Annotated in this window: 777 protein-coding genes, 10 tRNA genes, 3 rRNA genes, 13 pseudogenes and 3 riboswitches (2 of these 806 cut by a window edge); of the genes and pseudogenes, 321 read left to right on the top strand and 482 right to left on the bottom strand. The window is 71.9% G+C overall.

Going from position 1 to position 922,746, the window contains the following annotated elements:
• Positions 1 to 504: the 3' portion of a (2Fe-2S)-binding protein gene (locus E4U91_RS27525; protein ID WP_137311017.1), read on the top strand. It extends 372 nt beyond the left edge of the window; only the last 504 of its 876 coding nucleotides appear in the window; the start codon falls outside the window, past its left edge; the stop codon is at positions 502 to 504.
• Between the two features lie 315 nt (positions 505 to 819).
• Complete coding sequence (locus tag E4U91_RS27520) at positions 820 to 1,857, top strand: DUF2637 domain-containing protein (protein ID WP_137309320.1); 1,038 nt, start codon at positions 820 to 822, stop codon at positions 1,855 to 1,857.
• Positions 1,858 to 1,959: 102 nt separating this feature from the next.
• Here E4U91_RS27520 and E4U91_RS27515 read toward each other — a convergent pair whose 3' ends face one another.
• The 3 genes from E4U91_RS27515 to E4U91_RS39095 all read right to left on the bottom strand — a co-directional run bounded on the left by E4U91_RS27515 (position 1,960) and on the right by E4U91_RS39095 (position 6,244).
• A complete protein-coding gene (locus E4U91_RS27515) occupies positions 1,960 to 2,436 on the bottom strand; it encodes an ATP-binding protein (RefSeq protein ID WP_137311016.1) in 477 nt (158 codons plus the stop codon).
• Positions 2,437 to 2,734: 298 nt separating this feature from the next.
• A complete protein-coding gene (locus tag E4U91_RS27510) occupies positions 2,735 to 4,477 on the bottom strand; it encodes a pyruvate dehydrogenase (protein WP_137309319.1) in 1,743 nt (580 codons plus the stop codon).
• A 57-nt stretch (positions 4,478 to 4,534) separates the two neighbouring features.
• Positions 4,535 to 6,244 (bottom strand): protein phosphatase 2C domain-containing protein, encoded by a 1,710-nt coding sequence (locus E4U91_RS39095; protein WP_241678898.1) that lies wholly within the window; start codon positions 6,242 to 6,244, stop codon positions 4,535 to 4,537.
• 1,211 nt (positions 6,245 to 7,455) lie between these two features.
• On the opposite strand from E4U91_RS39095, the gene E4U91_RS27495 reads away from it, so the two are divergent.
• The 6 genes from E4U91_RS27495 (at position 7,456) to E4U91_RS27470 (ending at position 11,255) form a co-directional block, all read left to right on the top strand.
• Positions 7,456 to 8,442: a TrmB family transcriptional regulator gene (locus tag E4U91_RS27495; protein ID WP_137309318.1), complete on the top strand. Its 987-nt coding sequence runs from the start codon at positions 7,456 to 7,458 to the stop codon at positions 8,440 to 8,442.
• Between the two features lie 123 nt (positions 8,443 to 8,565).
• Positions 8,566 to 9,048, top strand: a complete 483-nt coding sequence (locus E4U91_RS27490; protein WP_137309317.1) for a DUF456 domain-containing protein — start codon at positions 8,566 to 8,568, stop codon at positions 9,046 to 9,048.
• A 114-nt stretch (positions 9,049 to 9,162) separates the two neighbouring features.
• On the top strand, positions 9,163 to 9,537 hold the full coding sequence (locus E4U91_RS27485; RefSeq protein WP_137309316.1) for a PPOX class F420-dependent oxidoreductase: 375 nt from the start codon (positions 9,163 to 9,165) through the stop codon (positions 9,535 to 9,537).
• A 170-nt stretch (positions 9,538 to 9,707) separates the two neighbouring features.
• Complete coding sequence (locus E4U91_RS27480) at positions 9,708 to 9,968, top strand: hypothetical protein (RefSeq protein WP_137309315.1); 261 nt, start codon at positions 9,708 to 9,710, stop codon at positions 9,966 to 9,968.
• A gap of 65 nt (positions 9,969 to 10,033) precedes the next feature.
• Positions 10,034 to 10,690 (top strand): hypothetical protein, encoded by a 657-nt coding sequence (locus E4U91_RS27475; protein WP_137309314.1) that lies wholly within the window; start codon positions 10,034 to 10,036, stop codon positions 10,688 to 10,690.
• 169 nt (positions 10,691 to 10,859) lie between these two features.
• Positions 10,860 to 11,255 (top strand): nuclear transport factor 2 family protein, encoded by a 396-nt coding sequence (locus E4U91_RS27470; protein ID WP_137309313.1) that lies wholly within the window; start codon positions 10,860 to 10,862, stop codon positions 11,253 to 11,255.
• A gap of 61 nt (positions 11,256 to 11,316) precedes the next feature.
• Here the strand turns inward: E4U91_RS27470 and E4U91_RS27465 are convergent, their stop codons facing one another.
• The 8 genes from E4U91_RS27465 to E4U91_RS27430 all read right to left on the bottom strand — a co-directional run bounded on the left by E4U91_RS27465 (position 11,317) and on the right by E4U91_RS27430 (position 21,155).
• Positions 11,317 to 11,817: a methylated-DNA--[protein]-cysteine S-methyltransferase gene (locus E4U91_RS27465; protein WP_137309312.1), complete on the bottom strand. Its 501-nt coding sequence runs from the start codon at positions 11,815 to 11,817 to the stop codon at positions 11,317 to 11,319.
• The gene (locus E4U91_RS27460; RefSeq protein WP_168218166.1) at positions 11,817 to 13,217 is read right to left on the bottom strand and encodes a bifunctional transcriptional activator/DNA repair enzyme AdaA; all 1,401 of its coding nucleotides are present in this window, start codon (positions 13,215 to 13,217) and stop codon (positions 11,817 to 11,819) included. Before E4U91_RS27460 ends, E4U91_RS27465 begins: the two co-directional genes overlap by 1 nt.
• Before the next feature lie 77 nt (positions 13,218 to 13,294).
• Positions 13,295 to 14,437: a ribosome small subunit-dependent GTPase A gene (gene rsgA / locus E4U91_RS27455; RefSeq protein ID WP_137309310.1), complete on the bottom strand. Its 1,143-nt coding sequence runs from the start codon at positions 14,435 to 14,437 to the stop codon at positions 13,295 to 13,297.
• A 233-nt stretch (positions 14,438 to 14,670) separates the two neighbouring features.
• Positions 14,671 to 16,164, bottom strand: a complete 1,494-nt coding sequence (locus E4U91_RS27450; RefSeq protein ID WP_137309309.1) for a cellulose-binding domain-containing protein — start codon at positions 16,162 to 16,164, stop codon at positions 14,671 to 14,673.
• Positions 16,165 to 16,460: 296 nt separating this feature from the next.
• Positions 16,461 to 17,834, bottom strand: coding sequence for a radical SAM protein (locus tag E4U91_RS27445; RefSeq protein ID WP_241678699.1), 1,374 nt, complete (start codon positions 17,832 to 17,834; stop codon positions 16,461 to 16,463).
• A gap of 107 nt (positions 17,835 to 17,941) precedes the next feature.
• Positions 17,942 to 18,964 carry a TolB family protein gene (locus E4U91_RS27440; protein WP_137309308.1) on the bottom strand — a complete coding sequence of 341 codons (1,023 nt, stop codon included), beginning with the start codon at positions 18,962 to 18,964 and terminating at the stop codon, positions 17,942 to 17,944.
• Entirely contained in the window at positions 18,961 to 20,256 is a 1,296-nt protein-coding gene (locus tag E4U91_RS27435) for an MFS transporter (RefSeq protein WP_137309307.1), read from the bottom strand. Before E4U91_RS27435 ends, E4U91_RS27440 begins: the two co-directional genes overlap by 4 nt.
• A 5-nt stretch (positions 20,257 to 20,261) precedes the next feature.
• On the bottom strand, positions 20,262 to 21,155 hold the full coding sequence (locus E4U91_RS27430) for an alkaline phosphatase family protein (protein WP_137309306.1): 894 nt from the start codon (positions 21,153 to 21,155) through the stop codon (positions 20,262 to 20,264).
• A gap of 303 nt (positions 21,156 to 21,458) precedes the next feature.
• Here E4U91_RS27430 and E4U91_RS27425 point away from each other — a divergent pair, with 303 nt between their 5' ends.
• The 3 genes and pseudogenes from E4U91_RS27425 to E4U91_RS27415 all read left to right on the top strand — a co-directional run bounded on the left by E4U91_RS27425 (position 21,459) and on the right by E4U91_RS27415 (position 24,587).
• Positions 21,459 to 22,703, top strand: a complete 1,245-nt coding sequence (locus E4U91_RS27425; protein ID WP_137309305.1) for an FAD-binding protein — start codon at positions 21,459 to 21,461, stop codon at positions 22,701 to 22,703.
• Between the two features lie 136 nt (positions 22,704 to 22,839).
• Positions 22,840 to 24,076: pseudogene (locus E4U91_RS27420) on the top strand (ROK family protein).
• A 46-nt stretch (positions 24,077 to 24,122) separates the two neighbouring features.
• A complete protein-coding gene (locus E4U91_RS27415; RefSeq protein ID WP_241678698.1) occupies positions 24,123 to 24,587 on the top strand; it encodes a hypothetical protein in 465 nt (154 codons plus the stop codon).
• Positions 24,588 to 24,605: 18 nt separating this feature from the next.
• Here the strand turns inward: E4U91_RS27415 and E4U91_RS27410 are convergent, their stop codons facing one another.
• On the bottom strand, positions 24,606 to 25,112 hold the full coding sequence (locus E4U91_RS27410; RefSeq protein WP_137309303.1) for a hypothetical protein: 507 nt from the start codon (positions 25,110 to 25,112) through the stop codon (positions 24,606 to 24,608).
• Between the two features lie 87 nt (positions 25,113 to 25,199).
• Between E4U91_RS27410 and E4U91_RS27405 the strand changes: the two genes are divergently transcribed.
• Positions 25,200 to 25,949, top strand: a complete 750-nt coding sequence (locus tag E4U91_RS27405) for a site-specific integrase (protein WP_137309302.1) — start codon at positions 25,200 to 25,202, stop codon at positions 25,947 to 25,949.
• A gap of 88 nt (positions 25,950 to 26,037) precedes the next feature.
• Here the strand turns inward: E4U91_RS27405 and E4U91_RS27400 are convergent, their stop codons facing one another.
• The 22 genes from E4U91_RS27400 to E4U91_RS27295 form a co-directional block, all read right to left on the bottom strand.
• Positions 26,038 to 26,217 (bottom strand): hypothetical protein, encoded by a 180-nt coding sequence (locus tag E4U91_RS27400; RefSeq protein ID WP_137309301.1) that lies wholly within the window; start codon positions 26,215 to 26,217, stop codon positions 26,038 to 26,040.
• 553 nt (positions 26,218 to 26,770) lie between these two features.
• Entirely contained in the window at positions 26,771 to 27,094 is a 324-nt protein-coding gene (locus tag E4U91_RS27395) for a hypothetical protein (RefSeq protein ID WP_137309300.1), read from the bottom strand.
• Between the two features lie 78 nt (positions 27,095 to 27,172).
• Positions 27,173 to 27,412 carry a hypothetical protein gene (locus E4U91_RS27390; RefSeq protein WP_137309299.1) on the bottom strand — a complete coding sequence of 80 codons (240 nt, stop codon included), beginning with the start codon at positions 27,410 to 27,412 and terminating at the stop codon, positions 27,173 to 27,175.
• Between the two features lie 29 nt (positions 27,413 to 27,441).
• Positions 27,442 to 30,306: a hypothetical protein gene (locus E4U91_RS27385; RefSeq protein ID WP_137309298.1), complete on the bottom strand. Its 2,865-nt coding sequence runs from the start codon at positions 30,304 to 30,306 to the stop codon at positions 27,442 to 27,444.
• Positions 30,307 to 30,424: 118 nt separating this feature from the next.
• A complete protein-coding gene (locus tag E4U91_RS27380; protein WP_137309297.1) occupies positions 30,425 to 31,486 on the bottom strand; it encodes a hypothetical protein in 1,062 nt (353 codons plus the stop codon).
• Between the two features lie 107 nt (positions 31,487 to 31,593).
• Entirely contained in the window at positions 31,594 to 33,435 is a 1,842-nt protein-coding gene (locus tag E4U91_RS27375; RefSeq protein ID WP_137309296.1) for a DNRLRE domain-containing protein, read from the bottom strand.
• Positions 33,436 to 36,948 (bottom strand): phage tail tape measure protein, encoded by a 3,513-nt coding sequence (locus E4U91_RS27370; protein ID WP_137309295.1) that lies wholly within the window; start codon positions 36,946 to 36,948, stop codon positions 33,436 to 33,438.
• Positions 36,949 to 36,966: 18 nt separating this feature from the next.
• A complete protein-coding gene (locus tag E4U91_RS27365) occupies positions 36,967 to 37,548 on the bottom strand; it encodes a hypothetical protein (protein WP_137309294.1) in 582 nt (193 codons plus the stop codon).
• Positions 37,549 to 37,565: 17 nt separating this feature from the next.
• A complete protein-coding gene (locus E4U91_RS27360; RefSeq protein WP_137309293.1) occupies positions 37,566 to 37,844 on the bottom strand; it encodes a hypothetical protein in 279 nt (92 codons plus the stop codon).
• 109 nt (positions 37,845 to 37,953) lie between these two features.
• On the bottom strand, positions 37,954 to 38,535 hold the full coding sequence (locus E4U91_RS27355; RefSeq protein WP_137309292.1) for a phage tail tube protein: 582 nt from the start codon (positions 38,533 to 38,535) through the stop codon (positions 37,954 to 37,956).
• 220 nt (positions 38,536 to 38,755) lie between these two features.
• Positions 38,756 to 39,157 carry a Hint domain-containing protein gene (locus E4U91_RS27350; RefSeq protein ID WP_137309291.1) on the bottom strand — a complete coding sequence of 134 codons (402 nt, stop codon included), beginning with the start codon at positions 39,155 to 39,157 and terminating at the stop codon, positions 38,756 to 38,758.
• A gap of 250 nt (positions 39,158 to 39,407) precedes the next feature.
• Positions 39,408 to 39,746 (bottom strand): hypothetical protein, encoded by a 339-nt coding sequence (locus E4U91_RS27345; RefSeq protein ID WP_137309290.1) that lies wholly within the window; start codon positions 39,744 to 39,746, stop codon positions 39,408 to 39,410.
• Positions 39,746 to 40,162: a Gp19/Gp15/Gp42 family protein gene (locus E4U91_RS27340; RefSeq protein WP_137309289.1), complete on the bottom strand. Its 417-nt coding sequence runs from the start codon at positions 40,160 to 40,162 to the stop codon at positions 39,746 to 39,748. The genes E4U91_RS27345 and E4U91_RS27340 overlap by 1 nt, the downstream gene beginning before the upstream one ends.
• A 76-nt stretch (positions 40,163 to 40,238) precedes the next feature.
• Positions 40,239 to 41,132, bottom strand: coding sequence for a phage major capsid protein (locus E4U91_RS27335; protein ID WP_137309288.1), 894 nt, complete (start codon positions 41,130 to 41,132; stop codon positions 40,239 to 40,241).
• A 121-nt stretch (positions 41,133 to 41,253) separates the two neighbouring features.
• Entirely contained in the window at positions 41,254 to 41,778 is a 525-nt protein-coding gene (locus E4U91_RS27330) for a hypothetical protein (protein WP_137309287.1), read from the bottom strand.
• A 71-nt stretch (positions 41,779 to 41,849) separates the two neighbouring features.
• The gene (locus E4U91_RS27325; protein ID WP_137309286.1) at positions 41,850 to 42,518 is read right to left on the bottom strand and encodes a VG15 protein; all 669 of its coding nucleotides are present in this window, start codon (positions 42,516 to 42,518) and stop codon (positions 41,850 to 41,852) included.
• Positions 42,518 to 43,996, bottom strand: a complete 1,479-nt coding sequence (locus E4U91_RS27320; RefSeq protein WP_241678897.1) for a phage portal protein — start codon at positions 43,994 to 43,996, stop codon at positions 42,518 to 42,520. Before E4U91_RS27320 ends, E4U91_RS27325 begins: the two co-directional genes overlap by 1 nt.
• 21 nt (positions 43,997 to 44,017) lie before the next feature.
• Entirely contained in the window at positions 44,018 to 45,490 is a 1,473-nt protein-coding gene (locus tag E4U91_RS27315) for a terminase large subunit domain-containing protein (protein ID WP_137309284.1), read from the bottom strand.
• Positions 45,491 to 45,868: 378 nt separating this feature from the next.
• Positions 45,869 to 46,060 carry a hypothetical protein gene (locus E4U91_RS27310; protein ID WP_137309283.1) on the bottom strand — a complete coding sequence of 64 codons (192 nt, stop codon included), beginning with the start codon at positions 46,058 to 46,060 and terminating at the stop codon, positions 45,869 to 45,871.
• Between the two features lie 25 nt (positions 46,061 to 46,085).
• Positions 46,086 to 46,376, bottom strand: a complete 291-nt coding sequence (locus tag E4U91_RS27305; RefSeq protein ID WP_137309282.1) for an HNH endonuclease — start codon at positions 46,374 to 46,376, stop codon at positions 46,086 to 46,088.
• Between the two features lie 192 nt (positions 46,377 to 46,568).
• A complete protein-coding gene (locus tag E4U91_RS40115) occupies positions 46,569 to 46,766 on the bottom strand; it encodes a DUF4177 domain-containing protein (RefSeq protein WP_137309281.1) in 198 nt (65 codons plus the stop codon).
• Entirely contained in the window at positions 46,736 to 47,035 is a 300-nt protein-coding gene (locus tag E4U91_RS27295; RefSeq protein WP_137309280.1) for a hypothetical protein, read from the bottom strand. The genes E4U91_RS40115 and E4U91_RS27295 overlap by 31 nt, the downstream gene beginning before the upstream one ends.
• A gap of 208 nt (positions 47,036 to 47,243) precedes the next feature.
• Between E4U91_RS27295 and E4U91_RS27290 the strand changes: the two genes are divergently transcribed.
• Positions 47,244 to 47,795: an Lsr2 family DNA-binding protein gene (locus E4U91_RS27290; RefSeq protein WP_137309279.1), complete on the top strand. Its 552-nt coding sequence runs from the start codon at positions 47,244 to 47,246 to the stop codon at positions 47,793 to 47,795.
• A gap of 54 nt (positions 47,796 to 47,849) precedes the next feature.
• Here E4U91_RS27290 and E4U91_RS27285 read toward each other — a convergent pair whose 3' ends face one another.
• On the bottom strand, positions 47,850 to 48,452 hold the full coding sequence (locus E4U91_RS27285; protein WP_137309278.1) for an HNH endonuclease: 603 nt from the start codon (positions 48,450 to 48,452) through the stop codon (positions 47,850 to 47,852).
• Between the two features lie 136 nt (positions 48,453 to 48,588).
• Here E4U91_RS27285 and E4U91_RS38180 point away from each other — a divergent pair, with 136 nt between their 5' ends.
• Positions 48,589 to 48,738: a hypothetical protein gene (locus E4U91_RS38180; RefSeq protein ID WP_168218164.1), complete on the top strand. Its 150-nt coding sequence runs from the start codon at positions 48,589 to 48,591 to the stop codon at positions 48,736 to 48,738.
• 397 nt (positions 48,739 to 49,135) lie between these two features.
• On the opposite strand, the gene E4U91_RS38460 is transcribed toward E4U91_RS38180, so the two are convergent.
• The 6 genes from E4U91_RS38460 to E4U91_RS27255 form a co-directional block, all read right to left on the bottom strand.
• Positions 49,136 to 49,957, bottom strand: coding sequence for a peptidoglycan-binding protein (locus tag E4U91_RS38460; protein WP_174867868.1), 822 nt, complete (start codon positions 49,955 to 49,957; stop codon positions 49,136 to 49,138).
• A gap of 508 nt (positions 49,958 to 50,465) precedes the next feature.
• Positions 50,466 to 50,539 (bottom strand) — tRNA-Leu (locus tag E4U91_RS27275).
• A gap of 53 nt (positions 50,540 to 50,592) precedes the next feature.
• A tRNA-Val gene (locus tag E4U91_RS27270) sits at positions 50,593 to 50,664 on the bottom strand.
• A gap of 330 nt (positions 50,665 to 50,994) precedes the next feature.
• On the bottom strand, positions 50,995 to 51,840 hold the full coding sequence (locus tag E4U91_RS27265; RefSeq protein ID WP_137309277.1) for a DUF2637 domain-containing protein: 846 nt from the start codon (positions 51,838 to 51,840) through the stop codon (positions 50,995 to 50,997).
• Between the two features lie 530 nt (positions 51,841 to 52,370).
• On the bottom strand, positions 52,371 to 53,063 hold the full coding sequence (locus E4U91_RS39940; RefSeq protein ID WP_137309276.1) for an endonuclease VII domain-containing protein: 693 nt from the start codon (positions 53,061 to 53,063) through the stop codon (positions 52,371 to 52,373).
• Between the two features lie 157 nt (positions 53,064 to 53,220).
• Entirely contained in the window at positions 53,221 to 53,436 is a 216-nt protein-coding gene (locus E4U91_RS27255) for a winged helix-turn-helix domain-containing protein (protein ID WP_338326707.1), read from the bottom strand.
• Positions 53,437 to 53,624: 188 nt separating this feature from the next.
• On the opposite strand from E4U91_RS27255, the gene E4U91_RS27250 reads away from it, so the two are divergent.
• From E4U91_RS27250 to E4U91_RS27230, 6 genes are all read left to right on the top strand, one after another.
• Positions 53,625 to 54,089, top strand: a complete 465-nt coding sequence (locus tag E4U91_RS27250; RefSeq protein WP_137309274.1) for an ATP-binding protein — start codon at positions 53,625 to 53,627, stop codon at positions 54,087 to 54,089.
• A 97-nt stretch (positions 54,090 to 54,186) separates the two neighbouring features.
• Positions 54,187 to 54,330: a hypothetical protein gene (locus E4U91_RS38175; protein ID WP_168218163.1), complete on the top strand. Its 144-nt coding sequence runs from the start codon at positions 54,187 to 54,189 to the stop codon at positions 54,328 to 54,330.
• Positions 54,331 to 54,812: 482 nt separating this feature from the next.
• Positions 54,813 to 55,667 (top strand): hypothetical protein, encoded by an 855-nt coding sequence (locus E4U91_RS27245; protein ID WP_137309273.1) that lies wholly within the window; start codon positions 54,813 to 54,815, stop codon positions 55,665 to 55,667.
• 523 nt (positions 55,668 to 56,190) lie between these two features.
• Positions 56,191 to 56,991, top strand: coding sequence for an HNH endonuclease (locus E4U91_RS27240; RefSeq protein ID WP_137309272.1), 801 nt, complete (start codon positions 56,191 to 56,193; stop codon positions 56,989 to 56,991).
• A gap of 255 nt (positions 56,992 to 57,246) precedes the next feature.
• The gene (locus E4U91_RS27235; protein ID WP_137309271.1) at positions 57,247 to 57,909 is read left to right on the top strand and encodes a hypothetical protein; all 663 of its coding nucleotides are present in this window, start codon (positions 57,247 to 57,249) and stop codon (positions 57,907 to 57,909) included.
• Positions 57,910 to 58,309: 400 nt separating this feature from the next.
• Complete coding sequence (locus E4U91_RS27230) at positions 58,310 to 58,561, top strand: hypothetical protein (RefSeq protein WP_137309270.1); 252 nt, start codon at positions 58,310 to 58,312, stop codon at positions 58,559 to 58,561.
• Positions 58,562 to 58,802: 241 nt separating this feature from the next.
• Here the strand turns inward: E4U91_RS27230 and E4U91_RS27225 are convergent, their stop codons facing one another.
• Positions 58,803 to 60,545 carry a PHP domain-containing protein gene (locus tag E4U91_RS27225; RefSeq protein WP_137309269.1) on the bottom strand — a complete coding sequence of 581 codons (1,743 nt, stop codon included), beginning with the start codon at positions 60,543 to 60,545 and terminating at the stop codon, positions 58,803 to 58,805.
• 192 nt (positions 60,546 to 60,737) lie between these two features.
• Between E4U91_RS27225 and E4U91_RS27220 the strand changes: the two genes are divergently transcribed.
• Positions 60,738 to 61,334 (top strand): TetR-like C-terminal domain-containing protein, encoded by a 597-nt coding sequence (locus E4U91_RS27220; protein ID WP_137309268.1) that lies wholly within the window; start codon positions 60,738 to 60,740, stop codon positions 61,332 to 61,334.
• A 25-nt stretch (positions 61,335 to 61,359) separates the two neighbouring features.
• Here E4U91_RS27220 and E4U91_RS27215 read toward each other — a convergent pair.
• The 3 genes and pseudogenes from E4U91_RS27215 to E4U91_RS27205 form a co-directional block, all read right to left on the bottom strand.
• A pseudogene (locus E4U91_RS27215) lies at positions 61,360 to 62,123 on the bottom strand (isocitrate lyase/PEP mutase family protein).
• Between the two features lie 72 nt (positions 62,124 to 62,195).
• Complete coding sequence (locus E4U91_RS27210) at positions 62,196 to 62,567, bottom strand: VOC family protein (RefSeq protein WP_137309267.1); 372 nt, start codon at positions 62,565 to 62,567, stop codon at positions 62,196 to 62,198.
• A gap of 11 nt (positions 62,568 to 62,578) precedes the next feature.
• Positions 62,579 to 64,351, bottom strand: coding sequence for a DUF2264 domain-containing protein (locus tag E4U91_RS27205; RefSeq protein WP_137309266.1), 1,773 nt, complete (start codon positions 64,349 to 64,351; stop codon positions 62,579 to 62,581).
• A 176-nt stretch (positions 64,352 to 64,527) separates the two neighbouring features.
• Here E4U91_RS27205 and mmuM point away from each other — a divergent pair, with 176 nt between their 5' ends.
• Entirely contained in the window at positions 64,528 to 65,466 is a 939-nt protein-coding gene (gene mmuM, locus E4U91_RS27200) for a homocysteine S-methyltransferase (protein WP_137309265.1), read from the top strand.
• Positions 65,467 to 65,697: 231 nt separating this feature from the next.
• On the opposite strand, the gene E4U91_RS27195 is transcribed toward mmuM, so the two are convergent.
• On the bottom strand, positions 65,698 to 67,386 hold the full coding sequence (locus E4U91_RS27195; RefSeq protein WP_137309264.1) for a carboxylesterase/lipase family protein: 1,689 nt from the start codon (positions 67,384 to 67,386) through the stop codon (positions 65,698 to 65,700).
• Positions 67,387 to 67,559: 173 nt separating this feature from the next.
• Between E4U91_RS27195 and E4U91_RS27190 the strand changes: the two genes are divergently transcribed.
• Entirely contained in the window at positions 67,560 to 68,573 is a 1,014-nt protein-coding gene (locus E4U91_RS27190) for a hydroxyacid dehydrogenase (RefSeq protein WP_137309263.1), read from the top strand.
• Positions 68,574 to 68,670: 97 nt separating this feature from the next.
• On the opposite strand, the gene E4U91_RS27185 is transcribed toward E4U91_RS27190, so the two are convergent.
• Positions 68,671 to 69,660 carry a helix-turn-helix transcriptional regulator gene (locus E4U91_RS27185; protein WP_137309262.1) on the bottom strand — a complete coding sequence of 330 codons (990 nt, stop codon included), beginning with the start codon at positions 69,658 to 69,660 and terminating at the stop codon, positions 68,671 to 68,673.
• A gap of 93 nt (positions 69,661 to 69,753) precedes the next feature.
• On the opposite strand from E4U91_RS27185, the gene E4U91_RS27180 reads away from it, so the two are divergent.
• A complete protein-coding gene (locus tag E4U91_RS27180) occupies positions 69,754 to 70,152 on the top strand; it encodes a VOC family protein (RefSeq protein WP_137309261.1) in 399 nt (132 codons plus the stop codon).
• Positions 70,153 to 70,200: 48 nt separating this feature from the next.
• Here E4U91_RS27180 and E4U91_RS27175 read toward each other — a convergent pair whose 3' ends face one another.
• Complete coding sequence (locus E4U91_RS27175) at positions 70,201 to 70,851, bottom strand: ThuA domain-containing protein (protein ID WP_137309260.1); 651 nt, start codon at positions 70,849 to 70,851, stop codon at positions 70,201 to 70,203.
• 97 nt (positions 70,852 to 70,948) lie between these two features.
• Between E4U91_RS27175 and E4U91_RS27170 the strand changes: the two genes are divergently transcribed.
• Positions 70,949 to 71,578, top strand: a complete 630-nt coding sequence (locus E4U91_RS27170) for a VOC family protein (RefSeq protein ID WP_137309259.1) — start codon at positions 70,949 to 70,951, stop codon at positions 71,576 to 71,578.
• A gap of 125 nt (positions 71,579 to 71,703) precedes the next feature.
• Positions 71,704 to 72,108 carry a VOC family protein gene (locus E4U91_RS27165; protein ID WP_137309258.1) on the top strand — a complete coding sequence of 135 codons (405 nt, stop codon included), beginning with the start codon at positions 71,704 to 71,706 and terminating at the stop codon, positions 72,106 to 72,108.
• On the opposite strand, the pseudogene E4U91_RS27160 reads toward E4U91_RS27165, so the two are convergent.
• The 3 genes and pseudogenes from E4U91_RS27160 to E4U91_RS27150 all read right to left on the bottom strand — a co-directional run.
• Positions 72,100 to 72,768: pseudogene (locus E4U91_RS27160) on the bottom strand (AraC family transcriptional regulator); the annotation flags it as partial. The gene E4U91_RS27165 and the pseudogene E4U91_RS27160 sit on opposite strands and share 9 nt — an antisense overlap.
• Positions 72,769 to 72,887: 119 nt before the next feature.
• Positions 72,888 to 73,880 (bottom strand): AraC family transcriptional regulator, encoded by a 993-nt coding sequence (locus E4U91_RS27155; protein WP_137309257.1) that lies wholly within the window; start codon positions 73,878 to 73,880, stop codon positions 72,888 to 72,890.
• A 37-nt stretch (positions 73,881 to 73,917) separates the two neighbouring features.
• On the bottom strand, positions 73,918 to 75,105 hold the full coding sequence (locus tag E4U91_RS27150) for a YihY/virulence factor BrkB family protein (protein ID WP_137309256.1): 1,188 nt from the start codon (positions 75,103 to 75,105) through the stop codon (positions 73,918 to 73,920).
• Between the two features lie 165 nt (positions 75,106 to 75,270).
• Here E4U91_RS27150 and E4U91_RS27145 point away from each other — a divergent pair, with 165 nt between their 5' ends.
• The 16 genes from E4U91_RS27145 to E4U91_RS27070 all read left to right on the top strand — a co-directional run bounded on the left by E4U91_RS27145 (position 75,271) and on the right by E4U91_RS27070 (position 92,605).
• Positions 75,271 to 76,929, top strand: coding sequence for an acyl-CoA dehydrogenase family protein (locus E4U91_RS27145; RefSeq protein ID WP_137309255.1), 1,659 nt, complete (start codon positions 75,271 to 75,273; stop codon positions 76,927 to 76,929).
• A gap of 331 nt (positions 76,930 to 77,260) precedes the next feature.
• Entirely contained in the window at positions 77,261 to 78,544 is a 1,284-nt protein-coding gene (locus E4U91_RS27140) for a GAF domain-containing protein (protein ID WP_137309254.1), read from the top strand.
• 183 nt (positions 78,545 to 78,727) lie between these two features.
• Positions 78,728 to 80,020 (top strand): hypothetical protein, encoded by a 1,293-nt coding sequence (locus E4U91_RS27135; protein ID WP_137309253.1) that lies wholly within the window; start codon positions 78,728 to 78,730, stop codon positions 80,018 to 80,020.
• A 203-nt stretch (positions 80,021 to 80,223) separates the two neighbouring features.
• Positions 80,224 to 80,796, top strand: a complete 573-nt coding sequence (locus E4U91_RS27130) for a GNAT family N-acetyltransferase (RefSeq protein ID WP_137309252.1) — start codon at positions 80,224 to 80,226, stop codon at positions 80,794 to 80,796.
• A gap of 448 nt (positions 80,797 to 81,244) precedes the next feature.
• Positions 81,245 to 82,900, top strand: coding sequence for a DUF7910 domain-containing protein (locus tag E4U91_RS27125; protein WP_137309251.1), 1,656 nt, complete (start codon positions 81,245 to 81,247; stop codon positions 82,898 to 82,900).
• Between the two features lie 195 nt (positions 82,901 to 83,095).
• Positions 83,096 to 83,179: a putative leader peptide gene (locus E4U91_RS39935; RefSeq protein WP_349817346.1), complete on the top strand. Its 84-nt coding sequence runs from the start codon at positions 83,096 to 83,098 to the stop codon at positions 83,177 to 83,179.
• A gap of 127 nt (positions 83,180 to 83,306) precedes the next feature.
• Positions 83,307 to 85,007 (top strand): nitrite/sulfite reductase, encoded by a 1,701-nt coding sequence (locus E4U91_RS27120; protein ID WP_137309250.1) that lies wholly within the window; start codon positions 83,307 to 83,309, stop codon positions 85,005 to 85,007.
• A complete protein-coding gene (locus E4U91_RS27115) occupies positions 85,004 to 85,186 on the top strand; it encodes a transposase (RefSeq protein ID WP_137309249.1) in 183 nt (60 codons plus the stop codon). The genes E4U91_RS27120 and E4U91_RS27115 overlap by 4 nt, the downstream gene beginning before the upstream one ends.
• Entirely contained in the window at positions 85,183 to 85,893 is a 711-nt protein-coding gene (locus E4U91_RS27110; protein ID WP_137309248.1) for a phosphoadenylyl-sulfate reductase, read from the top strand. The genes E4U91_RS27115 and E4U91_RS27110 overlap by 4 nt, the downstream gene beginning before the upstream one ends.
• On the top strand, positions 85,890 to 86,453 hold the full coding sequence (cysC, locus tag E4U91_RS27105) for an adenylyl-sulfate kinase (RefSeq protein WP_137309247.1): 564 nt from the start codon (positions 85,890 to 85,892) through the stop codon (positions 86,451 to 86,453). Before E4U91_RS27110 ends, cysC begins: the two co-directional genes overlap by 4 nt.
• Positions 86,450 to 87,388: a sulfate adenylyltransferase subunit CysD gene (gene cysD / locus E4U91_RS27100; RefSeq protein WP_137309246.1), complete on the top strand. Its 939-nt coding sequence runs from the start codon at positions 86,450 to 86,452 to the stop codon at positions 87,386 to 87,388. Before cysC ends, cysD begins: the two co-directional genes overlap by 4 nt.
• Positions 87,389 to 87,390: 2 nt before the next feature.
• Positions 87,391 to 88,725 carry a sulfate adenylyltransferase subunit 1 gene (locus E4U91_RS27095; RefSeq protein WP_137309245.1) on the top strand — a complete coding sequence of 445 codons (1,335 nt, stop codon included), beginning with the start codon at positions 87,391 to 87,393 and terminating at the stop codon, positions 88,723 to 88,725.
• Between the two features lie 236 nt (positions 88,726 to 88,961).
• Positions 88,962 to 90,077 (top strand): ABC transporter substrate-binding protein, encoded by a 1,116-nt coding sequence (locus E4U91_RS27085; protein WP_137309243.1) that lies wholly within the window; start codon positions 88,962 to 88,964, stop codon positions 90,075 to 90,077.
• 34 nt (positions 90,078 to 90,111) lie between these two features.
• The gene (locus tag E4U91_RS27080) at positions 90,112 to 90,897 is read left to right on the top strand and encodes an ABC transporter ATP-binding protein (RefSeq protein WP_137309242.1); all 786 of its coding nucleotides are present in this window, start codon (positions 90,112 to 90,114) and stop codon (positions 90,895 to 90,897) included.
• Positions 90,884 to 91,822 (top strand): ABC transporter permease, encoded by a 939-nt coding sequence (locus tag E4U91_RS27075; protein WP_137309241.1) that lies wholly within the window; start codon positions 90,884 to 90,886, stop codon positions 91,820 to 91,822. The genes E4U91_RS27080 and E4U91_RS27075 overlap by 14 nt, the downstream gene beginning before the upstream one ends.
• A 6-nt stretch (positions 91,823 to 91,828) precedes the next feature.
• Entirely contained in the window at positions 91,829 to 92,605 is a 777-nt protein-coding gene (locus E4U91_RS27070; RefSeq protein WP_137309240.1) for a sirohydrochlorin chelatase, read from the top strand.
• A gap of 40 nt (positions 92,606 to 92,645) precedes the next feature.
• Here E4U91_RS27070 and E4U91_RS27065 read toward each other — a convergent pair whose 3' ends face one another.
• Complete coding sequence (locus E4U91_RS27065; protein WP_137309239.1) at positions 92,646 to 93,254, bottom strand: TIGR03086 family metal-binding protein; 609 nt, start codon at positions 93,252 to 93,254, stop codon at positions 92,646 to 92,648.
• A gap of 75 nt (positions 93,255 to 93,329) precedes the next feature.
• Entirely contained in the window at positions 93,330 to 93,878 is a 549-nt protein-coding gene (locus tag E4U91_RS27060) for a DUF1697 domain-containing protein (RefSeq protein WP_137309238.1), read from the bottom strand.
• A gap of 268 nt (positions 93,879 to 94,146) precedes the next feature.
• Here E4U91_RS27060 and E4U91_RS27055 point away from each other — a divergent pair, with 268 nt between their 5' ends.
• Complete coding sequence (locus E4U91_RS27055) at positions 94,147 to 96,405, top strand: MMPL family transporter (RefSeq protein WP_137309237.1); 2,259 nt, start codon at positions 94,147 to 94,149, stop codon at positions 96,403 to 96,405.
• 73 nt (positions 96,406 to 96,478) lie between these two features.
• Here the strand turns inward: E4U91_RS27055 and mgt are convergent, their stop codons facing one another.
• Positions 96,479 to 97,741 carry a macrolide-inactivating glycosyltransferase gene (mgt, locus tag E4U91_RS27050; RefSeq protein ID WP_137309236.1) on the bottom strand — a complete coding sequence of 421 codons (1,263 nt, stop codon included), beginning with the start codon at positions 97,739 to 97,741 and terminating at the stop codon, positions 96,479 to 96,481.
• 150 nt (positions 97,742 to 97,891) lie between these two features.
• On the opposite strand from mgt, the gene E4U91_RS27045 reads away from it, so the two are divergent.
• Positions 97,892 to 98,755 (top strand): phosphotransferase enzyme family protein, encoded by an 864-nt coding sequence (locus E4U91_RS27045; RefSeq protein WP_137309235.1) that lies wholly within the window; start codon positions 97,892 to 97,894, stop codon positions 98,753 to 98,755.
• 27 nt (positions 98,756 to 98,782) lie between these two features.
• Here E4U91_RS27045 and E4U91_RS27040 read toward each other — a convergent pair whose 3' ends face one another.
• From E4U91_RS27040 to E4U91_RS27025, 4 genes are all read right to left on the bottom strand, one after another.
• Positions 98,783 to 99,514: a 3'-5' exonuclease gene (locus E4U91_RS27040; RefSeq protein WP_137309234.1), complete on the bottom strand. Its 732-nt coding sequence runs from the start codon at positions 99,512 to 99,514 to the stop codon at positions 98,783 to 98,785.
• A 129-nt stretch (positions 99,515 to 99,643) separates the two neighbouring features.
• Entirely contained in the window at positions 99,644 to 100,882 is a 1,239-nt protein-coding gene (locus E4U91_RS27035) for an SAV2148 family HEPN domain-containing protein (RefSeq protein WP_137309233.1), read from the bottom strand.
• A 115-nt stretch (positions 100,883 to 100,997) separates the two neighbouring features.
• Positions 100,998 to 102,317 carry a copper amine oxidase gene (locus tag E4U91_RS27030; protein WP_137309232.1) on the bottom strand — a complete coding sequence of 440 codons (1,320 nt, stop codon included), beginning with the start codon at positions 102,315 to 102,317 and terminating at the stop codon, positions 100,998 to 101,000.
• Positions 102,318 to 102,384: 67 nt separating this feature from the next.
• Entirely contained in the window at positions 102,385 to 103,203 is an 819-nt protein-coding gene (locus tag E4U91_RS27025) for a Tat pathway signal sequence domain protein (RefSeq protein ID WP_137309231.1), read from the bottom strand.
• A gap of 192 nt (positions 103,204 to 103,395) precedes the next feature.
• Here E4U91_RS27025 and glgX (E4U91_RS27020) point away from each other — a divergent pair, with 192 nt between their 5' ends.
• Together glgX (E4U91_RS27020) and treY are read left to right on the top strand one after the other, a co-directional pair.
• Positions 103,396 to 105,555 (top strand): glycogen debranching protein GlgX, encoded by a 2,160-nt coding sequence (gene glgX, locus E4U91_RS27020; protein WP_137309230.1) that lies wholly within the window; start codon positions 103,396 to 103,398, stop codon positions 105,553 to 105,555.
• Positions 105,556 to 105,761: 206 nt separating this feature from the next.
• A complete protein-coding gene (treY, locus tag E4U91_RS27015) occupies positions 105,762 to 108,143 on the top strand; it encodes a malto-oligosyltrehalose synthase (RefSeq protein WP_137309229.1) in 2,382 nt (793 codons plus the stop codon).
• Positions 108,144 to 108,363: 220 nt separating this feature from the next.
• On the opposite strand, the gene E4U91_RS27010 is transcribed toward treY, so the two are convergent.
• From E4U91_RS27010 to E4U91_RS27000, 3 genes are all read right to left on the bottom strand, one after another.
• Positions 108,364 to 108,912, bottom strand: coding sequence for a DUF4328 domain-containing protein (locus E4U91_RS27010; RefSeq protein WP_241678696.1), 549 nt, complete (start codon positions 108,910 to 108,912; stop codon positions 108,364 to 108,366).
• A gap of 206 nt (positions 108,913 to 109,118) precedes the next feature.
• Complete coding sequence (locus E4U91_RS27005) at positions 109,119 to 109,355, bottom strand: hypothetical protein (protein ID WP_137309227.1); 237 nt, start codon at positions 109,353 to 109,355, stop codon at positions 109,119 to 109,121.
• Between the two features lie 145 nt (positions 109,356 to 109,500).
• A complete protein-coding gene (locus tag E4U91_RS27000) occupies positions 109,501 to 110,193 on the bottom strand; it encodes a DUF4232 domain-containing protein (protein WP_137309226.1) in 693 nt (230 codons plus the stop codon).
• A 295-nt stretch (positions 110,194 to 110,488) separates the two neighbouring features.
• On the opposite strand from E4U91_RS27000, the gene E4U91_RS26995 reads away from it, so the two are divergent.
• Together E4U91_RS26995 and E4U91_RS26990 are read left to right on the top strand one after the other, a co-directional pair.
• Positions 110,489 to 112,714 (top strand): ATP-binding protein, encoded by a 2,226-nt coding sequence (locus tag E4U91_RS26995; RefSeq protein ID WP_168218162.1) that lies wholly within the window; start codon positions 110,489 to 110,491, stop codon positions 112,712 to 112,714.
• Between the two features lie 203 nt (positions 112,715 to 112,917).
• Positions 112,918 to 114,183 carry a murein peptide amidase A gene (locus tag E4U91_RS26990; RefSeq protein WP_137309224.1) on the top strand — a complete coding sequence of 422 codons (1,266 nt, stop codon included), beginning with the start codon at positions 112,918 to 112,920 and terminating at the stop codon, positions 114,181 to 114,183.
• A gap of 109 nt (positions 114,184 to 114,292) precedes the next feature.
• On the opposite strand, the gene E4U91_RS26985 is transcribed toward E4U91_RS26990, so the two are convergent.
• The 3 genes from E4U91_RS26985 to E4U91_RS26975 form a co-directional block, all read right to left on the bottom strand.
• Positions 114,293 to 114,787, bottom strand: a complete 495-nt coding sequence (locus tag E4U91_RS26985) for an SSI family serine proteinase inhibitor (RefSeq protein WP_137309223.1) — start codon at positions 114,785 to 114,787, stop codon at positions 114,293 to 114,295.
• Positions 114,784 to 116,196 (bottom strand): M14 family zinc carboxypeptidase, encoded by a 1,413-nt coding sequence (locus tag E4U91_RS26980; RefSeq protein ID WP_174867867.1) that lies wholly within the window; start codon positions 116,194 to 116,196, stop codon positions 114,784 to 114,786. Before E4U91_RS26980 ends, E4U91_RS26985 begins: the two co-directional genes overlap by 4 nt.
• A 311-nt stretch (positions 116,197 to 116,507) precedes the next feature.
• Positions 116,508 to 117,059, bottom strand: a complete 552-nt coding sequence (locus E4U91_RS26975) for a DUF1707 and FHA domain-containing protein (protein ID WP_137309222.1) — start codon at positions 117,057 to 117,059, stop codon at positions 116,508 to 116,510.
• Between the two features lie 184 nt (positions 117,060 to 117,243).
• Between E4U91_RS26975 and treZ the strand changes: the two genes are divergently transcribed.
• Complete coding sequence (gene treZ, locus E4U91_RS26970; protein WP_137309221.1) at positions 117,244 to 118,989, top strand: malto-oligosyltrehalose trehalohydrolase; 1,746 nt, start codon at positions 117,244 to 117,246, stop codon at positions 118,987 to 118,989.
• Positions 118,990 to 119,098: 109 nt separating this feature from the next.
• On the opposite strand, the gene E4U91_RS26965 is transcribed toward treZ, so the two are convergent.
• From E4U91_RS26965 to E4U91_RS26950, 4 genes are all read right to left on the bottom strand, one after another.
• On the bottom strand, positions 119,099 to 120,052 hold the full coding sequence (locus E4U91_RS26965) for a phosphotransferase family protein (RefSeq protein WP_137309220.1): 954 nt from the start codon (positions 120,050 to 120,052) through the stop codon (positions 119,099 to 119,101).
• Between the two features lie 102 nt (positions 120,053 to 120,154).
• Entirely contained in the window at positions 120,155 to 121,282 is a 1,128-nt protein-coding gene (locus E4U91_RS26960) for an aminopeptidase P family protein (protein WP_137309219.1), read from the bottom strand.
• A gap of 105 nt (positions 121,283 to 121,387) precedes the next feature.
• Positions 121,388 to 121,987 (bottom strand): PDZ domain-containing protein, encoded by a 600-nt coding sequence (locus E4U91_RS26955; RefSeq protein ID WP_137309218.1) that lies wholly within the window; start codon positions 121,985 to 121,987, stop codon positions 121,388 to 121,390.
• Positions 121,988 to 122,387: 400 nt separating this feature from the next.
• Positions 122,388 to 123,254, bottom strand: coding sequence for a LysR family transcriptional regulator (locus E4U91_RS26950; protein WP_137309217.1), 867 nt, complete (start codon positions 123,252 to 123,254; stop codon positions 122,388 to 122,390).
• A gap of 95 nt (positions 123,255 to 123,349) precedes the next feature.
• On the opposite strand from E4U91_RS26950, the gene E4U91_RS26945 reads away from it, so the two are divergent.
• Complete coding sequence (locus E4U91_RS26945; protein ID WP_137309216.1) at positions 123,350 to 124,084, top strand: CTP synthase C-terminal region-related (seleno)protein; 735 nt, start codon at positions 123,350 to 123,352, stop codon at positions 124,082 to 124,084.
• Here the strand turns inward: E4U91_RS26945 and cyc2 are convergent.
• The 4 genes from cyc2 to E4U91_RS26925 all read right to left on the bottom strand — a co-directional run bounded on the left by cyc2 (position 124,074) and on the right by E4U91_RS26925 (position 129,366).
• Entirely contained in the window at positions 124,074 to 126,254 is a 2,181-nt protein-coding gene (gene cyc2 / locus E4U91_RS26940; protein WP_137309215.1) for a germacradienol/geosmin synthase Cyc2, read from the bottom strand. The genes E4U91_RS26945 and cyc2 overlap by 11 nt on opposite strands.
• 188 nt (positions 126,255 to 126,442) lie before the next feature.
• Positions 126,443 to 127,615 carry a damage-control phosphatase ARMT1 family protein gene (locus tag E4U91_RS26935; RefSeq protein WP_137309214.1) on the bottom strand — a complete coding sequence of 391 codons (1,173 nt, stop codon included), beginning with the start codon at positions 127,613 to 127,615 and terminating at the stop codon, positions 126,443 to 126,445.
• Positions 127,616 to 127,739: 124 nt separating this feature from the next.
• On the bottom strand, positions 127,740 to 128,396 hold the full coding sequence (locus tag E4U91_RS26930; protein ID WP_137309213.1) for a ScbR family autoregulator-binding transcription factor: 657 nt from the start codon (positions 128,394 to 128,396) through the stop codon (positions 127,740 to 127,742).
• Between the two features lie 67 nt (positions 128,397 to 128,463).
• Positions 128,464 to 129,366 (bottom strand): ScbA/BarX family gamma-butyrolactone biosynthesis protein, encoded by a 903-nt coding sequence (locus tag E4U91_RS26925; RefSeq protein WP_137309212.1) that lies wholly within the window; start codon positions 129,364 to 129,366, stop codon positions 128,464 to 128,466.
• Between the two features lie 179 nt (positions 129,367 to 129,545).
• Here E4U91_RS26925 and E4U91_RS26920 point away from each other — a divergent pair, with 179 nt between their 5' ends.
• Together E4U91_RS26920 and E4U91_RS26915 are read left to right on the top strand one after the other, a co-directional pair.
• Positions 129,546 to 130,196: a ScbR family autoregulator-binding transcription factor gene (locus E4U91_RS26920; RefSeq protein WP_137309211.1), complete on the top strand. Its 651-nt coding sequence runs from the start codon at positions 129,546 to 129,548 to the stop codon at positions 130,194 to 130,196.
• Between the two features lie 194 nt (positions 130,197 to 130,390).
• Positions 130,391 to 131,353: a lytic polysaccharide monooxygenase gene (locus tag E4U91_RS26915; protein WP_137309210.1), complete on the top strand. Its 963-nt coding sequence runs from the start codon at positions 130,391 to 130,393 to the stop codon at positions 131,351 to 131,353.
• A 64-nt stretch (positions 131,354 to 131,417) separates the two neighbouring features.
• Here E4U91_RS26915 and E4U91_RS26910 read toward each other — a convergent pair whose 3' ends face one another.
• Positions 131,418 to 132,062 (bottom strand): Tat pathway signal sequence domain protein, encoded by a 645-nt coding sequence (locus E4U91_RS26910; protein WP_137309209.1) that lies wholly within the window; start codon positions 132,060 to 132,062, stop codon positions 131,418 to 131,420.
• 682 nt (positions 132,063 to 132,744) lie between these two features.
• Here E4U91_RS26910 and E4U91_RS26905 point away from each other — a divergent pair.
• Positions 132,745 to 133,407, top strand: coding sequence for a DUF6230 family protein (locus E4U91_RS26905; RefSeq protein ID WP_137309208.1), 663 nt, complete (start codon positions 132,745 to 132,747; stop codon positions 133,405 to 133,407).
• A complete protein-coding gene (locus E4U91_RS26900) occupies positions 133,407 to 133,856 on the top strand; it encodes a DUF6114 domain-containing protein (RefSeq protein ID WP_174867866.1) in 450 nt (149 codons plus the stop codon). Before E4U91_RS26905 ends, E4U91_RS26900 begins: the two co-directional genes overlap by 1 nt.
• A 109-nt stretch (positions 133,857 to 133,965) precedes the next feature.
• Here the strand turns inward: E4U91_RS26900 and E4U91_RS26895 are convergent, their stop codons facing one another.
• The 3 genes from E4U91_RS26895 to E4U91_RS26885 all read right to left on the bottom strand — a co-directional run bounded on the left by E4U91_RS26895 (position 133,966) and on the right by E4U91_RS26885 (position 137,240).
• The gene (locus E4U91_RS26895) at positions 133,966 to 134,382 is read right to left on the bottom strand and encodes an ankyrin repeat domain-containing protein (RefSeq protein ID WP_137309206.1); all 417 of its coding nucleotides are present in this window, start codon (positions 134,380 to 134,382) and stop codon (positions 133,966 to 133,968) included.
• A gap of 359 nt (positions 134,383 to 134,741) precedes the next feature.
• Positions 134,742 to 136,262, bottom strand: coding sequence for an aromatic amino acid lyase (locus tag E4U91_RS26890; RefSeq protein WP_137309205.1), 1,521 nt, complete (start codon positions 136,260 to 136,262; stop codon positions 134,742 to 134,744).
• 21 nt (positions 136,263 to 136,283) lie between these two features.
• Positions 136,284 to 137,240, bottom strand: coding sequence for an ABC transporter substrate-binding protein (locus tag E4U91_RS26885; protein ID WP_137309204.1), 957 nt, complete (start codon positions 137,238 to 137,240; stop codon positions 136,284 to 136,286).
• Positions 137,241 to 137,576: 336 nt separating this feature from the next.
• On the opposite strand from E4U91_RS26885, the gene E4U91_RS26880 reads away from it, so the two are divergent.
• From E4U91_RS26880 to E4U91_RS26865, 4 genes are read left to right on the top strand one after another with little or no spacing between them, the layout of a single operon-like run.
• Entirely contained in the window at positions 137,577 to 140,294 is a 2,718-nt protein-coding gene (locus E4U91_RS26880; RefSeq protein ID WP_241678695.1) for a sensor histidine kinase, read from the top strand.
• Positions 140,291 to 140,791 carry a roadblock/LC7 domain-containing protein gene (locus E4U91_RS26875; protein ID WP_067229434.1) on the top strand — a complete coding sequence of 167 codons (501 nt, stop codon included), beginning with the start codon at positions 140,291 to 140,293 and terminating at the stop codon, positions 140,789 to 140,791. The genes E4U91_RS26880 and E4U91_RS26875 overlap by 4 nt, the downstream gene beginning before the upstream one ends.
• Before the next feature lie 40 nt (positions 140,792 to 140,831).
• Positions 140,832 to 141,272: a DUF742 domain-containing protein gene (locus tag E4U91_RS26870; RefSeq protein ID WP_137309203.1), complete on the top strand. Its 441-nt coding sequence runs from the start codon at positions 140,832 to 140,834 to the stop codon at positions 141,270 to 141,272.
• Positions 141,259 to 141,861: a GTP-binding protein gene (locus E4U91_RS26865; protein ID WP_137309202.1), complete on the top strand. Its 603-nt coding sequence runs from the start codon at positions 141,259 to 141,261 to the stop codon at positions 141,859 to 141,861. Before E4U91_RS26870 ends, E4U91_RS26865 begins: the two co-directional genes overlap by 14 nt.
• Before the next feature lie 84 nt (positions 141,862 to 141,945).
• Here the strand turns inward: E4U91_RS26865 and E4U91_RS26860 are convergent, their stop codons facing one another.
• The 6 genes from E4U91_RS26860 to E4U91_RS26835 form a co-directional block, all read right to left on the bottom strand.
• The gene (locus tag E4U91_RS26860) at positions 141,946 to 142,614 is read right to left on the bottom strand and encodes an ABC transporter permease (RefSeq protein WP_137299341.1); all 669 of its coding nucleotides are present in this window, start codon (positions 142,612 to 142,614) and stop codon (positions 141,946 to 141,948) included.
• Complete coding sequence (locus tag E4U91_RS26855; RefSeq protein ID WP_137309201.1) at positions 142,611 to 143,318, bottom strand: ABC transporter permease; 708 nt, start codon at positions 143,316 to 143,318, stop codon at positions 142,611 to 142,613. Before E4U91_RS26855 ends, E4U91_RS26860 begins: the two co-directional genes overlap by 4 nt.
• Entirely contained in the window at positions 143,315 to 144,490 is a 1,176-nt protein-coding gene (locus tag E4U91_RS26850) for an ABC transporter ATP-binding protein (RefSeq protein WP_168218161.1), read from the bottom strand. Before E4U91_RS26850 ends, E4U91_RS26855 begins: the two co-directional genes overlap by 4 nt.
• A 175-nt stretch (positions 144,491 to 144,665) precedes the next feature.
• Positions 144,666 to 145,388 carry an FAD:protein FMN transferase gene (locus tag E4U91_RS26845; RefSeq protein WP_137309200.1) on the bottom strand — a complete coding sequence of 241 codons (723 nt, stop codon included), beginning with the start codon at positions 145,386 to 145,388 and terminating at the stop codon, positions 144,666 to 144,668.
• Between the two features lies 1 nt (position 145,389).
• Positions 145,390 to 145,797, bottom strand: coding sequence for an FMN-binding protein (locus tag E4U91_RS26840; protein WP_137309199.1), 408 nt, complete (start codon positions 145,795 to 145,797; stop codon positions 145,390 to 145,392).
• 44 nt (positions 145,798 to 145,841) lie between these two features.
• A complete protein-coding gene (locus tag E4U91_RS26835; RefSeq protein ID WP_137309198.1) occupies positions 145,842 to 147,182 on the bottom strand; it encodes a ferredoxin reductase family protein in 1,341 nt (446 codons plus the stop codon).
• Positions 147,183 to 147,364: 182 nt separating this feature from the next.
• Between E4U91_RS26835 and E4U91_RS26830 the strand changes: the two genes are divergently transcribed.
• The 3 genes from E4U91_RS26830 (at position 147,365) to E4U91_RS26820 (ending at position 150,840) form a co-directional block, all read left to right on the top strand.
• Positions 147,365 to 148,054, top strand: a complete 690-nt coding sequence (locus E4U91_RS26830; RefSeq protein ID WP_137309197.1) for a response regulator transcription factor — start codon at positions 147,365 to 147,367, stop codon at positions 148,052 to 148,054.
• Positions 148,051 to 149,490, top strand: a complete 1,440-nt coding sequence (locus E4U91_RS26825) for a sensor histidine kinase (RefSeq protein ID WP_137309196.1) — start codon at positions 148,051 to 148,053, stop codon at positions 149,488 to 149,490. Before E4U91_RS26830 ends, E4U91_RS26825 begins: the two co-directional genes overlap by 4 nt.
• A 252-nt stretch (positions 149,491 to 149,742) precedes the next feature.
• The gene (locus E4U91_RS26820) at positions 149,743 to 150,840 is read left to right on the top strand and encodes a lysylphosphatidylglycerol synthase transmembrane domain-containing protein (protein ID WP_391306831.1); all 1,098 of its coding nucleotides are present in this window, start codon (positions 149,743 to 149,745) and stop codon (positions 150,838 to 150,840) included.
• 30 nt (positions 150,841 to 150,870) lie between these two features.
• On the opposite strand, the gene msrB is transcribed toward E4U91_RS26820, so the two are convergent.
• From msrB to E4U91_RS26800, 4 genes are all read right to left on the bottom strand, one after another.
• Positions 150,871 to 151,278 carry a peptide-methionine (R)-S-oxide reductase MsrB gene (msrB, locus tag E4U91_RS26815; RefSeq protein ID WP_137309195.1) on the bottom strand — a complete coding sequence of 136 codons (408 nt, stop codon included), beginning with the start codon at positions 151,276 to 151,278 and terminating at the stop codon, positions 150,871 to 150,873.
• Between the two features lie 13 nt (positions 151,279 to 151,291).
• Positions 151,292 to 152,683, bottom strand: a complete 1,392-nt coding sequence (gene murC, locus E4U91_RS26810) for a UDP-N-acetylmuramate--L-alanine ligase (RefSeq protein WP_137309194.1) — start codon at positions 152,681 to 152,683, stop codon at positions 151,292 to 151,294.
• 120 nt (positions 152,684 to 152,803) lie between these two features.
• On the bottom strand, positions 152,804 to 153,259 hold the full coding sequence (locus tag E4U91_RS26805) for an indole-3-glycerol phosphate synthase (RefSeq protein WP_137311011.1): 456 nt from the start codon (positions 153,257 to 153,259) through the stop codon (positions 152,804 to 152,806).
• Positions 153,260 to 153,458: 199 nt separating this feature from the next.
• Positions 153,459 to 154,271 (bottom strand): pyrimidine reductase family protein, encoded by an 813-nt coding sequence (locus tag E4U91_RS26800; RefSeq protein WP_137309193.1) that lies wholly within the window; start codon positions 154,269 to 154,271, stop codon positions 153,459 to 153,461.
• A gap of 37 nt (positions 154,272 to 154,308) precedes the next feature.
• Here E4U91_RS26800 and zapE point away from each other — a divergent pair, with 37 nt between their 5' ends.
• The 12 genes from zapE (at position 154,309) to E4U91_RS26745 (ending at position 166,271) form a co-directional block, all read left to right on the top strand.
• On the top strand, positions 154,309 to 155,415 hold the full coding sequence (zapE, locus tag E4U91_RS26795; RefSeq protein ID WP_137309192.1) for a cell division protein ZapE: 1,107 nt from the start codon (positions 154,309 to 154,311) through the stop codon (positions 155,413 to 155,415).
• 181 nt (positions 155,416 to 155,596) lie between these two features.
• Positions 155,597 to 156,007 (top strand): hypothetical protein, encoded by a 411-nt coding sequence (locus tag E4U91_RS26790; RefSeq protein WP_137309191.1) that lies wholly within the window; start codon positions 155,597 to 155,599, stop codon positions 156,005 to 156,007.
• Positions 156,008 to 156,086: 79 nt separating this feature from the next.
• On the top strand, positions 156,087 to 156,233 hold the full coding sequence (locus tag E4U91_RS38170) for a hypothetical protein (protein ID WP_168218160.1): 147 nt from the start codon (positions 156,087 to 156,089) through the stop codon (positions 156,231 to 156,233).
• Positions 156,230 to 157,720 carry a SulP family inorganic anion transporter gene (locus E4U91_RS26785; protein WP_137309190.1) on the top strand — a complete coding sequence of 497 codons (1,491 nt, stop codon included), beginning with the start codon at positions 156,230 to 156,232 and terminating at the stop codon, positions 157,718 to 157,720. The genes E4U91_RS38170 and E4U91_RS26785 overlap by 4 nt, the downstream gene beginning before the upstream one ends.
• A 121-nt stretch (positions 157,721 to 157,841) precedes the next feature.
• The gene (locus tag E4U91_RS26780; RefSeq protein ID WP_137309189.1) at positions 157,842 to 158,633 is read left to right on the top strand and encodes a slipin family protein; all 792 of its coding nucleotides are present in this window, start codon (positions 157,842 to 157,844) and stop codon (positions 158,631 to 158,633) included.
• 93 nt (positions 158,634 to 158,726) lie between these two features.
• Positions 158,727 to 160,094, top strand: a complete 1,368-nt coding sequence (locus E4U91_RS26775) for an alkaline phosphatase PhoX (protein WP_137309188.1) — start codon at positions 158,727 to 158,729, stop codon at positions 160,092 to 160,094.
• Between the two features lie 76 nt (positions 160,095 to 160,170).
• Positions 160,171 to 161,052 (top strand): polysaccharide deacetylase family protein, encoded by an 882-nt coding sequence (locus tag E4U91_RS26770; RefSeq protein WP_174867864.1) that lies wholly within the window; start codon positions 160,171 to 160,173, stop codon positions 161,050 to 161,052.
• Between the two features lie 40 nt (positions 161,053 to 161,092).
• Positions 161,093 to 161,299, top strand: coding sequence for a hypothetical protein (locus E4U91_RS26765; protein WP_137309187.1), 207 nt, complete (start codon positions 161,093 to 161,095; stop codon positions 161,297 to 161,299).
• A gap of 44 nt (positions 161,300 to 161,343) precedes the next feature.
• Positions 161,344 to 162,060 carry a peptidyl-tRNA hydrolase gene (locus E4U91_RS26760; protein WP_137309186.1) on the top strand — a complete coding sequence of 239 codons (717 nt, stop codon included), beginning with the start codon at positions 161,344 to 161,346 and terminating at the stop codon, positions 162,058 to 162,060.
• Positions 162,061 to 162,225: 165 nt separating this feature from the next.
• Positions 162,226 to 163,557, top strand: coding sequence for an MbnB/TglH/ChrH family RiPP precursor modification enzyme (locus tag E4U91_RS26755; protein WP_137309185.1), 1,332 nt, complete (start codon positions 162,226 to 162,228; stop codon positions 163,555 to 163,557).
• A 121-nt stretch (positions 163,558 to 163,678) separates the two neighbouring features.
• A complete protein-coding gene (locus E4U91_RS26750; RefSeq protein WP_137309184.1) occupies positions 163,679 to 164,461 on the top strand; it encodes a TIGR04222 domain-containing membrane protein in 783 nt (260 codons plus the stop codon).
• Between the two features lie 196 nt (positions 164,462 to 164,657).
• Complete coding sequence (locus E4U91_RS26745) at positions 164,658 to 166,271, top strand: alpha/beta hydrolase (protein ID WP_137309183.1); 1,614 nt, start codon at positions 164,658 to 164,660, stop codon at positions 166,269 to 166,271.
• An 85-nt stretch (positions 166,272 to 166,356) separates the two neighbouring features.
• Here E4U91_RS26745 and hemQ read toward each other — a convergent pair whose 3' ends face one another.
• Complete coding sequence (hemQ, locus tag E4U91_RS26740) at positions 166,357 to 167,088, bottom strand: hydrogen peroxide-dependent heme synthase (RefSeq protein ID WP_067229357.1); 732 nt, start codon at positions 167,086 to 167,088, stop codon at positions 166,357 to 166,359.
• 4 nt (positions 167,089 to 167,092) lie between these two features.
• Complete coding sequence (hemG, locus tag E4U91_RS26735) at positions 167,093 to 168,550, bottom strand: protoporphyrinogen oxidase (protein ID WP_137309182.1); 1,458 nt, start codon at positions 168,548 to 168,550, stop codon at positions 167,093 to 167,095.
• A 181-nt stretch (positions 168,551 to 168,731) separates the two neighbouring features.
• On the opposite strand from hemG, the gene E4U91_RS26730 reads away from it, so the two are divergent.
• Together E4U91_RS26730 and E4U91_RS26725 are read left to right on the top strand one after the other, a co-directional pair.
• A complete protein-coding gene (locus tag E4U91_RS26730; RefSeq protein WP_137309181.1) occupies positions 168,732 to 169,829 on the top strand; it encodes a DUF4349 domain-containing protein in 1,098 nt (365 codons plus the stop codon).
• Between the two features lie 27 nt (positions 169,830 to 169,856).
• Complete coding sequence (locus E4U91_RS26725) at positions 169,857 to 171,257, top strand: FAD-dependent oxidoreductase (protein ID WP_137309180.1); 1,401 nt, start codon at positions 169,857 to 169,859, stop codon at positions 171,255 to 171,257.
• A gap of 135 nt (positions 171,258 to 171,392) precedes the next feature.
• Here the strand turns inward: E4U91_RS26725 and E4U91_RS26720 are convergent, their stop codons facing one another.
• Entirely contained in the window at positions 171,393 to 171,662 is a 270-nt protein-coding gene (locus E4U91_RS26720; RefSeq protein ID WP_067229345.1) for a hypothetical protein, read from the bottom strand.
• Positions 171,663 to 171,782: 120 nt separating this feature from the next.
• On the opposite strand from E4U91_RS26720, the gene E4U91_RS26715 reads away from it, so the two are divergent.
• Positions 171,783 to 172,607: a rhomboid family intramembrane serine protease gene (locus E4U91_RS26715; protein ID WP_137309179.1), complete on the top strand. Its 825-nt coding sequence runs from the start codon at positions 171,783 to 171,785 to the stop codon at positions 172,605 to 172,607.
• Positions 172,608 to 172,628: 21 nt separating this feature from the next.
• Here the strand turns inward: E4U91_RS26715 and hemE are convergent, their stop codons facing one another.
• Entirely contained in the window at positions 172,629 to 173,696 is a 1,068-nt protein-coding gene (hemE, locus tag E4U91_RS26710) for a uroporphyrinogen decarboxylase (RefSeq protein ID WP_137309178.1), read from the bottom strand.
• A 97-nt stretch (positions 173,697 to 173,793) separates the two neighbouring features.
• Here hemE and E4U91_RS26705 point away from each other — a divergent pair, with 97 nt between their 5' ends.
• From E4U91_RS26705 to E4U91_RS26680, 5 genes are all read left to right on the top strand, one after another.
• Positions 173,794 to 174,471 (top strand): DUF3000 domain-containing protein, encoded by a 678-nt coding sequence (locus E4U91_RS26705; RefSeq protein WP_137309177.1) that lies wholly within the window; start codon positions 173,794 to 173,796, stop codon positions 174,469 to 174,471.
• 292 nt (positions 174,472 to 174,763) lie between these two features.
• Complete coding sequence (locus E4U91_RS26700) at positions 174,764 to 175,426, top strand: helix-turn-helix transcriptional regulator (protein WP_067229335.1); 663 nt, start codon at positions 174,764 to 174,766, stop codon at positions 175,424 to 175,426.
• A 176-nt stretch (positions 175,427 to 175,602) separates the two neighbouring features.
• Positions 175,603 to 176,892, top strand: a complete 1,290-nt coding sequence (locus tag E4U91_RS26690) for a ribonuclease D (protein WP_137309176.1) — start codon at positions 175,603 to 175,605, stop codon at positions 176,890 to 176,892.
• A gap of 310 nt (positions 176,893 to 177,202) precedes the next feature.
• The gene (locus tag E4U91_RS26685) at positions 177,203 to 178,420 is read left to right on the top strand and encodes a thiolase family protein (protein ID WP_137309175.1); all 1,218 of its coding nucleotides are present in this window, start codon (positions 177,203 to 177,205) and stop codon (positions 178,418 to 178,420) included.
• The gene (locus E4U91_RS26680) at positions 178,417 to 180,546 is read left to right on the top strand and encodes a 3-hydroxyacyl-CoA dehydrogenase NAD-binding domain-containing protein (protein ID WP_137309174.1); all 2,130 of its coding nucleotides are present in this window, start codon (positions 178,417 to 178,419) and stop codon (positions 180,544 to 180,546) included. The genes E4U91_RS26685 and E4U91_RS26680 overlap by 4 nt, the downstream gene beginning before the upstream one ends.
• A gap of 78 nt (positions 180,547 to 180,624) precedes the next feature.
• Here E4U91_RS26680 and E4U91_RS26675 read toward each other — a convergent pair whose 3' ends face one another.
• On the bottom strand, positions 180,625 to 181,647 hold the full coding sequence (locus E4U91_RS26675) for a DUF8189 domain-containing protein (RefSeq protein ID WP_137309173.1): 1,023 nt from the start codon (positions 181,645 to 181,647) through the stop codon (positions 180,625 to 180,627).
• 101 nt (positions 181,648 to 181,748) lie between these two features.
• On the opposite strand from E4U91_RS26675, the gene E4U91_RS26670 reads away from it, so the two are divergent.
• On the top strand, positions 181,749 to 182,120 hold the full coding sequence (locus tag E4U91_RS26670) for an NYN domain-containing protein (protein WP_137309172.1): 372 nt from the start codon (positions 181,749 to 181,751) through the stop codon (positions 182,118 to 182,120).
• A 13-nt stretch (positions 182,121 to 182,133) separates the two neighbouring features.
• On the opposite strand, the gene E4U91_RS26665 is transcribed toward E4U91_RS26670, so the two are convergent.
• From E4U91_RS26665 to ngcE, 9 genes are all read right to left on the bottom strand, one after another.
• On the bottom strand, positions 182,134 to 183,627 hold the full coding sequence (locus E4U91_RS26665) for an amino acid permease (protein WP_137309171.1): 1,494 nt from the start codon (positions 183,625 to 183,627) through the stop codon (positions 182,134 to 182,136).
• Positions 183,628 to 183,777: 150 nt separating this feature from the next.
• Positions 183,778 to 185,712, bottom strand: coding sequence for a 1-deoxy-D-xylulose-5-phosphate synthase (gene dxs, locus E4U91_RS26660; RefSeq protein ID WP_137309170.1), 1,935 nt, complete (start codon positions 185,710 to 185,712; stop codon positions 183,778 to 183,780).
• Between the two features lie 207 nt (positions 185,713 to 185,919).
• The gene (locus E4U91_RS26655; protein WP_137309169.1) at positions 185,920 to 187,263 is read right to left on the bottom strand and encodes a sugar ABC transporter permease; all 1,344 of its coding nucleotides are present in this window, start codon (positions 187,261 to 187,263) and stop codon (positions 185,920 to 185,922) included.
• Positions 187,260 to 188,051 (bottom strand): ATP-binding cassette domain-containing protein, encoded by a 792-nt coding sequence (locus E4U91_RS26650; RefSeq protein ID WP_137309168.1) that lies wholly within the window; start codon positions 188,049 to 188,051, stop codon positions 187,260 to 187,262. Before E4U91_RS26650 ends, E4U91_RS26655 begins: the two co-directional genes overlap by 4 nt.
• A gap of 254 nt (positions 188,052 to 188,305) precedes the next feature.
• A complete protein-coding gene (locus E4U91_RS26645; protein WP_137309167.1) occupies positions 188,306 to 189,400 on the bottom strand; it encodes a sugar ABC transporter substrate-binding protein in 1,095 nt (364 codons plus the stop codon).
• Positions 189,401 to 189,534: 134 nt separating this feature from the next.
• Positions 189,535 to 190,734: an ROK family transcriptional regulator gene (locus E4U91_RS26640; protein WP_137309166.1), complete on the bottom strand. Its 1,200-nt coding sequence runs from the start codon at positions 190,732 to 190,734 to the stop codon at positions 189,535 to 189,537.
• A 325-nt stretch (positions 190,735 to 191,059) separates the two neighbouring features.
• Positions 191,060 to 191,986: a carbohydrate ABC transporter permease gene (locus E4U91_RS26635; RefSeq protein WP_137309165.1), complete on the bottom strand. Its 927-nt coding sequence runs from the start codon at positions 191,984 to 191,986 to the stop codon at positions 191,060 to 191,062.
• Positions 191,987 to 191,988: 2 nt separating this feature from the next.
• Positions 191,989 to 192,915 carry a carbohydrate ABC transporter permease gene (locus tag E4U91_RS26630; RefSeq protein ID WP_137309164.1) on the bottom strand — a complete coding sequence of 309 codons (927 nt, stop codon included), beginning with the start codon at positions 192,913 to 192,915 and terminating at the stop codon, positions 191,989 to 191,991.
• A gap of 42 nt (positions 192,916 to 192,957) precedes the next feature.
• Positions 192,958 to 194,412 (bottom strand): N-acetylglucosamine/diacetylchitobiose ABC transporter substrate-binding protein, encoded by a 1,455-nt coding sequence (gene ngcE, locus E4U91_RS26625; protein WP_137309163.1) that lies wholly within the window; start codon positions 194,410 to 194,412, stop codon positions 192,958 to 192,960.
• Positions 194,413 to 194,811: 399 nt separating this feature from the next.
• Here ngcE and E4U91_RS26620 point away from each other — a divergent pair, with 399 nt between their 5' ends.
• Complete coding sequence (locus E4U91_RS26620) at positions 194,812 to 198,555, top strand: GH92 family glycosyl hydrolase (protein ID WP_422070942.1); 3,744 nt, start codon at positions 194,812 to 194,814, stop codon at positions 198,553 to 198,555.
• Positions 198,556 to 199,149: 594 nt separating this feature from the next.
• Here the strand turns inward: E4U91_RS26620 and E4U91_RS26615 are convergent.
• The 4 genes from E4U91_RS26615 to E4U91_RS26600 form a co-directional block, all read right to left on the bottom strand.
• Positions 199,150 to 201,984 (bottom strand): aconitate hydratase, encoded by a 2,835-nt coding sequence (locus E4U91_RS26615; protein WP_137309161.1) that lies wholly within the window; start codon positions 201,982 to 201,984, stop codon positions 199,150 to 199,152.
• 539 nt (positions 201,985 to 202,523) lie between these two features.
• Positions 202,524 to 202,757, bottom strand: coding sequence for a hypothetical protein (locus tag E4U91_RS26610; RefSeq protein ID WP_137309160.1), 234 nt, complete (start codon positions 202,755 to 202,757; stop codon positions 202,524 to 202,526).
• Between the two features lie 35 nt (positions 202,758 to 202,792).
• On the bottom strand, positions 202,793 to 203,044 hold the full coding sequence (locus E4U91_RS26605; RefSeq protein WP_137309159.1) for a hypothetical protein: 252 nt from the start codon (positions 203,042 to 203,044) through the stop codon (positions 202,793 to 202,795).
• The gene (locus E4U91_RS26600) at positions 203,038 to 203,412 is read right to left on the bottom strand and encodes a hypothetical protein (protein ID WP_137309158.1); all 375 of its coding nucleotides are present in this window, start codon (positions 203,410 to 203,412) and stop codon (positions 203,038 to 203,040) included. Before E4U91_RS26600 ends, E4U91_RS26605 begins: the two co-directional genes overlap by 7 nt.
• Before the next feature lie 238 nt (positions 203,413 to 203,650).
• Here E4U91_RS26600 and E4U91_RS26595 point away from each other — a divergent pair, with 238 nt between their 5' ends.
• Positions 203,651 to 203,848: a DUF4236 domain-containing protein gene (locus tag E4U91_RS26595; protein WP_137309157.1), complete on the top strand. Its 198-nt coding sequence runs from the start codon at positions 203,651 to 203,653 to the stop codon at positions 203,846 to 203,848.
• A 64-nt stretch (positions 203,849 to 203,912) separates the two neighbouring features.
• A complete protein-coding gene (locus E4U91_RS26590) occupies positions 203,913 to 205,442 on the top strand; it encodes a helix-turn-helix domain-containing protein (RefSeq protein ID WP_137309156.1) in 1,530 nt (509 codons plus the stop codon).
• A 118-nt stretch (positions 205,443 to 205,560) separates the two neighbouring features.
• Here the strand turns inward: E4U91_RS26590 and E4U91_RS26585 are convergent, their stop codons facing one another.
• Entirely contained in the window at positions 205,561 to 206,085 is a 525-nt protein-coding gene (locus E4U91_RS26585; protein ID WP_137309155.1) for an ATP-binding protein, read from the bottom strand.
• A gap of 144 nt (positions 206,086 to 206,229) precedes the next feature.
• Here E4U91_RS26585 and E4U91_RS26580 point away from each other — a divergent pair, with 144 nt between their 5' ends.
• The 3 genes from E4U91_RS26580 (at position 206,230) to E4U91_RS26570 (ending at position 207,875) form a co-directional block, all read left to right on the top strand.
• Entirely contained in the window at positions 206,230 to 207,096 is an 867-nt protein-coding gene (locus tag E4U91_RS26580) for a helix-turn-helix domain-containing protein (protein WP_137309154.1), read from the top strand.
• Positions 207,093 to 207,290: a DUF397 domain-containing protein gene (locus E4U91_RS26575; RefSeq protein WP_137309153.1), complete on the top strand. Its 198-nt coding sequence runs from the start codon at positions 207,093 to 207,095 to the stop codon at positions 207,288 to 207,290. Before E4U91_RS26580 ends, E4U91_RS26575 begins: the two co-directional genes overlap by 4 nt.
• Before the next feature lie 72 nt (positions 207,291 to 207,362).
• Complete coding sequence (locus E4U91_RS26570) at positions 207,363 to 207,875, top strand: hypothetical protein (RefSeq protein ID WP_137309152.1); 513 nt, start codon at positions 207,363 to 207,365, stop codon at positions 207,873 to 207,875.
• A gap of 34 nt (positions 207,876 to 207,909) precedes the next feature.
• Here the strand turns inward: E4U91_RS26570 and E4U91_RS26565 are convergent, their stop codons facing one another.
• The gene (locus E4U91_RS26565; protein WP_137309151.1) at positions 207,910 to 208,692 is read right to left on the bottom strand and encodes a DUF4253 domain-containing protein; all 783 of its coding nucleotides are present in this window, start codon (positions 208,690 to 208,692) and stop codon (positions 207,910 to 207,912) included.
• A gap of 232 nt (positions 208,693 to 208,924) precedes the next feature.
• Here E4U91_RS26565 and E4U91_RS26560 point away from each other — a divergent pair, with 232 nt between their 5' ends.
• The 6 genes from E4U91_RS26560 to E4U91_RS26530 all read left to right on the top strand — a co-directional run bounded on the left by E4U91_RS26560 (position 208,925) and on the right by E4U91_RS26530 (position 217,601).
• On the top strand, positions 208,925 to 209,629 hold the full coding sequence (locus E4U91_RS26560) for a lytic polysaccharide monooxygenase auxiliary activity family 9 protein (protein ID WP_479681756.1): 705 nt from the start codon (positions 208,925 to 208,927) through the stop codon (positions 209,627 to 209,629).
• 184 nt (positions 209,630 to 209,813) lie between these two features.
• Entirely contained in the window at positions 209,814 to 211,286 is a 1,473-nt protein-coding gene (locus E4U91_RS39090; protein WP_241678694.1) for a S1 family peptidase, read from the top strand.
• Between the two features lie 127 nt (positions 211,287 to 211,413).
• Positions 211,414 to 213,729 carry a tetratricopeptide repeat protein gene (locus E4U91_RS26545; RefSeq protein WP_137309150.1) on the top strand — a complete coding sequence of 772 codons (2,316 nt, stop codon included), beginning with the start codon at positions 211,414 to 211,416 and terminating at the stop codon, positions 213,727 to 213,729.
• Positions 213,730 to 213,829: 100 nt separating this feature from the next.
• Positions 213,830 to 215,218: a hypothetical protein gene (locus E4U91_RS26540; RefSeq protein ID WP_137309149.1), complete on the top strand. Its 1,389-nt coding sequence runs from the start codon at positions 213,830 to 213,832 to the stop codon at positions 215,216 to 215,218.
• Positions 215,215 to 216,333 carry a hypothetical protein gene (locus tag E4U91_RS26535; RefSeq protein WP_241678693.1) on the top strand — a complete coding sequence of 373 codons (1,119 nt, stop codon included), beginning with the start codon at positions 215,215 to 215,217 and terminating at the stop codon, positions 216,331 to 216,333. The genes E4U91_RS26540 and E4U91_RS26535 overlap by 4 nt, the downstream gene beginning before the upstream one ends.
• Positions 216,330 to 217,601, top strand: coding sequence for an extracellular solute-binding protein (locus E4U91_RS26530; protein WP_137309148.1), 1,272 nt, complete (start codon positions 216,330 to 216,332; stop codon positions 217,599 to 217,601). The genes E4U91_RS26535 and E4U91_RS26530 overlap by 4 nt, the downstream gene beginning before the upstream one ends.
• 130 nt (positions 217,602 to 217,731) lie before the next feature.
• On the opposite strand, the gene E4U91_RS26525 is transcribed toward E4U91_RS26530, so the two are convergent.
• Positions 217,732 to 218,226 carry a DUF6299 family protein gene (locus E4U91_RS26525; RefSeq protein ID WP_241678692.1) on the bottom strand — a complete coding sequence of 165 codons (495 nt, stop codon included), beginning with the start codon at positions 218,224 to 218,226 and terminating at the stop codon, positions 217,732 to 217,734.
• A 260-nt stretch (positions 218,227 to 218,486) separates the two neighbouring features.
• Here E4U91_RS26525 and E4U91_RS26520 point away from each other — a divergent pair, with 260 nt between their 5' ends.
• On the top strand, positions 218,487 to 218,693 hold the full coding sequence (locus E4U91_RS26520) for a DUF5999 family protein (protein ID WP_137309147.1): 207 nt from the start codon (positions 218,487 to 218,489) through the stop codon (positions 218,691 to 218,693).
• 22 nt (positions 218,694 to 218,715) lie between these two features.
• Here the strand turns inward: E4U91_RS26520 and E4U91_RS26515 are convergent, their stop codons facing one another.
• On the bottom strand, positions 218,716 to 219,117 hold the full coding sequence (locus E4U91_RS26515) for a RidA family protein (RefSeq protein WP_137309146.1): 402 nt from the start codon (positions 219,115 to 219,117) through the stop codon (positions 218,716 to 218,718).
• Positions 219,114 to 220,247 carry an acyl-CoA dehydrogenase family protein gene (locus E4U91_RS26510; protein WP_137309145.1) on the bottom strand — a complete coding sequence of 378 codons (1,134 nt, stop codon included), beginning with the start codon at positions 220,245 to 220,247 and terminating at the stop codon, positions 219,114 to 219,116. The genes E4U91_RS26515 and E4U91_RS26510 overlap by 4 nt, the downstream gene beginning before the upstream one ends.
• A gap of 123 nt (positions 220,248 to 220,370) precedes the next feature.
• On the opposite strand from E4U91_RS26510, the gene E4U91_RS26505 reads away from it, so the two are divergent.
• Positions 220,371 to 221,960 (top strand): AMP-binding protein, encoded by a 1,590-nt coding sequence (locus tag E4U91_RS26505; RefSeq protein WP_137309144.1) that lies wholly within the window; start codon positions 220,371 to 220,373, stop codon positions 221,958 to 221,960.
• 15 nt (positions 221,961 to 221,975) lie between these two features.
• A complete protein-coding gene (locus E4U91_RS26500; RefSeq protein ID WP_137309143.1) occupies positions 221,976 to 222,803 on the top strand; it encodes a PaaX family transcriptional regulator in 828 nt (275 codons plus the stop codon).
• Positions 222,804 to 222,827: 24 nt separating this feature from the next.
• On the opposite strand, the gene E4U91_RS26495 is transcribed toward E4U91_RS26500, so the two are convergent.
• Positions 222,828 to 225,095 (bottom strand): bifunctional salicylyl-CoA 5-hydroxylase/oxidoreductase, encoded by a 2,268-nt coding sequence (locus tag E4U91_RS26495; protein WP_137309142.1) that lies wholly within the window; start codon positions 225,093 to 225,095, stop codon positions 222,828 to 222,830.
• Positions 225,096 to 225,102: 7 nt separating this feature from the next.
• Positions 225,103 to 225,930: an enoyl-CoA hydratase family protein gene (locus E4U91_RS26490; RefSeq protein WP_137309141.1), complete on the bottom strand. Its 828-nt coding sequence runs from the start codon at positions 225,928 to 225,930 to the stop codon at positions 225,103 to 225,105.
• A 273-nt stretch (positions 225,931 to 226,203) separates the two neighbouring features.
• On the opposite strand from E4U91_RS26490, the gene E4U91_RS26485 reads away from it, so the two are divergent.
• On the top strand, positions 226,204 to 226,662 hold the full coding sequence (locus E4U91_RS26485) for an ATP-binding protein (RefSeq protein WP_137309140.1): 459 nt from the start codon (positions 226,204 to 226,206) through the stop codon (positions 226,660 to 226,662).
• A 193-nt stretch (positions 226,663 to 226,855) separates the two neighbouring features.
• Here E4U91_RS26485 and argF read toward each other — a convergent pair whose 3' ends face one another.
• The gene (gene argF / locus E4U91_RS26475; protein ID WP_137309139.1) at positions 226,856 to 227,863 is read right to left on the bottom strand and encodes an ornithine carbamoyltransferase; all 1,008 of its coding nucleotides are present in this window, start codon (positions 227,861 to 227,863) and stop codon (positions 226,856 to 226,858) included.
• A gap of 103 nt (positions 227,864 to 227,966) precedes the next feature.
• Positions 227,967 to 229,190, bottom strand: a complete 1,224-nt coding sequence (locus E4U91_RS26470) for an arginine deiminase (RefSeq protein WP_168218159.1) — start codon at positions 229,188 to 229,190, stop codon at positions 227,967 to 227,969.
• A 138-nt stretch (positions 229,191 to 229,328) separates the two neighbouring features.
• Between E4U91_RS26470 and E4U91_RS26465 the strand changes: the two genes are divergently transcribed.
• Both E4U91_RS26465 and E4U91_RS26460 read left to right on the top strand, forming a co-directional pair.
• A complete protein-coding gene (locus E4U91_RS26465; RefSeq protein ID WP_137309137.1) occupies positions 229,329 to 230,516 on the top strand; it encodes an SPFH domain-containing protein in 1,188 nt (395 codons plus the stop codon).
• Positions 230,513 to 231,412: an NAD(+)/NADH kinase gene (locus E4U91_RS26460; RefSeq protein ID WP_137309136.1), complete on the top strand. Its 900-nt coding sequence runs from the start codon at positions 230,513 to 230,515 to the stop codon at positions 231,410 to 231,412. Before E4U91_RS26465 ends, E4U91_RS26460 begins: the two co-directional genes overlap by 4 nt.
• A gap of 52 nt (positions 231,413 to 231,464) precedes the next feature.
• Here the strand turns inward: E4U91_RS26460 and E4U91_RS26455 are convergent, their stop codons facing one another.
• The 9 genes from E4U91_RS26455 to E4U91_RS39085 form a co-directional block, all read right to left on the bottom strand.
• Complete coding sequence (locus E4U91_RS26455) at positions 231,465 to 234,008, bottom strand: polynucleotide kinase-phosphatase (RefSeq protein WP_137309135.1); 2,544 nt, start codon at positions 234,006 to 234,008, stop codon at positions 231,465 to 231,467.
• Positions 234,005 to 235,468, bottom strand: a complete 1,464-nt coding sequence (locus E4U91_RS26450) for a 3' terminal RNA ribose 2'-O-methyltransferase Hen1 (RefSeq protein ID WP_137309134.1) — start codon at positions 235,466 to 235,468, stop codon at positions 234,005 to 234,007. Before E4U91_RS26450 ends, E4U91_RS26455 begins: the two co-directional genes overlap by 4 nt.
• A 123-nt stretch (positions 235,469 to 235,591) precedes the next feature.
• Positions 235,592 to 236,539 carry a DUF4232 domain-containing protein gene (locus tag E4U91_RS26445; RefSeq protein ID WP_137309133.1) on the bottom strand — a complete coding sequence of 316 codons (948 nt, stop codon included), beginning with the start codon at positions 236,537 to 236,539 and terminating at the stop codon, positions 235,592 to 235,594.
• A 67-nt stretch (positions 236,540 to 236,606) separates the two neighbouring features.
• On the bottom strand, positions 236,607 to 237,527 hold the full coding sequence (locus E4U91_RS26440) for an LLM class F420-dependent oxidoreductase (RefSeq protein ID WP_137309132.1): 921 nt from the start codon (positions 237,525 to 237,527) through the stop codon (positions 236,607 to 236,609).
• A gap of 83 nt (positions 237,528 to 237,610) precedes the next feature.
• A complete protein-coding gene (locus E4U91_RS26435; protein WP_137309131.1) occupies positions 237,611 to 238,069 on the bottom strand; it encodes a DUF6099 family protein in 459 nt (152 codons plus the stop codon).
• Positions 238,070 to 238,236: 167 nt separating this feature from the next.
• On the bottom strand, positions 238,237 to 238,584 hold the full coding sequence (locus tag E4U91_RS26430) for a nucleotide pyrophosphohydrolase (protein ID WP_137309130.1): 348 nt from the start codon (positions 238,582 to 238,584) through the stop codon (positions 238,237 to 238,239).
• A complete protein-coding gene (locus E4U91_RS26425; RefSeq protein WP_241678691.1) occupies positions 238,581 to 239,879 on the bottom strand; it encodes an AAA family ATPase in 1,299 nt (432 codons plus the stop codon). Before E4U91_RS26425 ends, E4U91_RS26430 begins: the two co-directional genes overlap by 4 nt.
• A gap of 156 nt (positions 239,880 to 240,035) precedes the next feature.
• Positions 240,036 to 240,416: a cell division protein SepF gene (locus E4U91_RS26420; RefSeq protein ID WP_137309129.1), complete on the bottom strand. Its 381-nt coding sequence runs from the start codon at positions 240,414 to 240,416 to the stop codon at positions 240,036 to 240,038.
• Positions 240,417 to 240,527: 111 nt separating this feature from the next.
• Positions 240,528 to 240,908 (bottom strand): CBS domain-containing protein, encoded by a 381-nt coding sequence (locus E4U91_RS39085; protein WP_241678690.1) that lies wholly within the window; start codon positions 240,906 to 240,908, stop codon positions 240,528 to 240,530.
• A gap of 624 nt (positions 240,909 to 241,532) precedes the next feature.
• On the opposite strand from E4U91_RS39085, the gene E4U91_RS26410 reads away from it, so the two are divergent.
• The 21 genes from E4U91_RS26410 to E4U91_RS26310 all read left to right on the top strand — a co-directional run bounded on the left by E4U91_RS26410 (position 241,533) and on the right by E4U91_RS26310 (position 269,130).
• Positions 241,533 to 243,011, top strand: coding sequence for a sugar transferase (locus tag E4U91_RS26410; protein ID WP_137309128.1), 1,479 nt, complete (start codon positions 241,533 to 241,535; stop codon positions 243,009 to 243,011).
• 73 nt (positions 243,012 to 243,084) lie between these two features.
• Complete coding sequence (locus tag E4U91_RS26405) at positions 243,085 to 244,416, top strand: nucleotide sugar dehydrogenase (RefSeq protein WP_137309127.1); 1,332 nt, start codon at positions 243,085 to 243,087, stop codon at positions 244,414 to 244,416.
• On the top strand, positions 244,406 to 245,710 hold the full coding sequence (locus E4U91_RS26400) for a glycosyltransferase family 4 protein (RefSeq protein WP_137309126.1): 1,305 nt from the start codon (positions 244,406 to 244,408) through the stop codon (positions 245,708 to 245,710). Before E4U91_RS26405 ends, E4U91_RS26400 begins: the two co-directional genes overlap by 11 nt.
• Positions 245,707 to 247,074, top strand: coding sequence for a Wzz/FepE/Etk N-terminal domain-containing protein (locus E4U91_RS26395; protein WP_137309125.1), 1,368 nt, complete (start codon positions 245,707 to 245,709; stop codon positions 247,072 to 247,074). Before E4U91_RS26400 ends, E4U91_RS26395 begins: the two co-directional genes overlap by 4 nt.
• Positions 247,071 to 248,624, top strand: coding sequence for a Wzz/FepE/Etk N-terminal domain-containing protein (locus E4U91_RS26390; RefSeq protein WP_137309124.1), 1,554 nt, complete (start codon positions 247,071 to 247,073; stop codon positions 248,622 to 248,624). Before E4U91_RS26395 ends, E4U91_RS26390 begins: the two co-directional genes overlap by 4 nt.
• Before the next feature lie 2 nt (positions 248,625 to 248,626).
• Positions 248,627 to 250,561: an asparagine synthase (glutamine-hydrolyzing) gene (asnB, locus tag E4U91_RS26385; protein ID WP_137309123.1), complete on the top strand. Its 1,935-nt coding sequence runs from the start codon at positions 248,627 to 248,629 to the stop codon at positions 250,559 to 250,561.
• 29 nt (positions 250,562 to 250,590) lie between these two features.
• Positions 250,591 to 252,789, top strand: coding sequence for a bi-domain-containing oxidoreductase (locus E4U91_RS26380; RefSeq protein ID WP_137309122.1), 2,199 nt, complete (start codon positions 250,591 to 250,593; stop codon positions 252,787 to 252,789).
• Positions 252,786 to 254,747 (top strand): heparinase II/III family protein, encoded by a 1,962-nt coding sequence (locus E4U91_RS26375; RefSeq protein WP_241678689.1) that lies wholly within the window; start codon positions 252,786 to 252,788, stop codon positions 254,745 to 254,747. The genes E4U91_RS26380 and E4U91_RS26375 overlap by 4 nt, the downstream gene beginning before the upstream one ends.
• Before the next feature lie 8 nt (positions 254,748 to 254,755).
• Positions 254,756 to 256,288, top strand: a complete 1,533-nt coding sequence (locus tag E4U91_RS26370; protein WP_137309121.1) for a right-handed parallel beta-helix repeat-containing protein — start codon at positions 254,756 to 254,758, stop codon at positions 256,286 to 256,288.
• Position 256,289: 1 nt separating this feature from the next.
• Positions 256,290 to 257,546 carry an O-antigen ligase domain-containing protein gene (locus tag E4U91_RS26365; RefSeq protein ID WP_137309120.1) on the top strand — a complete coding sequence of 419 codons (1,257 nt, stop codon included), beginning with the start codon at positions 256,290 to 256,292 and terminating at the stop codon, positions 257,544 to 257,546.
• 2 nt (positions 257,547 to 257,548) lie between these two features.
• Positions 257,549 to 258,790 (top strand): glycosyltransferase, encoded by a 1,242-nt coding sequence (locus E4U91_RS26360; RefSeq protein ID WP_137309119.1) that lies wholly within the window; start codon positions 257,549 to 257,551, stop codon positions 258,788 to 258,790.
• Positions 258,787 to 260,022 (top strand): class I SAM-dependent methyltransferase, encoded by a 1,236-nt coding sequence (locus tag E4U91_RS26355; RefSeq protein ID WP_137309118.1) that lies wholly within the window; start codon positions 258,787 to 258,789, stop codon positions 260,020 to 260,022. Before E4U91_RS26360 ends, E4U91_RS26355 begins: the two co-directional genes overlap by 4 nt.
• Complete coding sequence (locus E4U91_RS26350) at positions 260,019 to 260,828, top strand: sugar phosphate nucleotidyltransferase (protein WP_137309117.1); 810 nt, start codon at positions 260,019 to 260,021, stop codon at positions 260,826 to 260,828. Before E4U91_RS26355 ends, E4U91_RS26350 begins: the two co-directional genes overlap by 4 nt.
• Entirely contained in the window at positions 260,825 to 261,472 is a 648-nt protein-coding gene (locus E4U91_RS26345) for a PIG-L deacetylase family protein (protein ID WP_137309116.1), read from the top strand. The genes E4U91_RS26350 and E4U91_RS26345 overlap by 4 nt, the downstream gene beginning before the upstream one ends.
• Positions 261,473 to 261,475: 3 nt before the next feature.
• Positions 261,476 to 262,501 (top strand): NAD-dependent epimerase/dehydratase family protein, encoded by a 1,026-nt coding sequence (locus E4U91_RS26340; protein ID WP_137309115.1) that lies wholly within the window; start codon positions 261,476 to 261,478, stop codon positions 262,499 to 262,501.
• Entirely contained in the window at positions 262,489 to 263,772 is a 1,284-nt protein-coding gene (locus E4U91_RS26335) for a DUF4910 domain-containing protein (RefSeq protein WP_137309114.1), read from the top strand. The genes E4U91_RS26340 and E4U91_RS26335 overlap by 13 nt, the downstream gene beginning before the upstream one ends.
• A gap of 5 nt (positions 263,773 to 263,777) precedes the next feature.
• A complete protein-coding gene (locus E4U91_RS26330; protein ID WP_137309113.1) occupies positions 263,778 to 265,088 on the top strand; it encodes an MATE family efflux transporter in 1,311 nt (436 codons plus the stop codon).
• Positions 265,085 to 266,029, top strand: a complete 945-nt coding sequence (locus tag E4U91_RS26325; RefSeq protein ID WP_137309112.1) for a glycosyltransferase family 2 protein — start codon at positions 265,085 to 265,087, stop codon at positions 266,027 to 266,029. Before E4U91_RS26330 ends, E4U91_RS26325 begins: the two co-directional genes overlap by 4 nt.
• Positions 266,026 to 267,246, top strand: coding sequence for a polysaccharide pyruvyl transferase family protein (locus E4U91_RS26320; RefSeq protein ID WP_137309111.1), 1,221 nt, complete (start codon positions 266,026 to 266,028; stop codon positions 267,244 to 267,246). The genes E4U91_RS26325 and E4U91_RS26320 overlap by 4 nt, the downstream gene beginning before the upstream one ends.
• Positions 267,243 to 267,797 (top strand): dTDP-4-dehydrorhamnose 3,5-epimerase, encoded by a 555-nt coding sequence (gene rfbC, locus E4U91_RS26315; RefSeq protein WP_137309110.1) that lies wholly within the window; start codon positions 267,243 to 267,245, stop codon positions 267,795 to 267,797. The genes E4U91_RS26320 and rfbC overlap by 4 nt, the downstream gene beginning before the upstream one ends.
• A 7-nt stretch (positions 267,798 to 267,804) precedes the next feature.
• The gene (locus E4U91_RS26310; protein ID WP_137309109.1) at positions 267,805 to 269,130 is read left to right on the top strand and encodes a glutamate-1-semialdehyde 2,1-aminomutase; all 1,326 of its coding nucleotides are present in this window, start codon (positions 267,805 to 267,807) and stop codon (positions 269,128 to 269,130) included.
• Positions 269,131 to 269,137: 7 nt separating this feature from the next.
• Here the strand turns inward: E4U91_RS26310 and E4U91_RS26305 are convergent, their stop codons facing one another.
• The 3 genes and pseudogenes from E4U91_RS26305 to E4U91_RS26295 form a co-directional block, all read right to left on the bottom strand.
• Positions 269,138 to 269,845 (bottom strand): phosphatase PAP2 family protein, encoded by a 708-nt coding sequence (locus tag E4U91_RS26305; protein WP_137309108.1) that lies wholly within the window; start codon positions 269,843 to 269,845, stop codon positions 269,138 to 269,140.
• An 89-nt stretch (positions 269,846 to 269,934) separates the two neighbouring features.
• Positions 269,935 to 271,548: pseudogene (locus E4U91_RS26300) on the bottom strand (M28 family metallopeptidase); the annotation flags it as partial.
• Positions 271,549 to 272,279: 731 nt separating this feature from the next.
• Positions 272,280 to 274,112: pseudogene (locus E4U91_RS26295) on the bottom strand (M4 family metallopeptidase); the annotation flags it as partial.
• 360 nt (positions 274,113 to 274,472) lie between these two features.
• On the opposite strand from E4U91_RS26295, the gene E4U91_RS26290 reads away from it, so the two are divergent.
• Positions 274,473 to 275,480: a helix-turn-helix transcriptional regulator gene (locus E4U91_RS26290; protein WP_168218158.1), complete on the top strand. Its 1,008-nt coding sequence runs from the start codon at positions 274,473 to 274,475 to the stop codon at positions 275,478 to 275,480.
• A 76-nt stretch (positions 275,481 to 275,556) separates the two neighbouring features.
• Here E4U91_RS26290 and E4U91_RS26285 read toward each other — a convergent pair whose 3' ends face one another.
• Positions 275,557 to 276,978, bottom strand: coding sequence for a non-reducing end alpha-L-arabinofuranosidase family hydrolase (locus E4U91_RS26285; RefSeq protein ID WP_137309106.1), 1,422 nt, complete (start codon positions 276,976 to 276,978; stop codon positions 275,557 to 275,559).
• 332 nt (positions 276,979 to 277,310) lie between these two features.
• Here E4U91_RS26285 and E4U91_RS26280 point away from each other — a divergent pair, with 332 nt between their 5' ends.
• Positions 277,311 to 278,747 carry an endo-1,4-beta-xylanase gene (locus E4U91_RS26280; RefSeq protein WP_137309105.1) on the top strand — a complete coding sequence of 479 codons (1,437 nt, stop codon included), beginning with the start codon at positions 277,311 to 277,313 and terminating at the stop codon, positions 278,745 to 278,747.
• Positions 278,748 to 278,810: 63 nt separating this feature from the next.
• On the opposite strand, the gene E4U91_RS26275 is transcribed toward E4U91_RS26280, so the two are convergent.
• Complete coding sequence (locus tag E4U91_RS26275; protein WP_137309104.1) at positions 278,811 to 280,007, bottom strand: FAD-dependent monooxygenase; 1,197 nt, start codon at positions 280,005 to 280,007, stop codon at positions 278,811 to 278,813.
• A gap of 77 nt (positions 280,008 to 280,084) precedes the next feature.
• Here E4U91_RS26275 and E4U91_RS26270 point away from each other — a divergent pair, with 77 nt between their 5' ends.
• Positions 280,085 to 280,669, top strand: coding sequence for a TetR/AcrR family transcriptional regulator (locus E4U91_RS26270; protein WP_137309103.1), 585 nt, complete (start codon positions 280,085 to 280,087; stop codon positions 280,667 to 280,669).
• Positions 280,670 to 280,678: 9 nt separating this feature from the next.
• Here E4U91_RS26270 and E4U91_RS26265 read toward each other — a convergent pair whose 3' ends face one another.
• Complete coding sequence (locus E4U91_RS26265; protein ID WP_067229148.1) at positions 280,679 to 280,870, bottom strand: DUF397 domain-containing protein; 192 nt, start codon at positions 280,868 to 280,870, stop codon at positions 280,679 to 280,681.
• A complete protein-coding gene (locus E4U91_RS26260) occupies positions 280,867 to 281,724 on the bottom strand; it encodes a helix-turn-helix domain-containing protein (RefSeq protein ID WP_137309102.1) in 858 nt (285 codons plus the stop codon). The genes E4U91_RS26265 and E4U91_RS26260 overlap by 4 nt, the downstream gene beginning before the upstream one ends.
• A gap of 146 nt (positions 281,725 to 281,870) precedes the next feature.
• Here E4U91_RS26260 and E4U91_RS26255 point away from each other — a divergent pair, with 146 nt between their 5' ends.
• On the top strand, positions 281,871 to 282,308 hold the full coding sequence (locus E4U91_RS26255) for an ATP-binding protein (protein ID WP_067229143.1): 438 nt from the start codon (positions 281,871 to 281,873) through the stop codon (positions 282,306 to 282,308).
• On the opposite strand, the gene E4U91_RS26250 is transcribed toward E4U91_RS26255, so the two are convergent.
• The 8 genes from E4U91_RS26250 to E4U91_RS26210 form a co-directional block, all read right to left on the bottom strand.
• Positions 282,298 to 283,023, bottom strand: coding sequence for a glycoside hydrolase family 11 protein (locus E4U91_RS26250; RefSeq protein WP_137309101.1), 726 nt, complete (start codon positions 283,021 to 283,023; stop codon positions 282,298 to 282,300). The genes E4U91_RS26255 and E4U91_RS26250 overlap by 11 nt on opposite strands.
• 254 nt (positions 283,024 to 283,277) lie before the next feature.
• Positions 283,278 to 284,894 (bottom strand): MFS transporter, encoded by a 1,617-nt coding sequence (locus E4U91_RS26245; RefSeq protein ID WP_137309100.1) that lies wholly within the window; start codon positions 284,892 to 284,894, stop codon positions 283,278 to 283,280.
• A 131-nt stretch (positions 284,895 to 285,025) separates the two neighbouring features.
• On the bottom strand, positions 285,026 to 285,292 hold the full coding sequence (locus tag E4U91_RS26240) for a hypothetical protein (RefSeq protein WP_137309099.1): 267 nt from the start codon (positions 285,290 to 285,292) through the stop codon (positions 285,026 to 285,028).
• Between the two features lie 121 nt (positions 285,293 to 285,413).
• Positions 285,414 to 287,099 (bottom strand): ribonuclease J, encoded by a 1,686-nt coding sequence (locus tag E4U91_RS26235; protein ID WP_137309098.1) that lies wholly within the window; start codon positions 287,097 to 287,099, stop codon positions 285,414 to 285,416.
• Positions 287,100 to 287,414: 315 nt separating this feature from the next.
• Positions 287,415 to 288,914, bottom strand: coding sequence for a DEAD/DEAH box helicase (locus E4U91_RS26225; protein WP_137309097.1), 1,500 nt, complete (start codon positions 288,912 to 288,914; stop codon positions 287,415 to 287,417).
• Positions 288,915 to 289,155: 241 nt separating this feature from the next.
• Complete coding sequence (locus E4U91_RS26220; protein WP_023586116.1) at positions 289,156 to 289,359, bottom strand: cold-shock protein; 204 nt, start codon at positions 289,357 to 289,359, stop codon at positions 289,156 to 289,158.
• A gap of 305 nt (positions 289,360 to 289,664) precedes the next feature.
• Complete coding sequence (locus tag E4U91_RS26215) at positions 289,665 to 290,993, bottom strand: class I SAM-dependent RNA methyltransferase (RefSeq protein ID WP_137309096.1); 1,329 nt, start codon at positions 290,991 to 290,993, stop codon at positions 289,665 to 289,667.
• Between the two features lie 184 nt (positions 290,994 to 291,177).
• Positions 291,178 to 293,226 carry an APC family permease gene (locus E4U91_RS26210; RefSeq protein WP_137309095.1) on the bottom strand — a complete coding sequence of 683 codons (2,049 nt, stop codon included), beginning with the start codon at positions 293,224 to 293,226 and terminating at the stop codon, positions 291,178 to 291,180.
• A 213-nt stretch (positions 293,227 to 293,439) separates the two neighbouring features.
• On the opposite strand from E4U91_RS26210, the gene E4U91_RS26205 reads away from it, so the two are divergent.
• Both E4U91_RS26205 and E4U91_RS26200 read left to right on the top strand, forming a co-directional pair.
• Positions 293,440 to 294,108, top strand: coding sequence for a potassium channel family protein (locus E4U91_RS26205; protein WP_137309094.1), 669 nt, complete (start codon positions 293,440 to 293,442; stop codon positions 294,106 to 294,108).
• A complete protein-coding gene (locus tag E4U91_RS26200; protein ID WP_067229119.1) occupies positions 294,108 to 294,788 on the top strand; it encodes a potassium channel family protein in 681 nt (226 codons plus the stop codon). Before E4U91_RS26205 ends, E4U91_RS26200 begins: the two co-directional genes overlap by 1 nt.
• Positions 294,789 to 294,911: 123 nt before the next feature.
• On the opposite strand, the gene E4U91_RS26195 is transcribed toward E4U91_RS26200, so the two are convergent.
• The 6 genes from E4U91_RS26195 to E4U91_RS26165 form a co-directional block, all read right to left on the bottom strand.
• Entirely contained in the window at positions 294,912 to 295,667 is a 756-nt protein-coding gene (locus E4U91_RS26195) for a DUF3159 domain-containing protein (RefSeq protein WP_137309093.1), read from the bottom strand.
• A 3-nt stretch (positions 295,668 to 295,670) separates the two neighbouring features.
• Positions 295,671 to 296,069 carry an OB-fold nucleic acid binding domain-containing protein gene (locus E4U91_RS26190; protein ID WP_137309092.1) on the bottom strand — a complete coding sequence of 133 codons (399 nt, stop codon included), beginning with the start codon at positions 296,067 to 296,069 and terminating at the stop codon, positions 295,671 to 295,673.
• Between the two features lie 45 nt (positions 296,070 to 296,114).
• Positions 296,115 to 296,798 carry a response regulator gene (locus E4U91_RS26185; RefSeq protein WP_137299466.1) on the bottom strand — a complete coding sequence of 228 codons (684 nt, stop codon included), beginning with the start codon at positions 296,796 to 296,798 and terminating at the stop codon, positions 296,115 to 296,117.
• Positions 296,795 to 299,542 (bottom strand): sensor histidine kinase, encoded by a 2,748-nt coding sequence (locus E4U91_RS26180; protein ID WP_241678688.1) that lies wholly within the window; start codon positions 299,540 to 299,542, stop codon positions 296,795 to 296,797. Before E4U91_RS26180 ends, E4U91_RS26185 begins: the two co-directional genes overlap by 4 nt.
• A gap of 239 nt (positions 299,543 to 299,781) precedes the next feature.
• Positions 299,782 to 300,504: an ABC transporter ATP-binding protein gene (locus E4U91_RS26170; RefSeq protein ID WP_137309091.1), complete on the bottom strand. Its 723-nt coding sequence runs from the start codon at positions 300,502 to 300,504 to the stop codon at positions 299,782 to 299,784.
• 209 nt (positions 300,505 to 300,713) lie between these two features.
• Positions 300,714 to 301,895, bottom strand: a complete 1,182-nt coding sequence (locus E4U91_RS26165) for an alginate lyase family protein (protein ID WP_137309090.1) — start codon at positions 301,893 to 301,895, stop codon at positions 300,714 to 300,716.
• 110 nt (positions 301,896 to 302,005) lie between these two features.
• On the opposite strand from E4U91_RS26165, the gene E4U91_RS26160 reads away from it, so the two are divergent.
• On the top strand, positions 302,006 to 303,097 hold the full coding sequence (locus E4U91_RS26160; protein WP_137304601.1) for an IS630 family transposase: 1,092 nt from the start codon (positions 302,006 to 302,008) through the stop codon (positions 303,095 to 303,097).
• A 110-nt stretch (positions 303,098 to 303,207) separates the two neighbouring features.
• On the opposite strand, the gene E4U91_RS26155 is transcribed toward E4U91_RS26160, so the two are convergent.
• The 3 genes from E4U91_RS26155 to E4U91_RS26145 are packed head-to-tail and all read right to left on the bottom strand — an operon-like array spanning position 303,208 to position 305,106.
• Positions 303,208 to 303,972 (bottom strand): DUF3710 domain-containing protein, encoded by a 765-nt coding sequence (locus tag E4U91_RS26155; protein ID WP_137309089.1) that lies wholly within the window; start codon positions 303,970 to 303,972, stop codon positions 303,208 to 303,210.
• Position 303,973: 1 nt separating this feature from the next.
• Positions 303,974 to 304,525, bottom strand: a complete 552-nt coding sequence (gene dut, locus E4U91_RS26150) for a dUTP diphosphatase (protein ID WP_137309088.1) — start codon at positions 304,523 to 304,525, stop codon at positions 303,974 to 303,976.
• Positions 304,522 to 305,106, bottom strand: a complete 585-nt coding sequence (locus tag E4U91_RS26145; protein WP_137309087.1) for a PaaI family thioesterase — start codon at positions 305,104 to 305,106, stop codon at positions 304,522 to 304,524. The genes dut and E4U91_RS26145 overlap by 4 nt, the downstream gene beginning before the upstream one ends.
• A 58-nt stretch (positions 305,107 to 305,164) precedes the next feature.
• On the opposite strand from E4U91_RS26145, the gene E4U91_RS26140 reads away from it, so the two are divergent.
• Entirely contained in the window at positions 305,165 to 305,629 is a 465-nt protein-coding gene (locus E4U91_RS26140; RefSeq protein WP_137309086.1) for a DUF3093 domain-containing protein, read from the top strand.
• A gap of 133 nt (positions 305,630 to 305,762) precedes the next feature.
• Here the strand turns inward: E4U91_RS26140 and E4U91_RS26135 are convergent, their stop codons facing one another.
• The 4 genes from E4U91_RS26135 to E4U91_RS26120 form a co-directional block, all read right to left on the bottom strand.
• Positions 305,763 to 306,713: a hypothetical protein gene (locus E4U91_RS26135; protein WP_137309085.1), complete on the bottom strand. Its 951-nt coding sequence runs from the start codon at positions 306,711 to 306,713 to the stop codon at positions 305,763 to 305,765.
• Positions 306,714 to 306,726: 13 nt separating this feature from the next.
• Positions 306,727 to 307,023: a DUF4193 domain-containing protein gene (locus tag E4U91_RS26130; protein ID WP_043504706.1), complete on the bottom strand. Its 297-nt coding sequence runs from the start codon at positions 307,021 to 307,023 to the stop codon at positions 306,727 to 306,729.
• Positions 307,024 to 307,418: 395 nt separating this feature from the next.
• On the bottom strand, positions 307,419 to 308,666 hold the full coding sequence (locus E4U91_RS26125; RefSeq protein WP_137309084.1) for a sensor histidine kinase: 1,248 nt from the start codon (positions 308,664 to 308,666) through the stop codon (positions 307,419 to 307,421).
• Between the two features lie 4 nt (positions 308,667 to 308,670).
• Entirely contained in the window at positions 308,671 to 309,324 is a 654-nt protein-coding gene (locus E4U91_RS26120; protein ID WP_003993508.1) for a response regulator transcription factor, read from the bottom strand.
• Positions 309,325 to 309,747: 423 nt separating this feature from the next.
• Here E4U91_RS26120 and E4U91_RS38165 point away from each other — a divergent pair, with 423 nt between their 5' ends.
• Complete coding sequence (locus E4U91_RS38165) at positions 309,748 to 309,921, top strand: hypothetical protein (RefSeq protein WP_168218157.1); 174 nt, start codon at positions 309,748 to 309,750, stop codon at positions 309,919 to 309,921.
• A 65-nt stretch (positions 309,922 to 309,986) separates the two neighbouring features.
• Here the strand turns inward: E4U91_RS38165 and E4U91_RS26115 are convergent, their stop codons facing one another.
• Together E4U91_RS26115 and E4U91_RS26110 are read right to left on the bottom strand one after the other, a co-directional pair.
• Positions 309,987 to 310,799, bottom strand: a complete 813-nt coding sequence (locus E4U91_RS26115) for an inositol monophosphatase family protein (protein WP_137309083.1) — start codon at positions 310,797 to 310,799, stop codon at positions 309,987 to 309,989.
• 8 nt (positions 310,800 to 310,807) lie between these two features.
• The gene (locus tag E4U91_RS26110; RefSeq protein WP_137309082.1) at positions 310,808 to 311,935 is read right to left on the bottom strand and encodes a ferrochelatase; all 1,128 of its coding nucleotides are present in this window, start codon (positions 311,933 to 311,935) and stop codon (positions 310,808 to 310,810) included.
• 188 nt (positions 311,936 to 312,123) lie between these two features.
• Between E4U91_RS26110 and E4U91_RS26105 the strand changes: the two genes are divergently transcribed.
• Positions 312,124 to 313,365 (top strand): MFS transporter, encoded by a 1,242-nt coding sequence (locus E4U91_RS26105; protein WP_137309081.1) that lies wholly within the window; start codon positions 312,124 to 312,126, stop codon positions 313,363 to 313,365.
• The gene (locus E4U91_RS26100; RefSeq protein ID WP_137309080.1) at positions 313,325 to 314,644 is read left to right on the top strand and encodes a D-arabinono-1,4-lactone oxidase; all 1,320 of its coding nucleotides are present in this window, start codon (positions 313,325 to 313,327) and stop codon (positions 314,642 to 314,644) included. The genes E4U91_RS26105 and E4U91_RS26100 overlap by 41 nt, the downstream gene beginning before the upstream one ends.
• Here E4U91_RS26100 and E4U91_RS26095 read toward each other — a convergent pair.
• Entirely contained in the window at positions 314,568 to 315,425 is an 858-nt protein-coding gene (locus tag E4U91_RS26095; RefSeq protein ID WP_241678687.1) for a hypothetical protein, read from the bottom strand. The two genes, E4U91_RS26100 and E4U91_RS26095, sit on opposite strands and share 77 nt — an antisense overlap.
• A gap of 535 nt (positions 315,426 to 315,960) precedes the next feature.
• Between E4U91_RS26095 and sepH the strand changes: the two genes are divergently transcribed.
• Positions 315,961 to 316,995 carry a septation protein SepH gene (gene sepH / locus E4U91_RS26090; RefSeq protein WP_137309079.1) on the top strand — a complete coding sequence of 345 codons (1,035 nt, stop codon included), beginning with the start codon at positions 315,961 to 315,963 and terminating at the stop codon, positions 316,993 to 316,995.
• Between the two features lie 63 nt (positions 316,996 to 317,058).
• Here the strand turns inward: sepH and E4U91_RS26085 are convergent, their stop codons facing one another.
• Positions 317,059 to 317,910, bottom strand: coding sequence for a sulfurtransferase (locus E4U91_RS26085; protein WP_137309078.1), 852 nt, complete (start codon positions 317,908 to 317,910; stop codon positions 317,059 to 317,061).
• Between the two features lie 295 nt (positions 317,911 to 318,205).
• Between E4U91_RS26085 and E4U91_RS26080 the strand changes: the two genes are divergently transcribed.
• Both E4U91_RS26080 and E4U91_RS26075 read left to right on the top strand, forming a co-directional pair.
• A complete protein-coding gene (locus tag E4U91_RS26080; protein ID WP_137309077.1) occupies positions 318,206 to 319,009 on the top strand; it encodes a VOC family protein in 804 nt (267 codons plus the stop codon).
• Positions 319,010 to 319,104: 95 nt separating this feature from the next.
• Positions 319,105 to 319,938: an SAM-dependent methyltransferase gene (locus tag E4U91_RS26075; RefSeq protein ID WP_137309076.1), complete on the top strand. Its 834-nt coding sequence runs from the start codon at positions 319,105 to 319,107 to the stop codon at positions 319,936 to 319,938.
• A gap of 64 nt (positions 319,939 to 320,002) precedes the next feature.
• Here the strand turns inward: E4U91_RS26075 and E4U91_RS26070 are convergent, their stop codons facing one another.
• From E4U91_RS26070 to E4U91_RS26055, 4 genes are all read right to left on the bottom strand, one after another.
• The gene (locus E4U91_RS26070; RefSeq protein WP_067241824.1) at positions 320,003 to 320,650 is read right to left on the bottom strand and encodes a thymidine kinase; all 648 of its coding nucleotides are present in this window, start codon (positions 320,648 to 320,650) and stop codon (positions 320,003 to 320,005) included.
• Between the two features lie 61 nt (positions 320,651 to 320,711).
• A complete protein-coding gene (locus E4U91_RS26065) occupies positions 320,712 to 321,905 on the bottom strand; it encodes an alkaline phosphatase family protein (RefSeq protein WP_137309075.1) in 1,194 nt (397 codons plus the stop codon).
• On the bottom strand, positions 321,905 to 322,501 hold the full coding sequence (locus E4U91_RS26060) for a DUF5998 family protein (RefSeq protein WP_174867862.1): 597 nt from the start codon (positions 322,499 to 322,501) through the stop codon (positions 321,905 to 321,907). Before E4U91_RS26060 ends, E4U91_RS26065 begins: the two co-directional genes overlap by 1 nt.
• Positions 322,502 to 322,544: 43 nt before the next feature.
• A complete protein-coding gene (locus E4U91_RS26055; protein WP_137309074.1) occupies positions 322,545 to 325,496 on the bottom strand; it encodes a bifunctional acetate--CoA ligase family protein/GNAT family N-acetyltransferase in 2,952 nt (983 codons plus the stop codon).
• A gap of 178 nt (positions 325,497 to 325,674) precedes the next feature.
• Between E4U91_RS26055 and E4U91_RS26045 the strand changes: the two genes are divergently transcribed.
• Positions 325,675 to 325,956 (top strand): HPr family phosphocarrier protein, encoded by a 282-nt coding sequence (locus tag E4U91_RS26045; RefSeq protein WP_029382363.1) that lies wholly within the window; start codon positions 325,675 to 325,677, stop codon positions 325,954 to 325,956.
• 271 nt (positions 325,957 to 326,227) lie between these two features.
• Here E4U91_RS26045 and E4U91_RS26040 read toward each other — a convergent pair whose 3' ends face one another.
• The 4 genes from E4U91_RS26040 to E4U91_RS26025 form a co-directional block, all read right to left on the bottom strand.
• Positions 326,228 to 326,923 carry a GntR family transcriptional regulator gene (locus E4U91_RS26040; RefSeq protein WP_137309073.1) on the bottom strand — a complete coding sequence of 232 codons (696 nt, stop codon included), beginning with the start codon at positions 326,921 to 326,923 and terminating at the stop codon, positions 326,228 to 326,230.
• 186 nt (positions 326,924 to 327,109) lie between these two features.
• Positions 327,110 to 327,862, bottom strand: coding sequence for a M23 family metallopeptidase (locus E4U91_RS26035; RefSeq protein ID WP_137309072.1), 753 nt, complete (start codon positions 327,860 to 327,862; stop codon positions 327,110 to 327,112).
• A 13-nt stretch (positions 327,863 to 327,875) separates the two neighbouring features.
• Positions 327,876 to 328,039: riboswitch (cyclic di-AMP (ydaO/yuaA leader) on the bottom strand.
• A gap of 221 nt (positions 328,040 to 328,260) precedes the next feature.
• The gene (locus tag E4U91_RS26030; protein WP_137309071.1) at positions 328,261 to 329,649 is read right to left on the bottom strand and encodes a M16 family metallopeptidase; all 1,389 of its coding nucleotides are present in this window, start codon (positions 329,647 to 329,649) and stop codon (positions 328,261 to 328,263) included.
• The gene (locus E4U91_RS26025) at positions 329,646 to 331,031 is read right to left on the bottom strand and encodes a M16 family metallopeptidase (RefSeq protein ID WP_137311001.1); all 1,386 of its coding nucleotides are present in this window, start codon (positions 331,029 to 331,031) and stop codon (positions 329,646 to 329,648) included. Before E4U91_RS26025 ends, E4U91_RS26030 begins: the two co-directional genes overlap by 4 nt.
• A 336-nt stretch (positions 331,032 to 331,367) precedes the next feature.
• Between E4U91_RS26025 and E4U91_RS26020 the strand changes: the two genes are divergently transcribed.
• Positions 331,368 to 333,824, top strand: coding sequence for a DNA gyrase/topoisomerase IV subunit A (locus E4U91_RS26020; protein WP_137309070.1), 2,457 nt, complete (start codon positions 331,368 to 331,370; stop codon positions 333,822 to 333,824).
• On the opposite strand, the gene E4U91_RS26015 is transcribed toward E4U91_RS26020, so the two are convergent.
• Positions 333,821 to 335,053 carry a CobW family GTP-binding protein gene (locus tag E4U91_RS26015; protein ID WP_137309069.1) on the bottom strand — a complete coding sequence of 411 codons (1,233 nt, stop codon included), beginning with the start codon at positions 335,051 to 335,053 and terminating at the stop codon, positions 333,821 to 333,823. The genes E4U91_RS26020 and E4U91_RS26015 overlap by 4 nt on opposite strands.
• A gap of 320 nt (positions 335,054 to 335,373) precedes the next feature.
• Between E4U91_RS26015 and E4U91_RS26010 the strand changes: the two genes are divergently transcribed.
• The gene (locus E4U91_RS26010; RefSeq protein ID WP_137309068.1) at positions 335,374 to 335,880 is read left to right on the top strand and encodes a DUF6082 family protein; all 507 of its coding nucleotides are present in this window, start codon (positions 335,374 to 335,376) and stop codon (positions 335,878 to 335,880) included.
• Between the two features lie 36 nt (positions 335,881 to 335,916).
• Here E4U91_RS26010 and E4U91_RS26005 read toward each other — a convergent pair whose 3' ends face one another.
• Positions 335,917 to 336,153 (bottom strand): hypothetical protein, encoded by a 237-nt coding sequence (locus tag E4U91_RS26005; protein WP_137299555.1) that lies wholly within the window; start codon positions 336,151 to 336,153, stop codon positions 335,917 to 335,919.
• Between the two features lie 367 nt (positions 336,154 to 336,520).
• On the bottom strand, positions 336,521 to 337,684 hold the full coding sequence (locus tag E4U91_RS26000; RefSeq protein WP_137309067.1) for a citrate synthase/methylcitrate synthase: 1,164 nt from the start codon (positions 337,682 to 337,684) through the stop codon (positions 336,521 to 336,523).
• 152 nt (positions 337,685 to 337,836) lie between these two features.
• On the opposite strand from E4U91_RS26000, the gene E4U91_RS25995 reads away from it, so the two are divergent.
• The 4 genes from E4U91_RS25995 to E4U91_RS25980 all read left to right on the top strand — a co-directional run bounded on the left by E4U91_RS25995 (position 337,837) and on the right by E4U91_RS25980 (position 342,824).
• A complete protein-coding gene (locus E4U91_RS25995) occupies positions 337,837 to 339,096 on the top strand; it encodes a citrate synthase (RefSeq protein ID WP_137309066.1) in 1,260 nt (419 codons plus the stop codon).
• 255 nt (positions 339,097 to 339,351) lie between these two features.
• The gene (locus E4U91_RS25990; RefSeq protein WP_137309065.1) at positions 339,352 to 340,296 is read left to right on the top strand and encodes a sucrase ferredoxin; all 945 of its coding nucleotides are present in this window, start codon (positions 339,352 to 339,354) and stop codon (positions 340,294 to 340,296) included.
• 180 nt (positions 340,297 to 340,476) lie between these two features.
• The gene (locus tag E4U91_RS25985) at positions 340,477 to 342,147 is read left to right on the top strand and encodes an ATP-binding protein (protein WP_137309064.1); all 1,671 of its coding nucleotides are present in this window, start codon (positions 340,477 to 340,479) and stop codon (positions 342,145 to 342,147) included.
• Positions 342,144 to 342,824 carry a response regulator gene (locus E4U91_RS25980; protein WP_137309063.1) on the top strand — a complete coding sequence of 227 codons (681 nt, stop codon included), beginning with the start codon at positions 342,144 to 342,146 and terminating at the stop codon, positions 342,822 to 342,824. The genes E4U91_RS25985 and E4U91_RS25980 overlap by 4 nt, the downstream gene beginning before the upstream one ends.
• A 40-nt stretch (positions 342,825 to 342,864) precedes the next feature.
• Here the strand turns inward: E4U91_RS25980 and E4U91_RS25975 are convergent, their stop codons facing one another.
• From E4U91_RS25975 to E4U91_RS25965, 3 genes are all read right to left on the bottom strand, one after another.
• Entirely contained in the window at positions 342,865 to 343,920 is a 1,056-nt protein-coding gene (locus E4U91_RS25975) for an ABC transporter substrate-binding protein (protein WP_137309062.1), read from the bottom strand.
• 69 nt (positions 343,921 to 343,989) lie between these two features.
• A complete protein-coding gene (locus E4U91_RS25970) occupies positions 343,990 to 344,853 on the bottom strand; it encodes an ABC transporter permease (RefSeq protein ID WP_137309061.1) in 864 nt (287 codons plus the stop codon).
• Positions 344,843 to 345,658, bottom strand: coding sequence for an ABC transporter ATP-binding protein (locus E4U91_RS25965; protein ID WP_137309060.1), 816 nt, complete (start codon positions 345,656 to 345,658; stop codon positions 344,843 to 344,845). Before E4U91_RS25965 ends, E4U91_RS25970 begins: the two co-directional genes overlap by 11 nt.
• A gap of 165 nt (positions 345,659 to 345,823) precedes the next feature.
• Between E4U91_RS25965 and E4U91_RS25960 the strand changes: the two genes are divergently transcribed.
• Positions 345,824 to 346,516 (top strand): response regulator, encoded by a 693-nt coding sequence (locus E4U91_RS25960; RefSeq protein ID WP_137309059.1) that lies wholly within the window; start codon positions 345,824 to 345,826, stop codon positions 346,514 to 346,516.
• Positions 346,517 to 346,548: 32 nt separating this feature from the next.
• Here E4U91_RS25960 and E4U91_RS25955 read toward each other — a convergent pair whose 3' ends face one another.
• The 6 genes from E4U91_RS25955 to E4U91_RS25930 form a co-directional block, all read right to left on the bottom strand.
• On the bottom strand, positions 346,549 to 348,141 hold the full coding sequence (locus E4U91_RS25955) for a solute symporter family protein (protein WP_137309058.1): 1,593 nt from the start codon (positions 348,139 to 348,141) through the stop codon (positions 346,549 to 346,551).
• On the bottom strand, positions 348,138 to 348,716 hold the full coding sequence (locus tag E4U91_RS25950) for a DUF485 domain-containing protein (protein WP_422070912.1): 579 nt from the start codon (positions 348,714 to 348,716) through the stop codon (positions 348,138 to 348,140). The genes E4U91_RS25955 and E4U91_RS25950 overlap by 4 nt, the downstream gene beginning before the upstream one ends.
• Before the next feature lie 86 nt (positions 348,717 to 348,802).
• Entirely contained in the window at positions 348,803 to 349,489 is a 687-nt protein-coding gene (locus E4U91_RS25945; RefSeq protein ID WP_137309056.1) for a response regulator transcription factor, read from the bottom strand.
• Positions 349,486 to 350,637, bottom strand: a complete 1,152-nt coding sequence (locus E4U91_RS25940) for a sensor histidine kinase (protein WP_137309055.1) — start codon at positions 350,635 to 350,637, stop codon at positions 349,486 to 349,488. The genes E4U91_RS25945 and E4U91_RS25940 overlap by 4 nt, the downstream gene beginning before the upstream one ends.
• Positions 350,634 to 351,161, bottom strand: a complete 528-nt coding sequence (locus E4U91_RS25935) for a CcdC protein domain-containing protein (RefSeq protein WP_137309054.1) — start codon at positions 351,159 to 351,161, stop codon at positions 350,634 to 350,636. The genes E4U91_RS25940 and E4U91_RS25935 overlap by 4 nt, the downstream gene beginning before the upstream one ends.
• A gap of 213 nt (positions 351,162 to 351,374) precedes the next feature.
• Positions 351,375 to 353,498, bottom strand: coding sequence for a DNA gyrase/topoisomerase IV subunit B (locus tag E4U91_RS25930; protein ID WP_137309053.1), 2,124 nt, complete (start codon positions 353,496 to 353,498; stop codon positions 351,375 to 351,377).
• 442 nt (positions 353,499 to 353,940) lie between these two features.
• Between E4U91_RS25930 and E4U91_RS25925 the strand changes: the two genes are divergently transcribed.
• Positions 353,941 to 354,171 carry a DUF7455 domain-containing protein gene (locus E4U91_RS25925; RefSeq protein WP_137309052.1) on the top strand — a complete coding sequence of 77 codons (231 nt, stop codon included), beginning with the start codon at positions 353,941 to 353,943 and terminating at the stop codon, positions 354,169 to 354,171.
• A 112-nt stretch (positions 354,172 to 354,283) separates the two neighbouring features.
• Here the strand turns inward: E4U91_RS25925 and E4U91_RS25920 are convergent, their stop codons facing one another.
• The 8 genes from E4U91_RS25920 to E4U91_RS25885 form a co-directional block, all read right to left on the bottom strand.
• Positions 354,284 to 355,150, bottom strand: a complete 867-nt coding sequence (locus tag E4U91_RS25920; protein WP_137309051.1) for a S1 family serine peptidase — start codon at positions 355,148 to 355,150, stop codon at positions 354,284 to 354,286.
• Between the two features lie 133 nt (positions 355,151 to 355,283).
• Positions 355,284 to 356,825, bottom strand: coding sequence for an RNA polymerase sigma factor (locus E4U91_RS25915; protein WP_137309050.1), 1,542 nt, complete (start codon positions 356,823 to 356,825; stop codon positions 355,284 to 355,286).
• A gap of 452 nt (positions 356,826 to 357,277) precedes the next feature.
• On the bottom strand, positions 357,278 to 358,165 hold the full coding sequence (locus tag E4U91_RS25910) for a FadR/GntR family transcriptional regulator (RefSeq protein WP_137309049.1): 888 nt from the start codon (positions 358,163 to 358,165) through the stop codon (positions 357,278 to 357,280).
• A gap of 162 nt (positions 358,166 to 358,327) precedes the next feature.
• Complete coding sequence (locus tag E4U91_RS25905; protein WP_137309048.1) at positions 358,328 to 360,259, bottom strand: ABC transporter ATP-binding protein; 1,932 nt, start codon at positions 360,257 to 360,259, stop codon at positions 358,328 to 358,330.
• Between the two features lie 134 nt (positions 360,260 to 360,393).
• On the bottom strand, positions 360,394 to 361,152 hold the full coding sequence (locus E4U91_RS25900) for an NUDIX hydrolase (protein ID WP_137309047.1): 759 nt from the start codon (positions 361,150 to 361,152) through the stop codon (positions 360,394 to 360,396).
• Positions 361,153 to 361,292: 140 nt separating this feature from the next.
• The gene (locus E4U91_RS25895) at positions 361,293 to 363,404 is read right to left on the bottom strand and encodes a glycogen debranching N-terminal domain-containing protein (protein ID WP_137309046.1); all 2,112 of its coding nucleotides are present in this window, start codon (positions 363,402 to 363,404) and stop codon (positions 361,293 to 361,295) included.
• A 220-nt stretch (positions 363,405 to 363,624) separates the two neighbouring features.
• A complete protein-coding gene (locus E4U91_RS25890; protein ID WP_137309045.1) occupies positions 363,625 to 365,373 on the bottom strand; it encodes a DUF4192 domain-containing protein in 1,749 nt (582 codons plus the stop codon).
• A 125-nt stretch (positions 365,374 to 365,498) separates the two neighbouring features.
• A complete protein-coding gene (locus tag E4U91_RS25885; RefSeq protein ID WP_137309044.1) occupies positions 365,499 to 367,658 on the bottom strand; it encodes a RecQ family ATP-dependent DNA helicase in 2,160 nt (719 codons plus the stop codon).
• Between the two features lie 365 nt (positions 367,659 to 368,023).
• On the opposite strand from E4U91_RS25885, the gene E4U91_RS25880 reads away from it, so the two are divergent.
• Positions 368,024 to 368,635: a hypothetical protein gene (locus tag E4U91_RS25880; protein ID WP_137309043.1), complete on the top strand. Its 612-nt coding sequence runs from the start codon at positions 368,024 to 368,026 to the stop codon at positions 368,633 to 368,635.
• 349 nt (positions 368,636 to 368,984) lie between these two features.
• Here the strand turns inward: E4U91_RS25880 and E4U91_RS25875 are convergent, their stop codons facing one another.
• From E4U91_RS25875 to E4U91_RS25865, 3 genes are all read right to left on the bottom strand, one after another.
• Complete coding sequence (locus tag E4U91_RS25875) at positions 368,985 to 369,614, bottom strand: hypothetical protein (protein WP_137309042.1); 630 nt, start codon at positions 369,612 to 369,614, stop codon at positions 368,985 to 368,987.
• A gap of 68 nt (positions 369,615 to 369,682) precedes the next feature.
• A complete protein-coding gene (locus E4U91_RS25870; protein WP_137309041.1) occupies positions 369,683 to 370,384 on the bottom strand; it encodes a ribonuclease HII in 702 nt (233 codons plus the stop codon).
• A 210-nt stretch (positions 370,385 to 370,594) separates the two neighbouring features.
• Positions 370,595 to 371,218 carry a TetR/AcrR family transcriptional regulator gene (locus tag E4U91_RS25865; protein WP_137309040.1) on the bottom strand — a complete coding sequence of 208 codons (624 nt, stop codon included), beginning with the start codon at positions 371,216 to 371,218 and terminating at the stop codon, positions 370,595 to 370,597.
• A 186-nt stretch (positions 371,219 to 371,404) separates the two neighbouring features.
• Here E4U91_RS25865 and E4U91_RS25860 point away from each other — a divergent pair, with 186 nt between their 5' ends.
• Positions 371,405 to 372,952, top strand: coding sequence for an MFS transporter (locus E4U91_RS25860; RefSeq protein WP_137309039.1), 1,548 nt, complete (start codon positions 371,405 to 371,407; stop codon positions 372,950 to 372,952).
• A 278-nt stretch (positions 372,953 to 373,230) separates the two neighbouring features.
• Here the strand turns inward: E4U91_RS25860 and E4U91_RS25855 are convergent, their stop codons facing one another.
• From E4U91_RS25855 to E4U91_RS25845, 3 genes are all read right to left on the bottom strand, one after another.
• Positions 373,231 to 374,136 carry an ADP-ribosylglycohydrolase family protein gene (locus E4U91_RS25855; RefSeq protein ID WP_137309038.1) on the bottom strand — a complete coding sequence of 302 codons (906 nt, stop codon included), beginning with the start codon at positions 374,134 to 374,136 and terminating at the stop codon, positions 373,231 to 373,233.
• Between the two features lie 13 nt (positions 374,137 to 374,149).
• Positions 374,150 to 374,809 (bottom strand): histidine phosphatase family protein, encoded by a 660-nt coding sequence (locus E4U91_RS25850; RefSeq protein ID WP_079084514.1) that lies wholly within the window; start codon positions 374,807 to 374,809, stop codon positions 374,150 to 374,152.
• A 99-nt stretch (positions 374,810 to 374,908) separates the two neighbouring features.
• Positions 374,909 to 375,514 (bottom strand): YdbC family protein, encoded by a 606-nt coding sequence (locus E4U91_RS25845; protein WP_137309037.1) that lies wholly within the window; start codon positions 375,512 to 375,514, stop codon positions 374,909 to 374,911.
• 178 nt (positions 375,515 to 375,692) lie between these two features.
• Here E4U91_RS25845 and E4U91_RS25840 point away from each other — a divergent pair, with 178 nt between their 5' ends.
• Complete coding sequence (locus E4U91_RS25840; protein ID WP_137309036.1) at positions 375,693 to 376,226, top strand: TerD family protein; 534 nt, start codon at positions 375,693 to 375,695, stop codon at positions 376,224 to 376,226.
• Positions 376,227 to 376,301: 75 nt separating this feature from the next.
• On the opposite strand, the gene E4U91_RS25835 is transcribed toward E4U91_RS25840, so the two are convergent.
• From E4U91_RS25835 to nrdR, 3 genes are all read right to left on the bottom strand, one after another.
• Positions 376,302 to 376,997 carry a DUF6215 domain-containing protein gene (locus E4U91_RS25835; RefSeq protein ID WP_137309035.1) on the bottom strand — a complete coding sequence of 232 codons (696 nt, stop codon included), beginning with the start codon at positions 376,995 to 376,997 and terminating at the stop codon, positions 376,302 to 376,304.
• A gap of 160 nt (positions 376,998 to 377,157) precedes the next feature.
• On the bottom strand, positions 377,158 to 380,052 hold the full coding sequence (locus E4U91_RS25830) for a vitamin B12-dependent ribonucleotide reductase (protein WP_137309034.1): 2,895 nt from the start codon (positions 380,050 to 380,052) through the stop codon (positions 377,158 to 377,160).
• A 167-nt stretch (positions 380,053 to 380,219) separates the two neighbouring features.
• Entirely contained in the window at positions 380,220 to 380,795 is a 576-nt protein-coding gene (gene nrdR, locus E4U91_RS25825; RefSeq protein WP_137309033.1) for a transcriptional regulator NrdR, read from the bottom strand.
• 727 nt (positions 380,796 to 381,522) lie between these two features.
• On the opposite strand from nrdR, the gene lexA reads away from it, so the two are divergent.
• On the top strand, positions 381,523 to 382,299 hold the full coding sequence (gene lexA / locus E4U91_RS25820; protein WP_137309032.1) for a transcriptional repressor LexA: 777 nt from the start codon (positions 381,523 to 381,525) through the stop codon (positions 382,297 to 382,299).
• A gap of 197 nt (positions 382,300 to 382,496) precedes the next feature.
• Here the strand turns inward: lexA and E4U91_RS25815 are convergent, their stop codons facing one another.
• From E4U91_RS25815 to E4U91_RS25800, 4 genes are all read right to left on the bottom strand, one after another.
• Complete coding sequence (locus E4U91_RS25815) at positions 382,497 to 384,473, bottom strand: ATP-dependent DNA helicase (RefSeq protein ID WP_137309031.1); 1,977 nt, start codon at positions 384,471 to 384,473, stop codon at positions 382,497 to 382,499.
• A 267-nt stretch (positions 384,474 to 384,740) separates the two neighbouring features.
• Positions 384,741 to 385,475: a GNAT family N-acetyltransferase gene (locus E4U91_RS25810; protein ID WP_137309030.1), complete on the bottom strand. Its 735-nt coding sequence runs from the start codon at positions 385,473 to 385,475 to the stop codon at positions 384,741 to 384,743.
• Between the two features lie 56 nt (positions 385,476 to 385,531).
• The gene (locus E4U91_RS25805) at positions 385,532 to 387,478 is read right to left on the bottom strand and encodes an IucA/IucC family protein (protein ID WP_137311000.1); all 1,947 of its coding nucleotides are present in this window, start codon (positions 387,476 to 387,478) and stop codon (positions 385,532 to 385,534) included.
• A 106-nt stretch (positions 387,479 to 387,584) separates the two neighbouring features.
• Positions 387,585 to 389,117, bottom strand: a complete 1,533-nt coding sequence (locus E4U91_RS25800) for a diaminobutyrate--2-oxoglutarate transaminase family protein (RefSeq protein WP_137309029.1) — start codon at positions 389,115 to 389,117, stop codon at positions 387,585 to 387,587.
• Between the two features lie 897 nt (positions 389,118 to 390,014).
• Here E4U91_RS25800 and E4U91_RS25795 point away from each other — a divergent pair.
• Positions 390,015 to 391,244, top strand: coding sequence for a trypsin-like serine peptidase (locus tag E4U91_RS25795; RefSeq protein ID WP_137309028.1), 1,230 nt, complete (start codon positions 390,015 to 390,017; stop codon positions 391,242 to 391,244).
• Between the two features lie 91 nt (positions 391,245 to 391,335).
• Positions 391,336 to 392,553 (top strand): trypsin-like serine peptidase, encoded by a 1,218-nt coding sequence (locus E4U91_RS25790; protein ID WP_137309027.1) that lies wholly within the window; start codon positions 391,336 to 391,338, stop codon positions 392,551 to 392,553.
• Positions 392,554 to 392,644: 91 nt separating this feature from the next.
• On the opposite strand, the gene hflX is transcribed toward E4U91_RS25790, so the two are convergent.
• The 6 genes from hflX to miaA form a co-directional block, all read right to left on the bottom strand.
• Positions 392,645 to 394,138, bottom strand: a complete 1,494-nt coding sequence (hflX, locus tag E4U91_RS25785) for a GTPase HflX (RefSeq protein ID WP_137309026.1) — start codon at positions 394,136 to 394,138, stop codon at positions 392,645 to 392,647.
• A gap of 143 nt (positions 394,139 to 394,281) precedes the next feature.
• Positions 394,282 to 395,934, bottom strand: a complete 1,653-nt coding sequence (locus E4U91_RS25780) for a M1 family metallopeptidase (protein WP_137309025.1) — start codon at positions 395,932 to 395,934, stop codon at positions 394,282 to 394,284.
• A 176-nt stretch (positions 395,935 to 396,110) separates the two neighbouring features.
• A complete protein-coding gene (locus tag E4U91_RS25775; protein ID WP_137309024.1) occupies positions 396,111 to 398,357 on the bottom strand; it encodes a RelA/SpoT family protein in 2,247 nt (748 codons plus the stop codon).
• A gap of 298 nt (positions 398,358 to 398,655) precedes the next feature.
• Positions 398,656 to 399,525: a diaminopimelate epimerase gene (gene dapF, locus E4U91_RS25770; protein WP_137309023.1), complete on the bottom strand. Its 870-nt coding sequence runs from the start codon at positions 399,523 to 399,525 to the stop codon at positions 398,656 to 398,658.
• Positions 399,526 to 399,728: 203 nt separating this feature from the next.
• Complete coding sequence (locus tag E4U91_RS25765) at positions 399,729 to 400,346, bottom strand: hypothetical protein (RefSeq protein ID WP_404768401.1); 618 nt, start codon at positions 400,344 to 400,346, stop codon at positions 399,729 to 399,731.
• Positions 400,347 to 400,560: 214 nt separating this feature from the next.
• Positions 400,561 to 401,499: a tRNA (adenosine(37)-N6)-dimethylallyltransferase MiaA gene (miaA, locus tag E4U91_RS25760; RefSeq protein ID WP_137309022.1), complete on the bottom strand. Its 939-nt coding sequence runs from the start codon at positions 401,497 to 401,499 to the stop codon at positions 400,561 to 400,563.
• A 224-nt stretch (positions 401,500 to 401,723) separates the two neighbouring features.
• Between miaA and E4U91_RS25755 the strand changes: the two genes are divergently transcribed.
• Positions 401,724 to 402,173, top strand: a complete 450-nt coding sequence (locus E4U91_RS25755) for a hypothetical protein (RefSeq protein ID WP_241678685.1) — start codon at positions 401,724 to 401,726, stop codon at positions 402,171 to 402,173.
• A gap of 25 nt (positions 402,174 to 402,198) precedes the next feature.
• On the top strand, positions 402,199 to 402,468 hold the full coding sequence (locus E4U91_RS25750; protein WP_137309020.1) for an antitoxin: 270 nt from the start codon (positions 402,199 to 402,201) through the stop codon (positions 402,466 to 402,468).
• A gap of 214 nt (positions 402,469 to 402,682) precedes the next feature.
• Here E4U91_RS25750 and E4U91_RS25745 read toward each other — a convergent pair whose 3' ends face one another.
• Together E4U91_RS25745 and miaB are read right to left on the bottom strand one after the other, a co-directional pair.
• A complete protein-coding gene (locus E4U91_RS25745; protein WP_137309019.1) occupies positions 402,683 to 403,417 on the bottom strand; it encodes a class III extradiol dioxygenase subunit B-like domain-containing protein in 735 nt (244 codons plus the stop codon).
• A gap of 274 nt (positions 403,418 to 403,691) precedes the next feature.
• Entirely contained in the window at positions 403,692 to 405,221 is a 1,530-nt protein-coding gene (gene miaB / locus E4U91_RS25740; protein WP_137309018.1) for a tRNA (N6-isopentenyl adenosine(37)-C2)-methylthiotransferase MiaB, read from the bottom strand.
• Positions 405,222 to 405,862: 641 nt separating this feature from the next.
• Here miaB and E4U91_RS25735 point away from each other — a divergent pair.
• The 4 genes from E4U91_RS25735 to E4U91_RS25720 all read left to right on the top strand — a co-directional run bounded on the left by E4U91_RS25735 (position 405,863) and on the right by E4U91_RS25720 (position 412,049).
• Positions 405,863 to 406,885: a LacI family DNA-binding transcriptional regulator gene (locus tag E4U91_RS25735; RefSeq protein ID WP_137309017.1), complete on the top strand. Its 1,023-nt coding sequence runs from the start codon at positions 405,863 to 405,865 to the stop codon at positions 406,883 to 406,885.
• Positions 406,886 to 407,178: 293 nt separating this feature from the next.
• Entirely contained in the window at positions 407,179 to 408,312 is a 1,134-nt protein-coding gene (locus E4U91_RS25730; RefSeq protein ID WP_137309016.1) for a glycoside hydrolase family 12 protein, read from the top strand.
• Between the two features lie 175 nt (positions 408,313 to 408,487).
• Entirely contained in the window at positions 408,488 to 410,719 is a 2,232-nt protein-coding gene (locus E4U91_RS25725) for a glycoside hydrolase family 3 N-terminal domain-containing protein (RefSeq protein WP_137309015.1), read from the top strand.
• A gap of 199 nt (positions 410,720 to 410,918) precedes the next feature.
• Positions 410,919 to 412,049 carry a lytic polysaccharide monooxygenase auxiliary activity family 9 protein gene (locus E4U91_RS25720; protein WP_137310998.1) on the top strand — a complete coding sequence of 377 codons (1,131 nt, stop codon included), beginning with the start codon at positions 410,919 to 410,921 and terminating at the stop codon, positions 412,047 to 412,049.
• A 42-nt stretch (positions 412,050 to 412,091) separates the two neighbouring features.
• On the opposite strand, the gene E4U91_RS25715 is transcribed toward E4U91_RS25720, so the two are convergent.
• Together E4U91_RS25715 and E4U91_RS25710 are read right to left on the bottom strand one after the other, a co-directional pair.
• Positions 412,092 to 412,772, bottom strand: coding sequence for a response regulator (locus E4U91_RS25715; protein ID WP_137309014.1), 681 nt, complete (start codon positions 412,770 to 412,772; stop codon positions 412,092 to 412,094).
• A gap of 299 nt (positions 412,773 to 413,071) precedes the next feature.
• Positions 413,072 to 414,067 (bottom strand): annotated as a pseudogene (locus E4U91_RS25710) (sensor histidine kinase); the annotation flags it as partial.
• A gap of 129 nt (positions 414,068 to 414,196) precedes the next feature.
• On the opposite strand from E4U91_RS25710, the gene E4U91_RS25705 reads away from it, so the two are divergent.
• The 3 genes from E4U91_RS25705 (at position 414,197) to E4U91_RS25695 (ending at position 417,016) form a co-directional block, all read left to right on the top strand.
• Positions 414,197 to 414,682, top strand: a complete 486-nt coding sequence (locus E4U91_RS25705) for a cation:proton antiporter regulatory subunit (protein WP_067241937.1) — start codon at positions 414,197 to 414,199, stop codon at positions 414,680 to 414,682.
• Positions 414,683 to 414,686: 4 nt separating this feature from the next.
• Entirely contained in the window at positions 414,687 to 415,916 is a 1,230-nt protein-coding gene (locus E4U91_RS25700) for a cation:proton antiporter (RefSeq protein WP_241678684.1), read from the top strand.
• Positions 415,917 to 416,017: 101 nt separating this feature from the next.
• Positions 416,018 to 417,016: a TAXI family TRAP transporter solute-binding subunit gene (locus E4U91_RS25695; RefSeq protein ID WP_137309013.1), complete on the top strand. Its 999-nt coding sequence runs from the start codon at positions 416,018 to 416,020 to the stop codon at positions 417,014 to 417,016.
• A gap of 22 nt (positions 417,017 to 417,038) precedes the next feature.
• On the opposite strand, the gene E4U91_RS25690 is transcribed toward E4U91_RS25695, so the two are convergent.
• Positions 417,039 to 418,448: a HAMP domain-containing sensor histidine kinase gene (locus E4U91_RS25690; RefSeq protein WP_137309012.1), complete on the bottom strand. Its 1,410-nt coding sequence runs from the start codon at positions 418,446 to 418,448 to the stop codon at positions 417,039 to 417,041.
• A 9-nt stretch (positions 418,449 to 418,457) separates the two neighbouring features.
• On the bottom strand, positions 418,458 to 419,144 hold the full coding sequence (locus E4U91_RS25685; protein WP_137309011.1) for a response regulator transcription factor: 687 nt from the start codon (positions 419,142 to 419,144) through the stop codon (positions 418,458 to 418,460).
• A 326-nt stretch (positions 419,145 to 419,470) separates the two neighbouring features.
• Here E4U91_RS25685 and E4U91_RS25680 point away from each other — a divergent pair, with 326 nt between their 5' ends.
• The 8 genes from E4U91_RS25680 to E4U91_RS25650 all read left to right on the top strand — a co-directional run bounded on the left by E4U91_RS25680 (position 419,471) and on the right by E4U91_RS25650 (position 426,165).
• Complete coding sequence (locus E4U91_RS25680) at positions 419,471 to 420,247, top strand: amino acid ABC transporter ATP-binding protein (protein ID WP_137309010.1); 777 nt, start codon at positions 419,471 to 419,473, stop codon at positions 420,245 to 420,247.
• A 148-nt stretch (positions 420,248 to 420,395) separates the two neighbouring features.
• On the top strand, positions 420,396 to 421,238 hold the full coding sequence (locus tag E4U91_RS25675; RefSeq protein ID WP_137309009.1) for a glutamate ABC transporter substrate-binding protein: 843 nt from the start codon (positions 420,396 to 420,398) through the stop codon (positions 421,236 to 421,238).
• 117 nt (positions 421,239 to 421,355) lie between these two features.
• Positions 421,356 to 422,021 carry an amino acid ABC transporter permease gene (locus tag E4U91_RS25670; RefSeq protein ID WP_137310997.1) on the top strand — a complete coding sequence of 222 codons (666 nt, stop codon included), beginning with the start codon at positions 421,356 to 421,358 and terminating at the stop codon, positions 422,019 to 422,021.
• Entirely contained in the window at positions 422,018 to 422,926 is a 909-nt protein-coding gene (locus E4U91_RS25665; RefSeq protein ID WP_137309008.1) for an amino acid ABC transporter permease, read from the top strand. The genes E4U91_RS25670 and E4U91_RS25665 overlap by 4 nt, the downstream gene beginning before the upstream one ends.
• 176 nt (positions 422,927 to 423,102) lie before the next feature.
• Positions 423,103 to 424,767 (top strand): FAD-dependent monooxygenase, encoded by a 1,665-nt coding sequence (locus tag E4U91_RS25660; protein ID WP_137309007.1) that lies wholly within the window; start codon positions 423,103 to 423,105, stop codon positions 424,765 to 424,767.
• Between the two features lie 207 nt (positions 424,768 to 424,974).
• Positions 424,975 to 425,061 carry a putative leader peptide gene (locus tag E4U91_RS39930; RefSeq protein WP_313960178.1) on the top strand — a complete coding sequence of 29 codons (87 nt, stop codon included), beginning with the start codon at positions 424,975 to 424,977 and terminating at the stop codon, positions 425,059 to 425,061.
• Between the two features lie 79 nt (positions 425,062 to 425,140).
• Entirely contained in the window at positions 425,141 to 425,707 is a 567-nt protein-coding gene (locus tag E4U91_RS25655) for a cupin domain-containing protein (protein WP_371555140.1), read from the top strand.
• Between the two features lie 2 nt (positions 425,708 to 425,709).
• The gene (locus E4U91_RS25650; protein WP_137310995.1) at positions 425,710 to 426,165 is read left to right on the top strand and encodes a rhodanese-like domain-containing protein; all 456 of its coding nucleotides are present in this window, start codon (positions 425,710 to 425,712) and stop codon (positions 426,163 to 426,165) included.
• A 106-nt stretch (positions 426,166 to 426,271) separates the two neighbouring features.
• Here the strand turns inward: E4U91_RS25650 and recX are convergent, their stop codons facing one another.
• Positions 426,272 to 426,964, bottom strand: a complete 693-nt coding sequence (recX, locus tag E4U91_RS25645) for a recombination regulator RecX (protein ID WP_241678683.1) — start codon at positions 426,962 to 426,964, stop codon at positions 426,272 to 426,274.
• 7 nt (positions 426,965 to 426,971) lie between these two features.
• Entirely contained in the window at positions 426,972 to 428,108 is a 1,137-nt protein-coding gene (gene recA / locus E4U91_RS25640) for a recombinase RecA (protein ID WP_137309006.1), read from the bottom strand.
• 315 nt (positions 428,109 to 428,423) lie between these two features.
• On the opposite strand from recA, the pseudogene E4U91_RS25635 reads away from it, so the two are divergent.
• Positions 428,424 to 429,083: pseudogene (locus E4U91_RS25635) on the top strand (hypothetical protein); the annotation flags it as partial.
• Positions 429,084 to 429,528: 445 nt separating this feature from the next.
• Here E4U91_RS25635 and E4U91_RS25630 read toward each other — a convergent pair.
• The gene (locus E4U91_RS25630) at positions 429,529 to 430,812 is read right to left on the bottom strand and encodes an AI-2E family transporter (protein ID WP_277755369.1); all 1,284 of its coding nucleotides are present in this window, start codon (positions 430,810 to 430,812) and stop codon (positions 429,529 to 429,531) included.
• 165 nt (positions 430,813 to 430,977) lie between these two features.
• Positions 430,978 to 431,172 carry a DUF3046 domain-containing protein gene (locus tag E4U91_RS25625; protein ID WP_137309004.1) on the bottom strand — a complete coding sequence of 65 codons (195 nt, stop codon included), beginning with the start codon at positions 431,170 to 431,172 and terminating at the stop codon, positions 430,978 to 430,980.
• Between the two features lie 79 nt (positions 431,173 to 431,251).
• Here E4U91_RS25625 and E4U91_RS25620 point away from each other — a divergent pair, with 79 nt between their 5' ends.
• Entirely contained in the window at positions 431,252 to 432,196 is a 945-nt protein-coding gene (locus tag E4U91_RS25620) for a hypothetical protein (protein WP_137309003.1), read from the top strand.
• A 131-nt stretch (positions 432,197 to 432,327) separates the two neighbouring features.
• Here E4U91_RS25620 and E4U91_RS25615 read toward each other — a convergent pair whose 3' ends face one another.
• From E4U91_RS25615 to E4U91_RS25605, 3 genes are read right to left on the bottom strand one after another with little or no spacing between them, the layout of a single operon-like run.
• A complete protein-coding gene (locus tag E4U91_RS25615) occupies positions 432,328 to 432,636 on the bottom strand; it encodes an AzlD domain-containing protein (protein WP_137309002.1) in 309 nt (102 codons plus the stop codon).
• Positions 432,633 to 433,472, bottom strand: coding sequence for an AzlC family ABC transporter permease (locus E4U91_RS25610; protein WP_241678682.1), 840 nt, complete (start codon positions 433,470 to 433,472; stop codon positions 432,633 to 432,635). Before E4U91_RS25610 ends, E4U91_RS25615 begins: the two co-directional genes overlap by 4 nt.
• Positions 433,436 to 434,377 carry an AraC family transcriptional regulator gene (locus E4U91_RS25605; RefSeq protein ID WP_137309001.1) on the bottom strand — a complete coding sequence of 314 codons (942 nt, stop codon included), beginning with the start codon at positions 434,375 to 434,377 and terminating at the stop codon, positions 433,436 to 433,438. Before E4U91_RS25605 ends, E4U91_RS25610 begins: the two co-directional genes overlap by 37 nt.
• A gap of 93 nt (positions 434,378 to 434,470) precedes the next feature.
• Between E4U91_RS25605 and E4U91_RS25600 the strand changes: the two genes are divergently transcribed.
• Both E4U91_RS25600 and E4U91_RS25595 read left to right on the top strand, forming a co-directional pair.
• Complete coding sequence (locus E4U91_RS25600) at positions 434,471 to 439,459, top strand: ATP-dependent helicase (protein WP_137309000.1); 4,989 nt, start codon at positions 434,471 to 434,473, stop codon at positions 439,457 to 439,459.
• Positions 439,460 to 439,535: 76 nt separating this feature from the next.
• Positions 439,536 to 440,390 (top strand): Fpg/Nei family DNA glycosylase, encoded by an 855-nt coding sequence (locus E4U91_RS25595; RefSeq protein ID WP_137308999.1) that lies wholly within the window; start codon positions 439,536 to 439,538, stop codon positions 440,388 to 440,390.
• A 131-nt stretch (positions 440,391 to 440,521) separates the two neighbouring features.
• Here E4U91_RS25595 and E4U91_RS25590 read toward each other — a convergent pair whose 3' ends face one another.
• From E4U91_RS25590 to E4U91_RS25545, 10 genes are all read right to left on the bottom strand, one after another.
• A complete protein-coding gene (locus E4U91_RS25590) occupies positions 440,522 to 440,791 on the bottom strand; it encodes a hypothetical protein (RefSeq protein WP_137308998.1) in 270 nt (89 codons plus the stop codon).
• A 237-nt stretch (positions 440,792 to 441,028) separates the two neighbouring features.
• The gene (locus E4U91_RS25585) at positions 441,029 to 441,499 is read right to left on the bottom strand and encodes a Dps family protein (protein ID WP_137308997.1); all 471 of its coding nucleotides are present in this window, start codon (positions 441,497 to 441,499) and stop codon (positions 441,029 to 441,031) included.
• Between the two features lie 206 nt (positions 441,500 to 441,705).
• Positions 441,706 to 442,086, bottom strand: a complete 381-nt coding sequence (locus tag E4U91_RS25580; protein WP_003993396.1) for a helix-turn-helix domain-containing protein — start codon at positions 442,084 to 442,086, stop codon at positions 441,706 to 441,708.
• A gap of 109 nt (positions 442,087 to 442,195) precedes the next feature.
• Entirely contained in the window at positions 442,196 to 442,732 is a 537-nt protein-coding gene (locus E4U91_RS25575) for a CinA family protein (RefSeq protein ID WP_137308996.1), read from the bottom strand.
• On the bottom strand, positions 442,729 to 443,664 hold the full coding sequence (gene pgsA / locus E4U91_RS25570) for a CDP-diacylglycerol--glycerol-3-phosphate 3-phosphatidyltransferase (protein WP_137308995.1): 936 nt from the start codon (positions 443,662 to 443,664) through the stop codon (positions 442,729 to 442,731). The genes E4U91_RS25575 and pgsA overlap by 4 nt, the downstream gene beginning before the upstream one ends.
• On the bottom strand, positions 443,661 to 445,133 hold the full coding sequence (gene rimO, locus E4U91_RS25565; RefSeq protein WP_137308994.1) for a 30S ribosomal protein S12 methylthiotransferase RimO: 1,473 nt from the start codon (positions 445,131 to 445,133) through the stop codon (positions 443,661 to 443,663). The genes pgsA and rimO overlap by 4 nt, the downstream gene beginning before the upstream one ends.
• Positions 445,134 to 445,220: 87 nt before the next feature.
• Positions 445,221 to 446,057, bottom strand: a complete 837-nt coding sequence (locus E4U91_RS25560; RefSeq protein WP_137308993.1) for a helix-turn-helix domain-containing protein — start codon at positions 446,055 to 446,057, stop codon at positions 445,221 to 445,223.
• 255 nt (positions 446,058 to 446,312) lie between these two features.
• Positions 446,313 to 449,069: a DNA translocase FtsK gene (locus tag E4U91_RS25555; protein ID WP_174867861.1), complete on the bottom strand. Its 2,757-nt coding sequence runs from the start codon at positions 449,067 to 449,069 to the stop codon at positions 446,313 to 446,315.
• A 160-nt stretch (positions 449,070 to 449,229) separates the two neighbouring features.
• The gene (locus E4U91_RS25550) at positions 449,230 to 449,910 is read right to left on the bottom strand and encodes a response regulator (protein WP_137308991.1); all 681 of its coding nucleotides are present in this window, start codon (positions 449,908 to 449,910) and stop codon (positions 449,230 to 449,232) included.
• Between the two features lie 295 nt (positions 449,911 to 450,205).
• A complete protein-coding gene (locus E4U91_RS25545; RefSeq protein WP_137308990.1) occupies positions 450,206 to 455,671 on the bottom strand; it encodes a HAMP domain-containing protein in 5,466 nt (1,821 codons plus the stop codon).
• A gap of 387 nt (positions 455,672 to 456,058) precedes the next feature.
• On the opposite strand from E4U91_RS25545, the gene E4U91_RS25535 reads away from it, so the two are divergent.
• Complete coding sequence (locus tag E4U91_RS25535; protein WP_137308989.1) at positions 456,059 to 458,794, top strand: SpoIIE family protein phosphatase; 2,736 nt, start codon at positions 456,059 to 456,061, stop codon at positions 458,792 to 458,794.
• A gap of 46 nt (positions 458,795 to 458,840) precedes the next feature.
• Here the strand turns inward: E4U91_RS25535 and E4U91_RS25530 are convergent.
• From E4U91_RS25530 to thyX, 8 genes are all read right to left on the bottom strand, one after another.
• Positions 458,841 to 458,913, bottom strand: a tRNA-Thr gene (locus E4U91_RS25530).
• 74 nt (positions 458,914 to 458,987) lie between these two features.
• Entirely contained in the window at positions 458,988 to 459,650 is a 663-nt protein-coding gene (locus E4U91_RS25525) for a DegT/DnrJ/EryC1/StrS family aminotransferase (protein ID WP_168218276.1), read from the bottom strand.
• A gap of 113 nt (positions 459,651 to 459,763) precedes the next feature.
• Positions 459,764 to 459,880: ribosomal RNA gene (gene rrf / locus E4U91_RS25520) — 5S ribosomal RNA — on the bottom strand.
• Positions 459,881 to 459,973: 93 nt separating this feature from the next.
• Positions 459,974 to 463,095 (bottom strand): 23S ribosomal RNA (locus tag E4U91_RS25515).
• A gap of 293 nt (positions 463,096 to 463,388) precedes the next feature.
• Positions 463,389 to 464,914 (bottom strand): 16S ribosomal RNA (locus tag E4U91_RS25510).
• Together the 16S, 23S and 5S rRNA genes form the textbook arrangement of a ribosomal RNA operon.
• A gap of 519 nt (positions 464,915 to 465,433) precedes the next feature.
• Positions 465,434 to 467,119, bottom strand: coding sequence for a ribonuclease J (locus E4U91_RS25500; RefSeq protein WP_137308987.1), 1,686 nt, complete (start codon positions 467,117 to 467,119; stop codon positions 465,434 to 465,436).
• A 165-nt stretch (positions 467,120 to 467,284) separates the two neighbouring features.
• The gene (dapA, locus tag E4U91_RS25495) at positions 467,285 to 468,184 is read right to left on the bottom strand and encodes a 4-hydroxy-tetrahydrodipicolinate synthase (protein WP_137308986.1); all 900 of its coding nucleotides are present in this window, start codon (positions 468,182 to 468,184) and stop codon (positions 467,285 to 467,287) included.
• A gap of 212 nt (positions 468,185 to 468,396) precedes the next feature.
• Positions 468,397 to 469,125, bottom strand: coding sequence for an FAD-dependent thymidylate synthase (gene thyX, locus E4U91_RS25490; protein ID WP_137308985.1), 729 nt, complete (start codon positions 469,123 to 469,125; stop codon positions 468,397 to 468,399).
• Positions 469,126 to 469,324: 199 nt separating this feature from the next.
• Here thyX and E4U91_RS25485 point away from each other — a divergent pair, with 199 nt between their 5' ends.
• Positions 469,325 to 469,588, top strand: a complete 264-nt coding sequence (locus E4U91_RS25485) for a hypothetical protein (protein WP_137308984.1) — start codon at positions 469,325 to 469,327, stop codon at positions 469,586 to 469,588.
• A gap of 92 nt (positions 469,589 to 469,680) precedes the next feature.
• Positions 469,681 to 470,232, top strand: coding sequence for a hypothetical protein (locus E4U91_RS25480; RefSeq protein ID WP_137308983.1), 552 nt, complete (start codon positions 469,681 to 469,683; stop codon positions 470,230 to 470,232).
• A gap of 124 nt (positions 470,233 to 470,356) precedes the next feature.
• Here E4U91_RS25480 and E4U91_RS25475 read toward each other — a convergent pair whose 3' ends face one another.
• The 5 genes from E4U91_RS25475 to rpsO all read right to left on the bottom strand — a co-directional run bounded on the left by E4U91_RS25475 (position 470,357) and on the right by rpsO (position 475,787).
• A complete protein-coding gene (locus tag E4U91_RS25475) occupies positions 470,357 to 470,809 on the bottom strand; it encodes a tetratricopeptide repeat protein (protein WP_137308982.1) in 453 nt (150 codons plus the stop codon).
• Between the two features lie 8 nt (positions 470,810 to 470,817).
• Positions 470,818 to 471,570: a 4-hydroxy-tetrahydrodipicolinate reductase gene (dapB, locus tag E4U91_RS25470; RefSeq protein WP_137308981.1), complete on the bottom strand. Its 753-nt coding sequence runs from the start codon at positions 471,568 to 471,570 to the stop codon at positions 470,818 to 470,820.
• A 26-nt stretch (positions 471,571 to 471,596) separates the two neighbouring features.
• Entirely contained in the window at positions 471,597 to 472,976 is a 1,380-nt protein-coding gene (locus E4U91_RS25465; protein ID WP_137308980.1) for a M16 family metallopeptidase, read from the bottom strand.
• Positions 472,973 to 475,195 carry a polyribonucleotide nucleotidyltransferase gene (locus tag E4U91_RS25460; protein ID WP_137308979.1) on the bottom strand — a complete coding sequence of 741 codons (2,223 nt, stop codon included), beginning with the start codon at positions 475,193 to 475,195 and terminating at the stop codon, positions 472,973 to 472,975. The genes E4U91_RS25465 and E4U91_RS25460 overlap by 4 nt, the downstream gene beginning before the upstream one ends.
• A 301-nt stretch (positions 475,196 to 475,496) precedes the next feature.
• Positions 475,497 to 475,787, bottom strand: coding sequence for a 30S ribosomal protein S15 (rpsO, locus tag E4U91_RS25455; RefSeq protein WP_067239252.1), 291 nt, complete (start codon positions 475,785 to 475,787; stop codon positions 475,497 to 475,499).
• Positions 475,788 to 476,104: 317 nt separating this feature from the next.
• Here rpsO and E4U91_RS25450 point away from each other — a divergent pair, with 317 nt between their 5' ends.
• Positions 476,105 to 476,413, top strand: coding sequence for a DUF397 domain-containing protein (locus E4U91_RS25450; RefSeq protein ID WP_137308978.1), 309 nt, complete (start codon positions 476,105 to 476,107; stop codon positions 476,411 to 476,413).
• Between the two features lie 118 nt (positions 476,414 to 476,531).
• Here E4U91_RS25450 and E4U91_RS25445 read toward each other — a convergent pair whose 3' ends face one another.
• Complete coding sequence (locus tag E4U91_RS25445; protein WP_241678681.1) at positions 476,532 to 478,052, bottom strand: PQQ-like beta-propeller repeat protein; 1,521 nt, start codon at positions 478,050 to 478,052, stop codon at positions 476,532 to 476,534.
• Between the two features lie 191 nt (positions 478,053 to 478,243).
• Positions 478,244 to 479,758: a type VII secretion integral membrane protein EccD gene (eccD, locus tag E4U91_RS25440; RefSeq protein WP_137308977.1), complete on the bottom strand. Its 1,515-nt coding sequence runs from the start codon at positions 479,756 to 479,758 to the stop codon at positions 478,244 to 478,246.
• A 185-nt stretch (positions 479,759 to 479,943) separates the two neighbouring features.
• Here eccD and eccCa point away from each other — a divergent pair, with 185 nt between their 5' ends.
• On the top strand, positions 479,944 to 484,026 hold the full coding sequence (gene eccCa / locus E4U91_RS25435; protein WP_137308976.1) for a type VII secretion protein EccCa: 4,083 nt from the start codon (positions 479,944 to 479,946) through the stop codon (positions 484,024 to 484,026).
• A gap of 146 nt (positions 484,027 to 484,172) precedes the next feature.
• On the opposite strand, the gene E4U91_RS25430 is transcribed toward eccCa, so the two are convergent.
• Together E4U91_RS25430 and E4U91_RS25425 are read right to left on the bottom strand one after the other, a co-directional pair.
• Positions 484,173 to 484,472: a WXG100 family type VII secretion target gene (locus E4U91_RS25430; RefSeq protein WP_137308975.1), complete on the bottom strand. Its 300-nt coding sequence runs from the start codon at positions 484,470 to 484,472 to the stop codon at positions 484,173 to 484,175.
• A gap of 72 nt (positions 484,473 to 484,544) precedes the next feature.
• Complete coding sequence (locus E4U91_RS25425) at positions 484,545 to 484,889, bottom strand: WXG100 family type VII secretion target (protein WP_137308974.1); 345 nt, start codon at positions 484,887 to 484,889, stop codon at positions 484,545 to 484,547.
• Between the two features lie 524 nt (positions 484,890 to 485,413).
• On the opposite strand from E4U91_RS25425, the gene E4U91_RS25420 reads away from it, so the two are divergent.
• The 3 genes from E4U91_RS25420 to E4U91_RS25410 all read left to right on the top strand — a co-directional run bounded on the left by E4U91_RS25420 (position 485,414) and on the right by E4U91_RS25410 (position 488,974).
• Complete coding sequence (locus E4U91_RS25420; protein ID WP_137308973.1) at positions 485,414 to 485,965, top strand: hypothetical protein; 552 nt, start codon at positions 485,414 to 485,416, stop codon at positions 485,963 to 485,965.
• A gap of 99 nt (positions 485,966 to 486,064) precedes the next feature.
• The gene (locus tag E4U91_RS25415) at positions 486,065 to 488,383 is read left to right on the top strand and encodes a DUF6571 family protein (RefSeq protein WP_137308972.1); all 2,319 of its coding nucleotides are present in this window, start codon (positions 486,065 to 486,067) and stop codon (positions 488,381 to 488,383) included.
• A gap of 69 nt (positions 488,384 to 488,452) precedes the next feature.
• Complete coding sequence (locus E4U91_RS25410; protein WP_137308971.1) at positions 488,453 to 488,974, top strand: hypothetical protein; 522 nt, start codon at positions 488,453 to 488,455, stop codon at positions 488,972 to 488,974.
• A gap of 77 nt (positions 488,975 to 489,051) precedes the next feature.
• Here E4U91_RS25410 and mycP read toward each other — a convergent pair whose 3' ends face one another.
• Both mycP and eccB read right to left on the bottom strand, forming a co-directional pair.
• A complete protein-coding gene (mycP, locus tag E4U91_RS25405; RefSeq protein WP_137310993.1) occupies positions 489,052 to 490,272 on the bottom strand; it encodes a type VII secretion-associated serine protease mycosin in 1,221 nt (406 codons plus the stop codon).
• Between the two features lie 104 nt (positions 490,273 to 490,376).
• Positions 490,377 to 491,897, bottom strand: a complete 1,521-nt coding sequence (eccB, locus tag E4U91_RS25400; protein WP_137308970.1) for a type VII secretion protein EccB — start codon at positions 491,895 to 491,897, stop codon at positions 490,377 to 490,379.
• 286 nt (positions 491,898 to 492,183) lie between these two features.
• Between eccB and eccE the strand changes: the two genes are divergently transcribed.
• The 3 genes from eccE (at position 492,184) to E4U91_RS25385 (ending at position 497,959) form a co-directional block, all read left to right on the top strand.
• Positions 492,184 to 493,512, top strand: a complete 1,329-nt coding sequence (eccE, locus tag E4U91_RS25395) for a type VII secretion protein EccE (RefSeq protein ID WP_137308969.1) — start codon at positions 492,184 to 492,186, stop codon at positions 493,510 to 493,512.
• Positions 493,512 to 494,291, top strand: a complete 780-nt coding sequence (locus E4U91_RS25390; protein ID WP_241678679.1) for a hypothetical protein — start codon at positions 493,512 to 493,514, stop codon at positions 494,289 to 494,291. The genes eccE and E4U91_RS25390 overlap by 1 nt, the downstream gene beginning before the upstream one ends.
• 377 nt (positions 494,292 to 494,668) lie before the next feature.
• Positions 494,669 to 497,959 carry an SCO5717 family growth-regulating ATPase gene (locus E4U91_RS25385; protein WP_241678678.1) on the top strand — a complete coding sequence of 1,097 codons (3,291 nt, stop codon included), beginning with the start codon at positions 494,669 to 494,671 and terminating at the stop codon, positions 497,957 to 497,959.
• 132 nt (positions 497,960 to 498,091) lie between these two features.
• Here E4U91_RS25385 and E4U91_RS25380 read toward each other — a convergent pair whose 3' ends face one another.
• From E4U91_RS25380 to rimP, 9 genes are all read right to left on the bottom strand, one after another.
• Complete coding sequence (locus tag E4U91_RS25380) at positions 498,092 to 499,048, bottom strand: bifunctional riboflavin kinase/FAD synthetase (protein WP_137308968.1); 957 nt, start codon at positions 499,046 to 499,048, stop codon at positions 498,092 to 498,094.
• 133 nt (positions 499,049 to 499,181) lie between these two features.
• The gene (locus E4U91_RS25375; RefSeq protein WP_137308967.1) at positions 499,182 to 502,871 is read right to left on the bottom strand and encodes a S1C family serine protease; all 3,690 of its coding nucleotides are present in this window, start codon (positions 502,869 to 502,871) and stop codon (positions 499,182 to 499,184) included.
• Between the two features lie 326 nt (positions 502,872 to 503,197).
• The gene (gene truB / locus E4U91_RS25370; RefSeq protein WP_137308966.1) at positions 503,198 to 504,103 is read right to left on the bottom strand and encodes a tRNA pseudouridine(55) synthase TruB; all 906 of its coding nucleotides are present in this window, start codon (positions 504,101 to 504,103) and stop codon (positions 503,198 to 503,200) included.
• Positions 504,100 to 504,549, bottom strand: coding sequence for a 30S ribosome-binding factor RbfA (rbfA, locus tag E4U91_RS25365; protein WP_137308965.1), 450 nt, complete (start codon positions 504,547 to 504,549; stop codon positions 504,100 to 504,102). The genes truB and rbfA overlap by 4 nt, the downstream gene beginning before the upstream one ends.
• 37 nt (positions 504,550 to 504,586) lie before the next feature.
• Positions 504,587 to 504,880, bottom strand: coding sequence for a DUF503 domain-containing protein (locus E4U91_RS25360; protein WP_067239225.1), 294 nt, complete (start codon positions 504,878 to 504,880; stop codon positions 504,587 to 504,589).
• Between the two features lie 152 nt (positions 504,881 to 505,032).
• Positions 505,033 to 508,122 (bottom strand): translation initiation factor IF-2, encoded by a 3,090-nt coding sequence (infB, locus tag E4U91_RS25355; protein WP_137308964.1) that lies wholly within the window; start codon positions 508,120 to 508,122, stop codon positions 505,033 to 505,035.
• Between the two features lie 146 nt (positions 508,123 to 508,268).
• Positions 508,269 to 508,565 carry a YlxR family protein gene (locus E4U91_RS25350; protein WP_137303739.1) on the bottom strand — a complete coding sequence of 99 codons (297 nt, stop codon included), beginning with the start codon at positions 508,563 to 508,565 and terminating at the stop codon, positions 508,269 to 508,271.
• A 90-nt stretch (positions 508,566 to 508,655) separates the two neighbouring features.
• The gene (gene nusA / locus E4U91_RS25345; RefSeq protein WP_137308963.1) at positions 508,656 to 509,654 is read right to left on the bottom strand and encodes a transcription termination factor NusA; all 999 of its coding nucleotides are present in this window, start codon (positions 509,652 to 509,654) and stop codon (positions 508,656 to 508,658) included.
• A gap of 2 nt (positions 509,655 to 509,656) precedes the next feature.
• Positions 509,657 to 510,154, bottom strand: coding sequence for a ribosome maturation factor RimP (gene rimP, locus E4U91_RS25340; RefSeq protein WP_137308962.1), 498 nt, complete (start codon positions 510,152 to 510,154; stop codon positions 509,657 to 509,659).
• A gap of 246 nt (positions 510,155 to 510,400) precedes the next feature.
• Between rimP and E4U91_RS25330 the strand changes: the two genes are divergently transcribed.
• From E4U91_RS25330 to E4U91_RS25320, 3 genes are all read left to right on the top strand, one after another.
• On the top strand, positions 510,401 to 511,015 hold the full coding sequence (locus E4U91_RS25330) for a hypothetical protein (RefSeq protein WP_137308961.1): 615 nt from the start codon (positions 510,401 to 510,403) through the stop codon (positions 511,013 to 511,015).
• Positions 511,012 to 511,521, top strand: coding sequence for a ferritin-like domain-containing protein (locus E4U91_RS25325; protein WP_137308960.1), 510 nt, complete (start codon positions 511,012 to 511,014; stop codon positions 511,519 to 511,521). The genes E4U91_RS25330 and E4U91_RS25325 overlap by 4 nt, the downstream gene beginning before the upstream one ends.
• A 63-nt stretch (positions 511,522 to 511,584) precedes the next feature.
• Positions 511,585 to 512,484, top strand: a complete 900-nt coding sequence (locus E4U91_RS25320; protein ID WP_137308959.1) for an aminoglycoside phosphotransferase family protein — start codon at positions 511,585 to 511,587, stop codon at positions 512,482 to 512,484.
• A 70-nt stretch (positions 512,485 to 512,554) separates the two neighbouring features.
• Here the strand turns inward: E4U91_RS25320 and E4U91_RS25315 are convergent, their stop codons facing one another.
• The 7 genes from E4U91_RS25315 to E4U91_RS25285 form a co-directional block, all read right to left on the bottom strand.
• Positions 512,555 to 514,255: a proline--tRNA ligase gene (locus E4U91_RS25315; RefSeq protein ID WP_137308958.1), complete on the bottom strand. Its 1,701-nt coding sequence runs from the start codon at positions 514,253 to 514,255 to the stop codon at positions 512,555 to 512,557.
• 82 nt (positions 514,256 to 514,337) lie between these two features.
• Positions 514,338 to 514,871: a GNAT family N-acetyltransferase gene (locus E4U91_RS25310; protein ID WP_137308957.1), complete on the bottom strand. Its 534-nt coding sequence runs from the start codon at positions 514,869 to 514,871 to the stop codon at positions 514,338 to 514,340.
• A gap of 33 nt (positions 514,872 to 514,904) precedes the next feature.
• On the bottom strand, positions 514,905 to 515,753 hold the full coding sequence (locus E4U91_RS25305) for a GNAT family N-acetyltransferase (protein ID WP_137308956.1): 849 nt from the start codon (positions 515,751 to 515,753) through the stop codon (positions 514,905 to 514,907).
• A 147-nt stretch (positions 515,754 to 515,900) separates the two neighbouring features.
• Entirely contained in the window at positions 515,901 to 517,061 is a 1,161-nt protein-coding gene (gene ispG, locus E4U91_RS25300) for a flavodoxin-dependent (E)-4-hydroxy-3-methylbut-2-enyl-diphosphate synthase (RefSeq protein ID WP_137308955.1), read from the bottom strand.
• A gap of 172 nt (positions 517,062 to 517,233) precedes the next feature.
• Positions 517,234 to 518,526: a M50 family metallopeptidase gene (locus tag E4U91_RS25295; protein ID WP_174867948.1), complete on the bottom strand. Its 1,293-nt coding sequence runs from the start codon at positions 518,524 to 518,526 to the stop codon at positions 517,234 to 517,236.
• Positions 518,527 to 518,534: 8 nt separating this feature from the next.
• On the bottom strand, positions 518,535 to 519,824 hold the full coding sequence (gene dxr / locus E4U91_RS25290) for a 1-deoxy-D-xylulose-5-phosphate reductoisomerase (protein WP_137308953.1): 1,290 nt from the start codon (positions 519,822 to 519,824) through the stop codon (positions 518,535 to 518,537).
• A gap of 243 nt (positions 519,825 to 520,067) precedes the next feature.
• Positions 520,068 to 522,011 (bottom strand): acyl-CoA dehydrogenase family protein, encoded by a 1,944-nt coding sequence (locus E4U91_RS25285; RefSeq protein ID WP_137308952.1) that lies wholly within the window; start codon positions 522,009 to 522,011, stop codon positions 520,068 to 520,070.
• Positions 522,012 to 522,431: 420 nt separating this feature from the next.
• Between E4U91_RS25285 and E4U91_RS25280 the strand changes: the two genes are divergently transcribed.
• Together E4U91_RS25280 and E4U91_RS25275 are read left to right on the top strand one after the other, a co-directional pair.
• Positions 522,432 to 523,454, top strand: a complete 1,023-nt coding sequence (locus tag E4U91_RS25280; RefSeq protein WP_137308951.1) for a LacI family DNA-binding transcriptional regulator — start codon at positions 522,432 to 522,434, stop codon at positions 523,452 to 523,454.
• Between the two features lie 118 nt (positions 523,455 to 523,572).
• The gene (locus E4U91_RS25275) at positions 523,573 to 525,621 is read left to right on the top strand and encodes a glycoside hydrolase family 31 protein (RefSeq protein ID WP_137308950.1); all 2,049 of its coding nucleotides are present in this window, start codon (positions 523,573 to 523,575) and stop codon (positions 525,619 to 525,621) included.
• Positions 525,622 to 525,681: 60 nt separating this feature from the next.
• On the opposite strand, the gene E4U91_RS25270 is transcribed toward E4U91_RS25275, so the two are convergent.
• The 7 genes from E4U91_RS25270 to E4U91_RS25240 form a co-directional block, all read right to left on the bottom strand.
• Positions 525,682 to 526,395, bottom strand: a complete 714-nt coding sequence (locus E4U91_RS25270; protein WP_137308949.1) for a glycoside hydrolase family 12 protein — start codon at positions 526,393 to 526,395, stop codon at positions 525,682 to 525,684.
• A gap of 31 nt (positions 526,396 to 526,426) precedes the next feature.
• On the bottom strand, positions 526,427 to 528,625 hold the full coding sequence (locus E4U91_RS25265) for a glycosyl hydrolase family 95 catalytic domain-containing protein (protein WP_137308948.1): 2,199 nt from the start codon (positions 528,623 to 528,625) through the stop codon (positions 526,427 to 526,429).
• Complete coding sequence (locus E4U91_RS25260) at positions 528,622 to 530,595, bottom strand: beta-galactosidase (RefSeq protein WP_137308947.1); 1,974 nt, start codon at positions 530,593 to 530,595, stop codon at positions 528,622 to 528,624. Before E4U91_RS25260 ends, E4U91_RS25265 begins: the two co-directional genes overlap by 4 nt.
• Positions 530,592 to 532,784, bottom strand: a complete 2,193-nt coding sequence (locus tag E4U91_RS25255) for a WD40/YVTN/BNR-like repeat-containing protein (RefSeq protein WP_137308946.1) — start codon at positions 532,782 to 532,784, stop codon at positions 530,592 to 530,594. Before E4U91_RS25255 ends, E4U91_RS25260 begins: the two co-directional genes overlap by 4 nt.
• 210 nt (positions 532,785 to 532,994) lie before the next feature.
• Positions 532,995 to 533,954, bottom strand: a complete 960-nt coding sequence (locus tag E4U91_RS25250) for a carbohydrate ABC transporter permease (RefSeq protein WP_137308945.1) — start codon at positions 533,952 to 533,954, stop codon at positions 532,995 to 532,997.
• Positions 533,951 to 535,030, bottom strand: a complete 1,080-nt coding sequence (locus E4U91_RS25245) for an ABC transporter permease (protein ID WP_137308944.1) — start codon at positions 535,028 to 535,030, stop codon at positions 533,951 to 533,953. The genes E4U91_RS25250 and E4U91_RS25245 overlap by 4 nt, the downstream gene beginning before the upstream one ends.
• 27 nt (positions 535,031 to 535,057) lie before the next feature.
• A complete protein-coding gene (locus E4U91_RS25240) occupies positions 535,058 to 536,761 on the bottom strand; it encodes an extracellular solute-binding protein (protein WP_137310990.1) in 1,704 nt (567 codons plus the stop codon).
• Between the two features lie 360 nt (positions 536,762 to 537,121).
• Here E4U91_RS25240 and E4U91_RS25230 point away from each other — a divergent pair, with 360 nt between their 5' ends.
• Positions 537,122 to 540,037, top strand: coding sequence for a glycoside hydrolase family 3 protein (locus E4U91_RS25230; protein WP_137308943.1), 2,916 nt, complete (start codon positions 537,122 to 537,124; stop codon positions 540,035 to 540,037).
• 79 nt (positions 540,038 to 540,116) lie between these two features.
• Here the strand turns inward: E4U91_RS25230 and E4U91_RS25225 are convergent, their stop codons facing one another.
• The 3 genes and pseudogenes from E4U91_RS25225 to gabT all read right to left on the bottom strand — a co-directional run bounded on the left by E4U91_RS25225 (position 540,117) and on the right by gabT (position 544,155).
• A complete protein-coding gene (locus E4U91_RS25225) occupies positions 540,117 to 541,580 on the bottom strand; it encodes an aldehyde dehydrogenase family protein (protein WP_422070941.1) in 1,464 nt (487 codons plus the stop codon).
• 222 nt (positions 541,581 to 541,802) lie between these two features.
• Positions 541,803 to 542,369, bottom strand: a pseudogene (locus tag E4U91_RS39080) (phosphatase PAP2 family protein); the annotation flags it as partial.
• 451 nt (positions 542,370 to 542,820) lie between these two features.
• On the bottom strand, positions 542,821 to 544,155 hold the full coding sequence (gabT, locus tag E4U91_RS25215; protein ID WP_137308942.1) for a 4-aminobutyrate--2-oxoglutarate transaminase: 1,335 nt from the start codon (positions 544,153 to 544,155) through the stop codon (positions 542,821 to 542,823).
• A 292-nt stretch (positions 544,156 to 544,447) separates the two neighbouring features.
• On the opposite strand from gabT, the gene E4U91_RS25210 reads away from it, so the two are divergent.
• Positions 544,448 to 546,949: an ATP/GTP-binding protein gene (locus E4U91_RS25210; RefSeq protein ID WP_137308941.1), complete on the top strand. Its 2,502-nt coding sequence runs from the start codon at positions 544,448 to 544,450 to the stop codon at positions 546,947 to 546,949.
• 141 nt (positions 546,950 to 547,090) lie between these two features.
• Complete coding sequence (locus tag E4U91_RS25205; protein ID WP_137308940.1) at positions 547,091 to 548,782, top strand: PucR family transcriptional regulator; 1,692 nt, start codon at positions 547,091 to 547,093, stop codon at positions 548,780 to 548,782.
• 28 nt (positions 548,783 to 548,810) lie between these two features.
• Here the strand turns inward: E4U91_RS25205 and E4U91_RS25200 are convergent, their stop codons facing one another.
• The 7 genes from E4U91_RS25200 to E4U91_RS25170 form a co-directional block, all read right to left on the bottom strand.
• A complete protein-coding gene (locus tag E4U91_RS25200) occupies positions 548,811 to 549,263 on the bottom strand; it encodes a hypothetical protein (protein WP_137308939.1) in 453 nt (150 codons plus the stop codon).
• A 105-nt stretch (positions 549,264 to 549,368) separates the two neighbouring features.
• Positions 549,369 to 550,799, bottom strand: coding sequence for an NAD(P)/FAD-dependent oxidoreductase (locus tag E4U91_RS25195; protein ID WP_137308938.1), 1,431 nt, complete (start codon positions 550,797 to 550,799; stop codon positions 549,369 to 549,371).
• A gap of 27 nt (positions 550,800 to 550,826) precedes the next feature.
• Positions 550,827 to 551,627: an ABC transporter permease gene (locus E4U91_RS25190; protein WP_137308937.1), complete on the bottom strand. Its 801-nt coding sequence runs from the start codon at positions 551,625 to 551,627 to the stop codon at positions 550,827 to 550,829.
• A complete protein-coding gene (locus E4U91_RS25185; protein WP_137308936.1) occupies positions 551,627 to 552,556 on the bottom strand; it encodes an ABC transporter permease in 930 nt (309 codons plus the stop codon). Before E4U91_RS25185 ends, E4U91_RS25190 begins: the two co-directional genes overlap by 1 nt.
• 2 nt (positions 552,557 to 552,558) lie before the next feature.
• Positions 552,559 to 553,725 carry an ABC transporter ATP-binding protein gene (locus E4U91_RS25180; protein ID WP_137308935.1) on the bottom strand — a complete coding sequence of 389 codons (1,167 nt, stop codon included), beginning with the start codon at positions 553,723 to 553,725 and terminating at the stop codon, positions 552,559 to 552,561.
• Positions 553,722 to 554,972: a polyamine ABC transporter substrate-binding protein gene (locus tag E4U91_RS25175; protein WP_137308934.1), complete on the bottom strand. Its 1,251-nt coding sequence runs from the start codon at positions 554,970 to 554,972 to the stop codon at positions 553,722 to 553,724. Before E4U91_RS25175 ends, E4U91_RS25180 begins: the two co-directional genes overlap by 4 nt.
• 54 nt (positions 554,973 to 555,026) lie before the next feature.
• Positions 555,027 to 556,589 carry a gamma-aminobutyraldehyde dehydrogenase gene (locus E4U91_RS25170; protein ID WP_137308933.1) on the bottom strand — a complete coding sequence of 521 codons (1,563 nt, stop codon included), beginning with the start codon at positions 556,587 to 556,589 and terminating at the stop codon, positions 555,027 to 555,029.
• 213 nt (positions 556,590 to 556,802) lie between these two features.
• Here E4U91_RS25170 and E4U91_RS25165 point away from each other — a divergent pair, with 213 nt between their 5' ends.
• Positions 556,803 to 557,384 (top strand): NADAR family protein, encoded by a 582-nt coding sequence (locus E4U91_RS25165; RefSeq protein ID WP_137308932.1) that lies wholly within the window; start codon positions 556,803 to 556,805, stop codon positions 557,382 to 557,384.
• A gap of 217 nt (positions 557,385 to 557,601) precedes the next feature.
• Here E4U91_RS25165 and E4U91_RS39635 read toward each other — a convergent pair whose 3' ends face one another.
• Positions 557,602 to 558,375, bottom strand: coding sequence for a DUF4190 domain-containing protein (locus tag E4U91_RS39635; RefSeq protein ID WP_137308931.1), 774 nt, complete (start codon positions 558,373 to 558,375; stop codon positions 557,602 to 557,604).
• 98 nt (positions 558,376 to 558,473) lie between these two features.
• On the opposite strand from E4U91_RS39635, the pseudogene E4U91_RS25155 reads away from it, so the two are divergent.
• The 3 genes and pseudogenes from E4U91_RS25155 (at position 558,474) to E4U91_RS25145 (ending at position 561,744) form a co-directional block, all read left to right on the top strand.
• Positions 558,474 to 559,650, top strand: a pseudogene (locus tag E4U91_RS25155) (adenosine deaminase).
• Between the two features lie 34 nt (positions 559,651 to 559,684).
• Positions 559,685 to 560,368: a glycerophosphodiester phosphodiesterase gene (locus E4U91_RS25150; protein ID WP_137308930.1), complete on the top strand. Its 684-nt coding sequence runs from the start codon at positions 559,685 to 559,687 to the stop codon at positions 560,366 to 560,368.
• A gap of 215 nt (positions 560,369 to 560,583) precedes the next feature.
• Positions 560,584 to 561,744 carry a serine hydrolase domain-containing protein gene (locus E4U91_RS25145; protein ID WP_137308929.1) on the top strand — a complete coding sequence of 387 codons (1,161 nt, stop codon included), beginning with the start codon at positions 560,584 to 560,586 and terminating at the stop codon, positions 561,742 to 561,744.
• On the opposite strand, the gene E4U91_RS25140 is transcribed toward E4U91_RS25145, so the two are convergent.
• Both E4U91_RS25140 and E4U91_RS25135 read right to left on the bottom strand, forming a co-directional pair.
• Positions 561,737 to 562,231, bottom strand: coding sequence for a hypothetical protein (locus E4U91_RS25140; RefSeq protein ID WP_137308928.1), 495 nt, complete (start codon positions 562,229 to 562,231; stop codon positions 561,737 to 561,739). The two genes, E4U91_RS25145 and E4U91_RS25140, sit on opposite strands and share 8 nt — an antisense overlap.
• 69 nt (positions 562,232 to 562,300) lie before the next feature.
• Complete coding sequence (locus E4U91_RS25135; RefSeq protein ID WP_137308927.1) at positions 562,301 to 564,544, bottom strand: heavy metal translocating P-type ATPase; 2,244 nt, start codon at positions 564,542 to 564,544, stop codon at positions 562,301 to 562,303.
• A gap of 99 nt (positions 564,545 to 564,643) precedes the next feature.
• On the opposite strand from E4U91_RS25135, the gene E4U91_RS25130 reads away from it, so the two are divergent.
• Positions 564,644 to 565,543 carry a hypothetical protein gene (locus E4U91_RS25130; RefSeq protein WP_137308926.1) on the top strand — a complete coding sequence of 300 codons (900 nt, stop codon included), beginning with the start codon at positions 564,644 to 564,646 and terminating at the stop codon, positions 565,541 to 565,543.
• A gap of 324 nt (positions 565,544 to 565,867) precedes the next feature.
• On the opposite strand, the gene E4U91_RS38455 is transcribed toward E4U91_RS25130, so the two are convergent.
• The 5 genes from E4U91_RS38455 to E4U91_RS25100 form a co-directional block, all read right to left on the bottom strand.
• Positions 565,868 to 566,479 (bottom strand): hypothetical protein, encoded by a 612-nt coding sequence (locus E4U91_RS38455; protein WP_174867860.1) that lies wholly within the window; start codon positions 566,477 to 566,479, stop codon positions 565,868 to 565,870.
• The gene (locus E4U91_RS25115) at positions 566,463 to 566,954 is read right to left on the bottom strand and encodes an RNA polymerase sigma factor (RefSeq protein WP_137308924.1); all 492 of its coding nucleotides are present in this window, start codon (positions 566,952 to 566,954) and stop codon (positions 566,463 to 566,465) included. The genes E4U91_RS38455 and E4U91_RS25115 overlap by 17 nt, the downstream gene beginning before the upstream one ends.
• Positions 566,955 to 567,044: 90 nt before the next feature.
• Positions 567,045 to 567,647 carry a class F sortase gene (locus E4U91_RS25110; RefSeq protein ID WP_137308923.1) on the bottom strand — a complete coding sequence of 201 codons (603 nt, stop codon included), beginning with the start codon at positions 567,645 to 567,647 and terminating at the stop codon, positions 567,045 to 567,047.
• Positions 567,644 to 568,024 carry an LPXTG cell wall anchor domain-containing protein gene (locus E4U91_RS25105; protein WP_137308922.1) on the bottom strand — a complete coding sequence of 127 codons (381 nt, stop codon included), beginning with the start codon at positions 568,022 to 568,024 and terminating at the stop codon, positions 567,644 to 567,646. The genes E4U91_RS25110 and E4U91_RS25105 overlap by 4 nt, the downstream gene beginning before the upstream one ends.
• A 190-nt stretch (positions 568,025 to 568,214) precedes the next feature.
• A complete protein-coding gene (locus tag E4U91_RS25100; protein WP_137308921.1) occupies positions 568,215 to 569,654 on the bottom strand; it encodes a gamma-aminobutyraldehyde dehydrogenase in 1,440 nt (479 codons plus the stop codon).
• A gap of 168 nt (positions 569,655 to 569,822) precedes the next feature.
• On the opposite strand from E4U91_RS25100, the gene E4U91_RS25095 reads away from it, so the two are divergent.
• The 7 genes from E4U91_RS25095 to E4U91_RS25065 all read left to right on the top strand — a co-directional run bounded on the left by E4U91_RS25095 (position 569,823) and on the right by E4U91_RS25065 (position 576,803).
• Positions 569,823 to 570,347 (top strand): Lrp/AsnC family transcriptional regulator, encoded by a 525-nt coding sequence (locus E4U91_RS25095; RefSeq protein WP_067239131.1) that lies wholly within the window; start codon positions 569,823 to 569,825, stop codon positions 570,345 to 570,347.
• Positions 570,348 to 570,366: 19 nt separating this feature from the next.
• Positions 570,367 to 571,731, top strand: coding sequence for an aspartate aminotransferase family protein (locus tag E4U91_RS25090; RefSeq protein WP_137308920.1), 1,365 nt, complete (start codon positions 570,367 to 570,369; stop codon positions 571,729 to 571,731).
• A gap of 203 nt (positions 571,732 to 571,934) precedes the next feature.
• On the top strand, positions 571,935 to 572,675 hold the full coding sequence (locus E4U91_RS25085) for an ABC transporter ATP-binding protein (RefSeq protein ID WP_137308919.1): 741 nt from the start codon (positions 571,935 to 571,937) through the stop codon (positions 572,673 to 572,675).
• Positions 572,657 to 574,117, top strand: coding sequence for a hypothetical protein (locus E4U91_RS25080; RefSeq protein WP_137308918.1), 1,461 nt, complete (start codon positions 572,657 to 572,659; stop codon positions 574,115 to 574,117). Before E4U91_RS25085 ends, E4U91_RS25080 begins: the two co-directional genes overlap by 19 nt.
• A gap of 94 nt (positions 574,118 to 574,211) precedes the next feature.
• Positions 574,212 to 574,634, top strand: a complete 423-nt coding sequence (locus E4U91_RS25075; RefSeq protein ID WP_137308917.1) for a VOC family protein — start codon at positions 574,212 to 574,214, stop codon at positions 574,632 to 574,634.
• Between the two features lie 220 nt (positions 574,635 to 574,854).
• A complete protein-coding gene (locus E4U91_RS25070; protein WP_241678888.1) occupies positions 574,855 to 575,931 on the top strand; it encodes an LOG family protein in 1,077 nt (358 codons plus the stop codon).
• A gap of 161 nt (positions 575,932 to 576,092) precedes the next feature.
• A complete protein-coding gene (locus tag E4U91_RS25065; protein ID WP_137308915.1) occupies positions 576,093 to 576,803 on the top strand; it encodes an LAETG motif-containing sortase-dependent surface protein in 711 nt (236 codons plus the stop codon).
• A gap of 102 nt (positions 576,804 to 576,905) precedes the next feature.
• Here the strand turns inward: E4U91_RS25065 and E4U91_RS25060 are convergent, their stop codons facing one another.
• From E4U91_RS25060 to E4U91_RS25040, 5 genes are all read right to left on the bottom strand, one after another.
• A complete protein-coding gene (locus E4U91_RS25060; RefSeq protein ID WP_137308914.1) occupies positions 576,906 to 577,925 on the bottom strand; it encodes an ABC transporter ATP-binding protein in 1,020 nt (339 codons plus the stop codon).
• Complete coding sequence (locus E4U91_RS25055; protein ID WP_137310987.1) at positions 577,925 to 579,529, bottom strand: ABC transporter permease; 1,605 nt, start codon at positions 579,527 to 579,529, stop codon at positions 577,925 to 577,927. Before E4U91_RS25055 ends, E4U91_RS25060 begins: the two co-directional genes overlap by 1 nt.
• 140 nt (positions 579,530 to 579,669) lie before the next feature.
• Positions 579,670 to 580,746 (bottom strand): thiamine ABC transporter substrate-binding protein, encoded by a 1,077-nt coding sequence (locus E4U91_RS25050; RefSeq protein ID WP_137308913.1) that lies wholly within the window; start codon positions 580,744 to 580,746, stop codon positions 579,670 to 579,672.
• A gap of 212 nt (positions 580,747 to 580,958) precedes the next feature.
• Positions 580,959 to 582,065, bottom strand: a complete 1,107-nt coding sequence (rlmN, locus tag E4U91_RS25045; protein ID WP_067239111.1) for a dual-specificity RNA methyltransferase RlmN — start codon at positions 582,063 to 582,065, stop codon at positions 580,959 to 580,961.
• Between the two features lie 168 nt (positions 582,066 to 582,233).
• Entirely contained in the window at positions 582,234 to 582,860 is a 627-nt protein-coding gene (locus E4U91_RS25040) for a hypothetical protein (RefSeq protein ID WP_137308912.1), read from the bottom strand.
• A 259-nt stretch (positions 582,861 to 583,119) separates the two neighbouring features.
• Here E4U91_RS25040 and E4U91_RS25035 point away from each other — a divergent pair, with 259 nt between their 5' ends.
• The 3 genes from E4U91_RS25035 to E4U91_RS25025 all read left to right on the top strand — a co-directional run bounded on the left by E4U91_RS25035 (position 583,120) and on the right by E4U91_RS25025 (position 585,896).
• On the top strand, positions 583,120 to 583,977 hold the full coding sequence (locus E4U91_RS25035) for a nucleotidyltransferase domain-containing protein (protein WP_137308911.1): 858 nt from the start codon (positions 583,120 to 583,122) through the stop codon (positions 583,975 to 583,977).
• Between the two features lie 42 nt (positions 583,978 to 584,019).
• A complete protein-coding gene (locus E4U91_RS25030; protein ID WP_137308910.1) occupies positions 584,020 to 584,904 on the top strand; it encodes an S-4TM family putative pore-forming effector in 885 nt (294 codons plus the stop codon).
• Positions 584,905 to 585,335: 431 nt separating this feature from the next.
• A complete protein-coding gene (locus E4U91_RS25025) occupies positions 585,336 to 585,896 on the top strand; it encodes an HDIG domain-containing metalloprotein (RefSeq protein ID WP_137308909.1) in 561 nt (186 codons plus the stop codon).
• Here E4U91_RS25025 and E4U91_RS25020 read toward each other — a convergent pair.
• Together E4U91_RS25020 and E4U91_RS25015 are read right to left on the bottom strand one after the other, a co-directional pair.
• The gene (locus E4U91_RS25020; protein ID WP_137308908.1) at positions 585,884 to 586,354 is read right to left on the bottom strand and encodes an NUDIX hydrolase; all 471 of its coding nucleotides are present in this window, start codon (positions 586,352 to 586,354) and stop codon (positions 585,884 to 585,886) included. The two genes, E4U91_RS25025 and E4U91_RS25020, sit on opposite strands and share 13 nt — an antisense overlap.
• 28 nt (positions 586,355 to 586,382) lie before the next feature.
• A complete protein-coding gene (locus tag E4U91_RS25015) occupies positions 586,383 to 587,114 on the bottom strand; it encodes an XRE family transcriptional regulator (RefSeq protein WP_137308907.1) in 732 nt (243 codons plus the stop codon).
• A gap of 157 nt (positions 587,115 to 587,271) precedes the next feature.
• Between E4U91_RS25015 and E4U91_RS25010 the strand changes: the two genes are divergently transcribed.
• The 16 genes from E4U91_RS25010 to E4U91_RS24935 all read left to right on the top strand — a co-directional run bounded on the left by E4U91_RS25010 (position 587,272) and on the right by E4U91_RS24935 (position 599,668).
• Positions 587,272 to 587,625, top strand: coding sequence for an SCO3933 family regulatory protein (locus E4U91_RS25010; RefSeq protein WP_031023277.1), 354 nt, complete (start codon positions 587,272 to 587,274; stop codon positions 587,623 to 587,625).
• Between the two features lie 3 nt (positions 587,626 to 587,628).
• Complete coding sequence (locus E4U91_RS25005) at positions 587,629 to 588,984, top strand: FtsK/SpoIIIE domain-containing protein (protein ID WP_137308906.1); 1,356 nt, start codon at positions 587,629 to 587,631, stop codon at positions 588,982 to 588,984.
• 82 nt (positions 588,985 to 589,066) lie between these two features.
• Positions 589,067 to 589,270 carry a hypothetical protein gene (locus tag E4U91_RS39630; protein WP_277755338.1) on the top strand — a complete coding sequence of 68 codons (204 nt, stop codon included), beginning with the start codon at positions 589,067 to 589,069 and terminating at the stop codon, positions 589,268 to 589,270.
• Positions 589,270 to 589,935, top strand: coding sequence for a DUF2637 domain-containing protein (locus E4U91_RS24995; protein WP_137308904.1), 666 nt, complete (start codon positions 589,270 to 589,272; stop codon positions 589,933 to 589,935). Before E4U91_RS39630 ends, E4U91_RS24995 begins: the two co-directional genes overlap by 1 nt.
• Before the next feature lie 19 nt (positions 589,936 to 589,954).
• Positions 589,955 to 590,146, top strand: a complete 192-nt coding sequence (locus E4U91_RS24990; RefSeq protein WP_030767843.1) for a mobile element transfer protein — start codon at positions 589,955 to 589,957, stop codon at positions 590,144 to 590,146.
• 11 nt (positions 590,147 to 590,157) lie between these two features.
• The gene (locus E4U91_RS24985; protein WP_137308903.1) at positions 590,158 to 590,313 is read left to right on the top strand and encodes a hypothetical protein; all 156 of its coding nucleotides are present in this window, start codon (positions 590,158 to 590,160) and stop codon (positions 590,311 to 590,313) included.
• Between the two features lie 12 nt (positions 590,314 to 590,325).
• The gene (locus E4U91_RS24980; protein ID WP_137308902.1) at positions 590,326 to 590,643 is read left to right on the top strand and encodes a SpdD-like protein; all 318 of its coding nucleotides are present in this window, start codon (positions 590,326 to 590,328) and stop codon (positions 590,641 to 590,643) included.
• 90 nt (positions 590,644 to 590,733) lie between these two features.
• The gene (locus E4U91_RS24975; protein WP_137308901.1) at positions 590,734 to 591,285 is read left to right on the top strand and encodes a GGDEF domain-containing protein; all 552 of its coding nucleotides are present in this window, start codon (positions 590,734 to 590,736) and stop codon (positions 591,283 to 591,285) included.
• An 85-nt stretch (positions 591,286 to 591,370) separates the two neighbouring features.
• A complete protein-coding gene (locus E4U91_RS24970) occupies positions 591,371 to 591,556 on the top strand; it encodes a hypothetical protein (protein ID WP_102637910.1) in 186 nt (61 codons plus the stop codon).
• Entirely contained in the window at positions 591,549 to 592,925 is a 1,377-nt protein-coding gene (gene repSA / locus E4U91_RS24965; RefSeq protein WP_137308900.1) for a replication initiator protein RepSA, read from the top strand. The genes E4U91_RS24970 and repSA (E4U91_RS24965) overlap by 8 nt, the downstream gene beginning before the upstream one ends.
• A gap of 2 nt (positions 592,926 to 592,927) precedes the next feature.
• Positions 592,928 to 593,125, top strand: coding sequence for a helix-turn-helix transcriptional regulator (locus tag E4U91_RS24960; RefSeq protein WP_137308899.1), 198 nt, complete (start codon positions 592,928 to 592,930; stop codon positions 593,123 to 593,125).
• Entirely contained in the window at positions 593,125 to 594,387 is a 1,263-nt protein-coding gene (locus E4U91_RS24955) for a tyrosine-type recombinase/integrase (protein WP_137308898.1), read from the top strand. Before E4U91_RS24960 ends, E4U91_RS24955 begins: the two co-directional genes overlap by 1 nt.
• 460 nt (positions 594,388 to 594,847) lie before the next feature.
• Positions 594,848 to 595,822 (top strand): SGNH/GDSL hydrolase family protein, encoded by a 975-nt coding sequence (locus E4U91_RS24950; protein ID WP_241678677.1) that lies wholly within the window; start codon positions 594,848 to 594,850, stop codon positions 595,820 to 595,822.
• A gap of 73 nt (positions 595,823 to 595,895) precedes the next feature.
• Positions 595,896 to 597,812 carry a GMC family oxidoreductase gene (locus E4U91_RS24945; protein ID WP_137308896.1) on the top strand — a complete coding sequence of 639 codons (1,917 nt, stop codon included), beginning with the start codon at positions 595,896 to 595,898 and terminating at the stop codon, positions 597,810 to 597,812.
• A gap of 136 nt (positions 597,813 to 597,948) precedes the next feature.
• Entirely contained in the window at positions 597,949 to 599,097 is a 1,149-nt protein-coding gene (locus tag E4U91_RS24940; RefSeq protein ID WP_137308895.1) for a ferritin-like domain-containing protein, read from the top strand.
• 19 nt (positions 599,098 to 599,116) lie between these two features.
• Complete coding sequence (locus tag E4U91_RS24935; RefSeq protein WP_137308894.1) at positions 599,117 to 599,668, top strand: hypothetical protein; 552 nt, start codon at positions 599,117 to 599,119, stop codon at positions 599,666 to 599,668.
• Positions 599,669 to 599,951: 283 nt separating this feature from the next.
• Here the strand turns inward: E4U91_RS24935 and E4U91_RS24925 are convergent, their stop codons facing one another.
• The 6 genes from E4U91_RS24925 to rpsB all read right to left on the bottom strand — a co-directional run bounded on the left by E4U91_RS24925 (position 599,952) and on the right by rpsB (position 605,366).
• Entirely contained in the window at positions 599,952 to 600,401 is a 450-nt protein-coding gene (locus E4U91_RS24925; RefSeq protein WP_137308893.1) for an SRPBCC family protein, read from the bottom strand.
• A 140-nt stretch (positions 600,402 to 600,541) separates the two neighbouring features.
• Positions 600,542 to 601,804: a phosphatidate cytidylyltransferase gene (locus E4U91_RS24920; RefSeq protein ID WP_137308892.1), complete on the bottom strand. Its 1,263-nt coding sequence runs from the start codon at positions 601,802 to 601,804 to the stop codon at positions 600,542 to 600,544.
• The gene (gene frr / locus E4U91_RS24915; protein ID WP_067239283.1) at positions 601,804 to 602,361 is read right to left on the bottom strand and encodes a ribosome recycling factor; all 558 of its coding nucleotides are present in this window, start codon (positions 602,359 to 602,361) and stop codon (positions 601,804 to 601,806) included. The genes E4U91_RS24920 and frr overlap by 1 nt, the downstream gene beginning before the upstream one ends.
• Before the next feature lie 128 nt (positions 602,362 to 602,489).
• On the bottom strand, positions 602,490 to 603,248 hold the full coding sequence (pyrH, locus tag E4U91_RS24910; RefSeq protein WP_067239096.1) for a UMP kinase: 759 nt from the start codon (positions 603,246 to 603,248) through the stop codon (positions 602,490 to 602,492).
• Positions 603,249 to 603,447: 199 nt separating this feature from the next.
• Complete coding sequence (gene tsf / locus E4U91_RS24905; RefSeq protein ID WP_137308891.1) at positions 603,448 to 604,284, bottom strand: translation elongation factor Ts; 837 nt, start codon at positions 604,282 to 604,284, stop codon at positions 603,448 to 603,450.
• Positions 604,285 to 604,442: 158 nt separating this feature from the next.
• Positions 604,443 to 605,366 carry a 30S ribosomal protein S2 gene (rpsB, locus tag E4U91_RS24900; RefSeq protein ID WP_137308890.1) on the bottom strand — a complete coding sequence of 308 codons (924 nt, stop codon included), beginning with the start codon at positions 605,364 to 605,366 and terminating at the stop codon, positions 604,443 to 604,445.
• Positions 605,367 to 605,747: 381 nt separating this feature from the next.
• Between rpsB and E4U91_RS24895 the strand changes: the two are divergent.
• Positions 605,748 to 606,287, top strand: a pseudogene (locus E4U91_RS24895) (murein hydrolase activator EnvC family protein); the annotation flags it as partial.
• Between the two features lie 8 nt (positions 606,288 to 606,295).
• Here the strand turns inward: E4U91_RS24895 and E4U91_RS24890 are convergent.
• The 18 genes from E4U91_RS24890 to proS form a co-directional block, all read right to left on the bottom strand.
• On the bottom strand, positions 606,296 to 606,853 hold the full coding sequence (locus E4U91_RS24890; protein ID WP_137310986.1) for a TetR/AcrR family transcriptional regulator: 558 nt from the start codon (positions 606,851 to 606,853) through the stop codon (positions 606,296 to 606,298).
• Between the two features lie 107 nt (positions 606,854 to 606,960).
• Positions 606,961 to 607,803, bottom strand: a complete 843-nt coding sequence (whiG, locus tag E4U91_RS24885) for an RNA polymerase sigma factor WhiG (RefSeq protein ID WP_137308889.1) — start codon at positions 607,801 to 607,803, stop codon at positions 606,961 to 606,963.
• A 240-nt stretch (positions 607,804 to 608,043) separates the two neighbouring features.
• Entirely contained in the window at positions 608,044 to 609,210 is a 1,167-nt protein-coding gene (gene dprA / locus E4U91_RS24880) for a DNA-processing protein DprA (RefSeq protein WP_137308888.1), read from the bottom strand.
• Positions 609,207 to 610,832 (bottom strand): YifB family Mg chelatase-like AAA ATPase, encoded by a 1,626-nt coding sequence (locus E4U91_RS24875; RefSeq protein WP_137308887.1) that lies wholly within the window; start codon positions 610,830 to 610,832, stop codon positions 609,207 to 609,209. Before E4U91_RS24875 ends, dprA begins: the two co-directional genes overlap by 4 nt.
• A 1-nt stretch (position 610,833) precedes the next feature.
• A complete protein-coding gene (locus tag E4U91_RS24870; RefSeq protein ID WP_137308886.1) occupies positions 610,834 to 611,196 on the bottom strand; it encodes a YraN family protein in 363 nt (120 codons plus the stop codon).
• An 88-nt stretch (positions 611,197 to 611,284) separates the two neighbouring features.
• A complete protein-coding gene (locus E4U91_RS24865; RefSeq protein WP_003993268.1) occupies positions 611,285 to 611,593 on the bottom strand; it encodes a DUF2469 domain-containing protein in 309 nt (102 codons plus the stop codon).
• 56 nt (positions 611,594 to 611,649) lie between these two features.
• Positions 611,650 to 612,126 (bottom strand): NUDIX hydrolase, encoded by a 477-nt coding sequence (locus E4U91_RS24860; protein ID WP_137310985.1) that lies wholly within the window; start codon positions 612,124 to 612,126, stop codon positions 611,650 to 611,652.
• A 76-nt stretch (positions 612,127 to 612,202) separates the two neighbouring features.
• Positions 612,203 to 612,985, bottom strand: coding sequence for a signal peptidase I (lepB, locus tag E4U91_RS24855; protein WP_137308885.1), 783 nt, complete (start codon positions 612,983 to 612,985; stop codon positions 612,203 to 612,205).
• 270 nt (positions 612,986 to 613,255) lie between these two features.
• Positions 613,256 to 614,284 (bottom strand): signal peptidase I, encoded by a 1,029-nt coding sequence (gene lepB, locus E4U91_RS24845; RefSeq protein WP_137308884.1) that lies wholly within the window; start codon positions 614,282 to 614,284, stop codon positions 613,256 to 613,258.
• Positions 614,172 to 615,272: a signal peptidase I gene (lepB, locus tag E4U91_RS24840; protein ID WP_137308883.1), complete on the bottom strand. Its 1,101-nt coding sequence runs from the start codon at positions 615,270 to 615,272 to the stop codon at positions 614,172 to 614,174. The genes lepB (E4U91_RS24845) and lepB (E4U91_RS24840) overlap by 113 nt, the downstream gene beginning before the upstream one ends.
• On the bottom strand, positions 615,265 to 615,981 hold the full coding sequence (gene lepB / locus E4U91_RS24835; RefSeq protein ID WP_137308882.1) for a signal peptidase I: 717 nt from the start codon (positions 615,979 to 615,981) through the stop codon (positions 615,265 to 615,267). Before lepB (E4U91_RS24835) ends, lepB (E4U91_RS24840) begins: the two co-directional genes overlap by 8 nt.
• 45 nt (positions 615,982 to 616,026) lie before the next feature.
• Positions 616,027 to 616,377: a 50S ribosomal protein L19 gene (gene rplS / locus E4U91_RS24830; RefSeq protein WP_137303806.1), complete on the bottom strand. Its 351-nt coding sequence runs from the start codon at positions 616,375 to 616,377 to the stop codon at positions 616,027 to 616,029.
• 140 nt (positions 616,378 to 616,517) lie between these two features.
• Positions 616,518 to 617,351: a tRNA (guanosine(37)-N1)-methyltransferase TrmD gene (gene trmD / locus E4U91_RS24825; RefSeq protein ID WP_137308881.1), complete on the bottom strand. Its 834-nt coding sequence runs from the start codon at positions 617,349 to 617,351 to the stop codon at positions 616,518 to 616,520.
• Positions 617,351 to 617,953 (bottom strand): ribosome maturation factor RimM, encoded by a 603-nt coding sequence (gene rimM, locus E4U91_RS24820; protein WP_137308880.1) that lies wholly within the window; start codon positions 617,951 to 617,953, stop codon positions 617,351 to 617,353. The genes trmD and rimM overlap by 1 nt, the downstream gene beginning before the upstream one ends.
• A gap of 139 nt (positions 617,954 to 618,092) precedes the next feature.
• On the bottom strand, positions 618,093 to 618,332 hold the full coding sequence (locus E4U91_RS24815) for an RNA-binding protein (RefSeq protein WP_005479813.1): 240 nt from the start codon (positions 618,330 to 618,332) through the stop codon (positions 618,093 to 618,095).
• 5 nt (positions 618,333 to 618,337) lie between these two features.
• Positions 618,338 to 618,757 carry a 30S ribosomal protein S16 gene (gene rpsP / locus E4U91_RS24810; protein ID WP_137308879.1) on the bottom strand — a complete coding sequence of 140 codons (420 nt, stop codon included), beginning with the start codon at positions 618,755 to 618,757 and terminating at the stop codon, positions 618,338 to 618,340.
• Positions 618,758 to 619,125: 368 nt separating this feature from the next.
• The gene (locus E4U91_RS24805; protein ID WP_137308878.1) at positions 619,126 to 619,722 is read right to left on the bottom strand and encodes a hypothetical protein; all 597 of its coding nucleotides are present in this window, start codon (positions 619,720 to 619,722) and stop codon (positions 619,126 to 619,128) included.
• 259 nt (positions 619,723 to 619,981) lie between these two features.
• Positions 619,982 to 621,394, bottom strand: coding sequence for a proline--tRNA ligase (gene proS / locus E4U91_RS24800; RefSeq protein WP_137308877.1), 1,413 nt, complete (start codon positions 621,392 to 621,394; stop codon positions 619,982 to 619,984).
• 211 nt (positions 621,395 to 621,605) lie between these two features.
• On the opposite strand from proS, the gene E4U91_RS24795 reads away from it, so the two are divergent.
• On the top strand, positions 621,606 to 622,451 hold the full coding sequence (locus E4U91_RS24795) for an SAM-dependent methyltransferase (protein ID WP_137308876.1): 846 nt from the start codon (positions 621,606 to 621,608) through the stop codon (positions 622,449 to 622,451).
• Between the two features lie 28 nt (positions 622,452 to 622,479).
• Here the strand turns inward: E4U91_RS24795 and ftsH are convergent, their stop codons facing one another.
• The 6 genes from ftsH to nsdA all read right to left on the bottom strand — a co-directional run bounded on the left by ftsH (position 622,480) and on the right by nsdA (position 632,233).
• The gene (gene ftsH, locus E4U91_RS24790; RefSeq protein WP_137308875.1) at positions 622,480 to 624,417 is read right to left on the bottom strand and encodes an ATP-dependent zinc metalloprotease FtsH; all 1,938 of its coding nucleotides are present in this window, start codon (positions 624,415 to 624,417) and stop codon (positions 622,480 to 622,482) included.
• Positions 624,418 to 624,535: 118 nt separating this feature from the next.
• Positions 624,536 to 626,083, bottom strand: a complete 1,548-nt coding sequence (gene ffh / locus E4U91_RS24785; protein ID WP_137308874.1) for a signal recognition particle protein — start codon at positions 626,081 to 626,083, stop codon at positions 624,536 to 624,538.
• 112 nt (positions 626,084 to 626,195) lie between these two features.
• Positions 626,196 to 628,712, bottom strand: coding sequence for a [protein-PII] uridylyltransferase (locus E4U91_RS24780; RefSeq protein WP_137308873.1), 2,517 nt, complete (start codon positions 628,710 to 628,712; stop codon positions 626,196 to 626,198).
• A gap of 26 nt (positions 628,713 to 628,738) precedes the next feature.
• On the bottom strand, positions 628,739 to 629,077 hold the full coding sequence (locus tag E4U91_RS24775; protein ID WP_039656487.1) for a P-II family nitrogen regulator: 339 nt from the start codon (positions 629,075 to 629,077) through the stop codon (positions 628,739 to 628,741).
• Positions 629,074 to 630,423 (bottom strand): ammonium transporter, encoded by a 1,350-nt coding sequence (locus E4U91_RS24770; RefSeq protein WP_137308872.1) that lies wholly within the window; start codon positions 630,421 to 630,423, stop codon positions 629,074 to 629,076. Before E4U91_RS24770 ends, E4U91_RS24775 begins: the two co-directional genes overlap by 4 nt.
• A 322-nt stretch (positions 630,424 to 630,745) precedes the next feature.
• Positions 630,746 to 632,233: a transcriptional repressor NsdA gene (nsdA, locus tag E4U91_RS24765; protein WP_137308871.1), complete on the bottom strand. Its 1,488-nt coding sequence runs from the start codon at positions 632,231 to 632,233 to the stop codon at positions 630,746 to 630,748.
• Between the two features lie 447 nt (positions 632,234 to 632,680).
• Between nsdA and E4U91_RS24760 the strand changes: the two genes are divergently transcribed.
• A complete protein-coding gene (locus E4U91_RS24760; RefSeq protein WP_137308870.1) occupies positions 632,681 to 633,337 on the top strand; it encodes a bifunctional DNA primase/polymerase in 657 nt (218 codons plus the stop codon).
• Between the two features lie 196 nt (positions 633,338 to 633,533).
• Here the strand turns inward: E4U91_RS24760 and ftsY are convergent, their stop codons facing one another.
• From ftsY to E4U91_RS24735, 5 genes are all read right to left on the bottom strand, one after another.
• Positions 633,534 to 634,742 (bottom strand): signal recognition particle-docking protein FtsY, encoded by a 1,209-nt coding sequence (ftsY, locus tag E4U91_RS24755; protein ID WP_137308869.1) that lies wholly within the window; start codon positions 634,740 to 634,742, stop codon positions 633,534 to 633,536.
• Between the two features lie 166 nt (positions 634,743 to 634,908).
• Entirely contained in the window at positions 634,909 to 636,327 is a 1,419-nt protein-coding gene (locus tag E4U91_RS24750; protein ID WP_137308868.1) for a sugar porter family MFS transporter, read from the bottom strand.
• A 262-nt stretch (positions 636,328 to 636,589) separates the two neighbouring features.
• Positions 636,590 to 640,156 (bottom strand): chromosome segregation protein SMC, encoded by a 3,567-nt coding sequence (gene smc / locus E4U91_RS24745; RefSeq protein ID WP_137308867.1) that lies wholly within the window; start codon positions 640,154 to 640,156, stop codon positions 636,590 to 636,592.
• A gap of 272 nt (positions 640,157 to 640,428) precedes the next feature.
• Entirely contained in the window at positions 640,429 to 640,632 is a 204-nt protein-coding gene (locus tag E4U91_RS24740) for a hypothetical protein (RefSeq protein WP_067239026.1), read from the bottom strand.
• 376 nt (positions 640,633 to 641,008) lie between these two features.
• Positions 641,009 to 641,290, bottom strand: a complete 282-nt coding sequence (locus E4U91_RS24735; RefSeq protein WP_137308866.1) for an acylphosphatase — start codon at positions 641,288 to 641,290, stop codon at positions 641,009 to 641,011.
• Positions 641,291 to 641,483: 193 nt separating this feature from the next.
• On the opposite strand from E4U91_RS24735, the gene E4U91_RS24730 reads away from it, so the two are divergent.
• Complete coding sequence (locus E4U91_RS24730; protein WP_137308865.1) at positions 641,484 to 642,683, top strand: CAP domain-containing protein; 1,200 nt, start codon at positions 641,484 to 641,486, stop codon at positions 642,681 to 642,683.
• Positions 642,684 to 642,974: 291 nt separating this feature from the next.
• On the opposite strand, the gene E4U91_RS24725 is transcribed toward E4U91_RS24730, so the two are convergent.
• On the bottom strand, positions 642,975 to 643,559 hold the full coding sequence (locus E4U91_RS24725) for a flavodoxin family protein (RefSeq protein WP_137308864.1): 585 nt from the start codon (positions 643,557 to 643,559) through the stop codon (positions 642,975 to 642,977).
• Positions 643,560 to 643,663: 104 nt separating this feature from the next.
• Between E4U91_RS24725 and E4U91_RS24720 the strand changes: the two genes are divergently transcribed.
• A complete protein-coding gene (locus E4U91_RS24720; protein ID WP_137308863.1) occupies positions 643,664 to 644,065 on the top strand; it encodes a winged helix-turn-helix transcriptional regulator in 402 nt (133 codons plus the stop codon).
• On the opposite strand, the gene mutM is transcribed toward E4U91_RS24720, so the two are convergent.
• The 8 genes from mutM to recG form a co-directional block, all read right to left on the bottom strand.
• Positions 644,038 to 644,898: a bifunctional DNA-formamidopyrimidine glycosylase/DNA-(apurinic or apyrimidinic site) lyase gene (gene mutM / locus E4U91_RS24715; protein WP_137308862.1), complete on the bottom strand. Its 861-nt coding sequence runs from the start codon at positions 644,896 to 644,898 to the stop codon at positions 644,038 to 644,040. The genes E4U91_RS24720 and mutM overlap by 28 nt on opposite strands.
• 125 nt (positions 644,899 to 645,023) lie before the next feature.
• Positions 645,024 to 645,860 carry a ribonuclease III gene (rnc, locus tag E4U91_RS24710; RefSeq protein ID WP_137308861.1) on the bottom strand — a complete coding sequence of 279 codons (837 nt, stop codon included), beginning with the start codon at positions 645,858 to 645,860 and terminating at the stop codon, positions 645,024 to 645,026.
• Positions 645,861 to 645,879: 19 nt separating this feature from the next.
• Positions 645,880 to 646,053 (bottom strand): 50S ribosomal protein L32, encoded by a 174-nt coding sequence (gene rpmF / locus E4U91_RS24705; protein ID WP_003951102.1) that lies wholly within the window; start codon positions 646,051 to 646,053, stop codon positions 645,880 to 645,882.
• Between the two features lie 2 nt (positions 646,054 to 646,055).
• Positions 646,056 to 646,703 (bottom strand): YceD family protein, encoded by a 648-nt coding sequence (locus E4U91_RS24700; protein WP_137310984.1) that lies wholly within the window; start codon positions 646,701 to 646,703, stop codon positions 646,056 to 646,058.
• Positions 646,704 to 646,893: 190 nt separating this feature from the next.
• Positions 646,894 to 647,967: an ATP synthase F0 subunit B gene (locus E4U91_RS24695; RefSeq protein WP_137308860.1), complete on the bottom strand. Its 1,074-nt coding sequence runs from the start codon at positions 647,965 to 647,967 to the stop codon at positions 646,894 to 646,896.
• A 58-nt stretch (positions 647,968 to 648,025) separates the two neighbouring features.
• The gene (gene coaD / locus E4U91_RS24690) at positions 648,026 to 648,535 is read right to left on the bottom strand and encodes a pantetheine-phosphate adenylyltransferase (RefSeq protein WP_137308859.1); all 510 of its coding nucleotides are present in this window, start codon (positions 648,533 to 648,535) and stop codon (positions 648,026 to 648,028) included.
• The gene (rsmD, locus tag E4U91_RS24685) at positions 648,532 to 649,179 is read right to left on the bottom strand and encodes a 16S rRNA (guanine(966)-N(2))-methyltransferase RsmD (RefSeq protein WP_277755368.1); all 648 of its coding nucleotides are present in this window, start codon (positions 649,177 to 649,179) and stop codon (positions 648,532 to 648,534) included. Before rsmD ends, coaD begins: the two co-directional genes overlap by 4 nt.
• 107 nt (positions 649,180 to 649,286) lie before the next feature.
• Positions 649,287 to 651,512 carry an ATP-dependent DNA helicase RecG gene (gene recG, locus E4U91_RS24680; protein WP_137308857.1) on the bottom strand — a complete coding sequence of 742 codons (2,226 nt, stop codon included), beginning with the start codon at positions 651,510 to 651,512 and terminating at the stop codon, positions 649,287 to 649,289.
• Between the two features lie 165 nt (positions 651,513 to 651,677).
• On the opposite strand from recG, the gene E4U91_RS24675 reads away from it, so the two are divergent.
• Positions 651,678 to 653,522, top strand: a complete 1,845-nt coding sequence (locus E4U91_RS24675; RefSeq protein ID WP_137308856.1) for an HSP90 family protein — start codon at positions 651,678 to 651,680, stop codon at positions 653,520 to 653,522.
• A complete protein-coding gene (locus tag E4U91_RS24670; protein WP_137308855.1) occupies positions 653,522 to 656,548 on the top strand; it encodes a tetratricopeptide repeat protein in 3,027 nt (1,008 codons plus the stop codon). Before E4U91_RS24675 ends, E4U91_RS24670 begins: the two co-directional genes overlap by 1 nt.
• A 109-nt stretch (positions 656,549 to 656,657) precedes the next feature.
• On the opposite strand, the gene E4U91_RS24665 is transcribed toward E4U91_RS24670, so the two are convergent.
• The gene (locus E4U91_RS24665; protein ID WP_137308854.1) at positions 656,658 to 658,481 is read right to left on the bottom strand and encodes a DAK2 domain-containing protein; all 1,824 of its coding nucleotides are present in this window, start codon (positions 658,479 to 658,481) and stop codon (positions 656,658 to 656,660) included.
• Positions 658,482 to 658,755: 274 nt separating this feature from the next.
• Between E4U91_RS24665 and rpmB the strand changes: the two genes are divergently transcribed.
• Positions 658,756 to 658,941 carry a 50S ribosomal protein L28 gene (gene rpmB / locus E4U91_RS24660; protein WP_004924906.1) on the top strand — a complete coding sequence of 62 codons (186 nt, stop codon included), beginning with the start codon at positions 658,756 to 658,758 and terminating at the stop codon, positions 658,939 to 658,941.
• 117 nt (positions 658,942 to 659,058) lie between these two features.
• Here the strand turns inward: rpmB and thiD are convergent, their stop codons facing one another.
• Entirely contained in the window at positions 659,059 to 659,859 is an 801-nt protein-coding gene (thiD, locus tag E4U91_RS24655) for a bifunctional hydroxymethylpyrimidine kinase/phosphomethylpyrimidine kinase (RefSeq protein WP_137308853.1), read from the bottom strand.
• The gene (locus E4U91_RS24650) at positions 659,856 to 660,824 is read right to left on the bottom strand and encodes a thiamine-phosphate kinase (RefSeq protein ID WP_137303835.1); all 969 of its coding nucleotides are present in this window, start codon (positions 660,822 to 660,824) and stop codon (positions 659,856 to 659,858) included. The genes thiD and E4U91_RS24650 overlap by 4 nt, the downstream gene beginning before the upstream one ends.
• A 206-nt stretch (positions 660,825 to 661,030) precedes the next feature.
• Between E4U91_RS24650 and E4U91_RS24645 the strand changes: the two genes are divergently transcribed.
• Positions 661,031 to 661,264, top strand: coding sequence for an Lrp/AsnC family transcriptional regulator (locus E4U91_RS24645; protein WP_067238984.1), 234 nt, complete (start codon positions 661,031 to 661,033; stop codon positions 661,262 to 661,264).
• 20 nt (positions 661,265 to 661,284) lie between these two features.
• Positions 661,285 to 661,785 (top strand): DUF3515 domain-containing protein, encoded by a 501-nt coding sequence (locus tag E4U91_RS24640; RefSeq protein ID WP_137308852.1) that lies wholly within the window; start codon positions 661,285 to 661,287, stop codon positions 661,783 to 661,785.
• A gap of 30 nt (positions 661,786 to 661,815) precedes the next feature.
• On the opposite strand, the gene E4U91_RS24635 is transcribed toward E4U91_RS24640, so the two are convergent.
• The 3 genes from E4U91_RS24635 to E4U91_RS24625 all read right to left on the bottom strand — a co-directional run bounded on the left by E4U91_RS24635 (position 661,816) and on the right by E4U91_RS24625 (position 664,815).
• Positions 661,816 to 662,973, bottom strand: a complete 1,158-nt coding sequence (locus E4U91_RS24635) for a D-alanine--D-alanine ligase family protein (RefSeq protein ID WP_067238978.1) — start codon at positions 662,971 to 662,973, stop codon at positions 661,816 to 661,818.
• 70 nt (positions 662,974 to 663,043) lie between these two features.
• Positions 663,044 to 664,054 carry an NAD(P)H-dependent glycerol-3-phosphate dehydrogenase gene (locus E4U91_RS24630; RefSeq protein ID WP_137308851.1) on the bottom strand — a complete coding sequence of 337 codons (1,011 nt, stop codon included), beginning with the start codon at positions 664,052 to 664,054 and terminating at the stop codon, positions 663,044 to 663,046.
• Positions 664,051 to 664,815, bottom strand: a complete 765-nt coding sequence (locus E4U91_RS24625) for a lysophospholipid acyltransferase family protein (RefSeq protein ID WP_137308850.1) — start codon at positions 664,813 to 664,815, stop codon at positions 664,051 to 664,053. Before E4U91_RS24625 ends, E4U91_RS24630 begins: the two co-directional genes overlap by 4 nt.
• Before the next feature lie 176 nt (positions 664,816 to 664,991).
• On the opposite strand from E4U91_RS24625, the gene cofC reads away from it, so the two are divergent.
• A complete protein-coding gene (gene cofC / locus E4U91_RS24620) occupies positions 664,992 to 665,630 on the top strand; it encodes a 2-phospho-L-lactate guanylyltransferase (RefSeq protein WP_137308849.1) in 639 nt (212 codons plus the stop codon).
• Positions 665,631 to 665,639: 9 nt separating this feature from the next.
• Entirely contained in the window at positions 665,640 to 665,843 is a 204-nt protein-coding gene (locus E4U91_RS24615) for a hypothetical protein (protein WP_137308848.1), read from the top strand.
• A gap of 93 nt (positions 665,844 to 665,936) precedes the next feature.
• On the opposite strand, the gene E4U91_RS24610 is transcribed toward E4U91_RS24615, so the two are convergent.
• The 4 genes from E4U91_RS24610 to leuC form a co-directional block, all read right to left on the bottom strand.
• Positions 665,937 to 666,599, bottom strand: a complete 663-nt coding sequence (locus E4U91_RS24610) for an HU family DNA-binding protein (protein WP_137308847.1) — start codon at positions 666,597 to 666,599, stop codon at positions 665,937 to 665,939.
• A gap of 136 nt (positions 666,600 to 666,735) precedes the next feature.
• Positions 666,736 to 666,966 (bottom strand): SCO5555 family protein, encoded by a 231-nt coding sequence (locus E4U91_RS24605; RefSeq protein ID WP_137308846.1) that lies wholly within the window; start codon positions 666,964 to 666,966, stop codon positions 666,736 to 666,738.
• Positions 666,967 to 667,240: 274 nt separating this feature from the next.
• Positions 667,241 to 667,834: a 3-isopropylmalate dehydratase small subunit gene (gene leuD, locus E4U91_RS24600; RefSeq protein ID WP_137308845.1), complete on the bottom strand. Its 594-nt coding sequence runs from the start codon at positions 667,832 to 667,834 to the stop codon at positions 667,241 to 667,243.
• 6 nt (positions 667,835 to 667,840) lie between these two features.
• Positions 667,841 to 669,271: a 3-isopropylmalate dehydratase large subunit gene (leuC, locus tag E4U91_RS24595; protein WP_137308844.1), complete on the bottom strand. Its 1,431-nt coding sequence runs from the start codon at positions 669,269 to 669,271 to the stop codon at positions 667,841 to 667,843.
• 188 nt (positions 669,272 to 669,459) lie between these two features.
• On the opposite strand from leuC, the gene ndgR reads away from it, so the two are divergent.
• Positions 669,460 to 670,176: an IclR family transcriptional regulator NdgR gene (ndgR, locus tag E4U91_RS24590; RefSeq protein WP_067238957.1), complete on the top strand. Its 717-nt coding sequence runs from the start codon at positions 669,460 to 669,462 to the stop codon at positions 670,174 to 670,176.
• Between the two features lie 109 nt (positions 670,177 to 670,285).
• On the opposite strand, the gene E4U91_RS24585 is transcribed toward ndgR, so the two are convergent.
• Positions 670,286 to 670,792 (bottom strand): DUF4188 domain-containing protein, encoded by a 507-nt coding sequence (locus tag E4U91_RS24585; RefSeq protein WP_137308843.1) that lies wholly within the window; start codon positions 670,790 to 670,792, stop codon positions 670,286 to 670,288.
• Between the two features lie 38 nt (positions 670,793 to 670,830).
• Here E4U91_RS24585 and E4U91_RS24580 point away from each other — a divergent pair, with 38 nt between their 5' ends.
• Positions 670,831 to 671,475: a MerR family transcriptional regulator gene (locus E4U91_RS24580; RefSeq protein ID WP_137308842.1), complete on the top strand. Its 645-nt coding sequence runs from the start codon at positions 670,831 to 670,833 to the stop codon at positions 671,473 to 671,475.
• 53 nt (positions 671,476 to 671,528) lie between these two features.
• Here E4U91_RS24580 and E4U91_RS24575 read toward each other — a convergent pair.
• From E4U91_RS24575 to E4U91_RS24535, 9 genes are all read right to left on the bottom strand, one after another.
• Positions 671,529 to 671,601: transfer RNA gene (locus tag E4U91_RS24575), tRNA-Glu, on the bottom strand.
• A 28-nt stretch (positions 671,602 to 671,629) separates the two neighbouring features.
• Positions 671,630 to 671,701: transfer RNA gene (locus E4U91_RS24570), tRNA-Gln, on the bottom strand.
• A gap of 20 nt (positions 671,702 to 671,721) precedes the next feature.
• Positions 671,722 to 671,794, bottom strand: a tRNA-Glu gene (locus E4U91_RS24565).
• Between the two features lie 61 nt (positions 671,795 to 671,855).
• Positions 671,856 to 671,928 (bottom strand) — tRNA-Glu (locus tag E4U91_RS24560).
• 39 nt (positions 671,929 to 671,967) lie between these two features.
• Positions 671,968 to 672,039, bottom strand: a tRNA-Gln gene (locus E4U91_RS24555).
• A 92-nt stretch (positions 672,040 to 672,131) separates the two neighbouring features.
• Complete coding sequence (locus E4U91_RS24550; RefSeq protein WP_137308841.1) at positions 672,132 to 672,866, bottom strand: HAD family hydrolase; 735 nt, start codon at positions 672,864 to 672,866, stop codon at positions 672,132 to 672,134.
• Between the two features lie 103 nt (positions 672,867 to 672,969).
• Positions 672,970 to 674,454, bottom strand: a complete 1,485-nt coding sequence (gene gltX, locus E4U91_RS24545) for a glutamate--tRNA ligase (RefSeq protein ID WP_137308840.1) — start codon at positions 674,452 to 674,454, stop codon at positions 672,970 to 672,972.
• Entirely contained in the window at positions 674,447 to 675,232 is a 786-nt protein-coding gene (locus E4U91_RS24540; RefSeq protein WP_137308839.1) for a fumarylacetoacetate hydrolase family protein, read from the bottom strand. The genes gltX and E4U91_RS24540 overlap by 8 nt, the downstream gene beginning before the upstream one ends.
• Before the next feature lie 178 nt (positions 675,233 to 675,410).
• A complete protein-coding gene (locus E4U91_RS24535) occupies positions 675,411 to 675,596 on the bottom strand; it encodes a hypothetical protein (protein WP_137308838.1) in 186 nt (61 codons plus the stop codon).
• A gap of 602 nt (positions 675,597 to 676,198) precedes the next feature.
• Here E4U91_RS24535 and E4U91_RS24530 point away from each other — a divergent pair.
• The 8 genes from E4U91_RS24530 to E4U91_RS24495 all read left to right on the top strand — a co-directional run bounded on the left by E4U91_RS24530 (position 676,199) and on the right by E4U91_RS24495 (position 686,898).
• Entirely contained in the window at positions 676,199 to 680,017 is a 3,819-nt protein-coding gene (locus tag E4U91_RS24530) for a sensor histidine kinase (RefSeq protein ID WP_137308837.1), read from the top strand.
• 9 nt (positions 680,018 to 680,026) lie between these two features.
• Positions 680,027 to 680,440 carry a roadblock/LC7 domain-containing protein gene (locus E4U91_RS24525; RefSeq protein ID WP_003993189.1) on the top strand — a complete coding sequence of 138 codons (414 nt, stop codon included), beginning with the start codon at positions 680,027 to 680,029 and terminating at the stop codon, positions 680,438 to 680,440.
• 112 nt (positions 680,441 to 680,552) lie between these two features.
• The gene (locus E4U91_RS24520; protein ID WP_009190816.1) at positions 680,553 to 680,951 is read left to right on the top strand and encodes a DUF742 domain-containing protein; all 399 of its coding nucleotides are present in this window, start codon (positions 680,553 to 680,555) and stop codon (positions 680,949 to 680,951) included.
• Positions 680,932 to 681,507: a GTP-binding protein gene (locus E4U91_RS24515; RefSeq protein ID WP_137308836.1), complete on the top strand. Its 576-nt coding sequence runs from the start codon at positions 680,932 to 680,934 to the stop codon at positions 681,505 to 681,507. Before E4U91_RS24520 ends, E4U91_RS24515 begins: the two co-directional genes overlap by 20 nt.
• A 376-nt stretch (positions 681,508 to 681,883) precedes the next feature.
• Positions 681,884 to 685,234, top strand: coding sequence for a nitrate- and nitrite sensing domain-containing protein (locus E4U91_RS24510; protein WP_137308835.1), 3,351 nt, complete (start codon positions 681,884 to 681,886; stop codon positions 685,232 to 685,234).
• A gap of 10 nt (positions 685,235 to 685,244) precedes the next feature.
• Positions 685,245 to 685,658, top strand: coding sequence for a roadblock/LC7 domain-containing protein (locus E4U91_RS24505; protein ID WP_004983065.1), 414 nt, complete (start codon positions 685,245 to 685,247; stop codon positions 685,656 to 685,658).
• Between the two features lie 96 nt (positions 685,659 to 685,754).
• Positions 685,755 to 686,327 (top strand): DUF742 domain-containing protein, encoded by a 573-nt coding sequence (locus tag E4U91_RS24500; protein WP_137308834.1) that lies wholly within the window; start codon positions 685,755 to 685,757, stop codon positions 686,325 to 686,327.
• Complete coding sequence (locus E4U91_RS24495) at positions 686,308 to 686,898, top strand: GTP-binding protein (RefSeq protein WP_067238932.1); 591 nt, start codon at positions 686,308 to 686,310, stop codon at positions 686,896 to 686,898. The genes E4U91_RS24500 and E4U91_RS24495 overlap by 20 nt, the downstream gene beginning before the upstream one ends.
• A gap of 93 nt (positions 686,899 to 686,991) precedes the next feature.
• On the opposite strand, the gene E4U91_RS24490 is transcribed toward E4U91_RS24495, so the two are convergent.
• On the bottom strand, positions 686,992 to 687,183 hold the full coding sequence (locus E4U91_RS24490; protein WP_067238929.1) for an acyl-CoA carboxylase subunit epsilon: 192 nt from the start codon (positions 687,181 to 687,183) through the stop codon (positions 686,992 to 686,994).
• 57 nt (positions 687,184 to 687,240) lie between these two features.
• Entirely contained in the window at positions 687,241 to 688,773 is a 1,533-nt protein-coding gene (locus E4U91_RS24485; protein WP_174867947.1) for an acyl-CoA carboxylase subunit beta, read from the bottom strand.
• A 450-nt stretch (positions 688,774 to 689,223) separates the two neighbouring features.
• On the opposite strand from E4U91_RS24485, the gene E4U91_RS24480 reads away from it, so the two are divergent.
• Positions 689,224 to 689,832 (top strand): YceI family protein, encoded by a 609-nt coding sequence (locus tag E4U91_RS24480; RefSeq protein WP_137308832.1) that lies wholly within the window; start codon positions 689,224 to 689,226, stop codon positions 689,830 to 689,832.
• 92 nt (positions 689,833 to 689,924) lie between these two features.
• Here the strand turns inward: E4U91_RS24480 and E4U91_RS24475 are convergent, their stop codons facing one another.
• Both E4U91_RS24475 and E4U91_RS24470 read right to left on the bottom strand, forming a co-directional pair.
• Positions 689,925 to 691,301 (bottom strand): hypothetical protein, encoded by a 1,377-nt coding sequence (locus E4U91_RS24475; RefSeq protein ID WP_137308831.1) that lies wholly within the window; start codon positions 691,299 to 691,301, stop codon positions 689,925 to 689,927.
• 74 nt (positions 691,302 to 691,375) lie between these two features.
• The gene (locus E4U91_RS24470; RefSeq protein WP_137308830.1) at positions 691,376 to 694,387 is read right to left on the bottom strand and encodes a glycoside hydrolase family 3 protein; all 3,012 of its coding nucleotides are present in this window, start codon (positions 694,385 to 694,387) and stop codon (positions 691,376 to 691,378) included.
• Positions 694,388 to 694,528: 141 nt separating this feature from the next.
• On the opposite strand from E4U91_RS24470, the gene E4U91_RS24465 reads away from it, so the two are divergent.
• Both E4U91_RS24465 and E4U91_RS24460 read left to right on the top strand, forming a co-directional pair.
• Positions 694,529 to 696,394, top strand: coding sequence for a ricin-type beta-trefoil lectin domain protein (locus tag E4U91_RS24465; protein ID WP_137308829.1), 1,866 nt, complete (start codon positions 694,529 to 694,531; stop codon positions 696,392 to 696,394).
• An 80-nt stretch (positions 696,395 to 696,474) separates the two neighbouring features.
• Positions 696,475 to 697,089 carry a GOLPH3/VPS74 family protein gene (locus tag E4U91_RS24460; protein ID WP_137308828.1) on the top strand — a complete coding sequence of 205 codons (615 nt, stop codon included), beginning with the start codon at positions 696,475 to 696,477 and terminating at the stop codon, positions 697,087 to 697,089.
• Between the two features lie 25 nt (positions 697,090 to 697,114).
• Here the strand turns inward: E4U91_RS24460 and cimA are convergent, their stop codons facing one another.
• The 5 genes from cimA to ureA form a co-directional block, all read right to left on the bottom strand.
• The gene (gene cimA, locus E4U91_RS24455; protein ID WP_137308827.1) at positions 697,115 to 698,728 is read right to left on the bottom strand and encodes a citramalate synthase; all 1,614 of its coding nucleotides are present in this window, start codon (positions 698,726 to 698,728) and stop codon (positions 697,115 to 697,117) included.
• A gap of 281 nt (positions 698,729 to 699,009) precedes the next feature.
• Positions 699,010 to 699,612: a TetR/AcrR family transcriptional regulator gene (locus E4U91_RS24450; protein WP_137308826.1), complete on the bottom strand. Its 603-nt coding sequence runs from the start codon at positions 699,610 to 699,612 to the stop codon at positions 699,010 to 699,012.
• 11 nt (positions 699,613 to 699,623) lie between these two features.
• Positions 699,624 to 700,658, bottom strand: coding sequence for an agmatine deiminase family protein (locus E4U91_RS24445; protein ID WP_137308825.1), 1,035 nt, complete (start codon positions 700,656 to 700,658; stop codon positions 699,624 to 699,626).
• Between the two features lie 9 nt (positions 700,659 to 700,667).
• The gene (locus tag E4U91_RS24440) at positions 700,668 to 702,377 is read right to left on the bottom strand and encodes an urease subunit alpha (RefSeq protein WP_137308824.1); all 1,710 of its coding nucleotides are present in this window, start codon (positions 702,375 to 702,377) and stop codon (positions 700,668 to 700,670) included.
• Positions 702,374 to 703,108, bottom strand: coding sequence for an urease subunit gamma (gene ureA, locus E4U91_RS24435; protein WP_137308823.1), 735 nt, complete (start codon positions 703,106 to 703,108; stop codon positions 702,374 to 702,376). Before ureA ends, E4U91_RS24440 begins: the two co-directional genes overlap by 4 nt.
• 114 nt (positions 703,109 to 703,222) lie before the next feature.
• Between ureA and E4U91_RS24430 the strand changes: the two genes are divergently transcribed.
• Complete coding sequence (locus E4U91_RS24430; protein WP_137308822.1) at positions 703,223 to 704,701, top strand: cytosine permease; 1,479 nt, start codon at positions 703,223 to 703,225, stop codon at positions 704,699 to 704,701.
• Between the two features lie 36 nt (positions 704,702 to 704,737).
• Here the strand turns inward: E4U91_RS24430 and E4U91_RS24425 are convergent, their stop codons facing one another.
• Entirely contained in the window at positions 704,738 to 705,826 is a 1,089-nt protein-coding gene (locus E4U91_RS24425; protein WP_137308821.1) for a branched-chain amino acid aminotransferase, read from the bottom strand.
• 254 nt (positions 705,827 to 706,080) lie between these two features.
• The gene (locus E4U91_RS24420) at positions 706,081 to 707,133 is read right to left on the bottom strand and encodes a 3-isopropylmalate dehydrogenase (protein ID WP_137308820.1); all 1,053 of its coding nucleotides are present in this window, start codon (positions 707,131 to 707,133) and stop codon (positions 706,081 to 706,083) included.
• A gap of 321 nt (positions 707,134 to 707,454) precedes the next feature.
• Here E4U91_RS24420 and E4U91_RS24415 point away from each other — a divergent pair.
• Positions 707,455 to 707,748 (top strand): annotated as a pseudogene (locus E4U91_RS24415) (phosphoesterase); the annotation flags it as partial.
• Positions 707,749 to 707,830: 82 nt separating this feature from the next.
• Here E4U91_RS24415 and E4U91_RS39625 read toward each other — a convergent pair.
• The 3 genes from E4U91_RS39625 to E4U91_RS24400 all read right to left on the bottom strand — a co-directional run bounded on the left by E4U91_RS39625 (position 707,831) and on the right by E4U91_RS24400 (position 710,853).
• Entirely contained in the window at positions 707,831 to 707,962 is a 132-nt protein-coding gene (locus E4U91_RS39625; protein ID WP_137303871.1) for a hypothetical protein, read from the bottom strand.
• A gap of 278 nt (positions 707,963 to 708,240) precedes the next feature.
• On the bottom strand, positions 708,241 to 709,872 hold the full coding sequence (gene pruA, locus E4U91_RS24405) for an L-glutamate gamma-semialdehyde dehydrogenase (RefSeq protein ID WP_137308819.1): 1,632 nt from the start codon (positions 709,870 to 709,872) through the stop codon (positions 708,241 to 708,243).
• Positions 709,873 to 709,926: 54 nt separating this feature from the next.
• On the bottom strand, positions 709,927 to 710,853 hold the full coding sequence (locus E4U91_RS24400; RefSeq protein WP_137308818.1) for a proline dehydrogenase family protein: 927 nt from the start codon (positions 710,851 to 710,853) through the stop codon (positions 709,927 to 709,929).
• 143 nt (positions 710,854 to 710,996) lie between these two features.
• Between E4U91_RS24400 and E4U91_RS24395 the strand changes: the two genes are divergently transcribed.
• Positions 710,997 to 712,199 carry a PucR family transcriptional regulator gene (locus E4U91_RS24395; RefSeq protein ID WP_174867859.1) on the top strand — a complete coding sequence of 401 codons (1,203 nt, stop codon included), beginning with the start codon at positions 710,997 to 710,999 and terminating at the stop codon, positions 712,197 to 712,199.
• A gap of 99 nt (positions 712,200 to 712,298) precedes the next feature.
• On the opposite strand, the gene serA is transcribed toward E4U91_RS24395, so the two are convergent.
• The 6 genes from serA to E4U91_RS24365 form a co-directional block, all read right to left on the bottom strand.
• Positions 712,299 to 713,888, bottom strand: coding sequence for a phosphoglycerate dehydrogenase (serA, locus tag E4U91_RS24390; RefSeq protein WP_137308816.1), 1,590 nt, complete (start codon positions 713,886 to 713,888; stop codon positions 712,299 to 712,301).
• 228 nt (positions 713,889 to 714,116) lie between these two features.
• The gene (gene ilvC, locus E4U91_RS24385; RefSeq protein ID WP_137308815.1) at positions 714,117 to 715,115 is read right to left on the bottom strand and encodes a ketol-acid reductoisomerase; all 999 of its coding nucleotides are present in this window, start codon (positions 715,113 to 715,115) and stop codon (positions 714,117 to 714,119) included.
• Positions 715,116 to 715,233: 118 nt separating this feature from the next.
• Positions 715,234 to 715,758: an acetolactate synthase small subunit gene (gene ilvN / locus E4U91_RS24380; protein ID WP_067238881.1), complete on the bottom strand. Its 525-nt coding sequence runs from the start codon at positions 715,756 to 715,758 to the stop codon at positions 715,234 to 715,236.
• Between the two features lie 28 nt (positions 715,759 to 715,786).
• On the bottom strand, positions 715,787 to 717,634 hold the full coding sequence (locus tag E4U91_RS24375) for an acetolactate synthase large subunit (RefSeq protein ID WP_137308814.1): 1,848 nt from the start codon (positions 717,632 to 717,634) through the stop codon (positions 715,787 to 715,789).
• Positions 717,635 to 717,865: 231 nt separating this feature from the next.
• A complete protein-coding gene (locus E4U91_RS24370) occupies positions 717,866 to 720,994 on the bottom strand; it encodes a putative bifunctional diguanylate cyclase/phosphodiesterase (protein WP_168218153.1) in 3,129 nt (1,042 codons plus the stop codon).
• Positions 720,995 to 721,392: 398 nt separating this feature from the next.
• Positions 721,393 to 722,367, bottom strand: a complete 975-nt coding sequence (locus E4U91_RS24365; RefSeq protein WP_137308812.1) for a 2-hydroxyacid dehydrogenase — start codon at positions 722,365 to 722,367, stop codon at positions 721,393 to 721,395.
• Positions 722,368 to 722,441: 74 nt separating this feature from the next.
• Between E4U91_RS24365 and E4U91_RS24360 the strand changes: the two genes are divergently transcribed.
• Complete coding sequence (locus E4U91_RS24360; RefSeq protein ID WP_137308811.1) at positions 722,442 to 723,443, top strand: aldo/keto reductase; 1,002 nt, start codon at positions 722,442 to 722,444, stop codon at positions 723,441 to 723,443.
• A gap of 131 nt (positions 723,444 to 723,574) precedes the next feature.
• Positions 723,575 to 724,735, top strand: a complete 1,161-nt coding sequence (locus tag E4U91_RS24355; protein ID WP_137308810.1) for a PQQ-dependent sugar dehydrogenase — start codon at positions 723,575 to 723,577, stop codon at positions 724,733 to 724,735.
• On the opposite strand, the gene E4U91_RS24350 is transcribed toward E4U91_RS24355, so the two are convergent.
• From E4U91_RS24350 to E4U91_RS24295, 12 genes are all read right to left on the bottom strand, one after another.
• Complete coding sequence (locus tag E4U91_RS24350) at positions 724,728 to 724,931, bottom strand: DUF6191 domain-containing protein (RefSeq protein WP_137308809.1); 204 nt, start codon at positions 724,929 to 724,931, stop codon at positions 724,728 to 724,730. The two genes, E4U91_RS24355 and E4U91_RS24350, sit on opposite strands and share 8 nt — an antisense overlap.
• A gap of 47 nt (positions 724,932 to 724,978) precedes the next feature.
• Complete coding sequence (locus E4U91_RS24345; protein ID WP_137308808.1) at positions 724,979 to 728,101, bottom strand: helix-turn-helix transcriptional regulator; 3,123 nt, start codon at positions 728,099 to 728,101, stop codon at positions 724,979 to 724,981.
• A gap of 62 nt (positions 728,102 to 728,163) precedes the next feature.
• Positions 728,164 to 728,391 carry a hypothetical protein gene (locus E4U91_RS24340; protein ID WP_137308807.1) on the bottom strand — a complete coding sequence of 76 codons (228 nt, stop codon included), beginning with the start codon at positions 728,389 to 728,391 and terminating at the stop codon, positions 728,164 to 728,166.
• Positions 728,392 to 728,584: 193 nt separating this feature from the next.
• A complete protein-coding gene (locus tag E4U91_RS24335; RefSeq protein WP_137308806.1) occupies positions 728,585 to 729,145 on the bottom strand; it encodes a hypothetical protein in 561 nt (186 codons plus the stop codon).
• A gap of 35 nt (positions 729,146 to 729,180) precedes the next feature.
• Complete coding sequence (locus tag E4U91_RS24330; RefSeq protein ID WP_137308805.1) at positions 729,181 to 731,415, bottom strand: MMPL family transporter; 2,235 nt, start codon at positions 731,413 to 731,415, stop codon at positions 729,181 to 729,183.
• 226 nt (positions 731,416 to 731,641) lie between these two features.
• The gene (locus E4U91_RS24325) at positions 731,642 to 731,995 is read right to left on the bottom strand and encodes a hypothetical protein (RefSeq protein ID WP_174867858.1); all 354 of its coding nucleotides are present in this window, start codon (positions 731,993 to 731,995) and stop codon (positions 731,642 to 731,644) included.
• 211 nt (positions 731,996 to 732,206) lie between these two features.
• Complete coding sequence (gatB, locus tag E4U91_RS24320; RefSeq protein ID WP_137308804.1) at positions 732,207 to 733,721, bottom strand: Asp-tRNA(Asn)/Glu-tRNA(Gln) amidotransferase subunit GatB; 1,515 nt, start codon at positions 733,719 to 733,721, stop codon at positions 732,207 to 732,209.
• Positions 733,722 to 733,737: 16 nt separating this feature from the next.
• Entirely contained in the window at positions 733,738 to 733,977 is a 240-nt protein-coding gene (locus E4U91_RS24315; protein WP_067238850.1) for a hypothetical protein, read from the bottom strand.
• Complete coding sequence (gene gatA / locus E4U91_RS24310) at positions 733,974 to 735,467, bottom strand: Asp-tRNA(Asn)/Glu-tRNA(Gln) amidotransferase subunit GatA (RefSeq protein ID WP_137308803.1); 1,494 nt, start codon at positions 735,465 to 735,467, stop codon at positions 733,974 to 733,976. The genes E4U91_RS24315 and gatA overlap by 4 nt, the downstream gene beginning before the upstream one ends.
• 6 nt (positions 735,468 to 735,473) lie before the next feature.
• Positions 735,474 to 735,770, bottom strand: a complete 297-nt coding sequence (gatC, locus tag E4U91_RS24305) for an Asp-tRNA(Asn)/Glu-tRNA(Gln) amidotransferase subunit GatC (protein ID WP_006130840.1) — start codon at positions 735,768 to 735,770, stop codon at positions 735,474 to 735,476.
• 110 nt (positions 735,771 to 735,880) lie between these two features.
• On the bottom strand, positions 735,881 to 736,372 hold the full coding sequence (locus E4U91_RS24300) for a cupin domain-containing protein (protein ID WP_137308802.1): 492 nt from the start codon (positions 736,370 to 736,372) through the stop codon (positions 735,881 to 735,883).
• Between the two features lie 51 nt (positions 736,373 to 736,423).
• Positions 736,424 to 736,795, bottom strand: coding sequence for a DUF4267 domain-containing protein (locus tag E4U91_RS24295; RefSeq protein WP_137308801.1), 372 nt, complete (start codon positions 736,793 to 736,795; stop codon positions 736,424 to 736,426).
• Between the two features lie 96 nt (positions 736,796 to 736,891).
• On the opposite strand from E4U91_RS24295, the gene E4U91_RS24290 reads away from it, so the two are divergent.
• Positions 736,892 to 737,476 carry a TetR/AcrR family transcriptional regulator gene (locus E4U91_RS24290; RefSeq protein ID WP_137308800.1) on the top strand — a complete coding sequence of 195 codons (585 nt, stop codon included), beginning with the start codon at positions 736,892 to 736,894 and terminating at the stop codon, positions 737,474 to 737,476.
• Positions 737,477 to 737,596: 120 nt separating this feature from the next.
• Here E4U91_RS24290 and E4U91_RS24285 read toward each other — a convergent pair whose 3' ends face one another.
• From E4U91_RS24285 to E4U91_RS24265, 5 genes are all read right to left on the bottom strand, one after another.
• Complete coding sequence (locus E4U91_RS24285) at positions 737,597 to 739,900, bottom strand: putative bifunctional diguanylate cyclase/phosphodiesterase (protein ID WP_137308799.1); 2,304 nt, start codon at positions 739,898 to 739,900, stop codon at positions 737,597 to 737,599.
• Positions 739,901 to 740,160: 260 nt separating this feature from the next.
• Positions 740,161 to 742,353 carry an NAD-dependent DNA ligase LigA gene (gene ligA, locus E4U91_RS24280; RefSeq protein ID WP_137308798.1) on the bottom strand — a complete coding sequence of 731 codons (2,193 nt, stop codon included), beginning with the start codon at positions 742,351 to 742,353 and terminating at the stop codon, positions 740,161 to 740,163.
• Positions 742,354 to 742,368: 15 nt separating this feature from the next.
• Complete coding sequence (locus E4U91_RS24275; RefSeq protein ID WP_137308797.1) at positions 742,369 to 743,376, bottom strand: methionine synthase; 1,008 nt, start codon at positions 743,374 to 743,376, stop codon at positions 742,369 to 742,371.
• Positions 743,377 to 743,447: 71 nt separating this feature from the next.
• A complete protein-coding gene (locus tag E4U91_RS24270; RefSeq protein ID WP_137308796.1) occupies positions 743,448 to 744,137 on the bottom strand; it encodes an SDR family oxidoreductase in 690 nt (229 codons plus the stop codon).
• A 31-nt stretch (positions 744,138 to 744,168) separates the two neighbouring features.
• Positions 744,169 to 744,708, bottom strand: a complete 540-nt coding sequence (locus E4U91_RS24265; protein WP_168218152.1) for an LOG family protein — start codon at positions 744,706 to 744,708, stop codon at positions 744,169 to 744,171.
• 51 nt (positions 744,709 to 744,759) lie between these two features.
• On the opposite strand from E4U91_RS24265, the gene E4U91_RS24260 reads away from it, so the two are divergent.
• Together E4U91_RS24260 and E4U91_RS24255 are read left to right on the top strand one after the other, a co-directional pair.
• Positions 744,760 to 745,113: a DUF427 domain-containing protein gene (locus E4U91_RS24260; protein ID WP_137308794.1), complete on the top strand. Its 354-nt coding sequence runs from the start codon at positions 744,760 to 744,762 to the stop codon at positions 745,111 to 745,113.
• 38 nt (positions 745,114 to 745,151) lie between these two features.
• Complete coding sequence (locus E4U91_RS24255; RefSeq protein ID WP_137308793.1) at positions 745,152 to 745,934, top strand: alpha/beta fold hydrolase; 783 nt, start codon at positions 745,152 to 745,154, stop codon at positions 745,932 to 745,934.
• Positions 745,935 to 745,965: 31 nt separating this feature from the next.
• Here the strand turns inward: E4U91_RS24255 and mnmA are convergent, their stop codons facing one another.
• Positions 745,966 to 747,090 carry a tRNA 2-thiouridine(34) synthase MnmA gene (mnmA, locus tag E4U91_RS24250; RefSeq protein ID WP_137308792.1) on the bottom strand — a complete coding sequence of 375 codons (1,125 nt, stop codon included), beginning with the start codon at positions 747,088 to 747,090 and terminating at the stop codon, positions 745,966 to 745,968.
• A 96-nt stretch (positions 747,091 to 747,186) separates the two neighbouring features.
• Between mnmA and E4U91_RS24245 the strand changes: the two genes are divergently transcribed.
• Positions 747,187 to 747,936 carry an N-acetylmuramoyl-L-alanine amidase gene (locus E4U91_RS24245; RefSeq protein ID WP_137308791.1) on the top strand — a complete coding sequence of 250 codons (750 nt, stop codon included), beginning with the start codon at positions 747,187 to 747,189 and terminating at the stop codon, positions 747,934 to 747,936.
• A 51-nt stretch (positions 747,937 to 747,987) separates the two neighbouring features.
• On the opposite strand, the gene E4U91_RS24240 is transcribed toward E4U91_RS24245, so the two are convergent.
• The 3 genes from E4U91_RS24240 to E4U91_RS38155 form a co-directional block, all read right to left on the bottom strand.
• On the bottom strand, positions 747,988 to 749,157 hold the full coding sequence (locus tag E4U91_RS24240; RefSeq protein ID WP_137308790.1) for a cysteine desulfurase family protein: 1,170 nt from the start codon (positions 749,155 to 749,157) through the stop codon (positions 747,988 to 747,990).
• A 124-nt stretch (positions 749,158 to 749,281) separates the two neighbouring features.
• Positions 749,282 to 749,548, bottom strand: a complete 267-nt coding sequence (locus tag E4U91_RS24235) for a DUF4190 domain-containing protein (protein WP_137308789.1) — start codon at positions 749,546 to 749,548, stop codon at positions 749,282 to 749,284.
• 15 nt (positions 749,549 to 749,563) lie between these two features.
• Positions 749,564 to 749,728, bottom strand: a complete 165-nt coding sequence (locus tag E4U91_RS38155) for a hypothetical protein (RefSeq protein WP_168218151.1) — start codon at positions 749,726 to 749,728, stop codon at positions 749,564 to 749,566.
• A 145-nt stretch (positions 749,729 to 749,873) separates the two neighbouring features.
• Here E4U91_RS38155 and E4U91_RS24230 point away from each other — a divergent pair, with 145 nt between their 5' ends.
• Positions 749,874 to 750,500, top strand: coding sequence for a TetR family transcriptional regulator (locus E4U91_RS24230; protein ID WP_137308788.1), 627 nt, complete (start codon positions 749,874 to 749,876; stop codon positions 750,498 to 750,500).
• Positions 750,501 to 750,577: 77 nt separating this feature from the next.
• Here E4U91_RS24230 and E4U91_RS24225 read toward each other — a convergent pair whose 3' ends face one another.
• A complete protein-coding gene (locus E4U91_RS24225; protein ID WP_137308787.1) occupies positions 750,578 to 751,558 on the bottom strand; it encodes a helix-turn-helix transcriptional regulator in 981 nt (326 codons plus the stop codon).
• 113 nt (positions 751,559 to 751,671) lie between these two features.
• Between E4U91_RS24225 and E4U91_RS24220 the strand changes: the two genes are divergently transcribed.
• A complete protein-coding gene (locus E4U91_RS24220; RefSeq protein WP_137308786.1) occupies positions 751,672 to 752,295 on the top strand; it encodes a TIGR03086 family metal-binding protein in 624 nt (207 codons plus the stop codon).
• Positions 752,296 to 752,359: 64 nt separating this feature from the next.
• Here the strand turns inward: E4U91_RS24220 and E4U91_RS24215 are convergent, their stop codons facing one another.
• Positions 752,360 to 753,211: a thioesterase family protein gene (locus E4U91_RS24215; RefSeq protein WP_137308785.1), complete on the bottom strand. Its 852-nt coding sequence runs from the start codon at positions 753,209 to 753,211 to the stop codon at positions 752,360 to 752,362.
• 164 nt (positions 753,212 to 753,375) lie between these two features.
• Between E4U91_RS24215 and E4U91_RS39785 the strand changes: the two are divergent.
• Positions 753,376 to 754,179 (top strand): annotated as a pseudogene (locus E4U91_RS39785) (alpha/beta hydrolase); the annotation flags it as partial.
• A 295-nt stretch (positions 754,180 to 754,474) separates the two neighbouring features.
• Here the strand turns inward: E4U91_RS39785 and E4U91_RS24205 are convergent.
• The 9 genes from E4U91_RS24205 to E4U91_RS24165 form a co-directional block, all read right to left on the bottom strand.
• Complete coding sequence (locus E4U91_RS24205; protein ID WP_137308783.1) at positions 754,475 to 755,179, bottom strand: trimeric intracellular cation channel family protein; 705 nt, start codon at positions 755,177 to 755,179, stop codon at positions 754,475 to 754,477.
• A gap of 77 nt (positions 755,180 to 755,256) precedes the next feature.
• Positions 755,257 to 756,657 carry an ABC transporter ATP-binding protein gene (locus E4U91_RS24200; protein WP_402077124.1) on the bottom strand — a complete coding sequence of 467 codons (1,401 nt, stop codon included), beginning with the start codon at positions 756,655 to 756,657 and terminating at the stop codon, positions 755,257 to 755,259.
• 5 nt (positions 756,658 to 756,662) lie between these two features.
• Complete coding sequence (locus E4U91_RS24195; RefSeq protein ID WP_067238795.1) at positions 756,663 to 757,757, bottom strand: ABC transporter ATP-binding protein; 1,095 nt, start codon at positions 757,755 to 757,757, stop codon at positions 756,663 to 756,665.
• The gene (locus tag E4U91_RS24190) at positions 757,754 to 758,752 is read right to left on the bottom strand and encodes an ABC transporter permease (RefSeq protein ID WP_067238793.1); all 999 of its coding nucleotides are present in this window, start codon (positions 758,750 to 758,752) and stop codon (positions 757,754 to 757,756) included. Before E4U91_RS24190 ends, E4U91_RS24195 begins: the two co-directional genes overlap by 4 nt.
• A gap of 113 nt (positions 758,753 to 758,865) precedes the next feature.
• Positions 758,866 to 760,659: an ABC transporter substrate-binding protein gene (locus E4U91_RS24185; protein ID WP_137308781.1), complete on the bottom strand. Its 1,794-nt coding sequence runs from the start codon at positions 760,657 to 760,659 to the stop codon at positions 758,866 to 758,868.
• A 70-nt stretch (positions 760,660 to 760,729) separates the two neighbouring features.
• The gene (locus E4U91_RS24180; protein ID WP_137308780.1) at positions 760,730 to 761,737 is read right to left on the bottom strand and encodes an ABC transporter permease; all 1,008 of its coding nucleotides are present in this window, start codon (positions 761,735 to 761,737) and stop codon (positions 760,730 to 760,732) included.
• Positions 761,738 to 762,066: 329 nt separating this feature from the next.
• Positions 762,067 to 762,876, bottom strand: a complete 810-nt coding sequence (locus E4U91_RS24175) for an enhanced serine sensitivity protein SseB C-terminal domain-containing protein (protein ID WP_137308779.1) — start codon at positions 762,874 to 762,876, stop codon at positions 762,067 to 762,069.
• Between the two features lie 122 nt (positions 762,877 to 762,998).
• Positions 762,999 to 763,790 (bottom strand): enhanced serine sensitivity protein SseB, encoded by a 792-nt coding sequence (locus E4U91_RS24170; protein ID WP_137308778.1) that lies wholly within the window; start codon positions 763,788 to 763,790, stop codon positions 762,999 to 763,001.
• Positions 763,791 to 763,892: 102 nt separating this feature from the next.
• A complete protein-coding gene (locus E4U91_RS24165; RefSeq protein ID WP_137308777.1) occupies positions 763,893 to 764,561 on the bottom strand; it encodes an AAA family ATPase in 669 nt (222 codons plus the stop codon).
• 179 nt (positions 764,562 to 764,740) lie between these two features.
• Positions 764,741 to 764,845: riboswitch (glycine riboswitch) on the top strand.
• Positions 764,846 to 764,960, top strand: a riboswitch (glycine riboswitch).
• A gap of 45 nt (positions 764,961 to 765,005) precedes the next feature.
• Between E4U91_RS24165 and gcvT the strand changes: the two genes are divergently transcribed.
• The 5 genes from gcvT to E4U91_RS24140 all read left to right on the top strand — a co-directional run bounded on the left by gcvT (position 765,006) and on the right by E4U91_RS24140 (position 770,098).
• Positions 765,006 to 766,124 carry a glycine cleavage system aminomethyltransferase GcvT gene (gene gcvT, locus E4U91_RS24160; RefSeq protein WP_137308776.1) on the top strand — a complete coding sequence of 373 codons (1,119 nt, stop codon included), beginning with the start codon at positions 765,006 to 765,008 and terminating at the stop codon, positions 766,122 to 766,124.
• A 210-nt stretch (positions 766,125 to 766,334) separates the two neighbouring features.
• Positions 766,335 to 766,712 (top strand): glycine cleavage system protein GcvH, encoded by a 378-nt coding sequence (gene gcvH / locus E4U91_RS24155; protein ID WP_137308775.1) that lies wholly within the window; start codon positions 766,335 to 766,337, stop codon positions 766,710 to 766,712.
• Positions 766,713 to 766,729: 17 nt separating this feature from the next.
• A complete protein-coding gene (glyA, locus tag E4U91_RS24150) occupies positions 766,730 to 767,998 on the top strand; it encodes a serine hydroxymethyltransferase (RefSeq protein WP_137308774.1) in 1,269 nt (422 codons plus the stop codon).
• Between the two features lie 91 nt (positions 767,999 to 768,089).
• Positions 768,090 to 769,457: an L-serine ammonia-lyase gene (locus tag E4U91_RS24145; protein WP_137308773.1), complete on the top strand. Its 1,368-nt coding sequence runs from the start codon at positions 768,090 to 768,092 to the stop codon at positions 769,455 to 769,457.
• Positions 769,458 to 769,540: 83 nt separating this feature from the next.
• Complete coding sequence (locus E4U91_RS24140; protein WP_137308772.1) at positions 769,541 to 770,098, top strand: glycoside hydrolase family 25 protein; 558 nt, start codon at positions 769,541 to 769,543, stop codon at positions 770,096 to 770,098.
• Positions 770,099 to 770,185: 87 nt separating this feature from the next.
• Here the strand turns inward: E4U91_RS24140 and E4U91_RS24135 are convergent, their stop codons facing one another.
• A complete protein-coding gene (locus E4U91_RS24135) occupies positions 770,186 to 770,926 on the bottom strand; it encodes an NADPH-dependent F420 reductase (protein ID WP_338326706.1) in 741 nt (246 codons plus the stop codon).
• Positions 770,927 to 770,957: 31 nt separating this feature from the next.
• Complete coding sequence (locus tag E4U91_RS24130; RefSeq protein ID WP_137310982.1) at positions 770,958 to 771,644, bottom strand: FadR/GntR family transcriptional regulator; 687 nt, start codon at positions 771,642 to 771,644, stop codon at positions 770,958 to 770,960.
• A gap of 202 nt (positions 771,645 to 771,846) precedes the next feature.
• Between E4U91_RS24130 and E4U91_RS24125 the strand changes: the two genes are divergently transcribed.
• Positions 771,847 to 773,646, top strand: coding sequence for a 2-isopropylmalate synthase (locus E4U91_RS24125; RefSeq protein ID WP_137308770.1), 1,800 nt, complete (start codon positions 771,847 to 771,849; stop codon positions 773,644 to 773,646).
• Between the two features lie 5 nt (positions 773,647 to 773,651).
• Positions 773,652 to 774,446, top strand: a complete 795-nt coding sequence (locus tag E4U91_RS24120; protein ID WP_241678884.1) for an ABC transporter ATP-binding protein — start codon at positions 773,652 to 773,654, stop codon at positions 774,444 to 774,446.
• A 55-nt stretch (positions 774,447 to 774,501) separates the two neighbouring features.
• Here E4U91_RS24120 and E4U91_RS24115 read toward each other — a convergent pair whose 3' ends face one another.
• The gene (locus tag E4U91_RS24115) at positions 774,502 to 774,714 is read right to left on the bottom strand and encodes an EF-hand domain-containing protein (RefSeq protein WP_137308768.1); all 213 of its coding nucleotides are present in this window, start codon (positions 774,712 to 774,714) and stop codon (positions 774,502 to 774,504) included.
• A gap of 164 nt (positions 774,715 to 774,878) precedes the next feature.
• Between E4U91_RS24115 and E4U91_RS24110 the strand changes: the two genes are divergently transcribed.
• Complete coding sequence (locus E4U91_RS24110) at positions 774,879 to 775,520, top strand: GNAT family N-acetyltransferase (RefSeq protein WP_137308767.1); 642 nt, start codon at positions 774,879 to 774,881, stop codon at positions 775,518 to 775,520.
• A gap of 23 nt (positions 775,521 to 775,543) precedes the next feature.
• Here E4U91_RS24110 and E4U91_RS24105 read toward each other — a convergent pair whose 3' ends face one another.
• The 3 genes from E4U91_RS24105 to glgX (E4U91_RS24095) all read right to left on the bottom strand — a co-directional run bounded on the left by E4U91_RS24105 (position 775,544) and on the right by glgX (E4U91_RS24095) (position 779,925).
• Entirely contained in the window at positions 775,544 to 776,755 is a 1,212-nt protein-coding gene (locus E4U91_RS24105; RefSeq protein ID WP_137308766.1) for a YncE family protein, read from the bottom strand.
• Positions 776,755 to 777,558: a polysaccharide deacetylase family protein gene (locus E4U91_RS24100; RefSeq protein WP_137308765.1), complete on the bottom strand. Its 804-nt coding sequence runs from the start codon at positions 777,556 to 777,558 to the stop codon at positions 776,755 to 776,757. The genes E4U91_RS24105 and E4U91_RS24100 overlap by 1 nt, the downstream gene beginning before the upstream one ends.
• Positions 777,559 to 777,693: 135 nt before the next feature.
• Positions 777,694 to 779,925 (bottom strand): glycogen debranching protein GlgX, encoded by a 2,232-nt coding sequence (gene glgX, locus E4U91_RS24095; RefSeq protein WP_137308764.1) that lies wholly within the window; start codon positions 779,923 to 779,925, stop codon positions 777,694 to 777,696.
• Between the two features lie 153 nt (positions 779,926 to 780,078).
• Between glgX (E4U91_RS24095) and E4U91_RS24090 the strand changes: the two genes are divergently transcribed.
• The 11 genes from E4U91_RS24090 (at position 780,079) to E4U91_RS24040 (ending at position 796,670) form a co-directional block, all read left to right on the top strand.
• Positions 780,079 to 781,320, top strand: coding sequence for a L,D-transpeptidase (locus tag E4U91_RS24090; protein WP_137308763.1), 1,242 nt, complete (start codon positions 780,079 to 780,081; stop codon positions 781,318 to 781,320).
• Between the two features lie 256 nt (positions 781,321 to 781,576).
• Positions 781,577 to 782,809: a L,D-transpeptidase gene (locus tag E4U91_RS24085; RefSeq protein ID WP_137308762.1), complete on the top strand. Its 1,233-nt coding sequence runs from the start codon at positions 781,577 to 781,579 to the stop codon at positions 782,807 to 782,809.
• A gap of 83 nt (positions 782,810 to 782,892) precedes the next feature.
• Positions 782,893 to 783,660: an enoyl-CoA hydratase/isomerase family protein gene (locus tag E4U91_RS24080; protein ID WP_137308761.1), complete on the top strand. Its 768-nt coding sequence runs from the start codon at positions 782,893 to 782,895 to the stop codon at positions 783,658 to 783,660.
• 224 nt (positions 783,661 to 783,884) lie between these two features.
• Positions 783,885 to 784,388, top strand: a complete 504-nt coding sequence (locus E4U91_RS24075; protein ID WP_137308760.1) for an ATP-binding protein — start codon at positions 783,885 to 783,887, stop codon at positions 784,386 to 784,388.
• A 131-nt stretch (positions 784,389 to 784,519) separates the two neighbouring features.
• Positions 784,520 to 786,334, top strand: coding sequence for an ABC transporter ATP-binding protein (locus E4U91_RS24070; RefSeq protein WP_137308759.1), 1,815 nt, complete (start codon positions 784,520 to 784,522; stop codon positions 786,332 to 786,334).
• Complete coding sequence (locus tag E4U91_RS24065; RefSeq protein WP_137308758.1) at positions 786,331 to 788,205, top strand: ABC transporter ATP-binding protein; 1,875 nt, start codon at positions 786,331 to 786,333, stop codon at positions 788,203 to 788,205. Before E4U91_RS24070 ends, E4U91_RS24065 begins: the two co-directional genes overlap by 4 nt.
• A 42-nt stretch (positions 788,206 to 788,247) precedes the next feature.
• Complete coding sequence (locus tag E4U91_RS24060) at positions 788,248 to 790,014, top strand: ABC transporter transmembrane domain-containing protein (protein WP_137308757.1); 1,767 nt, start codon at positions 788,248 to 788,250, stop codon at positions 790,012 to 790,014.
• Complete coding sequence (locus E4U91_RS24055) at positions 790,011 to 791,837, top strand: ABC transporter ATP-binding protein (protein WP_241678674.1); 1,827 nt, start codon at positions 790,011 to 790,013, stop codon at positions 791,835 to 791,837. Before E4U91_RS24060 ends, E4U91_RS24055 begins: the two co-directional genes overlap by 4 nt.
• A 247-nt stretch (positions 791,838 to 792,084) precedes the next feature.
• Positions 792,085 to 794,121 (top strand): M4 family metallopeptidase, encoded by a 2,037-nt coding sequence (locus E4U91_RS24050; protein WP_137308756.1) that lies wholly within the window; start codon positions 792,085 to 792,087, stop codon positions 794,119 to 794,121.
• A 291-nt stretch (positions 794,122 to 794,412) separates the two neighbouring features.
• Positions 794,413 to 796,071, top strand: a complete 1,659-nt coding sequence (locus tag E4U91_RS24045; RefSeq protein WP_137308755.1) for a M4 family metallopeptidase — start codon at positions 794,413 to 794,415, stop codon at positions 796,069 to 796,071.
• A 71-nt stretch (positions 796,072 to 796,142) separates the two neighbouring features.
• Positions 796,143 to 796,670 (top strand): DUF1990 domain-containing protein, encoded by a 528-nt coding sequence (locus tag E4U91_RS24040; RefSeq protein ID WP_137308754.1) that lies wholly within the window; start codon positions 796,143 to 796,145, stop codon positions 796,668 to 796,670.
• Positions 796,671 to 796,695: 25 nt separating this feature from the next.
• Here the strand turns inward: E4U91_RS24040 and E4U91_RS24035 are convergent, their stop codons facing one another.
• Positions 796,696 to 799,317: a glycosyltransferase family 1 protein gene (locus tag E4U91_RS24035; RefSeq protein WP_137308753.1), complete on the bottom strand. Its 2,622-nt coding sequence runs from the start codon at positions 799,315 to 799,317 to the stop codon at positions 796,696 to 796,698.
• A gap of 260 nt (positions 799,318 to 799,577) precedes the next feature.
• On the opposite strand from E4U91_RS24035, the gene E4U91_RS24030 reads away from it, so the two are divergent.
• The 5 genes from E4U91_RS24030 (at position 799,578) to glgB (ending at position 809,867) form a co-directional block, all read left to right on the top strand.
• Positions 799,578 to 800,825, top strand: a complete 1,248-nt coding sequence (locus tag E4U91_RS24030) for a S8 family peptidase (RefSeq protein WP_137308752.1) — start codon at positions 799,578 to 799,580, stop codon at positions 800,823 to 800,825.
• A 315-nt stretch (positions 800,826 to 801,140) separates the two neighbouring features.
• Positions 801,141 to 803,255: an alpha-1,4-glucan--maltose-1-phosphate maltosyltransferase gene (locus E4U91_RS24025; protein ID WP_137308751.1), complete on the top strand. Its 2,115-nt coding sequence runs from the start codon at positions 801,141 to 801,143 to the stop codon at positions 803,253 to 803,255.
• A complete protein-coding gene (treS, locus tag E4U91_RS24020; protein WP_137308750.1) occupies positions 803,252 to 804,952 on the top strand; it encodes a maltose alpha-D-glucosyltransferase in 1,701 nt (566 codons plus the stop codon). The genes E4U91_RS24025 and treS overlap by 4 nt, the downstream gene beginning before the upstream one ends.
• A 112-nt stretch (positions 804,953 to 805,064) precedes the next feature.
• Positions 805,065 to 806,453: a maltokinase N-terminal cap-like domain-containing protein gene (locus tag E4U91_RS24015; protein WP_137308749.1), complete on the top strand. Its 1,389-nt coding sequence runs from the start codon at positions 805,065 to 805,067 to the stop codon at positions 806,451 to 806,453.
• Between the two features lie 588 nt (positions 806,454 to 807,041).
• Positions 807,042 to 809,867, top strand: a complete 2,826-nt coding sequence (gene glgB, locus E4U91_RS24010; protein ID WP_479681760.1) for a 1,4-alpha-glucan branching enzyme — start codon at positions 807,042 to 807,044, stop codon at positions 809,865 to 809,867.
• Between the two features lie 65 nt (positions 809,868 to 809,932).
• Here the strand turns inward: glgB and E4U91_RS24005 are convergent, their stop codons facing one another.
• The 4 genes from E4U91_RS24005 to E4U91_RS23990 all read right to left on the bottom strand — a co-directional run bounded on the left by E4U91_RS24005 (position 809,933) and on the right by E4U91_RS23990 (position 814,948).
• On the bottom strand, positions 809,933 to 812,164 hold the full coding sequence (locus E4U91_RS24005) for a HelD family protein (protein ID WP_137308748.1): 2,232 nt from the start codon (positions 812,162 to 812,164) through the stop codon (positions 809,933 to 809,935).
• A 185-nt stretch (positions 812,165 to 812,349) separates the two neighbouring features.
• Positions 812,350 to 812,664: a thioredoxin family protein gene (locus E4U91_RS24000; protein ID WP_137308747.1), complete on the bottom strand. Its 315-nt coding sequence runs from the start codon at positions 812,662 to 812,664 to the stop codon at positions 812,350 to 812,352.
• A gap of 2 nt (positions 812,665 to 812,666) precedes the next feature.
• Positions 812,667 to 813,053 carry a MerR family transcriptional regulator gene (locus tag E4U91_RS23995; protein ID WP_137308746.1) on the bottom strand — a complete coding sequence of 129 codons (387 nt, stop codon included), beginning with the start codon at positions 813,051 to 813,053 and terminating at the stop codon, positions 812,667 to 812,669.
• 71 nt (positions 813,054 to 813,124) lie between these two features.
• On the bottom strand, positions 813,125 to 814,948 hold the full coding sequence (locus tag E4U91_RS23990; protein WP_137308745.1) for an MFS transporter: 1,824 nt from the start codon (positions 814,946 to 814,948) through the stop codon (positions 813,125 to 813,127).
• Positions 814,949 to 815,150: 202 nt separating this feature from the next.
• On the opposite strand from E4U91_RS23990, the gene E4U91_RS23985 reads away from it, so the two are divergent.
• Positions 815,151 to 815,771, top strand: coding sequence for a TetR/AcrR family transcriptional regulator (locus E4U91_RS23985; protein WP_174867857.1), 621 nt, complete (start codon positions 815,151 to 815,153; stop codon positions 815,769 to 815,771).
• A 142-nt stretch (positions 815,772 to 815,913) separates the two neighbouring features.
• On the opposite strand, the gene E4U91_RS23980 is transcribed toward E4U91_RS23985, so the two are convergent.
• Entirely contained in the window at positions 815,914 to 817,335 is a 1,422-nt protein-coding gene (locus E4U91_RS23980) for a cation:dicarboxylate symporter family transporter (RefSeq protein ID WP_137310979.1), read from the bottom strand.
• A gap of 329 nt (positions 817,336 to 817,664) precedes the next feature.
• Here E4U91_RS23980 and E4U91_RS23970 point away from each other — a divergent pair, with 329 nt between their 5' ends.
• From E4U91_RS23970 to E4U91_RS23960, 3 genes are all read left to right on the top strand, one after another.
• Positions 817,665 to 819,323 (top strand): sensor histidine kinase, encoded by a 1,659-nt coding sequence (locus E4U91_RS23970; protein WP_137308743.1) that lies wholly within the window; start codon positions 817,665 to 817,667, stop codon positions 819,321 to 819,323.
• Positions 819,320 to 820,018, top strand: coding sequence for a response regulator (locus tag E4U91_RS23965; RefSeq protein ID WP_137308742.1), 699 nt, complete (start codon positions 819,320 to 819,322; stop codon positions 820,016 to 820,018). The genes E4U91_RS23970 and E4U91_RS23965 overlap by 4 nt, the downstream gene beginning before the upstream one ends.
• A gap of 115 nt (positions 820,019 to 820,133) precedes the next feature.
• Positions 820,134 to 820,883: a helix-turn-helix domain-containing protein gene (locus tag E4U91_RS23960; RefSeq protein WP_137308741.1), complete on the top strand. Its 750-nt coding sequence runs from the start codon at positions 820,134 to 820,136 to the stop codon at positions 820,881 to 820,883.
• On the opposite strand, the gene E4U91_RS23955 is transcribed toward E4U91_RS23960, so the two are convergent.
• The gene (locus tag E4U91_RS23955; RefSeq protein ID WP_137308740.1) at positions 820,880 to 821,905 is read right to left on the bottom strand and encodes an ATP-dependent 6-phosphofructokinase; all 1,026 of its coding nucleotides are present in this window, start codon (positions 821,903 to 821,905) and stop codon (positions 820,880 to 820,882) included. The two genes, E4U91_RS23960 and E4U91_RS23955, sit on opposite strands and share 4 nt — an antisense overlap.
• A gap of 190 nt (positions 821,906 to 822,095) precedes the next feature.
• Between E4U91_RS23955 and pta the strand changes: the two genes are divergently transcribed.
• The 3 genes from pta (at position 822,096) to pyk (ending at position 826,898) form a co-directional block, all read left to right on the top strand.
• Positions 822,096 to 824,186, top strand: a complete 2,091-nt coding sequence (gene pta / locus E4U91_RS23950; protein ID WP_137308739.1) for a phosphate acetyltransferase — start codon at positions 822,096 to 822,098, stop codon at positions 824,184 to 824,186.
• A complete protein-coding gene (locus tag E4U91_RS23945) occupies positions 824,183 to 825,394 on the top strand; it encodes an acetate kinase (RefSeq protein ID WP_137308738.1) in 1,212 nt (403 codons plus the stop codon). Before pta ends, E4U91_RS23945 begins: the two co-directional genes overlap by 4 nt.
• A 73-nt stretch (positions 825,395 to 825,467) precedes the next feature.
• On the top strand, positions 825,468 to 826,898 hold the full coding sequence (gene pyk, locus E4U91_RS23940) for a pyruvate kinase (protein WP_137308737.1): 1,431 nt from the start codon (positions 825,468 to 825,470) through the stop codon (positions 826,896 to 826,898).
• Between the two features lie 107 nt (positions 826,899 to 827,005).
• On the opposite strand, the gene E4U91_RS23935 is transcribed toward pyk, so the two are convergent.
• From E4U91_RS23935 to E4U91_RS23920, 4 genes are all read right to left on the bottom strand, one after another.
• A complete protein-coding gene (locus tag E4U91_RS23935; RefSeq protein WP_137308736.1) occupies positions 827,006 to 828,454 on the bottom strand; it encodes a hypothetical protein in 1,449 nt (482 codons plus the stop codon).
• On the bottom strand, positions 828,444 to 829,088 hold the full coding sequence (locus E4U91_RS23930; RefSeq protein ID WP_137308735.1) for a DUF6114 domain-containing protein: 645 nt from the start codon (positions 829,086 to 829,088) through the stop codon (positions 828,444 to 828,446). The genes E4U91_RS23935 and E4U91_RS23930 overlap by 11 nt, the downstream gene beginning before the upstream one ends.
• Positions 829,089 to 829,211: 123 nt before the next feature.
• On the bottom strand, positions 829,212 to 829,844 hold the full coding sequence (locus tag E4U91_RS23925; RefSeq protein ID WP_137308734.1) for a DUF6230 family protein: 633 nt from the start codon (positions 829,842 to 829,844) through the stop codon (positions 829,212 to 829,214).
• A gap of 646 nt (positions 829,845 to 830,490) precedes the next feature.
• On the bottom strand, positions 830,491 to 831,462 hold the full coding sequence (locus E4U91_RS23920; RefSeq protein WP_137308733.1) for a tetratricopeptide repeat protein: 972 nt from the start codon (positions 831,460 to 831,462) through the stop codon (positions 830,491 to 830,493).
• A gap of 252 nt (positions 831,463 to 831,714) precedes the next feature.
• Here E4U91_RS23920 and E4U91_RS23915 point away from each other — a divergent pair, with 252 nt between their 5' ends.
• Positions 831,715 to 832,335, top strand: coding sequence for a TetR/AcrR family transcriptional regulator (locus tag E4U91_RS23915; protein ID WP_137308732.1), 621 nt, complete (start codon positions 831,715 to 831,717; stop codon positions 832,333 to 832,335).
• 39 nt (positions 832,336 to 832,374) lie between these two features.
• On the opposite strand, the gene E4U91_RS23910 is transcribed toward E4U91_RS23915, so the two are convergent.
• The 4 genes from E4U91_RS23910 to E4U91_RS23895 form a co-directional block, all read right to left on the bottom strand.
• Positions 832,375 to 834,075, bottom strand: coding sequence for a coenzyme B12-dependent isobutyryl-CoA mutase large subunit (locus tag E4U91_RS23910; RefSeq protein ID WP_137308731.1), 1,701 nt, complete (start codon positions 834,073 to 834,075; stop codon positions 832,375 to 832,377).
• Between the two features lie 74 nt (positions 834,076 to 834,149).
• Positions 834,150 to 834,488 (bottom strand): DUF3817 domain-containing protein, encoded by a 339-nt coding sequence (locus E4U91_RS23905; protein ID WP_137308730.1) that lies wholly within the window; start codon positions 834,486 to 834,488, stop codon positions 834,150 to 834,152.
• A 251-nt stretch (positions 834,489 to 834,739) separates the two neighbouring features.
• On the bottom strand, positions 834,740 to 835,249 hold the full coding sequence (locus E4U91_RS23900) for a MarR family winged helix-turn-helix transcriptional regulator (RefSeq protein WP_137308729.1): 510 nt from the start codon (positions 835,247 to 835,249) through the stop codon (positions 834,740 to 834,742).
• Positions 835,250 to 835,452: 203 nt separating this feature from the next.
• Entirely contained in the window at positions 835,453 to 836,739 is a 1,287-nt protein-coding gene (locus E4U91_RS23895; protein WP_137308728.1) for an MFS transporter, read from the bottom strand.
• A 93-nt stretch (positions 836,740 to 836,832) separates the two neighbouring features.
• Here E4U91_RS23895 and E4U91_RS23890 point away from each other — a divergent pair, with 93 nt between their 5' ends.
• From E4U91_RS23890 to E4U91_RS23875, 4 genes are all read left to right on the top strand, one after another.
• Complete coding sequence (locus E4U91_RS23890; RefSeq protein WP_137308727.1) at positions 836,833 to 837,816, top strand: ArsR/SmtB family transcription factor; 984 nt, start codon at positions 836,833 to 836,835, stop codon at positions 837,814 to 837,816.
• 123 nt (positions 837,817 to 837,939) lie between these two features.
• Positions 837,940 to 838,710 carry a hypothetical protein gene (locus E4U91_RS23885; protein ID WP_137308726.1) on the top strand — a complete coding sequence of 257 codons (771 nt, stop codon included), beginning with the start codon at positions 837,940 to 837,942 and terminating at the stop codon, positions 838,708 to 838,710.
• Positions 838,707 to 839,402: a DUF4166 domain-containing protein gene (locus E4U91_RS23880; protein ID WP_137308725.1), complete on the top strand. Its 696-nt coding sequence runs from the start codon at positions 838,707 to 838,709 to the stop codon at positions 839,400 to 839,402. The genes E4U91_RS23885 and E4U91_RS23880 overlap by 4 nt, the downstream gene beginning before the upstream one ends.
• A complete protein-coding gene (locus tag E4U91_RS23875) occupies positions 839,399 to 840,052 on the top strand; it encodes a TetR/AcrR family transcriptional regulator (RefSeq protein WP_137308724.1) in 654 nt (217 codons plus the stop codon). Before E4U91_RS23880 ends, E4U91_RS23875 begins: the two co-directional genes overlap by 4 nt.
• Positions 840,053 to 840,114: 62 nt before the next feature.
• On the opposite strand, the gene E4U91_RS23870 is transcribed toward E4U91_RS23875, so the two are convergent.
• Together E4U91_RS23870 and E4U91_RS23865 are read right to left on the bottom strand one after the other, a co-directional pair.
• Positions 840,115 to 840,408, bottom strand: coding sequence for an MTH1187 family thiamine-binding protein (locus E4U91_RS23870; RefSeq protein WP_137308723.1), 294 nt, complete (start codon positions 840,406 to 840,408; stop codon positions 840,115 to 840,117).
• Entirely contained in the window at positions 840,405 to 840,749 is a 345-nt protein-coding gene (locus E4U91_RS23865) for a DUF3817 domain-containing protein (RefSeq protein WP_137308722.1), read from the bottom strand. The genes E4U91_RS23870 and E4U91_RS23865 overlap by 4 nt, the downstream gene beginning before the upstream one ends.
• Positions 840,750 to 840,914: 165 nt before the next feature.
• Between E4U91_RS23865 and E4U91_RS23860 the strand changes: the two genes are divergently transcribed.
• The 4 genes from E4U91_RS23860 to E4U91_RS23845 all read left to right on the top strand — a co-directional run bounded on the left by E4U91_RS23860 (position 840,915) and on the right by E4U91_RS23845 (position 843,560).
• Complete coding sequence (locus tag E4U91_RS23860) at positions 840,915 to 841,547, top strand: AIM24 family protein (protein WP_137310978.1); 633 nt, start codon at positions 840,915 to 840,917, stop codon at positions 841,545 to 841,547.
• Complete coding sequence (locus tag E4U91_RS23855) at positions 841,547 to 842,197, top strand: AIM24 family protein (protein ID WP_137308721.1); 651 nt, start codon at positions 841,547 to 841,549, stop codon at positions 842,195 to 842,197. Before E4U91_RS23860 ends, E4U91_RS23855 begins: the two co-directional genes overlap by 1 nt.
• 38 nt (positions 842,198 to 842,235) lie before the next feature.
• Positions 842,236 to 842,991 carry an AIM24 family protein gene (locus tag E4U91_RS23850; protein WP_137310977.1) on the top strand — a complete coding sequence of 252 codons (756 nt, stop codon included), beginning with the start codon at positions 842,236 to 842,238 and terminating at the stop codon, positions 842,989 to 842,991.
• Between the two features lie 92 nt (positions 842,992 to 843,083).
• Positions 843,084 to 843,560, top strand: a complete 477-nt coding sequence (locus E4U91_RS23845) for a MarR family winged helix-turn-helix transcriptional regulator (RefSeq protein WP_137308720.1) — start codon at positions 843,084 to 843,086, stop codon at positions 843,558 to 843,560.
• Between the two features lie 82 nt (positions 843,561 to 843,642).
• On the opposite strand, the gene meaB is transcribed toward E4U91_RS23845, so the two are convergent.
• Positions 843,643 to 844,599, bottom strand: coding sequence for a methylmalonyl Co-A mutase-associated GTPase MeaB (gene meaB / locus E4U91_RS23840; protein WP_067237207.1), 957 nt, complete (start codon positions 844,597 to 844,599; stop codon positions 843,643 to 843,645).
• Positions 844,600 to 844,660: 61 nt separating this feature from the next.
• Positions 844,661 to 845,860 carry an acetyl-CoA C-acetyltransferase gene (locus E4U91_RS23835; protein ID WP_137308719.1) on the bottom strand — a complete coding sequence of 400 codons (1,200 nt, stop codon included), beginning with the start codon at positions 845,858 to 845,860 and terminating at the stop codon, positions 844,661 to 844,663.
• A gap of 150 nt (positions 845,861 to 846,010) precedes the next feature.
• Here E4U91_RS23835 and mce point away from each other — a divergent pair, with 150 nt between their 5' ends.
• The 7 genes from mce to E4U91_RS23800 all read left to right on the top strand — a co-directional run bounded on the left by mce (position 846,011) and on the right by E4U91_RS23800 (position 855,864).
• A complete protein-coding gene (gene mce, locus E4U91_RS23830) occupies positions 846,011 to 846,451 on the top strand; it encodes a methylmalonyl-CoA epimerase (protein ID WP_137308718.1) in 441 nt (146 codons plus the stop codon).
• A gap of 230 nt (positions 846,452 to 846,681) precedes the next feature.
• On the top strand, positions 846,682 to 850,563 hold the full coding sequence (scy, locus tag E4U91_RS23825) for a polarized growth protein Scy (protein WP_137308717.1): 3,882 nt from the start codon (positions 846,682 to 846,684) through the stop codon (positions 850,561 to 850,563).
• 183 nt (positions 850,564 to 850,746) lie between these two features.
• Entirely contained in the window at positions 850,747 to 851,685 is a 939-nt protein-coding gene (locus E4U91_RS23820; RefSeq protein ID WP_137308716.1) for a coiled-coil domain-containing protein, read from the top strand.
• Positions 851,686 to 851,820: 135 nt separating this feature from the next.
• Positions 851,821 to 852,771 (top strand): ABC transporter ATP-binding protein, encoded by a 951-nt coding sequence (locus tag E4U91_RS23815; protein ID WP_137308715.1) that lies wholly within the window; start codon positions 851,821 to 851,823, stop codon positions 852,769 to 852,771.
• A gap of 2 nt (positions 852,772 to 852,773) precedes the next feature.
• Complete coding sequence (locus E4U91_RS23810) at positions 852,774 to 853,544, top strand: ABC transporter permease (protein WP_137308714.1); 771 nt, start codon at positions 852,774 to 852,776, stop codon at positions 853,542 to 853,544.
• Between the two features lie 125 nt (positions 853,545 to 853,669).
• On the top strand, positions 853,670 to 854,995 hold the full coding sequence (locus tag E4U91_RS23805) for an ABC transporter ATP-binding protein (protein WP_137308713.1): 1,326 nt from the start codon (positions 853,670 to 853,672) through the stop codon (positions 854,993 to 854,995).
• Positions 854,992 to 855,864 (top strand): ABC-2 transporter permease, encoded by an 873-nt coding sequence (locus E4U91_RS23800; protein WP_137308712.1) that lies wholly within the window; start codon positions 854,992 to 854,994, stop codon positions 855,862 to 855,864. The genes E4U91_RS23805 and E4U91_RS23800 overlap by 4 nt, the downstream gene beginning before the upstream one ends.
• Positions 855,865 to 855,873: 9 nt before the next feature.
• Here the strand turns inward: E4U91_RS23800 and E4U91_RS23795 are convergent, their stop codons facing one another.
• Positions 855,874 to 856,209: an ATP/GTP-binding protein gene (locus E4U91_RS23795; protein WP_137308711.1), complete on the bottom strand. Its 336-nt coding sequence runs from the start codon at positions 856,207 to 856,209 to the stop codon at positions 855,874 to 855,876.
• 233 nt (positions 856,210 to 856,442) lie between these two features.
• Here E4U91_RS23795 and E4U91_RS23790 point away from each other — a divergent pair, with 233 nt between their 5' ends.
• Complete coding sequence (locus E4U91_RS23790; protein WP_137308710.1) at positions 856,443 to 857,471, top strand: LLM class flavin-dependent oxidoreductase; 1,029 nt, start codon at positions 856,443 to 856,445, stop codon at positions 857,469 to 857,471.
• 83 nt (positions 857,472 to 857,554) lie between these two features.
• On the opposite strand, the gene E4U91_RS23785 is transcribed toward E4U91_RS23790, so the two are convergent.
• Positions 857,555 to 857,947: an SCO5389 family protein gene (locus tag E4U91_RS23785; protein ID WP_067237180.1), complete on the bottom strand. Its 393-nt coding sequence runs from the start codon at positions 857,945 to 857,947 to the stop codon at positions 857,555 to 857,557.
• Positions 857,948 to 858,277: 330 nt separating this feature from the next.
• On the opposite strand from E4U91_RS23785, the gene nucS reads away from it, so the two are divergent.
• Entirely contained in the window at positions 858,278 to 858,949 is a 672-nt protein-coding gene (gene nucS / locus E4U91_RS23780; RefSeq protein ID WP_168218150.1) for an endonuclease NucS, read from the top strand.
• Between the two features lie 232 nt (positions 858,950 to 859,181).
• Here the strand turns inward: nucS and E4U91_RS23775 are convergent, their stop codons facing one another.
• Both E4U91_RS23775 and E4U91_RS23770 read right to left on the bottom strand, forming a co-directional pair.
• Positions 859,182 to 861,749 carry an ATP-binding protein gene (locus E4U91_RS23775; RefSeq protein ID WP_137308708.1) on the bottom strand — a complete coding sequence of 856 codons (2,568 nt, stop codon included), beginning with the start codon at positions 861,747 to 861,749 and terminating at the stop codon, positions 859,182 to 859,184.
• A gap of 231 nt (positions 861,750 to 861,980) precedes the next feature.
• Positions 861,981 to 862,304, bottom strand: a complete 324-nt coding sequence (locus E4U91_RS23770) for an STAS domain-containing protein (protein ID WP_067237173.1) — start codon at positions 862,302 to 862,304, stop codon at positions 861,981 to 861,983.
• Between the two features lie 392 nt (positions 862,305 to 862,696).
• Between E4U91_RS23770 and E4U91_RS23765 the strand changes: the two genes are divergently transcribed.
• A complete protein-coding gene (locus E4U91_RS23765) occupies positions 862,697 to 863,269 on the top strand; it encodes a cob(I)yrinic acid a,c-diamide adenosyltransferase (RefSeq protein ID WP_137308707.1) in 573 nt (190 codons plus the stop codon).
• Here E4U91_RS23765 and E4U91_RS23760 read toward each other — a convergent pair.
• Positions 863,266 to 863,805, bottom strand: a complete 540-nt coding sequence (locus tag E4U91_RS23760; protein ID WP_137308706.1) for a hypothetical protein — start codon at positions 863,803 to 863,805, stop codon at positions 863,266 to 863,268. The genes E4U91_RS23765 and E4U91_RS23760 overlap by 4 nt on opposite strands.
• Before the next feature lie 162 nt (positions 863,806 to 863,967).
• Between E4U91_RS23760 and E4U91_RS23755 the strand changes: the two genes are divergently transcribed.
• The 3 genes from E4U91_RS23755 (at position 863,968) to E4U91_RS23745 (ending at position 867,768) form a co-directional block, all read left to right on the top strand.
• A complete protein-coding gene (locus E4U91_RS23755) occupies positions 863,968 to 865,152 on the top strand; it encodes a sensor histidine kinase (protein ID WP_137308705.1) in 1,185 nt (394 codons plus the stop codon).
• On the top strand, positions 865,149 to 865,814 hold the full coding sequence (locus E4U91_RS23750; protein WP_137308704.1) for a response regulator: 666 nt from the start codon (positions 865,149 to 865,151) through the stop codon (positions 865,812 to 865,814). The genes E4U91_RS23755 and E4U91_RS23750 overlap by 4 nt, the downstream gene beginning before the upstream one ends.
• Before the next feature lie 130 nt (positions 865,815 to 865,944).
• Complete coding sequence (locus E4U91_RS23745) at positions 865,945 to 867,768, top strand: glycoside hydrolase family 18 chitinase (RefSeq protein ID WP_137308703.1); 1,824 nt, start codon at positions 865,945 to 865,947, stop codon at positions 867,766 to 867,768.
• Positions 867,769 to 867,796: 28 nt separating this feature from the next.
• On the opposite strand, the gene E4U91_RS23740 is transcribed toward E4U91_RS23745, so the two are convergent.
• The 27 genes from E4U91_RS23740 to E4U91_RS23610 all read right to left on the bottom strand — a co-directional run bounded on the left by E4U91_RS23740 (position 867,797) and on the right by E4U91_RS23610 (position 896,476).
• Positions 867,797 to 868,243, bottom strand: a complete 447-nt coding sequence (locus E4U91_RS23740) for a DUF2550 domain-containing protein (protein WP_137308702.1) — start codon at positions 868,241 to 868,243, stop codon at positions 867,797 to 867,799.
• Positions 868,244 to 868,373: 130 nt separating this feature from the next.
• A complete protein-coding gene (locus E4U91_RS23735) occupies positions 868,374 to 868,748 on the bottom strand; it encodes a F0F1 ATP synthase subunit epsilon (protein WP_067237156.1) in 375 nt (124 codons plus the stop codon).
• A 121-nt stretch (positions 868,749 to 868,869) separates the two neighbouring features.
• Positions 868,870 to 870,306, bottom strand: coding sequence for a F0F1 ATP synthase subunit beta (gene atpD / locus E4U91_RS23730; RefSeq protein WP_137308701.1), 1,437 nt, complete (start codon positions 870,304 to 870,306; stop codon positions 868,870 to 868,872).
• Positions 870,306 to 871,223, bottom strand: coding sequence for a F0F1 ATP synthase subunit gamma (locus E4U91_RS23725; protein ID WP_137308700.1), 918 nt, complete (start codon positions 871,221 to 871,223; stop codon positions 870,306 to 870,308). Before E4U91_RS23725 ends, atpD begins: the two co-directional genes overlap by 1 nt.
• A gap of 19 nt (positions 871,224 to 871,242) precedes the next feature.
• On the bottom strand, positions 871,243 to 872,835 hold the full coding sequence (gene atpA / locus E4U91_RS23720; protein ID WP_137308699.1) for a F0F1 ATP synthase subunit alpha: 1,593 nt from the start codon (positions 872,833 to 872,835) through the stop codon (positions 871,243 to 871,245).
• A gap of 127 nt (positions 872,836 to 872,962) precedes the next feature.
• Positions 872,963 to 873,778, bottom strand: coding sequence for a F0F1 ATP synthase subunit delta (locus E4U91_RS23715; RefSeq protein ID WP_137308698.1), 816 nt, complete (start codon positions 873,776 to 873,778; stop codon positions 872,963 to 872,965).
• Positions 873,775 to 874,320, bottom strand: coding sequence for a F0F1 ATP synthase subunit B (locus tag E4U91_RS23710; protein ID WP_067237143.1), 546 nt, complete (start codon positions 874,318 to 874,320; stop codon positions 873,775 to 873,777). The genes E4U91_RS23715 and E4U91_RS23710 overlap by 4 nt, the downstream gene beginning before the upstream one ends.
• A gap of 42 nt (positions 874,321 to 874,362) precedes the next feature.
• On the bottom strand, positions 874,363 to 874,593 hold the full coding sequence (atpE, locus tag E4U91_RS23705; RefSeq protein WP_024884520.1) for an ATP synthase F0 subunit C: 231 nt from the start codon (positions 874,591 to 874,593) through the stop codon (positions 874,363 to 874,365).
• A gap of 74 nt (positions 874,594 to 874,667) precedes the next feature.
• Positions 874,668 to 875,489: a F0F1 ATP synthase subunit A gene (gene atpB / locus E4U91_RS23700; protein WP_067237141.1), complete on the bottom strand. Its 822-nt coding sequence runs from the start codon at positions 875,487 to 875,489 to the stop codon at positions 874,668 to 874,670.
• Between the two features lie 225 nt (positions 875,490 to 875,714).
• On the bottom strand, positions 875,715 to 876,128 hold the full coding sequence (locus E4U91_RS23695; RefSeq protein WP_067237139.1) for a Cg1360 family ATP-synthase-associated protein: 414 nt from the start codon (positions 876,126 to 876,128) through the stop codon (positions 875,715 to 875,717).
• 334 nt (positions 876,129 to 876,462) lie between these two features.
• Positions 876,463 to 877,812 (bottom strand): MraY family glycosyltransferase, encoded by a 1,350-nt coding sequence (locus tag E4U91_RS23690; RefSeq protein WP_137308697.1) that lies wholly within the window; start codon positions 877,810 to 877,812, stop codon positions 876,463 to 876,465.
• Positions 877,813 to 877,971: 159 nt separating this feature from the next.
• Positions 877,972 to 879,210, bottom strand: a complete 1,239-nt coding sequence (locus tag E4U91_RS23685) for a serine hydroxymethyltransferase (protein ID WP_137308696.1) — start codon at positions 879,208 to 879,210, stop codon at positions 877,972 to 877,974.
• A 164-nt stretch (positions 879,211 to 879,374) separates the two neighbouring features.
• The gene (locus E4U91_RS23680) at positions 879,375 to 880,058 is read right to left on the bottom strand and encodes an arsenate reductase/protein-tyrosine-phosphatase family protein (protein ID WP_137308695.1); all 684 of its coding nucleotides are present in this window, start codon (positions 880,056 to 880,058) and stop codon (positions 879,375 to 879,377) included.
• On the bottom strand, positions 880,055 to 880,702 hold the full coding sequence (locus tag E4U91_RS23675) for an L-threonylcarbamoyladenylate synthase (protein WP_137308694.1): 648 nt from the start codon (positions 880,700 to 880,702) through the stop codon (positions 880,055 to 880,057). The genes E4U91_RS23680 and E4U91_RS23675 overlap by 4 nt, the downstream gene beginning before the upstream one ends.
• 49 nt (positions 880,703 to 880,751) lie before the next feature.
• On the bottom strand, positions 880,752 to 881,591 hold the full coding sequence (prmC, locus tag E4U91_RS23670) for a peptide chain release factor N(5)-glutamine methyltransferase (protein ID WP_067237353.1): 840 nt from the start codon (positions 881,589 to 881,591) through the stop codon (positions 880,752 to 880,754).
• Between the two features lie 90 nt (positions 881,592 to 881,681).
• Positions 881,682 to 882,749 carry a peptide chain release factor 1 gene (prfA, locus tag E4U91_RS23665; RefSeq protein ID WP_137308693.1) on the bottom strand — a complete coding sequence of 356 codons (1,068 nt, stop codon included), beginning with the start codon at positions 882,747 to 882,749 and terminating at the stop codon, positions 881,682 to 881,684.
• 106 nt (positions 882,750 to 882,855) lie between these two features.
• A complete protein-coding gene (gene rpmE, locus E4U91_RS23660; protein WP_003973638.1) occupies positions 882,856 to 883,080 on the bottom strand; it encodes a 50S ribosomal protein L31 in 225 nt (74 codons plus the stop codon).
• Between the two features lie 289 nt (positions 883,081 to 883,369).
• Positions 883,370 to 884,503, bottom strand: coding sequence for an LCP family protein (locus E4U91_RS23650; protein ID WP_137308691.1), 1,134 nt, complete (start codon positions 884,501 to 884,503; stop codon positions 883,370 to 883,372).
• 217 nt (positions 884,504 to 884,720) lie between these two features.
• A complete protein-coding gene (locus E4U91_RS23645; RefSeq protein ID WP_241678672.1) occupies positions 884,721 to 886,481 on the bottom strand; it encodes a trypsin-like serine protease in 1,761 nt (586 codons plus the stop codon).
• A gap of 200 nt (positions 886,482 to 886,681) precedes the next feature.
• On the bottom strand, positions 886,682 to 888,727 hold the full coding sequence (gene rho, locus E4U91_RS23640) for a transcription termination factor Rho (protein WP_137308689.1): 2,046 nt from the start codon (positions 888,725 to 888,727) through the stop codon (positions 886,682 to 886,684).
• 426 nt (positions 888,728 to 889,153) lie between these two features.
• Positions 889,154 to 890,083 carry a homoserine kinase gene (thrB, locus tag E4U91_RS23635; RefSeq protein WP_137308688.1) on the bottom strand — a complete coding sequence of 310 codons (930 nt, stop codon included), beginning with the start codon at positions 890,081 to 890,083 and terminating at the stop codon, positions 889,154 to 889,156.
• Positions 890,084 to 890,530: 447 nt separating this feature from the next.
• Positions 890,531 to 891,589 (bottom strand): threonine synthase, encoded by a 1,059-nt coding sequence (gene thrC / locus E4U91_RS23630; RefSeq protein ID WP_067237117.1) that lies wholly within the window; start codon positions 891,587 to 891,589, stop codon positions 890,531 to 890,533.
• Between the two features lie 6 nt (positions 891,590 to 891,595).
• A complete protein-coding gene (locus E4U91_RS23625) occupies positions 891,596 to 892,894 on the bottom strand; it encodes a homoserine dehydrogenase (RefSeq protein WP_137310976.1) in 1,299 nt (432 codons plus the stop codon).
• Positions 892,895 to 893,057: 163 nt separating this feature from the next.
• A complete protein-coding gene (lysA, locus tag E4U91_RS23620) occupies positions 893,058 to 894,449 on the bottom strand; it encodes a diaminopimelate decarboxylase (protein WP_137308687.1) in 1,392 nt (463 codons plus the stop codon).
• Positions 894,446 to 894,598 (bottom strand): hypothetical protein, encoded by a 153-nt coding sequence (locus E4U91_RS38150; RefSeq protein ID WP_168218149.1) that lies wholly within the window; start codon positions 894,596 to 894,598, stop codon positions 894,446 to 894,448. The genes lysA and E4U91_RS38150 overlap by 4 nt, the downstream gene beginning before the upstream one ends.
• A gap of 3 nt (positions 894,599 to 894,601) precedes the next feature.
• Positions 894,602 to 895,687 carry an ArgS-related anticodon-binding protein NrtL gene (nrtL, locus tag E4U91_RS23615; protein WP_137308686.1) on the bottom strand — a complete coding sequence of 362 codons (1,086 nt, stop codon included), beginning with the start codon at positions 895,685 to 895,687 and terminating at the stop codon, positions 894,602 to 894,604.
• Positions 895,688 to 895,993: 306 nt separating this feature from the next.
• Positions 895,994 to 896,476 (bottom strand): response regulator, encoded by a 483-nt coding sequence (locus tag E4U91_RS23610; RefSeq protein ID WP_391305425.1) that lies wholly within the window; start codon positions 896,474 to 896,476, stop codon positions 895,994 to 895,996.
• Positions 896,477 to 896,949: 473 nt separating this feature from the next.
• On the opposite strand from E4U91_RS23610, the gene E4U91_RS23605 reads away from it, so the two are divergent.
• A tRNA-Arg gene (locus E4U91_RS23605) sits at positions 896,950 to 897,021 on the top strand.
• 318 nt (positions 897,022 to 897,339) lie between these two features.
• Here E4U91_RS23605 and E4U91_RS23600 read toward each other — a convergent pair.
• The 13 genes and pseudogenes from E4U91_RS23600 to E4U91_RS23550 form a co-directional block, all read right to left on the bottom strand.
• On the bottom strand, positions 897,340 to 898,158 hold the full coding sequence (locus E4U91_RS23600; RefSeq protein WP_137308685.1) for a hypothetical protein: 819 nt from the start codon (positions 898,156 to 898,158) through the stop codon (positions 897,340 to 897,342).
• Positions 898,159 to 898,252: 94 nt separating this feature from the next.
• Positions 898,253 to 898,636, bottom strand: coding sequence for a DUF6083 domain-containing protein (locus E4U91_RS23595; RefSeq protein ID WP_137308684.1), 384 nt, complete (start codon positions 898,634 to 898,636; stop codon positions 898,253 to 898,255).
• 196 nt (positions 898,637 to 898,832) lie between these two features.
• Complete coding sequence (locus tag E4U91_RS23590) at positions 898,833 to 900,206, bottom strand: tyrosine-type recombinase/integrase (protein ID WP_137308683.1); 1,374 nt, start codon at positions 900,204 to 900,206, stop codon at positions 898,833 to 898,835.
• Complete coding sequence (locus tag E4U91_RS23585) at positions 900,203 to 900,373, bottom strand: helix-turn-helix transcriptional regulator (protein WP_168218275.1); 171 nt, start codon at positions 900,371 to 900,373, stop codon at positions 900,203 to 900,205. Before E4U91_RS23585 ends, E4U91_RS23590 begins: the two co-directional genes overlap by 4 nt.
• Positions 900,374 to 900,389: 16 nt before the next feature.
• Complete coding sequence (gene repSA / locus E4U91_RS23580; RefSeq protein ID WP_137308681.1) at positions 900,390 to 901,766, bottom strand: replication initiator protein RepSA; 1,377 nt, start codon at positions 901,764 to 901,766, stop codon at positions 900,390 to 900,392.
• Positions 901,763 to 902,068: a SpdD protein gene (locus tag E4U91_RS23575; RefSeq protein ID WP_137308680.1), complete on the bottom strand. Its 306-nt coding sequence runs from the start codon at positions 902,066 to 902,068 to the stop codon at positions 901,763 to 901,765. Before E4U91_RS23575 ends, repSA (E4U91_RS23580) begins: the two co-directional genes overlap by 4 nt.
• Positions 902,069 to 902,091: 23 nt before the next feature.
• On the bottom strand, positions 902,092 to 902,247 hold the full coding sequence (locus E4U91_RS38145) for a hypothetical protein (RefSeq protein ID WP_168218148.1): 156 nt from the start codon (positions 902,245 to 902,247) through the stop codon (positions 902,092 to 902,094).
• A 16-nt stretch (positions 902,248 to 902,263) separates the two neighbouring features.
• Entirely contained in the window at positions 902,264 to 902,443 is a 180-nt protein-coding gene (locus tag E4U91_RS23570; protein ID WP_137308679.1) for a mobile element transfer protein, read from the bottom strand.
• Between the two features lie 15 nt (positions 902,444 to 902,458).
• Positions 902,459 to 903,139 carry a DUF2637 domain-containing protein gene (locus tag E4U91_RS23565; protein WP_137308678.1) on the bottom strand — a complete coding sequence of 227 codons (681 nt, stop codon included), beginning with the start codon at positions 903,137 to 903,139 and terminating at the stop codon, positions 902,459 to 902,461.
• Positions 903,140 to 903,227: 88 nt separating this feature from the next.
• Positions 903,228 to 904,598, bottom strand: a complete 1,371-nt coding sequence (locus E4U91_RS23560) for an FtsK/SpoIIIE domain-containing protein (RefSeq protein WP_137308677.1) — start codon at positions 904,596 to 904,598, stop codon at positions 903,228 to 903,230.
• A gap of 5 nt (positions 904,599 to 904,603) precedes the next feature.
• Positions 904,604 to 904,687 (bottom strand): annotated as a pseudogene (locus tag E4U91_RS40110) (SCO3933 family regulatory protein); the annotation flags it as partial.
• 48 nt (positions 904,688 to 904,735) lie between these two features.
• Complete coding sequence (locus E4U91_RS23555; protein ID WP_137308676.1) at positions 904,736 to 905,023, bottom strand: ATP-binding protein; 288 nt, start codon at positions 905,021 to 905,023, stop codon at positions 904,736 to 904,738.
• Between the two features lie 96 nt (positions 905,024 to 905,119).
• Complete coding sequence (locus E4U91_RS23550; RefSeq protein WP_137308675.1) at positions 905,120 to 905,974, bottom strand: helix-turn-helix domain-containing protein; 855 nt, start codon at positions 905,972 to 905,974, stop codon at positions 905,120 to 905,122.
• A gap of 711 nt (positions 905,975 to 906,685) precedes the next feature.
• Between E4U91_RS23550 and E4U91_RS23545 the strand changes: the two genes are divergently transcribed.
• The 3 genes from E4U91_RS23545 to E4U91_RS23535 all read left to right on the top strand — a co-directional run bounded on the left by E4U91_RS23545 (position 906,686) and on the right by E4U91_RS23535 (position 910,218).
• Positions 906,686 to 908,287 carry an HsdM family class I SAM-dependent methyltransferase gene (locus E4U91_RS23545; protein ID WP_137308674.1) on the top strand — a complete coding sequence of 534 codons (1,602 nt, stop codon included), beginning with the start codon at positions 906,686 to 906,688 and terminating at the stop codon, positions 908,285 to 908,287.
• A gap of 5 nt (positions 908,288 to 908,292) precedes the next feature.
• On the top strand, positions 908,293 to 909,255 hold the full coding sequence (locus E4U91_RS23540) for a restriction endonuclease subunit S (RefSeq protein ID WP_137308673.1): 963 nt from the start codon (positions 908,293 to 908,295) through the stop codon (positions 909,253 to 909,255).
• A gap of 889 nt (positions 909,256 to 910,144) precedes the next feature.
• A tRNA-Met gene (locus tag E4U91_RS23535) sits at positions 910,145 to 910,218 on the top strand.
• 202 nt (positions 910,219 to 910,420) lie between these two features.
• Here E4U91_RS23535 and E4U91_RS23530 read toward each other — a convergent pair.
• The 3 genes from E4U91_RS23530 to E4U91_RS23520 form a co-directional block, all read right to left on the bottom strand.
• Positions 910,421 to 910,924, bottom strand: a complete 504-nt coding sequence (locus E4U91_RS23530) for a DUF3761 domain-containing protein (RefSeq protein ID WP_422070911.1) — start codon at positions 910,922 to 910,924, stop codon at positions 910,421 to 910,423.
• Between the two features lie 82 nt (positions 910,925 to 911,006).
• The gene (locus tag E4U91_RS23525; RefSeq protein ID WP_137308672.1) at positions 911,007 to 911,330 is read right to left on the bottom strand and encodes a hypothetical protein; all 324 of its coding nucleotides are present in this window, start codon (positions 911,328 to 911,330) and stop codon (positions 911,007 to 911,009) included.
• A gap of 81 nt (positions 911,331 to 911,411) precedes the next feature.
• Entirely contained in the window at positions 911,412 to 914,057 is a 2,646-nt protein-coding gene (locus E4U91_RS23520; protein ID WP_137308671.1) for a beta propeller repeat protein, read from the bottom strand.
• A gap of 266 nt (positions 914,058 to 914,323) precedes the next feature.
• Between E4U91_RS23520 and E4U91_RS23515 the strand changes: the two genes are divergently transcribed.
• Together E4U91_RS23515 and E4U91_RS23510 are read left to right on the top strand one after the other, a co-directional pair.
• Positions 914,324 to 915,094: an isoprenyl transferase gene (locus E4U91_RS23515; protein WP_371558109.1), complete on the top strand. Its 771-nt coding sequence runs from the start codon at positions 914,324 to 914,326 to the stop codon at positions 915,092 to 915,094.
• 122 nt (positions 915,095 to 915,216) lie between these two features.
• Complete coding sequence (locus E4U91_RS23510) at positions 915,217 to 916,938, top strand: acyltransferase family protein (RefSeq protein WP_137308669.1); 1,722 nt, start codon at positions 915,217 to 915,219, stop codon at positions 916,936 to 916,938.
• 7 nt (positions 916,939 to 916,945) lie between these two features.
• Here E4U91_RS23510 and ku read toward each other — a convergent pair whose 3' ends face one another.
• On the bottom strand, positions 916,946 to 918,013 hold the full coding sequence (ku, locus tag E4U91_RS23505) for a non-homologous end joining protein Ku (RefSeq protein WP_137308668.1): 1,068 nt from the start codon (positions 918,011 to 918,013) through the stop codon (positions 916,946 to 916,948).
• Between the two features lie 88 nt (positions 918,014 to 918,101).
• Between ku and ligD the strand changes: the two genes are divergently transcribed.
• Positions 918,102 to 918,983, top strand: a complete 882-nt coding sequence (gene ligD, locus E4U91_RS23500; protein WP_137308667.1) for a non-homologous end-joining DNA ligase — start codon at positions 918,102 to 918,104, stop codon at positions 918,981 to 918,983.
• Between the two features lie 240 nt (positions 918,984 to 919,223).
• Here ligD and E4U91_RS23495 read toward each other — a convergent pair whose 3' ends face one another.
• A complete protein-coding gene (locus E4U91_RS23495; protein ID WP_137308666.1) occupies positions 919,224 to 920,030 on the bottom strand; it encodes a nuclease-related domain-containing protein in 807 nt (268 codons plus the stop codon).
• Between the two features lie 285 nt (positions 920,031 to 920,315).
• Here E4U91_RS23495 and E4U91_RS23490 point away from each other — a divergent pair, with 285 nt between their 5' ends.
• From E4U91_RS23490 to E4U91_RS23480, 3 genes are all read left to right on the top strand, one after another.
• On the top strand, positions 920,316 to 921,137 hold the full coding sequence (locus tag E4U91_RS23490; protein WP_137308665.1) for a hypothetical protein: 822 nt from the start codon (positions 920,316 to 920,318) through the stop codon (positions 921,135 to 921,137).
• A gap of 128 nt (positions 921,138 to 921,265) precedes the next feature.
• Positions 921,266 to 922,456, top strand: a complete 1,191-nt coding sequence (locus E4U91_RS23485) for an ATP-binding protein (protein WP_137310974.1) — start codon at positions 921,266 to 921,268, stop codon at positions 922,454 to 922,456.
• Positions 922,457 to 922,618: 162 nt separating this feature from the next.
• Positions 922,619 to 922,746, top strand: partial view of an SH3 domain-containing protein gene (locus tag E4U91_RS23480; RefSeq protein WP_338326680.1) — the beginning only. The gene runs 460 nt beyond the window's last position; the window shows 128 of its 588 coding nt (coding positions 1-128); its start codon is at positions 922,619 to 922,621; the stop codon falls past the right edge of the window.

Raw genomic sequence — 922,746 nt, 5'->3', positions numbered from 1 at the left:
GCCGGCGACATGCGGCTGGCGGTCCGGGAGCCGGACTCCTTCGCCTGTCTGCCCGGCGACCCGGCGGCGGCGCTGCCGGGCGCCCGGGTGGTGCCGGACGAGGAGGCGCTGCGGGCCGAGGTGCGCGCGGCGGTCGCCGAGCACCACGAGCCGTTGCTCGCCGGCTTCGGCCCGCGGATGCGGCGCCGTGGGCGGGCCCTGTGGGGCATGGTGACCGACGAGGTCGTCGAGGGGCTGTGGTACGTCGCCCACCTGTTCGGCGACGGCGAGCAGGAGCGGGCCCGCCGGGAGCTGGAGCTGCTGCTGCCGGGCGCCACCCGGCCCTACGTCGGCTCGGCCGCCTTCCGGGAGCTGACCGGCCCCGACGGGGAGGCGCTGCCCACCCGCGACCGGGCCAGCTGCTGCATGTTCTACACCGTGCGCCCCGAGGACACCTGCGCCACCTGCCCGCGCACCTGCGACGCCGACCGGATCAGCAAGCTCGCCGCGCCCGCCGCGAGTTGACCCGGCATCAGGGGCACCCTCGGGCCTGAGCACCGCCCCGGGTCCCGTAAGATCATCGGCGCACGGGACTCCCGCTCGGTCACGGGAAGGGCACACTTTCCTCACGTGCCGCAGGAACTTTCCGTCGCACCACCCGTACGGGTAGTCTTATTCGAACTCAACTCCCGCCCCTCAAGCGGCAGTTCGAGCAGAACGTCGCCCTGGGCAGCCCCTTGCACCTCCTTGGCGGCCTCTTGCCCCGAAACCCCCTGAGGGCCGGTGGGATTGGGCCACCATGGCGGGCGTTACGCCCTATCCCAATGCAAGGGACCCCAGATGAGATTGACCGACATATCGCTGAACTGGCTGCTTCCGGGCGCCGTGTTGCTCCTGGGCATGCTGGCGGCGGTGGCGGTGCTCAGGCGCGGCAAGAACCCCGCGGGGAAGGACGCGAGCGCGGACGACTCGTGGGAGCGCCTCGAGGAGCGCCGCCGGCGCAAGGAGGCCATCTACGGCACCGCCTCCTACGCCCTGCTCTTCTGCTGCGCCGCGGTCGCGGCCGCGCTGTCCTTCAAGGGCCTGGTCGGGTTCGGCGAGCAGAACCTGGGCCTGACGGGCGGCTGGCAGTACCTCGTCCCCTTCGGTCTGGACGGGGCGGCCATGTTCTGCTCGGTCCTCGCGGTGCGGGAGGCCAGCCACGGTGACGCGGCCCTGGGCTCGCGCATACTCGTGTGGACGTTCGCGGGCGCCGCGGCCTGGTTCAACTGGGTGCACGCGCCCCGGGGCCTCGGCCACGACGGCGCGCCGCACTTCTTCGCGGGCATGTCCCTGTCCGCGGCGGTGCTCTTCGACCGCGCGCTGAAGCAGACCCGCCGGGCCGCCCTGCGCGAGCAGGGCCTGGTGCCGCGTCCGCTGCCGCAGATCCGCGTGGTCCGCTGGCTGCGCGCCCCGCGCGAGACCTACAAGGCCTGGTCGCTGATGCTGCTGGAGAACGTGCGCACGCTGGACGAGGCCGTGGACGAGGTGCGCGAGGACAAGCGGGAGAAGGAGCAGTCCCGGATGCGCCGCCGGGAGCAGCAGCGCATGGAGCGGGCCCAGCTGAAGGCGCTGAGCCGCGGCCACCGCGGTCTGCCGGGCCGCGGCGGGCGCCAGGTGGAGATCCCGGCCGTGGAGCGGGGTGCGGAGCGGGTCCCCGCGGAGCCTGCCATATCGGCGGAACAGCTGCCCGTGCGCGCCCGTCCCTCGCTCCAGCCGGTCCGCAAGGGCTCCGACCCGATCACCGTCGACCTCACCGCGGAGGACGACACAATGGCCCTGCCGCGGCTGGACTCCCTGGAGCGCAAGCTCAAGGACCTGGAGCAGCAGTTCGGCTGACCCCGGAGGAACGGTGACGGGGCACGACACATGACGGGACGGGGCGCGGCCGACAGGGCCGCGCCCCGTCCCGTTGCCGTACGTGGCGCCAATGGACCGGCGTCAGGCGGCCTGCGCGCCCAGTTCGAACCAGACGGCCTTGCCGACACCGTGCGCGTGGACGCCCCACGCGTCGGCGAGGGACTGCACCAGCATCAGGCCCCTGCCGTTCGTGTGGTCGTCGGCGACCGGCACCCGTGGGCTCGGCCTGCGGGCCACGAAGTCCCGTACCTCGACGCGCAGTCGGTCCGGTTCGACGGTGGCGGTGAGGACCGCGTCGTCGTCGGTGTGGACAAGTGCGTTGGTGACCAGTTCGCTGGTGAGCAGTTCCGCGATCGCCGACCGCTCCGGTCCGCCCCAGGGGCGCAGGAGCTCCCGCAGGGCGCGCCGCGCCTCGGGCACGGCCCGCAGGTCCGCCCTGCCGAGCTTGCGCCGCAACCGGTGCGAGGGACACTCCGTCCCCTCGTCCTCCTCCCCCGCCCGTGCCGTCGGCGTGTCCGCGATCGCCGTGGAACCGCTGCCTCGTGCCTGCCTCTTCATGACCCCCGCCCGTGCGCCGATGTCGGTTCCCCTCAGCTCGAACACGTTCACGGGGATCCTTGCCCGACCGGACGGGGGCCAGTCATCCGGTCCGCGCGACACCCGGGTGTTCGGCCACGATCCGGGCACCGGGTGCCGCCGACCGGAGGCGCCGGGCCGCCCGTTCGGGCGTGACCGGCCGCGCGCGCGGCGTCCCGACGTGGTCACGGGACCCGGGTGGGGCCGGTCGTCGGCGTGGTACGCGAGGGGCGCGGGCGTCTCCGGGACGGCGAAGTTGGCCGGAATGCATCGCCGGGAGTCAGGGGCGCGGCACGTTGCGGAGGTTGGAACGGGCCAGCTGGAGCATGCGGCCCACACCGCCGTCCAGCACGATCTTCGAGGCGGACAGGGCGAACCCGGTCACCATCTCCGCCTTGATCTTCGGCGGGATGGACAGGGCGTTGGGGTCGGTCACCACGTCGACCAGGGCCGGACCCTTGTGCTTGAACGCCGACTTCAGCGCCCCGGCCAGGTCCTTGGGCTTCTCGACGCGCACGCCGTAGGCCCCGCAGGCCTGTGCCACCGCCGCGAAGTCGGGGTTCTTGTTGGCGGTGCCGTGCGAGGGCAGCCCGGCGACCAGCATCTCCAACTCCACCATGCCGAGCGAGGAGTTGTTGAACAGCACGATCTTCACGGGCAGGTCGTACTGGACGAGGGTCAGGAAGTCGCCCATCAGCATGGAGAAGCCGCCGTCGCCCGACATCGCCACGACCTGCCGGCCCGGCGCGGCGAACTGGGCGCCGATCGCCATCGGCAGCGCGTTGGCCATCGAGCCGTGGGAGAAGGAACCGATGATGCGGCGACGGCCGTTGGGCGAGATGTAGCGGGCGGCCCACACGTTGCACATGCCGGTGTCGACCGTGAACACCGCGTCGTGGTCGGCGAGGTCGTCCAGCACGGACGCCACGTACTCCGGGTGCAGGGGCACGTGCTTGTCGACCTTGCGCGTGTACGCCTTCACCACGCCCTCCAGGGCGTCCGCGTGCTTCTTCAGCATGCGGTCGAGGAAGCGGCGGTCGGTCTTCTCCCGCACGCGCGGGATCAGGCAGCGCAGGGTCTCCTTCACGTCGCCCCACACCGCGAGGTCCAGTTTGGAGCGGCGGCCGAGGTGTTCGGGCCGCACGTCGACCTGGGCGATCTTCACGTCGTCGGGCAGGAAGGCGTTGTACGGGAAGTCGGTGCCGAGCAGGATCAGCAGGTCGCACTCGTGGGTGGCCTCGTAGGCGGCGCCGTAGCCGAGCAGACCGCTCATGCCGACGTCGAAGGGGTTGTCGTACTGGATGTACTCCTTGCCGCGCAGGGCGTGGCCGACCGGGGACTTGATCCGCTCGGCGAACTGCATGACCTCCGCGTGCGCACCGGCGGTGCCGCTGCCGCAGAACAGGGTGACCTTGCGGGCCCCGTCGATCAGCTCCACGAGCGCGTCCAGCTCGGCGTCGCCGGGGCGCACGGTGGGCCGGGCGGTGACGAGCGCCGTCTCGGCGGCCCGTTCCGGGGCGGGCTCGTCGGCGATGTCGCCGGGCAGGGTGACCACGCTGACGCCGCCGCGGCCGACGGCGTGCTGGATGGCGGTCTGCAGCAGCCTCGGCATCTGCTGCGGGTTGGAGATCATCTCGCTGTAGTGGCTGCACTCGCGGAACAGCTGGTCGGGGTGGGTCTCCTGGAAGTAGCCGAGACCGATCTCGCTGGAGGGGATGTGCGAGGCGAGCGCCAGCACCGGCGCCATGGAGCGGTGCGCGTCGTACAGGCCGTTGATCAGGTGCAGGTTGCCGGGCCCGCAGGAGCCCGCGCAGGCCGCCAGCCGCCCGGTGATCTGCGCCTCGGCGCCGGCCGCGAACGCGGCGGTCTCCTCGTGGCGGACGTGGATCCAGTCGATGCCCCGGTGGCGGCGGACCGCGTCGACCACCGGGTTGAGGCTGTCGCCGACGACGCCGTACAGGTGTTTGACTCCGGCGCGGGTGAGGATGTCGACGAACTGTTCGGCGACGTTCTGCTTGGCCATGGTCCACGTGCCCTTCGGTCTGGGGTCCCAGGACCACCATGACCGCTGGAGTGCGGTTCACGCCTCCCAGACGGCGGCCGCCGTACGGTCGTCGGCGTATCCCTTGACCCTCACCTGGACGTCGGCGAGGTAGGCGGCGAGGCCGGGGGGTTCCGGCGCTGCCCAGCGCGCGGCGAGGTGCGCGGACAGCTCGGGCTCACCGTGCAGCGGGTCGGCGAGGCCCGCGGTGCACATCAGCAGCGTGTCACCCGGACGGGCTACCGAGGCCCGGAAGCGGAAGGGCGCGCGGGGCGGACCGGGCGGGGCCGTGGCACCGAGGTCCACGGTGAGCGGGTCGCCCGCGGGCCTCCCGGCCGGGGGCGAGCCGAACCCGACGACGGGCTCGCCGGTGACCTCGCCCGCCGCCGGTTCGATGTCCCGCCACTGCCCGCCCCGCAGCCGGAACAGCCCTCCGGCGCCCACGCCGAAGAACACGCGCGTGCGGCACTCGGGGTCGGCGGGCAGCAGCAGACAGCGCAGGTCCGCCGCGTACTCCCGTGGGTCCAGGCCCAGTTCGGCCGCCTCGGCGCGCAGCCGGCCGAGGCTGCGGTCGGTCAGACGGTGCAGGCCCGACTTCAGCTCGCCGCGCCGGGCCGCCCGGATGTCCTCGACGAGCCGGACGTGGCTGCGGCCCACGGCCCGCCCGATCCACCGGCACAGCTCGGCGGCCGCCCGGTGCGCGCCGGGCGTGGCCCGGGCCCCGGTCGCCATCGCGACCAGCACCAGTGCCTGCTCGCCCGCGCCGAACCGGGCGGTGAGCAGCGCGTCCCGGCGCGGCTCGCCCCGGTAGCGCGCCGAGTCCCCGCGCAGCGAGGCCGCGCGCAGCGTGCAGGCCCCGTACCGGGCGCCGTCCAGCACGGTGTCCGGCACCAGGTCCGCCAGGTCGTCGGGGTCGGCGGGCGGGAGCGCGGTGGGCTCGGCCTCGTAGGTCGGCGGCCGCACCCCGACGTGGTCCCGTCCGGGCGGCGGCACGATCGGCAGGGCCGGGGGCGGCAGCGAGTCGGGAGCGGTACGGGCGGCGGGGATGGCCCCCGGGGCGAGGCCCGGGGCGGGGGCCGGCGGGTGGGGAGGGGTCGCGGGGGTGGCGGGGTCCGCGTCCGTGGGCGCGGTGGGCGGTGGCGGCGGCGCGGGCGAGGTCGTGGGGGCCGGTGGGAAGGCGGGGGCCGGTGGGGCCGTCGACGGAGCGGGCGGCGTATCGGCCGGGCCGGACGGGGGTGTCGGCGATTCGGCGGGCGGGGCGGGCGCAGCGGGCTGGGCCTCGGCCGGTCCGGGCGGAGACGCCGGCGCTTCGGCGGGCGGGACCGGCGGGGCCGCCGGTGGAGCGGGCGGAACCTCGGACAGGCCGGACGGAGGCGCCTGCGCATCGGCGGGCGGGGCCGGCGGTGGAGCAGGCGTATCGGCCGGTCCGAACGGAGGCGTCGGCGCTTCGGCGGGCGGGACCGGGGGGGCCGCCGGTGGAGCGGGCGGAACCTCGGACAGGCCGGACGGAGGCGCCTGCGCATCGGCGGGCGGGGCCGGCGGTGGAGCAGGCGTATCGGCCGGTCCGAACGGAGGCGTCGGCGATTCGGCGGGCGGGACCGGGGGGGCCGCCGGTGGAGCGGGCGGAACCTCGGACAGGCCGGACGGAGGCGCCTGCGCATCGGCGGGCGGGGCCGGCGGTGGAGCAGGCGTGTCGGCCGGTCCGAACGGAGGCGTCGGCGATTCGGCGGGCGGGGCCGGCGGGGGCAGTTCGGGTTCCGGGGCCTTGGCGGTTCCCGTGGTCCAGGCGGTGGCGCCGGTGGGCTGCTGGGGCGCCTCCGGCGCGGCGGGACGGTCGGGTCGCGGGGCATCCGCCCGTGGGGCCGGACGCTCGGTGAAGCCGGGCGGGAGCGGTCCGGCCGGGAAGGTCCCGGCACCGGGACCCGACCTTGGCTCAGGCCCCGACCCCGGCTCGGAGCCCGGAGCCGACCCGGGCTCGGACCCGGACTCGGCCCGTCGCTGCGCGGGCACGTCCAGGGGCGGAACGGCGCCTCCCGGCGCCGCGTCCCACGGGACCCCGCCGTACCGGCCCGCGTCTTCCGGTGCCGCGTCCCGGGGGACCCCGCCGTCCCGGCCCGCGTCACGCGGAACCCCGTCCCACGGGACCCCGCCGTACCGGCCGGGGTCTTGCGGCACCCCGTCCCGGCGGGTCCCGCCGTCCCGGCCCGCGTCCCCCGCGCCCGCGTCCCCCGCGACCGCGTCCCGCGGGACCGCTCCGCGCCGACTCCCGTCTCCGGGGCTGGCGTCCCGCCGGTCCTCCGCGGGGGTCGCCGGGGGCGGCACCGTGTCGTGGGAGTCCCAGGGGCTCCACGGGTCCGGGTCCGGCTGCTCGTGGGGCGGGCGTCTGCCGGGGGTCGCGTTCACCGTGCCCACCGCGGAGGCGAACCGGTCGTCCAGCGAGTCGGCGGCGGCCGTGGGGCCGGTGTCCGCGGTGGCGTCGTCGTACAGCTGGCCCCACCAGTCGTCGTCGGGACCGGTGGGCCTTCCCCCCTGCTGGCTCATGCCGCAATTGTGACCGCACGGGCCGGTCGGAAACGGGGCATCGGGAAATTGCCGTACGCCACGCCGGGCGGTTCCACCCCCCACGGGAGAACCGCCCGGCGCGCCGGGTGACCCGGCCCGGCTCCCTGTGCGCCCCCGCGCGTGCCGGGCCCGGGCCACCGTTCGGGCCGACCGGGAGACCAGGGCCGTCACGGCCGTGGGCCGGGCGGCGGGCTCCCCTGACCGTCCGCTGCGACGGAGATCATGTCGTCGGCGCCGAAGCCCACACCTTGGCAGAGGGAGCGGGTCTGCGGCGATGATGTGCGGCGGCGGGTTCACGCCATGACCGTTTCCCGCCACGACGACGGGTGGCGGGCAGCAGCCGGGCTGCTCGCACGGGGCCCGGCGAAGGTTGGACGAGGGCAGGAGGGACGTCCCGGATGCTGGGAGCGATAGGGCTCGACGAGACGCACGAGGCGGCGTACCGGGCGCTGGTGTCCGTGGGCGCCGCCGACGTGCCGGCCCTGGCGCGCCGGCTGACGCTCGGCGAACAGGCCACCGAGCGGGCGCTGCGGCACCTGGAGCGGCAGGGCCTGGCCGCGCAGTCGCCGGGCCGGCCGGGCCGCTGGGTCGCCGCTCCCCCGGGCGTCGCGCTGGGCGCGCTGCTCACCCAGCAGCGGCACGAGCTGGAGCGGGCGGAGCTGGCGGCCGCGCTGCTCGCCGAGGAGTACCGGGCGGCGGCGGCCGAGCCGTCGGTGCACGACCTGGTCGAGGTGGTGACCGGCGCGGCGGCGGTCACCCAGCGCTTCCTGCAGCTCCAGCTCGGGGCGGCCGAGGAGGTGTGCGCGCTGGTCACCGGCACTCCGGTCGCGGTCACCGCCGGGCAGAACGACGCCGAGGAGCGCGCCGCCGAGCGTGGGGTGCGCTACCGGGTGGTGATCGAGCGGTCGGTGCTGGACCAGCCGGACGGCGTCACCGAGCTGACGGCCGCGCTGGGCCGCGAGGAGGAGGTCCGGGTGGTGGAGCGGGTGCCGACCAAGCTGGTCGTCGCCGACCGCGCGTCGGCGCTGGTGCCGCTGACCGGCCGGTCGGCCGAACCGGGAGCGCTGGTGGTGCACGCCGGGGGGCTGCTGGAGCTGCTGGCGGCCCTGTTCGAGTCGGTGTGGCGCCAGGCCCTGCCGCTGCGCCTGGGCGGGGACGGCCGGGTCGCCGAGCAGGCGCCGGACGGCCCGGACGCCGTCGACCTGGAGGTGCTGTCCCTGCTGCTGGCCGGGCTGACCGACGCGAGCGTGGCCAAGCAGCTGGACGTCGGGCTGCGCACCGTGCAGCGCCGGGTGAAGCGGCTGATGGAGCTGACCGGGGCGACCACCCGGCTCCAGCTGGGCTGGCACGCGCACGAGCGGGGCTGGGTGGCCCGCGACCGCTGAGCGCCTCCTCGGCCCGCGACCGCTGAGCGCCTCCCCGGCCCGGACCCGGGCGGTCACGCCCCTCCCCCGGCGCCCGCCCGTCCCTGATCTGCGGGTCCGCCCGGCCTCGGGCAGGCTGGACGGATGGGAGCGTGGGAACTCCTGCTGGTCGGCCTGGTGGTCCTGCTGGGCCTGTGCGGAGTGCCGCTGCCGGGCGTGCCGGGGTCGTGGCTGGTGTGGGCCGCGGTGCTGTGGTGGGCGATGGAGGACCCCCGGCCGGTGTCCTGGGGCGTGCTGGTGGGGGCCACGCTCGTGCTGTTCGTCTCCCAGGTGGTGCGCTGGTCGCTGCCCCCGCGCCGGCTCCAGGCGGCCGGCGCCACGGGCCGGATGGCGGTCTTCGCCGGGGTCGGCGCGCTCCTCGGCTTCGTGCTGCTGCCCGTGCTGGGCGCCGTGCCCGGCTTCCTGGGCGGGATCTACCTGTGCGAGCGCCTGCGCCTCGGCCGGCACGGCGAGGCCCGCGCCGCGCTGCGCACGGTGATGCGCTCCGGCGGCACGGGCGTCCTGGTGGAGCTGTTCACCTGTCTGCTCATCGCGGGCGCCTGGCTGGGCGCGGTGCTGTCGGGCTGACCGCGTGCCCGCCCGGAGGCGGCCGCGGCCGGCCGGGGCTTGCTGGGCGTAGGCCCGGGGGCGTAGGGCGAGGTTCCGATGCGCGCCGTCCGGCTGCCGTGTTTGGCTTGCGGCATGACCGCATTCAGTGAGGCCGAGCGGGCGTACCTGGCGTCGCAGCGACTGGGCCGGATGGCCACGGTCGACCCGCACGGGCAGCCGCAGGCGAACCCCGTCGGCTACCGGCTCCAGGACGACGGCACCATCCTGATCGGCGGCTACGCGATGGGCAGCACCAAGAAGTGGCGCAACCTGCGCGAGAACCCCAGGATCGCCCTGGTCGTCGACGACATCGTGTCCCTGCGCCCCTGGAAGGTGCGCGGCGTGGACATCCGCGGCGAGGCCGAACTGCTGGTCGGCCCGCACGACCTGGGCGCCCACCTCAGCGAGGAGCTGATCCGCATCCACCCGCACCGCATCCACAGCTGGGGCCTGGAGGACGAGGCGTAGCGCCCGTCCGGCCGACGGGGCGGGCAAGCGCACGAGCAGGACGCTCCCGTCGCGCCGCGGAGCACCATCTTCCGCGTGTGACACGGTCGTTGACGGTGTGTCGCATCCCCCGCCGGGTATCCGGAACGCCTACGGGAGTACACACCCTCACCACGCGGGAGGAACCGTCCATGTCGCGTCACGACGCGCCGGAGCAGCACGGACTCGGCACACTCGAACCCGGCACCAGGCAGCGTGCCCAACTTCCCACCCGCATCGCCGACATCGCCTGGTCCGCGCTGACGGTACTGGTGGCGCTGTGGGCGGTCTGGGCCTCCGTCGGCGCGGTCCGGGGAACGACCGCGTGGGCCTACTGCGCCGTCGCCTGGGTACTGCTGGCCGTCGCCCTGACGATGCGGGTCCTCGCCGTTCGCCGCCGGACCACCGTCTGAGGGGGTACGACGACCGTGGCCTCCTGGCCGGAGGCGCTCTTGCGGACCGGTCCTACGCTGGGTGCATGGCCACCGATCCCTTCCTCAGCCGAGGCCCCGACTCGACGGACCTGGTCCTGCACGGCGGCTCGCCGACGGGGCCGGTGCGGATCGCGCTGACCTCGGCGGGGCCGGCGCTGCTCACTCCGCTCGCCCTGGTCGTGCCGACCCTGGTCGTCGCCTTCTGGATGGGGCTGGCCGGGGCGCGGGCGTCGACCATCTGCGTGGTGGTGGGGCTGATCGCCGGGCTGGAGTACCTGCTCGGCTGGCCGGCGGTGGCCCACGTCCGGGCCCGGCGCATCCTGCGGGTGGAGTTCGCGCCGGCCGGGGTGCCCGCGTCCCTGCGGTTGGTCCGGGCCGCCGGGCCCGACGACTGGCTGCCCGTCGACACCCTGCGCGAGGTGCGGCTGGCGCACGAGGTGGTGGAGCCGTACGAGGGGGACCACAAGCCGGCCGTCTCCACGCTCGTGCTGGAACTCGTCCTGCGGGGCGGCCGGGAGCGGCTCGACCCGCTCCCGTTCGGCGGCGACCCGCAGCGGCTCACCGACGCACTGGAGGACCTGCTGGGTCCAGCGGGGGCCGAGGTGGAACTGCGCACCGAGCGCAGCACGCGCCGCCGGCCGCAGCCCAACTCCGGTTGGACCTCCGGCGGTTCGGCCTCGGCCGGCTCGGGCGGCGGCTGACCCCGGGCTGCCCGCGGCGCTCCCCGGCCGGGGAGCGCCGGTCGATGCGGCCGAGGGCAGGCGGAGCGGGGCGGCCCGACGCTGCCGGGGCGCGCTGCGGTCCGCTCGCAGCTCACCCGCCTGCCGGGCCGGGAGGCGCTCGTGCCGGAACGGCGTTTCGATGGCTGCCATGAGCGAGCGCGACGACTTCCTGGCCTGGGTCGGATCCGACCTGTACGCAGCGGAGCTGGCCCTCCACAACGGCGACGCCGAGCCGCGCAGGGCACTGTGGTCCCGCAGGGAGCCGGTGAGCGTGCTCGGTGCCTGGCGCAACGCCTTCGGGCTGCGCGAGGTCGACGCGCTCTTCACCCGGCTCGCGGAGGGCTTCTCCGACTGCACGTCGTACGCGTTCGAACTGCGCGCGTGCGACGTGCTGGGCGCTGTGGCCTGGACGGCCGGCTTCGAGCACACCTCGGTGTCCGTCCGGGGCAGGCCCACGAGCTACACGCTCCGGGCGACGCAGGTCTACCGCCGCGAGGACGGGTGGTGGCGGGTCGCCCACCGTCATGGGGACGAAGTGGCGTGACCGGCACCCCGTCCGGGCCGGCCCGGACGTCCGGCTCGGCAGGTGATCGGCGGGACGCCGTCTAGGGGGTCCCGGGAAGGCAGCCCTCCAGGGTGAGCAGCCGGACCTTGCGCTCCAGGCCGCCCGCGTAGCCGGTCAGGGAGCCGTCGGCGCCGATCACCCGGTGGCAGGGCCGCAGGACGAGCAGCGGGTTGGCGCCGATCGCCCCGCCGACGGCGCGGACGGCGGCCCGGGGCGCCCCGATCCGCGCCGCGATCTCGCCGTAGGAGGTGGTCGCCCCGTACGGCACGTCGTCCAGGGCGGCCCACACGCGCTCCCGGAAGGCGGTGCCCTCGGCGCGCAGCGGCAGCCGGAACTCCTTCAGCTCGCCGGCGAAGTAGGCGGCCAGCTGCTCGGCGGCCTCCCGGAACGGGCCGGTGTCCTCGCGCCAGTCGGCGCGCATCTCGCGCCCGTTCTTCTGCCCGGGCACGGACAGCGAGGTCAGCGCGCCGTCGGGTCCGGCGGTCAGCAGGAGCGGCCCGAGCGGGCTCGGCACGTGGGTGGCGTAGGTCGGGTCGGTCATCACGGCTCCATTGTCTCGGCGCGCAGGTGGTGCAGGGCGTAGGTGCGCCAGGGGCGCCAGGTGTCGGGGACGTCCGCGCCGGGCGGCGCGACGTCGGGGTCGCCGAGGGCCCGCGCGCGGATCGCGGCGACCGTGCCGGCGTCGAGTCCGGGCAGGGCCAGCAGGGTGCGTTCGGCGTCGTCCCGGTCGGTGCCCGCGTCGAGCCGCAGGTGGCCGTCGGCGAGCGCGGCGGTCAGGGCGCCCAGCGGGCCGCGCGGTGCGGCGCCCGCCAGGACGGCGGGTTCGGGGAAGAGGTGGGTGAGGGTGCCGCAGGGCGCGTCGAGCGCCTTGCCGCACGTCCGCACCAGACGGGCGGCCGCGTCCCGTCCGACCAGGGCGCGGACGGCGTACTCCTCCGCGTCGGCGGCGCCGGGGGCGCGCAGTCCTGGCCGGGCGGCGACCAGTGGGCCGAGCCGGGTGTCGGCGCCGAGGCGCTCGTCGACGGCGTAGGGGTCGGCGTCCAGGTCGAACAGCCGCCGCAGCCGCTGCACCGCGGTGGTCAGGTCGCGCGGGTCGGTGAGGTGCAGCCGGGCCTGCAGCCAGCCACCCGGGTGCGTGGCGGCCCCGGAGACGCCCTCGGTGCGCTCGTCGACGGCGACGATGCCGATGCCGTACGGCAGCCGCAGCGTCCGCCGGTAGGTGCGGGCGCCCGGCGCTCCCGCGACCTCCTCGACCCCGGCGACGGCCTCCCGCTCCAGCAGGTCGAACACGGACCGCGCGTGGTACGGCCCGCGGTGGGCGAGCCGCAGCGGTATTCCGGCGGTCGGCGGCGCGGTGCGCCGGGAGGGCCGGTCGGCCCGCGGGGCGGCCGCCCGCAGCGCGGTCGGTGTGGCCGCGTAGACCGCGCGCACCGTGTCGTTGAACTGGCGCACGCTCGCGAACCCGGACGCGAACGCGATCTCGGTGACCGGCAGGGGTGTGGTCTGCAGCAGCACGCGCGCGGTGTGCGCGCGCTGCGCCCGGGCCAGGGCGACGGGTCCGGCGCCGAGTTCGGCGGTCAGCTGCCGCTGCACCTGCCGGGCGCTGTACCCGAGCCGGTCGGCGAGCCCGGCGACGCCCTCGCGGTCGACCACGCCGTCGCCGATGAGGCGCATGGCGCGGCCGACGACGTCGGCGCGGACGTTCCAGTCCGCGGAGCCGGGCACCGCGTCCGGCCGGCACCGCCGGCAGGCCCGGAACCCCGAGGCCTGCGCGGCGGCGGCCGTGGCGAAGAACCGCACGTTGCGCCGCTTGGGCGTCACGGCGGGGCAGCTCGGCCGGCAGTAGATCCCGGTCGTGGTGACCGCGAAGAAGAACTCCCCGTCGAAGCGGGCGTCCCTGCTGCGTACGGCCTCGTACCTGGTGTCCTCGTCATCCGTCACGGGACCCAGTCTTCGCCGCTCGCGGACCTCCTGCTAGCGGAAATCGGACGTGGGCGTGACGGGCGCCGCAGTGCGGGTCACCGCTGCCGCCCCCGCTTGGCGTCCATCATGGCCTTGCCCAGGGCGCCCCGGCGCTTCCACTCGCGCTTCATCTCGGCGCGCGCCCGCGCGTCGGTCTTGGCGACGATCCACTGGTTCTCGCGCACCAGCTTGCGATAGCTCTCCAGCCGCCGCGGGGGCAGTGCGCCCGCCTCGACGGCCCCGAGCACCGCGCAGCCGGGTTCGTTCTCGTGCGCGCAGTCGTGGAAGCGGCAGTCCCGGGCGAGGTCCTCGATCTCGGCGAACACCTGCCCGACGCCGGTCCCGGCGTCCCACAGGCCGACGCCGCGCAGACCCGGCGTGTCGATGAGGACTCCGCCGCTGGGCAGGGCGAGCAGGTTGCGGGTGGTGGTGGTGTGCCGGCCCTTGCCGTCCGCGTCCCGGGTGGCCTGTACGTCCATGACGGCGTCGCCGACGAGCGCGTTGGCGAGGGTGGACTTGCCGGCGCCGGACGTCCCGAGCAGCACCGTGGTGCCCCGCCCGAGGAGCGCGGTGAGCTCGGCGAGGCCGTCGCCGTGCAGGGCGCTGACGGTGAGCACGGGCACGCCGGGCGCGGTGGTCTCCACGTCCTCCACGAGGTACGACAGCCCCGTCGGGTCGGGCACCAGGTCGGCCTTGGTCAGCACGACCACGGGCTGCGCCCCGGACTCCCAGGCGAGCGCCAGGAACCGTTCGATGCGGCCGAGGTCGAGTTCCACGGCCAGGGAGACGGCGACCACGGCGTGGTCGACGTTGGCGGCGAGGACCTGCGCCTCGGACCGCTTGGAGGAGGTGGAGCGCAGGAAGGCGGTACGGCGCGGCAGCAGCGTCCGTACGTAGCGCGGGTCGGCGCCCGCGGGGTCGACGGCGGCCCAGTCGCCGGTGCACACGACCTTCGCGGGGTCGCGGGGCACCACGAACTCGGTGTCGGCGCGGACGACGCCCTCGGGCGTCACGAGGTCGCACATCCCGCGGTCGACGCGCACGACGCGCCCGGGGACCAGTCCTTCGGCGGCGTACGGCGCGAACGCCGCGTCCCAGCCGTCGTCCCAGCCGTACGGGGTCAGCGGCGACGGGGAGGAGAAGGAAGAGGAAGAGGCGGAGGAAGAAGAGGAGGACGAAGAGGAGAGCGAGGAAGACAAGGGGGACCCTTCACGGGTGCGGTCCCGGCGGCGCGCTCGGGGCGCGCGGAAGCTGACGTGGTCAGCCGGTGACCGCGGAGGTGGACGGAGTGGGCTTCTGTGCGTGGGCAGCACGCATCGCAAGGACAGCCATCGGTCGACACCTCCCGTCTCGTCTCGTCCGGCTCTCGGACACCGGTCACCCTAGGCGCGGGCGGTCCGCCCGCGCCACCGCTTTTTTCCTTCCGTTCTCCTCAGGTCAGGCTGCACGCCCGGCCGTTGAGGGCGATGTCCCGCGGCTCGGTGTTGTGGTCCTGCCAGGACGCGAGGAAACCGAAGGACAGGGTGCCGTCGGGGGCGACGGTGCGGTTGTAGTCGGCGGCCGTGGCGGTGACGCGGGAGCCGTTCTGGGCGACGCTCGCGTCCCACATCTGCGTGACCCGCTGGCCGTCCCGGAAGGTCCAGGCGACGCTCCAGTGGTCCAGGGCCTCGGCGGTGGTGACGGTGATGGTGGCCTGGAAGCCGTCGGGCCACTGGTTGACCAGGTCGTAGTGGGCGGAGCAGACCGCCTCCTCGGGGGTGCCGCCGGCGCCGGCCGCGGTGGCCTCGGAGGTGCCCTGCGGCTCCGGGTCGGGGCGGTCCTCGTCGCGCGCCGTGGCCGGGGAGGTCCGGTGGGCGGGGGCGGGGGCCGACCGTTCGGGCGCGGTGGAGCGGGGCGGCGACGTGGTCCCGCGGGCGGGTGGCGCGGCGGAGACGTCGCCGGCCACCGGGCTGGGGTCGGTGGGGCCGCCCTTGGCGCTGTCACCGCCGTCGCCGGACGGCAGCAGCGTGACGGCGAGCGCGATCAGGGAGATGAGCGCGGCGCCCGCGAGCAGCCCGTGGCGCAGCAGCCGGGCCCGGCCCGCGGCGGCCTTCGCGGCCTCGGCGTCGGGGTCGGCCGCGGCGGGGCGTCCGGCGCCCAGGCGCACCTCGGCGGCCCGGCGGCGGCGCTCCAGGTAGGCGAGCCCGCCCCAGCCGATGACGCCCTGGGCCAGGGCGGCGGGCAGTCCCCCGCCGTGCAGGCGCAGACAGGCGGCGGCCTCCGCGCACTCCTGGCAGGTGGCCAGGTGGCGGGAGAGGTCCCCGGGGGTGTCGGCGACCGGCGAGCGGGTGACCGCGTCCAGCAGGCGGACGTAGCTGCGGCACTCCGCGTCCATCGGCGTGTCGAGGTGGTTGCGGTGGCAGCGGTCGCGGAACAGCCCGCGCACCTCGTCCAGTTCCTGCGCCGCGGCCGCGGGGTCCAGGCCCTGGCGGCGGGCGACGGCGCGCAGCGGCAGGGCCTCGACCTCGGCCAGCCACAGCAGGGCGGCGTCCGGTTCCTGCATGTCGCGCAGTCCGCGCAGCGCGATGGGGCGGCGCAGGGGCGGCCCGGTGTAGCGGGCGGCCTTGTCGGAGTTGAGCCACAGGCGCAGGTCGGGGTCGAGCTTGTGGCCCTGGCCCTGGGCCTCCCAGGCGGCGGCCGTGGTGCGCACGGCGGTCAGCAGCAGCGGGATCCGGGGCAGCCGGGGCGCGCGGCGGCCGGTGCCGCGGCGAGAGCCGTCCTCGGCGGCGCGGGCCTCCCGTATGCCGAGTGCGAAGGCCTCGCGGGCCAGTTGGTGGGCCGCGGTCGAGCCGGACGTGCACAGGTCGGCGTACGACAGGACGGCGTCCCAGCACTCGGAGAACAGCGCGGCCTCGGCGTCGTCCTTCGGGGTCGGCAGGTCGGGCATGGGTCTCCTGCATTCAAATGCGAGGTCAACTCACCATGTCGGCAAAGGAGTTGGGGGGAACCTCGCCGCAGGGGCAGAGCTTTTCACGACTTCCGCACAACTGACAAGCGCCGTGTTCACATCTCGTAGTCACGGGCTCGCCGGCCGTGGCCGCACCGACGGGGCGCCCGGCCCCCGTGCTGCGGGCCGGTTCCTCTCGGTTCCGGCCCAGAGTACGGACGCGGGCGCCCTGTGGCTCAGTCTTCGGCACTTTCGGCCCAGTGGTCCCTCCGGTCACACGGGCCGCGCGGTGGGGCTCAGCCGGCGGACACGGACGTGGTTCCCGCCGCCGGGGTCCCCGCCGCCCCGGTCCCCTCGTCGGGCTGCTCCCGGGCGGGGAGGCTGTCCATGAAGGAGCTGACGGAGAAGACGGCGCGGCCGGGTCCGGGCGGGCCGTAGCCGGGGGGCGAGGCGAGCCCGAAGTCGTCCATGGTCTGCCGGTAGGCCTGCAGCAGCCGGATGTGGTACTCCAGCGGCGCGCCCTGCGGGTTGGCCTTGCCGAGCGGGGTCGTCGGCTCCGGGCACCAGGTGGTGAAGCGGGGCGTGATGCCGTGCGACATGAAGAAGCGCAGGCCCTCGGTGGTGGAGGCGATGGCCTCGTCGACCGTCTTGAAGCCGAAGGGCTCGGCCATCTCGACGCCCGCCACGAAGTTCGGGATGACGTTGCGCGCGCCGAAGACGTCCGCCGAGTCGAGGATGCGCCGGTGCCACTCGTCGCGCCCGACGTACCGCTCCTTGCCGGGGCAGTACATCTTGAACAGGTACTCGTCCCACACCTCGAAGTTGGGGTGGTAGATCTGCACGCCGTAGTCCTTGAACCGCTGGACGTCGGCCTTGGGCAGCGCCTGGGCGACGACCTTGCCGATCCACCGCCCCGGGAAGCGCTCCTCGATGGCCTTGGCGTAGTGGCCGTAGAAGTCGGCCTCGTCCCGGCCGGAGACGGTCCTGGTGATGGCGCCGCCGGTCAGCGTGTAGGCGGTGGAGGCCTTCTGGGTGTCGTAGCGGTCGATGATCTCCAGGGCCTCCAGCACCTCCTCGACGTCCTTGACGCCCGTGTAGGGCCGCCCGGCCGCCTTGTGCTGGCGCCAGTTGTGGTTGATGTCGCAGTACTGGCACTCCTCCTTGGCGCCGAAGTACTGGCAGACCCGGAACACCGTGAGGTAGATCAGGTAGCCCCACTGGATGGTGGGGGCCACCTCCATCACGGACTTCCCGTTGGACAGGGTGTGCCGGTAGTACTCCGGCATGGGCGGCACGCCGACGTCGGCGATGCGCCGCCCGTCGAGGTACAGGCCGAGCACGCCCTCGTCGTCCGCGGCCACCCGGTACGGCGAGGCCGGGTTCACCCGCACCGAGACCACCGTGCGGCGCAGGTCGTAGGGGCCGCCGGTGAGGATGATCTCCTCGGGCGGGCGGCGCAGCGCGGCCTCGCCCAGCTCGGGCAGCGTCCCGTGGTCGAAGGAGAAGATGAAGTACGACTTCGGCTTGACCTCGCCGTCCTCGTTGTCGCTCAGGGCCGACGGGTCGAAGGCCACTCCTCCCCGCAGCAGGTCCTCCTTGAAGACGGCTTCCCGCGGAACGTGCGGGAACCGCTCCATCAGATCCTCGACCAGCGCGGTACGGCTGCCCATCCCGTGTCTCCTCCCGGTTCGGACGTACGACTCCTCACGGTATGCCCCCGCGTGGGCCGTGGTGGTACCGGGTCCCCCCGTGGGCCGCCCCGAGCGGGTGGCGTCCGTCACCCCAGGTAGGCGGGGGCGACCGCGGAGGCCATCAGCCGGCGGGCGGTGCCGGTGCCGTCGGCGGGGACGGTCCACAGGTCGGAGCCGTAGTCGCCGGGCAGGGCGTAGACCAGGGTGGCCGGGTCGGCCCACAGCGCCTGGTCGTCGACGTCGCGCCGTTCCGCCGTCGCGGTCTCCCGCATCGTGCGCAGGTCCAGGACGTACAGCCGCCAGGGTGCGTCGGCCGGGGCCCCCGGCACGCGCTTCTTGTACGCGATCCGGGTGCCGTCCGGCGACAGGGAGGGGCACTCCACGTTGGCGTGCAGGGTGGTGAGGGTGCGGGCGGCGACGTCGCCCCGGGCCAGGTAGGTGTGGCCCCCGGTCGCGAGGGTGGCGTAGAAGCGGGCGTCATCGGCGAAGGTCACGCCCCAGATGTTGACGTCCGCCGCGTGGTACGGCCGGCCGTCCTTGACGACGCGGAAGGTCTCCAGGTTGTCCTCGATCGCCCAGGTGCGGGTGTCGACGAGGGCGGTGCGGGTGGAGAAGTCCGTCCCCGCGTAGGAGTCGCCGCTGACGAAGACCGTCCAGGCGACCAGGTGCCCGGAGGGCGAGACCCGGGCCCGGGTGGGGATGCCCGCCGCGGGGAAGCGGTGCCGCTCGCGCAGGTGCGCGTCGAGCACGACCGCCCGGTAGGTGTCCTCCAGCGCGCCGTGCACGGCCTGGAGGCACACGGCGGTGCCGGCCGCCGCGTGGAAGCGCAGGCACTTCACGCCGGACGCGGTGCGCGGGCCGTCCGGGTCGCCCGCGGGTACGGCGGCGATCTCGTCGCGGTGCGGCCCCCAGGCGAGGTTGCGCACCAGCAGGGTGCGGCCGTCCGCCGGGCGCAGCGAGACGTCGCCGGTGCGCACGGCCGGGCCGTCCGCCTGCTGCTCGTCGCGCTGCCCGGCCCGGTGGGCGGCGTGCAGCACCGCCCCGGTCCCGACGGCCCCGAGCAGCAGGACGGCGGTCAGCAGGATCACCAGGCGGGCGGTCCGGGTCATGCGGGCACCTCGTCGGCGGGACGCAGCAGGAACGAGACCGCCACGGCCGCCACGGCGAGCCCGGCGGCGGTGACGGCGAGGGCGCGCTGCCCGCCCCACAGGCTCCAGGCCGCGCCGAAGGCCAGCGAGCAGACGAACCGGGCGAGCGCCTGGCCGGTGCCCACCAGCGCCTGGCCTGCGCCCTGGTGGCGGGCGGGGACGGCCGCGGCGGTGGCGGCGGCGAGCACCCCGTCGGTGGCCGCGTAGAACGTGCCGTGCAGCAGGAGGACGGCGCACACGGCCGGTGCGCCGTGCCACGGGGAGAGCACCAGGCCGTAGGCGAGCAGCAGGACGCCGTGGCCGGCGAGGAAGAGGCGGCGGCGCCCGACGCGGTCGGCGAGCGCGCCGAGCGGGACGGCGAGCAGCAGGAAGACGGCGGCGGTGCCGAGCGGCAGCAGCGGGAACAGGTGGGCGGGCAGGTCCCCCGCGCGCTGGAGCAGCAGGTACAGGAAGGCGTCGCTGACGGTGGTGAGGCCCAGCAGGGACGCGCACGCGGTGAGGCGGCGCACCGGGCGGCGGCGCAGCAGCCCGAACGCCTCGCGCAGGGTCGGCGGCGCGGCCGCGGGCCCGTCCGGCGCCGGTCCCCCGGCGGGGTAGGGGGTGATCCGGCGCGGCACGAACAGCACCAGGAGCAGGACGCCCAGCGCGGCCACGCAGCCGCTGACCACGAACACCGCGTCGTAGCCGTCGACGGTGGCGCGCAGGACGGCGAAGGCGACGAGCGGGCCGAGCAGCGCGCCGGTGGTGTCCATCGCCCGGTGCACGCCGAACGCCCGGCCCCGCCGCTCGGGCGCGGTGGCGAGGGAGATCATCGCGTCCCGGGGGGCGGTGCGCAGCCCCTTGCCGGTGCGGTCGACGGCGAGGACCGCGCCGAGCACGGGCAGGGTGTGGGCGAGCAGCAGCAGCGGCTTGCACAGGGCCGACAGGCCGTAGCCGACGCCGGCCACGGTCTTGTGGCCGCGGCCGCCCCGGTCCGCGAGGTGGCCGCCGGCCAGCCGCACCAGGGCCCCGACGCCGTTGTTGACGCCGTCGAGGAACCCGAAGCCGAGCGGGGACAGGCCGAGGCCCGCGACCACGTACAGCGGCAGTACGGCGGTGACCATCTCCGAGGAGACGTCCGTGACGAGGCTGACCGCCCCGAGGGCCAGCACGGTGCCGGGCACGGCGGCCGGCCGCCGCCCCGGACGGGCGTCCGGGGCGGCGGCGGGCCGGGTGGCGCGGGAGTCCGTGGAGCGGGAGTCCGCGAGGTACACCGGCGTCAGTTCCAGATGCCGGTGACGTCGGACGCGGAGGCGGCGTTGCCCGCGTGCGTGGTGATACCGGCCAGGTCCTCCAGCGTGCGCAGGACGTTGTAGTGGTTGTACGTGGTGGCGGTGGAGCTGCCCGGGGTCACGTGCTCGCCGTAGAAGAGGGTGGGGATGCGGTTGCCGGACAGCTTGTTGTCCTCGTCGAAGGTGACGGCGAGGACGCTGTTGTGGGTCTTGGCCCAGGTGGCGTAGGCGCCCAGGTTGTTCTTGACCCAGGTGTCGCCGGTGGAGACCGAGCAGTCGTGCATGTCGTTGCACAGGTTCGGCACGACGAACGACACCTTCGGCAGGGTGGTGTAGTCGGCCGGGAACTGCGCGAAGGTCTTCGCGGTGCTGACCGGCACGTTGGAGAAGCCGAACCAGGGGTTGTGCTTCTGCGCGTAGTTGCCGCTGCTGCAGGTGGTCGAGCCCTGGCTGGGCAGCGACTCGTTGTAGCTCGCCCAGGTCTTGCCGGCGGCGATCAGCTCCGAGGCGAGGTTGGGCTTGCTGATCGAGCCGACCGCCACGCAGCTGTCGTCGGTGCGGCCCTGGTTGGAGCCGGAGAACAGCATGTAGTAGTTCGGCTCGCTGGGGTGGGTCAGGCCGTAGGACTGGGTGAGGTTCGCGCCGCCGGCCTTGAGGGTGTTGTTGAGGTAGGGCGCGCTGGAGCTGCCGATCACCTGGGAGTAGGCGTGGTTCTCCAGGACGACGACCACCACGTGGTCGGGCGTCGGCAGGCCGGCGGCCTGGGCGGGTGCGCCGGTGGCGGCCCACAGGCCGATCGACGCGCCGGTGAGGGCGAGCGCACCGGCGAGGGCGGACAGGGGACGTCGGGGGGTGCGCTGGGAAGCCTTGACGGCGGCCATGACTGTCCTCCGGACAGGGGTGACGGACGTACCGCGGGCGGGGAAGCGCCGTAACCCTAGGGTTCCCCGGCCGAGCCCCGGTGAAGAGCAGGCGAACGGCGGGCCCCGCCCGGCAAAGGTCCCCCCAAGGCCGTCCCAAGGGCGTCCACAGGAACCCACGCCGGGTGGTGTCCCGGCGGCTCGGGCCCCGCCGGGTGGTGTCCCGGCGGCTCGGACCCCCGCCAGGCCGTGTCCGGGCGGCTCGGGCCGTCGGATAGGTTCCGAGGGGGACCTCCACGTCCCCCGGGCAGGGAAGGACATGCAATGGCCGAGACGGTGACCAACTGGGCGGGCAACATCACCTACGCAGCCGGGGAGCTGCACCGCCCGCGTTCCCTGGACGCGCTGCGGGCCCTGGTGGCGGACGGCTCCCGGGTGCGGGTGCTGGGCAGCGGCCACTCCTTCAACCGGATCGCCGAGCCCGGCCCGGACGGGGTGCTGCTCGCGCTGGACGCGCTGCCCCTGGAGGCGGACGTCGACACCGCGGCCCGTACCGTCCGGGTCGGCGGCGGGGTCCGCTACGCGGAGCTGGCCCGCCGGGTGCACGACTACGGGCTCGCCCTGCCCAACATGGCGTCCCTGCCGCACATCTCGGTGGCCGGCTCGGTGGCCACCGGCACGCACGGCTCGGGCGTGGCCAACGGCTCCCTCGCCGCCCCCGTGCGGGAGGTGGAGATCGTGACGGCCGACGGGGAGCTGGTGCGGATCGCGCGCGGCGACGCGCGGTTCGGCGGGGCGGTCACCTCGCTCGGCGCGCTCGGTGTCGTCACCGCGCTCACCCTGGACCTGGAGCCCGCCTACGAGGTCGAGCAGCACACGTTCACCGAACTGCCGCTGGAGGGGCTGGACTACGAGACGGTCGCCGCGGCCGCCTACAGCGTCAGCCTGTTCACGGACTGGCGGGCGCCGGGCTTCCGCCAGGTGTGGCTGAAGCGGCGCACCGACCAGCCGCTGCGCGCCTTCCCGTGGGCCACGCCCGCGACGCACGCCCTGCACCCGGTGCCGGGCATGCCGGCGGAGAACTGCACCGAGCAGTTCGGGGTGCCCGGTCCGTGGCACGAGCGACTGCCGCACTTCCGGGCGGAGTTCACCCCGAGCAGCGGGGCGGAGCTGCAGAGCGAGTACCTGATGGACCGCTCGTCGGCCACCGAGGCGCTGCACGCGATCGACCGCATACGGCAGACCGTCGCCCCGGTGCTGCAGACCTGCGAGGTGCGGACGATCGCCGCCGACGACCAGTGGCTGAGCCCCGCCCACGGCCGTGACTCCGTCGCCCTGCACTTCACCTGGATCGCGGACACGCAGGCCGTGCTGCCGGCGGTGCGGGCGGTGGAGGAGGCACTGGCCCCCTTCGCGGCGCGTCCGCACTGGGGCAAGGTTTTCACGGTGCCGGCGCCGGCCGTCCGTGAACTGTACGCGCGCATGGGCGACTTCGCCGGTCTCGTCCGGGAGCTGGACCCGGCGGGCAAGTTCATCAACGCCTTCGTGCGTGGCCTCCTCGACGGCTGACGGACCGGTTCGGCACCGGGGTGCCACACTTCGTCCAGCCCTTTTCCCACCGCTTGTCGCATCTTTGGCGCACGTCATAGCCTGACGCGGCGCCGGAGCGACGAGGCCCGGCCCGGGCAGGGCAGGGGGCACCCCGGTGAAGCGCACCTCGCGTGACATCCGCACCGCGAACCGCTACGAGGTGCTGCGCCAGATCATTGCCCGTTCGCCCACCTCCCGCCAGGAGCTGGCGGCCGCCACCGGCCTCAGCCTCGCCACGGTCGCCACCCTCGTCGGCGAACTGCTCGGCCTGCGGATGATCACGGAGGTCGGCTTCGAGGACTCGGCCGGCGGCCGCCCCCGGGGGCTGGTCGCCGTCCACCCCTCCGGCGGGGCGCTGATCGGCGTCGACATCGCGGAGACCTACGTCCGCGTCGAGCTGTTCGACCTCGCGCTGAACGTGCTGGCCCGGGCCGACGAGGACGTCAGCCCCGGCGAGAGCCTGCCGGGGCAGGTGGTCGGTCACGTCGCGGCCGCCGTCGGCTCGGTGGTCGCCCGGGCCGGGGTCGGGGGCGGGCGGGTGCTCGGCGTCGGGGTGAGCGTGCCGGGCCAGGTCGACCGTTCGACGGGGCGCGCCGCGTACGCGCCCAACTGGGGACTGGCACGACGTGCCGTTGCTGGACCTGCTGACCGAGCACATCGCCCACCCGCTGTACCTGGACAACCCGTTGCGGGCGAGCGCGGTGGCCGAGCTGTGGTTCGGGGCGGCCCGCGGGCGCGGGGACGCGGTGGTGGTCAACCTCGGCACCGGCGTGGGCGCGGGACTGGTCCTCGGCGGCGCACTGCACCGGGGCGTCAGCAACAGCGCCGGGGAGTGGGGCCACACCACGATCGTGCTGGACGGGCGGCCGTGCCGCTGCGGCGGACGGGGCTGCGTGGAGGCGTACGTCGGGGCGTCGGGGATCATGCGGACGCTGCGGGAGCTGAGCCCCGGCAGCGGGCTGCTGCACCCCCGGGACCAGACGGCGACGATCGCGGCGCTGGGCCGGGGGGTGCGCGAGCGGGACCCGGTGGCGCTCGAGGTGGTCCGCGACACCGTCCGGCACCTCGCCGCCGGGATCGCCAACCTGGTCAACCTGTTCAACCCCGAGGTCGTGGTGCTCAGCAGCTGGGTCGCCGCCGCCCTCGGCGAGCCCCTGCTGCACGAGGTGCGCACGGCCGTGGCCCGGCACGCGCTGGAACGGCCGCTGGCCGCCACCGAGATCGTCCTCTCCCCCATCCCCACCGACCCGGTGTGCCTGGGCGCGGCGACGTTCGCGCTGGAAGGGGCGCTCCGGTCGGCCGGGCGGCGGACCGGCCGGCGCGCGGCGCACGGCGCCGTCACGCCGCCCTGAGGTGCCGTCCCGAACAGCCGTGCGACCGTGGGGCAGGATGGGCCGCATGAACGACCCCTTCGACGTGACGCCCCGGCCGGTCGAGCCCGGCGAGTACCCGGTGTGGGACGAGGCGCTGGCCCTCGTCAACGGCGACCTGGCCGCGACGCTCCCCGAGCGCGCACCGCTGCGGCTGGTGGCACTGCCCGGCTGGGAGGAGGACGAGGACCCGCACGAGCACGTCCACGTGGCCCTGCCCGACGGCACCTGGTGGGGCAACCACCTCCCGGACGGCTCCGACGCCGACCCGGTCTCCGCGTTGTTCGCCGTCGCCGGTGCCGCGCAGGACACCGTCAGCGAACGCCTGTGGCAGGCCTGGCCGGTGTGCACCGAGCACACCTTCGGGATGCATCTGCGCGAGGAGGACGAGCGGCCCGTGTGGTGGTGCCCGCAGGACCATGTGCGGGCGCCGGTCGGGGCGTTGGGCACCGTGCAGCGTCCGCCGGGCTCCCGCGGCGCGCGGCGGGCGTGAACCGGTCGGGGCTCTCGCTCAGTGGTCGGCGCAGCAGGGCGTGGGGTCGGGCACCTCGAACGGCACGAGCGTGCCGCCCGCGGCCGGCATGCAGACCAGCACCAGGGCACCGTCCTGCCACTGCGGCCGGACGTGATCGCGCGTCAGAAGGGTTGCCCCTGCTGCGGGTTCACCGGGCGCGCCGAGCACGGTGACCCGGTCGATCGCCGAGGTCGCCAGCACGTCCCCGACCGTCGTCGTGCCGGTGAGCGCGGCGGCGCCGGGAAACAGCACCGCACGGCCCACGGCGTCGGGACGGCCGTACGCCGTCCCGTGCGCGGCCAGGCGGTCCCGTACGGCGGTCACCTCCGCGTCCGTCGGCAGGGCCAGCGACACCGCGACGCGCGGCCGGTCGTCCCGCACCAGGTGCGTGCAGCCGAACGTGCCCTCGGGGAGGGCGAGTTCGGCCGCCAGCGACAGGAGCAGGTGATCGGCCGCGCGCAGGTCCCGCAGCCCCGGGTCCAGGGTGACGACGCGGGGTGTCACGAGGGCAGGACCCACACCGGGTTGGCGTAGAACCACAGGTCGCGCCACGTGGTGTCTTCGACACAATCCAGAAGACCTGGAGTTGCGTTGGAACCACAGGCAACCTGCCTAGATGTCGCGCTTGAGCGGCTGGGAAATCGTGCCATCAAGGAAGTGACCTTTCAGAACTATCTCAGGACTCTGAGGCTGCTTGGGCTTGAAGACGTGCCCTTCAAGGAAGCTACGGTTCGGTTCCTGGCTAACCGCCTCAACACTGTCCTCAACCCTGGAACGAGGCGTAAACACGCCATCAACATCAGGGGTGCGCTGGGCGTCGCAGTTCCTTGCCCTCGGGCTCAGAGGCGAGAGTATGACCTTCCTGAACTCAAGGAAGTGCATGAGGCATTCGCTAACACCAATTGGCGTATGCACGCCTTCTCAATGCTCTATGCAGGCTTGAGGCTTGGCGAGTCATGCGTAAAGCAGCCCATCAAAGGGACTGTCCTAACGGTCGATAGACAAAGACTTCTAGACAAGACTGTAGCCGCACCTAAGACCACCGGCCCTGTTCATGTTCCTCAGTGGTTTGCTGAGGAGTATGCAGCCTATGACGATTTCGACCGGCACCAAACAACAGTCTACAAGGGAATCAAGGCAGCAAGCAGAAGGGCAGGACTAGACATCAACCCACACTCGCTCAGGCATCAGTTTGGTACTGAGCTAGTCAAGGCGGGGGCTTCACCAGAAGTGCTACGGCGACAGATGAGGCATCAAGACGTAACAGTCAGCCTTCAGTTCTACGTAGAGACCAAAGCCTCTGACATCGCTGATGTGATGGCTAGGTTCGGAGAGAGCTAGAGTAGCCCCAGAAACGACAGAAACCCCCTTCTCAGGCTCTAGGAGTCTAGGAAGGGGGTTTCGTATGCCTGAAAGCTTAGAAGGGCTCTCAGGGCTTTTGGGTCCTGTACTTGGACCAGTCGGGCTCAGGAGTGACGCTGATGAACTCAAGGTTCACATAGATGTCGCAGTCTTCCTTGACCCTCACTGCTTGTTCTTCTGTCAGGTTGTCCTTAGTGATGGTCTTACCGTTCCCTGTGTCCTTGTACTTGGCTGTGTACTTAGTCATGAGAACACTCTATCACTGCCGGGCCGTTTTCACAGACGGTTCTTCAAGACGATTGGCCTAGAGCCAATGACTAGGTAACCCATCACGTGACACCAGGCAATGAAGGCTGATGACATAACTCCGGTGCCTAGAGGCAGTCCGATGACGTTGGTCAAGAAGACGAAAGCCCACACAAGGAAGCCTAGGAAGAGACCTAGCTTAGATGTGCAGGGGTTAGACCTGATAGCCCCGTGCGTCATTAGAAGGCCAGCAAGCATAGAGAAGACTCCCCAGACTGGCTCAGGAGCTAGATAGGTCATGAACTCTGCTACTCGGCCGGTAGTTGGACCACCAAAGGGCAGACAGAGGATGAGCCCCCAACCGAGAGACAAGACTCCCAGACTCAATACATAGACGTTCATCATCCTTGTGAGTAGGAACGTTACTAGTTTGTTGGACATTAACGGTTTCTCCTTCCGATTAGATTGGTCGGAACGTTGAATTAAGAGGGTGCTAACAAGAAGAGCCCCCGGCAATCCTTAGCGAAGGAAAACCGGGGGTCACAGCTAGTCGCTTACTGGCCTGACTGAGGCTTTAGAACATCATTCATGCATCCGTGGCTAGCAATAAGGGCATTTCTTACCGCTACTTCCTCTTCAGCCTTGAAGGCTCTTGCTCTCCACTTCTCGTTCTCAGCTTCTAGTTCATCTACCCTAGCTTGTAGGTCCTTGATGTCCTGTCTCAGCTCATTACGTAGTTCGGAGGCAATGTCAGCCTTAACCTTGCCTCTGCCCAATAGATATTCAAGAATCTTGATTCCAGTACCGCCCAGAAGGGTACCGGCAAAGGCTAGCCAAGGTCCGGGGATAGCGCTTAGAAAGTCTAGCAGTGTAATCACCCTCTTCAGTTTTTTATGCGTTTCCTCTCTTGTGGAGAGAGCCGGGCCTTTTGAGACCCGGCCAGTTTTCCTCTACGGTCAGGTAAGAGGAATGTTCTCTGTTGCGTCAAAGAAACGAACAGCCGTAATGTTCAGGTCGTCTACGTTCTTTGAAGTAAGAAGAGCATTGAGGGCGTCTGCAATGCCGTTGGCTACAGCATCCTCAATCTCTCCTCTAGTGATAGGCACATTAGGTTCAAGGTCATTGACATCAAACGCCACTCCCAGGGAAGCAGTGTCGTATGTCCTGTATGTTGCCTTAACTAGATACTCTGCCATTAGATGGCCTCCTTAATTGTTAGACAGAATCACTTCTCATAAGTGATTCTCAACTGAGCAGTGGAAGCGAAATAGCCATACTCGGCTAGCGTTCCACCACTTGACCTACCAAGAGTGATTCCCTTAGCGGTACCGCTCTTGAGGTCTGTTCCAAAGGCAGAGCTAAGGGTTACCCACTTAGCCTGTCCATAGGTGAAGGCAGTTGACTGCCTTGCAAAGGTACCCGTCGTAGAGCTAGAGCCGGTTGGCTGGCTAACATCTGCGTGAGTACCAATAATCGCGTTACCACCACTGTTTGAATAGAAGTGGTTGTTATCAAGGTAAAGCTCTACCTTCTGGACTGTCGCTCCTGTGAGGTCAGTCTGAATGGTGGTTGGGAATCCATACTTTGAGTAGTTGTTTCCTTGAACACCAGGAGTGTAGTTACCCTGATAGCACTTGCCGTCTGTGCGCTTACCGTTGTTGGCGGACCATGAGGCACCCCAAGTTGACGCATAAGTCTTGGTGTACGTCGTTGGAGAAGGAGCCACATAGTTGGTAATGCTTGTTGTTGGAGCATAGAAAACATTACCGCCAAGGTCTTCTACGACGATTCTGGTGTTGGCAGTAGCCTCAAGGCGAGGAGTGTTACCTAGACCAGAGTTGATGCTTGTATACACAGCAAGAGAAAGGTCTTGCCCTAGGTTGGCATCAGGTGGTGTGAAGTCATGGCTTGAAGTCCAGACATCATCAGAAGCCGTTGCGTTATAGCTAGCTCCACGCATATAGGTGTGAATGAGAGTGTCTGCGCTTGTAGCTGTACCGCCATACTTGGCATAGACGTTCACAACCATCTGAGTAGGTGAGCTAGAACCAGAGCCACGGTCAAAGCAGAAGTTATCGAGAATGATTCGATAGTTACGGGCTTCAACGGCGGGAATGCTGATTCTAGTGACCAAATACTCAACACCGGTTGCCGGATAAGTGAAGGCACCTGATAGCGGGTGAGCCTTCAAAACTCCCTTAGGCAGTTTGTTTACAAGGGTCTGGAAGTCTTCTCCATCTACGAAGATGTCATTGACGCTGATGGATTGAAACTTAGCGTCTCCTGTAGGGCTGATAGAGAAGAGGTCATTACCGATAGTCGCACTACGAAGGTAAGCAGAACCATCAGCCTGGAAAGACCATCCAGTGATGCCAGTCTCAGGGTCATTCACGTAGTTAGCTGACTGAGCTGTCTTACCAATCAAAGCGTTAACGTCCAGCTTTGACGCCGTGACTTCTCCAGCGAGAATCTTTGAAGCCGTTACAGCGTTAGCCGCTAGCTCATTAGACGTTACTGATAGAGCCGCCAACTTAGCTGTAGTGATTGCGTTAGCTGCAATGTCACCAGTCTGAATAGCACCAGCAGCGATGTTACCCGCTTGAATAGCACCGGCCGCAATCTTGCCAGCCGTTACCGCATTGGCAGCCAACTCATTAGCTCCAATTGAGCCAGCCAGAATCTTTCCAGCAGTCACAGAGTTAGAGGCTAGCTCTGTAGACGTAATCGTTCCCGCAGCAATCTTTCCGGCCGTAACCGCGTTGGCCGCTAGCTGAGTAGCACCAACAGCCCCGGCAACAATGTTTCCTGCTGTGACTGAGTTAGCCGCTAGCTCATTGGCAGTGACTACGCCAGTCCTAAGAGCCTCAATGGTTACTGAGTCAACCTGCATGATGGCTGTGTTGTCTCTTGCCGTGTAGTTGAACAACAGCCAAGGAGCGATGTAACGAACGTTGTTGTGAACCGCGAATGGGTTCTGAATGTCGTTAGCAGGACCACCAGGAGCAGGGTTAGTACGTCCCTTGAGGTAACCCGTATAGGTCACCCAACCATCAGCAGTACCAAGAGGCTGCAAGAGAGCCGCTGGGTAATACATAGAAGTCATGAGGTTCGCACCATCACGGTTAACGTAAGTGGTCTTGTCGCCTGCATAACCAATGACACCTAGGTAGATGTTGTCTGGGCCTCCAGAAGGCTGCACAGTGGCTCTTACGCGCACTGAGACGCGATAGATGGTGTTGGGGTCATAGGCAATCAGGTTCTTGCCTAGAGCAGTCACATAGCCCTTTGCCTGACCCACGTTTCCACCTACTTGAGCTGAGCCGGTGTTGACGATGCTCCACGTTGCACCTGTGCCGGTTGTAATGGTCCAAGCGTCAGAGGAGTCAAAGTCATCCGTCCAACGCTGCATAACAGTGGTGTTGAGTGAAGGAGTGAGGTTGTTAGGGTCTACAGCTCCATCAGCAATAGCAGCGTTAGTGACTGCATCAGCAGCAATCTTTGCAGCATTGACCGCACCGTTAAGAAGCTCAGTGGCTCCAACGGCATCAGCCGCAATCTTGGCATTAGTAACAGCATCGTCGGCAAGCTGAGCCGCATTGACAGCGCCTAGAGCAAGCTCACTAGTACCAACAGCCTGAGCCGCTAGCTTTGCCGTAGTTACAGCGTCATCAGCCAACTTAAGCGTAGTGACGATGCCATCTAGAATGTCATCAGCAACTACGTTCTCAAGGTATTGCCCATCAATCACAGGCTCCTTGCCGTATACGTTCTTGACCATCCAAGTGCTGTTCTCAAGCTCAATGGTCACAGACTCTCTATCAGCCTCTTCCCTGATGCCTTCAGGAAGCCTGTCGTAGAGGCTGTGAGGGACGATGGCGGTAATAGACTCATCGAACCCATCAAGGACCACTACAGCTTGCTTCTCGTATGTCAGAGGAGAGATGTAGAGAGGAACGGCATCATCAAAGTCAGCCGCTAGAGGTGAGGCAAGGGAGAGAGTGTCTGCCTCCATGTCAGCACTCACGTAAGCGTAAGTCTGACCATCCATAATGAAAGAGCCGCCCTCTTCGTTGAAGTCAGCGGCATCCATAATCTTTAGAGTTGTCGCGCCTGTTAGGTGGTCTCCATCTAGGTAAGAGCCTAGATTCACCAGCCTAACGTCATGCACGTATCCTTCTTCAATCATAGTTCCTGTTGTTGCTCCTTAGTTATTTCTTCTTCTTTGGTGTCCATCTCCAGACATTCCCACGGACAGAAAGCCGCTTGTTATAGCCAACACTCATTGGAGTGTCTCCTACTACTAGAGGGATGCTGAACTGATAAAGCCTGAATGTTGTTGCGTACTCATCAGTCTGGATACGCACTAGGTCACCCGGCTCAAGGTGAGGGATAGGCATTGCATCAAACTTGACATCTACTGTCTGTAGAAGCCTGTCGTTTAGAACCGTGCCAGCCTTCTGCTCAGCCTCAGCGTTAGAACGAATGGAGTCGTCCTCAATGACCTCTAGGAGGTAACGAGGGACACCGTTTCTACCAAGCCGTGCAGGGCTTAGGGGATGCATCTTGTCAGCGGCTACAAAGACGCTCACAGCAGTCTTGGCACCCTTAGGCACTCCACCCTTGACTAGAACGGCGTTCTTCATCTCAGTGCTGTCATAGCTAATCTGAGGGGTTGAGAGGACTGTTCCTCCATCCTCAGACTTGAACGTGAAAACCGGTGTTCCTGGAAGGCTACGCATCTTGCAATAGCCTCTACCGTCATAGAACAACTGACGAGACATGCCGCTAGCGAGACTCTTAGCCGCATCCCAAGGGATTGACTCTCTACCAAGTGAGTAGTCAGCAGACAGTTTGTTGGCTACCTCAGGGAAGTCAAACTTGTTCTCTCCTGTTAGGTCAGCAAGGATGTCCTTGATGACATTTCCCTTGTTGGTGTTCTTCTTACGAGTGAACGTCCTCCATGCGGCTCCCTTGGCTAGGTTTTCCTTACCCTGTGCTTCTAGGCTGATTACTGAGTCACTTCTGTCCATACTGACTACCGGCCCGCAAAAGACAGGGATATCAACCCAAGCGTTCATCTGAGGGACCTTGACTGAGTAGACAACCCTAATCATTCGGTCCATATAGATAGCTCCCTCATCCGCTGAGTCAGACTCAAAAGAAAGGGTTCTATCAGGGTCAAGAAGCTGAATGGTGCAGTTCCTTGTCACGTCTGCTGTGTAATCAACGTTTACTTGACCTTCTAGCAGCCTGTTTGAAAGGTCTGCCACTCTCGCCCCTGAGAGAGTCAATAGCTGAACAGTGACGTGAACTGAGTGGGAACCAGCAAGGGTGGTGTGTAGCCACCCTTGCTGAGTCGCCGTGAGTCCAAGAGGAATCACATTTCCGCCTGGAAAGGCACTTCTTGTGCCCAGAATTCAAATGAGACCTTCTTAATGGTCTCTCGCGTTGGTAGAGGGGCTACTACCACGTTTCCAATTACTACCTTCATAGAAATGTCAGACAGAGCAAGTGTGTAGGTCTTGCCGGGGCGAGACTTCAACTTCCAAATGTCTTCCTCCTGTTCTTGAATAGTTCCTAGGCTGTCTGGGGTTTCTGCAATCCTTCCGGACAGAGAACCCTCATAGCCTCTTAGTGCTTGTGTTACTCGTACAGACTTTGTGCCGCCTAGAGGTGAGAAGATGCCAGCCTCTTCACCCATGTTCCAAGTGCCTTCATCAGCGTCAAGAATCTGAACGTAGATGTCCTCATCAGGGTCCATTAGCCAGATACCAACGGTCTTAGGTGTGATGGTTACTGTTGGGCTACCTGATGAAGTCTTGCCATTGACTACCGCATCAACTGAGTAGGTGTGTGTCCTGCCAGGAGAAGCGTCGTAATCCACGTACTCATACGTTGTGCCGGATACAAGAGCATCTACAGGCTCTAGGTAAGCCTTGATGATTTCCCCATCACGTCTGACCACAAAGGAGTCGGGAGCTAGTGACCTCTGCCATGTCAAGGTGACGACAGGCTTTGGATACTGGAGAGTCGCTGTAAGGCTTGTAACCGGGTCTGTAGTGGCGTCATAGGCGTAAGAGACTGTCTTAGCCGCAGCAATCCAAGCAGTGTCACCAGGAGTGCTCTCACGGTTGTACGTGTCCCATACCCTTACCTCTAGGCCATAGTTGACGTTGTTGTACTTAATGACCCCGGCCGGAATTGTGTAGTCAGTGTCAGTGCTTGTGGTCTTTCCTGATGTGTGTAGCCAGTCGCCATTGTCATTCTTGACGATGACTTGCCATGCCGTCTGAGTACCACCAGTCAGAGACCAAATGATTGGTGGTGTTGGCTCATCAATCACATTGGCAGGCGGGTTAAGGATGGTCAGAGTTGGCTTGACTCGTCTTGTGAAAGACGTAGCGTCAGACCAAGCAGACCAAAGACCGGAGTCATCCTGAACCCTTACCCGCCAATAGATTGTCTGTCCATCAGAGAGACCAGCAAAGGCAGTGTCATTGAGGTCTAGCTGAGGGACAGAGGCAAGGACTGTTCCTGTATCAAAGGAAGGTGAGGTGAAGCTGTTAGTAGCGTTCATCTGCACCTGAAAGCCCTGCATAGTTGTAGAACCCTGAGCGTCTGTGAAGTCGAATCGCAACACAGGCTTAGCCAGTGCTGTAACTCGTCCTCCAGCAGGAGCCAACTGAGTTGGCTTACTTGGCTTCTCGATATAGACAACCTCAAGGGTTGGCTTTACAGAGCGGCCAGACACAGAGGCATTGGCTGAGTAGAACTGAGCAAAAGAGCTAGCGTTACTCGTCTCGATTCGCCATCCGAACCAAAGAGCCCCATCAGCAACAGCCTGCATGTGAGACGTAACGTCAAACTCCCAGACTGTGTACTGAGGGGACGTGCTCTTGGTTAGGGTTTTAGCGTCTGTGTTTGTCACAGCAGGCTTGTTGTTCCAAGTCACCTTGGTTGACATCCAACCCTGTGTAATCTTCTTGAGAGTGACTGTCCTAGAGGTTGACTCCGCATAACGTGTCGTCAAGCGAAGCTTAGCGCTAAGAATGGTTACTCCCTTTGGAAAGGGTTGAGCAAAGGTCAGATAGGCATAGCGAACCTTGCCAGTCAGGTTGGAAAACTCCAACTGAGTCGTACTAGCTAGATTGTCGCTTGGTCTATTCTGTCTTACCCATGTATCGATACCGTTTGTTACCTTGACAGGCGTAGAACTCACTTAGCCCATCCTCCTTCTGTATGTATTGAATTGCTCGTTAGCTGAGACTTCATCTCTTGCCACCGCGCGAATGTAACCGGTTCCCTTGTCCCAGTTAGTAATCTGCATCTCAAAGCTGCTTGGCATTGACTGAGAACTACCAGCGCTCTCAGCAAATGACTTGAACTGAGAGTGGTTGAATACCGCCTCAGGCTTTCTAGAAGCGTTGTAAGCGAGCATTCCCGGCTCTAGTACGCCCCCAGTGTCAAAGATGCTAGGGATAGGGTTGTCAGGCAAGAAGCGGTTAGGAATCTTGTCGTTAATCCACTGGACTACGCTGTTACCAATTGACTTGGCAGCGTCAAGACCGATGTCACCCCAGTCACCGAACTTGTTAAAGCCTGATGACCACTTACGGATGCTTGAGACGACTCCCTTGAGCTTCCCGAAGAGGCTTAGCCAAGAGCTGTTGTCTCCACCCTTACCGCCGTAGACAGAGAGATTTCCGAACTCAGCAAGTCGGTCCAGCAGACCCGGTAGGAGTGGTGGACGGGGACCGTAGTCACGGCCTCCTAGACCATCTCCACCGCTGTTGAAGGCTGCTAGCTGTCCCTGTCCCCTGGCTCCTGGGTCGAGTCGGGAGACTGAGTGCACGTGAGCCCCTGAGCCGGCCCGATGGGCACCAGCGATGTTTCTGGCCCAAGCAGCGAAGCCGACACGTCGTAGGTAGTACTGCTGCTGGAAGGAACCAGGAGCCGTGTCAACGACACCAGGACCAGCGTGAGACGTACCTGAGTAGGACGTACGAGGCTGCCATGAGCCCTGCATGACTCGGATGCGGCTACCTGAGAGCTGCTGGGCGAGAGATAGCTGAGCCGCTGTGATGCGGCTGATTGGCTCTCCATCCCAATAGACACGCTCGTCAGGGTTCTTAACGGCTCCACCCTTTGCGTAGTGCTGGGTTTCACCTAGAGACAGACGACCCTTCCTTACAGACTCACGTAGCTGATACATGGCCTTCTGACCACCAAGAGCGTTAACTTCCTTGGTTGTCCAGACGTGCTCACCAGGCATCAACATTGCGCTTACTGAGTCCTTGCCTCTGATGCCACCGCTTACGGCACCACCACGAGCAAACTTGATTGGAGAGGCAGCAGCAAGGCCCTTGACTCCTGGGATGAGGTTAATCATCTTTCGGATTCCCTTGTTGTAGACCCACTCAATCAGGAAGTTGATTGGCTTGGCTGCCATAGCCTTGAGGCTGTTCCAAATAGAGCCAATCCTGTCAATGCCTCTCTTGAATGCAGGAGCTACCGTGTTGCTGATGTAGTTCTTTAGAGCATTGAAGATAGGCTTGATGCCGTTAGTCCAGACACCAGTAACAGTGTTTCTGATGCCGCCCCAAGCAGTCTTTACGAACCCCCAGAATGCCTTGAGAGGGTTCCAAAGAAGGTTGGTGATTGCCCACTTCCACGCGTTAAAGACTGCCTTTACGAAGCCCCAATAGAGCTTGATAGCTGCCCAAACACCCGCGAAGACTGCACTTACTACCTTCCATAGACCCTGTAGGACAGGCCATAGAACGTTGACAATCATGAACTTCCAAGCTGAGAAGACCAGCTTGACTCCAGTCCACCAGATAGCAATAGCCGTGCCGATTGCTGAGAAGACAGGCTTTACTACGTTAGTCCAGAGCTGCTGAATGACTGGCCATAGAGTGTTCTTGATGAACCCCCAGAAAGCCATCAAGGCAGGCTGAATGTAGTTCGTCCAAGCACCGACGATGGCAGTTCTTACCGTTGCCCATACTTGATTGACGATGTTCCTAAAGGTCTCGCTGTTCTTGTAGGCAAGGATGAGTCCTCCTACAAGCAAGGTGAGACCTGCAATGACCAGACCTAGAGGTGAGGTCAAGAAGGCTGTGTTAAGAAGCCTCTGAGCGACAGCCCAACCTCTTGTAGCCGCAGCAGCAATCTTCTGACCAACTGCTACAAGGTTGATGTTCGTGATGAACTTTGCTAGGGCTAGAGCGTCTTGAGCTACCTTCACAGCCCAGACAGCCCCGCGATATGCGTAAGCAGCAGCAATGACACCAGCCAGGGAAGCGCCAAGAATCTTGAAGAATCCGGCGTTCTCCTTGATAAACCCGCCTAGCTGTGTAATGACAGGCAAGACGTTGTTACCAATGTACTCGACAAAGTTCTGCTTGAGCGTCCTGTAGAACGTCTGGAAGTTGCCTTGAGCATTGTCGTAGGCAGTCTTACCAGCCTTGTCTACCGCCCCAGAAACCTTGCCAACCTCAGCAGCAGCCTTAGAAAAGTCAGTGTTGAGGATTGCCTTGCTGTTGTCTTCCCATAGCGTACCGAAGAGACCAACAGCTACGTTGTTCTGCTTTACAGGGTCCTTGATAGCCTTAATCTTCTCAAGGATGGTGGATGTTGCCTTAGCGGCTGATGGACCACCCTTAGCAATGGCCTGAGCCATCTTGTCAGCGTTAAGACCTAGGTCCTTATAAGCCTGAACAGAGGTAGCAGAGCCGTCAATAGCTCTAATACCGAATTCCTTCCAAGCATCACCGATAACGTCAAGGTTCCTAGCTCCACCAGCAAGACCCTGCTTCATGATTCCAAGAGAGGTCTTAGCGTCTAGACCTAGCTTTCCTAGGTATGGTGAATACTCATTGAAGGTGTCTAGCAAATCCTGACTTGAGTTAAGGCCTAGCTGATTACCCTTCATGATGACGTCAAGGGCTTCCTTGTAACTACCGGCCAAACCAGACGTTACAAGCTGCTTAGCTGAGTTGGTAACGCTCGTAGCCTCTTCCTCGGTAAGACTAGAGATAGTCGCTACCTTGTTGGCCACGTCAGTTACAGCCGCCTTTGATGCATTACGCATCTCAGGGATACCGGCTAGAACGGCCTGAACCGTTAGCTGATTGTCTTCTACAGACTCACCAAAGCCCTGCTTATAGAGCTGTCCGGCAATGTTTCCAAACTTCTTCTGTTCTCCTGAGGTGAGTCCAAGCTGAGCCGCTAGCTTGTCGGCTGAGGCTTCCTGGCTAGCTCCCTCTAGAAGACCGGCAGAGACAGCAGCTCCAGCCGCTACAGCACCAGCCTTCATGGCGGTACCCATGGCTTCTCTGGTTCTGTCTAGACCCCTTGAGAAGGCTGCATGGAATCTTTGTCCGGCATCGCTACCGGCTCCCTGAGCCTGCTGAACACCACCGTTGAAGACACTTCTGAACCTCTGACCCACTCCCCTAAGACCACTAGAGAATTGAGTAGTGAAGTTATTACCTGCCTGCTGTCCCTGATTACCGGCAGTCTGAGCACCAGACTGCATCTGAGTGTGAATGGTCTGGCTTACATGCCCTAGACCAGAGTTAATACCGCTAGCTAGATGCTGACCCATTGCCTGACCAGCCTGACGAGCGTCTTGCTGTGCTTGGTTAAGCGCTGACCTAATACCGGCAGTTAGTTGATTAGTGCTTGGTAGCACTGAGATATACGCAGCACCAAGCTCAATGTTGGCCATATTGACCTCCTTAAATTTCTATTTCTTCTCCCATCCAAGCCATGAGGCCGCGTCTTCTAGAGACATTGCTTCTGTACCGAACTTCTTGTCCTGTTCAACTCCCGGTCTTGGGATAGGCTTTGGATAGTCCTTCTTCTTTCCTTGACTTCTCTGCCAGTTACCGACACTGATGAAGTCAGCAATAAGAGCTAGTAGCTGTTCTGTATGACCCCACATCGCTTCATCCGGACTCATAGACCTGAACAACGCAGAAGAGCGGGGTGCTTGCCGCACAATCGCCAGCAAGTCACCCCACGTAAAGTCTTCTGTTCCAACGTTTCGGAGTCTTAGCCCAAGAGCGAGGCAGTCATAAGCTATTGCTTCCTCATGTTCATCAATGAGGTCAAGGAGCATCATGATTTCGTGAAAGCTAGCTCCCTTGATTCTCTTGACTTCCTCATCAATCCATCTGATAGCCCGGCCAAAATCTTCAGGCGTCATCTGGTCTAGCTCCTTGAGTGACTGCTTAGTCAGCAGTTCCTCAAAAAGGTCCCACTCATTAGGGCGGGACCTTAGGAAGTCGTTGGTAAGAAGGGAAGCCGCTTCATCTTTCAGTCTCACGGCTTCTCCTCTCTAGGTCACTTAGCGGCGTTAGCCCTAGCGCCAAATTCCTTCATAGCCTTAGACATCTCCTTGCCAAGCTTCTCTGAGAAGTCAGCAAACTGGGTGTCATCCATGTCATCAACTGCGGCTACTACGTCTTCTCCGCCGAACTCCTCAATGAGAGTGAATAGAAGGTCTAGCTCATCACGACGACGATTCTCACGTAGCCACTTAGGAGAGCGAAGCCCTGAGAAGTCGCGCTCAAATGCAATGGTCTCGCCATTGTGCTCAAAGGTGTAAGTCTTGTTTTCCATGTTCTTAGTCCTGTTCTTGTTATTAGTCGGCCCATTAGTAAGCCCCTCTCTACCGGGCCGCATTGGTAGTAGAGAGGGGCTGTCTTACTCAGTTGTTGTATCCCTAGACTCAGCTAGAGAAGACACCATCATCAATGTACTTGATTGCATTAGCACCAGCAGTTGCGTCACGGAATGCCTCTACAGTTACCTCGTAACCAATGACATCTTCGTCAGAGTAGGTAACCTCTCCAACCTCTGTAATCTGTCCCTGAGGAACGTAGATACGGATACGAGCGTCACCATCCTTAACCTCAAAGACGAATGACTGTCTTGGAAGGGTGTCACCATTCAGCTTTACGGCGTGAAGGGTTCCCTTGGTTGAAGTAGCAGCAGTAGTCGTAACGTTGCCTGCACCATGAACAGCCTTTAGTACGTCAGAGTTAAGAGTCTCAATCAGCGTGAAGCTGTAAGTCACTGCATAGTCAGTCTGAACAACCTTAACTACGTCTCCACCCCAAGCCTTAATCTTGTCGGTTGAGCGCTCTGCTGACTCGGTAAGACCATCCTCACCGACATAACCAAGAGCCTTGAATGATGCGTTTAGAGCAGTCATAGCGTCTACTGGTGCAGCAGTACCGGTTGGAGCTACTAGAACACCACCCGTCGCTAGCGGCTTTCCTGCAAGTACGTTGGCAGAGTTATTTGCCATCTTTTATACCATCCTTAAATTTATTCTCCCTCAGCCGTTGTGTCTGGGGATGATTCGTTTGTCTCAGTTACCTGAGCCTTAGAAGCGCTCTCTACCTTCTTGGTAGACCTACGCTTTACGGACATCTCTTGCCATCCGGCGTCAAGATGGTCCTTAATAAGTCCCTTTTCCTTGTCTGGAAGGTCAACCTCCCAGCCAGGAACGTTTGGGTTCACTAGCCTCATAGGGCAACTCCCTTCATGTCGATTGCTACAGAGAACTGATAGCGGGGAGAGTCTGAATCAGGGTCAGGGAAGAAAGCGGGACCTCCTACTTCTCTAACCTTGTAGACCCAAGTCCCATTCACCTTCTCGCCTGCCATAGCTGTTACATAGGCTCTAGCCAGCCTGCATAGCTCAGAAGCTTCTACAGTGGTTGAGCCCCAACACTCAAAGGCAAGCAGAGGAGAGTCGGCATTTAGCCTAAGCTGACTACCGCCCAGTCTCGTTACCTTGATGAGCTTTCCATTAGCCGGACGTGGATTGGGAACCTTTGTCGTTACCGTTACTCCGCCCATCTTTGGCTTCAGGTAGCTGATAACCAAAGCCTCAGCGTCAGGAAAGGCAATAACTTCTGTTGCCATTAGCCACCCCTCCTCGCATTAGCCAAAGCCCTTAGTAGTGTGTTGTCTCTTGCGTTCTCTCGCTTGGCCTCAATGGAAGCCGTTACGACTCCACCACGGGCACGAGTGCGACCGTCTTCAACGTCTCCCTCATAGCCTTCACCTAGCTCATTCAGCATGTCGTCAATGACCTTCTGAAGAACTGCTTGCATCTCTGGAGACTTACGAATCTTCTTGAAGCCTCCCATGTTCCATGTAATCTGCTGAGCCATTAGCCATTCACCTTCTTCAAGATGAACTGAAAGCCTGGCTTGAACTCAAATGGTCCTAGATTCCAGTTGGCTAGGCTTCCTTCAATGGTGTATTCGTCGTCTCCGATAACCGCCCGGTCTTGAGCAGTAATGCCGTAGTCCTTTGGAGACAGAACGGCGAGACCATCAATGACAGCCTCTCTACCGGGCACTGAAGGCTCTGTAGAGGACGTAGGAGCGATTGCATATACGTCCACTAGCTCTGTTGGCCCCCAGCTCTCTACCGGGTTTCCGTGGGCATCCTCGGCCCCTGTCTGGTAGCGCTTGATGCCAATGGACCACTTAGCCTTGAGAGTCATCAAAACCACCACCCGTCATAGGAGCGGGTGCAAGGCGGAGTCGTATCCACCATGAAGACCTTTCCTCTTGCTCGGATAGACCCTCTAAGCTCTCGCCTGTCGTCATCCGTGAGGTATAGGGCTCCTGGCTCGTCTCCTCCGTAAGTCGTTGTCTGCTGGTATGGTCCGGCTCCTAGCTGAGCGCTTCTAACACCCTCAGGGTTACGCAGGTGCCTTGTGACCATTCGGGCTTCAACTCTGATTACCGTTGCTTCTCTAAGCTCTCCGCTATCCACTCTGTCGTGAAGGTTGGGGAACTCAATGAGAATGGTGTCTTCAGCGTCATCTAGAAGGGTTTCAATCTGTTCCTGAGGAGCCGTTAGCTCAACCTCTCCGGTCCATCGCTTTACAACGTCCTCATATGTTGCGTAAGTCATTGACTTACCTCCTTCTTTCTGTAATGGGAAAGGGGCGACTCACGAGAAGCCGCCCCTTCAACTGCCAATCAAGCGATTAGGCAACAGTGTTGACGCCAGAAGTAATCTTCACAAAGTGGTTGATGTTCTTAACGGCAAAACCAATCTCAACCTCAACACGAAGAGCGAACATGTTTCGCTGCCATAGGTTGAGCTGAGTACCAGCCTTGTTTACGGTTGCCTGGTCAGACATAGAAACCTCAATACCGTTTACAGTTCCGTATACGGCTGAAGTCCAGTCACCAGCGAAACCAATAACCTCACCATCGTCACCGGCCGCATCTGCCTTGTAAGCAGAGCGAGCAACTACAAGCGGAGAACCTAGAACCTGATTGATTCCACCCTCAGCCTGTAGGTTGCTTAGGAATAGTGGACGGTTGGTTGAGTCAGAAGCGTTAAGAAGAACCGCCTTTCCCTTAGGAGAGAAGACCCATCCGTCAAGAACTCCACCAGCGTTAGCAATAGCAGCGTCGATAGCTACAAGGTCAGCGTAGGTACCGGTACCGTCTACCGTTAGGGCAGGAGCGTTCTTAAGCAGGTCAAAGTTAGAACCTGGAGCCGTAGTAGCGTGGAATACAGTCTGGTCAAACTTAAGAGCAAGAGCGTTAGGTAGACGACGTGCTAGCTCCTCGTAAAGACCAGGGATGTCACGCTTGAACTCATTAGAGAAGGTCTCGATTACAGCTAGCTTGTAAGGCGTGATGCTCTTATTGCTAACGGTAGCGTCTGAAACTGGCTTCTCGTTTGTCTCTGCAACCCAATCAGCCTGAGCGTCACCAGTCACCATAGGGACGGTTACGCCAGAACCAGGAAGGTTAATCTTTCGAGCTAGACGCATGACAGCGCTAGCCTCCTGGGTGTTACCCCAGATTTCATCGGAAACACTAAGAGGTAGAGATACCCCTGAAGTGTTACGGGCAATGTTAGGCATTTAAATAAATGCCTCCTTTCGTAGATGGTTTGTGCCAGGGCATAGAAAAAGGGCCACCGGCCGAATGCCGATAGCCCTACGTCTTGTCTGGCTTTATGTGTTTGTCTTGACGCTCTACGCGTCAGAGTCCCAATGCCGCAGCAAAAGCGTCAGCATTGGATGTAGCACCAGAACCGTTACGGTTGCCCTGTGCTCGGTCTGGTCTTGGAGTCTTAGGGGTACGCTCGCTAAGAGCCGCCGCCTGCTTCTCCAAAGTCTCTTCGTCTGAACCTGTCAGAAATAGGTTCATGTGCTCCTCAGTGATTGCATACTTAGCGGCAACCCGGAAGCGCATCAGTTCTGCTTGAGCATCTTGAGTAGCCTTCTTCTGTTCGGCTAGTTCCTTAGTGGCTGCCTCAAGCTTTGCAGTCACCTTAGGTAGTTCATCAGCAGCAGCCTTATTTGCCTTGGCTCTGTCTTCCCACTTACGGGATGCTGCCTTCCAGTCAGTGTCAGGCTTTGTGTCGTCGTCGGCCTCTTCCTCCTGTGCAGGAGTTTCCTTAGGTGCCTCAGGCTCAGCAACTTCCTTCTTTGACTCTTCCTCGTTGTTTTCCTGTGGATTGACTAGCTCTCCTAGAGCCTCAATCGTCTCAGCGTTGTCAGACATTCCTTTTCCCTTCCGCCGTTTCGGCTATGTATTAGGTTGACTCCGTGCGGTGTCTCCCTCAGTAGGTTGTCTTAGTGACCCTGCTTCGCTACTTCCAAAGCGATGTATTGGTCATAAAGGCTCTCAGGGTCGTAGCCTTCTGGGTATTCGTCTCCATCCCACATGGGAATGACCTGGCAATCACAGTGGCCGTGATACTTGTTGTTCTCTCCCGCCTTCTTCGAGTTGGCGTATACCGCCCCTCTTGAAGCAAGCATGAGGCAAAACTTACAAGTCTTGGCACCAGAGGGAACCCTTGCATAGCTAGCCTTTGAAGGGTCCTTCTGTGCACTGTGGAAGATGGTGTTTCTAGCAGTCTGCTTAACGAACCTGTCGTTCACTTCAGTCAGATTGCTCAGGGCCTGTGCTGGGTTTGACTCCGTTTGGAAGAGCGGACCAACAGCCCATCTAACAGAAGCCTGCACAGCCTTTTGTTCTGGGATTTCTCCCATGAGTGCCTTGAACGGCTTGGCTGCATTGCTTGCTTCTCGTAGTTCGTCATAGAAGTCAATCGCTACAGCCGCCCCCATCTCTCCGTACTCAGTCACTAGTTCTGGCATGAAGATTTGAAGGGCATTGGTTGTAGCGACGATGTTCGTAAGGTCGAGGCTCAGGAAGAAGAGCCGTAGCTCTCTCTCAGCAAGGCGGCTGATGCCTCCCTGTGCTTCCTTGTAGTCCCGTACAGCCGTCGCCGTAGCCATCAGGCAGCCGCCTCCTCTGAGCCGGCTCGGGTGTCACCAGGAGCCTCTACCGCTGGGTCTGTGGTGCTGGGGGCTGTGACAGCCGCACGAATGGCCTCCTGGAGGGAAGCAGCTCCACGTGCCCGACGTAGGTCACTGGCTAGCCGCTCCTGCTCCTGGGGACTGAAGCCAAGTCGGTCCCATGTCACTGAGGAGTCAGCCGGTAGCACGCCAGCAGCGATGAGCTTGGAAGCCTCATCAGCAGCCGCAGAACGGGTAGGGGTGGCCGCGTCGCGCCACTTCACAGAGACGCTGTTGAACTCACTGAGGTCAGCGTCACTGCCCTCTCTCACAAGTACGGAGAGCCTTCCTACTTCCATCCATGAATGACCAAAGGAGAGCTGCTTACGCTCGGCCCTCTTGATAAGCCTTGCCTCTTCCTGACGGATAGCGTCAGCAGAAGAAGGGTTCTCAGTGACAAAGCCAAAGTATCCAGAAGGTAGAGCCGCCTCAGCAGCAACCATCTGAGAGAGAACCTTTAGCTGTTCTGCATAAGGTGCAGGAGAGGCAGCATTGAACTGACCAATCTCCGGCCTTCTCGTCTGGTCTGGCCTGTCTGTGTCTTCATCAATCGGGTCTTCAATGGCTACTACCTGACCCTGAATGGTCTGCCATGCCGGACGCATGTTTCCGTCATCGTCCATGAACATAGACATGTCGGCACCAAGGATGTACTTCTGAGGGATGGAGTAGAACTCCCGGTTAATCTCCATACCAAGAAGCGTTCTTACTCCCTGGTCTACAAGAGAACGAATGCCCCTAGTAATCTCAGAGCGTCCCCCTTCTCTAGAAGCCCTTGAACGGTTGGTCATCTGAACAACCATGACTCGTCCTAGGTTGTGGTCATCCCTGTCTAGAACCTGCCAGATTCCAGCAACCTTGCCTAGCGTGATGTTCGCGTAAGGCATGTAAAGGGTTACCTCTGACACCTGCTTTGTGCTCTCATCAATCGCATTGACACCTAGAGCCGCTGACAGTCTGCGTAGTCGGCTATCCCAGATGCCTGTCATTCTCATAGGTGACTCGACACTGATTAGGGGTGAAGGTTCTCCTTCATAACCCGCGCCGACTGTCACGAATGACGTTCCATAAATCAAGGTGTCTAGGTGACCTAGGCTTGACTCCATGGCTAGGTTGTTCTGTGTGTAAACGTCACGTAGGCCAAAGTCCTTGCCGGATTCGCTAATCCATCCTTGCCAGTCAAGACGCTCATCAAGAACGTCTACTGAGATACCGGCCCAACCAACTACAGTTCTTAGGTTCTGTAGGTGAGGCGGAATGGAAGAGCTGATGTTATCCAGCTTTCGCTTGCCTTCGTAATAATCCTCCGCTACCTGATTCCTTGGAATGTAGTAAGCCAACCTCTTTAGCATCACTTCAACTAGTGCTAGCTCATCCTCGCTTACGGTCAGGTTTGGGAGGTAGACAGCTACTGCCATCTTTATCACCTCTCAAATTTTCTATTGAATGGCGACTAGTCTTTGTCGCCTCTTAGGCTTTTCTTCTGCCTCTTCTCTCTTCTCACGTAGTGGTCTGCGGAGAGTCAAAGCATGTGCAGCCGCCGTAGCTGCAACGAGTGGGGTTAGGTCTACAGAAGCGTTCTTCTTGTCCCAACCAAAGGCATCACCAATAGCTCTTTTCTTGGCATTGGCTACCGCCGTTGTAAGTGCATCCTGACCTACGTGAAGGATGGTGCCATTGTTGACTCCATCGAAGAAGGCTCCTGAGCCGTGACGTACTTCCTTTTCTCCGGTCAGTAGCATTCGGACCCTCTTAGCCTTTAGCTGAGGGATTAGAGAGCCAGCAGGAGAGTTAACGTCAATGGCCAAAGCGACAGGATGATACTTCCTCTGAAGCTCATACAGAGCGTCAGGAAGCCATGCCGTACCGGCATCGTTGGCCACAATCTGAACCTGAATCTTTCCGTCCAAGTAAGTGGCCATGGCGATACTTGCCCTGTCTCGCATAGGTGAGACATCAACAGCAAAGGCGTAAGGCCCATCAGGGTCTACCCGATATATAAGCTTTTCCCAAGCCTCCATATCAAAGACTGACTTAGCCGTTAGGCTTTGCCACATGCCTAGACGCTCTCGTGCGAAACCTTCATCACTAGAACCGCTTCTCTCGTTCTGAGTCTTCTCAAGGTCAAGGCGGTATCCAAGCGCCGGATTAGCCTTTGCCCAAGTAGAGAAGCTGTCTAGGTCATCGCTTCTTTCTGCTGACCATTCGAGCCAGCACAAGCGGTCTACCTTGTCTCGCAAAGCAGAGTCACGGAAGCGCTGAAATACCTCACCGTTCATGTTCGGTGCCGGTGGGGTACCCGTAAGAATCGTCTGAGGATTCTTTGAAGTAGCTAGGGTGTACTGAAGTGCTTCATACCTGTCATCGTCCATCTCCTGTGCCTCATCGCACACGAGAAGGTCAGCAGTGAAACCACGACCGGAGCCCTTAGAGCGGGCTACGAATCGGATTACTCCGCCGTTCTCTAGCCAGATGGCTTCTTCACCATTGACGTTAGAGATTCGCTTGACCATCTTTTTTAGGTCTGGGAACTCATCGTTCTCAAAGTAGAACTTCATTCGACGGAAGTGGTCTTTAGCCGTCTTCAATTCGTGAGCGGTGTGAAGGATTCTTTCTCTGCGCATCACCAAGCCGTAAAGCTCTCGCGCTTCTAGAACCCCGCCCTTTCCGTTCTGACGCGGTACTGAGAGACCACACAAGGCACATGTCCAAGTCTCGTTCTCTCGCTCCCCCATCCATCCCTTAAGGACGTTCTGTTGCCACTCATCAAGGTCTAGCTTGTACTTGGCTGCTAGCTCTACCGCCGTTTCCCACGTGTCGCCGTAGAAGCTCTCAGGAATCAGACTCAGTCTTGGTGTCTGACTTCCTACGCTTGGTACGTCGTTCAGCTTCTCGTCTAGCAATGTCGTCAAGAGCGCTCACCTCCTCCCTGTCCGGCAATTCGTCAAGCTCTCGGATTACGTCCCTGAACTGACGAGACAAAGGGGCTAGGTCTCTTGCTCCTGCCGTTACGATTTCTTCTGCAAGACGGTCCCTTAGAGCAATGAGCGTCGCTCGTCTGTCTCCTGAAAGAGCCGCTGTTACTAGGTCTTCCATCTAAGGGACCTCCTTTCATTAAGTCTTTTGGGCATAAGGAAAGCCCGCGCCAATCTGGCTACGGGCTCCTATTGCTATTGCTTCTGTTATTCAATGCCTCTCCCCCACCCTCTTGGGGTTCTAACTCACGGGGGGATTGACGCAATGCCGCGTGGTGTGCCGTGACGCCGGGGGTGGGGGGCTACCCCCTAGGGTCACTCAGCCTGCTTGGCCTGATTAAGCCACTGCTCAATCTCTTCAAGTGTTACTGCGTTGTCTCCGTACTTTCGCTTACCCCAAAGGGTTGCGATAGCTACATTGACTGCTTCAATAAGCTCTTCGAGAGTATCGCCAGATGCATCAATTGCTCTGTCATTTGGATACTCAATCCTGATTGCTAGTGTCATGTGTTACCTCTTCTACTGTTATTGGTCAGAGCCACTTCCTTGTAGCTCCTTCAAGAGGGTCAGCCTTGAGGCCGTCTCCCTTCTTGCTGTTGCATGAGCGATGAGCGGGAAGAGTCGGACCGAGAATGTGTCCACCTGACTTGAGACTTTCTAGATGGTCAAGCGTGAATGCCATTGCATCAAAGTAGGGCAAGGTGAGGTCGATAGCCTTTCCGCATAGATGACATAGAGTTGGCTCCTTCATCTTGCTTGCCTTGTTCTTCTCTCTGGCTACCTTGTTCCTGTAGCTTCTTAGGTTTCTTCTTGGGTCTTTCATGCTCCCTCCCTTACCGCCGGGCGTTTTAATACGGACGCTTGGGTATTGCCTTGTACTTCTCGATTGCTTCCTCTTTCGAGTCGGCAACGATTGGACGCAATCCCTTGTCGCCGTTGATTCGCCAGACCGTCTCTCCCTCAAGGAGAGCGTCTAGTCTTTCGTTGTATCCATTGATGTACTTCTTTACTTCCATCACTCGGCTTTCTTAGTACGTGTTGTACGAGCCTGCTTCTTGAAGAACCATTCTCTTGAAGTTGGGTCCACATGAACTAGCTCCCATCCTTGTGCACCTAGTTCATTCAGGGCTTCCTCTGTCATTCGGAACCCGCCCGGAACTACAACGCGCTTGTATTCGAACTTCACTCTGTCTCCTCCAATCTCTCTAGCCATTCAAGGTGGATAACCTCTAGGACTGCGGGAACATCTTCTTCCTTCAGTGCCTTGAACCATCCGTATACATCAGTGATGTATTTAGCCACGTCGCTATAGAAAGCATTCTGTACATCGTTTAGTGCAGCCTTCTTATCTGTTGCTTCACTCATTGCTTGCCTCCTCACCACCGGCCGTTTTCTTACATTCGTTGCCACAGTGATAGACCATGGCCTTAGCTTCCTTAAGGACTCGGCAGAACCAGCCACAGTCACAGAGGAAGTGTTCATACTCAGACTTCATGGGGTCCTACCTCCTTAAGTTTTAAGTCCTTCTACTAGTAACAAGTCGTACTCACGCAAGACTGTGACATTAAATATTCAAGACTTTAGACCTAAAACGAGTAGGTAGTTGACTCCCTAGGTCTTAGGTGTGCTAGAGTCCCCTCACTCAGTCAGCTTCTAGGGCTTCAAGCCCTGGTCAGAAGGGGGAGCCAAGATGGCTACCAGCGCACTTCCCGTATCGGCCGACCAGAAGGACGAGCCTGGGGTTCAGGCCGTCAAGGTGAACGTTCCGGGTGTGGGTGAGATTGACACCTACATCAAGGTGGTCACCACGGACGATGTGGACGGTAAGACCACCGAGGGTGTTCAGACCTACTCCTTCGCCATGCCGGTTGAGGCGACCGAAGAGGTTGAGGTCATCGGGGATGACGGAGAGCCTGAGAAGAACGAGGACGGCTCCACCAAGCTCAAGGCCGAGACGTTCTGGAAGACCGTTCACTACGAGGTGGACATGTCTCCCGCGTCGCGTGACAAGCTCCTGAAGGCTCTGGCTCCCTTCGTGAAGGGTGCGCGTGAGAAGCAGGCTCCCAGCATCTCCCGTGGTGGCTACAAGCCTCAGACGCTCCCCTCTGGTGTGGACACCGCCGCTGTCCGTCGCTGGGCTCAGGCCAACGACATCAAGGTGGACGGTAAGCCCATCAACGACAAGGGGAGGGTCCCTCAGACCTTCATTGACCTGTATGAGAAGACTCACGCTAACGGCTGACCTTCTCCCCCTCATCCCCTGACTGAGCCCCTGGCTTTCGAGCTAGGGGCTTTGTCATGTCGTCTTAGTGTCTACCAAGATTCCCTTAGCAGGGTCTCTATAGTCAACGTACTTATCGTTCTTCCTGTTATTACAGTCACCGCATAGAACCTGAGCATTAGCTAGTTCATGCCTGCCACCCTTAGCCAAAGGAAGAACGTGGTCTAGCTGTAGGTCTTCTGTCGCTCCACACTTAAGACACTTCTCATAGACTCTCAGCAAGGCAGACCATGAACCGTTAGGCATGTCTCCTTCTCGGTATGTGCTCCTTCTTGTGTGCTGGATAAGTCTCTGTCTCTCCAGCACCGCCGCCCGGTTTTCTACTAGGTACTTGGTGTCATACGCCTTACGCCTGTCCGCATTGGCTCTCTGCCACTCACGCTGATATTCCTTCTTGCGCTCTGACTCGTTCCAACGCTTCTTGCACTCCTTGACCTTATCTGGGTTGGCTTCCCTGTAAGCCTTGTCTTGAGCCGCCTTCTTTGCCTTATTCTCTGGAAGCTCTCTTACTTCCTTCTCGCACTGCTTGCAACGGCTCTTGTATCCGTCCTTCTTGCTTCTAGCAACTCCGAAAGCCTCGTACGGCTTCTCTCGCTTGCATCTACTACATGTCTTCATGTCCACTCCTTAGTTAGATGAGGTTACCCCTCTACTTATAAAGAGTGGTCACACGACCATTTCGTGACACGACCCTTTCATCTTGTTCTAGAGCCGTCTCTCTGTTAGAGTCCTTCTTAAGCGAAAGGGGAAGCCAATGAGGCTCAAGAAGTACGCAGTCACTCTCTCTAACGAGAAGATTGTTTACCCCGTGGCTTCTTCTGAAGCTAAGGCCAAGGAGAAGGTTGAGAAGGCTCTTCAGGAGAAGGGCATTCAGCTCACCATCGTGTCTGTGAGGGTCGTCTGACCAACCCCGCCCGAACTCCCCCAGGAAGCCCCTGAGACTCGCTCTCAGGGGTTCTCTGCATGTCTGGGGTGTCCTTGCTCCTGGTGCTCATCCTCGGTCGGTGCCGAGCTGCTGCACGACGCGTGCGCCTGGCCCAGGGAGGCCGGCAAATCTTGTAGCAACTTTTGTACCGCTCTCCCTGGTGACCTGAGGCTCTGAGAGCCGTTCTGCCGTTTCCGGGGTCTCCTCGTACCGGCTCAGTCTGCTAGAGCCTCCACGGGGCCGTGAGAGCCCTTCTCAGGGCTACTCTGACTCCAACCTGAGGGAGTCATAGGCATAGAGCAGACTGGACACGTCTCCTTAGCCTCTACTGAGAACCTTGCTACGAGGCAGTCAAGGCAGAAGTAGAAGGTCTCTCTCACACGGCATAACCCGCCTTCTTGAAGATTCGCTTCCATGTCTCTGGTCCTGGATAGCCGTTGGCATCACTGCCTGACCATCCCTGCTGTCTCTGGAAGTCTCGAACGTTGGCTAGGTCATACTCAGTGAACAAGGGACCAGCCTGGTAGCCATCAACGTCACCATGCTTAGCGATGCCAGCCTTAATCATTGCCTTACCAAGGACAGTCACCCAGTTGTCTCGCACTCCTAGCTTGAAGTGACTAGCACCTGGGAACTTAGGTGCGACTGGCTTAGGGTCTGCTGGCTGAGGAGTCTCAGGCTTAGGAGCCTGGCTCTTCCAGTCAGGGTCAGCAGAAACGATGCCCTCAGGGAACTTTGGATAGAGGTAGCCATAGGTTCGGCTAGACCTACGCTCACGCTTCTTTAGGTAAACGCCGTTTCCTTCTGCACTACCGTCAGCATTTGTGTTGCCTTCTACTGTGTAGATGTAGGTGTCATCGTAGGCATAGACGATTCCGGTGTGTTCTGAGCCGCTTGTTCCGAACAGAGCCATAGCACCAATTGCAGGATACTGACTGAAGCGACCGTTCTTCTTAGCCCAGTCTCTAGCCTGAGCTACTGAGGCTGTTGTGCAATAGGCATCCTTAGGCAAACCCGCCTTCAGATAGACCCAAGACACAAAGACAGCACACCAGGCACCGGCCATGTCATCTACCCACTCAAGACCAGGCACCATATCCGCGTACTTCTCTTGGTTGTTCCAGTGGCCGTTTGAGTAGCCTTCTCTGTAGCCAACTTCCTTCTTGGCAATCTCGATTGCCATACTTACCGTTGTCATAAATCTCCTTAAATAGAAAAAGGGCACTCCTTCTCATAGACCCGCAAAGTTTTTGCACAGTTAAGAGGGGGCCTGGAAGGTAGTGCCGAATTGGCCTGCCTCACGGCAGGGCTTTAGTCACCACAACATCTGAATATTTTAGTTAGTCAACCTGCTGTGAGGCATTGTGGGAGCCAAGGGCTTGCACCTTGGAGCCTGCTGGTCTCCCTAAGTTTCAAGAAGCAGTCACAGTAACTGGCTGCTCGTTCGCATTTAGGGTTCGCTTTCTGCGCTCTGCCTTAGCTGCGGAGTAAAGAATCTCAAGGTGGTTATCCTCAAGGGCATGTAGTCCATGAAGAACCGCAGCTACGTTCTTCAATGCTTCTGCGGAATCAAACAGGTCTCGTGCCGTCGTTCCGTATGTGTTGCTTAGTTCATCTAGATGTGTCTTCATCATCATCCTTATCTATTTCCCGGTTTGTGTATTTCCTTGCATCCATAACCCGGCCGTAAAAGGGTGCAAGGTAAGTGACTCCTGTCAGACTCGAACTGACAACACAACGGTTCTAGGCCGCTGTCCTCTACCAATTGGGATAAGGAGCCAATGCCGATAGAGGCAGCTATCGGCTGTGATGTGATTGGAGGTGCACATCTAGTAGGCACAGAGGGAATCGAACCCCCGACATCTGCCGTGTAAAGACAGCGCTCTACCGCTGAGCTATGCGCCTTAGCCGAGACTCCAAAAGGAACCCCGGTTAGAGAGAATTGAAAGAACGACCTACAGAGCCGTAGTGGGCTGTGTGGACTCGAACCACAGTGTTGGACGCCTATGGTGAGAAGAGTAAGAAAACACCCGTCCAGCCCTAACCATTATGGAGAAGAAGGAAGGGGAATGGAGAAGAACCTTCCTTCTACTTATAACAAGGTGAACGTGCTGGGTTCTGTGACAGGCAGACCCTAGAATTTTTTCGACCATTTTTTGAGCCCCTAGAGCAAGGATGGGCCTGAAAAAGCGCATGAAAAAAACCGCCCAATTTTTTGGGCGGCTCTTCCTGGCCTTACTGTTCTAGACGCTTGACGCTCTTGCAGATGGTGTTAAGAGGTACGTCCTGACCCTTGATGACTGAGACCCTTCTCTGAATCTCTGGGCGAGACTCAACACCCTGCTTGTAGATAGCCTGAGCCAACTTGGCAATGGACATGTCTGCCGTTAGCTCTGGGAAGGTGTCCTCTAGCTCTTGGACAGTCGGTGTGGACACCTTCTTACGTGTCCTCTTAGGTACGTCCACCTTCTTCATGGACACAGGCTTAGTGTCCAGTGGCTTAGGGGACGCGTCCTCTGTCTTGTCCACCTGTCCAGTAGACGTGTCCATCTGTCCACCGGCCGTTTCTGTCCTGGTGACACTCTCAAGGCGGTACTTGATGACACTGGACATTCCCTTGAAGGTGTCCAGTGGGTACCTCAGCCAAGCAGCCTTACCGTAAACCGGCATGGCCTGTGCTACTCGTCCGCGCTTCCTAAGCTCCTTACGGTTCTCAAAGCGAAGGAACAGCTCAAACAGGATTCCTGCCACTACTGGTGGCGCAAGGAAGAAGACCTGTCCGGCAACTCCTAGACCCATCAACACAGCGTGCTGATAGTTCAGCCAAGCTGAGACTCCTACAAAGCCAAGAGTGGCTAGACGTGCTGTAAGTCCACTGTCCTCGGTCTTGCTGTACTCACTTGAGAGCACTGCTACATAGATAGCCGCCCCATCAAAGGCAACGCTCACTCCATAGGCCAACCACTTTGGTAGTCCAAAGAAGTCCATTGCCATAGTCGCCATGCTGTACCAAGAGACAGCTAGCGCAACAATCAAAACCAGGCCAAAGCCTGTCCACTGCATAATCTTACTCTTATTCATTTCAATTCTCCTAAGTTAGTTATGTCCTCCGTTCTCTAGGTGGACTGTCAACTTCTCCTGTTGACTATATCCATTATCGGTCATTACCTATTATGAAGCAAGTCTAGTGGACATCTTTTGGGCCGCCGGGCGGCCTTCTTCTAAGTAGAAGCAAAGGGAAGCAGGGTCTATAGAACTAAGAGCAAAGGAAGGAGTCTAGGTAACTAAAGACAAAGGAAGACTAGCTAGAACTACTCTTCTCTCCTTTGCTTAGATACTTCTCCTTGTCTCTCTAGCACGCCGCGAAGCGGCGGGCTCTATCTTCTCTATTACTACTTCACTGTTTCTTCTTCTCTATTACTCTTCATTATTAGGCCCCGGCTGACCGGAGGAACGTCCCCCGGCTGGCCGGAGGATAGTCCTCTGATGTACCGGAGGACAGTCCCCCGATAGACCGGAGGATAGGGAGAAGGGCCGGTAGTCAGTAGTCCTTGCTTAGACATAGAAGAAGCCCCTAACCGATGGCTAGAGGCTCTTCTCTTGCTTTGAAGTTAGTCAGGCTGCTGTAGAACGTTCTTGAAGCCCATAAGGTATGTAGCTGAGTTGAGTAGAATGTCAACGTCTTCCCTTGCGTGACCAATGGTGAAGTTACAGGCTGAGCACAGTAGTCCTCTGACGCATTTGCCACAACTCTTAGCCTTGTCTGGACAGCAAGAGTGGTCATGGTCTACAGAGAAGTTGTTGCCAGTAGCCTCAAGGTATTCATCTGCTGTGATAGGACAGATGGCACACTTCCCGCCTTGACGTGCTAGCAAGGCTTCATACTCGTCTAGAGTGATGTTGTAACTCCTCTTGAGAGCCTGACTCCTGTAGCAACGCTTGCAGTATGGTGATAGACCATCTGATGTCTGCTTAGTCTTTGTGTACTCGGTCTCAGGCTTCCATTGAGTACAGATGCTGCACTCTTTTCTACCGGCCGTATCTCTTGCGTTTTGGTCTCTATAGCGAGCAATGAGAGGTTTTAGTTCTTTGCCAGCCGCTCTCTGCTTAGCGTGTCCAGAACATAGACCGTTGGCCCAATGCTTATTAGTGCAGCCTGTGAAGGTACACTCCTTGACTTCTCTTACTGCGGGCTCTCCTAGCGGCCTTAGCGTCTTGCCAGCCTTCAACTGCTGGTAGTGTCCGTTGCAATAACCTCTAGCGCAATGCCTCTTTTCGCATCCTTCAAAAATACAAGTCTTCATGTTGTGGTTCCTACGCACTCCTTAGATATAGAAAAGCCCCGGAAGGGGCGTAGGAATGAGCCTTCCGGGGCTAAAGCTTGTTAAGTTAGAGTTCTCCTCTAGTAAGTCCTCTCGTCTGGTTTCCTACGCCGACTTGAATACCCTTTAAGTCTAGCATTTAAGGGCCGTTCTGTCCATTATGGGGCAGAATATAAGACACTTTGTTGGGCAAGGTGACTACTAGGCCACGCTCTCTTAGCTCCTTGACTGCTCTACGAGCCGTAGCGTGACTGACGCCGTACTGGTCTCCTAGGTCTCTTTCATTGGGCAAGCGTGCCTCTGGAGCGAGCCGGCCCGCCTTGATTTCGGCCTCCAGCTCGTTCGCCACACGCATGTATTCGTACTCAATACCCATGCTGGCAACGTAGGACCCACGTTTGCGCACTTCAGCCATAGGGAGCCCATGTGGGTGGTGCTGGGTGGTGCTGGGCGGTAGCCTCGCACCTGCACACATGCAAGCGGCCCCAGCACCGAGCGACCGGTACTGGGGCCTGAGTCCACGCTGACTAGGAGCGCAGACGCATGAAGCATACGACCCGATGGGTCCTGTCCATCACTGAGGAGGAACCGCCGGACGAGGTAGCAGAGGTCAAGTGCTGGGGTTGGTCTCAGCAGCCTGGCTGTGTCCCCTTGTCTCGGAAGATTCTCCTCAAGTGGCTGGCAAGCCATGACGCCTCCAACTACGGAGAAGATGCGGCTCTCTGCTTTGATGAGCTGCTGGCCAACGCCATTCGCATCCCTTCCCCTACTGGACTCACTGAGACCAAGTGGCTTCTCTATGAGGACAGGCTGAGGGTTGAAGTCAACGACTGGTCTCCCTCGGCTCCCTTCATCTCTCGTCCTAAGGCCGACTCTGAGAGCGGTAGGGGTCTCATCCTGGTTCACCTGCTTGCAGACGCTTGGGGCTACGTGCACACCACGTTCCTTCATCCTGAGGGAGAAGGCTTTATGCCTGGCAAGACTGTGTGGTTCGAGCTTTACAAGTAGAACCACTCACTGACTGGCAACCCCCGGATTGTTAACGGCTCCCCCGCCGTCCGGGGGTTGTCGCATGTTCGGAACCTTCTAGCAGAGAGTGAAGGCAGTGGAACTAGCAGTCATAGCCCTTGCCCTGTGGCTGGCCTACAAGTGGGGCCAGAAAGACGCGTATAAGCGCGGGTTCAATGATGGAGTCAAGAAGGCTAAGAACTATGAGCTTGAAGTCAAGGTGAAAGAGAAGGGGAAGTAATGGGAGGGGCTATACGGTGCTCTAGGTGCCGTAAGGGAGTCAACAAGGATGAGAAGTTCGTAGTGATAGATGATGACATCTATCACGCCAAGTGTGCCAAGCGCATTGAGAGAGGCCGTAGGTAATTTTCTAAGAGCCTAGAATTTCTTCTGGGCCTCTCAGTCCGACTCGTTTTCTGCAAAGCCCTAGAAAGCCATCTAGGGCTTTTTGCATTGGGAAGCTAGATGGTTTACTCTGTTCTTAGTGGTGCTGGGCGAGTAGCGTCTATGAATTTGACATATAACGCTTGCCCGTGCTATGCTAAGAACGTAAGCAAGAAACACCCAAGACGTTAGTGTGAGTCAGACACTAAACAGGAGGTCACCACAAGCTACAAAACTCTATACGGTTTTGTGTTATGCGCCCCTGAAGATGCTGACTCCATCTTCAGGGGCGCTTCTCGTTTACCGAGATAACATAAACCGAATGGAGATTTACTAAGTATGAACACAACACCAGAGGGACCATTTGAGTTCCAAGCAGCAGTATGGGTCTCAGACCTAACCCCACAGGAGAGAGTAGTAGCTCTAGCCTATGGCTCTTCTTACAACTGGAAGAATCAGGATGACTCTAAGTGCGGCATCTACCGAATCGCAGCAATGACAGGGATTGGCAAGAGTCAGGTTTCTAAGTACCGCTCTTCTTTGACTGAGAAGGGCTGGCTTGAGACAACCCGCCGCTTTGGTACTAGCAGCCTTACCAAGCCAACGATTCCGGCCGGATTCTCTTACGAGGATGAGAAGGGTAAGCAGGATGAGCTAGTTCAGTCTCAGAACGATGCTGAGAAGGAGCGTCGCAAGAAGGCAACCAAGAAGGATGACGAGATTGCAGCTCTGAAGGCTCAGCTTGCCGCTCTACAGGCTCAGAAGACTCCTGCCGTACAGGAAGACCCTCAGCCGGTTGCAGAGCCTCAGGAAGCCGTACAGGGCTCTGAAGAGATGTCTAAGGAAGAGGCTCAGAAGTGGCTAGACCTTGACCCGTTTGAGGATGAGGAGCCAGCCAAGCAGGTTGTAGAAAGCGGCCCGGTGGCTGAAGAGAAGGTAGAAGCACCTAAGAAGACTCGTAGAACCAAGAAGGCTGTAGAGAAGATTGACCCTGTGAAGCAGATGCTTGAGCAGGCTAGGGCTAAGAGGTCATTTGAGGATGACTTTGTTGCTAGTCGCATTGCCGAGTCTGACAACCCTGTAGAAGCCCAGCGTCTATACGACTCTGAGGAGTTTGAGGCTAAGTACCCTGACAAGGTTCAGCGTGCGGCTCAGGCAGCATTTGAGGTCATGGGCTCATTGGCTACCGCCTAAGTCTAGAGAGAAAGGAATAAGGAACATGAGTGACAAGATTGCTTGCATTGATTGTGGTAACGAGTGGCCAAAGGCTAGACGCTACTTTCCGTGGGGTTCTAAGAAGCCTAAGGTCTGCACACCTTGCATTGAGGTTCGCTTCTACGGAACTTTCGTAGAGCTAGACATTGACTGGGAAGAGATTCTGAAGGAGGAGAAGAGTGTTTGAGATTGAGGAAGAGCCTGAGTACGGCTACACAGAAGATGGTCTTCTAGTAGACGTAGAGACGTGCACTATTGACCTAGGAGACTGAATGAGTTTCTTGATTGTCGCCCTTCTTGTTATCGGTGCTTACTATTACGGCAAGTCTGTGGGGTTTGCGGCCGGTAGCAAGAAGGCTCAGGAGTACACACTAGAGATTAAGAAGAAGAAGTAGCGCTTCTGAATTTGGCTTTATAATTCCACCCGATGTAAGATGGAATCAGACAAGGGAAATACTATCGAAAGGACGCCCTTGGACTAAATAACTAATGGAGATTGAAAATGAGAAAGATTAAGATTGACGAGAATGGAAACAAGATTTGCCCTGGCTGCCAGGAAGGTAAGCCAAGAGAGGCTTACTACACCACTAAGGGTAAGGCTTCAAGCCGTTGCAAGGTATGTGTTGATAAGCAGAACAAGGCTTGGCAGCAGGCCAACCCTGAGAAGTACGAGGCTGCACAGCGAGAGTGGAGAGCAGAGAACGAGGGTCGCACCTACACAGATGTGGACGGGTACACCAAGTACGTCGGTTTTGCTCACCCAATCGCTACACCTTCTGGAATCACGCCTTACCACCGAGTCGTTCTCTTCGACAAGATTGGTCCTGGTGAGCATGAGTGCCACTGGTGCGGTAAGTCAGTCTCTTGGGCCATTCGCTTCCAAGACGACTATGAGCGCGGGCTAGTTGTAGACCACGTTAACGGCATCAAGAACGATAACCGCCCGGAAAACCTCGTTCCTTCATGCCAGAGATGCAACACCGTTCGCATGGTGCCAATCAGAGAAGCCCTAAAGCCTCTCTGTGCCTTTGAAGGGTGCGGCAACAAGGTTGTTGGTAAGAAGGACCTTTGCCAAGGTCACCACATGCAGCAGTACCTAGGCAAGGAGCTAAAGCCTCTGAGGGTTCTCGCCTACAGAGACGAGAACGGTAAGAAGTGCAAGAGTTGTGGGACCTACAAGACGTGGGACCACTACTACCAGAGAAGTAGCGGTAAGGGATACCAGCCAACCTGCAAGCCTTGCATGATTGCTAGCAACCGACAGAACACGCTAAACCGTCAGGCTAAGGAGGTTGCAGCGTGATTGACTACCTAGCCTTCTTCTTCATCCTTGGGCTTCTAGGAGCATTCGGATACCGAGTAGCTGACCTGTTCATCAAGGCTTACAGCAAGTGAGACTAACCCCGCTTCGGCGGGGTTTCTCATGTCTATTACCGCCCGGCAGTAAATGAGCTTTCCAATTTGGCATTAGAAAAGCTTCCGTGCGAAGATAGCTATATAGGGCAAGACAGTCTAGAGAGGACGTGATGCCCTGACTAATCATTAGGAGAATTGAACGATGGAATTTGTATTGAATGAGTGGCTTGACTACGCTAAGAGAGTTGCTGAGTCCTTCCACCGCACCTTTGACCGCGTAGAGGCTGAAGACATCTACCAAGAGCTAGCCATTGAGCTTGTTCTGAAGGAGAAGCAGCTAGTAGCCGCTTTTGAGATGATGGAGAGGCCAGAGAGCTACACAAAGACTGTTCTCAGGAACCGTGCATGGGGCTACTGCATGAAGGAGAAGAACGCCTTCTTTGTTCAGACCGACATGTACGACTACCAGCCTGAGAACGTGCGCATCATGATTGAGCAGTACCTAGGCGGAACCACAGAAGGCATGATGGTTCCCGAGGATGCCAAGAGTGTGCATGGCGACGATGACCTAGCAGTCTTCGCAGATATCGCGCGGGTGGTAGATGGACTCTCAGAGACAGACCAGCAGCATCTAGAGGCTTACCTGATGGACCCTGACTCCAAGGACGTAGCAGCAAGACAGCGCTACAGCCGAGTAGTTCGTAAGGTGACAGACACCTTGAACCGCAACAAGCGCAAGGCGGCCTTTGAGTACGAGGGAACAGGCTCTAGGAAGCCAATGACCAACAGGGATTCTCTCGCAGCAGCGAAGAACTCCTACAACATGAAGCAGAAGGAGAATTTCAAGGAGCGTGATTACGCATGATGAGCAGAGAACAGCTAGAGGTGATTGAGTCTGAGCTAGAAGTCACCATTGGATACCTCTTGATTAACAGAATGATGGATGTAGACCTAGTAATCAGAGGTCTTGAGAACGTGACGAGTCAGCTAGCGGAAACGGTGACGGCCGACCGTGGAGAGTGATGTACCGCTACACGCTTTTGTAGACCTGAGAGGACTGTTTGAAGGAGAATGGTGGTGGACTGTCAGAAGGATTGATGGAACACTCTTTGACTACGGATGGGACACAGACTTGAAGGCTGCTAACAAGACAGCCAGGGAAGCAGCTAGGCGACTGAGCAGGGAGCTTGGTTACCTGTAACACAAAGACCCGCCAAAAAACGGCGGGTCAAGCTGTAAGACAAACACTATGAGGAGGATTAACAATGGGATTTCTGAACGATGCTAAGAGTGACATGCTCAAGGACGAGGCTGCTAAGGCTTATGAGAAGGGCCGTAAGGTCTTCACTCCGTTCCTGAACATGCCAGCCACTCAGCGAAACGCTTCTAGCTCCATCGATGCTTGGGCAGAGATGATTGAGGCGGTAGAGGCTGAGGGATGGACACTCGCTGAGTGGTCTGTAGGTCTAGATGCCAAGGGGAAGCCTCAGGCATACCCGCTGTTCCGTAGGAACTGAAAGACAAGAAAGCACAAAAGAGCCCCAGGGATTCATCCTGGGGCTTCTTGCTGTCTGTGAGGCTCTGTGAGCCCTTCTGAGAGATTCAGGGTCCCAGGGGACCAGGAGGAGCTACGAGGCTGTCAGAGAGGCTGTCAGGGGCTCTGAGCAGGTACTTCTAGGGTCCATGAGGTCGCGCTAGGTTGGCTGGGGTACAGTGCCCAACGTCCATGAAGACACCTGTGGTTGGCCTGCAATCCCGTCACGAGGGCAGGACCCACACCGGGTTGGCGTAGAACCACAGGTCGCGCCACGGGTCGGCGTCCCCGACGACGTCGATGGCGGGACCGGCCGGGTCGACGGCCGCGCCCAGCGCGCCGACCGCGCCCCGGTTGCCGTCGGTGCCGCGCAGCCGGACGTAGACCGGGCGGTCCACCCGCCCCAGGTCGTAGGTGAGACGGACCGTGCCGGCCGACTTGCCGATCTCGTACGACTGCACGACGCGCGCGGTCGGCGCGGTGAAGGCGTCCCGGTCGGCGACGGGACCGGTGACGTCACCCTGGATGACGTCGACCCGCGCCAGCGACGGGGTGAAACCCGCCCAGTTGGGGCCGCCGGCCAGGGCCACGTCCACGGTGAGGGTGACCCGGGTGCCCTTCTTCACGTGCAGCGCGCCGCCGAGGGTGGCCCAGCGGCTGCCGCCGGAGACCCGCACGTCGAGGCCGCTGATGAGCTGTCCGTGGTCCACCCAGACGCGGCCGGCGCGGATGCCGTCCATGACGGCCGCGTAGGAGAAGCCGTCGGCACCGACGTGCGTGCGGCTGTACTGGCCCGGCCAGAAGTCGCCCTGAGTGAGGTCGATCTGCCCGCCGTAGACCGGGTCGGGGTAGCGGCCGTCGGCGTTGAAGTCGCCGCCCGGGCCGCGCACGGCGGTGTCGGCGTACACCTGGTGGGAGTCGGAGTTGGCGGTGATCCACCAGGGCTTGCCCTCGGCGAGGAGGCTGTCCCACAGGCCGCCCACGGTGGCCGTCATCCAGTCGAAGCCGCCCCAGGTGCGGTAGCTCTCCAGGGGGTAGCCGGCGAAGGAGTTGGCGCTCGGGCTGTTGTCGTAGATGCCGCGCGCCCGACCGGGGCCGAGCGGCGCGGGCAGGCCGGACGCCTGGTGGCCCGGGGCGCCCTCGAAGCCGACGGCGATCTGGTGGCCGGCGCCGGTCGCGTCGCGCCAGCCGCGGATCTCGTGCGGGGAGTCCACCCCGCGCCGCGCCGGGTGGTTGGCGAGCATCAGCGCGTCCTTGACCTTGCGCCGCTTCACCTGGTCGGCGAGGAAGGCCAGACCGGAAACGGCCAGCGCCTCGTTGGCGGGCGTGGCGTCGGAGGCGTTGTTGACGCTGCCGTCGTAGTCGGTCTCGAACTGCTTGAGGACCGCGACCTCGTTGCTGCCGGGGTGGACGAAGACGGTGCCGTGCTCGGCGGCCGGGATGTTCCACTCCAGGCCCTGGAAGACGAGCGTGTCCTCGTGCGCGGCGCGGGCCGCCCGGATGTCCGGGTTGACCTTCTCCACCCCGATCCTGGCGTGGGCGGCGCTGCCGTGGTCGGTGATGACCAGCCAGTCCAGGCCGTTCCGGGCGCCCTGGCGGACCTGGTCGACGACGCGGTACTTGCCGTCGCTGCTGTACTGGGTGTGGATGTGATGGTCGCCGGACAGCCAGAGGAAGCCCTTGCCGCGGCGGCCGGCGGAGGCGGGGACGGACGTGCCGGCGGCCGGGGCGGCGTACGCGGAGGCGCCGCCCGTCACCCCCGTCACCTCGCCGAGGACACTGCCGGCCGCCAGCCCCGCGCCGAGCAGCCCGGCGCGCCGCAGCAGGGAGCGGCGCGACTGCTGCTCCGGGGACAGCGCCTCGTCGGGCACGGACGTGTCGAACGCGGCGGGCAGCGCGGCCCCCGCCGCGGGCCCGTGGTCGTGCGGGTGGTCGTGCCCGTGCGGGTGTCCGTGTCCGTGCCCCATGAACGCCTCCTGGTTGCCGCTGCCCTCACGCGGCTGCCTGCTGCGGTGCCGGTGCGCCGCGAGAGGAGGATCGATGCGGAACATGAACGTCGGACGACGAGGAAGTGATCGACGACGGCCCGGGGCACGGCGGCTCGGTCGTGCGCGGTGGGTAGCCTTGGCTGGTTCCCAGGACACCCCAGGAGGTGTGGTGTGGCCCGAGCCGGGCTGTCCACCGGGCGGCTGGTCGCCGCGGCCGCCGACCTCGCCGACGAGGCCGGCTTCGAGAACGTCACCCTGTCCGCGCTGGCCCGCCGCTTCGGCGTCAAGGACGCGAGCCTCTACTCGCACGTCAGGAACATCCATGACCTGCGCACCCGGGTCGCCCTCCTGGCCGGCGGCGAGATGATCGACCGCATCGCCGCAGCCGTCGCCGGCCGCACCGGGAAGGACGCGCTGGTGGCGTTCGCCGGCGCCTACCGGGAGTACGCCCTGCGCCACCCGGGGCGCTACGCCGCCACCCAGATCCGCGTCGACCAGGAGCTCACCGCGTCCTCCCCCGCCCTGCGCCGCACCGCCGAGGTCACCTACGGCCTGCTCGGGGCGTACGGCCTCACCGAACCGGACCTCACCGACGCCGTCCGCCTGCTGCGCAGCACCTTCCACGGCTACTGCGCCCTGGAGGCCGGCGGCGGCTTCGGCGCCCCCCGCGACGTGCGCCTGTCCTGGGACCGGGCGGTGGACGCGCTGCACGCGGCGCTGACGCACTGGCCGCGGGAGGCGGGGACGCAGAGGGAGGCAGGCACATAAGGGAGGTCGGCGCGGGGCCGGGAGCTCAGTCCTCCTGGGCGCGGGTCCGGGCCAGGGCGTCCACCTCGGCGTAGCTGGGCGTCGTCCCGCGGGGGGTGCGGCCGGCGCGGACGTCGTCCAGTGTCTCCAGGGCCGCGCCGAGCGCCCGCCGGTACAGCAGGGAGCGAGGCTGACGCGGCGCACGCCGAGGTCGGTGAGGTGGGGCAGGCCGGGGCCGGCGGGCGTACAGAGCACGTTGAGGGGCACGTCGAGGTGCCGGACGAGGGCCGCGATCTCCCGTGGGTCGGTGAGCCCCGGCACGAACACCCCGTCGGCGCCCGCCTCCTGGTAGGCGTCCAGCCGGACCCGGGTGCCGCTGCCGTCGCCCGACCAGTACGTGTCCGTACGGGCGTTGACGAAGAGGCCGGGCGCGGCCCGCTTCACGGCGGCGATCTTCGCGGCGTGCCGGTCCACCGGACCCAGTCCGTCCTCGAGGTTGACGCCGACCGCGCCGACGGCGGCCAACTGCCGTGCGAACTCACCCACTTCGTCGGGGTCCTCACTGAACCCGCCCTCGGCGTCGACGCTGAGCAGGAAGGGCGCCGAGCCGAGCGTGAGGGCCAGCCGCAGCGTCTCGTCCCGGGTGGCGGCGGCCCCGTCCGGCAGTCCCGCGGCGGCCGCCACGGCGAGGCTCGTCGTCCCGACCGCCGGGAAGCCCGCGGTGGCCAGGGCCACGGCGGAGGCGTGGTCCCAGGCGTTGGGGAGCAGGAGGGGCCCGGGCGCGTGGTGGAGGGCGGCGAAAGGCGTCATGGGACCAGGGTGGGGGCGGAACGGTTCGGTGCCGGCCGAACCGTCGGTCCCCGGTCGGCGTTCCTCCGCCGCTCAGCCCGTCGCCCGCTCCGCGGCGCTGCGCTCCACGCAGAACTCGTTGCCCTCCGGGTCCGCCAGTACCGCCCACCCGGTGCCGTCGGCGTTGCGGCGGTCCTCGGACATCGTCGCGCCGAGGGCGAGCAGCCGCTCGACCTCCTCGTCACGGGTGCGGTCCTGCGGCTGGAGGTCGAAGTGGACGCGGTTCTTGACGGTCTTGCCCTCCGGGACGGTGACGAAGAGCAGCCCCGCGCCCTCGATGAGCGCCTCCGGGTCGCCCGGCTGGTCGTCCTCGTGCAGGGGCAGCCCGAGCACGCCGGACCAGAAGCGGGCGAGGGCGTAGGCGTCGGTGGTGTCGACCGTGGTGTGGCGGATCGTGGAAGTCATGGCTCGGATTCTCACCCGGTGAGGCGGACGGGGCGAGGAGATATCGCGAACCGCTCCCGGGTGCCGTCGGACCACTGGAGACGCACCTCCTCGGCACCGTCCACCTCCACGGTGACCAGTCGTTCCAGCGGGGCGGGGTCCGGCTCGCCGGTGAGGCGGACGAGGGCCACGAAGAGGGTGGGGCCCGCACCGGTCGCACCGGTCAGCGCGGCCAGGTCCGTCGCTCCCCTCGGTCCGGTGGGGCCGATCGCTCCGGTGGGCTCGTCCTTCGCCGACAGCCCCGCGACGGGGACGAGTTCGGCCCGTACGCCGTCCGTGGGCGCCCAGCCGGTGACCTGCACCGGGGTTCCGGGGGCCGCCCCCGTGACGAGGTGCGCCCGGACCTCGACCGCGCCGCGCGCCACGACCAGGCTGGTGACCTCCGCGGTGCCGCCGGCGGCGGTGTGGCGGGAGGCCGCCCAGCCGTCACCGACGCCCAGCGGCACGATCCCCGTCCGCCCCGGATCGCCGCCGAGGACCACGCTGTTGTCGTGGCCGGTGCCGTGGCGGTCGTCGTCCGAGGACGTGGGCGCCGTCACCGTCGAGTAGGCGAGGCGGGTGTAGTACGGGTCGTAACGGACGTCCTCGCTGCCGTGGTTGTGCAGGCGCACCAGACCGTCGGAACGGGTCGACTGGAGCAGCCAGTTGGGGGCCGCCAGCCCCGTGGCGGCGTCCTCACGCTCGGCCGGGCCGGGCTCTTCCTGAGCCGTCCACACCGGGTGGTCGGCGGGGAGGAGCAGGCCGAGGAAACCCTTGCTCGCCCAGTAGGGGGACGCCGGGCCCGAGTAGCCCTGCAGCACGCTCTCGTCGGGGCCGTGCCAGCCGAGGGTGAGCAGGCCGCGGGAGTCGACCGCGCCGCGTTCCAGGAAGTACTTCAGCGCGCCCGAGGCGAGGCGGCGGGTCTCGCCCGGCGGCAGCGGGGTGTGGCCCGTCAGGGCGCCGAGCCAGAGCGGGGCGGTGGCGGCGAAGCGGTACGTCAGGGAGCGGCCCTGCCGCACCGGGGCGCCGTCGGCCCCGAACAGACGGGCGTAGTGGGCGAGGTGGCCGGACAGCCGCGTGCCGTACGCGGCCAGCCGTTCGCGGTCGTCCGCCAACCAGGCGTGGAGCACCGGATACAGGTGCATCGCCCAGCCGTTGTAGTAGTCGAACTTGCGGCCGTCGCCGTCGGTGTACCAGCCGTCCCCGACGTACCACTGCTCGATCCGTTCCAGGCCGCGCTCGACCGCCGCGCGGGACGCCTCCACCTCGTGGCCGGCCGAGGCGAGGAAGCCGCCGACCGTCACGGGGAAGAGCTCCCAGTTGCACGGCCAGGGACGGGCGGTGAGCGCGTCCGCGAGCCAGTCGGCCGTGCGCTGCCGCACGGCGTCGTCCAGCCGGTCCCAGAGCAGTGCGCGGGTCAGCCGCAGGGCGAGGGCAACGGACGCCGCCTCGACCAGGGGCTGGCCGCGGTCCTCGATGCGGGGCCAGACGCCCGCGGGACCGGCGGCGAGCCCGTCGGCGTAGCGGGCGAGCACCCGTTCGTCCCGGCGGAAGGCGGCGAGCAGCAGGGTGCGGGCGTACCCCTCCAGGCCGTCGGAGAGCCGCCCGGACCAGCTCGGCCGGGGTCCGGGCAGGTGGTAGAGGGCACGGTCCGCGGTGGCGTACGGCTCGACCGCGGCGAGCAGGGCGTCGGCGGCGGCCTCCCAGTGGGCGCGCGTGTACCCGGTGCGCGGACTGGGGCCGGGGTCGGGCGGGGGCAGGTGCATGGGCGGCGTCCTCGGTCACGGCGACAGGGCGTGGCGGCTGGACGGTACCGCCTTCGGCAAGCGCTTCCTAGGGGGCCGACCTGACGGACGACCCTCCGGGCGGACCGGGCGGACCGGGCGAATCAGGGAGAGGCCCGCGCTGACGCCTCCCCTCCCCCTTCGACTAGCGTCGGGTCATGACCAGCGACACCCGTTCCCCCGCCCCCTCCCCGCTCGCCGAGGCCCTCGCGGCCGGGACCGTCGTGCTCGACGGGGGCCTGTCCAACCAGCTCGAGTCCGCCGGGCACGACCTGAGCGACGAGCTGTGGTCGGCCCGGCTCCTGGCGGAGCGGCCGGAAGCGATCACCGAGGCGCACCTCGCCTACTACCTCGCGGGTGCGAGCGTGGCCATCACCTCCAGTTACCAGGCCACCTTCGAGGGCTTCGCCCAGCGCGGGACCGGCCGGGAGGAAGCGGCGGGGCTGCTGCGGCTGAGCGTGGAGCTCGCCCGCGAGGCGGCCCGGCAGGCGCACGCCGAGGGCGTCACCCGCCCGCTGTGGACGGCCGCCTCGGTCGGCCCGTACGGGGCGATGCTCGCGGACGGCTCCGAGTACCGGGGCCGCTACGGGCTGAGCGTCGACGAGCTGGAACGCTTCCACCGCCCCCGCCTGGAGGTATTGGCCGACGCCGGCCCCGACGTGCTGGCCCTGGAGACCGTGCCCGACGCGGACGAGGCGGCGGCGCTGCTGCGGGCGGTGCGCGGGCTGGGCGTGCCGGCCTGGCTGTCGTACACGGTCGACGGTGCGCACACGCGCGCCGGGCAGCCGCTGGAGGAGGCGTTCGGTCTGGCCGCCGACGCGGACGAGGTGATCGCGGTCGGGGTGAACTGCTGCGCTCCCGGCGATGTCGACGGGGCCGTCGAGATCGCGGCCCGGGTCACCGGAAAGCCGGTCGTGGTCTACCCGAACAGCGGCGAGGCCTGGGACGCCGGGGCCCGCGCCTGGACGGGCCGCTCCAGCTTCACCTCCGAACAGGTCCGCGCCTGGCGGACGGCGGGGGCACGGCTCATCGGCGGATGCTGCCGAGTGGGCCCCCAGGCGGTGACATCGATCGCCCACACACTGACGACGGACTAGGAAGAAACAGACACGCACCTGCGGGCAAAGCCGAACTGCGCCCACCCAGGGGCACGGGGAACTGCGCGACCAACCACGACGACGCCGCACCGACGCAACGACCCCTGCGCCGGGGGCGCCCCACCGAGCAAAGCCGCACCCCACCAACCCCAGGGGCGCGAGGAACTGCGCGACCAACCACGACGGCGCCGCACCAGCCCAACGACCCCAGCCGAAGCCCCCGAGAAACCCTCAGTGCCGCCGCACCCCGGCCACCCGCCGCAGTCGGCGAACCGCCGACCGCAACTCCGCACCGCGAGCGAGCCGAGCGGTCAGCAGGGCGGGCAGGGGTCCGGCCGCGGAGGCGGAACTCTCACCGTCGGCCGCGAGCTCCGACGTGATCGTCGCCGCCGCGGCAGCCCGCGCCGCCACCGCAGTCGTCTCGACGGACGTCTCCCACAGCTCCATCTCAGCGTCCCGCGGACCGTATGCGGTGCGCGCGTCACTGCCGCCGCCGTCACCGAACACCCGTACGGGATGCCGTTCGTCCCACCCCTCCCACCCGGGATCACCCGTCTCCACGAACCGCACCCACGCCCCGTGCATCGCATCGGCCAGCTCCCGCGGCGCACCCTCCCCCGCGAGCTTCTCGGACTCCGGCGCGTCACCGCTGTCGAAGACGAAGCCGAGCTCCAGCGAGTGGCAGGCGCCGAGGTCGGGCAGCCGGGACGGCCACGCGAACTCGTACACGTACGTCGACCCGGGCCGGGCCTCGGCCAAGCGCCGCAACGGCACCCGCAGCAGGTGGTCGGTGACCATCTGGCCGACGATCTCGGCGGTCCCGGCACCGGGGTGCAGGGCGCGGTAACCGCGCGGCACCTCGTGGCCGCAGCGGCAGCGGGCCATGGCCCCGGCCAGGGCGACCGGGCCGAGCCGGTCGACCCGCTCCAGCAGGCCGCCGGGGACCAGCCAGAGCCGGTACTCGTCGCGGGTCCAGCCGACGAGCAGTTCGGCGCCGCGGGCCGCGTCGCCCTCGACCAGCGCCTCCAGGGGGTCGCGCGGCACCAGGTCGCCGTCGACCACGATGCCGAACGCCGGCCCGCCGAGCACCGGGCTGCTGAGCCGGCCGACCTCGGCCTGGGCGCGCAGCAGCGCGTCGCGGTCGACGGCGGCGAACGCCTCCGCGGTCGCGGGCACCTTCAGGCGGGCCGCCATCCGGCGCACCATGCGCCGCACCTTGTCCCGGTCGGAGGCCTCCGGCGGTCCGCTCTGCAGGACGGCGCGCCGGAACAGCCCCTGGGCCTGCGGCGCCGCGACGAGGGCGCCCACGCTGATCGCCCCGGCGGACTGGCCGGCCAGGGTGACGCGCGCCGGGTCGCCGCCGAACGCTTCTATGGAACGGTGCACCCACTCCAGGGCGGCGAGCTGGTCGCGCAGGCCGGGGTTGGCGGGGGCGTCGGGGAACAGGCCGTACCCCTCGACGCCCAGCCGGTAGTTGACCGAGACGCACACGACGCCGTCCCGGGCGAAGGCGTGGCCGTCGTAGACCGGGACGGCGGAGGAGCCCCTGGTCAGGGCGCCCCCGTGGAACCACACCAGGACCGGTAGCCGCGCGCCGCGCGACGGCTCGGGGGTCCAGACGTTGAGGTTGAGGCAGTCGTCGCCGGGCACGTCGGGGTCGGCGAGGTACTTCCCGAACGCCTCGGAGTACGGCGGTTTCGGCGCCGTCGGCCCGAAGGAACCGGCGTCGCGCACGCCGTCCCAGGGCGCGGGCGGCACGGGCGGGCGGAAGCGGCGGGGGCCGAAGGGGGGTGCGGCATAGGGGATGCCCCGGAAGACGGCCACGCCGCGCTCGTGGCGGCCGCGCAACGCCCCGTGCGGGGTCCTCACCACGGGGTCCGCCTGGGGTCCTGCCACGGGATGCGTCTGGTCTGCCGTCATGCGCCCACCAGCCCTTCGCCGTGCTCGCACGTGCACCGGTGACACCAGAGCACCACAGCGGCCCCAGGTATTCCGCCTCGTCCTGCCGACGATCACTCGTTCCTTGACCACGATTTCCTGGCGCCCCTAACCTGGCAAACGCTTTCCGTCGCTCCATGCGCCCCGGGAGGGTCATGCCCAGCGCCCCGCTGCCCCGGGCCGTGTTCGCCATGGATCCGGTGCACCTCCCCCGGCTCTTCCCCGCGCCGCTGCTGGAGCGGTTGCACCGGGCGGCCGACATCGACCCCGCCGTGGTCGTGCGGGACGTCGCCGACCCCGCGGTGGCGCCGGCGCTGTCCGGCGCCGAGGTCCTGGTCACCGGCTGGGGCTGCCCGCGCCTGGACGCGGACGTGCTCGCCGCCGCCCCCCGGCTGCGGGCGGTGCTGCACGCGGCGGGCTCGGTCCGCTCCCTGGTCGGCGAGGCGCTCTGGCGGCGCGGGGTCATCGTGTCCAGCGCGGTCACCGGGAACGCGGTGCCCGTGGCCGAGTACACGCTGGCGATGATCCTGCTCGCCGGGAAGGACGTCTTCACGCACCGCGAGCGGTACCGCAGCACGCACACCCTGCCCACCCCCGCCGAGACGGCCGCCACCGGCAACCTGGGCCGTCGCGTCGGTGTCGTCGCGGCCTCCCGGGTGGGCCGCCGCCTGCTGGAGCTGCTGCGCCCCCACGACTTCGAGGTCCTGCTGTACGACCCGTACGTGGACGCCGCCGAGGCCGGCGCGCTGGGGGCCCGGCTCGTCGGGCTGGACGACCTGCTGCGGCACAGCGACATCGTCACCCTGCACGCGCCGGACGTCCCCGAGACCCACCACCTGCTGGACCGGGCGCGGCTCGCCCTGATCCGGGACGGCGGCGTGCTGATCAACACGTCCCGGGGCGCGCTGGTCGAACACGGGGCGCTGACCGACGAGTTGGTCTCCGGCCGCCTCCAGGCGATCCTGGACGTCACCGACCCGGAGCCGTTGCCGGCCGACTCCCCCCTCCACACCCTGCCCAACGTCTTCCTCACGCCCCACGTCGCCGGCTCCCTCGGCAACGAGCTGGAACGCCTCGGCCGCGTCGTGGTGGAGGAACTGGAACGCCTGGCCTCCGGCCACCCGTTGAGCCACGAGGTACGCCGGGCGGACCTGTCCCGGCTGGCCTGAGGCGTTGCCCCCCGCGGGGCCGACGGCGCCCGGTGGAGCGGGCGGGCACGGCCGCCGCACCCTGAGTGTGCCGTCTCATGACATTGGTTCCTCGCGGTCAGGCCCGGCGGGCGCAGGACGCGAGGCGATCGGCGAGCGCGGCGACGAGGTCGCGCAGTTCGTCGGGGCGCTCGATGACGAACGGCCGGTCGAGTGAGGCGAGTACCGGAGGCAACCAATCGAGCTGCTCCGCCCGCAGCTCGACGCGCAGCCACCGCTCGGTCGCCCGGTCCTGGCCTGCCGCGGGCTCGTGCTCCTCCAGGCTCGCGACGCTGGCGGGAAGGTGGGCGCGGATCTGCTCGACTGTCCCGTGGATGCGCAAGGTCACCTCATGCCGGTACTCGGCCGTGGCGAACCCTGACAACACGCGCTGCGCCGGACCGGTACCCACGGGCGCTTCGAAGGAGCCGGGCAGGGTCCGCGCGTCTGCGATGCGATCGAGCCGGAAGGTCCGGTCCTCGCCGATCCGGGCGTCCTTGCCCGTGACGTACCACCGGCCCGCATGGGCGACGATCCCGTACGCGTGCAGCGTGCGTTCGCTGCGCCGTCCGTCACGGTCGGTGTAACGGATCGAGACCGGCCGCCGGTGGCGCACCGCATCGGCGATGGTGAGCAGGACCCCGGCGTCCGGGGTGTCGAACTCGCCGGGCCGGTCCGTGAAGGCGAGAGCCGCCAGGAGTGTGTCGAGCCGGCCGGCGTTGTGCTGGGGCAGCACCCGCCGGATCTTCGCCGATGCCGTCTCGTTCGCCGTGTGCTGCGTCGTCGTCAGCCCTGCTCGGCGGCCGGCGACCAGGCCGAGAAGCACGGCCAGCGCCTCGTCGTCGCTGAGCATGAGCGGAGGCAGGCGGTACCCGGGGGCGAGCCGGTACCCGCCGTAGCGGCCGCGCACCGATTCCACGGGCACGTCCAGGTCGATCAGCTGGTCCACGTACCGCCGCACGGTGCGCCCTTCGACACCGAGCCGGTCGGCGAGCTCGGCCACCGTCCGGGTGCCGCCCGACTGCAGCAGCTCCAGCAGTGTCAGCACGCGGGCAGTGGGTCGGGGCATGCGCACAACTTAGCGCGAATACAGGACCGATTCTGTCCCCTATTTCTCCTAGCCTGCGCAGTGCACGCCTCCAGCACGGCCAAGGAGATCCCCATGGAATTCGTCTCGATCCGCATCATCACCAGCGACGTGGCACGCCTCGTCGAGTTCTACGAGCGAGCCACAGGGGCGCGGGCGACGTGGGCGACCGAAGACTTCGCCGAACTCACCACCGCGGGCGCCACCCTCGCGATCGCCGGCACCCGCACCGTCCCGCTGTTCGCCCCGGGCTCAGCCCGCCCGGCGGACAACCACAGCGTGATCACCGAGTTCCTCGTCGACGATGTGGACCGCGTTCACCAGAACCTGACCGGCTTCGTCACCGACTTCGTCACCGGGCCCACCACGATGCCCTGGGGCAACCGGTCGCTGCTCTTCCGCGACCCCGACGGCAACCTCGTCAACTTCTTCACCCCCGTCACCCCGGCGGCCATCGAAAAGTTCGCACGCTGACGCCACACACAGCCGCTCACGCGGAAGCCCTGAGATCCCAGGGCCCACCTAGGTTGCCCCGCCCACCGCCCAGTCGAGGCCGCCCCGCAGGTGGGCGAGGAACGCGGGGTCCCGGTAGGCCTCCGCGGCGTGGCCGAGGGCGGTGTAGAAGACGCGGCCCGCGCCCTGCTCGCGGGTCCAGGCCAGAGGGTGGTCCTCGCCCATGCCGCCGCCGTCGTACGACGCCTCGTCGGCGCCCAGCAACACCCGCACCCGGGCCCGGGGGTTGGTGCGGAAGTCGTACCACTCGTCGGTGAACTCCCAGACGGGGGGCAGGTTCCGGGTGGCCGGGTGGTCGCGGTCCTCCACGACGGCCCGGCCCGGCTGGTACTCCGGGTGCCGGGCGAAGCGGGCGCCGAGCAGTTCGCCGTAGTAGGGCCAGTCCTCCTCCGTGCAGGCCGCCGCGTGGACGCCGACGAAGGCGCCGCCGTCCTCGACGTACGCGGCGAGCCGGTCCCGGCCGGCGGGGGTGAGCACGTCGCCGCTGGTGGAGAGGAAGACGACCGCGGCGCAGGCGTCCAGGCCGGCCTCCAGCGCGGACGGGTCCTCGGTGTGGTCGACCTCGACGCCGTCGAACGTGCGCAGGGCGGCGACGGCGTCCGGGATGGAGTCGTGGCGGTAGTCGGTGGTGCGGGTGTACACGAGCAGCCGGGCGGTCATGTCCCCGAGCCTATGCCGGGCGCCGGGCCGGCTCACAGGGCGGACGATCTGCCGGAACGTCCGGGGCGCCGGGAGGCCGGCGCGTAGGCTCGGCGGGATGACGTCCTTCCCGGCGCACCTCGACCACATCGTCCTCGCGACGCCCGATCTGGCCGCCACCGTCGCCGAGTTCACCCGGCGCACGGGTGTGGCGCCGGCGCCGGGAGGCGCGCACGTCGACCTCGGCACCCGCAACCACCTGGTCGGACTGGGGGGACGCGCCTACCTGGAGATCATCGGACCCGACCCGGACCGCCCCGGTCCCTCCCGGGCCCGCCCCTTCGGCGTCGACGCGCTGCCCGCCGCGCGCACCCTCACCTGGGCGATCAGTCCGCCCGACCTCGACGCGGCCGTGGCGGCGGCCCGGGGACAGGGGTACGACCCCGGTGACATCCGGGCGATGAGCCGACGCCAGCCGGACGGGGTGCTGCTGGAGTGGCGGCTCACCGACGGGCCGCCGCTGCCGTGCGACCTGGCGCCGTTCCTCATCGACTGGGGCGCCACGGCGCACCCGGCCGACTCGGGTCTGCCGGTCGTCCCGCTGCTGTCGTTCACGGCGACGGCGCCCGCCCCGCACGAGGTCCGCCCCTGCCTGACCGCACTCGGCACCGACCTCACCGTGTCCCCCGGCCCCTGGGGCTTCTCCTTCACCGTGGAGACACCGAACGGCCCGGTCACGTTCGGCTGAGTGCCGGGGGTGCCGCCGGGCCGGGCGGACGCACGACCTCTGCGGTCCTCCGCCTTCCTCCTCCCCCCGGCCCGCTGTCCGTTTCGTTCAAGACCCGCTGCCCGCCCCCTGCCTACCGTGGCCCCATGACTTCACCGACTCCGCGTTTCGATGCCATCGGCCTGGTCGTCTCCGACATGGCCGCCTCCGTCGCCTTCTACCGGCGGCTCGGGTTCGCCTTCCCCGAGGGGGCCGAGCGGGAGCCGCACGCCGAGGCGGTGCTGCCCGGCGGGCTGCGGCTGTTGCTCGACACCGAGGACACCGTGCGGTCGTTCCACCCCGGGTGGCGGGCCCCGTCCGGTGGCGGTCGGGCCTCACTCGCCCTGCGCTGCGGGACGCCCGGTGAGGTGGACGCCGTCTACGAACAGCTCGTCGGCAGCGGTCACCACGGGGAGCTCAAGCCCTGGGACGCCTTCTGGGGCCAGCGGTACGCCGTCGTCCACGACCCGGACGGCAACGGTGTCGACCTGTTCGCGCCGCTCGCCCAGTAGCTCCGACGGTGTCCGGCCCGTCAACGCCCGTACGTCGCGGGTGAGGTGGGCCTGGTCCGCGTAGCCGGCCCGCACCGCCGTACCGGCCAGCGGCACGCCCGCGCGGGCCAGGGCCAGCGCGCGTTGCAGGCGCAGGACGCGGGCCAGGGTCTTCGGGCCGTAGCCGAAACGGGCGAGGGAGGTCCGGTGCAACCGGCGTGCGCCGAAGCCGAGTTCGTCGGCCACGGCACCGACCGGGTGGCCCGCGCCGAGGGCGGTGACCAGGCGGCGCAGCGCCGGGTCGGGGGGTGCCGCTCCGGGCAGGACCGCTTCCTCCAGGCCCGTCGCCGGGTCCGTCGCGGCCCGCACCGCGGCGCGCAGGCGCCGTACCCGGGACGCGGGCCACAGGTCGGTCAGGTCCACGCGGCGGTCGCGCAGTTCATGGGCGGGCACGCCGAGGAAGCCGGGCGCGGTGCCGGGGAAGAAGCGCAGGCCCGCCCAGGGCGCGGGCGGTCCGCCGGGCACGTGGGCGCGGGTGTCGGGGCCGGCGACCAGCAGCCGGCCCTCGCTCCAGAGCAGGTCCATGCAGCCGTCGGGGAGCACCGCGCGCGGCTCCCGGCCGGTCGGTGTGGCCGTCCACAGGACCGCGCCCGGCAGCCGGGAGGGGCGTTCCGCGTACACGTACGCCAGGCTACGACGGGACGGGGGTCAGGGCGGGCCGGCGGTCGGGGCAGCCCGGCGGTCCGGCGCCGCCGGTCACGCCCCCCTGGCGTTCCCGACACCAGGTCCCCTCGGGAACGTCAGACGGGCGCAGGCTCCGTCCGGGCCGCCCGGCCCCGGTGTTCCTGCGGGCTGACGCCGTAGCGCCGCTTGAACGCGCTCGACAGCGCGAACGCGCTCCCGTACCCGACCTGGCGGGCGATCGCGGCCAGGGTGTCGTCGGTGTCGCGGAGCCGGTCCGCCGCGAGGGCCAGGCGCAAGCCCGTCAGGTAGGTCATCGGGGGTTCCCCGGCCAGGTCGGTGAAGCGGCGGGCCAGGGCCGCGCGCGAGACGCCCGCCCCCGCCGCCAGCGAGGCCACCGTCCAGGGGTGCGCGGGGTCGCCCTGGAGGAGGCGCAGGACGCGGCCCACCACCGGGTCGGCCAGTGCCCGGTACCAGGCCGGGGCCTCGGCGTCCGGGCGGGAGAACCAGGCCCGCAGCGCCGCGATGACCAGCAGGTCCAGCATCCGGTCCAGGACCACCTCCTGACCGGGCTCGTCGCGCACGATCTCCTGCATGAGCAGCGGTGTCAGCGGCGACGGCCACACGTCGGCGGGGAGCGACAGCAGCGACGGCAGCGCGTCCAGCAGGCGGCCGTTGATCTCGCCGGGCAGGAGGTAGGTGCCGATCAGCAGGACCGTGGCGCCGTCGGCCCGGTGGCCCCAGGCGCGGACGCCGAGGTCCATGGAGCCGTTGAGTGAGCGGCCGTCGGGGTGGGTGCAGCGGCCGCCGGGCAGGATCAGCGCCTGCGGGGGTGTGGCCGGGTCGTCGGCGCAGGTGTAGGCGTCGGGGCCGCGGGCGATCGCGAGGTCGCCGGCCCGCAGCAGCAGGGGCTCTCCCCCGTCGGGGACGACCCAGGCGTCGCCGCGCACGGGGAGCATCACGGTCAGCGGGGCGCGGTCCTCGACGCGGACGCTCCACGGCGGGTCGAAGCTCGCGCGGATCAGGAAGGCGCCCCGCGCGCGTGGTCCCTCCAGCAGCCCGGCCAGGGGGTCGCCGCCGGTGGGCGCGGAGGAACGGGGCGGGGCGTCCATGCGGCCAGGGTAGACGCGCACCCGGCCCGGACCGGAGTCACTTCCCCGGAGCGGGCGGTTCCTCCCCGTGGTGCTGGTGCTGGTGGTGCTGGTGCGGGTGCTTCGGGGTGACGCGCGCGTGGGTGCGCAGGCGGCCGGTGACGTCCTCGGGGGGCAGGAAGCGGGACCAGCGTTCGGGGAACTCGGAGGGCATGTCCGGGTCGTCGGGGTCCTCGTGGGCGTGGGCGGCGGCGAGCCGGGCGACGTACTCGGCGGCCTCCTCCTGGCGCAGGCGCTCGTTGGCGGCGCGGGCCGCGGCGGTGGCGGCGGCCGGCCAGACGCGGTCGATGGCGGCGTTGACGGCGGCGCCGACCAGCACGGCGAACGCGGACACACCGATCCACAGCAGCACGGCGACCGCGGCGGCGAGGGAGCCGTAGATCGTGGCGCCCTCGATGGTGCTCTGCAGGTACAGGCGCAGCAGGAAGCTGCCGAGGACCCACATGGCGAGGGCGACGAGGGCGCCGGGCACGTCCTCGATCCACGGGGAGCGCACGGGGACGGACACGTGGTAGAGCGTCGTCAGGAAGACGATGGACAGCACGATGACGACGGGCCAGTACAGGACCTGCACGACGGTCGTGGACCAGGGCAGGATGCGGACCACGGCGTCGGGCCCGGCGACCATCAGCGGCAGGGCGACCGAGCCGATCAGCAGCGCGACGGTGAACAGCGCGAACGCCATGAGCCGCGTCTTGACGATGCCGCGCACGCCGTCGAGGCCGTACATCACGGTGATGGTGTCGATGAAGACGTTGACGGCGCGCGAGCCGGACCACAGGGCGAACAGGAAGCCGATGGAGATGACGTCCGGGCGGCCGCCCTTCATGACGTCGTCGAGGATCGGCTGGGCGATCTGCTGGACGCCCTTGTCGGACAGGACGGTGCGCGAGGCGTCGAGGATGTTGGTCTCGAGGCTGGTGATGGTGTCGGTGCCGGTCCAGTCGTCGACGTAGCCGAGCAGGCCGATCAGGCTGAGCAGCAGGGGCGGCACGGACAGCAGCGAGAAGAACGCGGCCTCGGCGGCGAGGCCCAGGATGCGGTACTCGATGCAGGAGTTGACGGTGTCCTTCAGCAGCAGCCAGGCGGTACGGCGCTTGGAGACGTTCCGGTAGAGGGCACGCGCCCGGTGGAGACGCCCTGCGGGGCCCTCGGGTTGCTCGGGTGACTGACTTGCTGGCTGCACGCCCTAAAGGTATCCGCCGTACGAGGCTCCGCTCATCCCCGGCTCGGGTCGGGCCCGCCCCACCGGGGAGGAACCGGGGGGCTGGGCGCGCGGCGGCATCATGTGCCCGGTCGGCGCCTGTGTCGGGGCGGCCATGTCCGGCGTACCCGGGGGTACGTTCGCGGTATGGCAGGCAGCACGCACACCGTGACCAACCAGCCCCCTCCCCTCGTCGGCCACGACGTCTACGGCGGCGACCGCGCCCTGGTGGCAGCGGTCGAACGACATCTCGACCCGGCACTGCTCGACGAGGCGCGCGCGGAGTTGTCGGCCCTGGGCCGCGCCGCCGGGTCCGCACAACTGCACGAGTGGGCCGAGCAGGCCGACCAGAACCCGCCCCGGCTGCGCACCCACGACCGCTACGGTCACCGCGTCGACGAGGTCGACTTCCACCCCGCCTGGCACCGGCTGCTCGGCAAGGGCGTCGGCGCGGGGCTGACGGCGGCCTGGGGGCGGCCGGGCGGGCACGTGCGGCGGGCGGCCGCGTTCCTGGTGTGGACGCAGGTCGACGCCGGCACCTGCTGTCCGCTGTCGATGACCCACGCGGCGGTGCCCGCGCTGCGCACCGACCCGGCGCTGGCGGCGGAGTGGGAGCCGCGGCTGACGTCCACGCTCTACGAGCGCGAGCTGCGCCCGGCCCGGCTGAAGGCGGGCGCGCTGTTCGGGATGGGCATGACGGAGAAGCAGGGCGGCAGCGACGTACGGGCCAACGCCACGGTGGCGCGGCCGCTCGCCGAGGACGGGACGTACGAGCTGACCGGGCACAAGTGGTTCTGCTCGGCGCCGATGTCGGACGGCTTCCTGGTGCTGGCGCAGGCGGCGGACGCGGCCGGCGCGGCCCGCGAGGACGCGCTGACCTGTTTCCTGGTGCCGCGGGTGCTGGACGACGGCACGCGCAACCCGTTCCGGATCCAGCGGCTGAAGGACAAGCTGGGCAACCGGTCCAACGCCTCGGCGGAGGTCGAGTTCGACGGGACGTGGGCCCGCCGGGTCGGTGAGGAGGGGCGCGGGGTGCGCACCATCATCGACATGGTCGCGGCGACCCGGCTGGACTGCGCGCTCGGTTCGGCGGGGCTGATGCGGCAGGCGGTCACCCAGGCCGTGCACCACTGCGTCCACCGCGAGGCGTTCGGCGGGAAGCTGGTCGACAAGCCGCTGATGCGCAACGTCCTGGCCGATCTCGCGCTGGAGTCGGAGGCGGCGACGACGCTGGCGCTGCGCCTGGCGGCCGCCAACGACGACGGGGGCGAGCAGGAGCGGGCGCTGCTGCGGATCGCGGTGCCGGCGGCGAAGTACTGGGTGACCAAGCGGTGCGCGCCGGTGGTGGTGGAGGCCGCGGAGTGCCTGGGCGGGAACGGGTACGTCGAGGAGTCGGGCCTGCCCCGGCTGGTGCGGGAGTCGCCGCTGAACTCGGTCTGGGAGGGCGCGGGCAACGTGCAGGCGCTGGACCTGCTGCGGGCGCTGCGCCGGGAGCCGCAGGCGCTGAACGCCTTCCTGGAGGAGGTCGGGCGGGCGCGCGGCGCGGACCACCGGCTGGACTCGGCGATCAAGGACCTGCTGACGGACCTGGCCGACCTCAGTGGCGTCGAGGCGCGGGCCCGGCGGCTCGCGGAGCGGTTCGCGCTGGTGCTTCAGGGGTCGCTGCTCGTCCGGTTCGCGCCGCCGCAGGTCGCCGACGCGTTCTGCGCCGCGCGGCTGGGCGGGGACGGGGGCGCGGCCTTCGGCACGCTGCCGGCGACGCTGGACCTGGCGGCGGTGGTGGACCGGGCCCGGAACATGGCCTGACCGGGCGCTCAGTCGCTTTTCCGGATGCGTACAGGTGAGCGGGGGTGGTGCTGCGCCGACACGGCACCACCCCCGCCGCATGGCCCTGCGAGGCCAGGAACGCCGCTCGGGACGGCGTAGCTCAATCTTCAAACAGTCCCGCCGACGACCACCAGGGTTGCAAGGGGTTGCAAGTCGGACGGGGCGAGTGACCGGAGTGTGCCCCTCCGTCACGGCGGAGCGGCAGTATTGAGGAGGATGAGACGGCGAGCGGGACCGGAGGGCGTCGGTCGGCCGGATCGGCGTCCCGCGGTCCGCTCGCTTTTCCGCAGGTCCATTCCGGGAGGCCCCAGTGGCGAACTCGCCGATGAACGTGGCGCAGCTCGCGGCCGTCGACGCCGCGCGCGCGGCGCGGGTGCTCAACGAGGTGCGGGAGGCCCGGCTGGCCGGCCAGCGGGCGCGGGTGGCGCCCCGCCCGGTGATCGAGCAGTCCTGGGACCGGTTGCTCCGCAGCGGGGTCGATCCGGAGCACGACTTCCGCTCGGGGCTGCTCAGCTCCGACGAGGTGCGCCGGCGGCGGGAGGAGTCCCCGCTGAAGGAGGTGCTGCCGGTCCTGCGGGAGGGGCTGCTGTCGGTGGCGGACGTGGCCCACCACATCATGGTGGTCGCGGACCATGACGGCCGGGTGCTGTGGCGGGAGGGCTGCACCCCGGTGCTGCGCAAGGCGGACGGGCTGGGGTTCGAGCTGGGCGCGGACTGGCGCGAGGACGTGGTCGGCACCAACGGCGTGGGCACGCCGGCGGTGGTGCGCCGGCCGGTGCAGGTGTTCGCGGCCGAGCACTTCGTGCGCTCGCACGCCACCTGGACGTGTGCGGGCGCACCCATCACCGATCCGCGCGACGGGCGGCTGATCGGTGTGGTGGACGTCAGCGGGCCGCTGGAGACGATGCACCCGGCCACCCTGGCCTGGGTCGACTCGGTGGCGAAGCTGGCCGAGGCGCGGCTGCGGGAACGGCACCTGAACGCGCTGGAGCGGCTGCGCGCGGTGGCGGCGCCGGTGCTGGCGCGGCTGACCGGGCGGGCGGCGGTGGTGGACCGGGACGGCTGGACGGCGGCCGTGACGGGGATGCCGTACACGAACCGGATCGCGTTGCCCAAGTCGCCCGCCCCGGGCCGCAGATGGCTGCCGGCGCTGGGACTGTGCGCGCTGGAGCCGCTGGACGGGGGCTGGTTGGTGCGGGCGGTGGACGAGCCCTCGCCGCCGGGCAGTACGCGCATCGTGCTGGACCTGGCCCGGCCGCGCCGCTGGTCGGTGACGGTGTCGGGCAGCGCGGGCGCGTGGAGCCACGAACTGAGCCCGCGGCACGCGGAGTTGCTGTACCTGCTTGCGGTCCACCGGCGCGGGCGCAGCGCGTCCGGGCTGGCCGAGGACGTGTTCGGGGACCCGGGGCGCACGGTCACGGTGCGGGCGGAGATGTCGCGGGTGCGCCGGTACCTCGGGGGGTTCCTGGAGCATCGGCCGTATCGTTTCTGCGAGGACGCGGAGGTCGAGGTCCTCCTGCCCGACGACCCGCGGGACCTGCTGCCGCACTCCACGGCGCCCACGGTGGCCGGCAGCCGGGGCACGGGGCCGTGAATCCGTCGCCGGACGCCCGTTCCGTACCGGAAAACGCGTGATCGTGGGGCATCTTCCCACGATCTGCCGGGTCTTCCTCCCCTGCACGTGTCACCTGCCGTAGCATCCGGTACGGGCCACCCCACCTGCTCCACGGTCAACGTACGGATCGACGGACGCAGTTGGCTCGCCTCGGGAGGACGAATGAAGCAACGGGGCCGACACCGCCGGCGCAGGCGCGGCAGGGCGCTGCGGGCGTTCCTGGCCGGAACCGCTCTCGCGCTCACCGCGGCCGCCACCATGATCAGCGCGTCCCAGGCCACCGTCACGGACGACCCCGGGGCGCTGGAAGCGTCGGCCCGGCACGCCGTGGCCCGCCAGGCGCGGCTGACCGAGGAAGCGGTCCCGCCGGGGTCCCTGGACCGGCTGACCGCCGCGATGGGCGCGCCGGTGGGCGTGGGCGACGTCCTGGCCGACGCGGACCGCAGCTTGCGTCCCGCCCCCGACTGCACGTCCGGCGAGCGCCGGGCACTGCCCGTGGCTCCGGCGGCCACGCGCGTGTACTGCTGGAACGCCAACGACACCCGTGGCTGGCAGCCGGGTGCGGTCACCACCTCCGGCGACGCGGACGACGACGGCCGGTGGGGCGCGCACCGCGTCGTGCTGGCCGGCTGGTCCGCCCCGGACCACACGACGGGCGGCGGACGGCTGGCCCGGGTCGCCTTCGTCGACGCGGACGACCCCGGCCACCTCGCCTACACCTGGGTGCTGCTCGCGATCCCGGTCGAGGGCGGCCTGGACTACCGGGCACTCGCCTCGCACGTGTCCGGGATGGTCTGGTACCGGAACCGGCTGCTGGTCACCGCCGACGACGGGGACCGGGCCGGGCTGTACGTCTTCGACCTCGACCGGGTCCAGCGGGCCGGCGTGACGGGCCGGGCGGTGGGCCGGGTGCCCGGCGGCTGGTCGGCGCACGGGGACCGCTACGTCCTGCCCGCCGTGGCCGCCTACCGGCTCGACGGCGGCCCGGGCGCGCCGCGGCCCGCCGCGCTCTCCCTGGACCGCAGCACCACGCCGGACAGCCTGGTCGCGGCCGAGTGGACGCTGCCCGGCGACGGCCGGCACGCACGGCTGTGGCGCTACTCCCTGAGCACGGTGCCCCAGCGGGCCGGCCTGCTCAGCACGGACGTGGCCGGGCGCGCGGAGCCGACGGGGACGTACGAGACCCGGGCGAGCGGCGTGCGGGGCGTGCTGGCACGCGGGGACACCTGGTACGTGACGCGGCCGGCCGGCTCCGGCGACGAGCGGGGCTCGCTGTGGCGCCAGGACCTGGACGGGGCGCGGGCCGCGCGGTGCGGCGACGAGGGCACCCACCGGTGCTGGAGCGAGGGCACGCCGTCGCTGTCGTACTGGGAGGAGACCGGCGAGGTGTGGACCCAGTCGGGCCGGGTGCTGTTCGCCCTGCCGATGGCCGCGCTCGACGACACGGCGGAGTAGCCGGGGCCGGCCGGGGCCCGCGGTGCGCGGTCCGCATGCCGGGACCGGTGTCCACGGGCGACGGATGGGCCGAGGGTGGGTCCCCCGGGCGCGGTCCGGCCGACGGGTGGGCCCCCGGGCGCGGTCCGGCCGGTCCGCAGGGTCGCGACCGGCGGCGATGCGCCGGTGGACGGGCTCGCCGGTCGGATGATTCCCTGTGCGGCATGACCAACATCCCCGTGACCACCTGGTCCCTGGAGCAGACCGACCCGAGCGACCTGCTGCCGGCCGACGCGCCCGACGGCGACGTGCGGATCGTGCGGGCCGAGGTGCCCTCCCCCGAGTTCAGCCGCTTCCTGTACGCGTCCGTGGGCGGGGACATCCAGTGGGTGGACCGGCTGGGCTGGACGTACGCGCGGTGGCGCGAGCACCTGGAGCGGCCGGGCGTGGAGACGTGGGTCGCCCACGACCGGGGCACGCCCGCGGGGTACGTGGAGCTGGGCCCGCACGACGACGGGGTCGTGGAGATCGAGTACTTCGGGCTGATCCCGGCCTTCCGCGGCCGGCGGATCGGCGGCCACCTGCTGTCGTACGGCACCGCCCGCGCCTGGGACCTGGCCGAGCGCTGGCCGGGGCTGCCGCAGACCAAGCGGGTGTGGCTGCACACATGCAGCAGGGACGGCGAGCACGCCATGGCCAACTACCAGCGGCGCGGTTTCCGCCTGTTCGACACCGAGGTGAAGGAGGAGGCCGAGGTCGCCACGCCCGGTCCGTGGCCCGGCGCGTACCCGGCCTGACCTGCGTCCGCGCGCCGCGCGGGGGGCGTTCCCGGCCATCGCCGGGACGCCGACATGGAGGGCGTTCCGAACGCACGAGGGGCCGACCGAATGATCGGCACGGGACAGGCCGCTGCCCCTCCCAGCTCTTCGACCGCGACGGGAACGTCCGACCCGGCCTGCGGGGAGACATCCGCGCGGGTGCGTCCGGTCCGAGCCGGCGCCCCTCACTTACCGGACCAAGGCGCACACATCCTCCCGGCCGTGCAGGCCTTGACGGCAGACGTCTTGTTCTTCCTGTGTTCCATCGATATTTTGCAGGGCAGTCAGCAATCTCCGACCCGCCGGAGCGAGGCGCCCCGTCCTCCCGGACTCGGTTGGCCCGGCCCCGGGCGGATCTGCTCAGCGCGGCACGTCACGTGTGTTCATGGCCCGCTCTCCCCCCACCGCAAGCCACCGGGAGTCCCCCATGGGATGGTCACGCCGTACCTTTCTCACCGCTGCCGCCGGCGGTTCAGCTGCCCTCGGCCTGTCCCCGCTCGGCCTGGGCGCCGGCACGGCAGCCGCCGCCGGCACTCCCGGCGACGTCGTCGGCAAGGTCACCGTCGGATATCAGGGCTGGTTCGCCTGTCCCGGGGACGGCGCGCCGATCAACACCTGGTGGCACTACAGCGCCAACGGCGGCCAACCCCCGTCACCGTCGAACACCACCATCGTGGCCTGGCCGGACGTGCGGGACTTCACCCACACCTACCGGACCGGCTACGCAGCCCTGGGCAACGGCCGGCCCGCCAGGGTCTTCTCGTCCTACGACCAGCAGACCGTCGACACCCACTTCCTGTGGATGCAGCAGAACAACATCGACACCGCCGCCCTCCAACGGTTCGATCCGGTCGGCGGCGAAGGTCCGACCCGCGACGCCATGGCGGCCAAGGTGCGCAGCGCCGCGGAGTCCCACGGGCGCAGGTTCTACATCATGTACGACGTCAGCGACTGGACGAACATGCAGTCCGAGATCAAGGCGGACTGGACGAACAAGATGAAGGCCCACACCGCGTCCCCGGCCTACGCCCTGCAGAACGGCAGACCGGTCGTCTGCATCTGGGGTTTCGGCTTCAACGACAACCAGCGCCCCTTCAGTGCTGCCGCCTGCCTCGACGTCGTCAACTGGTTCAAGGACCAGGGGGTCTACCTCATCGGTGGTGTGCCGACGTGGTGGCGAACCGGTGACCGCGACTCGCGCCCCGGGTTCCTCGACGTCTACCACGCCTTCCACATGCTCTCACCGTGGATGGTCGGCCGGATCGGCAACGTCTCGGACGCCGACAACTTCTACAACGTCGCAACGGTCCCCGACCTCGCGGACTGCGCCGCGCACGGGATCGACTACCAGCCCTGCGTGCTGCCCGGCGCGGTCACGCTGCGCCAACGCGCCCACGGCGACTTCATGTGGCGACAGTTCTACAACCACGTGCGAGCCGGGGTGCAGAGCGTCTACATCTCGATGTTCGACGAGTTCAACGAGGGCAACCAGATAGCGAAGACCGCCGAGAGCCAGGCGTGGGTGCCCGCCGACTCCGGCTTCCTCGCGCTCGACGAGGACGGCACGGCCTGCTCCTCGGACTACTACCTGCGCCTCACCGGCGACGGCGGGCGCATGCTGAAGCGCCAGATCGCGCTCACCGCCACCCGCCCGACCCCGCCCCTGACCGGTGCGGACGGCGGCACCAGCACCGTCATCAGCCTGCGCGCCCGCGCCAACAGCCAGTACGTCACCGCGGAGGACGCCGGTGCCGCACCCCTGGTCGCCAACCGCGCGGCGGTAGGGCCCTGGGAACAGTTCGACCAGGTCGACGCAGGCGGCGGCACCGTCGCACTGCGCGCCCACGCCAACGGCCGGTACGTCAGTGCCGAGAACGCCGGAGCGGCAGCACTGATCGCCAACCGCACGGCCGTCGGCACGTGGGAGACCTTCCAGCTCATCCGCAACTCCAACGGAACCGTCAGCCTGCGCGCACTGGCCAACAACCAGTACGTCAGTGCGGCCGACGCCGGCGCGGCTCCGCTGATCGCCAACCGGTCAGCCATCGGTACGTGGGAGCAGTTCGACCTGATCACTGCGTGACCGGGCGCCTCCCAGCGGGGGCCGCCCCGGCCGGGAGGAGCACGGCATCTCGCCCATACCGCGTCTGATCTGGGCGGACAAGCCCCGCGACGAAGCGTGTGATCGAGGACACCCCTGTCTCACTAAGCGAGACCAAGGTGTCCGCATGGCGGACGAAGCTGGACTGTGTCCATTTCGCCGTGCCACGCTTCCGTCATGTCCGGAACTGGAATTGCCTTGGTGAGTCGGCGTCACGTCGACCTCGGCCGCATGTCCAGCGCCATCTGTCCGGTCCGCTGACGTCTCCAGCCCTCCCGGCACGCCCGTTCCCCCCTCTCCCTGTGCGCAACGGCGCGCACGTATGCCCCCGTGCGCCCCTACGCACAGGTCAGAAGCGCATTCCGCCTGTCCCGAAGGACGATTCAGCATGGCTGCCAGCCCCCAGAACCCCGCCGCCTCCGCGCCCCGCCGCAAGGTGAGCCGTCACCGCGGCGAGGGTCAGTGGGCCGCGGGTCACTTCACCCCGCTGAACGGCAACGAGCAGTTCAAGAAGGACGACGACGGTCTCAATGTGCGGACACGCATTGAGACGATCTACTCGAAGCGCGGCTTCGACTCGATCGACCCCAACGACCTGCGCGGCCGGATGCGCTGGTGGGGCCTGTACACCCAGCGCCGCCCCGGGATCGACGGCGGCAAGACCGCCGTGCTGGAGCCCGAGGAGCTCGACGACCGCTACTTCATGCTGCGGGTGCGCATCGACGGCGGCGCGCTCACCACGCAGCAGCTGCGGGTCATCGGCGAGGTCTCGCAGGAGTTCGCGCGCGGGACCGCCGACATCACCGACCGGCAGAACGTCCAGTACCACTGGATCCGCATCGAGGACGTCCCGGAGATCTGGCAGCGGCTGGAGGCCGTGGGCCTGTCCACGGTGACCGCCTGCGGCGACACCCCGCGCGTGATGATCGCCTCCCCCGTGGCCGGCATCGCCGAGGACGAGATCATCGACGCCACGCCGGCCCTGGAGGAGATGAAGCGCCGGGTCCTGAACAACCCCGCGTACTCCAACCTCCCCCGCAAGTTCAAGACGGCCATCTCGGGTTCGCCGCTTCTGGACGTGGTGCACGAGATCAACGACGTGGCCTTCGTCGGCGTACGGCACCCCGAGCACGGCCCCGGCTTCGACGTGTGGGTCGGCGGCGGGCTGTCCACCAACCCCAAGCTGGGCGTGCGGCTCGGCGCCTGGGTGCCGATCGAGGACGTGCCCGACGTCTACGAGGGCGTCATCTCCATCTTCCGTGACTACGGCTACCGCCGGCTGCGCAACCGCGCCCGGCTGAAGTTCCTGGTCGCCGACTGGGGCGCCGAGAAGTTCCGGCAGGTGCTGGAGGACGAGTACCTGGGCGGGCGCAAGCTGGTCGACGGGCCCGCGCCCGAGCAGCCCGTGCAGCAGTGGCGCGACCACATCGGCGTGCACCGCCAGCAGGACGGCCGGTTCTACGTCGGGTTCGCCCCGCGCGTCGGCCGCGTCGACGGTGCCACGCTGACGAAGATCGCCGACCTGGCGGAGGCGCACGGCTCGGGCCGGGTGCGCACCACCGTCGAGCAGAAGATGATCGTCCTGGACGTCGAGCAGGATCAGGTCGAGTCGCTGGTCGAGGGCCTGGAGGCGCTGGACCTCACCGCCCGGCCGTCCACGTTCCGGCGCGGCACCATGGCCTGCACCGGCATCGAGTTCTGCAAGCTCGCCATCGTGGAGACCAAGCAGCGCGGCTCCACGCTCATCGACGAACTCGAGCGCCGGCTCCCGGACTTCGACGAGCCGCTCACCATCAACCTCAACGGCTGCCCCAACGCCTGCGCCCGCATCCAGGTCGCGGACATCGGTCTCAAGGGCCAGCTGGTCCTGGACGACGAGGGCCGGCAGGTCGAGGGCTACCAGGTGCACCTCGGCGGCGCGCTCGGCCTGGAGGCCGGCTTCGGCCGCAAGGTGCGCGGCCTGAAGGTCACGGCGGACGAACTGCCCGACTACATCGAACGGGTGCTGACGCGGTTCCGGGCCGAGCGCACGGAGGGCGAGCGGTTCGCCGCCTGGACCGCCCGGGCGTCCGAGGAGGCCCTGTCGTGAGCGAGCGCGCGGTCCCCTTCCACTGCCCCTACTGCGGCGACGAGGACCTGCGTCCGCACGAGGCAACACACGGCGCCTGGGAATGCGCGGCGTGCAACCGCGCATTCCAGCTGAAGTTCCTCGGGCTGCTCGCCCGGGGACTCCAGCGAGCCGAGGACAACGGAGGCGACGACACATGACGACGGCTCAGGACGCCCGTACGGATGCGGAGTTGAAGGCGCTCGCCGAACAGGCGGGCCGCGACCTGGAGGACGCCAGCGCGCTGGAGATCCTCCAGTGGGCGGTGGACACCTTCGGCAAGCAGTTCTGCGTCACCTCCTCCATGGAGGACGCGGTGGTCGCGCACCTCGCGTCCCGCGTGCTCAAGGGCGTGGACGTGGTGTTCCTCGACACCGGCTACCACTTCGAGGAGACCATCGGCACCCGCGACGCGGTGGCGGCCGTGATGGACGTCAACGTCATCACGCTCACCCCCCGGCAGACGGTCGCCGAACAGGACGCGCAGTACGGCCCGAAGCTGCACGACCGCGACCCCGACCTGTGCTGCCGGCTGCGCAAGGTGCAGCCGCTGGAGGAGGGCCTGGAGGGCTACCGGGCGTGGGCGACCGGCCTGCGCCGCGACGAGTCGCCGACCCGGGCGAACACCCCGGTGGTCGGCTGGGACGACAAGCGCCGGAAGGTCAAGGTCTCCCCGATCGCCCGCTGGACCCAGGACGACGTGGACGCCTACGTCGCCGAGCACGGAGTGCTGACCAACCCGCTGCTGACGGACGGCTACGCCTCCATCGGCTGCGCCCCCTGCACCCGCCGGGTCCTCGAGGGCGAGGACGCGCGCGCCGGCCGCTGGGCCGGCCGCGGCAAGACCGAGTGCGGACTGCACGGATGACGACCAACCCCCAGGAGACTGACGTGACGAGCGGAGCCACCGTCTGGCTCACGGGTCTGCCGAGCGCCGGCAAGACCACCATCGCGTACGAGCTGGCCGGCCGGCTGCGCGCCGAGGGCCACCGGGTGGAGGTGCTCGACGGCGACGAGATCCGCGAGTTCATCTCGGCGGGCCTCGGCTTCAGCCGCGAGGACCGGCACACCAACGTGCAGCGCATCGGTTTCGTCGCCCAACTGCTCGCCCGCAACGGTGTGAAGGTGCTCGTCCCGGTCATCGCGCCGTACGCAGACAGCCGGGACGCGGTGCGCAAGCGGCACGAGGCGAACGGCACGACGTACCTGGAGGTCCACGTGGCCACGCCCGTCGAGGTGTGCTCCGTACGGGACGTCAAGGGCCTGTACGCCAAGCAGGCCGCGGGCGAACTGTCGGGCCTGACGGGCGTCGACGACCCGTACGAGGAGCCCGAGGCGCCCGATCTGCGGATCGAGTCGCAGAACCAGACCGTGCAGGAGTCCGCCGCGTCGGTGCACGCCCTGCTGACCGAGAGGGGACTGGCGTGACGACCGCCGCCACCACCGCCCACGAGGGCACGGGCAGCCCGTACGCCCTGTCGCACCTGGACGCGCTCGAGTCGGAGGCGGTGCACATCTTCCGTGAGGTGGCGGGTGAGTTCGAGAACCCGGTGATCCTCTTCTCCGGCGGCAAGGACTCCATCGTCATGCTGCACCTGGCGCTGAAGGCGTTCACGCCGGCGCCGGTGCCCTTCTCGCTGCTGCACGTCGACACCGGGCACAACTTCCCCGAGGTCCTGGAGTACCGCGACCGCACCGTCGACCGGCACCGGCTGCGCCTGCACGTGGCGTCCGTGCAGGACTACATCGATCGCGGGGTGCTCAAGGAGCGCCCCGACGGCACCCGCAACCCGCTCCAGACGCTGCCGCTGACGGAGAAGATCCAGGCCGAGAAGTTCGACGCCGTCTTCGGCGGCGGCCGCCGCGACGAGGAGAAGGCCCGCGCCAAGGAGCGCGTCTTCTCCCTGCGCGACGAGTTCTCCCAGTGGGACCCGCGCCGCCAGCGCCCCGAGCTGTGGAACCTCTACAACGGCCGGCACGCGCCCGGCGAGCACGTCCGCGTCTTCCCGCTGTCCAACTGGACCGAGCTGGACGTGTGGCAGTACATCGCCCGCGAGGGCATCGAGCTGCCGCAGATCTACTTCGCGCACGAGCGGGAGGTGTTCCAGCGGGCCGGGATGTGGCTGACGGCCGGCGAGTGGGGCGGCCCGAAGGACGGCGAGGACGTCGTCAAGCGCCTGGTGCGCTACCGCACGGTCGGTGACATGTCCTGCACGGGCGCCGTCGACTCGGACGCCACCACGCTGGACGCCGTGATCGCCGAGATCGCCGCCTCGCGGTTGACCGAGCGCGGCGCGACCCGGGCCGACGACAAGCTCTCCGAGGCCGCGATGGAAGACCGCAAGCGCGAGGGGTACTTCTAACCATGAGCACGACCACGACCGAGCAGCTCTCGGCCACCACCCTGCTGCGGTTCGCCACCGCCGGCTCCGTCGACGACGGCAAGTCCACCCTGGTGGGCCGGCTGTTGCACGACTCCAAGTCGGTCCTCACCGACCAGCTGGAGGCCGTGGAGCGGGCGTCCGCGAGCCGCGGCCAGGAGGGCCCCGACCTGGCGCTGCTGACCGACGGCCTGCGCGCCGAGCGCGAGCAGGGCATCACCATCGACGTCGCCTACCGCTACTTCGCCACGCCCCGGCGGCGGTTCATCCTCGCCGACACCCCCGGGCACGTGCAGTACACCCGGAACATGGTGACGGGCGCCTCGACGGCCGAGCTGACGGTGATCCTGGTCGACGCCCGCAACGGCGTGGTCGAGCAGACCCGGCGGCACGCGGCGATCGCGGCCCTGCTGCGCGTCCCGCACGCCGTCCTCGCGGTCAACAAGATGGACCTGGTGGAGTACCGCGAGAGCGTCTTCGCGGCGATCGCCGAGGAGTTCACGGCGTACGCCGTCGAACTGGGCGTGCCCGAGGTCACCGCGATCCCCATCTCGGCGCTGGCCGGCGACAACGTGGTGGAGCCGTCCGCGCACATGGACTGGTACGGCGGCCCGACCGTGCTGGAGCACCTGGAGACCGTCCCGGTCAGCCACGACCTGGCGCACTGCCACGCACGGCTGCCCGTGCAGTACGTGATCCGGCCGCAGACCGCCGAGCACCCCGACTACCGGGGCTACGCGGGGCAGATCGCGGCCGGTACGTTCCGGGTCGGCGAGGAGGTCACGGTGCTGCCCTCAGGCCGCACCAGCCGGATCTCCGGCATCGACGTGCTGGGCCGCGCGGTCCAGGAGGCGTGGACGACGCAGTCGGTGACGGTCCTGCTGGAGGACGACCTCGACGTCTCGCGCGGCGACCTCCTGGTGCCCACCCAGGACGCCCCGCCGACCACGCAGGACGTCGAGGCGACCGTGTGCCACGTCGCCGACCAGCCGCTGACCGTCGGCCACCGAGTGCTGATCAAGCACGGCACGCGCACGGTGAAGGCGATCGTCAAGGACATCCCGTCCCGGCTGACGCTCGACGACCTGTCCCTGCACCCGCACCCGGGGCAGCTCGCCGCCAACGACATCGGCCGGGTGAAGATCCGCACCGCCGAGCCGCTCCCCGTCGACTCCTACGCCGACTCGCGCCGCACCGGCTCCTTCATCCTGATCGACCCGTCCGACGGCACCACGCTGACCGCGGGCATGGTCGGCGAGTCGTTCGCCTCCCCCGAGCCGGTCAAGGACCCGGCCGAGGACGACGGGTGGGACTTCTGAGCATGAACTCCTCCGACTTCTACTCGACGTTCGCCAAGGAGGGCGGCCGCGTCGGCAGCGGCGCCCTCGGCAGCGGACAGGGCGGGGTGGCCCGATGTGCACCGTGACGTACGCGCACCGCTCGCGCGCCCTGTCCCCCCACCCGACGTCCCGGAAGCGACGAAAACCTTCTGCCGACCCCCCGGCCACGACCTGAGAGCGTCGTGACCGCCGGGCCAACGAGAGGAACCCCTCCCGTGCCTGCCACCCGATCGACCCACCTGCGCCGCGGCCTCGCCGTCGTGGCCTCGCTTCCCCTCCTCGCCCTCGCCGCCTGCGGCTACGGCTCCGACGCGAAGGACGACAGCTCCGGCCAGCAGAAGGTCGCCGCCGGCGCCGAGAAGATCGACGGGCTCGACTCCGTCAAGATCGGCTACTTCGGCAACCTCACGCACGGCACCGCACTGGTGGGCGTGAACAAGGGCTTCTTCCAGAAGGCGCTGGGCGCCACGGACGCGAAGTACCAGATCTTCAACGCGGGCCCCTCCGAGATCGAGGCGCTGAACTCCGGTGCGATCGACATCGGCTGGATCGGCCCCTCCCCGTCGATCAACGGCTACACCAAGTCCGACGGCAAGAGCCTGCGCATCATCGGTGGTTCGGCGTCCGGCGGCGTGAAGCTGGTGGTGAACCCGAAGAAGATCAAGTCCCTGGACGACGTCAAGGGCAAGAAGATCGCCACCCCGCAGCTCGGCAACACGCAGGACGTGGCGTTCCTCAACTGGATCGCCGAGAAGGGCTGGAAGGTCGACGCCGAGAGCGGCAAGGGCGACGTGTCGGTCATCCGCACCGACAACAAGGTGACCCCGGACGCCTACAAGTCCGGCTCCATCGACGGCGCCTGGGTTCCGGAGCCGACCGCGTCGAAGCTGGTCGCCGAGGGCGCGAAGGTGCTGCTCGACGAGGCCGACCTGTGGCCGGACAAGAAGTTCGTGATCACGAACATCATCGTGTCGCAGAAGTTCCTCGCCGCGCACCCGAAGGCCGTCGAGGCGGTGCTCAAGGCGTCGGTCGACACCAACAAGTGGATCAACGCCAACCCGGACGCGGCCAAGGCCGCGGCGAACGCCCAGCTGAAGGCGGACTCCGGCAAGGAGCTCCCGGCCGAGGTGCTGGACCCGGCGTGGAAGTCGATCACGTTCACGGACGACCCGCTGGCCTCGACGCTCAACACCGAGGCGGCGCACGCGGTCAAGGCCGGCCTGCTGGAGAAGCCCAAGCTGGACGGGATCTACGACCTCACGCTCCTGAACAAGGTCCTGGCGGCCGAGGGCGGGACCGCGGTCGCCGACGCCGGTCTCGGCGCCAAGTAAGCCCGGTTCCCCGAGTCCCCAGGAGGTGACGACCATGGCCACCACGATTCTGCAGGCCGAGGGCGCGCAGTCGGTCGAGTACGCCGCCCGGATCGAGCACGTCTCGAAGTCCTTCGCCGGGCCCGCCGGGCAGCAGCTGGTCCTCGACGACATCACCCTCGATGTCGCGCCGGGCGAGTTCGTCACCCTCCTGGGGGCCTCGGGCTGCGGCAAGTCGACGCTGCTGAACCTGGTGGCGGGCCTGGACCGGCCCACCGCCGGCGGCATCACGACCGACGGGCGCCCGTCGTTGATGTTCCAGGAGCACGCCCTGTTCCCGTGGCTGACCGCGGGCAAGAACATCGAACTCGCCCTGAAGTTGCGGGGCGTGCCGAAGCACGAGCGGCGCGGCCGCGCCGAGGAACTGCTCGAACTGGTCCGGCTGACCGGCTCGCACGGCAAGCGGGTGCACGAGCTGTCCGGCGGCATGCGCCAGCGGGTCGCGCTGGCGCGGGCGCTCGCCCAGGACAGCCGGCTGCTGCTGATGGACGAGCCGTTCGCGGCGCTGGACGCGATCACCCGGGACGTGCTGCACGACGAGCTGACCCGGATCTGGGCCGAGACCGGGGTGTCGGTCCTGTTCGTGACGCACAACGTGCGCGAGGCCGTACGGCTGGCGCAGCGCGTGGTGCTGCTGTCGTCGCGGCCGGGCCGGGTGGCCCGCGAGTGGCGGGTGGACATCCCGCAGCCGCGCCGGATCGAGGACGCGCCGGTGGCGGAGCTGTCCTTGGAGATCACCGAAGTCCTGCGTGGGGAGATCCGCCGTCATGGCCAGCACTGAGACGACCGGCACGGCCGGAACGACCGCCCGCGCGGCCGACGGCGCCGCCCCGGGCGGGCCCGCCAGGGACGGCCTCGGCGGTCTGGAGGCGGGCCTGGACGCCCTGGAGACCTCCGCGACGAGTCGTACCCCGCTGCGCAGGACGCTCGTCGACAAGGTGCTGCCGCCGGTCGTCGCGGTCGCGGTGGTCCTGCTGCTCTGGCAGGCCCTGATCTCGCTGAAGGTCGTCGACGACCCGTCGAAGCTGCCGTCGCCCGCGGACGTGGGCGACGAGTTCAAGGACGCGTGGCTGGAGGGCAGGCTCCTCGGCTACATCTGGACCTCCGTCTCGCGCGGTCTGCTCGGGTTCCTGTTCGCGCTGGCCATCGGCACCCCGCTGGGCCTGCTGGTGGCGCGGGTGAAGTTCGTGCGGGCGGCGATCGGGCCGATCCTGTCCGGCCTGCAGTCGCTGCCGTCGGTGGCGTGGGTGCCGCCGGCCGTGATCTGGCTGGGCCTGAACAACTCGATGATGTACGCGGTGATCCTGCTGGGTGCCGTGCCGTCCATCGCCAACGGCCTGGTGTCCGGCATCGACCAGGTGCCGCCGCTGTTCCTGCGGGCCGGCCGCACGATGGGCGCGACCGGCTGGCGGGGCGCCTGGCACATCGTGATGCCGGCCGCGCTGCCGGGCTACCTGGCGGGCCTGAAGCAGGGCTGGGCGTTCTCCTGGCGCTCGCTGATGGCGGCGGAGATCATCGCCTCCTCGCCCGATCTGGGCATCGGCCTGGGCGCGTTGTTGGAGAACGGCCGCAACGCCAGCTCGATGTCCATGGTGTTCGAGGCGATCATCCTGATCCTGTTCGTCGGCATCGCGATCGACCTGCTGATCTTCAGCCCGCTGGAGCGCCGGGTGCTGCGCAGCCGCGGTCTGCTGGTGAAGGGCTGATCGCGCGTGCGCCACGGACCGGTCCTCCTCGTCATCGCGCACGGCAGCCGTGACCCGCGGCACGCCGCGACGGTGCACGCCCTCGTGGAGCGGGTGCGGTCGCTGCGGCCCGGCACCCGCGTGGAGACCGGGTTCCTGGACTTCAACGTCCCGTCGGTGCACGGGGTGCTGGAGTCGCTGGCGGCGGAGGGCGTGCGCGAGGTGGTGGCGCTGCCGCTGCTGCTGACGCGCGCCTTCCACGCCAAGGCGGACATCCCGGCGGTGCTGCGGGACGCCCCGCCGTGGCTGCGGATCCGCCAGGCGGACGTCCTCGGGCCGTCCCCGCTGCTGCGGGCGGCGCTCGAACGCCGCCTGTGGGAGGCCGGGCTGAGCCCGGCCGACAAGTCCTCGACCGGGGTCGTGCTGGCCTCGGCGGGGTCCACCGACCCGGAGGCGATCGCGGTGATCGCAAGTATCGCGCGGGAGTGGCGGCTCACCGGTTGGTGCGCCGTGCGGCCCGCGTTCGCCTCCGCGGGACCGCACGCCGCGACCGGCGCGGGACGTCCCGCGGGCTTCCCCCGCACCGAGGACGTCGTGCGCGCGCTCAGGGCCGACGGCTGTGAGCGGGTCGCGGTCGCGCCGTACGTGCTGGCGCCCGGCTTCCTGCCGGACCGCATCGCGCGGGGCGCGGCCGGCGCCGACGTCCTCGCCGACGTGCTGGGCCCGGCCCCGGAGGTGGCGCGCGTGGTGCTGGAGCGCTACGACGCGGCGTGCCTGCCGCTGGCGGCCGCGGTGGGTGCCTGACGGGGACGTCCCCCGTGCGCCCCCGCCGGGCGGTGGTGGGTCAGCTCGACCGCAGCCCCGGGTCCCGGCCGCTCCCGGCCAGGGCCCGGTCGAACGCGGGGGCGTCGGACGGGACCGGTACCGGGTCGGCGAAGCCGTCGTACTGGCGGTAGATCTCGCCGTGCTTGACGACCACGTCGAGGACGAAGCGGCCCACCTCCTCGGAGACGGTGAAGTCCTGGCCGGTGGACACGGCCACGTCCCAGCCGTGCACGGCCAGTTCCTTGACGAGCATCCCGGCGAGTTCGTCGGCGGGCATCGACGCCATGCCGAGGTCGACCTCGCCCTCCCAGGCCGCCGGGTCGGACCAGGCCGCGACCGCTCGCCGCAGCTGCGCGGCGTAGGCGTCCGCCCAGTGCGGGTCGGCGGTGAAGTCGCGCGCGACGAGCTCCTCGGGGAGCGGGGTGCGCAGGGCGCGGTGCTCCAGGCCGTGGGAGGTGTACAGGACCCAGTGGTTGACCAGGGCCCGCACGTCCCAGTCGGGGCAGTGCGTCGGGGCGTCCAGCCGGTCCGCCGGCACGCCGTGGGCGACGCGGGCCGCCTCGGTGGCGCACTCGGACAGGTACCGGTGCGTGTCGTTCAGGTACGGGTGCGGGTCGTCGTACGTCATGCGTTCCACGCTAAGGACCCGCGGGGGGTGCGCTCTTGAAGAAACGCGACACCGTGCGGGGGGCGGTGCCGCGGGTCAGCCGGCGGTCATCTCCACCAGTTTCACGACCGTGTTCCAGTTGCGGGTGGTGGCGATCAGGCCCTTGGTGACGCGGGGCCGGGAGAGCTGTTCGGCGAGCTTGGAGCGGCCCAGGCCGTCGGGCGCGTACAGGTACAGGGCGCGGTCGCCGAGGCGGAACTCCTCCGGAGCGTGGGCGGCCGGGTCGACGTCGGCGAAGCGGGCGGCGTCCACGGGGGCCGAGAAGTAGGTGACGTGCAGCTGCTTCGGCTGGAGGTCGGCGGCCGGGAACGGGCACGCCTCGGCGACGGCCCGCAGGTAGGCGTGGTCGCGGACGATCACCTCGACGGCGAACCCGAAGCGCTCCTCGACGCCCGCAGCGAGCTCGGCGGCGAGGGAGTCCTCGTCCCCGTGGTCGCTGGCGAAGACCGCCTGGCCGCTCTGCAGGTAGGTGCGGACCCCGGTGTACCCGAGGCCCTCCATCAGGGTGCGCAGGTCACCCATCGGCAGCTTGCGGCTGCCGCCCACGTTGATGCCGCGCAGCAGGGCCGCGTACGTCGTCGTCATGGGATCACCCTAGGCCGTCGGCTGCCGCGGGGAGCAGGGCCGCGGGCGGGTCGGGGGGTGCGGTCCCTGAGCGCCGTCCCCGAGCCGACGGGATAGATGTAAGGGACCGCTGTCCTCCCCTGTGCGGAGCCGGCGGGGTCCGGGGGGAGGAGCCGGGCGGCCGTCCTTTCACCAGGCAGTACGAGGGAAGCGGCTCGCCCGCCCCATAGCGTCGTTCCTGGAGGTGGCGGCAGGGGGCTGTCACCGCTCACGAGGGGGCAGGCCCGTCATGGGGACAAGAGACACACGGGTGCGGGGTCTGGCCGCGCGGGCCGGCGGCTGGAGCGCCCGGCACCGGTGGGCGGCGGTCGGCATCTGGGTGCTGTTCGTGGTGCTGGCGATGGGGCTCGGCTCGGCCGCGGGCCGGGTCGACGTCAAGGACAGCGACCAGCTCAAGGGCGAGACGCACACCGCGGCGAAGATCATCGAGGACGCGGGGATCGAGGAGCCGGCCAGCGAGTCGGTGCTGGTGCAGGCGCGGGGCGGCGGGCTGAAGGCCACCGACGCGGAGTTCCGCGCGGCGGTCGCCGAGGTCGTCTCGGCCGTGCGGGGCACGGGCCGGGTCAGCGACGTGACGTCGCCGTACGACACGAAGACCATCTCCCGGGACGGGCGCAGCGCGCTGGTGCAGTTCGACATGCGCGGCGACTCCGACACCGCCGGCGACCGGGTCGAGCCGGTGCTCAAGGCCGTCGAGGGGGTGCAGAAGGGCCACGCGGACACGCTGCGGATCGAGGAGATCGGCGGCGCGAGCATGATGAAGACGTTCGACGACGCGTTCGGCGACGACTTCCAGAAGGCTGAGCTGTCGGCGGTGCCGGTGGCCCTCGGCATCCTGCTGATCGCGTTCGGCGCGCTGGTCGCGGCGCTGCTGCCGGTGGCGCTGGCGGTCACCGCGATCATGGCGACGATGGGCCTGATGGGCGTCGTCAGCCACGTGATGCCGATGAGCGACACCGCCAACTCCGTGATGCTGCTGGTGGGTCTGGCCGTCGGCGTCGACTACTGCCTGTTCTACCTGCGCCGGGAGCGCGAGGAGCGCGAGGCGGGCCGGGACGCACAGACGGCCCTGCGGATCGCCGCGGCGACCAGTGGCCGCGCGATCATCGTCTCCGGTGTCACGGTGTGCGTGGCGATGGCGGGCATGCTGTTCACCGGGCTCGCCGAGTTCGAGGCGATGGGCCTGGCCTCGCTGATGGTGGTCGCCGTGGCGATGGTCGGCTCGGTGACGGTGCTGCCGGCGCTGCTGTCGCTGCTGGGCGAGCGGGTGGAGCGGGGCCGGATCCCCTTCCTGCACAAGGCGATGCGCCGCCGCGCCGCCCGGACAGGCGGCGAGAGCCGCTTCTGGTCGGCGGTGCTGAAGGGCGTGCTCGCCCGGCCGCTGGTGTCGGTGCTGGTGGCCGCCGGCGCGCTGCTGGCGATCGCCGCCCCCGCGGTCGGCATGAAGACCCAGAACCTCACCCTGGACCAGGAGTTCGGCGACTCGCTGCCGATCGTGCAGACCTACAACCGGGTCAACGACGCCTTCCCCGGCGGCTCCGAGCCGGCCGAGGTGATCGTCCGAGCGAAGGACATCAACGCGCCCGAGGTGCGGGACGCGCTCGCCGACTTCAAGGCCCGCGCGATCAGTTCGGGCGCCTCGCGCGGCCCGGTGGAGATCAAGCTGCACGACGCGCAGAACGTCGCCTACGTGTACGTCCCGCTGGTCGGCGGCTCCGACCTGGACAAGGCGGGCGCGAGCCTGGAGAAGCTGCGCGACGAGGTGCGCCCGGCCACGCTCGGCAAGGTCGACGGCCTCCAGGCGCCGATCACCGGTCAGGTCGCCGGGTCGAAGGACTTCAACGACCAGCTCGGCGGCGCGGTGGTCCCGGTGTTCGCCTTCGTGGTGGTGTTCGCCTTCCTGCTGATGCTGCTGTCGTTCCGCTCGCTGACCATCGCGGTCACCTCGATCCTGCTGAACCTGCTGTCGGTGGGCGCCGCCTACGGCATCCTCGTCGCGGTCTTCCAGCACGGCTGGGGCGCGTCGCTGGTGGGCGCCGAGGGGGTCGGCGCGATCATCACCTGGCTGCCGCTGTTCCTCTTCGTGATCCTGTTCGGCCTGTCGATGGACTACCACGTGTTCGTGGTCTCGCGGATCCGCGAGGCGCGGCTGCGGGGCCGCACCACGCGGGACGCGATCGCCCACGGCGTGGTCACCACGGCGGGCGTGGTCACCAGTGCCGCGGTCATCATGGTCGCTGTGTTCGCGATCTTCGGGACGCTGTCGATGCAGTCGATGAAGCAGATGGGCGTGGGCCTGGCGGCCGCCGTGCTGATCGACGCGACCGTCATCCGGGGCGTGCTGCTCCCGGCGGTGATGGCGCTGCTGGGCGAGCGCAACTGGTACCTGCCGAAGTGGCTGCACCGGCTGCCCGACCTCACCCACGACGAGTCGCCCGAGGCGGTCCTCGCGACGGCGCCGCGCGAGGAGCGGCCGGTGGGGGTGTGACACCCGCCGGATGAGGGCCGGTCCGCCCCGTCGCACGGGGCGGACCGACTCTCCCGCGAGCAGGGCCCGTTGGTCACCGGGGAGCCAACGGGCCCGTCCGCGTGCCGGGGCGCCGGCCGGAGCGCGCGGCGACCAGCTCGGCCTCGATCAGGTCGGCCGCCCGCCGGGTGCCGCCCTCCCGGGCCATCCCGTCCCTCACGTCCGCCAGGCGCCGGGCGACCCCGGGGTCGTCCACCAGGGCGAGCGCCGCGTCCCGGAGGGCCTCGGCGGTCGCCTCCTCGGTGGACAGCCGGCGGGCCACCCCCAGCGCCTCCAGCTGGTCGGCGTTGCCGAACTGGTCCACCGCCTGCGGTACGGCGATCATCGGGGTCGCCGTGGCCAGCCCCTCCTGGCTGCCGCCCGCGCCGGCGTGCGTGACGAACAGGTCGGCCTCCCGGAGCACCGCCAACTGCGGCACCCACGGCCGCACTTCCACGTTCGCCGGTACGGCGCCCAGCTCGGCCGGGTCGATCCGGGGGCCGGTCCGCAGGACCAGGTGCCAGCCGGGCAGGCCGGCGAAGGCCCGGACGCAGGCCCGGTAGAACTCCGGCGGGGCCGTGAAGGCCGAGCCGAGCGAGACCAGCACGACCTTCTCAGCGCCGGCGGGCCGCTCCCAGCCGCCCTCGGCCGAGCGGTCCCCCTGGCAGGCGCCGACGAACGTGTACACGCTCTCGTCGACCCGGTCGGCGTGCGGCTGGAGGGCCTTCGGGATCAGGACGAGGGACCGGTCGGGCCGCCCGACGAAGTCGTCGTGGTGCAGGGTGACGCCGTGCTCGGTCAGCCAGGCGTGGAAGCGGTCGAAGTAGGCGCGGCCCCGCTCGGAGCCGCGGGCCTCGGCCCACACGTGGGCGGCGACCTCCTCCTCGTAGCCCTCCCAGGCGACGAGGTTGGGCGACAGGGAGATCGCGGGGACGCCCCAGCGGTGGGCGAGGACGCGGGCCGGGTACGCCGTGATGTCGTGCAGCACGAGCTCGGGGGTGTCCCCGGCGTAGGCGTCGGTCAGCTGGGGCAGGGCCTGGACGGCGTCGGCCAGGAACAGCTCCACGTGGTCGAGGAGGGTGCTGCCCCAGGCCGCGGGGGCGTCGTCCGGTCCGGGCAGCGTCGAGTGCCAGGTCCGCACCTCGGCGCCGGTGCCGGCGACCTTGTCGGTGAGGGCCGGCGGGACGGCGTAGGTGACGCGGTGGCCGCGCGCCACGAGCTCCCGGATCACCTCCAGGCTGGGGTTCACGTGACCGTGGGCGGCGATGGAGAACATCGCGATGTGGGCGGGGGGCACGCCGGGGGCGGAGGCAGTCATGGGGAGGACGCTAGGCGAGACGAGACGTCTCGTCCACCGTATTTCGCGCACCCGCGCCGCAACAGCCCGCTCGCCCCGCGACCGGGGTCCGACCTGTGGGAATGCGAGACTGACCGCGGCAGCGCTACGACGACGGCACGGAGGCGGACGATGGACGAGGCGACGGCGCGGGAGGTACTGGCCGGGGCGGAGGTGCTGCCCGGGCCGGCCGGGGACGCACGCCTGCTCGCCCTCGGCGAGAACGCGGTGTTCGCCGCCGGGGACCTCGTCGTCAAGGTGGGCCGCGACGCCGAACTGCTCGACCGGGCCCGGCGCGAGCTGGACATCGCGCGCTGGCTGGCCGACACGGGCGTCCCGGCGGTGCGGGCCGCGCAGCCGGAGGCACGGCTCGTCGCCGGGCACCCGGTGACCGTGTGGCACCGGCTGCCCGACGCGGTGCGCCCGGCGGGACCGGCGGACCTGGCGTCACTGCTGCGGCGCGTGCACGCCCTGCCCGCGCCCCCGTTCGCCCTGCCGCCGCGGGACCTGCTGTCCGGGGTGGAGCGCTGGCTGCGGCTCGCGGGCGGGGCGATCGACCCGGCGGACGCGGCGTACCTGCGCGAGCGCCGGGACGGCTTCGCCGCGGCGGCCGCCGCCCTCACCCCGCACCTGCCGCCGGGCCCCGTCCACGGGGACGCCCTGCCGCGCAACGTGCACATCGGCCCCGACGGCCCGGTCCTGGTCGACCTGGAGACCTTCTCCGCCGACCTGCGCGAGCACGACCTGGTCGTGATGGCCCTCTCCCACGACCGCTACGGCCTGGCCGCCGAGGAGTACGACGCCTTCACCCGGACCTACGGCTGGGACGTGCGGGAGTGGGACGGGTGCGGCGTGCTGCGCGGGGCGCGGGAGACGGCGAGCTGCGCCTGGGTGGCCCAGCACGCGCCGAGCAACCCGAAGGCGCTGGCCGAGTTCGAGCGCCGGGTGGCCTCTCTGCGCGACGGCGACCCGACGGTGCGCTGGTACCCCTTCTGAGCCCGGCGGACGGGCACCCGCACGGGGCTAGGCGGTGCGGGCCCCCTCGCCCGTGAACTCCCGGACGGGCCAGGTGGCGTCCACCACCGCGTCGGCCTCCCCCTTGCGGCGCAGGAAGCTCTGGAAGTCGGCCGCCCAGGCGGCGTACCACTCGATCTGGCGCAGGTGCAGCTCCGCCGGGCCGAGGGAGGCCACCTTGGGGTGGCGGACGGCTATCGCGCAGGCGAGGCGGGCCGCGGCGAGGGCGTCGGCGCCCGCGTCGTGCGCGGTGTCCAGGGCGACGCCGTACTCGGCGCAGACCGCTTCGAGGTTGCGCTTGCCGCGGCGGTAGCGGTCGGCCCAGCGGTCGATGGTGTACGGGTCGACGACGGGGGCCGGGTCGAGGCCGCCCAGGCGCTCGCGCAGGGACGGCAGTTGGTGCCGGTGCAGTTCGGCGGAGAGCAGGGTCAGGTCGAAGGCGGCGTTGTACGCGACGACCGGGACGCCCGTCTTCCAGTACGTCGTCAGGACGTCGGCGAGCGAGTCCGCGACCCGGTCGGCGGGGTGGCCCTCGGCGGCCGCGCGTTCGGTGCTGATGCCGTGGACGGCGACCGCGTCGGCCGGGATCTCCACGCCCGGGTCGGCCAGCCACTCGCGGCGGCCCAGCACCTGACCGTCCCTGACCTCGATGACGGCGGCCGTCACGATGCGCGCCTCGCGCGGATCGGTGCCGGTCGTCTCCAGGTCGAAGCCGACCAGCAGCTCCTGGTGCCAGGCCATGGTGGCCCCCCTTCTCGGTGGTGCGTCCCCCCAGTGGTCTTCACCCTGCCATGCGCCACTGACAATCAGCGGAACGCATTCCGCTTCCGCCGCGGGACGATCCCCATCCACCCGGGAGCGGCGGGACGTTCAGGACACCGGGCGCGAATCCGCCCAAGCCAGCTCGAACTCCTCGCGGTACGCCCCGAAGAGACCCCCTTCGTCCACCTCGCCCGCCTTGACCACCCGGTTGCCACCGCGCAGCACCAGCACGGGCGCCTCCATGCCGCGCAGACGCCGGAGGTAGGACTGCACCACCCCGATGCCGTCGGTGCCGTCGCCGTCGACGAGGTAGGCGGTGAACCGGGGCGTGTCGTCGTAGACCTGGATCTGGAAGGCGCCCGGGTCGCGCAGCCGGGCCCGGACGCGGCGCATGTGCAGGATGTTCATCTCCACCGCGCGGCTCAGCTCGCCCCGCTTGACGCCGAGTTCGCGCTCGCGCCGCTTGACGGCGCTGGAGGCGGGGTTGAGGAACAGCAGCCGCACCCGGCACCCGGCCTCGGCGAGCCGGACCATCCGCCGGCCGGAGAAGTTCTGCACGAGCAGGTTGAGGCCGATGCCGATGGCGTCGATGCGGCGGGCGCCGTCGAAGATGTCCTCGGCGGGGAACTGCCGCAGCAGCCGCACCCGGTCGGAGTGCACCGCGACCACGTCGGCGTAGCGGTCGCCCACCAGGTCCTCGACGGCGTCGACCGGCAGCCGGCGCGCGGAGGGCACGTCGCCGCCGGTGCCGAGCATCTCCAGCAGCCGCGCCGAGGCCCGCTCGGCCTGGTTCAGGACCGCCTCGGACAGGGCGCGGTTGCGGGAGACGACGTTGCGGGTGACCTCCAGCTCGTCCAGGGCGAGTTCGACGTCACGCCGGTCGTCGAAGTACGGCTCGAAGCACGGCCAGTGCTGCACCATCAGCTCGCGCAGCTGGGGCAGCGTCAGGAACGAGACGACGTTGTCGTCGGCCGGGTCCAGCAGGTAGCCCTTGCGGCGGCTGACCTCGCGGACGGCGACCGCGCGCTGCACCCACTCCTGCCCGGCGGGGCCGGCCGCGGCCACCACCCAGTCGTCGCCGTGGACGGGTTCGTAGATGGGCCGCAGGACGGCGGCCACCACGGCGCGCAGCCGCTGCTCCACGAGGTTCAGCCAGATGTAGGCCCGCCCGGCCCGCTGCGCGCGCGTGCGCACCTCGCGCCAGGCCTCGGCGTCCCAGTCCAGCTCCGGGCCGATGGCACCCGCCTCCATCGGCCGGGCCAGGGACACCGTCCCGGGCGGGACGTCCGCGGAGCCCCCCTCGTGACCCTCGTCACCAGGGGGCAGCTCCAGCCCTCCCGAGCCCACCCGAGCACCGCCTTCCGCTCCGCCGGGCCCTCTGTCCCGAACCTTCCCGACGATCAAGGAAGGGTACTCCGCGAGCGGTCGGCGGTGCAGCCGGATGGACAGGGTCGTTGCCCAACTACCGCGGTTCCACTTGGCCGTTCTGGTTGGCGAGCGCGGCCGGGGTGAGCGGGTTCATCGCGGTGACGTCCCGCGGGGCCAGCGAGAAGCCCTGCCAGTGGACCGGCATGGGCTGCTGGTCCTCGTCGCGCGCGATGTGGTGGAAGCCGACGTTCACCCAGAGCACGGGGTGGGTGAGGGTCTGTCCGTTGACCCACTTCTCGACGGACTTGCCGTGTCCGGTACCGCAGTTGAGCGGGTTGTTGCTCGCGTACTGCTCGCACTTGTTGTACTCGGTGACGTACAGGTCGTGCTTGGTGAACGGACGTCCGGAGTACTTGGTGGTGGCGCCGGGCACGAACTCGTAGGAGCGCGCGTGGCCGTCCTTGTTCTTGCCGGCCGTGCTGACGACCCGCCACCAGCGCATGGTGGCCGCGTCACCGGCGAGTTCCTTGGTGACGGCGGTGCGGGTGGTCTTCGCGGTCGGGCCCCGCTGGCCGCTCGCGGGCGCGCTGACCTTCGAGTCGTACTGCTCGACCTTGGTCTTGGAGGAGCCGTCGAGGCCGAAGTCCAGCCGCCAGAAGACGTTGTGGCTGTGGCTGGTGGCGTAGGAGCGGGCCCCCTTGCCGATGGGCCAGCCGCGGCCGTCGCCGGCGTCGTAGTCGAACGGCGAGAGGCTGCCGGTGGCGCCGACGTTCATGTTCAGGGTGCCGTCGTCGGAGAAGCGCCACTCGGTCATGTACTCGTACCAGCCGACCTTGTTGACGGTGTAGACGAGCAGGTCCTTGCCCTGGGCCTGGTAGACCTTGTTGCCGGTGTCGGCCTGCATGCGGTACGCGTGGCCGCGCGAACGCGTGGTGGTGCACAGGCCCTTGACGTTCGGGTGGGCCGGGTCGAACGCCTCGGGGACCTTGACGGTCTTGATGGTGCCGCCGGGGCACTCGGCGGGGGCCAGGTTCACCAGGCCGGAGCCGAAGTTGTAGTCGGTGACGTCGTTGTACTCGTTGGTGCCGTCGTCGTACGGCACGTGGATCTGGGCGATCTTGGCGCTGTTGAGGACCTTGATCGGCTTGGGCTCGCCGGGCGGCTGGTAGCTGACGTCCTCCAGGACGAGGCCGGACTTGGCCTCGTAGCGCCAGCACATCCGCCAGGTGGTGCCGGTGGAGAGCTTCTGCTCGATGCGGTAGGCCGCGCTGCAGGCGGGCGCGGGCGCGGGGGCCGTCCGGGGTCCGGCGGCGGCCGGTCCGGCGGCGGTGGTCACGCCGGCGGCGAGGGCCGCCACGGACAGGCCCAGGGCCGCCGCTCCCCGGTGGGCGCGACGCGTTCTGTTCATGTGCATGAAGACATGACTCCTCGACAGGAGGTACCGACAGGTACCGGGAGGTGAGCGTGGACGGAACGGGCGCCTAGCCGGCCAGGCGCGAGACCTTGCGGGTGCTCAGGTCGACGACCAGGGACCTGGCGTCGATCCACGGGCCGTCCTTGACCTTGGGCAGCAGCCGCACGCAGCGGTGCTCGCCGCACTGGTCCAGGGCGGCGGGCTCGGCACCGGGCACGGCCCGGTAGACCATGCTCGCGAGCAGCAGCTGGTCCGGTGAGGTCAGCTCCTTGCCGGTGGCGTCCCGGTAGTCGGCCTTCAGGCCCGCGCCGAGCGGGTCGGCGATCAGCAGCCGGGCCGCCTCGGTCTGCTCCTCGGGGCTCAGCGGCGGCTGCACGCCGTGCTGGGTCCCGGTCCGCTCCACGGTGCCGGTGGCGAGGTTCACCGTCCGGGTGACGAGCGTGTCGTTGCGGTAGTCGTAGTACGTGACGTCCGCGCGGCGCGGCGCGTTCGGGTCGTCCGCCTCGGCCGCGTCGGGCTCGGCGAGGTCGACGCCGAGGCGCTGCGGGCCGCGGTCACCCCCCACGTCCTCGCCGGCCGTCATCATCTGCCGGCTGAGCGCGCTCCGCTCCGCCCGCCGGATCTCGTCGTCGGTCAGCGGATCGTGGCCGGTCCCCCGGTCCCCCTCGGCCGGGGCCGCCTCGACGACCGCGGGCGGCACCGCGCCGCCCGCCCCGCCCTGCTGCCCCGCCGCGGCGGACGCGGCCGCGCCGCCCGCCCGTCCTGCTGTGTCGTCGGCCCCCGCCGTGCCCGGCAGGGTGATCGCGACCATCACGGCCGTTCCGGTCACCGCGGTCGCCGCACCCGCCACCACCTTGCCCAGGTGGCGGCGCACTGTCGTGCGCACAATGTCCCCCTACTCCCCCTGTGTCCCCGGGAGTATGTTCTGCCCCACTGGTATCGGCAATACGCCCGTTCGGGCGCATGCGCTGGTCGTCGGGTAAGAGGGACGTAAGTCATAGGTGGTTCCACGACTTTCCGGGAGACTCGTTGAGTAAGGCGCCCCCCGCGCCGGTGGACACCTGAAAGAGTCGTATCCATGCAGGTCTGGCCTGGTGAGGCGTATCCCCTCGGCGCCACGTATGACGGTGCCGGCACGAACTTCGCGGTCTTCACGGAAGCCGCGGACCGAGTAGAGCTGTGTCTGTTGCACGACGACGGCTCGGAGACGGCGGTAGAACTCCGCGAGAGCGACGCATTCGTACGCCATGCGTACCTGCCCGGGGTCATGCCCGGGCAGCGCTACGGCTTCCGGGTGCACGGCCCCTACGACCCGGGGCGCGGGTTGCGGTGCAACTCCGCGAAACTGCTCCTGGACCCCTACGCGAAGGCGGTCAGCGGGTCGATCCGCTGGGGCGAGGAGGTGTACGGCTACCACTTCGACGACCCCGAGCGGCGCAACGACCTGGACTCGGCGCCACACACGATGGCGTCGGTCGTCGTCAACCCCTACTTCGACTGGGGCGACGACCGGCCGCCGCGCACCGAGTACCACCACACGGTGCTCTACGAGGCCCACGTGAAGGGCCTGACCATGCGGCACCCCGGGCTGCCCGAGGAGCTGCGCGGCACCTACGCGGGCCTCGCGCACCCCGCGGTGATCGAGCACCTGCGGGAGCTGGGGGTCACGGCGCTGGAGCTGATGCCCGTGCACCAGTTCGTCAACGACCACCGCCTGGTCGACATGGGCCTCAACAACTACTGGGGCTACAACACGATCGGGTTCTTCGCCCCGCACAACGCGTACGCCTCCTGGGGCGACCGCGGGCAGCAGGTGCTGGAGTTCAAGTCGGCGGTCCGGGCGCTGCACGAGGCCGGGATCGAGGTGATCCTGGACGTGGTCTACAACCACACGGCCGAGGGCAACCACCTGGGTCCGACGCTGTCCTTCAAGGGCATCGACAACCCGAGCTACTACCGGCTCACGGACGACCCGCAGTACTACATGGACACCACGGGCACCGGGAACTCGCTGCTCATGCGGTCCCCGCACGTCCTGCAGATGATCATGGACTCGCTGCGGTACTGGGTCACCGAGATGCACGTCGACGGGTTCCGCTTCGACCTGGCGGCGACGCTGGCCCGCCAGTTCCACGAGGTGGACCGGCTGTCGTCGTTCTTCGACCTGGTCCAGCAGGACCCGGTGGTCTCCCAGGTGAAGCTGATCGCCGAGCCGTGGGACGTGGGCGAGGGCGGCTACCAGGTGGGCAACTTCCCGCCGCTGTGGACCGAGTGGAACGGCAAGTACCGGGACACCGTCCGCGACCTGTGGCGGGGCGAGCAGCGCACGCTCGCGGAGTTCGCCTCCCGGCTGACCGGCTCCTCCGACCTGTACCAGGACGACGGGCGCCGTCCGCTGGCCTCGATCAACTTCGTGACCTGCCACGACGGCTTCACGTTGCACGACCTGGTGTCGTACAACGACAAGCACAACGAGGCCAACGGCGAGGACAACCGGGACGGCGAGAGCCACAACCGGTCGTGGAACTGCGGCGCCGAGGGCGACACGGACGACGAGTCGGTGCTGGAGCTGCGGCAGCGGCAGATGCGCAACTTCATCGCCACGCTGATGCTCTCGCAGGGCGTCCCCATGATCAGCCACGGGGACGAGTTCGCCCGCACCCAGCAGGGCAACAACAACGCCTACTGCCAGGACAACGAGCTGTCCTGGGTGCAGTGGCCGGACGAAGAAGGAGGTGCGGGCGAGGGCGGCGAAGCAGCCGAAGGAGCCGAGGGCGTCGACACCGGACTGCGGGACTTCACGCGCGCGCTGGTGTGGCTGCGCAGGGAGCACCCCGTGCTGCGGCGGCGCCGGTTCTTCCACGGACGGCCCGTGGAGGGCACCCACGACGACCTGTCGGACATCGCGTGGTTCACTCCCGACGGACGGGAGATGACCCAGCAGGACTGGGACTCGGCCCAGGCGTCCGCGCTGACCGTGTTCCTCAACGGCAACGCCATCTCCGAGCCGGGGACCCGGGGCGAACGGGTGACCGACGACTCGTTCCTGCTGATGTTCAACGCCTCCGCCGAGCCCATCGACTTCGTGGTGCCCGTCGACCACGGCCGGCAGTGGCAGGTGGTCGTGGACACCGCCAAGCCGGAGACGATGCAGGAGGGCTCCGGGAAGAAGGTGGAGGCCGGTGACCGGCTGACCCTGGTGGACCGCAGCATGACGGTCCTCCAGCGGCCCGCCTGACCCGGCGGCCGGACGCGCGAGCGCGGCGAGGGGCGTGGGGACCTGGTCCCCACGCCCCTCGTCCGTGCCGGTGCAGGCCCCTCGTCCGTGCCGGTGCAGGCCCCTCGTCCCTGCCGGGGCACGCCCTTCGTCCTTGCCGGAGCACGGCCCGCCGCGTCCGGGTGTCGGTACGCAGGAACCGGCCGGGAGCGGGTACGTAGGTGTGCATGACGCCTGAGCCCGTGCCCTCCGTCCCCACCGCCACCTACCGGCTCCAGCTCCAGCCCGGCTTCCCGTTCGCCGCGGCGGCGGACGCCGTGCCCTACCTCGCCTCGCTCGGCATCTCCCACCTGCACCTCTCCCCGGTCCTGGAGGCCGTGCCCGGCTCACTGCACGGGTACGACGTCGTCGACCCCGCGCGCGTGCGCGAGGAGCTCGGCGGCGAGGACGGGCTGCGCGAGCTGGCCCGGGTCGCCCACGAGCACGGACTCGGGCTGGTCGTGGACATCGTGCCGAACCACATGGCGATGTCCCCGCGCCACAACCGCCCCCTGTGGGAGGTGCTGCGGGAGGGCCCCGCCTCGCCCTACGCGCGCTGGTTCGACATCGACTGGGAGGCGCAGGCCGGACAGCTGCTGCTGCCCGTGCTCGGCGGGCCGCTCGGCGACGAGATCGACCACCTCACCGTCGACGGGGACCTGCTGCGCTACTACGACCACGTCTTCCCGCTGCGCGAGGGCACCGCCGACCTGCCGCTGCCGGAGCTGCTGGACGCCCAGTGGTACCGGCCGGTGTGGTGGCGGCTGGCCCGCACCGAGCTGAACTACCGGCGGTTCTTCAGCATCTCCGAGCTGATGGGGGTGCGGGTGGAGGACCCGCAGGTGTTCGAGGCGACCCACGGCACGATCCTGCGGCTGCTGCACGAGGGCGTGATCGACGGGCTGCGCATCGACCACCCCGACGGCCTCGCCGACCCCGACGGCTACCTGGAGCGGCTGCACGAGGCGACGGGCGGCCGCTGGACGGTCGTCGAGAAGATCCTCGCCGACGGCGAGCACCTGCCGCCGTCCTGGCCCGTCGCCGGCACCACCGGCTACGACGCCCTGCGCCACGTCGACGGCCTGTTCGCCGACCCCGCGGGCGCCGGCGAACTGGTGACCCGCTACCGCGCCTTCGCCGCCCCGCAGACCGACCGGGGCGGCGACTGGGCGGCGACCGTGCGCCGGGCCGCGTACGCGGTGCTCACCCACGAGCTGGCCACCGAGCTGGACCGGCTCGTGCGCACGGCCGTCAAGGTGTGCGCCGCCTCGCCCGACCCCGCCCTGCGCGACCGGGCGCCCTGGGCGCTGCGCACCGCCCTGGAGGAGCTGCTGGTCCGCATGGAGGTGTACCGGCCGTACACCTCGGTCGACGCGGCGGAGGTGGTCACCGAGGAGGCCGCGGCCGAGGCCCGGCGGGCGTTCGTGGTGCCGGAGGAGGCCGGCGTGGTCGACGTCGTGCGGGACCTGGTGCTCGGGCGGCGCGGCGGGGACGTCCCGGCGGCCGTGGAGCTCCGCGCCCGGTTCGCGCAGACCTCGTCCGCGCTGCGCGCCAAGTCGGTGGAGGACACGGCGTTCTACCGGTACGTGCCGCTGCTGTCGGCGACCGAGGTGGGCGGGAACCCGGGCGCCCCGGCGGTGTCGCCGGAGGACTTCCACGCGTACTGCGCGCGCGTGCAGCGCGACTGGCCGCTGACCGGGACCGTCGTGTCCACGCACGACACCAAGCGCAGCGCCGACGTGCGCGCCGCGCTGGCCGTGCTCACCGAGTGCCCGGAGCGCTGGGCCGCGACCCTGGCCGACGCGAGCCACCCGGACGAGGCCGTGCCGGACGCCCAGCTGGCGTGGGCGGCCTGGCAGACGGTGTTCGGCCTGGGCCCGGCGGAGCCCGAGCGGGTGCAGGACGCGCTGCTCAAGCACGTGCGCGAGGCGGGCCTGTACACCAGCTGGACCGAGCAGGAGCCGCCGTACGAGGAGGCGGTGGCGGCGTTCGTCGCGCAGGGCCCGTGCGGGAAGCCCGGCGCGCACGTGACCGCCCTGCGCGAGGCGCTCGCCCCGCACGTCCGGTCCAACGTGCTGGGCACCGCCCTGGTCCACCTGACCATGCCGGGCGTCCCGGACGTCTACCAGGGCACGGAGGGCGAGTACTTGGCCCTGGTCGACCCCGACAACCGGCGCCCGGTGCGGTTCCCGCCGGAGGACCAGGACGACAAGAACGCGGTGACCGCCGCCGCGCTGGGGCTCCGGGCGCGGTACCCGGACGCCTTCGGCGCCTCCGCGTCGTACACACCGCTGCCCGCCGAGGGGCCGGCCGCGGACCACTGCCTGGCGTTCGCCCGCTCCGGGGCGGTCGTCACCGCGGTGACCCGACTGTCGCTGCGGCTGGCGGAGGCCGGCGGCTGGGCGGACACCCGGCTGCCGCTGCCGCCCGGCTGGTGGGGCGACGTCCTCACCCCGGGACGGAAGTTCACCGGCCACGTACGCGTGGCGGAGCTGTTCGAGCGGCTGCCGGTGGCACTGCTGGAGCGCCTCGACGACGGTGACGCCGACTCCGGCGGGGCCGCCGGGTAGCGGGCGGTACGGCGGGCGCGGGCTGCCTCCCGAGCGGGGGGCGCCCGCGCCGGCCCGGACCCGCCGACTGGCTCCCCGGCCGGCGGGTCACCGCCGGTGCTTCACCTGTTCTTCTTGCTGAAGACAATCAGAGCGATTCCCACCAGCACGATGAACCCGACGGTGAACCAGAGCGCCGACTGTCCGTCTCGCAGCAACGGCGGGGCAGAGAAGGACCACATCATCGCTGCCCTTTCTGTGCGCTGATCAGAGCCACAGGCACGCAAGCGGCGGGCGCGGTGTCGCCGAGGGCGAAGCCCTGGAGCGTCGTGACGCGCTCGATGACCAGGACCAGCAGCACGGCCGCGGTGATCATCAGCGCCTCCGCCAGCACGAGCAGGGGCATCGAGCCCGGGTCCGTCCGGTTCGCCACCGTGAGCACCAGCGCGTGCGCGACCCATGCGGCCCACCAGAGGTTCACCAGCGTCGTGTCCCGTTTCTCCCGCCAGGCCAGGGAACTCGCCCGCCCGATGTCCAGGACGAACCGGCGCGGAACGATGAAGTTGACCACCGGGACGAACCACGCCCCGACGGTCCACACCGCACCCGGCAACGGGGCTCGTGGGGACAACTCCTGGGCGTTGCGCCGGGACCGGGCGAGCCACACGAGGAACAGCACGACCGCGACGGTCATCAGATCGACGAAGACCGTGGAGACGAGGCCCGACCGGTGCTGGGACGCCGCGGTGGCATGCAGGACGTGGTCCCGGACCGCTGCGGCACGGAACACGTCCGCCGCCGCGGCCACCGCTGTCGCCGCCTGCGCGCAACGGGCAAGGTTCCACGGAGCTCTTCGGGCGGTACTCGTCATCGTCCTCGGCCCTGTCCTGGTGTGCACGGGCACGGCGGGCACCGAGCCGGGATGATCATAGGGTCGCCGCAGGAGGGCGCAACCCTCAGCGCAACCTCGTGCTCCCGGTCGAGCGGCGCGACCGGTCACGCGGCCCGGACGGCTCCGTCGGCCCGGGCGAGGTGGCGCAGCTCGACGCGTGCCGCCGGCGCCGAGGGGACGGTTTCCCAGTAGGGGTGCCACCACAGCCGTACGGACAGGAGCAGCAAGCGGCGGCGCAGGACGGTGGTGTCGCGGGGCCGGGGCGCGGCGAGTGCTTGGTAGGTGGCGTTCCAGGCGGCTTGCGTCTGCACCAGATCGTCGGGGAAGTCGGTCGCATCCATACCGGCATTAGATCACCTGTTCGAATTACGCCGCGCGTCGGACACGCCGGTGCGCCCGCGGACCGTCGGCCGCGGGCGCACCGGCGCGCATCCGAGCCGGGCTACGGCGCTGGTGCGGCCGCGTCCGCCCGCTCGGGCCGGGGGCTCAGAAGTCGTCCGCGCCGTTGCGGAGTTCCGGGGTCCAGTAACCGGTGAGGGCCTCGGCCGGGTCGACGGCGATGCCGTCGCTGCCGGGGGCGGTGACGGCGATGACCGTGGAGTCGCCCTCCAGTTGCAGGGAGAACGCCGACACGGGCTCGTTGTCCTCGTGGACCCCGCCGTCCGACAGCTTCACCAGGGCGTAGGCCGGGGCCCCGGCCGAGAGCACGACCGGCGTGGCCGGCTTGCTCTTGGCGACTGTCGGGACGTCCTGCTTGTGGCTCTCCAGGAACTGGAGGTGCGGGAAGCCCGCCAGCCTGCAGGAGTGCCCGGAGGTGTTGCGCGCCGTGAGGACGATGTGGGTGTAGGGCGGGCCGTCCTGCATGGCGGCGGTGACCCGGACGTCCCGCGCGGTGCAGAGCAGGGTGGAGGCCGTCCCGCGTCCACCGGCGGCGTCGGTGGCGCCGGTGGAGTCCTTCGATTCCGCCGAGCGCGCGGAGGCGGCCGGCCCCGCCGCATCGGAGGTGACCGTGCCCTTGGCGGCCGTCGTCGCGCCGGCCGCCGGGGACGACGCCACCGTGGCCGCCGTGGTCGGCCGGGACGACGACGTGCTGCCGGAGTCGCTCTGGCAGGCGGTGAGCGACAAGGCGAGGGCCGTGCCCGCGACGGCGAGCAGCGTGGAGCGGTGGAGCGTGTTCATGGAGAGGTCCCCCGTGCGTGGTGCGGGCCGCGGCGCGGTGCCGCCGGCCCGGATGGTGGTGCCGGTCGGTCGACGACGGAGGGGATCCCGGCCCGTGCGTGCCGGTGCCCCGCGGGTGCGTCCGCCGGGACGCGCCGGACGCGCGCAGGGCCGTGAACAGGCGCTCCGTGTCGGCCTCCAGTCGACCACTTCCGGTCGTCCTCGCCCAGGCAGTTCCCCCGGCAGAAGTACGGTCGGCGATACTTCTGCCGGGGGGCTCTCGACCGGACGAGCCGGACAGTCGGGGAAATGCACGGTGCACGACGGCACGTCTTCGGGCAGGAACTTCGGGCAGCGGTTGCGGGCCCTGCGGGTGAACGCCGGACTGAGCCAGGAGGCGCTGTCCCACGAGGCCGGCGTGAGCGTGCGGGCACTGGCCGACATGGAGCGCGGGCGGACCCGGGGCCCCCAGCGCCGTACGGTGCGGGCACTGGCGGACGCGCTGGGCCTGGACGGGGCCGGGGCCGACGAGCTGGAGGAGGCCGCGAGCCTCGGCCGGCCCCGCCCCTGCCGGTCGGCGGACGCCGCCCAGCCGTCCGCCGCCGGGTCGGCGGCCGCCATGACCACGCGTGCACCCGACCTGCTGCCGCGCGCACCGCGCGGCTTCCACGGCCGGGCGTCGGAACTCGCCGCCCTGACCCGGGCCACCGTGGGCGAGGCCCCGGTCTGCCTGGTCGTCGGACCCGCCGGGGTCGGGAAGACCGCCCTGGTCCTGCACTGGGCCCACCGCGACCCCGCCGCACCCACCGACGGGCGCCTCTACGCCGACCTGCGCGGCTTCAGCGGCATGGGCGAACCGGCCGCCGTCGAGGTGCTGCGCGAGTTCTTGGCGGCCCTGGGCGTGCCGCAGGAGCGGATACCGGAGTCGGAGAACGGCGCGGCCGCGCTGTTCCGGTCGCTGGCCGCCGACCGCCGGCTGCTGGTCGTCCTCGACAACGCCCGCGACTCCGAACAGGTCAGGCCGCTCCTGCCGGGCGGTGACCGCTGCGTCACCGTCGTCACCAGCAGGCACCGACTGCCAGGGCTGATCGTCAGCGACTCCGCCCGGCCCGTCGCCGTCGACGTCCTCGCTCCCCCGGACGGCACCGCCCTTCTGGCCCGGGTCCTCGGCGCGCGGCGCGTGCACACGGAGCCGGCGGCCGCGCTCCGCCTGGCCGAGCTGTGCGGCGGGCTGCCGCTGGCCCTGCGGGTGGTGGCCGCCCGCCTCGCCGGCCGGCCCGACTGGTCCCTGGACTCGATGGCCGCCGAACTGTCCGACCGTACGCGCCGCCTGAGCCTGCTCGACCTGGAGGACACCGGTGTCCGCGCCGCACTGCACCTGACACTGCAGCAGCTCCCGGCGCACCTCTCCGGGGTGTTCGCCCATCTCGGCCGTCACCCGGGCACACACGTCGACCGCTACGCGGCGGCCGCCCTGGCGGACACCGATCCGATGGCGGCCGAGATCGCCCTGGAGCAGCTGGCGGCCGCGCACCTGCTCACCGAGACGGCGCCCGGCCGGTGGGTGATGCACGACCTCGTGCGGCTCTACGCCCGCAGCCTGGACGCCCACCCCGACACCCTCAAGCGCGTCCTCGACCACTACATCGCCACCGCCACCGGGGCCGTGGCGGCGGCCGAACCCGGCTCGGAGGACTGCTTCCCGCTCCCGTCCGACTTCCTCCCGCCCGCCGCGGTACGACGGTTCGACGACCGCTCCGCCGCCGTGGCCTGGTACGCCGCCGAGCGCGACAACCTCACCCGGGCGGTCGCCGCGGCCGACGCCGCCCTCTTGCACGACAGGACCTGGCGCATCGTCATGACGATGTGGCCGCTGATCGTGTGGCGGGTGCGCGACGGCTGGGCGCCGCTCCTGCGAACCGCCCTCACGGCCACGCGCGCCGACGCCGACGAGCACGGCGAGGCCCGGGTGCTCAACGTCCTCGGCTGGGTCCTGACCGAGGAGGACCGCACCCCGGAGGCACTCGTCCACCTGGAGGCCGCGTCCACGCTCGCCGCCCGCGCCGGCGACGCGTTCGCCGAGGCCAACGCACTGATCGTGCTGGCCATGGCGCAAGCTTCCCTGGGCGGCCTCGAAGAAGCCGCCCACAGCTGCGACCGCGCGGCCGGCCTGGCCCGCCGGATCGGCGACCGCAGGATGGAACGCCTCGCCGTACAGCACCTCGCCCGCCACCAGGCCGACGCCGGACACTGGCAGCAAGCCCTGGCCACCGCGACCCACGCCCTGGCCTTCGAGCGCCCACCCGGGACGACCGACATCCCGCACGTCCTGCTGCTCGCCATCAAGGGAGAAGCACTGCTCGGACTCGGGAGACGGGCCGAGGGCATCACCCAGCTCGACCTCGCCGCCCGGGAAGCGGAATCGGCCGGCTACGACGACGGCGTGCTCCGGGCACTCACCGCCCTCCTGCGGGCATCGGCGGACCCGGACGTCCGGGCACGGTACGACGCGGCACTCGCGCGACTCACCACACGCACCTGAACCCCGACGCACCCCCGCGGGTCGGCGCGGCCGGTGGCTGGGGCGTGCCGCCGCCGGGGCCCGCACCGGCAACCCCGGAAGGTGCTGGTGTCCGTACGCCGGGAGCAGGCCGGGAAGACCGCCGTCGGGCGCGGCCGCCGTGCCTTGACAGTCGTCGGTGTCCGTGGGGTACTGCGCACAGCAGGCCGGACAATCCGACGGGGGTGAGTGTCCTGCCGCATCCGCGCTATCCCACGCCTACGGAACTGGCCGCCTCCGCGCGCGCGTTGGCCGACGCCCGGCCCGCGCTGTGTTCACTCCGGCAGGTGGGTGTGTCGCGGGCGGGCCGTCCGCTGCACCTGCTGTCCGTGGGGCACGCGCGGCGGGCCGTCCTGGTCGTCGCCGGCGCCCACGCCAACGAGCCCACCGGCGGCTCGACCCTGCTCGCGCTCGCGGAACGGGTGCTCGCCGAACCGGCGTTGCGCGACGGCATCTCCTGGCACCTGCTGCTGTGCGCCGACCCCGACGGGGCCAGCCTGCACGTCACGCCCCAGCCGCGCAGCCTGCTGGACTACCACCTGGGCTTCTACCGCCCGGCCGGCCCCGAGCAGCCGGAGTGGTCGCCCGCCCAGCTCCCGGCGCACCGGCTGCCCCCCGAGACCCGCGCCCTGACCCGGGTCATCGACGAGCTGCGCCCCTACCTCCAGGTCACCCTGCACGGCACCGACCTCGGCGGCAGCTGGGTGCAGCTGACGAAGGACGTACCCGGACTGGCCGAGGCGTTCGCCCAGTCGGCCGCGGACCTGCACATCCCGGTGGAGACGGCCGCCTCGGACGCGGCGGGCTGGCCCGCGGCCGGCCCCGGGGTGCACGTGATGCCGGCGCCGGGGACCGACGCCGCGTACCCGAGCATGCCGGACGACGCCCGGCACAGCACCTGGTACCACGTCCACCGGTACGGCGGGCTCACCGCCGTCGTCGAGGTGCCGATGTGGGCGAGCGACCTGGTGGACGACCCCGCCCCGCACCCGGCGCCGGCGGCGGAGCTGCGGCACCTGGCGCACCGGCTGCTGCGCGACGGACGGACGGTGGAGCGGGTGCTCGCCGAGGCTCTGCCCCGGCTGGAGGGCGTGGACGAGCCGCTGCTGCGGGCCGCGCGGTGGGTGCTGGAGCTGGTGCCGGGGCTGGCCGCGGACTGGACCGACCTGCCGCCGGCCGACACCACGGTGGCGTACGTCGGCAGCGTGGACGCGTTCGCCCGGCGGCTGCCGCTGCGGGCCGCGGCGATGCTGCTGCGCGTGCTGCGCGAGCGCGGGGACGACGCGGCGCCCCCGCTGCAGGACCTCGTGGCCGGCTGGAGCGATGCCTTCGCCCGGCGTTTCCAGGCCCGTTGGGTGCCGCTGGAGCACCAGGTCGAGCACCAGTCCCGCACGGTCGTCGCAGCCGCCCTCCGGGCCCGCGCGCTGCCGGACCGGCCGTACGGGGGCTGAGCCGGGCGGGACCCGCCCCACGCGCGCGTGCCACGGGCCCACCCACCGTCCCTGCACGCGCGCGTGGGGCCCGCCCCCGGACACCCCTGCCCGCGCCCGCGCCCCGGGGTCAGTCGTCCAGCGCGAACACCGCTCCCGTCGCGGCCTCCAGCTCGCAGCGGTTGGCGAAGGTCTCCCGGTAGTCCACCGGGCGGCCGTCCCACTGGCCGTGGGCGCGGACGGCCACCGGGGCGTACACCAGGGGGCAGACCGCGTCCCGGCGGGGTACGGCGCGGACGTCGCCGTGCGCGGCGGCCAGCTGCGCGCAGGCCTCGGCGGCCCGGGAGTGCCCCTGCGGCGGGTCGCACAGCAGCAGGGCGCCGCGCGGGCCACCGGACCGGCCGGCGCTGGGAGTGACGGTGAGCTCCAGCCAGCTGCCGACCGGCGCGGCGCCGCCGGCCGCCGGGGCCGGGTCGGTCACCGGGAGCGGGCCGGCGGTGGTCGCCGTGGCGGTCGTGGCGCCGGCGGCGACCAGCAGGAGGGCGGCGGCGACCGGGAGGGCGCGGCGCAGGGCCGTGGGGGCGGTGAGCGGGCGGGTGGGCCGGTGCGGGTGTGTGTGCGTCATTCCCGGTGCATCGGCACGGCCGCCTGCGTCCCCCAGTCCGGCTCACCCGGACGTGGGTACGGTGCGCCGTCCCGGGCGGCCAGCTCGAACGCGGCGCGCACGACGCGCGTCTGGTACTCGGCCTGGCGTGCGACCGGGATCCAGCGGGCGCCGCAGCCGTCCTGGTAGTCGGCGCACCAGGTGTCGATGAGCCGGTCCAGCTCCGGCAGGGCCCCGGCCGGGTCGTCGCCGGAGGCGGTGACGAGCTGGTGCAGCAGGCCCGCCGTGCGCAGCGCGAGCCGCCGCCCGGCGATCCGCAGGGCCGTCAGGTGGGCGCGGCGCAGCGGCGGCAGCGGGCGCACCGGGTCGGGGGTGCGCGGGTCCCAGGCGTCGGCGAGGCCGGGGCAGACCAGTAAATAGTCGTCGACCGGCGCGAGCAGGCGGCCGGCGTCGGGCAGGCCGGCGAGGCCGGGCCGGACGCGGGCCAGGAGGCGCTCCAGGACGCGGGTGTCGTGGCGCAGGGTCGTGCTGACGGCCCGCAGGACCGCGTCCCGGTCGTCGGGCCGGGCGGCGTCCTCCACGGCGGGCACGCCCCACATGGGCGCCTCGACGATCGCGGTGACGGTGCCGTGCCGCTGCGGGTGGAACCAGGTCGACTCCACGGCCGCCTCGGTGATGGCGGCGGCCAGGTCGCCCCGGTGCGGCGGCGGGATCAGGTGGACGGCCGGTCCCAGGCCGGGCCAGTACAGGGCGTCGTAGGGGCCGAGTTCGCGCGGGATGCCGAGCCGGGCGGCGGCGTGGGCGACGCGCTGGGCGAGGCCGGGCAGGTCACGGGTGAGTTCGACGAAGGCGCCCCCGACGTCCACGCCGTGCAGCGAGCACTGGAAGAAAGGTTTCAGTTCGTCCTGGACGCGGAGCAGGGCGCGTGTCTCGGGCAGCGCTGCGGCGTCGGCGCCGTCGGGCAGCCACTCGGGCTGTTCGAGGAATCCCGGCCGGAAGAAGTGCCGGAAGTGGCGGCCGAGGCTGTACGGGCCGGACAGCCAGCCCTCGTTGCGGCGCAGGCCGTCGGGGTCGAGGCACAGCAGCAGGTTCCAGGTGGCGTCGGCGCCCTCGGTCAGCCGGGGGTCGGCGAGGGCCCGTTCGGCCAGCCGCAGGACGGTGGCGCCGCCGACGGGTTCGTTGGCGTGCGGTCCGGCGACGACCAGCGCCTGGCGGGCGCCGTGGCCGACGGACAGGAGCCACAGCGGGGTGCCGGCGCGCGAGGTGCCGACCCGGCGCAGCCGGGCGTCCCTGGGGTGGCGGGCGGCGAGCGCGGCCGCACGGGCGGCCAGCTCGTCGACGGTCGGGTAACGCAGGAGGGGCGGCAGGGCACACCTCCACAGTGCGTGCCGTGGTTCACCCCGTGTCGCGGTGTGCGCACACGGGGTCATCACAGTGGGTCATGCCGTGGGGCTACGTCAACACCGCGGAGGGGAGCGGTGTTTCGGACAGGGTGTCCGGATGCGGCGGGACGCTTCCGCGACACGGTGTCCGGAAGTCGCGGGGCGGTTCCGCGACATGGTGTCCGGAAGGGGCGGGGCCGGTCGTACGACGGCCGGCGGGGCGGCCGCCGCGGTGGCCGACGACGGTCGCCCTGGTGGCCGCCGTGGTGGCCGGCGCTGGCCGCCCTGGTGGCCGCCCTGGTGGCCGCCCTGGTGGCCGCCCTGGTGGCCGCCGGGGGCGATCTCCCGCCCGCCGTCCGTCAGTTCGCCGAGAGGCGGAACGCCATCCGTCCGAAGGACACCTGGTCGCCCTCGCGGACCACGGCGGCGCCGACGACCCGGCGGCCGTTGACGGTCGTGCCGTTGGTCGAGCCGAGGTCGCGCAGCACCCACAGCCCGCCCTGGCGGCGGAGTTCGGCGTGCACGCGGGAGACGGTCTCGTGGGTGAGCCGGAGGCCGTTCGCGGGGTCGCGTCCGATGCGCAACGGGTGGCCGGTGCCGGGGTGCGGCAGCAGCAGCTTGGGCAGTCGCTCGGCCTGCCAGGCCCGGCGCAGCCGGACGGTGAAGCCGGAGACCGCCTCGACGGTGCCGAAGACCACGCGCGAGAAACGGTTCTCCTGGGGCAGGTCGGCGGTCAGGACGGCGAGTTCGTCGGCGCGCCGGGCGGCCAGGGCCAGCTCCATGCGCCGGATGAACGTGTCGTGCGACAGGCGTCCCATGGCGACGCCGTCCCGGAGCACGTTCAGCGCCCTGTCGCGCTCCGCGTCGGACAGCCGCGCGGGGTACGTGTTGAACTCGAAAGACGACGTCACGCTGGCGATTGTCGGTGCAGTGAACCCCGGGTGTCCAGAAAACCGGAAAACGCCGCCTCCCGTGGGCCGCGCGATGGCCGTCCGGCGACACCTGCGGCGAAGCGGGCCCGTTCGGCGGCGGATCGACCGGGTGTGAAGCACGATGGACGGGTTACTCCGGTCAGCGGACGAAGGGGAACCATCCGTGCAGTTCGAGGTGTGGGCACCACAGGCCGAGCGGGTGACGCTCCAGTGCGACGGCGTCACGCGCGCGTTGGAACGCGATCCCGAGCGAGAGGGATGGTGGGTCGGCGAGGCGGACGCCACGGACGGCTCGCGCTACGGCTTCGCGGTGGACGACGGGCCGGTGCGGCCCGACCCGCGGTCCCGGCGGCAGCCGGACGGCCCCGACGGGCTGAGCGCGGTCGTCGACCAGGGGCGCTACGCGTGGCGCGCCGAGTGGTCCGGGCGGCCGCTCGCGGGCGCGGTGCTCTACGAGCTGCACGTGGGCACCTACACCCCCGAGGGCACCCTGGACGCGGCCGCCGACCGGCTCGGCCACCTCGCCGAACTGGGCGTCACACACATTGAGTTGATGCCGCTGTGCCCGTTCCCGGGGCAGCACGGCTGGGGGTACGAGGGGGTGTCGCTGTGGGCCGTGCACGAGCCGTACGGCGGCCCCGAGGCGCTCAAGCGGTTCGTGGACCGGGCGCACGAGCTGGGCCTGGGCGTGGTGCTGGACGTGATCCACAACCACCTGGGCCCGTCGGGCAACTATCTGCCCTACTTCGCCCCGTACTTCACGGACACCCACCAGACGCCCTGGGGTTCCGCGGTCAACCTGGACGCGCCCGGCTCCGACGAGGTCCGGGCGTTCCTGCTCGGCAGCGCGCTGGCCTGGCTACGCGACTACCGCCTGGACGGGCTGCGCCTGGACGCGGTGCACGCGCTGGTCGACACGCGCGCGTACCCGTTCCTGGAGGAGCTGACCGAGTCGGTGGACGCGCTGGCGGACGAGACCGGCCGGCCGCTGTTCCTGATCGCCGAGTCCGACCTGAACGACCCGCGGCTGATCGCCCCGCGCGAGGAGCACGGGCTCGGGCTGCACGCACAGTGGAACGACGACTTCCACCACGCCCTGCACACCGCGCTGACCGGCGAGTCGCAGGGCTACTACGCCGACTTCGCGCGCTCCCCGCTGGCCTCCGTGGTGAAGACCCTGACCGGCGGCTACTTCCACGACGGCACGTACTCCAGCTTCCGGGGGCGCCGGCACGGGCGGCCGCTGGACCGCACGCGGGTGGGCGCGCACCGGCTGCTCGGCTACAGCCAGACCCACGACCAGATCGGCAACCGGGCCCAGGGCGACCGCCTGTCCCACCTGGTCTCCCCCGGGCTGCTGGCCTGCGCGGCGGCCCTGGTGCTCACCGCGCCGTTCACGCCGATGCTGTTCATGGGCGAGGAGTGGGGCGCGTCGACGCCCTGGCAGTTCTTCACCGACCACACCGACCCCGAGCTCGCCGAGGCCGTACGACGGGGCAGGCGGCGGGAGTTCGCCGCGCACGGCTGGGCCGAGGAGGACGTGCCAGACCCGCAGGACCCGGCGACCCGCGACCGCTCGTGCCTGGACTGGTCCGAGCCGGAGCGCGCACCGCACGCGCGCCTGCTGGCCTGGTACCGCTCGCTGATCGCGCTGCGCCACAGCCACCCCGACCTCACCGACCCGGACCTGGGGGACCTGCGCGTCGCCCATGACGAGCAGGCCCGCTGGCTGGCGTTCCGGCGCGGTGACGTACGGGTCGCCGTGAACCTCTCCCCGGAGCCGGCCGCGATCCCGCTGGGCTCCCGCCCGGCCCGCGTCCTGGCCGCCTGGGAGCCCGTGGAGGCCCCGGGCGAGGACGGCCTGCTGCACCTGCCCGGCGAGTCGTGCGTGGTGCTGGAACAGGAATGAGCCGCCGGAGCGGGTCCCGGAGGGCACCCGGCACCCGCCCCGCGTCCCGCACGCCCCCGGGGAACAGCCCTCGCCAGTCCCGGGGGTCAGTCCTCGCCAGTCCCGGGGGTCAGTCCTCGCCCGCCTCGCGGAAGTCCGTGACCCGCTCCAGCAGGATCGGCTCCCAGGTGCGGTGCAGCTGGGCGCGCAGCAGCGGCAGGGGGCCGGTGGCGCGGCCCTCGAGCGCGGCGGCGAGCCGGATCACCGTGTCGCAGCGGGCCAGCCACAGGCCGCGCAGACAGGGGCGGGCGCCGTACCCGGCGAGGGTGGCCGCGCGGACGGCGGCCGGGGAGCCCACCGCACGGGCGAGGCCGGCGATGTCCTCGACGGGGTCGCCGAGGACCGCTCCGGTCCAGTCGAGCACGCCGCGCACCCGCCCCTCGGCGCTGACCACCAGGTGCTCGCCGCGCAGCCGGTGGTGGACGAGGACGGCCGTGCCCGGCTGGGCGGCCAGCTGGGCCGCCCCGGGCGGGGTCAGCTGCCGCAGCCGAGCGGCGTCGAACTCGTCGGCGTCGGCGAGGCGTTGCCCGGCGGCGACGGCCATGCGGCGCAGCGCCTCCAGGGAGCGCGGCGCGGCCCGCGGCACGCCGAGCGCCTCGGCCTGCCGGGGCGGCACCTCGCGCAGCCCGCCGAGCAGCCCGGCGAGGTCGGCCTCGCCGACGGCGGTCACGTCGTGGTCCTCGGCGGTGCCGCCGGGCACCTTGGTGTCGAGCGTGTACGCCAGTCCCGGCGACCACTCGCCGTGCGCCACGCTGGTCGGCACGGCGAGCGGGACGTGCGGGCGGACGAGGTCGCGCAGCCGCAGCTCGCGGCGCAGGCGTGCGGCCGCCTCGCGGTCGGGGGCGAGCCGCAGCACGTGGCGGGTGCCGACCCACCAGGTGCAGCGGCTGCCCTCGGCAACGGGCCGTACGTCGGGGCCGTCCGCGCCGCCGCGGGCGGTGGCGCCCCTCGGGTCCCCCTCGTGCAGGAGGGTGCGGACCAGTCTGCGGACGGTGTCCGGGGTGGGTGTCGGTGCCTGGGTCATGGTCGCGCCGTCGTCGCTCGGGTGGGTCCTGGGAGGGGCTCGGGGGGGCTCGGGGGTGGTTCCCGGGGGTCGCTGACGATCCTCGCTCCCCGCGTCGCCCCGTCAGTCGACCACCACCATCTCGCGTGTCGTGTCGTTGAGCCGGCGCCCGCCGTCCTCGGTGACCGTGACGATGTCCTCGATGCGCACCCCGAAGCGGCCGGGCAGGTAGATGCCGGGTTCCACGGAGAAGCACATGCCGGGCACGAGGGGCTGCTCCTCCCCCTCGATCATGTACGGCGGCTCGTGGGTGGTGACGCCGATGCCGTGGCCGGTGCGGTGGATGAAGTACGCGCCGTACCCGGCGTCGGTGACGACCCGGCGGGCGGCCCGGTCGACCTCCTGGCAGGCGACGCCCGGGCGCACCGCGCGGAAGCCTGCCTCCTGGGCCTCGCGGACGACGTCGTGCACCCGGCGCTCCTCCTCGGTGGGCTCGCCGACGTGGACGGTGCGGGTGGTGTCGGAGCCGTAGCCGTCCTTCAGCCCGCCGAAGTCGAGGACGACCATGTCACCGTGCTCGATGACCCGCTCGCCCATCTCGTGGTGCGGGTTCGCGCCGTTGGGGCCGGAGCCGACGATGGTGAAGTCGACCTGCTCGTGGCCGTGTTCGCGCAGCAGCCGGGCGAGGTCCGCGCCGACCTCGGACTCCCGCCGGCCGGCGAAGCGCACGGTGCGGATCTCCTCGAACGCCGCGTCGGCCGCCGCGCCCGCCGCCGCCATCAGTTCCAGCTCCCTGGCGTCCTTGACGGCGCGCAGCATCGGCAGGGCCTCGGTGAGCGAGGCGTACGAGGAGCCGGGCAGGGCGCGTTGCAGGGCGAGCAGGTGCAGCGCCCAGGCGTTGTCGCTGATGCCCAACCGGCCGCCGGCGCCGAGGAGGGCCGCGGTGGCGGCGTACGGGTCCTTGCCGTCGGTCCAGTCCCGCAGGGCCAGCGCGGACGCGCCCGGGGCGCGGGCGGCGTCGGGTGCCTCCAGGGCGGGGACCACGAGCACGGGGTCGTGGTCGGGGGCGAGCACCAGCAGCGTCAGCCGCTCGGTCACGGCGGGCGGCGCGTACCCGGTGAGCCACACCAGGTCAGGGCCCGGGGCCACGAGGAGCCCGGCGAGACCGGCGTCGGCGGCCGCGCGGACCGCCCGCTCCATGCGGGCCCGGTAGTCGTCGGCGGTGAAGGGCGAAGGCGTGCTGCCGGTCATCCGGGCCTCCCAGGTGAGACGTGCGGGACTACGGGCAGCATCCTGCCCGGCCCGCGGGGGCGGCGCGAGCCGGTCGGCGGGATCGGGGGCGTGGGGCGGGGCCGGTCACGTCACGACGCCCGGGACCGCCACGAGCTGCTGGTAGCCGCCGCTGCGGTGCCGCACGGTGAGCTTCACCTCCTTGCCGGGGCTCGCCCCGGCGACGGCCCGGGCGAGGTCGGCGGCCGTCTCGACGCGGGTGCGGCCGCACCACAGCACGACGTCGCCGCGGACCAGTCCGGCCGTGTAGCCGGGTCCGGGCACGTGGACGGCGACGACCTTGGCGCCCGCCTTGTACGCGTCCACGACCTCGACGCCGAGGGTTGCCCGGGCGGGCACCGGTGCGGGGGCGGCGTGCGCCGGGCCGGTACGGGTGCCGGTGGGCGGGCCGGCGGGGGTGGGGGCCGCCGCGGCCTGGCGCTGGAGCTCGGCCAGCTTGCTCATGCCGATCACCGTGGCGCCCACGGTGCCGAGGCCGACGCCGGTCAGCACCAGGACGACGCCGGCGAGCAGGCCCAGCAGCAGGGTCGTCAGGCGGCGGCCGCGGCGGCGTGCGGCGTGCGGGCGGTGGGGTGCGGGGCCGGGCCCGGTCCCGGCGTCACCGGCGCGCGGGCCGGTGGGCTCCTGGCCCGGCAGGGGCTTGGGACGCAACGCGGTCTGTTCCATGGGGATCGCCTCCGGGGGGTGCTCTACCCGGCGGGGCGGGGCGGCACGGTCCACGAACGAGTGAGACTGGGTGCGTGGGGGTGGTCGCTCGTGTTCGTCCGCGGGTGCGTGGGGGTGGTCGCTCGTGTTCGTCCGCGGGTGCGTGGGGGTGGTCGCGCAGTTCCCCGCGCCCCTCGGTTCGCCGTGGTGTTCGCCGTCGTTCGTCTGCGGGCGCGTAGGGGCTGGTCGCGCAGTTCCCCGCGCCCCTCGGTTCGCCGTGGTGGTCGCCGTCGTTCGTCTGCGGGCACGTAGGGGTTGATCGCGCAGTTCCCCGCGCCCCTCGGTTCGCCGTGGTGGTCGCCGTCGTTCGTCTGCGGGCACGTGGGGGTTGATCGCGCAGTTCCCCGCGCCCCCTGAGGGGTCACGGACGTGGGGACAAGGACTCCGTCAGCTTGCGGGCCGCTTCGGGTGGGGTGGCCGTGTGGAGGAGTTCGGTGCGGTGGACCACTCGGGGTTCCGTGAGGGGGAGCGCGATCGTGCCGGGGGTCGTGCCGGTCGCCGGGCGGGGCAGGAGGGTCAGGCCGTGGCCCGCGGCCACCAGGGCGACCAGGACGCGGACGTCCGTGCCCTCGTAGCGCAGGGCGGGGCGGAAGCCGTGGCCGCCGTTCGCGGCGCGCAGCTGGGCCAGGGGCAGGCCGGTGTCGGGGGCGTCGAGCCAGCGGGCGTCGGCGAGGTCGCCGAGTCGCAGGCCGGTGCGGTGTGCGAGCGGGTGGGCGGCGGGCAGCAGGACGCGCACGGGCTCCTCCGCCACGCCGTACGTCGTCAGCGGTGCCACGTCGGGCAGCCGCAGCGGGTCGCTGGGGGCGGCCAGCCCGTCCACCAGGCCGAGGTCGGCCGTCCCGGCGGCGACGGCCGCGGGGACGGCGTCGCGGGCGAGCACGCGCACGGTGACGCCGGCGGGCGGCAGCGCGGCGAGCACCCGGGCGCCGAGCGCGGTCGCGGAGGCGGCCAGGGTCAGGCCGAACGCGGGCGCGGCCGCCATCCGCACCACGTCGGCGCGGGCCGCGTCCAGGCGCAGCAGCAGCGGCTCCGCGTGTTCCAGCAGCCGTTCGCCGGCCGGTGTGGGCGCGACGGGGCGGCGGGTGAGGAGCGCGGCGCCGAGGTCCTGTTCGAGGGCGGCGATGTGCTGGGAGACGGCGGACTGGGTGTAGCCGAGGGCCCGGGCGGCCGCCGAGAAGGAGGCGAGGCGGGCGACGGTGACGTAGGTGCGCAGGAGGTGCGGGTCCACGCGCCCAGCATCCCACCCGTCACATCAGAACTGCTTATGGTGCGTCCGTGAATCATCGTTGGACGTGAAGTCGGTGGCTGCCCAGGATGGTCCGCATGACCGACAGCGCAGCTCAGATCGCCAAGGTCGCCCTCGTCGGCGACCGCTCCCCCCACGTCGTCTCCCACACCCGCATTCCGCTCCTGCTGGAGTCCCTGGCCGCCCGGGACCGGCTGGTGCTCGACCCCTACTGGATCCCTTCCGGGGACGCCGAGGCGCCCGGCGCGGTCCGGGGCTTCGACGCGGTGTGGGTGGTCCCGGGCAGCCCGTACCGCAGCGAGGCCGGTGTGCTCGCCGCGATCCGCACCGCGCGGGAGGAGGGCGTCCCCTTCCTCGGCACGTGCGGCGGGTTCCAGCACGCCCTGCTGGAGTTCGCGCGCGGCGCCTGCGGCCTGACGGACGTGGCGCACGCCGAGAACGACCCGGACGCTGAGGACTTCCTGATCGAACCGCTGGCCTGCTCCCTGGCGGGCCACGAGGACACCGTCGTGCTGGAGCCGGGGTCGCTGGCCCGCGCGGTGTTCGGCGTGGAGCGCTCGGTGGAGCGGTACTCCTGCCACTACGGGCCGAGCCGGCACCTCGACACGCTGCGCGCCCACGGACTGCGCTTCTCCGGCCGGGACTCCGCCGGGCAGGTGCGGGTCGCGGAACTGCCCGGCCACCCGTTCTACCTGGCGTCGCTGTTCCAGCCAGAGCTGTACGGCGACGGCACGCGCCCGCACCCGATGATCCGGGGGCTGGCGCGCGCCGCGGTCGAGCACGCGAGCCGTACGGCGGTGGTCAGACCGTGACCCGGTACGCGGGCGCGGGCACCGCGGGCGGCCGGTCGGGCAGGAAGCCGTGGGCTCGCCGGGCCAGGTAGTCGGCCTTGTAACGGTCCACGTGACGGTGCCAGTTGAGGATGCCCGCCATCCAGTTCCGCAGGTCGTCGACGTAGGCACCCATCGCCGCCCGCCCCTCGGCCGACAGGTCGAAGTCGTCGTACAGCACGGGCAGTTCGTGGGCGACAACGTGCTCGAACTGTTCCATCCGCTGGTTCATCAGGTCGGCCACGATCCGCAGCCCGGTCGGGTAGTCGCAGCCGAAGAAGGTCTGCACGACGAGGATCGCGTTGTGCATCTCGCCCTCGTACTCGATCTCCTTCTGGTACGAGAACACGTCGTTGAGCAGGCAGCCGTAGTCCATCGCGGCGTTCTCCAAGGAGCGCACGGGCCCGCTGCGGTGGACCTCCGGCGGGACGGCGGGCCCCTGGCCCATCCGGCACAGGCTCAGGGTGAGGTCGGAGCCGAAGGTGGAGCGGCGCATCTCCAGGTAGTCGACCGGGTCGGGGACGCGGTTGTGCAGCTGGTTGGACAGCTCCCACACCCAGCTCTCGGTCATCGCGTCGACCGCGGACTTCAGGGTGCGCCGCTGCTCGGCCGTCATGCCCGCCGTGGTGCGGGCCCACAGGTCGACCAGGGCGCGTTCCATGGCGTTGGCCGGGACGACGGGTGTGGCGTCCGCCGCGTCGACCGGCATGCACGCGGACAGGCGGGCCGTGGTCAGCCGGGCGGCGGCCAGGTCGCGGCGGTGGCCGTACACCAGGGGGTAGTAGTCGTCGCCGTAGGTGCCGAAGGCGAGCCAGGCGGCGCTCAGGTCGAGGGCCTCGGGCGTGGCGTCCGGGTCGAGGCCGGCCGAGCAGACGGCGAGGTCGCAGGAGGCGAGCTTGTCCTCGTCCCATACGCCCTCGGAGAGGATGCCCATGCGGCGGGTCCACGCGAGGAGGTGGGTGCGGGCCCGGTCGAGGTGCGGGCTGAGCCGCAGGGGGAACGGCATGCGGAACTCGGGCAACCGGGCGGGGCCGACCTTCTGGTACGGCACGTGCGCGTGGGCGCGCAGCCGCTCCGCGGCGGCCGAGGCGAGCAGTGCGCCCACGTCCGCGGCGGAGGTGCCGGGTCCGGTGAGCCGCTGCCACGGCGCGGCGGAGGACACGGCCCCCTCGTTCATGTAGCGGCTGGAGCGCAGGTGCCATTCGTGGCCGCCGGACTGCCAGTCCTGGAGCCCCTTGGTGTAGGCGGCGACGGCGGCGATCTCGTCCGGGCCGAGCCCTTTCTCCAGGGCGAGTGCGGGCACTTCGGTGAGGGCGGTGTGCTCGAACTGGTGCAGGCGTGAGGTGAGGATGTCGTTGACGGTGTCGGCGGCCTCCTGGGTGGTGCAGCCGAAGAACGTCTCCAGCACGAGCACGCCGTTGCTGTTCTCGCCCTCCTCCTCGACCTCGCGCTGGTAGGAGAACAGGTCGTTGCGCAGGTGGACGGCGTCGGAGAAGGTCTCCATCAGCACCCGCAGCGGCCGGGTGCCGGCGACCGGGGCGGGGACCTCCGCGGTGGCGTACTCCACGAGCCCCGCCGACCAGGGGGCGCCGCCCACCTTGCGGCGCATCTCGATGTACTCGACGGGGTTGGCGATGCGCCCCTCGTTGATGTTGGACAGCTCCCACATGGACTCGTTGAGCAGGTGCTCGGTGGCGACGGCGAAGCGGCGGCGCCAGCCGTCCGACATGGCCGGCACCGTGCGCGCCCACAGGTCGGCGAGGCCCGCCTCCACCGGGTTCTGCGGCTCCGGGACGGCCGCGCCCGGGTCCGCCGGCATGAACAGCGGCAGCCGGTCCAGGTGGGCCTTGCCCGCGGCGCGGTCCTGGGTGCGCTTGTACATGTCGAGGAAGTGGTCGTCGAAGAAGAACACCCACACGTACCAGTCGGTGATCAGCGACAGCGCGTCGGCGTCGCAGTCGGGGTGGGTGTAGGCGCACAGCAGGCCGTAGTCGTGGGCGTCCAGGTCGGCCTGCTCCCAGACGCCGGACCCCTCGAGCATGCCCATGTCGCGCGCCCACCGCGTGGAGTGGGCCCGCGCCGCGTCCACGTGCGGGTTGAGCCGCGCGGGGTACGGCATGTAGAAGCGCGGGAGGTGAAACGGCTGCGTCATGGCCGGGGGCTACCCAGGGCCCGTGGCGGGCATCCACGGCACGGCACATGATCACACCATCGCGTGAATCGGGCGGAACGCCTTGCCTTCGCAGGCCTGTTGCTGTCCGCGAGCCCGTCCGTGGTCAGTGGGCGAGCGCCCCTGGTGCCGTGGGCGAGCCGTCCGCCCGCAGGCCCGCGCCGGGCGGCTCAGTCGCGTACCTGGATGAGCGCGTGGGTGCCGCCGGTGCGCCAGCGCTGTCCCTCGGCGGCGACCAGGTCCCGTTCGGTGTCCGGGTCGAGGCCCGTGATCACGTCGGACTTCAGGGTGCGCAGCGCGGCGACCGGGCCCGGGAAGTGGGCGGTGACGTCGGCGAAGGGGGTGGTCGGCGGCCAGCGCCGGTCGCCCACCAGGCGGCGGTAGTTGAGGTCGCCCTTGACGACGGTGAGCGTGGCGGTGGCGCACTGCGCGCGCAGGTCGGCGGGCAGGTCCTCGAAGGGCAGCGGGGACGCCCAGAAGGGGTGGGCGCGCACGGCGAGCGTGCCGTCGGTCATCGCGGACCACAGGGCACGTCCGTACACGGCGGCCTCGCCGGGCGCGGCGGTGAGGGCGCGCAGGGCGTCGACGAGGTCGGCGGTCGTGGCGTCGGAGACGTAGTACGGGTAGGGCTTGACGTGCAGGACGACCCGCTCGACGCGCCCCTCGGCGAGGAGGTGGGCGACGAGCAGCAGGTCGGGGATCAGTTCCGGGCCGGCGTTGTCGGCGACCAGGCAGAGCGTGCCCCGGCCGGTGAGCAGCGGCCACAGCCGCGCGCTGTCGTCGGCGACCAGCCCCGGTGCGACGGCGCGGCCCTCGGCTGCGGCGTCGGAGAGCCGGAACCCGAGGTCGGCGCGGTTGCCCCAGAGCGAGCCGTGCAGCAGGGCCTCGGCGCGGTCGGCGGCGGGGCGCCGCGCGAGGGCGTCCAGGGCGGCCAGTTCCTCGCGGGTCTCGGTGCTGTCGAGCTCGGCGAGCTTGAACGGACGGAAGGGGTCGATGCCCTGCCAGGGGCCGGGGGCGAAGTAGCCGACGGCGTGCAGGAGCCGGCGGTAGAACCAGCTCTCCGACCAGAGCCACGGCACGTCGAACCAGGAGCGGCCGAGGACGGCGTCCGCACCCCACTCCCGCCACCGCCGCTGGTCGTGCGCGTCGTCGGGGAGCGGCTCCAGCACGCCGTGCAGGCAGCTCTCCCGCAGGGCGTCCAGCGCGTGGTGGACCTCGGGGCCGTACGGGAACGCACCGCGCACCTGCTCGATGATCGCCGGGTGTCGCTCGGCCAGGACGCCGTGCGGGAAGGAACCGGGTTCGTCGCCGAGGAGGACGGGCGGGGCGGGGGTGCGGTGCATGCCGATCACCGTAGCGCGGGGTGGGGCGCGCGCCGGTTCAGGCGCTCGCGCGCCCCTGCCCCGGGCCGCCCCAGCCGCGGGGCGCGCACGGCTCGGAGCGCCCCGGCCTCGGACCGCGCACGCCTCAGACCACGCACACCGCCATGACCTCCCGCTCCAGCCGGGTCGCCAGCGACAGGTAGCGCGGCCGGCGCGGCACCGGTACCAGGCCCCGGATGAGGACGTACCACATCTCGGCCATCCGGCGGGGCAGTCGGGTCGGCGGCTCGTGGGTGCGGGTGACGACCCGGGTGCCGACGAACGAGCAGACCAGGGAGTGGGCCACCGCGTCGACGTCGACGTCCGGGTGCACGTCGGCCTCGCGGACCGCCCCCGCGAGGCCCCGCGAGATCAGCTCCAGCCACTCGGTGAACGGGTGCCGCAGCGGCGGGCGCACCGCGACTCCCCCGGTGGCCAGGCGCAGCCCGGCGCGGGCCACGGGGCCCTCCACGGACAGGCGCGTGATGCCGAACGTCAGCCGCATCAGCGACTCCAGGGAGGAGTAGCCGCGGTCGTCGATCTCACAGGCGACCCGACGCGAGGCCTGCGACTGCAACTCCATGATCGCGTGGGCCAGGTCCTCCTTGGCCGCGAAGTGGAAGTACAGGGCGCCCTTGGTGACTTGGGCGTGCTCGACGATGTCGCTGAGGCTGGTCGACTCGTAGCCGTGCCGGTCGAACAGGTCGGCCGCGGCCGTGATGATCGTCGTGCGCGTCTGTTCGGCGCGTAACTGCCTCGCCATCCGGGTCTCTCCTGGGCCGCAAAGAACGGGTCATGCCGTTTGTTTCTTACCCCCTGTCCACCATAACTCACCTCGCTTCGGTGCCCACGCGGCAGGTGAAAACGGCCGACTCGTCCTGCGTCCCGGTCACTTGGACGACGCCCGTGCCGTCGTCCCGCGCCTCGATCCACAACGGTTCGTCCAGCTCGGCGTACCGGTGGAAGTGCGCCTCGTACTCCGAAGGGGCCCGCGTGCCCCGGGTGTTCAGGTACGCGGCCTGGCGGGCCGCCTCCAGCAGGAGCATCCCGGGGACGTGGTCCAGCGGGTGGTCGAAGAAAACGGGATGCGCGGTATGAACTCTCAGCTGCCAGCGGCCGGGTATCCCGGTCGGGGCGAGGACCACGTCCGAGGGCAGGGCGCGGGCCACTGCGGCCGGCGCGACGCCCGGCGGGACGGGCAGGGCGGTGACCGTGTCCGGGGTACGGCCGCCGCGCAGCCGCCGGTACACGGCCGCGGCGACACAGGTGAAGCTGACGTCGGCGGTGGCGACCACGGCACCGTCGCGCAGCACCCGCGCGGTGTAGCGGGCGCCGGCCGGGCGCCGACCCCGGTACTGCACCTCGGTGAAGGCGAGTTCGAGCTCGGGTTCGGCCGGCAGCCGCTCGACCGCCAGTTCCTTCGGGCGGGTCAGCGTGTGGAGCTCCTGGAGGACGAAGCGGTGGTCCAGAGGCACCCCGTACTCGGCGTGCGCGATCAGGGTGCCGGCCTGCCGGACGGACTCGACCACGAGCAGCGGGTCGTAGGCCGACCAGTCCGGCGACACGTGTAACCCGTGAGCGCGCGGCCACTGCGCCCGGACGGTGAAGTGGTCCGCGGAAGTCCTGCGCCAGCCGGTGGGAAGGGTTTCCGCGACGGCCGCGCGGTGGACGAGCTGGCGGGGAACCGTCGCGGTCAGGGACGGTGGGTCGGCGGGCTGCCGCGGTCGGGTCATCGCTCTCCCTACGGCCCCCCGCGAGCACGGCCGACGGCGAACCGTCACTCCGTCGGGCGTTAGAGTACGAGGCGACCGGTTTGTTTTTCAACGAGATCAGTCGACGGCATCCTATGATCGGGCCGAGGCCGCGGGCGATCGCGGGGGCCCGCTCGATTCGGCGCCGTGAAGGGGCTCTTATGGCAAAACAAGAGCGCGCCATCAGGACGCGCAGGGCGATCCTGGAAGCGGCCGGCGCGGTCTTCGACGAGCACGGCTACGCCTCGACCACCATCTCCATGGTGCTGGAGCGGGCCGACGTCACCAAGGGCGCCCTGTACTTCCACTTCCCCTCCAAGGAGTCGCTGGCGCAGGCCGTGGTGGAGTCGCAGGTCTCCTTCGGGGCCGTGCCGCCGCACGCGTGCAAGCTCCAGGAGGTCATCGACATGACGTTCGTGGTGGGGCAGCAGCTGCTGGGCAACGCGCTGCTGCGCGGCAGCGTCCGGCTGGCCGTGGACCAGGAGACGCCGGCCGGGGTCGACCACGGCGAGCCGTTCCGGCAGTGGGCCGACCGGCTCACCGAGCTGCTCGAACTGGCGCAGGAGCGCGGCGAGCTGCTGCCGACGGTCAGGCCGCGCGACACGGTGGAGCTGCTGGTCGGGTGCTTCACCGGGGTCCAGCTGATGGCACGGGCGCTCACGGACCGCGCCGACCTCGCCGACCGGCTCGCGGTCATGTGGGCGCACATCCTGCCGAGCATCGCGGTCCCGGGCCTGCTCCCGGGCCTGGACGCCCGCGCCGACCGGGGTGCCCGGGTACTGGCGGCGGAGGAGGAACGGGCGGCCTCCTAGGGGGTGTCGTGCCGCGAGCCCGGCGTGATCGGCGGGACACGCCCTGGGGCGGGTTCGCGAGGGGCGTTCCGACGTGGGCCGCAGCCACGGGACCGGCGGACGGTTCAGGTGGCCGGTGGGCGCCGTGAACGCGCCGGGGGCCGCTCCCGTAATGCTGGGGTGACCGTTCCCGCGCCGGCCGAGGAGACGTCCCGATGCCCCGGATGACCGCAGTTGGCCCGCTCGCCGTCCTGGCGGCCGCCGCCCTCGGACCCGTCCTGCTCGCCTTGGGCGCGGCGGGCCCGGCCCTGGCGCACGGCGCGCCCACCGACCCGGTCAGCCGGGTGTACGCCTGCTCGCCCGAGGGGGGCGCGGCGTCACGGACGGCCGCGTGCCGGGCGGCGGTGGCGGCCAACGGGGGCCCCTTCACGGCGTGGGACAACCTGCGGGTGGCGAACGTCGACGGCCGCGACCGGCAGGTCGTGCCCGACGGCGAGCTGTGCAGCGGGGGCCTGTCCGCGTACCGGGGGCTCGACCTGGCCCGCCGGGACTGGCCGGCGACACGGCTCACGCCGGGCGGGACGCTGCGGATGAGGTACGCGTCGACGATCCCGCACACCGGCACGTTCAGGCTGTACCTGACCGTGCCCGGGTACGACCCCACGAAGCCGCTCACCTGGGACGACCTGCCCCGGCGCCCGTTCGCCGAGATCACCGACCCGGCGCTGAGCGACGGCGCCTACCACCTCACGGCGAAGCTGCCCGCCGACCGCACCGGCCGCCAGGTGCTCTACACCGTCTGGCAGAACACCAGTACGCCCGACACCTACTACTCGTGCGCGGACGTGGTGTTCCCGCAGGCCCGGGCGGCGTCCCCCACGACCGGGGCGGGCACGCCGTCGGCGCGGAGCGGCGGGAGCAGTGCGCAGGCGAGCCCGGTGCGGAGTCCGGACGCGACGGACCGGAAGGCGACCGGGGCCGCCACCGCCCCGGGCACCACGTCGCCCTCCCCGGCGGGCGCCCTCGCGGAGCGGCCCGCCGCCGGGAGCACGCCGGTGGCGGCCGCCTCGCGCGCGACCGGCGGCGGACCCTCCGCCCCGCTGCTCGCGGGCGGCGCCGCGGCGGTGCTGGTGCTCACCGGCGGCGCCGCCCTGGCCGCGCGGCTGCGACGGCGCTGAACGCCCCCGGCCCGCGGGCCGGGGGCGTGAGGAGCGGAACGGTGAAACGCAGAACGTCAGCCCGTCAGTTGACGAAGACCTTGGCGCCGTTGTCGGTCACCGGGGCGTACTTGGCGGTGAAGAAGCCGTTGGCGAAGCACAGGGACGAGCCGGAGACCTTGGTGAACTGCTGGTTGGAGAAGGTGATGCTGTTGTCGGCGTTGCTGGCGGTGCCGGTCAGGCCGGGGACCCGGTAGACGCAGTTGACGGTGCCCAGCAGGGTGCGCAGCACGACCGTCGTCTGGATGGTCGAGCCGGAGGCGGCCGTCACGGTGACGGTGCCGTTGGAGGCGACGGTGGACTGGTAGGGCAGGTTGTTGACGGTGATGCTGTTGACGCCGAGCACGCCGACGACGTTGCTGGTGCAGTTGCTGAAGGTGTGCGCCGTGACGGACTCGGTGGCCGTCCCGGGCGCGGCCGGGTTGGTGCCGATGGCCGCGGTGAACTGCGACTGGGCACAGACCACGCCGCTGGTGCCGGTGGCGCTGGAGTAGAGGGTGGCGCTGGTGCCGGCGGCCAGCGGGGCCGTGACGACGTCACCCGCGGCGACGGCGGTGCCGCCGGCGCTCCCGGTCGTCAGGACGTTGCCGGCCGCGGAGGCCGGGGTGATGGCGGGGATCGAGAGCGCGGCGACCGTACCGGCGACGGCCAGGAAGGAGCGTGCACGCATGCGGGTGCCTCTTTCGTGTGAGGGTTGGGGGAACAGCGCGGACGTGGTCCGCGGCGCCGGCCGTTGCCGGCTCGTCACGCCTTCTCCGTACGCGACGGACCGGCAACGGCAGCCGACCGGGACCGGCCGGGGGCCCACCTGGGGAGTCGCCCCCGGCCGGGCCGGGCGGAACGGGACGTACGGGCGCGACCGCGGGGGAAAGCGGTCGCAGCCGTCGCCGTGAAGAGGTGCAGAAAAACGGACTCAGGGGCGAATCCGCCCGTGCTGAGGTGCGTCCGGGAAACGCGGCCGTCCTGCCGCGTGGAGGGATCCGGCGCCACGGATCCGGGCCGGCCGGGGCGGTGCCCGCGGAGTCGGCCTGGGGCAGTTGTAGACCTGCCGCGAGACGCCGTCAAGGCTCAACGCACGTGTCGATCACGGTAATTGACGGGCCGACAGATATATGCACGCGGCCCGTTCAGGCGGGCGTCCCCCAGGAGACACGCCATGAACACCGTTTTTCCACATCTCCCTTGACCCCTGGGTGTAACCATCGGTAACTTCCGAAATGGCTACTGCCGCGTAACGAGAAAGCCCTTGCGAATCCGGGAGTTGTGAGGAGTCGCTCGCGGCAGCCGGTGTCCGCGCCAGGACAACGCGCCACTGATGCCCAACCCGCATGACTATGCCCATGGGAGCAGACATGGCCTCGTCCTCGGACGTCACGTCGTCCGCCGACAGCACACCCGGGAACCCGGAAAGCGGTTCCGAAGAACGGCGCGGCCGGGTGCGGATGCGCCGGGCCGCCGTCATGGCGGTGCCCGCGACCCTGGTCGCCGCCGGACTCGCGGTCCTCACCGCCCAAGGCGCGCTGGGGGTCCAGTTCGCGATCTCCGGCATGCCCTTCACGGTCACCGCGACGGACCTCACCGGAACCGGTTTCGAGCAGTTCGGCTCGCTCGACAACATGGCCGAGGGCAGCCCCAACGCCGGTGACACCGGCGGCCAGGTGCTCGTCGTGACCTCCGCCATCAAGAACGCCACCCTCACCAAGCTGTGCCAGAGCGTCGACCTCGGCGGCACCAACCTGAAGATCCAGGCCGGCTCCGGGGCGCAGAAGGTGCAGGCGACCGACCTGACCACGGACTCCACCGAGCTGTCCGGCAACGCCTCCTTCGACAACATCGAGATCGGCAACGACGCCAGCACCCTGACCAAGGCCGGCGTGAAGGGACCGATCGGCGTGTTCAGCCAGCAGGCCGACACGGTCCACATCGCCAACCTCCGTCAGGTCAACTACGCCACGACGGCCGGTGTGTTCAAGCTGCCGGGCCTCAAGCTGAGCTTCAGCAGCTCGGGTTGCTGATGACCACGGCCGACCGTCCGCGTCAGGGACTGCGGCCCGCCTTCCGGCACTGGCGGGCCCGGCGGCCGTTCTGGGGCGGGCTGCTGCTCGCCCTGGGCGGGGGCTGGATCCTGCTCACCGAGAAGGCGTCCCTGAAGGTCGTGCTGCACATCGGCATGCAGGGCCTGGCGGGCTACCTCCTGCCGGGCCTGATGCTGCTGCTGGGCCTGCTGATCCTCTTCAACCCGGCGCAACGCCTGTTCTACTCGATCACCGGAGTGCTGCTCTCGCTGGGCACCTGGGTCACCTCCAACCTCGGCGGCTTCTTCATCGGCCTGCTGCTCGGGGTGACGGGCAGCTGCCTCGCCTTCGGCTGGCTCCCCGACCAGGAGCCCCGCCTGGGCCGCCGGGGCCGCCGGGCGCGCAAGCAGGCCAAGTCGGCGGACGGGGCGGACCTGACGAAGGTCTGAACGAACGTCTGACGAGGTCCCGGCCCGCGGGTACGCCCGCTGGACGGACCCGGACGGTCACCGGTCGAGGGGGTGCCGCCCCCTCGACCGGCCGTCCCCCGCCCAGGCGTCAGCCCGCCCCCGCCGCGACGAGCACCGCGACCGTCTCCGCGTGCGCGCCCTCACGGGCCCACTCCAGCGGGGTGCGCCCCGTGCCCGCGTCCTCGCGGAGGGCGGGGTCGGCGCCGTGGGCGAGGAGGGTGCGGACCGTCTCGGTGTGCCCCCAGCAGGCGGCCGCGCACAGCGGCGTGCCGTCCGCCCCGATGCCGCCGCTCTCCGCGTCCGGGGGCGCCCCGGCCCGCAGCAGTCGCCGGGCGGTGTCCGCGCTGCCCTGGACACACGCCGTGTAGAGCGGGGTCACGCCGTCCGCGTCGGCGGCGCCCGGGTCGGCACCGGCCCGCAGCAGCGCGTCGACCGCCCGCCCGTCGTCGCACAGCACGGCCGCGACGAGGCGCCGCGTGAGCTTCTTCTGCCGCCTTCGGTTCACGGGGGCGAGCGTAACCAGCGCGCCCGCGGACCCCCACCTGATTTCGGCGCGGGACCGGGTGGCACGGGTGACGCGTCGCGCGTCGGCGGGTGCGCTGCTGGGCGCGACAACTTCGCCCACGCGGCGGGTAGCCCGGCGACAGCTCTCCGAGTCCCCGGAGGTCACGACCGCCGCCGTCCCGGGGTCGGGTGACACGGGGCGCCGCCTCCTCGGCAGGAGCTTGCGGGCCGCCGGACGCCGCAACTTCGCCGGCGTGAGCGGTGGTTCGGCAGGCGGTCGCCGGGGAGTGCACCGCCGTCGATGTGTGACCGGCCGGCAAGCACGCCCCGCCCACCCCGGCGTCCGCCGACAGCCGCCCGCTACAACTCCGCCAGCGCGGGCAGCAGTTCCGTGGCGGTCGTGACGTCGCCCGTCAGGGGGCGGTCGTCGGTGCCCGCGGGGAGTGCGGCCGCCGCCAGGGTGAAGGCGGGGACCGGCGGGGGTACCGGGTGCAGGCGCAACGCCCGGACGGCGGCGACGAGTTCGCAGGCCAGGACGGTGGCGTAGGCCCGGGTCGCGCGCAGGGTCTGGCGGGCGGCCTGGCCGGCGAAGCTGGCGGCCTCCTCCAGTCCCCGGGAGAGCACGGCGTGCCCGGCGGAGGCGGGGTCGGCGCTCGCCCGCAGCTCCGCCAGCGCCGAGTGGGCGGCGTACTCCAGGATCATCGTGCCGGAGCTGCCGGCCGGCCCGACGGCGAGGAACGGCGTCAGCCCGGTCAGCCCGGGGTCGCCGAGCGCGGTCAGCCGGGCGGCGGAGAGCTGCGCGGTCTGCAGGAGCGCCAGGTCGAGCCCGTCGAGCGCGAGGGCGAGGGGCGCGGCGAAGAAGCCGCCGTGGTGGTAGGCACCGGAGCCGTCGGGTGCCACCAGGGGGTTCTCCGTGGGGCAGTTGATCTCGACCTCGACCACCGTGCGCAGCCGGTCGGCGGCGTCCAGGGCGCAGCCGTGCGCCTGGGGGAAGGCCCGGAAGCCGAACGGGTCCTGGATGCGCCGGCCGGGGCCGGACGGCCGCTCGGGCAGGCCGAGCAGCCGGCGCACCTCGGCGGCGGCGCGGGCGGCGCCGGGATAGGGGCGCAGGGCGTGCACGGGGGCGGCGTAGGCCTCGGGCGAGCCCGACACCGCGGCCAGGGACAGGGCGGCCACCGCGTGGGTGGCCCGGAGCAGGACGTCGAGGTCGTGCCAGGCGAGCGCGGCCTGCCCGAGGGCGAGCGCGTTGCTGCTGAGCAGGGCCAGCGCGTCGCCCGGCCGCAGGGTGACCGGTGCCGGCAGGCCGTCCGGGGGCAGGTCGGCCGGGTGCTCCCGCCGCGTGTCCAGCCAGGGGCGTTCCCCGATGAGGGTGAGTCCGGTCTGGGCGAGGGCGGTGAGGTCGCCGGTGCCGACCCCGCCGTACTCGTTGACCGCCGGGTGGACACCGAGGCGCAGCGCGTCGGTGAGGGCGTCGACGAAGGCGGGCTGGATGCCGGAGCCGCCGGCCAGGAGCTGGTTGGCGCGCACGGCGAGCAGGGCGCGGACCTGCCGGGCGGGCAGCAGGTCGCCGGCGCCCCCGGCGTGGCTGCGCAGCAGGCGCAGGCCGTGGGCCGCCTCGTCGTCCGGGGCGACCGACACCGAGCGCTGGGCGCCGACGCCGGTGCCGCGGCCGTAGAGGCGGCCGGTGGCGGCGAGCCGCTGGGCGGCGCGCCAGGAGCGCACGGCGCGGGCGCGGGCCCCGGGCGCCACCGCGGGCACGGCGGTGCCGTCGGCGAGCGCGACCAGGTCGCCGGCCGTGAGGGTGGTTCCGTCCAGGACGACCCGGGTGCCCCCGCCGTCGTGCGGGGGCACCCGGGTCGGTCCGTTCGCCGTGGTGTCCACGTGGGGCTGCGCGCGGGAGGGTCAGTCCAGGCCGGCCGTCTTCAGCCACGCCTTGGCGACGTCCAGCGGGTCCTTGTTCTCCAGCTGCACCTGGGAGTCCAGGTCGAGCAGGGTCTTGGTGTCGAGCTTGGCGGAGACCGCGTCGAGCGCGGCGACGCCCTCCTGGGACAGACCGCTCTTGTAGACCAGCGGGGTCACGTTCGCGAAGCCGAAGAGGTTCTTCGGGTCCTGGAGGACGACGAACTTCTCCTTGGTGATGGTCGGGTCCGTGGTGAAGACGTCCGCGGCCTGCACGGTGTTCTTCTTCAGCGCGGCCTGGGTGAGCGGGCCGCCGGCGTCGAGCGCCTTGAACGACTTGAACTTCAGGCCGTACACGGACTCCAGGCCCAGCATGCCCTGCTGGCGGGTCTGGAACTCGGGCGAGCCGCCGAGGACCAGCTCGGGCGCGGCGTCCTTGAGGTCGGCCAGCGTCGAGGAGGAGGTCAGGTTGTACTTCTTGGCGGTCTGGGCGTTGACCGTGACCGAGTCCTTGTCCTCGGCCGGGGAGGACTCCAGCAGCGTCAGCTTGGCGTCGAGCTTGGCCTTGACGGCCGCGTTCACGCCCTGGAGCGAGGTCTGTTCGGCCTTGGCGTCGAGGTAGGCGAGCAGCGAGCCGTTGTACTCCGGCAGGACGGTGATGGAACCGTTCTTGAGCAGGCCGTAGGTGGTCTCGCGGCTGCCGATGTTCGGCTTGTAGGAGACCTTGATGCCCTTGGCCTTCAGGGCCTCGCCGTAGATGTCCGCGAGGAGGATGCTCTCGGCGAAGTTGTTGGAGCCGACGACGACCGAGCTGCCGTCCGCCTTGCCTCCGTCGAGCGGGTCGTCCGAGTCGTCGGAGGAGCTGCAACCGGCCAGCAGGACCGTGGCCGCGGCGAGCGCGACGGCCGCCGCGCCGGGACGTCTGCGGAGGAACCTGCTGCTGTGGGCGTTGGAAGTCACGTGTCCGTTTCCGAGCTCTTGGGTGCGATGGGGGGTGATGAAACGCGCAGGTCTCGATCCAATCCAGCCGCTTCTCGGTCAGTCAAGGGAAACCGTGTTAACGATTCACTTCGTCTTCACGGGGTGGAGGAGCCGCCCGGCCCCGGTGGTGCTTCGTAATTGATTCTTGACGTCGGCCCTGTGCGGGTGTGTTCGAAGAGGCGATAGTCTCCCGGGAGTTGGCGTAGGTCACAGCGGTGTGCGGGGACCGCAGGGCAGGCACATCGATCAGCAGTCCATCACAACCGGTCACGAGCGTGCGCCGCGCGCGGTGCCGCACCCCATGAAGGAGGCCCGGTGTCCACGAACGAAGTGGACGCGCCAGCCCGGTCGGACGCCCCTTCCGCTCGCCGGGGTCTGCGGGGCTTCGCCGACCGGTGGCCCTTCCAGCGCAAGCTCAACGTGCTCGTCGGGGTGCCGCTCGCGGTGATCGCGGTGCTCCTCGCGTACCTGATCGCCGACCTGGTGCAGGAGTCGAGCCGCGCCGAGGACGCGTCCCGGCTGGTGCGCGACAGCGCGCAGGTGGCCCGGCTGGTCTCCCTGGTGGAGGCCGAGCACCAGCAGGCCATCCTGCTGTCGGTGCGCCACGAGGCGTCGTTCGACGGCGGCACCCCCTCCTCCGAGCCCTACCGGGTGGCGCAGGCGAGCGTCGACAGCCAGGTGCGCACGGTCCGCGACACCTTCGGCGACCGGCTGCCCGGCACCGAGGCGCAGGCGCTGCGCGGGATCGAGGGCCTGGCCGGCCTGCGGGACACCATCGAGCAGGGCTACCTGCCCGCCGACAACATCGACCCCGCCTACGACGGTGCCGCCCAAGCGCTCATCGACGGCCTGGGCCTGGACCGCAACTCCGCGCTGGCCACCACCTTCACCGGCAACCTGCTCGACTCGCTGCTGCGCGCCGACGCCGCGCACGGCGCCTACGAGACCGGCGTGTTCTCGGCGCGCACCGGGGACACCAACGCGCTGATCGAGTTCACCGGCGCGGTCGGCGCCCACGAGCTGTACACCTACCAGGCCGAGCGGTTCGCCCGGTTCGCCGGCGAGGAGCAGGCCGACCGGCTCGGCGGCATCGAGCACAACGCCGCCCAGGCCGTCATCGACCGGCACTACGCCGAACTCGCCGTCGACCCCAGCTCCCTGCAGGCCGAGTCCGACCGCCAGATCCGCACGGCGCTGCGCGACGCCCTCGCCTCCTACGGCGACTACCAGCAGCAGGCCCAGAACCGGCTGGAGGTGACCGGCTCGCTCATCGACCGGATCGCCGACCGGGCCGAGCAGTCGGCCGACGACGCCGAGTGGCGCGCGGCGCTGCTGCTGACCCTGGCGCTGCTGGGCTTCGCGGTGTGGATCGCGTTCTCGGCGCTGGTGCGCCGCTCGGTGATCCGGCCCGTGCTCGCCCTCACCGGCGCCGCCCAGGAGGTCGCCGACGTCGCCGGGCGCGAACTCGCGCGGGTCGCCGACGACGACGCCGAGGAGAGCGGACCGCCCCGGCTGCGCGAGCTGCCGGTCACCGCGGACGACGAGATCGGTGAACTCGCCGAAGCCTTCAACAACGTGCAGACCACCGCGGCCGCACTGCTGGAGCGCCAGGTGCTCAGCCGGCGCAACGTCGCGGAGATGTTCGGCAACGTCGGACGCCGCGTCAGCAACCTGACGACGCGTCAGCTCGCGTTGATCGACGCGGTGGAGCGCGGCGAGACCGACCCGGCGCTGCTCGAACGGCTCTACTCCATCGACCACATCGCGGTCCGCCTGCGCCGCAACGCCGACAGCCTGATGCTGCTGGCCGGCATCCGCGAGACGGTCCTGGACGCCGGCCCGACCGCGCTCACCAACGTGGTGCGCGCCGCGCTCGGCCAGATCGAGGGCTACCAGCGGGTCCAGCTGCACGCCGGGACCGAGGTCATGGTCGAGCCCGACATCATCGGCGACCTGACGCTGATGGTGGCCGAACTCCTGGAGAACGCGGTGTCGTTCTCGCCCGCCGGCAGCCCGGTCGAGGTGACGGTCGGCTCCGGTCGGGAGGGCGCGTACATCAGCGTCGCCGACCACGGCCTCGGCATGAGCGCCGAGCGCCTCGCCGAGGAGAACGCCCGGCTGGTGCGCCGCGAGCGCCTCGACGTCGTCCCGACCAAGGTGCTCGGCCTGTTCGTGGTGGGCGCGCTGGCCCGCCGCTGGGACGTCGACGTCACCCTCACCCGCACCCCGGGCGGCGGCGTGACGGCGGAGGTGGCCATCCCGTCGAGCCTGCTGCTGACCCTGAGCACGACGGTCGCCCCGGCCGCCCCGGCGACGGCGACGGCGAACGGCGCCGCCGAGGCCGAGCCGGCGGCGGTGTCCACGGTCGCCCCGGCAGCGACGCCCGCCCGGTCCACGGCCTCCCCCTCCCCCGCGCCCGCCCCGTCCACGGCCCCCACCGGCCCCACCCCCTCCGCCCCGGCCCCCGAGAGCGCGGGGCCGCTGCCCCGCCGTGCGCCCCGCAGGGAGCCCGCGGCGGCCGAGGGCGGCGCCCCGCTCATCCCGCGGGCCCGCGGCGAGCAGCCGCTGCCGTCCGGTGACGGACCCCGCCCGCTGCGGCGCCGGGTGCGCGGGGCGACCCTGCGCACGACGGCCGAGGCGGCCGCCCAGCAGGCCGCGCTGCGCACCCCGGGCCCGGCCGACGCGGAGGCCGTCCGGGACGCGCTGGAGGAGTTCGAGGCCGCGGTGGAACGCGCCCGCCGCGACACCGCAGAGATCCCCCTCGACGCCGTACGGGCCGCGGCGGCCGCGTCCGACGACCCCCGCGACGACGACACCCCCGGCGCGGACCGCCCCGCCACGGACGCGGGCCCCCCGCCCGCGCACCCCGCGGACCCCGCCGGTCCGACGCACCGCGCCGGCTCCCACCCCGACACCCCCGCGGCGGACGACGACGACCGCCCGGCCGGGGAGCGGACCGCCGACGACCGACCCCCGACCCACGCCCGGAACCCCGAGCACCAGCAGCACCTTCCGGAAGGAGCCGAGCAGTGAGCACGTCGACAGGTGACACCCCGACGGGCGACGCCACGCCGACCGACCTGCGGGCCGCCGCAGCCGACTTCACCTGGCTGCTCAACCGCTTCGCCACCGAGACGGCGGGTGTCGTGGACGCCATCGCCGTCTCCTCCGACGGTCTGCTGATCGCCGTGTCGGAGCTGCGCGAGCACGCCGACTCCGAGCGACTGGCCGCGATCGTCTCCGGCATCACCAGCCTCGCGGCCGGCGCCTCCGGCAACTACGGCCTGGGTGGCCTCAACAAGGTCATCATCGACCTGGAGGGCGGCCACGTCCTGGTGTCCGCCATCGGCAGCGGCGCCGTGCTCGGCGTGGTCACCGACAAGGAGGCCAAGCTCGGCAACATCGCCTACGAGATGACGGTCTTCGCCAACCGCGCGGGCGCCGCGCTCAGCCCGCAGCTGGTGCTGGAGCTGAAGAACACCGTCGACGCGGGCAGGAGCCGCAGCAGGCCCCGCGGCAGACTGCGCTGAGCGGCCACCGGCTCCCCGAGCAACAGGAAGAGGACCACCGATGGCGGAAGGCCGCACACCGCGCGGCGCCGGCGGGGACGGCGCCACCCCGGTCGGCCCCGTCCCCGCCGTACGACCCTTCCTGGTCACCGCCGGCCGGGTGGCGGGCGCGGGCCGGGCCACGACCGACCGGCCGATGCCCGTGGAGACCCAGGTGGTGGCCACGACCGCCGGGCTCGAGGCGCTCGGCCGGCTCTCCTTCGAGCAGCACGACATCGTCGCCGCCTGCCGGGTCCCGCAGTCCCTCGCGGAGATCGCGTCCCGGCTGCGGCTGCACCTGAACGTGGTGCGGGTCCTCGCCGAGGACCTGCGCGCCGAGGGGCAGTTGTCGGTGCACGTGCCCGACTCGGGCGTCACGCACGACGCCTCCGTCCTGCGCAGGGTTATCGATGGCCTGCGGGCCATCCCCGACTCCCGAGGGGTACTCCGTGAGACCGACTGACCCGAGCACCGCCGGGGCCCCGGCCGCGCAGGCGGCCGTACGGCCGCCGCTGCCGGTGAAACTGGTCGTCGCGGGCGGCTTCGGCGTGGGCAAGACCACCGCCGTCGGCTCCATCTCCGAGATCGAGCCGCTGACCACCGAGGCGGCCATCACCGAGGTGGCGGCCGGCGTCGACGACCTGTCCCACACGCCGAGCAAGACGACGACCACGGTGGCGATGGACTTCGGGTGCCTCACCATCGACCCGACGCTGAAGCTGTACCTGTTCGGCACGCCCGGGCAGGAACGGTTCGGCTTCATGTGGGACGACATCGTCGAGGGCGCGGTCGGCGGGCTGGTCATCGTCGACACCCGGCGGCTGGACGACTGCTACGCGGCCGTCGACTACTTCGAGCACAAGCAGATCCCGTTCGCCGTCGCGGTCAACGCCTTCGACGGGAAGGTGGAGCACGACCTGGACGAGGTCCGCTGGGCGCTCGACGTCGCCGACGGGGTCCCGCTGCTGGTCTTCGACGCCCGCGAACGCGGCTCCGTGCGCGACGCGTTGCTGGTCGTCCTGGAACAGGCTCTGCACCGCGCCGAGAGCTGACGGCCCGTCAACGCACACTCACCTACAACGAGTACGGTCCGGCCGCCCGCGGGCAACCGGACCGTTGCGTGCTCCGTGCGCGCCCTACGCGCGCTGCCGCACCCCGCGCGAGACCGCGAAGCGGCCGAGCGCCCAGAACACGGCCAGCGTGACGAGGGCCAGCCCGGCGACCAGGGTGGCGCCGCCCACGACCTTCTCGTAGTCGCGCTGGTAGAGGCCGTCCACGATGTAGCGGCCGAGGCCGCCGAGGCTGACGTACGCGGCGATGGTGGCCGTGGAGACGATCTGGATGGCGCCCGAGCGCAGGCCGCCGAGGATCAGCGGGAGCGCCGCGGGCAGTTCGACCTGGAAGAGCACCCCGGCCTCGCTCATGCCCATCCCGCGGGCCGCGTCCACCGGCGAGGGGTCCACGGAGCGCATCGCCTCGTAGGTGGTGACCAGGATCGGCGGGACGGCGAGGACGACCAGCGGCGTCATCACGTTCACCATGCCGAAGCCCACCAGCAGGGTCATCAGCACCAGCAGGCCGAAGGTGGGCAGCGCCCGCCCCGCGACCGCGATCATGGCGAGCACGTTGCCGCCGCGCCCGTAGTGACCGGTGACCAGGCCGACCGGGAGGGCGATGAGGGCGGCGATGGCGAGCGCCTGGAGGGTGTAGCCGACGTGCTCCCCGACCCGGGTGGGGATGCCGTTGTAGCCGTGCCAGTGAGCGCCGTCGCCGAAGAAGGCGTTGATGAAGTGCAGCAGGTTCACCGGACTGCGTCCTCCAGGGCTGCGGTGGCCGGGTCGGGCACGTCCGCCGCCGGCCTGCGGCGTCCCGCGCGGGGCATCCACGGAGTGAGCAGCAGGCGTACGGCGACCAGCAGGACGTCGGCGAGGATCGCCAGGGCGGCCATGCTGAGCACGGCGTTCACCGCGAGCTCGGGCCGGTTGTAGATGTTGGCGTCGTTGATGAGGTTGCCGAGCGCGCCCTGGTTGCCGATGAGCGCGCCGACGGAGACGAGGCTGATGCTGGACACGGTCGCCACCCGCAGCCCGGCGATGACGGCCGGCACCGCGATCGGCAACTGGACCTGGAAGTACCGGCGGACGGGTCCGAAGCCCATGGCGGTGGCGGCGGCGAGCGTCTCCTGCGGCACCGAGCGCACGCCGTCGACGATCGCCGGGACCAGCACGACGAGGCTGTAGACGGTGAGCGGGATCATCACCGTGAGCTCGGTCTGGCCGGTGTAGTCGATGAGCAGCACGAAGAACGCCAGCGACGGGATCGCGTAGAGCACGGTCGTCACCCACAGCACCGGCGGGTACAGCCAGCGCAGGCGCACGCACAGCTGGGCCAACGGCAGCGAGACCAGCAGTCCGGCGAGCACGGGCAGCAGGGCCTCGCGCAGGTGCAGTCCGACCAGGCCGAGCCAGCTGTGCTGGAGGTCGCTGGGGATGTCGAAGAAGCCGCTCATCCGGCGACCTTCGCGTCCGTGGGCGCGCCCTTGGTGAGTCCCTTCGCCGCTGCGGGGGCGTCGGCGGGGACGGCCGCGTGGGCCCCGCGGATGGCCTCGGCGATGGTCTGCTGGGAGACCACGCCGGTGACCCGGCCGTCGACGCCGACGGCGACCGCCCAGCCGGTGGGCGACAGCACCGCGCAGTCGAGCGCGGCGCGCAGCGAGTCGGTGCCGGGCACGAACGGCCGTCCGTGGGACAGCAGTCGGCCGGGATCGATGCTCCCGGCGGTCAGCCCGTGCGGCTCGCTCCAGCCGAGCGGCCTGCCGTCGAGGTCGGTGACCAGGAGGTAGGGGGTCTCGCCCGTGGCCCGGGCGGCGATCTGCTCGGCGGTGGCGTCGACGGCCACGACCGGCGTGGTGAGCAGCGCCAGGTCGGTGGCCGGGAAGAAGGAGAGGCGGCGGATGCCGCGGTCGGCGCCGAGGAAGTCCTCCACGAACGCGTCCGCGGGCGCCGACAGCAGTTCGGCGGGCGGGGCGTACTGGGCGAGCCGGCCGCCGGTGCGCAGGACGGCCACCATGGTGCCGAGCTTGACGGCCTCGTCGATGTCGTGCGTGACGAAGACGATGGTCTTGCCCAGCTCGGCCTGGATGCGCAGGAGTTCGTCCTGGAGGCCCTTGCGCACCACCGGGTCGACGGCGGAGAACGGCTCGTCCATCAGCAGCACGGGCGGGTCGGCGGCGAGGGCGCGGGCCACGCCGACGCGCTGCTGCTGGCCGCCGGAGAGCTGGTAGGGGTAGCGCTTGGCGAGGGCGGCGTCGAGGCCGACCCGCTCCATCAGCTCCCGGGCCCGTCCGCGCGCCCGGTCCTTGCCCCAGCCGAGCAGGCGGGGCACGGTGGCGATGTTGTCGAGGATGGTGCGGTGCTGGAAGAGCCCGGCGTTCTGGATGACGTAACCCATCGAGCGGCGCAGGGTGTTGACCGGCTGCTGCGTCACGTCCTCGCCGTCGAGGAGGATCGTGCCCTCGGTCGGCTCGACCATCCGGTTGATCATCCGCAGGGTGGTCGTCTTGCCGCATCCGGAGGGGCCGACGAGGACGGTGATGGACCGGTCGGGTATCTCCAGGGAGAGCCGGTCGACCGCAACCGTGCCGTCCGGATACCGCTTGGTGACTGAATCTATCCGTATCAAAACGCCGAACACCCTTCGGGTCTGGCACGTAGGTGCCCGCTGCGCCGCGCGCGGACGGGCCGTTGCGGGGAGAGTCTAGACCGCGAGGGGGGCGGGATCCGGACGCCTGTGCGACCGGCGGGTGACCGTCTCACCGGCCGGACCGCCCCGATGAGACGGCACGGCACCGGGGGCTTCAGGCCGCCACCGGCACCCCGGGCGTGCGCAGCACCCGGCCCCCGGGCAGGACGGCGAACACCTCGCACCCCTCCCGCGCGGCCGCCCAGGCGACGCCCTCCTCGCCCAGCGCGAAGGCGGCCGTGGCGACCGCGTCCGCCTCGGTGAGCGTCGGCGCGACGACGGTCAGGCTGTCCAGGCCGGTCGCGGGCAGCCCGGTGCGCCCGTCGAGGATGTGGTCGCCGCGCTCGTAGCGCGCGGAGGTCGCGACGCCCCCGTCGCTCACCTCCAGCACGGCGCACAGCCGGTCGGCGTGCCCGGGGTGCCGTACGCCGACCCGCCACGGCCCGCCGGAAACGGCCACGTCTCCCCCGGCGTTGAGGCAGAACCGGCGCAGTCCGGCGCCGGTCAGCAGCTCGGCGGCCCGCTGCACCGACCAGCCCTTGACCACGGCGCACGGGTCGAGGCCCCGGCCGGGCAGCCGCACGTCGAAGGCGCCGCCGGTGGCGCGGCGGAACTCCTCGCCCAGGGCGAGCACTTCGGCGAGGTCCGCGCTCAGGGCGCCGGCCGGCAGCTCGCCCCGCCCGTACCGGGACACCTCGCTGTCCTCGCGGAACGGGCTGAACCGCCGGTCGACCTCGCGCAGCCACGCGAAGACGGCGTCCGCCGGGCCGTCCGGGACGTCCGGGTCGTCGACGCGCAGCGACACCGGGAAGCCCATGACGTGCTCGACCCGGCGCACCTCACGCGCCCCGTGCGTCGAGGGCCGCCTGGAGCGACTCCTTGTAGCCGTCGCTGGTGACCGTGGCCCCGGACACCGTGTCGATGTCGGCGCTCTGGGCCCGCAGCGTCTCCGCGACGAGCTTCGGCACGGCATCCGTCGTCTGCGGGTGGTCCGGTGCCCGGAGCATGGTGACGGCGGTGATCCGGTCGCCCTCGAACGTGACCCGCACCTGTACGTCGCCCTTCTCCGTGGGCACGGTGGAGCCCGCGACGACGGTCGACGCGGTGGAGGCGGCGGCCGTGGGGGTGCCGGCCGGGGCCGCCGCCCCGCCCGCGCCGCTCGACGAGGTGCCCGTCGACGGCTCGTACCGCCACAGGGGCACCAGCGCGGCGGCCGACAGGACCAGGACGGGAAGTGCTCGCTTCACGGTGTCTCCTTCGCTTCCGGTGGTATGTCGGGTCCCGCGCCCGGTCAGCCCGCCAGGCTGAACCGCTCGAAGTGGATCTGCCGCCCGGGCACGCCCAGTTCGCGCAGGGTGGCGAGGACGGCCCGCATCATCGGCGGCGGCCCGCACAGGTAGACGTCGCGATCGGCGATGTCCGGCACCAGGCCCGCCAGGTCGCGCGCGGACAGCCGGTCGGGCACCGGGGGCCCGGTGACCAGATGCACGTCGGCGCCCTTGTCGCGGGCCAGGTCGCGCAGTTCGGCGTGGAGCACGGCGTCGCGCTCGGCGGTGACCCGGTGGATCACCACGGCGTGGCCGTGCAGTTCCTCCAGCAGCGCGCGGACGGGGGTGACGCCGACGCCGCCCGCGATGAGCACGGCGTCGGGCCGGGTGCGGTGCAGGGCGGTGAAGGCGCCGTAGGGGCCCTCGGCGAACACCCGGGTACCGGGCCTGAGATGACGCAGCGCGGCGGAGCCGTCGCCCGCGGCCTTGACGGTCAGCCGCAGCCGGGTGCCGTCGGGGGCGGCCGACAGGGAGAACGGGTTGGCCTGCCACCAGCGGTCGCGGGTGAGGAACCGCCACAGGAAGAACTGTCCGGCCCGCGCGGGCAGCCGGTCGAGGGCGCGGCCGGTGACGTACACGGAGACCACGTCGTCGGACTCGGGGACGACGGCCTCGACGCGCAGCCGGTGGCGCAGGTTGCGCCACAGCGGCAGCCCGAGGCGGCCGAACAGGACCGCGCCGAGGGCCACGCCCCACACGGTGTACCAGTACGCCGTCGCGGCGGACGACGCGGTGAACGTGGTGCCGAGGGCGATCTGGTGGGTGAAGGCCAGCACGACGGCGACGTAGGCGTAGAGGTGGATGAAGTGCCAGGTCTCGTAGGCGAGTCGGCGCCGGGCCCAGCGGGCGGAGACGGCGCCGAGGACCAGGACCAGACCGAGCGCGACGACGGCCCGCAGCACGCCCTCGGCGGTCTCGGCCAGGTCGACGAGCCGGCCGAGCGGGTCGGTCGAGCCGGCCAGGGTGGCGTAGCCGGAGGTGATGAACACGACGTGGCCGACCAGGGTCCACAGCAGGCCGAAGCCGGTCCAGCGGTGCCACCGGGTCAGCCGGTCCATGCCGATGCGGCGGTCGAGCCAGGGCAGCCGGGCGACCAGCAGCAGCTGGAAGGCCATGAGCAGGGCGCCGTACAGGCCGGCGAACCGGCCGAGGACGACGAGCACGCCGGAGCCGAGGCCGGCGTCGGCGGCGAAGAAGGTGACGGCGGCGACGTTCGCGGCGAGCAGCGCGTACAGACCGGTGCGGGCCACGACGCGGGGACGGACGGCCGTGGCGGGCGTGGGGGGTGACTGGACGGTCGTCACGGACGGAAACTCCTTGATCGGGAACCCTGCGACGGGAATCCCGTGATCGGGTCCTCGGAACACCGAGCCTGGCCGACCGTCGCTGTCGATTTCCTGTCGTACAACTTTCAAGAGCATATCGATCCGGGCCCGGGGCCGGACGCGGGGCCGACCGGGGCACGGGGGTGACGCAGTATGGGCGGGTGGAGAAGGTACGACTGCTCGTCGTGGACGACGACCCGCCGATCGCCGACCTGGTGGCGACGGTCGCCCGGTACGAGGGCTGGGAGGCGGTCACGGCGCACTCGGGCGAGGAGGCGCTGAGCCGCGCCGCCGCGTTCCGGCCGGACATCGTGGTGCTCGACCTGATGCTGCCCGACCTGGACGGCTTCGGGGTGCTGGACCGGCTGCGCCGGTCCGGGACGATGGTGCCGGTGGTGTTCCTGACCGCGCGGGACGGCGTCGCCGACCGGGTGGCGGGGCTGACCCGGGGCGGGGACGACTACCTGGTGAAGCCGTTCGCGGTGGAGGAGCTGATGGCCCGGCTGCGCACGGTGCTGCGCCGGACCGCGGGACCCGGCTCACCGCGCTCGGTGCTGCGGGTGGCGGACCTGACGATGGACGAGGACACCCGCGAGGTCCGCCGCGGCGACGCCCTGCTGACGCTCACCCCGACCGAGTACGAGGTGCTGCGCTACCTGATGCGCAGGTCGCCGGCCGTGCTCACCAAGGCCCAGATCCTCGACCACGTCTGGGAGTACGGCTTCGGCGGCCGGTCCAACGTGGTGGAGCTGGTCGTCAGCCGGCTGCGCCGCAAGCTGGACGCGACGGGCGCGCCCCTGATCCACACCGTGCGCGGCTTCGGGTACGTGGTGCGGCAGGCCCCGCGGTGATCTCCCGGCTGCGGCGGGCGTACCGCGGGCTGCGGCTCGGCACCCGGCTGGCGCTCGGCCTCGGGGCGCTGTCGCTGGTGGTGTTCGCGGTGGTGGGCACGGCCCTGACGACGTCCATGCGCGGCTACCTCGCCGCGCAGCTCGACGACCAGCTGCGCCTCGCCCAGCTCGGGCAGTCCAAGAGCATCGCGGAGCACGGCACGCTCCAGGGCAAGAAGTACTACCGCTGGTACTACGCCGTCTACGACGTGGGCGCGGCCGGGACGCCCGCGCTGCGCACGCCGGAGGAGCCCACCGACCTGCCCCGGGACGTGGCACCCCTCACCGCGCTGGCCGGGGCGCAGGCCGCCGCCGGCACGGAGCTGCTGCGCACCGCCGACCTCGCCGGGGGCGGGGCGTACCGGTTGCGCGCCTGCGAGGTGGAGCCCGGGGTGGTGCTGGTGAGCGCCGCGCCGATGGACGGCCTCCAGGACACCGTGCGCCGGCTGGTCACCGTCCAGGTCGTCGCCTTCGGGCTCGCCCTGCTGGCCCTGGTGGTGTGCGGCCGGGCGCTGCTGCGCCGGGGCCTGAAACCGCTGAGCGACATGGCGCACACCGCGCACGGCATCGCCTCGCACGACCTCACCGAGTCCGAGGCGCGGCTGCCGCTGCGCGCGGACCGGCCGGGCGGCGCCCCGGAGGTGGAGGAGCTGCGCACGGCGTTCAACACCATGCTGGAGCACATCGACGACTCCCTGGCGGTGCGCGCGGAGGCCGAGCAGCGGCTGCGCCGGTTCGTCGCGGACGCCTCGCACGAACTGCGCACGCCGCTGATGTCGGTGCGCGGCTACGCCGACCTCTTCCAGTACGCGGCGGCCAACGAGCCCGCCGAACGCGAACGCCACCTGGCCCGGCTGCGCGCCGAGGCGGCCCGGATGGGCGTCCTCCTCGACGACCTGCTGCTGCTCGCCCGGCTGGACGCGGCGGAGGTGGAGGCGCCGCTGCGCATGCGGGACGCGGACCTGGTGGAGCTGGTGGGGCAGGCGGCGGACGCGTTCCGCGCGAGCCACCCGGGCCGTGCGCTGACGGTGGCGCCGGGTCCGGCGCGCCTGCCGCTGCGGCTGGACCCGCAGCGCGTGCGCCAGGTGCTGGACAACCTGCTGACCAACGCGGCCGTGCACACCCCGCCGGGCACGCCGGTGTCGGTGGCGGTGTCCGTCGCCGGCGGCAGGGCGCTGGTCCGGGTCGCCGACCGGGGTCCCGGCATCCCGGCCGCCGACCGGTCCCGGGTGTTCGACCGCTTCTACCGCGTCGACAAGGCCCGCAGCCGCGACCGCGGCGGCAGCGGCCTGGGCCTGTCCGTCGCCCGCTCCCTGGCCGAGGCGCACGGCGGCACCCTCGCCCTGGCCGACGAGCCGGACGCGGCGGCCTTCGTCCTGACCCTGCCGCTGCGCTGAACCCGGGCGCACCGGAGCCCTCGGGATGACCACCCCTCGCGCGGGGCAGAACTCCCCCGACGTCCTCCGCCCCCGACAGCACCGCAGTCGCCCCTCCGCCCGCAGTGCGTCCGTTCCCGGACACCGCACCGTCACACCGGAGGGGAACGCCTCCCCCGTCCCCTCCCCGCAGAGGGCCCCCGAGGCCCCGCCGATCCGCCGCCCCGGCCGGCCCGCCCGGCACGGTCGTGGCGCGAAAGGACGACGTGCGCCGTGTCCCTGCTGCCGCTCGACGACGCCACCCCGCCCGCCGCCGCGCCACCCGCCGCGCCGGTCCTCGCCACCGCGCTCCCCGCCGCCGCGGGCCCGCCCTCCGCGCTCCCCGCCGCGCCGCTTCCCGTCCTGTCCCTGCGCCGCCCGGGCCCGCTGCCCCCGGCCGCCGCCCGGCACGCCCGCCACGCGATGACCTTGCTGCCGCTGCTGCTCCTCGGCGTCTGGGCGGCCGTCGACCGGCAGGCCGTGTACGACGGGGTCACCCGCCTCGCCGGCGCCGACCCGTGGTGGCTGCTGGCCGGGGCGGGCTTCACCTTCCTCGGCTGTGTGGTCGCCGCGTGCATCCGGCAGGGCGCCGTCCCCGACCGTCTGCCGCCGGGCCTGCTGGTCGCCTCGCAGTTCGCCGCGGGCGCCGCCAACCACGTCCTGCCGGCGAGCATCGGGGCGCACGCGGTGACGCTGCGGTTCCTGCAGAAGCAGGGTGTCCCGCTGCCCCGCGCGAGCGCGTCGCTGGCCCTGTACTCGCTGGTCAGGGCGATCGCCAAGACGCCGGTGGTGCTGGTCTTCCTGCTGGCCGCGCCGAGCGCGGTGCGCCCCGGGGCGCTGCTGCCCGACGGGCGGACCCTGCTCGTGGCGGTGGCGGGCGTGCTGCTGGCCCCGGCGGCGGCCACCCTGGTCCTCGCGGTGGTGCGGCCGCTGCGCGGCCCGGCGCTCGACTGTCTGCGCACCGCCTTGACGGGGGTGCGGGAACTGCACACCCGCCCCGGCCGGTTCCTGCCGCTGTGGGGCGGGGCGGTCGCGGCGCCGCTGGTCCAGGCGAGCGTGGTGGCCTCGGTCGGCACCGCGCTGGACCTGCCGCTGTCCTGGCCGCAGCTGGTGTTCGCGTACCTGGCCGCGACCACGGCGGCGGGCGCGGTCCCGGCGCCGGGCGGCATCGGCCCGGTCGACGCGGCCCTGGTGCTCACCCTGGCCGGCTACGGCACGCCGCTGTCGCTGGCCACGGCCACGGTCCTCGGCTACCGCGTCCTGACGGTCTGGCTGTTCCTGGCGCCGGGGATGCTGGTGATGTCGGCGATGGTGCAGCGGGAGGCGCTGTGACGGACGCCGCGCGCCTCCCGGTGCGGTGGCTCAGCCCTCGGCGGGGGCCAGCCGCAGCGAGATGCTGTTGATGCAGTACCGCTGGTCCGTGGGCGTGGGGTAGCCCTCGCCCTCGAAGACGTGCCCGAGGTGCGAACCGCACCGCGCGCAGCGGACCTCGGTGCGGACCATGCCGTGGGAGCGGTCCTCGATCAGCTCCACGGCGTCGGTGTCCTTGGGGTCGTAGAAGGACGGCCAGCCGCAGTGCGACTCGAACTTGGTCTCGGAGGTGAACAGTTCGGCGCCGCAGGCCCGACAGGAGTAGACGCCCCGGGTCTTGGTGTCGGTGTACTCACCGGTGAAGGCGGGCTCCGTCGCCGCCTGCCGGAGCACGGCGTACTCGGCCGGGTCCAGCTCCGCCCGCCACTGCTCGTCCGGCTTCTCGACGTCGTACGACATGAGCCTCAGCCCCTCACTTCGACAGCTGTTCCAGGATGCGCGGGCCGAGGTCGGTGACGTCGCCCGCGCCCATGGTGAGAACGAGATCACCGGGCTTGGCCATTCCCGCGATCACCGCGGGGGCCCCGTCCTTGTCGTGGACGGCCGTGACGTCCGCGCCGGCCGCCCGGGCGGCGTCGATGATGAGGTCGCTGGTGACACCCGGGACCGGGTCCTCGCGCGCGGGGTAGATGTCGAGGACCACGGAGGCGTCCGCCAGCGCGAGGGACTGCCCCATCTCCGTGGCGAGCTCCTGGGTGCGGGAGAACAGGTGGGGCTGGAAGAGGACGAGGATGCGGGCGTCCGCGGCCGCGGCGCGCATCGCCTCCAGGTCGGCCGTCATCTCGGTGGGGTGGTGGGCGTAGGAGTCGACGACCTGCACCCCGGCCGCCTCGCCCTTGAGCTGGAGGCGGCGCTTGACGCCCGTGTAGGCGGCCAGCGCGGGCGCGAGGTCGGTCGCGGGCACGCCGAGCGCGACGCCCGCGGTGAGGGCGGCGACCGCGTTGAGCGCGTAGTGGCGGCCGGGCACCGACACGGTGAAGACGGTCTCCCGGCCGTCCAGCACGACGGTGACCTCGCTCCTGAGGCCCTGCGCGACGATCGAGCGCACCCGCACGTCGGCGTCCTCGGCCTCGCCGTACGTCACCACGGTCAGGCCCTCGCGCCGGACCCGGCGGGTCAGCTCGCGGGCGCCCGGGTGGTCGGCGCAGACCACCAGGGTGCCGCCCGGCACGATCTTGTCGGCGAAGGTCTCGAAGGACTCGTAGATCTCGTCCATCGACGCGTAGTTGGCGTGGTGGTCGAGCTCCACGTTGAGGACGATCGCGACCTCGGGGCGGTACGTGTGGAAGCTGCGGTCGGACTCGTCCGCCTCGGCGACGAAGATCTCTCCGTCGCCGTGCAGGGCGTTGGAGCCGGGGGCGTCGAGGTCGCCGCCGATCGCGTACGAGGGGTCCAGGCCCAGCTCGGACAGGGACACGGCGAGCATCGAGGTGGTGGTGGTCTTGCCATGGGTGCCGGCGACGGCGATGGCGCGGCGGCCCTCCATGAGGGCGGCGAGGGCGTCGGAGCGGTGCACCACGGGGATGCCCAGCTCGGCCGCGCGGACCAGCTCCGGATTGTCCTGGCGGATGGCCGACGACACGACGACGCAGGTCGCGTCGTCGGCGAGGTGCCCGGCGGCGTGCCCGATGTGCACGGTGGCGCCGAAGGAGCGCAGGGCGTCGGCGGTGGCCGACTCCTTCGCGTCGCTGCCGGCCACCCGGGCGCCGCGCTGCGCCAGGATCTTGGCGATCCCGGACATCCCGGCCCCGCCGATGCCGATGAAGTGCGGTCGGTCGAAGGGGGAGGGGATGCCGGGGGCCATGCGTTCATCTCCAGGGGCTGCGGTACGACGAGTGCGGCCCCCACCCTATTGCCTGCGGGCCCCCGCCACCGGCACCGCGGTCCCCCCGCCGCCCACGGGTCCCGCGGCCGGCGGCGACGACTACGCCTTGCTGTGCGAGAACAGCTTGAGGACCGGCACGCCGACCTTGTGGCGGGCGCGGGAGGCCCAGTCGCGGTGGAAGAACTCCTCCACGTAGTGCGGGTCGGTCAGCACGATCACCTCGTCGGCGCCGACCTCCTGGACCACCCCCTTGAGGGCGTCCAGCGGGTGCTCCTCGACGAGTCTGCCCTCGGCGGCGCTGCCCGCGGTGCGCAGCGCGGTGAGGGAGACCTCCAGGGCCCGCTCCCCGACGCTCAGCGCCTCCTCGCCCTCCGGGGTCTGCCCCTCGCGCACGGCTTCGTCGAGTTCGCCGAGGGCGACGTCGTCGATGGCCCGCAGCAGCCGGTCGGCCTGCTCGCCGCGCGGCTGGAGCAGCACGTGGAAGGAGACCGCCTCGTCGCCGTGCAAGGTGGTGACGAACTCCACGTCGGCGGACGTCAAGGCCTTCTCGATCATCAACACGCTTGTGAACACCAGCGCCCCTTCTCCTGGGCCCGAGCGGCCCTGCGGAAACCATCCTTCCCCGTGCCCGCACGGGGATGCCGTCCTAGTCTGCCCACCCGGGACGAAACGGAGCGGATGATTCCGCCGTTTCGGAGCCCCCGGGTGTCGTGCGGTGGGCCCGGTGCCTGCCGCGGACCCTCGGATACCCGCCTCACGCCCTCCGGTACCTGCTGAAGAGGAATCCCTCCTCCTCCAGCAGGGAGACCAGCGCGAACCGGTGCGGGACGGGCACCGCCGGCCCGCCCGCGATCCGCTGCGCCGCACCGGCGGTGAGCATCGGCGAGACGGTCAGGCACAGCTCGTCCAGCACCTCGGCGACGACCAGCTGGCCCAGCAGCCGGGGCCCGCCCTCGGTCAGCAGCCGGGTGTGGCCCAGCTCGGCCAGCGCCCGCACGGCACGGACCGGGTCCACCCCGACGCCGTCCCCGGCGGTCACCACGCGCGCGCCCGCCTTCTCGGCCGCCGCCACGCGGTCCGGCGCGGCCGCGGCGCCGGTCAGCACCAGCGTCGGCACCGTCGGCGAGGTGAACAGCGGGAGCGAGAAGTCCAGGTCCAGGCTCGCCGTGACCACGGCGATCGCGGGCGCGGGCGTCTGGCCCGCGGCCTGGCGCCGCGCGGCGAACTCCGCCCGCACGCGGGCGGGCCGGTAGCCCTCCTGACGGACCGTTTCCGCACCGACCACCACGACGTCCGCGAGCGCCCTGAGGGTCCCGAAGATCCGCATGTCGGTGGCGTGGGAGATGGGGTGCGAGCGGCCCTCGTGCTGGGCGGCCCCGTCGAGCGTGGAGACCATGTTGGCGCGCAGGTACGGCCGCGGCCCACCGGGCGCGGGCTCGGGGTAGGCGTAGGCGTCCGCGATCTCGTCGAGGCTCCACTCGCGGGATCCGGTCTCCCCACCCCCCTCGGAGCTCCCACCGGGTGCCGTCGGCGCTGTCTGGTCGGTCACAGGGAACAGGCGTCGCATGCCGGGCAGTCTGGCACGCCCCTTAAGCTGGGGAACCGTGTCGTCCTCCACCCCCGCCCCCGACCTCGGCCCCCGCGCCGGGGCCGCCCCGCTGTCCCTGTGCGCCCGCGAGCCGCACGTGCCCGCCGACCGGCTGGTCGCCGAGATGGTGCCGCCGCCGCGCTTCGACTCGGTGCGCTTCGACACGTACGTCCCCGACCCGGGCCGGCCGAGCCAGAGCGAGGCGGTGCGGGTGCTGGAGGAGTTCGCGGGCGGGCTCGGCGGGGCGCACGCCGTCGGCGGGGCCAAGCGGGGCCTGTTCGGCTTCGGCCGCTCCCGGGCGCCCAAGGCCCCGGCCGGCCCGCGCGGGGTCTACCTGGACGGCGGCTACGGCGTCGGCAAGACCCACCTGCTCGCCTCACTGTGGCACGCCACCCCGGCGGACCCGTCCCTGAAGGCGTTCGGCACCTTCGTGGAGCTGACCAACCTGGTGGGCGCGCTGGGCTTCCAGCAGACCGTGCGCACGCTCTCCGGCCACCGCCTGCTGTGCATCGACGAGTTCGAGCTGGACGACCCGGGCGACACCGTGCTGGTCTCCACGCTGCTCGGCAAGCTGGTCGAGGCGGGCGTCGCGCTCGCCGCCACCTCCAACACCCTGCCCGGCAAGCTCGGCGAGGGCCGCTTCGCGGCGGTCGACTTCCTGCGCGAGATCCAGGGGCTGTCCGCGCACTTCCGCACCCTGCGCATCGACGGCGAGGACTACCGCCACCGCGGGCTGCCCGAGGCCCCGGCGCCCTGCTCCGACGAGGCCGTCACCAGGGCGGCGCACGCCACCGAGGGCGCCTCGCTGGACGACTTCACGCACCTCCTGGAGCACCTGGCCAAGGTCCACCCGAGCCGGTACGGCGCGCTGACCGACGGCCTGCGGGCGGTGTGCCTGACGGACGTCCGCCCGGTGCCCGACCAGTCGACGGCGCTGCGCCTGGTGGTGCTGGCCGACCGGCTCTACGACCGCGAGGTGCCGGTGCTGGCCTCCGGGCTGCCGTTCGACCGGCTGTTCAGCGAGGAGATGCTGAACGGCGGCTACCGCAAGAAGTACTTCCGCGCGATATCCCGCCTCACCGCCCTGGCCCGCGACGGGCAGCGGCTGACCGCCCCCGCCTGACCGGCCGTCCGGGCCCGGCGCCCGGCCCGATCGCGCCACGACCCCCCGTTTTTCGGGCGCAGTCGGGCCCGTGACACGGAGTTCGCCCCGCAAAGGGGCTGGCGCCGCTACCGTGGTTCTTGACCAGCCGTTGACCATTCTTTGGTGTGCGCCAGAAGCAGGAACCGCGGGAGGGGGGCGCATGGTCCGACGTGCGACGGCCCGGATCGCGGCCGGACTGCTCACCGTCCTCCTGCTCGCCCTCCCCTTCGTCGCGTCCGGCACGTCCGCACCACCGTTCGCACCCGCGCACACCTCAGGTCACACCGAGGCCAGGACCGGGGCCGGAATCGCTCCCTCCGCCGCCGCGGCGCGCGACGAGCGCCTCACCCACCGCGACTGCGACCGGCCCGGGGCACCCTCCGCTCCCCTGCGCACCCGCGACCGCGCGCGGGCCGTGGCCGCCGGCTCCGCGCCCCAGGGTGCCGAGCGCGCGCGGACGGCCCAGCTCGACACCGTCCCGCTCCCGCCGTCCACGGCCGGGGCGGCCCACCGCCCGTCGAGATCCCCGGCGGGCCACTCCCCGGCGGCCCTGCAGGTCTTCCGCTGCTGAGAGGGACGCAGAACAGCGCCTTCCCCACCTGTCCTGCACGTCCGACGCGCCCCCCCACGGCGCGCCAGGAGGAATCATCATGCAACCCCTCATCGACCCCGCCCGTTCGTCCGGACACCGCCCTGAGGAGTTCGCCCGCCCCGCCGGAGGCTCGTCCCCCGGCGCCCCCCGCACCACCTCCCCCGGCCCCCTGGCCCTCCCCGCACCGATCGCGGACGCCCGGTGAGGCGCGCCGCGACCCCCGGGTCCTCCCCGCCGCCGAGGTTCCCGCACCTGCGCCAGGACCTCGCCGCCTCGCTCGTCGTGTTCCTCGTCGCGCTCCCGCTGTGCGTGGGCGTCGCCGTCGCCTCCGGTGTACCGGCCGAACTCGGCCTGGTCACCGGCATCGTGGGCGGCCTGGTCACCGGCCTGCTGCCCGGCAGCAGCCTGCAGGTCTCCGGGCCCGCCGCCGGTCTGACCGTGCTGGTCTTCGAGGCGGTCGACCGCTTCGGGCTGCCCGCGCTCGGCGTGGTCGTACTGGCCACCGGACTGCTCCAGCTGCTCATGGGCGCCCTGAAGTGGGGGCGCTGGTTCCGGGCGATATCCGTCTCGGTCGTCGAGGGCATGCTGGCCGGCATCGGACTGGTCATCATCGCGGGCCAGTTGTACGCGGCGGCCGGCCTGAAGGCCCCCGCCTCGGGCCTCGACAAGATCCTGGGGCTGCCCGGGGCCACGGTGGACGCCGTCGGCAGCACCGGGGCGCTCGCCTCGCTGGCGGTGGGCGCGGGCACCGTCGTGGTGATGGTGGCCTGGCGCAGGCTCCCGGCGCGGGCCCGGGCCGTGCCGGGCGCGCTCGCCGCGGTCGTCCTGGCGACGCTCGCGGTGCTCGCGCTCGGCCTGCCCGTCGCGACGGTCGAGGTGGGCGGCCTGCTGTCCGCCGTCCAGCCGCCCGGCGCCGACGCCTTCGGCGGGCTGGCCGACCCCGGGCTCCTCGGCACGATTCTCGCCTTCACCCTGATCGCCTCCGCGGAGAGCCTGTTCAGCGCGGCGGCCGTGGACCGGCTGCACACCGGTCCGCGCACCGCGTACGACAAGGAGCTGATGGCGCAGGGCGCGGGCAACGCGGTGTGCGGCGTGCTCGGCGCGCTGCCCATGACCGCGGTGATCGTGCGCAGCTCCGCCAACGTCCAGGCGGGCGCCCGCACCAAGGCGTCCCGGGTCCTGCACGGCGCGTGGCTGCTGCTGTTCGCGGCGCTGCTGCCGTCCGCGCTGGCGCTGATCCCGCTGCCCGCGCTGGCCGGCGTCCTGGTCCACGCGGGCTGGAAGCTGATCCCGTTCCGCGGCGTGGCCGCGCTGTGGCGGCGGCACCGCGGTGAGGCGCTGATCCTGGTGGTCACGGCGGTGTCGATCGTCGCGGTCAACATGTTCGAGGGCGTGCTCATCGGTCTGGCCCTGTCCGTGGTCAAGACCGCCTGGGAGGCCTCGGCCGTGAAGCTGGAGGTCGTCGACAAGGGCGCCGGCCCGATCCGGGCGCACCTGGCGGGCAACGCCACCTTCCTGCGGCTGCCGAGGATCCTCGACAGCCTGGAGGCCCTGCCCCAGGACCGTCCCGTCGAGCTGGACCTGTCCGGCCTGCACCACCTCGACCACGCCTGCCGCACGGCGCTGGAGAACTGGGCCGAGCGGCACAGCGCCGCCGGCACGGAGCCGGTCCGGATAACCGCCCTGCGCTGAGCGACCGGGGCCGCGCCCGCCGTCCGGTCCGGGCAGGGGGGCGTGGCCCCGGACCGGAGGCGGGGCATATCGTGGCATAGCAGGCATCCAGACCTCGGGACCTCGGGTGAAGGAGGTCGTCATGCTCCAGGAACTGGTGACGGCGGCCGTCGCGGTCGGCGCCGGCGGGGTCGCGTACCTCCTGGCGGGCGCCCGGGTGATCAAGCAGTACGAGCGCGGGGTGGTGTTCCGGCTGGGCCGCGTCGTCGGCGACGTGCGCTCACCGGGCTTCACCACGGTGGTCCCCGCGGTGGACCGGCTGCGCAAGGTCAACCTGCAGATCGTGACGATGCCGATCCCCGCGCAGGAGGGCATCACCCGCGACAACGTCACCGTGCGGGTGGACGCGGTGGTGTACTTCCGGGTCGTCGACGCGGCGGCGGCGATCGTGAACGTCGAGGACTACCGCTTCGCGGTCTCGCAGATGGCGCAGACCTCGCTGCGGTCCATCATCGGCAAGAGCGAACTGGACGACCTGCTGTCCAACCGGGAGAAGCTCAACGAGGGCCTGGAGCTGATGATCGACAGCCCGGCGATCGGCTGGGGCGTGCAGATCGACCGGGTCGAGATCAAGGACGTGTCGCTGCCGGAGTCGATGAAGCGGTCCATGGCCCGCCAGGCCGAGGCCGACCGTGAGCGCCGGGCCCGGATCATCAACGCCGACGCCGAGCTCCAGGCGTCCAAGAAGCTCGCCGACGCCGCCAAGGAGATGTCGGACCAGCCGGCCGCGCTGCAACTGCGACTGCTCCAGACGATCACCGCGGTGGCCGCCGAGAAGAACTCCACCCTCGTCCTGCCCTTCCCGGTGGAGCTGCTGCGGTTCCTGGAGAAGGCCCAGCAGCAGCCGCCTCCTCCACCGCCCGTCGGGCCGTGACACGGGCGCCGGGCCTGGTTCCCGGGGCGCTCTCCGGGTGGTAGACACAGCGGGATCACCGTCCCTGTCCGCCAGCAGGAAGGTTGTCCCCGTATGTCCGCGACCCGTCGTCAACTGCTCGCCCGCACCGGTGCCGTGGGAGCCGGCATCGTGTTCGGCGGGGCCCTCGCCGAGCTCTTCGCGGGCACCGCCGCCGCGCAGCCCCTCGGACGCACCGGCTACGGTCCCCTGGTCCCCGACCCGAACGGCCTGCTCGACCTGCCGAAAGGATTCCGCTACCGGGTCCTGTCCCGCGAGGGCGACCCGCTGCGCTCCGGCGAGGGCCCGGTCCCCTCGCACCACGACGGCATGGCCGCCTTCGCCGGCCGCCACGGCCGCGTTCATCTGGTCCGCAACCACGAGAACCGCGTCGACGCCCGGGTGCCCGTCCCCGTGATCGACGGCCTGACCTACGACCCCGCCGGCAAGGGCGGCTGTACCGCGCTGGCCCTGGACGCCCGGGGCGAGGTGGTGTCGGAGCGGGTCGCCCTGGCCGGCACGGCCGTCAACTGCGCGGGCGGGCCCACGCCCTGGGGCACCTGGCTGAGCTGCGAGGAGACCGAGGACCGGGCCGGCACCAACGGCTACACCAAGGACCACGGCTTCGTCTTCGAGGTCGACGGCGCCGACCCGCACCGCTCCGGCGCCGTCCCGCTGACCGCGATGGGCCGCTTCCAGCACGAGGCGATCGCCGTGGACCCGCGCCGGGGCGTCGTCTACGAGACGGAGGACGCGTTCCTGAAGCCGTTCGGCCTGTTCTACCGCTTCCTGCCCGAGAAGCCGCTCGGCGGCCTCGGCTCGCTGCGGGCCGGCGGGCGGCTCCAGGCCCTGCGCGTGCCGGACGTGCCCGACCTGTCCTCGATCCAGGAGACCGGAACCACCTTCGACCGCGTCGAGTGGGTCGACGTGCCCGACCCCCTCGCCCAGGGCACGCCCGTGCGCCTCCAGGACTTCGGGCCGCGCGGCATCACGCACGCGCAGAAGCTGGAGGGCTGCTACTGGGGCGGCCGCTCGGTGTACTTCGTGTCGTCGTTCGCGCGGGGTGCCGACGGCTCGGCCGCGGACCACTTCGGCCAGATCTGGCGCTACGACCCCGACCACCACCGCCTCACCCTGGTGGTGGTCTTCGGCCCCGACACGGACGTGCGGCTGCCCGGCGAGTCCCCCGACAACATCTGCCTCGCCCCCAGCGGCGGCCTGATGGTCTGCGAGGACGGCAACGGCGCCCAGCACGTCTTCGGCGTCACCCGTCACGGCGAGGTCTACGCGATGGCCCGCAACGCCCAGAACATCGGCACCGCCGAGCAGCCGGAGTGGGGCGAGTTCGCCGGGGTCACCTTCTCCCCCGACGGACGCACGATGTTCGTCAACTGCTACACACCCGGCACCACGTTCGCCGTGACGGGCCCCTGGCACGGCTGAGCCACGGGGGTGACGCCCGCGGAGGGGCGCCCGGACGGTCACACCGGTACGACGATCACACTCGTATGGTCATGCGGTGATCGTTCCCGTACGCCGTCTCACGGTGCTCACCGCACTCTGCGCCCTCGGCGCCGCCCTCGCCGCCTGCGGCACCGCCCCGGGGCCCGGCGCCGCCCCCGCACCGCACGCGCCGAGCCCCGCCCGGGCCTCCTCGGCGCCGCCCGCCCCGCCCGCGCCGTCCCGGCCGCCCACGCTGGCGCCGGGACCGGCGGGGCTCACGCCCGTGTTCGCGCACGCGCCCCGCACCGCGGGCCGGACGGTCGCGCTCACCTTCGACGCCGACATGACCGCCGACCAGGGCCCGCGCGCCGCCGCCGGGGAGCACTTCGACAACCCCGGCCTGATCCAGGCGCTGCGCACGCTCAAGGTGCCGTCGACCGTGTTCATGACCGGCCGGTGGGCGGAGCAGTACCCCGACCAGGCCCGCGCGCTCGGCCACGACCCGCTCTTCGAGGTCGCCAACCACTCCTACAGCCACTACGCCTTCACCGCCGACTGCTACGGCCTGCCGACCGTCCCCGAGGACCGGATGCGCGCCGACGTGGAGCGGGCGTACACGGCGTTCCGGGCCGCCGGGATCACCGACGCCATGCCGTACTTCCGCTTCCCCGGCGGCTGTTACGACCAGCGGGCGCTGCGCGCGGTCAGCGGCACCGGCGTCACGGCCGTGCAGTGGGACGTGGTCAGCGGCGACGCCTTCGCGACGGACGCGGACGCGGTGGCCCGGCAGGTGCTCGACGGGGTGCGGCCGGGGTCCGTGGTGGTCATGCACTGCACCCGCAGCGCCGCGCCCACCACGGAGCGCGTGGTCCGCTCGGTGGTGCCCGAGCTGCGCCGGCGCGGCTACCGCTTCGTGAAGGTCTCCGAGCTGATCGGCACCGCGGGCGCCCGCCGCTGAGCGCGCCCGGCCGGTTGCGTGGCCGTCCTACGCTGGAGCCATGAGCGACGAGAAGGACGGCACCGGCGGCACCGACGAGACGTACTGCCTGATCGACGCCACCCGGCCGCCGAAGGCGGACGGCCCGCCGTACGCGGAGTGCGTGCTGTGCCGGGAGCCGACGGAGTACCCGGAGTCGTACAAGGGCATCACGCTGTGCCCGGTGTGCGAGTGGCAGGAGGCGCAGCGCACCGCCTGCTCGGGCTGACCTGCGCGAGGCCGCCGGCGGCCCCGCGTCTAGGGTGGGGCGGTGTGAGCGATGCCTATCAGTCCCCCGCCGACAGCCCGTTCCGCCACGCCGCCGAGGAGCGTGACCGCGCCCCGCAGTTCGTGCTGCCGATGGTCGTACGGATCGAGAAGGCGGCACCGCCCGCCCGCACCGACGCCCTGGAGACCGCCGCACGGGCCGTCCTGGTGATCCTGGGTGACGCGCGCTCCTCCGGGGACGGCGAGTGGGCCGAGGCGGTGCGCGACTGGCAGGACGCCCGGATCCGCAAGGTCGTCCGGCGGGCCCGGGGCGCCGAGTGGCGGCGGGCCGGGGCGCTGCCCGGGATCACCGTGACGGGGAAGTCGGCCGAGGTGCGGGTGTTCCCGCCGGTGCCGCTGGACGGCTGGCCGAAGGACCTGGCCAGGCTCCAGGTGTCCGGGACCGACCTCGACGACCCCGAGGCGCCGGAGCCGGCGGACCCCGGGGTCCCGGTGCTGTGGCTCAACCCCGGCCTGGAGATGTCCGCGGGCAAGGCGATGGCCCAGGCCGGGCACGGGGCCCAACTCGCCTGGTGGGAACTGTCCGGGCGGGAGCGCACGGCCTGGCGCGAGGCCGGCTTCCCGCTCGCCGTGCGCACCGCCGCCCCCGACCGCTGGCAGGAGCTGACCGGGAGCGGACTGCCGCTGGTCAGGGACGCCGGCTTCACGGAGATCGCGCCGGGCTCCTGCACGGTGGTGGCGGACCACCCGGCCCTGCGCTGAACGCACCGGTCCGCCGGAGGCGAGCGGTCCGGTCCCCCGGGCGAGAGCCCGGGTGCGGCGCCAACCTCAAATGTTCCTCTGAAGGTGCCCGCGGGGCGGTTCGCCGCCGCGCGCCGGGGCCATACCCCGTTCACCACGGAGGGGGCAGGGCAGGAGGAGGGGACCATGGTGCGACTGGGGACCGGCATCGGCTGGCGGCCGGAGATCGCGGACGCGGTGGAGCGGATGCCCGGCGTCGACTGGGTCGAGGTGGTCGCGGAGAACCTCTGCCCGGGCCACCTGCCCGAGTCGCTGGTGCGGCTGCGCGAGCGCGGGGTCACGGTCGTGCCGCACGGCGTCTCGCTCGGCCTGGGCGGCGCCGAGCGGCCCGACGAGGGGAGACTGACCGCGCTCGCCGAGCGGGCCGAGGCGCTGGGCGCCCCGCTGGTCACCGAGCACATCGCGTTCGTCCGGGCGGGCGGCCCGCTCACCGCGTCCGCGCCGCTGGAGGCCGGTCACCTGCTGCCGGTGCCGCGCACCCGCGACGCCCTCGACGTCCTCTGCGCGAACGTCCGCATCGCCCAGCGGGCCCTGCCCGTGCCGCTCGCCGTGGAGAACATCGCCGCGCTGATCTCCTGGCCCGGCGAGGAGATGACGGAGGGCCAGTTCCTGTACGAGCTGGTCGAGCGCACCGGCGTACGGCTGCTGATCGACGTCGCGAACCTGCACACCAACCACGTCAACCGCGGCGAGGACCCGGCCAAGGCGCTCGCCGAGCTGCCGGTGGAGGCCATCGCGTACGTCCACGTCGCGGGCGGGGTCGAGAAGGACGGCGTCTGGCACGACAGCCACGCCCACCCGGTGCCGCGCCCGGTCCTCGACATCCTGACCGACCTCGCCTCCCGCGTGGCACCGCCCGGGGTGCTCCTGGAGCGGGACGAGGACTTCCCCGGAGCGGGCGAGCTGGAGCGGGAGTTGACGGCGATCGGGGAGGCCGTGCGGGCCGGGTCGCGGACGCGGGGTGCGCAGCCGGTGGCCGAAGGGGTACGCGGGGCGGTCGTCGAGTCGGCACCCGAGGCGCCCGGCGCCGACGACGAGGCCGGGGAGCGGGTCCGGGAGCGGGTGGCGCTCGCGCAGACCGCGCTGCTGTCCGCGCTGGTGGCGGGGACGCCGGTGCCGGAGGGATTCGACCGGACGCGGCTCGGGATCCAGGCACGGGCGCTGGCGGCCAAGCGGGCGGGGGTGGTGGCGAAGGTGGCGCCGGAGCTCCCGGCGGTGCTGGGAACGGCGTACCGGCCGGCGTTCCTGTCGTACGCGCAGAGCCGTCCGATGCGGGGCGGCTACCGCCAGGACGCGCTGGACTTCGCGGAGTGGGCCCTGCTGAGCGGGGGCCTGGCGGAGGGGCGCGCCAAGCGGGAGTTGCGGGAGTGGTGGCTGGACCGGTCGGGTCCGGCCCCCCGGCGGCGGTCGCGGGTGACGCGCGTGGCCCGCATGGGGCGGGTGCTGATGCGCCGTTAGCGGCGCGGCGCCCCCTGCGCCGGACCGCGCACCCCGCCGGGACGTCACACCGCCGCCACACCGTGTCCGCATGGCGAACAGGGCATGGTCACGCGGGGTGTTCCTGGCATAGAAACACCGCATGTTCCGGGTTCTCCTGCTGGTGCTCGCCTGGGCCGTCGCGGGTGCGGCGTGCGCCCGGCTGTGCCTGGCCGCCGTGCGCGCCGCCGCGCTCGACCGGCGCGACGCGGGCGCGGGCCGCGCCCACGATCTGACGCTCTACGAGGCCGCCTTCCTGTCCGGCGGTCCGGCCCGGGTCGCCGACCTGACCATGGTGGCGATGGCGCGGCAGCGCCGGCTGCTGCTCGCCCACACCGGCTGGGCCACCGTCGTGGACCCGCGCGGCCGGGACGAGATGGAGCGGTCCGTCATAGGCGCCATCGGCCCCGGGGGCCAGTCCCGCATCGCGCCCGTGCGCGCCGCCGCGGCGGCCGCCGACGCCGTGCGCGGCCTCGCCGACCGGCTGGTCGGCGCGGGGCTCGCGGTGCCCGCCGGGGCGCGGACGAACGTCGCGGCGGGCGTGCGCCAGGTGCGGGCCGCCGCCGTCGCCGTGCTCGTGCTGGGCGCGGCGGCGCTGCTGGCGCCGGGCGGCTCCGAGCCGCCCCGCTCGCTGGTCGCCCTGTGGTTCGCGCTGCCGCTCGCCCTCACGCTGGGCTGCCTGGTCATCGCGCGCGGCGAGGCGGGCCCGTACGCCCCCTGGGCCTCCCCGGCCGGGCAGCGGCTGCTCGGCGCGCTGGCCCGGCGCCGCGGCGAGGGCGACGACCACTCCTACCTGACCTCGGTGGCCGTCCGGGGCGTCCGCGCGGTCGGCGGGCCGGAGCTGCGGGCGGCGTTCGCACACCGCGAGGCGTACGAGCGGGACTGACGCGCGGCGTACGAGCGGGACTGACGCGCGGCGCGAAGCGCGCGACCGACGCGCGGCGTGGGTGCGTGACCGACGCGCGGCGTGCGCGGGGGGCGTACGGGGGCATCGGCGCCGACACCCGCCGGCGGTGCTTGCCTCGCCCCACCCCCGCACCAACCATCCCTTCTGTCGCCGCCGCGCACCGAAGGGACCCGCGATGCGAGCTGCCGCCCTCCACACGGCCGCCGGAGCCCTGCTCCTGTCCATGCTCACCGCCGTCCCGGCGGCCGGCACCCCCGCCATCCCCGGCTCCCCCGGCTCCCCCGCAGCCACCGGCATCGCCGAACGGCACGGCACCGCGGTCGCGGCCGCCCGCGCCGCCGCCACCGGCATCGACTTCGGCGCCTGCCCCGACGCCGAGGACCTGCCCGCCGGCATCCGGTGCGGCACCGTCACCGTGCCGCTGGACTACGCCCACCCCGACGGCCGGCAGATCGAGCTCACCGTCAGCCGCGTCGAGGCCACCGGCAAGGACTCACGGGCCGGTGAGCGGCCCGTCCCCCGGCAGGGCGCGCTGGTCTTCAACCCGGGCGGGCCCGGCGGCTCGGGGCTGTACTTCCCGCTGATCGGCCTGCTGCCCGAGTGGAAGCGCCTGGGCGCCGCCTACGACCTGGTCGGCTACGACGCGCGCGGCGTGGGCCGTTCTGCCCCGCTGTCCTGCGAGGACCCCGGGCACTTCTTCAAGGGCCCGGCGCCGGCGCCGACCCACCCGTCCGAGGCGTACAAGCGCGAGCGCATCACGCGGGCGAAGGCGTACGCGCGGGGCTGCGCCGAGCGCTCCGGCGACGCCCTGCGGCACTACCACTCCCTGAACAACGCCCGCGACCTGGACGTGCTGCGCGCCGCGCTGGGCGAGGACCGGCTGACCTTCATGGGCGCCTCCTACGGCACCTACTTCGGCGCGCTGTACGCGACGCTGTTCCCCTCGCACGTGCGGCGGATGGTGTTCGACGCGCCGGTGGACCCGGACCCGGAGCACGTCTGGTACCGCGACAACCTGGCCCAGTCGGCGGCGTTCGAGGCGCGCTGGGCGGACTTCCGCGACTGGGTGGCCCGGCACGACGACGTGTACGGCCTCGGCGGCACCCCGGAGGAGGTGCAGCGCAGCTACGAGCGCGCCCGCGACCGGCTGGCCGCCGAACCGGCGGGCGGCACCGTCGGACCGGCCCAGCTCCAGGGCGCGTTCCTCCAGGCCACGTACTACGACGACTACTGGCCGCACCGCGCCGAGGCGCTGTCGGAGTACCTCAGGGGCCGGCCGGAACAGCTCGTCGCGCAGGCCGGGCCGGTGGGGCAGGCGGCCGCCGAGGCGGAGAACGGCCGCGCCGTCTACACGGCCGTGGAGTGCAACGACGCGCCCTGGCCGACCGACTGGCGGCTGTGGGACCGCGACAACACCCGGCTCGCGCGCGTGGCGCCCTTCGAGACGTGGGACAACGTGTGGGCGAACCTGCCCTGCGCCTACTGGCCGGCGCCCCGGCAGCGGCCGCTGGACGTGCGGACCGCACCGGGCGAGCTGCCGCCGACGCTGATCCTGGCCGCCGAACGGGACGCCGCCGCGCCCTACGAGGGGGCGCTGGAGATGCACCGGCGGCTGGCGGGCTCGGTGCTGGTGACCGAGCGGGACGCCGGAACCCACGGCATCGCCGGCGGGCCCAACCGGTGCGTCGACGGGCACCTGGAGGCATACCTCCTGGAAGGGCGGCTGCCCGTGCGGCGGGCCGCCTGCGCCGGGCGCGCGGAGCCGGAACCGCGCGCCCCGGCGAAGTGAGGCGGGGGAGCACCGGACACGTCCCGGTGCTCCCCCGTACCTGTTCCGTGCCCCGCTCGGGCCGGTCCGCCCCGGGCGCGGCCGCTCAGGCCAGGCCGGCCACCAGGTCCGCCACCGACTTGCGGCGGCCGGTGTAGAACGGCACCTCCTCGCGCACGTGGCGGCGGGCCTCCGAGGCGCGCAGGTGACGCATCAGGTCGACGATGCGGTACAGCTCGTCGGCCTCGAAGGCGAGGATCCACTCGTAGTCGCCGAGCGAGAACGAGGCGACCGTGTTGGCGCGCACGTCGGGGTAGCCGCGGGCCATCTTGCCGTGGTCGGCGAGCATGCGGCGGCGGTCCTCGTCGGGCAGCAGGTACCAGTCGTAGGAGCGCACGAAGGGGTAGACGCTGACGTAGTCGCGCGGCGTCTCGTCGGCGAGGAACGCCGGGATGTGCGAGCGGTTGAACTCCGCCGGGCGGTGCAGCGCCATGTTCGACCAGACGGGTTCGAGGGCGCGGCCGAGCCGGGTGCGGCGGAAGAGGTTGTACGCCTCCTGCAGCTGATCGCTGGTCTCCGCGTGCCACCAGATCATCAGGTCGGCGTCGGCGCGCAGGCCGGAGACGTCGTAGGTGCCGCGGACCGTGACGTCCTTGGCGGCGAGCTGGTCGAAGAGCTCCTGCACCTCGTCGGCGTAGCCGGAGCGGTCCTCGGGGAGCACGTCCTTCAGCCTGAAGACCGACCAGAGCGTGTAGCGGATGACCTCGTTGAGGTCCTTGGCCAGCTTGCCCTTGTTCGGGATCCTGCCGGGCTCGGTGGTGGGGGCGTCGTCACTCATGCCCTCATTCTCCCGCTCCGCCGTGCAGGCTCTGCACCGGGTCGGCGGTGAGCCGCTGCACACCGCGCGGGTCCCCGGCCAGCTGGTCCACGGCCGCGTACGCGCTCGCGACGCAGGCCGGGATGCCGACGCCGTCGTACTGCGCGCCGCACACGGCGAGGCCGGGCAGCCCGGCGACGTGCTCGCGGATGCGGGCCACGCGCGCGTGGTGGCCCACGGGGTACTGGGGCAGGCCGTCGGTCCACCGGGTGACGAGCCCGGCGACCGGAGCGGCGGTCAGACCGGTCGCCTCGCGCAGGTCGTGGCGCGAGACCTCGACCAGGTCGGCGTCGTCGCGCCCGAGGACCTCCGTCTCGCCGTAGCGCCCCACGGAGGTGCGCAGGACGAACAGCTCCGGGTCCTCCCGCGCGCTCCAGGCCCACTTCTGCGCGGAGAACGTCGACGCCTTGATGGTGCGGCCGTCCACGGGCGGCACGAGGAACCCGCTGCCCTGCGGGAGGGACACGTCCGCGCGGCGGTAGGCGAGGGTGACCAGGGCCATGGAGGCGTACTCGACGGCGCGCAGCTCGGCGGCCGCCCCGGGGCACTCGGCAGCCAGCAGGCCGGCGGCGGCGGGCGCGGGGACGGCGACGACCACGGCGTCGGCGGGCAGCACCAGGTCCCCGGCGGTGACCCGCCAGCCCCCCTCGGCGTCCCGGCGCAGGCCGGTCGCGGCCCGCCCGGTGAGGATCTCGCCGCCGCGCGCGGTGACGGATGCGGCGACCGCGAGCGGCAGGGTGCCGATGCCGCCCTCGAGGCCCAGGAACACCGGCCCGGACTGCGCGGCCGCGGCGGTCTGTCCCTGGACCGCCCGCACGGCTTCGGTGAGCGAGGGGTGGGCGCGGGCGGCCCGGAAGAGCTGCGGGACCGCGGAGCGCATCGAGAGGCGGTAGGCGTCACCGGCGTACACCCCGCCGAGCAGCGGCTCGACGAGGCGGTCGACGACCTCGCGGCCGAGGCGCGCCGCCACGTACTCCCCGACGGCCACGTCGTCACCGACCTCGGTGGGCGGCAGGTCCGCCTCGCGCGCGATGCGGGCCAGGCCCTCGTCCGACAGCACGCCCGCGAGGGCGTCGGCGGTGCCGGGGACGCCCATGACGTGACCCTTGGGCATGGGGCGCAGGGCGCCGCGGGTCCAGATCGCGGCGGTCGATGTGGCGGGCGGCTGGAGCCGGTCGGCGAGGCCCACCTCGCGCGCAAGGCCGACCGCCTCGGGGCGGCGGGCCAGCATCGACTCGGCGCCGAGGTCGACGCGGACGCCCTCGATCCGGTCCGCCACCAGCTTGCCGCCGAGCCGGGTCCCGGCCTCCAGGACGGTCACCCGGGCCCCGCGGTCCAGCAGCCGGTGGGCGGCGGCGAGCCCGGCGATGCCGCCCCCGACGACCACGACCCGCTGCCCTGTTCCCGTACGCGCTGCGCTCATGGCTCCACCTTCTCAGACGCCACCGACAGTCCCGCGCGGCCCCGTCCGGTCCCCCGCCGGGTCCGCACCGTGACCTGTTCGGGACCTCTTCGGGACCCGGCACCGCCAACGTCCCGGCGCCCTGCCGCGTCGAAGGAGCGTCAGTCGTCACGACTCCACGAGACCTCGGGGGCACACCCGCATGCGCACACGACGTTCCGCACGAGACTCCGCACGACACCCGGCAGGAGGCACCGCACCGCGTCCGGCCCGGCGGCCGGTCCGGGTCCTCGCCGGTCTGCTGCTCGCCGCCTCCGTCGCCCTGGCCGGCTGCGGCGGCGCCGGCGACTCCGGCGCCTCCAGCGGCTCCGCCGACAAGGCGGCCGTCGGCCGGGCCCCGGCCGGCGAGTACCAGGCCGGACAGGACGAGGACGCCGACGGCAAGGCCGCCGGCAGCGGTGCGGGGGCGGGCGGTGGCACGGCGGCGGGCGCTCGGGCCACCGCGCCCCCGCTCCCCGGCGACCGGATCATCCGCACCGCATCCCTGACCGTCCGGGTCGCGGACGTGCCCCGGGCCCTCGACCGGGCCCGCACCGCGACCGAGGGCGCCGGCGGCTACGTCGGCGACGAGACCACCACGCGCGACGAGGACGGCGTCGAGCACACGCGCGTGGTGCTGCGCGTGCCGGTCGGGCGCTACGAGGCGGTCCTCACCGCGCTCCAGGGCACCGGCACCCTGCTGGAGCGCACCGCGAAGGCGCAGGACGTCACCGACCAGGTCGTCGACGTCGACAGCCGGGTGGCGTCGCAGCGGGCCGGCATCGCGCGCGTGCGCGAGCTGATGGCACGGGCCACCAAGCTCAGCGACGTGCTGCTGCTGGAGGGCGAGCTGAACACCCGGGAGACCGAGCTGGAGTCGCTGCTCGCCCGCCAGGCCGCCCTGAAGGACCGCACCGACCTGGCCACCTTGACCCTGACCCTGACCGAGCAGCCGGACGCGCGGGCGGACCGGGACGACGGGCCCGGCCTCGTGGACGCCCTGGCGGGCGGCTGGGGCGCGTTCGTGACGATGCTGCGGTGGCTGGTGACGGCCGTCGCCGCGGTCCTGCCGTTCGCGGCCCTGGCCCTGGTCGTGGGGCTGGTGGCACGGCGCGTGCTGCGCGCCCGGCGGGTCGCCCGCGGTCCCCGTACGACGCCCCCGCCCGCTCCGCCCGCGCGGCCCGAGGCGACCGTGGCGGCCCGTCCCGGCGGCCCGGAACAGGAGGGCGGCGGCCCGGAACAGGAGGGCGGCCGGGACTGAAATGCCGCGCCCGCTTAGCGTGTTCGCATGAGCATGAGCGATGGCGGTGCACGTCCCGGGCGGGAGCGGCTGGTCGTGGTGGGCGGGGACGCGGCGGGCATGTCGGCCGCGTCCCAGGCCCGGCGGCTGAAGGATCCCGACGCGCTGGAGATCGTGGCCTTCGAGCGCGGCCACTTCACGTCGTTCTCGGCGTGCGGCATCCCCTACTGGGTGGGCGGTGACGTGGCCGAGCGGGACCAGCTGATCGCGCGCACCCCCGAGGAGCACCGCGAGCGGGGCATCGACCTGCGCCTGCGCACCGAGGTCACCGAGCTCGACGTGGCCGGGAAGCGGGTCCGCGCGCGGGACGTCGACTCGGGGGCCGAGTCCTGGACGTCGTACGACCGGCTGGTCCTGGCGACCGGGGCGCGGCCGGTGCGCCCGGAGCTGCCGGGGATCGACGCACAGGGCGTGCACGGGGTGCAGACCCTCGACGACGGCCAGGCCCTGCTGGACACGCTCTCCCGCGCGCGGGGACGCCGGGCGGTCGTGGTGGGCGCCGGGTACATCGGGGTGGAGATGGCCGAGGCGCTCATCAACCGCGGGTACGAGGTGACCGTCCTCAACCGCGGCAGCGAGCCGATGTCGACGCTCGACCCGGACATGGGCCGCCTGGTGCACGCGGCCATGGAGGGCCTCGGCATCACCATGGTGAACGACGCCACGGTCACCAAGGTCCTCACCGGCGACGACGGGTGGGTGCGGGCGGTGGCCACCGAGGACGCCGAGTACCCGGCGGACGTCGTGGTGCTCGGTATCGGCGTGCGCCCCGACACCGCGCTCGCCCGGGCCGCCGGGCTGCCCCTCGGCGCGCACGGCGGCCTGCTCACCGACCGGGCGATGCGGGTGCGCGGCCACGACGACATCTGGGCAGGCGGCGACTGCGTGGAGGTCCTCGACCTGGTCTCCGGCCAGCAGCGGCACATCGCCCTCGGCACCCACGCCAACAAGCACGGCCAGGTCATCGGCACCAACGTCGGCGGCGGCTACGCCACCTTCCCCGGCGTGGTCGGCACGGCCGTCAGCAAGGTGTGCGACCTGGAGATCGCCCGCACGGGACTGCGCGAGAAGGACGCCCGCCGCGTCGGCCTGCGGTACGAGGCGGTCATCATCGAGTCCACCAGCCGCGCCGGCTACTACCCCGGCGCCTCCCCGATGACCGTCAAGATGCTCGCCGAGCGCCGCACGGGCCGGCTGCTGGGCGTGCAGATCGTCGGCCGGGAGGGCGCGGCGAAGCGGGTCGACGTCGCGGCGGTGGCCCTGACGGCGGGCATGACGGTGGAGCAGATGACCGCCCTGGACCTGGGCTACGCCCCGCCGTTCAGCCCGGTGTGGGACCCGGTGCTGGTGGCGGCGCGGAAGGCCGCGACGAAGGTGCGGGGCTTCTGACGTCCGCCCGGGCGGCGCCCGCCGCCGCCCGGTGTCGCACTCGTGCGCGCCACCGCCCGCTCACGCGCCCCGCACCCGCCGTCCCGCGGACGGCCCTCGCGCGTCCGTCGCCCGGCGCGTCCGCCCCCGCCCGCCTCAGCCCGTCCCCGTGATCCGCGGCAGGGCCGACACCGCGGCCGTCGCCGACTGCTCGGCCGGCTTGGCGTGGGCGGCGGCGGCCGGGCGGGAGCGCAGCCGGTGGCTGACGGCCTCGTCCAGCGTCACCGGCCGCTGTGTCTGCGCGGCGAGCCGCCCCGCCTCCTGGCCCAGCCGGGCCACGTCCTCCCAGGGGAGCCGCACCACGAGGGAGATCTCCGCCTCGCCGTCGGGCAGGGCGTGCACCGCGGGAGTCACTCGGTCGTTCATCGCCTGTTCCTCACGTCGTCCCCGCGGTCCGCCTTCGCCGCGGGCGGTTGCCGAGTCATACGCGCGCACGAAGGGCCCCGTTCACCGGTTCGCAGAACGGATCGCGGGCAGTACTCCCCTGTGGTCATCCCCGTCCATGACGTTAACCCGGTGCGCCGCACCCCCTGGGTGACGTACGCGCTGATCGCCGCGAACGTGTTCGTCTTCCTGTTCATGCCCGGCCTGTCGGGTTCCGTGGCGGGCGACAGCAGCCTCGCGCAGAGCTGCCACCTGCACGCGTTCCTGGAGCACTACGCGGCCGTGCCGCGGGAGCTGATCCACCACCGGATGCCGCAGTTGGTCCCCAACGGCGAGGTGGGCACGGGGGCGCACGGCGCCGGGTGCGTCGTCGCGCCGCCCGGCTACGACAAGTCACCGGTGGCCAGCGTCTTCACCGCGATGTTCCTGCACGGCGGCTGGCTGCACCTGCTGGGCAACATGCTGTTCCTGCTGATCTTCGGGAACAACATCGAGGACCGCATGGGCCACGTCCGCTTCGCGCTGTTCTACGTGGTCTGCGGCTACGCGGCCGCGTACGGCTTCGCCCTCTTCAACGCCGACTCCGCCGCGCCGCTGATCGGCGCCTCCGGGGCGATCGCGGGCGTGCTGGGCGCCTACCTGGTGCTGTACCCGAAGGCCAGGGTGTGGGTCCTGGTGCCGTTCCTGGTGTTCCTGCCGCTGCGGCTGCCCGCGTGGCTGGTCCTCGGCTTCTGGTTCGTGCTCCAGGCCGTGTACTCCTCCGGCGAGGGCGTCTCCGACGCGGGCACCGTGGCGTACGCGGCGCACGTCGTCGGCTTCCTCGCGGGCATGCTGCTCGCCTGGCCCCTCAAGCCGGGCACGCCCCCGCCGCCGGAGCCGGGCGGCCTGCTCTTCGGCCGGCGCGCCCGGCCCCGGCACTCGTGGTGAGGCCCCGGCGGGCAGGAGCGGCTAGCGCGCGGTCCGGGTGTGGACGTACTCCGTGAGGCGGGTGAGGGCGTCCGGGTCGGTGGTCGGCATCACGCCGTGACCGAGGTTGAAGACGTGGCCCTCCAGCCCGGCCGCCGCGTCGAGGACCTCGCGGACCTTGGCCTCGACGGCCTGCGGGGTGGAGAAGAGGACCGTCGGGTCGAGGTTGCCCTGCAGCGCCTTGCCGGGGCCGACCCGGCGGGCGGCCTCGTCGAGCGGGACGCGCCAGTCGACGCCGACGACGTCCGCGCCGGCCTCGCCCATCAGCCCGAGCAGCTCACCGGTGCCGACGCCGAAGTGGATGCGCGGCACGCCGTAGCCGGCGACGGCGTCGAAGACCTTGGCGGAGGCGGACATCACCGAGCGGCGGTAGTCGGCCGGGGCGAGCGCGCCGGCCCAGGAGTCGAACAGCTGGACCGCGGAGGCGCCGGCCTCGATCTGCACCTTCAGGAACGCGGCCGTGATGTCGGCGAGGCGGTCCAGCAGGTCGGCCCACAGCTCCGGGTCGCCGTACATCATCGCCTTGGCGTTCTCGTACGTGCGGGACGGGCCGCCCTCGACCAGGTAGCTCGCGAGGGTGAACGGCGCGCCGGCGAACCCGATGAGCGGGGTGGCCCCGAGCTCGCGGGTGAGCAGGCCGATCGCCTCGGTGACGTAGGAGACGTCCTCGGGGGTCAGGTCGCGCAGCCGGGCCAGGTCGGCGCGGGTGCGGACCGGCTCGGCGACGACCGGGCCGACCCCGGGCTTGATGTCCAGGTCGAGGCCGATGGCCTTGAGGGGGACGACGATGTCGCTGTAGTAGATCGCCGCGTCGACGCCGTGCCGGCGCACGGGCTGCAGCGTGATCTCGGTGACCAGCTCCGGCCGCGTGCAGGACTCGAGCATGGGGATGCCCTCGCGGACCTTGCGGTACTCCGGCAGCGAGCGCCCCGCCTGGCGCATGAACCACACCGGGGTGTGCGGCACGGGCTCACGCCGGCACGCCTTCAGGAAGGGGCTGTCGTACGTCGCGGTCGGCTGCATGCCCGTCGGGCTGGCGTTGGCACTCACGACGGCAAGTCTCCCATGGCCGAGAAGCCGACGTGGCCGCGCCCCACACGGGTGTCTTGCCCTGCGCGCGGCCCCCGTTCCCCTTAATCTTCCCCGCATGGCTGCGGATCGGGATCCACTGTCGGACGGCGCTGACGGAAGGGACGACGTGAACGAGGGGGACCGGGATGGGACCAGGACGACTCCGCCGACTCCGCCGCCCTTCCGGGCCGCCGTCGACGCGCTGAGGTCCGCGCGGCTGCGCCCGCAGATCGAGGTCGAGCCGACCCCGGCGCCCAAGCGGCTCGCGCCGTTCGCGTACGCCCTGGAGGCGACGGTGGTCGACGGCGAGCAGGACCTGGCCGACGGCCGTCTGGTGCTGCTGCACGACCCGGCCGGGCACGACGCCTGGCGGGGCACGTTCCGTCTGGTCACCCTGATCCGGGCCGAGCTGGAGCCGGAGATGGCGGTCGACCCGCTGCTGCCCGACGTGTGCTGGTCGTGGCTGACGGGCGCGCTGCAGGCGCGCGGGCTGACGTACGGCGAGCCGAGCGGCACCGTCACGCGGGCGAGCTCGCACTACTTCGGCGGGCTGTCCGCACGCCCGGCCGCGTCGCAGATCGAGATCCGCGCCTCCTGGACGCCCCGGGAGGGCCTCGGCGGGGTACCGGACACCGGGTCCCACCTTTCGGCCTGGTGCGACCTGCTGGCCCAGGTGGCGGGGCTGCCGCCGGCCGGCCCCGGCGACGCGTCGGTGGTGACGCTGCCGCAGCGACGCGGACCGCAGTCCCGCTGACCTCTTCGCCCCCCGCCCCCCGCCCCGCCCCGCCACCGCCCCTCGAGCCCGGCACGGTCCGGGCTTTTTCTCTGTCCGCCTGCACCCTGATTGACCGTCTCTTTGTCGATACGGCCACTTTCAGTCACGGTCACGCTCTCGAACGAACCGATTCGTTCACCGAACGATCGACCGCGTGTCCGAATTGCACGGATTGTTACTCACTAAATCGTGATCTTTTTCTAAAGGCCCATGGGTTTGGTGCCGAAGACGTCTGTGACCTTGAAAGCCGTCCCGCACCCCAGGAGGCCTGGTGTCCGTTCTCCTCGAGCAGCCCGCAAGCCTGGTCGCCTACCGCCCGAACAAGCCCACCGCCATGGTGGTCGTGGCCGACCCGCGCGTCCGCTCCACCGTCACCCGCCACCTGTGGGCGCTCGGTGTGCGCGATGTCATCGAAGCCTCGTCCATCGCCGAGGCCCGTCCGCGCGTCGGCAACCCCCGCGACATCTGCGTCGCCGACGTCCACCTGCCCGACGGCTCCGGGCTGACCCTCCTGTCGGAGACCCGCGCCGCGGGCTGGCCCAACGGGCTCGCCCTGTCCGCCGCCGACGACATCGGCGCCGTGCGCAACGCCCTCGCGGGCGGCGTCAAGGGCTACGTCGTCACCGGCACCCGCACCAACGTCGGGCTCCCCACCCGGCCCGGTGCCGCCCCCATCGGCGCGGCCGCCGCCCGCCTCCACCGCCGCCCCCCGGGTGCCCCGAGCCACCCGGGCGGCTACCGCGAGCTGTCCGGCCGCGAGGTGGAGGTGCTCCGCCTGGTCGCCGAGGGGCAGTCGAACAAGGCGATCGGCGTGTCCATGGGCCTGTCGGCGCTGACCGTCAAGAGCCACCTCGCCCGCATCGCCCGCAAGCTGGGCACCGGTGACCGGGCCGGCATGGTCGCCGTGGCCCTGCGCACCGGGATCATCCACTGACCGCCGCCGCCCCCGCCAGCCTCTCCCCCACCGCCGCCTCCTCCGCCTCCCCCGCCCCTCCCGCCCCGCAGTCTTCACCGGACCTTCGCCCGGAGTGACTGGAATACGACCCCCCGGCGCCCGTCGACGGAACGTTCCGTCGGCGGGCGCCCGTCACGCACGGATACCCTTGACCGGTGACCGACGCCCAAGAAACCGCAGCAGCCAGCTCACTGCGAACCACCGGAGGCGCCCCTCCGGACGACGGCGGATCCACTGCTCCTGGGGCGCCGACACCGTTGCTGGAACCTCGCGAGGGCATCCCGCCCGTGATCGCCGACGAGGCGGGCCTGGCCGAGGTCGTGGCGGCCTTCGCGGCCGGCACGGGCCCCGTCGCCGTCGACGCCGAGCGGGCCTCCGGGTACCGCTACGGCCAGCGCGCCTACCTCGTGCAGCTGCGCCGCGAGGGTGCCGGCACCGCGCTGATCGACCCCGTGGCCTGTCCCGACCTCTCCGCGCTCGGCGCGGCCCTGCGCGACACCGAGTGGGTGCTGCACGCCGCCACCCAGGACCTGCCCTGTCTGCGCGAGATAGGCATGGTGCCGACGCGGCTGTTCGACACTGAGCTGGCCGGACGGCTCGCCGGTTTCCCGCGGGTCGGCCTCGGCGCCATGGTCGAAGGCGTGCTCGGCTACGTCCTGGAGAAGGGCCACTCGGCCGTCGACTGGTCCACCCGGCCGCTGCCCGAGCCCTGGCTGCGCTACGCCGCGCTGGACGTGGAGCTCCTGGTCGACCTGCGCGACGCGCTGGAGAAGGAGCTGGACCGGCAGGGCAAGCTGGAGTGGGCGCACCAGGAGTTCGCGGCGATCGCCGCCGCCCCGCCGGCCGAGCCCCGCAAGGACCCCTGGCGGCGCACCTCCGGCATGCACAAGGTGCGGCGGCGCCGGCAGCTCGCGGTCGTGCGGGAGCTGTGGGAGGCGCGCGACCGGATCGCGCAGCGGCGCGACGTGTCCCCCGGCAAGGTGCTGTCCGACGCGGCGATCGTCGAGGCGGCCCTCGCGCTCCCGGCGAACGTCCACGCGCTGGCCGCGCTGAGCGGCTTCGGGCACCGGATGGGCCGGCGGCAGCTGGAGCAGTGGCAGGCGTCCGTCGACCGGGCCAAGGCGCTGCCCGAGGCCCAGCTCCCGCAGCAGGGGCAGGCGGTGACCGGGCCCCCGCCGCCGCGGGCCTGGGCGGACAAGGACCCGGCCGCGGCGGCCCGGCTGTCGGCGGCGCGGACCGCGGTCTCGGCGCTGGCCGAGGAGCTGTCCATGCCGCAGGAGAACCTGATCACCCCGGACACCGTGCGCCGGGTGTGCTGGGAGCCGCCGCAGGGCGTGACCGCCGACTCGGTGGCCGAGGCCCTGGTGTCCCACGGCGCGCGGCCCTGGCAGGTGGAGCTGGTGACACCGGTCCTGGTGACGGCCCTGTCGGCACAGGCCGCCTGAAACCGTCCCACGCGGGGAGTGCGAGGAGCCGCCGCCTGAACCGGGTGCGAGGAGCCGTCCCGGACCCGCCCGCCCCGGGCGGGTCACCCGGACGGCCGAGCGCGACGACGGGATCGCGCCAAGATCGTGGATGCGGCGGACGGGCCGTGGGGCGGGCGGCTGGGCCGACAGCGTGAACCGGGTGTGACCTTCGCCGCTGTGCCGGGTAGGGCTGTGCAGCCACGTTACCCACAAGTAGCATGGGCCTGAGCGCGCGCTCAGCGCTGGCGCGCCGCAGCAGTGCCACCCCGCACCCTGGAGGAGAGCCATCGTGCCTCGTACCGTCAGGGACGTCGTCTTCGTCGACGGCGTCCGCACCCCGTTCGGCAAGGCGGGCCCGAAGGGCATCTACCACGAGACCCGCGCCGACGACCTGGTCGTGAAGGCGATCCGGGAGCTGCTGCGCCGCAACCCCGGTCTCGACCCCAAGCAGATCGACGAGGTCGCCATCGCCGCGACCACGCAGATCGGTGACCAGGGCCTGACCATCGGCCGCACCGCCGGCATCCTGGCCGGTCTGCCGCAGTCGGTGCCCGGCTACTCCATCGACCGCATGTGCGCGGGCGCCCTGACGGCCGTCACCACGGTCGCCGGCTCCGTCGCCTTCGGCGCGTACGACGTGGCCATCGCGGGCGGTGTCGAGCACATGGGCCGCCACCCGATGGGCGAGGGCGTGGACCCCAACCCGCGCTTCGTGAGCGAGAAGCTGGTCGACGAGTCCGCCCTGTTCATGGGCATGACGGCGGAGAACCTGCACGACCGCTACCCGCACATCACCAAGCTGCGCGCCGACGAGTACGCCGTGCGCTCGCAGGAGAAGGCCGCCAAGGCCTACGCCAACGGCAAGATCCAGGCCGACCTGGTGCCGATCTCGGTGCGCCGCACCTCCCCGGAGGCCGGTGAGACGGGCTGGGGCCTGGTCACCGCCGACGAGCCGATGCGCCCGGGCACCACGCTGGAGAACCTGGCCGGCCTCAAGACGCCGTTCCGCGTGCACGGCCGGGTCACCGCGGGCAACGCGGCCGGTCTGAACGACGGCGCGACCGCCTCCCTCATCGCGAGCGAGGACTTCGCCCGCGAGAACGGCCTGCCGGTCAAGATGCGCCTGGTCGCCTACTCCTTCGCGGGCGTGGAGCCGGAGGTCATGGGCTACGGCCCGATCCCGGCCACCGAGAAGGCGCTCGCCCAGGCGGGTCTGTCCATCTCCGACATCGGCCTGTTCGAGATCAACGAGGCCTTCGCCGTCCAGGTCCTGGCCTTCCTCGACCACTACGGCATCGCCGACGACGACGAGCGCGTCAACCAGTACGGCGGCGCCATCGCCTTCGGCCACCCGCTCGCCTCCTCCGGCGTCCGTCTGATGACGCAGCTGGCCCGCCAGTTCGAGGAGCAGCCGCAGGTCCGTTACGGCCTGACCACCATGTGCGTCGGCTTCGGCATGGGCGCGACGGTCATCTGGGAGAACCCGCACTTCGAGGGGGACAAGTGAGCACCACCGCTGAGCTGTTGAAGGGTGCGGCCGAGCTGTTCCCCGACGAGGTCGTCACCCAGGCGCACGTACGCCACTTCGACCTGCCGCTGGGTGCGGGCCGCTTCGCCCTGATCACCCTGGACAACGGCCACGACCACACCAAGCCGACCACCTTCGGCCCGCAGTCGCTGGCGAACCTGAACGCCGCCATCGACCAGGTCGAGCGGGAGGCGGCCGAGGGCACGATCGTCGGCGTCGGGGTCACCGGCAAGCCGTTCATCTTCGCCGTCGGCGCCGACCTCAAGGGCGTCGAGCTGCTGAAGCGGCACGAGGACGCGCTGGCCATCGGCAAGGGCGGCCACGAGGTCTTCAAGCGCCTCGCGGGCCTCGCGGTGCCGACCTTCGCGTACTACAACGGCGCGGCCATGGGCGGCGGCGTCGAGGTCGGTCTGCACTGCACCTACCGCACGGTGTCCGCGGCGCTGCCGGCGTTCTCCCTGCCCGAGGTCTTCCTCGGCCTGGTGCCCGGCTGGGGCGGCTGCACGCTGTTGCCGAACCTGATCGGCGCCGAGAAGGCCGTCACGGTCGTCATCGAGAACAGCCTCAACCAGAACCGGCAGCTCAAGGGCCGGCAGGTCTACGAACTGGGCATCGCCGACGCCCTGTTCGAGGGCGCGGACTTCCTCGAGCAGTCGCTGATCTGGACGGCGGCCGTCCTCAAGGGCGAGATCGTCGTCGAGCGTCCGGCCGTCGACCGCGGTGAGGCCTGGGACCAGGCCGTCGCCAAGGGCCGGTTCGTCGCCGACTCCAAGGTGCACGGCGCGGCCCCGGCCGCCTACCGCGCGCTGGACATCATCGCCGCCGCCAAGGACGGCGACCTGCAGAAGGGCTACGACGCCGAGGACCAGGCGCTCGCCGACCTGATCATGGGCGGTGAACTGCGCGCCGGCATCTACGCCTTCAACCTGGTGCAGAAGCGCGGCAAGCGCCCCGCGGGCGCCCCGGACAAGAACCTCGCGCGTCCGGTCACCAAGGTCGGCGTCGTCGGCGCCGGTCTGATGGCCTCGCAGCTCGCCCTGCTCTTCCTGCGCCGCCTGGAGGTGCCGGTCGTGCTGACCGACATCGACCAGGAGCGCATCGACAAGGGCGTGGGCTACGTGCACGCCGAGATCGACAAGCTGCTCTCCAAGGGCCGCGTCAACCAGGACAAGGCCAACCGCCTCAAGGCGCTGGTGACCGGTGTCCTGGACAAGGCCGAGGGCTTCGCGGACGCCGACTTCATCATCGAGGCCGTCTTCGAGGAGATGGGCGTCAAGCAGAAGGTGTTCGCGGAGGTCGAGGCGGTCGCCCCGGCGCACGCGGTCCTCGCGACCAACACCTCCTCCCTGTCGGTGTCGGAGATGGCGTCGAAGCTCCAGCACCCCGAGCGGGTCGTGGGCTTCCACTTCTTCAACCCGGTCGCCGTGCTGCCGCTGCTGGAGATCGTGCGCGGCGAGCAGACCGACGACGCCTCGCTGGCCACGGCGTTCGCCGTCGCCAAGAAGCTGAAGAAGACCGCGGTGCTGGTCAAGGACGCCCCGGCGTTCGTCGTGAACCGCATCCTGACCCGCTTCATGGGCGAGGTGCAGAACGTCATCGACGAGGGCACCCCGGTCGAGGTCGCCGAGAAGGCCGTCGAGCCGCTGGGCCTGCCGATGTCGCCGCTGGTCCTGCTGGAGCTGGTGGGCCCGGCGATCGGCCTGCACGTGTCGGAGACGCTCAACCGGGCGTTCCCGGACCGCTTCACGGTGTCCCCGAACCTCAAGGCGGTCGTCGAGGCGGGCAAGCGCGGCTTCTACGTCTACGACTCGGGCAGGCCCGAGCTGGACCCGGAGGTCTCCGCGCTGCTGAAGCAGGGCGACGTGGTCCTCACCGAGGAACAGGTGCGCGCCCGCGTCCTGGAGGCGGTGGCCCAGGAGATCGGCCTCATGCTGGACGAGGGCGTCGTGGCCGAGGCCCAGGACATCGACCTGTGCCTGATCACGGGCGCCGGCTGGCCCTTCCACCTGGGCGGCATCACGCCGTACCTGGACCGTGAGGGCGTCTCCGAGCGGGTGACCGGGAAGCGGTTCCTGGCCCCGGGCGTGGCGTCGGTCCCGGCGTAACGGCCGTCCGCACACCGGCAGAACACGAGGGCCCCCGCGATCGGCGGGGGCCCTCTGCGTGCGCCCGGCGGACCGAGGTCACGCGTCCTGCCACGGGCCCGGCGTGACCCGCGGCCCGTCGTCCCCGGCCCGGGCGACGAGCAGGCGGCCCGTGGCGGGCGACAGGGCGGCGACGGCCACCCGGTCGGCGTGGTCGAGGGTGAGGGCCACCTCGGCGTCCGGCCAGAGCTCGGGGCCGTGCTCGGTCCACGAGGCGCCGCCGCCCTCGTCCTCGGTGGGGTACGCGGCGAGGGCGACACGGCCGCTCGCCGCGCGCTGGGCGAGCACGGTGCTGTCCCGGCCGTCCAGCAGGCAGCGCACCGCGGCCACCCGGCCGGGGCCCGCCGCGGGGAGCAGCGGCACGGGCGCGCCACCGGGCCGCCACGCGCACAGCTCGCCGGAGGGATCGTCGGTGAAGAAGAGGGTGGTGCGGTCGGCGGAGGTGGCCAGGGCCCGCAGGGTGCCCGGGCGGGGCGCCGCCCCGACGGTGTGCTCCAGCTCCGGCTGTGCGGCCGGTTCCGCCTGCCGCCAGTGCAGCAGCGTGCCGTCGGTGGCCGCGTACGCCTCCACCCGCCCCGACTCCCCTGTGACCGCGACGGGCGGCCCCTGCACGCCGGGGCCCTCCAGGTCGCGCCACGGGTCCCAGCCGCCGCGCTCCTTCTGCGCGACCATGCTCAGGCCCGTGCCCGCGTTGCGCACGAAGACGTGCGCGCGGCCCTCGGCGTCCACGGCGACGGCGGGCACCCCGGTGCGGTCGCCCTTCTTGTTCGGGTGGCCGATGGGCACCCAGTCCAGGGGCGCGAGCAGCGGGCGGTAGTGGGTGGAGTGCACCAGGCCCGACTCACCGGGCACGGTGGGCCGCCAGGACACCAGATGGGCGTACGCGTCGACGCCCTGCCCGACCGCGAGGACCGGGTGCAGCCGCTGCTCGCCGCCGATCCGGCGGGCCGGCCGCCAGGCACCGCCCGGCAGGCGCTCCGCGCGGCACAGCACGGCCTCGCCGGAGATGAGGTAGACGCCGAGCCGTCCGTCGCGGCCCCGTACGAGCCAGTCGCCGTTCACCCGCTCACTGTAGGACCGCGGCCGCGACGGCACGGTCCACGGGGGTCCAGGGGGCGTGCGTGCGGGCACGGCCCGGTGCGGGGGCGTGGGACGCTGTCGGCATGGAGGAAAACACGGCCCTGCTGGTGATCGTCGACGGCGCGAACGTGGTCGGCTCGGTGCCGGACGGGTGGTGGCGGGACCGGCGGGGCGCCGCGGAGCGGCTGCGGGACCTGCTGGCGGCGCGGGGACTGCCGGGGCACGACGGGCCGGTCGAGGTCGTGCTCGTGGTGGAGGGCGCCGCGCGCGGGGTGGCGTCGGTGCCTGGGGTGCGAGTGGAGTCGGCGCCGGGCAGCGGCGACGACCACATGGTCGACCTCGTCGCCCGCTCCCCCGGCCGCCGCCGCCTGGTGGTGACGGCGGACCGGGAACTGCGCCGGCGGGTGACGGAGCTGGGCGCGGAGGTGACGGGCCCCAGGGCCGTACGACCCTAGGGTCCGTCGCGGGTCAGGCGCCCCGCTCGGCCTTCTCGCGCAGGGCCAGGCGGCTGTGGCTGCGGCCGTACAGGAAGTAGACCACGAAGCCGATCACCATCCAGATCGCGAACCGGAGCCACGTCTCGGCGGGCAGGTTCAGCATCAGCCACAGGGACGCCAGCACCGACAGGATCGGCACGAACGGCACCCACGGCGTGCGGAAGGACCGCTCCAGGTCGGGGCGGGACTTGCGCAGGAGGATCACGCTGATCGCCACGACGATGAAGGCGAACAGCGTGCCGATGTTCACCAGCTCGGCGAGTTCGCTGAGGCTGGTGAAGCCCGCCACGATCGCGATGATGACGCCCAGCAGGATGGTCGACCGGTACGGCGTGCGGAACTTCGGGTGGGTGTGCGAGAAGAACCGCGGCAGCAGCCCGTCACGGCTCATCGCGAAGAACACGCGGGACTGGCCGAGCAGCAGGATCATGCACACCGTGGTCAGGCCCACCGCCGCGCCGAAGCTGATCAGACCGGCGAACCACGGGTGCCCGGTGGCCTTGAACGCGTCCGCGAGCGGGGCGTCCACCGACAGCTTGCTGTACTTCTGCATGCCGGTCACCACGATGGACACGGCCACGTACAGCGTGGTGCAGATGATCAGCGAGCCGATGATGCCGCGCGGCACGTCGCGCTGCGGGTTGCGGGTCTCCTCGGCGGCGGTGGCGACGACGTCGAAGCCGATGAAGGCGAAGAACACGACGGACGCGGCGGTGAAGATGCCCATGACGCCGAAGTTCGAGGGAGCCCACCCGAAGATCAGCTGGATCAGCGGCGCCTTGAGGTTGCCGCCCGCCTCCACGGCCTGGGCCTTGGGGACGAACGGGTCGTAATTGCCGCCCTTGATGAAGAACGCGCCCGCGATGATGACGACCAGCACGACGGCCACCTTGATGGCGACGACGACGGAGGTGACGCGCGCGGAGAGCTTCATGCCGACGACGAGGATCGCGGTGAGCACCAGCACCAGCGCGGCCGCGAGGATGTCGAAGCCGAAGCCGGAGGCGCCTTCCCGGCCGGTGAGCGCGGCGGGCAGGTGCCAGCCGGCGTTGTCCAGCAGCGAGGCGATGTAGCCGGACCAGCCGACGGCGACCACCGCCGTCCCGAGGGCCAGTTCCAGGACGAGGTCCCAGCCGATGATCCAGGCCGGGAACTCGCCCAGCGAGGCGTAGGAGAAGGTGTAGGCGGAGCCGGCGACCGGGACCGACGAGGCGAACTCGGCGTAGCACAGGGCGGCGAGCGCGCACACCACGCCGGCGACCACGAAGGACAGCGAGACGGCCGGTCCCGCGGTGTTCTTGGCGGCCGTGCCGGTGAGGACGAAGATGCCGGTGCCGATGATGACACCGACGCCGAAGACGGTCAGGTCCAGCGCGGAGAGGGATTTCTTGAGGGCGTGCTCGGGCTCCTCGGTGTCCTTGATGGACTGTTCGATGTTCTTGGTCCGGAAGAGGGTGTTGCTCACGGGCTTACCTCCCACGCTGTGTCGTCCTCGACATGATCGAGAGGGGGCTTATTCCGTATGCCCCGGCGCGCGCCCCTTCACGCGAAAGGGCCGCTCGCACCACCCTTGGCGGTGGTGCAAGCGGCCCTGTCGGAGACGGACGGTGGGTGATCAGTCCCGGGCGGGCTCCGCCTGGGCGGCCCCGTCCGTGCGGAGCCGGGAGTGGGTGAGGCCGTCGAGCTGGGAGACGAGGCCGGTGACCTGGCGCGCGATGTCCGGCGCGGTCAGCCCGATCTCGGCCAGCACCTCGGCGCGCGAGGCGTGGTCCAGGAACCGCGGCGGGATGCCGAAGTCGCGCAGCGGCACGTCCACCCCGGCGTCCCGCAGGGCCTGGGCGATCGCGGAGCCGACGCCGCCGACCCGGGAGTTGTCCTCGACGGTGACGACCACCCGGTGGCGCTCGGCGAGGGGCGCCATGGCCTCGTCGACGGGCTTGACCCAGCGGGGGTCGACCACGGTGGTGGAGATGCCCTGCCGGTCGAGCAGGGAGGCGACCTCCAGGCACATCGGGGCGAGGGCGCCCACGGAGACCAGCAGCACGTCGGGCCGGTCGGTGCCCGGCTCGCGCAGCACGTCCATGCCGCCGACGCGTCCCACGGCGGGTACGGCGGGGCCGACGGCGCCCTTGGAGAAGCGCACCACGGTCGGGGCGTCCTCCACCGCCACGGCCTCGCGCAGCTGGGCGCGGACCTGGTCGGCGTCGCGCGGGGCGGCGAGCCTCAGGCCCGGGACGACCTGGAGGATCGACATGTCCCACATGCCGTTGTGGGAGGCGCCGTCGGTGCCGGTGATGCCGGCCCGGTCCAGCACGAAGGTCACGCCGCACTTGTGCAGGGCCACGTCCATCAGCACCTGGTCGAAGGCGCGGTTGAGGAAGGTGGCGTAGACGGCGAAGACGGGGTGCACGCCCGCGTGGGCGAGGCCGGCCGCGGAGACGGCGCCGTGCTGCTCGGCGATGCCGACGTCGTAGACCCGGTCGGGGAAGCGCTTGGCGAACTTGTCGAGGCCGACCGGCTGGAGCATGGCGGCGGTGATGGCGACGACGTCCTCGCGCTCCTCGCCGAGCCGGACCATCTCCTCGCCGAAGACGGACGTCCAGTCGGCGCCGGAGGTGGCGATCGGCAGGCCGGTGTCGGGGTGGATCTTGCCGACGGCGTGGAAGCGGTCGGCCTCGTCCTGGAGGGCGGGCTGGTAGCCGCGGCCCTTCTCGGTGAGGCAGTGCACGATGACCGGGCCGCCGAAGCGCTTGGCGCGGGCCAGCGCGGACTCCAGCGCCTCGAGGTCGTGGCCGTCGATGGGGCCGACGTACTTCAGGCCCAGGTCCTCGAACATGCCCTGCGGGGCGATGAAGTCCTTCAGGCCCTTCTTGGCGCCGTGCAGGGTGTCGAACAGCGGCTTCCCGACGACCGGGGTGCGGTCCAGGATGTCCTTGGTGCGGGCGAGGAAGCGCTCGTAGCCGTCGGTGGTGCGCAGCGTGGCCAGGTGGTTGGCGAGGCCGCCGATGGTGGGCGCGTAGGAGCGCTCGTTGTCGTTGACGACGATGACGAGCGGGCGGTCCTTGGCCTCGGCGATGTTGTTGAGCGCCTCCCAGGCCATGCCGCCGGTCAGCGCGCCGTCACCGATGACCGCGACGACGTGGCTGTCCCGCTCGAGCAGCTGGTTGGCCTTGGCGATGCCGTCGGCCCAGCCCAGCACGGTGGAGGCGTGGCTGTTCTCGATGACGTCGTGCTCGGACTCGGCCTGCGAGGGATAGCCGGACAGGCCGCCCTTCATCTTCAGGCGGGAGAAGTCCTGCCGGCCGGTGAGCAGCTTGTGCACGTAGGACTGGTGGCCGGTGTCCCAGAGCACCTTGTCCTTCGGCGACTCGAACACGCGGTGCAGGGCGATGGTCAGCTCCACCACGCCGAGGTTGGGGCCGAGGTGGCCGCCGGTCTTGGACACGGCGTCGACGAGGAAGGTCCGGATCTCGCCCGCCAGCTGGTCCAGCTCCTCCAGGCTGAGCCGGTCCAGATCGCGCGGTCCCGTGATGCGGGTCAGCAGCGGCACCCGTGCCTCCTTGCAGTAGAGCTGATCGAGCTGTTGCCGGGCCTGTCGAGTCTAATGTTCCGTCCCGGTGGTCGGTCCCCGGCCCATGGGTCATAGGTCACGCGAACGGCCGTACCCAGGATGAGGGCACCCACAACACAGCCGTGCCCGGCGCGTGGGAGCACCGGGCACGGCAGGGGCGGGACCGGCGGGCCGGTCCGTGGGCCGCTATGCGCGGCCGGCGGCCTTCTGGCTGCGGCGGGAGACCGAGTCGATGACCACGGCGCCGAGCAGCACGCCACCGGTGATCATGTACTGGATCGAGGTGTTCATGTTCAGCAGGTTCAGGCCGGTGGTGATCGACTGGATCACCAGCATGCCGAGCAGCGCGGACCACACCGAACCACGGCCGCCGAAGAGGCTGGTACCGCCGATGACCGCGGCGGCGATGGCCAGCATCAGGGTGTTGCCGCCACCGGCGCTCAGCGTCGCCGACGCCGTCTGGCCGGCGAAGAACATGCCGCCCACCGCGGCGAAGCCGCCGGAGATGGCGAACACGCTGATGCGGACCATGGGCACGCTGATACCGGCACGGCGGGCGGCCTCGATGCCGCCGCCGACGGCGAACACCTTGCGGCCGTACGTCGTACGACGCAGCACGAAGTCGACGATGACCAGCGCGGCGAGGAAGATCACCAGCGCGTTGGAGACGCCCTGGGCGTTGTTCAGCACGGCGGCCGCGATGAAGGACGCGATCGCCAGCAGACCGACCCGGAAGAGGATCTCACCGGTGGGGCGGAAGGGCACACCGGCGGCCCGGCGGCGGCGCTGCTCGCCGAAGTTGCCGACCAGGGACAGCACGACACCGAGGGCGGCCAGCAGGTAGGCGCCGATGATGGCCTGGTCCATGAAGAAGGAGCTCTGGCCGAACAGCTTCACGGGGCCGTCGTCGGACGGGATGTTGATGGTGCCGCTGGAGCCGAGCAGCCACAACATCAGGCCGTTCCAGCCGAGGAAGCCGGCCAGGGTGACGACGAACGCCGGGACGCCGATCTTGGCGAAGAACCAGCCCTGCAGCGCGCCGATGGCGATGCCGGTGGCGATCGCGAGGACCAGCGCCAGCCAGGCGTTCATGCCGTGTTCGACCACCCACACGGCGAACACGGTGGACGCCAGGCCGCTGACCGAGCCGACCGACAGGTCGATCTCGCCGAGCAGCAGCACGAACACCAGGCCGATGGCCAGCATGCCGGTGGCCGACATGAAGAAGCTGATGTCGGAGAGGTTGTCGGCGCTCAGGAAGCGGTCGTTCTTCGCCTGGAAGATGGCCCAGATGATGATGAGGCCGATGACGACCGGCAGCGAGCCGAGCTCGCCGCCCTTGATCTTGCGCTTGAACTCCGTGACGTAGCCCTTGAGGCCCTCTTCGCGGACCAGCAGGCGCGGGTCGACGACGGCCACGCCGGCGGCGGTGGGGTCGTCGGCGGGAGCGGTGGTGGCCGCGGTCTTGTCGACGCTGACGCCCTTGTCGGGGCCGGAGTCGCTCTTCACGGTCCTGGACGTGTCGCTCACTTTGCCGCCTCCGTGGTGCGACGCCCCGCACGACGGGTCACGGCGTTGTCCGTGGCACCCGTGATCGCGGCGATGATCTCTTCGTGGCTGGTGTCCTTCACGGGGAAGGAGCCGTTGTTCTTGCCCAGACGCAGGACGGCGACGGTGTCCGCGACCGCCTTGACGTCCGCCATGTTGTGGCTGATGAGGATGACGGCGAGGTTGCGCTCGCGCAGCCGCTCCACCAGGTCGAGGACCTGCGCGGTCTGCTCGACGCCGAGGGCGGCGGTGGGCTCGTCGAGGATGACCAGCTTCGGCTCACCGATCAGGGCGCGCGCGATGGCGACGACCTGGCGCTGGCCACCGGACAGGCTCGCGATCGGGATGCGCACGCTCGGGATGCGGATGGAGAGCGTGGACAGCAGCTCGCGGGCGTTCTTCTCCATCGTCACCTCGTCGATGACGCCGCGGTGGAGCAGCTCACGACCGAGGTAGAGGTTGCCGACGACGTCGAGGTTGTCGCAGAGCGCGAGGTCCTGGTAGACGGTGGCGACGCCGAGTCCCTGGGCGTCGTGCGGCTTGTTGATGTTGACCGCGTTGCCCTCCCACTCGATGACGCCGTCGTCGATGGGGTGCACACCCGCGATCGTCTTGACCAGGGTCGACTTTCCTGCGCCGTTGTCGCCGACCAGGGCGACGACTTCTCCGGCGTGAACCTCCAGATCGACGTCGGTGAGTGCCTGCACCGCACCGAATCGCTTGGAGACTCCGCGCAACGCCAGCACGGGCGTAGCGGACACGTGAACCATCTCCTTCGCCGCCTGACCGGCGGGGATGCCGCGCGTGGGACATGCGCGGAGGGATGTGCGCGACGCGCCGCCCGCGGGGGCGGGCGGTCGTGACGCACGAGGTTTACAGGATGAACATGCGCGATCGCGTCGCACTTGGCAACGGGTTCCGTCCGACGCCCGCCCCGCAGCGGGGTTGAAGGTGGGGCGGGCGTCGGAGGGGTCTCGCGGGGCCGCCGGCGGTCACGGGGACCGCCGGCCGGCCGGGGTTGCCCTTACTGCAGGCCGGCGGCCTTGCAGGCGGCGGCGTACTGGGCGGTGCAGATCTGCGCGACGGTGTAGAGACCGTCCTTGACGACCGTGTCCTTGATGTTGGCCTTGGTGACCGACACCGGGGTCAGCAGCTTGGCGGGCACCTTGTCGCCGGAGCCGCTGGTGACCTCGGTGGAGGCCGTTCCCTTGATGTCCTTGCCCTGCAGGAGGCTGACCGCGAGCTCGGCGGCGGTGTCGGCCTCCGGCTTGTAGGCCTTGTAGACCGTGGAGGACTGGGTGCCGGCCACGATCCGCTGGATGGCGGCGAGCTCGGCGTCCTGGCCGGTCAGCGGGATGGTGCTGATGCCCGCGCCCTTCAGGGTGTTGGCGATGCCACCGGCCATGCCGTCGTTGGCGGAGTAGACGCCGGCGATCTTCTTGGCGCCGAGCTGGGTGATCGCGGCCGACATCTTCTCGGCGGCGACGGTGTCCTTCCAGAGGCCGGACTGCTCGTAGGCGATCTTGACCTTGCCGTCGAGGGCCTTGTGGGCGCCTTCCTTGAACTGGGCGGCGTTCGGGTCGGCGTCGTCACCGTTGATCATGACGACGTTCGCCGACGGGCTGGCCTTGGCGCCCATCGCCTGCAGCAGCGCCTGGCCCTGCAGCTCGCCGACCTTGACGTTGTCGAAGGAGACGTACGCGGAGACCGGGCCCTGGGCCAGACGGTCGTACGCGACGACCTTGACGCCCTTGTCGACCGCGGCCTTGATCGAGGACTTGATCGCGGCGGAGTCCTGGGCGGAGATCACGATGACCTTCACGCCCTTGGTCACCATGGTGCTGACCTGCTGCGCCTGCTTGTTGGCGTCGGCCGCGGCGTTGGCGTACTCGACGTTGCAGTCGGAGCACAGCTCCTTGACCTTGGCCTCGAAGTACGGCTTGTCGAACTTCTCGTACCGGGCGGTGACGCTGTCGGGGAGCAGCAGGCCGATGGACTTGCTGCCGCCGCCGGAGCTGCTGCTGCCGGAGTCGTCGTTGTTGTCGTCGCCCGCCTTGCCGCACGCGGCAATCGACAGGGCCATGGAGACGGCGGTCGCGCCGATCACGACTCTACGCATCGTTGCGTTCATTGGGTTGTGCCTCCCTGACAGGGCCGCAACGCTGCGGCCGAGGTGGCTGGAAGTCAACTCGGCCACAGGTGCGACGTCAAGAAGTAAATACTTAACGAGATGGCAACGGCGTCATTCGTTCTCTAAGTGAAGGCGGGTGCGGCCGCCGACAGAGAACCATCCAAAAGTGTCGAATCGCCCATCTCGCTGAGCGCGAGGGCGAGCGCTCCGAGCACCTCCGCACGGCCCCCAAGCGCCCCTGGGAGAACGGACAGTTGCCGCGCCGCACTGGGGATCGCATAGCGGCCGACGGACTCCCTGATCGGCCCGAGCACCAGCTCACCGGCCTCGGCGAGATCACCGCCGAGGACCACCCGGCTCGGGTTCAGCAGGTTGCAGAGATTGGCGACTCCACTGCCGATGTGGCGGCCGACGTCGGCGATCACCCGACGGCAGCCCGGGTCTCCGTCCCTGGCCAGCCGCACGACGCCCTCCATGGTGAGGTCGGTGCCGTGGCTGGACTGGAGCAGCGGCAGCACGTAGCGCGCGGCCGCGAAGGTCTCCAGGCAGCCCCGGTTACCGCAACGGCAGACGGGACCGGATTCATCGAGTGTAATATGTCCTATTTCGCCCGCAGTACCCCCTGGCCCGCGGTAGATCTTCCCCTCGATGACGAGGCCCGCGCCGACACCGCTGGCGACCTTGATGTAGGCGAGGTCGCGCACGCCCTTGCCGCTGCCCCAGACCATCTCGCCCAGGGCGCCGAGGTTGGCGTCGTTGTCCACGTGCACGGTCACGCCGAGCCGCTCGCGCAGCTCCTCGGCGGGCCGGGTGCCGATCCATCCGGGCAGGATGGCGGAGGAGCCCAGCGTGCCGGACTCCACGTCGATCGGGCCGGGCACGCCGAGCCCCACGCCGGCGATCTTGCCCCGGTCCACACCCGTGGCCTCGATCAGCCGGCTGACCAGCCGCTCGGCCCGGTCGAAGCCCTGGGCGGAGGAGGCGTCCACGTCGAGCGGTTCGGACTCCTCGGCGAGCACCTGGTGGGCGAGGTTGCCGACGGCGACCCGTAGGTGGGTGTGGCCGAAATCGATGCCGATGACAATGCCGGCGTCTCCGCTGAGCGAGACGCTGCGCGCCCGCCTGCCACCCGCCGACGTCGGTGTGACCTCGACCGTTCCGCCGTCCTTGAGCTCACGGACGATGTTGGAGACGGTCGCCGCGGACAGGCCGGTGGTCCTCGCGATCTCCGCCTGGGTGAGGGATCCGGCCAGCCGGACGGCCCGTACGACCCGCTCCAGGTTGGCTCGGTGCAGCGACGACTGCGACCCCGGAGTCTCCACGACGACCTCCTGCGCGCGGGGCCGCTTCGATGAGACCCCGTCTATGTCCAACTAGTGAACTCTAAGCTGAGCCGTCCGGGGCACCTCCCGTCAAGAGGTTGAACAGTTTCCGCGCACGCGAACGTCCGCGCCCGCGAGGGTCGCGGTGCGTGTGGGAGCGGTTTCACGGTGTGGCGGAAGCGGCCCTTCCGGAGGCGTTCGACGGGGGTGGTGTGCGGGGGTATGGGCGGGTTCGACGGGGGTGCGGGGGCGGGGACGACGGAGGTTGAAGGCAAGGGGGCCGTCCCGTGCGGGACGGCCGCGGGCGGGTGCGCAGTGGCGGGTGTTACTTGAGCGCCCCGGCGGTCAGACCCTGCACCACCTGCCGCTGGAAGACGATGTACGCGCCGAGGACCGGCAGCATCGCCATCACCAGGCCCGCGAACAGCCCCGACCAGTCTCCCTTGTACCCCTGGCTGACCGCCAGCTGGACCAGGCCCTGGGTGAGGACCTTCTTGTCGGGGTCGGTGTTCAGCACCGTCGGCAGCATGTACTGGTTCCACTGGCCGAGGAAGTTGAAGATCCCGACGCTGATCAGGCCCGGCTTGGCCATCGGGAGCATGATCTGGAAGAAGGTGCGGCTGTGGGACGCGCCGTCCACGAACGCCGCCTCCGCGACCGACGTCGGCAGGGTGCGGAAGAACGCCGTCAGGAAGAAGACGGTGAACGGCAGCGAGTAGGCGATGTAGACCAGGATCAGCCCGTGGATGGTGTTCAGCAGGCCCATGTTGTTGACGACGTAGAACAGCGGGACCAGCGCGAGCATGATCGGGAAGCTCATGCCGCCGACGAACAGGTAGTAGATGAACCGGTTCCCGGGGAAGTCGAAGCGGGCCAGCACGTAGGCCGCCATCGAGCCGAGCACCAGCGTGCCGATGAGCGAACCCCCGACCACCAGGACGGTGTTGACGAAGTAGTCGCTCATGTTGGCGTCGGTCCAGGCCCGCGCCCAGTTGTCGAAGTGCAGCCGGTCGGGCAGCGCCCACGGCGAGCCGAAGATGGAGGCGTCGTCCTTGAACGACGTCATCACGGCCCACACCAGCGGCAGCACCACCATCACCGCCCACAGGACCAGCACGCCGTGCGAGAAGACGTTCAGCACGCGGCCCTCGGCGCGGCGCGCCCGCGGCGGCCGGTCCACGGGCGCGTCCGCCTTCGTCACCGGCACACCCGACTCCGCCGGCAGGGGGGCGGGGCTCTCGGTCGTCTTCATGCTCAGTACTCCAGCCGCTCGCGACGGCCCAGCCGCATCACGACGGCGGCGAAGGCCAGCGTGACGACGAGCAGGGCGACGCCGATGGTGGTGGCGTAGGCGGCCTGACCGTCCCGGAACGCCTTCTGGTACACGTACAGGACCATGACGGTGGTCGAGTAGTCGGGCCCGCCCGGTCCGGTCGTCATGATCTGCACGACCGCGAAGGACTCGGCGCCGAGCGCGAGGATGCCCATGTAGACCCAGCCCGACTGCACGGTGTCCCACAGCAGCGGCAGGGTGATGCGGAAGAACGTGGCCGCCCGGCCGGCCCCGTCCAGGAGCGCGGCCTCGTACAGGTCCGACGGGATGGACGCCATACCCGCCGAGAACAGCACGACGAAGAAGCCGACCGTCGACCACACGAGCACCGCCATCACGCACCACAGGGCGAGGTCGGGGTCGCCCAGCCACAGGGGCTGGACGCCGTCCAGGCCGACGCCCCGCAGGACGGAGTTGATCGCGCCGCTGTCCGGGTTGTACGCGAAGGCGAACAGCAGCGCGACGATGGCGATCGACAGCACCTGCGGGAAGAAATAGACGATCTTGTAGAAGGAGGAGCCGCGCACCCCGGAAATGACCGGCCCGCCCCTCCTTCCGCGCCCGCCCACATTGATCATGAAGGCGAAGAACAGCGCCAGGCTGATCGTCACCACCGGCAGCACGGCCGCGAACATCAAGCTGTGCTGCAAGGACTTCCAGAAGATGTCGTCGTCGAACATCCTGCGGTAATTGTCCAGGCCCACCATCTTGAATTCGGGGCTCAGGCCCGTCCAGTCCGTGAACGAGTAGTAGATGGACTGGATGAAGGGCCAGACCACGAAGAGCGCGTACAGTCCCAGGGGGAGCGCCAGGAACCCCACGATGAACCGGTACTTGCCGTGCTGCATCGCCACTCCGGTGCCGTTGTGGATTCGAGTTTTCCCGGTGCGCTACTGGTGCTTGTAGTGCTTGATCGAGGAGTCCTTGGCCGCCGCGTCGGCGAATGCCTGGATCTTGCTGATGGCCTCGGCGGGGGTGAGGCGTCCGGCCATCATCTCGCCGAGTCCCGCCACCCCGATCTGCTCCTTCTGCAACTGGACGTACCAGTCCTGGATGCGGGGGTTCACCACGTTGTCGCCGGCCTTCTCCAGCGCGGCCACGCCCGACTTCAGGCCCGGTGTCAGGGTGATGCCCTCGGTGCCGCCGTTGTACGCGGTGAGCGACTTGACCTTGGCCGTGAAGTTCTTGGACGACGCCTCGCTGAGCATGACGCGCAGCTGCTCCATGCCGCCCGGGGCGTTCTTCGCCTTGGCGGGGACGATGAACGGCTCGCCGCCGGAGGCCCAGATGGTGCCGAACGGCATCTTGTCGGAGCTGTCGAGGCCGGTGGGCGCGGAGACGGCGAGGTCGAAGTCGGCGGGGATGACGTTCGCCGACTCGTTCTCCACCCAGGAGCCGTTGGGGATGAACAGCGCCTGTCCCTTGGCCCACGCGGTCTGCGACTGGATGTGGTCCAGGCCCGGGGTGCCCTTGAGGACGTAGCCCTTCTTGTAGAGCTCGTAGTAGGCCTCGAAACACGCCTTGACCGCGGGGTGTTTCCAGGCGTTCGGCTCCAGGTTGTCGATGGCGTCGAGGACTTCGCGTCCGCCGACCTTGCCGATCATCGGGTAGAGCGAGAAGGGGAGGTAGTACGGGTACTTGCCCGCGTACGTCCAGCCCGCCATGCCCTTCTTCTTGGCCTTGGCGCACACCGCGAGCATCTGGTCCCAGGTCTCCGGGTACTGCTCGTCGAGCGAGTCCAGCGCCTTCTGCGAGTACCAGACGCCGTACACGGTGTAGGCGTAGTACAGGATCCACACCGGGTTGCCGTCGAACTGGCCCATCTCGACGATCCCGGGCCGCAGGGTGTCGCGGACCTTCTTGTTCGGGTCGTCGTACGACGGGGCGTCCAGCAGCGGGGTGAGGTCGGCGAGCTGGTTCTTGCCGACCAGGACGCCCATGTCCATCTGCTCGGCGCCGGAGTTGTCGATGAGGTCCGGCGGGGTGCCCTGGTTGAAGCGGGGCTGGAGGGTGGACTGGATCTTCTGGGTGGCGGCGAACTTCACCTTCGCCTTGGGGAAGTTCTTCTCGTAGATCTTGACCGCGTCCTCGGCGTACTCCTTGCCGAAACCGCCGTCGAACAGGACGAACTCCATCTGGGCGGTGTCATTCACCGCGAGGGGGTTCTTCGCGGTCTTCTTGCCCGCTTTCGCCTTGTCCTCGTCACCGCCGCCGCCACTGCTGGCGCAGGCGGAGAGGAAACCCATGGCCGGGGCGGAGATCAGACCGAGTGCGGCGGACCGCTTGATCAGATCGCGGCGGCCGGTGCCGGGACGGCCGTGGTTCTCTGCGGACGTGGATCCCATGCTCAAGTCCTCGCCTTCTCCAGGACTCAGGCGGTGAACCGGATCCTCCCGGCACCGCGGTCGGGCCAAGCTGGGTCGTGCAGGAAACGCCGACAGGTATAGTCCACTTCCCGCCAGCGGAGCAAGATCGAATGCAAGGTTGGTCAGTGGTCTTTTCCGAAGTGAGACCTCGTGGAAATATGTCCGGCCCGTGGCGGCCCGGCCGGGAGAATTCGCGACATGGGCAGCGCTTTCCCCTGCCAACGTCCTTGACATCACTCGTCACTTGACCCCCTACTGAGTCCTGCGAACGGAGTGAGACAACGTTGTCGGACCCGCGCAGGAGGGTGCTCGCGCATGCAGCGACACGGAAGACGGTTCCGTGGTTCCCGGGCGGCCGTGATCACGGCCGCCCTCGTGATGTCCGTAGGGGCGCCCGGTGCGGCGGCCGCCCTGCCGGCGCCGCCGGCCCGGCCCGCCCAGCAGTTCGCCTCCTCCTTCGAGGCGGGACAGCCGGCGCCCGACTGGGTCAGCACGCCCGAGACGGCGCCGGGCGGCGGCAAGCGCGCCTCGGGCGTGGACGGCGGCTACGGCGGCGGCCTGCCCGGCGACGTCACCGACCGGGTCACCGCGGTACGGGCGAACGACGAGAACACCGGCGGCGGCGAGGTGAAGGAGAACCTCCTCGACGGCGAGGCCAGCACCAAGTGGCTGACCTTCACGGCGACCGGCTGGGTCGAGTTCGACCTGGACCAGCCGGTCCGACTGGCCTCCTACGCGCTGACGTCGGCCAATGACGCCGCCGAACGCGACCCGGCCGCCTGGACGTTGAAGGGCTCCGAGGACGGCACGCACTGGACCGACCTGGACACCCGCTCCGGTGAGGACTTCGCCGAGCGCTTCCAGACCAGGACGTACGCCGTCACCCCCTCGGACGTGGCGTACCGGCACCTGCGGCTGGAGATCACCGCGAACCACGGCGCGGGCATCCTCCAGCTCGCCGACGTACGGCTGGGCACGGGCGGCCCGAGCGGCCCGGTCCCGCCGGACATGCTGGCGGTCGTGGACCGGGGTCCCAGCGGCTCCCCCACGGCCAAGGCGGGCGCCGGGTTCACCGGCCGCCGGGCGCTGCGCTACGCGGGCCGGCACACGACGCCGGGGCGGGCGTACGCCTACGACAAGGTCTTCGACGTGAACGTGCGGGTGACCGGCCGCACCGAACTGGCGTACCGCGTCTTCCCGTCGATGGCGGACGGCGACCGCGACTACGACGCCACCCATGTCGCCGTGGACCTGGCGTTCACCGACGGCACCTACCTCAGCGACCTCGGGGCGGCGGACCAGCACGGCTTCCCGCTGTCGCCGCGCGGACAGGGCACGGCCAAGGTGCTGTACGTCAACCAGTGGAACGACGTGGTCGCGCGGATCGGCTCGGTCGCCGCGGGCAAGACCGTCGACCGGATCCTGCTGGGCTACGACTCCCCCGCCGGGCCGGCGCGCTTCCGGGGCTGGCTGGACGACGTGAGCCTGCGGACGGCCGCGCCCGAGCGGCCCGCGGCGCACCTGTCCGACTACGCGCTGACCACCCGGGGGACGAACTCCAGCGGCTCGTTCTCCCGCGGCAACACCTTCCCGGCGACGGCCGTGCCGCACGGCTTCACGTTCTGGACGCCGGTGACCAACGCGTCGTCGCTGAGCTGGCTGTACGACTACGCGCGGGCCAACAACGCCGACAACCTGCCGCAGATCCAGGCGTTCAGCGCGAGCCACGAGCCGAGCCCGTGGATGGGCGACCGGCAGACCTTCCAGCTGATGCCGTCCGCGGCGCCGGGCGTCCCGCCCACCGGCCGGGCGGCACGGGCGCTGGCGTTCCGGCACGAGAACGAGACGGCCCGGCCGTACCTGTACGGGGTGCGGTTCGAGAACGGGCTGCGGGCCGAGATGGCACCGACCGACCACGCCGCGATGCTGCGCTTCACCTACCCCGGGGACGACGCGAGCGTGGTCTTCGACAACGTGACCGACCAGGCGGGGCTGACCCTGGACCGGGCGGCCGGTGTGGTGAGCGGCTACTCGGACGTGAAGTCCGGGCTGTCGACGGGCGCCACCCGGCTGTTCGTGTACGGCGAGTTCGACACGCCGGTGACGGACGGGGCGTCCAGCGGTGCCACCGGCTACCTGCGCTTCGACGCGGGCGCCGACCGCACGGTCTCCCTGCGGCTGGCCACCTCGCTGATCAGCGTGGACCAGGCGCGCGACAACCTGCGCCAGGAGATCCCCGCGGGCACGGACTTCACCACCGTGCGGGACCGGGCGCGCGACCAGTGGGACCGGCTGCTGGGCAAGGTGGAGGTCGAGGGCGCCACGCGGGACCAGCTGACGACCCTGTACTCCAGCCTCTACCGGCTCTACCTGTACCCCAACTCGGGCTTCGAGAAGGTCGGTTCCACGTACCGGTACGCCTCGCCGTTCTCGCCGATGCCCGGCCCGGACACGCCGACGCACACCGGGGCGAGGATCGTCGACGGCAAGGTGTACGTCAACAACGGCTTCTGGGACACCTACCGCACGGCCTGGCCGGCGTACTCACTGCTGACGCCCACTCAGGCAGGTGAGCTGACCGACGGGTTCGTGCAGCAGTACCGGGACGGCGGGTGGATCTCGCGCTGGTCCTCCCCCGGGTACGCCGACCTGATGACCGGCACCTCCTCGGACGTCGCCTTCGCCGACGCCTACGTCAAGGGCGTCCCCTTCGACGCGCGGGCCGCGTACGAGGCGGCGCTGAAGAACGCCACGGTGGTCCCGCCCTCGTCGGGCGTGGGCCGCAAGGGCATGGCGACCTCGCCGTTCCTCGGCTACACCGGCACCGCCACCCATGAGGGGCTGTCCTGGGCGCTGGAGGGCTACCTCAACGACTACGGCATCGCCCGGATGGGACAGCAGCTCTACCGGACCACGGGCGAGAAGCGCTACGCCGAGGAGTCGGCCTACTTCATGGACCGCGCCCTCGGCTACGTCCACCTCTTCGACTCCCGGGCCGGGTTCTTCCAGGGGCGCGACGAGAAGGGCGCCTGGCGGGTGCCGTCGGACCGGTACGACCCGCGCGTGTGGGGCTACGACTACACCGAGACCAACGGCTGGGGGTACGCCTTCACCGCCCCGCAGGACACCCGGGGCCTGGCCAACCTGTACGGCGGCCGCGACGGGCTGGCCCAGAAGCTGGACACCTACTTCGCCACGCCCGAGACCGCCTCCCCCGAGTTCGCCGGGTCCTACGGCGGGGTCATCCACGAGATGACGGAGGCGCGGGACGTACGGATGGGCATGTACGGCCACTCCAACCAGGTCGCGCACCACGTGACCTACATGTACGACGCGGCGGGCAAGCCGTGGGAGACCCAGGCCAAGGTGCGCGAGGTGCTGGCCCGGCTGTACACCGGCAGCTCGATCGGCCAGGGCTACCACGGCGACGAGGACAACGGCGAGCAGTCGGCCTGGTACCTGTTCTCGGCGCTCGGCTTCTACCCGCTGGTGATGGGCAGCGGTGAATACGCCGTCGGCTCACCGCTGTTCACCAAGGCGACCGTGCACCTGGAGAACGGCAAGGACCTCGTGGTCAAGGCACCGGGCAACAGCACGCGCAACGTGTACGTGCAGGGCCTGAAGGTCAACGGCCGTGCCTGGACGTCGACGGCGCTGCCCCACGACCTGCTGGCGAAGGGAGCGGTGCTGGAGTTCACCATGGGACCGCGCCCGTCGGCCTGGGGCAGCGGGAAGGACGCGGCACCGGTGTCGATCACCCGGGACGACAAGGTGCCGACGCCCCGGCAGGACGCCCTGGCGGGCGACGGCGCCCTGTTCGACAACACCTCGGCGACCGGCCAGGACGTGTCGGGCACGGTCGACCTGCCGGTCGCGCGGGACACCGAGGCGGTGCGCTACACCCTGACGTCCGACGAGGCGGCCCGCGCCCCGGCCGGCTGGACCCTCCAGGGCTCCGCGGACGGCAACGCCTGGACGGACCTCGACCAGCGCACCGGCGAGACCTTCGCGTGGAACCGCCAGACCCGGGCCTTCTCGGTCGCCCACCCGGGCGCGTACCGGCACTACCGGCTGGTGTTCGCCGGGGAGGCGCGCCTGACGGAGGTCGAGCTGCTGTCGTAGGCCGGCCGCAGCAACGCCACCAGTCCGTGCCCGCCCTGCCGTTGCAGGGCGGGCACGGGTGCGCGGTGCCCGCTGCGAGCCAACTCACGTTCTGCATATGCGGGTTGAATGATCGTTGGGTGATACAGTCGGTCACGACCACAAGCGGACAACGTTGTCGGAACGCGACGTCGTCCCCGCACCCCTCCCCCGGCCGTGGCACCGCCCGGCTCCGGGGGATCCCCTCGGCCGACCCACTCCCCCGTCCGGTCGGCCGGCTCGCGGACCCGGTGGCCGATCGGCTCATCGGCCGCCGGGTCCCTTGCGGGCGCAGGAGGCGGGAGCGGACCCGGCGGGTTCCGGTCCGCCGTGTGGGAGCGCTCCCACCTCCCGGGCGGAAGGTAGCGCCGATCGACGCTCTTGTAAACGACCCGCGCACGGATGCCCTCCGGCACGCGCCCGGGACGCCGTAGGCACCGGCGTCCCGCGGTACGGCGAAGGGCCGCGCCCCGGTCATCCGGGACGCGGCCCCGAGTGCCGCACGGGCAGGGCCCGTCGGCGCTCCACCGGCCTGCCGGTCCGCCGGTCCACCGACCGACGGACCCGGCGGTGTGCCTACTTGCGGATCAGGCTGCGCAGCACGTACTGCATGATGCCGCCGTTGCGGTAGTAGTCGGCCTCACCGGGGGTGTCGATGCGGACGACCGCGTCGAACTCCACACCGGTGTCGGTGGTGACCTTCACCGTGCGCGGGGTGGTGCCGTTGTTGAGCTCCTCCACGCCGGTGATGGAGAAGGTCTCCTCACCGGTCAGGCCGAGCGACTCGGCCGACTGGCCCTCGGGGAACTGCAGCGGCAGCACGCCCATGCCGATCAGGTTCGAGCGGTGGATGCGCTCGTAGGACTCGGCGACGACGGCCTTCACGCCGAGCAGCGCGGTGCCCTTGGCGGCCCAGTCGCGGGACGAGCCGGAGCCGTACTCCTTGCCGGCCAGGACGACCAGCGGGATGCCCTGCTCGATGTAGTTGCGGGAGGCGTCGTAGATGAAGGAGACCGGACCGCCGTCCTGCGTGAAGTCGCGGGTGTAGCCGCCCTCGGTGCCCGGCGCGATCTGGTTGCGCAGGCGGATGTTGGCGAACGTGCCCCGGATCATGACCTCGTGGTTGCCGCGGCGGGAGCCGTAGCTGTTGAAGTCGCGGCGCTCGACGCCGTGCTCCGTGAGGTACTTGCCGGCCGGGGTGTCGGCCTTGATGGCGCCGGCCGGGGAGATGTGGTCGGTCGTGACCGAGTCGCCCAGCTTGGCGAGGACGCGGGCGCCGGCGATGTCGGAGACCGGCTCCGGGTCCATGCCCATGCCCTCGAAGTACGGGGGCTTGCGGACGTAGGTCGACTCCGCGTCCCACTCGAAGGTGTCGCCGGTCGGGATGGGCAGCGCCTGCCACTGGGCGTCGCCGGCGAAGACGTCCGCGTAGGACTTGGCGAACATGTCCTCGCCGATGGCGTTGGCGACGACGTCGTTGACCTCGGCCTCGGAGGGCCAGATGTCCTTCAGGAAGACCGGGTTGCCGTCCTGGTCGGTGCCCAGGGCGTCCTTGGTGATGTCCACCTTCATCGAGCCGGCGAGGGCGTACGCGACGACCAGCGGCGGGGAGGCGAGGTAGTTCATCTTGACGTCGGGGTTGATCCGGCCCTCGAAGTTGCGGTTGCCGGAGAGCACCGAGGTCACCGCGAGGTCGTTGTCGTTGACCGCCTTGGAGACCTCCTCCGGCAGCGGGCCGGAGTTGCCGATGCAGGTGGTGCAGCCGTAGCCGACGAGGTTGAAGCCGACCTTGTCGAGGTACGGGGTCAGGCCCGCCTTGTCGAAGTAGTCGGTGACGACCTTGGAACCCGGGGCGAGGGTGGTCTTGACCCACGGCTTGCGGGTCAGGCCCTTCTCCACGGCCTTCTTCGCGACGAGCGCGGCGGCGACCATGACGTACGGGTTGGAGGTGTTGGTGCAGGAGGTGATGGCCGCGACCGTCACCGCGCCGTGGTCCAGCTCGTAGGTGGAGCCGTCGGGGGCCGTGACGCGCACCGGGTTGGACGGGCCGGAGCCGGCCACGACGGCGGAGTGCTGCGGGGCACCGGCGCCGTTGTCGTCGCTGCCGTAGGCCGGGGCGTCGGACGCCGGGAAGGACTCGGCGGACGCCTCGTCGACCGGGGACTGCACGCCGTGCGGCTTCTCCTGCTGCGGGACGCCCGGCTTGCGGTCGTCGCCACCGGTCACGCCGGCCTCGACGTAGTTGAGCACGTCGGCGGCGAACTGCTCGGCGGCGCGCGACAGTTCGATGCGGTCCTGCGGGCGCTTCGGGCCGGCGATGGACGGGACGACGGTGGACAGGTCCAGCTCGAGCTTCTCGGAGAAGTCCGGCTCGGCCTGCGGGTCCAGCCAGAGGCCCTGCTCCTTGGCGTACGCCTCGACCAGCGCGACCTGCTGCTCGGAACGGCCGGTCAGGCGCAGGTACTTGAGGGTCTCGTCGTCGATCGGGAAGATCGCGGCGGTGGAGCCGAACTCCGGCGACATGTTGCCGATGGTGGCGCGGTTGGCCAGGGAGGTGGCGGCGACGCCCTCGCCGTAGAACTCGACGAACTTGCCGACCACGCCGTGCCGGCGCAGCATCTCGGTGATCGTGAGCACCAGGTCGGTGGCGGTGGTGCCGGTGGGCAGCTCGCCGGTGAGCTTGAAGCCGACGACGCGCGGGATGAGCATGGAGACCGGCTGGCCGAGCATCGCGGCCTCGGCCTCGATGCCGCCGACGCCCCAGCCGAGGACGCCGAGGCCGTTGACCATGGTGGTGTGCGAGTCGGTGCCGACCAGGGTGTCGGGGTACGCCTGGCCGCCCCGGACCATGATCGTGCGGGCCAGGTGCTCGATGTTGACCTGGTGGACGATGCCGGTGCCCGGCGGGACGACCTTGAAGTCGTCGAAGGCGGTCTGTCCCCAGCGCAGGAACTGGTAGCGCTCGCGGTTGCGGCCGTACTCCAGCTCGACGTTCTGGGCGAAGGCCTCGTGGGTGCCGAACTTGTCGGCGATGACGGAGTGGTCGATGACCAGCTCGGCCGGGGAGAGCGGGTTGACCTTGGCCGGGTCGCCGCCCAGCTCCTTGACGGCCTCGCGCATGGTGGCGAGGTCCACGACGCAGGGCACGCCGGTGAAGTCCTGCATGATCACGCGGGCCGGCGTGAACTGGATCTCCTGGGACGGCTGGGCCTGGGAGTCCCAGCCGCCGACGGCGCGGATGTGGTCGGCGGTGATGTTCGCGCCGTCCTCGGTGCGGAGCAGGTTCTCCAGCAGCACCTTCAGGCTGTAGGGAAGGCGCGCGGAGCCCTCGACCTTGTCCAGCCGGAAGATCTCGTACGACTCGTCGCCCACCTGCAGCGTGCTGCGGGCGTCGAAGCTGTTCGCCGACACGACAGTCTCCTTCATTGATGTGCGCGTACCACCACGATCCTGCCGCCACGCCGGCTCGACCCGTGCGCTGAGGTTAGGCTAAGTTAGGTAACCCTTACTGCCAGACCGATGTGCGTGCGGCTGCGGTGCGCCTCGGCAGATATCTCGATGTCGAGATAACTCTAGTACATGAGGGCGGGAAGGTCATGCGCGGGCGGGGGTGGGCGCCGATGAGCGGCTGCGTGCCGTCCGGCCGACGGGTCGCAACGGCGGCGACCGGGCGCGCCCGGGCGCCGGCAGGCAACTTCACGCCGACGCCCCGCAGCGGTCCTGGCTGCTGCGGGGCGTGGGTATGGGGGTGGTTCCGGACGAGTGCTAGGGCCTGTCGTCTGGATCAGTCCGGCCCGGCCCACGGCGCCTTGTCGCCGACCCGAGCGGGGTCTGGTGCGGGCAGCTGCAAGGCGGAGGAGGGCGGCGACGCGGAGCGTCGCCAACCGACGACAACGCCGCAGATGCGCGTGCCGGACCCCGCGACGCCGGAATGATCCAAACGACAGGCCCTAGTCGCACACGACCGTCGAGATCGTCTCGTACCTCGTCATGGTGACGTACTTGGTGACCCAGTGACCGTTCTCGTACACCTGCTGGGGTACGACGACGGTGACCGGAACGACCCTGATCACCGTGTGGCAGGCCGTCGGCGCGGCCTGGGCCCCGGCGGCGCCCATGAGGACGCCCCCACCGGCCAGCACGAGTACGGCGGCCGCACCGGCGGCGGCCCTGGGAATGCGCATGTAGATCCCCCTGTGGGTGGACGGGTGCTCGGCCCCTACTGGTAGCAGGGGGGCGCGCACAGCGTGGTGGCCGGGCCGCCGTCGGCAGCTCGGGGCGGGACGTGATGGGTGGGCGCAGGCGTCCTGCTGGTCTCCCAGGGCATCGGGGCGGCCAGGGGAGCGAGAGCGGTGAGGACCGCACTGCTCAGGACTACGACGACAGTCGCGCGCTTGCGCAGGCGCATCCGGGCTCCTCGGACGGTGATGGACGGGCGGTGGGTGCCGTTGATGGCGAGCCGCGTCAGCACTCGCCGCGCCACCTCACGGACTTGATGGTGATGTTGTTCCACTGGTGTGCGTACTGGCCGCCGCCGGGGGCGTAGTGGATGCAGGTGGAGTAGCTGACGCCGCCCGCCGTGTAGCCCAGCTGGACGTGGTCGGCGCCGGGGTCGGGGTAGCCGTTGTTGAAGGTGGACTGGACGTTGGTGAGGGTGCCGGACCAGTTGCCCTGGGTCGCGAGGAGCAGGCGGCCCTCCTCGAAGGTCGAGGAGTAGGCACAGAAGGCCCCCCTGGGACAGGTGGGGTGGGAGACGTCGGCCGAGGCCGGGGCGGAGACCCCGACGGACGCGGCGAGTGCACCTGCCGCGGCGAGGATGCCGAGACTGCGACGACGCATGAGTGGTTCCCCCTGAGGTCGTGACGTGAGGCCGCCGGAGCGTTCCGCGGCGGCGGGAAAGGTCGTTCGTCACCGTAGGCAAGGGCGGGACGCCGAAGGCACCAACGCGTGCACTGCGACGCGCCAGTTCGTGCACCGGACAGCGCGGAGCCGAGGGGGCGGGAGGCGGGGCGTCTCAAGTCGGGAAGCCGGGGTAATCGCAGTCCAACGAACCGAACCGGACTGAAAGGGAGGCGTGATGCCCCTCACCTTCCGCAAGAGCTTCCAGATCCTCCCCGGGGTGCGCCTGAACATCAACAAGCGCTCGTGGTCCATCACCACCGGCGGCAAGAACGGGCCCCGGCACACCCACAGCAGCACCGGACGTCGTACGACATCGATGGATTTGCCCGGACCTTTCGGGTGGCGGAAGACGCACAAGGGCGGCGGGCACTGACATCCCGTCACCCGAACGGACCCCCCAAGAGGCGCCATCTCATATCTGAGATAGCCTCAACCTCATGTCAGACGATTACCTCGTACGCATCGGCAAGCTCATCCGTGACGCCCGTCAGCACCGGGGCTGGACGCAGACGCAGCTCGCCGAGGCGCTCGGCACCAGCCAGAGCGCCGTCAACCGCATCGAGCGCGGCAACCAGAACATCAGCCTTGAGATGATCGCCCGAATCGGTGAGGCCCTCGACAGCGAGATCGTCTCACTGGGCTACGCCGGTCCGATGCACCTGCGCGTGGTCGGTGGGCGCCGGCTGTCCGGCGCCATCGACGTCAAGACCAGCAAGAACGCCTGCGTGGCCCTGCTGTGCGCGTCCTTGCTGAACACCGGGCGCACGGTGCTGCGCCGGGTGGCGCGCATCGAGGAGGTCTACCGCCTGCTGGAGGTCCTCAACTCCATCGGGGTGCGCACCCGTTGGATCAACGACGGCGTGGACCTGGAGATCGCGCCGCCGGCCGACCTGAACCTGGCGGCCATCGACGCCGAGGCCGCCGTGCGCACCCGGTCCATCATCATGTTCCTCGGCCCGCTGCTGCACCGCATGGAGCGCTTCATGCTCCCCTACGCCGGCGGCTGCGACCTGGGCACGAGGACCATCGAACCGCACATGATCGCGCTGCGCCGGTTCGGCCTGGAGGTGGCGGCGACCGAGGGCCAGTACCACGCCGTCGTCGACCGCTCCGTCCGCCCGGACCGCCCGATCGTGCTGACCGAGCGCGGGGACACCGTCACCGAGAACGCGCTGCTCGCCGCGGCCCGCCACGACGGCGTGACCGTCATCCGCAACGCCTCCTCCAACTACATGGTCCAGGACCTGTGCTTCTTCCTGGAGGCGCTGGGCGTCAAGGTCGAGGGCATCGGCACGACCACGCTCACCGTGCACGGCGTGCCGCACATCGACGTCGACGTCGACTACTCCCCCTCCGAGGACCCGGTCGAGGCGATGAGCCTGGTGGCCGCCGCGGTCGTGACCGAGTCGGAGCTGACGGTGCGCCGGGTGCCGATCGAGTTCCTGGAGATCGAGCTCGCGGTGCTGGAGGAGATGGGCCTCGACCACGACCGCACCCCCGAGTACGTCGCCGACAACGGCCGTACCCGCCTGGTCGACCTGACGGTCCGCCCCTCCAAGCTGGAGGCGCCGATCGACAAGATCCACCCGATGCCCTTCCCCGGCCTGAACATCGACAACGTCCCCTTCTTCGCGGCCATCGCGGCCACGGCGCAGGGCCAGACCCTCATCCACGACTGGGTCTACGACAACCGCGCGATCTACCTGACCGACCTCAACCGCCTCGGCGGCCGGCTCCAACTCCTCGACCCGCACCGGGTGCTGGTCGAGGGCCCGACCCGCTGGCGCGCCGCCGAGATGATGTGCCCGCCGGCCCTGCGCCCCGCGGTGGTCGTCCTGCTCGCGATGATGGCGGCGGAGGGCACGTCGGTGCTGCGCAACGTCTACGTCATCAACCGCGGTTACGAGGACCTCGCCGAGCGCCTGAACTCGATCGGGGCGCAGATCGAGATCTTCCGGGACATCTGAGGGGTCCGGGAGAGGTGGCACGACACCTCTGACGCGCTGTTCCGCGGCCCGCCGGCACAGGCCTTCGCCACCGCCGGCGGGCCGTGGCCTGCCCAACACCGCCGGCCCGGCACGGCACCTACGTCACCGCTTCGGAACCGGCGGGCCGGTCTCCCGCGTCCAGCACGACGCCCACGCATTCCGCCCAGACGGTCTTGCCGGGGCCTTCTGGGCGGGGGTACCAGCCCCACCGGGTGGCCAACGCCCCGACCAGGACCAGCCCTCGGCCGCCGGTGTCCTCGCAGCCGGGGACGCGCAGCACTTCCGGTCGGGGTGGCGTGCGCTCGGGGCGGGTGTCGGTGACCTCGACCCTGACCGTGCGGGTGGGTGCGCTCATGTGCAGCAGCAGGTGGAAGTCCCGACCGGGGACGTGGCCGTGTCGTACGGCGTTGGCGGTCAGCTCGCCGAGGACCAGCACGATCTCCTCGTGCCGGCCGGTGCCGTACGGGATGCCCCAGGTGTCCAGCCGGTGCGCGGCCAGTCGGCGGGCGAGACGGGCACCGCGCGGGGTGGAGGTGAAGCGCATCTCGAAGGTCCGGTCCAAGTCGTCGTCGCAGCGACCGGGTTGATGGGCGCTGACGGGGCTGGGGAGTTGGCTCGTCATGCCGACAACGGTGTCCGCGGTCGCGTAGCGTCACCAGTGGTGACGCACCGACGCGGGCCGTTGTACGCGTCGAGGCGGTGCGGGTACGCGGCACGCGGCGTGACGAGGCCGCCGGGGCGGCGTTGGGCCAGGGAGGCGGTGGTGATGACCGAGGGTGCGGATGAGGGGGCCGGGACCGTGGTGGCGGACGATGCGGGGCAGGCGGCGGACACGTCCGGCCAGGCCGTGGTCATCGCGTTCGGGCAGACCTTGAAGACGTTGCGGGTGCGGGCGGGCCTGGAGCGCGAGGAGTTCGGGCGGCGGATCGGCTACTCGGCGTCCACGGTCGCGTCGTACGAGCAGGGGCGGCGGATCCCGTCGCCCCGGACCATCGAGCGGGCGGACGAGGTCCTGGATGCGGGCGGGTTGCTGACCGTGTGGAAGGAGCAGGTGGAACGGGCTCAGTATCCGGTGTTCTTCCAGGGGATGGCGACCCTGGAGAAGGAGGCTCTGGAGCTGCTCGCTTACGACACCCACGTACTCAACGGTCTGCTGCAGACCGAGGACTACACGCGGGCGGTGCTCCACATGCGGCGCCCGGTCCTGGACCAGGAAACCGTCGAGCAGCGCGTGGCGGCCCGGTTGGCCCGGCAGGACATCTTCGACCGCTGGCCCGCGCCGCTCCTGAGCTTCGTGATCGAAGAAGCGGCTCTGCGACACCCTTGGGGAGGGAAGGCCGTGCATAGGGGTCAGTTGGAACATCTGCTTCTGATCGGCGAGAAGCAGAACGTCGAGCTGCAAGTCATGCCAACGGATCGCGAGTACAACGCCGGCGTGGACGGTGCGTTCACGGTCATCACACGCAAGGACGGAATGAGGTTCGTCTACACCGAAGTCCAAGGAACGAGCGCCCTTCAAACCGAGCCGGAGCAGACGACCCTCGCCGCCGCCCGCTATGGGATCATCCGATCGCAGGCTCTCCCCTCGCGAGAGTCGCTCGACTTCGTGGAAAGGTTGCTGAGATCGCTATGAAGAGCCCCGAGTCCTCAGCCGAAGCCTCCGACCTCGCCTGGTTCAAGAGCAGCTACAGCGGAGCCGAGGGCGGCCAGTGCGTCGAGGTCGCGGCCGACATGACAGTCGTGCACGTCCGGGACTCCAAGACCGCCGCCGGGCCCGTCATCCGCGTGTCACGTGAGGCGTGGGCCGGGTTCCTCGGCGAGGCGTGACGGACGTTCGAACGTCAAGCGTGAGTCCCCGCGTTCACTCAAGGAACGGTGCGGGTGGCATAGGGTCCGGGCATGTCAGACGCGATAGCGACCGCGATCACTGCGGCGGCCGGCCTCGGTGGCGCGCTGCTCGGCGCGGTACTTCCGCAACGCTTCAACGCCCGCGAACGCGCCGCGGAGGCCGAACTCGCTGACCGGAGACGGTCCTTCGAGGAACGGCGAGAGGCGTACACGGCCGTGAACCGTGCCTCCGAGCAGTTCCACACGCTCCTCAAGGACGCCCTGCACCGCATTCGGGACGGCGTCTATGCCGAGGAGGACCGCACCCGTCTTGAGGATTCCCGCAGGGAGTACCGCGATCGCTACGCGGCGGCCCAGATGATCGTCCCCTTGCGGATCATGGAGGCCTCGCGAGAACTCAACAAGGTGCTCGCCGAGGTCGACGCGGCGGCCAAGCGCATCGACCGCGGCCTCGCGCGGGACGGCGAGAGTGCGGAGCGCCTGCTCGTCGAGGTGAGGCAGGCGGAGCCCCGGCTGGTGGCGATGCGGACCCTGATGAGGGAGGACCTGGGAATCCGGGACTAGGGTCCATCATCGAATGGCCACTACGCTGTGCACCCTAGTCCCACCAGAACCACCAGTGGGTCCGCCCTGCGAGGCGCGCCGCGTACTCGGGGAACGGTGTGGGCGGGTCATCGACGATGTTGTCCGCGGTCGACAGCACGTGCTCCAGGGCGAGCAGCTCCGTCTGCGACGCTTCGACCGGCGGACGTGCCACTGAGACGTGCAGCTCGCGTCCGATCACTCCCATCGCCCGAGCGCCGTACCGTTCCTCCCAGCTCCGCAACAGGGCGCAGACCAAGGGCAGTGGTGCATCCATGTCCAAGCCGAGCAACGCCACGGCGTCGCTGCTGCGCGCGGCGGGGACGAGCAACAGGCGGCACCCGTCCAGCCCGAACCAGCCCTCGTCGATGAGCCGGGCGAGCGTCCGTGCCGAAGCTTCCTGGGGCGTCGGGTCAGCGGACGTCACGGGCATCGGCTGTGCCAGACCCGGCCACCGGTCGAAGGGCGGCCCGGGGTCGTGCGGCCAGGGCTCGACTCCTTCGGGAAGCGCGGCCGGCGTCGGGCCGGTCCAGAGTGGCAGGCGGCTCCGCCGGTACTCGGCGAAGCCCGCCGCGAGTACGTCCTCCAAGGACGTGGCGTCAACCCGTTGCAGGGGCGACGGCCCCTTGGGAGTACCCGGCCACAGGAGCGGAACCAGTCCGGTCGTGTCCTGCTCCCCGAGCAGGCGAAGCCACAACTCCTCGATGTCGTCGGGGAACTCGTCGGAGGCCCACACCTGCACCGGGCCGCAGGGCAGGCACCGGCCGGGAGGCAACCCCTCAGGCAGCGCAAGAGTCATGGCCGCACTGTAGAAGGTGCCTCCGACAACGCGGCCGGCCGCTGCCCCCGTGCCGAACGGTGGGGTGCCACGAAGGGCAGGACCCCGGCTTCGCCGCCGCAGAACCGGAACTGGCGCAATTCCGTGTTGCGGCGCCGTGGCGGGAGGCGCACATTGGCGGACAGTGGCTCGCCGATGGGAGCGCTCCCATTTGCCGGGCCCCCCATCCCCCGATCGCGGAAAGAAGGAGACCATGCGCATCCCCCGCTGTCATGCTCGCGCCATCTCCCGCGCCCTCGCCCCGGCGCGGCTCGCCCGGCCAAGGCTGAGTCTGCTGCTCAGCGGGCTCCTCGCCGCGCTGCTCTGCATGATCCCGTGGAGCGGTACCGCGTCCGCCCACGGTTCCGTCGTCGATCCCGCGTCCCGCAACTACGGCTGCTGGCTGCGCTGGGGCAACGACTTCCAGAACCCGGCGATGCAGCAGCAGGACCCCATGTGCTGGCAGGCCTGGCAGGCCAACCCCAACGCCATGTGGAACTGGAACGGCCTGTACCGCAACGGTTCCGCCGGCAACTTCCAGGCGGTCGTGCCCGACGGCCAGTTGTGCAGCGGCGGCCGGACCGAGAGCGGCCGGTACAACGCGCTGGACGCCGTGGGTCCCTGGAAGACCACGGACGTCGCCCGCAACTTCACCATCCACCTCTACGACCAGGCCAGCCACGGCGCCGACTACTTCCTGGTCTACGTCACCCGGCAGGGCTTCGACCCCGCCACCCAGCCACTGACCTGGAAGGACCTCCAACTGGTCACCCGCACCGGCCGCTACGCCCCCAGCCAGAACTACCTGATCGACGTGAGCACCTCCGGCCTGAGCGGCCGCCACGTCGTCTACACGATCTGGCAGGCCTCGCACATGGACCAGACGTACTTCCTCTGCAGCGACGTCAACTTCACCTGAGTTCCGGGTCGGTCCCCCCACGCCGATCCGGGCCCCGCGGGCCGTCCGGGAGGTGGTCGACACGCCACCGCCTCCCGGGCGGCCTTCCTGGTGTCGCCGCGCCGCCCGGGCCACTTCGGCCACTCGAAGCAGCCCGCTCCCGACTCTAGGGACGCACCCCGCTGTGCCCGTAGTGTGAGATGACATGGGGGAGTTACGTGCGGACTGGAGGCTCCGGCTGCGGCGCGAGGACGCGCACGGTCCGGTCTGCGGTGCCGGTGTGCTCGTCGACCAGTGCACGGCGCTGACCTGTGCGCACGTGGTGGGTCGCCCGGACGCCGTCCTGTGGGTGGAGTTCGCCGAGAACAGCACGCTCCCTCCGGTCCGCGCACGCGTCATGGCGGGCGGCTGGCTGCCGGAACGGGACGACGGTGAGGACGTCGCCGTACTGCGGCTGGAGAGCCCGCGGCCCCAGGCGCGCCCCGCCCCGCTGGATCCCGGGGTGTGGGGCGGCATGGAGGTGTACGCGACCGGCTACGCGGACGGCTTCGACGACGGGATGAGCCTGTGGGGGCGCATCGGCGGCGCCAGCGGTGAGTTGGTGCAGCTCGACGCCGTCACCAGGGCGGACGTGGTGCGCGAGGGCTTCAGCGGCGCCGCCGTGTGCACCCGGCCGCGGGAGGACCGGCCGGTCCGGGTCGTCGGGCTCGTCGTCAGCTGGCGCGGTGACCTCGGCGCCTTCCTCCCCGAGGACAACCGGCTCGCCTTCTCCTACCTGATCCCCGTCGACCGCATCGCCCGACTGTCGCCGCACGTCGCGGAGTTGAGCGCGCCCGAGGCCTGGGACCGGGGCTTCGAGGCACGGGTGACCCGGTGGTTCGACCACCCGGACGAGGACCCGGTGAAGATCACCGTGGTGCCCCCGGGCGGCGGCAAGGAGCGCTCGCTGCGCCACCTGACGCACCGGGCCGACGTCGTCCACCGCGGCGGCGCCCGCACACCGGACCTCATCGACCACGCCCTGGGCCGGATCGCCTTCCCGGCCGGCGCGTACCTGGCGTACTACGACTGGCTGCGCGGCGCCGGGCCCCGGCCCGCTCCGGCGGGCGGTCACACGCACCCAGCCGGTCGGGCCGCTCCGGCGGCCGGTCGCCCGCACCCAGCCGGTCGGGCCGCTCCGGCGGCCGGTCGCCCGCACCCAGCCGGTCGGACCGCTCCGGCGGCCGGTCACGCACCCGCTGGGCCCGCCCCGGCAGCCGGTCACCCGCCCGCCCATCCCGTCACCCTCCTCGTCGACGGCCTCGACGAGGAGCCGCGGCCGGGCACCCTGATCGACGTGCTGGAGCGGCTGCGGACCGTCGGTTTCCGGCTGCTGCTCGTCTTCCGCCGGGAGGGCGGGCCGGGCTGGGACGAGGCCTGCGACCGGCTCCTGCGGCCCGCGCTCCTGCGCCAGGCGGACGCGCTGCTCGACCGTCTCCAGCGCGTGGAGCTGAGCCGGTCGGTCCGCCTCGACGTCGTCGACAGCGCCTCGTTGGGCCCGGTGGCCGAGACCGCCGAGCGGCACCGGGTCACCCGCCGGCGCATCGACGAGGAGCGGGACCCGCACCGGCAACTCGCCCGGCTGCGCGCCCTGATCAGGGCGCTGCGCGCCGACCTCGCCCGCCACGGGGGCCGTTGATGCCGCCGAGCCGGCGCTCCGCCGTCCGCCACGGCGCCGGCGCCCCCGCACCGCCCGGCCGGGGAGGAGGACGACCGTGCGGACCACGCAACAGGTGGGGGCCGACGGCAGGAAGGGGCACGCCAGGATGACGACCTGTCCGCACCGCCGCTTCAGCGGGGCACCCTGCGGCGGGACCGTGCTGGCCAGCGGCCACTGCGCGGTGTGCGGCCGCGCGCAGGACGGGCCCGGGCTGCCCGCCCTGCCCGCCGACCCGCGGGAGCACGGCCCGCGCGCCCTGCTCGCGCTGCCCGAGCGGGAGCCGCGTCCCGCCGCGGAACGCCTCGTCCGTCCCGAGGCACCGCTGCGCGTCCGCATGAGCTGCTCGTCCGCCGACTGCGGCATCACCTTCGCCCCGCCCTACACCGAGGGCCCGGTGCCGAGCAGGGGCTTCTGCCCGGCCTGCGGCGAGCGCTACTCGTACCGGCCCGAGCTCGCCGAGGGGGACCTACTGCGCGACCAGTACCGGATCATGGGACCCATCGCGCACGGCGGCCAGGGCTGGGTCTACCTCGCCGAGGACACCCACCTCGGGGACGTCGTCGCCGTGAAGGGGCTGCTCAACCGGTACGAGCACGACGGCGTGCGGCTCGCCGACGTGGAGCGCCGCAACCTCGTCGCCATCCGTCACCCCCGCATCGTCCAGATACGCGACTTCGTCGCCCGCGGCGACGACAGCGGCCAGGTCACCGGCGGGTACATCGTCATGGACGACGTCGGCGACGGCACCCTCGCGGCGGTCGTGGAGGAGGTCCGGCGCGGCGAGGCCGTCCTCGACATCGAGCACGTCGCGACGTACGGCTGCCAGATCCTCGAAGCGTTCGTCCACCTGCACGCCGACGGCGAACGGGTCTTCGTCTACGGGGACATGAAGCCGTCCAACGTCGTGCACCACCGGGACGGCGTCAAGGTCATCGACCTCGGCGGCATGCGCGAGCAGGGCCAGACCCAGCCGCCCGCGCACGTGACGCCCGACTACATGGCGCCCGAGACCGGCACGACGGCCGTGCCCACCGTCGCCCACGACCTGCACACCGTCGGCGTCACCCTGCGCGAACTCGCCCGCTGGGCCGTCACCGAGGTCCCCGGGCTGGGCGCCGCCTCCTTCGAGCGGGTCGTGGACCGCGCCGTACGGACCGACCCCGGCCGCCGCTTCACCGACGCCCGGGAGATGCTCGGCCAACTGCGCGGCGCCCTGCGGGAGATCCGGGCGCTGCGCGGCAAGAGCGACCCGCCCGAGCCCTCCGACTACTTCCGGCCGTCCACCCGGTTGCTCGGCGCCCGGCTCGGCACGGTGCCGGGCATCGAGCACTGGCTGCGGCGGCCCCGCCGCGACCGGTACGAACCGCCCGTGGCGCCGGCCCTGGACCCCGGCGCCCCCACCCCCACCGAGATCGCCGCCTGTCTGCCGGTGCCGAGGCCGTACCCGGGCGACCCGCAGGCCGCGCGGTTCGAGGTGAGCAGCGGCTACGACCCCGGCCGGCTCCTGCGGCAGGAGGACGAGAAGCCGCGGTCGGTGGAGATCTGCCTGCACAACGTGCGCGTCCTGCTGGGGCGCGACACCCGGCAGGACCTGCACCGCGCCCAGGAGGAACTCGACACGGCGGACTCCGTCCCCGGGCCGTCCGCCGTGCGCCGGTGGCGGCTGGAGTGGCACCGCGCTCTCCTCGCGCTGCGCGCCGCCGGCCTCGACGGCGACCCCCGCCCGGTCGCCGACGCCAAGGCCCACTTCACCCGGGTCCACCTCGAACTCCCCGGCGAGTACGCGCCCAAGCTGGCCCTGGCCTACTGCGCGGAGCGGCTCGGCGACGACGCGGCCGGGCCCACCGCCCGGGAGCTGTACGAGGCGGTGTTCGCGCGCAATCCGGCGCACGGCGGCGCCGCCCTGGGCCTGGCCAGGCTCGCGCTCCGCGCGCGTGACCGCGGGGCGGCCGTCGACGTGCTCGGCCGGGTCCGGCAGGGCACGCTGGACCACACCGTCGCGCGGATCGCCGCCCTGCGCATCCGCGCCGCCCGGCTGCCCAGCGACGGCGACCCGCTGCCCGTACCCGCCGAGGTCGACGCGGCGCTGACCGAGCTGGCCGGCCTGGTGGGGCGCAGACCGGGCGCCGTGGAGCCGAGCCTGTCCGAGGACGAGGCGCTGCGCCTGCGCACCGAGTTCCACGAGTGGAAACTGGACGCGGTGCACCACCTCGGCGACCGTCCCCGCTCCGTGGGCCCGGGCGGTGGGCGCGGCCGGCTCGACGCCCGCGCCCTGCGCCGGCTGAGCGCGCCGGAGCGGGCGTTGCGCGAACAACTGGAGTCGCTGTACGCGCGGTTGGCGGCCCACCACCAGGAAGAGCCCGCCGCGCACGACCACTTGGTGGACCTCATGCACGCCGTACGGCCCCAGACCGTGTTCTGACCGTACGGCGCGGCGACTGCCGCGGCCCCCTCGGGGCACGGCGACGGGGAACGGACGACGACCGACCGGACGACGGCGCGAAGGAGCGGTGACGTACGACATGAGCAGCCTCACCCGGCCGCCGCAGCCGGGCATCCGACTCCACGTCGACCTCGCCCGCGACCTGCGCCCGCACCGCAGCGCGAAGATCGAGGCGCACCTGCGGGTCGACGTGTCCGCCGACGGCGCCCCCACCGACCTGCCCGCGGTCCAGCTCGCCGTGGTCCTCGCGGTGGACGTCGCCGAGGCCAACCGGGCGGCCGTGCGGCACGCCCTGCCCGCGGCGCTGCGCGCCCTGCCCGACCGCATCTCCTTCGCCGTGCTGGGCGGCGGACCCGAGCCGGTCCGGTGCTATCCGCGCGGCGGTGAGGAGTGGGCGGTCGCCGACCAGGACGAGCGGCGCCGCGCGGCCTTCGTCACGGGGTCGCTGCCGCTGCACCGGGACGGGCCGCGCCCCGCCGGGTACGCCGCCTGGGTGGCCCGGGCGCACGCCCTGCTCGCCGGCCGGCCGGCCTCCGTACGGCACCTGGTGCTGATCACCGACGGCAGCAGCGCCGCCGGAGAGAGCCGCCTCGAAGAGCAACTGGACGAATGTGCGGGTGAGTTCACCTGTGACGTGTTCGCCGTGGGGACGGACTGGTCCCCCGACCCGCTGCTGGCCCTCGCCGAACGGCTGCACGGGACGGCCGAGTTCGTGGACGACGGACTCGGCCGGGCGATCACCGACGCCATCGGGCGCCTGCGCCGGGTGCACACGCCCCGGCTGCCGATCGACGTGACCGTGCGGCCGTGCGTGCGCCAGGTCTCGCTCAGTGAGAAGGCGCCCCGGCCGCACCGCCTGGGCGGTCTGCCCCAGCCCGGCCGGCCGCACCGCTGGAGCTTCCCGACCTACCAGTGGGAGCAGGGCCGGCGGGACTACCTGCTCACCCTGGTCGCCGACTCCGGCGCCGACCCGCTGGAGACCGAGCTGCTGTTCGCCCTGGTCTCCATCGGCGACTTCCACGCGGCGGTCACCGCCCGCTGGCACCTGCCCGGGCAGTCCCCGCCCCACGTCCCGGCGGGCGCCGACAGCGTGCGCGAGCTCAACGCCACCGCCCGGATGCGCGGTGCCCTGCGCCGCGGCCTCGCCGCCCTGCGCGACCACCGGCCGTCCACCGCCGAGGACTGCCTGGGGCAGGCCGCCCGGCTGGCGGCCCGGTTCGGCACGGACTGGGTGCTGGACGAGATCCGCGCGGTCGCCGACATCGAGGACGCGTCCGCGGGGCGGGTGCGGGCGCGCGCCGTCGACGCCGGCACCCTCGGCCCGATGATCCTGCGCGCCGGGTCCCGTCCCGGCGCGCCCCTGCCCGACACCGCCGGTGCCCGGCCGGGCCCGCACTGCGGCGCCTGCGGCACCCCGGCCGGGAGCGAGGCGCGCTACTGCATCGCGTGCGGGAGGGCCCTACGGTGACGGCCACCGGGCGGGAGCGGGAGCGGGGGCTGGAGCGGGGCGGGCGCGGCGGGAATCGCACCCCCCTTGGACGCCCCGCCTGCCCGGTCCGGCGCTCCCCCGCCACACTCGTGCGCCGGCACCCGTACTCCCCCGCCGCCCTCTGGCGCGACTTCCTGCGCCCCTGGCGGACCCGGCGGCTGCTGGAGGTGCACCTGCTGGTGCTGGTGCTGCTCGCGGCCGTGGCGTCGAGCGCCCTGTTCCTGTCGTGCCGGCAGGTCCAGCACAACGCCGACGCGCTCGCGGCCCGTGAGGCGCCGGCCGTGCAGGGACTGGCCGCCACCCGGCTCGCGGCGCTGCGCGCCGACCAGGAGGTGCACGCCCTGGTGGCGGGGGGCCTTATCGGGGTCGCGGGCTCGGGCGAGACCTACCGGTCCCAGCTCTCGGCGGCCGACCAGGGTCTGTCCCGGATCGCCGACCGCACGGACCAGGACCTCGGCACCGTCAAGGGCCTGCTCGCCACCTACACCGACTCGCTCACCCTCGGCGCCTCCCTCTACCGCGACCAGCCGCTCATGCGGGAGCAGAAGCTCGAGGAGGCCCACTCCCTGCTCACCCGCGAGGGCGTGGGGCTCGTGCCCCGCCTGGACGCCCTGCAGCGGGTGCAGTTGCGGCACGCGGAGGCCACGGCGGCCATGGGCGGGGTGCAGCGCGGCGTATGGTGGCTCGCCGAATGCGCGCTGGCCGCACTGGCGTTGACGCTGCTCTCCGCGCTGTTCGTGCTGCGCGACCGCTGCGGCCGGGACTGGAACGCGTACCTGCTCGCGGCGTTCGCGCTCACCGTGCTGCTCGCGGTGGTGCCGCTGATGACGGTGTCCGCGACCGAGGGCGGACTCACCCGGGCGGTCGGGGAGTTGCGGCAGATCACCGAGGTGTCCCGGCGCAGCGGCCCCGAACCGGCCGATGCGCAGACGCACGTCACGGAGCGGTCGGAGGACGTCCGGGAGAGCACGGACGACGGCGCCTGGGCCGACCGGGTGTACCGGGCCACCTTCGCCGGCAGCCTGCTGGCCGTCGCGCTGCCCGCGCTGGGGCTGGGCCTGCGGCTCGACAAGGACTACTGGAGGCGGTTGTGACCCGGCGGTTCAAGGTACTGGTCCTCGCCCTGGTGATGCTGCTGGTCACCGCCGGTTCCACGGTGGCGCTGTGGGCGCGGCACGACCGGGAGGAGCCGGTGACCGTCCTCGGGACGTGGACGGCCGGGCAGGCGGACCGGTTCGAGACCCTGCTGCGCGGCTTCGGCATCCCGTTCCGCTACCAGGGCACCGCCGCCCAGCGGGAGGTGCTGCTGGCCAAGGTGCAGGCGGGCGAGCCGCCGGACATCGTGATCATGCCGGGCATCGGTGAACTCGCCGAGTACGCCGACCAGCACCTGCTGGAGCCGCTGGACGACCTCTACGACCCGCGGGAGTACGGCGCGCCCTGGATGTCGGCCGCCTCGCCCTCGGACCACCTGTACTGGGTCCCGGTCAAGGCGGACCTGAAGAGCGTCGTCTGGTACCGGCAGGGCGCGGCACCGGCCCGGGGGCCGGCTCCCCTGCGCAGCTGGTGCCTCGGCATGGGCGACGACGGCGCCTCGGGCTGGCCCGGCACCGACTGGATCGAGGACCTCGTGCTCCAGCGGGCCGGCCCGCACGTCTACGAGCAGTGGGCGCGGGGCACCGGCGGCACGCGCTGGTGGCGGAGTGCGCCGGTGCGCGCGGCCTGGGACGCGTGGGCCGGGCTGCTCCGGCAGGACAGGGCCGCGGCGGCGCACGCCCTGCTGACCGACCACCGCGGCGACCCGGACGGCAACGGGCTGCTGTTCGACGCCTGGGGTGGGTGCACCCTCGAGCACCAGGGCTCCTTCGCGCCCTCGTTCTACGGCGACGAGGCCGACCGCGCGCGCATGACGGACTCCGCTCCGCTGCTGCCCGGGGGCGGCCCGGTGCGGGCCCACGAGGTCACCGGCGACTTCGCGGCCCTGTTCGGCGACAGTCCCCGGGCCCGGGCGCTGATCCGCCGGCTGGCCTCCGCCCAGGGGCAGCGCAGGTGGGCCGAACTGGCGGGGGCGGGGGTCTTCTCGGCGAACCGCCGGGTCACGGTCGAGGGCGGCCCGGTCGCCCGCGGGATCGCGCGACGGCTCGGTGCGGGCCCCCGCTGCCTGGACGCCTCGGACGTCATGGCACCTGCCGTACGGGACGCCTTCTACGAGGCGGTGCTGCTGACCCTCGCCCGGGTCGCCGCCGGTCAGGACCCGGGCATCGCGGGTCTCCTCCAGGACGTGCAGCGGGTGCAGGACGCGCGGTCCGCGCACACCGCCGGCGGCGGGGCGGCTCCGCGGACGGTGTGCAGCACCGAGTGACCGTGAGGGAGGCGTGACGGGCCTCGGGCGGGGGCCGGTGGAGCGGGCCTCACGCGAGGGTGGGCGGCGCGGCGAGCCGGCCCCGGCCGGGTCCGGGGCCCGTCGAGGGCCCGGCCCGGCCGGCCGTCGCTCAGACGGCGCTCAGCAGGACGTCCTGCTGCTGCGTCGCGTGCATGTGGGGCAGCGGCACGATGCCGTGGGGGCGCAGCTCCATCAGCGTGGCCTCGACGTGGGCCGCGCCCGCCTTCAGGGGGCTGCTCGTACCGGCCGCGGTGATCGTGTCGGACGGCCGTCCGGTGTTCTGCCAGGTGTGCTCGGCGCCGTCGCACACCGCGCGGGTGCCGCCGATGCCGTAGCGGGTCCGCGGGGCGGCGTCCTGGCTGACGGAGGAGCTGACGAAGACGGGGCCGCTGCTGCCGAGGCAGCGGTAGGTGCCGGAGAGGGTGACGGTGCCGTCCGGGGCGATCCGGCCGACCGCGTCGACGGTGACCGACTCCAGGACGCCGGCCGAGGCCGTGACGGCGGGGGAGACGGCCGTGAGCAGCAGGGCGGCGCCGGCGGCCGCGCCGAGCACGGGACGCAGATGACGCAGGGCACGCAGGGGACGCAGGGGACGCAGGGACACGGATGACCTCCTGGGGGTGGGGCGGGGTGGTGCGGTGAGTGAGGTCTTCCACTGGTTACCGGGCGGTCGCGCAGACCGCCGTGATCGTCACCCCTTCGGTGGCGGGTCCGCGACGTGCGTCGGCGAACGGTCGTGGGGATGTCCGGGTGCTGTCACGCTTCGCGGCACCCCCTGGCGGGGCGGGTCCCGGCGGGCGCATCGTCGGTCCAGGCGGGACGGGCCGCACGGCCGGTCCCACTCCCTCGACGCGGAGGTGCGCCATGTGCTCCCACCCGAACCCGACGCAGACCACCGGACAGCCGGCCGACAGCCGGGCCGCGCACGTCGTCGCCGCGCACCCCGAGCAGGGCTGGGACCTGCTGTGCGACGGCACGATCGTCTTCGACGACTCCGGCGCGGTGCTCCCGGACGGCCGTGTGCTCGCCCCGCACCGGCTCCCGGTGGACGCCCTCGCGACCGCTGCCTGACGACCTGCCAGGCGCGCCCGGCTCAGTCAGGGAGGACCGCGAAGCCGTCCAGCTCCACCAGCGCCTGCTCGTCCCACAGCCGGACGATCCCGACCACGGCCATCGCCGGGTAGTCGCGCCCGGCCGACGCGCGCCAGATGCCGCCCAGTTCGGCGGCGTGGGCGCGGTAGGCGGCGACGTCGGTGACGTACACCGTCACCCGGGCGAGGTCGGCCGGTGTGCCGCCCGCGGCGGCGAGCGCGGTCAGCAGGTTGGCCAGCGCCCGCCCGAACTGCTCGGGCAGCGTGGCCCCGACGACCCGGCCCTCGCCGTCGAGCGCGGTCTGCCCGGCGAGGAACACCACCCGGGAGCCGGTCGCCACCACGGCGTGGGAGAAGCCGGCCGGCGGGGACAGCTCCGGCGGGTTGACCCGCTGCACGCTCATGCGCCGCCCTCCTCGCGGGACCGGTACAACTCCTTGGCGACGATGCCCCGCTGGACCTCGCTCGCCCCTTCGTAGATGCGGGGTGCGCGCACCTCCCGATACAGGTGCTCCAGCAGGTGGCCGCGCTGCAGGGCGCGGGCGCCGTGCAGCTGGACGGCGGTGTCGACGACGTACTGCGCGGTCTCGGTGGCGAGCAGTTTGGCCATCGCGGCGCGCCCGGGGACGTCCGGGGCGCTGCTGTCGTACGCCGTGGCCGCCGCGTACACCATCAGGCGGGCCGCTTCCGTGCGCAGGGCCATCTCGGCGACCTGGTGGGCGACGCCCTGGAGGTCCTTGAGCTTGCCGCCGAAGGCGTCGCGGCGCGCGGTCCACTCCACGGTGGCGTCCAGGGCCGCCTGGGCCATGCCGACCGCGAAGGCGCCGACGCTGGGCCGGAACAGGTTGAGCGTGCCCATCGCGACCCGGAAACCGGCGTCGACCTCGCCGAGGACGTCGTCCGGGGTGACCGGGACGGCGTCGAAGGCGAGGGTGCCGATGGGGTGCGGGGAGAGCATGTCGAGGGGGGTGCCGGTCAGGCCGGGCCGGCCGGCGGGGACGAGGAAGGCGGTGACGCCCCGGGCGCCCGCGCCGGGTGTGGTCCGGGCGAAGACGGTGACGACGTCGGCCTCCGGGGCGTTGGAGATCCAGGTCTTCTCGCCGGTCAGCCGCCAGCCGCCGGACCCGTCGGGCGCGGCCGTCAGGGTCAGGGCCGCCGCGTCCGAGCCGGCGCCGGGCTCGCTGAGCGCGAAGGCGGCGACCGCGCGGCCCTCGCTCACCGCGGGCAGCCAGCGCTGCCGCTGGGCGGGGGTGCCGTGGGCGTGCACCGGGTGCGCGCCGAGGCCCTGGAGGGCGAGGGCGGTCTCCGACTCGGTGCAGACCCGGGCCAGGGACTCGCGCATCAGGCACAGGTCGAGGGCGCCGGAGGTGAACAGCCGGGCGAGCAGGCCGAGTCGGCCGAGTTCGGCGACGAGGGGCCGGTTGACCCGGCCGGGCTCGCCCTCCCCGGCGAGCGGGCGCAGCCGGTCGGCGGCCAGGGCGCGCAGCTCGGCGCACCAGGCGGTCCGTTCCGGTTCGAGCGAGAATGCGGGCATCGCCGGTCCCCTCTCCCGTGCACTCCTCCGACCTTATCGCGCCCCGTTGACTGCCGTCACCGACGCGATACGCTCGACGGGCGAGCCCACCACGACGCCGGACCGGCAAGGGGGCGCACGGACATGCACGACTCCGCCCACGTCGACACCTTCGCGCGCGACCACCTGCCCCCGCCCGAGCAGTGGCCCGAGCTGCGCCTCGACCTGCCGGAGCTGCGCTACCCGGACCGGCTGAACTGCGCCGCCGAGCTGCTGCACGGCCCGCCCGACGACCGCCCGGCCTTCCGCACCCCGCACGGCACCTGGACCTACGGCGAGCTGCGGGCCCGCGTCGACCGGATCGCGCACCTGCTGACCGGCGGCCTGGGCGTCGTCCCCGGCAACCGGGTGCTGCTGCGCGGCCCCACCACCCCCTGGCTCGCCGCCTGCTGGCTCGCGGTGCTCAAGGCGGGCGGGGTGTGCGTCACGGTCCTCGCCCAGCAGCGCCCGCAGGAGCTGCGCACGATCTGCGAGATCGCCCGGGTGCGGCACGCGCTGTGCGACGTCCGGGCGGTGGACGACCTCGCCAAGGCCGAGGTGCCGGACCTGCGGATCACGACGTACGGCGGCGACGCGCCCGACGACCTGCTGCGCCGCCCGGCGCCCGGGGGCGCCTACCGGGCCGTGGCCACCGCCTGCGACGACGTGGCGCTGATCGCGTTCACCTCGGGCACCACGGGCCGCCCCAAGGGCTGCATGCACTTCCACCGGGACGTCCTGGCGGTCGCCGACACCTTCGGCCGGCATGTGCTGAAGCCGCGCGCGGACGACGTGTTCGCGGGCAGTCCCCCGCTGGGCTTCACCTTCGGCCTCGGCGGGCTGGTGGTGTTCCCGCTGCGGGCCGGCGCCTCGGCGCTGCTCCTGGAGCAGGCGGGCCCCCGGCAGCTGCTGCCCGCGATCGCCGAGCACCGGGTGTCGGTGCTGTTCACGGCGCCGACCGCGTACCGGGCGATGCTGGGCGAGCCGCAGGCGTACGACGTGTCGTCCCTGCGCCGCTGCGTCTCGGCCGGCGAGAACCTGCCCGCGGCCACCTGGCACGCCTGGCACGAGCGGACCGGGCTGCGGATCATCAACGGCATCGGCGCCACCGAGCTGCTGCACATCTTCCTGTCGGCCGCCGACGAGGACGCCCGGCCCGGCACCACCGGCTTCCCGGTGCCCGGCTGGCGGGCGCGGGTGCAGGACGCGCACGGGGCGCCCGTGCCCGACGGCGAGCCCGGACTGCTCGCCGTCCAGGGCCCGGTGGGCTGCCGCTACCTCGCCGACCCCCGCCAGCGCGACTACGTGCGCGACGGCTGGAACGTCACCGGGGACACCTACGTGCGCGGCGGCGACGGGTACTTCCGGTACGTGGCCCGCGCCGACGACATGATCATCTCGGCCGGGTACAACATCGCCGGACCCGAGGTCGAGGAGGCGCTGCTGCGCCACCCGGACGTGGTGGAGGCGGCGGTCGTGGGGCGCGCGGACGAGGACCGCGGGCAGGTCGCGGTCGCCTTCGTGGTGCCGCGCGAGGGTGCCCGGCGGGACGCGGAGGCGCTGCGCGCCTTCGTCCGCCGGGAGCTGGTGCCCTACAAGTGCCCGCGCGAGGTGGTCTTCCTGGAGGCGCTGCCGCGCACCGCGACCGGCAAGCTCCAGCGGTTCCGCCTGCGCACCGGAGGCGACCAGCAGTGACGCCGACGACTTAAAATGATCAACGTGTCCGACCAGCACGCTCCCCGGTCCCTCATCGTCACGCTCTACGGCGCCTACGGCCGCTTCGCGCCGGGCCCCGTGCCCGTCGCCGAGCTGATCCGGCTGCTCGCCGCGGTGGGCGTCGACGCCCCCTCGGTGCGCTCCTCGGTGTCCCGGCTGAAACGCCGCGGGCTGCTGCTGCCCGCCCGCACCGCCGAGGGCGCCGCGGGCTACCGGCTCTCGCCCGAAGCACGGCAGTTGCTCGAGGACGGCGACCGGCGCGTCTACGCGTCCGCGCCGCCCGACGACGAGGGCTGGGTGCTGGCGGTGTTCTCGGTGCCGGAGTCGGAGCGGCAGAAGCGCCACGTGCTGCGCTCCCGGCTGGCCGGCCTCGGCTTCGGCACGGCGGCCCCCGGTGTGTGGATCGCCCCGGCCCGGCTGTACGAGGAGACCCGGCACAGCCTGCGGCGGCTGCGGCTCGACCCGTACGTCGACTTCTTCCGCGGGGAGCACCTGGGCTTCGCCGCGACCGTGGAGTCCGTGGCCCGCTGGTGGGACCTGGCGGCCATCGCCAAGGAGCACGAGGCGTTCCTCGACCGGCACGAGGAGGTGCTGCGCGCCTGGGAACGGCGCGTGGACACCCCGCCGGACGAGGCCTACCGCGACTACCTGCTCGCCCTGGACTCCTGGCGCCACCTGCCGTACACCGACCCGGGCCTGCCCGCCCGGCTGCTGCCCGCCGACTGGCCGGGGGTGCGCTCGGCCGAGGTGTTCCGGGGCCTGCACCGCCGGCTGCGGGACGCGGGCGCGGAGTTCGCGGGGGCGCCCCGGCAGGACGCATGACGGCGTCCGACGGCTGACGGAACCTCAGGGGCCCAGCGTGAGGCGGGGTTTGGGGGTGTCGGTGCGTCCGGTCCGGGGGCGCCGGCTGCCCGCCCGGTAGGGCTCCGGCCACACGGCGCCCGGCCCGGAGTAGCCCTGCTCGGCGGCGGCGTGCAACGTCCAGTGCGGGTCGTACAGATGGGGCCGGGCGAGCGCGCACAGGTCCGTGCGTCCGGCGAGGATCAGGGAGTTGACGTCGTCCCAGGAGGAGATCGCGCCGACCGCGATCACCGGCACCCCGGCCTCGTGCCGGATCCGGTCGGCGTACGGCGTCTGGTACGACCGCCCGAATTCCGGGCGTTCCTCGGCGACGACCTGGCCGGTGGACACGTCGACGGCGTCGGCACCGTGCGCGGCGAAGGCGCGGGCGATCTCCACGGCGTCGTCGGCGCTCGTGCCGCCCTCGGCCCAGTCGGTGGCGGAGATGCGCACCGTCATCGGGCGTTCCCCGGGCCAGACGGCCCGGACCGCGTCGAACACCTCCAGCGGGAAGCGCAGCCGCCGGTCCAGGCTGCCGCCGTAGGCGTCGGTGCGGCGGTTGGTGAGCGGGGAGAGGAAGCCGGACAGCAGGTAGCCGTGCGCGCAGTGCAGCTCCAGCAGGTCGAAGCCGGCCCGGGCGGCCCGGCGGCCGGCCGCCGTGAACTGCTCGCGCAGGTCCGTCAGTTGGGCCCGGGACAGCTCGCGCGGTGTCTGGCTGCCCGGCCGGTACGGCAGCGCGGAGGCCGCGACCAGGGGCCAGTTGCCGTCGGGCAGCGGCTCGTCGATGCCCTCCCACATCAGGCGGGTCGAGCCCTTGCGGCCGGAGTGCCCGAGCTGGACGCCGATCGCGGTGCCCGGCGCCCGGGTGTGCACGAACTCGGTGACGCGCCGCCACGCCTCGGCCTGCCGGCCGGTGTAGAGGCCGGTGCAGCCGGGGGTGATGCGGCCCTCCTCGCTCACGCACACCATCTCGGTCATCACCAGTCCGGCGCCGCCGAGGGCCCGGGCACCCAGGTGCACCAGGTGGAAGTCGCCGGGCAGGCCGTCGGCCGCGGAGTACATGTCCATGGGCGAGACGACGACCCGGTTGCGCAGGGTCAGGCCGCGCAGCCGGAACGGCGTGAACATCGGGGGCGTGCCGGGCGGGCAGCCGAACTCGCGCTCCACCGTCTCCACGAACCGCGCGTCGCGCAGCCGGAGGTTGTCGTGGGTGACGCGGCGGCTGCGGGTGAGCAGGTTGAACGCGAACCGGCGGGGCGGCTGGTCGAGGTACAGGGCGAGGTTCTCGAACCACTCCAGGCTCGCCCGGGCGGCCCGCTGGGTGGACGCCACGACCGGCTTGCGCTCCTGCTCGTAGGCCGCCAGCGCCGTGTCACGGTCGGGGTGTTCGCGCAGGCAGGCGGCCAGGGCGAGGGCGTCCTCGACGGCGAGCTTGGTGCCGGAGCCGATGGAGAAGTGCGCGGTGTGGGCGGCGTCGCCGAGGAGGACGACGTTGCCGTGCGACCAGTGCTCGGTGGTGACCGTGCGGAACGTCGTCCACGCCGACCGGTTCGAGCGCAGGGGCCGGCCGCGGAGCGCCTCCGCGAAGACCTTGGCGCAGCGGTCGGCGGACTCCTCCTCGCCCAGCTCGTCGAAGCCGGCCGCGCGCCAGACCTCCTCGCGCATCTCGACGATCACGGTGGAGGCGTCGGGCGCGTAGGGGTAGGCGTGCAGTTGCATCACGCCGTGCTCGGTCTCGGCGATCTCGAAGCGGAAGGCGTCGGAGGCGAAGTCGGTGGCGAGCCAGATGTAGCGGCAGCGGTGGGCGGTCACCCGGGGGCGGAACGCCTCGGCACGGGCCTGCCGGGTGGTGCTGTTGATCCCGTCGGCGGCGACGACGAGGTCGTGCGTGGCGGCCAGTCGGTCGGGGTGCGGGGCCGTGGAGCGGAAGCGGAGGTCGACGCCGAGGTCGTGGCAGCGCCCGTGCAGGACGTCCAGGAGCCGTTGCCTGCCGAGGGCGGCGAAGCCGTGGCCGCCGGAGGTGTGCCGCCGGCCCCGGTGCACGATGTCGATGTCGTCCCAGCGCACGAAGTGGCGCCGCAGGGCGTCGTGGACGACGGGGTCGGCGTGCTCGATGCCGCCCAGGGTCTCGTCGGAGAGGACGACGCCGAAGCCGAAGGTGTCGTCGGGGGCGTTGCGCTCCCAGACGGTCACCTCGCGGGCCGGGTCGAGTCGTTTCAGCAGGGCCGCGGCGTACAGTCCGCCGGGACCCCCGCCGATGACCGCGACACGCATCGTGGTCTCACCTCCCCCTCCACTTCGGGGTGCGCTTCTCCGTGAACGCGGCGTGGAACTCGGCGTAGTCCTCGCCGTTCATCAGCAGGGCCTGGGTGGCGGCGTCCAGTTCCACCGCCGCCGCCAGCGGCATGTCCAGCTCCGCCGTGAGCAGGGCCTTCGTCTGGGCGTGGGCCAGGGCCGGGCCGTCGGCGAGGCGGCGGGCCAGCGCGGCGGCGGCCTCGTCGGCCCGGCCCTCCTCGGTCAGTTCGCTGATCAGGCCGATGCGCTCGGCCTCGGGGGCGCGCACCGGCTCGCCCAGCATGAGCAGCCGGGTGGCGTGGCCGAGGCCGACCACCCGGGGCAGCAGGTAGGCCGCGCCCATGTCGCCGCCGGACAGGCCGACGCGGGTGAACAGGAAGGCGAAGCGGGCCGTGGGGTCGGCGACCCGGAAGTCCGCGGCGAGGGCCAGGACGGCGCCCGCGCCCGCGGCCACGCCGTGCACGGCCGCGATCACCGGGAACGGGCACTCGCGCACCGCCCGTACGACCTGGCCGGTCATCCGGTTGAAGTCGAGGAGCCCGGCGGTGTCCAGGGCGAGGGTGGCGCCGATGATCTCCTCGACGTCGCCCCCGGAGCAGAAGCCGCGGCCCTCGCCGGCCAGGACGAGGGCCCGCACGGACCGCTCCCGGGACAGCTCGGCGAGCAGGTCGCGCAGGTCGGCGTAGGCGCCGAAGGTGAGGGCGTTGAGCTTGTCGGGGCGGGCCAGGGTCACCGTGGCCACGCCGTCGGCGTGCTCGACGCGCAGGTGTTCCCAGTCGGCGGTGCGGGCGGCGGATCCGAGGAAGGGACTCACCCTTCGAAGCTATCACTCGTCCGTGACTGTCGTCACGAGGGCGACACAAGACGGGCACCGGTTCGGGCGGGCGGCGGTGTCACCGCTCGTCGACAAGGCCGTAACAAGGGGATCGTCGCGACGAGCCGGGGCGTTCGCCGGGGTAAGCCGCCCGGTAGCGGGGCCGCCGGTCCCGTGCGGCGCCCGTCGTGCGCCCCTGCCGGGGGCCGCCGTACCATTCCTGAGGTCGGAAAGCAGGACCGCGTGATGACGACGCTCGCAGGACCCTGCGCCATGAACGGACTCGCCTTGCACGAACCCTCCGCCTCGCCCGCCTCCTGGCGCATCGCGCTGCCGCACTCCGCCGCGGCCGTGCCCGTGGCCCGTGCGCTGGTCCGCACGGCGCTGACGGAGCCGGCCCACGGGGCGGACCGCGACACCGCCGAGCTGCTCACCGCGGAGCTGGTGGCGAACGCCGTGGAGCACGCCGCCGGGGACGGCCCGATAGAGCTGGTGGTGGAGCTGCTGCCGACCGGCTGCCAGGTCGAGGTGCACGATCCGGACCCGGCGCCGCCGGGCGACCTGACCCGCCCGTCCGGCCGGGAGCCGGACCCCTGGCAGGAGCACGGGCGGGGACTGCTGCTGATCCGCGCCCTCAGCTCGTCCTGCGGGCACCGCCCCACCGGGACGGGCAAGGCGGTGTGGTTCCGGCTGGCGACGGTCCCGCCGCAGTGGCGGCCGCAGACGTCCTGACCCGGGACCTAGGGCCTGTCGTTTGGATCAGTCCGGCCCGGCCCACGGCGCCTTGTCGCCGACCCGAGCGGGGTCTGGTGCGTGCAGCTGCAAGGCGGAGGAGGGCGGCGACGCGGAGCGTCGCCAACCGACGACAACGCCGCAGATGCGCGTGCCAGACCCCGCGACGCCGGAATGATCCAAACGACAGGCCCTAGGCGAGGGTGGCCACCAGGACCGCCTTGATGGTGTGCAGCCGGTTCTCCGCCTCGTCGAAGACGACCGAGTGGGCCGACTCGAACACCTCGTCGGTGACCTCCAGGGAGTCCAGGCCGTGGCTCTCGTGGATCTCGCGGCCGACCTTGGTGCCCAGGTCGTGGAAGGCCGGCAGGCAGTGCAGGAACTTCACGTCCGGGTTGCCGGTGGCGCGCAGCACGTCCATGGTCACCGCGTACGGGGCGAGGGCGGTGATGCGCTCGTCCCAGACCGCCTTGGGCTCGCCCATCGACACCCACACGTCGGTGGCGACGAAGTCGGCGCCCGCGACGCCCTCCTCGACGGCCTCGGTGAGGGTGACGCGGGCCCCGCTGGCCGCGGCCAGCTCGCGGGCGCGCTCGACGACCTCCTGGGCGGGCCAGTAGGTCTTGGGGGCGACGATCCGCACGTCCATGCCGAGCAGGGCGCCGGTGACGAGGTAGGAGTTGCCCATGTTGAAGCGGGCGTCGCCGAGGTAGGCGAAGGCGACCTCGGTGAGGGGCTTGGCGGTGTGCTCGGTCATGGTGAGCACGTCGGCGAGCATCTGGGTGGGGTGCCAGTCGTCGGTGAGGCCGTTGTAGACGGGCACGCCGGCGTACGCGGCCAGCTCCTCCACCTTGGCCTGGCTGTCCCCGCGGTACTCGATGCCGTCGTACATCCGGCCGAGCACCCGGGCGGTGTCCTTCACCGACTCCTTGTGCCCGATCTGCGACCCGACGGGGTCCAGGTACGTGGTGGAGGCGCCCTGGTCGGCGGCGGCGACCTCGAAGGCGCAGCGGGTGCGCGTCGAGGTCTTCTCGAAGATCAGGGCGATGTTCTTCCCCCGCAGGTGACGTGTCTCGGTCCCGGCCTTCTTGGCGGCCTTCAGCTCGGCGGCCAGTTCCACCAGGGCGCGCAGCTCCTCCCCGGTGAAGTCCAGCTCCTTGAGGAAGGGGCGGCCGGCGAGGGCGGTCGGGACAGTCGCCATGGGGGCGCTCCAGGGGGACGAGAGGGGGCGGGGACAGATGACGGTGGAAGTGTATACGAATAACAGAATTTCTATACGGCCACTCCCCGCCCCGCCCCTGCCCTCACACGGCGTCCCGCTCCACCGGGCAGCTCATGCAGCGCGGTCCGCCGCGACCCCGGCCCAGTTCGCTGCCCGGGATCTCTATGACCTCGATGCCCTGCTTGCGCAGGTGGGTGTTGGTGGTGGAGTTGCGTTCGTAGGCGACCACGACGCCCGGCTCGACGCAGAGCACGTTGCAGCCGTCGTCCCACTGCTCGCGCTCGGCGGCGTGCACGTCCTGGGTGGCGGTGAGCACCCGGATCTCGCTCAGGCCCAGCGCGGCGGCGATCGCGCGGTGCATGTGCTCCGGCGGGTGGTCCGTGACCTTCAGCTCCTTCTCCCCGGCGCCCGGCTCGATGGTGTACGAGCGGAGCATGCCGAGGCCCGCGTACTGGGTGAAGGTGTCCCCGTCGACCATCGTCATCACGGTGTCCAGGTGCATGAGGGCGCGCCGCTTGGGCAGGTCGAGGGCCACGATGGTCTGCGCGGACCCGGCCGCGAACAGCTTGTGGGCCAGCATCTCGACGGCCTGCGGGGTGGTGCGCTCGCTCATGCCGATGAGGACCGCCCCGCTGCCGATCACCAGCACGTCCCCGCCCTCGATGGTCGACGGGTAGTCGGCCTGCCCCTCGGACCAGAGGTGGAAGTCCTCGTCGCGGAAGAGCGGGTGGTGGCGGTAGATCGCCTCGAAGTGCACGGTCTCGCGCTGGCGGGCCGGCCAGCGCATGGCGTTGATGGAGACGCCGTCGTAGATCCAGGCGGAGGTGTCGCGGGTGAAGAGGTGGTTGGGCAGCGGCCGCAGCAGGAAGTCGTCCAGTTCCATGGCGTGGAAGCGCACCGAAACCGGCTCCTCGTGCCCCTCCAGGAACTCCCGCTTCGTCATCCCGCCGATGAGGGCCTCGGCCAGCTCCTCGGCGGGCAGCGCGTCGAAGGCGGCGCGCAGCGGGTCGGTGGCGAGCGGGCCGTACTCCTTCTCGTCGAAGACGCGGTCCAGGACGAGTTCCCTCGCCTCGGGGACGTGCAGGGCCTCGGTGAGCAGGTCGCCGAAGAGGTGGACGGCGACGCCGCGGTCGCGCAGGACGTCCGCGAAACCGTCGTGCTCGGCGCGCGCCCGGCGCACCCAGAGCACGTCGTCGAAGAGCAGCGCGTCCTTGTTGCTGGGGGTGAGCCTTTTGAGCTCGAGATCCGGCCGGTGCAGGATGACGCGGCGCAGCCGCCCGGCTTCGGAGTCGACGTGGAATCCCATGCCTTCATCCTGACCGCGAAGGCGGGGGTTCACCCCGGTTCCGCCGCGACTCGTTGCACCGCCCCTCTTTTCGTCCCCTTGACGACAAGCGGACGGGACGATTATCGTCTCGGTGACGAGAACGAGCGAGGGGGTCGCATGGCCGACATCACCCGGCGCCTGGGCTGGCGCCACCTGCGCGGCGCGCCGACGGCGCACGTCCGGCACCACCACTCGGGCCGGCTGGTGCACGACGGCCCGGGGCTGAGCTTCTGGTACCGCTCGCTGACCGCCGCGCTGTCCGAGGTCCCGGTCGACGACCGCGAGCTGGCGATGACCTTCCACGCCCGTACGGCCGACTTCCAGGACGTGGCGGTGCAGGCCACCGTGACCTACCGGATCGGCGACCCGGCCCTCGCCTCCGCGCGCCTGGACTTCTCCATCGACCCGGACACCGGGATCTGGCGCGGCGCACCCCTGGAACAGCTCGGCACGCTGCTGACCGAGACGGCTCAGCAGCACGCGCTGGCGGTCCTCGCCCGGACCCCGCTGGCGTCGGCGCTGGTCGACGGGGTCGGCGCGGTCCGCGACCGGATCGCGGCCGGCCTGGCCGCCGAGCCCCGGCTGCCGGCCACCGGCATCGAGGTCGTCGCCGTCCGGGTCGTGGCGCTGCGCCCCGAGCCGGAGGTCGAACGGGCCCTGCGCACCCCGGCCCGCGAGCAGATCCAGCAGGAGGCCGACCGGGCCACCTACGAGCGGCGCGCGGTGGCGGTGGAACGCGAACGCACCATCGCGGAGAACGAGCTGGCCAGCCAGATCGAACTGGCCCGGCGCGAGGAGCGGCTGGTCGAGCAGCGCGGCGCCAACACCCGCCGCGAGGCCGAGGAGGGCGCGGCCGCCGACAAGGTACGGGCCGAGGCGGAGGCGTCCCGCGCGGTGCGGCTCGCCGAGGCCGAGGCGGCACGGCAGGTGGCGCTGGCCGACGCCGAGGCACGGCGCACCGAACGGCTGGCGGAGGCGGAGGCGACCCGCACGGCCCGGCTCGCCGCGGCGGAGGCCGACCGCGCGGTGCGCCTCGCCCACGCGGAGGCCGAGGCGGCCCGCGAGGTGGGCGAGGCCCGCGCCCAGGCACAGGCGGCCTGGCTGCGGGTGCACGCCGACGTCGACGTGGCGGTGCTGCACGCGCTCACCGGCACCCGGCTGGCGGAGAACCTGCCGCACATCGACAGCGTCACCGTCTCCCCCGACGTGCTCACCGGGCTGCTCAGCCGGCTCGGGGGTGCCCCGTCGGCCGGGCGGCGCGAGCCCGGCGTAGCCGACGGGACACCTCCCGGGGGCCGCGCGTGAGCCTGGCCCCGCGGGCCGTGCTGGTCCACCGCACCACGGAGTACGAGGAGCTGGTGGCCCGGCACGGCACGCACGGGCAGGCCGCCTTCTTCCTCGCCTCGCGGGGCCGGGACATCGAGGAGGTCGCCGAGCGCCACCACCGCACCCGCCGGGCGCTGGCCGAGGTGACGGCGGCGATCCCGCTGAGCTGGCGCCAGTCCCGGGTCGAGCGGGCCGACCTGGACCGGTTCCTGTTCGCGCCGGAGGACGTCGTCGTCGTGGTCGGGCAGGACGGGCTGGTGGCCAACGTCGCCAAGTACCTGTCGGACCAGCCGGTGATCGGCATCGACACCGACCCGGGGCGCAATCCCGGCGTGCTGGTCCGGCACGCCCCGGCCGACGCGGCGGCGCTTATCCCGGGGGCGCTGGAGGGCCGCGCCTCGACGGCCGGGCTGACCATGGTCGAGGCGGTCGCCGACGACACCCAGCGCCTCGTCGCGCTCAACGAGGTGTACCTCGGCGCCGCCGGGCACCGGACCGCCCGCTACCGCCTGGGCCTCGAGGGCGACGGGGGTGTCGTCGAGGCCCAGGCCTCCTCGGGGGTGCTGGTCGGCACCGGCACCGGCGCGACCGGCTGGATCCGCTCGGTGTGGCAGGAGCGGCACGCCGCGCTGCGGCTGCCCGCGCCGACCGAGGACCGGCTGCTGTGGTTCGTGCGCGAGGCGTGGCCCTCCCCGGCGACCGGCACCGCGCTGGTCGCCGGGGAGCTGACGGCCGCCGCCCGGCTGCGCCTGACGGTCGAGTCGGAGCGGCTGGTCGTCTTCGGCGACGGCATGGAGACCGACGCGCTCGACCTCACCTGGGGGCAGACGGTCGAGGTGGGCGTGTGCGCCCACCGCCTGCGGCTGGTGGACTGACGCCCGCCGCCCGCACCCGGTGGACCGGGGCGCGGGCCGCGGGCGCGGCCCCTCACAGCCGCGGGTCGACCGGCTCCGACTCCAGGGCCAGCACCCCGAACACCGCCTCGTGCACCCGCCACAGCGGCTCGCCCCCGGCCAGCCGGTCCAGGGCCTCCAGGCCCAGGGCGTACTCGCGCAGCGCCAAGGACCGCTTGTGCTGGAGGAAGCGGCCCCGCAGCCGGGCCAGGTGGTCGGGGCGGGTGTACTCCGGGCCGTAGATGATCCGCAGGTACTCCCGGCCCCGGCACTTCACGCCCGGCTGCACCAGACGGCCCTCGCCGTCGCGGACCAGCGCGCCCAGCGGCTTGACGACCATGCCCTCGCCGCCCCGGCCGGTCATCTCCAGCCACCAGTCGACGCCCGCCCGCACCGACTCCGGGTCGCCGGTGTCGACGTACAGGCGCCGGGTGGTGTGCAGCAGGCCGCTGCCGTCGTGCTCCACCAGCCGGTCCAGCAGGGCGAGTTGCTCGTCGTGCGGCAGGCCCGCGAGGCTGCGGCCCTGGACCGCGAGGACCTGGAACGGCGCGAGCCGCACGCCGTCCAGGCCGTCGGTGGTCCAGCAGTACCGGCGGTAGGCGGCGGTGAACGCGGCCGCGTCGGCGGCCCGTTCGCGCTGCCGGGACAGCAGGTCACCGACGTCCACCCCGCGCGCCGCCGCGCCCTCGAGCGCGGCCAGCGCGTCCGGGAACACCGCGCCGGACGCGGCGCCGACCGCGGCGTACTGCGCGCGCAGCAGCCCGGACGCCTTCAGCGACCAGGGCATCAACTCGGCGTCCAGCAGCAGCCAGTCGGTGTCCAGCTCCGTCCACAGGCCGGCCGCGCCGACCGCGGCGCGCAGCCGGTCCAGGACCGCCTCCGTGGTCGCCGGGTCGTCGAAGAAGGGGCGGCCGGTACGGGTGTACAGCGAGCCCGTCGGCCCGTCGACGCCGAACCTCCGGCGGGCCGCCTCCGCGTCCCGGCACACCAGCGCCACGGCCCGCGAGCCCATGTGCTTCTCCTCGCACACGACCCGCTCGACCCCGTCGGCGGCGTACTGCGCGAACGCCTCCAGCGGGTGCTCCAGGTAGCCGTCCACCTTGGAGGTCGCCGTCGGCGCCATGGTCGGCGGGAGGTACGGCAGCAGCCGCGGGTCGACCGCGAAGCGGCTCATCACCTCCAGGGCGGCCGCCGCGTTCTCCTCGCGCAGCGTGATCCGGGGCTGGTACCGCGTCTCCACGACCCGCCGCCCCTGCACGTCCGCCAGGTCCAGCGGCCGTCCGTCCTGCCCGCCGGGCGCCTCGGAGCGCAGCGGCTTCGCCGGCTCGTACCAGACCCGCTCCGCCGGTACGTCGACCAGCTCGCGCTCCGGCCAGCGCAGCGCGGTCAGCTTGCCGCCGAAGACGGCGCCGGTGTCCAGGCAGATGGTGTTGTTCAGCCAGGTCGCCTCGGGGACGGGGGTGTGGCCGTAGACCACGGCGGCCCGGCCGCGGTAGTCCTCGGCCCACGGGTAGCGCACCGGCAGCCCGAACTCGTCGGTCTCCCCGGTGGTCTCGCCGTACAGGGCGTGCGAGCGGACCCGGCCGGAGGTGCGGCCGTGGTACTTCTCGGGCAGGCCCGCGTGGCAGACCACCAGCCGGCCGCCGTCGAGGACGTAGTGGCTGACCAGCGAGTCGATGAACTCCCGTACCTCGGCGACGAACTCCTCGCTCTCGCCCGCCATCTGCGCGACGGTCTCGGCGAGTCCGTGGGTGTGCTGGACCTTGCGGCCCTTGAGGTGGCGGCCGTACTTGTTCTCGTGGTTGCCCGGCACGCACAGGGCGTTGCCCGACTTCACCATCGCCATCACCCGGCGCAGCACGCCCGGGCTGTCGGGGCCGCGGTCGACGAGGTCGCCGACGAAGACCGCGGTGCGGCCGCCGGGGTGGGCGCCGTCGACGTAGCCCAGCTTGCCGAGCAGCGCCTCCAGTTCGGACGCGCAGCCGTGGACGTCGCCGATGATGTCGAACGGGCCGGTGAGGTGGGTCAGGTCGTTGAAGCGCTTCTCGGTGACGACGGTGGCGTGCTCGACCTCCTCCACCCCGCGCAGCACGTGCACCTTGCGGAAGCCCTCGCGCTCCAGGTGGCGCAGGGAGGACCGCAGTTCGCGGGTGTGGCGGCGGACGACCCGGCGGGGCAGGTCCGCGCGGTCGGGGCGGGACGCGTTGCGCTCGGCGCACACCTCCTCGGGCACGTCCAGCACGATCGCGATGGGCAGCACGTCGTACTGCCGGGCCAGGTCGATCAGCTGCCGGCGGGCCTCCTTCTGCACGCTGGTCGCGTCGACGACGGTGCGCCGGCCGGCCGCGAGACGCTTGCCCGCGATGTAGTGCAGGACGTCGAAGGCGTCCCGGGTGGCGCCCTGGTCGTTCTCGTCGTCGCTGACCAGGCCGCGGCAGAAGTCCGAGGAGATGACCTCGGTGGGCTTGAAGTGGCGGCGGGCGAACGTCGACTTGCCGGAGCCGGAGGCGCCGACGAGCACGACGAGGGAGAGGTCGGTGACGGGCAGGAGCCGTCCCTGCGGGGTCCCGGTGGTCATGCGGCCTTCGCCTCCTTCGCGGTCCTGGCGCCGAACACGGCGAGCTGGGTGGGCGGCCCGACCTCGGGGTCGTCCGGTCCCACGGGCCGGAACTCCACGTCGTAGCCGTGCCGTTCGGCCACCGCGCCGGCCCAGGCGCGGAACTCGGCACGGGTCCACTCGAAGCGGTGGTCGCCGTGCCGCACGTGCCCGGCCGGGAGGGACTCCCAGCGGACGTTGTACTCGACGTTCGGGGTGGTCACGACCACCGTGCGCGGACGGGCGTGCCCGAACACGGCGTACTCCAGCGCGGGCAGCCGGGGCAGGTCGAGGTGTTCGACCACCTCGCTGAGCACGGCCGCGTCGTAGCCCTTGAGCCGGTTGTCGGTGTAGGCGAGCGAGCCCTGCAGCAGCCGGACCCGGGCGGCCTGCCGCTCACCCATGCGGTCCAGCTTCAGGCGCCGCGCGGCGATGGTGAGCGCCCGCACGGACACGTCCATGCCGACGACCTCCGTGAACCTGACGTCCCGGAGCAGTTCCTGCACCAACTGGCCCTGGCCGCAGCCGAGGTCGAGCACCCGGGCGGCGCCGGACTCCGTCAGGGCGGTGAGGATCGCCTCGCGGCGCAGCACGGCCAGCGGGGTCGGCTTCTCCTCCGTCTCCGTGTCCTCGCCGACCGCGTTGTCGATCTCCTCGACCTCGCTGTCGTCGGTCTCGGCCAGCCGCACCAGCTCCAGCCGCTCGTTCGCCTGCCGGGTCAGCGACCAGCGGCGGGACAGGTAGCGGCTGGTGATCAGCTTCTGCTCCGGGTGGCCGGGCAGCCAGCCCTCGCCGGCCCGCAGCAGCTTGTCGACCTCGTCGGGCGCGACCCAGTAGTGCTTGGCGTCGTCGAGGACCGGCAGCAGCACGTACAGGTGCCGCAGGGCCGCCGACAGGGTCAGCTGCGCCGACTCCAGCGTGAGGCGCACGTACCGCGAGTCGCCCCACTCGGGGAACTCGGTGTCCAGCGGTACCGGTTCGGCGGTCACCGTCCAGCCCAGCGGCTCGAACAGGCGCCGGACGAGCCCGGGTCCGCCGCGGGCGGGCAGGGCGGGCACCTCGATGCGCAGCGGCAGCGGCTCGGCGGCCCGCTCGGGGCGGGCGGCGCACACGCCGCGCATCGCGCTGGAGAAGACGGCGCTCAGCGCCACCGCGAGCAGCGAGGAGGCCGCGTAGGGGCGGTCGTTGACGTACTGGGCGAGCGCCGCGTCGGGGGCTCCGCCGCGGTCCTTGCCCCGGCCGCGCCGGACCAGGGCCACCGGATCCACCTCCAGCAGCAGCGCCGCCGTGCAGTGCTGCGGGCCCGCCTCGGGGTACAGGACGTGCGCCCTGCCGTAGGAGGTGGAGAACGCCTGCGCCCTGTCGGGGTGCTTGTGCAGCAGGAACCCGAGGTCGGTGGCGGGGCGTTCCGGGGTACCGGTGGTACTGATCGTCAGGAACACGGTGGCCTGGCCTCAACGTATGGGGTGAGCTGCGGCGTTCGCCGCAGCGGGGTCGAGCGTGCCCCCAACGTACCGTCGGGTCCTCGCAGGCACTGCTGAATATTCACCGGGCCCGACGGGCCGCTACGGGACCGGCTTCCAGGCGCTGACGCCCAGCTCGCCCGTGGTGCCGAGGTCGAGGTGGGGCGTCACGGTCACCGGGTCGGCGCCGGGCAGGGCGCGCACCCGGACGTAGGGGACGTCGACGGCGGCGCCGGAGCCCGTGGTGTTGCGCCACATCAGTCCGGCGCTCGCGCTGCGGCCCGGTGCGAGCGTGAGGGGCCGGGGCGGGTCGTCGAAGCCGGTGACGGTGGCGATGCCGCCGCTGCCGTGCAGGATGCGGACGCCGTGGACCGGCTCGCGGTCCGCGTCCAGGAGGGTCAGGTCCGGGTAGCCGTGGAGGGAGACCGCGCGGGTGCCGCAGTTGTCCAGGCGCAGGCCGACCACGCGCAGGCCCATCGCGGCGTCGCCGTCGTCCGCGGTGACCCGGATCCCGGAGGGCGGGCAGACGCCGGGCGCGGCGGGCGCCTCGCTCGCGGGCACCTTGGTCACGCGCAGCACCTTCACCCGGGTCACGGGGGACGCGCCCGGCGGCAGCGTCTCCATCGTGACCGTGCCGCGCACGGTACGGCCGGGGCCGACGCCCGCCACGGTCCGCGTCCGGTTGTCCATCGCCCCGCCGGCGTCGTCGGCGAAGGTGAAGACGATGGTGTACGTCATCGCGACGGGCCCGTTGTTGGTCACCTCGTAGGCGGCGGAGACGCCCGTGGCGGCGGGGGTGCCGGTGGGCAGCGGATCGGCGTGGACGCCGTGGCCCCCGCGCGTCGGGGACGGGGTGGGGGTGGCCGCCGGGAGGGTGACGGAGGTGACGCGGACGCCGTCCACGGGCGGGTCGGTGACCGCGGTGCGCCCGCCCGGCGTGGCGGCACCCGCGTCGACGCCGCGGCCGGCGTGTTCGGTGCCGCAGGCCGTCGTCAGCAGCAGGACGGCGGCGGCGAGGGCGGGGAGCACGAGGGGCACGGGTCGGGGCATCCCGTCACCCCATCAGGGCATCGGCCCCGGCGGAGTGACGGACGCCACAGTTCCGGTCACAGCACTGTCACAGCTGCGACTGCACCTGGGACGCGATCAGCTCCAGGTGGTCCAGGTCGGCGAGGTCCAGGACCTGGAGGTAGAACCGGCGGGAGCCGACCTCGGCGTAGCGGCCGATCTTGTCGACGACCTCGGCCGGGGAGCCGGCCAGTCCGTTGGCCTTCAGCTCGTCGACCTCGCGGCCGATGGCGGCGGCGCGGCGGGCGACCTCCTGGTCGTCCTTGCCGACGCAGACCACCAGCGCGTTGGACAGCACCAGCTCGTCGGCGTCGCGGCCCGCCTCGCGCGCGGCCTCCCGGACCCGGCCGAACTGCCGCTCGCTGTCCTCGACGGAGGAGAACGGCATGTTGAACTCGTCGGCGTAGCGGGCGGCGAGCCGCGGGGTGCGCTGCGCGCCGTGGCCGCCGATCAGCACCGGGACCTTCTCCTGCGCGGGCTTGGGCAGCGCGGGCGAGCCGGTGAGGTCGTAGTGCTTGCCGTGGAAGTCGTAGGTCTCGCCGGGCGGGGTGCCCCACAGGCCGGTGACGATCTCCAGCTGCTCCTCCAGGCGGCCGAACTTCTCCTTCGGGAAGGGGATGCCGTACGCCGTGTGCTCCTCCTCGAACCAGCCCGCGCCGAGGCCGAGTTCGACGCGGCCGCCGGACATCCGGTCGACCTGGGCGACCTGGATCGCGAGCACGCCGGGCAGGCGGAAGGTGGCGGCGGTCATCAGGGTGCCCAGCCGGATGCGCCGGGTCTCGCGGGCCAGTCCGGCGAGGGTGATCCAGGCGTCGGTGGGGCCGGGCAGGCCGTCCACGTCGCCCATCTTCAGGTAGTGGTCGGAGCGGAAGAAGGCGTCGAAGCCGAGGTCCTCGGTGGCCTTCGCCACGGTGAGCAGGGTGTCGTAGTCGGCGCCCTGCTGGGGCTCGGTGAAGATGCGAAGATCCATGCTTCCCATCCTGCCTCCCGAACCGGCGCCCGGCGCCACCGGACCCCCGTGTCGGCCCCCGGCGACCTGCGGGGACCCGCGGCTCACCGTTCCGGCAGGGCCTCCTCGCGGGCCGCCAGTCTGCGGAGCATCTCCAGGACGCGGTCGCGGGACTCGTCGGCGGCGTCGATGGACTCGATGCACTGCCAGTACGTGCCCTCGTCGACCCCGCCCGCCAGGCCCACGAGGACGATGCCGACCTCGCCGAGCAGTCCGCCGAGGCAGAGCAGCGTCTCCCGGGCGTCGTCCAGCTCGGTGAGGTGGGCCGCCCGTAAGTCGCCCTCGTCGAGGTCGGGGGTGTCCAGCACCCCGCAGCCCCGGCCGGCCAGCTCGGTCAACCCCAGGGCCTCACCGCGAAGTTCGGGCGGACCGGAGACGGCCAGGCGGCTGCCGATCGCCTGGGCCAGGGTGTGCGCCTGCCAGACCTCCGTCAGGATCTCCGCCTCGCCGACACTGCCCGCGAGCGCGCGCCTGCTCGCCCGGATGAGCCGCACCGCTTCCATGCGCCGCCCCCGTCCGTCCCCGGCGCGCGCCCCTCGCGCGTCCGACCGAACTCATGTGTCCACTACCCAGAGTGAGACTCATTGAGACCTGATACCAGAGAAAGACGGAAAATACTGGACAACAAATCGGTCTCGAAGCGGCAGACAACTACCGAGTGTGATAACGATCAGTCGCCGTTCCTGCCCACCGGGAACCGGAGTTCATTGCGTTCGATCTTCGCGGCGAGCGCCGCGCGCGGGTCGATGCCCAGCACCTCGCACAGTTGCAGCAGGTACGCGAGGACGTCGGCCACCTCGTCGGTGACCCGGTGCGCGCTGTCCGGGTCGTCCATGACCCGCTCGGACTGCTCGGGGGTCAACCACTGGAAGATCTCGACCAGTTCGGCCGCCTCCACGCTGAGCGCGGAGACGAGGTTCTTGGGCGTGTGGTACGGCTGCCAGGAGCGGGCGGCGGCGAACTCGGCGAGCCGGCGCTGGAGCGCGGGCAGGTCGGGCGGGGTGTTCTCTTCGGTCACGGGTCCAGGTCTACCACCGTCACCCCGGGCACCCCGGCCGCCCAGGAGCCGTCGCTCACGGCCGCGACGCAGCGGATGTGCCCGCGCTCGCCCATCCGCCCGGCGAGGCCGAGCAGGGCGGAGCGCTGGGCGGGGTCCAGGGCGCGGTCGAAGCCGTCGGCGAGGACGGTGAGGGTGCGCATCGCGTCGGGGACCTCGCCGGGGGTGTCGACGTCCAGTACGCCGGGGCCGGTGAGCAGCACCAGCGCGAGCGCGAGGTAGCGCAGTTCGCCGTCACCGAGGCGGGCCAGTTCCGTGGCCGGCCCCGCCCCGCGGACCAGGACGGCGCGCACGGTGCCGTCGCCGAGGGGTTCGGCGCGCAGGTCGGTCACGGGCCCGGCGCACCCCGCCCGGACGGCGTCCACGAGCAGCGCGTGCCGGCGTCCGCACTCCACCCGGGTCCGCCACAGGACGTCGGCGAGGTTGTCGCACCCGGTCAGCAGGTGGCCGGTGCCGGTCGGGACGGGGGCGCGCATCGCGTCGGGGCGCGGGTCGCAGGCGTAGAGGGAGCGCAGGGCGACGACCATCTGCTCGGCGGCCGCGAGCACTCGGCGCTGGCCGTCGGTCTTGCCGGCGACGCGCAGCGGGAGCAGGGCCGTGCCGAGGCGGTCGTCGGGGAGCGGGGCGCGGGTGACGGGGGCGGAGCCCGCGGTGTGCCAGGCGGCCTGGACGGTGGGCCGGCCGGGGTCGCGCAGCGCCGTCTCCAGCAGGACGCGGTCCCCCGCGGTCAGCCGCTCGCCGACGACGCGCAGCTCCGGCTCGGCCTGGACGGCGAGGTCGAGCCGTACGGGACCCTCGGGGCCGTCGGCCGTGCAGCCGATACGGAAGCCGCGCCGGCGCTGCGCGTCGGGGCGGGCCCGGTCGGGCACCCAGGCGGCGGCGTCCGGGAACACCTCGGCGAGGACCGCGCCGCCCGCGAGCCGGGCGAGCGCCGCGCAGGCCTGGAGGGCGCTGGTCTTCCCGCTGCCGCTGCGGCCCGCCAGCACGGTGACCGCGCCCAGCGGCAGCGCGGTGCGCCGGTGCCCGGCGAAGGCGGACAGCCGCAGCTCGGTGATCCGGGGCCGCACCGGGTGCGCCCCCGCCCCGTCGGCCCGGAGCCGGGACGGAGCGGGGTGCCCGCCCTGTGCGGGGACCCGGGCCGTGTCGTCCTCGGCGGTCGCACCGGCCGCACCGGTGGCACCGTTCGCGGCGGCACCGACGGACGCGTCGGGGAGGTCACCCGGCAGGGAGGCGGAGGACCCGCGCGGAACGGTCATGCCGGGACGCTATGGCCGGCCGCACCCACGGAATCGTTCCGCCCGAGGGGCGTTCCCACGATCGGGCGGCGTGTGGAACGGCCGAAGGAGTGGGGCGGCGCGGGACGGTCCGCAGCGGGCGCCCGCGCGCCCCCACGAGCCCCGCCGTCCGCCCCCTCAGACCCCCGCGCCCTCGATCAGCCCGCTCACCTCGGTCCCCGGCGGGGTCAGCAGGAACACGTTGCGATCGACCCGGTGCATCCCGCTGGACAGGCCGAAGACGACCCCCGTGGAGAAGTCCAGGACGCGCTTGGCGACGTCCCCCTCGGCCCCGGTGAGGTCGAGCAGGACCGGGATGCCGGACATCAGGGTCTCGGCGACCTCGCGGGCGTCGGCGAACACGTTGACGCGCAGCACGACGAAGCGGCGCCGGGTCTCGGTCTCGGCGTCGGGCAGGGAGCGGTGGTCCACGGCGGACGGCCAGGCGTCCCGGCCCCGCAGCGGCACGACCTGGGCGAGCCCCTCCCACTGTTCGTCGGTGACGTCGTACCGGTTCACCGGATCCCCCTGACCTGACTCGCGTTCATTGCCTGCACCAGCCAATTCTTACGCCACGTCACCCGTACGGCCCAACAGCGACACGGTGCGCGACCGCACCGGGAGCGGAGCTCAGCGGCTGGTTGCGGACCGGTCGATGTCGGCCGGCGCGGAGTGCGGGTCCTCCTCGGCGGCCAGGTCGCCGAGGCCGACCACGCCGACGGGGCAGCCGCCGCGCTCGACGACAGGCAGGCGGCGGACGTGGTGCCGGCGCATCAGCTCGGCGGGTCCTGGGACACCTCCGAGCTGTGGGATGACGGCCCCGTGCGCCGCGTAGCCCTCAGGGGCGGGGGCGAACACGGCGACGCGGCCGGGCGGCGCACCGGGTTCCCGGCGGTCGGCGGCCCCCGGAGCACGGCGGCGCGGGCGGCCGGCCCGGTGGCCGGTCCGTCGCCGGATGGCCGGTTCCGCGCGGCGGACCGGCCGTGTGCGCACCGCGCGAGATCCGGCCACCTCAGAAGCGGAGGCGGTTCAGTTGTGCGCCGCGCCGGCTCCGGCGCACGCGTCCCGACGCGGGCGCGGGGTGACGTCTCGAACACCTGTGGGAGGTCGGCCGATGCCTCACGCCCGCCCCGCCGGATCCCCCGCCCCTCCCGCCCCGGGGGCCGCGGGACCTCGTCGGGTCCCGGTGGCCCCACAAGCGGAACCCCAAAGCTTGAACACAAATCTCACACATCCTCTCTTCATACCGGTCCCGATGGTCTAGATTGACCGTGCTTCGGGCGTTCGAGCCCGAGGCGACCTGTAATGATCTTTAGGCCCGGCGCTGCGGAGAAGCAGTCGCTACCCGTGCCGGGCGTGGGGGTGATCGGTTCAGGAGCCCGAGGGGGGCCCTGGGTGCGGGGAGCACCGGGGGTTCGACGGGTTCCGGTGCATCTCGTACGTCTGGCGGGACCCTGGGAAGTCCGTTGTCGCCAGAGTGAGTTGATCACACAGCTCTGTAGCCGGCATGTCACGTACGGGGGGCGGGGGCCTCCCGGGGGGAGGAACGGCACGGCGCGGGAGGCGGGGGCCTCCCGATGGGGAGCCAACAGTGTGGGGCGAACACCTCGAATCACTGGGAACCTGGGGGGTTCTGTGCGGCAAGGGGGACTTGTCAGCCCGATTCCGTCAGCGCGCGGGCGCTTGGCGGACGGAGCGATCGGCCGGCCCGCGATCGACTGGGAGCAGCGGTACAGACGTACCGTGATCACCAGTGACACGGTGGCCACCGCGTGCGTGGTGGCCGGGATAGGCAACTTCTTCGGGGCCCGCGACGCGGCCAACTGGCACGAGAAATGGGGGATCCTCGCCTTCGGCACCGAATTACTGGTGCTGGCGTCGCTCGCGGTCAGCCGGGCCTGGGCACCGGCCGTACTGGGTCAGGGCGCGGAGGAGTTCCGCCGCCTGGGGCGCTCGCTGTTCACCGCCACCGTCGTGCTGGCGCTCGGCGGGATCGCGCTGACCTCGCGCAACATCAAACTCTGGATCTTCGTCGCCATACCCGCGATCGCGCTCGTCACCATGACCGCGCGGTACGTGCTGCGGCTGTGGCTGCACAAGCAGCGCAAGGAAGGGCGGTGCCTGCGTCCGGTGCTCGCCGCCGGGAGCGAGGCCACCGTGCGGGACCTGATCACCCGGACCCGCAAGTTCCCGCACCTCGGCTGGCGGGTGGACGCGGTGTGCACGACCGACGGGATCACGCTCGACGGCGACCTGCTGGACGGCGTGCCCGTGGTCGGCCGGCTCACGGACGTCGCCCAGCACGTCCACCGCGACGGCTACCGCGTCGTCGCGGTCACCCCGGACCCGCACTGGTCGCCGGACCGGCTGCAGCGGCTGGCCTGGAACCTCGAGGGCAGCGACGCCGAGATGGTCGTGGCGCCGGTGCTGATGGAGGTGGCCGGACCGCGGCTGCACGTCGACGCGGTGCTGGGCATCCCGCTGCTGCGGGTGAGCATGCCGACGTTCACCGGGGGGCGGCGGGCCGTCAAGGGCGTCGTCGACCGGCTGGGCGCGGCGGTGCTGCTGGTGGCGTTCGGGCCGCTGATGCTGCTCGTCGCGCTGCTCGTGCTGGTGGACAGCCGGGGCGGGGCGTTCTACCGCCAGCGCCGGGTCGGCAAGGACGGCCACGAGTTCACCATGCTGAAGTTCCGCACCATGGTCGTCGGCGCCGACCAGGCCCGGGCCCGGCTGGCCGCCCAGAACGAGGGCGCGGGGCCGCTGTTCAAGATGCGCCGGGATCCGCGGGTCACCCGGGTCGGGAGCGTGCTGCGCCGGTACTCGCTCGACGAGCTGCCGCAGCTGTTCAACGTGCTCACCGGGTCGATGTCGCTCGTCGGGCCGCGGCCGCCGCTGCCCGAGGAGTGCGCCGCGTACGACCCGGACATCCGGCGGCGGCTGCTGGTCAAGCCGGGGCTGACCGGGCTGTGGCAGATCAGCGGCCGCAGCGACCTGTCGTGGGAGGAAGCCGTCCGGCTGGACCTGCGCTACGTCGAGGACTGGTCGCTCGCCCTGGACACGGTGATCTTGTGGAAGACGCTGCGCGCGGTGCTCTACGGGCAGGGCGCGTACTGATGCGCGGGGGCCGCCGTACGGCGGGACGCGCGAACCGCAGGCCACAGGGCCTGCCTGGGGGGAGGAACGGGTCATGAGAGTCAGCGTTTTCGGGCTCGGCTACGTGGGCTGCGTGTCGGCCGCGTGCCTGGCCGGCATGGGCCACGAGGTCATCGGCGTCGACGTCAACCAGGTGAAGGTCGACCTGGTCAACGACGGCAAGGCGCCGGTGGTCGAGGAGCGGATCGGCGAGCTGATCGCCGACGTCGTGCGCAGCGGCGCGCTGCGCGCCACCCGCGACGTCCGCGAGGCCGTCCTGAACAGCGACGTGTCGCTGGTCTGCGTGGGCACGCCCTCGGAGGCCAACGGCAGCCTGTGCACCACCTACTTGGAGCGGGTCACCGAGCAGATCGGCGCGGCCCTGGCCGAGGGGGGCGAGCAGAAGGCGGGGACGCGGCACACCGTCGTCTTCCGCAGCACCATGCTCCCGGGCACCTGTCTGAACCTGCTGGTGCCGATCCTGGAGAAGTACGTCGGCGGCACCGCCGGCGTGGACGTCGGGGTCGCGGTCAACCCGGAGTTCCTGCGCGAGGGCACGAGCGTGCGGGACTTCTTCGACCCGCCGAAGACGGTCGTCGGCGAACTCGACGCGGCCAGCGGCGACGTGGTGCTGGCGCTGTACGAGGGCCTGCCCGGCGAGGTGTTCCGGGTGCCGGTCCCGACGGCCGAGGCGATCAAGTACGCGGACAACGCGTTCCACGGCCTGAAGATCGGCTTCGCCAACGAGTTCGGCGCGGTGTGCCAGGCGCTCGGTGTGGACTCGCACCAGGTGATGGACGTGTTCCTCGCCGACCGCAAACTCAACATCAGCCCCGCCTACCTGCGGCCCGGCTTCGCCTTCGGCGGCTCCTGCCTGCCCAAGGACCTGCGCAGCCTGGTCCACGCCGCGCAGCGGGCCGACGTCTCGGTGCCGATCCTGTCCCACGTGCTGCCCTCCAACTCCGACCATCTGCAACGGGCGGTGGAGATGGTCGAGCGCACCGGCAAGCGCCGGGCGGGGCTGTTCGGGCTGTCCTTCAAGCCCGGCACCGACGACCTGCGCGAGAGCCCGCTCGTCGAACTGGCGGAGCGCCTCTTCGGCAAGGGGTACGACCTGAAGATCTACGACGCCAACGTGAGCCTGTCCCGGCTGCTCGGCGCCAACCGCGAGTACATCGAGACCCGGCTGCCGCACCTCGCCCAGCTCCTCGCCGACTCCGTCGAGGAGGTCCTCGACCACGCCGAGGTGTGCCTGGTCGGCACCCGGGACCCGGCCGTCGTGTCGGCGCTGCCCCACGGTGACGGCCCGGTGATCGTCGATCTCGTCCGCCTCCCCGACGCCGACGCGCGCCGGGCCGAACCGGGGTACATGGGCCTTGCCTGGTGACACGTCGCTCGGCGACTCGTTCGGTGACGCGCAGGGTGACGGACCGTCGGGTGACGGTGCACGGCCGGGCCGGCGCGCGCTGGTCCTGGTGGAGAACCTGTCGGTGCCGTTCGACCGGCGGGTGTGGCAGGAGTGCACGACGCTGCGCGACGCCGGCTGGACGGTGGACGTCATCTGCCCCCGCGGGACCAAGCGGGACACGGAGGCGGAGGCGGTCGTCGACGGGGTGCGCATCCACCGCTACCCGCTGCGCGCGGCCACTGGCGGACCGGCCGGCTACCTGCGGGAGTACGGGGCGGCGCTGTGGCACACGCTGCGCCTGGCCCGCAAGGTCGGCCCGGTCGACGTGGTGCACGCCTGCAACCCGCCCGATCTGCTGTTCCTGCCCGCGCTGTGGCTGAAGCGGCACGGCGCGCGGTTCGTCTTCGACCAGCACGACCTGGTGCCGGAGCTGTACCTGTCCCGGTTCCGGCGCGGCGAGGACCTGCTCTACCGCGCGGTGTGCGCGCTGGAGCGGCGCACGTACCGGGCGGCCGACGTGGTGATCGCGACCAACGAGAGCTACCGCGACGTCGCGGTGCGCCGGGGCGGCATGGCACCCGAGGACGTGTTCGTGGTGCGCAGCGCACCCGACACCGACCGGTTCCGTCCCGTGCCGCCCGAGCCGGAGCTCAAGCGCGGCAAGCCCCATCTGCTGTGCTACCTGGGGGTGATGGGCCCGCAGGACGGCGTGGACTACGCGCTGCGGGCGCTGGCGGAGCTGCGCGCGGTGCGCACCGACTGGCACGCGGTGTTCGTCGGCGCCGGTGACACCTTCGACGAGATGGTGGAGCTGTCGCGGCGGCTCGGCCTCGCGGACCAGGTGGAGTTCACCGGGCGCATCCCCGACGAGGACCTGGTGCGCTACCTGTCCACGGCGGACGTGTGCCTCTCCCCCGACCCGCACAACCCGCTCAACGACGTGTCGACCATGAACAAGGTCCTGGAGTACATGGTCATGGGCCGGCCGATGGTGTCGTTCGAGCTGAAGGAGGCGCGGGTCTCCGCGGGCGAGGCGGCCCTGTACGCGCCCGCCAACGACGAGGCGGAGTTCGCCAAGCTGGTGGCGCTGCTGCTGGACGACCCGGAACAGCGGGCCCGGCGCGGCGAGATCGGCCGGGAGCGGGTCGGCGGCCCGCTGTCCTGGCGCAACTCCCAGGCGGCGCTGCTCGCGGCCTACGCCGCGGCCTGCGCCAAGGACGACGAGAACAGCAAGAGCAAGAACAGCAAGGCTGCAAGGAGGTCGCGCCGTTGAGCGACGACACCATACGTCTGGTCACGATCGGGCGGATCCTCCGCCGGCGCTGGCGGCTCCTCGCCGTGCTCACCCTGGTGGGCGCGCTCGTCGGCTACGGCGTCTCGCTGCTGTTCCCGCCCCGGTACACGACGTCGGCGTCGGTGCTGCTGCCGGGTGCGTGGGAGGAGCGTGCGCTGCTGACGCAGACGGAGATCGCGACCAGTTCGGTGGTGGTCGACCGGGCCGCGGCCACGCTCCACTGGGACGGCGTCGACGGCCGGGACCTGCGGGACCGGGTGAGCGCCCAGGCCGCCGACGGCAACATCGTCCGGATCTCGGGCACGGCCGAGACCCCGGAGCGTGCCCAGCAGCTCTCCGACCAGGTGGCGCAGCAGTTCGTCGGCTACGCCGCGCAGGTCGTCGGTGACAACGGCGACCCGGAGGCGGCGGCGCAACTGGCGGCGCTGCGGCAGATGGTGGCGCAGACCAGCAGCCGGATCACGGAGCTGGCCGACGCGGCCGACCCGGGCAAGACCGTGGAGAGCGTGCAGGCCCGCACCGACCTGGAGAAGCTGCGCACCACGCTCCAGGAGGCCATGAACAAGCTGGAGGAGGCCGACCCGGCCGCCGTGAAGGCCGGCCTGGTCGTGATGGGGCCCGCGCCGCGCCCGACCGGCGAGGCCCCGCCCACCCGGTGGCAGCTGATCGCCGGTGGGGCGCTGCTGTTCTTCCTGGTCGCGCTGATCGGGCACCTCACCGCCGCGCGGATGAGCCGCCGGCCGCGCACCGAGCCGGAGATCGCCGAGGCGCTGGGCTCGGCGTCGCTGGGCACCGTCGACGTGCCTGCGGAGCGGGAGGCGCACCGGCCGGAGGTGCGCGGTGCGCGGGCCCGGGCGCGCCGGCTGCTGGGCCTGGACGTCCGGTGGGACGTGCCCGCCCCGCCGCCGTCCGGCGACGAGGCGAGCCGGCAGGTGCGCTACCGGCGGGTGTGCGCCCGCCTGCGGGAGCGGGTGCCGGCGCCGCGGCGGCTGCTGGCCGTCGTCCCGGAGGGCGACGGCAGCGCCCTGCGGGCCGCCGGGCAGCTGGTGGCCGCCGCCGGGGGCGACCCGCGGCTGCGGGTGGTCGCGGTCGGGGTGGACCGGCCGCTGGTGCCGGACCGGGACACCGAGTCGGGTGCGCTGGTCGTGCTCAGCCCGGGCCACTGGACCGCGGCGGAGCTCGCCGGTGTCGCCGAGGCGTGTGCCGACGCCCGGCACGAGGTCGTCGGCGTCGTCCTCGTCGGCACGTCCACGGCCCGTCCGGAGCGGTCGGCCGACCGCCCCAGGGACGCGGCCACGCCGGTGCTCGCGGGCGCCGACGACGCGACAGGAGTTGCACGGTGAGAACGAGCACGACCCCCCAGTCGCCGGCCCCCACCCCGCTGCTGGACCTGCAGTCCCTGGTGGTGGCGGTGCGCAGGCGCCGCCGTCTGTGGAGCTCGGCGGCCCTGCTGGGGCTGCTGCTGGGTGTGGCGGTCGCGGTCCTGATGCCGCCCCCGCCGACCGCGGTGACCAAGGTGCTGGTCGCCCACCAGGAGGACCAGCCGAACGACCCCGGCACGCTGATCCGCACCGACGCGGCGCTGCTGCAGACCACGCGCATCGCCGAGCAGGCCCTGCGGGCCCTGAGGTCCTCCGAGGCGCCGGAGGACTTCATGCGGGACTACAGCGCCCTGGGCCTGACCAACAACCTGCTCCAGATCACGGTGACCGGCGACAGTGACGCCGACGCGGAGGCGCGTGCCGAGGCACTGGCCGACGCGTTCGTCGCCGACCACGTGCGCCGGATGCAGCAGGCCGCCGACGCCGAGGCCAAGAGCCTGCTCGACCAGCGCGACCGGCTCCAGGGCGAACTCGCCCAGGTCAACAAGGCGATCGGGGACGGCTCCGAGGAGACCGGCCCGAAGGCGGCCGCGAACCTGGAGACGCTCTTCGCGCGCCGCGCCGAACTCACCTCGCGCATCGCCGACTTCGCCCAGCGCGCCGCGGAGGCCCGGGTGGGCACGCCCCAGCTGGTGGCGCGCACCCAGATCGTGGACGACCCGCGTGCGGTGCGGCACTCCCTGCCGAAGTCCGCCGCCACGAACGGCGTGATCGGCCTCGTCCTCGGCCTGGTGCTGGGGCTCGCGGTGGCCGCGGTCACCACGGTGGTCGCGGACCGTCCCGTGCTGCGCCGGGACATCGCCGCGCATCTCGGCGCCTCGGTCGTCGCGGAACTGCCGCTGCGCTCGACGTGGCCGTGGCAGCGGCGGCGGGTCCGCACGGCCCGGGCCCGGCTCACCACGTCCCTGGCCCGCACGGTGCGCGGCTCCACGGAACCGGTGTCGCTGCTGGAGCTGGGCTGCGCGCGCCCCGCGAGCACGATCGCCGTGGACCTGGCCCGGGAGGTCGCCGCGGACGGCCCGGTGACCCTCGTCGACGGGCTGCCCGGTACCCAGCTGCGCGGCCGCCGCACCAAGCCGGGCGACCCGGCCGTGGTCGGCGGTGAGCGCGTCCAGGCCGCCGCGCCCCAGGAGCGCCTGATCGGCGTCGGCTCGGTGGCGCCCGGCACCGCCTGGACGGACCTGCGCCACCTCGGCACGCGGACCGTGCTGGTGGTGCGGGCCGGCCACGGCAGCGCCGCCTGGCTGCACACCGTGGCCCGGCAACTCGCCGACCAGCGCATCCCGGTGGTCGGTGTGGTGCTGATCGACCCCGACCCGAAGGACCGCACCGACGGCACCCTGTGGGACGGGCTGCACACCGCGCTGCGCGGCCAGGGCGAACGGCCGGCCCGGCAGAACGGCGCGGGTGCCCCCCACGCCGTCCAGGCGGTGGGGGAAGGCCCACGGCGCGCGGAGCGCCGGCCGATGTGGGCCGCGGGGGTCCCGGACAGCGACCAGGAGGCTCGGTAGACATGTGTGGCATCGCAGGCACGTACCGGTGGCCGGACGGCAAGGCCGTGACCGACCGGCTCACCGACGTCCTGGCCCACCGCGGCCCGGACGGGGCCGGCCGGTACAGCCACCCGGCCGGGGACGGCGAGGTGCACCTCGGGCACCGGCGGCTGGCCATCATCGACCTGTCCGAGACCGGCGCCCAGCCGATGGCCAAGGACGGCCTCGTCCTGACGTACAACGGCGAGCTGTACAACGCGCCCGAGCTGCGGGCCGAGCTGGAGGGCGCCGGGGTGCGCTTCCGCGGGACCTCGGACACCGAGGTGCTGCTGGAGGCGTGGCGGCGCTGGGGCACGGACTGTCTGCCCCGGCTGCGCGGCATGTTCGCGCTCGGTGTGTTCGACGAGCGCACCGGTGAGCTGGTCCTCGCCCGCGACCAGCTCGGCATCAAGCCGCTGTTCCTGCTGCGGCGCGGCGAGGGCCTGGTGTTCGCCTCCGAGCTGAAGGCGCTCGCCGCGGTCACCGGCGGGTCGCTGGACGTGGACCACGCGGCGCTGGTGGCGTCGCTGCTGTACTACTGGGTGCCGGACTCGCGGTGCGCGTTCCGCGAGGCGGAGAAGCTGCCGCCGGGGAGCTGGCTGCGGTGCCGGCCGGACGGGCGGGTCGAGCGCGGCCGGTTCTGGAACCTGAGGGACGTCGCCGCCGAGGGGCGGCAGCGGGCCCTGGACGGGGACGTGCCGGACCTGGCGGCCGTGGTCGAGGAGTCGACCCGGCGGCACCTGCTGTCCGACGTGCCCGTGGCGACGTTCCTGTCCGGCGGGCTGGACTCCAGCTACCTGACCGCGCTGGCGGCGCGCGGGCGGCCCGGGATCTCCGCGTACACCATCGGCTTCCGCGCCGAGGACGCCCGGTTCGAGGCGATGCCGGACGACCTGCGCTACGCCCGGCAGGTGGCCGAGCGGTTCGGCGTGGACCTGCACGAGATCGAGATCGCCCCGGACGTGCTCGACCTGCTGCCGCGGATGACGTACCACCTGGACGAGCCGATCGGTGACCCGGCCGCGATCAACACGTTCCTGATCTGCTCGGCCGCCCGGGAGGCCGGGGTCAAGGTGATGCTGTCGGGGATGGGCGCCGACGAGCTGTTCGCGGGGTACCGCAAGCACCTGGCCAACCTGATCGCGCTGCGCTACCAGCGCGTTCCCGGGCCCCTGCGGCGCGGGGCGTCCGCGGTGGTGGACCGGCTGCCGGTGGCGACCAGCCGCCGCGGGTACCGCTCGGTGCGGTTCGCCAAGCGGTTCCTGTCCTTCGCGGACCTGCCGGAGGAGACCGCGTTCCGGCGCAGCTACACCATGTACGACCGGGGCGACCTGCTCGGCCTGATCGACCCCGACCTGGCCGGGACGGTCGACGACGTGCTGACCGAGCACGCGGACGTCTACGAGGACAACGACCTCGACGACTTCGTGAACCGGATGTGCCTGGCCGACGCCCGGATGTTCCTGCCGGGTCTGAACCTGGCGTACACGGACCGCTCCAGCATGGCCGCGTCGACCGAGGTGCGGGTGCCGTACGTGGACGTCGAGGTGGTCAGGGCCGCGTTCGCTGTGCCCGGGGCGCGCAAGATCGCCGGGCGGCAGGGCAAGGCGGTCCTGAAGGAGGCGGCCACCTCCATCCTGCCCCGGGAGATCGTCTACCGGCCCAAGGGCCTGTTCAGCGCCCCGCTGCGGGCCTGGATGAGCCGGGACCTGGCGCCGCTGGTGCGCGAGGTGGTCGAGGACGGCCTGCTCGTGCGGTCGGGGTTCCTGCGCCGGGACGCGCTGCGGCGGATGGTCGCCGAGGACGCCGCCGGGCAGCGGGACTTCTCCAAGCACCTGTGGCACGTGCTGACCCTCGAGTACTGGTACCGCGGCGCGACCTCCGGGTCCGGACAGCACTCCCCCACGACGGCGTAGAGACACGGCGTAGAGACAAGAGGACTTCGGTGAAACAGGTAGTACAGAACTACAAGAGCGGCGAGCTGGCGCTCCTGGACGTGCCGGTGCCGGGCTGCAAGCCCGGTGGGGTGCTGGTGCGGACCTCCTGGTCGCTGATCTCCACCGGGACCGAGCTGATGAAGGTCTCCGAGGCCGGGATGTCGATGCTGGGCAAGGCCCGCTCCCGGCCGGACCAGGTGGCCAAGGTCGCGCAGAGCGTCGCCACCAACGGGCTGCCCGCCACCTACCGCAAGGTGATGGGCAAGCTCGACTCGTACACGCCGCTGGGCTACTCGCTGTGCGGGGTGGTGGAGCAGGTCGGTGCCGGGATCGACGACGTGAAGGTCGGCGACCTGGTGGCCTGCGCCGGCAACGAGCACGCGCTGCACGCCGAGCTGAACTGGGTGCCGAAGAACCTCTACACCCCGGTGCCGGACGGTCTCGCGCCGCGGCACGCCGCGTTCGGCACGGTCGGGTCGATCGCGCTGCAGGGCGTGCGCCAGGGCGAGTCGCACCTGGGCGAGGTGGCGCTGGTCATCGGCCTGGGTCTGATCGGCCAGCTGGTGGTGCAGCTGCTGGCCGCCTCCGGGGTGCGGGTGGTCGGGGCCGACCCCGACCCGGCGCGCTGCGAGCTGGCCGAGCGGCTGGGCGCGGCGGCCTGCGGCGACCCCGGCTCGGCGGCCGTGGCCGGCGCCGTCGCCGAACTCACCGGCGGGCACGGCGTGGACCAGGTGTACCTGGCCGCGGGCGGCGGCAGCAACCAGCCCGTGGAGCTGGCCGCCCAGCTGTGCCGGGACCGGGGCCGGGTCGTCGACATCGGCAAGTGCCGCCTGGACCTGCCGTGGAACGCGTACTACGAGAAGGAACTCGACGTCCGCTTCTCCCGCAGCTACGGGCCCGGCCGCTACGACCCGGAGTACGAACTCCAGGGGCGGGACTACCCGATCGGCTACGTGCGCTGGACCGAGCGCCGCAACCTGGCGTGCTTCCTCGACCTCGTCGCCCGCGGCAGCGTGGACGTGGAGCCGCTGGTGTCCCACGTCGCCGACTTCGAGGACGCGGTGCCGACGTACCAGCGGCTGAAGGACGGTGAACTGAAGGCCGTGGCGGTGCTGTTCCGCTACCCCGAGCAGGGGGCGGACGCGGAGGCGGAGCAGGCGCAGGCCCCGTCGGTGGCCGTGCCCGCGGTCCGGCGCACCGGCGGCACGGCGGCCGCAGCAGCCCGGCCGGCGGGGGCGCCGGTGCGGCTGGCGTTCGTCGGCGCCGGCAACTACGCGTCGTCGATGCTGCTGCCGCACCTGGCGCGGCGCGAGGGCGTCGAGCTGTCCACGGTCGTCACCACGACGGCGCTGTCCGCGGCCAACGCGCAGCGCAAGTTCGGCTTCACCCGGGCCACCACCGACCTCGACGCGGTGCTCGGTGACCCGTCCGTCGACGCGGTGTTCGTCGTCACCCGGCACAGCTCGCACGCCGGGCTGACCCGCAAGGCCCTGCTGGCCGGCAAGGCCGTGTTCGTGGAGAAGCCCCTCGCCCTCACCGAGGACGAACTGGCCGACGTGGTCGCGGCGGTGGAGGAGTCCGGCAACGACCGGCTCCAGGTGGGCTTCAACCGCCGGTTCGCGCCCCTGCTGCACGACGCCCGGCAGCGGTTCGGCACCCGGACCGGCCCGGCCGCCCTGCGCTACCTGGTCAACGCGGGCCGCCTCGACCACGGCAGCTGGTACCTCCAGGAGGGCTCCGAGGGCACCCGGTTCGTCGGCGAGGGCGGGCACTTCATCGACACGGCGAGCTGGCTGCTGGGCGCCGACCCGGAGTCGGTGTGGGCGACCGCGCCGTCCGGCAACGACGACCTCCAGGTCGTGCTGCGCTACCCGGACGGCTCCACCGCCACCATCAGCTACGTCACCTCGGGCCCGTCCGGGTTCCCGAAGGAGACGCTGGACCTGATCGCGGACGGCCGCGCGCTGCGCCTGGACGACTTCGTACGGGCCTCCGTCTACGGCCGCAAGCGGTGGGTCAGCTCCCGGCTGCCCAAGGCCCGCGACAAGGGCCAGAACGCCGAACTGGCCGCGTTCGTCAAGGCGGTGCGCACCGGCGGGCCGATGCCGGTGCCGCTGGAGTCGCTGGTCGCGACCACGGCGGCCACCCTCGCCGTGCGGGCCAGCCTGGTCGGCGGCGCGCCGGTGACGCTGGCGGGGGCGCGATGACCCGGGCGGCGATGAGCGCGGGCTGGTACCTGCGGCGGCTGTCCCGGATGGGTCCGGCGGAGGTCGGCGGCCGGGTGGGCGACACGGTGCGCCGGCGGCGCTGGCGCGCGTCGCCGCCGCCGGACGGCCCGCGGGTGACCGGCGTGCGGTTCACCTCCGTGCTGCCCGCGGGGACGCTCGCCGAGGTGCCGCCGGACGCCGTGAAGCGGCTCCTCGCCGAGGCCGACCGGCTGATGGCCGGGCACGCCGTGTTCTTCGGTGTGGACCGTGACGACCTGGCCGACCCGGACTGGTCGTACGACCCGAAGACCGGGCGCCGGGCCCCGGGCGGCTACGCCTTCGACGTGCCGTACCGGGACGAGGAGGCGATCGGGGACGTCAAGCAGATCTGGGAGCCGTCGCGGCACCAGTACCTGACCGTGCTCGCCGCGGCCTACGCCGTCACGGGCGACGAGCGGTACGCCGAGCGGGTGGCCGCGCACCTGCGGTCGTGGTGGACGGCCAACCCGCCGCTGCGCGGGGTGCACTGGGTCAGCGGGATCGAGCTGGGCATCCGGCTGCTGTCCTGGGTGTGGGTCCGCCGCCTGCTGGACGGCTGGCCGGGCGCGGCCGCGCTGTTCGAGGACAACCCGGTGGCGCTGCACCAGATCTGGCACCACCAGCGCTGGCTGGCCGCTTTCCCCAGCCGGGGCTCCTCGGCGAACAACCACGTCGTCGCCGAGACCGCCGGGCAGTTCGCCGCGGCCTGCGCGTTCGGCTGGTTCCCGTCCTCGCCGCGCTGGCGCGGCGACGCGCTGCGGTCGCTGGAGCGGCAGTTGCGCGCCAACACCTTCGCCTCCGGGCTCAACCGGGAACTGGCCACCGAGTACCACGGTCTGGTGCTGGAGCTGGGCCTGGCCGCGGTCGCCGAGGCGGACGCCGCGGGCGTGCCGGTGCCGGCGTCGGTCCGGCGGGTGCTGCTGCGGATGACCGACGCGCTCGCGGCCGTCGTGGACCGCCGGCTGCGGCCGCCCCGGCAGGGCGACGCGGACGACGGGTACGGCCTGGTCGTGGACGGCGCGGGCACCGACCGCTGGGGCTCGCTGCTGTCCACCGGGGACGCCGTGTTCGGCCGGCTGCCCTGGTGGCCCGCGGTGACCGGCACCGACGTGCGCACGCCGCTGCTCGCCGCGCTGGTCCGGCCCTACCCGGGCAGGGGCAGCGCGGTGGCCCGCCCGGACCGGCGGCCGGCCCACTTCGCCGACGCGGGCCTGACGATCCTGCGCAGTGCGGAGCGGGACCGGGGTGAGATCTGGTGCCGCTGCGACGGCGGCCCGCACGGGTTCCTGTCCATCGCCGCGCACGCGCACGCCGACGCGCTGTCGGTGGAGGTCCGGCACGACGGGGTGGACGTGCTCGCCGACCCGGGGACGTACTGCTACCACGGACAGCCCGAGTGGCGGCGGTACTTCCGCTCGACCCTCGGCCACAACACCCTGGAGGTCGACGGCACCGACCAGTCCGTCTCCGGCGGGCCGTTCCTGTGGACCCGGCAGGCCCGCAGCCGGGTGCTGGCCGCGGGCGCGGACCGCTGGAGCGCCGAACACGACGGCTACCGGCCGTCCGTGCACCGCCGCCGGGTCGAACTGGCGGCGGAGCGGCGGGAGCTGACGATCGTCGACGAGCTGAGCGGCGACCGCCGGGCCGTGCGCCTGGCGTTCCACCTCGGCCCCGCGGTCACCGCGCAGCTGACGGGCCACCGGGCCGTGCTCACCTGGACGTGCGACGGCGAGGACCGCTCCGCGGTGCTCGACCTGCCCGGACAGCTGGCCTGGGAGGCGCACCGGGGCGAGAGCGACCCGCCGCTGGGCTGGTACTCGGCCGGCTTCGGCCGCAAGGAACCCGCCACCACGCTGCTCGGCACCGGCTCCGCCGACGGCACGCGCGGGTTCACGACCGTACTGACGTTCCGCGGCTAGGGGGGCGCGTGGGGATCAAGGGGCGGGCCCGGGGGTGGCCCGCGGTGGCGTCGGCGCTGGTGCTGCTGGCGGTGGCCGGCTGTGACACGAGCACGGCGAGCACGCAGCGGCCGGAGCCGACCGCTGCCGCGCCGTCCACGGCGTCCGTGGCCCGGGTGTGCGCGCACCCCGGGGCCGGGCCGGCGACGGCGCCCGCGGGCGCGGTGAGCGTCGACCCCGCGGTGCCGGGCGACCTGGCGGCGAAGACCGCCAAGAGCCCGCCGCACACCACGTTCTGGCTGCGCCCGGGCACGCACCGGCTCGAGGCCGACCGCTACGCCCAGGTGATCCCCAAGGAGGGCGACACCTACCTGGGCGCGCCGGGCGCGGTGCTCGACGGCCGGAGGACCAACCAGTACGCGTTCGGCGGCACCGCGCGCGACGTCACCCTGCGGTACCTGACCGTGCGGGGGTTCGTCGCGCCGCACGACGAGGGTGTGGTCAACCACGACTCGGCCGACGGCTGGGTGATCGAGCACTCGGTGATCCGGGACAACTCCGGCGCCGGGCTGATGGCCGGTGCACGCCAGCGGGTGCGCGCCAACTGCCTGCGCGACAACGGCCAGTACGGCATGAACGCCTACAAGTCCGGCGGCCGCATCAGCGGACTGCTGGTCGAGGGCAACGAGATCGTGGGCAACAACACCGGCGACTGGGAGAAGAAGCGGCCGGGCTGCGGCTGCACCGGAGGCGTGAAGTTCTGGGCGGTCGACGGCGCCGACGTGCGCGGCAACTGGGTGCACGACAACCGCGGGGCCGGGCTGTGGGCCGACACCAACAACAACGACTTCCGCATCGAGCGCAACGTGCTGGAGGCCAACGACGGGGCCGCGCTGATCTACGAGACCAGCTACAACGCGGTGATCCGCGACAACGTCATCCGGCGCAACAACTGGGTCGAGGGCCGCGACTACGCCGACCGCGGCGACAGCTTCCCCTTCGCGACGGTCTACCTGTCCGAGTCGGGCGGCGAACCCCGCGTCAAGGCCCGCACCGACACGATCGACGTCTACCGGAACACGCTGGAGAACAACTGGTCCGGCATCACCCTGTGGGAGAACGCCGACCGGTTCTGCAACAGCCCGGCCAACACCTCCTCCGGCGACTGCACGCTGCTGGTGAAGAAGACCTCCAGCTGTGCCCGGCCGGGGATCGCGTCGGCGCCGCTGTACGCGGACTGCCGGTGGAAGACCCAGCGGGTGGACATCCACGACAACCGCTTCGTGCTGGACAAGTCGGTCGTCGACTGCACGGTCAAGTGCGACCGCATGGCGGTGCTGGCCAATTACGGCACCTACCCGGACTGGTCGCCGTACAAGGGCGAGGGGGTGGCCCGGGCGGTCACGCTCCAGCAGCACAACCGCTGGCACCACAACACCTACGTCGGACCGTGGACGTTCGTCGCGCTCGACCCGAGCCGGGTCCTGGACTTCGCGCAGTGGCAGGGCGCTCCCTACCAGCAGGACGCGGGCAGCACCTTCCGCGCCGGGGACGGTGGTTGAGATGCGCACGGCACCGGTGGACGTGACGCGCACGGAGGCCGCGCCGGGGCCGGTGGCGGTGGTGTGGGGACTGCTGGTCCTCAACACCCTCGGCTCGGCCGGGGCGAAGACCATCGTGCCGCTGCCCCGCTCGCTCATCCAGATGGTGACGATGGGCTCGCTGATCGCCGCGTTCACGCTGGCGCTCGCGCTGAACCTGCGGCTGCGGGTGCGCTCCAGCGCCTTCCTGCTGCTGCTCACGCTGCTGCTGGCGCTGAGCGTGATCTCCAGCGTGCACCTGGAGTCGGGGTTCGGCGCGCTGTTCCGCTGCTTCCGGCTGGCCGTGTTCGTCGGCACGCTGTGGCTGGTCAGCCGCTGGTGGGACGGTGACATGACGTTCGTGCGGCACCACGTCCGGATGTACTTCGCGGTGCTCGGCTCGGTCGCCGCCGGCCTGGTGCTGTCCCCCGGCGCCGCCCTGCCCGACCTGTACGGCGGGCGGCTGGTGGGCGCGCTGTGGCCGCTCACGCCGCCGCAGATCGGCCAGTACGCGGCGGTGATCATCGGGCTCACCGTGCTGCTGCTGATGGGCCGCAGGACCGACCGGACCAGCGCGGCCGTGGTCATCGTGCCGTCGATGGTGCTGCTCGCGCTGACCCACACCCGCACCGCCACCCTCGGCCTGCTGATCGGGCTGGCGCTGGCCATCGGCTCGCTGGTGCTGACCAGCGCCGCCGCCCGCCGGTTCTTCGCCTGGGCGGTGGTGGGTGGCACGGTGACCGCGGTGGTGCTCGGCTCCGCACTGCAGGCGTGGTTCCTGCGCGGGCAGAGCAAGGAGAACTTCACCAGCCTGACCGGCCGGGCCAAGGTCTGGGACGCGCTGCTGTCGGCGCCCCGCAGCACCTCGGAGTACCTGTTCGGGGTGGGCCTGGGCGACAAGTCGTTCGGCGGCCTGCCGATCGACAACAGCTGGCTGGCCGTCTACAACGAGCAGGGCGCCCTCGGCGTGGGGCTGGTGGCGGCGATCGTCCTGGTGCTGGGCGGCGTGGCGCTGCTGCGGCCGCCGTCGCTGGCGCGGGCCTGCGCGATCTTCCTGATCAGCTACTGCGCGATCGCGTCGTACACCGAGGCCGGGCTGGGCGACGCCTCCCCGTACCTGCTGCACCTCACGGTGGCCGCCTCGCTGCTGGCGACGCCCGTCCCGGCCGGTCCGCCGCCGGCGCCCGGGGTCCCCCGACGACGCGTCCCGGGGTGGGCCCGGAGAACGGAAGTGTCCTGACCATGCACGTCCTCGTGGTGCACAACCGCTACGGCTCGGCGCAGCCGAGCGGCGAGAACAAGGTCGTCGACCAGGAGGTGGCCCTGCTGCGCGAGGGCGGCCACCGGGTCGGGGTGTTCGAGCGGCGCAGCGACGACATCGCCGCCCGGTCGCTGCCGGGCAAGGTCGCGGTGCCGCTGCTGGTGCCGTGGAACCCCGGGGTGCGCACGGAGCTCGCCGCCCGGCTGCGCGCCGAGCGGCCCGACGTGGTGCACGTCCACAACGTCTTCCCGCTGCTGTCGCCCGCGGTGCTGGCCGCCTGCGCCGACGCGGGCGTGCCCGCCGTGGCGACGCTGCACAACTACACCCAGGTCTGCCCGCCCGGCACCCTCCAGCGGGACGGGCGGCCGTGCGCCGAGTGCGTCGGGGGCACGCCGCTGCCCGCCGTGCGGCACGGCTGCTACCGCGGCTCCCGCCTGGCGACCGTGCCGCTCGCGGTCAGCCTGTCGGCCAACCGGCGGCGGTGGTGGTCCGGCGTGGAGCGGTTCCTGTGCATCTCGGCCGCCCAGCGCGACGTCCTGGTCCGCGCCGGGATGCCGGCCGGACGGCTCGCTGTGAAGCACAACTTCGTGCCCGACCCGGGCACCGTGCGCACCGGGCCCGGCGAGCACCTGCTGTTCCTGGGGCGGCTCGCGGAGGCCAAGGGCGTACGGCTGCTGATGGCCGCGTGGGACGCGCTCGCCGCCGACGGCGGGGTGGGCGTGCCGCTGGTGATCGCCGGGACGGGCCCGCTGGAGCCGGAGGTGACCGACTGGGCGGCCGGCCGGGACGACGTGCGCTACGTCGGCCTGTACGACACCGCGCAGTGCCGGGAGGCGATCGCCCGGTCGGTGGCCGTGGTGGCGCCGTCGACCTGGCTGGAGGCGTTCGGGCTGGTGGTCGTGGAGGCGATGGCGGCCGGTGTGCCGACCGTGGCCGCCGGACACGGCGCCTTCGTCGAACTCGTCGAGGACGGGGTGACCGGCCTGCTGCACCGGCCGAACGACGCCGCGTCGCTCGCGTCCCGTCTGCGCCGGATCACGGCGGCGCCGGACGGGGGCCGGGAGATGGGGCGGGCGGCCCGGCGCCGGTACGAACAGGACTTCAGCCCGGCCGTCGGGCTGGAGCGCCTGCTGGAGGAGTACCGCACCGCGATCGCGGGGCGGTCGGCACTGGCTCGCGGCGGGGACTCCCGCGCGGGCAGGGGGGATGGGGACAGCAGATGACACGATGCCGACTGTGCGGCTCGGAGGCGATGGCGAGCGTCGTCGACCTCGGCGCCACACCACCGTGCGAGAGTTTCCTCGCCGCGGACCAGCTCGACCGGCCGGAGCCGGCGTACCCGCTGCACCTGCGGGTGTGCACCGACTGCTGGCTGGCGCAGATCCCGCCGCTGATCACACCGGAGGAGACGTTCCAGGAGTACGCGTACTTCTCCTCGTACTCGACGTCGTGGGTGGAGCACGCGCGGGCCTTCGTCGACGGCGCGGTCGGCCGGCTGGGCCTCGGTCCCGACGCGTTCGTGGTGGAGGTCGCGAGCAACGACGGGTACCTGCTCCAGCACGTGGTGGACCGGGGGATCCGCTGCCTGGGCGTCGAGCCGTCGGTGAACGTCGGGGCCGCGGCGCGCGAGGCGGGCGTGCCCACGCTCACCGCGTTCCTCGACCCGGACACGGGCGCCGGGGTGCGCGCCGAGCACGGCCCGGCGGACCTGGTCGTCGCCAACAACGTGTACGCGCACATCCCCGACGTCATCGGCTTCACCCGGGGCCTGCGCGCCCTGGTCGCCGACGACGGCTGGGTCTCGATCGAGGTGCAGCACCTGCTGACGCTGATCGAGGAGAACCAGTACGACACGATCTACCACGAGCACTTCCAGTACTACACGGTCGCGGCCGCGATCCGGGCCCTGGCGAGCGGCGGACTGGCCCTCGTGGACGTCGAGCTGGTGCCCACGCACGGCGGCTCGATCCGGCTGTGGGCCCGCCCCGAGGAGGTGGCCGGCGAGCCCAGCGACCGGGTGGCCGACGTGCTGGCCCGGGAGAAGGCCGCCGGGCTCCAGGAGCTGTCCGGGTACACGGAGTTCTCCGCCCGGGTGGCCAAGGTGCGCCGCGACCTGCTGAAGTTCCTCATCGAGGCGGCCGAGCGCGGCGAGACGGTGGTCGGCTACGGCGCCCCCGGCAAGGGCAACACCCTGCTCAACCACTGCGGCATCCGGCCCGACCTGCTGCCGTACACGGTCGACCGCAACCCGTACAAGCACGGCCGGTTCACCCCCGGCACCCGCATCCCGGTCCTGCCGCCCGAGCAGATCGCCGTCGACAGGCCCGACTACGTGCTGGTGCTGCCGTGGAACCTGCGGGCCGAGCTGGTCGAGCAGCTGTCGTACGTGCACGAGTGGGGCGGCCGGCTCGTCTTCCCCATCCCGGAACTGAGCATTGTCGAGGTGACGTCATGAAGGTCGTGCTGTTCTGCGGCGGTTACGGGATGCGGATGCGCAACGGGTCCGCCGACGACGTGCCCAAGCCGATGGCGATGGTCGGTCCGCGCCCGCTGATCTGGCACGTGATGCGCTACTACGCGCACTTCGGGCACACCGAGTTCATCCTGTGCCTCGGCTACGGCGCCCACCACATCAAGGACTTCTTCCTCAACTACGAGGAGACGACGTCCAACGACTTCGTGCTGCGCGGCGGGCGCACGGAGCTGCTGTCCACCGACATCGCCTCCTGGACGATCACGTTCGTGCAGACCGGCGTCGAGTCGCCGATCGGCGAGCGGCTGCGCCGGGTGCGGCCCTACCTGGACGGCGACGAGATGTTCCTCGCCAACTACGCCGACGTGCTCACCGACGCCCCGCTGCCGGAGATGATCGACCGGTTCTCCCGGCGCGACGCGGGCGCGTCGATGATGGTGGTGCCGCCGCAGTCGTCGTTCCACTGCGTGGAGCTGGGCGAGGACGGCCTGGTCGGCGGGATCACCCCGGTGAGCGAACTGCCGCTGTGGGAGAACGGCGGCTACTTCGTGCTGCGCCAGGAGGTCTTCGACCACATCCCCGAGGGCGGGGACCTGGTCGCCGACGGCTGCGCACAGCTCGCCAAGCAGGGGCGGCTGGTGGCCCACCAGCACCGCGGCTTCTGGAAGCCGACCGACACGGTGAAGGAACGCGCCGCGCTCGACGAGGCGTACACCCGGGGCGAGCGCCCGTGGGCCGTGTGGGAGCAGGACGACGAGGGCCGGCGTGCCGCCGTGAGGACCGCGTGATCCGGCTCGGCGCGGGGCGCGTCGACCGGGTGGTCGCGGTGGGCGCGCACTGCGACGACATCGCCATCGGCGCCGGCGGCACCCTGCTGACGCTCTGCCGGGCCCGGCCGGGCCTGCGGGTGGACGCGCTGGTGCTGACCGGCGGCGGCGGGGAACGCGAGGAGGAGGAGCGGGCCGCGCTGGCCGCCTTCTGCCCGGGCGCCGACCTGCGGCTGACCGTGCTCAAGCTGCCCGACGGGCGGGTCCCGGTGCACTGGGACGAGGCCAAGGCCGCCGTCGAGGAGCTGCGCGGGCAGGGCGACCCGGACCTGATCCTGGCCCCGCGCACCGACGACGCCCACCAGGACCACCGCCACCTGGCCCAGTTGGTGCCCACCGCCTTCCGCGACCACCTGGTCCTCGGCTACGAGATCGTCAAGTGGGACGGCGACCTCGGCCGTCCGACGGCCTACCAGCCGCTGTCGCCCGAGACCGCCGAGGACAAGGTGCGCCTGCTCCAGGAGCACTACCCCTCGCAGCGGGGCCGGCCCTGGTACGACCGGGAGGCCTTCCTCGGGCTGGCACGGATCCGCGGCATCGAATGCCACGCGCGCTACGCCGAGGCGTTCGCCGTCACCAAACTCACGCTCAACCTGGGGGGTTGAACCATGCGCGTACTCCTGACCGGACACCAGGGCTACCTGGGGACCGTGATGGCCCCGGTCCTCGCGGCCGCCGGGCACGAGGTCGTCGGCCTGGACGCCGGCCTGTTCGCCGACTGCGTGCTGGGCCCGCGGCCCGCCGACCCGCCCGGGCACCGGGTGGACCTGCGCGACGTCACCGCCGAGCACGTGGCGGGGGTGGACGCGGTGATCCACCTGGCGGCGCTGTCCAACGACCCGCTGGGCGCGCTGGCGCCCGACCTCACCTACGACATCAACCACCACGCGTCGGTACGGCTGGCCCGGCTGGCCCGCGACGCCGGGGTGGGCCGCTTCCTGTACGCGTCGACCTGCTCGGTGTACGGCGCCGCCGGCGGCGACGAACTGGTGGCGGAGGACGCCCCGTTGCGCCCGGTGACGCCGTACGCGGAGTCCAAGGTGCGCGTCGAGGACGACCTGCACGAGCTGGCCGACGGCGACTTCAGCCCGGTGTACCTGCGCAACGCCACCGCCTTCGGGTTCTCGCCCCGGCTGCGCGCGGACATCGTGCTGAACAACCTGGTGGGCCACGCGCTGCTGTCCGGCGAGGTGCTGGTGCTGTCCGACGGCACCCCGTGGCGCCCGCTGGTGCACGCGGCCGACATCGCGCGGGCGTTCACGGCCGCGCTGACCGCGCCGCGCGAGGCGGTGCACGACCGGGCGTTCAACATCGGCAGCGAGACCAACAACGTGACGGTCGCCGAGATCGCCGGGCAGGTCGCGGAGGCGGTGCCGGGCTCCGAGGTGGTCATCACCGGCGAGAACGGCGCCGACCCGCGGTCCTACCGGGTGGACTTCTCCCGGTTCCGCGCGGCCGTCCCGGGCTTCGACTGCGAGTGGACCGTCAAGCGCGGCGCGCTCGAACTCGCCGACGCCTACCGCGCGCACGGGCTGACCCGTGAGGCCTTCGAGCAGCGCTTCACCCGGCTGGCCGTGCTGCGCGCGGCGTCCGGGGCGGGCACGGTCGACGACACCCTGCGGTGGCGCGCGTGACCGGAACCGGCGAGGAGATGTACGCACTGGTGGAGCGGATGTACCCGCTGTGCCGGAGCATCACCGGCGACGGGGTGCGCGCCACCCTGGACATCGTCGGCGAGTACATCCCGCTCCAGCGGCACGAGGTCCCGACGGGCACCCAGGTGCTCGACTGGACGGTGCCCCAGGAGTGGAACATCCGTGACGCGTACGTCGCCGACGCCACCGGCCGCCGGGTCGTCGACTTCGCCGCGTCCAGCCTGCACGTGCTCGGCTACAGCGTGCCGGTGGAGCGCACCATGCCGCTGTCCGAGCTGCGCGCGCACCTGCACACCCTGCCCGAGCAGCCGAAGTGGGTGCCGTACCGCACGAGTTACTACCGGCCCGACTGGGGCTTCTGCCTGGCGCAGGAGACCCTGGACGCGCTGCCCGACGGCGACTACGAGGTGCGGATCGACTCCACCCTCGCCGACGGGCACCTCAGTTACGCCGAGCACGTGGTGCCCGGCCAGGTGTCCGACGAGGTGATCGTCTCCAGCCACGTCTGCCACCCGTCGCTGGCCAACGACAACCTGGCCGGCATCGCGGTGGCGACGTTCCTGGCCCGGGCGCTGGCGGAGGGCACGCCGTACTACACGTACCGGTTCCTCTTCGCGCCCGGCACCATCGGCGCGATCACCTGGCTGGCCCGCAACGCGGAGCGGGTGGAGCGGGTCAGGCACGGTCTGGTGCTGGCCTGCGCGGGCGACTCGGGGCAGCTGACGTACAAGCGGAGCCGGCGCGGGGACGCGGGGATCGACCGGGTGATGCGGCACGTGCTCGAGGCGTCCGGACGCCCGCACCGCGTCACCGGGTTCACCCCGTACGGCTACGACGAGCGCCAGTTCTGCTCCCCCGGGTTCGACCTCGGGGTGGGCTCGCTCAGCCGGACCCCGTACGCCGGGTACCCCGAGTACCACACCTCGGCGGACGACCTGGGCTTCGTCTCGCCCGGGGCGATGGCGGACACGCTCGCCGTGTGCCGGGAGGCGTTCGCCGTGCTGGACCGCGACCGGGCGTACGTCAACCTCAGCCCCTACGGCGAACCCCAGCTGGGCCGGCGCGGGCTGTACGACGCGCTCGGCGGCCGCAGCGACGCGAAGGAGGCCCAGATGGCCATGCTCTGGGTGCTCAGCCTCTCCGACGGCGAGCACGGCCTGCTGGACGTCGCCGAGCGCTCCGGGCTGCCGTTCGAAACGGTCGCCGCGGCGGCCGACGCGCTGCACGGCGCCGGACTGATCAAGGCGTGAGACCGATGACCACCGAGGGGGAGAAGACGGCGCCGCCGGCGCGGGAGACCGCGCCGGCCGGGCGCAGCGCCCGGCGGGCCCTCGCCGGGCGGCTGTCCTGGGGCCTGGCCGACCAGGCGGCCTCCAGCATCAGCAACTTCGTGGTCGGCATGTACGTGGCCCGCTCGCTGGGGGTGACCGCGTTCGGCGTGTTCAGCCTGGCCTGGGTGACGTACGGCGTGGTCCTGAACGTCTCGCGCGGGCTGGCCACCGACCCGCTCGTGGTGCGCTTCAGCGGCGTGCCGGAGGACTCCTGGCGGGCGGCGGTGGTCCGCTCGACGGGGACCGCGCTGGGCGTCGGCACGGCCATCGGCGCGGTCTGCGCGGCCGCCGGCCCGGCGGTCGGCGGACGGGTCGGGCCCGCGTTCCTGTGCCTCGGCCTCACGCTGCCGGGGCTGCTGCTGCAGGACGCCTGGCGGTTCTCGTTCTTCGCGGCCGGCGCCGGCCGCAAGGCGTTCGTCAACGACCTCGTGTGGTGCGTGGCGCTCGTCCCGGCCATGGTGGTGGCGGCCCACGTGGGCACCGTGGCCGCGTTCGTGCTGGCCTGGGGCGCCTCCGCCTGGGTGGCCGCCGGGTACGGCTGCCTCCAGTCCGGCGTGCGGCCCGGTCCGGCCCGGGCCCGCGGGTGGCTGCGCGAGCAGCGCGACCTGGGCTACCGGTACCTGGTCGAGAACGTCAGCCTGAGCGGCGCGAGCCAGCTGCGGGCGTACGGGCTCGGCGCGATCGTCGGGGTCGGCGCGGTGGGCGCGGTGCGGGGCGCCGAGCTCCTGATGGGCCCCTTCCTCGCCGTGCTGATGGGCCTGTCGCTGGTCACCGTCCCGGAGGCGGCCCGGGTGCTGCGCCAGGCCCCGCACCGGCTCCGCCCGTTCTGCCTGCTGCTGGGCGGCGGCCAGGCCGGTGCCGCGCTGCTGTGGGGCGGGGCGCTGCTGCTGGTGCCGGACCGGCTCGGCGAGCTGGCGCTCGGCGACGTCTGGTCCTCCGCCTCGCGGCTCATCGTGCCGATCACCCTCGGTGTCGCGGGCGCCGGCCTGGGCACCGGCGCGGCGGCCGGGCTGCGCGCGCTCGGCGCGGCCCGGCGCAGCCTGCGCTGCCAGCTGTTCGCGTCCGCCGCCTACGTCGGCGGCGGCCTCGGCGGGGCGGCCGCGGCCGGCACGGTCGGCTCGGCCTGGGGCGTCGCCGCCGCGACCGTCGGCGGCTCGGCCCTGTGGTGGCTCCAGCTGCGCTCGGCCCTGCGCGAACGCCCCCTCCTGTCCGTTCCCGAAGTGAGGACCCCATGACCGCGCACCCCAGGCTGAGCATCGGCCTGCCCGTGTACAACGGCGAGGAGTACCTCGCCGAGTCGTTCGACGCCCTGCTGGGCCAGACGTACGAGGACTACGAGCTGGTCGTCTCCGACAACGCCTCGACCGACGGGACCGAGGACATCTGCCGCCGGTACGCCGCGAAGGACTCGCGCATCCGGTACCTGCGGCTGCCCCGGAACATCGGCGCCACCCCGAACCACAACCACGTGCTCGCCGAGGCGCGCGGCGAGCTGTTCAAGTGGGCCTCGCACGACGACCTCTACGGCCGGGACCTGCTGGAGCGCTGCGTGCGGGCGCTGGACGAACACCCGGACGTCATCCTCGCGCACACCGACCAGGCGGTCATCGACGGCGAGGGCCGGGTGACGGTGCCCTACGCGTACACGCTCGCCACCGGTTCGCCGCACGCCCCGGAGCGCTTCCGCAGCCTGCTGTTCGAGCCCGGCGGCGACGACTTCTACGGCGTGATCCGGACCGACGTGCTGCGCCGGGTGAAGCCGATGGACAGCTACCACCACGCCGACCGCACCTACGTCGCCGAACTGACCCTGCACGGGCGCTTCCACCAGGTGCCGGAGCTGCTGTACTTCCGCCGCGACCACCCCACCCGCGCCGAGCGGGCGAACCCGTCCAAGCGCTCGCGGTGCGTCAACCTGGACCCGCGCCGCGCCGGACGGCTGCACCCGACGCCCCGGCTGCTCGCCGAGTACGTCTGGGGCTTCTTCTCGGCCGTGCGGCGGGCGCCGCTGTCCCCGGCCGACCGGCGGGAGTGCTACCGCCACCTCGCCGCGTGGATGACCAGCCGGGCCCGGCCGGGCGCCGGCGAGCGGGTCGAGGACCGCGCCCCGGTCGACCCGGACCGGGTCACCGTCTCCGTCGACGCGCTCGTCGCCGGCCGCGAGGGGCGGGCATGAGGCGTGCGCCCCGGGTCGGGGTGTTCGGTCTGCTCGGCTCGGGCAACCTCGGGAACGACGGGTCGCTGGAGGCGGTGCTCGGGTACCTGCGCACCGCGCACCCCGGGGCGTCCGTGGACGCGCTGTGCGGCGGGCCGGAGGCCGTAACGGCCCGGTTCGGGATCCCGGCGACCCGGCTGCACTGGTACCGCGGCGAGTACCGGACCGCCTCGCGGGCCGGCGCGGTCGTCGGCAAGGGCCTGGGCAAGCTGGTGGACGCCGTCCGCACGGCCGCCTGGGTGCGCCGGCACGACGTGGTGATCGTGCCGGGCATGGGCGTCCTGGAGGCCACGCTGCCGCTGCGGCCGTGGGGCTTCCCGTACGCGCTGTTCCTGCTCTGCGCGAGCGGCCGGCTGCTGGGCACCCGGGTCGCGCTGGTCGGCGTGGGCGCCGCCCCTATCGGCAACCGGTCGACGCGGGCCCTGGTGCGCTGGTCGGCGCGGCTGGCTGCGTACCGCTCGTACCGCGACGCCCCGTCCCGGGACGCGATGCGGGCGATGGGCGTGGACACCTCGCGCGACGAGGTCCACCCGGACCTCGCGTTCTCCCTGCCGGTCCCGCCGGCCGACCCGGCGGCGGCTGCCGCGGGCCGGGTCTGCGTGGGCGTCATGGACTTCCACGGCGGCGACGACGACCGCGCCCGTGCCGACGAGATCCACGCGCGCTACCTGGACGGCACGATCCGCTTCGTGCGCGCGCTGGTCGAGGAGGGCCGGCCGGTGCGGCTGCTCACCGGCGACCGGTGCGACGCGACGGTGGTGGCGGCCGTCCTCGACGCGGTCGGCTCCCCCCTGGTCACGGCCGCCGAGACCACGTCCCTGGCCGACCTGATGGCCGAGACCGCGTCGGCCGACGCCGTGGTGGCGATCCGCTACCACAACCTGATCTGCGCCCTGAAGACCGCGACGCCCACGCTCGCCGTCACCTACGCGGCCAAGAGCGACGCGCTCATGGCCGCCATGGGAATGGACGCCTACCGCCACCCGGCGCGCGCCCTCGACCCCGAGCGGCTGCTCGAACAGTTCCGGGCGCTGGAGAAGCACGCCCCCGAGCTGCGCCGCACCCTCACCGAGCGCAACGCCGCCGCCGCACGGCGGCTGGAGCACCAGTTCACCGCCCTGACCGCGGCCCTGTTCCCGGCCGCCGGCCCCACCCCCAGCCCGCGGGAGAGCGCATGAAGGCCATCGAGGTCCCGGAGATCGACGGCGCGTACCTGTTCGAGCCGACGCCGTACGCCGACGAACGCGGCTTCTTCTGCCGCACCTTCGACGCCGACGTGGTCCGCTCGGTGGGCATCGACCCGGCCGCCTTCGTCCAGGACAGCCTGTCCCGCTCGGTGCGGGGCGTGCTGCGCGGACTGCACCTGCGCTCCGGCGCGGGCGAGGCCAAGCTGGTGCGCTGCTCGTCCGGCGCCGTCTTCGACGTGGTCGTGGACCTGCGGCCGGACTCGCCCACCTACCTGGGCCGGGCCTCCTTCGAGCTGTCCGGCGACACCCAGGTGACGCTGTACATCCCGGCGGGCTGCGCGCACGGCTTCCAGGCGCTCACCGACACCGCCGACACGTCGTACCGCATCGACCGCCCGCACGACCCGGCCGAGGACGTGACGATCGCCTTCGACGACCCGGAGCTCGCCATCCCGTGGCCGCTGCCGGTCACGTCGATGTCCCAGCGGGACCGCGGGGCACCACGCCTCGCCGAGTTCCTGAAGCAACGCCAGAGAGGATGAAGTCGGCTTGGACACTGGAGAGTTCCACCTGCCCCGCTCGCGGGCGGCGAACGAACGACTGCACAGCCTGATCCCCGGGGGCGCCCACACCTACGCCAAGGGCGACGACCAGTACCCCGAGCACCTCGCCCCGGTCATCAGCCACGGCCGCGGCGCCCACGTGTGGGACGTCGACGGCAACCGGTACGTCGAGTACGGCTCCGGCCTGCGCTCGGTCAGCCTCGGCCACGCGCACCCGCGCGTGACGGAGGCGGTGCGGCGGGAGATCGACCGCGGCGCCAACTTCGTGCGGCCGTCGGTCGTGGAGCTGGAGGCGGCCGAATGCTTCCTGGCCACGGTGCCGACCGCCGAGATGGTGAAGTTCGCGAAGAACGGCTCCGACGCCACCACCGCCGCGGTGCGCCTGGCCCGTGCCGTCACCGGGCGCCCACGGGTCGCCCTCTGCGCCGACCAGCCGTTCTTCTCCGTCGACGACTGGTTCATCGGCACCACCCCGATGTCCGCCGGCATCCCCGGCCCGACCAACGAGCTCACGGTGACCTTCCCCTACGGCGACCTGGCCGCCACGGAGGAGCTGCTCACCCGGTACGAGGGCGAGGTCGCCTGCCTGATCCTGGAAGCCGCCACCCAGACCGAGCCGCCCGCCGGGTACCTGGAGGGCCTGCGCGCCCTGGCCGACAAGCACGGCTGCGTTCTGGTCTTCGACGAGATGATCACCGGTCTGCGCTGGTCGGAGGCGGGCGCCCAGGGCCTGTACGGCGTCGTCCCCGACCTCTCGACGTTCGGCAAGGCGCTCGGCAACGGCTTCGCCGTCTCCGCGCTGGCCGGGCGCCGCGAGCTGATGGAGCGGGGCGGGCTGCGGCACGCCGAGGAGCGGGTGTTCCTGCTGTCCACCACGCACGGCGCGGAGACCCACTCCCTGGCGGCGGCGACGGCCGTGCTCCGGACCTACGTCGAGGAAGGCGTCACGGCCCGTCTGCACGCGCTCGGCGAGCGGCTGGCCGCCGGGGTCCGCGAGGCCGCTTCCGCGATGGGCGTCGGCGACCACGTCGTCGTGCGGGGCCGGGCCAGCAACCTGGTCTTCGCCACCCTCGACGAACGGGGCCGCCCCTCGCAGGAGTACCGCACGCTGTTCCTGCGCGGCCTCCTCGCGGGCGGGGTACTGGCGCCGTCGTTCGTGGTGAGCAGCGCGCTCGACGAGGCGGACATCGAGCACACGGTGGACGCGGTGGCCCAGGCGTGCGCGGTGTACCGCAAGGCGCTGGACGCCGGCGACCCGACGCCCTGGCTGGGGGGCCGCCCGGTGAAACCGGTGTTCCGCCGCCGGGCCTGAGGCGCCGTCAGCCGGGCCGCCGGCCGGGCGGGCGGTCGGCCGGCCGGTCGACGAGGCGGTCGACCAGGCGGGCGGCGGCTGGTGTCACCGCCAGCGCGGTGCACCAGCCGCCGAGGGCGTCCGTCGGGTAGTGAGCGCCCAGGGCGACCTGGGCCCAGCCCATCGCGGCCCCGGCCACCAGGGACGCGCCCAGCACGAGGGCCGAGCCGGCCGCCCGGCCCGGGCGGCGCCGGCCGGTCACGACCAGCGCCACCGCGAGGGCCAGCGCGGTGGCGAAGGCGGTGTGCCCGCTCGGGTAGGAGAGGTTGCCGGGGCCGTGGATGGTGCGGCCCACCACGTGCTTGAGCACGGTGGCCGTCCCCACGGCCGCGCACGCGGCGGCGACGACGAGCAGCGCCCCGCGGGGCCGCCGCAGCAGCAGGCATCCGGCCACGAGCGCCCCGACCAGCAGCACGGAGCCGACCGGCTCCCCCAGGAAGTCCAGGACCCGGGCGGGGTAGCGCCAGGGCGGCCGCACGCTGTCCGCGGTCGGGTCGACGAACCACCGGTCCACCCGCCCGGGTGCGCCGTGTCCGGCGTACATCACCCCGAGCACGGCGACCACGAGGGCGGCGAGCACGGCGACGGTCCCGAGGAGCGGCCGCAGCGGGGGCGGCAGCACGGGGTCGGACCCCTCGCGCGCCCCTGGTGCCGTCCTGGTGGTCGCTCCCCCCATGGAGCCCTCCCCTGTTCACCCCCGGCCCCGGACGGGAGCCACCGGCCACCCTAGCCAACGGGCGGACCGGTGGCAGCCCCGCCGCCGGCTCAGCCGGTCGTCAGGGTGGCGTCGTCGACGACGAAGCTGGTCTGCAGGCTGGCGTCCTCGGTGGCCGTGAAGGTCAGCGTGACCTGCCGGCCGATGTACGGGGTGAGGTCCAGGCTCCGCTGCGTGTAGCCCGCGGCCGCGTTCGCGTTGGAGTACGACTGCTTCGCGGTCCCGTCGACCTTGACCTGGAAGGTGTCGTAGGCCGTGGAGCCCGACTCGGCGGTGTCGATGTGCAGCCAGTACTTCAGCGTGGCCGTGGTGCAGCCGGCCGGGACCGTCACCGTCTGGGTGAGGGCGTCGGTGGCCGCGTAGCCGTAGCCGGCCAGCCACGCGTACCGGGTGCCGGAGTGCGCGCTCTGGCCGCTGAAGGTGCCGATGGAGCCGGTGTCACCGGTCCAGGGCGAGGCGCCGCTCTCGAAGCCGCCGTTGGCGATCACCTGCGTCGCCGTGCAGCCGCCCGCACCGGTGACCGTCAGCGTGAACGGCGCGGTGTGGGTGGTGGTGCCGGTGCCGGTGACCGTGAGGGTGTACGTGCCGGGCGGCACCGCGGAGCCGACGGTGACCGTCGCCGTGGCGGAGGCGCCTGAGGTCACCGAGGCCGGGCTGAAGGAGACCGTGACGCCCGACGGTGCGCCCGAGGCCGACAGGTTCACCGTCTGCGCGGAGCCGTTGGTGGTGGCGGTGGACACGGTGGTGGTCAGGGAGGTGCCCGGCGCGGTGCTGCCGGAGGCGGGGCTCACCGCGAGGGAGAAGTCGTTCGCGGGGACGGTCGTCGAGACCGCCTGCGTCCACAGCGTGTAGGCGACCCCGTCGGCGCTGCGGTCCAGGCCGGTGGCGTTGATGTTGGCGGTGGTGTCGCAGGAGGAGTGGTAGCAGCTGTCGTACGCCGCGCCCGCCGTGCCGCCCCACTTGGCGGCCTGCGCCGAGGTCTTGCGGGCGCTCGCCCCCATCGCGTAACCGGAGGTGGGGATGCCGTAGTTCTCGAAGGAGTAGTCGTCGGAGCGGCCCGCGCCCTCGACGTTCTCCTCGGGCTGGAGGTTCAGCGAGTCCCAGTACGCCTTCATCGGCGCGGCGGCCGCCGAGGTGATGTGGTTGATGAAGTAGCCGCCGTTGCGTGAGGCGACCATGTCGAAGTTGTAGTACGCCTTGATCGCCGAGCGCTGCGCGGTGGTCAGCGAACGGGCGTAGAAGTCGGAGCCGTTGAGGCCCTGCTCCTCGTCCGTCCACCAGCCGAAGCGGACGCGGGCGGCCATCGTGGGGTTGGTCTGGGCGAGTTTCAGGGCGACTTCCAGGAGGGTCGCGCTGCCGGAGCCGTTGTCGTTGATGCCCGGCCCGGCGGCGACGCTGTCCAGGTGGGAGCCGAACATGTAGACCTTCGACGCGTCGCCCTTGGGCCACTCGGCGATCAGGTTGGGGCCGGCGCCGCTGGTGCAGCCGGAGGTGCAGGCCTGCTCCGAGACGGTGTAACCGGCCGCCTGGAGCTTGCCCTTCACGTAGGCGACCGAGTCGCGGTAGCCCTGGCCGGTCGACCTGCGGGTGCCGCCGTTGCGGCCGGCGATGGCGTTCAGCTCGGTCAGGTGCGCCTGGACGTTGGTGACGTCGATGTCGGGGGCGGCCGCGGCGAGCGCGGCGGGGGCCGACGGCGTCGCGGTGCGGTGGCTGTCGGGGGCGGGCGCGGCGCTCGCGGGCAGCGCGGCGAGGCCCAGGGTCGCGGCCAGGGTGAGGCCGGTCAGGGTCAGGCGGGCGGGGGTGCGGCCGGCCGCAGTGGAGCTGGTCGGGACGGATCGTCGGAACACCGTGTGTCCTTCGTGAGGTGGCGGAGGGCGGGAGGCGGGGCGTGGGTGGCGCCCCTCCTCCCGCCCGGCGGTGTCAGCTCGTGGTGTCAGCTCGTGGTGAGGGTGGCGTCGTCGACGACGAAGCTGGTCTGCAGGCTCGCGTCCTCGGTGGCGGTGAAGGTGAGGGTCACCTGCTGGCCGAGGTACGGGCTGAGGTCGAGGCTGCGCTCGGTGTAGCCGCCGGCCGCGTTGGCGTTGGAGTACGACTGCTTGGCCGTGCCGTTGACCTTGACCTGGAAGGTGTCGTACACCGTGGAGCCGGACTCGGCGGTGTCGACGTGCAGCCAGTACTTCAGCGTGGCCCGGGTGCAGCCGGCCGGGACGGTCACCGTCTGGTTGACGGTGTCGGTGGCGGCGTAGCCGTAGCCGGCGAGCCAGGCGTAGCGGGTGCCGGAGTGGGCGCTCTGGCCGCTGAAGGTGCCGATGGCGCCGGTGTCACCGGTCCACGGCGACGTGCCGCTCTCGAAGCCGCCGTTGGAGATGACCTGGGTGGCGGTGCAGCCGCCCGCGCCCTTGACGGTCAGCGTGTACTGCGCGGTGTGGTGGGCCACGCCGTCACCCTGGACGGTGATCGTGTAGGTACCCGGGACGGCCGACGAGGTCGTGGCGACCGTCATCGTGGAGCTGCTGCCCGAGGTGACGGAGGCCGGGCTGAAGGAGACCGTGACGCCCGCCGGGGCGCCGGTGGCGGTCAGGGCGACCGTCTGCGCGCTGCCGCTGGTGGTCGTGGTGGCGACCGTGGCGGTCGCGGAGGCACCCGGGTCGACGCTGCCCGTGGCCGGGGTGACCGACATCGAGAAGTCCTGGCCGGGCGTGCCGCTGCAGGTGGGGTCGGCGGTCTGCGCGGGGACGCTCACCGCGTCCCAGGCGGCCTTGGTCCTGGTGAACAGGGCGCAGGTGGCGTCCAGGTTCTTGGCCGCGGTCAGCGTGGCGGTGCGGTACTTCTTGTAGGTCATGCCGCTGGTCTTCAGCAGCATGCCGCCGTAGAAGACCTTGCCGGCGTTCTGGATGCCGATGCCGGTGACCGTGGAGCTGTTGCAGGTCGGGCTGGAGGGCTTGCCGCCCCCGGGGTTGGAGCCCTCGGCCAGCAGGTAGAACCAGTGGTTCAGCGGGCCCGCGGCGGCGTGCACCTCGGTGCTCGGGATGGCGGACGACCAGCAGTTGGGGTCGCCGAGCTTGGAGGGGTCGTACATGTTGCGGATCGGCCCCTGGCCGACCAGGTTGATCATCTCGCCGACCAGGTAGTCGCCCGGAGTGTCGTACGGGGCGGGCTCGTTGGCGTAGGCCTCGGTCAGTGCGCCGAAGATGTCGCCGGTGCCCTCGCCCAGGCCCGCCTCGTTGTTGGCGCCGCCGGGCGTGTACTGGTCGATGCCGTGGCCGAACTCGTGGGCCGTGACGTCCATCGCGGCGATCCACTCGTTCGCGTTGTTGTGGCCGATCGAGATGCTGGAGCCGTCCCAGTAGGCGTTGACGTCGTTCAGCCCGACCTTGACCGGCCAGCTGCGGCCGTTGCCGTCATGGCCGTTGCGCCCGAGCCAGTCCCGGAGCATGTTCCATTCCTTCTGCGCCCCCCACATCGCGTCGACGCAGCCGGTCTCCTTGCTGGTGGGGTTGCCGGTGCCCCAGGAGTCCGTGGACTTGGTGAAGACCGAACCCGTGCTGTAGTCGGCGCAGGTCAGCCCGGGGCGGTTGGGGTCGCGCAGGGAGTACGAGCCGCCGGAGGCGGTGGTGTCGATGGACAGCGGGCTGGGGCCGTTCCACTTGCTGGTGCCGCTGCCGGCCCGCACGTCGTCCTGGGTGCCCAGGACCTTGCCGGTGAGGGCGTCCACCCAGACGTGCAGGTGGCTCGGGGCGGTCCGGGTGGCGCCGGTCAGCACGGTCTCCCAGGCGAGGCGCGCCCGGTCGCCGGCCACGCGGACGACGAGGCGGGGTGCCTGCGCCTCCTGGACGGTCGGGAGTTGCGCACGGCTGGTCCGTTCGGCGGCCGCCGCGCTGACCCGGGCCGTGGTCGCGACCGCGATCTTCGCCTTGGTGGCCGAGGAGGCGGCGCGGACGCGGCCCTTGCCGTCGGCCAGGACCACGGCGTCGCCGCCGACGACCGGCAGGCCGCGGTAGGTGCGTTGGTAGGCGATCGAGTAGAGCCCGCCGACCCAGGGGGTGACCTGCCCCCGGTCGTACCGCTCGGAGGGGCCCTTGGCCAGGACGTCGAATCCGCTGGTGGCCGCCTTGTCGGCGGCGGCCACCGCCAGGCTGCGCGGGGTGGGCGCCGGGTCGGCCGCGGCGGTCGTGGGTGCGCCCGCCGCGAAGGCGGTGGCGGGTATGACCGCCGCGCCGAGGGTCATCGCCAGCGCGACGCCGACGAGGGTGTGTCTTCTGGGCACCGTGGCTCCTTGTGGGGTGGTGATCCAGGTGGGCGGTCCGGCCCTCGGTAAATCATGCGCATGTCAATCAGGGAGTCGAGGTGCCGGACCGTTCGGAGGTCTGCCCCCCCATCCCCTCGACGGCCTCCGGTGCTGCGCGGAACGGGGAGTGCGCACCGGAACGCGAGGAGTTGGACGGGCGGCGAAGAGACTAGCGACAGGCCGGCCCCGCCGGTCCTGTCCGAATTCGGCGCGTCCGCTACCGGCCAGTGCCATTGCCGGGCATATCCGGCCGGACCGCGTCTCTGGCCTCCCCCCGACGGGCGCCCGTATCGTGCCCGCATGCGAGCGGCAGAGAGACCTCAGGGCAGTCGGCAGCCCACCGCCTCGGAGCCCAGGGAGGCCTACCTGGCCCTGCTCGAGCGGATCGCGGCGTCGGGGGCACGGGACTTCACGGCGGAGCGGGGCGAACTCGGCGACATATCCGCGGAGTTAGCGGGGTGGCTGAGGGACCGGCGGCTGGTGGATCCGGACGGTGAGCGGCTCAATCCCCCGGAACGGGCCATGCGCACCGTCCTGCTCGAACACGGGCGGCGGCTGCGCGAGACGGCCGAGGAACTCGGCCGCGAGACCCGCGCGCTGGAGGACCTGCTGTCCCTGCTGACCGCCCCGCGGCACGCCTCCCGGGAGGCGGTGGAGCTGGAGTACTTCACGGACCGCTCGCTCACCCGGCAGCGGCTGGAGGCGCTGGACTCGGTCGGCACGGACGAGTTCCTGGCGATGCGCAACGGCTTCCCCGACCCCCGGGTCCTGGAGTCCAGCCTCGGCGCTGACCTGGACATGCTGGCGCGCGGGGTCACGATGCGGATGCTGACCTCCCAGCAGGCCGTCCGGTCACAGGCGTCGGCCCGCTACCTCCACGCCCTCGCCGAGGCCGGGGTCGAGGTGCGGGTGGCGCCCACGGTGCCGCTGCACATGAACATCCTGGACCGGGCGACGGTCGTCATCGGAGCGGGGCCGGGACCGCAGGGCGAGGGCGGCGACATCATCCTGCACAGCGCGCACGTCGCCCAGGGCTTCGTCAAGGTCTTCACCCACGCCTGGGACCCGGCCCAGCCGCACACCGAGCGTCAGGCCGGACGCGGGCGGGCCGCCTGCGAACTGTCCGCACAGGAACGTGAGGTCCTGGTCCTGCTGGCGACCGGGGCCAAGGACGAGACCATCGCCCGCCGGCTGGCCTGCTCCGACCGCACGCTGCGCCGCCTGCTGAACCAGATCATGGAGAAGCTGGGCGCCTCCAGCCGGTTCGAGGCCGGGGTGACCGCCGCCCGGCTGGGCCTGGTGAGCTGACGGCGACACCCCCCGGGCGCAGGGGGAACCCCGGCCGCCGCACGGCCGGGGTTCCGCGGTGCGGGGACCTGGAGGGTCAGCGCTGCAGGGTGAGGACGCCCGGCCGCCAGGGCAGCTGGTCGTAAGGACCGCTCGCGCTCGGGGACTTGCCCTGGTAGAGGAACTGCAGGTTGCAGGGGTCGATGGTCATGGTCTGGTCGGGGTTGTTGCGGACCAGGTCACCGTGGCTGATGTCGTTGGTCCAGGAGGCACCACTGTTGGCCTTGCCCGCGAAGGGGTTGCTCTCGCTGGCGGCCTGCGGGGTCCACGAGCCGCTCAGGCTGGAGGCCGTGAAGGAGCGGAAGTAGCGCCCGTTGGCGCCCATCGCCTCGACGATCATGAGGTACTGACTCTTGCCCTGCACCTTGTACACCTGGACGGCCTCGAACAGGTTGGCCTGGGTGTCGCTCATGACGGTCGTGTACGACGAGCCGAAGCTGCCCGGGAAGTTCCCGATCGGCATGCTCGCGCGGTAGATCTTGCCGTTGTCACCGGCGAAGAACAGGTACATGTTCTGGCCGTCGGCGATCAGGGTCTGGTCGATCGGGCCGGTGCCCGAGCCGGAGATGCTCCCGGTGAACAGCGGCTGCGGGGCGGACCAGCCGTTGGGGTTGGTGGGGTCGCTCGACGTGCGGTAGATGAACGGCCAGGCACCCCACTGGTAGGCCAGCACCCAGATGTTCTTGGGCGCGAAGTAGAACAGCGTGGGCGCCACCGCGGACTGGTTCATCGCGGTCTGCCCGGTCGACGCCATGTCCGACCAGTTGGTGAAGGGCTTGAACATCATCGACCCGTACGACGACCCGGACACGTTCGACGCGTAGACCAGGTGCTTGCCGTTGTAGGTCACGTTGGTGAAGTCCTTCACGGCGGCCCACCCGTTGGCGGGCTGGGCCAGGGCGCCGGTCGAGCTCCAGCGGTACGTCGACGGCAGGGAGCAGCCGTCGGTCGGCGGCGTCCCGGACAGGCCGGTCCACTTCTGGTTGCTGCCGCCGTTGCACGTCCCGATCTGCACCGCCGTGCCGTTGGCCGTCCCGGCGCCGGCGGCCTCCAGGCACAGCCCGGACTCCACGCCGACGACCGTGCCGTCGGAGCCGACCCGCCACTGCTGGTTGGCGCCGCCGGAACAGGTCCAGATCTGCACCCGGGTCCCGGCCGTGGTGGCGTGGCCGGGCACGTCCAGGCACTTGGTGCCGTACACGGTGAGCTGGTTGGCGTCGGTCAGCGTCCACTGCTGGTTGGTCCCGCTCCAGCAGTCGTAGAGCTGCGCGAGCGTGCCGTCGGTCTGGCCGCCGCCCACGACGTCGAGACACCGGTTCGAACCGACGCCGCGCAGGGCGCCGGTGGAAGCCGCCTGGGCCGGGGTGGCGACGAGCATCGCCGCCAGGGCGGCCAGGACCGCGACCGCGGCGGCCAGCACCGCGGACGGATGCCTGCGGCTGAAACTTCCTCTGTGCATGGGGACTTCCTCAACCTCGAGTGGACGTTCGGAATGTCGAACAAGAGTCGAGCGGTCGAGCAACCCGATGATTGAGAAGCGGACGGGTGGCGTCAATACCCCTCGCACGGATCGCGGCCGTATGCGAAACATTCGCGAGGAAAGTCGCACGCGGGGCGCGAAATCGATCAACGGTCCCGAACCCCGGCGACAACGTTGGCACTCCTGCCTCCGTACCACGGATTTCGAAAGTTTCGAACATCTAACGGAAACTTTTTCTGCGCAGAGCCTTGACGATGCCTCGTCAACCTTCGATCGTCATTCCCCGATCCCTACCTCTTGGAGGCACAGTCATGGGCTCGTACGCCCTTCCCGGACCCGTGGTCCGGCGGAAGATCCGCGGCCTGCTGCTAGCAGTGGTCGTCGGCGTCCTCGGTGTCGTGAGCGCACTGGTCACTCCCCCGACCGCACACGCCGCCGAGAGCACGCTCGGCGCCGCGGCGGCGCAGAGCGGCCGCTACTTCGGCACCGCCATCGCCTCGGGCAGGCTGGGCGACTCGGCCTACACGACCATCGCGAACCGCGAGTTCAACATGGTGACGCCCGAGAACGAGATGAAGATCGACGCCACCGAGCCGCAGCGGGGCCAGTTCAACTTCACCAACGGCGACCGCGTCTACAACTGGGCCGTGCAGAACGGCAAGAAGGTGCGCGGCCACACGCTGGCCTGGCACTCCCAGCAGCCCGGCTGGATGCAGAGCCTCAGCGGCAGCCAGCTGCGCCAGGCGATGATCGACCACATCAACGGCGTGATGGTCCACTACAAGGGCAAGATCGCCCAGTGGGACGTCGTGAACGAGGCCTACGCGGACGACGGTTCGGGCGGCCGCCGGGACTCCAACCTGCAGCGCACCGGCAACGACTGGATCGAGGTCGCCTTCCGCACCGCGCGGGCCGCCGACCCGTCGGCCAAGCTCTGCTACAACGACTACAACATCGAGAACTGGACCTGGGCGAAGACCCAGGGCGTGTACAACATGGTCCGCGACTTCAAGCAGCGCGGCGTGCCGATCGACTGCGTCGGCTTCCAGTCGCACTTCAACAGCGGCAGCCCGTACAACAGCAACTTCCGCACCACGCTGCAGAGCTTCGCCGCCCTCGGCGTCGACGTGGCCATCACCGAGCTCGACATCCAGGGCGCGTCGTCCTCGACCTACGCCGCCGTGACCAACGACTGCCTGGCCGTCTCGCGCTGCCTCGGCATCACCGTCTGGGGCGTGCGCGACAGCGACTCCTGGCGGTCCGGTGACACGCCGCTGCTGTTCAACAACGACGGCAGCAAGAAGGCCGCCTACACCTCGGTCCTCAACGCGCTCAACGGCGGCACCACCACGCCGCCTCCCACCGGGGGCGGAACGCAGATCAAGGGCGTCGGCTCGGGCCGCTGCGTGGACGTGCCCAACGCCAGCACCTCGGACGGCACGCAGGTCCAGCTCTACGACTGCAACGGCGCCACCAACCAGCAGTGGACGCTCAGCGACGCCGGTGAGCTCAAGGTCTACGGCAACAAGTGCCTGGACGCCGGCGGCACCGGCAACGGCACCCGGGTGCAGATCTACAGCTGCTGGGGCGGCGACAACCAGAAGTGGCGCCTGAACTCCGACGGCTCCATCACCGGCGTCCAGTCGGGCCTCTGCCTGGACGCGGTGGGAGCCGGCACGGCGAACGGCACGCTGATCCAGCTGTACACCTGCTCGGGCGGCAGCAACCAGCGCTGGTCCCGCGCCTGACGGACCCCGTGGGGGATGGTGAGGGCCGTCGCCGTCATGGCGACGGCCCTCGGTGCGCGCCCGTCACGCGCCGCCCGCCTCCGTGGTCGGCGAGGGGCCGGGAGGGGGCTGCCAGCCCAGGACCTCGTCCAGGGCCCGCACCGTGGCCGCCCGCGGCGTGGCCCGTACGGCGAGGTTCCGGAGGGACACGGCCAAGGGGTGGGACAGCCGGGCCAGTTCACCGATGCGCCGGGAGCGGCGGCTGACGCGGACCGTGCGCCGATGCCTGGCCCGCGTGTACGCGGCGAGCGCGGACGGTACGTCGGGGTCGCGCGCGAGGTGGTGCGCCAGGACCACCGCGTCCTCGACGGCCTGGCAGCCGCCCTGCCCCAGGTTGGGCGTCATCGCGTGGGCGGCGTCACCGAGCAGGGCCACCCGCCCGGCGTGGAACCGGGGCAGGGGCGCGGCCAGTTCGTGGAAGTCGTGGTGGAGGATGCCGACCGGTTCGGCGGTGCCCGGGTCCAGCCGGTCCAGCAGCGCGGGGATCGGATCGTGCCACGCGCCGAAGCGCCGGGTCAGTTCGGCGTGGTGGTCGGCCGGTCGCGCGGCGGGTCCGGTGACGGCGGTGGCGTAGACGTAGATCCGGCCGTCGACGAGGGGAACGACGCCGAACCGCTCACCCGCGCCCCAGGTCTCGGCCGCCTGCGGGCGAGGCAGGCCGGCCCCGGGCAGTACCGCCCGCCACCCGGCCTCACCGGCGTGCCGGAGCCCGGGGTGCCGGGGGAAGAGCCGTGCGCGCAGCACGCTGCGCAGGCCGTCGGCCGCCACGAGGACGTCGGCGCGCAGGTCGCCGGCCGTCGTGTGCACGACCACCGGGCCCCCGGCGTCGTGCACGCCGGTCACCGGGACCCCGAGGCGTACGGTGCCCGGTGGCAGGGCGCCGGCGAGGGCGTCGATCAGGACGGCGCGGTGCACGGCGCACGAGGAGAGCCCGTGACGGGCCACCAGGGCACGGCTGTCGGCCCGGCTCAGCCAGGCACCGTCGGGCGTGCGCAGCCCGACCGGACCGAGCGGGGCGTCCCCGGCCCACGCCCCGGTGCGCACGCCGATCGAGTCCAGGGCGCGCAGCGCGTTGGGGGCGAGCACGATGCCGGCCCCGGCCCCCGTCAGCGCGGGGGCCCGTTCGCACAGGGTCACGCGCCATCCGTGACGGCTCAGGGCCACCGCCGCCGTCAGCCCCCCGATGCCGCCTCCGGCCACGACAACGTGCCGAGCCCCCATGGCAACCGCCTCCCCCTCACCTATCCTCTACAGATGTAGAGCGATGGCCAGGACTCTACACCTGTAGGGTGTCGGCCGTGCCCCTCCCCGACCGCCGAGAGCTGATCGCCGACACGGCCATCGACACCGTGGCCACCGCCGGACTGCGGGGTCTGACCCATCGCGCGGTGGACGCCGCGGCGGGGCTGCCGGCCGGCAGCACGTCGTACTACTTCCGCACGCGCAGCGCCCTGATCGGCGCCTGCTACCTCCGCCTGGCCGAGGTGACGGTCGCCGACGTGGATCGCTGGGAAGCGCGGTACGGCAGCCCGGACCCGGACGGCGCGGCGGAGGCGCTGGCCGCGCTGCTGCACCACTGGCTGACGGTGGACCGCAACCGCCAGCTGGCCCGCTTCGAGCTCAGCCTGGAGGCGGCCCGCCGCCCGGAACTGCGCGCCGACCTGCACACCGCCGGCCTCGCGGCCCGCGCACGGGCGGCCGCCCTGCTGGAGGGACTCGGCGCCGCCCGTCCGGCGTCGGCGGCGGACCTGCTGGTCGCCTGGACCGACGGCCTGCTGTACGACCGACTGGCGGGCGCGACGGCGGCGACGCGCCCCGCGCCGGAGGTGAGCGAACTGACCTCCGTCGTGCGGCGGATGCTGTCGGCAGCACTGTCCGCGTGACGGGGCCGCCTACCGAACGGCGAACCCGAGGAACGCCGACCAGGCGGAGGCGGTGACGGGAACGAGGGCCCGGCTGGTGTCCTTGGAGTCCCTCACGCGGACGGCGTGGGGCAACAGGGCCACCTCGACGCACTGACCACCTTCACCACTGCTGTAGCTGCTCGCGCGCCACGCGACGACTTCCTCGACATCGACGTTCATGTCTCTCCCAGCAGTTCCTCGACGAGGGTCAACGACTCGCGGGGCGTGAGCGCTTGCGCCCGGAGCAGGCCGTACTGCTCCTCCAGCTCACGAACGGTGCCCCGGTCCGTGTAGAGGCGGCTGTCCTTGTACGCCTCCACGTAGGCGATCCTCCGCGCATCCTGCGTCTCGATCAAGGTGAAAGGACCGGCCAGGCCGGCATGCTCGTCCCGCACGTTCGGCATGATCTGGATCTCGACGTTGCGCCGTCGGCCGTGCAGCAGCAGTTGCTCCAACTGCCCGCGCATCACGGGCACACCGCCCAGGGGGCGCGTCAGCACGGACTGCTCGATGACGAAGCTCATGGTCGGCATCGGCAAGCGGCTGAAGATCTTCTGCCGTGCCAGACGTGCGGCGACCCGCTCCTCGATCGTCTCGTCACTGAGCAACGGCCGTCGCATCGTGAACACGGCCCGGGCGTACTCCTCGGTCTGCAGGAGTCCGTTGATGAGGTGGGTGTCGTAGACGTGCAACTCCACCGCCTCTGATTCCAACCGCGCCGCGTCCCGGAAGAACGCCGGGTACTGCGCTCGGGCCACCTCCTCCTTCATCTCCCGGAGGACCCCGCCCGCGTCCAGTACCTCGTCGGCCTGGTCGATGAACCGGGGCGGAGGCACCCGGCGTCCCTGTTCGTACGCGGCGATGGTGGAGACGGAGTAGCCCGTCAGGGAGCCGAACTCCGGCCGTTCCAGACCGGCCCGGACCCGGAACCGCTTCAACTGGCGCCCGAAGACCCGCAGAACGCCGAAGCCGCCGGCCTCCGGTTCGTCACCGTCGCTGGACGTCTCGTCCACCCGTCCCGCCGGTTCGGCCATCGCACACCACCTCCCCCGGCCAACGCACCCCCACGCCGACCGTCACGCCCCGCGCCGCCTACACCCGCACACCCGCCACGTACAGCAACTCCTCGTGTGCGGTTCGTAGCTGTTCACGCTAGGGCGGCACCGGCACCGTGGGCCACATGAACAGCCGAATCTCCACCCCCCGGGTGCCCGCACACCACGAGTTCGCGATGGCGTTCACCTCCTCACCGCGGGGCGCGCGCCTCGCGCGCAGACTCGTGGCCCACCGACTCGACGCGTGGGGGCACCCGTACGGTGGCCGGGTCAACGACGCGGTCACGCTGATCACGGCGGAGCTGGCGGCCAACGCCGTCCGGCACGGGCACGTGGCGGGGCGCGACTTCCACGTCCGGCTCCTCCACGGCACGGACACCGTGCGCGTGGAGGTCACCGACACCCGCGCCGAGCGCGTCCCCCTGCTCTCCGGCCAGGAACCGCCCGGCGACGCGGAGTCGGGCCGCGGCCTGCTGATCGTCGCGGGGCTGGCGGCCCGCTGGGCGGTCGCCCCGCGGGAGGGCGCGCCAGGCAAGACGGTGTGGGCGGAAGTCAGCCGCTGACCGTGATGGTCGAGCTTCCGCTGCTCTGGTAACCCTCGGTGGCGAGGATCATGTAGTACTTGAACTGGCCCAGGTTCATGCCCGCCCGCGCCCAGGCGTCGAAGTGGTTGCCGGTGGTGATGGTGCCCGAGCCGCTGGTCACCTTCGTCTGCCGGACGCTCCAGTACTGGTTGAAGGTGCGGGTGCCCTCGACGGAGGGGGCGTTGTACCGGGTCGTCCGGTAGATGTCGTACGTGCCGCCGTCGCTGGAGACGGTGCCGTGGTACTCGCCGGTGGGCCGGAAGCTGCCCCAGTTGTCGACGATGTAGTACTCGACCAGCGGGTTGGACGTCCACCCGTACAGGGCGCCGTAGCCGTTGCCCGAGGGGTTGAAGTAGCCGGTGTAGCGGACCGTCCGGCGCCCGCCGGTGTTCCAGCCCTTGCCGGCGACGAAGTTGCCGCAGTTGGTCCACCGGGTGCTGTAGCTGCCGCCGCCGTTGAGCGTCATGGAGACGGAGCCCCCGCCGTCGGTCCAGAACGAGTAGTACAGGCCGTCGTAGCCGGTCTGGCTGGTGGTGATGGTGGTGGCGGCATGGGCGGTGCCGGGCAGCAGCAGCCCCGACGCGGTGGCGAGGGCGACGGTGCCGGCGCCACCGAGGAAGCCTCGCCGGCTCAGGCTGCTGAAGGGGGCGGGGCTCTGCTGGACCTGGTCCTGCTGCGAGCCGTCGTACTGCATGGGTCCTCCCGATGAGTGGCTGTCGCTCGGTGGCCACAGTTTTCGTACGGCGTCATGCCCTCGTCAACAGTTTCGACATTGTTTCGGAAACAAGTCGAGCCCGAAGGCGACAGGGAGTTGCCCATCACCCCAGTTCAACGAGCTGTTACCGTGGCTACCCCATAGCCGAACCACTCGGCGACCAGGCACCACAGCGCAAGACAGTCCACGCCTCTCGAATGTTTCGAAGGTGACCGTGACCGCTGTTCCCAGCGCTAAGGCCTCGGCGCCCGGGGCTGGGTCGCCGGGATCCGCGAGGTGAAGAACAGGGCGAGGAGAGCGGCGAGCGCGAGCGCGGCGAGGGCCGCCCGGAGGCCGTCGAGCCGTGCCTCGGCGTTCGCGTCCACGACGTCCCGGGACGTCTCCTCACTCACCCCGGCGTCGTCGAGTGCCTTCTCCAGCTGGGCGTCCGACAGGAAGGGCGCTCCGCTCTGCAACTGGACCGACGCCTGGCTCTTGGCCTGGTCGGGGACGGCCGGATTCTGCTCGACGGTCGTCAGGAACGACGACGTGAGGGCGGCGATCATGATGGATCCGGCGAGTGCGGTCCCGAGGGAGGCGCCGAGGTTGGTGACGGCGTTCTGGACGCCGCCGACTTCCGCGCTCTGCGCTTCCGGCACGGCGGACACGGTGACCGAACCGAGCTGGGAGGCCAGGGCGCCCATGCCGAGCCCGATGAGCAGCAGCGGAACGGTGACGATCTCCCCGCCGGCGTCCGCGTCGAGCGCGGCCATCAGGATCACCGCGCCCGCGAGCAGCGCGAGCACCCCGCAGCGCACCACCCGGCGCGGTGAGACGTCGGGGAGCAACCGCGGGATCAGGATCGCCGCCGCCAGGAGCGTCACCGACAGGGGCAGGATGCGCGCGCCGGTCTTCAGCGCGGACAGTCCCAGTGCGACGGACAGGTACAGCGGTACGACGAAGAAGACACCCATCTGCACCAGGTACTGGAAGAAGAACATCGTCAGGCCGCCGGTGAGCTGCCTGTTGTGGAACATGGCCGGGTCGACGAGCGGGTCCCGCCGCAGCCGCGCCGAGCGGGACTCCCAACGCAGGAAGAGCCAGATGAGCAGCAGGCCGACCAGCACCAGCCACACGACCAGGGAGACGCCGAGCCAGGAGGGGGCGTCGGGCTTGGGCCGGAACCAGCCCCACTCGTCCGAGCGGAGCACCCCGTAGACGAAGGTCCCGAGTCCGAGGGCGGAAAGGAAGACCCCCACGAGATCGATCCGAGCGCGTTCGCCGAGCGGCGCGTCGGCGATGCGACGGGCGAACACCAGGATGACGAGCACCATCACGACCTCGCCGGCGAAGACCCAGCGCCAGGAGAAGTACGTGGTCGCGAGTCCTCCGATGAGGGGTCCCAGCGCGATGGCCACGGCTCCCGCAGCCGCGACGAGACCGTAGGCGGCGGGACGGCGCTCCACGGCGAAGTTGCTCGCCACGAGCGTCACGATCGCCGGCAGGATGAGCGCCGCCCCGATGCCCTCGAGGAACGACCAGCCGATCAGCAGGACGGTCAGGTCGGGCGCGAGTGCCGTCGTCAAGGAGCCGCAGCCGTAGACGGCACAGCCGATCATGAAGGCGCGCCTGCGCCCGATCAGCGCGCCGATCTTGCCCCCGGGGATCATGAACATCGCCATCACGAGGGTGTACGCCGTGATCGCGCCCTGGATGCCGGTCACCTGCGTGTCCAGGTCCTGGGCCACGGTCGCGATCGACACGTTCATGACAGAGCTGTCGAGGGCCATCAGGAACTGACCCGACGCCAGCGTCAGCAGGACGAGCCGCTCACTCGCCGGCTGCGCGGCAACGTCCGCGGGAGGTGCCATGGCCGCATGGTGGCAGCCACGCACGCGCGCGTACGGCGACCCGCCACGGGAGTCAGTCGCTTGGCAGCGTCACGGGGCCGCGCCGTCGACCGCGGACGGCCCGGCTCAGCCGCCCGGCTCAGACGCGCGGTTCAGCCGCGCGGTTCGGACGTGGCATGCCACGCCTGGAGGCCGGCCCGGGACGCCTCCTTGGCCTGGTGCAACTTCATGGCCGCCTGCTGGCTCGGGGGCACGTCCATCTCGCGGATCAGCCGACGGCCGGCCGCGGCCACGGCGGCGGCCGCGATGGCCATCCCGGCCCACGCGACCACGGCACCGGCCGCGGTGAGCACGACGCCGGTCGTCACGAGCCGCGTGTTGATGTCGATCGTCCGCTGGGAGTGGCGGTGGTGGTTCATGTCTCCACCATCCGACGGCGCGGCCCCCTGCGCATCCCGACCACGCCACGACACCCGCGGAAGCTCGGGTTCCAGCTCGTGCTCATCGGGCTCCGCCCCCGGACGCCTGCCCAGGTGTGGTTCAGGCGTCGATGACGACGGGGATGATGAGGGGCTTGCGGCGGTGGGTGCGGAACGCCCAGTTCGCCACGGCGCGGGCCAGGAGCTGTTCGAGTTGGCGCCCGTCCCCGACGCCTTCCTCGGCCGCAGTGGCCAGGGTCTTCTCGATGACGGGGACGACCGGCTCGAAGGTGGCGTCGTCGTGGACGAACCCCCGGGCCAGGAAGTCGGGGGGCTCGGCGAGTGCGCCGGTGTCCGCGTCGACGATCGCCACCACCGTGACCACGCCTTCGGCGGCGAGGGTGAGGCGGTCCTTGAGGGAGGCCTCGGTGGCGCCGCCGACCTCCATCCCGTCCACGTAGACGTTGCCCGCGGCGACCTTGCCGGTGATGGACGCGCGCCCGTCGACCAGGTCGACGACGACGCCGTCCTCGGCGATCACGACCCGTTCGGGGTCGACACCGGTACGGATCGCGAGGTCGCCGTTGGCCCGCAGGTGGCGCCATTCGCCGTGCACGGGCATGACGTTGCGGGGTTTGACGATGTTGTAGCAGTAGACGAGTTCGCCGGCACTGGCGTGCCCCGAGACGTGCACCTTGGCGTTGCCCTTGTGGACCACGTGGGCCCCCCACCGGGTGAGCCCGTTGATCACGCGGTAGATGGCGTTCTCGTTGCCGGGGATGAGCGAGCTGGCGAGCAGGACGGTGTCGCCCTCGCCGATGCGGATCATGTGGTCGCGGTTGGCCATCCGCGACAGTGCGGCCATCGGCTCGCCCTGGGAACCGGTGCACACCAGGGCGATCCTGTGGTCCGGGAGCTTCTCCAGCTCCTTCGTGCTCACGACCAGACCGGACGGGACCTTCAGGTAGCCCAGGTCACGGGCGATGCCCATGTTGCGGACCATCGACCGGCCGACGAAGGCGACCTTGCGGCCGTGCTGGTGGGCGGCGTCCAGAACCTGCTGGATCCGGTGCACGTGGCTGGCGAAGCTGGAGACGATGACCCGGCGCGGCGCGGTGCGCATCACCTGCTCGATCGCCGGGTTCAGCTCCCGCTCGGAGGTGGTGAAGCCGGGTACTTCGGCGTTGGTGGAGTCGGTGAGGAAGAGGTCCACGCCCTCCTCGCCGAGGCGGGCGAAGGCCCGCAGATCGGTGATGCGGTCGTCGAGGGGGAACTGGTCCATCTTGAAGTCGCCGGTGTGCAGCACCATCCCGGCCCGGGTGCGGATCGCGACCGCCAGGCTGTCCGGGATGGAGTGGTTGACCGCCACGAACTCACAGTCGAAGGGCCCGAAGCCGCGCCGGTCGCCCTCCCGCACCCGCACCGTGCGCGGCCGGATCCCGTGTTCCTTGAGCTTCGCCTCCAGGAACGCCAGCGTCAGCTTGGACCCGATGACGGGGATGTCGCGCCGTTCGCGCAGCAGGTACGGGACGCCGCCGATGTGGTCCTCGTGACCATGGGTGAGGACGATGCCCACGACGTCGTCCAGCCGGTCCCGGATCGAGGTGAAGTCCGGCAGGATCACGTCCACGCCGGGCTGGGTCTCCTCGGGGAACAGCACGCCGCAGTCGACGATCAGCAGCTTGCCGGCGTGCTCGAACACGGTCATGTTGCGCCCGATCTCGCCGAGGCCTCCCAGGGCGATGACCCGCAGCCCTCCTTCGGGAAGGGGCGGGGCGGACTTCAGCTCGGGGTGCGGATGGCTCATACCCTGACGGTACCCGGAGAGCGGAACAGGATGATCCATTGCCTGGTGGAGAAGAATCCCACGCCGTGGACGATGTCACCCAGGGGAGCCGCACCGTGCCTCCCCGCACGCGCCGTCGCGGAACTGGGGGGTGTCGCGACGGCGGGATGCCCCCTAGGGGGTGTCTTGTCGATCGGGCCGGATCAGGGAGCGGCGTCTGGTGCCGTGCATCGCAAGGCGGAGGAGGGAGTCGATGCGGCGCATCGGCGACTGACGACAACGCGGCGAGGCGCGGTGCCAGGCGCCGCGAGCCCGGCCTGATCGGCAAGACACCCCCTAGGCCGCCGCGCCGGCGGCGGACCGCTCGCGGACGGGTGCGCGGCGGGCCGCGGGGACGGGGCGGCGTCGGCCGCGTGACGCGGTACCGCGCTTCTTGGGGCGTTCGGCCACCGGTGCGGTGATGACGACCGGGATGCCGGAGGGTGCCTGGGCGCCGGTGATGCGGTGCAGGGCTTCTCCGCCGGTACGGACCTGGGTGGTCTGCGGGACGATGCCGGCCGCTGCCATGAGGCGCGTCATGCCGCGGCGCTGGTGGGGGGTGACCAGGGTGACGACGCTGCCGGACTCTCCTGCGCGGGCGGTACGGCCACCGCGGTGGAGGTAGTCCTTGTGGTCGGTCGGCGGGTCGACATTGACCACGAGGTCGAGGTTGTCGACGTGGATGCCGCGTGCCGCGACGTTGGTGGCCACCAGCACGTTGACGTGACCGTTCTTGAACTGCGTCAGCGTACGGGTGCGCTGCGGCTGCGACTTGCCACCGTGCAGGGCGGCAGCCCGTACCCCGCTGTTCAGGAGGTGCTCGGTGAGGCGGTCGACGGCGTGCTTGGTGTCGAGGAACATGATCACGCGACCGTCCCGGGCGGCGATCTGGGTGGTGGCCGTCTGCTTGTCGGTGCCGTGGACGTGCAGCACGTGGTGCTCCATCGTCGTGACCGCGCCGGCCGAGGGGTCGACGGAGTGCACGACGGGGTCGGTGAGGAAGCGGCGCACGAGCAGGTCGACGTTGCGGTCGAGAGTGGCCGAGAACAGCATGCGCTGACCCTCGGGGCGGACCTGGTCGAGCAGTGCGGTGACCTGCGGCATGAAGCCCATGTCGGCCATCTGGTCGGCCTCGTCGAGGACGGTGACGGACACCTGGTCGAGTCGGCAGTCGCCGCGGTCGATGAGGTCCTTGAGGCGTCCCGGCGTGGCGACGACGATCTCGGCCCCTCCGCGCACCATGCTCGCCTGCCTGCCGATCGGCATCCCGCCCACCACCGTGACCAGCCGCAGCTTCACGGAACGGGCGTACGGGGCCAGCGCGTCGGTGACCTGCTGCGCCAGTTCACGGGTGGGTACGAGGACCAGCCCCAGCGGCTGCCTGGCCTCGGCGCGCTGCCCGGCCGTACGGGCCAGCAGCGCCAGCCCGAACGCGAGGGTCTTGCCGGAACCGGTGCGGCCACGGCCGAGCACGTCCCGGCCGGCGAGAGTGTTCGGCAGCGTTGCGGCCTGGATCGGGAAGGGTACGGTCACGCCCTGCTCCCCGAGCGCGGCCAGCAGCGCCCCGGGCATGTCGAGGTCGGCGAAGCCCTCCACGGCGGGAAGCGCGGGAGTGATCGTTTCGGGCAGCGCGAACTCCCCCGTGACCGCGGCGGGCCGGCGGCCGAACGCGCCGGAACGGCTCGGCCGGCCGGAACGGCTCGGGGCCGACGACGTGAAGCGGCTGCCGCTCCTGCCGGAGTCGGTACTGCCGGTACGGGTGCGGGCGAAACGGTCGTTCGTGCGTGTGCGGTTCATGCGGGAACCTTCCTTGAGACGGCGCATGTCAAGGAATTCCCGCAGGATCGAGCAGCGCGGAGAATTGCAAGAAAAGGCCGGTGGAATGCGAAAGCGAATCGGGCCCACGGTGAAATGTGTGCAGGCGCGGACGCTCTGGAATGAGCGGCGTCAGGAGGACGCGATTTCAGGACGAAAACGAAAGCAGCTGGGGCCCGCACCCCGAGGGATGCGGGCCCCAGCTACCAAAAACGCGTGAGCGTCAGGCGGGAACGATGTTCTCGGCCGTCGGGCCCTTCTGGCCCTGCGCGATGTCGAAGGTCACCTTCTGGCCCTCGAGCAGCTCACGGAAGCCCTGGGCGGCGATGTTCGAGTAGTGCGCGAACACGTCGGCGCCGCCGCCGTCCTGCTCGATGAAGCCGAAGCCCTTTTCTGCGTTGAACCACTTCACGGTACCAGCAGCCATGTCATTCTCCTCAGGGGCAGTGCATCGGCGCCCGCACTGTACGGACGCCATGTCGCCGCGATGATCACCCCACCGGAAAAAGACCGGACATACAAAAGCGCTTCCGCCTGCCCAGAGGCCGGGCGGAGGCGCTGAAGTTTTGGGAACCACAACTGCAACTGAGATCGACAGTAGCACGCTTCAGCGGCCGATGTGCGCTGACGCATTCCGCTCTGTTTATGGTGGCAGGGAATCTGTCTGCCATTTTCGTTCAAACCTCAGCTCGCGGGTACAGATATTGTCGCGGCTGGGCCGGCCGCAGCAGGTCAGAGCCCCTTTGAGACCGGCTCCAGAATCGCCACGCACTCCACGTGGTGCGTCATCGGGAACAGGTCGAACGCCCGCAGCGTCCGCACCCGGTACCCGCCCTCGCGGAAGTACGCCAGGTCCCGGGCCAGCGCGGCCGGGTCGCAGGCGACGTACGCGATGCGGCGGGCGCCGAGGGACGACAGGTGCTCCACGGTCTTGCGGCCCGCTCCCGCGCGGGGCGGGTCCAGGACGACGAGGTCGACCTCGGTGATGCCGGTGCGCGGCAGGACCGACTCGACCTTGCCCTGCTCGATGCGCACCCGGGGGAAGTCCGCGAGGTTGTGCCGGGCGTCCTCGACGGCCCGCTTGCCGGACTCGATGCCGAGGACCGCGCCCTGCTCGCCCAGCCGGTCGGCGAGCGCGCCCGCGAAGAGGCCCGCGCCGCAGTACAGGTCGAGGGCCATCTCGCCCTTGCGGGGCAGCAGGCCCTGCATCACGGCGGTCACCAGGGTGTCCGCGGCCTTCGTGTGCACCTGCCAGAAACCGCCGCTGCCGACCCGGTAGGTCCGGCCGTCCGCCCGCTCGCGGACGAAGGGCCGCCCGTGGACGCGGTGCACGCCGCCGTCCTTCTCGCCGACCCGCATGACCGACACCGGCCGGTCCAACTCGACGATCGGCAGCCGGGCACCCGGCTTCGGCGTGAGGATCACCTGGCGGTCCTGCGAACCGGTCGCCGCGATCGCCTCGACCGACTCCATCCCGGACCAGTCGCGCTGCTCGACACCGAGTTCACTGACGCCCTCGGCCGCGATCAGGCAGCGGTCGATCGGCTCGACCTCGTGCGAGCGGTGCCTGCGCAGCCCGGCGTGACCGGAGGCGTCGACGGCGTACTGCACGCGCGTGCGCCACTGCGGGACCTGCCCCGCGGGCACCTTGTCGCCCTCGGCCGGCATCACCGTGCCGTCCCAGCCGGCCTCCTCGGGGGTCAGCCCCGCGAGCCGCTGCAACTGCTCGGCGATCACCTCGCCCTTGAGCCGCCGCTGGGCGCCCGGCTTGGCGTGCTGCCAGTCGCAGCCGCCGCAGCGGCCGGGCCCGGCGAACGGACAGGGCGGCTCGACCCGGTCCTTGGACGCCTCCAGCACCCGTACCGCGTCCGCGCGCAGGAACCGGGCGCCCTCCTCGCCCTCGGTCACCCGGGCCACCACCCGCTCACCGGGCAGCGCGTGCCGGACGAACAGCACCTGCCCCTCGGACGTACGGGCGATGCAGTGGCCGCCGTGGGCGACGGGGCCGATCTCGACCTCGTACTCCTCCCCCACCAGCGACGTCTTCGGTTCTGCCTGCATGGTGGGGTGACTCCAGATGACGAAAGGGGGCGGATGGGCCGGATGAGGAGGGCTGAGGTCGGGAGGGAGCGAGGAAGGCCGCGCGGCCCGTGCGGGGCCGCCGACAGCCGACCACGACCGCCGACAACAGCCCACCAGTCTACGTGGCCGCGCCCCCTGCCCCGCGCCGCCCGCCCGTGCCGCCTCACTCCCGCCCGCTGTGCTCCTTGGCCCGCTCCGTCGCCGGGCCGCGTCGCACCGAACCCGGGGCGCTCCACTCCTGCCGCTTGCGGGCGCGCTGCTTGGCGGCCTCCGACGACTGGAGCTGGTACGGCACCGACGTCACCATCACGCCGGGCGTGAACAGCAGCCGGCCCTTCAGGCGCAGCGCGCTCTGGTTGTGCAGCAGGTGCTCGTACCAGTGGCCGACCACGTACTCGGGGATGATCACCGACACCGCGTCGCGCGGCGACTCCCGGCGCAGGCTCTTGACGTACTCGATCACCGGCCGGGTGACCTCCCGGTACGGGGAGTCCAGCACCTTCAGCGGTACGTCGATGCCGCGCCGCTCCCACTCCTCGCGCAGGGCCTTGGTCTCGGCCGGGTCCACGTTGACGGTGAGCGCCTCCAGCGTGTCCGAGCGCATCAGCTTGGCGTAGGCGAGCGCGCGCAGCGTCGGCCGGTGGATCTTGGAGATCAGCAGCACGGAGTGGACGCGGGAGGGGCGCACGCTGTCGTCGCTGGGGCCCTCGGGCGCGGCGATCTCGGCCGCGACCCGGTCGTAGTGGCGCCGGATCGCCGTCATCGTGGCGTAGAAGATCATCATGCCGAGCAGGGCGACCCAGGCGCCGTGCGTGAACTTGGTCGCGAGGACCACGACCAGGACCAGGCCGGTGAAGAAGGCACCGAAGGTGTTGATCGCGCGGGAGCGGATCATGTGGCGGCGCTTGGCCGGGTCGGTCTCGGTGGCCAGGTGGCGGTTCCAGTGGCGGACCATGCCGGTCTGGCTGAGCGTGAAGGACACGAACACGCCGACGATGTAGAGCTGGATCAGCCGCGTGGAGTCGGCGCCGTAGATCCACACCAGGAAGGTGGCGGCGCCGGCCAGCAGCACGATGCCGTTGGAGAAGGCGAGGCGGTCGCCCCGGGTGTGCAGCTGGCGGGGCAGGTAGCGGTCCTGGGCGAGGATCGAGCCGAGCACCGGGAAGCCGTTGTACGCGGTGTTCGCCGCGAGGAACAGCACCAGCGCGGTGGCCGCCGCGAGCACGATGAACAGGAAGCTTCCCTTGCCGAAGACGGCCTCGGCGACCTGGGTGATCACCGGGTTCTGGACGTAGCCGGAACCGACCGGCGACCCGTTCCTCAACAGGTCCGTCGCCGGGTTCTCCGCCATCCGGACGTCCGTGACCAGGGCGAGCACGATGATCCCGCAGAACATGGTGACGGCCAGCAGGCCCATCATCGCCAGCGTGGTCGCCGCGTTCTTGGACTTGGGCTTGCGGAACGCCGGGACACCGTTGGAGATCGCTTCTACACCGGTGAGCGCCGCACAGCCGGAGGAGAAGGCCCGCAGCAGCAGGAACACCAGCGCGAACCCGGCCAGCCCCTGGTGCTCGGCCTCGATGTGGAACTGCGCCGTCGGCGCCCGCATGGTGTCCCCGAGCACCAGCCCCCGGAACGCGCCCCACACGATCATGATGAAGACGCCCGAGACGAAGACGTACGTCGGGATCGCGAAGAGCTTGCCGGACTCCTTCACCCCGCGCAGGTTCATCAGCGTCAGCAGCACGATCACGGCGACGGCGCACACCGTCTTGTGCTCGACGACGAAGGGGACCGCCGAGCCCAGGTTCTCGATGCCCGAGGCGATCGACACCGCGACCGTGAGGACGTAGTCGACGAGCAGCGCGCTCGCCACCGTCAGGCCGGCCCGGGGACCGAGGTTGGTCGTCGCCACCTCGTAGTCGCCGCCGCCGCTGGGGTAGGCGTGCACGTTCTGCCGGTAGGAGGCGACCACGGTGAACATCAGCACGACCACCGCGACGGCGATCCACGGGCTGAAGTGGTACGCCGACACGCCCGCGATGGACAGGACCAGCAGCACCTCCCCGGGCGCGTACGCCACGGAGGACAGCGGGTCGGAAGCGAAGACGGGGAGGGCGATGCGCTTCGGCAGCAGGGTCTCGCCCAGCCGGTCACTGCGCAGTGCGCGCCCGATCAGGATCCGTTTGGGCACGTCGGTCAGTTTGGACACAACAGAGGATCGTAGGCCTTCGAACTGGAGGTCGCCCACCGGCCACCCCCGTAACCGGCGTCCGCGTGCGGACGGGGACCGACCGCACGGTCCCGGACCCCGGGTAACCCGTCATAGGGGTGCCCACGCGTCACCGCACCTGTGTAGCTTGGTCGCCGGTCTGAGACCCTGGTCAAGGCCACGTCGACAATTCTTGACACCGGAAGGACGGTCGTGCACATCGTCATCATGGGCTGCGGCAGAGTGGGTTCCGCTCTCGCCCAGACCCTGGAGCAACAGGGGCACACGGTCGCCGTGATCGACCTGGACCCCACTGCCTTCCGGCGCCTCGGCTCCTCGTTCGGCGGCCGACGGGTCACCGGCGTCGGCTTCGACCAGGACACCCTGCGCGAGGCCGGCATCGAGGAGGCCGGTGCCTTCGCGGCCGTGTCCAGCGGCGACAACTCCAACATCATCGCCGCCCGCGTGGCCCGCGAGATGTTCGGCATCGAGAACGTCGCCGCCCGCATCTACGACCCCCGGCGCGCCGAGGTCTACCAGCGCCTGGGCATCCCGACGGTGGCCACGGTCCGCTGGACCGCCGACCAGATGCTGCGCCGGCTGCTGCCGTCCGGGGCCGAGCCGCTGTGGACGGACCCGACGGGCGGTGTCCAGCTCGCCGAGGTGCACACCTCGCCGGCCTGGGTCGGTCACAAGATCAGCAGGCTCCAGGAGGAGACGGGCGTCCGCGTGGCGTTCCTCACCCGCCTCGGCGAGGCCATCCTGCCCACCTCGCAGACGGTGTTGCAGGAGGGGGACCTGGTGCACGTGATGATGCGCACCGACGAGGTCGAGAAGGTCGAGGCGGCGTTCGCCAAGGGCCCCGAGGAAGGCGGTCACTGATGAGGGTCGCCATCGCCGGAGCCGGCGCCGTGGGCCGTTCGATCGCGGGCGAGCTGCTCGAGAACGGCCACGAGGTCCTGCTGATCGACAAGGCGCCGACCGCCATCTCGGTCGAGCGCGTCCCGCAGGCGGAATGGCTGCTCGCCGACGCCTGCGAGATCACCTCCCTCGACGAGGCCGCGCTCCAGCGCTGCAACGTCGTGATCGCCGCGACGGGCGACGACAAGGTCAACCTCGTCGTCTCGCTCCTCGCCAAGACGGAGTACGGCGTCCCGCGCGTCGTCGCCCGGGTGAACAACCCCAAGAACGAGTGGCTCTTCAACGAGTCCTGGGGCGTGGACGTCGCCGTGTCGACCCCCCGCCTGATGTCCGCCCTGGTCGAGGAGGCGGTGAGCGTCGGCGACCTGGTCCGGCTGCTCCGCTTCAGCCACGGCGACGCCAACCTGGTCGAGCTGACCCTGCCCGAGGAGTCGGCCCTGGCCGGCACCCAGGTCGGCGACGTGGAGTGGCCCGAGGACACGTCCCTGGTCACCATCATCCGCGGCACCCGCGTCCTCACCCCGTCCCGCGAGGACTCCCTGGAGCCGGGCGACGAACTCCTCTTCGTCGCGGCCCAGGCCCGCGAGGAACAACTGGAGGACCTCCTGTCGGTACGCCGGGAGGACGCCCCGGAGGCATGACCCGACGAGAGGGGCGCCCCGCGACTCGCGGGGCGCCCCTCTCGTGCTTGCACTTCTCACCCACCGAGTCGGGTGGTGGGTGGGCAAAGGCCGGGGGTCTGGGGGCGGAGCCCCCAGCAAGGCTCAGCCGTCCCGACGGTGCCGACCACCGGCGGGGGACGCCTGCTCGTCCTCCTCGGCCCGCGCGGCAGCCTCCGCAGCCTCGGCCGCTTCCATCTCCGCGAACACGTCGATCGGCGCGGGCGCCTTCGCCAGGAAGACCCACGTCAGCCACACCGCCAGCAGGAACGGCGGGATCTTCAGCGCCACCAGCACCCAGCCCAGCTGCGTCGTGTCCGCCCACCAGTACAGCGGGAAGAGGACCGCGCACTTGGCCAGCAGGATCAGGCCCCAGGCCCAACTGGCCTTGGCGTACGCCTTCTTCCGTCCGGGGTTGCGCTTGCGCCAGGACAGGTTCTCCTTGAACACCGGCCCGAGGATCAGCCCGATCAACGGCACCCCGGCCAGCGTGGTGACGATGTACGCGAGCGCCAGCCCCAGCGTGTAGAGCATGCCCGGCAGGTAGAAGTCCTTGGCGTTGCCGGTGAACATGGCGAACACCACACCGAAGACGACCCCGAAGACCCCGCTGAACGCGTGCTTGACGGTGTCCTTCATCGCGAGCCGCACGACCACCAGCACCAGCGACACGGCCAGTGCGGCGATCGCCGACCAGTGCAGGTCCTTGTTGATCGTGAAGATGGTGACGAAGAGGAGGCCGGGCAGCACCGTCTCGACCATGCCCCGCACGCCGCCGAACGCCTCGAACAGCGCGGCCTCCGTCACCGCCCGGGCGTCGTCCGCGGATGTGTTGTCGGTCGGCTTGTCGAGCGACGTCACCGGCTACTCCCTACCGAGGGGTCTCAGTTCGTACTTCGGGTTGAACAGCACCCGGCGGCCCCGGCTCATCGAGATCCGGCCCGATGCGAGCAGCTTGCGCCCCGGCTCTATGCCGACTATCGAACGCCTGCCCAGCCACACCACGTCCAACGCGGCGGAGCCGTCGAACAGCTCGGCCTCCAGGGCCGGGACTCCGGCACGCGGCCGCAGGGTGACCGTGCGCAAGGTACCAGTAACCGTCACTATCTGGCGGTCCTGACAGTCTCCGATACGGGTGCAGCCGGCCGTCTCGGCGTCCTCCCGCAGCTCCTCGGACTCCAGGTCCTCCTGCGACGAGGAGAGCCGGTCTAGCATGCGCCGGAACCGGCCCACCGGCTTTTCGGAACGAGGAACAGCACTCATGTCTGAAGCGTACCGGTGGCCGTCCACCCGGCCGTAGCCCCGGTGCTACCGCTCGAACCGGTACCCCATCCCCGGCTCCGTGATGAAGTGCTTCGGGTGCGACGGGTCCGCCTCCAGCTTCCTGCGCAGCTGGGCCATGTAGACCCGCAGGTAGTTGGTCTCCGTCCCGTACGACGGCCCCCACACCTCCTGGAGGAGCTGCCGCTGGCCGACCAGCCGGCCGGTGTTGCGCACCAGCACCTCCAGCAGGTGCCACTCGGTCGGCGTGAGCCGGACGTCCCGCCCGCCCCGGTTGACCTTCTTGGCGGCCAGGTCGACGGTGAACTCGGCCGTCTCCACCAGCACGTCCTCCTCCTCGCCCCCGGCCGGCTCGGCACGCCGGACGGCGGCGCGCAGCCGGGCCAGCAGCTCGTCCATCCCGAAGGGCTTGGTGACGTAGTCGTCGGCGCCCGCGTCCAGCGCCTCGACCTTCTCGTCCGAGGAGTGCCGCGCGGACAGCACCAGGATCGGCACCCGGGTCCAGCCGCGCAGCCCTTTGATCACCTCGACACCGTCCATGTCGGGCAGTCCCAGGTCCAGGACCACCACGTCCGGGTGGCGGGCGGCCGCGAGCCTCAGCGCGGTGGCGCCGTCGTGGGCGGCGTCGACCTCGTACTTGCGGGCCTTGAGGTTGATCACGAGGGCGCGCACGATCTGCGGCTCGTCGTCGATCACGAGCACCCGGGTCATGAAGCCTGCCTTTCCGAAGGAGCCGGGGTCTTCCCGACCGGACCACGCCGGCCCGGGCGGTCAGGGGGGTCGACGCGACCGGCGCGGTCGGGGGTCTGCGGGTCGTCGGGGGCCTGGGACCCGCCGGAGGCCTGCGGACCGCCGAAGGCCTGTGGGCCGCCGGGGGCCTGGAGACCGCCGGAGGCGAGGGAGCCGGTCGGGTCGTCCGTGCGGTCGGGGAGCTCCCCCGACCCCACAGCGCCCTCCCCCACGCCCGCCGCCCGCAGGGTCAGCACCATGGTGAGTCCCCCGCCCGGCGTGTCCTCCGCCGTGAGCGTGCCACCCATCGCCTCGGCGAAGCCGCGGGCCACCGCGAGGCCGAGGCCGACCCCGGCCCCGCGCGGGGCGTCGCCGTGGCGCTGGAACGGCTCGAATATCCGCTCCTTGGCGTCGTCCGGCACCCCGGGCCCCCGGTCGACGATCCGCACCTCCACCCGGTCGGCGAGGGTACTGGCGGCGACCAGGACGGGCCGGCCGGGCGGGCTGTACTTCACGGCGTTCTCCACCAGGTTGGCCACCGACCGCTCCAGCAGCCCGGCGTCCACCGCGACCATGGGCAGCGTCTCCGGGACGTCCAGCTCCACGCTGTCCTCGGCCACCCCGCCGAGCGCCATCGGCACCACCTCGTCCAGGTCGATCTCCCGCACCAGCGCGGTGACCGTGCCCGTCTGGAGCCGGGACATGTCCAGCAGGTTGCCCACGAGGTGGTCCAGCCGGTCCGCGCCCGCCTCGATGCCCTCCAGTAGCTCCGCCTGGTCCTCCTCGGACCACGCCACGTCGTCCGAGCGCAGGCTCGACACGGCCGCCTTGATGCCCGCCAGCGGGGTGCGCAGGTCGTGGCTGACGGCCGCCAGCAACGCGGTGCGGATCCGGTTGCCCTCGGCCAGCGCCCGGGCCCGGTCGGCCTCCTCCCGCAGCCGCCGCCGGTCCAGCACGACCGCGGCCTGCGCGGCGAACGCGGCCAGCACCCGGCGGTCCTCCGCGGGCAGCACCCGCCCGGTCAGCGCCAGCGCCATGTGCTCCCCGACCGGCACGTCGACGTCCGCGTCCTCGGGCCGCTCGACCGGCCCGCCGACGCCGGTCCGACCCGCGCAGGTCCACGGCGCCAGGTCGTCGGCCCGCTCCAGCAGCGCCGACGACTCCATCCCGAACGTCTCCCGCACCCGCTCCAGCAACGCCTCCAGGCTGGTCTCACCGCGCAGCACGTTGCCCGCGAGGTAGGACAGGATCTCCGACTCGGCCCGCAACCGCGCCGCCTGGTGCGTGCGCCGGGCCGCGAGGTCCACCACAGACGCCACGGACACCCCGACCCCGACGAAGATCACTATGGCGACGATGTTCTTGGGGTCGGCGACCGTCCAGCGGTGCAGCGGGGGTGTGTAGAAGTAGTTCAGCAACAGGCAGCCGAGCGCCGCCGAGCCCAGCGCGGGCAGCAGCCCGCCGAGCAGCGCCGCCGCCACGGTCACCGTCAGGAACAGCAGCATGTCGTTGGCGAGCCCGAGGTCCACGGCGTTCAGCCCGAGCGCCAGGGCCACCGGCCCGCCCAGACCGACCAGCCAGCCCCACACCACGCGCGCCCGCCCGAGCCGCGCCCCGCGCGCCACCGGCAGCCCGCGCCCCTTGGCCACCTCGTCGTGGGTGACGATGTGCACGTCCAGGTCGGGCCCCGAGTCCCGCGCCACCGTGGTGCCGACGCCGGGCCCGAAGACGTACTGCCAGGCCTTGCGGCGCGAGGAGCCGAGCACGATCTGCGTGGCGTTCACCCCGCGGGCGAAGTCCAGCAGTGCCGCCGGGACGTCGTCGCCCACCACGTGGTGGAAGCTGCCGCCCAGGTCCTCGACCAGGGTGCGCTGCACGGCGAGTTCCTTCGGCGAGGCGGACGTCAGGCCGTCGCTGCTGGAGATGTACACGGCCAGGACCTCGCCGCCGGCGCCCTTCTCCGCCAGCCGCACCGCCCGCCGGATCAGCGTCCGTCCCTCCGGTCCCCCGGTGAGCCCGACGACGATCCGCTCGCGTGACCCCCAGATCTTCGAGACCCGGTGCTCGCTGCGGTAGCGCTGGAGGTACTCGTCGACCCGGTCGGCCACCCACAGCAGCGCGAGCTCCCGCAGCGCGGTGAGGTTGCCCGGCCGGAAGTAGTTCGACAGGGCCGCGTCGACCTTGTCCGGCTGGTAGACGTTCCCGTGGGCCATGCGGCGTCGCAGGGCTTCGGGCGACATGTCGACCAGTTCGATCTGGTCGGCGCGGCGCACCACCTCGTCGGGCACGGTCTCCTGCTGCCGTACGCCGGTGATCGACTCCACGACGTCGCCCAGGGACTCCAGGTGCTGGATGTTCACGGTGGAGACCACGTCGATCCCCGCCGCGAGCAGCTCCTCGACGTCCTGCCACCGCTTGGCGTTGCGGGAGCCGGGAACGTTCGTGTGGGCCAGTTCGTCCACCAGGGCCACCCGGGGGCGGCGCGCCAGCACCGCGTCCACGTCCATCTCGGTGAAGGCCGTGCCCCGGTACGCCAGCTCCTTGCGGGGCACCTGCTCCAGGCCGCTCAGCATCACCTCGGTGCGCGGCCGGCCGTGGTGCTCGACGAACGCCACCACGCAGTCCTTGCCCCGCTCCACCCGGCGGTGCGCCTCCGACAGCATGGCGTAGGTCTTGCCGACGCCCGGTGCCGCACCGAGGTAGATCCGAAGCTTGCCGCGTGCCATGGCCCCATTGTCTTCCCGTGCTTCCCGCCCACGCAGCGTCGACCTTACGGCCACGGACCCCGGCGAACGGGACGCGGACCGCCCCGCGGGACGTCCTTGACGCAACCCTGACGCGCCGCCCCGCCCCCACGGCCACCCGGCCCGCCCCCGGCACCCCGCCCCCACCACTCGCCCCACACCGACCCCTCCGCCCCGCTCCCCGGTGCCCGCCCGCGCTCCCCGCGGTGGCGCCCGAGCCGTCACCCCTCTGCGACCGCCTCCGCCCGCTCCCCCTGCTCGGCTATCTCCCCGTCGCTCAGTTCCAGCACCCGGTCGGCCAGGTCCAGCAGGGTCGCGTCGTGCGTGGCGACCAGCGCCGTGACGCCCTCGCTGCGCACGACCGCCCGCAGCAGCTCCATGACGGCGTGCCCGGTGTCCGCGTCGAGCTGGCCGGTGGGCTCGTCGGCGATGAGGAGGGAGGGGTTGTTGGCCAGGGCGCGCGCGATGGCCACGCGCTGCTGCTGGCCGCCGGACAGCTCCCCGGGCCGCTGGCCGGCGTGGTCGGCGAGGCCGACCAGGGACAGCAGCAGCTCCACGCGCTCCTCGCGCTCGCGCGGGTCGGCCCGGCGCATCCGCAGCGGCACCCCCACGTTCTCCGCGGCCGAGAGGATCGGGATCAGTCCGAAGGACTGGAAGACGAAGCCGACGCGGTCGCGGCGCAGCGCCAGCAGGCCGTCCTCACCCAGCTCCGCCAGGTCGAGCCCGTCGACCAGAACCCGCCCGCGGTCGGGCGCGTCGAGTCCACCGACGATGTTGAGCAGCGTGGTCTTGCCCGACCCCGAGCGCCCCTTCAGGGCGACCAGCTCACCGCGCGGGATCTCCAGCGAGACCCCGCGCAGCGCGTGCACGGCGGCCGCTCCGGCGCCGTACGACTTGTGGACGTCCTCGATGCGCACCATGGTGTCGATGGCGATCCCGCTCATGTGTCCTCCCCGTAGGTCCCCCGTGGCCCCGTGGGCCGGGCGTCAGTATCGCGACGTCCGCCCGGCCCCTCAATGGCCGTGCCCGCCTCCACCTCTTCATCGGACGAGCCCACCGGATCGGTTCACGGATCGGGCCCTCGTTTCTCAGAGGATCGGTCCAGCGGTCCCGCGGCCGGTCGCGCCAGGTCACGGCATCGGTCCACCGCTCCTCAGGCCGGATCGTCGCCGTGCGTCAGCGTCTCCCAGGCCACGAACAGGTTGTTGCTGCCCGCGGGCCGGTTGCGCTCGGTCAGGGTCTGGGTGTTCGTCATGGCGATGCCCAGCCGGTTGTGCAGCGCGTTGTAGCCGACCTCGGTGACCGGCCCGAGCCCGAGGTTCAAGGAGCCGCCGCACAGCCAGCTGGGGACGGCCGTGCCGAGTTCGTACTTGGACTGGAAGCCGAGGGCCTGCCGGAGCCGTTCGCCGACGTCCGTGCCGTACAGGTCCTGCCCCTGGATGCGGCTGGTCTCGGCGATGTGCGAGATCGCGGAGATGCCGTACCCGGTGTGGGTGAAGTCGCGGCAGGTCTCCTGGGTGAGGCCGGTGACGAAGGTCGACTGCCCCTGCCAGTAAGCGACGATCTTGTCCCGGGTGGTGAGGTTCTGGCTCGGCACGGTCTTCGGCAGGTCGCCGTCCGAGGCGAGGTAGACGTAGGCGGCGGTGCGCGTGCGGAACGTCGCCATGGCCTTGTCGTACGACGCCCGGTCCTCCAGGAAGACGGAGATGCCGACGGCGGCCTCCATCATGGACAGCTCCCAGTTGCCGTTGGAGTTCGAGCCGTTGATCACCTCGGGCAGGTAGACGGTGCGCAGCATGGTCGCGAAGCGGCCGGAGTTGGGCCAGCCGCCGGTGTACGCGTACTTGATGATCTCGGCGGCCCGGGGCCAGGAGGAGCCGGCCCAGCCGGTCTGCAGGGGCGCGTTGCTGTTGGTGTGGTCCTGGATCACGGCGGACCAGGCGTCCATCAGCTGGATGGCCTTCTTGGCGTACCGGTCGTCGCGCGTGACGTACCAGGCGAGGGCGTCGGTGTACGCGGCGATCGCGTCCTCGCGCTCGTCGGTGCAGCCGTAGTTGGGGTTGGAGTAGGAGCCGCACTCCACGACGGCGCGGGGTTTGGGTGTGCGGTCGAGGCTCGCGTACTTGCTCGCCAGCAGCTGGTCGAAGGCGCCCTTCCAGGGCTGGGCGCCGGCGTCGACCTTGCTGCGGGCGAAGTCGAGTTGGGCTCGGGAGACGGTGACTCCGGGGTGGGCGAACGTGGTGGGGGCGGCCTCGGCGCGCGGTGCGGTGACGGGCTGGGCGAGGAGGCCGAGGGCCAGGGCGCTGACGGCGCCGAGCAGAGCGGTCCGACGCATGGCGACTCCGTTCTCATATGTGAACGCAAAGCGGTCTTCTGAACGCTGCGTTGAGCGGAGACCCTAGTCTTCTGAGTCAGAAGTTCCTTATATAACTGTAGGCTTGCGGTATGGCTCGTACGGGGCGGCCGAAGGCCGAGTTGGTGCTGTCGGTAGAGGAGCGGGCGGCGCTGGAGGGGTGGGTGCGGCGTCGCTCAACTCCTCAGTCCTGGGCGGTGCGGTGCCGGATCATCCTGGCCTGCGCAGACGGCATGTCGAACAAGGATGTCGGTGCCTTGGTGGGCATGACGGGGCAGTCGGTGGGCCGCTGGCGGGCGCGTTTCAACGAGCATCGGATCGCCGGCCTGGGTGACCTGCCAAGATCCGGCGGTCCCCGCTCGGTGAGCGACGAGCAGGTCGCCGCAGTAGTGAAGCGGACGCTGGAGTCGACACCGAGGAACGCTACGCACTGGTCGACGCGGGCGATGGCCAAGGAAGTGGGCCTGTCCCAGTCGACCGTGTCGCGGATCTGGCGTGCCTTCGGGCTGCAGCCCCACCGCTCGGAGACCTTCAAGTTGTCGACGGACCCGTACTTCGTCGACAAGGTGCACGATGTCGTGGGCCTGTATCTGGACCCGCCCGAGCGGGCGCTGGTGTTCTGCGTGGACGAGAAGACGCAGATCCAGGCCCTGGACCGCTCCCAGCCGGTACTGCCGATGATGCCCGGGGTTCCTCAGCGGGTCACCCACGACTACGTCCGGGCCGGCACCACCACCTTGTTCGCGGCACTCGAGGTCGCCACTGGGAAAGTGATCGGATCCCTGCACCGCCGGCACCGGGCCGAGGAGTTCAAGAAGTTCCTGCTCAAGCTTGACCAGGAGATCCCGGCAGATCTTCAGGTGCACCTGATCCTCGACAACTACGCCACCCACAAGACGCCGGCCGTCAAGACCTGGCTGATCGCCCACCCTCGATTCCATCTGCACTTCACGCCCACCGGCTCGTCCTGGCTCAACCTCGTGGAGCGGTGGTTCGCAGAACTGACGAACAAGCAGATACGCCGAGGGACCCACAAGAGCGTCCAGGCCCTTGAGAAGGACATCCGCACCTGGATCGCCGCATGGAACACCGACCCCAAACCCTACGTCTGGACCAGGACCGCAGACGAGATCCTCGAACGCCTCGCCAGTTATTTACGCAGAATTCCTGACTCAGAAGACTAGGTACGGACCAAAACGCCGTCAAGGACGCGCGCATGACAAGTTTCGGGACCGGCGGAACACGACGGAGGGCCGCACCCCGTGCGGGGTGCGGCCCTCCGTGTCGCTCGCGGTCAGCGGACCTCGGTGATCTCCGGTCCGCGCTGCAACTGGCCCATGCCGCCGGCGAAGCGGGAGCCCTCGTCCTGCTGCTGGACACCCTCCGGCACCATCTGGGCGTCGTTGGGCAGCTTCAGCACGATCGGGTCGCGGGGCGCCATCGGGCCCTCGCCGCGGACCACGACCGTGTCCCTGAAGATCTGTTCGAGCAGTCCCGCCGCCTGCGGCTGGACCGCGCCCTGGCCGGAGATGACCCCGCGCAGGAACCAGCGCGGGCCGTCCACGCCGACGAACCGCACGACCTGGAAGCCGCCCGTGCCGTCCGGCAGTTGCACCGGCACCTGGGCGCGCAGTTCCCAGCCCAGCGGTCCTTCGACCTCGTCGACGATGCCGCCCTGCTGGGTGATGCCCGCGGCGATCTCCTCGCGCACCTCGCCCCAGATGCCCTCGCGCTTGGGAGCGGCGAAGGCCTGGAGCTGGACGGCGCTGTCGCGCAGGACGACGGTCGCCGCGACGATGGCGTCGCCCGCGACCTCCACCCGCAGCTCCATGCCGTCGACACCCGGCACGAACAGTCCGCCCAGGTCCACGCGCCCCTCGGCGGGGTCGCGCACCTCGGTGCTGTCCCAGGGCCCGTCCGGCCGCGGCTCGGGCTCGAGCCTCACGCGCTCGCGCTCGGCTTCTTCGTCGTCCGCCTCAGCGTCGACACTGTCGACGACCTGCTCGGCCTCGCCGGCCGCGTCCTCGGCGGCACCCTTCTTGTTGCGACGTCCGAACACGTCACTGTCCTTCCCGGTCTGATACGACCGAAGCGTATCGATACCCACCCGTCGTGCCGCCCTCGGCGGCGTCACCGCTTGTGCTGTTCGTGCCGGCCACGGCGGCATGGCCACCGGTGGACCCGAAGCCCCCCTCGGCCCGCGCCGAATCGGGAAGCTCCGCGACCTGGCGGAAGCGGACCCTCTCGACCTGCTGGACGACCAGTTGGGCGATCCGGTCGAAGCGCTCGAACCGCACGGTCTCGCGCGGGTCGAGATTCACCACGATCACCTTGATCTCCCCACGGTACCCGGCATCAACCGTCCCCGGGGCATTCACGAGGGCGACGCCGCACCGGGCGGCGAGCCCCGACCGGGGGTGCACGAAGGCCGCGTACCCCTCGGGCAGGGCGATGGACACCCCGGTGGGCAGGACGGCCCGCTCCCCCGGCTCCAGCTCGCAGGCCTCGGTGGTGCGCAGATCGGCTCCCGCGTCCCCGGGGTGCTCGTACGCCGGAAGCGGTACGTCGGGGTCGACCCGCCGGAGCAGCACATCCAGGGGGGCGCGGCTCACGGGTTCACCTCGAAGGCACGGGCCCGCCTGACCTGGTCCGGGTCGCTCATGGCGGCCTGGATCTCCTCGTCGCGCCCGTGCTGCACGAAGTGGTCGACCTTCACCTCGACGAAGAGGGCGTCCGCACGGACGGCGACGGGCCCGTCGGGGGCCCCGATCCGCCCGGTCGCCGTGGCGAAGATCTTGCGTCCGGCGACCGCGGTGACCTCCGCCTGGAGGTGGAGGGTGGTCCCGACGGGCACGGGGCGGACGAAGTCGGTCTCGAGCCGTCCGGTCACGGCGATGGTGCGCAGCAGCCAGTTCAGCGAACCGAGGGTCTCGTCCAGCGCGGAGGCGAGCACACCGCCGTGCGCGAGACCGGGCGCCCCCTGGTGGGCGGGCCGCACGGTGAACTCGGCGGCGATGGTCACGCCCTCGCCGGCCCGTGCCTCCAGGTGCAGCCCGTGCGGCTGACCGCCGCCGCACCCGAAACAGTGTTCGTAGTGGGCACCGAGCAGCTCCCCGGGCGCGGGGGCGTCGGGGTGCCGTACGGGTGCTACGGCGTCGGCCGGGGGCTGAAGAGCTGGGGAAGTACCACTCACAGGCGCAGACCTTACCCGCGCGTCGGCACTCGCCGGACACCGTGCCAAGCTTGGTTTCATGCCGCTCTCCGCCACCCCGTACGAAGAACGTCTCACCGCACCGCGCTCGTGGTGGCTGATCTCGTTCCTGGTGGGCCTCGCGATGGCCCTCGTCCTGCTGCCGTTCGGGACCCTGCCGCTGCTGGGCGGCCTGGTCGGCGGCACTGCCGTGGCGGCCGTCATGGCCAGCTCCTACGGCTCGCTGCGCATCCGCGTGGTGGGTGACTCGCTGATCGCGGGCGAGGCGAAGATCCCGGTCACCGCCCTGGGCGCGACGGAGGTGCTGGACGCGGAGGAGGCCCGCGCCTGGCGCACGTACAAGGCCGACACCCGCGCGTTCCTGCTGCTGCGCTCCTACATCCCCACCGCGCTGAAGGTCGAGGTCATCGACCCCGAGGACCCGACGCCGTACCTCTACCTGTCGAGCCGGGACCCGGAGCGCTTGGCGCAGGCACTGGAGGCGGCGCGCAAGGCCGTCGCCTAGGCCGTCCCCTCGCAAGCATGCGTGCTCGCGAGGCGTGCCCTCACGCGCGCGTGCAGGGTGCGTCGTCGCGCGTGCGGACGCGGTGGGCCGTGCGGACGCGGTGGCTCGTCGGACGTGCGGACGGCGTGCGTCTTTACGAAGACTTTCCGCCGCCGAGTTCCCTGGTGACCTCGCCCAGGGTCAGGGGGTCCGCCGGCTTCTCCAGCGGCGGCAGCGCGGGCAGGGCGTCCCAGGGCACCTGGAGCCGGCGCAGGTCGGCGCGGACCTTTGCGGCGAGTTTCCTGGTGTCCCGCCGGTTCATCACGGCGCCGACGGCGGCGCCCACCATGAACGGCATCAGGTTGGGCAGGTCGCGCACCATGCGCTTCATGATCTGCTGGCGCAGTTCGCGCTTCATGGGGCCGCCGAGCGCGGCGTTGAAGGAGGCGGGCTTGAGCACGTCGACACCGCGCTCGCCCGACCAGGAGCGCAGGTAGGCGGTGCTGCGGTCCTTGAGACCACCCGGCGGTCGCACGCCGTAGACCTCGTGGAGTTCGGCGATCAGCTTGAGCTCGATCGCGGCCACGCCGGTGATCTCCGCGGCCAGCTCGGCGGGCATGGCCGGGGGCACGGGAAGCATCGCCGCCGCGCCGACACCGGCTCCCACGGTGGCACTGGCGGCCGCGGCACCCGCCACGAGCTTGTCGGCGAGCTGTTCGGGCCCGAGGCCGGGGAACTGCCTGCGCAGCGCCTGGAGGTCCCGTACGGGGATCCTGGGGGCTATGTCGATGATCCGGTCGGCGAGGTGTCCCAGGGCCGCCCTGGCGCGGTTGCCGCCCTTGCGGGCGCCTTCGCGGGCCAGGTCCCGGGCCTTCGCGCGGATCGCCACGGCCCGTCGCCGTGCGACGGGCGCGGGACTCACCGTCGGCGCCGGGACGTCGTCCCGGTCGGCCGCCGGTTCGAGCGAGGCCGCTCCCGCAGGGACCGCTCCCTTGCCGGTGGGGCCTCGCTCGTCGTCACGCACGCCGTGGGGGCCTTTTACGGCCCCCTTGTCCGCTCCCCGAAGGTGGAAGCGGCGCTTCCGAGGAGGGGTCGAGCCAGTCACGGCCGACCCGCCCTCAGTCGCAGTCGCGGCAGATCGGCTGGCCGTTCTTCTCCCTGGCCAGCTGGCTGCGGTGGTGCACCAGGAAGCAGCTCATGCAGGTGAACTCGTCCTGCTGCTTGGGCAGCACTCGGACGGCCAACTCCTCGTTCGAGAGGTCGGCTCCGGGCAGCTCGAGGCCTTCGGCGGCCTCGAACTCGTCGACGTCGACGGATGACGCCGACTTGTCGTTCCGCCGGGCCTTCAGCTCTTCGAGGCTGTCGGAGTCGACGTCGTCGTCGGTCTTACGTGGAGTGTCGTAGTCGGTAGCCATGTCGCTCTCCCCCTCTGGGTGTCTGCGGTGTCTCCAGCGCACGTAACGCGTGAGAGGCCGGACTTGTGCCCGACCTGAGGCGGAGATTTTGCCTCACATCAAGGTCTGTTACTCAATCGACACCCAACCGGACCCCTCAAGAGTGATCGGCTTGGATGGCGAAGCGGACCGTACACGGTTCCCATGCCGCACTTCAAAGGCGTCTCACCGTGTACTTCCCGTGATATGCACCCCCGAAAACTGGGACTTTCCCGGCTTCCGGGCAGCCCACATGATCACGGAGAGTAGATGGCCGGAAATTCGCGCTTGTGATCGATCACACACGGGCGGCTCGAGCGGAGGCCGCGAGAATTCCGCTCGAAGCGAACAGTTCCATGGGTGTCGGCGCGACGACTTCAGAGGGGCAGTGTGACCCGCATCACGAGGCCTCCCCCTTCCCTCGGCTGTGCCGCGATGTGTCCGCCGTGGGCCCGTGCCACGGACCGGACGATCGACAGGCCGAGTCCGACTCCCTTGTCGCTGCCCGTCCGCTCCGTCCGCAAACGCCGGAAGGGCTCGAACAGGTTGTCGATCTCGTACGCCGGCACGACCGGCCCCGTGTTGGACACGACCAGCACCGCCTGGCCGTGCTGCACCTCCGTGGTGACCTCGACCCAGCCGCCCTCGGGGACGTTGTAGCGCACCGCGTTCTGCACCAGGTTCAGCGCGATGCGCTCGAGCAGGACGCCGTTGCCCTGGACGACGGCGGTCTCGCGCTTGCCGCGGATGTCGACGCCCTTGGCCTCGGCCTCGCCGTGCACCTGGTCGATGGCCTGGCCCGCGACCTCGGCGAGGTCGACGGGCTTGCGCTCGACGATCTGGTTGTCGCTGCGGGCGAGCAGCAGCAGCCCCTCTACGAGCTGCTCGCTGCGCTCGTTGGTGGCCAGCAGGGTCTTGCCGAGCTGCTGGAGCTCCACGGGCGCGTGCGGGTCGGACAGGTGGACCTCGAGCAGCGTGCGGTTGATCGCCAGGGGCGTGCGCAGCTCGTGCGAGGCGTTGCCGACGAAGCGCTGCTGGGCGGTGAAGGCCCGCTGGAGGCGTTCCAGCATCTCGTCGAAGGTGTCGGCCAGTTCCTTGAGCTCGTCGTCCGGGCCGTCCAGCTCGATGCGGCGGGACAGATCCGAGCCCGCCACCGCGCGGGCCGTGCGCGTGATGCGGCCGAGCGGGGAGAGCACCCGGCCGGCCATGGCGTAGCCGAAGGCGAACGCTATGACGGCGAGGCCGAGCAGGGCCAGCAGGGAGCGGCTGAGCAAGTGGTCCAGGGCGACCTGGCGCTGGCTGTCGACGCAGGCACTGATCGCATCGTTGAACTCGGGCAGCGTCAGGTTGCCCGTGGTGACGGCGGGGCAGTTGTCGCTGGTGACCTTGATGTCCGTGCCGCCCGCGATCTTGAACAGGGGTTCGTTCCCCGTACTCAGCGCCTGTGCGGCCAGCAGGTAGATGATCGACAGCAGCAGGATGCCGGCGATCAGGAACATGCCGCCGTACAGCAGCGTGAGCCGTATGCGGATGGTGGGGCGCAGCCACGGGAACGGGGGGTCCGCTCGCCGGGGGTCCCAGGTGGGCTTCGGTGGCGCCTGAGGGGGCGCGGGTGTCGTGGCCACGGGATCAGATCCGGTAGCCGGAGCCGGGCACCGTGACGATCACGGGGGGCTCGCCGAGCTTGCGGCGCAGCGTCATCACGGTGACCCGTACGACGTTGGTGAACGGGTCGGTGTTCTCGTCCCAGGCCTTCTCCAGCAGCTGCTCCGCGGAGACGACGGCGCCCTCCGAGCGCATCAGGACCTCCAGCACGGCGAACTCCTTCGGCGCGAGCTGGACCTCCTTGCCGTCGCGGAAGACCTCGCGGCGGTTGGGGTCGAGCTTGATCCCGGCGCGCTCCAGCACCGGCGGCAGCGGCACGCTGGTGCGCCGGCCGAGGGCACGCACGCGTGCGATCAGCTCGCTGAAGGCGAAGGGCTTGGGGAGGTAGTCGTCGGCGCCGATCTCCAGTCCCTCCACGCGGTCGCTGACGTCGCCGGAGGCGGTGAGCATCAGCACGCGCGTGGGCATGCCCAGCTCGACGATCTTGCGGCACACGTCGTCGCCGTGCACGAGCGGGAGGTCGCGGTCGAGGACGACCACGTCGTAGTCGTTGACGCCGATGCGCTCCAGGGCGGCCGCACCGTCGTACACGACGTCGACGGCCATGGCCTCCCGGCGCAGTCCGGTGGCCACCGCATCGGCGAGCAGCTGCTCGTCCTCGACGACGAGTACGCGCACGTCGCTTGTCCTTCCTGTGTCCACCCGCGTAGCGCGTGGGGCGCGTGCGGGCAGCGTCTGCTGGGGGTGTGGCCTCCATCCTGCCCTTTTCGGCCATAAGTCGGCAGTAAGACGGGTGAGGGCCGGGTGAGGGCCGCTCCGGCACCGGGTGTGAGTCCCGGGAATGCCGGATTTTCTCCGGGGGTTGAGGTTTCCGTGGAAGGGAGCGGGGGGAGGACGCTTTACACCCCGCGATCACGCTCTGCACGTACCGCACCACCATGCGGTGCATCTCCTCCGCTGCTCCGCAGAGTGGGCGTGGGTGTCCGGCACCGTCGCCGCCCGGCAGGGCAGCGCTGGGCACCCTGTTGGAGACGTGATCGCCCCTTCCGTACGGCACACCCCCGTGCCATCGACCCACGACCCAGGACGAGGGGGCGCAGCATGGACGCTTTCACTACGGGACTTCTGCAGCGCATAAAGACGACCGAGTCCGACCTGACGCGGGCTAGGGACGAAGGCGACGACTTCCTCGTCGAGGTGGAGCAGGGCGAGCTCGACGACCTGCGCCGCCTCGCGGCCGAGCACGGTGTGGAGGTCGGCGCGACGAGCTTCTGACCAGTTCGTGGACCGACGGGCCCCCGGTGAATCCAGCACCGGGGGCCCGTCGGCGTCCCGGGCGGCTAACGCCAGGCCTCGAAGTCCTCCAGGAGCCGCTGGAGGGGCTCGAACACGCCGGGGGTGGCGGCGATCGTCAGGGCGTGCGAGGGGCGCTCCCCCGGGCGTCCACCGGTCAGGGCGCCCGCTTCCCGGGCAATGAGGTCCCCCGCCGCGAGGTCCCAGGGGTGCAGTCCGCGCTCGTAGTAGCCGTCCAGGCGGCCGGCGGCCACGTCGCACAGGTCGACCGCCGCGGAGCCGCCGCGCCGGATGTCCCGCAGCAGCGGGACGAGCCGGGCGGCGACCTCGGCCTGGCGGGTGCGGACCTCGGTGACGTAGTTGAAGCCGGTGGACACCAGGGCCTGGTCCAGCGGCGGGGCCGGACGGCAGGCGAGGGCGCGGGTGCCCTCCCAGGCACCGGTGGCCCACGCCCCGCCCCCGCGCACCGCGTGGTACGACTCGCCGCGCATCGGGATCTCCACGACGCCGGCGACGGTCTCGCCGTCCTGTTCGGCGGCGATGGACACGGCCCAGGTGGGCAGGCCGTACAGGTAGTTGACGGTGCCGTCGAGCGGGTCGATCACCCAGCGGACGCCGCTGGTGCCGTCGCCGGAGGCGCCCTCCTCGCCGAGGAAGCCGTCGTCGGGGCGCCGGTCGGCGATCAGCGTGGTGATCAGCTTCTCGGCGGCGATGTCCATCTCGGTGACCACGTCGATGGGGCTGGACTTGGTCGCGGCGACGGCGAGGTCGGCGGGCCGGCCGTCGCGCAGCAGGGCGCCGGCCCTGCGGGCGGCCTCCTGGGCGATCTCCAGCAGTTCGGTGTGCAGGGGGTCGGTCACGGGGGTCCTCACGCGTAGGGGCTGTCGGCGCCCGCGGCGGCGGGCCGGGGGGCGCGGGCGGGGCAGCAGCCGACGGGGCAGACCTGGTGGCTGGGCCCCAGGGCGCCCAGGGCGCAGGGGGTGACGTCCTGGCCGCGTTCGACGGCCGCGCGCTCCACGACCAGGTCCCGGACCGCCGCGGCGAAACGCGCATCGGCGCCGACCGTGGCCGAGCGGCGCACCGGCAGGCCCAGCTCGCGCGCCCGGGCGGTGGCCTCGGTGTCGAGGTCGTACAGGACCTCCATGTGGTCGGAGACGAAACCGATCGGCGCCATGACGACCGCCGGGACGCCGGCCGCGTGCCGCTCCTCGAGGTGGTCGCAGATGTCCGGCTCCAGCCACGGGATGTGCGGGGCACCGGAGCGCGACTGGTAGACCAGCTGCCAGGGGTGCTCCGTGCCGGTGCGCTCGCGCACCGCGTCGGCGACCAGCCGGGCCACCTCCAGGTGCTGGCGCACGTACGCACCACCGTCGCCGTGCTCCTCGGCCGGGCCGGAGGTGTCCGCGGAGGCGGTCGGGATGGAGTGCGTCGTGAACGCGATGTGCGCGCCCTCACGCACGTCCTCGGGCAGCTCGGCCAGCGAGGCGACGACGCCGTCGGCCATGGGCTCCACGAAACCCGGGTGGTTGAAGTAGTGGCGCAGCTTGTCCACCCTCGGCACCGCCAGCCCCTCGGCCTCCAGGGCGGCGAGGGCGTCGGCGAGGTTCTCGCGGTACTGCCGGCAGCCCGAGTAGGAGGCGTACGCGCTCGTGGCCAGCACCAGGACGCGGCGGCGGCCGTCGGCGGCCATCTCGCGCAGGGGGTCGGTCAGGTACGGGGCCCAGTTGCGGTTGCCCCAGTACACCGGCAGGTCCAGGCCGTGTCCGGCGAAGTCCTTGCGCAGCGCGTCCAGCAGGGCACGGTTCTGGTCGTTGATCGGGCTGACCCCGCCGAACAGGAAGTAGTGCTGTCCGACCTCCTTCAGCCGTTCCTTGGGGATGCCCCGCCCACGCGTGACGTTCTCCAGGAACGGCACCACGTCGTCCGGGCCCTCCGGGCCACCGAACGAGAGCAGGAGCAGGGCGTCGTACGGGGTGGCATCGAGCACGTCTGGCATGTGTCGATCCTGCCACCCGCCGCTGACACCGGGGAAACGACGGGCTCGCCGACGGATTTTCCGGCCCCCTCCCGGTGGTGCGTGAGGGTGCCCTCACTCGTAAGCTGTATCGACTGCATTCGCACCTTACGAGCTCACCGCGCCTCCCCCCGTCCCCGCGCGCGTGACCGCACCGACCGGAGCCGCCCGTGCCCAGCCCCTACCGCGCCCTGTTCGCCGCCCCCGGCTCCAGGGGCTTCTCGGCCGCCGGGTTCATCGGCCGGATGCCGCTGTCGATGATGGGCATCGGCGTGGTCACGATGGTCTCCCAGCTCACCGGGCGCTACGGGCTCGCGGGCGCGCTGTCGGCGACCATCGCCCTGTCGGCGGCGCTGATCGGACCGCAGATCTCCCGCCTGGTCGACCAGCACGGGCAGCGCCGGGTGCTGCGACCGGCGACGCTGGTGGCGCTCGCGGCGGCGGCCGGGCTGCTGCTCGCCGCGCACTTCGACTGGCCGGACGGGGTGCTGTTCGCGTGTGCGGCCGGCATCGGTTCGGTGCCGAGCCTCGGCGCGATGATCCGGGCGCGCTGGGCGGCGGTGTACCGGGGCACTCCCCAGCTGCACACGGCGTACTCGTTCGAGTCCGTGGTGGACGAGGTGTGCTTCATCTTCGGGCCGATCATCTCCATCGGCCTGTCGACGGCGTGGTTCCCGGAGGCGGGCCCGCTGCTGGCGGCGGGCTTCCTGGCGGTCGGTGTCTTCTGGCTGACCGCCCAGCGCGCCACCGAGCCGGAGCCGCACCCGCGCGGGCGCGACGGCCGCGGTGGCACGGCGCTGCGCTCCCCGGGCCTGCAGGTGCTGGTGGCCACCTTCGTGGCCACGGGGGCGATCTTCGGCGCGGTCGACGTGGTGACCGTCGCGTTCGCCGACGAGCGGGGGCACAAGAGCGCCGCGAGCGTCGTGCTCGCCCTGTACGCGGCGGGCTCCTGCGTGGCCGGGCTGGTCTTCGGCCTGCTGCACGTGAAGGGGGCGCCGGAACGCCGCTGGCTCCTGGGCGTGCTGCTGATGTCCGTGAGTATGATCCCCCTCCTACTGGTCGGAAACTTGCCGTTTCTGGCCGTGGCGCTCTTCGTCGCGGGCCTGTTCATCGCTCCCACGATGATCACGACGATGTCCCTGATCGAGGAGCACGTACCACGCGCACAACTGACCGAGGGCATGACCTGGGTGAGCACGGGGCTCGCGGTCGGTGTGGCGCTGGGTTCGTCGGCGGCCGGCTGGGTCATCGACGCGGCCGGCGCCCGGGCCGGGTACGGGGTCCCGGCGGTGTCCGGGGCCGTCGCGGCCGTGGTCGGTTTCCTGGGGTTCCGCCGGCTCAGCAGGCCGGCTCCGGGTCGGGGAGGCACCGTTGAGCAGCACGACGAGCGGCAGGAACGGAACGTGGCGTAACTGGGGCGGCAACGTCGTCGCCCGGCCCGCGCGGGAGGTCACGCCCGCGTCCGTGGACGAACTGGCCGCGGCGGTCCGCCGGGCGGCCGAGGACGGCCTGCGGGTCAAGGCCGTCGGCACCGGACACTCCTTCACGGCGATAGCCGCCACGGACGGAGTGTTGATCCGCCCTCAACTGTTGACGGGCATCCGCGACATCGACCGTGACGCCATGACCGTCACGGTCGAGGCCGGGACGCCGCTCAAGCGACTCAACGTCGCCCTCGCGCGCGAGGGCCTGTCGCTGACCAACATGGGCGACATCATGGAGCAGACGGTCTCCGGCGCCACCAGCACCGGCACGCACGGCACCGGCCGCGAGTCCGGCTCCATCGCCGCCCAGATCCGGGGCCTGGAGCTGGTGACCGCCGACGGCTCGGTGCTCACCTGTTCCGAGAAGGAGAACCCGGACGTCTTCGCCGCCGCCCGGATCGGGCTCGGCGCGCTCGGCGTGGTCACCGCGCTCACCTTCGCCGTGGAGCCGGTCTTCCTGCTCACGGCGCGCGAGGAGCCGATGCCGTTCGAGAAGGTGCTCGCCGACTTCGACGAACTGTGGGCCGAGAACGAGCACTTCGAGTTCTACTGGTTCCCGCACACCGACAACACCAACACCAAGCGCAACAACCGCAGCGCGGGCCCCCGGAAGCCGGTGCCGCAGCTCGCGGGCTGGTTCGAGGACGAGTTCCTCTCCAACGGCGTGTTCCAGGCGGCCCAGTGGGTGGGCCAGGCGGTCCCGGCGACGATCCCGGCGATCGCGCGGATCTCCAGCAGGGCGCTCTCCGCGCGCACCTACACCGACATCCCGTACAAGGTGTTCACCTCCCCGCGCCGGGTGCGCTTCGTGGAGATGGAGTACGCCGTTCCGCGCGAGGCGGTGACCGGGGCGCTGCGCGAGCTGAAGACCATGGTCGAGCGCTCCGGGCTGCGCGTCAGCTTCCCGGTCGAGGTGCGCACGGCGCCGGCCGACGACATCACCCTGTCCACCGCGTCCGGCCGGGACAGCGCGTACATCGCCGTCCACATGATGCGGGGGACGGCCTACCAGCGGTACTTCACCGACGCCGAGCGGATCTTCACCGCCCACGAGGGCCGGCCGCACTGGGGCAAGGTGCACACGCGCGACGCGGCGTACTTCTCCTCGGTCTACCCCCGCTTCGGGGAGTTCACGGCGCTGCGGGACCGGCTGGACCCGGACCGGCTGTTCCAGAACGACTACCTGCGGAGGGTGCTGGGTCAGTAGGGGCGGTGCCGGTCCCGTCGGACGTCCCGGGTGCCGGGGTCTCCGAGGTGTCCGATCCACTGCCCCCGGTGGCACCCGGCGTGGGGGTCGGGGTCGGGGTCGCGCCGGACGGCGTACCGCTGTCAGTGGCCGTACCGCCGTCATCCGTAGGGGTGTCGGCGGACGCACCGGCCGAAGGGGTCGGGTCGCCGTCGGTGGACGGCGTGGCGGCGGGTGGCGTCGGGGAGGGGTCGCCCCCGGAGCCGGACCGGGAGGTGCCGCCGGTGACCGCGTCGCTGACGGTGGTGCCCCGGCCGCCGCTGAAGCTGTCGCCGGACACCAGTTCGTACGTGGTGATCCCGGCCATGGTGACGCCGAACACCAGCGCGGCCGCGACGACCGGGCGCTTCCAGCTGCGGGTCCGCGCGCGGTAGACCGTTCCCTCCGAGTACTCCCCCGGCGCCCGGGGTGTGCGGGGCCCGCCGGGTGCCGTACGCGCCCTCGCCGGCGAGGTCTCGCGCGGGCGGGCGACGGTCACCTCACGGAGCTGTTCACCGGTCCGGCTGAAGAAGTGCTGGAAGACCGTGCCGCCGCAGGTGGCGACGATGCTGACGACACCGGCGCCGAGGATCGTGCCGTAGACCCCGAAGTACGAGGCGAGCTTGGCGGCGATGACGGCCGCCACGGCGCTGCCGGCCACCTGGGGGAGACTCAGGTCGAGGCGCTTCCCCGGCGGCGCCGCTTCCTCGGCCCCCTCCCCTCCTGGGATCGACGTGTCGACGGCATCGGGCCTTTCACGCATTCCGGAACCTTGCCTGCCTTTCCCGTACTTGATCCATGATCCACGTGATCCACGCTTGACCGGCCAATCACCCTCGATCGACCATTCGGCCCTGATCGGCCAACTGCACAAGAAGGGGACGTACGAGCGAAATGGATGGTTCCATTTCTGCGGATTACGTGAAGTACGCCACGCGGATGATCACGGCGGCCGCGTGACGGGCGGCCAAGTCGCACCCCTTGCCAGAAGTTGGGCGGCGCGCCAATCCACGCACGTGGCCCGAATGGAGTACTGTTGCGAGCCCTGGGTCCGGTCTCCCGCCAGGGGCGTCCGGGGCCTTGCTGGACCGCCGGGAGGGGGCTTGTTGCTCAGGGTGAGCGAGTTGGTCACTCAGCGTGGCGAACAGGTAACCGTGCCATAACGGCGATCCCGGGTCCGAGCCCGACACGCCGGGCAACTCGGCAAGGTTGTGGCAGGCTGCACCCGGGCAGGCCACACTCGACTAGCGGAAGCAGCGACGCACGTGACGTCGGCAGGCACCACCCGGGAGGTCCCCATGCCCGAACTGCGTGTCGTGGCCGTCTCGAATGACGGCACACGGCTGGTGCTGAAGGCTGCGGACAGCACGGAGTACACGCTTCCGATCGACGAACGGCTCCGCGCCGCCGTGCGCGGCGACCGTCCCCGCCTCGGCCAGATCGAGATCGAGGTGGAGAGCCATCTCCGCCCCCGTGACATCCAGGCGCGTATACGTGCCGGCGCGACCGCGGAAGAGGTCGCCCAGATGGCCGGCATCCCCGTCGACCGCGTGCGCCGCTTCGAGGGGCCCGTGCTGGCCGAGCGCGCCTTCATGGCCGAACGGGCCCGCAAGACGCCCGTCCGCCGCCCCGGTGAGAACGCCGCGGGTCCCCAGCTCGGCGAGGCCGTCCAGGAGCGTCTGCTGCTGCGCGGCGCCGAGAAGGACACCGTGCAATGGGACTCCTGGCGCCGCGACGACGGCACCTGGGAGGTCATGCTGGCCTACCAGGTGGCGGGCGAACCGCACTCGGCGAGCTGGACGTACGACCCGCCCCGGCGGCTCGTCCAGGCCGTCGACGAGGAGGCGCGCTCGCTGATCGGCGAGTCCGACGACCTCGCCGCGCCGGAGCCCAGCTTCCCGTTCGTCCCGCGCATCGCGCGCCTGCCGCGCGACCGTGGCATGGACCGCGCCCTCGAGCGGCCGAGCCTGCCCGCGCAGGCCTCCGAGCCGGCCGAGGAGAGCACCGAGCGGGAACGGGATTCGCTGACCAGCCTGCTGGAGGCGGTGCCGAGCTTCCGTGGCGACCTGGTCGTCCCGGAGCGCCCCTCGGACGAACCCGACGACGAGCCCGTGCCGGAACCGGCCGCCGAGGAACCCCCGGCACCGGCCGCGTCCGCCGGCTCCGCCTACGCGGACGTCCTGATGCCGCGCTCGGTCGGCAGCCACCGCGACCGCCTGGTCGGCGCCACCGACCGTCAGGCCGAGGCGGACGGCGTCCGCCCGGGCCGCCGCGCGGCCGTCCCGAGCTGGGACGAGATCGTCTTCGGGACGCGCCGCAAGAAGCAGGAGTAGGGAGCAGGACAGGTTCAGGACACAGTTGAGGGCCGCGCCGGGGACGGCGCGGCCCTCAACGCGTCACTGCGGGTCCGGTCCCACGGCCACCGGGCGCGACGGGTCCGCCGACCACTCCGACCAGGACCCGACGTACAGCGCGGCCGGGATGCCCGCCACCGCCAGCGCCAGCACCTCGTGCGCCCCCGACACGCCCGAGCCGCAGTACACGCCGACCTCGGTGCCGTCGGCGGTGCCCAGCGCCTTGAAGCGCGCACCGAGTTCCTCGGCGGGCAGGAACCGGCCGTCCGGGCCGACGTTGTCGTTCGTGGGCGCGGAGACGGCCCCCGGGATGTGCCCGCCGACCCGGTCGATGGGCTCGACGTCGCCCCGGTACCGCTCACCCGCGCGCGCGTCGAACAGGACTCCGGAGCGGGCCAGCGCCGCGGCCCCGTCCGCGTCGAGCAGGCCCGCGGCTGCGGGAACCGGTGCGAAGTCGCCCTCGGCCGGGGTGGGGACGTCCGTGGAGAGCGGCCCCTCCCACGCAGTCAACCCGCCGTCGAGCACGCTCACGTCCGGGTGACCCGTCCAGCGCAGCAGCCACCACGCGCGTGCCGCCGCCCAGCCCTGCCCGCCGTCGTACACGACGACCGGCCGCGCCGACGACACGCCCGCCCGGCGCATCGCGGCGCCGAACTCCGCCAGGTCCGGCAGCGGATGGCGTCCGGCGGCGCCCGCGGCGCCGGCCAACTCCCGGTCCAGGTCGACGAAGACGGCGCCCGGCAGGTGTCCGGCCGCGTATGCGGCGCGGCCGTCGAAGGGCGGCTCCCCGGCCGCCTTCGCCACGCTGAGCTGCCAGCGGACGTCGAGCAGCACCGGCGGGTTCCCGCCGGCCAGGGCGCTCGCGAGTTCGGATGCGGAGATGATGGCGTTCATGGGCCCATCCTCGCGCACGGGGTGGCCCCGCCGTCGATGTCCGGCTACTCTGCTCCGCCGGGCAGGCCGGTCACGTGGCGTACGGGACCGGGCACGTGCCGTACAGCCGATCGACAGACATCGGCCATCGCACCGAGACGGACGGGACACCGCACATCGGGCATCCTCCGGTCACGGGCCACCGTGCGACGGCGTGCCCCGTGGCGCGCGGTACCACCGGTGGTGCGAGCATCTGCGCGACGGCCGGAGGGCGGAAGCGACGCGGCCACCACAAGAGGCCGAGGAGAGAGTGACGATGACCGGGGCACGTGGGTCGGCCGGACACGACGGCGAAGCGCACGCTCGGTACGCGCCCGGCACACCCTGCTGGGTGAGTCTGATGGCGCACGGGTTGACGGCCACACAGGAGTTCTACGGAGCCCTGTTCGGCTGGGAGTTCGTGCCCGGACCGCCGCAACTCGGCCCGTACGCGCGGGCCCTGCTCGACGGTCGTGAGGTGGCCGGCATCGGCCAGCTCTCGCCGGACCGGCACCTGCCGGTCGCCTGGACGCCCTACCTCGCCTCCGACGACGTCGACTCCACCGCCGAGACGGTGCGGCTGTGCGGCGGCACCATCGGCGTGGGCCCCCTGGAGGCCGCCGACTTCGGCCGCCTCGCCATCGGCTCCGACCCCTCCGGCGCGGTGTTCGGCATCTGGCAGGGGGCGACCCACCTCGGCACCGGGATCACCGGCGTACCCGGCACGCCCGCGTGGAACGAACTGGTGACCTACGAGGCGGCCGGTGTCGCCAAGTTCTACGAAACGGTGTTCGGCTACGAGCGTCGGGCCCTGGACTCCGCCGACCTGGACCAGGTGACCCTCTGCCTCGACGGCCGCCCGGTCGCCGGCCTGCACGGCGTGGGCGCCGCACTGCCCCGGGACCGGGGGCCGTACTGGATGACGTACTTCGAGGTCATGGACGTCGACGCGTCCCTGGCCCGCGTCACCGAGCTGGGCGGCCGGGTGCTCACCGCGCCCCACGACAGCGCCCACGGGCGCGTGGCGACGGTCTCCGACCCCGAGGGGGCCGAACTCGCCCTCGTGGAGGGGCCGCGCTGAAGGCCACCGCCGCGCGGCCCGGCACGGGACGCCCTCGGGGATCCCTCCGCCTTCCGTGCCCAAAACCATGGTCAGGGACGGCATTTGCGGAAAGAATGACGCCCATGACCGAAGGCCTCTCCATCGACCCCACCAAGCCGAGCATCGCGCGCGTCTACGACTACCTGCTCGGCGGCAAGGACAACTACGCGGTGGACCGGGAGGTGGGAGACGTGTTCAAGCGTGACCTGCCCGGCTCCGTTGCGATCGCGTTCGCCAACCGCGCGGCGCTGACCCGGGCGGTCCGGGAGATCGCGACGACCACGGGCGTCCGGCAGTTCATCGACCTGGGGAGCGGCCTGCCGACCGCCGACAACGTGCACGAGGTCGCACAGCGGCACGCGCCCGAGTCGCGGGTCATATACGTCGACACCGACCCGCAGGTGCTGGTGCACGGCCGCGCGCTGCTGGAGAGGAACGAGCACACGCGCGTGGTCGCGGCCGACGTGCGCGCACCCGAGGCGATACGCAATCACCCGGACACCGTCGAGCTCATCGACTTCGAGCAACCCGTCGCCGTGATATTCAGCGCCATCCTGCACCACGTGAACGACGAGGAGGACCCGGCCGGCATCGTCCGCTTCTGGAAGGACCAGGTGCCTTCGGGGAGTTACTTCTTCGTCAGCCACTTCCGGTCGGGCAACAACGAGCAGACGGCGGAGGCCGAGACGGTCCTGCAGCAGACGTTCGGCCGGGGCCGGTGGCGCACCGACCAGGAGATCCTCGCCCTGCTGGACGGCCTGGAGATACTCGAACCGGGCGTCGTCCCGGCGTCCCTGTGGCACCCCGACGAGGTGACCGAGGCCGACGGTCCGTGGCGCGGTCAGGCGCCTCGGGAGCTGACCGTCTGGGAGCACCTCATCGCCGCGACCCTGGCCCGCAAGCCGTAGGGCGGGCGGTCCGGAAGCCTGAGCCGGGGAGTGGTCGGGACGGGCGCGGCCAGAAGGGCAGCGGTCAGGCCTGGGTGACCGGCAGCACGTCCGGCGACAGGGCTGCCGCACGGGCCGTCGCCGCCGTCATGCGGCGGCGGTGGTGGCGCCGGCACAGCACCTCGTAGCCCACGGTGGCCGACTGGTCGACGTCGCCGACGACGACCTGCGCGCCCTCGACGACCATGACACCGCCCACCGTACGGGCGTTGTGGGTGGCGCGGGCGCCGCACCAGCACAGTGCCTCGACCTGGAGGACCTCCACCCGGTCGGCGAGTTCGACGAGGCGCTGGGAGCCCGGGAACAGCTTTGAGCGGAAGTCGGTCGTGATGCCGAACGCGTAGACGTCGATGCCCAGGTCGTCGACCACGCGCGCGAGCTGGTCGATCTGCTCCTCCGCCAGGAACTGCGCCTCGTCGGCGATCACGTAGTCCGCGCGGCCGCCCTGCGAGAGGTGCTCGACGAGGTACGCGTACAGGTCCCGTCCGTCCTCGACCTCGACCGCGTCGGTGACCAGGCCGAGCCGCGAGGACAGCTTGCCCTGGCCGGCGCGGTCGTCCCGGGTGAAGATCATGCCGACCAGGCCGCGCGAGGAGCGGTTGTGCTCTATCTGGAGCGCCAGGGTGGACTTCCCGCAGTCCATGGTTCCGGAGAAGAACACCAGCTCGGGCATGGGGAGTCGAGCACCTTTCGGCATGGGGGCGGCAACGGGGCGTGAACGAGGGCGGAAGACGTCAGGTCCGTACTTCGAGCAGGGGGACGAACTGCTCGGCAGGGGTGAGCGAACCGTGGTTGCCGACCATGGCGGACTCCTTCGGCTCGCGCTCCGAGGCGATCAGGAGCACGTCGTCGTGCGCGGCGGCGACCACGTCACCGATGCGCGCGTACACCCGGTCGTCGACGCGCGGTCCGAACCAGCCCGCCGCGATCGCCTCGTCCCGCGAGGCCACCCAGAACTGCTCCCCCAGCACCTCGCGCCAGCAGGTCAGGACGTCGTTCGCGGCGCCCGGCACCGCGTAGACGTGGCGGGCACGGCCCTCGCCGCCCAGCAGGGCCACGCCGGCGCGCAGCTCCCAGTCCTCGTCGAAGTCGATGCGGTGTTCCTCGTCGAACGGGATGTCGACCATCCCGTGGTCGGCGGTGACGTACAGCGCGCTGCGCGGCGGGAGTTGCTCGGCGAGGCGCTGCGCCAGCCGGTCGACGTACATCAGCTGGCCGCGCCAGGTGTCGGAGGCGACGCCGTAGCGGTGCCCGGCGCCGTCGAGCTCGGCGTAGTACGTGTAGACCAGCGCGCGGTCACCGGCGGCCAGTTGCTCCGCGGCGAAGTCCACGCGCTCCTCGCCGGTGAGGCGTCCGTGGAAGGTGCCGCCGCTGAGCGCGACCTTGGTCAGCGGGGTGTTCTGGAAGGTGGGCGAGGACACCTGGGCGGCGTGCACGCCCGCGTCGTGGGCCAGCTGGAAGACCGTCGGGTACGGCTGCCAGGCGCCCGGCGCGGTCCACGGCTGCCAGCGCAGCTGGTTCATCAGCTCGCCGGTCTGCGGGTTGCGCACCGTGTAGCCGGGCAGGCCGTGGGCGCCGGGCGGCAGGCCGGTGCCGACGGAGGCGAGGGAGGTCGCGGTGGTCGCCGGGTAGCCCGCGGTGATCGGGCGGCCGGTGCCGCCGCGGGAGGCGGGCAGCAGCGAGGTGAGGAACGGCGCCTCGTCCGGGTGCGCCTTCAGCTGCTCCCAGCCGAGGCCGTCGACCAGGAAGACGCAGTTGCGGTCGGCCGGGGCCAGCTCCTCGATGGTGGCCGGCAGGCCGGGTACGCCCGCGCCCGCGGCGAGCGTGGGCAGCAGGTCGGCGAGGGAGCCGCTGCCGTACTGCGGGGCGGGGGCGGAGCCGACGGCGAGCGGCTCGGCGTGCTGGTCCCAGGGCGCGGACTGGGTCATCAGCGGGTGAGGTCCGCGGTCGCCTCGGAGAGCGACTGGGCGAAGGCGAGCGCCTGGCGCACCGTCTCGGGCCCGTCGCCCGCCTCGCTCACGCGCAGGCTGAGGTCGTCGGCCGTCGAGTTGCCCGTGTAGCCGTGGTCGGCGTCGCAGTTGGGGTCGCCGCAGGCGGCCGGCTCCAGGTCGATGCGGGAGACGGCGCCCCAGCCGATGGTCAGCACGACCTCGCGCGGGAGGGTGCCCGGCGTGTACGACTCGGGGTTGGCGACCACCCGGCTGACCACCACCGAGGAGATTCGGCCGATCTTCACCGACTCCGTGGAGGTCGTGGCGTACGGCGTCGGGGACGTGTCGTCGGCGGCCTGCTCGTCGGTGTGGCTGACGATGAAGCGGTGGGCGGTGAGGACCAGTACGGTCACGTGGCGGCGGACCTCGTTCTGGTCGAACGTGGTCTCCTGGTGGACCAGGTACGACCGGATGGGCTCGCCGCCCACGGCGGCCTCCACCGCCTCGGCCACGAGGGCCGGGTAGTAGCCGCTGCGCTCGATCGCCGCACGCAGCCCCTGGGTCGTCGTACTGGTCTTGGCCATGTCCTCCATCCTACGGGGACCCACTGACTGCGAGGGACGCTCGCGCGTCGTCTCAGTACACGGGGAGTGTCCGCGGGCCCAGGTCGTCGCGGACCGGCGGCGGGGCCAGGCGGACGGACGCGTCGAGCACGCTCAGGCCGTGCGGGGCGACGACGACCGGCTCCAGGGTCACCGCGACGACCTCCGGGTGGTCGTCGACCAGCCGGGACAGCCGCAGCAGCAGTTCCTCCAGGGCCGGGGTGTCCACGGGCGTGGAGCCGCGCCAGCCGAACAGCAGCGGTGCCGTGCGGATCGACCGCACCAGCGAGGTGGCGTCGCGGTCGGTGACCGGCACCAGGCGGTGCGCCATGTCGTCGAGCAGCTGGGAGGCGGCCCCGGCGAGCCCGAACGACAGCACCGCTCCGGCCGCCGGGTCGATCACGGCCCGTACGACCGTGTCGACACCGCGCGGCGCCATGCCCTGGACGACCGGCCGCAGCTCCTCGGGCTTGCCGAACAGGTCGGTCAACTCGGCGTACGCCCGGCGCAGTTGCTCCTCGTCCGCGAGGTCGAGCCGGACACCGCCCAGGTCGGCGCGGTGCCGCAGGTGCGGGGCGGTGGCCTTCAGGGCGACGGGGTAGCCCAGGTCGCGGGCGGCGCGGGCGGCGTCGTCCGGGGTGGGCGCGGGCAGGGCACTGCGGACCCGGATGCCGTAGCGGCCGAGGAGTTCATCGGCGTCGTCGGCGCCGAGGGTCAGGCCCTGCCCGCGGGCGAGCAGGCCGTCGATCCGGCGGGCGGCACCCTTCTCATCGATGTCCTCGTACTCCGGCACCCGGCCGGGGTCGGCGGCGTCGCGGCGCCACTGCCCGTAGCGGACGGCCTCGGCGAGGGCGCGCACCGCGCGTTCGGCGGCGGGGTAGGCGGGGATGAGGCGGGAGTCCTCGGGCGCGGGGGTCTGGGGCGCGGGGGCCGCTGCGGTCCTCGGTTGTGCGGCTGTCCCTCCCGGCGGCTGGGCGGCTGCCGCGGCCATCGGCCCGCTGGTCGTCGACCCGGGCGTCGCGGCGGTCGTCGGTCCGTCGGCCGGTTCCGCGGTCGGCCCGGTGGTCGCGTCGGACGCGCGCGTGGTGCCGCGGGCGGGGGGCGCGGAGCCGGTGGCCCGGGGCGCGGTGCTGGTCGCGGCGGACAGCGCCTCGGCCAGGCCGCCCAGCTCGACGTGGACGACGAGCACCGGCTTGGTGGGCACCGCGGCCGCGGCGGACCGCAGCGCCCCGGCCAGCTCGGCGTCCCCGGGTGAGGACTCGCCGATCGCCGGGATCGCCGTCACCACCACCGCGTCGCAGGTGTCGTCGGCGAGGGCGCGCGAGAGGGCCGCGTGGAAGTCGTCGGCGGAGGCCTGGGTGGTGAGGTCGCGCGGGGGCTGGGGGCGCAGTCCGGCGGACAGGCAGGCGTCGTAGGTGAGGACGCCGAGCGACTCGGAGTTGCCCAGGATGGCCACCTTGGGCCCGCGGGGCAGCGGCTGGCGGGCGAGGAGCAGGCCGGTGTCGACGAGTTCGGTGATGGTGTCGACGCGGATGACGCCGGCCTGCCGCAGCAGCGCGGAGACGGTGGTGTGCGGCAGCCGCGTGGCGCGCACGGCGTGTCCCTGTGGGGCCGATCCGGCGCTCTGCACGACGACCAGCGGCTTGGCGGCCGCCGTGCGCCGCGAGAGGCGGGTGAACTTGCGGGGGTTGCCGATGGACTCGAGGTACATCAGGACGACGTCGGTGTCCGGGTCGTCGTACCAGTACTGCAGGACGTCGTTGCCGGAGACGTCCGCGCGGTTGCCGGCGGAGACGAACGTCGACAGGCCGGTCACGCCGGTGACGCCGCCGCCGCGCCGGTGCAGCCGGGACAGCAGGGCGGTGCCGATCGCGCCGGACTGGGTGAACAGGCCGATGCGGCCGGCCCGGGGCAGCTCGGGTGCGAGGGAGGCGTTGAGGAGCACCTCCGGGGAGGTGTTGATGACGCCGAAGGAATTGGGGCCGATGATCCGCATGCCGTACGCGCGTGCCTGGCGGACGAGGGCGCGCTGGCGTTCGCGCCCCTCGGGGCCGCTCTCGGCGTACCCGGCGGAGACCACGACGAGTCCTTGCACGCCGTGGGCGCCGCACTCGGCGACGGCCTCGGGCACGTGCTCGGCGGGGACGGCGACGACGGCGAGGTCGACGGGGCCGTCGATGTCCCGCACGGAGCGGTGGGCGGGCACACCGTCGAGTTCCCGGAGGTCGTCGGGGAACGCCTTGTTGACCGCGTGCAGGTGTCCGGTGAAGCCGGACGTGCGGATGTTGCGCAGCAGGCCGCGGCCGACGCCGCCGGGCGTGCGGCCGGTGCCGATGACGGCGACCGAGCCGGGTGCCAGCAGCCGCCGGACCGAGCGGGCCTCGGCACGCTGTTCCCGCGCGCGCTGCACGGCGAGGGAGCGCTCGGTGGGCTCCAGGTCGAACTCCAGGCGGACGACGCCGTCCTCGAAGCTGCGCTTCTGGGTGTAGCCGGCGTCGGTGAACACCTTGATCATCTTGGTGTTGGCGGGCAGCACCTCGGCGGCGAAGCGGCGGATGCCGCGCTCCCGGGCGACGGCGGCGATGTGCTCGAGCAGGGCGGAGGCGACGCCCCGGCCCTGGTGGGCGTCCTGGACGAGGAACGCGACCTCGGCCTCGTCGGCGGGCGCGGAGGCGGCCATGCCGTCGGCGCCGATCCGGTCGTAGCGTACGGTGGCGATGAACTCACCGCCGACCGTGGCGGCGAGTCCCACCCGGTCCACGAAGTCGTGGTGCGTGAAGCGGTGGACGTCCTTGGCGGACAGGCGCGGGTAGGGCGCGAAGAAGCGGTAGTACTTCGACTCGTCCGACACCTGCTCGTAGAAGCTGACCAGGCGCTCGGCGTCGTCGACGGTGATGGGGCGGATGCGCGCGGTGCCGCCGTCGCGCAGCACCACGTCGGCTTCCCAGTGGGCGGGGTACTCCGGCCGGTCCGAGGCGCTCTGCATGGGGCCCAGCGTACGGCTCGCGTACGACAACGGCGCGAGGCAGTCTGTGGAGGACGCAGCTCGGGTCGAGGCCGCGGCCCGGCGCCCACTCCCGAGGGGATCACAGGGCCCCGAGGGCACGCGTCACGATGTGGAACACTGGTCTAGACAACCCTGAGACACTGAAGGGCAGCATCACATGGCTGAGCGCCGCGTCAACGTCGGCTGGGCCGAGGGCCTCCACGCCCGCCCCGCTTCCATCTTCGTCCGGGCCGCCACGGCCACAGGCGTCCCCGTGACGATCGCCAAGGCCGACGGCAACCCCGTCAACGCGGCCTCCATGCTGGCCGTGCTGGGCCTGGGCGCCCAGGGCGGCGAGGAGATCGTGCTCGCCTCCGACGCCGAGGGCGCGGACGCCGCCCTCGACCGACTGGCGAAGCTGGTCGCCGAGGGGCTCGAGGAGCTTCCCGAGACCGTCTGAGCACCGGGCCGTCGCCCCCCGCGCGGGGAGGCACCCACCGCCGTACGACGAACCGCGTCGCCCGCACCGGGCGTCGCGGTTCGTCGTTCTTCGGGACGCCTACGGCCGTATTCACCCCGTGCCGCGCTACCGCCGGGGAAATGCTCGAGCGCCCGGAATTCCGCGCGCGGACGCACGGGAGGAGCGCCGCCGCGAATTCACGGCGGACGCACGAAAAGACAGCCCGAATACCCGGCCGTCGAATAACTCTTCTTTGTATACGGCGCTCGTGTTAATGCCGCGGGCCCGACGTGTTTACGGGATGTTGCGAAGTCCTCACACGGTCCTGGCGGTCCCCGCCGCCGGAAAAGCGCAGCCGGTGCGCGACCGCGGAGCGCTCGGTGTGCAGCGCCGTGACCGCCCGCGCGCGCTCGCCGTCACCGCGCGCCACCGCGTCGACGATCGCGCCGTGCTCCGCCCAGGTGTCCGCCGGGCTCGCGGGGGCGTCCACGGAGTACATCCAGGCGATCTTGTGGCGCAGCTGGGTGAGCGTGGACGTCAGGGCGTGGCTGCCCGAGGCCTGGGCGAGCGTCTCGTGGAACCAGCCGCCCAGGGAGCGCAGGTCGTCGCTGCTGCCCCGCCGGGCCCGCTCCTGGCCGAGCCGCACCAGGCCGCGCAGCACCTTCAGGTGCGCCTCGGTGCGCCGGTGGGCGGCCCGGGAGGCGCCGAGCGGTTCGAGGAGCAGGCGCATCTCCAGCAGGTCGGCGGCCTCCTGCTCGGTCGGCTCCGCGACGCACGCGCCCGCGTGCCGCCGGGTGACCACGAAGCCCTCGGCCTCCAGGGTGCGCAGGGCCTCCCGGACGGGGACCCGCGAGACGCCGTAACGGCGGGCGAGGAGTTCCTCGGTCAGCCGGCCTCCGCGCTCGTAGACACCCGCGACGATGTCGTCGCGGATGGCCGTGCACACCGAGTGCGCGGGAATGCGCATGACCGACCTCCGCATTAATCCCCGTGAAACGTCGATGGTGGACGTGTGCTCAGCGACTCTAATGCAAACGGCCGCAATTTCCGACGCCGGTCCGGAATCCAGGGATATTTTTTGGACAGCGGGGCGGGAGAAACGCGAAAGCCCCGGCTCGGGGAGCCGGGGCCGCAGCGTCTTAGCCGGGTGGTGTCAGACGTCCACGCCGTGCTTGCGCAGGTAGGCGATCGGGTCGATGTCCGAGCCGTACTCGGCCGTGGTGCGCGCCTCGAAGTGCAGGTGCGGGCCGGTCGCGTTGCCGGTCGCGCCCGAGAGGCCGATCTGCTGGCCGGGGACGACCGTCTGGCCGACGGAGACGGCCACGGACGACAGGTGCCCGTACTGGGTGTACACGCCGTCGCTCATGCGGATCACGACCTGGTTGCCGTACGCGCCGCCCCAGCCGGCCTCGACGACCGTGCCGAGGCCGACCGCGTGCACGGCGGTGCCGCTCGCGGCGTGGAAGTCGATGCCGGTGTGGGTGCCGGAGGACCACAGCGAGCCTCCGGTGCGGTACCCGGTGGACACGTAGGAGTGCGCGATCGGCGTCACGAACATGTTGAGCCGCTTGCGCTCGGCCTCGCGGGCGGCGCGGGCCCGGGCCTCGCGCTCCTGCTTCGCCTTCTCGACCGCCCGCTGGCGAGCGGCCTCCGCGGCGGCCTTCTCCGCGGCCGCCTGCTTCTGCGCGGCGGCCTGGTCGTCGACCTGCTGGGCGACCGAGTCGTTCACGGTGAGGACGGGGATGAGCCCGGTCTGCTCGACGGTGGGCTCGGCGGCCAGGGCCGGGGAGGCCACGGTGGCCAGGACGCCGGTGGTGGTGAGTGCCGCGACGCCCGCCGCGCGGGCGGTGGTGCGCTGGAGACGGCCGGGTCGACGGTGCTTACCCGTGGCGCAGCTGAACGCCATGTAGTGGTGCGTTCCTTTCCTTCCCTCTCGCCTACCGGGTTAGCTGACGGGTTCGGAGCAGGAAGGTCTCCTACGGGCCCCCTCGCGACACGCGCGGGCGCCCGATTCACCCCAGGGACTGGATGGGTCCCCGGCTCCCCTGGCTCGCGCCGTACGGGGACTCGGCGATGACTGTCCGGTGCCGCGGATGCGGCGCACTGCCTGACGGACAGCCCGGATGAACTTAGAAGGGCTCGCCCCCGATTCCCAAACGGAACCGGGCTTTTGTAGCGCATCCCACAGCGCAGAGCGGCAACCACTCGCCCAATTCGGACACGCAGGGGCCCTGGTGACGCTTCCGTCGCCCAGGACCCCTGTGGTGCACGCGGTGTTGACGCGGCTCGGTCGGCCTACTCGGCCTACTCGGCCGCGACCACGGTCACCTCGCCGATGCCCAGCGCCTCGACGGGCTCCTTGATCGTGGCGGCGTCACCGACGAGGACCGTCACCAGGCGGTCCACCGGGAAGGCGTTGACGACGGCCGCGGTGGCCTCGACCGTGCCGGTGGCGGCGAGCTGCTGGTAGAGCGTGGCCTGGTAGTCGTCGGGCAGGTGCTGCTCGACCTGGTCGGCCAGCGTGCCGGCGACCGCCGCGGCGGTCTCGTACTTCAGCGGCGCCACCCCGACGAGGTTCTGCACGGCGACGTCGCGCTCGGCGTCGGTCAGGCCCTCCTCGGCGAGCCTGCGCAGCACCTTCCACAGGTCGTCCAGCGCGGGACCGGTGTTGGGCGTGTCGACGGAACCGCTGATGGCGAGCATCGAGGCGCCCGACCCGTCCGGCGCGGAACGCAGCACCTGGCCGAACGCCCGTACGCCGTACGTGTAGCCCTTCTCCTCGCGCAGGACGCGGTCCAGGCGGGAGGTGAGGGTGCCGCCGAGGCAGTACGTGCCGAGCACCTGCGCCGGCCACACGCGGTCGTGCCGGTCGGGACCGATCCGGCCGATGAGCAGCTGCGTCTGGACGGCGCCGGGCCGGTCCACGATCACCACGCGCCCGGTGTCGTCGGCGGTCACCGGCGGCACGGGACGCGGCTGCGCGGCGGAGCCGGTCCAGGCGCCCAGGGTGTCGCCGAGCAGCGCGGTCAGGTCGACGCCGGTGAGGTCGCCGACGACGACGGCGGTCGCCGTGGCGGGGCGGACGTGCCGCTCGTAGAAGGCGCGCACGGCCGCGGCGTCGATCGCCCCCACCGTCTCCGCGGTGCCCTGGCGCGGGCGCGACATGCGGGCCGTCGCCGGGAACAGCTGCCTGGAGAGCTCCTTGGCGGCCCGACGCGAGGGGTTGGCCAGCTCGTGCGGGATCTCGTCGAGGCGGTTGCGCACCAGGCGCTCGACCTCGCCGTCGGCGAACGCGGGCGCGCGCAGCGCGTCGGCGACCAGCCCGAGCCCCTTGGACAGGCGCGAGACGGGCACTTCGAGGCTCAGCCGGACACCGGGGTGGTCGGCGTGCGCGTCGAGGGTGGCGCCGCAGCGCTCCAGCTCGGCGGCGAACTCCTCGGCGGAGTGCTTGTCGGTGCCCTCGGAGAAGGCCCGCGCCATGATCGTGGCGACGCCGTCCAGGCCGGCCGGCTCGGCGTCCAGGGGCGCGTCGAGCAGGACCTCGACGGCCACGAGCTGCTGGCCGGGGCGATGGCAGTGCAGGACCGTCAGGCCGTTGTCGAGCGTGGCGCGTTCGGGCGCGGGGAACGCCCACGGCTTGGCCTCGCCCGCGGTCGGCCGGGGGTGGAAGTCCATCGTGGCGAGCTCGGTCACTTGGCCGCCTCCTCGTTGTCGTCGGCTTCCACGGTGGCCGCGGCTTCCGGGTCTTCGGTGCCCTCGACGTCCTCGACGTGCTCCGGGGCGAGCGGTTCGTAGACGAGCACCGCACGGTTGTCGGGGCGCAGACGGGCCTGGGCGATCTCGCGCACCTCCTCGGGCGTCACCTCCAGCACCCGCTGGACGGCCGTCAGGGCGAGCTGCGGGTCACCGAAGAGGACGGCGAAGCGGCAGAGTTCGTCGGCGCGGCCCGCGACCGTGCCGAGCCGGTCCAGCCACTCGCGCTCCAACTGCGCCTGGGCGCGCTCCATCTCCTCGGCCGTGGGGCCCTCCTCGGCGAACCGGGCGAGCTCCTCGTCGATGGCCGCCTCGATGACGGGCACCTCGACGTCGCCGGACGTCTTCACGTCCAGCCAGCCCAGGGAGGGCGCACCGGCCAGCCGCAGCAGGCCGAAGCCGGCCGCCACGGCCGTACGGTCGCGGCGCACCAGGCGGTTGTACAGGCGGGAGGACTCGCCGCCGCCGAGGACGGTCAGGGCGAGGTCGGCCGCGTCGCTCGCGCGCGTGCCGTCCTGGGGAAGGCGGTAGGCGGCCATCAGGGCGCGCGCCGGGACCTCCTCCTCGACGACCTCGCGCAGCTGCTCGCCGATGACGTCGGGCAGCGAGCCGTCGCGCGGGGCGGGCTTGCCGTCGTGCGCGGCGATGGAGCCGAAGTACTTCTCGACCCAGGCGAGCGTCTGCTCGGGGTCGATGTCGCCGACCACGGACAGCACGGCGTTGTTCGGCGCGTAGTAGGTGCGGAAGAACGCGCGCGCGTCCTCCAGCGTCGCCGCGTCCAGGTCGGCCATGGAGCCGATCGGCGTGTGGTGGTACGGGTGGCCCTCGGGGTAGACCAGCGCGGTCAGCTTCTCGAACGCCGTGCCGTACGGGACGTTGTCGTAGCGCTGGCGGCGCTCGTTCTTGACGACGTCGCGCTGGTTCTCCATCGACTCGTCGTCCAGCGCGGCCAGCAGCGAGCCCATGCGGTCGGCCTCCAGCCAGAGGGCGAGCTCCAGCTGGTGGGCCGGCATGGTCTCGAAGTAGTTGGTGCGCTCGAAGCTCGTGGTGCCGTTGAGCGAGCCGCCCGCGCCCTGCACCAGCTCGAAGTGGCCGTTGCCCTTGACCTGGGCGGAGCCCTGGAACATCAGGTGCTCGAAAAGGTGAGCCAGGCCGGTACGGCCCTTGACTTCGTGGCGCGAGCCGACGTCGTACCAGAGGCACACCGCCGCGACCGGGGTCAGGTGGTCCTCGGAGAGCACCACGCGCAGGCCGTTGGCCAGGCGGTGCTCGGTCGCTGTCAGGCCCCCGGAGCCTGCCTGGGCTGTGGCCGTGTGACCCATGGGCATGTACGTCCCTTCGATCGCGGACGCGGTCGTCGAACCGCGCTGTTCCTACCGGTCCTGTCACTGTATGCAAGCGTGCCGACGGTCGGCGAAGTTCCCGCCGCACGTACGCCCACAGCGGATCGCGTAGCCTGCGGTCAGCCGCGGGGAGGGGCGTCCACGGGCCGGCCGGTCCGCCGGGACCGGGTCCTCGCCCGCGTTGTCAGTGCCGCGGTCCACAATGGACCGCACAGATCGCGTCACACGCTACAGATCCCGTCACACGCTTCAGCGAGCGAGCCGGAGGGGCGCCCCCGTCGGCGAGCTACCAGGAACCAGGAGGAGCCGGCAGCGATGGCCCGCCGCAGCACGAAGACCCCGCCGCCCGACGACGCGTTCGAGGAGAGGATCCTCGACATCGACGTGGTCGACGAGATGCAGGGCTCCTTCCTCGAGTACGCGTACTCGGTCATCTACTCCCGCGCCCTGCCGGACGCCCGCGACGGACTCAAGCCCGTGCACCGCCGCATCGTCTACCAGATGAACGAGATGGGCCTGCGGCCCGACCGCGGGTACGTCAAGTGCGCGCGCGTGGTCGGCGAGGTGATGGGCAAGCTCCACCCGCACGGCGACGCGTCGATCTACGACGCCCTGGTGCGCATGGCGCAGCCCTTCTCCATGCGGGTGCCGCTGGTCGACGGCCACGGCAACTTCGGCTCGCTGGGCAACGACGACCCGCCCGCCGCCATGCGGTACACCGAAGCCCGGATGGCCGCGGCGACGGGCCTGATGACGGAGTCGATCGACGAGGACACGGTCGACTTCCAGCCCAACTACGACGGGCAGGAGCAGGAGCCGGTCGCGCTCCCGGCCGCCTTCCCGAACCTGCTGGTCAACGGCGCCTCGGGCATCGCGGTCGGCATGGCGACGAACATGCCGCCGCACAACCTGGGCGAGGTGATCGCCGCCGCCCGGCACCTGATCCGCCACCCGGGCGCGGACCTCGACGCCCTGATGCGGCACATCCCGGGCCCCGACCTGCCCACGGGCGGCCGGATCGTCGGCCTGGACGGCATCCGCGACGCCTACGAGACGGGCCGCGGCACGTTCAAGATCCGCGCCACCGTGTCGGTGGACACCGTCACCGCGCGCCGCAAGGGCCTGGTGGTCACCGAGCTGCCCTTCACCGTCGGCCCCGAGAAGGTCATCGCCAAGATCAAGGACCTGGTGGGCTCGAAGAAGCTCCAGGGCATCGCCGACGTCAAGGACCTCACCGACCGCGAGCACGGCCTGCGCCTGGTCATCGAGATCAAGAACGGCTTCGTGCCGGAGGCGGTCCTGGAGCAGCTGTACAAGCTGACGCCCATGGAGGAGTCCTTCGGCATCAACAACGTGGCGCTGGTGGACGGCCAGCCGCTCACGCTCGGCCTGAAGGAACTGCTGGAGGTCTACCTCGACCACCGCTTCACCGTGGTGCGCCGACGCAGCGAGTTCCGCCGGGGCAAGCGCCGCGACCGGCTGCACCTGGTGGAGGGCCTGCTCACCGCCCTCGTCGACATCGACGAGGTCATCCGGCTGATCCGCTCCAGCGACAACAGCGCGCAGGCCAAGGAGCGCCTGATGGAGCGCTTCTCTCTGAGCGAGGTCCAGACGCAGTACATCCTCGACACGCCGCTGCGCCGCCTCACCCGGTACGACCGCATCGAGCTGGAGGCGGAGAAGGACCGGCTCACCGAGGAGATCGCCGAGCTGACCCGGATCCTGGACTCGGACGCGGAACTGCGCAAGCTGGTGTCGGCCGAACTGGCCACGGTGGCCAAGAAGTTCGCGACCGAGCGGCGCACGGTGCTGCTGGAGTCGGCCGCCAGCACGACCGCCACGGTGCCGCTCCAGGTCGCCGACGACCCGTGCCGGGTGCTGCTGTCCTCCACCGGCCTGCTGGCGCGCACGGCCAACGCCGAGCCGTTCGCGGCCGACGAGGACGCCCGCCGCACCAAGCACGACGTGATCGTCTCGGCGGTGCCGGCCACCGCGCGCGGGGAGATCGGCGCGGTCACCTCGGCGGGCCGCCTGCTGCGCATCAACGTCGTCGACCTGCCACAGCTTCCGGACACGGCGACCGTGCCGAACCTCTCGGGCGGCGCCCCGCTGGCCGAGTTCGTCTCCCTGGAGGACGACGAGACGGTGGTCTGCCTGACCACGCTCGACGAGTCCTCCCCCGGGCTGGCGCTCGGCACGGAGCAGGGCGTGGTCAAGCGGGTGGTGCCCGACTACCCGACCAACAAGGGCGAGCTGGAGGTCATCACTCTCAAGGAGGGCGACCGGATCGTCGGCGCGGTCGAGCTGCGTACCGGCGAGGAGGACCTGGTCTTCATCACGGACGACGCGCAGCTGCTGCGCTACCAGGCCTCGCAGGTCCGTCCGCAGGGCCGTCCGGCGGGCGGAATGACGGGCATCAAGGTGGCCGAGGGCGCCAAGGTCATCTCGTTCACCGCGGTGGACCCGGCGGTGGACGCGGTGGTCTTCACGGTCGCCGGCTCGCGCGGCACGCTGGACGACTCCGTCCAGACGACGGCCAAGCTGACCCCGTTCGACCAGTTCCCGCGCAAGGGCAGGGCCACCGGCGGCGTGCGCTGCCAGCGGTTCCTGAAGGGCGAGGACTGCCTGTCCCTGGCCTGGGCGGGCGCGACCCCGGCCAAGGCCGCGCAGAAGAACGGCACACCGGCCGAGCTGCCGGAGATGGACCCGCGCCGCGACGGCTCGGGCGTGTCCCTGCAGAAGACGGTGGCGGTGGTGGCGGGGCCGATCTAGGCGCCGCCACAGGGAGCGCCCGCGGGGTCGGCGGGGTCGGTGGGTGCAGCAGGGTCGGCCGGCGTGGCCGGGCCGCTGGGCCCGGCGGGCTCCTCGGCCCCGCCGGTGCCGCCGGGCTCCTCCTCGGAGCCCTGGACGAAGCGCAGGACGCCCCACATGCCGTACTCGTCGGCGGTGTCCGGGCTGTCGCTCCGGCACGCCTCCAGCTCCTTGCCGAGCGCGGAGGTGTCGATGCCGGTGCCGATGAGGACGAGCTGGGTGAGACGGGACCCGGCTCGCTCCCGGTCACCGGCGGGAGCGTCGGCGGGGGCCACGGCGCCGGCCCATGGCTCGGGGTAGAAGCGCAGGAACCGGCCGACGGCGTGGACGCCGTACCGGTGGTCGGGGTCGTACGCGCCGAAGTCGACGTACCCCTTGATCCGGTACAGCCCCTCGGGCCGGCTGTCGAGGAACTGCATGAGCCGGCGGGGGTCGAGGGGCACGTCGGAGACGAACGACAGGCTGTCGTAGGCACTGTGGAGGTGCCCGCCGTGGTCCCCGGCGTGAGCGCCGGTCTGTTCGGCGGGGTCCGCTTCCCCGGCGTGCAGGTCGTCGAAGGACAACTGCCCGACGCGTTCCTCGTCGGGGCGGCAGTCGAAGAGGAACTCCGGGTCGATCCGGCCGTAGGTGGCGGGCACGACCGCGGCACGGTCGGTCAGCGAGCGGACGAGGTCCAGGACGCGCGTGCCGTCGGGTGCGCGGTCGAGCTTGTTCACGACGACCAGATCGGCCAGGGCGAGGTGCCGGTCGATCTCGGGGTGCCGGACACGGGTCTCGTCGAACTCGGCCGCGTCGACGACCTCGACGAGACCGCCGTAGACGATCCCGGGGTGTCCGCTGGCCAGCACCATCCGCACCAGTTCCTGCGGTTCGGCCAGACCGCTGGCCTCGACGACGATGACGTCGATGCCGGCGGAGGGGCGCGCGAGCCGTTCGAGGTAGCCGTCGAGTTCGCTCGCGTCGACCGCGCAGCACAGGCACCCGTTGCCCAGGGAGACGGTGGAGTCGCCGAGGGCGCCGGCCACGGCCATCGCGTCGATCTCGATCGCGCCGAAGTCGTTGACGATCGCGCCGATCCGGCTGCCGCCGCTGCGGTGCAGCAGGTGGTTGAGCAGGGTCGTCTTGCCGGAGCCGAGGAATCCGGCGAGGACGACGACCGGGATCTGCGGTGTGCTGCGGCTGTGCGGCACGTACGACCTCTCTCACGCCTTGGCGCGCACCGGCTCACGGCGCGGGCGCGCGGTCGGGAACGGAATGCCGTCCCAGGATACGAGCGGGGGCGACGACCACGGAGTGAACGATTGTTAGCTGCGTACGCGGGGCAGACGTTGGTCAAGGCGCCGGGGTGTGCGACCCTCACTTCCTTCCGTGCGCCTCCTCTCCGCCTCCCCGCCGATCAGAGCCGCTCGGCACCCTGGGAGACGGCAAGCGCCGCCCACCGCTCGCCGGTCCCCGTCCGCCCACCCGCACCCCGACGACCGGCGGACGGCCGCCTGAACCGGGGGTTGACATGGCCACACAGAGTTCGGGAGTCCGGAAGATCGTCTCGGCCGCCAAAGGCACGCTCGCGGCCGTCTCCGGCTCCCTCAGCACACGGAGCACCCGCCACCGCAGGAGGGCCGTTCTCGCCCAACAGCACCGGCTGCACTTCGACCTGATCTGCAAGGCCATGGACGACCCCGCCCTGGCCGCAGTCCTCGACACCTACGAGACCGACGTCCCGCCGGAGAAGCAGCGGCAGTTCCTCTTCGCCAACGCCCTCTACATCAACGCCCTGTACTTCCACCGCATCGGCGCGATGACCCGCGCGGAGCTCTACGGGCACCTGCGGGTCATGTGCCGGAACGAGGTGTTCCGCGAGTACTGGGAGGCGACCCGGCACCACCGCAAGAGCCTGCCCGAGGCGTCCGAGGAGTACGCCCTCGGCCTGATGACGGACGACCTGGTCCAGGAACTCCTCGACGCCGACACGGACGAGTGGTGGGTCGTCGGCGAGCCGCCCGAGCAGTCCGCCTGACACCGGGCGGCTCGACCGTCGTGCGGCCGTCCGCGGTCAGACGTCGGGGATGTCGCGCTTGGCGCGCACGAGCGTGTCCCGGGTGATGACGACGATGCGCTCGTGGTCGGCCCGTGCGGCGTCCGACGGGAGCTCCGGATCGAGTTCCGCGGTCGCTTCGCGCCCGATCACGGCGAAGTCACCGTTGCTGAGCTCGAAGATGTCGGGGCAGGTCTGCCCGGTGGCACTGCCGCGCTCCCGAGGGGAGGCCCCGACACGTCGCACGATCTTCACGGAGGGATACCGCCTTGTGGCTCGAAGAGGGACGGAGGCAGCCCTGACTCGGACGGCGTTGTGCCCGCTTCGGGTGTTCCACGGTGGGTTGTCCACGGGGTCCACGGGTCCATGGCGGTTCGTCGCACTGCGCTCTCCGAGCGCAAGGGTGTTCGCCGGAGCGCCTGGAGAGGGCCAGGCGACAAGATACTTGAGTGACGGCTGATACGGGTGCGTCATCACGGCGGCGCGCGGTGCGATGTCTTACGGCGGCGCGCGGTGCGGTGTCTTGCTCGTGGGCTCGATCCCCGCGCGCCTGGTGCGTCCGGTGCGCTGGGAGCGCCGGGAGCCCCGGGGTACTTCGCTCCGGGGGTGGGGGCCCGCGCCGTCACACCGTCGGTACCGGCACGGGCGCGTGCGGGCCGACGTACCGCGCCGCCGGGCGGATGATCTTCCGGTCCTCGGCCTGCTCCAGGACGTTGGCACTCCAGCCGACCACGCGTGCCGCGGCGAACGTCGGGGTGAACATCGCGCGAGGCAGGCCGCAGAGTTCCATGACCACGCCCGCGTAGAACTCGACGTTGGTGTGCAGTTCCCGACCCGGCTTCAGTTCGGCGAGGATCGCCTCCACCTGCCGCTCCACCTCGATCGCGAAGTCCACGCGGGGGCCGCCGAAGCGCCGGGCGATGTCGCGGAGCATCCGGGAACGGGGGTCCTCGGTGCGGTAGACGGCATGCCCGAAGCCCATGATGCGTTCACCGGCGAGGACGCGTGCGCGGATCCAGGGGTCGATGCGGTCCGGAGTGCCGATGGCGTCCAGGGTGTCCAGCGCGCGGCTCGGGGCTCCGCCGTGCAGGGGCCCGGAGAGGGCGCCCAGCGCGCCGACGAGGCAGGCCGCCACGTCCGCTCCGGTGGAGGCGATGACCCGCGCGGTGAAGGTTGACGCGTTGAACCCGTGATCAATGGTGGAGATCAAGTATTGCTCGACCGCGCGCACCCTCACCGGATCCGGCTCCGAACCGGTCAACATGTACAGGTAGTTCGCGGCGTACGACAGGTCCTCACGGGGCTCGACGGGCTCAAGGCCCTGCTCGAGGCGGTAGAGCGCGGTCAGCAGGGTCGGTACGGCGGCCGTCGCCACGACGGTGTCCTCCCGGCGCCGGTCCGCATCGATGTCGTACACCGGCCGGAACCCCTTGGCGGCGCCGAGCAGCGACAGTGCCGTGCCCAGTCCGGCGAGCGGATTGCCGCCCGCGCCGGCCGCCGCGATGGTCGGCAGCGCCGCGGTCACCTCGGCGGGGAGGCGACGCAAGCCGGCGGTGTGCGCGGTGAAGGCGGCGGAGCGGGCCGCGTCGGGCAGGTCGCCGTGGAGGAGCAGGTGCCAGACGTCCTCGAAGGTACGGCTCTGCGCCAGGTCGACGGCCGAGTACTGCCGGTAGTGGTAGAAGCCCTCGAGCCCGCGGACGTCGCCCACTTCGGTGTCGGTGACGACGACGCCGGCGAGGCCGCGGGGCACCTCGACGAGTGCGGCTGCGGAACTGTGGACGGACATGGCTTCTCCCTCGAACTGACCTTGAACCGACTTCGAGCTGACTCGAACTGACTCCGGAGTGACCTCGTATCGATTCGACTGTGCATACTTGACTAGAAATCTGTCAATGTTGATTGAATCAATAAATGTGGTCTGCGGATACGGTGACTGCCATGCGTGATCAGGAACACGGCCCCGGCCACCCCGAACGACGGCTGAGCACCAAGGAGGCCGCCGAACTGCTCGGCGTGAAGCCGGAGACCGTCTACGCGTACGTCAGCCGCGGCCAGCTCAGCAGCCGTCGCGTGCCCGGCCGCCGGGCCAGCACCTTCGACGCCAAGGAGGTCGAGGCGCTCGCGCGGCGCAACCGCCGGGAGAGCGCCGGGAGTCCGGGCTCCGGGGCGGAGCTGTCCGTGCGCACCCGGCTCACGTTCATCGACACGGACCGGTACTACTTCCGCGGCGTCGACGCCGTCGAGCTGGCCTCCCGGCACTCCTACGAGGAGGTCGCCGAGTGGCTGTGGACCGGCCGGCTCCAGCCCGGCGCCACCCTCACCGCGCCCGAGCCCTCCGTGGCGGCGGCCCGGCGCGCGGTCGACGCGCTGCCCGAACACGCCGGCCCCACCGACCGGTTGAGGGTGGCCGCGATCGCCGCCGCGACCGCGGACCCGCTGCGCTTCGACCTGTCCGAGGTCGCCGTGCTCGCCACCGCGCGCGTCCTCATCCCCACACTGGTCGCCGCCCTGCCGCCCCGCCGGCGCGACCACCGGGACCAGGGGCCGCTGGCCCGGCGGCTGTGGGGCCGGCTCAGCGGCCGGGACGCCGACGCGGCGTCACTGCGCGCCCTCGACACGGCCCTCGGTCTGCTCGCGGACCACGACCTGGCCGCCTCGACCCTGGCGGTCCGCGTGGCCGCCTCGGCCCGCGCGCACGCCTACGCGGCCGTCTCCGCCGGGCTGGGCGTGATCGAGGGGCCCCTGCACGGCGCGGCCAGCGGACTCGCCCACCGGCTGCTGCTGGAGGTCCTCGACCAGGGCGACGCGGGTCCCGTGATCGCCGAGGAATTGCGGGCGGGCCGCCGCATCCCCGGCCTGGGCCACCGGCTCTACCCGGGCGAGGACCCCCGCGCGCGTGCGCTGTTCGCCCTACTGGAGGACGTCCCGACCGCCGGACCCGCCCTGGCCGCCGCCCGCGACGTGGTCGCCACCACCGCCCGCCACGCCCCGCTGCACGCCAACGTCGACCTGGCCCTGGCGGTCCTCACCGTGTCCTGCGGGATGCCGTCCACGGCGGGCGAGACGGTCTTCGCCGTGGCACGCACGGCGGGCTGGATCGCGCACGCCCTGGAGGAGTACGGCGAGCGGCCGCTGCGAATGCGGCCCAGCGGCCACTACGTGGGACCGAAGCCGCCCCAGGCGCTGCCGCAGGCGTAGGTCGCGGGCGCCGGCCTCCGGCGGGCGCGGGAGCTTCGACTCTCCCGCTGTGCGCGGGATCCGGCCTCCGCCGGGCGCCTTGAACCACGCAGCGCAGCCCGCGCATGGGAGGCCCGCGCACGGGAACCCAGAGGTCATGCCCGGCCCCCGCACGCCGAACGTCCGTCCGCCCGACCCCGCGGCCCGATCCGGTCGGAGCAGGACACACCGGCGCCCGGGAGCCACCAGGGACCAACTCAGGTTAGGCTCACCTCTGTGAGTACGTGCGCGACCGACTCGCGAGACCTCGGCGAGCCGCTTCCCGGAACCGCGGCCACGGCAAGGACCTGGATCCTGCTGGAGCAGCCCGGCCCCTGGGGTGCCGAAGCGCTCACGTCGAGCCATCTCGACCCGGCGCTGGGCCGGGCCCTGCGCCGGGCCGCCAAGGGCACCGGCGTGCGCATCGCCCTGATCCGCCGCCCGGGACGCCACGCCGACTTCGGCACGCCGCCCGTGCGCCGGGTGTTCGCGGCCCACACGGTGCCCGGCCGCGTGTGGCTGCGCACCGCCACGACGAGCGACCCACGGCGGCTCCTGGACCTCGACTTCGACGCGCTGAGCCGCGGGGACCACCGCACCTTCGACACCGCGCTCGACGGCCGCGCCCACACTGGCGATCCGCTCGCCCTCATCTGCACCAACGGCAAGCGCGACCGCTGCTGCGCACTCCTGGGCCGGCCGCTGGCCGCCGAGCTCGCCGGGTCGGACGTTCCGGGCGTGTGGGAGGTCACCCATCTGGGTGGTCATCGGTTCTCCCCCACGGTGCTCGTCCTGCCGTACGGCTATGCCTACGGCCGCGCCGAGGCCGACGGCGTCAAGGCGGTCCTGCACGGCGTCAAGGAGGGCCGGATCGTCGTGGAGGGCTGCCGCGGCAGCTCGGCCTGGGACCGCCCCGGTCAGGCGGCCGAGCTGGCCGTGCGCCGGGCGGCCGACGAGTACGCGGCTCAGGCGCTCGCCGTCGTCCGGACGACCGGCGAGGGACCGCGCTGGGAGGTGACCGTGGCGCACCTGGACGGACGCCGGTGGCTGGTGACCGTGGCCCAGGGCGCCTCGCTCCCGCCCCGCGCGGAGAGCTGCGGGGCGTCGGTCCTCGGCGCACCGGCCCAGATGGACGTGGTGGCGGTGCGCGAGCTGGGGCGAGTGGCGGCGCTGGCCAGCTGACGCGGGAACGGTACGACCGCCCCACGAGCCGTCATGCACCTCGGCGTGCGCCGGCGGATCAATGATTCGGTGCATCAATTGGGTGGATCAATGGATCGCTCAAGAGATCCATGCCACACCTTGCACGGATGCACGCCCCACCCCTACGGTCCGGTCGACCCGTCCACGTACCGTCGTGGCATGAGCCCCACTCCCCCCGCACGCCGCCTGCGCCTGGGCCTGCCCCGGCGGGTCTTCTCGCAGGTGCTGCTGATGCAGGTGGCGATCGCCGCGGGAGTCGCGGTGCTCGCGACCGGCCTGTTCCTCGCACCGCTCAGCGACCAGCTCGACGACCAGGCGATGCGCCGCGCCCTCGCCATCGCGAGGACCACGGCCGAGATACCGCAGATCGCGGAGGACCTGCGGAGCACGCCGCCGACGGTCGACGGCCCGGTGCAGCGGCAGGCGGAGCGGATCCGCAAGGCCAGCGGGGCCGAGTACGTGGTCGTGATGGACACCGAGGGCGTGCGCTGGTCCCACCGGGACCCCGACGAGGTCGGCGGTCACGTCTCGACCGACCCCGGGCCCGCACTGGCCGGTCACGACGTCATGCAGATCGACACCGGCACCCTCGGCCGCTCGGCCCGCGGCAAGGTGCCGCTGCGCGACAGCAGCGGCAGGATCATCGGCGCGGTGTCCGTCGGCATCGAGTACGACAGCGTGCGGGACCGGTTGTTCCACGCAATCCCCGGGCTGCTGGCATACGCGGGCGGTGCGCTCGCGGTGGGCGCCCTGGCCGCGTGGTTGATCTCCCGACGGGTCCAGCGTCAGACGCGCGACCTGGCCTTCTCCGACATCTCGGCGCTGCTGGCGGAGCGCGAGGCAATGCTGCACGGCATCCGGGAGGGCGTGGTCGCCCTGGATCGCGCGGGCCGCGTCCGGCTGCTCAACGACGAGGCGCAACGCCTGCTCGGCATCGGCGAAGAGTCCGTCGGCCGCACCCCGGACGAGGCCCTGGGCGAGGGGCGTACGGCCGACGTGCTGGCGGGCCGGGTGACGGGCACGGACCTGCTCACCGTGCGCGGCCAGCGCGTCCTGGTCGCCAACCGCATGCCCACGGACGACGGCGGCGCCGTGGCCACCCTGCGCGACCGGACCGAGCTGGAGGAACTGGGCCGGGAGCTTGACTCGACGCGCGGCCTGATCGACGCCTTGCGCGCGCAGGACCACGAGCACGCCAACCGCATGCACACCCTCCTCGGGCTGCTGGAGCTGGAGATGTTCGACGACGCCGTGGAGTTCGTGGGGGAGGTCGTCGGCGACCACCGGGTCACCGCGGAGCAGGTCACGGAGAAGGTCCACGACCCGTTGCTGGCCGCCCTGCTGGTCGGCAAGGCGACCGTCGCGGCCGAGCGCGGGGTCGCCCTGTGGGTGTCCGACGACACCCGGCTGCCCGACCGCCTCGTCGATCCCCAGGGGCTGGTCACGGTCGTCGGCAACCTGGTCGACAACGCCCTGGACGCCGTGGCGGGCACGCGGCACGCGCGCGTGGAGGTGGAGCTGCGTACGGAGGGCCGTACGGCGGTGCTCAGCGTGTGCGACACGGGTCCCGGCATCCCGCCCGAGCAACGGGAGTTGATCTTCACCGAGGGGTGGTCCACGAAGAAGCCGCCCGCCCACGGCAAGCGGGGCCTCGGGCTGTCCCTGGTGCGCCGGCTCGCCGAGCGGCAGGGTGGCAGCGTGGCGGTGGACGAGGCGGACGGCGGCGGCGCGCGGTTCACGGTCGTCCTGCCCGAGGCGCTGGCCGCGCCGGACCTGGAGCCCGCTCTGAGCGCGGGCACGTACGACACCGCCGAGGAGGAGTCACGATGATTGAGGTGCTGGTCGTGGACGACGACGCCAGGGTCGCCCAGGTCAACGCCGCGTACGTGGAGAAGGTGCCGGGCTTCCACGTGGCCGGCGAGGCGCACAGCGCGGCCGACGCGCTGCGCCGGATGGAGGCGCTGCCCCGCCTGGACCTCGTGCTGCTGGACCACTACCTGCCTGACGAGACCGGTCTCGAGGTGGTCCAGGAGATGCGCCGGCGCGGTCACCAGACGGACGTGATCATGGTGACCGCGGCGCGGGACGTCTCGACGGTGCAGGCGGCGATGCGCCAGGGTGCCCTGCAGTACCTGGTCAAGCCGTTCGCGTTCGCGGGCCTGCGGGCCAAGCTGGAGGCGTACGCGGAGTTGCGGCGCACCCTCGACGGCGGCGGTGAGGCCGAACAGTCCGACGTGGACCGGATCTTCGGCGCCCTGTCGGCGTCCTCGGAGCCGGGGCTGCCCAAGGGCCACTCCCCCACCACGGCGGAGCTGGTCCGCCGGTGCCTGATGAGCGCCGACGGTCCCCTGTCGGCCCAGGAGATCGCCGACCGGACGGGGGTGAGCCGCCAGACCGCCCAGCGCTACCTCAAGCTCCTGGAGCGCAGGGGCCGCGCGCGGCTGACCCTCAAGTACGGCGACGCGGGCCGCCCGGAACACCGTTACGTGTGGGCGACCCGCGGCTGAGGCACGGCGACACGGCTCATCGCGCGTGCCGGCCGGGTGGTCAGCCGGTCGCCTTCTGGACGAACTCGGTCGTGTACGTCCTGCTCAGGTCGACATCGGCATTCTTGATGGTGGGGTTGAACGCCTTGAGGACCTTCTCCACGGTCTCGGGGCCGTTCTTCGGCATCACGCCGTCGTCGGTGAACATCGGCAGCGTGCTCTTGATGGCCGACGCGTAGAGCACCTTGTTGCCCTGCGAGTAGTCGGCGGGCATCTTGTCGGCGATCTCGGTGGCGCTGTGGGTGAACATCCACTTGAGCGTCTTGACGAATGCATTGGCCAACTTCTGCACGGTGTCCTTGTGGCTGTTCACCCAGTCCGTCTGCATGTACAGACTGGACGAGGGATACGGTCCACCGAGCGCCGCCTCCGACCCCGCCGGGGTGCGCATGTCGAGGAGGATCTTGCCGGCGCCCTTGTCCAGAACCGTCGCGACGGTCGGGTCGGTCGTCATGCCGCCGTCGATGGCGCCCTGCTGCAGCGCGGAGATGAACGTCGGCCCGGCGCCCACGGCGACCGGGGTGAACTCGCTGACGTTCACGCCGTTCTTCACGGCGAGGTACTTGGTGAGGAAGTCCGTCGAGGAGCCGAGGCCGGTGACGCCGAGCTTGCGGCCCTTGAAGTCCTTCGGCGAGGTGATGTCGTCCGCCGCCTTGGTGGAGACGACCTCCACCTCTCCCGGGGCGTGCGAGAACTGCACGACCGACTCGACCGCCTTGCCCTTCACCTGGAGGTCCAGCGTGTGGTCGTAGAAGCCGACGGCCCCCTGCACCTGCCCGGAGACGAGCGCGGTCTCGGCCTGGACGCCGGCCGGTTCGCTGAGCAGTTCCACGTTCAGGCCCTCGGCGTCGAAGTAGCCGAGCCGCTGGGTGAGCATGGCGGGGAGGTAGATGACCTTGTCGAGTCCGCCCACCATGATCTTGACCTTGGTGCCCTTGCCGTCCCCGCCGGAGCCGGACGAGGAGGTACCCGCGGCGTCGTTGGCGCAGGCGGTGAGGGAGGCGAGGGCGAGCAGCCCGGCGGTGGCCAGGGCGGTGCGCCTGACGGTTGTGCGCATGACGGTTCACGTCCTTGAGGGAGGCGGTACGGCGAAGGGAGTGAGGAGGAGGTGGCGGGGCGTCCGGGCTCAGTGGTCGGAGCCGGACGTCTTCCACCGGAAGATGCGGCGCTCGGCGAAGGTGAGCAGTCCCTCGGCGACGAGGGCGACGGCCGCGAGGATGACCATGGCGGCGTACACACCGGCCGCGTTGAAGGTGCCCTGGGACTGCGCGACGAGCAGGCCGATGCCCTTGGTCGCGCCGATGTACTCGCCGACGATGGCGCCGATCAGGGCGAAGCCGAAACTGACGTGGAGGCTGGTGAAAATCCAGGAGGTGGCCGAGGGGATGACCACCTGGAGGGTCACCCGGCGGTCGCTGGCGCCCAGGATGCGGGCGTTGGCCACGAGGTTGCGGTCCACCTCGCGGGCGCCCTGGAAGGCGTTGAAGAACACCGGGAAGAACACCAGCACGACGGCCGAGGCGACCTTGGAGGCCGGACCCAGTCCGAACCAGATCACGAAGATGGGCGCGAGCACGATCCTGGGGATCGAGTTGAGCACCTTGATGTAGGGACCAAGGACGTCGGCGAGGAAGGTGATCCGCCCCAGGGCAATGCCGAACACCACGCCGGCGACCACCCCGATGATCCAGCCGAGCAGCGCCTCGTGGAGCGTGTACCAGATCTGCTCACCGAGCGAGCCGAGCGCTGTGCCGTGGGTGACCCAGGTGGATATCTGGTCCCAGATCTTCGACGGCATGGAGAAGTTGAACGGATCGATGACCTCGGCCCGGGACAGCGCTTCCCACAGGCCGAGCACGGCGACCAGCAGCAGGACGCGCGCGCCGGTGACGACGATCCTGCGCTTGCGGGCGGCACGCGCGCGTGAGTGGGCGCGGTCGGGCGTCTTGACTATGTCGACGACAGGTTGGCTGAGCACCTCAGGCGGCATGAGCGGCTCCCCTTTCCCGGGTGATGCGGACCTCTTCGCCGAGGGACTCCCAGATCTCGCGGTAGATGTCGATGAACCGGGGCTCCAGGCGCACCGACTCGACCTTGCGCGGTCGCGGCAGGTCGATGTCGAAGACCTGCTTGACGGTGGCGGGCCCCGCGGTCATCACGACGACCTTGTCGGCCAGCGCGATGGACTCCTCCAGGTCATGGGTGACGAAGACGACGGAGGCGCCCGTGCCCTCCCACAGCTCCAGCAGCTCGTCCGACATCAGCGCCCTGGTCTGCACGTCGAGCGCCGAGAACGGCTCGTCCATGAGCAGGATCTCGGGGTCGTTGACGAAGGTCGCGGCGAGCGCGACCCGCTTGCGCTGGCCGCCGGAGAGCTGGTGGGGATAGCGGTCCTCGAAGGCGGACAGACCGACCCGGGCCAGCCACTCGCGCGCCCTGCTCTTCGCCTCGGCCTTGGGGACGCCCCGGAAGCGGGGGCCCGCCATGACGTTGGACAGGACGGTGCGCCACGGGAAGGTGGCGTCCTGCTGGAAGACGAAGCCGACCTTGTCGCCCACGCCCCGCACCGGCTGCCCGGCGACGAGCACCTCGCCGTCGGTCGGTTCCTCCAGGCCGCTGACCAGGGTCAGCGTGGTCGACTTCCCGCAGCCGGTCGGCCCGACGACGGCCACGAACTCGCCGCGCCCGACGGTGAGGTCCAGTTCCCGGACGGCGGTGTGCAGACCCCCCGACGGGGTCCTGAACGTCTTGCTCGCGCCCCGCAGCTCGATGGCGGGGCTGGTGTGTGCGCTCATGGCCGGGGACGGTAGGTGTGCCCGGTGTCACGGCATCAGCCTTGTGCGCACATGCCCTTCTTTTGCTTGCAACAGGCTGTTGTGCTCGTTTTGCTCGCGCTAGAACAACGGAGCCGAAACACGGGCGTCACACGCGCCCGCCAGGCCTTGAGGGAAAGAGGCCCGATGATTGACGTCCTGGTGGTGGACGACGACTTCCGTGTCGCAGAGATCAACGCCAAGTACGTGGGGAAGGTTCCCGGCTTCCGGGTCGCCGCCCGCGCCCACAGCGCCGCCCAGGCGCTGGCCGCCGTCGAGCGCGGCGGCATCGACCTGGTGCTCCTCGACCACTACCTGCCCGACCGGACGGGCCTGCACCTCGTGCACCGCATGCGGGAACAGGGCCACGGCACCGATGTCATCATGATCACGGCGGCCAGCGACGTCACGACGGTCCAGGCGGCGATGCGCCTGGGCGCCCTGCACTACCTGGTGAAACCGTTCACCTTCGCCGCCCTGCGGGCCCGCCTCGACTCCTACGCCGCCCTGCGCCGCACCGTCGACCGCGTGGGCGGCCACGGCCTCACGGGACAGGAGCAGGTGGACCGCATCTTCGGCGCCCTGCGCACCGCAGCGGTGCCGCCCTCCCCCGGCCTGCCCAGCGGCCACTCGGAGCCGACGACCGACCTGATCTGCGCCGTCCTGCACCGCGCGGGCCACCCCTTGTCGGCTCACGAGGTGGCCGCGAAGACGGGCCTGAGCCGTTCCACCGCGCAGCGCTACCTCCGCCACCTCGAACAGGCCGGCCGTCTGCGCCTCTCCCTCAAATACGGCGACACCGGCCGCCCGGAACACCGCTACGCCTGGGTGACCCCGTAAGGACGTCACGCCCACCGCGACTCCACCGCCGGCTACACGGCTCCCGCACCCGTCAGCGACCGCACCTCGGTCTCCGCGTGCTTGGCCTCGTCGGCGACCTCGGCCGAGGTGACCGTGCCGAACCAGCCCGCGAGGAAGCCCAGCGGGATGGACACGAGGCCGGGGTTCTGCAGCGGGAAGTACTGGAAGTCCACGCCCGGGAACAGCGACTCGGGGCTGCCGGAGACCACCGGGGACAGCACCACGAGCACCAGGGCCGGTACCAGTCCGCCGTACACCGCGTACACCGCACCCCGGGTGGTGAAGCCTCGCCAGAACAGCGAGTAGAGCAGGACGGGCAGGTTGGCGGAGGCGGCCACCGCGAAGGCGAGGCCCACCAGGAAGGCGACGTTCAGGTCGCGGGCGAGGAGGCCGAGCGCGATCGCCACCACGCCGATGCCGACGGCGGCCGCCCGGGCGACGGCCACCTCGCTGCGGGGCTCGGCGCGTCGGCGGCGCAGCGACGCGTACAGGTCGTGGGCCACCGACGCGGAGGACGCGAGCGTGATGCCGGCGACGACCGCGAGGATCGTGGCGAAGGCGACGGCGGCCACGACGGCGAACAGGACGGTGCCGCCCGTGGAGTCAGCCCCACCGCCCAGGTCGAGCGCCAGGAGGGGGACCGCCGTGTTCCCGGCCGCGTTGGACTCGCGCACCGCTTGCGGGCCGACGATGGCCGCCGCTCCGAAGCCGAGGACGATGGTCATCAGGTAGAACCCGCCGATCAGCCCGATCGACCACACCACGGACCGCCGCGCGGCCCGGGCGGTCGGCACGGTGTAGAAACGCGACAGGATGTGCGGCAGGCCTGCGGTGCCCAGCACCAGGGCCAGCCCGAGGCTGATGAAGTCGAACCGGGCCGTCCAGTCCGCGCCGTACTTCAGCCCCGGCGCGAGGAACGCGTTCCCGTGCCCGCTGCGCTCGGCCGCCGTGAGCAGCAACCGGTCGAAGTCACCGTGGAAGCGCACCAGCACCAGCGCCGTGAGCGCCACGGTGCCGCCGAGCAGCAGGACCGCTTTCACGATCTGGATCCAGGTGGTGGCCCGCATCCCGCCTAACGACACGTAGATCACCATGAGCGCGCCGACGCCCACCACGGTCCAGCACTGGGCCGCCGCGCTGGTGCGTCCCAGCAGCAGCGCCACCAGGCTGCCCGCGCCCACCATCTGCGCCACCAGGTAGAGCACGGACACGGTGACCGAGGAGGTTCCCGCGGCGATCCGCACCGGCCGCTCGCTCATCCGGGCCGCGACGACGTCCGCCAGCGTGAACCGGCCGCAGTTGCGCACCAGTTCGGCGACCAGGAACAGCACCACCAGCCAGGCCACGAGGAAGCCCACCGAGTACAGCAGCCCGTCGTAGCCGAACAGCGCGATGAGCCCGGAGATCCCGAGGAACGACGCGGCCGACATGTAGTCGCCCGCGATGGCGAAGCCGTTCTCCATGGGTGAGAACAGGCGGCCGCCCGCGTAGAACTCCTCCGCCGAACCGTGCCGGTCACGGCTGACCCAGGTCGTGATGGCCAGCGTGACCGCGATGAACGCGCTGAACAGCACCAGGGCCAGTGTCTGATGGTTGCCGGTCACGCCGCACCGCCCCTTGCTCCTCGGGTCAACTCCTGTGTGTCCCAGCGCAGTTCCAGCGCGGCCCGGTCCCTCCGCAGCCGGGCGTGGCGTGCGTAGGCCCAGGTGAGCAGGAACGTGCTCAGGAACTGCCCGAGCCCCGCCAGCAGCCCCACGTTCACCGCTCCCACGACGGGGCGCGCCATGAGGCCCGGCGCCGCCGTCGCCGCCACGACGTAGGCCACGTACCAGAGGAAGAACGCGACGGTCGCCGGCACCACGAACCGCCGGTACCTGCTGCGCACTTCCTGGAACGCCGGGCTGCGCTGCACCTCGAGGTAGACCTCGGCCGCCGCCAGGTCGTCGTCCTGCTCCGGCCTTTGCCCCTGCCCCTGCCCTTGCCGCGCCGCCGGCACCGGGACGGCCACCGTGCCCGCCTCGCCCCAGCCCGAGGCGAGTGCGTCGTACCAGGGGTCGTCGAACGGCACGTCCCCCGGCATGTCGGTGGGGGCCGGACCCCGCGCCTCGTGGTGCCCGTCCGATGGGCCGGAACCGTCCCCGCCGCCGCGCACGCGACCTTTGCTGAACTGCATGCCCAAGGATGGACAGAACGGGCCGATCCCTGACTTCTCTTCCCCGCGCTCTTCACCCCATCAGGTGACCTGGCCGGGGCGGCCTCGTCACCTCAGTCCGCCGGTGGCCGCACCAGTCCCTTCCCGTACGCGTACCGCACGGCCTGGGCCCGGTCCTTGATCCCGATCTTGGCGAACAGGTTGTTGATGTGCGTCTTCACGGTGGCCGTGGAGACGTGCAGCTTCTGGGCGATCTCGTGGTTGCTGAGCCCCTCGGCGATCAGGAGCAGCACCTCGGCCTCCCGCGCGGTGAGCCCGTCGGGCGGTTCGGAGGGTGGGGGCGCCGGCGTCGGCGCGGGTTCCGAGAGGCGCTCCAGCAGCCGTCGCTGGATGCTCGGGGACAGGCCCGCGTCCCCGGACAGGACACTCTCCACGGCCCGCAGGATCTCGTCGCCCCCGGCGTCCTTGGTGAGGTAGCCGCGCGCCCCGGCTCGCAGGGCGGGGAACAACGAGTCGTCGTCGGCGAACGTGGTGAGCACCACGACCTGCGTCTCCGGGTGCTCCACCCGGATGCGCCGGGTGGCCTCCACGCCGTCGCACCGGGGCATGCGCAGGTCCATCAGCACCACGTCGGGCGCGACCTCGGCGACGAGCCGCACGGCCTCCTCCCCGTCGCCGGCCGCGCCCACCACCTCGATGCCCGGCAGCAGCCCCAGCAGCATCACGATGCCCTCACGGACGACCGTCTGGTCGTCCGCGACGACCACCCGCGCGGGCCGCCTCCCGGCCTCCCCGGTCATACCGGCACCCTCAACCTCACCGCGAACCCTTCCTCGTCCGGTCCGGCGTCCAGCGACCCGCCCAGCAGTTCGGCGCGTTCTCTCATCCCGAGCAGACCGTACCCGCCACCGGCGCCCGCGAGTTCGCCCGGCGAGCCGCCCGAGTCCCGGACGTCCAGGGTCACTTCGCCCGCCCCGTACTCCAGCCGCACCCGCACCTTGGCCCCCGCGGCGTGCTTGCGGACGTTGGTGAGGGCCTCCTGTGCGACTCGACGAACGGCCTGGGACGCCTCGGCCGGCAGTGGTCTGCGCTCTCCCCCGATCGTGACCTCGGCCCGGGGCGCCGTGCTCACGAGCTGGGCCAGGAAGTCCTCCAGTGGGGTCAGTTCACCGCGCAGCGCGGACAACGCCTGCCGGGTCTCGTCGAGGCCGTCCCGGGCCATGCCCCGTGCCGCGACCACCCGCTCGAGGACCTGCTCGCGCTCCGCGCCCCGCTCGATCAGCAGCCGGGCCGCCTCCAGGTGCACCAGCTGTGCCGAGAGGCTGTGTGCCAGCACGTCGTGGATCTCCCGGGCGATGCGGGCCCGCTCCGCCAGGGCGGCCGATTCCGCCTCGGCGACGCGGGCCGCTCTCTCCTGGGCCAGCAGTCGCTGGGTGTTGCCGCGCGCCTCGGCGTCCAGCCGGAGGGTGTATCCGGCGAGCGCCATCCCTCCGGCGGTCACGGCCGCGGTCGGCCAGCTGTCGTTGTCGACGACCGCGAACGAGGCCAGGGCGAGCGCGGCGACCGGCAGGCCGGCCCTCAGCGGCAGCCGCTCCAACGCGGCGATGGCGCACCCGCAGCACAGGACGAGTGCCGGTGAGCGGAATCCCAGGGTGTATCCGCCCGCCGCCAGGCCCAGCAAGAGGGCCACGAAGGCCAGGGAGGACCACAGCCGGTGCTGGAGCGTCGTGCGGAAGAAGGCCCAGGCGAAGGCTCCCGCGAGGAGGACGCCCGCCACTCCGGCCACCATGCCCCAGCCGTGGGCCCGGCTGCTGTGGAAGGCGGCCGTCAGCAGGGTTCCGAGGACGAGGAGCCGTACGGCCCAGGCGATCAGGCGCCGCGCCCGGGAGGTTCCCTCCCGGCCGAGGGCTTCCCGGGACGGCCAGCGGGTCAGGGCGTTGTCGGTCACACGCGTTCCTTCCGCAGTCGCGGGGACCGGGACACCTCGTCACCGTACGCCGTGGGACCGGCGGACTCCTGTATCCAGCGCGCCCGCTGGACGAGGACCGCGGAGCGGACGAGCAGGGTGGCCGCCAGCGCGATCATCAGGGCGGAGCTGCCCTGGTGGACGCCGAGGGTCGTGCCCAGCCCGAAGAGACCCACTCGCAGGGCTATGCCCACGAGCCACACCACGGCGCTCGCCTTGGTGCTCTTGCTCCACACCGTGCCGTCCGGTTCCATCCACAAACGGGTGGTCCAGGCCCAGCCGGCTCCGATCGCGAGGCCCACCAGCAGTTCCACGGCGAGCAGGGCGGCCGAGGCGGTGTGGTGCCGGGCGTCGAGCAGTCCCGGCTCGCGCAGTGCCACGACGACGAGGATCCCGGGCAGGAGCCACCAGCGCCGGCCGGCGTCGACCCGGGCGGCGCGCACCTGCCGTGCGATCACCAGGGCGGCCACGGCCGCGATCACCAACGCGTCGACGAGCCCGGACATCACTGCCTCCGTGAACGGGGAAGGGAAGCCGACAGCGAGCGCTGCCGATGCCTTCGACGCTACGGATCTCCGGGCGTCCGTTGATCGGAGCACGGGTGGATCACGGGTGGATTCAGCGGGGCTGCGGTTCTCCACCCGTGGGTGGAGAAGGCCGCCCGGCCGGGCCTCGGTGGGGCCGGCCGGGCGTGGTGTTCCGGACGTCCGGCACAGTCGTCAGGCGTCGATCCGGGAGCGGTCCAGCGTCGCCGCCGAGCTGGAGATGAACTCCTTGCGCGGCGCCACGTCGTTGCCCATGAGCAGGTCGAACACCTGCTCGGCCGCCTCCAGGTCGGAGAGGTTGATGCGGCGCAGGGTGCGGTGGCGCGGGTCCATGGTCGTCTCGGCCAGCTGGTCGGCGTCCATCTCGCCGAGGCCCTTGTAGCGCTGGATGGAGTCCTTGTAGCGGACGCCCTTGCTCTGGAACTCCATGAGCTTGTCGCGCAGCTCGCGGTCGGAGTACGTGTAGACGTACTTGTCCTGGCCCTTCTTCGGCTGGACGATCTCGATGCGGTGCAGCGGCGGCACCGCGGCGAAGACCCGCCCGGCCTCGACCATGGGCCGCATGTAGCGGTGGAACAGGGTCAGCAGCAGGGTGCGGATGTGGGAGCCGTCGACGTCGGCGTCGGTCATCATGATGATCTTGCCGTAGCGGGCGGCGTCGATGTCGAAGGTCCGCCCGGAGCCGGCCCCTATGACCTGGATGATCGCGCCGCACTCGGCGTTCTTCAGCATGTCGGTCACGGACGACTTCTGGACGTTGAGGATCTTGCCGCGGATCGGCAGCAGCGCCTGGAACTCGGAGTTGCGGGCGAGCTTCGCCGTGCCGAGCGCCGAGTCGCCCTCGACGATGAACAGCTCGCTGCGGTCGACGTCGTCACTGCGGCAGTCGGCGAGCTTGGCGGGCAGCGAGGACGACTCCAAGGCCGTCTTGCGGCGCTGCGCGTCCTTGTGCTGGCGGGCCGCGATACGCGTGCGTGCGGCGGCGACCGCCTTCTCCATGACGACCCGGGCCTGGGCGGCGGCGTCGCGCTTGGTGGAGGTCAGGAACGCCTTGAGCTCCTTGGAGATCACCGTGTTCACGATCCGGCGGGCGGCCGAGGTGCCGAGGACCTCCTTGGTCTGCCCCTCGAACTGCGGCTCGGCGAGGCGGACCGTGACGACGGCCGTGAGGCCCTCGAGGGCGTCGTCCTTGACGATGTCGTCCTCGGCGACCCGGAGGAGCTTCTTGGCGCGCAGGACCTCGTTCATGGTCTTGGCCACGGCCTGCTCGAAGCCGGCCACGTGGGTGCCGCCCTTGGGCGTGGCGATGATGTTCACGAACGACCGGAGGGTCGTGTCGTAGCCGGTGCCCCAGCGCATGGCGACGTCGACGCCCAGTTCGCGGGTGACCTCGGTGGGGGTCATCTGGCCGTGCTCGTCCAGGACGGGCACGGTCTCCTTGAAGGTCCCCTGGCCGGTGAAGCGGAGGACGTCGCAGACGGGCTTGTCGGTGGCCAGGTACTCGCAGAACTCGCTGATGCCGCCGTCGAAGCGGAAGGACTCCTCGCCCTTGCTGCCGCCCTCGCCGAGGCCGTACTCGTCGCGGACGACGATCGTCAGGCCCGGCACCAGGAAGGCGGTCTGGCGGGCGCGCTGGTGCAGCGTCTCCAGGGAGAGCTTGGCGTCCTTGAGGAAGATCTGGCGGTCGGCCCAGTAGCGCACGCGCGTGCCGGTGCGGGCCTTGGCGATCCGCTTGGCCTTGCGCAGGCCGCTCCCGCTCTCGAACGTGGCGTCCGGGCCGTCGGCGGCGAATGCGCCGGGGACTCCGCGCCGGAAGCTGATCGCGTGCGTGTGCCCGGCCCGGTCGACCTCGACGTCCAGGCGGGCGGAGAGGGCGTTGACGACGGACGCGCCGACGCCGTGCAGGCCGCCGGAGGCCGCGTAGGAGCCACCGCCGAACTTGCCGCCGGCGTGCAGCTTGGTCATGACGACCTCGACGCCGGACAGGCCGGTCTTGGGCTCGACGTCGACCGGGATGCCACGGCCGTTGTCCCGGACCTCCACCGAGGCGTCGTCGTGGAGGATGACCTCGATGTGGTCGCAGTAGCCGCCGAGGGCTTCGTCGACGGAGTTGTCGATGATCTCCCACAGGCAGTGCATCAGGCCACGGCTGTCGGTCGAGCCGATGTACATGCCAGGGCGCTTGCGTACGGCCTCGAGCCCCTCGAGGACGAGCAGGTGCCGCGCGGTGTAGTTGGAACCGTCCCGGTCTGCTCCTGCCAGGAGAGCTGTGGACGGCACGGACGTGTCGGCGGTCACGCGGTTCGCTCCTCGCTGAATTTCAGGTGGGGCCCTTCTGGGTAAGGGCACGGCTTCGGTCGCCGCCACGAGGGTACCGAGGCCTGGTAGAGCCGTTGTCACGCCACCCTCGCGGTGAACTCAGCCTAGTCCAGACTCGTATGCATGTTCGATCCCTCGATGGGGTGAAGTACATATCACGTTCCCTTCCAGGCATGAACCATTTAGGCTCCGGGCACGTCCTCATGAACAAACCGGCAAGCCGGCCGGGAGGACCTGACCATGACCGACAGAGCGAAACCGTAAGCACCGCAGACACGCACTACGGCACATTCGCCGCCAGACCGGCTGCACCCAGCCACCACGAAAGATTTTTTCGTGGAACGGCCACGAGCGGGAACGTTTGGGGCTGGTTGGATGTTGACCCTGGTACGACAGCTCGTCGAGCTAGAGAAGAGGCGACGTGACTACTGTTCTGACCCCCGCGAGCCAGCTGACGGCCGCTGACCGCTGCGACCGCTGCGGCGCCCAGGCATACCTGCGCGTCGTCCTGCTCAGTGGCGGAGAACTGCTCTTCTGCGCCCACCACGGTCGCAAGTTCGAGCCGGAACTCAAGAAGATCGCCGCTGAGATACAGGACGAATCCGAGCGCCTGACGGCCGTTCCCACCACTGCCTCTGAAGAAGAGCACTGATCCTCGGCGTCCACGACGAGCCAGAGCCGGCACAGGCCGGTCAGCGGGCGGCCGCCCCTCGACGGAGGGGCGGCCGCCCGCACTCGTGGCGCCCAGGACGCGCTGGACCGCCTCAGGAAGCCCCGTGCGGCGCGCGGGAGCCGCGGTCCCAGCCCAGCGTCCGCAGGGCGTCGGAGACGCGCGTGTAGACGCCCGGGCTCCCCGCCTGCCCGCACCCGTTCCCCCACGACACCAGACCCACCAGCCGCCCCTGGGCGACCAGCGGACCCCCGCTGTCCCCCTGGCACGAGTCGACGCCGCCCTGCTCCTCCCCGGCGCAGAGCATGCTGCCGGCGACGTAGCGGCCGTCGTAGGAACCCGGATAGGCCCTCTCGCACACGGCGTCCGCCAGCACGTGGACGGACGCGGCCCGCAGGCTGTGCGGGTAGGCGCCGGCCCCTGTGGTGTCACCCCACCCGTAGACCGTGGCCTGGGTGCCCGGCGCATACGCCGGATCACCCGCCGGGGCCATGCGGAGCACCGCCGACGCCGGCACGGGCTCGCTGAGGGTCAGTACGGCGAAGTCGCCGGACTTGCTGGAGGAGTCGTAGCCCGGGTTGACCCAGACCTCGCGCACGGTGATCTCCTTGCCCGCGGTCGTGGACAGGTCGGTACGGCCCGTGACGACCCTCAGGTCCCGCGCCTTGCTCGCGGACGTCCCCAGGACGTCCCGGCTCATGCAGTGGGCCGCGGTGAGCACCGTCGTCAGGCCGACGGCCACGCCTCCGCAGAACTGCCCCGACCGCGTACCGCCGAACTGGTCACGGCTGGACAGCGCGACCGTCCACGGGCTCTGGGACACGTCGACCGGGAACCCGCCCACCACCACACCGCCGGGGGCCGCCTCCGCGGCCTGGACGGCCGTCCCCAGCGGTATCGCCATCACCGCGGCCGCCATGACCACCGGCCGGACCAGGGCCCGGACAAACGAACGACGCATGGATCCTCCTCACTCAGGGCTGACGACAGGAAACCCAGAGTGATCCAGTACCGGCCGCGCCGCACGCGCGCCGACACGCCGAAGGCCCGGTTCCCTCGCGGGAGCCGGGCCTTCGGCGTCGTACGAACGCGACCTAGTCGAGGTAGTCGCGCAGCACCTGCGAACGCGACGGGTGGCGCAGCTTCGACATGGTCTTCGACTCGATCTGGCGGATCCGCTCACGGGTCACGCCGTACACCTTGCCGATCTCGTCGAGGGTCTTCGGCTGACCGTCGGTGAGACCGAAACGCATGGAGACGACGCCCGCCTCGCGCTCGGACAGGGTGTCGAGCACGGAGTGCAACTGCTCCTGCAGGAGGGTGAAGCTGACCGCGTCGGCCGGGACCACGGCCTCGGAGTCCTCGATGAGGTCACCGAACTCGCTGTCGCCGTCCTCGCCCAGCGGCGTGTGCAGGGAGATGGGCTCACGGCCGTACTTCTGGACCTCGATGACCTTCTCCGGGGTCATGTCGAGCTCCTTGGCCAGTTCCTCCGGGGTGGGCTCGCGGCCCAGGTCCTGGAGCATCTGGCGCTGCACGCGCGCGAGCTTGTTGATGACCTCGACCATGTGCACCGGGATACGGATGGTGCGGGCCTGGTCGGCCATCGCGCGGGTGATCGCCTGACGGATCCACCAGGTGGCGTACGTGGAGAACTTGTAGCCCTTGGTGTAGTCGAACTTCTCGACCGCGCGGATCAGACCGAGGTTGCCCTCCTGGATGAGGTCCAGGAAGAGCATGCCGCGGCCGGTGTAGCGCTTGGCCAGGGAGACGACCAGACGGAGGTTGGCCTCGAGCAGGTGGTTCTTGGCGCGGCGCCCGTCCTCGGCGATGATCTCCAGCTCGCGCTTGAGCTTCGGGGCCAGCTTGTCGGCGTTGGACAGCTTGTCCTCGGCGAAGAGACCGGCCTCGATGCGCTTGGCGAGCTCGACCTCCTGCTCGGCGTTGAGCAGCGGGACCTTGCCGATCTGCTTCAGGTAGTCCTTCACCGGGTCGGCGGTGGCACCGGCGGCGGCGACCTGCTGGGCCGGCGCGTCGTCCTCGTCCTCGTCGGAGAGCACGAAACCGGCGCTCTCGGTGCCCTCCGGCTCGTCACCGGGCTTGGCCTCCTCGAGGACCTCTTCCTCGACCAGCTCGGCGTCGTCCTTCTTGGCCGCCGTCTTCTTGGCGGGCGCGGCCTTCTTGGCGACGGTCTTCTTCGCCACCGCCTTCTTCGCGGTGGTCTTCTTGGCAGCCGCCTTCTTGGCGGTGGCGGCTTCCTCGGTGGCAGGGTCGTCGACGGCGGGAGCGGCCGGAGCGGCGGGCGTGGTGGCGGTGGCCTTGCTCGCGGTCACCGTCTTCGCCGCGACCGTCTTGGTGGCGGTGCGCTTGGCCGGACTCTTCGCTGCGACGCTCTTTCGGGTGCGCTTCGGCTCCGCGGCACTGACCATCAGCGTCACACCCTCTTCCTCGAGGATCTGGTTGAGGCTGCGCAGTACGTTCTTCCACTGAGTGGCCGGAATCTGGTCAGCTTCGAAGGCCCGACGCACATCGTCGCCGGCGATCTGCCCCTCAGCCTTTCCCCGCTCAATGAGCGCCATGACAGAGACGGACTCGGCGATCTCCGGCGGGAGCGTACGGGATGTGCTGGCCGACACGAACAACCTCTCGGAACGTTGGAAAACGGCTTCCGGCCCCGTCCACGACGGACAGGAGCCGACCACCGGCCTGGGGATGGGCCGACGGTGCGGGCGGGGGCCGGGAGAAGCACAGCGCCTTGACCGGCGTCCGTATTCCCTCCGCGGCTGTCACCTCTTAGGTCATCGCATAGTTCCCGCGAGTGTTACGCCCAATCTTCGTGGCCCGAGTCACACCACGTAAGCGCTCAAAATCGGTCAGACACGGGCAGACACGGTCGCCGGAGGGGGTGCGAGGGACAGCCAGGGGCGCGTGTCGGCGGCTCGCACCGTCGGACCCCGCAGGGCCGCGGGGGCCTGCGGGGTCCGACGAGGGGGCGGGGCGACGGTCGGAGGACGACACGCGGTCGACGGCCGGAGCACGACACGGGAACGGCAGGCGTCCTCGGCCGCACCGCCCGGGGTGCGCGGATTCAGTGCTCGCGCGGCGCCGGCACCACGCGCTCGACCTCGGGGTGCACGGTGAGCAGCTGGCGCATGGCCGTCTCGGCACCGGCGCCGTCACCCGCCGCGAGGGAGTCGACGATCCGCAGGTGATGCGTCAGCGACGCCTCGGTCGGCCGGTCGCAGCCGGTTACCGGCCCGCCCGAGACCTGGAGGGCGGCCGACACGATCCCGTGCAGGTGCTCCAGCATGCGGTTGCCCGCGATCTGGATGAGCAGGGTGTGGAACTCGGCGTCGGCACGCGCGTACGTCAGGGCGTCTCCCTGCCCCATGGCGTGTCCCATGATCTCGACCATGTCACCCAGCCGCTGCTGGATGTCGTCGCGCCCGTGCCCGGCGGCCAGGCGCGCGGCGAGCGGTTCGATGGTCCAGCGCAGTTCGCTCAGCTCGCGGCGCTGGTCGTCGCGCTGCGGCCCGTAGGCGCGCCATTCGATGATGTCCGGATCCAGTAGGTTCCAGTCACTGACGGGACGCACGCGCGTCCCGACGTTCGGCCGCGCACTGACGAGGCCCTTGGCCTCCAGGACGCGGAGCGATTCACGGACGACAGTGCGGGAGACCTCGAACCGCTGCCCGATCTCCTCGGGCACGAGCGGGCGGTCGGCTCCCAGGTCACCCGAAACGATCATCTGGCCCAGCTGCTGCACGAGCTGGCCGTGCAGCCCGCGGCCGCGACTGCCGGAGGCACGTCGGCCCACTCGGCCCAGCTCGGGTTCCGCGGCCTCCCAGGCGGCGGGTCCGACGCGCTCGGCGGAGGGGGCCTCGGCGTAGGGGTAGCGGTCGAGATCGCCCGGGCCTGCCAGACCGGAGTCGGAGGAGCGGGCGGCGGTCATCATGGTGTGCGCAAGGGTACTCACGCATCTTTTGTCGGCGTCGCCTCCAACTGCCTTGAGGTCTTTGGTGAAAAGCACACGAAAGGGTGATCGCTCACACCGTCGCAATTGACGCCTTATCGGAAAGAAATGGACGTTCTCCGGGGAGTTGCGCACAGTGCGGGCACGAACGGTCGACGACGGTCGTCATCGCACTCGACTCCGCAGCGTGGTGAGCACATACGCGCACAGGAGAACCGTCAGCGACAACGTCAGCGCCCCTCCGACAGGTTGGGCGATCACCCTGGCCACCGCGGACAGGTACCGCTCTCCACCGAAGGGCCATTGGTACAGGAACACCTGGCGCATGCGCATCGGCAGCCCCGCGGCGCTCCGCACGGACGCCTCGCCCCAGGCCTTGTGCACGACCGGAACGACCACGACCGGCACAGCCAGCACCGCCGCCAGCCCCGCCGTGGTGGACCGGAACACCCCCGCCGCCAGCACCCCCGCCCAGGCACACCCCACCACCAGCCCGATCCAACTCGCCCCCATCGACAGCCACTCCCCGGGAACCTTCACGAACTCCCGTCCGTAGACGAGATACAACGCCTCGGCGTCACACCCCACCGTCACGAACGCCAGCATCAACGCGGTAGCCGCGGCGACGAGGAGCTTCGCACTCAGCAGCCCCAGCCTCCGGGGCACGGTGCCACGATCGGCCGCCAGCGCGGGGTGGCGGAACTCGTCCCCGAACGCCAGCGCCCCCAACAGCCCCGCCCCCAGCGCGGCCGGCGGCAACGGCAGCTCGACCGGCCACGCGGCCAGCAACCGCTCCTGCGGTGTGTGACCGATACGAGCGAGAAGCAGCGCCATGACGACGGAGGTGAGCAGCACGGCTCCAGCGGTGAGGAACCCGGTGCTGATGCCGGCGGCGCGACGCAGTTCGTAGCGCAGGGGACGGAGAGGGCTGGGGGCGGGACGGACGGAGATGGGGGGCGGGAGATCGGGGAGGGGGACGGGCGAGGGCCGGGGGGTGGCTTCTTCGGGGTGCGGGGTGGGGTGGGGCGGGGGGAGGAGGGCGGGGGGAGGAACCACCGGGAGGGAGGAATCGCGGCCCTCCTCCGTAGCCGCAGGCTGATCACCGCTGATTTCGCCTGCCTGTGTAGGGCGGTCCGATCTCGCAGCACTTTCGATCGAAGCCCGTTCACCTTCGGTCACCGCCGAACTGGCCGGAACCGCAAGGTCGCCATCCATCGCTCCAGGACCCAGGTCGCCCACCTCGTCCGCGAGTTGGTGGACCAAAACGCCGTGCCGGAACGCCGTCTCGCCCACCTGCGCGCAGCTACTGCCGTACACGGAGAGCCGGTTGCCGCTGTCCTGCACGACCTGGACGGAGCACTGTGCCGCGCGGGCCTCTCGGGTGAGGACGGCGGCGAGACGAGCGGCGTGGGGAGTGCGGACGACGACACGGGGGCGCAGGCGGGTGCGGGCGAAGCCTTGGGCGTCCTGGTCGGCGAAGACCCGGCCCTGCTCCAGGGTGATGACGTGGTCGGCGGTGCGTGCGGCCTCTTTGGGGTCGTCCATGGTGAGCAGGACCGTGCCGCCTCGGGCGGCGTGGGCCTTCAGCATGTCGTACAGCCAGCGGGCCTCTTGCCCGGAGAGTCCGTCACCGGGGGCGTCGAGCACGAGGGTGTGGGGGCCCGGGAGGAGGGCGCAGGCCAGGCCGAGCCTGCGGTCCATGCCGCGCGAGAGGGTGCCGAGGCGTTCCTCCCGCAGGCTGACGAGGCCTACGGCTTCGAGGACTTCGTCGGCTCGCCGTGCGGGCACTCCGGCCGCTGCGCACAGCATGCGGAGGTGGCCGCGCACGGTGCGGCCGGGGTGGCCGGGTACGTCGCCCAGAAGGACGCCGACCTCGCGGGAAGGGTGGGCGATGTGGTGCAGGGGGCGTCCCCTGAAGTGGGTGATTCCTCGGCCTTGTTGCAGTTCGAGCACGAGTCTGAGGACCGTGGTCTTGCCCGCACCCTGGGGTCCGAGGAGCGCGGTGACATGGCCCGCGCGCGCCTCGAACGAGACGTCGTCGACGGCGGGCGGAAGGTCCTTGCGGGGGACGCTGGTCAGTCCGAAGGCCTGGATCACCCGTAGCAAGATAGCGCCCTATGCCCGTTTTGTCGGGAACCTAGCGCTGAGGTCGTCTCGCCGGGTCGACAAGCAGGGTGTTCACGGCTCGGGCGAGAGCGCCCATACAGCGAAACGGTGCAGCCGGCCCGCTCTCAGACTTCCGGCCGCAGCATCGGCGGGTTGAGGAGGGTGGCCCCGCCGGCCCGGAAGAGCTGGGCGGGGCGTCCGCCCTGGCGGGTGGTGGTGCCGCCGGTCGGGACCAGGAAGCCCGGGGTGCCCGTCACCTTGCGGTGGAAGTTGCGGGGATCGAGCGCCACGCCCCAGACCGCCTCGTAGACCCGGCGCAGCTCGCCGACGGTGAATTCGGGCGGGCAGAACGCCGTGGCCAGAGACGAGTACTCGATCTTGGAACGGGCGCGTTCCACGCCGTCGGCGAGGATCTGCGCGTGGTCGAAGGCGAGGGGTGCCACGGGCTCGCCCTCGCGGCCGTAGCCGCCCTGCTGGAGGAGTTCCTCGACCGGGGCCCAGCGGGCGTTGCTCGCGTCGCCGCCGGCGCGGGGCGCGGGCAGGTCGGGGGCGAGCGCGAGGTGGGCGACGCTGACCACCCGCATGCGGGGGTCGCGCTCGGGGTCCCCGTAGGTCGCCAGCTGTTCGAGGTGGGCGCCGTTGTCCTGGACCGGGACCGAGGGGTCGTGGGCCTGCAGGCCGGTTTCCTCGACCAGTTCGCGCGCCGCAGCCTGGGCCAGGTCCTCGTCGGGCCGTACGAAGCCACCGGGGAGGGCCCACCGCCCCTGGAAGGGCGATTCGCCCCTGCGGACCGCCAACGCGCACAGGGCGTGGCGACGTACGGTCAGCACGACCAGGTCCACGGTGACAGCGAAGGGCGGAAAGGCTGACGGGTCGTAGGACATGCCGCGATCATAGTCGTCTTCCTGACGATAAACACTCCCTTCGTCGGTCCGGTCGATGGCTGGTCCACAACGGTTCGTGTCGGTCGGTACAGCCCGGCCCGCCGTGTGCCCGCTGTGGCACGCCCGACTGTTATGCCAGGTCAGGAGCCCAGTTGCAGGCCTTCGGCCGCCTCCTCGACCATCGCGAGTCCGAGTCTGCTGACCCGGACGGAGAACGGGGCGCCCGCGACGCGGAGTCCGGTCAGGACGATCTCGCCGAGGGGTGCGCTGCGTACGGGGCGCAGGGTGACGGTGCCGGCGGGGGCGTCGGGGCGGATGCCGGCGAGGGTGGTCAGCAGCAGGATTCCGGCGGCTGCCGCGGTGGCGGTGGGGCGGCAGGCGGCGGGGTGGGGCAGTGGGGCACCGCCGTCGGTGCGCTGCTCCCCCGCGTACATCTCCGGCAGGCGGTGGCCGAAGGCCTCGGCTGCGGCGAGGAGGCCGTGGAGCAGGGAGGACGCCTGCTTCTCGTAGCCGGCCGAGATCAGCCCCGCCACCGCGAGTGCCGTCTCGTGGACGCGGACGGCTCCGTGGCGGTGGCCGAACGGGTTGTATCCGGGTTCCTTGGTGCCGAGGGAGCGCAGCCCCCAGCCGGAGTCCATCGACGGGCCGCCCAGGAGCCGGGCGAGCTGTTCCGTCTGTGTCTTGTCCAGGAGTCCGGGTGCCTGGTGTCCGGCGCCGAGGAGGCCGGTGTCGAGGAGGTGGGCCACGCCCGCGCCGAGGTGGGGCAGGTGCCGTACGTCCGGGAGGCGCGCGACGGCGGGACGTCCGCCGCCCGGGGCGTCGATCCAGAACTCCTGGCGGAACGCGCTGCCGAGGGTCTCTGCCCACTGTCGTAGTCCGGTGCCGTCCGGTCGCCCGCAGGCGTCGAGGAGGTCGGCACCGAGGAGGGCGGCCCGGTGGGCGTGTGCCTGGGTCTCGCAGCGCACGGGTCCGCCGGGCTGCGGGTCGGGCAGGTAGGTGCCGTCACCGACGGCTTGCCCCAGCCAGGTCAGGCAGCGCTCGGCGGCCGGCAGCAACTCGTCCGTCTCGGCTTCGGGAAGTCCCCAGCGACGCGCCTCGGCGAGGAGGACGGGGAAGAGGAGGGTGGCTTCCGTCGCGGTGCAGCCGGGCGGCAGGTGGGGGCCGGCGTCCCGGCGCGGGCCGGGGATCATGCCGCACTGCGGTCCCGGGCTGGTGAGTTGGGTGCGCGCGAGAGTGCGCAGGGTGCCGACGGCGAGGCGGGTACCGAGCGGAAGGGTCATGCGGGCCGCGGACAGCGCCTCGGCCGGGGCGAGGCCGCACCGCCAGGGTGCGCCGGCCGCGAGGTGCATGTCCGCGGGCCGTGCGGGATCGCGTACCAGCAGGGCTTGCAGGTCTTCGACACTGGCTCGCAGCAGCGCCTGGACGCGAGGGTCGTCACCGCTGGCGTGTGCGGGCGCCAGGGGGTTCGTCGTCGCACGACCGGCAGGACGGACGGGGCCGCTCCCGTCCAGACGCACCCTCAGCTCCAGTTCGGCGCTGCCGCCGGGGGGCAGGTCGAGCTGCCAGCGCAGCATGCCGGCGGAAGCGAGCGCGTCGGAGGGCGGTGGGTCGGCGGTCACGGACACCGATGCGGTCGGACAGGACCAGCGCAGGCCGGAGGCGCGGACGCCGGCGGGCAGGTCGCGGCCCGCCGTGCCCGAGGCGATCGCGCTCAGGTCGGCGAGATCCGTCCCGAGCGTGATCTCGACCGGCACGCGCAAGGGGTGCGCCGCCGCGCTGCGCAAAGTGATCGTTTCCGTGCCGTCCGCCGAACGGGTGCGCTCGACGACGACGTCGGGGTCGGGACCGCCGTGCGGAGCTGCGCGCAGGGTGCCGGTGAAGCGGGCTCGGTCGGCCGAGGCCATGCGGGCCTGGACGGGGAGCGGCTCCCGTCCGGCGATGCGCAGGTGGCAGCGGGAGAGCAGGCGTCGACCGGCCCGGTAGAAGCCTTCCAGACCTCGACCGGCGAGTTGTCCGTCCGCGGTGGAGAGGGCCAGTCCGGGCAGGGCGACGCAGATCAAGGCGTCGTGTGCGGGGGGCAGGTCCCTTGGCCTGCGGGGCGTGGACGGTGTAGGGGCCGGGAGGGGTGCCGGGAGTGTGGGTGCTCCGGGCGTCGGAGCGGGCGGGGGCCCTCCGGCGTCGGACCGGAGGGGCGGCACGGGCCGTTCAGCGGTGCGGCAGTTGTCGGCGGAGGGGGGCGTCGGCTGATGCATGCGCTGGTTGCTTCCGCTCTCTGTGGGGTCCGGGCGTGTTCGACGGCAGGCAGGCATTCCGGCTGGGATGACGGGCGGGGCGGCGGGACGCCCCGCACGGGCACTCCGCCACTCAGGTGAACGGGGCGGGTCTCCCCCAGGTCACGCCCGGCACCGGGCGAGCCCACCGAACGGCGGCATGCGGTCCGGTGGATGCCGGGGCGGCGCTCCCCTGACCCCTCTACCTGAGGTCGTCGCCGGTGGCGGAATCGCCGTCTGCGGTGCCTCCGTCCGCGCGGACGGCGTTCGCTTCCTGCGCGTCCACGCGGTCCGCGCGTCGGTGTGATGCCGTCGGCTTCCCCGGTGTACGGGGGCCGGTGCTGCCCCGGCCGGCGGCGCTGGGCCGGGTGCCGTCCGCCACCGGAGTGCGGGAGCGTCGGCCTGATGGGCTCGGCACCTGTCCCTCGCCTGTCGCGGCGAGCGGTGAGGCGCCGGAGCGGGTTCGGCGGCGACGCCGTTGTTCCGGCACGTGCGGGGAGGGGCTCACCGGCGCGAGGGCTGCCGGGTGCGGAGGGACGGCCGGGTGCGTGGTGACGTCGGGCGCTTCGCTCGCCGGCTCGTGCCCTTCGCCCTCCGGCTGGGCCGCCTGCCCGCCACGTGCGCCACGTTCGGCATGCCCGTCACTCTCGGCACGTCCGCCGCATTCGGCAGGCTCCTCACGGTCGGCACGCTCGCTCCGCTCGGCACATTCGCTCCGCCCGACACGTTCGGCACGCTCGCCGCGCTCCGCACGTTCGGCGCGCAGGCAGCGGCGGACCGACTCGGGGTCCAGGCCTTCGTTGCAGGCCTGGTGCAGGAGGCGGGCGAAGAGGTAGTCGGGGTCCGCTCCGAGGGCCATGGCCAGGGCTTCCCTGGCTTCGAGTTCGTCACCGGTGGACCAGGCGACCCAGCCGGCGAGTGTGAGGGGCGCCGCGGCGTGTTCCGCGTAGGGGCCGACGCAGCGGCGGGCCAGTGCGCGCCAGAGACGGAGGGCGGGGCCCGCTTCGTCGCCCTCCATCCACTCGGCCGCCCGGTCACGGGTGGTGCGGTCCTGGAGGCCGAGGATCAGGGCGGCGGCTTCGTCGGCGCAGAGCAGGTCGTCGTCGCACCGGTCCGCTGCGGCGGGATTGGGGACGGGTGCCGTGTCGGCGAGGCGGTGCATGAGTCGTTCGGCCAGCTCGATCGTCTCGTCGGCCACCTCGGCGCGGCCGGTCTCGTCGAAGATCCTGGGGACGAGGGACATGCCCGCCGTGTCGAGTGCGACCTCCTGCTCGACGGCCACAGCGGTCTCGAGCGGCATCAGCCTGGCCCTGAGCTCGCGCAAGGTGCCGCGGACCTGGATCCCGGCGTAGGCGGCGGCTGCGGCCAGGACCGAGGTGCCGGGCAGGCCCATGGGCTCGCCCTCATCGGGGCAACAGCCCTGTCCGCCGCAGCAGTAGGACCAGAAGCGGCCGTCGGAAATGCACAGCGCCTCGATCACGGGCACGTCGAGACGACCGCAGGCCACGCGCAACTTGTGGGCCAGCGGCTGGAGCCGCTCCATGACGCTCTGGCCGGTCTCGCCCTTGGTGGGTTCCTGACACAGGTAGGCGACGATCTGCTCGGGGCGTGCTCCTCGGCGCTCGCCGCCCGTCACCAGCCCGTGGGCCAGTTGCTGCGCCACCGCGGCCCAGTCGTCGGGATGGGTGGGGATGCCGAGGCGGGCCCGGCCGCCGAACCGCCCACGGCCGCCCCTGTCGTGCAGGCTGACCAGGATGATGCTGTCCTCGGGCCGGTATCCGAGGAGGTACGGCAGGGCGTCGGCCAGTTCGGCGGGTGAGCGCAGGGTGACCTGATGGGTGCCGAGGTCTCCGTCGAACGGGGTCGGCCCGTGGGACGTGTACGGGGGTCGGCCCTCGTACGACACGTCGTCGTTGTCGAAGGGCCCGGTCATTTCGTCGTGGTTCGTCATGCGCCGACGATCTCGCGGATCGCAAGGTCCCCTTCGAACCTGTGGATAAGTCGGAGCAGGGACACGTCACGACGGACAGTTTCTGCAGGTCGGAGCGTTGTACATAGTCACATTTACCCCACCTCTCAACCCGCCGCAGCCAACATCAACGGCAGCACCTGCTCGGCCCCGGCCCGTCGCAACAACCGCGCCGCGACGGCCAAGGTCCACCCCGAGTCGGTGTAGTCGTCCACGAGCAGGACGGGCCCCGGCGCGGCGGCGATCGCCTCGGCCAGCTCCTGCGGCACGGCGAAGGCGCCGGACAGTGCCCGCAGGCGTTGCGCGGAGTTGCTGCGGCGGGCCGCGTGCGCGCCGTCGGGCCCGGTGTACGCCAGGGTGCCGAGGAACGGGAGGCGGCCCACGCTCGCGATGCCCTGCGCCAGGGAACCCACCAGGTGCGGACGGCTCAGGGACGGGACCGCGACGACGCCGACCGGCCTGGCCGTCGCCTCCGGGGTCTGGGTGGCCCATCCGCCGGGCGAGCGCGCCCAGTCGGCCAGGACGGCGACCGCGGCCCGCAGGACGTCGTCGGGGACGGGTCCGTCGGGTGCGTTCTCGGACAGCAGGGGGCGCAGACGGTTGCCCCAGCCGATGTCGGAGAGCCGGCCCAGGGCGCGCCCGGTGGAGCTCTGCTCGCCGGCCGGGATGCGGCCCTTGAGGTCGATGCCCAGTGCGGGCATCCCCGTGGGCCACATCCGGCGCGGCTCGATCTCCACGCCCGGGCGGTCCAGTTCCTTCGCCGCTCCTGTCAGCGCTTCCTCCGAGACGGAGGCGTCGATCCACGCTCCGGCGCAGTTGTCGCAGCGGCCGCAGGGCTTGGCCCCGTCGTCGTCCAGTTGCCGGCGCAGGAACTCCATCCGGCACTTGGACGTTGTCACGTAATCACGCATCGCCTGCTGCTCGGCCGCGCGCTGCCGTGCCACCCACTGGTACCGCTCGGCGTCGTACACCCATGGCTCTCCGGTGGAGATCCAGCCGCCCTTGACCCGCTTGACCGCGCCGTCCACGTCGAGCACCTTCAGCATGGTCTCCAGTCGGGTGCGCCGGAGGTCGACCAGGGCCTCCAGGGCCGGCACGGACAGCGGCCGTCCGGCGTCGGCGAGCGCCGCGAGGGTCTGGCGCACCTGTGCCTCGGGCGGGAAGGCGGTGTCGGCGAAGTACCGCCAGATCGCCTCGTCCTCCTTGCCCGGCAGCAGCAGCACCTCGGCGTGCTCCACGCCGCGGCCCGCTCGTCCCACCTGCTGGTAGTAGGCGATCGGCGAGGACGGTGAGCCGAGGTGCGCCACGAAGCCGAGGTCGGGCTTGTCGAAGCCCATGCCGAGCGCCGAGGTCGCGATGAGCGCCTTCACGCGGTTCTCCAGCAGGTCGGTCTCGGCCTGCTGGCGGTCGGCGTTCTCCGTGCGCCCGGTGTACGAGGCGACCCGGAAGCCGCGCTGCCGCAGGAAGGCGGTGGCCTCCTCCGCGGCGGCCACGGTCAGCGTGTACACGATCCCGGAGCCCGGCAGCTCGTCCAGGTGCTCGGCCAGCCAGGCGAGGCGGTGCGCGGCGTCCGGCAGTCGCACCACGCCGAGCCGCAGGCTCTCCCGCTCCAGGGAACCGCGCAGCACCAGGGCCTCGCCGGCGCCGGTGCCCAACTGTTCGGCCACGTCCGCCGTGACCCGTGCGTTGGCCGTCGCAGTGGTGGCCAGGACGGGGACGCCGGGGGCGAGGTCGGCGAGCATCGCGCGCAGCCGTCGGTAGTCCGGGCGGAAGTCGTGGCCCCAGTCGGAGATGCAGTGGGCCTCGTCGACCACCAGCAGGCCGGTCGTGGACGCGAGCTTGGGCAGCATCTGGTCGCGGAAGTCGACGGAGTTGAGGCGTTCCGGACTGACGAGGAGGACGTCGGTCTCGCCGCGCTCGACCTCCTCGTGGATGGTGCCCCACTCCTCGGGGTTGGCCGAGTTGATGGTGCGCGCCCGGATACCGGCGCGCGCGGCCGCCTCGACCTGGTTGCGCATGAGCGCCAGCAGCGGCGAGACGATCACCGTGGGACCCGCTCCCCGGCGGCGCAGCAGGGCCGTGGCCACGAAGTACACCGCGGACTTGCCCCAGCCGGTGCGCTGCACCACCAGTGCCCGCCGCCGCTCCCGCACCAGCGCCGCGACCGCCTGCCACTGGTCCTCCCGCAGCCGTGCGGTTCCTCCCGGAGCCCCCACCAGCTCGGCGAGGACGGCATCGGCTTCGGCGCGGAGCTCCTGGATGTCCATGCCTCCATGCAACCCGATACCCGGGGTCGCCTGCCAATCCGCCCTGCGGATGGCCCCGCCCTTCCGTGGGGTCGTGCGCGGGGTCGTCCGTCCCTGTGGATCACCCGTGACGGGGTGCGTTCGAACCGGTCGTGCCCGGGCGGAGCAGGCGTCACGTGCGCCCGTCCTGGGTAGTGATATAAGCCACGCATCGCCGCATAACCGTCGGTGGCCCCAATTGCTCGTTGCCGCATCCCAGTTCGACAGGAAGAATTGAGTTCCGCTCCCCGCACGGCTCGCCCGTGGCCCCGGTAGGGGTCTGTTGCGGTGCGCGCTCCCCCGAATCCGACCCGCCCGCTGTGTGGGCCGTAGCCGAAGGGAGGACCGTGACCTTCGGATTCGCTCCGTCCTCGGCGGCATCGTTGTCCGCGTCCGACGCTTCCGCCAACCGCTTGCTCGAACCCGCGGAATGGGCCGCAGCCGGCATACCGCTGCTGCGCAACCCCCGCGAGGTCGTGAGCGGGCTGCACGCGCGGCACCGGCCGGGCCCGGCCACCGCGATCGTGGCCGTGCTCGATGCGGACGAGCGACTCAGGGCCAGCGCCTCGTTCACCCGCCGCTCGGCTCCCGCCGACGGGTGGATGTTCCGCAACGCCCTCCTCGCCCAGCTGCGCCGGATCATTCCGCACGACCTGCGGCGCCGCACACCGGCGCGCACAGCCGTGCTGCTCTACTGCCGCGAGGGCGACGCGCGCTGGACGGAGGAGGACGGAGCGTGGATGTGGGGGCTGCGTGACGCGTGCACGCTGCACGGCTTGCGCTGCGGGGCGTACATCACCCTGACCGACGACGGCTGGCAGGTGCTCGGCGAGGGGCGGGGCGGCCGTCGGCCCAGCCTCGGGTCGGCTCCGGAGCCGTTCGCCCTCTCCGAGGTGCCGCCGCTGCCCCGCACCGGCGGCGCGGCATCCGACGTCCTGCGACGCGCCGCCGCACGCTGAGCGACAGCCGTCGGCCGAGCCACTACGGCACATCGGGCTTCCGGCCGACGCGCCGGGCCCCCGATCACCCGGTGGAGCACATGCGGCGTGCGGCGCGCAGCAGCCACATGCAGCTCGGCTTTTGCGCCAGCGCCTCAGGACGTTCCGGCGAGGACGGTCACCAGAACGCCCCTACGGCGAGCGTCAGACATCCGTACCGCCGTTGCCGGTGACGGCCGACGGGCGGACGCAGGGCATGCCGAGCCCGCGCATGCCCCGGCCACGCGCCGTCGCACACGCGTCAGCCGGCACCGGCGCCCCCTCCGGCCGTGACGCCGGAGGCACCCGTCCCGGCCGCCGGGGGCCCGGCTCAGACTCCCGTGCCCAGCACCGCGTTGATCTGCTGCGGGTCCCCGCAGCAGATCAGCAGGGCGCCGGCCCGGGCCTGAGCCAGGGGGAGGACGGTGGAGGCGGCGGAGGCGGAGCCTCCATTGAGCGCGACCACGACGACGGGACGCTCGGACGCCCGGCCCACGGCCTCGGCACCCGCGTAGAAGACGTCGTCCCGCGCGTCGTGCTGCGCCCAGTAGGACGCTTCACCGAAGGACAGTTCGTGGGTGGCCCACGGGTGCTGCTCGCCGGTGGTGACCACCAGCACGTCACCCGGAGCGCGGCCCGAATCCAGCAGGAGGTCCACGGCCTCCTCGGCGGCGTCCAGCGCACCTTCGGCCGAGGCCGGGATCAGCTGGACCTGCGGAGCCGTCGAGGGGGTGGCAACGGCCGGGGCCTGGGGCCCGGGCTTGGGTGCGGCCACGTCGCGGGGCGTGCGCTGCGCCGGAGCCGTCGGCCGCGGAGGACCGGGGCGGCCGGGGCGCGACGGAGCCGCGGGACGGGGGCCGGGTACGGGGCGGGGGGTCGGCGCGGTACGGCCACTGGCCGGCGTGGCGCGGGGACCCTGGGCACTCTCGTGAATCTGAGGCTCCTCGGGAATGAGAGGCATGAGCTGATTTTTATCAAACACTGGTGCGGTTCGCGCCAGTGGGTGGCACAACAGTGCGAACGGCAGGGTCAGAAGTCGAAGCCGAGTTGGCCCGCGACCTCCGGAACGCTCGCGTCCGCCCAGGTACGGGCCTTCTTGAGGTGCCGCCACTGGGGCAGCGCATCAAGATACGCCCACGACAACCGGTGGTACGGGGTGGGCCCCCACTCCTGCAGCGCGGCCTTGTGCACGGGCGACGGATACCCGGCGTTGTCCGCGAAACCGAAGTCTGCATGGTCGCTGCCCAGTTCGGCCATCATTTTGTCGCGCTGGACCTTGGCGAGCACCGAGGCGGCCGCGACGGCCACGCACGACTGGTCGCCCTTGATCACCGTGCGGACGCGCCAAGGGGTTCCGAGGTAGTCGTGCTTGCCGTCGAGGATGACCGCGTCGGGCCGGACCGGCAGGGCCTCCAGGGCCCGGACGGCGGCGAGCCGCAGCGCGGCCGTCATCCCCATGCCGTCGATCTCCTCGTGGGAGGCGTGTCCGAGGGCGTAGGAGGTCACCCACGTCCGCAGTTCCTCGGCCAGTTCGGTGCGGCGCTTGACGGTGAGGAGCTTGGAGTCGGTGAGGCCGGCGGGCGGTCGGCGCAGTCCGGTGACCGCGGCGCACACGGTGACGGGTCCGGCCCAGGCACCGCGGCCCACCTCGTCGACACCGGCAATGATCTTCGCTCCGGTCGTGGCGCGGAGGGAGCGCTCGACGGTGTGCGTGGGTGGTTCGTACGGCATGGCGCCCTTAGCCTACGCCGCCCGGATCGCTGCGCGACACCCCGGTTTCCCTCCGTGGATCCGGCTGCCCGGAAGTCGGCCCGAGCGCCCTTCGAGTACCCGTTTCGAGGCCGGCCGCCCCCCGTCCTGCCCCCCCCGCTCCGCCTCCCGCCCACCGACGGCACCCCGAGGGCACCCCGACGGAAGGAGCGGCCCCCGTTGCGCACCGGCTCAACCCCCGTGCGGCCGCAGCAACGGCAGCATCAGCTGGTCGACCATCTCCTCGAGCTCCTGGTCCTCCCATTCGCAGCCGCGCACCTTCGAGCGGTACATCATCATCGCCGGGACGGCGTCGAAGACGTAGCCGTTCGTCGCGTCGGGCCGCACCTCCCCGCGCTCGATCCCACGGCTGATGACCTGGTGGAGCAGTTCCACGGTCGGCCGCACGACACCCTCGAAGATCAGTGTCTGGAAGCGTTCCGCCTGCGCCGGATCGCATTCGTGAATCACCGCCCGGAGGGCGATTCCGGGGCGCGAGAACATCGCGTCCCGGGCCGTGCGGCACAGCGCCAGCAGGTCCTTGCGCACGGTGCCCAGGTCGGGCGCTTCGTCCAACCGCGGCAGCGCGACCTGGAGGGCGTCGGCGACGAGGTCCTCCTTCGACGGCCAGCGCCGGTAGACCGCGGCCTTTCCGGTCTGGGCGCCGGCGGCGACGCCCTCCATCGTGAGGCCATTCCAGCCGACGGTGCCGAGTTGTTCCAACGCCGCGTCGAGGATCGCGCGTTCGAGCACGGCGCCGCGCCGGCGGGGGGAGACCGCCTGAGCGGGGGCGGCCGTCCAGCGCGAAGTAACCATCCGAGTCTCTCCAGGTGCAGGTGAAGCGGGGGGTGCGGGGAAGCAGCGTGCGCCGGACGGCAGTTGGGGGGACGACACCGTCGCACGACGAAGACAGTGAACGCTTGCGTTCTCTACCGGGGACTCACTACCGTGGGCGCAACAGTGAACGCAAGCGTTCACTAAGCCATGCGTGGGGGACCCATAGTGACAACCTCTCAGTTGATCGAAGAACAGAAACCGGGTGCGGCCCGCCGACAAGGGCATCCCGGCATCGCGCTCACCGTCATCGCGGCCTGCCAACTCATGGTGGTCCTCGACGCGACGATTGTGAACATCGCGCTCCCGCACATTCAAGATGCGCTCAAGTTCAGCACCACGGACCTCACCTGGGTGGTCAGCGCCTACACGCTCACGTTCGGCGGTCTGCTGCTGCTCGGCGCGCGGGCCGGCGACATCCTCGGGCGACGCCGGGTGTTCATGACCGGCATCCTGCTGTTCACCTTCGCCTCGCTCCTGGGCGGAGTGGCCCAGGAACCCTGGCAGTTGCTCGCCGCACGCGCCCTGCAAGGCGTGGGAGGAGCGATCGCGTCCCCCACCTCCCTGGCGCTCATCACCACCACGTTCCCCGAAGGTCCGGAGAGGAACCGGGCCTTCGGAGTCTTCGCCGCCGTGTCGGCGGGCGGCGGTGCCATCGGTCTGCTCACCGGCGGCATGCTCACCGAATGGCTCGACTGGCGCTGGGTGCTGTTCGTCAACGTGCCCATCGGCGTGCTGATCGCCTTCCTGACCCCGCTGTACATCAGCGAGTCCGAACGCCACCCGGGGCGCTTCGACATCGCGGGCGCGATGACCTCGACGCTCGGCATGGCCTCCTTGGTGTACGGCTTCATCCGCGCCGCCGAGGAAGGCTGGCGGGACGACCTGACCCTGGGCTCCTTCGCGGCCGCCGTGGTCCTGCTGCTGGCCTTCGTCTACATCGAGACGCGGGCCAAGGAGCCGATCACCCCGTTGAGGATGTTCGCCGACCGCAACCGCTCCGGCACGTACGTGATCATGCTCAGCCTGGCCGCCGCCATGTTCGGCATGTTCTTCTACATCGTGCTGTTCGTGCAGAACGTGCTCGGCTACAGCCCGATCAAGGCCGGTGTCGCGTTCCTGCCCGTGACGTTCGCGATCGCCTTGGGCGCCGGTCTGTCGCAGCGGTTCCTGCCCGTGCTCGGCCCCAAGCCGTTCATGCTCAGCGGCACCGCCCTCGTGGTGGTCGGGCTGGTCTGGCTGACGTACATCAGCCCCGACAGCTCCTACCTCAGTGGCGTGCTCGGTCCGATGCTCGTGTTCGGCTTCGGCATGGGGCTGAACTTCGTGACCGCCACGGTCACGGCGGTCGCGGGCGTCGCTCCCCACGAGGCGGGCGCGGCGTCCGGGCTGCTCAACGCCATGCAGCAGGTCGGCGGTTCGCTCGGCCTGTCCATCCTGACCACCGTCTTCGGGTCGGCCGGCAAGGACGAGGCGAAGAAGCAGGTGCCGCGGTTCCTGGCCGACGGGTCGCCGGAGCAGAAGGCGGAGTTCGCCAGGACGCACCAGCTGCCCGGACCGTGGGGACACGAAGTGCTCGCCCACGGCATCTCGACGGCCTTCATCCCGGCGGCCGCCATGGGCGTACTGGGCCTGGCCACCGCCTGGTTCGTCATCAGGGTCCGCAAGAGCGACCTGGAGGCCCTGTCCGGCACGGCCGGCCCGATCGTGGGCTGACCGGGGAGCCGGACCCCCTGGGACCGAACGGGCCGGGTCACCGGCGGGCGCGGGCGCACCGCGTCCGCGGGGGCCCGGCCCAGCCCGTCCCCGCGGCCGGCAGGCACCTCGGATCCGCGCTCCCCACCCCATACACACCACCCCTAGACCTCGCACATCCCCTCCAGAGCATCCGCACCTCACACAGCGGATGTCCGGACAACGGCGCGCGGTCACACAGAGTTCCCGCCGAGCACGGAGAGTTTCCCAGGCAGTCTCCGGGACGGCTCAGCGGCGCGTCAGGCGGACACCGCCGCCCACTCCGGCAGCGCCTCCGTCCGTTCCGCCCACGCCGCCGGTGGCGCCCCCGCCCGACCCGCGGCGACGATCCCGCCCACGATCGCGCAGGTGGTGTCGACGTCCCCGCCGACCTGCGCGGTCGTCCAGAACGCCTCCTCGTAGCCGCCCAGGGAGCGGGCAGCCGACCAGACGGCGAAGGGGACGGTGTCGTGCGCGGTCGTACGGCGTCCGCAGCCCAGGACCGCCGCTACGGTGGCCGCGTCGCCGTAGTCGAGCATGTCCCGCGCTCGTCGCAGGCCGGCACCGACCGCGCTCCGCGGGACGAGCGCGATCACGCCGTCGAGGAGTGACTCGGGGGTCGGCGGGCCGTCGGGCGCGGCGGCCAGTGCGGCGGCCGCGGCCACGGCCATGGCGCCGACCACCGCTTCCCGGTGCTGGTGCGTGGGGTAGGCCGAGATCTCGGCCTGGTGGGTGGCCTGCTCGGGATCGTCCGCGTACCAGGCGCCGAGCGGGGCGATGCGCATGGCGGCGCCGTTGCCCCAGGAGCCCTGGCCGTTGAACAGCGCGGCGGACAGCTCGCGCCAGTCGCCGCCCTCCCGGACCAGCCGCAGGAGCCGGTTGACGGCGGGCCCGTAGCCCCGGTCGAAGTCGTGGTGCTCGGCGAAGGAACGCGCCAGGGCGTCCTGATCGATGCGCCCGTGCGCGGCGAGGACCGCCACGACGGAGCAGGCCATCTCCGTGTCGTCGGTCCACTGCCAGGGCCCGGACGGCAGCTCGCGGCGCTTGAGCAGCGGGACGTTCACCGGTACGAAGAACTGGGAGCCCAGCGCGTCGCCGACGGCGAGTCCGCGCAGGCTTGCGAGGGCGCGCTCCAGGCGCCCGTCGGAAGAGGTGTCTGAGATCATCGGTTCTGCCACTCTATCCGGTGATCCCGTACGATTCCGGGTCACGCCAGCGGTCGAACGGCCGGTCGAGGGTGTACTTGCCGTCGTCGCCCAGAACGAGCATCCGCATCTCCGCGTTCCCGGGATTGGACAGCGACTCGAATTCGGCGACGGTCCAGTGGAACCAGCGCATGCAGAACAGGCGCATGGCCAGGCCGTGGGTGACGAGGAGGACGTTCGGCGGGTGGTCGGGGGCCTCGAAGCTGCGGAAGAGGCTCTCCAGGAAGTTGCCGACGCGGTCGTAGACGTCGGCGCCGCTCTCCCCCTGGGCGAAGCGGTAGAAGAAGTGCCCGTAGGCGTCGCGGTAGGCCTTCTGCAGGCGCACGTCGTCGCGGTCCTGCCAGTTCCCCCAGTCCTGCTCGCGCAGCCTGGGCTCCTCACGCACGCGGATGAGCTCCTGGTCGAGGTGGAAGGCGCGCAGGGTCTCGTGCGTGCGCCGGTACGGGGAGACGTAGACGCTGATCTGCTCGCGGCCGAAGACCTCTCGCAGTGTCTTGCCGGTCTCCTCGGCCTGCCGCCACCCGCGCTCGGTCAGCGCCAAGGCGTGGTCGGGTTCACGCTCGTACACGGTGTCATCAACATTGCCCGTTGACTCCCCGTGGCGGACAAGGACGATGCGCCGTGGTCGTGCCATGCCAAAACCCTAGATCGGATGGCGCGATTGCGAGCACTCGTGCGGGCTCCGTACGGCGTACGTCACACCGAGCGTGCTCCAGAGGTCACAAGGCGGTGCTCAAACGGTCCAGGTGGGTTCCAGCTCGACGATGTCACCGGTGAGCGAGGCGATGTCGGCCTCCGTCTGGGCCCGCAGGGAGAGCCGCTCGATGCGCTCGGTCCGGTACTTACCGTGCTCGGCCTGTGAGCGCCACATCGACAGCACCAGGAACTCATGGCCGGGCGCCTCGGCGAACAGCCCGCGGATCATGCCGGGGGAACCGGCCATCGCGGGGTTCCAGACCTTCTCCTGCATCAGGGTGTAGTGCTCGGCCCGCTCCTCGTGGACGCGGCACAGGGCCACGCGCAGCAGGTCGGCGTCCGTGAAGCGCGGCTCGAAACCGGTCTTGACGTCGAAGCGGTAGTCGAAGAGCCGGGCCTGGACGTCCTTGAAGGTGCCGGCCTGCGCCGCCGCGAGGCGGTCGTGGGAGCGGGCCATGAAGGAGTCGTAGAAGGCGCGGCTCTCCCAGAACGCGAAGACGTGGGCCACGGACGGCCGTCGCCGGCTCCAGCCCCCGCCCTGTCCGCGAAACCCAGGCTCCCCCAGAAGCCCCGCCCACTTCCGCTGCGCGCGCTCGAAACCGCGGCGGTCCACCACGGTGCAGCGAATCCACTTGACCAGCACCGCGCCATCGTAAGGCCAGCGGGCGTGGCGTCGGTCACGCTGAGCGCACCTCTGGCGCACGGACGCGTACGCGCGCGTGGCAGGATGGACAACCCGCCCCGGGGAACGGTCGGTTAAGGCCGACGACCGACCGGGAACGGGCAGTCGGGCACATGGGCAGACGGGGAAGGGGAGCCTGGTGAACGGTCTCAACAAGGGGATCCGCAAGGTCGAAGCCGCGGTGAAGTGGGATCCGAGCCCGGCCGGGCAGCCGCCCACCGACCTCGACATCGTTGCCGCCACCTATCTGGCGAGCGACCCGCACGGCGAACCCGCGTACGTCGTGCACTTCGACAGCCGTTCCCCCGACGGCACGGTCTACCTCAACCGGGACAGCACGGACGGCAAAGGCTTCGGCTGGGACGAGGTCCTCACGGTCGAACTCGAGCGGCTGGACCCGCGGTACGCGCGCGTGGTGGTCGGTGTCGTGATCCAGCAGCGGCCGGCCCACCGCACGTTCGTGAGCGTGGTCAACCCGGGCTTCCGGGTACGCGAGGGCTACTCCGTCCTGGCCGAGGGCGACTTCGGTTCCGTCCTCGGCGCCACGGCGGCGACGTTCGCGGACTTCGTGCGGGATCCGGACGAGGGCTGGACGTTCCGCGACGGTGTGCGGGGCTTCGAGGACGACCCGGCCACGTTCACCCGGCTCATGGGCCGGCTCGGCCAGGCGTGAGGCGTTCGGGGAGCTGAGGGGGGCGCGCTGCTGCGGCAGGCGCCCGCGCCCCTCACCTCCTGCCTCTCCCCCGGATCAGCCCGCGCTGTTCCAGCCGGGCACGGTCGGCAGGACGCGCTCGGCGACGCGCAGCAGCGCCGCGTCGTCGGGCGTCACGTTGTCCTGGCGCCAGATCACGATCTCCAGGGAGCCGCCGCCGTCCTCGGCGCTCGGCGCGACCATCAGGCAGCGGGCGATGCCACCGGGGGCACTGCTCGCCCCCTTGCCGCCGAGGTTGAAGCTGAGCTCGATGGTCCGGTCCGAGTAGAGGACCGCAGGGTGTCCGAGGAGGGTCTTCTTCTCGGCGTTGTGGCCCAGGAGCGCGCCCATCCGGGCGACCGGGATGTCGTCGTACGAGGCGGACAGCTTCACGGAGTAGGTGTCCAGGTCGACACTGCCCTCGGGCGTGGTGATCTTGGTACCGCCGGCGAGGGTGAAGGAGCTCTCGTTGCCGTTGGCGCTCCGGGCGCGCTCGGCCGGCGTGCCGAGGAGCGTGGGCAGGTCCGGGCGGTTGAGCGCCTCGCACAGTTGTGCGCCGGAGACCCGTTGCGCCCGCGGGGGCGCGCTCGACGAGGAAGAGCACACGGCCGGCTTCCCGTCGTCGGAGGTGTTGCCCACGGCGTCCCCCAGCGCCCACAGCCCCACCGCGAGGCCGCCGACCAGCAGCAGCGCCGCGGCCGCCTGGGCGCCCGCGCTCGTCGTCTTCTCCGGTTCGGCGGCACCGTCGGCCATGTCCCCCACCTGCACTTCCCTGTCCCCCCACTTGTAGTGCGCCTGACATGGCGCCGGTGGAGCCTAGCCGGTGATCGTTCCGCGGCAAACAGGAAAAAGCGGGGGGACCACCGTGGTGGTCCCCCCGCTCGGCGAGGTGCCGGTCAGACCGGTGCCGGGGTCAGCTGCAACCGCTGGTGGAGCCGCAGCCCTCGCAGATGTAGCAGGAACCGGCGCGCTGCATCTTCGTACCGCAGGAGAAGCAGAGCGGGGCGTCGGCCTGGATGCCCAGCTGCATCTCGACCAGCTCGGCGCTGGTGTGGGCCTGCTTCAGGACGGGCTTGGCCGTCTCGGTGGACGCCGCGGGGGTGGCCACGGCCTTCAGGTCCGTCTGGCGCGGCGCCGACTGGGCGAGGCCCTCGACGTCGACGTCCTCCTCGGCCGGCTCGTAGGAGCCGGTCTCCAGGTGGCGCTGGCGCTCCTCGGCGGAGTGGATGCCGAGCGCGGAGCGCGTCTCGAACGGCAGGAAGTCCAGCGCGAGGCGGCGGAAGATGTAGTCGACGATCGACTGCGCCATCCGCACGTCCGGGTCGTCCGTCATGCCGGCCGGCTCGAAGCGCATGTTGGTGAACTTCGAGACGTACGTCTCCAGCGGCACGCCGTACTGCAGGCCGACGGAGACGGCAATGGAGAAGGCGTCCATCATGCCCGCGAGGGTCGAGCCCTGCTTGGACATCTTCAGGAAGACCTCGCCCAGGCCGTCGTCCGGGTAGGAGTTGGCCGTCATGTAGCCCTCGGCGCCACCGACGGTGAAGGACGTGGTGATGCCGGGACGTCCCTTCGGGAGGCGCTTGCGGACCGGGCGGTACTCGACGACCTTCTCGACCTTGGTCTCGACGGCGGCGGGCGCCTCCGTCTTGGCCTCGGCCTTGTCGTCGCCCTTGGTCTTGGCGGACAGCGGCTGGCCGACCTTGCAGTTGTCGCGGTAGATCGCGAGGGCCTTGACGCCGAGCTTCCAGGCCTCGTAGTAGATCTCCTCGACCTCCTCGACGGTCGCCGTCTCCGGCATGTTGACCGTCTTGGAGATGGCGCCGGAGATCCACGGCTGGATCGCGGCCATCATGCGCACGTGGCCCATCGGGGAGATGGCGCGCTCGCCCATGGCGCAGTCGAACACCTCGTAGTGCTCGGGCTTGAGGCCGGGGGCGTCGATCACATTGCCGTTCTCGGCGATGTGGGCGACGATCGCCTCGATCTGCTCCTCCTGGTAGCCCAGGCGGCGCAGGGCCTGCGGGACGGTGCCGTTGACGATCTGCATCGAGCCGCCGCCGACCAGCTTCTTGAACTTCACGAGCGCCAGGTCGGGCTCGACGCCGGTGGTGTCGCAGGACATCGCCAGGCCGATGGTGCCGGTCGGGGCGAGCACGGACGCCTGGGCGTTGCGGAAGCCGTTGCCCTCGCCGAGGCGCAGGACGTCCTGCCAGGCCTCCGTGGCGGCGGCCCACACCGGGGTGTCCAGGTCGTCCACGCGGACGGCCGTGCCGTTGGCGTCGGAGTGCTGCTTCATGACGCGGTTGTGCGCGTCGGCGTTGCGGGCGTAACCGTCGTACGGGCCGACGACGGCGGCCAGTTCGGCGGAACGGCGGTAGGCCGTGCCGGTCATCAGGGAGGTGATGGCACCGGCGAGGGCGCGGCCGCCGTCGGAGTCGTAGGCGTGGCCGGTCGCCATCAGCAGGGCGCCGAGGTTGGCGTAGCCGATGCCGAGCTGGCGGAACGCGCGCGTGTTCTCGCCGATCTTCTGGGTCGGGAAGTCCGCGAAGCAGATCGAGATGTCCATCGCGGTGATGACCAGCTCGACGACCTTCTGGAAGCGCTCCGTCTCGAAGGACTGGCTGCCCTTGCCGTCGTCCTTCAGGAACTTCATCAGGTTCAGCGAGGCGAGGTTGCAGGACGTGTTGTCCAGGTGCATGTACTCGCTGCACGGGTTCGACGCGGTGATCCGGCCGGACTCGGGGCAGGTGTGCCAGTTGTTGATCGTGTCGTCGTACTGGATGCCGGGGTCGGCGCAGGCCCAGGCGGCCTCGGCGATCTTGCGGAAGAGTTCCTTGGCGTCGACCTCCTCGATCACGTCACCGGTCATGCGCGCGCGCAGGCCGAACTTGCCGCCCTGCTCGACCGCCTTCATGAACTCGTCGTTGACGCGGACCGAGTTGTTGGCGTTCTGGTACTGGACGGACGTGATGTCGTCGCCGCCCAGGTCCATGTCGTATCCCGCGTCACGCAGGACACGGATCTTCTCCTCTTCCTTCACCTTGGTCTCGATGAAGTCCTCGATGTCCGGGTGGTCGACGTCGAGGACGACCATCTTCGCGGCGCGGCGGGTGGCACCACCGGACTTGATGGTGCCGGCGGACGCGTCGGCACCCCGCATGAAGGAGACCGGGCCGGAGGCGTTGCCGCCGGAGGACAGCAGCTCCTTGGAGGAGCGGATGCGGGAGAGGTTCAGGCCGGCGCCGGAGCCGCCCTTGAAGATCATGCCCTCTTCCTTGTACCAGTCGAGGATCGACTCCATGGAGTCGTCGACCGACAGGATGAAGCAGGCGGAGACCTGCTGCGGCTGGGGCGTGCCGACGTTGAACCAGACGGGGCTGTTGAAGCTGAAGATCTGGTGCAGCAGGGCGTAGGCCAGCTCGTGCTCGAAGATCTCGGCGTCCGCGGGCGAGGCGAAGTACTTGTAGTCCTCACCGGCCTTGCGGTACGTCTTCACGATGCGGTCGATCAGCTGCTTGAGGCTGGTCTCGCGCTGCGGGGTGCCGACGGCCCCGCGGAAGTACTTGCTGGTGACGATGTTGACCGCGTTCACCGACCAGAAGTCGGGGAACTCGACGCCACGCTGCTCGAAATTGACCGAGCCGTCGCGCCAGTTGGTCATGACGACGTCACGGTGCGCCCAGGCCACCTCGTCGTACGGGTGCACGCCGGGGGTGGTGTGGATGCGCTCGATACGCAGACCCTTGGTGGCCTTGGTCCCCTTGGCCCGGGAACCTCGTGCCGGACCGCTCGCCGTCTCTGTCATGCCGCCTCCCTGTACAGGCAAAAACGCCCTGAAATGCCACGATGTTCCCGTGGCACGGTGATGTGTCTGGTGTTGCGGGCACCCACGCGCTGCCGCCCGCAACCGGTCTTGTCAACGCCGCCGCCCGGCCGGCCCCCGTCGCCGGGATCCCGGCTCCGGCCCTTCGGTCAGTCGGCGGCCCGGGCGGGCTCGGGGACCTGAACGGTTCCCCCTGGCCCCCCGTCGTCTTCTTGGCTCCCCGCGACGGTTCCGCCGTCCGCGCGGTCGCCGCCCGCGTCGCCGTCCGCGGCGGGGGGTCCCGTCTGGTCCCTGAGCTCCGCGATGGCGGTCTCGAAGTCCTCGAGCGAGTCGAAGGCCCGGTAGACGGAGGCGAACCGCAGGTACGCGACGAGGTCGAGTTCCTGCAACGGGCCGAGTATGGCCAGCCCCACGTCATGGGTCGTGAGCTCGGCGCTTCCGGTGGCCCGCACCGCCTCCTCGACCCGCTGGCCGAGCTGCGCGAGTGCGTCCTCGGTGACGGGCCGCCCCTGGCACGCCTTGCGCACACCGTTGATGACCTTCGTACGGCTGAACGGCTCGGTGACTCCGGACCGCTTGACCACCATCAGTGAACAGGTCTCCACCGTCGTGAAACGACGGGAGCAGTCGGGACACTGACGGCGCCTGCGGATCGACGTGCCGTCGTCAGTCGTACGGCTGTCGACGACACGGCTGTCGGGGTGCCTGCAGAAGGGGCAGTGCATGTTCTCCAACCCTCCTCACAGCAGACTCAACAGCCTCGTGGGCCACACGAGCCCCTCGAAGCAGCCCCCAGCATAGGCGATCGCCGAGCATCCGAAGACACCGGGGACCACAACTTCTGGGTCGCTGGTGACATCCAACCACTACATGTAGGGCTTGGCTCATACGTGCAGGATGTGTCGCGTGTCGCGACCGGAGCCCTCACGCACCGCTCCCCGGTCGTCACGCCGAGCGTCCGGAAGGGGGCATGATCGCGTCCGCTCCGCACGCGTGCGACCACGGAAAGGAGCCGACGGCGCGCAGGTGCGAAGCCGACGGCACGCACGCGTGGAGGCGTCCGACGATGCCCGCAATCCGCGCACACACGGTGATCACCCGCGCCCGTAGGCCGTCGACACGCACGCGTGGGGACGCACCGCGCGGACACGTACGGAGATACCGTGAGCGCCGCAGGGAGGAGCGGTGCGACTCCCGGACAGGGGCGGGTCGCGGTCCCGACGGGCGGGACGACGGATGGCAGACTGAGGCTCCGGCCCACGAGGTCGGCGGCCCCGGCGGTGAAGAGTACAACAGCGGGCCCCTTCGCCCGTCAGGACGCGGCGTCAGCCATACACCCGGACACATGATCAGGTCCGGTTATCCGCGGTTTTTCACTCGAACGTGTGTTTGGCGCAACCTTTCGAAAGCCACTACCGTTGTCCAGCAGGGAGACCATCGAGAGGGGCCGACGTGACCACCACCGCAGACAGCGCCAGCATCACCGCCCAGGACCGCTCCCAGGGCCGACTCGAGCCGGTGCACGGGATGAACGAAGCCGTGCATCCCGAGCACAAGCGCTCCCTGCCGGGCCGACCTCCAGGCATCCGTGCCGACAGTTCGGGACTCACCGACCGTCAGCGCCGGGTGATCGAGGTCATCAGGGACTCCGTGCAGCGCCGGGGGTACCCGCCGTCGATGCGCGAGATCGGCCAGGCGGTGGGCCTGTCCAGCACGTCCTCCGTCGCCCACCAGCTGATGGCGCTGGAGCGCAAGGGCTTTCTGCGCCGCGACCCGCACCGCCCGCGCGCGTACGAGGTGCGCGGCTCGGACCAGGCCGCCCAGGTCCAGCCCACGGACACCGCCGGCAAGCCCGCCGCGTCGTACGTCCCGCTCGTCGGCCGGATCGCCGCCGGCGGCCCGATCCTCGCCGAGGAATCGGTCGAGGACGTCTTCCCCCTCCCCCGCCAGCTCGTCGGTGACGGTGAGCTGTTCGTGCTGAAGGTCGTCGGCGACTCGATGATCGAGGCCGCCATCTGCGACGGCGACTGGGTCACGGTCCGCCGCCAGCCGGTCGCCGAGAACGGCGACATCGTGGCCGCCATGCTCGACGGCGAGGCGACCGTCAAGCGCTTCAAGCGCGAGGACGGGCACGTGTGGCTGCTCCCGCACAACTCGGCCTACGAGCCGATTCCCGGTGACGACGCGACGATCCTCGGCAAGGTGGTGGCCGTCCTGCGACGCGTCTGAGCACGGCGTCGGCGGGCCTCTCCCCGCCCGCCCCCTGTGACGGGGCCCCGGAATCCCTGCGCCGGTTCCGGGGCCCTGTGCTGTGCTGGGACACCGGCACGTGAATTGCCGCCGGGGCGCCCGGCGCGCCTGGCCCGTAGGCCTTCGTGCGGCCAACGCCGTGAAGTCAGGGCCGGTACCTGCCTACCGGCCCTCGTTCACTGGTCTTCCGCCTGCTTCGCCGACGCGTCGATCGCCGCCAGCGACCTGCGGACCTGGTTGCGGTCCGTCGTGAACCAGAAGTCGGGCATCGACGCCTTCAGGTAGCTCCCGTACCGGGCCGTCGCCAGCCGCTGGTCCAGGACGGCGACCACACCGCGGTCCCCGGACGCCCGCACGAGACGGCCGGCGCCCTGGGCCATGAGGAGCGCCGCATGCGTGGCGGCCACCGCCATGAAGCCGTTGCCCCCGGCTTCCTCCACCGCCTTCTGCCGGGCGCTCATCAACGGGTCGTCGGGACGCGGGAACGGGATCTTGTCCATGACCACCAGCTGACAGCTGGAGCCGGGTACGTCCACGCCCTGCCACAGCGAGAGCGTGCCGAACAGGCAGGTCCTGGGGTCCGCCGCGAAGTTCTTGATCAGCTCGCCGAGGGTTTCCTCGCCCTGCAGCAGGATCGGGTACTCCGGGATGCGCGAGCGCAGCTCCTCCGCGGCGAGCTGGGCCGCCCGCATGGAGGAGAAGAGCCCGAGCGTGCGCCCGCCGGCCGCCTGGATCAGCTCCGTCAGCTCGTCCAGCATGTCGCCGCGATCACCGTCGCGCGCGGGGCGGGACAAGTGCTTGGCCACGTAGAGGATGCCCTGCTTGGGATAGTCGAACGGCGATCCGACGTCGATGCCCTTCCACTGCGGCACGTCCTCGCCCTCGGTGCCCTCGGGAGCGAGGCCGAGGGAGGCGCCGACGCCGTTGAAGTCGCCGCCCAGCTTCAGGGTCGCGGAGGCCAGGATCACCGAGCGGTCGGAGAAGAGCTTCTCCCGCAGCAGCCCGGAGACGGACATCGGGGCAACCCGCAGGGACGCGCCGAACCGGTCGTGGCGCTCGTACCAGACGACGTCCCACTCGGAGCCGTTCACGACCCGTTCCGCCACGTCGTGCACCGACTCCACGGACGCCAGTGCCTGCTTGCGGACCGCGTCCTCGTCCTGGACGGACTTGTCGCGGGTGCCGCCGATCGCGGTGATGACCGTCCGGGCGGCGTCGCGCAGCGCCATCAGCGCGTAACCGAGGTCCTCCGGGATCTCCTCGAGACGGCCCGGCAGGGCCAGCTCCATGACCCGCTCGAACCCCTCGGCGGCGGTCTGCAGCTGATCGGCCGCCTTCTCGTTGACGAGTTTCGCGGCGCGCCGCACCGCGCGGTTGACCTGCCCGGGGGTCAGCTCCCCGGTCGCCACCCCGGTGACCCGGGAGACCAGCTCGTGGGCCTCGTCGACGATCAGCACCTCGTGCTGCGGGAGGACCGGCGCGCCCTCGATCGCGTCGATCGCCAGCAGGGCGTGGTTGGTGACGACGACCTCGGCGAGCTTGGCCCGCTCACGCGCCATCTCGGCGAAGCACTCGGCGCCGTACGCGCACTTGGAGGCGCCCAGGCACTCGCGCGAAGACACCGACACCTGTGACCAGGCGCGGTCGGAGACGCCGGGCGTCAAGCCGTCGCGGTCACCGGTCTCCGTGTCGTCGGCCCATTCACGCAGCCGCAGCAGGTCCTGGCCCAGCTTGCTCGTGGGGGCGGCCGCCTCGAACTGGTCGAACAGCCCCTCCTCCTCGTCCTGCGGCACCCCTTCGTGCAACCGGTGCAGGCAGAGGTAGTTCGACCGGCCCTTCAGCATCGCGAACTCGGGACGGCGGCGCAGCAGGGGGTGCAGCGCCTCCACCGTGCGCGGCAGGTCCCGCTCGACCAGCTGGCGCTGGAGGGCCAGCGTGGCGGTCGCTACGACGACCCGCTCGCCGTGGGCGAGCGCGGGCACCAGGTAGCCCAGCGATTTACCGGTGCCGGTGCCGGCCTGGACGAGCAGGTGGGTGCCGTCGTCGATCGCTTCCGCGACCGCTTCGGCCATGGCCACCTGGCCGGGACGCTCCGTACCGCCGACGGCGGTGACGGCGGCGTGCAGGAGTTCGGGGAGAGAGGGCTTCGTCATAGCGCGACCACCCTACGGCGCGGGACTGACAAACGAGGGGTCGACGAGGTGAGGGGCGATGGGATCAAGACCTTGGGCTTCTTGTGGGAGGGACGGGGTGGAGGTGCAAGGAGTGGTTGGGGGGAGGTGCGCGGTGAGGCGCCGGAGAGAGAGGGCGGGAAGCCGTAGGGCCGGGTGGCCGGCCGTGGACTTCGAAATATCGGGTGGCACCGGGAACCGGGCCACCGGACCGTTCGTTGCGGAGAGTGACGACACTTCTTCCGAGTGTCACAACGGGTGACGTAGGGACCGGTCTCTGATCAGCAGAGCGGCTCGCTTGGTCGGCAGTTCGAGCTCGGCGGCGTATCGGAAACCGGCGGTCAGGAAGGCGGCGATGGACGGGATGTTGCGCAGGTCGGGTTCCGCTACGACGCGGGCACAGGCAGGTCGCCGGTCGAGCACCAGATCGGCCACGGACCTGAGGAGCACACCACCCAGACCGCGCCCGCGATCGGTTGCGCCACCGATCAGCAGGTGGATACCAGTGTCGTGGGGCCGGGCTGGATAGTGCCGGGCCAGCGGGTCGAGGTCGGCCCGGTAGATCTCCCAGTAGCTCATCGGCGTGCCCTCCAGCACGCCCAGGCACGGCACGCTGCGTCCGTCGCCCGCCCGTTGGCGACGCAGGTGCTCCTCGGTCACCGCGCCGGGGCCCGCCAGGTCCCAGTAGGCCGCGACGGAGGGGTCGTTCATCCACCGGGTGACGAGGGGAAGGTCACGGTCGACGTCTACGGGGACCAGTCGAAACGCACCGACAGGGGTGGCGGCCGTAGCCCAGGTGTCGATGTGGTCGAGCAGGTCCTCCGCGAAGGACGCCCGGCGGGCAGCCGAACTCTGCACATCCGCAACGGTGTTGAGGAAGCCCACTGGAAGGCGCAACTCCAGGGTCTCCTCGTTGTCCGTGGCGGTGCCGAGGCCGGCGACGGGAGCGGTACGGACATCGGCGCCGGTGTCGGTGGGGGGCACGGGACGCTCCTCTCGGGCGTGGGTCCGGAAGGGCGCTCAAGACCCAGGGATGAGGCTCAGGAATGGAGGGGGTTGGCGATGGTGACGTAGACGGACTGGGTGTCCACGGGGCCGACGAGTTCGTCGAGGCCGTGCAGCCGGGTGAGCAGGTTGGCCTTGCAACGCAGGACGGGTGAGTCGAGCAGCCGGGCGGGCAGCGCGCTGCGCATCCGGTGAGGGCCGGAGGCGGCTTCCTGGAGGAAGCGGCGCAGGGCGGCGAGCACCAGGCGTTCGTCGGCCAGGCGCTGGGAGCCGAACGCGCCGATGAGGCCGAACACGTTGTTGATGCCGAGGTAGTAGGCGAAGCGCTCGTCGGTTACCTCGTCGGAGACGAAGGTGTCGCTCCGCTCACCGATACCGGGCAGTCGGGCGTCCAGTTCCGCGTGGCGCGAGGCGCGGAAGTAGTAGCCCTGGTTGTCGCGGTAGCGGGCGCCGGCGGGCCACCCGTCCTGGTCGAGCAGCAAGAGGGTGTTCTGCTGGTGGGCCTCCAGGGCCACCCCCGCCTCACCGTCCAGCCAGAGAACCGGCCGGACGACGTGGCGGAGGTAGCGCAGGAACCACTCGGCGGCGACGGCTCCGACAGGGCGTCCGGTGCGGGCGGCGAGACCACTGACGACGGCGGCGAGCCGGGAGCGGGTCACGGACGCTGCGGCTTGGGGGTGAGAGCGAGGGCAAGGTGAGACCAGGCCCGCGATGCAGGAGACGTCGTCGGTCGGGGCGAACGGGTTGTGCCGGATCACCACGTCGAGGCCGGTCACCGGGGTCCCGTCCGGGGTGTCGACGGCCAGCCAGGCGGGGTCGCGGACGATGTCGAAGTCCGGGTGTTCGGCGTGCCACTGCTGGGCGAGGCCGGTGCGCAGCAGGCGTTGGACCTCGACGCCGCGGTGCAGTTCCTTGCGGAGGTTCTCGCGTCGGGAGTTGGTGATGCGCAGCGCCAGCGACAGCTTGAGCATGGCGGCTGCGCCGGAACGGTGAACGGTACGGACGGAGGAGGTGGGGTGCCACGGCGGGCCGTACGAGCCGAGGTCGCGGAGGAGACCGGCGTCGAAGAGGGCGGCTACTTCACCGCGGTGCCGGGCCTCGCGCAGCTGCCAGGGGTGCAGCGGCAGGGCCGCCCAGCCATCGGGCAGCGACAGCTCGGCACCGGCCAGGCGGGCGGTCAGCAGTGGGGCGGGGACAGGGCGGCCGCGTTCGGTCCAGGCGGAGTCGGAAGCGAGGACGGAGGGAGCGACGGCGAGCCAGTGCAGGGGGAAGGAGCCACGCAACTCGGGTGAGTACAGCCGGGCTTCGGTATCGGACAGGCCTTCGCGGCTCTTCGGGGTCGGGTGCATCGGGTGGCCGAGCAGCAGGGCCTGCTCGGCTGCGAGGAACAAGTCCGCCTCGTCGGCGGGGTGTTCCCTGCGGTCGGCGATGAAGGTCGCGGTGCGACGTGCGGAGTCGGCGACGCGCGCGACGAGGTCGACGCCATGGGTGGAGGAGGGGGCGTCGCTGTGGTCGACGGGCGGAGCTGTCGTGGTGCCGGTGTCGCCGGCTTCGCCTTGAGCCCGGAGGGACTCCTCAGCGGACTCCCGGGCGAGGAGTGCCGCCACCGTGGCCGGGTCGGCGGGTGGGCAGGCCAAGGGGGCTTTGGCGAGGCGAGGGGGGCCGAAGCGGTGCCAGCCGGTTGGGGACCAGTAGCGGACAGGGACGAGCAGGGCAGTGCCAGAAGCGGGGAGAGGGATGCGGAGGACGTTGGTGAGGGGGGCGGGGAGGTTCGTTTCGCGCACCCAGCAGCGCAGCAGGTTTTCGGTGGCGGCCGTCTGGGCCGCGGTGTGCGGGTCGGGGTGGTCCAAGAGGTCGGGCTCCGGGGCCGTGCGAGGCCGTTTCGCCAAGGGCGGGGCCTCGGCGCGGCGCGGGGAACCGACTGGGCGGACGCGTTCTCCCGATGGCCGGGGCGTGGGGGCTGCGGTGGCGGGCTGGTCCACGGCGCAGGGGGCAGCGGGTGAGGAAGGGACGGTCAACGGAGGTCCTTGCAGGGCGGGGCGGTCGGCTGGTGCGGGAGCTGCACGAGGAACGTGGGACGAGCGCGGATCAGGGGTGCGGCCGGCCGGGGCCGTCGGCTGTGCCCCGGGCCACCGCCTCCACCGCGTCGGCCAAGCGGTCGAGCACGGCGGTGGCCTGTTCGTCGGTGATCGTCAGGGGCGGGAGCAGGCGTACGACCGAGGCGTGGCGGCCGCCGAGTTCGACGATCAGGCCTCTCTTCAGGCACTCCCCCCGGATGGCTGCCGCGAGGCCGGGCGCGGCGGGGCGAGGAGCACGGGGAGCAGGGGCGTGGGTGGTCGATCGGTTCGCCGACACGTCCGCTTCGTCACGCGGAACCTGCGGTTGCGCTGCGTCAGGACCCTCAGCCGACCGTTCCGGACGACGGCGTTCCCCATGCGGGCCCTCGCAGCCCCGCGGCTCCCGATCCGCGTCCTCGCGTTCCGGGTCGACCACCTCCAGTCCGATCATCAGGCCCCGTCCCCGTACGTCCCCGATGCAGGGGAAGCGGTCGGCGAGCGTGCGGAGCTGGGTCAGCATGCGGGTGCCCAGGCTGGCGGCGTGGTCCGCGAGGCGGTGCCGGCGGACGTAGGCCAGGGTGGCGGTGCCGGCGGCCATGGCCAGTTGGTTGCCGCGGAAGGTTCCGGCGTGGGTGCCGGGTTCCCAGACGTCGAGGTCGTCGCGGTAGACGACGACGGCCAGCGGGAGGCTGCCGCCGATGGCCTTGGACAGGACCATCACGTCGGGGGTGATGCCACTGTGCTCGACGGCCCAGAAGGCGCCGGTGCGGCCGACGCCGGTCTGGATCTCGTCGGCGATCAGCGGGATCGAGTGGTCGGCCGTGATCTGCCGCATGCGGCGGAGCCAGGCGTCCGGTGCCGGGATCACCCCGCCCTCGCCCTGGACGGGTTCGAGGATCATCCCCGCAGGCGTGGGCACGCCGGAGCGGGGGTCGTCGAGGAGGTGCTCCGTCCAGCGGGCGGCGAGTTCGGCTCCGGCCTCGCCTCCGATGCCGAAGGGACAGCGGTAGTCGTACGGGTACGGGAGGCGGGTGACGCGAACGTCGGTGGCGTGGCCGGAGGCGTCCTGGGCGGCGGCCGTCATGCCGTGGTAGGCGCCGGTGAAGGCGAGGACGCCCGTGCGGCCCGTCGCCGTGCGGACGAGTTTGAGGGCGGCCTCCACGGCGTCCGTGCCGGCGGGGCCGCAGAACTGCACGCGTGCGTGGTCGGCGAGCCCGGGCGGCAACGTGTGGAACAGCTCCGTGACGAAGGCGTCCTTGACGGGAGTGGCGAGGTCGAGGGCGTGCAGGGGCGCGCCGGAGTCGAGGACGGCTCGGACGGCCTCCAGGACGACGGGGTGGTTGTGGCCGAGTGCGAGGGCGCCGGCGCCGGAGAGGCAGTCGAGGTAGCGGCGGCCGTCCGCTCCCTCGATGGTCAGTCCGCGAGCGCGCACGGGCACGATGGGCAGGGCGCGCGCGTAGGTGCGGGCGGACGACTCGCGTGCCGCCTGACGCCGCAGGATCCCCTCGTGAGCGGGGCGCGCTCCCGCGAGCCCGCCCTCGGACCCGTCCGTACGCCCGTCCACACGTCCGCCCTCGGGCCGCTCCACACGTCCGTCCTCAAGCCGGTCCGCACGCCCGCTCTCCCGGGCGCCGCCGAGGAACGCGCCGGTTCCGGCACCGGTCGGCTCTCGTCCTTCGGTCGTCCCTCCGGCCGTCCCTCCGTCGGTCCCCCCGGCTGCTCCTGCGGCGGTCCCTCCGGCGGTATCTCCGGACACAGATTCGGTCACGGCCACGGCTCGCAGTCCTCCCGCTGTCCAGGGGTGAGTTCGGTCGTCGCGGAGTGCCGGGTGGGGGCCGGCGGGACCCGGGCGGGCACACGGCCGGTCCGTCGGCGTCCGGTGTTCTGCCGGTCACGGGGGCGGCCGGTGCTCGGCCCTCCTGCCCGTGGCGGTCGGCGTCGCGCTGCGGTCCGCTCCGGTGTGACGTGGCCCGGCCCGTCGGCGCCGCTCCGCCCTTCCGCTGGTGTCCTGCTGAACTCCCGCTGGTCTTCCGCGCGGAGCCCGCCCGCAGGCATCCGGCTCCTCACCGCTACCAACCCCGGTCGGTCTCACGGGTTACGGTCTCTCGCCGACATCCTCGTGGCGGTGGGAGCAGTACGGTCGGCCGTGCGCCCCCACCCGATCCACCGCCCGCCCGTATGCCCCCGCCCCGCCCCCTCCCGGCCTCCCGGCCTCCCAGTCCCTCGACCTCCCGGCCCTCTGGCTTCCCGACCTTCTGGCCAGTTGACGAAACGGCAGGTCAGAGCGCCCGTAGCGAAACCGTTGCCGTACCGTCGGAAGTCCCCCATGCGGACGGCATATTGTGTGATGCCGTTCCACAGGGCTGTGAGAAGCGTCTGAACCCGGCATGCAGGCACCGTGAGTTCAGCCGGTTGTCCGGGCCACGGTGTCCAGTTCGTCCACCTCAGGGGGAGTAAGACCATGCGACCGATACGGCCGTCGTTCACCGCTCGTCGAGGCGGGAGCACGCGCCGCCGAAGCCTCCCCACCCTGTCGGCCGTCGCCCTCGCCTCGGCGCTCGCGCTCACCGCGACGGCGTGCGGCGGGGACGACACCGACGCGTCCGGGCAGTCCTCCGCGTCCGCCTCGGCCACCGGGGGCGGCCACGGGAAGATCAAGATCCCGGACGACCTCAAGAACCGGCTCAAGGAGCACGGGATCGACCTCGACAAGTGGAAGAACGGGGCCTGGAAGAACTGGGACCGGGACGACTGGCTGCGCGAGGCGAAGGACTTCGTCAACCCGATCATCGAGGGGCTGTGGGACCCGAACCGGATGCGGGACGCCGAGGACCCCGACCGGGGCGTGGACAGCGGTGACCTCTCGGCCGACCAGGGCGTGACCGACCCGACGCCGGACCCGGTGGACGCGCAGGCCGTGCCGACGACCTACCACGCCAACGCGGCCGAGGCGGGCAAGGTGTTCTTCGACTCCCCCGAGGGCACGATGGTCTGCTCCGCGACGGTGGTGAAGGACCCGGCGCACCCGGGCAAGTCCAACCTCGTGTGGACCGCGGGTCACTGTGTGCACGCTGGCAAGAAGGGCGGCTGGTACCGCAACATCGCGTTCGTGCCGTCGTACAACGACGCGGGGCTGTCGACCTCGGCGTTGCAGACCGCGACCAGGGAGCAGGTGGCCCCGTACGGCGTCTGGTGGGGCGACTGGGCGCGGACCTCGGACCAGTGGATCGCGCAGGGTGGCCAGACCGGCGGCGACGGCGCGCCGTACGACTTCGCGGTGATCCATGTGACGCCCGAGGACGGCGGTTCGGGGAAGTCGCTGGAGGAGACGGTCGGTTCGGCCCTGCCGGTGGACTTCGACGCGCCGGCCGTGCCGAAGGTGCGGAACCTCACGGCGACCGGCTACCCGGCGGGTGCGCCGTACGACGGGCAGAAGCTCTACCAGTGCAAGGACAAGCCGGGGCGGCTGTCGCTGGGTGCCTCGGACCCGACGATGTACCGCATCGGCTGCACGATGACCGGTGGTTCGTCCGGGGGCGGCTGGGTGGAGACCGGCTCGGACGGCAAGCCGGCGCTGGTGTCCAACACCTCCATCGGCCCGGTCCGTTCGGGCTGGCTCGCGGGGCCGCGGCTGGGTGCGGTCGCCAAGGGCGTATATGACTCGGTGAGCAAGAAGTTCGCCGGTCGGTGACGTCGCGCTGAGCCCGTCGCGGCACCCGGCGTTCGCAAGCGGGCTGCGCCCGCGTCCATACACGTTCCTTTCTCACGGGGGTTTCCGCACCATGCACTCCACACGTACGCCTCGCAGTCCCAGTCGCACCCTGGTCGCCGCGACCGGGCTCGTCGCGGCCCTGGCGCTCACCGCGACCGCCTGCGGCGGCGGGGACGACGACACGGCCGGTGGGTCCGGCTCCGGTGCCACCGCGACTGCGACCGTCACGGGCGGTGGCGGTGACAGCGGCGACGGCAAGGTCCGCCTCCCCGCCGGCGTCGCCGACAAGCTCAAGCGCCACGGCATCGACGTGGACGACTGGGCCGAGGGCGGCTGGCGGGACTGGGGCAAGGACAAGTGGCTCAGCGCGGCCAAGGACTTCGTCAACCCGATGATCGAGGGCCTGTGGAAGCCGGAGCGGATGAAGTCGGCGAAGGAGGCCGACAAAACGGTCACGGCCAAGGACGCCGCCGCCGACCAGGGCGTGAGCGATCCCGCGCCCGAGCCCGTCGAGGCGGTGGCCGAGAAGACGCCGTACCACGAGAACGCGGCCCCGGTCGGCAAGGTCTTCTTCGACTCGCCCGAGGGGTCGATGGTCTGCTCCGGCACGGTGATCAAGGACGTGAACCACCCGGGCAAGTCCGACCTCGTGTGGACGGCCGGCCACTGCGTGCACGCGGGGTCGGGCGGCGGCTGGTACCGCAACATCGCCTTCGTGCCCGCCTACAACGACCTCGGTGAGTCCGAGGAGCAGCTGAGGGACGCCACCTCCGCGGAGATCGCGCCCTACGGCAACTGGTGGGCCGACTGGGCCTCCACGTCGAAGGAGTGGATCGCCGGGGGCTCGGAGACGGGCGGTGCGGGGGCGGCGTACGACTACGCGGTGCTGCACGTCACGCCGGAGCAGGGCTCGAAGTCGCTGGAGGAGACCGTCGGCGGGGCGCTGGACGTCGACTTCTCGGCGCCGTCCGCGAGCGAGGTGGCCTCGATGGGTGCCTGGGGTTACCCGGCGGCGCCGCCGTACAACGGGCTGAAGATGTTCAAGTGCCTCGACCGGCCCGGCCGGCTGTCGCTGAGCCCGGCCCTGCCGACGATGTACCGGATCGGCTGCACGATGACCGGGGGTTCGTCGGGCGGCGGTTGGTTCCGGGTGGTGGGCGGCAGGACGAAGCTGGTGTCCAACACCTCGATCGGCCCGTCCGACAACACCTGGCTGGCGGGCCCGCAGCTCGGCGCGGAGGCCGAGGCGATCTACCGGAACATGAGCAGGACGTACGGCGGACGGTGACCCCGCACGCGCGAAGGCCCGCCCCCTGCGAAGGAGCAGGGGGCGGGCCTTCGTTCCGGCGTCTGCGCGGTGCGCGTGCCGGGCGCAGGTGTCAGCGTGCCTGCGCCGGTACGTACGGTGCGAGGTCCGCGGCCAGTTCCTCGTGGACCCGCGCCTTGAGCAGGGTGCCCTCCGCCGTGTGCTCCTCGGAGATCACCTCGCCCTCGGTGTGGGCACGGGCGACCAGCTTGCCGTGGGTGTACGGCACGAGCGCCTCGATCTCGACGGACGGCCTGGGCAGTTCGTTGTCGATCAGCCCGAGCAGTTCGGCGATGCCCTGACCGGTGCGGGCGGAGACGGCGATGGAGCGCTTCTCGACCCGCAGCAGTCGCTGGAGCGTCAGCGGGTCGGCCGCGTCGGCCTTGTTGATCACGACGATCTCGGGCACGCCGGTGGCGCCGACGTCCCGGATCACCTCGCGCACGGCCAGCAGCTGTTCCTCCGGGTTCGGGTGCGAGCCGTCCACCACGTGCAGGATCAGGTCGGCGTCGCCGACCTCCTCCATGGTGGAGCGGAACGCCTCGACCAGGTGGTGCGGCAGGTGGCGCACGAAGCCGACGGTGTCGGCCAGGGTGTACAACCGGCCGCTCGGGGTCTCCGCCCGGCGGACGGTGGGGTCCAGGGTCGCGAACAGGGCGTTCTCGACCAGGACGCCCGCGCCCGTGAGGCGGTTGAGCAGGGACGACTTGCCGGCGTTGGTGTAGCCCGCGATGGCGACGGACGGCACCTTGTTGCGCCGGCGCACCTGGCGCTGGACGTCACGGCCGGTCTTCATCTCCGCGATCTCCCGGCGCATCTTCGCCATCTTCTCGCGGATCCGTCGCCGGTCCGTCTCGATCTTGGTCTCACCGGGACCACGGGTGGCGAGGCCGCCGCCCTTGCCGCCGCCCATCTGCCGGGACAGCGACTGACCCCAGCCGCGCAGGCGCGGCAGCATGTACTGCATCTGCGCGAGCGCGACCTGCGCCTTGCCCTCACGGGACTTGGCGTGCTGGGCGAAGATGTCGAGGATCAGGGCCGTACGGTCGATGACCTTGACCTTGACGACGTCCTCGAGGTGGATGAGCTGGCCCGGGCTGAGCTCGCCGTCGCAGATGACGGTGTCCGCGCCGGTCTCCAGCACGATGTCGCGCAGCTCACCGGCCTTGCCGGAGCCGATGTAGGTGGCGGCGTCGGGCTTGTCGCGGCGCTGGATCACGCCGTCGAGCACGAGGGCGCCGGCCGTCTCCGCGAGGGCGGCGAGCTCGGCGAGCGAGTTGTCCGCGTCCTGCACCGTCCCCGACGTCCAGACGCCGACGAGCACGACCCGCTCCAGACGGAGCTGCCGGTACTCGACCTCGGTGACGTCCTCGAGCTCGGTGGAGAGGCCCGCCACGCGGCGCAGGGCCGCGCGCTCGGAGCGGTCGAACTGGTCGCCGTCGCGCTCTCCGTCGATCTCGTGGCTCCAGGCGACGTCCTCTTCCATCAGGGCATCGGCCCGGAGGCCTTCGGGGTAGGCGTGCGCGAAACGCTTGGTGTCCTGGGAAGGGGAAGAAGAGGAGGTCATTGGATCCTTACGTCGATGGGGATGCCTGTGGCGTTCACTGGTGACAACGCGCGAGTACCCCGGGAGATTCCCGTGTCCCGCCCCTGTCCGGTGGCGCGCCGACCGGACGATGGTCGCACGGTACGGCCCGTCTCGTCACCGCCTTATTCAACGGACGCCGCAGCCTTCCGGTCGCCGTGCACCATGGGCTCCGCGGCGGCCTTCTGTTCGTCCGACGCGGCCTGCGCCGTGGCCTTCCAGTCCGGGTGGCCGGGCATCGGCGGGGTCTTGTCGCCGTACAGCCAGCCGCGGAAGAAGCCGTCGAGGTCACGGCCGGAGACGCGGGCGGCCAGCGCCGTGAAGTCGGCGGTGCCCGCGGTGGCGTCCTGGTTCCGCTGCACCCAGGCCCGTTCCAGCTGCTCGAACGCACGTTCGCCGATCTCCTGGCGCAGGGCGTACAGGACGAGCGCGGCACCGTCGTAGACGTTCGCACGGAAGATGCCGATCTTCTGGCCCGGCTTGGGCGGCTTCGGGGCGGCGGGCGGCCCGCCGGAGGCGCGCCAGCGGTCGGAGGCGCCGTACGCGGCCTTCATCCGCGCCTCCATCGGCCGGTCGCCCTTCTCCTGCGCGTACAGGGACTCGTACCAGGTGGCGTGTCCCTCGTTGAGCCACAGGTCGGACCAGGTGCGCGGGCTGACGCTGTCGCCGAACCACTGGTGGGACAGCTCGTGCACCATGATCGACTCGACGTACCAGGCCGGGTAGGCGGGGTTCGTGAACACCTCGCGCTCGAAGAGGGACAGGGTCTGCGTCTCCAGCTCGTAGCCGGTGGAGGCGTCGGCGAGGAGCAGCCCGTACGTCTCGAAGGGGTAGGCGCCGACCTTGCCCTCCATCCAGGCGATCTGGTCCGGGGTCTTCTTCAGCCACGGCTCCAGCGCGTCGCGGTACCGGGTCGGCACGACGTCCCGCACGGGCAGTCCGCGCGGACCCTCGCGGTGCACGACCGTGGAGTGGCCGATGGACACCTGGGCGAGCTCGGTGGCCATGGGGTGCTGGGTCCGGTACGTCCAGGTGGTCGAGCCGTCCCCGCGGTCGACGCCGGTGGGCAGGCCGTTGGCGACGGCGGTGTAGTCGTCCGGGGCGGTGATCCGGATGGTGAACATCGCCTTGTCGGAGGGGTGGTCGTTGCACGGGAACACCAGGTGGGCGGCGTCCGCCTGGTTGGCCATCGCCAGGCCGTCCGAGGTGCGCACCCAGCCGCCGTCGCGGTCGGGCGCGGGGGTGGGGTCGCTGGTGTGCCGCACGGTGATCCGCGTCCAGCTGCCCCGGGGCAGGGGGCGTTCGGGGGTGACGACCAGGTCGTCGCCGGCCTCGGTGAAGTCGGCCGGCCGACCGTCGACCTCGACGGAGCGGACGGTGCCGTGGGTGAAGTCGAGGTTCACGCGGTCCAGGGAGGCCGTCGTCCGGGCGGCGATCGTGGTGACCGCCTGCAGCGGTTCGCTGTTGTCGCCCGAGTAGGTGAAGGCCAGGTCGTACGCCGCCACGTCGTACCCCGGGTTGCCCAGGTACGGGAAGAGGCGGTCGCCCAGGCCCAGCGGGGCTGCGGGGGCGCTCGCCGCGAGCAGGGCGAAGGAGACGGCGGACGCGGTGCCGGCGAGCAGCGCGGCCCTGGCCCGGCGCCGGCGCGCTGCCGTTCGGCCCCGGCGGGCGTCCCGCGCGCGGGGTGGGCCGTCGGCGGCGGGCGCTGGGGCGGTGTCGGGCGGGGAGGCGGCGGCGGAGGACCTACGGAACCGGGAGGCGCGGAGGGTGAGCGGCATGCACCACCGCTACCAGCGTCCGACCGCCCGACGGCGACGGCGCGCACCCGTCCCACCCGAACGGGTCGCTCACGCGCGCGTGGGGTTCACCGGTCACGGACCGACGCGGCCCCGCTCGGTCCGAAGGAGCCGACGGAACTGACGGAGCCGACGGAGCTGAGGGATGAGGCCGCCGGTCACGCCGATACCTGGTGCTGCGCGCGCCCCACGTCGTACACCCCGGCCACGTTCCGCATCGCACGCATCAGGGTGGGCAGGTGGGAGGCGTCCGGGAGTTGGAGGGTGTAGGTGTGGCGGACGCGCTGCTGGGCGGGCGGTTCGACGGTGGCGGAGACGATCTCGGCGCCCTCCGAGGCGATCGCCTCGGTCAGGTCGGCCAGCAGGTGCGGTCGGCCGAACGACTCGGCGAACAGTGTGACCCGGCACTCCGTGGTGTCCCCCCAGCGCACGTCGACCTCCGCGCGCCCCCCGTCCCTCATCCGCGCCACCCCGGCGCACTCGACGCGGTGCACGGTCACCACTCCACCGCGCACGGCGAAGCCGATGACCTCGTCGGAGGGCACGGGCGTACAGCAGCCGGCGAGCCGCGCGCTCGCCTCGGGCCGGCCGACGACGGTGACGCCGTCGCCGGGGCGCGGCGCGGGAGCCTCGTCCGAGGAGCGTACGGCCGCTCCGGCACCGCCCTCCGCTGCGGGAGTCCGTACGGCGGACCCGGGGCCCCGGTGCGCTGCGACGCCCTCCGCGTCGTCCCCCGCACCCGTCGCGCGGTCGTCCGCGGTCTCCCGGTCGCCCGTCTCCAGGTCCGTCGCCGACGTCGGGTGCGCGGTCAGCCAGCGCTGGATGGCGATGCGGGCGGCCGGGGTGTGGGCGTGCTCCAGCCACTCCCGGGAGGGCTCGGAGGCGGGGTCCTGGCCCATGAGGAGCTGGACGGTGTCGCCGTCCCGCAGCACGGTGCTCAGGGTCGCGAGGCGGCCGTTGACGCGCGCGCCGATGCACGCGTGCGCGTCCTCGCCGTACTGCGCGTAGGCGGCGTCGACGCAGGTGGCGCCCTCGGGGAGGCCGAGCGTGCCGCCGTCGGGGCGGAAGACGGTGATCTCGCGGTCCTGGGCGAGGTCCTCGCGCAGGGTGGACCAGAAGGTGTCGGGGTCCGGCGCGGCCCGCTGCCAGTCGAGGAGCCGGGAGAGCCAGCCGGGGCGGGTCGGGTCGACGCGCTCGCCGTCGGCCGTGGCCTGCTCCTCGGCCGGAGCGGCGGAGGGGTCCGCCGGAGCGGTGTACGGGTTGCCCAGGGCGACGACGCCCGCCTCGGCCACCTTGTGCATCTGGTGGGTGCGGATGAGGACTTCGGCGACCTGACCGTCCCCGCGGGCGACGGCGGTGTGCAGCGACTGGTACAGGTTGAACTTGGGGACGGCGATGAAGTCCTTGAACTCCGAGACGACCGGCGTCAGACAGGTGTGCAGCTCGCCCAGGACGGCGTAACAGTCGGCGTCCTCGTTCACCAGCACCAGGATGCGCCCGAAGTCGGCGCCGCGCAGGTCCCCGCGCTTGCGGGAGACCCGGTGGACGGAGACGAAGTGCCGCGGCCGGACGAGGACTTCGGCCGGGATGTCGGCCTCGCGCAGCACCACGCGGATGGCGTCGCAGAACTCGGCGAGCGGATCGTCCGGGCGGGAGGCGTTGGCGGCGATCATCTCCCGGGTGCGCGCGTACTCCTCGGGGTGGAGGATCGCGAAGACAAGGTCCTCCAGTTCGCTCTTGAGGGCCTGGACGCCGAGGCGTTCGGCGAGCGGGATCAGGACGTCGCGGGTGACCTTGGCGATGCGGGCCTGCTTCTCGGGGCGCATCACGCCGAGGGTGCGCATGTTGTGCAGCCGGTCGGCGAGTTTGATCGACATCACGCGGACGTCGTTGCCGGTGGCGACGAGCATCTTGCGGAAGGTCTCGGGTTCGGCGGCGGTGCCGTAGTCGACCTTCTCCAGCTTGGTGACGCCGTCGACGAGGTAGCGCACCTCCTCGCCGAACTGCTCGCCGACCTGGTCGAGCGTCACCTCGGTGTCCTCGACGGTGTCGTGGAGGAGCGACGCGGTCAACGTCGTGGTCTCGGCGCCGAGTTCGGCGAGGATCAGGGTCACGGCGAGCGGGTGGGTGATGTACGGCTCGCCGCTCTTGCGCATCTGGCCGCGGTGCGAGGACTCCGCGAGGACGTAGGCGCGGCGCAGGATCTCGAGGTCCGCGTCGGGGTGGTGGGCGCGGTGGGCCTCGACGACGTGGCCGATGGCGTCGGGCAGCCGGTCGCGCGAGGCGGGTCCGAGGAGCGCGGCGCGGCCCAGCCTGCGCAGGTCGATCCGGGGGCGGCTGCGCCTGCGGGCCACCGCGGGCGCTACCGGGCCTGGGGTCGCGGGGTTCGTGGCCTCCGCACTCATGGGGCACCTCCGGCTGCGTCGACCGGCTGACGGGGTGCCCCATGCGGACACGGCTCGGGGCACTGGCGTAGATCCCCCGTCCAGGCCGGTGCTTGATGCTACCGACCTCATCACGCCCGACCGACCGCCTCTCGCCGAGCGTGAAACGGATCACCCATTCGAGCGAGGCAAAGGAGGTTTACGTTTTCGCGCCACAGGTACAGGGGGTCGCCTTCGGCACCAGGGCGCCTGCCGCCCCGGAGGCCACATACCGGCCGTGCATGCCCTGCCGGACCTGTGAATCGCAGCCCAACTGCCGTCAGCGCAGGGCGCTTTCCAGCCACTCCGCGTCGATCTCGCCCTCGGCGACGATCACGGCAGGGCCGGTCATCTCGATCTCGCCGTCCGGGCGCTCGGTGATCACCAGGCGTCCGCCGGGGACGTCCACCGTGTACGTGACCGGCGTGCCCGTGGCGGTCGGGTCGGCCCCGTCCCGGCGGGCGGCGGCCACGGCGACGGCGCACGCGCCCGTGCCGCACGAGCGGGTCTCGCCGGAGCCGCGCTCGTGCACGCGCAGGGCGACGTGGCGCGGGCCGCGGTCGACGACGAACTCGACGTTCACGCCGTCGGGGTAGGCGGAGACCGGGCTGAAGGGCGGCGGGGTGTGCAGGTCGCCGGCGTGCGCGAGGTCGTCGACGAACGCGACGGCGTGCGGGTTGCCCATGTTGACGTTGCGCGCGGGCCAGCTGCGCCCGCCCACGCTCACCGTGACCTCGCCGGCCGGCAGGGCGGCCCGGCCCATGCCGACGGTGATGTCGCCGTCCTTGTCGATGTGGACCGACTTCACGCCCCCGCGCGTGGCGATCGCGAGGTCGCCCTCGGTGACGAGCCCGGCGTGCTGGAGGTAGCGCGCGAAGACCCGGACGCCGTTGCCGCACATCTCGGCGATCGAGCCGTCGCCGTTGCGGTAGTCCATGAACCACTCCGCCTCGGCGGCCATCGCGCGTGCCTCGGGGTGCGCCGCGGACCGCACGACGTGCAGCAGGCCGTCCCCGCCGATGCCCGCGCGCCGGTCGCACAGGGCCGCCACGGCGGCCGGGGGCAGGTCGAGGGCGTTGTCGGGGTCCGGGACGATCACGAAGTCGTTCTCGGTGCCGTGCCCCTTGAGGAAGGCGATCCGCGTGCTCATTCCTCGATCGTACGGGGTCGCTGTGACAGCGGCTCACGCCCAGGTCAGCGTCCCGTTCGGCCCCAGGTCCGCCCGGGTCGCCGAGACGCCGCACGCACGCGTGGGACTGTGCGCACCTACGCGCGCGTGGGCCTACGGCCCTGTCCACGCATACGGCCCTGTCTACGCACGCGTGCGGGAACCCCCACCGCGAGCCGGGCCCGTCAGCGCAGTCGGGCCACGCGCCAGACGGCCAGGACGGCCACCGCGGCGACGACCACGACGTACGCCAGGACCACCCGCCAGTCCGGCCGGCGTCCGGAGCCCCGCTGGGGCAGGCCGGGCCAGGTGTAGCCGACGCGGCGGGCCGCCATCATGCCCCAGCCGGCCGCGCACGAGCAGATCAGCAGGCCGAGCATGGCGATCACGGCCCCGCTGTCGCCGAAGTCGAAGGCGAGCGGGAAGGCGAACATCAGGGAGCCGGTCGCGGCCAAGGCCACGATCGGGGCGAGCTGCCAGATGCGCAGCCGGCGCTGCGGGCGCAGCTCCACCTCGACCTCGGGGCCGCTCGCGAACATCTCCTCGGGCTCGGGACCGTCGTCGGTCACCTCGCCGTCGGACGTGTCGTCGAGCGCGTCGGGGCCGAGGGGTCCGGCACCCAAGGGGTCGGCGCTCAGCGGATCGGCGCTCAGCGGATCCGCACCCTGCGGGTCGTCCGCGGCGCCCGGGCCCTCCTGGGAGTGCGCCGCACCGGCGCCGTACGGGCTCGACGGGTCGCCGTCGGCACCGCGGGGGCCCGGCGAGCCGCCGTTGGGGCTGAAGGGGGCACCGACCTGGTCGATGCGCTCCTCGTCCCGGCGCACGTGATCGTCGTCCGCTTCCCGGTCACCGCACGCTGCGGTGAACGGTTCGCTGCCTTGTGCGGTGTCGCGAGGGCCGGCCTCCATCGCCACGCGCCCTCCCAACCTCGGACTCCACTTGGTCGATCGAAGCTCGATGATGGCACGGCGCCGGAGGCCCGGACGGCGGCCTGGGCGTCCCGATGCCATGACGTGATCAGGCTGTAACCGGTCGTTCGACCAACGCCAGGGCACGTCGCGGAAGTTCTGTGACATCCGCCGCAGCCCCACTCAACCAGTGCACCCGCGGATCGCGCCTGAACCACGAATCCTGACGGCGCGCGAAGCGCTTGGTGGCACGGACGGTCTCCGCGCGGGCCTCTTCCAGGGTGCACTCCCCGGCGAGCGCCGCGAGCACCTGCTGGTAGCCGAGCGCGCGCGAGGCCGTACGCCCCTCGCGCAACCCCTGCGCCTCCAGTGCGCAAACCTCGTCCACGAGACCCGCCTCCCACATCCGGTCCACCCGGCGCGCGATGCGCTCGTCGAGCTCCGGGCGGGCGACGTCCACGCCGATCTGCACGGTGTCGTAGACCGAGTCGTGCCCGGGGAGGTTGGCGGTGAACGGCTTGCCGGTGATCTCGATGACCTCCAGCGCCCGGACGATGCGGCGGCCGTTGCCGGGCAGGATCGCCCGCGCGGCCTCCGGGTCGGCGGCGGCGAGCCGGGCGTGCAGCGCGCCGGAGCCGCGCAGCGTCAGCTCCTCCTCCAGGCGGGCACGGACCTCCGGGTCGGTGCCGGGGAACTCCAGGTTGTCGACGGCCCCGCGGACGTAGAGCCCCGAGCCGCCCACCAGGACCGGCCAGCGGCCCTCGGCGAGCAGCGCGTCGATGCGGGCGCGGGCCAGCCGCTGGTACTCGGCGACGGAGGCCGTGACGGTGACGTCCCAGACGTCCAGGAGGTGGTGCGGCACGTCACCGCGTTCTTCGGGCGTCAGCTTGGCGGTACCGATGTCCATCCCTCGGTACAACTGCATGGAGTCGGCGTTGACGACTTCGCCGCCGAGCCGTTGGGCCAGGAAAACGCCCAGATCGGACTTACCGGCCGCGGTCGGTCCGACGACGGCGATGACGCGGGGGGCGGGGGGTGCGCTGCTCACCGGACCAGTCTCCCAAACCTGGCAGGCCGCCCTCGAACGAGTTACGTGACGGCACGCGGGCGGGGTCGTTCCCCGTTGCGAGGTTCCCCGCAGCCAGATGCAGGGGCGGCACCCCGGCGAGGCGGACGAACGCTCCCCGGGCTCGCGACGCCGCCCGAGCAGGGGAGACCGGGACCGCACGGCAACGCGGGATGTCGCCCGCACGAGTAACGTATGGAGTGATTATGGGCGTTTTTGCGCGACTTCTTCGGAGGTCGAAGACCACGGAGGAGGCGGTCACGCAGGAGGTGGCCCCCGAGGCGATCCCGGTCGCGGACGAGGCCCCGGCCGACGGTGACGTCCCGAGCGGAGCCGACGTCCCGGCGAGCGGTGCGGTTCCGGCCTCCGAAGAGGCTCCGACCGCGGTCGCGGTGCCGGTCGCCGACGAGGCGGCATCAGTTACCGATGTTGGGGCCGAGGCGGGCTCGGCCATCGACGCTGCCGCGTCCGTCTCCACCGAGGCCCCTGCGCCGGCCGACGCGTCCGAGGCGGAGCCGGAAGCGACAGGGTCGGCCGCGGAGACGGTGTCGGAAGCCGACTCGGCGGACGCGGACGCGGACGGGGTCGAGATCCCCCGGCAGCAGTCCGCCGACGAGGCGGCCGACCGCGAGGCCGACGAGGGCGCCCGCACGTGACGGTCCCAGCCAGGGAAGGTGACCCATGGGTCTGATGGACAACCTGAAGGCCAAGTTCGGCCCGGCCAAGGACAAGGTCTCGGACCTCGCGCAACAGCACGGGGGCAAGATCACGCACGGCATCGACAAGGCCGCGAAGGTCGTGGACGAGAGGACCAAGGGCAAGTACAGCGACCAGATCCAGACGGGCAGCGGCAAGGCCAAGGGCGCCATGGACCGGCTCGCGCACAAGGACGACGGCACGACGACGCCGCCGAGCGCACCGCCACCGAGCGCACCGCCGTCGGCTCCCTGACCAGGGCGAACGACAGCACGCGCACGACGACGAGCACACCCGCCGCACCGGCACGCCCGCCGCACACCGCAGCGCGGACGGCGGACGGCCGCGCAGCCCCGGCTCGCGACCGTCCGCCGTTCGGCGTCCGAGCGCCCTCGGCATCGGAGGCGTCCGTTTTGCATCCGGCGCTCGATACCCGCCGCTCCGCACCCCCGCGACAGCCGGCCGACGCCTACGACCAGGCCGCGACCAAGTACCCCACCCCGTACGGCGCGTCGTCGTACAGCAGTGCCCCGCCCAGCCTCGTGCCCCCGGCGTCCTGCGCGCCCTCCGCGGCTCCCGCGAGCACCTGCCAGGGCGCGCGGCCGGAGGCCTTGAGTTCGTGGGCCAGGTCTGCGTCGAGCGCCTCCAGGGCCGCGAGGTCCGCCTCGCGCAGCGCGCGGGCCGCCTCGGTGTCGAAGGGGGCGGCGCGCTCGTCGAGGTAACCGGGCGCCTTGAGCGTGCGGCACGCGCTGCCGTCGCCCATGACCAGCAGCGCGACACGGCCTTCGCGCGTGCCGATCTCCCGGCCGATCCCGAGACACCGCTCGGGCGGGAGCCGCTGGTCGACGGCCAGTGCCTCGACGGGGGCGTGCGCCCAGCCGACGTGCTGGAGCAGCCACGCGGCCACGGCCAGCGACGGCGGCAGGGAGGGCAGGTCGGCCCCGGCGGGGCCCGGTCCGCCGAGTCGTACGTCGAGGTCGACCCCGAAGCCCCGGAACGTCCCCGGTGAGCCCTCGTGGAACAGCACGTGCCCCGGTTCCCCGCCGGGCCCCACGACCACGAGCCGGTCGGGCCGGGCGGCGGCCAGAACGCCGAGCGCGTCGACGCAGGCGGCCCGCGCCCCGTCCAGCTCGGGCGCGGCACCCGCGGCCACCTCGGGCACGAGCAGCGGCGGACACGGGCATACGGCGGCGGCGACAAGCATGATCGGCAGGGTAACCCGGGGAGGGACCACGGCTCGCCGTCGGCCCGCGGTCGAAGCAAACCCCGGACCCCGCCTCCGGCGCCTCAGCACCCCAGCCGCACGCGCAGCATCACTCCCCAACCCGCGCCCGGCGGAGCCTCACCCCCCACCCGCGCCCGGCGGCACCTCAGCCGACCGCGGCCACCCGCCCACCGACCAGCCGCAGCCACACCCCTGCCACCCCGTCAGCCGGCACCGACCACCCGATCACCGACCGGCCGCGAATGCCCAGACCTCAGTCGCAACCACACCCGCTGCCGGTGGCCACCGGCAGCGGCTCCGGCACACCGATCTTCGGCAGGCCCAGGAGCACGCCCTTCGGCTTCGCGGCCTCGGCCGCGTTGCGCTTCTCCCAGGCGTCCCCCGCGCGCGTGCGGCGCACGTCGAGCACGGCGCCCTCGGCGAGGAGGTGGTGCGGGGCGGCGTAGGTGACCGCGACGGTCACCACGTCGCCGGGGCGGACGTCCTGCTCGGGCTTGGTGAAGTGGACCAGCCGGTTGTCGGGGGCCCGGCCGGAGAGGCGGTGGGTGGCGCCGTCCTTGCGGCCCTCGCCCTCGGCGACCATCAGCTCCAGGGTGCGGCCGACCTGCTTCTTGTTCTCCTCCCAGGAGATCTCCTCCTGGAGGGCGACGAGACGCTCGTAGCGCGCCTGGACGACCTCCTTGGGGATCTGGTCCTCCATGGTCGCGGCCGGGGTGCCGGGGCGCTTGGAGTACTGGAAGGTGAACGCCTGCGCGAAGCGGGCCTCGCGGACGACGTGCAACGTCTGCTCGAAGTCCTCCTCGGTCTCGCCGGGGAAGCCCACGATGATGTCGGTGGTGATCGCCGCGTGCGGGATGGCGGCGCGCACCTTCTCGATGATGCCGAGGTAGCGCTCCTGCCGGTACGAGCGGCGCATCGCCTTCAGGACCGTGTCCGAGCCGGACTGCAGCGGCATGTGCAGCTGCGGCATGACGTTCGGCGTCTCGGCCATGGCCGCGATGACGTCGTCGGTGAAGTCACGCGGGTGCGGGGAGGTGAACCGGACGCGCTCCAGTCCCTCGATGCTCCCGCAGGCGCGCAGCAGCTTGCTGAACGCCTCGCGGTCGCCGATGTCGGAGCCGTAGGCGTTGACGTTCTGGCCGAGCAGCGTGATCTCGCTGACGCCCTCGGCCACCAGCGCCTCCACCTCGGCGAGGATGTCGCCGGGCCGGCGGTCCTTCTCCTTGCCGCGCAGGGCCGGGACGATGCAGAAGGTGCAGGTGTTGTTGCAGCCGACGGAGATGGACACCCAGGCGGCGTAGGCGCTCTCGCGCCGGGTGGGCAGGGTGGAGGGGAACGCCTCCAGCGACTCGGCGATCTCGACCTGCGCCTCCTCCTGGACGCGGGCGCGCTCCAGCAGGACCGGCAGCTTGCCGATGTTGTGCGTGCCGAAGACGACGTCCACCCAGGGCGCCTTCTTGACGATGGTGTCGCGGTCCTTCTGCGCGAGGCAGCCGCCGACCGCGATCTGCATGCCGGGCCGGGAGGCCTTCCGCGGGGCGAGGCGGCCGAGGTTGCCGTAGAGCCGGTTGTCGGCGTTCTCCCGGACCGCGCAGGTGTTGAAGACGACCACGTCGGCGTCGCCGTCGGAGCCCTCGGGGGCGCGCACGTAGCCCGCCTGCTCCAGCAGCCCGGACAATCGCTCGGAGTCGTGGACGTTCATCTGGCACCCGTAGGTGCGGACTTCGTACGTCTTGGCCGAGGGGATGTCCACTGCGGGGCTCCGGTCGCTGCTGCTGGTCATGCCACAAGGGTAGGCGCTCCCCGGAGGGGCCCGTGTCGGCCGCTTCCGGGCCGCCGGACGGCACCGGCTCGGGGCTCACGGGAGCGCCCGCTCCGCCCGGCCGGCCCCGCCCGGGCCACCGGACGGCACGCACGCGGGGGCTCGTCGGAGCGCCCCTGCCTCATCCGCCACCGGAAGGCACGCGCGCGCGGGCCGAAGGAGCCCCCGCGTCGAACGACGGCGGCCAGCCGACCACAGCCGGACGGCCGGTCGGCACGCGCGCGAGAGCCGAAGGAGCGCCCGCGGTCGGACGACGGCGGCCAGCCGACGACATCCCGACGGCCGGTCGGCACGCGCGCGAGGGCCGAAGGAGCCCCCGCGTCGAGCGGCGGCGCCCGGCCGCCCCGTCCCGGCCGCCGAGCGCCACGCACGCGGGGCTCGTCGGAGCGCCCCACCCCCACCCCACCCGCCGACCGGCACGCGCGCGAGGCTCGTAGCAGTGCTCCCCGGAGCGCCCGCTTTGCCCCGCGGCGGTGGCGACGGTAGACCTGTGCGGGTCGCGCTCCGGCCCCAGAGGGGGCAGGGGCCTCCGGCCGCCGGAGGGCCCGTGTGCGCGCCGGGGCGCGAGCCGTAAGATCGGTGATCTCGTGGGGGAGGTGGTCATGGGCAGGCGACGCCCTGGCACGCCGACGCTGGAGGAGGTGGCCGCCCGCGCCGGAGTGGGGCGGGGCACCGTCTCCCGTGTCATCAACAACGCGGCGGGGGTGAAGGAGTCCACGCGGCGCGCCGTGCAGCAGGCCATCGCGGAGCTCGGCTACGTGCCCAACCTCGCGGCCCGCTCGCTGGCCGGACGGCGGGCCGACGCCGTGGCCCTGGTCATGACCGAGCCGGACTGGCGGCAGTTCGCCGAGCCCTTCTTCTCCGAGATCGTCACCGCGCTCGGGGACGCCGTGGCCGACACCGGGCTCCAGCTGCTGCTGACCCTGGTGCGCTCGGACGCCGAGCGGCTGCGCTTCCTCGAGTACGCGCGCGGGGGGCGGGTGGACGGGGTGCTGCTGATGTCCGTGCACGCCGACGACCCCCTGCCGGACATGCTCGCCGAGGCGCGGATGCCGACCGTGCTGCTGGGACGCCGCTCCGCCGAGGAGTACGTCAGCTACGTCGACGCGGACAACATCGGCGGGGCCCGCACCGCGGTGGGCCACCTGCTCGACCAGGGCCGCACGGCGATCGCCACCATCACCGGGCCGGCCGACATGTACGTCGCCCAGTGCCGGCTGCGCGGCTACCACGAGGCCCTGGAGCTGGCAGGCCTGGGCGGCAAGCCGTCCTGGATCGCCGAGGGCGACTTCACCGAGGAGAGCGGGCGCCGGGCGATGGCCCGCCTCATCGAGCGGCACCCGGAGATCGACGGGGTGCTCGCCGCGTCGGACACCACGGCCGCGGGGGCCCTTCAGGCGCTGCGCGCGGCCGGGCGGCGGGTGCCGGAGGACGTCGCCGTGATCGGCTTCGACGACTTCCCGCTGGCCCGGCGGACCGCGCCGCCGCTGACGACGGTCCGCCAGCCGCTGGAGGAGATCGGGCGGGCCATGGTGCGGCTGCTCCTGGAGGAGATGGAGGAGCCGTCCGTCGCCTGGCGGCACGTCATCCTCCGGACGGAACTGGTGCTGCGCGAGTCCGCCTGAGCGACTCCGGGGACCTACCTGAGCGGCCTCGGGGACCCGCCGGAGTGGACCCCCTTCCCGTTCGCAACATTTCGGGAGCGCTCCCAAGCGATCTCCGCCCACCGTCAGTCCTTTTCCGCCCCTCCCCCTGACCTGCGGCTTCGAAGTCACTTCGACGGACCGCCGTCAGAAGTCTTGTCAGGGACATGAGCCACTCCTTACAGTCCCAACCGAACCGAGGGAATGGGAGCGCTCCCATTTATGCATCGTGGGAGCGCTCCCGCAGGCCCCCCATCCCTTCGAAGAGGACCGCAATGCGACCGTCAATGCACCATGCACGTCGAGCGCGTGGCCTGTTCGGCGCGCTGCTCACCTTCCTCGCCGTGCTCGCGGCGCTGCTCACCACCACCTCGCCCGCCCAGGCGGCCACCACGATCTGCGAGCAGTACGGCTCCACGACCGTCCAGGGCCGCTACGTCGTCCAGAACAACCGCTGGGGCACCAGCGAGACCCAGTGCATCAGCGTCGGCGACTCCGGCTTCACGGTCACCCAGGCCGACGGCTCGGTGGCCACGAACGGCGCCCCGAAGTCGTACCCGTCGATCTTCAACGGCTGCCACTACACCAACTGCTCGCCGGGCACGAACCTCCCGGCCCAGCTCAGCAGCATCTCCAGTGCGCCCACGTCCATCTCGTACTCGTACGTCAGCAACGCCGTGTACGACGCCGCCTACGACATCTGGCTCGACCCCACCGCCCGCAAGGACGGTGTGAACCGCACCGAGATCATGGTGTGGTTCAACAAGGTGGGCTCCATCCAGCCGGTCGGCTCGCAGGTCGGCACCGCCACGGTCGCCGGGCGCCAGTGGCAGGTGTGGTCCGGCAACAACGGCTCCAACGACGTGCTGTCCTTCGTCGCCCCGTCGGCGATCGGCAGCTGGTCGTTCGACGTCATGGACTTCGTCCGGCAGGCCGTCTCCCGGGGCCTGGCCCAGAACAACTGGTACCTGACCAGCGTCCAGGCCGGTTTCGAGCCGTGGCAGAACGGCGCGGGCCTCGCGGTGTCGTCGTTCTCCTCGTCGGTCAACACCGGCGGCGGCAGCGGCGACCCGGGCACCCCCGGCGGCCCCGCGGCCTGCCGGGTGACGTACGGCACGAACGTCTGGCAGGGCGGCTTCACCGCCGACGTGACGGTGGCCAACACCGGCTCCTCCCAGGTCAACGGCTGGAAGCTGGCGTTCGCCCTGCCGTCGGGCCAGCAGATCACCAGCGCGTGGGGCGCGACCGTGTCGCCGTCCTCGGGCTCGGTCACCGCGAGCAACCTGGCGTACAACGGCCAGCTCGCGCCCGGCGGCCAGACGTCCTTCGGGTTCCAGGGCACCTACGGCGGCACCTTCGCCAAGCCCACCGGCTTCACCCTGAACGGCACCGCCTGCACCACCGCGTGACCCGGGTGCGATGCGCGCGGCCCCGCACCGCCGCGCATCGTGCCCCGCAGGACCGCGCCGCACCGCGGCGCACCGCTCCGGAGGTCCGCCCGTCCGCCGCCGCCGATCGGACGGGCGGGCCCCGGTCCCGCACGGCACCGCCCCCTGGGACCCCGCCCCGGAAAGGCCCACCCGCATGAGCCCGCTGCTGACCCGCCGCCGCCCGTCGGCCGTCCTCGCCCTGTGTGTCACGGCGCTGATCGCCACCGGCACCGGGGCCGCCCCGCCGGAGCCCGCGGCCACCGCCCGGGCCGCGGCCGCCCTGCCGTACCAGGACCCGTCCTTACCCGTGGCCGATCGCGTCGGCGACCTGCTCGCCCGCATGTCGCTCGACGACAAGCTCGGCCAGATGACCCAGATCGAGAAGGACTCCCTCGTCCCGCAGTCCGACCTCGCCACGTACCGCATCGGCTCGGTGCTGTCCGGCGGCGACTCCACCGTCAGCCCCAACAACGCGCAGACCTGGGCCGACACCTACGACTCCCTGCAGCGCACCGCCCTGACCACGCCGCTCGCGATCCCGATGATCTATGGGATCGACGCGGTGCACGGCCACAACGCGGTCCGCGGGGCGACGCTCTTCCCGCACAACATCGGCCTCGGCGCGACCCGCGACCCCGCCCTCGTCCAGGACATCGGGCACGCGGTCGCCGAGGAGGTGTCGGGCACCGGCATCGACTGGGACTTCGCGCCGTGCCTGTGCGTGGCGCGCAACGACCGCTGGGGCCGCACCTACGAGTCCTTCGGCGAGACCCCCGAACTGCCCTCCGCCATGACGACGTTCATCACCGGACTGCAGGGACAGACGCTGGGCGCGGGCCCCGCCTCCGTGCTCGCCACCGCCAAGCACTACATCGGTGACGGCGGCACCAGCGGGGGCGTCGACCAGGGCGACACCCAGGTGTCCGAGGCCGAACTGCGGGCCGTCCACCTGCCGCCGTTCAAGGAGGCCGTGCGCCGCGGGGTGGGCGCGGTGATGCTGTCGTACAGCAGCTGGAACGGGGTGCGGTCGCACGCGAACAAGTACCTGGTGACCGACGTCCTCAAGGGCGAGCTGGGCTTCGGCGGGTTCGTCGTCTCCGACTGGGCCGCGGTCGACCAGCTCGACGGGCAGACCGGGTTCACCGGCGCGGAGATCGCCACGGCGGTCAACGCGGGTGTCGACATGGTGATGGTCCCGTACGACTACAAGAAGTTCCTGAGTTTGCTGCGGGGCGAGGTCACCGCGGGCCGCGTCCCGCAGGCCCGCATCGACGACGCCAACCGGCGCATCCTCACCAAGAAGTTCCAGCTGGGCCTGTTCGAGAAGCCGCTGACCGACCGGTCGTACACGGCCACGGTGGGTTCGGCCGCGCACCGTTCGCTGGCCCGGCAGGCGGTGCGCGCCTCGCAGGTGCTGCTGAAGAACGACGGCGGCGTCCTGCCGCTGCCGAAGTCGGCCCGGCTGTTCGTCGCCGGCAAGTCGGCCGACGACATCGGCAACCAGAGCGGCGGCTGGACCGTCGGCTGGCAGGGCCGCAGCGGCGCGGTCACCGACGGCACGACGATCCTCCAGGGCATCCGGGCCGCCGTCTCCGACCCGTCCCAGGTCACCTACGACCGGTACGGCAACGGCATCGGCTCCGGGTACACGGCCGCCGTGGCCGTCGTCGGGGAGACCCCGTACGCCGAGGGCCGCGGCGACCGCCCGGGGTCCCTGGGCCTGGACCAGGAGGACCTGCAGACCCTGGCCCGGCTGAAGGCGAGCGGCGTCCCGGTGGTCGTGGTGCTGGTGTCCGGCCGGCCGCTGGACGTCGCCGCCCAACTGCCCGACTGGAAGGCGCTGCTGGCCGCCTGGCTGCCCGGCACCGAGGGCGCCGGCGTCGCCGACGTCCTGTTCGGCGCCTACGCCCCCACCGGCAAGCTCCCGATGAGCTGGATGAGCAGCGCGGCGCAGGAGCCGGTCAACGACGGCGACGGCAAGGTCCCGCTCTTCCCCTACGGGTACGGGCTGACGTACGGCGGCACGCAGCCGGACCCCGATCCGACCCCGACCCCCACTCCCACTCCCACGCCGACCCCGACGCCCACGGACGGCGCCTGCACCGCCGCCTTCCGCACCGTGTCCTCCTGGCAGGGCGGGTACCAGGCGGAGGTCACGGTCAAGAACACCGGCACCGCCGCGCTGACGGGCTGGTCGGTCGACTGGGACCTGGGCGGATCGACGATCGCCAGCCTCTGGAACGGCACGCTGACCACCTCCCAGGGCCGGGCGACCGTGCGCAACGCCGCCTTCAACGGCTCACTCTCCCCCGGCGCCACCGTCTCGTTCGGCTTCACGGCGAACGGCACGGCGGGCACCCCGGCCCCGCACTGCGCGGCCGGCTGACCTGACGTCCCCGCCCGCCCGGGTGGCACCTTCCCCGGGCGGGCGGGGCTCCCATCGTTCGCCCCTGCGCGAGGCCCGGCACCACGGGCCCCGCGACGGTCGGATCCTCTCCGTTCGACGTCCCCCACCGAGCTCGACAACTCCTCGTCGTGAGACAAGGAAAGGAGAACAGCACGTGGAACAGCACGTGAAACGGCACATGAACCGACGCGGTCTCTACGCGTCGCTGGCAGCGGCCCTGGCCACCCTGCTGACGGCGCTCGGGCTGATCGCACTGTCCGAGTCCAGCGCACAGGCGCACGGGGTGGCGATGCTGCCCGGCTCGCGCACCTACCTGTGCTACCTGGACGCCCGCACCGGCAACGGCGCGCTCGACCCGACCAACCCCGCCTGCAAGGACGCCCTGGCCCAGAGCGGCTCGACCGCGCTGTACAACTGGTTCGCCGTCCTCGACTCCAACGCCGGCGGCAAGGGCGCGGGGTACGTCCCGGACGGCACCCTGTGCAGCGCCGGCAACAAGTCGCCGTACGACTTCAAGGCGTACAACGCGGCCCGCTCCGACTGGCCGCGCACCCACCTGACCAGCGGGGGGACGATCCAGGCGCAGTACAGCAACTGGGCCGCGCACCCGGGCGACTTCCGGGTGTACGTCACCAAGCAGGGCTGGTCGCCGACCACCCCGCTGGCCTGGAACGACCTGGAGCTGTTCCAGACCGTCACCAACCCGCCGCAGCAGGGCTCGCCGGGCGCCGACGGCGGCCACTACTACTGGGACATGAAGCTGCCCTCGGGCCGTTCCGGTGACGCCATGATCTTCATCCAGTGGGTGCGCTCCGACAGCCAGGAGAACTTCTTCTCCTGCTCCGACGTGGTCTTCGACGGCGGCCACGGCGAAGTCACCGGCATCCGCAACTCCGGCAGCACCCCGACGCCCACGTCGACCCCGACCTCCACTCCCACGTCCACTCCCACATCGACCCCGACCTCGACCCCGACGTCCACGCCGACCGACCCGCACACCGGTTCCTGCATGGCCGTCTACAGCGTGCAGAACTCCTGGGGCGGCGGTTTCCAGGGGTCCGTCGAGGTCATGAACCACAGCACCTCGGCGCAGAGCGGCTGGTCCGTGGCCTGGAAACCGGGCACCGGCACCAAGATCAGCAGTGTCTGGAACGGTGCGCTGTCCACCGCCTCGGACGGCACGGTGACGGTCCGCAACATGGACTACAACCGCGTCATCCCGGCCGACGGCAGCGTGACGTTCGGCTTCACCGCCACCTCGACGGGCAACAACCTGCCCGTCGGATCCATCGGGTGCGTCACCTCGTAGCGCGGCATCGTTCCCCCCGTGACCCGGCCGTTCCCGGCCGGGTCACGGGTCGATGAGGCCGGCCCGGATGGCGTAGCGGGTGAGCTCCAGCCGGTCGCGCATGCCGAGCTTCTGGAGCAGGTTGGCCCGGTGCCGCTCGACGGTCTTGACGCTGATGAACAGCAGTTCGCCGATCTCCTTCGAGGTGTGGCCCTCCGCCACCAGCTTGAGGATCTCCTCCTCGCGCTCGGTGATCGGCCGCGCGGGCACGCCGTCGCCGCGGCGCAGCCGGTCCAGGTAGGAACGGACCAGGGCCCGCTCGGCGCCCGGGTAGATGAACGGCTCGTCGCGCACGACGGCCCGGCACGCCTCCACCAGGTCCCGGTCCGCGGCGGACTTCAGCACGAACCCGCCCGCGCCCGCCTTCAGCGCCTCGAAGAAGTACTGCTCGTTGTCGTACATCGTCAGGATCAGGATGCGCAGGTCGGGCAGGCGCCGGGACAGCTCACGGGCCGCCTGGAGCCCGGTCGCGCGGGGCATGGCGACGTCCAGGACGGCCAGGTCGATGCCGCCGCGCCGGGCCAGTTCGACGGCCTCGGCGCCGTCCCCCGCCTCCGCCACGACGGTCAGGTCCGGCTCGGCGTCCAGGATGAGCCGCACCCCCCGCCGGACGAGCGTGTGGTCGTCGGCGAGCAGCACGCGGATCGGCGCGGTCGTCCGGTGGTCATGGATCGGGGCGGTCATCGGGTGTCTCCCTCGGGGGTGGGGCGGCGGGGCGGACGTCCGTCCGCGGGGGTGGTCGCGTCCGGCACCCGCCCGGGCCCGGTGCCCGGTCCCGGCACGGTCACCGGTGTGGTGGCGGCCGGGACCGTCGCCGGCACCCGGGCCGCGCCCTCCCCCGCCGAGGGCACCCGCAGCCGCACCTCCGTGCCGCCCGGCGCTCCGGATCCGCCGACCGGGCCCGGCACAACGGGTCCGCCGGCCGCGCCTGGCGCACCGGGATCGCCGGCCGCCGCAGCCGTCGTACTGGGTCCGTCGGCCACCCCAGCCGTACTGGGTCCGTCGGCCACCGCCGTCGTACCGGGACCGCCGCCCGCCGACCCCAGCGTGAAGCGCGCCCCCACCAGCAGCGCCCGCTCCCGCATCCCCCGGATCCCGGCACCCTCCCGCGCCGCTCCCCGCCCCCTGCCGTTGTCGCGGACGACCAGCTCGACGCCGCCCGGCACCGGGCGCAGGACCAGGTCGGCGCGGTCGGCGCCGGCGTGCCGGGCCGTGTTGGTCAGGGCCTCCTGCGCCACCCGGTAGACGACCAGTTCCGCCTCGGGGGTCAGCGGGGGCAGGGCCGGGCCCAGCTCGGGCCGGACCGTCAGGCCGTGCTCGGTGAACTCGGCCGCCAGGGCGCGCAGGGCGCTGAGCAGCCCCAGCTCGTCGAGCACGCCGGGGCGCAGCCGGCGGGCGATGCGGCGGACCTCGTCGAGTCCGGCCCGGGTGGCGTCCTGGGCCTGGCCGACCTCGGCGCGCAGGTCCGCGGGGACCCGGTCGGCGACCCGCTTGAGCTGGAGCAGCACGGCCGTCAGGGTCTGGCCGACCTCGTCGTGCAGTTCGCGGGCGATGCGCTGCCGCTCGCGCTCCTGCGCGGACAGGGCCCGGCCCGCGCTGGTGGCCCGCTCCGCCTCCAGCCGGTCGAGCATCGCGTTGTACGTGGTGATCAGCCCGGCCGTCTCCACCGGGCCGCCGACCACGGCCCGCCGTCCCGGACTGAGCAGGTCGGCCGCCGCCATGGCCCGCCCCAGCCGCCCGAGCGGAGCGAGCCCGATGCGCAGGACGACCGCGTGGACGACGAGCAGCACGGCGAGCCCCACGACGACGACCATGGCCTCGGCGGGCAGCACGGGCGTCGACACGGTGACCGGTCCGAGGAGCAGCGCGGCGGCCACCACCAGGCCGGCCGCGTTGAGGGAGAACATCCGCCAGAACAGCGACACGCGTCCGGCGCCTCCCTTCCCGCTCCTCACCCATGGCACGGCCCTGACCAGCATGTTCGCTCGCCGTCGGCCCTGTCCATCCGTGCTGACACCCATGTCTCCACCGTACGGGCGGATGGCAGCATGGCGGCCCTGACCACCTTCCGCATCATCGACCGACCACGACCAGCAAGGGGAAGAAACGTGTCTGCTCCACGCCTGAGGGCGACGCCGCTGCCGGGTATCGGGGTCCAGTACGACCTCGTGACACGCGAACAGCGCCACCTGTCGGTCGTGGCGCACCGCGACGGCACGCGCACGGTCAACGTCTACCGGACCGACGACCCCGACTCCTGCGCCCAGTCCGTCCGGCTGACCGGCGCCGAGGCGGGCTCGCTGATCGACGCGCTGGTGCCCTCGCACCACAGCGCCAGCCTGCTCTACACCACGGACCTCGGCCTGGTGGCCGAGCGGATCGAGGTGGCGGCGACCTCCCGCTGGAACGGGCGGGTGCTCGGCGAGACCCGGATGCGCACCGACACCGGCGCCTCGGTCGTCGCCGTCCTGCGCCGGGCCGAGGCGATCCCGTCCCCGGCGCCCGACTTCCGGCTCGCGGGCGGTGACACGCTCATCGTGATCGGCACCCGTGAGGGCGTGGACGCGGCCGCGGCGATCCTCGGACGGGAGTGACCGGGTGCACTCCGCAGTCCTGCTGATCGAGTTCGGTTCCATCATCCTGGCCCTCGGCCTGCTCGGCCGGTTCGCCGGCCGCTTCCGGATCTCACCGATCCCGCTGTACCTGCTGGCCGGGCTGGCGTTCGGCGAGGGCGGGCTGCTGCCGCTGGGCGCGAGCGAGGAGTTCGTGGCCACCGGCGCCGAGATCGGCGTCATCCTGCTGCTGCTCATGCTCGGCCTGGAGTACTCGGCGAGCGACCTGGTCTCCAACCTCAAGGCCCACTACCCGGCGGGCCTCGTCGACGGAGCGCTGAACGCCCTGCCGGGTGCGGTGGCGGCCCTGCTGCTGGGCTGGGGCCCGGTGGCGGCGGTGGTGCTGGCGGGCGTCACCTGGATCTCGTCGTCCGGGGTCATCGCGAAGGTCCTGGGCGACCTGGGGCGGGTCGGCAACCGCGAGACACCGGTCATCCTCAGCGTCCTGGTCCTGGAGGACCTGGCGATGGCGGTCTACCTGCCGATCGTCACGGCGCTGGTCGCGGGCGCCGGCCTCGCGGCGGGCAGTCTGACGCTCGCGATCGCGCTGGGCGCGGCGGGCCTCGTGCTGTTCCTCGCCGTGCGCTACGGCCGGGTCATCTCCCGGTTCGTCTCCAGTGACGACCCGGAGAAGCTGCTGCTCGTGGTGCTGGGCCTGACCATCCTGGTGGCCGGTGTCGCCCAGCAGCTGCAGGTGTCGGCCGCGGTCGGCGCCTTCCTGGTCGGCATCGCGCTGTCCGGTGAGGCCGCCGAGGGCGCGCACACGCTGCTGAGCCCGCTGCGGGACCTGTTCGCCGCGATCTTCTTCGTCTTCTTCGGGCTGCACACCGACCCGGCGAGCATCCCGCCGGTGCTGCTGCCGGCCCTCGCGCTGGCCGCCGTCACCGCCGCGACGAAGATCGCCACCGGGTACTGGGCGGCGCGGCGGGCCGGGATCTCGGTCAAGGGACGCTGGCGCGCCGGCGGTGCGCTGGTGGCCCGCGGCGAGTTCTCCATCGTCATCGCCGGGCTCGCGGTCACCGCGGGCATCGAGCCGTCCCTGGGCCCGCTGGCCACGGCGTACGTCCTGATCCTGGTCGTGGTCGGCCCCCTCACCGCCCGGTACACCGAGCCGCTGGCCCTGGGGTGGAGCCGGCGCCGTGCCGCCCGCCGGGAGCCGGAGCAGGAGCCGGTGGAGCGCACGGAGACGCCGGCACAGACGTCGGTCGGGGACTGAGGACGCCGCACACCAGGACACCTCCGCGCGCGGGCAGCGGCGCGGGGCCGTGTGAGCCCCGCCCTGGTCACCGACCCCGCCCACCTGGCAGGATCCCGCCCATGTCCAGGACGTTCCCGCGGATCGGCAGGCGCCGCGCCCTCCAGGGTGCCGGGGCCGGCGTCGTCGTGCTCGGGCTGCTGCTGTGGTGGCTGCTGCCGCTCGGCGAGGACCCGCCGGGCGGGACGATCACCTTCAGCACCGGGACGCGGGCCGGTGTCTACCAGGAGTACGGCAGCCGACTGCGGCCCGAGCTCGCCAAGGACATGCCGGACCTGCGGGTGAGGCTGGAGACCAGCAACGGCTCCCAGGACAACGTCGAGCGGGTCGCGTCCGGCCGCGCCGACTTCACCATCGCCGCGGCGGACGCGGTCGCGGCGTACGAAGCACGGCACCCGGAGTCGAAGGCCGAGCTGCGCGGGGTCGCCCGCCTGTACGACGACTACGTCCAGCTGGTCGTGCCGCGCGACTCGCCCATCCGGACGATCGCGGACCTGCGCGGCAAGCGGGTGGCGACCGGGCTGCCCCGCTCGGGGGTCCGCCTGATCGCGGACCGGGTGCTCCAGGCGGCGGGCCTGGACCCGGTCAAGGACGTCGAGCCGGCGTCGGACGGCATCGACACCGGCCCGCGGCAGCTGGAGCAGGGAAAGATAGACGCCTTCTTCTGGTCGGGCGGCGTGCCCACCAACGGCCTGCGCGACCTCGCCGACGAGTTCACCTTCCGGTTCGTCCCGATCGACGCCGACCTCGTGGCCAAGATGCACGACCAGGACGAGTCGACGCGCCACTACCGCGCGACGAGCATGCCCGAGTCGGCCTACCCCACCGTCCAGAACGGCTATGCCGTGCCGACCATCGCGGTGTCCAACCTGCTCATCACCCGGGCCGACGTGAACGTCCGGCTCACCGAGTGGATGACCCGCGTCATCCTCGACAGCCGCGACGAGATCGGCTCCCACGTCCACTCCGCCCAGTTCGTCGACCTGCGCACGGCCATCTACACCGACCCGCTGCCCCTGCACGAGGGCGCGCGCCGCTACTACCGCTCGGTGAAGCCCTGACCCACGTCCCCCGAGGGCGGGACTACGACCCCGACGTCCGGGGCACCCGCACGGTCGCCGTCAGCCCGTGCGGCTCGTGGTGGCCGTAGGACAGGGAGCCGCCGCCGGCCGCCAGCAGGGCCCGGGAGATGGACAGGCCCAGGCCGGAGCCCTTGACGTTCTGGTGGCGGCCGCTGCGCCAGAAGCGGTCGCCGACGCGGGCCAGCTCCTCGTCGGTCAGGCCGGGTCCGTTGTCGCTGACGACGACGGTCACGCTGTCCCCGTCGGCGGCGACGGACACCTCGACGCACTCCCCGTCCGGGGTGAACTTCACGGCGTTGTCGATCACCGCGTCCAGGGCGCTGGACAGGGCCACCGGGTCGGCCCAGCCGGTCACGGGCGGGCAGTTGCCGACCAGGTCGACGCCCTTGGCCCGGGCGGTGGGCGCCCAGGCGGCGACGCGCTCGGCGGCCAGCGCACCGATGTCGGTGGTGCGCAGGTCGGCCTCGGTGTGCTCGGCCAGGGCCAGGTCGAGCAGGTCGTCCAGGACCTGGGCGAGGCGCTTGCCCTCGGCCTGGACGGAGGCGATCTCCTCGTTGCCCTCCGGGAGTTCGTAGGCCAGCAGTTCGATGCGCAGCAGCAGCGCCGCGAGCGGGTTGCGCAACTGGTGCGAGGCGTCGGCGACGAAGGCGCGCTGCTGCTCCAGCACGTCCTCGACGTTGTCTGCCATCTCGTTGAACGACCGGGCCAGCCGTCTGAGTTCCGGCGGGCCGCCGCCCACGGCGACGCGGGACTTCAGCCGCCCGGTGGCGATGTCGTGGGTGGTGGCGTCGAGGACGCGCACCGGTTTGAGCACCCAGCCGGTGAGCTGGAGCGCCGCACCGATGGCGAGCAGCATCGCGGCGATCTCACCGGCGCCGATCAGCAGCCAGCCGTGCAGGATGCGCGCACGCATCGGACCGGTGGGCGAGTCGAGCACCACGACGGCGACGACGTCGCCGTCCCGGACGACCGGTGAGGCGACCACGAGGTGCCGGTGCTGCCAGGGCCACACCTGCTGCGGGTCGTGGCTGCGCCGGCTGAGCCGCGCCTCCTCGAACGCGTCGCGCACCTCGCCCGCCCCGGGGAGGAACCAGTCCCGCGGCGCGTGGGCCATGGGCGTGTCGGTGCGGTAGAAGACCGCGGCGCGGATGCCGTACACCTCGTAGTAGTTGTCGAGTTCGCGGGCCAGGGTTCTGCGCCGCTCGTCCAGGGAGCGGGCGGTGTCCCCGGGCGTCTCGGCGGGTGCCGTGACGAACTGCGCGAGCGCCGCGAAGCGCGCGGTGTCGTCGATCCGGTCGACGATCACCTTCTGCTGCTGGGCCCCGGCCACACTGACGGCGAGCGGCACGCCGAGGGCGAGGAGCACGGCCGCCATCAGGACGATCAGCAGCGGCAGGAGACGTGTGCGCAACGGTCCCCGCTACGCGGCCGGGGCGACGAGCCGGTACCCGACGCCGCGTACGGTCTCGATCAGCGCGGGCATGCGCAGCTTGGCGCGCAGGGAGGCGACGTGCACCTCCAGGGTGCGGCCGGTCCCCTCCCAGCTGGTGCGCCAGACCTCGCTGATGATCTGCTCGCGGCGGAAGACCACGCCGGGCCGCTGGGCGAGCAGGGCGAGCAGGTCGAACTCCTTGCGGGTGAGCTGGACGACCGTGCCGTCCACGGTGACCCGCCGGGTGGGCAGCTCGATGTGCACGGGTCCGAGCCGCAGCGCGTCCTCGGCGCCGGTGACCTGCTCCTCGGCGACGGTGCGCCGGCTGACCGCGTGGATGCGGGCCAGCAGCTCGCCGGTGTCGTACGGCTTGACCACGTAGTCGTCGGCGCCCAGGTTGAGGCCGTGGATGCGCGAGCGCACGTCGGAGCGGGCCGTCACCATGATCACCGGGGTGCTGGTGCGCTTGCGGATCTTGCCGCAGACCTCGTAGCCGTCCTGGTCGGGCAGGCCCAGGTCGAGCAGGACGACGCCGAAGCCGGGGCCCTCGGGGACGAGCGCCTGGAGGGCCTCCTCGCCGCTGCGCGCGTGCGTGACGTCGAAGCCGTGCCGCTTCAGCACCGCGGACAGCGCGGCGGCGACGTGGTTGTCGTCCTCGACGAGCAGCAGTCTCATGCCGGCCTCCTCCTGTCCCTCGTGCCTTCATCGTGTGTACGGTTCCGCCCGGTACGAAGGACCTCGGGTCCCCGGACGCGCGCAACTCCGCGTGCACGCGCGCGTGCACCATGGCAGTCACGCCGATGGACGAGGACGCCGTCAAGTGGCTTCCGGTTGCGCGCCCCTACCGTTATCCGGCCGATACGCACGCGTACCGCCCGAGCTACGACACGTGTCCGATTGCTATCGGATCGTGATGCTCAGATCTCCCTCAGATGTAATGACGCTGGTCGTGGCGGGTTACTACTGTCCTCCGAAACCGAGAAGGACGGAGCCTGAGAGCGATGACCGACGTATCGGTGGCCAAGGAAGACGTGGCCGCGACCGGCGACCTGGTCGTCCTGAAGAGCGTCAACAAGCACTTCGGCGCGTTGCACGTGCTCCAGGACATCGATCTGACGATCGCCCGCGGCGAGGTCGTGGTCGTGATCGGGCCCTCCGGGTCCGGGAAGTCGACCCTGTGCCGGACCATCAACCGCCTCGAGACGATCGACTCGGGCACGATCACGATCGACGGCAGGCCCCTGCCGCAGGAGGGCAAGGAGCTGGCCCGGCTGCGCGCCGACGTCGGCATGGTCTTCCAGTCCTTCAACCTGTTCGCGCACAAGACCGTGCTCGAGAACGTGATGCTGGGCCAGATCAAGGTCCGCAAGAGCGACAAGAAGCAAGCCGAGGAGAAGGCGCGTGCCCTCCTCGACCGGGTCGGCGTGGCCAGCCAGGCCGACAAGTACCCCGCGCAGCTCTCGGGCGGCCAGCAGCAGCGCGTGGCCATCGCGCGGGCACTGGCGATGGGTCCGAAGGTCATGCTCTTCGACGAGCCGACCTCGGCCCTCGACCCCGAGATGATCAACGAGGTGCTGGAAGTCATGCAGCAGCTCGCCCGCGACGGCATGACGATGATCGTCGTCACCCACGAGATGGGTTTCGCACGATCGGCTGCAAACCGTGTGGTCTTCATGGCGGACGGCCGGATCGTGGAAGAGGCTGCGCCCGACCAGTTCTTCAGCAACCCGCGCAGCGACCGCGCCAAGGACTTCCTGTCCAAAATCCTGCACCACTGACGCCGTCCGGGACGCCGTACGTCCCGGCCCGTGGCCCGCACCGCCGGCCCCGGGCCCGTCCGGCCCCACGGCGCCGCGCGATCCGCGCCCGGCGACCCGCGTCACCCGCATCGACGGCCCGCATCTGACAACTCGAAGGATGTTCACCATGAAGCTCCGCAAGGTCACCGCCGCCTCGGCAGCCGTGCTCGCCCTCTCCCTGGCCGCCACCGCCTGCGGCGGCAACGACGACGACAGCTCGAGCAGCGGCTCGGGCGGCGGCGGCAAGGTCAAGGTCGGCATCAAGTACGACCAGCCCGGTCTGGGCCTGAAGAAGCCCGACGGCTCCTTCGCCGGCTTCGACGTCGACGTCGCCACGTACGTCGCCAAGGAGCTCGGCTACAAGCCCGACCAGATCGAGTTCGTCGAGACCAAGAGCGCCGACCGCGAGAACGCCCTCGCGCGCGGTGACGTGAAGTACATCGTCGCCACGTACTCGATCACGGACGAGCGCAAGCAGAAGGTGGACTTCGCGGGCCCGTACCTGCTGGCGCACCAGGACCTGCTGGTCAAGAAGGACTCGAAGATCAGCAAGGGCACGGACCTGAACGGCAAGAACCTGTGTTCCGTCACGGGTTCGACGTCGGCGCAGAACGTGCAGAAGACCATCGCCCCGAAGGCCAACCTCAAGCAGGTCTCGAGCTACTCGGAGTGCATCGCCGGCCTGCAGAGCGGTGCCGTGGACGCGGTCACCACGGACGACTCGATCCTCGCCGGCTTCGCCTCCCAGGACCAGTACAAGGGCAAGTTCAAGCTCGCCGGTCTGAAGCTCAGCAACGAGAACTACGGCATCGGCGTCAAGAAGGGCGACACCGCCACCGTCGACAAGATCAACAAGGCGCTGGAGAAGATGGTGAGCGACGGTTCCTGGCAGAAGGCCGTCGACGCCAACTTCGGTCCCGCGGACTACAAGAACGAGCCGGCCCCGAAGATCGGCCAGATCGTCAAGTAATCCGGGGCCGCCGCCCGGACCCGCAGGGTTCCCCGTGCGCGCCGCCGCCCGTCGCGATCACGGCGGCGGCGCGCCATGCCCTCCCCCTACGTCACCCACCCGGAAGCGCGGGAGATCGTGTTCGACTTTCTTGAAGGTTACGACGTCCTCGGGGCGTTCTGGATGACGGTGAAGCTCACCGCCCTCTCCGCCGTGGGCTCGCTGATCTGGGGCACCCTGCTGGCCGCGATGCGGGTCAGCCCGGTCCCGCTGATGCGCGGGTTCGGCACGGCCTACGTCAACATCGTCCGCAACATCCCGCTGACGGTGATCATCCTGTTCTCCTCACTCGGCCTGGCCGACATCTTCGGCGTCACCCTGGGCACCGACGACTTCAAGTCCCAGGGCTTCCGGCTCGCGGTCCTCGGCTTCGTCGCCTACACCGCGGCGTTCGTGTGCGAGGCACTGCGTTCCGGCATCAACACGGTCCCCGTCGGCCAGGCGGAGGCGGCCCGCGCCATCGGGCTCGGCTTCAGCCAGACCCTCCGGCTCATCGTGCTACCGCAGGCCTTCCGCTCGGTGATCGGGCCGCTGGCCAATGTGCTGATCGCCCTGACCAAGAACACCACCGTGGCCGCCGCCATCGGCGTCGCCGAGGCCGCCGCCCTGATGAAGACCATGATCGAGAACGAGGCCCAGACCCTGCTCATCGGCGCCGTCTTCGCCTTCGGGTTCGTGGTCCTGACCCTGCCGACCGGCCTGATCCTGGGCTGGCTCAGCAAGCGACTGGCGGTGAAGCGATGAGTTCGGTCCTCTACGACACCCCGGGCCCCCGCGCCAAGCGGCGCAACGTGGTCCTGTCCGTCGTCTTCTTCGTCCTGCTCGCCCTCCTCCTGTGGTGGATCTACCGGACGATGGACGACAAGAACCAGCTGACGTCCGCCCTGTGGAAGCCGTTCACCGAGTCCGAGGCGTGGACCACGTATCTCCTGCCCGGTCTGGTCAACACCCTCAAGGCGGCGGCCCTGGCCATGGTGATCGGCCTGCCCCTGGGCGCGGTCTTCGGCATCGCCCGGCTGTCCGACCACCGCTGGGTGCGGGCCGTGTCCGGCACGGTGGTGGAGTTCTTCCGGGCGATCCCGGTCCTGCTGCTGATGCTGTTCGCGAACGAGTTCTACTCCCGTTCCACGAACGTGGGCAGCGCGGACCGGCCGCTGTACGCGGTCGTCACCGGCCTCGTGCTCTACAACGCCGCGGTCCTCGCGGAGGTCGTCCGGGCCGGCATCCTCTCGCTCCCCAAGGGGCAGACGGAGGCCGCGTACGCGATCGGTCTGCGCAAGGGCCAGACGATGTCCAGCATCCTGCTGCCGCAGGCCGTGACCGCGATGCTGCCGGCCATCGTGAGCCAGCTCGTGGTCATCGTGAAGGACACCGCGCTCGGCGGTGTGATGATCGGCTTCACCGAGCTGCTGAACGCGCGCGGCACGCTCGCGGCCAACTACGCCAATGTGATCCCGAGCTTCATCGTGGTCGCCGCGATGTACATCGTCCTGAACTTCATCCTCACCAGCTTCGCGAGCTGGCTGGAGCGCTACCTGCGGCGCAGCAAGCGCAGCACCGGCGCGGTGCTCGGCGCGGAGGACATGGAGGAGCTCAACCCGGCGGCGGTCGGCGGGACGTTCGGCACCGGTGCGGGCGGAAGTATCTGACGTCCGATCAAGTGACCAGGCGGGACCCGGAGGCAGTGGTGCGTGCGCCACTGCCTCCGTCGCTTGACGCAAACAGCGCCAATGGGTTGCATACGTTGTGTGATCGTGCACCCTGCTCCAACCCCTGGTCCAGTTGATTCGTCGAGGGCATCGTCACGGGCGGGGGGCGCGGCACCGTGGACCCGGTGATCATCGTCGGAGCCGGGCCCGTGGGCCTCACGCTCGCCCTGGCACTGGCCCGTCAGGACGTCCCCTCGGTCGTCCTCGACGAGGGTCCGGGCAAGGACGAACCCCGGCTCGCCCGCACCGTCGTCCTCGGCGCGGACACCGCCGCGCTGATGGAGCGGCTGACCGGCGTGCCCCTCGACGCGATCGGCGAACGTTGGGCCGGATGGCGGTCGATGCGGCGCAAGCAGGTGATGCGCGAGATCACGTTCGCCGACACCGCCCACGACACCTCGGACGACACCGGTCCCGCCCCCGTGCACGTCGCCCAGCACGTCCTGACCGGCGCGCTGCGCGCGGCGCTCGCGCAGGAACGACTCGTCAAGGTCGCCGTCGACAACCGCCTGGACGCCGTCGAACAGGAGCCGTCCGGCGTCACCGCCCACACCCGCGGCCCCAGCGGCACCTGGTGGCGCGGCAGTTACCTGGTCGGCTGCGACGGCCCCCGCTCGACGGTCCGCAAGCTCCAGGACATCCGCTTCCCCGGCCGTACGGCGGTCGAGCGACACGCCGTGGCCGCGCTGCGCGGGGAACTTCCCTGGGACGGCCACGCGTTGCTCCACCGGATGCCGCCGTGGCGGACGTCCGGACCGTCGGCCGGGGAGGTCACCGCCCGCCCCCTCCCGGACGGCGTCTGGCGCCTGGACTGGCTGCTCCCGCCCGGCAAGGACCTCGTCACGCCCGACCTGCTCGTCGCCCGCGTGCGCGAGACCCTCGCCGGCTGGCACGGCGGTTCGACCCCGGCGTACGAGCTGCTCGACACCGGTGTGCACACGGTGCACCACCGCCTGGCCCGGCGCTGGCGCGCCGGGCGGGTGTTCCTCGCCGGGGACGCCGCGCACCTGCTCGGCGCGTTCGGCACCCAGGGGCTGGCGGAGGGCCTGCGGGACGCCGACAACCTCGCCTGGAAGCTGGCCGCCGCCTGGCACCACGGGGGTCACGAGGCGCTGCTCGACAGCTACCAGACCGAGCGCCGCGCCGCCGTCGCCGCCCGGCTGCGCGCCGCCGACCAGGTGCTGCCGCTGCTGCGCGGCGGCGGGGGCATCAGGGCGTACATCCCCGGTGCCGCCCGGGGCCACGAAGCACTGCTGACCGACGGCCACCTCGGCCGCGGCCCGCTCGGCGATCCCGGTACGTACGCCGACTCGCCCCTGGCGCCCGGGCCGCTGGAGGGCGAGGTCCCGGTGGACACCGCGCCGGGCGCGCCCGTGGTGGACGTGCGGGTGACGGCCGAGGACGGCTCGTTCGTCCAGCTGCGCGACCGGCTGGGCCGCGGCGCGCTGCTCGTCGTGCTCATCGCGCCGGGCACGGGCGTCTGGGAGCGCAAGCACTGGATGAGCGCGGGGCTGATGCCGCGGCTGGCCGCCGCGGTGACCGCGTTGCCGCACCCGACCGAGCTGCTGGTCGCCGAGAGCTACCCGGGCGCGGCCGCCCACACCGTGCTGCTGGTCCGCCCTGACGGCCACCTGGTCACCGCGCTGAGCGGCGTCCGCCCCGCCGACCTGTACGCCGCGGCGGAGGCCGCCGTCGGCGGTACCGCGGAACGGGCCGAGACGGAGGCGAGAGCGGCGGAGGCGAGGGCGGCGGAGGCGAGGGCGGGGTCGGCGGCGGGGTGAGGTTCGGTCGGTCGGTGAGCTGAGGCGGGGCCGGTCCGGTGAGGCGGTGCCGGGGGCTCCGTCGGGGTTCTCGACCGCCGACCGGGTCCGCCGACCCGGGTCCGCCGACCCCCGCCCGGTGGCCCCCGGTCGCACGCACGGTCACCGTACGGTCCGCATAGTGACAGTGAGTTGACCGGTCCGCACCGGCATGGTGTACTCCGGATCGTGACCGACACCTGCGTGCGCCTGTGGCGGAGGGTCCACATGGACCTCGTCCGCTACGCGGGCTGCGTGTGTCGCCCGTCCTGCTGACTTCGCACACCCCCTTTTCCGCCGGCCCGGCGCTCCGCGCCGCCGTGCGCTCCCGCGAACGCTCTTCAGGACGGTGCACGTGTCTGTCGTTCCCCCTGCCTCTCTGCCCTCCCCGCCCTCCTCGGCCCTGCCCTCCGCCGCCCCGCCCGCCGCGGCGCCGACGCAGGCCGAACTCCTCGACTTCGTCCGGCGGACGGCCGCCGACGCCGAGCTGATCTCCTCGCTCCCCCTCGACCCGGAGGGCCGCACCTGGGTGCGCCTCGAAGGGCCCGGCGGCAGCGAGGCCTGGCTGATCGGCTGGCCGCCCGGCAGCGGCACCGGCTGGCACGACCACGCCGACTCGGTCGGCGCCTTCCTCACCGCACAGGGCGAGCTGACGGAGAACTCGCTCGCCGCGCGGCTGCCCACCGACGGCTGGAAGACCCTGGAACTCACCGAGGGCGTCGACCGCTCCCGTCGGCTGTCCGCCGGCCGCGGCCGCGCCTTCGGACACCACCACGTGCACGAGGTGCTCAACGAGTCCACCGAGCACCACGCGATCTCCGTGCACGCCTACTACCCGCCCCTGCCGCAGATCCGGCGCTACAGCCGCACCGGCGCGGTGCTCCGGCTGGAGCAGGTCGAGCGCCCGGAGGACTGGCAGTGAGCATCCGTCGAAACGGCACGCAGGAAACCGCACCGCGCACCGGGCCGGACACCGCCGCGCCCGTGGGCGTGGACGAACTGCTGGAACAGGTGCGCGCCCGCTACGAGCGCGTCGAGGCACCCGATGCCTACGCGGCCGCCCGGGCCGGCGAGGCCCTGCTGGTCGACATCCGGTACGCCGCCCTGCGCGAGCGGGACGGGCTCGTCCCCGGCGCGCTGGTCATCGAGCGCAACGAACTGGAGTGGCGCCTCGACCCCCGGGGCAGCCACCGGGTCCCCGAGGCCACCGGCCACGACCTGCGGATCGTCGTGCTGTGCAACGAGGGGTACGCCTCCAGCCTCGCCGTCGCGTCCCTCCACCAGCTGGGCCTGCACCGCGCGACCGACCTGGTCGGCGGCTTCCAGGCGTGGCGGGCGGCGGGGCTCCCGGTGAGCGAGGAGCCGACGGCGGATCGGTAGACGCCCCTCGGGGCAGGAGGGCGAGGAGGTGCGCCTCGGGCAGTACGGCAAGGGAGCGAGGGAGTGTCCCTCGGGCAGTGCTCACGTCGCAACGCGCCCTGCGCCCTCAGTACTGCCCGTCGGCGCCCTCATCGCCGTCGAGGAAGTCCGCGTCCTCGCCCTCTTCCTCCAGGGCCCGGCGGACCACCCGCAGGGCCATGCCCTCGGGGTAGCCCTTGCGGGCCAGCATGCCGGCCAGGCGGCGCAGCCGTTTGTCGCGGTCCAGGCCGCGGGTGGAGCGCAGCTTGCGGGCGACCAGCTCCCGCGCCGTCGCCTCCTCCTGCTCGGAGTCGAGCTGGGAGACGGCCTCGTCGATCAGCGCCGAGTCGACGCCCTTGGTGCGCAGCTCCCGCGCGAGGGCCCGCCGGGCCAGGCCCCGGCCGTGGTGCCGGGACTCCACCCAGGCGTCCGCGAAGGCGCCGTCGTCGATCAGCCCGACCTCCTCGAACCGCGAGAGCACCTCCTCGGCCACCTCGTCCGGGATCTCCCGCTTGTGCAGCGCGTCCGCGAGTTGCTTCCGCGTGCGCGGGGTCCCGGTGAGCAGGCGCAGGCAGATCGCCCGAGCCCGCTCAGCCGGGTCCCCTGAAGACTCCCCCTGCTCGGCCCTCGACGAGGAGGAGGAGCCTTCGTCCGCACCGGGCGGCTGCGCGGAACGGCGTCCGCGACGGCCGCCCCGCCCGCGCGGCCCGCCGTCACGCGTGCCGTCCGGGGAAGCGTCGGGAGGGGTGAGCTCGTCGACCCAGTCCGTTCGTCGTGTCACGGGTCGGTCAGCTCTTGGCAGCGGCGGCCTTGGTCTTGGCCGTCTTGGCGGCGGCCGGGGCGGCCGGGGCCTTGCCTGCCTCGTCCGCGGGCGCGCCGGGCGCGGTGACCGCGGCGTCGGCAGCCGCCTCGGGGGTGGGCTCCGCCGGACGCACACCGACGCCCAGCTTCTCCTTGATCTTCCTCTCGATCTCGTTGGCGAGGTCGGGGTTGTCCTTGAGGAAGTTGCGGGCGTTCTCCTTGCCCTGGCCGAGCTGGTCGCCCTCGTACGTGTACCAGGCGCCGGCCTTGCGGACGAAGCCGTGCTCCACGCCCATGTCGATCAGGCCGCCCTCGCGGCTGATGCCGTGGCCGTAGAGGATGTCGAACTCGGCCTGCTTGAAGGGCGGGGCCACCTTGTTCTTGACGACCTTGCAGCGGGTGCGGTTGCCGACCGCCTCCGTGCCGTCCTTCAGGGTCTCGATGCGGCGGATGTCGATGCGCACCGAGGCGTAGAACTTCAGCGCGCGGCCACCGGTCGTGGTCTCGGGCGAGCCGAACATCACGCCGATCTTCTCGCGGAGCTGGTTGATGAAGATCGCCGTGGTCTTGGACTGGTTCAGCGCGCTGGTGATCTTCCGCAGCGCCTGGCTCATCAGCCGGGCCTGCAGACCGACGTGGCTGTCGCCCATCTCGCCCTCGATCTCCGCGCGCGGCACGAGCGCGGCGACGGAGTCGATGACGATGAGGTCGAGCGCGCCGGAGCGGACCAGCATGTCCACGATCTCCAGCGCCTGCTCGCCGTTGTCCGGCTGGGAGAGGATCAGGTTGTCGATGTCGACGCCGAGCTTGCGCGCGTACTCGGGGTCGAGGGCGTGCTCCGCGTCCACGAAGGCGACCTGACCGCCGGCCTTCTGCGCGTTGGCCACGGCGTGCAGGGTCAGCGTGGTCTTGCCGGAGGACTCGGGTCCGTAGATCTCCACGACGCGGCCGCGCGGCAGCCCGCCGACGCCGAGGGCCACGTCGAGGGCGGTCGAGCCGGTCGGGATGACCTCGATGGGCTCGTTCGTCCGGTCGCCCATGCGCATGACCGCGCCCTTGCCGAATTGCCGTTCAATCTGTGCGAGTGCGGCATCCAGGGCCTTCTCGCGGTCGGTTCCTGCCATGGGTTCCACCCGATTTGCTTGAGTCGATCGCTTCACGTCAAAGACGCTAACGCCTGCCACTGACAATGCGCCCCGACGCCGGTCCGGCCTGTGGATAACTCGGGTGCATCCCGCCCCCAATCGGGACGAACCACCACTCCCCGACCGGGCCGGAGCCTCTATAAGAATAGATGTTCGATTTTCGTGTCAAGCGCACCACGCGGCACAGGAGTCCCCGTCCGCGAGAGGTACGAACCCCCGCTGCTCCCCCCGGCGTACGCCCACTGTCTCCAGCCGGACGACGACGGGGCGCGGCCGTACCGCGAAGCTCGGTCCATGGCCGACACGCACCCTCCGACCCCGCGCCTCCACCCCACCACCGCCACCGCCACCGGCAGTGCCCCGGCTCCCGCCCGGTTCCCGGTCCGCCGCATCGACGCCCTGTGCCTGACGGTCGGGCTGGTGCTGGTCGGCTCCGGCCTGGCGCACCTGCTCGTGTTCGCCGTCGACGGCGGTCCCTGGACCGGCCCCGTGTCCTGGCGCAAGCCGGTCACCTTCGGCCTCTCCTTCGGGGTGACGCTCGTCGCGACCGCCTGGGTCACGTCGTACCTGCGCGTCGGGCCGCGACTGCGCGCCGCGCTGCTCGGCATGTTCGCCGCCGACTGCGTCGTGGAGGTCGGCGGCATCACCCTCCAGGCGTGGCGCGGGGTGCCCTCGCACCTCGACATGGAGACGCCCTTCGACACCGCGGTGTCCCTGACCCTCGCGGTGGGCGGTGCGGTCCTGGTGGCGCTCCTCGGCGTGTTCGCGGTCGCCTCGTTCCGGCACCGGCCCACGGGTCCCGCGGGCATGCCCCTCGCGGTGCGGTCGGGGTTCGCGGTGCTGCTCGTGGGCCTGGCCTCCGGCGCGGTGATGATCGCGCGCGGGGTGGTGCTCACCCGCACCGGTCACCAGGAGGCGGCGTACCAACCGGCCCACGGGTCCCGCGGGCATGCCCCTCGCGGTGCGGTCGGGGTTCGCGGTGCTGCTCGTGGGCCTGGCCTCCGGCGCGGTGATGATCGCGCGCGGGGTGGTGCTCACCCGCACCGGTCACCAGGAGGCGGCGTACCACTCGACAGCGCCGCTCAAGCCCCTGCACGCGGTGAGCCTGCACGCCGTCCTGGTGTTGCCCGCGCTGGCCCTGCTGCTGTCCCGGACGTCGTGGAACGAACGGACTCGGTGGCGTGCCGTGGCGCTGGCGACCGGCTGCTACGGGGTGGCCGTGGTCGGCGCGGCGGCGTGGGCGGCGCTCACGTGGTGACGGCCCGGATGCCGGTCCCCGGGGCCTGCTCGGTCCGCGAGGCCTGGTCGGTCGCCTGAGCTCGGTCGGTCCCCTGAGGTGGGTGGGTCCCCTGAGCCGGGTCGCTCCCAGGAGCCCGGCCGGTCAGTGAGCGGCAGCGCCTCAGCCCGATCCCCGGTCCGGCCCCGAGCCGCTGCCCGTTCCGGTATCCGTATCCGTGCCTGTGTCCCTGCCCGTGCCCGTATCCGTGCCCGGGTCCGCAGGCGCGTTCCGGTCCGTGTCCGGCCCGTGCACCGCGTCCCTCCCCGCCGGCGGTGCGGCCGGCGCCCCCGTCCGCCGCCTCGTCCAGAGGTGTCGTGCGCGCGTGGCGGCGCCCGGTCCCGACCCGCGAGTCCGGTGGCCCTGCACACGAGGCTCGTCGGCGACGGCGTACCGCTTCACGTACGCCCCGAGGAACGCCTGGAGCGTGGCGACCGCCGGGATGGCGATCAGCGCGCCGACCGCGCCGAGCAGCGCGGTGCCCGCGACGACGGAGCCGAAGGCGACGGCGGGGTGGATGTCCACCGTCTTGGCCGTCAGCTTGGGCTGGAGCATGTAGTTCTCGAACTGCTGGTAGACCACGACGAAGATCAGCACCCACAGCGCGTACCAGGGGTTGACCGTGAAGGCGATCAGCATGGGCAGCGCGCCCGCGAGGTAGGTGCCGATGGTCGGGATGAACTGGGAGACCACGCCCACCCACACACCGAGCACGGGCGCGTAGGGGATGCCGAGGGCCTGGAACAGTATGTAGTGCGCGACCCCGGAGACCAGCGCCATCAGTCCGCGCGAGTACAGGTACCCGCCGGTCTTGTCGACGGCGATCTCCCAGGCGCGCAGCACCTCGGCCTGCCGGGCCGGCGGCAGTACGGAGCACAGGGCGCGCCGCAGCCGCGGGCCGTCGGCGGCGAAGTAGAAGGCGAACAGCGCGATCGTCAGCAGCTGGAAGAGCCCGCCGAGGACCTGGGTCGAGACGTCCAGCACGCCCGCCGCACTGTTCTGCGCGTACTTCTTGAGCCACTGCGAGTGCAGCAGCCCTTCCTGGATGTCGACGCGCCTGAGGTGGGTGTGGAACGTGTCGTTGACCCAGCTGATGACCGAGTCGAGGTAGTCCGGGAAGCCCTCGACCAGCTTGATGATCTGCCCGGCGAGCATCGACCCGAGCAGGGTGAAGAACCCGGCGAGGACGATGAACAGGCCGAAGAAGACGATGAAGGTGGCGAGCCCCCTGCGCATGCCGTAGGAGGCCATCCGGCTGACCGCGGGTTCGACCGCGAGCGCCAGGAAGAACGCGATGAGGATGTTGATCAGCAGACCGAGGACCTGGTGGAAGGCCCAGGTGCCGAGCTGGAACAACGCGATGAGGGCGAGCGCGAGGACCATCGCGCGCGGGAGCCAGCGGGGCATGCGCGCGCCCGGCGCGGCGGCGCCGTCGGCCGGTCCGGCCGGGGGCGTCTCCCCGGGCGCGGAGGGGTGCCGGGCGATCTGCCCGGAGTCGTCAGTGGGTGCCACGGACCAAGTCTCGCCCACGCCACCGACAATCGAGCGCCCCCCTGCGATCTTCGTTACCGATCAGCGCCTCTCCAGGGGCACGTTCATCACGTCGCAGACCACGCGCCACACGTCCTTCGCGTCCCAGCCGGCCGCGAGCGCCTCCTGCACCGTGCGTCCGCCCAGCTCCGCCATCACGTGGTCGCGCGCGAAGGTCTCGGCGTACCCCGCACCGAAGTGCTCCGCCATCCGCTCCCAGAAAACCGTCAACCGCATGATCCCAGTATCCCGCCCGCGGGGGTGGCCCCGGTCGGTGCGGCCTGCGGACACCGCTTTCCGCCCTACGGTCTGACCCATGGCCGACACCGGAGCACCCCCACTCCCCCCGACGCCCCCGGCGCAGTCCCCGCTCTTCCGCGCCGAGCACTTCGTCTGGCTCACCGCACGCGTGCTGGAACAGCGCCTCTTCAGCCACCGCTTCCTGAACGGCGCCGCCGACCCCGTCGAGACCGCACTGGAGGCCTACCGCAACGAGGACGGCGGCTACGGCCACGCGCTGGAGCCCGACCTGCGCGGCCCCGTCAGCCAGCCCCTGCACACCGCCCACGCCCTGCGCGTGCTGGACGCCATCGGCCGCTGCGGCGGACAGCGCGCGGAGCGCGTGTGCCGGTACCTGACGTCCGTCTCCACGGCCGACGGCGCCCTGCCGGCGATCCATCCGAGCCAGCGCGGCTACCCGGCGGCGCCGTTCGTGCCGGTCGTCGACGACCCGCCGGGCAAACTTCTCGCCACCGGGCCGGTGGTGGGCGTGCTGCACCGCAACGAGGTGTGGCACGCCTGGCTGTTCCGGGCGACCGACTTCTGCTGGCGGGCGGTGGAGTCGCTGGGCACGTCCCACCCGTACGAGGTGGAGGCCGCCGTGGCCTTCCTCGACACCGCGCCCGACCGCCCCCGCGCGCAGGCGGCCGCCGAGCGGCTGGGCCGTCTGGTGCGCGAGCAGCGGCTCGCCGCGCTCGATCCGGACGACCTGGAGGCGTACCCGGTCGCGCCGGGCTACGCCCCCGCCGAGCACCACTTCCCGCACGACTTCGCGCGGACCCCGCACTCGCTCGCGCGCGCGTGGTTCAGCGACGGCGAGATGGCCCGCTCCCTGGACCACCTCGCCGCCGAGCAGCAGGAGGACGGCGGCTGGCCGATCCGCTGGCGCACCTGGGCCGCCGCGCCCGCCCTGGAGTCCCGCGCGCTGGTCACCATCGAGGCGCTGAGCACGCTCAGGGCGTACGGGAGGCGGATCGGCTGACGGGAGCACTCCGCCACTCCCGCCCGTCGCCCCCGGCGCCGCGCGTGTGCCGCCACCCCCGGCCGTCGCCCCTGACGCCACGCGCGCCACCACCGCCGACCGTCGCGCCCCGCACGCGTACATCCCTCCGCTCAGCCTCCCAGCGCCCGCACCCCCGCCGTCACCACCACGGCTGCCGCGACGACGAGCAGGAACGGCGCCCGCAGCACCAGGGCCACGGCGGCCGCGGCGAGCCCGGCGGCACGGGCGTCCAGGACCAGCGTGTGGCCGTCGGCGAAGGTCTGCTGGGCCGTGAGGGCGGCCAGGAGTGCGACGGGCAGCAGGGCGGCGAGCCTGCGGACGAGCGGCCGTTCCAGGACTCCGGCGGGCACCAGGAGCCCGGCCAGCTTGACGACGTAGCAGCCGAGCGCGGTCGCGCCGATGGCGATCCAGGTGTTCACCGCTGGTCCCCGTCCTCGTCGTCGTGTGCCTCCGCTACCGCCGCCTGGGACCCCTGAGTACCCGGCCGGTCCACGGCGCCGCCCGAGGGCCGGCGCTCCCGTGCCGCACCCTCCCCGCCCCGGCGCATGCCCTGGGCCCACAGCACCGCCGGTGCCGCCAGGGCCGCGACCAGCACGGGCACGCCCGCCGGGAGGACGGGCAGCAGACCGAGGCCGAGCAGGACGGCGCAGCCGGCCACCGTCCGCTCGGTGCCGGACTTCAGCATGGGCGCGAGCAGCGCCAGGAAGACCGCCGGGCCCGCCGCGTCGAGTCCCCACGCGTCCGTGTCGCCGATGGCCTCCGCGCCCAAGGCGCCCAGCAGCGTCGTGAGGTTCCACAGCACGTAGAGGCTGAGCCCGGTCACGGCGAAGCCGAGCCGCACGCCCCGCCGGTCGGTCTGCGCCAGCGCCACGGCCGTCGTCTCGTCGATGACCCACTGTGCGGCGAACGGGCGCAGCACGCGCGGGAGGGCCAGCAGCTGGGACAGGCGCAGCCCGTAGAACGCGTTGCGCACGCCCAGGAAGAAGGCGCCTGCGGCCGCCGTGAGTGGGTTGCCGCCCGCCGCGAGCGCCCCCACGAGGGCGAACTGGGAGGCGCCGGTGAACACCAGCAGGCTCAGCGCGCAGGTCTGCCACACCGAGAGTCCGCTGCCCGCCGAGGTCACCCCGAAGGCGAACCCCGACAGTCCCACCGCGATCCCCACCCCCAGGGCGTCCCGTACGACGGCCCGGTCCGGCCGTCGCGCGCCGTCGGGTCCTGTCACGTCCGTGTCCGCGAGTGCTGTTCGTTCTCCCACGCGTCCGACGGTAGGAGCAGCCGCGCCGCGGTGTCTTGTACGTTCTTGCGCCCGCCGCCGTCCCGGTCCTCCGGCTCGCCCCGGCCCGAGCGCTCCCGCCGGTAGGCGCCCGGCGGTACGCCCACGATCCGGGTGAAGTGGCGGTTGAGGTGGGGCTGGTCGGTGAAGCCGACGGCCACGGCCGCCTCGGCCGGGGCGGTGCCGGCGTCCAGCATCCGCCGGGCCCGCCGCACCCGCGCGTCCGTGAGCCACGCGTGTGGGGGCATGCCGTAGGCGTCCCGGAAGGCGCGCAGCAGGGCGAACGGGCTGGTGCCCAGGTCGGCGGCCAGCTGCTCGAGGGTCGGCGGCCCGGCCAGCCGCTCCTCCAGCACGGCCCGCGCGCGTGCCGCGAGGCGGGCACCGGCGGTGCGCACCGGCCGGGCCGGCAGGGAGCCGCCGTTCAGCCGGAGCAGGCGGGTCACGGCCACCCTCAGCAGCGTGTCGGCGGCCAGCGCATTGCCCTCGTCGGCGGCCCTCAGCACCTTGTGCACGAGCGCGCCCGCGTAGGGGTCGTCGAGCACCGGGCTGACGAACGCGGGCGTGCCCCGCAGCGTCGTCGTCTCGGCCGCTATCGCCGCGACCACCTCGGGCGACGGGTACACCGCCCCGTACCGCCACCCCTCGGGCACCCCGGCCCGCCCGGTGTGCGGGGTGTCCGGGTTGACCAGCGCGAGGGCTCCGGGCCCTGCGTACTGCTCCGCGCCGCCGTGGTGGAAGACCTCGACGCCGTCGGCGATGGCGGCGATCACGAACTCCTCGTGGGTGTGCCGCGCGAACGCCTTGCGGACGTACCGCGCGCGCAGCAGGTCGACACCGGGCAGCTCCTCGTACTGCCAGTGCCGCGCCCGCTCGCCCGAACCTGCCATGCCCCCATTCTCCGTCCCGCCGTCCGGCGTCCCGAGGCCGCGCCGTCCACGCAGCTCAGGGCCATTGTCAGTGGCCGGGTGCAGGATGGACGCATGGTCAGCTCCGCACACCGGGCCCTCGACGGCTTCTCCCCCGCGACCCGCGGCTGGTTCACGGGGGCGTTCTCCGCGCCCACCGCGGCCCAGTCGGGCGCGTGGCAGGCCATCGGCGAGGGCTCGGACGTGCTGGTGGTGGCCCCGACCGGCTCCGGCAAGACCCTGGCGGCCTTCCTCGCCGCGCTGGACCAGCTCGCCTCGACGCCCCCGCCGGCCGACCCGAAGAAGCGCTGCCGCGTGCTGTACGTGTCGCCGTTGAAGGCCCTCGCGGTGGACGTGGAGCGCAACCTCCGCAGTCCCCTGACCGGCATCCGCCAGGAGTCGGTGCGCCTCGGCCTGCCCGAGCCCGAGGTGAAGGTGGGCATCCGCTCCGGCGACACCCCGCCCGCAGAGCGCCGCGCGCTGTCCACGCGCCCGCCGGACATCCTGATCACCACGCCGGAGTCGCTGTTCCTGATGCTGACGTCGGCCACGCGTGACGCGCTGACCGGCGTGGAGACGGTGATCCTGGACGAGGTGCACGCGGTCGCGGGCACCAAGCGCGGTGCGCACCTGGCGCTGTCGCTTGAGCGGCTGGACGAGCTGCTGCCGAAGCCGGCCCGCCGGATCGGCCTGTCGGCGACGGTCCGTCCGGTCGACGAGGTCGCGCGGTACCTGTCGCCGCGCCGCAAGGTGGAGATCGTCCAGCCGGAGTCCGGCAAGGAGTTCGACCTGTCGGTCGTCGTGCCCGTGGAGGACCTCGCAGAGCTGGGCGGCTCCCCGGTCGCCGACGGCTCGGAGGGCGCCGAGCGCCCCTCGATCTGGCCGCACGTCGAGGAGCGGATCACCGACCTGGTCCAGGCCCACCGTTCCACGATCGTCTTCGCGAACTCGCGGCGCCTGGCGGAGCGGCTGTGCAACCGGCTGAACGAGATCGCCTACGAGCGCGCCACCGGCGAGCCCCTGGACGAGCACCACTCCCCGGCCGAGCTGATGGGCGGCTCGGGCGCCGCCCAGGGCGCCCCGCCGGTCATCGCGCGCGCCCACCACGGATCGGTCTCCAAGGAGCAGCGGGCCCTGGTCGAGGAGGACCTGAAAGCCGGCCGCCTGCCCGCCGTGGTCGCCACGTCCAGCCTGGAGCTGGGCATCGACATGGGCGCCGTCGACCTCGTCGTGCAGGTCGAGTCCCCGCCGTCGGTCGCCTCCGGCCTCCAGCGCGTGGGCCGCGCCGGCCACCAGGTGGGCGCCGTCTCCACGGGCGTGGTCTTCCCGAAGTACCGGGGCGACCTGGTCCAGGCGGCCGTCGTCACCGAGCGGATGCGGCAGGGCGCGATCGAGTCCCTGCGCGTGCCCGCCAACCCGCTGGACGTCCTGGCCCAGCAGCTGGTCGCGATGACCTCGATGGACTCCTGGCAGGTGGACGACCTGCTGGCCATGGTCCGCCGGGCCGCGCCGTTCGCCTCGCTGCCGGAGTCGGCGTTCACGGCGACCCTCGACATGCTCGCCGGGCGCTATCCGTCGGACGCGTTCGCCGAGCTGCGCCCGCGCGTGGTGTGGGACCGGGTCACCGGCACGGTGACCGGCCGCCCCGGCGCCCAGCGCCTCGCCGTCACCTCGGGCGGCACGATCCCCGACCGCGGCCTGTTCGGCGTGTTCCTCGCGGGCTCCGACCCGAAGAAGGGCGGCGGCCGGGTCGGTGAGCTGGACGAGGAGATGGTCTACGAGTCGCGCGTGGGCGACGTCTTCACCCTCGGCACGAGCTCCTGGCGCATCGAGGACATCACCCGCGACCGGGTGCTGGTCTCCCCCGCGCCCGGGGTGCCGGGGCGGCTGCCCTTCTGGAAGGGCGACCAGCTGGGCCGCCCGCTGGAACTGGGCCGTGCGGTGGGCGCGTTCCTGCGCGAGGTGGGCTCACTGTCCAAGGAGGACGCCCGGCTGCGCCTGCTCACCGCGGGCCTGGACGCCTGGGCCGTGGACAACGTGCTGACCTACCTGGACGAACAGCGCGAGGCCTGCGGCCACGTCCCCGACGACCGCACCATCGTGGTGGAGCGCTTCCGCGACGAGCTGGGCGACTGGCGCGTCGTCGTGCACTCCCCCTTCGGCGCGCAGGTGCACGCCCCCTGGGCCCTCGCCCTGAACGCCCGGCTCGCCGAGCGGTACGGCATGGACGCCCAGGTCATGCACGCCGACGACGGCATCGTGCTGCGCCTGCCCGACGCCGACCTGATGGGCCTGGACCTGCTCGACCAGGAGCCGAGGACGGCCGGCACGGAGTACGACGCCGACCAGGCCCCGGTCGGCGCGGCCGACGTCGTCTTCGACAAGGGCGAGGTCGACCAGGTCGTCACCGACCAGGTCGGCGGCTCGGCCCTGTTCGCCTCCCGCTTCCGCGAGTGCGCCGCCCGCGCGCTGCTGCTGCCGCGCCGCACCCCCGGCCGGCGCACCCCGCTGTGGCAGCAGCGCCAGCGCGCCGCGCAACTGCTGGAGGTGGCGAGCGAGTTCGGGTCGTTCCCCATCGTCCTGGAGGCCGTCCGCGAGTGCCTGCAGGACGTGTTCGACGTCCCCGGGCTGGTGGAACTGATGGGTGACCTGGAGTCCCGCAGGGTCCGCCTGGTCGAGGTCACCACACCCGAGCCGTCCCCCTTCGCGCGCTCCCTGCTCTTCGGCTACGTCGCCCAGTTCCTGTACGAGGGCGACTCCCCGCTCGCCGAGCGTCGCGCCGCCGCGCTGTCCCTGGACTCCCGGCTGCTCGCCGAACTGCTCGGCCAGGCGGAGCTGCGCGAGCTGCTCGACGCGGAGGTGCTGGCCGAGCTGGAGCAGGAGCTGCAGTGGCTCACCGAGGACCGCCGCGTCAAGGACGCCGAGGGCGTCGCGGACCTCCTGCGCCTGCTCGGCCCGCTCACCGACGCGGAGCTGGCCGAGCGCGGCGCCGAGCCGCACTGGGCGCCCGAGCTGGCCGCCGCCCGCCGCGCCATCAAGGTCCGGGTCGCCGGCACCGACCACTGGGCCGCGATCGAAGACGCGGGTCGCCTGCGCGACGCCCTGGGCACCGCGCTGCCCGTCGGCGTCCCGGAGGCGTTCACCGAGCCGGTGAAGGACCCGCTGGGCGACCTCCTCGCGCGCTACGCCCGCACCCATGGCCCGTTCACCTCGGCGACGGCGGCCGCCCGCTTCGGCCTGGGCGTGGCGGTCACGGAGGGCGCCCTCCAGCGGCTGGCCGCGAGCGGCCGGGTCGTCCAGGGCGAGTTCCACCCGGCCGGGATCGGCCAGGAGTGGTGCGACGCGACCGTCCTGCGCCGGCTGCGCCGCCGCTCGCTGGCCGCGCTGCGGCACGAACTGGAGCCGGTGCCGCCGGCCGCGCTCGCCCAATTCCTCCCCCAGTGGCAGCACATCGGCACGGGCCACGCGCTGCGCGGCGTCGACGGACTGGTGCGCGCCGTCGAGCAGTTGCAGGGCGCGTCGGTCCCGGCGTCCGCCCTGGAGAGGCTCGTGCTGCCCTCCCGCGTGACCGACTACGCCCCCGCGATGCTCGACGAACTCACCGCCGCGGGCGAGGTCGTCTGGGCGGGCGCCGGGTCCCTGCCCGGCAAGGACGGCTGGATCTCCCTGTACCTGGCCGACGCCGCCCCGCTGCTCCTGCCCGCACCGCACCCCCTGGAGCTGACCGCCCTGCACCAGTCGGTGCTCGACGCCCTCTCCGGCGGCTACGGCCTGTTCTTCCGCCAGATCGCCGATCAGGTCCGGGCGACCACGCACCCGGACGCCACCGACCCGCACCTCGCGGACGCCCTGTGGGACCTGGCCTGGTCGGGCCGCCTCACCAACGACACCCTCGCGCCGATGCGGTCCCTGCTGGGCTCCGGCCGCACCGCGGGCTCCACGGCCCACCGCGCCAAGCGCGCGGTCCCGCGCGGCCGCTACGGCTCGCTGACGGCCGCCGCCCGCTCCGCGTCCCGGGGCGGTCCCCCGACGGTCGCGGGCCGCTGGTCGCTGCTGCCGGCCCACGAGACCGACCCCACGGTCCGAGCCCACGCCCTGGCCCGTTCGCTCCTCGACCGGCACGGGGTGGTGACCCGGGGCGCGGTGGCCGCCGAGGGTGTCGAGGGCGGCTTCTCGGCGACGTACCGCGTCCTGTCGGCCTTCGAGGACAGCGGCCAGGCCCGCCGCGGTTACGTGGTGGAGGGGCTCGGCGCCGCCCAGTTCGCGATGGACGGCGCGGTGGACCGGCTCCGCGCGGTGGCCAACGCGCGCGACCGCGGAGACGGCCGGGTGGACCCGATGGTCTTCGGCGCCGGTCCGGTCCCCGACGGCGGGGCACCCGCCGGAGCCACCGGCTTCGACGCGCCCGCCCCGTACACCGCGCTGCCCGACTTCGCCGATGCCCCGGACGCGGACTTCCCGGACTTCGCGACCACCCCCAGCGAGTGGATCTCCCCGCGCGACCTGTCCGACCCGGGCGCCGGCGGCCCGCGCGGCGGCTCGCCGAACCCGTACGCCGGCGCCCCCCGGAGCCGGGACGGCCAGAACCCCTACGGGCCGGGCTCCTCCGGCCAGGGCGCGTACGGCCAGCGCTTCGCGGACCGGGGCGGCCGCCGTGCCACCCCCGCCTCCCGCGCGGTCGTCCTGGCCGCCGCCGACCCGGCCAACGCCTACGGCGCCGCCCTCGGCTGGCCGGAGCCCCCGACGGGCGCCGGACACAAGCCGGGCCGCAAGGCGGGTTCCCTGGTGGTGCTGGTCGACGGCGAGCTGACGCTCTACATGGAGCGCGGCGGCAAGACCCTGCTGGCCTGGCCCGCCTCCCCGGACGCCGACGCGGCCCCCGGCGACGACCCCCGCCTGCAGATCGCGGCCGAAGCCCTCGCCACGGCGGCCCGCGCGGGCGCCCTGGGCACCGTCACCGTGGAACGCGTCAACGGCGTCGCGGCCCTGACCTCCCCCCTCGGCACCCTGCTCGAATCTGCGGGCTTCATCGCGACCCCCCGGGGGCTGCGCCTGCGTGCCTGACACCCTCCAGGCCCCCTCCGAACCCCTCCCCGCACCGGGCAGGTTTCGATCGCCGCGCCCGTGCCACCCTTGACCCATGCCCGAAGGTGACACGGTCTGGCAGACCGCGCGACGGCTGCACACCGCCCTCGCGAGCAAGGTGCTGACCCACTCCGACCTCCGCGTCCCCAAGTACGCCCTGACCGACCTCAGCGGCCGCGCGGTCCTCGACGTGACCCCGCGCGGCAAGCACCTCCTCACCCGCGTCGACGGCGGCCTGACCCTGCACTCGCACCTGCGGATGGACGGCGCCTGGAAGGTCTTCGCCCCCGACCAGCGCTGGAGCGGCGGCCCCGCGTACCAGATCCGCGCGATCCTCGGCACCGCCGACCGCACCGCCGTCGGCTACCGCCTCCCCGTGCTGGAGCTCCTGCACACCGCCGACGAGGACCAAGTGGTCGGACACCTCGGCCCCGACCTGCTCGGCCCGGACTGGAACCCGGAACAGGCCCTGGCGAACCTGCTCGCCGACCCCGACCGCCCCCTCGGCGAGGCCCTGCTCGACCAGCGCAACCTGGCCGGCATCGGCAATGTCTACAAGTGCGAGCTGTGCTTCCTGCTCGGCGCCACCCCCTGGCTCCCCGTCGGCGCGCTCCCCGCCGACCGCGCGGCCAAGCTGCCCGCGCTCGCCCAGCGGCTCCTGGAGGCCAACCGGGACCGCCCCATCCGCAACACCACCGGCCGCCGCGGCCCCGAAGTCTTCACCTACGGCCGGGCCCGCCGCCCCTGCCTGCGCTGCGGCACCCCCATCCGGCTCGCCGACCAGGGCGACGGCTCCCGCGACCGCCCGACGTACTGGTGCCCGCACTGCCAGACCGGCCCGGCTCCCACCCGGAACGCCGCGAGCCACACCACGAAGCCGGCCGGCTCCCGCCCCGGCGCCCGCGGTTGACGACTGCCTAGACCCCTCCGGTTGCCTCCCCGAAGCCCTCCGAGGCCTTCCGGTCGCCTCCCGGAAGCCCTCCGAGGCCCTCCGAATGCCTCCGGAGGCCTCAGAAGCCCTGCCTCAACAGCGTCGGCCGTTCACAACGACTCCGACCCGTCCCCCACGACACCCTGATCCCGCCCCGCGACCCACCCCCACGCTCCACGCCACCGCCCCGCCGCCAGCGCGCCCGCCGCCCGGCCCTTCGGCACACAGTGCACCGGCAGCAGGCTCAGCCCCCACCCACCGGCCGCCACGGCGCCCTCCACCGGCCCGGCGTCGGGCACCAGGGCCAGGCGCAGCACGGCCCACCACCACACCGCCCCGAACCCCAGAGCGGCCCCCCAGCGCACGGTTCGCCCGGTCATGGCCCGCACCTCCCTCCCGCCCAGCCGGACGCCGGAGCACGCCCGCACGGCCCGGCAGGGCGCACCAGCGACACGACGGTGCCTCACTGCGCCCGCGGTCTTCACCGCACGACGGCGCCTCACCGCGCCCGAGCGCTTCACCGCACTACGTCGTATCACCGCGCCCGAACACCTTCACCGCAGGACGGCGCATCACCGCGCCGGACACCGCCACCGTGTTCCACGGCAGCCGCCGTGTCAGCTGTTCTCCGCCTGGAACATCCAGTGGTGCTTCTCCAGGTCCGCCGTGATCGTGATGAAGATGTCCTGGCTGACCGGGTCCGCCTCGGCGGTGGTCGTCACGCGTTCCCTCATCCGGGTGATCACCGAGCCCAGCGCCGCCACCAGGGCCCCGACCGCGTCCGTGTCCTTGACCCAGCCCGGTGCCACCGCGGCGATCCCGCTGCCGGAGGCCACCGTCGCCGCCCGGCCGTCGGGCGACACCCCGAGTGCCGAGGCCCGTTCGGCGACCGTGTCGGAGTGGGTGCGCGCGCTGTCGACGACCTCGTCGAGCTGGAGGTGGACCGACCGGAAGCGGGGGCCCACGACGTTCCAGTGCACCTGCTTGGCGACGAGGGCCAGATCGACCAGGTCGACCAGGGCGCCCTGCAGCGCCTCGGACACGGTCTTCAGATCGCCCTCGGGCAGTGGGCTCTTCACGACGGACATGCTCATCTCCCGGCTCGGATACCGCTCACTCCCCCGCTGGCCCCTCCACGATGACCTCCCGATTCCGGAGCGGCAAACGCACGCATACCGGGCATCGCGGGAATGAGAGAGCCCCGGCCGGTCTCCCCCGGGTCTCCCCGGGGAAGCCCCGGCCGGGGCTTCGCACAAGTTGTCGTGTGCCTGCCGTACCGCTCAGGGGTACAGCGTCAGGCGGCGACCACGTCGACCGCCTCGGCGGGGGCCTTGATGGTCACCCGTTCCGGTGGCACACCGGTCACCGACACGGAGCCCAGCATGGGACGCACCGGCGTGGGCACGGGTTCACTGGGGGTGGCCGCAGCAGACTGGGCCAGCTCGGCGAGGGCGAGCTCGTCGCTCACTTCCCGCATGAGCTCGGACATCCGTACGTCCAGCGCGTCGCAGATGGCGGAGAGCAGCTCGGAGGAAGCCTCCTTCTGCCCCCGCTCCACCTCGGAGAGATAGCCGAGTGAGACTCGGGCGGACGAGGAGACTTCGCGCAGAGTACGGCCCTGGCGCTGGCGCTGCCGACGCAGCACGTCACCCAGCAGGCGACGGAGCAGAATCATCGGTGGCTCCCTCCTCGGACCGCGTAGCCGCATCCTTCACGCCCCACCGTACCGCCTTGCGCCGCGGCCGTGCGGGGAGCGATGTCGTGTTCACTCAGGGCTGCAAACATCAAAACCCCCCGTTCCGTTCCGTATCCTGTGCCCGCTCATTCCCACTGTGTTCGTCCGCCAGCTCCCTCAGGAGCAGGGCGAGTACGCTCCGTACACTCTCTCTACGAATTTCCGCACGGTCGCCGTTCAACCGCAGGGCCTCCACTTTTCCGCCGGGGGCGGAACCGGCGTCGGGGCCGCACACCGCGACGAAAACCGTCCCCACCGGCTGTCCGTCCTGCGGTTCCGGGCCGGCGACCCCGGTGGTCGCGATGCCCCAGTCGGCGCCCAGGGCGGCCCGCACTCCGGCCGCCATCTGCAGCGCGACCTGCGGATCCACCGCCCCGCGAGCGGCGAGCAGGTCGGCGTCCACGCCGAGCACCGCGTGCTTGAGCTCGGTGGCGTACGCCGTCACCGACCCCCGGAAGGCCTTCGACGCCCCGGGGACCGAGGTGATCTCCGCGGCCACCAGTCCCCCGGTCAGGGACTCGGCCACGGCGAGACTCTGGCCCCTCACGGTCAGTAGTCCCACCACGTCGGCGGCCGGGGAACTCACGCTTCCGTCTCCTCCAACGCCGCCCTGCGCTCGGCGATTCCCTGCCGGCGCAGCACGATGGCCTGTTTCACGTAGTCGAGCCCGGTCGCGACGGTCAGGACGACCGCCACGGCCATCACCCAGAACCTCAGGGACGCGAGCCACCCCGTCAGCGCCAGGACGTACATCCCGACGGCCACGCCCTGGGTGAGGGTCTTCAGCTTGCCGCCCCGGCTGGCCGGGATCACGCCGTACCGGATGACCCAGAAACGCAGCAGCGTCACGCCGAGTTCCCGGCCGAGGATGACCACCGTCACCCACCACGGCAGGTCACCGAGCGCGGAGAGACAGATCAGCGCCGCTCCCATGATCGCCTTGTCGGCGATGGGGTCGGCGATCTTCCCGAAGTCGGTGACGAGGTCGTAGGTCCGCGCCAGGTGCCCGTCGAACAGGTCGGTGATCATGGCGACGGCGAAGGCCGCCCAGGCGAAGGACCGCCACGCCGGGTCGTACCCGCCGTCGGCCAGCATCAGCGCGACGAAACCCGGCACCAGGACCAGCCGGAGCATGGTCAGCAGGTTGGCGACGTTCCACACGCTCGCCTGGTTGACGGCGGCGGCCGCCAGCTTGCCGCCCCGCGCGGGCCGCCCGGCGTCCCGCTCCCCGTCGGCTCCCGCGTCGCCCGACGCGGCGGTCCCGTCGACCGCGCCCAGGCCCTCGTCCGCGCCCAGCGCCCGGCCGGCGAGGTCAGCGGCGTCCAGCTCCTGGTCCACGATCCGCCCGGCCGCGTCCTGCGGGCCCGTGGCCCCGGCGGCAGCGTCCCGTCCCTGGCCGGTGACCGCCGCGGCGGTGCCGGGCCCCTGGCCCTCCGCCGCGCCCAGCCCCTGGCCCTCGGCCCGATGCGAAGCCCCGGCCGGGGAACCGCCCGCGGCCGACGCCGGGACACCCGTCATCTGCCCGCCTCCTCGGAACACCCGGACGAACCCGCAAGGGGCTCGGCCACCAGGTCGACACCCTCCGTACCGACCACCTTCGCCTCGACCATACGACCGACCTCCAGGCCTTCGCCGCTCGTGAGCAGCACCTGGCCGTCGGTCTCCGGCGCCTGGTGGGCCGCGCGGCCGTGGACGCCCTCGTCGGGGTCGACCGACTCGACCAGGACGTGCAGCGTCTCGCCCAGCCGCTCCTCCGCGCGCTGGGAGACGAGCTGCTCGGCGAGCCGCGAGACACGGGCCAGCCGCTCGGCGACGACGTCCTCGTCGAGCTTGCCGTCGTACGTCGCGGCCTCCGTGCCCTCCTCGTCGGAATAGCCGAAGACGCCGATGGCGTCCAGTCGCGCGTGCTGGAGGAAACGCTCCAGCTCGGCCAGGTCGGCCTCGGACTCGCCGGGGAAGCCGACGATGAAGTTGGAGCGCACGCCGGCCTCGGGCGCCTTGCTCCGGATGGTGTCGAGCAGCTCCAGGAACCGGTCGGTGTCACCGAAGCGGCGCATGGCGCGCAGCACGTCCGGCGCGGAGTGCTGGAAGGACAGGTCGAAGTAGGGGGCGACCTTGGGCGTCGAGGTGAGGACGTCGATGAGGCCCGGGCGCATCTCGGCCGGCTGGAGGTAGCTGACCCGCACCCGCTCGATGCCGTCGGTCTCGGCCAGCTCCGGCAGCAGGGACTCCAGCAGGCGGATGTCGCCCAGGTCCTTGCCGTAGGAGGTGTTGTTCTCGGAGACCAGCATGATCTCCTTGACGCCCTGCTCGGCCAGCCACCGCGTCTCGTTGAGCACGTCGCTCGGGCGGCGCGAGATGAAGGAGCCGCGGAAGGACGGGATGGCGCAGAAGGAGCAGCGCCGGTCGCAGCCGGAGGCGAGCTTGACGGAGGCGACCGGGGAGCCGTCGAGGCGGCGGCGCAGGGGCGCGCGGGGGCCGGAGGCGGGGGCGACGCCCTCGGGGAGGTCGCTCGGGCCGTGGCCCGGCAGCGCCACCGAGGTGGCCGATTCCTGGCGCTCGGCGGGGCTGATCGGGAGGAGCTTGCGCCGGTCGCGGGGGGTGTGCGCGGCGTGGATGCCGCCGTTGAGGATGGTCTGGAGGCGGTCGGAGATGTCGGCGTAGTCGTCGAACCCGAGCACGCCGTCGGCCTCGGGCAGGGCCTCGGCGAGTTCCTTGCCGTACCGCTCGGCCATGCAGCCCACGGCCACCACGGCCTGGGTCCTGCTGTGCCCCTTGAGGTCGTTGGCCTCCAGGAGGGCGTCGACGGAGTCCTTCTTGGCGGCCTCCACGAAGCCGCAGGTGTTCACCACGGCGACGTCGGCGTCCGAGGCGTCCTCCACGAGCTGCCAGCCGTCCGCCTCCAAACGGCCTGCGAGCTCCTCCGAGTCCACCTCGTTACGGGCGCAGCCAAGGGTGACCAGTGCGACGGTACGGCGTTCAGGCATGGGCTCAAGAGTACTTTGTCCCACCGGCGCGGAACGTCGACGGGGTTGGCGATCTTGGCCGACCCCGTCGTGCGCACCGGACCGTGCTCAGCCGACCTGCGGATCGCCCTTGGTGTACGTCAGGCGCTCCACGGCCCCGGGCCTGAAGTCGTCGTCGATCTTCTTGCCGTTGACGTACAGCTGGATCACTCCGGCGTCGCCGAGGACCAGGTTGACCTTCTGGCTGTCCTGGAAGGTCTTGGACTCGCCCTGCTTGAGCAGGCCGTCGAACAGCAGGCGGCCGTTGTGGTCCTTGGCGGAGATCCAGCTGCGGCCGTCCGTCGCGGTGACCTGGACGGTCACTTTGTCCTGGGGGGCCGCGGCGATGGCGCTGTCGGAGGGGGCAGGGGTGATGTCGACGGGCTTGTCGTTCTTCGGGACGGCGGAGGCGCTCGTGCTCGCCTCGGGCGTGGTGCCGTCGGCGACCTGTTCCTTGGTGCCGCCGCCGTCGCCCTTGACGGCGGTGAAGCCGACGAAGCCGATCACGGCGACGATCGCGGCGACCATGGCCGCCGTCCAGTTCGGGCCGCGCCGCTCGGGGCGGATGCGTTCCGCCTCGAACAGGGGTGCGGCGGGGGTGGGTGCGGGGCGGCCGCCGTGGGTGGCTTCGAACTGCTCGATCAGCGGGGCGGGGTCGAGGCGGACGGCCCTGGCCAGGGTCCTGATGTGGCCGCGCGCGTACACGTCGCCGCCGCACGGCGTGAAGTCGTCCGCCTCGATGGCGTGGATGATGGCGATGCGGACCCGGGTGGCGGTACTGACGTCGTCGACGGTCAGCCCGCGCGCGATGCGCGCCTGGCGCAGGGCGCGGCCGATGGAGGGGCGGGCTTCCTCGGACGCGTCTTCGAACGGACGCTCGTCTTCAGGGGAGTTGCCGATGGACACGGGGGCGCCTTTCGAGCGTGTAGCCACCTGTGCTGGGGGTTCAGTCTAGGGGGGGTACGAAAGGGTGGGGCAACCGGGCGGTAGGACTTTGTACGCCATCGGAATGGCCGGACACGCCGATGACGGAGAGGTCCGGACCCCAGTCTGGGACCCGAACCTGACCACTCGCTCAACTTGACGTATGTCAAGGGGAAACGGTTGCCCGCGCGTTCCTAACGGGTGCGTCACGGACGTCCGCCCGCCTCACCGATATCCCTACCCCTCCGACTCCCCCCGGATCACAGCGAGTACGCCATCGAGTTCATCGGGTTTCACGAGAACGTCACGCGCCTTCGAACCCTCGCTCGGTCCGACGATGTTCCGCGACTCCATGAGGTCCATCAGCCGGCCCGCCTTGGCGAAGCCCACGCGCAGCTTGCGCTGGAGCATGGAGGTCGACCCGAACTGGGTGGAGACGACCAGCTCGGCCGCCTGGCACAGCAGGTCGAGGTCGTCGCCGATGTCCTCGTCGATCTCCTTCTTCTGCTTGGTGCCCACGGTGACGTCGTCCCGGAAGACGGGCGCCATCTGGTCCTTGCAGTGCTGGACGACGGCGGCGACCTCGGCCTCGGTGACGAAGGCGCCCTGCATGCGGGTCGGCTTGTTCGCACCCATCGGCAGGAACAGTCCGTCGCCCTTGCCGATCAGCTTCTCGGCGCCCGGCTGGTCCAGGATGACGCGGCTGTCGGCGAGCGAGGACGTGGCGAAGGCGAGCCGGGAGGGGACGTTCGCCTTGATCAGACCGGTGACGACGTCCACTGACGGCCGCTGGGTGGCGAGCACCAGGTGGATGCCGGCGGCGCGCGCGAGCTGCGTGATGCGCACGATGGCGTCCTCGACGTCGCGCGGCGCGACCATCATCAGGTCGGCCAGCTCGTCGACGATCACCAGCAGGTACGGGTACGGCTGCAGCTCGCGCTCGCTGCCCTCGGGCGGCTTGACCTTGCCCTCGCGGACGGCCTTGTTGAAGTCGTCGATGTGCCGGTAGCCGTACGCCGCCAGGTCGTCGTAGCGCAGGTCCATCTCGCGGACGACCCACTGCAGGGCCTCGGCGGCCCGCTTGGGGTTGGTGATGATCGGCGTGATCAGGTGCGGGATGCCCTCGTAGGCGGTGAGCTCCACGCGCTTGGGGTCGACCAGGATCATCCGGACGTCCTCCGGGGTCGCCCGCATCATGACCGAGGTGATGAGGCAGTTGATGCAGGACGACTTGCCGGAGCCGGTGGCGCCGGCGACCAGCATGTGCGGCATCTTCGCCAGCGAGTGCATGACGTAGCCGCCCTCGACGTCCTTGCCGAAGGCGACGAGCATCGGGTCGTCGTCCTCCGCGGACTCCGCCAGGCGCAGCACGTCGCCGAGGTTGACCATCTCCCGGTCGGTGTTGGGGATCTCGATGCCGACCGCGGACTTGCCGGGGATCGGGCTGATGATCCGCACGTCCGGGCTGGCGACGGCGTACGCGATGTTCTTGGCGAGCGCGGTGATCCGCTCGACCTTCACGGCCGGGCCGAGCTCCACCTCGTAGCGGGTGACCGTCGGTCCGCGCGTGAAGCCGGTGACGGCGGCGTCGACCTTGAACTCGGTGAAGACGTTGGTGAGCGCGGCGACTATGGCGTCGTTGGCCGCGCTGCGCGCCTTGCCCGGCCCGCCGCGGGTGAGCAGGTCGAGCGAGGGCAGGGCGTAGGTGATGTCGCCGGACAGCTGGAGCTGCTCGGCGCGCGAGGGCATCTCGCGGGGCTGCTCGGGCGGCGACTTGGTGAGGTCGGGGACGGCCCCGGACTGCGCCTTCTCGGGCTTGATCCGCTCCTGCCGGGGCCGGGCGGCCGGTACCGGCGTCGGCACCGCTGCCGGGACGGGCGTCGGGGTGGTCGGCTCCCGGTCGCCGACGCTGACGCCCTGGGTGAGGTCGGCGACGACCGGCGAGGGGGGCATGCCGTGCAGCACGGCGCCGTCGAGGGCGGCCGCGGCCGCCGCGGCGACGTCCACGGCGTCCATGCCCCGCTGCATGTCGGGCTGCGGCACGGCGGAGCGCCGGGGGCGCCCGCGGCGCCGGGTGAGCGCCTCCGCCTCCGCGCCTTCCGGGTCGTAGGCCTGGGGGGTGCCCGAGCGCCTGCGGGGGCGCGCGGGCAGCGCCTCGCGCCACTGTTCGTCGTAGCGCTCGTCGTCGTCGGCGTACTCGTCGGCGAGCAGGTCCTCCTCGGGGTCGCGCAGCACGCCGAGGCTGATACCGAGCTGGCGCAGCCGCTGCGGGATCGCGTTGACCGGGGTGGCCGTGACGACCAGCAGGCCGAAGACGGTCAGCAGCACGAGCAGCGGGACGGCGAGGACCTCGGTCATGGTGAACGTCAGCGGGGTCGCGGCCGCCCAGCCGATGAGGCCGCCGGCGTCCCTTATCGCCTGCATGCCCTCGCTGCGGGCGGGCGAGCCGCACGCGATGTGGACCTGCCCGAGCACGCCGATGAGCAGCGCGGACAGGCCGATCACGATCCGCCCGTTGGCCTCGGGCTGCTCGGGGTGCCGGATCAGCCGTACGGCGACGACGCCGAACAGGATCGGCACCAGCAGGTCGAGCCGGCCGAAGGCGCCGGTCACCAGGATCTCGACCAGGTCGCCGACCGGACCCTTCAGGTCGGCCCAGGTGCCGGCGGCGACGATCAGGGCGACGCCCAGGAGCAGCAGGGCGACGCCGTCCTTGCGGTGGGCCGGGTCGAGGTTCTTCGCGCCGGTCCCTATGCCGCGGAACACGGCGCCCACGGCGTGCGCCAGGCCCAGCCAGACGGCGCGCACGACGCGGTACAGGCCCCCGGTGGGGCTCGGGGCGGGCTTGGGCACGGGTTTCCTGGCCGCGGCTTTCCTGGCGGGCGCCTTCTTCGCCGGGACCTTCTTCGCAGCGGCCCTCTTCGCCGGAGCCTTCGCCGGAGCGACCGCCTTCCTGGCGGGCTGCTTCTTGGCTGCGGAGGGACGTGAGGCCATGGGTGTGAGGTTACCGGGGGAGACGACAGCGGACACGTGTGCCCACTGCTTCACCCGTTCGTGTCGCCCCCGCACAGGCACGGAACTGACGCGTCCTCACACCCAACTCCGTGCTCCCCCCGGGTCAGTTCTGCGGTCGGTTCCGCCGTCGGTCCCGCCGTCAGTTCTGCGACGACACCGATGTCGTACCGCTGCCCGCACCCGGTTCCAGGGCGTCAAGGGCCCGTCGCAGTCCGGTGAGTTTGCGCTCCAGGTGGGCCGCGGTGGCCACCGCCGCCGCGTCCGCCGACTCGTCGTCCAGCTGCTTGGACAGCGCCTCGGCCTGCTCCTCGACCGCGGCGAGCCGCGCGGACAGCTCGGCCAGCAGCCCGGCCGACTCCTTGGCCCCGCCGACGGCCTTGCCGCCGCCCTCCAGCTGGAGCCGCAGCAGCGCCGCCTGCTCCCGGAGCTGGCAGTTCTTCATGTACAGCTCGACGAACACCGACACCTTCGCGCGCAGCACCCACGGGTCGAACGGCTTCGAGATGTAGTCCACCGCCCCCGCCGCGTAGCCGCGGAAGGTGTGGTGGGGACCGTGGTTGATCGCCGTGAGGAAGATGATCGGGATGTCTCTGGTGCGCTCCCGCCGCTTGATGTGCGCGGCCGTCTCGAACCCGTCCATGCCCGGCATCTGGACGTCCAGCAGGATGACCGCGAAGTCGTCCGTCAGCAGCGCCTTGAGCGCCTCTTCCCCGGACGATGCCCGCACCAGCGTCTGATCGAGCGCCGAGAGGATCGCCTCCAGCGCCAGCAGATTCTCCGGCCGGTCATCGACCAGGAGGATCTTGGCCTTCTGCACCATGGCCCGCCCTCCTCGCCCCGGCAGTGCACCGGGCGCCGCCCCTGGGGACGACTCCTTTGCGCCGCCCTTCCTTGTGCCGGTCATGGTAGCCGCACCCCGACCGTCGCCACACCCTGTCACCGTGATGTCACTGTGCACGGAACAGGAACGCGGCAGGAGACCTGAAAGTTCCCCGGATCGCCCGGTTCCACACGCGGCCGGCCACCAAACCCGAACAACTTCCGGCGGCCGCGGAAAGTTCCCGCGGCCGGCCCCTGCGCTGCGGCGCGGCGCACGGGCGCCGCGTCGTGGCGCATCAGCGCTCCCGCATCCACTGCTGCATGACCGTCAGCAGGTGGTCGGGGTCGACCGGCTTGGTCACGTAGTCCGAGGCGCCCGACTCGATCGCCTTCTCCCGGTCGCCCTTCATCGCCTTCGCGGTCAGCGCGATGATCGGCAGGCCGGAGAACTGCGGCATCCGCCGGATCGCCGTGGTCGTCGCGTACCCGTCCATCTCGGGCATCATGATGTCCATCAGCACCACCGCCACGTCGTCGTGCTGCTCCAGGACCTCGATGCCCTCGCGGCCGTTCTCGGCATACAGCACCGACAGGCCGTGCTGCTCCAGGACGCTGGTCAGCGCGAACACGTTGCGGATGTCGTCGTCGACGATCAGCACCTTCTCGCCGCCGAACCGGATGCCCGTCCGCGCCTCGCCCGAGGCCTCCTGGCCGCCGCCCGCCCACTGGTCGGGCTGCTCGCCGAGGGCGACGCCGTTGCGCCGCCGGCGCCGGAAGAGGGCCGCGGGGCCGTTCTGCGTGTCCTGGTACGACTTCACCTCGGCCGGCGTCCGGATCTCGGCGTCGGACAGCTCCGACAGCTCCCTGGCCGCCCGCTCCGAGGCCGCCACCAGGTCACCGGCCTCCAGGGCCGGCAGGTTCTGCTGGTAGCCCTGCGGCGGCAGCTCGCTCGGGTGCAGCGGCAGGTACAGCGTGAACGTCGATCCCCGGCCTGGCTCGCTCTGCGCGTGGATCTCACCGCCGAGCAGCTGCGCGATCTCCCGCGAGATGGACAGCCCGAGGCCCGTGCCGCCGTACTTGCGGCTGGTGGTGCCGTCGGCCTGCTTGAACGCCTCGAAGATCACCCGCATCTTGCTGGCCGCGATGCCGATGCCGGTGTCGGTCACCGAGAACGCGATCATCGGCGCCTCCGGATCGGCCAGCGACCCGGCCTCCAGCAACTGCTCCCGGATCGACTGCGGCACGTCCGGACCGGCCGGCCTGATCACCAGCTCCACCGACCCGGAGTCGGTGAACTTCACCGCGTTCGACAGCAGGTTGCGCAGCACCTGCAGCAGCCGCTGCTCGTCGGTGTGCAGGGTGGCGGGCAGCTCCGGCGACACCCGCACCGACAGGTCCAGGCCCTTCTCCGCGGTCAGTGGCCGGAAGGTGGCCTCCACGTAGTCCACGAGCTGCACGAGCGCGATGCGCGTCGGCGAGACGTCCATCTTGCCCGCCTCGACCTTCGACAGGTCCAGGATGTCGTTGATCAGCTGCAGCAGGTCGGATCCGGCGCCGTGGATGGTCTCGGCGAACTCCACCTGCTTCGGCGAGAGGTTGCCCTCGGCGTTGTCGGCGAGCAGCTTGGCCAGGATCAGCAGCGAGTTGAGCGGCGTGCGCAGCTCGTGCGACATGTTGGCCAGGAACTCGCTCTTGTAGCGCATCGACACCGCGAGCTGCTCGGCACGCTCCTCCAGGACCTGCCGCGCCTCCTCGATCTCGGTGTTCTTCACCTCGATGTCCCGGTTCTGCTGGGCCAGCAGCTCGGCCTTCTCCTCCAGTTCGGCGTTGGACGCCTGGAGGGCCTTCTGCCGCTGCTCCAACTCCGCCGACCGCTCCCGCAGTTGCTCGGTCAGCTCCTGCGACTGCTTCAGCAGCAGCTCGGTCTTGGTGTTGACCGAGATGGTGTTGACGCTGGTCGCGATCATCTCGGCGAGCTGGTTGAGGAAGTCCTTCTGGATCTGCGTGAACGGCGTGAACGACGCCAGCTCGATCACCCCGAGCACCGTGCCCTCGAACAGCACCGGCAGCACGATCACCTGGGCCGGCGGGGCCTCGCCGAGCCCCGAGGAGATCTTCAGGTAGCCGCTGGGCGCGTTCTCCACCAGGATCGGGCGCTTCTCCTGGGCGGCCGTCCCGACCAGCGCCTCACCGGGCCGGAACGACGTCGGCATGGAACCCATCGAGTAGCCGTAGGACCCCAGCATCCGCAGCTCGTAGTGGTCCTCCTGGTCGGTGACCTCCTCCACCAGCGGCATCGCCAGGAAGAACGCCCCGTGCTGCGCGGCCACCAGCGGCGGCAGCTCGCTCATGATCAGCGAGGCCACGTCCTCCAGGTCGCGCCGGCCCTGCATCAGGGCGGACACGCGCGCGAGGTTGCCCTTGAGCCAGTCCTGCTCCTTGTTGGCGATCGTGGTGTCGCGCAGGTTGGCGATCATCTTGTTGATGTAGTCCTGGAGTTCCTGGATCTCCCCGGACGCGTCCACGTCGATCTTCAGGTTCAGGTCGCCGCGGGTCACCGCGGTCGCCACGCGCGCGATGGCGCGCACCTGCCGGGTGAGGTTCCCGGCCATCTCGTTCACGGACTCGGTCAGGTCGCGCCAGGTGCCGTCCACGTCCCGCACGCGTGCCTGGCCGCCCAGCTGGCCCTCGGTGCCCACCTCGCGGGCCACCCGGGTGACCTCCTCGGCGAACGACGACAGCTGGTCCACCATCGTGTTGATCGTGGTCTTCAGCTCCAGGATCTCGCCCCGGGCGTCGATGTCGATCTTCTTCGTCAGGTCGCCCTTGGCGATGGCCGTGGTGACCATGGCGATGTTGCGCACCTGACCGGTCAGGTTGGACGCCATCTGGTTCACCGACTCGGTGAGGTCCTTCCAGGTGCCGGCCACGCCCGGGACGTGCGCCTGACCACCCAGGATGCCGTCCGTGCCCACCTCACGGGCCACCTTGGTGACCTGCTCGGCGAACGAACTGAGCGTCTTCACCATCGTGTTGAAGGTGTCGGCCAGCTGTGCGACCTCGCCGCGCGCCTCGATGGTCACCTGCCGCGTCAGGTCGCCGTTGGCGACGGCCGCCGCGACCTGCGAGATGTTGCGCACCTGCATGGTCAGGTTCTTGGCCATCAGGTTGACGTTGTCGCTGAGGTCCTTCCAGATGCCGGTGACGCCCGGCACGGTCGCCTGGCCGCCCAGGATGCCCTCGGTGCCCACCTCGCGGGCCACCCGGGTCACCTGCTCGGCGAACGACGACAGCTGGTCGACCATCGTGTTGACGGTGGTGACGAGCTCGAGGATCTCGCCCTTGGCGTCGACCGTGATCTTCTTGGACAGGTCTCCCTTGGCGACGGCGGTCGTGACCTCGGCGATGTTGCGCACCTGGATGGTCAGGTTGTTCGCCATGAAGTTCACCGACTGCGTGAGGTCCTTCCAGGTGCCGGAGACACCCTGCACCTCGGCCTGCCCGCCGAGGATGCCCTCCGTGCCCACCTCACGGGCCACGCGCGTGACCTCCTGGGCGAACGACGACAGCTGGTCCACCATCGTGTTCAGGGTGTTCTTCAGCTCCAGGATCTCCCCGCGCGCGTCCACGGTGATCTTCTGGGACAGGTCACCGCGCGCCACCGCCGTCGCGACCTGCGCGATGTTGCGGACCTGCGCGGTGAGGTTCCCGGCCATGCCGTTCACGGAGTCGGTCAGGTCCCGCCACACCCCGGCCACGCCGGGCACCTGCGCCTGGCCGCCGAGGCGCCCGTCGGTGCCCACCTCGCGCGCGACGCGGGTCACCTGGTCGGCGAACGCGGACAGCTGGTCGACCATCGTGTTGATGGTGTTCTTCAGCTCCAGGATCTCGCCCCGGGCGTCCACGTCGATCTTCTGCGACAGGTCACCGCGCGCGACCGCCGTCGTGACCTGCGCGATCTGCCGCACCTGCGAGGTGAGGTTGCCGGCCATGAAGTTGACGGAGTCGGTGAGCTCCTTCCAGGTGCCCGAGACGCCGTCCACCCGCGCCTGACCGCCCAGCCGGCCCTCCGTGCCCACGTCCCGCGCCATCCGCGTGACCTGGTCCGCGAAGCTCGACAGCTGGTCCACCATGGTGTTCACGGTGTTCTTCAGCTGGAGCATCTCGCCGGAGACGTCCACGGTGACCTTCTGCGACAGGTCGCCGTTGGCCACCGCCGTCGTCACCTGGGCGATGTTGCGCACCTGCCCGGTGAGGTTGCGGAACGCCGTGTTGACGGAGTCCGTGAGGTCCTTCCACGTCCCCGCCGCGCCCGACACCTGCGCCTGGCCGCCCAGCTCGCCCTCCACGCCGATCTCGCGCGCCACGCGCGTGACCTCGGCGCCGAAGGCGGACAGCTGGTCCACCATCCCGTTGACGGTGTTCTTCAGCTCCAGCATCTCGCCGGCCACGTCCACGGTGACCTTCTGCGACAGGTCACCGTTGGCCACCGCCGTCGTCACCGCGGCGATGTCCCGCACCTGCGTGGTCAGGTTCCGGAACACCGTGTTGACGGAGTCCGTCAGGTCCTTCCACGTCCCCGCCGCGCCCGGCACGTTCGCCTGACCGCCCAGCCGCCCCTCGGAGCCGACCTCGTTGGCCACCCGGGTGACCTCGTCCGCGAAGATCCGCAGCGTCTCGGTCATCTGGTTGATCGTGTCGGCGAGCTGCGCCACCTCCCCGCGCGCGGGGACCGTCACCTTCCGCGACAGGTCACCGTTGGCGACCGCGGTGGTCACCTCCGCGATCCCGCGCACCTGGGCCGTCAGGTTCCCGGCCATGGTGTTCACCGAGTCGGTGAGTTCCTTCCACACCCCGTCGACGCCGGTCACCTTCGCCTGGCCGCCGAGGATGCCGTCGGTGCCCACCTCACGGGCGACCCGGGTCACCTCCGAGGAGAACGCCGAGAGCCGGTCGACCATCGTGTTGACGGTCTCCTTCAGCTCCAGCATCTCGCCGGCGACGTGGACGGTCACCTTCCGCGACAGATCGCCCTTGGCGACCGCCGTCGTCACCAGCGCGATGTCCCGCACCTGGGCCGTCAGCCGGTCCGCCATCGTGTTGACGGACTCCGTCAGGTCCTTCCACGAGCCGGACATGCCGCGCACCTGCGCCTGCCCGCCGAGCTTGCCCTCGGTGCCCACCTCACTGGCCACCCGGGTGACCTCGTCGGTGAACGTCGACAGCTGGTCGACGAGGTTGTTGACGGTCCGGCCGACCTTCAGGAACTCCCCGCGCAGCGGATGCCCGGGCCCCTCCGGCGTGTGCGCCCGCAGCTCCATCCGTGGCGACAGGTCGCCCTCGGCCACCGCCGACAGCACCCGCCCCACCTCGGACACCGGCCGCACGAGGTCGTCGACCAGCGCGTTCGAATGGTCGATGGCGGCCGCCCAGGAGCCCTCGCAGGCCCCCGTCTCCAGCCGCTCCGTGAGCTTGCCCTCACGCCCGACCACGCGCCGTACGCGCGCGAGCTCGCCCGTGAGGTGCAGATTGCGGTCGGCGACCTCGTTGAAGACCGCCGCGATCTCCGACATGACCCCGTCGCCGGACACCGTCAGCCGCCTGCGGAAGTTCCCGTCCCGCATCGACCCCAAGGCGGCCAGCAGCCGGTGCAGGGCGGCCGTCTCCACCGTCGTGGTGCCGCCGCGTGCTGCTCGCTTGCTCAGGGACGGTCCGCCTTTCGCGCGCGTCTCAGTGCCCCGCGTCGCTGCGCCAGACTCCACTTGTCCCTCCCGCAGGGATCGACCGTTACTGCTGTGCTCGGTACTGCTGCTCGCCGTCGCCGGCACTCCCGCGTTCCACGTCCCGGCAACCGGACCGGCTCCCGGGCTGCTGCCCGCCCCGGACGAGGACACTCGTCCCGCACGGACCTTCGCAACAAGCTTGCCCAGTGTTTCACCCTCACCGAACCAGGCCATAACAGTTCGGCAGCTTCGCACATCGTCCGCACAGCCCCGGGACCGAACCACCAAGGACGGAAACACCGGCGACCGGCATCCGCACGGGCGGGGAAGGTAAGTAACCTTGCATGCGGCTGTCCAGCCGCGCCGGTCCTACCGGCCTGGGCGGTGGCACGAGTACGAGCGGGCATCGGAGGGGCGGCCGCACACATGACCACCGGACTGATCCCGGGGGGACAGCCCCCTGAACCCCGTCCGACGGACGGACTGCCGCACCCGCGCAGCCGCCCGGACGACCGGGTAGCCCAGCACGTCGACGACCGGCCGAGGAGTCCTGTGATCACCGCGCGCGCGGCTGCCAGCTTCGAGCCCGTCGGGCGATCCGTCGCGACCGCCCGCGCGTTCGTCCGCGACACCCTCCAGGGCTGGGGCTTCGCCGACGTCGTCGACGACGCCGTGGTCCTCACCAGCGAGCTGGTCACCAACGCCGTCGTCCACGCCGGGACCCACGCCGACCTGCTGTGCCTGCGCAGCGACGACGGCGTGCGCATCGAGGTGTCCGACCGCTACCCGGAGCGCGAGGTCCCCCTTCAGGGCTCCCCCGTGACCATGGGCAGCCCCGACCGGGAGGGCGGCCGCGGCCTCCAGCTGTGCGCGGCGCTCGCCGGCCACTGGGGCGTCGACTACACGCCCACCCACAAGACCGTCTGGTTCCGGCTGGACCTGCCCGAGCGCCCCGTCGGCACCCGCGCGGCCGGCCCCGCGCTCCCCGCCCACCTGCTGCCGCTCGCCGACGCCCGGGTCCGCGTCGCCGTCGTCCAGATCGACCGCACGGGCGCCATCTCCGCGTGGAACGAGGACGCCGAGGAACTCTTCGGCTACCCCGCCGACCAGGTCGTCGGCAAGCCCCTCACCGACCTCGCCGCCTGGCCGCACACCCCCGGCACCGGCACCGGCATCGCCGAGGCACTCCAGCTCTCCCGCTGGGAGGGCAGCTACGGCATCCGCTGCGCCGACGGCCGCGTCACCCCGGTCTACGCCTCCCACCTGCGCGTGCGCGACACCGACGGCGAGCCGTCCACGGTCTGCCTCCTGGTCCGCGACCACGAGCGGGCCGTGTTGCAGACCCCCTCGCGCGTGCCGTCCTCCGACACCTCGTCCCAGGGGGACCAGAACACCGACCCGTTCGAGGTGTTCATCGGCTCCCCCGCCCCGGACGACCTCGACGGCCTCCTCCAGCGCACCGTCGAACGCGCCCGCGACATGCTCGACGGCGACTCCGCCTTCCTCCTCCTGGCCACCGACGACGAGACCGAGCTCGAGGTCCGCGCCTCCACCGGCCTGCCCTCCGCCCGCCAGCGCTTCGCGCGCGTGCCCGTCGAGGCCGGCCCCGGCCGCTACGGCTCCGCCCGCATGCCCGCCGTCCACGAGGACCTCCTCGCCGTCCCCGGCGCCGTCCCCCTGCTCAACGGCACCGGCATGCGCGCGGTCGTCACCGTTCCGCTCAAGGTGGAGGGCCGCCTCACCGGCTCCCTGGGCGTCGCCGCCGAGGCCCCCGGCCGCTACTCCAACGAGGAGGCGCTGCGCCTGCAGTTCGCCGCCGACCGCATCGCCCTGGCGGTCGAGTCGGCCCGCCTGGGCGAACTGGAGCGCCTGCGCCGCGGCTCCCTCAGCTTCCTCGTCGAGGCGTCCGACCTGCTGGCCGGCACCCTGGACCGCGACCAGACCCTGGCCCTGATGGCCCAGATGACCGTCCCCACGCTCGCCACCTGGTGCGCCGTCTACACGATCGCCGACCAGGCCTCCGAGCCGGACCTGTCGTACGTCCTGCACGAGGACGAGGAACTGATCGACGGCATCAAGTCGTTGCTCTCCAAGATCGCCCCGCCCGACCCGGTGCCCACCCCCGGCGCCCGGGTCTGGGCGGCCCCCAGCGAGGCCGCGCACGACGCCGCCCTGCGCAGCTCCATGCGCAGCCTCGGCCTGAGCGGCGGCTCCGCCCACCGGACCGCCTCGGGCATCGGCCCCACCCTCGCCACCGCCTCCGCGGTGGGCGGCGAGACCGTCGTCCTCCCGCTGGTCGCGCGCAACCGTGTCATCGGCATGCTCACCCTCGGCAAGCCCACCGACGAGCACTTCCGCCAGGAGATCCTGGAACTGGCCGAGGACCTGTCCCGCCGGGCCGCCCTCGCCCTGGACAACGCCCGCCTGTACTCCGAGCGCACGGCCATCAGCCAGGCCCTCCAGCGCAGCCTCCTCCCACCGGAGCTCCCCGAGGTCCAGGGCGTCGAGGTGGAGGTCATCTACCGTGCGGCCGGCGAGGGCAACGAGGTCGGCGGCGACTTCTACGACCTCTTCCCCATCAGCGACGGCGCGTACGGCTTCGCCATCGGCGACGTCTGCGGCACGGGCCCCAACGCCGCCGCCGTCACCGGCCTCGCCCGGCACGCCCTGCGCCTGCTGGCCCGCGAGGGCCTGAGCGGCCCGGCCGTCCTGGAGCGCCTGAACTCCGCGATCCTCGACGAGGGCGCCCGCAGCCGCTTCCTCACGCTCCTCTACGGCGAGATGCGCCCGCAGGAGGACGGCAGCGCGGAGCTGAAGGTGGTCTGCGCCGGCCACCCGCTCCCGCTGCGCCTGCGCCAGGACGGCACGGTCGAGCCGGCCGCCGAACCCCAGCCCCTGCTGGGCGTGATGGAGGACCTGGAGCTCTACGAGGAGACGGTCACCCTCGACCCGGGCGACGTCCTGCTCTGTGTCACCGACGGCGTCACCGAACGCCGCGAGGGCACCCGCATGCTCGGCGACGACGGACTCGCCGACGTCCTGACAACGTGCACGGGGCTGACGGCGGGAGCGGTCGCCGCCCGCGTCATGCGCGCCGTGGAACGCTTCGCCTCGGACGCCCCCTCCGACGACATGGCGATCCTGGCGATGCGCGTGGCCTGAGAAAGCAGAAAGACCCCGCCCGAAAAGGGCGGGGTCTTTTTAGCTGAGCCCCCAAACGGAATCGAACCGTTGACCTTCTCCTTACCATGGAGACGCTCTGCCGACTGAGCTATAGGGGCTGGTCACTTTTCGAGGTTTCCCTCGCGGCAACGGAATAGATCATACCCCGAACGACTCCCAGTTCCCAACCCGCTCAGAAGGCCGGCTGGAGCAGTCCCCCCAGGGCATTGCAGGCCGTGACGATCCGCTGCATGTCACGCCTCGTCAACAGCGCACCCATGGGAAGGGACAGCGTCTCGTCGGCGGCCAGCTCGGTCTCCGGCAACGACACGCACCGCCGGTGGTCGGGCAGCCGGTGCACGGGCGTCTTCACCGGCACCCGACAGTCAACTCCCTTGCCCTGCAAGGCTCGCGCGAACGCGTCACGATCGGGCCGCCCGTTCCCCGGCACCCGCACCACGTACTGCTGGTACGTGTGCCCGTCACCCCCGTCGGGCGTCCGCACCCCACGCAACCGCGCGTCGAGGAACGCGGCCCGCTCCCGCCGCTGCGCGACCTCGTCCCGCGGCGCCTCGGTCTCCCCTCGCTCGAGCACCAACAGCCCGTGCCGCGCCCCGAGTTCGTGCATCCGCCCGATCTCCGCCGGCCGCCCGAAGCGGTGCACGACGACGACGGCCGCCGTCCGCGGAGTGACGGCCGCCCCGACGGCGAGCGGGTCGAGGCAGTACGTGACCGGGTCTATGTCGGCGAACACCGGCAGCGCACCCGTCCTGATCACCGCCTCGGTGACGTCCACGTTCCCGAACGCCGGCACGATGACCTCGTCGCCGAGCCCGACACCCGCAGCCCTGAGCAGCGCAGCAGTACTCATGCGTCGATGGTCGGTGCGGTGTGTGAACTCCCGATGACGGACAACAAAAAAGGGTGGAACTCCGAACCGAAGTTCAGAGTTCCACCCTTTGAAGAATTGTTCGGCGGTGTCCTACTCTCCCACAGGGTCCCCCCTGCAGTACCATCGGCGCTGTAAGGCTTAGCTTCCGGGTTCGAAATGTAACCGGGCGTTTCCCCTACGCTATGACCACCGAAACACTATGAAACTGTCGAACAATGCCGCACCACACCCTTACGGGCATGGGGCTGTTCGTGGTTTCAGAACCAACACAGTGGACGCGAGCAACTGAGGACAAGCCCTCGGCCTATTAGTACCGGTCACCTCCACACGTTACCGTGCTTCCAGATCCGGCCTATCAACCCAGTCGTCTACTGGGAGCCTTACCCCATCAAGTGGGTGGGAGTCCTCATCTCGAAGCAGGCTTCCCGCTTAGATGCTTTCAGCGGTTATCCCTCCCGAACGTAGCCAACCAGCCATGCCCTTGGCAGGACAACTGGCACACCAGAGGTTCGTCCGTCCCGGTCCTCTCGTACTAGGGACAGCCCTTCTCAAGACTCCTACGCGCACAGCGGATAGGGACCGAACTGTCTCACGACGTTCTAAACCCAGCTCGCGTACCGCTTTAATGGGCGAACAGCCCAACCCTTGGGACCGACTCCAGCCCCAGGATGCGACGAGCCGACATCGAGGTGCCAAACCATCCCGTCGATATGGACTCTTGGGGAAGATCAGCCTGTTATCCCCGGGGTACCTTTTATCCGTTGAGCGACGGCGCTTCCACAAGCCACCGCCGGATCACTAGTCCCGACTTTCGTCCCTGCTCGACCCGTCGGTCTCACAGTCAAGCTCCCTTGTGCACTTACACTCAACACCTGATTGCCAACCAGGCTGAGGGAACCTTTGGGCGCCTCCGTTACCCTTTAGGAGGCAACCGCCCCAGTTAAACTACCCATCAGACACTGTCCCTGATCCGGATCACGGACCCAGGTTAGACATCCAGCACGACCAGACTGGTATTTCAACGACGACTCCACAACCACTGGCGTGGCCGCTTCAAAGTCTCCCAGCTATCCTACACAAGCCGAACCGAACACCAATATCAAACTGTAGTAAAGGTCCCGGGGTCTTTCCGTCCTGCTGCGCGAAACGAGCATCTTTACTCGTAGTGCAATTTCACCGGGCCTATGGTTGAGACAGTCGAGAAGTCGTTACGCCATTCGTGCAGGTCGGAACTTACCCGACAAGGAATTTCGCTACCTTAGGATGGTTATAGTTACCACCGCCGTTTACTGGCGCTTAAGTTCTCAGCTTCGCCCCACCGAAATGGAGCTAACCGGTCCCCTTAACGTTCCAGCACCGGGCAGGCGTCAGTCCGTATACATCGCCTTACGGCTTCGCACGGACCTGTGTTTTTAGTAAACAGTCGCTTCTCGCTGGTCTCTGCGGCCACCCCCAGCTCAGAGTGCAAGACTCATCACCGGATGTGGCCCCCCTTCTCCCGAAGTTACGGGGGCATTTTGCCGAGTTCCTTAACCATAGTTCACCCGAACGCCTCGGTATTCTCTACCTGACCACCTGAGTCGGTTTAGGGTACGGGCCGCCATGAAACTCGCTAGAGGCTTTTCTCGACAGCATAGGATCATCCACTTCACCACAATCGGCTCGGCATCAGGTCTCAGCCTTGTGTGATCCGGATTTGCCTGGATCACGGCCTACACCCTTACCCCGGGACAACCACCGCCCGGGCTGGACTACCTTCCTGCGTCACCCCATCACTCACCTACTACCAGATCGGGTCAGCGGCTCCACCACTCCCCTCAACTCCGAAGAGATCAGGGCGGCTTCACGGCCTTAGCATCACTGGATTCGATGTTTGACGCTTCACAGCGGGTACCGGAATATCAACCGGTTATCCATCGACTACGCCTGTCGGCCTCGCCTTAGGTCCCGACTTACCCTGGGCAGATCAGCTTGACCCAGGAACCCTTAGTCAATCGGCGCACACGTTTCTCACGTGTGTATCGCTACTCATGCCTGCATTCTCACTCGTCAACCGTCCACGACTACCTTCCAGTGCCGCTTCACCCGGCAGACGACGCTCCCCTACCCATCACAGCCGGCGTTGGCCGTATATGCTGCAATGACACGACTTCGGCGGTACGCTTGAGCCCCGCTACATTGTCGGCGCGGAATCACTAGACCAGTGAGCTATTACGCACTCTTTCAAGGGTGGCTGCTTCTAAGCCAACCTCCTGGTTGTCTCTGCGACTCCACATCCTTTCCCACTTAGCGTACGCTTAGGGGCCTTAGTCGATGCTCTGGGCTGTTTCCCTCTCGACCATGGAGCTTATCCCCCACAGTCTCACTGCCGCGCTCTCACTTACCGGCATTCGGAGTTTGGCTAAGGTCAGTAACCCGGTAGGGCCCATCGCCTATCCAGTGCTCTACCTCCGGCAAGAAACACACGACGCTGCACCTAAATGCATTTCGGGGAGAACCAGCTATCACGGAGTTTGATTGGCCTTTCACCCCTAACCACAGGTCATCCCCCAGGTTTTCAACCCTGGTGGGTTCGGTCCTCCACGAAGTCTTACCTCCGCTTCAACCTGCCCATGGCTAGATCACTCCGCTTCGGGTCTTGAGCGTGCTACTGAAACGCCCTGTTCGGACTCGCTTTCGCTACGGCTACCCCACCCGGGTTAACCTCGCAACACACCGCAAACTCGCAGGCTCATTCTTCAAAAGGCACGCAGTCACGAGAATGGAGCAAGCTCCACTCCGACGCTCCCACGGCTTGTAGGCACACGGTTTCAGGTACTATTTCACTCCCCTCCCGGGGTACTTTTCACCATTCCCTCACGGTACTATCCGCTATCGGTCACCAGGGAATATTTAGGCTTAGCGGGTGGTCCCGCCAGATTCACACGGGATTTCTCGGGCCCCGTGCTACTTGGGTGTCTCTCAAACGAGCCGCTGACGTTTCGACTACGGGGGTCTTACCCTCTACGCCGGACCTTTCGCATGTCCTTCGTCTACATCAACGGTTTCTGACTCGCCTCACAGCCGGCAGACTGTGAAAGAGAGATCCCACAACCCCGTATGCGCAACCCCTGCCGGGTCTCACACGCATACGGTTTGGCCTCATCCAGTTTCGCTCGCCACTACTCCCGGAATCACGGTTGTTTTCTCTTCCTGAGGGTACTGAGATGTTTCACTTCCCCTCGTTCCCTCCACACTGCCTATGTGTTCAGCAGTGGGTGACAGCCCATGACGACTGCCGGGTTTCCCCATTCGGAAACCCCCGGATCAAAGCCTGGTTGACGGCTCCCCGGGGACTATCGCGGCCTCCCACGTCCTTCATCGGTTCCTGGTGCCAAGGCATCCACCGTGCGCCCTTAAAAACTTGGCCACAGATGCTCGCGTCCACTGTGCAGTTCTCAAACAACGACCAGCCACCCATCACCCCCGGATCACTCCGGAGTTCACTGGGGCCGGCGACTGAGGAAGTTCATTCCCTCAGACACCCAACAGCGTGCCCGACCCGATCCTTCCGTCCTCCCTGCGTTCCACGCCGAAGCAGTACTAACAGGAGACTTCCAGACCGTGCCGAATAATCAACGTTCCACCCATGAGCAACCAGCACCGGACATTCGCCGATGTACTGGCCTCTGGACCGCGAAGCGGCCTAGAAGTGCTCCTTAGAAAGGAGGTGATCCAGCCGCACCTTCCGGTACGGCTACCTTGTTACGACTTCGTCCCAATCGCTAGTCCCACCTTCGACGGCTCCCTCCCACAAGGGGTTGGGCCACCGGCTTCGGGTGTTACCAACTTTCGTGACGTGACGGGCGGTGTGTACAAGGCCCGGGAACGTATTCACCGCAGCAATGCTGATCTGCGATTACTAGCAACTCCGACTTCATGGGGTCGAGTTGCAGACCCCAATCCGAACTGAGACCGGCTTTTTGAGATTCGCTCCACCTCACGGTATCGCAGCTCATTGTACCGGCCATTGTAGCACGTGTGCAGCCCAAGACATAAGGGGCATGATGACTTGACGTCGTCCCCACCTTCCTCCGAGTTGACCCCGGCGGTCTCCTGTGAGTCCCCATCACCCCGAAGGGCATGCTGGCAACACAGGACAAGGGTTGCGCTCGTTGCGGGACTTAACCCAACATCTCACGACACGAGCTGACGACAGCCATGCACCACCTGTACACCGACCACAAGGGGGCGCCTGTCTCCAGACGTTTCCGGTGTATGTCAAGCCTTGGTAAGGTTCTTCGCGTTGCGTCGAATTAAGCCACATGCTCCGCTGCTTGTGCGGGCCCCCGTCAATTCCTTTGAGTTTTAGCCTTGCGGCCGTACTCCCCAGGCGGGGAACTTAATGCGTTAGCTGCGGCACCGACGACGTGGAATGTCGCCAACACCTAGTTCCCACCGTTTACGGCGTGGACTACCAGGGTATCTAATCCTGTTCGCTCCCCACGCTTTCGCTCCTCAGCGTCAGTAATGGCCCAGAGATCCGCCTTCGCCACCGGTGTTCCTCCTGATATCTGCGCATTTCACCGCTACACCAGGAATTCCGATCTCCCCTACCACACTCTAGCTAGCCCGTATCGAATGCAGACCCGGGGTTAAGCCCCGGGCTTTCACACCCGACGTGACAAGCCGCCTACGAGCTCTTTACGCCCAATAATTCCGGACAACGCTTGCGCCCTACGTATTACCGCGGCTGCTGGCACGTAGTTAGCCGGCGCTTCTTCTGCAGGTACCGTCACTTTCGCTTCTTCCCTGCTGAAAGAGGTTTACAACCCGAAGGCCGTCATCCCTCACGCGGCGTCGCTGCATCAGGCTTTCGCCCATTGTGCAATATTCCCCACTGCTGCCTCCCGTAGGAGTCTGGGCCGTGTCTCAGTCCCAGTGTGGCCGGTCGCCCTCTCAGGCCGGCTACCCGTCGTCGCCTTGGTGAGCCGTTACCTCACCAACAAGCTGATAGGCCGCGGGCTCATCCTTCACCGCCGGAGCTTTCGACCCTCACAGATGCCTGCAAGAGTGATATCCGGTATTAGACCCCGTTTCCAGGGCTTGTCCCAGAGTGAAGGGCAGATTGCCCACGTGTTACTCACCCGTTCGCCACTAATCCCCACCGAAGTGGTTCATCGTTCGACTTGCATGTGTTAAGCACGCCGCCAGCGTTCGTCCTGAGCCAGGATCAAACTCTCCGTGAATGTTTACCGGTAATCCGGTGCACACATCACGAGAGCGGAACCGTCGAGCGGAATAAGCTCAACGGTTCACAGCGTCCTCGCTGTGTTTTCTTCAAAGGAACCTCGTCCCGGTCGTGATGACCGGAGACGGGGTATCAACATATCTGGCGTTGATTTTTGGCACGCTGTTGAGTTCTCAAGGAACGGTCGCTTCCTTTGTACTCACCCGAGAGACTCTCTCGTGGCTTTCCTCCGGGCGCTTCCCTTCGGTCTTGCGTTTCCGACTCTATCAGATCTTTCCGATCCGATTTCCTCGGTGCTTTCCAGTCGACCGCTTTTGTTTCGCGGTTTCCTTTCCGGCGTTCCCGACTTTATCAGAGGCTCTGAGCCGGGTTTTCCACCCCTCCCGGGTGGTCCCGGTGCTCGAAGCTGACCGGGTTCCCTCGGAGGCGGAGCCGTAAACGTACTGGAGCGGGGCGCCCCGATGCAAATCGAGGTGCCCCGCTCCGGGTTCGCACGGTCGGACGGGCCGACGAGGCGTCAGACCTCCACCACGACCGGCAGGATCATCGGCCGGCGGCGGTAGGTGTCGGAGACCCACTTGCCCAGCGTCCGGCGGATCAGCTGCTGCAGCTGGTGGGGCTCGACCACGCCGTCCCGGGCCGAACGCTCCAGGACTTCGGTGATCCTTGGGAGGACGTCCGTGAAGGCCGAGTCCTCGATGCCGGAGCCCCGGGCCTGCACGTGCGGGCCCCCGGTGATCTTGCCGGTGGAGGAGTCCATCACCACGAAGACCGAGATGATGCCTTCGTCGCCGAGGATCTTGCGGTCCTTCAGCGCCGGCTCGCCGACGTCACCGACGGAGAGGCCGTCGACGTAGACGTAGCCCGCCTGCACCTTGCCCGAGATCTTCGCCTTGCCCTCGACGAGGTCGACGACCACGCCGTCCTCGGCGATCACGATGCGGTCGTGCGGGACGCCGGTGAGGGCACCCAGCTCGGCGTTGGCGCGCAGGTGGCGCCATTCGCCGTGGACCGGCATCAGGTTCTTCGGGCGGCAGATGTTGTAGAAGTACAGCAGCTCGCCCGCGGAGGCGTGGCCCGAGACGTGGACCTTGGCGTTGCCCTTGTGGACGACGTTGGCGCCCCACCGGGTCAGCCCGTTGATCACGCGGTAGACCGCGTTCTCGTTGCCGGGGATCAGGGACGAGGCCAGGATCACCGTGTCGCCCGAGACGATGCGGATCTGGTGGTCCCGGTTGGCCATGCGGGAGAGCGCGGCCATCGGTTCGCCCTGGGAACCCGTGCAGACCAGCACGACCTCGTCGTCGGGCAGGTCGTCCAGCGTCTTGACGTCGACGACCAGGCCCGGCGGGACCTTCAGGTAGCCGAGGTCGCGGGCGATGCCCATGTTGCGGACCATCGAGCGGCCGACGAAGGCGACCCGGCGGCCGTACTCGTGGGCGGCGTCCAGGATCTGCTGGATGCGGTGGACGTGGCTGGCGAAGCTGGCCACGATGATCCGCTTGCGGGCGCTCGCGAACACCTGGCGCAGGACGTTGGAGATGTCGCGCTCGGGCGGGACGAAGCCGGGCACCTCCGCGTTCGTCGAGTCGGAGAGGAGGAGGTCGATGCCCTCCTCGCTGAGCCGCGCGAAGGCGTGCAGGTCGGTGAGGCGGTTGTCCAGCGGCAGCTGGTCCATCTTGAAGTCGCCGGTGTGGACGACCATGCCCGCCGGGGTGCGGATGGCGACGGCCAGCGCGTCCGGGATGGAGTGGTTGACCGCGACGAACTCGCAGTCGAAGGGACCGAGGCGCTCGCGGTCCCCCTCCACCACCTCGAGGGTGTACGGACGGATGCGGTGCTCCTGGAGCTTGGCCTCGATCAGGGCGAGGGTCAGCTTGGAGCCGATCAGCGGGATGTCCGGCTTCTCGCGCAGGAGGTAGGGGACGCCGCCGATGTGGTCCTCGTGGCCGTGCGTGAGGACGATGCCCTCGATGTCGTCGAGGCGGTCCCGGACGGAACTGAAGTCCGGCAGGATCAGGTCGATCCCGGGCTGTTCCTCCTCGGGGAAGAGCACGCCGCAGTCGACGATCAGCAGGCGGCCGCCGTACTCGAAGACCGTCATGTTGCGGCCGATCTCGCCGAGGCCGCCGAGCGGGGTGACCCGCAGGCCCCCGGCGGGGAGCGGCGCGGGCAGGCCGAGTTCAGGGTGCGGATGACTCAAAAGACTCTCCTCACCACGCACGCCACGTACCGGTCGGGCACGTGGCGCGCGTGACGTTCGTGCAGAAGCAGTTGTCGTTGTCTGGTGTGTCTGGTGCAGGCACCGGTGGCCTGCGTATTCAGTTGTGGAGTCTGCGTGCGCGGTTCGGCGCGCGAAGTCTGGTGTTCAGAGCTGTACCCCGCCCGCGGCAAGATCGATCTTGAGCTGGTCGATCTCTTCGGCGGTGCACTCGAGCATGGGCAGGCGCAGGGGGCCGGCCGGCAGGCCCAGGAGGGTGAGCGCGGCCTTGGTGGTCATGACGCCCTGGGTGCGGAACATGCCCGTGTAGACGGGCAGCAGCTTCTGGTGGATCTCGGCGGCCTTCTGGACGTCACCGGAGACGAAGGCGTCCACGAGGGCGCGCAGGTCGGGCGTGACGACGTGGCCGACGACCGAGACGAAGCCGACCGCGCCCACGGAGAGCAGCGGCAGGTTCAGCATGTCGTCGCCGGAGTACCAGGCGAGGCCGGAGCGGGCGATGGTCCAGCTCGCGCGGCCGAGGTCGCCCTTGGCGTCCTTGTTGGCGACGATCCTCGGGTGCTCGGCCAGGCGGACCAGCGTCTCGGTGCCGATCGGGACGCCGCTGCGGCCGGGGATGTCGTACAGCATGACCGGGAGCCCGGTGGCGTCGGCGACCGTCGTGAAGTGGCGGTACAGGCCCTCCTGCGGGGGCTTGTTGTAGTACGGCGTGACGACCAGCAGGCCGTGTGCGCCGGTGCGCTCGGCCGTGCGGGCCAGCTCGACGCTGTGGTGGGTGTCGTTGGTGCCGGCTCCGGCGACCACGTGGGCCCGGTCGCCGACCGCCTCCAGTACGGCTCGTACGAGGTCCGCTTTCTCCGCGTCGCTGGTGGTCGGGGACTCGCCGGTGGTGCCGTTGACGATCAGGCCGTCGTTGCCTGCGTCCACCAGGTGGGTGGCGAGCCGCTGAGCGCCGTCGAGGTCGAGTGCGCCGTCCGCCGTGAACGGCGTGACCATGGCGGTGAGGACCCGCCCGAAGGGGGTCTGCGGAGTGGAGGTCGGAGCCATGGGTTACACGCTACTCGTTGCTCATCACGGGGTCTGCCCTCGGGGGGTCGCGACAAGTCCGGACAAAGGTGGAGCCCGGCACTGCCTGCTCGGGGGTTCAAGCAGTGCCGGGTCCGTTTGATCAGGCTAGATGAACTTCTCGAAATGCCGCAATACGGACACTTCGGGCGGTGGAACCGCACATGTGTACCGCGCGGGCACGCGGTGCCGCTTTACGGCGCCACGCGTCCGTTGGCGTTGTACGCGGCGTGGGTGAGCGGCATGAGCCGGGCCCACTCCGCCTCCATCTCCTCGCCGACCATCTCGATCTCCCGCTGCGGGAACGACGGCACCTTCGCCAGCTCGTGCTGGGTGCGCAGGCCGAGGAAGTGCATCAGCGAGCGGGCGTTGCAGGTGGCGTACATGGAGGAGTACAGGCCGACCGGGAGGGCGGCACGGGCGACCTCGCGCGCGACGCCCTCGGCGAGCATCTTCTGGTAGGCGGTGTACGCCTGCTCGTACGACTCCCGCAGGGTGTCGCTGACCGCGGCGTGCTGGGCCGGCGTGCCCTCGACGAACTCGTACTTCCCGGGGCGGCCCTGCTGGACCAGCTTGCGGGAGGCGTCCGGGACGTAGAAGACCGGCTGGAGCTCGCGGTAGCGGCCGGACTCCTCGTTGTACGACCAGCCGACGCGGTGCCGCATGAACTCGCGGAAGACGAAGATCGGGGCGCTGATGAAGAAGGTCATCGAGTTGTGCTCGAACGGGCTGCCGTGCCGGTCGCGCATCAGGTAGTTGATCAGCCCCTTGGAGCGCTCGGGGTCCTTGCTGAGTTCCGCCAGGGACTGCTCGCCCGCGGTGGAGACGCGGGCGGCGAAGAGCACGTCGGCGTCCGAAGCGCTGGACTTCACCAGCTCGACGGTGACGTCACTGCGGAACGTGAGCGACTCTGGGCTGGTCACGGGGGTGGGGGTCCTTCCATCACTGCTGCGGTTGGCCACCACCTTACGGGGCACCCGGCGGGGCCTCGGCACCCTCACCCGCTGGGGTCCGGCCAAGATTTTGTCGGACATGGGCACTTTTTGCGTCACTCGCGCGTCTGAATCGGTGAGGTCCACCTGTTCGATCACAAACCATGACAAGAAAAGGAGGGGCACTCCGATGTTCCGTCGGCGCGAGCCCGTCCCCTTCGCCTTCCTGGCCGAGGCGGAGCGGTTCCGCAGCAACGTCACCCCGCCCCCACGGCAGCGCGCGTCCGCCGGTGAGATGGCCGGGCGCTGGCTGCTGGGGCTCACCATCGTGGCCGCGCTCGTCGGCGCGCTGGTCGTGGGGATGCCGGCGCTGTCGCTCGACCATGCGGTGCCCGCGCAGCAGTCACAGGCGTCCCAGTCGTCCGACTCGCCCCACCCGTCCCGGGGACACTGACTCCTCCCGGGGCCTGCGAAGGTGGTGAGCGGCGTCACGGGCGGATAACCTCACCGGTCACAGCTCCAGCATGGATCGAGTGAGGACCACCCGTGCCCCTGCCCTTCCTGACGGCCGATCACGCCTTCGAGGCCGCGGACGACGTCGCACTGCCCCACGACGACCACGAGCGCTGGCGGCGCCCCTACCGGCCCGGTCCCTGGCGGGTCGGCGTAGCCGCGGTCCTGCTGCTGTTGGCCTCGTTCGTGCTGTTCGCGGCGGTCCTCATCGCCCTCACCGGCTCCCTCTCCGAGGCGGCCACCGTCTTCGGGCTCTCGCTGCTGGTCATCGCCGGGGCACTGCGGCTGCTGCGGATGGGTGTGTGGGTCAGCTCGCACGGGCTGCGCCAGGTCGGGTTGCTCGTGACGCGGACGGTGCCGTGGGGCCAGGTCGGGGCGGTGCGGACCGTGCAGCAGCCGGTGCGCTGGCTGGGGCTGCCGCGGACCGTGCAGGGGCAGGCGCTGGTCCTCGTCCGCCGGAACCGGGGCGCCGAGGCCGCCGTACCGCTGCTGACCACGCACGACGCGGACTTCCTCGCGCGCCACGAGGCCTTCGACCGGGCGGCCGACACGGTCGAGGCGTGGGCCGCGGAGCACGCGGGCTGACGCCGCCCCTACGGACGCGCCAAGGGGCCGGCCCGCCACGTGCGGGTCGGCCCCTTCGCTGTGCCCGGTCGGCTCTGTCAGCGCCCGTTGCGCGGCCGCGCGGCGCCTTGTGGGCGCCGGTGGCTCACGCCTGGACGGGCTTGCCGTCGTGCAGGGCTATGGCGCGCTGCATGGCCTTGCGGGCGCGCGGGGTGTCGCGGGCGTCGTGGTAGGCGACGGCGAGGCGGAACCAGGTGCGCCAGTCGTCGGGCGCGGCCTCCGTCTCGGCCTTGCGTCGGGCGAAGACCTCGTCGGCCGACTCCCGGTCGATCCGGCCGCTCGGGGTGCGCCGCAGCTCGTCGACGGGCAGACCGCCCTCGGCGTCGAGTTCGGCGGCCAGGGCGTTGGCCCGGCGGACGAACTGGGTGTTCTTCCAAAGGAACCACAGGCCGATGACCGGCAGGACCAGCACCGCCACGCCGAAGGCGACGGTGACGAGCGTGCCGGACTGGATGAGCAGGACGCCTCGGCTGCCGACCAGGACGAAGTAGAAGACCAGGACGGCGGCCGTGACGAGGTAGGACAGCTTGGCTCGCATGGTCGAGGTCAACCCAGGTCCAGGAAGTGTTCCAGGCCGAAGGTCAGGCCGGGCGTCGTCACCACCCGGCGGGCGCCCAGCAGGATGCCCGGCATGAAGCTGCTGTGGTGCAGGGAGTCGTGCCGGACGGTCAGGGTCTCGCCCTCGCCGCCGAGCAGGACCTCCTGGTGGGCCAGCAGGCCCCGCAGACGGACCGCGTGCACGGGCACCCCGTCGACGTCCGCGCCGCGGGCGCCGTCCAGGGCGGTCGTGGTGGCGTCCGGCGCGGGGGCCGTACCGGCCTTGGCGCGGGCCTCGGCGATGAGCTGGGCGGTGCGCGTGGCGGTGCCCGAGGGGGCGTCCACCTTGTTCGGGTGGTGCAGCTCGACGACCTCCACCGATTCGAAGTACGGCGCGGCGATCTGCGCGAACTTCATGGTGAGCACGGCGCCGATGGAGAAGTTCGGCGCGATGAGCACACCGGTCCGCGGGGAGCCGGCCAGCCACTGCTGGAGGGATGCCAGGCGCTCGTCGTTCCAGCCGGTGGTGCCGACGACGGCGTGGATGCCGTGGCCCACGCAGAACTCGAGGTTGTCCATGACCGAGGCGGGCGTGGTCAGTTCCACGGCCACCTGGGCGCCGGCGTCGGTCAGCGCCTGGAGCGAGTCGCCCCGGCCGAGGGCGGCCACCAGCTCCATGTCCTCGGCGGCCTCCACGGCCCGGACCGCCTCGGAACCGATCCGGCCCCGGGCGCCGAGGACCGCCACGCGCAGCTTGCTCATGTCTGTTGCTTCCTTTGCCAGGTGGGTCAGGCGACCGCGTCGTGCAGGCGCGCGGCCTGCTTGTCCTTCAGGGGGCCGATGACCGACAGCGACGGGCGCCGGCCCAGGACCTCGCGGGCCACCGCGCGGACGTCGTCCGGGGTCACGGCCGCTATCCGGGACAGCATGTCGTCGACGGACATCTGCTCGCCCCAGCACAGCTCGCTCTTGCCGATGCGGTTCATCAGCGCACCGGTGTCCTCCAGGCCGAGGACCGTGGAGCCCTTGAGCTGGCCGATGGCGCGGTCGATCTCGTCGTCGGGGAGGCCGTGCTGGGCGACCTGGTCGAGTTCGTCGCGGCAGATCTTCAGCACGTCGTGGACCTGGCTGGGCCGGCAGCCGGCGTACACGCCGAACAGGCCGCAGTCGGCGAACCCGGAGGTGTACGAGTACACGCTGTAGGCCAGGCCGCGCTTCTCGCGGACCTCCTGGAACAGGCGCGAGGACATCCCGCCGCCCAGGGCGGTGTTCAGGACGCCCAGGGCCCAGCGGCGGTCGTCCGTGCGGGACAGGCCGGGCATGCCGAGGACGACGTGCGCCTGCTCGGTCTTGCGGCCGAGCAGTTCGACCCGGCCGGCGGTGCGCAGGGTGCGGCTGCCGCCGCGCGGGGCGACCGGCACGGCGTCCGGGTCGCGCAGCGCGCCGGACTTCTCGAAGGCGGCGCGGACCTGGCGGACGACCTTCTGGTGGTCGACGTTGCCGGCGCAGGCGACCACGAGGTGGGTGGGGTCGTAGTGCTTCTTGTAGAAGCGGCGGATGCGGTCCGCGGTGAGGGCGTTGACCGTGTCGACCGTGCCGAGGACGGGGCGGCCGAGGGGGTTGTCGCCGAACATCGTGTGCGCGAACAGGTCGTGCACGCAGTCGCCCGGGTCGTCCTCGGTCATCGCGATCTCTTCGAGGATGGCACCGCGCTCGACGTTGACGTCCTCTTCGAGGATCAGCGAGCCGGTGAGCATGTCGCAGACCACATCGATGGCGAGCGGCAGGTCGGCGTCGAGCACGCGCGCGTAGTAGCACGTGTACTCCTTCGCCGTGAAGGCGTTCATCTCGCCGCCGACCGCGTCGAGGGCGGCGGAGATGTCCAGGGCGCTGCGCTTCTGGGTGCCCTTGAACAGGAGGTGCTCGAGGTAGTGCGTGGCGCCGTTCAGCGCGGGGGTCTCGTCGCGGGAGCCGACGTGCGCCCAGATGCCGAAGGTCGCGGAGCGGACCGAGGGCAGGGTCTCGGTGACGATGCGCAGACCGCCGGGGAGGGTGGTCCTGCGGACCGTGCCGGTGCCGTCGGTGCCCTTGATGAGGGTTTGGGTACGGGCGACGGCCCGCGCCTCCGAAGAGGTGCGGGCCGTCGCCGTCGAGCTGCTCGACGTCACTTGTCGGTGTCGTCCTTCGTGTCGTCCTCGGAGCCTTCCTCGCCCTCGATCACGGGGATGAGGGAGAGCTTGCCGCGGGAGTCGATCTCGGCGATCTCGACCTGGACCTTCTGGCCCACGCCGAGGACGTCCTCGACGTTCTCCACGCGCTTGCCGCCGGCGAGCTTGCGGATCTGCGAGATGTGCAGCAGACCGTCCTTGCCGGGGAGCAGGGAGACGAAGGCACCGAAGGTGGTCGTCTTCACGACCGTGCCCAGGTAGCGCTCGCCGACCTCGGGCATCGTCGGGTTGGCGATGCCGTTGATCGTGGCGCGGGCGGCCTCGGCGGAGGGGCCGTCGGCGGCACCGATGTAGATGGTGCCGTCGTCCTCGATCGTGATCTCGGCGCCGGTGTCCTCCTGGATCTGGTTGATCATCTTGCCCTTGGGGCCGATGACCTCACCGATCTTGTCGACCGGGATCTTGACGGTGATGATCCGCGGAGCGTTCGGGGACATCTCGTCGGGCCGGTCGATGGCCTCCATCATCACGTCGAGGATGTGGAGGCGGGCGTCGCGGGCCTGCTTGAGGGCCGCGGCCAGGACGGAGGCGGGGATGCCGTCCAGCTTGGTGTCGAGCTGGAGGGCGGTCACGAACTCCTTGGTGCCGGCGACCTTGAAGTCCATGTCGCCGAAGGCGTCCTCCGCACCGAGGATGTCGGTGAGGGTGACGTAGTGCGTCTCGCCCTCGATCTCCTGGGAGATCAGGCCCATGGCGATACCGGCGACGGGGGCCTTGAGCGGCACACCGGCGTTCAGCAGCGACATGGTGGAGGCGCAGACCGAGCCCATCGACGTCGAGCCGTTGGAGCTGAGGGCCTCGGACACCTGGCGGATCGCGTAGGGGAAGTCCTCGCGCGCGGGCAGCACCGGCACGAGCGCGCGCTCGGCCAGGGCGCCGTGGCCGATCTCGCGGCGCTTCGGGGAGCCGACGCGGCCGGTCTCACCGGTGGAGTACGGCGGGAAGTTGTAGTTGTGCATGTAGCGCTTGCGGGTCACCGGGGAGAGGGTGTCCAGCTGCTGCTCCATGCGGAGCATGTTGAGGGTGGTGACGCCCAGGATCTGGGTCTCGCCACGCTCGAACAGGGCGGAGCCGTGGACCCGCGGGATGGCCTCGACCTCGGCGGCCAGCGTGCGGATGTCGGTGACACCGCGGCCGTCGATGCGCTTCTTCTCCTTGATCACGCGCTCGCGGACGAGCTGCTTGGTCAGGGAGCGGTAGGCGGCGGAGATCTCCTTCTCGCGGCCCTCGAACTCCGGCAGGAGCTTCTCGGCGGCGAGCGCCTTGACGCGGTCCAGCTCGGCCTCGCGCTCCTGCTTGCCGGCGATGGTGAGCGCCTGGGCGAGCTCGGTGCGCACGGCGGCGCTCAGCGCCTCCAGGATGTCGTCCTGGTAGTCCAGGAAGACCGGGAACTCGCCGACCGGCTTGGCGGCCTTGGCGGCGAGGTCCGACTGGGCCTTGCACAGGACCTTGATGAAGGGCTTCGCGGCTTCCAGACCGGCGGCCACGACTTCCTCGGTGGGGGCCTCGGAGCCGCCCTCGACCAGCTTGATGGTCTGCTCGGTGGCCTCGGCCTCGACCATCATGATCGCGACGTCGCCGTCCTCCAGGACGCGACCGGCGACGACCATGTCGAAGACGGCGTCCTCGAGCTCGGTGTGCGTCGGGAACGCGACCCACTGGCCGCGGATCAGCGCGACGCGGACGCCGCCGATCGGGCCGGAGAAGGGCAGGCCGGCCAGCTGCGTGGACGCGGACGCGGCGTTGATCGCGACGACGTCGTACAGGTGGTCGGGGTTGAGCGCCATGACGGTGCAGACGACCTGGATCTCGTTGCGCAGGCCCTTCTTGAAGGACGGGCGCAGCGGGCGGTCGATGAGGCGGCAGGTGAGGATCGCGTCCTCGGAGGGCCGGCCCTCACGGCGGAAGAAGCTGCCGGGGATCTTGCCGGCGGCGTACATCCGCTCCTCGACGTCCACCGTGAGGGGGAAGAAGTCGAGCTGGTCCTTGGGGTTCTTGGAGGCGGTGGTGGCCGACAGCACCATGGTGTCGTCGTCCAGGTACGCCACGGCGGAGCCGGCGGCCTGCTTGGCCAGGCGGCCCGTCTCGAAACGGATGGTGCGGGTGCCGAAGGTGCCGTTGTCGATCACGGCTTCGGCGTAGTGGGTCTCGTTCTCCACTAGTGATGTCTCCTCGTCCTCGTCCCTGGCTGCCCGTGTGGCAGGGGGACGGTCGTGGAGGAGCGCGCCGTCTGGTGCGGGCCGGTCTTCGATCGAAGCACCCGGGGCTGTCTTCGCCCGGGGGCCACTACCGAGGACCGGCGGCGGCGAGGTGCGCTCCTCCTCTTCTTGTCGTGCTGTGTCGTACGTGGTGCGTTCTGCCACCACATTACAAAGCGTGAGTGACAGTCCGCATGTTTCCGTACGTACGGCAAAGGGAGCGGTCCCCGAATCGGTCGGGAACCGCTCCCTCCACGGCGTGCTACTTGGCGCCGCCGGCCGCACCGCGGCGGATGCCGAGGCGGTCGACCAGCGCACGGAAGCGCTGGATGTCCTTCTTCGCCAGGTACTGGAGCAGGCGACGACGCTGACCGACCAGGATCAGCAGACCCCGGCGGGAGTGGTGGTCGTGCTTGTGGGTCTTGAGGTGCTCCGTCAGGTCGGAGATCCGACGGGAGAGCATGGCGACCTGGACCTCGGGGGAGCCGGTGTCACCCTCCTTGGTGCCGAACTCGGAGATGATCTGCTTCTTCGTGGCGGCGTCGAGCGACACGCGTACTCCTCATGATCTGTGGTGGCCACCGAGTGCCCCCGGTCTGTGTCTCGGGGGAGCTTCCGTGACTCGGAAGGCGGGGATCCGCTGGGCGCGACCTCCAGAACGGTGCGTTCCGGGGGTGCGTACACAAACGGCCGAATGCAAGAGTAGCAGCCCGCGACGACGAGCCCGTCCGCCGGGCCGGCCGGGCCCGTGGCCGCGCGCCGCCGTACCACTCGAACGAGTGCGGTCGGCGGGAATCCTCTGACCTGGACGAATGCTCCAAGTAGGGTAGTCGTACAGCTCGTTGCCCCGTAGGAAGGACCGGAGCCGCCATGGCCGATGAGACGGACGAGGAACGCAAGGCGCGCAAGGAACGCGAGCGGGACGAGCTGTACGCGCTCGACATCTCGGACGTGGAGTGGCACTGCGCGCCGGGCACCGAGGACCACGAGGAGCGGGTGGAGATCGCGTACCTGCCCGCCGGCGCGGTGGCGATGCGTTCCTCGCTCGACCCGGACACGGTGCTGCGCTACACCGAGGCGGAGTGGCGGGCGTTCGTGCTGGGTGCCCGGGACGGCGAGTTCGACCTGGAGCCGGACGCGCGCGACGGCGGGGTGCCGGCGCAGGCGGACGCCCCGTAGGCAAGAGGTGCGACGGGGGCGCGCGGTGGTGACACCGGGCGCCCCCTTCGCCGTGCGGCACGTGCGCGTGTGGTGCGGTCCACGTACGCGTGCGTGCCGGACGAGGTGACGTGGTGCCCTACTCCCGCGCCGCGCTCCCGATGCCGAGGACTAGGTAGATCCACGCCTTCTTCTGGTCCGCGCCGGGCCCGTCCGCGGTCTTGGCGCCGAAGAAGACGCGGCCGTCCTGGACGAGGACGTCGCTGTCGTCGATCGAGGTGAGGGGCGCGGCCTCCACGGGCAGCCCGAAGTAGAGGTAGGGCCGCTCGCCGCCGGTCGCGGGGTCCAGGCTCAGCAGGGCGTGCGGCGAGATGCCGTCCTCGCTGGTGCGCAGGGCGAGCAGTTGGTGCCCGCTCATCCGCACCGGCCGCAGCAGCGCGTGGGGGCCGGAGTCGAACTTGCGGGTGGTGGTCCCGGTGGCCAGGTCGAAGCCGATGATCCAGTTGGACGTGCCCTGGTCGGTCTGGTCCTTGCTGCGCAGGAAGACCTGGCCGTCGCCGACGGCGATGGTCGGGCAGTCGTCGATGACCAGGTAGTCGGAGGACGAGCACTCCCCCACGTAGGTGCCGTTCTGCAGGCTCACCGTGGCGCGGTTGCGGCCCTCGGCGTCCAGGGAGATCAGTTCGGTCAGCCCGGTGTCGCCCGCGGACACGCCGACGACGGGCGGCTCGGCGGAGGGCACGACCAGGTCGCGGACGCCCTTCGCGGCGGAGTACGTCCACACCGTCGCGCCCGTGGCGGGGTCGACCTTGCGCACGGAGTACGTCGTCCCGTCCCAGATGTCGCTGGAGGGGGTGCCTTCCTTCCAGCACGCGCGCCGGACCAGCAGTCCGGCCCCTCCGGCGGCGCCGTCGTCGCGGCAGGACCCGGTGACCGTCGTACGCCACTTGCTGCGGCCGTCGGCCAGGCCGAAGGCGCTGGTGCCGCCGCCCCAGGTGACGGCGACGGTGTCGTGGGCGAGGGTGACGCCCGGTGTGCGCTGCGGGGAACTGACGGAGTGGCCCGCCGTGGAGACGGGGAAGGTGCGCTCCCAGACCTCGGTGCCGTCGTCGAGGTCGACGAGGACGACGTGGTTGCAGTACGCCCCCTCGCGGTCGCTGGCCTTGAACAGGACGGCGGTGCGGTGGTCGACGGTGACGTGCTGGGTGTAGCCGCAGATCGGGCCGTCGAGGCGGACCGTCCACTTCTCCTGCTTCTTGCCGGGCGCGGCGTCCGCGCCGATCGGGTAGCCCGCGAGGGTCCGGTTGATGCCCTTGGCGAGGATCGTGTCGGTGGCCCACATGCCGGGCAGCGCGTAGTGCTCGCCGGGGCTCATGTCGTCCACGGAGAACCGGAAGGCCATGGCGCCCGTGGTGGTGGCGGGGGGCTTCTCCACCGTCTGACGGACGTCGAGGGGGCCGGGGACCGCTTCCCCGGACCTGCCGTCGGAGGAGGAGCCGGCGTCGCGGCCCCACAGGAGCCAGCCTCCCGTGCCGAGTCCGGCCACGAGGGCGACCAGGAGGGCGACGAGCAGCCAGGTGCGGCGTCGGCGCTTCTTCTGTTCCGTCTGCGCGGTGACCGCGGACTGGGTGAAGACGGAGGGCGGTGGGCCGAAGCTCACGCTTGCGAATCCTTTCGTCAGGACGGGTGGCGGCACGCACGCGGGGCAGCAGGCGGGCGGTGGGTGCACGCACGCGAGGGGGGCGGCAGGCGGGCGGTGGGTGGGTGCACGCACGCGTGGGGGCAGCGGCATCCGGGACGGCGCACGCACGCGTGGCGCCCCGGGACGGCGGGCCGGTGCGCGGCCGGCCGTCAGGTGCCGGCCATGGACCTGGCCGCCGCGTACACGTCGAACACGGCGAGCGCCAGCGGCACCAGGGTCAGCAGGACGAACGCCTCGGCGATCTCGAAGAAGCGCCCCCAGAACGGGGTGACGCCCCGGCGGGGAGTGATGAGCCCCACGGCGGTGACGACCGCGGCCGCCGCGGCGACGGCCGCCACCAGCCACACGCTGCGGACGTCGAGCGCGGCGGTGTCCCCGTGCAGGGCGTCGCGCCAGGACGACCGCGGCGGGTTCAGGGCGAGCCCCAGGCCGAGCGCGACGAGACCGGCGAGGCCCGCGGCCAGGGTGGCCGCGACCTGCGCGGTGTAGCGGAACAGGTGGGCCCGCATCAGCATGGCGACCGCGCCCGCCAGGGCCAGGAGCTGCGCCCAGGGGTCGTCGGAGAAGCCCAGCACCAGCGAGGCGCCCACGCTGAGCAGCGCGCAGCCGCCGACCAGGCCGACGAGGAGTTCGTGGCCGCGGCGGGCCCGGGCGGCGATGCGCTCGGCGTCCACCGGTCGCTGCGCGGCCGGCTCCTCGTCCGCGTAGCCGCCGGACGGGGTCGGCGGTTCGTAACCGACGGGCAGCCGGGCGAACCGCACGGACAGGCCCGGCAGGAACGCGAGCGCGCACACGGACAGCGGCGCGCACACCGCGGCCGTCTCGACGGGTTCGAAGTCGGCGAGGAGCGCCACGAAGGTGACGGCCAGGGCGCTCGCCGAGGCGAACACGAACGCCACGAAGGGGCCGTCGCCGCCGGGTGACACGAGCGTGAGCACCAGGGCGGCCAGCAGCACGAAGGTGCAGGCCAGCAGAAACTGGAGCCGTCCGACGCCCTGCCCGTCGGACGGCGGCAGCAGGCCCGACCCCGCGACGGCGACGTTCGGCAGCGCCCCGAGCCCGAGGGCGACCGCCGAGGCGCGGTCGTCGTACACGCGTGCGCGGACGCAGGCGAAGGTGACCAGGAAGACCCCGGCGACGGCGGCGAGGACGCCCTGGAGGCCATGCATGTCGTGGCGGGTCTGGGAGCTCCAGACCACGAACGCGAGCAGCGCAGGCAGCACCCCGCCGCCGGCGAGGCCCGCCACGCGCGTGTGCTCACCGCTCCACAGCGTGCGGTCGCGCGTGACGGCGGCGGCCACCACCTCGGCGACGTCGTCGAAGACGGCCGGCGGCAGCGACTGGGCGAACGGGCGCAGCGTGAGCAGTTCGCCGTCCAGGATGCGCTGGGCCGCGAAGGACCGGGCGCTGTCGAGGACCGTCCCGTCGCGGCGTACCAGGTGGTAGCCGACCGGGGCGCCCTCGGCGGGGCGCTGCCGGGACAGCCGCAGGACCTCCGGGTAGAGGTCCGCGACCGGGACGTCGTCGGGCAGGGCCACGTCGACGCGGCCGTCGGGCGCCACGATGGTGACCCGGCAGAAGCCGGACCGCGTGACCGCCGGGAACGGGGCCGCGGTGCCGGGTCCGCCGCTCGCGCCGGCCGGCGCGGAGGCCGTCGTGCTCACCTGTCGTCTCCCCCTCGTCAGTGCGTGCGGCCGGGGCCGGTTCGCACCTGCTCACAGGTTTTCACCCGGCACCTTATCGTCCGCCGATGTCAGTGACGGTCAGTAGGATCACGCTGCGCGACCGACGTTCCCCGGACACGGGGCGGGGGGCCGAACGGGTCGGGCGGACCAGGGAATCGGTGCGAATGAGCCACGTCGTCGTCAAGCGTCCGCCGCGGGCGCTGCCGAAGGAAGTGCCCACGGAGGAGGTCGTCCTCCAGCCGCCGCCGGAGCTGCCGCGGGGTCAGCGGGAGGGCGCGCTCATGCAGTTGCTGCCCATGCTCGGCATGGGCGGCTCCGTGGTGTTCTTCTTCAACCCGCAGGCCCAGCCCTTCATGAAGATCATGGGCATGGTGATGGTGGCGTCCACCGTCGCCCTGGGCGTCTCGATGCTGGTCCGCTACCGCCGGGGGAACACCGGGCAGTTGGCGGACCTGCGGCGGGACTACCTCCGCTACCTGTCGCAGGTGCGGCGCGCCGCGCAGGACACCGCGCGGGCCCAGCGGGACGCCCAGTTCTACCTGCACCCTTCGCCCGAGCAACTGTGGGCGCTGGTCGCCGAGGGCAGCCGCGTGTGGGAGCGGCGCACCGGCGACGAGGACTTCGGTCAGGTGCGCGTCGGTCTCGGGGTCCAGCCCCTGTCGACCCCCCTGGTGCCCCCGCAGAGCGCGCCCACCGACCAGTTGGAGCCCCTGACCGCCGGCGCGGTGGAGCGCTTCGTCGCCACCCACGGCCTGCTGGAGGACCTGCCGATCGCCCTGTCGCTGCGGGCCTTCTTCCACCTGACGATCAGCGGTGATCCGGCCACGGTGCGCGGCGCCACGCGCGCGGTGACGGCCTCCCTCACCGCGCTGCACTCCCCCGTGGACCTGGTCGTCGCCGTCGCCGCGGCGCCGGAGTCGGCGCCCGAGTGGGAGTGGGCCAAGTGGCTGCCGCACGCGCAGGCGCCCGCAGTCGCGGACGGCGCGGGCAGTGTCCGGCTGATCAGCACCGACCCGCTGGAGCTGGAGGACCTGCTCGGCGCCCGCCTCGCGGGCCGCCCGCGCTTCCACCCCGCCGGGCCGCCGGTGCCCGAACAGCCGCACGTCGTGGTCGTCCTGGACGGCGTGTCCCTGCCGCCGACCTCGCTGCTGGCGAGCCCCGAGGGTCTCCAGGGCGTCACCCTGCTCGAGGTCGTGCTCGGCGACCTCGCCCACAGCCGCGGCGACCTCTCCGTCGTCGTACGGCCGACGAGCCTGCTGCTGGAGTCCGCGCACGGGCCCGCCTACGAGGGGACGCCGGACGTCCTGTCGTACGAGGCGGCCGAGGCGCTGGCCCGGCAACTGGCGCCGTTGCGGATGGCGTCGGGCGGCGACGACGACGAACCGCTGCTGGCGAAGCTGGAGTTCACCGACCTGCTGGACCTGGGGGACGCGGCCGCCGTCGACCCCCGGCGCACCTGGCGGCCGCGCGGGCAGGCGGAGCGGCTGCGCGTGCCGATCGGCGTCGGCGAGGACGGCCGGCCGGTGCTGCTCGACCTGAAAGAGGCGGCGCACGAGGGCATGGGACCGCACGGCCTGTGCGTCGGCGCCACCGGCTCCGGCAAGTCGGAGCTGCTGCGCACCCTGGTCCTCGGCCTCGCGGTGACCCACTCCTCCGAGACGCTGAACTTCGTGCTGGCCGACTTCAAGGGCGGCGCCACGTTCGCGGGCATGGCCCACCTCCCGCACGTGGCCGCGGTCATCACCAACCTCGCGGACGACCTCACCCTGGTCGACCGCATGGGCGACTCCCTGCGCGGCGAGCTGAACCGCCGTCAGGAGATGCTCCACGACGCGGGCAACTACGCCAACATCCACGCCTACGAGAAGGCCCGCGCGGCCGGCGCACCGCTGCAGCCGATGCCGTCCCTGGTCCTGGTCATCGACGAGTTCAGCGAACTGCTCACCGCGAAGCCGGACTTCATCGAGATGTTCGTGCAGATCGGCCGGATCGGCCGCTCGCTCGGCGTGCACCTGCTGCTCGCCTCGCAGCGGCTGGAGGAGGGCCGGCTGCGGGGCCTGGAGACCCACCTGTCCTACCGGATCGGGCTGCGAACCTTCTCCGCGGCGGAGTCGCGCGCGGCGCTCGGCGTCCCGGACGCCTACGAGCTGCCGAACGTCCCCGGGTCCGGGCTGCTCAAGTTCGGCACCGACGAACTGGTGCGCTTCAAGGCCGCCTACGTCTCCGGCGCGCACCGCTCGGGCGCGCCGCGGGTGGCGTCCGGCGGGCTCCTCCCCGCGGACCGCAGGCCCGTGCTGTTCACGGCGGCGCGGGTGCCGGTGGGGCGGGGGGTAGTGGGGCAGGGGGTGGTGCCGCATCAGCGGGGGGCGTCGGGGGACGGGGACGGGGCCGACGGGGACGCGGCAGGGGCGGCTCGCGGTGCCGGTGCTGGTGCTGGTATCGGTGGGGGTACCGGTGCTGGTTCCGGTTCCGGTTCCGGTGACGATGACGCGCTCGCGGACACCGTGCTGGACGTCATCGTGCGCCGGCTGGAGGCGCAGGGGCCGGCGGCACACCAGGTCTGGCTGCCGCCGCTGGACAGCCCGCCGTCGCTCGACGCACTGCTGCCCGGCCTGGCACCCGTCGCGGGCCGCGGTCTGACCCCGCCGGGGTACGAGGGCGCGGGCCGGTTCGTGGTACCGGTCGGCATTGTCGACAAGCCGTACGAGCAGCGGCGCGACCCGCTCTGGGCCGACTTCGGCGGGTCGGCGGGCCACATGCAGATCCTCGGCGGGCCGCAGTCCGGGAAGTCGACGCTGGTGCGCACGGTCGTGGCGTCGTTCGCGCTCACCCATACGCCGCAGGAAGTGCAGTTCTACGCGCTGGACTTCGGCGGGGGCGGCCTGTCCGCGGTGGCCGGGCTGCCGCACGTCGGCGGGGTGGCCTCCCGGCTCGACCCGGAGCGCGTGCGCCGTACGACGGCCGAGGTGTACGGCATCATGAACCGCCGCGAGGAGTACTTCCGTTCGGCGGGGATCTCCTCGATGGCCGACTTCCGCGCCCGCCGCGCGCGGGGCGACATCCCGGTGACCGACCAGCCCTGGGGCGACGTCTTCCTGGTCATCGACGGCTGGGGCGCGTTCCGCACGGAGTACGAGGCGCTGGAACCGGTGGTGCTGGACATCGCGGCCCGGGGCCTCGGTTTCGGCATCCACCTCGTCCTCACGGCGTCGCGCGCGATGGAGGTCCGCGCGAACCTCAAGGACCACCTGATGAACCGGCTGGAGCTGCGACTCGGCGACGCGATGGACTCCGAGTTCGACCGCAAGGTCGCGGCCAACGTGCCGACGGGGGTCCCCGGGCGCGGACAGACTCCGCAGAGGCAGCACTTCATGGCGGCCGTACCGCGGATCGACGGCGTGTCCTCGGACACCGGCCTCCCGGACGCGACGTCGGCGCTGGTGGCCGAGGTGGGCCGGCACTGGCAGCAGCCGGGTGCTCCCGAGGTACGGCTGCTGCCGCGGTCGTTCGCCGCGGACCGGTTGCCGTCCGGCGACCGCTTCCCGGAGCGGGGCGTGTCCTTCGCACTGGACGAGGACAACCTCGAGCCGGTGTTCGTGGACTTCGACCAGGACCCGTTCTTCCTGGTCCTCGGCGAGAGCGAGTCCGGCAAGTCGAACCTGCTGAGGCTGCTCGTCCGGCGCCTCGGCGAGCGCTACGACGGCGACCACTGCAAGCTGTTCGTGGTGGACAACCGCCGTTCGCTGCTGGGTGTGACGCCGCGCTCGCACCTGGCGGAGTACATCCCCATGTCGAACCAGATGCAGCACCACATGGACGCGCTCGCCGACCTGGTGCGGCGGCGCACGCCGACGGCGGACGTCACGCCGGAGCAGTTGCGGGAGCGGAGCTGGTGGCGGGGGCCGACGGTGTTCGTCGTCATCGACGACTACGACCTCGTCGCCACGTCGAGCGGCAATCCCCTGGCCGGTCTCACGGAACTGCTGCCGTTCGCGCGGGACGTGGGGGTGCGGTTCATCATCGCGCGCTCCACGGCGGGCGCGGGGCGGGCCTCGTACGAGCCGTTCATGCAGCGCATGAAGGAACTCGGCGCCCAGGGCGTCGTCCTGGCGGGCGACCCGGCCGAGGGGGACCTGCTGGGCGGGGTGCGGCCGCGGGCGATGCCGGCGGGACGGGGGATCTTCGTGTCCCGGCGGCGGGGGAAGCCGATGGTGCAGGTGGGGTTGGCGGGGGAGGTCGGCGAGTGAGGGTGCGCAGCGGCGGCAGGTGAGGGGGGATGATCGTCCGAGCGGGAGACAGGAACGGTGGGCGTCTCCCGCGCACGCCCACCCAGGGTCCTGCTCAGCGGCTCACCGTCAAGTGGGCCTCGGCCGGCGTCAGCCGCCGGTACGGCTCACTGGAGGTAGCTGGCCGCCTTCTTGTCGCCCTCCATGTACGTGCCGCCCGACTGTCCGACGACGTGACCGATGCCGGTCAGCGCCTGGTGGATGTCGTCGGCCTCCTTCTTCCAGCGGGTGAGCTTCAGGTCGAAGGCGTCCTGGGCCTCGCCCGCCCAGTACTGCTTGCTGCTCTCGACCATCTTCCTGAGCTCCTCCAGGTCCTGTTCGAGGAGCTTCGCCTCGTTGGCGATCCTGGTGGCGGCGAAGTCGAGTGCGTTGTAGGTGACGTTCAGTCCGTCGTTGTTCCGGCTCATGCGCTGGTCCCTCTGCTCTCTCATGGGTGCCCGACGGCGTGCGGTGGGCTGGTGGCGGGTGTCCGCCGGGGCTCACATCGACGTGAAGGGGGAGACGGTGGGCGCGCCGTCCTGGAGATTGATCTTGTTGACCGCGGCGCGGACCTCGTCCTCCTTGGAGTCCTTGATCGTGCGCGCGGTCGTCATCGCCTCGATGACCTCGCCGAGGATGCCGCCGATGTTGCGCAGGGACTGGTTGATCTCGAACTGCTTCGCGTCGAACGCGGCGCGGCCGATGCCGTCCCACTGTCCTTCGAGGCTGTCGATGACGCCCTGGAGGCCGTGCACGCGGGCGCGGATGTTCTCGTATTTGGTGTACATGTCCTGCTGCAGCTTGACGACCGCTGCGTCTTCGAGTTTCTGGCTCGGGGTGGACATGGTGAGCCTGCCTTTCTCGCGTGGTGCGGGGGTACGTGGAACGGTCGGCGTGGACCGGTGCGGCGCCGAAGTGGTGGGCCCGGTGGCCGGGCCGGTGACAGGGCAGGCGACGTCCCCCCGATGTCAGCCGGAAGCACGGTGCTCCCTCCCCCGGTTCCCCCGTGCGCCGGTGGCGCAGCGTGTCCGTCCTGCCTTCCGGCGTGCGCCGGTATGCGATCGCACAGTGGGGCGGTCCCAGCACACACCGGCACCTTACCCACCTGGGGCACCGTCCCCAACTGGGACATGAGCCACGTAAGTTACGGGCCTACGGGGCCAGGAGAGCGTGGCCGGCTCCGCTTGTGGCTTGAATGATGCGGTGGTCAGGACGGCGGCGGACGAACACACCGCACCCACGGTCAGCGGCAGTTGCTAGCTTGTGCCGCGAGGGGTGGGCCGAGGACAGCGGCGGCCCCGGAGGAACGCGGCCCGAACGGCGGTGGCGGTGCGGGCAACGCGGGTTCACAACGGGGAAGGTGTCCGCCATGGCGTGGGACGAGTGGGAGCAGCTCAAGGCCGAGGCGCTGCGGCAGCGCCAGGACTCGGCACACATGCGGCTGAACGGTACGGATGCCGGAGGTGCCGGCGGTGGCGATGGCGGTGGCGGTGGCGGTGGTGCGCACGGCTCCTCCGGGGCGCCGGGCACGTACGGCGTCCTCAAGGCCAGCCAGAAGGACCTCGCCGCGCTGGGCAGGTCGGCGCACACCCTGTACAACGACCTGTGGGACCGGGCCCGGGTGGCCGTCCCCACGAGTGATTCCGCCGCCACCGACTTGACGCAACAGGGCTTCGCCCTCGGAGCCGGCCTCCAGCACGTGTCCACACGGTGGGAGGAACAGCTCAAGTCCCTGATGGACGCGTGCGCGCACATCGCGAACCACATGCACGTCACGCGGGCGCTGCACGACGGGGACGACGGTTACATCGCCCGTCGGACCAGCAGCATCGCCCTTCTCGACGCCGGGTTCGACGAACGGGTCGGGGCGCCGGGACGGCCGAACGGGGTCTACGGGGAGCAGGGCAAGAAGAAGGAGTAGGGGCCACGGCGGTCGCAGCGGCGCGGCCTCCCCGCGCACCTGGCGCCGCCTCTCCCCCCTCCGGCTTCCCCTCCACTCGACCGACCCAGGGACGACCCCATGAACTTCGAGACGCTCTTCCACGCCAACTTCAGCCTCCTCGACGACGCCGTCACCGACTGGGCGACCCTCGTGAGGAACCTCGGCGAGCTGAAGAAGGACGCGGAGACGAACCTGCACCAGGCCGCGAGCAAGGCCAACTGGGCCGGGATGAACCAGCAGGTGAGCAAGGAGTTCATCGGCAAGACGGCGGGCGAGTTCGCGGACGCCCACACCCAGGCGAGCACCATCCACCAGATCCTCAGCGACACCCTGGGCGAGCTGAGGGGCTACCACCGGCAGCTCACCACCGCCGTCGAGAACGGCCGGAAGAGGAGCCTCTCCGTCTTTCCCTCCGGTGACGCCTTCATGGTCACGTCGAGCGTCCCGCCGCAGACGGCCGCCGGGGGCGAACCCGACCGGACGGCCGACGTCACCGCACTCCGCGACGAGATCCAGGGCATCCTCGACAAGGCGACCGAGAGCGACAACTCCGCCGGCACGGTCCTCAAGGCCCTCGCGGACCAGAGCGAGCTGGGATTCTCGGACGCGCGGTACAAGGACCGGGACAGCGCGGCGGCGGCCCTCAAGAAGGCGGACGAACTGGCCAGGCTCGCGAAGAAGGACCCGGGCGAGCTGACCACGGCGGAATTCGACCTCCTGAACGCCGGCCTCAAGCAGTACGCGAACGACCTCCTCTTCGCGGAACGCTTCGCCACGGATCTCGGGGCGCGCGGCACGCTCGACTTCTGGACGGGGCTGAACGACGTACCGGGGGCGGGGGACGTGGGACAGAGGCGTCATGACCGCTACGACGACCTGCAGAAGAGCCTCGGCCTCACGCTCGCCACCGCGTCGCAGAGTGACAGCGCGGGCATGGCGGAGTGGAAGGGCCGGATGGTCGACCTGGCTGACAAGCCGGTGGGGCGTGCGGGCGGCTTCCCCCTGGGGGCGCAGGTCATGACCAACCTGATGCGGTGGGGCGACTACGACGACCGGTTCCTGGTCGACTACGGCGACAAGCTGATCGAGACGGAGAAGAAGTTCACGGGCAACGGCCGCCACGGCGCGTGGAGCCGCACCGGCGGTGACCCCTTGCTCAACCGTACGGGCACGGATTCCGGGTGGGACCCGATGACCGGCTACCTCAGAGCGCTGTCGAACAACCCCGATGCCGCAACGGAGTTCTTCAACGACACGTTCGTCACGAAGGACGAGGACCACGACTTCACCCAGGACGCGGACGGCAACGGCAAACAGGAGAAGCGGGCACTCAGCAACTTCGATTACCTCTTCGAAGAGCGGGACTGGCCCCAGGACGTGGACGACAAGGGCGAGGAGAGCATCGCGGGGCGCAACTACCTGGGCATGGCCCTGGAGGCCGCGACGACGGGACATCCGGCGGGCGAACTGCGCACGATGGACACTCCCGCGCATCACGACGGGCAGACAAAATTGTTCGAAGCGATCGTCGCCTCCGTTTCGGACGACGGCACCCGCCTCACGGATCACCCGTACATGTCGGACAGCATGGGCCAAATCGCGTCCGAGTACCTCCCTGATATCGATCGTGCGGCAACTGACGTCGATCCACATCCTGGCAGTAACGACACGAGCGGCCGACAGGCTTGGGACAGGATCCAAAAATTGTATCCAGTGGCGGGCTCGGCGGCCGAATTGAACCACCGAGATTCTTCCCGCTTCCTCTTCGCCCTCGGCCAGAACCCAGAGGGCTATGCAGCCGTCGAGGTAGCACAGAAGAAGTACATGAGCGACCTCGTGGAATACCACCTGAATCCTGACCTGCCGGAATCCCAACGACCACACCATGACCTGCGGCTCACCGTTCAAGCCATTGCTGGGCATTCGGGTGAAGTGTCGGGAACTCTTGCCATGGGTCGCAACGAAGCCATCGCGAGTCCGGCATCGGTCTCGGACGACGATTACGACCATGCCGTCAATCAATGGAAGAACGTCGCTTCCGGAGCGATCGGTACCGGTGTGGGGGTCGGCACTTCCTTCATCGCTTCGCCCGCCGTCGGCGCCGGAGCCGGAGGCGTCGCCGGAACGGTGACCAGTGTCGTCCTGGAGGAGATGTTCAAAGACGTCGAGGGCAACGAGAAGGACAACGCCGGTCCGAAGATGGGCGAGAATTGGGAGAATGGCCAGGACAACAACTTGAAGTACACGCGGAACGCCGCCGCGGAAGCAATGAGGAAATACCGACTAGCGCATTCCGACGACCTGGCATCCGTGGCGGAAAGCGAAGCCAGCAAGGGATACCTGCGCGCCGGGAACTACATGGACCGAGTAGCACCTGAGCTTCTGACAGAGATCTGACGAAGCTCACCGTTGACACCCGTAGACCTTCCGTTTCGTTCGGCCGAACCCAGGCGAGGAGTCCCTTTGTTGTTCAGAGTCAGCGCGAAGATCACGGCAGCATGCGTTCTGGTCGGGATCCTCGTGGGCTGCTCGGCTGGGTCCGATGAAAGGGAGTACGCCGCACCCGAAGCCCTCTGCGGGGTACCGGTTGACACAGGCGTGCTCTCGAAGCTCCTGCCTCCAGGCGAGAAGATCGACGTGCAGGAAAGGAACCCGACACCCCACCGCAAGCGCTGCCAGGTCAACGTCGACGGCAGCGTGGCACTCATCGCCAGTCAGGAGTGGTGGGAGGACGGGGACGGTATCGACGTCGTCGCCGACGCGTTCCCGCAGGTGGAGTCCGCTCAGCTCACGGATGACAGCACCTCGCTCCACACCGGCACCGGCGCCCTGAAGAAGGTGGAGGCGTGCGACAAGGTCGGCTACTCCGGCTACACCTTGTTCACGGCGATCCAGGTGTACGCGCGCGGCGTCGACGACTCTGTCGCGGTGGAGAAGCTGATCGGTGACTACACCAGTGGCGTCGAGGCCTCTGCGACTTGCCGTTGATCGCTTCCCGTCGGGCTCCGGCTGCCGTCACCACTCACCCGACCTGAGGTACGAGTTTCGCTGGGGAAGCTTCGCGATCACCGCCCCACCCCCCGCCGACGCCGCCCATCCCGCACCGCCACCGCCACCCCTCCCAGCGCCGCCGCCCCCACCGCGCCGCCGATGGTCACGTACGTGCCCAGGCGGGTGGTGCGTTGTTCGGGGGATTCGCCCAGGTGGAGGGGGGAGATCGTGGGGGGTTTCGGTGGGGGCGGGCCCTGCTGGGGGTGGGGGGAGCGGGGCGGGTGGGACGGGTCGGTGGCGGTCAGGGCCTTGACCGGGTCGACCACGCCCCAGCCGACCAGGCGGTCGTGGCCCGGGATGGAGCGTTCCGCCGTCTGTTCGATCTGGGCGACGACCTCCTGGGCCGTCCACGAGGGGTACGCCGACTTCAGGAGCGCGGCCACCGCCGCCACGTACGGCGCCGAGAAGCTCGTGCCGTTGTCGGAGCAGTGGCCCCCGCCCGGGACCGTCGAGACCATGTCCACGCCGGGGGCCGCCACGTCGACGAAGTCGCCGGACTGGGAGAACGGGGCGCGTTCGTTGTTGCGGTCCGAGGAGGCCACGGCGAGGACGCCCTCGTACGACGCCGGGTAGGTCGGCTTGGCGTTGCCGCCCAGGCCGTCGTTGCCCGCGGAGGCGACCACCACCACCTGCCGGGCCAGGGCGCGGGCCACGGCCTGTTCCAGCCTCGGGTCGGGTGCGACCGCGTCGGCCGTGTCCTGGGAGATGTTGATGACGTCGGCGCCGGCGCCCACCGCGTAGTCGATCGCGGTGGCCAGGGAGGCTGCCGTGCCGTCGCCCTCCGCGTTGTTCTGGGCGATCGGGATGATCGTGGCGCCGGGGGCCAGGCCCACGAAGCCGGTCCCTTCCGCGGGGCGCGCCGCGATGATGCCCGCCACGCGCGTTCCGTGGCCCACGGGGTCCGTGGTGCCCGACGCGTTGCCGCGCTCGGTCCTCTCGCCGCGGGCGTTCGTCGGCGGCAGGTAGTTCTTGCCCCTCGACGCGTCGACGGCCTCGGTCAGTTGCGGGTTCCTGACGTCCACGCCCGTGTCGATGACCGCCACCTGGACGTTGCGGCCCGTCGAACGGGCCCACAGGGCGTCGAGGTTGACCCGTTGCAGCGCCCAGGGCCTGCCCGTGTACGGCTTCGACGGGAACGTGCACGGGGTGCCGTCCGCCGCCCGGGCGGGGGCGGCCGGGAGCAGCGTCAGCAGGACGAGTGACGTCGCCGCCGCCAGTGCCTTGACGGCCGGCATCAGCGGCGGCCGTGCGGGCGCTCCGTGGCGCGGTCGCGTCTCGGCCGTCGCAACGCGGTGCTGAGTCGTCCTCATGTACGCCGCCCTCTCCCCCGCCGCGTCCGTCACGAGCCCTGCGGGAGGCGGGCCGCCGCCTCCGACAGGCGTGGGCCGGTCGGGAGGAACGTCGACCACTCCGCGGGGACCGGTGCCGGGTCCACGGCCTCGTAGCCGAGCCGGGTCTGGGCGATCCGGGCCTCGCTCAGTTCCTCCTCGCGCTGCTTGGCCGACGTGCCGACGCTTTGGTCGTCGGTCGCGCTGTCGCTGTTGGACTGCAGGGCGTAGCGCAGGCCCGTGTCGGTCACCAGGAAGACGGCGCCGGCCTTGGTCTCCGTGCCCTTGAACTGGCGGTACAGCTGGCCCGAGCCGGGCGTGACGTACGTGCTGGAGGAGCCGGTGGCCAGCGGGGCGGGGAAGCCGGTGCCCGCCCAGGTGGACAGGGTCGTGCGGCCGCTCTTGGCGTCCACCGAGCGCAGGACGCTGCAGACCGTGCCGCGGCCGGTGGCGCCGCCGGGTGCGTTGACGGTCCTCGGACGGTACGACGGCCAGTCCTTCTCCCCGGCGAACGCCGTGCTGTCGGCCACCGCGCCCGGGCTGACCTGCCGCGCCTCGCCCGCCTGTCCGACGGCGAGCAGGTCGCCGCTGTTGAGCAGCAGGGTCGCGGTGAACTCGGTGACGCGGGCCACCCGGCCGGGCAGGACGACGTAGTACTGCATGACGGAGCCGTCGTAGGCCTTGATGACCATGCCGACCCGGTCGTACGCGCCGAGGCCGGCGGAGGCGTGCGCCGGGGCGCCCGGGGGGCCGTCGATGCGCGGGACGGACACCGGGTCGCCCTGGTGGAGGGTGTCGAGCCAGTCCTGGGAGACGCGCTGCGGGGCGCGGCCGCGCGTGTCGAGCGCCTTCAGCAGTTCCCGGTCGGACGGGTCGGTCAACCGGTATGCGGTGCCCCGGGCGTCGACGACGTACCGCGTCGTGCCGTCCGGGCCGACGACGTACAGCAGGTCCCCCGCGGAGAGCTTCCCGGCGCCCTCCGTGCGCGGCCACTCCTTCTCGGCGAGGACGAAGGCCGCCTTCTGGAGGGCGCGGCCGCCGTCGGCGGGGCGCTCGCAGACCGCCCAGCGCTTGGCCCGGGCCGCCTCGCCGGCGGACGGGAGGCGGTCGGGCGCGTACGGGATGCCGATCGTGGCGCCGTGCGGGGGCTCGCCGCTGTCCAGGACCTCCTCGTCGACGGTGAGGACGCTGCTGCCGGGCTTCAGCAGCAGCCTGGCGGAGGCCATGTTGAGCACGGGGTGCAGCTGGGCCTTGCCATCCGTCCTCAGCACGACGTAGCGGGTGGTGGAGTCGCTGGCCACGATGACGTGTTCCTCCGGCGCGTCCCAGCCCTTGGGTGCCGTCGGACTGAACAGGCCGATCGCCCCGAACACCGCGAGCACCACCACCCCGACGACGACGCTCGGCACGACCGCGCCGAGCGGCCTCGGCGCGCCCTCCTCCGAGCCGGACGGCGACGGCTGGAGGAAGGACGCGAGGAGGCGGCGCTTCGCGAAGGTGTAGGCGTTCAGTTCGTCGCGCCGTGATGCCATCTGTGTCCGCTCTCTCCCCGTGCGGAGTGGTGGAGGCCCGACGGGCCCCGCCGGAGGCACGCCCCCGCCCTCGCCCGCCTCACGGGCCCGCGCTGTCAGACCCGGCCCCTACTATGCCTGTTGGGTGGTACCGCGTGCGGCACCGGTAGGGTGCTCTGGCCCTGCCGGGCGGTGGGCGCGCGGATGTTCCAGGAGAGTTCGGGGGGTTTGGGTGATGGCCTTGGCACCACCGGGCCGGTCGCGATCGCAACCGGGGGCGCCGTCCGCTGGGCGGTCGGACGGATCCATGGGGTCGGGCGGCGGCGCGGGCGCGGGCAACGCGGCTGTGGGCGGCGCGGGTTCGGGCGGCGCGGGCGCGGGGTCCTTTGGCGTCGGGCGGTCCGTGTCCCCGCAGCTGACGGTGCGTTCGGCGCGCGGGGGCTCGTTCGCGGTGCAGCGGCTGGTGCTGCTCGAGGTGGCGGCCGCGCTCGTGGTGTGCGGGTGGCTCGCCGGGCCGGTCGCGCTCGTACCGGCCGGGGTGGCCGCCGCAGCGCTCGTGGCCCTCGCGCTGGTACGGCGTCGTCGGCGTTCCCTGCCGGAGTGGCTGATCAACGCGGCGGCGCTGCGCGGGCGTCGGCGCTTGGCCGCCCGCAGCACCGTGCCGCCGGGAACCGACCCCGGCTTCGCGCCCGCCGTCGAGTGCGACCCGAACCTGCGGACGTACAGCCACACCCGCGAGGGCGAGCAGCGGCCCGTCGGCATGGTGGGCGACGGCGGCTTCCTGACGGTGGTGCTCCAGGTCGAGTCGGACACCGGGGCGTTGCGTGCCGAGCGGAGCCTGCGGCCGCTGCCGCTCGGCCTCGTGCGCGACGTGCTCGACGTCGACGGGATACGCCTGGAGTCGGCCCAGGTGGTCGTGCACACGCAGGCGGCGCCGGCCCCGCACCTGCCGCAGCAGTCCCTCGTGGTCACCAACTACCAGCGCCTGCTCGCCCAGTCGGCGGCACCGGCGGTGCGCATCCTGTGGATCGCGCTGAAGCTCGACCCCGAGCTGTGCCCGGAGGCGGTCGCCGCGCGCGGCGGCGGCCTGCCGGGGGCGCAGAAGTGCCTGGTCCGCTCGGCCGACCACCTGTCGAGCCGGCTGACCGGTGCGGGCTTCCGGGTCACCGTCCTCACCGAGGACGAGCTGTCGGCGGCGATCGCCACCTCGGTGTGCGCCAACCCCATGGTGACCGCCCAGGCCGCCGCGCAGAACGAGCCCGGCGCCGTGCCCCGGCGACGCACCGGGGAGTCGGGCGACAGCTGGCGCTGCGACAACCGCCGGCACACCACGTACTGGGTGCGCCGCTGGCCGGCGCTCGACGGTTCCCCCGCCGGGCTGCCGCAGTGGGTGGCCCGGCTGACCTCCGTACCGGCGCTGGCCACGACGTTCAGCCTGACGCTGGGCCGGGGCGGGCACCGGGACGTGACCGTCAGCGGACACGTGCGGGTCACGGGCCGCAGCAGCAACGAGCTGGCGGCCGCCCGCGAGGAGCTGGAGCGCGCCGCGCGCGAGACGCGCACCGGCCTGGTGCGCCTGGACCGCGAACAACTGCCCGGCGTCCTCGCGACCTTGCCGCTCGGAGGCACCCGCTGATGAACCCGGCCACCCGTCCCGCCGCCCCTCCCCGCCCCGCGCCCGTGCCCGCTCCCCCGGCCCCGGGGCTCCGGCAGCGGCTGCGGACCGGCTTCGGGCTGCTCGGTCCCCGGCATCCGCGGCACACCCTCACCTTCGACCAGGTCGACGCGCTGGCCCTGCCCCTCGGGGACGACGGTGTCGTCGCGGGCGTCAACGCGGCGGGTCAACCCGCCGTCCTGGGAGTCAACCGGCCCACGCCCTACGACATCGTGCTCATCGGCAGCCTGTGGACCGCGCAGGTCCTGGCGCTGCGCGCCACGGCGACCGGCGCGCGGGTCGCCGTCGAGACCGGCCGCCCGCAGCAATGGGCCCAGCTCGTACAGGCCGTCGGCGGCGGACAGGCCGGGATGACCGTGCACGAGGTCGGGCGCGTGCCGCCGCAGGGCGCCTCCGCGGGCGCGCCCGTGCTGGTGATCCGTGACTGCGGCATGCGTCCGCCGCGCGGGCGGGTGACGTCGGCGCCCTGGCAGGCGGTCCTCACCCTGCTGCCGTACCTCAGCCCGGTGGCGCCCCGGCTGATGCGCCAGGCGCTCCTCGTGGGCGTGCAGCGGGTCTCGCCGGACGAGGCCCGGGAGATCGGCCGGGTGACGGGCCTGCCGCCCGCCGAGTACGAGGCCCTGCCGGGCCTCCCCGACGGGCTCACCCTCTGGTGCGCGGAACAGGACCGGCAGTACGTGATGACCCAGCCCACGGACGCCGAGGTGGGGCTGCTGGGGGCGCCTCGACGAGTGGACTGAGGGGACCCGAGGAAGACCGCGGAGTGGAGGTGGGGGCCCGGCGCGTGCGGGTGCGCCATTCGGTGCCCCGGTCTGAGCGTCAGTCCCTTTTACGGCCTTACGAGTTGTACGTGCGGCTTTGCGGCACCCGGCGTGACGGAGCGGACCGCTGCGCGGGGGCGGGCGGGCCTGCCGGGTCGGGGCTACTGGTGATTAGGCTGGGACAGGGCGCGCTGCCAGTACCCGTGGAGAGGTGGTCCGCGTCCCAGGGGGAGAGCCGGTGGACCGCATGCCGCACCGCTCGGAACTGCCTCGGCTTCGCAGCACTTCGGACGATACGAACGACACATGGTCGCCCCGGCACGGCAGGAGAGGGGCCGACCGCACCAGGAGGAATTGTGAGCAGCGATCGGGACGGGATCCGCGGGGGCTGGGCCACACCCGGCGATGACCAGCCCGACGCGGAGTCCGGCATCGAGATGACGGGCGAGTTCACCATCGATTACGCGCCACCGGCGTGGTACACGCAGAACGCTTCCGGGGACTCCGGTGCCGGGAGCGGTGCGGACGCGCCGGCGGAGGACGCCTCGGGGGAGGCGACCTCCGGGGCGGGGGCCGGGACGGGTGCCGGGGGCGGACAGGCCGCCGTGCCGCAGCCCGCGCCGACGCCCGCTCCCCCTCCGGTGCCGGCTCCGGCTCCGTTCCAGCCGGCGCCGCTCGCACCGCCCGCGCAGGCCGCGCAGCCCGCTCCTCCCCTGCCTCACACGCCCGGGGTACCGTTCCCGCCCGGGCCGCCTGGGCCGCCCGCTCCGCCTGCACCGCCTTCGTCGCTGCCCCAGGGGGCCTACGTGCCTCCCCCGGCCGTTCCTGCACCCGATGTGCCGTTCCCTCCGGGGTTCGAGCCGCAGCAGCAGCCGCAGGCAGCACAGCCGCCGCAGGCGGTGCAGCCCCAGCAGCCGCCCCAGGCGGTGCCCGCGACGCAGCCGCGGACGCCCCCGGCCCAGCCCCCGGCTCCGCCCGCCACGGAGCCCGTGGCTCCGGTCGCCGGGGACGAGGACAACGGTGACCTCGAGAGCGGGGCGACCATGAAGTTCGCGCCGGCCGCCGTCAAGCGGGAGTTCGCCGATCTCGCCGCCGCCACCGAGGGGGTCCAGGCCCTGGCCGCCGCCACGGAGGAGAAGGCCGAGGAGCGCGAGCGGTCGGAGCCGACCGGGGCCGAGGCGGAGCCGGCCGCCGCCGGGACTCAGAACGACGGCCCCGACGCCGACGCCGACGCCGACGCCGACACCAGCGCACACACCGACGACTCCACCCCGTCCGCCGAGCCGGTACCGGCCGAGGAGACGCCCGGCGCCGCCGGTCCCTCCGGCACGCCGGACACCCGGGACGAGGACTCCCCCGCGCCCGACGCAGCCGCCGCCGACGACAACCCGGCCCCCTCCACCCCGGAGGAGACCCCCCAGCCGGAGCCCGCGCCCGCCTCCCCGGACGCCCCTGCCCCCAGCCCGGCCGCCGACGCCCACCCCGGTTGGGCTCCCCCGCCCGCGCCGTCCGCCGACGTGCCGCCGCTGCCGCCGTCGTACCAGCCCGCCGCACCCGCGCCGGCCGCCCAGTGGCCCGCCCAGCAGCAGCCGTCGGCGCAGCCGCACCCGCCGCAGTTCCCGGACGCGCCCGCACCGCACCAGCCGCCCGTGCACCCGCAGGCACCCGCGCCCGCGCCGCCCGCCTGGCACCAGGCCCCGTCACCCGAGCCCACCCCGGCCGGTTACGGCTTCCCGCAGCCGCCCGCGCCGCAAGCACAGGCCCAGCCGCAGCCGTTCCAGCCCCAGCCCGAGCAGGCGCAGCAGCCCGGCCCGCCCAACTCCCGGCCGGGCTACGGCTTCCCGCACCAGGCCCAGCCCAACGCCCCCCACACACCCGGCGCGTACGGCTTCCCGCAGCCGGGCCCCACGCCGCCCGCCGCCCCCGCCGACGGTTACGGCTTCCCCCACCGACCCCAGCCGCAGCCACAGGCCCCGTCACAACCGCAGCCGCAGCCGCAGGCCCAGCCCAACCCCCCTGTCCAGCAGGACGGTTACGGCTTCCCCCAGCAGCCCGGCCCCGCGCAGCCGCCGCAGCCCACCGCGCCCGTGGACCCGCGGACCGGTGCCGCCTGGCCGCAGCCCATCCGGCACGACCAGCGCCAACCGGTCAACCCCGGTGCCGCCCCGCTCGGTTACACCGCGGCCGTCGAGCTGTCGTCCGACCGGCTGATCAACAAGAAGCAGAAGGCGAAGAGCGGCCGGCCCGCTGCCGCCGCCTCCCGCTTCAAGCTCGGCGGGAAGAAGGAAGAGGCCGAGCGGCAGCGGAAGTTGGAGCTGATCCGCACGCCGGTGCTGTCCTGCTACCGCATCGCCGTCATCAGCCTCAAGGGCGGCGTCGGCAAGACCACCACGACCACCGCCCTCGGTTCCACCCTCGCCTCCGAACGCCAGGACAAGATCCTCGCGATCGACGCCAACCCGGACGCCGGCACGCTCGGCCGACGGGTGCGCCGGGAGACCGGGGCCACCATCCGTGACCTCGTCCAGGCGATCCCGTACCTCAACTCCTACATGGACATCCGGCGGTTCACGTCCCAGGCGCCCTCGGGTCTGGAGATCATCGCCAACGACGTCGACCCGGCCGTGTCCACGACGTTCAACGACGAGGACTACCGGCGCGCGATAGACGTGCTCGGCAAGCAGTACCCGATCATCCTCACCGACTCGGGCACCGGCCTGCTCTACAGCGCCATGCGCGGCGTGCTGGACCTCGCCGACCAGCTCATCATCATCTCCACGCCCTCGGTCGACGGGGCGAGCAGCGCCAGTACGACGCTGGACTGGCTGTCGGCCCACGGGTACGCGGACCTCGTCTCGCGTTCCCTCACCGTCATCTCGGGTGTCCGCGAGACCGGCAAGATGATCAAGGTCGATGACATCGTGGCGCACTTCGAGACGCGCTGCCGGGGCGTTGTGGTCGTGCCGTTCGACGAGCACCTCGCGGCCGGCGCCGAGGTCGACCTCGACATGATGCGGCCGAAGGTGCGGGAGGCGTACTTCAACCTCGCGGCGATGGTCGCCGAGGACTTCGTCCGGCACCAGCAGGCCCACGGGCTGTGGACGAGCGACGGCAACCCGCCCCCGGTGGCCGCCCCGCCCCTGCCGGGCCATCCGGTCCAGGGCCAGCCGATGCCCGGTCAGCCGGTCCCCGGGCAGCCGATGCCGGGTCAGCCCGGGCCGGGCCCTGTCCCGGGTCAGCCGTACCCGCAGCAGGGCGCCCAGCCGTACCCCCCGCAGCAGCCCTACCCCCAAGCCTCCCCCTACTCCCAGCCGCCCTATGCCGGATACGAGGGCCAGCCCGGACAGCAGGGCTACCCCGGTCAGCCCGCCCAGCCCGCCCAGCCCGCACCCCCCGGTCAGCCCTACGGCCAGCCGTACCCGCCGCAACCGGGCCAGCAGCCGTACCCGCAGGCAGCCCCTACGGCCCAGCCCGGCTACCCGCAGCCGCCCCACGGCGCCCCGGCGGGCCACGGTCAGGGTCACGCCCAGGCCCAGGCCCAGGCCCAGGCCCACGGCCAAGAGCCTGACTACGGCCAGGAACCGGACTACGGCCAGGCCCCGGGTGACGGCCGGACCCCGCCCCCGCCGCCTCCGCAGCAGCAGTAAGCAGCAGGGCCCGAGCGGGCCCCGACCCGCGGCCCGGGAACGCGACGGCGGCCGGTGTCGACACCGACACCGGCCGCCCTCACGCGTTCCGTCACTGCGCTCCGTCGCTCGCCGCCACCCGGCGCGGCGGGCTCACCGCCCGGCCGACGCCTCCGCGACCAGCTCCTTGCAGCGCTTGACGTCCTCGGCCATCTGCTCCAGCAGGGCCTCCAGCGAGTCGAACTTCGCCTGGCCGCGCACGTACGCCAGGAAGTCGACGGCGACGTGCAGGCCGTACAGGTCGAGGCCGACGCGGTCGATGGCGTACGCCTCCACCGTGCGCTCGGTGCCGTCGAACTGCGGGTTGGTGCCGACGGAGATCGCGGCCGGCATCGCCTCGTCGCCCACGTGCAGCCAGCCGGCGTAGACGCCGTCGGCGGGGATCGCGGTGTGCGGCAGGGTCTCCACGTTGGCGGTGGGGAAGCCCAGTTCGCGTCCGCGCTGGGCGCCGCGGACGACCACGCCCTCCACCCGGTGCGGGCGGCCGAGGATCTCGGCGGCGCCGGTCACGTCGCCCTCCCCGACCAGGCGCCGGGTGAGCGTGGAGGAGAAGGGCTCGCCGCCGCCGGCCTCGCCCGACACGTACAGGTCGACGACCTCGACCTCGAAGTCGTAGACGGTGCCCTGTTCGGCGAGGAACTCCACGTTGCCCGCGGCCCGGTGGCCGAAGCGGAAGTTGGGGCCCTCGACGACGGCCCGGGCGTGCAGCTTGTCCACCAGCACCTTGACCACGAAGTCGGCCGGGGACAGCTTCGAGAACTCGGTGGTGAACGGCAGGACGAGCACGGCGTCCACGCCCAGCTCGCCCATCAGCTCGGCGCGGCGGTGGTGCGGGGCGAGCAGCGGGGGGTGGCTGCCGGGGCGGACGACCTCGCTGGGGTGCGGGTCGAACGTCACCACGACGCAGGGGACACCCAGCTCGCGGGCGCGGTCCACGGCGTGCTTGATGATCAGCTGGTGGCCGCGGTGGACCCCGTCGTAAGAGCCGATGGTGACGACGCTGCGCCCCCAGTCCTGGGGGATGTCCTCCAAGCCACGCCAGCGCTGCACTGTGACCGCTCCTCGAACCCGTGTCCGTATCTACCGTTGACCGATTGCGCAGGTCTAAGGGTGCCATGCCGGGTGCCCGCTGCCCGCATCGGCATGGAGGTGTGACCGGGCGCACGTGCGCACCCGCGTCCGGTCACGCCGGGACCCGGACCCCGGCCAGGTTCTCGATCATCCGTCGGGTGCCGGGGCCAACCACCGCCGCCCACTCCTGGGGTTCCTCGGTCAGCCAGGCCGCCATCCGCGCGGCGAAGCCCGGGACGTGGCGGCCCAGGTCGACGACGCCCCGGTCGAAGCGGGCCGCGCCCTCGGGCGTGCGCACCAGGAGCAGCCCGATGCGGCGGACCAGGTCACGGACGTGCGGGCCCTCCTGCGGGGCCGCCGCGTGCAGGGCGGCGCTGAGGACGGACGGCTCGCTCTCGTGCGTGAGCAGGAACGCGCGCAGCTCGGTCCGCAGCGGGCGCGACCGGGGGGCGCCCGGCGCGGTGAGCACGGCGGCCAGTGTCGCCCGGACCCGCTCGGGGCCGCCGTCGAGCAGCCCGGTGACCAGGGGGCGCAGGACGGGGCGGACGTCGGGCACCTCCTCCGGCCGGTCCAGCCGGCGGTCGACGTACGCGGCGATCCCACCGGCCGCCTCCGGACGCTGCTCCAGCGCGTCGCGCACCACGCCGACGACCCGCCGGACCAGGGCGGGGGCGGCCGAGGTGGCGGCGGTGGCCTCGATCAGGTCGCACAGCAGCCGGCCGGGGTCGGCGTCGCGGTGGCGCAGCCGCGCCCGGACGGTGTCGAGCACCGGCTCGGGGTGGGTGTCCAGGGCGGCGAGCAGCGCGCTCGGCGGCAGCTGCGGGTCGCCGGTCAGGAAGTGCTCGACGGCCTGCGGGAGGTGGCGGGCGCGGGTGCGCGGGTCCCGTACGAGCAGGCCGAGCGCGCCTCCGTGCAGGGCGGCGTCGGCGGGGCGGGAGAGCAGGGCGAGGGCCGCGTAGCGCAGCAGGTCGCGGTCGGCGTCGGTGCCGGCGTGCGGTGCGGCGCGCAGCCCGTACGTCACCGCGGCCACCCGGCGCGCGGGCCGCTCGTCGTGCGCCCACCGGTCGACGGCCCGGCACAGCGCCGACGGCTCCTCCTCGGCCAGGGCGGCGAGCAGCTCGTCGGCCCGGCGGTGCGCGCAGTCGACCAGGATCTCGGTGAGGTCGTCCAGGGCGCGGTGCCGGTGGGTGTGCAGCAGGGCCTGCGCGGCTGTCGCGACGGTGGCGTGCGGGGTGGCGGGCAGCGGGCGCTCGTCGTCGAACCAGCGGGTGAGCTGCGCGGCCACGGCGGTGGGGGCGGTGGCGAGGAGTGCGGCCACGGAGTCCAGGTAGCGGGGGGCGCCGGCGTCCTGCGGGGCGGGGTCGGCGAGGACGAGCCGGCGCAGGAGATCCAGGCGGGTCTCCAGCGAGAGCGGCAGCCCGGCCCAGAAAGCGGGCCCGAACTCGCCGGGCCACGACGGCGGTCGCACGTCGGTCGAGCCGATCAGGTCGATCGAGTCGACCGAGCCCACCGAGTCGGCCGAGCCCGTCGCGTCGGTCGAGCCCGTCGCGATGACCGAGTCGCCCGCGTCAACGGCCTCTGCCTCGCCCGGGAGTTCTACCGCGTCCGCCGCGTCCGCCCCATCCGCCAGGCCCGCCCCATCTCCCAGGCCCGCCGTATCCACCAGGCCCACGAGCTCCCCGGTGCTCCCCCCGCCCCCCACTCCCCCGCCCCGCCCCCGAGCCGCCGCCGTACGGTCCGCCAGGAGCCGCAGGACGTCGGTGTACGGCGTCGCGTCCGGGACGCGGCGCAGGGTGCGGTCGAGCAGGCGGGGTGCCCACCAGCCCCCCGGGTCGGCGTCCGTGGCGTGGACCAGGTCGCGCAGCCGCTCGGCGAGGGCGCCCGTGCCGTGCTGGCGGGCGAGGTGCAGCAGCGCCTCGACCACCGGGCCGATGCGGTGGTGCGGGACCGGCACCTGGTCGGGTCCGGGCCCGCCGTCGTCCTGGACGCGGGGGCGGTGGACCAGGGCGTGCAGGGCGCCGTCGAGGTCGAGGTGCATGCCCTGGATCCAGTCGGCGAGGTCCTGGTGGGCGAAGCGGTAGCCGCTGCCGGCCGGCACGAGCAGGCCCTCGGTGAGGACGGCGGACGCCCAGCCGGTGCCGCCGCCCAGGCGGGCGGGGGCGGGGCCCCAGGGGAACACCGCCTCGAAGGTCTCCCGGTCCAGTGCGCCCTGACCAGGGCCGAGGCTGCGCCGGGCGGCCTCGTGGACCTGGCCGGCCACGCGGGCGGCGAGGCGGCGCACGGCGGTGCCGCGCAGGCCGTTCTCCGCGGCGAGGCGCACCGCCACGCGCAGGCACAACAGGTCCAGGTGGGCCGCGAACACGTCGTCGCGGTCGAGGGGGCCGGGCGGGCCGGACCCACCGGGCAGGGCCGACAGGACCTCGGAGAGCAGCCGCAGGGTGAGGGGGTGGCGGGCGTCGGCGCCGCTCAGGGCGCCGTCGGGGATGCCGTGGACGGTGTGGGCCCGGGCGGCCTCCTCGGGCGTGAGGTCGGGCAGGGGCACGTGGGGGGCGGGGCGGCGGGCACCGCCGTGCAGCATCTCCTGCGGGAACTCCGTGCCCACGCCCTCCCAGTACTCCGGGCCGCAGCCCAGCACCAGCCGTGCCCCCGCCCCCTCCAGCCAGCGCGCGGTGGCGCGGGTCCAGGCCGTCGGGCGGTGGGCCGGGTCCGGGGGCATCTCCTCGGGGCCGTCGAGGACCAGCAGGAGCGGGCGGCCGGACGCCGTCGCCAGCCGGGCCAGGCGGTCCGGGTCGAGGTCACCGAGGTCCGCCGGGGTCGTCCCGTGCGACGCGGCCACGACCCGGGCGGCCCGGGCGAGGGCGCGGCGGGCGGCGTCGGCGAGCGAAGTGTCCCCGGGGTCCAGGTCGGCGCCGCGCAGCCACAGCGTGGGGGCGGGCTCCGCGCCCAGGGCGCGCCGGGCGGCGAGCGCCGCGAGTTCCGTCGTACGGCCGCTGCCGGGCCTGCCGACGAGGGCGAGGACCGGGGTGTCGCCGGCCAGGAAGGCGGCCAACGCCTCCCGCACGGCCGGGCGTTCGACGAGGTCCGGCGCTCCGGCCGGGTGGCCGGGGAGCGTGCCGGGCGGGCCGTCGGAGCCGAGGGCGGTGGCGGTGAGCTCCAGGACGCCCGCGAGGCCGAGGTCGGCGCCGTACGCCGGGACCGTCGCGGCGTTGCGGGCGAGCAGGTCGGCGAGCGGGCCGGTCGCGGGGCGCAGCGGCACGGCGAAGCCGGTCTCGTTGTGGCCGGACCGCAGGGCGGTGCCGACGACGGCCACGACGGCACCCGTGCGCGCGTCGAGGACCGGGCCGCCGGCCGCTCCCCCGCCGAGGCGCAGCGCGTCCCGGCCGGCCGTGCCGATCGCCAGTTCCAGCACGTCCTCGACGACGTGGACGCGGTCGGTGGCGGTGTACGTCACGGAGGCCGACGCCAGGACGCGCGCCTCGCGCCAGCAGCCGGCGAGGAGGCGCACGTAGGTGCCCGCGTCGACCCGGTCCCGGGCGGTGACCGGCAGCGGGGGTACTTCCAGGCCCTGAATGCGGATCAGGGCGAGGTCCAGCTCCGGGAGCGGGGTGACCGCGTCCGCGGTGACCTCGACGGAGCGCTCGTCGGCGGTGAGCAGGACCAGCCGGGGCAGTCCGTCGACCGCTTCGTGGCTGGTGACGACGGTGCCGTGGTGGTCGGCGACGAAGCCGGCGCCGCGGGGGCGGCCGGCGAGGTCCCGGACGCGGACCAGGGCGGCGTCGGGGGGTGGGACGGCTGCCGTCATCGTCGTACCTCCCGCCACGCCCGCGTGCTCGTCCTCGACGGTAGGCGGGAAATGATCAGCGGGACAGGTCGGCGGGGGAACGCGCCCCCCTGCGCTCCCCAGGTTCGCTCCGAGCGCCCGCCCGGGCGGGTGAAGGTGCGGGGGCCCTTGGATAGACCCTGGGAGTGGGGGAACCGAGGGGGACCCGTGGAGCGGCGGGGACGCACCCCGTGTCCGCCGCTCCACGAGCGGAGCGCACCTGGCGTCCTCGGGCGGAGACGGCCCCGTCCGAGCGCGCTGCCCGGCGCGTGGCTCAGGAGAGCACGGCGCTCAGGACAGCGCGGCGCTCAGGACAGCACGGCCAGGCTCTTGGCCTTGCCCTTCTGCTCCTCGACCAGTGCCAGGAAGCGGCCCTCGGGGTCGAAGACGGCGACCGGGCCGGCGCCCGCGTACACGTCGGGCATCTCCAGGCGGACGCCGTTGGTCAGCAGCCGGGCGCGCTGGGCGTCGACGTCCCAGCGGGTGAAGGCCGCGGCGGCCGCCTCGGCGACCGGCATCACCGTCAGCTCCTCCTGGAGCTGGTCCAGCGTCCGGGCCGCGTCCAGCTTGTAGGGGCCGACGCGGGTGCGGCGCAGGGCCGTCAGGTGGCCGCCGGTGCCCAGGTCGGCGCCCAGGTCGCGGGCCAGGGCCCGGATGTAGGTGCCGGAGGAGCAGACGACCGAGACGACCAGGTCGAGGACGGGGGTGCCGTCCTCGGCGACGGCGTCGCGGACGTCGTGCACCGTGAACGAGGAGATGGTCACCGGCCGGGCGGGGATCTCGAAGTCCTCGCCCTCGCGGGCCCGCTTGTACGACCGCACGCCGTCGATCTTGATGGCGCTGACCTTCGACGGGACCTGCATGATGGCGCCGCTGAGCTTGGCGATCCCCGCGTCGATGGCGTCCCGGGTGACCCGGGAGGCGTCGGCGCGGGCGGTGATCTCGCCCTCGGCGTCGTCCGTCAGGGTCGTCTGGCCGAGACGGATGGTGCCCAGGTACTCCTTCTCGGTGAGGGCGAGGTGCCCGAGGAGCTTGGTGGCCCGCTCCACGCCGAGGACGAGGACGCCCGTCGCCATCGGGTCGAGGGTGCCGGCGTGGCCGACGCGGCGGGTGCGGGCGATGCCGCGCATCTTGGCCACGACGTCGTGCGAAGTGAAGCCCGACGGCTTGTCGACGATGACGAGGCCGTCGGGCGCGGTGGTCCTGCGGTTCATTCGGTGGTGTCGTCCGTCTCGTCGTCACCGGGCTTGCGGTAGGGGTCGGCCTCGCCGGCGTACCGGGCGCCCGCGGACGCCTCACGCACCTGCTCGTCGGACTGGCGCGCCCTGTCGAGGAGGTCCTCGATGGTGCGGGCGTTGTCCGGCAGGGCGTCGGCGACGAAGGCGAGCGTCGGCGTGAACTTCACACCGGCCGCCCGGCCGACCTCGGAGCGCAGGACGCCCTTGGCGCTCTCCAGGCCCGCGGCCGCGGCAGCCCGCTCCTCCTCGCCCCCGTACACCGTGTAGAAGACGGTCGCCTCCCTGAGGTCACCCGTGACCCGGGTGTCCGTGATGGTGACGTGCGAGCCGAGGCGCGGATCCTTGATCCCGCGCACCAGCTTCTGGGCCACCACCTCTCGGATGAGGTCCGCCAGCCTCTTAGCCCGCGCGTTGTCGGCCACTGGTCGTCTCCCGTTCTTTCTTTTCCGTGTTGCACAGTCAGTCGTCGTCGCCGTGGAACTTGCGTCTCACCGAGAGCAGCTCCACCTCGGGGCGCCCGGCGACCAGCCGTTCGCACCGGTCCAGCACGTCGGTCACGTGCCCCGCGTCACCGGCCACCACCGCCAGGCCGATGCCGGCCCTGCGATGGAGGTCCAGGTGGTCCACCTCGGCGGCGCTCACCGCGTACTTGCGCTGGAGCTCGGCGACGATCGGGCGGACGACGGAGCGCTTCTCCTTCAGCGACCGTACGTCGCCGAGCAGGAGGTCGAAGGACAGGGTCCCCACATACATGTGTGTCCGGATGACCCGCCGGTACGGGATGGAGGGGCCCGCCGAACGATCGGCGGGACACCAGCACCGTACAACGAACGGCCGGGGCCGATCGACGGAAATTACTCTCCGTCGACCGGCCCCGGACCGGACCGTCCCGGAAGCCCGGGCGCTTACGCGCGCGGCTTCTCGCGCATCTCGTACGTCGCGATGACGTCGTCGACCTTGATGTCGTTGAAGTTTCCGAGGTTGATACCGCCCTCGTAGCCTTCGCGGATCTCGGTGACGTCGTCCTTGAAGCGACGCAGACCCTCGATGTTGAGGTTCTCCGCGATGACCTTGCCGTCGCGGATGAGGCGCGCCTTGGTGTTGCGCTTGACCTCGCCGGAGCGGATGAGGACACCCGCGATGTTGCCCAGCTTGGACGAGCGGAAGACCTCGCGGATCTCCGCCGTACCGAGCTCGACCTCTTCGTACTCCGGCTTGAGCATGCCCTTGAGGGCCGCCTCGATCTCCTCGATCGCCTGGTAGATGACCGAGTAGTACCGGACGTCCACACCCTCGCGCTCGGCCATCTGCGCCGCGCGGCCGGCCGCGCGGACGTTGAAGCCGATCACGATGGCGTCGGAGCCCATCGCCAGGTCGATGTCGGACTCCGTGACCGCACCGACGCCGCGGTGCAGGACGCGGATGTCGACCTCTTCGCCGACGTCCAGCTGGAGCAGCGAGGACTCGAGGGCCTCGACCGAACCGGAAGCGTCACCCTTGATGATCAGGTTCAGCTGCTGGACCTCGCCGGCCTTGAGCACCTTGTCCAGGTCCTCCAGCGACACGCGGCGCGTGCGCTTGGCGAACGCGGCGTTGCGCTCGCGGGCGGCGCGCTTCTCGGCGATCTGACGGGCCGTACGGTCCTCGTCGACCACCAGGAAGTTGTCGCCCGCACCCGGGACGTTGGTCAGGCCCAGGACCTGGACCGGCGTCGACGGGCCGGCCTCGGCGACGTTGTTGCCGTTGTCGTCGAGCATGGCGCGCACGCGGCCGTAGGCGTCGCCCACCACCATCGTGTCGCCGACCCGCAGGGTGCCGCGCTGGACGAGGACCGTCGCCACGGCACCGCGGCCGCGGTCGAGGCGGGACTCGATCGAGATGCCCTGCGCGTCCTGGTGCGGGTTGGCCCGCAGGTCGAGCGAGGCGTCGGCCGTGAGGATCACGGCCTCCAGCAGCGAGTCGATGTGCAGACCCTGCTTGGCGGAGATGTCGACGAACATGGTGTCGCCGCCGTACTCCTCGGCCACCAGGCCGTACTCGGTCAGCTGACCGCGCACCTTGGTCGGGTCGGCGCCCTCGACGTCGATCTTGTTGACCGCGACGACGATCGGGACGTCGGCCGCCTTGGCGTGGTTGAGCGCCTCGACCGTCTGCGGCATGACGCCGTCGTTGGCCGCGACGACCAGGATCGCGATGTCGGTCGACTTCGCACCACGGGCACGCATGGCGGTGAACGCCTCGTGACCCGGGGTGTCGATGAAGGTGATCTTGCGCTCTTCGTCGTTGACCTCGGTCGCGACCTGGTAGGCACCGATGTGCTGGGTGATGCCGCCGGCCTCGCCCGCGATGACGTTCGTCTTGCGGATGGCGTCGAGCAGTCGGGTCTTGCCGTGGTCGACGTGACCCATGACGGTGACCACCGGCGGACGGACCACCAGGTCGTCCTCGTCGCCCTCGTCCTCGCCGAACTCGATGTCGAAGGACTCGAGCAGCTCGCGGTCCTCCTCCTCCGGGCTGACGATCTGAACCGTGTAGTTCATCTCGTCCGCGAGGAGCTGGAGGGTCTCGTCGGAGACGGACTGGGTCGCGGTGACCATCTCGCCGAGGTTCATCATGACCGCGACGAGCGACGCCGGGTTGGCGTTGATCTTCTCCGCGAAGTCGGTGAGCGACGCGCCGCGGGAGAGGCGGATCGCCTCGCCGTTGCCGCGCGGCAGCATCACGCCGCCGACGCTCGGGGCCTGCATCGCCTCGTACTCCTGGCGACGCTGCCGCTTCGACTTGCGGCCACGACGCGCGGGACCGCCGGGACGGCCGAAGGCGCCCTGCGTGCCACCACGGCCACCGGGACCGCCGGGACGGCCGCCGAAGCCGGGACGGCCACCGCCGCCGCCGGGACCGCCGCCGAAGCCGCCACCGCCACCCGGGCGACCGGCGAAACCGCCGCCGCCACCCGGACGGGCACCGCCGCCACCGCCACCGGGACGGCCGGCGAAGCCGCCGCCACCGGGACGGGCGCCGCCGCCACCGCCGGGACGACCCGCACCGCCGGGACCGCGACCGCCGCCGGGGCCGGGACGCGGGCCGGCAGCGGGACGCTGCGGCATCATGCCGGGGTTCGGACGCGGACCGGCCGGGCCGGGACGCGGACCGCCCTGCGGACGGGGCATGCCCGCCGGGGACGGACGGTTGCCACCGGGAGCCTGCGGACGCGGACCGCCGCCGCCCTGGGCGCCGGGCGCCTGGGGACGGGGACCGGCGCCGGGAGCACCCGGGCCGCCGGGACGCTGGGCGCCCTGCGGACGGGGCGCCTGCGGGCGCGCCATGCCGGCGTTGCCGCCGGAGGTGAAGGGGTTGTTGCCCGGACGCGGGCCGGCCGGACGGGCACCGGGACGCGGCGCGCCGCCACCGGGGCGGTTGCCGCCCTGTGCGGCGGCCGGACGCGGGGCCTGGCCGCCTTGCTGGCCGGAGGACGGGCGGTTGCCGCCCTGGGCGCCACCCGGACGCGGGGCGCCGGGACGCGCGCCACCGGAGGGGCGCGAGGCGTTCTGGGCCGGGGCCGGGGCTGCCGGCGGAGCGGTGAACTCCGGGGCGGCCGGGGCGGGACGCGGCGCGGGCTTGGGACCCGGCACCGGACGCGGACCCGGGGCGGGCGTGGACGCGGGCGCCGCCGGGGCGGCGGGGGGCGTCTGGGCCGCGGCGGGCTTGGGGGCCGGCGGCCGCGGGGCGGCCGGGCGGTCGCCCGCCGGGGAGGTGCTCCCGCCCTGCGCCGGGGACGGCGCGGCGGGCCTGGGGGCGGCCTTGCGGGGGGCGGGCTTGGCGGACTTGCCGTTGCCACCGGCCTGCAAGGCGTCGGTCAGCTTGCGTACTACGGGCGCTTCGATCGTCGAAGACGCCGAACGGACGAATTCACCGAGTTCCTGGAGCTTGGCCATGACGACCTTGCTCTCGACGCCGAACTCCTTGGCGAGTTCGTAGACCCGGACCTTAGCCACTTCGCTCCTTTGAGGTCCGGGTTGCGTCCGGACCGTCGCTAGTTCATGGGCGTACTCATCGCGTACTCATCGAGTGCTCATCGCAATCTCGACCTGCTTTCGACTCGCGAGGTACCTGGGCCGCGCGGTGTTCCGCACGGCACTTCTTACGGTGTTGCCTGCTCGGCAACGGTCGTCTGCTCGACGTATCGACGCAACGCCTTTGTGTCGAGCGCTCCCGGGACGCGCAGTGCCCGCGGGAACGCCCGGCGGCGTACCGCCTGGTCGAGACAGACCAGGGCGGGGTGCACATAGGCACCCCGGCCGGGCAGCGTACCGCGAGGATCGGGGACGCACGCGTCCTCGACCGCCACGATGCGCAGCAGATCAGTTTTGGCCGCTCGCTCCCGGCACCCCACACAGGTGCGTTCCGGGCATGCTCGGGCGGGCGTCCGGCCAGACACTGTTAAGTCTACCTCCCCGTACCGACCTCACCCCTTCGGGGCAAAGATCGAACGGCTGTTGTCGTATTCTCAGCGGCTCGCGGCTTGGATCTATTCCTCGCCCGCGCCGCCGGCCGGCTCGGTGTCGGGCCGGATGTCGATGCGCCAGCCGGTGAGGCGGGCGGCGAGGCGGGCGTTCTGCCCCTCCTTGCCGATCGCCAGCGACAGCTGGTAGTCCGGCACGGTGACCCGGGCGGAGCGGGCGGCCAGGTCGACGACCTCGACCTTGGACACCCGGGCGGGCGACAGGGCGTTCGCCACCATCTCGGCCGGGTCGTCCGACCAGTCCACGATGTCGATCTTCTCGCCGTTCAGCTCGCCCATCACGTTGCGCACCCGGCCGCCCATCGGGCCGATGCAGGCGCCCTTGGCGTTCAGGCCCGAACGGGTGGACCGGACGGCGATCTTGGTGCGGTGACCGGCCTCACGGGCGATCGCGGCGATCTCCACGGAGCCGTCGGCGATCTCCGGCACCTCCAGGGCGAAGAGCTTCTTCACCAGATTGGGGTGGGTGCGCGACAGGGTGACGGACGGGCCGCGCACGCCCTTCGCCACCCGGACGACGTACGACCGCAGCCGCAGGCCGTGCGCGTACGTCTCGCCCGGGACCTGCTCCTGCACCGGCAGGATGGCCTCCAGGCGGCCGATGTCCACGAGCACGTTCTTCGGGTCGCGGCCCTGCTGGACCACACCGGTGACGATGTCGCCCTCACGGCCGGCGTACTCACCGAGCGTCGCGTCGTCCTCGGCGTCCCGCAGCCGCTGCAGGATGACCTGCTTGGCGGTGGTCGCGGCGATCCGGCCGAAGCCGGACGGGGTGTCGTCGAACTCGCGGGGCTCCTGGCCCTCCTCGAGGTCGTCGGGGTCCTCCTTCGCCCACACGGTCACGTGGCCGGTCTCCCGGTCGAGCTGCACCCGCGCGTGCCGGCGGCTCCCGTCGGTCCGGTGGTAGGCGATGAGGAGGGCCGACTCGATCGCCTCGACCAGCAGGTCGAAGGAGATCTCCTTCTCCCGCACCAGGCCCCGCAGGGCGCTCATGTCGATGTCCACGGCTACGCCTCCTCTTCCTTCTTGTCCTTGCGGTTGAACTCGACCTGCACGCGCGCCTTGGCGATCTCGGGGAAGGCGAGCCGGCGTCCGGTGGCGCGGCGGCCCTTCACACCGGGGACCTCGACGTCCAGTCCCTCGTCGTCGACCGTCAGGATCCTGGCGACCAGGTCGCCGCCCTCGGCCAGCTGGAACTTCACGAGCCGGCCCGTGGCGCGCACGTAGTGCCGGTGCTCGCTGAGGGGGCGCTCCGCGCCCGGGGTGCCGACCTCCAGGTCGTACTCGCCGTCGCCCATCGCGTCCGTCTCGTCCAGCTTCGCCGAGAGCGCGCGGCTCACATCGGCGATCTGGTCCATGTCGGGCCCGGCGTCCGAGTCGACGACCACCCGCAGCACCCGCTTGCGTCCGACCGAGTCCACGGCGACCTCTTCGAGGTCCAGCCCCTGGGAGGTGACGAGGGGCTCCAGCAGCTCTCGCAGCCTCTCGCTCTGGGTGGTGCTCATCCGGGTGACTCCTCGGCCGCGTGTGCTGTTGTGGGTTGGGGCGCGTGTCTGGTCAAAGGGTATCCGGTCGCGGGGGGTGATGCGTCCTGCCTCCGGCGGTCCGGCGCCCGTACCCGGCGGGCCCGTGGGCCGGTCGGAGGGGGGTGCCGAGCCGGTGCCGTACCGCGCGGGGGTGCGCGGGTACCGTGATCGCGGCGGGGTGACCTCCCGCCCGTGTGTTCGTACGAGCTCCCGAGGACGTCAGCCGTGCCGTACCCCCCACCGCAGCGCAGGTCCCCGGGACCGCGCAGAAGATCCCTGCTCGCCTCGGCCGCCGGGGCCGCCCTGCTGACCGGCTGCTCGTCGGACTCCGACGACGCCTCGCGCGCGGAGCGCGACGGCGGCGCCTCGTCGGCGGCCGAGCAGTCCCGCGCGCGTGCGGCGCGGGACAGCGTGGCCCTGCTGGAACGTTACGACGCCGTCCTCGCCGTGCACCCGGCGCTCGCGGTACGGCTGGCGCCGCTGCGGGCGGAGGTGCTGCGGCACGTGGAGGCGTTCGGGGGCACCCGGGCGGCCGCCACTCCCTCGGCGCCGTCGTCGGCCGGGACCTCCCCTTCGGCGCCGTCGGCGTCCGCGGCTTCCCCTTCGGCGCCGCCGGCGTCCGCGACGGCCCCGAGACCTGCCTCCGGGCAGCCGTCGGCCGCCGCCGTGCCGCCCGACCCCCGGGCCGCGCTCGCCGGGCTGGCCGCCGCCGAGCGGACGCTGGCCGATGCCCGGACGACGCAACTGCTGGCCGTGCCGGGCGAACAGGCGCGGCTGCTGGCCTCGGTGGCGGCGGCCGGCGCCGCGCACGTGTACCTGCTGACCGAGGGGGCGAAGTGAAGCGGGCGGACGAGCAGCAGGCCCTGCGGGCACTCCAGGCGGCGCTGGCCGCCGAGCACGCGGCCGTGTACGGCTACGGCGTCGTCGGCGGCCGGATCACCGAGGCGCGCCGCACGGAGGTCCGGGCCGCGTACGACGCGCACCGGGCGCGCCGGGACGCGCTGGCCCGGGAGGTGCGCGGCCTGGGGACCGAGCCGGTGGCGGCCAGCGCCGCCTACGCGCTGCCGTTCGCGGTGCCGGACTCCCCCACGGCCGTACGGCTCGCGGCGGAGCTGGAGGACCGCGTGGCCGGGGTCTGCTCCGACCTCGTGCGGGCCACGACGGGCGCGCGGCGCCGGGAGGCCGCCGGGGCGCTGCGGGAGGCCGCGGTGCGCGCCGTGCGCTGGCGCGGCGGCAGCGTAGCCTTCCCTGGGCTCGCCGAACGGACGGGCACGGGCACGGACGCGGGGGAAGCCGGGCCGTCGGTGTCGCCGCCGGTGTCCGGCACGGCGCGTCCGACGGTGTGACGGGGCCGACGAGGCCGACGGGGCCGACGGGGCCGACGGGGACACGAAGGGAACGACTCGCGCATGGCTTTCGAACCGCCGCAGCGTCTGGTGCGGGCACTCGGGGAGACCGCACCGGACGGTGACGCGTGGTTGGGGGAGCTGCCGGAGGTGGCCCGCGCGGCCGCGGCTCTACGCGAGTTGACCGTCGAGCGGGTCCAGGTGCCCGGCGGCCGCTCCAGCCTGGTGGTGCTGGTGCGGCGCGCGGACGGCACCCCGGCCGTGCTGAAGCTGGCCCCGGCCCGGTTCCGGCCGGAGGCGGAGCGGGCCGCGCTGGCCCACTGGGGCGGGCTGGGCGCCGTGGAGCTGCTCGACGGGCCCGCCGGGGACGGGGCGCTGGTGCTGGAGCGGCTGCACCCGGACGTGTCGGTGCGCTCGCTGCCCGAGGCCAAGGCGCTGCTGGAGGCGGCCGGGACGCTGCGGCGGCTGTGGGTGGAGCCGCCCGCGGACCACTCCTTCGAGACGGTGGCCGGGCGGACCGGACGGCAGGCGCAGGCGATGCGCGCGGTCGCGGACCGGGAGCCGGAGCTGGCCCCGCTGGTGGGCACGGCGCTCGATGCGCGGGAGGAGCTGCTGGCCGCGCCGCCGGAGGACCTGCTGCTGCACGGCACCTTCCGGCAGAGCAAGGTGCTCGCCGGGGAGCGGTTCCCCTGGCTGGCCGTGGGCCCGGACCCGGTGGTCGGTGAGTGCGCCTTCGACCTGGCGCGGCTGGTGCGGGACCGGGTGGAGGACCTGATCGCCTCGTCCTCGGGGGCGTCGATCACCCGGCGGCGGGTGAAGAAGCTCGCCGAGTCCCTGGAGGTCGACCAGGAGCGGCTGCGGGGCTGGACGCTGTTCCGCGCGGTCGAGTCGGGCGCGCGGGCCCTGCGCGTGGGCCGCCCGAAGGACGCGGAACTGCTGCTGGAGTTCGCCGGCTGGCTGTAGCCGGGCGGTGGGACGGACGAGGGGGGGCACCGTGGGGTGCCCCCCGACGTGTTCTCGGAGGCGGACTCCCCTACGCGCTGAGGCGGGCGATCGCCTCGTCGACCGTGAGTTCCTCGCGCTCCCCGGTCCTGCGGTCCTTCAGTTCCAGCACGCCCTCGGCGGAGCGGCGGCCGGCGACCAGGATCTGCGGGACGCCGATCAGTTCGGCGTCGGTGAACTTCACGCCCGGGGAGACGCCGGCCCGGTCGTCGACCAGGACGCGCAGGCCCGCGGCGCGCAGCTTCTCGGACACGTCCAGGGCCAGTTCGGTCTGCAGGGCCTTGCCCGCGGCGACGACGTGGACGTCGGCCGGCGCGACCTCCTTCGGCCACACCAGGCCCTTGTCGTCGGCGGTCTGCTCGGCGAGGGCCGCGACCGCGCGGGAGACGCCGATGCCGTAGGAGCCCATGGTGACGCGGACCGGCTTGCCCTGCTGGCCGAGGACGTCGAGCTTGAGCGCGTCGGCGTACTTGCGGCCCAGCTGGAAGATGTGGCCGATCTCGATGGCGCGGTCCAGGGTGAGGCCGGTGCCGCACTTCGGGCAGGGGTCGCCCTCCTGGACGACCACGACGTCGACGTGGGCGTCGACCTCGAAGTCCCGGCCCGCGACGACGTTCCTGGCGTGGGTGTCGGGCTTGTTGGCGCCGGTGATCCAGGCCGTGCCGGGGGCGACGCGCGGGTCGGCGATATAGCGGAGCTTGTCCTGGCCCTGCGGGCCGACGTAGCCGCGCACCAGGTCGGGGCGGGACGCGAAGTCGGCCTCGGTGACCATCTCGACGACGGCCGGGGCGAAGTGCGCCTCCACCTTGTCGAGGTCCACCTCGCGGTCGCCGGGGACGCCGACGGCGACGATCTCGCCGTCGACCTTCACCAGCAGGTTCTTCAGCGTGGCGGAGGCCGGGACGCCGAGGGAGGCGGCGAGCGTCTCGATGGTCGGGGTGTCCGGGGTGGGGATCTCCTCGGCGGCGGGCACCGCGGAGCCGTCCACCGGCCGCAGCTCGTAGCCGATCGCCTCGGTGTTCGCGGCGAAGTCGCAGTTCGGGCAGTCCGCGAAGGTGTCCTCGCCGGCGCCGGCCGGGGCGAGGAACTCCTCGGAGCGGGAGCCGCCCATGGCGCCGGCGGTGGCCGCGCAGATGCGGTAGTCGAGGCCGAGGCGTTCGAAGACGCGCTGGTAGGCCTCGCGGTGCAGGGCGTAGGACCGGGCCAGGCCCTCGTCGTCCAGGTCGAACGAGTAGGAGTCCTTCATCAGGAACTCGCGGCCGCGCAGGATGCCGGCCCGGGGGCGGGCCTCGTCGCGGTACTTGTGCTGGATCTGGTAGAGGATGACCGGCAGGTCTTTGTAGGAGGACGCCTGGTCCTTCACCAGCAGGGTGAAGATCTCCTCGTGGGTCGGGCCGAGGAGGTAGTCGCCGCCCTTGCGGTCCTTCAGGCGGAACAGCTCCTGGCCGTACTCGTCCCAGCGGCCGGTCGCGTCGTACGGCTCGCGCGGCAGCAGGGCGGGGAGCAGCACCTCCTGGGCGCCGATGGCGTCCATCTCCTCGCGGACGATGCGCTCGACGTTGGCGAGGACCTTCTTGCCGAGGGGCAGCCAACTCCAGATGCCGGCCGCGGTGCGCCGGACGTAGCCGGCCCGGACGAGGAGCTTGTGGCTGAGGACCTCGGCGTCGGCCGGGTCGTCACGCAGCGTCTTCGCCATCAAGTTCGACATGCGCTGGACCGGTGCGTTCGCCATGGTTCTCGTACTCCTGCCACGAAACAGTGATGGCATGGAGGTTAGCCGCGGCCCGGCCGCCGCCGGAAATCCGCCGGGGAGGTCAGGGCCGCAGCAGGGGCAGCGGGGCGCCCATCACCGCGTACGGGCGGGGCGCGCTGGGGAACAGGACCTGGCGGGCGAGGTCCTGGTAGCCGAGGGAGCGGTACAGGGCGCGGGCGGGGCTCTCGGTGTCGATCGCGGAGAGGATCGAGCGGGGCTCGGTGGCGCTGTCGGTGATCGCGGTGATCAGGGCGCGGCCCGCGCCGCGGTTCTGGTATGCCGGGTGGACGTGCAGCTCGGTGATGACGAAGGAGTCGTCGAGCCAGTGGTCGTTGTCCCGGGCGCGCAGGTAGGGCTCGACGACGGTGGACCACCAGTGGGCGCGGTCGTTGGGCAGGCCGTAGACGAAGCCGGCGAGGCGGCCCTCGGCGGTGGTCGCGCCGAGCGCCCGGGCTCCCGGGTACGTCATGTGCCGCAGGACGATCTGGCGGCGGACGGCCACCTCGTCGGGGCCGAGGCCGAACGCGACGGCCTGCACGGCCAGTGCCTCGTCCACGTGGGCGGAGAGGTCCAGGGGGCCGATGACGAGGTCCATGGGCGGGAGCCTACAGGGGGGCCGCGGCCCAGGTCAGAAGAGCACACTCATGAACGCGCCGGCCTCCTGGAAGCCCACCCTGCGGTACGTGCGCCGGGCCGCGGTGTTGAAGTCGTTGACGTAGAGGCTGACCACTGGGGCGACGTCGCTGAGGGCGTAGCGCAGGACGGCGGCCATGCCGGGGGCGGCGAGGCCCCGGCCGCGGTACTCGGGGGCCACCCACACGCCCTGGATCTGGCAGGCCTGGGCGGTCGCGGCGCCGATCTCGGCCTTGAAGACGACCTTGCCGTGGTCGTCGATGCGGGCGAAGGAGCGCCCGGAGCCGACGAGTTCGGCGACCCGGGCCTGGTAGAGCAGGCCACCGTCGCCGGCCATCGGGGAGACGCCGACCTCCTCGGTGAACATCGCCACGCACGCCGGCATGATCGTGTCCATCTCGTCCTTGCGGACCCGGCGCACGAGCGGGTCGGGGGTAACGTCGGCTGACATCCGGTCGGTGACCATGAGCGGCTGGTGGGCGCGGACCTCGCGGGCGGGGCCCCAGTGCGGTTCGAGCAGCCGCCACAGCTGGGCGGTGGACTCGGCGGGGCCGACGATGGACGAGCAGCGCCGGCCGGCCCGGCGGGCGCGGTCGGCGAAGGCGCGCACGGCGCGCGGGGTGGCACCGATGGGCACGAGGTTGGCGCCCGCGTAGCACAGGGACGTGAGCATGCCGCCCTCGTACCAGCCCCACATCTCGCCGCCCAGGCGCCAGGGGTCGAGTCCGGCGACCTGCACGCGGGCGGTCACGAAGGCGTTCGTGACGGGGTCGCGGTCGAGCACGGCGAGGGCGGCGTCCAGGTCGCTCGGTTCGAGGACCCGGGAGGTGGTCTGGGTCAACACGGGCGGGGGCCTCACGGTGGGGTATGCCTGATCTCCGCACTGTACCCGGCGCGCCTGAGCGCTGTCGCCGCGCTGTCCTGCCCCTCGAGGCCCACCCGTGGGGCCCAGTGGGACCCGCGCGGCGCACGGCCGCGCGGCCCGTCGGGGTCAGGCGCCGGTCACCGAGACCGACGGCTCGCCCGAGGCGGTCCCCTCGGCTTCCATCTGCTCGGCCAGCTTCATGGCCTCCTCGATGAGGGTCTCCACGATCTTGGACTCGGGGACGGTCTTGATGACCTCGCCCTTGACGAAGATCTGCCCCTTGCCGTTGCCGGAGGCGACGCCGAGGTCGGCCTCGCGGGCCTCGCCGGGGCCGTTGACGACGCAGCCCATGACCGCGACGCGCAGCGGGACCTCCATGCCGGTGAGGCCGGCCGTGACCTCCTCGGCCAGCTTGTACACGTCGACCTGGGCGCGGCCGCAGGACGGGCAGGAGACGATCTCCAGGCCGCGCTGGCGCAGGCCCAGGGACTGCAGGATCTGCAGGCCGACCTTGACCTCCTCGACCGGCGGCGCGGACAGGGAGACCCGGATGGTGTCGCCGATGCCCTGGCTGAGCAGGGCGCCGAAGGCCACCGCCGACTTGATCGTGCCCTGGAAGGCGGGGCCGGCCTCGGTGACGCCGAGGTGGAGGGGGTAGTCGCTCTGGGCGGCGAGCTGGCGGTACGCCTCGATCATCACGACCGGGTCGTTGTGCTTGACGGAGATCTTGATGTCGCGGAAGCCGTGCTCCTCGAAGAGGGACGCCTCCCACAGGGCCGACTCGACGAGGGCCTCGGGGGTCGCCTTGCCGTACTTCTGCAGCAGCCGCCGGTCCAGGGAGCCAGCGTTGACCCCGATGCGGATGGGGGTGCCGTGGTCCTTCGCCGCCTGGGCGATCTCCTTGACCTTGTCGTCGAACTGCTTGATGTTGCCCGGGTTGACGCGGACCGCGGCGCAGCCGGCCTCGATCGCGGCGAACACGTACTTGGGCTGGAAGTGGATGTCGGCGATGACCGGGATCTGCGACTTGCGGGCGATGGTCGCGAGGGCGTCGGCGTCGTCCTGGGTGGGGCAGGCCACCCGCACGATCTGGCAGCCGGACGCGGTCAGCTCGGCGATCTGCTGGAGCGTGGCGCCGATGTCGGAGGTGCGGGTCGTGGTCATCGACTGCACGGAGACCGGGGCGTCGCCGCCCACCGCGACCGTGCCGACCTGGATCTGCCGGCTCTTGCGGCGCTCGGCCAGCTTGGTCGGAACGGACGGCATGCCGAGTGAAATCGCAGTCATCTGCTGTGCAACCCCAAGTCGTGGATCAAGGTCCCGGTCCCGTGAGCACGCGGGCTCCGGGCTTCGAGATTACGGCACCGGCCCCGCCCGCAGCACATCGCTGCGCCGAAACCCGCTGAAGGAACGAACGGCCGGGCCCCCAGGGTGCCCGGCCGTCGTGAATACCGCGTGGCTACGAGATTTTCACCGGGTTGACCACGTCCGCGATGAGCACCAGGACGGTGAAGCAGACGAAGATCCCGGCCACCACGTAGGCCACCGGCATCAGCTTGGCCACGTCGAAGGGGCCGGGGTCGGGCCGGCGCAGCACCCGGGCCAGGTTGCGGCGCAGCGACTCCCACAGGGCGCCCGCGATGTGCCCGCCGTCGAGCGGGAGCAGCGGGAGCATGTTGAACAGGAACAGGGAGAGGTTGAAGCCGGCCAGGACGAACACGAACATCGCCAGCTGCTGCGAGGCGGGGATGTCCAGGGTGGCGATCTCGCCGGTGACCCGGGCCGCGCCGACGATGCCCATCGGGGAGTCCTGCTCGCGCGGTCCGTCGCCGAAGGCGGCGTCCCACAGGGCGGGGATCTTGGCGGGCAGGGCGACGAGCGAGTCGACGGCGTCGCCGACGCGGTCGGTCATCCAGCTCACGGACTCGCCGAAGTCCTGCTTGACGACGCCGGTGGCCGCGCTGAAGCCGAGGAAGCCGGCCTTGACGTACTGGCCCTGGACGTAGGTCCCGGCGGCGTCCTTCTTGGCGACCAGGTTGGTGGCGATGGTGGCGTGCAAGGTGACCTGCTTGCCGTCCCGTTCGACGACGAGGGGCACGGTCCGGCCGGCGCTGTCGCGGATGAGGTCGGACAGCGTGTTCCAGTCGTTCGTGCCGCGGCCGTCGAAGGAGACGATGCGGTCGCCGGCCTTCATGCCGGCGGCGGCCGCCGGGGAGGCGGGGTCGGACGCCTTGCACGCGTCGCGCTTCTCGCTCTGCGCGATGACGCAGGGCGAGATGGAGCTGACGGTGGTGGTCTGCTGCTGGATGCCGAAGCCCATCAGCACGGTCAGGAACAGGCCGACCGCGAGGATCAGGTTCATGAACGGGCCGGCGAACATGACGATGACCCGCTTCCACGGCTTGCGCGTGTAGAAGAGGCGGGTCTCGTCGCCGGGCCGCAGCTCCTCGAACGCGGCCGAGCGGGCGTCCTCGATCATGCCGCGCCAGGGCGAGGTGGAGCGGGCCACGATGCGGCCGTCGTCACCGGGCGGGAACATGCCGATCATGCGGATGTAGCCGCCGAGCGGGATCGCCTTGATGCCGTACTCGGTGTCGCCCTTGCGGCGCGAGAAGACGGTCGGCCCGAAGCCCACCATGTACTGCGGGACCCGGATGCCGAAGAGCTTGGCCGTGGACAGGTGCCCCAGCTCGTGCCACGCGATCGAGACCAGCAGGCCGAACGCGAAGACCACTATGCCGAGGATGAACATCAAGGTCGTCATGCACGGGCCTCCGCCGTCTGTGCCGCCAGTTCCCGGGCGCGCGTGCGGGCCCAGGTCTCCGCTTCGAGGACGTCCGACACGGTGAGCGGAGTTCCCGTGGCCGGTGTGCCGTGTTCCTCGACCACGCGGGTCACCGTCTCCATGATCCCGTTGAAGGGCAGGGCGCCCCGGCGGAACGCCTCCACACTCTCCTCGTTGGCCGCATTGAACACCGCCGGGGCGGTGCCCGCGAGCTGCCCGACGTGGCGCGCCAGGTTCACCGAGGGGAAGGCCTCGTTGTCCAGCGGGAAGAACTCCCAGGTCGAGGCCGTGCTCCAGTCGAAGGCGGGCGCCGCGTCCGGGACCCGCTCGGGCCAGCCGAGACCGATGGCGATCGGCCCCCGCATGTCAGGGGGCGTCGCCTGCGCCAGGGTCGATCCGTCCGTGAACTCCACCATCGAGTGGACATACGACTGCGGGTGCACGACCACCTCAATGCGGTCGAAGGGAATGTCGTAGAGGAGGTGCGCCTCGATGACCTCCAGGCCCTTGTTGACGAGGGTCGCGGAGTTGATCGTGATGACCGGGCCCATGGCCCAGGTGGGGTGGGCGAGGGCGTCCTCGACGGTGACGTGCGCCAGGTCCTGCCTGGTCCGGCCGCGGAAGGGGCCGCCGGAGGCGGTGACGACGAGCCTGCGGACGTCGGCCCGGGTGCCGGCCGCGAGGGCCTGGAAGAGGGCCGCGTGCTCGGAGTCGACGGGGATGATCTGGCCGGGCTCGGCGAGCGCCTTCACCAGGGGGCCGCCGACGATGAGCGACTCCTTGTTGGCGAGCGCGAGGGTCCGGCCCGCCTCGAGGGCGGCGAGGGTGGGCGCCAGGCCGATGGAGCCGGTGATGCCGTTGAGCACGGTGTGGCAGGCGGAGGCGGCCAGCTCGGTGGCCGCGTCCGGTCCGGCGAGGATCTCGGGGAGCGCCTCCCCGCTGCCGTAGGCGCTGTGGAGGGCCTCGCGCAGGGCCGGTACGACGTCCTCGCGGGCGACCGCGACGGTCCGCACCCGCAGCCGGTGGGCCTGCTCGGCGAGCAGGGCGACCCGGCCGCCGTTGGCGGACAGGCCGGTGACGCGGAAGCGGTCGGGGTTGCGCAGCACGAGGTCGATGGCCTGGGTGCCGATCGAGCCCGTGGACCCGAGGACCACCACGTCCTTGGGTCCGTCGCCCACGACGGGGTCGTAGACACGGTGGGGGTCGGCGAGGGCGCGGGCCGCGAGCTCCGTCGTCCGCCCGGCGGGCGGGCCCTGCGGCGTCATGTGCGTGCTCTCGGCGTGCCGGGCGCCGTCCCGCGTACTGGATGTACTCGGGTCGGCGCCCGGTGCGTCGAGAGTGCGTGCAGGGCGTCGTGGGGCAGACGGGGCTTGCGGCCCGCGCCCTGATGGGGCTGGACTGTCGCTCATCCCTCCATTGTGGCCGCAGCCGGGCCGTGGAGGGGACAGGGTGTCCCCCGGGCGGGGACACCCCGGGGGACACGGAACGGGACGGGCCGCGCGGGCCGGTCAGCGGATCGGGCGGTGGACGTTCTCCTTCAGGGACGGGCCGGGGGTCGTGTCGGCGATCCACGGGCCGTCGCCCGAGGGGTCGACGATGCCCTCCTCCAGCCACGCGTAGGTGCCCGACAGGACGCCCTTGACGACCTTGTGGTCCAGGTCGTCGGTGTTGGCCCACAGCCGCGTGAACAGCGCGTCGACGCGCAGCCGGGCCTGCTCGCAGAACGCGTGGGCGAGCTGGTAGGCCTCGCGGCCGTGGTCGTCCTGGCGGCGCAGCATCTCCGCGCGCACGCACGCGGCGCTCATCGCGAACAGCTCCGCGCCGATGTCGACGACCCGGCCGAGGAAGCCCTGCTTGGTCTCCATCCGGCCCTGCCAGCGGGACATGGCGTAGAACGTGGAGCGGGCGAGCTTGCGGGCGTGCCGCTCGACGTAGCGCAGGTGCGGGGAGAGGTCCACGCCGTGCTTGAACTCGGCGTAGGAGTTCGGCAGTTGTCCGGGGCCGGCGACGAGCCGGGGCAGCCACTTGGCGTAGAAGACGCCGGCGCCCGCGCCCGCCCGTGCCTTGTCGGACAGGGACTTGTCGGGGTCGATGAGGTCGCCGGCGACCGAGAGGTGGGCGTCGACGGCCTCGCGCGCGATCAGCAGGTGCATGATCTCGGTGGAGCCCTCGAAGATGCGGTTGATGCGCAGGTCGCGCAGCAACTGCTCGGCGGGCACCGCCTTCTCGCCGCGGGCCCGGAGCGAGTCGGCCGTCTCGAAGCCGCGGCCGCCACGGATCTGGACGAGCTCGTCGGCCATCAGCCAGGCCATCTCGGAGGCGTACAGCTTGGCGAGCGCGCCCTCGATGCGGATGTCGTTGCGGTTCTCGTCGGCCATCTGCGAGGAGAGGTCGAGCACCGCCTCCAGGGCGAAGGTGGTGGCCGCGATGAAGGAGATCTTGGACCCGACGGCCTCGTGGTGGGCGACGGGCTTGCCCCACTGCTCGCGGGCCGCCGACCACTCGCGGGCGATCTTCAGCGACCACTTGCCGGCCGCGACGCACGAGGCGGGCAGGGACAGCCGGCCGGTGTTCAGCGTGGTCAGGGCGATCTTCAGGCCCTGGCCCTCCTCGCCGATGCGGTGGGCGGCGGGGACGCGGACCTGGTGGAAGCGGGTGACGCCGTTCTCGATGCCGCGCAGGCCCATGAAGGCATTGCGGTTCTCCACCGTGATGCCGGGCGAGTTGCTCTCCACCACGAAGGCGGTGATGCCGCCCCGGTGTCCCTCGCTCCGGGGCACCCGGGCCATGACGACCAGCAGGTCGGCCACCACGCCGTTGGTGGTCCACAGCTTGACCCCGTCGAGGACGTAGTCGTCGCCGTCGGGCACCGCGGTGGTGGCGAGCCGTGCCGGGTCGGAGCCGACGTCGGGCTCGGTGAGCAGGAAGGCGCTGATGTCGGTGCGGGCGCAGCGGGGCAGGAAGGTCTCCTTCTGCTCCCGGGTGCCGAACAGCTTCAGCGGCTGGGGGACGCCGATCGACTGGTGCGCCGACAGCAGCACGCCGATCGCCGGGGAGGCGGAGCCGGCGAGGGCGAGCGCCTTGTTGTAGTACACCTGGGTGAGGCCGAGCCCGCCGTACTTGGGGTCGATCTTCATGCCGAGGGCGCCGAGCTCCTTGAGCCCGTCGACCACCTCGTCGGGGATGCGGGCCTCGCGTTCGATCAGCGCCGCGTCGACCTTCGTCTCGAGGAAGTCGCGGAGCTTGGCGAGGAACTCCTCGCCGCGCTGGACGTCCTCGGCGGGCGGGGTGGGGTGGGGGTGGATGAGGTCGAGGCGGAAGCGGCCGAGGAACAGTTCCTTGGCGAAGCTGGGCTTGCGCCACTCCTGCTCGCGGGCGGCCTCCGCCACCTGGCGTGCCTCGCGTTCGGAGACGGTGGGTCGTCCAGCGGACTCGATGGGGCTGGCGGACATGGAGGCTCACCTCGCCGCGAATCGGGATGGGGGGACGTTCGGTTACCGACGGGTGCTACCCGATCGTTGGTACCCGATCCCGGACAAGGTCACCACCCTGCGCGCACGCCTTCGGCCGCCGGGAGCGTGCCGGACGGGTGCGCCGGGACGGCCCGGACCCTTGGCCGCCCTGGCCCCGGCCCGGTCGCCGGGCACGCCGGGTGACGTACGGCGGTTTGGGCCGGTCGGGCGACGGACGCGGGAGGATGGGACCGGGACCGGGGGGTCGCCATGACGTCACCCGGCGCACGAAGAAAGCTGTCGAAGCGCTTCGACAGCCTATGGACACCGACTCGCGCCGAAGCTACTGTCGAACCACCCTCACCCGCCCCTGTTCACCGCGCGCACTGTCGAAGCGCTTCACACCGCTTGGAGAGCTGGATGGTCACTCTCGCCGAGGTCGCCCAGCACGCCGGAGTCTCGGCGAGCACGGTGAGCTACGTCCTCAGCGGCAAGCGGTCCATCTCCGCCACCACCCGGGAGCGGGTCGAGCAGAGCATCCGGCAGCTGGGCTACCACCCCAACGCGGGCGCCCGCGCCCTGGCCAGCAGCAGGTCCAACATCATCGCGCTGATGATCCCGCTGCGCACGGACATGTACGTGCCGGTGATGATGGAGATCGCCATCGCCGTGGCCACCACCGCCCGCCTCCACGGCTACGACGTGCTGCTGCTCACCGGCGAGGAGGGGCCCGACGCGGTGCGCCGGGTCACCGGCAGCGGGCTGGCCGACGCGATGATCGTGATGGACGTCGAACTCGACGACGAGCGGCTGCCGTTGCTGCGGCAGACCGGCCAGCCGTCGGTCCTGATCGGACTGCCCTCCGACACCACCGGGCTGACCTGCGTCGACCTGGACTGGGCCGCGACCGGCGCGCTGTGCGTGGAGCACCTGGCCACGCTGGGCCACCGGGACGTCGCGGTGATCGGCGAGGCCCCCGCGGTCTACGAGCGGCACACCGGCTTCGCCGAGCGCACCCTGGACGGACTGCGGACCCGGGCGCGCGACGCGGGGCTGCGGGTGCTGCACCGGCCGTGCGAGGGCGGGTACGACGCGATGGCCGTGACGCTCGCCCGGATCCTCGACGAGCGCCCCGGGACGACGGGCTTCGTCGTGCAGAACGAGTCGGCGGTGGAGCCGCTGCTCGCGCTGCTGCGCCAGCAGGGCCGGGCCGTGCCCGAGGACGTCTCCGTGGTCGGGATCTGCCCGGACCAGGTCGCCACCCAGGCGTCCGTGCGGCTGACCTCGGTCGCCATCCCCGCGCAGGACATGGGCCGGTACGCCGTGGAGCGCCTCGTCGCCAAGCTCGACGGGCGCCGCGAGGACGACGTGGTGCTGCTCGCGCCCGAGCTGACCGTCCGCGCGAGCTCCGGCCCCGCTCCCTCGGCTCCCCCGGCCGGCTGACTCCCCCACCGTCACCTCCGTCTCCCCGTCCCCAGGTCTCCCTCCCCGTCCAGGTCACTCGCGCACCGGGTCCGTCCCGGGGCACCGCCCTGTCTGCCCTCCTCCAGGAGCACGCCACGTGAATCAGCCTGCCGCACACGCACCCGAGGTCAGCCTCGCGCAGTCGTCCCCGACCGTCGGCACGTTCCGCGAGCGGGGCGGGGCGCTGGAGTGGAGCGGCCGCCAGGAGACGGTCCGCGTCGAGCCGTGGGGTCCGGACGCGGTCCGGGTCCGGGCGCGGCTCGGCGGGCCGGTCCTGGAGGACCTGCCGGGCGCCCTGCTCGACGGGGCGCCGCCCGCCCCCGCCACCGTGAAGGTCGAGGACGGCCGGGGGCGGGTGACGGTCGGCGCGCTGACCGTCGAGGTGGACGCCGAGGGCCTGGTCCGCTTCCTGCGCACCGAGGACGGGTCCGAGCTGCTCGCCGAGGAGCGCGCCCACTTCTGGTGGCCGGGACCGCGGCTGTACACGGCGGTCGGCAACGGCCACCACCGGCTGGAGCAGCGGTTCGCCGCCCACGACGGGGAGCGGCTGTACGGCCTGGGCCAGCACCAGCACGGCCGGTTCGACCAGAAGGGCCTGGTGCTCGACCTGGTGCAGCGCAACGCCGAGGTGAGCGTGCCGGTGCTGACCTCCAGCCGCGGCTACACCCTGCTGTGGAACAACCCGGCGATCGGGCGGGTGGAGCTGGCGCACAACGGCACCCGCTGGGTGGCCGACTCGGCCCGGCAGATCGACTACTGGATCACCGCGGGGACCCCGGCCGACGGGCAGCGCCGCTACAGCGCGGTGACCGGCCGCACGCCGATGCTGCCGGAGTGGGCGGCCGGGTTCTGGCAGTGCAAGCTGCGTTACCGCACACAGGACGAACTCCTCGCGGTGGCCCGGGAGTACAAGCGGCGGGGCCTGCCGCTCAGCGCGATCGTCTGCGACTTCTTCCACTGGACGCACCTCGGCGAGTGGAGGTTCGACCCCGCGGAGTGGCCCGACCCGGCGGCCATGGTGCGCGAACTGGACGAGCTGGGCGTCAAGCTGGTGGTCTCGGTGTGGCCGTCGGTGTCGCCACTGTCGGAGAACCACCCGGTGATGGAGCAGCGCGGCTGGTTCATCGGCACCCAGTACGGCCCGATGGCGCACGCCGACTGGCCGGACAAGCAGGTCGCCTCGACCGTCCAGGTGGCGTTCTACGACGCGACCAACCCCGAGGCGCGGGACTTCGTGTGGTCCCGGATCCGGGAGAACTACCTGGAGCCGTACGGCATCACGGCGTTCTGGCTGGACGCCTGCGAACCGGAGCTGAAGCCGGGCTTCCCGGAGAACCTGCGCTACTGGGCGGGCCCCGGCCTGGAGGTGGGCAACCTCTACCCGGCCGAGAACTCCCGTACGTTCTACGAGGGCCTGCGCGCGTCCGGCGCCGGCGACGACGAGGTGATCACCCTCAACCGCTCGGTCTGGGCGGGCAGTCAGCGCTACGGCGCCGCGCTGTGGTCGGGTGACATCGGCACCGACTTCGCGACCCTGCGCCGCCAGGTCGCGGCCGGCCTGAACACCGCGCTCTCCGGCATCCCGTGGTGGAACACCGACATCGGCGGCTTCCACGGCGGCGACCCGGACGACCCGGCCTACCGCGAGGTGATGGTGCGCTGGTTCCAGTTCGGCGCGCTGTCCCCGCTGATGCGGCTGCACGGCTTCCGCGACCCGGGCATGCCGCTGGGCCCGGACATGACCGGGGGCCCCAACGAGGTGTGGTCGTACGGGGAGGGGGCCGGCGCGGTGATGGAGCGCTACCTCCGGCTGCGGGAGCGGCTGCGGCCGTACGTCCTGCAGGTGATGCGCGAGGCCCACGAGGAGGGGCTGCCGGTGATGCGCCCGCTGTTCCTGGAGTTCCCGGACGATGCGGCGGCCTGGGACGTGGCGGACGCCTACCTGCTGGGGCGGGACCTGCTGGTCGCCCCGGTCCTGGAGGCGGGGGCCACCACCCGCACGGTGCACCTCCCGGCGGGCGCGGACTGGACCGACGCGTGGACCGGCGCGACGTACGGGGGCGGCGGGTCCGTCACCGTCGACGCCCCGCTGGAGCGCATCCCGCTGTTCCTGCGGGACGGCGCGCGGCTGCCGATCGCGGAGTAGGCACGCGGGAAGGGCCGGCTCCCCCGCGGGGGACGCCGGCCCTCCGTCTCGGTCACCGCGTCAACTGCTGCTGACCGTCAGGTTGTTGGTCTGGAAATTCAGTCCGCCGGACGACGAGGTGATCTCGTAGCCGAACTGGACGTCGCCGATCGTCTCGTTGCCGAACCAGCCCTTGGTGTCCTTGATCCACTTCAGGATCGGCAGGACGTTGACGGTGCCGGAGGTCGAGTTCGAGGTGCGGATGAAGGAGAAGACCTCGTTGGCGCCGTTGCTGCCCTTGTAGACGGTCCAGGTGTGCCCGCCCAGCGTCACCGTGCCCTGCGAGGTGCCGAGGGGTCCGACGGCCCCGGTCTTGTTGACCCAGAGCATGATCTCGTAGTCGTAGTCGGTGTCCCAGATGTCGTACGACGTGTTGTACGCGCCGGACGACGGGACCGTGACGTTGTAGCTGCTGGTGAGCGAGGAGAGCGAGGTGATCGACTTGTTGATCACCTTCTTCGCGTCGGGGTAGGACTTGATGCCGCCGGTGTTGGGGTGGTCGGCCCACACGCCCCAGTTGGTGCCGGAGTTGGCCCAGATGCACTGGCTGCCGGCGCCGGAGCCCCAGATGTTGTTGTAGAGCGTGTAGCCGTTCAGCGAGGTGTTGCCCCACTGGTCGCAGGAGTTCCAGACGGCGGCCGAGGCGGGGGCGGAGGCCAGGCCGACCGTGGCGCCGATCGCGAGGGCGGGCGCCAGCGCCAGCCGGGTGAGACGGCTCAGTGTGCGTGCTGCCATGGTGTCCCTTCCATGGGTGGGGGGAGGGGGTTCACCGCGCCTCCAGACGGACGACGCGGTCCTCACCGGCGACCAGGTCGAGCGGCCGGGCACCGGAGGGGGTCCTGAGGTCGACGCGCCGGGTGCGCGTCGGGCGGACGACGGCCGTGGCACCCTCGGGCGTCCAGGTGAGGTCGATCCGCGCCCCGAACCGGGTGCGCACGCCCCGCAGTTCGCCCTCGCGGAGGGACGGGGGCGGCGCGGGGAGCAGGACCAGCCGGTCGGGGGTCGACTGGACCAGCGCCTCGATCAGCACCGTGGGCAGGGTGTGGGCGGCGTCGGCGTTGTAGACGTCGCGGTTCGGGTAGTGGGTGCTCATCAGGGACGGGTGGAAGAAGTCGCCCTCCAGCACGGCGCCGAGCGCCCGGCCGACGCGCCGGCCGTCCCGGAGGCGGGCCGCGACCAGGGCGTGGTGGAGGTGGCCGTGCGCGGAGTCGTTCTCCGCGCCGCGCAGCTCCAGCGCCCGCCGGGCGGCGGCGGCCAGGCCCGGGGTGTCGTACGGGGTGATCTCGTCGAGGGGCCAGACGCCGTAGAGGTGGCTGAGGTGCCGGTGGTCGTAGGAGTCCGCCAGCTCCGGGCGGGCCCATTCGGCGAGGGCGCCGTCGGCGTTGACCCGGTGGGGCGGGAGCCGGTCGGCGAGGGCGTGCCAGCGGTCGGCGTCCGGGGTGCCGGGGTGGTGGGCGGCGGCCGTGCGCAGGGCGTGGCGGGCCGCCGAGAGGTCCATGGCGGCGTCGAGCGTGCCCCGGCCCGCGTTCGCCGGCCGGTTCTCCGGGGAGTAGGAGGGCACCACGACGAGGCGTCCGTCGGCGTCGGTGCGGGTGAGGAAGTCCTCGTAGAAGGTGGCGACTTCGGCGAGGGCGGCGGCCGTCGCGGGGTCGTGTGCGCCCCGGGTGTCGTCGTGGTCGACGAGCGGCTTGAGCAGCCAGTCGGCGCCCGCGGTCCACAGGTGCAGCGGGTACTCGCGGCTGAAGTGGACGCAGTGGCCCGACTCGCCGTCGGTGTGGGCGGGCGCGACGGCGCCGCGGGCGCCGAAGACGGCGCGGGCGTTGTCCCGCCAGTCGGGCAGCTGGCGCCGGACCAGGGCGGCCAGGGCCTCGGTGACCTCGGGCAGGTCGGCGGCCGCGGCGCCGGCGGTCTGCAGGCCGAGGTTGGCGTCCAGGGTGAACGCGCCCGACCAGGCGGTGGTCCACTCGCCGGTCCACAGGCCGGTCAGCCGGGGCGGCAGGACGCCGGAGGAGGACAGCAGGTGGTAGCGGCCGGCCGCGAAGAGCCGTTCCAGCAGGGCCGGGCTGCCCGGGCGCTTCAGCAACTCGCTGCCGGGCAGAGCGCGTTCGGCGGGGTCGGCGCGCAGGTCGAGGGTGACGCGGCGGTAAGCCGTGCGGTGCCGGGCGAGGTGCCGCTCCAGCAGGTCGTCGTACGGCTCCTGCGCCAGGTCGCGCAGGGTGCGGGACTCGGCGGTGACGTCGAACTCGCCGGTGTGCCGGTGGACGCGGGTGAGCAGCAGGACGGCGTCGGCGTGCTCGACGCGCAGGCCGCGCGGGCCGAGGGCGGTCGTGCCACCGGTGACGGCGGCGACCGTGACGCCGGTGTAGGCGCGGTCGCCGCCCGGGTAGCGGGCCCGCAGGCTCAGCACGGCGCCCTCGGGGGTGAGGACGGTCCCCTGGCCGATGCCCAGGCCGGGCGGGACGCCGGGCAGGCGGTGGTCCAGGAAGAGGGTGAGGGAGGGGCCCGGCGCGGTGACGTGCTGGACGACCACGTCGTCGGCGCGGGAGACGAAGACCCGGCTGCGCCAGTCGCCGCAGGTCGCCTCGACGACCCCGGTGGTGAAGTCGACGCGGCGCCGGTAGGCGGGGCGGGGCTCCGGCGCGGTCCGGTCCAGGTGGATGCGGAACGCGGGGTGGAAAGGCTGCACCCACTGCAGCGGTCGTCCGTCGGTGAAGTCCTCGGCGGCGCCGGTGTCGCCGGCCAGCAACCGGTCCTGCAGCGCGGTGAGCCGGTCGGCGAGCTCCGGCGGCCCGGCGTGCTCCGAGCCGTTGGGGCGGACGAGGGTGTGCTGGGTGACGATCACCCGGTCGGCGTCCGGGTCGCCGGACACCAGGGCGCCGTGGTGGCCGTTTCCGGTGAGGAAGGCGTCCTCCCAGCGGGCGGCGGGCTCGGGTTCCCAGGTGCCGTGGACGGGGCCGGCGCTCATGACCGCAGCACCGCCGCCCCGTAGCGGCCGAGGGGCACCCGGTCCGTGTGCGCGGTCCCGGTCAGCAGGTCGTGGTTGGTGCCGGGGACGTCGACGACGACCGGCTCGCGCCCGTGGTGGAGCAGGAACAGCAGCTCGCCCCGGCGCACGGCCTCGACGTCCGCCGGGAGTCCTTCCAGGACGGGCCGGACCCCGGCGCCCGCGGCGATGCGGGCCAGCAGGGCGCGCAGGGCGTCCGGTTCGGGGAGGGTGGAGAGGTACCAGGCGCGGCCCCGGCGCAGGACGGCGGGCAGCCCGTCGAGTTCCCCGCCGACGTAGGGGATCGTCTCGTCCACCGTGTCGTCGGGCTCGATCTCCTCCGACCACAGGGTGCCGTCGAAGCCGTCGCAGGGGGCCCTCTCCCCCGCCTCCAGCGGCCACCACTCGTGCAGGGTGCGGATGCCGAACAGGGCGCGCAGCCGGGCGTCCATGCCGCCCTCGCGGACGCGGTCGTCCTGGTCGGCGACGCCCGTGAGGAACCCGCTGACCAGGGTGCCGCCGCCCCGGACGTAGGCGAGGAGGTGGTCGGTCGCCGCGTCGGTCAGGGCGTAGAGCTGGGGGACGACGACGAGCCGGTAGTCGCCGAGGTCGTGCTCGGGGTGGGCGAAGTCGGTGGTGAGGTGGGCCTCCCACAGGGCGCGGTGCCAGGCGTGCAGGACGTCCGGCAGGTCGACGCGGGCGGAGGGGCGGCCGTCCTGGGCGCTCGCCCACCAGGCGTGCCAGTCGTGCAGGACGGCGATGTCGGCACCGACCCGGCGGCCGGCCACCTCGGGCCCGATGCGGGCGAGGTCGGCGCCGAGCTCCACCACCTCCTGGAAGGTGCGGCCGCGCTCCCCGGCGTGGCTGACCATGCCGGAGTGGAACTTCTCGGCGCCCTGGCGGGACTGGCGCCACTGGAAGTAGTGGATCGCGTCGGCGCCGCGGGCCACGGCCTGCAGGGACCACAGGCGGTTCAGGCCCCGGGGCTTGGGGTGGTTGACCCCGCGCCAGTTGACGGGTCCGGCCGCCTGTTCCATGAGCATCCACGGGCCGCCCCGGGCCTGGGAACGGGTCATGTCCTGCACCAGCGCGCCGTGCTGGGCGCCGAGCGGGTCGCGCGGGTCGGGGTAGAGGTCGACGGAGACGACGTCCTCCTCCCCGGCCCAGCGCCAGGCGTCCTGCCCGGTCCACAGCGGCATGAAGTTGGTGGTGACCGGGAGGTGCGGGGTGTGCCGGCGCACGATGTCCCGCTCGGCGCGGAAGCACTCCAGGAGCATGTCGGAGGTGAAGCGGCGGAAGTCCAGCACCTGGGCCGGGTTGGTGAGGTAGTGGGCGCGGCGCGGGGGCAGGATGCCGTCCCAGGTGTCGTAGTCCTGGCTCCAGAAGGCCGTGCCCCAGGCGGTGTTGAGGGCGTCGAGGGTGCCGTACCGCTCGCGCAGCCAGCGGCGGAAGGCGGCCGCGGCCTCGTCGCCGTGGTCGTAGGTGCAGTACTCGTTGTTGATGTGCCACAGGGTGAGGGCCGGGTGGCCGGCGTAGCGGGCGGCCAGGTCCTCGGTGATCGCGGCGGCGTACCGGCGGTAGGTGGCGCTGGAGTGGGAGAAGTGCTGGCGGCCGCCCCACCACTCGGTGCGGCCGTCGGCGTCCCGGGGCAGGGTGTCGGGGTGCAGCCTCCCCATCCACGGCGGGGGCGAGGCGGTCGGGGTGGCGAGGACGACGCCGATGCCGTGCTCGTGCATCAGGTCCATCAGCGTGTCGAGCCAGGCGAACTCCCGTGCCCCCGGCTCGGGTTCGATCGTCGACCAGGAGAAGACCCCGAGGGTGACGGAGGTGACCCGGGCCCGCCGCATCAGCCGGACGTCCTCGCGCCAGGTCTCCTCGGGCCACTGCTCGGGGTTCCAGTCGCCGCCGAACAGGACACGACCGCGGGTCACCGCGTCGAGGCCGGGCCTCACACCGGCTCCCCGTACTGGATGCCGCGCCCGTTGGTGGCGAGGTAGACGCGGCCGTACACGCGCGGGTCGCCGGTGACGGTCTCGCCGGTCCAGCCCCACTGGTGGGCGTCGTCGTTGATCCGCACCCAGGTCCGGCCGCCGTCGTCCGAGCGGTGCACGCCGGTCGGCGGGCCGGTGAGGGCGCCCACCAGGTAGAGCGCCGGGTGGGCGGCGCCGGGCGCGGGCCGGCCGAAGCCGAGGGCGTACGCGGCCCGGCAGCCGGCCACCCGGGTGAAGGTCGCGCCGCCGTCGGTGGAGTGGTGCAGGCCGTTGTCCTTGGTGCTCAGCCACAGGTCGCCGGACCGCCCCGGCGTCGCGACCAGCTCGAACTGGCCGTCCCCGGAGGGCAGTCCGGTGGCGCGGGCGGTGAAGGTGCGCCCGCCGTCGGTGCTCGCGTACAGGGTGCCCGTGTCGGTGTCGTAGGCGTGGAAGAGCGCCGGGTCGACGGGGTCGGCGACCGGGGTGGCGCCCCTGGGGAAGGTGGGCACCTCGGACCAGGTGGCGCCGTCGTCGGCGGAGCGGTGGGCGGGGTACTTGGTGCCGTCCCAGTGGACGAACGTCCACAGCAGGACGCCGGCGTCGGCGCTCACGGCGACCGGCCCCGGCGCCTCCTTCGCGAGCGCGGGCTGCGCGGCGAAGGGCTGCCAGGTGCGGCCCCCGTCGCGCGACAGGGCGCCGTTGCCGTGGTCGCCCCAGCCCGTGCGCACGACGTACGACGGCCGTGCCGCGGCCAGCGCGAGTCCGGTCACCGTGCCGAACACCGGGTTCGTGGCCATCCCGCGCGAGGGGGACGCGGTGAGCCGGTCGTGGTACATCACGCCGACGTCCCCGAGCCCGCTGAGCAGGTGCGCCCGGCCCGTCGGCGGCGAGATCAGGTGCCGTACCGACGACTCCTCCAAGCCGCGGATCCGCGGCGCCCAGTGCCGCAGGTCGCGGGTGCCGTACAAGGTGGCGCCGGTGCCGTAGAGGACATGTCGGGAGTCGTACGGGTCGACCGCGACCGTCTGGATCCACCAGCCGAACTTGGGCCGCTCCTCGCCCCAGGTGAGGTACGGCGTCTCGGAGACGTCGAGGACGGCGGTGTCCTTCAGGGAGGTCCAGGTGCGCCCGCCGTCGGTGGTGCGATACAGGGTGTCGACGGCCGCCCAGCGGTTGTTGGTGGAGACGACGGCGGTACCGGGGCGGCGGGCGTCCACGGCGACGCCGCCGTAGCCGAAGGTGTCCGAGGCGCCGTCCGGGCGGACCGGGGTGACGTCGGTCCACGTGCCCGTGCCGACGGCCAGCTTGTGGACGCTGCCGTCCGACTGGCCGTTGGGCCCGGGGGCGTCGGCGTAGGTGACGTACAGCTCGCGGCTGTGGCGGTCGTACGCGGCACGGACCGGCACCTTGGCGGAGGTGCCGGCGGGCTGGCCGGGGACGGCCTCCCAGGCGGTGCCGTCGGTGGTGCGGTACAGGGCCGGTGCGGTGCCGTCGGAGTCGCCCCAGCCGGCGTACACGGCGCGGCCCGCCGCGACCAGCAGGGTGACGCCCTGGCCGGTCGCGGAGGGGGCGGCCGGGAAGGAGCCGACGGGCGACCAGGTCGCTCCCCGGTCGGTGGACCGCAGCAGGCCGTCGTGCCGGGTGCCGAGCCACAGGGTGTCGCTGTCCCGCGGGTCGACCAGCAGCCGCTCGCCGGTGCCCCGGCCGTCCTCGTTGGCGCCGAGCTTCACGGTGAGGTCGGTGCGGGACCAGGTGGCGCCGCGGTCCTCGGAGCGCAGCACGGCTCCGTTGCCGGCCCAGGGCTGGGCGTAGGTGCCGAGGGCCAGGTACAGCCGGTCGGGGTGGGCCGGGTCGACGGCGAGGGCCTCCACGCCGAGGAGGTTCCAGTCGTCCCAGCCGAGGTGGTCGGTGAGCGGCGTCCAGCGGGCGGCGCGGTCGTCCCAGCGGTAGGCCCCGCCGATGTCGGTGCGGGCGTAGGCGAGGCCCGGCACGGCGGGGTGGAAGAGCACGCCGGTGACGAAGCCGGTGCCGCCGATGGTCACGGTGCGCCAGCGGTAGGCGGGGCGTTCCGCTGCGCGGGCGCCGCCGGTGGGACCGGGCAGGGCGCTGCCCACGACGGCCACGGCGGCCCCGCCGAGGAGGCTGCGCCGGGACGGGGAGAAGGCGTTCATGAGGTGAACCTCGCTGGGTGTGCGGGGACGTGGGGGCGGGCCGGGGGTGGGACGCGCAGCCCGGCGCTGCGGGGTGCCGCCGCGCCGGGAGTCAGGCGGTGACCCCTGCCGACCTCAGGGGCGCGGGGAACTGCGCGACCAGCCCCCACCGGCCCGCGGACCGGCGACAGGACCAGGCACCCCCACCGGACGCGGACCCGGTGCCGGGCGTCAGCCCTTCACGGCTCCGGTCAGCATCCCCTTCCTGAAGTGCTTCTGGACGAACGGCGACAGCACCGCCACCGGCAGCAACGCCATCACCATCACGGCCATCTGGACCGCCAGCCCCGACAGCTGCCCGGTCCTGATCGCCTGGCTCAGCCCCACCGGCGCCTCCTGCTTCTGCACCAGCTGGATCATGACGTTCTGCAGCGGCATCATGTCCTGGTCGTTCAGGTACAACGACGCGTTGAACCACGCGCTCCAGTACCCGACGGCGTAGAACAGCGTGATCACCGCGAGGACCGCCCGGGACAGCGGCATCACGATCTGCCAGAGGATCCGCACGTCCCCCGCCCCGTCGATCCGCGCGCTGTCGACGAGTTCGGGCGAGATACCCATGAAGAACCCGCGCAGCACGAGGATGTTGAACACGCTCACCGCGCTCGGCAGGATCAGCGCGAGGTAGGTGTCGGTCAGCCCGAGGCTCTGCACCAGCAGGTACGTGGGGATGAGCCCGGCGCTGAAGAACATCGTCGCCAGCAGCAGCATCAGCAGCCACCGGTGCGCGAGCGACCCGGTCCGCGACAGCCCGTACGCGCACAGCACGGACACCGTCATCGAGAACAGCGTGCCGACCAGGGTGACGAGCACGCTGACGAGCGCGGCCCGGGTGACCTGGCCGCCGCTGAGCAGTTCCCGGTAGGCGATGAAGGTGAGGTCCTTGGGCACCATCACCAGTCCGCCCGCCTCGTCGATGGTCCGGCGCGAGGAGAGGCTGGTGACGACGACGATCCACAGCGGGAACAGGATCGCCAGGCAGGCGAGGGACAGGGCGATGCCCTTGCCCGCGAGGCCGGCCGGGGACGGTTCCTCCTCCCACGCGGGGCGCGCGGGCGCGGCCCGGCGGCGCGGCCCGTCGCCGCGTCCTCGTACCGGATCGCCCACGGGTGGGCCCACGACGGCGGTCATTTCTTGTACACCCCCTGCTCGCCCATGAGATGGGCCACCTTGTTCGCGGCGAGGACCAGTCCGATGCTGACGACGCCCTTGACCAGGCCGGCGGCGGCCGCGTAGCCGAAGTCCTGGTTGCGCACGCCGTTCCACCACACGAAGGTGTCCAGGACCTCCCCCGCGTCCGTGCCCACGGCGTCGCGCTGGAGCAGGATCTGTTCGAACCCCACGGTCAGGGCGTCGCCGACGCGCAGCACCAGCAGGAGGGCGATCACCGGGCGCAGCGCGGGCAGCGTGACGTGCCACATGCGGCGCCAGCGCCCCGCGCCGTCCATCGCGGCCGCCTCGTACAGGTCGGTCGGCACCGAGGCCAGCGCGGCGAGGAAGACGATGATCCCCCACCCGGCGTCCTTCCACACGCTCTGCGCGGTGAGCAGGAAGGGGAAGGTGTCCGGGTTCGTCATGATGTCCAGGCCGTCGTACCCGTTGCGGCGCAGCAGTTGGGAGAGCATCCCGGCGCCGCCGAACATCTGCTGGAAGACGGCGATGACCAGGACCCACGAGAAGAAGTGCGGCAGGTAGAGCACGGCCTGGGCGACGGCCCGCACCCGGGGCCGGACCACGCTGTTGATGAGCAGCGCGACCAGGATCGGGACGGGGAAGAACAGCAGGAGCTGGACGGAGAACAGCACCAGCGTGTTCTGGACGGCGTTCCAGAAAGCCGGGTCCTCGAACATCCGGTAGAAGTTGTCCAGGCCCACGAAGGGGCTGTTGAGGATCGACACGACGCCGTTGTCGCTGACGTACGGGTCGTAGTCCTGGAAGGCGACGACGTTGCCGAGGATCGGCAGGTAGTTGAAGACCAGGACGAGCACGACGGCCGGCAGCGTCATGAGGATCAGGACGCGGTCGCGCCGGAACCGGTGCCGCAGGCTCGCCCGGCCCGCGCCCCGTCCCCGGGAGGAGCCGGTGGAACCGGTGGAACCGGTGGTGCCGGTCGAGCCGGTGGAGCCGGTGGCGCCGCCGGACCGCGCCGTGGTCGTCGCGGGGGTGCTGGCCTCGGCGCTGCCCCGAGGCACCGTGCTGTGGGACACGGCCGTTCTCCTTGCCTCAGGACCTGGTCAGTTCGCCGCCGAGCCGTTCTCGTCGAGGAGCTTCTTGTACCAGTCGCGCAGCTTGTCGCCGCCCTGCCGCTTCCAGTCGGAGACGGCCTGCTGCATGTCGGAGATCTTTTTGTGGCCGCGCGCGATGTCGTCCTCGAGCTGCTCGAAGTTGCTGGCCAGGTTGGCGTAGCGGGAGGGCTCGGTGATCTGCAGGCCCCAGAAGGAGGTCTTCCTGGTGAAGCCGCCCATCTTCTGCTGCCAGGTGACCTGTCCCTCGGTGATGTCGGGGAAGTCGGGGTGGGCGAGGGTCGACGCGGGGCTCGCGATCATCACGAAGGCGTTGTTGACCTCGTTGTTGCCCCGGTCGTTCTTGACGGGGACGCCGTTCTTGATGGTGTAGTGCGTGCCCTCGACCCCGTAGTTGGTCATCATCCACTCCTTGGTGCCGTACGGCGCCGCGGTGACGTCGGCGACGGCCAGCACGTCGCGGACGACGGACTCGGAGGCCTTCTTGTTGACGAAGGCGAAGATGCCGGCGGGCTCCGCGGCCCACAGGGTCGGGTCGCCGCCGTCGGGGCCGAAGAGGTCCATGCCCCAGATGCGGAAGTCCGGGTTCTGGGTGGCCTGGGAGGCGCGCTGGCCGTACCAGCTGGAGATGTCGTTGTTGTAGATCAGGAACTCACCGGCGGCGAACTTGGCGCCGGGGTCGGTGGCCTGGCTCTTGCCGAGCTTGAAGTCGGGGTGGACGTACCCGGCGGCGAACAGCTTGCGCGTCCACTCCAGGGCCTCCAGGTACGCGTCGGTCTCCACGCGGTTGACCAGCTTGCCGTCGACGAGGTTCCACCACAGCGGCTTGTCCGAGCCGGGGAAGACGCCCCAGATGTTGAACGCGGTCCACTTCATGTCGCCGCAGGCCCACCGCTTGGCCCTGGCGTTGGTGATGTCCTTGCACAGGGCCGTGAACTCGTCCGGGGACGTGGGCACTTGGTAGCCCTCCCGCTGGAAGACGTCCTGGCGGTACAGGGGCACGATGTTCGTGACGTACGACGCCGGCATCGGCAGGCCCATGAGCTTGCCGCCGAACAGGGAGCGCTGCCAGGCGTCGGTGGGGATCGCCGCGAGGTTCGGGTAGTCCTTGACCTTGTCGCCGGACAGGTAGGGGCCGAGGTCGGCGAACTTGCTGATGACGGCGCTGGGTATCTTGCCCATCATGTTCCAGCCGGGAACGACCACCACGTCGGGCACGTCGCTGGAGGCGAGGACCGCGCCGAGCTTCTGGTCGTAGGTGTTGCCGTCCTGGTTGCGCCACTGGACGTCGACGCCGGTCAGGGCGTTCATCGAGGTGTAGTACGGGTTGTCCTGCTTGGGCGGCGAACCCCAGAACGGCGACATGACGGTGACCTTGCCGCCCTTGCCGAGCTTGCGGGGCACCGAGGTCTTCAGGGTGGCCACGTCGAGCTTGGCGGTGAACCCCATCGACGAGCCGTTCTTCGACGGGATGTCCGGCGTCACCACGTTGCTGGCCACGTACGCCGGCAGGAGCCGCTTGGCGTCCTTCCCCGAGGTGGTCCCCTCGCGCGAGCCCTTGTCCGCTCCGCCGCACGCGGCGAGCAGCGGCATCCCGCCGGCCACGGCCGCGGTGGCGACCGCTGTGGAGGCGAGGAAGCCCCGCCGGCTCGGTCCGGGGGAACCGGACGGGGAGGAAGCGGCGTTCGGCGTCATTGCGTCAACCCTTCGTGCCTTCGTGGCGCACCAGGACACCCGGCGGTGGCCGTCGGCTGCGGTGTCTCGAGTGGAACTGGCTGAGCGGAAGCGGCCTTCGGTGAGCGGGTGCCTCGGCGACGAGTCAGTCGAAGCGCTTCGATGTGCAGCGAGGTTAGGTGAAGGCCGGGGGGCGCACAAGGGCCGCTTCCAAGATTCCTCGGCAAGGCCCGGGAGTTGACGGCCTTCTTGCGCTGCTTGAGCTGTGGGCGGGCCGGACCGGTTGGTGGCGCAGGACGTCTTGACACCCGCACGGTCGTCGAATGAGCATCGAAGCGCTTCGAAAGCCCTCCCCCGCTCCAGCGCAAAGGGAAACCCCACGTGACCGCATCCCCGCCGCCCACGCCGCCGTTCCGCGATCCGCGGCTGCCGTTCGCGAAGCGCGTCGACGACCTGCTGTCGCGGCTGACCCGCGACGAGAAGGTCTCCTTCCTGCACCAGTTCGCCCCGGCCGTGGAGCGCCTGGGCGTCGCCGCGTTCCGCACCGGCCAGGAGGCCCTGCACGGGGTGGCGTGGATGGGCCCCGCCACGGTGTTCCCGCAGGCGGTCGGGCTCGGCGCGACCTGGAACCCGGAGCTGGTGCGCCGGGTGGGCGAGGCGGTGTCCCGGGAGGTCCGGGCGATGCGCGCCCGCGACGAGCGGGTGGGCCTGAACGTCTGGTCGCCCACGGTCAACCTGCTGCGCCACCCGCTGTGGGGCCGCAACGAGGAGGGCTACTCCGAGGACCCCCTGCTGACCTCGGCGATCGCCACCGCCTACACCCGGGGCCTGCGCGGCGACCACCCGGTGTACTGGCGCACGGCCCCGGTGCTCAAGCACTGGCTGGCGCACAACAACGAGACCGGCCGGGACGTCACCTCCTCCTCGGTGCGCCCGCGGGTGCTGCACGAGTACGACCTGCGGGCGTTCCGCGCGACGGTCGAGGCGGGTGCGGTGGCCGGGGTGATGCCGGCGTACAACCTGGTCAACGGCCGCCCCAACCACGTCTCGCCCCATCTGCGCGAGCACCTGCGGACCTGGACCGACCAGGAGCTGCTGGTCTGCTCGGACGCGGGCGCGCCCTCCAACCTGGTGGACTCCGAGCACTACTTCGACACCCACGAGGAGGCGACGGCCGCCGCGCTCGTGGCCGGCGTGGACAGCTTCACCGACCACGGCACGGACGGCTCGCCGATCGCGGCCCGGGTCCGGGGGGCGCTGGAGCGGGGGCTGCTGTCCGAGGCGGACGTGGACACGGCGGTGCGCCGCCAGCTCTCCGTCCGGTTCCGCCTCGGCGAGTTCGACCCGGACGACGACCCGCACGCCCACTCCGGCGCCTTCGACACCCCGGAGCACCGGGAACTCGCCCGGGAGGCGGCCGAGCAGGCGGTGGTCCTGCTGCGCAACGACGGGGTGCTGCCACTGGCCCCGGACACCCGGCTCGCGGTGGTCGGCCTGCTCGCCGACGAGTGCAAGCTCGACTGGTACAGCGGCACCCTGATCCACCGTTCGACACCGCTGGAAGCCCTGTACGAGCGGTTCGGCGCCGAGCGCGTGCGGTTCGCGGAGGGCGTGGACCGGGTCCGGCTGCGCACGTCCGCCGGGACGTTCCTGCACGTCCCGCCCGCGCCGGAGGCTCCCGACCCGGCGCGCGGTGCGCAGGGCGCCCTGGACCCGGCGCTGCTCGCGGGGCGCACCGACCTGCCGCCGCTGACCACGGACGCCGTCGGCACCGAGTTCGCGCTCGTCGACTGGGGCGACGGCGTGCTCACGCTGCGCGCGCCCGACGGCCGCTACCTGGCGGTGGCCGAGGACGGGTACGTGCGCGCGTCGGCCGACCAGCCCGGCGGCTGGGTCGTCCAGGAGACGTTCCGTCTGGAACGCCGGGGGGAGCACGGGACCGGTCACCTCCTGCGGCACCTGGGGACGGGGCGTCCCGTCTCGGTCGCCGCCGACGGCGTGAAGGTTGCCGCGCGGACCGCGGAGACGACAGAGCCCGCAGAGACGGCAGAGATGCCAGTGACCGCAGGGACGGCAGGGACGGCAGAGACCGCCGAGGTCTTCGAGGTCGTCGTCGCCGAGCACGGGACGGACGCCGTGCGCCGGGCCGCCGCGGACGCCGACGTGGTCCTCGTGGTGGCGGGCAACGACCCGCACATCCGCGGCCGGGAGACCGAGGACCGCACGACCCTGCGGCTGCCCACGCACCAGGAGCGGCTGCTGGAGGCGGCCCGGGCCGCGAACCCGCGGACGGTCCTCGTGCTGGTGTCGGCCTACCCGTACGCGTTCGCGCCGGGGCGGCTCGCGGCCGCGCTGTGGACCGCGCACGGCGGCCAGGCGGCCGGCACCGCGCTGGCCCGGGTGCTGGCCGGCGACGTCGCGCCCGCGGGCCGGCTGCCGCAGACCTGGTACGCCGACGACGCCGACCTGCCGGACCTGCTCGACTACGACGTGATCGGCGGCCGCCAGACGTACCGGTACTTCGAGGGCACCCCGCTGTTCCCCTTCGGCCACGGCCTGTCGTACGTGCCCTTCGGCTACGCCGACCTGGTCACCGCCGTCGCGGACGGCGCCCTGCACGTGTTCTTCACGCTCACCAACGCGGGGGACACGACCGCCGACGAGGTGGCCCAGCTCTACACGCGCGCGGTGGAGCCCTCGGTGCCCCGGCCGCGCCGCGAACTCCTCGCGCACCGCCGGGTGACGCTGGCGCCCGGGGAGACGAGGCGGCTGGAGTTCGCCGTACCGCTGCGGGCGTTCGCGTTCTGGGACGTGGCGCGCGGCGACTGGCGCCTGGAGCCGGGCCGTTACGACGTCCTCGTGGGCGCCTCCAGCGAGGACGTCCGGCTGCGCGCGACCGTCACGCTCGACGGGGAGCCCGCGGCGCCCCGCCCGGTGCTCCGACGGGGCCTGTCCGCAGCCGACTTCGACGAGCACGGCGGGGCCGCGCTCGTGGACCGCACGAAGGCCGCCGGGGACGCGGTGACCCCGGCCTCCGGCGGAACGGCCGAACTGCTCTACCGGGCCTGCGACTTCGTCACCGGCGTGCGCACCGTCCGGCTGGAACTGGCGGGCGGCGCGGGCACCGTGGAGCTGTCGGCGGGCGGCGCGCGCGCCACCGTGGAGTCCCCCGGCACCCCGGGGCCGTACGACTACACCACCGTCGAGGCCCCCCTGCCCGTCGCGGGCGGGACGCACGACCTGCGCGTGACGCTGCGCGGCCCGCTGCGGCTCGCGCACGTCGGCTTCTCCGGCTGAGCGACGTGGGCGAAGGGCCCGCACGACGACGGCCCGAGCCCCCGCACAGCGGGCTCGGGCCGTCGGCCGGGAGGGGTGGTTACAGGGCGAGCCCGGTCAGGACCAGGACGCGCTCGTAGGTGTAGTCCTCCATCGCGAACCGCACGCCCTCGCGGCCCACACCGGACTGCTTGGCACCGCCGTACGGCATCTGGTCGGCGCGGTAGGACGGGACGTCGCCGATCACCACGCCGCCGACCTCCAGGGCGCGGTGGGCCCGGAAGGCGACCTGGACGTCGTGGGTGAACACGCCCGCCTGGAGGCCGTACTTGGAGTCGTTGACGGCGGCGAACGCCTCGGCCTCGCCGTCGACCCGCTGCACGGTGAGGACCGGTCCGAAGACCTCCTCGCAGGACAGGGTGGTGCCGGCCGGCACGTCGGTGAGGACGGTCGGCGCGTAGGAGGCGCCGTCACGCTTGCCGCCGGTGAGCAACCGGGCGCCGGCGTCGACGGCCTCGCTCACCCAGGACTCCACGCGCTGGGCGGCGTCCTCGCTGACCAGCGGGCCGACGTCGGTGGCGTCGTCGGCGGGGTCACCGGTGACCTGTGCCTCGACCGCGGCGACGATGCGCGGCAGCAGCCGGTCGTACACGGCGGCGTCGGCGATCACGCGCTGCACGGAGATGCAGGACTGGCCGCCCTGGTAGTTGGAGAAGGTCGCGATGCGGGTCGCGGCCCAGTCCAGGTCGGTGTCGCTCGCGTAGTCGGCGAGGACGACGGCCGCGCCGTTGCCGCCGAGCTCCAGGGTGCAGTGCTTGCGCGGCACCGAGTCCATGATCGCGTAGCCGACCTTCTCGGAGCCCGTGAAGGAGATGACCGGCAGGCGCTCGTCCTGGACCAGTTCGGCCATGCGGTCGTTGGGGACCGGCAGGATGGACCAGGAGCCGGCGGGCAGGTCGGTCTCGGCCAGCAGCTCGCCGAGGATCAGCCCGGACAGCGGGGTGGCCGGCGCCGGCTTGAGGATGATCGGGGCGCCGGCGGCGATGGCCGGGGCGACCTTGTGGGCGCACAGGTTCAGCGGGAAGTTGAACGGCGCGATGCCGAGGACGACGCCCTTGGGGAAGCGGCGGGTCAGCGCGAGCCGGCCCTGGCCGCCGGCGTCGGTGTCCAGGCGCTGGGCCTCGCCGCCGTTGAAGCGCCGGGCCTCCTCCGCGGCGAAGCGGAACACCGAGACGGCGCGGCCGACCTCACCACGGGCCCACTTGATCGGCTTGCCGTTCTCGGCGGAGATCAGCCGGGCGATCTCCTCGGTGCGCTCGGCCAGCCGCCGGCTGACGTGGTCCAGGGCGGCGGCCCGGACGTGCGCCGGGGTGGCCGCGAAGTCCTCGCGGACGGCGTACGCGGCGGCCACGGCCTCCTCGGTCTGGGCGTCCGTGGGCACGCTCACGGTGGCGACGGTCCGGCCGTCCCACGGCGAGGTGACCTCGAAGGTGTCCGTGCCGGTGGCCTGGCGGCCGGCGAGCCAGAAGGCGTGGGCGGCGCCCACGACGGGTTCCTGGGGCATGTGCGAGTCCCGGCCCTTCCGCGTTGGGGATGTGCTGTGGCGTTCGGGGTCCACGGTAGGCGCGGCACCGGGCGGGGACGTTTGTCCGGGGCGTAGCAGTGCGGGGCCGGGGTGCGCCGCTTTGGCGTGATCGGCGTGCACCCCCCTCACGACCGCGCCCAGCGCGCCGAGCAGCACCGCTCCCAGGCACCAGCTCGCCACGACGTCCAGCGGCCAGTGGAAGCCCCGCCGGACGAGCCCGTACGACACTCCGAGGACGAGCAGCGCGCCCACGGCGACGGCCCCCCGGCGGGCCCGGTCGCCGCGCAGCCAGGGCAGCAGCACCAGCACGGCGCCGCCGTACGCCAGGAGCGCGGTGGCGGTGTGGCCGGAGGGGAAGTACCCGGTGCCCGGGGGGTTGACGGGGGGTCCGGGCCGGTCGGTCCAGTTCTTCACGGGGACCACCACGAGGGGCACCAGCGCCAGGCACACCAGGGCCGCGAGGGGCGCCGGCCACCAGCGCGGGACGCCGGCCGTCCAGCCGCGCCGGGCCACGTACACGGCGACGACCAGCAGCACGGGGAGGGCGACCTGCACGTTGCCCAGGTCGGACAGCAGCTCCCCCGCCCGGTCCGGCCGCACCAGCCAGCGGCTGACCCGCTCGTCGGCCCGCAGCAGCGGCCCGTCGGCCAGGACCTGCCAGGTGAGCAGCGCGAAGACCAGCAGGGGCAGGGCGAGCAATGGCGCCGGGAGCCGCGGCGGCAGGCGCCCGGGAACGCGGCCGGACTGCCGGGGCGGAGCGGTGGACATGGGTCCAGCGTGTCAGAAGACGGAAGGAGCCCGGACGGTGCCGGGCTCCCTGATCCGTGCCGAGAGGTGCTGAGAAGGAGGTCGGCCGCCCCGGAACGGGGGGGATGGTTCCGGGGCGGCCGTCCGGACCGGGTGGTCGCGCGCCCCGGGGGGTGTGGGGCGGGCGACCGTCCGATCGGTGGAGATGCGGAGCCTCACGGCTCCGGTGTGCGCGAGGGCACGGCCAGGCCGGAGCTGGGGAGGCCCCGGCCTGATGTCGCCCACAGTCCCCTGTGAGCGGGTGTATCTCTCATCTGGACCGAACCTACGGCAGGCCCCGGCCGGACGACAGGCCCCTCGGCGTCCCCCCATCCACCTCGCACACGTTCTTCACACGCCCTGCCGTCGGTGCACGTGAGAGGCCCGACAGACGTGCGTCGGGCCTCTCAGATGCGCGCGGGACGGTGCTTGATCAGATGCGGGTGAACGCCTGCTCGATGATGTCCAGGCCCTCGTTCAGCAGGTCCTCGCCGATGACCAGCGGGGGCAGGAAGCGCAGCACGTTGCCGTAGGTGCCGCAGGTCAGGACGAGCAGGCCCTCCTGGTGGCAGGCCTTGGCGAGGGCGGCGGCCGCCTCGGCGTTCGGCTCCTTGGTGGCGCGGTCCTTGACCAGCTCGATGGCGATCATGGCGCCGCGGCCGCGGATGTCGCCGATGATGTCGAACTTCTCGGCCATGGCGGTGAGGCGGGCCTTCATGACCGCCTCGATCTCCTTCGCCCGGGCATTGAGGTCGAGCTCCTTCATCGTCTCGATGGCGCCGAGCGCACCGGCGCAGGCCACCGGGTTGCCGCCGTAGGTGCCACCCAGGCCACCGGCGTGCGGGGCGTCCATGATCTCGGCGCGGCCGGTCACGGCGGCCAGCGGGAGACCGCCCGCGATGCCCTTGGCGGTGGTGATCAGGTCCGGGACGATGCCCTCGTCCTCGCAGGCGAACCACTGGCCGGTGCGGCAGAAGCCGGACTGGATCTCGTCGGCGACGAAGACGATGCCGTGGTCGGCGGCGAACTGGCGGATCGCGGGCAGGAAGCCCTTGGCCGGCTCGATGAAGCCGCCCTCGCCGAGCACCGGCTCGATGATGATCGCGGCCACGTTGTCCGCGCCGACCTGCTTGGTGATCTGGTCGATGGCCTGCGCGGCGGCCTCGGGGCCGGCGTTCTCGGGGCCGGTCGGCCAGCGGTAGCCGTAGGCGACCGGGACGCGGTACACCTCGGGCGCGAACGGGCCGAAGCCGTGCTTGTACGGCATGTTCTTCGCGGTCAGCGCCATCGTCAGGTTGGTGCGGCCGTGGTAGCCGTGGTCGAAGACGACGACCGCCTGGCGCTTGGTGTAGGCACGGGCGATCTTGACGGCGTTCTCGACGGCCTCGGCGCCGCTGTTGAAGAGGGCCGACTTCTTCTCGTGGTCACCCGGCGTGAGCTCGGCCAGCGCCTCGGCGACGGCCACGTAGCCCTCGTAGGGGGTGACCATGAAACAGGTGTGGGTGAAGTCGGCGAGCTGCGCGGAGGCGCGGCGCACCACGGCCTCGGCGGAGGCGCCGACGGTCGTCACGGCGATGCCGGAGCCGAAGTCGATCAGGCTGTTGCCGTCGACGTCCTCGATCACGCCGCCGCCCGCGCGCGTGACGAACACCGGCAGCGTGGAGCCCACGCCCTGCGCGACCGCGGCGACGCGACGGGCCTGCAGCTCCTGCGACTTCGGGCCGGGAATGGCGGTGACGACGCGGCGCTCCTGCGGAAGTGCGGTCATGAGGGGCTCCTGGGGGTCTTGCGGGTGCGTTCCTTCGTTCCTCGCAGGCTAGGCCGGGCGCCCGGGGGTGGGCATGCTCCATGTGGGCGTTTTCCCGGACCCCGGTTGTCCGTGGTGGACATAGAGGAGCCGTGGCCGTGCCACGGCGGAGCAAGGGCCCTGACGTGCGGGAGCGGGGGGCCGGACGGGCGGCGGGGGCACGCTGCGGGCGCGTAAGCGGTGAACTGCCCTTGCCGGGGCGTTAGATTGACCGCTGACGGTGGACGGAACGGCTGGTCAGGGGGCAACGGCGATGAACAGCGACGGGACACAGGACGCGCGCGGCACGCACGCGAACCCCGTGCCACGCCCCACGACCCCTCCCGAACCCCCCGCGACCCGCCCCGACCTGCCCCCGCCCCCGGCCGCACCGCCCGCGGGCCCGACGGGGCGGTCCGGGCCGTCGGAGTACGCCGCCGGCCCGTCCGGTCCGCCCGCCGTGCCGCCGCCGCCCGGACGGGCGCCCGGCACGCCGCCGCCCCCGGCCGCCGCCCCCGCCGCCCCGCCCTCCGCGGTCGCCGACTGGCTGGACGCCCCGCGCCCCGAGGCCCGCCCGGGCATCTGGCGCCACGGCTACCGGCTGCCGAAGGGCGCGAACGCACCGGAGCGGCTCGCGACGGTCACGGTCGTCGGCATGCTGGTGCCCCTGGTCGCCGCGCTGGTGCTGTGGTCGCTGTGGCGGCGGGGCAGCCTGCCGTACCAGTTCTCGGTGCTGCGCCTGTTCACGCCGGACGACTGGTGGTGGGGCGGCACCATCGCCTCGCCGAGGACCATGGACGGCGCCGAGGCCCGGGTGGTCTACGACGGCGTGTTCTTCGCGGTGCTGCTGTACGCCATGGGCCGGCTCGGCAGCTGGCCCGACACCGTGCGCCACCTCGTCGGCCGCCGCCCCCAGCCCGCCCGCGCCCTGCTCGCCGCACTGGCCGCCCTGGTCACGCTGAGCTTCGTCTTCCCGGACGCGTTCGGCGTCGGCTGGAACGCGCTGCCGGTCGTCGACCCGCTGTTCTCCCTCGTCGTGCTGTTCTCCGGCGGCTACGAGCTGTTCGCGTCGCCGCTGTTCACGGACTCGCTGTACACGGTCATCACCCTGCTCGTGCTGTGGCCGTTCGCCCGGCTCGGCGGCTGGCTGCCGTACGCCAAGGAGCGGCTCGCGGCCCGGAAGGCCGCCGCCGCGCCGAGCGCGCCGCGGCCGGTCGCCCGCCCTCGCTCGCAGTGGCCCGCGCTGCGCGACGCCGGGCAGGAGGAGGCCGCCGACCTGCTCACCGCCGAGGTGGCCGGCGGCCGGATGAACGACGTCGACTGCGCGCGGATCGACCACGCCTTCGCCACCGCCCGCCGCGACGCCGGGCTGGCCGCCTTCCGGGACACGGTGCTGCGCCAGGGCGGCGCCGCCTGGACGCACCCCTCCGGCGCCCGGGACCTGCCCCGCCGCTCGGCCCGGCACGACCTGCTCGCGGACCAGGTGCGCATCGGCCGCTGGGTGGCCGCCGAGCGCTCCCCGCTGCCGTACCACGACGCGGGCGCCGCGCTCGGGCCCGAGGTGCTGGGCACCTCGCTGCTGGCGGTCGGACCGTCCGGGTCGGGCAAGACGCGCACCCTCGTGGAGCCGGTCACCGAGACGCTGGCCCTCCAGGCGCTCACCGGGGCGTGTGCCGTGGTCGCGGTCTCCGCGCCCGGCGCCCGGCTCGGCTCCGACGCCGCCTTCGACGTGGTCGTCCGGATCGGCGACCCGGCCTCGGGGTACGACCTGGACCCCTACGCCGAGTCCGACGACCCGGACGAGGCCGCCGCGATCCTCGCCGAGGCGCTGGTCGGCGACCTCGACGCCGTCGGGGCGCAGGGCGCGGCCACCGCGCTCGCCCAGCTGCTCGGCCCCTACCGGGCGGTGCACGGCCGCTTCCCGACGCTGCCCGTGCTGCGCGAGCTGCTGGAGGGCGAGCCGGCGGCGGTGTCGGCGCTGCGGGAGGCGCTCGCCGGGCACGAGGTGATGCGGCGCGAGCTGGAGACGCGGGTGCGGCAGACCGGTGTCCCGGGTGACGCGGGCCGGGCGCTGGCCGACCGGCTGGCGCTGCTGGACCGGCCGGCCTTCGCGGACTTCTTCGGCGGGGGCGGCGCCCAGCGGCCCTTCTCGCTGCGGTCCGTGGCCCACCATCCGCTGCGGGTCCGCGTGGACCTGCCGGAGCGGGGCCACGAGGAGGCCGGGCGGCTGCTCACCCGGCTGGTCCTCGCACAGTTCCACGCCGTGGTCCGCCAGGGGCGGCGCGCGCACTTCGCCTGCCTGGTCCTGGACGACGCCACGGGCGCGATCACCCCGGAGTCGGTGCGCCGCGTCCAGCGGCTGCGCTCGCAGAATGCGGGCGTGCTGCTCACCCTGCGCTCGATCGGCGACGTCCCGGAGGCCCTGCACGGGCCGCTGTACGGGGCCGTCGGCTGCCGGATGGCGTTCAGCGGGGTCACCACCTGGGACGGCAACCGGTTCGCGCAGGCCTGGGGCACCGAGTGGGTGGAGACCACGGAGGTCGCGAAGCACACGGTGTTCGCCGACCAGCCGATGACCCGGGCCATCCACGCTCTGCGCAAGCTGGTGACCGGCAAGGCGGTGACCACGGACGCGGTGACCGTGCGGCAGGTCGAGCGGGAGCGCTGGTCGGCTTCGCAGCTGGCGCACGAGGTACCGCCGGGGCACGCGGTGCTGTCCCTGACGACCGTGACGGGCGAGCACGCTCCCCCGCTGCTGGTGGACCTGCGGGGCTGAGACTCCGCGGGACGGGGGCGCACCGGGTCGGGGTCGAACGGACGCAGGGCACTCCTCCAGTGAGGCAGAATCGCCACAGGCCCTTCATACGATGTGGCCAAACGATCACCCGACGATCACGTCCGCCGACCTGAAGGCGCCATGCCCCCCACCCTCGCCTCGCTCGTCCACCACTCCGCGCTCAAGCTGACCGTGCGCGCGGGCGAGGACCGCCTCGACGTGCCCGTGCGCTGGGCGCACGTCAGCGAACTCGCCGACCCGGTGCCGTACATGGAGGGCGGGGAGCTGCTGCTGATCACCGCGCTGAAGCTGGACGCGGAGGACCCGGAGGCGATGCGGCGCTACGTGCGGCGCCTGGCGGGGGCCGGCGTGGTCGGGCTCGGTTTCGCGGTCGGGGTGAACTACGACGAGGTCCCCGCGGCCCTGGTCGACGCCGCCGCGGAGGAGGGGCTGCCGCTGCTGGAGGTGCCCCGCCGCACACCGTTCCTGGCGATCAGCAAGGCGGTGTCGGCGGCGATCGCGGCCGACCAGTACCGGGCGGTCACCGCGGGCTTCGCGGCCCAGCGCGAGCTGACCCGGCAGGCGCTCACGGCCGGCCCCGAGGGGCTGCTCGCCGCGCTCGCGCAGCAGGTCGACGGCTGGGCCGCGCTGTACGACGCCTCGGGCGCCGTGGTGGCGACCGCGCCGGAGTGGGCGGGCCGCAGGGCGGCGCGGCTGACGGCGGAGGTGGAGCGGCTGCGGGAGCGGCCGGCGCCGGCGTCCTCGGTGGTGGGGGGCCCGGGCGGCACCGACGCCGACGACCGGGTCGAGCTGCACTCGCTGGGCACCGGCCGCCGCCCGCGGGCCGCGCTCGCCGTCGGCACGGCGGCCGCCCCGGGCACCGCCGAGCGGTACGCGGTGCACTCGGCGATCGCCCTGCTCACCCTGATCACGGAGCGCTCGCGCTCGCTGCACGCGGCCGAGCAGCGGATCGGTGCGGCGGTGCTGCGCATGCTCCTCGCGGGCGAGCCGGACCACGCCCGTGCCGTCGCCGGCGGTCTGTACGGCGAGCTGCTGGACGCCCCGTTCCGGATGATCGTCGCCGAGGCGGCGCCCGGCCCGGCGGCCCGCGCCCATGCCGACGGGCCGGCCCCCGCGCGCGGCGCCGCGGCGAAGTCCGCGGAGGCGGCGGGCGCCCCGCTGGACGCGCTGGCGGAGGCGCTGGAGGCGGCCGCGGCCCGCTCCGGCGAGGCGGTGCTGGTGGTCCCGGAGGGCGAGCGGCTGGTCGTGCTCGCGCCGGACGGCGGGGCCGCGGTGACGGCGTGCGCGGACTTCGCGGCGGCGCTGGAGGCCGGGCGGCCTGCGGGCGGGGCCCGCGGGGCCCGCGAGGCCGGGGACGACGGCGAGCTGGTCGTCGGGCTGTCCGCGCCGGCCGGGCCGATCGCGGCGGCCTCCGCCTACAAGCAGGCCGAGCAGGCGCTGTCGGTGGCGCGGCGGCGGGGCCGGGTGTGCGTGGAGCACGAGCAGCTGGCCGCCGGTTCGGTGCTGCCACTGCTCGCGGACGACGCGGTGCGGGCGTTCGCGGACGGTCTGCTGCGGGCGCTGTACGAGCACGACGCGACCGGGCGCGGTGACCTGGTGGCCTCGCTGCGGGCGTGGCTGTCCCGGCACGGCCAGTGGGACGCCGCCGCGGCGGACCTCGGCGTCCACCGCCACACGCTGCGCTACCGGATGCGCCGGGTGGAGGAGATCCTCGGCCGCTCCCTGGACGACCCGGACGTGCGCATGGAGCTGTGGCTGGCGCTGAAGGCGACGTCGACGGACCAGGGCCCGGGGACGCCCGCCCGCCCGTAGCCCGCCGGCCCGATCGGCGAGGCACCGTCTAGGTCTCCTCCCCCCGGGCCCGCTGGGCCGCCGCCTCGTGCAGGGCCAGTTCCAGGAGTGCGGGGTCGGTGAGGGTGCCGGAGCCGTCCGGCGGCACCAGCCAGCGCACGCCCCGGGCGGCCCGGCCCGGGTACGGCACGACGATCCAGGTGCCGCTGCCGGCCGTGCGGATGCCGGTGCCGACCCAGCGCGCGGCGGTGCCCGGCGGTACGAAGAACCCCATCCGGTCGTCGCCGAAGTCGACCAGCACCGGGCCGGGCCGGTCCAGGACGCGGGTGAGCACGTCGAGCGTGGGATAGCCGAGCTCGCCCGGCAGGATCAGGACGTCCCAGGCCCGGCCGGCGGGCAGCAGCGCGACCCCGTGGGGGTTGCGCTCCCATTCCCAGCGGCACGCCTCGGGGTCCGGTGCGACGGATGCCAGCCACTCGACCGCCGTCTTCGCCCCAGTCATCTGACGACCTCCCTGTCTGTCGTGGACGCGGTCGCGTCACGAGGGAGAGGGAGGTCCCCGCCGGGCATTACGCGGGTTCGGCCCACCTTTTTGCAGGAGGCCGCGTCAGCTGTCGAAGCCCAGGCCGAGCCGGTCCATGGTCCGCAGCCACAGGTTGCGCCGCCCGCCGTGCGCGTCGGCGCGGGCCAGCGACCACTTGGTGAGGGCGATGCCGGTCCAGGCGAACGGCTCGGGCGGGAAGGGCAGCGGCTTCCTGCGGACCATCTCCAGCTCCGTGCGCTCGGTGCGCTCCCCCGCGAGCAGGTCGAGCATCACCTCGGCGCCGAACCGGGTCGCGCCGACCCCGAGGCCCGTGTAGCCGGCCGCGTAGGCCACCTTGCCCTGGTGGGCGGTGCCGAAGAACGCCGAGAAGCGGGAGCAGGTGTCGATGGCGCCGCCCCACGCGTGCGTGAAGCGCACCCCCTCCAGCTGCGGGAAGCAGGTGAAGAAGTGTTCGGCGAGCTTGGCGTAGGTCTCGGGCCGGTCGTCGTACTCGGCGCGGATCCGGCCGCCGTAGGGGTAGATCGCGTCGTAGCCGCCCCACAGGACGCGGTGGTCGGCGGACAGCCGGAAGTAGTGGAACTGGTTGGCCGAGTCCCCGAGGCCCTGCCGGTTCTCCCAGCCGACCGACTTCAGCTGCTCGGGCGTCAGCGGCTCGGTCATCAGGGCGTAGTCGTAGACCGGGACGGTGTACGCGCGCACCCGCCGGACCAGGCTGGGGAAGACGTTGGTGCCGAGGGCCACCTGGCGGGCGCGGACCCGCCCGTAGGGGGTGCGCAGCGCCAGGCCGGCGGCGCCGTACGGCTCGAGGGTGAGCGCGGGGGTGTGCTCGTACAGGCGCACGCCGAGGCGCAGACAGGCCTGCTTCAGGCCCCAGGCGAGCTTGGCGGGGTGCAGCATGGCCACGCCCCGGCGGTCCCACAGCCCGGCCTCGAAGGTGGGCGAGGCGACCTGGGCGCGCACCGCCTCGGCGTCCAGGAACTCGACGCCGTCGGCGAGGCCCCGGCTCTCGGTCTCCTCGTACCAGTCGCGCAGTTCCCGCGCCTGGTAGGGCTCGGTGGCGACGTCGATCTCGCCGGTGCGCTCGAAGTCGCAGTCGATGCCGTACCGGGCGATCGCCCGCTCGATCTCGTCGAGGTTGTGCTCGCCGAGCCGCTGGAGGGTGTGGATCTCGTCCGGCCAGCGGCTGAGCCCGTTGGCCAGGCCGTGGGTGAGGGAGGCGGCGCAGAAGCCGCCGTTGCGGCCCGAGGCGGCCCAGCCCGCCTCGCGGCCCTCGATCAGGACCACGTCCCGCCCCGGGTCGCGCTCCTTGGCGACCAGCGCGGTCCACAGGCCGCTGTAGCCGCCGCCGACGACGAGCAGGTCGCAGGTCTCGGCGCCGGTGAGGGCGGGCTCGGGGTGGGGCCTGCCGGGATCCTCCAGCCAGTACGGGACCGGCCGGGCTTCGGAGAGTGCCTTCGTCCAGTGATGTGCAGAACTCATGGCGCGTGGGGCCATGATGTCAACTCCCTACGGTGTTCCGGATCACGCCTTGCGCTTGGTGCGGCGGTTGCTGATGACCATGGCGGTCAGGACGAGCAGGACGGCGATGAGGAACATGGCCGTCCCGATGACGTTGATCTGCACGGGCGTGCCGCGCTGGGCCGAGCCCCAGACGAACATCGGGAAGGTCACCGTCGAGCCCGCGTTGAAGTTGGTGATGATGAAGTCGTCGAAGGACAGCGCGAAGGCGAGCAGCGCGCCCGCGGCGATGCCGGGGGCCGCGATGGGCAGGGTGACCCGCACGAAGGTCTGCACGGGCCCGGCGTACAGGTCGCGGGCCGCCTCCTCCAGGCGCGGGTCCATCGACATCACGCGGGCCTTGACGGCGACGACGACGAAGCTGAGGCAGAACATGATGTGGGCGATCAGGATCGTCCAGAAGCCGAGCTGGGCGCCCAGGTTGAGGAACAGGGTGAGCAGCGAGGCGGCCATGACGACCTCGGGCATGGCCATCGGCAGGAAGATCATCGAGTTCACGGCGCCGCGGGCCCGGAAGCGGTAGCGGACCAGCGCGAAGGCGATCATCGAGCCGAGGACGGTCGCGCCGATCGTCGCCCAGAGGGCGATCTGGAGGCTGATCGACAGCGAGCCGCACAGGCCGGACACCCCGCAGGGGTCCCGCCAGGCGTCGGTGGAGAACTGCTGCCACTCGTAGTTGAAGCGGCCCTTGGGCTGGTTGAAGGAGAACACCGTCACGACGATGTTCGGCAGCAGCAGGTAGCCGAGCGTGATCAGCCCGGCGATGACGACCAGCCGGCGCTTGAGCCAGGTGACGACGGGCATCAGACCAGATCCTCCGTCCCGGACCTGCGGATGTAGAAGGTGACCATGAGCAGGATCGCCGCCATGAGGATGAACGACAGGGCCGCGGCGGTCGGGTAGTCGAGGACCCGCAGGAACTGGGTCTGGATGACGTTGCCGATCATGCGGGTGTCGGTGGAGCCGAGCAGTTCGGCGTTGACGTAGTCGCCGGAGGCCGGGATGAAGGTCAGCAGGGTCCCGGAGACCACGCCCGGCATCGACAGCGGGAAGGTCACCTTGCGGAAGACCGTCGAGGGCTTGGCGTACAGGTCGCCGGCGGCCTCGTGCAGCCGTCCGTCGATGCGTTCCAGCGAGGTGTACAGCGGCAGGATCATGAACGGCAGGAAGTTGTACGTCAGTCCGCACACCACCGCGAGCGGGGTGGCGAGGACGCGGTCCCCGGCCGTCCAGCCGAGCCAGTCGGTGACGTCCAGCACGTGGAGGGCGTTGAGCGCCCCCACGACCGGTCCGCCGTCCGCGAGGATCGTCTTCCAGGCGAGGGTGCGGATCAGGAAGCTGGTGAAGAACGGCGCGATCACCAGGATCATGATCAGGTTGCGCCAGCGGCCCGCGCGGAAGGCGATCAGGTAGGCCAGCGGGTAGCCGAGGACCAGGCACAGGACGGTCGCCGCGGCCGCGTACAGCACCGAGCGCAGGGCCTGCGGCCAGTAGTCGTCCAGCGCGTTCCAGTAGGTCGCGAAGTGCCAGGTGACCTTGTAGCCCTGTTCCAGGGAGCCGGTCTGCACGGACGTGGACGCCTGGTAGATCATCGGCAGCGCGAAGAACACCACCAGCCAGAGCAGTCCGGGCAGCAGCAGCCAGTACGGCGTCCAGCGGCCGCGCCGGCGCGGCGGCTTCTTGCCGGGTGCGGCCGGGGTCAGGGGCGGGGGCGCCTCGGTGAGCGTCGACATCGCTACGCGGCCTCTTCCTCGACGGACCCCACGCCCGCGTCGATGTCCTGGTCGGCGTCGAGCCCGAACGTGTGCGCCGGGCTCCAGTGCAGGACGACCTCCGCGCCGGGCACCAGGCGGCCGTCGCGGTCCACGTTCTGCGCGTACACCGCGAGTTCGGGGCAGACCGCGCTGTCCACGACGTACTGCGTGGAGACGCCGATGAAGCTGGCGTCGGCGATCGTGCCGGTGATGCGGTTGCGCCCCTCGGGGATGGAGCCGGCGTCGTCGGCGTGGGTCAGGGAGATCTTCTCGGGGCGCACCCCGACCAGCACCCTGCCGCCGGCCGCGGTGGGCGCGGTACAGCGCGCCGCGGGCAGGACGAGCTTGCCGCCGCCCGCCCGCAGGACGATGTCGTCGCCGCTGCGGGTGTCGACCTCGGCCTCGATCAGGTTGGAGGTGCCGAGGAAGTTCGCGACGAACGTGGACCGCGGGTTCTCGTAGAGGTCGGCGGGAGCGCCGAGCTGCTCGACGCGGCCGGCGTTCATCACGGCGACCGTGTCGGCCATGGTCATGGCCTCCTCCTGGTCGTGCGTGACGTGGACGAAGGTGATGCCGACCTCGGTCTGGATGCGCTTGAGCTCCAGCTGCATCTGGCGGCGCAGCTTCAGGTCGAGGGCGCCGAGGGGCTCGTCGAGCAGCAGCACCTTGGGGTGGTTGATCAGCGCGCGGGCCACCGCGACGCGCTGCTGCTGGCCGCCGGAGAGCTGGTGCGGCTTCTTGCGCGCCTGCTCGCCGAGCTGGACCAGCTCCAGCATGTCCTCGACCTGCTTCTTCACGCTCTTGATGCCGCGCCGGCGCAGGCCGAAGGCGACGTTCTCGAAGATGTCCAGGTGCGGGAAGAGGGCGTAGGACTGGAACACCGTGTTCACCGGGCGCTTGTACGGCGGCAGGTGGGTGACGTCCTGGTCGCCGAGGTGGACGGTGCCCGTGGTGGGCTCCTCCAGGCCGGCGATCATGCGCAGGGTGGTGGTCTTGCCGCAGCCGGAGGCGCCGAGCAGCGCGAAGAACGAGCCCTGGGGCACGGTCAGGTCCAGGGGGTGGACGGCGGTGAAGGCGCCGTAGGTCTTGCCGATGCCGGTCAGGCGGACGTCGCCGCCGCTGTCGTTCGTGGTCTTCATCGTGGTCACGCCCCAGTGAGCTTCGCGAACTTCGCTTCGAATGCGGTCTCTTCCTTCGCGCTCAGCGAGCGGAAGGCGTGCGACTTGGCCTGCATGGCCTTGTCGGGGATGATCAGCGGGTTGTTCGCCGCGTCCGGGTCGATCTTCGCCAGGTAGGGCTTCACGCCGTCCACCGGGCAGACGTAGTTGATGTAGGCGGCGAGCTCGGCGGCGGCCTGCGGCTCGTAGTAGTAGTCGATCAGCCGCTCGGCGTTGCTCTTGTGCCGGGCCTTGTTGGGGACCAGCAGGTTGTCGCTGGACGTCAGGTAGCCGCTGTCCGGGACGACGAAGTCGACGTCGGGGCTGTCCGCCTTGAGCTGGACGACGTCACCGGCCCAGGCCAGACAGGCCGCCAGGTCGCCCTTGGTGAGGTCGGAGGTGTAGTCGTTGCCGGTGAAGCGGCGGATCTGGCCGCTGTCGACGCCCTTCTGGAGGCGGGCGATCGCCGCGTCGTAGTCGTCGGCGGTGAAGGACGCCGGGTCCTTGCCGAGGTCCAGCATCGTCATGCCGACGCTGTCGCGCATCTCGGTGAGGAAGCCGACCCGGCCCTTGAGCTTGGGGTTGTCGAGCAGGTCGGAGACCGACTTCACCTCGACGCCGTCCAGCGCCTTCTTGTTGTAGGCGATCACCGTGGAGATGCCCTGCCACGGGTAGGAGTAGGCGCGCCCGGGGTCCCAGTCGGGGGTGCGGAACTGGCCGGAGAGGTTGGCGAAGGCGTGCGGCAGGTTGGCCGGGTCGAGCTTCTGCACCCAGCCGAGGCGGATCAGGCGGGCGGCCAGCCAGTCCGTGAGGACGATCAGGTCGCGGCCGGTGTCCTGGCCGGCGGCGAGCTGCGGCTTGATCTTGCCGAAGAACTCGTTGTTGTCGTTGATGTCCTCGGTGTACGTGACCTTGATGCCGGTCCGCTTGGTGAAGGCGTCGAGCGTCGGGTGGTGCTTGCCGCTGTCGTCGACGTCCATGTACTCGGTCCAGTTGGAGAAGGTGACCTTCTTCTCCTGCGCCGAGTGGTCCTCGGCGGACGTGCCGCCCGCCGTCTTGCCCGCCGCGGGGATCCCGCAGGCGCTCAGCGACCCCAGGCCGCCCAGCGCCAGCGCGCCGCCCGCGGAGGCGCGCAGCAGCGACCGGCGGGTCAGGGCCGCCCGGCCGTTGCGGAGGCTGCGCCGCATCGCGGCCAGCTGGGCCGGTGAGAGGCGGTCGTCGGGCTCGTACTGCTCCATGCGCGTGGTGCCCTTCCGGGAGGGTCGGCGGCCGCCGGTCCAGCGGCCCGTCTGTTATCGGTCCCCGAAGACGGTGCGGTGCCAGTCCTTCGCAGCAACCGCCGTGTTGTCGAACATAACGTGCTTGATCTGGGTGTACTCCTCGAACGAGTACGAGGACATGTCCTTGCCGAAGCCGGACTGCCCGAAGCCTCCGTGCGGCATCTCGCTGATGATCGGGATGTGGTCGTTGACCCACACGCAGCCGGCCCTGATCTCGCGGGTCGCCCGGTTCGCCCGGTAGACGTCCCGGGTCCACGCCGACGCCGCCAGTCCGTACGGGGTGTCGTTGGCGAGGCGGAGGCCGTCGTCGTCGGTGTCGAAGGGCAGCACCACGAGGACCGGGCCGAAGATCTCCGCCTGGACGATCTCGCTGTCCTGGGGCGCGTCGGCGACCAGCGTGGGGCGATAGTACGCGCCGTTGCCGAGTTCCCCCTGGGGGACCTCGCCGCCGGTCACCACGCGCGCGTAGGCGCGGGCCCGGTCGACGAAGCCGGCCACGCGGTCGCGCTGGGCCGAGGACACCAGCGGGCCGAGGTCGGTGCCGGGCGCGAAGGGATCGCCCAGGCGGACGGTCTCCATCAGGGCGGCCGTGCGCGCGACGAACGCCTCGTACAGGGGCCGCTGCACGTACGCGCGCGTGGCGGCCGTGCAGTCCTGCCCGGTGTTGATGAGCGAGCCCGCGACCGCGCCGTGCGCGGCGGCCTCCAGGTCGGCGTCGTCGAAGACCACGAAGGGTGCCTTGCCGCCGAGCTCGAGGTGCAGGCGCTTGACGGAGGCGGTGGCGACCTCGGCGACGCGCCGGCCCACCGCGGTGGAGCCGGTGAAGGAGGTCATGGCCACGTCCGGGTGGCCGACCAGGTGCTCGCCCGCCTCCCGGCCGGTGCCGGTGACGACGTTGAGCACCCCGTCCGGGATCCCGGCGGCGGTGGCGGCCTCGGCGAACAGCAGCGAGGTCAGCGGGGTCAGTTCGGCGGGCTTCAGCACGATCGTGTTGCCCGCCGCGATCGCCGGGAGGACCTTCCACGCCGCCATCTGCAGCGGGTAGTTCCACGGCGCGATGGAGCCGACGACGCCGATGGGCTCGCGGCGCACGTACGAGGTGTGGTCCCCGGAGTACTCCCCGGCGGACAGCCCGGCCAGGTGGCGGGCCGCGCCGGCGAAGAACGCGGTGTTGTCGATCGTCCCCGGCACGTCGAACTCACGGGTGAGCTTCAGCGGCTTGCCGCACTGGAGGGACTCGGCGCGGGCCAGGTCCTCGGCGCGGTCGGCGAGCACGGCGGCGAAGCGGTGCAGCGCGTCGGAGCGCTCGCCGGGGGTGGCCCCGGCCCAGCCCGGGAAGGCGGCGCGCGCCGCGGCGACGGCCGCGTCGACGTCGTCGGTGCTCGCCAGCGCGTACGTCAGGACGTCGCGGCCGGTGGCCGGGTCGACCACCGTGTGCGTGGCGGCCGAGGTGCCGTGGCGGTAGCGGCCGCCGATGAACTGGGCGCCCTGGGCGAAACGTTCCTGAGCGGGAAAGGCGGGAAGGGCGGTGGTTCCGTCGGATCCGTCCCGAGTGGCGGTGTCCGGGTTCTGCATGTCGCTCTCCTGAGCCGTCGCCCCGCAGGTGCACGGGGGTGGGGTGGCGTAGCTCCAGCTCGATTTGAGTGCCGATCCTGACAGAGTGATGAGACCCTCACAAGGGATTCCGTTGTTGCCTTTCGGTTACGCGACGAAATCTGTCGACCAGGTGTCGAGTCGGCACGTAAAAGGACGGACGCAGTGTCCGTGGTGCCTGCGACACTCGCGTGCATGGTGAACGACACGGGGAGGATCGACTCCCGGGAGTCCCTGATCAGGGCGCTCCACGCGGGGTCGACGGTCACGTACCTCTACTTCTGGGGACACCGGCCGCGGCCGGACGGACACGTGGGGCCGAGCTGCCTGAGCCAGTGGTGGCCGTCACCCTTCGTGGTCGACGGGGTCGCCTACGCGACGGCCGAGCACTGGATGATGGCCGGCAAGGCCCGGCTCTTCGCGGACGCCGAGGCGGAGCGCCGGGTGCTGGCCGCGGAGCATCCCGCGGAGGCGAAGAAGGCCGGGCGGCTGGTGCGGGACTTCGACGAGGCGACGTGGGAGCGTGAGCGGTTCGGGATCGTGGTCGAGGGCAGCGTGCACAAGTTCTCGTCCGACCCCGCGCTGCGGGAGTTCCTGGTGCACACCGGGGAGCGGGTGCTGGTGGAGGCCAGCCCGGTGGACCGGGTCTGGGGCATCGGGCTCGCGGCGGACGACCCGGCGGCGCGCGACCCGGAGCGGTGGCGGGGGCCGAACCTGCTGGGGTTCGCGCTGATGGAGGCGCGCAGGCGGCTGCGGGGGGGAAGCGGGCCGGGCTAGGGCCTGTCGTTTGGATCAGTCCGGCCCGGCCCACGGCGCCTTGTCGCCGACCCGAGCGGGGTCTGGTGCGTGCAACTGCAAGGCGGAGGAGGGCGGCGACGCGGAGCGATGGGGGCCCCTCCCGCTCGAGCGAAGCCGAGAGTGGGGGAAACCGACGACAACGCCGCAGATGCGCGTGCCAGACCCCACGACGCCGGAATGATCCAGACGACAGGCCCTAGCTGAGGACCAGCAGCAGGACCACGCCCACGGCCGAGACCAGGCCCGCCGCGCCGCAGATGATCCCGGCCAAGGCGTGACCGGGGTTGGTGGCCTCGCCCCGGGCCGCCTTGGCCCTGCCCATCACGCCGAAGATCACGGCGAGGACGCCCAGCACGATGGCCAGGGGCCACAGGCAGAAGCCGACGGCCGAGACGATGCCGCACACCAGCGCGGCGGTGCCCATGCCGTTGCTCGGGGGCAGCATCCCGGGCCACCCGTAGGGCACGGGGGCCCCCGGGCCGGCCGAGTAGCCGTGCGGGGGCGGGAAGCCGGGGCCGCCCGGATAGCCGTACGGCACCTGTCCGGGACCACCGGGAGCGAGCGGCGGCGGGGGGACGGCGCCGTCCTGGGGGGCGTTCGGGGTGACGGGGTGCGGGGCGCCGCCGTAGGGGGTGTACGGGTCGTACCCGGCGTACGGGGTGTACGGGCCGTTCGGCGGCGGGGGTGCGGCAGGCCCGGGAGCGGGGGTGACGGGCGGTGCGAAGGGCGCGGCGCCGGCCGGTGGAGCGAAGGGGTCACGGTCGGCGGGCGGGGCGGAGGGGTCCGGGCCGGCCGGTGGGGCGAAGGGGTCACGACCGGTCGGCGGGGCGAACGGGTCGCGGCCGGTCGGCGGGGCGAACGGGTCGGCGGGCGGGGCGAAAGGATCGACGGGCGCCTCGGCCCGCTCCTCCCCCTCCCCCGGCGGTCGCGCGTCCCGCGGTGCTCCCGTCGGTGTCGCGTCCTCGGACATGCTGGAGCCCCCTCCGTCGTACGTTCCGTCATGCTACGGCCCCCGCCCGGACCGCCCCGCTCCCGGCCTACGATGATCCGCGAGACACCGATCAGCCGATCACCCGCGTCCCGTCCGACGGCCACCGGCCGCGGGGGACGCCGCCCCGGGGAGGACCCCTTGACCGACCACCGCGACGTACCCGCCGGCGCCACCGAGCCCACCGCTCCGACCGGCCCCACCACCTCCGACGCCGCCCGCGTCCCCCGGGACCTGCACGCCTTCATCGCCGGGCTCCCCAAGGCCGAGCTGCACGTCCACCACGTCGGCTCCGCCTCCCCGCGCATCGTCTCCGAGCTCGCCGCCCGGCACCCCGACTCCAGGGTGCCGACCGACCCCGAGGCCCTCGCGGACTACTTCACGTTCACGGACTTCGCCCACTTCATCGACGTCTACCTGTCGGTCGTCGACCTCATCCGCACCCCCGAGGACGTCCGCCTGCTGACGTACGAGGTGGCCCGGGAGCTGCACCGCCAGCAGGTGCGGTACGCGGAGCTGACCATCACGCCGTACTCGTCCGTCCGGCGCGGCATCGACGAGCGGGCGTTCATGGACGCCATCGAGGACGCGCGCAAGGCGGCCGAGAAGGAGTTCGGGACGGTGCTGCGCTGGTGCTTCGACATCCCCGGCGAGGCCGGCCTGGAGTCGGCCGAGGTGACGGCGCGGCTCGCCACGGACGACCGGGTGCGTCCGGAGGGCCTGGTCTCGTTCGGGCTCGGCGGCCCGGAGATCGGCGTCCCCCGCCCGCAGTTCAAGCCGTACTTCGACCGGGCGATCGCAGCGGGCCTGCACTCGGTGCCGCACGCCGGGGAGACCACCGGCCCGGAGACGGTCTGGGACGCCCTCACCCACCTGCGCGCCGAGCGCATCGGGCACGGCACCAGCTCCGCGCGCGACGAGAAGCTGCTGGCCCACCTCGCCGAGCGGCGCATCGCACTGGAGGTGTGCCCGACCTCGAACATCGCCACGCGCGCGGTCCGCTCGCTCGACGAGCACCCGATCCGGGAGTTCGTCCGGGCCGGCGTGCCGGTCACGATCAACTCCGACGACCCGCCGATGTTCGGCACCGACCTGAACAACGAGTACGCGGTCGCCGCCCGCCTGCTCGACCTCGACGAGCGCGGCCTCGCCGACCTCGCCAAGAACGCGGTGGAGGCGTCCTTCCTCGACACGCCCGGCAAGGCCCGGATCACGGACGAGATCGACGCGTACACGACGCGCTGGCTCACCGCCTGACACCAGGCGCCCCGCCGCCCACCACAATGGGCGCATGCAGATCGTGACTGCGGTGGCCCACCGGGGCGACCCCTACCGCTTCCGCGAGAACACCCTCGACTCCCTGCGTTCCGCGCTCCGCCTGGGCGCGGACGCGGTGGAGGTCGACGTACGGCTCACCCGGGACGGCGTGCCGGTGCTCCTGCACGACGACACGTTGAACCGGCTGTGGGAGCACGACCGGCCGCTGCGCGCGCTCACCGCCGCCGAGGTGCGCGAGGTGACCGGGGGCCGGGTGCCGACGCTGGCCGAGGCGCTGACGGCGACCGACGGCGGCCGGGTGATGCTGGACCTGCCCGGCACCCGGGAGGTGCGCGCGGCCCGCCGGGTGGTGGACGCCGTACGGGAGGCCGGGGCGCAGGACCGCGTGTACTACTGCGCGGACGCCGAGGCGATGCTGGCGGTGCGGGGCGCCGACCCGTCCGCGGAGATCGCGCTGACCTGCACGAGCCTCGCTCCCCCGCGTCCGGCGCTGCTGGACGCGGTCCGCCCGCGCTGGCTCAACTACCGCTGGTCCCTGGTGGACCGCGCCCTCGCGGCCCGCGTCCACCACGACGGGCTGCTGCTGTCCGTGTGGACCCCCGACACCCGCCGCTCCATGCGCCGCCTGATCGACCTGGGAGTGGACTCGATCACCACCAACCGCGTCGACGTCCTGTGCGCGCTGAGGGAAGCGTGACCGAGGGACGGGCGACCGAGGGACGGACGACCGGGGGACGCGTGACCGGTCGCGGCCTCTAGGGGGGAACCCCGACAACTCCCGTGTCGGCACGGGGGGTTGCTCGGGGTCCGGCCAGGGGTGCGTCCCCTCCTCGGCGACGATCCGTGCGGCGTCCGCCGCGCCGAGGATGATCACGCAGCCCCTTCCGACGCCTCGGCCCCCAGGAGTCCCGCATGCGTGCGCACCGCCGTACGACCGTCCTCGCCCTCTCCGTCGCCCTGCTGGCCGCCACCGGTCCGCTGGCGGCACCCGCGTCGGCCGCGCCCGCCGCGTCGGCCCCGGCGGTGCGGGCCCGGACCCCGGCCGGGCCGGACGGCGCCGCCCTGCGGGCCGCACTGGCCGGGCTGCCGGACGGCGACGCCACCGCGGCGCTGGTCCGGGTCGGCGGCGGCGACGGCCGCTGGCGCGGCAGCGCGGGGGTGCACGACCTCGCGAGCGGCCGGCCGGCGGATCCGCGGGCCCGCTTCCGGGCCGGCTCGACGACCAAGGTGGTGACGGCGGCGGCCGTGCTGCGCCTCGCGGCGGACGGCCGGATCGACCTGGACGCGCCCGTGCAGCGCTACCTGCCGGGCCTGCTCAGCACGGCGTTCCGGCCCGTCACCGTGCGGCAGTTGCTCAACCACACCAGCGGCATCCCGGCCGGCGACGGCCTCGGCGACTCCTTCGAGGAGCTCTACGCCCACCGCTTCGACTACCTCGCCCCGCGCCAGGTCGTGGCCTCGTCGGTGGCCAAGGGGCCGGAGTTCGTCCCGGGGACGCGGCAGCACTACCTCAACATCAACTACACCGTGCTCGGGCTGCTGGTCGAGGAGGTCACGGGCCGGCCGTACGCCTCGGCCGCCACCGCCCTGGTCCTGCGCCCCGCCGGGATGCGGGACACCTCCTTCCCCGGCGCGGACCCGCGCATCCGGGGCCCGCACAACCACGGCTACCAGAAGGTGCGACGGGCCGACGGGACGGCGGAGTTCGTCGACGTCACCGACTGGGTCCCGGCCGACGAGGCGGCCGGCGGGATGATCTCCACGACGGCCGACCTCGAACGGCTGCTGACCCGGCTGTTCCGCGGGGAGCTGGTGCCCGCTCCGCAGCTGGAGGAGATGTTCACCGTGCCCGCGGACGTCCCCGGCGCCAGTTACTCGGCGGGGCTCCAGCGGTTCGAGCACGACGGCCGGGTCTACTGGCTCAAGTCGGGCGCCCGGTACGGCTACAGCACCCTGCTGGCCGCGACCCGCGATCTCAGCCGCACGCTGGTCTACTCGGTCAACTCCACGGACGCGAAGGGCGAGGGCATGAACCCGGTGGCGCAGCGGATCGCCCTGGCCGCGCTCACGTAGCCGCCGCCAGGCGCTGGATCTTCCTGCGCACCACCCACAGCGGGAGCACCCCGAACACCCCGAACGACAGGTCGACGACCGTCCACCAGAAGGGGATGCCGCGCACCGGCCCGCAGATCAGGGCGAGCGGGACGATGCCGGCACAGGCGATCATGCCGAACTCGACGACCCAGATGTTGCGGACCGGGTCACGGTAGGGCCCCCAGAACGCGACCGCGATGACCAGGTGGGCGAAGGCGAGCCAGTCCGTGCCGTACAGCACGAAGGGGTACTCGGCGTCGGTCGCGTCGAGCCCCTGCCGCACCCGCTCGATCCAGTGCATCAGCCCGGGCAGGTGCTCCGGCACGGACAGGCTCCGCAACAGGCTCTCGGTCCAGTGCAGTTCGTGGACGAGCGGGAAGGCCGTGGCGCCGCTGAGCACCAGGCAGACGACGAAGAAGACCAGCCACGCGCGGATGCCCTTGAGCAGGGCGGCTCTGTCGCTCATGACCTGAGCCTACGCCGTTCTTGAACACGTTCAAAACTGCCTTCCCGCCGCCCGCGCGAGCCCGCGCGGCTATCGGCCCTGCGCGCGGAAGCCGCGCAGCCGCAGTGAGTTGCTCACCACGAACACCGACGAGAAGGCCATCGCGGCGCCCGCGATCATCGGGTTCAGCAGTCCGGCCGCGGCGAGCGGCAGCGCGGCGACGTTGTACGCGAAGGCCCAGAACAGGTTGGAGCGGATGGTGCCGAGCGTCCGCCGGGCGAGGCGGATCGCGTCGGCGGCGACGCGCAGGTCGCCGCGGACCAGGGTGAGGTCGCCCGCCTCGATCGCCGCGTCGGTCCCCGTGCCCATGGCCAGCCCGAGGTCGGCCTGGGCGAGCGCGGCCGCGTCGTTGACGCCGTCGCCGACCATGGCGACGGTGCGTCCCTCGCCCTGCAACCTCCGTACGACGGCGACCTTGTCCTCGGGCAGCACCTCGGCGATCACCTCGTCGATGCCCACCTCGGCGGCCACCGCCTCGGCGACGGCGCGATTGTCGCCGGTGAGCAGCACGGGCGTGAGACCGAGCGCGCGCAGCCGCCGTACCGCCTCCGCGCTGGTGCCCTTCACCGCGTCCGCGACCTCCAGGACCGCGCGGGCCCGCCCGTCCCAGGCCACCGCGACGGCCGTACGACCGCTGCGCTCGGCCTCCTCGGCGGCGGCCGCGAGAGCGGCGGGCAGCTCCATCGCCCACTCGGCGAGCAGCCGCCGGCGCCCGACGAGCACGGCGTGCCCCTCGACGACGCCCTGGACGCCGAGTCCCGGCACGTTGGCGAAGTCCTCCGGCACCGGCAGGGCGCCGGCCCGTTCGAGGGCTCCGGCGGCCACCGCGCGGGCGACCGGGTGCTCGGAGGCGTGCTCCAGGGCGCCGGCCAGCCGCAGCACGGTCTTCTCGTCCTCGGCGTCGGCGGTGTGGACGGCGAGCAGGGTCATGCGGCCGGTGGTGACGGTGCCGGTCTTGTCCAGGACGACCGTGTCCACGCGCCGGGTCGACTCCAGCACCTCGGGGCCCTTGATGAGGATGCCGAGCTGCGCGCCGCGCCCGGTGCCGACCATCAGCGCGGTCGGCGTGGCGAGGCCCAGCGCGCACGGGCAGGCGATGATCAGCACCGCGACGGCCGTGGTGAACGCGGCCGTCGGACCGGCCCCGTTGCCCAGCCAGAAGCCCAGCGTGGCGAGCGCGAGCCCGATGACGACGGGCACGAAGACGCCGGAGATGCGGTCGGCGAGCCGCTGGGCGGCCGCCTTGCCGTTCTGCGCGTCCTCGACCAGCCGGGCCATGCGGGCGAGTTGGGTGTCGGCGCCGATCCGGGTGGCCTCGACGACCAGCCGGCCGCCCGCGTTGACGGTGGCGCCGGTGACCGTGTCGCCGACGGTGACGTCGACCGGGACGGACTCCCCCGTGAGCATCGAGGCGTCGACGGCGCTCGCCCCCTCCACGACGACGCCGTCAGTGGCGACCTTCTCGCCGGGCCGGACGAGGAAGCGGTCGCCGGTCCTCAACTCCGCGACCGGGACCCGCTCCTCACGCCCCGAGCGCAGCACCGTCACGTCCTTGGCGCCGAGTTCCATCAGCGCCCGCAGGGCCGCGCCCGCCCGCCGCTTGGAGCGGGCCTCGAACCAGCGCCCGGCGAGGATGAACGCCGTGACGCCGGCCGCCGCTTCCAGGTAGAGGTTCCCGGCGCCGCCGCCGCGCTCCACGGTCAGCCGGAAGGGGTGGCGCATGCCGGGCGTGCCCGCGTCGCCGAGGAACAGCGCCCACAGCGACCACAGGAACGCGGCCGACACACCGACCGAGATCAGCGTGTCCATGGTGGCCGCGCCGTGGCGGAGGTTGGTCCAGGCGGCGCGGTGGAACGGCCAGGCTGCATAGGTGACGACCGGGGCGGCCAGGGTGAGGGACAGCCACTGCCAGTTGTCGAACTGGAACGCCGGGACCATCGCCAGGGCGATCACCGGCACGGCCAGGACGACGGCGGTGAGCAACCGCTCGCGCAGCGGCCGCAGTTCGTCCACCGGTTCGGCGTCCGGGGTGTCGGCCGTCTCCGCGACCGGCTCCCGGGCGGTGTACCCAGTGGCCTCGACGGTGGCGATCAGGTCGGCGACGGACACCTCACCGTCATGGGTCACCTTCGCCTTCTCCGTCGCGTAGTTGACGGTGGCGGTGACCCCGTCCAGGCGGTTGAGCTTCTTCTCGATGCGCGCCGCGCAGGACGCGCAGGTCATGCCGCCGATGGCGAGCTCGACCGCGGTGCCGCCGGGGGCGGTGGTGGTCATTGCTTCCTCCCTGGCCCTTCCCTTTTCTTAATACCCCCAGGGGGTATAAGGTGCTGCCATGTATACCCCCCGTGGGTATGGAGACGCAAGGAGACCCGGATGAGCCCCCTCAAGAAGATCGGCGCCTTCACCGCGGCGCTCACCGCCGCCTTCGCGGCCGCCTACGGCGTGGGCAGCGCGGTCGCCCCGGTCGACGGCGGCAGCACGCGGGAGGCGGCGCACGCGTCGATGGCGGACGGCGACGGTCATGCGGAACAGGGGCCGGCCGCGGCCCACACCCCCGGCGGCCTCCAGGTCTCCGAGGGCGGCTACACGCTCGACCTGGGGACGGCCTCCCTCCCGGCCGGGACACGGGCCATACTGCGGTTCGTCGTCCGGGACGCGGAGGGCGCCCCGGTGACGGCGTACCGCACCGAGCACGGCAAGCAGCTGCACCTGATCGTCGCCTCACGCGAGCTGACCGCCTACCGCCACCTGCACCCCACCCGCGCGGCCGACGGCACCTGGAGCACCCCCGTCGAGCTGCCCGAGGCCGGCGGCTACCGGGTGTTCGCCGACTTCACCCCGGCCGCCGCGCGGGAGGGCCTGACCCTGGGCTCCGACCTGGCGGTCACCGGGTCGTACGCGGCCCACGCCCTGCCCGCCCCGACGAACACCGCGACCGTCGACGGCTACACCGTCCGGCTGGACGGCACGCTGACCCCGGGCCGGGAGAGCGACCTGACCTTCAGCGTCTCCCGCGCGGGCCACCCGGTCACCACGCTCCAGCCGTACCTCGGCGCCTACGGCCACCTGGTCGCCCTGCGCTCCGGCGACCTGGCCTACCTGCACGTGCACCCGCACGAGGAGGCGGAGGGCACGGCGGTCTCCGGACCGGAGGTCGCCTTCACGGCGACGGCCCCGAGCCCCGGCACGTACCGCCTGTTCCTGGACTTCAAGGTGGGCGACCGGGTCCACACGGCGGCGTTCACGGCCACCACCACCGGCCACGGGCACTGACCCGCGCCCGGGGACCGGCCTCCCCTTCCCCGGAGTCGCCGTCGAGCGGTCAGGCGTCCGGGTCGACCTCGGGGTGCGTGAACCGTACGGGCTTGCCCAGTGACCGGGCGTAGGCGATCTCGGCGCGGGTGCTGTCCGAAGGAGGCCGAGCCGACGGGGTTGAGCGAGAGCGTCGACTTGGCGAAGTCGGCCGGCACCGGATCGGGGATCGGCAGTGAGTCAGCACCACGAAAGACTGTCCCCTGCCACGAGGGACTGTCCCCGATGAGTCACCCACCAGGAGCGCCTCGTCGGCCGGACCCTGCGGAGGCGTGAACGAGGACTCTAGGGGATGTCCGCGACGTCCCGTCGCCCGGTCTGGGTCGGCTCGACCGTCCGCCCCTCCCTCGCCGTCGGGACGCCCGGGTCGGTCGAGGGGGCCGTGCGGGGGGCCGCCGACGGGCCGGTCCGGGCGCCGGGGGTCCTGCTCGGCTCGGACGAGGGCGACGGGAAGGGTGAGCGGGACGGGGGCGTGGACGGGGCCGTGGACGGGGGCCGCGAGGCCGACGGTTCCGGTGCGGCGGGGGAACTGCTCGCGGGCGGCGGCGCCAGCGGCACCGTGGGGCGGGCCGGGGCCTCGGACGCGCCGGGCGCGAGGAGGAAGGCGGTGAGGGCGGCGACGGCGCAGGTCAGTCCCGCCCCGGCGGCGGTGCGCAGCAGCCGTCGGCGGGCGGCGGCGCGGCGGATCGCCTCGTACCGTCCGGGCGGCGCACCGAGATGGTCGGCCCCCGGCCGCAGGATCACGGTGAGCGGGTCGTCGGGCCCGAACCCGAGGTCGTCGTCGAGGCGCTGGTCGTCGGAGCCGGACCCGTCCGGCCGGCCGTCGAGGCGTTGCTCGTCAGGTCCATGACCGTACCGCCGGCCGTAGGGGCGCCCGTCGTCAGCGGGTGGGATCAAGGCTCCTCCTCAGGTGGACGCGGAGCAGTTCGCGGGCCGCGTGCAGGTCGGCCTTGACGGTCCCTTCCTTGCGTCCGGTCAGCACGGCCACCTCCCGGATCGGCATGTCAGCGTAGTAGTGGAGCAGGATCGGGACGCGCAGCCGCTCGGGCAGCGACTGCACCAGCAGCCGCACCGAGGGGTCGTCCTGCTCCTGCGGGGGCCGCACGGCGGCCTCGGTGGTGGCCCGGCGCACGGCCCGGCGCTCGCGCTCCAGCTTGCGCCAGTGGTCGCGGACCAGGTTGGCCGCGGTGACGTAGAGGAAGCCGCGCGGTTCGTCGACGGCCGTCCAGCGGGCCCAGAGCCGGGTGAAGGACTCGGAGGCGATCTCGTGGGCCGTCCCGTCGTCGTCGACGAGCCGGCGGCACCAGCCGGCGAGGCGCGGGTACAGGGCGGCGAACAGCTCGGACGCCTCCCTGTCGCGGGACCGTTTCACCGTTCTCCAGGGTCGTGGGGGAACTCGGGGAGGAAGACCCCGGGCCGACGGCGTACGTTCCGCCGGCCCGGGACCGCGATGCCGTGGGGCTCAGGGACCGGCGGCGCGGAGCGCGGCGAAGACGATGACGTTCGCCGGGTAGCCGTCACCGGTCCGGGGCCCGCCGCAGGTGATGAGCCGCAGCTCCGGCCGGGCCACGTCGCCGTAGACCTCGTCGGCGGGGAAGTCGGCCTTGGCGACCGTGCGCACCTCGCGCACGGCGAACGCCGCGGTGCGGCCGTCCTCCAGGCGCGCGGTGATCCCGTCGCCCCGGCGCAGCCGCGCGAGGTGGCGGAAGACGCCGTCCCCGTAGGGGCCTACCGTGACGTGGCCGAGGATCACCGAGGGGCCGACCTGCCCGGGCGGGGGCGAGTACCGGTACCAGCCCGCCCGGTCGTGCGCGGTGACCGGCGGCACCTGCACGGTGCCGTCCGCCGCGAGCCCCAGCCGCAGGACCGGGGTGTCGACGCCGATGGCCGGCACCAGCAGCCGTACCGGCGCCGCGCCGGACGGCCGGGGTGCCGCGCTCTCCCGGGGCGCGGACCGCCGGGCGCCCGTGGTGGCCGCCGGGCGGGCGGCCGTCGGCCCGCCGCAGCCGGTGAGCAGCGCGGTGGCCGCCGCGCCGACGACGGCGCGCCGGGAGAGCGGGCTCATGCCCCGGTCGCCCGCCGACGCCGTACGACGAGGAAGGCCGCGCCGGCACCGGCGAGCACGGCCGTTCCCCCGCCGACGAGCGCGCCGGTGTTCCCGGAGTCGCCGGCGGAGGCGGCCGCCACACCGGTGTCGGGCGCCCCGGAGGGGACGACCCGGACCTGGCCGGGCACGGTGCTGGGGGCCACGGTGGGTTCCGCGCTGCGGGTGCCGGGCGCCGGGCGCGGGGTCGCGCCGGTGCCGGGCCCGGCACTCGGGACGGCCGTGGCCGCCGTGGTGCGGGGCACCTGGGTGGGGCTCGCGTCGGCGAACGCGGGCACGGCACCCGCGAACAGCGCGGTGCCGGCGAGTGCCAGGCCACTGAGGACGGTTCGGCGCATCGATCGCTCTCTTTCGTCGGCGGCCCGTGGTCGGCGGGCCGGGATGGACGAGCGGAGAGACGACGCAGCGGCGGACCGGGTTGTAAAGAGATGGCAAAGGAGAAGGGGGGTGGGTACGGCACACGACGAGGCCCGCACCCCCAGGGGTGCGGGCCTCGTCAGGTCCCGGCCGGTGCGGCCCGGTCCGGTGTCAGGCGTCCAGCGACGTCATCACGTGCTTGATGCGGGTGTAGTCCTCGAAGCCGTAGCCCGACAGGTCCTTGCCGTAACCGGACTTCTTGAAGCCGCCGTGGGGCATCTCGGCGACCAGCGGGATGTGGGTGTTGATCCACACGCAGCCGAAGTCGAGCTTCTTGGACAGGCGCATGGCGCGCCCGTGGTCCTTGGTCCACACCGAGGAGGCCAGCGCGTACTCCACGCCGTTGGCCCACTCGACCGCCTGGTCCTCGTCGCTGAAGGACTGGACGGTGATGACCGGGCCGAAGACCTCGTTCTGGATGATCTCGTCGTCCTGCTTCAGGCCGGAGACGACGGTCGGGGCGTAGAAGTAGCCCTTGTCGCCGACCCGCCGGCCGCCCGCCTCGACCTTGGCGTGCGCGGGGAGCCGCTCGATGAAGCCGGCGACCTGCTCGAGCTGGCGGGGGTTGTTCAGCGGGCCGAAGAGCACGTCCTCGTCGTCCGGGTGGCCGGTCTTGGTCTCGGCGGCCGTCTTGGCGAGCGCCGAGACGAACTCGTCGTGGATGGACTCGTGGACCAGCACGCGCGTGGCGGCCGTGCAGTCCTGGCCGGCGTTGAAGAACCCGGCGACGGAGATGTCCTCGACGGCCTTGGCGATGTCGGTGTCCTCGAACACCACGACCGGGGCCTTGCCGCCCAGCTCCAGGTGGACGCGCTTGACGTCGGCGGAGGCGGACTTGGCGACCTCCACGCCGGCGCGGACCGAGCCGGTGATGGAGGCCATGGCCGGGGTGGGGTGCTCGACCATCATGCGGCCGGTCTCGCGGTCGCCGCAGATGACGTTGAAGACGCCCTTGGGCAGGATCTCGCCGAGGATCTCCGCGATCAGGACGGTGGAGGCCGGCGTGGTGTCCGACGGCTTGAGCACGACGGTGTTGCCCGCGGCGATCGCCGGGGCGAACTTCCACACGGCCATCATCATCGGGTAGTTCCACGGCGCGACCTGCGCGCAGACGCCGACCGGCTCGCGGCGGACGATCGAGGTCAGCCCCTCCATGTACTCGCCGGCCGAGCGGCCCTCGAGCATCCGCGCCGCGCCCGCGAAGAAGCGGATCTGGTCGACCATCGGCGGGATCTCCTCGGTGCGGGTGAGCCCGATGGGCTTGCCCGTGTTCTCCACCTCCGCGGCGATCAGGTCCTCGGCGCGCGCCTCGAACGCGTCCGCGACCTTCAGGAGGGCCTTCTGGCGCTCGGCGGGGGTGGTGTCGCGCCAGCCGGGGAAGGCCGCGGCCGCGGCCGCCATGGCGGCGTCGACGTCCGCCTGCCCGGACAGCGGCGCGGTCGCGTACGCCTCGCCGGTCGCGGGGTTGACCACCTCCGTGGTCCGTCCGTCGGCGGCGTCCCGGAACTCACCGTCGATGTAATTGCGCAGACGACGCAGCTCGGTGCTCACTGCCGGCCCTCCAAGGGTCAGGGGTGTCCAATGACTGAGACACCCAGCCTAATCGGAGAGCCGACGTTTTCAACACCCCCGATCCCGCCGAAGCTGCGAAATCCGCAGGCTTCCGTCACGTAAACAACGAATTTCATCGCCTCGACCTTGCGCAACTGTCGATACGTCGTGCACAGTGAGGCCGTGGCCAGTCGAAGCGCAGAGCACAGGGACTCGCGGGACCCCCGCGATTCCAGGAACGGCACCCCCCATCTGGATGCCGTCAGCCTCGCCATCATCGAGCAGCTCCAGCAGGACGGGCGCCGGCCCTACGCCGCGATCGGCAAGGCCGTCGGCCTGTCGGAGGCGGCCGTGCGCCAGCGCGTCCAGAAGCTGCTCGACCAGGGCGTGATGCAGATCGTCGCCGTGACGGACCCGCTCACCGTGGGTTTCCGCCGGCAGGCGATGGTCGGGATCAACGTCGAGGGCGACGTCGAGGCGATCGCGGACGCGCTGACCGACATGGCGGAAGTCGAGTACGTGGTGATGACGGCGGGCTCGTTCGACATCCTCGCCGAGATCGTCTGCGAGGACGACGACCACCTGCTCGACGTGATCAACAAACGCATCCGGGCGCAGCCCGGCGTGCGCTCCACGGAGAGCTTCGTCTACCTGAAGCTGAAGAAGCAGACCTACATGTGGGGAACCCGATAACCGTGAGGACCCGATAACCGTGAGCACCAAGGACCTCAGCCGAACCGCGTACGACCACCTGTGGATGCACTTCACCCGCATGTCCTCGTACGAGAACTCTCCCGTCCCGACGATCGTGCGCGGCGAGGGCACCTACATCTACGACGACAACGGCAAGCGCTACCTCGACGGTCTCGCGGGTCTGTTCGTGGTCCAGGCCGGTCACGGCCGCACGGAGCTGGCGGAGACCGCGTTCAAGCAGGCCCAGGAGCTGGCGTTCTTCCCGGTGTGGTCGTACGCCCACCCGAAGGCGGTCGAGCTGGCCGAGCGGCTCGCCGACTACGCGCCGGGCGACCTGAACAAGGTCTTCTTCACCACCGGTGGCGGTGAGGCGGTCGAGACCGCCTGGAAGCTCGCCAAGCAGTACTTCAAGCTGACCGGCAAGCCCACCAAGCACAAGGTCATCTCCCGCGCGGTCGCCTACCACGGCACCCCGCAGGGCGCCCTGTCCATCACCGGCCTGCCGGCCCTGAAGGCCCCGTTCGAGCCGCTGGTCCCGGGCGCGCACAAGGTCCCGAACACCAACATCTACCGCGCCCCGATCCACGGCGACGACCCCGAGGCGTTCGGCCGCTGGGCCGCCGACCAGATCGAGCAGCAGATCCTCTTCGAGGGCGCCGACACGGTCGCGGCGGTCTTCCTGGAGCCCGTGCAGAACGCCGGCGGCTGCTTCCCGCCCCCGCCCGGCTACTTCCAGCGCGTGCGCGAGATCTGCGACCAGTACGACGTGCTGCTCGTCTCGGACGAGGTCATCTGCGCCTTCGGCCGCCTGGGCACGATGTTCGCCTGCGACAAGTTCGGCTACGTCCCGGACATGATCACCTGCGCCAAGGGCATGACCTCCGGCTACTCCCCCATCGGCGCGTGCATCATCTCCGACCGGCTGGCCGAGCCGTTCTACAAGGGCGACAACACCTTCCTGCACGGCTACACCTTCGGCGGCCACCCCGTGTCGGCCGCGGTGGGCCTCGCCAACCTCGACCTGTTCGAGCGGGAGAACCTCACCCAGCACGTGCTGGACAACGAGGGCGCCTTCCTCGGCACCCTGCAGAAGCTGCACGACCTGCCGATCGTCGGCGACGTCCGCGGCAACGGCTTCTTCTACGGCATCGAGCTGGTCAAGGACAAGGCGACGAAGGAGTCGTTCAACGACGACGAGACCGAGCGCGTCCTGTACGGCTTCCTGTCCAAGGCGCTGTTCGACAACGGCCTGTACTGCCGTGCCGACGACCGCGGCGACCCGGTCGTCCAGCTCGCCCCGCCGCTGATCTCCGACCAGTCGACGTTCGACGAGATCGAGCAGATCCTGCGCGCGACCCTGACGGAGGCGTGGACGAAGCTCTGACCGACGGCTGTGATCGTCGGTAAGGCAGACCAACGACGGCCCCGGTGCCGCCCGTTCGAGTGAGAAACGGGCGCCCGGGGCCGCGTGCTGTCCGGCCTCCCGGCCACGGCTGCCTAGCGTGCCCAGTGACCGATCGGCCCTGCCGTCCTTCCCCCGCCCGGGGGACGGCACGGGAACCACAGATCTGAACCGAGGTGTACGCCATGGAGGCCCCGCCGGACAACGACGTGCTCTGGGCACGCTCCCTGCACTTCACGCACCGGGACGGCTCCCCCGCGCTCGGCGGGGTCTCGGTCGGGCTCCGCGAGGGCGAGGTCCTCGCCGTCAGCGGCCCGCGCGGCAGCGGCAAGACGACCCTGCTGAGCTGCCTGTCCGGGCTGACGCGGGCCGAGCGCGGCGAAGTCTGGTTCAACGGCGCCCCCGTGCACACCCTCGGCCCGGTCGCCCGCGAACGCCTGCGCCGCGACCGCTTCGGCTGGATCGACCCGGCCCCGCTCCTGGTGCCCGAGCTGAACGTCTGGGAGAACGCGGCGCTCCCCCTGATGCTGCGCGGCACCGGCCGCCGCCGGGCCAAGGTGGCCGCCCAGGAGTGGCTCGACCGCCTCGACGTCGGCGACAAGTCCCGCCTCCGCCCCCACGAACTGACCCAGGCCGAGCGCCAACGGGTGTGCATCGCCCGGGCGTTGGCCCCGGCGCCCGCGGTGCTGTTCGCCGACGAGCCGACCGCGCCCCTGCACCGCGCCGACCGCGCCCACGTCCTGCGCACGCTCACCACGGCCGCGCGCTCCCACGGCATCACGGTCGTCCTCGCGACCCACGACCCGGAGACGGCCGCGGTGGCCGACCGCACGGTCTGCCTGCTGGACGGCCGCCGCGTGCACACCGTCCACCTGCCGCCGGTCGGCGAGTCGGAGGGCCGGGCCGCGTGCTCGCTCTCCGCCTGACCCACAGCGCCCGGCCGGTCGTCCAGCTGCGCCGCCTGCTGGTGGCGGCGGCCTCGGCGGGCACGGGCTTCCTGCTGCTGTCCACCCTCGGCTACGCCCTCGGCCACCCGTGGGCGTCCACGGCCTCCCTGCTGCGGCTGGCCTGGTGCGCGGTGCCGCTGGCCGCGACGGCCCACCTCGCCACGGCCGTGGCCCGCACGGACCCCGGCACCCGGCCCCGCCCGGGCCTCGCGGCCGTCGGGCTCGGACCGGCCCGGCTGATGGCCGTCTCGGCCACCACGACGGCCCTGTCGAGCGTGCTCGGCTCCCTGCTGGCGCTGCTCGTCTTCCTCCACCTGCGCGGCGACCTCACGGGCCTGCCGTTCGACGGGGTCCGGTGGGAGTTCCTCGCCCCGGACCAGTCCCTCCCCCTGCCCGGCGCCCTCACCCTCCTCTCCCTCACCCCGCTGACCTGCTCGGTCGCGGTCGCCCTGATGCTGCGCCCGCGCGACACCCGCCTGGCCACGCGCGCGGCGACCCGCACCCTCGGCCGGGTGGGCCGCCAGGCGGCGAAGGCGGCGGGCGGCCGCGGCAGCGCCCCGGAGCGGGGCGGCGACGGGCACCCGGGCGGCTCGCCGACGCCGGGCGGTGCGGGCGGGCACACGGATGCGCCACCCGCACCGGACGCGGTGGGCGGACAGGGGGACGCCCCGCACGGGACGGCCGGCGCGGACCGGCCCCACCCGGTCGCGGTCAACGGCTCCCGGCCGGCCGAGGGCGACGCCCTCCCCGCGACCGGTCCCGGGCCGGCGGAAGCCGACGCCCGGCTGAACGGTGCGGCCCCCCGGCCGGCCCCGCCCGGGCCGAACCCCACCGCCCTCCCCTGGGGCGCGGCCCTCCTCGCCGCCGGCCTCGCGGTGGAGGCGTACACCGGCGGCGGGGCGACAGCGGCCGGCCTCCGGCTCCCCGGCGGGCTGCACGGTCCCGGCGCCACCCTGCTCGGCTGGGCCCTCACCGCCCTCGGCCTGGCCCTCGCCGGGCCCGGCCTCACCCACCTGTGCGGCCGGCTCCTGCAGTCCGCCCAGCCCGGCGCGGTCCGTCTCCTCGCCGGGCGCGGGCTGATGGAGGAGGCCACCCGCATCGGCCGCCCCGTGGGCGTGCTGTGCGCGGTGGCCTCGGGCGGGTACGCGATGGACACCCTGGGCACCGACTCCGCCGGCGCCGGTCCGCTGACCGTCCTGGGCGGGCTCGTCGTGGCCGGCTGTGCCCTCGCCACCCTGGGCACCGCCGCCGTGGAGGCCCGCCAGGCCCGTGCCGAGACGACCGCCGCCCTGCTGCGGCTCGGCGCCCCCTCCACGGCGCTGCGCGGCGCGGCCGCCCTGCGCGCGGGCGCGCTGCTGGCGGTCTTCGTCCCGCTCACCGTGCTCGTGGCCGAACTGGCCTCCCTGCCGCTGGCCGGATAAAAGTCCGGCGTCACCGATGAGTTCCGGCGGGGCCCCGGGTCCACCCCACCGAACAGCACGACAGGACACCACCGGCACCGAACGGGAGAGACCCATGACCGCGCCCTCCGGCTACCAGCAGATGATCTTCGTCAACCTGCCCGTGAACGACCTCGACGCGTCGAAGAAGTTCTTCACCGAGCTGGGCTACTCGATCAACGCCCAGTTCAGCGACGAGAACGCGGCCTCCGTCGTGATCAGCGACACGATCGTGGCGATGCTGCTGACCAAGCCGTTCTACGCGACGTTCACCGACAAGGAGATCGCGGACTCGGCGAAGACCAGCGAGGTGCTGATCGCGCTGAGCGCCGAGAGCCGCGCCCAGGTCGACGAACTGGTGGACCGCGCGCTGGCGTCCGGCGCCACGTCCAGCGGCCGCACCCAGGACATGGGCTTCATGTACGGCCGTTCCTTCGACGACCTCGACGGCCACACCTGGGAGGTCATCTGGATGGACCCGACCGCGATCGAGGGCTGACCCGACGCGATCGAGGGCCCACCCGGCCGCGGTCGGGGACCCACCCGCTCTCGAACGGCTGTGCCAGCATGGGCGGGTGCATCCGACACCCGCCCCGCCGCAGCCCCCGTCCGAGCCGCACCGGCCGTCCGGATCCGGCGGTCCCCCCGGACCGAACCCGCCGGCCGCACCCGTCACCGCGCAGCCGCCCCAGCCCTACGACGGGTGCCACGACCGTGAGATAGAGACGCTCGCCGAGTTCGACGAGGTCGTCTCCCGGCACGGCACGCTGGCCCACTACCGCGTGCAGTCCGTGGACCTCACCGGCCGCACGGAGGCGCTGCTCGGTCTCGACACCGCGGGCGCCGTCTTCCTCGGCTGCCCGATGAGCCCGCCGGCCGCGGCCCACGTCCGCACCTCGGGCGCCCTGGTCTTCCCGCCGGTCCCGGGCCTGCCCTTCGACCCGTACCGGGGCCTGGTCTACTCGCCCGACGAGCTGTTCGCCGGGCTCGACGGCGGCTACGAGGCGACGCCGGACGCCCTGAGCTACGCATGGTTCCAGCGGACCAGGTCCGACGGCGACATCTTCTCCTCGATGCTCCGCTCGATCCACGACGACGCGGTGTCGGACGCCCTCGACGAACTCCTCGCCGGCGCACCGGTGGTGGGCGTCATGGGCGGCCACGCGATGGCCCGCGGGACGGACGACTACGCCGGCGCCGCCCGCCTCGGCCGTGAACTGGCCCGCGCCGGACTGACGGTGGCGACGGGCGGCGGCCCGGGCGCGATGGAGGCCGCCAACCTCGGCGCCTACGCCGCCCCGTTCGAGGACGGGATGCTCGGCGAGGCCCTCCGACTCCTCGCCAAGGTGCCCGGGTTCGCCCCCTCGGTCACCGACTGGGCCCGCGCCGCCTTCGAGGTGCGCGAGAACTGGCCGGGCGGCGGACGGTCGGTCGGCATCCCCACCTGGTTCTACGGCCACGAGCCGCCGAACCCGTTCGCCTCGCACATCGCCAAGTACTTCGCCAACGCCCTGCGCGAGGACGGCCTCCTGGCCCGCTCCACCGCGGGCGTGGTCTTCCTGCCGGGCGCCGCCGGCACCGTACAGGAGATCTTCGACAGCGCGACGCCCAACTACTACGGGTCGCGAGGCGAGCCGCGGCCCATGGTGCTGGTGGACCGGGCGCACTGGACGGAGCGGCTGCCCGCCTGGCCGCTGCTGCGGGCACTCGCCCGGGAACGCTCCATGGAGTCCCGTATCGCCCTCGTTGACCGGATCGAGGAGGCGCCGGAGGCGTTGAAACGTCTCGGCGGTTAATGAGTGGGCAAAGGCAACCGCCGGGGGGCGGCTGCGCGTTGACAGTTGTTATGGAACGCTTATAGACCTGTGAGCCAGCTGGGACTGGCGCCGCCCACTGCGACCGGCGACGCCACCTCCCCCACCACCCCCCGCAGTTGTAGCTCCCGAAAAGGACAAACGTGTCCCACAACCGTCGTACCGCCGCCCGTTCGGCGCGCATCCTCGGTGTCAGCGCCGCCTCGGCCGCCCTGGCCCTGGGCGCCGCGGGCAGCGCCCTCGCCTGCTCCCTCGCGGACTTCTCCGCCGCGGCCCTCTGCGACGGCGGCAAGGGCGTCATCACCGTCACCGACAAGGACGCCTCGGGCGTGCCCGCGGTCGTCACCGTGTACCTGGAGAACAACGGCAGCGACCTCCGCCAGGTCGGCGAGCAGACGGTCATCGGCACCAAGGAGGGTGCCCAGGTGCAGTTCGCCGAGGAGTGGAAGCCCGGCGCCGTCTACCGGGTCCACGTCACGGCGACCCGGGGCACCAAGACCTTCGTCAACGACGACATCCCGCTGCTGACCGCCCCGGCCAAGGCCTGCGCGGCCGAGCAGACCGCCAAGCCCTCGCCCTCCACCTCGCGGTCGGCGACCGGGAAGCCCTCGGCCTCGGCCTCCGCCTCCACCCCGCCCGGCGACGACACGACCGCCACCGCGAGCGGCAGCGCCGCGGCGCCCGCTCCGGGCGGCAACGAGGTCTCGCCCGCGGCCCAGGAGTCCAACCTGGCCGAGACCGGCGCCGACTCCAACACCCCCGTGATCGCCGGGATCGCGGCCGCCCTGGTCGCGGTCGGCGGCGCCGCCGTCTTCTTCGGCATGCGCCGACGGGGTGCCGGCAACCGCCACTGAGCGTCCCGCCGAGCCCCGCGGACGGCCCGTCCCCCTGGGGGCGGGCCCTTCGCGTACCCGGGGCGTGCTCTCGCGCCTCGGCCGAGGGCGACCGCGGCCGCCTCAGCCGAGGACGACCACGTCCGCCGCGTCGAACTCCACGCCGACCTCGGTCCCGGCCTCCGGGGCGTCCCGCAGGGCGCAGGCCGCCTCCAGGCGGGGCGCGTCCTCGGGCTGGAGGTGCACGGCGACGTGCGTGCCCCGGAAGGTGCGGGCGCTCACCCGGCAGCGCAGCCCCGCGTCGGCGGCCACCAGCCGGACCCCGGCCGGGCGGACCAGCAGCGTCCGCTCGCCCTGCTCCGAGCCGGCCGGCACCGGCACCTTGCCCCACGGCGTGTCCGCGGCCTCCCCGGCGACGGTCGCGGGCACCACGTTGCCGAAGCCGAGGAAGCGGGCCACGAAGGCGTCCACCGGGCGCTGCCACATCTCGAGCGGCGTGCCGGACTGGGCGATCCGTCCGTCCCGCATCACCACGACCCGGTCGGCGAGCGCGAACGCCTCGCCCTGGTCGTGGGTCACGGCGAGCACGGTGGTGCCCAACCGGGCGAACAGCTCCCGCAGTTCGACGACCAGCCGTTCGCGCAGGGACCGGTCGAGCTGGCCGAGGGGCTCGTCCAGCATCAGCAGCCGGGGGCTGGGCGCGAGGGCCCGGGCGAGGGCCACGCGCTGCTGCTCGCCCCCGGACAGCGCCGTCACCGCCCGCCGTCCCGCGCCCGGCAGTCCGACCAGGTCGAGCAACTCCCCCACCCGCGCGTCCTGGTGCTTCCTGGACGTGCCGTGCATGCGCAGCCCGAAGGCCACGTTCCCGGCGACGTCCCGCTGCGGGAAGAGCTGGTGGTCCTGGAACATCAGCCCCACGCCCCGCCGGTGCGGGGGCACACCCGCCTGGTCGCGGCCATCGAGCAGCACCCGTCCGTCGTCCAGGGGCTGGAGTCCGGCCACGGCCCGCAGCAGCGTCGACTTGCCGCTGCCGCTCGGCCCGAGCACGCACACCACCTGGTGTTCGGCCACGTCCAGGTCGACGGCGTCGAGCACCGGCCGCCCGCCGAACCGCACGGTCGCCCGCTCCAGAGCCAGCAGCATCAGAACTCCCCCGTCCGGTCCGCGATCCGCAGCCCCTCCAGGGCCAGCAGGGCCACCGCGCACACCACCATGAGAATCGTCGAAAGGGCCATCGCCTGGCCGTAGTTGAGCTCCCCGGCACGGCCCAGCAGCCGGGCCACGGCCACCGGCAGCGTCGGGTTGTCGGGGCGCGCGATGAACACGGTGGCGCCGAACTCGCCCAGCGACACCGCGAAGGCGAACCCGGCCGCGACGGCCAGCGCCCGCCGCACCATCGGCAGGTCCACCTCCCGCCACACCCGCCACGGCGACGCGCCGAGCACGGCCGCCGCCTCGCGCAGCCGGTCGTCCACCGCCCGCAGCACGGGGAGCATGGTGCGGATCACGAACGGCACCCCGACCAGCGCCTGCGCGAGCGGCACCAGGATCCAGCTGGTGCGCAGGTCCAGCGGGGGCTCGTCGAGGGCCACGAGGAAGCCGAAGCCGACGGTCACGGCGGAGACGCCGAGCGGCAGCATCAGCAGCGCGTCGAACCCCCGCACCAGCCGGCCGGCGTCTCTGCGGGTGAGCGCGGCGGCGGCGAGACCGCCGATCAGCAGGGCGATGGCGGTGGCGGTGGCGGCGTACTCCAGCGAGGTGCCGATCGCGTCGATCGGCGGGACGAGGAACACACCGCCCTCGTCCGAGGTGAGCGCCCGGTAGTAGGCGAAGTCCGGCGCGTCGAACGACCGTTGGACCAGCACCGCCAGCGGCAGCACGAGCAGCAGGGCGACCGTGGCCAGGACGCCGGCGAGCAGCGCCCACTGCCCGGCCCCGCGCGGGCGGCGCGCGGTGCGGGAGGCGTCCACCAGCCGCAGGGCGCTCTCCCGCCGCCGTACGGTCCAGGCGTGCACGGCGAGGATCGCGCCGACGGCGGCGAACTGCACGAGGGTGAGCACGGCCGCGGTCGACAGGTCGAAGATCTCGGAGGTCTGCCGGTAGATCTCCACTTCCAGGGTGGAGAAGGTCGGCCCGCCGAGGATCTGCACGATGCCGAACGAGGTGAACGTGAACAGGAACACCATCAGCGCGGCCGCGGCGACGGCCGGGCCGAGCGCGGGCAGCGTCACCTGCCGCCAGGCGCGCAGCGGCGAGGCTCCCAGCATCCGCGCCGCCTCCGCCTGCCGCGGGTCGAGCTGCGCCCACAGCCCGCCCACGGTGCGCACGACGACGGCGTAGTTGAAGAAGACGTGCGCGAGCAGGATCGCCCACACGGTGGTGTCCAGCCGTACGCCCCACAGGTCGTCGAGGAGGCCGCCGCGCCCCACCAGCGCCAGGAACGCCGTACCGACGACGACCGTCGGCAGCACGAACGGCACGGTCACCACCGCACGCAGGACCTGCTTGCCGGGGAAGTCGAGGCGCGCGAACACGTAGGCGCCGGGCAGCGCGACGAGGAGCGTGAGCGCGGTGGAGGCGCACGCCTGCCAGGTGGTGAACCACAGGACGTGCCGGATGTCCGGCCGGGCGAGCACGTCCGTGAGCCGGCCGAGGTGCCACACCCCGTCGGCGTGCAGGCCGCGGGCGACGATCGCGGCGACGGGGTAGGCGAAGAAGACGCCGAAGAACGCGACGGGCAGCGCCATCAGTCCGAGCCGGGCCGCGGCCGCCGGGAGCCCGGCGGGACGGCCCGTACCGCCCGGCCGGCCCGTACCGCCCGGCCGGCCCGTACCGCCCGGCCGGCCCGCGCCGTCCGGCCGGCCCTTGCGGCCCGTCGCGTCGGCCGTCACTTCAGGACGATCGAGGTCCACGACGTGACCCACTGGTCGCGGTGGGCGGCGATCCGGTCCGGGGCCATCGTCTCGGGGTCCTTGGCCGCGGGCCCGAACTGCGTGAACTCGGCGGGGACCGCGGCGCCCTGCCGGACCGGGTAGACGAACATGTTCAGCGGCATGTCCTCCTGGAACTCCTTGGAGACCAGGAAGTCGAGGAACGCCTTGCCGCCCTTGGTGTTCTTCGCGTTGCTGAGCAGACCGGCGAACTCGACCTGCCGGAAGCAGGTGCCGGCCGCCACACCGGTCGGGGCGGTGGCCGGCCGGGGGTCGGCGTAGATCACCTCGGCGGGCGGCGAGGAGGCGTAGGACACGACGAGCGGCCGGTCGCCGCCGGCCTTCCTGCCGCCGGCCGAGCCGGAGAACTCCTCGTTGTAGGCCTGCTCCCAGCCGTCGACCACCTTGACGCCGTTGGCCTTCAGCTTCTTCCAGTAGCCCTCCCAGCCGGCGTCGCCGTACCGCGCGGCACTGCCGAGCAGGAAGCCGAGGCCGGGCGAGGAGGTGGAGGCGTTCTCGGTGACCAGGAGGTTCTTGTAGGCCGGCTTGACCAGGTCGTCGAAGGAGGCGGGCGGGGCGAGCTTGTGGTCGGCGAAGTACTTCTTGTCGTAGTTGACGCAGATGTCGCCGTAGTCGACGGGCGTGACGCGGTGCTTGGTGCGGTCGAGCTGGTAGGCGGCGCCGACCTGGTCGAGACCCGCGGCCCGGTACGGCTGGAACAGGCCGTTGTCGAGGGCCCGCGACAGCAGGGTGTTGTCGACGCCGAAGAAGACGTCGCCCTGGGGGTTGTCCTTGGTGAGGACCGCCTTGTTGACGGCCTGCCCGGCGTCGCCGTCCTTGAGGACCTTGACCCGGTAGCCGGACTGCTTCTCGAAGTCGGCGAGCACCTTCTTCGACACGGCCCACGAGTCGTGGCTGACGAGGGTGACGGTCTTGCTGTCGGCCGGGGTCTTGGCCTCGGACGAGCCGCACGCGGACAGCGTCGCGACCAGGCCGAGGCCGGCCGTCGCCGCCACGAGGGTCTTGGTGTGCACTGGATGTCCTCCTGGGGTGGGCCAGGAAGAACGCGGCCCCGCCCGGGAAGCCCGGGCAGGGCACAACAGCTCGAGTGATGACCGAACTTCCTACCCAGAATGACCTGGGCGAGGTTCAGAGGGTCTGCGGCCCGGTGCCGCACTCTCAGCGCTGTGGCGCTCCCCTGTCGGAATATGAAGATGTGACGTCACCGCGGTGACCTGACCGGATTTTACCGCTCGGTGGCGGCGAGCTGACCGCAGGCCCCGTCGATCTCCTGACCACGGGTGTCCCGGACGGTGACGGGCACGCCGTGGGCCGCGATCGCCTCGACGAACGCCTTCTCGTCCTCGGGCCGGGAAGCGGTCCACTTGGAGCCCGGGGTCGGGTTCAGCGGGATGAGGTTGACGTGCACGGGCTTGCCCTTGAGCAGCCGCCCGAGCCGGTCACCGCGCCAGGCCTGGTCGTTGATGTCGCGGATCAGCGCGTACTCGATGGACAGCCTGCGCCCGCTCTTCTCGACGTACTCGAACCCGGCGTCGAGCACCTCGCGCACCTTCCACCGCGTGTTCACGGGGACGAGGGTGTCGCGCAGCTCGTCGTCGGGGGCGTGCAGCGAGATCGCCAGCCGGCACTTGAAGCCCTCGTCGGCGAACCGGTGGATGGCCGGCACGAGCCCGACGGTCGACACGGTGATCCCGCGCTGCGACAGCCCGAGGCCGTCGGGCGTGGGGTCGGTGAGCGCGCGGATGGCGCCGACGACGCGCTTGTAGTTGGCGAGCGGCTCGCCCATGCCCATGAAGACGATGTTGGACAGCCGCGCGGGCCCGCCCGGCACCTCGCCGTCCCGCAGCGCCCGCATCCCGTCGACGATCTGGTGGACGATCTCGGCGGTCGACAGGTTCCGGTCGAGGCCGGCCTGTCCGGTGGCGCAGAAGGGACAGTTCATCCCGCAGCCGGCCTGCGAGCTGATGCACATGGTGACCCGGTCCGGGTACCGCATCAGCACGGACTCCACGAGCGTCCCGTCGAACAGCCGCCACAGCGTCTTGCGGGTCGTCCCCTGGTCCGTCGACAGGTGCCGCACGACGGTCATCAGCTCGGGGAACAACGCCTCGCGCAGCGGTTCGCGCGCACCGGCGGGGATGTCGGTCCACTGCTCCGGCTCGTGCGCGTACCGCGCGAAGTAGTGCTGCGACAGCTGCTTGGCACGGAACGGCTTCTCCCCGATCCCGGCCACGACGGCCTTCCGCTCGGCGGGCGAGAGATCGGCAAGATGCCGCGGCGGCGACTTCGCTCCGCGCGGCACGACAAAGGTGAGTTCTCCGGGCTTAGGCATGGCTGTACCAGTGTCGCAGATCGACTCGGGGAGCCCAGGCCAGAGCGGGGTGGGGGTGGTCACCTGTGGGTACCAACTGTCAGCGTTGGTCGACCTCGGACGGCCCAGGGACGGCCCAGGACTCAGTCAGCCGTCGCCGCAGGTGCCCAGGTGGCAGCGCCACGGCCGTCATTCCGTCTGCGCTGGAGCGACCGGGAGCTGTTCCCTGTACGGCCATGTGAAGGTGCGATCGGGTTCGAGATGGGCGTCACCCCAGTGAATGGCATGGATGCCATGCTCGGCGTCAGCCGTGAAGAACACACAGACGAGCCTGGTGGAAGCTCCCAGCTCCTCGAACGCTTCGTGCAGCCCCAGGTACTCCTCGGTCAACAGGTCCTCATCGATGTCGAACAGGGTCTCCGGAGGCTGCGGCCCGTGCGCCCGGAACAGCCGTTGCCGCGTGGGCGACGCGTTGGCGGGCAGCCGGGCCCGGTCCAGTGGCCTGGGCCTGTCGGCGTAGCGGAAGGGGAAGAGTGCGTGATCGTTGATCACTGCGTACTCGTATCCGCGTACGTCTCGTACGGCTTCCCCCAGCTCACGTGCCGTCTCCGCCAGGTGCTCGCGCACCAGGCCTGCCAGGGCGACACCGTACGGACTCCGCTTCTTCAGCCCCGCAGCAAGGTGCGCAGCATGAGCCTTCGCGTGCGCCGTGGCCAGCTGCACCGGAACCGCAGCAGCAAGCGCGCCGGCATTCCGCCCAAACCGCTCGACGGCCCAGGCCGAGGGCCCTACCGGGTAGCCACCCAACACCGGCATACAGTGCTCCCCTCTCCAGGCCGACCCCTGAACTGTGTGACACGCGCAAGAAGGGCGCACAAGGGTCGATCTGGCCAGGACGTGGCCGCACACGCTCGTTTCTCAGAACAGCACACTCGACCGTTCCTGAGCTTGTCCGTCACTCTGCCAACAGCGCTGCATGACGCCCAGCAGATGCGATAGCCACCAAGTCAGCACATGACGTAGAGATCGTACGATCCTCCAATAGCTCGGACGAGTGATCGACTAGTCTGCACGTATGGCATGGACTGTCGATTCCGCATTCTCTGAATTTCATCAGAACATTAATCTCCCCGGCGATCACCGAACCACTGCAAACACCCGAAAAGATTGGGTGTTGAGACAGCTGGGAACGTCATTCACCGTTCTCGACGCTTTCACTATGGGATCGATTCCTCGGTTCACCGCACTGAAAGGTTATGCCGACCTCGACATTATGGCCGTACTGCACTACGAGAAACACATCAAAGGCCGCCTGCCATCCACGGTCCTGTCTAATGTCAAGCGCGCCCTTGGTCCGGGGGCCGGAAACGTCCGGCGCAATGGACAGGCAGTGACAATAAAGTTCCAGTCTTGGCCAAATATCGATGTGGTGCCTGCCGTCAGGTACGTCAACGACGCCGGTCAAGTAACGCACTATGAGATCCCTGACATGAACAGGGAGGTATGGCTTGAGACTAAACCGAGAAACCATGCCAGCAAGGTTTCTCAAAAATCAGCCGACCACGGCCCAAAATTTCGACAGGTAATTAAGTTCATCAAAGACTGGAACCGACGACAGAGCGTCAGACTGCAGAGCTACCATATCGAGGTAATCGCACTACAGACTTCTACAGACTGGAAAGAATACGACTGGTCAGTATTGCAGTGGTTCAGCCAGGCAAAAAGTTCGATCTACAGTTGCTGGAACGACGGAAATGATGTAAGCCAGTACCTCACACCCGATCGTGCTTATAAAATCCAGCAGGCAGTAAATGGGGCACACTCGGCCGCTCTAAACGCTTGGTATGCCACTGCGGGCCCGGCCAAAGATCAGGCGGCGGCCATCCGGGGATGGAAGTCCGTCTTCGGCCAGAACTTTCCGACCTACGGGTAGCTAGGAGATGTAATGACGCCGTCTACGCCGCCAAGGAAGATCATGGCGCGTCAGAATGAAGAGAGACCGCTGCGACTCCTCGCCGCGCAGCGGCAACTCTACGAGGACGCCAAGCAGCTGCACAACTTGAGAACATCCCTCATCATCGGTGGGGGTCTATCAGGTGCGGTGCTGTCTCTGGCGCTCCCACCTGCCAGACAGGCACTTGGTGTCTGCGTCGCCGTGATCCTACTTTTTGTGAGTATTCTGGGAGCTTCACGGGAGAAACGAAAAAGCAAGCAGGCGGCGTCCGTGCAAGAGGAATTCGATACCTACGTGTTCGATCTCCCCTGGAATGTGACACTAATTGATCGACCATCGAACGCAACCATCGCAGAGGCAGCAGCAAGGCACAAGCCCAAAAAGCTAGAAAATTGGTATAGCGACACCGAAGATCTTCCGTACCCTCTCGACGTTCTTGTGAGTCAGCGCAGCAATCTTGCGTGGGGCGCTTCCGATCACCGGCGATGGAGTGCCACGCTCGTCGGTCTCGGTGTCCTTCTCTTTGGTATGGCCTGCCTGGCGTCAGCATTTCTTAAGCTTTCCTTTGCCGACTCGGCGACGGCGATCTTTGCGCCGCTCATTCCGGCAATGAAAGAGATCATTGAAATGGCACTGAAGAATAAAGAATTCACTGACGCAAAAGAGGCCTCGGAGCGGCGCGCGGCACAGATTTGGGATGACTCCATGAGTCGACGCAGGCCGCCCAAACTAGCCTCATGTCGAGAACTCCAGGATCAAATCTGTTCTTTTCGTCAGACCAACCCTGTTATTCCATCTTGGTTTTACTGGTTTAAACGCGATGAGAACGAAAAGGTAATGCACGTCAGCACGGCTGATTACGTCGCTGAGGCACGCGAAAAAGGTGTGATAAGTAACGCTATGTAGTGGCCCCGTCGAAGCAGAAGTATGTACTTCCAGGGCGGCGGAGCGGCTTTGGGCTGGAGCTGCTTTGGGGCGAGTGATCATGGCCCCGTAAGCTTCCGGCGCGTCGGGCAGTCTGTGGACCTGCCCGTTAAAGCACGACGTTGGGGCCATGATCTTAGAGGCTCGCCCCAAAGTGGCTGCCTAAAGCCGTGGAGCCGACCGCCCCAGCCACAGAGGGTGTCTCCCACCTTCATGCCCGCAGCCGCCGAGCGCGCCGCCGGGCGCGGCCAGCCGGGGCGGAGACAGGAGGCAGGCCGCGCCGCAGAGGCGGCGCGCGCCCGCGCCGTGCGCGGGCCTTGATGAAGTAGGGAAAGTCTTACCGCACCCATGATCGGCAACCGCCCCGATCGTGGCCTGTCGGCTCGCTGCTCGCCTCGGCTAACGTTCCATGCATGCCTTCTGCACTGGACACGCCCCAGGGAGCGGCCGAACTCGCCGAGTCCCTGCTCCCTCCGCTCGGGAACCGCTGGCTGCACACTCAGGCCGTGGCCGCTCGGGCTCGTGAGGCTTCCGCGGCTGTGTCCGAAGCGGACCGGGATCTCCTCGTCGCTGCCGCGTGGCTGCATGACATCGGCTACGCGCCCGAGCTGCGTGACACCGGCTTCCATCCCCTCGACGGTGCTCGGCACCTCGAATCGCTGGGTGCGCCGGCACGCCTGGTGCGGCTGGTCGCTCATCACTCCGGGGCCGTGTATGAGGCAGAGCAACGCGGGCTCTCGGCAGAGCTGGCCGTCTACGAGCGGGAAGACTCCCCGGTCCTGGACGCTCTGATCTTCGCTGATATGACGACCGGCCCCGCCGGGCAGTCCTTCGACTTCGACACCCGGATCGACGAGATCCTGGTCCGTTACGAGCCGGGCAGCGAGGTGCACAACGCGATCAGCAAGGCGCGGCCGTACCTCCGGGGCGCTGTCGAGCGGACTCGCGACCGCATGGTGCATCAGCCGATGTAGGGCTCCGCCCGGTCGGCCAGGCCGTGCTCGATCCGCATGCGCATCGACGGGTGAATGTTCAGCTCGTCCAGCTTGCTCGGGTCGACGAAGGCCACTTCCTTGCTCTCGCTGCTCGTCCGCAGCTCGCCGCCGGTGATGCGGGCATGGAAGCAGATCGAGAACTGCTGGCGGACCTCTCCGTCGTCGTACGCCATGACGTGGCCTGGGTTGGTGTAGATGCCGACGAGGCCGGTCACCTCCACGTCGAAGCCGGTCTCTTCCTTCGTCTCGCGCACGGCTGCGTCTGGGGCCGACTCGCCCAGGTCGACGCCGCCACCGGGCAAGGCCCAGAGGTCGTTGTCGGTCTTGTGGATCAGCAAGACCTCTCCGGCCTCGTTGCGTGCCACGGCGGTCACGGAGGGGACGAGGCTGTTCGCCTTCGGGGCATTGGGATCGTTGAAGTAGTCGACACGGGCCATGTGTTCAGCGTTGCACGTCCGGAGCCTGTTACGCCTCCCGGCCCTGCTCCCATGCATAGTCGAAGCTCCGCATGTAGTGCCGGAAGGTTCGCGCTCCGGGGAGGTACCGGAAGTGCATCACCGGGTTCTGACCGGCGGGAGCTCCGAGGACGTGCGGGTTCACGAGAACGTCCTCGTCGAACCGGTAGATCGAGTTGTAGAGGATCGTGTCGTGCAGCCGGACTTCGACGCCGGGCGTCGACATGGCGGGCTCGAGGTAGCGCCGGGTGATCCGGGCACGTGCGGCCAGGTCACCACCGATGCCCTCCTCTTCGCCGCGCTGGCGGACCGCCTCGGAGTCGGGATCTCCGAGCAGGATGCGGACCTGGGCGCCGGCCTTCGCCTTCTCGGCCAGCTGGTCGGGCAGGTCCGGATTGCTGTCGAAGAGGAAGAGGCCGGCGTACACGAGGATGTCGACCTGGTCCGTCGCCTTCTCGATCAGGGATGACCAGAGCGGGGCGGGCACCGCGCCACGGTGCGGGTAGTACGTGATCAGCTCGGACGTGCTGGCCTTCTCCGCCTGCTTCTCCACGGACGGCCAGAGGTAGACCTCGTCGACTCCGAGGAAGCTCGCCGCCTTCCAGCGGTGCCCGCGGTGCGGAGTGCGGCCGGTAGTGATCCACCGCTCGACGCTCTTGGGGTCCACTCCGACGTGCTCGGCAACGGACTGGATCGTCTCGCCCTTCGCTGAAATCGCCGCGCGCAGACGCTCGTTCGCCATGACGTGCCCTTCACTCGGACGGCTAGGGACGTTTTGACGGTATCTCAGACGTCCCCAAACGTCCATACGGGCGGTGATGCGTCCACCCCTTCTCACGGTCTCCTGATCTCACCGACGGGATGTCGGTCAACACTTCACAGCAACAGGAGACAAGACGATGCGTCAGATCCCCGTGGACACCGCCAACGCCACCGTGATGGTCGCCAAGGCCCCGCAGCCCAAGGTGAAGGACCGCCGTACCGGTGAGATCGCCACGGACAAGGACGGTGCCACCCTGATGGTCGTGGAGGTCATGTTCTCCACGCCCGACGAGGTGGAGATCCTCAAGCTCACCGTTCCGCAGTCCGGCGTCTCCGAGGACCTGGACATGGGCACCCCGGTGGTCCTGACCGGCCTGGTCGCCTCGCCGTGGGAGAACGAGTTCAACGGCCAGAAGCGGCACGGCATCGCCTTCCGCGCGGTCGCGGTGACCTCGCTGACCGCTGCGGACTCGGCCTCGAAGGCGGCCTGAGCCATGACGTGGCTGATCGTCGCCCTGGTGCTGGTCGTCGCCGCTGCGGGTCTCCTGCGGTGGCGGCGCCCCGCCTGGTACTGGCTGACCTTCGGGGTCACCCTCGCCGCGCTGCGGGTCCTGGTCCGGTACGGCTCGGTCATGGACGCCTGCGGCCTCACCGTCCCGGCCCCTCGCTGGTGCCTGGCCCTGGCCCGGATGACGAACCGCCCCGTTCCCAGCCCCCGTGCCCCGCGCATCCTCCGGGTCCGAGTGACCCGGACCGGCCTGGTGCTCCGGCTCAAGCTCCGCCCCGGTCAGGACGCCTTCGACGTAGCTGCCTCGTGCGACCGGCTGCGACACTCGTTCGCCATGTACGGGGTCACCTCCCGTGAGCTGCGCTCGGGCGTCGTCGAGCTGCGCATGACCGGCTACGACGTGCTCAAGCGCGTGCAGATGCCCGCCCTGGTCGACACCCGACCGATGCGGGTCCCGGTCGCCATGCGCGAGGATGGGGCCGTCCACTACCGCGACTACCGAGCCGTGCCCCACGCGCTCACCCTCGGGGCTACGGAGTCCGGGAAGTCGGTCTATCAGCGCAACCTCGTCGCCGCCCTCGCGCCGCAGCACGTCGCCTTGGTCGGCATCGACTGCAAGCAGGGTGTCGAGCTGTTCCCGCTGGCCCGCCGGTTCTCCGCGCTTGCCGACAACCCCGACACCGCCGCTGAACTCCTCGACGCGCTGGTGTCCCACATGGAGGACGTCTACCAGCTCATCCGGGCCGAGCAGCGGATCACCGCTGACGTGCCGGATGCGGAGATCGCCGCCGACATCTGGGACCTGCCCGAACACCTGCGGCCGGTGCCCATCGTGGTCCTGGTCGACGAGGTCGCCGAACTCGCCCTCTTCGCGACCAAGGAGGAGGAGAAGCGGCGGGACCGCATCATCACTGCCCTGGCACGGCTCGCCCAGCTCGGCCGCGCGGCCGGCATCTACCTGGAGATCTGCGGGCAGCGCTTCGGCTCCGAACTCGGCAAGGGCATCACCATGCTCCGTGCACAGCTCACCGGCCGCACCGCCCACCGCGTCAACGACGAATCCTCGGCGAACATGGCCCTCGGCGACATTGCCCCGGACGCCGTCCTCGCCGCAATCCAGATCCCCACCGACACCCCCGGCATCGCCATCACCGGCGACTCGACCGGCGGCTGGGCCCGCATCCGCGCCCCGCACACCTCGCTGCGGCAGGCCGTGAACATCTGCAACCGGCACGCCGACCTGACCCCGGACCTTCCCGCCCTCGCCCCGTTTCGGCCCGCGCTCGGCACCCTCACACCGGTTCCGGCCCCGGCAGTCGAGTCCGCCCCGGCCGCTGCCTGAGCCACACCCCCTGATCGGTCGGCGCGACCGCTCCTCACGCCAAGTCCCTACCCCTGCCATGCCAGAAACCGGAGGTGACCCCGTGGACACCCGCGAGGACTTCAACCGCACGGTGCAGCTGCTCGGCGCCCTGGCCCTGTACGCCCACACCTTCGGCGCCGACCGCGCCTTCGTTGACGCCATCGGCCCGTCCCTGGCCGTCTCCCTTCCCAACCCCCCGCCCGGCGTCTTCCCGCCCGGCTACGACCCCAGCGACGGCCCCCAATACCCGGGAGGGCAGCCGTGATGGCCCGCCTCCGCGTCGACGCCGTCCTGGTCCAGGCCGTCATCGCCGGGGCGCTGTCCTTCGCGCACCTGCACGACCTCGCCGCCGCTGCCGGACAGGACGGCTGGAAGGCTTGGGCCTACCCGGTCTCGGTCGACCTGCTCCTGGTCGCCGCCTGGCGTCGACTGCGTACGGACGGGCCGTCCCGGCTCGCCTGGTGCTGGTTCCTCATCGCCCTGGTCGCCTCGCTCGGCGCGAACGTCGCCACCGCCGGACTCCTCGACCTGAACGACGTCCCGGCCTGGCTGCGCATCCTCGTCGCCGCCTGGCCCGCCCTGGCCTTCATGGGCGGCACCCTCCTCGCCCACTCACCCACTCGGCAGGAGCCGGAAGCGCCGGCACCCTCCGCCCCGGACCCGGAGCATGAGCCCGAACCGGTCACCGCCGCTGAGCCGGACCCGGAGCCTCAAGCCGCTGCCGTCCCGCCGGCTGAGGAAGCCCCGGCGCTGCCCACCGCGAAGCCCCGTCCGGTGGTGCCGGTCCCGGCCGCGCTGGTCGACCACGCCCGCAAGGTCGCCGCCGACCACCAGCAGCGCACCGGCTCCCGGATCGACACCGACACCCTCCGCGCCCGCCTCGGCGTCCCGCCCCAGCTCGCGGACGCCATCGCCGCCCAGCTCACCTGACCCGAGAGGAGACTCCGTCATGCCCGCCCGCGACTTCTTCCACTCCGTGATGCGGATCGGCCCGGTGCAGATCGGCACCCACCGCGACCGCAACGGCACCACCAAACACGCCGCCGTGTGCAGCTCTGACGGCTGCGGCTGGTCCGCCGACTACTCCAGCCAGTCCGCCGCCCAGCTCGCCGCCCGCACCCACCGCTGCAAGGTCCGCTAGGAGGTCACCCCATGGATGTTCCCCTCTGGTTCGCCCTGGTCGTCGTCGGCTGGCTCGGCGTCAAGCTCATCCGCCCGCCGCTCTGGCTGGTCCTGGTGCTGCTGCTCGGCGGCTACCTCCTCGCCGACAGCCTCCTGGCACCGGTCATCGACACCGCCGTCAAGTAAGGAGATCCGCCCATGTTCCGGCCCAAGCTCCCGACCATGCCCCAGCCCACCGGCACGGTCACCCCTCCCACCGTGGTGGAGCCGACCACCATCACCCCGGGCACCTCGGTTTCGCCGCCCACCCCGGCCCCGGTCGCTGGCCCCGCTCGGCCCACGGTCCAGCTCACCCCCGGCACCGCGCTCGCCCTGGTCGGCGGCGGTAGCGCCGTGGTCCTGGTCGTCGGCGCCGTCCTGGTCTCCATGCTCCTGGCCGTCGCCATCACCGCCGCCTCGGTCGCCGTCTGCGCCGTCGTCCTGCGCTCGCTGCTGGCCTCCCAGCACCGCCGCTGACCGGTCCCGGTGGCGACGCACAAGCCGCCAAGCACGCCGCCGCCTCCGGGACCCGTACCTCGCCAACCGCCGTCACCGAAGGGAACGCTCATGGACCTGCAGATAGCCGCCGCCCTGGTGCCATTACTGGGCTGGGCCGTGCACGGGGGCTTCCTCACCCACCGGCTCGCCGCCGCCCGCCGTGACCCGCTGACCGGTCTGCACACCCGCGCCGGATGGACCGCTCGCGCCGAACACTGCATCCGCCGGCACCCGGCCGCCGCCGTCCTCCTGGTCGACCTCGACCACTTCAAGGCCCTCAACGACACCCACGGCCACGCCGCCGGGGACGCAGCGCTCATCGCTACCGCCGACCGCCTGCGCACCTGGTGCGGCCGTCGCGGCACCGCCGGACGCCTGGGCGGGGACGAGTTCGTCGCCGTCGTCCAGGGCCTGGCCGCCGTCGACCTAGACGCGCTCACCACCGCACTCCACCGGCCGCTGCCCTACAACGGCGTTTCGCTGCCGCTGGCCGCGTCGGTCGGCGTCTGCCGCCTCGCCGAGCTGCCGGTGCCGCTGCTGACCGATGCCCTCGCCGCCGCCGACGCGGCCATGTACGCGGCCAAGGGCCGTGGTCGCCGGGGCTCGCGCCTCTCTCGCTGACCGGCCGCCGGGTGGCGCACAAGCCGCCAAGCACGCCGCCACCCGGGGCCGTTCCTTCCAACCGCAATCGAAAGGAACCACCATCATGACTCAGCACACCCCGCCCGCGTCGCGCATCTGCCCGGCCTGCGACGGCTTCGCCTCCGTCGCCGTCACCATCGGCGGCCGTGACCTGCGCGGGCACCTGCGCACCATCACCGCTCACTGCCCGGTCTGCCACGGCACCGGCACCGTCACCGCCCGCCGCGTCCGGGAGGGCGCTGGTGCCTGAGACGCTGCTCGACCCGGCCACCCTCGGCGACCTGCTGAGGGTGGCTTCTGCTTCCGACTACCACCGCTGGGAAGAACAGATCCGCCGCACCGGCGGCTGCGCCGACCCCATCCACCTGACCGGCTGGGTCGTGCACAAGGACAAGACCACCGGCGAGACCCTGCACCACTACTCGACCGAGGGCGAGCCGGGCGGCCGTCTCCGCCTCGCCTGCGGCAACCGGCGTGCCTCCCGCTGCCCCTCCTGTGCCTGGACCTACGCGGGCGACACCTACCACCTCATCCGCGCGGGCCTCGCCGGTGACGACCGCCGCGACATCCCCGCCACCGTCCGCGATCACCCCCGGGTCTTCGCCACTCTCACCGCACCCTCCTTCGGCCCGGTCCACAACCGTCCCGATCGCGGCGTCTGCCGCTGCGGCACTCGCCACACTCCCGACGCCCCGGAGCTGGGCACCGCTCTCGACCCGGACACCTACGACTACGCAGGCGCGGTGCTGTTCAACAACCACGCCGGACAGCTCTGGCAACGCTTCACCAACCGGCTCCGCCGCGAGATCGCCGCCCGCGCCGGCCTCACCCAACGCGAGCTGAAAGAGCGTGCCCGGCTGTCGTACGGCAAGGTCGCCGAGTTCCAGAAACGGGGCGCTCTGCACTTCCATGCCGTGATCCGACTCGACGGACCGGACGGCCCGGACACTCCTCCCCCAACCTGGGCGACCGTCGACCTGCTCGCCGACGCGATCCGTGCAGCTGCGGCGCACTCCTACACCTCGGTCTCCGTCCCGGCCGCCGTGGACCAACCGGCCCGCACCTTCCGCTGGGGCACCCAGCTCGACATCCGCCCCGTGAAGGCGTTCGGGGACGGCTCCGACATCACCGAGCAGGCTGTCGCCTCCTACGTCGCCAAGTACGCGACCAAAGCGGCCGAGAACACCGGCACCCTGGACCGCCGCATCGGCGAGCTGGCCGAGCTCGACCGCCACCAGGTCCCCGACCACACCCGCCGCCTGATCGAAGCCTGCAAGACCCTCGACCCGCTCTACCCGGACCGGCGGCTGTGGGCCTGGGCTCACATGCTCGGCTTCCGCGGCCACTTCTCCACCAAGTCCCGCCGCTACTCGACCACGCTCAGCGAACTCCGCCAGACACGCGCCGACTACCGCGCCGCCCAGGAACAGGCCGCCCTCGGCCTCGAGGACGCAGAGCCGGACACCGTCCTCGTCCTCGCCGACTGGCAGTACGCCGGGCACGGCCACACCCCCGGTGAATCTGTCCTCGCCGCCACCATCGCCCGCGACCTCCAGCTCAACCGCGAAACCGCCCGCGAAGCCCTACGCGACCAACTCGCCGACGAAAGGGAGTGCTGACCATGGCCTCAGAGCTGCCGAACCGGTTCTTGACCCCTGAGGACCTGGTCGAGATGTTCGAGCTCCCCAGCGTCGAGACCGTCTACCAGTGGCGCCGCAAGCGCACCGGCCCCCGCGGCTTCCGCGTCGGCCGGCACCTCCGCTTCGACCCGACCGACGTGCGCGCCTGGGTCGATTCACGGATTGATGAGGCTGCCTGATGGCGGGGCACATCCAAGACCGCTGGTACAGGACAGAGACCGGTCCGGACGGCAAGCCCGTCAAGGTCAAGACAGACCGATACGGCGCTGGCATGCGTTACCGCGCTCGGTACATCGGCCCTGACGGCACCGAGAAGTCCAAGAGCTTCCCGGACCGACAGAAGCGCCTCGCCGAGCAGTGGCTCACCGACATCGCGTCGGACATGTCGCGCGGTCGGTACATCGACCCGCGTGCCGCTCGGATCACCTTCAAGAGCTACGCCGAAAAGTGGCTCAAGACTCACGGCATCGACCCTGCCAGTCAGGTCGTCGTCGAGCAGCGGTTACGCCTGCACGCGTTTCGCCTGATCGGCTCCCGGCCGCTGGACTCGTTCCGCCCAGAGCACATTCGTGCGCTGGTGAGCGCGCTGGAGAACGATCCGGCCGTGAGCGGCGGCTATGCGCGGAACATCTACGGCGACGTACGTGCCGTGCTCAGTGCGGCGGTCGACGACGGGCTGTTGCCCCGCAACCCGTGCTCCGCGAAGTCCGTTCGTCCGCCGGCCGCCGAGCAACGCCGGGTTGTGCCGTGGCTGCCTGCTCAGGTCCGTGCGGTCCGCGCGGCACTCCCCCAGCGCTACGGGCCCATGGTGGACGTGGGTGCCGGGTGCGGACTCCGTCAGGGGGAGATCGTGGGACTGGCTGAGGATGCGCTCGACTTCGACGGCGGCATCATCCGGGTCGTCCGGCAGGTGAAGCTGATCCGAGGGAAGGCCGTATTCGCTCCTCCGAAGTGCAACAAGGAGCGGGACGTACCCTTGCCGCCCACGGTGGCCGAGTCCCTGCGGGCCCACATGGACGCCTTCAAGCCCGTCGAGATCACCTTGCCGTGGCGCAAGCCGGACGGCCCGAAGGTCTCCGCCCGTCTCCTGTTCACGAACACCGCAAGCGGACTCGTCTGGCGCAGCAACTTCAACGTCCAGGAGTGGAAGCCCGCTCTTGCGGCGGCCGGACTGATCTCGGCGGCCGGAGCCGACGGCAAGTACGAGTCCGCTCGGGAGCACGGCATGCACGCGCTGAGGCACTTCTACGCCTCGGTACTGCTGGATGCCGGCGAGAGCATCAAGGCCGTGAGCGAGTACCTAGGGCACGCCGACCCCGGACTGACGCTGCGGGTGTACGCGCACCTGATGCCATCGAGCCAGGAGCGTACGAGGAAGGCCGTGGATCGGGTGCTTCTCCCGGCCCCGCGCGAGCCTGACGGCCCAGAGACGGCCCAGTAGCCTGAACAAGGCCCCCTATCCGCGCCGAACGCGCTGGTAGGGGGCTTATTGCTGCCCGGGTACTGCCAGTTCTCCGGGCTTGGGCATGATGCATCCAGTGTCGCAGATCCAATGGAGTGACCTGCGGCTGTCACCCCGGACGACTCTCGTCACGTTCCCGGCGCTGCCCGAGGTCGGCTACCCGCGCACTCACCGGCGGTGTCGGGCTTCAGGTGAAGGCCCTCGGGTGGTTTACCCGGTTCACCAACTGCCGGTCGCATCCCCTCGGTTAGCTTCGGAGCGTAGTCATGTGACTGCGTAGCGTGAGAGGGGAACAGCGATGCATGCGAAGTTCAGGGGCCGACTGGCGGCCCTCGTCTTACGGGTTCCGCCGACCCGCGGCGGGGCTGCGGTGCGGCGCTCCGGCGCCCGTCCGCGCGCGGCAGCACTGGCCGTGGGCTTGACCCTGGCGGTGTCCGCGATGGCGCCTCAGGGCTCGGCCTCCGCCGCCGATCAGTACGAGTGGGCCGCGCTGGGCGACTCGTACACCGCCGGCGTCTTCGTCGGGGAGCCGCTGCCCCCGCTCGGAGTTGCGTCGCGGGACGGCTGTGACCGCACCAGCGGCGCCTACCCGGGTGTGGTCGAGCGGGAGCTGAACGAGTTCCCGCCGGGCCGGCCCGTCCACCTGACCAACGTCAGCTGCGGCAACGCCACCATCACCGAGATCGCCGACACCCGGCAGACGCCGATCAGCCCGGTCCAGCCACCCGCCGACGGCTGGCCGGCCGTGGACACTCAGGTCGTGCGAGCCGGGCTCAACGACGGGACGGACGTCGTCACCATCGGCGTCGGCGGCAACAGCCTCCCCTTCGGCGGCATGCTCCTCAAGTGCCTCGAACTGGGCGGGAACCTCGGCAAGTCCTGCCGCGAGTACTACACCAGTCCCCCCGAGGGGGAGGAGAACATCCACGACAAACTCGCCCGGGTCCAGGACGAGTACGTGCAGATGCTGGCCAAGGTCCACGAGGCCGCACCGAACGCCCAGGTGATCACCGTCGGCTACCCGGCAGTCCTGCCGGACGAGGGCAGTGAGTGCAACCGGCTCTCCCTCACCGAGCTCGGCGCGATCAAGCACGCCGACATCGACTGGCTCCGCGACCACGTCCTCAAGTCGCTCAACAGCACCATCCAGCGCGTCACGTCGTTCTTCGGCGACCGCTACGTCGACGTCTACTCCTCCAGCGTGGGCCACGACGCCTGTCAGCCCGCCGGCACCAAGTGGGTCGAGGGCATCTGCGGCGACGCCGCGGCTTACTGGCCCGCCAGGCTCCCCGGTACGCCGCTGAACTGCGCTCCCCTCGACAAGCGCGTCACCCTGGTCCACCCCAACGCCGGGGGCCACGCCAACACCGCCGCCCACGTCGAACGAGCCATCCGCATCGCCCTCCTCCGCTGAGCCGACCGCAGGCCGGCCCCGACGGCCACAGCCACGGCACCGGTGGGTGCCCATATCCCGAGAAGGAGGAGCAATGACGCCTTACGACCACACGGACCCGGTGATCTTCCCGGCCGGTGCCGCCACGGAGACCAGCGCCGCGGAGGCTGCACAGGGCGAGTGGGACGCCGTCGTCGTCGGTGGCGGCATGGCGGGTTCCATCATCGCCGAGCAACTGGGCCGGGCGGGCCACCGGGTGCTGATCCTCGAAGCCGGCCCCGGCAAGGACCTGGACCTCGCCGAGTACGAGTCGTACCTGTCGCGGTTCTACGGCGCGACGGTCAAGGACAACCAGTCCCCGTACCCGTTCAACCCGAACGCCCGGATGCCCAGGAGCACCGACACCATGCCGGTGCGTCCGGACACCCCCCGCGACGACTTCTACCTCGTGCAGGAGGACGAGTACTGCTCGGACACCACGTTCACCCGCGTCCTCGGCGGCACCTCCATGCACTGGGAGGGAAAAGCGCTGCGCATGCTGCCCGAGGACTTCGATCTGCGCACCAAGTACGGCCAGGGCCTGAACTGGCCGCTCAGCTACGACGACCTGGAGCCGTACTACCGGCAGGCCGAGGCCGAACTGGGCGTGTCCGCCGAGGTCGAGGAGCAGAGCTATCTCGGGATGCACTTCCCCGAGGGATACGTGTTCCCGATGCACCGCATGCCGCCGTCGTACCTCGACCAGACGGTCGCCCGGGGCGTGGACGGCATGCGGGTCAGCCTGGCGGACGACGAGTACACGCTCCGGGTACGCACCTTCCCGCAGGCCCGCAACGGCGTGCCCAACCCCGCGTACGACGGCGGCAAGGGCTTCGTCCCGGTCGGCGCGGTGAGCACGAACCAGGTGGAGGAGGGTGAGCGCTGCCAGGGCAACACCAACTGCGTCCCGATCTGCCCCGTGCAGGCCAAGTACCACGCGGGAAAGACGCTGACCAAGGCGCTCCGCAGGGGCAACGTCAAGATCGTCACGCAGGCCGTCGCGTCCAAGGTCGAGATCGACGAGCACGACCGGCGGGTGACCGGGATCACCGTCAAGAACTACCACTCGCTCGAGTCCAACAGCTACGAGACGTACACGGTGAAGGGCACCGTCTACATCCTCTGCGCGCACGCCATCGAGAACGCCCGGCTCATGCTGGCCTCCGACATGCAGCGCATGAGCCGCAGCCGGCTGATCGGCTGCAACCTGATGGACCACGCGTACCTGCTGTCATGGGGGCTGCTGCCCAAGCCGGCCGGCACGATGCGGGGCACGTCCTGCACGAGCGGGATCACCGACCTGCGCGGCGGGCGGTTCCGCGGGACCCAGGCCGGGTTCGGCGTGGACATCCACAACGACGGGTGGGGATGGGCGACCGGCTCGCCCTACACGGATCTGGTCGAACTCGTCGACCAGCGGGGTCTGCACGGGCCGGAGTTGCGCAGGACACTCGGCAACCAGATCTCCCGGCAGCTGCTGCTGGCCTTCATGATCGACCTGCTGCCCGAGAGGAGCAACCGGGTCACCGTGGACGAGCGGTACAAGGACGCCCTCGGCAACCTGAAGCCGGTCGTGTCGCTCAAGATCCCGTCCTACACCATGCGGGGCGCCGCGTTCGCCCGCAAGCTCGCGACCGAGATCTTCGAGAGGCTCGGCGCCGAGGACAGGACCGTGTACCACCGGGACCGTCCGAGCGCCGTCGAGCACGACGGCCAGTGGTACAACATCGTCGGCGGCAACCACCTGGCGGGCACCCACATCATGGGGACCGACCCGGCGAACTCCGTGGTCGACCACACCCAGCACTCGTGGGACCACGACAACCTCTACCTCGTCGGCCCCGGCAGCCTGCCCTCGATCGGGACGTCCAACATCAGCCTGACCATGGCGGCGCTCGCCATCCGCAGTGCGGGCCACATCGCCACCTACCTGCGCGCCGCGAAGGCACCGGTCACCGTCCACAGCAGCTAGACGGCTCACGGATCGGCGGGTCGAACACGACACCGTCCGCCCATGGCCCGCGCCGCCGCTCATCGCCTGCGCCGCCGCCCATCGCCCACTGCCCATGGCCCACTGCCCATCGCCCATCCCGCACGATTGGGGAAACATGTCCGTTTCTTCAGGATCAGAGCCTGCTCAGGACTGCAAGATCCAGACCATCGAGCAGCTCCACGACTACCTCTCCAAGGGGCTCCAGCTGGAGCACGCGACGCTGCCGCCCTACCTGACCGCGCTCTACTCCTTACACCCGGGGAAGAACTCGGACGCCTGGCACGTCATCAGGGTCGTGGCCGTCGAGGAGATGCTGCACCTCACCCTGGTCGCGAACGTCCTCAACGCCGTGGGCGGGACGCCGGACCTCACCAAGCGGGGCTTCGTGCCGGACTATCCGGCGTACCTGCCGTGCGGTCCCGACTACTTCAAGGTGCACCTCCGCCCGTTCTCGCGCGCAGCCCTCGACACCTTCCTGAAGATCGAGAAGCCCGCGCCGGCAGCGACCGAGCAAGACAGGTTCGTCCCGATGGACTGGGCGGCCCTGGGAGTCACGTCCGACGGCGCTCCACCGCCACAGGAGAAGCTGGCGGAGCTCGAGGAGTCCGCGACGGTCCTCGGCCTCGTCCCCGGCGAACCCACCGAGCGCTTCCTGAGCATCGGCGAGTTCTACGAGGAGATCATCCGGGGCATCAACCACTTGGAGGACCAGGCCCGCAAGGCAGGGAAAACGATCTTCACCGGCGACCCCGCCCGCCAGGTGACCCCGGAGTACTTCTACTCCGGTGGCGGGGACGTGATCAAGGTGACCGGCCGCGACACCGCGATCGCGGCGCTCACCCTCGTCGCGGAGCAGGGCGAAGGGCTGTACGGCGGCATCTACGACAGCCAGGACGAACTCGCCCACTACTACAGGTTCGAGCAGCTGGAGAAAGGGCGGTACTACCAGAAGGGCGACGATCCGGGCGAGCCCTCCGGCCCGACTCTGAGCGTCGACTGGGATGCCGTCTATCCGGTGAAGCCGGACCTCAAGGTGGAGGAGCTCACGCAGGACCCGGAGGTCGAGGCGGCGGCCAGGGAGTTCAACCAGTTCTACGCCACCTTCCTGACCGGCATCAACCTGGCCTACAACGGTCAGCCCGACCTCCTGCTCAAAGCGGTCTGGGAGATGTTCCGCATGCGCGACCGCATGAACCTGCTCATCCGCAATCCGCTCACCGGGCATCCAGGGGCGCACGCCGGCCCGACATTCGAGATCCGCTAGCGTCGAAGGAGGCAGGACCATGACGCAGGAAACGAGCACGGAGACCGAGCTGCGCGCTTTCGTGAAGTTCTCCGCCACGGTGACCGGGTTCAGCGAGTTCGACCTGTGGGGAACCGGTCAGGCGGAGGACTACCACAGGACGGCCGTGCAACGGCTGGGGCCGGAGGGGCTCCAGGCGGCGATGGCGTCCGATCCCTCCGCCGATCCCGCCGACCCCGCCGGCCCCGCCGATCCCGCCGTGAAGAGCATCATCAAGCTCTGGTACGTCGGCGTCTGGTACCGCCCGGAGCAGGCGGGACGCCTGGACGTGGCGGCCTGGACGGCACCCGGGCGCAGCGGAGGCAAGCCCGCCGTCCCGGAAGGCAGCGAAGCGACGCCCGCCGTCCCGGAGGGCAGCCGGGCCGAGGGAGACCGGTCCTCGCCCCCGTTCGTCGTCTCCCCCGCCGCCTACACCGAGGGACTGTTGTGGCGGGCGATCGGTGCCCACCCGTCCGGCGCGAAGGCACCGGGCTACGGGTCGTGGGCCACTCCACCCGCATTCGAGGACCACCAGGAGAAGAAGGTGCCATGACCGGCGCTGCCCCGCGAATGGCCCGCTCCGACCTCGTCGGCGTCCTGGGGTGGTGACGTACCCACCACCCGCCCGGTGGCGGCCGGCCCGGTTCCGGGCTAGGGCCTGTCGTTTGGATCAGTCCGGCCCGGCCCACGGCGCCTTGACGCCGACCCGAGCGGGGTCCGGCGCGTGCAGCTGCAAGGCGGAGGAGAGCGGCGACGCGGAGCGTCGCCAACCGACGACAACGCCGCAGATGCGCGTGCCGGGCCCCGCGACGCCGGAATGATCCAAACGACAGGTCCTAGGCCGCCCCGTGCTCCAGCCGTTGCCGCAGCAGCTCCTCGTTCCGCCGGAACTCCTTGCGCACCTGAGGGCGGACGACCAGGGGGACGAGGACCTTGCCCAGGCCGCGGCCCTGGAAGTCGAGGGTCATTGTCAGGCGGGTGCGGCGGCCCTCGTCCAGCGGGGTGATCTCGCCGTGGAAGCGGCCCCTGACCGGGCCGTCCACGCCCCGCACCGTCCACTCGCGGAACGGCTCGTACTGGGTGCACTCCATCGTCGTCAGCACCTGCCGGCTCCCGACGTGCCGGGTGACGCGGACCCGGGAGCCGAGGCCGAACGGGCCGTCGTCGAGCTGCCGGGCGGCCACCGCGCTCGCCTGCCACTCCGGCAGGTGGCGCGGGTCGATGACGTACGCCCACACGTCCGCCGGGCGGCAGTCGAGGTCGATCTCTTCACGGAAGCCGGACATGGCGCCCCTTTCCGGGCGGTCCCCCTGTGCGGGCCTACAGCGGAATCGTCCCACCGGGGCCCCGGGTCGTCATCCCGGGGCAACGGCGACGGGCCCCCGTCCCGAGGAGGACGAGGGCCCGTCGCGCGGGGTCAGGCGGGTCAGCCGGAGCCGACGAAGAGCACCAGCAGCAGCCACACCACCGGAGCCGTCGGCAGCAGCGAGTCCAGGCGGTCCATGATGCCGCCGTGGCCCGGCAGCAGCGTGCCCATGTCCTTGATGCCCAGGTCCCGCTTGATCATCGACTCGCCGAGGTCGCCCAGCGTGGCGCTGGCCGCGACCGCGAGCCCGAGCAGCAGGCCCTGCCACCAGGTGCCGTCGTCGATCAGGAACTGCAGGCACAGCGCGCCCGCGACCATCGCGAAGGACACGGCGCCGAGCAGGCCCTCGCGGGTCTTGCCGGGGCTGATCCGCGGGGCGAGCTTGTGGGTGCCGAAGCGCCACCCGACGGCGTACGCCCCGGTGTCGCTGACGACCGTGAGCAGCAGGAACGTCAGCACCCGCCACGGTCCGTCGTCGGCGGTCAGCATCATCGCGACGAAGGTCGCCAGGAACGGCACGTAGAACGCGGCGAAGACGCCCGCCGTGACGTCCTTGAGGTAGCCCTCGGGCGGTTCCGTCATCCGCCAGACCAGCACCGCCAGCGCGGTCAGCGCCATCGCGACCCAGGCGCCCTCCGCCCCGCGCACGTAGCCGGCGACGACCATCGCCGCGCCGCCCACCGCGAGCGGCACCAGCGGCGCCTTGATCTGCTTGCGCTCCTGGAGCCTGCTGGTCAGCTCCCACAGGCCGACGACCACGGCGACCGCGACGACGCCCACGAAGACGGCCTTGACGACGAACAGCGACGCGACGATCACCACGCCGAGGCCGACGCCGACCCCTATGGCCGCGCCCAGGTCCCGGCCCGCGCTCTTCTTCGGCGGGGCGGGCGCGGGCGCCGGCTGCGGCTGCGGCTGGGCGGCGGGCATGGGCTCCGGATTCTGCGGCACGTACGACGAGTCGTGCTGCGGCGTCGCGTGCGGCTGGGCCGACGGGGCCCCGGACCGGCCGCCGTACCGCTCGTCCGGGAACCGGCCGTGGTCCCCGGACGGGAACCCGGCGCCGTTCCCGCCCGGGAACGCGCCGTGGTCCTCGTCCCGGAACAAGGGGCCGCCCGTCCGAGCGGCCCCCCGGTCGTCATCCTGGTCTCCGCCGTACGCGGGTCCGTCGGGCACGATGGGCATGGGGCGAGTCTGCTGCGCCTCGGGCGCATCGTACGCGGGACCCGCCGGGGCAGCCCCCGGGACCGGTCCACGCTCGGTGGGCCCCCAGTACCCGGCCTGCCCGGCCTGCGGCGGCGCCCCCCAGGAAGAGTCGTTCATCAGACCTCGAGCAACTCGGCTTCCTTGTGCTTGAGGAGCTCGTCCACCTGCGTGACGTACTTCGCCGTGGTGTCGTCGAGTTCCTTCTCCGCACGGCGGCCCTCGTCCTCGCCGACCTCGCCGTCCTTGATCAGCTTGTCGATGGCGTCCTTGGCCTTGCGGCGGACGGAGCGGATGGACACCTTGGCGTCCTCGCCCTTGCCCTTGGCGACCTTGATGTACTCGCGGCGGCGCTCCTCGGTGAGCTCGGGGAACACCACTCGGATGATGTTGCCGTCGTTGCTCGGGTTGACGCCCAGGTCGGAGTCGCGGATGGCCTGCTCGATGTTGCGCAGCGCGCTCTTGTCGAACGGCGTCACGACCGCCATGCGCGGCTCCGGCACGGAGAACGAAGCCAGCTGGTTGATCGGCGTCGGCGCACCGTAGTAGTCGGCCACGATCTTGTTGAACATCGCCGGGTGCGCACGGCCGGTGCGGATCGCGGCGAAGTCCTCCTTGGCGACCACGACGGCCTTCTCCATCTTCTCCTCGGCCTCGAGGAGGGTCTCTTCGATCACCACTTGCTCCTGCGTGTCTTGAGTAGGCCCGGCTGCGGTTCCTTGCGGGGGCGGCGGCCGGCTGCGTCGCGTCTTCTTCTGCACGTTTCCCGACCGGTGGGACATTGTCCATCCCCCGGCCGGGGTGATCAGCCCTGGCTGGTCTGCTCGCCCACCAGCGTGCCGATCTTCTCACCCTTGACGGCGCGGGCGATATTGCCCTCGGCCAGAAGCTCGAAGACGAGGATCGGCAGCTTGTTGTCGCGGCACAGCGTGATGGCGGTGGCGTCGGCGACCTTCAGGTCGCGGGTGATGACCTCGCCGTAGCCGAGGGCGTCGAACTTCACGGCGTCGGGGTTGGTCTTGGGGTCGGAGTCGTAGACCCCGTCGACGCCGTTCTTGCCCATGAGCAGCGCCTCGGCGTCGATCTCGAGGGCGCGCTGGGCGGCGGTGGTGTCGGTGGAGAAGTACGGCATGCCCATACCGGCGCCGAAGATGACCACGCGGCCCTTCTCCAGGTGGCGCACGGCGCGCAGCGGGATGTACGGCTCGGCGACCTGGCCCATGGTGATGGCGGTCTGCACGCGGCTGTCGATGCCCTCCTTCTCCAGGAAGTCCTGGAGGGCGAGGCAGTTCATGACCGTGCCGAGCATGCCCATGTAGTCCGAACGGGCGCGGTCCATGCCGCGCTGCTGGAGCTCGGCCCCGCGGAAGAAGTTGCCGCCGCCGATGACGACCGCGATCTCCGCGCCGTCGCGCACCACGGCCGCGATCTCCCGGGCGATCTTGTGCACCACGTCGGGGTCGACGCCGAGGCCCCCACCACCGGAGAACGCCTCTCCGGACAGCTTCAGCAGGAACCGGCCGTGTACTTTGCCGTCGTCGCTCTTCTGGGCCTTGGTGGTCATGGGAGATCCCGCCTCTTTCACGTGGTGCACATACGAGGAAGGCCATTGCCGGTCGGGTGTCGTTCGCAACCCCTGCGCGGCAATGGCCTCCTCGTCAGATCTGCTGTCGTCCGTCACGCGCCCGGGTGATGGCATCCGCCGGCGACAGGGCCGACTGATGCCGACCCTATCGGGGCCGGGCGTCCGTCGCGGTACGGACTCAGATGCCGACCTTGATGCGCGCGAAGCGCTTCAGGGTGACACCGGCCTCGTCCAGGACCTTCTGGACGGACTTCTTGTTGTCGAGCGCGTACGGCTGACCGAGCAGCGTCGCGTCCTTGAAGAAGCCGTTGACGCGACCCTCGACGATCTTGGCGATCGCGGCCTCGGGCTTGCCCTCGGCGCGGGTGGTCTCCTCGGCGATGCGACGCTCCGACTCGACGACGTCGGCCGGCACGTCCTCCTTGGCGAGGTACTTCGGAGCGAACGCGGCGATGTGCTGCGCGACGCCCTTGGCGACCTCGGCGTTCGGCTTGTCCAGCTCGACCAGGACACCGATCTGCGGGGGCAGGTCGGGCATGGTGCGGTGCATGTAGGCGGTGACGTAGCCGTCGGCGAACTGCGCGAAGCGGTCCAGGACGATCTTCTCGCCGAGGTTGGCGTTGGCCTCGTCCACGTACGCCTGGACGGTCTTGCCGGGCTCGATCTCGGAGGCGAGCAGCGCCTCGAGGTCGGCCGGGGACGTCTTGGCGATGTGCTCGGCGATGGTGTTGGCCACGGCCTGGAACTTGTCACCCTTGGCGACGAAGTCCGTCTCGCACTTCAGCTCGACGACGACGCCGGAGGAGTTGTCGTCGGCGATGATCGAAACCACGGCGCCGTTCTCGGCGGAGCGGCCCTCGCGCTTGGCGACGCCCTTCTGGCCCTTGATGCGGAGCGCCTCGACGGCCTTCTCGACGTTGCCCTCGGCCTCGTCCAGCGCCTTCTTGCAGTCCATCATGCCGGCGCCGGTGAGCTCGCGGAGCTTCTTGACGTCGGCGGCGGTGTAGTTCGCCATGAGTCTGTGAGTCTTTCTCGAAGTCTGCGGATTCGGAGATCTGCGGGGTCTACGGCCCCCATGGAGCGCGAGGGCCGTGACGCGCCGCCGACCTACGGGTGAACGGCGGGGGCGGAGTGAGTGTCACCGCCCCCGCCGTCACCTCTGACGCTGTCGAATCAGGCCTGGTCGCCCTCGGCGGCCTTCTCGCCCTCGGCCGCGGGGGCCTCGGCGGGAGCGGCCTCGGCCGGAGCAGCCTCGGCCTCGGCGGCCTCAGCGGCGGGCGCGGCCTCGGCGGCCGGAGCGGCCTCCTCGGAGTCGGCCTTCTTCTCGCCGCCCTCGAGCAGGTCACGCTCCCACTCGGCCAGCGGCTCGCCCGCGGCCTTCTCGCCCTTGCCCTCGGTGGCGACACCGCTGCGGGAGATGAGGCCCTCGGCGACGGCGTCGGCGATCACGCGGGTGAGCAGGGTGACGGAGCGGATCGCGTCGTCGTTGCCCGGGATCTTGTAGTCGACCTCGTCGGGGTCGCAGTTGGTGTCGAGGATCGCGACGACCGGGATGTTGAGCTTCCGGGCCTCACCGACCGCGATGTGCTCCTTCTTGGTGTCCACGATCCAGACGGCGCTGGGCACCTTGGACATCTCGCGGATACCGCCGAGGGTCTTCTCCAGCTTGGCCTTCTCGCGGGAGAGGACCAGCAGCTCCTTCTTGGTGAGGCCGGAGGCGGCCACGTCCTCGAAGTCGATCTGCTCGAGCTCCTTGAGGCGCTGCAGGCGCTTGTAGACGGTCGAGAAGTTGGTGAGCATGCCGCCCAGCCAGCGCTGGTTGACGTAGGGCATGCCGACGCGGGTGGCCTGCTCGGCGATGGCCTCCTGCGCCTGCTTCTTGGTGCCGACGAACATGACCGTGCCGCCGTGGGCGACGGTCTCCTTGACGAACTCGTAGGCGCGGTCGATGTACGACAGCGACTGGAGCAGGTCGATGATGTAGATGCCGTTGCGCTCCGTGAAGATGAACCGCTTCATCTTCGGGTTCCAACGACGGGTCTGGTGACCGAAGTGGACGCCGCTCTCCAGCAGCTCCCGCATCGTGACGACGGCCATGGCCGTATCTCCTCGAGTTTCTCGGTTGTGCCGCGTCGGCCGGCCGGCCGTCGCGCCTGACGCCCGCGTCGCGCCTTGCCGCAAAGGACCGAGAGGCGCTGGCACCGACCGCTGGGCGGCCCGGTGTCGGGGCGTGCGAAGTCGACCCGGTGACCCGGATCGCCAGAAGAAGTGTACGGGACCGACGGGGGCCCGGGTGACGCCGCTGTCCACAAGCGGGGGGTTCGTCCACAGCACCCGGCATGATCAGCACGTGCGGGGGACGGTGGGGGCATGCGAGCGATGCGAGGTGCGGGGGGCCGGGCGGGGCTGCGGGCCGGCCCGGGGACCGGTGTGGGGCGGGTGGTGCCGGGGGCGGTGCTGGTGGTCTGCCTGTTGCTGATGTCGGTGGTGACGTCGGTGGTGACGTCGCCGGTGCTCGCGCGGGCGGACGTCACCCCGTCGCCCGCTCCCCCACCGGTCCCGTCACCCCCGGTCCCGGTGATCGGCCGCTCCTGGCCCGTGGGCACGCGTCCCGCCGTGGTGCGCGGCTGGGACCCGCCGGCGACGCCGTACGCCCGGGGTCACCGCGGGGTGGACCTGGCGGCGCCGGCCGGCGCTCCGGTACGGGCGGTGGCGGCGGGACGGGTGGCCTTCGCGGGCCTGGTCGCCGGGAGGGGGGTGGTGTCGGTCGAGCTGGCGGGGACCGACCTGCGCACGACGTACGAGCCGGTACGGGCCTCGGTCCCGCAGGGTGCGCGCGTGGCGGCGGGCGAGGTGATCGGCACGGTGGAGCCGACGGGCTCCCACTGTGCGCGCACGTGCGTGCACTGGGGTCTGCTGAAGGGCGAGAGCTACCTGGATCCGCTGTCCCTGCTGCCGCCGTGGCTGTTGAGGCGGGGACCGTCGAGGTTGCTGCCGGTGTGGGGAGTACCGCTGCCGGACGGGGCTCAGCCCCGTACGCCCCGCAGCACCATGCTGACCGCCGCCTCCGCCACGACCCCGGGTTCCTCCGCCGCGCCGAGCTCGATGCGGCGTACCGCGGCGTCCACGACGCCCTGGACCAGCATCGCGGCCAGCCTGGGTTCCGCGTGGCCGAGCCCGGTCAGGGCGTCGACGATCATCGAGACGAGACCGCCGTGCGCGGCGCGGATCTTCTCCCGGGCACCGGCGTCCAGCTCGCTGGCCGAGATCGCCACGACCGCCCGGTGGCGCCGGTCGCCGACCAGTTCCAGCTGCTTGCGCACGTACGCCTCGACCTGGTCCCCGGGGCCGTCCGCCGCGGCCATGGCCGCGGCGACCTCCGCCGCCCAGACGGGGAAGTCGACCTCGCACAGTTCCTCGACGACCGCGGCCCGCGACCGGAAGTACTCGTAGACGGAGGAGCGCGCGAGCCCCGTCCGCTCGGCGAGGGCCGGGAAGGTCAGCGCGTCCGTGCCGCCCTCGGACAACAGGGTGCGGGCCGCGTCCAGCAGGGCGGCTCGCTGCATCGACCGGTGCTCGGCCACGGAGGCCGCTCGAATCCTTGGCACTCGACCACTGTACGGACGCGCCTGCCGCGACGGGAGTGCCGCAGGGGACCGGCCACGGTGCGGGGGGTCTCACCGGACGGGGCTCACCGGCCGAAGCTCGCCAGCTTCGCGCGCAGCTGGAGCACCGACTTGGTGTGGATCTGGCTGACCCGGCTCTCGGTCACGCCCAGGACGTTGCCGATCTCGGCGAGGGTGAGGCCCTCGTAGTAGTAGAGGGTGACCACGGTCTTCTCCCGGTCGGGCAGGGTGTTGATCGCCCGCGCCAGGAAGCGGCGCAGCTCGCGGTCCTCGGCCACCTCGACGGGGTTGTCCGCGGCGGTGTCCTCGAGGGTGTCCATGAAGCTCAGCCCGTCGCCGCCCTCGCCGCCGACGTGCAGCAGCTCGTCGAGGGCGACCACGTTGGCGAGCGACAACTGGCTGAACACGGCGTGCAGTTCGTCGACCGCGATGCCCAGCTCGGCGGCGACCTCGATCTCCGACGGGGTCCGTCTCAGCCGCGCCTCAAGGGTCGCGTAGGCGCGCTCGACGTTGCGGGCCTTCTGCCGCACGGAGCGGGGGATCCAGTCCAGGGCCCGCAGTTCGTCGATCATGGCGCCGCGGATCCGGGTGATGGCGTAGGTCTCGAACTTGATCTCGCGTTCGACGTCGAACTTCTCGATCGCGTCGATCAGCCCGAACACCCCGGAGGAGACGAAGTCCGCCTGCTCGACGTTGGGCGGCAGGCCCACGCTGACGCGGCCCGCCACGTATTTCACCAGGGGCGAGTAGTGCAGGATCAGTTGTTCCCGCAGCCGTTCGTCGCCCGTCGCCTTGTACGACCGCCACAGCTCGTCGAGCGTCGAGGGGGCGGGCGGCCGCACGCTGCCACCGTCGCGGGCGGCTGGGGGGATCGCCGCCCGGTCGGACCCGGAGGTGTGCTGGGGCATTCGTCGCCTTGTGCCGTTCTGCCGTGGAGTTGCCGGTCTGTGTTCTACGTCGGAATCCACGTGAGCGTAGCGTGACTGGAGCGTCGCAATGAGCGAAGAGCGGGTGCCGATCCATGCGCAGATACGTTCCTCCACGCGTCCTGGCGGGGCACGGCGGCCCGCGGTCCGCCCGGGGGGCCGCGTCAACTGCCGGAATTCCCAAGGCGTTACGCGTTCCCCCGGACGGCCGAACCGGACGGGTCAGGGCTGACGCGGACCCGGTCGAACGGAGAGCACCGCCTGGCGTGTCAACTTCCAGCCGTCGCCCAGTCGTTCGACGTAGCCCAGCGCCTTGAGCTCGTAGAGCCGCGCGACCGCGTCGTCCTCGGTGGTCTGCGCGCCCCGGGCGACCTCGTCCGCCGGGGCGGCCCGTCGGCCGGGCAGGGCGGCCAGGACGCGGCGGGCGGCGGGGTCCAGCAGGTCGCGCGGCAGCACGGGGCCGCGCCGCTCGGGGGCCAGCTCGCCCATGTCACCGACCAGTTCGACGACTTCCGCCGCGTCGGTGACCAGGACGGCCTCCCCGCGCAGCAGTTCGTGCACCCCGGCGGACAGGGCACTGGTCGCCGGGCCCGGGACGCCCATGGTGTGCCGGCCGAGGCGCCGGGCGGCCCGCGCGGTGACGAGCGAGCCGCTGCGGTGGGCGGCCTCGACGACCACGGTGCCCCGGGTCAGGGCGGCGATGACCCGGTTGCGCAGCACGAACCGGCTCGGCGTCGGATGCTCCCCTGGCGGCAGCTCGCCGACGACCAGGCCCTGTTCCGCGATCCTGTTGATCAGCCCGGTGTGGCCGCGCGGGTAGGGCCGGTCGACGCCGCAGGCGAGGACGGCGACGGTGGCGCCGTCGGCGCCGAGCGCACCCCGGTGGGCGGCGCCGTCGACGCCGTAGGCCCCGCCGGAGACGACGACCCAGCCGCGCTCGGCGAGGCCGGCGGCGAGGGCGGTGGCCATGTGGGCGCCGTACTCGGTGCAGGCGCGGGCGCCGACGACGGCGACGGAGCGCAGCGCCCACATCCGCAGGTGGGGGCTGCCCCGCACCCACAGGCCGAGCGGCCGGGCGTCCCCGAGGTCGTCGAGCGTGCCGGGCCACTCGGTGTCGCCGGGGCACACGAACCGCAGGCCGGCGGCGTCGGCCAGGGCGAGGTCGCGGGCCGGGTCGGCCGCGCCGGCCCGGGCCCGCAGCCCGGCCCACCGCCGCTCGCTCACCCCGGTCGGCGCGTCCTCGTCCGCGCCCCGCAGCAGTTGCCGCACGGCCCCTGGTGCCCCGGTCTCCCGGACCCACCGCCCCGCGACCTCGTCGCCGGGCTCGATCACCCGCCCGAGGAAGACCCGGGCCGCGCGCTCGTCGTCCGGGGCGCCCGGGCCGCTCACGTCAGGGCCCCGATGGCCATGGGCACGCCGCGCGGCACCCCGGTGCGCAGTTGCAGAGCCAGCGCCACGTCCGTCGCGTCGGGCCGGTCGTGTCCGACCAGGTCGGCGACGGTCCAGGCGACGCGCAGCACCCGGTCGAGCCCCCGGGCGGTGAGCACGCCCCGCTCCAGGTTCCGCTCGGCCTCGTCCATCGCGCCCCGCGCGGCGTGCCAGCGGGTGCGCAGCTCCCGTCCGGGCACTTCGCTGTTGGTCCGCCACGGTGTCCCGGCCAGCCGGGCCGCAGCCCGTTCGCGTGCCGCGTGGACGCGGGTCGCGACGACCGCCGTGGACTCGCCGCCGGGGCCCCGGTGCGCCAGCTCGGCGCGGCTGACGGGGTCGACCTCCACGCGCAGGTCGACCCGGTCGAGCAGGGGCCCGGACAGCCTCGCCTGGTAGCGCCGGATCGCCGACGGCGGGCACTCGCACAGGGAGTCCCGCTGGGAGAAGCGGCCGCACGGGCAGGGATTGGCGGCCAGCACCATCAGGAACCGGGCGGGGAAGCGCACCACCCCCGCGCTCCGGGCGATCACCACGTGCCCGGACTCCAAGGGCTGGCGGAGCGCGTCCAGGGCCTGGCTGTTGAACTCCGGAGTTTCGTCGAGGAAGAGCACGCCCCGGTGCGCCAAGGACACCGCGCCGGGGCGGGCGATCGAGGGGCCGCCCCCGACGAGTGCCTGCATGGTGGCCGAGTGGTGCGGGGCGCAGTAGGGCGCCACGTCGATCAGCGGCTTGCCCGGCGGCAGTAGCCCGGCCACCGAGTGCACGGCGGTGACCTCCAGGGACTCCTGGCCGGACAGCCGGGGCAGGACGGCCGGCAGGCGCTCGGCGAGCATGGTCTTGCCGGCGCCGGGCGGGCCCTCCAGGAACAGGTGGTGGCCGCCGGCCGCGGAGACCTCCACCGCCGTCCGCGCCGAGATCTGGCCGACCACGTCGGACAGGTCGTGGCCCGGGTCGTGCTGGGCCGCGCCCATGCTGTGCATGCCGGTGGCCGCGCCCGTGCCCGGCACGCGCAGGCCGGCCAGCAGCGGGTCCGGGCGGCCCTGCTCGTCCGGTGCCTCCTCGGGGACGGGCTCGTCCGCGAGGACCGCGATCAGCTGGCGCAGGCTGCGCACCCCGAGCACGGACACACCCGGCACCAGCGAGGCCTCGGCGGCCGCGCACTCGGGCACCACGACCTGTTCGTACCCGGCCTCGGCGGCCGCCAGGACCGCGGGCAGGATGCCCCGCACCGGGCGCACCCGGCCGTCGAGCCCCAGCTCGCCGATCATCACGATGTCGGCGAGCACCCGGGGGTCGATCCGCTCGGCGGCCCCGAGCACGGCGCACGCCACCGCCAGGTCGAACCCGCTGCCGGCCTTGGGGACCGAGGCGGGGCTGAGTCCGACGGTGAGCTTCTTCTGGGGCCATTCGCCGCCCGAGTTGACCACCGCGGCCCGGACCCGGTCGCGGCTCTCCGTCAGGCTCTTGTCCGGCAGGCCGACCAGGGTGAAGGCGGCCACTCCCGGTTCCAGGTCGGCCTGGACCTCGACGACCACGCCCTCCACGCCCACCAGGGCCACCGAACACGTCCGTGCGAACCCCATGTCAGGCCACCCCCCGCACGTGCTCGACGACGGGCGCGCCGCGGTCCGGCAGGACGACGCCCACCAGGTCGATGCGGACGCCGCCCGGCGGGGCGCCGCCGTGGGCGTGGATCCAGCCCTCGGCCAGGCCCCGCAGGCGCTGCGCCTTCTCCGGGGTCACCGCGGCCATCGGGTGTTCGTACGCACCGCTCCTGCGGGTCTTCACCTCGCAGACGACCAGTACGTCGCCGTCCCGGGCGACGATGTCGATCTCTCCGGTCCTGCCCCAGCGCCAGTTGCGCTCCAGGACCGTCATCCCGGCCTCCACCAGCCGTCGTGCGGCCAGCGTCTCGCCGTACCTGCCGAGTGCACTGCGTGCGTTCATGTCGGCACCACCTCCGGTGCCCACCGTCACGCACGGCGCCCCGCGGAGTTGATCTCCGGGGACTACTCAGCGGTTGTGGAAAACCCCGTCACCCGCTCGGGAGCTCCAGGTCGCTCTTGTTGAGCTCCTCGATGTTCACGTCCTTGAACGTGAGGACCCGCACCTGCTTCACGAACCGGGCCGGCCGGTACATGTCCCACACCCACGCGTCCGCCATCGACACCTCGAAGAACACCTCACCCTGGACCGAGTGCACCTGCATCTCGTAGTCGTTGGTCAGGTAGAAACGCCGCTCGGTCTCGATCACGTATTTGAACAGACCGACGACATCGCGGTACTCCCGGTAGAGCTTCAGCTCCATCTCGGTCTCGTACTTCTCGAGGTCCTCGGCGCTCATGGCATGTTCCCCTTCAGCCGTGCGATCCCCCCATTGTGCGCCAGCACCGCGGACCCCTAGACGATTTCCGTGTCAAGGGTCACCGGGCCGGCCGGGGGACCTTCGTCGAGCAGCCTGCGCAACAGCTCGGCGAGTCTGGTCGGATACACCGTCTCATGCGTCCGGGTCAGTTCCGCACAGGTCCACCACCTCGCTCCGGCGACGCTGCGCCGTTCCAGTTCCGTCAGGGCCTGGGCGCGGGTCGCCGTGGTCGTCGTACGGGCCAGGTAGTACCACTCGTCCTGGTCCCAGCGGCGGCCCGCGAACGGGAACGAGCACCGGCGCCGCCACAGCACCGGGCCGAGGTCGACGTCGGTGATGCCCGTCTCCTCGGCGAGTTCCCGCACCGCGGCCGCCTCACGGGTCTCGTCGCCCTCGACGCCGCCGCCGGGCGTGAACCACCAGTCGTCGGCCGGGTCGTCCGGCTCGTGCCCGTGCAGCAGCAGGATGCGGTCGTCGGGGTCCAGCAGGACCACCCGGGCGACCCGGCGCAGCCCGCCCTCGTAACCGTCCGTTGGGACGGCGGCACCGGCACTCGCGCCGGCACCGGCAGCACCGGCACCGGACGTCTCAGCGGCCACCGGCCGCCCCCGTCGCCGGTCGCGCCCCGCGGCGGCCGGACGCGCGCTTGGCGATCGGGCCGTACGCGCCGCCGCCCAGGACGAGGACCGCCCCGACGACGATCAGCGTGAGGATCAGGCGCAGCGGCCCCGGCTGCGAGAGGGTGCCCAGGGCCTGGAAGCCGGTGGGGCGCTTCAGCATGCCGTCCATGGGATAGACGACGGCGTCCACGCGCGCGCTGACCGCGCCGCGGGCGACCGTGCCCTGGGCGGCGTCGGAGAGGTGGGCGGTGGAGTCCAGGGAACCCTGGCGCTCGTCGCCGAGCAGGAAGAGACGGCCCGCGGGCACCTTCACGGTGGGGAAGTCCGTGATCTCCGCGAGGCTGCCCTCGGGCAGGTACGGCTCGTCGATCTGCTTGCCGTTGACGGTGAGCTTGCCGTTCGTGCAGCAGGCGACGGTGTCGCCGCCGACGGCGACGACCCGCTTGACCACGTCGGCGTTGGTGACCCAGCTCTTGTCGTGGAAGACCACCACGTCACCGCGGCGCACCTCGCCGCCGTCGATCCGCTGGGCCAGGACCCGGGCCCCGGCGTTGATGGTCGGGGACATCGAGCTGGTGGGCACGGTGTACGGCCGGTAGACCACCGCTCCCCAGGCGAAGCCGCCGAGGAACAGCACCAGGCCCAGCGCCATGGCCAGCCCGGACAGGCGCTGTCCGGTCCGGCCGCCCACCGGGCCCGCCGTGGTGCCGCCGCCGTGCGGGGCCGTTCGTGTCGTGCTCTCGCCACCCATGGGTCCGCACCCTACCCGGCGGTACCGAACGGGGTCAGCCCCTCGCCGGCCGCCGGGGTCCCAAGCTTGGGAAAGGGTTTGCCAGGGCGCTGAGGTGCGGGTCGGCCTCTAGGGGGTGTCTTGCCGATCAGGCCGGGCTCGCGGCGCCTGGCACCGCGCCTCGCCGCGTTGTCGTCGGTCCCCGATGCTCCGCATCGACTCCCTCCTCCGCCTTGCGATGCACGGCACCAGACGCCGCTCCCTGATCCGGCCCGATCGACAAGACACCCCCTAGCGGGGCGCGGACGACGTGGTCGGTCCGGCCGTCGCCGCCGCGGTGGCCCGCCGGCGGCGCCACAGGGCGACCGGTACGACACCGACGAGCGCGAGGCCCTCCGGCGCGACGGTGACGGCGGCCGAGCGGGCGTCGAGGCCGTTCTGGTCGAAGGTGTCCGGGACCGGCAGGGTGCCCCAGCGGTTGATCGGCCAGGCCTTGACGACGGCGCGGCCCACGACCTCGTCGACCGGGACCATGCCGTGGTGGCGGTCGGACTGGTTGTACCGCGAGTCCCGCGAGTTCTGGCGGTGGTCGCCCATCACCCAGACGTAGCCCTTGGGGATCTTCACGGTGAACTGGCCGCCCTGGTCGTCCTGGCTGCACGGGGTGTTGCCGGGGTACACGTAAGGCTCGTTCAGCGCCTTGCCATTGACGGTGAGCGGGCCGGTGCCGCTGCACGCGACGGTGTCTCCGCCGACGCCGATGACCCGCTTGATCAGGTCCTTCTCCTCGGCGGAGGGCATCAGGCCGATCCAGCTGAGGAAGGTCTGCAGGGCGTTCGGCTCGGGGGTGGGCTCGCCGGCGAGCCAGTTGTCCGGGTCGTGGAAGACGATGACCTCGCCGCGCTCGGGCTCGGAGCCGAACCACGGGGTCAGCTTGTCGACCAGGACACGGTCGCCGCGCTGGAGGGTGTTCTGCATCGAGTCGGACGGGATGGAGAACGCCTGCACCAGGAACGTCTTGATCAGCAGCGCCAGGACCAGCGCGATGCCGATCAGGATCGGCAGCTCCTTCCAGAAGGAGCGCGGCTTCTTGGGCTGCTTCGGCGCGGGTCCGTCGGCACTGCCCGTGCCGTCGGGGCCGTCCACGCCCTGTCCGCCGCCGGTGCCGGCCTGCTCCCCGGGTGGCCCGTCCTGGGCCGAGCCGGGCTCATTCCCGGAGGTCACGGCGCCGTCCGCAGCCCGGTCGGCCGCTTCCACGGGGCGTCCGCGGTGCTCCTCGCCGTCGTGTCCGGACCGTGCGCCAACCGCCACATCCCCCACGCCAACTCCTCACTCTGTGCCGCTGCCTGCTCCCTACGCGGCGCAGGCCCACCACTCCCATAACGAGCGGGAGTTCCGCAGGGCTCGGGAGTCGGATCGTTCCGTTTCGATCGTCGGGGGCAACCCTATGCGACAGCCGGGGGGCCGGGACGGCAGCGGAGGCCGCCGAGTCGGTGACCGAGGAGAAGGTTTGCGGTCCCTTGAGACTGTTCCAGTGGCCGAGCGGCCAGGCGATGACCATGGCGCGGCCCACCACCTCGTCCAGGGAGACGGTGCCGCCGTAGTCGGTGTCCTGGTGGAAGCGGGAGTCGGCCGAGTTGGCCCGGTGGTCGCCCATCACCCACAGCCGGCCCTGCGGGACGGTCACGTCGAACGGCGTGTTCGAGGGGGCGTTGCCCGGATAGAGGTAATCCCCCTCGTTCAGCGGAACGCCGTTGACGGTGATCCGCCCCTGGGTGTCACAGCACTTGACGTGGTCGCCGCCGACGCCGACGACGCGTTTGATGAGGTCCTTCTCGTTGTCCGAGGGCAGCAGGCCGATGAAGGTCAGGGCCCCCTTGACCTGCTTGACCACCACGGGGTCGTTCTTCCTGGTGGTGCTCTGCTCGTCCTGGAGCCAGCCGCCGGGGTCCTTGAACACGACGACGTCCCCGCGCTCCGGCTCGGAGCCGAACCACGGGGTGAACTTGTCGACGAGGACCCGGTCGCCGATCCGGATCGTCTGCTCCATCGAGCCGGACGGGATCACGAACGCCTGCACCAGGAACGTCTTCAGCACCAGCGCGATCAGGACGGCGACGCCGACCAGCAGCGGGATCTCCCGGACGGCGGAGCGCCTGCGCTTGCGCTTGACCTTGCGCTGGAGCTTGCGGCGCTCCGCGCGCGTACGCCCTCCGGAGGAGGAGCCGGAGGCCCGCCGGGAGCCGGTGGGCAGGAGGTTGGCCGCCCCGTCACCCGGTGTGCCGCGCGGCTTGCCGCGGTTACCCATGGGCACCGCCCGCGGCAGGCACGCGCGCGTACGCGTCCGGGCGCTTCAGGCGGGTCAGGTGGGCGGCGGGCCAGACGATCCAGTCGACGCGGCCGACCACGTCGTGGACCGGGATCATGCCGCCGCCCGGCGAGCCGAGGTGGTCGCGGGAGTCGCGGGAGTCGCTGCGGTGGTCGCCGAGCACGAACAGGGTGCCGTCGGGTACGACGACGTCGAAGGGCACCGTGGACGGACTGTCGCCGGGGTGGAGGAACGTCGACTCGTCGACCGACCGGCCGTTCACCCGGATCCTCCCCTCCTGGTCGCAGCAGACCACGTGGTCTCCCCCCACGCCCACGACGCGTTTGACGTAGTCGGCGTCACCGAAGTACCCCGTTCCGTCGAACACGACGACATCGCCGCGGCGTGGCGCGGCACCGAAACGGTACGCCAACTTATTTACGAGAACGCGGTCCCCGATCCTCAATCCGTTCTCCATGGATCCGCTGGGGATCTGGAAGGGCTGGGCCACGAACGTGTTGAGGAGCAGCAGGAAGACCAGGCAGATCAGCAGGGTGAGGCTGATGCGGCCGCCCGGGAGCCAGTCGGTGATCCGCGCCGCCAACGTGAAGCGCGACCGTCCCTCCGGTCCCTCGCCGTCCGGCGGGTGGCCGGGCGGGGTGGGGCGGGAGGAGCGGTCGCGCTCCGTCGGCTGTGCTTCGGTGTCCATCGGGGCCAGATGTTATCCGGCCCGGAGGGGGACTCCCGAACGCGCTCAGTTGTCGCGCTTCTCCTTGATCTTCGCGGCCTTGCCGCGCAGCTCACGGAGGTAGTACAGCTTGGCGCGACGCACGTCACCGCGGGTGACGAGCTCGATCTTCTCGACGATCGGGGTGTGCACCGGGAAGGTGCGCTCCACGCCGACGGAGAAGGAGACCTTGCGGACCGTGAAGGTCTCGCGCACGCCGGAGCCCTGGCGGCGGATCACGACGCCCTTGAACTGCTGCACACGGGAGCGGTTGCCCTCGATGACGCGCACGTGGACGTTGACGGTGTCACCCGGGCGGAACGCCGGGACGTCGCTGCGCAGCGAGGCGGAGTCGACGGTGTCGAGCAGGTGGGCCATGTCGTCTGCTTTCTTCGCTGATGCCACAGGTCATCAACGGAAACTAGGGGTGTCCGAAAAAGGGGCCGTGAGGTCGGGGCGGGCGTCGTCTCCCCCTGTGGCAGGGGCGCGCGCCGGACCGTGCACGGCACAACAGCCGCCTATTCTTCCATGCCGGGGGCCCGTCGCCAAAATCGGCCGTACGGCTCACCTGCGGGATCGGGTTCCCAGCCGAGGATGGACAGCATCTCGCGGTCCTTCTTGTCGAAGGACGCGGGCGTGCAGCGCTCGATCAGGTCGGGCCGGTGGGCGGTGGTGCGGCGCAGGGCCTCGTCGCGGCGCCAGCGGGCGATCTTCCCGTGGTGGCCGCTGAGCAGCACGTCCGGGATGCCGTGACCGCGCCACTCGGGGGGCTTGGTGTAGACGGGGCCCTCGAGGAGGCTGGCCATGGCGCCGGGTGCGAAGGAGTCGTCGCGGTGCGACTCGGCGTTGCCGAGGACGCCGGGCAGCAGCCGGGCCACGGCCTCGGTGACGACCAGCACGGCCGCTTCGCCGCCGGCCAGGACGTAGTCGCCGATGGAGACCTCGTACACCGGTATCCGGGTCGCGTACTCGTCGATGACGCGCCGGTCGATGCCCTCGTAGCGGGCCGGGGTGAAGACCAGCCAGGGGCGTTCGGACAGCTCGACGGCGAGGTCCTGGGTGAAGGGGCGGCCGCTCGGGGTCGGCACGATGAGCGCGGGCGCGTGGGCGCCGCGTTCGTAGCCGTCGGCGAGGACCGCGTCCAGGGCGTCGCCCCAGGGCTCGGTCTTCATCACCATGCCGGGGCCGCCGCCGTAGGGGGTGTCGTCGACGGTGTTGTGCCGGTCGTAGGTCCAGCGCCGCAGGTCGTGGACGTGGACGTCGAGCTGTCCGCGCGCGCGTGCCTTGCCGACCAGGGAGACGTTCAGCGGTTCGAGGTACTCGGGGAAGATCGTGACGACGTCGAGGCGCATTACGACCCGTCCCCCGGGGTGCCTTCCGCGTCGTCCCCCGAGAGGTCCTTCGGGTCGTCCCCCGCGTCGTCCCGGGAGGAGGCGATCTCGGCTCGGTCGTCGATCAGGCCCGGCGGGGGCGCGATGACCGCGCGCTGCTCCTCCAGGTCGATCCCGGTGACGATCTCCTCGACGAAGGGGATCATCACCTCGGTGCCGTCGGGCCGCTCCACGATGAACAGGTCCTGGGTGGGCAGGTGCGAGATCTCGGTGATCCGGCCGACCTCGGTGCCGTCCTCGGTGACCACGTCGAGGTCGATGAGCTGGTGGTCGTAGTACTCGTCCTCGCCCTCCGGCAGCTCCTCCGGGTCGATCTCGGCGATCAGGAGGGTGTTGCGCAGGGCCTCGGCGGCGGTGCGGTCCCCGACGCCCTCGAAGCGCAGGAGGAGCCGGCCGCTGTGGACGCGGCCGGTGGCGATGGTGAGCGGCCCGGTGCCGGCCGGGTCGGTGGCCAGGACGGCCCCGGGGGCGAGCCGCAGCTCGGGCTCGTCGGTGCGTACCTCGACGGTGACCTCGCCCTTGATGCCGTGGGCGCGGCCGATCCGCGCGACTACGAGCTGCACTGTCGGTGTTCTCCTGTCGGTACGGTCGGGACGGTCGCCGCGCGCGGAACAGGAGCCGGGCGGCGGACCATACGACTCGGGCCGGGGAGGGCACTGAGCCGTCCCCGGCCCGGGCCGGTGGTGCGATGCTGCGAATGCGTCAGCGGACGTGGTCCACGTCGACGAGGTCGACGCGGACGCCGCGGCCACCGATGGCGCCCACGACGGTGCGCAGAGCGCGTGCGGTGCGGCCGTTGCGGCCGATCACCTTGCCGAGGTCGTCGGGGTGGACCCGGACCTCGAGCACACGTCCACGGCGCAGGTCGCGCGAGGCGACCTGCACATCGTCAGGGTTGTCGACGATGCCCTTCACGAGGTGCTCAAGCGCCTCTTCGAGCATCTGGCTCAGGCCTCGGCCGACTCGGACTCAGCCGCGGCCTCGTCCTTCTTCTCAGCCTTCTTCTTCTGGGTGATCGCCTCACCCTTGCCCTCGTCGTCGCCGCCCAGGGCCTCGAACGACGGACGCGCCTTCTTCGGCTCGGCGGTCAGCAGCGGAGCCGGGGCGGGCTCGCCCTTGAACTTCTGCCAGTCGCCGGTCTTCTTCAGGATGGCGAGCACGGGCTCGGTCGGCTGGGCGCCGACACCGAGCCAGTACGCCACGCGGTCGGCGTCCACCTCGATGATCGACGGGTGGTACGTCGGGTGGTACTTGCCGATCTCCTCGATGGCCCGGCCGTCACGGCGGGTACGGGAGTCGGCGACGACGATGCGGTAGTGAGGCGAACGGATCTTGCCCAGACGCTTCAGCTTGATCTTGACTGCCACGGGAGTGGGTTCTCCTGGAATTGACGTGGTTGGGCACGGCGGAACTGCCGCGTGGGGTTGCGGTACCCGAGTGCCCGATGGACGCGTCAGCCGGAGGAGAGAGGGGTCCTGTGCGACTGTCGAGTACAGCTTGCCATTGTGCCACACCCGGCGGGGCGCTCCGGGCCGGGGCGCCCGTGCTGCCCCCGCGGGCGGGCAGGCGGCAGCGGCGCCCGGCGGGCACGGGACGGCGGAGGACGGCGGGCGCGGGGACGCACCGCGGGGCGCGGGAAACCGCGCGGCCGGTCACCACGGATCGGTGACCGGGCGCGCACGCCCCGCGCCCCGCGCAACCGGCAGCCACGAGATGCCGGTGACGCGTCGGTGCGCTAGGCCGCGCCGATGACCTCCGGGATGCGGAACGGCTTCCCGCAGCCGCCGCAGACGATCGGCGCCTGGGCCAGGACCGAGGGGACGACCCGGACGTTGCGCCCGCAGTCGCACACGGCCTTGACCCGGACCCCGCCGCCGGAGGAGCCGTGCCGCGCGGCCGGGCCGCGGAAGGCGCGGGTGGCGTCGGAGGACGTGGCCGCGGTGTGGGCCTTGAGCGCCCGCTGGAGCCGCTCGATGGTCGGGCGGTACCGCCGCTTGGCCTCGGGGCTGAGCGTGACCAGCGAGAAACCGCTGCTGGGGTGCGGTTCCTCGGGGTGGTCCAGGCCCAGCTCCTCGGCGATCGCGAGGAACCTGCGGTTGTGGTAGCGGCCGGCCCGCGACGTGTCACGGACGCCGCGCGCGGCGGCGATCCCGTGCACTGCCTCGTGCAGCAACCGCTCGAAGGAGAGCTCGTGACCGCACGCGGACGACGACTCCCCGATCAGGGATTCTGGCGCGGCAAGGTCCGGCAGTTCGGGGTGGTGCCGCTGAATGTCGGCCCACGCCTGTGCCAGCTCTGCGGCGAGAACAGGTGGTGTCTGTGTCGTGCTCACGTAATGACAACGAGCGGGAGTGCCGCTGTGTTCCTATTCCGGGCCATCCCAAATAATTTGCACGTACCCGTCAGTTGCCACTGATGCGTCCTGACGAGGGCGGGTGCGCTGATCTGCGGAGAAGCCTCGCAGCTCACCACAAGGTGGTGCGTAGTCCGCCGTACGCCCCGGCGTGTACGCCGTCTGCGCGCGCCGGGTGAGGGGTGGCGGGCCGGGGCGCAAGAGGAGTTCCGGCCGCTTCGCGCCCCGGCCCACTGCCTCAGTAAGCGCGCGCGACGACCGCGACGTTACCGGGTGCGTCCTCCGACTGCGGCACCGACCCGTCCTCGGCGACCAGGCACCGGACGGTCACGCCCTGCTCGGCCAGCCGGGCCTCGCCCTCCGCTCCGAGGTCCGCCCACGGGATGCGGGCCCAGCCGGTCGCGGCGGCCTCGACGGCCTCCTCGATCGTGGAGACCTCGACGGTGCGCGACAGCCGGCGCTCGCGGGACTGGGTCAGCAGCAGCGCCTGGTCCTCCTCCAGCAGGCCCGGCAGCCGCTCGACGAGCGTGTCCAGGGACACCGCCTCCTTGCCGCCGGGGATGCGGCGGGCCAGCATCGCGGTGCCGTTCTCCAGGTCGCGCGGCCCGATCTCGATGCGCACGGGCACGCCCTTGAGTTCCCAGTCGACCGCGCGCCGCCCGAACGGGGTGTCCACCCGGTCGTCGACCTGGACGCGGATCCCGGCCGCCTTCAGCCGGTCGCCGAGCTCGCGGACCGTGGCCAGAACCGCCTCGTCGCCCTTGATCGCCAGGACCACGGCCTGCACCTGCGCGAGCCGCGGCGGCACGCGCAGTCCGCTGTCGTCGCCGTGCATCATCACCAGGGCGCCGATCATGCGCGTGGTCGAGCCCCAAGAGGTCTGCCAGACCAGCTCCTGGGTGCCGGCCTGGGACAGGTACGTGGTGTTGAACGCCTTGGCGAAGTTCTGGCCCAGCTCGTGGCTGGTGGCCATCTGCAGCGCCTTGCCGTCGCCCATCATGCCTTCCAGCGTGAGGGTGTTGATCGCGCCGGCGAACCGCTCCCGGGCCGTCTTGCGGCCGGGCACGACGTCCATGGCGAGGACGTTCACCATGAAGTCCTCGTACACCCGGCGATGGATGCGGGAGGCGAAGTCGCGCGCGTCCTCGTGGGTGGCGTGCGCGGTGTGGCCCTCCTGCCACAGGAACTCCGTGGTGCGCAGGAAGAGCCGGGGCCGCAGCTCCCAGCGCACCACGTTCGCCCACTGGTTGATGAGCAGCGGCAGGTCGCGGTAGCTCTGCACCCACTTCGAGAAGTAGTCGTTGATGATCATCTCGGAGGTGGGCCGGACGACCGCCGGCTCCTCCAGCTCCTTGCCGCCGCCGTGCGTGACGACCGCCAACTCCGGTGCAAAGCCCTCGACGTGGTCGGCCTCGCGGGTGAGGTAGGACTCGGGGATCAGCAGGGGGAAGTAGGCGTTCTGGGTCCCGGTCTCCTTGATGCGGGCGTCCATCTCGGCCTGCATCCGCTCCCACAGCCCGTACCCGTACGGTCGGATCACCATGGTGCCGCGCACCGGGCCGTTGTCGGCCAGCTCCGCCTTGTTGATCAGATCCTGGTACCAGCGGGGGAAGTCGTCCGCCTGGGGCGTGAGAACGGGTGCCTTTGCCATGGCGCGATGGTACGGGTCCACGTTGCCGGGATGTGAATTCTTGCCACAGGCATGGGCAACTCCCAAGCAGTCCCCAACGCCCCCTGGACGCCGCCGCGAGGGGGGAGTTACCTGGCATACGGGAACCCGCTGACGCACGGCACGGGGGCCGGGCGACGAGCGGGGCGGCTGGAACTGTCGACTCTCTCTCGTCGGATTGGGGCGCTTATCCATGACACCTGTGCTCGTGCGGCAGCACCTTCCGCAGGCGGGGCCGTCGCCCCGCGCGGATCGCGGTGCACGCGCGCGTGACTGGTCGGAGATCCAGGAGCGGATGCTGGTGCCGCTCTACGAGGCCGTCTACGAGCGACTGGACGTGGGCCCCGGCACGCGTGTGCTGGGCCTCGGCTGCGGTTCCGGACTCGCCCTGCTGATGGCGGCGTCCCGGGGCGCGGCCCTCACCGGTGTCGAGTCCGCCTCCCCCGAGCGGCTCGCGCTGGCCCGTGAACGGCTGCTGCCCGAGGGGCGGCCGGCCCGCGCGCGGACGGACGCACGGCTCGTGCAGGGGGCGCCCGGGGACGCGGCCGGGGCGCGGAGCCCGGCGTACACCCTGGTGACGGCGTTCGAGCCGATCGGCGCCCTGACCGGTGACGCGGAGCGGCTCACCGCCGCGCTGGCCGCGGCGGTGCCGCTCGCCCGGCGCGGGGCGGCGGTGGTGCTGGTCGGCTGGGGGCCGCCGGAGCGCTGCGCCACCACGGCCGTGCTGCGGGCGGCGGCCCGGGAGAACGAGCCGCCCCGCTGGCGCCCGCCGCTGCGGGACGACCTGGAGCGGGTCGCCGCGCGGGCGGGCCTCACTCCCGACGGCTCCGGGCGGGTCGCCTGCCCGTTCGGGTACGCGGGCGTGGACAGCGCGGTGCGCGGGCTGCTGTCGACGGGGCTGTTCGACGCGGCCACGGCCGCGTCGGACGCGGCGCAGGTCGACAAGGAGCTGACCGAGGCGCTGCACCCGTACCAGCGGCGGGACGGCACGGTGTGGATGCCGAACGTGTTCCGCTACCTCGTCGCGCGCGTGCCCTGACGGGTCACCGGCGCGGGGCGGGGCGCCGTCACGGCTCGTCCTTGGTGGTGCGGACGATACCGGCGATCCGGTAGGCGTCGGCCTCCTCCAGCGTCTCCCGCTCCAGCAGGGCCTCGGCCAGGGCGTCCAGTTGGCCGCGGTGGTCCCGCAGGGCGCGGCGCGCCTCCTCGTAGCACTCGTCGACGACGCGGCGCATCTCCTCGTCGATGGCGTCGAGGGTCTGCGGGGCGGCGGCCAGGCCGTACGCCTGCTGGGCGTCGCCCGGGAGCGCGGACAGGCGGCCGACGCGCTCGCTCATGCCCCAGCGGGAGACCATCCCGCGCGCGATCCGGGTGACCTGCTCCAGGTCGCTCTCGGAGCCGGTGGTGATCACGCCGTAGACGACCTGCTCGGCCGCCATGCCGCCGAGGGCGCCGATGATCCGGCCGCGCAGGTACTCCTCGGTGTACGCGTACTTGTCCGCGTCCGGCGTGGACAGCGTGACGCCCAGAGCGCGCCCGCGCGGCACGATGGTGATCTTGCGGACGGGGTCGGCGCCAGGCTGCAGCATGCCGAGCAGCGCGTGGCCGCTCTCGTGGTAGGCGGTGCGCCGCCGCTCCTCGTACGGCATGACCAGCGCGCGCTCGGCGCCGAGCTGCACCTTCTCCAGGGCGTCGGACAGGTCGGCCGGGGTGACCTGCCGCTGGTCGCGCTTGACGGCGAGGAGGGCGGCCTCGTTGGCGAGGTTGGCCAGTTCCGCGCCGGTCATGCCCGGGGTGGTGCGGGCGACCTGGGCGAGGTCGACGTCGTCCGCGAGCGGGATGCCGCGGGTGTGGATGCGCAGGATGGCCTCGCGGCCGCCGCGGTCCGGGGGCGAGACCTGCACGACCCGGTCGAAGCGGCCGGGGCGGGTCAGTGCCGGGTCGAGGACGTCGGCGCGGTTGGTGGCGGCGATGACGATGACGCCCTCGGAGCCGGAGAAGCCGTCCATCTCGGTGAGGATCTGGTTGAGGGTCTGCTCGCGCTCGTCGTGGCCGCCGACGCCCGCCCCGCCGCCGCGGGCCCGGCCGATGGTGTCGATCTCGTCGATGAAGATGATCGACGGGGCGACCTTGCGGGCCTCGGCGAACAGCTCCCGGACGCGGGAGGCGCCGACGCCGACGATCATCTCGATGAACTCCGAGGCCGAGGCGGAGAAGAACGGCACCCCGGCCTCCCCGGCGACGGCCCGCGCGAGCAGGGTCTTGCCGGTGCCGGGCGGGCCGGCCAGCAGGACGCCGCGCGGCATCTTGGCGCCCATCCGCCGGTAGGCGTCGGGGTTCTTCAGGAAGTCCACGACGTCGTTGAGCTCGCCCTCGACCTCGTCGATGCCGGCCACGTCCGCGAACGTGGTGCGCTGCTCCCCCGGTTCCAGCTCGACCGGCTTCGGCGGGGCCTTGCGCCCCAGCATGCCGCCCGCGCCGCCGAGGCCCGCACGCATCCGCCGCGCGATGAAGATCCACACGGCGACCAGGAGCAGCATCGGCGCGAGCGAGATCAGCAGGTTGGCCAGGAAGCTGCGGTGCTGGACGACCGGCTCGGCGGTGACGGTGACGTCGTGCCGGGTGAGGTCCTGCCAGAGTCCGTCGTCCGCGAAGGTCGGCCGCTCGGTCTTGAACTTGGTGTACGTCCCGTCGCCCTCGGGGTCGTCCCGGGCCTTCTTCAGCTGGCCCTGGATCGCGTTGCCCTTGGCGTAGATCTTCTTGACGTTCCCGGTGTCGACCTGCTTGCTGAACTCCGTGTAGGAGATCGTCGGCTCGGTCTCCTCGTCCAGGTAGGACAGGACCAGGTTGGCGATCAGGTACACGACCAGCGCGGTGAGGGCCAGCCGCCACCAGCCGCCGCGCAGCCGCCGTCCGCCGGGGGGCGGTTTCGGCGGCTCCTCGGGGGCGCCCTCGGTGCGCCAGGGCTGGTCGGGCGACTTGCGCGGCGGCGCAGGGTTGGTCATATCGGGACGTTACGACACGGTCCGGGCACCGGCACGCCCAGCCGGGTGCTGCGCGAACGACGCGGGGCGCCCTCCTGGTGGAAGGGCGCCCCGTGCGCGTACGGGCTGCTGCGTGCGGTCAGCCCATGAACTTCTTGAACTCATCCGGCAGTTCGAAGTCCTCGGCCTGCTGCGGCAGCCCGAAGGCGTTGCCGCCCTGTCCGGCCGCCTCACGGCGCTGGGCCGCCTCCAGCTCCTGCTGCTTGCGCTTCATCGGGTTGCCGGAGCGCTGCTTGCCCTTGGTCTTCTTCTGCTGCTTCTTCTGCCGGCCGGGGCCGCCGCCCATGCCCGGCATCCCGGGCATCCCCGGCATGCCGCCGCCCTGGGCCATGCGGGACATCATCTTGCGGGCCTCGAAGAACCGCTCGACCAGGTTCTTCACGGCGCTGACCTCGACGCCGGAACCCTTGGCGATGCGGGCGCGGCGCGAGCCGTTGATGATCGTCGGGTCCTGGCGCTCGCCCGGGGTCATCGACTTGATGATCGCGGCGGTGCGATCGACGTCCCGCTCGTCGATGTTGTTGATCTGGTCCTTGATCTGGCCCATGCCCGGCAGCATGCCGAGGAGCTTGGAGATGGAGCCCATCTTCCTGACCTGCTCCATCTGGGCCAGGAAGTCGTCCAGGGTGAAGTCCTGGCCCTTCTTCGACGCCAGCTTGGAGGCCATCTTGGCGGCCTCTTCCTGGCTGAACGTCTTCTCGGCCTGCTCGATCAGGGTGAGCAGGTCACCCATGTCGAGGATGCGGGAGGCCATCCGGTCCGGGTGGAAGGCGTCGAACTCGTCGAGCTTCTCGCCGTTGGACGCGAACATGATCGGCTTGCCGGTGATCTGCCGGATCGACAGGGCGGCACCACCGCGGGCGTCACCGTCGAGCTTGGAGAGCACCACGCCGTCGAAGCCGACGCCGTCGCGGAACGCCTCGGCGGTGTTGACGGCGTCCTGACCGATCATCGCGTCGACGACGAACAGGATCTCGTCGGGGCGCACCGCGTCCCGGATGTCCGCGGCCTGCTGCATCATCTCCTGGTCGATGCCCAGGCGGCCGGCGGTGTCGACGATCACGATGTCGTGGACCTTGGCCTTGGCGAACTCGATGGAGTCCTGGGCGACCTTCACCGGGTCGCCCACGCCGTTGCCCGGCTCGGGCGCGAACACGGCGACACCGGCGCGCTCGGCGACCACGCTCAGCTGGTTCACGGCGTTGGGGCGCTGGAGGTCACAGGCCACCAGGAGCGGGGAGTGGCCCTGCTCCTTCAGCCAGCGGCCCAGCTTGCCCGCGAGGGTCGTCTTGCCGGCACCCTGCAGACCGGCCAGCATGATCACGGTCGGCGGGTTCTTGGCGAACCGCAGCCGGCGGGTCTCCCCGCCGAGGATGGTGACCAGCTCGTCGTTGACGATCTTGAGGACCTGCTGGGCCGGGTTCAGCGCCTTGGAGACCTCGGCGCCGAGCGCGCGCTCCTTGACGTTCTTGATGAACGTCCGCACGACGGGCAGCGCCACGTCGGCCTCGAGGAGCGCGATGCGGATCTCACGCGCGGTGGCGTCGATGTCCGCCTCGGAGAGCCGTCCCTTGCCACGCAGGTTCTTGAAAGTAGCTGAGAGGCGATCGGAGAGAGTATCGAACACGGCGCTCGCGGTCCTCGGGGTCGGTGGTGGCTGCGGGAATCGCCCTCCAGGGTATCCCGGAGCGGCGCGGCGGGGTCACGGTCGGGCCGGAGCCGCTTCCCCGCCGCGGATTTCAGCCCCGCAGGGTCTCCTCCAGCTTGCGCGCCACGGCCACCGCCTCCTCCCCCGGCAGCGGGTCCCCCTCGGGTCCCGTGACGTAGAAGGCGTCGACGGCGTTGGCGCCCAGCGTGCTGACGTGGGCGCTGCGCATCCGCACCCCGGCGTCCTCCAGCGCGCGGCCGATGCGGAACAGCAGGCCCGGCGCGTCCTGGGCGCGTACCTCGATCACCGTGGCGTGCCGGGAGGCGGCCGGGTGGACCGTGACCCGCGGCGGGGGCGCGACCACGCCCCGGCGGCGCGGGTAGGCCGCGTCGCGCTCCGCGAGGCGGGCGGCGATGTCCAGCGAGCCGTCCAGGGCGCGCACCAGGTCCGCGCGCAGCCGGGCGGCCTGTGGCAGGGAGCCGTACTCGGCGGCGACCCGCCAGTCGAGCAGCAGCACCGACCCCTCGACCCCGTCGGGCAGCTCCAGCGCCCGCAGCTCGGCCGTGCGCACGGTCAGCCGGTGCACGGCCAGCACCCCGGCCACCGCGGGCAGCACACCCGGCTGGTCGGGTACGGCGATGAGCAGCTCGACGCCCAGCGGCTCGGGCCCGTCCGGCGCCTCGGCGGTGTCCCCCGCGGGCGGCTCGGTCTGGGCCCGCAGGGCGAGCACGGGTCCGCCGGTGGCGACGGACTCCAGGGCGAGGCGCTCCTGCTCCGCGGTGACCACGGCGGCCGCGGTGGCCGGGGCGTCCTCGGGCACGTCCCCGGCGAGCACCGCCGAGACCCGCCGGACCAGGTCGGCGACGAGCGAGCCCCGCCAGGACGACCAGGCGGCCGGACCGGTGGCGAGCGCGTCGGCCTCGGTCAGCGCGTGCAGCAGCTCCAGCGTCGACTGGGTGCCCACGGCCCGGGCGACCAGGGCCACGGTGGCCGGGTCGTCCAGGTCGCGCCGGGTGGCCGTCTCGACGAGCAGCAGGTGGTGGCGGACGAGGGCGGCCAGCACGGCGCTGTCGGCGCGGTCGAAGCCGATGCGGGCGGCGACGTCCTGGGCGATGATCTCCCCGGCCACGGAGTGGTCGCCTGGCCACCCCTTGCCGATGTCGTGCAGCAGCGCGGCGACCAGCAGCAGGTCGGGACGGCTGACCCGGCGGGTGAACTCGGAGGCGCGGACGGCCGTCTCGATGAGGTGCCGGTCGACCGTCCACACGTGCACGGCGTTGCGCTGCGGACGGCAGCGCACCCGCTCCCAGTCCGGCAGCAGCCGGCTGACCAGCCCCTCCGCCTCCAGCGCCTCCCACACCTCGACGGTCGGGCGGCCCGAGCCGAGCAGGGTGACCAGCTGCTCGCGTGCCTCGGCGGGCCAGGGCGTGGGCAGCGGGCGGACGGTGGCCGCGAGGCGCCGCACGGCGTGCAGGGACAGCGGGAGGCCGGCCTGGGCGGCGGCGGCCGCGGCGCGCAGCGGGAGCACCGGGTCGCGTTCGGGTCGGGCGGCGCGGGCGAGCACCGCCTCGCCCTCCTGCTCCACGACCCCCTCGGCCAGCGGAGAGCGCTCGGTGACCGGTTTGCCGCCGCCGAGCGCCCTCCCGTCGCCCGCCACCGCCCTTCTGAGGAAGTCGCTTCGCTCCCTTGCCAGTTTGCGCAGCCTGGGCCGCACCGAGCGGGACCGCAGCACGCGGCTCACCTCGCGCCAGGTGACGTCGCTGGCGTAGGAAATGAGCCGGGCGGCCTCGTAGACCTGGCGCAGCAGGGTGTCCGCGTCGAGCAGGCCCAGCTCGGCGGCGACCTGGTCCTGCTCCTGGAGCGCCAGCCGGTCGGTGGCGCGGCCGGTGGCCAGGTGCAGCGCGTCGCGCACGTCCAGGAGGCGGCGCCGGGCGTCGTCGAGTCCCTCGCGCGGGGCGTCGGCCAGCCAGGAGGCGGCGACGGCGCGCAGGGCGGTGGCGTCCCGCAGCCCGCCGCGGGCCTCCTTCAGGTCGGGCTCCAGGAGGTACTGCAGCTCGCCCTGGCGCTCGGCGCGCTCGGCGCACAGCTCCTGCAGTTCGGGCAGCCGCCGGGGGGCCTGGTTGCGCCAGTCGGCGAGCACCGTGGTGCGCAGCGCGGCCGTCAGTCCGAGGTCACCGGCGAGGTGGCGGGCGTCCAGCAGGCCCAGCTGGACCTTGAGGTCCTCGCCGGCCGTCCTGCGGGCCTCGGCCGGTGTGCGGACGGAGTGGTCGAGGGCGAGGCCGAGGTCCCAGACGGGGTACCACAGGCGGTCGGCGAGGGCGGCGACCGCCTCGGGGTCGCTCCCGTCGTGCAGCAGCACCAGGTCGAGGTCGCTGCGGGGGGACAGCTCGCCGCGGCCGTAGCCGCCCACGGCGATCAGGGAGGCGCCGCGCAGTCCCGGGGCGGCCGCGGTGAACAGACCGGCCAGCCAGTCGTCGGTCAGTCCGGAGAGGGCGGCACGGCGCGGCGGCCCGGACCGCGCCCCCTCGGTGAGGAGGCGCAGCCGGGCCGCCGCGTAGCCGCTGGGTCCCGAGTCCTCTGCTTCGTCTCGCACGTCCGTACTCGTCACCCAGTGACTCCTGTTCTTCTCCGCGGTCAGAGCGCGTCCGGGCCGCGCTCGCCGGTGCGGACCCGTACGGCCGTCTCGACCGGCAGGGACCAGACCTTGCCGTCGCCGATCTTGCCGGTGCGGGCCGCCTTGACGACGACCTCGATCAGCTGTTCGGCGTCGTCGTCCTCGGCCAGGACCTCGATGCGGATCTTGGGTACCAGGTCGACCGTGTACTCGGCGCCGCGGTACACCTCGGTGTGTCCCCGCTGACGACCGTAGCCGCTGGCCTCGGTGACCGTCAGGCCGTGGACGCCGAAGGCCTGCAGGGCCTCCTTGATCTCGTCGAGCCGGTGGGGCTTCACGACGGCGGTGATGAGCTTCATGCGTCCACCTTCTTGGCAGCGGTGCCGGCCACCGGGGCGGGGGCGGGGGCGGCGGTCGTGCGGGCGGCGCCACCGCCAGCCCCGCTGAAGTCGTATGCGGTCTCGGCGTGCTCGGCCGAGTCGATGCCGGAGACCTCGTCGTCCTCGGGGACGCGCATCCCGATGGTCCGGTCGAGGAGGAAGGCGAGGACCGCGGAGGCCACCAGGGAGTAGCCGAGGACGGCGAAGACGCCGGCGCACTGCTTCCAGAACTGGTCGAGGCCGCCGCCGTAGAAGAGGCCCTGGGCGTCGGACTGGCCCTTGCCGGTGGCGAAGAAGCCGATCAGCAGGGAGCCGGCGACACCGCCGACCAGGTGGACGCCGACGACGTCGAGGGAGTCGTCGTAGTTGAACCGGTACTTCAGGCCGACGGCCATGGCGCACAGCACACCGGCGATGGCGCCGACGGCGATCGCGCCGAGCGGGGAGACCGCACCGCCGGACGGGGTGATGGCGACCAGGCCGGCGACCGCGCCGGAGGCGGCGCCCAGCGTGGTGAAGGCGCCGTGGCGGATCTTCTCGTAGGCCAGCCAGGCCAGCATGGCGGCGGCGGTGGCGACCTGCGTGTTGACGAACATCAGCGCGCCGACGCCGTCGTCGTTGCCGAGCCAGGACCCGGCGTTGAAGCCGAACCAGCCGAACCACAGCAGCCCGGCGCCGAGCATGACCAGCGGCAGGCTGTGCGGGCGCATCGGGTCCTTCTTGAAGCCGACCCTCCGGCCGATGACCAGGATCACGCCGAGCGCCGCGGCACCGGCGTTGATGTGCACCGCGGTGCCGCCGGCGAAGTCGATCACGCCCAGCTCGAAGGCCCAGCCGCCGGAGCCCCAGACCCAGTGGGCGACCGGGAAGTAGACGATCGTGACCCACAGGGTGATGAACAGGGCCCAGGCGCTGAACTTCACGCGGTCCGCGAGGGCGCCGCTGATCAGGGCCGGCGTGATGATCGCGAACATCAGCTGGAAGACGCAGAAGACGAAGACCGGGATGGTGTAGCCGTCCCAGAGCTGGGTGAGCCCGATGTTGCTGAGGCCGACCCAGTCGGAGTTCCAGCCGATGAGCGAGCCGGAGTCGGCGCCGAAGGCGAGGGAGAAGCCGTAGAGCACCCACAGGACCGTGACGATCCCGAGGCTGATGAAGCTCATCATCAGCATGTTGAGGGTGGACTTGACGCGGACCATGCCTCCGTAGAAGAAGGCCAGGCCCGGGGTCATGAGCATCACCAGGGCGGAACAGATGAGCATGAAGCCTGTGTTCGCGGACGACAGCGTCGGTGCGTCCGCCGCAAGCGTGATGGCTGGTGCCATCGGCGTCTCCTCGTCGTAGGTACGGCCCCGTGCGGGCGAAGCCTGAGCGGAATGAGGGGTGGGCCGGTTCTGCGCCATGAGATTCGCGCAGCGCCGTTTCGGCGGGAGCCCCTCGTTGTTTCGCCGGGGTGACGAAGGCGTCCTGCGTGTTACGCGTGGGTGAAGTGCCCGATGCGCGGCGGGGCGATCGTTATCGTGGCGCAACCTGCCGCGGGGGAAAGGAACCGGCCGCGGGCGGCCTTCCGATGACCTGGCATGGGGGAGCCGAGTCGGGCTGTTCGGGAGGGCCGGCCGCGGCCGGGGCTGGGGGGCGGTGCGGTGGTCAGACCGCCTCGGCGGTCTCGGGCAGTTCGACGGCGAGCCGGTCGGTGAGGTCGACGATCTCGCTGAGGTCGCCGAAGTCCCGGACGGCGGTGTCCACGGTCTTTCGGATACGGGTGTTGACGCGCTCGGAACGGACCTTCTTGGCGATGCCCATGGCCTCCACCGCGTACGCCGTGGACTGCTCGGGCTCACCGCGCAGCAGGTGCACGGTCGCCATGCCGATGAGGTTGAGCGCGTACGACCGCTGGTGCTCGCCGTCCTTGGCGAAGAGGTCGACCGCGCGCCGCATCAGCGGCTCGGCGAGGGAGGCGTAGGCGGGGCTGCGGCCGGCCACGTAGGCCAGGTCGCGGAAGGAGTGGCTGTTCTCGCCGTACAGCTCGGCCTCGGAGAAGAAGCGGATCCAGTCGGGGTCCGGCTCGTCCCACTCCTCCGCGTCGGCGAAGGTGTCCTCGGCCATCCGCACGGCCCGCTTGCACCGGCCGGGCTGACCCATGTTGGCGTAGGCGCGGGCCTCCATCGCATACAGCATCGACTGGGTGCGCGGGCTCGCGCAGTCCCGGCTGCCGTACTGCGCGAGGTGGATGAGCTCCAGGGCGTCGTCGGGCCGGCCGAGGTGGATCATCTGGCGGCTCATGCTGGACAGGACGTACGAGCCGAGGGGGCGGTCGCCGGCCTCCTTGGCCGCGTGCAGTGCGAGGACGAAGTACTTCTGCGCGGTGGGCTGGAGCCCCACGTCGTAGCTCATCCAGCCCGCCAGCTCGGCCAGTTCGGCGGCGACCTTGAACAACTTCCGGGCGGTGGCCTCGGGCTGGGGCTCCTGCAGCAGGTCGGTGACCTCGTGGAGCTGGCCGACGACGGCCTTGCGGCGCAGTCCGCCGCCGCACTGGGCGTCCCACTGCCGGAACATCACGGTGGTGGACTCCAGCAGTTCCAGCTCCGGCTTGGACAGCCGGCCGCGGGCGCGGCTGGTCGGCAGGGACTCCTCGCTCTCCTGGCGCGGGCCGGACGGGCTGGGCACGAGCCAGCGCTGGAGGGGTTCGATCAGGGACGGGCCGGCCGCCAGGGTCAGCGACGTCCCGAGGAAGCCGCGCCGCGCCAGCATCAGGTCGCTGCGCGAGAACTCGCTGAGCAGCGCCACCGTCTGGGGACCCGTCCAGGGCAGGTCGACGCCGGTCGCGGAGGGCAGCTGCCGGGTGGCGCGCAGCCCGAGGTCCTCGACGGAGACGACACAGCCGAACCGCTCGGAGAACAGCTCGGACAGGATCCTGGGGATGGGCTCGCGGGGGTTCTCGCCGTCCAGCCAGCGGCGGACCCGCGAGGTGTCCGTGGAGATGTGGTTGGCGCCCAACTGGCGGGCACGGCGGTTGACTTGGCGGGCGAGCTCGCCCTTGGACCAGCCGCTGCGCACGAACCACGACGTGAGGAGCTCGTTGGGGCGCTTGTCGGCGCTCGCAGCGTTCGTCCCGCTTCCGCCGTTGCCGCTCACTGGAACGCCCCCATTCCTGAGACCACTTGTCGCTGAGTGCGCCAAGCCCTATCAGAATGCCGGTCCTTGGGGTCCTCCGTCCGGCGGTTCTCACCCATCGAACGGAAAGCCGACTTGCCCCCGGCATACCCACGAGTGCATGTGCCCTCAGGCCTCGTGCACTCACAGTAGTCCTACGATCACGCCTCCAGCCATGGCGATCCCGGAAACGCCACCATTCGCCACCCCTTCGAATGAACTCAGGGTGTCGCGTTCGCGATTCACTTGACATAGCCCGGCCAGGAGTGAGCGGAGCGATGCACCGAGGGGCGCGCGTCACGTCGCGTACCACCGCGAGTGCTCCGACGCGCCGCGTCCGGATCCGGCACCGGGACCGGTACAAATACAGAGAGTCACGTTCCGCGTCCGTTACGTAACCACCGGTGCGGCGGACCCGTTGGAGGGGGCATGGGCTTCACGATCGGCGGCATTCGCGAGATCCGCTCCGGCGCGCGCAGGCGCGCCCGTTCGTCCGAGTGCACGGTGGTCGCGGAATACACCGGGCTGTGGGGCTGGGACGTGGTGCCGGGAGCCCGGGCCGCGGCGGGCGCCTGTTCCTGCGGCCGTCCCGACTGCGGCGCGCCCGGCGCACACCCGCTGGACTTCGCCCCCACGCTCGCGGCGGGCGCCACCCTCGACGACGCGGCGAAGGCCTGGTCGGAGTTCCCGGGCGCCTCGGTGATGCTGCCCGTGGGGCGCGCGTTCGACGTGATCGAGGTGGCCGAGGCGGCCGGGCGCCGGGCGCTGGTCCGGCTGGAGCGGATGGGCCTGCCGCTCGGCCCGGTCGTCGGCACGCCCGAGGGCCGCGCGCAGTTCCTCGTCGCCCCGGGCGCCGCCGCCGAACTGACGGGCCTGCTCTACCGCATGGGCTGGGACGACCCGTCCTCCCTCGACCTGCGCGGCCTCGGCCCGGGCACGGCGATCACGGCGCCGCCCTCCGACCGCGGGGGCGCGGGCCCGGTCCACTGGCTGCGCCCGCCCGAGCTGGACACGGCCACCCGGCCTCCGGCGGCCCGGCTCCTGCTGGGCACGCTCGCGTACGTGGCACACCGGTCGCGGGCGTAACCCGACGGCCCCCTCCCCCGCGTCCGGCCCGCGCCCGCCGTCACCGGCTCACCGGTCCTCCGGTCCCCGGTCCCCGGTCAGGGCACAGAGCGAAGCGCCCGTTCCCCAACTGCACCTTGGGGAGCGGGCGCTTCTTCGCGAGCGGAGCCGCCGACGGACCGAAGTGGGCGGCCGGGGCGGCGGCGGGCGGCGGTGCTCAGTCGCCGATCAGGGCGTCGACGAACGCCGCGGGCTCGAACGGGGCCAGGTCGTCCGCGCCCTCGCCGAGGCCGATCAGCTTGACCGGGACGCCCAGCTCGCGCTGGACCGCGACGACGATGCCGCCCTTGGCGGTGCCGTCCAGCTTGGTCAGCACGATGCCGGTGATGTCGACCACCTCGGCGAAGACCCGCGCCTGGACCAGGCCGTTCTGCCCGGTGGTGGCGTCCAGGACCAGCAGGACCTCGTCGAGCGGGGCGTGCTTCTCGACGACGCGCTTGACCTTGCCGAGCTCGTCCATGAGCCCGGTCTTGGTGTGCAGCCGGCCGGCGGTGTCGATGAGGACCACGTCGACCCCCATCTCCTTGCCCTCCTTCACCGCGTCGAAGGCGACGGAGGCGGGGTCCCCGGCCTCGGGTCCGCGCACGGTGTAGGCGCCCACCCGCTCGCCCCAGGTCTGGAGCTGGTCGGCGGCGGCGGCCCGGAAGGTGTCGGCGGCGCCCAGGACGACCGTACGGCCGTCGGCGACGAGCACGCGCGCCAGCTTGCCGGTGGTGGTGGTCTTGCCGGTGCCGTTGACGCCGACGACCATCACGATGCCGGGCTTGCGGTCGGCCGGCTCGGTCTTCACGGTGCGGTCCAGGTCGGGGCCGACCAGGGTGATGAGCTCCTCGCGCAGCAGGGCGCGCAGCTCCTCGGGGGTGCGGGTGCCGAGCACCCGGACGCGCTCGCGCAGGCGCTCCACCAGCTCCTGGGTGGGCAGCACGCCGACGTCGGCGGTCAGCAGCGTGTCCTCGATCTCCTCCCAGGTGTCCTCGTCCAGGTGCTCGCGCGAGAGCAGCGTGAGCAGGCCCTTGCCGAGGGCGTTCTGCGAGCGGGACAGACGGGCGCGGAGCCGGACCAGACGGCCGGCGGTGGGCTCCGGGATCTCGATGACCGGGGCCTCGACGACGGGCGGTTCCTCGACCGCCGTCCCGGTGGCGGCGCCGCCACCGGGGAGATCCACCTCCTCGATCGTGCGGCGCGGTTCGTCGCGCGGCGTCTCGGCCTCGTCGCCGACGTGCGGCTCGGCCGGGGGCGCGGTGATGTCGGGGGCGGTGGGCGGCGGCGGGGGCAGCGGCTTCTTGCGGCGACTGCCGACGACGAGCCCGCCGAGCGCGCCGATCACGACCACGGCGATGACTACAGCAAGGATGACGATGTCCATAACCCGTCCAGTATGCGCGACCCCTGTCGCCCGGACCCGCCGCCCGCGCACCGTGTGTACGACACCGCCGCCCCCGGTCCCGGCGGGGCCGGGGCGGGGGCGGCGGACGGTACGAGGAGAGGGGCAGCGGGGACTTGGCCCGTCTCCTCGAGCTCGTGCGGGCGGGTCAGCCCATCTCCTCCAGCGCCTTGCCCTTCGTCTCCTTGACGAACTTCAGGACGAACGGGATGGAGAGCGCCGCGAACACCGTGTAGATCACGTAGGTGCCGGACAGGTTCCAGTCGGCCAGCGACGGGAAGCTCGCGGTGATGGCCCAGTTGGCGATCCACTGCGCGGCGGCGGCGACGCCGAGCGCGGCGGCGCGGATCCGGTTCGGGAACATCTCGCCGAGGAACACCCAGACGACGACACCCCACGACAGGGCGAAGAAGAGGACGAAGATGTGGGCGGCGATCAGGGCGACCCAGCCCTGGGTGGCCGGGAGCTTGCCGTCGACGAGGTCGTAGGAGAACGCCCAGGCCTCCAGGCCGAGGCCGATCACCATGCCGACGGAGCCGATGAGGGCCAACGGCTTGCGGCCGACGCGGTCCACGAAGATCATCGCGATCACGGTGCCGACGATGTTGATGATCGACGTCGTGAAGGAGTAGAAGAACGAGTCCGTCGGGTCGACGCCGACCGACTGCCACAGCGTCGAGGAGTAGTAGAACGCGACGTTGATGCCGACGAACTGCTGGAAGACCGACAGGCCGATGCCGACCCAGACGATCGGCTTGAAGAAGAAGGAGCCGCCGAGCAGGTCCTTGAAGGTCGACTTGTGCTCGCTCTTCATGGCGTGCTCGATCTCGGCGACCCGGGCGTCGAAGTCGACGTCCTTGCTCTCGACCTCCGCGAGGATCTCGCGGGCGCGCTCGCGCTTGCCGACGGAGATGAGGAAGCGGGGGGACTCCGGGATGGCGAAGGAGAGCAGGCCGTAGAGGACGGCCGGGATCACCATGACGCCGAGCATGACCTGCCAGGCCTCCAGGCCCATCAGCTTGCCGCGCTGGTCGCCGCCGGCGGCGTTGAGCAGGCCCCAGTTGACCAGCTGGGAAATGGCGATGCCGACCACGATCGCGGCCTGCTGGAAGGAGCCGAGCCGCCCGCGGTAGGCGGGCGGGGCGACCTCGGCGATGTAGGCCGGGCCGATCACGGAGGCCATGCCGATGGCGAAGCCGCCCACGATGCGCCAGAAGGCGAGGTCCCACAGCGCGAAGGGCAGCGCCGAGCCGACGGCGCTGATGGTGAACAGCACGGCGGCTATCTGCATGCAGCGGATGCGGCCGATGCGGTCCGCGATCCGGCCGGCGGTGGCCGCGCCGATGGCACAGCCGATCAGCGCGATGGCGATGACCTGGGCCAGGGCCGCGGAGCCCACGTCGTAGCGGTCCCGGATGGCCTCGACGGCGCCGTTGATGACGGAGCTGTCGTAGCCGAAGAGGAAACCGCCCATGGCGGCCGCCGCCGCGATGAAGATGACATGCCCGAGATGATCGGGATGAGCCGTTCTGGCTCCTGGCTGAGGTGCCTGCGCAGTGCTGGTCACGTGTTCTCCTCGGGCCGCGGCAACGCTGCCGCTGGGGGGCGAGCCCTTCCAGGTGATACCTGAAGGTAAAAGTAACGTTGCAGAGCCTATGCCTTCATGTCTCGAAGTCAAGAGACCCTGAATGTGAGGTAACAGGCACCGGAAGAAGCCGCTGTGTTCAATTCTTGAATGATTGAAGGAGGCGGGCCCTGGCGGAGGCGGACCGCACGGGTCCGGACCGGGTCCCGACAGTGACCAAGTGCCCGGGATGGGCGGCGGCTAACTAACGGAGCCGCTGGCTGATGACCTTCGAGACGCCGTCGCCCTGCATCGACACGCCGTACAGCGCGTCGGCGACCTCCATGGTCCGCTTCTGGTGGGTGATCACGATCAGCTGCGAGGACTCCTGGAGCTCCTGCATGATCCGGATCAGCCGCTGGAGGTTGGTGTCGTCGAGGGCGGCCTCGACCTCGTCCATCACGTAGAACGGGCTGGGCCGGGCCTTGAAGATCGACACCAGCAGCGCGACCGCGGTCAGCGACCGCTCGCCGCCGGAGAGCAGGCTCAGCCGCTTGACCTTCTTGCCCGGCGGACGGGCCTCGACGTCCACGCCGGTGGTGAGCATGTTGTCCGGGTCGGTCAGCACCAGCCGGCCCTCGCCGCCGGGGAACAGCCGGCTGAACACGCCCTCGAACTCGCGGGCGGTGTCCCGGTAGGCCTCGGTGAAGACCTGCTCGACGCGCTCGTCGACCTCCTTCACCACCTGGAGCAGGTCGGCGCGCGTCTTCTTCAGGTCCTCCAGCTGCTCGCTGAGGAACTGGTGGCGCTCCTCCAGCGCCGCGAACTCCTCCAGCGCCAGCGGGTTGACCTTGCCCAGCTGCTGGTACGCCCGCTCGGCGGCGCGCAGCCGCTTCTCCTGCTCGGCCCGCACGAAGGGGCGGGGCTGGTTGCGGGGGTGCTCGGGGTCCTCGGGCAGCTCCTCGCCCTCGGCGGGCGGCGACGGCGGCACCGGCTGGTGCGGGCCGTACTCGGAGACCAGTCCGGCGGGCTCGACGCCCAGCTCCTCCAGGGCCCTGGTCTCCAGCTGCTCGATACGCAGCCGCTTCTCGGCGCCCAGCACCTCACCGCGGTGGACCGAGTCGGTGAGCTTGTCGAGCTCGGCCTTCAGGTCCCGGCCCGCGGTGCGGGCGGCGGCCAGCTCCTGCTCGCGGCGCGCCTTGGCGGCCTCGGCGGCGGTCCGCTCGCGCTCGGCGCGGGCCAGGGACACCTCCACGTGCGCGAGGAGCTGCCGGGCACCGGAGGCGACGGCCCCGGCGACGGCCGCCTCGTGGCGCAGCCGCGCCCGGCGCTGCTCGGCACGCGCGCGTGCCTCGCGTTCGGTGCGGGCGGCCCGGTCGAGGGAGTCGGCGCGGCCGGCCAGCCCCTTGACGCGTTCCTCGTGCGTACGGACCTGAAGGCGGGCCTCCATCTCGGTCTGGCGGGCGTTGGCGCCGTCGGCGGCGAGCCGGTCGCGCACCGAGGTGTCGGGCTCCTCCTCGACCGGCATCTCCTCGGCCACGGCCAGCCGTTCGGCCAGTTCCTCGACCTCTTCCAGCGCCCTGTCCAGCGCATCCTGCGCGCGTGCGGCGGCGGCCGCGGACCGCTCGGCCTCACCGGCGGCCCCCCGCGCCTGCCCGGCGAGCCGGCCGAGCTGCTGGGCGACGGCGGACTTCTCCCGGTCGGCGGCCCGGCGCCGCTCCCCCAGCTCCTCCACGAGCGCGGCGGCCTCCCGGCGCCGTTCGGCCGCGGCGAGCTGGGCGGTGGTCAGCTCCTCGCACCGCACGGCCAGCTCGTCCAGCTCGGCCGCGGCCTCGTCGACGGACGCCTGCACCTCCAGCAGGCTCGGCGCCCCCGCGGACCCGCCGTGCGCGAAGTGCGCCCCGAGCAGATCACCCTCGGCGGTCACGGCGGTCAGGTCCGGCCGCGCGTGGACGAGGTCCTCGGCGTCCTCGAGGGTGCCGACGACGACGATCCCGCGCAGCAGGCGCCGTACGGCGGGCATCAGCTCGGCGGGGCCGCGCACGAGAGCGGCGGCCGGCCGGGCGCCGTCGGGCACGTGCTCCGCCGGGCCGGTCCGCCCCGGTTCCTCCGGGGCGCCGGTCAGCAGGAGGCTCGCCCGTCCCGCGTCCTCCTTGCGCAGGAGGCGGATGGCCTCGGCGGCCGCGCCCGGGCTCGTCACGGCGAGGGCGTCGGCGGCCGCGCCGAAGGCGGCCGCCAGGGCGGCCTCGTGCCCGGGGGTCACGGTCAGCAGCTCCGCGGCCGGGCCCAGCAGTCCGCTGAGGCGGTCCCGGGCGCCGAGCAGCGCGCCGGAGCCGTCCTTGCGCCGCAGGCCCAGGGCCAGTGCCTCGTGCCGGGCCTGGGTCGCCGCGCGCCTGCGTTCGGCCGCCGTGACCGCCTCGCGGGCGGCCGTCTGCGCGGCCTCGGCCTCGGCCAGCCGCCGCTTGGCGTCCTCGTGGCGCTCGGCCAGTTCCGCGTCGCCCGCGTCGAGGCCGTCGACCTCGGCCTGCAGCGCCTCGTACTCCTCTTGGGCGCGGACGGCACGGTCCTGCGCCTCGTCCCGGGCGGCGGCCAGCCGCTCGATCTCGGCCTGCGCGGAGGCGGCGCGGGAGCGGGCGGCGTTGACCTGGCCGCCGAGGCGGGCCAGCCCTTCGCGGCGGTCGGCGAGGGCACGGGCCGCGTCCTTCAGGCGCCGTTCCTCGGCGGCCAGCGCGCCCTCCAGCTCGGCGCGGTGGGCGACCGTGTCGTCCAGGGCCCGCTGGGCCGCCTCCAGGGCGGCCTCCAGCTCGGCCTCCTGCTCCCGGACACGGGCGGCCTCGCGCTCCATGTCCTCGGGGTCACGGCCGCGCCGTTCCTCGGGCGGGGCGGAGGTGGCGCTCTTCACGCGCGCGTCGGCCAGCGAGATCGTGCCGCGCACCCGCTCGGCCAGCTGGGACAGCTCGTACCAGGTCTGCTGGGCGCGCTGCAGCCGGGGCGCCAGCCGGCGCACCTCGTCCTCCAGCAGCGCCTCGCGCTGGAGCGCCTTGCGCAGCTCCAGCTCGGCGGCCTCCTTGCGCTCCTTGAGCGCGGCCTCGTCGGCCACCTCGACCTGCAGCGCATCGCGCAGCCGTACGAGGTCGTCGGCGAGCAGGCGCAGGCGGGCGTCGCGCAGGTCGGCCTGAATGACGGCCGCCCGGCGGGCCACCGCGGCCTGGCGGCCCAGCGGCTTGAGCTGGCGGCGCAGCTCGTCGGTGAGGTCCTGCACGCGCGCGAGGTTGGCCTGCATCGCGTCCAGCTTGCGCAGCGCCTTCTCCTTGCGGCGGCGGTGCTTGAGGACGCCGGCCGCCTCCTCGATGAAGGCCCGGCGGCCCATGGGGTCGGCGTGCAGGACGGAGTCGAGCTGGCCCTGGCCGACGATGACGTGCATCTCGCGGCCGATGCCGGAGTCGGAGAGCAGCTCCTGGATGTCCAGCAGGCGGCAGGTGTCGCCGTTGATCTGGTACTCGCTGCCGCCGTTGCGGAACATGATCCGCGTGATGGTGACCTCGGCGTACTCGATGGGCAGCGCACCGTCGGAGTTGTCGATGGTCAGGGACACCTCGGCGCGGCCCAGCGGGGGGCGGCCGGTGGTGCCGGCGAAGATGACGTCCTCCATCTTGCCGCCGCGCAGCGACTTGGCGCCCTGCTCGCCCATGACCCAGCTGAGCGCGTCCACGACGTTGGACTTGCCCGAGCCGTTGGGGCCGACGACGCAGGTGATCCCCGGCTCGAACCGGAGCGTGGTCGCCGATGCGAACGACTTGAAGCCGCGGAGGGTCAGGGCCTTGAGGTGCACGCCGCCGGACTCTACCTCCCGGGGGTGTCTCACTCCATGAACCCGCGGTTTCACGCGTGAACGCGCAGGGCACACCCTTCGTTAACGAAGCTGAAGGGTGTGTGGAGCAGCGAAGTCCGGCGGGGGTGCGGCGGACGGCTCGAGGCGGAGGACGGGGGCAGAAAGAAGGGACGCCGAAGCGTCCCTTGCAACTCTGACAACGAAGCGGTCCGACGCGGTTGATGACGGACATCCCAACCGCTGCGCATGCTGTTGTGGAGCGGGTGCAGCGATCAGGTGAGCGCAGGCTCCGCCTGGTGTGCGTCGATGCTCTGCACGATCCTGTCGTGAGAAGCGGCAGCCTGCAGGGCGTCCTTCTCCGCCTGGATCCGTCCGAGCTCGGATTCCAGGTCCTGGACTCGCTGCTGCAGCCGTCGCATCTCGGCGAGGAGTCGAGGGTCGGAGCCGCCGACGTAACCGAGAAGCGCCTTTGCCATGATGGATGGTCCTCCACAATGAGTGACCGACCGAAGCGGTATGGGTCGTGAGGGATATGCACCCGCGATGCCTGGCAGGATGCTGCTGCTGCCGTTCATCCATGCCAAACAGCTGGGTGCGCGGGGTGCTTTCAGGTTCTCACCAAAAAGTTTGACGGTCAACACGATCACACCCCGTATTGGCGGGCGACCCGGCGTGCGCGGCCTGGAACGGCGGCGAGACGATTGCTGCGGGCCCCTCGGGGCGTGGCGATCATCCTGGCGTGCACGGCCCGGCGGCGCAAGCCTCTCTCGGCACTCACCTGCTCCTTTTCCCGGAGCCGGCCGTGCGCGGAGGGTGTCCGGACGCCGACGGGGCGCGGACCCGGCGGGCGGCTCAGCGCATGGCGAACCCGTCGTAGCCGCCGCGGGGTGTGTCCCAGATCTCGGTGACGCCGTCCACGCGCCCGGGCGTGTCGTCACCCTGGAGCCAGGCCAGCAGGCCTTCGCAGCCCTCGCGCGGCCCCTCGGCGACCACTTGGACGCGGCCGTCGGCCAGATTGAGAGCAAAGCCACTCAGCCCGCCGATCTCCAGCGCCTTCGCCCGCGTGAACCAGCGGAAACCCACCCCTTGGACCCGTCCCCGCACCCAGGCGACCAGCCGTACGTCCTCGCTCATGGCTGCAACCTAACCGGCCGATGTCACGCGCGACACATCCTCCCCGCGCGTCATGCGGTACCGTCCCCACCCAATGAATCTCATATGAAACTCACTCGATCGAGTGGGTCTGGTCGGCCACGAGGAGTCATTGACCGGATGCGTCACTGACCGAGGGGCTCGGGTCGCCAGCAGGGACGAGGAAGGCCAGGACATGGGACGCCACCGACGCTCCGACGCCGGCCGCGCCGCCACGGGCCGCGCCACGGGGGTCACACAGCCGAAGGGCCCGTTCACGCGGGGTCACTCCCGAGGGGACTCGTACGGGAGCGAGGGGCCCACGCTGGGCATCGCGCCCTACCTGAACCCGGAGGCGTACGCCGAGGAATACGCCAAGAGCCACGACTACCTGTACGCCATGGACGACGCCCGTGGCGGCGAGGGGTACGGCGACGACGGCCCGCGGACCGCGGTGTTCTCGAGCGACGGGTTCGGCGGCGCTGACGGCGGTCACGCGACCGGCGGCCACGACGACGGCTTCACCCCCGACCGCGGGGCCGGACGCGGGCACCGCCGCCGGAAGCGGGCCGCGACGCCGGTGAAGACGGGTCTGCTCGGCGTGTCCGCCGCGGTGGCCCTCGGCACGGTGGCGGTGGCCACCGGTGTGGTGCCGGGCCTGGAGAACTACCAGCTCGGCGGGGGCACCAGCACCGGGGACAAGGTCCAGGCGGGCGGCGCGCCCACCAACTCGGCCTCCGAGCAGGGCGGCACGTCCGGCGCCGCCACCGAGAGCCGCGACTCCACCCCGACCAGCCGTGGCGGCACGGGCCGCTCGGTGTCGCCGTCCGCCTCGGCGCCCGCGTCGGCGCCGGCCTCGCCCTCGGCGTCGCCGTCCGTCTCGCCCACCCGGACGGCGCCCGCGAAGCCGTCGGCGACGCCGTCCACGAAGGAGCCGGCACCGTCGGCGAAGACCCCGTCGCGGCGGGCGGTCCCGAAGGCTCCGCAGCGCACCAGCGCCCCGGTCACCGTCTCGGCCGAGGCGCAGGCCGCGGCCCAGGTGCTGAACCTCGTCAACGAGGAGCGGGCCAAGGTCGGGTGCAGCCCGGTCGCCGCGAACAGCGCGCTGGCCGACCTCGCGGCGCGGTTCAGCGACGACATGGCCGCGCGCGGCTTCTTCGACCACACCGACCCCGACGGCAAGACCCCCTGGGACCGCGCGGCGGCGGCCGGGATATCCGACCTGGGCGGCGAGAACATAGCGCGCGGCCAGGCCGACGCGGCCGCCGTGATGGAGGCCTGGATGAACAGCCCCGGCCACCGCGCCAACATACTGAACTGCGACTTCAAGACGCTCGGAGTGGGCGTCCACATGGGCCCGGGCGGCCCGTGGTGGACCCAGGACTTCGGCTACTGAGACGCCGGTCCCACGACGTGGACGCCTGACCCGAGCACCGGGGATCAGGCGTCCGTCGTGTCTTCGGCGTTCCACGTTCGGGGAGGTCACCCACAGGTCGAGGCCCTGGTCACCTCGTCGAGCGGCTCGTCGGCGTCCGGCAGGAAGCAGATGTCGTACCCGTCCCTGCGGACCCGGTAGAACGGGCCGTCCCACATGCGCGCCCCCCGTCGTTGCGGCCGCCCGCCCGGCGTGGTGCGGCGACCCCGACGGACCGTACCGGCCTGCGGCCGCCCTCGCGACGGGGTTTCCCTAGGCTGCCGCCGCCCCCGAGCGGAAGGCGGCCGCGGTGCGGGCGACCCGGTGGCCCAGGTGTTCCGCCGTGGCGACGTCGGCCTTGTGGACGGCCTCCGGGCCCTCGTCGACGTTGGTCTGGGCGGCGGCGCCGGCGAAGACGCCGAGGCGGTTGAGGTCGTTCTCGGAGCCCTCGCTGCTGTTCCAGCCGGGGTGCAGGCCGAGGTTCACCCAGTGCATGCCGTGCTGGGCGGCGAGGATCTGGAAGAACTGCAGCGTGTGCAGCTTGTCGCCGCTCTTGGAACCGGAATTGGTGAAGCCGGCCGCCAGCTTGTCCTTCCAGTCCTGGCCGGACCAGCGCTTGGCGGTCGCCTCGGCGAAGACGTGGAAGGCGCCGGACGCGGTGCCCATGTAGGTCGGGGAGCCGAACACGATCGCGTCGGAGGCGTCCAGCAGCGTCCACTGCTCCTCGGTGATCTCGTCGACCTTGATCAGGTGCACCTCGGCGCCCGCCTCGACGGCGCCGGCCCGCACGGCCTCGGCGAGGACGGCGGTGTGGCCGTAGCCGGAGTGGTAGGCGATGGAGACGACAGGGATCGTCATGGGAAAGCTCCTCAGCGCAGGTCGAAGGCGATGACGAAAGGTAAGCACTAACTTTTGGAAAGTGCAACCTGTCGGTTAGCGCTGCTTTCGCGTACGCTGGGGCCATGGACGGCATTCAGGAGCGCACGGCGGAGCAGGACCTCCCCTACAACGTGTTCGCCAAGGCCTGCCCCTCGCGCGGCACGCTGGAGCACGTCACGGGCCGCTGGGGCGGGCTCACCCTCGGCGCGCTGCACGAAGGCCCGCTGCGCTTCAACGAGCTGCGCCGCCGGGTCGACGGCGTGAGCGAGAAGATGCTGTCCCAGACGCTGCACGCGCTGGAACGCGACGGGCTGGTGCACCGCGAGGCCCAGCCCACCAACCCGCCCCGCGTGGACTACGAGCTGACGCCCCTCGGCCGCGACGTCGCCGAGCGGCTGCTGTCGCTCATCCACTTCGTCGAGGGCCGGATGGACGACGTCCTCGCCGCCCGCGAGCACTACGACACGGCGCGCGGCGCCCTCTGACACGTCGGACAGAAGTAGCTCGACCGGTTCATCCACGGCCGCCGGCGCATCGGCGTACCGCACCGCTTGCACGGCAGCCCCTCGCGCCCGTAGGCGTCCAGGGACCGGTCGAAGTAGCCCGACTCGCCGTTGACGTTGACGTAGAGGCTGTCGAAGCTGGTGCCGCCCACGGCGAGCGCCGCCCCCATGACCTCCCGGACGTGGCCGAGGAGTTCGGCGGTGCGCGGGCGGGTGAGGGTCGCGGTGGGGCGGTCGTAGTGCAGGCGGGAGCGCCACAGCGCCTCGTCCGCGTAGATGTTGCCGACGCCGCTGATCAGTGACTGGTCCAGCAGGGCCCGCTTGATGGTGGTGCGCTTGCGGCGCAGCGCCCGGTGGAACGCCTCGTCGTCGAAGAGCGGGTCCAGGGGGTCGCGGGCGATGTGCGCGATGACGTCGGGCAGTCCGTCGGGCGTGGTGTCGTGCAGCGACAGCCCGCCGAAGGTGCGCTGGTCGACGAAGCGCAGCTCGGTGCCCTGCTCGTCGGCGAAGCGGACCCGGATGCGCAGGTGCTTCTCGTCGGGCGCCGTGTGCGGCTGGACCAGCAGCTGACCGCTCATCCCCAGGTGCGCGAGGACCGCCTGGGGCGTGTCCTCCAGCGGCAGCCACAGGTACTTGCCGCGTCGGCTGGGCGTGCCGACGCGGTGGCCCGCGAGGCGGTGCGTGAAGTCGTCGGCGCCGAGCACGTGGCGCCGTACGGCACGCGGGTGCAGCACCTCGGCCGCGGCGACGGTCCGGTGGGCGACCCACCGCTCCAGCCCCCGCCGTACGACCTCGACCTCGGGCAACTCGGGCATGGGATCCCCCGTGGACTACCGGTGTACGAGCCGGGCGTCCCGCATCCGGCGGAGGGCCGGGGGCGGGACGCCCGGTTCGCTGCTGACGTGCTGTGTGCTGCTGGTACTGCTGTGTGCCGCTGTGGTCAGGCGGAGGCCGGAGCCTCGTCCGTGGTGTCGGCCGTGTCGGCGCCGTCGGTGTCGTGGACGGGTTCCGCCGTCCTCGCCGCCTCCGCCGCCTTGGCGCGTTCGTCCGCGGCCGCGCGGATGGCCCGCCAGGCGGACTCCGCGGCCTGCTGCTCCGCCTCCTTCTTGCTGCGGCCGGTGCCGGTGCCGTACGAGACGCCTCCGACGCGGGCGGCAGCAGTGAAGGTCTTCTCGTGGTCGGGGCCGGTCTCCGTGACCAGGTACTCGGGCACGCCGAGCCCCTCGGTCGCGGTGAGCTCCTGGAGACTGGTCTTCCAGTCCAGGCCGGCACCGAGGTTGGAGGACTTCTCGATCAACGGGTCGAACAGGCGGTGCACCAGTTCGGAGGCCGCGTCGAGGCCCTGGTCGAGGTAGACCGCGCCGATCACCGCTTCAAGGGTGTCGGCGAGGATGGATGCCTTGTCCCGTCCGCCCGTGCCTTCTTCACCGCGGCCGAGCCGGATGAAGGACCCCAGGTCGAGTCCGCGACCGACCTCCGCCAGCGCACGCGAGTTGACCACCGCGGCCCGCAGCTTGGCCAGCTGGCCCTCGGGCAGGTCGGGGTGGGTGCGGTACAGCGTGTCCGTGACGACGAGGCCGAGCACGGAGTCCCCGAGGAACTCCAGCCGCTCGTTCGTCGGCAGGCCGCCGTTCTCGTACGCGTAGGAACGGTGGGTCAGCGCTCGCACCAGAAGGGCGGACTCGACGTGGTAGCCGAGCCGCCCTTCCAGAAGCGTGTGGGACGAGGCCGTGTCCGCCTTCTTCCTGGCGACTGATTCCGCCTTGGCGTCAGACATGAAGCCTCTCACCAGCCGCTCAGACCTCGAGGACCTGGCGCTTGTTGTAGGTGCCGCACGACGGGCACGCGATGTGCTGCTGCTTGGGCTCGTGGCAGCGCTCGCACGCGACCAGGGTGGGGACCGCAGCCTTCCACTGCGACCGGCGGTGGCGCGTGTTGCTGCGCGACATCTTCCGCTTCGGAACAGCCACGGCTACTTCTCCTGCTTCTCGTCGACGCGCGCTGATCGAGTCGCGTCGCCGCTCATCTCGTCCTTCTCGCCGTCCGACATGGTGCCGGCGAGTCCCTGCAAAGCCGCCCAACGGATGTCGACGGCGTCGTGGTGGTGGTCCGGGTCGTCCGCGAGCCGCTCTCCGCACTCGGAGCACAGACCCGGGCAGTCTTCCTGGCACACCGGCTGCATCGGCAGTGCGAGCACCACCGCATCACGCAGCACAGGCTCGAGGTCGAAGAGTCCGTCCTCGAGGTGGAACCTGTCCTCGTCGTCCTCGGCGTCGTCGCCCGGTTCCGCGATCACACGGCCCCGGTCATCGGCGTCAGGGTACGAGAACAGTTCCTGGAAGTCCGCTTCCACGTCCAGCTGAAGCGGCTCCAGACACCTTACGCACTCCCCCTCGGCCCGTGCACGGGCGGTGCCTGTGACGAGCACCCCTTCCATGACCGACTCGAGGCGCAGGTCGAGCTCCACCGGGGTGCCTTCCGGCACTCCGACGACGCCCTGGATACCGAGGTCCCTGGGGGCGTCGACCGTACGGGTCAGGCGCTGCAGCGCACCAGGACGCCGCCCCAGCTCGTGCGTGTCGAACACGAGGGGGTTGCGGTGGTCGAGGCGGGCGTTCAGGGCCGTTCCTGCTTTCGTGTGCGGAGCTGGGGGACGCTGCCCGGCGTGTACGGGGGCAGCGCGGATCGCGAAGGTGGGCGCGACCGAAGAGCCAGGATACTGGAGCTTTCCCCCAGGACCCAATCCGGTGCCCCGGACACCCTCCCCCATGGCCCCCGCACCCGGCCCCGGGGGCCCCGCACCCCGTCCGCTACTGGCCGCGGCCCTGCTCGTAGGCGCGCAGCTGCTCGGCGCTGATCATGCCGGTGTCGAACAGGCTGGTCTCGTCGAGCGCGTACGACTGCTGCGCCTGCTCCGGCTGCTGTCCCTGCTGCTGGTGCTGCTGACCCTGCTGCTGGTGCTGGTGGTCGTAGGCGGGGTGCTGGGGGTCGTAGCCCTGGTAGGCGTACGGATCGGCCTGCTGGTAGCCGTAGGGGTCCTGCTGGCCGGCGTAGGTCTGCTGCTGCGGGTAGCCGTAGGGGTCCGGCTGCTGCTGGTAGGCGTACGCGCCCTGCTGGTCGTACGACGGCTGCTGGGCCTGCTGCTGCTCGGCCGGGGCGTCCCGCTCCGCGAGGGCGGCCAGGTCGGCGAGGTAGTCGGCGTCCGAGGAGTGCTGGTAGGTCGTGGTGTCGTCGGCGAGGGCGCCGAGGTCGTCGGTGGCGATCCGGCCGTGCAGCTTCTGCCGGCCGCGGCCCACCGCGTCCAGGGTCTTGGCGAGGACCGCCTCGAAGGCGCCCAGCTTGGTGTCCACGTACGCGTCGGCGTCGCGGCGCAGGGTCTCGGGGTCGTGGCTGCGCTCGGGGGCGTCCTCGTCCTCGTAGCCGTTCTCGTCGGTGCCCGGGCCGGTGCCGAGGAGCTTCTCGCGGCCGCGGCCGACCGAGCCGAGCGTCTTGGTGAGGACGACCTCGAAGTTGGCGAGCTTGGAGTCGACGTATTCGTCGGCCTCGGCGCGGATCTCCTCGGCCTCTTGGCGGGCCTCGGTGAGGATCCGGTCGGCCTCGGCCTGGGAGCGGCGGGCGACCTCGGTGTCGGAGATCAGCGAGCCGCGCTCGGCGTGCGCGTGGGAGATGATCCGCTCGGCCTCCTGGCGGGCCTCTTCGACCATCTGCTCGCGGTCGCCGATCAGTTCCCGGGCCTGGGCGAGGGAGTCGGGCAGCGCCGCGCGCACCTCCTCCAGCAGGGAGAGGAGTTCGGCGCGGTTGACCACGCACGAGGCCGACATCGGCATCGACCGGGCGCTGGAGACCGCCGCCACGATCTCGTCGAGCTTCTTCTGTACGTCCACCGGGTGCTCGCCACTCTCTACAGCTGTGATGGAGACGGACGGGACGACTGTAGCCCCATCAGTCCGCGCGCAGGCGCTCGTTGAGGGCGGTCAGGACGGCCGGCGGGACCAGGTGGGAGACGTCGCCGCCCCAGGTCGCGACCTCCTTGACCAGCGAGGAGGACAGGAAGCTGTACGTGGGGTTGGTGGGCACGAACAGGGTTTCGACGCCGGAGAGGCCGTTGTTCATCTGGGCCATCTGGAGCTCGTAGTCGAAGTCGCTGACCGCCCGCAGGCCCTTGACGATGGCGGGGATGTCCCGCTCCTTGCAGTAGTCGACGAGGAGGCCGTGGAAGGACTCCACGATCACGTTGCCGTACTCGGCGGTGACCTCGCGTATCAGGCCGATCCGCTCGTCGATCTCGAACAGGCCCTTCTTGGACTTGTTGATCATGACCGCGACGTACACCTCGTCGTAGAGGCGTGAGGCGCGGGAGATGATGTCGAGGTGACCGTTGGTGATCGGGTCGAACGATCCGGGACAGACGGCGCGGCGCACTGGAGTTCCCTCGCTCTCGGGTCCGGTCATCGTGCGTCTTCGCACGGGGAGGCGGCGCGACCGTACCAAAACGTTCCCTCGCCGTAGCGACGGGACCGGAGTGCCGCGAAGCCGTCCGGCCAGCGGAATTCGCCACCTCTGGTGCTGCGCTCCACGGTGACGAGCGCGTCGGCCGTGAGCCAGCCTTCCGAGCGGAGTGTGAGGAGGATCTCCCGAAGATCGTCATCGGTGACGGCGTACGGGGGATCGAGGAAGACCAGGTCGTACGGTGCGGCAGGGGGCGCCGCACGGATGACCTGCTCGGCCTTGCCGGCGCGGACCTCGGCGCCGGGCAGGCCCAGCGCGCGCACGTTCTCCCGCACGGTGCGGGCGGCGCGGGCGTCGGCCTCCACGAGCAGGGTGTGGCCCGCGCCCCGGGACAGCGCCTCCAGGCCGACGGCGCCGGAGCCGGCGTACAGGTCGAGGACGCGCTCGCCGTCCAGGGGGCCGCCCAGCAGGGACTGCCAGGTGGAGAAGAGACCCTCGCGCGCGCGGTCGGAGGTGGGACGGGTGCCGTTGCCCGGGGGGACGGCCAGTCGACGGCCGCCGGCGGCGCCGGCGATCACGCGGGTCATCTTGCTTCCTCGGTGGTGGGCGGCCGGGGGTTCCCTGCCTGGGTCAGCTGTGGGTTCCAGTGTGGCCGGTGGCGCGGTGGCCCGCGTCCCCGGGGAGGTCGGGAGGTGCGGCCCTTGGCCCCTCCCCGCCCCCTGTCCGGCCTTCCTCCCCCCTTCTCACCTTCTCCTCACCCCTTTTCGAGGTACTGCTCCCTCTCCTCGTCCAGGAGGGCGTCCAGCGCGGTGCGCAGGCCGGGGAGACCGGTCAGGTCCGGGTCGGCCGCCACCAGGGCCGTCGCCTCCTGGCGGGCCTCCGCGATGATCTCCTCGTCCTCGATGACCTCCAGCACCCGCAGGGAGGAACGGGCGCCGGACTGGGCCTGGCCGAGGACGTCGCCCTCGCGGCGCTGTTCCAGGTCGATGCGGGACAGCTCGAAGCCGTCGAGGGTGGCGGCGACCGCGTTCAGCCGCTGGCGGGCCGGGCTCGCCTCCGGCATCTCGGTGACGAGGAGGCACACGCCGGGGGCCGCGCCACGGCCGACGCGGCCGCGCAGCTGGTGCAGCTGGGAGACGCCGAAGCGGTCGGCGTCCATGATCACCATGGCGGTGGCGTTCGGGACGTTGACGCCGACCTCGATGACGGTGGTGGCGACCAGCACGTCGGCGTCGCCCGCGGCGAAGCGGCGCATGACGGCGTCCTTGTCGTCGGGTGCCATCCGCCCGTGCAGCACCTCGACGCGCAGGCCCTGCAGCGGGCCCTTGGCGAGCTGGTCGGCGACGTCCAGGACGGCCAGCGGGGGCCGCTTGTCGGCGTCGTCCTGCGCCGGTGTGCGCTTGCCGGTGCCCTCCTCCTCGTCGCCGATGCGGGGGCACACCACGTACGCCTGGTAACCGGCCGCCACCTCCTCGCGCACCCGCTCCCAGGCGCGGGCCAGGAAGTGGGGCTTGTCGGCGGCGGGGACGACGTGGCTGGCGATGGGCGAGCGGCCGGCCGGGAGCTGGTCCAGGACCGAGGTCTCCAGGTCGCCGAAGACCGTCATGGCGACGGTGCGCGGGATGGGCGTGGCCGTCATGACGAGCAGGTGCGGGGGCTGTTTGCCCTTGCCGCGCAGGGCGTCGCGCTGCTCGACGCCGAAGCGGTGCTGTTCGTCCACGACGACCAGCCCCAGGTCGTGGAACTGCACCTTGTCCTCGATCAGCGCGTGCGTGCCGATGACGATGCCGGCCTCGCCGGTGACGAGGTCCAGCAGGGCCTGGCGGCGCGCGGCCGCGCCCATCGAGCCGGTGAGCAGCACTACCTTGGTGGCGTGCTCGGACCCGCCGAGCATCCCGCCCTCCGCGAGCTCGCCCATCATCTCGGTGACGGACCGGTGGTGCTGCTGGGCCAGGACCTCGGTGGGCGCGAGCAGGGCGGCCTGCCCGCCGGCGTCGACCACGGCGAGCATGGCCCGCAGGGCCACCATGGTCTTGCCGCTGCCGACCTCGCCCTGCAGCAGCCGGTGCATCGGGTGCTCGGTGGCCAGGTCGTCGAAGATTTCCCGGGAGACCCGCTGCTGACCCTCGGTGAGGGTGAAGGGCAGCCGGTCGTCGAACGTGGTGAGCAGGCCGTCGGGGCGGGGGACGCGCGGGGCGGCGGGGAGCTGGGCGTCGGTGTGCCGGCGGCGGGCCAGGGCGACCTGGAGGACGAACGCCTCGTCCCACTTCAGGCGGGCGCGGGCGTCGGCGACGTCGGCCTTGGTCTGCGGGCGGTGGATCTTGACCAGGGCCTCCGGCAGGGAGACCAGGCCGCGGCCCTCGCGCAGCGCGTCCGGCAGCGGGTCGAGTGCCTCCTGCACGCCGGGCAGCACCGTCTGCACGGCTTTGCCGATCTTCCAGGACTCCAGCTTGGCGGTGGCCGGGTAGAGCGGGATCAGGGCGCCCGCCCAGCTCTCCACCGTCTCCCCCGTCTCCCCCTGCTCCCCCGGCTCGTCGGGGTCGCCGCGCAGCAGCTCGTAGGCGGGGTGGGCGAGTTGCAGGCGGCGGTTGAAGACGGAGACCTTGCCGGCGAACATCGCGCGGGTGCCGGGCAGGAGATCCTTGTGCGGCTTGTGCACGCCGTTGCCGAAGAAGACCAGCTGGACGCGGCCGCTGCCGTCCGTGATGGTGACCTCCAGGCGCTGCCCCTTGCCGCGGGGTGCCCGGGCGGAGGCGAAGGTGTGCAGGCGGGCGTCGGCCACCTGGGCGACCACGGTGACGTGCTCGTCCATGGGCAGGTCGGCGAGGTGGGTGAGCTGGCCGCGCTCCTCGTACCGGCGCGGGTAGTGGTGGAGGAGGTCGCCGACGGTGTGCAGGCCGAGGTGCTCGGCCATCACCTTCGCGGTGGCGGCGCCGAGCACGTTCTTCAGGGGTCGTTCCAGTGCGGGCACGAGATCCATTGCACACCACCGCACTGACATCGCCGTATACGTGTGTCGAAACCCCTGGTCAGGCGCGTCGCTCGGGAATTAGGATGACGCGCTCCGGCCATCCCCCGCGGTCACCGCCTCACCGGGACCGCCCGACCCCGCGCCGTCGCGAGTCCCCCCACCGGCGCAGCGACGATGGACTCCCAGACCTCACAGTCATCCCCGGCCCCCGAGCCGCCCCGTACGTTTCAGGTCGACCTGCGTGGTCTGGTGGACCTGCTCTCCCACCACCTCTACTCCAGTCCCAAGGTCTACCTGCGCGAGCTCCTGCAGAACGCGGTGGACGCCGTCACCGCCCGGCGGGCCGTGGAGCCCGGTGCCCCGGCCCGGGTGCGCCTGTACCCGGACGGCGCGGACGGCGCGGACGGTGCCGCGCTGCGCGTGGAGGACTCCGGGATCGGGCTGACCGAGTCCGACGTGCACGAGCTGCTGGCGACCATCGGGCGCAGCTCCAAGCGGGCCGAGGGCCTCCAGGAGGCGCGGTCGGACTTCCTCGGGCAGTTCGGCATCGGACTGCTGGCCTGTTTCGTGGTGGCCGAGCGGATCCGGGTGGTCAGCCGCAGCGCGCGGACCCCGCAGGCGCCGCCGGTGGAGTGGACGGCGCGCGACGACGGCTCGTACACCGTGCGCACGCTCCCGGACGAGGCCCGCCCCGAACCCGGCACGACCGTGCACCTGGTGGCGCGGGCCGGTGCCGCCGAGTGGCTGGCGCCGGAGCGGGTGCTGTCGCTGGCGCGGGACTTCGGCTCGCTGCTGCCGTACGACGTGCGGGTGGGCGAGGAGGAGGTCACCGACCTGCCCGCGCCCTGGGACCGGCCGTACGCCTCGCCCGCGAACCGGCGGGTGGCGCTGGCCCGGCACTGCCAGGGGCTGTTCGGCTTCACGCCGCTGGACTCGATCGACCTGTCGGTGCCGGTGGCCGGGATCCGCGGGGTGGCGTACGTGCTGCCGTCGGCGGTCAGTCCGGCCCAGCGCGCCGGGCACCGGGTGCACCTGAAGGGCATGCTGCTCACCGAGCGGGCCGAACAGCTGCTGCCGGACTGGGCATTCTTCGTGCGCTGCGTCCTGGACACCGACAGCCTGCGGCCCACGGCCTCGCGCGAGGCGCTGTACGAGGACGAGACGCTGGCCGCCGTGCGGGACGCGCTCGGCGAGCGGATCCGGTCCTGGCTGACGGGGCTCGCGGCGGGCGACCCGGAGCGGCTGGAGGCGTTCCTGTCGGTGCACCACCTGGGCGTGAAGTCCCTGGCGCGGCACGATCCGGAGATGCTGCGCACGATGCTGCCGTGGCTGCCGTTCGAGACGACGGACGGGCGGCTGTCGCTGGAGGAGTTCGCGCAGCGCCACCGCGTCGTGCACTTCACGCGCACGGTGGAGGAGTACCGCCAGGTCGCGCCGATCGCCTCCGCGCAGGGCATCGGCGTGATCAACGGCGGTTACACCTACGACAGCGAGCTGGTCGAGGCGCTGCCGTCGGTGCGGCCCGGCACGGTGGTCGCCGAGCTGGACGCGGACACGGTGACCGCGCACCTGGACGCCGTGGACCCGGCGGAGGAGCTGGCGCTGGCGGGGTTCCTCGCGGCGGCGCGGGCCACGCTGGACCCGCTGGGCTGCGACGTGGTGCTGCGGGCGTTCCACCCGCTGTCGGTGCCCGCGCTGCACCTGGACGACCGGGCGGCCCGGCACGAGCAGGCGCGGGCCGAGGCCGAGGCGCAGGCGGACGACCTGTGGGCGGGCATCCTCGGCTCGCTGCGCGGCAGCGCGCCCCGTTCGCGGCTGGTGCTCAACCACCTCAACCCGCTGATGCGGCGCATCAGTTCGCTGCCGGAGCCGGAACTGATCGGCACCGCCACGGAGTCGCTGTACGGACAGGCGCTGCTGATGGCGCAGCGACCGCTCAGGCCCGCGGACTCGGCGCTGCTGAACCGGGCGTTCATCGGCCTGCTGGAGTGGGCCACCCACGGTGAGGAGGGGCGCTGATGAGCGGGATAACGGACTTCGACTCGCTCCGCCGGGCGATGGCGGACAATTCCGAGCAGCCGGAGGGGCCGGCCCGCAACGCGCGCGCGGAGCAGCTGCTCGCCGAGGCCGAGAAGCTGGACGTCCCGCTCGCCGTGATCGAGGCACTCGGGCACCAGCTGAAGGTCTACAACTACAGCTCCGAGAAGGCGAAGATGTTCGTCCCCTTCGCGCGGCTGCTGCGCATGTGGGACGAGCGCCCGGAGGACTTCGACGCCTACGAGACGCACTCGCTGCACTGGGTGTTCAAGTGGATGTCGGCGGGGATGCTCGACCAGCCGCACATCCCGCTCGCCTCGATAGAGAAGTGGCTCGGCGAGATGGAGCACCGCTACCGGCTCGCGGGGCACTCCGAACGGGCGGTGCGCAGCGCGGAGTTCAGCGTGGCCGCGCACGTCGGGGACCGGGCGCGGGCCGAGCGGGCCTTCGCGGCCTGGCTGGCGGCGGACCGGGACGCCATGGCCGACTGCCACGCGTGCGAACTGCACGGGCAGGGCTGGTGGCACGCGGAGCTGGGCCGTGACGAGGAGGCCCTTCAGCTGTGGGAGCCGGTGCTGGAGGGCGCGTACACGTGCGCGCACGAGCCGCACACCGCGCTGGCGTCGTCCCTGCTGCCGCTGCTGCGTCTGGGCCGCGTGGAGGAGGCCCGCGCGCACCACCTGCGGGGCTTCCGGCTGGTGCGGGCGATGGAGAGCATGCGCGGCGCGTACGCCGACCACGTGGAGTTCTGCGCCCTGACCGGCAACGAGGCCCGGGGGCTCGAACTGCTCGCGGAGCGCCCCGCCTACTTCACGGACGACGGCCAGCCGCAGAGCAAGCTGGACTTCCTGGGCGTGGTGGCGCTGCTGATGGACCGGCTGGTGGAGCGGGGGCTGGGCGGGCAGACGGTGCCGGGCCCGGCCGGGCGCACCTGGACGGCCGCCGGGCTGTCGGCGCACGCGCGCGGCGAGGCCCTGGCACTGGCCGCCCGCTTCGACGCGCGCAACGGCACCTCGTACGTCAGCGAGCGGCTGCGCGACCGGATGGCGCGGCGCCCGCTGGTGGAGCGGCTGCCGCTGGGCGTGCGCGCCGTGCGGCCCGCCGCCGTCGCCCCGGCCCCGGTGCCGGCCGCGCCGGCGGAGCCGGCCGGGGAGCCGGACGACCTGGCGGCGCTGCTGGTCCGGGCCCGGCAGCTGTCGGACACGCTGCGGCCGCACGCCGTGGAGGCGTGGGCCGCGGTCGCACGGGCCGCCGAGGGCGCGGAAGGCGCCGGGGGCACGGTGCTGGACGCGCGCGACCGGGCGGAGATCGCCGACCACGAGGGGATGGCGCTGGGCCCCGAGGGCGTCGCGTCCTTCGAGCGGGCCGCCGCGCTGTACGAACAGGCCGGCGACCCCGGGGAGGCCCTGGCGGCCCGCGCGCGTGCGGCGTACGTCCGGGCGCTGGGCGGCGAGGTCGAGGAGGCCCGCGCGGCGGTCGCCGAGCCGTACGACAGGGTCCTCGCGCTGTACGCCGACGGGGGCACCGGGCTGCGGCAGACGGCGGGGGTGCTGATGAGCCGCGCCCGCATCCTGATGCGGCCCGTGCACGAGGCGGAGGGCCCGGTCGCGCCCGGCGTCCTCGCCGACGCCGAGGCGGCCGCGCGGGAGGTGCTGGCCCTCGTCGAGGGCCGCGCGGACGACGACGTGCGGCTGGCCGCGCGGGTCGCGGAGGGCCACGCCCTGCTCGCCGAACTGGCCACGCGGTCCGGGGACCCCCGCGCGGGCGCGGAGCTGTTCGCACGGGCGGCCGCGGAGTTCGTCGCTGCGGGCCTGCCCTGGTTCGCGGTGGAGTACGAGGCCCGGCTGGCCGCCCTGGCGCACCACCTGGGCGACCCGGCCGGGGCGGAACGGGCGCTGCGGGCGGCCCTGGAGCACGGCGGCGAGCACCTGGAGCCCGTCGGGCGGGCGCAGTTGCACCTCCAGCTCGCCGAGGTGGTCGGGGGCCGGGGGCAGGCCGACGAGGCCGCCGAGCACGCCATGGAGGCGGCCCACTGGGCCGACGTGGCCGGCGAGGGCCCGACGCTCGGCGCCTGGGCCCGGCACCAGCTCGGCGGCCACCTGGTGCGCCGGGGCCGCTGGGCGGAGGCCGCCGAGGTCCTGGAGTCGGCGCTCGCCGACCTGGGCGTCGACACGCACGGCGACGGCACGGTCGTCCAGACCCAGTGGTGGCTCGGGGACTGCCTGAGCGAGCTCGGTGAGCACCGGGAGGCCGCCGAACGCCGGCTCCAGGCCGCCGAGATCGCCCGGCACTGGCCCGAGCAGCACGACCACGCCACCCTCGCCCACCTCGCCGCCGAGTCCCTGGGCCAGGCGGGGCTGCCCGCCGAGGCGGACCGGGCGTACGCGCGCGCCGGTGAGCTGTGGCGGTCCCTGGGCAACGTGCACGGCCTGGTGCGCTCCCTGCGCGCCCGCGCGTGGCTGGCGCTGCGCACCCAGGAGGGGCCGGGGACCGCGCGCACGCTGATGGCCGACGCGGTCGAGGAGTGCGCGGACGCGCTGGGCGCCCTGGACGCGGCGGATCCCGCCGGCGCCGAAGCCGCCGGGAGCGCGCAGGAGGCCGCGGAGGCGGTGGCGGCCCGGCAGCGGCTGGTCGAGGAACTGGGCCACACCCACCGCCAGTTCGGCGACCTGCTCGCCCGCTCGGTGGCGGAGGACGACGACGACGCGTCGATCGGCGCCGCGCTGGAGGAGGCGCTGACGCAGATGACGCGGGCCGTCGCCGTGTTCGCGCCGCTGGGCGACGCCGCGCTGCACGCGCGTACCGGCGCCGAACTGGCCGCGGGCTGGCTGGAGACCGACCTGGGCCGCCCGTCCGACGCGGCGGCACGCGCGCGGGCGGTGCTGGCGGCGTACGACGCCGTGGCCGGGGACGGCGACGACGGGGACCGGGACGGTGAGACGGTGCGGGCGCGCCGGGCGGAGGCGGAACAGCTCATCCAGGTGGCGACGGAACAGCCGACGGGCTGACCTCCGCTGGAGCGGGGCCGGAGGGGCCGACCTCCGCAGCGGCGGGAGCGGCGGGTCGGGGTCCGGCGGGAGACGGTGGTGCCGGGCCCGCGGGCTGCTCCACCGCGGGCTACTCCACGCCGATGAGCAGCAGCGCGCCCTGTCGGCCGCCCCGGTAGGCCACCGTGTCGACGGCGAGGTACGCCTCCCGCACCCGGGCCCGCAGGTGCTCGGCGACCTCCTCGGGCACCTCGTCGCCGAGCACCAGGGTGACCAGCTCGCCGCCCGCCGCGAGCATCCGGTCCAGGACGGTGCGGGCGGTGTCGGTGACGTCCGCGCCGATCACCGCCACGTCGCCGTCGATCAGGCCGAGGACGTCACCGGCCTGGCAGATGCCCGCCATGGTCCACGACTGGTGCTCGGCGACGGTGACCTCGGCGTAGCGGGTGGCGCCGGCCGCCGAGGTCATGGCGACGACGTCCTCGTCGAAGCGGCGGCCGGACTCGTGCACGGCGAGCGCGGCCAGGCCCTGCACCGCGGACCGGGTGGGGATGAGCGCCACCCGGATGCCCTCGGCACGGGCCTGCTCGGCCGCCGCGGCGGCGGTGTGGCGCAGTTCGGCGTCGTTGGGCAGCAGCACCACCTCGCGCGCGTGGGCCCGTCGTACGGCCTGCACCAGCTCCCCGCTGGCGGGCGGCTCGCCGGGCCGGGCGAGCACCGTGGTCGCGCCGGCCTCCGTGTACAGGCAGGCCAGGCCCTCGCCGGGGACGACGGCGACGACGCCCCGCTGGACGCGCTCGCGGGGTGGTCGCTCACCGCGCGCGGTGTGCACGTCGTCCGCCCCGAAGTGGGTGATCCGGATGCGGTGGGGCCGCCCGGCCTCCAGGCCGGCCTCGACGGCGGCGCCGGCGTCGTCGACGTGCACGTGGACGTTCCACAGGCCGTCGCCGCCGACCACGACCAGGGAGTCGCCGAGGGCGTCCAGGCGCTCCCGCAGCCGGGCCACGGCGCTGTCCTGGGCCTCCAGGAGGTAGATGACCTCGTAGGCGGGCCCGTCGCCCTCCTCGCCGTCCGGCGGCTCGCACGGGTCGATCACGGTGTCGGTGCCGGCGTCAGCGGCTGCGGCTGCGGCCGCGGCGGTGTCCGTGTCCGTGTCCGACGTCGTCCCGCCCAGTGCGTCCCCCACCGGCGCGAAGGCCGCCCCGGCCGCTTCGACCGCAGCCGGCACCTCCCCCGTCAGCGTCTCCACCAGTGCCCCCAGCACCGCGACCAGCCCGCGCCCGCCCGCGTCGACCACGCCGGACCGCTCCAGGACGGGCAGCTGGGCCGGTGTCCGCGCGAGGGCCGCGCACGCGCCCCCGTAGGCGGCCCGGGCGACCGTCCCGCAGTCGCCGTCGGCCGTCCGGGCCGCGTCGGCGGCGGCGGAGGCGACGGACAGCACGGTGCCCTCCACCGGGTGGGCGACGGCCTGCCGGGCGGAGTCGGCCGCGTGCCGCAGGGCCAGGCCGAGGCCCTTGCCGTCGGTGTGGGGGCGGTCCTGTTCCTCGGCGAGCACCTGGGCCATGCCGCGCAGCAGCTGCGCGAGGATCGTCCCGGAGTTCCCGCGGGCGCCGATGAGCGCGCCGTGCGCCATGGCCCGCACGGCGTCGGCGAGCGAGGGCACCGAGGACGCGCTCCCGGCGGGGTTCCCCGTCGGACCACCGTCCGCGGCCGCGGGGGCGACGCCGGCTCCCCCGCCGCCCGCGCCCACCTCGTGTCCCGCGAAGACCGCCTCCACCGCCGTCGCCGCCGACTCGACGGTCAGGTAGAGGTTGGTGCCGGTGTCCCCGTCCGCGACCGGGTAGACGTTGATCGCGTCGATCTCCTCACGCGCGCGTCCCAGCGCGCGGAGCGCGAGACCGCACCAGGTGCGCACCGCGAGAGCATCGAGGAATGTCTGCGGCACCTGCGCCACCTGCGCCTCTCCTTGAGCTGCTGGACGTGGGAGGCAGCGTAGACCGTGAACGGGTCCCTGCCCCAAGGGGGCAGCAGGGCGACGGGCCGGGGACGGGCCGTCGGCCGACCATGGTAGTTTCGTTGCACGGGCGCAGTCGTTGTATGCTGCTCCGGTTGCCCGATCCGATCGGGCTCTCCCCCTGGCAACGCCACTCGAGATCGTCGGTCCCCGGACCGTGGTCCCGGCCTGCCGGGATCAACCGTAAGTGCATCTGAAGTCTTTGGAGTGACCCGTGGCTGCCAACTGCGACGTCTGCGGCAAGGGGCCGGGCTTCGGCAACAACATCTCGCACTCGCACCGCCGTACGCCCCGTCGCTGGAACCCCAACATCCAGCGCGTGCGTACCGTGGTCGGCGGGACGCCGAAGCGCGTGAACGCTTGCACCTCGTGCATCAAGGCCGGCAAGGTCTCGCGCTGACGCTCAGCTGAGCGCGCGGCCACTGCCGGTTCGCTGCATCGAGCCGGTCCACCCCGGGTGGACCGGCTTTTTGCTGTACCCGCTGCCGGTCGCGTCCCGTGTGACGGAACTCCGGCCTCAGGCTCCGGGAGCACCCCGTGTGAGCGCCCAGCCGTGGTCCACGGGCCCGATGCCGGCGCCGAGCGCGAAGCCGGCGGCGATCGCCCCGGTGACGTACTCCTTGGCCGTCGTCACCGCCTCCGGCACGGACCGGCCCTTCGCCAGCTGCGCCGCGATCGCGGAGGCGAGGGTGCAACCCGTGCCGTGAGTGTGCCGGTTGTCGTACCGGGGGGCGCGCAGCCAGTGCTCCTCGGTGCCGTCGGTGAGCAGGTCCACGGCCTCGCCGGGGAGGTGGCCGCCCTTGATGAGCGCCCAGCGCGGCCCGAACGCCAGCACCGCGGCGGCCGCTTCACGCATCCCGTCCTCCGACACCACGCGGATGCCGGTGAGTTGGGCGACCTCGTCGAGGTTGGGGGTGGCGACGGTGGCGACCGGGAGCAGCCGGGTGCGCACCGAGTCGAGCGCGGACGCGGCGAGCAGCGGGTCGCCGTGCTTGGAGACGCCGACCGGGTCGACGACCGCGGGCGCGTCCGTCCCGGCGATCAACTCGGCGACCGCCTCCACGACGGGGGCGCAGGACAGCATGCCGGTCTTCACGGCCCGTACGCCGATGTCGTCGACGACGCTGCGGTACTGGGCGCGCACCGCCTCCACGGGCAGTTCCCACACGCCCTGGACGCCCAGGGAGTTCTGCGCGGTGACCGCCGTGACGACGCTCATGCCGTGCACGCCGAGGGCGAGCATCGTCTTCAGGTCGGCCTGGATCCCGGCGCCACCGCCGGAGTCGGAGCCGGCCACCGTGAGGACCGTGGGCCTCATGACTCGATGTCCCCGCCGAAGTGGTCCCAGCCGCCCTTGCTGGTCCAGGGCGCCCCGTCGACGGTCACGTGGGGCAGCGCCGAGGGGTTGAGGACCTCGCCGATGACCTTCCAGCGGGCCGGCAGCTTCACGTCCGGCGGGAAGGTCGCCACGATGGCGTGGTCCTCTCCCCCGGTCAGCACCCACTGCATGGGGTCGACGCCGACGGCCTGCCCGATGTCGTTCATCTGCGTGGGGATGTCGATGGCGCCGGAGCGGACGTCGATGCGGACCTTGCTGGCCTCGGCGATGTGCCCGAGGTCGGCGATCAGGCCGTCGCTGACGTCGCACATCGCGGTGGCGCCGAGCGAGGCGGCCGCCGGGCCCGCGTGGTAGGGCGGCTCGGGGCGGCGGTGGGCCTCGACGAAGGCGCGCGGCGAGCGGAAGCCGCGGGAGAGCACCGCGTACCCGGCCGCGGACCAGCCCAGCCAGCCGGTGACGGCGACCAGGTCGCCGGGCCGGGCGCCGCCCCGGGTGACGGGCTCGTGGTTGCGCAGGTCGCCGAGCGCGGTGATCGACACCATGATCGTGTCGCCGCGCACGACGTCGCCGCCGACCACGGAGGCGCCGGCCACCTGGCACTCGTCGCGCAGCCCGTCCATCAGCTCCGTCGGCCAGGTCACCGGGAGTTCGGCGGGCACGACCAGGCCGAGCAGCAGGGCGGTCGGCACGGCGCCCATCGCGGCGATGTCGGCGAGGTTCTGGGCGGCGGCCTTGCGGCCGACGTCGTAGGCGGTGGACCAGTCGCGCCGGAAGTGCCGGCCCTCCAGGAGGATGTCGGTGCTGGCCACGACCCGGCGGTCGGGCGCGGAGACCACCGCGGCGTCGTCACCGGGGCCGACCCGCACCGCCGGGGTGGTGGTGAGCCGGGAGGTGAGCTCCCTGATGAGCCCGAACTCGCCGAGCTCACCAACAGTGCCCTTCATTGCCCTTACGCCCCTTCTGTCCCTGTCCGTGCCCGGTCGCGCGGGACCGGTCTGCTCGATACGGTCGACCTGACCGTGCTCTTCGGCCCTGCCCGCACCCCGGCGCGCACGCCGTGCTCCCCCCGGGTCTCCCCGCGGCGCGCGACGACGCGATACCGTGGCGTTCCTTTTCCCCACATGATCCTCGTGGCCGCCCTGGAGGTTCCGTGGTACAGGCGTACATCCTGATCCAGACGGAGGTCGGCAAGGCGTCGACCGTCGCCGAGACGATCGGCAAGATTCCCGGTGTCGTCCAGGCCGAGGACGTCACCGGTCCCTACGACGTGATCGTGCGGGCCCAGGCCGACACGGTCGACGACCTCGGCCGGATGGTGGTCGCCAAAGTCCAGCAAGTGGACGGGATCACCCGAACCCTGACCTGCCCGGTCGTGCATCTGTAGCCCCCGTCTACCCTTGGCCGGTGAACTCCTTGCGTCACCGGCTCATCGGCCTGCCCGCGCTCGCCCTGCTGCTGATCACCGTCGGCTGCTCCTCGGCAGACGACGGTGCGTCGGCGGCGGTTCCCCGCCCGGGCGCACGGGCCGCCGCACTGTGCCGGACGCTGGACGGAGTGCTGCCGGCCACGGTGGACGACGAGAGCCGCGAGGATCCCGAGCCCGCGTCCCAACTGACCGCGGGCTGGGGGAACCCGGCGATCATACTGCGGTGCGGTGTGCCCCGGCCCCCGAAGATGGTCGATCCCTCGGTGTCCCAGGGCCTCGACCCGGACGCGGTCGCCGGCGGGGTCGACGGCGTCGACTGGCTCATGGAGAAGGCGGACGGCGGGGCGTACCGGTTCACGACCGCGAGCCGCCTCGCCTACGTCGAGGTGACGGTGCCGGCGGACCGGGACAGGTCGGCGGTGCTGATCGACCTGGCCCCCGCCGTCAAGAAGGCGATCCCCGAGGGGATCGCCGACTGAGTGCTGCGCGCCGGTCGGGGCCGGCCGGTGTCAGCGCAGACCGGTGGGGCGCCGCAGCGCGGCCTGGATCAGCCGGTCCACCAGCTCCGGGTAGCCGACCCCGCTCGCCTGCCACATCTGCGGGTACATCGAGATGGGCGTGAAGCCCGGCATCGTGTTGATCTCGTTGATCACGAACTCCCCGTCCTCGGTGAGGAAGAAGTCCGCGCGCACCAGGCCCTCGCAGCTGGCCGCCTCGAAGGCGTCCACCGCGAGCCGCTGCACCTCGGCGGTCTCCTCGGGCGTCAGCGGCGCCGGCACCAGCCCCGGGGTGGAGTCGATGTACTTGGCCTCGAAGTCGTAGTACGCGTGCGTGTCCGGCGGGGGGATCTCGGCGGGCACCGAGGCCCGCGGGCCGTCCTCGAACTCCAGGACGCCGCACTCGATCTCGCGGCCGCGCAGCGCCGCCTCGACGAGGATCTTGGGGTCGTGGGCCTGGGCCGCGGCGATCGCCTCGTCCAGCCCGGACAGGTCGTCGACCTTGGTGATGCCGATGGACGAGCCCGCGCGGGCGGGCTTCACGAACAGCGGCCAGCCGTGCTCCCCGGCGAAGTCCACGATCTTCCTGCGGGCCGCGGACTCGTCCCGGGCCCACTCGCGGGGCCGGATCACCACGTACGGGCCCACCTTCAGCCCGAAGGAGGTGAACACCCGCTTCATGTACTCCTTGTCCTGGCCCACGGCCGAGGCGAGCACGCCCGCCCCCACGTACGGCACGCCGGAGAGCTCCAGCAGGCCCTGGAGGGTGCCGTCCTCACCGTAGGGCCCGTGCAGGACGGGGAAGACGACGTCGACCTCGCCGAGCGCCTTGGGCACCGACCCCGGCTCGCTGTAGACGACTTCGCGGTTGGCGGGGTCCACGGGGAGGACCACCGCGCCCTCGGCCGACTCGGCGAGCTCCTCCACGTTCGGCGTACGCCGCTCGGTGATCGCCATGCGCTCGGGTTCGTCCGCGGTGAGCGCCCAGCGGCCGTCCTGGGTGATGCCGATCGGCAGGACGTCGTACTTAGTCCGGTCGACGGCCTTGAGGACGGCTCCGGCGGTGACCACGGAGATCCCGTGTTCGGAGCTGCGCCCGCCGAACACGACGGCCACGCGCGGCTTGCGGGACGGCTGCTCAGGGCTCTGGGGGAGGTTCTCGGTGCTCATATCGCGTTGAGAGTACCCGGTGGTAGGGCCGCGTCCCAGCGTCGGTGCGCGGCCGAACGAGGGGCGTCGCTCAGTGTCGTTCCGGCTTCGCGCTGCGCGACATGAGCTCCTTCACGGCGACCACGGGCGGCTTGCCCTCGTGGACGATCGCGACGACCGTCTCGGTGATGGGCATGTCGACGCCGTGGCGGCGGGCCAGATCCAGCACGGACTCGCAGGACTTGACGCCCTCGGCGGTCTGCTTGGTGACCGCGATGGTCTCCTGGAGGGTCATGCCGCGGCCCAGGTTGGTGCCGAAGGTGTGGTTGCGCGACAGCGGTGAGGAGCAGGTCGCCACCAGGTCGCCCAGGCCCGCGAGTCCGGAGAAGGTCAGCGGGTCGGCGCCCATGGCCAGGCCCAGCCGGGTGGTCTCGGCGAGGCCGCGGGTGATCAGGGAGCCCTTGGCGTTGTCGCCGAGGCCCATGCCGTCGGCGATGCCCACGGCGAGCCCGATCACGTTCTTCACCGCGCCGCCGAGCTCGCAGCCGACGACGTCGGTGTTGGTGTACGGGCGGAAGTACGGCGTGTGGCAGGCGGCCTGGAGGCGGCGGGCGACCGCCTCGTCGGTGCAGGCGACCACCGCGGCGGCCGGCCTGCGGGAGGCGATCTCGCGGGCCAGGTTGGGTCCGGTGACCACGGCGACCCGGTCCCGGCCGACCTCGGCGACGTCCTCGACGACCTCGCTCATCCGCATGGTGGTGCCGAGTTCGACGCCCTTCATCAGGGACACCAGCACGGTGTCCGGCGCGAGCAGCGGCGCCCACGCGGCCAGGTTGGCGCGCAGCGTCTGCGAGGGCACCGCGAGGACGGTGAAGTCGGCGTCGCGGGCGGCCTCGGCGGGGTCGGCGGTGGCCCGCAGGTTCTCCGGCAGTTCGACGCCGGGAAGGTAGTCGGGGTTGGTCCGCGTGGAGTTGACCGCGTCGGCGAGCTCGGCGCGGCGCGCCCAGAGCGTCACCTCGCAGCCCGCGTCGGCGAGGACCATGCCGAACGCGGTGCCCCAGGACCCGGTCCCGAAGACGGCCGCCCTGACGGACTCGCTCACGTGCCGCTCTCCCCTTCACGGCCCGTCTGGGCCTCGGTCCGCCGCCGCTGCTCGATCCGCTCACGGCGCGGGTCGTAGGGCGTCTCGGGTGCCTTCTCGCCGCGGATCTCCTCCAGCTGGCGGGTGATGGCGGCCATGATGACCTCGGTGGCCTCCTTGAGGACGTCCGCGGTCATCTCCTTGCCGTAGAAGCGCGACAGGTCCACGGGCGGTCCGGCGAGGACGTGGTGGGTCTTGCGCGGCAGCAGCCGGGGCTTCTTGGCGTAGGGCGGCAGGATCTCGTTGCAGCCCCACTGGGCGACCGGCACCACCGGGCACTTGGTCTGCAGCGCCACGCGCGCGGCGCCCGTCTTGGCGGTCATCGGCCAGCCCTCCGGGTCGCGGGTGAGGGTGCCCTCGGGGTAGAAGGCGACGCACTCGCCGCGCTCCACCGCGTCGATGGCGGCCCGGAAGGCGCTGAGCGCGTCGGTGGACTCGCGGTAGACCGGGATCTGTCCGGTGCCGCGCATGGCGGCGCCGACGAAGCCCTTCTTGAAGAGCCCGCTCTTCGCCAGGAAGCGCGGCACGCGCCCGGTGTTGTACTGGTAGTGCGCGTACGCGAAGGGGTCGATGTGGGAATTGTGGTTCACCGCGGTGATGAATCCGCCCTCGGCCGGAATGTGCTCCATTCCGCGCCAGTCCCGCTTGATCAGAGCCACCAGCGGCGGTTTGCAGATCACCGCGGCGAAGCGGTACCAGAAGCCGATTCTGCGGCGGGGCACGCGGACACCTTCCTCTAGGACTTCCCAGGGCCTGCTGCGGGGCCTGGGGCCGCACAAGTGTCGCCCCGGGCCGCCGGTCTGTCGAGAACACCGTACGCCCCGGTCACCGCAGTGCCGGAGGGGCCGGGGCGCGGGCCGGGTGACAATGACCGTGACGAGCAAGGGACGGTACGCCGGTGCAGTGGACGTTGGTCATACCCCTGAAACCCTTGGCGCAGGCCAAGAGCAGGCTGGCGGACACCGCGTCGGAGGGTCTGCGCCCGGGGCTGGCGCTGGCGTTCGCGCAGGACACGGTGGGGGCCGCGCTGGCCTCGCCCGCCGTGCGGGATGTGGTGGTCGTCACGGACGACGCGCTGGCCGGACGGGAACTGGCGGCGCTCGGGGCGCGGATCGTGCCCGACGCCCCGCGGGCCGGTCTGAACGCCGCGCTGGCGCACGCGGCCGGCGCCGCGCGCGCCGTGGACCCGCGGTGCGCGCTCGCGGCGGTGAACGCCGACCTGCCGGCGCTGCGCCCGCACGAATTGGCGCGGGTGCTGGACGCGGCCGCGGAATTCCCCCGCGCTTTTCTCGCGGACGCGGCCGGTATCGGCACCACGGTGCTGACGGCCGTTCCCGGGCGGGAATTGCTCCCCGCATTCGGAGTGGATTCCCGGGCCCGTCACCGCGCCTCGGGAGCGCGGGAACTCGGCCTGACCGGGGTGGCGTCCGTACGGCAGGACGTGGACACCGGCGAGGACCTGCGCGCGGCGCTGGCGCTCGGGGTGGGCCCCCGGACGGCGGCGGCGGCCGCGCGGCTGCTGACCGCCGGGCAGTAGGCTGCCGTCATGCAGGCGACCGCATACACGTACGACCCGCAGACGCGCAGCGGGCAGGTGCTGCTCGACGACGGGACACCGGTGCCCTTCGACGCGGCGGCGTTCGACGCGGGCGGACTGCGGCTGCTGCGGCCCGGTCAGCGGGTGCGGATCGAGACGGAGGGCCCCGCGGACGCCCCCCGCGTCACGCTGGTCACCCTGCACACCTTCTGAACCACCGGTGTTGCGGCCCGCGGGCGTTCCCGGACACGCCGCGGGCCGGACTCCCTGGGGAGTCCGGCCCGGCACGTGAACACCCTCGTCGCCTTATGCCTGGCGGGCGGTGGCCTTCTTGGCGGTGGTCTTGCGCGCGGTCGACTTCTTGGCGGGGGCCTTCGTGGCGGTCGCCTTTTTCGCCGGGGCCTTCTTGGCCGCCGTCTTCTTGGCGGTCGCGCTCTTCGCCGTGGCGGTCTTCTTGGCGGCGGCCGCGGAGGTCTTCTGCGGGGTCGCCTTCTTCGCGGTGGACTTCTTGGCGGCGGCCGTCGTGGTCTTGCGGGCGGTCGTCGTCTTCTTCGCGGCCGACTTCTTCGCGGCGGCGGCGGTGGTCTTCTTGGCCGCGGCCTTCTTGCCCGCCGCCTTGGCGATGGTGGGGGGCGGGCCGGACAGGCTGCCCTTGGGCGCCTTCTTGACCGCGATGTCGTTCTTCGGGAGCTTCTTCGACCCGCTGACCAGGTCCTTGAAGCCCTGACCGGCGCGGAAGCGCGGCACCGAGGTCTTCTTGACCCGAACCCGCTCGCCCGTCTGGGGGTTGCGGGCGTAGCGGGCGGGCCGGTCGACCTTCTCGAACGAACCGAAGCCGGTGACCGAGACCCGGTCGCCGCCGACGACCGCGCGGACGATGGCGTCCAGGACCGCGTCGACAGCATCGGCGGCCTGCTGGCGGCCGCCCATCTTGTCGGCAATCGCTTCTACGAGCTGCGCCTTGTTCACGTCTTCCCCTTCGGAGACATTGCCAGAACGAAAGTGTTCAAGCGTTTTCGCACGTTAGGCAGATATATACCGCAAATCAAACACGAAACGGGCTTATCACCCTTGTGCCGCAACGGACTCGACCGCCGTGGCCCGTTCAGCGTTCCTCTCCGGGGACGCGCCCCGCGTCCAGGTCCGCCGTGAACCGGTCCAGCCGCCTTGTCGCGTCGGCGAGATCGTGCTTGGCCGCGGCCGTAATGACCAGCAGCTTCCGGGTCAGCGCCATCCGTACGCCCTCCGGGACTTGCAGTGCGCGCACCCTTGCGTGCGCTTCCTTGAGTTGGTCCGCGACCGCCGCATAGAGCTCGAGTTGGCCGTCGTGTTCCATGCACAGATTGTGCCATCTGGGGCGAGTTGTCGCCCGCCCAGGGTGCAACTGCCGCCCCGGCGAGCCGTCCCGGCACGGTGGGACGACCCCTTCACGGCAGCCGCCTACCCGGGCAACCAGGCGGTTAACGTGGGAAGTTGAGGAGGTTCCGCGGGGATGACGGGGCCGAACGGGTACAGAAACAGCCGTACCCCCGATCGGAGTCGATCGGGGGTACGGCGGGGGTGCGGGTGGCCGAAACCCGTCGGGTGGCGAGGGGTGCGGGCCGGGTGATCTAGACGGGCAGCGTCCGCGGCTTGTGCGACGGCCGCTTCTCCTCGTAGGCGGCGATGTCCGCCTCGTTCTGGAGGGTGAGGGAGATGTCGTCCAGGCCGTTCAGCAGCCGCCAGCGGGAGTTCTCGTCCAGCTCGAAGGCGGCGGTGATCCCCTCGGCGCGCACCTCGCGGGCCTCGAGGTCGACCGTGACCTCGGCCTGCGGGTCGTCCTCCGTGAGGTCCCACAGCGCGTCCACGACCTTCTGGTCGAGCACCACCGTGAGCAGGCCGTTCTTCAGCGAGTTGCCGCGGAAGATGTCGGCGAAGCGGGAGGAGATCACGGCCTTGAAGCCGTAGTTCTGCAGCGCCCAGACGGCGTGCTCGCGGGAGGAGCCGGTGCCGAAGTCGGGGCCGGCCACCAGGACCGTCGCGCCCTTCCGCTCGGGGCGGTTGAGGATGAACTCCGGGTCCTTGCGCCAGGCCTCGAACAATCCGTCCTCGAAGCCGTCCCGGGTCACCTTCTTGAGCCAGTGAGCAGGGATGATCTGGTCGGTGTCGACGTTGGAGCGGCGCAGCGGGACCGCCCGGCCGGTGTGCGTGGTGAATGCTTCCATGGCTGATCAGACTCCAGCGGGCGTACGGGTCTCGGCGGCGGACAGATCGGCCGGGGAGGCCAGGTGGCCCAGGACGGCCGTGGCGGCCGCGACCTGCGGCGACACCAGGTGGGTACGACCGCCCTTGCCCTGCCGGCCCTCGAAGTTGCGGTTGGAGGTCGAGGCGGAGCGCTCACCGGGGGCCAGCTGGTCGGGGTTCATGCCCAGGCACATCGAGCAGCCCGCGTGCCGCCACTCGGCGCCGGCCTCCTTGAAGACCACGTCCAGGCCCTCGGAGACGGCCTGCAGACCCACCCGCGCGGAGCCCGGGACGACCAGCATCCGTACGCCGTCGGCGACTTTGCGGCCTCGCAGGATCTCGGCGGCGGCGCGCAGGTCCTCGATGCGGCCGTTGGTGCAGGAGCCTACGAAGACGGTGTCCACACCGATGGAGTTCAGCGGCTGTCCGGCCTCCAACCCCATGTACTCCAGGGCCTTTTCGGCGGCCAGGCGCTCCGAAGCGTCCTCGTACGAAGCAGGGTCGGGGACCGACGCCGAAAGCGGTGCGCCCTGGCCCGGGTTGGTGCCCCAGGTGACGAACGGCGAGAGCGCGGCGGCGTCGATCACGACCTCGGCGTCGAACTCGGCGTCGTCGTCGGTGCGCAGCGTCTTCCAGTACGCGACGGCGGCGTCCCAGTCGGCGCCCTCGGGGGCGTGCGGGCGGCCCTTGAGGTAGGCGAAGGTCGTCTCGTCGGGGGCGATCATGCCCGCGCGGGCGCCGGCCTCGATCGACATGTTGCAGATGGTCATGCGGGCCTCCATCGAGAGCTTCTCGATGGCCTCGCCGCGGTACTCCAGGATGTAGCCCTGGCCGCCGCCGGTGCCGATCCGCGCGATGATCGCCAGGATCAGGTCCTTGGCGGTGACGCCCTCGGGCAGCTCGCCGTCGACCGTGATCGCCATGGTCCGGGGGCGGGCCAGCGGCAGCGTCTGGGTGGCCAGCACGTGCTCCACCTGGGAGGTGCCGATGCCGAACGCCAGCGCGCCGAAGGCGCCGTGGGTGGAGGTGTGCGAGTCACCGCAGACCACGGTGGTGCCCGGCTGGGTCAGGCCCAGCTGCGGTCCCACGACGTGGACGACGCCCTGCTCGACGTCCCCGAGCGGGTGCAGGCGCACCCCGAACTCGGCGCAGTTCTTGCGCAGCGTCTCCAGCTGGGCGCGGGAGACCGGGTCGGCGATCGGCTTGTCGATGTCCAGGGTGGGGGTGTTGTGGTCCTCGGTGGCGATGGTGAGGTCGAGGCGCCGCACCTGCCGGCCGCTCTTGCGCAGTCCGTCGAAGGCCTGCGGGCTGGTCACCTCGTGCAGCAGGTGCAAGTCGATGAAGAGGAGGTCGGGCTCGCCCTCGGCGCGCCGGACGACGTGGTCGTCCCAGACCTTCTCCGCGAGTGTCCTACCCATCGCTTTCCCTCCGGCCGGCGAACGTCCACCGACCCAACTAGAGATCTTGGGGAGACGGCGCCCGCACCCCGTGTTCCGGGCACCCGCCGCCGGGCCCGTTCGGTGCGCGGGCCGTCTTCGTCCAAGGGTTGCGCGTCTCACGGAAAAATGAACTTGCGTTTCACAGAGTGAGACGGGAGTATCGTTGCATGGACAACAGTAGCGGCGTAGGCGTGCTGGACAAGGCGGCCCTTGTCCTGAGCGCCCTGGAGTCCGGTCCGGCCACCCTCGCGGGGCTGGTCACCGCGACCGGACTGGCACGACCCACGGCCCACCGGCTGGCCGTGGCCCTCGAACACCACCGCATGGTGGCACGTGACATGCAGGGCCGTTTCATCCTCGGCCCGCGCCTGGCGGAACTGGCCGCGGCGGCGGGCGAGGACCGGCTCCTCGCGACGGCCGGCCCGGTGCTGACCCACCTGCGCGACGTGACGGGCGAGAGCGCCCAGCTCTACCGCCGCCAGGGCGACATGCGCATCTGCGTCGCCGCGGCGGAGCGGCTGTCGGGCCTGCGGGACACGGTCCCGGTCGGCTCGACGCTGACGATGAAGGCCGGTTCCTCGGCGCAGATACTCATGGCCTGGGAGGAGCCCGAGCGCCTGCACCGCGGTCTGCAGGGCGCCCGCTTCACGGCGACGGCCCTGTCGGGCGTCCGGCGCCGCGGCTGGGCCCAGTCCATCGGCGAGCGCGAACCGGGCGTCGCGTCGGTCTCCGCGCCGGTGCGCGGCCCGTCGAACCGCGTGGTGGCCGCGGTGTCCGTCTCCGGCCCGATCGAGCGCCTCACCCGGCACCCCGGCCGCATGCACGCCCAGGCCGTCATCGACGCGGCGGCCCGGCTGTCCGAGGCCCTGCGCCGCACCGGCTGACCCCGACGCGACCACCCGCCCTCCCGGGAGCACCGGCCCCAACGCCGCGGCAGGTCCTCCCGGTAAGGCGTGACCCACGTCCGCCGGACCGAGCAGGCGGGTTCGTTCCCTAGGACGCCGGCGCGCGCCAGGCCAGCCGGTCCTTGGCGTACCGCCCCCGCTCGGCGAGCGGCACCTGTCCGTGCGCCGCGGCGAGCCCGAAGGCCGGCATGTCGCCGTAGATCGACTCGTAGCGCCCCTCGGGCACGACGTACGCCTCGTGCCAGATCCCGACGTGACCGCGCACCTTGCCCGCGCGCTCCTTGCCGTTGATCCGCGCCCACACCTCGTGGTGGAAGGCGTCGGGCGCGCTCGCGTACGCGTACAGCTTCTCCTTCGACTCCCAGTACTGGACGATGTAATACGTCCTCGGCGACGCCGTCAGCAGCACCCGGGAGAGCAGTCCGCGCTCCGGCGCCCTCTTCAGCTCCGCGAGCATCCGGAACATCGCGAACATGACCGGCAGCCACTGGTGCACCGCCCACAGGCGGTTGATCCGCATGCCGATCAACAGGACGACCACGTCCCCGTGGGCGTCCGCGGTGGTACGACGTGCACCGACACGTTTCCCGTCCATGCTTGGATAGTGCCGTTGTCCAAGGGAGGGCACAAGAGATGCGGCTGGCCGAACTGAGCGGGCGCAGCGGTGTGTCCACCGCGACGATCAAGTACTACCTGCGCGAGGGCCTGTTGCCGCCCGGCAGGCAGGTCAACGCGACCACCGCCGAGTACGGCGAGGAGCACCTGCGCCGGCTGCGCCTGGTGCGGGCGATGGTCCAGGTGGGCCGGCTGCCGGTGGCGACGGTGCGCGAGGTGCTGGGCCACGTCGACGACGACTCCCTCGGCCGCACGGTCCGGCTGGGCGCCGCCCTGTGGGCGCTCCCGCAGGTCCCGGAGCCGGACGCGGACGACGACCACGCGCGCGCGGCCCGCGAGGAGGCGGACGCCCTGCTGGACGCACTGGGCTGGTCCAACGCCAGGCTGCTGACGACGATCTCGCCCGCGTACCGCTCGCTGGTGGTGGCGGTGGCCGCGCTCCGCCGGCTCGGCTACGACTGGGACGCCGAACTGCTCGCGCCGTACGCCCGGTTGATGCACCGGGCGGCACAGCTCGACCTGGACCACGTGGAACGGCAGCCCTCGGAGGCGGAGCGGGTGGAGGCGGCCGTCCTGGGCGCGATCCTGGTGGAGCCGATGCTCCAGGCCCTGCACCGGCTGGCCCAGGAGGAGGAGTCGGCCCGGCGGTACGGCTTCGCGTGACGGGGGCCGGGCACGGCGAAGGCCCCCCGCCTGAGCGGAGGGCCTTCTCGCTGTACCCCCGACCGGATTCGAACCGGCGCTACCGCCTTGAGAGGGCGGCGTGCTAGGCCGCTACACAACGGGGGCGTGGACTCTGCGTTTCCGCAGGCCCGAGCTGGTCTACCTGGACTCGAACCAAGACTAACTGAACCAGAATCAGTCGTGCTGCCAATTACACCATAGACCAATGTGGTTTAGACCAGTCAGTACCCCCGACCGGATTCGAACCGGCGCTACCGCCTTGAGAGGGCGGCGTGCTAGGCCGCTACACAACGGGGGCCCTAGCGATCCTGCATCGACGGCGGCGGGAGCGACCCGGCCGCCTTCGTGGGAAGGATCTGTACCCCCGACCGGATTCGAACCGGCGCTACTGCCTTGAGAGGGCAGCGTGCTAGGCCGCTACACAACGGGGGCTCGCGGATGTGATCCGCGGGTGCAGATGAGCTCTGCGAGCTGGCCTACCTGGACTCGAACCAAGACTAACTGAACCAGAATCAGTCGTGCTGCCAATTACACCATAGGCCATCGGAACGCAAGCCCCGCAGGGGATCTTGTTCTCGTTCGCTCCCCCGGGTGTGTGGCCTTTCGGCCCGCTCCCCGGCGGCGCAGGAAGAACATTACCCGAAGGTGGACGGGGCTCCAAAACGGGTATCGGCGCCGAGCAGCGCGGGCAGTTCGGCGAGCGAGGCGATCCGGTGCCGGCCGGACGGGGCCTCCACGACGGCCCGGCCGCCGTGGCGGTCGATCCACACGGACAGCAGTCCGGCGTCCGCCGCGCCCCGCCCGTCGATCTCCGGGTGGTCGCCGACGTAGGCCACCTCGTGCGGGGGCAGGTCCAGGGACTCGCAGGCCGCGAGGAAGGCGGCGGCCTGCGGCTTGGAGACGCCCAGCTCGGCCGCGCACAGGATGGTCTCGAAGCGGTCGTGGAGGCCGAGGACGCGCAGCTTGCGGTTCTGGACGTGCAGGCTGGAGTTGGAGAGCACCGCGTGCCGGTGGCTGGCGGCGAGGGCGTCCAGCACGGGCACGACGTCCGGGAAGAGGGACCAGGCGGCCTCGTAGTGACCGACGTAACGCTGGAACCAGACGTCGGCCTCGTTGTCGGTCAGCTCGGCGCCCAGGAACACCCGGACGCGGTCGCGGCGCTGCGCCTGGAAGCCGATCTCCCCCGCGGCGAACCGCGCCCACTGCTGGTCGGTGGCCTCGCGCCAGCGGATCAGCGCCTCCTCGGCACTGCCGTACCCGGCGAGCAGCCCCTCGGCGGCCAGGTGCGCCCGCATGCCCTCCCGGTCGGCGGTCGTGTAGTCGAAGAGGGTGTCGTCCACGTCCCAGACCACGGCGCGTATGTTCCTCATGCACCGACCGTAACCCGCGCCGCGCGCCGGTGTCCGGGAGACGCGGAAGGGGCGGCACCCGGTGCACCCGGTGCCGCCCCTCGTCGCGTGTCGCGCGGACGGGCTACGCGGTCAGCCGCGCCAGGGCCGCGTCGATGCGGGCCAGGGACGTCTCCTTGCCCAGTACCTCCAGGGACTCGAAGAGCGGCAGGCCGACCGTGCGGCCGGTGACGGCGACGCGGACCGGGGCCTGCGCCTTGCCGAGCTTGAGGCCGTGGGCCTCACCGGCGGCCAGGACGGCCTCCTTCAGCGACTCCGGGGAGGTCCAGTCGGCCGCCTCCAGCTTCTCGCGGGCGGTGCGCAGCAGCGCGTCGCTGCCCTCCTTCATCGCCTTCGCCCAGCTCGCCTCGTCCACGGCCGGCTCGGCCAGGAAGAGGAAGTCGACGTTGTCGGTGATCTCGGACAGCACCTTCAGCCGGGTCTGGGCGTGCGGGGCGATCGCCTGCCACTTGGCCTCGTCGAAGTCCTCCGGCGCCCAGGGGGCGAACGGGGCCTGGAGCCACGGGCGGCAGCGCTCGGTGAAGTCCTTCACGTCCAGCAGCCGGATGTGGTCGCCGTTGATCGCCTCGCACTTCTTCAGGTCGAAGCGCGCCGGGTTGGGGTTGACGTCCTTGACGTCGAAGGCCGCGACCAGCTCCTCGCGCGTGAAGATGTCCTGGTCGGCGGAGAGGGACCAGCCGAGCAGCGAGAGGTAGTTGAGCAGGCCCTCGGGCAGGAAGCCCTGCTCGCGGTAGAGGTTGAGCGAGGCCTGCGGGTCGCGCTTGGAGAGCTTCTTGTTGCCCTCGCCCATGACGTAGGGCAGGTGGCCGAACGCGGGGACGCCCTTGGCGACGCCCAGCTCGATCAGCGCCTTGTACAGGGCGATCTGGCGCGGGGTGGAGGAGAGCAGGTCCTCGCCGCGCAGGACGTGCGTGATCTCCATCAGCGCGTCGTCGACCGGGTTGACCAGCGTGTACAGCGGGGCGCCGTTGGCGCGGACGATGCCGTAGTCCGGCACGTTCTCCGGGGTGAACGTCAGCTCGCCGCGGACCAGGTCGGTGAAGGTGATCGTCTCGTCCGGCATCCGGAACCGGACGATGGGTGCGCGGCCCTGCGCCCGGTACTCCTCGACCTGCGCCTCGGACAGGTCGCGGCAGTGGCCGTCGTAGCCGGAGGGCCGGCCGGCGGCGCGGGCGGCCTCACGGCGGGTGTCCAGCTCCTCCTGGGAGCAGTAGCAGTGGTAGGCGTACCCGCCGTCCAGCAGCTTGCGGGCGACGTCCGCGTACAGGTCCATGCGCTGCGACTGGCGGTACGGCGCGTGCGGGCCGCCGACCTCGGGGCCCTCGTCCCAGTCGAAGCCGAGCCAGCTCATCGCGTCCAGCAGCTGCTGGTACGACTCCTCCGAGTCGCGGGCCGCGTCGGTGTCCTCGATGCGGAAGACGAGCGTGCCCTGGTGGTGGCGGGCGAACGCCCAGTTGAACAGGGCGGTGCGCACCAGGCCCACGTGGGGGTTGCCGGTGGGCGACGGACAGAAACGGACGCGTACGGGGGAGCCGGGTGCGCTAGCCACGCTTGACAACCTTGTTGGTGAGAGTGCCGATGCCTTCGATGGTGACGGCGACCTCGTCGCCGACGGTGAGGGGGCCGACCCCAGCCGGGGTGCCCGTGAGGACGACGTCGCCCGGGAGCAGCGTCATGGCCTCGGTGATGTTGACGATCAGGTCCTCGATCGAGTGGATCATCTCGCTCGTCCGGCCGAGCTGGCGCTGCTCGCCGTTGACGGTCAGCTGGACGGTGAGGTCCGAGGCGGTCGCGAGGTCCAGTCCGGTCTCCACCCACGGGCCGAGCGGGCAGGAGGTGTCGAAGCCCTTGGCCCGGGCCCACTGCTTCTCGCGCTTCTGCACGTCCCGCGCGGTGACGTCGTTGGCGCAGGTGTAGCCGAAGATCACGTCCTGGACGCGCTCGCGCGGGACCTCGCGGCACATCCGCCCGATGACCACGGCGAGTTCCGCCTCGTGGTGCAGGTCGGCGGAGAAGGAGGGGTACTGGATGGCGTCGCCGGAGCCGATCACCGAGGTGGACGGCTTGAAGAAGGCGAACGGGGCGTCCGGCACCTCGTTGCCCAGCTCGCGCGCGTGCTCGGCGTAGTTGCGGCCGAAGGCCACGACCTTGTTGGGGAGCACGGGCGGCAGAAGCCGGACCTTGCTCAGCGGCACCTTGGTGCCGGAGAGCTCGTGTTCCGCGAACGGGATGCCCTTGATGATGTCGAGGACGAGCTCGTCCGGCTTGTCGCCCTCGACCGCGCCGAAGGCGACGTTCCCGTCGATGGAGAACCTGGCGATGCGCACGGGTTGGTTGGCCCCTGATCTGTTCGCTGCTGGAGTCTGACGCTCCAGGCTAACGCGGAAGGGCGTCCCCGGCCGGGGACGCCCTTGACATCCGTGGGCGGCCGCGCTGCATGATCGACGGTGGTCGTCGGCCGGTGGAGCGGCGGCCGTGGTGGGCCGGTGGGCCCGCTGCGACGCCCTACTCGGCGGCGGCCATCTCCGGGACCTCCATCAGGATGGTGCGCCGGGGGTTCGCGGTCTGGGCGGGCAGGTCGACGGAGTGCTCCGGCTGCGGCGGGGTCTGCAGGTCGTCGGCGCCCGTCAGGTGCGCCAGGGTGGTGCGCCGCGGGTTGGCGATCTTGCGGAACATCGTCATGGTCTCCACTGTTGACTGACCCTGTTCGTCTCGGGGCGCGAGCGAGGACGCGGACGGCCTCACGCAGGGGCGCCGGTTGTCGGTTCTGCCAGGTCTGTAAAGCGTCAGGCTAGACATCCGATTCCCCGCGCACGGCACGGAGTGCCACCCGGGGCGTGTGAGTTTCCTCACTTACTCGTGTTCAAGCGGGCCAATTCAGGCTCACAACCGACCCCGACCAAACGGACATTGAGCCCCTGAAGCCATCATTCCGCTCCTGATCATGGCGACTGGGACACGGAACCCGCCCCACCGAAACGCCCAGCTCTGTCCGCTATCTGCCCGAAGACTTTCCACGAGCGGTGACGCGGCCCTCACGGCGTGTCACACATGTCACAGCCCGGCCAACACACCTTGTTGGAGATCCTGCACTGTGCTGGAATTCCACGGACCGCCGCAGGATCGAGCCGGCGCGCAGGGGGCGCACACCAGCGCCGAGTGGCGGCGAGAAGGGGGAACCTGCGCCGGGTCACTCACGACCACCGGGGGGCGTATTCAGGGCGCCCCTCAAGACGCCGACACCGTCCTTCCGTTCGCGCGGAGGGACGCCTGGTCCAGAGGTTGCGACGCTAGTGCAGGGACGTTTCAAGAGGGATGGCAGCGCTTCGGCGGAGCCGGAGCCGCACGGCGGGACTGGCCCCATGGCCGTCAGCTCCTCGCCCCAGCACGCCCAGAACCCGGGCCCGGCACCGTCCGGTGACGGTGGTGACCGCCCCGGGCGCCCCGGCGCGACCGCCTCGTCGGCCACCTCCGGGTCCTCGGGCCGCTCCGGCGGGACCGCCGGCGCGGGGTCCTCGGGCCCCGATGCCCCCATACCCCCGGTCAAGCCGGCCAAGAGTGCCACCGACCCCGGCCCCCGTGTCGCGCTGCGCAACTGGCGCATCTCCACGCGCCTGGTGGCCCTGCTGACCCTCCCCGTGGTCGCGGCCACCTCGCTGGGCGCGCTGCGCATCGACCAGTCGATGGAAGACATCCAGCAGCTCGACAACATGAAGCTGCTGACGGAGATGACCAAGCAGGCCACCGAGCTGGCCACCGCGCTGCAGACCGAGCGCGACCAGTCGGCCGGTGTGCTGTCGCACAGCGACCGCCTGGCCGACGTCAAGGGCGTGCGCGACCAGACCGACCAGACCCTGGCCGCCTTCGTCGACGCCTCCGAGGCGATCGACACCTCCAGCAAGGACGGCAACCTCCAGGGCGTCCGCGACAACATCGTCGGCCTGGTCAGCGACCTCGGCACCCTGGCGAAGATCCGCAGCAGCGCCTACGCCGCCAAGGGCAACGCGATGCAGACGGTCGAGGGCTACCACCGTCTGATCAGCCGGCTGGTCGACCTCTCCCAGGACATGGCCGAGGCCACCAGCAACCCGGACATGATCCAGCGCACCCGCGCTCTGGCGGCCTTCTCCGCCGCCAAGGAGTACTCGTCGATGCAGCGGGCCGTGCTCGCCTCGGCGCTGCCGTCCAACGACGAGACGGCCGGCAAGCTCTCCGACAACGACCGCACCTACGGCGAGATGGCGCTCGAGAGCGAGGACTCCGAGCTCGCCATCTTCCGCAGCATCTACGGCGACTCGGGTGCCGAGGAACTGCTGCGCCCGATCCTGCAGAACAACGCGACCATCCTCCAGGCCGACAAGTACGCCAACCGCGCGTTCGCCTCGGCCAGCGGTCTGCAGTCGCTGGACCGCCGGTCCTGGAAGGACTGGCTCGACGCCAGCGGCACCAAGATCAGCCAGATGAAGAACATCGAGCACACGCTGCTCGAGGACATGGAGCAGAAGGCCCGTCAGCTGCGCGCCGAGTCGGAGCGCGAGGCCATCATCTCCGGTGCGCTGATCCTGCTCGTGCTCGGTGTCTCGCTGGTCGGCGCCTTCATCGTCGCCCGGTCCATGATCCGCTCGCTGCGCCGGCTCCAGGAGACCGCCACCAAGGTCGCCCAGGACCGCCTGCCCGAGCTGGTCAAGCAGCTGTCCGAGACCGACCCGCAGGACGTGGACACCTCCGTGGAGTCGGTCGGTGTGCACTCCCGGGACGAGATCGGCCAGGTGGCCGCGGCCTTCGACGACGTGCACCGCGAGGCGGTCCGCCTCGCCGCCGAGCAGGCCCTGCTGCGGGGCAACGTCAACGCGATGTTCACCAACCTCTCGCGCCGCTCCCAGGGCCTCATCCAGCGCCAGCTCTCGCTCATCTCCGAGCTGGAGTCGCGCGAGGCCGACCCGGACCAGCTGTCCTCGCTGTTCAAGCTCGACCACCTCGCGACCCGCATGCGCCGTAACGGTGAGAACCTCCTCGTCCTCGCGGGTGAGGAGCCCGGCCGCCGGTGGACCCGTCCGGTCCCGCTGGTCGACGTGCTCCGCGCCGCCGCGTCCGAGGTGGAGCAGTACGAGCGCATCGAGCTGGCCTCCGTGCCGACGACCGAGGTCGCCGGCCGCGTGGTCAACGACCTCGTGCACCTGCTCGCCGAGCTGCTGGAGAACGCGACGTCGTTCTCCTCGCCGCAGACCAAGGTCAAGGTCACCGGTCACGCCCTGCCCGACGGCCGCGTCCTGATCGAGATCCACGACACCGGCATCGGCCTCTCCCCCGAGGACCTCGCCGCGATCAACGAGCGGCTGGCGTCGCCGCCCACCGTGGACGTCTCCGTCTCCCGCCGCATGGGTCTGTTCGTGGTCGGTCGTCTGTCGCAGCGCCACGGCATCCGCATCCAGCTGCGCCCGTCCGACTCCGGTGGTACGACCGCGCTGGTCATGCTGCCCGTGGACGTCGCGCAGGGTGGCAGGAAGCCGCAGCCCAAGCCGGGCCAGGGCGGTGTCTCCGGCGGTCCCGCCGCCGCGCAGGCCGCCGCCGGTGCCGCCGCGGCACGCCGCCAGGCCCAGTCCGGCGGTGCCCTCGGTGGCGCCCCCGCGCAGGGCGGTGCCCTCGGCGCCGGCCCCGCGGGAGCGGGCCGGCTGGCCGCGGGCCAGGGTCCCCGGGCCGCGCTGCCCGGCCGCGACGGCGCTCCCGGCGCGGGCCAGGGCAACGGCCGCGGTCCGCAGGGTCCGCAGCAGGGCCGCCCGGCCCCGGCCGGCGCGGGTGCCGGCTTCGGCGGGCAGGCCCCGGCCGCCCCGCAGGGCCTCCAGGCGTCCGCCCAGGGTGGCCCGGCAGGTCAGGGCGGTCAGGGACAGGACATGTTCGGCGGCCGTGGCCCCGTGCCGCCGCAGCGCGGCACCGAGGGCGCCGGTCGTCCCGGCCGCGGCCGCCGGCCGCAGCTGCCCGGCGGTCCCCGGGCCGAGCTGCCCGGCGGCAACGCCCAGCAGCGCGTGCCGAGCTGGGGTGACGAGAACGCCCAGCCGCAGGTCGGCCGCGGTGCGCCGGACGCCCCGCGCGGCCACGACGAGCCGGACGTCGCCCGCACCTCGCAGCTGCCGCGCATCGACGACCGGCAGGGTCCCGGCTCCACCTCGGAGATCCCCCGGATCGACGACCGCCAGGCTCCCCAGGGCGACTACGGCCGCCCGGGCGCGAACGGCGGCCAGAACACGGGCCAGTTCCCCCGTCCCCAGGACACCGGGCAGTTCCCGCCGGTGGGCGGACCGCAGCAGACCGGGCAGTTCCCGGTCCCGGGCGGCCGTCAGGACGCGGGCCAGGCCCCGCAGGCCCCCGGCCGCGCGGACCGGTCCGACAACGGGTTCGTCCGCTCGGACGTCTACGGCACCACGGCGCCGAACGCCTCGGCGAACCCGGGCCGGTTCACCGCCCCGCAGGCGTACGACAACGGCTCCACCGGGCAGTTCCCGGTGCCGGGCCAGGACCCGTCGGCCACCGGCCGGCACGTCCTGCCCGACCGCCAGGACCCGTCCGTCACGGGCCAGTTCGAGCGGCCCCAGGGGCCGGGCGGCTACGCCCCGCAGCGGCCGGTCCGTCCCGAGCCGGAGGCGCTGCCCCCGGCCCAGGGTCCGGGCGACGGCCGTACCCCGCTGTACGACACCCTGGAGACCAACTGGTTCCACGGTGGGCAGCAGGGCGACGCCCCCGCTGCGGGTGCCCAGGCCCCGCAGGCCCCCCAGCAGCAGCCGCAGGCCCCGGCCCCGGCTGCCCCCCAGCGTCCCGCTTCGGCCTCCTGGCGCACCTCGCCCAACGACGAGCTCGTGCGCCAGGCGGAGCGGGTCCGGCAGCCGGCCGCGGGTGGCGTGACCACCTCCGGCCTGCCACGCCGGGTACCCCGGGCGAACCTCGTCCCGGGGACGGCTCAGCAGCAACAGCACCAAGCCGGTCCGCAGGTCTCGCGTGCGCCTGACGACGTGCGCGGGCGGCTGACCAATCTCCGTCGGGGCATCGCGCAGGGTCGTCAGGCCGGCAACGGCCAGACGGGCAGCTTCCCCAGCCCCACTCACCAGCAGGAGCGTTAGTTGAGCCAGATGAGCCAGGCGGCACAGAACCTCAACTGGTTGATCACGAACTTCGTGGACAACACCCCGGGGGTGTCCCACACCGTCGTCGTGTCCGCCGACGGTCTGCTGCTGGCGATGTCGGAGGGCTTCCCCCGCGACCGCGCAGACCAGCTGGCGGCGGTGGCCTCCGGCCTCACGTCGCTGACGGCCGGGGCCTCCCGGATCTTCGAGGGCGGCAGCGTGGCGCAGACCGTCGTCGAGATGGAACGGGGATTCCTCTTCCTCATGTCCGTCTCGGACGGCTCGTCCCTCGCCGTCCTCGCGCACCCCGAGTGCGACATCGGCCTCGTCGGCTACGAGATGGCGCTGCTCGTCGACCGCGCGGGCGCGGTGCTCACGCCCGACCTGCGCGCCGAACTGCAAGGCAGTCTGCTCCACTGACCGCTTCCGGATCCACCCGCCTCACCAAATCACCGTCCGGCCGCCACAATCCCCCCACGGCCCCGTCAGACGGCACGACTGACCGAGACTTGCTGTCCCGCCCGGAGGATTCATGACCCCGCCCACCGCCCATCATGATCCGTACGCCGAGCCGTACGGGGACGAGGGCGACCAGCCGCTGGTGCGTCCGTACGCGATGACCGGTGGCCGGACCCGGCCGCGCTACCAGCTCGCCATCGAGGCGCTGATCAGCACCACGGCCGACCCGGCAGCGCTCATGGGACTGCTTCCCGAGCACCAGCGCATCTGCCACCTGTGCCGTGAGGTCAAGTCGGTGGCCGAGGTGTCGGCGCTGCTCGCCATGCCGCTCGGCGTGGCGCGGATCCTGGTCGCGGACCTCGCCGAGGCCGGCCTGGTCGCCATCCACCAGCCGGGTGGCGACGAGAACAACGGCGGCGCACCGGACGTGACGCTGCTCGAAAGGGTGCTCAGTGGACTTCGCAAGCTCTGACGGAGGGCGGGCCACCACCTCCGCGAAGATCGTGGTGGCGGGCGGCTTCGGCGTCGGCAAGACCACGTTCGTGGGCGCCGTCTCGGAGATCAACCCGCTGCGCACGGAGGCCGTGATGACCTCCGCCAGCGCGGGGATCGACGACCTCACCCACACCGGGGACAAGACCACCACCACGGTGGCCATGGACTTCGGCCGCATCACCCTGGACCAGGACCTGATCCTGTACCTGTTCGGCACGCCGGGTCAGGACCGCTTCTGGTTCATGTGGGACGACCTGGTGCGCGGCGCCATCGGCGCGGTGGTGCTCGTGGACACCCGGCGCCTGGCGGACTGCTTCCCGGCGGTGGACTACTTCGAGAACAGCGGCCTGCCGTTCGTCATCGCCCTCAACGGCTTCGACGGACAGCAGCCCTACAACCCCGACGAGGTGCGCGAGGCGCTGCAGATCGGACCGGACACCCCGATCATCACGACGGACGCCCGGCACCGCGCCGACGCGAAGAGTGCGCTGATCACGCTGGTGGAACACGCCCTGATGGCCCGGCTGAGGTAGCGTGCAATTCGTCCCTCGCGTACGGCAGTTGCCGTAGACAAATCGGAGCCGACTGTGGCGTTTGACACGGTCGGCTCCGGTGTTCATAACGTTTCGGCAGAGGAATCGACCGGCACCGACACACCGTGCGGTCGGCTGGTCTCGCTGCGCGCACGAAGGCCCCGTCTTTTGACGGGGCTCGCTCTTTTTGACCGTTTTATCTGGGACTTACATCACGCGGAATCGACTCATCCGAGTGTTTGGAACAGCACTGGTCGACGTGCTGGAATGCCTGAACTGCCCAATAGTCAATGACGTACTCATGGTCGATGGCTGACCGGGCTCTGAGAGACTGCGGCACGACGATGGTGCCGACCGCCGAGAGGTTGTTGGTCGAGTGAGGCGAAGCAAGAAAAGTCCCGAGCCCGCGGCCCGGGGCAACTTCACCCCGCCGCAGCGCGGAGCGGCACCCGCCCCCGTGCCCGGTTCGGAGCCGTCGGCCGCGCCCGCACCGAGCGGCAGCCGGCTCTCCCCGCGCAACTGGCGGGTGCCCACCCGGCTGAACGCGATCCTGCTCATACCCGTGCTGGTCGGCCTGGTCATGGGCGGCTTCCAGGTGAAGAACTCGATCGACACCTGGCAGGAGGCGGAGGACGCGGAGAGCACCGCGCGCCTGGTGCAGGCCTCCCTCACCTACGCGGATGCCCTCTACAACGAGCGGGACACCACCGCCGCCCCGCTGCTCAAGGGCGCCGGCAAGGACGACTCGACCGTCAAGGGCGCGCGCGACGCCACCGACAAGGCGGCGGACGCCTTCAACGTGGCCGCGCAGAACATGCCCCCCAAGGCGGGCCTGGAGCGCCGCCTGAAGCTCTTCCGCGAGGTCGAGCCCAAGCTGCAGGCGCTGCGCACCGCCGCCTACACCACCAACCTCAAGGGCGTGCAGACCGAGGAGGGCTACGTCCAGGTCGCCCACCCGCTGATGGAGTTCGCCAACGAACTCGGGCTCGGCACCGGCAACATCACCTCCTACGGCCGTACCGTCTACGCGATCTCGCTGACCAAGGCCGCGCTCTCCCTGGACCGGGCGATCGGCACGCACCTGCTGGTCAACCCCGGTCCCACCAAGGCCGACCTCGCCAAGCAGCGGGTGGCGCTCTCCTCGTACGCCTACCTCGAGGGCATCGCCGTCGAGGAGTACATCGGCGGTGGCACCGAGCAGGACGCGCAGAAGCTCACCGACCTGCAGGCCACGATCAAGACGCGGGCCGCGGCCCAGGCCCAGGAGGCCAAGGCCAAGGACCCGGACTACGTGCCGCCGCCGTCCGACCCGGCCGTGATGGTCGCCGGCATGTCCGGGCTGACCAGCACCGACAGCTCGGAGCGTGCCGCGCTCGCCACCCAGGGCATCACGCCCGAGAACTGGTGGGCGGTCACCACCCTCAAGTACACGGCCTACCGGCAGATCGAGTCGGACATGGCCGACAAGGCGGTGACCGAGGCCTCGGACATCGCCGCCGACGCCAAGACCTCCGCGATCATCACCGGTGCGGCCGTCGTGGTCGCGCTGCTGCTGGCGTTCATCCTGGCCGGCGCGGTCGCGCGGCAGATGTCCCGGTCCATGCGCCAGCTGCGCAACGCCGCGTTCGGCATCGCCGAGCAGCGCCTGCCGATGCTGGTCGACCAGCTCTCGCGCACCGACCCCGGCCGGGTCGACACCCGGGTCGCGCCGATCCCGATCACCACCACGGACGAGATCGGCGAAGTCGCCCGCGCCTTCGACCAGGTCCACCGCGAGGCCGTCCGGCTCGCCGCCGAGCAGGCCCTGCTGCGGGGCAACATCAACGCGATCTTCACCAACCTCTCGCGCCGCAACCAGTCGCTGATCGAGGGCCAGCTGACCCTGATCACCGACCTGGAGAACAACGAGGCCGACCCGGACCAGCTGGAGAACCTCTTCAAGCTGGACCACCTGGCGACCCGTATGCGCCGCAACGGCGAGAACCTGCTGGTCCTCGCCGGTGAGGAGCCCGGCCGCCGCTGGGACCAGCCGGTCCCGCTGGTCGACGTGCTGCGCGCCGCCTCCTCCGAGGTGGAGCAGTACGAGCGCATCGAGCTGTCCGGCGTCCCGGAGGCGGAGATCCACGGCCGCGCCGTGACCGACCTCGTGCACCTGCTGGCCGAGCTGCTGGAGAACGCCACCACGTTCTCCTCGCCGCAGACCAAGGTCCGCGTCACCGCGACCCGGCTGCCCGACGGCCGCGTCATGATCGAGATCCACGACAAGGGCATCGGCCTCACCGCCGAGGACTTCGCGGACATCAACCACAAGCTGGCCAACCCGCCGACCGTGGACGCCGCGATCTCGCAGCGCATGGGCCTGTTCGTGGTCGGCCGGCTGTCCGACCGGCACGGCATCCGGGTCCAGCTGCGCCCCTCGGGCGAGCAGGCCGGCACCACCTCGCTGGTCATGCTGCCGGACGCGATCACCCACGGCGGCGGTGGCGAACCGGCCGTCCAGCGCGACGAGTTCACCGTCTCGCAGATCATCCCGGAGCAGAACTACGGCGGGGAGAACTACGGCGGGGAGAACTTCGGCCAGCCGATGCGCACGGCCGCCGAGCTCGGCTTCGACGACAGCCGCTACACCGAGGTGCCCGACGACCCGCGCGACCTGGACCCGGTGGGCCGCTCCCTGATGCGCGAGGAGCGCCGCGCGGCCCTGGAGTCCCAGTCGCCCGGCGAGCCGGACCGGCAGGAGCAGGAGCGGCCCGCGTACGACGACGGCTTCGACGGCCAGGCCTCGCCCTACGACGACGCCCGCGGCGGCTACGAAAACGCGCAGAACGGCTACGACGCCCCGCACAACGCCTCCTACGAGGGCGGCGCCACCGGCTACGCCGAACCGCCCGCCCCGCAGCACGGCTACGACCAGCAGACGTCGTACGACGAGCAGTACTACGCGCCCAACGGCGGCCTGCCGCAGAACGAGTCCTTCTCCGACCCGTTCGCCGGCAACGGCGCGGGCGGCCGCGGCGACACCTTCTCCTCCCGCGACGACGCCTTCACCGCGCACGGCGGCTACCCCGAGCAGGGCTATGCGGAGCCGGCGCAGGAGGAGCAGGCCGCGCAGCCGGCGAACGCCCAGGACGGCGCGAACGGCTACGACGAGCGGTCCTACCAGGACGACTGGCCGCAGCAGACCGGCTACCACAACGGCTACCCGGACCAGTACGCTCCGGAAGCGGAATCCGCGCAGGCCAGTGACGCGGGCGAGCAGGACCGCGTAGGCTTCGACCGTCCGGGACCGGCTGCCCCCGCCGGCCACGAGCTGACCGACGCCGGACTTCCCCGCCGCGGAGGCTTCGCGGCGAACGGTTCGAACGGCGCCCAGCGGCCCGTGCACCGGGAAACGCCGGCTCCCGCTCCCGACGGCAACGCCAAGGGCGGCGACGGCGACTGGCGTTCGGCGAACGACGAGCGCTGGCAGCAGGCCGCGCAGCTGCGCAAGCCCAAGGCAGGCGGGGTCACCTCCTCCGGCCTGCCGCGGCGGGTGCCCAAGGCCAACCTGGTCGAGGGCGCCGCCGAGAACACCCCCCAGGGAGGCCCACAGGTCTCCCGCGCCCCGGAGGACGTCCGGGGCAGGCTGAGCAACCTGCGGCGCGGCGTCCAGCGAGGCCGCACCGCAGGCAGTGAAACGAACGGCCAGGGCTTCGGTCCTGACAGCACCTACAACCAGGAGCGTTAGTGTGAGCCCGATGAGCCAGGCGGCACAGAACCTGAACTGGTTGATCACCAACTTCGTGGACAACACCCCGGGGGTGTCCCACACGGTGGTGGTCTCCGCCGACGGACTCCTTCTGGCGATGTCCGAAGGCTTTCCCCGCGACCGCGCCGACCAGCTCGCGGCCGTCGCCTCCGGTCTGACGTCCCTCACGGCAGGCGCCTCCCGCATCTTCGAGGGCGGCTCCGTGAACCAGACCGTTGTGGAGATGGAGCGGGGATTCCTCTTCATCATGTCCATCTCCGACGGATCGTCGCTCGCGGTCCTGGCGCACCCCGAGGCGGACATCGGCCTCATCGGGTACGAGATGGCCCTCCTGGTGGACCGTGCCGGTACGGTCCTGACGCCCGACCTTCGTGCGGAGCTCCAAGGCAGCCTGCTCAACTAACAGACGTACGGTGCGTTTTGGCGTCCCGAGGCCGTAGGGTTTCGGGACGCGGCTACCCCACGACGGGTGCCAGGCACAGTCGGAGGAGGAAAGACAGTGGCAACACCCCCAGGCGGTCCGTCTTCGGGCAACTGGTCGTACGGTCCCGCCCAGGGCCCGAACGACGGCTCGGCGAACCCGTACAACTTCCCCTCCACGCCGAGCCACCGGCAGCCGTACGCGCCCCAGGGCCCCGGCCCGTCGCCGTACGACCAGCCGCAGGCACCGCGCATCCAGCCCGTGCAGCCGCATCGCCGCACCCCTGAGCCGGCGCCCGCCGGGGCGTCCCACAATCCCCTGGTGCGTCCGTACGCCATGACCGGTGGCCGGACCCGCCCGCGGTACCAGCTCGCCATCGAGGCGCTGGTGCACACCACCGCGGCTCCGCACCAGATGCAGGGCCAGCTGCCCGAGCATCAGCGGATCTGCAACCTGTGCCGGGAGATCAAGTCGGTGGCCGAGGTCTCGGCCCTGCTCACGATCCCCCTCGGCGTGGCCAGGATCCTCGTCGCCGACTTGGCGGAGGCGGGCCTGGTCGCCATCCATCAGCCCGGCGGCGACGAGAACGCCGGCGGCCAGCCAGCCGTGACACTGCTCGAAAGGGTGCTCAGTGGACTTCGCAAGCTCTAGCGGCGGGTCGATTTCTGGGAGTCGCTCCACCACATCCGCGAAGATCGTGGTGGCGGGCGGCTTCGGCGTGGGCAAGACCACGTTCGTCGGCGCCGTCTCGGAGATCAACCCGCTGCGCACGGAGGCCGTCATGACGTCTGCTTCGGCGGGCATCGACGACCTCACCCACACCGGGGACAAGACGACCACCACGGTCGCCATGGACTTCGGCCGCATCACCCTCGACCAGGACCTGATCCTGTACCTCTTCGGTACGCCCGGCCAGGACCGCTTCTGGTTCATGTGGGACGACCTGGTGCGCGGCGCCATCGGCGCGGTGGTCCTGGTGGACACCCGCCGTCTTGCGGACTGCTTCCCCGCGGTCGACTACTTCGAGAACAGCGGCCTGCCCTTCGTCATCGCCCTCAACGGCTTCGACGGACAGCAGCCCTACAACCCCGACGAGGTGCGCGAGGCCCTCCAGATCGGCCCCGACACCCCGATCATCACGACGGACGCCCGCCACCGCGCGGACGCCAAGTCGACGCTGATCACGCTGGTCGAGCACGCGCTGATGGCGCGCCTGCGCTAGGACGGCGCACCGCGGCGGGACGACGAAGAGCGAACGACGAGAAGGGCCCCCCTCCCGGTGGAGGGGGGCCCTTCTCGTCGTCGTGCCGGGGGCTCAGCGCCAGCTGTGCGGGGCGCGGAAGCCGGGCTCGCGCTCCAGGCGGCGCCAGCCGGCCTTGACGCGGCCGCGGTGGGCCGGGATCTCGGAGGGACGGGCCGCGGCGCGGGCCAGGAGGACGGCCGTGATGGCGGCGACCTCCTCGGGCTCGGCGTGGCCCTTCTCGACGCGGATGTCAGGGGTGCTCATGGGTGTCAGTCTCCGTGAGAGAGGGGTCCGCGGGGTTGCCGCGGCGGGTCCGCCCGGTTACTGCGGGGGGTTGCCGTGCTTGCGGGAGGGCAGGTCGGCGTGCTTGGTGTGCAGCATCGCCAGGGACTTGACCAGGACCTCGCGGGTCTCGGCGGGGTCGATGACGTCGTCGACCAGGCCGCGCTCGGCCGCGTAGTACGGGTGCATCAGCTCGGACTTGTACTCCTTGACCATCCGCGCCCGCATCGCCTCGGGGTCCTCCGCGTCGGCGATCTGCCGGCGGAAGATGACGTTGGCGGCGCCCTCGGCGCCCATCACGGCGATCTCGTTCGTCGGCCAGGCGTAGGTGAGGTCGGCCCCGATGGACTGGCTGTCCATGACGATGTAGGCACCTCCGTACGCCTTGCGCAGGATCAGCGAGATCCTCGGCACGGTCGCGTTGCAGTAGGCGTAGAGAAGTTTGGCGCCGTGCCGGATGATCCCACCGTGCTCCTGGTCGACGCCGGGCAGGAAGCCGGGGACGTCCAAAAGGGTGATGATCGGGATGTTGAAGGCGTCGCACATCTGCACGAAGCGCGCGGCCTTCTCGCTGGCCTCGATGTCGAGGACGCCGGCGAGGGTCTGCGGCTGGTTGGCGATGATGCCGACGACCTGGCCGTCCAGGCGGGCCAGCGCGCAGATGATGTTCCGCGCCCAGCGCTCGTGGACCTCCAGGTACTCGCCGTCGTCGACGATCTCCTCGATCACCTTGGTCATGTCGTACGGCCGGTTGCCGTCGGCCGGGACCAGGTCGAGCAGGGCGTCGGAGCGGCGGTCGACCTGGTCGGTGCACTCCACCCGCGGCGGGTTCTCGCGGTTGTTCTGCGGCAGCAGCGACAGGAGGTAGCGCACCTCGGCGATGCACGTCTCCTCGTCGTCGTAGGCGAAGTGGCACACGCCGGACGTCTCGGCGTGCACGTCGGCGCCGCCGAGGCCGTTCTGCGTGATCTCCTCGCCGGTGACGGCCTTGACCACGTCGGGGCCGGTGATGAACATCTGCGAGGTCTCGCGGACCATGAAGACGAAGTCGGTCAGGGCGGGGCTGTAGGCCGCGCCGCCCGCGCACGGGCCGAGCATCACCGAGATCTGCGGGATGACGCCGGAGGCCTTGGTGTTGCGCTGGAAGATGCCGCCGTACCCGGCGAGGGCGGAGACGCCCTCCTGGATGCGGGCGCCGGCGCCGTCGTTGAGCGACACCAGCGGGGCACCGGCCGCGATGGCCATGTCCATGATCTTGTGGATCTTCGTGGCGTGGGCCTCGCCCAGCGCGCCGCCGAAGATGCGGAAGTCGTGGGCGTAGACGAAGACCGTGCGGCCCTCCACCGTGCCCCAGCCGGTGATCACACCGTCGGTGTACGGCTTCTTGGCCTCCAGGCCGAACCCGGTGGCCCGGTGCCGGCGCAGCTGCTCGACCTCCTGGAAGGATCCGGGGTCCAGCAGCAGCTCGATCCGCTCCCGGGCGGTCAGCTTGCCCTTGGCGTGCTGCGCCTGGGTCGCCCGCTCGCTCGGTCCGGCGAGTGCCTGCGCACGGATCTCGTGCAGCTCCGCCACGCGCCCGCGCGCGTCGGTCGGCTCACCGGTCGGCTCACCCGTCGTCTCTTCCAAAACGGTCATGTAGTGACCTTACGAAGCCCACCCAGGAAAGCGAGCCGTCGACTCCGTACAGTCTCCGGGGCGTTTTCCTGGTACCACCGGACAGAACCGGGCCGGGATGCAGGCCTTCCGACTGCTCAGGGGGTGTGTCGGTTGTAGGGGTGACACAAAGCGCCCGCCGACGCGGGGGCCGGGCGCGAGGGAGAATGGAGAGGAACGGGCGGCGCCCAGTGGAGTGATCCACCGAGCCTAGCCGGTCCTCCCGGGGGCCGCCGACGGGCACCCGGTGTCACGCCGGGGACACGCTGCGGATGATGTTGAAACTTGAACGGAATAGGTCTAGGGTCGATCCCGTTGAAGTCGTTGAACATTCAACGGAACACCCCTCCCGTCCCCAAGGAGCACCCCATGAGCATCTTCGGTCGCAAGAGCGAGACCACCACCGCCACCTCCGGGGCCACCGCCGTGAACCCGGACCTCGCCGCCCTCACCGGTGACTACACGATCGACCCGGCGCATTCCACGATCGGTTTCGTCGCCCGGCACGCCATGGTGACCAACGTCAAGGGCAAGTTCACCGACTTCACCGGCTCGCTGCACCTGGACGGCTCCGACCCCGCGCGCTCCACCGCCACCCTGGACGTGCGGATGGAGAGCATCGACACCGGGTCCGCGGACCGTGACGGCCACCTGAAGAGCGCGGACTTCTTCAAGACCGAGGAATTCCCGGCCATGACCTTCCGCTCCACCGCTGCGGAGGCCCTGGGCGGCGACGACTACCGCATCACCGGCGAGCTCAGCCTGCTCGGCGTGACCAAGCCGCTCACCGTCGACCTGGAGTTCAACGGCGCCGCCAAGGACCCGTTCGGCAACGAGCGCGTCGGCTTCGAGGGCAAGGCGGAGATCCTGCGCTCCGAGTGGGGCCTGACCTGGAACGCCGCGCTGGAGACGGGTGGCGTGCTGGTCTCCGACAAGATCAAGCTCACCTTCGACATCTCGGCGATCCGCGCCGCCTGACGCCGGCACCGCCCGCACCATCACGACGAGCGCCCGTCCCCGCACCGCGGGGGACGGGCGCTCGTCGTTGCGCGCACCGCCGCGGGTGGGCGTCAGAAGCCCCCGCCGAAGTCGCCGCCGCCCCCGCCCCCGCCGAAGTCCCCGCCGCCCCCGCCGCCGAAGTCGCCGAAGTCACCGGGGTTGAAATCGGCGCCCGAGACGTCCCCGCCCTGGTAGCCGCCGCCGAAGGTGTCGAAGTCGCCGTAGCCGGCGCCGTACGCGGCCGCGTAGGACGGCGTGGCCATCATGCTGCCCAGCATCGTGCCGACCAGCAGGCCCGGCAGCAGGCCGCCGCCGTAGCCGCCGAAGTAGCCGCCCGCCCACGGGCCGTAGGCCGGGCCGGCGTCCCAGTAGGGTCGGCGGCCGAAGTCGCTGTCCACCTCGCGCACGGCCGGGTCGAGGCCGTCGGCCAGCCGGGTGGCGTCCGCCGCGCACACCGGGACCTCGCGGGCCGCGCCGCCGGGCGGGCTCCACACCGCGTCGGTGACCGAGGGGCCGTGCCGGGGGTCGAAGAAGCAGGGCGGGCGCCGCTCGGGCAGGGGCCGGTGCTCGCGCCGGGCGGCCAGCCGGGCCAGGGAGAAGCGGCCGTCCTCCAGGGCCTGGGTCACCGCGCGGACGTCCTCGGGCCGGGCCGCGGCGGCCATGGCCGACTTGGCCTGGTCGTAGGCGTCCAGCGCGCGCTCGTAGTCGGCGCGCATCGCGTCGTCGGCACCCGGCTCGGCGGGGTGGAACTCCAGGCGGTCCAGTTCCTCGCCGAACGCGGTGATGTCCTCGTCGACGACCACCCGCAGCCGCTCCAGCGCCGCCCGCTGCTCCTGGGCGCGGCGCCGCCGGTTACGGCTGACCAGCGCGTACCCGCCCGCGCCGGCCGCGACCAGGACCGCGCCGGCGGTGACCAGCGCGGTGGTGGAGATGCCGGTGCCGTCGGAGGTGCCCCAGCTGGAGGGCGCCGAGCCGCCCATGTTGGCCACGGCGCGCTCGGTGAAGTCGGTGAGCTGGGTGGCCGCGTCGCCGTCGCCCTGGACGCTGGTGACGAGGTTGCGCACGGCCGCGTTCGGCAGCACGGAGGAGTCCGCGCGGGCGTCGAACCGGTCACCGAGGCGGATCGCGTACACCCCGGTGATGCCGGTGGCGGTGCGCAGGTCGGTGAAGAGGTTCCGGGTCGGGTAGTCGGCGGGCAGGACGGCGACGAAGACGGGCTTGCCGGCGTCCTCGATCCGCTTCCGCAGGGCGTGCGCGTCCGCCGGGGACAGCTGGGCGGACGCGGCCGGATCGACGTAGACCGGGCTCTCGCGCAGGGCCTCGGCGATCTGCGAGACGCCGGTGGCGGCAGCGGCGCGCGGGGCGCCCGCCGAGAGCACGGTCAGCACGGCGAGCGCCAGCGCGGCCAGCAGCGCGCCCACGCTTCGGGCAGGAGTCGCGAGCCTCATGACCCCGGACTACCCGAATATCGGGAAGCTACCCGAAGGGCGCGAACCGGGGCCGAAGAGCCCCGGTCCGGTCGCTAGGCGGCCCGGTAGGCCGCGGTCAGCTTGTCCACCGCCCCTCCGTAGTGTCCGGTCAGCAGCAGGTGGTCGGCCTCGGCGAAGGGGCGGGCGAGGGCGGCGGTGATGTGCTGCCCCGCCTTCTGCTGGACGATCAGCCGGGCCCGGGCGACCAGTGCGGCCCCGGTCCGGTCCGCGCCGGCGCGGTCGGCGGCCCGGGCGGCCGCGGCGAGCGCCTTGAGGGTGGCGGCGCCGCCCCGGGGGGCGGGCGTGAGCGTCGTCAGGCCCCAGCCGTAGGGGAACTGCGGGTCGTAGGCGGTGTCCCCGACGTTGATCGGCAACTGGGCCTCGGACTTCGGCCAGGTGACCGGGAGCTGCCCGGTGAAGGGGCGGCGGCCGTACAGGACGTCGGCCACGCCCGCGCCCTCGGTGCCCGGCAGCCAGGAGGCGACCAGGGCGTCGATGCCGGGGAGCCGGTCGCCGAGGAGCTGGGGCCGCCCGGAGACGACCAGCACCGCGCACTTCATCGCCGCGCACACCGTGTCCACGGCCTTCTGGTCGGCTGCGGACAGCCGCAGGTCGTGGCCGTTGCCCACGTCGCCGACGCCCTCGGCGTAGGGGGTCTCGCCGACGACGACCACGCCGACGTCGTGGCTGGCCGTGGGCGCGGAGGCGTCCTTGGAGTAGGTGACGTGGCCACCGGCCTCGCGCATGCCCTGGAGGATCGTGGTGCCGGGGGTGATGGCGCCGGAGGAGCCCTGCCAGGTGAGCGTCCAGCCGCCGGACTGGTTGCCGATGTCGTCCGCGTTGGACCCCGCGACGTAGACCTTCTGCGACGTCTTCAGGGGCAGCAGGCCGCCGTCGTTCTTCAGGAGCACCTGCGACTCGGCGGCCGCGCGGCGGGCGACGGCGCGGTGCGCGGCGGAGCCGATGTCGGCGGCGCCGCGGGTGTCGGCGTACGGGTGCTCGAACAGGCCGAGCCGGAACTTCTGGGTGAGGATCCGGGCGACGGCGTCGTCGACGCGCCGCTCGCTGACGCGTCCGGCCCGCACCTCGTCGACCAGGGTGGTGGCGAAGTCCTTGTAGCCGTAGGGGACCATCATCATGTCGACGCCCGCGGTGACGGCGGTGCGCACGTGCGCCGCGTAGTCGCCGGGGAGCTGGTCGATGGCGTTCCAGTCGCTGATGACGAAGCCGTCGAAGCCCATCCGGCCCTTGAGCACGCCGTTGATCATGTCGCCGCGGGCGTGCATCTTGACCGGGCCCCGTCCGTCGCCGGCGATGTCCAGCGAGGAGTACGACGGCATCACGGTGCCCACGCCCCGGTCGACGGCCTCCTGGTAGGGCGCGAGGTGGACGGCCTCCAGCTGCTGCCGGGTGACCTGGGTGACGCCCTGGTCGATGGTGTAGGTGCCGGTGGTGGAGGAGCCGTAGGTGGTGCCGCCGTCGCCGACGAAGTGCTTGGCGGTGGCGAGGACCTTGTCGGAGCGGTCCAGGTCGCTGCCGTCGGCGCGGCCCTGGAGGCCCTGGACGATCGTCTCCATCGACTCGACGAGGGCGGGGTCCTCGCCGAAGGACTCGTAGGAGCGGCCCCAGCGTTCGTCGCGCGTGACGCACAGGCACGGCGCGAAGTCCCAGGGCACGCCGGTGGCGCGGACCTCGGCCGCGGTCACCGCGCCGGTGCGCTGGACGAGGGCGGGGTCGCGGGTGGCGCCGAGGCCGATGTTGTGCGGCATGACGGTGGCGCCGGCCAGGTTGTTGTGGCCGTGGACGGCGTCGACGCCGTAGACCAGCGGGATCTGGAAGCGGGTCGCCCGGGTCCGCAGCTGGAAGGCGTCGATCATCTTCGCCCAGGCGGCGGGGGTGTTGGGCGTGGGCGTGGAGCCGCCGCCCGAGAGCAGGGAGCCGAGGCCGTAGGCCGCGATGTCACCGGGTGCGCCCATCGCGCCGCGCTCCGCCTGGGTCATCTGGCCGGCCTTCTCCTCCAGGGACATCCGGGAGAGCAGGTCGGCGACGCGCCGCCGCACGGGCAGCTTGGCGTCCAGGTACGGCAGTCCGTGGGCGTCGACGACCACCTCGGGGTTCTCGGCGGGCGGCTTGGCGCCGGTGACCGTGAGCTTCAGCGGGATCGTCTCGGCGGGCTCGGCGGAGCGGTCCTTCAGGGTGTGGACGCGGACGGTGCGGGTGGTGCCGGAGGCGGTGCCCGCGGGGAAGGTGAGGGTGCCGGAGACGGGGGTGTAGTCGGTGCCGGGGCGGGCGGTGCCGCCCGCGGTCTCGTAGGCGACCGTCACCGGCTGGTCGACGGGGGCCGCGCCGGTGGTGGTGAGGGTGACCTTCACGGTGGCGTCGCCGCCCTCCGCCACCGGGTGGACGGCCGCGTCGGTGGTGACGGCGGCGCGCAGGGACTGGTCGGCGGTGCCGTACAGCTCGACGCCGTCCACGGCGAACCGGCCCTTGACGCCGACGGGCAGGGTGAGGGCGTAGCCCCACATCTGCGTGAGCCCCAGGACGTGGTCGATGCCGCCGACGGGCTGGTAGTCGGTGCGGTAGACGAAGTCGGTGAAGGGCAGTTCGACCTGTTTCCAGCCGGTGAAGTCGTCGGTGAAGGAGGTCGTCCACAGTTCGGAGGCCTCGCCGTGGGCGCCGCCGTCCTTGATCTCGAAGGCGATCTTCTTGCCGGTGCCCTGGCCCTCCCACCACAGGCGGACGCCCCGGTGGGCGGACCAGTCGTGGGCGGGCCGGTCCGCAGCGAAGTCGTGGGTGAAGCCGCCGTAGCCGCTGATGTCGTAGGTGCCGGTGAGGACCTTCTCGCCCTCGGGGGCGTCGGGGCGGGCGGTCAGCTGGAGGGCGGGCGGGTCGTCGCTGTCGCCGCCCCAGGTGAAGATGCCCTCGGCGGGCTGGGACGCGAACGGCACCTCGCCCTCGAAGCGGTCGACGGCGACCGTCGGCGGGTCGGCGGCCGCCCGGGACACGGCCGGGGTGAGCAGTGCGGCGCACAGGGCGGTGGAGACGAGCAGGGCGGTTCTTGGCATGGACCTTCCCTCGACTCTCTGGTTCACTCTGGCTCGAGCAGTTCACTCATGACTTAGCTCACATCGTGAGTTAACAACCTCCGAGACTTAACCAAGCCGCCGCAGACCCGTCAAGACGTCCCGTCAGAAGGGCATGCACCGATGAGACGATCCCCCCACACCCTCCGGCTGCTGCTCGCGGCCGGGCTCGCCCTGGCCGGGCTGAGCGCCACCGGCCCCGCCGCGCACGCGTCCGGCGAGCAGGTCACCGCCTACCTCACCACCACCGACGACGACGCCGGACGGCACGTAGTGCGCGGCCTGCAGGCGCAGGCGCCGTTCGCCTTCCAGTCCGGCACCGGGGGCGGCGGCGAGAACATCACCGTCGACGAGAACACCCGGTACCAGACCTTCACCGGCGGTGGTGCGTCTTTCACCGACACCGCGGCCTGGCTGATGAACAGCAGTGGAGCACTGTCCCCGGCCACCCGGGACGCCACGATGCGCAAGCTGTTCTCGCCGACCGACGGAATCGGCCTGTCGTTCCTGCGCAACCCCATGGGCGCGTCCGACCTGGCCCGCTTCGGCTACACCTACGACGACGTCCCGGCCGGGCAGACCGACCCGTCCCTGGCGAGGTTCTCGATCGCCCACGACCTGGCCGACGTGGTCCCGCTGACCCGGCAGGCGCTCCAGCTCAACCCGGCCCTGACCGTGATGGCCTCGCCGTGGACGGCGCCGGCCTGGATGAAGGACAGCGGCTCGCTCAACGGCGGCTGGCTGAAGGCCGAGGACTACGGGGCCTACGCCTCCTACTTCGTGAAGTACCTCCAGGCCTACCGCGACCAGGGCGTCCCGGTCTCCTACGTCACCGCGCAGAACGAGCCGACCTGCTGCTCGGGCTACCCGTCGATGAGCTGGAACGCGGGCGGGCTGGCGTACTTCACCAAGAGCGAGCTGCTGCCCAAGCTCCAGGCGGCGGGCCTGTCCACCAAGGTCCTCGCGCACGACTGGAACTGGGACACCTACGACGCCTACGCGGCCCAGACCGTGGACGACGCGGCCGTGCGCAGCCACCCCAACTTCGGCGGCATCGCCTGGCACGGCTACGGCGGCGACATCGCCAAGCAGACCACGGTGCACAACCAGTACCCGGGGCTGGACGCCTTCGGCACCGAGCACTCCGGCGGCACCTGGATCGCCAACCAGCAGCGCGAGGACATGTCCAACATCATCGACTACACCCGCAACTGGGCGAAGTCGGTGACCAAGTGGTCCCTCGCGGTGGACCAGAACCGCGGCCCGCACAACGGGGGCTGCGGCACCTGCAGCGGCCTGATCACCGTGCACAACGGGGACGGGGCGAGCGGGACCGTCGACTACACCGTCGAGTACTACACGATGGGCCACCTGACGAAGTTCGTGCGGCCCGGCGCCCAGCGGATCGCGTCCACCGCCTCGTCCGCCGTGCCCAACGTCGCCTGGCGCAACCCCGACGGCTCCAAGGCGCTGATCGCCTACAACGACTCCGCCTCGGCCCGCACGGTCACGCTCAACTGGGGCGGCCAGCACGCCACCTACTCCCTGCCCGGCAAGACGTCGGCCACCTTCACCTGGTCCGGCACGCAGTCCGGCGGGGGCGGGCAGAGCGGCGCGTTCGTCGGACTGGCCGGCAAGTGCCTGGACGTCGCGGGCGGCGCCACGGCCAACGGGACCGCCGTACAGCTCTACGACTGCAACGGGTCGTCGGCCCAGCGCTGGACCGTGCAGCCCGACGGCTCGGTCCAGGCCCTCGGCAAGTGCCTCGACGTGGCCTCCGCCTCCACCGCCGACGGCGCCAAGGTGCAGCTCTACGACTGCAACGGCACCGGCGCCCAGCGCTGGTCGTACAACGCGGCGACCGGCGACGTGGTGAACACCGCGGCGAACAAGTGCCTGGACGTCACCGACAACTCCTCGGCCAACGGCGCCCGCGCCCAGATCTGGTCCTGCACCGGGGCCGCCAACCAGAAGTGGGCCCTGCGGTAGCCGTCCGGCGTCGCCGTCCCGCGGGCTCCCCGGGCGCCCGGCCGGTACGCTGACCGCGACGCGCGCACCGGGAGGCCGAGATGACCACCGCACAGGACCTGCTGATCGTCGCGCTGGACGAGCCGTCCAGCCGGCCCGTCGCGCAGGGCGACCTCTCGCTCGCCCTGGCCGGCGCGGAGGTCCTCGACCTCCTGGACGCCGGGGCGCTCTCGCTGGACGGCGACCGGCTGGTGCCGTTCGGCGAGCGCCCGACCGGGGACCCGATGCTGGACGAGGCGAGCGCCTCGCTGGTGCGGGAGGAGCCCTACGAGACGGTCGAGGACTGGCTGTGGCGCCGGGGCAACGGCCTGGCCGCCCGGTACGCCACCGCGCTGGAGGCGGAGGGCCGCGGGGCCGGTGCGCCCCGGCGGCTGCTGCCCCGCCTGGGCGGCCGGACGGAGCGGGCCGACTCCGCCGCCCGGCACCGCGCGGGCGAGCGCTGGGCGGTGCGCGAGCCGGTCCTCGCCACGCTGGCGGCGACCCTCGGCATCCAGGAGGCGCCGGTCGGGGCCCCCGACGGCGCCGACCCCGCGGAGGGGGACGCGCTCACGCTGGTGTCGGCCACCGTCGAGGACGCCCTGACGGAACTCGAGGCGGTGCGGCAGCGGCGGCGCATCGAGGACGACGCCTTCGCCAACGTCTGGCGCGCCCCCTGACGGGGGGCCGCCGGCCGGCCGCGGGTTACTCGGCGGGCTCTACCCCGGCCCGCAGCAGGCCGTAGGTGCAGGCGTCCTCCAGGGCCTGCCAGGAGGCGGCGATCACGTTGTCCGCGACGCCCACCGTCGCCCACTCCCCCGTGCCGTCCGACGTGGAGATCAGGACGCGGGTGGTGGACGAGGTGCCGTGCTTGCCCTCCAGGATGCGGACCTTGTAGTCGACCAGCTCCAGGTTGGCCAGCTGGGGGTAGATCTTCTCCAGCGCCACCCGCAGGGCCCGGTCCAGGGCGTTGACCGGGCCGTTGCCCTCGGCCGTGGCGACGATGCGCTCGCCCTTGGCCCACAGCTTGACCGTGGCCTCGTTGGCGTGGGTGCCGTCGGGGCGGTCCTCGACGATCGCCCGCCAGGACTCGACCTCGAAGTAGCGCAGCGGACGGCCGCCCTGGACCTCCGAGCGCAGCAGCAGCTCGAAGCTGGCGTCGGCCGCCTCGTAGGTGTAGCCCTTCAGCTCCCGTTCCTTGACGCGCTCGACGACCCGGCCGACCAGCTCACGGTCGTCGCCGAGGTCGACGCCGAGCTCCTTGCCCTTGAGCTCGATCGAGGCGCGGCCGGCCATGTCGGAGACCAGCATCCGCATGGTGTTGCCGACCTGCTCCGGGTCGATGTGCTGGTACAGGTCCGGGTCGACCTTGATCGCGGAGGCGTGCAGGCCCGCCTTGTGCGCGAAGGCGGACAGGCCGACGTAGGGCTGGTGGGTGGAGGGCGTGAGGTTGACGACCTCGGCGATGGCGTGGGAGATCCGGGTCGTCTCGCGCAGCCGGCCCTCGGGCAGCACCTTCTTGCCGTACTTCAGCTCCAGCGCGGCGACCACCGGGAAGAGGTTGGCGTTGCCGACGCGCTCGCCGTAGCCGTTCGCCGTGCACTGGACGTGGGTCGCGCCCGCGTCGACGGCGGCGAGGGTGTTGGCGACCGCGCAGCCGGTGTCGTCCTGGGCGTGGATGCCGAGGCGGGCCCCGGTGTCGGCGAGGACGGTGGAGACGACGGCGTGGACCTGGGCGGGGAGCATGCCGCCGTTGGTGTCGCACAGGATGACCACGTCCGCGCCGGCCTCGGCGGCGGTCCGTACGACGGCCTTGGCGTACTCGGGGTTCGCGCGGTAGCCGTCGAAGAAGTGCTCGCAGTCGACGAACACCCGGCGGCCCTGGGCGCGCAGGTGGGAGACGGTGTCGCGGACCATCTCCAGGTTCTCGTCGAGGGTGGTGCGCAGGGCGAGTTCCACGTGCCGGTCGTGCGCCTTGGCGACCAGCGTGACGACCGGGGCGCCCGACTCCAGGAGCGCCCTGACCTGCGGGTCCTCGGCGGCCGTCGCGCCGGCCCGGCGGGTGGCGCCGAAGGCGACCAGCTGGGCGTGCCGGAAGTCGATCTCCGCGCGGGCGCGGGCGAAGAACTCGGTGTCGCGGGGGTTCGCGCCGGGCCAGCCGCCCTCGATGAAGCCCACGCCGAAGTCGTCCAGGTGCCGTGCGATGGCGAGCTTGTCGGCGACGGTCAGGTTGATGCCCTCGCGCTGGGCACCGTCGCGCAGGGTGGTGTCGAAGACGTGGAAGGCGTCGTCGAGCTCGCTGGTTGCCGTCTCGGTCATGGTGTGAAGGCTCCTGATGTCGGATCTCGGTCTACCGGAATGACCGGCTCCACCGCCCCCATGCTCCCGCGCGCTGTCGCTCCCGGCTGCGGGTGGGCCAGAAAAGCGAAAAACCTCTCGCGGGTGCGAGAGGTCTGCGCGCGGGTCGAGGCGACGATGGCCGCTCGTACCTGGTCGTACGAGGCGGTCACTGCGGACCGGCGCGCCTGCTGCCAATAATCATGGCGAACGAGAGCACGGGGGAAGTCTGGCACAGGCCGCCCGGGGGCTCACCGTCCGTCTCAGGATGCGAACAGCGCGTCGTCCAGGAACTCGTGGACGTGGGTGAGCACCTGCACCCGGTCGGTGCCGCGCAGGCCGATCGCGACGTGGATGGAGAAGCCGTCGAGCAGGGCGCGCAGCCGGGCGGCGAACCGGTCGGGGTCGACGGCGCGGAACTCGCCGCGCGAGACGCCCTCGGCGAGCAGGGCCACCAGGTCGCGGTGCCAGGCGCCCTCGATGGCGGCCTGCCGCTCGCGGGCGGCCGACTCGGCGGCGGCGTTCTGCGAGCGGTTCCAGACCTCCAGCCAGAGCGTCCAGTGCGGGTCGCGGTGGCCGTCGGGGACGTACAGGTCGACGTAGGCGCCGAGGCGGTCGCGGGCCGTGCCGGGGCGGGCCAGCAGGCGGGCGCGCTCGGCGCCGAGGCGGCCCTCGCTCCACTCCAGGGTGCGCAGCAGCAGCTCGTCCTTGGAGCCGAAGTAGTAGAGCAGGTGGCCGCTGCTCATGCCGACCTCGCGGCCGAGCGCGGCCATGGTGAGCTGCTCCAGGCCCCGTTCGGCGATCATCGCCATGGCCGCGGCGAGGACGTCCTCGCGGGGCGGCGCCTGTCTGCGCCCACCGGCCATGCGCCCGCCCCCTAGATCCTCGGCTGCTGCTGGGTGATGCAGTGGATGCCCCCACCGCCGGAGAAGATCGTACGGGCGTCGACCAGGGTCACCGTGCGCGCGGGGAACAGCCGGCGGAAGAGGCCGGCCGCGATCTCGTCGCGCGGGTCGTCGAAGCCGCACAGCACGACGCCGCCGTTGCAGAGGTAGTGGTTGATGTACGAGTAGTCGGCCCAGTGGCCGTCGGCCTCCAGGACGGTGGGCGCCGGCACCTCGACGACCTCCAGCCGGCGCCCGCGCGCGTCGGTCTGCGCCTTCAGCAGCCCGATGACCTCCCGCGTGACCTCGTGGTCGGGGTGGGCCGGGTCGGGCTGGTGGTGGGCGACGACCACACCGGGGCGGGCGAACGCGGCGACGATGTCGACGTGCCCGAGGGTGCCGAAGCCGTGCGGGGGGTAGTCGCCGGTCAGGCCGCGGGGCAGCCAGATCGCCTTGCGGGTGCCGAGCAGGCCGTGGATCTCCGCCTCCACCTGCTCGCGGGTCCAGCCGGGGTTGCGCTCGGGCCCGAGCTGCACGGTCTCGGTGAGCAGGACGGTCCCCTCGCCGTCGACGTGGATCGCGCCGCCCTCGTTGACCAGCGCCGAGGCGTACGTGCGGGCCCCGGTGAGGTCCGCGACGTGCGCGGCGACCTTGGCGTCGTGCTCCCAGCGGGCCCAGTGCTGGGCGCCCCAGCCGTTGAACGTCCAGTCGACGGCGGCCAGTTCGCGCCCGTTCGTCAGGAACGTGGGCCCGATGTCCCGCATCCAGGCGTCGTCGAGGTCCCGTTCGACGGTGTCGACGTCCTCGCCCAGCAGGGCGCGCGCCCCGGCGGACTGTCCGGGGCCGCACACCACCGTCACCGGTTCGAAGCGGCGTACCGCACGGGCGACCGAGGCCCAGGCGTCGCGCGCGGCGGCGAGTCCGGCGGGGTCGTCGAAGGTGGGGTTGGGGGACGGCCAGGCCATCCAGGTGCGCTCGTGGGGGGCCCATTCGGCGGGCATGCGGAAGCCGTCGGCGGCAGCGGACATCGTGGGTCCTCAGAGGAAGTAGAGGCGGTTGAGGGAGACGGAGTCGGCGGGCTCGGAGCGCAGCGGCTCGCCGTCGAGGGTGACCAGGCCGGTGCGCCCGTCCACGTCGACCTGCCCGGTACGGCAGTTGCGGCGCAGGTCGGCCGGTCCGATGCCGCGGGTGCCGCGGACCGCGACCCGGCGGCGCCGGGTCGGCAGGGTGTCGTGGCCCTGGTCCAGGGCGGCCCGGGCGACGAAGGCCACGGACAGGTCGGCGGGCGTGGCGCCGTGCGCCCCGAACTGCGGGCCCAGGACGAGGGGTTCGCAGGTGTCGGTGGCGGCGTTGGGGTCGCCGGTGACGCCGTAGGCCGGGAAGCCGGACTTCAGGACCAGTTGCGGCTTGGCGCCGAAGTACTCGGGCCGCCACAGCACGAGGTCGGCGAGCTTGCCCACCTCGATCGAGCCGACCTCGTGGGAAAGGCCGTGCGCGATGGCCGGGTTGACGGTCAGCTTGGCGATGTAGCGCAGGACGCGCTCGTTGTCGTCGCCGGCCGGGGCGCCGAGTTCGGCCTTCATCTTGCCGGCCATGGCGAAGGTGCGGCGGACCGTCTCGCCGGCCCGGCCCATGCCCTGGGCGTCGGAGGAGGTGATGCCGATGGCGCCCAGGTCGTGCAGCACGTCCTCGGCGCCCATGGTGCCGGCCCGGATGCGGTCGCGGGCCATGGCGGCGTCGCCGGGCAGGTCGGTCTTGAGGTCGTGGACGGAGACGATCATGCCGTAGTGCTCGGCGACCGCGTCCCGGCCGAAGGGCAGGGTGGGGTTGGTGGAGGAGCCGATGACGTTCGGCACCCCGGCCATCTTCAGCACGTTGGGGACGTGTCCGCCGCCGCAGCCCTCGATGTGGAAGGCGTGGATGGTGCGGCCCTCCAGCACGCGCAGGGTGTCCTCGACGGACAGGCACTCGTTCAGCCCGTCGCTGTGCAGGGCCACCTGGACGTCGTGCTCCTCGGCGACGCGCAGCGCGGTGTCCAGCGCCCGGGTGTGCGCGCCCATGTCCTCGTGCACCTTGAAGCCGCTCGCCCCGCCCTCGGCCAGCGCCTCCACGAGCGGCGCCTCGTGGGAGGACGAACCGCGGGCCAGGAAGCCGATGTTGACGGGCCAGGCGTCGAAGGCGCCGAACGCGTGCCTGAGCGCCCAGGGCGAGTTGACGCCGACGCCCCACACGGGGCCGAACTCCTGCCCGACGATCGTGGTCACCCCGGAGGCCAGGGAGGCCTCCATGACGCGCGGGGAGAGCAGGTGGACGTGGGTGTCGACGGCCCCGGCGGTGGCGATCAGCCCCTCGCCGGACACGATGGAGGTGCCCGTGCCCACGACGACGTCCACGCCGTCCAGGGTGTCGGGGTTCCCGGCCCGGCCGATCGAGGAGATCCGGCCCTCGCGGATGCCGATGGAGACCTTGCGGATGCGCTGCACGGCGTCGATCACGACGACGTTGCTGATCACCACGTCACAGGTCTCGCGCACCGCGGCGGCCTTCAGGTGCAGCCCGTCGCGGGCCGTCTTGCCGAACCCGGCGAGGAACTCGTCGCCGTGGCTCTGCGCGTCGGACTCGACGCGGATCACGAGGCCCGAGTCGCCGAGCCGGATGCGGTCCCCGGCCCGGGGGCCGTGGGTGGCGGCGTACTCGTGGGGAGTGAGGCGGCGGGCCTCGGCGGGGTGCCCTCCGGGACGGCTCATCGCGGGTCCTCCTCGTGCGGGTGGGCGTCGGGCGCGGCGTCCGGCCGGGGTCCGGGCCCGGCGCCCAGGTAGCCGCACGCCGCCGCCCGCCGCAGGGCCTGTTCCCGTGCGCCGGGGGCGTCGAGCGGGCCGTCGACGAGGCCGGCGAAGCCGATGGCGACGCGGGCGCCGCCGATGGGGACGAGGCCGACCTCGTGCGTCTCGCCCGGTCCGAACCGCACCGAGGACCCGGCGGGCACGGCGAGCCGCATGCCGTAGGCCGTGGCGCGGTCGAAGCGCAGGCGCGGGTTGGCCTCGAAGAAGTGGAAGTGGGAGGTGACGGACACCGGCACCGGGGCGGTGTTGGTGACCGTGAGCCGCGCGGCCGCCTCCGGCTCGGCGTGCTCGGGGCCGGGCAGCAGGGCGCCGGGGGCCGCGTCGCCGAGCCCGCCGCCGATCGGGTCGGACACCACGGCCAGCCGTGAGCCGTCGTCGAAGACGGCCTCGACGTGCACCTCGGTCACGACGTCGGCGACGCCCGGCAGGACGTCGTCCGGGCCGAGCACGCGGCGGGCCCGGTCGATCGCCTCCGCGAGCCGGGCGCCGTCGCGGGCGGCCTCGCACACGGTGTCCGCGATCAGCGCCGTCGCCTCGGGGACGTTCAGCCGGAGCCCGCGGGCCCTGCGGGCCCGGGCCAGCTCGGCGGCGCCGAAGAGCAGCAGCCGGTCGCGTTCGGTCGGGGTCAGCCGCATGTCACTCCCTCCATTTAGAGCATCACTCTAAACATGAAAATTCCTCGGCGAAAGGTTGACGTCGGCGTGACGCAACCCTCACATTGAACGTCGTTCTAACCGAGGGAGACCAGCATGCCGATGGAACAGCGCGGAGTCGACACCGTCCCCGAGGACGAACGCACCAGCGGTCCCCGCGACCTGGTCTCGATCCTGCTCGGCTCGAACCTCTGTCTGGGCGTGATCGTCTTCGGCTGGCTGCCCGTGTCCTTCGGCCTCGACTGGTGGGGTTCGCTCACCTCGATCGTGGCGGGCACCGTCGTCGGCACCGCCCTCACCGCGCCGCTGGCCCTGATCTCGCTGCGCACCGCGACCAACCTGTCCACCTCCTCGGGCGCCCAGTTCGGGGTGCGCGGACGCCTGGTCGGCTCGGTGGTCGGCCTGCTGCTGGCCCTCGGCTACACCGCGCTGACCGTGTGGATCGGCGGGGACGTGGTGGTCGGCGTCCTCGGCCGCCTGGCCGGGCTCCCCGCCGACGCGCTGTCGTACGGCGTGGTGTACGGGCTGCTCGCGGCGGCGACGGTGGCGGGCGCCGTCTACGGCTACCGGGTGCTGCTCGCGATGTCCCGGGTGCTGGCCGTCGGCATGACCGCGTTGCTGGCGCTCGGGGTGCTCGCCTACGCCCCGCACTTCACCACGGCCGCGCTGCCGGACGCGGGCGGCTACCTGCTCGGGGGCTACTGGCCCACCTGGTTCCTGTCGGCGGTGGCCGCCGGGCTGTCCGGGCCGATCGCGTTCATCACGCTGCTGGGCGACTACACCCGCTACATCTCACCGGCCCGCCACTCCTCCCGGCGCGTGCTGCGCGCCACCTGGCTCGGCCTGCTCCTCGGCCTGCTGGTGCCGCAGCTCTTCGGCACCTTCACGGCGTACGCGGCCCGCGCGGCCCTCGACTACGCCGGCCCGCTGGTCGACGCCTCCCCCGCCTGGTACCTGGTCCCCCTGCTGCTGGCCGCTTCGGCGGGCTCGGTCGGCAACGCGGGCCTGATGCTGTACTCGATGGGCCTCGACCTCGACGCCATCCTGCCCCGCGCCTCGCGCGCCCGGGCCACCTGCACGGTCGCCGTCGTCGCCACGGCCTGCGTGTTCGTGGGCCACTTCGCCTCCCGCGCGCAGGACGCGATGACCTCCTTCGTTCTGCTGCTCACCGCGATCGGGACCCCCTGGGCGGTGATCACCCTGATCGGCTTCGTCCGCTGCCGCGGCGTCTACGACCCGGACGCCCTCCAGGTCTTCAACCGCCGCGCCCGGGGCGGCGCCTACTGGTTCACCGGCGGCTGGCACGTCCCGGCGACGGTGAGCTGGGCGCTGGGCGCGGTGGTGGGCGTGCTCGCGGTGTCGCTGCCGTCGTACGAGGGCCCGCTCCTGGGGCTCACGGGCGGGGTGGACTGCAGCTTCCTGCTGTCCGGGCTGGTGGGCGCGGCGGCGTACGTCCTGTCCACGCGCGGGTCCGCACGCACGACGGCCCCGGAGTCCCTCGGGGAGGGGTCCGGGGCCGGTCCGTCGGGGTCCGCGGCGCTGCCGGCCGAGCCGGGCGGGCGCGGCCGGGGCTGATCCCGTGCCGCCGCCGGGCCTGGCCGCGTGCCGGGGTCAGGCCAGCCGGTGCATCCAGCCGTGCTTGTCCTCTGCGGTGCCGCGCTGGATGTCGAGCAGCGCGTCGCGCAGCCGCAGGGTCACCTCGCCGGGCTCGCCGCCGCCCTGCTGCCACTCGCCGCTCGCGCGCTTGACCGTGCCGACCGGCGTGATCACGGCCGCCGTCCCGCAGGCGAACACCTCGGTGAGGGTGCCGTTCTCGGAGTCGCGCTGCCACTGCTCGACGGAGACGCGGGCCTCCTCGGCCCGGTACCCGAGGTCGCGGGCGACGCCGAGCAGGGAGTCACGGGTGACGCCCTCCAGGATGGAGCCGGTCAGCGTGGGGGTGACGATCTTGTCGCCGTACACGAAGTACAGGTTCATCCCGCCCAGCTCCTCGACCCACTGGTGCTCGACCGCGTCGAGGTAGCAGACCTGGTCGCAGCCCTTGGCCGCGGCCTCGGCCTGGGCGAGCAGGGAGGCGGCGTAGTTGCCGCCGGTCTTGGCGTCGCCCATGCCGCCGGGGACGGCGCGGACGCGGTCCTCGGAGACCCAGATGGACACCGGGCGCACCCCGCCGGGGAAGTACGCGCCGGCCGGCGAGGCGATGACCAGGAACAGGTACTCGTTGGCCGGCTTCACGCCGAGGCCGACCTCGGTGCCGATCATGAAGGGCCGCAGGTACAGCGACTCCTCGCCGCCGTGCGCGGGCACCCAGTCCTGGTCCTGGGCGACCAGCGCGTCGCACGCCTCGATGAACGTCTCCACCGGCAGCTCCGGCATCGCCAGGCGGCGCGCGGAGCGCTGGAAGCGCAGGGCGTTCTGGTCGGGGCGGAAGGTGGCCACCGAGCCGTCGGGCTGGCGGTAGGCCTTCAGGCCCTCGAAGATCTCCTGGGCGTAGTGCAGGACGTGGGTGGCCGGGTCGAGGGGGATCGGCGCGTACGGAACGAGCTGGCCGTCGTGCCAGCCCCGGCCCTCGGTCCACTTGATCGTCACCATGTGGTCGGTGAAGTGGCGGCCGAACCCCGGGTGGGCCAGGATCGCCTCGCGCTCCGCGGCGGAGAGCGGACTGGCGGAGGGCTTGAGCTCGATCGTGGGCGTCGTCATGAGTGGTTGTCCTTCACCGGTTGTCGTGACGGGCCGCGCTCATGCCCCGCACGACCGTGTCGGCCGGTGGTAGGACGTCCGAGCATTCCCTCATGTCGCGGCTCCGCGTTCGATTATCGCGCGGATGCCGGGGCGGAAGGAATCGGGGTGAGGGGTGAAGCGGCCCAGGGGTTGATGGTGGCACCCGGGGCCGCATACGGAAAGCCGCCGGGTGCGGTAAGCGACCCGACGGCTCTCGTGTGCAGCGCGGCGGGTCAGCCGGCTACGCGTACGGCGAGCGCGTCGCCGATCTGGGCGGTGCTGCGGGCGGGCTGTCCGGCGCGCTCCGCGAGGTCGGCGGAGACGGCGTCCTCGATGCGCGTGGCCTCGGCCTCGTACCCGAGGTGGCGCAGCAGCAGGGCGACGGACAGGACCGTGGCGGTGGGGTCGGCCTTGCCCTGGCCGGCGATGTCCGGGGCCGAGCCGTGCACGGGCTCGAACATGGACGGGAACGCGCCGCCCGGGTTGATGTTCCCGGACGCGGCGACGCCGATGCCGCCGGAGACGGCCGCGGCGAGGTCGGTGATGATGTCGCCGAAGAGGTTGTCGGTGACGATGACGTCGAACCGCTCGGGCTGGGTGACCAGGTAGATGGTCGCGGCGTCGACGTGGATGTACTCGGTGGTGACCTCGGGGTACTCCGCGGCGACCCGGTGGAAGACGTTCGTCCACAGGTGACCGGCGAAGGTCAGCACGTTGTTCTTGTGGACGAGGGTGAGCTTCTTGCGCGGGCGGGCCTGGGCGCGGGCGAAGGCGTCCCGGACGACGCGCTCGACGCCGTAGGCGGTGTTGACCGACACCTCGGTGGCGACCTCGTGCTCGGTGCCCTGGCGGATGGTGCCGCCGTTGCCGGTGTACGGGCCCTCGGTGCCCTCGCGGACCACGACGAAGTCGATCTGCGGCTCGCCGGCCAGCGGGGTGGCGACACCCGGCAGGAGCTTGGAGGGACGCAGGTTGACGTGGTGGTCGAAGGCGAAGCGGAGCTTGAGCAGGAAGCCGCGCTCCAGGACGCCGGACGGCACCGAGGGGTCGCCGATCGCGCCGAGCAGGATGGCGTCGTGCCGCTTCAGGGCGTCGAGGTCGGCGTCGGTGAGGGTCTCACCGGTGGCGTGGTAGCGCCTGGCGCCGAAGTCGTACTCCTTGGTCTCCAGCTTCACATCCTGCGGGAGGACGGCGGAGAGGACCTTGAGCCCTTCGGCCACGACCTCCTGGCCGATGCCGTCACCGGGGATCACTGCGAGATTGAGGATGCGAGAGCTAGCCGACATGGCGAGCACCCTACTCTTCGTCCCATGGGATGACACGGGTTGTCCGCCATGCGGACAGTCGTGGCGTCCTCGGCCCACCCGGACGGCGGTTCCGCTCGGCGGTGCGCGCGGGGAAGGGTGTCGCTCGACACGAGCCCGAGGAGAGCGCATGCGGAGCACGGCCGAGCGTCACGAGTTCCTGCGCACCCGCCTGGTCCCGCGCCGCACGCTGGTCACGGCGGGCGCGGTGGCGGGCGGGCTGCTGACGGGCCGCTCGGGGTCCGGCACCCCGGTGCGCGCCGGGCGCGGTGCGCGGGTCGAAGCCGGTGCCGGGCGGGGAGAGGCACGGTGTACGTCACGGCGGGCGGCGGCGGCCGGGGCCTGTACGGCTTCCCGGCGGACGTGCCGGAGAGCTACGAGGGCCACGAGCACGCGGCCGGTGCGGTCGGCACCTTCCACTGGACCAGGGGCGGGCGGTCCGCGCCCGAGACCGTGACGTGGTCCCGGGTGCGCTACCGCGGCTTCCCGCTGCTCTCGGTGGAGGCGGAGCCCGGTCCGGCGCCCCGGCTGACGGTCTCGGCGCTCGCCTCGGACGGCGGGCGCGTCGACCACTTCGAGGTGCGGCGCGGGGTCTGAGTCCCGTCGGACGCCGCGCCGCACCCCGCGGGAGGGCGGCTCCCGGCTCGTGGGGGCCGCGGCAGGCGGGCTGCCGCGGGGCTCAGTGCCCGGTCTCGCCGCCGTTGTCCCGGCGGTCCAGGGCGCGCTGGAGCGCGGCGGCGGCGTTCTTGCGGTCGGACTCGCTCGTACGGGAGAGGTGACGGACTCGGCGGCGGGCGGTCGTCTCGGCCATGGTCATCGGCTCCTTCGGCATCCGGGAGTGCACTGTGCACGGGAGGGTGTTCGAGACGCCGGAAAGGGGCGGGGAGCGGGGGCCGCAGGGGTTGCCTGCACGGGGCCCGGCTCACGACCGCCATTCGCTGGGTCGAGCGAGACGTTCGGCTCCTACAAAGCTAAGCGACGGTCCTCGGTCTGTCTGCACAATTACTCGGACTTCCTACTATCTGAGACGGCGACGGGCCGGGCCCGACCCGGAGGTCGGAACCCGGCCCGTGCGGGGCGCGGTGGGACTCAGCCCATGTGCGGGTAGCCGTAGTCGGTCGGCGGGACGAGCGTCTCCTTGATGGCGCGGGTGAGGGTCCAGCGCATCAGGTTCTGCGGGGCGCCCGCCTTGTCGTTGGTGCCGGAGGCGCGGCCGCCGCCGAACGGCTGCTGGCCGACCACGGCACCGGTCGACTTGTCGTTGATGTAGAAGTTGCCGGCCGCGTAGCGCAGCTTCTCCATCGTGTACGCCGCGGCGGCACGGTCGCCCGCGACGACCGAGCCGGTGAGGGCGTACGCGGACACCGACTCCATCTGGGTCAGCATCTCGTCGTACCGGTCGTCCTCGTAGACGTGGACGGCGAGGATCGGGCCGAAGTACTCGGTGGTGAACACCTCGTTCTCCGGGTCGGTGCACTCGATGACCGTCGGGCGCACGAAGTAGCCGACCGAGTCGTCGTAGCTGCCGCCCGCGACGATCGTGCAGGACGGGTCGCCCTTGGCGCGGTCGATGGCCGCCTTGTTCTTGGCGAAGGCGCGCTCGTCGATGACGGCGCCCAGGAAGTTGGACAGGTCCGTCACGTCGCCCATGGTCAGGTAGTCGACCTCGGCGGCGAACTCCTCCTTGAAACCGGAGTTCCAGATGGAGGCCGGGATGTACGCCCGGGACGTGGCGCTGCACTTCTGGCCCTGGTACTCGAAGGCGCCCCGGGTCAGGGCCGTCTTCAGCACCGCGCGGTCGGCCGACGGGTGGGCGACCAGGAAGTCCTTGCCGCCGGTCTCGCCGACCAGGCGCGGGTAGGAGCGGTACTTCTCGATGTTGGCGCCGACCGTCTTCCACAGGTACTGGAAGGTCTTGGTGGAGCCGGTGAAGTGGATGCCGGCCAGGTCGCGGTGGTGCAGGGCGACCTCGGAGACCTCGATGCCGTCGCCGGTGACGAGGTTGATGACGCCCTTGGGCAGCCCGGCCTCCTCCAGCAGCTGCATCAGCAGGACGGCCGCGTGGGTCTGGGTCGGGGACGGCTTCCAGACCACCACGTTGCCCATCAGCGCGGGGGCGGTGGGCAGGTTGGCCGCGATCGCGCTGAAGTTGAACGGCGTGATCGCGTAGACGAAGCCCTCCAGCGGGCGGTGGTCCAGGCGGTTCCACACGCCCGGGGAGTTCGCCGGCGGCTGCTCGGCGAGGATCTGGCGGGCGTAGTGGACGTTGAACCGCCAGAAGTCGACCAGCTCGCAGGGGCTGTCGATCTCGGCCTGCTGGGCGGTCTTGGACTGGCCGAGCATGGTCGAGGCGGCGATGGTCTCGCGCCAGGGGCCGGCCAGCAGCTCGGCGGCGCGCAGGATGATCGCGGCACGGTCGTCGAAGGACATCGCGCGCCAGGCCGGCGCGGCGGCGAGGGCCGCGTCGATGGCGTCCTGCGCGTCCTGCCGGGTGGCGTGGCGCAGGGTGCCGAGGACGGCCCTGTGGTTGTGCGGCTGGACGACCTGGAAGGGCTCGCCGCCGCCCATGCGCTTCTCGCCGCCGATGGTGCAGGGCAGGTCGATCGGGTTGTCGGCCAGCTCCTTGAGCTTCGCCTCCAGGCGGGTGCGCTCGGGCGAGCCGGGGGCGTAGCCGTGCACCGGCTCGTTGACGGGGGTGGGGACCTGGGTCACAGCGTCCATGGGTTCCGTAACTCCTTGCGTGAGCGGTGTTGCGAGCGGGGGTGCGGTGCGGGCTCAGCCCTTGCTGACCATCGAGCGGGCGAAGAAGCGCAGGTTCGCCGGCTTCTCCGCGAGACGGCGCATGAAGTAGCCGTACCAGTCGGTGCCGTAGGCCGTGTAGACGCGCATGCGGTGGCCCTCGGCGGCCAGCCGCAGGTGCTCCTCGCCCCGGATGCCGTACAGCATCTGGAACTCGTACTCGTCGAGCTTGCGGCCGGCGCGCCGGGCCAGCTCCTGGGCGATGGAGATCAGCCGCGGGTCGTGGGAGCCGATCATCGGGTAGCCCTCGCCCTCCATCAGGATGCGCAGGACCCGGACGTACGCCTTGTCGATCTCGTGCTTCTGCTGGTACGCGACCTCGGCGGGCTCCTTGTAGGCGCCCTTGACCAGGCGGACCCGGCTGCCGGCGTCGGCCAGGCGGCGGGCGTCGGCCTCGGTGCGGAAGAGGTACGCCTGGATGACGCAGCCGGTCTGCGGGAAGTCCTTCCGCAGCTCCTCGTGGATGGCGAACATCGAGTCGAGGGTGGTGTGGTCCTCGGCGTCGAGCGTGACGGTGGTGCCGATCGCGGCGGCGGCCTCCACGACGGGGCGGACGTTGGCGAGGGCCAGGTCGTGGCCGCCTTCGAGCGCCTGGCCGAACATGGACAGCTTCACCGACATCTCGACCTTGTCACCGAGGCCGAGCGGCGCGATCCGCTCGATCAGTTCCAGGTAGGCGTCCCGGGCGGCCGAGGCCTGCTCCGGGGTGGTGATGTCCTCGCCGACGACGTCCATCGTCAGCTCCAGGCCCTTGGCCGTCAGCTCCTCGACGATGGGGACGATGTCGTCCACCGTCTCGCCCGGGATGAAGCGGTCGACGACCTGCTTGGTCACCGGGGCCGCCGAGATCAGGCGTCGCATCCGGTCGCTGCGCGACGCGGCGAGAATCACGGGACCCAGCACGGGGCACCTCCATCGAACGTGCATCAGGGGGCCGTCGGCCGACGGGGCGGCCACGGCACGGAGAACCACCGTGAAACCTAAGGATCCCTCCGATCCTGGGCCATCGACAGCTGTCACGCATCCGTGCCGGAGATCTCAGACAGATGTATGAAAGGACCGCCGAGGTGCGGGACAATGCCCGGGTGACGTCCGAGTACGGCGGTGCCTACCAGGAGCTGGTCGACGAGATCTCCGAGCTGCTCGGCGCCCCCGCGACCCTGGAGAACCGCGACTTCGAGCTGATCGCGTTCGGCGCCTACGACAGCGAGGACGACCTCGACCCGTCGGCGCTGGACCCGGTGCGCACCCGCTCGATCCTCACCCGGCGCTCCACGGCCGCCGTCCGGGCGTGGTTCGAGGGCTTCGGCATCACCCGCGCCACCGCCCCCGTGCGCATCCCGCCGACCCCGGAGGCCGGGGTGTACCGCGGGCGGATCTGCCTGCCGGTGCGCCACCGGGGGGTCGTCCTCGGCTACGTCTGGCTGCTGGACTCCGAGCCGGGTCCCTCAGACGCCCAGTTGGCCGCCGCGATGGAGGTGACGGCGCGGATCGGCGCGCTGCTCGCCGACGAGGTGCAGCACGGGGCCGACCTGACGCGCGAGCTGCGGGCGGTGCTGACCGCCGGGTCGGGCTGGCAGCGCGACATGGCGGTCGCCGAGCTGCGCACCGCCCTGGGCCCGCGCGCGGACGGCCCGCACACGCTGGTGTGCGTCGCGCCCTGGCCGTCGGCCGACCCGGACGACGCGCCGTCGGTGCGGACGGTGCCGCACGCCACCGCCCTGTGCACCGTGCCGTGGGGCACGGCCGGCCAGAGCCTCGCGGTGCTGGTGCGGCTGCGCTCGGCGGACGTGCGGACTCCGGCGGTGACGGCGGCGAACCGGCTGCTCGGCGCCGGGGCCCGCGCGGCCGGCGTCGGCGAGCCGGGCACCGGCCTGGACGGGCTGGGCGCGTCCTGGACCCAAGCCGCGGCCGCGGCCCGCGCCGCCCTGGCCGAGCCCCGGCTGGGCCCGGTCGCCGAGTGGTCCGGCATCGGCCCGTACCGCCTGCTGACCCGGCTGCCCGCGGACGCGCCCCGCGACCCGGCGGTGGCCCCGCTGCTGACCCCGGCCCACCGGGAGCTGGCCCGCACGGCGGAGGTCTACCTCGACGGCGCGGGCCAGGCGGGCCGCACGGCCGCCGCCCTCGGCATCCACCGCCAGACCCTCTACTACCGCCTCTCCCGCGTCGAACAGCTCACCGGCCTGGACCTCGACGACGGCGAGGACCGCCTGCTGCTGCACATGGCCCTCAAGGCGGCCCGGCTGTAGGGGGCCTCGCGGACCCGCGCCGGTTCCGGCGGGAAACGCCGGACGCCGGGCGGTCCGAGGGGGGAACCTCGGGCCGCCCGGCGTCCGGGACGGGGTGGGTCAGACCAGGTTCACCGAGCGGGCCGACGTGGCGCCGATCTCCGCCGCGACCTCGGCCAGCACACCGGGGGCCACCGTGTCGTCCACGGTCAGCACGGCGAGCGCCTCGCCGCCGACCGTCGCCCGGGCGACCTGCATGCCGGCGATGTTGATGCCGGCCTCGCCGAGGATGCGGCCGACGGTGCCGACGACACCGGGACGGTCCTCGTAGCGCAGCACCGCCATGTGGTCGGCGAGCGCCAGGTCCACGTCGTACTCACCGACGGCGACGATCTTCTGGACGTTCTTGGGGCCGGCCAGCGTGCCGGAGACCGACACCTCCTCGCCGCCCGCGAGGGTGCCGCGCACGGTGACGACGTTGCGGTGGTCGGCCGACTCCGAGCTGGTGGTGAGGCGGACCTCGACCCCGCGCTCCTGCGCGAACAGCGGGGCGTTGACGTAGGACACGGTCTCGGCGACGACGTCCTCGAACACACCCTTGAGCGCGGACAGTTCCAGCACCTTCACGTCGTGCTGGGTGATCTCGCCGTACACCTCGACGTCGAGGCGGACCGCGACCTCGCCCGCGAGGGCGGTGAAGATCCGGCCGAGGCGCTCGGCGAGCGGCAGGCCCGGCTTGACGTCCTCGGCGATGACACCGCCCTGCACGTTCACCGCGTCGGGCACCAGCTCGCCGGCGAGCGCGAGGCGCACCGACCGGGCGACGGCGATGCCGGCCTTCTCCTGCGCCTCGTCGGTCGACGCGCCGAGGTGCGGGGTGGCCACGACCTGGTCGAACTCGAACAGCGGGGAGTCGGTGCAGGGCTCCTTGGCGTACACGTCGAGGCCGGCGCCGGCGACGCGGCCCTCCTTCAGCGCCGAGTACAGCGCCTCCTCGTCGACGATGCCGCCGCGCGCGGCGTTGACGATGCGCACGCTCGGCTTGACCTTGCGCAGCGCCTCGTCGCCGATCAGACCGACCGTCTCCGGGGTCTTGGGCAGGTGGACGGTGATGAAGTCGGAGACCTCGAGCAGCTCGTCCAACGACAGCACCTTGACGCCCATCTGGGCGGCCCGCGCGGGCTGCACGTAGGGGTCGTAGGCGACGACCTTCATGCCGAACGCGGACATGCGCTGCGCGACGAGGGCGCCGATCCGCCCGAGACCCACGACACCGAGGGTCTTCTCGGCGAGCTCGACGCCCGTGTACTTGCTGCGCTTCCACTCGCCGTTCTTCAGCGCGGCGTTGGCCTGCGGGATGTTGCGGGCCGTGGCGAGGATCAGGCCGCAGGCCAGCTCGGCGGCAGTCACGATGTTGGAGGTCGGGGCGTTGACGACCATCACGCCGGCCTTGGTGGCGGCGGAGACGTCGACGTTGTCCAGGCCGACGCCGGCGCGCGCGACGACCCTCAGCCTGCGGGCCGCGGCGATCGCCTCGGCGTCGACCTTGGTGGCCGAGCGGATCAGGATGGCGTCGACGTCGGCGATGGCAGGGAGCAGTTCGGCTCGGTCCGCTCCGTTGCAGTGCCGGATCTCGAAGTCCGGGCCGAGGGCGTCCACAGTCGCGGGCGACAGCTCTTCAGCGATGAGTACGACAGGTTTCGAGCTCACGTGAGTCCTCACAGATGCAATGCGGACGGCCGTCCCGACGGCCGCAGGCGGTGGAGGGGCTAGCCGCGTGGAGACGCACGACGCTGTGGGCCTGACGCGTATGTAGTACGGCAGTGTAGTGGCGCGGCGGTGCGCGTCCTGCGCCTGAGCGGAAGGATCACCCGTCCGTGATGCGACGGATCGGAGAACGGGGCCGGAGCGGTCCGCTCCGGCCCCGTCACCCGGGGCTCACGCCTCTTCGTCGACCCAGCTCATCAGCTTGCGCAGCTGCTTGCCGGTGGTCTCCAGCAGGTGCTCGGAGTCCTGCTGCTTGTACTCGTTGTACTTCTTCAGGCCGCCGTGGTACTCGTCCATCCACTGCTGCGCGAAGGAGCCGTCCTGGATCTCGGCGAGGACCTTCTTCATCTCGGCCTTGGTGGCGTCGGTGATGATCCGCGGGCCGGTGACGTAGTCGCCCCACTCGGCGGTCTCGGAGATCGACCAGCGCATCTTCTCCAGGCCGCCCTCGTACATGAGGTCCACGATCAGCTTCAGCTCGTGCAGGCACTCGAAGTAGGCGATCTCCGGCTGGTAGCCGGCCTCGGTCAGCGTCTCGAAGCCCGCCTTGACCAGCGCGGCCGTACCACCGCACAGGACGGCCTGCTCACCGAACAGGTCGGTCTCGGTCTCCTCGGTGAAGGTGGTCTTGATGACGCCGGCGCGGGTGCCGCCGATGCCCTTGGCGTACGACAGGGCCAGCGCGAAGGCGTTGCCGGTGGCGTCCTGCTCGACGGCCGCGATGCAGGGGACGCCGCGGCCCTCCTCGTACTGGCGGCGCACCAGGTGGCCCGGGCCCTTGGGGGCGACCATGCAGACGTCCACGCCGGCCGGGGGCTTGATGAAGCCGAAGCGGATGTTGAAGCCGTGGCCGAAGAACAGGGCGTCGCCGTCGTTCAGGTGCGGGGCGATGGACTCCTCGTAGACCTGGCCCTGGATCGGGTCCGGCACCAGGATCATGATGACGTCGGCCTCGGCGGCGGCCTCGGCCGGGGTCACCACGCGCAGGCCCTGCTCCTCGGCCTTCGCCTTGGACTTGGAGCCCTCGTGCAGACCGACCCGCACGTCGACACCGGAGTCGCGCAGCGACAGGGCGTGGGCGTGGCCCTGGCTGCCGTAGCCGATGACCGCGACCTTGCGGCCCTGGATGATGGACAGGTCGGCGTCAGCGTCGTAGAACAGCTCGGCCACTTTGCGTTCACTCCTTGGGTACGGGTGTTGCGTCCCACCGTATGACGGCGGGGGGAGGGGAGGTTCGGGGGTCTCGCTATCCGGGCGGCCGCTGATCGCCGGCCGCCCGGAGCTGTGCCTAGGCGGACCGGTCGAGCGCGCGCAGCGAGCGGTCCGTGATCGAACGGGCACCGCGGCCGATCGCGATCGTGCCGGACTGGACGAGCTCCTTGATGCCGAACGGCTCCAGCATCTTGAGCATGGCGGACAGCTTGTCGCTGCTGCCGGTGGCCTCGATGGTCACGGCCTCCGGGGAGACGTCCACGGTCTTGGCGCGGAACAGCTGGACGATCTCGACGATCTGGGAGCGCGTCTCGTTGTCGGCGCGCACCTTCACCAGAACGAGTTCGCGCTGGACGGCCTGTGACGGCTCCAGCTCGACGATCTTCAGCACGTTGACGAGCTTGTTGAGCTGCTTGGTGACCTGTTCCAGCGGCAGGTCGTCGACACTCACCACGATGGTGATGCGGGAGATGTCGGGGTGCTCGGTGACACCGACCGCGAGCGAGTCGATGTTGAAGCCGCGCCGGGAGAACAGGGCGGCGATCCGGGCGAGGATGCCCGGCGTGTTCTCCACCAGGACGGAGAGCGTGTGCTTGGACATGGTTTCTGCTCTTCCTTGCCGGTCGCGGTCAGTCGTCTTCGCCGTCGCCGAAGTCCGGGCGGACGTCCCGGGCGGCCATGATCTCGTCGTTGGAGGTGCCGGCGGCGACCATCGGCCACACCATGGCGTCCTCGTGGACGATGAAGTCGATGACCACCGGGCGGTCGTTGATGCTGTTGGCCTCTTCGATGACCTTGTCGAGGTCGGCGGGGTCCTCGCAGCGGATCGAGTAGCAGCCCATGGCCTCCGACAGCTTCACGAAGTCGGGGACGCGGGTGCCGCGGGCCTGCGGGTTGACGTCGTCGGGCCCGGAGTGCAGCACCGTGTTGGAGTAGCGCTGGTTGTAGAAGAGGGTCTGCCACTGGCGGACCATCCCGAGGGCGCCGTTGTTGATGACCGCGACCTTGATCGGGATGTTGTTCAGGGCGCAGGTGGTGAGTTCCTGGTTGGTCATCTGGAAGCAGCCGTCGCCGTCGATCGCCCACACCGTCTGCTGCGGCGCGCCGGCCTTGGCGCCCATCGCGGCCGGGACCGCGTAGCCCATGGTGCCCGCGCCGCCGGAGTTCAGCCAGGTGGCGGGCTTCTCGTACTTGACGAAGTGCGCGGCCCACATCTGGTGCTGGCCGACGCCCGCCGCGAAGATCGTGCCCTCCGGGGCCAGCCGGCCGATGCGCTCGATGACCTGCTGCGGGGAGAGCGAGCCGTCCGCGGGCAGGTCGTAGCCCAGCGGGTAGGTCGAGCGCCAGCGGTCGAGGTCCTTCCACCAGGCGCCGTAGTCGCCGCGGTGGCCCTCGGCGTGCTCCTTCTGGACGGCTTGCACCAGGTCGGCGATGACCTCGCGGGCGTCACCGACGATCGGCACGTCGGCGGCGCGGTTCTTGCCGATCTCGGCCGGGTCGATGTCCGCGTGGACGATCTTGGCGAACGGCGCGAAGCTGTCCAGCTTGCCGGTGACGCGGTCGTCGAAGCGGGCGCCGAGGGCGACGATCAGGTCGGCCTTCTGCAGCGCGGTGACGGCGGCGACGGAGCCGTGCATGCCCGGCATCCCCAGGTGCTGCGGGTGGCTGTCGGGGAACGCGCCCAGCGCCATGAGGGTGGTGGTGACGGGCGCGCCGGTCAGCTCGGCGAGGACCTTCAGCTCGGCGGTGGCGCGCGCCTTCAGCACGCCGCCGCCGACGTAGAGCACGGGCCGCTTGGCGGCGGTGATCAGCTTCGCGGCCTCGCGGATCTGCTTGGCGTGCGGCTTGGTCACCGGCCGGTAGCCGGGCAGGTCCAGGACCGGCGGCCAGGAGAAGGTGGTCTGCTTCTGCAGGATGTCCTTGGGGATGTCGACCAGGACCGGGCCGGGGCGGCCGGTGGAGGCGATGTGGAACGCCTCCGCGATCACCCGGGGGATGTCCTCGCCCTTGGTCACCAGGAAGCTGTGCTTGGTGATCGGCATGGTGATGCCGACGATGTCCGCCTCCTGGAAGGCGTCGGTGCCGATCGCCGAGGAGACCACCTGGCCGGTGATCGCGACCAGCGGCACGGAGTCCATCTGCGCGTCGGCGATCGGGGTGACCAGGTTGGTGGCGCCCGGTCCCGAGGTCGCCATGCAGACGCCGACCTTGCCGGTGGCCTGCGCGTAGCCGGTGGCCGCGTGGCCGGCGCCCTGCTCGTGACGGACCAGGATGTGGCGCACCTTGGTGGAGTCCATCAGCGGGTCGTACGCGGGGAGGATCGTGCCGCCGGGGATGCCGAACACCGTGTCGACACCGACCTCCTCGAGCGAACGGATGAGGGACTGCGCACCCGTGACGTGCTCGGGGGCGGACTGGTGTCCTCCGGATCGGGGCCGCGGCTGCGGGTGAGGGGCCCCGGTGGCCTGCTCGGTCATCGGCATTCTCTTCTCGATGCTGAGGGTTTTTGCGAGGTTCGGGCGGGGTTCGGCTGCCGCACGACAGGTATCCGTGCAACAAAAAACCCCTCGTGCCGTAAGGCAAGCGAGGGGAGCGCGCCGGGTGCAGGTCGCTGAGCGATGGAGGGCTCAGCGTCAGCCGACGCGCTGTCCAAGTACGAGAATTCGGGTGCGCATGGCACTGACCCTCCCCCCGACGCGCACCACGTGTCAAGTGGGTGGGACGGGCGTCTCATCATGTGAGCAGAGGGTCGTGCCACCACCGAGGACGGCCGTGACCCCTCCGGTGTACCGCAGGGCCGCGCCGCCCGCGAGGGCCGGCTCGGACGGGCCGTGCGGCACCGGGCACCGGCCGGAGCGCAGCGAGCGGCGCAGCCGGTACTCGTCCAGCGGGCCCGTGAACGCCATGCCCTGGCCGTGGGTGCAGCCCATCGCGCGCAGGGCGACGACCTGTTCGGGCAGGTCCACGCCGTCGGCCACGGACTGCAGCCCCAGGTCGGCGGCGATCCGCAGCAGCCCGCTGGTGATCTTGTGCAGCCGGGCGGACTCGACGACCCCCTCGACCAGGCCGCGGTCGAGCCGCAGCACGTCCAGGGGCAGCCTGCGCAGCGCCGTGAGCGCGCCGTAGCCGGAGCCGAAGCCGTCCAGGGCGATGCGCACCCCGTGCCGGCGCAGGGCGCCCAGCCGGCGCTCCAGCTCGTCGAAGGAGACCCGTGGGTCGAGGTCGGCCACCTCGACGACGAGCGAGCCCGAGGGCAGGCCGTGCCGGGTCAGCAGGGCCTCGACGGAGCCGGGGGGCATCGACCGGTCCACCAGCCGCCGCGCGCTCATGCGCACGCACACCGGCGCGCTCAGCCCGGCCGCGGCCCGCTCGGCGGCCTGCGAGACGGCCTCCTCCAGGACCCAGCGGCCCAGCTCCGCGGTGCGCTCGCCGTCCTCGGCGACCCGCAGGAACTCGGCGGGCGTGAACAGCACGCCCTGGGAGGAGCGCCAGCGGGCCTCGGCGGTGACCGCGGTGATCCGGCCGTCGTCCAGCCGCACCACGGGCTGGTGCAGCAGCGTGAACTCGCCGTCGTGCAGGGCGGCCCGCAGCCGGGTGGCCAGCTCCGCCTTGCGCACGACGTCCTGCTGCATCTGCGGCTTGTACAGCTCGACGCGGCCCTTGCCGGCCGCCTTGGCCCGGTACATCGCGAGGTCGGCGTTGCGCAGGAGCTCGCCCGCGCCGAGACCCGGCTCGGCGAAGGCCACGCCGATGGACGCGGCGACCCGGACGTCGGAGCCGTCGATGTCGTAGGGCTGGGAGAGGGTGAGCCGGAGGCGGTCGGCGAGCTCCAGGATGTGCCGCTCGCGGGCGCCGCGGTCCCGGGTGGTGTCGCCGACGATCAGGGCCGCGAACTCGTCGCCGCCCAGCCGGGAGGCGGTGTCGCCCTGGCGGACGGCGTCCTGCAGGCGGCGGGCGGCCTGGACGAGCAGGGCGTCGCCGGCCTGGTGGCCGATGGTGTCGTTGACCGCCTTGAAGCCGTCGAGGTCGATGAAGAGCACGGCGGTGTTGCGCAGCGCGGTGCCCCGGTCGGAGCTGCGGCGGCCGGACAGGGCGTGCTGGACGCGCCGGGTGAACAGGGCGCGGTTGGGCAGGTCGGTGAGCGGGTCGTGCTCGGCGTTGTGCTGCAACTGCGCCTGGAGGCGGACGCGTTCGGTCACGTCACGGCAGTTGAAGATGAGGCCCCCGTGGTGGCGGTTGACGGTGGACTCGACGTTGAGCCAGCCTCCCCCGCCCCCGGCGTCCCCCGGACGAGAGGTGCCCGCGACGCCGGACCGGAAGCGGCACTCGATGCGCGTGGTGGGTTCCTCCGCGGGGTCGGCGGCGAGGAAGCGGCGCAGCTCGTGCACCACGCAGCCGAGGTCCTCCGGGTGGATCAGACCGGCCAGCTCGGTGCCGACCAGCTCCTCCGCGGGGCGTCCGTAGACCCCGGCGGCGGCCGGGGAGACGTAGCGCAGGACGCCGCTCGGCGCGGCGATCATGATGACGTCGCTGGAGCCCTGCACCAGGGAGCGGAAGTGGTTCTCCTTCTGCGCCAGTTCCTGGGTGAGGGTGATGTTGTCGAGCAGCATGATGCCCTGGCGCACCACGAGGGCCAGGACGACGGCCCCGCCGGTGATCAGGACGACGCGGTCGACGCTGCGGCCGTTGAGCACGTTGTAGAGGATGCCCAGCGTGCAGACGGCGGCGGCGAGGTAGGGCGTGAGGGCGGCCAGCGAGCCGGTGATCGGCCGGGTGCCCGGGTAGCGGCCGGGGTCGCCCCCGGGGGCCGGGCCGGGCCGGCGCCCGGCGTCGCCGCCCGCAGCCGCCACCGACGCCTGCGCCGGCGCCGTGGCCTGCGTCGCGGCCGGGCCCGTGGCCGGGATGTGCGCGACGGGGGCGCGCTGTCCGGGCAGGTGCTCGTGGACCACGCGCGTGTGCCCCTCGCGCACCGTCTGGCGGCGGGCGTGACGGGTGGAGGCCCAGGGGGCGTAGGCCAGCAGCAGGGAGCCCGCGAACCAGCCGGCGTCGAGCAGCTGGCCCGAGCGGTAGTTGTTGTGCAGCAGCGGGGAGGTGAACAGGGCGTCGCACATCACGGTGAGGGCGAGTGCCCCGATCGCGGTGTTCACCGCGGTGCGGTTCACGGTCGAGCGCCGGAAGTGCAGCACCAGCACCATGCTCACCAGGGCGATGTCCATCAGCGGGTACGCCAGCGACAGCGCGGCGTGCGCGACGCTGGGTCCGTCGAACCGGGCGGCCTGGGCGAGCGCGAGGCTCCAGGACAGGGTGAGCAGCGAGCCGGCGATCAGCCAGGCGTCCAGGGCGAGGCAGACCCACCCGGCCTTGGTCATGGGCCGGGTGGCGAGCACCAGCAGGCCGACGATGGCCGGCGGGGCGAAGCACAGGAAGAACAGGTCGGCGTAGGAGGGGCTGGGCACGGGCCGCCGCAGGACGACCTCGTACCACCCCCAGACGCCGTTGCCGAGGGCCGCCATCGCCGAGGAGAGGGCGAACAGCAGCCAGGCCGGTCGAAAGCGCACCCGGCGGGTGCGCGCGTAGAGGAAGCAGGAGACGGCCGCGGTGCCGGCCGCGGCGGCCAGCCCGAAGTCGCCCATGACCAGGGCGAGTTCCTCGGAGCCCCAGTCGAGTGCGGAACCGACGGCGTATCCCGCGCAGACCAGGGCCAGCAGCATCTGGTGGACCAGGCCGGGCCGCAGGGGTGCGGAGGGCCGGGGTCCGACCGGGGCGGCACCCACCGGGGGCCGCTGACTCGGCGTCCCGTCGAGCACGGGCGTGGAGGTCGACGGCGGCGAGGTCACCGGGGCCTCCTGGCACGCGCCGGTCCCGGGCCCCGCAGGCTCCGGTGGACCGGGTGGGCCTGTCGGCGACGGCCGCCCGGCCGGCGGTGGTGACTGGTCTGTGCGCCCCGGTGGCCGGGAGGTGCGCCGTGGGCACGTCCGTGCGCCGTCGTGCGCCAGGGTCGCCGCCGACGGCTCCGCCGCGTCGGATCGTTCGTCCATAGGCCGTGCATCGCCCGTCGCCCCCCTACAGTCTGAAATGTCCGTCCCCGGCGCCGAATGTCCACGGCGCAGCCCCTGTCGGGACGATACACCAGGATCGTCACTCAGGGACATAGTTCCTCTACGCTCAGTGACGGCCAGCGGCGACGCACGCACGGACCGCGCACGGGGGACTGCGGAGGGTGCCCGGAGCGGGGTCAGTCGCTCGCCGCGCCCGTCGTCAGGACCACGTTCCGCAGCGGCTCGCGGTTCACGTACCGGCGCAACTGGTCCACCAGCAGGCGCTCGGCGCGGGGCAGGAAGGCGGAGGTGGGGCCGCCGACGTGCGGGCTGATGAGGACACCGGGCGCGTGCCACAACGGGTGGTCGGCCGGCAGCGGTTCGGGGTCCACGACGTCCAGCGCGGCGGTGATGCGGCCGCCCTCCAGGGCGCCGAGCAGGGCGTCGGTGTCGACGACGGCCCCGCGGGCGACGTTGACCAGCAGCGCGCCCTCCTTCATCCGGGCCAGGAAGTCCTTGCCCACCAGCCCGCGGGTGGCCTCGGTGAGCGGGGTGGAGAGGATGACGACGTCCGCGTCGGGGAGCAGGGCGGGCAGCTCGGCGATCGGGTGCACCGGTCCGCGCTCCGTGGTGCGCGCGGAGCGTGCGACGCGCACCACCCGCGCGAGCTCGAACGGCGCGAGCCGGTCCTCGATGGCGGCGCCGATCGAGCCGTAGCCGACGATCAGCACGCTCCGGTCGGCGAGCGCCGGGTGGAAGTGGCTCTGCCAGCGCCCCTCCTGCTGCGCCCGCACGAACCCGGGGATGCCGCGCAGGGACGCCAGGGTCAGGGCGACGGCCAGTTCGGCGGTGCTCGCCTCGTGCACCCCGCGGGCGTTGCACAGGCTGACGCCGGCGGGCAGGCCGGACAGGTGGCCGGTGATGTCGTCGACGCCCGCGCTGAGGGTCTGCACGACGCGGACGTTGCGCATCAGCGGCAGCGGCCGCACCTTCACGGACTGCCGCTTGAGGTAGGGCACGACGTAGACGGCGCAGTCCGCCGGGTCCCCGGGGAAGGGCTGGGTGCCGTCGTCCCCGCCGTCGTAGAAGAGGTAGTTGGGGCCCTCCGGCAGGCCGTCGATGCCGTCGGGCGGGAGGGGGAGCCATACGTCTCGGGGCGCGTCGTGGGTCATGCCAGGAGGCTATGTCAGGGGCGTGCGGGCGCAGAGGTTAGGTTGGGGGTCGGCACAGGGAGGGTCACGGGCTGGTGGAGCGCAGGACGATCGGCGCGGGGGCGCTCGCGGTGGGGGCCGTCGGACTCGGGTGCATGCCGATGAGCTGGGCCTACAGCGCGTCGCGGCAGCGGGGCGAGGAGTCGTTGAGGGCGGTGCACCGGGCGCTGGACCTGGGGGTCTCGCTGCTCGACACGGCCGACATGTACGGCCCGTTCACCAACGAGCTGCTGCTGGGGCGGGTGTTGAAGGAGCGGCGGCAGGACGCGTTCGTGTCGACCAAGGTCGGCCTGCTCGTCGGCGAGCAGCACATCGTGGCCAACGGCCGCCCGGGGTACGTCAGGAGGGCCTGCGACGCCTCGCTGCGCCGGCTGCAGACCGACGTGATCGACCTCTACCAGCTGCACCGCGCCGACCCCGAGGTGCCCGTCGAGGAGACCTGGGGCGCCATGGCGGACCTGGTGCGGGCGGGCAAGGTGCGGGCGCTCGGGCTGTGCGCGGTCGGCGTGCGGGGCGGCCGCCGCACGCCGGGGCCGCGGTTGTACGACGCCACGCTGCGCCAGTTGCGGCGGGTGCAGCAGGTCTTCCCGGTGAGCGCGGTCCAGGCCGAACTGTCGGTGTGGTCGCCCGAGGCGCTGGACGCGCTGCTGCCGTGGTGCGCGGAGCGGGGCGTGGGCTTCCTCGCGGCGATGCCACTGGGGAATGGTTTCCTCACCGGCACCCTCCGGCCCGGCGCGGGCTTCGAGCCCGCGGACCTGCGCGCCCGGCACCCCCGCTTCACGGCGGAGATGATGGCCGCGAACCAGCCGATCGTGGCGGGCCTGCGCCGGATCGCCCGCCGGCACGGCGAGGACGTCACCGCCGCGCAGGTGGCGCTGGCCTGGGTGCTGTCCCGGGGGCGGCACGTCGTACCGGTGCCGGGCACCAAGCAGGAGCGGTGGGTCGCGCAGAACGCGGCGGCGGCCGGGCTGCGGCTGACGCCGCAGGACCTGGCGGAGATCGACGGGCTGCCGGCCGCGCAGGGGTCCTGGGACTGAGACGTCCCGGGGGTGACACGTCCGGGGACGGACACCGGCCGGCGCCCCGGAGCGGTTCGGGGTGCGGTGATCGGGAACCCGGGGGGCCGGGCGCGGTGTATGACAGGGAGAACCCGCCGCGTCGAAGGGACATGATCGTGCAACGTCGAGCCGTACCGGCCGTGTTGGCCGTGAGCGCGCTGCTGCTGGCGGCCGGCTGCTCCGCCGGCGACGGGGGCGCGCCGGACGCCGGACCCACCTCCGCCGGGACCGCTCCGGCGCGGTCGGCGTCCCCGAGCCCTGCCGAGCCGACGCCACCGGCCAAGGGCACGGTGAAGGTGGTCCGCACGGTCGCCGGGGGCCTGGACACCCCGTGGGGCCTGGCCCCGGTCCCGGACGGCGACCTGCTGGTGTCCTCCCGTGACGAGGGCACGATCACCCGGATCGACGCGGACACCGGCCGCAGGACCGAGCTGGGCGAGGTCGCGGGCGTGGAGCCGAACGGCGAGGGCGGCCTGCTGGGCATCGCCCTGTCCCCCGACTACGCCTCGGACCACATGATCTACGCGTACCTCACGTCGGCCTCGGACAACCGCGTCGTCCGGATGCTCCACGACGACAAGAAGCCGGCCGGGGAGCAGCTCGGCGCGCCCGACACGGTCTTCAAGGGCATCCCCAAGGGCGTGATCCACAACGGCGGCCGGATCGCCTTCGGACCCGACCGGATGCTCTACGTCGGCACCGGCGAGACCGGCGACCGGGGGCTCGCCCAGGACAAGGACTCCCTGGCCGGCAAGATCCTGCGCCTGACCCCGGAGGGCGAGCCGGCCCCGGGCAACCCCTTCGGCTCCCCGGTGTACTCCTACGGCCACCGCAACGTGCAGGGTCTGGCCTGGGACGACAAGCAGCGGCTGTTCGCGTCGGAGTTCGGGCAGGACACCTGGGACGAGCTCAACGCGATCAAGCCGGGCGGCAACTACGGCTGGCCCGAGGCCGAGGGCAACGGCGACGACGCGGCGTACCGGAACCCGGTCGCCCAGTGGCACACCGACGACGCCTCCCCCAGCGGCATCGCCTACGCCCGGGGCTCGATCTGGATGGCGGGGCTGAAGGGACAGCGCCTGTGGCGCATCCCGCTGAAGGGTACGCAGGCGTCCGCGGCCCCGCAGGACTTCCTCGAGGGCACGTACGGGCGGCTGCGGACGGTGGTGGCGGCCGGCGGGGACAAGCTGTGGCTGACCACGAGCAACACGGACGGACGGGGGACGCCGAAGCAGGGCGACGACCGGATCCTGGAGCTGGAGGTCAGCTAGGGGGTGTTTCGGGTGTTTCTCCTTGCAGGTCGTCCTGCTCGGGCGGGCGGACGACCACCTTGCCCGAGGCGAGGTCTATCGGGCCCCGGCCGGGATCGGCGTCGCCGACGTCCTCGCGGGTCAGCTCCAGGCGGTTCTGTTCGTCCCGGGTGTGCTTGCGCCCCGGCGCGAACAGGTCCTCGAAGGCGTTGAACATCGCGCTTCCCTCCCGCGCCCGGGGGCGGCGCCGCGGCCGGCGCCGTCTCAGCCCGCCACCAGCCTCCCCTCCACCTCTGGCGGGAACAAGCCCAGGCGGTGGGCGAGGGCCGCCGCCTCGCCCCGGCCGGAGACGCCCAGCTTGCCCAGGATGTGGGAGACGTGGACGCCGGCCGTCTTCGGGGAGATGAACAGCTCGTCCGCTATCTGCCGGTTGGTACGTCCGGCGCAGACCAGCCGCAGCACCTCGCGCTCGCGCTTGGTCAGCCCGTGCGGGTCGGCGGGGGCGTTCCCGCGCAGGAGGGGGAGGCGGGCGCGGTGCGCGAGCCGGGTCGCGGCGTCGGCGAGGGGGCGGGCACCCAGGTGCTCGGCTACGGCGAGGACCAGGCGCAGGAGTTCCGTGGCGCGGGCGCGCTCGTCACCGCCGTCGCCGTCGCGGTCCTCGCTGTCTCCTTCGCCGTCGCGACCGCCGTCCGGGTCGTGGCCGGCGTGGTTGCCGTCGCCGCCCGTGGCCAGCAGGGCCTCGGCCAGCCGGTGGCGGGTGCGGGCCAGGTCGTAGGGGCGATCGAGCGCTTCGAAGGCGGTGACCACGGCGCTCCACTCCCCCGGGTCGCCGCGGCCCTCGGCGCGCGCGAGTTCGGCGCGCACCCAGTCCTGGTGGGCCCGCCACAGCGGGACGGCCGCGGTGAGCCCCTTGGCGGCCCGGCGCAGGGCGGCGGTGCGGGCGGGGTCGGGGACGGGCGCGTCGCCCTCCAGGGCGGCCGCGGTGAGCAGGAGCGGCCAGCCGTAGCGCTCGCAACCGGGCGGGAAGCCGGCGGCCAGGATCCGGTCGAGGTGGGCGCGCGCCCCGTCGGGTCGGCCCTCGGCGGCGGCGAGACCGAGTGCGACCCGGGTCAGGGGCAGCTCGTGCTGGGCGGCGTCCTCCTGTGCCCGGAACAGGTCGCGGGCCAGGGCGAGATGGCGGCGCGCCTCGGCCAGGTCGCCGCGTTCGTGGGCGAGTTCGGCGCGGACGGTGGCGAGGAAGCCGCGGGTGGTGGCGCCCTGGCCGACCTGGCCGGCGGTGAGGGCGCGGTCGGCCTCGTCCCAACGGCCCAGCGACATCAGGGACTCGGCGAGGTTCCCCCACACCCAGCCCTCGCTGTCGGCCAGGCAGTGGCGCCGGGCGAAGGCGACGCCCTCCTCCAGGAGGGGCACGGCACTGCGGGAGCGGCCGATCGCCTCCAGCCCGGAGGGCAGGTTGACGTAGACGTTCAGCGCCACGGTGGGGATGTCCTCGGCGAGCGCCCGCTCCTTGACCTCGTGCAGCGCGGTGAGGCCGGTCTCGGTGTGGCCGGAGGCGAGCTGGAGGGTGCCGAGGATCTGGCGGGCGTTGAGCTCGGTCTCGCGGGCGCCGACCATGCGGGCGTACTCGACGGCCCGTTCGGCGGCGCGGAAGGCGTCCGGGCCGGGCGCGTGGATCATCGCCCAGTTGGCGACCTGGACGAGGACTTCGGCGTGCACCCGGCTGGGCGGCAGGCCGCGCACGCACTCCTCGGCCCGGGTCAGCTCCGCCCGGCCGTCGCCGCGGCCGACCTGCCGCGCCAGCCGGGCGCACTGGATCCAGAACCACGCCGAGCGCAGCGGGTCGGGCTCCTCCTCCAGCAGCCGCAGCGCCCGCCGGGCGGTCTTCAGGGCGCGCTCGCGCTCCCCGCACAGCCGGCCGGCGACGGTGGCCGCCGCCATGAGGTCGAGGTAGCGGGGCGGTGTCCCGGACGGGTGGCGGCCGTCGGGGTCCGCCGCGGGTCCGGCGGGCGGCGGAGGCGGGGGTGGAGGCGGGTAGGACTCGGGGTGGTCCAGGGGGCGCAGCCCCGCGCGGACCTCCTCGGGGGCGGTGTCCCACAGCTCCATCGCCCGTTCCAGGAGGCGCAGTTGCTCGCTGTGGGCGTGCCGGGAGCGGGCCTGGACGGAGGCGTCGAGGACGGCGGGCAGGGCCTTGGCCGGGTCGTGGGCGCGGTACCAGTGGCTGGCCAGCCGCATGGCCCGCTCGTCGGCCGGGACGAGCCCCGGGTCGTCCTCCAGGGCTTCGGCGTAACGGCGGTTGAGGCGGGAGCGTTCGCCGGGCAGCAGGTCGTCGCTGACGGCTTCGCGGACCAGGGAGTGGCGGAAGCGGTAGCCGTCGCCGTCGGGTGTGGCGAGGAGCAGGTTGGCGTTGACGGCCGCCCGCAGCGCCGCCAGCAGGTCGTCCTCGGCGAGCCGGGCGACGGCGGCCAGCAGCCGGTACTCGACGGTGTTGCCGCCCTCGGCGACGATCCGCGCGATCCGCTGGGCGCTCTCGGGCAGTGCCTCGACCCGGACCAGCAGCAGGTCGCGCAGGGTGTCGGTCAGTCCCGTGCGGCAGCCCTGGCGGGCGGCGACGGCGAGTTCCTCGACGAAGAAGGCGTTGCCGTCGGAGCGCTCGAAGATCGCGTCGACCTGCGCGGGGTCGGGGTCGGCGGCGAGGATGCCGGCGATCTGCCGCTCGACCTCGGCGCGGGTGAACCGGTCGAGGTCGATGCGGTGGACGGTGCGGAGCCGGTCGAGTTCGGCGAGCAGCGGGCGCAGCGGGTGGCGGCGGTGGATGTCGTCGCTGCGGTAGGTGGCGAGGACGACGAGCCGGCCGGTGCGCAGGGTGCGCACGACGTACGACAGCAGGTGGCGGGTGGAGGCGTCGGCCCAGTGCAGGTCCTCCAGGGCGACGACGACGGTGCGTCCGGCGGCGACGCGCTCCAGCAGCCGCACGGTGAGCTCGAAGAGGCGGGCGGTGCCCTCCTCGTCGTGGCGGCCGGTGCCGGGTTGGGCGAACTCCGGGAGCAGCCGGGCGAGTTCCTCCTCCTGGCCGGCCGCGGCGGCGGCCAGGTCGTCCGGCAGGGCGCGGCGCAGGGCGCGCAGCGCGGTGGAGAACGGGGCGAACGGCAGCCCGTCGGCGCCGATCTCGACGCAGCCGCCGACGGCGACGACGGCGCCCGCGCGGCCGGCCGCGGCGGTGAACTCCTCGACGAGCCGGGTCTTGCCCACCCCGGCCTCGCCGCCCAGGAGCAGCGCCTGCGGCTCGCCCGCGGCGGCCCGGGCGAGCGCGTCGTCCAGGGTGCCCAACTCGGCGGCGCGGCCCACGAACACGGGTGAGACGGTCCTGGTCTGCACGGTCCCGAGCATGGCACAGGGCCCCGGCGCCGCCCCGGTGTTTTCTTCGGGGAGGGCCGGGGCGGCGGGGGCGTTCACGCGGCCCGGGCGGACCGCAGCCGCCAGGGGCGGCGGGTATGGCCGGTATCGCCGGTACGGCCGGTATCGGACGGGCCGTGGTCGCCCTCGCGGGCGGCGGTGCGGCCGGCGGCCTCGCGCCGGGCGGCCCGGCGGCCGCGGACGGCCTCGCGGGCGAGCCGGTCCTGCTCGGCCTGGCGGATGAGATCGGCGGAACGGAGCTGCTGGAGCTCGAACTCGTACATGCGGTCCCCTCGGGAGAGTGTGTCGGCTTCGCTCGATTGCGATGCCTCCACCTTCGTCCCCGAGGCGGGGCCGCCACATCGGGAGAGTTCCGCATCTTCGCGGGGGCGCGGTGCCTTAGACACACCCGAGGGGCCCCGGGCCCGGCGTAAGGCACGTACGCCGGGACCTAAGGCCCCTCGGGAGAGGACCGGTTCAGCTCGCGGGCGGCAGGCCGAGCAGGACGTCGCTGTACTTCAGCACGGCCAGCAGCAGGCCGATCACGCCGAGCGCGACACCGGCCCAGGCGACCGACTTGATCCACGGCGCCTGCGGCCTGCCGGGCGCGCCGAAGGCCGGGCGGACCAGCACGACGGCGCCGGTGACCAGCGCGACCAGGGCGAACAGGCCGGCCCACAGGGCGGTGGTGTGCCAGGCGTCGCCGTAGACCTCCTTGATCTGCTGGGAGACGCTCGCCGTGGAGGAGGTCCGCAGCTGGCCGACCAGGGTCTCGCGGGCGGCGGCGACGGTGCCCACCCAGTTGCCGGTGAGCGACACGATGCCGAGGGCGACGGAGACGACGGCCCCGGCGCCCTGGCCGACGCCGGAGGGTCCGGCCGCCTCGGCGTCCGTCTTGGCGTCGGCGTCCGCGTCGGCACCGCTCGCGTCCTCGGTGGCGGCGGCCCTGGTGGTGCCGTCCTCGGCGACGGCCTCCGCGGTGGCGGCCTCCTCGGTGCGGGCGTCCTCGGCGGCGGGCTCGTCAGTCTTGGTTTCCATGCCTGGCACCGTACGGACGCTCTCTGAGAGGTTGCTTAATGATCGTTGTGAGGGCCGCGCACGGCCGCGTCGATCTCCTCGACCTCGGCCACGACGTCCGTGAGCCGGTCCAGGGCGGCGGCGCGGCACTCGGGCGGTTCGATGCTGATGCGGGGCAGCCGGCGCTCCAGCCAGCCGGGCAGCCACCAGTTGGCGTCACCCAGCAGGTGCATCAGGGCCGGCACCAGCAGGGTGCGCAGGACGAAGGCGTCCAGGGCGACGGCGGCGGCGAGCGCGATGCCGAACATGGCGATCACCCGGTCGCCGCTGAGCACGAAGGCGAGGAAGACCGAGATCATGATGACGGCGGCGGAGTTGATGACCCGGCTGGTCTCGGCGAGCCCGACGCGGACGGCGCGCCGGTTGTCCCCGGTCTCCAGCCACTCCTCGTACATCCGGCTGACCAGGAAGACCTGGTAGTCCATGGACAGCCCGAACAGGACCGACACCATGATCACCGGCAGGAACGGCTCGATCGGGCCCGCCCGGCCGAGGCCGAGCAGCTCGCTCCCCCAGCCCCACTGGAAGACCGCCACGACCACCCCGAACGAGGCGGCGACGGCGGCGACGTTCATCGCGGCCGCCTTGAGCGGGATGCCGACGGACCGGAAGGCCAGCAGGAGCAGCAGGCAACCGAGGCCGATGACGACGCCGACGAACAGCGGCAGCTTGCCCACGATGACGTCCGCGAAGTCGTCGTAGCCGGCGGTGACGCCGCCGACCTGCACGTCGAGCGCGGTGCCCCTCTCGGCGCGGGGCAGCACCTCCTGGCGCAGCCGGTCGACCAGTTCGCTGGTCCGCTGGGACTGCGGCGCGGAGTCGGGCACCACGGTGAGGCGGGCGGTCGTGCCGGCGGAGTCGTAGGTCACCGGGGTGACCGACGCGACGCCCTCGGTGGTGCGCAGGGTGGCGTCGAGGTTGTCCAGGGCGAGCCGGTCCTCACCGCCCGCCACGTGCGTCACCAGCGTCAGCGGGCCGTTGACGCCCGGTCCGAAGCCCTCGGCGAGGAGGTCGTACGCCTGGCGGGTCGTCGAGGTCGTCGGGTCGTTGCCCTGGTCGGAGGTGCCCAGGCGCAGCCCCAGGGTGGGCAGGGCGAGGACGGCGACGACGGCGAGGGCGAGCGTGCCGAGCAGCTTGGGCCGGCGCTCGACCAACGCCGACCAGCGGGCCGCGAACCCGGTGGGCACCTCCGGTTCGGGGCCGTGCTCGGCGAGCCGGCGCCGCTCGCGGCGGCTCAGGGCGCGCGGGCCGATGAAGGAGAGCAGGGCCGGCAGCAGGGTGACCGAGGCGGCGACCGTGAGCAGCACGGTGAGACAGGCGGCGACGGCGACGCCGTTGAGGAAGGTCAGCCGCAGGGTGAGCATGCCGAGCAGCGCGATGCACACGGTCGCGCCCGCGAAGACGACGGCGCGTCCGGTGGTGGCGACGGCGGTGGTGGCCGCCTCGGTGACGGACAGCCCGCGCCGCAGGCCACGCCGGTGCCGGGTCACGACGAACAGGGCGTAGTCGATGCCGACGCCGAGTCCGATCAGCAGGCCGAGCATCGGCGCGAAGTCGGCGACGGTCATGGCGTGCCCGAGCAGCGCGATCCCGGCGTACGCCGTGCCGACGCCGACCAGGGCGGTGGCGATCGGCAGCAGGGAGGCGGCGAGCGAGCCGAAGGCGAGGAACAGCACGACCGCGGCGACGACCACGCCGACCACCTCGGCCAGGTGTCCGCCGGGGGCCTCGGTGAGGGACATGGCGCTGCCGCCGAGCTCCACCCGGAGCCCGTCGGCCTCGGCGCCCTTGGCGGTGTCCGCCACCGCCTGCGCCTCGTTCCGGTCGATGTCCTCGGCGCCGTCGGTGAAGGTGACGGTGGCGTAGGCCGTGCGGCCGTCGGCGCTGACGGCGCCGGTGCCCCGGTCGGCGTAGGGGCTGCTCACGGCGGCGACGCCGGGCAGGTCGGCGATGCGGTCCAGGGCGCGGGTCATCGTCTGCTCGACGTCGGCGGCGCGCACCGAGCCCGAGCCGGTGTGCCAGACGACGGTGTCGGCGTCGCCGCCGAGTCCCGGGAAGCCCTTCTCCAGCAGCTGGGCGGCGTGGCCGGCCTCCGTGCCGGGGACCGCGTAGTCGTTGGAGTACGCGCTCCCGGCGACCGCGGCGGCGGCGCTCACCCCGGCGAAGGCGGCCAGCCACAGCAGGACGGCGACGAGGCGGCGCTGGACACACCAGCGTGCGAGGGCTGCCACGAACGTGCTCCCGGGGTGAATTGTGGATCTTTGACCGGGAACAGTCGTCCATGAGCTGAACGGCCCGCAAAGAACGCATGAGCGATGCCAGGTCACTCTTTCAGGCGTTGGAGATCCTTTGCGGCCTTGGTGGGGCTTTTCACACGAGTGTCAGGCAGATCACAGGACAATAACGCGATCGGTGTCGGCCGGGCATAAGCCCTGCGTAAGCGGGGTGCGGGCCGACTCAGTCGGACTGGTCCCCCACGGCCATCACCATCACACCGGCGATCAGCAGCCAGAGCGCGCGGCGGGTGCGGCCGCGGGCGCCGAGGAGCGCGCCGAGGGCGCAGACGGCGGCCCCGAGGGCGTAGGCGGCCGGGACGAGCGCCGGGGCGGAGCCGGTCAGGCGCAGCAGGGAGGCGGCGAGGCCGGCCAGGGTGAGCACGGCGCCCGTCCCGGTCGCCGTCCAGCGGGCCCGCCGGGCGTCCTCGCCGTCGCCCTCCTCATCCACGTCGGCCTCCGGACCGGCCGGGGTCGTCCCGGCGTCGGCGTCGGCGCGTATGTCCTCGTGGGTGTCGGAGTCGGTGCGTCCACTCATGGCGCGGGAGCGTACCCGGTCGGCCGCGCGGGGGCACGGAGCGGGTGGTTCCGGCCCACGTGGCCCGGAGGACGAGGGCTCGGACGCGGGGGCGGGGTGAGTCGGGGATGCGGGCGGGCCCGGAAGGTGGGGGCGCGTGCGCCGAGGCGCGTGACTCGGGAAACACGAACGGCCCCGGAGGCAGGTCGCCTCCGGGGCCGATCGCGCGGGCTCAGCCCTCGGTGACGCCCAGCTTCTCCAGGATCAGTTCCTTGACGCGGGCGGCGTCGGCCTGGCCCCGGGTCGCCTTCATGACCGCGCCGACCAGGGCGCCGGCCGCGGCCACCTTGCCGCCGCGGATCTTGTCGGCGACGCCCGGGTTGCCGGCGATGGCGTCCTCGACGGCGGCGGTCAGCGCGCCCTCGTCGGAGACGACCTTCAGACCGCGCTTGTCGACGACCTCGTCCGGGGTGCCCTCACCCGCGAGGACGCCCTCGATGACCTGGCGGGCCAGCTTGTCGTTCAGGTCGCCCTTCGCGACGAGCTCGGCGACCCGGGCCACCTGCTGCGGGGTGATGGCCAGTTCGTCCAGCGCCTTGCCCGACTCGTTGGCGCTGCGGGCCAGTTCGCCCATCCACCACTTGCGGGCGGACGCCGCGTCCGCGCCGGCGTCGATCGTGGCGACGATCGGCTCCAGCGCACCGGCGTTGAGGATCGCCTGCATGTCGGTGGCGGAGATGCCCCACTCGGCCAGCAGCCGGGTGCGGCGGGCCAGCGGCAGCTCGGGCAGCGCGGCACGGATCTCCTCGACCCACGCGCGCGAGGGCGCCACGGGGACGAGGTCGGGCTCCGGGAAGTACCGGTAGTCCTCGGCCTCCTCCTTCACGCGGCCCGAGGTCGTGGACCCGGTGTCCTCGTGGAAGTGGCGGGTCTCCTGCACGATCGTGCCGCCGGAGGACAGCACCGCCGCGTGCCGCTGGATCTCGAAGCGGGCCGCACGCTCCACGGACCGCAGCGAGTTGACGTTCTTCGTCTCGGACCGGGTGCCGAACTTCTCGGTGCCGTTCGGGCGCAGCGAGAGGTTCACGTCGCAGCGCATCTGGCCCATCTCCATGCGGGCCTCGGACACGCCGAGGGCCCGGATGACCTCGCGCAGCTCACGGACGTACGCCTTGGCCACCTCGGGGGCGCGCTCGCCGGCGCCCTCGATCGGCTTGGTGACGATCTCGATGAGCGGGATGCCCGCGCGGTTGTAGTCCAGCAGCGAGTGGGACGCGCCGTGGATGCGGCCGGTGGCGCCGCCGACGTGTGTCGACTTGCCGGTGTCCTCCTCCATGTGGGCGCGCTCGATCTCCACGCGGAAGGTCTCGCCGTCCTCCAGCTGCACGTCGAGGTAGCCGTTGAAGGCGATCGGCTCGTCGTACTGGGAGGTCTGGAAGTTCTTCGGCATGTCCGGATAGAAGTAGTTCTTCCGGGCGAAGCGGCACCACTCGGCGATCTCGCAGTTCAGCGCGAGACCGATCTTGATCGCGGACTCGACGCCGGTCGCGTTGACGACCGGCAGCGCGCCGGGCAGGCCGAGGCAGACGGGGCAGGTCTGGGTGTTCGGGTCGGCGCCGAGCGCGGTCGAACAGCCGCAGAACATCTTGGTCCGGGTGCCGAGTTCGACATGGACCTCCAGGCCCATGACGGGGTCGTACGACGCCAGCGCGTCCTCGTACGGCACCAGGTCGATCGTGGTGGTCACGGTGAGTACTTCCCTCTCAGCCCAGCAGGACGTCGTCGTCGCCCAGCCGCTTCAGCTCGCGGTACAGCAGGGCGAGGCCGGTGACGATGCCGGCGGCGGTGACGACCGCGTCGACGAGCCGCAGCGTGTCGCTCTCGGCGCGGGCCTTCTTGATCTGCTTCGCGGCGCCGACCGCGCCGAACGCGGTCGCGGCCATGGACAGGTACGTGCCGGACTTCGACTTCTTGAAGCCCTTGGCCTTGGTCAGTGCGCTCACAGCGACGGTGCCTCCTCCAGCAGCGGGTGTCCCCACTTTTCCACGAAGGCGGCCTCGACGGCGGCGCCCACCTTGTACAGCCGGTCGTCCTGCAGCGCCGGGGCGATGATCTGCAGGCCCACCGGGAGGCCGTCCTCCGGGGCGAGGCCGCACGGCAGCGACATGGCCGCGTTGCCCGCCAGGTTGGTCGGGATGGTGCACAGGTCCGCGAGGTACATCGCCATCGGGTCGTCGGCGCGCTCGCCGATCGGGAAGGCGGTGGTCGGGGTCGTCGGGGAGACGATCACGTCGACCTGCTCGAAGGCCTTCTCGAAGTCCCGGGTGATGAGCGTGCGGACCTTCTGCGCCGAGCCGTAGTACGCGTCGTAGTAGCCGCTCGACAGCGCGTACGTGCCCAGCATGATGCGGCGCTTGACCTCCGGGCCGAAGCCCTCCGCGCGGGTGAGGGCGGTGACGTCCTCGGCGGAGCGGGTGCCGTCGTCGCCGCTGCGCCGGCCGTAGCGCAGGCCGTCGAAGCGGGCGAGGTTGGAGGAGCACTCCGAGGGCGCGATCAGGTAGTACGCCGACAGCGCGAGGTCGAAGGACGGGCAGTCCAGCTCGACGATCTCGGCGCCCAGTTCCTTCAGCAGCGCCACCGACTCGTCGAAGCGCTGGATGACACCGGCCTGGTAGCCCTCGCCGCGGAACTGCTTGACGACGCCCACGCGCATGCCCTGGACGCTGCCGTTGCGGGCGGCCTCGACGACCGCCGGGACCGGGGCGTCGATGGAGGTGGAGTCGAGCGGGTCGTGCCCGGCGATGACCTCGTGCAGCAGGGCCGCGTCCAGGACCGTGCGGGCGCAGGGGCCGCCCTGGTCGAGGGAGGACGAGAAGGCCACCATGCCGTAGCGGGACACCGCGCCGTACGTCGGCTTCACGCCGACCGTGCCGGTGACGGCGGCCGGCTGGCGGATGGAGCCGCCGGTGTCGGTGCCGATGGCCAGCGGCGCCATGTACGCGGCCAGCGCGGCCGAGGAGCCGCCGCCGGAGCCGCCGGGGATCCGGGTGAGGTCCCAGGGGTTGCCGGTCGGGCCGTAGGCGCTGTTCTCCGTCGAGGACCCCATGGCGAACTCGTCCATGTTGGTCTTGCCGAGGATGACCACGTCGGCGGCCTTCAACCGCCGGGTGAGGGTCGCGTCGTACGGCGGGATCCAGCCCTCGAGGATCTTGGAGCCGACGGTCGTCGGGATGCCCTCGGTGGTGAAGATGTCCTTCAGGGCGAGGGGGACGCCGGCCAGCGGGCCGAGCTCCTCCCCGCGCTCGCGCTTGGCGTCGACGGCGCGGGCCTGGGCCAGCGCGCCCTCGCGGTCCACGTGCAGGAAGGCGTGCACCTTCTCGTCGACGGCCTCGATCCGGGCCAGGTGGGCCTCGGTGACCTCGACGGCCGTGAGCGCGCCGGAGGCGATCCGCTCGGCGGTCTCGGCGGCGGTGAGCTTGGTGATGTCCGTCATGGCGGGTTACTCCTCCCCCAGGATCTGCGGCACCTTGAAACGCTGCTGCTCCTGGGCCGGGGCGCCGGACAGCGCCTGCTCGGGGGTGAGCGACGGACGGACCTCGTCCGCGCGCATGACGTTCGTCAGCGGGAGCGGGTGCGAGGTCGGCGGTACGTCTTGGTCGGCGACCTCACTGACGCGGGCGACCGCGCCGATGATGTCGTCCAGCTGTCCCGCGAAGTGGTCGAGCTCTTCGGGCTTCAGCTCCAGACGCGCCAGCCGGGCGAGGTGGGCGACCTCCTCGCGCGTGATGCCAGGCATGCAGCGTTCCTCTGGGGTGAGTGTGTGTGGTGTGGGGCCAATCCTAGGGGGCGGGGAGCGGTCGCCGTTAAACGGTTTCCCCCGGGTCGCCGTTGAACGGTTTCCCGGGCTCAGTGCCGGGTGTCCCAGGCGGGGCTGCTCAGGAAGTGGTTGTCGTACAGCTCCTGGACCTCCAGCAGGCTCTCCGGGGTGACCTCGCCCAGGCGGATGCGCTGCAGGTGGCGGAAGTACGCGAAGCGCTCCACGCCCGGCGTGATCACGATGAGCAGGTCCAGCGGGGCGCCGGGCGCGGCGGCGAAGGCGTGGGGGCGGTCCGGCGGGACGACGATCAGGTCGCCGCGCCCGGCGGTGACCACGTCGTCGCCGGACAGGACCTCGGCGGTGCCGTCGAGGACGTAGAACATCTCGGCGGAGTGGTGGTGCACGTGCGGCTTGGCGCCGTCGGCGCCCTCCGCGAGGGTCACGCGCACGGTGGACAGCGCGCCACCGGTGGCACTGCTGTCGGCCAGCAGCCGTACGGCGACGGGGTCGCCCCCGACCACCTCGGCCTCGGCGTCACGGACCAGGACGGTCTCGTCGAACTTCGGTACGAACAGCGACATCGTCGGCTCCCCCGGTGGGCGTGCGGGCCCGGCGGCCCGTGGTGGACGCGGTCAGACGGCGAACAGCAGGGCCGCGCTGACCAGTACAACGACCGCGGTGGCGAAGTGGATCCCGAACGCGACGGCCTTCTGCCCGCCGTGGCGCAGGACGATCACCGTGTCGACGAGCGGGACCAGCGCCACGCAGACCATGAACCAGGCCTCCGCGCGGAGCCCGACGAAGGCCAGCAGCGCCAGGCCCACCAGCCCGAGGGTGCCGTCGCGCAGCCCCTTGACGGACAGGTAGGCCCCCGCGTCGCCGTGCGCGTCGGCCGGCACGCCGTAGCCCGCGGCGGCGGGGGCCGGCCGGAACCAGAAGCGGTAGCCCAGGAACAGGCAGAACAGGTCGAGCAGGACGGCCAGGGTGTACGCGGTGACGGTCATGGGAGCCCCCTGATGAGTTTTGCTAGCGGCGCTAGCTGTCGTAGCGAAGCTAGCACGAGCGCCGACAGGTTGGCTAGCGCTGCTAGAATCGGGAGCATGTCGATCCAGACGCGCCGGGAGCGCGAACGAGCGGAGCGGGAGCGGCTGATCGTCAAGGCCGCACGCGAACTGGCCGAGGCCGAGGGCTGGGACGCGGTGACCACACGGCGTCTGGCGGCCGAGATCGAGTACAGCCAGCCGGTCCTCTACAGCCACTTCAAGGGCAAGGACGCGATCATGGCGGCGGTCGCGGTGGAGGGCTGCGCCGAGCTCGCGCTCGAGCTGCGCGCCGCGCGGGAGGCCGCCTCGGGACCGCGGGCGCGGCTGGCGGCGGTCGGCGAGGCTTACACGGCGTTCGGCCGGCGGCGGCCCGCGCTGTACGACGCGATGTTCACGCACGCGGTGGACCTGCCGTTCGCGACGCCCGAGGCGCCGGCGCCACTCCAGGAGGCGTTCGGGGAGCTGGTGCGGGCCGTGGAGCCCATCGCCGCCGACGGCGACGACGTCTCCCTGCTCACGGAGACGTTCTGGGCGAGCCTGCACGGCCTGATCACCCTCATGCGCAGCGCCCGCCTGCCGGAGGCGGACCACGCCCGCCGACTCGACCTGCTGATCGGCCACTTCACGGCGGGGAGGGTCTGAGGGGGCGCCCGGAGAGGGGGTCCGAGGGGCGTCCGGGGCGCTGTGGGTGGGGGTTCGAGGGGCGTCCGAGGCGCCCTCGGCAGGGGCTTGAGCGGCGTCCGAGGAGGGTCCCCCGGGGTGCTACTCGGCGGCCGGCAGGGCCGCCCGGGGGCGTTGCCAGCCGCGCGAGCCGCGGGCCAGCAGCCAGGCGGTCATCTCCTCGGGCGGCATCGCCGCGGCGACCAGCCAGCCCTGCACCGCGTCACAGCCCAGGTCGCGCAGCCGCTCCCACGTCTCGTCGTCCTCGACGCCCTCCGCGACGACGAGCAGGCCCAGCGAGTGGGCCAGGTCGACCGTGCACCGCACGATCTCGGCGTCCTGGGCGTCCACGGCCAGCCGCGCCACGAACGACCGGTCGATCTTCAGCTCGCTCACCGGCAGCCGCCGCAGGTGCACCAGCGAGGAGTACCCGGTGCCGAAGTCGTCCAGGGACATCTTCACGCCGTGCCCGGTCAGCGCGTTCAGCGTGTCCGCGGCCCGCTGCGGGTCCTCCAGCAGCACGTGCTCGGTGATCTCCAGCTGGAGCGAGCCCGCCGGCACCCCGTGCCGGGCCAGCCGCGCTGCCACCGAGCCCGCGAACCCCGGCGTGTGCACGTCCCGCGGCGAGACGTTCACCGCGACCGGCACGAACAGCTGCTGCTCCCGCCACCGGGCCACCTGCCCGAGCGCGGTCTCCAGCACGTACTCCGTCAGGTGGGGCATCAGCCCGGAGGACTCGGCGATCGCCTTGAACTCGTCCGGGGGCACCTTCCCGCGCTCCGGGTGGACCCACCGCACCAGCGCCTCCAGACCGGCCACCTGGCCGTCGAAGCGCACCTTCGGCTGGTAGTGCAGCTGCACCTCGTGGGCGTCCAGGGCCCGGCGCAGGTCGCCCAGCAGCCCCAGCCGGTCAGGGGTGTTCGAGTCCCGCTTCGACTCGTACACCTCCACGCCCGTACGGTCCCGCTTCGCCTGGTACATCGCCACGTCCGCCCGGCGCAGCAGGCCCTCCGCGTCGAGCGCGTGGTCCGGGAACACGGCGACCCCGGCACTGGCCTCCAGCACGAGGGTGAGACCGTCGAGGTCGAGCGGGGAGCTGAGCGCGGACACCAGGGCGCGCGCGACGCGGGTCGCGGACGTCGTGGAGTCCGCGACGGGCAGTAAGACGGCGAACTCGTCCCCGCCGAGCCGGGCGACCTCCGCGCCGCGCGGCAGCGCCACCCGCAGCCGGTCGGCCGTCTGCAACAGCAGCCGGTCGCCGGCGAGGTGGCCCAGCGTGTCGTTGACCGAGCGGAAGCGGTCCAGGTCGATCAGCATGAGCGCGGCGCGGGCGCCGATGCGCTCGGCGTCGTCGAGGGCGGTCCAGGTGCGCTCCAGCAGCCACTGCCGGTTGGGCAGCCCGGTCAGCGGGTCGCGCAGTTGCTCCTCGGCGCGGGCCCGGGCGATCCACAGCGTGGAGTCGAGGGCGATCAGCGGGATGGCGAACAGCGGCAGCAGGATCGGCTTGGCGACGGCCACGACGCACACCAGCGGGGCGATGCCGAGCAGGGCGACGGCGACCAGGCCCTGCCGGACCAGGGCGGTGCGGGCGACGGTGGGCAGTCCCCCGCGCGGCGCGTTCAGGTACCACAGCAGCACGCGCGTGACGGCGAGGTAGGCGACGGCCACCAGGATCACCTGCGGGGCCGTGTAGAGGGTCCAGGTGCCGGGGTCCCAGGGGTCCTCGACGGACGGCACGCGTCCGCAGGCGGCCAGCAGCAGGGCGCCGGCGCCGATGCCGAGGATGTCCACCGCGCCCTGCAGAACACCCTGCCGCCACCGGTGGCGCCGGGCCACGCCGACCAGGACGACGACGGTGAGGCTGACCATGCCGGCGGGCACCCAGCCGTACAGCAGCAGCACGGCCAGGGTGAGGGCGGCGCCGGAGCCGGTGCCGCCCCACCAGCGGGCCCGGCCGAGCATCACCAGGTGGCCGACGATGACACCGCTGAGCAGGGCCAGCGACCAGCCGGTCGTCCCGGACGGGAACAGCGCGTGGTCGCCGGTGAAGGCGCGGTAGAAACCGGCGCCGAGGGCGAAGCCGGCCGCCGCGACCACGGCGGCGGGCAGCGCCGGCCAGGACGGGTGGCGTTCGGTGTCGGCGCCGGGCAGTCCGAGGGAGACCGGGAGGACGGGCAGCAGGGCGCGGGTGCGGGCGTCCGTGGCGGTGGACGCCGCCCTGGCGGACGACCTGGACGCCGCGGCCGGGGCGGCCCACGCGGCGCCGGTCGCGGGCCGCCCGGCGGTGTGCCCGGGGCCGCCGGGACGCCGGCCCGGCCGGGCCGACCACCGGTCCGCCCACCGGGCGCCGGCCGTCCGGAGCCAGGGCAGCCGCGCGTGCGTCGCGGCGCTCTCGGTCGGTTCCATTCCCGTCCCTCTCACGGCCGGCGGTGCCCACGCCCCGCGGCCCGATGCCCGACGAACCATCCACGGCGCCGCGTGGGAGAACCCTTTCCCCTGCGCTTCGCGAGCGCGGGGATGCCCCGACCGCAATGGGGCCCGGCAGGCGCACCTCTCAACAGTAGGCCGCGGAAGGCTTCCACGGGCAGCGGTCGCCGACGGTTGCCCGAATGCGCCCGGGCCACCCGTATACATCTGATATGCGCTGATCGGGTGGCCTTCAACCGCTATTCCTCGGTCGAGAGCGCCACCCCGGCCGCCGCCTCGGGCCCCTGCTCCAGCAGGACGACGAAGCCGTCCTCGTCCAGCACGGGCACCTTGAGCTGCATCGCCTTGTCGTACTTCGATCCGGGGCTGTCACCCACCACGACGAACGAGGTCTTCTTGGACACCGAACCGGTCACCTTCGCGCCGCGGCTCTGCAGGGCCTCCTTGGCCCCGTCGCGGGTGAAGTGCTCCAACGTGCCGGTGACGACGAGCGTGAGCCCTTCCAGGGGACGGGGCCCCTCGTCCTCGGCGGTGGCCTCGTCCTCGAGGCGCACTCCGGCGGCCTTCCACTTGCGCAGGATCTCCTGGTGCCACTCCTCGGCGAACCACTCCTTGAGCGAGGCGGCGATGGTGGGGCCCACGCCCTCGGTGCCCGCCAGCTCCTCCTCGCTCGCCTGCTGGATGCGGTCCATCGAGCGGAACTCGCGGGCCAGCGCCTCGGCGGCGACCGGTCCGACGTGACGGATCGACAGGCCGGTGAGCACCCGGGCGAGCGGGCGCTCCTTGGCCGCCGCGATGTTGTCCAGCATGGAGAGCGCGTTCTTCTTGAGCTCGCCCTGCTGGTTGGCGAAGACCGTGACGATCTTCTCCTCGCCGGTCTTCGGGTCGCGCTTGGGCAGCCCGCTGTCCTGGTCGAGGACGTACGCCTTGATGGGCAGCAGCTGCTCCGCGGTGAGGTCGAACAGGTCGCCCTCGTCCTTCAGCGGCGGCTCGGCGGGCTCCAGGGGCGCGGTGAGCGCGGCGGCGGCGACGTAGCCGAAGTGCTCGATGTCGAGCGCCTTGCGGCCGCCGAGGTAGAACAGGCGCTCGCGCAACTGGGCGGGGCAGCCACGCGCGTTGGGGCAGCGCAGGTCGACGTCCGCCTCCTTCATCGGCCGCAGCGGCGTCCCGCACTCGGGGCACTCGGAGGGCATCACGAACGCGCGCTCGCTGCCGTCGCGCAGGTCCACGACGGGGCCGAGGATCTCCGGGATGACGTCACCGGCCTTGCGCAGCACCACGGTGTCGCCGATCAGCACGCCCTTGGCCTTGACGACGTCCTGGTTGTGCAGGGTGGCGAACTCGACCTCCGAGCCGGCCACCGTGACCGGCTCCACCTGCGCGTACGGCGTGATGCGGCCCGTGCGTCCCACGCCGACGCGGATGTTGACGAGCTTGGTGTTGACCTCTTCCGGCGCGTACTTGTACGCGATGGCCCAGCGCGGGGCGCGGGCCGTGGAGCCGAGGCGGCCCTGGAGGCGGATCTCGTCGAGCTTGACGACGACGCCGTCGATCTCGTGCTCCACGGAGTGGCGGTTCTCGCCGTAGTACGCGATGAACTCCCGTACGGCGTCGAGGTCGTCGACCACCCGGTTGTGGCGGGAGGTGGGCAGGCCCCACTCCCCCAGCAGGTCGTACGCCTCGGACAGGCGGGTCATGCCCTCGTAGCCCTCCAGGGCGCCGATGCCGTGCACCACCATGTGCAGCGGGCGGGTGGCGGTGACCCGCGGGTCCTTCTGGCGCAGCGAACCGGCCGCCGCGTTGCGGGGGTTGGCGAAGGGCTTGTCGCCCGCCTCGACCAGCCGGGCGTTGAGCTCCTCGAACTTCTCCATCGGGAAGTAGACCTCGCCGCGGATCTCGACGAGCGTGGGGACGCCGTCGCCGTGGAGGCGGTCGGGGATCTCGGCGATGGTGCGCACGTTGGGCGTGATGTCCTCGCCGGTGCGGCCGTCGCCACGGGTCGCCGCGCGCGTGAGCCGGCCGTTCTCGTAGGTGAGGTTGACCGCGAGGCCGTCGACCTTCAGCTCGCACAGGAAGTGGTACGCGGAGGTGCCGACGTCCTTGTGGACGCGCTCGGCCCAGGCGGCGAGCTCCAGGTCGTCGAAGGCGTTGTCCAGCGAGAGCATGCGCTCGCGGTGCTGGACGGCGGTGAACTCCGTCGCGTACGCGCCCGACACCTTCTGGGTGGGCGAGTCGGGCGTGCGCAGCTCGGGGTACTCCTCCTCCAGCGCCTCCAGGGACCGCAGCAGGCGGTCGAACTCGGCGTCGCTGATGACGGGAGCGTCCTTCACGTAGTAACGGAAGCGGTGCTCCTCGATCTGCTCAGCGAGCTGGGCGTGCCGCTCCCGCGCCTCGGCGGGCACCGTCGTCTCCGCTTGCTTGTCGCCGGCCACCGTGTTGTCCTCCCGTTACTCTGGGTTGTCCGCGAGGGATCTCGCCGCCCGGACGCAGTGGGCGAGGGCCCGGCGGGCGTACGCGGGCGAAGCGCCCGCGAGGCCGCACGCCGGAGTGACCGTGACGACCTGCGCGAGAAGCTCCGGCCGCAGCCCCAGCCTGCGCCACAGCGTCCTGACACCCATGACGCTACCGGCAGGGTCTGACAATGGACCGTCCACGGCGGGTACGACACCGGCGAACAGCGCGGTGCCGGACTCGACGGCCTCACCGATCACGTCGTCGTCACGCTCGGTGAGCAGGGAGGCGTCGAACGACACCCCGGCCGCACCGGCCCGGCGCAGCAGGGCGAACGGCACGTCCGGCGCGCAGGAGTGCACCACCACGGGCCCGGCCGCGTGCACCCCGACGACCTCCCGCAGGGTGGCCTCGACGACCTGCCGGTCGACGGCGCGGTGGGTGCGGTAGCCGCTCGCGCTGCGGACCTGTCCGCGCAGCACGGCGGTGAGGGACGGCTCGTCGAGCTGGAGCACGAGCCGGGCGCCGGGGACGCGGCGGGCCACCTCGGCCAGGTGGGTGCGCAGGCCCTCGGCGAGGGAGCCGGCGAGGTCGCGGCAGGCCCCGGGGTCGGAGAGCGCGGCCTCGCCGTTCCTCAGCTCCAGGTTCGCGGCGAGCGTCCAGGGCCCGACGGCCTGCACCTTCAGCGCGCCCTCGTAGCCCTGGGTGAACTCCTCCAGCGCGTCCAGGTCCTCCACCAGCCAGGACCTGGCCCGCCGGGTGTCGCGTCCCGGCCGGTCACCGATCCGCCACCCGCTGGGCTCCACGCGTGCGTACAGCTCGACGAGCAGTCCGGCGGTGCGGCCGATCATGTCGGCGCCGGGGCCGCGGGCGGGCAGTTCGGCGAGGTGCGGGAAGTCCTCGAAGGACCCGGTGACGCTCTTGGCGGCCTCCCGGGCGTCGCCGCCGGGCAGGGAGCCGACGCCGGTGGCGGGCCCGAAGCGGAACTCAGTGTCGTTGCTCACCCCGGCAGCCTACGTAACCCGGGCCGGCCGGTCCCCCGGCCGGTCCCGGGCCGGGGGCGGCGGGGCGGCGGTCAGGCGCCCGGGCGGACCGTCAGGTCGTTGACCTCGGCGTCCCGGGGCAGGTCCAGCGCCATCAGCACCGTGGTGGCGACCGACTCGGGGTCGATCCACGCGGACGCGTCGTAGGGCTTGCCCTCCTGCTGGTGGACCTTGGCCTGCATGGGGCTGGCCGTGCGTCCGGGGTAGACGGAGGTGACCCGGACGCCGTGGTCGTGCTCCTCCTGGCGCAGGGAGTCCGCGAGGGCCTTCAGCCCGTGCTTGGAGGCCGCGTACGCCGACCAGTCGGCGCTCGCCCGCAGGCCCGCCCCGGAGTTCACGAAGAGCACGTGGCCGCGGCTCGCCCGCAGCTGGGGCAGGAAGTGGCGGGTGAGCTCGGCGGGCGCGACCAGGTTGACGTTCAGCTGGTGGCGCCAGGACTTCGGGGTCAGCTCGCCGACCGGGCCGAGGTCGACCACGCCCGCGACGTGCAGCAGCGAGTCGACCCGGTCGGGCAGCGCCTGGTGGGAGAAAGCCCAGCTCAGCCGGTCGGGGTCGGCGAGGTCACCGACCAGGGTGCGCGCGCCGGGGAACTGTGCGGCCAGCTCCTTCGCGCGTCCCGCGTCGCGGGCGTGCAGCACGAGGTCGTCCCCGCGCGCGTGCAGGCGGCGGGCGACGGCCGCGCCGATGCCGGAGCCGGCCCCGGTGATCACATGTGTAGCCATGCCGCCATGCTCGCACCCTCCCCCGCCCGGCTCAGACGACGCCCTGGCTCTCCTCCAGGTAGGCGAGCGCCCCCACCGGCTCCTCCGCGAAGAACACCAGCTCGGTCAGGGGACGCGGCAGGAAGCCCTCCTCGTCCATGCGCCGGAACTGCTCCTTGAGCCCGTCGTAGAACCCGGCGGTGTTGAGCAGCACGACCGGCTTGTCGGTGTGCCCGTGCTTCTTCAGCTCCAGGATCTCGGTGGCCTCGTCGAGGGTGCCCGTGCCGCCCACCATGATCACCACGGCGTCCGCCTTCTCCAGCAGCAGCCGCTTGCGCTCGGCGAGGTCCTTGGCGACCACCATGTCGTCGACGCCCGGGCGGACCCGGGCGGACAGGAACTCCACCGAGACCCCGCACAGCCGCCCGCCCGCCTGCTGCACGCCGTCCGCGACCACCTTCATCAGCCCGACGTCGGACCCGCCCCAGACGAGCGTGTGGCCGCCCCGGCCGAGGAGTTCGGCGAACTCGCGCGCGGGGCCGGTGTAGCGGTCGTCGAGGTCGGCGGCGGAGAGGAAGACGCAGATTCGCATGGCGTCCACGGTACGCGGGAAGATTCGCGGCCCCGCGGGCGCTGTCCGTACATGGCCACTGGACACAGGATCACCATCGAGCAGGGCGACGTACGCGTGCGCGTGGTGCGCGACGGACAGGTGCTGGCGGAGAGCGACCGGCCGCTGGTGCTGCGCGAGACGGGCTGTCCCGTCCGCTACTACCTCCCCGCCGAGGACGTCCGCACGGAGCTGCTGACACCGTCCGACACCCACACGCACTGCCCGTTCAAGGGCACGGCGTCGTACTGGTCGCTGCCGGGCAGCGCGGAGGGCACGGATGACACGGACCGCGTGTGGGCGTATCCCGACCCGAAGCCGGAGGTCGCCGCGATCAAGGCGCACCTGTGCTTCTACGACACCGAGGTCGTCGAGGACGTGTCGTAGCGCGATGAGTTCCGTGCCCTGCGGCAGTCTGCACGGGCATGGACGACAACCTCCTTTCCCGCGACGGGACCCGTATCGCCTACGAACGCGCCGGCCGGGGTCACTCGGTGATCCTGGTCAGCGGCGCACTGTCCACCGGGGGCACCCTCGCGCCGCTGGCCGCCGCGCTCGCCGAGCGCTTCGAGACGGTGGTCTACGACCGCCGGGGCCGCGGCGACAGCGGTGACACCGCGCCCTACGACGTGCTGCGCGAGGTCGAGGACCTGGCGGCCCTGGTGGAGACGGTGGGCGGCGAGGCGTCGCTGTTCGGCGTGTCCTCCGGGGGCGCGCTGGTGCTGCGGGCCCTGGCCGAGGGGCTGCCGGTGCGCCGCGCGGTGGTCTACGAGGTGCCCTACGCGGACTTCTCCCCCGCCGGCGCCGAGGAACGGGCCGCGTACACCCGGGACCTGACCGAGGCACTGGAGCAGGGCCGGCGCGGCGACGCGGTGGAGCTGTTCCTGCGGCTGACCGGCATGGCGGACGACATGATCCGGGGCGCCCGCCAGGCGCCGATGTGGGCGGCCCTGGAGTCGGTCGCCCCGAGCCTCGCCCACGACGACGCCGTCATGGGCGGCGGACTGGTGCCGCGCGAGCTGCTGGCCCCGGTCGGGGTGCCGGTGCTGGCCCTGGCGGGCGGCGCGAGCCCCGACTGGATGCAGCGCGCCGCGCACGCGGTGGCCGAGGCGCTGCCGCAGGGCTCCTCCCGCATCCTTGAAGACCAGACCCACGTGGTGGACCCGGACGCGGTGGCACCGGTCCTGACGGAGTTCCTGGCGGCCTGAGCGCCCCGGGCGCCGGTGGCGCGGGCGTGGCTCAGGCGACGCCCGCGGTCGCCCGCACGGTCGACGCGATGGTCGCCGAGCCCACCACGCGCGTGCCGTCGTACAGGACGATCGCCTGGCCGGGGGCCACGCCGCGGACCGGCTCGGTGAAGGTCACCCGCAGTTCGCCGTCGACGGGCTCGGCCCGCACCTCGGTCTCGCCGCCGTGGGCGCGCAGCTGCGCGGTGTAGGCGGCGGGGCCGGTGGGGGCGGCGCCGCACCAGCGGGGCCTGATCGCGGTGAGCGCCGTGACGTCGAGGGCCTCGGCGGGGCCCACCGTGACGGTGTTGTCCACCGGGGAGATGTCCAGCACGTAGCGGGGCTTGCCGTCGGGGGCCGGGGTGCCGATCCTGAGCCCCTTGCGCTGGCCGATGGTGAAGCCGTACGCGCCCTCGTGGGTGCCGAGCCGGGCGCCGGACTCGTCGACGATGTCGCCCTCGGCCCGGCCGAGGCGCCGGGCGAGGAAGCCCTGGGTGTCGCCGTCGGCGATGAAGCAGATGTCGTGCGAGTCGGGCTTCTTGGCGACGGCCAGGCCGCGCCGCTCGGCCTCCGCGCGGATCTCGTCCTTGGTGGTGACCGTGTCGCCGAGCGGGAACAGCGCGTGCGCGAGCTGGCGCTCGTCGAGCACGCCGAGCACGTACGACTGGTCCTTGGCCATGTCGGAGGCGCGGTGCAGCTCACGGGAGCCGTCCTCGGTCACGACGACCTTGGCGTAGTGACCGGTGCACACCGCGTCGAAGCCGAGGGCGAGGGCCTTGTCCAGCAGCGCCGCGAACTTGATCTTCTCGTTGCAGCGCAGGCAGGGGTTGGGGGTGCGGCCGGCCTCGTACTCGGCGACGAAGTCCTCGACCACGTCCTCGCGGAAGCGGTCGGCGAGGTCCCAGACGTAGAACGGGATGCCGATGACGTCGGCGGCGCGGCGGGCGTCGCGGGAGTCCTCGATGGTGCAACAGCCCCGCGCGCCCGTGCGGAACGACTGGGGGTTCGCGGAGAGCGCGAGGTGGACGCCGGTCACGTCGTGCCCGGCTTCGGCGGCACGGGCGGCGGCGACGGCGGAGTCGACCCCGCCGGACATGGCGGCGAGGACGCGGAGGGGACGCTGCGGGGTCTCAGTCATAACCCTTCCAGGGTACGGGGCGGCGGGAACCGGGGTGCCCGGGTGAGCGTTCATCCGTACAGGGGCGCGGAAGGGCGGGACGGGACGGGACGGGGCATGGGGGCGACGCGGAAGGGCACGGCGACGGGCGCGAAGAAGAGCACGGGGGCTGGCGCCGGGAAGGGCAGCCGACAGGGCGCGGGCACGGGTGCCGGGAAGGACGCCGACCGGCGGATCGGGCGGCGGGCCCTGCTGATCGGCGGCGCGGCGGCCCTCGTCGGCACGGCGGCGCTGGCGCGCGACGAGCTGGGGCGGCTGTGGTGGCGGATGCCGGGCGTGGAGAAGCCCCGGGTCGCGGGGGCGGTCGACTTCCGGGGCGCGCGCTGGGTGGCCGCCTCCCCGGCGAACTTCCGCTGGGCGGACCGGCCCGACGACTACGCGATCGACCGGGTGGTAGTCCACGTCACGCAGGGCAGCTTCGCCAGCGCGGTGAAGGTGTTCCAGGACCCGGGCCACCGGGCGGCGGCGCACTACATCGTGGGCCGCGACGGCAAGGTGACGCAGATGATCCGCGAGCTGGACGTGGCGTTCCACGCCGGGAACCGGGAGTACAACGAGCGGAGCGTCGGCATAGAGCACGAGGGCTTCGTGGACCGGGCGTCGTCCTTCACGGACGCGATGTACGCCTCCTCGGCCCGGCTGACGGCCGGGATCTGCGCGCGCTACGGCATCCCCGTGGACCGCGAGCACATCATCGGCCACGTCGAGGTGCCCGGCGCGGACCACACGGACCCCGGCCCGCACTGGGACTGGGACCGGTACATACGCCTGGTGCGCTCGGCACACGCAGCCGTCACGCGCGCGTGAGGGCGCCCCGGGCCGCCCTGACAGCTCTCTGAGCCTTCCGCGGCTCGGTCCCTACGTCAGCCCCGCCGCCCGCGCGCGTTCCACCGCGGGGCCGATCGCCTTGGCGACGGCCTCGACGTCGGCCTCGGTGGAGGTGTGGCCGAGGGAGAAGCGCAGGGTGCCGCGGGCCAGGTCGGGGTCGGTGCCGGTGGCCAGCAGGACGTGGCTGGGCTGGGCGACGCCCGCGGTGCAGGCGGACCCGGTGGAGCACTCGATGCCCTGGGCGTCCAGCAGGAGCAACAGGGAGTCGCCCTCGCAGCCGGGGAAGGAGAAGTGGGCGTTGGCCGGGAGCCGGCCCTCCGGGGCGGGGTCGCCGCCGAGGATCGCGTCGGGCACGGCCTCACGGACGACGTCGACGAGCTGGTCGCGCAGGGCGCCGATCTCGCGGGCGAACCATTCGCGCTGCTCGGCCGCGAGCCGGCCGGCGACGGCGAAGGAGGCGATGGCCGGGACGTCCAGGGTGCCGGAGCGGACGTGGCGCTCCTGGCCGCCGCCGTGCAGGACGGGCACGGGCGTGTACTCCCGGCCCAGCAGCAGCGCGCCGATGCCGTACGGCCCGCCGATCTTGTGGCCGGAGACGGTCATCGCGGCGAGGCCGGAGGCGGCGAAGTCGACGGGGACCTGACCGAAGGCCTGCACCGCGTCGGCGTGCAGCGGGACGTCGAACTCCCGGGCCACCTCGGCCAGTTCGGCGACCGGCAGGAGCGTGCCGATCTCGTTGTTGGCCCACATCACGGTGGCCAGGGCCACATCGCCGGGGTTGCGGGCGATCGCCTCGCGCAGGACCTCGGGGTGGACGCGGCCGTGGCGGTCGACGGGGAGGTACTCGACGGTGGCGCCCTCGTGCTCGCCGAGCCAGTGGACGGCGTCCAGGACGGCGTGGTGCTCGACGGGGCTGGCCAGGACCCGGGTGCGGGCCGGGTCGGCGTCGCGACGGGCCCAGTAGAGGCCCTTCACGGCGAGGTTGTCGGCCTCGGTGCCGCCGGAGGTGAACACGACCTCGCTGGGGCGGGCGCCGAGCGCGGCCGCGAGGACTTCGCGGGACTCCTCGACCGTGCGGCGGGCGCGGCGCCCGGATGCGTGGAGGGAGGACGCGTTGCCGGTGACGCTCAGCGCGGCGGTCAGCGCCTCTGCCGCCTCCGGGAGCATCGGGGTCGTCGCGGCGTGGTCGAGGTATGCCATGGTGCCGCCGATTGTACGGCGCCCGTCGAACGAGCCCCGGTGTGCGGTCGGTCCGTGGACACGCGGCGCCCTCGCCGCGGGCCGGGCCGGGCTGCTCGGGACGGCCGGCCCCGGGGGTGTCCGCCTAGAAGCTCCAGGAGACCGTCGAGTCGACGTGCATGAAGGCGACGAGGACGACCAGGTCCAGGACGCCGAGGGCGAGGCCCAGGTAGGCGCGGCCCTTGCGCTGTGTACCGCGGATCAGGGCGATGGAGGCCAGGATGATCGCGGTCGGCCCGAGGAAGACGTTGAGGACCAGGAAGCCGACGAGGCCGAGGACGAACGACGCCACGGCCATGCCGTCGGTGTCGCGCAGGCCGGTGCGACGGGCGGCGGGTGCGGTGAGGTGCATGACTGATCAGCTCCTTCAGCGGTGGCCGGCACTGCGGCGGCCGTGGCGCTCACGGACGGCGAAGACGACGAGCCAGGCCGCGATGACGGCGGCGGCGACGAGGGTGAAGCCGAACGGCGCGTGGGCCACGGTGCCCAGGACCACGCCGAGCAGCAGGAGTGCGGCGACGAGGAACAGCATGGGATCCAATCCCCCCTTCGAGACGGGTCGATTCCGTCTCCGTGACATCTCGGTGAACAGTTGTAGGTACAGTTGTTCACTGAGTTCCCAGTCTAGCGCGATCGAAGACTTTCCAATTACGGAGAACAGTTGTTAACTGGATGACATGAGTCACACCGTGGGCATCCGGCAGGTCCAGAAGCAGAAGACCCGGCAGGCGCTCCTGGACGCCGCGCTGGCCCTGCTGGAGGAGCAGAGCCTGAGCAGCCTCGGCCTGCGCGAGGTCACCCGGGCCGTCGGGGTCGCCCCGACCGCCTTCTACCGGCACTTCCGCTCCACCGCCGACCTCGGCGTGGCCCTGGTCGACGAAGCCCTCGGCAGCCTGCACCGGATGGTGCGGTCGACGGTGACCACGGCCGACTCGAGCGACGAACGCATCCACCGCGCTGTGGAGTTGATCGCCCGTCACGTGGACGCGTACCCCGCCCACGTCCGCTTCATCGCCCGCGAGCGACATGGCGGGGTCCAGTCGGTGCGGGAGGCGATACGCGGCCAACTCGGCCGGTTCGCCGAGGAGGTGCGGGCCGAGCTGGCCAAGGACCCCGAGGCGCGCGGCTGGAGCGAGGACGACCTGCTGATGCTCTCCCACCTCTACGTCGACCAGATGCTCGCCACCGCCTCGCTCTTCCTGGAGGCGCTGGACGGCCCCGAGGGCGAACGCGAGCGGATCACCCGGCTGGCCACCCGGCAGATGCGGCTGATCAGCAAGGGGCGCCGGCACTGGCTCGACTGAGCCCGTGCCGGGGGCGGTTCCCGGCCGTGTCGCGCCCGTCGGCCCCCGCCCCGGCGCCCTGGTCCCGGCCCCGGGTGTCACCCGGACCCGCGGTCGGCGGCCCCGTACAGCTGCGTGACGGAGGCGGCGGCCGCGCGCAGTTCCGCGCGGGCCTCGGGCGGGTCGAGGACCTCCACCTGGTCGGAGAACGCGAGGAGCTGGCGGACGGCCAGGACGAAGGGGAAGGCCAGCCGGACGGTCACCCACTCGCTCGCGCCGTCGTCCTCGGCGGGCGGTCCGGTCAGGTGCGCGGCGTTCATCCGCAGGAACATGTCGAGGCGGGGGCGCCGCACCCGTGCGGTCACGGCGAGCGCGTCCGGCCGCTCCTCGACCTGGCGGCGCACCACCTCCCAGGCGTCGGCGAGTTCGACGCCGGGCCGCCGGCGCACCGGGTCGTCCAGGACCGTCGCCGAGCGCACCCGGTCGGCGCGGAAGAGCTGTGGGGTGCCGCGCCGGTCGGCGACCAGGTACCAGACCCCGGCCTTGGCGACGAGGCCGTAGGGGTCGACCGTGTAGGTGCGCGGCTCGCGGGCGCCGCTGTGGCGGTAGCGCAGGCGCAGCCTGCGGTCGGCGAAGACCGCGTCCTGGAGGGTGTCCAGGTCGGCGGCGGGCTGCGGGCCGCCCTTCCAGCGGGTGGCGTCGACCAGGATCCGCCGGCTGGTGACCTCGGCGGCCGGGCGGTGGGGCGCGGGCAGTGCGGCCATGACCTTGCGCAGGGCGGAGCCGAGGGCCGCGTCCAGGCCGAGGGCGGCGTGCGCGCCCTCGGCGGCCAGGATGAACAGGGCGCGCGACTCGTCGGCGGTCAGTCCGGTGACGTCCGTGCGGAACCCGGGGAGCAGTTCGATGCCGCCGTGCCGGCCGCGCTCGGCGTAGACCGGGACGCCCGACGCCGACAGGGCCTCGACGTCGCGGTAGATGGTGCGCACCGACACCTCGAGCCGTTCGGCGAGTTCGGGCGCGGGCACGCGGCCACGGGTCTGCAGGAGCAGCAGGATCGACAGCAGGCGGTCGGACTTCACCCGCCCAGCATCGCGCCGCCCGGAAGTCCGCCGCAAATCATGACGGCAACTGTCAGGTTATGCCGTGAGGATCACCTGCGTACCGAGTCACCGAACGGCAGGAGAAGCACCCCATGAACACCCACCTCACCGAGGCCCGGCACACCGCGCCCGCCGTCGACCCGCGTCCCGTCTACGCCCGCGCCACCGCGCAGGCGGCCGCCGTGATCGCGGCGGTACGGCCCGAGCACCTGACCGGGCCCACGCCCTGCGCGGAGTTCGACGTGCGGACGCTGCTCTCCCACACCGTGGGCGGCACCCTGCGTATCGCGGTCATCGGCGAGGGCGGCGACGGACTCGCCGTCCGGCCGTTCGTGGACGGCGTCACCGACGACGCCTGGCCGCGGGCGTACGCCGAGGCCCGCACGCGCGTGCTCGCGGCGTGGGAGCCCGACGAGCGGCTGACCGCCCCGGTGCGGGTGCCGTGGGGCGAGGTGCCCGGCCACGCGGGGCTCTCCGGGTACGTGATGGAGCTCGTCGCCCACACCTGGGACCTGAACGAGGCGCTGGGCCGGCCGGTCGAACTGGACGGTGACCTGGCCGAGTTCGCGCTGTTCGCCGCGCACCGGGCGCTGCCCGACCCGGAGCGCGACGAGAACACGCCGTTCGCCGCGGCCCGGGACGTGGCCGAGGACGCCGACGCCTACGCCCGGCTGGCGGCCTGGCTCGGCCGGGCACCCCTGGCCGCAGGCGCCTGAGCCGCGCCCCGGCCGAGTCGCGCCCCGGCGCCTCCCGCTCCCGCGGGAAGCGCCGGACAGGAGGTCAGCCGCGCAGGACGCGGGCCAGCTGGCGGGACTGGGCGACCAGGCGGTCCTGGCTGTCCCAGACCTCCGCGTCCTCCTCCAGGAAGCCGCCCGCGAGGTTGCGCGTGGTGATCGCCACGCGCACCGGGCCGGGGGCCGGCCGGGCGCGGACGTGGACGGTGAGCTCGATGGTCGGCACCCAGCCGGAGATGCCGAGGTCGAAGGCGGTGGGCGGCAGCGCGTCCACCGCGAGGAGCAGGGAGAACGGGTCGTGGTCGCGGCCGTCGGCCAGGCCGAACCAGGCCCGCATCTCGCCCTTGCCGGACGGCTGCCCGAGCGCCCAGCCGACCGTCGCCGGGTCCAGCTTGAGCATCAGCCGGTCGGCGATGGGCTGCTGGTCGCCCTGCGGGACGGGGCTGCCCTCGGGGCCGAAGCACTGGCCCGGCGGCGGGATCGCGGGCGGCTTCGCCGAGGTGCGGACGTCGTCGGGCAGGGCGTCGAGGTCGCCGTAGGAGGCGAGGACGCGGATCCGCTCGACCTCCCGGCCCTCCTCGTCGTACTGGAGGAGGGACGCCTGGCCGGTGGAGAGGGTGCGGCCGGCGCGCACGGTCTCGGTGCGCACCACGGCCGGCCCGGGGCGGGAGGCGCTGAGGTAGTGCGCGGTGAGGCTGAAGGGGTCGCCGTGCGGCAGGGTGTCCGCGAGGGCCCGGCCGAGGACGGCGAGCAGATAGCCGCCGTTGACCGCGCCGAAGATGGTCCAGCCCTCGGAGAGGTCGATGTCGTGGAGGCCGGGTGCGCGCTCGGTGACCGCGGTGTCGCGGTCGAACTCGCTGTCGCCGACGGCGGCGGGAGCGGTGACTGCTTCTGACATGGGTGAACCGTACAACAGGGTAATACTAAGCGGTAGCTTTTCTCGGGAGCCGACGGGCGTTCCCCGCCCGGGACACCCCCCACCGGGTGAAGGTCCGGCAATTTCTCGGTAAGTGTCCGTACTCGTCCGTAAACCCGTGAACGCTCCGTGCCCTCTCTTAGGGCATGAGCCTCACCGGGACTCCGTTCCTCTACACCCTGATCGTGCTGTCCGTCGTCGCGGTCGCCCTGCCGCTGGGCCTGTGGTCACGGCTGCGCGGCCCGAAGGCGCTGCGCGCCGCGGCCCGGGTGCTGATGCTGCTGTTCGCCCAGGGCACCGCGGTCGCCCTGGTCTTCGTGCTGGTCAACAACGCCAACAACCTGTACGACACCTGGGACGACCTGCTCGGCACCGGCAGCCATGTGCGGCAGGCCGCCGACCTGGGCCCGGACGGCACCGGCGGCGTCGAACTCAGCAGGCTCCCCCGGGTCCGGCAGGAGTTCTCGCCCGCCCAGGGGCCCGGCATGCACGCGGCCGGCGGGGTACGGGTCACCCAGCTCGAGGGGCGGGTCTCCGGGGTGAACGCCGAGGTCTACGTCTGGCTGCCCCCGCAGTACGACCAGCCCGCCTACCGCACGCACCGCTTCCCGGTGGTGGAGCTCCTGCCCGGCTACCCGGGCTCCGCGAAGTCCTGGTTCGGCACGCTGAAGGTGCACGAGCAGCTGCTGCCCCTGATGCGCGAGGGCAAAGTCGCCCCGTTCATCCTGGTCGCCCCGCGCACCACCCTGCTGCCCGGCGTGGACACCGGCTGCGCCAACATCCCGGGCACGGTCAACGCCGACTCCTGGCTCAGCCTGGACGTGCCGCGGATGGTCGTGGACAACTTCCGGGCCCAGTCGGCGCCCCAGGGCTGGGCGGTGGCCGGCTACTCGGCCGGCGCGCACTGCGCCGCCAAGCTGGCCGTGGCCCACCCCGACCGCTACCGGGCCGCGGTGAGCCTGTCCGGCTACAACGACCCGATCGCCGAGCGCACCTCGCTGGCCGCGCAGAGCCGCGCCCTGCGCGCGCAGAACAACCCGTACGTGCTGCTGCGCCGGGCCGCCACCCCGCCCCCGGTCGCCCTGTACGTCTCCGGCCAGCCGGGCGACGGCTACGAGGCCGGCGTGGCGCTGCTGAAGGAGGCCAAGGCGCCGACCAGCGTGCACGTGGTCTTCCTGCCGCGGAGCGCGGGCGGCCACACCATGGCGCTGTGGCGGCCGCAGGTGGTGCCCGCCTTCACCTGGCTCACCGCCCAGCTCGGTCAGGGACACCCGGGGCGGGAGCCGAAGGGGGCTGCTCCTCACGCACCGTCGAACGGCGGTGCCAGGCACGCGGCGCTCGCCAGTGGTACCGCATCGCGAGAAGGCGCAGCACGAAGGCGGTGACCGCGGCCAGCCCGCTGGCGAGCGGGGTGAGGACGCCGTAGCGCAGGCACAGCGCCACCATGGTCGCGCCGACGATGGCCGGCACGGCGTACAGGTCGCGGTCCCAGCGCAGCAGCGAGGGCACCTCGTTGGCCAGCACGTCGCGCAGCACGCCCCCGCCGACGGCGGTGGCGAGGCCCAGCGCCGCCGAGGCGGTCAGGCCCAGGCCGTGGTCGTACGCCTTGGTCGTGCCCGCGACGCAGAACAGGCCGAGGCCGGCCGCGTCGAAGACGTTCACCCCGGCCTGGATGCGCTCGACCTCCGGGTGCAGGAAGAACACCAGGAGCGCGGCGAGCAGCGGGGTGAGGAAGTAGCCCAGGTCCGTGAAGGCGGCCGGGGGCACGGCGCCGATCACCAGGTCCCGGAACAGCCCGCCGCCCAGCGCGGTGACCTCGGCGAGCACGGCGATGCCGAAGACGTCGAAGTTCTTGCGGACCGCGAGCAGCGCACCCGAGATGGCGAACACGAAGATGCCGACCAGGTCGAGGGTGTGCTGGACGGACGGGCTGAAGAGTTGGTAGACCACCCTTCCATTCTCACCCAACCCGAAGCCCCCGCCTTACATTGCAAGGCGGGGGCCGGGTACTGCTGGCTTTTCGCTGCCTACTTCTCCTTGGCGGGAGCCTCCGGCGCGGCGGGGGCGTCCGGCGTGGCCGGAGCCTCCGCCTCGACCGCCGGGTCCGGCTCGGCGGCGGGCGCGGTCACGGCGGCGGGGTCCGCCTTCGCGACCGGCTCGGCGTCGGCGGCCGGCTCCGCCGCGGTGTCCACGGCCGGCGCGGCCTCGGCCGGCGCGGCGGCCTCGGTCGACGCTGCCCCGGTCGGCGCGGACGGCTTCTCGGGGGCGACCTCCGCCGCCACCGCGGCCGACGTCTCCGCCGACTCCGCCAGCACCTCGTCCGGCACCAGCTCGCTCGCCTCCTTCGCGGCGGTCAGCAGCACCGTGTCCTGCGGCTGCTGGTCCTCGAAGTTCTCCGGGTGGTGGCAGGCGACCCGCTGACCGGGGCGCAGCTCCAGGAGCGGCGGCTCGGTCGTGCGGCAGATCTCCGTGGCCTTCCAGCACCGGGTGTGGAAGCGGCAGCCGCTCGGCGGGGCGATCGGCGAGGGCACGTCACCCTTGAGCAGGATGCGCTCGCTCTTCTCCGCCTTGCGCCGCGGGTCCGGGATCGGCACCGCGGACATCAGCGCCTTGGTGTACGGATGCATCGGCGTCTTGTAGAGCAGGTCGCGGTCGGCCAGCTCCACGATCTTGCCGAGGTACATCACCGCGATCCGGTCCGAGACGTGCCGGACGACCGACAGGTCGTGCGCGATGATCACGTACGTCAGGCCCAGTTCCTGCTGGAGGTCGTCCAGCAGGTTGACGACCTGCGCCTGGATCGACACGTCGAGCGCGGAGACCGGCTCGTCGGCCACGACCAGCTTCGGGTTCAGCGCGAGCGCGCGGGCGATGCCGATGCGCTGGCGCTGACCGCCGGAGAACTCGTGCGGGTAGCGGTTGTAGTGCTCGGGGTTGAGGCCGACCACCGACAGCAGCCGCTGCACTTCCTTCTTGATGCCGCCCTCGGGCTCGACGCCCTGGAGCTTGAAGGGCGCACCGACGATCGTGCCGATCGTGTGGCGCGGGTTCAGCGACGAGTACGGGTCCTGGAAGATCATCTGCACGTCGCGGCGCAGCGGACGCATGCCCGCCACCCCGAGGTGCGTGATGTCCTTGCCCTCGAACTCGACCTTGCCGGCCGTCGGTTCGAGCAACCGGGTGATCAGCCGGCCCATCGTCGACTTGCCGCAGCCCGACTCGCCCACGACGCCCAGGGTCTCGCCCGCGCGCACCTCGAAGTCGATGCCGTCGACCGCGTGGACCGCGCCGACCTGCCGCTGGAGCAGGCCCTTCTTGATCGGGAAGTGCTTCTGCAGGCCGGTGACCTTCAGCAGCACCTCGCCGTCGGCGCGGCCGCCGCCCGTGTTCTGCGCGGGAATCGTCGCCGCTTCGTCGTCGCGTTTCACGTCACTCACAGCTTCGGCGCAATCTCTTCGGTCCAGATACGCTCCCGCTGCTCCGTGCTCAGGTGGCAGGCGGCCCAGTGCCGGCTGCCGACCTCGGCCAGCTCGGGGCGGACCGTGCGGGTGACGTCGTCCTTCGGAATGTCCGCGTACGGGCAGCGCGGGTTGAAGGCGCAGCCGGACGGGACGTTGATGAGGGAGGGCGGGGAGCCCTTGACCGGGATCAGGCGTTCCTGCTGCTCGCGGTCGAGCCGCGGCATCGAGCCGAGCAGGCCCCAGGTGTAGGGGTGGCGGGGCTCGTAGAACACCTTGTCCGCCGGTCCGCGCTCCACGCAGCGGCCGCCGTACATCACCAGGATGTCGTCGGCCAGTTCGGCGACGACGCCCAGGTCGTGGGTGATGACGATGACCGCGGAGCCGAACTCCTTCTGCAGGTCCCGGATGAGGTCGAGGATCTGCGCCTGGACGGTCACGTCCAGGGCGGTCGTCGGCTCGTCCGCGATCAGCAGTTCGGGGTTGTTGACCAGCGACATCGCGATCATCGCGCGCTGGCGCATACCGCCGGAGAACTCGTGCGGGTAGTTGTCCACCCGCTTGTCCGGCTGCGGGATGCCCACCCGGTCGAGCATCTCGACCGCGCGGCGGCGCGCGGTCTTCTTGTCGACGTCGTGGTGGATCCGGTACGCCTCCACGATCTGCTGGCCGATCGTGTAGTACGGGTGCAGCGCCGACAGCGGGTCCTGGAAGATCATCGCCATCTCCCGGCCGCGCAGCTTGCGCACGTGGTCGGGGTCGGCGGTGAGCAGCTCGGTGCCGTTGAGCCAGATCTCGCCGGAGATCTGGGCCTTGCGCTTGCCGTACTGGCCGGCGGTGTGCAGGCCCATGATGCCGAGCGAGGTCACCGACTTGCCGGAGCCGGACTCGCCCACGATGCCGAGGGTCTTGCCCTTCTCCAGCTGGAAGCTCAGCCCGTCGACGGACTTGACCAGGCCGTCGTCGGTCGGGAAGTGCACCTTCAGGTCGCGCACTTCCAGGAAGGCGGAGGGGGCGGCGCCGCTGACGGGCTCCCCCAGGGCCGCTCCGGTCTTGCTCAGGTCGGTCATGTGAGCCTCACTCGGGGGTCGATCACGGCGTAAAGGATGTCCACCACGAGGTTGGCGAAGAGCACCGCGAGGGAGGTGATCAGGGTGACGCCCACGATGACGGGCAGGTCCTGGTTCCTGATCGCGAGGAGCACCTCCCGGCCGAGACCGGGGAGGTTGAAGGTCGACTCGGTCAGGATCGCGCCGCCGATGAGGGCGCCGAGGTCCATGCCGAGCATGGTGAGGATGGGGGTCATCGTGGAGCGCATGGCGTGCTTGCGGATGACCACCGGCTCACGCAGGCCCTTGGCGCGCGCGGTCCGGATGTAGTCCTCGCCGAGGATCTCCATCATGGTGGCCCGGGTGATCCGGGCGTACATGGCGGCGTAGAGGAACGCCAGGGTGACCCAGGGGAGGATCATCCCGGTGAACCACTTGCCCGGGTTGTCGGTGAACGGCACGTAGGTCCCGGAGAACCAGTTGAGGCCGAACACGAAGATCGCCAGGCTGAGCATGCCCGTGAAGTAGATGGGCAGGGAGACACCGGCGAGGGCGACGACCATGGCGCCGCGGTCCCAGAGGCTGCCGCGCTTGAGGGCGGAGAGCACACCCGCCGAGACACCGAGGATCAGCCACAGGACGGCCGCACCGAGCGCCAGACCCAGGGTCACCGGGAAGCGGTCGGTGAGCACCGGCCAGATGGCCTGCTCGCTGCGGAAGGAGTAGCCGAAGCAGGGAGCCGCACAGTGGATGGTGTCCCCGCCGCCGGTGTAGGTCCGGCCGACGAAGATGCCCTTGAAGAACTCCCAGACCTGGACGTAGATCGGGTCGCCCAGACCCAGCTTCTGCCGCACCCCTTCGACTGCTGCGGGGTCGGCCTGCTTGCCCACGAAGCTCGAGGCGATGTCGACGCCCGCCCACTTCGGGACGAGGAAGAAGATGCAGAAGACCACCGTGATGATGACCACCAGCATCACTGCGGCGGCGAACAACCGCCTGATGAGGTAAGTGAGCACAGCTCTCGGCCCGCCGCGGGACCGCGGGCCACCGGAGGTCTTCCGGTGGCCCGCAGTTCACGCTGCGCCGGCCTTCACCTGCCTTTCGTGCCGTTCGGCGGGTGTGCCGGTTGTCAGGAGGCGGACTTCAGACCGAGGTTCACGAAGTCGTACATGCCGCTGTAGTTGTCGGACGTGTACACGTTCGCCAGTCGGTCCGAGCGCCAGTTGATGAACTTCTCGAAGACGAAGGGCAGGTAGTAACCGCCCTCCATGACCTTGTGGTTGATCTCCGTGGCGATCTTCTCCTTGCCCGCGTCGTCCAGCGTGGTGACGTACTGGGAGAAGAGGCCGTCGATCGCCTTGTCGTTGATCAGCGCGTAGTTGTTGTTACCGCTCTGCAGGATGTACTTGCTGTCCCACAGCGGCAGACCGAAGCCCTGGACGGTCGGGAAGTCCGGACCCCAGCCCATGATGATGATGCCGTAGCCCTTCTTCTTCACGTTCGAAGGGCTGCCGATGATGCCGGCGGTCTGGGAGCCGTCGTACTGGTCGATCTGGGCGTTGATGCCGACCTTCTTCAGCGACGCCTGGAGCGACTGGGCCGTGGCGACCTCGACCGGCTTGTTGTTGCGGACCGCGATCGTGGTGCTGAAGCCGTTGGGCTGGCCGCAGGCCTTGAGCTCTTCCTTGGCCTTGGCGACGTTGCCGCTCTTGTTGGCGCCGTTGAGCTCGTACGGGTCGTACTTCTGGCCCTCGGCGCCCGGGACGGACGGCGGGAGCATGTTGGTGCCGATGTCGCCACCGGCGACGGGGCCACCGCGCGCGGTCTGCAGCGACACGTGGTCGGCGCCGTAGATCACGGCCTTGCGGCAGTGCTCGTTGTCGAACGGCTTCACGCTCTGCGGGAAGACCGCGTAACGGACGTAGCCGGAGACCGGGTTGTCCAGGTTGGCCTTGTGCTGCTTCAGGGCGGTGGTGCGGCCCTGCGGCGACATGCCGGTCTGGTTGATGTCCAGGTCCAGGTCACCGTTGAGCAGGCGCTGGTCCAGCTCGTTGGCGTTCGAGAAGAACGTGACGGTGATCTTGTCCGGGTAGGCCTTGCGGACCGGGTCCGAGGCCTGCTTCCAGCTCGCGTTGCGAGCCAGCGTCAGGCTCTTGCCCGGGCTGTACGACTCGAACTTGTACGGGCCGGAGGAGAACGGCTTCAGGCCGTACTTCGACTTGGTGTCCTTGTCCTGGCGGACCGGGGAGGCCGAGACCAGGGCCAGGATCTCCTCGAAGTCGGAGTTGGCCTGCGGGAGGTGGAAGACGATGGTCTTGTCGTCCGGGGTGTCGATCGCCTTCAGGCCGAGCTTGTCGGCGGAGGTGTCCTTGTACGGGCCCTTGTACGTGCCCTTGGGGTCGAGCACCTCCTTGAGGTACGTCGGACCGCCGGACAGCACGTCCTGGGCCCACACGCGCTCGATGCCGTACTTGACGTCCTTCGACGTGATCGGCTTGCCGTCCTCCCACGTCACACCGTCACGCAGGGTGTACGTGTAGGTCTTGCCGTCGTCGGTGACCTTGGCGAGGCCGGTGGCGAGGTCCGGAGTGAGCTGGGCGCCGCCCTTGCCCGGCTCCGTCTTGCCCGTGACGAGCTGACGGCTGTAGTAGCGGGCGAAGTTCCACATGAAGCCGTAGTAACCACGCGTGGTGTCCCACGAGTCGGCGTCCTGGGCACCGCCGAACTTCAGGGTCCCGCCCTTCTTGACCGCGGAGGCCTGGGCAACCTTGTTGTTCGCGGCGTCGAAGCCGGCGGCGCCGTTCTTCGAACCGCCGTCGTCGTCGCCACCGCCGCCGCACGCCGCCGTGGTCAGCAGCGCAGCGACCGCGGCCGCAGCGGCCAAGGCCTGCTTACGCCGCCCTGAGGTGCGTTGGGTAGTCACGATCTCGGATCCTCCGGATTTGATGAGAGACCCCGTGTCAGGTGCCACGGGACGTTGCAGGTCCGCCGGCTCAGCGGGAGCCCTTCGGGTCCAGCGCGTCCCGCACGCCGTCGCCGAAGAGGTTGAAGGCCAGAACGGTGATGAAGATCGCCACGCCGGGGACCACCATGTACATCGGGTCCGAGTCGTAGTAGTCCAGCGCGCTGGAGAGCATCTGGCCCCAGGACGCGGTGGGCGGCTTGACGCCCACGCCCAGGAAGCTCAGCGCCGCCTCGGTGAGGATGTTGGTCGGGATCATCATCGTCGTGTACACGATGATCGGGGCGACCAGGTTGGGCAGCAGTTCCTTGAACAGGATGTAGAGGCGGCCGGCGCCGAGCGACCGGGCGGCCTCGACGTACTCGCGCTCACGCATCGAGAGCGTCTGGCCGCGCACCACGCGGCCGATGTACGGCCAGCCGAAGAAGCCGATGACCAGGATCATCACGAAGACGCGCACGCCCGTGCCGGTCAGTCCCAGCATCTCGTTCGGCATCACGGACACCAGGGCGATGATGAAGAGCAGCTGCGGGAAGGCCAGCAGACCGTCCATCACGCGGCTGATCAGGGAGTCGACCCAGCCGCCGAAGAAGCCGGCCAGGATGCCGAGGATCGTGCCGAGGACGACGGCGACCAGGGCGGACAGGAAGCCGACCAGCAGGGAGATGCGGGCGCCGTAGAGGATGCGGGCGAAGATGTCACGGCCGTTGACCGGCTCGACACCGAGCAGGTGGTCGCCGCTGACACCGCCCAGCGAGCCGGTGGGCGTGCCGAACAGGGGGTCGATCAGGTTCTCGTGGTACGCGTTCGGGTCCTGGCCCAGCAGGCTCGTGATCACCGGGGCGAGCAGGGCCAGCGCGATGAGCAGGAGCACCACGGCACCGCCCGTCAGGGCCAGCTTGTCCCGCTTCAGGCGCTCCCAGGCGATCCGGCCCAAGGAGCGTCCCTGTACGGCCTTCGCGTCGGCGCTGGCGACCGCCGCTTCCTCGGCCGCGCTCGGGGCCGCTTCCGCGGTCGGCTCGTGCAATGGTGCCGTCATCTGGCAGGGACCCCTCTCAACCGGCGGTGGCCGGCCCGCACTTGCCGCTGTAGCGGCGTGATCAGTCCGTCGTACACAGGGGCGAACACCCCTGGAGCCGGAGTCTTCAACGCTTTGGCGATCTGTAGCCAGACTTGGCGGTGAAAGGATGCGTAAACGTGATACGCGCTGATGTATTCCGTTATCCGGACGGTGGGTAACGCCACCCGGACGCGTGCAAATTCGGACACTTGCTACGCAAACGGAAGCAACCGCCCCACTCTACGCGCGCAGACCCTCAATGGCTGGATGAAGGTCGGTCAGGGGTAAGGTCATCGGGTCGCCGCCGCTCAGTACCGTGCGGGCGGGGGGTAGCCGTAGCCCGCCGCCGGCGCCTGGGCGGGCGCCGCGGGGAGCGCCGGGACGTGCGCCTCACGGTCGTAGAACGGCCGCGCCTGGGCCCGCATCCACAGCACGACCGGGTCGTGGTCGTCGGTCATCGTCACCGTCGACACCGGGAGCCCGTCGGGCACGGCGCCGACGGACCGCTGCATCATGGCGCGCACCGCGTCCACGGACGCCGGGCCGGCGTCGTACACGTCCAGGCCGATGGTGAGGTACGGCGCGCCGAGGGCCGGCTGCACCCACGCGCGGCGCAGGGTGCGCACGGCGGGGGTGCGGTGCGCGTTCTGCGCGAGCAGGGCGTAGAACTGCGGGATCTCCACGGCCGGCTCCGACAGCCGCAGCGGGCCCGCCGGCTGGCGCTCCAGGCCGGTGGCGATCCGCCGCAGGTCGAGCCAGGGGATGCCGACGCCGCCACCCGGGGCGTGCGGATTCAGCCAGAGCCCGAGGTGGTCCGGGTACAGCGCGCGGGCCGCCTCGAGACCGTCGATCACCTCGTACGACCGGTTCCAGCCGCTGGCCGACAGCTCCTGGGCCGAGGTCACGCACGGGGCGTACCCGTGGCCGTCGACCTCCATCGCGCCGTACTGCGCGTCCGGGGAGCCCGCCTGGCCGCGCCAGAGCAGCATCCAGACCTGGCCGGTGGACGGGGTGGCGAGGGCGCGGAGCAGCGCCTCGTAGGCGTCGTAACGCCCGGGCGTGACCTGGCGCAGCATGTGCTCGACCTGGCCGGTCGCGGCCGTGCCGCTCGCGCTCACCTGTTACCGCCCCTTCGCTGAGGACTCGTATAGGGGAACAGCTTAAGTGGCGGCGCCCGCCACGGCCGCCTCCCGAGGGGCGACTTGTGCGGTACCGGGGGGTGCGCCGGCCCCGCCCGCGGTCAGGCGCCGGCCGTGTAGAACGGGCGCACCTGGGCCTTCATCCAGTCGCCCACCGGGTCCTGGGCGACGTCCAGCAGGATCAGGTTGACCGGCCACCGCACCGGGACCCGGCCCAGCGCGCGGCCGAGGGCGTCCTGGGGCACGGCGCGCAGGTCGCCGTCCCACGCGGAGAGTTCGACGCCGACGAACAGCACGGGGTCGGCGGTCTCGATGGCGGCGAGGCACCGGCGGGCCGTCAGCACGACGCCCGTCGCGCCGAACTCGGCCGACGCCGCGGACAGGAAGTCCACCGGGTCGTCCTGCCAGTCCGGCTCGAAGAGCCGCACCCGTCCGCCGCTCGCGAACCCGTCCAGCGGCGTGCGGCCCGCCCGGCACAGCTCGGCCACCGCGGGCGGGGGCAGCGGGACGCCCACCACACCGTCCGGGTTGACCGCGATGCCCACCTGCGGGGGCAGGCCCCGCGCGAACTCCACGGCCGGGGCGATGGCGTACGCCATGTGCGCGCCGACGACCTGGCGGAACTGCTCCTCGGAGCTGAACACCGGCACGTACGCCTGGCCGTCCAGCTCCAGCGTGGGCAGGTCGAGGGGGCCGCTGTGCGGGCCGCCGCCGTTGGGCAGCGGCACCCAGACGAAGCTGCGGCCCAGCACCTCCACGATCCGCCCGCCCGCGCCCGGCACACCGAGCGAGGCGGAGAGCACCTCCTCCAGCTCGTTGCCGGGCCACCCGCCGTGGGGCTGCGGGTGGGGCCGGGCCGGGAAGGGTGCGGGCACGTCCGCCGGGAAGTCCATGGTCTGCCTACCGCCTGCTGGGCTCGCTCTGCTGTGGCTGAAAAGGCTAGCGGGTGGCCGTTCGGGGCCGGCGGGCCCGGCGGGCGGGGAGCGCCCGGCCCCTCAGCCGGTGAAGCCGATCCGGGTCAGGGCGTCCGCCGCGGCCCGGTCCAGGAGGACCGCCGACGCGCAGCCGTCGGGCAGGGTGCCCCGCTCCACCGCCCGCAGCAGCCGGGCGGCCGCCCGGCGGTGGCGCAGGAAGGCGTAGCGCGAGACGCCCCGGCCGCGCTCACGCTGGCCTTCCAGCGCGGTGCCGGGCGGGACGTCGAGCAGCAGCAGGTGCAGCGCGCCGCCCCGGCGGCGGGCGGCCCGGCCCAGCCAGGCGCGCACCCAGCTCTGCGTCCCGCAGTCGTGCACCACCAGGCCCTCGCCGGAACGCACCGCGCGCCGCAGCCCGGCGTAGTGGGCGAGGCGCACCAGCGGGCGGTAGACGGCGTACGGCAGGACGCCGGCGAGGCGCGCGTCCCAGCGGTCGCGGGTGTCCTGGGAGTCGACGCCCCGGCCGCCGGCCGCGCGCCGCATCAGCGTGGACTTGCCGCTGCCGGGCAGCCCGGTGATCACGACCAGGTCGTGCGGCCCGAAGAGCAGGGCGCGCGGCCCATGGCCGGCCCGGTCGCGCAGGTCCCGCACCACCGGGACGCGCTCCTCGGCCCGGGACGTGCGGGACGGTGCGGTGCCCTGCGCGGGCAGCGCGACCGCTGGGGTGCTCGCGTACGCCGTGGTCCTGTCCACCGTGATCGTCCTCCCCTGGGGGCCGGGTGTCGGTCCCCTCCCCGCCCTGCGTAAAGAGAAGGTAATGCCCGGTGGCTCACGGCGGTATGCGCGTACCGCCACAAGCCGGTTACAGATCCGGCCTGCCGCCCGCCGCCCCGGCGTGCAATGATGAGCCCGCCAACTGCATACCGGCCGTTTGAATCCGCGCGGGAGAGTCCCCGGGTCCCCTCTGGACCGCCCGGGGCGCCGAAGGAGCAAGTCCCTCCCTTGAATCTCTCAGGCCCCGTTACCGCGCGGGCGAGGCACATCTGAAAAGCGGGCCGCCCCGACCGGCGGCCCCACCCAAGGTGCAAGCCGTGACCACTCCCCGCGGGGATCACGGCGAACCTCTCAGGTTCCGATGACAGATGGGGAGGAACGTTCCTCGCCCCCGTCCCGTATGCCCTGGGAGACGACCGACCGATGAGCAGTACCGAACCCCGTCGTACCGCGCTCGACGCCGTGCACCGTGCCCTCGGCGCGACGATGACCGACTTCGCCGGCTGGGACATGCCCCTGCGCTACGGCTCCGAGCGCGAGGAACACCTCGCCGTGCGGACCCGGGCGGGCCTGTTCGACCTCTCCCACATGGGCGAGATCGCCGTGACCGGCCCGCAGGCCGCCGCCCTGCTGAACTTCGCCCTGGTCGGCAACATCGCCTCCGTGGGCGTCGGCCGCGCCCGCTACACCATGATCTGCCAGGCCGACGGCGGCATCCTGGACGACCTGATCGTCTACCGGCTCGCCGAGACCGAGTACCTGGTCGTCGCCAACGCCTCCAACGCCCAGGTCGTGCTGGACGCGCTGACCGAGCGGGCGGCCGGCTTCGACGCCGAGGTGCGCGACGACCGCGACGCCTACGCGCTGCTCGCCGTCCAGGGCCCTCAGTCGCCCGGCATCCTCGCCGCGCTCACCGACGCCGACCTCGACGGCCTGAAGTACTACGCCGGCCTGCCCGGCACCGTCGCCGGGGTGCCCGCCCTGATCGCCCGCACCGGCTACACCGGCGAGGACGGCTTCGAGCTGTTCGTGAAGCCGGAGCACGCCGTGGAGCTGTGGCAGGCGCTCACCAAGGCCGGCGAGGGCGCCGGGCTGGTCCCCTGCGGCCTGTCCTGCCGGGACACCCTGCGCCTGGAGGCGGGCATGCCGCTGTACGGGCACGAGCTGACCGCGGAGCTTACCCCCTTCGACGCCGGGCTCGGCCGGGTGGTGAAGTTCGACAAGGAGGGCGACTTCGTGGGCCGCGAGGCGCTCACCGAGGCCGCCGCACGCGCCGAGTCCAGCCCGCCGCGCGTCCTGGTCGGCCTGGTCGCCGAGGGCCGCCGCGTGCCGCGCGCCGGGTTCCCGGTGGTCGCGGACGGCGCGGTGATCGGCGAGGTCACCTCGGGCGCGCCCTCGCCCACGCTGGGCAAGCCGATCGCCATGGCCTACGTCGACGCGGCGCACGCCGCGCCGGGCACGGCGGGTGTCGGCGTCGACATCCGGGGCAGCCACGAGCCGTACGAGGTCGTGGCGCTGCCGTTCTACAAGCGCCGGAAGTAGACACTGGGCGCGCGGCGACGCGCCCGTGCTCCGTCGGTCCGGGTGCCGCAGGCGCCCGTGGGCCTGCGGCAGCGGTGCCGTCGGCGCTCGCGTCCCGGTGCCCGCGCCCCGGCGCCCGGGCGTGACCTCGGACACAGGTCCGCAGGTCACGCGTGCCGCCGGCAGTCCCCTCTTCACCAGCACTCCCCCGCGTACAGGAGAATTCAGGCCATGAGCAACCCCCAGCAGCTGCGCTACAGCAAGGAGCACGAGTGGCTGTCGGCCGCCGAGGACGGCGTGTCGACGGTCGGCATCACGGAGCACGCGGCCAACGCGCTCGGCGACGTCGTCTTCGTCCAGCTCCCCGAGGTCGGTGACACGGTGACCGCGGGCGAGTCCTGCGGCGAACTGGAGTCCACCAAGTCGGTCAGCGAGCTGTACGCGCCCGTCTCCGGTGAGATCACCGCGGTCAACCAGGACGTCGTGGACGACCCGGCACTGGTCAACTCCGCCCCGTTCGAGGGCGGTTGGCTGTTCAAGGTACGGGTCACGGACGAGCCGGACGACCTGCTCTCCGCCGACGACTACACCGCCTTCACCGCCGGCTGAGGGCTGAGGACCATCGCATGTCTGTTCTGAACACGCCCCTGCACGAGCTCGACCCGGAGATCGCCGCCGCGGTCGACGCCGAGCTGCGCCGCCAGCAGTCCACGCTGGAGATGATCGCCTCGGAGAACTTCGCGCCGCTCGCGGTGATGGAGGCCCAGGGCTCGGTGCTCACCAACAAGTACGCCGAGGGCTACCCCGGCCGCCGCTACTACGGCGGCTGCGAGCACGTCGACGTGGCCGAGCAGATCGCCATCGACCGGGTCAAGGACCTGTTCGGCGCCGCCTACGCCAACGTCCAGCCCCACTCCGGCGCCTCCGCCAACCAGGCGGCCCTGTTCGCGCTGGCCCAGCCCGGGGACACCATCCTCGGCCTGGACCTCGCCCACGGCGGCCACCTCACCCACGGGATGCGGCTGAACTTCTCCGGCAAGCAGTTCAACGTGGTCGCCTACCACGTGGACGACGCGTCCGGCCTGGTCGACATGGCCGAGGTCGAGCGGCTCGCCAAGGAGCACCGCCCGAAGGTGATCATCGCCGGCTGGTCGGCGTACCCCCGCGAGCTGGACTTCGCGGAGTTCCGCCGGATCGCCGACGAGGTCGGGGCGTACCTGTGGGTGGACATGGCCCACTTCGCCGGCCTGGTGGCGGCGGGGCTGCACGCCAACCCCGTGCCGTACGCCGACGTGGTGACCTCCACCACCCACAAGACGCTCGGCGGCCCGCGCGGCGGCATCATCCTGGCCCGCGGCACGGACTTCGCCAAGAAGCTCAACTCCGCCGTCTTCCCCGGCTTCCAGGGCGGTCCGCTGGAGCACGTGATCGCGGCGAAGGCCGTCTCCTTCAAGGTCGCCGCCTCCGAGGAGTTCAAGGAGCGCCAGCGCCGCACCGTGGACGGCGCCCGCATCCTCGCCGAACGGCTGACCGCGGCGGACGCCCGGGAGGCCGGGGTGAACGTCCTGTCCGGCGGCACCGACGTGCACCTGCTGCTGGTCGACCTGCGGGAGTCCGAGCTCGACGGGCAGCAGGCCGAGGACCGCCTCCACGAGGTCGGCATCACGGTCAACCGCAACGCCGTCCCGAACGACCCGCGGCCCCCGATGGTCACCTCGGGCCTGCGCATCGGCACCCCCGCCCTCGCCACCCGCGGCTTCACCGCCGAGGACTTCACCGAGGTCGCCGACGTCATCGCCGAGGCGCTCAAGCCGTCCTACGACGCCGAGGCCCTCAAGGCCCGGGTCACCGCCCTGGCCGAGAAGCACCCGCTGTACCCCGCTCTGGGCCAGTAGTTCCCGTTTCCGCCGGGCGCCCCGCACACTCGTGAGAGGGCGGGGCACCCGGCAGGCATCTCGCACCACCCCCCGTATTGAGGAGTCACCCGTGGCCATCTCGGTCTTCGACCTGTTCTCGATCGGCATCGGCCCGTCCAGCTCCCACACGGTCGGCCCGATGCGCGCCGCGCGCATGTTCGTGCGCCGCCTGCGCAACGAGGGGCTGCTGCCCTCCGTCGCGTCGGTGCGCTGCGAGCTGTACGGCTCGCTGGGCGCGACCGGCCACGGCCACGGCACCCCGAAGGCGGTGCTGCTGGGCCTGGAGGGCGACTCCCCGCGCACGGTGGACGTGGAGACGGCCGACGAGCGGGTCGCCGCCATCCGGGAGACGGGACGGCTGCGGCTGCTCGGCGAGCACGAGGTCCCCTTCGCCTTCGACGACGACCTGGTCCTGCACCGCCGCAAGGCGCTGCCCTACCACGCCAACGGCATGACCGTATGGGCGCACGACGCCGACGGCACGGAGCTGCTGACCAAGACGTACTACTCGGTGGGCGGCGGGTTCGTCGTCGACGAGGACGCGGTCGGCGAGGACCGGATCAAGCTCGACGACACGGTGCTGAAGTACCCCTTCCGCACCGGCGACGAGCTGCTGCGGCTGACGAAGGAGACCGGCCTGTCGATCTCCTCGCTGATGCTGGAGAACGAGCGCGCCTGGCGCACCGAGGACGAGATCCGGGCCGGCCTGCTGGAGATCTGGCGGGTCATGCGCGAGTGCGTGGGGCGCGGGATGAGCCGCGAGGGCATCCTACCGGGCGGTCTGAAGGTCCGCCGCCGGGCCGCCGTGACCGCGCGGCAGCTGCGCGCCGAGGGCGAGCCGCTGGCCCACGCCATGGAGTGGATCACGCTCTACGCGATGGCGGTGAACGAGGAGAACGCGGCCGGAGGCCGCGTGGTGACCGCCCCGACCAACGGCGCGGCGGGCATCATCCCGGCGGTCCTGCACTACTACCTGGACTTCGTGCCCGGCGCCGACGAGGACGGCGTGGTCCGCTTCCTGCTCGCCGCGGGCGCGATCGGCATGCTCTTCAAGGAGAACGCGTCCATCTCCGGCGCCGAGGTGGGCTGCCAGGGCGAGGTCGGCTCGGCCTGCTCGATGGCGGCGGGCGCGCTGGCCGAGGTGCTCGGCGGCACCCCGGAGCAGGTCGAGAACGCGGCCGAGATCGGCATGGAGCACAACCTCGGCCTCACCTGCGACCCGGTCGGCGGCCTCGTGCAGATCCCCTGCATCGAGCGCAACGGCATGGCCGCGGTCAAGGCGGTCACGGCGGCCCGCATGGCGATGCGCGGCGACGGCTCCCACAAGGTGTCCCTGGACAAGGTCATCAAGACGATGAAGGAGACGGGCGCGGACATGTCCGTCAAGTACAAGGAGACGGCCCGCGGCGGGCTGGCGGTGAACATCATCGAGTGCTGAGCCCGGGACCCGAGGAGTCGCGCGTGCCAGGGTGGGGCATCAACAACTCCCCTTGCCCCACTCACCCTTGAGGAGCTCCCCGCATGCTCCGTGGCATCGACGTCAGCGCGTACCAGTCCGCCTCCTACGACACCGACGGCCTCTCCTTCGTCTTCGTCAAGGCGACCGAGGGGCGCAGCTACACCAATCCCCGGCTGGCCGCACAGGTCAAGCGGGCCCGGGACGCCGGGCTGGTGGTCGGGTTCTACCACTTCCTGTGGCCCGGGAACCTCACCGCGCAGGCGGAGTACTTCCTGTCCAAGGCCCCCGACCGGCCCGGTGACCTCCTCGCGGTCGACTGGGAGACGACCGGGGAGGGCACCCACGCCTCCACCGCCGAGAAGGACCGCTTCCTGCGCAGGCTGAAGGAGCTCCGGCCGGACAACCGGGTGCTGCTCTACTGCAACCGGAGCTTCTGGCTGAACGTCGACACGACGTCGTACGCCGGTGACGGCCTCTGGATCGCCGACTACGTGAGCGCCGGCCGGCCCCGGATCAAGGCCGCGTGGCGCTTCCACCAGTACACGGACGACCCGGTGGACAAGGACGTCGCGCACTTCGCGAGCAAGGCCGCGCTGCTGTCCTGGGCCGGGAGCGCCTGACCCGGCCGGGGCCGTCCGCGCGGGTGCGGCCCGCCGGGCACCCCGGCGCGGGTGTCCGGCGGGCCGTTCGCGCACGGTGGGGGCGGTTCAGCCGCGGAAGGCCGCCGGGCGCTCCGGGCTCGCCTCGTCCAGGGCCTTCCGCACGTCGGCCACGCCCCCGCGCAGTCCGTACACCGGGGTGTCGGGCTGCTGGCGCCAGGAGTCGTCGAGGCCGCCGGCGTCGACGGTGTCGAAGCCGAGTTCGTCGATCAGCGCCCGGACCTTCGCCTTGGCGGCCTCGTCGTCGCCGGCCACGGGCAGGGCGACGCGGTCGGGGGCCCCGGCCGGGCGGTGGCGGTCCAGGATGTCCTGGGCGTAGGTGCCGTTGAACGCCTTGACGACCGGGTGGCCGAGGTGGCGTTCGGTCCAGCGGCTCTCGGTGAGGCCCTCGTCCTCGATGCCGGCGATCCGGCCGTCGCGCTGCTGCGGGTAGTAGTTGCCGGTGTCGATGACGGCGACGTCGTCGGCCGCCTCGTCGAACAGCCCCCGGGGCAGGTCCGGCACCGCCTTCAGCGGGACCGTGACCACCACGACCTCCGCCCCGCGGGCCGCCTCCTCGACCCTGACCGGGGTCGCGCCGGTCTCCTCGGCCAGCTCCGTGAGCGTGTGCGGGCCACGGGAGTTGGCCACCGAGACGTCGTGGCCGAGGGCGGTGAGCCGCCGGGTGAGGTTGCCGCCGATGTTGCCCGCACCGATGATGCCGATCTTCATGCCGGACCCTTCCAGGTTGCTTGCACGTGCATCTTCCTGGTGGGGCTCAACCCCGGGGGTGCGCGGGGTATTCCGCAGGCGGGGCGAACGGGTGACGACGTTCGGCCCGCTACCCCCGGGCCCCGCCGAACGGGTCCTCCAGCTCGGCCCCCAGGATCCGCGCCGCCTCCTCCGCGTCCCCCCGCGCCACCGCCCGCAGCAGGGCCGCGTGGGCGTCGTGGCCCGTCGCGGGGTCCTCGGTGCGCAGGGTGGTCAGGGTCAGCAGGTCGGTGAGGCCGTCGCGCAGGACGGGGGTGAACTCGCGGAACAGGTCGGCCAGTACGGGGTTGTGCGCGGCGGCGACCACGGCCGCGTGGAAGGCGATGTCGGCGTCGACGAAGGCCGTGTCGTCCGCGTCGGCCGCGGCCAGCCGGCCGGCCAGGGCGCGCTCCATCGCCGTGATGTCGTCCGGGGTGCGGCGGTGCGCGGCGAGCCGGGCCGCGTGGACCTCGACGGCCGTGCGGACCTCGTAGACGTCGGTGACGGCGGCCCGGCGCAGGCGCGTGGGCCAGTCCTCGGCCGGCTCGGTCGCGGTGACGAAGACGCCCGCGCCCTGCCGCGGCCGCACCAGCCCGGCGCCGGCCAGCGCACGCAGCGCCTCGCGGACCGTGGAGCGGCCGACGCCGAGTTCGCGGGCGAGGGTGGTCTCGCCGGGCAGCCGGGTGCCGACGGGCCACGCGCCGCTCGTGATCTGCTCGCGCAGGCGGGCGGCGGCCTGTTCGACCAGGGGACTGGGACGGACGGAGCCCAGGGGCACGGTGGTCACCACCCTTCGGGGGGCGGGGCTCCGGCATCCGGAACCCACTTGTCTGAGGAGCTGAGGTGTGCGTAGCGTACCGCCCATGACGCTCCGCGGTCTCCTTCTCGGCTGCCGCGGCGGGGCCTGACGCGACCGGCACCCCGCCGCGGGACGCCGTGCTGCCGGTCACCGTCCGACCAGACGAAGGCAGCGACCGCAGATGACCACCCCGATCAGTCCCGCGAGCACCGCGAGCACCGCGAGCACCGCGACCCCCACGAGCCCGGGGGTCCCCGCGCCGGGCCCGACGCCTCCCCCGCCCGCCTGGAACCCTCAGCGCCCCGGCGGCATGCCCCACCACCGCTACCGGCCCTACGACGAGCGCGTCCACGTGCCCGTCACCGAGCGGGCCTGGCCCTCCGCCCGGATCCGCCGGGCCCCGCTGTGGGTCCCCGTGGACCTGCGGGACGGCAACCAGGCGCTGGCCGAGCCGATGGACCCGGGCCGCAAGCGCCGCTTCTTCGACCTGCTGGTCGCCACCGGGTTCAAGGAGATCGAGGTCGGCTACCCGTCCGCGAGCTGCGCCGACTTCGACTTCGTACGGCACCTGGTGACCGACGGGGCGGTGCCGGACGACGTCACGCCGGTGGTGTTCACCCCGGCCCGCGCGGACCTGATCGACCGGACCTTCGAGTCGATCGCCGGGCTCCCGCGGGCCGTGGTGCACCTGTACATCGCGACCTCGCCGGTGTGGCGGGACGTGGTCCTCGGCCGCGGCCGGGCGCAGGTGGCGCGGACGGTGCGCGCGGCCGCCGAGCGGATGGCGCGGCGGGCCGGGGACGACGGGCGGGTCCGGTTCCAGTTCTCGCCGGAGACCTTCAACCTCACCGAGCCCGACTTCGTCCTCGAACTGTGCGACGGGCTCACCGCGTTGTGGGACGCGAGCCCGGACCGCCCGGTCACCCACAACCTCCCGGCGACCGTCGAGATCGCCACCCCGAACGTCTACGCCGACCAGATCGAGTACGTGCACCGCCACCTGGCCCGCCGGGACGCGGTCGTGCTGTCCGTCCACCCGCACAACGACCGCGGCACCGGTGTCGCCTGCGCCGAACTCGCCCTGCTGGCCGGGGCGCAGCGGGTGGAGGGCTGCCTGTTCGGCAACGGCGAGCGCACCGGGAACGTCGACCTGGTGACCCTCGCCCTCAACCTCTTCACCCAGGGCGTCGACCCCCAGCTCGACCTGGGCGACATCGACCGGGTCAGGGCGACCGTGGAGCACTGCAACCGGCTCCCGGTGCCCCCGCGCCACCCGTACGCCGGTGACCTCGTCCACACCGCGTTCTCCGGCACCCACCAGGACGCGATCAGCAAGGGGCTCGCCCACCACGCCCGCAGGGCCGCCGAGTCGGGGGTCCCGGAGAACGAGGCACCCTGGGAGGTGCCGTACCTGCCGATCGACCCGGCCGACCTGGGCCGGTCGTACGAGGCGGTGATCCGCGTCAACGCGCAGTCGGGCAAGGGCGGGGTGGCGTACCTGCTGCGCGTGCACCACGGGGTGGACCTGCCGGAGCGGATGCGGCCGCAGTTCGCCCGGGTCGTGCAGCGGGTGACGGACGACAGCGGGCGGGAGGCGACCCCCGAGGAGCTGTACGGGCTGTTCCGGGCGGCCCACTTCGACGGGGGCCCGGTCCGGCTGGCCTCCTGGTCGTGCCACCCGGACGGCCCGGACGGGCACCGGTTCGCGTGCACCCTGGAGACGGACGACGGCACGACCGGCGAGCGCACGAGCGGTGACCACCAGGGCACCGGCGCCGGTCCGGCGGCCGCCTTCGCCGACGCGCTCGCGGGCGGCACCGGGCGCGCGGTCGACGTCCTGGAGGTCGTCGAGCGCGGGGGCCTCACCTTCGCCGAATGCCGGGTCGACGGCGTCGCCGTCTGGGGCGCGGGCGAGGGCGCGACGGCGCTGGAGGCGGGCGTGCGGGCGGTGCTGTCGGCGGTGAACGGGGCGCTGCGGTGAACGCGCTGCCGCAGGACGTGGTGCTGTGCGCGCGGGACGTGCACGTGGTGCGGGACGGGCGGCCGATCCTGCGGGAGGTGTCCCTGACCGTGCGGACCGGCGAGCACTGGGCGCTGCTCGGCGCGAACGGCGCGGGGAAGTCGACCCTGCTCGGCCTGCTCGGGGCGCGCACCCATCCGTCCCGGGGCTCCGTCGACGTGCTGGGTCGGCGGCTCGGGCGGGTGGACGTACGGGAGGTGCGCGCGGACGTCGGTCACGTCGACCCGCGGCACCCGCTGACCGAGCCGCTGCGGCTGCGGGACGTGGTGCTGACGGGGGTGACCAACTCGGTGGCGCGACTGCCCCGTTGGCGTCCGACGGTGCAACAGGAGCGGCGGGCGGACGACTTGATCGGGACGCTGGGGCTGGCCGCGCTGAGCGGAGCGCGCTGGCCGACGCTGTCGCAGGGTCAGCGCGGCCGGACGCTGATCGCCCGCGCGCTGATGCCCGAGCCCCGGCTGCTGCTGCTGGACGAACCGGCGACGGGCCTGGACCTGCCGGGCCGGGAGCAGCTGATCGAGGCGCTGGCGTCGCTGCGGACGGCGCACCCCCGGCTGGCGACGGTGCTGGTCACCCACCACTTGGAGGAGCTGCCGCCGCACACCTCGCACGCGCTGCTGCTGCGGGACGGGCGGGCGCTGGCCCAGGGGCCGGTGGCCGGGGTGCTCACCGGGGACCGGGTCGGCACGTGCTTCGACCTGCCGCTGGAGCTGGAGCGGCACGGGGGCCGCTGGAGCGTGCGGATCGCCCGGCGTCCGTGAGGGGCGGCAAGCGGGGGGCCTTCCGGGCGTGTGCCGGAGGCCCCCGTGCGCCGCGTCACTTGTTCAGGTAGGTCCAGAACTCGTCGAAGGACAGGACCTTGTCCCCGTTGAGGTCACGGGTCTTGATGAGGACCTCCGCGACCGACTCGGTGACGTTCCAGTCGCCGCCCTGTGCGAGGGCGGTCTTGAACTCCGCGGCGGTGATGAAGCCGTCCCCGTCCGTGTCGATCCGCTGGAACTCCTTGCGCGCTGCTTCGATGTCCGCCACCGATCCGCCCCTTTTGTCGCTTCTGCTCGCGTGTGTCATGTCGTGCTGGCGTAGTGCCGCAGGTCAGATTAACGGCCCGGGGGACCCTGCCGTCCCCCGGAGCGGGTCTGGGAGGCTGGGCGGGCGGCCGCGGCGGCCGCGTGGACGGACCTGAGGAGCGCGTGGTGGGGCGGACCCTGGGCGGCATCCTGGACGCGGCGGCCCGGGGCGTCTTCCCGCCGGCGGACGGCCGTACGACGGTGCTGCCGCAGCCCTCCGACCGGGACGCGGGGGTGCTGTCCTTCACCGCGCACTCCGTGGTGTTCACCGACGAGGACCCGTGCTGGGTGCGCGACACGCTCGCCGGCCTGGACTGCGACCCGCTGGCCGCGACGATGAACCCACGGTTCCTGGCGGCCCTGATGGACCGCACCGGGCGCGGCTGCGAGACGGTCGACGCGGTGCTGGTCGGCTCCCCGCTGCCGGGCGGGCCGCCGCTGCCGCTGAAGGAGATCGAGGACGCCGACCACCCCCGGGTCGGGTACGCCCGGGGCCGGCGCGACGACGTGCGCGCGTGGACGGCGGACGGCGGGGTGCTGGTGACCGGGCGCGGGGTCGCGGGGCGGCTGGAGGTCTCGGTCGAGATCGACGAGGACGTACGGGAGCGGGGGCTCGGGCGGCTGCTGGTGACCGCCGCCCGGCACCTGGCCGGGGAGCCGCTGTGGGCCCAGGTGGCGCCGGGGAACGCCCGCAGCCTGCGGGCGTTCCAGTCGGCAGGCTACCGGCCCGTGGGGGCCGAACTGCTGCTGCGGCGCCCGGACGCCTGAGCGCGGGGCGCCGCGCGGGGGGGTCAGCGGAAGACGCCGGTGTGGCCCAGGGAGTAGCGGCCCGGCTGGGGGTAGACGGCCAGCCCATGCGGGCCGCTGCCGACCTTGATCCGGGCGAGCTGGGCGCCGGTGCGGGTGTCGATGGCGTACACCTCGGCGTCGTACCGGCCGGACAGCCACAGGACCTTGCCGTCGGCGGAGACGCCGCCCATGTCGGGGCTGCCGCCGCCGGGCAGCCGCCACTTCTTGGTCAGCGCGTTGCGGGTGAAGTCGAAGACGGAGACGGTGCCCTCGCCCCGGTTGGAGATGTACATCTCGCGCGAGTCGCGGCTGACGTAGAGCCCGTGGCAGCCCTTGCCGGTGGGCAGGAACGCGGGCGGGGCGAACGTGTCGCCGTCGAGGACCCACACGCCGTTGGCGGTCATGTCGGCGATGTAGAAGCGCTTGCCGTCCGGGGAGACCTTGACGTCCTGCGGCATGGCGCCCTTGAACGGCAGCTTCTGCTGGCCCACCACCTTCATCCTCGCGGTGTCGACCTTCAGCAGCTCGCCGCTGAACTCGCAGGAGACGATGAAGTACCGCCCGTCGGCCGAGAAGTCGGCGTGGTTGACGCCGTAGCAGGTCACCGGCTCGGTCCTGACCCGCTTCATGCTGTGCGCGTCGCGGAAGACGAGCTCGCGGTCCAGGGAGGCCATCACCACGGCGTACTTGCCGTCCGGCGTGAAGTACAGGTTGTACGGGTCGTGCACGTCGACCGGCTTGCCCGCCTTGCCGGTGCGCGGGTCGATGGGGGTGAGCGTGTTCCCGCGGTCGTTGTTGACCCACAGGGTCTTCAGGTCCCAGGACGGCACGACGTGCTGGGGCTGGCGGCCCACCGGGATCGTCTCGACGACCTTGTACGTCTTCGGGTCGATCACGGTGACCGTGTCGGACTCGGTGTTGGGGACGTAGACCCGGGAGGGGAAGTCCTTGACCACCGGGGACAGCCGGCCCGGCCGGTCGGCCGCGTAGACGTCCCGGGGGTCGAGCAGGGGCGGCATGCCGGGCAGGCCCTTGGCGACGGCCGGGGTGGCGGCCGGTGTCCCGGCGGGGGCGGCGGCCTTGGTCGTCCCGCCGGCCGCGTGGCCGGTGGCGTGGTCCCGGCCCTGGGTGCCGCAGGCGGCGAGGGCGAGCAGGCAGCAGCCGGCGGCCAGGGCGCGGCGCAGGGCGGGTGCGGGTGTGGGGTGTGCGTGCATCAGCTCAGCAGCTCCGTGGTGGTGACCGCGTGCAGTTGGCGGCGGCCGAGTTCTTCGAGGACGGCGGGGAGCGCGGCGAGCGTGTCCGGGTAGCCGAAGTGCAGGCTCACCACGGACCCGTTGCGGACCTCGCCGAGGACCTGCCGGGTGACGGCGGGGCCGCCGGGGGACGTGAAGTCGCGGGAGTCCACGTCGTACGACAGGACGTGCGGGTAGCCGGCGGCGCGGGCCAGCCGTTCGACGAGCGGGGAGGCGCGGGCGGCGCGGGAGGGGCGGAACCAGGTGCCGATCGAGCCGGTGAGCCGGCGCAGCCGCTCGGCGCAGCGGGTGATCTCGTCCCGGGCCGCGGCCTCGGGCAGGGCGTTGACGTCGATGTGGCGGTGGGTGTGGTTGCCGAGGTCGTGGCCGCCGTCGAGGACGCGGCGGGCCAGCTCGGGGTGCTCGTCCAGCCAGGTGCCGACGGCGAGGACGGTGACCCGGGCGCCGTGCCGCTCGGCCTCGGTGAGCAGCGCGCGGGCGAGGGCGGGGTCGCCCTGGCCGTGGAAGGTGAGGGCGACGCGGGGCCGGTCCCGGGGGCCGTGGCCGATCTGGGCGGGCTGACCGGGGAAGGCGCGGGGGGCGGGGGCGGCGCGGGTGGGGACGCGGGCCGCGGTGAGCGTGGGCGGGGCGGGTGACGTGCGTGACGTGGACACGGAACGGTCGGCGTCGGGCGCGGCGCACGCCGGGGCGAACGCCCCGGCGGCGACCAGCCCGGCACCCGCCCGCAGCGCGGCACGACGGTCGGTGGGAGTCACCCGCACCATTTAAGGGGCAAAGGGTGTGAAATCGGCTGATTCACCCTCGCGTACGGTGTGAAAGCCCCCGTCGGCTCACCGACCCTGCCGGCTCACGGCACCGCTCGGCCTCACCGCGCCGCTCGGCTCATCGCGCCGCTCGGCTCACCGCACCCGCAGCAGCAGCACCGACCGCGCCGGCACGGTGATCGCCGTCCCCGCGGGGTGCGTGACGCCCGGCTCCCCCGCCTGGTCCTCCCGGGAGGTGTCGACGACCAGCTCGTACTCCTCCGCCCACGGCGGGCCCGGCAGCGCGAACGACGCCGGGCGCTCCCCCGCGTGCAGCACGGCGAGGAAGCTGTCGTCGACGACGGTCGCGCCCCGGTCGTCACGGCCGGGGATGTCCCGGCCGGAGAGGTACATGCCGAGGCCGGCCGCGGGGGCGTACCAGTCGTCCTCGGTCATCTCCGTGCCCCGGGCGGTGAACCAGGCCAGGTCGCGCAGGCCGTCCGCGGAGTGCGGGCGGCCGGAGAAGAACGCCCGGCGGCGCAGCACCGGGTGGCGGTGGCGCAGCGCGATCAGCCGGGAGGTGAGGTCGAACAGCGCCTTCCAGCCGGGGTCCTCCAGCAGGCTCCAGTCGATCCAGCTGATCTCGTTGTCCTGGCAGTAGGCGTTGTTGTTGCCGCGCTGGGTGCGGCCCAGCTCGTCGCCCGCGACCAGCATGGGCACGCCGGTGGACAGCAGCAGGGTGGTCAGCAGGTTGCGCAGCTGGCGGCGGCGCAGCGCGTGGATCCGCTCGTCGTCGGTCTCGCCCTCGGTGCCGCAGTTCCAGGCGCGGTTGTCGTCCGTGCCGTCGCGGTTGCCCTCACCGTTGGCCTCGTTGTGCTTGCGCTCGTAGGACACCAGGTCGCGCAGGGTGAAGCCGTCGTGGGCGGTCACGAAGTTCACCGAGGCGTACGGGCGCCTGCCACCCCAGGCGTACAGGTCGCTGGAGCCCGACAGGCGGTAGCCCATCTCCCGCACGTCGGGCAGCGCGTGGCGCCAGAAGTCGCGGACGGTGTTGCGGTAGCGGTCGTTCCACTCGGTCCACAGCGGTGGGAAGGCGCCCACCTGGTAGCCGCCCGAGCCGACGTCCCAGGGCTCGGCGATCAGCTTCACCCGGCGCAGCACCGGGTCCTGGGCGATGACCGCGAGGAACGGGGAGAGCATGTCGACGTCGTGCATGGAGCGGGCCAGCGCGGCGGCGAGGTCGAAGCGGAAGCCGTCGACGCCCATCTCGGTGACCCAGTACCGCAGGGAGTCCGTGATCAGCCGCAGCACGTGCGGCTGCACCACGTGCAGGGTGTTGCCGCAGCCGGTGTAGTCCGCGTACCGGCGGGCGTCCGGCTGGAGGCGGTAGTAGCCGCGGTTGTCGATGCCCTTCAGGGACAGGGTCGGGCCCAGCTCGCCCGCCTCCGCGGTGTGGTTGTAGACCACGTCGAGGACGACCTCGATGCCGGCCGCGTGCAGGGCGCGCACCATCCGCTTGAACTCGCCGACCTGCTGCCCGGTCGTCCCGGAGGAGGCGTAGCCGGCGTGCGGGGCGAAGTAGCCGATGGAGTTGTAGCCCCAGTAGTTGCGCAGCCCGCGGCGCAGCAGGTGGTCCTCGTGGGCGAACTGGTGGACGGGGAGGAGTTCCACGGCGGTGACGCCGAGCTTCACCAGGTGCTCGATCGCCGCGGGGTGCGCGAGCCCGGCGTAGGTGCCGCGGAGCTCCTCGGGTATGCCGGGGTGGAGCCGGGTGAAGCCGCGCACGTGCAGCTCGTAGAGGACCGTGTCGGCCCACGGGGTCTTGGGGCGGCGGTCGTCGGCCCAGTCGTCGTCGTCATGGACGACCACGCCCTTGGGGACGTGCGGCGCGGAGTCGCGCTCGTCGCGCACGGTGTCGGCGACCTGCTGCTGGGGCCAGTCGCGCACGTGCCCGTACACCTCCGGCGGCAGGCCGAACTCGCCGTCGACGGCGCGGGCGTACGGGTCGAGGAGCAGCTTGGCCGGGTTCCAGCGGGCGCCGGTCCACGGGTCCCAGCGGCCGTGCACCCGGTAGCCGTAGCGCTGGCCGGGCATGACGCCGGGCACGAAGCCGTGCCAGATCTCGTGGGTGAGCTCGGTCAGCCGGGCGCGGGTCTCGCGGCCCCGCTCGTCGAACAGGCACAGCTCGACCGCCTCGGCGCCGCCCGCCCACAGGGCGAAGTTGGTGCCGGCCACCCCGTCCGGGCCGGCCCGGAAGCGGGCGCCGAGCGGCGTGGACGCTCCCGGCCACACCGGCACCCCGGGGGTCCTGCGCCGGTCCCCGTTCACCACGGCGGCCGGCGTGGAACGCCCCTCCGCCACGGCCTCCTGCTCGGCTGCGCTGGACACCGTTCAGCCCCTTCGGTCGGCTCCTGGTACGGCGTGGCCACGGTGGTCCGGCGTCCCGGCCCGGCCCCGCGTCGCGTCGTCCTCCCCCTGTTCTGCCCAGAGGTTGCGTCGCACTCACGTTTCCCCGGGGCGCACCCCGTCGTTGGGTTCCTCGTGAGGCACGAAACTGGGCGCGCGCGACGCGTGGGGACCGCACTGGCCGCCGTGGTGACGGGGGCGGCACTCCTCGCCGGGGCGAGCGGCTGCACGGGGGACGGCAGGAGCGGACTGGACCGGATGCTGGGCGGGCCGCCCCCGGCCGGGGACGTCATCCGGGTCACCCCGGACGACGGCGCCCGGGGCGTGCGCACCGGACAGCGGCTGCGGGTGCGGGTGCCGGACGGGCGGCTGGAGTCGGTGCGGGTGACGCGCGTGCAGGACGCCCGGGAGAGCGAGGTGCCCGGCCGGGTGTCGCGCGACGGGCTGACCTGGGCGCCGGACGAGGACCGGCTCGCGCTCGCCGCCCGCTACGCGGTGGACGCGGTGGCCGTGGACGGCGACGGCCGCCGCTCGGCCCGGCACACCTCGTTCACGACGCGCGTCCCCGACGAGCGCTTCGTCGCCTACGTCACCCCGGACGACCGCTCGACGGTGGGCACCGGCATGATCGTGTCGCTGCGCTTCAACCGGGAGATCGAGGACCGGGCCGCCGTGGAGCGGGCCGTACGGGTCACCGCGTCGCCGGCCGTGCGGGTGCGCCCGCACTGGTTCGGCAGGGGCCGGCTGGACTTCCGCCCCGAGGACTACTGGCGGCCCGGCACCCGGGTCACCGTCGCGCTGCGGCTGCGTGACGTCGAGGGGGCGCCCGGGGTGTACGGGCTCCAGCAGCGCGCGTTCTCCTTCACCGTCGGGCGCGACCAGGTCTCGCTCGTGGACGCGGCCCGGCACACCATGCAGGTGCGGCGCGACGGACGGCTCGTGGCGACGGTGCCGATCACGGCGGGCGCCCCGGACACCACCACGTACAACGGGCGGATGGTCGTCACGGAGATGTTCGAGGTGACCCGGATGAACGGGGCCACGGTCGGGTTCAAGAAGGCCGACGGCAAGGGCGAGTACGACATCCCCGACGTGCCGCACGCGATGCGGCTGACCGAGTCGGGGACCTTCCTGCACGGCAACTACTGGGCGCCCTACGCCTTCGGGAAGGTCAACGTCAGCCACGGGTGCGTGGGGCTGCGGGACGTCAAGGGCGGCAGCGCGCGCACGCCGGCGGGCTGGTTCTTCGACCGGAGCCTGATCGGGGACGTCGTGGAGGTCGTGCACAGCGAGGACCGGACGGTGGCGCCGGACAACGGGCTCGGCGGCTGGAACATGAGCTGGAAGGAGTGGGTCGCGGGCAGCGCGGTGAACTGACCCCCGAACGCAGACCCGACGCACCCCCGAGGCACCCCCGACGAACCCCGTCACACCCTGAACGCGTCGTGAACGCGTCCTGAACGCGCTGCGCGCACAGCTTCGGCACACGACCCCCACCCGGTGATCGGAGTTGGGACGGAACGGTGACATTCCCGGCCCGGCCACGCCCCTGACCTTGTGGTTACTATGCGCCAGTGCGCGCGGGAGACGCGCAGGGGCGCGGGCCCTGAGGGCCCGGCGAGGGGAGAAACACGTGTACGTGATATCGGGGGCGTCGGCCCACGCGCGCCGCGGGGGGCGGCTGGCGCTGGCCGTCGGCGGTCTGCTGCTGGCGGTGACGGCGTGCGGCGGGGGCGACGGGCCGGACGCCGGTTCCGCTGCCCAGGACGGCAAGGGCAAGCCCTCCGCGCAGGCGGCGAGCGGGCAGTCGGAGGCCGTCGTCACCATCGCGCCGAAGGACGGCGCCACCTCCGTCGACACCAGCGGCGCGCTGAAGGTGGGCGCGGCCAAGGGCAAGCTCACCGAGGTCGTCGTCAAGGACGACAAGGGCGCGGCGGTGGCCGGCGCGATCACCGCCGACGGCACCGGCTGGGCGCCGGCCACGCACCTGGCCGCCGCCACCAAGTACCAGGTGCACGCGGTCGCCAAGGACTCCGCGGGCCGCACGGCCGCCGAGGACTCCTCCTTCACCACGCTGACGCCGGACAACACCTTCATCGGCACCTTCACGCCGGAGGACGGCTCCACGGTAGGCGTGGGCATGCCGTTCTCGGTCCGCTTCACCCGGGGCATCACCCACCCCGAGGCCGTCGAGAAGGCCATCAAGGTCACCACCGTGCCGGCGGTCGACGTACAGGGCCACTGGTTCGGCAACGACCGGCTGGACTTCCGCCCGGAGCAGTACTGGAAGGCCGGCACCAAGGTGACGGTGAAGCTGGACCTGGACGGCGTCGAGGGCCGCGAGGGCGTCTACGGCAAGCAGTCCAAGACCGTGTCCTTCACCGTGGGCCGCAACCAGGTGTCCGTGGTGGACGCCAAGAAGCACACGATGAAGGTCATGCAGGAGGGCAAGGTCGTCAAGACCCTCAAGGTGACCACCGGCAAGCCCGGCTACGCCACCTGGAACGGCCAGATGGTCATCAGCGAGAAGTTCACGGTGACCCGGATGAACGGCGACACCGTCGGCTACGACGGCGAGTACGACATCAAGGACGTGCCGCACGCCATGCGCCTGACCGGCTCGGGCACCTTCGTGCACGGCAACTACTGGGGCGGCGACGCCTTCGGCAACTACAACGCCAGCCACGGCTGCATCGGCCTGCGCGACGTGCGCGGCGGCTACGACAGCGGGGTGCCGGCCGCGTGGTTCTTCAACCACTCGATGGTCGGCGACGTGGTGGTCGTGAAGAACTCGACCGACCCGACGGTGGACCCGTCCAACGGGCTCAACGGCTGGAACCTGTCGTGGGCGGAGTGGACGAAGTAGCAGGGGACGACCCGCACCGCGGGCCCGGTGCTGTGACCCACGGCACCGGGCCCGCGGGCGTTAGTGCCCGTTAACCTGCTGCCATGACCGTGAATCTGGAAGTCGCCGAGGGTGTCGGGACGCTGCGCCTGGACCGCCCGCCGATGAACGCGCTGGACGTGGCCACGCAGGACCGGCTGAAGGAGCTCGCCGAGGAGGCCACGCGCCGCGACGACGTGCGCGCGGTGGTCCTGTACGGCGGCGAGAAGGTGTTCGCGGCGGGCGCGGACATCAAGGAGATGCAGGCGATGGACCACACCGCGATGGTCCTGCGCGCCCGCGCGTTGCAGGACTCCTTCACGGCGGTCGCCCGCATCCCCAAGCCGGTGGTGGCGGCCGTGACCGGGTACGCCCTGGGCGGCGGCTGCGAGCTGGCGCTGTGCGCGGACTACCGGATCGCCGCCGAGGACGCCAAGCTGGGCCAGCCGGAGATCCTGCTGGGCCTGATCCCGGGCGCGGGCGGTACCCAGCGGCTGGCGCGGCTGATCGGCCCGTCGAGGGCCAAGGACCTCATCTTCACCGGCCGGATGGTCAAGGCCGACGAGGCGCTGGCGCTGGGCCTGGTGGACCGGGTGGTGCCGGCCGGCGAGGTGTACGCGCAGGCGCACGCGTGGGCGGCGAAGCTGGCGCAGGGTCCGGCGCTGGCGCTGCGGGCGGCCAAGGAGGCCGTGGACACCGGCCTGGAGACGGACATCGAGACGGGCCTCGCGGTGGAGCGCACGTGGTTCGCGGGCCTGTTCGCGACCGAGGACCGCGAGCGCGGGATGCGCAGCTTCGTGGCGGAGGGCCCGGGCAAGGCGAAGTTCCTCTAGCGACGAGGCGGTTATGGGAGCCTTAAGGCCACCTTAAGGCTTTCTCGTCGAGGGAGCCGGCGCCTTGCCCCGACGACGCGTCGTCACCGCAGGTCGGCGGGTCCGCTCCCGGACTCCTCATGCCGTTGGCATATGACAGGAGCGGGGCGTGGAGCGGGTGCTTCCGGGGGGTGGATTCCCCCGGAACGCCCACGCGGTGGCCACCCGGCGGCCATGATGGGGGCATGGCGGGGCTGGAGGGTGGCGGACAGCCGCGAGGGCACGGCCGTGTCGACGCGGCACGCTGGTCGCCCGCGGTCGAGGACGAACGGGCGCTCAAGGCACTCGAGTTGTTCGGCAACCCGACGGAGGGCGAGATCCAGCTCCCCTCGCGCCCCGAGTCCGCCGCCGGCGCCCGCCGGCTGGCCCAGGTCGTCGTACTGCGCCAGTGGGGACTGTCCCCCAGGATCGCCGAGGACGTCGTCCTCCTCGTCTCCGAACTCGTCGGCAACGCCGTGCGGCACACCGGGGCCCGCGCCTTCGGGCTGCGCATGCGGCGTCCGCGCGGCCGCATCCGCGTCGAGGTCCGCGACCCCTCCCGGGCCCTGCCCTGCCTCCTGCCCGTCCAGGGGACCGACCTCAGCGGCCGCGGCCTGTTCCTCGTCGACAAGCTGTCCGACCGCTGGGGCGTCGACCTGCTGCCGCGGGGCAAGACCACCTGGTTCGAGATGCGGGTCACGGACCGTTGACCCGCCGCGCCGCACGCGGGGCGCCCCCGTGGCCGCCGGCCCGAACCCGCAGGTCGTAGGACCAGCGTCGGAGCCGGGTCCGGGCGAAACTCGCTGGGCGATGTCAGTGGCGATCCGTAGGCTCGCTCCTGATGTCGACGACGCGCGCAACCACCGAAGAGGCCCCCGCCGACGACCGGTCCGCCGTACGGACGCTGCTGCGGCTGTGGCCGTACGTACGGCCGGTGCGGGCACGGCTGTTCACCGCCGCGTTCATCGCGGTCGTCGCCTCCTGCGTGGGGCTCGTCATCCCGCTGGTGCTCAAGTGGATGGTGGACGGGCCGGTCGCCGACCGGGACCCGGGCGGGGTGTGGCTCGGCGCGCTGTACCTGCTGCTGCTCGGGCTGGCCGAGGCGCTGCTGTTCGGACTGCGGCGGTGGCTCGTCGCGCGCCCCCTGTCGCACGTCGAGGCGGAGATGCGCGCCGACCTCTACCGCCACCTCCAGCGGCTGCCGATCGCCTTCCACGACCGGTGGGCGTCGGGACAGTTGCTGTCCCGGGGCACCACCGACCTGATGCTGCTGCGTATGTTCCTGGCGTTCCCCCTGACGTTCCTGCTGGTCAACAGCGTGACGATCCTGGTGGGCCTGGTGATCATGCTGCTCCAGGACTGGACCCTCGGCCTGGTGATCCTCGGCCCCGCCGTGCCCGTGGTGATCACCTGCGTGGTGTTCGAGAAGCGGTACGCCGACGTGGCGCGGCTCGCCCAGGACCAGGTGGGCGACCTGACGACCGTCGTCGAGGAGAGCGTGCTCGGCATCCGGATCATCAAGGGGTTCGGGCGGCACCGCAGTCAGGCCCGGGCGTTCCGGGAGCTGTCGGGGACGCTGCGCGGGACGGAGCTGCGCAAGGCCCGGCTGCTGGCGCTGATCTGGGCGGTCATCGTGACCCTGCCGGAGGTGGCGATCGCGGCCGCGCTGGTGGTGGGCGCGGTGCAGGTCGCCGACGGGGACCTGTCCGCGGGCACGCTGGTGGCGTTCCTGTCCACGGCGCTCGCGCTGCGCTGGCCCGTGGAGTCGATCGGCTTCCTGCTCGCGATGAGCCAGGAGGCGGCGACGGCCACGGAGCGGTACTTCGAGGTGATGGACGAGGAGCCGGAGTCCGCGGGAAGCGTCGAACGGGGGGACCCCGGGACGGCCGGCGCCGGTCTGCGCTTCGACGGCGTCACCTTCCGCTACCCGGACGCTCCCCCCGGCTCCCCTCCCGTGCTCGACCGGATCGACCTGCACATCCGGCCCGGCGAGTCCATGGCGCTGGTCGGGGCCACCGGGAGCGGGAAGACCACGCTCACCGCGCTCGTGCCCCGGCTGCACGAGGTCACCTCGGGGCGGATCACGCTCGACGGGCGGGACATCGCCGGGCTGCCGAGGGACGAGCTGCGCTCCCTGGTGGCCGTCGCCTTCGAGGAGCCCACGCTGTTCTCGGCGACCGTCGGGGAGAACGTCCTCATGGGCGCGGGCGGCGACGCCGGACCCGAGGAGCTGGAGCGGGCGCTCGCCGTGGCCCAGGCCGCGTTCGTGCACGGGCTGCCGCACGGCGCCGACACCCAGGTCGGCGAGCAGGGCCTGAGCCTGTCCGGCGGCCAGCGGCAGCGCCTCGCGCTCGCCCGGGCCGTCGTGGGACGGCCGCGCTTCCTGGTGCTGGACGACCCGCTGTCCGCGCTCGACGTGCACACCGAGGCCGCCGTGGAGGCCGCGCTGCGGCAGGTCCTCGCCGACACCACCGCGCTGATCGTGGCCCACCGCCCGTCGACCGTGCTGCTCGCCGACCGGGTGGCGCTGCTCTCCGGCGGCCGGATCGTCGCCGTGGGCACCCACCAGGAACTGCTGCGCGGCAACGCCGAGTACGCCCATCTGATGTCCGGGGAGTCCGGACAGCCCGGGGAACAGGAGGCCGACCGCCGATGACCGCCCCCAGCACCCCCGCCGAGCCGCTCACCGGCGCGGAGGACGACACCGGCCCCGAGCCCCGGCGCCCGGGCGCCGGCGACCCGTTCGACCGTGACGTCCTGCCCACCCCCCCGGGCGCCACCGCCGCGCTGCTGCGCTCGCTGCTCGCCCCGATGCGGGCCCGCGTCACGGTGACGACGCTGTTGCTGCTGCTCCAGCAGGCGGCCGTGCAGGCGGGCCCGCTGCTGGTGGCGTACGCGATCGACCGGGCCGTCCCCGCGTTCCGGGACCACGACGACACCGGGCCGCTCGTCGCGGTCGGGGCCGGCTACCTGCTGTGCGCGCTGGTCTCGGGCGCGCTGCAGTACGCGTTCATCGCGCTGTCCGCCCGGGTCAACCAGGACGTGCTGCTCGGCTTGCGCGGGCGGATCTTCCGGCACGCGCAGGCGCTGAGCATCGACTTCCACGAGCGGTACACCTCGGGCCGGCTGATCTCCCGCTCGACCACGGACGTGGAGTCGCTGCGCGAGCTGCTGAGCGAGGGCCTGCAGGAACTGGTCACCGTGGTGCTGTCGTTCCTGTACATCTCGGCGATGCTGCTCTGGCTGGACGCGGGGCTCGGGGCGGTCGCGGTGGCGTCGTTCGTGCCGCTGTACCTGCTGGTGCGGCTGTACCAGCGGCGGGCGGGCCGGGTGTACCAGGAGCGGTCGACGCGCATCGCGGCGGTGATCGTGAAGTTCGTGGAGACGATGAACGGCATCCGGCCGGTGCGCGCGTTCCGCCGGGAGGCCGTCAACGACGCCGAGTTCGCGGTGCTGAACCGGCGGCACGAGCGGACCAACGGGGACGCGCTGCTGGAGATGGCCCGGTACGTCGTCGGCTCGCGGCTGGTCGCCAACACGGCGGTCGCCGGGATCGTGCTGTGGGGCGCCCACCGGGTGGCGGGCGGCTCGCTGGAGCTGGGCGTGCTGGCGGCGGCCGTGCTGTACCTGCGGCGGCTGTACGACCCGATCGACCGGCTCGGGATGTTCCTCAACTCCTACCAGTCGGCGGCGGCCTCGCTGGAGAAGATCGCGGGCCTGCTGGCCCAGACCCCGACCGTGCCCGAGCCGTCGGTGCCCCGGGAACTGCCGCCGCGCGCGGGCGGGCACCCGGGCCGCCAGGTGGTCTTCGACCAGGTGAGCTTCGGCTACCGCACCGGCGGCGAGGTGCTGCCCCGCTTCGACCTGACCCTGCCGGCCGGGCAGACCGTCGCGGTGGTCGGCTCGACCGGCGCCGGCAAGTCGACGCTGGCCAAGCTGCTCGCCCGCTTCTACGACCCCTCCTCGGGCCGGGTGCTGCTCGACGGGGTCGACCTGCGCGAGCTGTCGGTGCGCGAGCTGCGGCGCGGGGTGGTGATGGTGACGCAGGAGGCGTTCCTGTTCTCCGGCACGGTCGCCGAGAACATCGCCATCGGCCGGCCCGAGGCGTCCCGGGAGGAGGTCGAGCGGGCGGCCAAGGCCATCGGCGCGCACGAGTTCATCAGCTCCCTGCCCGACGGCTACGACACCGACGTCCGCAAGCGCGGCGGGCGCATCTCCGCCGGGCAGCGCCAACTCGTCGCGTTCGCACGGGCGTTGCTCGCCGACCCCGCGGTGCTGATCCTGGACGAGGCGACCAGTTCGCTGGACGTGCCGGGCGAGCGGGCGGTGCAGCGGGCCATGTCGACGGTCCTGGAGGGCCGTACGGCGGTGGTGATCGCGCACCGGCTGTCGACCGTGGAGATCGCCGACCGGGTCCTGGTGATGGAACACGGCCGGATCGTCGAGGACGGCACGCCGGCCGAACTGGTCGCGGGGACGGGCCGGTTCGCGGACCTGCACCGCGCCTGGCGGGACAGCCTGGCCTGACGCCGGCCGGATCGACGGCACACGACGACACGGGGGTGCGCGGTGATCGACGCCTACGAGGATCCCGGGACGCCCGACCGGCGCGGCGGCGCCCGCTACCTGTGGTGGCTGGTGCGCTGCCAGCCGGGGCGGTCGGTGGCCGGGGCGCTGCTGGCCAGCGTGTGGATGGCGCTGCTGGCCGCCGCGCCGTACCTGCTGGCGCGGGCGGTCGACGAGGGGCTGGAGCCGGGTGACACGGCGGCGCTGGCCGGCTGGACCGCGGTGCTGGTCGTGCTGGGCGCGGTCAACTCCTGGGTGAGCGTCCTGCGGCACCGGACGATGACCCGGGTGCGGATGGACGCCCTGTTCCGCACGGTGAAGGTGGTCGTCGGGCACGCGGTGCGACTCGGGGCCGCGCTGCCGCGCCGGACCGGGGCCGGGGAGGTCGTCACCATCGGCGTGGGCGACGTGCACACCATCAGCACCGCGCTGACGGTGATCGGCCCGGGCGTCGGCTCGGTCGTGGTGTACGGCGTGGTCGCCGCCCTGCTGCTGGCGGTCTCGCCGGTACTGGCCGGCGTGGTGCTGCTCGGGATGCCGGTCGTGGCGCTGCTGGTGGGGCCGCTGATGGCGCGGCTCCAGCGCGCGGAGGGCGGCTACCGGGAGCGGCAGGGCGTGCTCACCGCGCGAATGGGGGACCTCGCGGGCGGGCTGCGCGTGCTCAACGGGCTGGGCGGCAAGGGGCTGTTCGCGGACGCCTTCCGGCGGGACTCGGCGGTGCTGCGGGAGCAGGGCTACCGGGTGGGCGCGGTGGCCAGCTGGCTCCAGGCGCTCGGGGTGGGCCTGCCCACGGTGTTCCTCGCGGCGGTGACCTGGTGCGCGGCCCGGCTCGCCGCGCGGGGCGAGATCAGCGTGGGCGAGCTGATCGCGGTGTACGGCTACGTCGCCGTGCTGGTCGGCCCGGTGGCGTTCCTGGTGGACATGGGCTACCAGCTCAGCCGGGGCGTGGTCGCCGCCGACCGGGTCGCCCGGCTGCTGCGGCTGGAACCGGAGCCGGAGCACGGCAGCGCCGACCCGCCGGCCGAGCCCGCGGTGCTGTACGACCCGGAGTCGGGTGTGCGGGTCGTCCCGGGCCGGCTGACGGTGCTGGCCGCGGCGCACCCCGCGGACGGCGCCGCCGTGGCCGACCGGCTCGGGCGGTACGCGCCCTCGGACGTCACCTGGGGCGAGGTCCGACTGGACGAGGTGGCGCTGCCGCAGGTCAGGGCGCGGATCCTGGTCGCCGGGCCGGAGGCCGACCTGTTCGCCGGGACGCTGCGCGAGGTGGTGTCGGGGCGGCACGAGCGCGATCCGGACGCCCTGGCGCGGGCGGTGCGGGCGGCGGCCGCGGAGGACGTCGTGCAGGGGCTGCCCGAGGGGCTGGACTCACCGGTGTCCGCGCAGGGGCGCAGCCTGTCGGGCGGGCAGCGCCAGCGGGTCCGGCTGGTGCGGGCGCTGCTCGCCGACCCGGAGGTGCTGCTGGCCGTGGAGCCGACGTCCGCGCTGGACGCCCACACCGAGGCGACGGTCGCCGCGCGGCTGCGGGACGCCCGGCGGGGCCGCACGACCGTGCTCACCAGCACGTCCCCGCTGGTGCTCGACCATGCCGACACGGTGGTCCACCTGGTCGGGGGCAAGGTCGCGGCGACGGGCCGGCACCGGGAGCTGCTGGAGCGGGAGCCGGGCTACCGGGCGCTGGTGACCCGGGACGCCGAGCGGGAAACCGGGCAGGACATCGGACCGGACGCCGAAGAGGACGCCGGACAGGACGCCGAGGGGGCGGTGCGGTGACGGGGCAGGGGGACGTGGTCGACGGCGAGGAGGGCACGGCGTCGGCCGGACGGCTGCCGGTCGCCCGGCCCGCGCAGGTGCGGCGGGCCGTGGGGCGGCTCGTGCGGGCCGACCGGCGGGCGTTCGCCGGGGTGATCGCGCTGAACGCGCTGGCCGCCGGCGCGGGGCTGGCCGGGCCGTGGCTGCTCGGGCGGATCGTCGACGTGGTGCGCGACGGGGGCGGGGTGGGCGCGGTGGACCGGCTGGCGCTCGGCATCCTGGTCTGCTCGCTGGCGCAGTTGCTGCTGGCCCGCTGGGCGCGCTACGTCGGCCACCGCTTCGGCGAGCGGACGCTGGCCCGGGTGCGCGAGGAGTTCGTGGACCGGGCGCTGGCGCTGCCCGCGTCGGTGGTGGAGCGGGCCGGCACGGGCGACCTGACCACGCGCGGCACCGCGGACGTGGCGGCGGTCGGCACCACCCTGCGCGACGCCGGGCCCGAGCTGCTGGTGTGCTCGGCGCAGGCGCTGTTCCTGCTGGTTGCGGTGTTCGCGATCGACCCGCTGCTGGGCGCGGTCGGGGTGCTGGCGCTGACGCCGATCGGGTGGGCGCTGCGCTGGTACCTGCGCCGGGCCCGGGCCGGGTACCTGGCGCAGGGCGCCGCCGACTCGGAGGTGGCCGAGGTGCTGGCGTCCACGGCGGCCGGGGCGCGGACGGTGGAGGCGTTCCGGCTGCGCGAGCGGCGGACCGCGGCGAGCCGGGACGCGCTGGAGACCTCGCGCCGGGCCCGGTTCCACACGCTGTACCTGCGGTCGGTGTTCTTCCCGGCGGTGGAGGTGTCGTACACGCTGCCGGTGGCGGGGGTGCTGCTGGTGGGCGGGGTGCTGCACGGGCGGGGCGCGGTGAGCCTGGGCGCGGTGGTGGCGGCCGCGCTGTACCTGCGGCAGTTCACCGAGCCGCTGGACATGATCCTGATGCGGGTGGAGCAACTGCAGAGCAGCGGCGCCTCGTTCGCCCGGGTGGAGGGCCTCGCGCGCTCGCCGCGCGCCGGGGCGGACGGGGACGCGGTGCCCGTGGACGACCGGATCGACGTGACGGGCGTGCGCTACGCCTACGAGCGCGGCGGCGAGGTGCTGCGCGGGGTGGACCTGACCGTGCGGCCCGGGGAGCGGCTGGCCGTCGTGGGCCCGTCGGGCGCGGGCAAGTCGACGCTGAGCCGGCTGCTGGCCGGGGTGGACGCGCCGACCGCGGGCACGGTGACGGTGGGCGGGGTGCCGGTCGCGGGCCTCTCGCCGGAGCGGCTGCGCCGCCAGGTCGTGCTGGTCACGCAGGAGCACCACGTCTTCCTGGGCACGGTCCGGGAGAACCTGCTGATCGCCGAACCGGCCGCGTCGGACGACCAGGTGTGGGCGGCGCTCGGCGCGGTGGGGGCGGCCGGGTGGGTGCGGGGGCTGCCGCTGGGCCTGGACACCCGGCTCGGACAGGGCGGTTGCCGCGCGGACGGCTCGCGGGCGCAGCAACTCGCGTTGGCCCGGGTGGTGCTGGCCGACCCGCACACGCTGATCCTGGACGAGGCGACCGCCCTGCTGGACCCGGCGACCGCGCGGCACACCGAGCGCGCGCTGGCCGCGGTGCTGCGGGGCCGTACGGTCATCGCCATCGCGCACCGGCTGCACACCGCGCACGACGCGGACCGGGTGGCGGTGATGGAGGGCGGCCGGCTGACCGAACTCGGCACCCACGACGAACTGGTGGCGGCGGGCGGCACGTACGCGGCCCTGTGGCGGACCTGGCACGGCGACGGGGCGGACGAACAGCGCACTGCTGAACCGCCGTTCAGTGGATGAACCGTTCGCATAGCGAACCCGAACTCCCGGCCAACGAACCGTTTCCGGTCAACTTCCTGACGCGCCCCTGACAGGAAGCGCGGTCTGCTGCCACTCTTCCCACGGCCGCTCCCACAGGAACCCCACAGCAACAACACAGGAGCGGCCGTTCTCCGAGCACTGTGTACGTCCTGTTCTGCCCGGACGGCCCACCCGCCGCCCGGTCTCCCCCGGCCGTGCGACCCACGGCCCGCAGAAGGAGTCAGTGTTGAGCAGCAGGTCCTCACGCAGACGCACCTCCCCCACCCCGTACCGCAGGACCGCGGCCGTCGCCCTCGTCGGCGTCGCGGCCCTGGTCGCGGCCGCCGTGCAGTCGGGCGCCGCGTCCGCCGCCCCCTCCTCGGCATCCGCGGCCGCCCGGCCCGGCGCCGAGTCCGTGCGGCTCACCCCCGCCCAGCGCGCCGAGCTGATACGCAAGGCCGACGCGGCCAAGGCCACCACCGCCAGGGAGCTGGGCCTGGGAGCCCAGGAGGCGCTGGTCGTCCGGGACGTCGTCAAGGACGCCGACGGCACGGTCCACACCCGCTACGAGCGCACCTACGCCGGCCTGCCGGTCCTCGGCGGCGACCTGGTCGTCGACACCGCGAAGTCGGGCGAGACCCGGGGCGTGGTCAAGGCCACCCGCGCCACCGTCAAGGTCGCCTCGCTCACCCCGACCGTCCCCGCGGACCAGGCCCGCAAGCAGGCGCTGCGCCTGGCCGCCGACGCCGGCGCGGACCACGCGGCCGCCGACCGGGCCCCGCGCAAGGTGGTCTGGGCCGCGAACGGCACCCCGGTCCTCGCGTACGAGACGGTGGTGGGCGGCCTCCAGGAGGACGGCACCCCGAACGAGCTGCACGTCGTCACGGACGCCACCACCGGCAAGAAGCTCTACGAGTACCAGGGCATCGAGACCGGCACGGGCAACACCATGTACAGCGGCACGGTGACGCTGGGCACCAGCCAGTCGGGGTCGACGTACACCCTCACCGACACCGCGCGCGGCAACCACAAGACGTACAACCTCAACCGGGGCACCTCCGGCACCGGCACGCTGTTCTCCGGCCCCGACGACGTCTGGGGCAACGGCAGCGCCTCCAACGCGGAGACCGCGGGCGCCGACGCGCACTACGGCGCGGCCCTCACCTGGGACTACTACAAGAACGTGCACGGGCGCAGCGGCATCCGGGGCGACGGCGTGGGCGCGTACTCGCGGGTCCACTACGGCAACAACTACGTCAACGCCTTCTGGTCGGACAGCTGCTTCTGCATGACGTACGGCGACGGCAGCGGCAACACCCACCCGCTGACCGCCATCGACGTGGCCGGGCACGAGATGACGCACGGCGTCACCTCCAACACGGCCGGGCTCAACTACAGCGGCGAGTCCGGCGGCCTGAACGAGGCCACCTCGGACATCTTCGGCACCTCGGTCGAGTTCTACGCCAACAACGCCTCCGACGTCGGTGACTACCTCATCGGCGAGGAGATCGACATCAACGGCAACGGCACCCCGCTGCGCTACATGGACAAGCCCAGCAAGGACGGGGCGTCCAAGGACAGCTGGTACTCGGGCATCGGCTCGGTGGACGTGCACTACTCCTCCGGCCCCGCCAACCACTTCTTCTACCTGCTGAGCGAGGGCAGCGGCGCCAAGGTCATCAACGGCGTCAGCTACAACTCGCCGACCTCGGACGGGCTGCCGGTCACCGGCATCGGCCGGGCCAAGGCGGAGAAGATCTGGTTCCGCGCGCTGAGCACCAAGTTCACCTCGACCACCAACTACGCGGGCGCCCGCACCGGCACCCTGGCGGCGGCCGGCGAGCTGTACGGCACCTCCTCCGCCGAGTACAAGGCGGTCCAGGACGCCTGGGCCGCGGTCGCGGTCGGGGCGCGCTCGGGCGGCGGGGGTGGCGGCACCACCTTCGAGAACACGGCCGACGTGTCGATTCCGGACAACGGAGCCGCGGTCACGTCGTCGATCACCGTCTCCGGCCGGACCGGCAACGCGCCGTCCGCCCTCCAGGTCGCGGTCGACATCGTGCACACCTGGCGCGGTGACCTCGTCGTCGACCTGGTGGCCCCGGACGGCACGGCGTACCGCCTGAAGAGCTTCAGCTCCTCCGACTCCGCGGACAACGTCCAGGCCACGTACACGGTCGACGCGTCCTCCGAAGTCGCCAACGGAACCTGGGCGTTGCGGGTCCAGGACCAGGCGGCGCAGGACACCGGCTACATCAACGCCTGGAGCCTGACCTTCCCGTAGACGGCCAGGTCACGCCACCCGGACAGGGTGCCGCCCCGGGGGTCCGGCCCCCGGGGCGGCGCCCCGGTTTTGCCAGGGCCTTACCGACGGTCTGTTGGCGTTTTACCGAGGTGACGGGCGTTCACATGCCCGCAACGTTCATCGGACAGTCACTTTTCGGCCAACATCACGAGGGGGTCATGACATGTACGCGACCTGCTGTCAGGCTTCCTCTCACCCGCCGCACAACTTCACTCAGATCCCGGTCGGCCGCCCCACGACTGTGCCGGACTCCCCCACGAAGGAGCTTGTGTGACTCCCCTGTACACGCGTCACAAGCGCACCACGCTGGCCATCGCCACCGCCGTCGCGGCCGGTGCGCTGCTGGCCACCGGAGTGACCACCGGCACGGCCGCCGCACAGGCGGACGCCACGGCCGCGGCGACCCCGCTCGCCGCCCCGGTGCAGCTGTCGGCTTCCGCCCGCACCTCGCTGCTGCAGGAGCGGCAGGCGGAGGCGGCCACGACGGCCCAGCAGATAGGCCTCGGCGCCCAGGAGAAGCTGGTCGTCAAGGACGTGGTGAAGGACGCCGACGGCACGGTCCACACCCGCTACGAGCGCACCTACGGGGGCCTGCCGGTCCTCGGCGGCGACCTCGTCGTGCACACCTCGAAGGCCGGCAAGGCCGAGGGCGTCACCAAGGCCACGAAGGCGGCCATCAAGGTCGCCTCGCTCACGCCGAAGATCGCCGCCGGCGCGGCGGAGAAGCAGGCGCTGGGCGCCGCCAAGTCCCTGGGCTCCGACAAGGCCGCGGCCGACGGCGCCCGCAAGGTCATCTGGGCCGGCTCCGGCACCCCCGTCCTCGCCTACGAGACGGTCGTCGGCGGCTTCCAGGACGACGGCACCCCGAACCAGCTGCACGTCATCACCGACGCGGCCACCGGCAAGAAGCTCTACGAGTACCAGGGCGTCGAGAACGCGACCGGCACCGGCAAGACCCTGTACTCCGGCACGGTCAGCCTGACCACCAACCTGTCGGGCTCGACGTACCAGCTGTACGACACCACGCGCGGCGGCCACAAGACGTACAACCTGGCCCGCGGCACCTCCGGCACCGGCAGCCTGTTCACCGACGCCGACAACGTCTGGGGCACCGGCACGGCCTCCAGCTCCTCCTCGGACCAGACGGCCGCCGCGGACGCCGCCTACGGCGCGCAGGAGACCTGGGACTTCTACAAGTCGACGTTCGGCCGCAACGGCATCAAGAACAACGGCGTCGGCGCCTACTCCCGCGTCCACTACAGCAGCGGCTACGTCAACGCGTTCTGGGACGACAGCTGCTTCTGCATGACCTACGGCGACGGCAGCAGCAACACCCACCCGCTGACCTCGCTGGACGTGGCCGGCCACGAGATGAGCCACGGCGTCACCTCGAACACGGCGGGCCTGAACTACTCGGGCGAGTCCGGCGGCCTGAACGAGGCCACCTCGGACATCTTCGGCACGGGCGTGGAGTTCTTCGCGGGCAACTCCTCCGACGTCGGTGACTACCTCATCGGCGAGAAGATCAACATCAACGGCAACGGCACCCCGCTGCGCTACATGGACAAGCCCAGCAAGGACGGCGGCTCCGCCGACTACTGGTCCTCGTCCGTGGGCAACAAGGACGTGCACTACTCGTCCGGCGTCGCGAACCACTTCTTCTACCTGCTGTCCGAGGGCAGCGGCGCGAAGACCATCAACGGCGTGAGCTACAACTCGCCGACCTACAACGGCTCGACGGTCACCGGCATCGGCCGCGCCAAGGCGCTGCAGATCTGGTACAAGGCGCTCACCACGTACATGACCTCGACCACCAAGTACGCGGGCGCCCGCACGGCGACGCTGAACGCGGCGTCGGCCCTGTACGGCTCCACCAGCGCCGAGTACAAGGCGGTGGCCGCGGCCTGGTCGGCGGTCAACGTCAACTAGCCGGCCGGTAGTTGAACGACGGCGGCACCCAGGAAGCCAGGCTTCCGGGTGCCGCCGTACTCTTGGGCACCATGTCCTCGACGTCCTCGGCCTTCACCTACGAAGCCGTCGGCGCGACCCGTCAGGGTCCCGCCGGCTGCCCGCCCGGCTTCCGCCCGATGCAGGTGCGCACCCGCATCGGCGAGGGCGAGGCGCTGTTCCGCCGCGCCGCCGAGGCGGTGCTCACCTGGGAGATGCACCGCGAGCTGGGCGTCGGCATCGACGCCACGGCCGAGCGGGCCGACCCGGGCGTCGACGTCACGGTCACCCTGGCCGGCATGATCAAGGCCCCGTGCCGGGTGGTGTGGACCGTGTCCGAGCCCCGCCGCGCCGGCTGGGCGTACGGCACGCTCAGCGGCCACCCCGAGTGCGGCGAGGAGTCCTTCGTGGTCGACCGCACCGGCGACGGCACGGTCTGGCTGACGGTCACCGCCTTCAGCCGCCCGGCCAAGTGGTACGCCAAGGCGGGCGGCCCGGCGACCCGCGGCCTTCAGCAGGCGTACGCCCGGCGCTGCGGGACGGTCCTGCGGCGCCTGTGCGCGCCGCAGGACGCGGCCTGACCGCCGCCCCGGGGCACCCCCTGCGTCACCGCATCAGCACGCCCGCCGCCTCGACCAGCTCCTGCGAGGGGCCCGCCACCAGGCCCAGCTCCGCGGCGGAGGCCAGCAGCCGGTGGGCGGGCAGCACGCGGACCGTGTAGCCGAACGGGCCCGTGCGGTCCAGGGTGAGGGGCCCCTCGTACACCCAGCGGCCCTCCTGGTCGGCGCCGCCCGCCGGCTTCAGCGGGACCGTCACCGCCTCCGTGATGCGGTCCTCGCTGTCCACGCGGCCCGACAGGGCCTGCACCTCCACGTCGTCGGGACCGAGGCCGCCGAGGCGCACGTGGACGCGCAGGGCGAGGGTGCTGCCCAGTTCCGCGGTGGCGGCGGCCGCCGAGGTCTCGACGTGCTCGACGGTCACCTGCTGCCAGGAGGCCCGCACCCGCTCCTTCCAGTCGGCGAGCTCACGCGCGGTGTCGGCGTCCAGCGCGCGGTGCGCCACGGCGGCCGGGGCGTAGAGCCGCTCGACGTACTCGCGGACCATGCGCCCGGCCAGCACCTTCGGGCCGAGCCGCATCAGGGTCTGGCGGACCATCTCGATCCAGCGGTCCGGCAGCCCCTGGCGGCCCCGCTCGTAGAAGCGCGGGGTGACCCGCTGCTCCAGCAGGTCGTACAGGGCGGCCGCCTCCACGTCGTCCCGGTGGTCCGGGTCGGTGCCGGCGCCGTCCGCGGTGGGGATCGCCCAGCCGAAGTCGGGCTGGAACCACTCGTCCCACCAGCCGTCCAGCACCGACAGGTTGAGACAGCCGTTCAGCGCGGCCTTCATCCCGGAGGTGCCGCACGCCTCCAGCGGGCGCAGCGGATTGTTCAGCCAGATGTCGCAGCCGGGGTAGAGCTTCTGCGCCATCGCCATGTCGTAGTTGGGCAGGAACACGATCCGCCCGCGCACCCGCGGGTCGTCCGCGAACCGCACCAGCTCCTGCACCAGCCGCTTGCCGCCGTCGTCCGCCGGGTGCGCCTTGCCGGCGACCACGATCTGCACCGGCCGCTCGGGGTGCAGCAGCAGCTCCATCAGCCGGTCCCGGTCGCGCAGCATCAGCGTCAGCCGCTTGTACGACGGGACGCGGCGGGCGAAGCCGATGGTCAGCACGTCGGGGTCGAGCACGGAGTCGATCCAGCCCAGCTCGGCGGTGCCGGCGCCGCGCTGCCGCCAGGAGGCCCGCAGCCGGGAGCGCACCTCCTGCACGAGCTGTTCGCGCAGGTCGCGCCGCAGGTCCCAGACCTCCTGGTCCGGGATGTCGGCCACCGCGTCCCAGCGCTCGGAGCCGCCGAGGCTCAGCACGTCCTCGGCGCGCTGGGCGCCGACCTGGCGGGCGCCGAGCCGGAACACCTCGGGGGCCACCCAGGTCGGGGCGTGCACCCCGTTGGTGACCGAGGTGATCGGCACCTCCTCGGGGTCGAACCCCGGCCACAGTCCCGAGAACATCTCCCGGCTGACCTGTCCGTGCAGCAGCGAGACGCCGTTGGCGCGCTGGGCGAGCCGCAGGCCCATCACCGCCATGTTGAACAGGTTGGGCTCGCCGCCCGGGTAGGTCTCCATGCCGAGCCGCAGGACGCGCTCGACGTCGATGCCGGGCAGTTCGGCGTCGGTCCCGAAGTGGTGGGCGACCAGCTCGCGGTCGAAGCGGTCGATGCCGGCCGGGACCGGGGTGTGGGTGGTGAACACGGTGCCGGCCCGCACCGCCTCCAGGGCGGAGTCGAAGTCGAGCCGCTGCTCGTCGCACAGCTCGGCGATCCGCTCCAGGCCGAGGAAACCGGCGTGTCCCTCGTTCGTGTGGAACACCTCGGGCGCCGGGTGACCGGTGAGCCGGCAGTACGTGCGCACCGCCCGCACGCCGCCGATGCCGAGCAGCATCTCCTGCAGCAGCCGGTGCTCGCTGCCGCCGCCGTACAGCCGGTCGGTCACCCCGCGCTCGCCGGGGTCGTTGTCCTCGACGTCGGAGTCCAGCATCAGCAGCGGGACGCGACCGACCTGGGCGAGCCAGATCCGGGCGCGCAGCCGGCGCCCGCCGGGCAGGGCCAGCGCGACGTACGCCGGGCTGCCGTCCTCCTCCTTCAGCAGGCTCACCGGCAGCTCGTTGGGGTCGAGCACCGGGTAGTGCTCCTGCTGCCAGCCGTCCCGGGACAGGCTCTGGCGGAAGTAGCCGTGCCGGTAGAGCAGGCCCACGCCGATGAGCGGCACCCCGAGGTCGCTGGCCGCCTTCAGGTGGTCGCCGGCCAGGATGCCGAGGCCGCCGGAATACTGCGGCAGGGCGGCGGTGATGCCGAACTCGGGCGAGAAGTAGGCGATCGCCGCGGGCAGGCCGTCGGGCTGGGCCTGGTACCAGCGCTCGCCGGTCAGGTAGTCGTTCAGGTCGTCGCAGACCGCGGTGAGCCGGCGCAGGAAGCGGCGGTCCTCGGCCAGCTCGGCCAGGCGCGCGGGGCGCACACTGCCGAGGAGCCGTACGGGATCACCGTCCGAGGCGGCCCAGCGCTCTGGATCCACGGACTGGAACAGGTCACGGGTCTCCGGGTGCCAGGACCAGCGCAGGTTGCGCGCCAGGTCGCTCAGGGGCCTCAGGGGTTCCGGGAGAACGGGTCGGACGGTGAATCGACGGATCGCCTTCACATTCCACCTCGTCGCGCGTGCGGGGGGACACACGGCGCTGTGCGTCCTCGTCGTCACCTCCGACCGTAGTGGTTACTTCGGGGTTGGTGGGGGCGTCTCGGGGGTGACGGGGTGGCGCACGTGGGGGCGCACGCGGTCGATCCGGCCGGTTTCCTCCCCCCGGGCCGTCTTGTGGGCCTTCGTCCGGGCACGAGAGGCTTCCCCCCGGACGCACCCGGCGCAGGGCGGTGTGCGTCGCGTCGAGGGAGGGAACGCGCAGCATGGCTCGCACGCGGAACGGGCGTCCGCGCCGGGCAGGGGGGCTGATCGCAGCGGTCGCGGCCGCGGCGCTGTCGGCCGTCACCCTGCCCGCGCACGCCGTACCGGAGGGGACCGTCGTGGGCGCCGGGGCACCGGGGTCGGTCGGCGGCAGTTACCTCGTGTCGCTGCGGGAGGGGGTGCGGGCCGGCTCCGCGGGGACCCGGCGGACCGTCGAGGGGTACGGGGCGAGAATCGGCCATGTCTACGACGCGGTGCTGCACGGCTACGCCGTCACGGCCCGCCCGGCCCAGGCCCGCCGGCTCGCCGCGGACCCGCTGGTCGCCTCGGTGGTGCAGGACACGCGGGTGGCCGTGGACGGGGTGCCCGCGCCGCGGGCCCGGCGCACCGGGCCGCCGGTGAGGACGCAGCGCAGACCGCCGTCCTGGGGGCTGGACCGCCTGGACCAGCCGCGGCTCCCGCTGGACGGCCGCTACTCGGCCCCGTCCTCGGGCGGCGCCGGGGTCACGGTCTACGTCCTGGACACCGGGGTGCGCGTCAGCCACCGGGAGTTCGGCGGACGCGCGCGGTACGGCCGGGACTTCGTGGACGGGGACCGCACCGCCGCGGACGGCAACGGGCACGGCACGCACATCGCGGCCACGGTCGCCGGGGCCACGTACGGCGTGGCGAAGCGGGCGCAGATCGTCTCGGTGCGGGTGCTGGACGACGAGGGGGCCGGCACCACCGGCCGGGTGATCGCCGGGATCGACTGGGTCACCCGGCACGCCCACCGGCCGGCCGTTGCCGACCTCAGCCTCGGCGGGCCGTACAACGCCCAGCTCGACGCGGCCGTGCGGGCCTCGATCCGGGCGGGGGTCACCTACGTGGTCGCCGCCGGGAACGACGGCGAGGCCGCCGCCCTGCACTCCCCCGCCGACGTGCGCGAGGCGCTCACGGTCGGCGCGACGGGCCGGGGGGACGGGCGCGCCGCGACCTCGAACCTCGGCTCGGCGGTCGACCTGTTCGCCCCGGGCATGTCGATCACGTCCGCGTCCCACCGCAGCGACACGGGCTGCGCGGTGTACTCGGGCACGTCGATGGCGGCGCCGCACGCCGCGGGCGCGGCCGCGCTCTACCTGGGCACCCACCCGCAGGCGTCCCCGGCCGAGGTCGGGCGGGCCCTGGTGGCGGCCGCGGCGCACGGGCGGGTGTCCGGCCGGGGGGCCGGTTCGCCGAACAGGCTCCTCCAGGTGCCGGCCGTCCGCTGAAGCACGGCGGAGCCGGCCGCGGATGTCTCAAATCGGGCGGGTCGGACGGGTCGACATACGGGCGAGTAGTTAGCAACGTGCCGGATTGCCCACCCGAAGAGCATGGGAAGGCTCCTGCGGTGCACGACGGATCATCCGGAAGGTCCCGGGACACGCTCTCGCGTTCCCCGGCAGATCACCCTCCGGAAACATGTTCGGGGCAGCATGGGAAACACGCCTCAGGTACGACCCCTTGCACGTTCCCCGGACCCCCGCAGCACGCACCACCCCCTTCCCTCCGCCCACCACCCCCGTTCGATGCGGACAGGAGCGGTCATGCCCGCCACGCACCACTCGTCAGTACCCCCGACGTCCCGGTCCACCCGGGCCGGTTCCGCGCCCCCGGGGCGCACCCGGCCACCGGCCCCGGACGACACTTCCGCCGGCGCCCGGGACAACGGCCCGGGGACCGCCGTGGGGCGCATACCGGTCCTGGACGTCCGCCCGTGCGTCCAGCACGGACGCCGGCCGGCCAAGGCGGTCGTCGGGGAGTCGTTCGAGGTCTCGGCCACCGTGTTCCGTGAGGGGCACGACGCGGTCGCCGCCAATGTCGTGCTGCGCGACCCGGAGGGCCGTCCGGGGCCCTACACGCCGATGCGCGAGCTGGCCCCCGGCACCGACCGCTGGGGCGCCACCGTGCGCGCCGACGCGCCGGGGACGTGGTCGTACACGGTGGAGGCCTGGGGGAACCCGGTCGCCACCTGGCGGCACCACGCCCAGATCAAGATCCCGGCGGGCCAGGACACGGAGCTGGTGCTGGAGGAGGGCGCCCGCCTGTACGAGCGGGCGGCCGACGGGGTGCCCGAGGACGACGGGCGCGACGTCGTGCGCGCCGCCGTGGAGGGCCTGCGCGACACGTCCCGCCCGGCGGCCTCCCGCCTCGCGGCGGCGCTGGCGCCGGAGGTGGCCGAGGTGCTGTCCCGGCACCCGCTGCGCGACCTGGTGACGGCCTCGGACCCGCTGCCGCTGCTGGTGGAGCGGGAACGGGCGCTGTTCGGGTCCTGGTACGAGTTCTTCCCGCGCTCGGAGGGCACGCCCGAGGAGCCGCACGGCACCTTCCGCACGGCCGCGCGCCGGCTGCCGGCGATCGCCGAGATGGGCTTCGACGTCGTCTACCTGCCACCCATCCACCCCATCGGCACCACGTTCCGCAAGGGCAAGAACAACACGCTCTCGCCCGGCCCGGACGACGTGGGGGTGCCGTGGGCGATCGGCTCGCCGGAGGGCGGGCACGACGCGGTGCACCCGCAGCTGGGCACGCTGGAGGACTTCGAGTGGTTCGTGGAGCAGGCCCGCTCCCTGGACCTGGAGGTCGCCCTGGACTTCGCCCTGCAGTGCTCCCCGGACCACCCGTGGGTGTCCAAGCACCCGGAGTGGTTCCACCACCGTCCCGACGGCACCATCGCCTACGCGGAGAACCCGCCCAAGAAGTACCAGGACATCTACCCCATCGCCTTCGACCAGGACATGGACGGCCTGGTCGCGGAGACGGTGCGGGTGCTGCGGCACTGGATGGACCGCGGGGTGCGCATCTTCCGCGTGGACAACCCCCACACCAAGCCGGTCGTCTTCTGGGAGCGGGTGATCGGCGAGATCAACGCCGCCGACCCCGACGTGATCTTCCTGGCCGAGGCGTTCACCCGCCCGGCGATGATGCACACCCTGGCCCAGGTCGGCTTCCAGCAGTCCTACACCTACTTCACCTGGCGCACCACCAAGGAGGAGCTCACCGAGTACCTGGGCGAGCTGTCGGGCGAGGCGGCCGCGTACATGCGGCCCAACTTCTTCCCCAACACCCCCGACATCCTGCACGCCTACCTCCAGCACGGCGGACGCCCCGCCTTCGAGGTCCGCGCGGTCCTGGCCGCGACCCTGTCGCCGACCTGGGGCATCTACTCCGGCTACGAGCTGTGCGAGAACACCCCGCTGCGCGAGGGCAGCGAGGAGTACCTCGACTCCGAGAAGTACCAGCTGCGCCCGCGCGACTGGGAGGCCGCCGCCCGCGAGGGCCGCACCATCGCCCCCCTCATCACCCGGCTCAACCGGATCCGCCGCGAGAACCCCGCCCTGCAGCAGCTGCGGGACGTGCACTTCCACGAGGCCGACAAGGAGTCGGTGATCGCGTACTCGAAGCGCAGCGGTTCCAACACGGTTCTGGTGGTCGCGAATCTGGATCCCCACCACACCCAGGAGGCAACGGTCTCGTTGGACATGCCGCAACTCGGCCTGGACTGGCACGAGTCGGTGCCGGTGCGCGACGAGCTCACCGGCGAGACCTATCACTGGGGCAGGGCCAACTACGTGCGTCTCGAACCGGGCACCCGCCCCGCGCACGTCTTCACCGTCCTGCGACCGTCCACCCCGCAGACCGGAGGGTCACCCACACGATGATCGTCAACGAGCCCGTATCGGACAAGTTCGAGGACACCCCCGCGAAGGACCGTGATCCCGACTGGTTCAAGCGCGCCGTCTTCTACGAGGTCCTGGTCCGCTCCTTCCAGGACAGCAACGGCGACGGCGTCGGCGACCTCAAGGGCCTCACCGCCAAGCTCGACTACCTCCAGTGGCTCGGCGTCGACTGCCTGTGGCTGCCGCCGTTCTTCAAGTCCCCGCTGCGCGACGGCGGCTACGACGTCTCCGACTACACGTCGGTGCTCCCCGAGTTCGGCGACCTCGCCGACTTCGTGGAGTTCGTCGACGCCGCCCACCAGCGCGGCATGCGCGTCGTCATCGACTTCGTCATGAACCACACCAGCGACCAGCACCCGTGGTTCCAGGAGTCCCGCAAGGACCCCGACGGCCCCTACGGCGACTACTACATGTGGGCCGACGACGACAAGCAGTACCCTGACGCCCGCATCATCTTCGTCGACACCGAGGTCTCCAACTGGACCTTCGACCCGGTGCGCAAGCAGTACTTCTTCCACCGCTTCTTCTCCCACCAGCCGGACCTCAACTACGAGAACCCGGCCGTGCAGGAGGAGATGATCTCCGCGCTGAAGTTCTGGCTGGACCTGGGCATCGACGGCTTCCGGCTGGACGCGGTGCCGTACCTGTACGCCGAGGAGGGCACCAACTGCGAAAACCTCCCGGCGACCCACGAGTTCCTGAAGCGCGTGCGCAAGGAGATCGACGCGCAGTACCCGGACACGGTGATCCTCGCCGAGGCCAACCAGTGGCCCGAGGACGTCGTGGACTACTTCGGCGACTTCGAGTCCGGGGGCGACGAGTGCCACATGGCGTTCCACTTCCCGGTGATGCCGCGCATCTTCATGGCGGTGCGGCGTGAGTCGCGCTACCCGGTCTCGGAGATCCTGGCCAAGACGCCGGCGATCCCGTCGGGCTGCCAGTGGGGCATCTTCCTGCGCAACCACGACGAGCTCACGCTCGAGATGGTCACCGACGAAGAGCGCGACTACATGTACGCGGAGTACGCCAAGGACCCGCGGATGCGGGCCAACATCGGCATCCGCCGCCGGCTCGCGCCGCTGCTGGACAACGACCGCAACCAGATCGAGCTGTTCACCGCCCTGCTGCTGTCCCTGCCCGGCTCGCCGATCCTCTACTACGGCGACGAGATCGGCATGGGCGACAACATCTGGCTCGGCGACCGCGACGCGGTGCGCACCCCGATGCAGTGGACCCCCGACCGCAACGCCGGCTTCTCGTCCAGCGACCCGGGCCGCCTCTACCTGCCGACGATCATGGACCCGGTGTACGGCTACCAGGTCACCAACGTCGAGGCGTCGATGTCCTCGCCCTCGTCGTTGCTGCACTGGACCCGCCGCATGATCGAGATCCGCAAGCAGAACCTGGCCTTCGGCCTCGGCAGCTACACCGAGCTGCCGTCGTCGAACCCGGCGGTGCTGGCCTTCCTGCGGGAGTACGAGGACGACCTCGTGCTGTGCGTGCACAACTTCTCCCGCTTCGCCCAGCCCACCGAGCTGGACCTCAGCCGCTTCCACGGCCGGCATCCCACCGAGCTGTTCGGCGGGGTGCGCTTCCCCGCGATCGGCGAGCTGCCCTACCTGCTCACGCTGGCGGGCCACGGCTTCTACTGGTTCCGGCTGCGCAGGGAAGGCGCGTAGGGCGAAGGGACCCACCTCACAGGCACGGACCCCGGGCAGGGCGGTTTCCTCCGCCCTGCCCGGGGCACGCACTAGTAACAGCCCCGACCGCCCCGGGAAGGGACGTGACGCCATGGCGGAAACGGTCACCACTCGCACTCTGACGACGGGCCCCGGCCTCCTCGCGTCACTCGACCCGTTGTTGCGGGAGTGGCTGCCACGGCAGCGCTGGTTCGCCGGCAAGGGGCGGCCCGTCACGGGATTCTCGCTCGTCGCGGCCACCGAGCTGCTGCCGGCCGGCGGCCCGCTGGGCCTGCACCACCTGCTGGTGCGCGCCCACCAGGGGGCCCCGCACCAGGGCACGGCGCCCGGCGACTGCTACCAGCTGCTCATCGGCGCCCGCGAGGCCCTGCCCCCGCACCTCGCGCCCGCGCTCATCGGCCACGTGACCGAGGGACCGCTGGCCGGCACCACGATCTACGACGCGCTCTACGACACCCGGCCCGCCGAGGTGCTGCTCGAGGCCCTGCGCTCCGGCGCGCGGATCGGCGCCCTGCGCTGCGACCGGGACCCGGCCCAGGAGATACGGGCGGGGCTCGTGCCCCGCCTCGTGACGGCCGAGCAGTCGAACTCGTCCGTCATCTATGGAGATACGTTCATCCTGAAGCTCCTGCGCCGCGTGGTGCCCGGCGTCAACCCGGACCTGGAGCTGCCCCTGGCGCTGGCCCGCGAGGGCTGCCGCCGGGTACCGCCGCCGACCGCGTGGATGCAAGCCGAGCTCGGCGGTGAGCCGTACGTCCTCGGCGTGCTCCAGCCGTTCGTGCAGGGCGCGGCGGACGGCTGGGAGCTGGCGCTGCGCCGGCTCGCCAAGGACGAGGACTTCACCAGGGAGGCGCGGGCGCTCGGGCGGGCCACGGCCGAGGTCCACACCGCGCTGGCCCGGGCCCTGCCCACCACCACCCTGGGCCACGCGCACGTGGACCCGCTGGTGGCCGGCATGATCGAGCGGCTGGAGCAGGCCGCGCAGGCCGTCCCGGCGCTCCGGCCGTACGCACCCGGTCTGCGCACCGCCTACACGGCACTGGCCGACCTCGCGGCCGAGGGCCACACCTGGACCGCGCAGCGCGTCCACGGCGACCTGCACCTCGGGCAGTGCCTGCGGTCGGCGTCCGGCGAGTGGTCGCTGATCGACTTCGAGGGCGAACCGGCCCGCCCGCTGGCCGAGCGGCGGATGCCCCAGCCGATCGAGCGGGACGTCGCGGGGATGCTGCGCTCCTTCGACTACGCGGCCCACTCGGCGGAGAGCCCGGCGCCCGACTGGGCGGCGGCCTGCCGTGCCGCGTACTGCACCGGATACGCCGAGGTCTCCGGCGTGGACCCGCGCACCGACCCGGTGCTGCTGCGGGCCTTCGAGACCGACAAGGCCGTGTACGAGGTCGTCTACGAGGCCCGTCACCGCCCCGACTGGCTCCCCGTGCCGCTGTCCGCGGTGCGGCGGCTCGCCGCGTCCGACCCGTCCTAGCCGTTCCCCAGCCGTCGTCCCAGCTTCGCCCAGGAGGCTTCGTCCGTGACTCCCAGCCCCTCGTCCAGCGGTTCGCACCCGAAGGACTCGAAGAAGGCGGCGGTCAAGAAGACAGCCGAGAAGATCGCGAAGGCCGTGCAGCCGGCGAAGACCGCGAAGCCCTCGAAGACCGCGGGCTCCGCGGTGCCGGCGGAGAGTGCCGAGCAGGCGGTGGCGAAGAAGGCGGTCACGAAGAAGGCCGCCGCCAAGAAGACGGCGGCGGTCGCGAAGAAGACGACCACGGCGAAGACCGCGGCGCCCGCGCGCGCGGCCGGGAAGACGGCCGCGAAGACCACCACCACGGCGGCGAAGCGGACCGCCGTGAAGGCGGCGGCCGGGGAGACCGCGACCGTGAAGAAGGCGGCGGCCAAGAAGGCGGCGGCCAAGAAGGCGGTCACGCAGAAGGCGGCGGTCAAGAAGCCCCCGGCGAAGAAGGCGACGACGGCGAAGAAGGCCGCGGCGAGGACCACGGATCCGGTCGCCGGGACGGCGGCGGTGGCGAAGCAGGCGGCCGCCAAGGCCGCCAAGGCCGCCAAGGGGACGGCCGCGGTGAAGGAGACGGCCGCCCGGACGACGGCCGCCGTGAAGGAGACCGCCGCCAGGAAGGCCGCCGCGGTGAAGGAGACGGCCGCCCGGACGACGGCCGCCGTGAAGGAGACCGCCGCCAGGAAGGCCGCCGCGGTGAAGGAGGCCGCCACCGGGAAGGCGCCCGCCGCGAAGGTGCCCGCGGCCGAGGAGACGGCCGTCGGGCAGGCGGCCGTGAAGAAGGCCCCGGCCAAGAAGGCCCCCGCGAAGAAGGCGACGACGGCGAAGAAGGCCGCACCGGCCAAGAAGACGACGCCGGTCGAGAAGACGACGCCGGTCGAGAAGACGGTGCCGGTCGAGAAGGCGGCGCCGGTCAAGCAGACGACGGCGACCAGGAAGGCCGCGCCGGTCAAGCAGACGACGGCCAAGAAGGCGGCGACGGCCAGGAAGACGGCGACGGCCAGGAAGGCCACGGCCGTGGCGGCCACGCCGGCCGTGGCGGCCACGCCGGCCGTGGCGGCCACGCCGGCCGTGGCACCGGAGCCCGTGCCCACCGCGGCCGAGCCGGCGCCGGCCGTCGCGGCGGAGTCGGTGCCCGCCGTGACGGACGGGCCGGCACCCGCTCCGGCGGTCGCGGCCGAGCCCACCCCCGTCGAGGCCACCGCCCCGCCCGCGCTCACCGCCTACGACCGCGACCGGTTGCTGACCGGGACGCACCACGACCCGCACGGGCTGCTCGGCGCCCACCCGGTGGAGGACGGGGTCGTCTTCCGGGCGTTCCGGCCGTACGCGCGGGCGGTCGCCGTGCTGGCCGGTGAGGTGCGGGCCGACCTGCACGACGAGGGCGACGGGTTCTTCTCCGGCGTGCTGCCGCTGCGCGAGGTGCCGGCCTACCGGCTCCTGGTGACGTACGAGGACACGGTCCAGGAGGTCGAGGACGCCTACCGCTTCCTGCCCACGCTCGGCGAGCTGGACCTGCACCTGATCGGCGAGGGCCGGCACGAGGACCTGTGGACGGTGCTCGGGGCCCACCCGATGACCCACGAGGGCGTGCGCGGCACCCGCTTCTCGGTGTGGGCGCCGAACGCGCGCGGCGTGCGGGTGGCCGGCACCTTCAACTTCTGGGACGGCACCGGTCATCCGATGCGCTCGCTGGGCTCCTCGGGCGTGTGGGAGCTGTTCGTGCCCGGGATCGGCGAGGGCGAGCTGTACAAGTTCGACATCGCGCGGCCCGACGGCTCGCACACCCTGCGCGCCGACCCGATGGCCCGGCGTACCGAGGTGCCGCCGGCCACGTCGTCGATCGTGACGTCCTCGCAGTACGAGTGGGACGACGCCGAGTGGCTGGCGCGGCGCGCCGAACGCCCCGCGCACGAGGCGCCGTTGTCCATCTACGAGGTCCACCTGCCGTCCTGGCGGCCCGGTCTGACGTACCGCCAGCTCGCCGAGCAGCTGCCCGCCTACGTGAAGGAACTCGGCTTCACGCACGTCGAGTTGATGCCGGTCGCCGAGCACCCCTTCGGCGGCTCCTGGGGCTACCAGGTCACCGGCTTCTACGCGCCGACGGCCCGGCTCGGCACCCCGGACGACTTCCGGTACCTGGTCGACCGGCTCCACCAGGCCGGCATCGGCGTCCTGATGGACTGGGTGCCGGCGCACTTCCCGCGCGACGCGTGGGCGCTGGCCGAGTTCGACGGGCGCCCGCTGTACGAGCACGAGGACCCGCTGCGGGCGGCCCACCCCGACTGGGGCACGCTGGAGTTCGACTTCGGGCGCCGCGAGGTGCGCAACTTCCTGGTCGCCAACGCGGTGTACTGGTGCCAGGAGTTCCACATCGACGGGCTGCGCGTGGACGCGGTCGCCTCGATGCTCTACCTCGACTACTCGCGCGAGCCGGGCCAGTGGACGCCCAACGAGCACGGCGGCCGGGAGAACCTGGACGCGGTGGCGTTCCTGCAGGAGATGAACGCCACCGTGTACCGGCGCTGCCCGGGCGTGGTGACCATCGCCGAGGAGTCCACCGCGTGGGACGGCGTCACCCGGGCCACCCACCACCGGGGCCCGAGCGGCTTCGGCGGGCTGGGCTTCGGGCTGAAGTGGAACATGGGCTGGATGCACGACTCGCTGCAGTACATGAGCCACGAGCCGGTGCACCGCAAGTACCACCACCACGAGATGACGTTCTCGATGGTGTACGCGTACAGCGAGAACTACGTGCTGCCGATCTCGCACGACGAGGTGGTCCACGGCAAGGGTTCGCTGGTGTCGAAGATGCCGGGCGACTGGTGGCAGCAGCGCGCCGGCCACCGCGCCTACCTCGGCTACATGTGGTCCCACCCGGGCAAGCAACTTCTGTTCATGGGCCAGGAGTTCGCCCAGGGCGCCGAGTGGTCCGAGGCGCACGGCCCGGACTGGTGGCTGCTCGACCCGGCCTACGGCGCCGAGGCCGACCACCGCGGCGTGCGGGACCTGGTCCGCGACCTCAACGGGGTCTACCGCGACACCCCGGCCCTGTGGGAGCAGGACACCGAACCGGCCGGCTTCCAGTGGGTGACGGGCGACGCGTCCGAGGACAACGTCATCGCGTTCCTGCGCTACGACGCCGACCGCAACCCGCTGCTCGCGGTCAGCAACTTCGCCGCCGTGGTGCGCCCCGACTACCGCCTCGGCGTCCCCGACGACGTGCCGGCCTGGCACGAGGTCCTGAACACCGACGGGGCCCGCTACGGCGGCAGCGACGTCACCAACCCGCACCCGGTCAAGCCGGAGCCCCACCCGTGGCACGGCCTCCCGGCGAGCATCCGGCTGACCCTGCCCCCGCTCGCGACGGTCTGGCTGCGCCCCGCCTGACGGGCCCGGGACGGCCCGGGAGCACACGCACCCGCTCCCGGGCCGTCCCTCACCCGCCCCACCCGCTAGGCGAGCGCGTCGGCCAGGGCCGGGGGCAGTTCTCCGGTGTGGACGACGCCGAGCCGCTGGGTGGCCCGGGTCAGGGCCACGTACAGGTCGCTGGTGTCGTACGCGGCGGGCTCCACCACCAGCACGGAGTCGAACTCCAGGCCCTTGGACTGACGGGGGTCGAGCAGCACCACCGTGCGGGTCAGGTCGGGTTCGGCGCCCGCGGTCACGCCGTCCAGCCGGGCGGCGAGCCGGCGGTGCAGGTCGCGCGGGGCGATCACCGCGAGCCGTCCCTCGGCGGGGGTCAGCTCCTCGACGGCCTTGGCGACCGCGCCGGGCAGGTCGTCGGTGGCGCGCGCCCAGGGCCATACGCCCGTGGAGCGCACCGAGCCGGGCGGCTCGAAGCCGGGGTGCTCGGCGCGCACGACCGCCGCGGCGACCGCCATGATCTCGGCCGGGGTGCGGTAGTTGACGCCGAGCCGGGCGTGCTCCCAGCGGTCCTGCACGTACGGCTGGAGGATGTCCTCCCAGGAGCCGACGCCGGCCGCCTCGGCGGTCTGCACGGGGTCGCCGACCAGCGTCATGGACCGGGTGGGGCTGCGCCGCATCAGCAGCCGCCAGGCCATCGGGGACAGCTCCTGCGCCTCGTCGACGATGATGTGCCCGAAGGCCCAGGTGCGGTCGGCCGCGGCGCGCTCGGCGGCGCTGCGGTGGTCGGCCTCCTCGTGCCGCTCGGCGAAGCGTTCGGCGTCGATGATGTCGTGCGCGGACAGCACCTCGGACCCCTCGGGGTCGTCCTCCTCCTTGTCCTCGAACTCGTAGGTGCGTGAGGCGTAGGAGACGTCCAGCACGCCCTGCGCGTAGGCCACCTGGGCGGAGCGCTCGCGCTCGGCGCGGTCCCGGGCGGCGCGGTCGTCCTCGCCGAGGAGTTCGGCGGCCTCGTCGAGCAGCGGCACGTCGGCCACGGTCCAGGCACGGGTCACCGGGCGGCGCACGGCGGCGGCGTCCGCGTCGTCGAGGTACCCCTCGGGGGCGGCGAGGAAGTCGGCGACCAGCCGCTGCGGGCTGAGCACCGGCCACAGCTGGTCGACGGCCGACCGGACCGCCGGGTTCTCGGCGAGTTCGTCGCGGATCTGGGTGAGGTCGCTCGGATCGAGCAGGCTGGAGCCGTCGTAGGGGTCGGTGCCGACCCGCTCGGCGTACAGCTCGGTGAGGGTGTTGAGGACGTGGCCCTCGAAGTGCTCGCGCGCCACGTTGTGGGGCAGCCCGGTGGCGCGGGTGCGTTCACGGGCGACGTTGACCAGGCCGTCGTCGAGCATCAGGACCTCGCGGTCGTGCTCGACGGTGAGGACCGGGTCGGGCAGGGACTGGCGGTCGCGGACGACGGCGGCGAGGACGTCGGCCATCTCGGCGCGGCCCTTCACGGCGGCCGCCTCCGGGGTGTCGACCGCCGTCGCGCGCACCCCCGGGTACAGCTCGCCGACGGTCGCGAGGAGCACGCCGGTCTCGCCGAGGGAGGGCAGCACCTCGCCGATGTAGCCGAGGAAGGCGGGGTTGGGCCCGACGATGAGCACGGCCCGCTTGGCGAGCAGTTCGCGGTGCTCGTAGAGGAGGTAGGCGGCCCGGTGCAGGGCGACGGCGGTCTTGCCGGTGCCGGGGCCGCCCTCGACGACGAGCACGCCCCGGTGCGGCGCCCGGATGATCTCGTCCTGCTCGGCCTGGATGGTCTGCACGATGTCGCCCATCCGGCCGGTGCGCGCGGAGTCGAGCGCGGCGAGCAGCACGGCGTCGCCGCTCGGGTCCTCGTAGCCGGTGCGGGTGGCGTCGCCGAGGTCGAGGATCTCGTCGTGCAGGGCGGTGACCCGGCGGCCCTGGGTGCTGATGTGCCGGCGGCGGCGCAGGCCCAGCGGGGTGTGGCCGGTGGCCAGGTAGAACGGGCGGGCGACGTCGGCGCGCCAGTCGATGAGGACCGGGGTGCGGTCGGCGTCGTCGGTGCGCAGCCCGATGCGGCCGATGTGGTGGGTGGTGCCGGAGGTCAGGTCGATCCGGCCGAAGCACAGCGAGCCGTCGACGGCGTTCAGCGCGGCCAGCAGCCCGGAGCGCTCGGCGACCAGGATGTCCCGTTCGAGGCGGGCCTGCATGGGGGTGTTGCCCTGGGCGAGCGCGTCCGTGACCCCGGTCTCGGTGTTCTGGCGCAGGGCGTCCACGCGCGTGTACAGGTCGTCGATGAATTCCTGCTCGTCCCGCATTTCACCGTCTGGAAATTCGGTGTTTGACAATTCCGCTCCCGGCCGGATATACTGTGGTCACTGAACTTCTCCGCGACCGGCATTATCCGAAGTCGCGAACCATTCAATATACGCAAAGGAATCCCCCGGGCGCAATTGCGCCCGGGGGATTCCTTTCGTCCCGGCCCGGGAAGGACGGGGGTGCCTCAGAGGGCGTCCTCGATCTCCGCCAGCAGCCGCCGCTTGGGCCGGGCGCCCACCATGGCCTTCACCGGCTCCCCGGCCCGGAAGACCATGAAGGTCGGCATGGAGAGCACCTTGTAGTGGTTGGTGGTCGCCGGATTGGCGTCCACGTTCAGCTGGACGACCTTCAGCCGGTCCCCCTCCTCGGCGGCGAGGGCCTTGAGCACCGGCCCCATCTGCCGGCACGGCGGGCACCAGTCGGCGGTGAACTCCACCAGCACCGGCAATTCCGCGTCGATCACCTGCGCCGCGAAATCGGCGTCCGTCACCTCGGTCACGCTCACAGTTCCTGCCCTCCCAGTTCGCACAACGGTGGCTCGCCGTCGGTCGACGCCAGCCGCACGGCGATCGTGGCCCGCACCGCCTGCAACTCCCCGATCAGCGAGTCGAGTTCGGCGAGCTTGCGCCGGTAGACCGCCAGCGAGGCCGGACAGGAGTCGCCCTCCGGGTGTCCGGCCCGCAGGCACTCCACGAACGGCCGCGTCTCCTCCAGGTCGAACCCGAAGTCCTGGAGCGTGCGGATCTGCCGCAGCAGCCGCACGTCGCCCTCGTCGTAGGTCCGGTGTCCCAGGTCGTCGCGCCGCGCGGGCAACAGACCGCGCGACTCGTAGTAGCGCAGCGTCCGCGTCGTGGTGCCGGTCCGTGCGGCCAGTTCGCCGATTCGCATGTCCCCGACGGTACGACTTGACGCCGACGTCAACGCAAGGGCGGACGCGGGGACGGCCGGGACCGGTCGTTTCAGCGGCGGTGGGCGGAGCCGGACCGCTCGCCGGACGCGGCGCCGTCACGCCGGTCCTCGTCCGGGTCCGCGTTCCCGTCCTGGTCCGGATCCTCGTTCCCGTCCTGGTCCGGGTCCTCGTTCCGGCCCCCGTCCCGCGTCGCGCCCGGGTCCGCGTGCCCGGCCCGCGCCGCGTCGGCCGTGTCCTCCCGGCTCGTGTCCTCCTGGCGGGCCTTGCGGGGCAGCAGCAGGGCGACCAGGAGCGTGCCGGCGCCGAGGATCACCGCGCCGACCAGGCTGGTGTGGGCGACCGCGTCGGAGAAGGAGGAGGCGACCGCGTCGGTCATCTGCCGGGCGGCCCCGGCCAGGTGCTCGGCCTGGCCCTTCAGCTGGGCCGCCTGCTGCGGGTCGGTGGCCTGCGCGGCCCGCGCCGCCAGCTGCTGCGCCTTCTGCCCGACGCCCTCGGCGACGGCGTACCCGGCGCCCACGGAGTCCTGGGCGGTGGCGAGGGTGCCGGCGGGCAGGTCGGCGCCCCGGGCCGCGTCCCCGAGGTGGTCGGAGTACGACGTACCGAGCAGGGAGCCGAGGATCGCGATGCCGAGGGAGCCGCCGAGCTCCAGCGAGGTGTCGTTCACGGCGCCGCCGACGCCCAGCTCGGACTCCGGGAAGGAGCCCATGATGGCGTCGGTGCAGGGCGACAGGGCGAGGCCGATGGCCAGGCCCAGCACGATGAGCGGGGCGACGAAGTCGCCGTACGACGCACCCGCGTCGACCCGGGTGAGCAGGGCCAGGGCGACCGTGCCGCCGACCATGCCCGCGGTGACCGTCCACTTCATGCCGACCCGCGGGGTGAGGTAGCCGGTGAGGGCCGAACCGACGAAGACCGCGCCGGCCAGCGGCAGCATGCGCAGGCCGGTGTCGAAGGCGTCGTAGCCGAGGACGAACTGCAGGTGCTGGGTCAGGTAGTAGAAGGCGCCGAAGACGGCGAGGAAGAACAGGGCCACGGCGAGGTTGGAGCCCGCGAAGCGGCGGTCGGCGAAGCGGCGCACGTCCAGCACGGGGTGCGGGTGGCGCAGCTCCCACAGGACGAACGCGGCCAGGCCCACGCCCGCGACGACCGCCGCGGTGACGGCCTTGGCGCCCCAGCCGAAGTGCGGCCCCTCGATGATCATGTAGACGAGCGAGCCGATCCAGACCACCGACAGCAGTCCGCCGACGTAGTCGATGCGGTCGTGGTGGCCGGCCCGGGACGGCGGGACGAGGACGAAGGCGCCGACCAGGGCGACGGCCGCGACCGGCACGTTGATGAGGAAGGTGGAGGACCAGCCGTGGTTCTCCAGGAGCGCCCCGGCGACCAGCGGGCCGGCGGCGATGGCGAGGCCGGCGGTGGCGGTCCACAGGGTGATGGCCTTGGCGCGCTCGGCGCGCGGGAAGGTCGCGGCGAGCAGGGAGAGCGTGGCGGGCATGATGAGCGCCGCGCCGACGCCCATCACCGCGCGCGCCGCGATGACCTGCGTCGAACTGCCGGCCAGCCAGCCGCCGACGGACCCGCCGGCGAACACCAGGAGCCCGAGGACCAGCGCCCCGCGCCGGCTGTACTTGTCACCGATCGCGCCGAGCAGCAGCATCAGCGCCGCGTACGGGACGGTGTAGCCGTCGATGACCCACTGCAGGTCGGCGCTGGACAGGCCCAGGTCGGCGGTCATGTCCGGCGCGGCGACCGTCAGGGCGGTGTTCGCCATGACGATGATCAGCAGGCTCAGGCAGAGGACGAGCAGGGCCCACCAGCGCCGGGCGTAGGGCCCGTCCATCCTCTCGACCGGTTCCTTCGCGACGAGTCGCATGGCAGGGATCGCCTTCCTCGATACGGGTACACGGCGGGGTGCCGCCGATGAGTGCACACCAGTGTGTAATTGCACAACACTGTGCAATATACGCCCGTTGCACAGGACTGTGCAAGTCGAGGGGTGGGAGCGGCAGCCCGCCGGAGGAGGGCGGAGGGCACCGGAAGGGGAGCCTCGGCCACGGACGGGCACAATGGCCGTCATGACCACGGGTAACACCAGCCGCGCCGACCTCAACCGGCGCCGCATCCTCGACGTCGCCCTCGCCGAGCTGCTGCGCGACCCCGACGCGTCCATGGACCAGATCGCGCGCGCCGCCGGTGTCGTGCGGCGCACGGTGTACGGCCACTTCCCGAGCCGGGAGGCGCTGATCAGCACGCTGGTCGACGACGCGGTGGAGGCGCTGGCCGCCGCGCACGCCGCGGGCCGCGAGGGCGTGGCCGACCCGGCCGAGGCGGTGGCCCGCTCCGTGCTGTCGGTGTGGGAGATCGCCGACCGCTACCGCCTGCTGGTCGCGCTGGCCCAGCGCACGGTCACCATGCAGGGCATCCGCGAACGCCTCTCCCCCGTGCGGGCGAACAGCGTGCGCCTGCTCCAGCAGGGCCTCGACGAGGGCGTCTTCGCCTCGGCCCTGCCCGCGCCGGCCCTGGCGTATGTGCACGAACAGATCCTGTTCGCCCTGATGGAGGCGGTGAACGACGGCCTCCTGAGCACGCACGAGGCGGGTCGCTCGGCGGCGGTCACGGTCCTGACGGCGGCGGGCGTCCCCGCGGCGGCGGCTTCGGCCCTGGTGACGGAGGTGAGCGGGGCGCTGCCCCGGTGACCCCGTTCCCGGACGACGGAAGAGCCGGATGCCCGGCCCCGGTTCAGGCGGGGCCGGGCATCCGGAGTCGGGAGGGACCGGGCATCGGGGCCGGGAAGGGGCGGGCGCGCCCGGGATTCCGGGGACCGGGGACCGGGGGGGGTCAGGCTCGGGCGAGTTCCTTCTCGCCGCCTTCCCGCTGCTCGGGGGCGTCCGTGGCGGGTGTCCCGGTGTGCTCGTCGAGCAGGGTCTTCTCGTCGAAGGGGAGGTCACCGGCGAGGACGCGTCCGACGCGCTCCTTGTCGATCTCCTTGGTCCAGGTGCCGACCAGCACGGTCGCGATGGCGTTGCCCGCGAAGTTGGTCAGCGCGCGGGCCTCGCTCATGAAGCGGTCGATGCCGACGATCAGGCCGATGCCGTCCACCAGGGCCGGCTTGTGCGACTGCAGACCGCCGGCCAGGGTCGCCAGGCCCGCGCCGGTGACACCGGCGGCGCCCTTCGAGGCCACCAGCAGGAACAGCAGCAGCGGGATCTGCTCGCCGACCGACATCGGCGTACCCATGGCGTCGGCGATGAACAGGGACGCCATGGTCATGTAGATCATGGTGCCGTCGAGGTTGAAGGAGTAGCCGGTCGGCACGGTGATGCCGACGACGGGCTTGCTGACGCCCAGGTGCTCCATCTTCGCGATCAGGCGCGGCAGCGCCGACTCGGAGGAGGAGGTGGACAGGATCAGCAGGAACTCACGGCCCAGGTACTTGAAGAAGGTGAGCACGTTCAGCCCGGCGACCACCCGCAGCAGCGCGCCGAGGACGACGAACACGAAGAGGAAGCAGGTCAGGTAGAAGCCGAGCATCAGCACGGCGAGGCTCTTGAGCGCGTCCACGCCGGCCGAGCCGACGACCGCGGCCATGGCGCCGAAGGCACCGATCGGGGCCGCCCACATGATCATGGCCAGGACGCGGAAGACCAGCCGCTGGATGTGCTCGACACCGCGCAGGACCGGCCGCCCGGCGCTGCCCATGGCCTGCAGCGCGAAGCCGCAGAGCAGGGCGATCAGCAGGGTCTGCAGCACCTCGCCCTCGGTGAACGCGGACACGATCGTGGTGGGGATGATGCCGAGCAGGAACTCGGTGGTGTCCTTGGCCTCCGGCGAGACCTGCGCCTGGCCGGTCTCCTTCACGGCGTCGGTGACGGCGAGCCCGCTGCCGGGCTCCAGGATGTTGCCGACGACCAGGCCGATGGCGAGCGCGACCAGCGACATGACCAGGAAGTAGGACAGCGCGATGCCGCCGACGGCACCGACCTTGGCGGCCTTGCGGACCGACCCGATGCCCAGCACGATCGTGCAGAAGATGATCGGCGAGATCATCATCTTGATCAGGTTCACGAACCCGGTGCCGATCGGCTTCAGCTCCACGGCGAAGTCGGGAGCGGCGAGGCCGACGACGATGCCGATGGCGACCGCGACGATCACCGCGATGTACAGGTAGTGGGTGCGGTCCCGCCGGGCGGCGGGAGCGGCTGGTGCCGTATCGGGGGTGCTGGCGGCCACGGCTGCCCTCCTTGACGTCTTCGTCGGCATCACCGGCGTGCGGCTCACGTCCGGGCTGTGGGGGATAGCCGTGACTATGTCGGCCCCTGTGAGGGCGGTCACCCTTCCGTTCATTGAGTTCATGCCGGGGGCCGGGTCACGCAGGTCACGCCCTAGGGGGTGTCTTGTCGATCAGGCCGGATCAGGGAGCGGCGTCTGGCGCCGTGCATCGCAAGGCGGAGGAGGGCGGCGATGCGGAGCATCGGCAACCGACGACAACGCGGCGAGGTGCGGTGCCAGACGCCGCGAGCCCGGCGTGATCGGCAAGACACCCCCTAGGCCGTTCGGTGCGCGGCGGAGGTCAGGGCACACTGGCCTCCATGCGCATCCCCGTCCCCCGGCCCCGCAGCCTGGCAGGCCAGCTGTTCGCCGTGCAGGCCGTGCTCATCGCGGTCGTCGTCGCGGGGTACGCGCTGTTCATGTACGTCAGCGACCAGCGGCAGGCGCAGGACGCGGCGGGCCGGCAGGCGACGGCGGTGGCCCGGGCGGTGGCGGACTCCCCCTCGGTCCGCGCGGCGATCCGCACCCCGCACCCCACCGCGGAACTCCAGCCGTACGCGCTGCGCGTCATGCGGGACACGGACGTCGACTTCGTCACGATCATGGACCCGCGCGGCATCCGCTGGACGCACCCGGTCCCGTCGGAGATAGGCCGGCACTTCCTGGGCAACACCGGGCGCGCGCTGCGCGGCGAGACGTTCACCGAGACCTACACCGGCACCCTCGGCGCCTCGGTCCGCGCCGTCACCCCGGTCGAGGACGACGACAAGCGGATCGTCGGCCTGGTCAGCGCCGGCATCAAGGTCGAGGCGATCAGCGAGCGGGTGCGCGGCCAGGTGACGGCGCTGGTCGGCTGGGCGGCGGGCGCGCTGGCCCTGGGCGCGGTGGGGACGTACGTCGTCAACGCCCGGCTGCGGCGCCACACCCACGGCATGAACGCGACCGAGCTGAGCCGCATGCACGACTACCACCAGGCGGCCCTGCACGCGGTGCGCGAGGGACTGCTGATGCTGGACGGGCAGTTCCGGGTGGCGCTGATCAACGACGGCGGGCGGGAGCTGCTGGGCGTGGCGGGCGACGTGGTCGGCAGCTCGGTGGCGGGCCTCGGGCTGCCCGCGCCGCTGACCGGGGCGCTGCTGTCGTCGGAGCCGCGGGTGGACGAGGTGCACCTGACGGCCGACCGGGTGCTGGTGGTCAACACCTCCCCGGTGTCGGGCGGTGAGCGCCGCGGCACCGTCGCGACCCTGCGGGACGTGACCGAGCTGCAGTCCCTCATGGGCGAGCTGGACTCCGAGCGGGGCTTCACCCAGGCCCTGCGCTCCCAGGCCCACGAGGCGGCCAACCGCCTGCACACGGTGGTCTCCCTGATCGAGCTGGGCCGCGCCGAGGAGGCGGTCGACTTCGCCACGGCCGAACTGGAGCTGGCGCAGGCGCTCACCGACCAGGTGGTCGCGGCGGTGAGCGAACCGGTGCTGGCCGCCCTGCTGCTGGGCAAGACGGCCCAGGCCAACGAGCGGGGCGTGGAGCTGGTGGTGTCCGGGGACAGCCGCCTCGACGACGGCGTGCTCCCGGAGAGCCTGTCGGCCCGTGACCTGGTGACGATCCTCGGCAACCTCATCGACAACGCGGTGGACGCGGCCCAGGGCAGCACCCGGGCCCGCATCACGGTGACGGCGTACGCGACGGAGCCGACGGCCGGGGCTCGCGGTGCCGGCGGGGAGCTGGTGCTGAAGGTCGCCGACACCGGGCCCGGGGTGGACGGCGACCACACCGACCTGGTCTTCCAGCGCGGCTTCTCCACCAAGCCGTCCGGTCCGGGGGGCCGGGGCCTGGGGCTCGCCCTGGTGCGGCAGGCCGTGCACCGGCACGCGGGGGACCTGTCGGTGGCCGGGGCCGAAGGGGGCGGTGCCGAGTTCGTGGTGCGGCTGCCGCTGCGGGCGGCCGTCCCCGCCGCGCGGGTGAGGGGAGGCGGCGCGTGACGGGTGAGGAGCCGATCCGGGTCCTGGTCGTCGAGGACGACCCGGTGGCCGCGGACGCGCACGTGCTGTACGTGGGCCGGGTGCCGGGCTTCGTCGCGGTCGGGAAGGCGCACACCGGCGCGGAGGCCCGGCGGATGCTGGACCGCACGGAGGTCGACCTGCTGCTGCTCGACCTGCACCTGCCGGACGGGCACGGCCTGCACCTGGCGCGCTCGCTGCGGGCGGCCGGGTACCACGCGGACGTCATAGCGGTGACCTCCGCGCGCGACCTGACCGTGGTGCGCGAGGGCGTCTCCCTGGGCGTCGTGCAGTACGTGCTCAAGCCCTTCACCTTCGCGACGCTGCGGGACCGGCTGGTGCGCTACGCCGAGTTCCGCGGCGCGGCCGGCGAGGCGAGCGGCCAGGACGAGGTGGACCGGGCGCTGGCGGCCCTGCGCGCCCCCGGTCCGGTGGCGCTGCCCAAGGGGCTGAGCGGGCCGACGCTGGAGCGGGTGACCGCAGCGGTGCGCCGGGCGGCGGAGGGGATGACGGCGGCCGGGGTCGCCGAGGCGGTGGGCATCTCCCGGATCACCGCCCGCCGCTACCTGGAGCACCTGGTGGAGGCGGGCCGCGCCGAACGCAAGCCGCTGTACGGGCAGGTGGGGCGGCCGGAGCTGGTGTACCGCTGGGTGCCGGGGGCCGGGGCCGGACGCTGACGCGCGGGGCGCGCACCCCCCGCCGCTCGCCACGCGCCGCCGTACGTTCCTCCAAGCGGTGATTGTGGCGGAACGGACCGTAGTCACCCCCCGGGGGCGCCCCTACGGTGGCCCCGTGCACCGACCCTCACCCCACCCGCCCCCACCGCCCCCGCCGGGCCCGCCGTTCGACGGCCTCGCCGCCCGGCGCCTGCGCGCGGCACTCGGCATGGGCCCCGACCACGTCGCCCACGGTCTGCGGGTCTCCTACGGCCTCGCCCACGCCACCCCGGACCTGGTGATGGCCTGGGAGCGCGGCGCACTCACCCCGGGCAGCTCCGAACTCACCGCGCTCGCGGGGGTGTTGTGGTGCTCCCCCGGTGAACTGATCGGCCGGCCCCGGACCCTGCGTGAGCACCGCGTCGCCCGCTCCCTGGCCCCGGAGGACGTCGCCCGGGCGGCCGGGCTGTCGCTCGCCGCGTACCTGCGGGCGGAGGAGGGCGGGCCGTGGCGCGGCACCGAGCGGCAGACGGCCGCCCTCGCCGGGGTGCTCGCGCTGTCGCTGCCGGACCTGGTGACCGTCACCGGCCGGGAGGCGCAGCTCGCCGAACTGCTGCGCCGGGCCGTTCAGTCCCGCTGGCAGGCGTACGTGCGTCCGGTGGCGCGGATCGTGCCGCTGGACCGGCGGGTCCTGGAGGACACCCTCCAGGAACTGCACCAGGACTACCAGGGGCACATGGCCGCCACCCTGAGCTGGGGCGGCGGCACCGCCGACTCCAGCGCCGCGGGACGCGCGTACCTCGACGGGATCGTGGGGACCTTCTGGTCGACGGCCGGGGCGAAGGGTGCCCCGGGCCCGCACGGCTCCCGGGAACCCGGTTCCTAGAAGACCGACTCCGCCTCGTCCATGCGGTCCTTGGGGACCGTCTTCAGCTCGGTCACCGCCTCCGCCAGCGGCACCATCACGATGTCGGTGCCGCGCAGCGCGGTCATCCGCCCGAACTCGCCCCGGTGCGCCGCCTCCACCGCGTACCAGCCGAAGCGGGTGGCGAGGACGCGGTCGTAGGCCGTGGGGGTGCCGCCGCGCTGGACGTGGCCGAGGATGACCGGGCGGGCCTCCTTGCCGAGCCGCTTCTCCAGCTCGTACGCCAGCGCCGTGCCGATGCCCTGGAAGCGCTCGTGGCCGAACTGGTCGATCTCGCCCTTGCCGTAGTCCATGGTGCCCTCGGCGGGGTGGGCGCCCTCGGCGACGCAGATGACGGCGAACTTCTTGCCGCGGGAGAAGCGCTCCTCGACCATCGTGACCAGGTCGGCCGGGTTGAAGGGGCGTTCCGGCAGGCAGATGCCGTGGGCGCCGGCGGCCATGCCGGACTCCAGGGCGATCCAGCCGGCGTGGCGGCCCATGACCTCGACGACCATCACGCGCTGGTGGGACTCGGCGGTCGTCTTCAGGCGGTCCATCGCCTCGGTGGCGACGCCGACGGCGGTGTCGAAGCCGAAGGTGCGGTCCGTGGAGGAGATGTCGTTGTCGATCGTCTTCGGGACGCCGACGACCGGCAGGCCCGCGTCGTACAGCATGCGCGCGGCGGTCAGGGTGCCCTCGCCGCCGATCGGGATGAGGGCGTCGATGCCGAAGTCCCGGACGATGTCGGAGGCGTTCTCGCAGGCCTCGCGCAGCCGGTCGCGCTCCAGCCGGGAGGAGCCGAGGATGGTGCCGCCGCGCGCCAGGATGCCGCTGACCGCGTTGAGGTCGAGGCCGCGGTAACGGCCGTCCAGCAGGCCCGCGTAGCCGTCCTCGAAGCCGATCACCTCGTCGCCGTAGTGATCGACCGCTCGGTGCACGACCGACCGGATCACTGCGTTCAGGCCGGGGCAGTCGCCGCCTGCGGTGAGAACTCCGATGCGCATCGTGCTGTGTCTCCTGCTCGCTGTGGGTACCGGTGAGCCGCGACCGATTCTTTCATGCCCGCCGGGCCGGTGCGGCGGGCCGCCGGAGCGGCACTGACGGGCGCCTTAACTGTGCCCGGGGGTACTGTCAAGAGGGTTCTGCTCGCCCCGGTGGGCGATTTTTGTGACGGAGAGGGAACGGAGAGCTCACGTGACGCGCAGCGTGTACGTCACCGGCATCGACCGCGGCGACGGCCGCCAGGTCGTGGAGCTGGGGGTCATGGAACTGCTGACCCGGCAGGTCGACCGGGTGGGCGTGTTCCGTCCGCTCGTCCACGACGGCCCGGACCGGCTGTTCGACCTGCTGCGCGCGCGCTACCGGCTGTCCCAGGACCCGGCGACCGTCTACGGCATGGACTACCGGGAGGCCTCCGTCCTCCAGGCCGAGCAGGGCACCGACGAACTGGTGTCCACGCTGGTCGAGCGGTTCCACCTGGTCGCCCGGGACTACGACGTGGTGCTCGTCCTCGGCACCGACTTCGCCGACACCCAGCTCCCGGACGAGCTGTCCCTGAACGCCCGGCTGGCCAACGAGTTCGGCGCGTCGGTGGTCCCGGTGGTCGGCGGCCGCAAGCAGAGCGCCGAGTCGGTGCTGGCCGAGACCCGCAACGCTTTCCGCGCCTACGACGGCCTGGGCTGCGACGTCCTCGCCATGGTCGCCAACCGGGTGGCCCGCGAGGACCGGGAGGCCCTCGCCGAGCGGCTCGCCGGCCGGCTGCCGGTGCCCTGCTGGGTGCTGCCCGACGAGCCCGCGCTGTCCGCGCCGACCGTCGCCCAGATCGGCCACGCGCTCGGCGCGCGGGTGGTGCTCGGCGACGACTCGGGGCTGGCGCGGGACGCGCTGGACTTCGTGTTCGGCGGGGCGATGCTGCCGAACTTCCTGGCCGCCCTGACCCCCGGCTGCCTGGTCGTCACCCCGGGCGACCGGGCCGACCTGGTGGTGGGCTCGCTGGCCGCGCACAGCGCCGGCACCCCGCCGATCGCCGGGGTGCTGCTCACCCTCGACGAGGTGCCGGGCGACGCCATCCTCGCCCTCGCGGACCGGCTCGCCCCGGGCACGCCGGTGCTGTCGGTGCCCGGCAACAGCTTCCCCACCGCCGAGCAGCTGTTCTCCCTGGAGGGCAAGCTGAACGCGGCCACCCCGCGCAAGGCGGAGACCGCGCTCGGCCTATTCGAGCGGTACGTCGACACCACCGACCTGCTGCGGCGGGTCTCGGCGCCGAGCAGCGACCGGGTCACGCCGATGATGTTCGAGCACAAGCTGCTGGAGCGGGCCCGCGCGGACCGGCGGCGGGTCGTGCTGCCGGAGGGCACCGAGGAGCGGGTGCTGCACGCGGCGGAGGTGCTGCTGCGCCGCGGGGTGTGCGACCTGACGCTGCTGGGCCCGGTCGACCGGATCCGCAAGCAGGCCGCCGACCTCGGCATCGACCTCGGCGACTGCGAGCTGATCGACCCGGCGACCAGCGAGCTGCGCGACCGCTTCGCCGAGCGGTACGCGACGCTGCGCGCCCATCGGGGCGTGACCGTGGAGCTGGCCCACGACGTGGTCGCCGACGTGAACTACTTCGGCACGCTGATGGTCCAGGAGGGCCTGGCCGACGGCATGGTGTCGGGGTCGGTGCACTCCACGGCGGCCACGATCCGGCCCGCGTTCGAGATCATCAAGACCAAGCCGGAGGCGTCGATCGTCTCGTCGGTGTTCTTCATGTGCCTGGCGGACAAGGTCCTCGTCTACGGCGACTGCGCGGTGAATCCCGACCCGGACGCCCGGCAGCTGGCCGACATCGCCATCCAGTCGGCGGCGACGGCCGAGCAGTTCGGCGTGGAGCCGCGGATCGCGATGCTGTCGTACTCGACCGGCACGTCCGGCTCCGGCGCGGACGTCGACAAGGTGCGCGAGGCGACGGAGCTGGTCCGCGAGCGCCGGTCCGACCTCAAGATCGAGGGGCCGATCCAGTACGACGCGGCCGTGGAGCCGACCGTCGCGGCGACCAAGCTGCCGGGCTCGGAGGTCGCCGGGCAGGCGAGCGTGCTGATCTTCCCGGACCTGAACACCGGCAACAACACCTACAAGGCCGTGCAGCGCTCGGCCGGCGCGATCGCGGTCGGCCCGGTGCTGCAGGGTCTGCGCAAGCCGGTCAACGACCTCTCCCGGGGCGCCCTCGTCCAGGACATCGTCAACACCGTCGCCATCACGGCGATCCAGGCCCAGTCCCCGCTCGAGAAGGCAGCCCAGCAGTGACCGGCACCCGCGTCCTCGTCCTCAACTCCGGCTCCTCGTCGCTGAAGTACCAGCTGCTCGACATGCGCGACAGCAGCCGGCTGGCGGCGGGCCTCGTCGAGCGGATCGGCGAGCAGACCTCCCGCCTGAAGCACACCCCGATGGCGGCCGGCGGGGACGCCCGGGAGGCCGACGGGCCGATCGCCGACCACGACGCCGCGCTGAAGGCCGTCGCGCAGGAGCTCGCCCGGGACGGCCTGGGCCTGGACTCCCCCGACCTGGCCGCGATCGGGCATCGGGTGGTGCACGGCGGGATGTTCTTCACCGAGCCCACCGTCATCGACGACGCGGTGATCGCCGAGATCGAGCGGCTGATCCCGGTCGCGCCCCTGCACAACCCGGCCAACCTCACCGGCATCCGCACCGCGCGGGCGCTGCGCCCGGACCTGCCGCAGGTCGCGGTGTTCGACACGGCGTTCCACACCACCATGCCGGAGTCGGCGGCGCGCTACGCGATCGACCCGAGGATCGCCGACCGGCACCGCATCCGCCGCTACGGCTTCCACGGCACCTCGCACGCGTACGTCTCCCGGGCGACCGCCGAGCTGCTGGGCAAGGCGCCCGAGGACGTCAACGTGATCGTGCTCCACCTGGGCAACGGCGCGTCCGCGTCGGCCGTGCGGGGCGGCCGGTGCGTGGACACCTCCATGGGGCTGACGCCCTTGGAGGGACTGGTGATGGGTACGCGCTCCGGCGATTTGGATCCGGCGGTCATCTTCCATTTGGCGCGCGTTGGCGGAATGTCCATGGACGAGATCGACACTCTCCTCAACAAGAGGAGCGGTCTGTTCGGTCTGTGCGGGGACAACGACATGCGCGAGATCCGCCGGCGGATCGACGAGGGCGACGAAGCCGCCGCACTCGCCTTCGACATTTACGTGCACCGGCTGAAGAAGTACATCGGCGCCTATTACGCGGTTCTCGGCACGGTGGACGCCGTGGCGTTCACGGCCGGGGTCGGCGAGAACGCGGCCCCGGTGCGGGAGGCGGCCGTCGCGGGCCTGGAGAGCCTGGGCCTCGCGGTGGACCCGGGGCGCAACGCCGTGCGCGGCGACCGGCCGCGGATCGTCTCGCCCGACTCCGCGCGGGTGGCGGTCGCGGTGGTGCCGACGGACGAGGAACTGGAGATCGCGACACAGACCTATGCACTGGTCGGAAAGAACACCTGAGCACCGGCCCGCCCATTTGTACCTTCCGCCAGACGGAATATTCCGGAGCGAAACAAACCGATAGGATCGCCCCATGCGCCGTTCGAAAATCGTCTGTACTCTCGGCCCCGCGGTCGACTCCCATGAACAGCTCGTCGCGCTGATCGAGGCGGGCATGAACGTGGCCCGCTTCAACTTCAGCCACGGCACCCACGCCGAGCACCAGGGCCGGTACGACCGGGTCCGTGCCGCCGCCAAGGAGACGGGCCGGGCCATCGGTGTGCTCGCCGACCTCCAGGGCCCCAAGATCCGTCTCGAGACCTTCGCCGAGGGCCCCGTCGAGCTGGTGCGCGGTGACGAGTTCACCATCACCACCGAGGACGTGCCGGGCGACAAGACGATCTGCGGCACCACCTACAAGGGGCTGCCCGGTGACGTCGCCCGGGGCGACCAGGTCCTCATCAACGACGGCAACGTCGAGCTGAAGGTCCTGGACGTCGAGGGCCCGCGGGTGCGGACCATCGTCATCGAGGGCGGTGTCGTCTCCGACCACAAGGGCATCAACCTGCCCGGCACGGCCGTCAACGTGCCCGCGCTGAGCGACAAGGACGTCGAGGACCTGCGCTTCGCCCTCCGCATGGGCTGCGACCTGGTCGCCCTGTCCTTCGTCCGGGACGCCAAGGACGTCGCCGACGTGCACCGCGTCATGGACGAGGAGGGCCGCCGCGTCCCCGTCATCGCCAAGGTGGAGAAGCCGCAGGCGGTGGAGAACATGGAGGACGTCGTGATGGCGTTCGACGGCGTGATGGTCGCCCGTGGCGACCTGGCCGTCGAGTACCCGCTCGAGAAGGTCCCCATGGTGCAGAAGCGCCTGATCGAGCTGTGCCGGCGCAACGCCAAGCCGGTGATCGTGGCGACCCAGATGATGGAGTCGATGATCACCAACTCCCGTCCGACCCGCGCCGAGGCCTCCGACGTGGCCAACGCGATCCTGGACGGCGCCGACGCGGTCATGCTGTCCGCCGAGTCGAGCGTGGGCGCGTACCCGATCGAGACCGTCCGGACGATGTCGAAGATCGTCGTCGCGGCCGAGGAGGAGCTGCTGAGCAAGGGCCTGCAGCCGCTCGTGCCGGGCAAGAAGCCGCGCACGCAGGGCGGTTCGGTCGCCCGCGCGGCCTGCGAGATCGCCGACTTCCTCGGCGGCAGGGCCCTGATCGCCTTCACCCAGTCCGGCGACACCGCGCGCCGGCTGTGCCGCTACCGCGCGGCCCAGCCGATCATCGCGTTCACCACGGACGAGGGCACCCGCAACCAGATGACGCTCAGCTGGGGCGTGGAGCCGCACGTGGTGCCGTTCGTCGCCAGCACCGACGAGATGGTCGACCTGGTGGACCAGGAGGTCGTCAAGCTGGGCCGGTTCAGCGAGGGCGACGTCGTGATCATCACCGCCGGCTCGCCCCCCGGCGTGGCCGGCACCACCAACATGGTCCGGGTGCACCACCTGGGCAGCACCGGCCGCGACTGACCCCGCGCGGGCCGCGGGCCCTTCCGTACGGCGCTGAGGGCGCCCCCTGGATCCCAGGGGGCGCCCTCAGGCGTGGTGCGGCTCCCGAACGGGTCCGGGGGGACGGCTCAGCCGGTCGCGTACTGGTGCAGTCCGGGGATGTGCAGGGTGCCGCCGAACTGGCCGGCCTGCGTGACCTTCACGTTGGTGAAGTAGATCAGCGGGATGTTCAGCGGCGGCGGGCTGTCCGGGGTGAACGTGACCGGGATCAGGCCGAACAGGTTGCCCGAGATGCTTTCGGTGTACATCACCGTGTCGCCGTCGCGGATCGTGGACGTGGTGCCCTTGCCGGCCTGCACGTGGTACGTCTTGCCGGACTGCTTGTCCTTCACCAGCTGGTGCAGGTCGCCGATGTCGGTGCCGCCGGAGATGACGTACTTGAGCGCCTTCTTCTTGGTGCCGTTGGCGGTGCGCACCTCGACGATGCCCTGGTAGTCGGCGCCCTTGAGCAGCAGCGAGCTGGCCTCCAGGTACCACGGGTCGTCCGGCACCAGGGCCTTGTTGTCGACGCCGCCCTCGTCCTCGGTGGCGGCGGGGCAGTCCTCGGCGTCGGCGGAGGCGCTGGCCGACGGGTCCGGCGAGGCCGACGGGCTCGGGGAGGACGTGGCGTCCTTCGCGTCCTCCGCGTCCTTCGCGGCGTCGGCGGCGGCGTCCTTCACCTTGTCGGTGACGGCGTCGGTGGTGTCCTTGCCGGCGCCCTCGTCCGTGGACGAACCGGCGGACGAACCCGAGCCGGAGCCCGAGGAGCCGGACGTACCGGAGGAGCCCGAGGAGCCCGAAGTACCGGTGGACCCGGACGAGCCGGTGGACCCCGACGTCGTGTCACCGCTGCCGCCGCTCGCCGGAGAGGTCTCGGACGGCGAAGGGGTCGCGGTGGACGTGGCGTGGGAGCCGCCGGTGAGCAGGTCGCCCAGGGCGTCGCCGATGGTGCCGAGCAGGTTGCCGTCGCCCTGGGTCGCCGAGGGGCTGGGCGTGGAGGCCGCCGCACCGGACGTGCCGGAGGACGAACCGGTCGTGCCCGTCGAGGACTTCTCGGTCGTCTTCGGCGCCTCGGAGGTGGCGGACGGGCGGGGCTCGGCGGTGTCGTCGGAACCTGAATCCGACGAACCCGAAGAACCCGACGCACCCGACGCGGAGCCGGCCGAGGTGCCCGAGCCGTCCTGCGACCCGGCGGAACCGTCCTTGCCGTCCTGGGAGTCCGCGGACGGGCTCTCGCTCGCGGAGGCGGACGGCGACGGCGAGGAGGAGGCGCTCGCGCCCTCGAGGGCGGCCACGCAGTCCTTGTACTCGTCGACGGTGAGGCTCTTGGAGGCCGGCTGGTCGTCGGCGTTGGCGAGCGTGGGCGTGAAGCCCATCCCCATCAGGACGGCGGTCGGCATCGCGGCCAGGGCTATCGCCTTGCCGGCCGGCATGTGGAGCCTGGTGAACAGCGGCTTCTTGGGTGCCGCGTGGCGGGGCCCGGTTCTCTCACGGGACACGTCCACCTCGGTCCCGTGGGTCACCTCGTCAGCCGGCACTGTGCCTCCCGTTCGCCCCGTTGGCCGGGCTCGTTCCTGACAGATCGTGCGCCCCCAGGGCCGGGTGGGCCTGGGTGGGACCCGCGTCGTCGTGCGCGGGCTTGCCGAAGTCGACGGCCGGCGGCTGATGCGGCGCCTCGTACGGCGCCGCCGGGGGAACTCCCGGGCCGGCCGGGGGGATCGCGCCCTCGGGGGCGCCGCCCGCCGTGTGCACGGACCCCGGGCCCTGGGGCGCGGGCGGTGCGCCCGGCGACCAGGAGATGGCCATCGCGCCGCCGACGAGGGCGAGCAGGAAGCCGATCAGGAAGCCACCGAGGTTGGACACGGGGATGGAGACCAGGCCCAGCAGGATCGCCGCGGTGCCCGCGAAGACCCGTACGTGCTTCTGGAACCACAGGCTGATGCCCAGGACGACCAGCAGGACGCCGATGATCAGGGAGCCGGCGCCCGCGGTGGTGGCCATCGCCAGCGTCAGGTGCCCGACCTGGAGGTGGGCGTACGGGAAGTAGGCGATGGGGAGTCCGCCGAGGAGGACGAACAGACCGGCCCAGAACGGCCGCGTGCCCCGCCAGGCGCGGAACTGCAGCCTCCGGCGTTCGAACTGGCCGGATGCGGCAGGAGTCTCGGCGCTCATGGAAAACAGCTCCCTGGTGCGGCGTTGTTGCTGTGGTGGTGGGAGGGGGGTGCGTGGGACTCCCCGGGGAGGGAGAGTGGACGGGCGGGGGCGCCACCGGCTCCCCCGCCCGTCAGGAGGTGCTTAGTAGCACTCCTTGACACCCGTCGACAGCGACATCTTCAGGCCGCTGAGCTTGAAGGTTCCGGCGGTGGTCGCCCACGCCGTCTGCTTCACGTCGGTCAGCGTCGCCGACTCCGCCTGCTGGGCGAAGCCGTACGGGTTGGCCGAGTCGCCGTCCTTGATGCCCGGACCCTTGCTCAGGTCCTTGCCGGCCACACCGATGTCGATGCCCTTGAACGTCGCGTCGGCGCTCAGGTCCTCGACGTCGATGAACAGGTTCTCCGCCTCGACCGGCGTGCCGCCCCCGCCGGCCTTCAGCGTGAGGCTGACCGAGCCGAGCAGCGGGATGTTCGGCGTGACGACCGACTGGCACATGTTGGTGATCGACGCGGACTTGAACGCCGAGACGGCGACGGGGTGAGCCGTCTTCTTGCCGTCGAGCGTGTAGCCCGAGTCGATGGCGCCGTACTGCGAGAAGCCCGTGCCGACGAGCTTGTCGGCCGAGACCTTGAACGACTGCCCCGACACGCTGAACGACGCGGCGAGCGCGCCCTGCGCGAGGGCGATGCCTATGCACGCGGTGGCGGCAACGCTGGGCACCATGACCACAGCGAACCGCTTCCATCTGGTCCCGCCACGCACCTGGGACTCCATATTTCCTCCTTCTCGGACGTACATCTCCTGCCCCGGCTCGCCCCCGGGACGGCGGCTCGGCCGGGCAGGGATGGGAGAAGTGCTACGTCCTCGGGAAGGGGAGCGCCCGAACTCGGAGGCACGTGTACCGCACCCGAATCACCGGCGATCACCCCCGAGCGACATCCACTGGTCGCGCCTGACACGCATCACGCACAACCTTTGAGGACAGGCTTCGCGGTGGGCGAAGACCCCCCTGTCCAAGAGCCGGCTCCACAGTCGTCGGCTCTGCCCGGTGGGGACCCAGGAAGTCCCGTGGCCCGATTGGCGGTCGGGTGCGGGAAGGGACCGAGCGTGGCCGATCGTGGTGCATTCTCGCGCCGGGCACAAGGGGGTTCGTTACTCGCTAGTAACGGCGCGATAACCGTCGGACGACCCAGAGGTCTCGCGCGGCAACTCAGGGTGTCAGGTAGGGCCAGAACAAAACTATTGATCACTGGACAGAACCCGACAGACCAACGCCCCTGACTTACTTCAAGTAACAGCGGCCGCGATTACCAAGTTTTGGCAAAGCGCGGCCGCTGCGGGCCCGTCGGCGGAACTTTCACCCGGATTTCACCCGTCCTGATGTTTCGTCACTGGGCGCGACGGGCGGGCGCCCAGGGGGTCAGAACAGGGCGCGGGCCAGGGCCCGGCGCGCCGCTGCGACCCGCGGGTCGTCGGCCCCGACGACCTCGAACAGCTCCAGCAGCCGCACCCGTACGGCGTCCCGGTCGTCACCCACCGTGCGCGCCACCGTGTCGATGAGGCGCCCGAAGGCGTCCTCCACGTGGCCGCCGACCAGGTCCAGGTCGGCGGCGGTGATCTGCGCCTGCGGGTCGGCCGGCTTCTCGGCGGCGTCCCGGCGGACCCGCTGCGGGTCCAGTCCCTGCACCCGCTGGAGCAACTCGGCCTGCACCAGACCCAGTTTGGCCTCGGTGTTGCCCGGGTCCTCGGCGAGGACGTTCTTGTAGGCCTGGACCGCGCCGCCCAGGTCACCGGCGTCCAGCGCCTGCACGGCGGCCTCGAGGAGCCCGTCGTGCGGGCCGGCCTGGGCCGCGGGCTCGGGCTGTCCGCCCGGCTCGGCCTCGGGGTCGACGGTGAGACCGGTCAGACCGAAGCGCTGCTCGGCGACGGCGACGAGCTGGTCGAGGGTCTCCCGGATCTGTGCCTCGCCGGCGGCCCCCTGGAAGAGCGGCAGCGCCTGTCCCGCGACGACCGCGAAGACGGCCGGGATGCCCTGCACCCCGAACTGCTGCATCAGCATCTGGTTGGCGTCGACGTCGATCTTGGCGAGCAGGAAGCGGCCGTTGTACTCGACGGCCAGCCGCTCCAGGACCGGGCTCAGCTGCTTGCAGGGCTGACACCACTCGGCCCAGAAGTCGATGACGACGGGTACTTCGGCGGACCGCTGGAGGACATCGCGCTCGAAGGTCGCCTCATCGACGTCGATGACGAGGTCGGCCGGGGAGACGGCCCCCGCGCCGCCCTGGCGGGCCGCTTCGGCGCGCGCCTGCTCCGCCTTCGCCTTGGCCTCCTGGGCCGCCTTCACCGCGGCGAGGTCGACGACTCCGCTCATGGACATGTTCCGTGGCTGCATGCGTCTATCCTCCCCCGTCCGCGCGTGTGCGAGGAAATGCCGTCCGGGGCGCCGGGTCCCCACCCTCGCGCCGCACGGTCCTGCCTGGTCCTGCGTGGTCGTGGCCCGTGTACGTCCGGCACGGGCGGTGTGCGAGAGCGCCGCCACGCTTTCGCTACGAGTCGTAGCGTAATGCCATGCCGGGTGCCCGGGACACCACTTCCCGGTGATCTCCCTCACGACGCCGCTCATCCGGCCGGTTATGGTCGGAGGATGCAGAGCCGCAGCCCGTCCGCCGCTCGTCCCGGCCGCCCCCGCAGCGCCACCGCGGACGCCGCGATCCTGGCGGCGACCAGGGAGGCCCTGGTCGAACTGGGCTGGTCCAAGCTCACCCTGGGCGATGTGGCGACGCGCGCGGGAGTGGCCAAAACGACGCTCTACCGGCGCTGGTCGGGCAAGAACGAACTGGTCGTGGACGCGGTGGCCGAGCTCTTCGACGAGCTGTGCCTGCCGGACCGCGGCAGCCTCGCGGCCGACATCGAGGGCGTGGTGCTGCAGTTCGCGGCGATCCTGGCCCGCCCGGAGGCGCGCGGCGGGCTGATGGCGGTGGTGACGGAGGCGACCCGGGACGACGCCCTGCGCGCCCGGATCCGCGCCTCCATCGTCGACCGCCAGAAGGGCTTGGTCCTCCAGGGCCGCTCCCGCGCCCAGCAGCGCGGCGAACTTCCCCCGGAGACCGACCCGGAGGAGTCCGCCCGCACGGTGGACCTCATCTTCGACATGGTCGCGGGAGCGGTGGTCCACCGCACGCTGGTGAGCGGCCGCCCGGTGGACGAGGAGTGGGTGCGCGGCTTCACCCAGATCCTGCTGCGGGGCCTGACGGCGCCGTCCTGACCGCGCAGTTCTGACGGCGCGGTCCCGACCCCCGGGCGGTCAGAAGCCCGCCGGCTCGGTGTACACCCCCCACTCGTCGCGCAGCACCCCGCAGATCTCGCCGAGCGTCGCCTCGGCGCGCACCGCGTCGAGCATCGGGCCGATCATGTTGGACCCGTCGCGCGCGGCGCCGAGCATCGCGTCCAGCGCGGAGCGCACCGCGGCCTCGTCGCGGTCCGCCTTGCGCCCGGCCAGCACCCGCACCTGCTCGCGCTCCACCTCGTGGCTGACGCGCAGGATCTCCAGGTCGCCGGTGACCGACCCGGTGTGCACGTTGACGCCGACGACCTTCTTGTCGCCCTTCTCCAGGGACCGCTGGTAGCGGAACGCGGACTCGGCGATCTCGCCGGTGAACCAGCCGTCCTCGATCCCGCGCAGGATGCCGGAGGTGATCGGGCCGATGGGGTGCTGCCCGTCCGGGTGCGCCCGCAGGCCGCGCTCCTTGATCTGGTCGAAGATCTTCTCCGCGTCGGCCTCGATGCGGTCCGTGAGCTGCTCGACGTACCACGAACCGCCCAGCGGGTCGGCCACGTTGGCGACGCCGGTCTCCTCCATCAGCACCTGCTGGGTGCGCAGCGCGATCTCCGCGGCCTGCTCGGAGGGCAGCGCGAGGGTCTCGTCGAGGGCGTTGGTGTGCAGCGAGTTGGTGCCGCCGAGCACCGCGGACAGGGCTTCCACGGCCGTCCGCACGACGTTGTTGTACGGCTGCTGGGCGGTCAGGGAGACGCCTGCGGTCTGAGTGTGGAAGCGCAGCCACTGCGCCTTCTCCGACTTCGCGCCGTAGACGTCGCGCATCCAGCGGGCCCAGATGCGGCGCGCCGCGCGGAACTTGGCGATCTCCTCGAAGAAGTCCAGGTGCGCGTCGAAGAAGAAGGACAGGCCGGGCGCGAAGACGTCGACGTCCAGGCCGCGGCTGAGCCCGAGTTCCACGTACCCGAAGCCGTCCGCCAGCGTGTACGCCAGCTCCTGCGCGGCCGTCGCGCCGGCCTCGCGGATGTGGTAGCCGGAGACGGACAGCGGCTTGTAGGCGGGGATCCGCGCGCTGGTGTACTCCATGAGGTCGCCGATCAGGCGCAGGTGCGGCTCGGGCTGGAAGAGCCACTCCTTCTGGGCGATGTACTCCTTGAAGATGTCCGTCTGGAGCGTGCCGTTGAGCACGCCCGGGTCGACGCCCTGCCGCTCGGCGGCGACCAGGTACATGCAGAAGACGGGCACCGCCGGCCCGCTGATGGTCATGGAGGTGGTGACGTCCCCGAGCGGGATGTCCTTGAACAGCACCTCCATGTCGGCCGCGGAGTCGATGGCGACGCCGCAGTGGCCGACCTCGCCCAGCGAGCGCGGGTCGTCGGAGTCGCGGCCCATGAGCGTCGGCATGTCGAAGGCGACGGAGAGCCCGCCGCCGCCGTTGCCGAGGATCATCTTGTAGCGCTCGTTGGTCTGCTCGGCGTTGCCGAACCCGGCGAACTGCCGGATGGTCCACGTCCGCCCGCGGTAGCCGGTCGGGTGGAGCCCGCGGGTGAAGGGGTACTCACCGGGCCAGCCGATCCGCTCGAACCCCTCGTACGCGTCCCCCGGCCGGGGGCCGTAGACGGGCTCGACGGGGTCGCCGGAGAGCGTGGTGAAGTCTGCGTCGCGCTTGCGTGCGGCGTCGTACCGGGCCTGCCAGCGTCGGCGGCCCTCCTCGATGGCGTCAGCGTCCATACCCACGAATTTACTAGGACGTCCAAGTAAATGTCGATGGGAGACCGCCGCACGCACGCGTACGGCGGTCCGCGTCAGGCCTTGGCGACCACGGGCGCGTCCTGCGCGACCCGGGCCTGAAGCTCCTGGCTGACCTTGCGCTCCACGAAGAACGCGGCCGTGGGGATGGTCCCGGCGAGCAGGACCCACAGCTGCTTCTTGACCGGCCACTTCGCCTTGGAGCCCAGGTCGAAGGCGACGACGAGGTACACGACGTAGAGCCAGCCGTGCGCGATGCCGACGGCCGTGGTGAAGCCGTCGGCGCCGTCGATGTGGAGCAGGTACTTCGCGATGACGCCCAGCGTCAGCAGGACCAGCAGCACACCGGTGACGTAGGCCATGACGCGGTAGCGGGTCAGCACGCTCTTCTTCATGGGGACGAGCGTAACCGCCCGTTTCGGGCGATCTTCCGCCGGGCCACCCGTGCGCGGGCGGGCCGGCCAGGGTCTGTCGTTTGGATCAGCCCGGCCCGACCCACGGCGCCATGTCGCCGACCCGAGCGGGGTCCGGTGCGTGCAGCTGCAAGGCGGAGGAGGGCGGCGATGCGGAGCATCGGCAACCGACGACAACGCGGCAGATGCGCGTGCCGGACCCCGCGACGCCGGGACGATCCAAACGACAGGCCCTAGTGCTCGTCGAAGTCGTGCGCGGCGACCCGCAGGGGCCGCAGCAGCGCGAAGATCTCCCCGCACTCCTCCGCGTCGTACGCCCCGAGGCCGAAGTCCATCGCCATCAGGTCGCGGGTGGCCGCCTCGACGACCTCGCGGCCCTTCTCGGTGATGACGGCGAGCGTGCCGCGCCCGTCGTTGGGGTTGGGGCGCCTGGCCACCAGGCCGGACCGCACCAGGCGGTCGACCGTGTTGGTGACCGACGTGGGGTGCACCATGAGGCGCTCGCCGATCTTCGACATCGGCAGCTCGCCCTCCTTGGAGAAGGTGAGCAGGACCAGCGCCTCGTACCGCGCGAACGTCAGGCCGTACGGTCTGACCACCGCGTCGACCTCGGCCAGCAGGATCTGGTGGGCCCGCATGATCGAGGTGATCGCGGACATGGCCGGCACGCTTCCCCAGCGCTGCTTCCAGAGCTCGTCGGCGCGGGCGATGGGGTCGAACGGGAGACTGAGGGGCTTCGGCACGGCACCAGACCCTACCCGGCGGTCATATGGTGGTCAGCCCCGTCTCGCCTTTCGGTCGCCCGGTGCCCGTCCGGCGTTCCTTCCGGTCGCCCGGTGCCCGTCCTGCGTTCTTTTCGGACATCCGGCGCCCGTCCTGCGCGCCTTTCGGTCACCCGAGGCCCGTTCCGCGTACCGGTCGGTGACCCGGTGCCCGCCCCCGCTCCTCACGCCCGTCCGGCCTCCGTCCGGCGCGCCTCCAGCGCCAGCGCCGCGCAGCACACGGTGCCCAGTACCCCCGCGCCGGCGACCGTCGCCCGCACGCCCACCAGTTCGGCCGCGACCCCCGCGAGGGCCATCCCGACGCCCTGGAACGTCATCAGGCCGGCCGTGAGCAGCGTCATCGCCCGGCCCCTGACCTCGTCCGGCACCGCCCGCACCAGCCACTGGTCCAGGCCCAGCGTGTACGCCGAGCCCGCTCCCGCGACCGCGAGCAGCAGCAGCGACCCGGTGAGGCCGGGGCGCAGGGCGTAGCCCAGGTACGGCAGCAGGGTCACGCAGACCAGCGGCAGCGCGATCCGCTCCCGGGCCGCGGGACGCAGCCGGGCACCGGCGAGGAGTTCACCGGCGATCGTGCCGACCGGCAGCGCGCACATCAGCAGGCCGAGGCCGGCCGAGCCGGCGCCGAGGTCGTCGGCGTAGGGGGCGACCAGCGCCTCCGGGACCACGGAGAACACCGGCGGGACCCAGAACAGCAGGAGCAGCACCCGTACCCGCCGGTGCCCCAGGACCTGTCGCGCGCCCCGCAGCGAGTCCTTCACCAGGCTGCTGCCGTCGTGGGCGCGGGCGGGCCGGCGGGCGGTGCCCAGGCGCAGCAGCACGGCCGAGGCGAGGAAGGTCGCGACCGTGATCAGCAGCGCCCGGCGCGGGGCCACCACGGTGAGCAGGAGGCCGCCGAGGCCGTAGCCGACGAGGAGGGCGCTCTGCGCGGTGATCCGCAGCAGGGAGCGGCCGAGGACGAACAGGTCGCCGTCGCCGAGGATGTCCGCGAGGGTCGCCATCCGCGTCCCGGAGAACACCGGCGAGACCATGGCCAGGCAGCAGCGCAGCGCGAGCAGGACGCCGATGGACGCGCCGGGCGCCGTCATCGGGGCGACGCAGGCCGCGCACACCAGGTCGCAGACGACCAGCACCCGCCGGGCCGGGAAGCGGTCGGCGACCCCGGCGAGCAGGGTGCCGCCGACCAGGTACGGCAGGAAGCCGAGCGCGAAGGTGAGCGCGCTGAGCAGCGGGGAGCCGGTGAGGTCGTAGACGAGGACGGACAGCGCGACCTCGGCGACGATCACGCCCAGCATGGACAGCAGGTGCGCCGCGAACACGGTCCGGAACTCCCGGACGGCGAAGACCCGGCCGTAGCCGGTGGCGGGCCGGCCCGGGGGCGGGCTCGGGGGTGCGGGGGCGGGCGTGACGGTCTCCCCACGGACGTCCGCCCGCGGGTACGGCTTCTCGGACATGGGCAGCAGCGTGCGGCGCGCGCCGGGCCGCCCGTAGTCTTTCGGCCCTGGCCGAATGTTCGGCCCGTCGATCGTCGCGTCCGGGGGTGTCCGATGCCGTCCTACCTGCACTTCGGCGAGGAGGACTTCCTGCGCTGCCGGTTCGCCCTGTCCCCGCTGTGGGAGACGCAGGAGGCCGCGCGCACCCTCAAGCGGCGCGAGCGGCACGGCTACCACCTGCCCTGGCTGCGCCGCCACCGCGCGGCCGTCGAGGAACTGGACCTGTCCGGGCTGTGGCTGCTGATGCCCCGCCGCGGCCACTCGCCGGACTGGCTGGGTCCGCCGCCGATCGGGCCGACGGCCTCCTTCGAGGAGGAGATCGCCGCGGTGCGGGCCGCCGACCCGCGCGCGGCCCGGGAGGACACCGCCCGCTCGCTCGCCGACACCCCCGGCGCGCTGGACTCGCCGCAGGGCCGCGCCTGGCTCGCCGACCCGCGGGGCATGGTCCGGGAGCTGGCCGACCTGCTGGAGCGGATCTGGCACACGCTGGTCGCGCCGGACTGGCCCCGGCTGCGGGCGCTGCTGGAGGCGGACATCGCCTTCCACTCGCGGCGGCTGGCCGAGGTCGGGCTCGGGGGCGTGCTGCCGGAGATCAACCGGCGCTGCGGCTGGGACGCGGGGACACTCACCGTCGCGTCCGGCGGCCGGCACGAGCGCCACCTGGGCGGTCAGGGGCTGGTGCTGATGCCGAGCGTCTTCGTCTGGCCGGACGTGGTGAGCGGCTTCGAACCGCCCTGGCAGCCGACGCTCGTCTACCCGGCGCGCGGCGTCGGCGGGCTGTGGACCGAGGCGGCGGACCGGGGCGCGGAGGCACTCGTCCGGCTCCTGGGGCGCGGCCGGGCAGCCGTCCTCGCCGCCCTGGACGACCCGGCGACCACCACCGCCCTGGCCCACCGCCTGGGCCTCGCGCCGTCCTCGGTGTCCGCCCACCTGACCGTGCTGCGCGACGCGGGCCTGCTGGTGGCTCGGCGGTACGGGCACCAGGTGCTGTACGAGCGGACGCCGCTCGGGATGGCGCTGGCGTCGGGCGGCGACTGAGCGGGCCGGACGGCCGGCGGACCGACCCGTGGCCAACCGTTTGAGCAGTCGCTCAAACGGGTGTACGGTCAGCCCGACGGTTTGAGCGATCGCTCAAACCCGCTCGGACAGGGGGACATCCGCATGCGAGGACAGGAGCACCGGGGGCTGTACGTCGAGGCGCGCATCCGCGCCGGCCTCGACGACCTGTGGGCCCGCACCCAGGACCCGACCGCCCACCAGCGCTGGGACCTGCGGTTCAGCCGGATCGAGTACCTCCCGCGCGCGCAGGGCGAGCCGCAGCGCTTCCGGTACGCCACGCGCGTGCTGCCGTTCCTCACCGTCGCCGGGACCGGCGTCTCGGCCGGCGAACGGGAGCGGCCGGACGGCACCCGCACCTCGGCGCTGCGCTTCTCCTCCCCGCACCCGCTCTCGCTGCTGGCCGAGGGCAGCGGCTACTGGCGCTACGTGCCCGACGGCGACGCCGTGCGCTTCCTGACGGGCTACGACTACCGCCCGCGCTGGGGCCGCTTCGGCGCCGTCGCCGACCGCCTGCTGTTCCGGCCGCTGATGGGCTGGGCGACGGCCTGGTCGTTCGACCGGCTGCGGCTGTGGCTGGAGCGGGGCACGACGCCCGGGCGCGCCCTGGCGCGCTGGCTCACGGAGCTCGGGGTGCGCGCGCTGGTCCTGGTGGTCGCCTGCACGGGTCTGGGCCTGGAGCCCTTCCTGCGGTCGTTCGGGCCGTTCGCCGCGTCGCTGGCGTACCTGTGCCCGCTGCTGCTGAGCGTGGCGGTATGCGTGGCGCTGCTCGCGCCTCCCCTGCCGGCCACGCCGGCCGCCCGCCGCTGTCTGCGCCGGTCCCCGGCACACGTGCGCGCGCCGCGCGTGCTGCGCACCCTGGAGACGCCCCGATGACCGCCCCGGCCGCGGCCTCCCTGTTCCGCACGGCGATGGGAGCCGGCTTCGAGCGTCTGCACCCCGAGCTGCGCCGCCGCTTCTCGGTGGGCCTGGCGAGCGGCGAGGCGTGCGTGGGACGGGGGGTGATGGACCGGATCTGGCACGGCGGGCCGTTCGTGAAGCCGTTCCTCGCGCTCGGCGCCACACACCACATCCTGGTGCCCCGCGCGGGCCGCCGGATCCCGTTCGTCATCGAGAACGTGCCGTACGCCGACTCCTTCGGCCGTGAGACGGTGAGCTTCGTGCGCACCTTCGACCTGCCCGGCGGCCCGCGCCGCTTCGACGCCCAGATGGTGCTCAGCCCCAAGGGCGACCGCGTCCTCGACTACCTGGGCACCCACCAGCACCTCGCCAGCGAGCTGCACCTGCGCGCCGAACCGGACGGCTCGCTGCTGATCCGCTCCGGCGAGCACCGGTTCCGGGAGGGCCCGGTGGACGTGCGCGTGCCCGAGCTGGTCGGGGCGACGGCCGAGGTGCGCGAGTCCTTCGACGAGCGGCGGGGCTGCTTCCGGATCAGCGTGCGGGTGGTCAACCGGTACGCCGGCCCGCTGTTCGGCTACGACGGCTCGTTCACCGTGACGTACGCGGACGTGCGCCGCACCGGGGTGCGCCCGGGGCTGCGGCCGGTGCGCGAGGAGGCCCGCGCGTGAGCCCGGAGACGGCCAAGGCGCAGGAGACGAAGGCCAAGCTGCTCCAGGGCGCGCTGCGCACCCTGACCGAGCAGGGCATCGCGAAGACCTCGGCGCGCACCATCGCGGCGACGGCGGGCGTCAACCAGGCGCTGGTCTTCTACCACTTCGGCTCGGTGGACGAGCTGCTCGCGGCCGCCTGCCGCTACGGCGCGGAGCAGTCGGTCTCCCGCCACCGCGACCGCCTCGCGGCCGTGTCGTCGCTGACCGAGCTGCTCGCGGTGGGCCGCCGCATCCACGAGGAGGAGCGGGCCGGCGGCCACGTCGCGCTGCTCGGCCAGCTCCTGGCGGGCGCCCAGACGCACGCGGTGCTCGGCCCGGCGACCGCGGCGGGCCTGGAGCTGTGGATCGCGGAGATCGAGGGGGTGCTGACCCGGGTACTGGCCGGCACCCCGCTCGGCGAGTACGCCGACCCGCCGGGCCTGGCACGGGCGGTCGCCGCGTCCTTCGTGGGCATCGAGCTCTACGAGGGCGCGGACCCGGCCGGCGCGACGGCGGCCCTGGACGCCCTGGAGCAGCTGGGCTTCCTGCTGGGCGCGCTGGAGGAGCTCGGGCCGGTGGCCCAGCGGGCGGTGCGGCAGTACCTGCGCCGGGCCTCGGCGCGGCGCTGAGGCCACCGGGGAACGCCGGCACGACGGGCCGCTACGGCCCCCGGCGGACCCGCCGCGGCCCGCTAATCGGCCAGGTGCCGCTCGACGGTCTCCACCTTGGAGGTGAGGCCGTCGGTCACCCCGGGGCGGATGTCCGCCTTGAGGACCAGGGACACGCGCGGGGCACGGGCCTCGACCGCGGCCACGGCGCGCCGGACGACGTCCATGACCTCGTCCCACTCGCCCTCGACGGACGTGAACATCGCATCGGTGCGGTTCGGCAGGCCCGACTCGCGGACCACCCGGACGGCGTCGGCGACGTACTCCCCCACGTCCTCGCCGACGCCCAGCGGCGTCACGGAGAAGGCGACGATCATGCGTTGACGACCCCTTCCTTGCGGGCGCGGGCGGCGATGACCGCGTCCTCGGCCTCCCGGCGCAGCTTGCGCTCGGCGAAGAAGCCGCCGGTCGGCAGCACGGACAGGACGAAGTAGAGCGCGGCGGTGCCCAGCGGCCACCTGGCGCGGTTCCAGGCGTCGGCCCAGAAGATCACGTACAGGACGAACAGCACACCGTGGACCGCGCCCATCACGGGCACCGCGTTGAAGTCCGTGGTCCGCTTCAGCACGGAGCAGACGAGCAGGATCAGGAAGGACACGGCCTCGGGGGCCGAGACCAGGCGGAGGCGTCGGAGGGCGGCGGCTGTCTTGAGGTCCACGGGTCACCTTCGGTGGGAGCGTCGGCGGTCGGGCGTTTGTGAACGCACGCACAAGCGTTCGTCCATTGTGGCAAACCGCGCCCCTGGGGGTGCGCTCAGGGTCGGTCTCCACCTACGGGCCCTGTTCGGTCCACCCGCGCGGCGGCTACCTTTCGCACCGTGGCGATGTTCCGACTGCAAGGCAGCAAGGTCCTCGCCGTCGACGTGACAGGGGATGCCGTGAAGGCGAAGAACGGCTCGATGGTCGCGTACGACGGACAGATGGACTTCAAGAAGCTCAGTGGCGGCGGCGAGGGGCTGCGGGGGATGGTGACCCGGCGTCTCACCGGCGAGCAGATGACCGTGATGGAGGTGAGGGGGCAGGGCACGTGCTGGTTCGCGGACCGGGCCTCCGAGATCAACCTCGTCCAACTCCAGGGGGACAAGCTGTACGTGGAGTCGAGCAACCTGCTCGCGACGGACGCCGGCCTCAGGACGGGGACGACGTTCACCGGCCTGCGCGGCGCCTCGCAGGGCAACGGGCTGTTCACGACCACCGTCGAGGGCCATGGACAGGCGGCGATCACGTCCGACGGCCCGGCGGTGGTCCTGCGGGTCAGCCCGCAGTACCCGCTGTCCGTGGACCCGGGGGCGTACGTCGCGCACCAAGGGAACCTGCGGCAGTCCTTCCAGTCCGGCGTGACGTTCCGCACGTTCCTCGGCGAGGGCGGCGGCGAGGCGTTCCAGATCCGCTTCGAGGGCGACGGCCTCGTCTACGTCCAGCCCAGCGAGCGCAACACGATCGCGGGGGACGTGTGATGGCCTTCCGTGAGATCAACTCCAAGATGGTCGAGGCGACCGTGGTGCCGGGGCAGCGGCTGTTCAGCCAGCGCGGCGCCATGCTGGCGTACCGGGGCGAGGTGTCCTTCACGCCCAACCTGCGGGGCGGCCAGGGCGGGGTGATGTCCATGATCGGGCGCCGCCTGGCCAACGAGGACACGCCCCTGATGACCGTCGAGGGCAGCGGCACGGTGCTGTTCGGGCACGGCGGCCACCACGTCCAGCTGATCACCCTCACCGGCGACACCCTCTACGTGGAGGCCGACCGGCTGCTCGCCTTCGAGGGCACCCTCCAGCAGGGCACGATGTTCCTGGGCTCGCAGGGCGGGGTGATGGGCATGGTCCGCGGCCAGGTCAGCGGCCAGGGGCTGTTCACCACCACCCTGAAGGGACACGGCGCGGTCGCCGTCATGGCGCACGGCGGTGTGTTCGAGGTCCCGATCACCCCCCAGCGCCCGGTGCACGTGGACCCGCAGGCGTACGTCGCCCACCACGGCGACGTGCGCAACAAGCTGTCCACCGCGCTCGGCTGGCGGGACATGGTGGGCCGCGGCTCGGGCGAGGCGTTCCAGCTGGAGCTGAGCGGCAGCGGCGTGGTGTACGTCCAGGCGTCGGAGGAGAAGCTGTGAGCACCCACTACGGCGCGGGGCCGACGGTGTACGACCCGATGACGCTGCCCGTCGACGACAACGTCAACTCCTACACATTCTGTGTGGAGCTCAAGGGGAGCCAGTGGTTCCTGCAGAAGGGGAAGATGATCGCCTACTACGGGACGATCGACTTCAACGGCATCGGACACGGCCGTCTCGACCGTCTGGTGCGCACGTCCTTCCATTCGCCTCTGCACGCGAGCGACTGGGTGGTGGCCGAGGGTTCGGGCAAGATGCTCCTCGCCGACCGGGCCTTCGACGTGAACTCGTACGACCTGGAGAACGGCAACCTGACCATTCGCTCGGGCAACCTGCTCGCTTTTCAGCCAAGCTTGTCGCTGAAGCAATCGATCGTGCCGGGTTTCCTGACACTCATCGGAACCGGGAAGTTCGTGGCCGCGTCCAACGGTCCGGTGGTGTTCATGGAACCGCCCCTCAGGGTGGACCCGCAGGCGCTGGTCGGCTGGGCCGACTGCCCCTCCCCGTGCCACCACTACGACCACCAGTACATGACCGGGGTGATGGGCGGTCTACGTGCGCTGACGGGCCTCGGCGGGGCCTCCGGCGAGGAGCACCAGTTCGAGTTCGTGGGGGCCGGCACGGTGCTGCTCCAGTCGACCGAGACGCTGATGGCGGAGCAGGCCACGGGAGCGACCCCGCAGCAGGCGGGAGTGCCCGGGGGCGGCGGGGGCCACGGCCCCCAGGGACCGCAGTCGGGGGCACCGCGCCTTCCCGGACAGCTGGGAGACCTCCAGCGTCGCTTCGGGCTGTGAGCGGTAGTCTGCGGAGTGTGACATCGAACGCGTGCGCACCGTCACACCACCCTCAGTAGTTCGCCTTTCAACATTTTAGGTAGACTTCATTCATGGAGACCGAGACGGCCACGCGCTGGCTGACGGATGCGGAGCAGTGCGCCTGGCGCACCCACCTGGAGGTCAACCGACTGCTGACCTACCAGCTCGAGAAGGACTTGCAGCCGTTCGGCCTGACAATGAACGACTACGAGATCCTGGTCAATCTCTCCGAGTCGGAGGACGTCCGGATGCGGATGAGCGATCTCGCGTCCGCCACCCTCCAGTCGAAGAGCCGCCTCTCGCACCAGATCACCCGCATGGAGAACGCCGACCTGGTGCGCAGGGAGAACTGCGAGTCCGACCGCCGCGGACTCTACGCCGTCCTCACCGAGCACGGCATGGAGACGATGAAGAAGGTCGCGCCCCACCACGTGGCGTCCGTGCGGCGGCACTTCATCGACCTCCTCTCCCCCGAGGCCCTGGTGGAGCTGGACAAGGCCCTGCGGCCCATCGCGGACCACCTGCGCGGGCAGCGGGGACGCCCCTGAGCGGCGTACGGGCGGCATGACGAGCGACAGGCGGACCCCCTTCAGGAGGTCCGCCTGTCGGCTCGTGCGGCCGTGCGCGGGCTCAGCCCTCGGTGAGCCCGGCGACCAGTTCGTCCGCGGCCCGGTAGGGGTCCAGGTCGCCGGAGACGATCCGCTCGGCGAGCGCGCCGAGGCGGCGGTCGCCGTGCAGGTCGCCGATCCGCTCCCGCAGCGCGGTCACCGCGATCGTCTCGACCTCCCGGGCGGCCCGGGCGCGCCGCCGCTCCACCAGCACCCCGTGCTCCTCCATCCACGCCCGGTGCTTCTCCAGGGCCTCCACGACCTCGTCGACGCCCTCCCCGCGCGCGGCGACCGTCTTGACGATCGGGGGCCGCCAGTCGCCGGGGCCGCGGGCCTCGCCGAGGCCCAGCATGTGGTTCAGCTCCCGGGCCGTGGCGTCGGCGCCGTCCCGGTCCGCCTTGTTCACGACGTACACGTCGCCGATCTCCAGGATGCCCGCCTTGGCGGCCTGGATCCCGTCGCCCATGCCCGGGGCGAGCAGCACCACCGAGGTGTCCGCCTGGGAGGCGATCTCCACCTCGGACTGGCCCACGCCCACGGTCTCCACCAGGATCACGTCGCAGCCCGCCGCGTCCAGCACGCGGATCGCCTGCGGCGCCGCCCAGGCGAGGCCGCCGAGGTGGCCCCGGGTCGCCATCGACCGGATGTAGACGCCGGGGTCGGAGGCGTGCTCGGACATCCGGACCCGGTCACCGAGCAGCGCGCCGCCCGAGAAGGGCGAGGAGGGGTCGACGGCCAGGACGCCGACCCGCCTGCCCTGCCGCCGGTAGGCGCTCACCAGCGCCGACGTCGAGGTGGACTTGCCGACGCCGGGCGAGCCGGTCAGGCCCACCACGTAGGCGTTGCCGGACAGCGGGGCCAGTGCCGCCATGACCTCGCGCAGCTGCGGGGACGCCCCCTCGACCAGGGAGATCAGCCGGGCCACGGCCCGGGGCCGGCCTTCCCTGGCCTGGGCGACCAGCGAGGAGACGTCCTGCATCACAGCTCCGTTCAGGATGGGGTCGTACGGTCGTACGTCGGTCGTCAGCGGGCGGCGCGGGCTACGCCTTGGCCACCCGCACGATCAGCGCGTCGCCCTGGCCGCCGCCGCCGCACAGCGCCGCCGCGCCGACCCCGCCACCGCGCCGCTTGAGCTCCAGCGCCAGGTGCAGCACCAGACGGGCACCGGACATGCCGATCGGGTGACCCAGGGCGATCGCACCACCGTTCACGTTCACCTTTTCCGTGGACACGCCGAGGTCCTTCATTGACTGCACGGCGACCGCGGCGAACGCCTCGTTGATCTCGATGAGGTCCAGGTCCGACACCTCCAGGCCCTCCTTCTTCAGGGCGTGCAGGATGGCGTTGGAGGGCTGGGACTGCAGCGAGTTGTCCGGGCCGGCCACGTTGCCGTGGGCGCCGATCTCGGCGATCCACTCCAGGCCCAGCTCCTGCGCCTTGGCCTTGCTCATCACGACCACCGCGGCCGCTCCGTCGGAGATCTGCGAGGAGGAGCCGGCGGTGATGGTGCCGTCCTTGGTGAACGCCGGGCGCAGCTTGCCCAGGGACTCCGCGGTGGTCTCCGGGCGGATCCCCTCGTCCTTGCTGAAGACGACCGGCTCGCCCTTGCGCTGCGGGATCTCCACCGGGGTGATCTCGGCCTCGAACAGGCCGTTCTTCTGCGCGGCGGCGGCGCGCTGGTGGGACAGGGCGGCGATCTCGTCCTGCTCGGCGCGGCCGATGCCGAGACGGCTGTTGTGCGTCTCGGTGGACTCGCCCATCGGGATGTTCTGCCACGGGTCGGTCAGGCCGTCGTAGGCCATGGCGTCGAGCATCTGCACCGCGCCGTACTTGAAGCCCTCGCGGGACTTCGGCAGCAGGTGCGGGGCGTTGGTCATGGACTCCTGGCCGCCGGCCACCACGACGTCGAACTCACCCGCACGGATCAACTGGTCCGCCAGGGCGATGGCGTCGAGGCCGGACAGGCACACCTTGTTGATGGTGAGCGCCGGGACGCTCATCGGGATGCCCGCCTTGACCGCCGCCTGACGTGCCGGGATCTGCCCCGCCCCGGCCGTGAGGACCTGCCCCATGATCACGTACTGCACCTGGTCGCCGCCGATCCCCGCACGGTCGAGGGCGGCCTTGATCGCGAAGCCGCCGAGGTCGGCTCCGGAGAAGGACGTGAGCGAGCCGAGCAACCGCCCCATGGGCGTGCGCGCGCCCGCGACGATCACAGAGGTGTTCGTTGCAGAAGACATGAGCTGCGATCCCCTTACCGGCCTGCACGGGCCGAGGAGTGAACGAGGGTTTACTTCGAATGTACTGACGTGCAGTACACGGCGTCATCGGGCCATCGGTGTGATCGCGCGCACGTTGCGTAACCAGGGCATGAGCGCTGCACTGAATCCATGCTGACGCGAATCGACCACATCGGGATCGCCTGCCACGACCTCGACGCGACCGTCGAGTTCTACACCTCGACCTACGGCTTCACCGTGTTCCACGAGGAGGTCAACGAGGAGCAGGGCGTGCGCGAGGCCATGCTCAAGATCAACGAGACCTCCGACGGCGGTGCCTCCTACCTCCAGCTGCTGGAGCCGACCCGCGAGGACTCCACCGTCGCCAAGTGGCTCGCGAAGAACGGCGAGGGCGTGCACCACATCGCCTTCGGCACGGCGGACGTCGACGGCGACGCCGCGGCCGTCAAGGACAAGGGCGTGCGCGTGCTCTACGAAGAGCCGCGACGCGGCTCCATGGGGTCACGGATCACCTTCCTGCACCCCAAGGACTGCCACGGGGTCCTCACAGAACTGGTCACTTCGGCCCCTGTTGAGTCGTCTGAGCACTGACCCTCGTACATAAGGGCCGGTAGGGTTGGGGGCGGTCGTCGCCACCACGCGGGCGACCGGGTCCCGTCCGCGACGGCGGGACCGTGCCGGGGTCCGGGTTTCGGGGGTACGAGCGGCGGGCAGCAGCCCATGTTCCGCCGTTGATCTGACACCATTCCCCGGGGGCCCCGTCCGCGGATGGACGAGGCTCGTTGGAAAGCTTGCGACCAGGGGACGGATGGGACCGCGCAGTGCGGGGCTACGAGAGCCAGGAGCGGGAGCCGGCGGCTGACGTCGACCACCTCACTCGGTTCGAAGCCGAGATGAAGCGGCTGAAGACCGAGCGGGAAAAGGCGATCCAGCACGCCGAGGACCTCGGCTACCAGGTCGAGGTGCTGCGCGCCAAGTTGCACGAGGCGCGGCGCACCATCATGTCCCGGCCCTCCTTCGAGGGGGGCGACATCGGCTGGCAGGCCGAGCAGTTGCTGCGCAACGCGCAGATGCAGGCCGACCAGATCCGCGCCGACGCCGAGCGCGAGCTGAGCCAGGCCCGGGCGCAGACCCAGCGCATCCTCCAGGAGCACGCCGAGCAGGCCGCGCGCCTCCAGGCGGAGCTGCACACCGAGGCGGTGACCCGGCGCCAGCAGCTCGACCAGGAGCTCGCCGAGCGCCGCCAGACCGTCGAGTCGCACGTCAACGAGAACGTGGCCTGGGCGGAGCAGCTGCGCGCCCGCACCGAGTCGCAGGCCCGCCGGCTGCTGGAGGAGTCCCGCGCCGAGGCCGAACAGGCCATGGCGGCCGCCCGCGCCGAGGCCGAACGGCTGACCCGGGAGGCCCGCGAGCGGCTCCGGAACGAGGCGGAGACGGCCCGCACCGAGGCCGAGCAGATCCTGCGCCGCGCCCGCACGGACGCCGAGCGCCTGCTGAACGCGGCCTCCACCCAGGCCCAGGAGGCCACCGACCACGCCGAGGCGCTGCGCTCCTCCACGGTGAGCGAGTCCGACACCGCCCGCCGCCAGGCCCAGGAGCTCAGCCGCGCCGCCGAGCAGCGCATGTCCGAGGCCGAGGAGGCGCTGCGCAAGGCGCAGACCGAAGCCGAGAAGGTGCTCGCCGAGGCCAAGGAGGCCGCCGCCAAGGCCCTCACCACCGCCGAGGCCGCCAACGAGACGCGCACCCGGACCGCCAAGGAGCAGGTCGCCCGGCTGGTCGAGGAGGCCACCAAGGAGGCCGAGGTCACCAAGGCGGAGGCCGAGCAGGCACTCGCCGACGCCCGCGCCGAGGCGGAGAAGCTGGTCGCCGAGGCCGCCGAGAAGGCCCGGACGGTCACCGCCGAGGAGAGCGCGACCCAGCTGTCCAAGGCGGCCAAGACCGCCGAGGACGTCCTCAACAAGGCGCAGGAGGACGCCCGGCGCACCACCCGGGCCGCCGCCGAGGAGGCCGAGCGGATCCGCTCGGAGGCCGAGGCCGAGGCGGACCGGCTGCGCGCCGAGGCGCACGACATCGCCGAGCAGCTCAAGGGCGCGGCGAAGGACGACACCGAGGAGTACCGCGCCAAGACCGTCGAACTCCAGGAGGAGGCACGGCGGTTGCGCGGCGAGGCCGAGCAGCTGCGCTCGGACGCGGTCGCCGAGGGCGACAAGATCCGCGCGGAGGCCCGCAAGGAGGCCGTCCAGCAGATCGAGGAGGCCGCCAGGACCGCCGAGGAGCTGCTCGCCAAGGCCAAGGCGGACGCCGACGAGCTGCGCCAGAAGGCGACGGCGGACAGCGAGAAGGTCCGCACCGAGGCCATCGAGCGCGCCACCACGCTGCGCCGCCAGGCCGAGGACACGCTGGAGCGCACCCGCAAGGAGGCCGAGCGCCACCGTGCCGAGGCCGCCGAGCAGGCCGAGGCGCTCACCGCGGACGCCGAGCGGGCCGCGCGCGAGCTGCGCGAGGAGACCGAGCGGGCCGTCGAGGCCCGGCAGGCCGAGGCCGCCGCCGAACTGACCCGGCTGCACGGCGAGGCCGAGACCCGGCTGGCCTCAGCCGAGCAGGCGCTGACCGAGGCCCGCGAGGAGGCCGTCCGCATCCGCCGCGAGGCCGGCGAGGAGATCGACCGGCTGCGCGCGGAAGCCGCCGAACGGATCCGCGCGCTGCAGGAGCAGGCCGAGGCCGAGGCCCAGCGGCTGCGCGACGAGGCCGCCGCCGACGCGTCCGCCTCGCGCGCCGAGGGCGAGGCCTTCGCCGTACGCCTGCGCTCGGAGGCCGCCGGGGAGGCCGAGCGGCTGAAGTCGGAGGCGCAGGACACCGCCGACCGGGTGCGTTCCGAGGCCCAGGCCGCCGCCGAACGGCTGGCCGCCGAGGCGTCCGAGACGCTGGCCGCCGCCCAGGAGGAGGCCGCCCGCCGCCGGCGCGAGGCCGAGGAACTGCTCGGCGCCGCCCGCCAAGAGGCGGACCAGGAGCGCGAGCGGGCCCGCGAGCAGAGCGAGGAGCTGCTGGCCTCGGCGCGCACCCGCGTCGAGGAGGCGCAGGCCGAGGCGATCCGTCTGGTGGAGGAGGCCGACCGGCGCGCCACCGAGATGGTGTCGGCGGCCGAGCTGCACGCCCAGCAGGTGCGCGATGCGGTGGCCGGGCTGCACGAGCAGGCCCAGGAGGAGATCGCCGGGCTGCGCTCCGCCGCCGAGCACGCGGCGGACCGCACCCGCCGGGAGGCCGAGGAGGAGGCGGATCGGGTCCGCGCCGACGCCTACGCCGAGCGGGAGCGGGCCAGCGAGGACGCCGGCCGGCTGCGCCGCGAGGCGAGCGAGGAGACGGAGGCCGCCAAGGCGCTGGCCGAGCGGACCGTCGGCGAGGCGATCTCGGAGGCCGACCGGCTGCGCTCGGAGGCGTCCGCACACGCCCAGCGGGTGCGCACCGAGGCCTCGGACGCGCTCGCCGAGGCCGACCAGGCCGCCGCGCGCACCCGGGCGGACGCCCGCGAGGACGCCAACCGGATCCGCTCCGACGCGGCGACGCAGGCGGACACCCTCATCACCGAGGCGCGCGCCGAGGCGGAGCGCCTGCAGAACGACACCCTCGCCGAGGCCGAGCGGCTCCAGTCGGAGACGGCCGCCGAGGCGGAGCGGGTGCGGGCCGACTCCGTCGCCCGGGCCGAGCAGCTCATCGGCGAGGCCACCGACGAGGCGGAGCGGCTGCGCGCCGAGGCCGCCGAGACGGTCGGCTCCGCGCAGGCGCACGCCGAACGGCTGCGCACGGAGGCCGAGCGGGTGCGCGCCGAGGCGCGGACCGAGGCCGAACGGCTCGTCAACTCCGCGCGCGAGGAAGCCGACCGGACGCTGGACGAGGCCCGCCGGGAGGCCAACAAGCGCCGCTCGGAGGCCGCCGAGCAGGTCGACACGCTCATCAGCGAGACCACGGCCGAGGCCGACAAGCTGCTCACCGAGGCCCAGCAGCAGGCGCTGAAGACCACCGCGGACGCCGAGTCCCAGGCCGACACCATGGTCGGCGCGGCCCGCACGGAGGCCGACCGGATCGTGTCCGAGGCGACCGTCGAGGGCAACTCCCGGGTGGAGAAGGCCCGTACGGACGCCGACGAGCTGCTGGTCGGGGCCCGCCGGGACGCCACGGCCATCCGGGAGCGGGCGGAGGAGCTGCGCGAGCGGCTCACGTCCGAGATCGAGGAGCTGCACGAACGGGCCCGCCGTGAGGCCGCCGAGACGATGAAGTCGACCGGCGACCGCTGCGACGCGCTGATCAAGGCGGCCGAGGAGCAGCTGGCCAAGGCGCAGGCGAAGGCCAAGGAGATCGTCTCGGAGGCCAACTCCGAGGCGGGCAAGGTGCGCATCGCCGCCGTCAAGAAGGCCGAGGGTCTCCTCAAGGAGGCCGAGCAGAAGAAGGCCACCCTGGTCAGGGAGGCCGAGGAGCTCAAGGCGGAGGCGATCCGCGAGGCCCGGCGCACGGTCGAGGAGGGCAAGCGCGAGCTGGAGGTTCTGGTGCGCCGGCGCGAGGACATCAACGCCGAGATCTCCCGGGTCCAGGACGTCCTGGAGGCGCTGGAGTCCTTCGAGGCGCCGTCGGCCGGCAAGGACGGCGGGGTCAAGGCCGGCGCGACGGTCGGCGCCCCCCGATCGGGTGGCAAGTCCCCGGAGAACTAGCCAGGGATGCCCATTCCGTTGAAGTCTGGGGCCTTTGCCCACGTCATTGGCAAGCCGTCCGGCGGCGAGCCACCCTAAAGGGGTGTCATTCTCCAGATCAAAACTGCATCCGCTCGATGACACACCGCATCGGCGCCTAGGATTCCACCTATCACCTCACCGGTCTCATTCGACAGGAACCCCATGAGCGACACTTCCCCCTACGGCTTCGAGCTTGTGCGGCGTGGGTACGACCGCGCTCAGGTGGACGAACGGATCTCGAAGCTCGTCTCCGACCGTGACAGTGCTCTGGCCCGCATCACCGCCCTGGAGAAGCGCATCGAGGAGCTCCACCTCGAGACGCAGAACGCCCAGGCCGCCGTCAACGACGCGGAGCCGTCGTACGCGGGTCTCGGCGCGCGCGTCGAGAAGATCCTCCGACTGGCCGAGGAAGAGGCCAAGGACCTGCGCGAGGAGGCCCGCCGCGCGGCCGAGCAGCACCGCGAGCTCGCCGAGTCGGCGGCCCAGCAGGTGCGCAACGACGCGGAGTCGTTCGCCGCGGAGCGCAAGGCCAAGGCGGAGGACGAGGGCGTCCGGATCGTCGAGAAGGCCAAGAGCGACGCCTCGCAGCTGCGCTCCGAGGCCCAGAAGGACGCGCAGTCCAAGCGCGAGGAGGCCGACGCCCTCTTCGAGGAGACCCGCGCCAAGGCCGCGCAGGCCGCCGCCGACTTCGAGACGAACCTCGCCAAGCGCCGCGAGCAGTCCGAGCGTGACCTGGCGTCCCGTCAGGCCAAGGCCGAGAAGCGCCTCGCGGAGATCGAGCACCGCGCGGAGCAGCTGCGCCTGGAGGCCGAGAAGCTGCGCACCGACGCCGAGCGCCGCGCCCGCCAGACGGTGGAGACCGCCCAGCGCCAGGCCGAGGACATCGTGGCCGACGCCAACGCCAAGGCCGACCGCATCCGCTCGGAATCCGAGCGCGAGCTGGCGGCGCTGACGAACCGTCGCGACTCCATCAACGCCCAGCTGACGAACGTCCGCGAGATGCTCGCCACGCTGACCGGTGCCGCGGTGGCCGCGGCCGGTACGCCGGCCACGGACGACGAGCCGATCTCCCGCGGGGTCCCGGCCCAGCAGACGCGGTAGCACCGACCGACCGTGGGCCCGCGCTTCCCTCCCGGGGGCGCGGGCCTTCGTCGTACCCCGGCCGTTCCGGCCGAAGTCGGCCTCCTTCTACCCGCCCGGGTGGCATCCGGCGAACGCCGGTCATAGCGTGGCCGCATGATCGAGCTCGAGGGGCTGACCAAGCGGTACGGCGAGAAGGTGGCGGTCAACAATCTCACCTTCACCGTCAGACCCGGCATCGTCACCGGCTTCCTCGGACCCAACGGGGCCGGGAAGTCCACCACCATGCGCATGATGCTCGGTCTGGACCGGCCCACCGCCGGTGACGTACGGATCGACGGCAAGCACTACGACCAGCTGAAGGACCCGCTGACGTACATCGGCGCCCTGCTGGACGCCAAGGCCGTGCACGGCGGCCGCAGCGCCTTCAACCACCTGCTGTGCCTGGCGCAGAGCAACGGCATCCCCCGGGCCCGGGTGCACGAGGTGCTCGACACGGTCGGCCTCACGGCGGTCGCCCGCAAGAAGGCCAAGGGCTTCTCGCTGGGCATGGGCCAGCGTCTGGGCATCGCCGCCGCGCTGCTCGGCGACCCGCGGATCCTGATGTTCGACGAGCCGGTCAACGGGCTCGACCCCGAGGGCATCCACTGGATCCGCACCCTGATGAAATCACTGGCCGCGCAGGGCCGCACCGTCTTCGTCTCCTCCCACCTGATGAGCGAGATGGCCCTCACCGCGGACCACCTGGTCGTGATCGGCCAGGGGAGGCTGCTCGCCGACACCTCCATGGCCGACTTCATCGCGCGCAACTCCCGTTCCTACGTCCGCATCCGCACCCCGCAGCGCGAGCGGCTGCTCGACGCGCTGCACGAGGCGGGGGTCACCGTGGTGGAGGCGGGCGGCGGGGTGCTGGAGGTCGACGGGGGCAAGGCGGAGCAGCTCGGCGAACTGGCCGCCCGGCACGGCGTCGTGCTGCACGAGCTGAGTCCCCAGCAGGCCTCCCTGGAGGAGGCGTTCATGCAGCTCACCGCGGAGTCGGTGGAGTACCACGCGCACAGCGACGCGCCGGCGGCGCCGCAGTGGGGCGACGACTGGAAGAAGGACTGAGCATGGCGGTGACCCAGGTCGTCCGGTCCGAGTGGACGAAGATCCGCTCCGTCGCGTCCACCGTGTGGACGCTGTCTCTCGCCGTGGTCGTGACCATCGCGCTCGGCATGCTGATCTCCGCGCTGTCGAAGAACGAGTTCGACTCCATGAGCCGGCGGGACCGGCTCTCCTTCGACCCGACGTTCATCAGCTTCGCCGGGATGAGCCTCGGACAGCTGGCGATGATCGTGTTCGGGGTGCTGGTGGTCTCCAACGAGTACAGCACCGGCATGATCCGCACCTCGCTCGCCGCGGTGCCGCAGCGCGCCTCGTTCCTGCTCAGCAAGATCGCGGTGGCCACCGGGCTGGCCCTGCTGGTGTCCCTGGCGACGAGCTTCGCGGCGTTCTTCCTCGGCCAGGCGATGCTCGGCTCGCACCGGGCGCAGATCGGCGACCCCGGGGTGCTGCGGGCGGTCATCGGCGGCGGTCTCTACATGACCCTGATCGCCGTGTTCTCCATGGGCGTCGCCACGATGCTGCGCTCGCCGATGCTCTCCCTCGGCATCCTCATGCCGTTCTTCTTCCTGATCTCCAACATCCTCGGCAACGTCAGCGCGACCAAGAAGGTCGGCCGGTACCTGCCCGACCAGGCCGGCAGCAAGATCATGCAGGTGGTGACGCCGCTCGACGACGACACCCCGTACGGGCCGTGGGGCGGGCTCGGGATCATGGCGCTGTGGGTGCTCGCGGCGCTCCTCGGCGGCTTGCTGCTGCTGAAGAAGCGGGACGCATGACCCGGCGGCCCCGGACACCGCGGTTTTACTTCCCCTTGGGCGGAACCGTCAGCGGCTGGATATCCTCCTAACCCTTACGGGGGCGCGTGCGCCCGCTGTCCTGAACCTTTCGATGGGTGCGGAGCATGATCGAAGCAGTCGGCCTGACCAAGCGCTACGGCGACAAGACCGCTGTGTACAACCTGTCCTTCCAGGTGCGGCCCGGTGCCGTGACCGGCTTCCTCGGGCCGAACGGCTCGGGCAAGTCGACGACGATGCGGATGATCCTCGGCCTGGACAACCCCACCGCGGGCTCGGTGACGATCGGCGGCTACCCGTACCGCAGGCTGCCCAACGCGCCCCGGCACGTCGGCGCCCTCCTGGACGCCAAGGCCGTGCACGGCGGCCGCACGGCCCGCAACCACCTGCTGTCCCTGGCCCAGTTGTCCGGCATCCCGGCCCGGCGGGTCGACGAGGTGCTGGGCGTGGTGGGCCTGCAGGACGTGGCCCGGCGCCGCTCCAAGGGCTTCTCCCTGGGCATGGGCCAGCGGCTCGGCATCGCCGCCGCGCTGCTCGGCGACCCCCAGGTGCTGCTGTTCGACGAGCCGGTCAACGGGCTCGACCCCGAGGGCATCCTGTGGGTGCGCAACCTGATGAAGGCCCTCGCGGCGGAGGGCCGCACGGTCTTCGTCTCCTCGCACCTGATGAGCGAGATGGCGCTGACCGCCGACCACCTCATCGTGATCGGCCGCGGCCAGCTGCTGGCCGACATGAGCGTGCAGGACTTCATCGAGGCGAACTCCGCGGGCTTCGCCCGGGTACGCACCCCCGACAGCGAGCCGCAGCAGCGCGAGAAGCTGACCTCCGCGCTGACGGAGGCGGGCGGGCACGTGCTGCCCGAGCAGGACGGCGGGCTGCGGGTGACCGGGCTGGCGCTCCCCCGCATCTCCGCGATCGCCCACGAGGCCGACGTACGACTGTGGGAGCTGTCGCCGCACCAGGCCTCGCTGGAGGAGGCCTACATGCGGATGACGCAGGGCGCCGTGGACTACCGCTCGACGGCCGACCAGAAGTCCGGCCTGATGCAGCCGCTGCCGCCAGGCGCCGCGCCGCCCGTGCCGGTGCCCGGCCAGGGCCAGCCCGGCTGGTACGCCCCGCCGCCGCCCCAGCCAGGCCCGACGCCGCCCGGCGGCCCGTACGCGGGTTACGGCGCTCCCGCGGCCCCGGCGCCCGGCTACGGCGCACCCGCGGCCCCCGCGCCCGGCTACGGCGCCCCCGTCGCCCCGGGCGCCGGTCCGGTGCCGCAGACGGGCAACCCGTACGCGCAGGCCCCCGCGCCCGCCGTGCCGCCCGCGGCCCCCGTGGAGGCTCCCGCGGCCGCGGGCGCGCAGCCCGTGGCGTCGCCCGCCGCCGCCCCGGCCGCCGCCTCCGCTCCCCACGACGCCCCGACCCAGCCCGAGGACGACCGATGAGCAGCCCCCAGTCCCCCTCGCCGCAGGCCGCGCCCTTCCTCCAGCAGGCCCCGGGCGGAGCGCCGTACGCCGGCTACACCTCGCCCATCCCGGTGGTGCGCACGCACCTCGGGCACGCCGTCGCCTCGGAGTGGACGAAGATCCGGTCCGTGCGCTCGACGATGTGGACGCTGGGCGTGTACGTGCTGCTGGTCGTCGGCATCGGCCTGGTGACCGCGCTGCTGGTCGCGGCGAACGCCTCGGACAGCAGCCTGGACGGCGAGAACCCCCTGTCCATGGGCTTCTTCGGGCTGCTCCTCGGCAGCATGTGCGTCATCACCCTCGGCGTGCTGACCACGGCCTCGGAGTACGGCACCGGCATGATCCGCACCACAACGGTGGCGTGCCCCTCGCGCGGCCGGGTCCTCGCCGCGAAGTCGATCGTGTTCTTCGCCGTGGCGTTCGTGGTGACCCTGGTGTCGACGTTCCTGGTCGCGGTGGTGGACACCGCGGTGCTGACCGACGCGCGGGAGCCGTCCGGCGGCGAGTGGCTCAAGGCCACCGTCGGCGTGTCCCTCTACTTGGCGCTGCTGGGCCTGGTCTCCCTCGCGATCGGCTCGGTGATCCGGCACTCCGCGGGCGCCATCACCATCATGATCGGCGTGCTGCTGGCCCCGCTGGTGATCGCCCTGTTCATGTTCTCGGAGTCCCTGCAGGACCTGCGCGAGGCGCTGTTCGAGTACTCGATCCCCAGCCAGCTCGGGATCTTCTACTCCTCGTCGCTCACCGACAGCGGCCCCAGCGGCTGGGACCCGCTGTGGATCGCGCTCGGCACCACCGCCGTGGTGCTGGGCTCCGCCTTCTTCCTGCTGGAGAAGCGGGACGTGTAGCGGCGCGGTTCAGAACCTCGGCGTGCCGCGGGACCGCCGTACCCCTGGGGTGCGGCGGTCCCGTGCGTTCCAGCAGGCCTTGTGCCAGTGCCGACGGTCGTCCACGCCCGCGTGCTCCGGCCAGGCCACCACGTGCGGCACCCCGTCCGGGATGATCTGGTCGCACCCGGGGCAGCGGTACGCCTTGCCCTGGGCGCTCGCCCCGGCCACGTGCCGTACGCTCCACTCCTCGCCCCGCCAGCTCACCGTGGACTGCCAGCCGCCGTAGCGGCCCGACCGGTCGTCCTCGGCGCTGCGGCCGGACGCGGGATCGGCACCCTTGGGCCGGTTGCGACGCGGGGACACGGGACACCTCTCGGGGCTGTACGGGAAGCGGGGCCGGCGTCCAGCCTACGCGGCGCCGGGCCGGGTACGCGGAGGGCGTCAACGCCTCGCACGTCCCCCGCGGGGCGCCGGAGGCGGGTCGGTTCTCCCGACAATCCGCAAATCCCCCCGCACGCCCGTGTCCTCGGCACGTGTCGGACGGTTATGCCCTGTGGGGGAGCTCCGCGTCGGAGCCGAGGAAGCAGGAAAGTGCCATGCGCGTAGGAAGTTTCGTGTTGGCGGCCCAGTTCCCGGGTCAGGGTCAGGGGGAGGCCCTGCACCGGGCGGTCCGCTCGGCCGAGGTGGCCGAGGAGGCGGGGCTGGAGTCGGTCTGGCTGGCCGAGCACCACTTCGTGCCGTACGGCACGTGCCCGTCCGCCATCACCCTGGCCGCGCTGCTGCTGGGCCGCACCCGTCGCATCCGGGTCGGCACGGCGGTCAGCGTGCTGTCCACCGCCCACCCCGTGGCGCTCGGCGAGCAGGCCGCGCTGCTGCACCTGACGAGCGGCGGCCGCTTCTCGCTCGGCGTGGGGCGCGGCGGGCCCTGGGTGGACCTGGAGGTGTTCGGCAGCGGTCTCGCAGCCTACGAGTCCGGGTTCCCGGAATCACTCGATCTGCTGGTGCGCTGGCTGCGCGAGGCCCGCGTAGGGGCGGACGGCGAGCGGTTCCGGTTCCGCGAGGTGCCCGTGGTGCCCCGGCCGTCGGAGGCCCTGACCGACGCAGCGGGGCCGGAGGTGGTCGTGGCGTGCACCTCGCCGGCGAGCGTGCGGCTGGCCGCCGAGCGGGGACTGCCGATGCTGCTCGGGATGCACGCCGGGGACGAGGAGAAGGCCGAGATGGTCGCCCTGTGGCGGCGGCACGCGCGCGCGGCGGGACGGTCCGCGGACGAGATCCGCGGCGCGGCCCACGTGTCGGCGGGCGTCTGCCAGATCGCGGACCGGCGCACGGACGCCGTGGAGACGCTGGTGAAGGCGATGCCGGGCTGGCTGCGGCAGGGCCTCGACGCGCACGTCACCGTGGACGGCCGCGCCCGGCGGATGCGGGACCCGGTGGCCTACACCGAACTGCTCTGCGGGCTGCACCCGGTGGGTACGCCCGAGGGGTGCGCCGACCGGCTCGCCGCGACCTGCGAGCGCACCGGCATCTCCCGCTTCGCCCTGCTCGTGGAGGGCTCGGGGGACCTGGCGGCGACGGAGGAGAACGTACGGCGGCTGGGCGCCGAGGTGCTCCCCCGGCTGGGGTGAACTCCCGCGCGCCGCAGGGCGCTTGCCGCTCCCGTGCCGATGGCACCTCCCGTACACGGGGAGCGGCAAGCGACGGGGCCGCGTCAGCAGTCCCGCAGTTCCGGGGACTGGTTGAGCAACTGGCTGCGCACCGAGGTGAAGCGGGTGAGCGTCTCGTCGACCGAGGGGTCCAGCGGGAACACCGCCACCCGGTGGCAGTTCTGGAAGGCCAGCCGTACACCGAAGTGCCGCTGCAGGGCGCCACGAATCGCGTCACTCGCGAGCGCTCGCAGCAGCTGACCGCGTGCCTGCTCGTCCGGCGGGGGCGTCTGGTTGTCGGCGAACGGACCGCCGTCGACCTTCAGCTGGGCCACCAGGGAGCTGACCATCTCCCATGCGTAGGGCAGGGAGGTCCGGACGCAGTCGACGAAGGCTGCGTCGTCGACCTCGCCTCGCTCGGCCTGTTCGAGTAGGGCCGGTGAGACGTCGAGCGACATGGGTTCTCCTCTCGCACCCCGGAAGAACAGGGGTTGCCGGACAGGGAAAGGGAGACCGCCCCACGGACATCACGCGCACGCTGAGTACACGCATCGCGACCTCCCGTTCCCACCGTAGGCAACTGCCGGGAGCGGCACCAGGAGAATGCGAACAAAGGGAACCCCAGGTAGGCACACAATCGGCCACACCCGAAACGTCCGTGTACAGGGAGGAAAGGGAGTGATCGACGGGACGGGCGGGGACACGTCCGGGCGGCGGGGGCGGCGGAGCGGGCGGGGCGGTGGAGGCGAATCGCGCGCCGCCCGGGGTGTCGAGTAGCGTTGCCGACCATGCGTCTCGTCATCGCCCGGTGCTCCGTCGACTACGCGGGTCGGCTCACCGCCCACCTTCCCACCGCGCCCCGTCTGATCCTGGTCAAGGCGGACGGCAGCGTCTCGATCCACGCGGACGACCGCGCCTACAAGCCCCTGAACTGGATGTCGCCGCCCTGCACGCTGAAGGAGGGCAGCGGCGAGGACGAGGGCGTCTGGACCGTCGTCAACAAGGCCGGCGAGAAGCTGATCATCACGATGGAGGAGATCCTCCACGACTCCTCGCACGAACTGGGCGTCGACCCCGGCCTGATCAAGGACGGCGTGGAAGCGCACCTTCAGGAGCTGCTCGCCGACCGCATCGACACCCTCGGCGAGGGCTACACGCTGATCCGCCGCGAGTACATGACCGCCATCGGCCCGGTCGACATCCTGTGCCGTGACGGCGAGGGCCGCACGGTGGCCGTGGAGATCAAGCGGCGCGGCGAGATCGACGGCGTGGAGCAACTCACGCGCTACCTGGAGCTGTTGAACCGCGACCCGCACCTCGCCCCGGTGCGCGGCATCTTCGCGGCCCAGGAGATCAAGCCCCAGGCCCGCGTCCTCGCCACGGACCGCGGCATCGGCTGCCAGGTCCTGGACTACAACGCCCTGCGCGGCATCGAGGACGACAAGCTGCGGCTGTTCTGACCGAACGCCTCGCGCGCCGCTGACGGAGCGCCCACCGGGCCGGACCGTCCCTCGGCGTCCGCGCGGTGGCCGCCACGACGGCGCTCCGCCACGGCGGTGGTGTCCGGCGGTGCCGCACCGGCCCGAAACCGTGTGCGACGCCGCCGCGGCCCCGGCGGGCGGCGGCAGGCCGGGCGGAGTTCCCGGCCTCGCGGCCGCCGCTCCCCCGGGCGCGCCCTCCGCTCGGCGGCCCTCAGATCACCGGCTCGCCGGACCCCGAGGAGCCGGCCGTGCCCGGCGTCCCTGCGCTGTCCTCGGGTGCGCTCCCCGAGGAAGCGGTCGGCACCGAGGTGACCGCGCCGCCGGCCGTCGCCGAGGTGTCGCTCGTCGGGCTCCCGGTCGGAGTGCCCGAGTCGGTCGGCGTCCCCGTGGGGGGCGTCGACGAGCCGGTCGGCGAGCCGGTGGGGCTGGACGAAGTCGAGGCCGACGGCCGTCCGGACGGGGACCCCGACGTGCTGGGGGACGGCGACGAGCTGGGACCGTCGTTGTCGTGCGTGCCCGGGGAACTGCTGGGCCCCGGTGTCGGGGCCGTCGTGCCCGTGGGGGTCGGGTCGTCCGACGTGCCCAGGGTGCCGTCGGGGCCCGGGTCCGTGGGGCGGCTCGTGGGGATGCCGGTGTCGCCGGTGCCCGGGTCGTCGCCCGGGGTGTCCGTGCCCGGGTTGCCGTCGTCCAGGCCGGTCGTGGCGGACGGGTTGACGCCGACGCGGTCGGAGGGGTTGTGGGCGTCGTTGTCGGAGGTCGCGCCGAGCGTGACGACCGTACCGAGGACGGCGACGAGCAGCGCGCCCGCGCCGGCCGCGACGAGGTTGCGCTTGGCGAGGCCGCGCAGGCCCCCGCGGCGGTGTGCGGCGGGCGTCGGGGCGGCGCCGGACTGCCGGTGGGTGACCAGGGTGGGCGGAGGCGGGGCGGGGAGCGCCGCGGGGGTGCCGCGGGGCGGGGTGACCGGCTGCTCGGGTCGGGTGTCGGACGCGTCCGGCGCCAACAGGGCCGCGACGCCGGGCACGTCGCCCGAGCGGTCGGCGACCAGGGCGAGGGCGCGGCGCCCGGCGACGGTGCCGCGCTTGTCGGCGAGGGCGCCGCGCAGCCCGATCGAGGAGTCCAACTCGGCGCGGGCCCGGTCCAGTTGCCCCTCGCACAGGGCGAGGACGCCGAGTTCGTGGTGGAAGTAGGCCTGGTCGGCGACCGCGCCGGCGAGCCGGGCGGCCTCGGCGCCGGAGCGCAGCGCCTTCTCCCAGGCGCTCCAGTGCAGTCCGGCGGCGAACGCCGGTGCCGCGGTGCGGGCCAGCTCCACGGGCACGCACGTCTCGTCCTCGGCGGGGCCGGTCGCGGCCGGTGCGGTGACGGCCAGCGCGGCGAGCACGGCGTCGGCCTCCGCGCACACCCGGTCGGGGGTGACCGAGGGGTGCCCGGCCCACCAGGCGTAGTGCCGGGCGGCGGTGTGGGCGGTCTCGGCGCCGTCGTCGGCGTACCCGGCGGCCTCCAGCTGGGTCAGGACGCCGGCGGCGAGCCGGTAGCGGGTGCCGACCGGGGAGACCAGCCCGCAGGCGGCGAGTTCGCCGAGGGCCGCGTCGGCGTGGGTGTCGCCGACGAGCGCGGGCAGGTGCGCCTGGTGCGGGACCTCGCCGCCCAGGGCGACGGCGAAGCGGAGGGTGGCGCGGGCGGAGGCGCTGAGCCGGGAGGCGAGCAGCGGGGCGGGCGCGGCGGCCTCGCCGAGGGAGGGCAGCGGTATCTCCTCGCCGCCCGCGTCGTCGGACGGTCCCGGCAGTCCGGACCCGGCGGTGTCGTCGGCCTTGGTGGACCCGGCGAGCGGCCGGGCGTCCTCGAAGACGCCGTACTCGTCGACCGCCTCGGCGCTGGCGCGCAGCCGGTCGCGCTGGCGCAGCAGGGCGCCGGCCTGGACGAAGCGCAGCGGCAGGCCCTCGGACTCGAACCAGAGGTCGCCGGCCCAGTTGGCCTCCTCCTCGGTGAGGGCGCGGCCGACGGCCCGCTCGATGAGGTCGGCGCCGCCGGCCCGGTCCAGTCCGGGCAGGTCGATGTCCTCGACGGCGGAGTCGGCGGTGGGCGGGGGCGTGTCCGGGGTCGCGCCGAAGAGGAAGGCGCACTCGGGGGTGGCGTCGAGGAAGTCGTCGAGCGCCGCGCCGCCGAAGTCGAGGTCGTCGACGATCACCACGGCGCCGACGTCCCGCACCAGGGCGAGCAGTTCGTCCGGGTCGGGGCGGTACTCGGCGGCCTCGTACACCGCGTGGAAGAGGTCGTGGAGCAGGTCGTCCGCGGTGCGGCGGAACCCGTTGAGGCGGACCACGCCGTCGGGGGCGAGGTCCGCGCAGTCCTCGGCGACGAGGTCGAGCATCCGGGTGCGGCCGGAGCCGGCGGGGCCGGCGAGCCGGACGGAGCGGCCGCGGGCCAGCAGCCGGACGAGTCGTTCGCGCTCGTCCTGACGGCCCAGCAGGGGCGGCGCGGGCCGGTCGGGTCCGGCGGGCGCGGGCAGCCGGGCGGCGCGGTCGGCCTCGGCGCGGGCGGCGGGGGTGCGGCGGACGGGCCGCTCGGGGCGTTCGGTGGGCGGGCAGAGCTCGATCTCACTGCCGTCGACGGGGTTGACGGTGACGAGGTGCTCGCCGGCCACGAGGCGCACCATGCGGACCGGTGAGGCCGCGTGCTGGCCGAAGTCGGGGGTCAGGGCTTCCCTGGAGGGGCGCGGGCGCGGTGCCCGGTCCTCGGCGTCGTGGCCGTACTCCTCGGGTCCCCGGCTGGTCGGGTCCATAGGCTCAAGCCCCCCAAAAGCGTCGTGTGGCGGTAGCCCCTCCCGGCCTTGCTGCACACTTCGCTGTCGCTTCTGGTCCGGTGCCCGCTCGAGGGTTGCGGGCGGCGGGCAGACGAACCGTAAACCTTGGGCCAGTATCTCCGACAGTCCGGGGTACTGCGCGGTCCGGGACGTCACGGTCCGGTGAGGATTGCGTGTGTGACGTCGTGGTTCACCGTGGACCCGCGCGGCTCAGACGTGGGGCAGCGACTCCGCCGCGAGGCCGCCCTCGATGGCGAGGATGCGGTGCAGCCGGGTGGCCACCAGCAGGCGCTGCATCTGCGGCGGCACCCCGCGCAGCACCAGGCGCCGGCCGCAGCGGCCGGCCCGCCGGTGGGCACCCATGATCACACCGAGGCCGGTGGCGTCCCAGGAGTCCAGCTCGGACAGGTCGAGCACCAGGTCGCCGACGCCGTCGTCGACCGCCGCGTGCAAGGCCGTACGGGCGTCCGCCGCGCTGCGGACGTCGAGGCGGCCCCCGACGACCAGCTCGACGTGGTCGCCCCTGATGTGCATATGCGCTCCCCTAAGCGTGCGTCTCGTGCTCCGCGGTGTGGTGGTCCGGTGTTGCAACCTCTGACTGCGGGAAACGTCCGGAGGTTGCCGTCTGTGAGCGAACCGATACCGAATTCACTCGCAGGGGTGAGGCCATGGGGACGCGAGTGGTTCCCGTGCCGGGAGAAGCCCTGCCCCCTCACGCGCCCGCTGTCACCGGAGTCAGCCGTCCGGAGCAGCGGACCGGTCCGGCCCGTACGTCCCCTCGGCGGGACACTAGCGGGCCGGAGGCGCTGTGTGACGGGTTAGTAACGCGCGTCACGTCTCATCTGACGGACATCACACCGCGGGCGTGTCAGGGGTCGCCACGTACGGCGTAGTTGAGCCCCTTTGACCCGAACTACTCTGGCCGCATGGTCAATCTGACGCGTATCTACACCCGTACCGGCGACCGGGGCACCACCGCCCTGGGGGACATGAGCCGGGTCCCGAAGACCGATCTGCGCATCGCCGCGTACGCCGACGCCAACGAGGCGAACGCGGTCATCGGCACGGCGATCGCCCTCGGCGGGCTCGGCGAGGAGGTCGTGGCGGTCCTCACCCGGGTGCAGAACGACCTGTTCGACGTGGGCGCGGACCTGTCGACGCCGGTGGTGGAGGACCCCGAGTACCCGCCGCTGCGGGTGGAGCAGTTCTACGTCGACCGGCTGGAGGCGGACTGCGACCGCTTCAACGCCGAGCTGGAGAAGCTGCGCTCGTTCATCCTGCCCGGGGGCACGCCCGGCGCGGCCCTGCTGCACCAGGCGTGCACGGTGGTGCGCCGGGCCGAGCGCTCGACGTGGGCGGCGCTTCAGGCGCACGGCGAGGTGATGAACCCGCTGACCGCGACCTACCTCAACCGGCTGTCGGACCTGTTGTTCATCCTGGCCCGCACGGCGAACAAGGAGACCGGCGACGTCCTGTGGGTGCCGGGCGGCGAGCGTTAGGACGGGCGCTCGCGCTTGGGGAACAGCGTGTAGCTCGCCGCGACGACCAGGTTGATGCCGATGACGAGGAGCATCCGGTGCTGCCAGGCGCGCAGGGAGCCGGTGTCGCCGTCGTCGCCGACGTACCAGGCCGCGGCCTGGAGCAGGGCGAGGGCGACGGTGCAGGCGACGATCCAGCGGCCCGCGACCTTCCACTCGTGGAGGGCGCGGGCCCGGCCGTAGCGGGGCGGTCGCACGGGGGGCGGGCCGCCGGCGAAGCGGTGCGCGAAGCGGGCGTCGGCCCAGGCGATGGTGGAGTGGCCCAGCCCGACGGTGAAGCCGATGTAGACCGCGGCCAGCCCGTGGCGCCAGTCCGGTGCGGCGCCGTGGCGCAGGTCGATCGCGGTGACGGCGAACAGGACCACCTCCAGCAGCGGCTCGCACAGCAGCAGGGCGAGGCCGGTGCGCGGCATCCGCAGCAGGTACCGGACGGCCAGTCCGGCGGCCAGCAGCACCCAGAACGCCACCTCGCAGGCGACGACCAACCCGACGATCACGTTCGCTCCCTCCGTACGCCCGGGGAGGCGCCCCTCCAGCCTCACGGCGGGGACGGCCGGGCGCGTCGTCGCCGATGACGACCCGTCGGTACATCGAAGGATGCAGTGCGGACCCTCCCCGGGCACCAGGCGGCGGGCCCGCTGAGCGTGTTGGATGGGGACATGGCCGTACGACCGGGCCGGCCGCGCCTGTCCCGCCCGCACCGCTTCGACGTGGGCGTCGCCCTCGCCGGTCTGCTCGGCGGGCTGGCGATGGCCGCGCTGGGCCTGTCCACGTCGGGCAGCGCGCTGCTGCCGCCCGCCTGGGGGCTCCTGGCGCTGGCCGTGATGGCCGGCCTGGAGCTGCTGCGCCGATCGGCGCCGCGGGCCGCGCTGCTCGCGGGCACCGGGGCGCTGGTGCTGGACGTGCTCGCCCCGGGCAACGCGGCGACCATCCTGATGTACACCGACCTCGCGTACGCGGCCGTGCTGTACGGGCCCCCGTCGGCCGCGCGCCGGGTCCCGGTGGTCACCGGGCTGGCGAGCCTCGCCGTGACGCTGGGCTTCCTGGTGTGGTGGCGCGACCCGCAGGCGCTGTTCGTCGGGCTCGGCGCGGCGCTCGTCTCGTTCGGGCCGGCCGCCACCGGCGCGCTGGTGCGCGACCACCGCGACGCGGCCGAGGCCGCCCGGCTGCGCGCCGGGCAGACGGCGCTGCTCGCGGAGCGGGACCGGGTCCAGGCGGTGACCGCCGAGCGGGCCCGGGTGGCCCGTGAGCTGCACGACCTGGTGGCGGGCCACCTGTCGGCCATCGCCATCCACTCCACGGCGGCCCTGTCGATCGACGAGCCGGCGACCACGAAGGAGGCGCTGGTGGTCATCCGGGAGAACAGCGTGGAGGGGCTGGCCCAGATGCGACGGCTGATCGGGATCCTGCGGGACGCCGGCGCGGAGGAGGCACCCGCGGCCGCGCCGACCCTGGACGGGCTGGGCGCGCTGGTGGAGACGGCCCGCACCAATGGTCTGGACGTGTGCCTGGCCGCGGAGCACGCGGAGGTGCCGGCGCCCGTCGGACTGGCCGCGTACCGCATCGTCCAGGAGTCCCTGACCAACGCCCTCAAGCACGGCGGTCCCGGCCCGGTCACGGTGTCGCTGGGCGAGCGGGACGGGGCGCTGGAGGTGCGGGTGAGCAGCCCGTACGTCCGGCGCGGCGGGCCGCTGGCACCCGGCTCGGGCGCCGGTCTGGTCGGCATGCGGGAGCGGGCCGCGCTGCTCGGCGGCACGTTCTCGGCGGGGCCGGACGGGGAGCGCTGGACCGTGCGCGCGGGGCTGCCGCTCGCGGCGGACACCGCGTCAGGAGGTGCCCGGTGAACGGCCCCGTGCGGGTGCTGGTCGCCGAGGACCAGTCGGCCGTGCGCGCCGGGCTGGTGCTGATCCTGCGCAGCGCGCCCGGCATCGAGGTGGTCGGCGAGGCGGCGGACGGCGAGCAGGCGGTGGCGCTGGCGCGGGAGTTGGGACCGGACGTGGTGCTGATGGACGTTCAGATGCCGCGGCTGGACGGGGTGTCGGCGACCCGGCGGATCATCGGCGAGCGCCTGGCCGACGTCCTGGTGCTGACCACCTTCGACCTGGACGCGTACGTGTTCGGGGCGCTGCGCGCGGGGGCCGCGGGGTTCCTGCTGAAGAGCGCGGAGGCGCGCGAACTGATCGAGGCGGTACGGACGGTGGCGCGGGGCGAGGGGGTGGTGGCCCCGGCGGTCACGCGCCGGCTGATCGCGGAGTTCGCGGCCGGGTCGGCGCGGGAGCCGAGGGCCGATCCGGCGGTGCTCGACGGGCTCACCCGGCGGGAGCGCGAGGTGTTGTCCTGTCTCGGCGCGGGGCTGTCCAACGCGGGGATCGCCGAGCGGCTGGAGATGGCCGAGGCGACGGCGAAGACGCACGTCAGCCGTCTGCTGGGGAAGCTGGGGCTGCGCAGCCGGGTGCAAGCCGCGGTGCTCGCGCAGGAGTTGGGGATCCAGCCGTCCGACCGGTGAAGTGGTCCAGACCTATTGACCTGTGGTCCAGACCTTTCTATTCTCGCGGCACCGTGGGCTGAAGGCTCAGTCATGCCCACGACACCCCACACATCTCCACACCCCCGCTCCCCCAAACAGAGGACGCAGGATGCGCTTCAGACACAAAGCGGCGGCCGCCCTGGCCACCCTGGTGCTCCCGCTGGCCGGACTGGTCGGCATCGCGAGCCAGGCGGAGGCCGCTTCGAACGCCACCGCCACCTTCACCAAGACCAGCGACTGGGGTACCGGCTTCGGCGGTCAGTGGACCGTGAAGAACACCGGCACCAGCAGCATCAGTTCCTGGACCGTGGAGTGGGACTTCCCCTCCGGCACCAAGGTCACCTCGGCCTGGGACGCCACGGTCACCAACTCCGGCGACCACTGGACCGCCAAGAACGTCGGCTGGAACGGCACCATCGCCCCCGGTGCCTCCGTCTCCTTCGGCTTCAACGGCAGCGGCCCCGGCTCGCCCGCCAACTGCAAGCTGAACGGCGGCAGCTGTGACGGCGGCCCCACCGTCCCCGGTGACACCGCCCCCTCCGCGCCCGGCACCCCCACCGCCTCCTCCGTCACCGACACCTCGGTGAAGCTCAGCTGGAGCGCGGCCACCGACGACAAGGGCGTCAAGAACTACGACGTCCTGCGCGACGGCGCCAAGGTCGCCACCGTGACCACCACGTCGTACACCGACACCGGGCTGACCGCGGGCACCGACTACACCTACACGGTGCAGGCCCGCGACACCGCCGACCAGACGGGCCCGGTCAGCGGCTCGGTCGCCGTCCACACCACCGGCGGGACCACCACTCCCCCGCCCCCCGGCGGCAAGGTCAAGCTCGGCTACTTCACCGAGTGGGGCATCTACGGCCGCAACTACAACGTCAAGAACCTGGTGACGTCGGGCTCCGCGGCCAAGATCACCCACATCAACTACGCCTTCGGCAACGTCACCAACGGCCAGTGCGCCATCGGTGACTCCTACGCCGACTACGACAAGGCCTTCACCGCCGACCAGTCCGTCGACGGCGTCGCCGACACCTGGGACCAGCCGCTGCGCGGCAACTTCAACCAGCTGCGCAAGCTGAAGGCCAAGTACCCGAACATCAAGATCCTGTGGTCCTTCGGCGGCTGGACCTGGTCCGGCGGCTTCGGCCAGGCGGCGGCCAACCCGGCCGCGTTCGCCCAGTCCTGCTACAACCTGGTCGAGGACCCGCGCTGGGCCGACGTCTTCGACGGCATCGACATCGACTGGGAGTACCCGAACGCCTGCGGTCTGAGCTGTGACACCTCGGGTGCGGCGGCGTACAAGAACCTGATGGCCGCGCTGCGCGCCAAGTTCGGCGCCAACAACCTGGTCACCGCGGCCACCACGGCCGACGGCTCGGCCGGCGGCAAGATCGAGTCCGCCGACTACGCGGGCGCCGCGCAGTACGTCGACTGGTACAACGTGATGACGTACGACTTCTTCGGCGCGTGGGACGCCAAGGGCCCGACCGCCCCGCACTCCCCGCTCACCTCGTACACCGGCATCCCCAAGGCGGGCTTCACCACCGCCGACGCGATGGCCAAGTTCAAGGCGATCGGGGTCCCCGCCAACAAGCTGCTCATCGGCATCGGCTTCTACGGCCGCGGCTGGACCGGCGTCACCCAGGACGCCCCGGGCGGCACGGCCACCGGCCCCGCGGCCGGCACCTACGAGCAGGGCATCGAGGACTACAAGGTCCTCAAGACGTCCTGCCCGGCCACCGGCACCATCGCCGGCACCGCGTACGCCCACTGCGGCACCAACTGGTGGTCCTACGACACCCCGGCCACCATCGCCACCAAGATGGCCTGGGCGAAGAACCAGGGCCTGGGCGGCGCCTTCTTCTGGGAGTTCAGCGGTGACACCGCGAACGGCGAGCTGGTGAGCGCGATCAACAGCAATCTGTAGGAACCCGCTAGACCCGTAAGTACGTGCTCTAGGCGACGTTGACGCGCTGACCGGGCGGGGCTGCCTCAAGCCACGCGAGAAATCCGGTCAGCGCGTCTTCGCTCATGGCGAGTTCGAGACGCGTCCCCTGATGGAGACAGACCAGGACCACCGCGTCCGACAGCAGCGCCAGCTCTTCCTCGCCCTCGGGCAGCCGGCGCCCGGCCACCTCGATCGAGGCGCGCTCCAGGACCCGGCGCGGGCGGGGGGCGTAGGAGAAGACCCGGAACCAGGTCAGGCGGTCGCCGCTGTACCGGGCCACCCCGTAGGACCAGCCCTTGCCGCTCGTGTCCGGCCTCTCCGGCACGTCCCAGCGCAGGCTGCAGTCGAAGGTACCCCCGGAGCGCTGGATCAGCCTGCGCCGCAGACCGAAGACGAACAGACCCAGCCCCATGAGGGCGACGACGATTCCGCACACAGTCAGAGCGAGGACCATCGACTACCGACCTCCTCGACTCCTAGATAACGGAACGGAAAAAACATCCAGATTCACCTCAGCCGCGGCCGGCGCCGGATTGCTCCGGTGCCGACCGCGGCTGAGTGACGTCATCGCATACGCGCTGTGCTCAGTGCGTGGTCGCCGCCCGCAGGCGGACCTCCGCGCGCCGCTCGGCGAAGGCGTCGCCCTCGGCCTTCGCGCGCTCCAGCTCCCGCTCGGCGCGCTGGACGTCGATCTCGTCCGACAGTTCGGCGATCTCCGCCAGCAGCGACAGCTTGTCGTCCGCGAACGAGATGAAACCGCCGTGCACCGCGGCGACGACCGTTCCACCGTCACTCGTACGGATGGTCACGGGGCCCGACTCCAGCACACCGAGCAGCGGCTGGTGACCGGGCATGACGCCGATGTCGCCGGACGTGGTGCGCGCGACGACCAGGGTGGCCTCGCCGGACCAGACCTGGCGGTCGGCGGCGACCAGCTCGACGTGCAGCTCAGCAGCCAAGAGAGGCTCCTCGGGTCACCACCCGGCTCTTGCTCGCCGGGTGTTGGGTACAAGTCTAAGGGGCGTGACAGAGGGGGCGGGACGACCCCGCCCCCTCACGCGTCACACGGGCAGCCGGGGGTCAGGAGACGCCCAGCTCCTTCGCGTTCTTCTTCAGGTCCTCGAGACCACCGCACATGAAGAACGCCTGCTCCGGGAAGTGGTCGTAGTCGCCGTCGCAGATCGCGTTGAACGCGGCGATCGACTCGTCCAGCGGCACGTCCGAACCGTCCACGCCGGTGAACTGCTTGGCGACGTGGGTGTTCTGGGACAGGAAGCGCTCCACGCGACGGGCACGGTGGACGACGAGCTTGTCCTCCTCGCCGAGCTCGTCGATGCCGAGGATCGCGATGATGTCCTGCAGGTCCTTGTACTTCTGCAGGATCGTCTTCACGCGCATGGCCGCGTTGTAGTGGTCCGCCGTGATGTAGCGCGGGTCCAGGATGCGGGACGTGGAGTCCAGCGGGTCCACGGCCGGGTAGATGCCCTTCTCCGAGATCGGACGGGACAGCACCGTCGTCGCGTCGAGGTGGGCGAAGGTGGTGGCCGGGGCCGGGTCGGTCAGGTCGTCCGCGGGGACGTAGATCGCCTGCATCGAGGTGATCGAGTGACCGCGGGTCGACGTGATGCGCTCCTGGAGCAGACCCATCTCGTCGGCCAGGTTCGGCTGGTAGCCCACCGCGGACGGCATGCGGCCGAGCAGCGTGGAGACCTCGGAACCGGCCTGCGTGAAGCGGAAGATGTTGTCGATGAAGAACAGCACGTCCTGCTTCTGGACGTCACGGAAGTACTCGGCCATGGTGAGGCCGGCCAGCGCGACGCGCAGACGGGTGCCCGGGGGCTCGTCCATCTGACCGAAGACCAGGGCGGTCTTGTCGATGACGCCCGAGTCCGACATCTCCTCGATGAGGTCGTTGCCCTCACGGGTGCGCTCACCGACACCGGCGAACACGGAGACACCGTCGTGGTTGTTGGCGACGCGGTAGATCATCTCCTGGATGAGCACCGTCTTGCCGACGCCGGCACCGCCGAACAGACCGATCTTGCCGCCCTTGACGTACGGGGTCAGCAGGTCGATGACCTTGACGCCGGTCTCGAACATCTCGGTCTTCGACTCGAGCTCGTCGAAGTTCGGGGCCTTGCGGTGGATGCCCCAGCGCTCGCCGGTGTACTGCTCGTCGACGTTCAGCACCTCACCGAGGGTGTTGAACACCTTGCCCTTGGTGAAGTCGCCGACCGGCACCGTGATGGAGTTGCCGGTGTCGGTGACCGCGGCCTGGCGGACCAGACCGTCGGTGGGCTGCATGGAGATGGTGCGGACCAGGCCGTCACCCAGGTGCTGGGCGACCTCCAGGGTCAGCGTCTTCTTCTCGCCGGCGTTGGCCGGGTCGGCCACCTCGACGTGAAGGGCGTTGTAGATGTCCGGCATCGCGTCGACGGGGAACTCCACGTCGACGACCGGGCCGATGACCCGGGCGACGCGGCCCGTAGCCGTCGCGGTCTCAACAGTGGTGGTCATTATCGGTCACTCCCCGCGGTCGCGTCGGCCAGGGCACTGGCGCCACCGACGATCTCGCTGATTTCCTGGGTGATTTCGGCCTGGCGGGCCGCGTTGGCAAGACGGGACAGCGTGTTGATCAGCTCGCCCGCGTTGTCGGTGGCCGACTTCATCGCGCGCCGCGTGGCGGCGTGCTTCGAAGCGGCCGACTGGAGCAGCGCGTTGTAGATCCGGCTCTCCACGTAGCGCGGCAGCAGCGCGTCGAGGACGTCCTCCGCGGAGGGCTCGAAGTCGTAGAGCGGGAGGATCTCGCCCTGCGGCTTGGCCTCCTGCGCGACCTCTTCCAGCCGCAGCGGCAGCAGCCGGGCGTCGAGCGCCGTCTGCGTCATCATCGAGACGAACTCGGTGAAGACGATGTGGAGCTCGTCCACCCCGCCCTCGGCCGTGTCCTTCTCGATGGCCTCGATGAGGGGCGCCGCGACCTTCTTGGCGTCCGCGTACGTCGGCTCGTCGGTGAAGCCCGTCCACGACTCCGAGATCTTGCGCTCACGGAAGTTGTAGTGGGCGACACCGCGCCGGCCGACGATGTACGTGTCGACCTGCTTGCCCTCGCGCTCCAGGCGCTCGGTCAGCTGCTCCGCCGCCTTGATGGCGTTGGAGTTGAAGGCACCGGCCAGACCGCGGTCGCTCGTGAGGAGCAGGACCGCGGCACGGGCCGGGTTCTCCGCCTCCGTGGTGAGCGGGTGCTTGGTGTTCGAACCCGTACCGACCGCCGTGACCGCGCGGGTCAGTTCCTGCGCGTACGGCGTGGAGGCCGCCACCTTGCGCTGCGCCTTGACGACGCGCGAGGCGGCGATCATCTCCATCGCCTTGGTGATCTTCTTGGTCGCGGTGACGGATCGGATGCGACGCTTGTAGACCCGGAGCTGGGCTCCCATGAGTCAGGTCCTTCCTACGTCACTTGGCGGCAGCGGCCGGAGCCTCTTCGCCGAGGAGCTTGCCGTCGGAGGTCTCGAACTGCTTCTTGAACTCCGTGATCGCGTCGGCGACGGCCGTGAGGGTGTCGTCGGACATCTTGCCGCCCTCACGGATGGAGGTCATGAGGCCCTGCTCCTTGCGGTGCAGGTACTCCAGCAGCTCCCGCTCGAAGCGGCGGATGTCGGCGACCGGCACGTCGTCCATCTTGCCGGTGGTGCCGGCCCAGACGGAGACGACCTGGTCCTCGGTGGACATCGGCTGGTACTGGTCCTGCTTCAGCAGCTCGACCATGCGCTGACCGCGCTCCAGCTGCGACTTCGAGGCCGCGTCCAGGTCGGAACCGAAGGCGGCGAACGCCTCCAGCTCACGGAACTGGGCGAGGTCGACGCGCAGACGGCCGGAGACCTGCTTCATCGCCTTGTGCTGCGCGGAACCACCGACGCGGGACACGGAGATGCCGACGTTCAGCGCGGGGCGCTGACCGGCGTTGAACAGGTCCGACTCCAGGAAGCACTGGCCGTCGGTGATGGAGATGACGTTGGTCGGGATGAACGCCGAGACGTCGTTGGCCTTGGTCTCGACGATCGGCAGACCGGTCATCGAACCGGCACCCATCTCGTCGGAGAGCTTGGCGCAGCGCTCCAGCAGCCGGGAGTGCAGGTAGAAGACGTCACCCGGGTAGGCCTCACGGCCCGGCGGGCGGCGCAGCAGCAGCGACACGGCGCGGTAGGCGTCGGCCTGCTTCGAGAGGTCGTCGAAGATGATGAGGACGTGCTTGCCCTCGTACATCCACTGCTGACCGATGGCCGAACCGGTGTACGGCGCCAGGTACTTGAAGCCGGCCGGGTCGGACGCCGGGGCGGCGACGATGGTCGTGTACTCCAGGGCGCCGTTCTCCTCCAGCGCGCGGCGCACGCCGGCGATGGTGGAGCCCTTCTGGCCGATGGCGACGTAGATGCAGCGGACCTGCTTCTTCGGGTCGCCCGAGCGCCAGTTGTCGCGCTGGTTGATGATCGTGTCGACGGCCAGCGCGGTCTTGCCGGTCTGGCGGTCACCGATGATCAGCTGACGCTGACCACGGCCGATCGGGGTCATCGCGTCGACGGCCTTGTAGCCCGTCTCCATGGGCTCGTGCACCGACTTGCGCTGCATGACCGTGGGGGCCTGCAGCTCGAGGGCGCGACGGCCGGACGTCTCGATCTCGCCGAGGCCGTCGATCGGGTTGCCGAGCGGGTCGACGACACGGCCGAGGTAGCCCTCGCCGACCGCGACGGAGAGGACCTCACCGGTGCGCGTGACCGGCTGACCCTCCTCGATGCCGCTGAACTCGCCCAGGACGACCGCACCGATCTCGCGCTCTTCCAGGTTCAGCGCGAGACCGAGGGATCCGTCCTCGAACTTCAGCAGTTCGTTCGCCATGGCCGAGGGCAGTCCCTCGATCTTGGCGATGCCGTCGCCGGCAACGGTGACCGTCCCGACCTCCTCGCGCGAGGCCGCGTCCGGCTTGTACGACTGGACGAAGGTCTCCAGTGCGTCCCGGATCTCCTCCGGCCGGATCGTGAGCTCCGCCATCTGGGTTCCCTGCTCTCCTTGTTGGGCCCGAAGTTTCACTTGGGGGGTATGGGGATCCCCCCCAAAAGAGGTGAATCCTCTGCACGGCCCAACCAGGGCCGTAGGTACGTTCGTGTTGAGTTGGCTGCTAGCTCGCCATGCGGCGGGCGGCGTCGTCGATGCGGTCCGCGATCGAGCCGTTGATGATCTCGTCGCCGACCTGCACCCGGATCCCGCCGAGGACGTCGGGGTCCACGTCGAGGTTCAGGTGCATGCTGCGGCCGTAGAGCTTCGCCAGGGCGGCGCCCAGGCGCTGCTTCTGCCCGTCGCTCAGCGGCACCGCCGAGGTGACCACGGCCACGACGCGGTTGCGGCGCTCGGCGGCGAGCTTGGACAGCGAGTCCAGTCCCGCTTCCAGGCTACGACCCCGCGGCGCACTCACCAGGCGCGTGACCAGACGCTCGGTGGCCGCGTCGGCCCGGCCGCCGAGCAGGCTGCCCAGCAGCACGCTCTTGGCCGTTCCGGTGGCCTTCCGGTCCGTCAGTGCGGCGCGCAGCTCGGTGTTCGAGGCGACGATCCGGCCGAAGCGGAACAGTTCGTCCTCGACGTCGTCGAGCGTGCCGGCCCGCTGGGCGGACGTGAGGTCGGCGGTGTTCGCCAGCTCCTCCAGCGCGTCCACCAGGTCGCGCGGCTGCGACCAGCGGGAACGCACCAGACCGGCCACCAGGTCGGCGGCGTGGCCGCTGATCTGGGCGCCGAGCAGGCGCTGCACCAGTTCGGCCTTGGCCTCTCCGGCCTGCGCCGGGTCGGTCAGGACCCGACGCAGCGACACCTCGCGGTCGAGCAGCGCGGTGACGGCCGCCAGCTCGTCGGCGAGCCGCGCGGCGTCCACGGTCGTGGAGTCCGTCAGCGCGTCGAGACGCTCACGTGCGGCTGCCAGGGCCTCGCGGCTCGCTCCGTTCATCGCGCCGCCTCGGCCTTCTCCTCGAGCTCGTCGAGGAAGCGGTCGATCACGCGGCTCTGCCGGGCGTGGTCCTCGAGGGACTCACCGACGAGCTTGCCGGCCAGCTCGGTGGCCAGCTTGCCGACGTCCTGACGCAGCGCGGAGGACGCGGCCTTGCGGTCGGCCTCGATCTGGGCGTGACCGGCGGTGACGATCTCCTCGCGCTGGCGCTGGCCCTCCGCACGCATCTCGGCGATGAGTGCGGCGCCCTGCTCCTGTGCCTCCTGGCGCAGGCGCGCGGCCTCGTGCCGGGCCTCGGCGAGCTGGGCCTTGTACTGCTCGAGGACGCTCTGAGCCTCGGTCTGCGCGGCCTCGGCCTTCTCGATACCGCCCTCGATGGCCTCGCGACGCTCTTCCAGAACCTTGTTGATGTTCGGGAGGAGCTTCCAGGCGAGGAAGCCGAAGACGATGACGAAGGCGATGAGGCCGATGACGAGCTCGGGGATCGGCGGGACGAGGGGATTCTCGGTCTCCTCGGCCGCCAGAATGAGCAGCTGGCTCATGTCAGTGCCTTTCGTCTAGTCGGCTGATCGTGAATCGTCAGATCACTTGCCGTAGACGAACGGCATGACCAGACCGATCAGGGCGAGCGCCTCACAGAAGGCGAAGCCGAGGATCTGGTTGGCGCGGATCAGGCCGGCGGCCTCGGGCTGACGGGCGAGGGCCTGGGTGCCGTTACCGAAGATGATGCCGACGCCGACGCCGGGGCCGATGGCAGCGAGGCCGTAACCGATGGAGCCGAGCGAGCCGGAAACAGCGGCAAGGGTCTGGGACATGCCAGTTCTTCCTTTTCTTTACGGACCGGTGGGGGTTGGCCACCGGACGGCTGGGGGGTGGTGCGGGGCGGGGCTCAGTGGTGCTCGGCGAGCGCGCCCTGGATGTAGGTGCACGTCAGGAGGACGAAGACGTACGCCTGAAGGGCCTGGATGAAGAGCTCGAAGGCCGTCATCACGATGGTCATGATGAACGAGACGCCGGCGTAGGCGATCCCGATGCCGTTCAGCAGGTACCAGCTGGCGATCGTGAAGAGCAGCAGCAGGGTGTGACCGGCGAACATGTTCGCGAAGAGCCGGACGGCGTGCGTGAAGGGGCGCACGAGCAGGTTCGAGAAGAACTCGATGAGCATCGCGAGCGGCAGGACCGCTCCCAGCGACTTGTCGTAGCCCGTGACGTTCTTGAAGAAGCCCACGAAGCCGTGGCGCTTGAAGGTCAGCGACACCCACAGGACGTAGACCACGAGGGCGAGCACGGCCGGGTACGAGATGATCGCGGTGACCGGGAACTGGGCGAGCGGGATGATCGACCAGAGGTTCATCATCCACACGAAGAAGAACAGCGAGACGATCAGCGGGACGTACTTCTCGCCCTCCCGCTTGCCGATGGTCTCGTACACGACTCCGCGGCGGATGAAGTCGTAGCCCGCCTCGGCGACCATCTGCAGCTTGCCGGGGACGACCTTCGGCTTGCGGAAGGCGGCCCAGAAGAAACCGACGATGACGATGGAACCGAGCAGCGCCAGCAGCATCGTCTTGTTGAAGTACACGTTGCTGTCGCCGTCGCCCCACAGGGGCTCGAACAGGAACGAGTGCAGGCCGGGAGCCGGGAAGCCACAGCCGTCGAAGATGTGGCAGTCGGTCTCGAAGGCGAGCACCTGCGTCGGATCAGCACTCACCGCGGGCTCCTTCAGCGTGGCGCATAGGTACGGCAACCTCGTTGTGTCGGCGCGGCAGCGAGCCGCGGTTCGGCACGGGACTGGTGTTACGGATGTGGGGGCGGCTGAGGGGCATCTCGCCTCGCGCTTGAGCAGGCGTCAGCTCGAATGCCCGCGCCCGCGATGCCGCAGTTGGCACCGGACGATAGCAGGATCTCTCAGGCGTCCTTATCCCGGCCCTACCCCTCACGACGAGTGCCCCGATTTTTCGGGTTCGACGTAGAGGATCTTGGCCTTCATGTGGGCGCGCGTCTGGGCGGCGATCCACGTGAGGGTGGCGGCGACAAGGGTGAGCGCGAACGCCCGGGGGTTGAACAGCGTCGTGTCCTTGAACACGGCGAGGAAGACGAACAGCAGCAGGATCTGCGCGGCGTACAGCATCAGACCCATGGCCTGGAAGAGGTGCGGGAGCGATTTCGCCGTCCGCTGCAGGACGTAGAGACCGATCCCCATGAAGAGGATCGCCAGCACGGCTGCCACGACCGCCCCGACCGCACCCTTCCCGCCGGCGACCACACCACTGACGACGGCGGCGATCGCGCCGACGGCAGCCGTGGGCACAGCGGCCTGGGCCAGGATCCGGACGTCGTTGGACGGCATGGCGGCAACTCCGCGTTCAAAAGGGGGCTGGGGTGTCGTCATGGACGAGCGTAGTCCCGGCTGAGGCGGTCGAGACCTCGTGCCGTCGGACCGTCGCAGTGCGGTCTGTCGGCTCTACCGGGGGTTCTCGTGAACCGTATCACAAACTATTTGATGAGGTCTTTACCTGGATGGTGTGCTGACTGTCACACGTGAGGGTGACCCTGCGCGTCTGAGCGAAAACAGCGCCGACTTGTCTGGTATTGGGGCGGTTCGCTCCCCCACGAGTTGGCAATGTTCTAGTCAGATTCTTACCCAGCGCCCGACGGCCCCGAGGAGGGGACCGGTGGCCTCCTCACCCGCGGGGAACACGCGAACGAGCGCCCAGAGCGGTCGCTCCGTTGACGCCGGGCGCCCCCGGGCCGCCCGAGACGCCGACCGGGACGGGAGCGCGCGGCTCGTCGTCGGCCGCCTCCGCGCTCGCGGCGTTCTCCGCGCTCCCGGCACCCTCCGCCGCACCGGGCGCGGGCGCCGTACGGCGCCGCCGGTAGCGCGGCGGCACGAACGCCTCGGCCCAGCGCGGGGCGCGCGGCGTGAACCGCGGCAGCAGGAGCAGCACCAGGCCGACCGCGCTGAGACCCACCACGCCCAGGACGATCCACATCGACGCCGAGTTCACCGAGTAGGCCAGCGCCCCGAACGCGATCAGCGCCGACCAGAAGTACATGATCAGCACCGCGCGGCTGTGCGAGTGCCCGATCTCCAGCAGCCGGTGGTGCAGGTGCCCGCGGTCCGCCGCGAACGGCGACTGGCCGCGCCAGGTGCGCCGCACGATCGCCAGGATCAGGTCGGCCGCCGGGATCGCGATGATGGTGAGCGGCATCAGCAGCGGGATGTAGACCGGCACCATCTGGTGCACCGCGTTGCGCTCGGACCCGGAGAACAGCTTCATCACGTCCGGGTCGACCTGGCCGGTCACCGAGATTGCGCCCGCCGCCAGCACCAGTCCGATCAGCATGGAGCCGGAGTCGCCCATGAAGATGCGCGCCGGGTGCATGTTGTGCGGCAGGAAGCCCACGCACATGCCCATCAGCACCGCCGCGAACAGCGTCGCCGGGGCCGCGGCCTCGATGCCGTACGAGTACCAGATGCGGTAGGCGTACATGAAGAACGCCGCCGACGCGATGCACACCATGCCGGCCGCGAGACCGTCCAGGCCGTCCACGAAGTTCACCGCGTTGATGGTGATGACCACCAGCGCCACCGTGAGCAGGGTGCCCTGCCACTGGGTCAGCGCGACCGTGCCGACGCCCGGGATGGGCAGCCACAGGATCGTCAGGCCCTGCATGACCATCACACCGGCCGCGATCATCTGCGCGCCCAGCTTGATCAGCGCGTCGATCTCGAACTTGTCGTCGAGGACGCCGATCAGCCAGATCAGCGCGGCGCCGCTGAGCAGGGCGCGCGGCTCGTTCGACTTCTCGAAGACCTGGTTGAGGTTGGCCAGGTGGTCCGCGACCAGCAGGCCCGCGCACAGCCCGAAGAACATGGCGATCCCGCCGAGGCGCGGAGTGGGCTCCCGGTGCACGTCACGTGCCCGGATCTCCGGCATCGCCCCGGCCACGATCGCGAACTTCCGTACCGGCCCTGTCAGCAGATACGTCACCGCGGCCGTGACGCAGAGCGTCAGCAGGTATTCACGCACGGGCTTCCCCACAGGTCTCGCTGGCCATCTCAGCCCCACACCCTAGCGACGGCCGCATGTGGATGAGGACTTCCGGGTAGCAACGATGGTTGCACGTATGGCTGTGGGGTCCGTCGCACGGGGCGCACCGGGGGGTGTGCGGGCCCGCCACCACCCCCCTCATCCGGGGTACGGCGGGAAGGCCGCCACCAGGTCGCGGACGTCGTCCCGGGCCCGCTGGGCGTCGGTCGCCCGGCGCAGCACCCGGGCCATCAGCGTCGCGACGGCGGACATCTGCTCCTCCCCCATGCCCTGGGTGGTCACCGCGGCCGTGCCCAGCCGGAGGCCGCGCAGGTCGGCGTGCGGCAGGGCGCAGCAGTCCAGCACGATCCCGGCCCCGGCCAGCAGTCCGCGCGCGGTGCGCCCGTCGACGCCGAGCGGCGCCGGGTCGGCCGTGATGAGGTGCGTGTCGGTGCCGCCGGTGGTGACGGCCAGGCCCTGCGCCGCCAGTCCGGCCGCGAGCACGCGCGCATTGGCGACGACCCGGTGCGCGTACGCGGAGAACGCCGGGGTGGCCGCCTCCCCGAACGCGACCGCCTTCGCGGCGATGGTGTGCATCTGCGCGCCGCCCTGGGTGAACGGGAACACCGCCCGGTCCACGCGCTCGGCGAGGTGCGCGCCGCACAGCAGCATCCCGCCGCGCGGTCCGCGCAGCACCTTGTGCGTGGTCGCGCACACGACGTCGGCGTACGGCACCGGACTGGGTGCCGCCCCGCCCGCGACCAGCCCGATGGGGTGGGCGGCGTCCGCGACGAGGAAGGCGCCCACCTCGTCGGCGACCTCGCGGAAGAAGGCGTACTCGAGGTGGCGGGGGTAGGCGATGGAGCCGCACACGATCGCCTTGGGCCGGTGGGTGCGGGCCAGGGTGCGCACCTGCTCCCGGTCGACGAGTCCGGTCTCCGCGTCCACCCCGTAGGGGACGAAGTCGAACCAGCGGCCGGAGAAGTTCGCGGGCGAGCCGTGGGTGAGGTGACCGCCGTGGGGCAGCCCGAGGGCGAGCACGGTGTCGCCGGGCCGCAGCAGGGCGGCGTACGCGGCGAGCACGGCCGAGGAGCCCGAGTGGGACTGGACGTTGGCGTGCTCGGCGCCGAACAGAGCCTTGGCGCGGTCCACGGCGGCCCGCTCGGCCATGTCGACGATCTCGCAGCCGCCGTGGTGGCGGGCGCCGGGGTAGCCCTCGGCGTACTTGTTGGCGAGCGGGGAGCCGAGCGCGGCCAGCACGGCCGGTGAGCTGAAGTTCTCGGCGGCGCTCAGCTGGAGCGTCGTCGCCTGGCGCATCCGCTCCGCGAGCAGGATCTCGGCGAGCTCGGGATCCTGCCGCCGCAGCAGGTCGGCCCCGAGGGCATGGCTGACGGTCATGACGGGCTCCGGACGCGTCGACGCTGACGTACGTCCAATGTAGGCCCGGCACTCCGGGCACGCCCGCGATGCTGCGGCGACCGGGGCCCGGCCCGGGACGGCACGGCGTGGGGACGGCTCGGGAGGCGCGGGCGGGGACGCGGGACGGCGCCGGCGGGACGGCGTCAGCCGGTGCGGGCCGGGACGCCGGTCAGGGCCGTCACCACCGGGTCCAGCGCCTGGTGTATCTCGTCGCCGATCGAACGGAAGAACGTCAGGGGCGCCCCGTACGGGTCGTACACCTCGTCCGCCTCGGCGGTGGGCGCCAGCAGCCAGCCGCGCAGCGCGGCGGCGGCGCGGACCAGGGCGCGGGCGCGCTGGACCACGCCCTCCTCCAGCGGCGGCAGGGTGGCCGGGTCGATGGCCTTCACCAGCCGGGTGAACTCCTTCAGCGTGAAGGTGCGCAGCCCCGCCGAGTGCCCCATGGAGATGACCTGGGCGCGGTGGTCGCGGGTGGCCGTCAGCACCAGGTCGGCGTGGATGACGTGCTCGTCGAGCAGCTCCCGCCCGACGAACCCGGAGGCGTCCGCGCCGAAGTCGGCCAGCACCTGCTCGGCGTGGGACTCCATCGGCGCGCCCTCGTGGCCCCAGGTGCCGGCGCTCTCCACGACCAGTGCGCCGCCCAGGATGCCGAGCCGCTGCTTCACGTAATGCCGGGTGAGCCGCTCGGTGATGGGCGAGCGGCACACGTTGCCGGTGCTGACGTGGAGGATGCGGAAACTGTCGCGCGGCAGTCCCACGAAGGTCGTGGTGATCTCCGCCGCGCTCTCCCGGTCGCCTATGCCACGCCCCGCGTCAGGGGCCGTCAATTCGCCACCTCGAGGTCGGGTACCACCTTCCGCAGCTCCTCGGCGGAGATCGCGCCCGCGCGCAGCAGCAGCGGCACCTCACGGGTCACGTCGACGATCGACGAGGGCACGTTGCCGGGGGTCGGTCCGCCGTCGAGGTAGACGGAGACGGAGTCGCCGAGCATCTCCTGGGCGGCGTCGCAGTTCTCCGGCGCCGGGAAGCCGGTGAGGTTGGCGGAGGAGACCGCCATCGGGCCGACCTCGGTGAGCAGTTCGATGGCGACCGGGTGCAGCGGCATCCGCACGGCCACGGTGCCCCGGGTGTCGCCGAGGTCCCACTGCAGGGACGGCTGGTGCTTGGCGACCAGGGTGAGGGCGCCCGGCCAGAAGGCGTCGACCAGTTCCCAGGCCAGTTCGGAGAAGTCGGTGACCAGGCCGTGCAGGGTGTTCGGGGAGCCGATGAGGACGGGCGAGGGCATGTTGCGGCCGCGGCCCTTGGCCTCCAGCAGGTCGCCGACGGCCTCCTGGGAGAAGGCGTCCGCGCCGATGCCGTACACCGTGTCGGTCGGCAGGACCACGAGCTCGCCACGGCGGACGGCGGACGCGGCCTCGCGCAGACCGGTCACTCGGTCGGTCGCGTCGTTGGTGTCGTATCGCCGAGCCATCTCTAGCGGGCCTCCTCGTACACGTACTGCGGGTGGTGGGTGGGGGTGGTCACGGCAGGGCCTTGCGGGCGGTGGCGAAGCGTGGCCGGTTGTTGAGGTCGGGGTGGTCGGCCGCGTCGGCCCAGCCCCGCTCCTCGGTGAAGATCCACGGCACCTGGCCGCCCTGGGTGTCGGCGTGCTCGATGACGACGACACCGCCGGGGCGCAGCAGCCGGTGCGCGGTGCGCTCGATGCCCCGGATCAGGTCCAGGCCGTCCTCGCCGGAGAACAGCGCCAGCTCGGGGTCGTAGTCGCGGGCCTCGGGGGCGACGTACTCCCATTCGGTGAGCGGGATGTACGGCGGGTTGGAGATGACCAGGTCGACCTGGCCGTCGAGGTCGGGGAACGCGGTCAGCGCGTCGCCCTGGCGCAGGTCGACGCGCGACCCGGCGACGTTCTTGCGGGTCCACACCAGGGCGTCCTCGGACAGCTCCACGGCGTGCACGCGCGAGCGGGGCACCTCCTGGGCGAGGGCGAGCGCGATGGCGCCGGAGCCGGTGCACAGGTCGACGATGCACGGCTCGACGACGTCCATGGCGCGCACCGCGTCTATGGCCCAGCCGACCACGGACTCGGTCTCCGGCCGGGGCACGAAGACGCCGGGGCCCACCTGGAGCTCCAGGTAGCGGAAGTAGGCCCGCCCGGTGATGTGCTGGAGCGGCTCGCGCTGCTCGCGCCGGGCGATGACCTCCCAGTAGCGGGCGTCGAAGTCGGAGTCCTTCACCAGGTGCAGGGTGCCGCGCTTGACGCCGTGCACGAACGCGGCGAGCTCCTCGGCGTCGGTGCGCGGTGAGGGCACGCCGGCGTCGGCCAGCCGCTGGGTGGCCTGGGCCACCTCAGCGAGCAGCAGGCTCCGGGGGCTCGGGGGTCGCCCCCCAAAAGGTTGCTGCACGCGCGTCCTCCGTGTCGTCCTCGGTACGTCGTTTGCGCCGGTGCGCCGCTACGCGGCCGCGAGCTTCGCCGCCGAGTCCGCGTCGACGCACGCCTGGATCACCGCGTCGAGGTCGCCGTCCAGGACCTGGTCCAGGTTGTACGCCTTGAAGCCGACCCGGTGGTCCGAGATGCGGTTCTCCGGGAAGTTGTAGGTGCGGATCTTCTCGGAGCGGTCGACGGTGCGGACCTGGCTGCGGCGGGCGTCGGCGGCCTCGCGCTCCGCCTCCTCCTGCGCGATGGCGAGCAGCCTGGAGCGCAGGATGCGCAGGGCCTGCTCCTTGTTCTGCAGCTGGCTCTTCTCGTTCTGGCAGGAGGCGACGACACCGGTCGGCAGGTGCGTGATGCGCACGGCGGAGTCGGTGGTGTTCACCGACTGCCCGCCGGGGCCGGACGAGCGGTAGACGTCGATGCGCAGGTCGTTGGGGTTGATCTCGACGTCGACCTCCTCCGCCTCGGGCGTGACGAGCACACCGGCGGCGGAGGTGTGGATGCGGCCCTGCGACTCGGTGGCGGGCACGCGCTGCACGCGGTGCACCCCGCCCTCGTACTTCAGCCGGGCCCACACGCCCTGGCCGGGCTCGGTCGTGCCGCGGGTCTTCACGGCGACCTGGACGTCCTTGTAACCGCCCAGCTCGGACTCGGTGGCGTCGATGATCTCGGTCTTCCACCCGACGCGCTCGGCGTAGCGCAGGTACATCCGCAGCAGGTCGCCGGCGAACAGCGCGGACTCGTCACCGCCGGCGCCCGCCTTGATCTCCAGGATGACGTCCTTGTCGTCGCTGGGGTCGCGCGGGACCAGCAGCAGCCGCAGCTTCTCCGTCAGCTCCTCGCGCTGCTGCTCCAGCTCCTTGACCTCGGCGGCGAAGTCGGGGTCGTCGGCGGCCAGTTCGCGCGCGGTGTCGATGTCGTCGCCGGTCTGCTTCCAGGAGCGGTACGTGGCGACGATCGGGGTGAGCTCGGCGTAGCGCTTGTTCAGCTTGCGCGCGTTGGCCTGGTCGGAGTGGACCGACGGGTCGGCGAGCTTCTTCTCCAGGTCGGCGTGCTCGGTGACCAGTTCCTCGACGGCCTCGAACATCTTGGGCTCCTGTTGCGTACGTGGGTGAAGTGCGGGCGACCAAAAACGCCGGTCCCGGGCACGCCCCGGGCGGGGGCGCGACCGTGGACCGGCGAAGAGGGGCTCGCTACTTCTTGGAGCCGGCGGAAGCCTTGCCGAAGCGGGCCTCGAAGCGGGCCACACGGCCACCGGTGTCGAGGATCTTCTGCTTGCCCGTGTAGAACGGGTGGCACTCGGAGCAGACCTCGGCCCGGATGGTGCCGGACTCGATGGTGCTGCGGGTGGTGAACGACGCGCCGCAGGTGCAGCTGACCTGCGTCTCGACGTACTCGGGGTGGATGTCGCGCTTCAAGGTGTCTCCTAGGTATCGGGAGGACGCCGGGTCGCCGCCGCGGGGTGCGGGGGCGTGAACCGGAGTCGACGTACCAGTCTGCCAGGACTGGCGCCATCCTCCCAAACCGGGGGTGCGGGTGTTCTATTCCCGGGGGCGCCCACGGGGGTGGGGGCCTGTCGCCGCGGGCGGGTGCGGGCCCGTCGTGGCTCGTCGCGCAGTTCCCCGCGCCCCTTCGAGATGGGTTCCGCTGTGCTTCCCCCAGGGGCGCGGGGAACTGCGCGAACGGCCACGACGCACCCACGGACGACTACGAGGCCGTCACCACACCCGCCGCCTCACCCGTGGCCGTACCGGTCGTCGCCGCCTTCGGAATCGCCGTGTCCGTCCTCAGCGCGTTCCACACCAGGCGGGCCTTGGACTGCTCGACGAGGACCCGGTTGGGGTCCGCGGGGTCGTACCGGACCGGCAGGGTGACCATGGTCATGTCGGACGCGCCGATGCCCTTCAGGCCGTCCGCGAAGGACATCAGGGAGTTCACCGAGCCGAGTGCGGAGTCGGTCGTCACGGCCTTCGTCGCGGTGTCGGCGAGGTCCAGCAGCTTCTTCGGGTTGCCGAGCAGGCCGACGTGCTCGACCTGGTCGAGCAGTGCCTTGACGAACGCCTGCTGGAGCTGGATGCGCCCGAGGTCGGAGCCGTCGCCCACGCCGTGCCGGGTGCGGACCAGGCCGAGGGCCTGCTCGCCGTCGAGGGTGTGCGCGCCGGCCTTGAGCCGCAGGTGGCTGTCGGGGTCGTCGATGTCCTTGGTGGTGGTGATCCGGACCCCGCCGAGCTGGTCGATGAGCTTCTGGAAGCCGGCGAAGTCGACCTCGAGGTAGTGGTCCATGCGCACGCCGGACATCGACTCGACGGTCTTCACCGCGCAGGCGGCCCCGCCGGTGGAGTACGCCGAGTTGAACATGACGTCCCGGGCGGCGTCGTGGGTGACGCCCTTGGGGTCGGTGCAGGCGGGACGGTCGATCAGCGTGTCGCGCGGGATGGACACCACGCTCGCCCTCCGGTGGCCCTGGTACACGTGGATGATCATCGCCGTGTCGGAGCGGGCGCTGCCGTCGTCCGTGCCGCCGCCGAGCTTCTTGTTGCTGCCGGAGCGCGTGTCGGAGCCGAGGACCAGGATGTTCTCGCTGCCGTTGTCGGCCTTGGTGGGCCGGTCGGTGCCGAGGGCCTGGTCGATGTCGACGCTCTTGAGGTTGCCGTTGAGCTTGAAGTACACGTACCCGAGGCCGGTGCCACCGAGGACGACCACGCCCGCGGCGGTCCACGCCGCGATCATCAGCCCCCGGCGCCGGGCGCGGGGCTTGCGGCGGCCTCTGCCGCTGTCGGGACCGGTGGTGCCGTTGTCATCACCCGGTATGCCGGGCTCCGGCGTGCTCTCGGCGGACATGTGCTCCTCGGTTCGTCGGTGCGCGGTCGGATACCCCCTGCGGTCGGGATCAGGCCTGGTGCTGTCCGTCGTACGGACCCGTACCGCTCCATCGTCACCCCGTCCGTCAGACGGGGAAACCGGGGAAAGGGTTGCACGACGGACCGTGCCCGCCCTGGTGACAGGACGGGCACGGTGGGTCACCGGTGGAGCGGGTGCACCCCGCTCACCTGCGGGGTCAGCCGAGGAGGTCGTACTGCTGGAATCCGGTGCCGAGGGAGACGCGTGTGGCGAAGCTCGCAGTCGTGTTGGCGCCGGTCCCCTTGTACAGGTAGAGCGTGCCGCCGGGGGTGCGGGCCAGCAGGTCGGCCTTGCCGTCGCTGTTGAGGTCGCCGACCGTCACGAGCGCGTTGTACGTCGTGTTGGTCCAGGTGGCGACCTTCAGCGCGGGCTGCCACAGGGCCGTGGAGGCCACGCCCTTGCTGCGGTACAGGTACACGGCGCCGGTGCTCTTGTTGCGGGCGAGCAGGTCGGCGTTGCCGTCACCGTTGAAGTCGCCGTGGCCGCGCACGAGGTTGAAGTTGTTGAAGCCGGCGCCGACCTTGAGGGGAGCGGCGAAGCCTCCGTTGCCCTTGCCCGCGTACAGCCAGAGCGCGCCCGTGGAGTCCACGGCCAGCAGGTCGGGCAGGTAGTCGCCGGTCATGTCGCCGGGGGCGACGATGTTCAGGCGGGTCTTCCAGTTGTCACCGATCAGCTTGGTCGTCCACGAGTCGGTGGCGGGCACGTAGTGCTCCCAGAAGACGTCGCCGTCGGAGGACCGGCGCATGATCAGGTCCTGGTAGCCGTCCCGGTCGAGGTCGGTCTGGACGATCAGGTTGTAGCCGTTCCAGTTGCCCCAGGACTCGCGGGCGGCCAGCGAGGTGCCCTTGGAGACGATCCTGTAGGCGGTCTTGGTGGAGGCGTTGCGCACGAACAGGTCGGCGAGGTGGTCACCGTTAAGGTTGGTGTCCTCCACGCGCGGGTAGGCGGCGCCGACGTAGGACGAGACCTTGGTGAAGACGCTGTACGCGCCGCTCGCGACGCAGTCCTCGACGCCCCAGGAGACGACGCCCACGATCCGGCCCTTGACGATCAGCGGGCCGCCGGAGTCGCCGTTGCAGGCGGAGGTGGTGCCCTCGTCGGTGCCGGTGGCGGGGGTGCCCGCGCACACCATGTGGCCCTTGACGAAGTCCGCGCCGTAGGCAGTCGCGCAGGTGGTGTCCGACTGGATCGGCAGGGTCGCCGTCTTCAGCACGTCGGAGATGTCCTGCGTGGTGGAGCTGGTGCGGCCCCAGCCGAACAGCGTGGCCGGGGTGCCGGCGGCGTACGACGCCGTGTCGGTGGCCGTCGTCATCCGGATCGGCGTGGCCTTGATCGGGTTGGGCAGCGTCAGCACGGCGATGTCGTTGTTGATGGTCGCCGGGCTGTACGACGGGTGGTTCCACTGCCGCCAGACACCGCTCGCGTTGCCGCCGTGCAGGTCGGTGATGTGGCCCGTGCTGTCGACCGTCGGCAGCTGGGAGGTGCCGGTGATGACGGTGCCGTGGGAGTACCAGCTGTAGTTCTTGTTGTACTCGTCGCGGACGCAGTGCGCGGCGGTGAGGATCTTCGTCGGGGCCACGACCACGCCGCCGCAGAAGAAGCCGATGTCGTCGGCGGTGGTGGTGGTACCGCGGTCGTCGCCGTACCACAGCTGCGCCATGTACGGGGCGTTGGCGATGGTCGCCGTGGTGCCACCGATGATCTTCGGGTCGGCGGTGCGGGTACGGGTGCTCCCGCTCAGCGCCTCCTTGCCGGTGTGCCCCGGGGTGTCGTCACCGGCGACGGCGATCGCAAGCCGCTTCTCCAGCTCGGCTTGGGACGGTGCGCTGACCGTCGGCTTCGGCGGGGTCTCGGCCGCCTGTGCGGACGACGTCAGCAGGACGCCTGCGACGGCGGCGGCGAGGCCGGCCGCGGCCACGGGCAGGGCGATCCGTACACGGCGTCTGTGACGCCGTCCCCCGGACGTGGGTGTACCCACAAGTCCCCCCTCGGGAAGTGGTGTTCCTGGGTTTGCGCGGTCGAACGGGCGACCGAAGAGCGTGATCGTACCGTGGACGTGGACATGCAGAAGGGCCGCCCCCCTCGGAAGGGGGACGGCCCGTACGACGCCGGCGGGGACTAGTCGCCGTTGCCCGGGGTGGGCGTCGTCTTCTGAATCTGCATGAGGAACTCGCCGTTCGACTTGGTCTGCTTCATCTTGTCGAGGAGCAGCTCGATCGCCTGCTGCTGGTCCAGCGCGTGCAGGACGCGGCGGAGCTTCCAGACGACCGCCAGCTCCTCGTTGCCGAGCAGGATCTCCTCCTTGCGGGTGCCGGACGCGTCGACGTCCACCGCGGGGAAGATGCGCTTGTCGGCGAGCTTGCGGTCGAGCTTGAGCTCCATGTTGCCGGTGCCCTTGAACTCCTCGAAGATCACCTCGTCCATGCGGGACCCGGTGTCCACCAGGGCGGTGGCGAGGATGGTCAGCGAGCCGCCGTCCTCGATGTTGCGGGCCGCACCGAAGAAGCGCTTCGGCGGGTACAGCGCGGTCGAGTCGACACCACCGGACAGGATGCGGCCGGAGGCCGGGGCCGCCAGGTTGTAGGCGCGGCCCAGGCGGGTGATCGAGTCGAGCAGCACGACCACGTCGTGGCCCAGCTCCACCAGGCGCTTGGCGCGCTCGATGGCCAGCTCGGCGACCGTGGTGTGATCCTCGGCCGGGCGGTCGAAGGTCGAGGAGATGACCTCGCCCTTGACCGACCGCTGCATGTCGGTGACCTCTTCCGGACGCTCGTCGACCAGGACGACCATCAGGTGGCACTCGGGGTTGTTGTGCGTGATCGCGTTGGCGATCGCCTGCATGATCATGGTCTTGCCGGTCTTCGGCGGGGCCACGATCAGACCGCGCTGGCCCTTGCCGATCGGCGACACGAGGTCGATGATCCGGGTCGTCAGCACGCCCGGGTCCGTCTCCAGGCGGAGGCGGTCCTGCGGGTACAGCGGGGTGAGCTTGTTGAACTCCGGGCGGCCGCGGCCGTGTTCGGGCGCCATGCCGTTGACCGAGTCCAGGCGCACCAGCGCGTTGAACTTCTCGCGGCGCTCGCCCTCCTTGGGCTGGCGGACCGCACCGGTGATGTGGTCGCCCTTGCGCAGGCCGTTCTTGCGGACCTGGGCGAGGGAGACGTACACGTCGTTCGGGCCGGGCAGGTAGCCCGAGGTCCGGATGAACGCGTAGTTGTCGAGGATGTCCAGGATGCCGGCGACCGGGATCAGGACGTCGTCCTCGGTGATCTGCGGCTCCGCGGTGGCGATCTCGTCGCGGCCGCGGCGGCCCCGGCGGTCGCGGTAGCGCCCGCGCCGGCCGCGCCGGCCGCCCGCCTCGTCGTCGTAGCCGTCGTCCTGGCGGTTGTCCTGCCGACTGTCCTGGCGGCCGCCGCCCTGCTGCTGGCCCTGGCCCTGGCCCTGCTGGCGCTGCTGGCCACCGCCGCCCTGGTTCTGCTGGTCGTCGCCCTTGCCGCGGCGGTCGCGGTCACGGTCACGGCCGCGCTCACGGCGGTCGCGGCGGCGGCCCTCGCCGTCACCGGCGTCGCCCTGCGCCTGCTGCGACGGGCCCTGCTGCCCCTGCTGGCCCTGCTGGGACTGCTGCTGGGCGGGCGTCTCCGCCTTCGGCTCGCTCTTGGCCTCGGCGGCGACGGTCTCGGGCGCGCCGGCCGGGGCGCCCGCCTCGGCGGTGGCGCGGCGGCGCCGGCGCTCGGCCGGGGCCTCGTTGCCGCCGGCGGGCTGGCCGGGGATCTCGATCTGCTGCTGGGCCGCGGCCTGGTCGGCGGGGGCCTGCTCGGCCTTCGCGTCCGCCTTCTTCCCGGCTTCCTCGCCCGTACGGGTGCGGGAGGTGGCGCGGCGCTTGGGCTTGGTCTCACCGGCGGCGTCGGCCTGGGGCGCGGGAGCGCCTCCCTGGGCCTGCGCCTCCTTGATGACCTCGATCAGCTGGCTCTTGCGCATCCGCGCGGTGCCCCTGATGCCGAGGCCGGAGGCGACCTGCTGGAGCTCGGCCAGCACCATGCCCTCGAGGCCGGTACCGCGGCGCCGCCGGGAGCCGGCACCGGCGGCAGGCGCGGAGGCGTCCGTGGAGGGCGCGGCAGCGGTCTCCTCGACACGTGCGCCCATCAGATCGGTGGTGTCGCTCACGAAGGGTCCTTCCCTGGAGCGGACGTCGGCCTGTCTGGCTCGGCGACCGGTTGTGCTGTCCGGTTCCGGTCCTTGCTGTGCGGACGGAGCCGGGGCGGTGGTCCGCCAAAGCGGCGGAAGAGATATCTGGTGATGGCGCTTCCTCGAGCCGTGGCACCCGGTGCCGGGGTCACGTGGCGTGGTCGCACCGATTCCGGAACTCCCCCAGCGGGGGTAGCCCCACCTGAAGGCCGCTCAGCGCCGGTGTACGGCGTACTGCCCAGGTACGACGTACGGAACGCAGTGCGGCTTGGGGAGCTCCCGGAAGAATGTCTGTCCCGGACGGGGACACGAGGCACCTCGCCATGGTGAGGTCGGGTGCAGACTTGAGATTAACACTACCGGATCCAACAAACATTCCCCCTCTCGAAATCCGGCAACCGTGCGTCACATGTCGCCGGACGGCGCGAGCGGCAGCACGCTCGCGCCTCGCAGATCCAGACTCAGCCGGTTGGCGGCCCAGTCCGCACCGGCCAGCGCCTCGACCTTGTCGGCCGAGTCCGCGTCGGCCAGCGCCATCACGGTGGGTCCGGCGCCCGAGATCACCGCGGGGATCCCGTCGCCGCGCAGCCGCTCCACCAGCGCCGCGCTCTCCGGCATGGCCGGTGCGCGGTACTCCTGGTGCAGGCGGTCCTCGGTGGCGGGCAGCAGCAGCTCGGGGCGCCTGGTCAGGGCCTCGACGAGCAGGGCGGCACGGCCCGCGTTGGTGGCGGCGTCCACGTGCGGCACGGTGCGCGGGAGCAGTCCGCGCGCGGTCTCGGTGAGGACCGGCTTCCCGGGCACGAAAACCACCGGAACGATGGAATCGGAGGGCTCCATCCTGATGGCCCGCGCGGCGCCGGCCTCCATCCAGGACAGGGTGAAGCCGCCCAGCAGGCACGCGGCGACGTTGTCGGGGTGGCCCTCGATCTCGGTGGCGAGTTCGAGCAGCGCCGTGTCGTCGAGCCGGGACTCGCCGCCTATGGTCACGGCGCGCGCGGCGACGATGCCCGCGCAGATGGCGGCGGAGGACGAGCCGAGGCCGCGCCCGTGCGGGATGCGGTTGGCGCACACGATCTCCAGGCCGCGCGGCTGGCCGCCCAGGATGTCGAAGGCGGTGCGCAGGGAGCGGACCAACAGGTGGTTCTCGTCGCGCGGCAGCGTCGCGCTGCCCTCCCCCGCGATGTCGACGTGCAGCCCGGAGTCGGCCACCCGGACGACCACGTCGTCGTACAGCCCCAGCGCGAGGCCGAGGGCGTCGAAGCCCGGGCCGAGGTTGGCGCTGGTGGCGGGGACGCGCACCCGGACGGCGGCGGCGCGGAACGCTGGACCGGCCATCGCTCGTTGACTCTCCTTGAGCTGCGGAACTGTCGAATGACAGTCGAATGACTTCGCTGGACATTCGATGACGTACGAAGACCCTGGGCCGCCGGAGCGGCGCTGTCCGGGAACAGCTGCGCTGCGGCACATGCGGGCGGGGCATATGCGGCAGGCGGGTCCCTACAGCCTATCGAAGGAAGGTTCTGCGGCGACATAGGGCGCACAGGAGGCGCACGATGCGTGTCGCAGGCCCGCTGTGCCCCTGCGTAGGGGAACGTCCCCCGTCGGGCGCGGTTGACGCGTCCGCTGCCGCCCTGCGTCCCCCGTACCGCATGCCGCGCGGGTGGACGGGCGGGCTGTCGGGCGCGGGTACGGGGCGGCCGGAGCGTCGGACGGCAGGACCGCCGGGCGGCCGGGTCTTTCGGCTGTCGGGCCGGCCGCCCGCGTCCTGTGCGACTCAGCGTCCTACGCGAGTCCGAGGCGCTCCGCCGCGGTGGCCGCGTCGACCGGCACGGTGACCGGCTGCGGGGCGCCGGCGACGGCCCAGTCGGGGTCCTTCAGACCGTTGCCGGTGACGGTGCACACGATCCGCTGGCCCGGGTCGACCTTGCCCTGCTCGGCCGCCTTGAGCAGACCGGCCACCGAGGCGGCCGAGGCGGGCTCGACGAAGACGCCCTCCTGCGCGGCCAACAGCCGGTAGGCGCGCAGGATCTCACGGTCCGTCACCTCGTCGATGAGACCGCCGGACTCGTCGCGCGCGGCGAGGGCGAACTTCCACGACGCCGGGTTGCCGATGCGGATCGCGGTGGCGATGGTCGACGGGTCCTTCACGACCTCGCCGCGCACGATCGGGGCGCTGCCGGACGCCTGGAAGCCCCACATCCGGGGCTTGCGGGCGGCGACGCCGTCGGCGGCGTACTCCTGGTAGCCCTTCCAGTACGCGGTGATGTTGCCCGCGTTGCCGACCGGCAGGACGTGGATGTCGGGGGCGTCCCCGAGCATGTCCACGATCTCGAAGGCGGCGGTCTTCTGACCCTCGATGCGCACCGGGTTGACCGAATTGACCAGCGCCACGGGGTAGTTGTCGCTGAGCGAGCGGGCGAGGGTCAGGCAGTCGTCGAAGTTGCCGTCGACCTGGAGGATCTTGGCGCCGTGCACGAGGGCCTGGCCCATCTTGCCCAGCGCGATCTTGCCCTGCGGCACCAGCACGGCGGACACCATGCCCGCGCGCACGGCGTAGGCGGCGGCGCTCGCGGAGGTGTTGCCGGTGGACGCGCAGATCACCGCCTTCGCGCCCTCCTCCTTGGCCCGCGAGATGGCCATGGTCATGCCGCGGTCCTTGAAGGACCCGGTCGGGTTCGCGCCCTCGACCTTGAGGTGCACCTCGCAGCCGGTGCGCTCGGAGAGCACCTGCGCGGGCACGAGCGGCGTACCGCCCTCGCGGAGCGTCACGACCGGCGTGGTGTCCGATACCGGCAGCCGGTCCCGGTACTCCTCGATGATTCCGCGCCACTGGTGGGTCATTGCTGGTTACTCTCCTTCAACCCGCATGATGCTGGCGACGCCCCGCACGGTGTCGAGCTTGCGCAGCGCCTCGACGGTCCCACCGAGGGCGGCGTCGGATGCCCGGTGGGTGACGACGACGAGGGAGGCCTCGCCGTCGGAGTCCGGCCGCCCCTGCTGCCGCACCGTGTCGATGGACACTCCGTGCTCGGCGAAGACGGTCGCGACCTGGGCGAGCACGCCCGGCTTGTCCGCCACGTCGAGGCTGATGTGGTACCGCGTGACGACCTCGCCCATCGGCGAGACGGGCAGCGCGGCGTACGCCGACTCGCCGGGCCCGGTGGACCCGTCGAGCCGGTTGCGGCAGACGGCGACCAGGTCGCCGAGCACGGCCGAGGCGGTCGGCGAACCGCCGGCGCCGGGGCCGTAGAACATCAGCTGACCGGCGGCGTCCGACTCGACGAACACGGCGTTGTAGGCGCCGCGCACCGAGGCGAGCGGGTGGGTCAGCGGGATCATCGCGGGGTGCACGCGCGCGGTGACGGAGGCACCGTCCTCGGCCCGCTCACAGATCGCGAGCAGCTTGATGGTGCAGCCCATCGCCTTGGCGGAGGCGAAGTCCGCGGCGGTGACCTCGGTCATGCCCTCGCGGTGCACGTCGTCGAGGCGTACGCGCGTGTGGAAGGCGATCCCGGCGAGGATGGCGGCCTTGGCGGCGGCGTCGAAGCCCTCGACGTCGGCGGTCGGGTCGGCCTCGGCGTACCCGAGCGCGGTGGCCTCGTCGAGCGCCTCCTGGTAGCCGGCGCCGCTGGAGTCCATCTTGTCGAGGATGAAGTTGGTCGTGCCGTTGACGATGCCCATCACCCGGTTGATCTTGTCGCCGGCGAGCGACTCGCGCAGCGGGCGGATCAGCGGGATGGCGCCGGCGACGGCGGCCTCGTAGTAGAGGTCCCGGCCGTGCTCCTCGGCGGCGGCGTGCAGGGCGGCGCCGTCCTGGGCGAGCAGCGCCTTGTTGGCGGACACGACGGAGGCGCCGTGCTCGAAGGCGGCGGTGATGAGGGAACGGGCCGGCTCGATGCCGCCGATGACCTCGACGACCACGTCGATGTCGCCGCGTTTGACGAGCGCGGTCGCGTCGGTCGTGATCAGGGCGGGGTCGATGCCCGCGCGCACCCGGTCGGGCCGCCGGACGGCCACGCCGGCCAGCTCCACGGGGGCCCCGATGCGCGCGGCGAGGTCGTCGGCGTGCGTCGTCATGATGCGCGCCACCTCTGAGCCGACCACTCCACAGCCCAGCAGCGCCACCTTCAGCGGACGCGTACGCATCATCCGACCTCGTTTCCTCTTACCGTCTACGGTGGGTCCAGTCTCACTCACCGGACCGGAGTTCCTGCCCCTGGTCCGGATCGTGAGACATCTATTTCATTTTCGCGGGACCGCGCGCAGGAGATCTTCCAGCCGCGCCCCGCACCTCGCGCGCTCTCGGCGGTCAGCCGACGTCGAGGCGCAGCAGGTCCTCCTCGGTCTCCCGCCGGACGATGACGCGGGCCTCACCGTCGCGCACGGCGACGACGGGCGGCCGCAGCACATGGTTGTAGTTGCTCGCCATGGACCGGCAGTACGCCCCCGTCGCCGGTACGGCGATGAGGTCACCCGGTGCCAGGTCGGCGGGCAGGAACGTGTCCCGCACGACGATGTCGCCGCTCTCGCAGTGCTTGCCGACGACGCGGCTGAGCATGGGCTCGGCGTCGCTGGTCCGCGACACCAGGGCGACGCTGTACTCGGCGTCGTAGAGCGCCGTGCGGATGTTGTCGGACATGCCGCCGTCGACGGAGACGTAGGTGCGCAGCCCCTCGAGCGGCTTGACGGTGCCGACCTCGTACAGCGTGAAGGCGGTCGGCCCGACGATGGCCCGCCCCGGCTCGACGGAGATCCGCGGGGTCGTCAGCCGGGCGGCCTCGCACTCGCGGCCGACGATCTCGGTGAGCGCCTTGGCGATCTCGTGCGGCTCGCGCGGGTCGTCGCCGCTGGTGTAGGCGATGCCGAGCCCGCCGCCCAGGTCGATCTCGGGCAGCTCGACGCCGTGCTCGTCGCGGATGTCCTTCAGCAGCCCCACCACGCGGTGCGCGGCGACCTCGAAGCCGGACATGTCGAAGATCTGCGACCCGATGTGCGAGTGCAGCCCGATCAGCTCCAGCCCGTCGAGCTGCAGGGCCCGCCGGACGGCTTCGGCGGCCTGCCCGCCGGCCAGCGGGATGCCGAACTTCTGGTCCTCGTGCGCGGTGGCGATGAACTCGTGGGTGTGCGCCTCGACGCCGACGGTGACCCGGATCTGCACCCGCTGCCGGGTGCCCAGCTCCTGCGCGATGTGGGCGACCCGCACGATCTCCTGGAAGGAGTCGAGGACGATCCGCCCGACACCGGCGGCGACGGCCCGGCGGATCTCCTCGGGCGACTTGTTGTTGCCGTGGAAGGCGATGCGCTCGGCGGGCATCCCGGCGGACAGGGCGGTGGCCAGCTCGCCGCCGGAGCAGACGTCGAGGTTCAGCCCCTCCTCGTCCAGCCACCGCACGACGGCCCGGGACAGGAACGCCTTGCCGGCGTAGAAGACGTCGGCACCGGACCCGAAGGCGGTGCGCCAGGCGCGGGCGCGGGCCCGGAAGTCGTCCTCGTCGAGGACGTACGCCGGCGTCCCGAACTCCTCCGCGATCCGGGTGGCGGGAATCCCGCCGACGGTGAGGACACCGTCCTCGTCCCGGCGGACGGTCTGCGACCACACCTTGGGGTCGAGGAGGTTGAGGTCGGCGGGCGGCGCGGCGTAGTGCCCCTCGGGGAGGACGTCGGCGTGACGGGGCCCGGCGGGGTGTGCGGAACGGCTCATGACGGGTGTGGGGCTCTCTGTGTGCTCTGGCGGCGGGCGGCGGGGGCGGGGGCCGGGTGGGTCTCGTGGGCCGGGTCGGCGTGGTCGGCGTGGTCGGCCGGGTGGGTCGTGTCGGCGTCGGTGACCTGGGTGGCTGTTCCCGTTCGCATGGCTCAGAGGTGGTCGGGGGCGTCGATGCCGAGCAGGGACAGGCCGCCGGCCAGCACCGACCCGACGGCGTCGGCGAGCGCGAGCCGGGCACGGTGGGCGGCCGAGGGTTTCTCGGCACCGCGGGGCAGCACGGTGGGCAGGAAGGGGATCACGGCGTCGGCGAGGGTGACCAGGTGCCGGGTGAGGCGGGAGGGGGTGCCGGGGTCGGGACGGGTCGCGTCCGCGGGGACCACGGAGGAGAGGAGGCGGGGGTGGTCGGCGAGGAGGCGGAGGAGGGTGGTCTGGGCCGGGCCGGACGTGTCGAGGTCGGTGTCGGCGTCGGCGGCGGTTGACGGGGGTGCGAAGCCGAGGTCGGCGGCGTTGCGGTGGACGGCGCGGGTGCGGGCGTGGGCGTACCGGACGCGGAAGAGGGGGTTGCTCTCACGCTGCACGAGGTGGTCGGCGCTGATGCGGGGCCGGTCGTGGGGGGCGGGGTGCAACAGGGCCCAGCGGGCGGCGTCGGGACCGAGGGGGGCGGGGTCCTCGGGGGCGGGGAGGGGACGGAGGACCAGGGTCCCGTCGGCGACGGACAGCGGCCGTGACGGCGGTGATGAAGCCGCGGACTCCTCGTGCTGGACCTCGACCCGGCCGCCCTGCGAGGCGACGATGCGGGAGAGGGAGTCGGCGAGGACTTCGGCGCGTACGTCGTAGGGGACGCGGAGGGCGAAGACGCGCCCGGCGAGGAGGTCGGAGTACCCGTACCGCAGCCCCTCGGCGAGGACGCGCTGCACGAGGCCGGAGCCGGTGCCGCGGTCGAGCCGGATGTTGAGGAAGCCGGGGCCGGTGATCTGGACGTCGCGGATGCCGGGGGCGTGGGCGAGGTGGGGGCGGAGCACTTCGGCGACGCGCAGCGGGGGCTGCCCGGCGGGCCGGGCGAGCTGGAGGGCGACGTTGGTGGCGTAGTCGCCGTGACCGCCGGGCCCGGGGGGTGCGACGGACACGCGCCGCGGGAGGTCGGGCAGCCCGTGCAGATCCACGGCGAGGTCCCCCGCGTCGACGGCACACCGGACGGCGTGCAGCACGGTGCGGGAGAGCTCGACGGGGGTCACGGGACAAGCGTAGGGGAGGAGGGGGGTGGGGAGGCGAGCCGGTTTGTGGGGGGTCCCGGGATGTGGGACGAGAGGGTGCACGGGGTGGGGTGCAGCGTGGAGAAGCGGATGGACCTAGGGCCTGTCGTTTGGATCAGTCCGGCCCGGCCCACGGCGCCTTGTCGCCGACCCGAGCGGGGTCTGGTGCGTGCAGCTGCAAGGCGGAGGAGGGCGGCGACGCGGAGCGTCGCCAACCGACGACAACGCCGCAGATGCGCGTGCCAGCCCTGCGACGCCGGAATGATCCAAACGACTGGCCCTAGCTGCCTAGCTGCCGGCCTGGCTGGGGGTGGAGCGCGGTGCCGGGGCGGCGGTACCGGTATCGGAAGCGGCGGCGCTGCCACCTTCAGTAGGCGCTCGCTCCAACAACCGGCGGACGAGGGAGACGAGCTCGGCGGGCTCGAAGGGCTTGGCGAGGAAGGCGTCGACGCCCACTTCGAGACCGGCTTCGAGCTCGTACTGGGTGCAGGCGCTGACGATGGCGAGGGGAAGGTCACGGGTCAGGGGGTCGGCGCGGAGCCGGGCCGCGGTGCTGAGCCCGTCGAGCCGGGGCATGACGACGTCGAGGGTGACGAGGTCGGGCCGGACCTGATGAACGACTTCCAGACATTCGGCACCATCGGCCGCGGTCACGACCTCGAGCCCCTCGAGCTCGAGATTGACCCTGATCAGCTGGCGGATGACCTTGTTGTCGTCCACAACGAGAACCCGCCCCGACGCGCCTGGCACAACTCGAGAGTAGGTCGACACCGGCCACCGCGTCCGGGTTTTCCTGACTTCTGCCTCGTGAGGGGGGTGGGTGGGGGCGCGGGGGGTGGAGGCGGGCGCCGAGGTCTTGGGGGTGGAGCGGGCACCGGGGGCGCGAGGGGCGGGTGCGGGCGCCGAGGTCTTGGGGGGTGGGGTAGGCACCGGGGAAGTGGGGGGTGAGGACGAGGGCCGGGTCTTGCTTCGTGGGGGCGCCTGGGGACTTGCGGGGCCGACGCCGGCGTCTTGCGAGGGGAGCGGGCGCCTAGGGACTTGGGGGGACGACGCCAGCGTCTTGCGAGGGCGGGGCCGACCCCAGCGTCCTGTGTGGGTCGGGCGCCGGTTCGTCTGAAGGAGCAGGAATGGCAGGCCGAGGGCCTGTGGCCGCACACCGCTCCACGAAAAGTGGTTCATGACCACCCCGGCGGAGCTGGTAGTGTTCTACCCGTCGCCGCGAGCAACAAGCGCCGCACCGACACGCCCCCGTAGCTCAGGGGATAGAGCAACGGCCTCCGGAGCCGTGTGCGCAGGTTCGAATCCTGCCGGGGGCACCTTGCACGAGGTGCCCAAAGACCCCGTCACCAGCGGAAACGCTGAGGCCGGGGTCTTCGCGTATGTGCAGGCGTATGCGGGTCGAAGCGGCCGGATGCCGGGGTCTGTGGACTATTCGTGGACGAGATTCTGGGGCATCTTTCCTGGTCAGCTCCAGGATTTCCGAGGTAGCGCTTAGTCGCCCTCTGGCCACCCTGACGGAGGCGAAGGCGGCTTGCGGTTGTCCCGCCGCTCGGCCTACCGCGCGTTCGCCCCACGCAGGCTCGTGAAGATCAGAAGCCTGCCGCGCGCAGAAGCACCACACGCGGCCAGCCCCGCTACGGCAGGTCTTCCAGACGGGCCAGGAGTCCGGCCGCGGTCGCCACTGCCGCTACCGCATCCGCCCGAGACCACGTGAAGTGCTCTGTGGTCCCCGAATCGTCGTGCTGCGCCCCGCTGAAAAGCTGGTAGGCACTTTGGATCAGCATCCCCCACCGCTGTTCCTGGGACCGCTGCTGCGCAGGCGGCAGGTTCCTCACCACGTTTACGGTGTCGCAGGCTTCCCTCACAGCGTCCAATGCCAGACGGGCCTTGCCAACGGCCTCCTCGAATCTGCCCGCGCCGATCAAACTTTTGGCTTCCCTCAGACGCCGCGCGGCAGTGGCCCTGTTCTCCACCTCTGTAATTGGAACCAGTACGTCAACGAACGCGCCCGCATCGAGTTGGACAAGAGTCTTCGCCCACTCCTCGTGCGAAATCCGGACGGTCAGCTGGTCCGTGCGGGCCGGCCAGCCTGCGATGGCACCGAGTTGCACTGCAGTCAGGTCCACACGCAACTCCAACTCCCGACCCTTCCGGGCCTTCTCCAAGCCCAGTATCTGCGCGTCGGTCAACACCACATCGAAGCTGATGTTTCGACCCTCGGGGTGCGCTTCCATCGGCCACCGCTGCGCTAGTGGGCCCAGCCACCCGGAGCTCCCCATGTCGTTCACCCAAAGCTCACCCGACAGCTGGTGCGCCTGCCCCTCGGGGATGTCGCCCGTTCCGGCGGCCTCGAAAAACAGTGTGAGGCGGTGCACACCCCAGCCCGGTATGAGTGTCAGCGCGTGTCGGGCGGGCTTGATGCTCAGCAGGTAGCCGTCGAACTGGAAGGCCATCAAGGGCTCCTCGCAAGTGGTTCTAAGAGAACCCTGATGGTGCCAGCCTGCGACCTGCTTACGCCAAGGATTAGAGTGCCTACCGAAGGAACACTCAGCCGGCGTCCGGCCACTCTTCCGGAGGCAAAGGGGGCTTGGGGTCGTCCCGTCGCTCAGCCTGCCGCGCGTTCTCCCCGCGCAGACTCGTCAGCCACGGCCACAGATCGGGCAGCGGCTGTGCCGGGCAGGCTAGACGGTGCTCGATCCGACACCGCTGGAACTGATCCGGCGGACACACCCCGTAAACCGTCACGCGTCCATCGGACAGCTCGATCCACCGGTGCTCCGCCGGGACGGTGTGAGCCAGCGGATGCATGTCCGGCTCCAGCAGCACCCAGTCCTGTTCGAGCGTCGCCACTCGGTCCTGTAACAGCCCGCAATGGGGGCAGCGGGTTTGCCCGCCGCCTAATCGCCGCGGTTTCTCCTGTAAGACGCCCATACGGTGAGGGTCGCCAGCCCGGCAGTCCTGGCGTAGAGCGCGAACCGGACGCAATTCCTGGGGCGACCGTCCGCCAGCGGGACGAAATACGACGCGTCAGGTGCAGCCAGCAACTAACGGCCGACAGCACACGGCCGAGATACGGCGAAGCCCTCCGGCCCAAGCGGGCTGGAGGGCTAACGGCCTACGCGCGACATCATTCGTACTCGCGCAGCAGATCTTCAATCTTGCGGTTGGCGATCTCTTGCCGTCCATCGATGCACTTGGCGTAGCGGCTCAGCAGGACCTCAACGCTATTTCCCGCCCGTTCGGCGACCTCTGTCGGATCCACCCCGGAGTTGAGCCAGGTCGACAGTGCCGAGTGCCGAAGGTCGTACGGTCGGGCGGCGAGCGGTGAGGCGACCGCGGCCGGCGGAAGCGCCAGCGCACGGGCCTCCTGCCACACTCGGTAGTACGTCGAGGAACCGACCACTCCCCCGCGCTCGTTGGTGAACAGCCGTCCGTCCTCCGCAGTGCCGAACGTGTCGAGGTGCTGCCGGAGGAGGGTGACGAGCTGGGGCGGGACCGGGACGAGCCGGACCTCTTCCGATGGGCGGTTCTTGAGGCCCCGGTCGTCGTGAGTCTCGCCGGAATCGGTCCACTGCTTCCCGACGCTGGGGCGCGTTCGGTTCAGCAGCAGTGTGCCCCACCCCGTCTCGGGCAGCTTAAGGTCCGCATTCGTGAGGCCGACTGCCTCAGCCGGACGCAAAGCGCCGTAATACATGCAGGCGAACAGCCCGACGAGCCGGCGGCCACGCGCCCGGCCATACCCACCGACGTAGGAGACGGCAGTCAGCAGCGAACGGGCCTGCACCGGATTGGCGACCACCCGAGGGTCAACCTCCCCGACCACCTTAGGCTTCTTCCAACGGATGCTCGTGATCGGGTTCTCTTTGAACTCCCCGAGGTCGACCGCATAGTGCAGCGCGTTGACGAGCGTCCGCCGCTTGCGCCGGACAGTCTCCGCGGCGGCCGCCGTCCCATCGAGCTTCAGCCTGAGGGAGTCCAGGACCGCCCTGCCGATCGCAGCGTCCCCGAGGTCCGACAACGGACGCGATGCCTTGGCCACCCAGTGCAAGGCGTTGGCGACGTCGGGCGGCAAGTCGCGCTCGTCCGGTCCTGGAAGGACAAAAGCCCAGTTGCGCAGCGCCCTCCTGATCAGGTCCTCGGGCGGCTGTCCCGGACGCTCATCGAGAAGGGCCATCGTCACGGCGGTCAGGGACTCATTGATCCCGTTACGCGTGTTCGGCGCCGCATGCGGCCACTTCATGGCCAAGTACTTGAGGGCGAAGGCGTACCAGGTCATCGAGGCCGCCTTCTCGACCATCGAATCTGGCAGGCCCGTCCCCGTGTCGAACTCTTCGCCAGCGTGCGCGGCCTGGAGAAGTTTCGACCGGTAGTGATCCGCAAGGCCTTTGGTGCGGAACTGTTCGGAGAAGACGTTTCCGGCAACAGTCCACCGGACGTCATAGGACGACTTCTTAGTGTTCCTCTTGCGGACGCCCCACACCTTAACGTCGAGTGACTTCATGCCGCCGCCTCCAACTGCCGCAGCCACGCGGTGAAGTCGCTCCGCCAAACGCGCAATTCTCCATTCGGCAGCTTGAAGGCTCTGGGCCCCATCCCAAGCTCGCGCCAGCGGTAGAACGTACGCCGCGAAACCCCGCCCAACTCATCGAGGATCTGCGGGACGGTCATCAGCTCATCTCTCACGTCAGGCTCCTTCCAAGGCGGCAATTTCTTCGCGGGCGGTTTCGCGGTTGAGCCGGATATCCCGGTGGATGGTGGCGGCGAGCCAGGATTCGCCGGGGGTGTGGCCGTGGCCGGCGTAGGTCCAGTGGGCGAGGGTGAGGGTGGTGGCTTCCTCTTCGTCCGGGTCGGGCAGGCCGAGGGCTTCGCGTTGTTGGGCTGCGCGGTAGTCGGCGCGGGTCTGGCGCAGGGCGCCGAGGGTGGTGGAGTAGCGGCGGGACTTGGTGGAGAAGTGGCCGCGGAAGCCGAGCATGTGAGCCCAGTCGCGCAGCTTGCGGTCCGGGTAGAGCGGGTGCAGGTCCAGGCAGGCCGCGATGAGCCGGGCGGGGTGCTCAGGGATGCCGAGGAGGACCAGGGCTTCTTTGTTGCCGATGCGGCGGTCCACGGTGCCTGTTGTCTCGGCTGCCTTGGTGGCGTACTTGGCGACGTAGGAGGCCACGGCCTGTTCGGTGATCTCCTCGCCGTTACCGAAGGCGCCGATGGGCTGGACGTCGAGCTGCGTGCCCCAGCGCAGGGTGCGGGCGGGTTGGTCACCGGCCCGCGGCACGTCGACCGCGACGCGGGCGGCGGCAGCCTTGATCGCGCTGGTGAGGAGGTCGAGGGTGGCCCAGGCCGGGGGCGGCGAGTCGGGTCCCTCGGGGCCGTCGAAGCGGATCACGGCGTGGAAGTGCACGGCTCCGCGCTTTTGGTATTCGGCGACCTTGCCGAAGGAGACGCGGGACTGTGCGTGGGCGGCTTTCTGTGTGAGCCCCGCGCGCTTGGCGATCTCGCGGCGTAGGTAGATCGTGAAGTACCGCCACAGCTCTGAGGCGTGGTTGTTCCACAGCACGGCGCCCGCGTAGTCGTAGGTGTCAGGGTCGAGCGGTGTGCCCAGTTCCGGCGCGTCTTCGGCGTGGTGGGCCCCGCAGCGGCAGGGCCGGTTGCTGGGACGGTTGTGAACCGGGCCGAACGACGGAGCGGTCAGGGTCGCGAAGACGCGCGGGTGATTGCGGATCGTGTCCGGGGTGCCTTTGGAAGGGTCTCCGACTAGGCCGGCGCGGATGAGGTGGTAGGTGTCGCCCGCGTAGGTCCAGGAGCAGGCGGGGCAGCGGGAGGCGCGGCGGTTGCCGCATGCGATGCGGAGACGGCCGCCGGGTTCGCTGTCGGTGTTGTAGCGGTGAAGGACGCGGCCGGTGGCCCGGTCGCGGGTGACGGTCGAGCCTTGCAGGTGGATCGGGTTGGAACATCCGCCGGTGCGGCGGATCTGGTCCCGTACGCGGTCGAAGCCGGGGGACCCGGCCAGTCTCAGCACGTCGGCGAGGGTGGCCGGGTCCAGGCCCGCCGTGACGGCGGAGTGAGTCACCTCTTGTTCCCCTTGAGGATCGAGCGGACGACGACCGCGCAGACCGCGACCGAGGCGGCGGTGACGGCGACCGCGAGGAGCATGGAAACGAGGACCGCGCCGACGGCCAGGACCGCGGCGCCGCCACCCGTGACCAGGGCGAGGGTGCTTCCGACGGTCAGTTGGACGGAGGGCCGGTGGGCCGACGGGGCGGGCTGAGTCGGGATGTGGGTGGGGGCGTAGGGCACCGGGCGGTAGACGGTCTGCACCGTCGGTGTGGGGGCGGGGGCGGTGTCCTGGGGCGGGTACTTGGGGGTGAACACGTCGGTGTTCCCTTCTGCGGCGGTCAGTCGAGGAGCGTGGCGACGGCGGGGGCGAGGACGCTGTTGGCGACGAGGTAGCCGCCGAGGAGCAGCAGTGCGACAAGCCACCACGGCGGGCGGGCGAGCTGGATGCCGAGGACGGCGACGACGAGCACGGCGAACCAGAGCGGGACGCTCATGGCGGTGGTCTCCTTCTCAGGCCTTGCAGCGGTGGGTGCGGGCGGCGAGTTCGGCGGCGGTGCGGCTGTCGTACTCGGCGGAGAAGTCGCAGCGGGGCGCGGTGCAGGCGGCGAGGTGGCGGTTGCGGCCTCGGGCGAGGAACGAGGCGACCTGCACGGGACCGAAGCGGCGGACGTTGCGGAAGCGCGGGTTCACAGGGGCGGTCCTTTCTCAGAGGTGAGCGGCGACGGAGGCCGTCATGGACGCGGGCAGGCCGAGCCGGGCGCGTACGGCGTCGGGGTCGGCCGGTTGGCCGGTGGTGGCGCGGTGTTCCTCGGCGAGGGCCTGAACGCGGTCGACGAGCGCGGGCGGCAAGGCGACCGCCCTGGGAGCGGGAGCCGGGGCAGGGATCGGGTCCGGGGTGTCATCCGGTGGCAGCGCCGGGAGGGCGTAGCGGGGGAACTCGTCGACCGGCGGAGCCGGAGGCGTCTCGGCGTCCCGCTCCGGAGAGACAGAAACCGGAGTTGCCTCGGACGCTCGTGGTTCGTGCGCCAGAAGGGTTCCGCCGAAGAAGGCGACGGCTGGCCACCCGGCCACCACGACCCGCAGCGAGGCGGGAACCTGGTCAAGGTCGAGGAGACCGGCCGTGGCGACGTTGGCGCCGAGGGACGCGGCCAGGGCAACCAGGAACCACAGCCGCGCTCCCCCGGCCGGTTGCCCGGCCCGCTGGTGGGCCCGCATGCGGCGCCAGGCGGCGACCAGCAGGAGGTCAACACTGATCGGGTAGGCCCACGCCTTCCAGCCGCCCTGTCCTGCCGCTGCGGCGAGGTCGTGCAGGTGGGCGAAGGACAGGGCGCCCGCGATGACGGCTTGCACGATCACGGCATCCACGCGGGCGAGGTGGGCACGCATCGGCTCGTCTTCCTTCCGGTTCGAGGCATGGGAGGGGTAGGGACCTGGCGCGAGGCGGCCACGCCGACCGTGGGAAAGGGAGGAAGGGTTACTCGGTCACCGGGCGCGCGGCCGGCACCGGGGTGACGGGGGCCGTCGTACCGGCGGACTCGACGGCGACGGCGGGCCGGAAGGCGTCGAGGCGAGGCAGCTCCGGAACGAGGGCGGAGGTGGCGCGGCAGACGGCCGCCGCTTCATCGAGGCTGAGGTGCGGGGACCGGATGCGCGACCAACCGCCGGAGGAGTCACCGACGATGGCGACGCCGGGACGCTCGGCAGGGATCGCGGTGGCGGCAAGGGCCGCTTCCGGGGAGACGTCGGCGAGCGCCATGTTCGCCGACGACTCGTCGTTGACGCGGTGACAGACACGGCCGGTGAGCTGGGCCCGGAGCATGGTGGCCCCCTTGCCCAGTTCGGAGCCGAAGCGCTGCCCGCACACCTCCAGGTAGATGCCGGCCGCGCGACCGAGCTGGGCGATGCGGATGAGCTTGGTGACCATGGCGTCACGCCGCTTCTCGTCGTCCCGGTTCGCGGCGAAGAAGAGTTCCGCCACCTCGTCGACGACGACCACGACCGGCACCGGCCGCACCTTCTCGGGCAGGCCCCACACGTCCGAGGTGAGGACGGCGTCCGTACCAGCCGCGGAGCTGAGTCCGATGAGCCGAAACCGCGCCTCCATCTCATCCAGCAGCGCGTCAAGCAGTTCGCTCGCACGGTCCGGAGTGTCGGCGAGGGCCGACAGACGCGGCGCGAACGGCGCCAGTTCCACGCCCCACTTGCAGTCGATACCGACGAGCACGACCGGTTGCCGGGCGAGCCCGCAGACCAGGTTGCGCAGGAAGACCGACTTACCGGACTGCGTGGCTCCGAGGATGAGTTCGTGCGGCACGGTGCGGAAGTCCCGTACGTGCCAACGCCCGTCCTCCCGCAGCGCCAACGGGAACGTGAGCAGGCCCCCACCCTTCCGCTGACGCATCGGACGCCGTACGTCGTTCAGCACGTCCCAGCCGATCAGCCGGAGTTCCAGCCAGCCCGGCTTGGTGGGTCGGATGTGCACGGCGTGAGCCGCCCAGGCGTGCCGCAACCGGTCGGCCGAGGCCATGAAGTCTTCGGGAGCCTGCCCGATTGCCATCCGCAGCCGCATCACCAGACCGGACCCGGTCGGCAGCGGCAACGAGCGACGCGGGGGCACGGGAGCCGCCTCTCTACCCACCAGGCGAGCCGTGGCCCGGCGGACAGCAGAGGCCGGAACCGTCAGGCCGCAGGCGTCCATGGTGGCCCGATAGGTGGTGACCACGCGCAGCGCGACCAGCGGGTACCCCACGAGCCACCAGAACGCGACCGGCATACGCCGACGCAGCACCAGCAACACGACGACACCCACCAGGCACAACGTCAGCACCCACACGGTGTCGGTCATGACGGTCAACCCTTCACCGGCGCGGGGGCGTTGACCATGACGGCGTCGGCCCGGTAGGCGATGCCGTGACGCATCCGCCCGCCGAACTCCGGGAGTGGCGCGAGCGCCGCGCCACTCCCGGTGGGTCGCCGGACCCGTCAGACCGGACTGTTCACGCTGCGCACCATGGGCTCGTCGTCACTGCCCTGGTCGATGACCTGGATGCGTACGAAGTCGTCCGCGAAGCCGACAAGCACGAGGAACCAGCCTCGGTACCAGCCGCTTCGCGTGTGCCGGACAGCGTTGGCGGCCAGCTCGCCGACGACCAGGACGGCGTCATAAACGAGGCTGGGCGGCTCATCTTCCAATAGGGCGGCGACGAAGTGACGAGCCTCGGCCACCTGCCAGGGTTGGCCGGGGAAGCTGCGGCCCCAGTTCTTGGGCATGGGAAAACTCCTCCTGCGTCTAGGGGGCTAGACGATGCAGGCAGCAGAGTATTCTTAGGCTCGCAGGCAAGCCAGGCATGTAGAGGAATTATTCCTCTAACGGGTGGTGTTGTCGTCGCCCAGGGCTCGGAAGTCCTTCATCACTTGCAGCAGCAGTGCCCGCACGTCGGACCCGAAGGTCGCAGCCTCCTCGAAGCGGCTGAAGGTGCCCTCGTACGAGGTGACGTCGGCGGAGTCGTCCAACACCCGCTGCCCGCGGAAGGTCTCGACGACCACCGCCTCCCGGTCGCACAGACTGAACCCGTGGCGAGGCATGACGGGTACGGCCTGACGCCAGGGGATGACCCCGAGGCGGACTGTGCTCAGGCTCTCGACAGCCAACAGCCGGTCAAGTTGGGCGAGCATGAGCGAGGGACTGCCCGGCCAAGTGCGAAGGACCCCCTCCGTCAGCACGAACACCCACTCACGCCCTGGCTCATACAAGAGGCTCTGCCGCTCGATACGGGCGGCGACGGCGCGACCGACCCCTTCCGGCGTGGCTGCTGGTGCACTGTCGAAGACATGCCGGGCGTACTCAGCGCTCTGAAGCATGGCCGGCAGGACGACGCACTGAAAGGAGCGGACGAGCTGGGCGGACCGCACCGCTTCGTCGAGCGCGCCGCCAAGTGCCGTTTCGGCGCCAGCGGCTTGGGTTGCGTGCTGCGCGGCTTCCACAGCACTCAGGAGGTCACGCACCTCCCGAGTGGTCGTCTCATCAAGGCCGAGAGCCCGGGACAGACGACCCAAGACGTCAACACTGGGGACCATCCGGCCCGTCTCCACCTTCGACACGGTCGGCTGGCCAACTCCCGCCAGCTGCGCCAGCGTGGCACCAGTTAGACCAGCCTCGGTACGAAGCCCGCGAAGACGCGTGCCGAGCGCCTTCAATCGATCCTGCCGCTCACTCCCCATGACCAGGGTTCTACACCACGAAGCAGCAGAGCCCATGCCCTCGAGGCGCGAGGACCGTCCGATCCAGACGCCTCACCTTGATCAGCTGTTACAGGTTTCCCTACCTCATCAAGGGCTCGCTTCGCTCGCCGTCGCTCCCGGCCTCCTGAACTGCAAGCAGTTCGATCGGAGATCGAAGGTGCCGCGCACAGCGCGGCGGCGCCGGTCGGTCGCCGCCGCGCCGCCCCTCCTTGCCTTCGTCACCGGGGCTGCGCGCGTCGTCCGCCCGCGCCCACAAGGGGGCGAAGATTAGGCCGGGGTTGAACTGAGACGGCACAGCCGAGGTCAGTACAGTGCCTCCGGCGGGCGATCGGCCGGCACCGGGATAGAGGGGGCGCCATTCCCGACTGCGAGTTCGTAGTGGTGTGCGGGAAGCTCTCATCCCGTCCACCGCCGACCCAGGCAGAGCCGAGCAGACGAGGTCCATGGCGTCCAGGTCGTTCGTACAGTGGCGCGCTCCACCTGGACGCCATGGACCACGCCCGCTTCACGGTGTGTGGGTCGACGGCGAACGGGATGAGAGCTTGGGTAAGTGGTGTGTTGAGGTAGCTGGCGCACCGCGCTGCCCCTGACGAGGAACACCAAGCCGCTCAGGTGGGCTAGCGGTAACCGCGCGCACACGGCCCGTCACATACAGGCCGCACTGTCGGCGCCACCGGCTACAGTTGCGCCGTGACTGACGAACCTACCCTGTCCCGCGCTCTGAGCGGCCCCGAACATCAGCAGGTACGCCTCCCCGTTATCAAGGACCTCATCGAATCGGGCTGGGATCAGGGACAACTGCGGTGGAAGCCTGAGTGGCGAGTACCGAAGTCTCCTCATGATGCGGCCAAACGCGAGGGTGGCAAGTCATTCGCAGGGTGGCCAGTGGATCTCGCCATCTTCGATGACCCCCAGCACGTTGGAGACTGGGAACATGTCGTCGCAATCTGCGAGTTCAAACAACCCAGCCTCGAAGAGGGCGTATCGCAGCTTGAAATTTATCTGGCCCGCGAACCTCGCGCTCGCATGGGTTACTGGACTAACGGAACCGAGGACGTCCGGGTCTATAAGCTCGCGGACGGTACGTTCAAACCATTCCACAACATGGGGGTGCCGCGCCCAGAGGAGAACTTCTCCCGCCCCTCCGAACGGCCTCTAGCATTCCGTGACCTAGTTACACCAAGGCCCGGGCAGTTGCGGGCAGTCTTCAAACGGCTACTCGACGTCGTGGTAGCTCGGGACAGCAAATCCACCAGGTCAGAGTCTCAACTTAACGAGCTGTGCAATCTCTTGTTGCTGAAGCTCGAATCTGACTCTTCAGCGTCTTACCACGACAGAGAGCCAGTGAACTTCCAACTCTCCCCGCAGGGAGAAGAGTCCACGGCTAGCTCAATCCGAAGGCGTTTCGCTGAGCTAAAGAAAATGCGCCCTGCCGTGTTCGCTGAACACCGCGAAGGGGACATCGAGCTCGACGACCACACCATCCACGAAGCCGTCTACGAGCTGTCCAACCTCAACCTTTTGAATGTGGGCCCAGAGGCTATTTCGGCCGCATTCCAAGTATTTCGTCGGGCGAACCTCAAAGCGGGCGAAGGGCAGTACTTCACCCCTCAACGCGTCATTTCGACAGCCGTCAGAATGATGGACATTCGCCTCGACGACAAAATCATCGACCCTGCGTGCGGAACTGGTGGATTTCTCACGGAGGCCTTCCTCTCTCTTGTACGCGAGATTCCTGAGGACAAAGCAGCTCAAGCACGAACATGGGCTCACCGTCACGTGTACGGAGTAGACAAGGATTCTATCAACGTTAAGCTCACTCGGGCCATTATGGTTGGCCTTGGGGACGGATCGGTCAACGTTCACATCGGCGACTCGATAAGAGAGCATCGCTGGCCCAAGGATTATCCGCATCTCCAGCAGCCTCTGAGCGAAGAGTCATTTACGGTCGTCATCACGAACCCACCTTTTGGCAGGAACCTGAAGGTAAGCAAGGTCGATGCCCGGCTGAATAAGTACAGCATTGCGGAGGCTGCGAGCCGAAAGGACGGCGAGTACGCCGATTTGGAGATCGGTCTGGTATTCCTCGAACGCGCTCACCGCCTACTGATGAGGGGAGGGCGCCTCGGCATCGTCCTACCTGAGACCTACTTCTTCTCGCCCACTTACAAGTGGCTCCCGGGCTGGCTAGAGGATCGATTCATCCTGAGGGGCGTTCTCAACATCCCCATGGAAGCGTTCCAGGGCTTCTGCCGAGCCAAGACAAATTTCTACGTCTTCGAGAAGAAGTGATTCGCATGGTCCACAAGCCAGCATGGTTCCGCGATGGCCAAGTATTCATCTCGTACGCTCCGACTGTTGGCATCAACAAAGACGGCGAAGATCTTTTCGTCGTAGACCCTGACACCGGGCTGCGCACAAACACGATTGATGATCAGATCGCTGCTGACGTCACGGCTCTTACCACCGAGTTCGAAACAACCGATACGAGTCGTTGGGTCGACACCGACAAACTCGGCGACCAGCTCATGGCCGTCCCGAACTACTTCGACGACCGACCCATTCGCGACTTCGAGAAGATGATGAAATCTTCTGAATTGGAAGGGTTCAAACAGCAGACCATCGGCGATCTGATCGAGAACGGCCTCATCGAAGCGATGCATGGCCACGGAAGCCCCTCGGCGGACTTCCGAACGGGTCACGTTCCATACATCAAAGTGTCCGATATTCGAGCCGGACAAGTAAACATCAACCCCACCAATCGCGTGCCGGACGTGGTAGCAGAGCGTTTCTGGAAGGGTTCAGAGTCTGGCCTCAGGGAATACGACCTGGTCACGCCGATCCGAACGAGCAAGAACATCGGTGAGTTCGCCCTCATCATGCCCGGCCAGGAACGAGTCGTGCTAACCAAGGAAGTTCTCGTTCTTCGGGCCTCAGAGAACGCCCCGTTCGATAACTTCTACATCCTGTGGGCAATGACCCTCAAGGCTGTACGGCGCCAATGGGACCGCATTGTCTTCATGCAGACCAACCGTGAGGACGTAGGTAGGCGCTACCGAGAAATTCTTATCCCCGTTCCCCCTAACCGTGAGGCAGCAGATATGCACTCGCAGGCCTTTAGGGATTACTACCTCGGGACACAAAGGCTCAGGGACAACTTCTTGACATATCTCGCCAGCGAAGACAAGCATTACATCTTCATGGCCTCTTCGGTGGCTTCAGTTGAGGACTTTATCGAGGAAAGTGGCAGCGACGACTGAGAGAAGCGAATAGACAGAACGGCAGCCGCACCGCGGGCGTACCCTTTAAGCAGCTCCACGGGACGGGCCCGGCCTGGCGGCTACCGGACCGGGCCCGTCACCGAGGAGCAGCGGTGAGTTCGGCCGTCCGTTTAGCGGCCGAGCTTACCGCCTCGCTTGCGCCAGAAAAGAAGTGACTGCCACAAGAAGGCTTAGCGCTGACAGGATCACTTGCCAGTGGTCCGGGCCAGGCCAACTTTTCTTAGCCTTCTTTAATGATCGACGCTGCACTGCTGCTCCTTTCTTTACAAGGCGCCCGTGAAGGACGCTCCAACGACCCAACTGTCGGTTGGAGGAGTTCGAGGTGGTGGAGATGAACAGCGGTCCAAAGCCTAGCGCGCCACCTTCCGCAGGGATTCGCCCACGCGTAGCTGGAAGCGCCACGATGCTGATAATCCACGTATTTTTGCACGCGTTTAACGCGAGTATCTCTGAACAGCGAGCCCCCTGGTGCGCTCCATCCCTTAGAGAGGCCGTTAGGCAGACACACAGGACTTTGAGACGGACACGACAAAACATCCTGCGTCAGGATGTGTGATTTGCATCACATTAAGCGCCCGGGGTGTGAGATGCAGAGGAAAGCAAACCAACCGCGTCGGTCGCCCAAGTGCCCCTCGGTCGCGGACTATCTGTTGACGCGTTCGCGCCTCCCTGTCAAGGGTCGTGCCTTACTTGCGGCGACGCCGCGGATGCGGCTCGGGGGCGGCTGGGCGGTGGTACCGGGGCCGGCGGAGGTCGCGGAACGGGCGGCGCGGCTGCGGGGTGCAGGGCGCGAGGAGCTGTCGGCGTGAGGCTCGCCGCTAGCGATTTGCTCCTTTCCCCGTAGGTCACGTAGTGTTCTATTCACCGACGCGGGGTGGAGCAGCTCGGTAGCTCGCTGGGCTCATAACCCAGAGGTCGCAGGTTCAAATCCTGTCCCCGCTACTGAAAGCTGAGGGCCGGAATCCGATCAAAGGATTCCGGCCCTCAGTGTTTGTGTGCACCGAAGACGTCATGGCCCTAAACAGTCGTGGACTATTCGTGGACAGGTCGCCCCGCAACTAGCCTGTTGTAGGGCGACGACCAGGCAAAGCGCGGCGAGCCGAAGAGCCCTCCGGAGTCGCGTGCGCGCGCCTGTGGGTGTCCGCTAGTGGTAGAAGATTGCTACTCCGCCGTGGTGCGAGCAGGCGCCCTGGTGGTGGGCTGCGTATGAGTACGTGCCGTCGTTGCACTTGGCCGTTGCTCCGCCGCCCGCGGAGTCCGAGTCGCCGCCGGTGGACGACGAGCCGCCAGATGACGAACTGCCGCCGCCGCTTGTCGACTTCTTGGTCGGGGCGTGGGCTGTGACGGTCACCGTTACCTTGACCGTCTTCGTTACCGTCGGTGCCGGTGTGGGCTCGGCCGTCTGCGTCACCGTGGCCATTGCGGTAACCGTTGCCGTGACTGTGGGAGTCGGTTCGGTCTTGGTGTTGGCGACCGTCTTCGTCTCGTTCGGCTTCTGGTTGTCGGCGCCCACCGCGCCGATTCCGATGAGGAACGCCACGCCCAGGGCCGGCAGTACGAAGCGCTTGCGGGCCCACTTGGGTGCCGGGCGGGGCATCGGTGGGACGGGCGGTGGCTGGAACGGTGGTTGTGGCTGGTAGTAGCTCACAGGACCCCCCTGTTGAAGTACTTGAGGGGTGAAACTACCTAGACCCGTTCAGCAGATGTGAGGGAATGGTGGAGAACGTGACTCAGTTGTGACGTCGTGGCGACTCGGCCATTGGAGCACTGTCACTGTCCACCGTCTCCAGGCGTCGCTGGGCCTCCGACACCAAGCCCCGCAATCTCCCCGGCCCCACGCCCTCCCTGTCCAGCCACTCCTCCAAGCGCGGGCGTAGGTAGCGGGCCACGCCCAGGCCGTGGCGGCGTAGGGCTGAGCGGTTCTGGGAGATCTCCTCCTGGATTTCTCTGCGGAGGTCGTCCGTCCAGCCCTGGTTGCGGTCCTCCTCCGTGAGGGGGGTCTTCAGGGCCGCCACCGCCTCGTCCAGGAGTGGCAACGGGTTGGTGAGGTCCATGGGTCATGATCCCTCGGCCGGCCCTCAGCCGGGATCTGCACCCCCGCTGAAGGCCAGTCGTCGGTCAGGCCTCCCTTTGCGTCAGCCCAGCTCCCCCACTCCCACCGACCAGATCCCCCGGCCGTGCGTCGCCGCGTACAGGGTTTTGCCGTTCGGGCTCGGTTTGAGTTGGAGTACTGCGGTCGCCGGGAGCGTGCCTACGCGTTGCCAACTCGTGCGGTGCGGGGCCCGGTAGACCACTCCCAGGTCCGTGGCCACCGCCAGGCCGCCGTTCGGGGTCAGCAGGGCCGCGTTCGTCGGGACGTCGGGGAGGTTCTTGGAGATGTCCTTCCACGTGGTGCCCGCGTCCTTCGACTCGAAGACGTGGCCAACCCCCGCTCCCGGGCCCTCCGTCCAGTGGCGGGAGAAGCCATTGACCGCCAGGATCACGTGGTTCGCGTTCCTCGGGTCCACGGCGAAGCCGCTGAGGTAGCGGTTGGGGATCGTCGCGTCGGGCGGGAGGGTGAGGTCGTGCCAGCCCGTGCCGTCCTCGTTGCCCACGGCGATGCCCCGTGCGAAGCCCTGGTTGTTGCAGGGGCCGCACCAGGCCGCGTAGACCTTGCCGTTCGAGGCTGCCACGGCTGTCGCTGTGCGGCCCGCGCCCAGGTCGTGCACGTTCTTCCACTCCGTGCCGCTGCGGATGGCGTAGCCGTGGGTCTGGACCCAGATGTGGCGGCCGCCCGCGATCCATGTCGCGTCGTCCGCTGTGTCCGCGGCCAAGGGGGCCACGAAGCGGGCCTCGTTGGTGGCGTTGTCGGGTGGGGCCACGTTGTACGACGTCGCCTTCGTGGGGTCGGTGGTCCAGCTGCCGTCGTTCTGGGCGCAGTTCTGCGTCACCTGGACCGCCAGGTAGACGTATTCCTGAGCTATGTTGCAGCCGTTCTGCGGGTCCGTCAGGGTGTCGGCGCCGTCGCCGCCGAAGTTGGAGCCCATGACGCGGTCGTTGCCGCGCAGGATGGACTGGCCGTTGTCCTGGAGGCCGCCGGTGATCAAGAGGCCGCCGTTGTCGCGGTCCTTGCCCACGCCCACCGAGTAGTACTGGAGGGTGTCGATCGTGCCGTCGTTCAGGGACGTCCAGTCGGTGGCGTGGCCCGAGGCGTCCTGGGTGCCGTTCAAGGGGCGGCGGTAGGCGCCGCCGTCGTTGCCCACGTAGACCCAACTGCGGCCGTGGTAGCGGCCGATCGCCACGCCGTGCTGGTCGGGGTGGGTGGTCTGGTGGCAGCTGCCGGTCTGGCGGGACGGGTCGATGCTCCAGCAGGGGAAGCCGAAGTTCCAGTACGGGCCCACGGCGGACCAGGTGGTGCCGCCGTTCCTCGTCTCGAAGACCTCCTCCAGGCCCGCGTAGACGTGCTTCGGGTCGCTCGGGTCGACGGTGAGGAACTGGTTGTACCAGGCCTGGATGCCCGGCATGTAACCCGGTTCGGTGAGCGCGGAGCCGCCGGCCGCGAGGACCTTGTAGTCCGCGATCCTCGTCCACGGGCCCGTCGGGGAGCCGGACGCCGAGACGAAGATGCCTTCCAGGGCGCTGTCGGGGTTGGTGTTGAGCTGTTCCGGCGACTGGTCGATCGCGTAGTAGCGCGAGCCGTCCGCGGAGCGGGCGAAGGTGACGTTGCCGACGCCTTCCGCGTCCGTCGGCAGGTCGCCCATGCCGCTGGTGATCCGGGTCCAGGTGCCGCGCACCTTGGTGTAGAAGCCGTTGTAGTCGTCGCCGCTGCGCCAGCCGACCGCGAGCACGACCTTGTGCGGGTCCTTCGGGTCGATCGCGATGTCGTTGGTGAGGTTCTTGTACGCGGCCGACTCGTCGTCCGCCTTCGCGCCGCCCGGCAGGTAATCGGGGTTGGGTGCGAACTCCAGGGTCCAGGGGCCGGAGAGCTTCGCCGTGGAGTGGCTCCACACGCCCGCGCTGGTCGCCGCCCACACTCGGCCGCCGCCGAAGCGGAGTTGGTGGATCGTGGTGGACTCCAGCTCCTTGCCGCCGACGCGGTCGCGCGTGGTGAAGGTGCCGTGGTGCGGGTGGGACAGGACGTAGACGCCGCTGCCGAGGTAGGCGTCCGCGTTGGTCGTCGCCTCGCCGGTGCCCAGCCACAGGCGGCCGGCGCCGTCCAGCGCGAGCGCTCCCGTGGACTGGGACGGGAGCCGGTCGCTGAGGGGCTGCCAGTGGCCGCCGCCGGTGCGGGAGCGCCAGACGCCGCCGCCGGCGCTGCCCGCGTACAGGTAGCCGTCGTCGTCCGCCGCCATCGCGGCCATGCGGCCGGTCACCCGGCCCGCGCCGCCGCTGGAGTTGGAGTCGATGTCGCGGTAGCGCGGGTCGTCGGAGTCGTACGGCAGGCCGGTGACGTGCCGCCAAGTGCCCTTCGTCCGAGGCAGGGCGGTCAGGTCGCGCCAGGCGGCGCCGTACGCGCCCGGCGCCACGACGCCGGGTGAGGTGCGGGCCTCGGCGTACTGCTCCGCGCCCTCGGCGATCTCGTCCGCCTCGTTGCCGTCGTCGTCCTCGGCGGCCAGGCCGGGGTTCGCGGTGCCGATCGACTGTTCGCGTGCGGCGGCCAGGCGGTCGAGGGTGCGGGGCCCGAAGGGGTCGGGGTGGCCGCCGGGTGCGGCTCCCGCGGGGAGCGCCACGCAGGCGGCGGATGCGGTGATGGCGCAGATCGTGAGCCATCGTCTCTTGCGGGTGCGGTTCGGTGCTGACACCTGGTCCTCCCGGAACGGATGGAACGGGCAGAACGGGCAGAACGAGCAGTGCTGCAGCTGTCGTTGCCGACCCGACCACGTGGGGCCGGGGGTGTCCGCTCCTTGGGCAAGGCTTGACCGGAACCTGCCATATCGGTGAACCGGGGGTCATTCGCCGGGAAAGTGGTCATATGGCCGCGTGCGTCCACTCCGATTCGAGCGTTTCTCAAGTGGCGCTAAGGTGGGCCGCCACAAAAGCGGTTGCGCGAAGGGATGTTGGCGTGGTCTTGAAAGCCGTGCGCTCGGCCTTGGAAGCGATCTATGTGCGGCGGCTGACGCGCAAGCTGGAAGGGCGGCCACGGCCCCGGCACGTGGCGATCATGCTGGACGGCAACCGCCGTTGGGCGCGCGGCGCCGGGCACGACGACGTGCGCGAGGGTTACCGGGTCGGCGGCGCCAAGGTCACCGACTTCCTGCAGTGGTGCGCCGCCGCCGACATCCAGCACGTCACGCTGTGGATGCTCTCCGACGACAACCTGCACCGGCCCGCCGACGAACTGGGCCCGCTGCTCGAGATAATCGAGGAGACGGTGCAGCGGGTGTGCGCCACCGAGGAGGCGTGGGAGGTCTCCGTCATCGGAGCCCTCGACCTGCTGCCGGGCGACACCGCGCGCGTGCTGAAGGAGGCCGCCTCGCGGACCACCGGGCGCGGCGGGCTGACCGTGGACGTGGCCGTCGGCTACGGCGGGCGCCGCGAGATCGTCGACGCCGTGCGGTCCGCCTTCGACCGGCACATCAGCGAGGGCGGCGATCCGCGCGACCTCGCCGCCGACTTCGACCTGGAGCACATCACCGACAACCTGTACTCGCCCGCCGGCCACGACACCGACTTCATCATCCGCACGTCCGGCGAGCAGCGGCTGTCCGGCTTCCTCCTGTGGCAGTCCGCCTACGCCGAGGTCCACTTCGTCGACGTGCTGTGGCCGGCGTTCCGGCAGATAGACCTGCTGCGGGCGCTGCGGTCGTACGCGGACCGGGACCGCCGGTACGGTCGCTGAGCCTCGCGTCCCGTCCGAGGCAGGGCCGCCCGGCGTGCCCGCTGTGTCGTCGCGGCCACGGCTTGGTTGCGAACAAGGGCATTGCCGGGCAGGGCGGTTGGGACCGCGGGATGCTCCCCTGCATGGAGAGGGACCGGTACGTCGACTTCCTGCGGGCCTGGGCGATCGTGCTCGTCGTGGTGGGCCACTGGGTGATCACGGGGTTGGTGCGGCACCCCGACGGGACGCTCGGTGCGCCGGAGTTGCTGGCGACCGTGCCGTGGACGCAGTGGCTGACCCTGGGCCTCCAGATCATGCCGCTGTTCTTCCTGGCCGGAGGGCACGCGGCCGCCGGTTCGTGGGAACGGGCCCGGGCGCGGGGCGGCAGTGCCGCCGGGTGGGTGGGGCGGCGGGCGGTACGGCTGCTGTTGCCGGTCGGCGCCTACTGCGGACTGGTGCTGACGGGACTGGGGGTCGCCTCGCTCGCCGGAGTCGACCGGGGCACGCTCGCGCTGGTGGGCTGGGCGATGGCGATGCAGTTCTGGTTCCTGCCGGTGTACCTGCTGCTCAGCGCGCTGACTCCGGTGTTGTACGCGGCGCATCGGCGGTGGGGGGTGTGGGTGCCGGTGGGGATGGGAGTGGTCGCGGTCGGGGTGTCGTGGGGCACGGCCTCGGGCTTGGGCACCGCCGCCGGCGCCGACTTGGGTGCGGGGTCGCTGAGCGTCGCGGATGCGTTCGGGTCGCTCAACTACGTCCTCGTCTGGGGCGTGGTCTATCAGCTCGGCTTCTGCTGGCGTGACCGGCTCCTCGGCGGGAGGCCCTGGGCCGGGGGCGCCCTGGTGCTCGGCGGTGGGGCCGCCTTCGCGGCGCTCGTCGGGGCCGGGCCCTTCCCCGTCAGCCTGATCCTCGTCACCGGGCAGGACCCGAGCAACACGAACCCGCCGTCGGCCGCGATGCTGGCCTGGTCGGTCGGCCAGGTGGGGCTCGCCCTGCTGGCGGCCCCGGCGGTGCGCCGGTGGCTGGAGCGCGAGCGGGTGTGGCGCGGTGTGGGCCGGCTGGGGGGCCTCAGCATGACCCTCTACCTCTGGCACATGCTGCCCGTGCTGGTCGTCGCGGCCGCCTTCTACCTCCCCGGCCTGGCGCCCCGGCCCGCGTTCGGCTCGGCCGCCTGGTGGGCGTGGCGAGTGCCCTGGTTGGTGGTCCTCGGGGCCGTACTCGCGGGTGTCGTACGGGCGTTGATGCCGTTGGAGCGGCTGCTGGCGTCGCTTGATGGTCGGTTGCGACCGGATGTGCGGCTCCGGCCGGGGCTACGGGTGTGGGCCGGGCTCGCCGCGGCGGTGCCCTCCCTCGCGTACTTCGCGGGCCACGGCTTCGCCCCTGGCGGCCGGTTGTCCCTGCCGGCGGTCCTGGGGCTGGCGGTGGGGACGGCGCTGGTGGTCGCGTCCGGCCCGGGGCGCGGCCCGGGCGGGGAGCAGGGGCCTGACACGGCGCGGGCGGCTGACGGCCGGGACTGCGGCCGTGCGGCGCCGGGAGGCGGGGCGGTGGCGGTCGCTGGTGCCCGCGAAGAGGTCGGCGGCGGGGTGGTGACGGCTTCCGATGCTCGCGTGCAGCCCGGCGACGGGGCCGGGGCGGCAGCTGGTACCCGCGCGGAGCTCGGCGAGGGGTCCGTGGCAGCTTCCGGCGCCCGCGAAGAACTCGGCGACGGGCCCGTGACGGCTGCTGATGCCCGCGCGGAGCCCGGCGAGGGGTCCGTGGCAGCTTCCGGCGCCCGCGAAGAACTCGGCGACGGGGCCCTGGCGGCTGCTCGTGCTCAAGCGGGGCCCGACGACGGGTCCGTGACGGCCGTCGGGGCCGGTCCCGGCTGAGGCGGGCTCACGCCGAGCGCTTGCGGGGCTGGGTCGTCTTCTTCGTGGTGGAGGCGGACTTCTTCGTCGTCGTGGCCTTCTTGGCGGCCGACGTCTTCTTCGCCGCCGTCGACCTGGACGTCGCCGCCGTCGTCTTCTTCGTGGGCTCCGTCGTCTTCGACGTCGACTTCCTCGGGGTCGCCTGGGTCTTCTTCGTGGTGGACGTCGACTTCTTGCCGCCCGTGGCCTTCGGGGACGTCCGGGACGTCTTGCGGGGCAGGTGGCGGACCTCGGCCTCCTCCTCGGGCGGGGCGCTCTCGCCGCGGGACTCCTTGGCCGCGCGCACGCTGTTCTCCAGGGCCGCCATCAGGTCCAGGACCTTGCCGCCGGCCGGACGGGACGGGCTTTCCGGCACGGCCTCGCCGGCCGCCTTCGCCGCGATGACCTCCTCCACCGCATCCCGGTACTCGTCGTGCAGGTCCGCGAGGTCCACCTCGCCGAGGGTGTCCATCAGGGCGTCCGCCAGGTCCAGCTCCTTGTCGCGGACCGTCACGTCGGCGTCCGGGGCCACGCCCTCGGGCGCGCGCACCTCGTCCGGCCAGAGCAGCCCGTGCATCGCGATCGCGTCCCCGACCACCCGGAGCATCCCCAGCCGCTCCCGGCCGCGCAGCGCGTACTTGGCGATCGCCACCTTGTTGCTGCGCTTGAGCGCCTCGCGCAGCAGCGTGTACGGCTTGGCCGCCGGCGCGCCGCCCGCCGCGAGGTAGTACGCCTGGTCCATCTCGAGCGGGTCGATCCGGTCGGCCGGCACGAACGCCACGATCTCGATCGTCTTCGCCGTCGGGATCGGCAGTTGGGCCAGGTCCTCGTCGGTGATCGGCACGATCGTGCCGTCCGCGTCCTCGTACCCCTTGCCGATCTCCGACGAGGTGACCTCGCGGTCCTCCACCTCGCAGAACTTGCGGTAGCGGATGCGTCCGCCGTCCTCGGTGTGGATCTGGCGGAAGGAGATCGAGTGGCTCTCCGTGGCGTTCACCAGCTTGATGGGGATGCTGACGAGGCCGAAGGAGATGGCGCCGTTCCAGATGGATCGCAACGTTCAGCACCTTTCCGGGCCGCGGGTCCGGTAACCCGACCTGACGACAGGGGGGCGGTTTGTACAGGTTTCGTGTGATTCTCATCGTATGACGCCGATCACAGAGGTGGAGGGGCGACGGCTGGCGCTCAGCAACCTGGACAAGGTGCTGTATCCCGCGACCGGCTTCACCAAGGGTGAGGTGCTGCACTACTACGCCACCGTCGCCGACGTGCTGCTGCCCCACCTGCGCGAGCGGCCCGTCTCCTTCCTGCGCTACCCGGACGGGCCCGACGGCCAGCTGTTCTTCACCAAGAACGTGCCGCCCGGCACGCCCGACTGGGTCGCCACCGCCGAGGTCCCCCGGTCGGAGGGGCCGTCCCGGATGGTGCTGGTCCAGGACCTGCCCAGCCTGATGTGGGCGGCCAACCTCGTCACCGAGTTCCACACCCACCAGTGGCTGGCCCCCACGCCTGACGAGGCCGACCGGCTGGTCTTCGACCTCGACCCCGGGGCGCCCGCGACGATCGTGCACTGCTGCGAGGTCGCCCTCTGGCTGCGCGAGCGGCTGGCGGCCGACGGGATCGTGGCCTACGCCAAGACCTCCGGGTCCAAGGGGCTGCATCTCCTCGCCGCCGTGCGCGGCTCCTCGTCCGAGCAGGTGAGCGACTACGCCAAGCGGCTGGCCGTCGAGGCGGAGCGGGCCATGCCGGAGCTCGTCCTGCACCGGATGACGCGCAGCCTGCGGCCCGGCAAGGTGTTCGTCGACTGGAGCCAGAACGCCGGCCGCAAGACGACCGCGGCGCCGTACACCCTGCGGGCGCGGGCCGAGCCGACCGTGTCGGCGCCGGTCACGTGGGCGGAGGTGGAGGAGTGTGGGGCGCCTGAGGGGCTGGCTTTTCAGGCGGGGGACGTGGGGGCGCGGGTGGGGGAGTTCGGGGATCTGTTGGCGCCGTTGTTCGATGTGGAGGGGGCCGGGGTGCTGCCGTAGTCGGGCGCGGGGTGGTCACTTGGCGCGCCGGTGCGCTGGGGCTGCCGCCCCAGACACGCGGGTGGTGTCTCGGCTCGCCCGGGTGCTGGGGGCTGCCGCCCCCAGGCCCCCGCTTCGGCCCTGGACGGGCCTCGTCCTCAAACGCCGGACGGGCTGGATGGCGTCCGGTGTGGCCCACCGGGAGGCGGGACGATCGCCCTCACAGGCACGGGCGCGGGCCGCCATCCCCACACACACGCCTCAGCAGGCCGCCCACGTCCCCCGGTCCCGGGCCATCGCGTGCAGTGCCTCCACGTCCGCCGGCTTGAGGACCCCGCCCGTGCGCGCCAGGTCCGCCAGGTCCGCGTCCTGCACGACCCGTACCTCGCGCGGCGGAGCCGTCACGCGGACGTCCGCCGGGCCGGCCAGGGCCAGGACCGGGTGGACCTCGGCCGTCAGGGCGTAGGAGGCGCGGTCGGCGGCGGCGCGGGCGCGGCGCAGGACCGGCTCGGGGTCGTGGCGGCCCAGGGACACCATCGGGTCGGCGACCAGCACCCGCTGCTTGCGCGCGTACAGGGCGTGGACGGCGAACAGGCCGCCGGGGCCGATGGTCAGGTGGTGGACGCGGTCGCCGCCGGGCAGCGGCACCGAGTGCAGGGTGTGCCAGCCGGCCCCGTCGAGGCGGTCCAGGGCCTCGCCGACGGTCTGCTCGGCCTCCAGGGCCCGGCGCCGCGGGTCGGCGCGCAGCCGGAGGCCCTGGCGGGCCGGGTCCCGGTCGAGGGCGATCAGCAGGGCCTCGCCGGGGCGGTTGGGCGCGAGGTCGTCGTCCGGGTGGAGGGACAGGCGGGCCAGCTCGGCGGGGGTCGGCACCGGGGGCGGGCCGACGGCGACCGGGCCGGTGAGGAAGGGGCCCAGCGCTTCCAGCACCTCGTCCCGGCGCTCGTCGCTGAGCAGGTTGACCCGGCCGGCCTCCCGGTCGTACCAGGCGACGTTCCTGCCGTCCGTACGGCAGACGTAGAGCCGCTCCCGGCCGTGGCGCCAGGCCGGTACGACGCGCAGTCCGCTCATGCACATCACCCCGACGACCATGGGAGCAGGTGGGTGCTCCGGGAGCAAGACGGCGGCCGCCCCGGGACGCGGCCGGGCACCCGCCCCCGGTCCGCCGGGCGCCTGCACCCCGGGCCGCCGCGCAGCCACACCCCGGTCCGCCGGGGCCCCGCGGCCGGCCACGCGATCCGGCTGGTACCGTCGCGGCGATCGCCCGGCCGCCCCCTCGGCCCACCGGTGGGCAAATAGGACTTCCCTCCGAATATGGTGTACGGGGCCGTCGTCGTCGTCGATCACAGGAGTCCCGTGTCCGTCAGCCGCCCCGTCCGGACCGGCCTCGCCGTCGCCCTGCTGGCCTCGGCCGCCGTGGCCTGCGGTGACGCGGGCGGACTGCGCGGTGCCGGGTCCACCCCGACCGCGACCAGCCCGGCCCGGCTCTGGCCGCAGCTCACCCCGGCCTCCAGCCCCGCCTGGAACATCGACGAGGCGGACACCGAGGTCGTCAAGGGCGTCACCGTGCCCGGCGACGACCTCCGCGAGGTCGACCCCGTGGCGATCGTGCGCGCCGAGATCGCCGCGCACCCCAAGGACTACCGGGGCCCCGACGCCATCTACCGGGACACGACGGCCCGGATGGCCGCCTGCACCAACAAGCCCACGGACGGGAAGGCCACGGGCCGCACCGCGAACGCGGACACCACCGCCGCCGGCAAGTGCCCCGTCCTCCAGCCCTACTACCGCGACCTGACCGGTGACGGGCGCGTCGACCTGACCCTCGGCTTCCGGCTGCTGCCCGGGGACGCGCCGGACCTGACCGCCGTGCGCGCCTACACCGTGGACAAGCACCGGCTGCTGCGCGTCATGGCCTGGGAGGACGCCGTCAGCGCGGTCGAGCTGGCCGGGCGGTCGGTGATCATCCGTTCGCCGTCCGACCTCGCCGACTACGAGTACCGGCTCCAGTGGACCTGGGACCCGGAGCAGAAGGCGATGCTCCTCACGCACGACGAGATGCTCCGCACCCACCACGGCCACCGCCCAGGGCGCCCCTCCCCGACGACCACCGCCACGGCCGGCCGGAGTTCCACGGCCGACCCGGGTCCCACCCCGTCCCCGTCGGTGACCCCGTGAGGGCACCCGCTCCCCGCCGGTCCGTCCTCCGCCGGCCCGCCACCCGTCGGCCCACGTCCCGCCGCGCGGCCCCGCTCCCCCGCTGGGCCGGCACGCTCGCGGTGAAGTCGGCCGCCTTCATCACGGTGATGTGCTGCGCGCTCGCCGCCCTGCTCGGCGTGCTCGTGCACGTCCAGGTCACCGACCAGACCGTCGGCCAGGCCCGCGACCTCGCCCTGTCCCGGCTGACCGACGCGACGTCCGCGTACGAGGCGGGCGACACGCTGCTGCCCGGCGCGGGCGTCGACCCCGAGGGCCTGCCCCAGCCACTGCGCAAGCTGGCGCTGGCCGGGAGGCGCGGCACCATGGTCGCCGACCACCGCGGGCAGCCCACGATGTGGGCGGCCGGTCCCGCCGACGGCGGACACACGCTCGCCGTGGCCGTCGACTACGGCCAGCAGGCCCGCACCATCGAGGGCCTGGACAGCGCCATCCTCTGGTCGTCGGGCCTGGCGATCGGGGCGACCCTGCTGGTCGGCGCCTTCGCCGTGACCCGGGTGACCCGGCGGCTGCACGCCACCGCGCTGGTGGCCCGGCGGATCACCGCCGGCGACCTGGACGCGCGCGTGGACGACCCCCGCACCAAGGACGCGAGCCGCCCGCAGGACGAGGTGGCCGCGGTCGCCGCGGCGCTGGACTCGATGGCGGCCTCCTTGCAGGGCAAGCTGCTGGCCGAGCAGCGCTTCACCGCCGACGTCGCGCACGAACTGCGCACCCCGCTCACCGGGTTGCACGCGGCCGCCGAACTGCTGCCGCAGGGACGGCCGACCGAGCTGGTGCGCGACCGGGTGGCCGCGCTGCGCACGCTGACCGAGGATCTGCTGGAGATCTCCCGGCTGGACACCGGGCGCGAGCGCGGGGAGCTCGACTCCGAGGACCTGGGCGCGCTGGCCGAACGGGTCGTCCGGGCGTCCGGCACGGACACCGAGGTGCGCCTGGTGCGGGACGCGCGCGTGGAGACGGACCGGCGGCGCCTGGAACGCGTGCTGGGCAACCTGGTGTCCAACGCGCACCGGCACGGGCGCGCCCCGGTGGTGCTGACCGTGGACGGGCCGCGGGTCACCGTGCGGGACCACGGGGACGGCTTCCCGGAGTACCTCGTCGCGCACGGGCCGCAGCGGTTCCGCACCGAGGGGGGCGCGAAGGGGCACGGGCTGGGGCTGACCATCGCGGTGGGGCAGGCGGAGGTGCTGGGCGCACGGCTGACCTTCGCCAACGCGCCCGAGGGCGGGGCGGTGGCCACGCTGATCCTGCCGGAGGAGCGGGCCCAGTCCGCGTGACGGGCCCAGTCCGCGGGACGCGCCCGTTCGCGTCGTACGTCGGGCATCACCCCTCGGGCGCCATCCATCGGCCCAATCCAGCGGGCACCCTCCCCCGCCCGCCCCTAACGTGGCGATCAGTCAGCTTTTGACACCTCACGACCCCCTTCCTGGAGGTACGCCATGGTCGCTATGGTCCTGCGGTCCACCCTCGCCCGTCTCGCCATGACGGGCGCCGCCGGCGCCCTCGCCCTCTCCGCCTCCGTCGTCCCCGCCATGGCCGACGACGGCTGGGGCGGCGACGGACAGGG

Source organism: Streptomyces lasalocidi, from assembly GCF_005280215.1.
GTDB classification, from domain to species: Bacteria; Actinomycetota; Actinomycetes; order Streptomycetales; family Streptomycetaceae; genus Streptomyces; species Streptomyces longwoodensis.
Note: the sequence above shows the minus strand (reverse complement) of the source record. Positions and strands in the feature narration are given on the sequence as shown.

Bases quoted from the DNA above. Each gene is read 5' to 3' on its own strand.
- E4U91_RS23850 (WP_137310977.1), top strand. From the start codon at position 842,236: ATGACGCTGCCCGTCGACGACAACGTCAACTCCTACACATTCTGTGTG.
- E4U91_RS27330 (WP_137309287.1), bottom strand. From the start codon at position 41,778: ATGTCTGACAACGCTGAGACGATTGAGGCTCTAGGAGAGCTAGTCAAT.
- E4U91_RS26000 (WP_137309067.1), bottom strand. From the start codon at position 337,684: ATGTCCGTCCACAGTTCCGCAGCCGCACTCGTCGAGGTGCCCCGCGGC.
- E4U91_RS26260 (WP_137309102.1), bottom strand. From the start codon at position 281,724: ATGGCCGAACCGGCGGGACGGGTGGACGAGACGTCCAGCGACGGTGAC.
- E4U91_RS24350 (WP_137308809.1), bottom strand. From the start codon at position 724,931: ATGTTCAACGCCTTCGAGGACCTGTTCGCGCCGGGGCGCAAGCACACC.
- E4U91_RS23985 (WP_174867857.1), top strand. From the start codon at position 815,151: ATGACCACGGGTAACACCAGCCGCGCCGACCTCAACCGGCGCCGCATC.
- E4U91_RS24080 (WP_137308761.1), top strand. From the start codon at position 782,893: ATGACCGTGAATCTGGAAGTCGCCGAGGGTGTCGGGACGCTGCGCCTG.
- E4U91_RS25185 (WP_137308936.1), bottom strand. From the start codon at position 552,556: ATGTCGACGCTCACCGAGGCGCCCCCGCCCCTGACCCCGGCCGCACCC.
- E4U91_RS24295 (WP_137308801.1), bottom strand. From the start codon at position 736,795: ATGACCGTCACCGCGTACACCCTGGCCGTCCTGCTCGACCTGTTCTGC.
- E4U91_RS26745 (WP_137309183.1), top strand. From the start codon at position 164,658: ATGCGAGCTGCCGCCCTCCACACGGCCGCCGGAGCCCTGCTCCTGTCC.
- E4U91_RS26780 (WP_137309189.1), top strand. From the start codon at position 157,842: ATGCTCCAGGAACTGGTGACGGCGGCCGTCGCGGTCGGCGCCGGCGGG.
- gcvH (WP_137308775.1), top strand. From the start codon at position 766,335: ATGAGCAACCCCCAGCAGCTGCGCTACAGCAAGGAGCACGAGTGGCTG.
- E4U91_RS24230 (WP_137308788.1), top strand. From the start codon at position 749,874: ATGAGTCACACCGTGGGCATCCGGCAGGTCCAGAAGCAGAAGACCCGG.
- E4U91_RS24980 (WP_137308902.1), top strand. From the start codon at position 590,326: ATGTTCCGGCCCAAGCTCCCGACCATGCCCCAGCCCACCGGCACGGTC.
- E4U91_RS23565 (WP_137308678.1), bottom strand. From the start codon at position 903,139: ATGCGTGCCCACCTCGCCCGCGTGGATGCCGTGATCGTGCAAGCCGTC.
- E4U91_RS26900 (WP_174867866.1), top strand. From the start codon at position 133,407: ATGACCACGGCCGACCGTCCGCGTCAGGGACTGCGGCCCGCCTTCCGG.
- E4U91_RS24470 (WP_137308830.1), bottom strand. From the start codon at position 694,387: ATGCCAAGAACCGCCCTGCTCGTCTCCACCGCCCTGTGCGCCGCACTG.
- E4U91_RS26085 (WP_137309078.1), bottom strand. From the start codon at position 317,910: ATGAACGCCATCATCTCCGCATCCGAACTCGCGAGCGCCCTGGCCGGC.
- E4U91_RS23560 (WP_137308677.1), bottom strand. From the start codon at position 904,598: ATGACCGACACCGTGTGGGTGCTGACGTTGTGCCTGGTGGGTGTCGTC.
- tsf (WP_137308891.1), bottom strand. From the start codon at position 604,284: ATGGCGAACTACACCGCCGCCGACGTCAAGAAGCTCCGCGAGCTCACC.
- E4U91_RS24100 (WP_137308765.1), bottom strand. From the start codon at position 777,558: ATGGTGCGGGTGACTCCCACCGACCGTCGTGCCGCGCTGCGGGCGGGT.
- E4U91_RS26075 (WP_137309076.1), top strand. From the start codon at position 319,105: ATGACGCCCATGACCGAAGGCCTCTCCATCGACCCCACCAAGCCGAGC.
- E4U91_RS26305 (WP_137309108.1), bottom strand. From the start codon at position 269,845: ATGGGGGGAGCGACCACCAGGACGGCACCAGGGGCGCGCGAGGGGTCC.
- E4U91_RS25980 (WP_137309063.1), top strand. From the start codon at position 342,144: ATGATTGAGGTGCTGGTCGTGGACGACGACGCCAGGGTCGCCCAGGTC.
- E4U91_RS25320 (WP_137308959.1), top strand. From the start codon at position 511,585: ATGGCTTTCGAACCGCCGCAGCGTCTGGTGCGGGCACTCGGGGAGACC.
- E4U91_RS23495 (WP_137308666.1), bottom strand. From the start codon at position 920,030: ATGAGCGGACTGCGCGTCGTACCGGCCTGGCGCCACGGCCGGGAGCGG.
- E4U91_RS27125 (WP_137309251.1), top strand. From the start codon at position 81,245: ATGGGATGGTCACGCCGTACCTTTCTCACCGCTGCCGCCGGCGGTTCA.
- E4U91_RS24450 (WP_137308826.1), bottom strand. From the start codon at position 699,612: ATGGCCGGTGGGCGCAGACAGGCGCCGCCCCGCGAGGACGTCCTCGCC.
- E4U91_RS24240 (WP_137308790.1), bottom strand. From the start codon at position 749,157: ATGGCATACCTCGACCACGCCGCGACGACCCCGATGCTCCCGGAGGCG.
- E4U91_RS25175 (WP_137308934.1), bottom strand. From the start codon at position 554,972: ATGGAGCAGTACGAGCCCGACGACCGCCTCTCACCGGCCCAGCTGGCC.
- meaB (WP_067237207.1), bottom strand. From the start codon at position 844,599: ATGCAGGACGTCTCCTCGCTGGTCGCCCAGGCCAGGGAAGGCCGGCCC.
- E4U91_RS24490 (WP_067238929.1), bottom strand. From the start codon at position 687,183: ATGAGCACCCCTGACATCCGCGTCGAGAAGGGCCACGCCGAGCCCGAG.
- E4U91_RS24935 (WP_137308894.1), top strand. From the start codon at position 599,117: ATGACGCAGGAAACGAGCACGGAGACCGAGCTGCGCGCTTTCGTGAAG.
- E4U91_RS24075 (WP_137308760.1), top strand. From the start codon at position 783,885: ATGGCGGGGCTGGAGGGTGGCGGACAGCCGCGAGGGCACGGCCGTGTC.
- E4U91_RS25675 (WP_137309009.1), top strand. From the start codon at position 420,396: ATGAAGCTCCGCAAGGTCACCGCCGCCTCGGCAGCCGTGCTCGCCCTC.
- E4U91_RS39090 (WP_241678694.1), top strand. From the start codon at position 209,814: ATGGGGGAGTTACGTGCGGACTGGAGGCTCCGGCTGCGGCGCGAGGAC.
- E4U91_RS23765 (WP_137308707.1), top strand. From the start codon at position 862,697: ATGGTCAATCTGACGCGTATCTACACCCGTACCGGCGACCGGGGCACC.
- E4U91_RS26055 (WP_137309074.1), bottom strand. From the start codon at position 325,496: ATGCAGAGCGCCTCGGACCGGCCGGAGTACCCCGCCCACTGGGAAGCC.
- msrB (WP_137309195.1), bottom strand. From the start codon at position 151,278: ATGTCGTACGACGTCGAGAAGCCGGACGAGCAGTGGCGGGCGGAGCTG.
- E4U91_RS24425 (WP_137308821.1), bottom strand. From the start codon at position 705,826: ATGACGACGCCCACGATCGAGCTCAAGCCCTCCGCCAGTCCGCTCTCC.
- E4U91_RS24585 (WP_137308843.1), bottom strand. From the start codon at position 670,792: ATGGACGGGAAACGTGTCGGTGCACGTCGTACCACCGCGGACGCCCAC.
- glyA (WP_137308774.1), top strand. From the start codon at position 766,730: ATGTCTGTTCTGAACACGCCCCTGCACGAGCTCGACCCGGAGATCGCC.
- E4U91_RS27465 (WP_137309312.1), bottom strand. From the start codon at position 11,817: ATGACCGACCCGACCTACGCCACCCACGTGCCGAGCCCGCTCGGGCCG.
- E4U91_RS24735 (WP_137308866.1), bottom strand. From the start codon at position 641,290: ATGAGCGAGGACGTACGGCTGGTCGCCTGGGTGCGGGGACGGGTCCAA.
- E4U91_RS25270 (WP_137308949.1), bottom strand. From the start codon at position 526,395: ATGGCAGCACGCACACTGAGCCGTCTCACCCGGCTGGCGCTGGCGCCC.
- treS (WP_137308750.1), top strand. From the start codon at position 803,252: ATGATCGTCAACGAGCCCGTATCGGACAAGTTCGAGGACACCCCCGCG.
- leuD (WP_137308845.1), bottom strand. From the start codon at position 667,834: ATGGAAGCATTCACCACGCACACCGGCCGGGCGGTCCCGCTGCGCCGC.
- recG (WP_137308857.1), bottom strand. From the start codon at position 651,512: ATGGATCTCGTGCCCGCACTGGAACGACCCCTGAAGAACGTGCTCGGC.
- E4U91_RS23860 (WP_137310978.1), top strand. From the start codon at position 840,915: ATGTTCCGACTGCAAGGCAGCAAGGTCCTCGCCGTCGACGTGACAGGG.
- E4U91_RS23785 (WP_067237180.1), bottom strand. From the start codon at position 857,947: ATGTCGCTCGACGTCTCACCGGCCCTACTCGAACAGGCCGAGCGAGGC.
- E4U91_RS26215 (WP_137309096.1), bottom strand. From the start codon at position 290,993: ATGCAGGCAGAACCGAAGACGTCGCTGGTGGGGGAGGAGTACGAGGTC.
- E4U91_RS24960 (WP_137308899.1), top strand. From the start codon at position 592,928: ATGGCCTCAGAGCTGCCGAACCGGTTCTTGACCCCTGAGGACCTGGTC.
- E4U91_RS23525 (WP_137308672.1), bottom strand. From the start codon at position 911,330: ATGGACCTCACCAACCCGTTGCCACTCCTGGACGAGGCGGTGGCGGCC.
- E4U91_RS26065 (WP_137309075.1), bottom strand. From the start codon at position 321,905: ATGACCCAGTCCGCGCCCTGGGACCAGCACGCCGAGCCGCTCGCCGTC.
- E4U91_RS26585 (WP_137309155.1), bottom strand. From the start codon at position 206,085: ATGACGAGCCAACTCCCCAGCCCCGTCAGCGCCCATCAACCCGGTCGC.
- E4U91_RS27195 (WP_137309264.1), bottom strand. From the start codon at position 67,386: ATGACGGCAGACCAGACGCATCCCGTGGCAGGACCCCAGGCGGACCCC.
- E4U91_RS26505 (WP_137309144.1), top strand. From the start codon at position 220,371: ATGCACGACTCCGCCCACGTCGACACCTTCGCGCGCGACCACCTGCCC.
- E4U91_RS24675 (WP_137308856.1), top strand. From the start codon at position 651,678: ATGGACTCCCAGACCTCACAGTCATCCCCGGCCCCCGAGCCGCCCCGT.
- E4U91_RS23710 (WP_067237143.1), bottom strand. From the start codon at position 874,320: ATGAGCCAGCTGCTCATTCTGGCGGCCGAGGAGACCGAGAATCCCCTC.
- E4U91_RS27030 (WP_137309232.1), bottom strand. From the start codon at position 102,317: ATGCACATGAACAGAACGCGTCGCGCCCACCGGGGAGCGGCGGCCCTG.
- E4U91_RS25170 (WP_137308933.1), bottom strand. From the start codon at position 556,589: ATGCAGAACCCGGACACCGCCACTCGGGACGGATCCGACGGAACCACC.
- mgt (WP_137309236.1), bottom strand. From the start codon at position 97,741: ATGACTGCCTCCGCCCCCGGCGTGCCCCCCGCCCACATCGCGATGTTC.
- atpD (WP_137308701.1), bottom strand. From the start codon at position 870,306: ATGACCACCACTGTTGAGACCGCGACGGCTACGGGCCGCGTCGCCCGG.
- E4U91_RS25585 (WP_137308997.1), bottom strand. From the start codon at position 441,499: ATGTCCGTCGTGAAGAGCCCACTGCCCGAGGGCGATCTGAAGACCGTG.
- E4U91_RS26095 (WP_241678687.1), bottom strand. From the start codon at position 315,425: ATGCGTGAAAGGCCCGATGCCGTCGACACGTCGATCCCAGGAGGGGAG.
- E4U91_RS27480 (WP_137309315.1), top strand. From the start codon at position 9,708: ATGTCGCGTCACGACGCGCCGGAGCAGCACGGACTCGGCACACTCGAA.
- prfA (WP_137308693.1), bottom strand. From the start codon at position 882,749: ATGTTCGAGGCCGTCGAGGAACTGGTCACCGAGCACGCCGACCTGGAG.
- E4U91_RS25015 (WP_137308907.1), bottom strand. From the start codon at position 587,114: ATGGCGAACGAGCGTCTGCGCGCGGCGATTTCAGCGAAGGGCGAGACG.
- E4U91_RS24030 (WP_137308752.1), top strand. From the start codon at position 799,578: ATGGCTCGCACGCGGAACGGGCGTCCGCGCCGGGCAGGGGGGCTGATC.
- E4U91_RS24340 (WP_137308807.1), bottom strand. From the start codon at position 728,391: ATGTACGAGTTCGAGCTCCAGCAGCTCCGTTCCGCCGATCTCATCCGC.
- E4U91_RS26565 (WP_137309151.1), bottom strand. From the start codon at position 208,692: ATGACTCTTGCGCTGCCTGAGGGGTTGCCTCCCGGCCGGTGCCTGCCC.
- E4U91_RS27155 (WP_137309257.1), bottom strand. From the start codon at position 73,880: ATGGACGCCCCGCCCCGTTCCTCCGCGCCCACCGGCGGCGACCCCCTG.
- E4U91_RS23485 (WP_137310974.1), top strand. From the start codon at position 921,266: ATGTGCTGCGCGCTCGCCGCCCTGCTCGGCGTGCTCGTGCACGTCCAG.
- E4U91_RS39625 (WP_137303871.1), bottom strand. From the start codon at position 707,962: ATGGCCGAGACGACCGCCCGCCGCCGAGTCCGTCACCTCTCCCGTACG.
- E4U91_RS24015 (WP_137308749.1), top strand. From the start codon at position 805,065: ATGGCGGAAACGGTCACCACTCGCACTCTGACGACGGGCCCCGGCCTC.
- E4U91_RS24955 (WP_137308898.1), top strand. From the start codon at position 593,125: ATGGCGGGGCACATCCAAGACCGCTGGTACAGGACAGAGACCGGTCCG.
- E4U91_RS24195 (WP_067238795.1), bottom strand. From the start codon at position 757,757: ATGACCGACCTGAGCAAGACCGGAGCGGCCCTGGGGGAGCCCGTCAGC.
- E4U91_RS24065 (WP_137308758.1), top strand. From the start codon at position 786,331: ATGACCGCCCCCAGCACCCCCGCCGAGCCGCTCACCGGCGCGGAGGAC.
- E4U91_RS25310 (WP_137308957.1), bottom strand. From the start codon at position 514,871: ATGGACCTCGTCATCGGCCCCCTGGACCTCTCCGCCCACGTGGACGAG.
- E4U91_RS25250 (WP_137308945.1), bottom strand. From the start codon at position 533,954: ATGACCGCCGTCGTGGGCCCACCCGTGGGCGATCCGGTACGAGGACGC.
- E4U91_RS24355 (WP_137308810.1), top strand. From the start codon at position 723,575: ATGATCGTGCAACGTCGAGCCGTACCGGCCGTGTTGGCCGTGAGCGCG.
- E4U91_RS24180 (WP_137308780.1), bottom strand. From the start codon at position 761,737: ATGACGGCACCATTGCACGAGCCGACCGCGGAAGCGGCCCCGAGCGCG.
- E4U91_RS27205 (WP_137309266.1), bottom strand. From the start codon at position 64,351: ATGCACCTGCCCCCGCCCGACCCCGGCCCCAGTCCGCGCACCGGGTAC.
- E4U91_RS24505 (WP_004983065.1), top strand. From the start codon at position 685,245: ATGAGCCAGGCGGCACAGAACCTGAACTGGTTGATCACCAACTTCGTG.
- E4U91_RS24990 (WP_030767843.1), top strand. From the start codon at position 589,955: ATGCCCGCCCGCGACTTCTTCCACTCCGTGATGCGGATCGGCCCGGTG.
- E4U91_RS25600 (WP_137309000.1), top strand. From the start codon at position 434,471: ATGGTCAGCTCCGCACACCGGGCCCTCGACGGCTTCTCCCCCGCGACC.
- sepH (WP_137309079.1), top strand. From the start codon at position 315,961: ATGCCCGAACTGCGTGTCGTGGCCGTCTCGAATGACGGCACACGGCTG.
- E4U91_RS25985 (WP_137309064.1), top strand. From the start codon at position 340,477: ATGAGCCCCACTCCCCCCGCACGCCGCCTGCGCCTGGGCCTGCCCCGG.
- E4U91_RS27490 (WP_137309317.1), top strand. From the start codon at position 8,566: ATGGGAGCGTGGGAACTCCTGCTGGTCGGCCTGGTGGTCCTGCTGGGC.
- E4U91_RS26855 (WP_137309201.1), bottom strand. From the start codon at position 143,318: ATGAGCGGCTTCTTCGACATCCCCAGCGACCTCCAGCACAGCTGGCTC.
- E4U91_RS26920 (WP_137309211.1), top strand. From the start codon at position 129,546: ATGGCAAAACAAGAGCGCGCCATCAGGACGCGCAGGGCGATCCTGGAA.
- E4U91_RS25835 (WP_137309035.1), bottom strand. From the start codon at position 376,997: ATGGCCGACGGTGCCGCCGAACCGGAGAAGACGACGAGCGCGGGCGCC.
- E4U91_RS38165 (WP_168218157.1), top strand. From the start codon at position 309,748: ATGGACGCTTTCACTACGGGACTTCTGCAGCGCATAAAGACGACCGAG.
- E4U91_RS23820 (WP_137308716.1), top strand. From the start codon at position 850,747: ATGAGCGACACTTCCCCCTACGGCTTCGAGCTTGTGCGGCGTGGGTAC.
- E4U91_RS26445 (WP_137309133.1), bottom strand. From the start codon at position 236,539: ATGCCCCGACCCGTGCCCCTCGTGCTCCCCGCCCTCGCCGCCGCCGTC.
- E4U91_RS26645 (WP_137309167.1), bottom strand. From the start codon at position 189,400: ATGCGTAGAGTCGTGATCGGCGCGACCGCCGTCTCCATGGCCCTGTCG.
- E4U91_RS26435 (WP_137309131.1), bottom strand. From the start codon at position 238,069: ATGGAAGCGGTGCGGCTCATCCGGGCGAGCAGGCGCGCGCTCGCGGGC.
- E4U91_RS23980 (WP_137310979.1), bottom strand. From the start codon at position 817,335: ATGCCGACGAAGACGTCAAGGAGGGCAGCCGTGGCCGCCAGCACCCCC.
- E4U91_RS27290 (WP_137309279.1), top strand. From the start codon at position 47,244: ATGGCTACCAGCGCACTTCCCGTATCGGCCGACCAGAAGGACGAGCCT.
- miaB (WP_137309018.1), bottom strand. From the start codon at position 405,221: ATGACCAGCAGCAGCGACCGGAGCCCCGCAGTGGACATCCCCTCGGCC.
- E4U91_RS23870 (WP_137308723.1), bottom strand. From the start codon at position 840,408: ATGATCGTCGCCTTCTCCGTGACGCCGCTGGGCGTCGGCGAGGACGTG.
- E4U91_RS27385 (WP_137309298.1), bottom strand. From the start codon at position 30,306: ATGGATGCCGCTGACTTCAACGAAGAGGGCGGCTCTTTCATTATGGAT.
- E4U91_RS26355 (WP_137309118.1), top strand. From the start codon at position 258,787: ATGACACGATGCCGACTGTGCGGCTCGGAGGCGATGGCGAGCGTCGTC.
- lepB (WP_137308882.1), bottom strand. From the start codon at position 615,981: ATGGACACCGAAGCACAGCCGACGGAGCGCGACCGCTCCTCCCGCCCC.
- E4U91_RS24870 (WP_137308886.1), bottom strand. From the start codon at position 611,196: ATGAACGCACGCAGTGCACTCGGCAGGTACGGCGAGACGCTGGCCGCA.
- rpsB (WP_137308890.1), bottom strand. From the start codon at position 605,366: ATGGCCGTCGTCACGATGCGGGAGCTGCTGGAGAGCGGCGTCCACTTC.
- nrdR (WP_137309033.1), bottom strand. From the start codon at position 380,795: ATGCACTGCCCCTTCTGCAGGCACCCCGACAGCCGTGTCGTCGACAGC.
- E4U91_RS25415 (WP_137308972.1), top strand. From the start codon at position 486,065: ATGAACTTCGAGACGCTCTTCCACGCCAACTTCAGCCTCCTCGACGAC.
- atpE (WP_024884520.1), bottom strand. From the start codon at position 874,593: ATGTCCCAGACCCTTGCCGCTGTTTCCGGCTCGCTCGGCTCCATCGGT.
- E4U91_RS24245 (WP_137308791.1), top strand. From the start codon at position 747,187: ATGGGGGCGACGCGGAAGGGCACGGCGACGGGCGCGAAGAAGAGCACG.
- E4U91_RS39940 (WP_137309276.1), bottom strand. From the start codon at position 53,063: ATGAAGACTTGTATTTTTGAAGGATGCGAAAAGAGGCATTGCGCTAGA.
- E4U91_RS25240 (WP_137310990.1), bottom strand. From the start codon at position 536,761: ATGACGCCGAACGCCGCTTCCTCCCCGTCCGGTTCCCCCGGACCGAGC.
- E4U91_RS25665 (WP_137309008.1), top strand. From the start codon at position 422,018: ATGAGTTCGGTCCTCTACGACACCCCGGGCCCCCGCGCCAAGCGGCGC.
- E4U91_RS25620 (WP_137309003.1), top strand. From the start codon at position 431,252: ATGGCCGACACCGGAGCACCCCCACTCCCCCCGACGCCCCCGGCGCAG.
- E4U91_RS26320 (WP_137309111.1), top strand. From the start codon at position 266,026: ATGAGGCGTGCGCCCCGGGTCGGGGTGTTCGGTCTGCTCGGCTCGGGC.
- E4U91_RS25375 (WP_137308967.1), bottom strand. From the start codon at position 502,871: ATGACGGCAGCCGTCCCACCCCCCGACGCCGCCCTGGTCCGCGTCCGG.
- E4U91_RS27310 (WP_137309283.1), bottom strand. From the start codon at position 46,060: ATGACACTAGCAATCAGGATTGAGTATCCAAATGACAGAGCAATTGAT.
- E4U91_RS26570 (WP_137309152.1), top strand. From the start codon at position 207,363: ATGTCAGACGCGATAGCGACCGCGATCACTGCGGCGGCCGGCCTCGGT.
- treY (WP_137309229.1), top strand. From the start codon at position 105,762: ATGACGCCTGAGCCCGTGCCCTCCGTCCCCACCGCCACCTACCGGCTC.
- E4U91_RS26930 (WP_137309213.1), bottom strand. From the start codon at position 128,396: ATGGCGAGGCAGTTACGCGCCGAACAGACGCGCACGACGATCATCACG.
- E4U91_RS27005 (WP_137309227.1), bottom strand. From the start codon at position 109,355: ATGGATGCGACCGACTTCCCCGACGATCTGGTGCAGACGCAAGCCGCC.
- E4U91_RS23800 (WP_137308712.1), top strand. From the start codon at position 854,992: ATGAGCAGCCCCCAGTCCCCCTCGCCGCAGGCCGCGCCCTTCCTCCAG.
- E4U91_RS26775 (WP_137309188.1), top strand. From the start codon at position 158,727: ATGTCCGCGACCCGTCGTCAACTGCTCGCCCGCACCGGTGCCGTGGGA.
- E4U91_RS25580 (WP_003993396.1), bottom strand. From the start codon at position 442,086: ATGATTCTGCTCCGTCGCCTGCTGGGTGACGTGCTGCGTCGGCAGCGC.
- E4U91_RS25200 (WP_137308939.1), bottom strand. From the start codon at position 549,263: ATGACTGGGGCGAAGACGGCGGTCGAGTGGCTGGCATCCGTCGCACCG.
- E4U91_RS24430 (WP_137308822.1), top strand. From the start codon at position 703,223: ATGCCGATGGAACAGCGCGGAGTCGACACCGTCCCCGAGGACGAACGC.
- E4U91_RS27170 (WP_137309259.1), top strand. From the start codon at position 70,949: ATGACGTCCTTCCCGGCGCACCTCGACCACATCGTCCTCGCGACGCCC.
- thrB (WP_137308688.1), bottom strand. From the start codon at position 890,083: ATGGCCGGTCCAGCGTTCCGCGCCGCCGCCGTCCGGGTGCGCGTCCCC.
- E4U91_RS25130 (WP_137308926.1), top strand. From the start codon at position 564,644: ATGAGCCCCCTCAAGAAGATCGGCGCCTTCACCGCGGCGCTCACCGCC.
- E4U91_RS23915 (WP_137308732.1), top strand. From the start codon at position 831,715: ATGCAGAGCCGCAGCCCGTCCGCCGCTCGTCCCGGCCGCCCCCGCAGC.
- E4U91_RS26265 (WP_067229148.1), bottom strand. From the start codon at position 280,870: ATGAACGTCGATGTCGAGGAAGTCGTCGCGTGGCGCGCGAGCAGCTAC.
- E4U91_RS25900 (WP_137309047.1), bottom strand. From the start codon at position 361,152: ATGTCCTACGACCCGTCAGCCTTTCCGCCCTTCGCTGTCACCGTGGAC.
- E4U91_RS26200 (WP_067229119.1), top strand. From the start codon at position 294,108: ATGAGGGTCGCCATCGCCGGAGCCGGCGCCGTGGGCCGTTCGATCGCG.
- E4U91_RS24615 (WP_137308848.1), top strand. From the start codon at position 665,640: ATGCAGGCGACCGCATACACGTACGACCCGCAGACGCGCAGCGGGCAG.
- E4U91_RS25195 (WP_137308938.1), bottom strand. From the start codon at position 550,799: ATGGCCCCACGCGCCATGAGTTCTGCACATCACTGGACGAAGGCACTC.
- E4U91_RS23585 (WP_168218275.1), bottom strand. From the start codon at position 900,373: ATGACCGTCCCGCAGATCCTCGATGAGTTGGGCGGGGTTTCGCGGCGT.
- E4U91_RS23715 (WP_137308698.1), bottom strand. From the start codon at position 873,778: ATGAACGGAGCGAGCCGCGAGGCCCTGGCAGCCGCACGTGAGCGTCTC.
- E4U91_RS26330 (WP_137309113.1), top strand. From the start codon at position 263,778: ATGACCACCGAGGGGGAGAAGACGGCGCCGCCGGCGCGGGAGACCGCG.
- E4U91_RS27110 (WP_137309248.1), top strand. From the start codon at position 85,183: ATGACGACGGCTCAGGACGCCCGTACGGATGCGGAGTTGAAGGCGCTC.
- E4U91_RS25285 (WP_137308952.1), bottom strand. From the start codon at position 522,011: ATGTCCGCCAGCCCCATCGAGTCCGCTGGACGACCCACCGTCTCCGAA.
- E4U91_RS24300 (WP_137308802.1), bottom strand. From the start codon at position 736,372: ATGTCGCTGTTCGTACCGAAGTTCGACGAGACCGTCCTGGTCCGTGAC.
- E4U91_RS25450 (WP_137308978.1), top strand. From the start codon at position 476,105: ATGGCCGATGAGACGGACGAGGAACGCAAGGCGCGCAAGGAACGCGAG.
- trmD (WP_137308881.1), bottom strand. From the start codon at position 617,351: ATGCGCCTCGACGTCGTCACGATCTTCCCCGAGTACCTCGAACCGCTG.
- E4U91_RS24040 (WP_137308754.1), top strand. From the start codon at position 796,143: ATGTCCTCGACGTCCTCGGCCTTCACCTACGAAGCCGTCGGCGCGACC.
- E4U91_RS24945 (WP_137308896.1), top strand. From the start codon at position 595,896: ATGACGCCTTACGACCACACGGACCCGGTGATCTTCCCGGCCGGTGCC.
- E4U91_RS24740 (WP_067239026.1), bottom strand. From the start codon at position 640,632: ATGGCAAAGGCGCTTCTCGGTTACGTCGGCGGCTCCGACCCTCGACTC.
- E4U91_RS27095 (WP_137309245.1), top strand. From the start codon at position 87,391: ATGAGCACGACCACGACCGAGCAGCTCTCGGCCACCACCCTGCTGCGG.
- truB (WP_137308966.1), bottom strand. From the start codon at position 504,103: ATGAACCGCAGGACCACCGCGCCCGACGGCCTCGTCATCGTCGACAAG.
- E4U91_RS23815 (WP_137308715.1), top strand. From the start codon at position 851,821: ATGATCGAGCTCGAGGGGCTGACCAAGCGGTACGGCGAGAAGGTGGCG.
- E4U91_RS24770 (WP_137308872.1), bottom strand. From the start codon at position 630,423: ATGGCACCAGCCATCACGCTTGCGGCGGACGCACCGACGCTGTCGTCC.
- E4U91_RS25190 (WP_137308937.1), bottom strand. From the start codon at position 551,627: ATGCCCGTCGTCACCTGGCTCAAGCGCCGGCTGGTCGTCATCGCCGGG.
- E4U91_RS23925 (WP_137308734.1), bottom strand. From the start codon at position 829,844: ATGGAGTCCCAGGTGCGTGGCGGGACCAGATGGAAGCGGTTCGCTGTG.
- E4U91_RS26800 (WP_137309193.1), bottom strand. From the start codon at position 154,271: ATGCGACGCCTGTTCCCTGTGACCGACCAGACAGCGCCGACGGCACCC.
- E4U91_RS26485 (WP_137309140.1), top strand. From the start codon at position 226,204: ATGAACGGACTCGCCTTGCACGAACCCTCCGCCTCGCCCGCCTCCTGG.
- E4U91_RS27080 (WP_137309242.1), top strand. From the start codon at position 90,112: ATGGCCACCACGATTCTGCAGGCCGAGGGCGCGCAGTCGGTCGAGTAC.
- E4U91_RS26560 (WP_479681756.1), top strand. From the start codon at position 208,925: ATGCGCATCCCCCGCTGTCATGCTCGCGCCATCTCCCGCGCCCTCGCC.
- E4U91_RS25030 (WP_137308910.1), top strand. From the start codon at position 584,020: ATGGCGCGTCAGAATGAAGAGAGACCGCTGCGACTCCTCGCCGCGCAG.
- E4U91_RS26070 (WP_067241824.1), bottom strand. From the start codon at position 320,650: ATGCCCGAGCTGGTGTTCTTCTCCGGAACCATGGACTGCGGGAAGTCC.
- murC (WP_137309194.1), bottom strand. From the start codon at position 152,683: ATGGCCCCCGGCATCCCCTCCCCCTTCGACCGACCGCACTTCATCGGC.
- E4U91_RS27335 (WP_137309288.1), bottom strand. From the start codon at position 41,132: ATGCCTAACATTGCCCGTAACACTTCAGGGGTATCTCTACCTCTTAGT.
- E4U91_RS26020 (WP_137309070.1), top strand. From the start codon at position 331,368: ATGGCCCGCCGCAGCACGAAGACCCCGCCGCCCGACGACGCGTTCGAG.
- E4U91_RS25135 (WP_137308927.1), bottom strand. From the start codon at position 564,544: ATGACCACCACCGCCCCCGGCGGCACCGCGGTCGAGCTCGCCATCGGC.
- E4U91_RS26180 (WP_241678688.1), bottom strand. From the start codon at position 299,542: ATGGCACGCGGCAAGCTTCGGATCTACCTCGGTGCGGCACCGGGCGTC.
- E4U91_RS26080 (WP_137309077.1), top strand. From the start codon at position 318,206: ATGACCGGGGCACGTGGGTCGGCCGGACACGACGGCGAAGCGCACGCT.
- E4U91_RS24925 (WP_137308893.1), bottom strand. From the start codon at position 600,401: ATGTCCGGCTTCCGTGAAGAGATCGACCTCGACTGCCGCCCGGCGGAC.
- lepB (WP_137308885.1), bottom strand. From the start codon at position 612,985: ATGGGTGGCGAGAGCACGACACGAACGGCCCCGCACGGCGGCGGCACC.
- E4U91_RS24720 (WP_137308863.1), top strand. From the start codon at position 643,664: ATGGACGGCATTCAGGAGCGCACGGCGGAGCAGGACCTCCCCTACAAC.
- E4U91_RS23600 (WP_137308685.1), bottom strand. From the start codon at position 898,158: ATGGCCTTCCAGTTCGACGGCTACCTGCTGAGCATCAAGCCCGCCCGA.
- E4U91_RS27045 (WP_137309235.1), top strand. From the start codon at position 97,892: ATGGACGAGGCGACGGCGCGGGAGGTACTGGCCGGGGCGGAGGTGCTG.
- E4U91_RS23890 (WP_137308727.1), top strand. From the start codon at position 836,833: ATGCCGTCCTACCTGCACTTCGGCGAGGAGGACTTCCTGCGCTGCCGG.
- E4U91_RS27055 (WP_137309237.1), top strand. From the start codon at position 94,147: ATGGGGACAAGAGACACACGGGTGCGGGGTCTGGCCGCGCGGGCCGGC.
- E4U91_RS27520 (WP_137309320.1), top strand. From the start codon at position 820: ATGAGATTGACCGACATATCGCTGAACTGGCTGCTTCCGGGCGCCGTG.
- E4U91_RS25755 (WP_241678685.1), top strand. From the start codon at position 401,724: ATGGGCGTTTTTGCGCGACTTCTTCGGAGGTCGAAGACCACGGAGGAG.
- E4U91_RS27240 (WP_137309272.1), top strand. From the start codon at position 56,191: ATGAGAAAGATTAAGATTGACGAGAATGGAAACAAGATTTGCCCTGGC.
- E4U91_RS26580 (WP_137309154.1), top strand. From the start codon at position 206,230: ATGACCGAGGGTGCGGATGAGGGGGCCGGGACCGTGGTGGCGGACGAT.
- E4U91_RS25935 (WP_137309054.1), bottom strand. From the start codon at position 351,161: ATGTCCGGGCTCGTCGACGCGTTGGTGATCGCGGCCGTGGCCGCCCTG.
- E4U91_RS26190 (WP_137309092.1), bottom strand. From the start codon at position 296,069: ATGAGTGCTGTTCCTCGTTCCGAAAAGCCGGTGGGCCGGTTCCGGCGC.
- E4U91_RS23555 (WP_137308676.1), bottom strand. From the start codon at position 905,023: ATGCCCAAGAACTGGGGCCGCAGCTTCCCCGGCCAACCCTGGCAGGTG.
- E4U91_RS26290 (WP_168218158.1), top strand. From the start codon at position 274,473: ATGCGAGCGGCAGAGAGACCTCAGGGCAGTCGGCAGCCCACCGCCTCG.
- E4U91_RS25965 (WP_137309060.1), bottom strand. From the start codon at position 345,658: ATGAGCGCACACACCAGCCCCGCCATCGAGCTGCGGGGCGCGAGCAAG.
- E4U91_RS25360 (WP_067239225.1), bottom strand. From the start codon at position 504,880: ATGTATGTGGGGACCCTGTCCTTCGACCTCCTGCTCGGCGACGTACGG.
- E4U91_RS23740 (WP_137308702.1), bottom strand. From the start codon at position 868,243: ATGGTCCTCGCTCTGACTGTGTGCGGAATCGTCGTCGCCCTCATGGGG.
- pgsA (WP_137308995.1), bottom strand. From the start codon at position 443,664: ATGACGGGTGTCCCGGCGTCGGCCGCGGGCGGTTCCCCGGCCGGGGCT.
- E4U91_RS25725 (WP_137309015.1), top strand. From the start codon at position 408,488: ATGAGCCCGCTGCTGACCCGCCGCCGCCCGTCGGCCGTCCTCGCCCTG.
- E4U91_RS23905 (WP_137308730.1), bottom strand. From the start codon at position 834,488: ATGAAGAAGAGCGTGCTGACCCGCTACCGCGTCATGGCCTACGTCACC.
- E4U91_RS27415 (WP_241678698.1), top strand. From the start codon at position 24,123: ATGAACGACCCCTTCGACGTGACGCCCCGGCCGGTCGAGCCCGGCGAG.
- E4U91_RS27135 (WP_137309253.1), top strand. From the start codon at position 78,728: ATGAAGCAACGGGGCCGACACCGCCGGCGCAGGCGCGGCAGGGCGCTG.
- E4U91_RS26980 (WP_174867867.1), bottom strand. From the start codon at position 116,196: ATGACCCCGTGTGCGCACACCGCGACACGGGGTGAACCACGGCACGCA.
- E4U91_RS25550 (WP_137308991.1), bottom strand. From the start codon at position 449,910: ATGGTGCAGAAGGCCAAGATCCTCCTGGTCGATGACCGGCCGGAGAAT.
- E4U91_RS26455 (WP_137309135.1), bottom strand. From the start codon at position 234,008: ATGACCACCGGGACCCCGCAGGGACGGCTCCTGCCCGTCACCGACCTC.
- E4U91_RS25005 (WP_137308906.1), top strand. From the start codon at position 587,629: ATGACGTGGCTGATCGTCGCCCTGGTGCTGGTCGTCGCCGCTGCGGGT.
- lepB (WP_137308883.1), bottom strand. From the start codon at position 615,272: ATGGGTAACCGCGGCAAGCCGCGCGGCACACCGGGTGACGGGGCGGCC.
- E4U91_RS26350 (WP_137309117.1), top strand. From the start codon at position 260,019: ATGAAGGTCGTGCTGTTCTGCGGCGGTTACGGGATGCGGATGCGCAAC.
- E4U91_RS25605 (WP_137309001.1), bottom strand. From the start codon at position 434,377: ATGGCAGGTTCGGGCGAGCGGGCGCGGCACTGGCAGTACGAGGAGCTG.
- E4U91_RS26755 (WP_137309185.1), top strand. From the start codon at position 162,226: ATGGTGCGACTGGGGACCGGCATCGGCTGGCGGCCGGAGATCGCGGAC.
- E4U91_RS25715 (WP_137309014.1), bottom strand. From the start codon at position 412,772: ATGACCGCCCCGATCCATGACCACCGGACGACCGCGCCGATCCGCGTG.
- E4U91_RS23970 (WP_137308743.1), top strand. From the start codon at position 817,665: ATGCGCATCCCCGTCCCCCGGCCCCGCAGCCTGGCAGGCCAGCTGTTC.
- E4U91_RS25885 (WP_137309044.1), bottom strand. From the start codon at position 367,658: ATGGACATCCAGGAGCTCCGCGCCGAAGCCGATGCCGTCCTCGCCGAG.
- E4U91_RS24105 (WP_137308766.1), bottom strand. From the start codon at position 776,755: ATGCACGCACACCCCACACCCGCACCCGCCCTGCGCCGCGCCCTGGCC.
- E4U91_RS23675 (WP_137308694.1), bottom strand. From the start codon at position 880,702: ATGGCTCGGCGATACGACACCAACGACGCGACCGACCGAGTGACCGGT.
- hflX (WP_137309026.1), bottom strand. From the start codon at position 394,138: ATGACCTCCTCTTCTTCCCCTTCCCAGGACACCAAGCGTTTCGCGCAC.
- dapF (WP_137309023.1), bottom strand. From the start codon at position 399,525: ATGAGCACGCGGATCGCCTTCCTCAAGGGGCACGGCACCGAGAACGAC.
- E4U91_RS26500 (WP_137309143.1), top strand. From the start codon at position 221,976: ATGATCAACGTGTCCGACCAGCACGCTCCCCGGTCCCTCATCGTCACG.
- E4U91_RS25815 (WP_137309031.1), bottom strand. From the start codon at position 384,473: ATGACGAAGCCCTCTCTCCCCGAACTCCTGCACGCCGCCGTCACCGCC.
- E4U91_RS26250 (WP_137309101.1), bottom strand. From the start codon at position 283,023: ATGCAGTACGACGGCTCGCAGCAGGACCAGGTCCAGCAGAGCCCCGCC.
- ftsH (WP_137308875.1), bottom strand. From the start codon at position 624,417: ATGACCAACCCTGCGCCGCCGCGCAAGTCGCCCGACCAGCCCTGGCGC.
- E4U91_RS23810 (WP_137308714.1), top strand. From the start codon at position 852,774: ATGGCGGTGACCCAGGTCGTCCGGTCCGAGTGGACGAAGATCCGCTCC.
- E4U91_RS23990 (WP_137308745.1), bottom strand. From the start codon at position 814,948: ATGCGACTCGTCGCGAAGGAACCGGTCGAGAGGATGGACGGGCCCTAC.
- eccE (WP_137308969.1), top strand. From the start codon at position 492,184: ATGGGGTCGGGCGGCGGCGCGGGCGCGGGCAACGCGGCTGTGGGCGGC.
- E4U91_RS26520 (WP_137309147.1), top strand. From the start codon at position 218,487: ATGTGCTCCCACCCGAACCCGACGCAGACCACCGGACAGCCGGCCGAC.
- mutM (WP_137308862.1), bottom strand. From the start codon at position 644,898: ATGCCCGAGTTGCCCGAGGTCGAGGTCGTACGGCGGGGGCTGGAGCGG.
- E4U91_RS25205 (WP_137308940.1), top strand. From the start codon at position 547,091: ATGCCCCCCACCCTCGCCTCGCTCGTCCACCACTCCGCGCTCAAGCTG.
- E4U91_RS24365 (WP_137308812.1), bottom strand. From the start codon at position 722,367: ATGACCCACGACGCGCCCCGAGACGTATGGCTCCCCCTCCCGCCCGAC.
- E4U91_RS23625 (WP_137310976.1), bottom strand. From the start codon at position 892,894: ATGCGTACGCGTCCGCTGAAGGTGGCGCTGCTGGGCTGTGGAGTGGTC.
- E4U91_RS23510 (WP_137308669.1), top strand. From the start codon at position 915,217: ATGGAGAGGGACCGGTACGTCGACTTCCTGCGGGCCTGGGCGATCGTG.
- E4U91_RS26915 (WP_137309210.1), top strand. From the start codon at position 130,391: ATGCCCCGGATGACCGCAGTTGGCCCGCTCGCCGTCCTGGCGGCCGCC.
- E4U91_RS24865 (WP_003993268.1), bottom strand. From the start codon at position 611,593: ATGAGCGCCGAGGACCTCGAGAAGTACGAGACCGAGATGGAGCTGAAG.
- E4U91_RS26670 (WP_137309172.1), top strand. From the start codon at position 181,749: ATGGAGGAAAACACGGCCCTGCTGGTGATCGTCGACGGCGCGAACGTG.
- E4U91_RS27165 (WP_137309258.1), top strand. From the start codon at position 71,704: ATGACTTCACCGACTCCGCGTTTCGATGCCATCGGCCTGGTCGTCTCC.
- E4U91_RS27255 (WP_338326707.1), bottom strand. From the start codon at position 53,436: ATGCGTGTGGCGAACGAGCTGGAGGCCGAAATCAAGGCGGGCCGGCTC.
- E4U91_RS27190 (WP_137309263.1), top strand. From the start codon at position 67,560: ATGCCCAGCGCCCCGCTGCCCCGGGCCGTGTTCGCCATGGATCCGGTG.
- E4U91_RS24070 (WP_137308759.1), top strand. From the start codon at position 784,520: ATGTCGACGACGCGCGCAACCACCGAAGAGGCCCCCGCCGACGACCGG.
- E4U91_RS26805 (WP_137311011.1), bottom strand. From the start codon at position 153,259: ATGATCGAGAAGGCCTTGACGTCCGCCGACGTGGAGTTCGTCACCACC.
- dxr (WP_137308953.1), bottom strand. From the start codon at position 519,824: ATGACGCCGCAGGGCCCGCCCGCCGGGCGGACGACGGAGCTCGCGGCC.
- E4U91_RS26765 (WP_137309187.1), top strand. From the start codon at position 161,093: ATGAGCGACGAGAAGGACGGCACCGGCGGCACCGACGAGACGTACTGC.
- gatA (WP_137308803.1), bottom strand. From the start codon at position 735,467: ATGACGGACATCACCAAGCTCACCGCCGCCGAGACCGCCGAGCGGATC.
- E4U91_RS27370 (WP_137309295.1), bottom strand. From the start codon at position 36,948: ATGGCCAACATTGAGCTTGGTGCTGCGTATATCTCAGTGCTACCAAGC.
- E4U91_RS25680 (WP_137309010.1), top strand. From the start codon at position 419,471: ATGACCGACGTATCGGTGGCCAAGGAAGACGTGGCCGCGACCGGCGAC.
- ilvN (WP_067238881.1), bottom strand. From the start codon at position 715,758: ATGTCCAAGCACACGCTCTCCGTCCTGGTGGAGAACACGCCGGGCATC.
- E4U91_RS25630 (WP_277755369.1), bottom strand. From the start codon at position 430,812: ATGCCCCGCTGGCTCCCGCGCGCGATGGTCCTCGCGCTCGCCCTCATC.
- rnc (WP_137308861.1), bottom strand. From the start codon at position 645,860: ATGTCTGACGCCAAGGCGGAATCAGTCGCCAGGAAGAAGGCGGACACG.
- cimA (WP_137308827.1), bottom strand. From the start codon at position 698,728: ATGACCGAGACGGCAACCAGCGAGCTCGACGACGCCTTCCACGTCTTC.
- mce (WP_137308718.1), top strand. From the start codon at position 846,011: ATGCTGACGCGAATCGACCACATCGGGATCGCCTGCCACGACCTCGAC.
- E4U91_RS27230 (WP_137309270.1), top strand. From the start codon at position 58,310: ATGGGATTTCTGAACGATGCTAAGAGTGACATGCTCAAGGACGAGGCT.
- E4U91_RS24650 (WP_137303835.1), bottom strand. From the start codon at position 660,824: ATGAAGGGCACTGTTGGTGAGCTCGGCGAGTTCGGGCTCATCAGGGAG.
- E4U91_RS24140 (WP_137308772.1), top strand. From the start codon at position 769,541: ATGCTCCGTGGCATCGACGTCAGCGCGTACCAGTCCGCCTCCTACGAC.
- E4U91_RS26025 (WP_137311001.1), bottom strand. From the start codon at position 331,031: ATGGGTCACACGGCCACAGCCCAGGCAGGCTCCGGGGGCCTGACAGCG.
- E4U91_RS25430 (WP_137308975.1), bottom strand. From the start codon at position 484,472: ATGAGCCGGAACAACGACGGACTGAACGTCACCTACAACGCACTCGAC.
- proS (WP_137308877.1), bottom strand. From the start codon at position 621,394: ATGGCAAAGGCACCCGTTCTCACGCCCCAGGCGGACGACTTCCCCCGC.
- E4U91_RS25255 (WP_137308946.1), bottom strand. From the start codon at position 532,784: ATGAACGCCTTCTCCCCGTCCCGGCGCAGCCTCCTCGGCGGGGCCGCC.
- E4U91_RS26730 (WP_137309181.1), top strand. From the start codon at position 168,732: ATGCGCACACGACGTTCCGCACGAGACTCCGCACGACACCCGGCAGGA.
- E4U91_RS27250 (WP_137309274.1), top strand. From the start codon at position 53,625: ATGAAGCATACGACCCGATGGGTCCTGTCCATCACTGAGGAGGAACCG.
- ngcE (WP_137309163.1), bottom strand. From the start codon at position 194,412: ATGGGATCCACGTCCGCAGAGAACCACGGCCGTCCCGGCACCGGCCGC.
- E4U91_RS38145 (WP_168218148.1), bottom strand. From the start codon at position 902,247: ATGAGCGTCCCGCTCTGGTTCGCCGTGCTCGTCGTCGCCGTCCTCGGC.
- E4U91_RS25040 (WP_137308912.1), bottom strand. From the start codon at position 582,860: ATGCCGGTGTTGGGTGGCTACCCGGTAGGGCCCTCGGCCTGGGCCGTC.
- E4U91_RS26060 (WP_174867862.1), bottom strand. From the start codon at position 322,501: ATGGAGGACATGGCCAAGACCAGTACGACGACCCAGGGGCTGCGTGCG.
- E4U91_RS23725 (WP_137308700.1), bottom strand. From the start codon at position 871,223: ATGGGAGCCCAGCTCCGGGTCTACAAGCGTCGCATCCGATCCGTCACC.
- E4U91_RS24940 (WP_137308895.1), top strand. From the start codon at position 597,949: ATGTCCGTTTCTTCAGGATCAGAGCCTGCTCAGGACTGCAAGATCCAG.
- E4U91_RS24480 (WP_137308832.1), top strand. From the start codon at position 689,224: ATGAGCATCTTCGGTCGCAAGAGCGAGACCACCACCGCCACCTCCGGG.
- E4U91_RS23835 (WP_137308719.1), bottom strand. From the start codon at position 845,860: ATGTCTTCTGCAACGAACACCTCTGTGATCGTCGCGGGCGCGCGCACG.
- E4U91_RS27425 (WP_137309305.1), top strand. From the start codon at position 21,459: ATGGCCGAGACGGTGACCAACTGGGCGGGCAACATCACCTACGCAGCC.
- E4U91_RS27225 (WP_137309269.1), bottom strand. From the start codon at position 60,545: ATGGGGCACGGACACGGACACCCGCACGGGCACGACCACCCGCACGAC.
- E4U91_RS27305 (WP_137309282.1), bottom strand. From the start codon at position 46,376: ATGAAAGACCCAAGAAGAAACCTAAGAAGCTACAGGAACAAGGTAGCC.
- E4U91_RS26720 (WP_067229345.1), bottom strand. From the start codon at position 171,662: ATGAACGACCGAGTGACTCCCGCGGTGCACGCCCTGCCCGACGGCGAG.
- leuC (WP_137308844.1), bottom strand. From the start codon at position 669,271: ATGGGTAGGACACTCGCGGAGAAGGTCTGGGACGACCACGTCGTCCGG.
- E4U91_RS25895 (WP_137309046.1), bottom strand. From the start codon at position 363,404: ATGCATCAGCCGACGCCCCCCTCCGCCGACAACTGCCGCACCGCTGAA.
- E4U91_RS25890 (WP_137309045.1), bottom strand. From the start codon at position 365,373: ATGACGAACCACGACGAAATGACCGGGCCCTTCGACAACGACGACGTG.
- E4U91_RS25535 (WP_137308989.1), top strand. From the start codon at position 456,059: ATGACCACCGGACTGATCCCGGGGGGACAGCCCCCTGAACCCCGTCCG.
- E4U91_RS27485 (WP_137309316.1), top strand. From the start codon at position 9,163: ATGACCGCATTCAGTGAGGCCGAGCGGGCGTACCTGGCGTCGCAGCGA.
- E4U91_RS26600 (WP_137309158.1), bottom strand. From the start codon at position 203,412: ATGCGTCGTCGCAGTCTCGGCATCCTCGCCGCGGCAGGTGCACTCGCC.
- E4U91_RS26425 (WP_241678691.1), bottom strand. From the start codon at position 239,879: ATGACCGTTCCGCGCGGGTCCTCCGCCTCCCTGCCGGGTGACCTCCCC.
- whiG (WP_137308889.1), bottom strand. From the start codon at position 607,803: ATGCCCCAGCACACCTCCGGGTCCGACCGGGCGGCGATCCCCCCAGCC.
- E4U91_RS25970 (WP_137309061.1), bottom strand. From the start codon at position 344,853: ATGCCGCCTGAGGTGCTCAGCCAACCTGTCGTCGACATAGTCAAGACG.
- E4U91_RS27175 (WP_137309260.1), bottom strand. From the start codon at position 70,851: ATGACCGCCCGGCTGCTCGTGTACACCCGCACCACCGACTACCGCCAC.
- rimO (WP_137308994.1), bottom strand. From the start codon at position 445,133: ATGCCTGAACGCCGTACCGTCGCACTGGTCACCCTTGGCTGCGCCCGT.
- gabT (WP_137308942.1), bottom strand. From the start codon at position 544,155: ATGACCGCACTTCCGCAGGAGCGCCGCGTCGTCACCGCCATTCCCGGC.
- E4U91_RS26285 (WP_137309106.1), bottom strand. From the start codon at position 276,978: ATGCACAGAGGAAGTTTCAGCCGCAGGCATCCGTCCGCGGTGCTGGCC.
- E4U91_RS24775 (WP_039656487.1), bottom strand. From the start codon at position 629,077: ATGAAGCTCATCACCGCCGTCGTGAAGCCCCACCGGCTCGACGAGATC.
- E4U91_RS24875 (WP_137308887.1), bottom strand. From the start codon at position 610,832: ATGGGGTTCGCACGGACGTGTTCGGTGGCCCTGGTGGGCGTGGAGGGC.
- cysC (WP_137309247.1), top strand. From the start codon at position 85,890: ATGACGACCAACCCCCAGGAGACTGACGTGACGAGCGGAGCCACCGTC.
- E4U91_RS26040 (WP_137309073.1), bottom strand. From the start codon at position 326,923: ATGCGCATTCCCGCGCACTCGGTGTGCACGGCCATCCGCGACGACATC.
- E4U91_RS23650 (WP_137308691.1), bottom strand. From the start codon at position 884,503: ATGTCCGCCGAGAGCACGCCGGAGCCCGGCATACCGGGTGATGACAAC.
- E4U91_RS25595 (WP_137308999.1), top strand. From the start codon at position 439,536: ATGCCCGAAGGTGACACGGTCTGGCAGACCGCGCGACGGCTGCACACC.
- E4U91_RS26440 (WP_137309132.1), bottom strand. From the start codon at position 237,527: ATGGATCTTCGCATCTTCACCGAGCCCCAGCAGGGCGCCGACTACGAC.
- E4U91_RS26360 (WP_137309119.1), top strand. From the start codon at position 257,549: ATGCACGTCCTCGTGGTGCACAACCGCTACGGCTCGGCGCAGCCGAGC.
- E4U91_RS25625 (WP_137309004.1), bottom strand. From the start codon at position 431,172: ATGCGGTTGACGGTTTTCTGGGAGCGGATGGCGGAGCACTTCGGTGCG.
- E4U91_RS27440 (WP_137309308.1), bottom strand. From the start codon at position 18,964: ATGACCCGGACCGCCCGCCTGGTGATCCTGCTGACCGCCGTCCTGCTG.
- E4U91_RS24005 (WP_137308748.1), bottom strand. From the start codon at position 812,164: ATGCGGGACGAGCAGGAATTCATCGACGACCTGTACACGCGCGTGGAC.
- E4U91_RS26340 (WP_137309115.1), top strand. From the start codon at position 261,476: ATGCGCGTACTCCTGACCGGACACCAGGGCTACCTGGGGACCGTGATG.
- E4U91_RS26545 (WP_137309150.1), top strand. From the start codon at position 211,414: ATGACGACCTGTCCGCACCGCCGCTTCAGCGGGGCACCCTGCGGCGGG.
- pyk (WP_137308737.1), top strand. From the start codon at position 825,468: ATGCGCCGTTCGAAAATCGTCTGTACTCTCGGCCCCGCGGTCGACTCC.
- E4U91_RS23880 (WP_137308725.1), top strand. From the start codon at position 838,707: ATGACCGCCCCGGCCGCGGCCTCCCTGTTCCGCACGGCGATGGGAGCC.
- E4U91_RS26035 (WP_137309072.1), bottom strand. From the start codon at position 327,862: ATGGCGTTCAGCTGCGCCACGGGTAAGCACCGTCGACCCGGCCGTCTC.
- E4U91_RS26870 (WP_137309203.1), top strand. From the start codon at position 140,832: ATGGCGGAAGGCCGCACACCGCGCGGCGCCGGCGGGGACGGCGCCACC.
- E4U91_RS25775 (WP_137309024.1), bottom strand. From the start codon at position 398,357: ATGAGTGCGGAGGCCACGAACCCCGCGACCCCAGGCCCGGTAGCGCCC.
- E4U91_RS25225 (WP_422070941.1), bottom strand. From the start codon at position 541,580: ATGCCCCAGGAACCCGTCGTGGGCGCCGCCCACGCCTTCTGGCTCGCC.
- E4U91_RS27470 (WP_137309313.1), top strand. From the start codon at position 10,860: ATGAGCGAGCGCGACGACTTCCTGGCCTGGGTCGGATCCGACCTGTAC.
- E4U91_RS26405 (WP_137309127.1), top strand. From the start codon at position 243,085: ATGAGAGTCAGCGTTTTCGGGCTCGGCTACGTGGGCTGCGTGTCGGCC.
- E4U91_RS38170 (WP_168218160.1), top strand. From the start codon at position 156,087: ATGCAACCCCTCATCGACCCCGCCCGTTCGTCCGGACACCGCCCTGAG.
- E4U91_RS26160 (WP_137304601.1), top strand. From the start codon at position 302,006: ATGGCTCGTACGGGGCGGCCGAAGGCCGAGTTGGTGCTGTCGGTAGAG.
- E4U91_RS24375 (WP_137308814.1), bottom strand. From the start codon at position 717,634: ATGACCGAGCAGGCCACCGGGGCCCCTCACCCGCAGCCGCGGCCCCGA.
- E4U91_RS26325 (WP_137309112.1), top strand. From the start codon at position 265,085: ATGACCGCGCACCCCAGGCTGAGCATCGGCCTGCCCGTGTACAACGGC.
- ureA (WP_137308823.1), bottom strand. From the start codon at position 703,108: ATGCGGCTGACCCCGACCGAACGCGACCGGCTGCTGCTCTTCGGCGCC.
- E4U91_RS26790 (WP_137309191.1), top strand. From the start codon at position 155,597: ATGGTCCGACGTGCGACGGCCCGGATCGCGGCCGGACTGCTCACCGTC.
- E4U91_RS25105 (WP_137308922.1), bottom strand. From the start codon at position 568,024: ATGCGCCGAACCGTCCTCAGTGGCCTGGCACTCGCCGGCACCGCGCTG.
- E4U91_RS25390 (WP_241678679.1), top strand. From the start codon at position 493,512: ATGAACCCGGCCACCCGTCCCGCCGCCCCTCCCCGCCCCGCGCCCGTG.
- atpA (WP_137308699.1), bottom strand. From the start codon at position 872,835: ATGGCGGAGCTCACGATCCGGCCGGAGGAGATCCGGGACGCACTGGAG.
- E4U91_RS25850 (WP_079084514.1), bottom strand. From the start codon at position 374,809: ATGGCACGACCACGGCGCATCGTCCTTGTCCGCCACGGGGAGTCAACG.
- E4U91_RS25830 (WP_137309034.1), bottom strand. From the start codon at position 380,052: ATGACAGAGACGGCGAGCGGTCCGGCACGAGGTTCCCGGGCCAAGGGG.
- E4U91_RS25920 (WP_137309051.1), bottom strand. From the start codon at position 355,150: ATGCGTCGTTCGTTTGTCCGGGCCCTGGTCCGGCCGGTGGTCATGGCG.
- E4U91_RS25865 (WP_137309040.1), bottom strand. From the start codon at position 371,218: ATGGTTACTTCGCGCTGGACGGCCGCCCCCGCTCAGGCGGTCTCCCCC.
- E4U91_RS27060 (WP_137309238.1), bottom strand. From the start codon at position 93,878: ATGACGACGACGTACGCGGCCCTGCTGCGCGGCATCAACGTGGGCGGC.
- E4U91_RS26140 (WP_137309086.1), top strand. From the start codon at position 305,165: ATGCCGCTCTCCGCCACCCCGTACGAAGAACGTCTCACCGCACCGCGC.
- E4U91_RS25975 (WP_137309062.1), bottom strand. From the start codon at position 343,920: ATGCGCACAACCGTCAGGCGCACCGCCCTGGCCACCGCCGGGCTGCTC.
- E4U91_RS25265 (WP_137308948.1), bottom strand. From the start codon at position 528,625: ATGAGCGCCGGCCCCGTCCACGGCACCTGGGAACCCGAGCCCGCCGCC.
- E4U91_RS27145 (WP_137309255.1), top strand. From the start codon at position 75,271: ATGGCAGGCAGCACGCACACCGTGACCAACCAGCCCCCTCCCCTCGTC.
- E4U91_RS24985 (WP_137308903.1), top strand. From the start codon at position 590,158: ATGGATGTTCCCCTCTGGTTCGCCCTGGTCGTCGTCGGCTGGCTCGGC.
- E4U91_RS27355 (WP_137309292.1), bottom strand. From the start codon at position 38,535: ATGGCAAATAACTCTGCCAACGTACTTGCAGGAAAGCCGCTAGCGACG.
- E4U91_RS24170 (WP_137308778.1), bottom strand. From the start codon at position 763,790: ATGGACTTCCCGGCGGACGTGCCCGCACCCTTCCCGGCCCGGCCCCAC.
- E4U91_RS24760 (WP_137308870.1), top strand. From the start codon at position 632,681: ATGGGCTTCACGATCGGCGGCATTCGCGAGATCCGCTCCGGCGCGCGC.
- E4U91_RS25025 (WP_137308909.1), top strand. From the start codon at position 585,336: ATGCCTTCTGCACTGGACACGCCCCAGGGAGCGGCCGAACTCGCCGAG.
- E4U91_RS27350 (WP_137309291.1), bottom strand. From the start codon at position 39,157: ATGGCAACAGAAGTTATTGCCTTTCCTGACGCTGAGGCTTTGGTTATC.
- E4U91_RS24285 (WP_137308799.1), bottom strand. From the start codon at position 739,900: ATGGAACCGACCGAGAGCGCCGCGACGCACGCGCGGCTGCCCTGGCTC.
- E4U91_RS27000 (WP_137309226.1), bottom strand. From the start codon at position 110,193: ATGAACACGCTCCACCGCTCCACGCTGCTCGCCGTCGCGGGCACGGCC.
- E4U91_RS38155 (WP_168218151.1), bottom strand. From the start codon at position 749,728: ATGCTGTTCCTCGTCGCCGCACTCCTGCTGCTCGGCGTGGTCCTGGGC.
- E4U91_RS24920 (WP_137308892.1), bottom strand. From the start codon at position 601,804: ATGAACGACTCTTCCTGGGGGGCGCCGCCGCAGGCCGGGCAGGCCGGG.
- E4U91_RS24260 (WP_137308794.1), top strand. From the start codon at position 744,760: ATGGCCACTGGACACAGGATCACCATCGAGCAGGGCGACGTACGCGTG.
- E4U91_RS24290 (WP_137308800.1), top strand. From the start codon at position 736,892: ATGTCGATCCAGACGCGCCGGGAGCGCGAACGAGCGGAGCGGGAGCGG.
- E4U91_RS25210 (WP_137308941.1), top strand. From the start codon at position 544,448: ATGAACAGCGACGGGACACAGGACGCGCGCGGCACGCACGCGAACCCC.
- E4U91_RS25010 (WP_031023277.1), top strand. From the start codon at position 587,272: ATGCGTCAGATCCCCGTGGACACCGCCAACGCCACCGTGATGGTCGCC.
- E4U91_RS26045 (WP_029382363.1), top strand. From the start codon at position 325,675: ATGGCTGAGCGCCGCGTCAACGTCGGCTGGGCCGAGGGCCTCCACGCC.
- rimP (WP_137308962.1), bottom strand. From the start codon at position 510,154: ATGAGCACCACCCAGAGCGAGAGGCTGCGAGAGCTGCTGGAGCCCCTC.
- E4U91_RS25720 (WP_137310998.1), top strand. From the start codon at position 410,919: ATGAACCGACGCGGTCTCTACGCGTCGCTGGCAGCGGCCCTGGCCACC.
- nucS (WP_168218150.1), top strand. From the start codon at position 858,278: ATGCGTCTCGTCATCGCCCGGTGCTCCGTCGACTACGCGGGTCGGCTC.
- E4U91_RS23775 (WP_137308708.1), bottom strand. From the start codon at position 861,749: ATGGACCCGACCAGCCGGGGACCCGAGGAGTACGGCCACGACGCCGAG.
- E4U91_RS25420 (WP_137308973.1), top strand. From the start codon at position 485,414: ATGGCGTGGGACGAGTGGGAGCAGCTCAAGGCCGAGGCGCTGCGGCAG.
- E4U91_RS26510 (WP_137309145.1), bottom strand. From the start codon at position 220,247: ATGCCCGCATTCTCGCTCGAACCGGAACGGACCGCCTGGTGCGCCGAG.
- lysA (WP_137308687.1), bottom strand. From the start codon at position 894,449: ATGAGCCGTTCCGCACACCCCGCCGGGCCCCGTCACGCCGACGTCCTC.
- ispG (WP_137308955.1), bottom strand. From the start codon at position 517,061: ATGACTGCGATTTCACTCGGCATGCCGTCCGTTCCGACCAAGCTGGCC.
- E4U91_RS24730 (WP_137308865.1), top strand. From the start codon at position 641,484: ATGGGACGCCACCGACGCTCCGACGCCGGCCGCGCCGCCACGGGCCGC.
- E4U91_RS25730 (WP_137309016.1), top strand. From the start codon at position 407,179: ATGCGACCGTCAATGCACCATGCACGTCGAGCGCGTGGCCTGTTCGGC.
- E4U91_RS27475 (WP_137309314.1), top strand. From the start codon at position 10,034: ATGGCCACCGATCCCTTCCTCAGCCGAGGCCCCGACTCGACGGACCTG.
- cyc2 (WP_137309215.1), bottom strand. From the start codon at position 126,254: ATGACGCAGCCGTTTCACCTCCCGCGCTTCTACATGCCGTACCCCGCG.
- rlmN (WP_067239111.1), bottom strand. From the start codon at position 582,065: ATGCCTAAGCCCGGAGAACTCACCTTTGTCGTGCCGCGCGGAGCGAAG.
- E4U91_RS27360 (WP_137309293.1), bottom strand. From the start codon at position 37,844: ATGGAAAACAAGACTTACACCTTTGAGCACAATGGCGAGACCATTGCA.
- E4U91_RS38460 (WP_174867868.1), bottom strand. From the start codon at position 49,957: ATGACAACGGTAAGTATGGCAATCGAGATTGCCAAGAAGGAAGTTGGC.
- E4U91_RS26240 (WP_137309099.1), bottom strand. From the start codon at position 285,292: ATGAACCACCACCGCCACTCCCAGCGGACGATCGACATCAACACGCGG.
- E4U91_RS24325 (WP_174867858.1), bottom strand. From the start codon at position 731,995: ATGAGTGGACGCACCGACTCCGACACCCACGAGGACATACGCGCCGAC.
- dapB (WP_137308981.1), bottom strand. From the start codon at position 471,570: ATGAGCAAGCTGCGCGTGGCGGTCCTCGGCGCCCGGGGCCGGATCGGT.
- E4U91_RS24635 (WP_067238978.1), bottom strand. From the start codon at position 662,973: ATGAGCACCGAGAACCTCCCCCAGAGCCCTGAGCAGCCGTCCCGCAAG.
- E4U91_RS27390 (WP_137309299.1), bottom strand. From the start codon at position 27,412: ATGGCAGAGTATCTAGTTAAGGCAACATACAGGACATACGACACTGCT.
- E4U91_RS23910 (WP_137308731.1), bottom strand. From the start codon at position 834,075: ATGGACGCTGACGCCATCGAGGAGGGCCGCCGACGCTGGCAGGCCCGG.
- E4U91_RS25085 (WP_137308919.1), top strand. From the start codon at position 571,935: ATGGAGGCCCCGCCGGACAACGACGTGCTCTGGGCACGCTCCCTGCAC.
- E4U91_RS26750 (WP_137309184.1), top strand. From the start codon at position 163,679: ATGTTCCGGGTTCTCCTGCTGGTGCTCGCCTGGGCCGTCGCGGGTGCG.
- E4U91_RS26495 (WP_137309142.1), bottom strand. From the start codon at position 225,095: ATGCGTGTCGCGGTCATCGGCGGGGGTCCCGGCGGACTGTACGCCGCG.
- E4U91_RS23695 (WP_067237139.1), bottom strand. From the start codon at position 876,128: ATGCCGTCCAACGACGTCCGGATCCTGGCCCAGGCCGCTGTGCCCACG.
- E4U91_RS25020 (WP_137308908.1), bottom strand. From the start codon at position 586,354: ATGGCCCGTGTCGACTACTTCAACGATCCCAATGCCCCGAAGGCGAAC.
- E4U91_RS26515 (WP_137309146.1), bottom strand. From the start codon at position 219,117: ATGAGCGTGCAGCGGGTCAACCCGCCGGAGCTGTCCCCGCCGGCCGGC.
- E4U91_RS23920 (WP_137308733.1), bottom strand. From the start codon at position 831,462: ATGCAGCCACGGAACATGTCCATGAGCGGAGTCGTCGACCTCGCCGCG.
- E4U91_RS26225 (WP_137309097.1), bottom strand. From the start codon at position 288,914: ATGAACCGCACACGCACGAACGACCGTTTCGCCCGCACCCGTACCGGC.
- E4U91_RS23540 (WP_137308673.1), top strand. From the start codon at position 908,293: ATGGTCCACAAGCCAGCATGGTTCCGCGATGGCCAAGTATTCATCTCG.
- E4U91_RS26620 (WP_422070942.1), top strand. From the start codon at position 194,812: ATGTCCGTAGGGGCGCCCGGTGCGGCGGCCGCCCTGCCGGCGCCGCCG.
- E4U91_RS26705 (WP_137309177.1), top strand. From the start codon at position 173,794: ATGGCTGCGGATCGGGATCCACTGTCGGACGGCGCTGACGGAAGGGAC.
- E4U91_RS24215 (WP_137308785.1), bottom strand. From the start codon at position 753,211: ATGTCAGAAGCAGTCACCGCTCCCGCCGCCGTCGGCGACAGCGAGTTC.
- rplS (WP_137303806.1), bottom strand. From the start codon at position 616,377: ATGGCCCACCTGCTCGACACCGTCGACTCCGCCTCGCTGCGCAGCGAC.
- E4U91_RS26960 (WP_137309219.1), bottom strand. From the start codon at position 121,282: ATGACCGGCAGCACGCCTTCGCCCTTCACCGCCGACGACTACCGGGCC.
- E4U91_RS26650 (WP_137309168.1), bottom strand. From the start codon at position 188,051: ATGGTTCACGTGTCCGCTACGCCCGTGCTGGCGTTGCGCGGAGTCTCC.
- argF (WP_137309139.1), bottom strand. From the start codon at position 227,863: ATGGCGACTGTCCCGACCGCCCTCGCCGGCCGCCCCTTCCTCAAGGAG.
- mnmA (WP_137308792.1), bottom strand. From the start codon at position 747,090: ATGACTGAGACCCCGCAGCGTCCCCTCCGCGTCCTCGCCGCCATGTCC.
- E4U91_RS26365 (WP_137309120.1), top strand. From the start codon at position 256,290: ATGCGCACGGCACCGGTGGACGTGACGCGCACGGAGGCCGCGCCGGGG.
- gcvT (WP_137308776.1), top strand. From the start codon at position 765,006: ATGAGCAGTACCGAACCCCGTCGTACCGCGCTCGACGCCGTGCACCGT.
- ligD (WP_137308667.1), top strand. From the start codon at position 918,102: ATGACGCCGATCACAGAGGTGGAGGGGCGACGGCTGGCGCTCAGCAAC.
- E4U91_RS24550 (WP_137308841.1), bottom strand. From the start codon at position 672,866: ATGAGGAACATACGCGCCGTGGTCTGGGACGTGGACGACACCCTCTTC.
- E4U91_RS27345 (WP_137309290.1), bottom strand. From the start codon at position 39,746: ATGACTCTCAAGGCTAAGTGGTCCATTGGCATCAAGCGCTACCAGACA.
- E4U91_RS24520 (WP_009190816.1), top strand. From the start codon at position 680,553: ATGACCCCGCCCACCGCCCATCATGATCCGTACGCCGAGCCGTACGGG.
- E4U91_RS25870 (WP_137309041.1), bottom strand. From the start codon at position 370,384: ATGCCGTACGAACCACCCACGCACACCGTCGAGCGCTCCCTCCGCGCC.
- E4U91_RS25960 (WP_137309059.1), top strand. From the start codon at position 345,824: ATGATTGACGTCCTGGTGGTGGACGACGACTTCCGTGTCGCAGAGATC.
- E4U91_RS24440 (WP_137308824.1), bottom strand. From the start codon at position 702,377: ATGAGCCGTCCCGGAGGGCACCCCGCCGAGGCCCGCCGCCTCACTCCC.
- dapA (WP_137308986.1), bottom strand. From the start codon at position 468,184: ATGGCTCCGACCTCCACTCCGCAGACCCCCTTCGGGCGGGTCCTCACC.
- hemG (WP_137309182.1), bottom strand. From the start codon at position 168,550: ATGAGCGCAGCGCGTACGGGAACAGGGCAGCGGGTCGTGGTCGTCGGG.
- coaD (WP_137308859.1), bottom strand. From the start codon at position 648,535: ATGACCGGACCCGAGAGCGAGGGAACTCCAGTGCGCCGCGCCGTCTGT.
- E4U91_RS27075 (WP_137309241.1), top strand. From the start codon at position 90,884: ATGGCCAGCACTGAGACGACCGGCACGGCCGGAACGACCGCCCGCGCG.
- E4U91_RS26170 (WP_137309091.1), bottom strand. From the start codon at position 300,504: ATGAGCGGGATCGCCATCGACACCATGGTGCGCATCGAGGACGTCCAC.
- E4U91_RS25685 (WP_137309011.1), bottom strand. From the start codon at position 419,144: ATGAGACTGCTGCTCGTCGAGGACGACAACCACGTCGCCGCCGCGCTG.
- E4U91_RS27185 (WP_137309262.1), bottom strand. From the start codon at position 69,660: ATGCCCCGACCCACTGCCCGCGTGCTGACACTGCTGGAGCTGCTGCAG.
- E4U91_RS27120 (WP_137309250.1), top strand. From the start codon at position 83,307: ATGGCTGCCAGCCCCCAGAACCCCGCCGCCTCCGCGCCCCGCCGCAAG.
- E4U91_RS26610 (WP_137309160.1), bottom strand. From the start codon at position 202,757: ATGCGCATTCCCAGGGCCGCCGCCGGTGCGGCCGCCGTACTCGTGCTG.
- E4U91_RS24270 (WP_137308796.1), bottom strand. From the start codon at position 744,137: ATGGCTACACATGTGATCACCGGGGCCGGCTCCGGCATCGGCGCGGCC.
- E4U91_RS27180 (WP_137309261.1), top strand. From the start codon at position 69,754: ATGGAATTCGTCTCGATCCGCATCATCACCAGCGACGTGGCACGCCTC.
- E4U91_RS26935 (WP_137309214.1), bottom strand. From the start codon at position 127,615: ATGCACCGCACCCCCGCCCCGCCCGTCCTCCTCGGCGACGAACCCGGT.
- E4U91_RS26185 (WP_137299466.1), bottom strand. From the start codon at position 296,798: ATGACCCGGGTGCTCGTGATCGACGACGAGCCGCAGATCGTGCGCGCC.
- E4U91_RS24465 (WP_137308829.1), top strand. From the start codon at position 694,529: ATGAGACGATCCCCCCACACCCTCCGGCTGCTGCTCGCGGCCGGGCTC.
- E4U91_RS25695 (WP_137309013.1), top strand. From the start codon at position 416,018: ATGTCCAGGACGTTCCCGCGGATCGGCAGGCGCCGCGCCCTCCAGGGT.
- E4U91_RS24670 (WP_137308855.1), top strand. From the start codon at position 653,522: ATGAGCGGGATAACGGACTTCGACTCGCTCCGCCGGGCGATGGCGGAC.
- E4U91_RS38150 (WP_168218149.1), bottom strand. From the start codon at position 894,598: ATGCGAACGGGAACAGCCACCCAGGTCACCGACGCCGACACGACCCAC.
- ndgR (WP_067238957.1), top strand. From the start codon at position 669,460: ATGGACAACAGTAGCGGCGTAGGCGTGCTGGACAAGGCGGCCCTTGTC.
- E4U91_RS26590 (WP_137309156.1), top strand. From the start codon at position 203,913: ATGTCAGACGATTACCTCGTACGCATCGGCAAGCTCATCCGTGACGCC.
- E4U91_RS25055 (WP_137310987.1), bottom strand. From the start codon at position 579,529: ATGGCGCTGCCCGTCGCGTTCTTCGGCGTCTTCTTCGCCTACCCCGTC.
- E4U91_RS23885 (WP_137308726.1), top strand. From the start codon at position 837,940: ATGCGAGGACAGGAGCACCGGGGGCTGTACGTCGAGGCGCGCATCCGC.
- E4U91_RS26220 (WP_023586116.1), bottom strand. From the start codon at position 289,359: ATGGCTGCTGGTACCGTGAAGTGGTTCAACGCAGAAAAGGGCTTCGGC.
- E4U91_RS25485 (WP_137308984.1), top strand. From the start codon at position 469,325: ATGTTCCGTCGGCGCGAGCCCGTCCCCTTCGCCTTCCTGGCCGAGGCG.
- E4U91_RS24580 (WP_137308842.1), top strand. From the start codon at position 670,831: ATGCGGCTGGCCGAACTGAGCGGGCGCAGCGGTGTGTCCACCGCGACG.
- E4U91_RS24345 (WP_137308808.1), bottom strand. From the start codon at position 728,101: ATGCTCGGGACCGTGCAGACCAGGACCGTCTCACCCGTGTTCGTGGGC.
- E4U91_RS24475 (WP_137308831.1), bottom strand. From the start codon at position 691,301: ATGAGGCTCGCGACTCCTGCCCGAAGCGTGGGCGCGCTGCTGGCCGCG.
- eccB (WP_137308970.1), bottom strand. From the start codon at position 491,897: ATGGCATCACGGCGCGACGAACTGAACGCCTACACCTTCGCGAAGCGC.
- E4U91_RS27340 (WP_137309289.1), bottom strand. From the start codon at position 40,162: ATGACTTACGCAACATATGAGGACGTTGTAAAGCGATGGACCGGAGAG.
- mycP (WP_137310993.1), bottom strand. From the start codon at position 490,272: ATGCCGGCCGTCAAGGCACTGGCGGCGGCGACGTCACTCGTCCTGCTG.
- E4U91_RS24265 (WP_168218152.1), bottom strand. From the start codon at position 744,708: ATGCGAATCTGCGTCTTCCTCTCCGCCGCCGACCTCGACGACCGCTAC.
- E4U91_RS23845 (WP_137308720.1), top strand. From the start codon at position 843,084: ATGGAGACCGAGACGGCCACGCGCTGGCTGACGGATGCGGAGCAGTGC.
- E4U91_RS27320 (WP_241678897.1), bottom strand. From the start codon at position 43,996: ATGGCAGTAGCTGTCTACCTCCCAAACCTGACCGTAAGCGAGGATGAG.
- asnB (WP_137309123.1), top strand. From the start codon at position 248,627: ATGTGTGGCATCGCAGGCACGTACCGGTGGCCGGACGGCAAGGCCGTG.
- E4U91_RS26985 (WP_137309223.1), bottom strand. From the start codon at position 114,787: ATGACGCACACACACCCGCACCGGCCCACCCGCCCGCTCACCGCCCCC.
- E4U91_RS25475 (WP_137308982.1), bottom strand. From the start codon at position 470,809: ATGCGAGCCAAGCTGTCCTACCTCGTCACGGCCGCCGTCCTGGTCTTC.
- E4U91_RS25590 (WP_137308998.1), bottom strand. From the start codon at position 440,791: ATGACCGGGCGAACCGTGCGCTGGGGGGCCGCTCTGGGGTTCGGGGCG.
- rfbC (WP_137309110.1), top strand. From the start codon at position 267,243: ATGAAGGCCATCGAGGTCCCGGAGATCGACGGCGCGTACCTGTTCGAG.
- E4U91_RS25425 (WP_137308974.1), bottom strand. From the start codon at position 484,889: ATGTCCACCCCGAGCCAGAAACTCGAAGACGCAGCGGTCGTCAAGCTG.
- E4U91_RS25075 (WP_137308917.1), top strand. From the start codon at position 574,212: ATGACCGCGCCCTCCGGCTACCAGCAGATGATCTTCGTCAACCTGCCC.
- E4U91_RS27130 (WP_137309252.1), top strand. From the start codon at position 80,224: ATGACCAACATCCCCGTGACCACCTGGTCCCTGGAGCAGACCGACCCG.
- E4U91_RS27495 (WP_137309318.1), top strand. From the start codon at position 7,456: ATGCTGGGAGCGATAGGGCTCGACGAGACGCACGAGGCGGCGTACCGG.
- E4U91_RS25150 (WP_137308930.1), top strand. From the start codon at position 559,685: ATGCAGATCGTGACTGCGGTGGCCCACCGGGGCGACCCCTACCGCTTC.
- E4U91_RS25875 (WP_137309042.1), bottom strand. From the start codon at position 369,614: ATGCCTCTCATTCCCGAGGAGCCTCAGATTCACGAGAGTGCCCAGGGT.
- E4U91_RS25750 (WP_137309020.1), top strand. From the start codon at position 402,199: ATGGGTCTGATGGACAACCTGAAGGCCAAGTTCGGCCCGGCCAAGGAC.
- E4U91_RS26130 (WP_043504706.1), bottom strand. From the start codon at position 307,023: ATGGCTACCGACTACGACACTCCACGTAAGACCGACGACGACGTCGAC.
- E4U91_RS26635 (WP_137309165.1), bottom strand. From the start codon at position 191,986: ATGAAGACGACCGAGAGCCCCGCCCCCCTGCCGGCGGAGTCGGGTGTG.
- E4U91_RS27295 (WP_137309280.1), bottom strand. From the start codon at position 47,035: ATGAACACTTCCTCTGTGACTGTGGCTGGTTCTGCCGAGTCCTTAAGG.
- E4U91_RS24525 (WP_003993189.1), top strand. From the start codon at position 680,027: ATGAGCCAGGCGGCACAGAACCTCAACTGGTTGATCACGAACTTCGTG.
- E4U91_RS26465 (WP_137309137.1), top strand. From the start codon at position 229,329: ATGGCCGACATCACCCGGCGCCTGGGCTGGCGCCACCTGCGCGGCGCG.
- gatC (WP_006130840.1), bottom strand. From the start codon at position 735,770: ATGCCTGGCATCACGCGCGAGGAGGTCGCCCACCTCGCCCGGCTGGCG.
- E4U91_RS23955 (WP_137308740.1), bottom strand. From the start codon at position 821,905: ATGCGCATCGGAGTTCTCACCGCAGGCGGCGACTGCCCCGGCCTGAAC.
- E4U91_RS24815 (WP_005479813.1), bottom strand. From the start codon at position 618,332: ATGCTCGAAGAGGCGCTTGAGCACCTCGTGAAGGGCATCGTCGACAAC.
- E4U91_RS26955 (WP_137309218.1), bottom strand. From the start codon at position 121,987: ATGGAACAGACCGCGTTGCGTCCCAAGCCCCTGCCGGGCCAGGAGCCC.
- E4U91_RS27510 (WP_137309319.1), bottom strand. From the start codon at position 4,477: ATGGCCAAGCAGAACGTCGCCGAACAGTTCGTCGACATCCTCACCCGC.
- thrC (WP_067237117.1), bottom strand. From the start codon at position 891,589: ATGACCCACCAGTGGCGCGGAATCATCGAGGAGTACCGGGACCGGCTG.
- E4U91_RS39635 (WP_137308931.1), bottom strand. From the start codon at position 558,375: ATGTCCGAGGACGCGACACCGACGGGAGCACCGCGGGACGCGCGACCG.
- E4U91_RS26910 (WP_137309209.1), bottom strand. From the start codon at position 132,062: ATGCGTGCACGCTCCTTCCTGGCCGTCGCCGGTACGGTCGCCGCGCTC.
- E4U91_RS26470 (WP_168218159.1), bottom strand. From the start codon at position 229,190: ATGGGATTCCACGTCGACTCCGAAGCCGGGCGGCTGCGCCGCGTCATC.
- E4U91_RS27285 (WP_137309278.1), bottom strand. From the start codon at position 48,452: ATGAAGACATGTAGTAGATGCAAGCGAGAGAAGCCGTACGAGGCTTTC.
- E4U91_RS26575 (WP_137309153.1), top strand. From the start codon at position 207,093: ATGAAGAGCCCCGAGTCCTCAGCCGAAGCCTCCGACCTCGCCTGGTTC.
- E4U91_RS25735 (WP_137309017.1), top strand. From the start codon at position 405,863: ATGGGCAGGCGACGCCCTGGCACGCCGACGCTGGAGGAGGTGGCCGCC.
- E4U91_RS25140 (WP_137308928.1), bottom strand. From the start codon at position 562,231: ATGAGCGACAGAGCCGCCCTGCTCAAGGGCATCCGCGCGTGGCTGGTC.
- E4U91_RS27265 (WP_137309277.1), bottom strand. From the start codon at position 51,840: ATGAATAAGAGTAAGATTATGCAGTGGACAGGCTTTGGCCTGGTTTTG.
- E4U91_RS26965 (WP_137309220.1), bottom strand. From the start codon at position 120,052: ATGACCCAGGCACCGACACCCACCCCGGACACCGTCCGCAGACTGGTC.
- E4U91_RS23755 (WP_137308705.1), top strand. From the start codon at position 863,968: ATGGCCGTACGACCGGGCCGGCCGCGCCTGTCCCGCCCGCACCGCTTC.
- E4U91_RS24220 (WP_137308786.1), top strand. From the start codon at position 751,672: ATGAACACCCACCTCACCGAGGCCCGGCACACCGCGCCCGCCGTCGAC.
- E4U91_RS25110 (WP_137308923.1), bottom strand. From the start codon at position 567,647: ATGAGCCCGCTCTCCCGGCGCGCCGTCGTCGGCGCGGCGGCCACCGCG.
- E4U91_RS24025 (WP_137308751.1), top strand. From the start codon at position 801,141: ATGCCCGCCACGCACCACTCGTCAGTACCCCCGACGTCCCGGTCCACC.
- E4U91_RS27450 (WP_137309309.1), bottom strand. From the start codon at position 16,164: ATGCCCGACCTGCCGACCCCGAAGGACGACGCCGAGGCCGCGCTGTTC.
- E4U91_RS26255 (WP_067229143.1), top strand. From the start codon at position 281,871: ATGAACAGCCGAATCTCCACCCCCCGGGTGCCCGCACACCACGAGTTC.
- E4U91_RS27430 (WP_137309306.1), bottom strand. From the start codon at position 21,155: ATGGCCGCCGTCAAGGCTTCCCAGCGCACCCCCCGACGTCCCCTGTCC.
- E4U91_RS24445 (WP_137308825.1), bottom strand. From the start codon at position 700,658: ATGTCCGCTGCCGCCGACGGCTTCCGCATGCCCGCCGAATGGGCCCCC.
- E4U91_RS27235 (WP_137309271.1), top strand. From the start codon at position 57,247: ATGGAATTTGTATTGAATGAGTGGCTTGACTACGCTAAGAGAGTTGCT.
- E4U91_RS25790 (WP_137309027.1), top strand. From the start codon at position 391,336: ATGCACTCCACACGTACGCCTCGCAGTCCCAGTCGCACCCTGGTCGCC.
- E4U91_RS24605 (WP_137308846.1), bottom strand. From the start codon at position 666,966: ATGGAACACGACGGCCAACTCGAGCTCTATGCGGCGGTCGCGGACCAA.
- E4U91_RS25995 (WP_137309066.1), top strand. From the start codon at position 337,837: ATGCGTGATCAGGAACACGGCCCCGGCCACCCCGAACGACGGCTGAGC.
- E4U91_RS26725 (WP_137309180.1), top strand. From the start codon at position 169,857: ATGAGCATGAGCGATGGCGGTGCACGTCCCGGGCGGGAGCGGCTGGTC.
- E4U91_RS26280 (WP_137309105.1), top strand. From the start codon at position 277,311: ATGGGCTCGTACGCCCTTCCCGGACCCGTGGTCCGGCGGAAGATCCGC.
- E4U91_RS27400 (WP_137309301.1), bottom strand. From the start codon at position 26,217: ATGACTAAGTACACAGCCAAGTACAAGGACACAGGGAACGGTAAGACC.
- E4U91_RS39935 (WP_349817346.1), top strand. From the start codon at position 83,096: ATGTCCGGAACTGGAATTGCCTTGGTGAGTCGGCGTCACGTCGACCTC.
- E4U91_RS25945 (WP_137309056.1), bottom strand. From the start codon at position 349,489: ATGACCGGGGAGGCCGGGAGGCGGCCCGCGCGGGTGGTCGTCGCGGAC.
- E4U91_RS24995 (WP_137308904.1), top strand. From the start codon at position 589,270: ATGGCCCGCCTCCGCGTCGACGCCGTCCTGGTCCAGGCCGTCATCGCC.
- E4U91_RS23745 (WP_137308703.1), top strand. From the start codon at position 865,945: ATGCGCTTCAGACACAAAGCGGCGGCCGCCCTGGCCACCCTGGTGCTC.
- E4U91_RS27245 (WP_137309273.1), top strand. From the start codon at position 54,813: ATGAACACAACACCAGAGGGACCATTTGAGTTCCAAGCAGCAGTATGG.
- pyrH (WP_067239096.1), bottom strand. From the start codon at position 603,248: ATGACCACCAAGGCCCAGAAGAGCGACGACGGCAAAGTACACGGCCGG.
- E4U91_RS25795 (WP_137309028.1), top strand. From the start codon at position 390,015: ATGCGACCGATACGGCCGTCGTTCACCGCTCGTCGAGGCGGGAGCACG.
- E4U91_RS27210 (WP_137309267.1), bottom strand. From the start codon at position 62,567: ATGACTTCCACGATCCGCCACACCACGGTCGACACCACCGACGCCTAC.
- E4U91_RS24725 (WP_137308864.1), bottom strand. From the start codon at position 643,559: ATGACGATCCCTGTCGTCTCCATCGCCTACCACTCCGGCTACGGCCAC.
- recA (WP_137309006.1), bottom strand. From the start codon at position 428,108: ATGGCAGGAACCGACCGCGAGAAGGCCCTGGATGCCGCACTCGCACAG.
- E4U91_RS23595 (WP_137308684.1), bottom strand. From the start codon at position 898,636: ATGGGCGTCTTACAGGAGAAACCGCGGCGATTAGGCGGCGGGCAAACC.
- E4U91_RS25295 (WP_174867948.1), bottom strand. From the start codon at position 518,526: ATGTTCATCCTCGGCATAGTGGTCTTCGCGTTCGGCCTGCTGGTCTCG.
- E4U91_RS27040 (WP_137309234.1), bottom strand. From the start codon at position 99,514: ATGGCCTGGCACCAGGAGCTGCTGGTCGGCTTCGACCTGGAGACGACC.
- E4U91_RS23995 (WP_137308746.1), bottom strand. From the start codon at position 813,053: ATGCGAATCGGCGAACTGGCCGCACGGACCGGCACCACGACGCGGACG.
- E4U91_RS23930 (WP_137308735.1), bottom strand. From the start codon at position 829,088: ATGAGCGCCGAGACTCCTGCCGCATCCGGCCAGTTCGAACGCCGGAGG.
- mmuM (WP_137309265.1), top strand. From the start codon at position 64,528: ATGACCAGCGACACCCGTTCCCCCGCCCCCTCCCCGCTCGCCGAGGCC.
- E4U91_RS26375 (WP_241678689.1), top strand. From the start codon at position 252,786: ATGACCCGGGCGGCGATGAGCGCGGGCTGGTACCTGCGGCGGCTGTCC.
- E4U91_RS24970 (WP_102637910.1), top strand. From the start codon at position 591,371: ATGACTCAGCACACCCCGCCCGCGTCGCGCATCTGCCCGGCCTGCGAC.
- E4U91_RS24460 (WP_137308828.1), top strand. From the start codon at position 696,475: ATGACCACCGCACAGGACCTGCTGATCGTCGCGCTGGACGAGCCGTCC.
- E4U91_RS23895 (WP_137308728.1), bottom strand. From the start codon at position 836,739: ATGTCCGAGAAGCCGTACCCGCGGGCGGACGTCCGTGGGGAGACCGTC.
- E4U91_RS27065 (WP_137309239.1), bottom strand. From the start codon at position 93,254: ATGACGTACGACGACCCGCACCCGTACCTGAACGACACGCACCGGTAC.
- E4U91_RS26945 (WP_137309216.1), top strand. From the start codon at position 123,350: ATGACCGACAGCGCAGCTCAGATCGCCAAGGTCGCCCTCGTCGGCGAC.
- E4U91_RS24255 (WP_137308793.1), top strand. From the start codon at position 745,152: ATGGACGACAACCTCCTTTCCCGCGACGGGACCCGTATCGCCTACGAA.
- E4U91_RS24235 (WP_137308789.1), bottom strand. From the start codon at position 749,548: ATGCACCTCACCGCACCCGCCGCCCGTCGCACCGGCCTGCGCGACACC.
- glgX (WP_137309230.1), top strand. From the start codon at position 103,396: ATGCAGGTCTGGCCTGGTGAGGCGTATCCCCTCGGCGCCACGTATGAC.
- E4U91_RS25555 (WP_174867861.1), bottom strand. From the start codon at position 449,069: ATGGCCTCACGTCCCTCCGCAGCCAAGAAGCAGCCCGCCAGGAAGGCG.
- E4U91_RS23790 (WP_137308710.1), top strand. From the start codon at position 856,443: ATGCGCGTAGGAAGTTTCGTGTTGGCGGCCCAGTTCCCGGGTCAGGGT.
- E4U91_RS26235 (WP_137309098.1), bottom strand. From the start codon at position 287,099: ATGAGCCATCCGCACCCCGAGCTGAAGTCCGCCCCGCCCCTTCCCGAA.
- E4U91_RS23685 (WP_137308696.1), bottom strand. From the start codon at position 879,210: ATGACCGTCAGCCATGCCCTCGGGGCCGACCTGCTGCGGCGGCAGGAT.
- E4U91_RS25315 (WP_137308958.1), bottom strand. From the start codon at position 514,255: ATGGCGAACGCACCGGTCCAGCGCATGTCGAACTTGATGGCGAAGACG.
- E4U91_RS27325 (WP_137309286.1), bottom strand. From the start codon at position 42,518: ATGGCTACGGCGACGGCTGTACGGGACTACAAGGAAGCACAGGGAGGC.
- E4U91_RS26925 (WP_137309212.1), bottom strand. From the start codon at position 129,366: ATGACCCGACCGCGGCAGCCCGCCGACCCACCGTCCCTGACCGCGACG.
- eccCa (WP_137308976.1), top strand. From the start codon at position 479,944: ATGAGCCACGTCGTCGTCAAGCGTCCGCCGCGGGCGCTGCCGAAGGAA.
- E4U91_RS23550 (WP_137308675.1), bottom strand. From the start codon at position 905,974: ATGGGGAGTGAGCGGCAGGATCGATTGAAGGCGCTCGGCACGCGTCTT.
- E4U91_RS25035 (WP_137308911.1), top strand. From the start codon at position 583,120: ATGGCATGGACTGTCGATTCCGCATTCTCTGAATTTCATCAGAACATT.
- E4U91_RS26245 (WP_137309100.1), bottom strand. From the start codon at position 284,894: ATGGCACCTCCCGCGGACGTTGCCGCGCAGCCGGCGAGTGAGCGGCTC.
- E4U91_RS26010 (WP_137309068.1), top strand. From the start codon at position 335,374: ATGGCCACACAGAGTTCGGGAGTCCGGAAGATCGTCTCGGCCGCCAAA.
- thiD (WP_137308853.1), bottom strand. From the start codon at position 659,859: ATGAGGCCCACGGTCCTCACGGTGGCCGGCTCCGACTCCGGCGGTGGC.
- E4U91_RS24975 (WP_137308901.1), top strand. From the start codon at position 590,734: ATGGACCTGCAGATAGCCGCCGCCCTGGTGCCATTACTGGGCTGGGCC.
- E4U91_RS26110 (WP_137309082.1), bottom strand. From the start codon at position 311,935: ATGCCAGACGTGCTCGATGCCACCCCGTACGACGCCCTGCTCCTGCTC.
- E4U91_RS38180 (WP_168218164.1), top strand. From the start codon at position 48,589: ATGAGGCTCAAGAAGTACGCAGTCACTCTCTCTAACGAGAAGATTGTT.
- E4U91_RS25280 (WP_137308951.1), top strand. From the start codon at position 522,432: ATGGTCACTCTCGCCGAGGTCGCCCAGCACGCCGGAGTCTCGGCGAGC.
- E4U91_RS40115 (WP_137309281.1), bottom strand. From the start codon at position 46,766: ATGGCTAGAGAGATTGGAGGAGACAGAGTGAAGTTCGAATACAAGCGC.
- E4U91_RS26905 (WP_137309208.1), top strand. From the start codon at position 132,745: ATGGCCTCGTCCTCGGACGTCACGTCGTCCGCCGACAGCACACCCGGG.
- ftsY (WP_137308869.1), bottom strand. From the start codon at position 634,742: ATGGACATCGTCATCCTTGCTGTAGTCATCGCCGTGGTCGTGATCGGC.
- E4U91_RS27445 (WP_241678699.1), bottom strand. From the start codon at position 17,834: ATGGGCAGCCGTACCGCGCTGGTCGAGGATCTGATGGAGCGGTTCCCG.
- E4U91_RS24335 (WP_137308806.1), bottom strand. From the start codon at position 729,145: ATGGAAACCAAGACTGACGAGCCCGCCGCCGAGGACGCCCGCACCGAG.
- E4U91_RS26595 (WP_137309157.1), top strand. From the start codon at position 203,651: ATGCCCCTCACCTTCCGCAAGAGCTTCCAGATCCTCCCCGGGGTGCGC.
- E4U91_RS25745 (WP_137309019.1), bottom strand. From the start codon at position 403,417: ATGCTTGTCGCCGCCGCCGTATGCCCGTGTCCGCCGCTGCTCGTGCCC.
- E4U91_RS26540 (WP_137309149.1), top strand. From the start codon at position 213,830: ATGAGCAGCCTCACCCGGCCGCCGCAGCCGGGCATCCGACTCCACGTC.
- E4U91_RS24395 (WP_174867859.1), top strand. From the start codon at position 710,997: ATGTATGAAAGGACCGCCGAGGTGCGGGACAATGCCCGGGTGACGTCC.
- E4U91_RS26165 (WP_137309090.1), bottom strand. From the start codon at position 301,895: ATGCGTCGGACCGCTCTGCTCGGCGCCGTCAGCGCCCTGGCCCTCGGC.
- hemQ (WP_067229357.1), bottom strand. From the start codon at position 167,088: ATGAGTGACGACGCCCCCACCACCGAGCCCGGCAGGATCCCGAACAAG.
- E4U91_RS25060 (WP_137308914.1), bottom strand. From the start codon at position 577,925: ATGCTGCTGGCTCTGGAGCGGGCGACCGTGCGGTTCGGCGGGCGGCCG.
- E4U91_RS25165 (WP_137308932.1), top strand. From the start codon at position 556,803: ATGGTGAACGACACGGGGAGGATCGACTCCCGGGAGTCCCTGATCAGG.
- E4U91_RS27515 (WP_137311016.1), bottom strand. From the start codon at position 2,436: ATGAAGAGGCAGGCACGAGGCAGCGGTTCCACGGCGATCGCGGACACG.
- E4U91_RS24950 (WP_241678677.1), top strand. From the start codon at position 594,848: ATGGCGCCTCAGGGCTCGGCCTCCGCCGCCGATCAGTACGAGTGGGCC.
- E4U91_RS26275 (WP_137309104.1), bottom strand. From the start codon at position 280,007: ATGGGGGCTCGGCACGTTGTCGTGGCCGGAGGCGGCATCGGGGGGCTG.
- pruA (WP_137308819.1), bottom strand. From the start codon at position 709,872: ATGGACGCTGTGACCCAGGTCCCCACCCCCGTCAACGAGCCGGTGCAC.
- E4U91_RS24795 (WP_137308876.1), top strand. From the start codon at position 621,606: ATGACACCTGTGCTCGTGCGGCAGCACCTTCCGCAGGCGGGGCCGTCG.
- E4U91_RS26630 (WP_137309164.1), bottom strand. From the start codon at position 192,915: ATGCAGCACGGCAAGTACCGGTTCATCGTGGGGTTCCTGGCGCTCCCC.
- E4U91_RS25145 (WP_137308929.1), top strand. From the start codon at position 560,584: ATGCGTGCGCACCGCCGTACGACCGTCCTCGCCCTCTCCGTCGCCCTG.
- E4U91_RS23770 (WP_067237173.1), bottom strand. From the start codon at position 862,304: ATGCACATCAGGGGCGACCACGTCGAGCTGGTCGTCGGGGGCCGCCTC.
- E4U91_RS23805 (WP_137308713.1), top strand. From the start codon at position 853,670: ATGATCGAAGCAGTCGGCCTGACCAAGCGCTACGGCGACAAGACCGCT.
- E4U91_RS24420 (WP_137308820.1), bottom strand. From the start codon at position 707,133: ATGTCGGCTAGCTCTCGCATCCTCAATCTCGCAGTGATCCCCGGTGAC.
- E4U91_RS25780 (WP_137309025.1), bottom strand. From the start codon at position 395,934: ATGCCGCTCACCCTCCGCGCCTCCCGGTTCCGTAGGTCCTCCGCCGCC.
- E4U91_RS23590 (WP_137308683.1), bottom strand. From the start codon at position 900,206: ATGAAGTCACTCGACGTTAAGGTGTGGGGCGTCCGCAAGAGGAACACT.
- E4U91_RS23855 (WP_137308721.1), top strand. From the start codon at position 841,547: ATGGCCTTCCGTGAGATCAACTCCAAGATGGTCGAGGCGACCGTGGTG.
- E4U91_RS24125 (WP_137308770.1), top strand. From the start codon at position 771,847: ATGACCACCCCGATCAGTCCCGCGAGCACCGCGAGCACCGCGAGCACC.
- E4U91_RS25855 (WP_137309038.1), bottom strand. From the start codon at position 374,136: ATGATCTCAGACACCTCTTCCGACGGGCGCCTGGAGCGCGCCCTCGCA.